Source organism: Pararhizobium gei (assembly GCF_029223885.1).
Taxonomy (GTDB): domain Bacteria; phylum Pseudomonadota; class Alphaproteobacteria; order Rhizobiales; family Rhizobiaceae; genus Pararhizobium; species Pararhizobium gei.
In genome coordinates, this window is sequence record NZ_CP119409.1 from 150,001 (window position 1) to 1,072,746 (window position 922,746).

Consider the following 922,746-nt stretch of genomic DNA (forward strand, 5'->3'; position numbering starts at 1 on the left):
GGAAAGGTGAAAAGCACCCCGACAAGGGGAGTGAAATAGAACCTGAAACCGGTTGCCTACAAACAGTCGGAGCTCGCAAGAGTGACGGCGTACCTTTTGTATAATGGGTCAACGACTTAGTGTGACGAGCAAGCTTAAGCCGATAGGTGAAGGCGCAGCGAAAGCGAGTCTGAACAGGGCGTTCAGTTCGTCGCATTAGACCCGAAACCGAGTGATCTAGCCATGAGCAGGTTGAAGGTTGGGTAACACCAACTGGAGGACCGAACCCGCATCTGTTGCAATAGATTGGGATGACTTGTGGCTAGGGGTGAAAGGCCAATCAAACTCGGAAATAGCTGGTTCTCCGCGAAAACTATTTAGGTAGTGCGTCGACCGAATACCCCGGGGGGTAGAGCACTGGATGGGCTATGGGGACTCACCGTCTTACTGATCCTAACCAAACTCCGAATACCCGGAAGTACTAGTCGGCAGACACACGGCGGGTGCTAACGTCCGTCGTGAAGAGGGCAACAACCCTGACCTCCAGCTAAGGTCCCCAAGTCATGGCTAAGTGGGAAAGGATGTGAGACTCCCAAAACAACCAGGATGTTGGCTTAGAAGCAGCCATCATTTAAAGAAAGCGTAACAGCTCACTGGTCTAAATAAGGGGTTTTGCGCCGAAAATGTAACGGGGCTAAAGCCATGCACCGAAGCTGAGGATACATATCTTAGGATATGTGTGGTAGCGGAGCGTTCCGTAAGCCTGTGAAGGGATACCTGTGAGGGGTCCTGGAGGTATCGGAAGTGCGAATGTTGACATGAGTAACGATAAAGGGAGTGAGAGACTCCCTCGCCGAAAGACCAAGGGTTCCTGCTTAAAGTTAATCTGAGCAGGGTTAGCCGGCCCCTAAGATGAGGCAGAAATGCGTAGTCGATGGGAACCACGTTAATATTCGTGGGCCTGGTGGTAGTGACGGATTGCACAAGTTGTTCATTCTTATTGGATTGAGTGGGCAGCGGAGCGGTTCCAGGAAATAGCTCCACCATTATAGACCGTACCCGAAACCGACACAGGTGGTCAGGTAGAGTATACCAAGGCGCTTGAGAGAACTATGCTGAAGGAACTCGGCAAATTGCACGCGTAACTTCGGAAGAAGCGTGACCCCATTTTACGCAAGTGAGATGGGGTGGCACAGACCAGGGGGTAGCGACTGTTTATCAAAAACACAGGGCTCTGCGAAGTTGCAAAACGACGTATAGGGCCTGACGCCTGCCCGGTGCTGGAAGGTTAAAGGGAGAGGTGCAAGCTTTGAACTGAAGCCCCAGTAAACGGCGGCCGTAACTATAACGGTCCTAAGGTAGCGAAATTCCTTGTCGGGTAAGTTCCGACCTGCACGAATGGCGTAACGACTTCCCCGCTGTCTCCAGCATAGACTCAGTGAAATTGAATTCCCCGTGAAGATGCGGGGTTCCTGCGGTCAGACGGAAAGACCCCGTGCACCTTTACTATAGCTTTACACTGGCATTCGTGTCGGCATGTGTAGGATAGGTGGTAGGCTTTGAAGCGGGGACGCCAGTTCTCGTGGAGCCATCCTTGAAATACCACCCTTATCGTCATGGATGTCTAACCGCGGTCCGTTATCCGGATCCGGGACAGTGTATGGTGGGTAGTTTGACTGGGGCGGTCGCCTCCGAAAGAGTAACGGAGGCGCGCGATGGTGGGCTCAGAACGGTCGGAAATCGTTCGTCGAGTGCAATGGCATAAGCCCGCCTGACTGCGAGACTGACAAGTCGAGCAGAGACGAAAGTCGGTCATAGTGATCCGGTGGTCCCGTGTGGAAGGGCCATCGCTCAACGGATAAAAGGTACGCCGGGGATAACAGGCTGATGACCCCCAAGAGTCCATATCGACGGGGTTGTTTGGCACCTCGATGTCGGCTCATCGCATCCTGGGGCTGGAGCAGGTCCCAAGGGTTTGGCTGTTCGCCAATTAAAGCGGTACGTGAGCTGGGTTCAGAACGTCGTGAGACAGTTCGGTCCCTATCTGCCGTGGGTGTAGGAATATTGACAGGATCTGTCCCTAGTACGAGAGGACCGGGATGGACATATCTCTGGTGGACCTGTTGTGGCGCCAGCCGCATAGCAGGGTAGCTATATATGGAATGGATAACCGCTGAAGGCATCTAAGCGGGAAACCAACCTGAAAACGAGTATTCCCTTGAGAACCGTGGAAGACGACCACGTTGATAGGCCGGGTGTGGAAGTGCAGCAATGCATGAAGCTTACCGGTACTAATCGTTCGATTGGCTTGATTGTTCTCATTGCTCGTGCTCATCGAAGCGCCAATGGCGCTTCAATGATCCCAAGCTGTCTTTTGTCCTGACGCTGTCGGCCCTTTGGGCCTGCGCTCCGGACGGGCCGCGCAACGATGCGCGACGGCCCTTGGCCTTGCGGAGCTTTGCTCCGGATGTGCCTCAAGCAGCTTGAAAAAGACGTGTTCAAAAAAGACTAGTCACTAACGACTAATCCCTAATCACTCCTAGAGTGAACCAGCTTCTCATTTTGGTTTTACCCCGCAACTGCGGTGTGAAATCTTGGTTTGCCACCTGTGTCCTCCTTCAAGGATCTGCAGTATGGCCGGCGCAGGTCCCCTTTGAGCCTCAGCGAAAAGGACAAGGCATCTGCGCCAGGAAAAACCAAGATTTACACCTGCACTGCAGGTGTAAATCTTGCCCTTAGTTGACCTGGTGGTTATTGCGGGGTGGCTGCACCCGTTCCCATTCCGAACACGGCCGTGAAACGCCCCAGCGCCTATGGTACTCCGTCTTAAGACGCGGGAGAGTCGGTCGCTGCCAGGTCTACTAAAGGCAAGAAAATACCAAACAAAATATCTTCTCATCACCTTCCGGCTCAGCCGAACAGCGGGCCGCCCTCAAGCGGCCTTTTTGCTTGGCCATACTAACCCGGATAACAGAGACAAGAGGCTGCCGTATCACGCCGATGGAGCAGCCACGCCGAACCGCAAAAGGCAAAGCCTTCGAGGACCGGCAAACAACCCGGGCTGCAACAGTAGCCCAATTCAATTCCGCGGGGTGGAGCAGCCCGGTAGCTCGTCAGGCTCATAACCTGAAGGCCGCAGGTTCAAATCCTGCCCCCGCAACCAAACATCCCTGCGATAACAATAAAGCCCCCTCGTGGGGCTTTTTGTGTTTTTGCCCTTCAATCGCACCGGCGCGGCCCATAAGTTTTTCCAGAATTGCCTGCTCGTTGAGAAAGTCGGGCTTCCTCTTGCCAGATGCAAACGTCAGGATCGCGGCAAGATCGCCGCGCAGCACGATCACCAGTTCCGCACCATCGGGCACGAGATCGATACGGCTGACCAGCGTGCGGAGCTTGTCGGCCGCCATTGCGCGCATTTCTTCATTGCCCAACTGGTCGTGGAGAGCAGCGATCTCCTTATGATAATATTTTGCCAGATTGGGATGCAGCAGGGGAGGTGGTTCTTCTGTGCCATCGAGGAAGCTGGCCAACTCTTTCTTGCGGGCTTCGAGTTTGGTGCTGCGTTCCTTGACCATATCCACCGGCATAGCGTCCTTGAGATAGAGATCAAGGATCTTTTCGAGCTCCCGGTCGATCCGTTTCGTCTCAGTCTGCGCGGCGTCGATGGAAACACGAGCCTCCATCCGCGCCTTGTTCACTTCACGCGTGAACTCGTCGCAAAACTCCTTGCAGAACTCCGGTTCCATCAAATGCTTGTCGAGCCCGTTCAGAACGGATTGTTCGAGGGTGTCGCGGCGGATGTTCAGCCGATTGTCACAAGTCCCCTTGGTCCGGGCGTTGGTGCAGCCGAGCATGTCCTTCGAAATCATGGAATAGCCGCCACCACAGCAGCCGCATTTGACGAGCCCGGTGAACAGGTGTTTTGGCCGGCGGCGTTCGTTCAGGATACGATTGTCGCCAGGCTGGGTTCCGGGCTCCAGCGCCAGTTGGTCCTGCCGTGTCTTCACTGCATCCCACAGGTTCTGATCGACGATGCGCAGGTCCTGTGACCGCAGAAGAAGTTTGTCTTTGTATGGATGAAATGAGCCGGAGCCGTGCTCGGCGCATCCGGCCGACAGTGTGATCGAAGAACCCGAAGCGAATACGCCGCAGCCGGACCCGGAATATCAGGCCTTCAAAACCAGCACGCAGAGTTACTCGGCGGGGACGACACCCCAAAGAGGCGCTCAAGATCGCCACCAGCCCAAAAATCATCTGTTGAGCTCAATCTCCTGCCGGAGGGAGCTCCCGCAGCCCTCCAATGCCCGTAGGCCACCGAGTGGGGATTATACCTTGGTGGATGACATTAAGGCGATCACCTCCGCATTCGAATAGTTGAAAGGAAACAACGTATTGACTTCATCCAGTTCCTGTCCCATCTGTTCCAGTAGCCACGCGCAAATATCTTCGATGATGGGCCTGATAGGCCGTAGACGAGGAGCGACCAGTCCATATATTTTCCCAGTCTCAATACGACGGTTGGATGCAGGAACGAGCCGGCCCTGCATGAGCAGGGAAGAAATTACACCGATCCAGCCCAACGTAATGCCTTCTCCATTTACCGCCGCTTGAAGAATCGCCGCGTAGTCAGTGAATTCGATGGTTTTCGCTGCACTCCCTTTACCCTTGGCAGCCGCATCCCAAAATTTCATCCATGGATAATCTGCGCTAGCGAAGTGCAGAAAACTATGACCCTCGCCCGAGGGGCTGTCGTCTAACATTCCGTGCGCGGCAAGATAGCCGGGACTACAAACAGGAAAAATAACCTCTGGAGCGAAGGCCCACCATTTATACCGGACATCATCACGATCGATCATTCGTTCGGCAAGGTCGACATTTTCGGCCCCACCCTGAAGTGAGCCGGTTATCAGCTCGAACCGGATGTCCACGCTGGGAAAAAGGGCGTTGAATTTACTGAGTCTTGGAACAAGCCAATAGCTTATCGTCGCGCTCAACATTGACAACGTCACAACCGGTTTAGCGGAACGTCGTTCGCCAATCTTCTGAATGGCGACAGCTATTTCTTCAAAGCCGCTTTTGACGGCAGAATAGAGCAACCTTCCCTCTGGTGTGGGGCTTAGCCCCGTGGGGCTTCGAACGAAGAGAACGGCCCCGAGTTCTGTCTCAAGTTGCGCGATGCTCCTGCTTACCGATGGCTGAGTGACGTTGAACTCCTTCGCGGAAGCGGTGAAGCTGCCCAGGCGGAGCGCCGCCTCGAAGATCAGCAGGGTTCTGGCATTCGGGAACTGACGGGAGAATGACGGCATACGCTCACTGTATGCCCCCCATGATATTTTTCAAGCTATTCAGCTCATGGCATTGCGCTCAATAATGGAAGCGGCGCCGGGAAAGGCCCGTCACGATGACGATGGGTAGGTGCAGATTGTCTACCAAGACATTTTCGTATGTCGGCAGATCCAGAGGTGCGCAGGGTGAATCAAGCAGTCCTTGAAATCAACAAGAACAAGTCCTCCAAAGATCCGTTGTTGCAGCCATTCCTTTTGAAAGGTTTGAAGCTGCGCAACAGGATAATAAGCACGAGCCATGCCTCCAACGTAGATGATGGCGGACTGCCGCTGGAAAGATATGTCCGGTATCACGAGGAGAAGGCCCGAGGTGGCTTGGCGCTGACGATGATCGGCGGATCCGCTATGACCTCGCCAGATTCGAATTGGGGTGGAGGCCAGCTTGATCTTTCGAATGACCTCGTGGTTCCGCATTTTGCAAACCTTGCGGAGCGAGTGCACAGTCACGGTGCAGCCGTTATGTGTCAGATTTCGCATCTCGGTCGCAGAGGAACATCATTCGCCGGCAACTGGTTGCCCACGGTCGCCCCGTCACGAGTGCGTGAGCGTTTGCATCGGGACATTCCAAAGGAGATGGACGATGCTGACATCAAACGGATCGTTCAGGACTATGCCAACGCCGCCAGACGCTGTCGCGATGGCGGTCTTGACGGTGTTGAGACGCTGACCGGCGGTCATCTAATCGGCCAGTTCTTGTCGCCGCGAACCAACAAGCGAACGGACAGCTTTGGCGGTTCTTTGGAGAACCGAGCTCGGTTCGGCCTTATGGTTCACGAGGCGGTCAGGCGTGCAGTGGGCGATGACTTTATCGTCGGCATTCGATTGGCGATCGATGAAGGCGGAGACGAAGGGTATAACCTTGGCGAATGTCTTGGAACGGCGCGACTGTTTGAACGGGAAGGACACGTGGACTTCTTTAACTGCATCTTCGGCAGGATGGATACCGAGAAGACACTGTCGGAACACAACATGCCGGGAATGTTCATTCAGAGCGCGCCCTTTCTCGCCGAGGTTGGACAGTTCCGAAATGAAACGAAGTTGCCGGTCTTTCACGCCGCCGGAATTCGAGACGTCGCCACGGCCCGCTACGCCATAGCAGAGGGGCTCGTCGATCTCATCGGCATGACCCGGGCTCATATCGCGGATCCGCACATGGTGAACAAACTCCTCGCTGGCGAGGAGGAACGGATTAGACCGTGTGTAGGTGCCTCCTACTGTCTCTACAAAAGTCCGTTTTGCGTGCACAACCCGGCGACCGGCCGTGAGGTTTCGTTAAGCCACACCATTGAAAAGGCCAAGGTTCCAAAGCGGTTCGTTGTGGTGGGCGGTGGGCCCGCAGGTTTGGAAGCAGCGCGCGTCGCGAGGGAACGCGGGCACGAAGTCACCCTGTTCGAAGCAGCACGGAGACTTGGTGGCCAGATCGTTTTGGCGTCCTCCGCCAAGGCACGCCGCGATCTTATTGGCATCATTGATTGGCGCGTCTCCGAACTGGATCGACTCGGTGTCGAGGTACGCTTGAACACTTTTGCTGATGGCGAGGCCGTCATGGCCGAAAAGCCGGATGTCGTTGTTGTGGCTACCGGAGGAACTCCCGACGCCGATTGGGTCGACGGAGCCGAATACTGCGATACCGTCTGGGATATCCTGAGCGGAAGCACCCCCGTCAAAGACGACGTGCTGATCTATGACGGCACGGGCCGCCAGGCGGCCGCTTCCTGTGCTCTGCACCTCGCGAGAAAGGGATGCAAAGTCCAAATAGCAACCGTTGATGACGCCATCGGCATTGAGATGCCGCCACAAGACCGGACAGGCTTCCGAAAAGGATTGGCTGAATACGACGTTCCAATAATCAATCAAGCCCAACTGGTAAGAGTGGAGCGAAAAGGAGAGAAGATCGCGGCGATCCTCCGTATCGATCTCACGGAGAAAGAAATTGAAGTGGTGGCATCTCAACTAATTGTTGAGTTCGGCACTGCGCCTTTTGATGAGATCTATCATGAGTTGCGCAGACACTCAAGCAACGCGGGAGTCACGGAGATTTCTCTCCTAGTAGATGGAACGGATTCTAGCGCCGAGAACACCGACAAATCTGCTGGTTTTGAGTTGCATAGAATTGGAGACGCGATTTCAAGCCGCGATATCCACTCAGCAGTCTACGACGCCTATCGGATTTGCTCAAAACTATAGGAAAAACTGACCTATAAGTTCCAAAACTACTCAGATCGACAATGAAGAAAAAGGGGAATCTATGACAAAGCGAAGCAACGATCCCGCGTTTGGCACAATCAGCCCAAACGACATGCAACTCATGACAAAGATGCTGGGCTGTGGCGTAGGGCGGCGCCAGTTTATGAGCTGGCTGATGGCCGCCGGCGCAACTGCGGCCGCATCTTCCACCATTTTCGCGGATGTGAGCCAAGCGTTGGCCGCCACGCCCAAAAAGGGCGACAGGTTGATCTTGGCCAGTGATCAGCACGGGCCGAACGATACCCTGAACCCAGCGCTGGCGACGTCCTCGCTCGACTATTTCCGGTTGCGTATGTTTTACGGCTCACTGACCCGCCTGACGGCGAACTTGACCTATGAACCGGAACTTGCCGAGCAAGTGACGCCCAATCAGGATGCTACCGAATGGACGTTTAAGCTTCGTCAGGGTGTCGAGTTTCACGACGGCAGAACACTCACCGCCGACGATGTCATCTATTCGATGAACCGGCATTTGGGTAAAGATTCCATCTCGAAGGCCTCGTCCTTGGTTTCCATGGTTAAAGAGTGGAAAAAAGTCGGCAAGTATGAGGTCAAGGCTATTCTTGACGCCCCTAACGCTGACCTTCCCATTGCATTGGGGACGTTCCATTTTAAAATTATCCAAGACGGACAAACGGAGTTCCAGACCACAAACGGCACGGGGCCGTATAAGATAAAGGAATTCAAGCCAGTTGTTCGCGCCATCGGTGTCAGACACGAAAACTATTGGACCGAGGGAGCTTACCTTGACGAACTGGAGACATTTGCCATCGGAGATCCGGTCGCGCGTCTGAACGCCTTCCTTGCGGGCGACGTCGATATCATCGGACCCCTGTCTCCCAGGGCCATCGATCAAGTGAATGCCACTGCCGGAAAGGAAGTATGGTCGGTAAAGTCAAGCATGACCGTCCATATCGCGTCGCAGTTGAACGTCCAGCCATCCGGGAACATGGATCTTATTCGCGCCATGCAATACTTGATGGACCGGGAACGGCTGGTAAAGGGGGTGTTCAATGGTGAGGGAACAATTGGTAACGATCAGCCAATTGGCCCCTCTTACCAGGACTATTGCTCTGACATTCCACAGAGGCAACTGGATCCTGAAAAAGCCCGATATCACTTCAAGAAATCAGGGATCGGATCGACGATTGTTCCAATCGTGACCGCAGAAGTTGCTTCAGGAGCCGTAGAGCAATGCCTCTTCCTTCAAAGAGAAGCGGCAAAAATTGGCCTCAACATTGATGTTCAGAAAGTGAACGCGGATGGCTACTGGGGCGCGGTATGGCTGAAAAGTCCGATCTGCGTTGGAAGTTGGAACATGCGCCCTACGGCAAATATTATGATGACCCTAGCCTACGAAAGTGGAGCTGCATGGAACGAAACCCATTGGAAGGATGAGAAATTCGACCAATTGCTCGTTCAAGCCAGGGGAATAACCGATCCATCCGCGCGTAAGCAAGCGTATTGCGACCTGCAGACGATGATCCACGAGGGGGCCGGACTCATATTGCCTGGTTTCCGCAACTACACCGATGGAGCGGCCGCTTACGTCAAGGGTCGGACATACGTGCCTCTGAACACTTTCGGGGGTGGCGAGTCAGCTCCCACGCTTTGGCGCGATGATGCCTGACGGCGTATAAACCGCACTCTGTCGGAAAAGAACGGCCCTGCAAATGCAGGGCCTGGAAAATGCATTTAATCAGCATTTGCCCGAGGAACATCTATGTATGGGATGATTGCAAAGCGGATTGGTATTGGCGTGCTCACAATGCTCGCGGTCTCAATCATAATATTTCTCGGAACGAGAGTCTTGCCTGGTGACGCTGCTCAGTTGCGACTGGGGCAGGCTGGAACCGTTGAGAATGTTGCCGCACTCAGGTCGAAGCTAGGTTTGGATTTGCCGCTTTGGCAGCAATATTGGAATTGGCTGTCGGCCTTCGCTCAGGGCGACATGGGGCGTTCGTTATCTAGCGATGTGCCGATCACCAATCTGATCGCAGATCGTTATAAGAATACGCTGACTGTCAGTGTTTTAACCGCTGTAATTGGCGTGCCCATTTCCCTTGTCCTTGGAATATTTGCCGCGATGTTTCCGGGCAGCCTTTATGATCGTTTTTTAACACTGATATCTGTTTCCCTTATCGCCACGCCCGAATTCTTTACGGCTACTCTGCTTGTTCTCATTTTTGTGTTCACCTTGGGAATTGGCAGTTCCGTCGTCATTGGCGACGTCGGCACCATGACGCTTTTTGAGATTCTTTCACATTTTGGAATGCCGGTCGCAGTGCTTTGTTTTGTGATCGCGTCTCAATTGATACGTATGACAAGGGCTGCGGTTCTTAACGTAATGAGTTCTACCAACCGTCAGTGAGCATGACTCTGAAGGGGGTTCCCAGCAGCCAACGAATCTGAATCTGTGATGCAAACTGGAGGTTTGTGATGGGTTCAGCGGTTTCTTTGCGATCGGACTTCGACGGAGCCAGGTTGCGGCTTCTGGCTCGGCAGACACGCGATGCCGATCAGGCACGGCGGCTTCTGGCACTTGCATCGATCTATGATGGCGGCTCACGCGCCGATGCCGCCCGGCTTGGCAGTGTGACGGTTCAGATCGTGCGCGACTGGGTGGTGCGCTTCAATGAACGCGGTCCCGCCGGCCTTATCAACGGCAAGGCCCCGGGCAAACCTTCTCTCCTGAACGATGAACAGCGAACGGCTTTGGCGCAAGCCATAGAGCGCGGACCGACCCCGTATCTGGATGGAGTCGTTCGCTGGCGTCTGTGTGATCTGGCGCAATGGATTTGGGAAGAGTTCCGCATCTCGGTGAGCGAGGAGACCCTGGGCCGCGAAGTGCGTGCCATGGGCTATCGCAAGCTCTCGGCTCGCCCAAGACATCATGCGCAGGATGCCGAGGCGGCCGAGGCATTTAAAAAAACTTCCCCGCCGCTGTGGCAGAAATCGCCGCAGGTCCCGCCAAGGGCAAAGTAATCGAAATCTGGTTCCAGGACGAAGCCCGGATAGGCCAGAAGAACAAGATCACGCGTCGTTGGGCCAAGCGGGGCTCAAGGCCGTCCGCGCCGCACGACCAGCGAACCCGATCGGCCTATATCTTCGGTGCCATCTGTCCCAAGCACGGCAAGGCCGCCGCTCTCGTCATGCCGTGGTGCGACACCCATGCCATGAACCAGCACCTGATCGAGATATCCCGCAACGTCGCCGTTCATGCACACGCCGTCCTCATCATGGATCAGGCCGGATGGCACATGTCCAACAATCTCGTCGTTCCAGAAAACATCACCATCCTGCCACTGCCGCCCAAATCGCCCGAGTTGAACCCGGTCGAAAACATCTGGCAGTTCATGAGGGACAACTGGCTCTCAAACCGAGTCTTCAAATCCTACGAGGATATCGTCGACCACTGCTGCTACGCTTGGAGAACCCTCCAGCAACGACCATGGAAGATCATGTCAATCGGCCGACGCAAATGGGCGCAAGGGTTCTAATCAGTGACGGTTGGTATTCGTCCTACGTGGAAATGGCGATTCTCAAGGGCATGACAAAAAGTCACATCGTTTGGCGGCATGCTCTCCCCAATGCGATCGGACCAATCATCAACGTAGTCGCCCTGAACCTGGCTTACCTCGCAACTGGCGTGATCGTAGTTGAGGTTTTCTTCGCATATTCTGGCCTCTCAACACTGATAGTTCAAGGAGTTCTGACAAGGGACTATGTATTGGTCCAAGGTATCGGCATGATATTCTGCGCAGCTTATGTGTTTCTTATGCTAATCGCCGATATCTGCATCATTGCATCCAACCCAAAACTGAGGCATCCAAGATGAGTGTTCAAAAAGATTATTCCTGCAATATGGAAGAACACTTTGTTTATACCTCAAGCAAGACTTTCCACTTCGTCGAGACGAAGGCCGTGGCTGTGGGAAGGTTCAAGTTCTCAGCCACCGGCAAAGCAGGCCTTATAATAGTCCTGGCTTGGCTGATTATCGCCGGCTTTGGACGATGGGTGGCGCCTTATGGCGAGAATGACCTGCCTTTTCCGGATGCTTACGGCCAGTTTCAGCCGCCTCAGGCGGGAGCTTTGCTTGGCACCGACGTAGACGACCGGGATATTCTCTCCCGTGTGATCTATGGCGCTGGAAGAACTATTGGAATCTCTTTCACCGCGACTGCGATCGCTTATGTGTTCGGCATTCTGTTGGGCTTTTTTGCCGCGATTGCGGGTCCAAAAACAGACATGGTCCTCAGTCGCATAAACGATGCGCTCCTTAGCCTCCCGACTATTATGCTTGGGATGGTCATGGTCGCTGCGGTCGGCTCAAGCACATCGATGCTGATTATCGTTGCGAGCCTTGTGTACATCCCCATCGTATTTCGAATGGCAAGGGCGATCGGAATGGAAATCAAGATGACTGATTTCATCGAGGCCGCTCAAGCGCGTGGTGAGGGCCCCTGGTGGATTGTCATGCGAGAGATATGGCCAAATGCGGCAATGCCTCTGGTTTCCGATTTCGGTTTGAGGCTGATCTACGTCACCTTGTTCCTATCCAGCCTCAGTTTTCTTGGGCTTGGCGTTCAACCGCCGCATGCCGACTGGGGATCTATGGTTCGGGAGAACCTGGGTGCATTCCAATCGTTTGGGGCGTCCATCGTGCCAGTTATTGCCCCGGCGTTTGCGTTGGCGACCCTCACAATTGGAATCAACTTAATCGTGGATGATTTCTCTGCACAGGCTGGCAGCAAATTCTCGAGGAAAATGTAACCATGACCGAAGAGAAAATTGTGTTTCAGGCCATTGGCCTTTGTGTGAGCGCAGTTCAGCATGATGGGAGTGAAACTCCGATCGTTAGAAACGTCGATTTTGCCGTCCCCAAGGGCAAGATTGTCGCCCTGATCGGCGAGTCTGGGTCTGGCAAGACGACAATTTCACTAAGTGCTCTCGGTTACTGCAGACCGGGGTTGAAATTCTCCGGCGGAGAAGCCCGACTGAATGGACACAACATTTTGAAGTTGGACGCCCGGTCGATCCGGGCAATACGGGGCGAGCGTGTTACCTATGTCGCGCAAAGTGCTGCTGCGGCATTCAATCCGGCATTGCGCATTAACGAGCAGGTGACGGAAGGTCCAGTTCGTCACGGCAGCAAGACCCAAATACAAGCCGACGAAAGAGCCATTGAGCTCTATCGCGCGCTCGAACTTCCAAATCCCGATCAGATTGGCAATCGATACCCGCACCAGGTTTCCGGCGGTCAGCTCCAGCGGCTGATGGCTGCGATGGCGCTTTGCGGGGATCCGGATTTGATCGTTCTGGACGAGCCCACGACGGCTCTGGATGTCACCACGCAGATTGAAGTTCTGAAAACGTTTAAGCGAGTGATCCGCGACTCAGGCGCCGGTGCAATATATGTAACGCATGACCTAGCCGTCGTCTCTCAGATAGCTGACTATATTGTGGTCCTTTATCAGGGGGAAGTCCAGGAAAGAGGTACCACTGACGCGATCATCAACAACGCGCAGCACCCCTATACAAAGCGTCTCATCGAGGCCGCGCGACCAAGGTTGCTTAAGGCGGAGACAAATGAGAACGAACCTTCACCCGCAGGGATGGCAGCGTTGACTTTGGACGGTGTTACTGCAGGCTACGGTACCAGCATCGACGGAAAGCTGGTCGTCCCGGTCCTCCGGGAGGTCGATTTGAGGGTTGGTTACGGGAAAACCGTCGGCTTGATTGGCGAATCGGGTTGCGGGAAATCGACATTGGCGCGGGTTGCGGCCGGCTTACTGCCGCAGGCTGGCGGAATCGTAAGGCTTGACGGGCTTGAAGTGGCACCATCTTACAAAAGCCGGTCAAAAGAGGAACTGCGGAAAATTCAGTTCGTCTATCAGATGGCCGACACAGCGCTCAATCCGAAGCACACCGTAGGCGAGATTGTCGGCCGGCCGGTAGAATTCTATTCCGGGCTCCGCGGCGCAAAAAAGCGGGAACGGGTTTCCGATCTACTCAAATTGGTGGACCTCAAACCCGAACTGGCGCAACGCTACCCTGGACAGCTGTCTGGCGGACAAATGCAACGAGTCAACCTCGCGCGTTCGCTCGCTGCCAACCCGGAAGTAATGCTCTGTGACGAAGTCACTTCTGCACTCGACAGTATCGTGTCCGCCAACATCGTCGATCTTCTGAGGAGATTGCAGAAGAGCTCCGGTTTATCGTTCGTGTTCATCAGCCATGACCTTTTAACCGTATCATCGCTCGCCGATCAGGTTGCTGTTCTCTACGCCGGGTCCATCGTGGAGAAAGGCCCAGCGCGCGAGGTCCTTGAGAAACCCGCACACCCCTATACAAAATTGCTCGTTTCTTCCGTTCCCGAGATGCGAATTGGCTGGCTTGAGGAAGAGATGGAAAAATTCCGCCCTGTCGGGGACAGTGGAAATCTTCCTAGTCTGCCAGGCATCGGCTGTGCATTCTTCACGCGTTGTCCGGTCGCCATAGTCGAAAAGTGTAACGAGACGAGACCCCCGGAGCGTACAATCGGAGTTGAGCGGCGTGTGGCGTGTCATCGCAACGCAACGGAACTCATAAGCTGATTCCGGGCAGCTTCCTCCCAGGCAGTTTTTTGAATTGAACAAGCTGCCCCCAAAAGACTGAAAGAATCAGTCTATCCCCTTTTCGATATATTCATGGAGACTGCCGTGACGCAGAGCGCATCACAGTATCAATCGTCGAACTTTAAGTTACCCTTCCCGCCCGAGGAATTTTCCCGCCGTCGTGCCCAAACGTGCGATGCTATAAGAGCATTGGATATCGATGCGATCGTTCTCACAACGCCAGCAAACTACTATTATGTATCTGGGCTTCCCTTAAAAATCAGCCTGGGCCTATTTGGCCTCGTTCTGTGTGCTGACGGAAGGGGGTTCTGGATTGGTCGCCGAACCTACATGAAGAGCGTGAGTTCATTTATAGAGGTGGCAAACTGGTCTGAAATGGCGCGGTCGATCGCAGACGAGGAAGATGCCCATCAGGTTTTTGGCGAAACAATTAATCGGCTTTTGGGACCCGGAGTGCGATTGGGTTTTGAACTCGACATGTGCACCATTTCGCCAAATGCGGTCAATGCCATTTCCCGGCATGTACATGGCTGCGAGATCCGGAACGCATCCGGAATTATCGAACGATTGCGGTCGGTAAAGTCACCGTTGGAAGTCCAGCGCCTTCGCGAGGCGGGCGCAATGGCTGCGGCTGCGATGCGTGAAGTTGTGTCGCACATCGACACGGACCAAACGGACTCGACGCTGGCTTCTTTGGCCTATTCTTCTCTCATGACCCTTGGAAGCGATCAATTGGCGATGCCGCCAATCGTTGTATCTGGGCCGCTGAGCGCTACCCAATCCACTGCTGGTCGGACCAGAATAAGTGCGGGAGATCTCATCACTCTCGAGTTTTCTGCGGCTGTTGATCGGTATTGCGCTCCTATATATCGGATAGGTTCGATCGGACCGCCGAACAGCGAAGGTGCGTATCTGCACGCAGCCTCTCGTGCGGGTTTACTAGCGGCCCTGCAGAACATCGGGCCGGGGATGACCTCTCATAGTGCTGACCAAGTCGTTCGCGCCGCCATTGCTGTCGAAGGTTGTCTGGAATACTTCACCGTGCGCGCCGGGTATAGCGTCGGGATAGGTTTCCCGCCAAGTTGGGATGAGGATCACATCATGAAACTCAGCCCCGGAAATGATCAAAAGCTTGAACCGGGCATGGTTTTCCATCTCGTGCCTGCCTTGTATCAGGCAGGAGTTGGCGCTGCTTGCTGCTCTAACACCATCCACATTACGGAAAACGGTGCAGAAGCACTTGTTCCGATCGAAAGCAAGATGCTGATTGCTTGAGCCACGGCGAGCAAATGTAGGGCGAGTTGAAAGAGCTTTGCGAGCTTCAATCTTTTTGGCCGTAATCGCCATTACAAATTCGGTCGCCGTTCACCCTGAAATGATTGGATCCAACGGCGTACTCCACCGACGTGCCTCGGGCGGCATCAGGGCATGAATTGCAGGATATAGGAGATATGAATGAGAATACTCGTGCCCATAAAGCGGGTCGTCGATTACAACGTGAAGATCCGCGTCAAGCCGGATGGTTCCGGCGTCGAACTCGCCAATGTGAAGATGTCGATGAATCCCTTCGACGAAATCTCCGTCGAGGAAGCGCTGCGCCTCAAGGAAGCCGGCAAGGCTTCGGAAGTCGTTGTGGTGTCCGTGGGTCCGGCCAAGGCCGAGGAAACCCTGCGCACGGCGCTGGCCATGGGTGCTGACCGCGCGATCCTGGTCGAAACCGACGATCTGGTCGAGCCGCTCGCCGTCGCCAAGATCATCAAGGGCGTGGCGGAAGCCGAACAGCCGGGCCAGATCATCGTCGGCAAGCAGGCGATCGACGACGATTCGAACCAGACCGGCCAGATGCTCTCGGCCCTGCTCGGCTGGGCGCAGGGCACATTTGCGTCCAAGGTCGAGATCGGTGACGGCAAGGCACAGGTCACGCGCGAAGTCGACGGCGGTCTGCAGACCATCGAGATCAAGCTGCCGGCGGTCGTCACCACCGACCTGCGGCTGAATGAGCCACGCTACGCCTCGCTGCCTAACATCATGAAGGCAAAGAAAAAGCCGCTCGACAAGAAGACCCCGGCCGATTTCGGCGTCGACACGACGGCTCGCCTCAAGGTTCTGAAGACCGAGGAACCGGAAGGCCGCAAGGCCGGTGTGAAGGTCAAGTCCGTCGCCGAACTCGTCGAGAAGCTCAAGACCGAAGCCGGCGTGCTCTAATTCTAGAAAAGGGAGACTATACCATGGCCATTCTTCTTCTGGCTGATCACGACAACGAAACCCTGTCCGACCAGACCGCCAGGGCGCTGACGGCCGCCGCAAAGATCGGTGGCGACGTGCATGTGCTGGTCGCCGGTTCCGGCGCACAGCCTGCAGCGGATGCTGCGGCGAAACTCGCCGGCGTATCCAAGGTCCTGCTTGCCGACGACGCCTCGCTCGCCAACAACCTCGCCGAGCCCTTGGCAGCTCTCATTGTCTCGCTCGCCGACAGCTACGACACGATCATCACGGCGGCAACCTCGGTCGGCAAGAACGTCGCGCCGCGCGTCGCTGCCCTGCTGGATGTCGCGCAGATCTCGGAAATCACCGAAGTTGTCTCGGCCGACACGTTCAAGCGCCCGATCTATGCCGGTAACGCCGTCCAGACGGTCCAGTCGAGCGATGCGAAAAAGGTGATCACCGTGCGCACGGCTTCGTTTGCTTCGGCGGCGGACGGCGGCTCGGCAACTGTCGAGACAATCGCGGCCGTAGCCGACCCGGCCCTGTCGTCGCATGTTTCCGACGCGCTCTCCTCGTCGGATCGTCCGGAACTGACCTCGGCGAAAATCATCATTTCCGGAGGCCGCGCTTTGGGCTCCTCGGAGAAGTTCCAGGAGATCATTCTGCCGGTAGCCGACGAACTGGGCGCCGCCGTCGGTGCAAGCCGTGCCGCCGTCGACGCGGGCTACGCGCCGAACGACTGGCAGGTCGGCCAGACCGGCAAGGTCGTCGCTCCGCAGCTCTACATCGCCTGCGGCATTTCCGGCGCCATCCAGCACCTCGCCGGCATGAAGGATTCGAAGGTCATCGTCGCCATCAACAAGGACGAGGAAGCCCCGATCTTCCAGGTCGCCGACTACGGCCTTGTTGCGGATCTCTTCACAATCCTGCCGGAACTTGAACAGACACTATAATGCGCGAAGCGCTGTATCTTTCCATGCTCGGCTTCCAAATACCCCGATGACGAGACGCCACTCCAACGGCACCATCGGACGCTTTAGCGAAGCATTTGTGAAGGATCAGCTCAAGCACACGGCCGGGACCGACAGCGGTTTGCACTCGCCGACTGAAAACGCAGTGCCCTTGCACCAGTCAGCACCTTGATCAGAATCCCCGAACAGGCAAACGGGTAAAACTCAATCTACGCCTCTGCCGAGAGCATCTTCCTTTCCCGCGCCGTCCGGAGCCGCGCAAAATCGTCGCCGGCATGGTGGGACGAGCGGGTGAGCGGGCTGGAGGCGACCATCAGGAAGCCCTTGGTGTAGGCGACGGTCTCGTAGGACTTGAACTCCTCCGGCGTCACGAAGCTCATGACCTGGTGATGCTTGCGGGTCGGCTGCAGGTACTGGCCGATCGTCAGGAAATCGACATCGGCGGTGCGCAGGTCGTCCATCAGCTGCAGCACTTCGTTGCGCTCTTCGCCGAGGCCCACCATGATGCCGGACTTGGTGAACATCGTCGGATCGAGTTCCTTGACCCGCTGCAACAGCCGGACCGAGTGGAAATAGCGTGCACCTGGGCGAACCGTCAGATAATTGCCGGGTACGGTTTCCATATTGTGGTTGAAGACGTCGGGCTTGGCGGCGACGACACGCTCCAGCGCACCGGGCTTCTTCAAAAAGTCCGGTGTCAGGATCTCGATAGTCGTCAGCGGCGACGCGGCACGGATCGCCCGGATCACCTTTTCGAAATGCTCGGCGCCGCCATCGGCCAGGTCGTCGCGGTCGACGGAGGTGATCACGACGTGGGACAGGCCCATCTGCTTGACGGCCTTGGCGACGTTTTCCGGCTCGGCCATGTCGAGCGCGTTCGGCTTGCCCGTGGCGACATTGCAGAAAGCGCAGGCGCGGGTACAGATCTCGCCCATGATCATGAAGGTCGCGTGCTTCTTGTCCCAGCACTCGCCGATATTCGGGCAGCCGGCCTCCTCGCAGACCGTGACGAGCTTGTGCTCCTTCACGATTGACCGGGTTTCCATGTAGCCGGGTGACATCGAGGCTCGGACGCGGATCCAGTCAGGCTTTGCCAGCAGTTGCGTATCGGGTCTATGGGCTTTTTCCGGATGGCGCAGACGGGCTGGCGCGTCAGCGGGATAGGTCTTGTCGAGAATGGTGACCATGATGTCGTTCTTCCTTGCGCCGTCCGGGCTCAGAGCGTGTCATATATTCCGGCGATTGCCAGAAAGTCGGCTGCTTTCAAACTTGCGCCGCCAATCAGTGCGCCATCGACATTGTCGATGGCCATGAGTTCGGCCGCGTTGGATGCCTTGACCGAGCCGCCGTAAAGCAGGCGCATTGTTTGCTCTTCCTTGCCGAAGCGGGTGACGAGTTGGGTGCGCATGAAGGCATGCGCCTCAAAGATATCGGCAATCGTGGGCGTCCGTCCGGTGCCGATCGCCCAGACGGGCTCATATGCAATCACGGTATTGGCAGCGGTGCCCCCATCCGGAACCGAACCGGCGAGCTGGCGCCCAAGGACGTTCAGTGTCTCTCCGGTTTCCCGCTCGGCTTCCGTCTCGCCGATGCATATGATCGCGATCAATCCGGCTGCATGCGCCGCCTGGGCCTTCCTGCAGACGAGTGCGTCCGTCTCCTTTTGAAGGGTGCGGCGCTCCGAGTGGCCAACGATGACGAATGTGCCGCCACCATCCGCGATCATCTCCGCCGAGGTTTCTCCCGTATAGGCGCCGGAGGAGGAAGTATGGCAATCCTGTGCGCCGATCCGCAGGTCCGTTCCGGCGCAGAGCGTTGCTGCTTCATGGAGCAGGGTCGCTGGCGGGCAGATCAGCGTATCGGTCTTGCCGGCAAAGGCGGAAACACCCGCTGCAATCGCCGTCAGTGTATCGAGAGATGCCCGCAGACCATTCATTTTCCAGTTGCCGGCAATCAGCGGCTTGCTCCCCGGTGTCATATCGGTCGTCCCTTCTGCCTTCGGCGTGCCCTGTTGATGAGGGCGCTGTATGTTTGTGGAATGCTGCCGTTACGGCGCGAGTGAGGTCACCCTGTGGTGGCGGGTCAGAAGGGATGTGGTGTGAGCGATCTCATCCGCCAACCGCAGATCGTCCCAGCCCAGTTCACCTGCGGCAATCGCGGCGATGCCGGCAAGTGCCGCCGGCGTGATCGCATTCTCGAAGGGAAGAAGCGTTCTGCGCAGAATGATGTCGGCAAGCCGTGTTACCCGCTCGGTCTGCAGCATCCAGCGGATTTCGTTCTTGTAATACAGTCCATCGCCACCAACCGGTTTGCCGTCCCCCTCGGCCATCATGGCGGCCACGTGGCGTGCCTGGCTTCCATAACGGCGATAAAGGATCGCGGCCACTGCCGGCTCCAGCCCGGATGCCGTGGCAATCCCGTCGATTGCCCGGTCATGCCCCTCCGGGTCCGTTGCCAGATTTCGTCCGCCACCAATGGGTTGCGACAGGGTGCTTCCGGTTCTTCGCATACCGATTCGTTTCAGAACCGCATCGCAAATCTGCTCCGCACAGGCCCGGTATGTCGTCCATTTACCGCCCACCAGAGTTAGAACAGGAAAGGTGCGGTTCGTCTCCGGTTCGAATTCATGAAGGGCGTGATCGCGGCTGATCGATCCCGTCGTCGCATCACCGCTCCACGGCAGAGGGCGAATGCCGGCATAGGCGAACACGATTTCCTCCTTGCGCGCCTTGGCGCCTGGCAGGACCTGTTCGAGAACATCGAACAGGTAGTCGATTTCCGCGTCGGAGCACCGTGCGCCGTCCGGATCGTTGACGCGGATATCGGTCGTGCCGAGAAGAATATTGTCCGTGTCGAGCGCATAGACGAGGCAGGCGCGGAAATCCCGCGTTTCGAAATACAGCATGCCATCGCCGAGTTGGCGGGCGAGATCGGGCCGGCGCATGATGAGGTGCGACCCGCGTGTCCCGCCGATCAGGCGTTTTTCGATATGAAGCCGGCGATCGACCTCGTCGGCCCAGGCACCTGCACAATTGATCACGAGCTGTGGCTTCAGCGTGAACGTCTCCCCGCTGATTTCATCCTTCAAGCGCACCTGATCGCCATCTGTTCCGTCCAGGGACAGATAGGGAAGGGCGATCGATTGCGGACAATCGCGTTCTGCATCCTTCACCAATTCAAGAACCAGGCGCTCGGGATGAACAAGGCGCGCGTCGTAATATTCGGCGACCGCGCAGACCTTGTCGGAGAGCCCCGGCATCCGGCGCTTGCTTTCGCTGCGTGACATCAGCCGGTGTGTCGGCATCATCTGGTTCTTGCGGCCGAACCGGTCGAAAAAGACGAGGCCCAGTTTGACGACAAGAATACCTTTTGCGCCGGGTGTCTTCTTCAGCTTCAGGAACCGCAGACCGGCGGAAAGCATGCCACCGAACCAGCTGAAGGCCGGAACCCAGACCGGGATCGGCTTGACGAGATGCGGCGCATTTCGGATCAGATGGTTGCGCTCGATCACCGACTCGCGCACCAGTTCGAATTCACCGGTTTCGAGATAGCGCAGCCCACCGTGGATCAGGCGCGATGGCGCAGCACTGGTTCCCGATGAAAAATCGCTTTTGTCGATCAGGATCGTTGGAACGTTCTGCAGGGCCAGATCTCTATAGAGACCAATGCCATTGATCCCGCCGCCGACGATCAGGATGGGCGCGCTGCCGTCCCCGGATATCGTCCTGAGCTGCTGCAGAACCTCGTTGCGATTGCGCATCACCCTCTCCATGCTTGCCAAACTATTCCTGGCTACTCCCCATAATGACAGTTTATTACTTTTGGAAGAGACATAAAGAAACTTCAAAAAGAAGATATAATAATTATCAATATTTTTCAGTTATTTATGTGTGTATAAAATTTTCTTACAAATCTGATTGACAATTTTCCCTAGTCCAATAGCCTTAGCTTCAGAGGAAAATGCCGGACAGGAAGCCTTTCCCAGCGCGCTGAGTGGAGACAGTGCGCACCGGCCTGGAGGAGGAACCATGCGCGAGCGCCTTATAGGCATTGACGCCGGTGGAACGATGACGAAAGTCGTCCTGTTTGACCTGAACGGAAATGAGGTCGGCAGCGAACGGCGGACAAACGTCATGCTGTTGCCGCACGAGGGCTGGACCGAGCGCGATGCCGACAGCATGTGGCGCGCCGCGTGCGAGTGTATCGGCATCCTGCTCAAAAAGACCGCTACAGATCCGGCCGATATCATTGCCGTGACCCCTTCGGGCTATGGCGGTGGCGTCTATTTGATCGACAAGGACGGTGTGCCCGTTCGAAACGCCCTGGTCTCGACCGATACGCGCACCATTCCGCTGATTGCGCGCTGGACCGCCTCGGGTCGTGCCGCTGCGGTTTCAAGGCACATCGAACAGCAGATATGGCCGGGTCAGACCCTGCCGATCCTGGCCTGGATGCAGGAAAACGAGCCGGACACGCTGCGCCGTACGGCGCATGTCATGGCATGCAAGGATTTTCTGCGCATGCGTCTCTGCGGCGACATCTCGACCGATCCAACGGATGCCGGCTGTTCCGGCATCATCAACGTCACGCGGACGGAGATTTCACGCGAAGCGTTTCACGAAGCGGGAATAACAGCATGGTTGGACAAGCTTCCGCCGATCGGCCCGAGCGTCGCGATCGTCGGTGGCGTCAGCGAAAAGGCCGCCAGCCAGACGGGCCTGCGCGCTGGGACGCCTGTCGTGCGTGGCGTCTATGATGTCGTCGGTTGCTCGATGGCATCGGGGGTCGAGCGGCCGGATCAACTGGCCGCCGTCGCTGGCACTTTCAGCATTCATTCGACCGTGCACAGCACGCCGTCTCACAACCCCCTGCCGACGATTCAGACTCCCTATCCTGTCGCCGGGCAATTTCTGGCGACCACCGCGACGCCGACCTCGGCCAGCAATCTGGAGTGGCTTTGCAAGACCATGCTGTCGGCCGAAGCGCATCAGGCCCTGCTCGAGGGACGCAGCGTTTACGACATCTGCAACGATCTGGTGGCCGGAGCGCTGACGCGCAGCAACAGCATTCTCTTCTTCCCGTTCCTGTATGATGGCCCGCAGGGCGCCCCTGCCGGTTTTCTCGGGCTCAAAGCGGGCGTATCGCTCGCCGACATCATCCGTGCCGTCTACGAAGGTGTTGTCTTTGCCCATCGCCAGGACATGTCCTACCTGCTGGATGGACCCGATGCCGCCGATCCCAAGGTCATCCGTCTGGCCGGTGGACCGTCGAAAAGCGCTGTCTGGGCGCAGATGTTCGCAGATGGCCTTGGACTTCCCATCGAGATTGCCAACGGAACGGAGTTCGGGGCGAAGGGTGCGGCGATCTGCGCATCGGTCGCAACCGGCATTTATGCCGATATTCCCACTGCAATCGCCGCCATGGTCCATGTCGATCAGAGGTTCGAGCCTGACCCGGTCAGGGCGAAGGTTCTCACGGCAAAATACAACATCTATCGCGCCGCTATCGACGTCGTGGCACCCCTCTGGTCGCAATCCCAGGACTGCGAGGATTCATCCTATGAGAACAGCGGATTGCAGCAGGCGCTGGCAGTCTGACGTGACTTGCAGGAAACGGACGATGCTCAGAGAAGGTGTTGCGGCCCATGCTTGAATTGAAGAACATAACGAAGGTTGTTGGTGCGGATACGCATATCCATCCGACTGATCTGACGCTTGAGCGGGGTTCGCTGAATGTGCTGCTTGGGCCGACGCTGTCGGGCAAGACGTCGCTGATGCGGCTGATGGCGGGGCTTGACAAGCCGACGACGGGCACGATTGTCTTTGACGGCAAGGATGTGACCGGCCTGCGGGTGCAGGATCGCGGCGTTGCGATGGTGTACCAGCAGTTCATCAACTATCCGGCGATGACGGTCTATGAGAACATCGCCTCGCCGATGCGGATCGCCGGCAGGGACAAGGCGACGATCGACCGGGAGGTGCGCAAGGCGGCCGACCTGATGCGGCTGACGCCGTTTCTCGATCGCATGCCGCTCAATCTGTCCGGCGGCCAGCAGCAGCGCACGGCCCTTGCCCGCGCCATCGTCAAGAACGCCAGTCTCGTTCTGCTGGACGAGCCCCTTGCCAACCTGGATTACAAGCTGCGCGAGGAACTGCGGGAAGAACTGCCCAAGCTGTTTGCCGCCTCCGGATCGATCTTCGTCTACGCGACCACCGAAGCGCAGGAAGCCCTGCTGCTGGGCGGCAACACCGCAACCATGAGCGAAGGCCGGATCAGCCAGTTCGGTCAGACGATCAACGTCTACCGCCGGCCGCATGATCTGGTCACGGCAAAAACCTTTGCCGATCCGCCGCTGAACACGATCGACCTCACGAAAGCCGGCGCCGCCTTCCAGCGCAACGGCGCACCCGTGCTGCCGGTGCCGCAGCATCTTGCCGCCCTGCCGGACGGCCCGTGCACGCTGGCCTTCCATCCGCACCACCTTTCGGTCCGGCGTCCGCACGAGACGGCGGCGGTCCTGCCTGCCCGGATCATCATTTCGGAAATTGCCGGTTCCGAAAGTTTCATCCACGTGGCCTTTGGAGACCACCGCTGGGTGATGCTGGTACATGGCATTCACGATATCGACGCCGATACCGATGTCGGCCTGTTTGTCGATACCCGGCATCTGATGGCCTTCGGCGCGGATGGCAGGGCGATTTCCGGCGACAGCCGGAAAGCGGCGTGAGGACAGATCATGGCACGCATCAATCTCGATCATATCCGCCACGCCTACGGCCTTCGCCTGTCGGCTCCTGGTGACTACGCATTGAAGGAAGTCCACCATGAGTGGAACGATGGCGGCGCCTATGCGCTGCTGGGTCCGTCGGGCTGCGGCAAGACCACGCTGCTCAACATCATTTCCGGGCTGGTGCAGCCGTCCGAAGGCAGGATCCTGTTCGACGGCAAGGATGTGACCAACCTGTCGACCCAGGAACGCAACATCGCGCAGGTGTTCCAGTTCCCGGTGATCTACGACACGATGACGGTCTACGACAATCTGGCTTTTCCGCTGCGCAACCGGAAGGTTTCCGAACCCGAGGTCGATCGCCGTGTGCGAGAAATCATCGAGATGATCGGCCTGTCCGACTGGGCAAAGAAAAAGGCGCAAGGGCTGACCGCCGACCAGAAGCAGAAGATCTCGCTCGGCCGCGGCCTGGTGCGCTCGGATGTCAGCGCCATCCTGTTCGACGAGCCTTTGACCGTGATCGATCCGCATATGAAATGGGTGCTGCGCTCGCAATTGAAGCGGCTGCACAAGCAGTTCGGCTTCACCATGGTCTACGTTACCCACGACCAGACGGAAGCGCTGACCTTCGCCGACAAGGTCGTGGTCATGTATGACGGCGAGATCGTCCAGATCGGCACGCCGGCGGAACTGTTCGAAAAGCCGAAGCACACGTTCGTGGGATACTTCATCGGTTCGCCGGGCATGAACTTTTTGCCGGCGAAAATCGAGGGCTCCACGGTCGATCTTGAGGGCCAGACGATCGATCTGTCCTTCGCGCCGCAGGTGGCGCCGGGCGCCAGGACGGAACTCGGCATTCGCCCGGAATTCGTGAAGCTCGGGCGAGAGGGCATGCCGGTGACGATTTCCAAGGTCGAGGATATCGGCCGCCAGAAGATCGTGCGGGCGCAGTTCGGCGGGCGGCCGATGGCCATCGTTTTGCATGAGGACGGGGAAATCCCGGCGGAACCGAAGATTACCTTCGATCCGGCGGCCATCAACATCTACGCCGATAGCTGGCGCGTCGGCGCGGAGGGCTGAAGACATGCATAAGACCTGGAACAACAAGGCCTGGTTGATGGTGCTGCCGGTGCTGGTGCTGGTCGCTTTCTCCGCCGTGATCCCGCTGATGACGGTGGTCAACTATTCGGTACAGGACACGTTCGGCAACAATGAATTCTTCTGGGCCGGCACGGAATGGTTCACGGAGGTGCTCGACTCCGCACGGTTCTGGGATGCCCTGCAGCGCAACCTGTTCTTTTCCGGCATCATCCTGGCCATCGAGATCCCGCTTGGCATCTTCATTGCGCTCAACATGCCGAAGAAGGGGCTGGGCGTCCCCTTCTGTCTCGTCTTCATGGCCTTGCCGCTGCTGATCCCGTGGAATGTGGTCGGCACGATCTGGCAGTTGCTGAGCAGGGCGGATATCGGCCTTGTCGGCTACAGCCTGGCGCGCCTGGGCATTCCGTTCAACTATGCCTCCGATCCGCTGCATGCCTGGATCACCGTCGTCGTCATGGATGTCTGGCACTGGACGAGCCTTGTGGTGCTTCTGGCCTATGCCGGTCTCGTCTCGATCCCCGACAGCTACTACCAGGCAGCCAAGATCGACGGCGCGTCGCGCTGGGCCGTGTTCCGCTATATCCAGCTTCCCAAGCTGAAGCGGGTGCTCTTGATCGCCGTGCTGTTGCGCTTCATGGACAGCTTCATGATCTATACCGAGCCCTTCGTCGTCACCGGTGGCGGGCCGGGATCCGCCACGACCTTTTTGTCGATCGATCTCGTGAAGATCGCCGTCGGCCAGTTCGACCTTGGACCTGCCGCCGCCATGTCCCTCATCTATTTCCTGATCGTCCTGCTGCTCTCATGGGTGTTCTACACCGTGATGACCAGCAGCGACGCCGCCAACTGAGGAGAGCGTGATGAACACCCACGCAAGCGCCATCCCGACCGCACAGACGGATGCCGCCGACACGCTACGGACGGGCATGACGCAGGTGGCGGAACGCCGCCCCGGCACGCTTCCATTGCCGGCACGGCGCACGAAAACCGGCTTGGCCTGGCTCGTGCCGACGCTTTATATCGTGTTCCTGATGCTGCCGATCTACTGGCTGGTGAACATGAGCTTCAAGACCAATACGGAGATCATGTCCGGCGTCTCCTTGTTTCCGCAGACGCCGACGCTGCGCAATTACATGGTGATCTTCACCGATCCGTCCTGGTACAAGGGCTATATCAACTCGATCCTCTATGTCGTTCTCAACACGATCATCTCGGTTTCGGTGGCGCTTCCGGCGGCTTACGCTTTCTCGCGTTACCGGTTTCTGGGCGACAAGCACCTGTTCTTCTGGCTGCTCACCAACCGCATGGCGCCGCCGGCCGTGTTCGCGCTGCCCTTCTTCCAGCTCTACTCGGCCTTCGGGCTGATCGACACGCATATCGCGGTTGCGCTGGCGCACTGCCTGTTCAACGTACCGCTGGCCGTCTGGATCCTCGAGGGCTTCATGTCGGGCGTGCCGAAGGAAATCGACGAAACCGCCTATATCGACGGGTATTCCTTCCCGCGCTTCTTTGTGAAGATCTACGTGCCCCTGATCGCATCGGGCATCGGTGTGGCGGCCTTCTTCTGCTTCATGTTTTCCTGGGTCGAGCTTCTGATCGCCCGCACCCTGACGACCACCGACGCCAAGCCGATCGCTGCCATCATGACCCGCACGGTCTCGGCATCGGGCATGGACTGGGGCGTGCTGGCGGCGGCCGGTGTGCTGACGATCATTCCGGGCGCGCTGGTGATCTACTTCGTGCGCAACTACATCGCCAAGGGCTTTGCCCTTGGCCGGGTATAGGGGAGGCAGTCGCATGGACTTTTCGTGGATGGCATGGACGCTGCCGACGGCGCTCTTTTTCCTGACGATCCTTTCTCTGCTGATCGGCATGGGCATCTGGGAATATGTATCGCCGGGCGGCAATCCGCGTGTCGGCATTCTGCGGTTCGAGACCACGCGCGGCGACCGGCTCTTCGTGTCGCTGCTGGGCTCGGCCTTCATTCATCTCGCATGGCTGGGGCTTGGCGGCCCTGACCTGTGGTGGGCTCTTGCTCTGTCAGTTGTCTACGCCGTCGGCGTCTTCAAACTGGTCTGAGACAGGACGTACGGACGGATTGCCCTGGGGAGGAACCATTGGACAATCCGGATATTGCAAATCGCAAAAACCTGAGGAGGAACATATGCGACAGCATCTATTGACATCGACGGCGGCCATGCTGCTGGCCTTTACCGGGACCGCATTCGCGGGCATGGATGAAGCAAAAACCTTCCTGGATGCGGAAGTGGGCGAGTTGTCGACCCTCGATCGCACCGCCCAGGAAGCCGAAATGCAGTGGTTCATCGATGCTGCCAAGCCGTTTGCCGGCATGGACATCAAGGTGGTCTCGGAAACCATCGCCACGCATGAATATGAATCGAAGGTGCTGGCGCCGGCCTTCACCGCCATCACCGGCATCAAGGTCACGCATGACCTGATCGGCGAAGGCGACGTCGTCGAAAAGCTGCAGACGCAGATGCAGTCGGGCGAGAACATCTACGACGCCTATGTCAACGATAGCGACCTGATCGGCACCCATTGGCGCTACCAGCAGGCCCGCTCGCTGACCAAGTGGATGGCCAACGAAGGCAAGGACGTCACCAATCCCGGTCTCGACCTCGCCGACTTCATCGGCACCAAGTTTACGACGGCTCCGGACGGCGATCTCTACCAGCTCCCTGACCAGCAGTTCGCCAACCTCTACTGGTTCCGCTATGACTGGTTCAACGACGAGAAGAACAAGGCGGACTTCAAGGCGAAGTACGGCTACGATCTCGGCGTTCCCGTCAACTGGTCTGCCTACGAGGACATCGCCGAATTCTTCACCGGCCGCGAAATCGACGGCAAGAAGGTTTTTGGCCACATGGACTATGGCAAGAAGGACCCGTCGCTCGGCTGGCGCTTCACCGATGCCTGGCTTTCCATGGCCGGCAACGGCGACAAGGGCCTGCCGAACGGCCTGCCTGTGGACGAATGGGGCGTCAAGGTCAACGAGAAGTCCCAGCCTGTGGGATCCTGCGTTGCCCGCGGCGGCGACACCAACGGCCCGGCATCGGTCTATTCGATCCAGAAGTACCTCGACTGGTTGAAGGCCTATGCACCGCCGGAAGCCCAGGGCATGACGTTTGGCGAGTCCGGTCCGGTTCCGGCCCAGGGCAATATCGCCCAGCAGATGTTCACCTACACGGCCTTCACGGCCGACTTCGTCAAGGAAGGCTTGCCGGTCGTCAATGCGGACGGGACGCCGAAATGGCGTTTTGCTCCGAGCCCGCATGGCGTCTACTGGAAAGACGGCATGAAGCTCGGCTATCAGGACGTCGGCTCGTGGACGCTGCTGAAATCGACACCGGAAGATCGCGCCAAGGCCGCATGGCTCTATGCGCAATTCGTCTCGTCCAAGACGGTTGACGTCAAGAAAAGCCAGGTTGGCCTGACGCTCATCCGCGAAAGCACGATCCAGCACAAGTCCTTCACGGACCGTGCGCCCAAACTGGGCGGACTGATCGAGTTCTACCGTTCGCCGGCCCGCGTGCAATGGTCGCCGACCGGGACCAACATTCCCGACTATCCGAAGCTGGCACAGCTCTGGTGGCAGGCGATCGGCGACGCATCCTCGGGTGCAAAGACCGCGCAGGAAGCCATGGATTCGCTGTGCGCCGAACAGGAAAAGGTGCTGGGCCGCCTCGAACGGTCCGGCATCCAGGGCGATATCGGCCCCAAACTCGCTGAAGAACACGATCTGGCCTACTGGAACGCGCAAGCCGTCAAAGCCGGAAACCTCGCCCCTCAGCTCAAGATCGAAAACGAAAAGGAAAAGCCAATAACCGTAAACTACGACGAATTGGTCAAGAGCTGGCAGAAATAAGCACCGAAACTGACATGGTGATTGCAAGAACCAAAACGCCCGGAGGTCATCCTCCGGGCGTTCTTTTGCATGGGTTTCGCCGATGGTAGAAATAAATAATTTTCATGAGTGCTGAATTCTGCTCGATACAAGGAGCCTTCCAAAGTTCATTTTCTGACAAATTTTCGATTATTCGGTAATACGAGTTGAAATAATTGAATATTTATAGGGGTCGCGAAAAAGAAAATTATTTACAAAAAGTCTGCGTTTGGTATCACTTGTTGCAGGGTGTCGTTGGCCCGCGACGTTTCGGGCGGGGTTCGCCTGACGACGGCTTTGACAACAAAAACGCACAGGATGGGCAGGAACATGGCATTCGTATCGATGGGGCCGATGCTCAAGCGGGCGCAGGCCGGCGGCTACGGCATCGCCGCCTTCAACATGATCGACTACAACAGCGCGCGTTCCATCGTGGAAGGCGCTGCCGGCATGAACGCTCCGATTATCGTTCAGGTCTCGGTGAAGACCATCCGGCACTGGGGCTTCAAGCCAATCGCCACGTGGGTCCGGATGATGGCGGAAGATGCGGACATTCCGGTCGCGCTTCATCTCGATCACTGCACGGACGAAGAGGTCATCAAGCGTTGCATTGATGCCGGCTGGACATCTGTGATGTTCGACGGTTCGTCTCTGCCCTTTGCCGAGAACCGGGATCGCTCGGAAGCCATTTACCGGCTGACCGAATCGGCCGGCGTCGGGCTTGAAGCCGAAATCGGTGCCATCGGCGGCGTTGAGGACGACAAGTTCGTCGCCGAGGATTCCGCCATTCTCGCCGACTACGGCGAATGCCTCGAATTCGTGAAGAACATGCCGAATCTTGCGGTCTTTGCGCCAGCCATCGGCACGGCGCATGGTGTCTACAAAGGTCAGCCGAAGATCGCCTATGCGCTGCTCGAGAAGATCACGGCTGCGGTTTCCATACCCATCGCGCTGCATGGCGGCACCGGTCTCAGCCAAGACCAGTTCGACCGCTGTATCGCTGCCGGTTGCGCCAAGGTGAATATTTCGACGATGCACAAGATCCGTTTCATCGAGGGATTTGTCGGTGTGCGACAGGAGAAGCCGAAGCTTGAGGAGCCGCTGCCCTTCATCATCGGCCAGTATGATGCGATGAAAAAGGATGTCTGCGACATGATCACCGCTTTCGGCTCCCAGGGCAAGGCCGCGCATGCTGCCGGCACGGCGGGCTGAGCGATGATGCAGGCACTGATCTTCGACTGCGACGGGGTGCTCGTCGACACGGAGCGTGACGGCCACCGGGTTGCGTTCAACCAGGCTTTTGCGCAGTTGGGTATCGATTGCGTCTGGGATGTCGAGCGCTACGGCGCGCTGCTTTTGACCGCAGGCGGCAAGGAGCGGATGCGGCGGCATTTCGATGAAACCGGATGGCCACAGAACTATCCCGACCACGATGCGCTGATTTCCAGGATCCATCTCCTGAAGACGGATATCTTCATGACGCTGATCAGCACCGGTGCGCTGCCGTTGCGTCCCGGTGTTCGCCGGATCGTCGATGAGGCTATCGACGCCGGTATTGCGCTCGCTGTCTGTTCCACATCGAACGAGAAGGCGGTGCAGGCCGTCGTCGACGTGATGCTCGGGCCGCAGCGATCTGCCAAGATCACCGTCTTTGCCGGAGATGTGGTGGCGGCCAAGAAGCCCGCGCCAGACATTTACACGCTGGCGGCAACGACGCTTGGGCTCACCCCTTCCGCATGCATGGTCATTGAGGATAGCAATAACGGGCTGAGGGCCGCCAAGGCCGCGGGCATGCGCTGCGTCGTCACGATATCGTCCTATACCGCCGAGGAGGATTTTACCCTGGCGGACAGGATCGTTTCAGACCTTGATGCAGGCATCGATATTCCGGCCTGCCGGGCGATCGTGGAAATGACGGCTTCAACACTCTGAGCAGCAAACGCGACGATCCGAAAACCCCTATGGATTATCGGATCGTCCTTCAGGTTTCATGCGGCATCGGAGCCATCTGCAGGATCAGGCTTCGTCGTTGTTGCGATGGCGGTAGCGTTTTTCAAGGGCGGCGCCTGTCGTGCGCAGGCTTTGCGCCGTCTTCTCTCCGGTCCGGAACAATGTGCCGACATAGAGAAGATCGATCAGGAACAGCTGGCTGATCCGGCCTTCCAGAAAATCCCCATGCAACGGCACGAGCTGCTGGCTGGCACCCCAGGTTATCAGGGACACATTGGACGCTTTTGCAACCTCTGAATTTGCGTTGCTGGTAATGGCGATCGTTGTTGCCGACCGTTCCCGGGCGAGAAGCAGCGCGTCTGTGACCGTTTCAGTTGTGCCGGTGTGCGAGATGCCGACCATCACGTCATCGGGCTGGAGCGTTGCGGCGACGATTGTCTGTGTGTAACCATCCCGATAGCTTGTGGCGTCGAAGCCGGCCTTCATAAAGAGATGGGCTGCCTCGTCGCAGATGGACGCAGCACCGCCGACGCCAACGAAAACGATTTTACGCGCTTTGTGCAACGCGTCTACTGCAAGGTCGAGCCGCTGCGCGTCCAGCATGCGATGCGTGCCCTCGATACCTGAAATCAGCAGCGAGGCGAGCTTGCCGCTGGTGCTGATCAGGGAATCACTGTCCTCGATTTCCAGGGGAATATTGACGAAGGAGCGGCGGCTTCGGGCACCTTCGGCCAGCGACAGCTTCATGTCGGGATAGCCCTCATAACCAAGCGCGCGGCTGACGCGGCTGATCGTGGCTTCGCTGACCCCCAGAGTGCGGCCGAGCTCGGTGATCGAGGAATCAAGCCTCTTGCTGGCATTGTCGCGAAGGAAATCGGCGACGATCCGTTCGGACTTGCGCAGCGTACCGTAACGTTCCTGGATGCGTTCGAGAAGATCGCTTTGCTGAAGGTCCGAAAGCTGGCGAGGCTCAGTCATGCACGATGTCCGTTTCTGCGAGTGGCGCTGCCAGCGCGGCAGACTTCCCTTCTCTAGCATTCCCGACAGAAGAATAAAAGTTTCACCCGAGTGTTCCAGCTTTTCTCTCCACTGAAAAAGCAGGTGCCATAAGGGCTTGCGACGCTTTGCGTGCGCGCGCAGCCTATGGAGAAAATTCGGCTTGGCATCGTCCATCCATCTTGAAAGAAATTTTCTGATCGACAAATTTTACAACGTACTTACGGGAATTTGGTTACCTGCTCCCGTGCAGAATGAATTTTCCTCTGTGCGGATTGAATATTTTAACGTTTTAAAATCAGTTAGATAGTTTGATTATAAAGATAGCTCTCGACGGAAATGGCCATTTGCAGCGATTCCATCATTAGGGAGAAAATTTTCTCGACAGGGTTATTGAGGGGTGCTAGATACATTGTCACGAGGAAACAATGGACCAATTCGGGAGGGAAGCATCCATGTCAGCCCAATCCAGCAACGCCAATGCCCCATCACGGGAGCTCCTGGAGAAACTTTTCAGGACGGCCTATAAAATCCGTGTCTTCGAAACAGAGGGGATCAAGCTTTACCGTCAGGGCCTGATCCGCGGGTACTTCCATCCCTATCTGGGGCAGGAAGGGATTGCGACCGGCGTCTGTGCCGCGCTGAAGGATGGCGACTATATTGCGTCGACCCACCGCGGCCATGGTCACTGCATTGCCTGGGGCGCCAGCATCAACAAGATGGTTGCCGAACTCCTGCAGAAGGACACTGGCTATTGCCGTGGTTACGGCGGATCCATGCACATTGCCGACATCAAAGCCGGCAATCTCGGTGCCAACGGCATCGTCGGCGCGGGTACCCCGCTGGGTGTCGGCGCGGCGCTTGCCTCGCAGGTCAAAGGCTCCGATGCCGTGACTGTCACCTTCACCACGGATGGAGCGTCGAACAACGGCACCTTCATGGAATCGCTCAATCTGGCGGCGATCTGGAATCTCGCTTTCGTCCTGGTCGTCGAGAACAACCAGTATGCGGTTTCCACCAAGATCGAGGAATCGACCCGCGAGGTCGATCTCTACAAGCGTGGCCTCGCCATCGGCGTGGAGAGCTATCAAGTCGATGGCAATGATTCACTCGCCGTCTACAACATGACGAAGGATGCCGTCGAAAAATGCCGGCGCGGCGAGGGGCCGATCCTCATCGAAGCCAAGACCTATCGCCATATGGGCCACCACGTGAACGATCCCGGCAAGTACATGCCGGCCGACCGCCTTGCCTACTACAAGGAACGGGACCCGGTCGATCGCGCGCGCGCTGCGCTGACGGAGATGTCCGGTATCGACCAGTCCGAAATCGATGCGATCGAGAATGAGATCCGGCAGGAATTCGAGGCCGCGGTCGAGTTTTCCAAGGCGAGCGGTGAAGTGACGATCGCGGAATTCCGCGAATTCGCTGCTGCTTATTGAGCTTCCGGGGAGAGAGAACGAAAATGGCCAGAGAACTTATGTACCGTGACGCCCTTCGCGAGGCGATCGACGAGGAAATGGAACGCGACAGCTCGGTGTTCATCATCGGTGAAGGCATCGCCGAGCGCGGCGGTTCCTACAAGGTGACGGAAGGGCTGCTCGACAAGTACGGTCCCAAGCGTGTCCGTGATACGCCGATCGCCGAAGCCGGCATGATCGGCGTCGGTGTGGGTGCCGCGATTGCCGGCGCTCGTCCGATCGTTGAAATCCTCTATGTCGATTTTGCCATGCTCGGCATGGACATGCTCGTCAACCAGGCGGCGAAGTTTCGCCTGATGACCGGCGGCGATGGACGCGTGCCTTTCGTGATGCGCACCCAGGGCGGAACGGGTGGCGGGGTGGCGGCGCAGCATTCGCAGAGCCTCGAGGCCCTGTTCTACCACATTCCGGGTCTTCAGGTCGTCATGCCGTCGGTTCCCGCCGATGCCAAGGGCCTGCTGAAATACGCCTTGCGTCAGCAGGATCCGGTGATGTTCCTCGAGCACAAGCATCTTTACATGACCAAGGGCATGGTACCCGATGGTGAACATATCATCGAGTTCGGCAAGGGCGATATCAAGCGTCCGGGCAAGGACGTGACGATCATCGCCTGGTCGAACATGATCCCGCGTGCCCTCGAAGCGGCAGCGAAGCTCGCCGAAGAGGGCATCGACGCCGAAGTGCTCGATCCGCGTACCCTGGTGCCGCTCGACAAGGCGATGATCCTTACCTCGGTCGCCAAGACCAACCGGGTCGTCATCGCGCAGGAGGCTGTGCGCCGCGGCGGCGTCGCCTCTGACATCGCCTCGATCATCCAGGCGGAAGCCTTCTATGATCTCGATGCCCCGATCGAGATCGTCGCCGGTCTCAACATCCCCGTTCCGTTCAATCTCGAGCTCGAAAAGGCCAGCGTGCCGCAGGTCGACGACATCGTCGTCGCTGCCCGCCGTACGTTGCATGCCAAGCCTTTCGCGCTCGCCGCCGAATGATCACCGATCTTTGGACAGGACAGGAAACGACGATGTCTATGAATGTTTTGGAAAAACTGGCCGCCACGAATCCGGAATGTGAAATCTGGTGGGATTCGTCCCCCTTGATCTATCCGGGGTGGAAAGCATCCGTTCTCAAGGATGCACCGGCGGAAAAGCGTGCCGATTGGGAGGCGCAGCTGACGCGCCTCTTCGATGCCGATCACGTGTCGGCGACCGGTGAGATGGGTTTTCGCGGCGTGACCACCAATCCGCCGCTGTGCCTGCAGGCGATCCAGGCCGATCCCGCCTTCTGGGCCGAGGAAATCCGCAAGCTTGCGACCGAAAGTGGCTCGGACGATATCGAGCACATCTACTGGACCATTTATCTCGACGTGGTTCGCCGTGGCGCCGCTATGATCCGCAAGGTCTATGATATTTCCGGCGGGAAATACGGTCTCGTCTCGGGCCAGGTCGATCCGCGTTTCGTCACCGACCGGGCGCGCATGCTCGAACAGGGTCTGCAGCTTGCCGATATCGCCCCGAACGTCATGGTCAAGATTCCGGGTTCGAAGGAAGGTTACGAGGTCATTGAGGAACTGACGGCCCGCGGTATCTCGACCAACAACACGACGTCCTTCACGGTGCCGCAATATGTCGCCTGCATGGACGCGGTTTCCCGCGGTCTGGAGCGCGCAAAGGCCAATGGTGTCGATCTGTCGAAATGGCGATCGGTCATCACACATATGTCGGCAAGGCTCGGCAATGTCGGTGATCTGAAGGCGCAAGCCGACGCACGCGGCATCGTGCTTTCGCCTGAAGAGATTCTGCTTGGCGAACTCGCCGTTCTCAAGCGTGCCTACCGGTACGGCAAGGAGCGCGGTCACCCCAGCAAGATGCTGCAATGTTCCATGCGCGTCTCCGATACGGGGCCGGGTGGCACGGCTTCCAGCTGGCATATTTCCAAACTGGCAGGCGGTGACTTCGTCTATACCTGCCCACCCGGCTATATCGCCCAGCTCATGCAGGCCGAAGATCGTCTGCCCGATTTCGATCCGCGCGCCATCGATGAGGATGCGCCGGCTGAAACCATCGAGAAGCTTTTGCGCATTCCCTATTTCCGGCAGGCATATGAATTCGACGGCATGCGGCCGGAGGAATTTTCCCAGTTCGGAGCCTTCGCCACCACGGCCGGCGAATTCGCCGCCGCGACCCGCAAGACCGTCGATTTCGTCGCCCAGTCGGTTGAGTCCGTCCGGCGCCGAGTGGCTTGAGAAAGAGAGCAAACGTCATGGCACGTCCCATTCTTATGCCGCAGGTCGGGCAGGACCTGACCGAAGGCAAGATTACAGCGCTGAACATCAAGCTCGGCGACAAGGTCAAGAAAGGCGATATCGTCGCCGAGGTTGAATCCGAAAAGGCCGTGTTCGAGGTGGAAGCCTTCGAAACCGGTACCGTTCTGGAGGTACGCTATAAGGTTGGCGATATGGCCATTGTTCTCGAACCGATCATCATGGTCGGCGAAGAGGGCGAGGTACTGGAAAGCACAGCCGCCGCCGGCTTTGCCGGTGAGGATGCGCAGGAGATTGTCAGCAAGGCTGCAGAAAGCGATGCGGCGACGCCGGTGGAAACCGGCCGTGAGACCGAGACCGTCTGGCTGAAGACCGGCACCGGTGGCTCGTCTCCCCTGGCGCGTCGGCTTGCCGGCAGCGCCGGGGTCGATATTGCACAGATCACCGGCACTGGCCCTCGCGGCGCCGTGGTCAAGCGCGATGTCGAGGCTTTTCAGCGCAGCAGGTCCGGCCCGTCATCCGTTCTGCCGTTCAGCGGCAGCGCGGTTCGCGCATCAGGCGGCGCTTTGCCCGTGCGCACGCTTCAATCAGGAACGGGCGATCCGGTCGTGTTGATCCATGGTTTCGGCGGCGAACTTTCCGCATGGAAACCTTTCGTTGCGCATCTCGGCCTGACGAACCCTATTCTTGCTCTTGATCTTCCAGGTCACGGTGCCGCGGCATCCTCGGTCGTTGCCGATTTCGAAAGCCTGACCGCAGTCGTGCATGCGTCGCTTGTCGCCGAAGGGATCGACCGGGTGCACTTGGTCGGTCACTCGCTCGGCGCGGCCGTCGCCGCCAGCATCGCAGGTGGCGGAGATCTCCAGGTTCGGTCCTTGTCGCTTCTGTCTCCCGCCGGGCTTGGCCCGAGGATCAATGGCGACTACATCGCCGGTTTCCTCGCCTCGACAAGCGAGGCGGCGCTGAAGGTCTGGCTCGAACTCCTGGTCCATGATCCGGCTTCGCTGCCGGGTGTCCTGGTCCGGGCAACGCTTGCGGCGCGCGAGGGAACGGCGATGCTGGGCAATCAGGCACGGCTTGCTGCCGGTGTCTTCTCCGGCAATACGCAGCTTTTCTCCATCCGCGACGCCTTGTTGCGCTTCGGCGGACCCGTGCGAGCCATCGTCGGGCGGGAAGACAAGATCGTCCCTTCGGAGCAGTCCGATTCCGTGCCGTCCCATGTCGGCCTGTACCGTCTGCCAAATGTGGGACATCTGCCACAGCTTGAAGCCGCTTCGCTGGTCGGGCGTCTCGTGGCGGAAACCGTTCGAAGCGCCGGTTGATCCGTCGCTTCACCTCCCGGCCGCACTGCACGCTCCCAAGGGCGCGCAGTGCGGTTGACGGGAGGCAAAGCGTCAATGCGTATTCACTTTGCTGCTTGAAAGGACAGGCCGATGCCAGCTTATGATCTCATCGTCATCGGCGCAGGTCCCGGCGGCTATGTCGCCGCCATCCGTGCCGCCCAGCTCGGCCTGCGCACGGCGGTGGTCGAGCGCCGTCATCTGGGCGGAATCTGCCTGAACTGGGGATGTATCCCGACGAAATCGCTGTTGCAGTCGGCCGAAATCCTGCATGCCTTGCGCACCGCTTCGCGCTTTGGCATAGACGTGGCCGAGCCTCAACCCAGCCTGTCCAGGATGGTCGAGCGTTCGCGCGGCGTTGCCGGACAGTTGAACGCCGGCGTGCAGTTTCTCTTGCGCAAAAACAAGATCGATACGATCTGGGGCGACGCTGAAATCGTGGATCTTGGCCTTGTCCGGGTCAAGGCTTCCTCCGGTGATGGGCCAAAAGGCGCGCTGCCACCGGGCGACTATGAGGCAGCCCATATCATTCTGGCCACCGGCGCGCGTGAACGTAGCTTGCCGGGCTTGACGCCGGACGGCGAGCGGATCTGGTCCTATTACCACGCCATGACGGCGACGGCGCTCCCTGCGTCCCTCTTAATCGTCGGCGCAGGCGCCATCGGCGTCGAATTTGCGGCCTTCTATGCCGAGCTCGGAACGAAGGTGACGCTGGTCGAGCGTAGGCCGCGCATCCTGCCGCTGGAGGATGCCGAGATCGCCGACCTGATGGCCAAGGCATTGAAGAAAAAGGGTATAGACATTCTTTGCGGTGCGACCGTTTCCGCCGCGCCGACCGATGGATCCGGTCTAGCCGTCAGGATCACGCTGGCGGATGGCGAGATGCGGATGCTCGATACCGAAAAGCTGCTTTCCGCGGTGGGGGTCGTTGCCAATATCGAGGGGTTGGGACTGGAGCGTCTCGGCGTCGAACTGTCGAACGGTACGATCCGCACATCGTCTCAGGGGCGCACAACTGTTCCGGGCATCTATGCGATCGGCGATGTCGCCGGCCCGCCGATGCTGGCCCACAAGGCTGAACATGAAGGTGTCATCTGCGCCGAGGGCATCGTCGGACATGCCGGCCACACGGCTCTTGGACCGGTTCCGTCCTGCGTGTTCGCCAATCCGCAGCTGGCGTCCATCGGGCTGACGGAGGAGGAAGCCGTTGCAACAAAGCGTGCGTTCGAGATCGGCCGTTTCAGCTTGCGGGGCAATGGCAAGGCTGTGACGCTGGGCGAAACAGACGGCATGGTCAAGGTCCTGTTTGACGCGCAAAGCCTGCAGGTCATCGGCGCGCACATGCTCGGCCCGAACGCCAGTGAACTCATCCCGGTTTTTTCCCTCGCCATGGCGATGGGCGCCACCCGCGAGCAGCTCGCTGCGACGGTTTTCCCGCATCCGACGCTGTCGGAAGCCCTTCATGAAGCGGTTCTCGCCTCCGAAGGGCGCGCGATCCATGCGTAAGGAAACCAGGAGATGACCGGGATTTTTAGTGAACACAAGGGTACGATCGTTTTCGATCTGGATGGAACGCTTGTGGATAGCGTGCCGGATCTCGCGGGCTCTCTCGACTGCCTCATGATAGAAATGGGCCTGGAGGTTATCGGCGTCTCGGCGACGCGGAAACTCATTGGCCATGGCATTCCCAATCTGGTCCGAGGCGCATTTGCCCTGCGCGCGGTCGAATGGGAGGATGAGCAGGGCAAGAGGGCAATCAAGCGCTTCACCGAGTTGTATTCCCGGCGCCTTTCACAGGAAACACGAGCCTATCCAGGTGTCGAACAGACGCTTGCCTTTCTTGCCGGCGACGGCTGGCGACTTGCGGTCTGTACCAACAAGATGGAGCTTTACGCCAAGTCGATCCTGCGCGACCTCGGGCTCGCGCATTTTTTCCCGGTCATTGCCGGGCCGGATACGTTTGGCGTCGGAAAGCCGGATCCACGGCATCTGTTGGAAACGGCAAGGCAAGCCGGCGGTGGCGGCCTCATCATGTTTGTGGGGGATTCCGAAGTCGATATCGCAACGGCCAAGGCTGCAGGGGTGCCGGTGATCGCGCTGAGCTATGGCTACGCCAAGACACCACTTGCCGCCTTGCTGCCCGATGCCCTGATCGATCGGTTCGCCGATGTTCCGGAAGCCGTCTCGGGCATCGCAAAGGCACATGCATCATAGTCAGGAATGAGAGACGCGGTACCCCGGCCTAAGGCCGCCCGCGTCATGATTCGAGGAGGATCACCATGGCGCTCAGATTGTCGCTGAACACAAATCCGCTGGTCAACCGGTTCGCCGATGTCGATGACCTCGTCGACACACTGGCCGAGCGTATCCGGATCGGCCACATCCAGCTCACGCCGGAATTCATCAATCCGTCCTGGCCGGCCTCCGTCCTCACCAAGCGCGTTCGGCAGTTTACAAGGGCGATGGACCGGACCGGCGTGAGGGTTACATCCGTCATGACCAGCACCTATGGGCGCCTCAATCATTTCGGCCATCCGGACGCCGATGTCCGCCGCTATTATCTCGACTGGTTTCGCACACTGGCCGATATTTCAGGCGAACTCGGGGCGTACGGTATGGGCACCCAATTCGCCGTCTTCACGCAAAAGGACTATGACGACCCGGTCCGTCGGGAAGCGTTGATCGAGATCGTGATCGACTGCTGGCGCGAGGTGGCCGAACATGCAAAAGCGGCGGGCCTCTCCTACCTGTTCTGGGAGCCGATGTCGGTCGGGCGTGAATTCGGCCACACGATCGCCGAATGCCGGTCCTTCGACAAGCGTCTTGCTGCTGCCAAACTGTCCCTGCCGTTCAAGATGATCGTCGACATCGATCACGGTGACGTCACCTCGAGCAATCCTGACGATATCGACCCCTATGCCTGGGCCGCTGCTTTTCCGCAGGAATCGCCGATCATCCATGTCAAGCAGTCGTCGATGAACAAGGGCGGCCACTGGCCGTTCACGGCCGAGCACAACAAGGATGGCCGCATTCAGCCGGAAAAAATCATACGGACCGTAGAGGATGCCGGCGGCACGGATAATGAAATCTGCATGGAACTGTCGTTCCGGGAGCGGGAACCGACCGATAGCAACGTCGTCGAGATGATCCGCGAATCCGTCGCCTACTGGGAACCGCATATCGACACGGGTTTCAATCGGTAGAGATGCTTGAAAGGCAGAATGGTGGCCCTGCCGCCGGGAGGAGAATGACATGACCACGTCGACATTCTGGGTCGGGACAAGCTGGAAGATGAACAAGACGCTGGCCGAGGCGCTCGCCTTTGCCGACGGGCTGGCGGCCGCTGACGCGGAGAGCCATCCTCGTGTCCAGCGTTTCATCATTCCGCCGTTCACGGCCATGCGTCAGGTGAAGGAGCGGCTGGCCGGCACCAGCGTCAAGGTGGGTGCGCAGAACATGCACTGGGACGATGGCGGTCCCTGGACAGGCGAGATTTCGCCGGCCATGCTCAAGGACTGCAATCTCGATCTGGTGGAAATTGGCCATAGCGAGCGACGCGAGTTCTTCAACGAGACCGATACGTCAGTCGGCCTGAAAACGGCAGCGGCCGTTCGCCACGGCTTGATACCGCTGGTCTGTATCGGCGAAACGCTGGCCCAGCGGGAAGCCGGTCAAGCCGATGAAGTCTTGCGTCGCCAGGTCGAGAGCGCCCTGTCGCAGCTTGAAGATGCGGAGAAGACGGCGGCAATCCTGATTGCCTATGAGCCGGTCTGGGCCATCGGCGTCAACGGTATTCCCGCAACGATGGACTATGCCAACGCAAGACATGAAAGGATCGCCGCTGTTGCCAACACCTGTCTTGGACGGACCGTCCCCATTCTCTATGGCGGCAGCGTCAATCCGCAGAATTGCGCCGAACTCATCAGCCAGCCGGCCATCGATGGCCTGTTTATCGGCCGCGCCGCCTGGACAGTTGAAGGGTATATCGACATTTTGCAACGGGTCGCCGCAGTGGTTTAAGATCCGCCAACATGCCTCAGAGGTTTTCCTTCAGCAAAACCTCGATGCGGATTTTTTCCTGGGAGGCCAGCGGCTCGCGCAAGTCTGTTCGGGCGCGCATAATACGCAATGCGCTGCGAACCGCATGCCCCGGGTCTTGCGCAATGATTGCGTCGATCTGCTCTTTGCGTAGAGCATCTTCGGTAAACGGCGTGCGCTCGTGCACGACGACGGTCAGTCTGGCGAGATCGCCGTTTTGCCCGATGGCGGCGATCGGGACGCGGGCCTCGGCGCTCAGGACGTAGGCGGCGGTGATGTCGACATTGTTTTCGAGAGTCCTTTGAATGATCGTCCGGGCGCGTTTTTCGTCGCCGTAGGTCTCCAGCGACGGCAGGCTCTTGAGGTGAGGAAACTGGCTGTTGATGATGCTGTCGAAGCCCAACCGTCGCTCGATGCTGTCCTGCGCCATCATGGTTTCAGCGACGACCATGATCCTGCCAGCCTCTCCGCGCAGGAAGCGGCCGATGATCTTGCCGGCCGTGGCACCTGCCGCAAAATTGTCGATGCCGACGAAATCGGTGTTTTCGAGCTTTTCCTGCCCGGATAGAAACTGCACGACCTTGATGCCACGCTCCAGCAACCGCGCCATTGCATCCCGGACCTGCGGCGATTCCGGCGCCATGATCGCAACGCCGTCCATTGTATTGGCATCGATCGCAGACAGATATTTTGCGACGGAATGCGGATCGCCGATCGGGATCCGCACGGCTTCGACGGCAGTCAGGTCGGATTGCAGGGCGTCCTTCGCCTCCTCAACCCGCTGTAGCAGTTCCTGCAGATACTGATCGCCCGCGGTCGGCAGCACGAAGCGAAAGCGGTAGGTCTTGTTGCGGGCCAGGTTGACGGCCGCGGGATTCTTAAAAAACCCTATTTTTTCAATGGCTTCGTTAACGAGGCGATAGGTTTTTTTGCTGACATTGGCGCGGTCGTTCAAGACCCTGTCGACGGTCGCAAGACTGACACCGGCCGCTTCGGCAAGATCCTTCGTGGTGGGCCGCATCGGCACCGTCGTCCCTGTTTCAAATCGCTTCCGTCGCAGTTCTCATACAGAAACAAAAAAAAAGCAACAAATTGAGGTGCGCACCTCAAAATTTACTTGCATTGAGGTGCGCACCTCAATTATGAAGGATCCGACAACAATTGCTGTGGGTCCGGCAAAGTGCCGGTGGAGGGAATTGGTGTTTGCAAGGGCGAGGAGGATGCGGCAGTCCGCAACGTCAGCCTGCCCTTTTTGCCCTGCCAGGGCATGTTCGTTTTCCGATGGAGGTTGGAGAACACAGAGGGAGGTAATTACATGCAGTCGAAGTGCCTGAATACCATGGTCGCCGTCGCGGCCCTCATGGGCGCAAGCGCAATGGGCGCGACATCCGCCCGCGCCGACGATCTGACATTATGCTGGGCCGCCTGGGACCCGGCAAACGCGCTGGTCGAGCTCAGCAAGGATTTCGAGACCAAGTCGGGCCACACGATGAAATTCGAATTCGTGCCGTGGCCGAACTTCGCAGACCGCATGCTCAACGAGTTGAATTCGGGCGGCAAGCTCTGCGACCTGATGATCGGCGACAGCCAGTGGATCGGTGGGGCTGCCGAAAACGGCCAGTATGTGAAGCTGAATGACTTCTTCGACAAGGAAGGCATCAAGATGGCCGACTTCATCCCGGCCACCGTGACCGGATATTCCGAATGGCCGAAGAACACCCCGAACTACTGGGCGCTGCCGGCCTTTGGCGACGTCGTCGGCTGGACCTACCGCAAGGACTGGTTCTCGCGGCCCGAGCTTCAGGCCGAGTTCAAGACCAAATACGGTCGTGACCTCGCCGTTCCGAAAACCTTTGCCGAGTTGAAGGACGTCGCCGAGTTCTTCCAGAACCGCAAGATCGATGGGACCACCGTCTATGGGGCGGCGATCTATACCGAGCGCGGCTCGGAAGGCATCACTATGGGCGCGATGGACGTGCTCTACAGCTTCGGCTTTCAGTATGACAATCCCGACAAGCCTTATGAGCTGGAAGGCTTCGTGAACTCGCCGGAGGCCGTTGCCGGTCTTGAATTCTACAAGGCGCTCTATGATTGCTGCGCCCCTCCCGGATCGTCCGACGCCTATATGTCGGAGAATATCGACGCCTATAAGTCCGGGCAGGTGGCGCTTCAGATGAATTTCGCCTTCATCTGGCCGGGCATCAACGCGGATGCGAAGGTCGGCGGCGACAAGTCCGGCTATTTTGCAAATCCGGCTGGCCCCGGCGGCAAGCAATTTGCCCAGCTCGGCGGCCAGGGCATTTCGGTCGTTTCTTCCTCCGAAAAGCAGGAGGCGGCGCTCGACTATATCAAGTGGTTCGCCCAGCCCGATATCCAGGCCAAATGGTGGAGCCTCGGCGGTTATTCGGCACTCCGTGCCGTGGTTGAGGATCCCGGTTTCGCGACCAGCCAGCCCTATGCACAGACCTTCCTCGATTCCATGGCGATCGTGAAGGACTTCTGGGCCGAGCCCTCCTATGCCTCGCTGCTGCAGGCATCGCAGAAGCGTTTCCATGACTATGTGATTGCTGGTCAGGGAACATCGAAGGAAGCGCTGGACGGCCTTGTCAAGGACTGGACCGACGTCTTCACCGACGAAGACAAGTATTGAGCCGCAGCTTGGCCTGAGCCGCAGCTTGACCTGAGCGGAACAAGCAGCAGGGCCGCCCATGCGGCCCTGCCAATCATCCCACATTTCTGAAGAGGGCGTATCATGTCCGATACACCGATGGATCGCGCAGCGCGGGCGACGCCGCCAGCGGTCGCCCGCCGCATCCGGGGATTGTCCGATCGGTCGATCGCCTGGCTGTTCGTGGCGCCGTCGATCATCCTGCTTCTGGCGGTCAACATCTTCCCGCTGATCTGGACGGTGCGGCTGAGCTTTACCAATTTCCGCGTCAACCGGCCCAATGCCGAAATCGACTTCGTCGGCCTACAGAACTACCGGCGCATCCTGACCGATGGCGACATCTGGCTGACCATGCAGGCGACCGCGCATTTCCTGATCTGGACGATCGTGCTGCAGGTGCTGATCGGCTTTTCGCTGGCCTATCTCATCAACAAGAAGTTTCGCGGCAACGATCTGTGGACCACGATCATCGTATTGCCCATGATGCTGAGCCCCGCCGTCGTCGGCAACTTCTGGACCTTTCTCTACCAGCCGCAGATCGGCCTGTTCAATTATGCCGTGAGCTTCCTGACCGGCTTCGATCCCTCCAGCTTTTCCATGATCGGCAGCGTCAATCTGGCGCCCTGGGCGATCGTCATCGTCGATACCTGGATGTGGACGCCCTTTGTCATGCTGATCTGCCTTGCCGGGTTGCGCTCCATTCCCGACAGCATCTACGAAGCGGCGGAATGCGACCGCGCCAGCAAATGGCGTCAGTTCTGGACGATTACCATCCCGATGGTCCTGCCTTTCCTGATGCTGGCGATCCTGTTCCGCGGCATCGAGAACTTCAAGATGTTCGACCTTGTCGTGCAACTTACGGGCGGCGGTCCGGGCTCGACCACCGAACTCACCTCGATCAACCTCAAGCGGGAAGCTTTCGAGAAATGGCGCACGGGCTATGCCTCGGCCTATGCGGTTATCCTCTTCGTCACCGTCTTCGGTCTTGCGTCGATCTATGTGAAAGCTCTCAACAAGGTCAAACAGCGATGAGCTATTCCGTTACCGAGCCGTCCGCCCGCCAGAAATTTTTCGCGGCAATCCTGGTGGTGTTCTATGCGGTGGTGACGATCATGCCACTTCTGTGGATCATCACGACCGGCTTCAAATCACCGTCGGACGCGATCGCCTATCCGCCGAAAATCGTCTTCGAACCGACGCTGGAAGGCTATGTCAACCTGTTCACCACCCGCACCCGCGTTTCCCCTGAAACCCTTGCGGAGATGGGAGAACCCACCACCTGGTACGAGCGGCTTGTCCGCAAGGACGGGCTTGTGATCGCCGGGCCGTCACGCTTTGGCGAACGCTTCACCAATTCCGTGATCATCGGCTTCGGCTCGACAGTGCTCTGCATCGTTCTCGGAACGGCCGCGGCCTATGCCTTCTCGCGCTTCAAGGTGCCGTTGAAGGACGATCTTCTGTTCTTCATTCTTTCCACGCGCATGATGCCGCCGATTGCCGTCGCAATCCCGATCTTCCTGATGTTCCGCCAGCTGGGTTTGAGCGATACCCATGCCGGCATGATCCTGCTCTACACGGCGGTCAACCTGTCGCTTTCCGTCTGGCTTCTGAAGGGTTTCATCGACGAAATCCCGGTCGAATATGAAGAGGCGGCGCTGATCGACGGCTACACGCGGTTCCAGGCCTTCTACAAGGTCGTGCTGCCGCAGGCCGCCACCGGCATCGCCTCGACGGCGATCTTCTGCCTGATCTTCGCCTGGAACGAATATGCCTTTGCCGTTCTCCTGACGTCCGGCACGGCGCAGACCGCACCACCCTTCATCCCCACCATCATCGGCGTTTCGGGTCAGGACTGGCCGGCGGTCGCCGCGGGGGCGACACTGTTCCTCGTGCCCGTGATGGTCTTCACCATCGTCCTGCGCAAGCATCTGCTGCGTGGCATTACCTTTGGGGCGGTGCGCAAATGAACGCGTTTCTCGACGGATTGCGCCGCTTCCGGCGCAGCCAGTGGGAGCTTGTCGCTTCCTTCCTGATTGCAGCCGGCGTCGTCATGCTGATGCAGCCCTTCGCGGTCTTCCTGTTTTCCTATTCGTTCATCGTCACCCTGATCGGGACCGTGATGTTCATCATCGTAAGCCACTTTCCGGAGTGATCATGGCGCAAATCAGAATTGAAAACGTGCGCAAGGAATTCGGAAGCTTCACGGCGGTCCAGTCCTCCACGTTCACGATCGAGGACGGCGAGTTCTTCATGCTGCTTGGGCCTTCCGGCTGCGGCAAGACCACGACGCTGCGCATGATGGCCGGGCTCGAACTGCCCACGAGCGGCGAGATCTACATCGATGGCGAGGAGGTCGGCATGAAGCCGGCCAGCCAGCGCGACATCGCCTTCGTCTTTCAGATGTTCGCGCTCTATCCGCATATGAATGTGCGCCGCAACATCTCCTATCCGCTGCTCTCCCAAGGTGTTCCCAAGGCGGAGGTGAAAAGCCGCGTCGCAGAGATCGCCCGCATTCTCCGGATCGAGGATATTCTCGACAAGCCCGTCGGCGGCCTGTCCGGAGGCGACCGCCAGCGTGTCGCCCTCGGCCGCGCCATCGTCCGGCGTCCCAAGGCCTTCTTCATGGACGAACCGCTCGGCGCTCTCGATGCGGAGTTTCGCGAGCATATGGCCGAGGAACTGCGGGCGCTCCACGATCGCATGGGTGCGACGACGGTCTATGTGACCCACGACCAGCTCGAAGCCATGCAGATGGGCGACAAGATCGTCGTCATGAACCACGGCGTCGTCGAGCAGTTCGGCAAGCCGCAGCAGATCTACGACTGGCCGGCGACCAAGTTCGTCGCCAGGTTCATCGGCTCGCCGCCCATGAATTTCCTCGATTTCGAAGGCATGATCGGCATTGGCGGCGACAGGGTCGAGCTTTCGGGCAAGACGGTCGAGGTGCCGGTGTCGCGCCAGGGAGCGACAGGCAAGCTGACGCTCGGCGTTCGCCCGGAAAACATCGAGTTCTCCGACGCATCCACGTTTCGCGGCCGGGTAATCGCCACCGAATACCTCGGCACCACCCAGATCGTGACGCTGACGACGCCGAATGGCGACATCAAGGTCCGCACCGGCTCCGAGCATGTCATCCATCCGGGGGAGACAATCGGGCTGGAATTCGACGGTCGCACGCTGACCGTCTTCGAGGAACGCGGACAGGCGCTTTTGTCCGTGGCGAACGAGGGAGTGCTGAATCATGGCTGAGATCCGGCTCGAAGGCGTCACCAAGACATTCGGCTCGCATGTCGCGCTCGCCAATATGTCGATGACGGTGCCGAACGGCTCCTTCGTCGTGCTGCTGGGACCGACAGGTGCCGGCAAGACGACGACCTTGCGCATGGTGTCGGGCCTCGATCACCCTGACAGTGGCGAGATCTTCATTGGCGGCCAGCCAATGCACGGGCTGACGCCGGCGCAACGGAATGTCGCGATGGTCTTCCAGCAATATTCTCTCTACCCGCATCTGACAGTGCGGCAGAATCTGGAATTCCCGCTGAAATCGCCGCTCCTCAACACGCCGCCGGACGAGATCAATCGGAAGGTCAACGCGATTGCGGAAACCCTGCAGATATCCCACAAGCTGGACAATAGGGCGACCGCTCTTTCCGGCGGGGAGATGCAACGGGTCTCCATCGGCCGGGCGCTGGTTCGTAATCCGCAGATCTATCTCATGGACGAGCCGTTGAGTTCACTGGATGCCAAGCTCAGGGCCGATCTGCGCATCGAACTTAAGAGCATCCAGGCCAATTCCGGAGCCACCCTGCTCTATGTGACCCATGACCAGATCGAGGCCATGACCATGGCAACCCATGTCGGCGTCCTGCATCAGGGCAGGCTGGTCCAGTTCGGTTCGCCGCGGGACATCTATGAAAACCCGGTCAGCGTCTATGCCGCCGCCCGGCTCGGCCAGCCGCGCATCAACCTCCTGCCGGCAGATATTTTTGCTTCCGCTCCGCGTGGCGCTTCGACCATCGGCCTTCGGCCCGAGCATATTTCGCAAGGGCAGGGCGAGGACAGTTTCGTCCGGCGTGTGGAACATCTGGGCGACCAGACGCGTCTGCATCTGTCCTATAAAAACCACGACCTTGTCACCGTGACGGCAGCCCATACGCGCTTGCGCAACGGCGATATCGTAAAAATCCAACCCAAAAAGCCGCTCTATTTCGATGCAGACGGCATGCGGCTAGCTTAAGGGAGCGACCAATGGCGCAGTTCATCAACAAAAGAGAAGATCTCGTCACGGAGGCGATCGATGGGCTGCTCGCTGCGTCCGGCGGCATGCTTGCCCGCCTGGATGGCTACCCTCATATCCGTGTCGTCATCCGCAACGACTGGGACAAGTCCAGGGTGGCGCTCGTTTCGGGCGGCGGCTCGGGCCACGAGCCGGCCCATGCCGGCTTCGTCGGCGCGGGCATGTTGACGGCCGCCGTTTGCGGCGATGTCTTTGCATCCCCGAGCGTTGATGCGGTGCTGGCCGGCATCCTCGCGGTCACCGGCCCCGCCGGCTGCCTGCTGATCGTCAAGAACTATACCGGAGACCGGCTGAATTTCGGCCTGGCCGCCGAGCGCGCCCGCGCCTTCGGCCTCAGCGTCAGCATGGTCATCGTCGACGACGATATCGCCCTGCCGGATCTGCCGCAGCCGCGCGGGGTGGCCGGTACGCTGTTCGTGCACAAGATTGCCGGTGCGCTGGCAGAGACCGGTGCGGATCTCGAGACCGTCACGACCGCCGCCAAGCGTGTCATCGCTGGCACGAAAAGCATCGGCATGTCTCTCGACACCTGTACCGTGCCCGGCTCGCCAAAGGAAAACCGGATTCCTGCAGGCATGGCCGAACTCGGCCTTGGCATCCATGGCGAGGCGGGAATCGAGCAGGTCGCGTTCACGGACGCAAAAACGGCAATGGCGGCCGTCGCGGCCAAGCTCCGGCCAACCATAAGAGAGGAGCCGCATGTGGCGCTCATCAACAATCTGGGCGGCACGTCGGTTCTGGAAATGTCCGTGCTGACCCATGAGTTGCTGAATTCGGAGATCGGCAAACATATCTCCCATGTCGTCGGCCCGGCGCCGATGATGACCTCACTCGACATGCAGGGCTTCTCGGTCTCCCTCTACCCGGCCGGGAAGGCTGATCTTGATGCTTTGGGAGAGACGGTGACGCTGGCCGCCTGGCCCGGACTCCACGCCGTGAGCCCGGTTGCCGTTACGGCGCTGCCCGACGGCCTGAAACCGATCACGCCGCTGCCGTCCGATCATCAGCCGACGCGTAAATTTTTGATCGACTGCTGCAATGTCCTCATATCCGCCGAACAGGATCTAAACGCGCTGGATGCCAAATCCGGCGATGGCGATACCGGGTCGACCCTTGCAGGCGCGGCGCGGGCGCTGATCAAGGCGATGGACCGCCTGCCCCTGTCCGATCAGACCCAGCTTTACCGCGCCATAGGCCTCGAACTCAGCCAGACCATGGGCGGCTCCTCCGGCGTGCTCCTCGCCATCTTCTTCGCCGCCGCCGGTGACGGTGCCTCCAGCGGCTTGCCCATGCGCGATGCCCTCAAGGCGGGACTTGCCCGCATCCAGGAGATCGGCGGCGCCTCCGTTGGAGACCGCACGATGATCGACGCGCTAAGCCCGGCCTTGGACGCGTTCGAAAACGGCATCAAGGCTGCGGCAATGGCAGCCCGCATTGGGGCTGACTCAACCGCCAAGCTGGTAAAAGCCAAGGCCGGGCGTGCCGTGTACATCAATGCAAAGCAGTTGGAAGGTCACGCCGACCCGGGTGCCGAAGCGGTGGCCCGCTTGTTCGAGCATCTGGCGAGGTAACGCGGTAAGCCTGATCATGCCTTGCTTGTAAAGATGACGGTCATGGCATTACCGGCAGCGGTGAGGTCATTCAAAGACTTTGCCGGCCCAGTATGCTCCCGAGGCGCAACCCGGCGAGGCTTGGAGCTCGGCTCGGTGACGAGGGCCAGGGCTTCGTCTATCTCTCTACTGTCGTGGACTGGATCAATCACCACAGGTGCCGTCTATTTCGCGGATGGAGACGCCGCGCGAGATATGATATGGGAAGAACCGCCTGGAAACGCAGGACTATCAAGACGCAAGGAAGGCCGCTCGCGCCCTGTTCTTCGCCTGCTTTATCGATAAGGCGGCGGCACTGTTCAATAAACGACAAACATAATACTGTGGGAAAGCTCTTCCGGCACCGCCATCCCCTTCCCATTCGGTCCCCAGCATATAGGGTATCTCTAGCATAAGTTGAGGGGCCGGGGTGCTTAGAATTCGGATAGTTTTCAGCATGGTCTGCGCCATGCTGGCAGGATGCGCTTCCGAAAATGGCGATGATCGGTGGACGTCTTTAGTGGAAGGCGTCGAGCGACCGCAGACACAGAGTGTCCGCGGTTACCCGGCCAGCAAAACCATTTCCGGCAAGCGAGACACGATGACGTCCCCAGCCGGATTCGCTCAAATGGGCAGCGGCGACTTTACAGGGCAGTCTGCGGCGTCGATCACCAGCGGCCCTGCATCGGACGGCTCGGAAGGCTATACGATCAATCTTGTCGATGCGCCGGTGGCTTTGGTCGCCAAGAAGATCCTGGGCGACATTATGGGTTACACCTACATGGTTGATCCCAAAGTCTCCGGCAATATTACCCTGCAGACCAGCAGCCCGATGTCGAAGCAGAGTCTGCTTGATATTCTCGAAGTATCGCTTGCCACAAACGACGCGGCAATCGTCAAGAAAGCGGATCGATACGAAATCGTGCCGCTTTCCGAAGCGACGGCGTCGAATGTCATCATCAGCGGAGGGCGTCTGCCCAGCCGCGAGCCGGGCATGAAGGTGCAGGTCATCCAGCTCAAATATATCGACGCAGACGAGATGCGCGATATCGTCGAGCAGGTCAGCAAGAAGGGCTCGGTTCTCCGCACCGATCCGGCCCGGAACTACATCGTTGTCGCAGGCAACAACGGCGAACTGGCAGCGATCCGTGAATCGGTGTCCGTCTTCGATGTCGACTGGATGAAGGGTATGTCAACAGCCCTCTATCCCTTGAAGACATCGCAGCCGCAGGAACTGGTGAAAGAGCTCAATTCGGTTTTCGGTGTCGACGGCGGGCCAAACTCCAAAACCATTCGCTTTATTCCCAACACACGGTTGAACGCCATCCTCGCGATTACATCCCGTCCGGCCTATCTCAACAAGGTGACAGCCTGGATCGCCAAGCTCGACAAGATTGCCCAGACGAACGAAGAGCAATTGTTCGTCTACGAGATCCAGAACCGTCCGGCAGCCGAACTCGCGAAGGTTCTCCAAAATGTGCTGGCCACTGCGCGGCCCCGCGCCGAGGTAGCCCGGCCCTCAGCGGTGGCGCCGGATCTCGTGGCGGAGACCATGCAGTCCGAAGGCATCGATTATTCTCCGGAGGCTCAGGTGGAGCAGGAGCAGGTCGCCGCGCCCGTGAGCGGCGGCGTTCCCTCCGTTGTCGCCGATGTCGAGAACAACGCGCTTCTGATCTCGACGACGGCGCGGGAATATCAGAGGATCGAGCAGATCCTCCGTCAACTGGACATTCTCCCGACACAGGTCTTTCTGGAGGCGGTCATTGCGGAAGTGACGCTGAACGACGAACTCAAGTTCGGGCTGCGCTGGTACCTTGAAAACGGCAACAACGCGCTGGGTCTGTCGGATTTGGCCTCTGGTGCGGTCACGGCAACGTTCCCCGGCTTCAATTGGACTCATGTGGCGACGGACGCTCAAACGGCGCTCTCAGCCCTTTCCAGCGTGACCAAGGTGAAGGTCATCTCCTCCCCCAATCTGATGGTCGTCAACAACCAGCAGGCAAAACTCCAGGTCGGCGATCAGGTGCCGATCGTCACGCAGACAAGCAACAATACGTCGTCGGCCGACGCAATCGTCATAAATTCCGTGGAAATGAAGGATACGGGGATTATCCTCAGCGTGACCCCTCGGATCAACAGTTCAGGTCGCGTCATGCTCGATATCCAGCAGGAAGTCAGCAATGTCGTGGCGACGACTACGTCGGGCATCGACTCCCCGACGATCCAGCAAAGGAAGATATCGACACGGGTTGTCGTTCATGATGGAGAGAGCCTCGCTCTTGGCGGTCTTATCCAGGAGAAGAAAACGCTCAACCAACGAAAGATGCCTGTCTTGGGAGACATTCCTATTCTCGGGAATGCATTCAAATCGAAAACCGACGGGATCAACCGCACCGAGCTGATCATCTTCATTCGCCCAAGGATCGTTCGCGACCAGCAGGAGGCGCGACAGGTCACCGATGAGTTTCGCCAGCAGTTCGATTTCGGGCGCAGCGACAAGCCCGGTGCGCGAATGCGGCGCGACTTGATACGGCTGGCGGAATAGACGGATGCTGATCGCCCTGGAAAACCTTGCCTTTACTGTCCTGGCTTTGCAGCTTGCCGTGATTGCCGTCATCGACGCACGGACATTTATTATTCCGGACCGCTGCAACATTCTGCTGGCCTTGTCCGGGCTGCTGTTTCAAGGGGCGCTCGGCAGCTTCGACCCGGTCTGGACAGGCATCGGCGTGTTGGTCTTCGCGGGTTGCTTTGCCGGCGTGCGCGCGGCTCATTTTCACATCAGCGGCCGCATCGGCCTCGGCATGGGCGATGTAAAGCTGGCGGCTGCGGCGGCCTGTTGGATTGGCCTGGACAGCTTTCCGACCTTCCTCGCAGCATCGAGCCTGGCGGCGCTCGCTTTTGCCTTGATCCGACGATGGTCCCTTGTCGCGACAGGTGCGCCTGACGACAAAATTCCGTTTGGTCCGTTTCTCGCATCCGGTCTGATGTTGGCATGGATTTGCCAGGTGAATTCGATCCCGTTGATCGTTTTGGAAAGTGTGCAGGCATGAATTTAATCCGAAAGAAAAAGCGGTTGGCTTTTCGGCAGAAAAGGGAGAGGGGGGATGAGGGACAGGCCGGATTTTCGCTGGTCGAGCTTCTGGTCGTCCTTGCCATCATCGGCCTTACAACGGCCATCGTTGCCCCCCGTGTGCTGGGCTATCTCGGGTCTGCGCGCACCGACACAGCCAGGGTCCAGGTAAAGAACATCGAAACTGCACTTGAACTTTATTTTCTGGATACGGGTCGATATCCGAGCCAGGAAGAGGGCTTGGCTGCGCTTTCGGTGCGGCCGGACGCTAGCGTGGTTTGGAACGGGCCTTATCTCAAGGATGCGAGCACATTGCAGGATCCCTGGGGCAAGCCTTATCAGTATCAGGCGCCGGACGCGAAAATGCCTTTGAAGATTGTCTCCTATGGACGCGACGGCAAAGCAGGCGGTGAAGGCGAGGATCATGATATCCCGTAAGCCGGCTTTTCCATTCGCTGCGCTGTTCTCCGCATTTCACGATTTCTTCCTGTGGTGGCGGGAGGAGATGCGGACGTTTTGGCCCGTCAGTCGCGCATCGCCGACGGGACCGCGAGTGGTCATATCGAAGGCCGGCTTTTCTCTCGATGGTTCGCCGACCCGACCGATCGATGAACTTGGTCAGGATTTGCTGGCACTCGGCCTTTCAAAAGAACTCGGCAGGATCCCCGTCACTCTCGTTTTAGACGAGGATCAATTTCTGAAACGGGTCATCTCTGACCGGCGCTTGCCCCATTCCAGACTGGAGCGGGCTGCGGAGCTGGATGTCATTACCCGAACGCCTTTCACGCTGGCTGAAATCAGGATCGTGGTGTCACCGCAGCAGAAAGACGGGGCTGTCTTCTACATTTTGAAAAACGGCATCGTGGAGGACATTGCGGGGCAACTCACCATCGCTTCCCTGAAAATCGACCGGCTTCTGTTCGGTTCGGGCGCAACCGGAGCAGCGGTTCCGGTCAAAACTGCCGGTCTGCCGACAAGGCGCCGTCTGCCTTTGTGGCAGGCAATGGCTGTCCTGACTGTGCTGCTGTGGACCTTTGGCCTGGTTCACATCGAACAGAAGTCCTCGCAGGCTTCTTCAGTGTTGAGCGCAGAAATAGAGGAAGCAACAAAAAACGCGCATTCGGCCCGTCAGGAATATGATCGATATAGTGCCAGGATCGAAAAACTGAGAGCCTTGGATGCGCGGCAGACCGAATCGGCGAGTGTGATCGCTTTTTGGAGCGAACTCACTCGGGTTGTTCCCGATACCGCGTTCCTGACTGATTTTTCCCTGCAGGACGGCGTTGCCGAAATCACCGGCTTTGGACAACAACCAGCCGCATTGATCAGTGCCATAGAGACGAGCCCGGCCTTTCGGCAGGCGCGCTTCACCTCGCCCGTTGTCCGTATTCCGGGCTTTCAGGCTGAACATTTCGCTCTGTCTTTCCAGTCGGAGGGCGGCTGATGCTGACGGAACTGATGAATTTGCCTCCGCGACGCCGGCAACTGGCTGCCGTGTTCGCCACCATTTTGGCGGCCGCGATCACAATGACAACGGCTCTTGCCTTCCTTTCGGGCATTTGGGAGAATGTGCGTGCGATCGAGGCTCAGCGTGAAACACTGGGAAAACTTCACGCCATTGCCACGGCCGGGGCGTCGTTTCGCAAGCAATTGTTTCCGGAAAATCTCGACGATCCCAAGCTGCTGCGGGGGGAAAACGAGGCTGTCGTCACCGCGGCGCTGCAATCCTGGATCCAGGAGGTTGTGTCGGCTAATGGCGGGCAGATCAACTCGTCCAGCAACATCGTTGAAAATCCTGAGGCTGGCGTAAGGATGGTCGGACTGAAGATAAATCTGTCCGGGAGCCTTGAAACGGTTCACAGAACAATCGCGTCCATCGAGCGCAATCGCCCACGCCTGCTGATCAGGCAGGTGATGATTCACTCCAATTATCAGCAACTTGCGGATCAAGGAGACGTGCCGGTAGAACTGACGGCCACAGTGAGCTTTCTCGGCGCGATGAGCGCCTCCGAAGCGGCAAAAGGTCGCCCGTAATGCTTCGTCGGGCGATATCGCTTGCCGGCTTGTGCAGCGGAATAGGGGCAATTCTTGCTGCCTGGCAATGGGAGGCGCCGATGACGCCGCTAGCCTCGGATTTCACGTTTGCCGCACTCGACTTGCCGGCGCGGCAAGATGCTGCGCCATCCCAACCACTGGATTCCGAAATCGAAACTCGACCACTGTTTTATCCCGACAGGAAGCCGTTCGAACCGGCCAGGCTCCCTGAAAACGAAGTCGAAGCCGAACCTGCTCCGCCAGAATTTCCGGAGGAGGAGCCGGTTGCCGCGGTTGAGCGACCACCGGTGAAGCTGCTCGGCACCGAACACAGTTCGCAAAGGCCAGCGGCACTCGTCGTCATGGAAGAAAGCAACGACAGCACCTGGGTCCATGAAGACGATGTCATCTCGGGATGGCGGGTTGCGAAAATTGCGGCCGAAACAATCGACCTTGTCGGAGAGAACGATCAGAGTTCCAGAGTCACCCTGTCGCTCTACCCCGAAAACAGATGACACATCGCCCCATGAGTTCACCATGCTCGGATCGGAATGAAGGATTTGGTTTGGTGGCGACGCTCGTCTTCATTCTTCTGATCGCGGCCGCGGTCACGCCTCTGGCGATCGTGAGCCGAACGCGGATACTCTCATCAAGCTACAACATTCGCAAAGTAGCTTTCGAATTCCTGGCCCCGGACCTTTCCAGGCTCATATCCCTCGGCTATCACAATAAAACGCTTCTTTCGCCATGGCAACGGTGCGAGCAAGGGGACCGTGTCCTCTACATCCATCATCAGGATCAAAATGGCCTGATCGGGCTCAACAGCGCGAGTGGCGATCTGCTTCGCGCCGGTTTTGTTGCGATGGGGTATGACGACAGCCAGGCGCAGATGCTGTCCCTGCGCGCGCAACACTATCGTGAACCCGAATTTTCAGGCGAGAAGCCTGAAGCGGATTTTGACCCTAAACGCGCGCCATTCGAAAATCTCGCGGAAATCGGCGATTTTCTGCCTGTCGGGCCTGTCAAAGGCGGACCCGCCAATGCGGTTTTTTCGGTCTACAATCGCACCGATAGCGTTAGCCTTGCAAAAGCGCCGCCTGCGTTGAAGCAGCAACTCTTGAAGCCTGAAAATGCTGTTTTCCTAATAGAAGGCGCGAGCTCGTCGATGTTTGCGCTTGTAACACTCGCAGAATTCAAAGCCGGCCAATCGCAAGGTTTTCAATCGAGGATCATGCTGGATAATTCCTTCGAGGACGGAAAAATCCCGAAGATCGTCGAAAAGGAAATCGGTTTTGGCGATTTGATGGATCTGCGTGTTCCCAACAGCGGCACCATTCCCTGTGAGGCGCCGGTGCAACAATTGATCGGGCTCCTATAATGCGGCAAACCGGCACGAAGTCGCTCATCAGCGGATTTATCGATCATCTTCAAGAAAGCGGCGTGGTTTCGCCCGAATCTGCGCTCCGGCTGTTTTCCGCCATGCGGTCGAGTTCTCTTCCCCTTGATGTCGTTGTCACAGAACTGGGTATTCTGACCGAGGAGGCGCTGGTCGAACGACTGAGTTTGCATTTCGGCATCGTGATGATGACGATGCCCGAGCCCTTCGTTTTGGATGCGGAATTCGAAACATTCGATCTCGACTTTGCGAAGGCGCAGGGCGCCATGCCGGTATCCGGCGAAGGCGACAAGATTGTCGTGGCGCTGGCCGATCCGACCGATGAGCCTCTTCTGGAGATGTTGCGGTACTATTTCGATCGGGAGGTGGAGTTTCGGATCGTCGCCCGAAAGCGTCTGCTGGCGGTGCTGGAGAGGATTTCTGCATCTGCTGACACGCTTCACGGGGTGGCGGATCAGGACGATTTTTTTCTTGAGCAGGACGTCTCCCGTCTCAAGGACATTGCCCTCGAAGCCCCGATCATCAATCTGGTGGCAAGGATGGCTCAGAATGCCTTCGACATCGGCGCAACCGATATCCATATCGAACCGCTGTCCGACCGGGTGCAAATCCGTTACAGGCGCGATGGCGTGCTGTCGCGCAGTGAAACTGTGCAGAAATCAATGCTGCCCGGCATCATTTCGCGCATCAAGATCCTGTCCGGCTTGAACATTGTGGAGCGCCGCCTTCCGCAGGACGGGAGAATGCGGCTGTCGATGCGTGGATCAGAGATAGATTTTCGCGTCTCGGTCGTTCCGAGCATGCACGGAGAAACGATCGTCCTGCGCATCTTGCGAAATCTCAATGTATCCACCGATCTGGCCACGCTGGGTTTCGATGAAAAAGCCTGCGGGACAATCGAAAAACTCGCATCGTCATCCCATGGCATCTTGATTGTCACAGGGCCGACGGGAAGCGGAAAAACCACAACGCTTTATTCTCTTGTCACCATGCTTCATCGGGAGGACGTGAAGATCTTCACGATCGAGGATCCGGTCGAATACCAACTGGATGGAATAACGCAGTTGCAGGTCAACCTCGCCATATCGCTGGATTTCCCGCGCGCTTTGCGGTCCGTCCTGCGGCAGGACCCCGATATTATTCTGGTCGGCGAAATCCGGGATCGGGAAACGGCGCAGATCGCGATACAGGCCGCCTTGACCGGCCATCTTGTTTTGACGACCCTGCATACGAATTCCGCCGCGGGCGCGGTCACGCGATTGAGGGACATGGGCATAGAGGAATATCTGATTGCATCCACGCTTCGCGGCGCGATAGCGCAGCGATTGGTCCGGTTGACGTGTTCCTCCTGCCATGGAAAACAGCCGCAGTCCTGCCGGCAATGCAGAGGAACGGGTTACTCCGGGCGGACGGTCGTTTATGAAATTCTTGAAGGCGGGCCGGAAATTGAAGCTCTTCTCGAGAGCGGCGCTTCCGAACGGGATATCCGGGCCCAAGCTGCGCGCTTCGGCATGACGGCGATGGAGGATTGTGCGGCGCGTCTTGTAGAGGCAGGTGTCACGTCCAGGGATGAAATGTCGCGCGTTCTCAACACTGTGGTGGATGGATGACGCTCTATCACTACGTCGCGCAGGGAGCCGACGGCCGCCGGTTCAAAGGAACTGTAGACGCCGCCAGTCGCGAGGCCGCCGCGCGCCTCGTCTCGAAAGGCGGTCAAAGGCTGCTGGATATTAGCGAGCACGGCCCGGCCGGCGGACATGTTTTCAAACGATTTTCCCTGTCCCGGCGGAACATGCTCGGTTTTCGCAGCCTTTTTTCGGAGTTGTCCATACTGCTGGAGGCTGGCTTCACCATCGATGCGGCCCTCAGGGCTTTGGCCGCAACCAGGAAAAAGGGAGACATTGCCGCCGTCGTCGATGCCATGGCCGCCGGCAAGGCATTTTCAGAGGCGGCAAGAGGCCTCGCCGGAGCGGATGAGGCCTCTATTGCCCTGCTGATCAGCGGAGAACACAGTGGCCGCCTCAGCGAGGTCGTGTCCATTCTCTCAAGGATGTTCGAGGAGGACAGGAAGCGATCGTCGGAGGCCCTGGAAGCGCTCGTATATCCGGCGTTTCTCGTCGTCATGATGCTGGCCGCAACCGGAATCATCACATTTGCACTGGTGCCGGCAATCGATCCGGTGTTCGACGGCATGGATCAGAAGCGTCCTGCATCCATTGCGATGCTGGCATCACTGCGGCTCTTTCTCCTAGCCTATGGCTGGACACTCCTCGCCGGCTTAGTGACCGCTGCCGCGGCAATGATTGCTGCAGGGCGCACGGTTGCGGGAAGGCGGCAGCTGTCGGTCGCTGTGCTGAAAGTGCCGCTGTTCGGCTCGATCGTATCGAGACGTGGATGCGCACGCTATCTCTATGTCCTGGGAATGCTGCTGGAGAACGGTGTCGGTGTGAAGCGGGCACTGGGTCTTGCCGCGAAAGCCTGTCCTGTTTCTGCTTATCGCGAGCGGTTGCTGGCCATTCAGGAAAGTGTCGGGGCCGGCGCGCCGCTTCGGACGGTTGCCCGGACATCGCGCCTGTTCGATGCCACGACCTTGTCCCTCATCGAAGTCGGCGATGAGGCGAACAGGCTTCCCGACGCCCTGAAACGCGCCGCCTTCCTGCTAGATTCCGGGACCGCCAGGGCTATTCAACGCATGCTGATGCTTCTGACGCCAACGGTCACGGTTGCCATGGGTCTTGCCATCGGTGGCATCGTTCTATCCCTGATGGACGCTTTGCTGAGCATCAACGATATGGCGCTTCAATGAACAGACGCGAAGCGGACAAGGATCGCGCTGCCGGGTTCACGCTGATCGAAATGCTCGTCGTCCTGACGATCGTTGCCTTGGTTGCCGGGATCTCGGCGCTCTCCTTGCGGGGAATGAGGGATAACAGGCCGCCTGTCGAGTTTGCCAGGGAGATTTACGCAAGCCTGACCGCGGCCCGGTATCGCGCCATGAATGCAGGGGAAAACCAGACGGTCGAAGTCGACGTGCCCGGAAAATCCTTCGCGATTCCCTTCGACAGGAGAAGGATAAGGCTTCCACCGTCTTGGACGCTGTCTGTTACAGTGGGACGTGCCAGGCTCGCGTCTGGCGATGCCGGCAAGATTGTCTTTCAGCCGGACGGGACGTCTTCAGGTGCCGACATAGAATTTCACTCTCCCAGCGGCGGGCAGGCCCTGGTTCGCGTCAACTGGCTCACGGGGCTTGTCGAGTATTCGGCCAATGGCAACAGATGACCACGATGAAAGCGGCTTTACACTTCTCGAAGTGTTGATTGCCTTTGTCATTCTCTCCGCAGCCCTCGTGGCCGCACATCAATCGCTGTCTTCTTCATTTGGTGCTCTTGCCGCGGCAGAGTCGGCACGCAACGCTGCGTTGCTGGCAGAAGAGATCCTGGCGCGCAACGATATCACCCAACCTGAGCACGCGAAAAATGACGGCCGCGGAGAAAATGGATTGCGACCGACGGTTCGCGTCGAGCCGGTCAATCTCGGTGCAGCGTTCGGGGACGTGATCGTGGAAAGGCTGATCGTCGAAATCGTCTCGGCCTCCGGCAAGTCTGCCGGGCGCTACGTGACTTTCCGGGTGGCGCCCGTCGCTGCGGTGCGCGATGACCGATAGGAACCCACGCGTCAGATCGAGCCATGACAGGCGCCGGAGGGGGAAAATCGCCCGTAAAGCTTCGAGCCAGGCCGGCTTCACCTTGATCGAAATGCTGGTCGTGCTCGTTCTCACAGCCCTGATGTCGGCCATGATGCTCGGCACGATCAGGCAGATGCAGCACTGGCGGCACGTCGAGCAGCGGGCGCTCCGGCAGGCGGAACTCGACACCCTTGCCGACTTCATGGCAGCGGAAATCGGCGGCGCGCTCAATCTCCCCTTGCTTCACAGGGGCGGCGAAGATCCGGTTTCCCTGGTTGGTTCCTCCGACAGAGTCACATTTGTCGCTGTTTTGAGGACGGGTTTTGACATTCGTCGCCTCGTGGAGGCCCAGTATAGCCTGAATGGGTCAGCAACGCCGCCTATAGTGAGCCGGCTTGTCTGGCAGCACAGGCCACCTGTCAATGACAGCATGTCAGCACAGGCGGAAGAATTATACCGTGGCGCGGAAACCATCCGCTTTCGTTATCTGGCCGGCAAGGAGGGCGAGCCCCGCGTTTGGCAGGATAGCTGGCGAGCATCCGGCCAGCTCCCGGTTGCTGTTCAGGTCGAGCTTCAGTCGAGAGTTGAAAGCGGACTGATTCTTGCGCGCCGCGTTGCCATTCTGGCCCAATGACAATTCGTGGAGGTTCGCGCTCTATCTGATGTCTCACGGTTTGGGACGGTGCCAAGCTGCCTTGTTCCCGAAAGCTCCTGTCGGGCGGATGACTTCCGCAATTTGTGCAGGGACGCTTACTGCACCGCTTGTGTTCCGTAGATCAGATCCGGAAGCCAGAGCGACAGCTGCGGAAAGACGCTGAGCACGCCGAGCAGAAGCATCATCATGGCGAGATAGGGAACAACCTCGCGGGCATAGGCCATCATCGGCACGCGCATGACCATGGAGGAGATGTACATCAGCCCGCCGACGGGCGGCGTGATGCCGGCAATGGTGAGGTTGGTGATGAAAATGATGCCGAAATGCACCCGGTCGATATGCACCCCGTCTATGATCGGGATGAGCATCGGGGTGAGGATGATCAGCGCCGCCGATCCCTCGATCGCCGTGCCGATAATCAAAAGCATGACATTGATCAACAGCAGCATCATCAGCGGATTGCTTGTGGCACCGCCGAGCCAGCCGGACATGGCCTGCGGCACCTGTTCCCAGGCCAGATAAAAGCCGAAAGCCGCAGCAGCGCAGATCATCACCATCACGACCGCAGAGTCGCGTACGGCCTCCGCAAGCACCTCCGGAATCTGGCTAATGGTAAACTCCCGGTAGCCGAAGATCGCAACGAACAGGACATAGACCACCACGACCGCGCCGGCCTCCGTTGTCGTGAACAGGCCATAGCGCGTGCCGACGAAAATGACGACCGGGATTGACATGGCCCAGAGGCCGTCGACGAGGGCGCCGCGCATTTCCGCGCCGCTGGCGCGCTTGTCGCGCAGCGATTTGTAGCCGCGCTTCTTCGCGATGAAATGCGTGGTGATCATCAAGCCGGTCGCAAGCACCAGGCCGGGCACGACGCCGGCGGCAAACAGGCGACCGATCGATGTTTCGGCCAGAAAGCCATAGACGATCAGCCCGATGGAGGGCGGAATAAGGCTCGTGATGATCGCTGCCGAAGACGTGATCACGGCGGCGAAGGCACGGCTATAGCCCCGCTCCGCCATCTGTATGCCCAGCGTCTTTGCGAGCATCGCCGCATCGGCATTGGCCGACGCCGTCAGTCCGCCGAGAAGCGTGGCGAGCACTGTGCACATCTGCGCCAAAGCGCCGGTCATATGGCCGACCAGAACGTCTGCGAGATTGAGCAGACGACGGGTGATGCCCGACGCATTCATGATACAGCCAGCCAGCACGAACAGCGGCAGCGCGAGAAGCGAGACCGACTGGCTTCCCTCCGCCATCTCCTGCGCAAAATTGGAGAGCGGGATCATGTCCATATTGAGAAAAAAGAAGGCAAGCGCCCCGATGGCCATCGCCCAAGTGATCGGCGTCGATAGCAGGAACAGGACGACGATGACCAGGGATGGTCCGGCAAGATGGAGGAAACTCATATGATCGAATCCACGGTGCGGTGCGTTCTCGGGCGCCAGGGCCTCTCGACGGCGAGATGCTGAAACAGCATGCCGGCCGACGCCAGCGCCAACGGCCCATAGGCGATGCTGCGCGAAAGATCGAGCGCGATGGTGTGCACATTGCGCGACGTCCAGGCCTGCCAGATGAAGAGTAGGGTCATCAGAACGAAGAACGCGGCGAGCAATACATAGTTGAACCAGCGAACCGCCTCCTGCCAGCGGTCCGGCAGGGCCGTCACCAGAACGTCGATCGCCGCATGGGTTCCGAGCCGCACGCCGGCAATCGCGCCGAAGAAGACCAGATAAGAAAATGCAAGGATGGCGAGCTCGTAGGTCCAGGCGGCCGGCTGCGGAAAGATATAGCGGCTGACCACGCCCCACAGGATCGAGAAAACGATCACGATCAGGGCCGCGACACCGAGCGCTTCGTCCGCACGCCGAAGGCTGAGCAGCGGCGCACCCTGCGTATTGTCGTCAAGATTGTCCATGGGTCCACACTTCTTTGCGAAGCGGGCCGCCGGGACATCCCCGGCAGGCCCATTGGTTTTCCGAGGACGGTATTCCGTCCTACGAACGTGACACTGGCAGGACTGCCCTTACTTCATGGCGTCCTGAACGCGATCGAACATGCCGGGCGTCAGGTTGGGCACTTTGCCATAGGCCGCCTTGGATGCCTCGACGAAAGCGGGAACATCGACATCCGAGATGATCTCGACGCCGGCGTCGGACAGTTGCTTGGCATAGACGTCATCAGTTTCAAGCGTCATCTTCGTCAGGTCGACGGCGATCTTTTGCCCTTCTTCCGTCATGACCTTCTGAAGGTCTTCCGGCAGGCTGTTGAAGAATGTCGCCGACGCGACCCAGGCGGTGAACATCACCTGATGGCCGGTCTTGGAGATGACCTTGCGGGTTTCGTTGAGCTTGGACCCGGCGATCGACCCGAATGGTCCCTCGGCCGCATCGACGACGCCGGTCTGCAGCGCGTTGTAGACGTCGCCCCACGGCAGTTCGGTCGGACGTGCGCCATAGGTGGCGAAAGTCGCCATCATGATCGGCGAGGACGGAACGCGTATTGTCACACCGGCCAGATCCGCCGGGGTTCGCACAGCCTTGTTGGAAATGATATGGCGATAGCCGAACAGGCCGTTCGGCATCAGGATCTTGATCCCCTTCGCCTCGAGCTTGCCCGACAGCTCCTTGTAGACGTCTGACGCGAACAGCTTGTCGCTCGCCGCGATGCTCGGATAGACGTAAGGCCCTGCAAGAATGGACAGGTCGGGCTCGAACTGACCGAGCTGTCCGTAATCGGTAGCGCTGAGCAGGCTGGCGCCGCTCATCACCATCTCGTTGACCTTCTTCTGGGCGCCAAGCTGGTCGCCGGTCATCACCGTGATCGCAATCCGTCCGCCCGAGCGCTCGCCGACGCGGTCGGCGTAAAGCTTCATCGCCTTCACGATCGGCTCGTTGGGGTTAACCTGCGATGTCGAGAAACGCAGGCTGTATTCCTGCGCGTGAGCGACACCGCAAAACGACAATGCGGCTATGACGGATGCAAATATGACTGTCTTCATGAGACCCTCCCTTGGCCCGAACTCCTCTTCGGGCGTAATTCATATGCGAATAGATCAGTTATGGAAGAATGATTAGGGCAGGTCAAGTGATTATGTGAATTGGAACGCGTCCCATCCGGACCGAAAATCAGGCACAAAAAAGCGGAGTTTCCTGATGATGAAAACTCCGCTCATATATGAGAAATATCTAACCTGCGATCAGCCTTTGAACGTATAGGCCGCAATCGATTCCGGCTTCATTTCGATCGAGAAGCCGGCCTTGGACGGCGGCATATAGGCCGCGTTCCGGATGACGCAGGGGTCGAGAAAGTGCTCGTGGAGGTGATCAACATATTCGATGACGCGACCCGTCTTCGTGCCGGAAACGGCGACGTAGTCGATCATCGAGAGATGCTGGACATATTCGCACAGGCCGACCCCACCGGCATGCGGCCAGACCGGCAGGTCGTACTTCGCCGCCATCAGCAGCACGGCCAGAACCTCGTTCAACCCGCCCATGCGGCAGCTGTCGATCTGGACGATATCGATGGCGCCCTCCGCGATGAACTGCTTGAACATGATGCGATTCTGACACATCTCACCAGTCGCCACCTTCACGTCGCCGATCGCCCGCCGGATCTTGGCATGGCCGGCAACATCGTCAGGACTTGTGGGTTCCTCGATGAAGAAGGGCTTGGCAAATGCCAGCTTGTTGACCCAATCGATCGCCTCGCCGACCTCCCAGACCTGATTGGCATCGATCATCAGATAGCGATCGGGGCCGATGACCTCGCGGGCGATGGTCAACCGGCGGATATCGTCTTCCAGATCGCGCCCGACCTTCATCTTGACGTGATTGAAGCCGGCATCGATCGCCTCCTGGCAAAGACGGCGCAGCTTGGCATCATCGTACCCGAGCCAGCCGGCGGAGGTGGTGTAGCAGGCGTAGCCTTCCTGACCGAGGACGGCGATGCGCTCCGCCTTGCCGGGCGCAGCACGATTAAGGATCTCAACGGCTTCTTCGCGGGTCAAAACATCGGTCAGATACCGGTAATCGACAATATCGGCGATGTCTTCCGGGTTCATCTCGGCGATCAGACGCCAGACCGGCTTGCCGGCGTCCTTGGCGAGCAGATCCCAGACCGCATTGACGACGGCGCCCGTCGCCAGGTGCATTGCGCCCTTGTCCGGCCCGATCCAGCGCAACTGGCTGTCGCCGGTCAGATGTCGCCAATAGCGGCCCGGATTGTCGAGGATGACGGAAAGCTCCGAACCGACGACGAGATGGCGCATGGCCTTAATGGCCATGCAGCAGATATCGTTGCCGCGCCCGATGGTAAAGGTAAGCCCATGACCGCCGAGCCCTGGCTTGTCCGTCTCCAGAATGACATAGGCCGCCGAATAGTCCGGATCCGGGTTCATGGCATCGGAGCCGTCCAGGCTCTGCGAGGTCGGAAACCGGAGGTCATAGACCTTGAGATCGGTGATGCGGGTCATGGAATACTTCAGGCTCCTGTTGGTCAGACGTCGGCGCGGGCGGTCTGTTTTTGTGCTCCGAGCCCGTCAATCCCAAGCTCAATGACATCGCCCGGTTTCAGGTAACGCGGCGGCTTCATGCCCATGCCGACGCCCGGCGGCGTGCCCGTCGAGATGATATCGCCCGGCATCAGTGACATGAACTGCGACAGATAGGAGACGAGATAGGCAGCGCCGTAGACCATGGTTTTGGTCGAGCCGTCCTGCATGGTTTCGCCATTGACGGTTAGCCAGAGCCGCAGATCCTGCGGATCGGCAACCTCGTCCTTGGTCACCAGCCAGGGACCGGTGGGGCCGAACGTGTCGCAGGACTTGCCCTTGGTCCACTGGCCGGAACGTTCGGTTTGAAACGCGCGCTCGCTGACGTCATGGACGGTGCAATAGCCGGCAACATAATCGAGCGCTTCGGCTTCGCCGACATATTTCGCCTTGCGGCCGATGACGATGCCGAGCTCGACTTCCCAATCGGTCTTCTCGGAACCGCGCGGAATGACCAGATCGTCGTTCGGGCCGACGATGGCGGACGTCGCCTTCATGAAGATGATCGGCTCCGGCGGCACCGTGGCACCTGTCTCGGCGGCATGGTCGGAATAGTTGAGGCCGATGCAGATGAACTTGCCGGTGCCGGCAACGCAGGCGCCCAGGCGCGTGCCATCGGCAACCAGCGGCAGGCTTTCTGGATCGATGGCCGACAGTTTCGTCAGTTCCTGCGGATCGATCACGGACCCGCCAATATCGGCGACATGGCCGGACAGATCGCGGATATTGCCGTCGAGATCGACAAGGCCCGGCTTTTCGGCGCCGATGGCGCCATAACGAACGAGTTTCATGGGTCTAGTCCTTTGAGGTAGGGGTGTCAGATGGTCCAGCCGCCGTCGATGGCATAGGCCTGGCCCGAGGTATAGGTAGCACCGGCCAGGTAGACGGCGAGATCGGCGATCTCTTCCGGCGTGCCGAGCCGTCCCATCGGCTGGCGGGCGATGAAGGCGGCGCGGGCCGTTTCATAATCGCCTTGCGCGCGCATCCGGCCTTCCAGCGACGGGCTTTCGACCGTTCCAGGGCAAATCGCGTTGCAGCGGATGCCGGCCGCCACATAATCGGCGGCAACGGCCTTGGTCAAGCCGATCACCGCCGCCTTTGTGGTGCCGTAGGCAAAGCGGTTCGGCACGCCCTTGATGCTGGAGGCGACGGACGCCATGTTGATGATGGCGCCGTCCTTTCGCTCGATCATACCAGGCAGAACGGCCCGGATGGTGCGGATCATCGCCTTGACGTTGAGATCGAAGGCAAACTCCAGGTCCTTGTCCGGCATGTCGAGAATGCTGCCGGCATGCACGACGCCCGCGCAATTGAACAGCACGTCGACCGCGCCGATCTCAATGACCAGCGCTTCGACTGCCGCCGTATCCAGAACGTCGAGCTTGTGCGTGACGATACCGCTTTCGGAGGCAAGTTCGGACAGGACGTCGAGATTGATATCGGTGGCATGGACCGTGGCCCCCGCCGCCGCGAAGGCAAGCGCCGACGCCCGGCCGATGCCCTGCGCGGCAGCCGTGATCAGAACTGTCTTGCCGTTGAGTTTTGTCGTCATAGCATGGTCCTCATTTAGATTTTCGTTCGACAAGAAGAATATGATCCGCGGCCAGAACGACCTCGTTGCGCTGGTTGAACACCTCGCACCGCTCGATAACCCGTCCCATATCGGTGCGCTTCGGATCGTCCTCCTTCGCGGCAATCGTGACCCGTGTGCGGATCGTATCGCCGATATGAACAGGCCGGACGAAACGCAGGCGATCATAGCCGTAGGAGAATGCGACGGGATTGATGACGGAGGCGGTGAGGCCGATGCCGATCGAAAAGATCATCGTTCCATGGGCGATGCGCTGACCGCCGGGCAGGGTCTTGGCGAATTCGGCATCCAGATGATGCGGGAAGAAATCGCCGGTATGTCCGGCATGAACGACGAAATCCGTCTCCGTGATGGTCCGGCCCGTCGTCTGGCGCACATGCCCCAGGTCGTATTCCTCGAAATGGATGGATTGTTCGATCACTCTTGACCCTCCGGCAATTGGCAAACAGGTGTCGCCGGCTGCGCACTGGATTGATAGGCGGCTTCCACAAGCGCCATGGTCTGCCAGGCATCGTCGACCGAGCCTATCAGATGATTGTCCTCGCCGCTCGCAAAACGCTGCAGATTGGCCATGCGGTTGAGGAAGGCGTCGGGGAACCATGTGCCTTCAAGCGGAACCTGCACCCAGTCCTGTCCGCCATCGAGCTTCAGCCACAACTCATCCGGCTCGCCCTTCGGATAATCCAGATTGACCCCGAGCTTGATATAGGCCGCACCCTTTGTCCCACAAATTCGAAACTCGCAGGCCTGAAACTTACGGCCGAAATCATGGTCGTGATTGATCGACAGCAGGCAGCGGACCTGCTCGCCATAATCGAGAATGGCTGCCGTCCGGGTCTGCGCGACTTCGTGATTGGGGTGACCGATGGTTTTGGCATGCACGCCAATCGGATTTCCGAGCAGGCTGCGGACGAAATCGAGATAGTGAATCGAGTGCATGGCGATCTCGATGCGCGGCAGGCCCTTCAAAAACGGCCAGAGTCCCCACGGTGTCGCCACGGCAAGATGCGCATCGAAATCCACGACGTCGCCGAGAAGGCCTTTGGCGACGGCATCGTTGAGCGCCAGCATCATAGGCGCGAACCGCAGCTGGAAGTTCACCGCGGCATGGATGTCGCGCTGGCGGCAGAGGCCCAGGATCTCCGTAGCCGCGGCAAGATCGCTGCCCATCGGCTTCTGGATCAGGGCGAATGCGCCGACGGGCAGCCCCCTCAGCAATTTGGCGTGCGCGGCAGGCGGTGTCGCGAGATCGAAGATCGCCTCGTCAACGGAAAGCGCCTCGTCCTGTGTTGCGAAGGCACGGATTCCCCACTCTTGAGCCAGAGCCTCGGCCTTTCCCCGGTCAGGATCGTACAGACCAGCAACGGGAAAGCCCCCCTTGCGATAGGCGGGAAGATGCGCATCCCCGACGATGCTGCCGGCTCCGAAGATCACGATGGGACGCATACGGGTGGGTTTCGGCCACCATTGCCGCAGGGAGTGAACGTCAGAAGTCACGTCGCCATGCTCCCATCGATGGCGGGGAACAACCCATCAATCATGATGAAACACCTGTTCCATCATGGCCCACCACTCGCCTTCCTTGCGTGTTTCGAGCGGCCTTTGGCACGGCATGCACACAGCCCACCATTCGCGATTCTTCGGATCGGCCGCCATTTTCGCCATATCGGCCGCAAAGTCGGCTCCGACATACTCCCAGGTGCCGAACAGAAGATTTTCCGGTTCCTTCAGAAAAATCGAGTAGTTGACAATATTGCAGGCCGAGATCAGCGCAAGGATTTCCGGCCAGACGGCGGCATGCAGCGCTTTGTATTCCGCGATTTTGTCGGCTTCGAGCCCGATGACCATTCCCATGCGTTGCATCTTGCCGCCCTCAAGCCTTGGTGATCGCACGGGTGAATTCCGGCACGCAGCTCGCCTTCACCGCATCGAAATCCCAGGCAATCCCGAGCCCCGGTTCGTTCGACGCAAAGGCGCGGCCATCGCGGATCTCCATGCCCTTGGTCGTCAGATCATCGAGTTGAGGGATGTATTCGACATATTTGCCATTCGGCACGGCGCAGGTGAGGCTGACATGCAGCTCCATCAAAAAGTGCGGGCAGACCGGAATGTCGAAGGCCTCTGCCGCATGCGCGACCTTGATCCAGGGCGTGATGCCGCCGATGCGCGCGACATCGACCTGAACGATCGAGCAGGCGCCCTTTTGCATATACTCCCGGAAATGGCGGATCGAATACATCGATTCACCGACGGCGATCGGTGTCGGCGTCGAGCGCGTCAGCCGGATATGGCCATCCAGATCGTCGGCCGGCAGCGGCTCCTCGATCCAGGCGAGATCCAGTTCCTTCAGCCGTTCGGCCCGCCGGATCGCCTCATCGACGGTAAAGCCCTGATTGCAATCGGTCATGATCTCGTAATCGTCGCCGAGGGCTGCGCGCATCGCCGAAAGCCGGGCGTAATCCTCGGATCCATGCGGTTTGCCGATTTTGACCTTGGAACCTGAAAACCCTTTGGCCTTGGCCTGCAGGGCATCCTCGACCAGCGCTTCCTTTTCGATATGCAGCCATCCGCCTTCGGTCGTGTAGAGCGGGCAGCTTTCCTTGGCGCCACCGGCGAGCTTCCAGAGCGGCAGACCCTGCTTCTTTGCCCGAAGATCCCAAAGCGCTGTATCGACGGCGGCCAGCGCCAGCGCGGTAATCGCGCCGATGGTCGTGGCGTGCGTGTGGAATTCCATTTTGTGCCAGATCGCCTCGATCCGATCGGCATCTTCGCCGATCAGGATCGGTGCGAGATGATCGGCAAGAAGGCGCATTACCGAGGAGCCGCCGGTGCCGATTGTATAGGAATAGCCGACGCCGGTGGCGCCGTCGGAATCGGTGATCGTGACGATCGGCGTTTCCTGGCTGACGAAGCTCTGGATCGCGTCGGTGCGCTTGACCTTGGGTTTCAGATCGACCATGCAAAGGTCGATTTTCTCGATACGTGCCATGTCGTCAGTCCTTTACCGGTCGGGCCAGGGTTTTGCCGGTCTCGGCCGAAAACAGGTGAGCCTGAGAAAAATCGAAGCTCATCGCGATCTTTTCGCCCGGCCTTAGCGCATGCGGGTTCAGCATACGCGACACCCATTCGCGGCCGGCGAATTCCACGAAGACCAGCGTTTCGTTGCCGAGCGGTTCGGTGATCGACACCGGCAGTTCGGTCTCGTGGATCATGCCGGCACCGCCCGAACTCAAGCCGTGTCCGCTTGGAAAGATATCGTCGGGCCGAAGGCCGAAGACCACCTTCTGACCCTCGCTGACGGCGCCGGCAAACTGCGCCGGCAGCGGCAGGCTGTCGCCGTTGCCGAAAACCATCCGGCCATCGCGGATCTTTGCCTCCTCGATGTTCATCGGAGGCGAGCCGATGAATCCGGCGACGAACCGGCTGGCCGGGCGCTTGAAGACCTCGTCCGGCGTACCGACCTGTTCGATATAACCGTCGCGCATGATAACGATCCGGTCGGCCAGCGTCATTGCCTCGACCTGGTCATGCGTGACGTAGATCACGGTGGACTGCACCTTGGCGTGCAGCTTCTTGATCTCGGTGCGCATCTGCGTGCGCAGCTTGGCATCGAGATTGGAAAGGGGCTCGTCGAACAGGAACACTTCCGGGTGGCGCACGATGGCGCGGCCCATGGCGACGCGCTGGCGCTGGCCGCCGGAAAGCTGCGCCGGGCGCCGGTCCATCAGCGCTTCAAGCCCGAGGATCGCAGAGGCTTCGTTGACCTGGCGGTCGATCTCGCTCTGCGGCTGCTTGGCGATCTTCAGCGAAAAGCCCATATTTTCGCGCACGGTCATATGCGGGTAGAGCGCATAGGACTGGAACACCATAGAGATATTGCGATCGCGCGGCGGCAGGTCGTTGACCACGGTGCCACCGATCTCGATCGCGCCACCGGAAATGCTCTCGAGCCCTGCGATCATCCTGAGCGTCGTCGATTTGCCGCAGCCCGACGGACCGACCAGAGCGACAAATTCGCCATCGGCAACATCAAGATCGATCCCGTGCACCACCTGCAGCGCACCGTAGGATTTCACCAGTTTCTTGAGCGAGACCTGAGCCATGGAATGTCAGCCTTTGACGGCACCGAATGTCAGACCCGACACCAGATGCTTTTGGATTGCGAAAGTCAGCGCGAGCGCCGGAAGGATCATGACGACCGCGAGCGCGCACATGCCGCGCCAGTCGATGGTGAATTCGGACGTATAGTCGAGCAACCCGACCGGCAGCGTCTTGGAATTGACCGAGCGGGTCAGTTGCGAGGCGAGCGCATATTCATTCCAGCAGGTGAGGAACGAGAAGATGCCGGCAGACGCGATGCCGGGGCCGGCGAGCGGAAATTCGACCTGCCAGAAGGCCTGCCAGCGCGTGCAGCCGTCAATCTGCGCGGCTTCGGCGAGATCCTTCGGCACCTGGCGGAAGAAGCCGTCGATCAGCCAGATCGTGAAGGGTATGTTGAGCGCCACATAGGTGAGGATCAGCCCGAAATGCGTATCGATGATGCCGACGCGCGAATAGACGATGAACAGCGGCAGGGACAGAGCGATGCCCGGAACCGAGCGCGTCAGCATCAAGCCGAGAAACGCACCGGATTTTCCCTTGAACCGGAACCGCGCGAAGGCATAGCCCCCGGACATTCCCACCGCGAGCGCAATCACCGTCGAGGTGATCGAGACGATCAGCGAATTGCGGAAGTAATCCCAGATCGGAATACCGCCTTGCCCGACGCCGCCGAACATCGCGCGATAGGCATCGAGCGTAATCTCCTGCGGGATCCAGACTGGCGGTTTCGCCATGATCTCTACCGTCGGCCGCAGCGAACTCAAGACGATCCACAGACCCGGCAGGCAGATGATCAGCATCGCGAAGAACAGGCCGATGAGATAGGCGACATTCAGGAGGCGGCGCTTCACGCGCTGTTTGGAGTTGCGATCCATCTTACCACTCCGCTCCGATCTGGGTCCGGGCGGCAGCAAGCTTCCGGAAGAAATAGATGGTGAACAGGATCGACAGGAGGATGGAGACATAGGCCATGGCATTGGCCAGCCCCATCTGCGCATCCGAATAGGCGGTGCGTCCGACCAGCGTCCAGATCAGCTCCGTGCGCCGCGCCGGGCCGCCATCCGTCATGATCTTGACGATGTCATAGGCGCGCGCGATGTCCAGCGATCGGATGGTCATGGCAATATAGGCGAACGGCATGACGTAAGGCAGGGTGACATAGCGAAAGGTCTGCCACGGTGTGCAGCCATCGACCTTGGACGCCTCGACCGGTTCCTGCGGCATGGCCAGCAGCCCGGCAAGAATGAGGATCGCGAACACCGATGTCGAGGACCAGACTTCGGCAACGACGATCGCAAACAGTGCCAGATTGCCGTCGATCAGCCAGGGAATGGCCTGATCGGTCAGCCCCAGCGACTGCAGGGCATTGTTCACCAGCCCGACATTGTCGTTGAACATGAATTTGAACTGGAAGCCGACCAACACCGGCGAAAACATCATCGGAAACATCATGATGGTGCGAAGCGCGCGCTTTCCATGCGTCGCCTTGTTGACGAGCAGGGCAAGCCCCAGGCCAAACAGCATTTCAAGATTGAGCGCGATGGTCAGAAGAACGATGGTGCGCAAAAACGCGGCCCAGAAGACCCAGTCCGAAAGGATACGCTCGTAATTTCTGAAACCCGCCCAGACCCACAATGTGGCCGGGCGCGTCAGGCGAAACGGTGTGAAACTCGAATAGAGCGACAAAAGCAGCGGCAGAAGCACGACGGCGGACAGCACGATCAACGCCGGCAGAAGCAAGAGCACCGGTGGGGATAGTTTTCGAAACATGCTTGGCACCTGTCGGCGGTCTTGGGCGGTTCGCGCGTGTGGAATATGGCTCGCCACGAGACGGCTGGGCTCAGCGAAGCGCTGCAAGGAATGAAAATGGATGAAATGCCCGCGACCGTTTCGGCCACGGGCATTTGTGGTCGTTCGGATCAAAGGGCGCCTGCATCCTCAAGGACGGTGGTTGCCTTTGCGGCGGCCGCGTCCAGCGCTTCCTTCGACGTCTTGTCGCCGAGAATGGCAGCCTGCAGTTCCGGATAGACGGTGTTGGAGATTTCGATCCATTCGGGGGTCTGCGGTACCGCAAAGGCACCCCTGGCCGCGTCCTGGAAGGCGGTCAGAACTTCCTTCTTGTAAGGATCGCTTTCCGCTTGGGCGATGTCCCACTCCCAGACTGCCGTCCGGGTCGGCAGCGTACCGTTTGCCGCCTCGAGTTTCTGCGAATCCTCGTTGCTCAGGAACCAGACGAGCGAAGCGGCAGCCTCCTTGTTGGCGCAGTTTTCGGTGATGGAAAAGCCGTGATGGCCGGACCAGCCCGTCCGCTTGCCCGAGGATCCGGCTGGCGGCACCTTCACGCCGACATTGCCCGCGACCTTGGAGGACTTCGGATCGTTGAAATAGGTCGCCCAGCCAGGCCAGTCGAGATTGAGTGCGATGGTGCCCGAGGCAAAGCCGGCACCGAGTTCATCCCAGAGATAGTTGGTCGTTCCGGCGGGCACGGCCTTGGCCTTGTAGAGATTGACGAACCAGTCGAGTGCGCGCACCCCGGCTTCGGAATTGAACGCCGGCTTGCCGTCCGCATCCAGATACTCGCCGCCTTCGGCCACCAGCATTTCATAGAACCGGCCGTTGATCGCCTCTTCCTTGCCGGCAAACTGCGTGCCGTAGAAATTCGGTGGGTCGGCGAAGAATTCCGCCTGATCCGATACTTGCTTCCAGGTATCCGGCGGCGTCAGGTCATAGGCGTATTTTTCCTTGAACGCCGTCTTCTTCGCTTCGTCTTCGTAGAGGCTCTTCTGGTAATAGAGCGCGGAAACGTCGAACTGCGCGCGCGGCAGCATCACCAGCTTTCCATCGATCGTCGAAGCGTTGATGGTCGTCTGGACGAACTCCCCGACGATCTCGCTCGGCACAAGCGCGGCGAGGTCGGCGTAGAGGTCGGGATATTGCGGCGCAAACGACGAGTGGTTCGAGCCGACGCACCAGGTGATCGATCCGGATGCGATGTCCGACTTGATTTCCTTGTCGAGTTCGAAATGGTTCTTCTTCGACAGAATGTTGACCTTGGCGCCCGTCGCCTTTTCCCATTCGGCGATGCGCACATAGAGCGGTTCATACTGCTGGCCGCCGATGAGCTTGGCGTCGATGGTCACGCCATCGAATTTCCCCATAAGCTCGGCGGCCGACGCCGGTCCGAAGGCCCCGAGTACGGCAATCACACCGGCAGCCGTGCCGGAAAGCAGCTTGTTCATGTGGTCTCCTCCCTTGACCGCACTCCTCCCGGGAGCGCCGCCTCTCATTTGTGAGAAACTAATTCATATACAAACAAAGATTTTATCCTCCGTCAAGGGTGAAGTTTCTTTTGTAGCGTGCGAATTCTTCGTATATGCCGTTGGGTATTCACAGAGGGGATAATCCGTGGAGATAGAAGACGATCGCTACCGGGCACCGGCGCTCGACAAGGGTCTGGACATTCTGGAACTGCTCGCCGGCGTTGACGGCGGCCTGACACAGGCGGAAATTTCCAAGAAGCTTGGCCGCAGTCCCAACGAATTTTACCGCATGCTCGACCGCCTCGTCCGGCGTGGCTACATTACGAAAATAGACGGCGACCGCTACTCGCTGACGCTGAAGCTGTTTGGTCTTGCGCAGCTTCATGCGCCGACCCGGCGGCTTGCCTCCTATGCCACGCCGCTGATGCGCGATCTGGCCCAGCGCACCCGGCAGGCCAACCAGCTCGCCGTGTTCGATCGGGGCTCGGCTGTGGTGATCGCCCAGCAGGAGGCGCCGGATTACTGGGGAATTTCAATCCGGGTCGGCTCGCATGTCAGTCTTTTCGATACCGGATCGGGACATGTCCTTCTGGCCTTCCGGTCTCCGGAAGAGCGTGAGATGATGATCTCCGAACACGTCAAGAGCCGGCAGGAGATAACCCTGACGCCGGAATTCTACGCCCGGCTCGACGAAATCCGCGCCCGCGGCTACGAAATGATGGCCTCGGCACAGACGGCGGGCGTATACAATCTCTCCGCCCCGATCCTCGGGCCGGACGGCAAAGGCATTGCAGCCCTGACCTGTCCCTATATCAGCCTCGTGAACGCGCCCAGCGCGCCGGACATCACAACAACGATTTCGATGTTGCAGAAGACTGCGGCCCAACTGTCGTTGCTGGCCGGTTCGGACGTCAATCACGACACCTGACGTTTGGGAAAAAGGACAAAAGGTAGACATATCGCGGCGTATTCTTATTTGAATAAGTCTTTCTCGTGTGAGATATCTATTCCTATCATACGGGAGGAGCCGTCTCTTGATCATCGACACGCATCTTCATCTCATCGACCGGTCGGTTCTCGATTACCCCTGGCTGAGCGCCGTACCGACCCTGAACCGCGACTATCTCGATGAGACCTATCGCAACGAGGCGCTACGGACGGGGATCGCCGCTAGCCTACACATGGAAGTGGACGTTGCGCCCGCGGACATCGAGAGAGAAACATCCCATGTCGAGACGCTCGCCGGTCAGAGCGGCAGTCTGATCGCCGGTGCGATCTCGGCGTGTCGCCCGGAAGATCCGGACTTTCCCGCCTTTCTCGATGCCCAATTGCAAAACCCCTTCGTGAAAGGGCTGCGCCGGGTTCTTCACGTCATGCCCGACGATCTTTCCGAAAGCACCCTGTTTCGCGACAATATCAAGCGCCTCGCCGGCACCGGACTGACCTTCGATCTCTGCGTGCTGCCACGCCAGATGCCGCAGGCAATGGCCCTTGCCGATCTGGTTCCCGACTGCATCTTCGTCCTCGATCATTGCGGCGTGCCGGATATTCAGGGTGGCGACGACCGCGTCTGGCGTGAACAATTGCGCGATATTGCCCGGCGGCCGAATGTCTTCGGCAAGATCTCCGGTGTCATCGCCTATGCTGATCCAGAGACCTGGACGGCACAGACGCTGCGCCCCTATGTCGAGCACACGATCGGGGCTTTCGGTTGGGAGCGCGTCGTCTGGGGCAGCGATTGGCCGGTCTGCACCCTGGGCGGGGGCCTTTCCACCTGGGTGGCAACGACGCACGCGCTTCTGTCCGGCAGCAGCCTGGCCGAGCGCAACGCCCTGCTTGCCGGCAACGCAATGCGGCTCTGGAATCTAGACATTCCTAAATCGTAGCGCTCACATGGCGCTCGCGGCCGTAGATCGAGACGAGCAGCACGATGATGACGCCGAGGGACGCTTGCACGGCGGCCGGCTGAAAGCCGAGGCCGATCAGCAGCGTATTGATCTCGGTGAGCACCAGTACGCCGGCGAGAGTGCCGAGGTAGCTGCCACGACCGCCGACCAGCGCCGCGCCACCGACGACGACCGCCGCGATCGTCTGGAACAGATAGGGCTGGCCGACATCGCCATAGGCCGAGCCGGTAAAACCGAGCAACAGAATGCCGGTGACGGCAGCAAACAGGGCGCTCAGCGAGAATGTCAACATCCACATCTTCACCGGGTCGATCAGCGCCAGCGGTGCGGCGCCCGGGTTGCTGCCGAGCGCGTAAAGCCTGCGTCCATAGGGCGTTCGCGCCAGAAGCAGAATGATCAAAGCCGATAGGACAACAAGGCTGGGAACCACCCAGGGAAACGGGAGCGGCCCAGCCGAGCCGCCGATGGAGACGAAGGCCGAAACTTCGGCTGGCGCCGAGCCGGAAGGAAATCCTTTCGTCCAGAGCAACACGCTGCCCTGAACGATCATCCCGGTGCCAAGCGTCACGATCAGCGGATGGATATCGAGCCGCCGTGCAATATAGCCGTTGAAGGCGCCGATCAGCATGGCGAGCACCAGCACGAAGAGGCAGACGGCACCGAAATTCCAATCGTCGCCGTAAAGCTGGGCCGCGACCACATTGGCGAAACCGATGATGAATGGGATCGACAGGTCGATGCCGCCCAGAATGACGACCAGAGTCTGCCCGATCGAGGCGACGGCTAGCAGCGAGGCAATGACCAGCATCGCCCGGATGGCGAAGGGAGAGGAATAGCCGGGGATGGCAAGCGTGCCGATCAGGTGCAGAAGAGCGGCAATCAGGAAGGCGGCCAGGACGCGGCCATGAGTGCTTGCAAGCAGTCGCCGGATGCTGGCCATATCAAATCTCCTCGCGTCCGGCTGACCGTTCCTGCACCGCCGTCAGGATCACCGCCGCCACCAGAATGGCGCCATAGGCGATTTGCAGCACATAGGTCGAAACATTGAAGGACGTCAGCACGCTTTGCAGCAGGAAGATGTCGATAGCGCCGATGGCGGCCCCGACAAGTCCGCCGCGTCCGCCGGCAAGGCTGACCCCGCCCAGCGCGACGGCGGCAATGGAGATCAGCGTATAGGCCTGCCCGATATTGGGATCGGCAGAACCGATCAGCGCCGTCAACATCAGGCCGGCGACGGCGGCGAACACACCTGTCATGACATAGGCGATGAACCGGACTTTCGTCACGTCGATACCGGCGGTATACGCCGCGCGGTCGTCGCTGCCGATCGCCATCAGCTGGTCGTAATAGGGCAGGCGCCGGACGATCCACCAGGCCGCAAAGAGTGCGATCAGCGGCAGTGCAGACCATGTACCGGCCATCGCCTTCAACCAGCCCGGTGCTGGGCCGATCGGTGCCGGCAGGATCGTCAGCGTGACACCGGTCAGGACGAGATAGGTGCCGAGCGTCGCCACGATCGGCTGAATGCGAACGATCGTCGCAAGGAAACCGTTGACCGCGCCGACGGCCGCGCCGATCAGCAGGGCGGCCGGAACGAGAAGAAAGGGCGAGGATACGCCCGCCTTCAGGAACAGCATCTGGATGACCATGGCATTGACGAAGCCCATCAGCGGCCCGACGGAAATATCGATGCCGCCGCGACCGGCAAGAATGACCGGCGCGGATGCGACAGCAGCGCCGATCAAAGGGGCAGCCAGCCCGATCAGCGCGCCCCAGGCGGCCGGATGGAATCGGGCCGGATTGAGAACGAGATTGACGGCCAGCAGAACGATCAGCAGTACGATCGCAAATCCGGTGTTGCGAAACAGCCCGCCAAGCCTGGACGACATGGCCGGGCCGCTCATGCTGCACGCCCGAACATGGCCGAGATCACACTATCGGTATTCATCGCCGCCCCCGTCATTTCCGCCGTCAACGCATGATCCCTGAACACCAGCACGCGGTGGCAAAGAAGCAGGATTTCCTCGATTTCGCTGGAGAGGACCACCAGCGCCATTCCTTCTGCGGCCAGCCCGCGAAACACGTCGTAGAGAACATGGCGGGTGGCGACATCGACCCCGCGAGTGGGGTCGTTCAGCAGAAGCAGACGCGGCTCAAGCGCTAAAGCCCGGGCGAGAAGAACCTTTTGCTGGTTGCCGCCCGACAAGGTGGTAATCGCCGCATCCGGGCGCGGCGCAGAAATCGACAACCTGTCGCGATAGGATTGATAGCGCCGCAGCCGGGTGGCCGCGCTGATGAAGCCGAAGCGCGCATCCCGTCCGACAGTCGAAATCGCGAAGTTGTCGAGAACGGACTGTGTGGGAAAAATGCCGGTCGCCCGCCGGTCGCGCGGCAGATAGGCGATGCCGTTGGCGACAGCCTTGCGGAAGTCGTTGACCTGTATTTCCGCATCCGGTTCACCGAGACAGACCGCGCCGTGGGCCGGCTTTTTCAGGCCTGCCATGATTTCGAGGAAGCGCTCTTGCCCATGACCGTCGAGACCGGCGAGGCCGACGATTTCACCTGCGCGAACGGATTGCGAAAAGGGTTGCGCATCGTGGCGCAGCGCAATGTCGCGCGCACGCAGCAAAGGCGCCGGAAGCGTCGAGCGGTCAGGCATGGTGAAGCTCCGCCGCCGTTTGCGGGGCCATCGCCCGCAGCAGTTCCGAAGGCGTCGAGACACCGCGTTCCTCCGTTGCGACCACGCGCCCGCTGCGCAGGATGGACACGCGGTCAGACAGGGCCATCACTTCGTCCATCCGGTGGGTGATGAAGAGAAGAAGGGAACCCTCGTCGGCCAGCTGGCGCATCAGCGCAAACACAGATTCGCGGTCGGCATAATCCAGCGCCGCCGTCACCTCGTCGAGGATCAGCACGCGTGGCCGGCGCACGACGGCGCGCGCAAGCACGACGAGCTGCTGCGCCGCCAGGGGCAACCTGCCGGCGGGGATATCGAGCGGCACCTCGCTCACCGCAAAACGCGCCAGGGCGGCGGCTGCGGTTTCGCGCCGCCTGTCGCGGGGAATCCTGCGGTGAAGAAGACCGTCCAGTCCCAGCAGAATATTGTCGGTGACGCTCCGATCCGGCGCGATCAGCACCTCCTGAAACACCGTCGCGAAACCGGCGGACTGGAAATCGGCTGGCCGCGCACCGCTAAATGTGCGCCCGTCGAGCGTGATCGTGCCGCCGTCGGGTTGGACGATGCCCGACAGAAGCTTGACGAGCGTGCTTTTGCCGGAGCCGTTTTCGCCCAGGATCGTGTGGATGGTGCCGGCTCGAAACGCAATCGTGGCGCCCGCAAGGGCAACCGTCTCGCCATATCGTTTCGACAGACTGTTGATTTCGAGCATTGTCCGGTCTCTGAAGTGATGGGAAGTCGAACGGTTCGAAGGGAAGGTGTCCTGAGCGTTCAGGTCGGTCCCTTATCCGCCCTTTCGGGCACCTTCTCCCCGCAGGCGGGGAGAAGGAAGGGCTGTAGACCACGCATCAGGCCAAGCTGCCGCGCGGTCCATAGCCGGCTACTTGGCGCAGGCGTCCGGCACCTTTGCATAATCCCAGCCCGGCGTTGGCTTGGCGCCGTTGAAATAGGCGTCCAGCCATTCTTCCGGCATCGGATCCTTTGGCGGGACCGGGAAGACCGATACCGAATCCGGCGTCATGCAGTCCTTGTACCAGCTTGCGAGATCGGCATTGTGGATGGCGGGGATCGGGATCATCAGCGTGTTCAGCTTCGGCGTCTGTCCGTCGAGTAGGCGCGCACCGATGCGAAACAGCGTCTGTGCCGTCCAATGCGGCAAGAGCGCGTGGCCTTCGAACCGGTACTTGTCCGGATTGGCCTTCCAGTATCCCAAGGCGTCGCCGGTCAGCGACCCGGTGATGATCGGGGCCGGCCGGCCGGCTTCCGCGAAGGCTTCGGCCACCACGCGGCTCTCGCTGCCCGTGGTCCAGACGGCATCGATCGGCGCGGGATTGGTGGCGATCGCCTGGAAGACCACTGTCTTGGTGACGTTCGCCGTCCAGTTGCCGTTGACGCTGCGCGCCACCTTCAGCTTCGCATTCTCGGCCAGCGCCTTGTCGCCGCCCTCGCGCTCCTGCACGACGATCGGATGACCGGCAATGCCCTCGACCAGAAGCACGCTGCCGCCATCGGGCAATTCCTTGCCGATGGCACTCATCATGTCGTAGCCCCACCGCGCATAGTTGGAATCGACGTTGATCGCATTGGGGCTGGTGACCGAACCGGCCGCGGTCAGGAAGGGAATTCCGGCTTTGGCGGCAGCATCGATAGCATCGTCGAGCGCCGTCGCCGAACCCGGGATCGAGGTGATGATCGAGCAGCCCTTGTCGATGAAGGCGCGGATCTGGTTGATCTGCTGGCTGGCATCATTGTTGGAATCGGAAACCTCGAAACTGGCCACCGTGCCATCGGCGATCAGTCCATCGACCAGTCGCTTCAGTTCGGTGGTGACCGTCACCCGCCAAGGATTGCCCTGGTAGGATTCCGAGTGGCACCATTTCCAAGGCTTGGCCGGCGCCTTGAAATCGTCCCATGCCGAAGGCAGCACTTTTTGTGGCGCACCCTCGTACTGGGCTTTGAGAATATCGGGCAGGCCCTGCACCACCGTCGCAACGGCATCCTGCGCCTGGGCGACCGTTGTCGCGGTCATGATCGCGGTCGCGGCCAGCAGGCCGCGTGTCATTGTCTTCATATCCATTTCCTCCCTTTGATAGCCAGCTCCTCCGCCGGCGGTTACGTTGTTTTGAAGCTCTCCGAGAACAGTCTGCTGAGATCGTTGACGACCGCAGCCGATGGCTGCTTTGCCAGAAGACCTTCATTGATCCGGTCGGACGCCGCCTGCTGGAAAGCCATGTAGCCATTGTGGCGCGGGCGCACCCAGGCAGCTTCCAGCGTTTCGCGCGTGCCCCGGTAGAAATCCGCGGTCGCGGCGTTGACGGCATCATCTTCCCAAGCGGCGGCATGCCCCGGCTGACCGCCGGATTGCGCGTAAAGTCCCTTCTGGATATCGCCACTTGCGATGAAATAGGCGAAATCGAGCGCTGCTTCGGGTGCCGCGGTGAAGGCGGATACGGCAATGCCGGTGCCGCCCAGGGCCGAACCCGCCGGCCCGATGTCGCCTGCCGGTGGGCAATCGGAAAACCGCACCCGGTGCGGCCGGAAGCCGGCCATCGCATAACTTACATAACCGTAGATCAAGGGAGAGCAGGCAACCGTCGACTGGTCCGCGGCCATGGCCTCCAGAGCGGCGATCGGATCCATGCCGAAGCAGGCCGTATCGGTCAACGACACGATCTCGCGCATCATCTCATAGACCCGCGCACCGGTTTGCGGGTCGATCAGAATGCGGGTATCCCCGTTTGCGCAGGGTTTTCCGAGATTGGCGCAGAGCGTATAGAACGTCATCAGCGAATGCGGCGGCCGCAGCGGCAGGAGCACCTGACCTTTTGCCGCAAGAGCAAGCATATCCGACCATGTCGCGGGCGGTGCATCGATGAGATCGGGCCGGGTGGCCTGGACTTGCGTGGCCGCGTCGATGGGAAACGCCCATTGCCGGCCCTGCCAGTTGTAGCTCTGATAGGACGCGCCGACGCTTGCCTGCCGCAGAGTTTTGCGTTCGGCCTCGCGCCCGGCGACATCCAGCGGCAAAAGGCAGTTTTCCAAAGTGATCTGGCCGACATGCGGGTGATCGATGACGATCAGATCATAGGCGCGCGCCAGATCCTCCACCGGATATGTCTCGAAATCCTGCAGCGAGCGCTTGTCCCATTCCACGGTGATGCCGGTCCGCTCCATAAACAGCCGCGAACAGGCGACCATCGGATCGTAACCGCGCGGATGGCTCCAGGTCATGCCCTTGAGAACGACGCTCACAGTCCGAACTCCTTGCGGATCGCAGCACTCTGTTCGCCGATGCGCGGCGCGGCGCGGTCGGATTTTGCTCGCACACCATTGACCCTGAGCGGTGAACGCGTCGTCTGGATCGATACCCCGTCGTCGCGCGACACGGTCTGCAGCATGTCGAGATACTGAAATCCCTCGCTCTCCAGCAGTTCGGTCCAGTTCAGCACCTTCGCGCACCAAATGTCGGCAGGTTCAAGGATCGCCAGCCATTCATCGATCGTCTTGGATGAAATCCGCGCCGCGATCAGCGCCTTGATGTCGTCGCGTGCCGTAAACCAGCTCGAAGGCGCATCCCGGTAGATGGCAAGCTCCTCCATCTCGAGAAGGTCCGCGAGTTTCGAAATGGGCGTCATCGCGATGGCGAGATAGCCGTCGGAAGCCGGATAAACGCCATAGGGCGCCGACAGATAGGCATGCGCGCTGCGGAAATCCGAACGCTTCGGCAGGCGGCGGCCATCATTCAGATGTGTCGTCAGCACCTCGAACTGGAAATCGACCAGAACCTCCAGAAGGCTGGTTTCGACGAGGCTGCCATTGCCGCTGATGCCGCGCCGTACCAGAGCCGCAAGGATACCCTGTGCTGCGGCCGCACCGGCGAGCATGTCGCCAATTGCAAGGCCGAAGGGCACCGGCCCTTGCCCTTCGTCGCCATTCAGCCACATAACGCCCGAGCGCGACTGCGCCAGAAGGTCCTGCCCCGGGCGCTTGACCCAGGGTCCGTCATTGCCATAGCCGCTGATCGACGCATAGACGATGCGGGGATTGATCTGACGCACGGCTTCGTAATCCAGCCCAAGACGCTCGATCACACCCGGCCGGAAATTCTGGATGACGACATCGGCCTTCGTCATCAACGTGCGCAGCGCCTTCAGATCGTCCGCATTTTTCAGATCGATCGCCAGGCTCTCCTTGGCGCGGTTGATGGCGTGGAAAATGGTCGAATCGCCACCGATTTCCGTATCGCTCAGATAAAGCCGCCGGGAGAGATCGCCACCATCGGGACGCTCGATCTTGATAACGCGGGCGCCAAGATCCATCAGGCGCAGCGAACAATAGGGGCCGGACAGAAACTGGCTCATGTCCAGCACAACCAGTCCGCTGAGCGGCAGTTCGTTTTCGGCACTCATGGTCGTTATTTTTCCGTTTTGCCGACGAAGTCGGCTGGGTTTTTGTATTTCACCGTCTGCAAATGCTCGCAGTACAGCACGAGTTCGCCTTCGCCCTTGAAGACCTCATAGCTCGCCCGGATCAGCCCGAGTTCCTGGTAGCGCGGTTTTTTATCGAGGTTGGTGCGGATCGTGTAGATCGTCTCGCCGATGAAGACAGGCTTTATGAAACGCAGACGGTCATAGCCATAGGAGAAGGCATTGACGCAATTGGTGGCGACCAACCCAAGCCCGGCGGAGAAGACGAAGGCGCCGGCGATCAGCCTTTTGCCGAAAATGCCTTCGCGCTCGGCAAACATGGCATCCTGCACATAGGGATGAATATCAGTCACCAGCGTATTGAAGATCGTGCTGTCGGTTTCGCCCAGCGTGCGGCGTAGAGACCGGATTTTCTGGCCGACCGGCCAATCCTCGTAAAACCAGTTCTCGGCATTCCAGACCGGCAGCGCTGCATGATCGTCCGGCATATCGGATGGCAAGGTCGATGACACGCCAACTGTCGGCGCAAAACTGTTCATGAACACCCTCCCAGGTTTTCTTATGTGAAGATAATTTTCACATATGGATTGATTTTGCAAGGCCTATCCAGCATTCTCGGCATCGATTAAAAGCACGGGAACAGCGACGCATCGGGAGGAGCAGGCGATGGGTGAAAGCTATCATGTCTTCGTAGGTACGCTGAACCGGGAAGCACCCTACTTCCAGGGCGCACGCGGCACGGGGCTGGCGGTTTTCAGTTTCGATGAAGAGACACTTGCCGTGAAGGCTCTGGCTTCTCATCAAACGATCGAGAACCCGACCTTTCTGTCGGTCGATACGAAACGGCAGGTTGTTTACGCCAATTCGGAAATCTTCGGGTGGAACGAAGGCTTGGTGACCGCGCTTGCATTCGATCCCCGGACAGGAAGCCTCGCCCATATCAACATGCAGCCCTCGCTTGGCAGCATAACCGCCCACAATGCGATTTCGCGTGATGGCACCAGGCTTTTCGTTGTCAATTACGGTCTGGGCGAAGGGGGCCCCGACCAATCTCTTGTTGTCTACGGTATTCGAAGCGATGGTGGGCTGACGCCGCCGATGTCAAGCGTAAGACAGACTGGAACGGGTCCGAAAACAGACCGGCAAGAGCGAAGCCATACGCACAGCGTGATCGAAATTGCAGACAACCTGCTGCTCGTCGCCGACCTCGGGTGCGATAGCCTGACGAGCTACAGGATCGAAGGCGACGGGAAACTGACGCTGCAGGCCGTTTCCAGAACCAAAGCCGGCGCCGGACCCCGCCACATGGCGTTGGATCCGAAAGGCCGGCTGCTTTTTGTTCTCAACGAACTCGATTCGACGCTGGCCAGCTTTGCAATCGACCAGAGCGCAGGAACGCTCGTGCAACTGGATTCAAAGCCGACGGTACCAACGGAGGCACTGGAGGGCAACCACTGCGCCGACGTGCAAATTTCCGGCGACGGTCAATTTCTCTACGCCTCCAACCGTGGGCACGACAGTATCGCGGTGTTCAAGGTCGATCCGCAATCGGGCAAGCTCGACCCTATCCAGAGCCTGCCGTGTGGTGGCTCCACGCCAAGGAACCTGGCCTTAAGCCCGTCAGGGAAGCATCTGTTTTGCGCCAATCAGAACAGCGATCTGATCTCTATTTTTTCCCGGCATCCCGTCCATGGCACCCTCGTCGTAACCGACCAGTCTATTCCCGTGGGAACGCCGATGTGCGTCCGGCCGGTTGCCGTGACACCGAAGCTGGCACCGGCGGACGATGTTCAGTGAGGTTGATCCTGCGAACCCCTGCCGCTTCAGGAAGCCAAGAACTGATTTGAAGGTTTAGCAATTGCCGGCGGACCTGTCGCCACAGGCACCAAAATAGGAGTCGGTTCGGTGAAAAGCGCAGCAGCCAAACTCCAGTGCGTAGCCTGCAGCAGCGCTGAAGCGAAAATTTGCAACAAGCGTTGCCGACAATTGGACCTATATCTATTGAATACCGCCCATCCAGTGGAAAATGAGAGAGAAATTCTCTTCGAGACCGACTTGTTGGGAGATAGCGGTGGGATATAGTTTTACCGACTTGCATCTAGATGCCCCAGTTGACCCAGGGCTCGTTGATGGCCTGCCAGCGAGTTTGGGCGTGGCGCTTCCCGAAGACTATATCGATTTCCTCAAAATGCATAATGGCGGCGAAGGCTTCATTGGCGATAACTACATTATATTCTGGAAGGCTGAAGAACTGGCCGACTTCAATCGCGAATACGAGGTCGAGCAGTACGCGCCGGGAATCCTACTCTTCGCTTCTAGCGGAGGTGGTGAGGGCTATGGCTTCGACACCCAATCTGAAGGGATGCCCATAGTCAGAGTTCCCTTTATCGGGATGACGCGCGATGATGCAGAACTGGTTGCCCAGAATCTCCCGGACCTTTTTGCGAAGCTGAAGACGGCACTATGAGCAATCGTCTCGATGCACGTTCTCTAGGCATGGAACTGGTGGAAAATTACCCCAGTAATGGTTTGAGAAGACGCGTCCGATCCGCAGAATAAGACTTTAGTAACGCGCAGCAGCACTTTGAGATCGTGCGCTACTGGAATTTGGACCGTTTCGGTAAGCGAGTGAAGGTTGACGGGGAAACTCGTTTAGAGGACCCGAAATCAGGTTATCAGATTAGTAAATACTATGCTCGTGGCAATTCCCATTGAGGGAGTGCTTGGAAGCTGATCGACCGAGCGGGAACACATCGGAACGCTGAGCTCAGATGGTGTATTTTTACGAAAATAGGAATGGTTGAGATGGAAATAGATCGTTCGCTAGATGCTTATTTTCCTGAGTTAGACCTCGGGGAATGTGACTTGGCCGCCATGGGGCTTGCTTATGCCAATATTTCTGTATTCGACCGCTGGCTCTCTGAAGGCGAGGCTGAATCAAACCCATTGATGAGTTACTCGATTGCCATGGACGCCGGCAAACTTGACGATTATCTCGCTGGGGAACATAAATTTCTCAGCCTTTATCGCGTGCTCGGCCAGCGTGGGGTGATCTGCAATAGGCCTGGGCCGCTTCGAAAGTTTGATCGTATTGATGCGCAGCTTGAACAAATTCTCAAGGGTAGTCTTCGTGAAAAACGATTTGCAGACGTGCACTTCGTAGACTTCGGAGTACGTGTCATCGGTGGCTATGATCGTACCGACTTGATTGTCGCTGAATCGTCCGAGTTACTCGACTTGCTGAGTCCCGAAGTCGCTAAGTGCGGCCTGTTTATGTTACCGCTCAAATAACCTCTGAAGATGCCAAATGTGGCCTGATATATTCGGGGTGCTTTATGAATTGTGCAGTGACCAAGCAGACGGTTCAGAAGCGGGCAGGAGGAAATTAAAGAGATGTTTGGAGAAATGGACTCATCCGGCAAAGTCATACAAAGGTCAATTTGACTGCTCGTCCGTGACCAGACCGGCCGCATCCTGTCGATCAACGGCCTTGGGACGCTGAACGACTAGGTCTATGCCATGACGGCTTCGGCCGGATCGCCAGGGTGGTGAACTCAGGCAATCCTGGAAGCGCCTGTTCAGAAACCCTCACCGATGCCAACGACAACCTCCTGCCACGCTTGCGGCTGACGGGGAGCTTCGTCTATCGATCCGTCGGTTTCCATTGAACGGTGTGGCATATGGACGCCAGCGGCAATCCGGTGGAACAGCGAGCCTCTTTCATCGGATGGTCCCGGGACGCGGACCAAGCGCGCTTCTCTCTCCGTAGTCTTGACGCCTTTCCAAAGATATGAATAATCTATCAGATGTCAGACCAATTTAGGCTGTTGGTGATCGTGTGATGAAGCTCGGGTCTCGTGCTGTGCTGATGCCGCTTCCCGCCCAGGACCGCAGCAGGCAGGTGCGTGCGGCGCTCGCCGATTATATCGAGCAGTCCGGTTTGGTTCCCGGCGACCGGCTTCCGGCGGAGCGGGAGCTGATGAGCGCGCTGGCGGTTGGCCGCTCCACCATTCGCGAAGTCATCCGCCATTTTCAGGCGCTGGACGTCGTTGAAGCACGCAAGGGCAGCGGCACCTATCTCTTGAAGCCGATTTCCGGCACCACGATCCATATGCCGCTCTCGCTGGAAACGACGCATCTGCGCGACGTCCTGCTGAAAACGCTCGAGGTTCGGCGTGGCATCGAGGCGGAAGCCGGAATGGTCGCGGCACGGGTGCGCACCGCCGACGACCTCAGCAATATCGAGGCAAAGCTCGATGAGATGGAACGCGTGCATCTGTCGAAGGGCACATCGGGCCCGGAGGATCTTGCTTTCCACCTCGCCATCTACGATGCGACCCACAATTCCCTCTTCCGACAGCTTCTCGAGCAGATGCGCGAGGCCTTCGAGCGGTTCTGGGAAAAACCCTTCGACCGGCCGGATTTTGCCCGCCGCTCCTTTCCCTTCCACCGCACGCTGTTTAACGCCATCGCCGCCGGCGATGCGGATGCCGCACGGGCCGAAACACTGAAGATCCTCGCCATCGTCGAGGAAGACATCAAGGACATGTCCCGATGACTGACGGCTTCGATCCGTTCGACCACGCCTCCCTGACCGTCGCGCATGACGAAAGCAATGCCTATGACGCGGTCGTGCCGCCGATCGTGCAGACATCGCTCTTCACCTTCACCGACTATGACGACATGGTCTCCACCTACAAGGGTGAGAAGGTTCGACCTGTTTATACGCGTGGCCTCAATCCGACGGTGCGCATGTTCGAGGAGATGCTGGCCAGGCTCGAAGGCGCCGAAGATGCGATCGGCTTTGCCAGCGGCATGTCGGCGATTTCCTCGACGGTTCTTTCCTTCGTTGAGCCGGGCGACCGGATCGTCGCGGTCAAGCATCTCTATCCCGATGCCTTCCGCCTGTTTGGCACCTTCTTCAAACGCATGGGCATCGATGTCTCCTATGTCGACGGGCGCGACGAGGAGGAAGTTGCAAGGGCGCTGCCGGGCGCCAAGCTCTTCTACATGGAAAGCCCGACGAGCTGGGTCATGGAGGCGCACGACGTCGCGTCTCTTGCAGCGCTTGCCAAAAGCCATGGCGTGCTGACCACCATCGACAACAGCTGGGCGAGCCCGCTGTTCCAGCAGCCGATTTCGCTCGGTGTCGATCTTGTCATCCATTCCGCATCAAAATATCTCGGTGGCCACAGCGATGTCGTCGCAGGCGTGGTTGCCGGTTCGAAAGATCTGATCGGCCGCATTCGCGGCGAAGCCTATCCCTATCTCGGCGGCAAGCTGTCACCCTTCGACGCCTGGCTGCTGATCCGCGGGCTTCGCACCCTGCCGCTCCGCATGAAGGCGCATGAGCGTTCGGCGCTCGAGATCACGAAACGGCTTCATGCGCATGAAGCAGTGGAAACCGTCTGCTATCCCGGCCTTGCCAACCAGCTGCCGCCGGGGCTGAAGGGCACGTCTGGCCTCTTTTCTTTCATTTTCGAGCAGGGCGTGGACGTGCGCGCCTTTGCCGACCACCTCTCGTTGTTCAAGCTGGGCGTCAGCTGGGGCGGCCACGAAAGCCTGATCGTGCCGGGACAGGTCGTCCTGTCGCAAAAGGCGCAACCCAATTCCGCGGAGGCCTTCGGCATCTCGCCGCGGTCCGTAAGGCTCCATGTCGGCCTGGAGGGAACGGAGGCCCTCTGGAGCGATCTCGAAGCAGCGATTTCGGTCGCTTCGAAAGGCTGACACTCACGCGATCCATCATCATAAAAAGGGGAATAAAGCCATGAAACTGAAAACATTCCTGACCGCGACGCTCCTTGCCGCTCTGATGGCCGGCACCGCATCCGCCGAGACGCTGAAGCTGGTGGAGGTCATCACCAGCCCGGAGCGCACCGAAACGCTGAAGTCGATCGTCGCGAAATTCGAGGCGGCCAATCCCGGCACCACCGTCGAGATCATTTCGCTGCCCTGGGGTGAGGCCTTCCAGAAATTCGCCACCATGGTCTCGGCCGGCGAAATCCCGGATGTGATGGAAATGCCCGACACCTGGCTGTCGCTCTATGCCAATAACGGCATGCTCGAAAGCCTGGAACCCTACCTCAAAACCTGGGATCAGACCGCCAACCTGACGGACCGCGCGCTGGAGCTTGGCCGCGACGTCAAGGACACGGCCTATATGCTGCCCTACGGCTTTTATCTGCGCGCCATGTTCTACAACAAGAAGATCTTCAAGGAAGCCGGCGTCGAAACCGTGCCGAAGACCATGGACGAATTCACGGCGGCTGCCGAGAAGATCAAGAAACTGCCGGGCAAATATGCCTATTGCCTGCGCGGCGGCCCCGGCGGTCTCAATGGCTGGATGATGTTCGGCGCGACGGCGGCCGGCGACAACACCTATTTCAATGCGGACGGCACCTCGAAATTCACCGAGGAAGGCTGGATCAAGGGTTTCACCTGGCTTGTCGATCTCTACAAGAACGGCTACGCGCCGAAGGACAGCGTCAACTGGGGCTTCAACGAGATCGTCGCCGGCTTTTATACTGGCACCTGCGCGATGCTCGACCAGGATCCGGATGCGCTCATTGCCATTTCCGAGCGGATGGATGCGGCCGACTACGGCGTGACCACCATGCCGAAGGGTCCGGGTGGCAAGACCTTCCCGACCATCGGCTATGCCGGCTGGTCGATGATGTCGGCAAGCGCCAACAAGGATCTCGCCTGGAAGCTGATCGCAACGCTGGAAGGCCCGGAGGGCAATATCGAGTGGAACAAGCGCATCGGTGCCCTGCCGGCGCTCACCTCTGCCGCCAACGATCCGTTCTACAAGAGCGAGCAGTTCAAGGGCTGGTTCGAGGAACTGGCCGACAAGGACGCCGTGCCCACGGTCATGCCGACCTACCTTGAGGAATTCGCGTTCTTCAAGGATTCGATGGCGATCAAGACCAGCCAGGAAGCGCTGCTCGGCGACATCACGCCGGAAGAGATGGCCAAGCAGTGGGCGGAGTACCTCACCAAGGCGCAGCAGAAGTTCCTGGCCAGCAAGTAAAGGCCGATATCGCGGCTTTGGCGGGTGGGTAATCCGCTTGCCAGGCCTTGTCGCAAGCCCCTCCCCAAACCTCTGCCGACAAGGGGGAGGGGCTCATATGCCGCGCGGTTCCGACGCATCTTCCCCCGCGGGGAAGATGCCCGCAGGCAGATGGGGCTCCCTCAAGCCATCGCCGGCCGCAACCACGAAACGGACTTTTCACGATGGCATCATACGCAGCCGGCAATCATAGCAAGCCTTTCAGGAAGCGCATGGCCGATGCCTCCGCGCCCTATCTGTATACGGCGCCGGCATTGATCCTGATCGTTACCGTCATGCTGGTGCCGCTTGTTCTTGGGATCTCATACGCCTTCCGCGATATCCAGCTGCTGAAGCCGTTTTCCGGTGGTTTCATCGGGCTGGATCATTTTCGCACGCTTGCCGACGACCAGAATTTCTACAGGGCATTGCGCAACACGCTGTGGTGGACCGGCTGGTCGGTGCTGCTCCAATTCGTCTTCGGCCTGATCCTCGCGCTTCTGCTCGACAAGCCGTTCATGGGTCGCGGTCTCGTGCAGGCGCTGGTGTTCCTGCCCTGGGCGGTGCCGAGTTTTCTCGCCGGTCTCAACTGGGCCTGGCTCTTCAATCCCGTCGTCGGCCCGCTGCCGCACTGGCTTTACGCGCTCGGGCTCATGAGCGCGCCGGACAATATTCTCGCCGATCCGCAGCTCTCCATGTGGGGACCGATCGTCGCCAATATCTGGTGGGGAATTCCCTTCTTCGCCATCACGCTGCTGGCCGCCCTTCAGTCAATCCCCCGCGATCTTTATGAGGCCGCCAGCATCGATGGCGCCGGGCCTTTCCAGCGTTTCGTGTCGATCACATTGCCGTTTCTTGCTCCGACCATCGCCATTACGGTGCTGCTGCGCACCGTCTGGATCTCCAATTTCGCCGATCTCATCATCGTCATGACCAATGGCGGACCGGCAGACCGCAGCCAGATCGTCGCCAGCTACATCTTCACCCAGGCTTTCAAGCGCCTCGATTTCGGCTATGCCTCGGCCATCGCGCTGGTGCTGCTGGTTTTGCTCATCACCTATTCCCTGTTGATCGTCGCATTGCGGCAATGGCTCCTGAACAAGGATTGAGACCATGACGCCTCGAAACATCACAGCCACAGTCGCACATCGTCTGGCCATTCTCGGCTATGTCGTCTTCGCGCTCTTTCCGCTTTACTGGCTGCTGAAAGTCTCGGTGACGCCGAACAAGCTGCTCTATTCCGAAGGCATCCGGATGTGGCCGTCGCAAACGACGCTTGACCACTTTAGCTTCGTGCTGCGGCACAGCGACTTTCCGATCTTTTTCAAGAACAGCCTGATCGTTGCCGGCTCGACCGCGGTCATCGTCACGGTTCTTGCCTCGCTGGCCGGCTATGCCATGTCGCGTTTTTCCTTTCGAGGCAAATACTGGATCGTTACCCTGATGCTGCTGACGCAGATGTTCCCGCTGGTCATGCTGGTCGCGCCGATCTTCAAGATGCTGTCGCCGCTCGGCCTGACCAACAGTCTCACCGGGCTCGTCATCGTCTACACCGCCTTCAACGTGCCCTTTGCCACCTTCCTGATGCAGTCCTTCTTCGACGGCATTCCGAAGGATCTGGAGGAGGCGGCGATGATCGACGGGGCGACGCAGTTCGTGGCCTTCCGCCAGATCATCCTGCCGCTGACACTGCCGGGCCTTGCCGCAACGCTCGGCTTTGTCTTCACCGCCGCCTGGAGCGAGCTTTTGTTCTCCTTGATGCTGATCTCCGGCAATGCGGCGGCGACCTTCCCCGTGGGCCTACTCTCCTTCGTCTCCAAATTCTCGGTCGATTTCGGGCAGATGATGGCGGCGGGCGTCATGGCGCTCGTGCCGGCCTGCTTGTTCTTCCTGCTCATCCAACGCTACCTCGTGCAGGGCCTGACGGCCGGCGCGGTGAAAGGCTGATCCCATGGCATCGATACAGATCGACAATGTCGAAAAATCCTATGGAATCCACCCGGTCCTCCGGGGGGTGGACCTTGATATCCGGGATGGCGAATTCGTCGTGCTGGTCGGGCCGTCCGGCTGCGGAAAGTCGACGCTTCTGCGCATGATCGCCGGCCTCGAAGTGGTGACCGAAGGCGAGATCCGCATCGATGGCAAGCGGGTCAACGACCTGCCGCCCAAGGATCGCGACATCGCAATGGTGTTCCAGTCCTATGCGCTCTATCCGCATATGAGCGTGGCGAAGAACATGAGCTACAGCCTGCGCCTGCGCAAAACCGCCAAGGAGAAGATCGCCTCCGTGGTTGCGAATGCCGCGTCCAAGCTCGGGCTCGATCCGCTGATGGAGCGGCGTCCCAAGGCACTGTCCGGTGGACAGCGCCAGCGCGTCGCCATGGGCCGTGCGATCGTGCGACAGCCGAAGGCATTTCTCTTCGACGAGCCGCTTTCCAACCTTGATGCGCGCCTGCGCGAGCAGATGCGCGCCGAGATCAAGAAATTGCATCAGGATCTCGGCGCCACCTCGATCTACGTCACGCATGACCAGATCGAGGCCATGACGCTGGCGGATCGGATCGTCGCCATGCATGGCGGCGTCATCCAGCAGGTCGGCAGCCCGCTCGAGCTTTACGACCGGCCGGCGAACCTGTTCGTCGCGGGCTTCATCGGTTCGCCGGGCATGAATTTCTTCGAAGGGACCTATAAAGCGGACGGGGATACGGCACGGTTCCTGCTCGATGGCGGCGTGACACTCCCGCTGCCGAACGCCTATCCGCTGGAAAATGGCGGTCGGGCAACCCTCGGCATTCGCCCGGAACATGTCGTGCTCGGCGCGGGAGGTGCAGACACGATCCCTGCGATCGTCGATCTCGTTGAGCCCACAGGCTTCGGCAATATCGTTCACCTCAAGCACGGCCCGGTCGCCCTCAAGGCTTTCACGCTCGACCGCAGGTTTCTCGGCATGCAGGGGAATATCGCCGTTCAGTTCCCGGCGCATCATCTCCATCTGTTCGACGCGTCGGGCCGGAAAATATAAGGCTTCACGCCTGTCCGGGCACGGGTGCTGCTCGCTCCCCTGTTCGCGGAGGCTACGCGCCACGGTGCATTAGCGATCGCTAGGGACGCCTGGCAATGCGTTATCTTCAGGCCCGATGTATTGGCAACCTGCTCTCCCGGGATTCATCGGAATATTCCGCGACGGACGGCGCCGGCTGCGGCGAAGCTCATGATGGCCAAGGCATACCAGGTGAGTGCATAGACGAGATGGTTGTTGCGGAACCGGGTGACGGTCAGTCCTCCGACCGGCCATCCGCCCGGATTGGGTGTCGCATCGGCGTCAATGAAATAATCGGTGGCAAGCGGCATGTCGTTCACTGCGGCAATGGCGGCGACATCGCGCGAATACCACCGGCCATTGGCGGGATCGTTCCGGCGCAGGAAGGCCCCGCCCGGCTCCGGCATGCGGATCAGGCCCGTGACGCGAACGGGTGCGCCCGTCGCGCCGATGACGCGCGATGAAGGATCACGCCGATCGGTCGGCACGAAGCCGCGATTGACAAGAACAGACGTACCGTCCTTGCGAACCAGAGGCGTTATCACCCAGAAGCCTGCGCCCAGAGCGGTGACGGCCTGAACCTGGACCTCCTTGTCATGGCGAAACACGCCGGTGGCTGTGACGCGGCGATATTCGTCGCTTTCGGCGGTAACCCTCGTAGGTGAAGACGGAGCATCGGCGGGCGGCCCATTCACGCGCGCCTCGACGCGTTCTATGATGTCGAGCTTCCAGACCAGCCTTTTCACCTGCCAGGTCCCGAGTCCCGCAAAGACGATCGCCAGGAAAGCCATCGCCACAGTCAAGATCAGCCGCGACCGCGGCGCGCGACGGGGCTGTTCTGTGGGGTCGGCGTCCATGCTAACGGCGTTCATTGCGGCCGTGCGTCATGGCATGTTCTTCATCACTTCCGGTGACATGGGCATCATGTTGGCATTCAGGTGATGCATGACCCAGAGCGAACCGGCAAGCGTGATGCCGACGAGAACCAGCGTGAAGAGCAGCGCCATGATCGTCCACCCGCCTTCCGAACGCGGATTCATGTGCAGGAAATAGATCATGTGCACGACGATCTGCACAACGCCGAAGGCCATGACGAAGAAAGCCATCCATAGCTTGCTGTCAATGACGCCGCCCATGACGAGCCAGAAGGGAATGGCCGTCAGAACGACAGACAGGATAAAACCCGTCATATAGCCCTTCAGTGAACCGTGGCCGGCCTCGTGGCCGTTGCTGTGGCCGTGATGCGTCTTGGCGGCATCTTCGCTTGCCGGAGACTGTGGTTGCGTGCTCATCCGATAACTCCCATCAGATAGACGAAGGAAAAGACGCCGATCCAGACGACATCGAGGAAGTGCCAGAACATGGAGAGGCACATCAGCCGGCGGCGGTTTTCCGCAATGAGGCCGTGCAGTGATACCTGCACCATCAGCGTGACCAGCCAGATGATACCGAAGGTCACATGCAGCCCGTGGGTGCCGACAAGCGTGAAAAAGGACGACAGGAAGGCGCTGCGCGTCGGCCCCGCGCCCTCATGGATAAGATGATAGAATTCGTAAAGTTCGAGCGCCAGAAATATTACGCCGAAAACGCCGGTGACACCGAGCCAGAACAAGGTTTCCGCCTTGGCATTGCGCTCCATCTGCAGCATGGCGAAGCCATAAGTGATGGAGGACAGAAGCAGCATCGCCGTATTGACCGCAACGAGCGGCAGGTCGAACAGGTCGGCCGGCGACGGACCCGCCGCATAGCTGCGGCCGAGCACGCCGTGAGTCGCGAACAGCACGGCGAAGATCAGGCAATCGCTCATCAGATAGAGCCAGAACCCCAGCATGGTGCTGCCTTCGGGATGATGATCCTCCGTCAGGTAGAATTCCGGCTTTTTGGTCTGCTGAATGTCGGTTTGGCTCATGGTCTCAGCTCCGTTCCGCGAGCAGGGCCGAGCGCGCATCTTCGGTTGAAACGACGGTTTCAACGGGGATGTAGAAATCGCGCTTGTAATTGAACGTGTGGCCTATGGCTGTTGCAAGCAGACCGATCAAGGCAACGATCGCAAGCCACCATATGTACCAGATCATGGCGAAGGCGAAGACGACGCTGAGGCCGGCGAGGATGACGCCCGTGCCGGTATTCTTCGGCATATGGATCGGCCTGAAGCCCTTTAGCGGGCGCTCGTAGCCGCGATTCTTCATGTCGTACCAGCCGTCGTGATCATGGACCACAGGTGTGAAGGCGAAGTTGTAGTCCGGCGGCGGCGAAGAGGTCGACCATTCCAGGGTCCGGCCGTTCCAGGGATCGCCGCTCGTTTCCCGAAGCTGGTCGCGCCTGAGATAGCTGACCGCAATCTGGATGATGAAGGAGGCAATTCCGAGCGCGATCAGCACGGCCCCGAAGGCTGCGATGATAAACCAGATCTGCAGCGAAGGATCCTCGAACTGGGAAACGCGCCGGGTCACCCCCATCAAACCCAGCACGTAAAGCGGCATGAAGGCGACGAAGAAGCCGATCTGCCAGAACCAGAAGCTCATTTTGCCCCAGAAGGGATCGAGCTTGTAGCCGAAGGCCTTCGGCCACCAGTAGACGATGCCGGCCATCAGTCCGAACACCACGCCGCCGATGATGACATTGTGGAAATGGGCGATCAGGAAGAGCGAATTGTGCAGCACGAAATCGGCCGGCGGTACGGCGAGAAGTACGCCGGTCATTCCGCCGATCACGAAGGTGATCATGAAGCCGATGGTCCAGTACATCGGCAGTTCGTAACGGATCTTGCCGCGGTACATGGTGAACAGCCAATTGAACATCTTGGCCCCGGTGGGGATGGAGATGATCATCGTGGTGATGCCGAAAAAGGCATTGACCGATGCGCCTGAGCCCATCGTGAAGAAGTGATGCAGCCAGACCAGATAGGACAGGATCATGATGACGCAGGTTGCGTAGACCATCGATGCATAGCCGAACAGGCGCTTGCCGCAGAACGTGGCGACGACTTCCGAAAAAATGCCGAAGGCCGGAAGAATGAGGATGTAGACTTCCGGGTGACCCCAGATCCAGATGAGGTTGACATACATCATCGGATTGCCGCCAAGGTCGTTTGTAAAGAAGTTCGTGCCGGCATAGCGGTCGAGCGTCAAAAGTGCGAGTGTGGCGGTCAGGATCGGGAATGTGGCGACGATGAGGATGTTGGTGCAGAGCGATGTCCAGGTGAAGATCGGCATTTTCATGAAGGTCATGCCGGGCGCCCGCATCTTTACGATGGTCGCGATGAGATTGATGCCCGACAGCGTCGTGCCGACCCCTGCCACCTGCAGACCCCAGATGTAATAGTCGACTCCCACTCCGGGGCTGTAGTCGGCCCCGGACAGCGGCGGATAGGCGAGCCAGCCGGTGCGGGCGAATTCGCCAACGAACAGCGACATCATGATGATCACCGCGCCGGCCGTCGTCATCCAGAAGGAGAAATTGTTCAGGAAGGGGAAGGACACGTCGCGTGCGCCGATCTGCAACGGCACGACATAGTTCATCAAGCCCGTCACGAAGGGCATGGCCATGAAGAAGATCATGATCACGCCATGGGCGGTGAAGATCTGGTCGTAGTGGTGCGGGTTGAGATAGCCCTCGTTGCCATTGAAGGCGATGGCCTGCTGGATCCGCATCATGATCGCATCGGCAAAGCCGCGCAAAAGCATGACGAGTGCCAGAATCACATACATGATTCCGATCTTCTTGTGGTCGACGCTGGTGAACCACTCGGTCCAGAGAGTGCCCCAGAGCTTGAAGCGGGTAATCAGCCCGACCAGGGCGAGGCCGCCGATCGCCACGACGATGAAGGTCACGATCAGAATGGGCTCGTGATAGGGGATGGCCTCAAGGGAGAGCCGCCCGAAGATCAGTTCCGTCAGATTGCTGTTGCCGAACATGTGTCTATCCAATTAACCGATGCGGTTCAGGGCTTTGCGTCGCTATTGTCGTTCAGTTGCGCTGGTGCTGCGCCGTCCTGGCCGGTGCCGCTTTGTCCCATGGAATGACCCTGATGCATCTCATGGTTCATCTGTTGATCATCAACGCCTTCTGCAGGTTCTTCGCTGCGGGAAGGATTGCCCGTCGCCGGGAAGGTTGAGGCAGGGGCACCCTCGCCTTGCTCCGCATGACGGTTGTCATGTTGCAGACGATCCTTGTTTTCCCGGCTTTCCTTGCCAGCACCGCCCATCATGTCGATATGCATCATCTCGCTCATGCACATCTGGCCCGGTCGCGCGCACATGTTGAGAACAGCCTCGTAAAGCCCTTCTTCGACGGTGGCATAATACCGGACGGGTTCCTTCATGCTTGGCTTTTCCAGCTTCAGGTAGGTGTCGCGGTTCAGCGCAGTGCCCTGCTGCTTGACGCGGGCGACCCATTCGTCGAAGCCCGCCTGCTGTACGCCATGGAACTTGAATCGCATATGGGAGAAGCCGTCGCCGCTGTAGTTCGAGGAAAGCCCATCAAAGACGCCTTCCTTGTTGATGACGGCGTGCAATCGGGTCTGCATTCCGGGCATGGCATAGATCATGCCGGCAAGGGCGGGTACGTAGAAGGAGTTCATCACCGAGGATGAGGTGATCTTGAAATTGATCGGAACATCGACGGGAGCCGCCATCTCGTTGACGGTCGCTATTCCATAGTCGGGATAGAAGAAAAGCCATTTCCAGTCGAGCGCCACCACTTCCACGGTGACGGGCTTTGTCTCAGCCGAAACCGGCCGCGCCGCATCGATCCGGTCGAGAGGCCGGTAGGGATCGAGCTTGTGCGTGCTGATCCAGGTGATGGCACCGAGCGCGATGATGATCGCCAGCGGTGCGGACCAGATGACAACCTCGAGCCCCGTCGAGTGATGCCATTCGGGATCATAGTTCGCCGCCGTATTCGAGCCGCGATAATGCCAGGCAAAATAGACCGTCAGGCAGATGACCGGAACGATGATCAAAAGCATCAGCACCGTCGAAACGATGATGAGGTCCTTTTGCTGAACGGCGACGTCACCCGAAGGGGACATCACCACCATATTGCAGCCGGCCAGTGCCACGGCGGGCAGGAGAGCGAAGAGCCGTGCGGCGGATTTCAACGGAAGGGGCATCTTGAGCTCGAAATTTGCGTTTCGTCTGATTGTGACTAATCGTGGTTTTCATCATCCTGGAATGAGGCGCTTCGTCGCAGTGCAACAATTTGACGCATTGCGAAAGCCGACGCCCAAGGTTTGATCAGGCTATGGATCGATGCTTAAACAGGCGTCGCCGGCCCGGCGCCAACAGAAATCTAGCACAACATGAAGCAACGGCCAGAGAGAAACGGGCATGACACCCTCGGATGTCAAAAGGTGTCCTTGATCTCTGGCGTGGTTTGATCAACATTTGAACGAAGAGGCGGTGTCTGCCGTCAGGAGGACTAACATGAGCTCGGTCTCCACACCCACATCGTCAGGTATGGAAAAAGATGCGCGTCAAATGCACGATGACAAGCCGATCTCTCCCGGTAGCATTGCCATTGGCGTGGTCATCGGCCGCATGTCGGAGTTCTTCGATTTTTTCGTCTATGGTCTCGCTTCCGTTCTGGTGTTTCCGCGGCTTGTCTTCTCCTTTGCCGCCGATCCGGTCAGCGCCACACTGATGTCCTTTGCTGTCTTTTCCCTTGCCTTCATGGCAAGGCCGGTCGGTTCCTTCGTCTTCATGTGGATCGACCGCAACTATGGCCGTGGCACCAAGCTTACGATCGCTTTGTTCCTTCTTGGCGGCTCCACCGCATCGATCGCTTTCCTGCCGGGTTTCGAGACGATCGGTTACTGGTCGGTCGCCCTTTTGGCGCTCTTCAGGCTGGGGCAGGGTTTTGCGCTCGGCGGCGCCTGGGACGGTCTGGCCTCGCTTCTCAGCCTGAGCGCGCCGGACAACCGTCGTGGCTGGTATGCAATGATCCCGCAACTCGGGGCACCTTTGGGATTCGCGCTGGCAAGCATCCTGTTCGGCTATTTCGTCGCCAATCTGTCCGACGCTGATTTCCTTTCCTGGGGTTGGCGCTATCCTTTCTTCGTGGCTTTCGCCATCAATGTCGTGGCGCTTTTCGCCCGGCTGCGCATCGTTGCCTCGAAAGAGTTCGGTGAAGCTCTGGCGGCGAACGAACTCCAGGCCCGGCCGGTCTTCGAGATGCTGAGCAAGCATGCGCATGATGTCGTGCTCGGCGCCTTCGTGCCGCTTGCGAGCTTTGCCATGTTCCACCTGGTGACGATCTTTCCACTCAGCTGGGTAACGCTCTTTGGTGGCCAGTCGGCGGCTGAATTTTTGTGGGTACAGGTCACCGGCGCCGCTGTCGGCCTTGTGGCGATCGTTCTGTCCGGCCTGCTCGCGGACCGCATCGGCCGCCGCAACCAGCTGATGATCGGCGCCATCATCATCGCTGTCTTCTCGTTCTCCGCACCCTTCCTGCTCGATGCCGGTGGCAAGGGTCAGGATGCCTTCATCATCATCGGCTTCGGTATTCTCGGCCTGTCCTTCGGCCAGGCCTCCGGCGCGGTTTCCTCGCGTTTCGGGCAGTACTACCGCTACACGGGGTCCGCTTTCACCTCGGACCTCGCATGGCTCATCGGCGCAGGTTTCGCGCCCCTGGTGGCGCTCGGTCTCGCCAGCAATTTCGGCATTATCTTCATTGGCGGCTATCTGATCTCCGGTGCGATCTGCACCATCGTCGCCCTGAGCGTCAGCCGTGCGCTGGATCAGGCCGTCGATCCCGGCGAAACGAAATAGAGCCCATCGCCGGAAAAAACATAAAGCGGCAAGCCCTGATTTCCGCCGGCGATCCCTCGTAGGCATTCGACGCGCAGACTTCTGAATGCGATCACTGCTGCTCCAGGCTTGACCGCAGCATCCGGTAGTAGCCAGCGAGCTGGGGGATTTCCGTCTCCAGCCGAACGAGCGACTCGTCGTCGGCGCGCAGCGCGCCTGCATATTTCGCCTCGATCACCCCGCGATGCACGGCAAGCAGGACCGCCGGCGGCGAAGGATCCAGCACGGTGTGGATCGGTGACAGGGCATTGCGTCCCTTGACGGCGATGCTGTCCAGCTCGACGGTCGTGAAACTCTTGCCGACGAGCCTTGCGGTCTGTTCGCCGAGCAGCAGAGGTACCCCGTAAGTCTTGGATTGGCCCTCCAGGCGCGAGGCGAGATTGACGGAATCGCCCAGCACGGAATAGTCGAACCGTCGCGACGAACCCATATTGCCCACCACGCAATCACCCGTATTGATGCCAATTCCGATCTTGAGCCTCTGGGGCTCACGGCCGTCTGCCCGCGCCTCATGCAACAGTTCGCCGTTGAGCACGTCGACAGCGTCCAGCATGCGCAACGCGGCGCCGACGGCATGGGTGGCGTGGTCTGGATCATCAAGCGGCGCGTTCCAGAAGGCCATCAGGCAATCGCCGATATATTTGTCGATCGTGCCGCCGCTTTCCATCACCACATCGGACAGCGGCGTCAGCAGCCGGTTGATCAGCGTGGTCAGTTCTTCCGGTGCGTCCTTCAGGGCTTCGGAGATGGTCGTGAAGCCGCGCACGTCGCAAAACAGGATGGTCAGGGTGCGCCGTTCGCCGCCGAGTTTTAATTGCGAGGGATCGTTGGCCAGACGCTCGACCATAGCCGGCGAAAGATAGCTGGAAAAGGCCCGCGTGATGTCGCGCCGGCCGCGGCGTTCTTCGGCATAGTCGAAACCCGTCTGGGCAGCGGCAACGCAGAAAAAGGCGAGGCACGGGCCGAGCGGCGACAGGAACATGTGGCTGGACCGGAGAAGCGCGTAGCTTGCCCCGATAAAGACCAGTGCCCCCACGGTCCCGAACACCGCAGTTTGCCAGCCCGTCGAGCGACGCACCAGAAGGGCGGCCAGCAAGGCCGCGAATAGGATTGCCGCGACGGAAAAGGGTGACGACACAGGCTCGATGAAAAGCCCGTTCACCACATTGTCGAAAATCGTCGCCTGGATCTCGGCGCCGGCGACGAGCTGCCGCGTGTGGATCGTAAACGGCGTGGCAAATGCATCGGCGCCCCCGGCCTGCAGCGTCGGCGCGTTCTGCAGACTGAGGCCGATGATCACGACGCGATTGCGGAAATAGTCTTTCGGCAGGAACGTGGTCGGGTCCAGCGCCTGATAGTAGGAGACCGTGGGATACGTCCGCGCCGGCCCGAAACTTTGCAGCATGGCACGGGAAGAAGCCGGCAGGGCCGCTCGTTCGGCAATGTCGGCAAGCTGCACGGCAAAGCCGTCCTGGTAGGGTGGGATTTGTCGCAGGGTTCCGTCGCCGCCGAGCTGAACGGAGGCAATCCCGGCGCGCGCTCCGTTCTGCAGAAGTTCGGCGAGCGGCTCGGTACGAACCCATTGCTCGGCCTGCGGTGTTTTGATCAGCGTTTCATCGCCGGCAAAGACGATATCCGCGCCGGACGCTTCCGCCAGCGCAAAATCGCTTTCGGCTGATGCAGACGGTTCCGCGAAAATAATGTCGAAGCCGATGGCCTTTGCGCCTGCCGCCCGCAAAGCCTTTGTCAGTTGCGCATGCAGGGATCTTGGCCAGGGCCATTGGATGCCGATTTCGGCCATGGACGGTTCATCAATCGCCACGATCACCGGCCCATTCTCCGGCAAGGGGGGTGGTGACAGGGTCGAGAGATAATCGAAACCGCGCAGATCCGCGAGGCCGAAGGCAGTGCTCATGGAAGCGGCGGAGACGACCATTGCCACGACCGCCGTGAGGACGCCAAGCTTCAGATACCGCAATCGCGCCCGAACGTCGGATGCGGGTCTTGGCGATGCTGCACCCCGATGCCCGCGCGCCCCGATCCGCCCCATCAGAAGCGCACTTTCACCGTTCCCTTGAAGGTCGGACCCCAGCCGGGAATGGAGTCCGCGATCTCGAACTGCTCGTCGAGCAGGTTATAGGCGGACAGATCGATTTGCATTCGCTTGTCAAAGGATTCCCAGGTGACGCTGGCGTCCAGCGTCCAGTAGTCGTCCAGTTCAGTGCCGGCATTGTCTGCCCGTTCTCCGGTATAGTTCGCGGCAAGGGTCGCGCGGATATTGTTGGTATTAACCCAGGTCAGCGCGACCCGGCCGGCCGTGTCGGGCACGAAGGGCAGCGATCCTTCAAAGACATCACCGACCGCGGTGCCGCTCCCGCTGGACTCATTGGCGGCAATGGTGGCCGACAGGCCAAAACCGTGCCCTAGCCAGTAATTCGCCGTCAGGCTCGCCCGGTCGATCCGGCCGTTGTCGATTGACATCGTATCGATCGTATAGGGCAGGATGGTGTTGAGAGACGTGAATTCCTGATGCTGATAATCGACGGAGGTGAAAAACCGGTCCGTCCACTCTGCGTCCCAGCGAAAGGCAAACGTGTCGGACTTGCCGTCCATGCCGAGATTGAGCTGGTTGGATTGCAGCCCCAATATGCCGACCGGCGCCAGCGTCGGCGTGTCCGATCCGGCACCTTCCCGCAGATAAGCCGCCCTCAGCCAGTGACGATCGACCGGATTCCACGCAATGCCGAGACGCGGCTCCAGGCGCGCCTTCGCGTCGTCGTCGCTTTCCAGATAGGTCGCGAAGACAGCGGCCTCCGCCTTGAGCGAGGGTGTCAGCTCCGCCAGCACCGACCCGTAGATCCGGCCAAGCGGGGAGGTGTCGCTGAGGGACAGGTTGGTGAACTCGACCGGCGGAATGAGCTTGATGTGCTCGGAGTTGAAATCCTGTTTCAGGAAGCCGCCTTCGAGACCGTAGCGATAGGTGAGGTTGCCCGCCTCGTAGATATGGCCGACGGCGGCAATTGCACTGCTCGTCTCGCTTTGCCATTGGTCCAGGACAAGAGGAATACCGGTGAAATAACCGATATCCTGAACATCGGCTTTGCTGGAGGAGTAGAACAATCCGGCATTGACGATATTGTGATAGGCGATCGTGTGGCTCCAGGCTGCCCCGACATTCAGCAGTTCGGCTGAGACATCCAGGCCCCGCCCGAACAATGCCGGACCTGTCGTCGACGCAGACGCTGCGAGGTCGATTCCGCTCAGCGTGCCCACCGCCGTATCCAGTGCCAGATCGCTTTCGCCGTAATTGGCGTAAAAGACAAGCCGGTCATCCGGTGTCGGCGACATGGCGACATAGGCATTGCCGGCCTGCAGTTCCGTTTCGGTCGTGAAATCGCCAAGGTCGTCCAGTGCGCGGCCCTGGGGTGTTCTCTCCCATTGCAGCGTACCATAGGCGCTGATCGGGACGACACTGTTGTCGAAGGCCCGCACTTCCGCCTGGCCGCTATAGCCGAGTTTTCCGTCGCCGGACACGATGCCGCCGCCCAGCGAGGTTTCCAGAAAGGGTCTCTGGACGAGATTGACGGTGCGCTCGCGGCTGGCAAGCATGTGTGGATCGATCAGCAAGCCCTGGATGAAGGACGAATAGGATGTCGCGTTTGCGGTGTTTTCGATGATCTGGCCATCATAGCTCGATGCGCCGGTGAAGGGATTGACGCTGCCACGAACGGCCTGGTCGATATAGCTGGTGCCGGCGAAGGGATCGAAAACGACATCGCCATAATATTGTCCCCAGGCGTCCAGCCCCTGAAGCCTGAAGGCGTCGTTCAACGTCGAACCGGCCTGCTGGTTTGCACCGAGCGGTGCCGCATCGCCGCCGCGCGCCCGTGTGCGGCGCATGACTTCCTGGGCATTGCGGATGGCGCCGTCGGAATCATATTCGTCGATCGCAATCGCCGTGCGCACAACCGGAACGATCGGGTCGTTCGGATCGAGCCGTTCGGCATTGTCGATCGCCTGCGCCGCCGGCACGCGGTCGCCCTTCTCGAAATGCGCGGCGGCCAGCATCAACTGCGCCTGGGAATATCCGGGATTGGCGGCTGTGCCGGCCAGCAGGTCCTCGATCGCCTTGTCGATCTCGCCGGTTTGCAGATGATAGCGGCCACGGGCAATCAGCGCGATATCGAACGAGGGATCGACCCGCATCGCCTCGTCAATTTCCCGCTTCGCGTCCTTCATCCGCGATTGAACCAGATAGAGCAGTGCCAGATTGGCATGCGGCACGGGGTCGTTCGGATCAAGATCGATCGCTTTTCTGTAGGCAGCTTCCGCCTCCCGGTTAGCCTCGCGGTCGGAATGGGCAAGCCCGATCGTGTTCCAGATCGAACTGGAGCCCGGCGCGGTTTTCAGGGCGCGATTCAGATCGTCGAGCGCCCCCTGGCGATCGTTCAGAATGCCGAGTTTGTAATGGGCTCGTGCCTGCAGACCGGTCGGGTCGTCCGGATCGATGGCAAGCGCCCGCTCGAAACCGTCCACGACTTCCTTCTCGTCAGCCAGCAGAATGCCGATCTGCGCCCGGACGGCCGGCAAGGTTGGGTCGTCCGGCGTGCTGCGCTCACCTTCCTTGATAATTTCGAGCGCTGCAGGAATGCCCTCGCGAAAGCCGGCCGTCCAGGCTTTCGCCATGGCCGCGTAGCCGCCGCTGCCCATATTCGGAGGCGTTTCGACATGGTTGGGGTTGGCCAGCGAACGCGCGAAATAACCGCCATAGGCGGCAATGGCCCGCCGCTTTGCATCGAGTCCCGGCTTTGATTTCTCAAAGAGGACAGCGGCCTCCGCATATCGGTTTTCGGAGCCTGCGATCAGTGCTTCCACAAGGGTGACCCTGGCGCGCTGGACGCCGCTGAGATCCTGTGGCCGCAGCTTGGCAATCGCATCCTTGGCCTTCACCTTCCCATCAAGCACAAGATAGATTTCCGCAAGACTGAGCCAGTCTTCGCTGGACCGGCGCGTGACGTCCCGGCTCTCGATGCGGTGCCTTTCGGAGCGCATTTCCGGAACGATCAGCGGTGTGGCGGGCATGAATTGGAAGGCGTTGCGCAGCGACAGGTTGAACAGCATCTGCTCCCTGTCCTTCGGCTTGGCAATGACGATCTTCGACGGCGCCCTGCCGATGGCGGCAACCGCTCCCTCGCCCTGTGCCACCTGAACGCTGCCATAGGCATTGCTGAGTTCCACGAGCCCCTCGAGCACGATCAGCGAGGTCTTGCCGTCTTGATCAACGGTCATGGTCCAGTCGGTGCCGCGGATCGCCGCCGCCGCTGCTGGCGTGTCGATGACAACGCCCTCTCCGCCGCGTTCGGCACGCGCCCAGATGGTACCGGACTGCAGTTCAAGGCTGGCGTCGCCGCCGCTGCCGATTTTCTTTACCAGCAGCGAGCTGTTGCGCCCAAGCCGCACCTGCGTCCTGTCGGAAAAAACGACGGCAAGCTGGCCCGTCGCATTGGTGCGCAACACGTCGCCATTGAGAAGATCCTGCTGCAGATCCACGTAGCGCCAGCTGGAAACATCGACGAACCTAACTTCCTCGCCGGCTTTTCGAGCAATGACGGAGCCTGCTGCGGGTGAGGGACGCGGCAAGGGGTCTGCCAAAGCGGCAGGTGTAAAAAGGCATATCGCTCCCAGGAGGCTTGTCAGCCTGGCGGATGCGTTTGTCATGAGGTTCCCCAACCGAAATCGCTATAAATTACTGAATTTGGCAGTTTGAAAAGTCAATACGGAGTCCGTACGCGCCTCTGTTTCCCCGGCGGGCGTTGACTCTTAGAAATACTGTAGAGCACCCGATGGTGCGTCAGAATATAAAATACAGTTTAAGACCGCAAAGTGTCAGGCGACCGGACCATCCGACTATGCGTCACGCCGTCTCAAATTCTTCAATCAATCCTGATTCTCATATCAAACCGCATCGAAGGACGACAGCATGTAGCCATGCAAAAATGTCTATTTCTCGGCAGAAAATTTGTTGAAACCCGGGTCCCTGCGAGAAAGCTTCTTGTGCAGATGCACCATCAGTCCGGCGGCAAAAAGCGGTGTCAGCAAGTTGAGCAGCGGAATGGCCAGAAAGGCGGCGAGCAGCAGCCCGGCCAGAAAAACGGTTCCGGAATATTTGGCGCGAAACAGTCTCGCATCGGCTGGCGAACGGTAGCGCATGGCGGCGAATTCGAAAAATTCGCGGCCGAGCAGATAGCCGTTGACGAGGAAAAACGCGACGAGATTGATGCCGGGAATGAGAAGCAGGAACAGAGCCACGATATTGCCGGCGATGATGACACCGAGGAATTTGAGGGTTCCCGCCACGGCTTCGCCGAGCGGCAAGGGCTGGCCGGCCAGTTCGAGAGGATAATCCCGCTTTTCGATGACCTCTGCGACATCGTCCAGAAAGAAGCCGGCGATCAGGGCCGTCACCGGCGCCAGCAGCAGGGCAAGCGCCAATGCAATCCCGATGCTGGCCGCTATGCCGAGAACCAGCGACAGCCAGCCCTCCCAACCCGCTGTTCCCGGTATCATCGAATCGATCCAGGGCAGGGCGAGATAGACGAAGAGCTGCCGCAGTGTCAGCCAGAGACCGACGAGGACAAGCAGGGTGAGGCCGATGACTTTCCAGAAGACCGATCGTGTTTCCGGCGCAAAAAGATTGGCAAAGGAAAGCCGCGCCGCGTCGAATATCATCATATGCTCCTGCGCTCAGGCGGCGTTTGCCACATGAGCCATGTAAGCGGGCCCGCTCGCCCCGGCAAGTCTTCTGCGAAAATCATGTGCGAAGCGCAAGAGCCGCGCTGCCAATCGCATCCTTGATCGGTATGATCGTCTCGAAAACCAATGCAGCGACTGGAGACTGGAAATGGATGGAAACATGTCGGCGGCTGGCCTGTCCGTTCTTTTGCAGAACGGGGCGCTGGATCCGTTGGAGCTTGCCCGGACGACCTTCGAGAAAATAGCCGGCTATCCGGATCAGGCTGTCTTCACGGGGTTGCTTGAGGAACGCGGGCTGTTGGAGGCCGGGGCCGCCTCGAAACGTCTTCATGCGGGCAGGTCGCTTGGGCTTCTCGACGGTATTCCCGTTGCCTGGAAGGATCTGTTCGATACCGCCGGGTCGGTCACGACGGCCGGATCAGCGGTTTTCAGCGGCAACCCGCCGGCCGCAAGGGATGCTTCTGTCGTCAGCAACGTTGCCGGCGCCGGCATGGTCAGTATTGGCCGGACCAATATGAGCGAATTCGCTTTTTCAGGCTTGGGCATCAGCCCACACTACGGCACGCCGCACAATCCGGCCGCCAAGGATACGCCACGTCTTCCCGGAGGCTCGTCGTCGGGCTCTGCCGTCGCGGTCGCCGCAGGGCTGGTTCCTGTCGCCATCGGAACCGATACGGGCGGCTCGGTTCGCATTCCGGCCGCCTTCAACGGAATCGTCGGCTACAAGGCGACCCGCGGCCGCTATGCGATGGATGGCGTTTATCCCCTGTCGAAAAGCCTCGATTCGCTCGGGCCGCTGTGCCGGACCGTGCAGGACGCCGTCTGGATCGATGCCGCCCTGCGCGGCCGCACGGCTCCGGATGTGGCCAGAGGCGATCTCGGCAATCTGAAACTCGTGGTCCCGGAAAAGATTGTTTTCGACGAGGCCGAAGCGGCTGTCGTCGAAGCGTTCGAAGCGGCGATCACCAGACTCGAGCGCAAGGGTGTGAGGGTCCGGCGTCGCGCATTTCCGATTTTCGCGGAACTGTTCGAGGTGATGGCACGCCACGGCGCCCTCGTAACCGCCGAGGCTTATGTCCTGCATAGGGAACGCCTGCAGGGCAGCGATGCCGGCCGCATGGACCGGCGCGTGGTCGCCCGCACCCGGCTCGGCGAGACGATCGGCATGGCGGATTATATCGCGATACTGGAAGCGCGGCAGCGGATGATTGCGACGCTTGCCGAACAGCTGGAGCCCGGCGAACTCCTTGCTCACCCGACTTTGCCCCATGTGGCGCCACCGATCGCACCGCTGATCGAGGACGACGACCTGTTCTTCAAGACGAACGCCAAAACGTTGCGCAACACGCTGATCGGCAACTTCCTCGACGGATGCGGCATATCCATCCCTTGCGGAACCGGCGATGCCGGGATGCCCGTCGGGTTTCTTCTTTCGGGTCAGCGCAACGAGGACGCGGTGCTGCTCTCCGCCGCACTGGCTGCGGAAACCGTCATTCGCGGTGAAGCATGATCCTCTGCTTCGATATCGGCGGTTCGGCCATCAAGGGAGCCTTTGCCCGGTCGGTTGAGACGATTGTTCCGCTCGACCGGCGGCCAACGCCGCTGCATGATTTCGCTGCCTTCGTCCAAACCTTGCGGGACGTGATCGACGAGGCCGGAGAGCGGCCGGATCGCCTCGCATTGTCCATAACCGGTGTCGTTGATCCCGAGACCCGGGCGATAAAATGCGCCAACATACCCTGTATCGATGGCCGAAACCTGTTCGAGGCGCTGTCGACCTCCCTCGGGTTGCCGGTGCTCATCGCCAATGATGCGGATTGCTTTGCTCTTGCGGAGGCCGGTGCCGGGGCAGGTCGCGGCCACCGGATCGTGCTGGGAGCCATTCTCGGCACGGGCGTGGGCGGCGGGCTCGTGGTCGATGGCCGGCTCGTCAATGCGGAGGGCGGTTTCGCCGGCGAATGGGGCCATGGGCCGGCGCTGGCAGCCATGGCCGGCACGCCTCCCGTTGCCGTTCCCACCTTCGACTGCGGCTGCGGCCAGCGCGGCTGCGTCGATACGATCGGCGGCGCCCGCGGCATGGAACGGCTGCACGCCGTCTTGCACGGTCATTTGCTGGCCAGCGAGCAGATTACCCTGCTCTGGCAAAGGGGCGATGCGCAGGCTGCGCGGACCATCGATGTATTTATCGATCTGATCAGCGCACCACTGGCGCTGACGGTAAACATTACCGGCGCAACGATCGTCCCGGTCGGAGGGGGATTGTCCAATGTGGCGCCCTTGATCGCTGCCCTGGACACGGCCGTGCGCGCACGCATCCTCCGCCGTTTCGACCGGCCTCTGGTCGTGCCAGGGGCGTGCCGTATCGAGCCGGGCCTGATCGGGGCAGCCATTCTCGGACTGTCGGGGGAGACGATATGAGCCGCATTCTCCTCGAGGTTTGCGTCGATGATGCGGCCGGCCTCGATGCGGCGGTGAAGGGCGGCGCCGACCGGATCGAATTATGCTCGGCGCTTTCGATCGGCGGACTGACGCCGTCTCCCGGATTGATGGCGTTGGCCGCCGGCGCCGGCGTTCCGGTCTATGCCATGATCCGGCCACGGCCCGGCAACTTCATCTTCGGACCGGTTGAGATCGGCATCATGCGCAGGGAGATTGATGCTGTGCGGTCCGCAGGTCTCGCCGGCGTGGTTCTGGGCGCCAGTCTTGCCGACGGACGGCTCGACGGCACGGCATTGCGGTTGCTGGTCGATCACGCCGCTGGTCTTGGCCTGACGCTGCACCGGGCTTTCGACCTCGTTCCCGACGTCGCGGATGCTGTCGATAGAGCCGTCGATCTCGGCTTCGAACGGATCCTCACCTCGGGCGGGGCGAAAAGGGCGCCTGATGCCGTGGACGCGCTATCCTCGATTTTGGCGCAGGCGGGCAGCCGCATCTCCATCATGCCCGGTTCCGGCATCACGCCGGATACGATCGGCAGCCTGCTTCCGCAACTCGCGGTGCACGAGATCCATTCCTCCTGTTCCGTCGCTGAGCCGGCTCAGGATCGTCGCGTCGTGGAACTCGGGTTCGCGCCGGAAGAAACAAGACGAACCAGCGAAGAGATCGTTCGCCTGATGAAAGACCGGCTGGTCGCGTTTCAGGCCCTGTAGACCTGAACGCCGCCAATCCAGGTCGCGGCCATCTGCAGATTTTCCGTCAGGAGCACGAAATCGGCATCGAGGCCCGGCGCCAGACGACCCTTGCATGCGGAAATGCCGGCTGCATCGGCCGGGTAGGCGCTGGCCATGCGGATCGCCTCGTCGAGAGACAGGCAAAGCCTTTCGTGAAGAAAGCGAACCGATGACAGCATATCGATATCGGCGCCGGCCAGCGTACCGTCCGCGAGGGTCAACCGCCCGCCCTTGCGGAAAATTTCACGGCCATTGAGCAGGAAGCTGGTCTGGTCGGAGCCGATCGTCGACATGGCATCCGTGACGACGAAGATGCGGCCGGGCCCGTTCTTGGCGCGGAGCGCTAAGGACATGGACACCGGATCGACATGGAAGCCGTCGGCGATGATGCCTGCGTGAAGGCCGCCAAGATCGAGCGCCGCGCCAACCACACCCGGCTCGCGATGACCGAGCGGGCTCATGGCGTTGAAGAGATGCGTTACCGTGCGCGCGCCGGCTGCGGCATAGGCCGCGACGGTTTCATAGCTGCTGTCGGTATGGCCGATGCTGACGATGATGCCGGCCTGCGCGAGCGCCCCGACCTGATCGGCCGTCGCATTTTCAGGGGCAATGGTGACCATCATGGCGTCGAAAGCACCGGCGCAATCCAGCATCGCTTTGAGATCGGCCGCGTCCATCGGGCGGATAAGAGCAGGGTCATGGGCACCCTTTCGGGCCACCGAAAGATGCGGTCCTTCCAGATGCAGGCCGAGGAATCCGGGTACGTTTTCGGCTATGGCCCGCCGTCCCGCTGCGATCGCCGCTGCGCGGATCTCGAAGGTGTCGGTGATCAGGGTCGGCAGAAGGGCGGTGGTGCCGAATTTGGCATGTGCGGCGCAGATGGTCCGGATCGCGTCCGCATCCTGCCGGTCGTTCAGCATCACGCCGCCACCGCCATTGACCTGCAGGTCGATGAAGCCCGGAACGAGAAGCCGGCCGCCGGCCTCCACCTTCTCCGTGCCTGATGCCAGTGCGTCAGCAGGAAGGATGCCGGCAATCTTTCCGCCGTCCAGCAGAAGCACCTGGTCGTCATGCCAGACATGACCATCGAAAATGCGGGCGCCTGTGATGGCGGTTCGGTCGTTCATTGGGTCTCCGTCACCTTGTTAAGCGCGACCGGTGCATCGGGGTTCAGCCCGCGGGACCGCGACCAGGCTTCGACGAAACCGTAAAATGGCAGGATAAGAGCCAGCGCATCGGTGATCGGGTGGCCGGTGCTGACGAAGGGCAGGGCAGTTGCGGATCTTGCGATGTCTGACGTGACGAAAGCGAGCGCGCCCTTGCCGCTCAGATCATCGAGGATGCCGGTGACGGAACTTTCCGCTGCGTCGCGGGCGGCAAGGCCGATCACCGGAAACCGCTTTTCGACCAGAGCCACAGGGCCATGCAGCACCTCCGCCGCCGAATAGGCCTCGGCATGCATGCCCGAGGTTTCCTTGAACTTCAGGGCGGCTTCGCTGGCAATGGCAAGCGCCGGGCCGCGGCCGAGCACGAAAAGCGACTCGGCCTCGCCAAGCTGATCCGCGAGAATTTGCCAATCGAGTTCCACAGCCTTGGAAAACTGCACCGGCAGATCGGCAACGGCGCGCTGCAGCGCCGCATCTCCTGTCCACTCCGCGAGAATCGCAAGGCCGGCCACAATGGAATTGACATAGGACTTGGTCGCCGCGACAGCGATCTCCGGGCCAGCCATGATATCCAGCGGATGGGTGCTGGCGTCAGAAATCGGCGACGGCAACGTGTTGGTCAGCGCGATGGTCACTGCCCCGGCTTTGGTAGCCGCTGCCGCCATGGCAACGATATCAGGGCTCTTTCCCGACTGGGAAATGGCAATGGAGGCGGCACTGGAAAGCTGCATTCTTGCGCCGTAGATTGAGGCGAGCGACGGACCAAGCGAGGCAACAGGCCGCCCGGTCGTAAGCTCGATCGCATATTTCAGGAACAGCGCCGCATGATCGGACGAGCCGCGCGCAATGGTCACCAGGAAGGCCGGATTCTTTTCGCGAAGGGCACCGCCCGTCCTGCGAATGGCGTCACCCGAGCGGTCGAGGAGGCGGGCCACCGCTTCCGGGATCTCGTTGATTTCGCGGCGCATATGCGTCAGCATTGATCTCGTCTCTCTTTCGTGGTTCAGGCGTCCGGCAGGGTAAGTTCCGCAACGAAGTCGTAGGCATCGCCCCGATACAGCGAGCGGGTGAATTCCACGACACGGCCGGAGGCGAGATAGGAAATGCGCTCTATCGAGAGGCTTGCCGACCCCGATGGCACGCCCAGCATGGCCGCATCGGGATCCTTCAGGCTGCAGGCAGAAATCCGCTGCACCGCCCGCACCGGCCGCGACTTCGTCCGGTCGAGTTCGGCATAGAGCGAAGTGCCGATACGAATCGGATCGGGCAGGAATTCGGCGGAGATGCTGGCGCGCTCGATGGCAAGCGGCATGTCGTCGGCGATGCGCAGGCGCCCGAGCCGCGCGACGAGGGATCCCGCAGCAAGACCGAGCACCATCATTTCGTCCGACGACGGATGAAAAAGACCGCGCTCGATCCACTGCGCCGTCGTCGTCAGGCCGCGCCGCGCCATGTCTTCGGTAAAGGATGTCAAACGCGACAGGGATTGCTGCACCCGGCTGACGGGCTTGACCACGAAGGTTCCCGATCCGTGACGGCGCACCAGAAGGCCATCCTTCACCAGATCGTCGACAGCCTTGCGCACGGTGACGCGGCTGATGCTGGCATAATCGGCCAGATCGCGCTCGGGCGGCAGGGCGTCGCCATGATTCAGCTTGCCGGAATGGATGGCCTCTTCCAGGGATTGCCGCAGCTTCAGATAGAGCGGCCCCGAACTCGAAGCCTGCAGGGTCTCCAGCGGCAATATGGCTTCCAGATGCTGGGTCATGCCCTGACCCTCGCCTCAGTGCCGAAGCGTTGGGCGGCCAAAGCCACGGAGCCCGTAAGTGCATCCGCCTCGGCTTCGGCGAACAGCGGCTGGTGCCGGGCCGCAAGCCATGGACGGTAAAGCGGCGCCAGACCGCCGAGCAGGCATATCCTGCGGCTGCCGCGCCTGGCCACGACGTCGAGCGCTTCATCGATGGTTTGCGCGGCGGCCTGCAGCAAAGCTATCGCCACAGGGTCCTGGCGGCTTGCAAATTCAAAAACCCTCGGGGCATAGCGGCCAAACGCGCCGGGGTGCGCCAGACGTGCAAATTCGACGACGGCGCGCGGATCGTTGCCGAACTCAGCCATGACGGTATCTGTCAGCGCGGACGACGGACGGATGCCGTCGAAGGCGAGCAGGCTTTCCTGCAACAGGGCATGCCCGAGCCGGCCGCCGCTGCCGAGATCGCCGATGGTAAAGCCCCAGCCGCCGATATAGCGGACCTGAGCGGCTATTCTGGAAATATAGATCGAGCCGGTGCCGAGAATGGCGACAGCGCCGTCGCGTTCCCCGAGCGCTCCCTGGAGAGCGATGAGGCCGTCCGATTCGATGTCGGCCTTGGCAAAGGGCAGGCGCTCCTTCACATAATGGACCGCATCCCCGACATTGCTGCCCGCCAGACCGAGCAGTGCGGAAGCCGTTCCGATGTCGGCGACCGGCAGTTTCGCGTCCTCAAAGGCAGCCTCGGCCGCACCAATAATATGGATGAGTGCCGTATCCGGATCTGTCAGGATATTGGCGGCACCGCTTTTGCCCCGGCCGAGAATGCACCCGTCCGGGCTTGCGACCGCTGCACGGCAGCTCGTGCCGCCGCCATCTATGCCGAGGATATAATGTGCCATGAATGCCTCCGGAGAAATAAGATACCAAAAAAATACCATTAACCAAGCAGGTTTTCGAAGATCGGCAAAAATAACCTGTAATTATCTGATTAATTTCAGTTTTTGATGCTGACATCAAATTTTCTGTCTCCAGAAGTTAATTTCCCCTAGACAATTGGTATTTTTTTGGCATTAATTTGCGGAGAGGGAGAAACACATGCTGGCAGCGAAAACCGAAGAGCGTCACGAGAGGGCCATGGGTCTGGATGTCATGCATCCGGCGCTGGCGCTCGAAGTGCTCGCCTTGGGCCAGCAGGCGGCGGCGAAGGCCGTCGATGCGGCTATGGCGCCGATCGCCACCGCTGCCCGGATGGCTGCGGACGTGCTTTCGGCCGGTGGGCGGCTTGCCTATGCTGGCGCCGGAAGCTCCGGTTTGATGGCGATGGCCGATGCGCTGGAGCTGCCCGGCACCTATGGAATCCCCAATGACAAGATCGTGGTTCTGCTGGCTGGCGGCGCCGCCAGCCTGACCGATCTTGCCGGTGGCTACGAGGATGACACAGCGCTTGCACGCGCCGATGTCGCCGGGGCGGGTATCGGCGCCGGTGATTGCCTGATTGCCGTTTCCGCCAGCGGCTCGACGCCTTACGCACTTGCTGCCGGCGACGAGGCGTGCCGGCGCGGTGCCCGGGTCGTGGCCATGGCGAACAATGCCGGCGCCCGGCTTTTCGAAGGGGCGGATGTGGCTATTCTCTTGCAGACGCCGCCGGAAGTCGTTTCCGGTTCGACGCGCATGGGGGCCGCCACCGCGCAGAAGATCGCCTTCAACATGTTTTCGACCCTGGTCGGCATCCATCTTGGCCATGTGCATGATGGGCACATGGTCAATCTGAAGGCTGACAATGACAAGTTGCGCAGCCGCGCAATGCGTATCGTCGCCGATATTTCAGGTGTCACGCCGGATGCAGCGTCCCGACATCTCGCCGCGTCGTCGGGGTCCGTAAAAATTGCCATCCTTCTTGCTGCTGGGGCAAGGGATGTTGCTGCGGCGCAAGCCGCACTCGATGGGGCCGGGCAAAACCTGCGCCGCGCCCTTTCACACGTCGCAACGCATTGACTGGGTTTCAAAACTGCGCCCTTGGCGGCGCGTATAAAAGGGAGAACGTAATGACCCGCACTACTCTGAAAGGCTTGCTGCTCGCGTCCAGCATTCTCGGCTCCGCCGGGCTGGCGCAGGCCGAAGACGTGACGCTGACGATCGAAAGCTGGCGCAATGACGACCTTGCCATCTGGCAGGAGAAGCTCATCCCGGCGTTTGAGGCGAAAAACCCGGGCATCAAGGTGAAATTCGCGCCGACCGCACCGACCGAATACAATGCCGCTCTGAACGCCAAGCTCGACGCCGGTTCGGCCGGTGATCTCGTGACCTGCCGTCCGTTCGATGCGTCGCTTGAACTGTACAACAAGAAACATCTGGCCGATCTCACCAGCCTTCCGGGCATGGAGAATTTTTCGCCGGTCGCCAAGGCCGCGTGGCAGACGGATGATGGCGCTGCCGCCTTCTGCGTACCAATGGCCTCGGTCATCCATGGCTTCATCTACAACAAGGACGCCTTCGACCAGCTCGGCATCGCTATTCCGGCGACCGAAGCCGAGTTCTTTGCGGCGCTCGACAAGATCAAGGCGGATGGTACGTTCATTCCGCTCGCCATGGGCACGAAGGATCTTTGGGAAGCCGCCACCATGGGCTACCAGAACATCGGTCCGACCTACTGGAAGGGCGAGGAAGGCCGCGCCGCTCTCATCAAGGGCGAGCAGAAACTCACAGACGCCGACTGGGTCGAGCCCTACAAGGTTCTTGCCAAGTGGAAGGATTACCTCGGCGACGGCTTCGAAGCCCAGACCTATCCGGACAGCCAGAACCTGTTCACGCTCGGCCGCGCTGCCATCTATCCGGCCGGCTCATGGGAAATCGGGCTGTTCAACACGCAAGCCCAGTTCAAAATGGGCGCCTTCCCGCCGCCGGTCAAGGCTGCAGGCGATGCTTGCTACATCTCCGACCACAACGACATCGGCGTCGGCCTTAATGCCAAGAGCGCGCACCCGGAAGAAGCCAAGAAGCTGCTGACCTGGATCGCCTCGCCGGAATTCGCAGACATCTACGCCAATTCGCTGCCGGGCTTCTTCAGCCTGAACTCGACGCCGGTGACGATGAAGGACCCGCTGGCACAGGAATTCGTTTCCTGGCGTGAAAAATGCAAGCCGACGATCCGCTCGACCTACCAGATCCTGTCGCGCGGTACGCCGAACCTCGAAAACGAGACCTGGGTGGAATCGGCTAACGTGATCAACGGTACCGATACACCTGAAGTCGCCGCCGAGAAGCTCCAGAAGGGCCTCGACAGCTGGTACAAGCCTGCGAAGTAAACTTGGTTCTGGGGCCTTGCCCCCTCACCCTAACCCTCTCCCCGTAAACGGGGAGAGGGGACTACAGAGCTTGCGGCTTGTCCCTTCGCCCCGTTTACGGGGAAATAGTGCCCGCCCTCTTTCATGAGAAAGGGAGGGCGAAAAGGAGCAGCACTCGATGCAGGATGTCGCGATGCGAAAAAGCAAGGCATCCAGCCGAAAACATGTAATCTGAAATCCCATCCTGCCAGCGCCTTTCAGGTCTGCCGGCGTGGCATGCGCGGCGGGGACCGGCAGCGCAAGCCTTGTCGCATGTAGCGGCAATTTCGAGAACGGGTCGGAGCGGCAGGGCATGAGCAACGCCACATTTTCTGAAGACGGCATGAAGGCACCGAGGCGCTCCAGGCGCTGGCACATTCTTGTCTTCCTGCTGCCGGCCTTTATCGTCTATTCCGCAGTCATGATACTGCCGCTCATTGAGACGCTGCGCCTGTCGCTGTTCAACACGGTGGACGGCCAGTCCACTTTTGTCGGGCTCTCGAACTTTCAGGTTCTGTTCGGCAACGAACGTTGGGCCGCCGATTTCTGGCGGGCGCTGAAAAACAATTTCATCTTCTTCACGATCCACATGCTGGTGCAAAATCCGTTGGGAATCGCGCTTGCCGCCATGCTATCGATCCCCAAGCTCCGGCTCGCCACCTTCTACCGCACGGCGATCTTCCTGCCGACGCTGCTTTCCTTCGTCATCGTCGGCTTTATCTGGAAGTTGATCCTGTCGCCGATCTGGGGTATCACGCCGTTCTTCATGGACGTGGTCGGACTGAAATCTTTCTTCGCGCCCTGGCTCGGCAAGCCCGGTTCGGCTCTGATCACCGTGTCTCTGATATCCGTCTGGCAGAATGTCGGCATTCCGATGATGCTGATCTATGCGGCGCTTCTTAACATCCCCGACGAAGTCATCGAAGCCGCCGAATGCGACGGCATTACCGGCTGGAGCCAGTTCTGGAAGATCAAGCTGCCACTGGTCCTGCCGGCGATCGGCATGGTGTCGATCCTGACCTTCGTCGGGAATTTCAATGCATTTGACCTGATCTATACGGTACAGGGAGCCTTGGCCGGACCGGATGGTTCCACGGATATTCTGGGCACGCTGCTCTACCGCACCTTCTTCGGCTTCCAGCTGCAACTCGGCGACCGGTCTATGGGGGCGGCGATCGCAACCGTGATGTTCATCATCATTCTGGCGGGGGTGTCGCTTTACCTTTTCGGTATCCAGCGGCGGGTTCGCCGCTACCAGTTCTAGGAGAAGACCGATGTCAAAGGCACGCATGTCGCCACTTCGCTCGGGTTTCGTCCATCTGGCGCTCGCCGGCTATACCGTCATCGCCCTTTTCCCGGTGCTGCTGACGATCCTGAATTCGTTCAAGGACAGGAATGCCATTTTCCGAACTCCGCTCGCACCGCCGACGGCAAACAGTTTCAGCCTCGTGGGCTATCAGACAGTGCTGAACCAAGGCGATTTTGCCGGCTATTTCCAGAACAGCCTAATCGTCACTGTCGTGTCGATTTTCTTTGCGCTGCTGTTCGGTGCCATGGCCGCCTTTGCCTTGTCGGAGTACCGGTTCAGGGGCAATACCCTGATGGGTCTCTATCTGGCGATCGGCATCATGATCCCGATCCGGCTGGGAACGGTGGCAATCCTGCAGGGCATGGTGGCGGCCGGTCTCGTCAATACGCTGACGGCGCTGATCCTCGTCTATACGGCCCAAGGTTTGCCGCTCGCCATCTTCATCCTGTCGGAGTTCATGCGCACTGTCTCAGACGACCTGAAGAATGCCGGGCGCATCGACGGTCTTTCCGAATATGCAATTTTCTTCCGGCTCGTGCTGCCGCTGGTACGGCCCGCCATGGCGACAGTCGCGGTGTTCACCATGATCCCGATCTGGAACGACCTGTGGTTCCCCTTGATCCTCGCTCCCGGCGAAGCGACCAAGACGGTGACGCTCGGCAGCCAGGTCTTCATTGGCCAGTTCGTCACCAACTGGAATGCGGTTCTGTCCGCCCTGTCGCTGGCGATCCTGCCGGTCCTCGTTCTCTATCTCATTTTCTCGCGGCAGCTGATCCGCGGCATTACCGCAGGAGCCGTCAAGTGACAGACATACCGATCCGCGTCCTTGTCGCCGGTCTGGGCAATATGGGCCGCAGCCACGCGCTGGCCTATCACAACAATCCCGGCTTCGAGATCGTCGGCCTCGTCAATCGCTCGACGCCTGTGCTCGCGCCGGAACTGGAAGCTTACGAAATCCTGCCGGATTTCGAAACTGCGCTGAAGGAGCTGAAGCCTGACCTTTGCTCCATCTGCACCTATTCTGACAGCCATGCCGACTATGCTGTCATGGCCTTTGAAGCCGGTTGCGATGTTTTCATCGAGAAGCCGCTGGCAACAACGGTTGCTGATGCCGAGCGCGTCGTGGCTGCAGCGAGGAAAGCCGCCAAGAAACTGGTCGTCGGCTATATTCTGCGCCATCATCCATCGTGGATTAGGCTGATCGCGGAAGCGCGAAAACTGGGGCCACCCTATGTCTTCCGCATGAACCTCAACCAGCAGTCCAGCGGACCGACCTGGATGACGCACAAGGCGCTGATGCAGACGACGCCGCCGATCGTCGATTGCGGCGTCCACTATGTCGATGTCATGTGCCAGATCACCGACGCCAAACCTGTGGAAGTGCGCGGCATGGGTCTGCGCCTCTCGAACGAAATCGCTGATGACATGTACAATTACGGCCATCTCCAGGTGACCTACGAAGACGGCTCGGTGGGATGGTATGAGGCCGGTTGGGGGCCGATGATCTCGGAGACCGCTTTTTTCGTGAAGGATGTCATGTCTCCCAATGGGTCCGTTTCGATCGTCATGGATCCGAATGCCAAATCCGACGATATCGATACCCACACGAAAACTGCGGTTATTCGCATCCACAAGGCGGAGACCGGCCCTGATGGAAAATTCCTGCACAAGGACGAGGACTTGAAGATGGACGGGGAGCCCGGCCACCAGGAACTCTGCGATTTCGAGCAGGCCTATGTGCTGAAGGCGATCGGCGAGGACATCGATCTCGACCGGCACATGAATGACGCCGTCCAGTCGTTGCGCATCTGCCTGGCGGCGGATGAGAGCATACGCACCGGCAATCCAGTCAAACTTTAACGTGGCCTGCCCCATTGCCGTGCGCGGCATCGGGATGAAGGACATAGGCAACAAGGAAAAGGGCTTCCCGTGGGATCACTTCAACTGAAATCCATCCGCAAGGCCTTCGGCAATCACGAAGTTCTCAAAGGGATCGATCTCGAGGTGCAGGACGGCGACTTCGTCATCTTCGTCGGCCCGTCCGGTTGCGGCAAGTCCACGCTGCTGCGCGTCATTGCCGGGCTCGAGGATGCCACATCCGGCAGTGTGCGGATCGACGGGCAGGAGGTGATCAACACGCCGCCCGCCAAACGCGGCATCGCCATGGTCTTCCAGTCCTATGCGCTTTATCCGCACCTGACGGTCAAGGACAATATGGGGCTCGGCCTCAAGCAGATGGGCGCCCCCAAGGCCGAGGTCGACGCCAAGGTCGCCAAGGCATCCGGCATGCTGTCGCTGGAGCCCTATCTTGCCCGACGGCCGGCCGAGCTTTCCGGCGGTCAGCGCCAGCGGGTCGCCATCGGCCGCGCCATCGTGCGCGAGCCAAAGCTCTTCCTGTTCGACGAACCGCTGTCGAACCTGGATGCGGCGCTGCGCGTCAACACGCGTCTGGAAATTGCAAGGCTGCATCGCAGCCTCAAGGCAACCATGATCTATGTCACCCATGACCAGGTGGAAGCCATGACGCTGGCCGACAAGATCGTCGTGCTGAACGCCGGCGAGATCGAGCAGATCGGCTCGCCCATGGAGCTTTACAACAAGCCTGCCAATACCTTCGTCGCCGGTTTCATCGGCTCGCCGCAGATGAATTTCATCGAGGCCGGACGGCTGGGCGATGGCCATGCCAAGACAGTCGGCATCCGCCCCGAACACATCGCGCTGTCGCGTGAGACTGGCGATTGGAAGGGCAAGGTCATCCATGTCGAGCATCTCGGCGCCGATACCATTCTCTATCTGGAAACGGACGTCACCGGTCTTCTGACGGTGCGGTTGTTTGGCGAACATCGCTACGATGTCGAGGACGTCGTCTATGCGACACCCGATAAGGCACTCATGCACCGTTTCGGCGCCGACGGTCGGGTCATCCGCTAGGACCCGTCCTTTCGCTGGAGACAGTGCTGCGTGATAGCCCGATCACATATAATTGTGCAGTGCATCATTCGCTTGCGCCTCGCTGCGATTTAACATACGTATGTGTTTGTATAAATGATGCGGTACCGGTGACGCTCCGGCCTACGCATCTTGCGCAGATTTAACATCCGGCTGCCTCCTATCCTCAAGCGGGAACGGTTGCGCGCCGGCCTTTTGCATGGATCCCGAAAATGCGGATGAACCGACTGACTTTGACTGCAGCCCTAGCGGCATTGGCTATGCTTGCCGGATGCCAAAAGGAAGAAGAGCAGCAGGCCGCGCCCGTCTTTCCGCCGCCGCAGGTTTCCATCATCACCACCGAGACGGAAGCCGTTCCGATCACCAACGACTTGCCGGGGCGGATTGCTGCGACGCGCATTTCCGAAGTTCGGCCGCGCGCCACCGGGATCGTGATGGAGCGCGTGTTCCAGCAGGGGTCCATGGTCAAGGAAGGCGACGTTCTCTACCGGATCGATCCCGCGTCCTTCGAAGTTCAGGTCGCCAGCGCCGAGGCAACGTTGCGCCGGGCGGAAGCCGTGCAGTTGCAGGCCAGGCAGACCGCCAGTCGCCAGGATCAGTTGCGCAAGGCAAATGCAGCCTCGGCCCAGCAGTTCGATGACGCCGTGGCGCAGTTGGCCCAGGCGGATGCGGATGTTGCGATTGCGCAGGCCAGTCTCGCGACGGCGAAGCTCAACCTTCAATATACCAACGTGACAGCGCCGATCAGCGGCCGCATCGGTCGCGCCCTGATCACAGAGGGCGCTCTGGTCAGCGCCAATGGGACGGAAAATCTCGCGACGATCCAGCAGCTTGATCCTGTTTATGCCGACTTCACCCAGTCGGCCACCGATCTCATCCGCCTGCGCAAGGGCATGCAGGACGGCGCCCTGTCCGGTGATGGCAACGAAGCCAAGGTGAAATTGCTGATGGACGACGGCGCCCCCTATGCTCATGAGGGTAAGCTGCTGTTTTCCGAGGCTGCGGTTGACGAGACGACGGGCCAGGTGACGTTGCGCGGCGAGTTTCCCAATCCGGATGGCGATCTGCTTCCGGGCATGTATGTGCGTGTGCTGATCGAGCAGGGGATGCGCGAAGACGCCATTCCGCTCCCGACCCAGGCGATCCAGCGCGACACTGCAGGCAATGCCCAGGTCTTCGTCGTCAATGCCGAGGATGTGGTCGGGCTGCGGAGCGTCAGGACCGGACAGACAATTGCGGAAAGGACAGTCGTCATCGAAGGGCTGAAGGCCGGCGAGAAGGTGGTTGTCGAAGGCTTCCAGAAAATCCGTCCGGGCGCCAAGGTCGTTCCCAGTGCCTGGGATCCGGCGGCCGCAGAAAAGCAGGCTGCTCCCGGTGAAAAACCTTCCGGCGAAGGCGAAGCCAAGGCCGCCCCTGCCGAAGCGGCAAAGTGAGGATCTGACCGATGCCCAGTTTTTTCATCGATCGGCCAATCTTCGCATGGGTCGTCGCGCTTTTCATCATGATCGCCGGGATCATCTCGATCCCGATGCTGCCGATTTCGCAATATCCGAACGTCGCGCCGCCGCAGATCTCCGTCAGCACCGTTTATCCCGGCGCCTCATCGGAAGAGACCTATCAGAGTGTGACGCGGCTCATCGAAAACGAGCTGAACGGCATTGAAGGCCTGCAATATTTCGAATCGACATCCAGTGCCGCCGGCGCGGTCTCCATCAATGTGACCTTTGCTCCGGGGACCGACTCAGGCCAGGCATCGGTCGATGTCCAGAACCGCGTCGGTCGTGTCGAGCAGCGGTTGCCCGATTCTGTGCGTCAGCAGGGTATAGAGGTCGAGGAGGCGGGCTCGGGCTTCCTGTTGATCGTCTCGCTCACCTCCACGGACGGCTCGCTCGACGCTATCGCACTCGGCGATTATATGAGCCGCAACGTGCTGAACGAGGTTCAGCGGATTCCAGGCGTCGGCCGCGCCCAGCTGTTTTCCACCGAACGCTCCATGCGCGTCTGGCTCGATCCCGACAAGATGGTCGGCCTCAACCTGACGGCGGGCGATGTGACCGCCGCCATTCAGGCGCAGAATGCCCAGGTCGCCTCCGGGAGCATCGGCGCCCAGCCCAACCCGATCAATCAGCAGACAAATGCTTCGGTTCTGGTCAAGGGCCAGCTTTCCTCCGTGGAAGAGTTTGGTGCGATCGTGCTCAGGGCCAATCAGGACGGCTCGTCCGTTCGATTGCGCGACGTTGCCCGTATCGAGGTCGGCGGCCAGGACTATAACAGCTCAACCCGCCTGAACGGAAATCCGTCCGCCGCCATCGGTGTCCAGCTGACGCCGACCGGCAACGCGCTCAACACCTCCACCTTGGTCAAGGAGCGAATGGAAGAACTCAAGACCTTCTTCCCACCGGGCGTCGAGTATTCCATACCTTACGATACATCACCCTTCGTGGCGATTTCGATCGAAAAAGTGCTTCACACCCTTCTGGAAGCCGTAGCGCTGGTTTTCCTCGTGATGTTCCTGTTCCTGCAGAACATCCGCTATACAATCATTCCGACACTGGTCGTTCCCGTCGCGCTCCTTGGCACCTGCGCCGCGATGCTGGCCATGGGCTTTTCCATCAACGTGCTGACCATGTTCGGCATGGTTCTGGCCATCGGCATTCTGGTGGATGACGCCATTATCGTCGTCGAAAACGTCGAGCGCATCATGTCCGAGGAGGGGTTGACGCCCAAGGAGGCGACGCGCAAGGCGATGACGCAGATCACCGGCGCGGTCATCGGCATTACGCTTGTGCTGTCGGCGGTGTTCATTCCTATGGCCTTCTTCCCCGGCTCTGTCGGTATCATCTACCAGCAGTTCAGCCTGACCATGGTCGTGTCGATCCTATTTTCGGCCTTGCTCGCCCTGTCGCTGACGCCGGCGCTTTGCGCCAGTTTCCTGAAACAGGTTCCAAAGGGTCACAATCATACGAAGAAAGGCTTTTTCGGTTGGTTCAACCGGGGCTTCGATCGGGCGTCGCATGGATATAGCGGCGTGGTTCAGCGTATGGTCCGACGGACCGGCCGCTTCATCGTCGTCTATGTGCTGGTGCTGGGTGGTCTCGCCTATCTGTTCCTGCAGCTTCCTTCTTCCTTCCTTCCGGATGAAGACCAGGGTTTCGTGATCGTCAGCCTGCAGCTTCCGTCGGAAGCCACCGGCAACCGCACGACTGAGGTCGTCAAGCAGGTCGAAAACATCTTCAGCAAGGAAAGCGGTGTCGAAAAAATCATTGCGATCAATGGCTTCAGCTTTTCCGGCACGGGCCAGAATGCCGGCCTTGCCTTTGTGACGCTGAAGGACTGGGAAGAGCGTGACGCCAGCAACGTCGCGTCGGCCATCGCAGGACGCGCTTCCGGCGCAATGAGCCAGATCAAGGACGCGATCGCCTTCGCGCTGTCGCCGCCGCCGATCCAGGGTCTCGGCACAACGAATGGTTTCGCGTTCCGCCTGCAGGATCGTGGCGGACAGGGTTCGGCGGCGCTGGCAGCCGCGCGCGACCAGCTGATCGGCCTGACGTCCCAAAGCCAGATCGTGACGGGGGTTCGCGTCGATGGTCTACCGGATGGAGCACAGGTCAATCTGCTGATCGACCGGGAAAAGGCCAACACGTTCGGTGTAACATTTGCCGATATCAACGCGACCATTTCGACCAATATGGGATCGTCCTATGTCAACGACTTCCCGAATGCCGGCCGTCTGCAGCGTGTGACGGTACAGGCCGACGATACCAAGCGGATGCAGACCTCCGACCTGCTGAATCTCAACGTGCGCAACAGCAATGGCGGAATGGTGCCGATCTCTGCCTTTGCATCGGTGGAGTGGCAAACCGGCCCAACCCAGACGATCGGCTACAACGGTTATCCATCGGTTCGCTTCAGCGGTCAGGCGCAGCCGGGCTACTCGTCGGGCGATGCCATTGCCGAGATGGAAAAGCTGGCAGGCCAGCTTCCACAGGGTTTCGCCTATGAGTGGACGGGGCAATCACGCGAGGAAATCGCCTCCGGCACCCAGGCACCGCTTTTGATCGGGCTTTCCTGCTTGCTGATCTTCCTGTGCCTTGCAGCCCTCTACGAGAGCTGGAGCATTCCGGTCGCGGTGATGATGGTGGTGCCGCTCGGCGTCATCGGCGCGGTGCTGGCCGTTCTGCTGCGCGACATGTCGAATGACGTCTATTTTAAAGTGGGCCTGATCACTATTATCGGGCTATCCGCCAAGAACGCGATCCTGATCATCGAGTTTGCCAAGGAGCAGATGGAGGCGGGCAAATCGCTGCTCGATGCGACGATAGAAGCGTCGCATCTGCGTTTCCGTCCGATCCTGATGACCTCGCTCGCCTTCACCCTCGGCGTTCTGCCGCTGGCGATCGCCACCGGCGCAAGCTCCGGCAGCCAGCGCGCTATCGGCACCGGCGTCATGGGCGGGATGATCTCGGCAACTGTTCTTGCCATCTTCTTCGTGCCCGTCTTCTTCGTGTTCATCATGAAGCTGTTCGGTCACGGCAGGCAAGTCGAGAAAACGCCGGCAGCGGCGCCGGTGCCGGGCGAATGACGATCGCAGAGGCCCGCCTCGGGCGGGTCTCTCTTTCCGGAGGCGATCATGCGTAGAACCAAGACCGAAGCGGAGGAGACCCGCAACAGCATCCTCCATGCGGCAGAACGGGTCTTCTATGAAAAAAGCGTCTCCAATGCCACTCTGGAGGATGTCGCAAAGGCGGCCGGGGTGACGCGCGGCGCGATCTATTGGCATTTTTCCAACAAGACCGATTTGTTTCTGGAGCTCTACAATTCCGTCTCCTTGCCGGCTGAGGACATGATCGCCCGCGAAATCGAGACCGAAAGTGCCGACGTCCTCAGATTTATCGAAAAATCTGCCGGAGAATGGCTGGATGACATGGCTGCGGACGAACACCGTCAGCGCATTTTCACCATCCTGCTGCGCTGTGCCTATGTCGGGGATCTGATGCCTGTTCTGGAGCGGCAGCAGGAGGTCGATGACAAGCACACGGCCGCGCTTGAAAGTGCATTCGACAAGGCAAGGATCGGCGGCTATCTGGGCCGGACCTGGACGCCGCAATCGGCAACCAAGGCTCTGCGCTGGATGATGACCGGGCTCTGCAGCGAATGGCTTCTCTTCGGCCGCCGTTTCGACCTTGCCATGGAAGGACGGGACGGTCTGCAGCGGCTGTTTGCAAGTTTCCGGCCGACGGCCGAAGAACCGCAGGCTGGCGAAGTCGCATAGAGCCGCGGCGGCTGCCTCCTCCGGATTCAGTGCGCCTCATCCCAGTTGTCGGCGGCCCGCGCATCGACTTTCAGCGGCACCTTCATGTCGAGCGCTGGCATGGCAGCGTTTTCCATAACCTTGACGATGATCGGTATGGATCGCTCGACATCCGCATCCTCGACCTCGAAAATCAGTTCGTCATGGACCTGCAGCAGCATGCGCGCACGCTCGCCAAGACCGGCCTGCTCCAGTGCCGGCTCCATCTTGATCATCGCCCGGCGAATGATATCGGCGGCCGAGCCCTGGATCGGGGCGTTGATTGCGGCACGCTCGTTGAATGCCCGGTGTGATGGATTGGAGGAGCGGATATCCGGATAATGCGCCCGGCGACCGAAGATCGTTTCGACATAGCCGTTTTCCCGCACGAAAGCCTTGGTGCTTTCCATGTAATCGCGGATGCCCGGAAAGCGCTCGAAATATTTCTTGATATAGTCGCCGGCCTCGGATCGCTCGATGGACAGCTGGTTGGCAAGTCCGAAGGCCGAAATGCCGTAGATGATGCCGAAATTGATCGCCTTGGCCCGCCGGCGGATTTCGCTCGGCATGCCGTCGACGGGCACGCCGAACATCTCCGATGCCGTCATGGCATGAATGTCGATCCCGTCGGAGAAGGCCTGCTTCAACTGCGGAATTTCCGCCACATGGGCCAGTACGCGCAGTTCGATCTGGCTATAATCCGCGGAGATCAGCTTGTGCCCCGGCGTGGATACGAAAGCCGTGCGGATCTTGCGGCCCTCGGTGGTCCGTATCGGAATGTTCTGCAGGTTCGGTTCCGACGAGGAAAGGCGCCCCGTCGTTGTGGATGCCAGCGCATAGGATGTGTGCACGCGCTTCGTTTCAGGATGAACGAAACCGGGTAGGGCGTCGGTATAGGTTGATTTGAGCTTGGTCAGTTGGCGCCAATCGACGATCTTGCGCGGCAGTTCATGGCCGTCCAGAGCCAGATCCTCAAGTACCGAAGCCGATGTCGACCATTGCCCCGTCTTGGTTTTTGCGCCGCCGGGAAGGCCAAGCCTGCCGAAGAGAATATCGCCAAGCTGTTTCGGCGAGCCGATATTGAAACTCTCTCCTACCAGACCGTAGATCTCGTGTTCCAGAGCGGCGGCGCCCTGCGCCAGTTCGCCGGAAAGACGCGACAGGATCTGGCGGTCGATGGTAATCCCGCGCTCTTCCATGGCGGCGAGCACAGGCACCAGCGGCCGCTCCAGCCGCTCGTACACGGTGTTGAGGTTCTTGGCCGCAAGCCGCGGCTTCAGGACCTGCCAGAGCCTCAGCGTCACATCGGCGTCCTCGGCGGCATAGGCCGTCGCCTTGTCGATATCGGCATGGTCGAAGCTCAGGGCCGACTTGCCGCTTCCGGCCACATCCTTGTAGGGGATCGGCTTATGGCCGAGCCATTTCTCTGAGAGGCTGTCCATGCCATGCGCGCCGGCGCCGGCATCGCTGACATAGGACATCAGCATCGTATCGTCGAAGCTGATAATGCCGACCCCGTGCCGCTTCATCACCAGATAATCATATTTCAGGTTCTGCGCGACCTTGAGAACCGACGGATCCTCCAGAAGGCTTTTCAGCCGCTCCAACGCCATGCCGATCGGAATCTGGTCCGGCGCGAGCTTGAGCCCGTCGCTGAACAGGTCGTTGCCGCCGGTCTTGTGGGTCAGCGGGACGTAGGCCGCGCGAATATCCGTGCCGGTCGGGTTTCTGCTGTTGTCGGCAATAGCGAGAGAGAAGCCGACGAGTTCCGCCTGCATCGCATCAAGCGATGTCGTCTCCGTATCGAAGGCGACGAGACCGGTTTCCCTGGCCGCCGCGATCCAGGCATCGAGCGTTTCAATGTCGCGAATGGTGACATAGGCGCTGCGATCGATTTTTGCTGCGGCGAAGGCCTCGGCGCGCGATTGGGCGAGCGACTGCGGCGTATTGCCCAGCGCCTCCGGTTTGATGGCGGCAAGCGTCGTGGCGGCTTCGGCAGCTGTTCCCAGCGCCGGCGATCGCGTCGAGGAGAGGACGGAGGGCGACGGTGCAGCCGAAAGCTCACCCTTGTCCAGATCAGGTCCGTGTGCGGCTGCGCCCCATTCCACCGCTACAGGCGCCGCATCAACGACATCCGCATTCGTATCGGTCGCCGCTGCGACGCGGCGGGTCAAGGTCGTGAATTCCATTGCCTTCAGAAAGGCGATCAGTTTCGGACCGTCCTGCGCATGCAACTCGAAATCGTCAAGGGGAACGTCGATCGGCGTATCCGTCCTCAGCGTCACCAACTGTCGCGACAGGCGCGCGAGATCGGCATTGGCGATGATGTTCTCCCGGCGCTTCTGCTGCTTGATTTCGCCGGCCCGCGACAAGAGCGTTTCGAGGTCGCCGAACTCTTCGAGCAGTTGGGCCGCCGTCTTCGGGCCGATACCGGGAATGCCGGGAACATTGTCGGTGGAATCGCCCGTCATCGCCTGCAGGTCGATCATTTTTTCCGGCGGGACGCCCCATTTCTCGATAACCTCGGGAATGGCGATCTGCTTGTCCTTCATGCTGTCATACATGGAGACATTCGCCGTCACCAGTTGCATCAGGTCCTTGTCGGAGGATACGATGGTGACGTCCGCTCCGGTCGCCTCTGCCAGCCGCGCATAGGTCGCGATCAGGTCGTCGGCCTCAAAACCCTCTTTCTCGATACAGGGCAGGTTGAAGGCGCGGGTCGCGTGGCGGATCAGGCCGAATTGGGGAATAAGGTCTTCCGGGGGCGCCGTGCGGTTTGCCTTGTATTGGTCGTAGAGTTCGTTGCGGAACGTCTTTGAGGAATAATCGAAAATAACGGCGAAATGGGTGGGTGTGACACCGACGGAGGTGTCGCGCGCATCGGTGAGCAGCTTCCACAGCATGTTGCAAAAGCCGGACACGGCATTCACCGGCAACCCGTCCGACTTGCGGTTCAACGGCGGAATGGCGTGAAAGGCGCGGAAAATGAACCCGGAGCCGTCAACGAGGAAGAGATGATCACCTTTTTTCATGGCGACAGGGATACCGCGCGCGCAAAGGGTCGTCCATATGTCATTCCGGCAACCGAGAATTTTTTGAAACCACCATCGGCCCTCACGTCAACGTTACCAATTTGTAATGCCTCCGGTGCCGCCACATCCCTTGAAAAACCACATTCCCAACCACAAATCATCATCAACGGCAGCACGATGCGCCGTCGTCTGGCAAGGCCTGTCCCCCGCCGCAGCCAGATGTAGGACAAAGGCCTATCCCCCCTCCGGGCCTTTGTCCAAATTCAGACAAAACCGCCATGGCTCCGCCTCCGCCATGGCGGTTTTTGTCGTTTGAGGTTCCTTGGTTGCGTCCTCGGTGCTTCGCATAGCGAAATCCATCGCCTGCAATGGAGCTTGTCTTCCGGCCATTCGGGCGTTACCCATGGGCATGGCCTTCGACCGCATGGACTCTGCGACATATCTGGCGAGCCTACTGGCAAAAAGCTTTTCCCGCGCCCTGCAGGAACGGAGTCTGAAACTCGGTTTCGCGCCGGGCCAGTTTCCCGTCCTCCTGGAATTGTGGACCGAGGAGGGGCTCACCCAGAAACAGCTGCTCGACCGGCTCGATGTCGAACAGGCAACGATGGCCAACACCCTGTCCCGGATGGAGCGCGACGGCCTGATCCTGCGCAAGAAGCATCCAGGTGACAAACGCGCCCAGCTGATTTTCCTGACGGATAAGGCAAGAGCGATGGAGGCTGGGGCAAAGGAGGCGGCGCTTGCCGCCGATCGGTCGCGCTTGTCCGGCTTTCGGCAATTCGAAAGGGAGCTGTTGCTCGAATATATGCGCAAGGCAATTGCCAACGGCACGCGCGGTTGAGGCCGTATTTCCCGCAGAATGATGAAGCGATCAGAATATTTTGCTTAAAGCCGCCGTCGTCTTTGTCTAGGGTCCGCATCGCCAACAGGGATGAAAGACATGACAGAGACGGCGACCATTTTGAACCGCGCGGACGAGAATCTGCCGAAAAGCCTGGAACGGCTGTTCGATCTCGTGCGCATTCCATCGATTTCCACGGATCCAGCCTTTAAGGCGGAATGCCGCAAGGCGGCCGAATGGCTGGTGGCCGAACTGAGCGGGCTTGGTTTTGATGCTTCGGTTCGAGACACGCCCGGCCATCCGATGGTGGTTGCGCATCATGCCGCGGGCAGGCCCGACGCTCCGCATGTTCTGTTCTACGGCCACTACGACGTTCAGCCCGTCGATCCGCTCAATCTCTGGAACAGCGCGCCATTCGAGCCGTCGATCAAGGAACTCGATAGGGGCCGCAAGGTCATTACGGGCCGCGGCACCTCGGACGACAAGGGCCAGTTGCTGACCTTTGTCGAGGCATGCCGCGCCTTTAAAGAGGTTGACGGCGCTCTGCCCTGCGCTGTCACCCTTCTCTTCGAAGGCGAAGAAGAGTCCGGCTCGCCGTCCCTGAAGCCTTTTCTGGAAGCCAATGCCGCGGAATTGAAAGCCGACTATGCATTAGTCTGCGACACCAATATGTGGGATGCCGAAACGCCGGCCATCTCGGCCGGGCTGCGCGGTCTGGTCGGCGAGGAAATCACCGTCAAGGCCGCCGACCGAGACCTGCACTCGGGCTATTTCGGCGGCGCTGCCGCCAACCCTATTCATATTCTGACCGACATTGTGTCGGGTCTGCATGACGACACCGGCCGCGTCACGCTGGACGGTTTTTATGAGGGCGTGGAGGAGACGCCGTCCCAGATCAAGGCTGCCTGGGAAACTCTGGGTATGACGACTGAAAAATTCCTCGGTGAAATCGGCTTGTTCGTGCCTTCGGGGGAAAAAGGCCGTTCGGTCATGGAGCTGACCTGGGCGCGTCCAACGGCCGAAGTAAACGGCATCTGGGGCGGTTACACCGGCGAAGGCTTCAAGACCGTGATTGCCGCCGAAGCCTCGGCGAAGATTTCCTTCCGTCTGGTCGGCAATCAGGATCCGGAGAGGGTGCGGGCCGCGTTCCGCAGTTACGTGCAGTCGAAAATCCCGACCGACTGCACCGTCGAATTCCATCCCCATGGTGGCTCGCCCGCGATCCATCTGCCCTACGATTCGCCGCTGCTGAACACCGCCAAGGTTGCCCTGTCCGAGGAGTGGCCGAAGCCTGCCGTGCTGATCGGCATGGGCGGATCGATTCCGATCGTCGGGGATTTTCAAAGAATGCTTGGCATGGAATCGTTGCTGGTTGGCTTTGGCCTTTCCGACGACCGCATCCATTCGCCAAACGAAAAATACGAGCTGCAGTCCTTCCACAAGGGTATACGTTCATGGGTCCGCATTCTCACGGCACTAGCCGCCTGATCCTCAAGCGCGTTTGCTGACGGTTTCCCAGCTTTCGTCGTTAACCGTTAGCACCCTTGACCCGACCAGTCAGGGGTGGTCTCATCACGCGAATGATGGTTTACTTGACTGCGTCGGGGTATCCGGCTTCATGAAACTGGTGCGGAAATTTGCATGGCCGGTTGTAGGGCTGGCTGCGATCCTGTTTTCGCTCTACGGGCTGTATCACGAACTGCACGGCCTTTCGGCGCGTGATTTTTTCGCCAGCCTGAGCGCCGTCCCGGCCTGGAGATGGCTTCTCGCAGGCTGCGCGACGCTCGCCGCCTATGCGGCGCTTGCGGCCTACGACCATTTGGCGCTTGAACATCTGGAACGGCGGATTTCCCTGTGGTTCATCACGATCTGCTCGTTCACGGCCTATGCGCTCTCCCATACCGTCGGGGCATCCGTGTTCTCCGGGGCGGTGATTCGCTACCGTGCCTATGGTTCCAAGGGCCTCTCGGCCGGTGAGATAGGTGTTCTCGTCGCCTTCTGTTCCATTACATTTGCGCTCGGCACGCTGATGCTGTCCGCAATCGTGCTGCTGATCGAGCCGGAAATTACAGCGCGCTTCGCCGACTTCCTCCCGATCGGCGCTTCGATCACCGCTGCCATCCTCATCCTTGCCATGATCGCGCTCTACGTGGTCGGCAGCCTCGTCGGCTTCCGTCCTTTGAAATCCCGCTGGTTTCACCTGCAATATCCAAAACCGACGCTTGCCCTGCGGCAGTTGCTGATTGCACCGGTGGAACTGCTTGCGGCCGCGGCCATCATTTATTTCGCTCTGCCGGAGGCGGGAAATCCGGGCTATATGGTGGTGCTGGGGGTTTTCCTTGCGTCCTTTTCCGCAGCGCTGCTGTCGCATGCGCCGGGCGGGCTCGGTGTGCTGGAGCTGATTTTCATTGCGGCGCTGCCGGAGATAGACCCGGCCTCCGTACTCGCGGCACTGGCCATCTTCCGCCTGTTTTACCTGATCATACCCTTCCTGATCGCGCTCGTTGTCGTCGTTCTGTTCGAGCGGTCGCAATATCTGGCGCAACGCAAAACCAAGGAAGAGTCGGACCGGGTGGAATAAGCCCGGGTCAGGACGGCGAGTGGCAGGTTTTGGGCAAGGCGCTGTCCAGCGGGCCCTCGACTTCCTCAAGCTCGGCGCTGTCGATCTGGAGCGGTATGAAAGGCGGCTCCTGAACGGCCGCATTGCCGATGCGGGTTATGTAGCAGCCGGCAAAAACTTTTGTTTCGCCGCCCTTCTCAGTGGATTGAATGGCCACAGGAACCGGTGCGTAGAGACTGCCGGCTGCGCCCTCCGGTGTCACCGTGCCGGTGATCACCTTGACGTCCACCGTGTTCGCATAGCCGTCCACAAAGGATGTGTAGTCGCCAAAGACCTTGCCGTCTGCAAAATAGCTGTAGGCGCGCGCATATTCCTTCCGCCCGATGGCATTATAGAGCGAACGAACCAGCGCTGCTCCATCGGAGCGGTCATCGATGTATTCGCTATCCTGTGCCATGGCCGTGCCGCAGAATGCACTCAGAAGGACGCCGGTGATAAAAGAGATGAGAAATGGCCTCATACGCTTACTCCTTGATCGGTTGGAGCGAGTGTCACTGCGGATAAGGCGATTTGAAGATCGACGGCGTTCTTTTCAGTGGCACGGCGTCACGGTCGGCTAGAAAAACAAAAAGGCCGGGCAAAACCCGACCTTTCCCAATGCGTTTCGACACATATGCCAGTACATCCGTGGTCAACCGCGGAAGCGCATTTCAGGCGCGGTTCATCGCGCCAGATGTGTTAGGCAGCCTGGAGGCTGTCTGCCGACATCTTGCCGGACTTGCGGTCCTTAACCAGCTCGAAGCTGATCTTCTGACCGTCGTTGAGGCCGCGCATGCCAGCGCGCTCGACAGCGGAGATGTGGACGAAAACGTCCTGGCTGCCGTCGTCAGGCTGAATGAAGCCGAAGCCCTTTGTGGAATTAAACCATTTTACTGTGCCAGTGGCCATAACGATCCCTTTCTCTAGCAAATTATAGTGACCCTGCCGACGTATCGCGGCGAGGATTTTGTGTTCGAATCTGAAGGAAAGTTCGTCCGATTGCACGCTGGGCGGCAAAAACCAAAGTCATCTAACAAATATCGACCTCAACTCAAATAGTTTAGGTGTGGCAAAAGGTCAAGTTTTATTATTTCTGATTTTCGTATCGCATTGTTTTTAGACGATATTTTCAATTCAAGAGATACCGTGGATTGATCTTGCTCGGAGGCCGGTCGATTCGTTTCCACCGGTGTCCCATAAACCGCTGCCCGTCCGGGAGATGCGGCCGTGTTGCCCCATTGGTGTACAATGGACCGAAAGCGGATGCGCCTGCGGAAACCGGTTTTTAACCTCCCCTTAAATCGCCGCATTTACACTTCATCGCGCTGTTCGACATCAACGGCGCGACGGCGGCAAAGGTTGCCGGCTTTCTCCAGTGCGCCCGGGAGCACCCTTACTCCGCCATGGCAGGCAAACGCAAATCACCGAAACGAGTCGAACCGTCCTTCGAGGGCGCGCGCGGACGCGACGACAGTGACCTGAGGGCGGATGTAAAAGATCGCTTCGGCGCTACTGGCAGGGCCGGATCCAGGTCTGCGGCAAAAAAGGGCCGCGACAAGGGTGCTGGTCACAGCGGTTCGCGCAGCGGCCTGACGGGCGCTGTTCGCGCTCTCGTCTACTGGTGCATCGTGCTTGGCATATGGGGCGCGATCGGCGTCGGCGGGCTTGTGCTTTATTACGGCGCGCGCATGCCGAGCGCGACCAGCTGGGCCATTCCCGACCGGCCACCCAATGTCAAGATTCTTGCGGTCAGCGGGGACATCATCGCCAACCGGGGTGCGACCGGCGGCGAGGCGCTGTCGCTTGAAAACATGTCGCCCTATATTCCGCAGGCGGTCATCGCCATCGAGGATCGCCGTTTCTACGCGCATTTCGGGGTTGATCCGCTGGGTCTCGCCCGCGCCATGCTGACCAATGTCACCGCCGGACGCATGATGCAGGGCGGATCCACGATTACCCAGCAGCTCGCCAAGAACATGTTTCTGTCACCTGCGCGCACTCTGGAGCGCAAGGTTCAGGAAGTCCTGCTCTCCGTCTGGCTGGAGCAGAAATACACCAAGGACCAGATCCTGGCGATGTATCTGAACCGGGTGTTCTTCGGCTCCAATGCCTATGGCGTCGAAGCGGCGTCGCGTCGCTATTTCAACAAGTCGGCGAGGGACGTCAACCTGGGCGAGGCGGCCCTGCTGGCCGGCCTTCTGAAGGCGCCGTCGCGCCTGTCTCCGGCGCGGGATCCAAAGGCTGCGGAAGAGCGCGCCCAGCTGGTCCTTGGCGCCATGCGCGAAGAGGGCTTCATCACCGAGTCGGAGATCAAGACGGCTATGTCGCAGCCGCCGACCGAGGCGAAGAGCTTCTGGTCCGGCGCGCAGTACTATGTCGCCGATATGGTCATGGATCAGCTCCCTGGGATGATCGGCGCGATCGATCAGGATCTCCTGGTCGAAACGACCCTCGATCTTGATCTGGAGAAAAAAGCCGAAGAGACGCTGGCAGCCAGTCTGGACGAATCCGGCAAGAAGCTGAATGTCAGTCAGGCGGCGCTCGTCTCCATCGATGGCACGGGCGCAATCCGGGCGCTCGTCGGCGGCCGCGATTATGCCGAAAGCCAGTTCGACCGCGCCGTCAAGGCCAAGCGCCAGCCGGGCTCCGCCTTCAAGCCCTTCGTTTATGCGGCGGCTCTTGAAATCGGCCGGACACCGGCATCCGTCCGCAACGATGCCCCGGTGCGTATCGGCAACTGGACGCCGGAAAACTACGATGAGAAATACCGCGGCGAGGTGTCTCTCTCGTCCGCGCTCGCCAATTCGTTGAATACCATCGCCGCGCAGCTCGTGATGGAAGTAGGGCCGCAAAACGTCATCAAGCTTGCCCATCGGCTGGGAATCGAATCGGATATGCAGTCCAACGCCTCGATTGCGCTTGGGACGTCGGAGGTAAGCCTTGTGGAACTGACATCCGCCTATGCGCCTTTCATGAATGGCGGGTTCAAGGCCACCCCGCATGTCATCCGGCGGATTTCCACCGCCGACGGCACCGTGCTCTATGAAAATACCTACGACAATCCGCCGCGCGTTCTGGATCCCGCTGTCGTCAGCGAGATGAACCAGATGATGGTCGGCGTCATCGAGCGCGGCACCGGCAAGGCTGCAAAACTGAAGGGCTGGCAGGCGGCGGGAAAATCCGGCACCACGCAATCCTTCCGGGATGCGCTGTTCGTCGGCTTCACCAGCAATCTCACCACCGGTATCTGGTTCGGCAATGATGACGGGAAGTCGATGAAGAAAGTCACCGGCGGCGGCCTTCCGGCCAAGGCCTGGCATGACTATATGACCGCTGCCCATGAAGGTCTGTCGCCATCACCGGTCTTCGGAACCACGGGTGTGCAACCGACATTCGATCCGGCTCAGGCCAGCCCCGAAACCATCGGCGATCTTCTGTCCGGTACAGCCGGGAACGGCGAACCGGACGCCTTTCCGCCCGCGCCTGTCGCTGCTGAAAGGGAGACAGCCGGGCCAGCCGCCGACACCGGCAATCCCGATTTGGTGCCGCCCGCGGATGTCGGGCAGACCACGGGCGCGACGCGCCGGACGACCCTGTTCGATTTCCTCACCGGCGGTTGAGAGAGATCGCAAGGAAAGCAGTTGTCAGGCTGCGCAAAGGCTGAGAGACTGCGCAGGAAGAACACGGCAACCTCGATCAACGTGGGCGGACCAAGAACGGAAATTTAGGGCGTTTTTTGGCTGTCAATGCCCGATTTTTGCCTGTTCTCGCCCTAGAACGTGCCTTGCAGTCCGAAACACTGCTCCTTATATACGCCCCATCACCGCGGCAAAGCTCGCAAAACTTCCACAGACCATCCCGTTAGGGACTGTCGAATGAATGCCTGACGGGTTCCGACAGTCCGCTGCAAGGAGAGAACGACATGGCTAAAGTAATCGGTATCGATCTGGGAACGACCAATTCCTGCGTCGCCGTCATGGACGGCAAGGACGCGAAGGTCATTGAGAATGCGGAAGGCGCCCGCACGACCCCATCCATCGTTGCCTTCAACGATGACGGTGAGCGTTTGACGGGCCAGCCGGCAAAGCGCCAGGCCGTGACCAACCCGGAGAACACCATTTTCGCGGTCAAGCGACTGATCGGCCGTACCTTCCAGGACCCGACGACGCAAAAAGATAAGGCCATGGTGCCCTACAAGATCGTCAAGGCCGACAACAACGATGCCTGGGTTGAAGCCCACGGCCAGAATTATTCCCCGTCGCAGATTTCTGCCATGATCCTTCAGAAGATGAAGGAAACGGCTGAATCCTATCTTGGCGAAAAAGTAACTCAAGCCGTCATTACCGTTCCGGCCTATTTCAACGATGCCCAGCGTCAGGCAACCAAGGATGCCGGCAAGATCGCCGGCCTTGAGGTGCTGCGCATAATCAACGAGCCGACGGCTGCAGCGCTTGCCTATGGCCTTGACAAGAAGGATGGCAAGACCATCGCCGTCTACGATCTGGGTGGCGGTACTTTCGATATTTCGGTTCTCGAAATCGGCGACGGCGTCTTCGAAGTGAAGTCGACCAACGGCGACACCTTCCTTGGTGGTGAAGACTTCGACATGCGTCTCGTCGAGTATTTCGCAGCCGAGTTCAAGAAGGATCAGGGCATCGATCTGAAGACCGACAAGCTGGCTCTGCAGCGCCTCAAGGAAGCTGCCGAAAAGGCAAAGATCGAGCTGTCCGCTTCGCAGCAGACCGAAATCAACCTGCCGTTCATCACGGCCGATGCGTCCGGCCCCAAGCATCTGACCATGAAGCTGTCGCGTGCCAAGTTCGAAAGCCTGGTCGATGATCTCGTTCAACGCACGATGGCCCCGTGCCGTGCAGCCCTCAAGGATGCCGGTGTCACAGCGGCCGAGATCGACGAAGTCGTTCTGGTCGGTGGCATGAGCCGCATGCCGAAGGTGCAGGAAGTCGTCAAGCAGCTGTTCGGCAAGGAGCCGCACAAGGGTGTCAACCCGGATGAAGTGGTCGCACTCGGCGCCGCCATCCAGGCAGGCGTTCTCCAGGGCGACGTTAAGGACGTGCTGCTTCTCGACGTAACCCCGCTGTCGCTCGGCATCGAAACGCTCGGCGGCGTGTTCACCCGTCTCATCGAGCGCAACACGACGATCCCGACGAAGAAGTCGCAGACTTTCTCGACGGCTGAAGACAGCCAGAACGCTGTCACCATCCGTGTAAGCCAGGGCGAGCGCGAAATGGCGCAGGACAACAAGCTGCTCGGCCAGTTCGATCTTGTCGGCATACCACCGGCGCCGCGTGGCGTTCCGCAGATCGAAGTCACCTTCGATATCGACGCCAACGGGATCGTGCAGGTGTCGGCCAAGGACAAGGGCACCGGCAAGGAGCATCAGATCCGGATCCAGGCTTCGGGCGGTCTGTCCGACGCGGATATCGAGAAGATGGTCAAGGACGCCGAGGCCAATGCCGAGACCGACAAGAAGCGCCGTGAAGGCGTGGAGGCGCGCAACCAGGCCGAAAGCCTGATCCATTCCTCTGAGAAATCCCTCAAGGAATATGGCGACAAGGTCACGGAAGCCGAACGGACGGCGATTTCCGATGCGATCGCATCGCTGAAGACCACCGTCGAAGCCTCCGAGCCGGATGCCGAAGACATCAAGGCAAAGACGCAGGTTCTGCTGGAAGCGTCGATGAAGCTCGGACAGGCGATGTATGAATCGCAGCAGACGGAAGCAGCCAATGCCGATGCGCAGGCTGACGCTGCCCGCGACGGCGATATCCTCGACGCCGACTACGAAGAGGTCAACGACGAGGACGACCGCAAGAAGTCTGCCTAATTCGGCGGCGGATGTCAGTGTTTTTCGAGCCCGGAGCCTCAAGCTCCGGGCTCTTTCGATTTACTGGACCTGCCTGAAAGACAGTCTGCCCGGAATAACGAGCTTTTCCGGTAAAAAGTGACAGGGATGGTGTATTGCCTATGGTATCGCGCCTGAAGGTTTACTAAATCCTGTTTTAACGAAACAGGCGCCTGACGGGGCCGGTCTTGACGCGCTATTTCAACGGGACAACCTGCAAGTATGAAACGTGATCTTTACGAACTGCTCGGTGTTGCGAAGACAGCGGACGAGAAGGAGCTGAAAAGCGCGTTCCGCAAGCTGGCGATGAAATATCACCCGGACAAGAATCCGGGCGATAAGGAGTCGGAAAAGACCTTCAAGGAAATCAACGAAGCCTATGAGACGCTGAAGGATCCGCAGAAGCGGGCAGCCTATGACCGTTATGGCCACGCGGCATTCGAGAACGGTGGCCCAGGTGCCGGCGGTGCCGGGTTCGGCGCTGCGGGTGCGGGCGGCTTCTCGGATATTTTCGAGGATATTTTCGGCGAGATGATGGGCGGTGCCCGTCAGCAGCGTCGGTCCTCCGGCGGACGCGAGCGCGGCGCCGACCTGCGCTACAATATGGAAATTTCGCTCGAGGAAGCCTTCAACGGCAAGACCGCGCAGATCCGCGTACCGACCTCGATCACCTGCGATGTCTGCACGGGCACCGGAGCAAAACCCGGAACCAAGCCCCAGACCTGCGCCACCTGCCAGGGATCGGGCCGCGTGCGCGCGGCGCAGGGGTTCTTTTCCATCGAGCGGACCTGCCCGACTTGCCACGGCCGCGGTCAGACGATTTCGGATCCCTGCACGAAATGCCATGGCCAGGGCCGCGTAACGGAAGAGCGCGCTCTTTCCGTCAACATTCCCTCGGGCATTGAGGACGGCACGCGCATCCGCCTGTCGGGCGAGGGCGAAGCCGGACTGCGCGGCGGGCCTGCCGGCGACCTCTATATTTTCCTGTCGGTCAAGCCGCATGAATTCTATCAACGAGATGGTGCCGACCTCTATTGCAGTGTGCCGATCTCCATGACGACCGCGGCGCTTGGCGGCAAGTTCGACGTTCAGACATTGGACGGAACCAAGTCGCGTGTGACCGTGCCGGAGGGGACACAGGCCGGCAAGCAGTTCCGGCTGAAGGGCAAGGGCATGCCCGTGCTGCGGTCCACCCAGCTTGGCGATCTCTATATCCAGATCCAGATCGAGACGCCGCAAAAGCTCACCAAGCGCCAGCGCGAGCTTTTGAAGGAGTTCGAGGAACTGTCGTCCAAGGAAAACAATCCGGAATCGGCCGGCTTCTTCTCCCGCATGAAGGATTTCTTCGACATCGAATGACCGGCCTCGCCGGATGCCTATATCCAGGGCCGGAGACAGAAATGCCGCCGGCCATTTTTCGGGCCGTCGATCGATCGGACAGAAGCAGGCCATGCCTTGCCATCCTGTGCTTCCCGGCATAGCTCTCTTGGCCAACACAGGGCCGTATCGTTCATGCCGCACAAGGTTTTTCTCAATCGCCTGAAGCTCGGTGATTTCCGCAATTACGCGGGCCTGTCGCTCGAGCTCGATGCGCGGCATGTGGTTCTCACCGGCGAGAACGGCGCTGGAAAGACCAACCTCATAGAGGCCGTTTCCTTCCTTTCTCCCGGCCGTGGCCTGCGCCGGGCCGCCTATGCCGATGCCGCACGGGTCGGAGCCGACAATGGCTTCTCGGTCTTTGCCGCCCTTGAGGGCATGGATGGCCCCGTAGAGATCGGCACAGGAACGGCCGGTACAGAGGAGGGGCAGTCGCGCCGTCTGCGCTTGAACGGCACCCCTGCAAAAACCATTGACGAACTTCTCGACCATTTGCGTGTGCTCTGGCTGACGCCCGCCATGGACGGTCTTTTTACCGGCGGGTCGAGCGATCGGCGCCGCTTTCTCGACCGGCTTGTCCTGTCGCTCGATCCGCAACATGGCCGCCGCGCCACGGATTACGAGCGCGCCATGCGCAGCCGCAACAGGCTGCTGTCGGAAGGACGGGCCGATCCGGTCTGGCTGACGGGGCTGGAGCGGCAGATGGCGGAACTGGGAATTTCCATGGCGCTTGCCCGCCAGGAGATGCTTGGGCTTCTCGGCGGGCTTGTGGATAAAAACCAGCAAGGCGTTTTCCCGGCTGCCGATCTGGCTTTGTCCGGTTTTCTCGATGGCGAGTGGCATCGTCCTGCCTTCGATCTCGAGGAGCAATATCTGGAGACGATGAAGAACGGACGATACCGCGATGCGGCTGCCGGACGAACGCTGGATGGCCCGCACCGCACCGATCTCCTGATCCGCCACAGGGCGAAGGACATGGAGGCGGAGCGCTGTTCGACCGGCGAACAGAAGGCGTTGCTTGTGGGTCTGATCCTCGCCCATGCGCGTCTGGTGACGAATATGACAGGACATGCGCCGGTCCTCCTGCTGGACGAGATTGCAGCCCATCTGGACGAGAGGCGGCGGGCCGCTCTTTTCGATCTGGTCGATGATCTCGGCGGCCAGGCTTTTATGACCGGCACTGACAGGTCGATGTTTTCCGCGCTCGGCGACCGGGCGCGCTATCTGACGGTTGCCAGTGGCAGCGTTTCAGGGTGAACTCCGATCATGAGCACGCAACCTCTCGACCGGAACGAAATCCAGCGCTATGCCCGCCACATCATCCTGCCGGAAATCGGCGGGAGCGGACAACAGGCGCTGAAGGCCGCGCGGGTTCTCGTCATCGGCGCGGGTGGGCTTGGCGCCCCGGTGCTTCAGTATTTGGCCGCGGCGGGGGTGGGCACGCTCGGCATCGTTGATGACGACACCGTGTCCCTGTCGAACCTTCAGCGGCAAGTAATCCATGCCACCGCGGATATCGGCAAGACCAAGACCGACAGCGCCGCGGATTTCATCGCGCGGCTCAATCCGCATGTCCTGGTCAACCGCCATGAATTGCGGCTCGACGCGGCGAATGCGGCGGCGCTGCTGTCCGGCTATGATATCGTCGCCGACGGTTCCGACAATTTCGAGACGCGCTATCTCGTCGCCGACACGGCCGAACGGCTGCAGATCACGCTGGTCGCCGGTGCGGTCGGCCGCTTCGACGGTTCGCTTACCGTCCTCCGGCCCTGGAAGATAGCCGGCAATGGACGGCGGAATCCGAGTTTCCGTGATCTCTTCCCAGCGCCCCCGCCGCCGGGCGTCGTCCCGAGTTGCGCGGAGGCCGGTGTCGTCGGCGCGCTGACGGGCGTCATCGGTACATTGCAGGCGATGGAAGTCATCAAACTGATTACCGGTGCCGGCGAGCCGCTGATCGGTCGCTTGTTGATGTATGACGCCCTGGCAGCCCGGTTCGAGACGATCAAATATCGAAGGAAGGCTGGCTGACGCGCGTCGGCGGCGAGGGCTTGTATGGACCCGCGCATAGCCGACAGCGTCGCAGCCGATGTCGCTCGTCACGCCCGGTTCGGCAGCACCCGGTCGGGAGGTCGGTGTCCATCGAAGAAGGCGCGGATATTGATGACCACCTTTTCGCCCATATCGATCCGGCCTTCGAGCGTCGCCGACCCCATATGCGGCAGAAGCACGACCTTGCCTTCCGTCGCCAGCTTCACCAGCTTCGGGTTGACGGCGGGTTCGTTCTCGAAGACGTCGAGCCCGGCGCCGGCGATCTTTCCCTCGCGCAGGCATTTTATCAGGGCGGTTTCATCGACGATGCTGCCGCGGGCCGTGTTGACGAGATAGCTCGTCGGTTGCATCAGCGCCAGCCGGCGCGCCGACAGGAGGTGAAAGGTTGCCGGCGTCGAAGGGCAGTTTACCGAGACGATATCGACGCGGGCCAGCATCTGGTCGAGGCTGTCCCAATAGGTCGCTTCCAGGCTCTCCTCGGTCGCAACGCTGACATGCTTGCGGTTGTGGTAATGGATGGACAGGCCGAAGGCCTTGGCCCTGCGGGCGACGGCGGTGCCGATGCGGCCCATGCCGACAATGCCGATCCGCTTGCCGGAAATCCGCCGGCCCAGCATCCAGGTCGGCGACCATCCGGCCCATTCGCCACGCCTGTCTGCGAGGATATTGGCGCCCTCGGCAAGGCGCCGGGGAACGGCAAGGATCAGGGCCATGGTCATGTCGGCCGTGTCTTCGGTCAGAACATTCGGCGTATTGGTAACGGTGATGCCATGCCGCGCCGCCGCATCGATATCGATATGGTCTACGCCGTTGGAGAAACTGGCGATCAGCTTCAACTGAGGCCCCGCCTGCTCGATCAGCGCGGCGTCGATCCTGTCGGTGAGGGTCGGTACGAGAACATCGACGCGCTTGACGGCTGCGACAAGTTCCGGCTGGCTGCGCGGCGTGTCGTCTATGTTCAGTTCAGCGTCGAACAGTTCCCGCATGCGCGTTTCAACGACATCCGGCAGCTTGCGGCTGATATAGACCCTGGGCTTTTTCTTTTGTGTCATTGCTGCCTGCCACGCCTTGTTGACGGGTTCTTAACCAAGATGGGTGATCGTTCTCCCTGCAGTTCGTTTTCTACCAGACCCGGTGGGGAAGACAAACAAAACTCTAGATCGTGCCGACGATTTGCCTTCTGCAGAACCGGTTTAGAGCTTTGGCTGCAGGTTCTCGAATTTCTTTGGAAAACGGATTTCGTCATGCGTCACTTCCTTTCCAGGCTCCTCTTCGTCGCCGTCGCCGTCCTGCCGATGACAGCATTCGACGGAGCACCTGTCTTCGCGCAGGCGGCAAAGGGCGCAAGCGGCCTGCCGCTGCCCCGCTTTGTCAGCCTGAAATCCAAGAGCGTCAATCTGCGCATCGGCCCGAGCATCGACTACGCGGTCGCCTGGCGCTACCTGAGGGCCGGCGTTCCCGTGGAAATCATCCAGGAATATGACAACTGGCGGCGGATACGCGATGCCGACGGCACGGAAGGCTGGGTCAATCAGGCGCTTCTTTCGGGCGAACGCACCGCGGTCACGGCGCCATGGATGCGCGGCAAGGGTGCCGGCGTGTTCGTCAATATGCGGCGTGACCCGCAGGCAAACAGCAGCATCATCGCCCGCGTGGAACCCGGCGTTGTCGTCCATGTCGGCGAGTGCAACGGCGAATGGTGCCGTGCCGAAGCCCAGGGCGCCGACGGCTGGATAGCCCAGGGGGAAATCTGGGGTGCTTATCCCGGCGAGGCCTTCAAATAAGACGACCCTTCAGAGAAGACCCGCGGCTTTTGCAGCGGCAGCCAGCGAGATCATCGGGCGGGGGCCGACCTGTTCGATGACGATGCCTGCGGCAAGACTGCCGAGCCGGCCGCAATCGGACAGCGTTCGCCCGGTCGTATAGCCATGCAGGAAGCCCGCGGCATAAAGGTCGCCCGCTCCCGTCGTGTCGACGACGCGGCTGATCGACGTCGCCTCTACCTTCACCCGCTCTTCGCCCCGCACGATCATCGAGCCTTCCTCACTCAGCGTGACGGCGGCGAGCTTGCAGTCCTTGGCAATCAGCGACAGCGCCTGCTCGAAGTCATCGGTTTCGTAAAGTGCTAAGGCCTCGGCGCGATTGGCAAAGACGACATCGACGGTCCCGGAGCGCATCAGATCCAGGAATTCGGCACGGTAGCGGTGAACGCAGAAACTGTCGGACAGCGTCATCGCCACGTCGCGGCCGTGTTCGTGGGCAATACGGGCGCATTCGCGGATTGCGTCCTTGGCGAGCGGCGGGTCCCACAGATAGCCCTCGAAATAGGTGACGGCCGCGTCCGCGACGACGGACGGCTCGACGTCATCAGGCCCAAGTTCGACGCAGGCGCCGAGATAGGTGTTCATCGACCGCTCGCCGTCTTCCGTCACGAAAATCATCGAGCGTGCCGTCGGCGGATGCCCCTCAAGCGGCTTCGTTTCGAAGTGGACACCCTGAGCGCGGATGTCATGAATGAAGATCTCGCCCAGTTGGTCGTTCGAGACCTTGCCGAAATAGGCGGCGCGTCCGCCAAGGCTTGCAATGCCCGCCGCTGTGTTTCCGGCGCTGCCGCCAGAGGCTTCCAGAGCCGGGCCCATGCGCGAATAAAGAAGCTCCGCCCGATCCGCGTCGATCAAGTTCATCGCGCTCTTGATGATGCCGTTGTGGACAAGGAATGCATCGTCGCAGCGCGCAATGATATCCACGATGGCATTGCCGATCGTGAGTACGTCGAATTTTGTCATCCGGAACCGCCTGGAATGTTCGTGTCAGCCGATGTCCGGTCATAATGCATTTCCAGCAGTTTGGAAGGAAAAACAGCCGCTGTGCTAAAGAACCGGCCGCAATCGCCATTTTCATGCAGGCAGTGCCGACGCGTCATACTGGGCGGCGAAGTCTGCACTCGGCGCGATCGGTTTGATGATGTCGATGAGGACTCCGTTCGGATCGGCTGTAATGAAATGCCTCTGTCCAAAATCCTCGTCGCAGAGCGCCTTGAGGATGGGCAGACCCTCAGCCTGGAATTCGATGTAAAGCGCATCCGGATCCTCCACCTCGAAGTTCAGGAGCAGGCCGGATACCAGTCCCCGGCCGCGCTCTGGAATCGTGTCGTGATCACCGTTCAAAATGGCGAGGTTGACCGTCTCATCCACGGTCGATTGGAGGTGCACGTACCAGTCGCTGGTAAATACCGGGGTGAAACGCAGGTGCCGCTGGTAGAAGCCAGACGTCGCTTCAACATCTGCGGTCATGATGACAGGATAGTAGCTGGTGATTTTCATGGCTTGTTCTCCGACTGGTTGAAACATACAATCTGTCTGTTTTAATTAACATACATACAGATTGCATGTAAAGGTACATGATGAGACGGAGCAACAGTGAGCGGACGCAGGCCATGCGCGCAGCCCTTATCGAGGCTGCGCGAACACATTTCGTCGAAAAAGGCTATGCGGAAACAGCGACACCGGACATCGTCACGGCAGCGGGGGTGACGCGCGGCGCGCTCTATCACCACTTTGAGGACAAGAAGACACTTTTTGCCTCTGTCATCGCTGAGGAAGCCAAGGCGGTGCGCCGGGATATAGAAAATGCGGCCATGACCTCGCCATCGGCCTATGACGCTCTTCTGGATGGCATGCGGGGTTACTTCGATGCCATGGCAAAGCCCGGAAGAACGCGGCTTCTCCTGCTCGACGGACCGGCGATCCTCGGGCCTGCCGAGATGCGGCGAATGGATGAGGCCCAATCGGAGCATAGTCTGCACAGGGGCCTCAAGGCGTATCTTACCGAGAAAGACGCATCGCAGACGTCGCTTGGTATCTTTACCGAGCTCCTGTCTGCCGCCTTCGACAGGGCGGCTCTGGCGATCGAGGCCGGTCGCGACCGCGCAGCCTATGAAAAGGCGATTGCCACGATGATCGAAGGGATCGCTCTCAAATGATCTGGGCCGGCAGAGCGACAAGCGGTGCCGGTATCGCATTGGTTTTTTCCGCCGCCTTGCAGATATCCGCAATGACGCAGTGCTCGCATTCGGGACGCCGCGCCTTGCAGCAATAGCGCCCATGCAGGATCAGCCAGTGATGCGCATGGTAGAGATAATGGTCCGGAATGATCCGCATCAGCTGATCCTCGACCTCGTCCGGGGTTTTCCCCGGCGCAAGACAGAGCCGGTTGCCGATCCGGAAAATATGCGTATCCACCGCCATGGTCGCCTGGCCGAATGCCATCGACAGGACCACATTCGCCGTCTTGCGCCCGACGCCCGGCAGGGTGACCAGTTCCTCGCGCGTGCGTGGCACTTCGCCGCCGAAATCGGCAATCAGCTTTTCGCTGAGCGCGATCACGTTCTTCGCCTTGTTGCGGTAGAGTCCGATGGTCTTGATATAGTCGCGAACCCGCTCCTCGCCCAGTGCCACCATTTTCTCCGGTGTGTCGGCAACGGCAAACAAGGCGCGCGTTGCCCTGTTGACGCCCACATCCGTCGCCTGCGCCGAGAGCGCCACGGCGACGACCAGCGTAAAAGGGTTGACATGTTCCAGCTCGCCCTTCGGCTCGGGACGCTGGATGGAGAACCGCCGGAAAATCTCTTCGATCTCGTCTCCGCTATAGGCCGTCTTCGGCTTTGCTCCGGCGCGGCCGACTGTCGCGGGGCGGGCTTTCACGGAAGATGTCACCGTTTTTGGTTTTCCATTCGTCATGACGCATCTATAATCGGGCATCATGAGCAATGGCAACGACATCGCGCAACCCGACCAGCCGGTTTTTGCAGCCGAGCTGACGCCCCACCGTTCGCTCGGGCTGCGGGCATTCAGGATATTCGCCCTCATCGCCGGGCTGATGACGCTCATTCACACCTTCGTCTTTGTCGTCATTGGCGCCTGGCCGATCGTCTTCTTCTTCGGACTTGATTTCGCGCTCCTGTTGGGTGCTTTCTGGCTGAACTACCGCTCCGCCCGTGCCCGTGAAGAAGTCAGCATATCCCGCACGGATGTTTCCATCCGCAAGGTTGCCCCGGCCGGGCAGGTGACGGAACACCGCTTCAATCCCTTCTTTGCGCGGTTCGACGTCTCGCGGCATACCGAAATCGGCATCGTCTCCATGAAGGTCAGCGATCGGCGCCGCGCGACCGATATTGGCTCTTTCCTCAACCGTGAGGACCGTGAAAGCTTCGCTGCGGCCTTTGCCGGCGCACTGGCTACCGTGAAACGCCGGTAGAGACAAGAATCGGGTGGCTGGCGCGGGCTTCTATGCGCTATCTCTTTGCCCAAGGAGATAGACCATGACCATCATGAGATCCATTGCGTCCGATATCACGCCGGAGGGCAGCGATTACGACACCGTCAGTCGTGTTGTCGAGATGCTGACGGAAAACTACCGCGACCAGCCGTCGCTGGAGACAATCGCAGGCGAACTCGGCCAGTCGCCGACCCAGCTGCAGAAAACCTTCACCCGTTGGGCCGGGCTCTCGCCGAAAGCATTCCTGCAAGCCGTCACGCTCGACCATGCCAAGCGACTGCTGCGCCAGGAAGAGCTTCCGCTGCTGGAGACGAGCCTTGAGCTTGGCCTGTCCGGCCCAGGCTGTCTGCACGATCTCTTCGTCACGCACGAGGCCATGTCGCCGGGCGAATGGAAATTGCGCGGCGGCGGGCTTACCATCCGCTACGGCTTTCATCCCAGTCCCTTCGGTGTGGCACTCGTCATGATCACGGAGCGAGGTCTGGCCGGTCTCGCCTTCAATGACGCGGGGCGCGAGAAAGCGAGCTTCGACGATATGGCCGGCCGTTGGCCGAATGCCGGTTTTGTCGAGGACAGTGCCGCGACCGCCGCCTATGCCGCCCGGATTTTCGATCACCGGCAATGGCGCTCTGAAGAGCCGTTGCGCGTCGTGCTGATCGGCTCGGATTTCCAGATCCGCGTCTGGGAAGCGCTCCTGAAAATTCCAATGGGCAAGGCCGTCACCTATTCCGACATCGCCAGCGGTATCGGCCAGCGCACCGCCTCGCGCGCCGTTGGTGCCGCTGTCGGCCGCAATCCGATCTCCTTCGTCGTGCCCTGCCACCGCGCACTGGGCAAAAGCGGCGCGCTGACCGGCTACCACTGGGGCCTGACGCGCAAACGGGCCATGCTTGGCTGGGAAGCAGGAAAAGTTTGAGGGAGCTACCGGTCAAACTTACCGCGCCGCTTCCACCGGCGAGGCGTCGCCTCGATCCGCAAGTTCCACCAGGATGAACGAACTGACGCCGGCAATCAGGAAACCGGCTGCCAGGTTTGTGGTCGATCCATCATAGAAGCTGCCGATTGCGACGGCAAACAGGGTGGCGACAAGGCTCGACCCCGATGCAATCAGCGATGCGCCCAAGCCCGCCACTGCGCCAAGGGAGCGCATCGCCATCGCGTTCAGATTGCCGAACAGGACGCCGATGGCGAAGAACGCCAGGAACCCGAACATCATCAGGCCGACTAGAGGCAGGTGCCCGTTCCACAGCAGGGACGAAAGCAACATCAGAAAACCGGCCGATACCAGTCCGATGAAGGCTGCACGCGCCATGGCATCCATCCCAAACCGCTGCACGAGCTTTGCATTGAGAAACGAGGCAAGTCCTATCCCCGTGGCCAGCACAGCAAAATAGAAGGGGAAGGTCTCCTCGACCCCGTAGATGTCAAAGAACAGATCGGCGGCTGTGCCGAGATAGAGCAGTTGTGCTCCGAACACGATCCCGGTTGCGACGATCAGCAATGTCACGCGGCGCTTCGACAGAATGCGCCGGCCGTTCGCGAGCAGCAGTCGTGGACGGAAGGGGATGCGTTTTTCGGCCGCCAATGTTTCCGGTTGCCGCATCGTCAGCCAAAGGCCGAGCAGCGCCGCCATGGCGAGATAGACAGCGAACACAATGCGCCATCCCGCAACAAAAATCACGCCCTGCGCCAGGGCAGGGGCCAGCATCGGCACAAGAATGAAGAGCGTGAACATGAGCGACATGACACGCGCCATGGCGTCTCCCTCGAACTGATCGCGGATCATGGCGCGCGTTGCGATCTTCGGCCCGGACACACCCACGCCCTGAAGGAACCGGCCGAGAAGAACCATTTCAAGCGATCCCGCCAGCATGGCGGTCATGGTTCCCACAGCATAGACGCCAAGGCCAAGCAGCAGGGCCTTCTTGCGCCCCATTGCGTCGGACAATGGCCCCAGGGCCAGTTCACCGAACGCCATGCCCAAAATGAAGATCGAAATGATGTGCTGGGTGGACAGCGGCGGTGCGACGCCAAGTTCCCAACCGATCTGGCGCAGCCCAGGCAACAGCGCGTCGATGCTGATGGAGGTCAGCGAGGTCAGGAGAGCATAGAGGGCAATACGTTCGCGAAAACTGATGGAAGAGGTCATAGGGTAAATAGCCCTGCCGCGGTCACGTAAACCGCTGCTGCTCCAATCGCAAAACTCGAAGTCCTGCGATTGAATTCGATATGGTGACACCCCGGTATCCGGCCAAGACTGTCCGCGCGCTTAACGCAGGAGGGAGCTAGTGCGCCCCGGACATGTCGCCCAGAACCTCCTTGGACGCCACGGTCGAATCGGCATTAAGCGTGTAAACCATCGGCACGCCGGTGGCGAGATTGAGCTTCAGGATCTCTTCCTTGGTCAGCCGGTCGAGCACCATGACCAGCGAGCGCAGGGAATTGCCATGGGCGGCCACCAGCACCTTCTCGCCTCTCAGCACGCGCGGCAGGATCTCGGTCAGGTAATAGGGCCATACGCGGGCGCCGGTATCGCGCAGGCTCTCGCCGCCCGGCGGCGGGATGTCATAGGAACGGCGCCAGATATGCACCTGCTCCTCGCCCCATTTGGCACGGGCATCGTCTTTGTTGAGGCCGGAGAGGTCGCCGTAGTCGCGTTCGTTCAGCGCCTGGTCCTTGATCGTTTCGAGATCCGGCTGGCCGAGATTTCCCAGGATGAGCTTCAACGTATGCTGCGCACGCGTCAGCACGGATGTGAAGGCGACGTCGAACGTAATGCCGTAGTCGGCCAGCGCCTTGCCGCCGGTATTGGCCTCCTGAATACCGAGTTCGGTCAGGTCGGGATCCTTCCAGCCGGTGAACAGGTTCTTCAGGTTCCAGTCGCTCTGGCCGTGACGCACGAGGACGAGGGTGCCGCTCATTTTTTCTCTCCGCTTTAGGGTGGTTCAGGACAGCCCGAGCACATCGAGCATGGAATAAAAGCCGGGTTTCTTGTCGCGCGCCCAAAGGGCGGCGGTGACGGCGCCGCGGGCAAAGATGCTGCGGTCGGTCGCGCTGTGGGACAGCGTCACCTGCTCGCCTTCGCCGGCCAGAATCACGGAATGCTCGCCGATGACGGAGCCGCCGCGCAAGGTGGCAAAGCCGATCGTGCCTGCAGGCCGCGCGCCCGTATGGCCGTCACGCACCCGAACCGAGTTCTCGGTGAGCGACACGGCGCGACCCATCGCAGCCGCTTCTCCGAGAAGCAAGGCGGTTCCCGAGGGCGCATCGACCTTGTGCTTGTGATGCATTTCCAGAATTTCGATGTCCCAATCGGCGGGTCCGAGCGCCCGGGCTGCCTGTTGCGTCAAGACGCCGAGAAGATTGACTCCAAGACTCATATTGCCGGATTTGACGATCCGGGCATGCCGTGCCGCCGCCTTGAAGCGCGCCTCGTCCTCGTCCGAGCATCCTGTCGTGCCGATGACATGAACGATGCGGGCCTGGGCCGCGAGTGCCGAGAAATCGACCGAGGCTGAAGGTGACGTGAAGTCGAGAACGCCTTCGGCGTCGACGAAGGCCTCAAGCGGTTGATCCGTGATGGAAATGCCGATCGGGCCAAGCCCGGCGATCTCGCCGGCATCGCGGCCGATATAGGCAGAGCCCGACCGTTCAACGGCTGCAAAGACGCGAACACCGCCCATCCCGTGGATCGTGCGGATCAGCGTCTGCCCCATCCGGCCGGCGGCGCCGACCACCACGAGTTTCATGTCCGTTCCGCTCATTCCCGCGTCCATTTCGTCACTCAGATGTCTGCATTTGCCGGGCTTTGAGGCGCACTGCCCTGCAGATTGTGCAGGCGAGCGTAGAGACCGTTTGTCCGCTGCGCAAGCGCCTCGTGCGTTCCTTCCTCAACCACAAGGCCATCCTTCATGACGATAATCTTGTCGGCATTGACGACGGTGGAAAGGCGGTGGGCGATAACGACGACGGTGCGCCCGTCCATGGCGTGATCGAGTGCCTTCTGCACGGCCGCTTCCGATTCTGTATCGAGCGCCGATGTCGCCTCGTCCAGGAGGAGGATCGGCGCCTGGCGCACCAGCGCCCGGGCGATCGACAACCGCTGGCGCTGCCCGCCGGACAGCGTGATGCCGTTTTCGCCGACCGGCGTATCGTAACCCTGAGGCTGGGCGCAGATGAAGTCATGGGCATAGGCGAGCCTTGCCGCATCCTCGACTTCCGCATCCGTCGCCTCCGGGCGGCCGTAGCGGATATTATCCCTTATGGAGCCCTCGAAGAGATAAGGTTGCTGCGAGACATAGGCGAGCCCGTTGCGCAACGATTGCTTGGTCACGCCGGCGATATCCTGTCCGTCGATGAGAATCTCGCCCTGCGTCGGGTCGTAGAAACGCGGAATAAGGCTGATCACCGTTGATTTGCCGGCCCCAGACGGCCCCACCAGCGCCGTCGTCTTGCCGCCTTCCGCAACGAAGCTCACACCCTTCAAAATCTCGTCATGGGAATTATAGGAAAACCGCACATTCCTGAATTCGACATTCGCCTGGCTGATATGAAGATCGCTCGCCTGAGCATGATCTCTTTGATGCGGCACCATATCGAGAACTTCGTAGATCATCCGGGCATTGACCACGGCCCGCTCCAGCGAGACCTGCAACCGTGCCAGTCGTCGCGCAGGATCATAGGCCATGAGAAGCGCGGTGACGAAGGCGAAAAAGGCACCCGGCTGGATGCCGTTGTAGATCGAGCGAAACGCGGCATAGGCAAGCACGCTGGCAATGGCGAAGCCGGCAAAGGTCTCCGTCATCGGCGCCGTTCGCTCGCTCAGGCGCGCGATCCGGTTGGCCCGTCTCTCGGCGCGGTCGATAATCGCCTCGACCTTGGTTCTCAGCTGCTTCTCCATCGTGAAAGCCTTGACGATGGTGATACCCTGGATCGTCTCTTGCATTGCGCCCAGCACGTGGCTGTTGATCTCGACCGATTCCCGCGTCGCCTGCTTGAGCCGCCGCGACACATAGCGAAGCCCGATCAGAAGAGGCGGCGCGATGGCGAAAACGATCAGTGTCAGCAGCCAGTCCTTGCTGAGCATCACGCCGATCAGGGCCACGAGCGTCAGGAAGTCGCGGGCAAGCGAGGTCACCGTCATGTTGAGGACATCGCGGATGCCCGAGACATTCTGGCTGATCTTGGCGGAGACCCGGGCCGAGCGCGTTTCGCTGAAATAGCCGACGCCCATCGCCATCAAATGGGAATAGAGACGCCGCTGATAGCTGGCCACAATGCTGTTGCCGATCTTGGACAACGCCACCGCCTGGCCGTAGGTCGCAAAGCCGCGGACCACGAAGGCGACGAAAATCGCCGCGCAGATGTAAAGGACGATGTCGGCCCGCTTGTTGGCAAAGGCCTCGTTGACCACAGATTCCATGATCCAGGCGGTAAAGGCCGTGGAGGCGGCGACGAGCGCTAGGCAGGCGATGGCAAAGGCGTAGCCGCGAATATGGGCGCGCCCGTTTTCGGCCATGACCCGCTTGAGCACGCTGGTGATCGTGTCGCGGTCCAGGGGAGGCAGCTTTGTTTTTGCTTGTTTCAAGCCGGTGTCCTTGAGCGCGGCGTCTGCTGACTGACGCCTGTGGCGGCTCTATAGTCGCTTGACAGCACTTTGGCGAGTCTTGCGCCGCCTGCGCCGCCTAACTTCTCCAGCGGCGTCCCTCCGTTGCCACACCGAAACGGGACGGTGTTCGGGCATAGGCGGCAAGTCCTGACAAAGCAGCCGTCGGATGCGTAACGACGAAGGTCGGCATGCTTTTCAGCAAAAGAGAATGCGGAGCCTTATCTTCGAAGGCGGCGCGAAACGCGGGTTTCTTGAGGGCTGGAAGGATCTTCTGCGAGATGCCGCCGGCAAGGAATACGCCGCCGCGGGCCATGAAGATCATCGCCATGTCGCCGGCCACGCGCCCGAGATAGGTTGAAAACAGCGAAATGGTCTCGACAGCTTCCGCATCCTGTCCCGCAAGCGCCTGGGACGAGACGGCGGCAGGATCGGCGAGATGCGGATCGCGCGCCGATGATTCGCACACCGCCCGGTAGATGTTCATGATGCCGCGGCCGCAGAGCAGTTGCTCAGCCGAGATGCGGCCTTCGATCGGCTCGAGAAACGGCCAGATTTCGTGATCGCGCTCGGTGCGCGGCCCAACATCGACATGGCCGCCTTCGCCGGGAACCGGGATCCAGGCGTGCTGCGCATGAACCAGTCCTGCGACGCCGAGACCCGTACCGGGGCCGAGAACGGCGCAGGACGCCGATGGGAGAATGCTGCCGGGACCGATCTGCTCGCGGCCGTCCTCGCCGATGGCGGTGATTGCCAGTGCCTGCGCTTCGAAGTCGTTGATGATGATCACGTCTTCCAGCGAGAGCGCCGTCAGCATGTCCTTCGGCTTGATCACCCAGCCGGCGTTCGTCAGCGGGATATCGTCACCCTTCACCGGCCCGGCAACGGCGATGATGGCCGAGCGCGGCTGCACCGATGTTTTGTCGAGAATGCTGGTCTGCAGCGCCTCCTCGATGCTTTCGTAATTCGTCGTTGGAATGATCGGAAAGAGCTTCGGTTCGGCGTATGCATCGACGAGCAGTGCAAAACGCGCGTTGGTTCCGCCGATATCGCCGATCAGGATCGGAAAGGTGAGGCCGCTGTCAGTGTCTGAGGACATGGGGGTTCCGTTGGATCGTGCGAAGACGTGAGCTAGCTGTATCAGGGCAAGCTGTATCAGGGATGGTGGAAGTCGATCAACTGTTCCGCAGTCGCCCGGTTGAGCGCCATCGGGATATCGTAAACAGTCGCAAGCCGCATCAGGGCCTTGACGTCGACATCATGCGGCATCGCGGTCAGGGGGTCGGTGAAGAAGATCAGCATGTTGACTTCGCCGGTCGCGATCAGGGCACCGATCTGCTGGTCGCCGCCAAGGGGACCACTTTTCAAACGGATGATGTTCAGGCTGGGACAGGCGTCCTGCACCCTGCCACCCGTCGTGCCGGTTGCAACGATCTTCCAGGTCGCGAGAAGCGTTTCGTTCGCCTTGGCGAAGGCTGCAATATCGTCCTTCTTGCGGTCATGCGCGATCAGCGCAACGCATTTCTGGTTTTCCATGTTCCGGTCTCCGGCATGCATGCATCATCGCGCTTAAATCGATTTGAAAACGTCTAGCGCAGAGACCGCCGTTTGAAAAGTACAAGGCAGACAAGGACCTTTACCGCAGCGCCGGGCGGGCGCGTGGAACGGGAATGGTATCCAGCAGGCTTTCGTCGCCAATGACCTCGCGGATGGCCTGTTCACCCGCTTGCGGCTGCTCAGCGACATAGGCCGTGCCGAAAGTAGCGGTCTGCTCGGAAGCGGCCGGTGCCGCAAGCACGGCCGAGCAGGCCCGTGGCAGATCCGACAGCGTCGTGAACCGCGGCTTCACCGGCTTCGCATCCGGATTCTTTTCAGGCTTTGCCCAAGGCTCCTTGGAAAACCACCAGGCAAGCGATTTGTCGCACCCGTCACCGCTGGTCACGGGTGCCTGCGCCTTGCATCCGGCAGCGCCGGGAGGGCAATGCATGCGGATGTGAAAATGCTCGTCGTGTCCGTACACGGGCCGCACCTTGCCAAGCAGCGAGCGGTCGCCCTGCCAGGTCTCGCAAAGCTTCTTCTTGATCGCCGGGTTGACGAACACCCGCTCCACCTGCGGATAGCGCGCGGCCTGCATGACGAGATTGGCATGGGTCGGCGTCCAGCGCCTGGAATTCACGGTCAGGAATTTCGTCTTGTCGAGCATGGAGGTGAACGGCATGTCCTCGCGCTGCTCGACGGTGAGTGGTTGGGCGGGCTTGGGTGTAAACCAGATGTCGGCGTCAAGACCGATCTGGTGCGAGGCATGGCCGGTCAGCATGGGTCCGCCCCGTGGCTGGGAGATGTCGCCAATCAGGATGCCAGATCCCCAGCCGAGCCGGACCGCATCCTGGGAGAAGGACTCCAGCAGCGAAATCATAGCGGGATTGCCCCAGCGCCGGTTGCGCGACAGCCGCATCGCCTGCCAGGTTGGCCCATCCGTCGGAATGGCGACGGCTCCGGCCATGCAGCCCTTGGCATAGAAGCCGATCGGCGCCGGCGCGGAATTGCTAGGCAACTGGACTTTGCCGAAAAGCTGCTTGGCGGGCGTGTCCTGCGCAAACGCGGTATCGCCGGCAACAACACCGAGGCCGATCAAGGCCGCCAGTGCCAGCGACAGGGAATGTCGAGAGAAAATGATGCGTGCCGCCATGATGTCCTGTCCCATGCCGCCGTTCGGCGGCGAGCTGCTGTCCGATGGTGACACACCGTCTTTGCGTCAGCCTTGCGAAGGCGCGATGGTGAACCAAAAAAAATGCCCGATTTGAGGCGCCGCCTGTCTTTTGACCGCATTTTGCCTATTCTGGTTTCAAACGGGAAAAAAGGGAAAGCTGAATGCGGCGATTTCACATGAGTTCGAAGATAATTCTGGTCTGCACGACGATCGTCGCCGCGCTCGTTGCGGCAAACGCAAACGCCCAGGAGCCGGTATGGCGCAGCGGTACGGCAACGGTCGGCGAGCTGAAGTACCAGGATGGTTTTGCACGCTTCGACTATGTCAATCCTGACGCGCCCAAAGGCGGCAATGTCAGTCTCACGGCGATGGGGACCTTCGATACCCTGAACTCTTTGCTTGCGAAGGGCGAAATTGCCGCCGGAATGGCCTCGCCGCCTGCCAACAATCTCGTCTACGAACGGCTGATGACGCCGTCACTGGATGAAATCGCCTCCGACTACGGACTGCTCGCGGAAGCGATTGCCTACCCTGACGATTTCGGCTTCGTGAAATTCCGTCTTCGCCCGGAGGCAAAATGGGCTGACGGGCAGCCGGTAACCCCCGAGGACGTGATCTTCAGCTTCGACAAGACGAAGGAGCTCGATCCGCAAAAGGAGTTCTACTACAAACATGTCACCAAAGCCGAGAAAACCGGCGAGCGGGAGGTGACGTTCAGCTTTGACGAGAAGAACAATCGCGAACTCCCGAAGATCGTTGGCGAGCTTCTGATCGTTCCGAAGCACTGGTGGGAAGGCAAGGACGCCAAGGGCGTCCAGCGGGATATCTCCAAAACCACTTTGGAGATCCCCATGGGTTCAGGCCCCTACAAGATTGCTGCGATGAGCCCCGGCTCGACCATTCGCTACGAACTGCGTGACGACTATTGGGGCAAGAACCTCAACGTAAATATCGGTCAGAACAATTTCGGGTCCTACACCTATTCCTACTATGCGGATCTGGACGTCGCATTCGAGGCGTTCCGGTCCGGCAACGCCGATTATTGGTGGGAAAATTCCGCGCGCCGCTGGGCGACATCCTACAAGTTTCCTGCCGTGGCCGACGGCCGCATCAAGCTGGAAGTGCTCGATAATGATTACCGAAGCAGCGGCGTGCTCGTCGGCTTCATTCCAAATCTGCGGCGCGAAAAGTTCAGGGATCCCCGTGTTCGCGAAGCGCTGAACTACGCCTTCGATTTCGAGGAACTCAAGCGGACGATCTTTTACAATCAGTATGACCGCATCAACAGCTACTTCTTTGGCTCCGAGCTTGCCTCAAGCGGCCTGCCGCAGGGACGGGAGCTGGAAATCCTCAACGAATTGAAGGATCAGGTTCCGCCCGAAGTCTTCACAACGGAATACAAGAACCCCGTTGGCGGCGACCAGAAGCGACAGCGCGACAATCTGCGTCAGGCAATCGCGCTCTTCAAGGCAGCCGGATACGAGCTGAAGGGCAACCGGATGATCAATTCCAAGACCGGTGAGCCCTTCGGTTTCGAGATCCTGCTGAATGGACCGACGATCGAAATCGTTGCTTTGCCATTTGCCCAAAGCCTGAAAAAAATCGGCGTCAACGTGACGGTGCGGACGGTGGATGCGTCGCAATTCACCAATCGCTGGCGCTCCCGCGATTTCGACATGATCTATCAGGGATGGGGCCAATCCTTGAATCCGGGCAATGAGCAGGCGGAATACTGGGGTTCCGCATCCGCTGAACGCGATGGGTCGCAGAATTATGCCGGGATCAGCGATCCGGGCATAGACGCCCTCATCCGTCGTGTAATCTTCGCCAAGAATCGGGACGACCTGATTGTCACGACGAAGGCTCTCGACCGGGTTCTGCTGGCGCATCATTTCGTCATTCCCAGCTACACCGGGCGCTATTCGCGCATCGCCTATTCGCAACGACTCCAGCGGCCGGTTGATCTGCCCAAATATTCCGTCGGGTTTCCTGATATCTGGTGGTCGAACTCTGCCACATCTCAATGAAAGCCTTGCGCAGGGCTCGGTGTCTACTCCAAATGCAGTGGAAACGAATCAGGCGGATGCCCGCACCGGGCGCCTTCTAGGAGATGAGCGGATTGATGGAAAACGGGTACCATGCCGGGCGGGAACGGGTTGCTGCCGATAGCGGCAGACGGGAGCGTCGCTGATGGGTGCCTATATCCTGCGGCGCCTCCTCCTGATGATCCCGACGATCGTTGGGATCATGGCGATCTCGTTCGCTGTCATCCAGTTTGCGCCGGGCGGTCCGGTCGAGCAGGTGATTTCCGATCTGACCGGCGCCAATCAGGGCGGTGACCGTCTGTCCGGCGGTGGTGGCGATCTGGGTGCGCAGCCCCTGGGTGACGAATCCTCCGGCCGGTATCGCGGCGCCCAGGGGCTCGATCCGGAATTCATCGCCAAGCTCGAGAAACAGTTCGGCTTCGACAAGCCGCCGCTGGAGCGGTTCGGCCAGATGATGTGGAACTATATCCGCTTTGATTTCGGCGAGAGCTTCTTCCGCAACACCTCCGTCATCGATCTCATCCTCGACAAGATGCCGGTATCGATCTCGCTCGGGCTCTGGATTCTGGTTTTTTCCTACGCGATTTCCATACCGCTCGGTATCCGCAAGGCGATTTCCGACGGTTCTGTTTTCGACATCTGGACTTCAGGTATCATCATCGTCGGTTACGCCATTCCGAGCTTCCTGTTCGGCATTCTGCTGATTGTGCTGTTTGCCGGCGGCTCCTTCTTCGACTGGTTTCCCCTGCGCGGCATCGTTTCGGATGATTTTGCCCAGTTGAACTGGTGGCAGAAGATCCTCGATTATTTCTGGCACATGACCCTGCCGCTGATCACGCTGCTCATTTCCGCCTTTGCCACGACGACGCTGCTTACCAAGAATTCCTTCATCGACGAGATCAAGAAGCAGTATGTGACCACGGCGAGGGCCAAGGGTCTGACGGAACGGCAGGTTCTCTACGGTCACGTCTTCCGCAATGCAATGCTCATCATCATTTCCAGCTTTCCGGCCGCCTTCATTTCGGCCTTCTTCACCGGCTCGCTGCTGATCGAATATATCTTCTCGCTCGATGGCCTGGGACGTCTCGGCTACGACGCCGTGGTCAAGCGCGACTATCCCATCGTCTTTGCCACGCTCTACATTTTTTCGCTGATGGGGCTGCTCGTCAGTCTCCTGTCGGACCTGATCTATACCTGGGTGGACCCGCGCATCGATTTTGACAGGAGGGATGTCTGATGACCGATATCGTCTCCACCGATCCGGCGTTGACTACCGCAAAGCCGGGCCGTCTTTCGCCGATCAATTACCGCCGCTGGCAGAATTTCCGTGCCAACGGCCGTGGCTACTGGTCGTTCTGGCTCTTTCTTGCGCTGTTCGGGCTCAGCCTCTGCGCCGAGTTCATCGCCAATGACAAGCCTGTTCTGGCCTCCTACAAGGGCGAGATCCTCGTGCCCGTGCTGGTGAATTACCCGGAAGAGAAATTCGGCGGCTTTCTTGCCGAGACCGACTATCGGTCGGATTATATTCGCGACGAGATCAATGCCAATGGCTGGATGATCTGGCCGCCGATCCGATATTCCTACCAGACCGCCAACTCCAACATCCCGCACTCCGCGCCGACCCAGCCTTTCTGGCTGATGGACAAGGGGGAGCGCTGCTCGGGTTACGCCGAGGGCGACGCCGATCCCAATTGCACGCTTGGCAATCTCAATTGGCTCGGCACCGACGATCAGGCCCGCGATGTCGCGGCACGGATGATCTACGGCTTTCGGATCTCGGTACTGTTCGGCCTGATCCTGACCATTCTGTCCGCCCTCGTCGGCGTCTCCGCCGGTGCGGTTCAGGGCTATTTCGGCGGCTGGACGGACCTTATCATGCAGCGCTTCATCGAGATCTGGTCGTCGATGCCGGTGCTCTACATCCTGCTGATCATTGCGGCCATCCTGCCGCCCGGCTTCTTCGTGCTGCTCGGCATTATGCTTTTGTTCTCCTGGGTCGGCTTTGTCGGCATCGTCCGGGCCGAATTCCTGCGCGCCCGGAATTTCGAATATGTGCGTGCCGCCCGGGCGCTCGGCGTCGGGAACGGCACGATCATGTTCCGGCACCTGCTGCCCAATGCCATGGTGGCCACCCTGACCTTCCTGCCCTTCATTCTCTCCGGCTCGATCACCACGCTCACCTCGCTCGATTTCCTCGGCTTCGGCATGCCGCCGGGATCTGCTTCGCTTGGCGAACTGATCAGCCAGGGAAAGTCGAACCTGCAGGCGCCCTGGCTCGGCCTCACCGCCTTCGTCGTCATGTCCGTCATGCTTTCGCTGCTGATCTTCGTCGGTGAAGCCGCGCGCGACGCCTTCGATCCGAGGAAGACCTTCCGGTGAGCGCAACGATGAACGATACGCTTCTGTCCGTCCGCAATCTTTCGGTGGCCTTCCACCAGGGCGGCAAGACCTCCGTGGCCGTGGATGACGTCTCCTTCGACATCAGACGCGGCGAGGTCGTGGCCCTGGTCGGCGAATCCGGTTCGGGAAAATCCGTTTCGGCCAACTCGATCCTGAAGCTCCTGCCCTATCCGGCGGCGAGCCATCCGGGCGGCGAGATTATCTTTAACGGCAAGGACCTGATGAAGGCCTCGGACGCGGATCTGCGTGCGGTCCGCGGCAACGACATCACCATGATCTTCCAGGAGCCGATGACCTCGCTCAATCCGCTCCATTCGATCGAGCGGCAGATTGCGGAAATCCTGGAACTGCATCAGGGACTGACGGGGCTTGCCGCCCGCACGCGCGTGCTTGAACTGCTCAACCAGGTGGGAATCCGTGAGCCGGAGAAACGGCTCGCCGCCTATCCGCATGAACTCTCCGGCGGCCAGCGCCAGCGGGTGATGATCGCCATGGCGCTTGCCAACCGGCCCGAGCTTCTGATCGCCGATGAGCCGACCACGGCGCTCGACGTGACAGTGCAGGCGCAGATCCTGGCGCTTCTCAAGGCGCTCAAGGACGAGCATGGCATGTCCATGCTGTTCATTACCCACGACCTCGGCATCGTCCGCAAGATCGCCGACCGGGTCTGCGTCATGACCAAGGGCAAGATCGTCGAGGCCGGCCCGACCGCCGAGATTTTCGCCAATCCGCAGCACGCCTATACGCGCCATCTGCTCGCAGCCGAGCCGAAGGGCGCGCCGCCTACGTCCGACCTGTCCAAGCCCGTGGTCATGGAAGCCACGGATATGAAAGTCTGGTTCCCGATCAGGGCGGGCTTCCTTCGCAAGGTGGTCGATCACGTCAAGGCCGTCGATGGCATCGATCTGACTCTGCGCGCCGGCCAGACGCTCGGCGTCGTCGGCGAATCCGGCTCGGGAAAGACGACGCTCGGCCTCGCGCTGACCCGGCTGATCTCCTCGAAGGGCCGCGTCGGTTTCATCGGCAAGGACATATCCGGCTATTCGTTCAAGGAAATGCGGCCCTTGCGCAACCGGATGCAGATCGTCTTCCAGGATCCGTTCGGCTCGCTCAGTCCCCGCATGGCGATCAGCGACATTGTCGGCGAAGGCCTCGAAGTGCACGAGCCATCCTTGTCGGACCAGCAAAGGGACGCCCGTGTCGCGGCGGCGCTGGAGGAAGTCGGCCTCGATGCCGCCACCCGCTGGCGCTATCCGCATGAATTCTCCGGCGGCCAGAGACAGCGCATCGCCATCGCCCGCGCCATGGTCCTGAAGCCGCAATTCGTCATGCTGGACGAACCGACCTCGGCGCTCGACATGAGCGTGCAGGCGCAGGTGGTCGATCTGCTGCGCGATCTGCAGACAAAACATGCGCTGGCCTATCTCTTCATCAGCCACGACCTCAAGGTGGTGCGGGCGCTTGCCAACGACATGATCGTCATGCGGCTTGGCAAGGTGGTGGAGCAGGGACCGTCCGAACGGATCTTCACCGCACCGCAGGAAGATTATACCAAGGCCCTGATGGCGGCCGCCTTCGACATCGAAGCCGTCCCCGTTCCCCCCGTCCGCCAGTAGAGTGTATCATGCCGCATAAGAGCCCCATTATCATCGACCTGAAATTTATTCCCCTGGAGGTGATGCAGGCATTGAAGGGCGCATTTTCAGGACGGGAGGTCATCAATCTGGCCGATGTCGAACATGTGCGGCGCGACCTGCGCGGCATCGACTATGCCGTCGTCTGGAAATCCGCGCCGGACCTGTTTTCACGCGCGCCGGACCTGAAGGTGGTCTTTTCAGGTGGCGCGGGCGTCGATCACGTCCTGACGCTTCCCGGTCTCCCCGATGTGCCTCTGGTCCGCTTCGTTGATCGCAGCCTGACCACCCGGATGAGCGAATGGGTCGTCATGAACTGCCTTCTGCACCTGCGCCAGCACCGCGCCTACGAGGCGCGCGCCAAGGCCCATGTCTGGGAGGATCTCAGCCAGCCGGAGGCCGCGGATGTCACGGTCGGCGTCATGGGGCTCGGCGTGCTGGGGCAGGACGCAATCAAAAAGCTTGGCGTCCTGGGATTCAGGACGGTGGGCTGGTCGCGCTCCAAAAAGGCGATCGATGGCGTTGAGACATTTTCAGGTGGGGAAGGGCTGGAGGCGTTTCTGGGACAGACGGATTTCCTCGTTGGCCTCCTGCCCTTGACCGACGAGACACGCGGCATTTTCAATGCGGGCCTCTTTTCGAAGCTGAGCCGCTCGGGGCCGTTCGGTGCGCCGGTTTTCATCAATGGCGGCCGCGGCGGCAGTCAGGTGGAGGCCGACTTACTGGCGGCGCTCGCCTCGGGTGTCCTGCGGGCGGCGTCTCTCGACGTCTTCGAGCAGGAGCCGCTTTCAAGGGACAGTCCATTTTGGGACATGGAAAATGTCTATGTCACGCCGCATGTGGCGGCATCCTCCGATGTCAGGGCATTGTTTTCCCATGTCGAGCATCAGATCGCCCGCTTCGAAAGCGGGCAGCCGCTGGAATATCTGGTGGACCGGAGCGCCGGCTACTGATCAGGGCCGGCGGAAGCCCGTGGGCTGGCCGTAGAGCCAGCCGATCCGGCGGATCGCATCGTCCAGTCCCTCGCGCGAAACATTCATGGTATGGCCGTTGGCATGCAGCAGCGTTTTTTCATCTTCCATGATGGCGACATGGCCCTTCCAAAACACAAGGTCGCCGCGCTGCAGGGCGTCGCGCGTAATTTCTGCGCCTAGCCTCTCTGCCTGCATATCCGCATCGCGTGGCGCGGGACGACCCACCATCATCATGGACAGTTGCACCAGGCCGGAGCAATCAATGCCGAAGCCGGAACGGCCGCCCCAAAGATAAGGCGTCTCCAGGAACCGTGTGGCAATCGACACATAGTCGCCAGCCAGCGGCTCGCCAACGGGCGCGCAATGATTGGCGATGATCGCCTCACCGCCTTCCAAGAGGAAATAATGTGTGCCGCGCGTGTTGCGCTCATCGACGACCACGATCCGGCTTCCCATGGACAGGGAGCGAACGGTCGGGAACCTCAGGTCCGCCCAGGAATAGACGAAGGTGCGCGGCGCCGTCACGATATGGGTCACGCTGCGCTGGACGGGCAGAACGGCATAATCCGGGACATAGCCGACATAGCCGTCGAAATCCGCCTTGACCCAGGCCCAACCGGAATCGACGTCAAGGACGTGGACTGTCTCGCCCAAAAGCAGCTCCGTGTCGGTGCCGCAGGACAGATCCGGCTTTGACCGCAATTGCACGAGCGGGACACAGACGAGACCAGGAGAGCCGGTCACATAGTTGCCGGCCTCGACAATGCCGCGCAGGCGCTCTTCGGCAAGATCGGTGCGATAGGCGTTCAGCCTGCGGTCTGGAAGATCGGACATGAGGCCTCAAATAGAAAGTTTGCGTCCCTGATCAATGATCAGATCGCCGAGTTTTTCAAGATAAAGTGCGCCATCGACGGTGCGTTTGATGAGAACGTTGCGGCGATCGCGTTCGTCTCGGGTGCGCGAGACAAGGCCGAGTTCGCCCATGGTGTCGAGCGCGCGGGTGACCACCGGTTTGGTAACGCCGAGAATGCCGGCGAGCCCCCGAACGGTATGCGGTGGCGGCAAAAGATAGATTTGCAGAAGAATCGACATTTGCCGCAGTGTCAGGTCATGCCTGTCGACCCGCACCTGCTCCAGCGAAACCGCGTGCCAGAGGGTCAAAGCCTGGGTAGCTGAAAGTTCGACCGGCATGCAGGGAGCCCTATGTCCAGAAAGCGTCAGCGTAAACCATGGATCGTTACGGAAGCGTTTCTGTTGCGACGGATTGCGCTCAAAGCCGGGCCAGGGCTTTTTCCACCTTCGCCAAATGTGCAGCCCGCTGCGCCGGCCTCACGCGGTCCATATCGTGCAGCGACATCATCCTGAACCGCACATCTTTCGCGCAGAATGCCGCTATGCCGCGTTTGAGCAGGCGTTTTACAGGATTCCCCATGTAAAGCCTGACGACCCACCAGGGTGATCCTGTCGTCGTCAATGCCCAGAAGATCTTGATATGGGTGAGGCGCGGCACGATGCGTCCGCCGGCAGAATCATGGTTGAAGGCGACGCCCGGCGCAAAGACCCTATCGAAAAAGCCCTTGAGGATGGCCGGAAAGTTGAACCACCACTGCGGGAAGACAAGCACGAGACCGTCGGCGGCACGCAACCGTGCAACACTCGTTTCCACGTCTGAAACATCGTAGGGGACATCGAAATAGCCCTGGCGCTCTGCCTTGCTCAGCCTGGGATCGAAATCTTCCTGATAAAGATCGAGAAGATCGACGCTGTGACCATTCCGTTCCAGCGTCGCTTTTGCAACTGCGGCGACGCTCGCGGCAAAGCTGTCTGCCAAGGGATGGGCGAGAACGAGCAGGATGTGCATGATGTACGGCCTAGAATAGGCTCCCCTGCTTCGGTGGGCTCTGAGCCGATCTCTCGGGACGCTTTCGCGTCGGTTGCGCAGGCGCCGCGCCGCCCTCGGTAGTCACCGCATCGACCGTGCCATCAGCGAATTGGATGGCGATCGCTTGATGAATGACAAGACCTGACGCCGCCTTGACCGGCGCGCCCTCCGCGTCCCGCACCAGCGCATAGCCGCGCTTCAGCACATTGCGATAGGAAAGGGATTGAAGAATGCGGTCCTGTGCGGCAACCTCTCCGCGCCAGCGGCGCAGATCGGCAGCAAGGGCGACGTCCGCCTTGCCCATCAGATTGGCCACACGATCCTGCAGCCGTTCGATCTGACCGGACAGCCGTCCGGGCGATGCCCTCAGGGCCGCATCCGCAGCGGCAATCCGTGACGCCGATGTCTGAAGCTGGCGCTCGACGCAGCGCTCTGCCCGGTTCATTCGCTCGGCCAGCCTCTGCCTCCGGTCGATAATCCGGCTCGTCAGCACGTCCGGCCGCAAATGCACCGAAGTACGCTCGAACAGCCGGCGCTTGTTGGCCGTGTTCGTCTCAAGTGCGCGCCCAAGCCGCGTCGAAGCTTCGTCGAAGCGGCGGCGGGGCAGGGCCAGCAATTGGTCGAGAGACGGAAGCGCGCGTGTCAGAGCCCGGACATTCTGGCGGCGATTGTCCATCTGGCGCGACACCGCGCCCTTCAGCCGTGCGGAAAGTGCCGAGAGGTTCGCCTCCAGATCGGCTTTTACGGGCACCGCCATTTCGGCCGCTCCCGTCGGCGTCGGTGCGCGCTGGTCGGCGGCATAGTCGATCAACGTCCAATCCGTTTCATGCCCAACGGCCGAAATCAGGGGGATGCCCGAGTTTGCCGCCGCCCGCACCACGGCTTCATCGTTGAAGCTCCAGAGGTCCTCAAGGCTGCCGCCGCCACGCGCCACGATCAACAGATCGGGCCGGGGAACCAGCCCATCGGGCGCCAAGCTGTTGAACCCGTCTATCGCCGCAGCCACCTCCTTGCCGGACCCTTCGCCCTGCACCCGAACCGGCCAAACGATGACATGCACGGGAAAACGACCGGAAATCCGGTGCAGGATATCGCGGATGACAGCCCCGGTCGGAGATGTGACCACGCCGATCACGCGCGGCATATAGGGCAGCGGTCGCTTGCGGGCCTGGTCGAAGAGACCTTCCGCGGCGAGTTTTCGCTTGCGCTCCTCGATCAGCGCCATCAGCGCGCCGGCCCCGGCCGGCTCCAGTGTTTCGATGACGATCTGATATTTCGATGAGCCCGGAAATGTCGTCACCTTGCCGGTGGCGATGACTTCCATGCCTTCTTCCGGCCGGAACTTGAGCCGGCTCATCGTCCCTTTCCAGATCACCGCATCGATGCGCGCCTTGTCGTCCTTCAGCGAGAAATAGGCATGCCCGGAGGAATGCGGGCCGCGATAACCGGAAATCTCGCCCCGCACCCGCACCTGATCGAAAGCCTGCTCGACCGTGCGCTTGATCGATCCGGACAGTTCGGAAACCGAATATTCGGCAAGGTTGGATGGGGAATCGGGTTCGAAAAGAGAGCTCATGATGATATTCTGCCGTGCCGGACCCGGGATGACCAGACGCAGGGCCATCCCTCAACAACCTTTGCCGCTGCCCTCAGGCCGAGGTCAGACCTGTTCCCAGCCATCTTTCTCGCTGGCCCGGTAGATCGCATCGATCAGCATCTGGTTTTTCTTCGAGCTTTCCAGCGGGACCACCTCTTCGTTTTCCCCCCCGGCGGCGCGGGAAAATGCCTCGACCTGCAGCTTGTATTGCCGGGCATCCTGAAAACGGAAGAGCTGGGATTGGGAGTGGTTCTGGTTGGTCAGTTCCAGTTCCTCGGCTCCGTAACGCTCGGCGTTGAACGGGGATTTCACCTCGATGAATCCTTGGTTACCGTGGAGAACCATGACCTGGCGGGCGGCAAGCTGGGTGGAAATATAAAAGCTCAGTTCGAAATCACCGAAATCGGCGCGCACGCTCGAAAACATGTCCGTGCCGAATTCAGGGTCGCGATCCGTGTTCGCCTGCACCCTCAGCGGTTCCTTGCCTGTCACGAACCGGGTGGAGATCGTTGGATAGACACCAATATCCGGCAGCCCGCCCCCGCCGAGTTCCGGCATGTTGCGCATATTGCCGGCATCGCGATTGTAATAGGTGAAAGCACCCTGGACATAGCGCAGCTTGCCAATGGCGCCGTCCTTCAGCAGAGACCGAACCTTCCGCCAGACGGGGCTGTAGGTGACCATGTAGGCTTCGGAAATCAAAACCTTGTTGCGGTCGCGGGCCGCGATCAGTGCGTCTATCTCGGTGGCCTTGAGCGAGATCGGTTTTTCGCACAGCACATGCTTGCCGGCATCGGCAGCCTTCAGCGACCATTCGACATGCTGCGACGTTGGCAGCGGAATGTAGACGGCGTCGATCAGATCGGAGGCCAGCATCTCGTCATAGGAGCCGAAGGCATGCGGCACGGAAAATCGGTCGGCCATATCACGGGCTTTGGAGAGGTTGCGGCTGGCAATGGCCGTCACGACGCAGTTTTCCGCATCCTGAATGGCGGGAACGACGAGTTCGCGGCCGATCTTGGCCGTCGATAGAATACCGAAACGCAGCATGATGTTTCCTCACTGTTTTGGCGGCACAGTATCCGCGAGGCCGGTGCCTATCAAGCGCCCGACAGCGGAATAAAATGAAGCGGAATTAAATCATCGCCGATGTGTAAAAACGCTGTACGCGCCTATCTTTGCTGGGGCAGAATTGTTCATCTCCCCGGCAACCAATCACGTCACTGGAGCCATATCATGGAAAAACGAACCCTCGGTCGGACCGGCTTGTCGATCGCGCCCCTGGTCTTCGGCGGCAATGTTTTCGGCTGGACGGCCGACGAGAAGACCTCTTTCGACCTTCTCGACGCCTTCGTGGGTGCCGGTTTCAACGCAATCGACACCGCTGATGCCTATTCCACCTGGGCTCCAGGCAATACGGGCGGGGAGTCCGAGGGGATCATCGGGCGGTGGTTGAAAAACTCCGGCCGCTCGAGAGATGAGGTGGTTCTCCTTACTAAGGTCGGATCCGAAATGGGGCCCGGCAGAAAGGGCCTCTCGGCGCGATGGATCGCTCAGGCGGTCGAGGATTCGTTGAAGCGGCTGCAGACCGACTATATCGACGTCTATCTTTCCCATTGGCCGGATCCGGAAACACCCTACGAGGAGACACTTGAGGCCTACGCCAAACTGCTTGCCCAGGGCAAGGTTCGCCATATCGGCGCCTCTAACCTCAACGCGGCACAAATGCGCGAAGCGCTGGACGTCGCTGCGCAAAACGACCTTCCACGCTATGATGTTCTGCAGCCGGAATACAATCTCTACGACCGGGCCTCCTTCGACGGCGCCTTGCGCAATCTCTGCATTGCCGAGGACATCGGCGTCATCACCTATTTCAGCCTCGCCAAGGGGTTCCTTTCCGGCAAATACCGTTCGCATCGTGATCTGGAGGGCTCGGCACGCGGCGGCGGCGTCGGCCAATATCTCGACGGGCGCGGTATGCGCATTCTCGGCGCCCTTGACGAGGTGGCAGCGGAAACCGGCAATACGCAGGCGGAAATTGCCCTGGCCTGGGTCATGGCCCGCCGCGGTGTCACGGCCCCTATTGCCAGCGCAACCACCCTGTCCCAGTTGAAGAACCTGACAAATGCCGCAACGGTCATTCTTTCCGACCAGGCCAGCCGTCTGTTGAACGAAGCCAGCGAATGACACGCAAAGGAAGACCCGATGACGCTTGTTATCCGTGACGTGAAGCCCGGCGACGAGGCGGATTGGCGGCGCCTCTGGGCCGCCTATGTCGTTTTTTACAAGGTGGCAGTGTCACCGGACGTAACGAGCGCGACATGGGGACGGATCCTCGACCCCCGGACTCCGCTCTTCATGCGCGTGGCGGAACTGGATGACCATGTTGTCGGCTTCGCCATCTGCCTGCTGCACGACGCTACCTGGGTGAAGGAGCCCGTCTGCTATCTTGAGGATTTGTTCCTTGACGAGGCCGTGCGTAGCCGCGGCATCGGCAGGGCCCTGCTTGACGACCTGGTTGCCACGGCAAAGACCAGTGGCTGGGCGCGCCTGTACTGGCATACGGACGAAGGCAACGAGACCGCACGCCGGCTCTACGACAAATATACCGAGGCCGACGGGCATGTGCGCTACAGGATGAGCTTCTAACGCCGGAAATCCGGAAAGCCGCGGTAGTGCTCGGCATGGCTGCCGGAATGGTTGCCCATCCCCTGTTTCGTCAGCAGGCCTTTTGGCTCGGCATAACTTGCAATGCGGCGGGCGGGGCATTCATGCCACTGGATATTCATCGCCCAGAGTTTGGGAAAAAAACACAGCGACGCATAGGGCAGGGTGTCGTGGATCCACCAGGCAAGCGACTGCCAGCCGTCGAGCCTGTCGCGGCGATCCCAGACCCAGGGCACGACGATGCAGGCCGTGGCTCCCATACATCCGCCCGCGTCGCGCATGTCCCAGATATGATCGGCAGCGCTTGCTGCGTTGGTCGAGCAGTTGAGCTTGTTGCGGTTTCCGAATTCGTTGACGGCGCGGCTGCGATAGCCGGAACGGATATGCAGCCTGCCGAAATGACGTTGCAGCGGTTCCAGCAGTTCCTCGCACAGCTTGGTGCCTGCGGCGATCGCCAGCGCCGGATCGTCGGGCACATTTGAAATTCCGTAGAAAGCTGCGATCTCGGAATGCAGGAAATCCCGCAGGAAGAAATTCTCCGAAAGACGGGTGCGACCCAGATCCTCCAGCGCTCTCATCGATTCAGGTTTTCGCATCTGATTTTCCTCTCCATCAGGCTGTGTCGGAACAGATCCTCAGTTGCGGGGTTACCGTAGCAACTGAAACAAACATCGGCATTTTATCTTTGGAATGCGCTTTGTAGATTAAGGAGACCAGATATGCAGCTTCCGCAGAATACGATTATTGCCGTTGCCGATGGCGAAAAGCTCAGCCTCTTTCAAAACGAAGGGGATGCTGCAAATGTGAAGCTGAGGATGATGCCGTCAACCGATATTGACAGCTCGAAAATCTCGTCCGGTGGACGCCATTCCAGCAGCGCCGCCAATCCCGATGACAGCCAGCAAAACGAAGACGGCTTCAGCTCCGGTGTCGCGGACATGCTGAACAAGCAGGTTCTGGACGGCAAGATCAAAAGTCTCGTCGTCGTGGCGGCACCGAGGACATTGGGCGAAATGCGCAAGAGTTACCATAAGTCGCTCTCAGAGGTCCTGATCGGAGAACTGGATAAGGACCTGACGGGCCACTCGTTGCAGGATATCGAGAAGGCATTGGCCGCAGCCTGAGACGCTGCCATTTTATGGACCCTTGGCTCGATCCCTAGCACCCATTAACACGAACGTCGCAGGCGGCGCCTCAGCAATTGAGGCGCCGCTTTTCATCTCATGAGCCCCGAAGTACGCCGCCGGTATTCTTTTCCACATTGGCGATGATCTTGCCGGCGAGCGCTTCAAAATCCTCATCGGTCAATGTCCGTTCTGCCGGCTGGATCACGACCTCGATCGCCACTGACTTCTTGCCTTCTCCAAGGGATGGCCCCTCGAAGATATCGAAGATATTGACGTTGGTGACCAGTCTGCGGTCAGCACTCGATGCCGCCTTCAGGATAGCGCCAGCTTCGACTGATTTTTCGACGACGAAGGCAAAGTCGCGCTTGACCGCCTGAAACGGCGAGAGCTCCAGCGCTGGCTTGGTGCGGGTGGCCTTCTTCTTCGGTTCCGGCATGGCATCGACATAGACTTCGAAGCCTGCCAGCGCGCCGGAAACATCGAGCGCCTCCAGCACCTTCGGATGAAACTCGCCGAAAGTGCCAAGGACGATCTTTGGACCGAGCTTGATCGTGCCGGAACGGCCGGGATGATACCAGGACGGTCCGCCGGCTTCGAACTGGACGTTGCCCATGGGGACGCCGCAGGCTTCAAGAACGGCGATGGCATCCGCCTTGGCGTCGAACACATCGACGGGCTTTCCGCCGCCCTTGGCCGCGTTCGACCAGGAGCGGCCCGCGCCGGCAAGCGACGCCGTGCCACGGCGGATCCCGCCGGCGACGCGCCGTTGGCCGGACGGTGTGTCGTTCTCATAGGTGCCGGACACCTCGAAGATCGCCACGTCGCCAAAACCTTTGTCGGCATTGCGCTGGGCGGCGGTGAGGAGGCCGGGCAGGAGCGAGGGCCGCATGTCGGACATATCGGCGGCGATCGGGTTGGCCAGAGAAAGCTGAGGCTTGCCGCCGCCGAAAAGCTCGGCCTGCGCCTTCGAAATGAACGACCAGGTGACCGCTTCGAGCATGCCGCGCGATGCCAACGCCCGTTTGGCAAGCCGGGTACGGATCTGCAGGGTGGTCAGGATCTTGCCGTTGACGGCGCCGAGGTTTTCGATCGGCTGCGGCTTGATATTATCGACGCCATGGATGCGCATGACTTCTTCGACAAGATCCGCCTTGCCATCGACATCCGGCCGCCAGGAGGGAACGGAGACGGACACACGGTCGCCGGAGCCTTCGACGCCGAAGCCGAGACCTTCGAGGATCGACACGGCCTCCTCAGCGCCAACCTCAAGACCCGTCAGGCGCTTGACCTCGGACACCGGGAAATCGACGATTTTGGGTGTATAGCCGGCATATCCAACCACATCGGTCTTCGCCGCCGTGCCGCCGCACATGTCAAGGATCAACTGTGTGGCGCGCTCGAGGCCCGGCACCATGTAGTCCGGATCGACGCCGCGCTCGAAGCGGTAGCGCGCATCGGTGATGATCCCGAGCGTCCGGCCGGTCTTGGCGATGTTCATCGGGTCCCAGAGCGCCGATTCGATCAGCACGTCGGTGGTGGTCTCGTCGCACCCGGAATGTTCGCCGCCCATGATGCCGCCGATGGATTCTATGCCGTTGTCATCCGCGATGACGACGTTAGCCGGCGAAAGAGTGTACTCCCGCGTATCGAGCGCCAGAACCTTTTCGCCCGCGACAGCGCGGCGGACGGTCAGGTTGCCTTTGACCTTGGCGGCGTCGAAGACGTGCAGCGGCCGCCCCTGGTCGAAGGTCATGTAGTTGGTCACATCAACCAGTGCGTTGATCGGGCGTAGGCCGATGGCAAGCAGGCGCTGCTGCATCCATTTCGGGCTCGGGCCGTTCTTGACGCCGCGCACGAGGCGAAGCGCAAAGCCAGGGCAGAGATGGGTGTCTTCGCCGAGGTCGAGCTTCACCTTGGTGGTGGTTTCACCCTCGACCGCGAAGGCCGGCTGCGGCTGCACCTTAAGCGTGCCCATGCCGGAGGCGGCAAGATCGCGGGCAATGCCGTGGATTGACGTGCAGTCCGGACGGTTTGGGGTCAGGTTGATCTCGATCATCGGATCGTCAAGCCCGGCATAAGCGGCAAAACTCGTGCCCACAGGCGCGTCATCAGGCAGGTCGATGATGCCGTCATGGCTGTCCGACATCTGCAACTCTTTTTCCGAGCACATCATGCCGCGGCTTTCGACGCCCCGGATGGTGCCGACTGCAAGCGTCACGTCGATGCCCGGAACATAGGCGCCAGGTGCGGCAAAAGCGCCGATTAGGCCGGCGCGCGCATTCGGCGCGCCGCAGACGACCTGCACCGGCGAACCCGTGCCGGTATCGACCATCAACACCTTCAGCTTGTCGGCCTGCGGGTGCTTTTCGGCCGAGACGACCTTGGCGATGACGAAGGGTTTGAACGCGGCCTTGTCGTCGACATGCTCGACCTCCAGCCCGATCGCCGTCAGGCGTTCGCAGATCTGTTCAAGCGTTGCATCGGTTTCAAGGTGGTCCTTGAGCCAGGAGAGGGTGAATTTCATGATGTCTTCTCAGGTTAGGCTATCGGTACTAGCGCTTTAATGTCGTCGATGGATAGATCTGATTTTTCAAAGCAGTCGGCACGCATAGCGCGGCGCACTTCGCAACCAGCCGTCTGACTTCGTTGGCATCGCGATTGAAGCGATTATCGTTTGTCTTTGTATAGAAACTGGACAAGGCGCCCACCTGTTGAATAACGGCGTCTGAACCGACAACGAGAAGCTCGGTCTCGGCTTGATAGTATTCCCGTCGGATATCATCGAATTTTTCGGGCGCGTCGGACATCGCCATAAACGAATTCAGATAGTTTCGGTACGCCACGCGCCTAATTTCGATGAGAGCGGATTTCCTATCAACTTTCCGTTGATATGCATAAGTGCCTACTGCTCCGGCAATGGGTAAAACAGCAATCAAGATTGGAAGCCAGCTATCCCCCACGCTTTAGGCAGCCTTCTCAGGCGCTCTCGCGCCGGGCGCTTTCACGCCCATGAACATGCTCTTCACCGAGATGCCCTCATCAACAGCCGTCCACCAAATGCCTTCATACATCAACTCGATGTCGTTCAGTTCGCTATCATTGAGTTCCGAAAGGAAGGGATACCACCAGAGAGGCGTTGCAATGACACGGCCATCGGCGAGCGCCACATGAACGTTGCCCTCAGAACACCAAGCACGCACAGGCTTCATCTCGTCGGTTTCAAAGGCCAAAGAACTCATCCCAAGCACCTACCCATTCATCACGATGTTCCGAGGCCACTTTGAGCAGCCTTGCGATTTCCTGATCACTATACCCTTTGTTCTGTGCGACTTCCAAACTCCTTAGCCAGACCTTCAGGGACTTTCCATCCTTGACAATATGAACATGTGGCGGTTCGCCGACGTCCAAGGCGTAAAACCGAAACTTGTATCCATGCCAGATCAGGAGCGTCGGCATAGGTCAGGCACTCAAACCGCCGAACAACGTCGGCATATCGAGTGGCCTGAACCCGTAATGGCTCATCCAGCGCACATCGGCGTCGAAGAAGTTTCTGAGGTCCGGCATGCCGTATTTCAGCATGGCGATGCGGTCCAGCCCCATGCCCCAGGCAAAGCCCTGGTAGACATCGGGATCGAGACCGCCGGCGCGCAAGACGTTCGGGTGCACCATGCCGCAGCCGAGGATTTCCATCCAGTCGGTGCCTTCGCCGAACTTGACGATCGGGCCGGAGGAACGGTCGCACTGGATATCGACCTCGAAGGACGGCTCGGTGAACGGGAAGAAGGACGGGCGAAACCGCATCGTCACGTCATCGACCTCGAAGAAGGTCTTGCAGAACTCTTCCAGGATCCAGCGCATGTTGGCAACGTTGGACTTGGTGTCGACGACAAGGCCTTCGACCTGGTGGAACATCGGCGAATGGGTGGCGTCGCTGTCCTGCCGGTAGGTCTTGCCGGGGATGATGATGCGGATCGGCGGCTTCTGCGCCTCCATCGTGCGGATCTGAACAGGTGATGTATGGGTGCGCAAAACCTTGCGCTCGCCGTTTGCGTCTGGATTGAAGAAGAACGTGTCATGCATCTCCCGCGCCGGATGGCCTTCGGGAAAGTTCAGCGCGGTGAAATTGTAATAGTCGGTCTCGATATCCGGGCCCTCGGCGATCGAGAAACCCATATCGGCGAAGATCGCGGTGATCTCGTCGATGATCTGGCTGATCGGATGGATGCGGCCACGCTCGGCCGGCGAGGAGCGCACCGGCAGGCTGATATCGACGGTCTCGCGGGCAAGACGCTCGGCGATGGCAGCGTCCTTGAGGGCGGACTTGCGGACGGCGATGGCGTCAAAGACGGTGTTCTTCAAGGCGTTGATGGCGGCACCACGCGTTTGCCGCTCGTCCGGGCTCATCGTGCCGAGGGTTTTCAGCAGTTCGGAGATCGAGCCCTTCTTGCCCAGCGCATTGACGCGCACGGCTTCGATCGCGGCTTCGTCACTGGCAGCGGTCACCTCGGCCAGCAGGTTGTCTTTCAGTGCTTCCAGATCGGACATGGTTCAATTCCCGTGATCGGTCAAAGAAAAACCCGCGCCAGCCGTGCCAGCGCGGGTTTCCCAAATTAAATTCCAAAAGGTTGGGAAGCGCTGGTTTACTTGACCGCGCTTTCAAACTCGTTGGTGGTGCCGGCGTCCTTGAGGTAATCCAGCGCTTTCTTGGCGGCAGCGACGAGTGCGCCGAACGCTTCCGGCTCATGGATCGCCATATCTGAGAGAACCTTGCGGTCGACTTCGATGCCAGCCTTTGACAGACCGTCGATGAAGCGGCCATAGGTCAGGCCCTGCTCGCGAACTGCAGCATTGATACGCTGAATCCAGAGAGCGCGAAAATTACGCTTGTTGACCTTGCGGTCGCGGTAGGCGAATGCCTTCGAACGGTCAACCGCGGCCTTGGCGGCGCGGATGGTGTTCTTGCGGCGGCCGTAGAAGCCCTTGGCTGCCTTGAGTGTCTTCTTGTGCTTGGCGTGAGCTGCTACGCCGCGTTTTACACGTGCCATGTCATGATCTCCTTAAAAAATCCAAAAGTGCCAGACGTCTTAAAGACCGTTGGGCAGGTAGTTCTTGATGACCTTTTTGCCATCAGGCTCTGCAAGCACCATGGTGCCACGCGCATCGCGAATGAACTTGTTGGACCGCTTGATCATGCCATGACGCTTGCCTGCGGCAGCTGCCATGACCTTGCCGGTTGCGGTGATCTTGAACCGCTTCTTGGCCGAGGATTTCGTCTTCATCTTGGGCATTTTGCTACTCCATTTTTTTTGATTACGAGATCGACTGACGAGGTCGTCTCCAGCGTAAAGAACGGCCACGGCATGCCCTGCCGGACCGTTCGGACGGCGGCTTGTAACCGAACCACCCACAAAGTGCAACGGGATTCGGAAAGCGGCCGGATTTTTCGGCCTTGTCCAGCACATGAAAGCGAAAAAGCCGCCCTTACGGCGGCTTGATCGCGTCCAGTCCTGAAATGCACGCTCACTTCGGAGCGAGCACCATCATCATCTGGCGACCTTCGAGCTTCGGTTCAGCTTCGACCTTGGCGATCGTCGTCGTGTCTTCCTTCACCTGAAGCAGAAGCTTCATGCCCAGTTCCTGGTGGGCCATTTCACGGCCTCGGAACTTCAAGGTTACCTTCACCTTGTCGCCGTCTTCGAAGAAGCGGTTCATCGCCTTCATCTTCACGTCATAGTCATGCGTGTCGATGTTGGGACGCATCTTGATCTCCTTGATCTCGATGATCTTCTGCTTCTTGCGGGCCTCGGCGGCCTTTTTCTGTGTCGAGTATTTCAGCTTGCCCAGATCAAGGATCTTGCACACCGGCGGCTCGGCATTCGGCGAAATTTCCACCAGATCGAGACCGGCTTCCTCTGCAATGCGCAGCGCCTGGTCCGTGGGGATGCTTCCGTGATTGACGCCTTCGGCATCGATGAGCTGAACCCGGAGCGACCGGATTTCCTTGTTAGAGCGGGGCCCGTCTTTTGTCGGGGCATCCGTTTTGAACGGTCTGCGAATGGTCGTACTCTCCTCGAATTGTTAAAATGTCTGGCCGACGGCCGCGCGATTTCTGGCGCTATGCCCTTCAACTGCCGCTGAACCGTCATGTGTAAATTGCTGCGGCAAAGTCAATACCACAGGTCTTTGTGAAAATCACCACCTGTCGGGTGCTGCAAAAATCTGTTTTAGAAGAAATTCGAGAGATCTTAGCGCTTCACGGGAGAAACAACCGATGTCCTTGCCAGTTCAAGGCCCCGATCCAGTTCTTATCGATGTCGGGGCCGGTCCCGAATCGCGCCGGATCGCTCTCTGCGTCCAGCCCGCTCCCGCCGCAACCGGCCAGCCGGCCCTGGTCTGGCTCGGCGGATACCGGTCTGACATGTCGGGAACCAAGGCGGTCGAACTGGCGCGCTATGCGGGGGAAAAAGGGCATGCCTGCATCCGCTTCGATTATTCGGGCCACGGCCTTTCCGGCGGCAGATTCATCGATGGCACGATTTCGCGCTGGCTGGAGGAGAGCCTTGCCGTGATCGATCATGTCCGCCCGGAGCGAATGCTCCTTGTCGGCTCGTCCATGGGGGGCTGGATCGCGCTGCGCCTGATTGCCGAGCTGCGCCGTCGCGGGGAAGGCGGCAAGGTCGCCGGCCTGGTGCTGATCGCGCCGGCGCCGGATTTCACAAGCGAGTTGATCGAGCCGAACCTGACGGATGCCGAGCGGGCATCGCTTGAGACGCTTGGCTATTTCGAGGAACCGACGCCCTATGGACCCGATCCCAACATCTATACGGCACGCCTGATCGAGGACGGGCGGAGAAACCGCGTCCTCGACGGCATCATTGAAACAGGCTGCCCGGTTCATATCCTTCAGGGGATGAAGGATCCGGATGTTCCCTATGCCCATGCTTTGAAGCTGATGGAACATCTGCCTTCCGACGATGTCGTGATGACGCTGATCCGCGATGGCGACCATCGCCTTTCGCGCCCCGAGGATATTGAGAAGATCCTCTCGGCAGTGGCGGCTTTCGCCGGGGCATGAGGTGCCGCAAATCGCGCCGTTGCCGATTTGCCGCGCATTTTAACCATGTTTCGCAATCCCTAAATCTGCAGATTGACTTCGTTTCAGGTGCGCTGTTAACTCTTTGTTAACGATTAAAGCAGCGCGCGGCGGGGATGGTCGCGAAGCTGATGCCGAGCTTCAGACTTTGCGGGGCGTCTTCGGAACTGTTTGGAAGATTGCCGCGCCACAGGGGACATGTATGGCGCAGTTGACTGGGGTAAAGAGGACGATCGTGGCAATCGCGGCCGTTTTCGCATCGGCAGGTGGGGCAGTTCCGGCGCCGAACGTAACAACGGTTTCGATGCAGACCGGTGCCATCACGTCCCAGCCGATCGGTCACTATGAATTCTGCCAGACCCATCGCTCCGAATGCGATATCAAGACCAAGCCATCGACCGCGCCGCGCGTGACAGATTTCGGATGGTCGGTCATTCGCGAGGTTAACGCCTCGGTCAATCGTGAAATCACGCCTGTCACGGACATGAATCTGTTCGGCAAGGATGAGGTTTGGACCTATCCGCAGGCCGCCGGCGACTGCGAGGATTTCGTTCTCCTGAAGCGCAAGCGTTTGATGGAAAAGGGATTTTCTGCATCAGACCTGCTGATAACCGTGGTTAGGAAGTCGGACGGAGAGGGCCATGCGGTTCTCACCGTGCGCACCGCGCAAGGCGACTTCATCCTCGACAATCTCGATGACGAGGCGAAGCTCTGGACAAGGACATCGTATCGCTTTCTCAAGCGCCAGGCTTCGTTCAATACCGGCCGTTGGGTAACCATTGAAAATGGCGCGGAAGTCCTGGTCGGTTCCGTCGGCAACTGATCTGAGCTGGATCGACGAGAGAAAACGCTGTCACGTCCCGTGGCTGATTGTCCTTACGCATTTCCAATCAGCACACCTGCCGCCAGCACGAGGCTGCCGCCGAGCACGACCTGCAAAACAGCGCGCAAAAACGGTGTTTCCATATATTTGTTCTGAATGAAGGCGATGGCCCAGAGTTCGATGAAGACGATCGCTCCGGCGATGATCGTCGCAGTCCAGAAATTCGGGATGAGATAGGGCAGGGCATGGCCCAGTCCGCCAAGCGTCGTCATGATGCCGCAGGCAAGGCCGCGTTTGAGGGGTGAGCCGCGACCGGACAGCTTGCCGTCGTCATGCGCCGCTTCGGTGAAGCCCATCGAGATCCCCGCGCCGACGGAGGCGGAAAGGCCGACCAGAAAGGTCTGCCAGGTGTCCTGCGTCGCGAACGCGGCGGCGAAAATCGGTGCAAGTGTCGAAACGGATCCATCCATCAACCCGGCAAGGCCCGGCTGGACATACGTGAGCAGGAACTGTCTGTGCGCTGCTTCGTCTTCGGTCTTGCGTACCTCTCCGGTGACGTGCTTGCCGATAAGCATGCGGGCGATATCCTCATGCCCCTGTTCGGCCAGCGCCAGATCTCCGAGCAGTTGCCGGGTGCCTGCGTCCGACGTCTGCCGGGCGGCCTCGATGTAGAAATTATACGCCTGGCTTTCCATGGCCTCCGCCTCGCGCCGCACCGCCTCCAGCGACAGCGTCTTGCGCAGCCAGTCCGGCCTGCGGCCGAGGAAGCCCGCCACATGCTCGCGGCGGATCAGCGGTATGCGCTCTCCGAAGCGTCGGCGATGCATGTCGATCAGCATCGACTTGTGCGTGTTCTCCACCTCCGCCATATCCTCGAACACCTTTGCCGAATCGGGATACTGGTCTTTCAGAGCCTGGGCATAGCCGAGATAAATCCGCGCATCGTCCTCTTCCGAGGAAATGGCCAAGGCCAGCACTTCCTGCTCGGAGAGAGAGGAAAGCGGGCGCTTGGAATGACCAAGAAGACGGGCAAACATGATGCACAAAACCTAGTTTAGAATTATTCTAAAATATGGTTTTGGCGCGGGAAGGTCAAGATGCTCTTTGCGCATTTGGCACAGACAGGCTTCGCACGAGGACGTGCCGGCTCCGGCCTGTTGCCGATGAGCCGAACCGATCGTCTAAAGCCTGATGTCGAGCGTCTGCTCGCGGACGATATAGGCCTTCTGCCGGTCGGTGATGTAGTCCCGCACAATGGGTGCGGCATCCCGTGAGCGCGACAGCTGCATGTGAAACACCAGTTGGCTGCCGGTGCGGAACATCATTTCGCAGCTGATGAGATAGAATTCCCACATGCGGGCAAAGCGCTCGTCATACATCTCGACGATCTTGTCGCGGTTCTTCTCGAAGCGTTCCACCCAATGCTGCAGCGTGGTGGCGTAGTGCACGCGCAGGAATTCAAGGTCGGTAACCCAAAGATGGTTCTGTTCAACGACCTCGAAAACCTCCGAAAGAGCCGGGGAATAGGCGCCCGGAAAGATATATTTTCGCAACCATGAACTTGCCATTCCGGGTGGGCTCATATGACCGATCGAATGCAAGACGGCGATCCCGTCATCGGGCATCAGGGCGTTGAGCTTTTTGAAGAACTCGTCATAGTGCTGCACGCCGACATGCTCGAACATGCCGACGGAGACGATCCGGTCGAAGCTTTCCTCGACGTCGCGATAGTCGCGCAGTTCGAACCGGACGCGACCTTCGAGACCAGCCTCTTTCGCCCGTTGCGCCGCCAGCGCCTGCTGCTCCTTCGACAGGGTGACGCCCAGCACTTCCACATCTTCGAGTTTGGCGAGATAGAGCGCCAGATCACCCCAGCCGCAGCCGATGTCGAGAACCTTCATGCCAGGACGCAGGCAAAGTTTTGACGCAAGCAGTCGCAGCTTGTTGCGTTGCGCCTGCTCCAGCGTCTCGTCCGGCTCACGGAAATAGGCGCAGGAGTAGAGCATGTTCTCATCAAGAAACAGCTTGTAAAAATCGTTGCCGAGATCGTAGTGATGCGCAACATTGCGCTGCGCCTCGCCCTTGACGTTCGACTGCTGGCGGTTGCGAAAACGCATTTTGATGGCGCGCAGGATTTTCTGGACCGGATAGGAGCCGAGGGACAGCCGGTTGATGGAAAACAGCGTGAGAAAGTCGCGAAGCGTCGAGCCGTCCTCGAATCGGAGCGTTCCGTCCATATAGGCTTCTCCGGCCGCCAGCTCCGCATTGAACACGAGCGTCCGGTAGAGCTTAGGGTCGGTCAGCCGCATCGTGACCTCCGGGCCGGGCTCGCCGGTAAAGACGTGTCGCGTGCCGTCCGCGTCGATAACCGTCAGTTTTCCTTTTTTAACAAAGGCTTTCATCATATGCGACAGTGGAAACATGCGCCCTCCGGGTGATATCGCGGCTCCGAGGCCTCACTTTATCACCGGTTTTTCAAAAAGCGCGGCCTATATCAGCGACCGCCAGCGATAGCACAGGCACTTGCCAGAACGACAAGCATCGTGCCGGCAATCTGCAGCGATGTCATAGGCTGGTTCAGAATCCAGAATCCGGCAAGCGCGGCCATGGCGGGCTCAAGGCTCATTAAAATTCCAAAAGATGACGTGCTCATGCGCCGGATTGCGACCATCTCCAAAGCATAGGGAATAAGCGGCACGAGAAGAGCAAGGCCGGCAATGGTGACGGCACCTCCGGCGGTCATGCGTGGAAATTCGCTCAAGCCGAAAGGTGTCGCGACGACCGCTCCTATCAGCAGCGATATGGAAAGGCCTTCCAACCCTTCGAAACTGCTTCCGGCCCTTTTCATCAGCACGATGTACAGCCCCCAACCGGTTGCCGCACCAAAGGCAAAGAGCACTCCCGTGGTATCACCGATCCATCCGTTTCCGTCATGCGAGAGCAGCAGAACGCCGGCCCCGGCGGCAAGCGGCCAGACAAGCCTCCAGCCCCAACCGAAGGCGAGAGTGGCCACGGCCAGGGGTCCGAGAAAATCGATGGCGACCGCGAGGCCGAGTGGGATACGCTCGATGGCCGTGAAAAAGCAAAGCGTCATACCGGCCATAGAGCCGCCGAGCAAACAGGCGGTGCGCCATTGCGCGCCCGTGTAGCTGAAGATTGGCGGCCGAACGAACAATGCCAGCAGAAACGCCGCCCAGACAAGCCTGAACCATGTTGTTCCGAAAGGTCCGTAGGCCGCAATGGCTGTCGCGGAAAAGGCTGAACCGAACTGTACGCTCACCATCGAAAGCAGGCACATGAGGCTGCCCGTGACCGCGCCATGATTTCCAGGACGACCACTTCCGGTATGGGCTGGAAAACTTAGCTTCATGAAGACACCCTGTTGCGGTCTTACTTGCGGACCGCTTTAAGCGGAGAGCTTCACTCAGGCAAATTCATAGTTGTTGTCGTGAGCATGAAGGAATCTGATTTTGCCGAAACGGAACAAAATGAGCCCTCTTCCGTTTAATCGGCGAAGCAGGATTTACGACAAGGAACCCAAAAATGGAAGTTAACGGTGTAGGCTGGATTGCGGCGATCATTATCGGCGGTCTGGCAGGATGGTTGGCAGAGCAATTCATGAAGTCCAATATGGGCGTCGTGATGAATATTCTTCTGGGCATCGTCGGCGCGATCGTCCTGAACGCAATCCTCGCTTTTGCCGGAATGGGCTTTACAGGCTGGATTGCCTATCTCATCGTCGGTTTCATCGGCGCTTGTATTCTCATCGCGATTGGGCGTGCCGTCCGGCGGTAATATCCTGAAGGGATAATCGAATGCTAACATTTGCGGCTGAAGGCAGCGGCCAGGGCAGGCTTGAAATCAACGGAAACTCTGAACCGGTCTCCTACGAACTGGTCGTGGCCCGTGAGGACGATGATTCCCGTCAGGTCCGCATTCGCCTGATGGCGCCGCGGGACTGGCTGATCAAGCAAGGCTTCAACGGCGAGGCTGTGCTGGTGCGCAGCAACGGATCGCGTATCGAAGTGCGGCGAGAAGAGGGCGTTGATGTCGGCTCAAGTATCAGCGTCGCCCTTGAAGGGTATGACGAGAGCATCGACAATGCCGAAGAGATTGCTCAAGCATATCCTGAACTGAAGCATTGATCGATTGCTAAGGGCGTCGCAGCGACGCCCTTAGTTTTAGATTGCACAAATCAATCTTTGGCGCGCTCTACATAGGATGCATCTTCCGTCAGGATCACGACGCGGGTGCCAACGCCGATATGCGGCGGCACCATGGTGCGGACGCCGTTCGACAGGATTGCCGGCTTATAGGATGAGGAGGCAGTTTGTCCCTTGACGACGGGTTCTGTCTCGACAATCTCAAGCGTCATGCGGGTTGGCAATTCCAGCGCAAGCGCCAGACCCTCGAACATCTTGAGTTGAACGACCATGCCCTCCTGCAGATAGGCTTTGTCGTCGCCGACAACGTCGGGCGACACGGCAACCTGATCATAGCTTTCGGGGTTCATGAAGTGAAAACCCTCGCCATCCTCGTACAGGAACGTATGATCGCGGTCCTCGACAAAGGCCCGCTCGACCTGTTCGGTCGTGCGCCAGCGTTCCGAAACCTTCACGCCATCGGAAATACGGCGCATATCGACCTGGGTAACAGGCGTGCCCTTTCCGGGGTGGAAGTTCTGGGCTGTCAGAACGGCATACAGTTTGCCGTCGACTTCGAGAACATTGCCCTTGCGGACGGAGGAGGCGATTACCTTGACCATAAGTCTTCCTTGTAACTGAATTCGATGCGTCGTAGAGGAGCGCACGAAATGCGCGGCAAAAGACGCCGAGATGCGTTTTCGGGCCGCACCTATCCTATATCGGCGCAAATTGCCAGCAGAACGGTCGGTCCTGCCGAAGAAACCGTCAGAACTTTGCGGGTTGAACCGGCAAAGTGATCGAATACGACAGGATTGTCATGCGCGCTGCCTCCCCCTGGTGGACCCCGGATGTCCATGCCGACCGTCGCGGCTTTCTATTGGCCCGCAACCGGATCCAGGCGGCCTTGCGCGGTTTTTTCGCGACGCGTGAATTCATCGAGGTCGACACTGCGACCCTGCAGATTTCACCCGGCAACGAAGCGCATCTCCACGCATTTGCAACGTATGCTATCCATTATGATGGCAGCCAGGCACCGCTCTATCTTCATACCTCGCCTGAATTTGCCTGCAAAAAGCTCCTGTCGGCCGGTGAAGCGCGCATCGCTTGTTTTGCGCATGTCTATCGCAACCGCGAGCGCGGCCCGCTGCATCATCCGGAATTCACCATGCTTGAATGGTACCGGCGCGGCGAGACCTACGATGTGCTGATGAACGATGCCGCAAAGGTTCTTGCCCTTGCGGCGGAAACTGCGGGCGCAAAACACCTGACGTATCGCGGCGCGACGGCCGACCCCTTTGCCGAACCGGAGAGGATCACCGTAGCCGAGAGTTTTTTGCGCTTTGCCGGCATTGATCTCTTCGCCTCCATAGCAGGCAATGGAGATACGGATCGGCATCGGCTGGCAGAGGAGTTGGTCGGGAAAGGCATGCGCGTTGCAGATGACGACAGTTGGGCCGATCTGTTCAGCCGGGTGATTGTCGAGAAGGTCGAACCCAATCTGGGCCAGGGCCGTCCGACGATTTTGTGCGAATACCCTGTGGCGGAGGCGGCTCTGGCGCGGCCGACACCGCGGGATGGACGGGTCGCGGAGCGCTTCGAGCTTTACGCCTGCGGCGTCGAACTTGCCAATGCATTCGGTGAACTCACGGACGCTGACGAGCAGCGCCGGCGGTTTTCTGCCGAGATGGCGGAAAAGCAGCGCGTCTATGGCGAAGCCTATCCGCTGGACGAGGATTTTCTCGAGGCCTTGCGGATCATGCCGGAAGCGAGCGGCATCGCGCTTGGCTTCGACAGACTGGTCATGCTCGCAACAGGAGCGGGGCGGATAGAGCAGGTGATGTGGGCGCCGGTTCCGGATATGCGGCTTTCGCAGAACGGAAGGGGCGTATGAGCGCGCTGCGGACCCTGAAGACAGTTGGCGATCTACAAACGGCGAACCTGCTGTCCGTAGGTGAGCACCAGAGCCTTGAACGGGTGGCAGAGCGCTATGCCGTTGCTGTGACGCCTGCGATGGCGGCGCTGATCGATCCGGATGACCCGAATGACCCGATCGCCCGCCAGTTCCTGCCCGATGCTGCGGAACTTCTAAGATTGCCCGACGAGCGGGAAGACCCGATCGGCGACGCCGCACATATGCCTGTCGAAGGCATTGTTCATCGCTATCCGGATCGGGTCCTGCTGAAGGCCGTGCATATTTGCCCTGTCTACTGCCGTTTCTGCTTTCGCCGCGAAATGGTCGGCCCACAAGGCCTCGGCACCCTTTCATCGCAGGCGATGGATGCGGCATTTGCTTATATTGCCGGCCATCCCGAAATCTGGGAAGTGATCCTGACCGGCGGCGATCCGCTGGTGCTTTCGCCGCGCCGCCTTGCCGGCATCATGGAGCGGCTCTCCGGCATTGCGCATGTCAGGATCGTTCGCTTCCACACCCGCGTGCCCGTTGTCGAGCCGCACCGGATCGACGAAAGCTTGATCGCAGCCCTGAAATCGAGCGGCAAGACCAGCTATATCGCACTGCACGCCAATCATCCGCGGGAAATGACAGCCTCAGCGCGTGCCGCATGCGCCCGTCTTGTCGATGCCGGTATCGTCATGGTCAGCCAGTCGGTGCTGCTGAAGGGCGTGAACGACTATCCGGATACGCTTGCGACGCTGATGCGGACATTTGTCGAGAACCGCATCAAGCCGTATTATTTACATCATCCGGATCTCGCACCGGGCACCAGCCATTTCCGCGTCACCATCGAGGAGGGGCAGGCGCTTGTGGCGGCGCTGAGGGGCCGCGTGTCCGGTCTCTGCCAGCCGGCCTACGTGCTCGACATCCCCGGCGGGCACGGCAAATCCGTCATTTCCGCCTCGGCAATCGCCGACCAGGGCGGCGGTTGCTATACGGTGTCGGATTTTCGGGGCCAAAACCACACTTATCCGCCGCTCACCGGAGAATGACCGGTCGGCTTGTTGCGGCCGTCAGCCCTCCTTGATCGGCGCAATCGCGATTTCGACGCGGCGGTTCTGCGCCCGGCCGGATTCCGTCGCGTTGGAGGCAACAGGCCGGTCAGGCCCGTAGCCGACGGCTGACATGCGGCGCTGATCGACGCCGCGCGAGCCGAGATAATTGGCGACCGAGACCGCCCGGCGTTCGGAAAGGCCCTGGTTGTAGCCGGCCCCGCCGGTCGAATCCGTATGACCGTCGACATCCACCAGCGTCTTGTTGAACTTGCGCAGGACAACCGCCACGGAATCGAGCGTTGAATAGAAGCCGGGATTGACCTGGTCCTGGTCGGTGGCAAACGTGATGTTTGACGGCATATTAAGGATGATGCGGTCGCCGGAACGGGTGACGGAGACGCCCGTACCCTGCAGCTGGGCGCGCAGTTCGGACTCCTGGCTGTCCATGTAGTTGCCGATCAGTCCGCCGCCCAGTGCGCCGATGCCGGCTCCGACAAGCGCTGCATCCCGCCGTCCCGCGGCGCTTCCGCCGACGAGAAGCCCGGTCGCGGCACCAAGGCCCGCACCGATCAGCGCGCCGCCGGCCGTGTTCGACATTTTTTGCTCGCCCGTATACGGGTCGGTGGTGGTGCAGCCGGTAAAATAGACGGCGGCGATGGCCAGAACGGCAAATTTCTTGATCATGGAATCAGGGTCCCCAATGGTGCTTTCTGCTTCATACTACCGATTGCGGCAGGAAGATGAAGACCGGGACCGAATCCTTTGACGAAAGCGTGGGAGAATTCTGAAGCCTGCCGCCAGTTCTTTTCTCAGGGCTCCCCGGCCGGCGTCAGCGATTTGTAAAAGAAGGTCGATCCGCAGTAGCTGCCGTCTGGCATCATCGCATACTGCGGAATAACGCCGACGCGCTGCCAGCCGAATCTCTCGTAGATGGCTTCCGCCGGACTGCCGGTGGCCGTGTCGAGGACCAGAATGTGGCGGCCATGCCTGATGGCCTCGTCTTCGGCGGCATCCATCAACAGCCGCGATAGCCCCAGGCCCCGAGCCTTGCGATGAACGAGCAGCTTTTTGAGGTCCGCCCGATGCGGCTGGTTCGGCATCGTCCCGATGCCCAGTTGCACCGTGCCGAGAACGGTACCATCGACGTCGGCAGTGATCAGAACGCTGCTTGTCTCGGCGACCGCCGCTGCGACACCGCGCCAGTAGGGCAGTGCGTCGGCCGCCGTGTAAGGCAACAGAAAGCCAACCGAGGCGCCACCCTCGACGCAATCGGAGAGGATGTCCGCAAGCGCCGGGATGGCTGTTGCGGTTTCGGAGGCGGTGAGCGTTCGGACCGTGATTTTTGGCATTCGACTATGCTTTGCTTCTGGCGAGGATGATGGCGTAGCGTGCCACGCGATCGTGGGGATTGTGGAAGATGTGAGCCTCGGCAAGCCGCATGAAGAGGCAGTCGCCCGCCTCCAGCACATGGGTTTCGTCGCCGGTCGTCATCGTCAGTCTTCCCTCGAAGAGCCAGAGATGCTGGGTCAGTCCGGGCTCGAACTGCTGCCGGTCGAATACCACGCGTGCCCCCGGTGGAAACTCCACCTCGACGATATCGACAGGCGATCCCATGCCGTCAGGCGAGACAGACCGGCGTAGATAGCCTGTCTCCGGATCGCGCCAGACATGCTGGTCCTTCCGCCGCAATAGCGGCTCCGGCGGCTTCTTCTCGTCGGCAAAGAAGCCGGAAAGGGTCGTTCCCAGCGCGTCGCAAAGGCGTGCCAGCAACTGCGCCGTGGGGCTCGCTTCGCCACGCTCAATGCGTGAAATCATCGCCCGGCTGACGCCGGAGCGCACGGACAGGTCTTCCAGCGTCATTGCCTGCGCCTGTCTCATTGCTTTCACTTTCAGGGCGATCGCGCTATCCACGGGTTGCGTATGTTTATCCATTATATGAGAATGATTGATCCTTATAATGGAGTCAAGCGGCGCTAGCTCCCCGACGAGGTAGACTCTGATGGATTGCAGCTCGGGCAATTATAGTGAAAAGAGCCTGCATTTCCTGCTTTGCGGCTGTTGAGCGCGCTGCTATATGCGGCGCATGAGCACAACACCTTCAAAGACGCCCCTGTCGCATATCCGCAATTTCTCGATCGTCGCCCACATCGACCATGGCAAGTCGACGCTGGCCGACCGGCTGATCCAGTCGACCGGCGGCCTTGCCGCGCGCGAAATGTCCGAGCAGGTTCTCGACAACATGGACATCGAGAAGGAGCGCGGCATCACCATCAAGGCGCAGACCGTGCGCCTGCATTATGTCGCCAACAATGGCGAGACCTACGTTTTGAACCTTATCGACACGCCCGGCCATGTCGACTTCGCCTACGAAGTATCGCGCTCGCTGTCGGCGTGCGAGGGGTCGCTGCTGGTGGTGGACGCGTCGCAGGGCGTGGAAGCGCAAACGCTGGCCAACGTCTACCAAGCGATCGACAACAACCACGAGATCGTCACCGTTCTTAACAAGATCGACCTTCCGGCCGCCGAGCCCGACCGCATTCGCGAGCAGATCGAAGAGGTTATCGGCATCGATGCCTCCCAGGCCGTACTGATTTCGGCAAAGACGGGCTTGGGTATTCCCGACGTTCTGGAAGCGATCGTGCATCAACTGCCGGCGCCGAAGAGCGAAGGCGGCGAGACCGCGCCGCTGAAGGCGCTCTTGGTCGACAGCTGGTACGACACCTATCTCGGCGTCATCGTTCTCGTGCGCATTCTGGATGGCGTGCTGAAAAAGGGCCAGACCGTGCGCATGATGGGTACGGATGCCAAATATCAGGTCGAACGCGTCGGCGTCATAACGCCGAAGATGGTCACCGTCGATGCGCTTGGGCCGGGCGAAATCGGTTTCATCACCGCCTCGATCAAGGAGGTGGCCGATACCCGTGTCGGCGACACGATCACCGAGGACAAGCGTCCGACCGCCAACATGCTGCCGGGCTTCAAGCCGGCGCAGCCGGTCGTGTTCTGCGGCCTGTTCCCGGTCGATGCCGCCGATTTCGAGGACCTGCGCGCTGCCATGGGCAAGCTGCGCCTCAACGATGCGTCGTTCTCGTTTGAAATGGAATCCTCGGCCGCTCTGGGCTTCGGTTTCCGCTGCGGCTTCCTCGGCCTGCTGCATCTCGAAATCGTCCAGGAACGCTTGGAGCGCGAATTCGACCTCGACCTGATCGCGACCGCCCCGTCCGTCGTCTACAAGCTGTTCATGACCGATGGCACCGAGCGCGAGCTGCACAACCCGGCCGACATGCCTGATGTCGTCAAGATCGCCGAAATCCACGAGCCCTGGATCCGCGCGACGATCCTGACGCCGGACGATTATCTCGGCGGTATCCTCAAACTCTGCCAGGACCGCCGCGGCATCCAGGTCGAACTGACCTATGTCGGCTCCCGCGCCATGCTGACCTACGACCTGCCGCTCAACGAAGTCGTGTTCGATTTCTACGACCGGCTGAAGTCGATTTCCAAGGGCTACGCCTCCTTCGACTACACGATCACGCAGCATCAGGAAGGCCATCTTGTGAAGATGTCGATCCTCGTCAATGGCGAGCCGGTCGATGCGCTCTCGATGATGGTCCATCGCATGGCGGCCGAAAAGCGTGGCCGCGACATGTGCGAGAAGCTCAAGGAGCTGATCCCCAAGCACATGTTCAAGATCCCGATCCAGGCCGCCATCGGCGGCAACGTGATTGCCCGCGAGACCATCTCAGCGCTGCGCAAGGACGTGACCGCCAAGTGCTACGGCGGCGACGCCACGCGCAAACGCAAGCTGCTCGACAAGCAGAAGGCCGGCAAGAAGCGCATGCGCCAGTTCGGCAAGGTGGAGATTCCGCAGGAAGCGTTTATCGCAGCGCTCAAGATGGGCGACGAGTGATCATGTCTGCCAAGAGAATCCGCGTACACGACGCGCATTCCCTTGGAAATCGCCATTTCCCAACTTGTCGTTGGTCAGCGACTTTGTTCTCTTGTTTAAAAGGAACGTCTCTGGCGAATCGAGAATGCCAAAGCCACCCTACTTGATGTCCTGTCAAAGTTGCCGGTAACAGGCTGGTCACTTTCGTTGAAAAGCATCCACAACTTGAACTCCGGATTTCTCTCCATTACACCTTGATCGGCGCGGGCCCGGAGGGTGGACTGCGGGAGCGATGAAAGGTGTCTGCAATGCACAAGTTCAAGATTGTGAAAGCCGCGAACGACCAGTTCCGTGTTCAGTTCCTGTACAATTCAGAGGTGATGGTCTGGTCCGAAAATTATGCATCCAAGGCAAGCGCCAAGAACTGCATTGAATCGATCAAAAAAAATGCGCCTGACGCCTCTACCGTCGATTTGTCGAAGGGTGAAAGCGGCTCAGGCTACCGCTTCGAGATTGTCGAAAACAAGGACGGGCAGCATTTCGTACGCTTCAAGGCTTCGAATGGCGAACCCATGGTTCATTCTGAATCATATGCCTCGAAAGCCAGCGCCAAGAACTGCATCGAATCGGTAAAGAAGAACGGTCCGGACGCCTCTGTCGAAGACGAAACTGTCAGCGTCTGAGCGCTTATTCGTAAGCGGCACATCGCTTGATGACGTTTCAACCGACCAGAGAACCTTCCGCATCCCTGCGGTGAACCCGGCGGCAGCCTCTGCTTCCGGCGGGTTCACAGGGACTGCCAAGCGATACCGCGTATCGCCGAAAGCAGCGGATAGGCGCCCTGTTCACGAGGGGGCGCGGTATCCGGAAAGCATTCTTTTGAAAAACAGCATCAGTTCGCGCCTCTTTGCCTTCAGGTGAAACCAACGTTGCCTGCTCTGGAGTTGTTTGAACGCAGCGGCGTCATGCTCGTTGCCCGGGGCTATTTCTGAAAGGACCAGCGCCGATTGAAGAGCCTCCGCAATTCGGCCGGCCTGGGCGAGATAAATCCGCCTCCGCCGATGGACGGCGGGATTGTCCGGAGCCGACAGGACGGCGAGATTTAACGTCTCTATGGCTTTGGGCAGGTCGCCGCCTGTGGCGTGCAAATGTGCTAGCTGGAGAATATCGGACGTGCCGGCCTGGGGATTGTCAACGACCTCCGCAGCAGCCACCCTCGCTTCGGAGAGCCGGCGCAATGCCTCAAGACAGTCGCGTCGCCGCCGCATGGCCAAAAGATTACGGTCCTGTTCCAACACGATATCGAGGTGAAGAAGCGCATCGGCATAGGCCTGCTTGGCCATCAGAATGGACGCCAGATGCAGACGATCGGACATATTGGCGGCCTGTGTCTCGACAAGAGCAAGACCATCTCGCAAAGCGTCGTCAAAGCGCCTGATCTTCTCCAGTGCATTGCGACGGGTTCTGAGCAGTCCAATGCTGCCCGGGGAGATCTGAAGCCCCGCATCCGCCGCATCAACGGCACTCTCCAGCCGGTCCAGTCTGACCGACAGACTGGCGATCCGATGGAACAGCGAGGCGGAGCCGCCGCGCCCGTCAATTGTTTTTCGGGTAAGTTCCAGCGCCTCTTCCAGTTTTCCAGCCGCAATCAGCACGGATCCCTGATGGTAGAGAAGGTCTGTCCGGTCTCCTCCCACGGTGAGAGCAAGCTCCGACAGGCGCATGGCCCTTTCGATCCGTTGCCTTGCAAGGTTCCACTTGGACATCTCGTTGAGTATAACGACGGAGTGTCGTTTCGATGCCCTCGACCAAAGCCGCGGCGGCGCCGGCTGGCCCTCAAGGGCGGCAAGAACATAAGATTTCAATTGCCCGGTATCGGACATGGCTTCGGCGCTGGGATGGCCCGAGAACGGAAATGCCGTGTAGAACCCCTCTGGAAAGGCGGGCCGGACTTCCATATCGATATAGGCAAGATCGGATTTGACATTTGGATCGAAGACCACCCGCGGCCGGACAGCTGGGTCGGCGACCGACGAGAGGATCTGGTGCTGTTGCTGGGACATGCTCACAAAGCGGGCAAATTCTGGCAACATGAAGCGGGGATCGACGGAATTTCTCGGAGAAATCGCGATGGGCTGCGCGCCGATTGCCGAGGCGAAGTACAAGGCGGCGTACCCCCCCATGCTTGCACCATAGGTGAAGCATGCGTTGAATTCGCTCCGCAACGGCATCACGATCTCGGCAAGCTGCTCTGGACTGAGGTCACGGTACCAGTTGTCGGCCCGCTTCTTGACCGCGATGACAGAGCAACCGTTTTTCTCCAGGAAAGCCTGGCCGAAACCGGCTGACGAGGGATCGTTGTCTCCAAAAGACGAAAACGCGATGACGAGGCATCGGGGGGCGTCACGAAAATTGCCCGCTTCGATGACTGTCATGCCATTCTCGAAAAGTATAGTCCCCATGGCCGCTTCAGTCCGACGGGCACGGCCAGGTCGAGGGAGCGGTCAGCCCGTCCGGCAGTTTCGTCTTGTCATCGCCGCAGGCAAGATCAATCTGCTGCTGCTGAAGACCTTCTGATTTCGACAGGTCCAGGCCCTCGATATGTGTCAGGAACAGGAAAGCTTGATCCAGAAGGATCGGCTTTTCGAATGTCGCGCCGGCAAGATTGGCGCGGGACAGGTTGGCCAGTGTGAAGCGGGCGCCGCTGATAACGGCATCTTTAAAATTGGCGCGCCCCAGTTCGGCCTTCTCGAAATCGGCACCGCTTAGCTGCGCGCCATTGAAATCGGCGCGCTGCAGCTCCGCGCTGGCAAAGGATGCGCCACTTGCAGAGATCTCGGCAAAACTTGAACGATAGGCTTCGATGCGCGAAAAATTGGCTTTTTCCGCCGTGGCGCCGTTCAGCCAGGTGCGGACAAGCGTGGCCTTTTCGAGGTTTGCAGCGCTCACATCAGAATTGCTGAGATCGGTCAGGGAAAGGTCTGCACCGCCAAGATTGGCCCCTTTCAGATCGCTCGCCTGCAGCATCAGATGCTTCTTGGAGCATTCGCTCCAGTCGAGGCCGGGTGCCGGCATCTCGTCGCAACTGGCGGCCGTGCCTGATTGGGGAAAGGCAAGCATGGCAAAAAGCACGAGAGAAGCAAGGTGCAAACCAGCAATCGCTGTGTTTGTGGCGCCGAATGTTCGACTGATAAGCTTGCTCATCCGATCCTCCGTTCCAAATTGCCTCTGCCCGCCATCCTCAGCGCCTGCAGCAATCTTGCTCTTACCTGAGATAGTGCGGCTTGTATGCGTGGCAAACGCAAATGGGTCACGCTACGGCGCTTATTTCATCGAAGCCGCGGCTGTCGGTACGAGCGCCTGTTCTGATCGTTTTGACCCAGGCGCGGGCCAGCGCCAGGCCGGCCTCTTCGGCCCTGTCGGCATGCCGGGCAGCGTGCCGGTCATAGTTGTCGAGCCAAGCCGGATCGAGACGGAGGATCTGGTCTCGAAAAACCCGGTTCCAGTCTTCAACAACACGTTTACCGGCTTCGAAATGGAACTGCATGCCATAGGCGGCGCGGCCGATGCGGAAAGCCTGGTTTTCGACGGCTGGACCGGTCGCAAGCAGGGTGGCGTTTTCCGGCAAGGTGAACGTGTCGGAATGCCATTGGAAAATCGGAAATGCCGCGCTGGCGGCACCAAGTACCGGATCGCCCCTTCCGGCATCGCTCAATTTCACCTCATGCCAGCCGAATTCCGCGTTGTGCCCGATGATGTTGCGCGCGCCGTGACCGCGCGCAAGAAGCTGACTGCCGAGACAGATGCCGAGCACCGACTTGTCGGCCTCGCAAAAGGCGCGCATCAGGGCTGCAAGGTCCGGAAGATAGGGATGAATGTCGTCATCAATGGCGCTTTGCTCTCCGCCGAAGACGACCAGCGCATCATGATCCCAGACGGAAGACGGCAGCATCTCGCCCTTAAACGGCTGACGCAAGTCGATCTCCGCATTGGTCTCCGACAAAGCCACGCCCACTTGTCCGAGGTCGGAGTGCTCCATGTTTTCAACGATCAGAACACGCATGATGTCTCCGCTGCGCACTGGTGCCTGCATCAGCGTTGACATGACGGAGCCGGGCGTTCAAGTGCCTTGGAACGGATTTCGCCTTGGTACCCGCTGCAGGATCGTCTCAAAGCCTTGACCTTTTGCCCCGAAAGTAGCATTTGACCCGCTTGGTCGCGCTCCAGGAGCGCCAGACAGCGGAAAAACCATGAGTAAACCCACAACTTCCGCCCCCTCGCAACGCATGCTGAGGGTCGGTGAACAGGTACGCGCAGCCCTCACACAGGTGTTGCAGCGCGACGAGGTGCGCGATCCCTTGATCGAGACAACGGTTATTTCGATTTCCGAGGTGCGCATGTCGCCCGACCTGAAGATCGCCACGGCCTATGTCGCGCCGCTCGGTGTTGCCGATCACGTGGAGATTATCGAGGCGCTGAACAGGAACGCGAAATATATCCGCGGCCGGCTGACACCGCAGCTCCGGCAGATGAAGTACATGCCGGAAGTCCGCTTCCGCGACGACACCAGCTTCGACAACTACAAGAAGATCGACGAGATTCTGAAGTCGCCGGAAGTTGTGCGTGACCTGAAGCACGAAGACGGCCCGAACGATAAAAACGGGGCGTGATGGCAAAGCATATCACGCTGGACGAATTGAACGGCTGGACCTTCGACCAGCGCCAGACTTTCTATCGCAATGGCCTCGCGCGCTTCGACAATGCCGAGGCGGTGCGCCTGGTGGAAATGATGGTTGCCTCCGGTTTGCCATTTCGCCGCGGCAAGGACATCGCCCATGGCGATCGCGAAATGAAGGCATTGGAGGCCATCATCTATTCGCCCTACAATGAAAGACTGCTGCTGGACGCCGCCGCTGCCGGTGCGCCGCCGCTTGGTGCCATCGAGCCTCTGCTCATCGAGGAGCTTGGCGAAGACTACCGGGCCGGCAATGGAGCGACGATCGCCGCTGGCTATCTGATCGCACGGCGCCTCTATGCCCTTGGCTTCGAGAAGAGCAGCAGCCAGAAAATGCCCGACGGCAGCGTTGCCCGGACGGCTGCGACCTTTCGCCAAAAAAGAGCCTAGACATGTCAAAACCCCGCAAACCCAAGGGCCGCCCGATCTCCGGCTGGCTGATCCTCGACAAGCCGCTGGATTTCGGCTCGACCGAGGCCGTGTCGAAGATCAAGTGGCTGTTCAAGGCGCAGAAGGCAGGCCATGCCGGAACGCTTGATCCCCTGGCATCGGGCATGCTTCCGATTGCGCTCGGCGATGCAACGAAAACCGTGCCTTATGTCATGGACGGGCGCAAGATCTATGAATTTGCCGTCGCCTGGGGCGAGGAGCGCTCGACCGACGATCTGGAAGGCGAGATCACGCAATCATCGTCGCAGCGCCCGTCAGAGGAGGAGATCCAGGCGCTGCTGCCGCGGTATACAGGTGTTATCAGTCAGGTGCCGCCGCAGTTTTCAGCTATCAAGATCGATGGCAATCGCGCCTATGATCTGGCCCGCGCAGGCGAAACCATCGATATTCCGGCGCGCGAAGTCGAAGTTTTCCGCCTGTCTCTGCTCGGTTGCACGCCAAATCTTGCACATTTTGAAATCGAATGCGGCAAGGGCACCTATGTGCGGTCTCTCGCCCGCGACTTCGGCCGCGACCTCGGATGCTTCGGCCATATCGCCTCCCTGCGCCGCAGCTTCGTGGCTCCGTTTGCCGAGGATGCGATGGTGCCGCTTTCGGATCTCGTCGCACTGGAGAAAATCGAAAACGACGAGGAGCGGCTGGAAGCGCTCGATGCTTTCCTGATCGACACGGGCGAGGCCTTGTCCAATCTGCCGCATATCGCAATTACCGAGGATCAGGCGCACCGCTTGAAAATGGGAAATCCCATTATCCTTCGCGGTCGCGACGCACCCGCCGCCGAACCCGAAGCCTACGCGACCTCGCGCGGCAAGCTCGTCGCCATTGGCGAAATCGGTGAAGGCGAGTTTCGGCCGAAACGCGTTTTCCTTTCGGATTGAAAACCCCGAGGATGCTTCTGTCCCGTGCCATGGCATCGGTTGCCTTCCGCGTGTTGCTGACGCATGGTCGGCATATCAACGGGATTCGCGAGCCCTATTCCGCTCGGAGTTGATGGTGAGGAACCCTTGGACGAGATAGCGGACAGTCGAAACGCTTGGCGCGCTTCCTGGACAACCCGGTTGCGCTCGCGGCTGCGGCGTCCGCTTGCGGTTTACCTCACCATTTTGCTGCTTGTCGCCATCGTCCCGTCATTCATGTTCTCGATGATCATCGTCAAGCGCAGCACCGACGAGCAGGAACGGGTGGTGACGGCTTTGCTCAAGGCATCGACAGGGTCGGTGACACGCATTGTCGAGCGCGAAGTCGATTCCATGATCAGCACGTTGAAAGTTTTTGCCGGCGCTTCCACGATCAAGGCATCGACGCTTGAAAATCTCTACAAAAATGCCGTGACCTCGCTCAGCGGCACGGATTCCTATTTGCTGCTGATCGACCGGGCGCACAACCAGTTGTTGAACACGCGCGTGCCGTTCGGAACAAAACTACCTAAGGCATCGGATCCGAGTTCCGTCGACGAAGCCTTCAAGGGCTCCGGGCCCCTGGTTTCGCACGTCTTTTTCGGCAGGACGGCGAAGAAATGGGTCTTCAACGTCTATCTGCCATCCGAAGATGGCGCCTATCTGCTGACCTTGACGCAAAATGCAGAAAATATGCAAAAGGCTGTCAACCAGGATATGCTGTCGCCGGGTTGGAACGCCGCGCTTCTCGACAGCGCCGGCAAGGTGGTCGTTTCATCCGATGCGAGCGTCGAAGTCGGGCAGCCGTTTTTCATGGATATCGTTCCGGCCCTTCGTGTCGGGGTCGGTGAGGCGACGCGGCACGGTGTCAGCTATCGCACGGTGACCGAGTTTTCCGTCCTGACCGGCTGGAAGATCGTTGCCTGGGCAAAGAAATCAGCGGTCGACGCGCCGGCCTTGTGGTCCTATCTCTGGCTATCGCTGGGCGGAATCTTGTTTGCGGGGATCGCCGTCGCCGGGTCGGTCGCGATTGCTGGACTTCTTGCGCAGGGTGTCACGATCATTGCCCGCGATGCCCGCCTTCTGGGAGCCGGACAGCCGATCGAACCGCGCCGTCACATGATCTCGGAAATCGAAACCGTATCCCTTGCCCTTTCGGAGGCGGCCCAGGCGAGGCGGGAGGCCGAAAATGAAATCCGCTTTCTGGCGCGAGAGGTGGCGCACCGGTCCAAAAACCAGCTGACGGTCATCCAGTCCATGCTCAACCAGTCGCTCAACGCCGCCGAGAGCCGGGTGGATTTTGCCGACAGCTTCCGGAAGCGCATCGCCGGTCTTGCTCGCTCTACGGACCTGATGATCGCCAATGCCGCCCTTGGGGTCGATTTCAGGGAACTGGCGCAAAACCAGTTGCAGCCATTCATTCCCGATGATCCGCAACGGGTAATTCTTTGCGGCCCGACCGTGCGCCTGGATACGCAGGTGTCCCAAATGCTCGGAATGGCCCTGCATGAACTGGCGACCAACGCGACGAAATATGGCGCGCTCGCCGACAGCAGGGGTGTCGTTGCTCTGACATGGACGCTTTCGGAAACGGAATTTCAGTTGGTCTGGCGCGAAACGGGCGTGGATATCAAATCCGATGCCAGTGCAGAACCCCGCAAGGGGTTTGGCACGATCGTGCTGGAGCGCATGCTGGGCATGTCGCTCGACGCGCGGCTTGAGCGGATCATGCATGGCGACGGTATCGAGTGGCGCGTCCTCATCGCGCAACACCGGCTGAATGCAAATCTGCCGAAGGATCTCGGGGCGGACCCGTTGTCGCTGAAAGGATGATCATGCGTCACGAATGTCTTGTCGTCGCCGCCGGACTTATGCTCGCACCATTGACGGTCGGCCAGGCGGCCGCTGCCGATTGTGTGGTAGCGGATCCCACGGGGACGCCGCTCAACGTCCGCATAGAGCCGAACGGGCAGATCCTGTCGAGGCTCGACAATGGTCGTGCCGTTGTCGTCCTGGCCGAGAAACGTGTCGGCGGAAAAGGCTGGGCTCAGGTGGCATCGGAGGGTGACGTGCTGGGTTGGGTCTTTGCTGCTTTTCTCGACTGCCGAACCGGCGCCTCCAATCTGAAATCGGCGCCGATGAAGCCCCGCCTTGCACCATAGCAAAGCCTCGGAGCGCCTCTTTCTTTTTGAAGAGGAATGGTTTATAGGCAGCGCCAGCATCAGACCCGATTCCGCGGACTTTTGCCTTCATGGCCGCAGCTAGACGACATCCCGGCTGTCGGCGACCCGAAATCCTCATCATTGAAAGGATGACACGATGTCGATCACTGCAGAGCGCAAGGCTGCGCTTATCAAGGAATACGCAATCGTCGAAGGCGATACCGGTTCTCCGGAAGTTCAGGTTGCCATCCTCACGGAACGGATCAACAACCTGACCGAACACTTCAAGGGTCACAAGAAGGACAACCACTCGCGTCGTGGCCTTCTGGCAATGGTTTCCACCCGCCGCTCGCTTCTCGACTACGTCAAGGGCAAGGAAGAGGCGCGGTATACCAAGCTGATCACGGCTCTCGGCATTCGCCGCTAAACCTTACCCGGCGGGCTCCCCGAGGCGCCCGCCGTTTCTTTTCGCGGGCTCCCCGCACGCGCTTCAGGCCGGACCGTTCCGGTTCACTGCCGAAGCGGACACACCAGCAGGCCGGATGGGCCGGCCCTGCGGAACCAACCGATGACCTGTCATGGGGCAGGATTGCAGGATGCTTCGGCGCTTGCGCGTTTTCCACGCACCGAAAGCATAGGGCTTTCAGGATGCGGCGGGGTCGCCGGCCGAATTGGAAGTCTCCCGCTGTCTTGCCCGTGATCTGTCATATCAGCGGAAACACTGCCGCCCGCGCCACACTGGCTGCGGCGCGGCATTGCCGCACACGAAGGACAAAACATGTTCGATACCCACACCGTCGAAATTGAATGGGCAGGCCGCCCGCTCAAACTCGAAACCGGCAAGATCGCCCGTCAGGCTGACGGCGCGGTTCTCGCCACCTACGGCGAAACCGTCGTTCTCGCCACCGTCGTTTCGGCCAAGTCGCCGAAGCCGGGCCAGGATTTCTTCCCGCTGACGGTCAACTATCAGGAAAAGACCTACGCAGCCGGCAAGATCCCCGGTGGCTATTTCAAGCGCGAAGGCCGTCCGTCGGAAAAGGAAACGCTGGTTTCCCGCCTGATCGACCGTCCGATCCGCCCGCTCTTCCCCGATGGCTACAAGAACGACACTCAGGTCGTCGTCACCGTCATGCAGCACGATCTGGAAAATGATCCCGACATCCTGTCGATGGTCGCAGCTTCCGCAGCCCTGACGATATCAGGCGTTCCCTTCATGGGTCCCGTCGGCGGTGCCCGTGTCGGTTACGTCAATGGCCAGTACGTGCTGAACCCGCATCTCGACGAAATGCCTGAATCGGTTCTCGACCTCGTTGTCGCAGGCACGCAGGACGCCGTACTGATGGTGGAATCGGAAGCCAAGGAACTGAACGAAGAGATTATGCTCGGCGCCGTCATGTTCGGCCACAAGGGCTTCCAGCCGGTCATCGACGCGATCATCAAGCTCGCCGAAGTGGCTGCCAAGGAACCGCGCGACTTCACCCCGGAAGATCATTCCGAACTCGAAGCCGAAATGCTCGGTATCGCCGAAACCGAACTGCGCGCTGCCTACAAGATCACCCAAAAGGCCGAGCGCTACGCTGCCGTCGATGCCGTCAAGGCCAAGGTGAAAGCACATTTCTTCCCGGAAGGTGCCGAGCCGAAATACACGAACGAAGTCATCGGCGCCGTCTTCAAGCACCTGCAGGCCAAGATCGTTCGCTGGAACATCCTCGATACCAAGAGCCGCATCGATGGCCGTGAACTCGACAAGGTTCGTGCGATCGTTTCCGAAGTCGGCATTCTGCCGCGCACCCATGGGTCGGCCCTGTTTACCCGCGGCGAAACGCAGGCGATCGTCGTTGCCACGCTCGGCACCGGGGAAGACGAACAGTACGTCGACAGCCTGACCGGGATGTACAAGGAGAAGTTCCTGCTGCACTACAACTTCCCGCCCTATTCGGTCGGTGAAACAGGCCGCATGGGCTCCCCGGGCCGCCGCGAAATCGGCCATGGCAAGCTCGCATGGCGCGCCATACGTCCGATGCTGCCGGCTGCGGACCAGTTCCCCTACACGCTGCGCGTCGTCTCCGAGATCACCGAATCCAACGGCTCGTCCTCGATGGCAACCGTCTGCGGCACCTCGCTGGCTCTGATGGATGCCGGCGTTCCCTTGGCAAAGCCGGTTGCCGGTATCGCCATGGGCCTGATCCTCGAAGGTGAGCGCTTTGCGGTTCTCTCCGACATCCTCGGCGACGAAGATCATCTTGGCGACATGGACTTCAAGGTTGCCGGTACCACGGATGGTATCACCTCGCTGCAGATGGACATCAAGATCGCCGGTATCACCGAAGAGATCATGAAGGTCGCTCTCGGTCAGGCACAGGCGGGCCGCAAGCACATCCTCGGCGAGATGGCCAACGCCATCACCGAAGGCCGCTCGCAACTCGGCGAATTCGCACCGCGCATCGAAGTCATGAACATTCCGGTCGACAAGATCCGTGAAGTCATCGGCTCGGGTGGTAAGATCATCCGTGAAATCGTCGAAAAGACCGGCGCCAAGATCAACATCGAAGACGATGGCACGATCAAGATCGCGTCGTCCTCCGCCAAGGAAATCGAAGCGGCCCGCAAGTGGATCCACTCGATCGTCGCGGAACCGGAAGTCGGCCAGATCTACGAAGGCACGGTCGTCAAGACCGCCGACTTCGGCGCTTTCGTCAACTTCTTCGGCCCGCGCGACGGTCTGGTGCACATCAGCCAATTGGCCTCCGATCGTGTTGCCAAGACCTCGGATGTCGTCAAGGAAGGCGACAAGGTCTGGGTCAAGCTGATGGGCTTCGACGAGCGCGGCAAGGTTCGCCTCTCCATGAAGGTTGTCGATCAGGCCACCGGCAAGGAAGTCACCAGGGGCGAAGGCGAAGCGGCTGAATAAGCCCGGCGCCTGACACCATTGCTACGGGCGCGGAGCGGATCGTTCCGCGCCCTTTCTTATTTTACCCGCTAGGACGACTGCCATGAGCCGCGACACGCTGAAGACCCTTTTCCATCCCTTCGATACCGGTGTCGTGCCAGCGCCTGCCGACGGTGAGCGTGTATTGTTCCTGGGTGCCGAGGCGGGTTACCGGCTGCCTGCGGAGTTCGCGGGCTCTGTTGCCGCCGTGCAGGCATCGCGACCGCTCTACAAGGCTCTGGAGGCCGCTAAAGCGGCGGTGACGCCCGTTGTTGAAGGCGAGGACTACGATGCCGCACTCATTCTGTGTGGCAAGCACAAGGGCGAGAACGAGGACCGGATCGCCGAGGCGCTGAAGCGCGTCAAGGTTGGCGGTCTGATCGTCGTGGCCGGCGGCAAGGACGATGGCATCCAGTCGCTGCGCAAGCGCGTCAACCAACTCGGCTGGGGCGGCGACAGCCTGCCCAAATATCACGGCATCGCCTTTTGGTTCGGGCGCCCGGAAGACGCAAGCGACGTGATCGCCAAATTTTCCAAGAAGCCGGTTCGCGTCGAGGGTCGTTTCGATGCGGCGCCTGGAATGTTTTCGCATGAAAAGGTGGATGCTGGATCCGAACTTCTGGCTTCGCGTTTTCCCGACGACTTCAAGGGGCATGCGGCCGATTTCGGCGCAGGCTGGGGGTATCTGTCCGTTTTGCTGGCTGAAAAGGCGCCGAACCTGAAGGGCATCGACCTATTCGAGGCCGATTATCATGCGCTGGAAGCGGCCCGGGCCAATCTCAAGGCCAACTGCCCGAATGTGCCGACCCGCTTCTTCTGGCAGGACCTGACATCGGAAGAGACCCGCGACAAATACGACCTGATCGTCATGAACCCGCCCTTCCACGAAACGCAGTCTGCCGATCCGGCGCTGGGTGCCGCGATGATCAAGGCGGCTGCAAAAGCGCTAAAGATCGGCGGAAAGCTGATGCTGGTCGCCAATCGCGGCTTGCCCTATGAGACGATTATGCCCGAGACCTTCAAGGAATGGGGCGAAACCTGCCGCAACGCCCGTTTCAAGGTGCTTTGGGGCAAGCGCTGAGCATTCCGGCGCAGCCAAACTGAACAATCTGTGCCGTTGATTTTCTGGAAAATACAAACTATAGTTGTGTCCCGGCTTGTTGGGGACATGCATGAATGCGGCTTTGGACAGCAGGTCTGTTTTTGGTGCTTGGCGCGGTCGTAGCGCATGCCGGACCGAAAAAAACAACAGAACAGCTGACGTGGGAATGGTTCAACGCAGGGGAAACCTATCGCCGCTATAAGGTGAAGGGCCCGGATGATCTGAAAATTTCTACCCATTATTTTCATCTGGCGGCCAAGAGCGGCAATAGCGCCGCCGCCTACAAGGTGGGTGAAGCCTACGAAAACGGCATCGGCGTAAAGCAGGATCCGGCCGTCGCGTTGGACTGGTATCGGGTTGCTGCCGCGGCAGGCGACAGACATGCCGAACTGAGGATCGGCTGGTTTTACCATAAGGGCATAACCGTGCCCGCCGATCCTGCCATGGCCGCTCAATGGTACAGGCGCTCGGCAGACAAAGACAACATCTGGGCCTACCACATGCTGGCTTTCATGCTGATGGACGGTGAGGGCGTTCCGCAGGATCGCGATCTCGCAAGGCACTATTTTGAAAAGAGCCTGCCCGTGACCAACGACCATTGGGCAAAGGTAAAGCTTGCACGGTTGATAGAGGAGAGCGACCCGTCACGGTCGTTGGCGCTGCTGCAGCAAGCGGAAACGGCCGGAAATCCGGAGGCGACAAAACGTCTTCGGGATAAGCGCTGACGTCTGCTTCGTATTGCTTTATCGACCAAACAGGTACAGGCTAAAGTCTGGCTGGCGCGGAACCCTGCGCAGCGCTGATGGAGCGTGCTGATGGCATCGATGTCTGGACACCGCCCGCCTGTCACCGAGGGCGTTGCCGAAGTGATGGCCAAGGATATCAAAAGCGGCGAGGGCAGGGGCATGACCTCCGAAGTGCCCCTCGCCTTTCAGACCGGGCGCCTGCCGCCAGATCCGGTGGTGCTGGGACAGACCCGCAAGCAGATGCTGCAGTTTGGCATCTTCGCCATTGGCCTGCTGCTGGTCCTGCTTGTCATATGGTGGACTGCCTGACGGCTCAGCCTTTCAAGGCCCGCTCGAACAGCCGCGACAGCCGCTCGGCGAAAGCCCGTGGATCCTCCGGCTTGTCGCCGTCGAGCACACGGGCCTGATCCAGCAGAAGCTTGACGGCGTCGGTGCGGAAGCCTTCGCTGCCGCTCGACGCCAGCGCCGCGATCAGTCCGTGAACGGGGTTGATCTCCAGGATCGGTTTGGCCGCCGTATCCAGCCGCCCGGCGCCCTGCAGCAGTTTTTCCAACTGGCGATCATAGGCCTGCTCCGGCGCAACGAGGCAGACGGCGCTTTCCGTCAGCCGGTCGGAAGCCCTGACATCCGAGACCGCTTCACCGAGCGTCGTTTTGGCAAAGGCGATAAAATCGCTGACATCCTTCGACGTTTCAGGGGAGGCCGAGGCTTCGCTTTCGGTCTTCGGCACTTGCGCCAGATCGGCCGCCCCTTGGGTGATCGATTTGAAGGGCTTTCCTTCGAAATCCGAGGCCGCCGTCACCCAGAAACTATCGACGGAATCCGTCAGCAGCAGAACTTCGATCCCGCGTGCACGAAAACCTTCGAGTTGCGGCGAAGACTTCAACCGGTCGAGATTGTCGCCTGCGAGGTAGTAGATCGCGGCCTGCGCGTCCTTCATGTCCTTGATGTAGTCGGCGAGGGAACGCGTCGCTTCATCGGAAAGCGTGGAGCGGAAACGCGACAGCGCGATCAATTGGGAACGGCGCTCGAAATCGTCATAGATACCCTCTTTCAGCACTGCGCCAAAGGCATCCCACAGCTTGGCAAAAGCGTCCTTGTCGTTTTCCTGAAGCTTTTCTATGGCCGTCAGAATGCGGCTCGTCAGGCCTTTGCGAATTGCCGCGAGGATCGGGCTTTCCTGGATCATTTCACGCGAGACATTGAGCGGCAGGTCGGCTGTATCGACCAGGCCACGCACAAAGCGTAGGTAACGCGGCAAAAGCTCGGCGTCGTCGGTAATGAAGACCCGCTTGACATAGAGCTTCATGCGGCCTTTGCCGTCCGGATCGAACAGATCGAGCGGCTTGGACTCCGGAACGAAGGCAAGGCCTGTATATTCGTGGCGACCCTCGGCGCGAAAATGCACGGTGAGCGCCGGTTCGTCATAAAATCCGGAGAGGCCACGATAAAAGTCGGTGTAGTCCTGCTTGGAGATGTCGTTGCGGGACTTCGTCCAAAGGGCAGTGCCGTCGCCGATGCGTTCAGCCTCTGCGCCAGGCTTTTCGATGATGTCGATCGGAACCGGCACATGGCCCGACTGGTCCTTGACAATGCGCGAGACGCTCCATTTCGCGGCATAGGTCTTGGCGTCGTCCATCAGGTGCAGCGTGATGCGCGTGCCGCGCGCCGGGGCGTCCGAGAGATCGGCTTCGGCCACCGTATAGCTGCCCTTGCCGTCTGATGACCAGAGAAAGGCATGATGGCTGCCCGCACGGCGTGAGATGACGTCGACCTGGTCGGCGACCATGAAGGCGGAATAAAAGCCGACACCGAACTGACCGATCAACTGGGCGCCTTCGCCGGCCTTTGCAGCTTCGACACGCTCCATGAAGGCACGAGTGCCGGAGCGGGCGATGGTGCCGAGCGCCTCGATCATGTCGTCACGGCTCATGCCGATGCCGTTGTCTTCAACAATGAGTTGATTGCTGTCGGCGTCGAGCGTCAGTGTGATGCGTGCGACCGCATCGTCGGTCAGGAGCTCGGGGGCTCCGATCGCCTCGTAGCGCAGCTTTTCACAGGCGTCGGCGGCATTGGAAATCAATTCCCGCAGAAAGACATCCTTGTCGGAATAGACGGAATGCACCATGAGGTGCAGCAGACGCGCGACGTCGGCCTCGAAAACATGGTTTTCGACGGGTGTGTCAGCAACATTGCTCATGCTTGAACTGCCTCAGTTTGAATCACGGAACTCTTGCGCGTTCTGAACTGGCAATAAACCGGGGGAAATTCAAGAGGTGCTCTCGACCTCCAACAGCCATTCAGCGTAGCGGCTCACTTAGGGCGCGCGTCTCGCCCTTGTAGCGGAGATTGCTGTGCAACACATTACGGCGGTTGCCGCCGTAATGTGTTGCAGGAATAGGCGATGATGACAGAAATCTTACTGCGGAATGCCCTCGTCGAAAGGCACAAGCTGAATATCGCGAGAAGGACGGATGTCTTCTACGCCGACGATGTGGCGAACTTTATCCACGACACCGGAATCTTCGGTGTGACCAAAAATCGCGCCGATTTCCGGCATGACATTATCAACAATGAAGCCTTTAGACACCGCGGTCTTGGCAATCGAACCAGTATCGGGAATATGCCCGCTGTCGACGACGATCGAATAACGTAGGCTACTCATGATCTTAACCTCTTCTATCGCGGAAGCGATACTGCATCTCGCGATGTTGTTCTGCGGAATATAGGTCAGGAGATTGCGAATTCAAACGATATTCGCGGCCGCCTGGTGTGGGGCAAGGACCAGACCCGCCCCGACATCCCTTGGAGGATGCGCTAGGCTACGTGTATTTTTCTTTAATGCCCGCCAAAGTTCCATGCCGCGCAGTGCCGGATCCGACTCTGCCCAAAGCGCGGCAATCCCGGCGGCGTGAGGGCAGGCCATGCTTGTACCGGACATGGTTCGATAAAGTTGGGGCGCCGGTGCAGTGGAAAAGATGCCGACACCTGGCGCCACGATATCAATCTCGCCGCCGTTGGGGTTGATGCCGCCACAGGAGAAATAGCCCAATGCGAAATTCGGATCGATCGCTCCGACTGCCATGATGCTCGCTGCGTTGGCTGGAGACGAAACAGGAGCAATGAAGCCGAACGAGCGATTGCTGTTGTTGCCGGCTGCTGCGATGATGAGACAGCCGTTGTCAAGCGCCTGTTGCCCGATCCGTTCATAGAGCACGCTCGGCAATTCTCCCTCGCGTACGGCGCCGCCGAGCGACATGGAAATGACCTCGCATCGATTGTCGATTGCCCATCGCATACCCCTCAGAATATCGCTCTCTGCGCCGAAACCGCGATTGTTCAAAACTTTGCCAACGTAAAGGTCGGCTCCAGGAGCAACGCCGAACCGAAGCATGTCCTTTTTGGCCGGATGGCCGCATGCCGTGCCGGCGCAATGGGTGCCATGTCCTTGAAGATCTTCGATATTTTCGTTGGCCACAAAACTTTTGTCGATGATGGAGCGGTTGATGAAATCCGGATGGTTCCGATCGATGCCTGTATCGAGTATGCAGATCTTGATACCCTTGCCTGTAAAAGGGCTGTCCAGCGCATGGGTAGCAGCAACACCCCAGCTTGAGGCATTTGTATCCACAAACTCCTGTTGCTTGAACAGGTAGAATTCCGGTCGTATTTCCACAACCGTCTCATCTGCCGCCAGTGTTTGCATCATGGTGGAATTACGGGCGTTGACGGGTTGTGGAATGAAGGCGACATGAAGATCTTCAATAAAGATCACGGATTGCGCGGTCGCCAATCCCGAAAGATTCGCAGTGCTCAGGGTGCTTGCTACTATGTCTGAATCTGTCTGCTTCTCGAGGGAGCGGACGGCGTCCTTACGTTCGACATCATCGCGGAAGGCGACAATAAGCGATCCGGTCGGTCGTGGCCGCTGATTTTCAAGAACCGGATTTGGCAGTATTTCATTTGCCATAGTAATTTAACCCCTCCTTTTCCGAGAAAGGAGAGAAATTACATATACAACTTAAAAATGCAATGGAAAATAACGCAACCTTATGCGTCTTATCCGTGTTATTCGGCGTCCGCCGTTCGCAAGGCCTCGAGTGCCGGCATCGAGGTGATGTTATAGCCCGAATCGACATAGTGAATCTCGCCGGTCACGCCGCTCGAGAGTGGCGAAAGCAGATAAAGCGCCGAATTGCCGACATCCTCAATCGTGACAGTGCGGCGCAACGGCGAGTTCTTCTGCTGCCAGGAGAGCATGGCGCGGGCGTCGGAAATGCCGGCGCCAGCCAGCGTGCGGATCGGGCCGGCCGAGATCGCGTTGACGCGGATGCCGCGCTGGCCATAATCGGAGGCGAGATAGCGCACGGACGCCTCGAGTGCAGCCTTGGCGACGCCCATGACGTTATAGTTCGGCATGACGCGCACGGAGCCGCCATAGGTCAGCGTCAGCATGGTACCACCGTCCGTCATCAGGTCTGCCGCCCGCCTGGCGATCTCGGTGAACGAGAAGCATGAAATGACCATGGTCCGGCTAAAGTTTTCACGCGAGGTATCGGCGTAAAGGCCCTTCAGTTCGTTCTTGTCGGAAAAGCCGATGGCATGAACGATGAAATCGAGCTTGCCCCATTTTTCCTTCAGTGCGTCGATGACGGCATCCACTGAAGCGATGTCTTCGACGTCGCATGGCAGGAGGATATCGGACTTCAACTCCGCCGCCAGCGGCTTGACGCGCTTGCCCAGCGCCTCGCCCTGATAGGTGAAGGCAAGCTCCGCACCTTCGGCCGAAAGCGCTTTTGCAATGCCCCAGGCAATCGAGTGGCTGTTGGCCACCCCCATGATGAGGCCGCGCTTTCCGTTCATCAAACCGTTCATAGATTTCATCCGTTATAGCGCTGGAAAACGAGCGTCGCGTTTGTGCCGCCGAAGCCGAAGGAGTTGGAAAGGGCGATGTCGATCTTGGCATTGTCGATACGCTCGCGCACGATTGGCACGCCGTCGAATTCTGGATCGAGTTCGGTGATATGCGCGCTTTCGCCGACAAAGCCAGCCTGCATCATCAACAGGGAATAGATGGATTCCTGCACGCCGGCAGCGCCAAGCGAATGGCCGGTCAGCGACTTGGTCGACTGGATATGCGGGATCTTGTTGCCGAAGACCTCGCGGATCGCACCGATCTCCTTGCTGTCGCCGACGGGCGTCGAGGTGCCGTGCGTGTTGACGTAGTCCACCTCGCCCTTGACCGTGGCGAGCGCCTGGCGCATGCAGCGCGCCGCGCCTTCCCCGGACGGAGCAACCATGTCGTAGCCATCCGACGTTGCGCCGTAACCGGTGATCTCGGCGTAGATCTTTGCACCGCGGGCCTTGGCGTGTTCCAGTTCTTCCAGAACGAGAACGCCAGCCCCGCCGGCGATCACGAAGCCGTCGCGCGACACGTCATAGGCGCGGGAAGCAGTAGATGGCGTGCTGTTATATTTCGAGGACATGGCGCCCATGGCGTCGAACAGGTTCGACATGGTCCAGTCGAGATCCTCGTGACCGCCGGCGAACATCACGTCCTGCTTGCCCCACTGGATCATTTCAGCCGCATTGCCGATGCAATGCGCGGATGTCGAACAGGCCGAGGAGATCGAATAATTGACGCCATGGATTTTGAACCAGGTGGCCAGCGTCGCCGAAGCCGTGGAGGACATTGCCTTCGGCACGGCAAAGGGGCCGATCCGCTTTGGTGAATTGTTCTTGATGGTGATATCGGCCGCCTCGATCAGGGTCCGCGTCGAAGGACCGCCGGAACCCATGATGATGCCCGTGCGCTCGTTGCCACCGATATCGCTGTCTTCAAGGCCGGAATCGGCGATGGCCTGTTTCATTGCAACATGGTTCCACATGCCGCCTTGCGACAGGAAGCGTGCGGCACGGCGATCGATCATATCGGTGGTATCGATGTCGGGAGCGCCCCAGACCTGGCACCGGAAGCCGTGTTCGGCAAAATCGTTGGAAAACGAGATGCCGGATTTTGCCTCGCGTAGCGATTCGGTAACTTCCTGCGCATTGTTCCCGATGGAGGAAACAATACCCAGACCTGTGACAACAACCCGTCTCATATGGATGACCTTTTCCTTCATAGCTGAGGGCCGGCGTGCCGCGTCAGGCAGCCTTTTCCTTCGACAAGCCGACGCGAAGGTCGGTTGCCTGATATATGGTTTCGCCATCCGCTTTTAGCCAGCCATCCGCTATGCCCAGAACGAGGCGACCGCGCATGACACGCTTGAAATCGATTCCATATTCAAGAAGCTTTGTGTGCGGGCGCACCATGCCTTTGAATTTCACTTCCCCCGTCGACAGCGCCATGCCGCGGCCTTGCTCGCCGAGCCAGCCGAGGAAGAAGCCGGTAAGCTGCCACATGCCGTCGAGACCCAGGCACCCGGGCATGATCGGATTGCCCTGAAAATGGCAGGGGAAATACCAGTCATCGGGCCGGACATCATATTCGGCGCGGATGTAACCCTTGTCGAAGGTGCCGCCGGTTTCGGAGATGTCGGTGATGCGATGAACCATCAGCATTGGCGGCAGGGGGAGTTGAGCATTGCCCTGGCCAAACAGTTCACCACGACCGCAAGTCAGGATTTCTTCATAATTGAAGCTCGATTGTCTGGTCGTCATAAGCAGCCGTTTCCCCGCTAGTCCGTTTTTCGTTGACTTGGTTTAGAACAAGATGAGCACAATTTGAAGCGATGGCCTTTCCGAACAAGGTCCCGCTACGCATTTCGATCGCCCGGTACAAGGTTTATTTCCGCCGTCGCATACATGATGGGCACACCAACGGCCAGTGATAATTCCCCGGTAACCCGAGTTTTAGGTCGTTTTCCCGGTTCGAGCAGACCGCAACCCCGTAACAACTATTGAAAGCTTGCGCAGCAAAAGTTATATCGGCACTGAACGACTATAGTGCAATAGCTGGAAAGCCGGGTCCGTCTCTATGACGTCTGCCATTGATATCTGTTCGGAAGAGCGTCTGCGGCAGTCCGGGCTAAGGCCGACGCGTCAGCGGATGGCGCTGGCCGAGCTGATCTTCGCCAAGGGCGACAGGCATCTGACTGTAGAGGAATTGCACGAGGAGGCTGTGGCGGCGGGCGTCCCGGTTTCTCTGGCCACCGTCTATAATACGCTTCATCAGTTCACCGAGGCCGGTATGATCCGGGTTCTCGCCGTGGAAAGTTCCCGGACCTATTTCGACACCAACGTGTCCGACCACCATCATTTCTTCGTCGAAGGCCACAATGAGGTTCTCGATATTCCGGTCAACAATATCGAGATCGGCAATCTTCCCGAACCACCGGAGGGGATGGAAATCGCCCATGTCGACGTGGTTATCCGTCTGCGCCGCAAGCACGGCTAAATTTTCTACATGACATCGTCGGGATGCCGACCCGGTGTATGCGCCCCCGTCGGCAACGTCCAGCCGTATTTCAAGGCTCCGCCCCGGACGGCAAAAGCCGTCACCACGCCGAGACCCGAGGCAACCAGCAGCGGGGCTGCGAGCGTGGCGGCAAGCGTAAAGACCCCGGCACCGGCCAGCGCCGCCGTCACGTAGATTTCGGGCCGGAGCAGCACCGAAGGTTCCCCGGCCAGGAGATCGCGCAAAATGCCGCCGAACGTTGCCGTCAGCATGCCGGTCACCAGCGCCACAAGCGGCGATCCTGTTGCGGCAAGTCCCTTCGCCGCCCCCATGACGCAATAGGCCGAGAGCCCGACCGCATCGAGCCAGACCAGGAAAATATAGCGCGATTCCATTTTATGGGCGGAAAAGAACACCAGAACCGCTACGGAGCCGCAGACCACGAGATAGAAGGGGTTGGCGACCCAGAAAACCGGTGTCGCCCCGAGGATGACATCACGCAGCGTTCCCCCGCCGATGCCGGTTACGGAGGCGAGGAAGATGTATCCGATGATGTCCAACTGCTTGCGTGATGCCGAGAGCGCCCCGGTTGCCGCAAAGACGGCTACCCCTGCATAGTCGAGAATTTCAAGGATCGGCATGTTTCCCTCCGCCATCCACGAGAGAGGGACCACAACCGCCCTGCCGCGTCAACTATAGCCTATTGCGGAAACAGCCTGTGGGTGCGGCCACTGGCGTAATAGACAGCCAGTCCCGTCCACTCCCGGATCGCCGTCGTCGTCAACTGGGCATTCAGCGAGGGTTGGCTGAAATCGAGCCCAAGGGTAAGCCTTCCGCTGGTCCGATAATCGACGGGCCATGGCGTTACCGCGATGCCGAGCTTGCGGAACAGTCCGACCGAACGCGGCATATGAAAGGCCGACGTGATCAGGATGCAGCCTGCAAGGCCGTTCTGCTCGAGCAGTTGCCGGGTGTTGGAGACATTCTCGAAGGTCGTGCGGGACTGCGCCTCACGGATAATCCGCTCCGGCGCGATGCCGAAGGTGGAGAAAAAGGCGAGCGAGGCCTGGGCATCGCCCTGATAATCGCCGCTGAACGAACCGTCGCCACCGGAGACGAGTATTTTTGCTCCGGGGAAGGCGATGGCGAGCTTCGCGCCTTCGATGAACCGGTCGGCCGCCTGGTTGAACTCGGTGCCGCCCCGCCCGGCAATCACCTCATTTTCGAAAGCACCGCCAAGGATGATGATGCAGGAAAGATCCGGAGGAAGATGTGCCGGACGTGCAATTCGGACTTCCAGTCTCTGCAGCAGGACGCCGCCGCCGCTGGTGAACAGGGTCAGGAAAAACAGCGTCGCCGCCAGGCCCGCCGGGAAACCGCGGAACTTGCGCCAGCCCGCGGCGCCCGCCACGAAACTTGCAATGAAAAGCAGGAAAATCAGCGAGAGCGGCTGCGCAAGCAGCCATAGAACTTTCGAGACAAGGAACATCAGGGCCTGCGATTAGCGGGGTTCATTCGCACCAGGGATGTATAGGCAGGCTTGGGCGGGGTCGGTCAAGTTCAACGTCGCAAACCGTGACCGCGGTTTCCTTCCGCGCCGGCATTCCGTTGTTCAGCGCCGTCCAAAGGTCGGTGTCTGTGCCGGTTGAGCGGTCGATGTTTTGCCGCGCCGCAGATAGATCAGTCCAGCCGCCAGCAGGGCGCCTGCGGTGATGATCGCAACAGCGAGTACCGGGCGATAGGCGATCCAGGCGATGGCAATGACCAGCGGCCCGAGGATCAGGGTCAAAACGCCGGCGACAACCGAAGTACCGAATCCGACGATCGACCCGATGAAGGGGATGACGTCGGCGATGATGCCGAGGATCGACAGCATGAGGATGAAGCCGATGAACATGCCGAGCAGGCCGGCCGCGCGGATGACCCAGGTGATCAGCGTGTTCTCGCTCTGGGCTGCATCGAACAGGGTCGGCGCATCGACCAAGCCTGCCGCGCTCAGGAACAGCTCGCGTCCGTTGGAGGCGCGGTAGCCCGTTACGCGGCGCTCCTTCTGGGCGCCGACGAAGCTCGCCTCGGAAATATCTTCTCTGGTAAAGCTGACGCGCAGATCGCCGATGGACGGGCTCTGGCGGTTGCCCGACACATAGACCGTTGTGCCTTCCAGTCTGCCGGATCTCCCCGTTCCGAGCGCCGCCGAAATCCGGCTGACCTGATCGGCGGTCAGCGGCATCGCCTTGTCCTTGGCGATGTCTGCGACAGCTTTCCCGTCGATGGTAAAGGCACCCAGCGCAGCGTTCTCGACGAGGAAACGCTCGCCCTCGATCGGCATATCGGGATTTTGGTGCTCGCCCGGCTGTTTGAAATCGGAGGAATCGACGCGGCCCGACCGCCAGGCCTTGGAGTAGCTGTAGGTCGTCACGGTTTCCTCGCCACCGCCGAGCGTCTTCTTCGTTTCGCTCTTGCTGTCTTCGATCCACTGGTACATATCGACCCTGCGGCTAAGGCCTGCCGCACCCTGCGCGGCAATGCCGAGGATCGGATCTTCGGGCGTCCCCTGCGGCGTCACGCTTCCGGAAACATGAACGAGCTTGCCTTCGTTGGCCGGATCGACCGTGCCGCTTGCGACAGAGACGACCAGCCCGGCGCCTTCCGATAGCGCCCGGTAGGTCTGGACGGACCGGCCCTCGTTCCAGGACAGGAGCCAGATCATTCCGAAGACCAGAAGAGGGCCGATAACGAGCCCCACCAGTCCGCTCTTCAACCGGGAAAACCAGGAATTCCTCGTTGTTTCTGTAAAGCTCATGTCCCGTCTCCCTACGCCGCCTGTCCGCTTTCCCACGGACGGACGGGTACATTTATTCATGCGATCTCCTGCTATCAGAAATTCAGAAAAACGGAATATATCGCGTCCTTTCGAAAGGAACATTCTGACCGTCGGCTCGCACTCGGCCTGGCGTCCGATACCCAGGATGCTATAGAAAGGAAACAGCTGGCGAAATGCATTTCAAAACATGCCAACCCCGCAGTCACCGCCTGCAGGATCGAGCTGCTATGCTTGGCATTGCAGGACTTCGGGTGTGTCGCGCCCGGAAATCCGCACCGCCGAAAGCCTGCCGCTCATATAGGCGCCGGTATCGACATTGATCCGGGACGGGCCGATCTCGACGTCTCGCACCGGCGTATGGCCGTGAACCGCGATGCGGCCGAGCGTTGACTGGACTTTCCCTTTTTTATCCGGTCGCAGCCACAAAAGATCGCGATCCTTTTGCTCGGGAAGAGAGACGCCCTCTTTCAGCCCTGCATGGACGAAGCAGTAGGCCGGTACACAGAGCAGCGAAGGCAGATCGTCAAGAAAGCGGAAATGGCTGGCGGGGATGTGTTTCCTCAGGGCGCTCTTCAGCGCGGAGCGGCTTGCCGGCAGCTTGTGAAGACCGTAGGAGTGCAGTGTTTCCCTGCCGCCGAAATCGAGCCAACGATGGTCGAGAGAAGGATTGCGCAGAAAATCCAGCATCACCTCTTCATGGTTGCCGGCGAGGCAAAATCGTTGGAGGTCGGCGCGGAAAGGCGTCATCAGGCGTTCGAGCACGGAAGCGGACCCTGGGCCGCGATCGACGTAGTCGCCGAGCATGACAACCCATTTGGTTCCCTCGCGGCGGCGGCTGTCCTCGACGATCGCCTCCTCCATCTGCTGCAGAAGATCGTCGCGGCCATGCACATCGCCGACAGCGTAGATATGTTCCGGCCGCCGGTCGAAAAACAGCTTTTGCCTTTGCCCGGCCGGCTTATTCGGCAGCAAACCCTGCAGAAGGCGCAAAATGCCAGCAATCATCGAAGCCTTCTCACTGTTTGAACATTTCCGACCGGTACCAGTCGACAAAATGCTGCACGCCTTCATCCACCGAAACGGATGGCGTGAAGCCGGTCAAGGCCTTGAGAAGGTCCGGTGCAGCAAATGTTCTCGGCACGTCGCCCGGCTGCATCGGCAGAAAATTGCGCACCGCGCTCTGTCCGGTAGCCGCTTCGACTGTCTCGATAAAGCGCATGAGGGCGACGGGCTGTCCGCCTGCCAGATTGACGACCCGGAAAGGCGCATGTCGCGACAGTGTATCGATTCTCTCGACGCGGTTTTCTTCTGCGGGGACAATCGCGGCCAGGCGGACGACGGCTTCTATAAGATCGTCGATGTAGGTAAAGTCCCGGCTCATCCGGCCTTCGCCATAGATCTCGATCGGCCGGCCCTCAAGAATACGCTCGACGAACTTGAACAGGGCCATATCCGGCCGGCCCCAGGGGCCGTAGACCGTGAAGAAGCGGAATGCCGTCGTGGGCATGCCGTAGAGATGCGCATAGCTGTGCGCCATGAGTTCGGTCGATTTTTTCGTTGCCGCATAGAGCGTCATCGGTTCGTCGGCGCGGTCCGTTTCGGCAAAGGGGATTTTCTCGTTGGCGCCGTAGATCGACGATGTCGATGCAAGAAGCAGATGCTTTGGCCGCAGGGATCGGGCCAACTCCAAGACGTTCCATGAGCCGATAAGGTTTGAATCGACATAGGTCTTGGGCTCTTCGAGGCTGTAGCGAACCCCGGCCTGAGCCGCGAGATGGACGATCATGTCCGGTCTGGTCGTTTCCGCTGCCCGTTCGAGGGCGCTCCTGTCCTCCAGCATTCCGATCACCGGCCGGAAGCCATCGGAGCGGCTAAGGATCGCGTGACGCCGTTCCTTGAGGCGCACGTCATAATAGGGCGTCATGCCATCGAAACCGGTGACAGAATGGCCGTCATCAAGCAGGCGCTTGGCCAGATGGAACCCGATGAAACCCGCGGTTCCGGTGATAAAATAATGCATGCCTGCTCCTGAGGGTGTGCGGCGGGCCAGCCGGGCTGCCCGTCCCGCCTGTACCTGAAGCTGCGCCGTTTCACCAGATGTCGGTTGTCGCTGTTGCCGGGATGGACGAAGCGGCCAGGCGGCAGCGCGCCTCATGATGTTCACGTGCAGTTCCGGAATCGATGGCATGCATAGTCAAAGCCGGGCAACTTGCCAATGGTTCATCTGCAAGGGAGTGAGGCACCGGTGATGGTGCCGTTCTGCTTTGCACAAACTCGAAACAAGATGCCGCGATCAAGGATGATGGATATCCTTGATGATTGCGTGGCTGTGGCGATAGCCACCGCCGAAGGCCGTGGCGCCAGCAATATGAGGATGATCGGCATCGAGATCAAAATGGATATGACTGTCGTTTTCTTCTGCGGACGGCCAGAGCCGCGCGGCGGTCAATGAGGCAAGGGCCGTTATTGTTGCGAGAAGTATATATGTAGCCGACAGGCCGATCGTCGCGCCCATCCATCCCGCAAGCGGATAGGTAATCATCCAGCACGCGTGCGACAGAGCAAACTGTGCGGCAAACAGGGCAGGACGGTCTTCCGGCATTCCGGACCGCCTAAGGATGCGGCCGGAAGGTGTGAGCACCAGCGAGTATCCAATGCCGATCATGGCCCAAAGCGCGACCAGGGCCCAATAGGACGGTATGAGCAGACCGGCAAGAAGGGCGCCGGCGAGCAGGACGGTTCCAGACAACATGACGGGCCGATCCGGTATAAATCGCAAAAGCCTCGGGATGAGAAGCGCTGCGACCATTGACCCCAATCCAAAAGCAGCAAGCGCGATGGCCGTGAAACGCTCGCCCCGCCCGTAGACGGTCTGCACCAGCACCACAGTATTGACAAAGACCATGGATCCCCCAGCCGCAATTGCAAAATTCAGCGCAAGAAGACCTTTCAGTTGCTGAACCGTGAGGTACAGGCGAAGCCCTCGGGTCGTTCGCTCATAGAAGCTCCGTTGTTGCATGCTTTTCGGATCGGGCAAGAGAATCGTTGTCACCAGAGCGGCGGAAGCGAGGAAACCGACGACAGTGCCGAGATAAAGGTTGTGATAGCTCGTCAGCGTCAGCAATGCGGCTGCCAGCAGCGGACTGACGACCTTTTCGAGGTCGTAAGCCAGCCGCGACAGTGACAGGGCATGGGTATAATCATCTTCGTCGGCGAGTACATCCGGTATCGTCGCCTGAAACGTCGGGGTGAAGGCGGCGGAGGCGGCCTGCAGCACAAAGATGAGCAGGTATGCTTGCCAGACGCTCGTTAGGAACGGCAGACACAGGGCAACAGCCGCCCGGACGATGTCGAGGCCGACCAGCATTGTGCGTCGGGGCATCTGTTCCGTCAGGGCGGTGGCAATCGGCGCGACGGTGACATAGGCGATCATCTTGATTGCAAGGGCAGTGCCGAGAACAGCCCCGGCGCTTCCGGCATCCAGTTCGTAGGCCTGCAGGCCGAGCGCAACCGTTGCAAGACCGGTACCGAGAAGAGCGATCACCTGTGCCAGGAACAGATGCCGGTAGGTGCGGTTCGAGAGAACTTTCAGCATTTCATCCGTCCTGTTCAACGCGTCCCGGTCGGCAACGCCGCCTGAGACCTTCGGGCGTGTACGGCAAGGCTAAAGATACTTGGTAATGGACTTGAATTCGTCGATGGACTGACGCCTTTCCCTCGGAGGCGAGCCAACCGCGTCTTCAAGGCAATGGTCGAGATGGTCCTCGATCAGTGTGCGCTTGGCATTGGTGATCGCCTTCTCCACGGCATGAAGCTGCTGGGCGATGTCAAGGCACGGCTTTCCTGCCTCGATCATGGCGACCACGCTCCTCAAGTGGCCTTCGGCGCGTTTCAAGCGCTTGACGATTTCGGGGTGCGTGTCGTGCCGGTGCTCGATAGATACCATAATCATATCCTATCCTCCTGGAGAGGATCTTTCAAGGCAAGAACCCAGGGAGCTGCGGGGCCTGTTTTCCGAAGGATAAAGAACGAACCGAGACATCCAGAATGGCCGGCCGGCATCGCCGGCATCGCAGGCATTGAGGGCACCAACTGCGTTGCCGTGCCCAGGGGGACTGTAGAGGGAATGACACGGTGCCAGCGACAAGAAACGTTTCTCGAAAGATGCTTGACATTCATCCGATATAGCGATCAATTCCTATTTACCGGAAAATAGATGCGGTATACCGGACTTAAAATAAGGGCCTCTTCTGTGCCTGAATTTCTGCCTTGGCGCATGCGCGGCGTAAGAGAGTGCATCTCACGAAAAATATCAGCGAACGCTGACATCCTTGATCAAAGTTCAAACCAAAAAAGGGGAACTGAATGAGTGACAAGTTTGAGACAAACCGCAGAACCGCACTGAAGTTTTTGGGTACGGGCGCCGCTGTTCTTGCCGTGCCTTACATTATACGTCCACGCCCCGCCTGGGCGGACAATGGAGTCCTCAATGTGACGACTTACGACAAGTTCCTGCCGCAGGAATTTGTCGAGAAATTTCAGAAGGACACCGGGATCGAAGTCCGGATACGCCTGACCGATGACCAGGGCAAGCAGTACAATCTGCTAACGGCCGAAGGTGCAAACCCCTCGACGGACATCGTCACGGTCGCCGGCCATCGCTACACGCAGTTCATCAACTCGAAACTGCTGCAGCCGCTCGACACGGGCAAGATTTCCAACTGGAAGAACCTCAATACCGCCTACCAGGACGCTCCCTGGGCGCGTGTCGATGGCAATCTCTGGGGTCTGCCGATCCTGGCCGGCTATGAGGGCCTTGCCCGCAATGTCGACTACGTGAAGGATGCGCCGAGCTGGGAAATCATGTTCGATCCGCAGTACAAGGGTCAGACATCCTACATCGTCAGCGATTTCATGACCATCGTCATGCAGTATCTCGGTCACGACGGTGACTTCGTAACCTATGTCGACAAGCCGGACATTGCCCAGAAGGCCACCAACGAAGCGCGGGACTTTCTGATCAAGAACAAGGATATGGTCCGTAAATACTATGACGCGGGCTCCGAAGTGCAGCAGATGTTCATCAACGAGGACATCTATCTTGCGCATTCTTGGTCCGGCCCTGCCGCCAAGCTGATCATGGATGGTCATCCGATCCAGCTTTCGGTGCCGAAGGAAGGCACGTTCGGCTTCTGCTATACGCTCAATGTGGTCAACAACGCGCCGAATGCCGAGAATGCATACAAGCTCTTGGATGCCATTCTGGCAAGCCCGGAAGTCGGTGCCGCGATGACCCGTCAGTCGGGCTACAGCTCGACGATGAATGGCGTCGGCGATCTGCTCGATGAGCGCGAAAAGCTGGCCTCTACGCTGCCGCAGGAAGAAGTCGATCGCATCATCTTCTTCTCGTCGGTCAATCGCGATATGAAGAACGAGATGATCGATCGCGCCACGGCAGAGGTCAAGGCCGCCTGACAAGGCAAAGCCTGCCTGCACCCACCTGTCCCGGAGCGATGTTCGTTTCTCCGGGCAGGCAGGTCGCATGGCCGATCAAGCTTATCAACGTGCGATGGCCGGCCGCGTTCACGCAGCGGCGTCAGGTGAGCAGCGCTAACCGAGATTGTTTCATGGCTGACAGCAACAGGATCGCCGGCTATTCGGCAGCGCGCGCCGCGCCCGCGCCCCGATATTCCACCGGCATGGCGAAGATCGTCAATTCCGCGATTTACAGGCATACGCTTGGAGCGGTGGTGGAAACGCGGATCGGGCGGGTCATTCTTCTAGCCGGGGTTCCCCTGATCTGGCTGGTCATGCTGCATGTCGGTCCGATCTATCAGATGCTGAAGATCAGCCTTCTGTCCCATTATCCGATCCAGCCGGGGGTGGAATCGCATTATACCCTCGATAACTATGCAATCTTTTTCAGGGAATCTTTGTATTTTACCCCGTTGCTCAAGAGCTTCGTCTTCGCAACGGCGGCCACTGCCGTCACGCTGCTGGTCGTCTATCCCGTTGCCTATTACGTGGCAAAGATCGTCAAGCCGGAGGGCCGCACCAAAGCCTTGCTGCTGCTGTTGGTTCCCTTCTGGGCCGGTGAACTGATCCGCACCTTTTCCGTGATCATGCTGCTGGCCAACCGAGGCGGGTTGAACGTCCTGTTGCGCGAAGTGGGCATTATCGATCGTCCGATTCCGATGCTCTACACGTCATTTTCGCTCGGCTTCGGTCTGGTTTATCTCATCTGCCTCTACATGCTTCTGCCGCTTTATTCGGCGATCGAGAAAATCCCGACACAATATCTGGACGCTGCGGCCGATCTGGGCGCCGGGCCGTTCACCCGCTTCCGGCGGATCATCCTGCCCTTGTCGAAGGACGGCATCGTGTCTGGCTGTTCGCTGGTTTTCCTCACCTGCATCGGTGTCTTCGCCACGCCCATGTTGCTGGGAGGCCCCAATACCGTGCTTTTCCCTGAAACCATCAGCGGCTTTTTCCACGGCGCCAGCGACAAATGGCCTGTTGGCGCCGCCTTCGCACTCATCATGCTGGTGACCGCCCTGATTACCGCAGCGATCTTCATGCGGCTTGTCGGCGGCAAGAAAAGGAACGCATTCTGATGCGAGACATGTTTTCCGACGCTCCCCGCACGGCGCTGACGGCGTTTTACTGGACCTTCATCCTCTACCTGCTGCTGCCTCTGACCCTGATGATGGCGATGAGCTTCAAGGACGCCAACTTCGTTGCCTTTCCGATCAGCGACTGGACGTTTGACTGGTACGTAAAGGTCATGCAGGACAAGCAGTTCCTCGAGGCCTGCCTTTATTCGATCATGATCGCCGCGGCGACCACATTCTCGGCAACCGTGCTTGGAACCTGGATCGCCATGCTCATCGTCGCGGAGGGGATACGCGGCCGGACAATCATTTTTGCTCTGGCCTGTCTGCCGGCGGTCGTACCGGGCATGATCTCGGCAATTTCACTGCGCATCTTCATCTCGACCATCGATATGCCGACGGGAACCACGGCCATCATTCTCGGCCATACTGTTCACGCAGTGCCGTTCGTGGTGGTGATGGCGCTGACCCGCCTGCGCTCGATGCCGGGCAATCTCGTCGACGCGGCCCGTGATCTCGGAGCCGATAGCGTTGTGGCTTTTCTGCGTGTCACACTGCCTTATCTCGGGCCGGCACTGCTTGGTGGCATGATCTTTTGCGTGCTCCTGTCGATCGACGACTTTGTCCGCACCTTTTTCCTGGGTGGCTATCGGCCGACACTTCCCATGCTGATCTTTGCCAAGGTGCAGGGCGGGATGTCTCCCGAAATCAACGCAATGGCGACGATCGTTCTGGTGGTTACGGCCGTCGTGGGACTGTACGCCGAACACATCACCCGCCGCGCGAGGACCCGCTGATGGAAACCGTCGTTCAATTCGAAAATGTCAACAAAAGCTACGGCAAGCACCTTGCTGTCGATAACCTCAATCTGAGCATCGAGGCCGGGAAATTCGTCACCCTGCTTGGTCCGTCCGGTTGTGGAAAATCCACCTCTCTGCGCATGCTCGGTGGCTTCGAGACGCCGACCTCCGGCCGCATCCTGCTAAGCGGCAAAGACGTCACACGGGTTCCGCCCAACAAGCGCAATGTAAACATCGTATTTCAGGACTATGCCCTGTTTCCCCATATGACGGTTGCGAAGAACATCGCTTTCGGACTTGAATTGAAGGGCTTCGACAACCGGCATATTCACAGAAGAGTTTCTGAACTGCTGGAACTCGTCCAGCTGCGGGACTACGCCAGTCGTCTGCCTGCCGAACTATCTGGCGGCCAGCGCCAGCGCGTTGCGCTCATACGTGCGCTTGCGCCGGACCCGGCCGTCCTGCTGCTCGATGAGCCGCTTTCGGCGCTCGATGCCAAATTACGCCAGCAGATGCAGATCGAACTCAAGGCAATCCAGGAGACGACCGGCAAGACCTTCATGTTCGTGACGCACGACCAGGAAGAGGCGCTGACGATGTCGGACACGATCGTGGTCATGAACCAGGGCCGCATCGAACAGATGGGCGATCCCGATACGCTCTATGGGCGGCCCGGCTCCGTCTTTGTCGCCAATTTCGTCGGTGAAACCAATCTGTTGCGCAGCACCTTCGCCGGCCTGGACGGCGATGTTGCAGCCTTGAACTGGAACGGCATCACCATCAAGGCCAATCCGGGCGGGCTGGCGCCGAAAGTTGGCGAGCACCTCTACGTCGTTCTGCGCCCGGAGGCGATCCACTGCTCGGTTGCGGAGCCGACAAGCGGCAATCGCGTCAAAGGCAAGGTTCGTCAGCGCGTGTTCAAGGGCAACCACACATCGCTGCTGGTCGAGGTTGGAAATGGCGCCATGCTCAATACATTGGTGCATCCCGGCGACGTCGCGCAACTGAGCGGTGAAGACGTCTGGCTCGGATGGAAAGCGGAAACCACGGCTGTCATTCCTGACCGGCATGCCCACAATTGAGACGGCACCGGCGCGCATCGCCTCGGTCTTGAACAAATGAAGCAATCGATGCGAATGATGAGCTATCGGGTGGCGGAGGCAGAGCATGGTATATGACGCACAGGCACCTCTTCCATCTGCAGCCAAAAGTCTGGCGGAACTGGGACAGCGCGTCCGCGACGATCTCGCTTGCCTGTGTTATCCGCAGGTCAACTGGGTCGTGCCCACTGCTTGCGAGGATCACGTTCATGACGTGGTCGTCATTGGTGGCGGCATGTGCGGTCTGGTTGCCAGTTTTGCCTTGAAGAGCGCCGGCATTCGGAATTTCCGCACTTTCGATCGTAGTCCGGCCGGCTTCGAAGGGCCATGGCTGACCTATGCGCGCATGGAGACGCTTCGTTCGCCCAAGCAACTGACGGGTCCAGCCTATGGCATGGCTTCGCTCACTTTTCGCGCCTGGTTCACCGCCCGGTTTGGAAACGAGGCATGGACGATCCTCGACAAGATACCGCGCCCGATGTGGATGGAATATCTTTGCTGGTATCGCAAGGTCCTGGCCTTGCCGGTTGAGAACGATGTCGAGGTGACGAGGATTTTGCCGGAGGGTCAATTGCTGCGCTTAACCCTCGCTGGCGATGGTGCTGCCGAAACGTCTGTGCTTGCCCGCAAAGTCGTGATGGCAACCGGCCGTGACGGAATGGGCAGGCCCAACATCCCGGCCTTCGTCCATGGCCTGCCGCAGAAATACTGGGCCCACTCCGCGCACAAAATCGACTTTGCGGGCCTGCGCGGCAAGCGTGTCGTGGTCGTCGGCATCGGCGCGTCTGCCGTTGACAATGCTGCCGAGGCGCTGGAGGCAGGGGCGGCTGAAGTCCGCCATCTTATTCGCCGCAAGGAAATGCCGCGCATCAACAAGCTGATGGGCATCGGCTCTTTCGGCTTCACGGCCGGCTTTCCGAAACTGGGCGATGCCAGGCGCTGGCAGATCATGAACTATTCGTTGCGCACGCAGACGCCGGCACCGCGTGGTTCGACGATGCGCGTGAGCCGGCATCCGAACGCCTATTTCCATTTTGACGCGGGCGTCGAAAGGACGGAACTTGATGGCGAGGAGATCGTGATCGAGACATCGCAGGGCAGACAGGTTCGGGCTGATTTCATGATCCTCGGCACCGGCTTCGGCGTGGATCCGTTGGCCCGCAAGGAACTCGATGGCTATGCGGACAAGATTTTGTTGTGGCAGGACCGCTTTACCCCGCCGGATGATCAGGCAAACAGCGATCTCGGCAAGTTCCCGTACCTGGCAGATGATTTCACCTTTCTGGAACGCGAGCCGGGGCAGGCACCGTGGCTTGCCAATATTCACAGCTTCAATTCGGCGGCCGCTGCAAGCCTCGGCAAGGTCAGCGGCGACATTCCCGGCATCAGCGAAGGTGCGGCCTGGCTCGTGCGGGAAATCGCAGCCAAGCTTTATGAGGAAGATTTCGACCATTATTGGCAACGACTGATGGACTATGAAACGCCTGAATTGCGTGGCGATGAGTGGACGGCGTCACCCTTGCCGGAGGGTGAAGAGACCACCGCCCGCAAACAGGCGTAGGAGGAGGATGGCATGGCTGGAAACGAAGACGTGGTTGCCGCGATCGCCGGCATCGAGCCCGGCGGAGCGCTGGCCGGAATTGTGGCCGGGCGGGCCGATATCATGGCGCTGACCCAGAAGACGCATGATGGTGCCCTGACGCCGGACAATCCGGGCGGGCTCTCGGATGCCGAGCGCGCAGCGCTCGCCTGGCGTGTCGCTAAAATAAATGATCACAAGGGCTTCGAGGACCATTTCGAAGCCATGCTGGAAAAGGCCGGTGCGCCGGAACAGGCCGCGCGCCTGGCCGACATCTGGTTTAACGGCGGCAGCGACGCGCGTGCCAGGGCCATCATCCGGCATGTCGACCTCGTCGCCCATTCGCCGAAGGATGCCACGCGGCACGATATCGAGTTGCTGCAAGAGGCGGGACTTGCCGATGCCGACATCGTGCGGCTGGCGGAGCTTGTCGCCTTCGTCAGCTATCAGATCAGGGTCGCCGCCGGCCTGCAACTGATGCAGAGGTTCGCATGAGCAGAACGGTTCACGATTTCACCACCGACATCCCGGTCTGGAAGCCGTACGTGACGCCGCTGGACCTTGCCGAGGCTAGCACTGAGCAACTGGAAGCCTTGAAGGTCACTCCGTCTAATAACAAAGTCTCGGACTATGTCCTGGTGCTGGCCCACGATGTCGAAACGCTGAAGCACCGGACGCCGCTGTTCAACGCGGTGATGTACAATCGCGACGGTCTGTCGCGGGCCGAACGCGAGATCGGGGCTGTCGGGGCGTCTATCGTCAACCGCTGTATCTACTGTGCCGCCGTTCATGCCAGCCGGTACAACCAGCTGACCAAGGACGAGGATGTGATCGCGGCGATCTTTGCCAATGGTGTTGATGCGCAGATCGGCCCGCGCCTGAAAGCGATCCTGACGTTTGCAGTCAAGCTTTCGAAATGCCCTTCCGAGGCGAATGCCGACGACATGGCGGCGCTGGTAGAGGTAGGTCTCGGCAAAGACGAAATCCTCGACCTTATCCTGTCCGTATCCCTGTTCGGCTGGGCCAACCGGCTGATGCATACGCTTGGCGAGCCGGTCAGCGCATGACCGGCCGCACTGTTCACGGGCTCGGAAAAAAGGAAGACAACATGCTTTCGGTCAATCCGCCCGAAATTGGGCCCCGCCTGCAGGCCTACCGGAAGGCATTGAACCTGACATTGGCGGAGCTTGCCGCCATGTCGGGCGTATCGCGGTCCATGTTGTCGGAAATCGAACGCGGCAATGCCAATCCGACCTATGGAACGCTCTGGCATCTGACACGGGCGTTGAAGATCGATCTCAACAGCCTTGTCAGCGGTGCCAGCGAAGAGCGTGGCGGCCCGATCATCGACCTGCAGCCGGGCAATCTGACGCCGACCATCCGCAGCGCGGACGGCAGTTGCACGCTGCAGATCCTGTCGCCGGCCAGCATGGTGTCGCTGATCGAATGGTATCTGCTGAGCTTCGAGGCCGATGGTGAATTGATCAGCGATCCGCATGGATCCGGCACGATCGAGCATCTGCATTGCACCAAGGGCGAGATCGTCGTGCGCAGTGCCGGCAATACGATGATCGTGCGCGCCGGGGAGACGGCACGCTACGCCGCTGATGTGTCCCACTCGCTGACAAGCGTCGGGAACGTCGGAGCCGGGGCGTTCCTGGTGGTCGCATCCGGGGACGTGGGGCCGAACACGCAGCGCGCACCGCTGCGGTCTAAATAATCGAGCGGCGGATACGCCGCGACTAGAGAATGAGCAGAAAAGGACGTTTTCATGCGGGTAGGAATTGTCGGAGCGGGCTCGATCGCATTCGCCACAGCGGCGCTGGCTGAACAAAATGATCACGTGGTGACCCTATGGTCGCCATCAGGCGAACGCACCAAGGGGCTGGCCGGCGGCGAGGCGCTGGTTGCGCAAGGTGCTATTCAGGGCACCTTCCACCCCGCCGTAGCCGTAAACGCCGAGGCGCTGGTGGCTGCCGCGGACGCGCTGGTCATCGCACTGCCGGCCTATGGTCATAAAACCGTCCTCGACGCGATTGCGCCCCATGTGACGTCGCTGCAGACGGTTATATTCAGCTCTCATGCTTCGTTCGGCGCGCTCTATCTGTCGCGGCTGCTTGCCCGGCGCGGCGTCGTCGCCACGATTGTTGCATGGGGTACGACCGCCGTGTCGGGCAGACAGTTGAGCCCGACCCTGGTCAATGTGAATACGGTTCGCAAACAGGTGGATATTGCAACCGTCCCGGCCTCGCGGAGCGCTTCGGGCCTTAAGATTTGCAAAGAACTGTTCGGTGATCGTTTCCTCGATCGGGGAAGCCTGATGGCAATCGCCCTATCCAATCTTAACCCGCAGAATCATATGGGGATCGCACTCGGCAATATGACGCGCATGGAGCGTGGCGAAAGCTGGAGCCAGGGGCAGAATGTCACGCCGAATGTCGGGCGCCTTCTCGAAGATCTCGACAGGGAACGGATCGCAATCGCGACCAAGCTCGGTCTTCAGGTGCGCGACATCTTTCAGCATTTCCACCTTTCGTTTCATGTGCCGGTCAACTCGATCTCTGAGATGAACCAGGAGATGCACGAAGCCGGCAATGGTGGAACCGGTCCGGCCACAGCCGACAGCCGCTACGTGACGGAGGACGTGCCGTTCGGTCTGGTCATGACGGCCAAGATCGGACGCCTTGCGGGTTATCCCGCAGAATTGCATGAAGCCGGGATACGGATTTTCTCGTCCATGTATGGCCGGGATTTCACCGCGGAGAACGATCTTCTGACGGCTCTGGAACTGGACTCGATGTCGCTCGAGGAACTCCGCCATCTTTGCCATGACGGATTTGCCGTCGCCACCGGCTGAATGCGATCGTCGCTACAGCGATGACGCGAAAACATGAACCGCCACATAAGGCTGCCCTGCAATGAGCAAAGCATTTTTGTCCCATCTTTCCCAGGAACTCGAGGGGCTGAAGTTCGCCGGGCTTTACAAGTCCGAGCGGGTGATCGTTTCCAGGCAAGCCGGCGAGATCGAGATCGCTTCCGGGGCGAAGGTCCTGAACTTCTGCGCCAACAACTATCTGGGTCTCGCCAACAATGAGGAACTTGTCGAGGCGGGCAAAAAAGCGCTCGACCGTTACGGTTACGGCATGGCGTCAGTCCGCTTCATCTGCGGTACGCAGGAGGAACACAAGCAACTCGAAGCGCGCATTTCGGGCTTTCTCGGCATGGAGGACACAATCCTTTATTCGTCCTGCTTCGATGCCAATGGCGGGCTGTTCGAGACGCTGCTCAACGACGAGGACGCGATCATTTCCGATGCACTCAACCACGCCTCGATTATCGATGGCGTGCGCCTCTCCAAGGCCAAACGCTTCCGTTACGCCAACAACGACATGGCGGCACTGGAAGCGGAATTGAAGAAGGCGGACGGCGCGCGCTTCAAGCTGATCGCCACAGACGGCGTTTTCTCGATGGACGGCATTATCGCCAATCTGAAAGGCGTTTGTGATCTTGCCGAAAAATATGGCGCCATGGTCATGGTCGACGACAGCCATGCCGTGGGATTTGTTGGAAAACACGGACGCGGCTCGGCCGAATATTGCGGTGTCGAGGGCCGGGTCGATATCATCACCGGCACGCTTGGCAAGGCGCTTGGCGGCGCGTCCGGCGGCTATACCTCGGGCAAACGCGAGGTCGTGGACTGGCTGCGCCAGCGGTCGCGACCCTATCTGTTTTCCAATACGCTGGCTCCGGTGATTGCCGCAGCTTCGCTGAAGGTTTTCGACCTGATCGACAACGGCGATGCCCTGCGCTCCCGTCTGGAAGACAACGCCACATTGTTTCGCACGGAAATGTCCAGGCTCGGCTTCACCTTGGCCGGCGACGGACATCCGATCATCCCGGTAATGCTCGGTGACGCTTCCGTGGCACAGGACATGGCTGCAAAGATGCTGGAAAAAGGTGTCTATGTGGTTGGTTTCGCCTTTCCCGTCGTGCCGAAGGGCCAGGCTCGCATCCGCACCCAGATGTCGGCCGCTCACAGCGAGGCAGACGTTCGCCGGGCGATTGCCGTATTCGAAGAGGTTGGACGGGAGTTGGGCGTGATTTGATCTTACCCGCCCCTTGAGGGGAAGGGCAGGACCGCATCGCGGGGATTCAATGAGGATGAAGCAATGACCAACATGATGAAAGCCCTCGTCAAATCCCGCGCCGAGACTGGCCTGTGGATGGAGCACGTGCCGGTGCCCGAGCCGGGTCCGAACGACGTGCTGATCAGGGTGAAGAAATCGGCCATCTGCGGCACTGACGTGCATATCTGGAACTGGGACCAGTGGGCGCGGAAGACCATTCCGGTGCCCATGGTCGTCGGCCACGAATTCGTCGGCGAGATCGCGGAAATTGGCACGGCCGTTACCAAGCATCATGTCGGCGAGCGCGTTTCCGGCGAGGGCCATATCGTCTGCGGCAAGTGCCGCAACTGCCGCGCAGGCAGAGGGCATCTCTGCCGCAATACGCTCGGTGTCGGTGTTCATCGGCCCGGTTCCTTTGGCGAGTATGTTTGCATTCCGGAATACAATGTCGTCTCCATTCCCGACGATGTGCCGGATGAAATCGCGGCAATCTTCGATCCCTTCGGCAATGCCGTGCACACGGCACTTTCTTTCGATGTCGTCGGTGAAGATGTTCTGGTCACCGGCGCGGGGCCGATCGGCATCATGGGTGCCATGGTCGCCAAGCGCTCCGGCGCGCGCAAGGTCGTCATCACCGACATTAACCCGGTGCGCCTTGCACTCGCCGAAAAACTCGGCATCGACTATGTCGTCGATGCGTCCAGGGAAAATTTGTCTGATGTGATGAAACGCATCGGCATGACCGAAGGCTTCGATGTCGGGCTCGAGATGTCCGGTGCAGCACCTGCCTTCCGCGACATGATCGACAAGATGAACAATGGCGGCAAGATCGCCATTCTCGGTATCGCCCCCACAGGGTTCGAGATCGACTGGAACAAGGTCATCTTCAAGATGCTGAACCTGAAGGGCATCTACGGCCGGGAAATGTTCGAGACCTGGTACAAGATGATCGCATTTGTCCAGGGCGGGCTCGACCTGTCGCCGCTCATCACCCATCGCATTGGCATCGACGATTTCCGCGACGGTTTCGAGGCCATGAGATCCGGCAATTCCGGCAAGGTGGTCATGGACTGGTGAGCCATAAGGGCCTGTTGGGTCGAAATCGGGGACAATGCGGCGCAAGCGACGGTGTCAACGCAATGCAGGTCGAAACTTTCCAGTTAGGGCAATGCAAGCAATGAACACTCTTCCGTCTGCGGAGCCGCGGGAAAACTGGAACTGGCGGATGCTCGCCCTGGCTCTTCCGATCATTCTGGCCAATCTGGCGCAACCCCTCTTGTCGCTGGTTGACACAATGGTGGCTGGACACCTGCCTGATGCGTCCTATCTCGGTGGCGTCGCGCTCGGTGGCGTGCTGTTCAATTTTCTGTTCTGGAGTTTCAGCTTCCTGAGAATGGCCACGACCGGTCTGGTCTCCCAAGCCTGGGGAGCCAACGATGCGGCGCTCATGCGCATGCATCTGTTCAGGGCACTTCTCATTGCCGCCGCCGGCGGGTGGACCATCATTGTCCTGCAGAAGCCGATTATCCACATTGGTCTGGGATTTCTCGGCGGCAGCAGCGCAGTCTTTGAAAGTGCCTCGGCTTACGCACTCGCCCGGATTTGGTCCGCCCCTGCCGCCCTTGGAAATTTCGTCCTGCTCGGCTATCTCCTGGGGTGCCAACGCGTGATGATTTCGCTCGCATTGCAGGTCGCGTTAAACGGGATCAACCTCGCCGCCACGTTGACGCTGGTCTTCGTCTTTGACTGGGGTGTCGCGGGCATCGGGGCAGGCACCGCCCTGGCGGAGTGGGCCGCCCTTGTCCTCGGGCTCCTCGTTGTCCGGCCGTGGGGTTCACGTCCTCAGGTTGTGTTGCGGGACCTGTTCGACAGGCTCGCATTCCAGCGATTGATCGCGGTCAACCGCGACATATTTCTTCGCAGTCTCTTTCTGTTGATCTGCTTTGCCTGGTTCGCCCGCACCGGTGCGGCGGAAGGCGATGTCATTCTGGCGGCCAATGCCGTTCTTCTCAATCTCCACGGCATCGCTTCATACGGGCTTGATGGCTTTGCCCATGCCACGGAAACGCTCGTCGGCTCGGTCATCGGCGCACGACGCAAGCAGGCCCTTGCTCGTGTGATCAAAGCCGCCTTTCTATGGTCGGGCCTGGTCGCGCTTCTGTTTTCGCTTTCCTATGCTCTCGCCGGCCCGTCGATCATCGAGGCCCTGACCAACCAGGAGGATGTGCGTGCGGCTGCCATCGCATTCCTTCCTTACCTCGTCGCATTGCCGCTGGTCTCGGTAACCGGCTACATGCTCGATGGGATATTCATCGGCGCAATGCGCACCCGCGAATTGCGCAACAGCATGTTTATTTCCACCATCGTTTTCCTTGTGGCCGCCTATCTGCTGCAGCAGGTCTGGAGCAATCACGGATTATGGATCTCGATGTTGTTTCTCATGATCGCCCGTGCCGCGACATTGGGCTTCAATCTTAAACGCATATTCCAAAGCCTGTAGGCGAATTTGAAAGCGCTGCGGCTGCCATCGCGCGGCTGGATTTTATTTCGATTATGCCGTTATCGGTCAGGCCATCTGCTATTTGGCCAGCCGGTCGCCTTTTAGCGTGAGAACAACCACAACGCCTTCCTTGGACCATTCATAGGAAATTGTCCCTCCGAGCTGGCCGGATACGCTTCGCTTCAGCAGCTTGCTTCCATACCCCTTCGCGCTATCGGGAGTTTCGACCGGAGGCCCGCCGCGTTCGGTCCAGGTCAGTGTGACATCGCCATCTTCCGTAATGCCTGAGAGATCGAGAATTCCGGTATCAACGGAAAGCGCGCCATATTTCAAGGAGTTCGTCGCCAGTTCGTGGAAAATCAAAGACAAGGCTGTTGCAGCCAATTCCCCCACGCCCATGCGCGGGACGGCAACACGTATCCGCCCCTTGAATGCCCCCAGGTCTTCGTAAGGCGACAGCAAAACGGACAGAAGATCGCCCAAAAGCGCTGCATGCCCCTGGCTTCCCGGAAGCGGACGGACCATGTCGTGAGCGCGGCCAAGTGCGGCCAACCGCCCGGTCAGTTCCTGCGCCATTTCCTTGGCCGTCGTCGTGGATTGTGAGGTGATATTTGTCAGGCCCATAGCGATGGCGAGCAGATTTTTGACCCGATGGCTCATTTCTCCGGCCAGCAGTTCATTACCTTCTTCAGCCTGCTTGCGCCCGGTAACGTCCAGAAACACACCGAACATCTGCCCGTCGTGCAGGGCCGCGTCGTCGCCAAGACCCCGCGCCGAAATCCATCGGATGTCTTCTCCAACGAGAATACGGAAGTCGATCTCGTAAGATCCGACAATGCCGCGCGTTGCGGTGAAGGCGGCGCGGACCCGATCCCTGTCGGCCGGGTGAATATGGGCCGAGAGATCCTCGAATTTTACCTCACCCTTTTTGACGAGCCCCCAAAGCTTGAAGGCCTGCTCGTCCATCGCGAAACGATCGCTCGTGACGTTCCAAGACCAGAGAGCCACGCCGGCAGCATGGATGGCGCGACGCAAGTTTTCCGGCTTCCAAAGGGGATGGCGAGGGTCGCTGAAGGGCATCGATGCATCTTTCCAAAATCACGTCTACAGGGCAAGTTTCTATCGCGACAATTCCAATTTCTGCGTGTTTAAATTCGCAGAATTTCACATCACGGGAAAGTCATTGGCTGTAGGCAGGCTGTTTGGAATGCGCAAAAACATGCCATAACCTTGTCTCCGTAGAGGCAAGAAAATGCAAGCGCTCAATGGGCAGTGTCTCGAAATTTTAATGTGCCGAACGCATGCCGTCCAACGGGGGCGCAACGTTTCTCGGAGCTGGAAGCCCGACGCTAGCAGGCCGGATAGACGATCAGCGTTCCACCGCGTGATGAGGCCGGCAAAAAACGCGTGGAGGGCGATGATCAAAGCCAGCCTGTCTGCCATGGAACACTGATCGTCTATCCGGCCTGCCCGGTGTCGCGGTGACTGTAAAAAATGTCACCGCGACACCGCATATCGGCCGCTTGATTGCTTCTTGAATTACAGCCGTGCCTCCAGCACCATGTTGAACGGAGTTTCGGCCGACCGCCGGACATTCTGGAAGCCACCCTCGTTCAGGACCTGTGACAGCCTGACTTGGCCAGCCTGTGCCCCGAGTGCGGCGCCCACCTCCTGGCTCAAGGATGCGGGAACGCAAGTATTGGCCGAAGCTGCATAGAAAATACGGCCGATCGGGTTCAAATTGTCTGCGAGGCTGTCGCCGGCCATCGGCTCGACCAGCATCAGCGTGCCCTCCGGCTTCAGCGCCTTTGCAACATGACGGACCGCCCCGACCGGGTCGCCCATGTCATGCAGGGCGTCGAACATGGTGACAAGGTCGAACCCGGTCCCGGCGAAGTCCTTCGCCCCAGCCGTTTCGAACCGGACATTGTTCAATTGTTTGGCGTGCTGTGCTGCATGCTCGATCGAAGGAGCATGGAAGTCGATGCCGAGGAACTGTGATCTGGGAAACGCCTCGGCCATGATGATCGTCGATGATCCAAACCCGCACCCAATATCCGCCACCAGCGCACCGCGCTCCAGTTTCTCGATGATGCCATCCAGCGACGGGAGCCAATTGGCAACGAGATTGGACTTGTAGCCCGGCCGGAAGAAACGGTCGGTACCACAGAACATGCAGGTGCAGCGATCCGCCCAGGAGACGCCGCCGCCGTGGCGGAATGCATGAGCCAGCTTGCGGCGATCCGCGTAGACGGCATCCAGCGCCTGGAAACCGCCGATCATGTTGACCGGGCTCTCGTCGATCGCGAAGACCGCTGCCTGTTCGGCAGACAGTTCGAACCTGTCCGCGGCAACGTTGTAGTCAACAAAGCCGGACGCGGCCTGAGCGGAAAGCCACTCCCGGACATATCGCTCCTTTGTATCCGTCAGTGTCGCAAGCTCGGTCGGCGAGACAGGACCCTTGCCTGCCATCGCCCGGTAGAGGCCAAGCTCATCTCCAAGCGTTACGAGAGCAGCGTTCTGGGCCGCGCCGAGCTCATTCACCATGACGCCCAGCAGGGCATGCAATTTGTTGGTATCGATTTCCATTGGGTGTCGCCCTGTTTCGGGGCTGCGGAATGCCGCCCGGTTGCAAGGGTTTTAGGCATTGCGTAGCGCGTGCGGCAGAGGCAGAATGGCCGCTATGAAGCCGATCCAGCCAGCTTCTTTGACTGAGAAGCGACCCTTGCAGGTGAGCATCGTCGCGTTTGCGGAATGCGACCCGTCCATCATGTACGGTATTTTCGATACGCTCTGGATCGCTGGTGCGCACTGGAAAAGCAATTCGAACGAGCCGACGAGTGAGGTTCTGTTTGCTCCGCGCCTTATTGCGGCAAATCCCGGCCCCCTGACCCTGATCACCGGCGTGACCATCCTGCCGCAGGCGACCATCGATGAGGTTGAACAGACCGACTACGTGCTCGTTCCCAATGTGGTCGTCGATACGCCGGAGACAATCGCAGCGCTGGACCGTAAGCTTCTTGAATGGATCGTCAGGATGCACCGGAAAGGCGCGCGATTGCTTGCTGCCTGTGGAGGTTCGATCGTGTTGGCAGAGGCGGGACTTCTGGATGGGCAGTCGGCGACCACCCATTGGCTGTATGCAAGCCTGTTCCGAAATCGCTACCCCCGGGTAGACCTTCGGGAGGAGCGCATCCTGGTTCAGAGTGGCCCTGGACATTCCATCGTCTGTTCGGGCGGCGCTTCATCGTGGCAGGATCTGACGCTCTTTCTGATTGCCCGGCATGCCGGAACGGCGGAGGCGATCCGCATCTCCAAGCTCTTCCTGTATCAGTGGCATCGTGACGGGCAACTTCCCTATGCGTCCATGATTGCCAATGTCGGTCATGGAGATATGATTATCGAAAAGTGCCAGGAATACGTTCCGGACCACTATCAATCGAGAGATATTCTTTCACAATTGCTACGGCTTTCCGGCCTTCCCAAGCGGTCGTTCGATCGGCGCTTCAAGAAAGCGACCGGCTATTCTCCGCTCGAATATGTCCAGTGGCTGAGAGTGGAGGAGGCAAAGCAAATGCTGGAGCTTGACGAGAGGCCGATCGAGGATATCGCATTTGATGTGGGCTATTCCGACCTTGCCTCATTCCGCCGCCTGTTCCGCAAAATTGCCGGCTTGACGCCAGGCGAATATCGCCGACGCTTCCGCCTGCCTGAGAATGTGGAAGCCGCCCTTCGGGCAGCCTCGGCCGAGGAACTTGCATAACCCCCAATGATGGATTTTGGAGACGTGCCGGCTGCGCTTTTCATCAGCTGGAGAGAAGCGAAAGGGAGATCCTGCCGTCGAGGGATGCAAAGACCGGCCGCTTCTCTGCGGCCGGTCTTTGTGATTGCCTATGCGATGAGAAAATCCTGATGGGTCAATGCAGCCTTGTTGTTCAGAATGGCCAGCTGCACTGCCGTTGCCCCGCTACCGCTGCCGTCGGCATCGTAGAACACGGCGCCGGTCGTCCTGTCATAGAGGATGCGGTCATCGGCATCGACCGCACCCGAGGCGAGATCTTTGAAGGCGCCCTGTGCGAGACCGCCAGCGGTAAGGCTCGTGTAAACGTTTGCTGCCAGCCGGATGACATCGTCCACCACCGAAAAGTCGACGATGCTGTCGATATTGGATGACCCGGCCGTGGTCGTGAACAGGAAGGTGTCGGCGCCTGCACCACCTTGCAATAGGTCGGTGCCTGCTCTCCCATCGAGAACATTGGCGCCGGCATTGCCCTGGAGCGTGTTGGCGAACTCGTTGCCCGAGAGATTCAGCGCCGTCGAGCCGGTGCTGCCGAGCAGCCGAAGGGTCTCGATTTCCTGGCCCGCTGCAAGCGCGTAGCTGACCACCGTCTGCACGGTGTCGGTGCCGTTGCCAGCCGCTTCCATAACCTTGTCGGCGATGTTGTCGATCTGGTAGATGTCATTGCCGGCAAGACCCTGAAGCGTATCGGCGCCAGCTTTTCCGTCCAAAACATTGGCGCCGCCATTGCCTTGCAGCGTGTTGGCGAATTCGTTGCCGCCAAGGTTCAGAGCTGCCGAGCCGGTGCTTGCCAGCAGCCGCAAGGTTTCGATTTCCTCTCCCGCCGCCAGTGTGAAGCTGATCGTCGCTTGTACTGTGTCCGTACCGTTGCCGATCGCTTCCAGCACTTTGTCCGTGGCATTGTCCACCTGGTAGATGTCATTGCCGGCAAATCCCTGAAGCGTGTCGGCACCTGCTTTTCCGTCAAGCACGTTTGCGCCGGCATTGCCCTGAAGGGTGTTGGCGAACTCGTTGCCCGAGAGATTCAGCGCCGTCGAGCCGGTGCTCCCGACCAGCCGCAACGTTTCGATCTCCTGGCCGGCAGCCAGCGAAAAGGTTACGGTTGTCTGCACGGTGTCGGTGCCATTTCCGGCATTTTCAAAGACCTTGTCTGCAGCGTTGTCGACCTGATAGGTGTCGTTGCCACCCAATCCGTAAAGCGCATCGACGCCTGTTTTTCCGTCAAGGACATTGGCGCCGGCGTTGCCCTGCAGCGTGTTGGCGAATTCGTTGCCCGAAAGGTTGAGCGCGGTCGAACCGGTGCTGCCGAGCAACCGAAGAATCTCGATTTCCTGTCCCGCCGCCAATGCGAAGCTGACCGAACTCTGTACCGTGTCGGTACCGTTGCCGGCGGCTTCCAACACCTTGTCCCCGATGTTGTCGACCTGATAGATATCGTTGCCGCCCAATCCGTAAAGCGCATCGACGCCTGCTTTTCCGTCCAGCACGTTGGCGCCGGCATTGCCCTGCAGCGTATTGGCGAATTCATTGCCGGACAGGTTGACGGCGGTCACGCCGGCGGCACCGACCACCCGCAGCGTTTCGATCTCCTGACCTGCTGCGAGAGCATAGCTGACCGCCGTCTGAACAATATCGCTGCCTTGTCCCGCAGCTTCGATAACCTGGTCGCCGGCGTTGTCGACCGTGTAGATATCGTTGCCGCCAAGCCCTTGCAACGTGTCTGCTCCGGTCTTGCCGTCAAGCACGTTTGCAGCTGCGTTGCCGATGATCAGATTAGCCAGGCTATTGCCTGTTCCGTTGATTGCCGCAGCGCCGGTCAGTGTCAGTCGCTCGACCTCGGCCGACAGCGTCAGCGTAACGCTTGACTGGACCGTATCGGTCCCTCCACCGGCAATTTCCGCAATGGTGTCGCCGGAATTGTCGACCAGATAGGTGTCATTTCCCGCACCGCCCGCCATCGCATCGGCCCCGGCGCCACCGTTGAGAATATTGTCTCCGGAATTGCCGGTGAGACTGTTGACAAACCCGTTGCCGGTGCCGTTGATGGCCGCCACACCCGTGAGAACGAGGTTCTCCAGGCTGTCCTCGAGCGTGTATGTGATGCTCGACCGTACAGTATCCTTGCCGGATGCGAACGCGTCCTCGTAGATCAAATCGAGAATTTTACTGTCGACGATATAGGTGTCGCTGCCTTCGCCGCCATTGAGAGAGTTGGTTCCGGCGCCCCCATCCAGCGTGTCATCGCCTTCGGCGCCATACAGAAAGTCGTCGCCAGTGCTGGTAACGATGGTGTTGCCGAGTGTCGACGCGAAAATCGTTGCACTACGGCCGGACAATTCATCCTTAAGATCCGCAGTGCCGCCGTTTGTCAGGCGAAGATTGACAGGTTCGCCCGGAAAATCCGGCCGATAGATGATCGATGTGAAGCTCTCGAACTGGCTGACCGTACCTTCGACTTCGTTGCCGTTCGTCGCAAGCACCTCGACGCCCGTGATAGTGCCGGTTCCGAGCGTCTGGCCGGAATAGAGCGTATCCGTGCCCAGGCCGCCATCGATGTTCATCGAGACATTGTTGGATGTATCGATCACATCGTCGCCGGCTCCAGCGTCGATGGTTCCGGTTCCCACCCAACTGGTGATCGTGTCATTGCCGATGCCGCCGGAGATCGCTGTGGTTGTGCCTTCGTAATCGGTAATGGTATCGTTGCCGTCGCCGCCGTTCAGCGTGTCATTGCCGTCAGCGCCGTCGAGGGTGTCGTTGCCAGCCCCGCCGCTCAACGTGTCGTTGCCCGCTCTGCCATACAGGGCGTCGTCAAGTGCGCCGGTGGTGATCGTATTGCCGAAGTCCGACGCAACAATCGTCGCACTCCGACCGGACAATTCATCCAGAAGATCCACAGCCCCGCCGTTTGTCAGGCGAAGATTGACCGGTTCGCCCGGAAAATCCGGCCGATAGATGATCGACGTGAAGCTCTCGAACTGGCTGACCGTACCTTCGACTTCGTTGCCGTTCGTCGCAAGCACCTCGACGCCCGTGATAGTGCCGGTTCCGAGCGTCTGGCCGGAATAGAGCGTATCCGTGCCCAGGCCGCCATCGATGTTCATCGAGACATTGTTGGATGTATCGATCACATCGTCGCCGGCTCCAGCGTCGATGGTTCCGGTTCCCACCCAACTGGTGATCGTGTCATTGCCGATGCCGCCGGAGATCGCTGTGGTTGTGCCTTCGTAATCGGTAATGGTATCGTTGCCGTCGCCGCCGTTCAGCGTGTCATTGCCGTCCGCTCCGTTAAGGGTGTCGTTGCCTGCCCCGCCGGTCAACGTGTCATTGCCTGCCCCGCCGTACAGGGCGTCGTCCAGCGCGCCGGTGTTGATCGTGTTGCCGAAGTCCGACGCGAAAATCGCCCCGCTACGGCCAGTCAATTCATCCAGAAGATCGACAGCCCCGCCGTTTGTCAGGCGAAGATTGACCGGCTCGCCCGGAAAATCCGGATTAAAGATGATCGACGTGAAGCTCTCGAACTGGCTGACCGTACCTTGGACTTCGTAGCCGTTCGTCACAAGAATCTCGACACCCGTGATTGTGCCGGTTCCGAGCGTCTGGCCGGAATAGAGCGTATCCGTGCCCAGGCCCCCGTCGATGTTCATCGAGACATTACTGGATGTATCGATCACATCGTCGCCCGCTCCGGCGTCGATCGTTCCGGTTCCCATAACCGTGGTGATCGTGTCACTGCCGATACCGCCGGAGATCGCCGTGCTCGTGCCTTCGTAATCGGTGATGGTGTCGTTGCCGTCACCGCCGTTCAGCGTGTCATTGCCATTAGCCCCGTCGAGGGTGTCGTTTCCCGTTCCGCCGTTCAGTGTGTCGTTGCCCGCTCCGCCATACAGGGCATCGTCAAGTGCGCTGGCGGTGATCGTATTTCCGAAGTTTGAAGCGGAAATTGTCGCGCTACGGCCAGTCAATTCATCGAGAAGATCGACAGCCCCGCCGTTTGTCAGGCGAAGATTGACCGGTTCGCCCGGAAAATCCAGATTAAAGATGATCGACGTAAAGCTCTCGAACTGGCTGACCGTACCTTGGACTTCGTAGCCGTTCGTCGCCAGGATCTCGATGCCCGTGATTGTGCCTGTTCCAAAGGTATGGCCGGAATAGAGCGTATCCGTGCCCATGCCGCCATCGATATTCATTGCTCCATTGCTGGATGTGCTGGATGTATCGATCACATCGTCGCCCGCTCCAGCGTCGATGGTTCCGGTTCCCACACCTATGGTAATCGTGTCGTTGCCGATGCCGCCTGAGATCGCCGTGCTCGTGCCTTCGTAGTCGGAAATACTGTCATTGCCATCGCCGCCGTTCAGCGCGTCATTGCCATCAGCTCCGTCGAGGGTGTCGTTGCCCGCTCCGCCGTTCAGCGTGTCATTGCCAGCCCCGCCATACAGGGTGTCATCAAGTGCGCCGGTGGTGATCGTATTGCCGAAGTTTGAAGCGGAAATTGTCGCGCTACGGCCGGACAATTCATCGAGAAGATCGACAACCCCGCTGTTTGTCAGGCGAAGATTGACCTCTTCGTCCGTAAAATCCAGATTAAAGATGATCGACGTGAAGCTCTCGAACTGGCTGACCGCACCTTGGACTTCGTAGCCGTTCGTCGTCAGGATCTCGATGCCCGTGATCGTGCCGGTTCCGAGCGTCGGGCCGGAATAGAGCATATCCGTGCCCAGGCCGCCATCGATGTTCATCGAGACATTATTGGAAGTATCGATCACATCGTCGCCCGCTCCGGCGTCGATGGTTCCGGTTCCCACACCTATGGTAATCGTGTCGTTGCCGATGCCGCCTGAGATCGCCGTGCTCGTGCCTTCGTAGTCGGAAATGCTGTCATTGCCATCGCCGCCGTTCAGCGTGTCATTGCCGTCAGCCCCGTCGAGGGTGTCGTTGCCCGCTCCGCCATTCAAGATATCATTGCCATTTCCACCATACAGGGTGTCATCGCCGGCGCCGGTGGTGATCGTATTGCCAAGCGCCGATGCGAACATCACGGCGTTGCGCGCTCCGCCGCCATCGATCTGCAACTCATCCGTCAAATCGAGCGCGCCACCATTGGTCAGCGACAGCTCTATCGCCGATGTCGGATCGTCGATTGAAACCACGATCTGATCGAAGTTTTCAAAATAGGCTATGGTTCCGGAGATGTTGCTTCCGAACGTTTCGAGCGTATTGATTGCCATTGTGAGCCCTATTCCTTGAATTATGTGATGTCATCAAACGTCGTTGTAAGCAGATGAAGGCTTACATACTTGTCGTCTTCATCTGTCGTAATGTCTGGTGCGATTGCGTCGAAAGAGATGCTATCCTTAAAGCCTACAATGCTATCAGAAATATGAAAGGCAGGGTTGCACCTCGCGGCGACTTTGTCCATTCCTTCTATACGATCAGGACGTCTGAGGCGCCCAGTGCCGGATGGTTTTGTAGAATTGCAAAAATGACTTCGCCGCCTGTGCCGCTGCCATTGGTATCGTAGGCCAGCGAGCCGTCGCTGGTGTCGTAGACGATATAATCATCCGCATCCTGCGCCACTCCGGTGGACGTCGCCACAAAGTTGGCCGCACTCAGCGCTCCATTTGCGAGCTTCGTGAAAATCTCATGGCTGAGAACGATGACATCCTCGTTGCCCGAGCCGTTCGAGAAGCGCGTGATCGTATCGACATTGCTCGTGGCATCCAGTCTGGTGTCGAAAATGTAGGTATCGTCTCCCTGTCCACCCACGAGGATGTCGTTGCCGCGACCGCCGTTCAGGACGTTCGCGCCGGCATTGCCGATCAAGGTCTGCGCAAGCGCATTGCCCGTCAGGTCAAGGGCGGCTGTGCCTGTCGAGCTGGAGAGCTTGAGCGTCTCGATCTCCTGATTGCTTCCCAGGGCGAACGACACCGTCGATATGACGGTATCGATGCCGCTGCCGAGCGTATCGAACACCTGGTCGCCGGCCTGCTCGACCACATAGATGTCGTCGCCGGCCCCGCCGCGCAGAATGTCGTCACCTGCCTTGCCGTCCAGCTTGTTTGCACCGGCATTGCCGATCAGCTCATTGGCCAGTTCGTTGCCCGACAGGTTGAGTGCCGCGGTGCCGGTGGAAAGAGCAAGCTGCAGCCTCTCGATGTCCTGTCCCGCCGATAGAGAGAAGCTTGTCGTGGCTATGACGAGGTCGATCCCGCCGCCGACGGATTCGAGCACCTTGTCGCTGGCCTTGTCCACCACATAGGTATCGTTGCCATCGCCGCCGCGCAGGATGTCGTCGCCACCCTTGCCGTCGAGCGTGTTTGCCCCGGCATTGCCGATCAGTTGATTGGCAAATTCGTTGCCCTTGAGATAGAGCGGCGCGGTCCCGGTGGAGCTCGCAAGCCTCAGCGTTTCGATTTCCTGTCCTGCGGACAAGGCGTAATTCGTTGTGGAGACGATCACGTCCGTTCCGCCACCCACGGCCTCGAAGACCTTGTCGCCGGTTTCCGCGACCAGATAGGTGTCGTCGCCGGCACCGCCGCCCATGGTGTCGTTACCGCCCTTGCCATCGAGCGTGTTTGCCCCGGAATTGCCGATCAGCTGGTTGTCGAACTCGTTGCCCTTGATCGTCAGCGGTGCTGTCCCGGTGGAGAGGGCGAGCCGCAGCACCTCGACCTCCTGTCCAGCCGCAAGCCCGTAGCTCGTGCTGGCGATCACGATATCGACCCCTTCGCCACCGGCTTCGAAAACCATGTCGCCGATCTCGCCGACCACATAGGTATCATTGCCGCCGCCGCCGCTCATGCTGTCATTGCCGCCGCCGCCGTTCAGCAGGTCATTGCTGGCGCCGCCGAATATCACATTGTTGCGGGTATCGCCCACCACCTCTTCGGGCGACACATCCAGAAGGTTCACGGTCAACACGGTTTCGAGCGTCGCGCCGGATGGATCTGTCACGCGCACGGTGACATCGTGGGCGGCAAGCTGCTCGTAATCGAGCAAAAGTCCGTCGGCAACGCGCAATTCGTTTCCGACGACGGCGAAGCGGCCGCCGGCATTGTCGATCAATTCATAGGTCAGGCTGGAGCCTTCCGCGTCGCTGGCCGCAAGCGTGCCGACAACGGTGCCGTTCGCCGCTCTTTCATCGACTGAAAGACCACTGGCCAGAAGATTCCGGGGCGCATCGTTCGTCCCGTTGAGGGTAATGGTCAGCGTCTCGCTGTCCGTGGCCGATGCTCCGTCGTTCACCGTCAGTGTAAAGCTCTCCGTCACGGTTGTCGTAAGCGCTTCTATCGCGCCATCGTTCGGGCGATATTCATAAGCCCCCGTCACGCTGTTCAAAAGCAGCGTTCCGTAAAGACCGACGCGCTGAATATCGAAACCGCTGACACTGCTTACAGACCGGCCCGCGACGCCGTAGGTCGCCGTGTCGCCACTATCGGGATCGTCTACAGTCAATACATCGCCGACCGTGCCGAAGCCATCATCCCCGCTGGTATCCGTATAGGTGATTTCCGTCACCGGCGCGATCAGGACGGGCGTGTCGTTGGTCGGTGTGACGGTCAACGAAAAATCAGATTTGGCCGAGCTCGAGAAGCTGTCGCTGACGGCAACCTGGAACCCCGCCGAAAGCGTTTCCGAACCGTCATGCCGGAATTCGACCTCTCCCGCCGTCAGCTGGCTGATGGTGAATTTCGTCGCGGACATGCCATTGACGAAAATCGCCCCGTTGGTGATCGAGGTTGCCGTGAATGTGGCAAACGTATTGTCCGGATCGGTAAAGCCGAGCTCGCTGGTCGTGAGCACATGCGCGCCGTTTTCCAGCATCGTCGCCGCAAGCGTGCCGGTCAGTGCCGGTGTGTCGTTGGAAGACCCATCCGGCTCGTAACCGCCAATATTGTCGTTGGTCAGATCGGTTAAATCGACATTGTTGAGGGTGAGGAGTGTGACGAAGGAATAATTGCTTCCGGCAGCGTCGCGATCGACCTGCAGCAGTGTATCCGTACCGTTGTGCAGCAACTGGATATGGCCGCTGGCGAAGGGGTTATTGCCGGAGTAGTTCTGCAGGTTGCCCAATATGCCGTCGAGCTGGATGACATCGCCGCCGTCGCTGGCGGTGAAGTCTGTAATGGTGTTGCTGTCGAAGCTAGTCGGTGTGAAGGTGTCGCGACCGATGCCGCCGGTCAATGTCAAATTGCTGGCGTAGTATAAGTTAATAGTATCGTCGCCTGCTCCCGCATCGATTGTACCGTTGGAACCGTAGGTATAATAGATTTGATCATTCCCAGCGCCGCCACTGATTGTGTTGAGATTGGAAGAGGCGGAGATTGTATCATCGCCATCCCCACCACTGATCGTCGAGTTCGAATTGCCGTTAGCGTTGATTTGATCATTTCCAGCGCCGCCATCAAAGATATTCAAGCCCTGATTGTCGTACAAATAATCGTCGCCGTCGCCACCGTTCAGCGTGTCGTCTCCGAGACCGCCGTGCAGCGTGTCGTTTCCAAGTCCGCCGTCGAGAAGATCCGAACCGTTGCCACCGGTAAGTTCGTCATCGCCGTCGAAACCATAGATCTCGTCGTCTCCGACCGTTCCAGTAAGATTGTTGCCGTCTTCATCACCATTGATGATCTGGCCTGGAATCGCTGATCCGTCAGGCGGGATGGAACCGAAATTATAGGCGTTCAGATCGGTTAAATCGACATTGTTGAGGGTGAGGAGTGTGACGAAGGAATAATTGCTTCCGGCAGCGTCGCGATCGACCTGCAGCAGTGTATCCGTACCGTTCTGCAGCAACTGGATATGGCCGCTGGCGAAGGGGTTGTTGCCGGAGTAGTTCTGCAGGCTGCCCAATATGCCGTCGAGCTGGATGACATCGCCGCCGTCGCTGGCGGTGAAGTCTGTAATGGTGTTGCTGTCGAAGCTAGTCGGTGTGAAGGTGTCGCGACCGATGCCGCCGGTCAATGTCAAATTGCTGGCGTAGTATAAGTTAATAGTATCGTCGCCTGCTCCCGCATCGATTGTACCGTTGGAACCGTAGGTATAATAGATTTGATCATTCCCAGCGCCGCCACTGATTGTGTTGAGATTGGAAGAGGCGGAGATTGTATCATCGCCATCCCCACCACTGATCGTCGAGTTCGAATTGCCGTTAGCGTTGATTTGATCATTTCCAGCGCCGCCATCAAAGATATTCAAGCCCTGATTGTCGTACAAATAATCGTCGCCGTCGCCACCGTTCAGCGTGTCGTCTCCGAGACCGCCGTGCAGCGTGTCGTTTCCAAGTCCGCCGTCGAGAAGATCCGAACCGTTGCCACCGGTAAGTTCGTCATCGCCGTCGAAACCATAGATCTCGTCGTCTCCGACCGTTCCAGTAAGATTGTTGCCGTCTTCATCACCATTGATGATCTGGCCTGGAATCGCTGATCCGTCAGGCGGGATGGAACCGAAATTATAGGCGTTCAGATCGGTTAAATCGACATTGTTGAGGGTGAGGAGTGTGACGAAGGAATAATTGCTTCCGGCAGCGTCGCGATCGACCTGCAGCAGTGTATCCGTACCGTTCTGCAGCAACTGGATATGGCCGCTGGCGAAGGGGTTGTTGCCGGAGTAGTTCTGCAGGCTGCCCAATATGCCGTCGAGCTGGATGACATCGCCGCCGTCGCTGGCGGTGAAGTCTGTAATGGTGTTGCTGTCGAAGCTAGTCGGTGTGAAGGTGTCGCGACCGATGCCGCCGGTCAATGTCAAATTGCTGGCGTAGTATAAGTTAATAGTATCGTCGCCTGCTCCCGCATCGATTGTACCGTTGGAACCGTAGGTATAATAGATTTGATCATTCCCAGCGCCGCCACTGATTGTGTTGAGATTGGAAGAGGCGGAGATTGTATCATCGCCATCCCCACCACTGATCGTCGAGTTCGAATTGCCGTTAGCGTTGATTTGATCATTTCCAGCGCCGCCATCAAAGATATTCAAGCCCTGATTGTCGTACAAATAATCGTCGCCGTCGCCACCGTTCAGCGTGTCGTCTCCGAGACCGCCGTGCAGCGTGTCGTTTCCAAGTCCGCCGTCGAGAAGATCCGAACCGTTGCCACCGGTAAGTTCGTCATCGCCGTCGAAACCATAGATCTCGTCATCTTCATTCGTGCCATCGAGGATGTTGTTGTCATTGTCGCCGTTGATGATGCTTGACATTATCAGTCCTCGATCGCGTTAAAGATGTAGATCCTAAAATGGGTCAGTTACACGGTCCAAATACCGTCACGAGAGCTATTTTAGCGTTCACTGATTCAAGTAATATATTTGACAGGCCGCAACAGATGGCGACGGTATGGGACGATATAATTTCGTCTTGTTGTAATCTGACCAAGTAAAGATGATTAAATCCCATTTGGTCGAGCTGTTGTCAACAAATTGTTAATGATATTAAGATTTTGCCAGGAATATGCAAATCATATTTGGAGATCTAGTTAACTTGCTTTTGAAAAGAGGCGTTTTCGAAAGCCAGACCGCGCATTTTTATTGCAGCGCACCACGCCGATCTTGTCGGTTCCAGCAATGTCGTTTGCAGAGGTCTCGTCGAGCCGTGGTTTATTGGGTCGCGATCCGGGCTAGGCCAGTTTTCGAAAGCTTGTCGCGACACCGGAGAAATGATGTGCCGCCGCCTCTGTGGCCGGCATGCCGATAAATATGGTGAAGCGAACCCCGTCGTGGCTTCGTCGATCGAAGCAGCAACTGCGGTGTTAATTGTTTCAATACGGCTTTGAAAGATTGGTGGAGCTAAGCGGGATCGAACCGCTGACCTCTTGCATGCCATGCAAGCGCTCTCCCAGCTGAGCTATAGCCCCATAACGGGTCCGGCTGAGCCGGTGTCCGGGAAGCCCGTCCGAAGCGCTTGGCCCCAGGCAGGTGCGGCTTCATACTTCCGCTTCCGGAAGATGGCAAGCCGAAAAAGACAAAGGGCAAAGTTTTTCTGAAAAGAGCCCGAAGCCTTTGCGTCCGCGTTCGTGAAATCCAGTCGCGCGGACGCATGTCTTTGAATCGAGGAGCTTAAACCTCGTCGTCGTCGTCAGAGACGCCGATCAGGTCGGACAGGCCGTCCTCGTCGTCCTCGTCTGCTTCCAGGAACGTGTCGTCGTCATCGCCTTCGATCTCGACATCGTCGTCGCCCAGATCCGGAATGTCGTCACCGCCGGCTGCTTCGCTGTCGGCATCCTCGAGCGACACCAGTTCGACTTCGGTGTTCTCGGTGTCGACTTCCGCCACTTCGTCTTCCTCGGCGGCTTTCTCCATCACCTTGGCGACGGACGTCTCTTCAAAGAAGGACAGGGGATAGGATTTGCCGGTATAGGGAGAAACGATCGGATCCTTGTTCAGGTCGTAAAACTTTCGGCCTGTCTCCGGATCGATACGTTTTGTTCCAAGTTCCGCTTTTGCCACGGTCAAAGCCTCTTGAATGGCCGGGAGTACCGGCATTTGCCGGGATACCGGCGTTGTAGGTGAAATGAATTAGCCGGTCCCCATAGTCGTCTTGGCCTGATCTGTCAAAGCTTACTTTGCAGGGTCTTGAAAGTTTCGCTTCAGTGCCCGACGCGTTCAAGCCATATGCCTGTCTAAACTGCATCGTGGCACCGTGAGGGAAAAGAGCCCTTGTCCCAACGTCTCATTGCTGATGGCAATCCACTCCATTTTCCGTTAACAAACCGCGACCAGCAGGCTGTTGCAAGGATAGTTCATGATCATCGCCATCGACGGACCCGCCGCAGCAGGCAAGGGCACCTTGTCGCGCAGCATTGCCGAGGAATACGGGTTCCATCATCTCGATACGGGCCTGACCTACCGCGCCACGGCCAAGGCGCTGATCGACGCCGGCTACCCGCTGGACGAGGAGGCCTTGGCCGAGCGGATGGCCCGGAACGTCGAGCTTGCCGGGCTCGATCGATCCGTCCTGTCGGCCCATTCCATCGGCGAGGCCGCCTCGAAGATCGCGGTCATGCCATCGGTCCGCCAGGCGCTGGTCGAGGCGCAGCGCGCTTTTTCCGTCCGCGAACCAGGCACTGTGCTCGATGGCCGTGACATCGGCACCGTGGTTTGCCCTGACGCTCCGGTCAAACTCTATGTCACGGCGTCGGCCGAAGTCCGCGCCCGCCGCCGCTTCGACGAGATCGTCGCAAATGGCACGCCGGCCGATTATCTGGAGATTCTGGCCGGCATCATAAAGCGTGACGAGCGCGACATGGAACGCGCCGACAGTCCGCTTCGCCCGGCTGAAGACGCGCACTTGCTAGATACGTCCGAAATGAGTATAGAGGCCGCATTCCAGGCGGCGAAGACCATTATCGATGCCGCATTGAAGATATAGTCCGAGACACCATCCCCGCGCCGGATTTGCTCCCTTAACCCTTGGAGCGGATGGTTTTCGGACAGGTTCAACACCAACCCCCGGCGCCTGTGCGGTCATCTGACGGCACATCAGGAGTATTCATGTCTCAAGCCAACCCCACCCGCGACGATTTCGCAGCGATGCTGCAAGAGTCTTTTGCAACACAGGATCTTGCAGAAGGCTACGTCACCAAGGGTATCGTAACGGCCATCGAGAAGGACGTCGCCATCGTCGACGTCGGTCTGAAGGTCGAAGGCCGCATCGCCCTCAAGGAATTCGGCGCCAAGGCCAAGGACGGCACGCTGAAGGTCGGCGATGAAGTCGAAGTCTATGTCGAGCGCATCGAAAATGCTCTGGGCGAAGCCGTTCTTTCGCGCGAAAAAGCTCGCCGCGAAGAGAGCTGGGTCCGTCTCGAAGTCAAGTTCGAAGCCGGAGAACGCGTCGAAGGCGTCATCTTCAACCAGGTCAAAGGTGGTTTCACCGTCGATCTGGATGGTGCCGTTGCCTTCCTGCCGCGTTCCCAGGTCGATATCCGCCCGATCCGCGACGTCACCCCGCTGATGCACAACCCGCAGCCCTTCGAAATCCTCAAGATGGACAAGCGTCGCGGCAACATCGTTGTATCGCGCCGTACGGTTCTTGAAGAATCGCGTGCCGAACAGCGCTCGGAAATCGTCCAGAACCTCGAAGAAGGCCAGGTTGTTGACGGCGTCGTCAAGAACATCACCGATTACGGCGCGTTCGTCGATCTCGGCGGCATCGATGGTCTGCTTCATGTCACCGACATGGCATGGCGCCGCGTCAACCATCCGTCGGAAATCCTGAACATCGGCCAGCAGGTCAAGGTTCAGATCATCCGCATTAACCAGGAAACTCACCGTATCTCGCTCGGCATGAAGCAGCTCGAGTCGGATCCCTGGGATGGCATCGGTGCGAAGTACCCGGTCGGCAAGAAGATCTCCGGTACCGTCACCAACATCACCGACTACGGCGCATTCGTCGAGCTGGAGCCGGGCATCGAAGGCCTGATCCACATTTCGGAAATGTCCTGGACCAAGAAGAACGTTCATCCCGGCAAGATCCTGTCCACGACGCAGGAAGTCGACGTGGTGGTTCTCGAAGTCGATCCGACCAAGCGCCGCATCTCGCTCGGCCTCAAGCAGACGCTCGAGAATCCGTGGCAGGCCTTCGCGCACAGCCATCCGGCTGGCACGGAAGTTGAAGGCGAAGTCAAGAACAAGACCGAATTCGGCCTGTTCATCGGCCTCGACGGCGACGTCGATGGCATGGTGCATCTGTCGGATCTCGACTGGAACCGTCCGGGCGAGCAGGTCATCGAGGAATACAACAAGGGCGACATGGTCAAGGCCGTCGTTCTCGATGTGGACGTCGAAAAGGAGCGTATCTCGCTCGGCATCAAGCAGCTTGGCAAGGATGCGGTCGGCGACGCCGCTGCATCAGGCGATCTGCGCAAGAACGCCGTTGTCTCGTGTGAAGTGCTCGCCGTCAACGACGGTGGCATCGAAGTGAAGCTCGTCAACCACGACGACCTCACCTCGTTCATCCGCCGTGCCGACCTGTCGCGTGATCGTGACGAACAGCGTCCGGAGCGTTTCTCCGTTGGTCAGATTGTTGACGCCCGCGTCACCAACTTCTCCAAGAAGGACCGCAAGGTCATGCTGTCGATCAAGGCGCTGGAAATCGCCGAAGAGAAGGAAGCCGTTGCTCAGTTCGGTTCGTCCGACAGTGGCGCTTCGCTCGGCGACATCCTGGGTGCTGCCCTGAAAAACCGCGGCGGCGAATAGGCCTCTGCCTCTTGAATGAAGAAGCCCGCGGGAAGCAATTTCCGCGGGCTTCTTCTTGCGTTCTTCTCAGTTTCGTTCAGCCAAGGCCGCCCATATGGCGATAGAGGTCATAGGCGTCTGCAGTTTCCTCGCCGTCTGCCCCGTCGTCTTCGTCCGGTGTATTCGCAAACACCTCATCATCGCGGTGTCTTTCTTTGCCGGCGTCACCGCTTGGCGTTTCCTCGTCCTCGTCCGTCAGTTCCTCTTCAGTTTCGTTCGCTGTTGCGCCGTCCACGCCCCTGATCACGGCCGGAAGATAGGGGATCATGGCGAAAGGGAAGGCTTCCCTGAGGAATCCCGGGTCAGGATGGCGCAACAGCGGCACTTCCCGCACGTCCTGGAAGGGGGCCGTGCGGTTGGACATTGTCTTCTGGTCACGGAGTTCGTGTGCCTCTTGGGGATGCATGGTCCGGGCCTCACTCTCGAATTCTGTGGCCTGTATCTCGGTCTGGAGGAGCGGTGAAGCATCGGGCGGACTTTGGCGCGCGTCGCGCGCTGTCATGAGCCGTTCCGAAAATGGCTCGATGCCGCTGCCGCCCGGTGCCTTGAACACGGCGGCAAGACGCTCCGCCGGATCCTTGAGCAGAGGCAGGCTCTCCTTCGTCAGATCCTGAATTGTATCGAACAGGGCTCGCCAGCCGTCGTTTTCGCCATCGGTCGGTCCGTCCTGGCGATTTGCCGGGAGGGACGGCGCTGGCAAAATGGCTTCCTTATCCATCGCCGCGAATTGGACGGGAACCGTATCGAATGCATCGATCGAAACCGGCGCGATCGGCAGGTTTCTGGACTGCGGCTCGGATGCATCGTGTTGCGGAGGCATTCTTGCCCCCGACCAATCCGCTACCGTGTTCAGGATGTCGCGCCAGTCGCCGCTTGTCTGGTCTGTCGCCTGATGCTGTTCCTGATGGTTGCTGGACAGGGCAGGAGACGTTGCCGAGATTGCAGGCTGTGCCTGCTCCATGCGGTAGGCGGGCAGTGCGTTCGTTACCGATTTTGCGGCCGGCAGTCGCAGCGGAAGTGGCCCCGGTTCGGATGCATTATCTTGCGGGGGCATCCTTTCCCCTGACCAATCCGGCACCGTGTTCAGGATGTCGCGCCAGTCGGCGCTTGTCTGACCCATCGCCTCATGCTGTTCCTGACGGTGGTTGGGCAGAAGAGGCGATGTTGCCGAAATTGCCGGCTGTGCCTGCTCCCGGTGGGCAGGCAGTGCGCCTGTTGGCGATACTGACGCTGGAAGCCGAAGCGCAATTGGCTTCGGTTCGGCCGCGCTTTTTCGCAAGGGTTCTTCATCCGCAGCCCGGTCGTTGACCCTGTTCGGCATGTCGTGACGATCGCCGCCACCGTGATTGACCGATTGTTGCACCGCCGTCGTTTGCGCCAGCAGGCCGCCTGTCAAGGCAGCTGGAGCCGGCAATCGCAATGGCATGATCTGCGGTTGGGATGTGCCTTTCTGCAAGCGCGGCCTTTCCGTCCATTCGTGCAGCGTGTTCAAAATAGAACGCTGGTCGCCATGGTGGTGGTCCAACCGTTGACGCTGTTGCCGATCGGGGTCGGGTAGCACGAGAGAATTTGCCGGGGGTGTAGGCTTATCACGCCCGGTCGATGGCGCGACCTGCGATTCGGAGTCGCTTTTGCTGGATAAGGGCGCAATTTCCAGGCCGTCATCCGGCGCCTCCGCAATCAAGGTGGGGTTGCCGTCGTCTATAGTTGATAGATCGTTTCGATCAATTTCGGCCGAAGCGGAGGGTTGCGAACCCGGAGCGGCCACGTCGTCGGGCTCGAATTGGGCAAGGAAAGCCTCCGCGTCAATATCGGCGGATGTGGGTGGAGGCATGTCGGAAAACTTCCTGTTTCCAGGCTCGTTTGTCTCTCCTTCTGGCAAAAGGCCTGCTTCGGAAGCATCTTTCGGGATTTCGTCAAATACCTGGTCTTGGGTATCCGCCGCAGAAGCATTGCCTGCGATCGTGTTCGTCGGCTGGGCCTGACTGTCAGAGGGAACTGCGTGCGGTTCTACCTCCAGGTCCCATTCGCCAAGGTCTTGCGGTCTGAACCCATCGACTTCTGGCGACGGTTGGTTGGTGTGGCCCGGGATGTCGGGGAGGCCCGCGAGGTCCGGGAGGCGCGGGAGATCAGGGAGGGAGGCAAGCTGACCGGACGGACCCCCCGTATTTTCAGTCAAAGACGCTCCATGAACGGCTTGTTCACCCGAAGCGGTTTCATGAGACGGGATCGTCTGACCCAGCACTTCCGCCGCGGTCGCCATGTCCTGCTTATTCACAACCGGGCGTTCTAGGAGCCCGTCTATGGAGGCTGACTGTTGCTGCTCCTCCGGCTGCTCGGTCGTGATGATCGCGTCTGTCGCGGGTGGGGAGTCTGTAGCCTGTTCCAGCTCGATTTCGTAAGCGAGCCGGCTATCGATGTCTCCGGACGCAATTTCCGAAACGAGCGACAAAGCTGCGGCGTCCGCCGCAAGAAAAGCCACTGCAGCCCTCAGGACGGGGAGGGGTTCCTCCTCAATACCTGCGGCGGCCGGAATGGCAAGGTTTTCGGTCCCAAGCTGCAGCGTCGTTCTCGTCGCCTCCGCTTCAGGCGACCGGACGATCGGCATAGTCTGCTCCGAAGAGAAGTTTCCTTTTGCTTCGACGTGACGCGGTGTTGTTTCTCCTGCCACGCCGAAGGCTGCTTTTAACGCCACCTGCAAGGGTTGCGGCCCGGCGGGCAGGGGGAACGCCGCCGGCAATGGCTGCTGGGTTGACGGTTGACGGATTGGTATTGGCAGTGACAGTGTGCCTGGCACTGGGCGGGATATGGCCGGCCTGTTTTCTGCCGGTTGCGTCAGCGGTCGAGGCAGTAGAACCGGCGGCAGCAATCTGTCAGCAAGCCGGGCCGCTTCCACGATGCTCGTGCCCTTGATCGCGTCCACGAGAACTCGAATCGCAATCGTCAGGTTGCGCTGCCCCAGCTGCTTTTCCAGCGCAAGCCGGGCCGCCGGCGGAAGGGTCTCCAGGAAGACGGCGAGCCGTTTTGTGAAGTCGCGCGGCGTCTCGTGCAGCAGCGGCGGAAACTTGAGGATTTTCGACAGTGTTTCCAGCAGCCGTGCAAGCGCTTCTTTCGGCAGGGGTTGGCTGCCAATCATCTGGCGGTTTAAAATCTCCAGGATTTTGAGGATAGCGTCCGACGGGTTAGCGGAGGATCGGGGCGGACGAAGCGTAACGGGGGACGACGTGGTCGCTGCCTGCCGCGCGGGTGTCTGGACAGCGACGGCCGAACCGGTGACGGGGAGATGGGGCATGCGCATCGCGGTCTCCGTCAGGTTCGGTTGAAACAATCCTTTTCGATATCGGGCACCTGCACGCGTTGAAGAGGATAGGAGCGCGTCATGCACATGTCTGTTGCTGGCTGCAGCCGAAAATGATCGCCGATCCACATTCGACTCGGCCCGTGATCAAAGATGATATTGGGCGGAAAACATTGACAGAATATTAACCATAACGGAGGCCTGGATCGTCTGCCTGCAGGGGGCCGCAATATTCGATGCTTGCCGCCGTTTCGGCGCTCGCGTACAGCTGGCGAAGGCAGAATGCTGCCGCAGGCTGCTGCAGAGAATAGGCGAAGATCATGTCCAATCTCATTCTCAATACGGACAGCTACAAGTTCAGCCACTTCCTGCAATATCCGCCCGGAACCTCCGCAATCTCGGCCTATATCGAGAGCCGTGGTCAATATGAGCAGCCCGACGTCCAGTTTTTCGGGCTCCAGATGTTCCTGAAGGATTATCTCGGCAGGCCCGTATCGCGCGCCGATGTCGAAGAGGCAGAGGCAATCGTGCATGCGCATGGCCAGCCGTTCAATCGCGAAGGCTGGATGCATATCGTCGATCGGCACGGAGGCTATCTTCCTCTGGCGATCGAAGCGCTTGCCGAGGGTAGCCTGGTCCGGCGCGGCGTGCCCATGGTGCAGGTCGTGAATACCGATCCGGCTGCGTTCTGGCTCGTATCCCATATCGAGACGGCGCTTTTGCGGGCTGTCTGGTATCCCTCTTCCGTGGCCAGCAATGTCCGGAAGGTCAAACGCATCCTTCAGCCGATGCTCGAAAAGACCTGCGACGACCCTGCCGCTGTCCTGCCTCTCATGCTGCACGATTTCGGTGCCCGCGGCGTTGGTGCGCTGGAACAGGCAGGCCTTGGCGGTGCCGCGCACCTGATCCATTTCCGCGCCACGGATACCATGGCCGGCGTGCTGAATGCGCGGCGTTGCTACGGCGCTTCCATGGCCGGGATCTCCATGCCCGCTTCGGAACACTCGGCCATGACGGCATGGGGCGTCGATCGGGAGGTCGATGCCTATCGGAACATGATAGAGCGTTTTGCCGGCAGCGGCGATTTCGCGGTCGTTTCCGATAGTTTCGACATCGACCATGCCGTTTCGGATGTATGGGGCAGGACATTGCGCGACGAGGTGAGAGCCTCCGGCGGACGGCTCTTCATCCGGCCCGATAGCGGCGACCCGATCGAAACGCCGGTGCATGTCATCAAGCAGCTCGACTACCGCTTCGGCTCGACCTTGAACGGCAAGGGGTACAAGGTTCTGGACAAATCCGTGCGCGTTTTGCAGGGAGACGGTGTTTCCAATGCCGATGTCAGCCAGATTCTCGGCCGGCTGGAAGCGTTCGGCTTTTCTGCCGAAAATATCCGCTTCGGCATGGGAAGCAGCCTTCTGCAGAAGGTAAACCGGGATACCTATTCCTTTGCCATGAAGACAAATGCGCGGCAGGACGATCAAGGCCATTGGCATGACGTGTTCAAACGTCCCGCTACGATGAACGTCAAGGCGTCGAAAGCCGGTCGCCAGGCCGTGGTAGAGGGGCCAAGTGGACTGGAGGCTGTCCGGCTGGATGAGCTGAAGGCCCGTTATAATCATCTCCAGCCGGTCTGGCGCGATGGCGCGCTTCTGAAGGACTGGAATTTCGAGGAAATTCGCGCCCGGGCGTGAAGGCCTTGCGGCTTGCGGTACCGTGCCCCATCTTTTCAGCGCATTGAGTTGAGACTTGAATTGGAGTGTCGAGATGACGGTTCGCCCGCCGCAATCCCTGTCGCATTCTTTTTCCAGGGAGAGCAGCCTCAACCTTCTGGAATACGAGATGATGTCCGAGCGCGCCGACGCGCTTGGCCGGCACGGCTTGAAAGTGGAAAAGGCCATAGCGGCGCTGAGTGCGCTTGCCGACAGTGCCACGTCGCCGGACCGGCGGGAGGCACTGCTGAATGCCGCCGCCGACGAGGTATGGGCCTTCTTCATTCAGAGGGAAATCTGCGGCCTGCGCTCGAACCGCGATGCCGTCGAGAGATATGGCATTCCAAAGGAGGTGCTGGCTCGACTAGGCGTAGTTCGTAAGTCTTGACGCACAAAATCGTAAGCGGCACTTGCCCCAGGATGCAGGCCACCATAGTGCTTGGACTAATGTGGGCGGGCCGACGTTACATTCCCGGTTCTCTCCCGGTTTACGGCCAGAAAACTCGGCGAACTCCAGCCGTCAAAAACGAACAGCGTCCGCCGCTCGCTCGTGACTCACCGTACCCATCCCGGGGACACGGACGTCTTAATTCTTCCCGCCGCGCGGGCACATGCTACAAGCCTACCGCGACGTGTCAGCCGTCGTGGCTTGCCGGATGTCAGTGCCGCGTGCTGTCTTCCATATCCGGCGCAGCCCACATCTTTTCGATGTTGTAGAACTCGCGGATTTCGGGGCGGAAGACGTGGATGATGATGTCGCCGCTGTCGATCAATACCCAGTCGCCGGTTTCCAGTCCTTCGACGCGGGCGTTGCCATGGCCCTCGTCCTTCAGGTCGGTCACCAGATGATCGGCGATCGCCATCACATGCCTGCTGGAGCGCCCGGAGACGACGACCATATAGTCTCCCAGCGCCGATTTTCCGGCAATGTCGATGGTGACGATATCTTCTGCCTTGGAGTCCTCGAGACTGCCGAGAACCAGGTTAAGAGCACGGGTAGCGGCTTCGTCGCTACGATCCGGGCTTTGCGGGAAAATGCGTGTCACATTTCCCTTCGCGTGTACTGTTGTCAGGGGTTTTCCTTTCCAGGTAAACAGAACAGGCACCACGACTCGAAACGTAACCGAGCCGCTACACCAAATGTAGGCATCAATGGGTTAATGTTTCAAGAGGCCGATTGATGAAATCATGCCGGTCACAGGTCAGGATCAGCCCGCAGCGCGGTTGAACTCAACGGCGAGCGGGGGCCGTGAATGAAGGTCCAGGCGGGAGCCTTGCGCCAGGCAAGGCCAGCGGCATGCGCCTCATCGACACGCGCATAATCGAAAGTCTTCGCCATTTTCGACGATAGATAGGACAAGGTTGCACCGGGCCGGTCGATGACGGCGATCGGGAAGGTGCGGGCGATCTTCTGCCAGTCCTGCCACAGGTGGAAATTCTCAAGATTATCGGCGCCCATAATCCAGACGAACCGAATACCCCGGTTCAGCTCGCGGATTCTGTCGAGTGTTCGTGCCGTGTAGCTCTGGCCGAGCCTCCGTTCGAACGCGGTTACCTTAATGCGAGGATCGCCTGCGATCGCTTCGCTCAACCGAATCCTTTCCGAAAGCGGCGCCAGCTGCCTGCGGCTTTTCAAGGGATTGCCCGGCGTCACCATCCACCAGAGTTGTTGCAGTCCGAGACGGCGCAGGGCGATATCGGCCACCAGAACATGGCCGTCATGCGGCGGGTTGAACGACCCGCCGAACAGACCGACCGTCATGCCGCTCTCGACATGCGGCATTCTGAGATATTCCGGATCGACCCTGTCGCCAAGCACTTACGGCCGTACCTGACCCGTGCCGCGCACCCGGTATTTGAACGAGGTCAACTGCTCGACGCCGACGGGACCGCGCGCATGCATCTTTCCCGTGGCAATTCCGATCTCGCCGCCCATGCCGAATTCTCCTCCGTCTGCAAATTGCGTCGAGGCATTGTGCAGGAGAATTGCGGAATCGACCTCAGCGAAGAAACGCTCGGCGACCGCCGGATCTTCGGCAATGACCGCTTCCGTATGAGACGAGGACCATTCGGCGATATGGCTGATCGCGCCGGAGATTCCATCGACCAGCGTCGCCGAAATGATCGCGTCGAGATATTCCGTCGCCCAGTCTTCCTCGGTCGCGGCGATCAGGCCCGGCACGATGGCCTGGATCTCTGCGCTGGCGCGGACTTCGCAGCGGGCATCGCGCAAGGCAGCGATCAGCGGCGCGACGAACACGTCCTTGGCATTCCTGTCGATCAGCAGCGTTTCCGCTGAACCGCAAATGCCGGTGCGCCGCATCTTGGCGTTCACAACGATCCGCTTTGCCATGTCGAGATTGGCCGAGGCATCGACATAGACATGGCAAAGCCCCTCGAGATGGGCAAAGACCGGGACACGCGCTTCGTTCTGGACGCGGGCAACCAGGCTTTTTCCACCGCGCGGCACGATGACGTCGATCGCGCCGCCGAGCCCGGTCAGCATCGCACCGACAGCGGAACGATCGGCCACGGGAACCATCTGGATCGCATGTTCCGGAAGGCCGGCATCCTTGAGACCCATGACGAGGCAGGCATGGATAGCCTGCGACGAATGCAGGCTGTCGGATCCGCCGCGCAGGATAACCGCATTTCCCGCCTTGAGGCAAAGCGCTCCGGCATCGGCCGTCACATTGGGGCGACTTTCATAGATGACGCCGATGACGCCGAGCGGCGTGCGAACCCGCTCGATGTGCAAACCGTTCGGACGGTCCCATTCGGCGATGATATCGCCAACCGGATCCGGCAGGTCGGCGATTGCCCGAATGGCATTGGCCATATCGAGAATTCGGGATTCCGACAGGCTCAGACGATCGATGAAGGAGGCAGCGACACCGGTTTCGCGGGCATTTTCGAGATCGAGCGCATTCGCCGAAAGGATGGCTTCCTTGCGCGCCGCGATATGGTTTGCCATGCCGACGAGTGCTGCATGCTTCCGCTCGGCCGACGCCGTCGCCAATGGCCGGCTGGCGGCAAGGGCCTGTCGGCCGATCCCGGACATCAATTCCTGGATTTCTTTTTTCCTGATGTCGTCAAGCATGGGCGTCCCTCTTCACCATATCCGTTTCGCGCCTTGCCGCAGTCATGACCATGTCATCCCTGTGCACCATCGCAGCCCGGCCGGCATAGCCGAGGATGGTGGCAATCTCGCCCGATTTCCGGCCTGCGATCTGGCGCGCCTCGTCCGCATCGTAGCCGGCAAGGCCACGAGCGATCTCGCGTCCGTCCGTACCGATGATGGCGATCGTGTCGCCCCGGCTGAAGCCGCCGGTGACCTGCCGGACACCTGCCGGAAGCAGGCTCTTGCCGGATTGCAACGCTGTCTCCGCACCGGCATCCACAGCAAGGCTGCCTGATGGCAGCAACTGCCCGGCGATCCAGGTCTTGCGTGCCGTAACGGGCGAGGCCGAGGGCGCGAACCAGGAAGAGCGAGCCCCTGCGGCGATGGCCGACAGCGGATGATCGACCTTGCCGGAAGCGATGATCATCGCACAACCCGCCCCGGTGGCGATCTTGCCCGCATCGATCTTCGTGCGCATCCCGCCACGCGACAATTCCGAGGCGGCACCTCCCGCCATGGCTTCGATTTCCGGGGTGATTTCCACGATCGTTTCGAGAAACCGGGCATCCGGATCAAGATGTGGTGGCGCCGTATAGAGCCCGTCTATATCGGACAGCAGCACAAGAAGGTCGGCACCCGTCATCGTCGCGACGCGGGCGGCCAGCCGGTCGTTGTCGCCATAGCGGATTTCGGTCGTGGCCACCGTGTCGTTCTCGTTGATGATCGGCACCGCCCGCATTTTGAGAAGCTGGCTGATCGTCGCACGGGCATTGAGATAGCGGCGGCGCTCTTCGGTGTCGCCCAGCGTCAGCAGAATCTGGCCGGCGACGATGTCATCGCGGGACAGGCTTTCGGACCAGGCGCGGGCAAGAGCGATCTGCCCGACCGCCGCCGCCGCCTGGCTTTCCTCCAGTTTCAGTGCCCCCGATGCAAGATCCAGCACCGAGCGCCCCAGCGCAATGGCGCCGGAAGACACCACAAGCACGTCAACGCCTTTGGCCCTCAGGCCTGCAATATCCGCGCACATGGCATCCAGCCAGGACTTTCTCAAGCCGGCCTTCCGATCGACGAGCAAGGCCGAGCCGATCTTGATCACAATCCGGCGGTATTTTTCCAGCGGTTTGCGGGTGGCGGCCATGTCAGTCTTCTTCACCGGTATAGGTTTGTGCGGCAACGATGATATCGCGCAAGCCCCGAAGCGTCTCCGTCATTCCGGTGCCAACGATGGCTGACAGCAGCAATGGCGTCTGGCCGCTGGCCTTTGCCAGCGCCTTCTGCTTCTTTTTCAGTTCGGCCGGATCGAGAACGTCGATCTGCGACAGCGCAACGATTTCCGGCTTGTCGATCAGTTCGCCGCCATAGGCTTCGAGCTCGTGCTTGACCGTTTTATAGGCCTTGGCCACGTCCTCTTCCTGGGCGGAGACCAGATGCAGGAGCACGCGGGTGCGCTCGACATGGCCGAGAAACCGGTCGCCGAGCCCGACGCCGTCATGCGCGCCTTCGATGAGGCCGGGAATATCGGCAAGGATGAACTCCCGGCCGTCGATCGTCGCGACGCCAAGGTTCGGATGCAGCGTCGTGAAGGGATAGTTGGCAATTTTCGGGCGTGCGCGCGTGCAGGTGGCAAGGAAGGTCGATTTTCCGGCATTCGGCAAGCCCACGAGGCCGGCATCGGCGATCAGTTTCAGCCGCAGCCAGATGGTTTTTTCGTCACCCTCGAGGCCGGGATTGGCCCAGCTCGGGGCCTGATTGGTCGAGGATTTGAAATGCGCGTTGCCAAAACCGCCATTGCCGCCAGCGGCCAGCCGGAAGCGCTGTCCTTCGGTGATCATGTCGACGATCAGCGTTTCGCTGTCTTCCTCGAAAATCTGTGTGCCTACGGGAACCTTCAGCGTCACATCGGCACCGCCCGCCCCGGTGCGGTTCCGGCCCATGCCATGGGTGCCGGTGCCGGCTTTGAAATGTTGCTGGAAGCGGAAGTCGATCAGCGTGTTCAGGCCGTTGACGGCCTCGATCCAGACATCGCCGCCGCGCCCGCCATCGCCGCCGTCCGGACCGCCGAATTCGATGAATTTTTCGCGCCGGAAAGACACTGCACCAGCGCCGCCGTCGCCGGAGCGGATGTAGACTTTTGCTTCATCGAGAAATTTCATCGCGCTGCCATCTGTTCGTGTATCACTTGGCCTATATGCCGCCATCGATATAGGCGCGGGCCTTGCAGGTCAAAGATTATCGTGATCGGAAGCTGCGGCAGCGCTTTGGCATCGGCTACCTTCACGCATGCACTTCCCGGTGGCGAAGATCCGCGGCAATCGCACCGCGGATCGTCCATTCTCATGGCCTGCGCAGCTTTTCTGCGGTGAGGCGCGTCTCGATATGGCTTACCATGCCGTTGCGCGCCATCGCATAGATTTGCGAGCAGCCGGTGATCTCGAAACCGAGCTTCTCCTGCAGCCTCAGCGAGCCCGCATTGTCGGCAAAAACCCCGGAATGCAGCACGGTGCCGGGCATGCGCCGGAAAAACGGCTCGACGGCTGCATGGACCGCCTCGCTTGCATAACCGCGTCCCCAATGCTGGCGATTGAGCCAATAGCCCAGGTGCCATTGCCCATGCCGCAGTTCGATGCCGACGCAGCCGATATGGCCATCGTCGTTTGCGGTGATCGCCATGATCCAGCCGGCAACGAGCCCCGATCTCTGGCGGACAAGCCAGTCGAGCGCGTCCTGCCGGTGATAGGGCGCCGACACCCGCGCCAGCATGCGTGACACTTGATAGTCACCGAGCGACTGCGCAATCGCATCCGCATCGGACAACCGGTGCGGGCGCAAAATCAGCCGTTCGGTATTGATGACCGGGCAGGGACCTGGACCGGGGCGAAGCGCAAGGCTTGGACGTTCCTGCAAAAGCGCGGTCATCTGAGGCCTCCCCAGCTGCGCAACGACATCCAGGTCTTGCGGTCGAGCCTATACCATTCGACCGACATCATGCCGCCGAGGGCGAGGCTCCCCACCATGCCGGAGCCCTGGAACTGGAAGCCACATTTCTGGATGACCCGCCGCGACGCGATGTTCATGACCCGGCAACGGGCATCGATCTGGTCGATATCGCGCGTGCGGAAGGCCATGTCCGTCAGGGCTTGCGCCGCTTCGGTGGCATAACCCTTGTTCCAGTGCGGCTCGCCCAGCCAATAGCCGAGTTCCGCCGTCTTGCCATCGGGATGCGGTTCGATACCACAGCAGCCGAGGAATGCGCCATTATCCGCTTTGGTTATCGCATAGACGCACTTGCCAATCGCGCCCGTCTTCGTACGGCGTACGAAATCCGCAGCATCGGCCACCGTGTACGGGTGCGGCATGCGCGAAACCATGGTGGCGATATTGGCATTGTTGGCAAGATGGGCAAGGGCGTCGATATCGTCTTCGTGGGGAGCCCGCAAAACGAGCCTGGGCGATAACAATATCGGGCAATCGGTCCTTGACCGTTCCGGCCTCAGCCGTTCCTCCGGCGAGGTCGATATGGAAGACCGGGATTAGTCTTCCCTCAACAATTCGGTTTGCATGGTCCGTCCTCCAAGACGTGAAAAAGGGGAGATTGGGTATCGCCCCATCTCCCCTTTTGATCTTGGCCTGAACGGTCAGCGTCAGCCGGGTCGATGAGACGCCGGCTGTTTTAGAGCGCTACCGGCTTATTCCGCTGCTTCGGCTTTCGGCATCACAGACACGTACACGCGGCCATTGGCCTTCGTACGGTAGTTCACGTTACCGGCCGTAAGCGCAAAAATGGTGTGGTCCTTGCCGAGGCCGACATTGGCGCCCGGATGCCACTGGGTTCCGCGCTGACGCAGGATAATGTTGCCCGGAATGACGACTTCGCCACCGAACTTCTTCACGCCGAGGCGCTTGGACTGCGAATCGCGACCGTTGCGCGAGGAACCGCCAGCTTTTTTATGTGCCATGGATGTTCTCCTTTAAACCTTGGATCCGTTTTCTCAGTTTGCGGCTTCAGCGGCAGCGTCGTCGGACTTCTTGGAAGCCTTCTTCGCCTTCGCGCCGGCAACAGCAGCGATGTCCAAGATGCGGACAGTCGTGTTGTGCTGGCGGTGGCCGCGGGTGCGCTTCGAGTTCTGGCGGCGACGCTTCTTGAAGGCGATGACCTTCTTGGCGCGACCATGTTCCACAACTTCGGCGCTGACAACGGCACCTTCGACAAACGGAGCGCCGATGGTTGCATCGGCGCCAACGCCGACCATCAGGATCTCGGTGAATTCAATCTTGTCGCCTGCGGCGCCTTCCAATTTTTCAATCGTCAGAACGTCGTTGGCTGCCACGCGGTACTGTTTACCGCCGGTCTTGATGACTGCGAACATTTTATATCCTTTCATGTTCGTTCCGGCTCTCCGCCAAAGCGGGGCCGTCTTTTTCTTCAGTCGGACTTGAGCAGACCGGTGCGAGCGCTGTCGCTTTCCGTATCCACCGGTGAACGGGCACAAAATATACCCGGCGCGGTGAGGACAAGCCACACCACTTCAGTGGCGCGAATTACGGCAAGTCCACACAACTGTCAAGATCGAAGATCATGGTTGCCACCAAATTCCCATTGCCAGCCCCTTGTCACACGGCAAAACTGCCGCTATGAACCCGACGCGCTCAACAGCGCAGACCAGTTCATCCGGAGAGGTGGCAGAGTGGTCGAACGCACCGCACTCGAAATGCGGCATACCTGCAAGGGTATCGTGGGTTCAAATCCCACCCTCTCCGCCATCACATGGGTCACTCTTCCCCAATTAGCTGCAAGCCTCTGGGTTCATTCGTGAATTTCTGACCGTCAGCCCTCAACAAGGGACTTTCAGTCATGAATGTATCGCGCATTGTATCGCTCCATGTACAGTCCGATGTAGCGCCCGACGCGGAAATGATTTCCGCGAAGAAACGGAATCGCAAGCTTAAAAAGCGATCGTCCGGGCTCTATCTGGTGAGGAGCGGCGGCACCTATCTCTTCCAGATCAGATTGCCGAAGCGCATCGGTGGCGGCGCGGGCTCTCGACCCGTCCGCATCAGCCTCGGTGCGGTTCCGCATCAGAAAGCGAGGGAAATGGCCGACGCGCTTGCCGCGTTGGCGCGTAGCGTATTCAGGGAGATCGAGAAAAGGATGGCTGGTCAGAAAGGATTTGACCTTGCGGACATGTGGAACAGCCTTGTCGACGAGGATACACTTGCCGACGACTGGCCCTTCGAATTCGCTACCCTGATCCTCAAGGGTGGCCTGTTCGATTTCGACAAGCCCGCACGCGCTCCGACGCCGGAGGAAGCGCGAGGCCTGGAGCTGATGCGCGGCCTTGTCCGGATCGGCCAGCAGGTCTCTGCCAAGCAGGCCGGACAGCCCCACGACGAGATGATCGCCGACAATGCCGAGATGCTCGTTGCCAGCCATATCGCGAAGTATGATAAGGCAGTAACGTCGACGCCTGTTCCCGAACAGCTTTATACCTCAACACAGCTGACGCCGGTTTCCGTTCCGCCGCAGCCTGACCTCGCGGTCGAACAGCCAGTCATCGTTGCTGAGCAAGGTGATAAAAAGAAGCGCCTCATCAGCAAGGATGTGGTGCCCATGTTCATGCTGGATCGGCGAACCGCCGAGAGGCCGAAATCGACAAAGGTCCTTTTTAGCCAGGTCGCGTCCGAATACCTTGCGGCACGGAATTCCTCGAAGTCCGGCAAGAACAACGACATCCAGACTGCCGAAAGCCGCCTCAATCTGTTCGTCGAACTGATCGGTGATCATCCGATCGATACCTATACCGCGACAGACCTGCAGGCCTTCATCGAGCTCCTGAAATTCTGGCCAAGCAATGCGAAAGACAGACCGGCCGACCTCACGGCACGCGAGATCATCGATTCCAACCGTGACCTGAAATACAAACCTCTCGCCAGAAAAACGCTTGAGGAAGGCTACCTTGCGGTCGTTAAATCGGCCCTCAATTCGGGTCAAAAGAAGTACGACTATAAGCCGATTACCGGGGCAAGGCTGGACTATCCCGATACCGCCCGTGCTCCCATCCACTCGGAGCCGCTTGGCAGTACCAAGATTCAGAAGCTGTTCGAAACCGGCGTTCACTCCGGCTTGCTCGACAATGTCATGCTGCCGCTGCTTGCCCTGCTGACGGGACGCCGACTGGGCCTGCTCGTATACCTGAAGGGCAGTGACATCCGCGAGAAGTACAAAGGGGTGTGGGTCGCGCAGACGTCGGGTATCGTTCTTCATGGTAGCGTATGGAAGCGTGTGCCGATCAAGAACGAAGCCAGCATGAGCTTCTTTGTCCTTCACGATTTTCTGGTGGAAATCGGCTTCGTCGAGTGGGCCAGGAATCAGGGAGACAAGTTTCTGTTCCCAGAGCTTATGAGGCTTGCCGATCCGAGCAGAAGTGCTTCGTCTTATATGGGACGCCTCTACATGGCTGCGGGGATCAAGGAGGCACGAGGCGAGGTATTCCACTCTTTAAGAGGGGCTTACATCGCGGAGACCGGCGATCAGAAGATCGAGAAACGCGACCGAAAGATGCAGGTCGGCCATGCGATCGGCGACGATGAGCACGACATGTACGGTTTTCGGACGCTAACCGAAACGAAGGCGCGGCAGCTTGCGACGCTGCCTTTCAAGCCAGACATCGATTTTTCGATGTTCATGGAGCTGGATTTCGACAAGCTGGCGGCTGCCAAGCGGACAAAGGGGCGGAAACCGCAGCCGAAAAAAGGCACTGCCCCCAAAACTTAGATGTCGCGAAGAATACGACCTGTCCGTTTGATTTGACCGCACGAATTTTTGGTTGGCAAAATTATATAAGTTCGATTTGTTCTGGATCAAATGGGTGGGGAAGCCATGGAACCAGATGAAACAATACTTCGTGTTGAGTTCAAGAATACCAAGCCAATTGAGCTGGTCGATCTTACATTAAGTTTTACAGCGTTGGCGGAGTCGTTCAAAGATTTCGCCAACAAGTCAGGGGACCCGCATCCCGACAATCTTCGGCTCTATGTGAAAGAGATCAAGGCCGGCAGCGTCATTGCTGATTTGATCGCTGTCGCTGAACAAGCTCAATGGATCATCAAGCACGCCGACGTATTTGCTGGTTTTGTGGCAAACATGAACGATCTCGTCGCTCATCTTCTCGGGCAATCGAAGACAGCTCTCGAGCCGACGCAGAAGCAGGCCAAGCAAATGGCGCAGTTCGTTGAGCCTGTCGCAAAGGATTTCGGCTCCCAGCTAAATATGAATGTCATGGACGGAGGCGTCGTGAACGTTCATCAGCATTTCCATGTCTCTGGCATGGAGGCGAACGCCATACAGAACGGAGTTGCCCGTTTACTCGGACCGCAATTGCCGGTGTCAATCATTTTACCCGATCAACTCATGGTTCTTGAGCAGGTAAAAAACGATACAGCGGCGAAGTCTGGCGACCGGGGGATTATCGAAGCGATATCGCCAAAACCGGTAAAGCTGCAGTTTTCCAACGAAGCGGGTAAGAAGTCGGTTCTCGACATGCATGAAAACCCGTTCGAATGCGTGTTCCAAGTTACCGTGGAGGTAAGGTCCACAGGCGGTCGACCTGCGCTCTATCGAATCGTTGAAGTCACGGATGTTATCAAGCCGGAAAGCTAACCAAGTCTCCTCTCCAGAAATTACATAGCATGCATTTAAGATCGGATTGCTTTTGTCATTTTCCCATTCCGAAATCGACGTCATCCCCGATATTCACGGCGATATCGATCGGCTCACCCGTACCCTCATACATCTTGGTTATCGAAGAGGTGAGACAGGGTGGCTTCATCCAAAGGGACGCATAGCCGCATTTCTCGGAGATTTCATCGATGGCGGCGATCAGAACGGGTTGGTCATTGAGACCGTCGGCAATGGAGGCGTCAGGAAATGCCATTGCCATTCTGGGAAATCACGAGCTGAACGCCCTTCTTTTTCACGGCAAGGGTGATAATGCGGAACGCGATCAAAGCGGCTTCATGCGGGCGCACAGTGTGAATAATGTTCGCCAGCATGAAAGCTTCCTGCGGGAGTTTCCGGTCGGTAATAAGCACACCTTAGAAGCTCTTGAGTGGTTTCAGTCGCTGCCGGTATTTCTCGATCTTGGGCCGATACGGCTGGTGCATGCGTATTGGGATACTACTCAAATCGAAATTATCCGCGAGCGCAATGCTGATGGGCGATTGAGATCGCATGATCTGCAAGAGCTTGCTTTTGAGAATGACGCCACACCCTTTGCGGAGCGGTGTTGGCAAGTCTCAAAGGACCTGAATTGGAGCTTCCCGCCGGTTGTTCATTTACGGATCGTAATGGGCGTTTAAGAACGTCTGCTCGATTGAAGTGGTGGCAAGCCGGCCCTCATGCTTGGCCGACCGCAGTTTTGTCCGTCCCGAACGCCGAAGCTCTGCCTGGCCTAGAGGTCACTGACACCAGCCAGATTCGCTTTTACCCGCAGCATGAAAAACCCGTCTTTTTCGGCCATTACAAAATGTCCGGACAACCCATGATAAACGCAACGAATGCGTTATGCCTCGACTACCCATACCAAGCCTGCGCCTATTGTTGGAATGGCGAGCATGTTCTCCGACCTGACAATCTCAAAGTCATTCCTGAACGCTCTTAGCTTCTCGGGCTTCATCCTCGGTGCGATACGGAAATAATTTCCGCATTTGTGATGGGCGATCTGCATGATGCGTTGAAGTTAAAGCGCTTTCTCAAAGCAAATTCGATATTCATATGGATGACCTTCCTCGACAACGATCTTGTCCCCGGGGTCAGCAGCATGATGTGCAAAGAAGTCGCGTATCCAAGAGCGTGCGCGGAAAAATTTTTTCGATCCATCCAGATCAGTCGTGATGATCGGACCACCATTCCATGACACTTGGATATCACGTGTAGACCGAAGCGCTTTGTTCGAACCGCCGACAGCATCGACTGGAAAGCGATCAAAAAAGTCCCGCAAGTAAATATGGCTATTGTCTAAATTTCCCTGCGTCAGGAAAGTTTCGCCAATTTTTTTCCACGTCACCCGAGGAATTTCAGAACTCGCCTCGATGCTATTTGGCCGATCCTCCAACTCCTGCGGGCCAGCGCGCAGCGCCAGGAGCTGATCTTCTATTGACGAGGTGACCTTATCATCGAGATTGACCCAGGTGACCGCGCCACTCGGGTGCCTGTAGCGAACCGGCTTGGGCAGACGTATGACTTCAGCAAGTTTCCATGGTGTGTTCCATTTGGCGACACCCCCTGATCGAATCAGCTCTTCAGGGATTTGATGGTGCTCAAACGCCGCTACCATTGCATCAGGCTCGAGCTTTGAACCGACATCCACCAAACGGGCGACGCCATAAATACTGCCCATGCCCTTCCAAATGAGGCCAAACCAGCCGCGATGGGAAGTGGAAGATGACCGCATCTCCCAATCTTTCTGGCCCGCAAGGATCATGCTTATCCAAGGCTGGTCAATGACCAAACCCTTACGCACTAACAATTCCGTCATGAATATCTCTGTTTACTGAAGAACATAGGAGCCGTCGCTCTGCCGTTCCGGCAGCGCGAGATCATCGCGGGCGAACATCGCCTCCATGGCATTGCCGAGCGGATCGGAAAGTTTCGCCATCGGATCGCCTGCCATTCCCTTTTGAAGGGAGGCGATATCGTCTTCAACGTCGCCCATCGGCCATAGGGCAGAACTTGCAAGACGGCGCTTTTTCATCATCAGGCTTTGCAACAGGCAATCAAAGGAGTGCTCGCGGTACCCTTCATGCACAGCCATGGGGACGTGAACGGTCACCGGCCGCGTCTGCCCAATACGGTGGACGCGGTCGTTGCATTGCTCCTCTACAGCCGGGTTCCACCAACGCGATAGATGTATGACATGTGTCGCCGCCGTCAGCGTCAGTCCGGTTCCTGCAGCCTTCGGTCCAAGAACCAGAAGGTCGAAACCCTGGTCGTCGGCCAGGTGTTTCTGAAAACGATTGACGATCGCTTGCCTTTGAGGAATCGGGGTATCGCCGTTGATGAGGTCGACGCGCGCGAGGCCGAGTTCGCTTCGAACGAGCTCGATGAAGCGATACTGCATCTGCCGATGTTCGATGAACACAAGGGCGCGTTCGCCGTTTGCCTTCACGCGACGTAGTATTTCCATTGCCGCATCAAGCCGGCCCGAAGACCGCGTGAAGTCATCGTCGCTCATCTTGACACCAAGTGACGGGTGAACGGACACGCTGCGAATATGGTGTAACATTTTCAGCTGCGCGCCCATGCCGCCGCGAGCCAGCTTTAGGCGTGCATCGTCATAGGCAAGCGCCTGGATATCGGGCATCAGGCGGGGATGGATGCGACGAGCCTTCACGGGCAGATCGGTTGCAACCGTTTCTTTCAGACGGCGGATGGCAAGCGGTGAAATCGCGCCGTGTCGCTCGAAGACACGGTCATAGAGTTCCGCCATGTTACCTTCCTCAGGCTTCAGATAGCGCTGCCGGAAGTCCTTGAGGCTTTCGAGCGATCCCGGGGCCAGTTGGTCCATGATTGCCCAGAGATCGACCGTGCTGTTCTCGATCGGGGTTCCGGTCAGCCCGATCCTGAAATCGGCGTTGACCGATCGAGCCGCGACCGCGCGAAGGCTGATCGGGTTCTTGAGCGCCTGGATTTCGTCGAAGACGACGGCCGAGAAAGGAACACGGGCGAACGAGTGCTGGTAATTAGTCAAAGTCGTGTAAGTTGTCAGCAGCCAGAAACGATGTGCCCTGCCTTCGGCGACGGCCTCATGCAGAGAGCCGAAGTCGAGCTTGGCTTCGCCCGTTTCCGTGTCCATTCCGCGTGCGCCTGTCAGCTTGCGGCCGCCGAGACTTGAACCGTACAGCCGGACGAGGTGCCCGAGTCCTTCCTCATGCATGTGGCGCTGTACTTCCTGCTCCCAGTTCTCCAAGAGCGAAGTCGGCGCGACGACAAGGACCGGCCCACGGTTCACAGCGTCGGGGCGAGCGATAGCGGTCTTGAGCCAGGCAAGAAAGGAAATGGTCTGCAGCGTTTTGCCAAGGCCCTGTTCGTCGGCATTCAGAATACCCGGCAGGCCCGAGCGCCAAGCCTCGACCTGCCAAGCAAAGCTGTCGTTTTGATGAGATTTCAGTGGTGTACGGACAGCGTGTGGCAGTGTGTCCGCAACGGCAGACGCTCTCGGCTTCAGCGTAGCGTGCCATTTCAAATCGTCGAAATTGACCTCAGTCTCCAGCACAAAGGGACCTGTTTTCTCGTCCGTAGCTTCGCCCTCGCTCTCCTCGCTATCGGCCGCGCCATGGCTTCCAAGGCGCTCATCAATGAGCTTTAGCATCTCCGGGCGAGCCGGAAGCTCCAAGTCGTTGAATTCGATGGTCGGTGTCTTCGCCTCGATCGCTTCAGCTACGCGTTCACGCAAGACTTCGAGCTGAGCGAAATCCTGTTTGTCGAGTTCCTCCGCCAAGCGGCCTGCAAACTCTTCCGGAAGCCATGTTGTACCGCTTTCTGCAAATGCACCGAGGTCCGGCCGTTCATATTTCACGACGCCGGTGACCCGCTGCGAAAACTCAGCGGTTTCGACCAGGACAGGGCTAATGGCGGCTTCGATTGCCTCCTGTTCGGCCTCGGGCGAAAGACCGTCCAGTTTTCCGCTTCTTCTAAGATCGTTCTCGATCGCGTCCGACACCTTTGGCAAGGGATTGCGGATAAACGCTCGCCGCTCCTCTTCGGGTGCTTTTTGCATTTCCGCCATAACGGCAAGAGTCGAGGAAGCAGACCGTTCCACGACGACATAGCGTCCCGGTGAAAGCCGGTAGGCGGGAAGAGCGCCACGCCCTCGGACCAAGGATTGAAACTTCCGGAGATCGATGCCTTCGACTTCGCTCATCGATTCCGAGGCCTCAGCGAAGCCGGAGGTGACGCCGTTAGCGTCCAATGTCTCACCGGAAAAAGGAACGACGTCGAAATCGGCTTCACTTTTGGGGGAGATAGAAAAACGATCGACGAGGCGCACTTCAAGGCCACTCAGGAAGTCGGTCATGGAAATACGTGAGGCCTCGTCGCCAGCTGCCGCCGAGGTACCAGGGTCGAGCGCCTTGCGAAAACGACCGAGTGCCTCCCAATCGGCACCATCGCTCCTACCAGCCTGATAGCCATCTGCCACTTCGATCGCATCGAGCATCCATAGGGGCAAGCGCCGCGTGCCTTGGGCCGTCTCCAAAATCGCACCTGTTCTATGCGGCAGTTGGCGCTGGCCATTGCGCGACCATTCGTAGCGCAGGCGAAAGCCTGAGGAGCCGACGATGCCTTCAGCATCAGTCTTGAGCAGCATATCGACGAAAGGCGGCAAGCCCAGTGTCTGACCGGTCTCGCCTGAGACTGATGCCGCGAGGCGGTGGGACATCATAATGCGATCGGAGTCGATTGACAGCGGTTCTCGATATTCGTCGGCGGCTGCGCGGAGGTCTGCGATGGCGTAGGCGAGAGGCCTTTCGTCGGGGCTGAGGTTTTGCAAATCAGCCCTATTTGTCTTTCGCATAAGACGGTGAAGGAGGCTTGTCCTTTGATCCTTGGAAGACAGTGTAATGATGTCTTGGGTCGTTGAGAGGACAAATTCCATGTGTCTATACCTGCTCCAGAACCCAGCTCTGCCAGTCGCCGAGATGGGATTTCGACTTCGAGCCGGCGATCAGCCTTATCTCTTCACAGTCATAGCGCGACTGGTAGAGAATAGGTGCACGTTTGGATGACTCGTCGAAAATATGAACCTTGTAGCTATGCGAGCCTTCGACAACGATCTTTCGTCCTATCTTCAATATCAGGAGCGATGTATTTGATCGTCCTCCGCCGGCAGTTTGCAGTCCGAATTTGAGCGTTCCCTTGCCTCCGCCCCGCCTCCGCGCTTCTCTCTCGGCAGAAACACTAAAAGCGACCCAGGCAGCGTCGATGCGGCCCCGATGGTGCAGCCCCAGCCAAAATTTTCGCCGTGGTTCCCACATGTGATTGTCTTCGACGGCTGAGACGATATCCAGGAAGAACCGTATATTCTCTCCGGTCAGCCATCTTAAAATGACCGCCATTCGGTTCTCTGGAACCGCTGACCAGACACCGCCTCGCTGTACGCGCGGGTCGCCATATATGCCAATGATGTTTTCTGTCAGATATCGAAGTTCATCGGCCGGGGGTGTTCTGCTAACCCAATGTCCCAGTAATGCAGAAATTGCTTCGCCAGCGCCCGCGGTTTTCGCGTCTCGCCCTTCCGGCTTCAACCATTCAATCATTCGCTCCATCTCAGCGCGCTTGTCGAGATGAATTTCGATCTGCTTGACATAGGCGAGGTGAACCGCATTCATCAGACCCGGGGCATGGGGGCTTCGGATGCCCATTGCCTGGAGTCCAGCCCAGAGATCGTCCATCATGATCATCTGTCGCGCGACAGCGTCAGCCACTGTGTCAGGGGAGAGCATTTCAGGGACGGCTGCAAGCATCATGCGCCAGCGTGATCCGAGGCGTGGTCTCGAATCTGACAGAGCTCCAGCCAATTTCCACGTATGTTCTGCGCCGGGATCGAAGCTGTCCATGTAGATGGAAAACATGCCTGCCAGAAATCCGGAGCGCGTGGAAGCTCGCGTTTCCTCGTAATAGAAATTCCTCAGGTCTCCAAGCTCAGGGCGGCCGCGGCGATCCTCATCGAACAGTGCCCTGCCTGCGCTCGTAATCAATGATAGCTTCGTGTCGTGCCAGTCATTGCGCTCCAGCTTTTCACGAACGAGCTGAACAAGTTTCTCGCGATCTTTTTCCGGCGGATTTGAGACGACGTCAGGCCATCGCGTCATGACGCGTTCCGCTCTCGATCTCAAAGAGTTCAGAGAGGGCAGCGCCGGAGCATTAAACTGATGGGTCTTGGCGAGAGCCTTCGAAAGGGTCAATTTTTTGCATCTCCCGGCACTGTACCCGAGCTGAGCGCCTTGCGTATGCGTTCTATTTCCTCCGACTTGCTCGGTGTGTACATGATGATGCGGAGATCGACGCGACGGTTGGTGTCACGCCCTTCCTTGGTGCCGTTATCACGAACCGGTCGCATTTCCCCGTATCCGGCGACAGACAGAACCGGCTGTTCACGAAAATTAAGGAACTCTACGAGTTCGGGTGATCGTCCGATGATCGTGGCAAAGGTGTTGTTCGCCCGCTCGGTCGAAAGCGTCAGATTGGGCGTGAACTCACCGGTCGAGTCCGTATGTCCCTCGATCTGGAGAGCTTCAATGACGGCATTTGCCGGATTACAGGCTGCCTTCCAGTTGGACCGTTTTCCGACAGTGTAACACGGCAGAATTTGCGAGAGGCGGGTCGCCAGCGTTTCGACAATCGTCCGTCTGTCAGAACGTAGGGAGGATGACCCGGATGCGAAAAGACCGTCGCCTTGAAACCTGAGTGCGTCATTCTCTTCGCTGATGAAAACCTGCAAATCGGGAAAGTCGATCCGCAATTGGTCCCGCAGTGTTTCGAGAATGCGGCGTCGTTCTACCGCCGAAAGCGCCAGATAAGTCTCCAGCGGATCGACTTTTCGAAGCTTTTCCAGTTCCTGTTTCAGTTGCGCCAGCTCGCGCTTCAGCTTCGCTATTTCTTCATCTTTGGAGACCATGGCGCTCTCCAAATCCGAAATCTGCGTTTGTTGCTGTTCGATGCGCATCTGAAGTCGCATGATTTCGCGGTGAGCGTCGTCTCGCTGCTGAACGACGACTTCATAGTCGGCACGCGGTACCATGTTCTGGTCGTTATATTTACTTGCAAAATAAGCTAGCAGCAGGATCACGATGAAGAGAAAGCTGACTGTCATGTCCGTCATCGACACGAAAGCGCTTTCCTCTTCCTCTTCCCTCTGTCGTGGCCGCAATCCTCCGCGCATTACGCTCTCCGGGATTGAGGCGCGAATTGTTCAGCCTGCTCAACGATTTCTCTCATTGTATCGAGAGCTGGATTTAGTTTGTCTTGCAGGTCTCGGACATGGCCAAACATTCCTTGAACCGCCTTCTCGACATTGTCGGTGTAGAGATCGAAGGCCTGTCCCAGCTTCCCGTCCATTTCATCAAGGCGGTCGCCTTGTCCGCGTAGGCGCTCAAGCATCACAGTCACGCCGCCGAGGGCATTTTCGATAGCCTTTGCCTCGCTACCAAGAATTTCCTGCGCCGCGGCGAGAGCGGCGGCGGCCGATTCCGCAGTTGCTTCTGCCGAGCGAGAGACGGTGCTTGCGGCATGCTGAGTGCTGTCGGTCAGTTGCCTGATGGAGCCGTCCATACGATCGACGATTGTTTTCACAGGCGCGGCGGCCGCGACAAGCTCGGAGGCTGCCCCCTTGAATGTGCCGGCAGCTCTCTCGGAAGCTTCTGCACCGGCCCTCACCCCGTCCGACATGCGGCGCATATCCGTGGTGCCTTGATCCAGTTGCTGAACGAGTCCCTCGAGCCGGCTGCCGATTTCGGCCAGTGGCGACAGCAATTCCGTGCCTGCCTTGCGGGAGACGTCTTCGGCGACTCGCGCAATCTCTGCACTTGTCCGGCTGAAGACATCGGCAACGCCTTTGCCGGCGTTCCCGATCTCGTCGGTGACCTGCTGGCTCGCAGCCTTCATGCGCTCCTGTGCCGTTTCGGTTCCTGCACGGGTGGCCGCCTCGATCTCCTGTTTGAAGGATTGAGCAGCCTGTCGCATATCCTCGGCCGCGGCCGACATGGCGCGTGCGCCTTCCCCAGTGTTGTCCCGAATGCCCTCCAAGGTCTGGTTCATGACCGCGAGAAGCTTTTCCGCCCCTTCGTTGAAGGTGCCGCCTGTGACCTCCGCGGTGCTCGTCAGGGCAGATCGCAAATCTTCGACCGCCTGGGCTACCCGCTCCGTCACCCCTTCCATTTCAGAACCGATCCGACCGGAACTCTGATCGAGGCGATCGGCAAGCGTACCCAGCCGGTCGCTTGCGTCCGAGATTTTCTGGCTCGCTTCTGACAGCGCGAGACCGATAGAGTCCGTCAGTTTGTTCGATAAGCCGGAGACCATGTCGCCGACGCCTTCGGCCCCCATTTTGCCGACCTTCTCGACGATCGGTGCCATAGCGCCTGCAATCGAATTCTGGATGGCGGCTGGCAGCTCTTCCCGGAGCGGTCGTCCGATCTCGGCGACCAGCTCCATCCCGATCAACCGAAAATGTTCGCGTTGTTCACGCGTAGCCGTCAGCTGTTCTGCGGCCAATGCTTCTAGGCTGATGTAGGAGAGATGCTTCTCTATCTCGTTGCAGAGGCTATGGATCGCTCCTTCCAGCCGGGCATATAGCAAACGCAGAACGATTGTGAAAACGATTGAGCAAAGAAGCCCTGTCAGGGACATAATGAACTTTGCTGAAGCCACCGACAGTAGCTCCTGCATAGCAATACTGTCGATATTGGCTCGTGCGCCCAAGGTCTGTAATGCGGCAATCAGGCCAAGGAACGTTAGGAATAGTCCGAGAGAAACGAACAAGCCCGGCACGATACGCCAAGAGCCAACGCCAAATCCCAAGTCTTCGAGATTAAGGAATGCCGAAGGTCGAACAGCATTCCTTAAAATGACTTTATCGCCTTCTTCGTGTGGGACCAGTGTTTCTCGGTACTCACGCCAAGTTTCAGCCAGTTGGCGGCGATACTTGTTTGTTCCCCCTTGATCGATGGCAGAAGTCAGTCGATCGATGTCTTGACTGAAGTTCGTCCCAGCAGCACTGTCCGCGACCTGCTTCCTCAGCCATTCAATGGCCAGTCTTTGTTTTCGCACTTTTTGAGCGAAAAGTGACCAACATATTCCGAGGCCCAAGACGAAAAGAAGCGCGACAACCCCTGGAGCGCCTTCATCCTTCACAAGAATGTTTGCGAGTGAAAGGATAAATGTAACGACCGGATGGCCGACGACTGCAACAAATTCGGAAAACACTGGAATATAAACCCCTTACAACTCCCGCCCTGGAGTCGATCCGCAAAATAAAGCAAAGCCGTACGACGCAATCAAGAGACTTGGTTCGTCGCTCAGTGCTCTCCACAATTGAACTTGTAGCGCTATGGCTTTGAAGTCACTGTGCAACAAAGAATTGAGGGAGCTATGGCCTGGGCCGTCGCAGTGCCGATATTGTGCGTGTCATCCATCTGTCGCCGATCGGGAATCTTGTCTTAAACCGGTAAGCGACACCTAATCTGAAAACGTTAGGTTCTGACTTTTGCGGTCTGGCGACTTATTCCGGCTGCCAGAGTGCTTCCTCGGCGTCGATATTGGTCATGCTTTCGCGCCTCTATCAGAAAGTCGTGGCGACTGCGCAGATTGGGCGGAATACTTTAATCCGCCCTACCCGGACCGTCTTCTAATGAAGCCGTAAGCGGAAATTATTTCCGTTTACAAGTCGATCGGCTGCGAAATGCGTAGGCATCTTGAGTTGCATTTTCTGTTTGCTATCGATTGAATCGCCAAGCCGATTCTAGGAATGTTGCATGACCAAGCCGTTTTATGCCGAACCGATATTGAACTCGCCATACGATGTGCCGACACGGCACCATGCTTTGTCCGAAAGTGGGGAGCCGCTCAATCATCCACCAATAGACGGTCGTCGGCGATCCAAATATGTCGCGCCGGTTCCGAAGAGCCGCAAGGTCAAGGTTGATCCGAGAAAGCAAGCTTCGCTGGACCTCGATCAAACGAAGGACGGGAGTAGCCGCTACAATCCGACTCCGATCATCAATGAAGTTCGCGGTCACATAGCGAGCTGGCGATCGTTGCCTAACCCCAGCGACTGGGGTGTCACGCCTTCTACTCAGCGACTTCTGCAGCATTGGCGTGGCGATAACTTCTCTGGTCCACGCCCATTCTACTGCCAGGTGGAAGCTGTAGAAACTGCGATCTGGCTTGCGGAAGTCGCGCGCAAGAGCAAACAGTATTCACGCATCTTTTCTCACCTTGAAGGCGCGAACCAGGATGCAAACCCGGAAATCTTTCGTCTCGCGTTGAAGCTTGCCACCGGTGCTGGCAAGACGACCGTTATGGCCATGCTGATAGCCTGGCAATCCATTAACGCCGCCCGTCAGCCCAACTCCAGTCTCTTTTCCCGCGGCTTTCTCATCGTCGCTCCCGGGATTACCATCAAGGATCGATTGCGCGTTCTAAAGCCCTCCGATGGCAACAGCTATTATCGATCGCGCGAACTCGTGCCACAGGACATGATGGCCGATCTCAACAAGGCGAAGATCGAGATCGTCAACTACCATGTGTTCCAGAGGCGCAAGGCGCATGAGCTGAACGCTGTCGGTCTGCGGCTGATGAAGGGATGGAAGGGTGAACAGATCGAGGAGCTTGAAACCGAAGGGGCAATGCTGCAGCGCGCCTGTGGCGATCTGCTGACGATGAAGAACATCGTCGTGATCAACGACGAGGCACATCACTGCTACCGCGAAAGGCCTGGGACCCATGAGGAAGACGACCTCAAGGGTGAAGAGAAGGAAGAGGCGAAGGAAAATAACGAAGCGGCTCGACTCTGGATTTCCGGGATCGAAGCGCTTAAACGGAAGGTCGGCGTTCGGGCGGTTTATGACCTGTCCGCGACACCATTCTTTCTTCGAGGCTCAGGCTATGAAGAAGGCACGCTCTTTCCCTGGGTTGTATCGGACTTTTCACTTGTTGACGCCATCGAGTGTGGCATCGTGAAGCTGCCTCGCGTGCCGGTCTCCGATAATTCGGTTAATTCCGACATGCCGGTCTTCCGCAACCTTTGGGATCACATTGGCAAGAAAATGCCAAAGAAGGGCGCAGGTAAATCTGGCGACCTCGATCCGTTGAGCCTGCCCAATGAGCTCCAGACAGCCCTGTATTCTCTCTACTCGCATTACGAAAAGGAATTCGAAGCTTGGAAGCAGGCCGGCATCGGTGTGCCGCCTGTCTTCATCGTCGTCTGCAACAATACGGCAAGTTCAAAACTCGTCTATGAGTGGGTGTCCGGCTGGGAGCGCGAGGTTGAAGGCGAGCGACAGAACAAGCACCAAGGTCATCTCGAACTTTTCAGAAATTATGACCGGCATGGAAATCGGCTGCCGCGTATGAATACGTTGCTGATCGACAGCCAGCAGCTGGAGTCCGGCGAGGCACTCGACAGCAATTTCCGTGACATTGCCAAGGCCGAGATAGAGCAATTCAAGCGCGAGAAGGCTGAGCGCGACGGGGCTGCGGAGGCCAACAGCGTCACCGAGTCGGAGCTGTTGCGCGAAGTGATGAACACCGTTGGACAGAAAGGGCGGCTCGGCGAACAGGTCCGGTGCGTCGTTTCCGTTTCGATGCTGACGGAAGGCTGGGACGCAAACACTGTCACGCACATTCTCGGTGTTCGTGCCTTCGGAACCCAGCTTCTTTGCGAACAGGTCATCGGCCGGGGCCTGCGTCGGCAGTCCTATGAATTGAACGACCGAAAGCTGTTCAACACCGAGTATGCGGACATTCTCGGCATCCCGTTCGATTTCGCCACCGAGCCTCAGACGGTCGTCCATACGACACCGAAACCGACGACGCGCGTACACGCACTGAAGGAACGGGCAAACCTCTCCATCCGCTTTCCGCGTGTCGCAGGGTATCGCGCCGAGCTTCCGTCTGATCGTTTCTCAGCATCTTTTGGTCCCGACTCCGTTTTGACATTGACACCAGAACTGGTCGGCCCTTGCACTGTCCGGCTTGAAGGGCTGGTGGGCGAGGGGCACGATCTTTCGCCGGATTCGCTCGACGACATGCGGGCTTCTACGGTTGCGATTCATCTAACGAAATTCCTGATCCAGCGCTATTTCCGCGATGGCGATCAGGACCCGTCTTATATGCTCTACAACCAAATTCAGCCGATCACCCGCCGATGGGTGAACGAGTGCCTGAAGCTGACCGGCGGGACCAAGGCGGGCATGCTGACCTACGCCGAGATCGCAGAAACGGCATCCGAACTCATATACCAGGCTATCGTGCGAAGCGCGGAGGAGGAGGGCGAAAGCGTCGTCAAGGCAATGCTCGACCCTTACAATCCACATGGATATACCGACCACGTCTCGTTCATCACGTCCAAACAGACACTGTGGGAAACGCGCCTTAGTCACGTGAACTATGTTGTCTGCGACAGCGACTGGGAGGCCGAATTTGCCCGTGTTGTTGAAAACCACAAGGCAACAATCTCCTACGTCAAGAATCAGGCGCTGGGCTTCGAAGTTCCTTATCGCTCAGGGAGTATCACACGCCGCTATCTGCCCGATTTCATCATCCAGGTTGACGATGGCCGAGGCCAGGGCGATCCGCTCAACTTCATCGTCGAGGTAAAAGGCTATCGAGGCCTTGATGAGCAGATCAAGGCCGAGACGATGGCGAACCTCTGGGTTCCGGGCGTCAATAACCTGAAAAGTTATGGTCGCTGGGCGTTCAAGGAATTCCGCGACGCCTTTGCCATGGAAGACGAGTACGAGAGACTAATTGCAGGGTTCGCCGCGGGAGGCAGGGATGTTTGACAGTACGAAGCAGAGTTTGAAAACACTGCTTGAGCAGGTTCGTGACGGGCGAATCCAGTTACCTGAGTTTCAGCGCGACTATGTCTGGTCCGAAGAGGCTGTCATCAGTCTGCTGGCCAGCATTTCCAAAGGCTATCCCGTAGGTGCTTTGCTAACGCTGGAGCGTGGCGGCGAGGTTGATTTCAAACCGCGAGGTGTCGAGGGCGCAACATTCGGGAGCGTTGTTCCGGAGTCGCTGCTCCTTGATGGCCAACAGAGGATGACGTCGCTGTTTCAGTCGCTGATCGCAAGTGAACCAGCCAAACTGAAAGATGAGAAGGGCAAGCCAGTCCAAAGGTATTTCTACCTAGATATGAACGCTGTCTTGAGCCCTGAGTCTGATTTCGAAGAATCGATCATCACGATTGGACCAGAGAAAATAAAGTATACGGCCTTTGGCAAAGATGTCGAAATTGATCTCAGAACGCGTGAGGACGAAATCAGACTTTGCCTCTTTCCATTGAATCAGACCTTCGATGATCGCCGATGGTCATTCGATTACCAAAACTATTGGAAGGGACTGGAGAAACCGGAGCCAGCCGATTACCAGCAGTTTTATAATTCGGTGATCGAAAAGATCGTGCGCTATGAGATGCCGATCATACGATTGACCAAGGACAATGGCAGACATGCGGTCTGCACCATCTTCGAGAAAGTCAACGTTGGTGGCGTCAAGCTCGATGCTTTCGAGTTGCTAACCGCGATTTTCGCTGGAACTGATGATGGATACGATTTGCGGGCAGACTGGCGCGGTGCGCCCGGAAAACCCGGTAGACTGACCCGGATGTGTGAACACACGCCTGCATCAGGTGTGTTTACCAAGATCGCTAGTACCGATTTTCTCCAAGCTTGTACGATCCTTCATACCATGGATCGTAAAGCGCAACGGGAAAGTGAGGGGCAGACCTCTCAGGTCAGCTGCAAGCGTGATGAGCTGCTTGCCTTGCCACTCTCCGCTTACCTGAAATACGCGGATACGCTAGAGTACGGTTACCGCCAGGCAGCGCAGTTCCTTGCCGGTCAGGGAATTCTCTACGGTAATGACCTCCCCTATCCGCCGCAGGTCACGGTACTGGCCTGCGTGTATGGCCTTTTGCGCGAAAAGGCGCAAAACGCCGCCGTGGTCGAGAAACTGGAGAAGTGGTTTTGGCGCGTTATTCTGGGCGAGTTTTATAGCAGTTCCGTCGAAAGCAAGATCGCGAGAGACGTTCCGGAAATCGTCGGGTGGACGGTGAACGGCTCGCCGCCCCCTCGATCATTCGAGGAGGCTGGCTTCGACAGTTCACGACTGTATTATTTCCGCCGACGTCAGGCTGCACCGTATCGCGGCTATCATGCACTGCTCATGAAGAGTGGTTGCCGCGATTTCGTCAACGGCAAGCCCTTTGAACTCATGACACTGTGGCAAAGCCCGATCGATGTGCACCACATCTTCCCGCAGTCTTGGTGCAAGAAAAATCAGATCGATGCAGGGCGTATGGATTCAATTATAAACAAGACGCCTTTGTCAGATTTGACCAATCGCGTCATCGTCAGAGGCGACGCCCCCTCGGTTTATCTCAAGAGGATCGAGTCTGAGTACAATATATCCAGCGACCAGCTCGATGAAATTCTCCGTACACATTTGATCGAACCGCAGCATTTGCGAAACGATGATTTCGAGGCATTTTATCTTAACAGAAGGGACGCACTCGCCAAACTTGCTGGCAAGGCGACGGGGCGAGATATTACAGTCGCGCCGACTGAAGAGGTTTCCTTCGCGGAAGACGATGAGATCGAGCTTCCCGAGGATATTGAACGCATCCCAGCAGTAGCAGAGTAAACATGGCCAAGACCCCGCGCGAAAAAGATGTCTCCACGCTCACCCATGACAAGGCGGTTCGGCTAAACAATCCGACGGCCGAGATGGCGTCGCTTTATGAGCAGCAGGAGGAGATGCTCGGCGGTGGGGCGCGCGAGATGCGGATTCCGAGGGATCGGCCGTTGGCGGAAGGCGAGGAACGCGACAGGGATATGGATCGCGACCCGCAGATCGTCTGGAATGGCGCGAAGATCAGGATTACTCCGTCGCAGATGCGGCAACTGGCCGAAACCGGAGAGATCGAGATCGGCGACGCCCAGCTTGTCTGGCGAGGCAAGGACCGGCAGGACTGGTCCGACCTCGTGGTCAATGCGCCGCCGCTCTATATTCAGGAAAAGGTGCATCCCAAGGCGATCATCGACGACCTGAAGCGCAAGACCAACAAGGCGCGCGAGGCGGCCAGCGACGCGCCTGATCTTTTTGCCGATTTCAATGGCATCGCCGATCCCGAGGCACGAGCGGAATTCTATCAGCATACGAAACACTGGCAGAACCGCTTCATTCTGGGCGATAGCCTGCAGGTGATGGCGAGCCTTGCCGAGCGCGAGGAGATGCGCGGCAAGGTGCAGTGCATCTATTTCGACCCACCCTATGGCATTAAGTTCAATTCGAACTGGCAGGTTTCGACCATGAGCCGGGACGTGAAGGACAAGAAAGAGGATACTTCTCGCGAACCAGAGCAGGTGAAGGCTTTCCGCGATACTTGGAAGGACGGTATCCACTCGTACCTCACCTATCTGCGCGACCGGTTGATGGTGGCGCGGGAACTGCTGACGGAAAGCGGCTCGATTTTCTTGCAGATAGGCGATGAAAATGTTCATCGTGTCAGGGCGTTAATGGATGAGGTGTTTGGGGAGGAAAACCACGTCAGTCTAATCAGTGTTCAAAAGACCTACGGCTTCTCTGCTGATGCAATCTCCAATGTTGTTGACTACATCATTTGGTATGCGAAGCGAAAACCACTGGCCAAGATAAGGCACCTTTATCGGGAAAAGCCCTACATCTTGGGTGAAGGGAATGCGACTTGGCTTCAATTGGATGAAAACTCTTATCGAGGAGTTTCTTCTAAAGAAAAGGATGGCGCTTCTCTGCCGCCCGGCGCGCGTCCATATAACCCGGACAATCTGATATCGCAGGGACGTGCGTCAGAAAGACAGCCTTTTGAATATAAAGGTGTCAAGGATGATCCATGGCCTCGAAATTCACATTGGAAGCCAAACTATCCGATTGGTTTAAACCGCCTCGTGAGAGCGAACCGCGTGCATGTCGCGGCCAACAGCTTTAGATATAAGCGCTTTCATACCGATTTTGCGGTGCTGCCATACTCCAATATTTGGACTGATACGGGTACCGGCAATTTCACAGATGAAAAAGTGTACGTTGTTCAGACAGGCTCCAAAACTGTCGAACGATGCATGCTCATGACTACTGATCCCGGCGACCTAGTTCTTGACCCAACATGCGGTTCCGGTACGACCGCTTTCGTTGCGGAACAATGGGGACGCCGCTGGATCACCATTGATACGTCGAGGGTAGCGCTCGCCCTTGCACGTACACGCCTGATGAGCGCTCGTTATCCCTACTATCTGCTTGCAGACTCTCGCGAGGGACGAGGCAAGGAGCAAGAGCTTTCCGGGAAGATTGGCTCAGCCTCAGCTCCCTCTGGGGACATCCGTCAAGGATTCGTCTACGATCGCGCCGCGAGAATTATGCTCGGTGCCATTGCCAACAATTCGCAGATTGATGACATTTGGGACAAATGGCAGGATGTACTGGAGCCCTTACGCCGCCGACTTAACGAGAGCTTCTCCACCGCCCTTGAGGAATGGGCAATCCCCCGCGATCTCGACGCCTGGCTCGACAGCAAGGATGGACAGGCCAAGGTGCATCTGGTGACCGATGCGGTGCGCAAGCTCCACGCCGACTGGTGGGAAGCCCGCATTGCCCGCCAGAAGGAGATTGACGCCTCGATCGCCCGTGCTGCCGACGTCGAATTGCTCTATGACCGTCCCTACGAGGACAAGAGCAAGGTGCGCGTCGCCGGCCCCTTCACCGTCGAGAGCCTGTCGCCGCATCGCGTTGTCGCCGCGCGCGAGGATACGCTGGGCGGCGAGCTTGCCGCATCCGGCGCGATCACCGCCAATGCCTCCACACCAGCCAATATGCCGGAAGCCGATTTCGGCGAGATGGTGATTGCGCATCTGAAGAGCGCTGGCGTTCACCAGCAGGCCAAGGCAGATACCATCCATTTCAACTCCATCGAACCCTGGCCTGGCGTCTTCATCGCCGCCGAGGGGCGCTACACGGATGGCGGGCAGACGGAAAAGCGCGCGGCAATCCTGATCGGTCCGGAATTTGGCACGCTGACCCGCAGCCAGATCACCGCCGCGGCGGGTGAGGCCTCCGACGCCCGCTTCGACGTGCTGATCGCCTGCGCCTTCAACTTCGACGCCCAGGCAACCGACCTCAACCGCCTCGGCCCGCTCGCTATCCTGAAGGCACGCATGAACCCCGACCTGCATATGGCCGAGGACCTGAAGAATACCGGCAAGGGCAATCTCTTCGTTGTATTCGGTGAGCCGGACGTCGAAATCCTCGATGCCGAGGGCGGCGAGATCAGGGTGAAGGTCCACGGCGTCGATGTCTTTGACCCCTCCACGGGCGACATCCGTTCCGACGACGTCAAGGGTATCGCCGCCTGGTTCATTGACACCGACTACGACGATGAAAGCTTCTTCGTCCGCCACGCCTATTTCCTCGGGGCCAACGATCCGTACAAATCGCTGAAGACGGCGCTGAAGGCCGAGATCGACGCGGATGCTTGGGAGACACTCTATTCCGACACCTCACGGCCATTCCCTCGTCCGAGCACGGGGCGGATCGCGGTGAAGGTAATCAACCACTTCGGCGACGAGGTGCTGAAGGTGTTTGGGGTTTAATTCATGCCGATGGACCCGGAGAAAAAGCGCCCCGTCGAAAAGAACGAGTTCGTCCGTATCGACATCACCGTCGAACCTCGTGTGGGCGGCAAAACTGGGGCCTTTTCCGCTGCGAAACATCGTTACTACACCCCGATGGGGCTTGCAGGGAACGCAAGGCAAGAGCGTATCGCGCCCTTGCTGGAGACGGTTGCCAGATTTTCTGAGCAAACCGGTGAGAACTTTCCCTATGCGTTCACCGATCGGCAAGGAAAAAACTGGTCGATCGACGCAGGCTGCCTGAATGCTATCGGTCCCCACCATCTGGGGCTGGTGGATTTCGTGGAGGAGGATGGGTACATCATCGCGGTCACGCCGACGTCAGCGTTGGTAAGCCGAGAAAGCACCAGCAGTCCGAAAGCTGCTGATATCGAGCAGTTACAAGAAGACTCGAGTCTCGGGATCACGGAGCGCAAGCGGCTGATAGACGCCCGTCTCGGACAAGGTCGTTTTCGAAGGGACGTCCTCGCGTGCTGGAACGGGCGATGTGCAGTCACATCATGCGCGTTGCCAGCCGTTCTTCGGGCCTCCCACATCGTTCCATGGCGCGATGCAGACAATGCCGAGAGATTAGCCCCGGAAAACGGGTTGCCGCTTGTTGCAACTCTCGATGCGCTGTTTGACGCGGGTTTGATCTCGTTTGACAACAGCGGGCGGATGCTTCGCAGTCCCGGCTTGAGTGAGCATCCTGATCTCGTGCAGCCAGGCTTGAAACTTTCCAGGCCGCCCACTTCGAAGATGCAAGCCTATCTTGATCGGCATCGCCGGCACCACGGATTCTGACGCAGCTACGCACTGGAATACCGCAACATGTCATGGTTCGAACAGCAATGAGCAATGCGCCCTATAACGGTTACTCCTGGCAGCAGCGTGCACGCATCATACCCGCTTATCGCAAGCTCACGGGCAGGCAATCGCCGTTCATGGCAGGCGAGCCATGCGCGATGTGCGGCGATCCTGACCGCCCGCCGGGCGAATGGCATTCCGAGGATTATTCCGAGCCATTCAGCTTCGCGCCGCCGCAATCTTTTCCGCTCTGCAAGCCCTGTCACGCAAGGCTACACAAGCGCTTCAACGCTCCGCAAGGTGAGTGGCAACTCTTCTGCCACCACCTGGATGCGGGTGGCTACGGGGCGGAGTTCGTCAAGCTTCGCAGTCTCGACGAACGACGGGCGCTTTGCGAGAAGATCACTTCCGGTGTACCAGTTGTGTTTCCGATGCTTCGGCCGAAAGGCCCCGGGCCTCATTGGTGGCAGACCCTGACGCTCGATCCGGAGTCGCTCGTCGCGCCCTGGGCACGGCCTCGGCCGTTGCGTCCCCGCCCAGATCGGGAAGCGTTTCTTCGGGCGTTTCAGGCGGTTGACCTGTCCGAGCGAGAGCTGGCCCTGCTTCGCGCCCATGCCGCCGCCCCACGTCGCACGGCCACGATGCGAAGCCTTGCACACAACGCCCTTGCAAGCGACAGCTACCAGGCTGCCAACAGCACCTATGGGGGACTAGCGCGACGGCTGACGTCCCTGCTCGACTGGAAGCCCGATATCCGGGAGGACAAATCACCCTTCTGGATGAGCCTTCTGGCGGAGGGTTGGACGCCTCCCGGACGAGAATTCGAACTGACGATGGTGCCATCAGCGGCGGAGGCAGTAGGAGAGCTACGATGACCACTATTCTCGCCGACAGCTTCACTGCCGCCCTTGCAAAGCTCACCAATGACGAGCAGAAGCAGGTCAAACTGACAGCGTTCGATCTGCAGACCGACCCCGATCGCCCGGGCCTCCAGTTTCATCGGATCGACGCGTCAAAGGACCCGAATTTCTGGTCGGTTCGCGTCAATCGGGATATCCGGATCATCATTCACAAGTCGGGCAACAGCGTCATGCTCGCTTATGTGGATCACCACGACGATGCCTATAAATGGGCAGAGCGGCGACGCATCGAGGCCCATCCTCGTACCGGCGCGCTGCAGATTGTCGAAGTCCGCGAGCGGGTCGAAGAAATCGCGCTGAGAACCGAACCACCTCGTCAGGCCGATCTTCCGTTCGTCGTTGCCACAGCACCCGCTGTTTCCGATCTACCCTTGTTCGCACGTTTGACGTCAGACGAGGCGCTGTCGATCGGCGTCCCTGTCGACTGGATCGGCGACGTGCTCGCCGCGAACGAAGAACGCTTCTTCACCCTGACAAACCATCTTCCGCAGGAGGCGGCGGAAGCGCTGCTCGAATACGCGGCAACCGGCGTCCTGTCGAAGCCCGCACCGATCGATGCCACGCCGGTCAGCCATCCGGATGCCCAGCGCCGCTTCCGCATTCTGGATGGCCACGAGGAGTTGGCAGCAGCATTGGACCAGCCGTTCGAGAAATGGGCGGTCTTTCTGCATCCCTCTCAGCGGGCGCTCGTCGAAAAGGATTTCAACGGTCCTGTACGCGTGATTGGTTCAGCCGGTACAGGTAAGACTATTGTGGCACTTCATCGTGTCACCCGTATCCTGCGGGGCGATCCGGAAGCGCGGGTCCTGCTGACAACTTTCTCGGAGCCTCTTGCCTCGGCACTCAAGCGCAAACTCGGTGTTCTCTTCGCCGACGAGCCTACGCTTGGCGAACGTGTCGTGGTCGCATCGTTCGAACAGGCCGCGTCGGAGCTTTATGCGCTGATGACGGGCCGGAAGGCCTACCTCATCGGCCGTGACAACCTGAGGGCAATGCTGCGCGACGTGGCCGAGGATGCGAACCTGAAGCGTTATACGCCGCAGTTCCTCCTCTCCGAGTGGGAGCACGTCATCGACGCCTGGCAGATCGACAGCGCCGATGCCTACGCGGTAGTGCCGCGAATGGGGCGAAAAAATCGCTTGGGCGCAAATCAGCGTGAAGAGCTTTGGTCCATCTTCGACAATGTGAGAAAACAAGTGCGGGCCAAGGCGATGATGACCGAGGCCGATCTGTTTACCGTCGTCACAGGACATTTTTCAGCGAAAGACCAGAAGCCATACACGCACGTTGTCGTCGATGAAGCGCAGGACCTGGGTGTCGCAGAGTTGCGCTTTCTTCAGGCAATCGCTCCTCCGCACGCGGATGCGCTTTTCTTCGCCGGGGACATCGGCCAGCGAATCTTCCAACAGCCGTTTTCGTGGAAAGGTCTCGGTATCGATGTCCGCGGCCGCTCCTTCACCCTGAAGGTCAATTATCGGACGTCGCACCAGATACGCCGCATGGCCGACTTGCTCTTGCCAGCAAGCGTGCGGGATGTTGATGGAGAGGAAGATGATCGCAAAGGAACGGTTTCGGTTTTTGAGGGACTAGACCCCGTAGTTGTCATTGCCCCGACTGAGGAAGAGGAAATAATTTCCGCTTCTGCATTCCTTCAGACGCTGCTCGACGATGGCTTGCGGCCCTCCGAAATTGGAATCTTCTGCCGCTCCAACGCAGAGATTGCGCGAGTGGCCGAAGTTGCAAAGTTGGCCGGCATACCTACCGCATCTTCCTCTCAAGGCACGAGCGCCTCCGATGGTGTTTTGATCGGAACGATGCACCTTGCCAAAGGGCTTGAGTTCCGAGCGGTCATTATCGTTGCATGCGATGAAGGGGTATTGCCATTAAGCAGTCGCGTTGCAGACGTCGCCGACGAATTCGAATTGGATGAAGTGGTCGCAACCGAACGTCAGCTACTGTACGTAGCCGCAACACGTGCCCGAGATCATCTTTTCATCTCGGCCGTTTCTCCAGGTTCGGAGTTTCTGGAAGACCTGATACGCAAATAGCGGCAAAGACGGGCTTTGTTTTCTCGGCAGACGAGGTCGCGAGAAAATCGATTCTGCTGCAAACCTCGTTATCAGGAGTAATGGGGGGAATATGAGGGCCAAATCTCGACAGCGTTTGCATCAGAGGCCTTTAAAAGCAGCCGAGACCGCTCTGAATGAGACGACCCAATTTCCCCCATCAGAGATTCAGTCTTCAGTTCCGAGTGTCAGATGGCGCTTCGGGCGAAACGGAAAGAGGCCATCCGAATACCGGTCAGCGAGTTCGTGAAAGACTTGCTCGCTCTGACGAACGTCGAACTTTTGGCGCTCAAGCTGTTCGACCAAGGCGTCGCGAACCTTACCGAGCGCACGGTAGGGGTCCTTATGGCTTTGGGCAGCCGTAATCATCTGCCAGAGCAACATCCTCGCCAGATCGTCCCGGCTCGGACGTCTGAGAACTTTGGCCTCGTCGCGAACCTTCTGCTGGCGCTCCGCCTGCTCTGCATTCCGTTGCTTCTTCGACTTCCTCGCCATTACTTTGCTCCTTTGTTAGCGTGGAGCCTCATCGTGTCGGCCGGCTATGCAAGCGACAAACAGCGTTCCACCCTGACAGGGTCAGCAACCATGTCGTCTGGGCCATTCAGCGCAAACGTCGTTTTCCAAGAATCGTGAAATCGGATTCGGGTAACGGTTTCCGAGCATTTTGAATCGCGCCAGCGTAAATTGAGATGATGTGCCGGGAAGGTAAGATGACGTCTGATGATGCAATCCAAATCGACACGCATTGACGGCGCAGTGCATCACCTTACCTCAGCTTTCGCCGCTGCCCTGCTCGCTCACTAGGAACCTAAAGACTTGTGGGCAGGCAAGCGATTTCGGTGTTCGGCAACGCAGATCATGACACCGGAAACGAATTTCTTGATCTCTGAATCGATAATTGAGAAATCGGAATCGTTCAGGCGTTTGTTAGAATCTTGGATTACGATCAGGGCGGCGCGTTGGAAGGTTGGATAACATCCATCGGTCGCCCGACGAGCTGCCGCACCTCATCACCGGACATAACGCCGACATCGTCCAACTGGGCAGCGACGTCCTCCACTGCGCGGCGGTTCTCGTCGATGATCCGGCGAGCGATTGCCTCAGCGTTCTCGAGACGTCGGTTGACGCGCTCGGCCAGTTGCCGATCGAGTGCCAGCTCGTTGGTCCCCATGGTCGCCGACCTATACAGCAAGGGCTGATGACCGGAGAAACCAAGACTGGTCTCTGCGGCCAAGGCCATCGCCGTCGCACGCGCCAGATCACTTTCGTCAGCGCCGCCGCCGCCAGCCAGTGCTTCCCCGATGACCGTCAGTTCAGCGGCGCGGCCGGCGAGAAGACAAGCCACGCTATTCATCAACCAGGTTTCGTTCTGCGGTAGTGATGCATTCGGCGTCGTCGTTACCATTCCGATCCCATGCAGGCCAATGCTGGCGGATTGCACTGCGGCGACACCGGTCACTGTATAGACCACTGCATGTCCCGCTTCGTGGACGGCAGCGCGTCGCCGAAGATCGGCCGACATATCCGCCTGCCCTGCTAGCAAGGCGTTTTCCAAATCGGCCCAACTTACAGCCCGACCCGACCGTCGCGCTGTCCTGCGGACCTTACGCACCATACGCTCGACGTCGGCTCCTGTCTTTCCGAGCGCCAGCAATGCCAAGGGGAGAAGCGTGTTCTCTGCATTCATCTCGGATGTGTTCACGGCTTAACTCCTTTCGCCTTGTCAGCTTTGCGTTTCTCTGAGGTCCGTCGCAGCTGCCCTGGAACATGGTCCCTTGCCTTCGGAGGCTTTAGGCGATGCCGCGACGACGCACTTGGGGCGGACGACATGACGTCGGCCAGGTCGGTGCCGAGATGATGGCCCAGAATCCCGACCAACGTCCCGAGGTCGGGCAGCGGAATGCGGACATGGGTTTCCAGCCGTCCCGACCGCAAAAGGGCCGGATCGATCTTCTCAGGCAGGTTCGTCGCGGCGACCACGACAACGCCTTCGGTCTTCGTCGCACCGTCGAGAAGCTGGAGGAGCCTGTTGATCAGCGACGTCCAGTAGTCGTCGTACGGTCGGCCACCGCCGGTCTGGCGCGATCCGATATTGTCGAGCTCATCGATAAAAAGGATTGCGGGCGCTTTCGATGACGCCAGCTCGAACGCCGCGGACATGCGCTTGAGAACGTCGCCGAGATACCCGGGCTCGAGCCAGTGCGCAACAGAGGTCACCAAAAGCGGCACTTGAAGCGTGTTGCAGAGCGCCTTGGCATATGTCGTCTTGCCCGTGCCTGGCGGACCTGACAGCAGCAGTTTTGTGCTCATCTCATTCCAAGATAATTTGGCGTCCCGCCACAGATCGAGGTCGGTCTTGAGGTCAGTGGCCCACTCGCGGGCTTCACCGTAGCCTGACAGCGTCTCGACCGAAGGCACAGACGTCTGCTTTTGCGGCTCGGATGTCCTTGCCAGTTTGCGATCACCAGTGAGCACCGGTTCAATGATTTCGATGCCGACGTCTTGCGAACCTGTTTTGTCGTCCCGCTTCTGCGATGGAGCCGCCCCGGCTCGACTGCCACCAGAGCCGCGCCGGCCGCCGCCCTCACCACCTACCGTCTTCTCGGAGCCATCGTCCGCGGCGAAGCGATCGGCCAGCATTACCAGAACATTGAGGACTTCTTCGGCCGAACGGCGCGGCCGGACGGCAAGAACCAGGTCGTCGAGCGACAGAGAACTCGGATCGAATCCCATCGCATTCATCAACGCCAAACTTTCCTCAAGCGGCGTGCCGATGCAAACGTGAAGAACGTCGGCGAGCATGTCTCGATCAAGCCTTCCACATTCAACCACGAGATCGACCGTCTCGGTGACGACTGGTGTCAGAGCGAGTGGAGTTTCATCAGCCACGACAATCGGCGCAGGATCGCTGAGCATGGCCTGGCGAAGTTGCCGACGGACCGTCTTGTCGTCAGCCTTGGCGACCGCGGAGCCGGCCAAGGTTTTAATTGCCCGCTGCGGACGTGGCCTTCGGTTGTCCGGATAACGACCAGACAGTGGGCCATCCCGCATGACGTCTTCCAGCACCGCTCTGGAAGGCGTCAGTAGTCCGTCTTCGAGCATCATACCGAGGCCTGCCTCGAAACGCTGGACCGGAGCCTTGATCAACACGAACGGCGTTGTCGTCTGCAGCACCCCAGTCAGTACGCAAAGGTCTGGCAGGCTGGTTCCGATTGCTCGGGCGACGAGAAGGGCGACGGCGACGTGCAATGGATTGGGCGCAGGTAGACTCTCCCTGAGCAAAACGGAGACGTAGGAGAAGTCGACGCTTGAACTGTTGGTTCCGCCACTCGTCAACGTGGAAGTTTTACGTCCCTTTGTCGGTTTGGCGATAGCTGGATCGCTCCAATCGAACGTGCTTTCCACCTCGCGACGTGCTTCGCCAAACCCCATCAACCGGCGGACAATTTCCTGGTCACGAAGACGGGCGCCGGCCAGGAATCGGCTTGCCGCAGGAGAGACATTCCAGACTGTCCCGGAGATGTCATCATCACCCATAAAGCGGCCGTCAAGTAGTCCGGCAACCGCGGCACGCTCGTAAAGATCGACGACAGCGCGACGGCGCAGCCGCGCAAGCAGATACCGACGGATGCGGTGTTCCAGAGTTTCCATCATGCGTCCTCCCGTGCCTCCGTGAAGGCAGGATTGCCATCGAGCCAGTCGCGGACGACAAGACATGTCGGGTCACCAAGTGTGCAGAGTTCAAGCAGCCAGGCCCGTAGCTGCGGCGGCAGGCTTTCGAGTCGCCGCCCCTTTCGACGCGCGAAGCCGATTGCCGGCCGGAGGATGGACGCGACGTAGTCGGCGCGCTCCTCGGCTGTCAGTTTATCCAGTGCCGCGCGGCAGATCGTACCGCCTTCGGCCCTATCGATGAGCCGCACTGGCTCGGGCTGTGAAGGGAATTTCAGAATGTTGGAAAGTGTTGACGTCATGGCAGTCGTCTCCCGATGCCCTGCTGCTGACAGCGGGCGTTGGTGTTCAGGGATGGAGATGAGGAGATCGTAGGACGATCAGGCACCGACCGTGCGCGGCGACCGTGCAAACCCGATCGACACCGGGACACGGACGGCAGGTGCAGCCGCCAAGCTGAGGGGAGATGCCGACGTCTCATGATCGGCCGGCGCATTGCCGGGAGAAATCGGCGCATTCCCGATGCCCGAACGGTGACCATCCAAAGCGGCCGCCCAATTCGCCTCGACTTGAACCCGGAAAACCTCTCGAAGATGCTCCATAAGTCGACCGGCGCCCGTAATTTCCAGAAGGTGGTCGAGGTGACTTAACGGCCAGACACCGGCCTCGATATCCGTGCGCTGGTTCTCGGCGTTGAGGATGACCACGCGCACTTCCTCGACATGAAGACGCCGGTATTCCTTGAACAGAAGGTCGGGAACGACCAGTGCCGCTGCCAGCATCCTTTGCTTCAGCTCAGCGATCCGCGAAACTTCATAGGAGCCGAGGCTGCGCTTGACGTCGACGAGATGCGCGACCTTCGTCAGGCGATTGAGAATGAGCAGGTCGGGCGTGTAGCTCTTGCGCCCACCATTGTCTGCGTCGAGGCTGAGCGACTTGACCAGCGACGGATCGTTCATCGCGACCAGCTCCGACGCCGCTTTGGTGACCGGCAGGCGAAGGTTGTCCGTGAGGACAACAAGGTCGGGATTGCGTTTGGCAACAAGGCCGATGCCGCGCTCGAGTAGACGTCCTTCCGCGATAGGGACGACGCGCAGGACGGATGTGATTTCGTTCATGCCGGCCGTGAGCGCTTTTCGAAGCAGGTCGGTTGAAAGCGCCGACGATACGATCTCGGCTACGAGCGTGTCGATCTGCGACCGCATTACATCGAGGTCAACGATATGGGCGTAACTGGTGGTGTCTTCATTCCTGGTAGTCATCAGTATTCTCCTGTTGTCGAGGACAGGATCGCGGGCCGTGGCATGCAGACGGACGCGGGTCCGCATATGCGGAAATGATTTCCGCATCGATGCTGGTGGCGACGATCCTGACGGGCGGTTAGCGCGCGATCCGAATGGATGGCGTTGCGGCCCGCGGACGAGTTTCAACAGGAGAGCGAAGAGAAGGTGCTTCCGGGAACGGAGCGAAGCGGTTAAGGGTCGACATAGCCGGTGGCCTTTCATACGAAGGTTGCTGGTCAGGCTCTCGTCCGGTGTTCCACCACCGACGGGAGCCGCTAAGTCACTGCAGAACCAGGTGTTTCTGCTGACCCTGTTGAGATAGCCCGGAGTTCCGTGTCCGGCAAGCCGGTGAGAACGCATCCGGAACGTAGAGCTCCGGTATGGTTAACGCAGAACGCGGAGGCCCGACGTAAAAAGCCCCGCACGGTGGCGGGGCTCTTTGGGTGCAGTCGTCAGGCGGCCAGCTTCTTGTACTGGCGCTTCGACGGTCGGGGGGCGAACAGAACCTGCGCCCTGATCTCGTCGCGGTTATCGGGGGAGACGATCTGGAGAGCACCCTCAATCGTGTCCTGCACCGCCGGCGGCATGTGACCGTAGGTCAGCAACCCGTCATCAGCCTCGTCCTCGCTCTGCACGGCGACGTCAGCCTGGCTCTGGTCTTCTGCGTCGGCCGGGAGAGCCTCGCCGTGGACGACGAAGCGCAGAAGGGGAACGACCTCGTTCTGGAGCCAAGGTACGAAGTCTTCGCGCGCCGGCCATGTCTCCTTGCTGCCCATCTTGTAAAGCAGGGCCTGGACCTTCCGCCATGCCGAGTCTTTCGGCAGTTTGGACGGCCGCCAGTTGACCCCGGCAATCATCGATGGCTCGAGGGGAGCAGCGATGCTGTTGATGAGATCATGTGCATGCCTGCAATCGTTAACGATCAGGTCTTGCAGTGATTTCTTTATAACCGCGCGATTTTTGGCCAGCGGCTGCATGGCCGTGTTGACCCGCTGCAGGATAGCGGTCGTCAGCTGGAAGAACTTGACCGAGTCCTGCTCGATCTTGATTTCGGCCATCCTGCGCAGGCCTGCCGCACCGCCGATCTCGGGTGGGTTCTCTTCCGCTTCCTTATTGGGCGGCGTCGCACCGACCATGGTTTTCACTTGGGCGACCGTCAGGTTCTCGCCAGCCTCGAATGCCGCCAGGACATCTTCGACCTTTTCGGAGTCCGCATAGGCGAGGACGAAGAGCGTCGTCGATGCGATACCGGCCGCGACCAGACGCTCCTTGTACTCGGCGAGGTTCTCATGGATGGCGATGTGGTTGCGGGCCGTCTTCGTGCTGAACTTGCAGATCGCCTTGACCCAAGCGCCAAGAGCGCGCTCGGGCAGAATAGCTTTTGCGCGTGCGAGGTAGCCGCCGAGCTCGAACCCCTGCTCGGTCGTCCGCCGACCGAGCGAACGGATGCCCTCGCCGATGGTCTTCAGCTCGCCGACGTCCTCCGGCGAGACCTCGTCGGCCGCCTTCACCGCCTTGGCGGCCAGCAGGCCCGAAATCTTCTTTTGCGTGTATGCTGTCATGTCTTCAGTGTCTCCTTGTTTCATCCGGTCTTCATCAGCGACCGTGAGATAATGATGACACGAATTTCCAAAAGGCGTTACAACCGAACTCATCAAGTATATGAAAATAAACCGAAAAATGAGGTTTTCGCGAATTTTCGTCGAGATTTATCCAATGATTCCAACAGGCGAAATTTCTCGAAAATTTTTTTGCATCCCAATTCTGAATGCATCAATAAATTGTATTGTGTTTTCGCGGCTCGGCGATTTCAGCCCGAAATCTGCCGCTCGATCCGCCGGCACCGCTTCTTCACAAGAAAGACGAGGCTGGAGCCGAATTCCCGGTTCGAAACCGGGTAGGACAGGACCTGCTCGAGTGCCTTGTCGGCCTTGGCAGCAACCTGAGCGGCAAGCTCCTCGACGCGCCTGGTGACGGCTGCCGGGCTTAGGCCGACGTCGGTGGCGAACTGACGCCAGTCCTTTCCATGCAGCTCGTCGGCATTGCGTTTGCCGGCCAGTGTCTGCGGCAGGGATTGGTCGACCCGTCGGTACGGTGCTGCGCACATGAGATCGTAGAGCGGGGCGAGCCTCGCCGTGCCGGACGCGCCGACGAGGACCGAGTAGTTCTTGGCATGCGAATCCGAATTGCAGATCAGGATGTTGAAGACCACAGCATCGAGCAGCCGAAGGCGCTCTGCCGGGGAGACGAGACGCGCCAAGGCCTCGAACATATGCGGCAGGGACGCGCCGCCGCGCCGACCGAGGCCGGTCTGCTCGTATTTCTCGGCAGGGAACAGGCCCAGCAGCTGGCAGAAATCCTCCTGATGAATTCGGCGGATGATACCTTGCCCATCGGCGACCCGGTCATAGCGACGGACAAGGAGATAGTCCCGCTTCCCCGCACGGCCGATCGCCATCTCGGCGGCGTCGAGGCCACAGAGCCTGGCGAGGATCATGCAGAAGGCTTCATTGGTGACGCTGCCCGCAAGGCGCTTGATGTCGGGTTTCAGGATATGTGTCGAAGGGGTGCCGTCCAGCGGAATGCCGATCCGGCCTTCCGGGCCGATATAGACAGGCAGTTTGTCCTGGACGCCCGCAAGCGACATTGAGACGCCCCGCTCGCCGATCAGGAAGGGGCGCTCAGGCAGCTCGTCGATGATGCGCTCGAGCGCGGCCTCGTCATCGACGATGCGGAAATTATTTCCCTCCCGTCGCGGCTCGCCGATCGAGAATGCGCCTGCCGTGTCGCGGCCGACACGCATCAGCAGGCCGACGATATCCTGGGGCGACACCTTCAGCTGCTGGCCGATCTCCGAGAGATGGGTTTCCGGCAAGAGGTTGGCGAGCCATGGCATGACCTGCTCGGGGCCGTGGCTTCCGGCACGCAAGGGCATGGTGAGCGAAAGCGGGAAGGCGGAGGCGCGTTGCTCCCATGCGGCGTCATAGGTGAGAGACAGGCCATCCTGATCTGCCAGGCGGGCGACAGGCCAGTTCTCGTAGTAGATCGTCGTCAACGCGGCACCCGATCAGGAAAAGCGTGGCAGGTAGCCGAGATCGTCGTTGGCCGCAGGGGCGGGCGAGGGCGTCGCGGATTTCAGGTCGCCGAGATCGATGCCGACAGTACGGGCGGCGATCAGCGATTTTTCCAGATGGCAGCTCGGCTTGCCGTTCTCCAGATCGACGATGAAGCGCTCGCCGGTGCCGCAACGCTCGGCCAGCTGAATCTGGGTCCAGCCCAGTGTTTTGCGGCGCTCTCGGATCAGAGCTCCGAATTCCGCGGCAGATCGGATCATGGAATCCTCCATACTGTTCAGCTTACCGTACAGGAAGAAATCCACATAATCCAGAAAATCTTACCGATAGGGAAGGCATGCTGCTTTGGGCTTAAAAACTTCCTGATCGGGAAGTCATGTATTTGATGTGGTCCGCGGATAGGGTCAGGTCTTCCCAGGCCCTGTCAGGAGAACAATATGGAAAAACCGGAACAGCTGAAGCGCACCATGACGACCGAAGAGCGGTTGGAACGAGCCATAGATCAGATTCAGCGGACCGTCGATGCGACGCTCATATGGGAGGGGATGCCAGCAGAGGAACAGCGAGAGCTGACGGCGCTGATCCTCGACTCCATGCTTGAAGTTGTCAGGAAGCATGTCCCGAAATGCGAGCCTCCAACGTCGGGTTTCAAGGTTTGATACCCGGCTACGGAAGCATCGCTGGAGGGGCCGAGAATTGTCGACTTGCCAAAATGTATCGCGCCATGTATCGCTCGAAGTATCGAAATCGGGATTATCTGTCAGTATATTGGCGGAAACCCTATGGTTTTGCTCTAATTGGGGAAGAGTCCCACCCTCTCCGCCATTTTTTGCCCTGTCCGACCCGAATCTGCCTGAGTAACGTCCCGAACGCAATCGAGTAACCTGCGATCTTGCCGCATTTGAGTTTGTCGCATCCGTGGTGGGCCATGCAGGCGGCTTTTGACATCTTCTTCCAACTGCAGAGCACTAATACCAACCGTCACTGATTAGAACCCTTGCGCCCATTTGCGTCGGCCGATTGACATGATCTTCCATGGTCGTTGCTGGAGGGTTCTCCAAGCGTAGCAGCAGTGGTCGACGATATCCTCGTAGGATTTGAAGACTCGGTTTGAGAGCCAGTTGTCCCTCATGAACTGCCAGATGTTTTCGACCGGGTTCAACTCGGGCGATTTGGGCGGCAGTGGCAGGATGGTGATGTTTTCTGGAACGACGAGATTGTTGGACATGTGCCATCCGGCCTGATCCATGATGAGGACGGCGTGTGCATGAACGGCGACGTTGCGGGATATCTCGATCAGGTGCTGGTTCATGGCATGGGTGTCGCACCACGGCATGACGAGAGCGGCGGCCTTGCCGTGCTTGGGACAGATGGCACCGAAGATATAGGCCGATCGGGTTCGCTGGTCGTGCGGCGCGGACGGCCTTGAGCCCCGCTTGGCCCAACGACGCGTGATCTTGTTCTTCTGGCCTATCCGGGCTTCGTCCTGGAACCAGATTTCGATTACTTTGCCCTTGGCGGGACCTGCGGCGATTTCTGCCACAGCGGCGGGGAAGTTTTTTTAAATGCCTCGGCCGCCTCGGCATCCTGCGCATGATGTCTTGGGCGAGCCGAGAGCTTGCGATAGCCCATGGCACGCACTTCGCGGCCCAGGGTCTCCTCGCTCACCGAGATGCGGAACTCTTCCCAAATCCATTGCGCCAGATCACACAGACGCCAGCGAACGACTCCATCCAGATACGGGGTCGGTCCGCGCTCTATGGCTTGCGCCAAAGCCGTTCGCTGTTCATCGTTCAGGAGAGAAGGTTTGCCCGGGGCCTTGCCGTTGATAAGGCCGGCGGGACCGCGTTCATTGAAGCGCACCACCCAGTCGCGCACGATCTGAACCGTCACACTGCCAAGCCGGGCGGCATCGGCGCGTGAGCCGCCATCATAGATCGATGCAAGTGCCAGAAGCCGCCGTGCCTGATCGGCATCGCGTGTCTGCCGAGCCAGAAGCCGCAACCTGGCTCCGTCGAAGTCCGATCGCAAAGAAATCGCTGAACCCATCACAAACCTCCAGTTTGCATCACAGATTCAGATTCGTTGGCTGCTGGGAATCCCCTTCAGAGTCATGCTCACTGACGGTTGGTATTAGACCCGGCCTTGTTTTTGTGCTTAGCTGCCAACGAGGCGATCTGCATGATTGCTGATGCCGTCACAGCTATCGGCGTCAGCAGCGGCCACCGGTGATTGCCCGCGATCTTGGGACTGCCCCGGATGCTGTCGAACATCTCGCCAGCAGTAAAAGTCGTGCAGCGGTGTCGGCCGCTCAATTTATGCGCATGCCGTATCCTTGACTTCAAATTAGGCGGCCACTAACAATTTTCACCAGTTGGTAAACATTGGGGAACAGATCAAATGACCAGCAGAATCCTTATGTCACGGCGGGGCGTTCTTGCCTCAGGCCTCGCACTCAGCGCATCAGCGTTCATTCCCTCCGTTCGTGCTGCCGGACCGATCAAGGTTGCCGGCATTCACGGCTCGCCAGTCGAGAACGCCTGGAACTCGGTGCTGCACAAGGCAATGCAGGATGCAGCCAGCGAAGGCGTGATCGAGTATGTCTTCTCGGAAGGTGTCTCGGGCACCGACTATCCGCGCGCCATGCGCGAATATGCCGAACAGGGCGCCAAGCTGATCATCGGCGAAACGTTTCCCGTCGAGAAACAGGCCCGTGAGGTCGCCATCGATTATCCCGAAACCACGTTCGTCATGGGATCGAGCGGCAAGGAAGCCGGCGACAATTTCGGCGTTTTCGGCACCTGGAACTTCGATGGTGCCTATCTTGCCGGCATGCTTGCCGGCAAGATGACCAAGACCAACGTGGTCGGCTCCGTTGGCGCGATGCCGATCCCGGAGGTCAATATGTTGATCAACGCTTTCGGTGAAGGCGTGAAAGCCGTCAACCCGGATGCAAAGCTGCTCGTCACCTTCATCGGCACCTTTTTCGATCCGCCGAAGGCCCGCGAGGCTGGCCTTGCCCAGATCGATGCCGGCGCGGACATCCTGTTCGGTGAGCGCATCGGAACGGCGGACGCCGCCAAGGAACGCGGCATCAAGTCCATCGGCTCACTGATCGACTACACCCCGCGTTATCCGGAAACCGTATTTGCCAACGCGCTCTGGAACTTCCGTCCGATCCTCAACGCCGCACTCGCCGACATTGCAGCCGGCAAGCCGACCGGTCGCGACTACACAGCTTACGGCCTGATGAAGGAAGGTGGCAGCGACATTGTCTTCGTCAAGGGCGTGGCGCCGGCTGATGCCGAGGCGGCCATGGAGGCCAAGCGCGCCGAGATCAAGGCCGGTACGTTCGAAGTGCCCAAGGTCATGGACGAACCGAAGTAACCGGCTTCACCATGCAGAATGACGCGACGTCATTGGCCGAGGCGATCCGAAAGGGTCGCCTCAGTGCCGTGGAGGCCATGGAGGCCGCGCTGGAGGAGGCCGAGGCTCGTTCTGATCTTGGTTCCATCGTTCACATCGACCGGGATCTTGGCCTGCAGGCGGCCCGTGCTGCCGATGAGAAACTGCGCGATAACAAGTCCGACGGCGTGCCCTTTGCCGGCGTGCCGAGCCTAGCCAAGGATCTCGGCGGACCATTTCAAGGCCTTCCTGTTGCGGCCGGCTCTCGCATGATTGAAAGGCACTCGAACGAACCGGACTCCGATCTCGCCGCGCGTCTTCGTGCCACCGGTCTCTGTTTCTTCGGCCTTTCGACAGTTCCCGAAATGGGCCTGTCTCTGTCCACGGAGCCCGCAACCGGACCCCTCTGTCGCAATCCGCTCGACCCGTCCTTGACCCCCGGCGGCTCGTCCGGCGGGGCGGCGGCGGCCGTTTCGGCTGGCATCGTCGCAATCGCCCATGCCACAGATGCGGGAGGATCGATCCGGGTTCCTGCCGCTTGCTGCGGTCTGGTGGGACTGAAACCGAGCCGCGGCATGATGCCGGCCGGCCCCGGTTTCGGAAACCATCTCGGCGGCATCGCCAGCGAGCTTACCATCTGCCGCTCGGTGCGCGACCTGACCACAGTCTTTCAACACGCCCGTGGCACCGCACATGGTCCCTTCGCCGATCCGGCTCTGGAACAGGCAAGATCCGGCCCGTTGCGGATTGGAATTGTCCTCGACTGTGGCCCTGATTTTCCCATTGATCCCGACCGCGCAGCTGCAGTCGAGGCTGCGGCAATTTCTCTGGAAGCCGACGGCCATACCCTCGTGCCGATTGCTTGGAACAGGCTGGAAAAGGCCGTGGCAGCGAGCGGCCGGGTGCTCTGCGACATCATCTCGGTCAATCTGGCCAATTATGCCGATGCCGCAGCGCTTGACGCGGAGAAGGCCGAGCGCCTCACGCAGGCCTTCGTTCGCAAAGGCCAGGCGCTGACCGCCCAGTCCCTCTGGGCATCGCTCGATGCCGGCATTCATGCCAGCCGGGCGCTTTGGGACATATTCGATGACGTCGATTGCCTGGTAACACCGATGTTGTCGAGCGCGCCGCTGGCGCTCGGCTCCTTTCCATTCGACCATGATGATCCGGATTTGCAGATCCGGCGAATGAGTGCCTTCGCTCCGCTTGCCGCGCTGCTCAATGTCTCCGGTTTTCCGGCTATCACCCTGCCGTTCGGCATTGACGCGGCCGGCCTGCCGCTGCCGGTGCAGATTGTGGCGCCAATGGGCCAAGAGTTGCTGCTGCTTGAGTTGGCAAAGCGGCTGGAGCAGGATGGTCGCTGGCAGCACCGCTACCCGGTCGCAGGATTGCACGCATGAGCAAACCGATTCTCGACATTATCAGTGTCAGCAAGCGGTTCGGGCCGACGCTTGCCAACGACGATATTTCGCTGTCGCTCGACAAGGGCGAGATCGTCGCGCTGCTCGGGGAAAATGGGGCCGGCAAGACGACGCTGATGAACATTCTCTTCGGCCATTATGTGCCGGACGCCGGACGCGTCATGATCGATGGACAGGAACTGCCGCAGGGCAAACCGCGCGCGGCGATCCGCGCCGGTATCGGCATGGTCCACCAGCATTTCGCGCTGGCGCCCAATCTCACCGTGCTTGAAAACATCACAACCGGCACGGAAAGCCTCTGGTCGCTGCGGTCGCGCCGGGCAGAGGCGCGGGCCAAACTGCTGGCGATCTCCGAGCGCTTCGGTCTGAAGGTGGAGCCCGATGCGAGGCTCGGCGATCTCTCCGTCGGCGAGCAGCAGCGCGTGGAAATCCTGAAAGCACTCTACAATGAAGCCCGGATTCTGGTTCTCGACGAGCCGACGGCCGTGCTCACGCAGATCGAGTCGGAACGGCTTTTCGCGACGCTGAAGGACATGGCAGCACAAGGGCTGTCGCTGATTTTCATTTCCCATAAGCTGGACGAGGTCATGTCGGCCGCCGACCGTGTGGTGGTGCTGCGCGGTGGTCGCAATGTCGCAGAACGCAAGGCATCCGAGACCAGCAAAGCCGAGCTTGCCGAACTGATGGTGGGGCGCACCGTGACCCGGCCGGTGCGCGAGCCGTCTACTCCGGGTGAACTTGTGCTGGAGGCGGCCGCCATAACCGTCCGGTCCGGCGGGGTAGACCGGCTGAAAGCCATCGATTTTCGTCTGCGCGCCGGGGAGGTGCTGGGCATCATCGGCGTCTCGGGCAATGGCCAGGCCATACTGGCGCAACTCCTGTCCGGGACACGGTCCAAAACAGCGGGCGACCTGCTGCTGTTCGGCGAGGCGGTCGATGGTCTGTCGGTCGAAGACGTGGTCTCGGCCGGCATTGGCCGCATTCCGGAAGACCGCAACAGGGAAGGTGCGATCGGCGAAATGGCGATCTGGGAAAATGTCATCCTGGAAAGACTTCGCGCTTTTTCGAGGCGCGGGCTGGTGGATCGCAAGGCCGCCATCGCCTTCACACAGAAAATCATCGACCAGTTCGATGTCCGCGGGGGAACGCCGGTTAGCCGCGTTCGCCTGCTGTCCGGGGGCAACATGCAGAAGCTGATCCTCGGGCGCAACCTGATCGATCGACCCCGCATCCTGCTGGCAGCCCAACCGGCACGCGGGCTGGACGAGGGTGCCGTGGCTGCGGTGCATGAGCGTATCCTTGAGGCGCGGCGGCAGGGAACGGCCGTGCTCTTGATTTCGGAAGATCTGGACGAGGTCATGGCGCTCGCCGATCGGATACAGGCGATCGTCGGTGGCAGGCTTTCGCCCCCGATTGCCGCCGAGGAGGCTTCGGCGCGCAAGCTTGGACTGATGATGGCAGGCGAGTGGATGAACGAGGTGGCGCATGCGGTTTGAACGGCGTGAACACCGCCCGGTGGCCCTCGTCATCGCAACCCCGCTGATCGCGATTGCATCGGCGCTTGCGATTGCAGGCGTGCTGATCGCCATTGCCGGCGCGCCGGTGCTCGAGGCCTACTGGCGCATCCTGCAGGGCGCCTTCGGCTCGCGGCTGTCGGCAACCGAAACGCTCACCCGCGCCACGCCGCTGATCCTCACAGGCCTTGCCGCAGCCGTCGCCTTCCGCGCCAGGCTCTGGAACATCGGCGGGGAGGGGCAGTTCTACCTCGGCGCCATTACCGTCGCATGGGCGAGTTCGCAGCTCTTTGGCGACCTGCCATCCTTCGTGCAGATCCCTCTGCTGCTCTTATTTGGCGCGATTGCCGGGATGATCCTGCTTTTGCTGCCGCTCTGGATGCGGTTGCGCTTCTCGGTCGACGAGGTGGTGACGACATTGCTGCTGAACTTCGTCGCCGTCCTTATAGTCTCGATGCTGATCGATACAGTTCTGAAGGACCCGTTGGCGTTCGGCTGGCCGCAGTCGCAACCGGTGGCCGATGCCGCCATGCTGCCAAAACTTCTGGCCCGTTCGCGGCTTCACCTCGGCCTGGTGATCGCCGTCGTCCTGGCACTCGTGCTTGCCTTCGTCCAGTCGCGCACGGTGTTCGGCATGCAGTCGCGTGCGGCCGGTCTCAACCCGCAGGGCGCTGCCTTTGCCGGCGTACCTTTGGGCCGCACTCTCGTCATCGTCGCCTGCATCTCCGGCGGCCTTGCCGGGCTTGCCGGTGCGGTCGAGGTCATGGGCGTCCAGGGCTACGTGACGACCGAACTGTCTCCCGGTTATGGCTATTCGGGCATCGTGGTGGCGATGCTGGCCAATCTCAATCCGTTCGGCGTGGTGCTGGCCGGCCTGTTCACCGCCACGATGTTCGTCGGCGCCGATGGCATGAGCCGCAGCCTCGGCATCCCGAGCTACATCGCTGACGTGATCGTCGCCCTGTCGCTTTTGACCATGCTGATCGCCGTGTTCTTCACCCAATACAGGATCCGCCGATGAGCGCCGTGTTCGATATCATCGCGTCCGCCGGACTGTGGGCGGCGGTTCTGCGGATCGCCACCCCGCTGATCCTCGGAACGCTCGGCGCCCTGTTGTGCGAGCGGGCAGGGGTGCTGAACCTCGGCATCGAAGGTATCATGACCTTTGGCGCGATGATCGGCTGGTTGTCGGTGTATAACGGGGCGGATCTCTGGACCGGTTTCCTCATGGCAGCCCTGGCAGGCGGCCTGTTCGGTCTGCTGCATGCGGGCCTCACGGTGACGCTCGGCCTTTCGCAGCATGTCTCGGGACTCGGTGTCACTCTGTTTGCTGCGAGCTTCAGTTATTTCGTGTTCCGGCTGGCGGTGCCGGTTGCGGGCACGCCGCCCACCATCACGCCGTTCCAGCCGATCGCTATCCCGGGCCTCAGCGATCTTCCCTTTGTCGGTCCGGCTTTCTTTGTCCAGACACCGCCGACCTATCTGGCCATCCTGCTCGCCTTGGTGCTCGCCTATGTGGTCTTTCGCACACCGCTTGGGCTTGCGATCCGCATGACCGGCGAGAACCCGCATGCGGCCGAAGCGCAGGGCATCAACCCGATGGTGGTGCGTTATGGCGCCGTAATCGTCGGCAGTGCACTGATGGGCATGGCTGGCGCCTTCCTGACGCTATCTGCCTTCAACAGCTTCTTTCCGACCATGGTGCAGGGGCGCGGCTGGATCTGCATCGCGCTCGTCGTGTTTGCCTCCTGGCGCCCGGAACGGGCGCTGCTCGGCGCCTTGCTGTTCGCCTTCTTCGACGGCTTCCAGCTTCGATTGCAGACGGCGCTCGGCGGCGCTGTGCCCTATCAGCTCTTCCTGATGATCCCTTACGTCCTGTCGATCGCGGCGCTGGCCGTGATGGCAAGACGCGCCCGCGTTCCCCAAGCTCTGATGCAACCCTATCGGCGCGGCGAGCGCTAGATTTTTCGTTTGTCAGGGACAATCGGTGCTCCCTTATCCCTGACAAACTCTATGGAGGCCACAGCATGTTCGACCTGATCATCCGCAATGCCAACCTGCCCGATGGCCGGCAAGGCTTCGACATCGGTCTTTCCGGCGGCAAGATAACCGCCATCGAGAAGCGTCTGGCAGCGTCAGCCGGCGAACAGATCGACGCCAGCGGCCGGCTGGTCAGCCCGCCCTTCTGCGATCCGCACTTTCATATGGATGCGACGCTCTCGCTCGGATTGCCACGCATGAACGTGTCCGGCACGCTTCTGGAAGGCATCGCGCTCTGGGGCGAGTTGCGGCCCTTGCTCACGAAGGAAGCCCTCGTGGAACGGGCACTGCGCTACTGCGACCTCGCCGTCAGCCAGGGCCTGCTCTTCATTCGCAGTCATGTCGACACGTCCGATCCGCGGCTGGTGACGGCAGAGGCGCTGATCGAAGTGCGCGAGCGCGTCGCCCCCTATATCACGCTGCAACTCGTCGCCTTTCCGCAGGATGGCTACTACCGGGCGCCGGACGGCGAAAAGTCCCTTGAGCGCGCGCTCGACATGGGCATCGATATCGTCGGCGGCATTCCGCATTTCGAACGCACCATGGACGACGGCCGCCGCTCGCTCGAAACGCTCTGCCGGATTGCCGCGGAGCGTGGCCTGCCTGTCGATATCCATTGCGACGAAAGCGACGATCCGATGTCGCGCCATATCGAGGCGCTCGCAGCCGAGACCGTGCGCCATGGGTTGCAGGGACGGGTGGCGGGATCGCACCTGACATCCATGCACTCCATGGACAACTACTATGTCTCCAAGCTCATTCCGCTGATGGCGGAAGCTGAGATCAACGTCATTCCCAATCCGCTGATCAACATCATGCTGCAGGGGCGCCACGATACCTATCCGAAGCGTCGCGGCATGACCCGGGTTCGCGAATTGATGGATGCGGGTCTCAATGTCTCCTTGGGTCAGGACTGCACGATGGACCCCTGGTATTCGATGGGCTCTGCCGACATGCTGGAGGTCGGCCATATGGCCATACATGTGGCGCAGATGGGCGGTATCGAGGATAAGAAAAAGATCTTCGACGCGCTGACCGTCAATTCGGCAAAGACCATGGGGCTGGAAGGCTATGGTCTGGAGGTCGGCTGCAACGCCGATCTCGTCGTGCTGCAGGCCGCCGATGTCGTCGAGGCCCTCAGGCTCAAGCCGACACGCCTTCTGGTCGTCAAGGGCGGCAAGGTCATTTCTCGAAGTGCACCTCGTATCGGCGAACTTTTCCTGGAGGGTAGACCCGGAAGCATCGATCCCGGTCTGGACTACGTGCCGGGAGCGCACTGAACATGGTGGCATCCGATTTGTCGGATAGGCAGTATCTCTCTCACGGTGTAAGCGACACCGTGCCTGGCGCAGCCTATGCCGCTTCCTTTTTTGCCAGCAGGTCATAAATACCGTTTTCGTCAATACTGACGGCCAGGATATCGTCCTTCGCCGCCGCTTCGCGGGCTTCCTCGGCAGCCCCGCCGGCGCGGGCCAGCATGACGGCCTGATCCTCGTCGCTCGGGGCCTCCCGAACCTCGGCGGCCTTTTCTTCAAGTGCCGCGGCGGTCGTATCGGAGGAACTGCTCTCCGCGACGGCTTGCGTCTCGGCGATCTCCAGGCCCGCGGCAAGCACCTGGATCGTCTGGATAGCCGCGACGTCGATGCCTTGAGCCGTGCCATCGGCGTCGGGTCCAGGCGTGTCTTCATCCTTGATGGCTGCGTCGTTGCCCTTGGCGATCGCATCGTTAAGCTCTTCGATATCTTCAAGCTTCTCGCCGGCTTCCAGCGACCGGATGGCCTCTTCCCGTTCCTTACGGGTTTCGGCATCATGCACCTTGGTCGGGTCTTTCTCGAGCCGGTCCGCCTTGAGTTCCTCGATCGTCTTCGGATCAGCGACCTCTTCCAGCCGCTGCAGCACCTTGGCGACATCCGCCGTCAGAAATTTTTCCTCGGAGACCCTGTCGTCGAGCGCAGTTGCGATCTTCTGCGCGGCCTCGCCGTAGGGATGCTTGATCGCCTCGACCATCTCCGCTGCGGTGACCCCAAGATCGCGCAGGCCGGATTTCTTCTCCAGCGCAGTGATGTCCTGCACCATGGAAGCCCGCACACCCGCCAGCGCCTTTCCGAATCGCTCGCTGAAAGCAGGCTCCGCTTCTCCTTCTTCCCGCTCGATCCCGAGGCGCCCGGCATAGCGCGCAAGCACCTGCATCATCTGGGACGGCTCCTTGTTCTCCCCGGAGATCGTCGCTTCCAGTTCCTCGACCGAAACACGGAAGCGGGCCAGCGAGACCTTCGGCATGGTCAGCGATTCCAGCACCGTCACCGTCTTCTTGGTGAGGGTTTGAGCCTCGGCTTTCCCGATCATGGTGACGAGCACCAGCGCATCTTCCACGCGCGTGCCGAAGTCTACATCACTTTCACCCTTTTCCTGGGCGATGCCGAGCGCACCGAGGAACCGGGCGCGCAATTGCGCCAGCGGTGATTCGTCCTGTTTCAGAGCGCCGAAGAAATGTTCGTTGATCCTGGCATTTGCGGTCTGCGCCACGGCATCCGGCTTTATGCGCGCCTTGAGAACCTTGTCGTCCTGTTTCCTGCCGCTCGCTTTCTCCTCGTCCTCGAGCCGGCGCTTCTCGATGTCATCGACAATCGAGCGCACCATGGAGGTGACGAGGGTGACGGAGGCTTGCTGGGTCGGGGGCAGTATCATCGGAGCAGTCCATTATCGTCGAGGCTGTGTTTGAAAATAGAACACAACCGTTAATCGCCAATTAACCGCGTCCGCGGAAGGCTGGCCGGTTTTCGGGCGGCCTCGGCCGCAGGACAAGTGTGACGAGAACGAAACTCACATAGAGCAACATGTACCAGGAGCCGAGTTTGGATACGGAAACAGCGTGCCACACCGTCTGGCTCGGATAGATCCAGGTGCCCGTCGCCGTCCCGATATTCTCCGCGATCCAGAGAAACAGGGAGGAGAGAAAGGCCGCCAGCGTCAGCGGCATCCAGAGTGTGGTACGATCCGTGGTGAAGTGGATATTCACCCGCCAAAAGACCGCGATCGTCGCTGCAAACAGAACGAAGCGGATATCCGGCAAATAGTGATGGCTGTAGAAATTGACATAAATGGCCAGCGCAAGAACAACCGTCAGCCACCGTGGCGGAAAATGTGTGAAGCGCATGTCGAAAATACGGATGGTCCGCGCCATGAAAGAACCGACGGACGCATACATGAAACCGGAAAACAGGGGCACGCCGGCGATCTGGATCAGGGCCGGCTGCGGATAGCTCCATGAACCCATCTGGACCTTGAAGATCTCCATCAGCGTACCGACGACATGATAGACGAGGATGACCTTGGCCTCCTCCCAGCTTTCCAGTCTAAACGCCAGGAAAAGCATCTGGACGGATAGCGCGGCGACGAAAAGGAAGTCGTAACGATAAAGCGGCCATTCGGCCTGCCAGACAAGCTTGCTGGCGATCAGCATGGCAAGCATGATCGCTCCGAAGAGGCACGCCCATGCCTGCTTCAGGCCGAAAAGCAGGAACTCCGAAAGCCACCAGGGGAGACGAGCAAGACCGGCGCGCAAGAGGCGACGCAGCGGCTCCAGATAGGGACCGGTTTCGTGATCGCCCCGCTCGTTTGTGTCGATCACGGCGATTGTTTCCGCACCCTTGTCTTCGGCAGGCCTTTTCATCATCTATGGGCCATCAGCTGTGGGCAAAGATGTCGGTTTCTTCCCAGCCCAAGAGATCGAGCTTGGAACGGGTCGGTAGGAAGGCAAAGCAGGCATCGGCATGATCGAGGCGGCCGTCGCGGATCAGCCGTGCCGTCAGCTTGTCACGCAACGCATGCAAATGCAGCACATCGGAAGCGGCATAGTCCAGTTGCGCCTGCGACAGGGTCTCTGCGGCCCAGTCCGACGACTGCTGCTGTTTGGAGATATCGACGTCGAGCAGTTCCTTCAGATTGTCCTTCAGCCCATGACGGTCCGTATAGGTCCGTGTCAACCGCGAGGCGATCTTGGTGCAGAACACTGGTGTCGTGGTGACCCCGAACGTATGGAACAGCACTGCGATGTCGAAACGGCCGAAATGGAAAATCTTCTGCCGGGCGGGATCTTCCAGCATGCCGGCCAGGTTTGGCGCCTGCCTTTGATCCCTGGCGATCCGGATCACGTCGGCGGTGCCGTCTCCCGGCGAAAGCTGAACGACGCAGAGCCGGTCCCGGCGCGGAACAAGGCCCAGCGTCTCGGTGTCGACGGCAATTGCGCCGCGGTATCGCGCCGCGTCTTCGTTGCCGATATCGCCTTCGTGAAACCGTATTGTTTTCGCCATGGAAATCCCCACATCAAGTGCACAGGGTGTCGCGCTTTTTTTGAAGTCGTCGGGCTATAGCGCAAGTTTGCGGGAAGCGATACCTTAACCGGCAGAGCGATGGCCGGTATGCTTTAGGCCGGACCAGATGTTGGAAATGTGATGACAGCGCTTCGCACCTTTGCCCTTTCGGTTTTTCTTTCGGCGGCGTGCCTTGCCACGCCCGCCGTCGCGGAACCTTTCTTCCAGCCCTCCGATGCCTATGCCGATCTTCCGGGTGTCAAAGCCCAGGAGGACGTCGATCGCGAAAATGCCGTTACCTGCAGGGAAGTGCTGGTGCGCCGCGATACCGGGATCAATTCTGGCTATCGGATGGCAAATTTCTGCCGCCGCGGCTCCGGCCCGATCTTTCAGTCCGGTCGCTTGCCGCCTTCGATTATCCGGCAACTGCGTGGCTTCAATTACTGACCGGCTGCACGCTTGCAAATCATCGTCTCTTCCATCAGTACGGGGCATAAGGAGCGCCAGGCTGATCCTGGCTGGGAGAGTGATCATGATCGAAATGCCGCCGCCTCTGGTTCTATCGGCGCCTGAACCGCGAACTCTTGATCTGATCTTTACACCGCAGGCCCTGACGGTCCTGCAAACGAGATACCGTATCGTGGAAGCTGGCCCCGAAAGCGTTGCAGGGCTGGCCGACAACACTCTTGGCGAGGTCCGTTACATTATCGGGCAACCGCCGCTCAGCGCTGAAACGCTGGCCCGAATGCCGCAGTTGCGGTGCATCTTGAATGTCGAAAGCAATCTGATCAACAACATGCCCTATGACATCTTGTTCAGCCGCGGCATTCATGTCGTCACGACAGGGCAGGTCTTCGCCGAGCCGGTCGCAGAGCTTGGTCTTGCCATGGCGCTGAATATTGCGCGCGGCATCGTCGATGCGGATATCGACTTCCGAGAGGGGCGAGAACTTTGGGGCGGCGAGGGCAATGCGCAGGCGCGGCTTTTGTCCGGCGCCGATGTCGGCATTATCGGCTTTGGCGATCTCGGCAAGGCGTTGAATCGTGTCCTGTCGGGATTTCGCACCAACACGCGTGTCTTCGATCCCTGGATGCCGCCATCGATTCTGCTTGATCACGGCGTAACGCCATCGAGCTTGGATGATGTGCTGACCCGCAGCGACTTCATTTTCGTCGTGGCCTCGGTAACCAGCGAAAACCAGCATTTTCTCGATGCGGACGCTTTCTCGAAAATGCGGCCTGGTGCTGCTTTCATCCTGCTCAGCCGTGCAAATGTCGTCGATTTCGGTGCTTTGATGGCGGCCGTCGAACGCGGCCATATCGTTGCGGCAAGCGACGTCTTTCCGGATGAGCCGCTGCCGCTCGATCATCCCGTGCGGCGGCTGAAGGGCTTCCTGCGGTCCGCTCACCGCGCGGGGGCACTTGACAGCGCTTTCAAGAAAATGGGCGATATGGTGCTTGAGGATATGGATCTGATGGACCGCGATCTTCCGCCAATGCGATGCAAACGTGCCGAGCGGGAAACGGTGTCACGGATGCGCTCCCGGCCTGTCACCGTCAATTGAAGCTTTTGGGCCATGCCTCACAGGCATGAGCTATCGTCACAATCCGTTGACGCGATCCATTGCTGCGAGAATGGCGCTTTTGGTCCCGTGACCGGTCTTGTAGAGGGCAAGCATGACGGTTGCGGCATCGCGGCCGTCGGCGCTATCGACAGGCGTGAGGGTTTTCGCGCACCATTCTTCCAGCGCACTGCAGACCATTTCGATTTCGCTCTGATTCAAGGTCATGTCCGATAGAAACGACATTGCCCACCCATCGCCCGAACATTCATTAATCTCCAGTGTAGAGACATAGCGGCTGCCGGCAATCGCCAGATATGGGGATAGCCATAGACCAGCTACCGGCGCCAAGCCGGTCTCCGGATGTCGCTAAGGCCGGTCGGCGGCAACCCAGGATGCTTCCATCAGGGATGCGGCGATCGCCATTGCCAGAAGCTTGCCCTTGGCTCTGACGCTGCCGGTGTCCGGGTCGCGGGCCGACAAAGCAAGGTCCATCCCTTCGCGCATCAGAATTTGCTGGGCCCGGTGCACCGCCCAATTCTCGACATCGTCATTCTCTCGCATTGCTCGCCCCCAGCTAAATCATTTAGCATCGCCGTGCAGCTCTCAATCACCCTGAACGCAGACCTCGCAGGCGAATCATCTGAGCGCGTGAATAGAATGCGACATTTCCAGTAAATCTGAAGTACAACTTCTGAGCGGTAAGAAATTGGACTGCTTGCAGCACTGATCATAGCAGCGGTCATCGGCATCACCCGGTCGGCTGCGCTCGATTTTGCATCAAGGGCCATCCGCGCCAATGCGATCTGCCCGGCACGCTAGCAGGCTGCATCAGTCCGCACGCTGGTTTGACACGTCGTCCAACAAGCGAAGAGGACGGTCAGGGCGCGATGCCAAATCTGAACGCTCCGGCAAAATATGCAGGACATCCGATCCAAACGGACTTTCAAGGTGTCGTGAAAAGCGGATACGCGAACCCGCGTATCCGGCATAATTTCTTGAGCAAAAAAGGCGGCTTAGCCGCCTTTTCCTGTGAAAACTCAGTAACTCAATCCCGACGAATGCCAAGCGTGCCGTCTTTGCGCACTGACCCGTCGTTACGGTCATCCTCAATTTCCACCTCGGTCTTCCGGATTGTGTCGGAAATCGTTTCGCTGCGCTCCTCCGCCGTCTTGCGCAGGGCAATCTCTTCGACGACGCGCGCATCCTTGGAGATGGTTGCCTCTTCGCGATGCTCCTCGGCTTCGATCGTGCGATCCACGAAAGCAGTGTCTGCGCCGCTTACGGGACGGTCCACGGCACGCCGGGTGACCTCGACATTTTCGTCGCGAAGGGAGACATTTTCACTCACCGGCGTTTCCGTCACATAGGAGCGAACCCTGATGCGACCATTGTTGACGTCGCGTTTGCCGACTCGCAATTCCTCTTCGACCACTGGGATGACATCTTCTCGATCCGTCGCAAGGCTCGTTGATGCTCCGGTTGTTCCACTGCTCCGATCATATGTCGATTCAGCAAAATCCCCGTTCGAGGTGGAGCGCGACCAACCTTCCGATTCCCAGGACTGAGACCTTTCGTCGAGATCAATACTGCCCTCGTCATCCAAAATGTCGAGTGCAACGTCGTGCATGCTGGCAGGATAACCGGAAACAGTGACCAGATAGCCGCCGCGGCGAATGCCTTCGGCATAGACGTTGCGATCCTCCTCCGGCATGAACAGATCTGCGAGGGAAGCCCAAAACCCCTTGCTTTCGTCTGTGGTGCTGACAGTTTCATCGCTCCCGCTGGCAATAACACGCACGGCATCGCGGGCGATACCGGCCTCTACAAGTCGTTCGACCGCATGATCCGCATCGGTGCGGCTGTCGAAGAACGCCGTGATTGTGTTTGCTTCTACTGTCGATGTCGTCTGATCTGCATAGGACATTGTTTTCTCCTCGTTGACTATTCTTCTGTTCTCTCGACCGTCGCCGTTTGCTTTCGCAGTGTGACCGGGACGATCACTTCCTCGTTGATCGTGACGCGCCGAATGTGGATTTTCTCGATGAGAAAGAGGCGCTTTTCCATAACCAGTCTTTCCTCCACGACCGGGATGATGGTCACATCGCCCTCGACTCTCGTCTCAGGGACCTCTTCGATTTCGCGGTTTAAATGCTCGCGAACGATCTCCACCCTTTCGCCCGACAATGTAGCGCGCGCCACATCTTCGATGGTGCTGCTGGAAGTCCAAACACGAACGCGGCCCGTTATGACCTTCTGTTTATCGATGCATGAGCGCTCTTCAACGAGTAGAATTCTTTCGTCTTCCCGTTCCGACATTGGTGCCCGCTTTCTTGTCGCCGGAAAACGAAGAAGTCGCAAAAAAGTTCCTGGGACGTTTCGACCGTCAGTCGTTCGGTTAGACTACGCGAACGCAATTCCGGAGGTGCCACCCGGGTCAGCTGAAATCGCCCGACGGCAGGTCAGGCCGAAAGGCTTTTGCCAACTTGGCGTCTCTGGAAGGCATGCATTTTCCGCCGCCAGAGCAGAAACAACTGATGGTGAGCGTTACAGCCATCATTTTTGACTGAGCAAGCCTGTGGAAGTAATCGGCAGAAGATTTCGTTGGGCGGCAAAGCGCTTTTGCAGCCTCGGTTCTCACCAAGCATGAGTCGGGATTGCTGCCGGGCTTTTCAAGGCAGACGGTGTTCGGCCGGCCGTTGCTCCCACCAAGTGACTCTGTACCCTGGCAGATCTGGCCTAAACGACTCGAAGCAGAGGCCTGCGGGACCGCTTGGTAAAGGTCACACTCATCACTCCTGTCCCTGCATCCGTCGCTACCATCACATATCGAAAATGCTCGGCAATGGTTCGCAACTGCTCCGTCGCGGCCTGTGAGAGCTGCCTCTGGATAAGTGCGTGTCCCTGGGCAATCAGAACGCTGACTGCGCCAACCTCGACCCCGAGATCGAATTCAGCATCCCGACCGGGAAACCGCAGCCGCAGATCATCGACGATCTCGATTTTTCGCATCTGATTCTCCTTTGCACCGGAAGCGATTTTTGCGCTGCATGGTGAAGGATTCGTTAAGGCTCGTGAGGGGAGATTGTCTCGATGGGTCTCGTCGTGCGGCATGGAACCGACGGAATTGCCGCTCCTTGCTCCCGCATCAATACCTGGAGCACCGGAAACGAGGAATCAGGCTGCCCGGCGCCCCTCCGCCGTGGCGCCGTCCATGACGACACGGTTTCTCCCGCCGGTTTTTGCGGCATAGAGGGCGGTGTCGGCCAAGTGGATGACATCCTCCAAATCGCGTGCTGACGACGATCCCAAGGCGCAGCCGACGCTTGTTGTGAAACTAATCCGGTGTCCTGCGGCGGTGACGACGGTACGGGCGATCTGCTCGCGCAACCGGTTGGCCATCATCAAGGCGGCGGTTTCATCCGTCTCTCTTAACAGCACGACGAATTCCTCGCCGCCAAACCGGGCAACTTTGTCGGTCGTCCGGATGCCGGAACTGATAATCTCGCCCATCGTGCGAATGACGTCATCGCCGGCGGCATGGCCGAACGTATCGTTGATTCGCTTGAAATGATCGATGTCGAACATCAAAATACTGAAAGGCCGGTCGTAGCGCTTGTAGTAACTCCAGGCGTCTTCCGCGAAGGGAAGGAAGGCCCGGCGGTTCAACAATCCCGTCAAGCCATCGGTATCGGCCAGAAGCTGCAGAGCATGAAGGTCCGCTCCGTAGCGCAATATCTTCTGTTCGACTTCCTTTTTCTGATCCTCCACCTCACGCTGAAGAGCGTCGATAGTAACTGCATCGCTCATTTTCACGCTTTCGGCAGATCCGACGCGTCGCAACAGCGAGCGGACCGCTGCCGACAGTTTGAGAATATCCATGGAACCATGCTGGCGCTCAACGCTCGTGACATTGATCTGGCGCCCGATCAGATCGAGGCTATCGGCAAGCGCCTTCAACGGGTTGGTTATTGATCCGGCCAGCGCCCACGCAACCGCGGACGCGACAGCCGCAACGATGCCGCCGATCAGCAATATCTGCAGAACCAGAGTGTTTGCGGGCGCATAGATGACCGAGACCGGCATGCGGGCGACGACCCGCCAGCCAAGGCCGGGATAATCCCCCTGGCCGCGGGTGGCGACCATGGCTGCCAGCATCGGTGCCTCCCCCGATTTGTCCGTAAACAGGACACCATCCGTCTCTGCCGACTGCGCCAGAAGCGACGCGTCGAGCTTGCGATCGGTGGGGCCGATCAGCAGACTGCCATCGCCTGCCGATACCCAAAGATCAGCGGCGCTTTTCTTGTTTTGGCTGATCAGCACGGTCTGGCGGACATCGTCCGCCCATGTCCAACTCATATGGGCGCCGAGGACCCCCGCCAGCACCCGGTTGCTGTCGAAAACCGGCATCGCGACATCGACGAAACGGAACGGAGCCTCATCCGGCGATGTGCGCAGCAACTTGTCCAGCAGCTTTGCGTCGTGGACATCTTCGACTGTAGCCCGTGTCAGTCCGCCGACAAACCAGGGACGCTGGGCAACCGAGACACCCTCAAGCATTCCTTTTGTGGCGGCGTGAACGATGCCATCGGGCGTTGCGAAGCCAAGCCAAGCATATTCCGGCAAGCTCTCCTGAAGCTGTTCGAGGATTTTGCGGGTGGCCGTTGCATCGTTCCTCCAGACGGCCTGAAGCGGACCAAGATTGGCGATATTCTGGATTTCCCGATATCGCTCGAACATATGCTGGTCGAGCCGGTCTGCCATGTTTCGGGCCAATGCCTGCAATTGCTGGTTTGCGTTTTCTTCCGCGCTACTTTTCGCAACCATGGCTGCCCCGGCGGCAGCAACGCCGACCGCCGCAATGCAGGTGACAGCGGTAACAAGAGCGACCTGGAGACGGATCGTCATCTTGTTTCGGATGGTGTGAAAGGACCAATTGCTGAAAAACACGCGATGTCTCCTGGATGACAAGGAGACATCGGTACCACTCAAGCGTTATTGTCTGGCTAAACAATAGCCGCAAAAATGTGTTAATGCCCGGCGGACACCACCGCGAGAGCTGGCTTTATATCGGACAGGGGTACGACTATGGACGACGAACGAGGTTATTTCCTTGTTCTTCCTGCCGGTCATTCTCCGCTGGACGAGTGTTTTTTGCAGCATTGCCGACAAGTTCGAACGCCAAGATGCTGCCCCTGATGGTGCAAGCCAGACAGGATGGGGAGGCATCAATGGGTGGTCGATGGCGGCCATCGCCACAGCCGCGAACATGCCGCTGGTACTGGTCTGCATTTTTCTCAAGCGCTATATCGTCAAGGGGCTGACGGCAGGCGCCGTCAAATAACAGGGCTCAAGGAGAACACCATGCTTAAAAACATTCATCCTGCGTTGAACGCCGACGTGCTGCACGCACTGCGCTCCATGGGCCATGGCGACACGCTGGTCGTGTCGGACACCAATTTCCCGAGCGACAGCGTCGCCCGCCGGACGGTCGTCGGCCGGCCGCTTGCCATCTCCAATCTTAGCGCGCCGCAAGCGGTTCGCGCCATTCTTTCGGTGCTGCCGCTTGATACGCCATTGCAGAATTCGGCCGGACGCATGGAAGTTATGGGCGCGCCGGACGACATCCAGCCTGTGCAGCACGAAGTTCAGGCTGAAATCGACCGCGCCGAAGGTAAGTCTTCACCCATGTACGGCATCGAGCGCTTCGCCTTTTACGATCTTGCGAAGAAGGCCTATTGCGTGATTTCCACCGGGGAAACGCGCTTTTACGGGTGCTTCCTCTTCACGAAAGGCGTCATCCCGCCGGCATCGGAGGCGTAAGGTCCAAGATGCGTCTTTCCCGAAGTTGTGGTGACAGCCGACGGCGAGGGCGTTGTCTACGCAGACCGCGACGGAAATGAAATCGTCATCCCCGCCGTGAAGGTTCATGTCGAAAGCGCGCATGGCGCTGGAGACGAATTCATTGGTGTTCTCACTGCAGAAATCGCGTCCGGTAAAACGATGAAATGCGCACTTCGAAACACGAATTCAGCGGCTGCCCACGCGTTGGCACCCCCGAAGCGACCGTCTTGGCTCAGGAGAAGCGGAAGGCGTTCCACTGCCCTCAAGCACGATTCACGCGGTAGATTCCGCATCGCGTGCAAAAACGGTGCTGACGTCGCTGACGGTGGCCACATGAGCATAGGCCGCGCGGCTTGCGTTGACGGCATCCGCATTTAAAATCGCGGCGACGATTGCCTCGTGCTCCTCATACGACCGCAATAGACGCCCGGGAAGCCGGAATTGAGCGCGGCGAAACGGAGCAAGACGGGCGCGGGTTTGCGTCGCCAATTCGAAGACATGGTCATTGTGGGCGCCGCGATAAAGACGGGTATGAAACTCGGTATTGTGTGCGGCGTAATCGTCCTCCGCGCCACGATCGACGAGCCGCGCCGACGCCTTGTGTTCGATTTCCAGCATGCGGCGTTCATCCACCGTCATGCGCTCCGCAGACAGGCGGGCGCAGATGCCCTCTAGCTCCGCCATCGCCTCGAACATCGATGCCAGATGCTGCTGCGTCACAGTGGTGACGACTGCGCTCTTGTTCGGCTCACGCTCGACCAGGCCGATGGCGCAAAGCTGGCCAAGAGCCTCGCGCACCGGCGTGCGGGATACCTCGAAACGCGTGGCCAGCGAAATTTCGTCAAGCCGCTCGCCCGGGCGCATGGCGCCGGTGATGATCAGATCGGCAATCGACCGCACCATTTGTTCGACGGTCGTTCCGGATCGGATGATTTCTTTTTTTCTGGCGCTTTTCACGGACCGAATCTGCTTGGATCAAGAGTGCATACAGATGCAGTGCAGGGTCTGCCTTGTCAACAACACCCCACCACCCCGAATTCTCCTTTATTCGCAGAACGATGCAGCCTAACGTCTAAAATTCACGCATGCTTAAAAATAGATCATAAAACTGAAAAATTGCATACAGTTTACGCGATGCAGTTTCACTCAAAAAATTTATTATTATAAAACAATATGATAAAGAATGGCATGGTCATTGCATACAGTTTACTGCAACCCATTTTAACCCGGCATGATGCCGCGAGGAGCCCGCAATGACCAAACTCCTTCCCATGAACCGCCGCAGCTTCCTTCAGACAACGGCCGCTGGTGCCGCAGCCATCGGTCTTGCGCCTTCGCTCTTTTCGACGCCGGCCGTGGCCCAGGCGGCGCTGACTGTCGGTTTCATCTATGTCGGTCCGAAAGACGACTACGGCTATAATCAGGCCCATGCCGAGGGCGCGGCTGTCATCAAGGCGATCTCAGGTGTCACTGTCGTCGAAGAGGAGAACGTGCCGGAGACCGTCGATGTCCAGAAGACGATGGAATCGATGATCAACCTTGATGGAGCGGGCTTGGTTTTCCCAACCTCCTTTGGCTATTTCGACCCCCATATGCTGGCAATGGCCGAGAAATATCCCGACGTGCAGTTCCGCCATTGCGGCGGCCTCTGGCAGGAGGGCAAGAACCCAATGAACACCGGCTCCTATTTCGGCTATATCGGCCAGGGCCAATATCTGAACGGCATTACCGCCGGTTACGCATCGAAGAGCAAGAAGATCGGCTTCGTCGCCGCCAAGCCGATCCCGCAGGTTCTGCAGAACATCAATTCCTTTCTGCTCGGTGCCCGCTCGGTCGATCCGGCAATCACCTGCCAGGTGATCTTCACCGGCGAATGGTCGCTGGCGGTCAAGGAAGCCGAAGCCACCAATGCGCTGATCGACCAGGGTGCCGATGTCATCACCTGCCATGTCGACAGTCCTAAGGTCGTCGTTGAGACCGCTGCCGGTCGCGGCGCCTTCGTGTGCGGCTACCACGCCAACCAGAGCCCGCTCGCCCCCGAAAAATACCTGACGGGCGCCGAATGGGCCTGGGGCAATGTCTACACGAAATTCGTCACCGAGGCGCAGGCCGGCACGCCGCTCGGCAATTTCGTCCGCGGCGGCCTGAAGGACGGCTTCGTCAAGATGAGCCCGCTTGGACCCGGCGTCTCCGCAGAAGCCCGTACCAAGTTCGACGCAACGCTCGCAGAAATGATGGCGGGCAGCTTCTCGGTCTTCAAGGGACCGATCAAGGACAACAAGGGTGGCGATGCGGTCACCGCCGGCCAGGTTCTTGCCGAGGATGCGATCGAGCTTGAAAGCATGGCCTATCTTGTCGAAGGCGTCGTTGGCTCGACATCCTAAACCGAAGGAAGAGCGTCATGACGATCGAGGCGAACAGTCCAACACTCTCTCCGCTTTCCGCACAAACGGCAAACCTTCGCCCCGTCCTGGAATGGCTGGCACGCAGGGCGGAACCGGTAGCGATCTCGCTTGCGGCAATCCTTGCCGGCCTGGCGCTCTTTTCCATCTTCATCGCGGTGGTCGGCAAATCGCCGATCGACCTCTTCAAGCTGATGTATACCGGCGGCTTCGGCAGCTGGTTTTCCATCCAGAACAGTCTCAGCCGGGCCGCCCCCCTTTTGCTCACAGCACTTTGCGTGGCCCTGCCCGCGCGGCTCGGCCTCGTCATCATAGGGGGTGAAGGTGCAGTCGTGCTCGGCGGCGTGGCCGCTGCCGCTGCCGCTCTGCCGCTGACGGGATCCGTTTCGCCCGTCATCGTTCTTCCGGTGATGGCGATTGCCGGGATGATCATGGGCGGCCTCTGGATCGGCATGACGGGCCTCTTGCGCCATTATCGCGGCGTCAACGAAACCATCGCCTCGCTGCTTCTGGCCTATATCGCCATTGCCCTGATGAACCATTTCATCGAAGGGCCACTGCGCGATCCCGCCAGCCTCAACAAGCCTTCGACCACGCCGCTGCCGGCAGAATACATGCTCGGCAATATTCCCGGCATGGATGTCAACTGGGGACTTGTCATCGGCATACTCGCCTGCATCGTCTCCTGGATCCTGATCGAAGCGACGAGCTTCGGCTTCGCCGCCCGCATCGCCGGCGGCAATGTCCGCGCCGCCCAGATTCAAGGCTTGCCTGTGGGACGGCTGATCGTCGGTTTTACCGCGCTTGCCGGAAGTTTCGCGGGGTTGGCCGGCATGATCGAGGTCGCGGCCGTGCAAGGCAGCGCCAACGCATCGCTGGCCGCCGGCTATGGCTATACCGGCATTCTCGTCGCTTTCCTTGCCCGACATAATCCGTTGGCGATCATTCCCGTCGCCATCCTGCTGGGTGGGATTGATGCCTCGGGTGGCCTGATCCAGCGGCGCATGGGGCTTCCGGATGCAACGGTGCTCGTGCTTCAGGGCACGCTCTTCGTGGTGATCCTGCTTTGCGAGACGTTCTACGGCCGCTTCAAGATCTTCAATCCCGACTTTTGGAAAACACCCGCGCTCAAGGGAGGAACAGTCTGATGGAAGACACCGGCATCGGCCTCTGGGGTGTCCCCCTCGCCATCTTCGCAGGCGCCATCCGCGTCTCGACCCCCTTCATTTTTGTCAGCCTGGGGGAATCGATCACCGAACGTTCCGGGCGCATCAATCTCGGGCTTGAGGGCACGCTGGTCTTCGGCGCGATGACGGCCTATGCCGTCGCCGTCATGACCAACTCGCCCTGGCTCGGGGTTCTCGCCGCCATGGCAGCGGGTGCCGTCTTTGGCCTGATCCACGGCTGGATCTGCAAGTACCCGAAGGTCAACGACATCGCCATCGGCATCGCCATGATGCAGTTCGGCCTCGGCCTCGCTTTCTTCCTCGGCAAGTCCTTCATCCAGCCCGTCGCACCGCGCCTGCCGTCCATCCCTCTCGGTGGATGGTCGGATCTGCCGCAGATCCAGTCGGCGCTGAATATCAACGTCCTGTTCGTCATCGGCGGGCTGCTTGCCGTTGCCCTCTGGTGGGCCTTCAGGAATACGAGGGTCGGGCTGATCCTGCGCGTCGTCGGCGACAGCTCGGATGCCGCCCGCGCCATGGGCCTGAATCCGGATACGGTGCGCCTGCTGGCAACGGCCGTCGGTGGTTCGTTCGCGGCCGTGGGCGGCGCCTATCTCTCGCTTTATTATCCCGGATCGTGGAACGAAGGCATATCGTCCGGTCAGGGCCTGATGGCCGTGGCACTGGTTATCTTCGCCCGATGGAACCCGATCGGCTGTTTCCTTGCCGCCCTGCTTTTCGGCGGTGCCGGCGCGCTTGGCCCGGCGCTTCAGTCGGTGGGCGTGACCCAGGGTTACTACCTGTTTTACGCGGCCCCCTACGTACTGACCCTTGCCATCCTCATCGCCACATCCTCGCCCACCCGCTCGCTTGCAGGCGCTCCCGGCGCGCTGTCGATCACGAAATAGGAGCTTTCGCCATGAATACATTGTCCAGCGCAGCGCTATCAGGTGAAAAACTCAGCTATATCGATGCCGATCCCTATCCATGGCCCTACAACGGTGCGCTGCGCCCGGACAACACTGCCCTAATCATTATCGACATGCAGACGGATTTCTGCGGCAAGGGTGGTTATGTCGATCACATGGGCTACGATCTGTCGCTCGTGCAGGCCCCGATCGAGCCGATCAAAAAGGTGCTTTCGGCGATGCGCGCCAAGGGCTACCATATCATCCACACCCGCGAGGGCCACCGGCCCGATCTCGCCGACCTGCCGGCCAACAAGCGCTGGCGCTCGCAGCGCATCGGCGCCGGCATCGGCGATCCCGGCCCCTGCGGCCGCATCCTGACCCGCGGCGAACCCGGCTGGGACATCATCCCGGAACTCTATCCGATCGAAGGCGAAGTCATCATCGACAAGCCCGGCAAGGGCTCGTTCTGCGCCACCGATCTGGAACTCATCCTCAACCAGAAGCGCATCGAAAACATCATCCTCACCGGCATCACCACCGATGTCTGCGTCTCCACCACCATGCGCGAGGCCAATGACCGCGGCTTCGAATGCCTGATGCTCGAGGATTGCTGCGGCGCCACCGACTACGGCAATCATCTGGCGGCGATCAAGATGGTCAAGATGCAGGGCGGTGTCTTCGGCGCCGTATCCAATTCGGACAGTCTCGTGAGGCAACTGCCATGATCCAGATCCGCGATACGCCGCTTCCGCAGACCGGCAAGGCCGTCGGCATCCAGACCATAGGCATGACCATGCGCTTCGGCTCGTTCACGGCGCTCGACAATGTCTCGATCGACATTCCGGCTGGAAGCTTCCACGCGCTGCTCGGCGAAAACGGCGCCGGCAAATCGACGCTGGTCAAGTGCATCATGGGCTTCTACCACCAGACCTCCGGCTCGCTCTCCGTCGATGGCCGCGAGGTCGCGGTGCAGTCGCCGCGCGATGCGGCAACCTACGGCCTTGGCATGGTCTACCAGCAGTTCACGTTGGTGCCGTCACTGACGGGCGCCGAAAACCTCGTCATCAACCGCACCCATGTGCCGGCCATCATCAACTGGGCGAAGGAACGCAAGGATCTTGCCGCCTTCATGGAGCGCATGCCGTTCAAGATACCGCTCGATCGGCCGGTGAGCGAACTGGCGGCAGGCGAGAAGCAGAAGCTTGAAATCGTCAAACAGCTCTATCTCGGCCGCAGCTTCCTCATCCTCGACGAGCCGACATCGGTTCTGACGCCGGCCGAAGCCGACGAAATGCTCGGCCTCGTGCGGGGGATGACCGAGCGCGGCGAACTGACCGTTTTGATGATCAGCCACAAGTTCCACGAGGTGACGAAATTCACCGATGCGGTGACGGTGCTCGGGCGCGGCAAGATGGCCGGTGGCGGATTGGTCAAGGACCTGACAACCAGGGACATGGCCGCGATGATGATCGGCGACGTCAAGCTTGCCGAACTCGATACAAGGCTGCCGGTCCCTGCAGACGCCAAGCCTATCCTCGTGGTCAGCGACATCAAGGCCCCGGACCGCACGGGCCTGAAGATGATCGATATCGGCAATCTAACCGTCCATGCCGGCGAAATTGTCGGCATCGCCGGCATTTCCGGCAATGGCCAGAAGGAGCTCGCCGAGGTTCTAGCTGGCCAGCGGCCGGCGGATGCCGGCAGCATTACCGTCAAGGGCTCCCTCTACGGCGCCACCCGGCAAGAGACGCGCATCAACAATGTCCGCTTCATTCCCGAGGAGCCGCTGAACAACGCCTGCGCGCCGAAAATGACGGTGACGGAAAACCTCGCCTTCCGCACCTTCGACGTCAAGAAGCAGGGGGGTGATGCGCTGTGGCTCGACATGAAATCGATGCGCAAGCGCGCCGCTTCGCTGATCTCCGATTTCAAGGTGAAGACGGCGTCGCATTCCTCACCCATCGCTTCGCTGTCCGGCGGCAACGTTCAGCGCGCGGTGCTTGCCCGTGAACTGACCGGGGACGTCGATCTCCTGATCGTTTCCAACCCCTGCTTCGGGCTCGACTTCTCGGCTGTCGCCGAAATCCGCGCCCGCATCATGAAGGCACGCAATGCCGGCACCGCCGTTCTGTTGCTTTCGGAAGATCTGGACGAGCTTCTCGAAATGTCCGACCGGATCATGGTGATGTCGGACGGCAAGCTCGTCTACGAGACGCCGGCGTTGGCTGCCGATATCTCGGTGATCGGCGCACACATGGCGGGGCATCATTGATGGCAATGATCAAGGCAGAACCCTTCGCCTTCCCGCTCAAGCGCGATGCCATCGCCCTTATTGTAATCGACATGCAGAGCGATTTCGCCGAACCGGGCGGCTTCGGTGCCAGCCTCGGCAACGATGTCAGCCGGATCACCAAGATCATCCCGGATGTCAAACGCCTGATCGAGGGCTTTCGCAATGCCGGCCTGCCCGTCATCCATACGATGGAATGCCACCGACCCGACCTGTCCGACCTGCCGCCCGCCAAGCGCAACCGCGGTAATCCGAGCTTGAAGATCGGCGACGAAGGTCCGATGGGCCGGGTGCTGATAGCAGGCGAACCGGGAACCGCCATCCTCTCCGAACTCGCGCCGATCGAGGGCGAAGTGGTGATCGAAAAGCCGGGCAAGGGCGCCTTTTACGCGACGCCGCTGGGCGACATCCTCAAAGCGCGCGGCATCGAGCAGCTCGTCTTTGCCGGTGTCACCACCGAAGTCTGCGTGCAGACCACCATGCGGGAAGCCAATGACCGGGGCTATGAATGCCTGCTCGCGGAAGAGGCAACCGAGAGCTATTTTCCTGAATTCAAGGCCGCTGCCATATCCATGATCACGGCCCAGGGCGGGATCGTCGGCTGGGTCGGGTCGGTCGACGACATCATCGAAGGAATAGCCTGATGCCTGAGACAACACGCGAAAGCCTGACCGCCGGCGGCTGGAAAACCTTGCCCTTCGAGCCCTTCCGCGACGAGGTGACGATCCACTGGATCCAGCCCTTTGAAAACGACCAGCCAGGTGTCGCGCTGCTGAAATACGAGGCGGGCGCCTCCGTGCCGCGCCACCGGCATATGGGCCTCGAAACCATCGTCGTGCTGGAAGGCACGCAATCCGACGAGGCCGGGGACTACGGCCCGGGCAGCCTTGTCGTCAACACGGAAGGCTCAGAGCATTCGGTCTGGAGCGACACCGGATGCGTCGTGTTGATCCAGTGGGATCGGCCTGTAAAAATATTGCAAGAGGAACTGGCATGACAGACGCGCCTGCATTCGACATCGGCTCCCTGCACGCGGCCTATGCCGACGGATGGCCGGCTTCGGAGATGATCGAAGCAGTGCTCTCCCGCATCGAGGCGGTGGCCGATCCGGGTATTTTCCTGTATCTGGCGAACGGGCAGGAATTGCTGCAGCAGGTGGCTGACCTCGGCACGTTTGATCCGATAACCAAGCCGCTCTGGGGCATTCCCTTCGCCGTGAAGGACAATATCGATGTGGCCGGCATGCCGACCACCGCCGCCTGCCCGGATTATGCTTATCTTCCCGAAAAGGACGCAACCGTCGTGCGCCTGCTGAAGGAAGCGGGCGCCATCGTCATCGGCAAGACCAATCTCGACCAGTTTGCCACCGGCCTTGTCGGCGTGCGCTCGCCCTATCCGATCCCGCGCAATGCGATCGATGCCACGCTGGTTCCCGGCGGCTCCAGTTCAGGTTCAGCCGTCGCCACGGCCCATGGCATCGTCAGCTTCGCGCTCGGCACGGATACAGCCGGGTCCGGCCGCATCCCCGCCGGCCTCAACAACATCGTCGGGCTGAAACCAAGCGTCGGCGCGCTTTCGACAACGGGCGTCATCCCCGCCTGCCGCACGCTCGATTGCGTCTCGATCTTCGCGCTCACCGCCGACGACGCATGGTCGGTGTTTTCCGTCGCCGCACGCCCGGACCCCTCCGATGCCTATTCGAAATCGATCTTGGCCACCGGTCACGGCCCGCTACCGCCCGTGCTGAAAATCGGTGTGCCCGCGAAACACGACCGGCACTTTTTCGGCGACGAGGCCATGGAAGCGGCTTATGTCGCCAGCCTCGAGATGCTGGCGACCCTTGGTCACACACTCGTCGTAGTCCCCTTCGATGATTTCTATGCGACGGCCAACCTGCTTTACGAAGGGGCCTGGGTGGCCGAACGCTATGCGGCGGTCAAGGATTTCTTCGACAGCAGTGAAGCGTCCTTCCATCCGGTCACGCGGAAAATCTACGGCGGAGCAAAGTCGCTGACCGCTACCGATGCCTTCAACGGACTCTACGCCCTGCAGGCACTGAAACAGAAGGTTGCGCCGCTGATCGCCTCTGTCGATCTGTTCTGCGTGCCCACAGCACCGCGCCACTATACCATGGCGGAACTGGAAGCAGAGCCGATCCGGGAAAACGCGCGGCTCGGGACCTATACAAATTTCGTCAATCTGCTCGATATGTGCGGCATCGCCGTACCGGCCGGCATCCGCAGCGATGGTCTTCCCGCCAGCGTCACCCTGCTGGCCGCATCCGGCAAGGATGGATTGACGGCGGCGCTTGCTGCAACGATCCATAAAGCGAGCGGTCTGACGCTCGGAGCAACCGGCTGGACACAACCGGCGGCACGTCCTTCCGCGGACGTTGATGAGCCCGGAATCGATCTGGTCGTTGTCGGCGCCCATCTCTCCGGGATGCCGCTGAACGGCCAGTTGAAGGCGCTCGACGCCCGCTTTGTGAAAACGGCAACGACCGAGGCTGCATACCGCCTCTTCAGCCTCGCAGGCCAGACGCCGGCAAAACCGGGCCTGATCCGCTGCACGGACGATAAGGGTGCGGCGATCGCGGTCGAAGTGTGGCGGTTGTCGCCCGCAGCCTTCGGGCAGTTTGTCGCCGCGATCCCTGCACCACTCGGCATCGGCACCATCACGCTGAGCGAAGGCCGCCATGCCAAGGGTTTTCTGGTGGAAAGCGTCGGCCTTGAGAACGCAATCGATATTTCAGACTTTGGCGGCTGGCGCGCCTTCGTCGATAGTCTGGCTGCATAGCGCCCGTTCGCCCTTCGGACTTGCGCAATCCTTGGGGGCTCGACCGGTACGGCGGTCCTAAGGCGCATTCCTGAGTGGAAACATGTCTTCCCCGTAATGGTGAAGCCTGGTGTGGTGCCGTCGGCACAGCCACCGAACTGTGAGAGGCTCGTCGTATTGATCATGATGAGCATCGACCGCTTCGGCCCCGCAGACCTCACAAGGTTGTTTTTCCAGTTCACCCGCGTTCACGGCTCGCTGTACTGCAAGGTGAGCATCATATTTGCCCGGATTGGCACGGCGCCAGTTCGCTTGACGAGTATCTGTTTTCAGCATCGCTGCAGCCTGCCCATATATGAACCGAATTATGGTCTGAGATGCTTGTAACACAACAACGCGTCCGTTTTGAAGCGAACAACTTATTTGCATGGCGGTGCTGGATAGTGGGTGCAGGGGCGGCGTGGCATCGCGGCAGAATTCCGGAATTTCACTAGCCTCACCTCCTGGGTTTGCGTAACGGCCTGCCGCGCTGGATTGTCGCTGCTTCTTCAAGGATGAGGGCGTGCATTTCCGCATAGCTGCACTGCAGCAAAGTCTCTTTAAAATGCCGCAAAAACGGCTATCTTGACCTTATCGAAGCGATGCACCTCCTCCCGCAAAGCTTCGGTCTCAGATGCTCCGCTCCTCCTCCCAGGGGCGTCTGTCTGAACAGCAGCACTTCTCCTCATAAGCTGCCTGTTCGGTTCTTTTCGAAAAGCCTGCCGCACCTCCTCCCGCGGCAGGCTTTTTCGTTTTCAGGACCGGGCATAGCAATCAAGTCAAATCCGCCCAACCGACCCGCGGCAACGAACCTCGTAATCGCTGGAAGAAGCCTGCTGACAAGAGTTGCAAGTGATCGTGACCGTGGTCATCGATTTCCGAGGGATCAGCATCTATCAGGGTTTTCTCGAAGCCATCCGAACTTCGAGGGACGAAAAATAGACTTCCAACCGCTGCATATGCGCGTTTTCGGCGATCGCAATGCGGATGCCCTCGCTGCCTGCGTCATAGGGAATATCATTTCCGTCAAGCCGGACGGCGACGACATTGTCTGCCGTGACGTCGGGAAGGTCGAGGAAACCGCTGCCCGCGACCGTCGCAACAGTGCAGGCGAACGATCCGTCGCGGATGTCGATCTGCGAGAAGGTCGTTTGCAGGTCCGTCGTCATCACGATCCGCTCGTTGACTATCATGGAAAGAACGGCGGCCTTCACGGAAATATGCAGTGAGCCCGCCGGAGACAGCATGGGCCCGACCGACACGTCCTGACCCGTATTGCGTACGGTCCATCCCGACCAGGGATCAAAATCCACGATCTCACCCGTTGCCATCAGCGGCAAAAGAGCCGCCCAGATATAGAACGGATCGGTATCTCCCTGATCCATCGCTTCGCCGGTCACGGCATTGTAGTTTTCGGCCGCGATACGATCGTTGTTCCAGGATTTCATGAACAGGTCGTAGCTCTGGCTGGCCAATTGGCTTGCCTCCACCATGAAGCCATAGCGGCGTAGTCCAAGCCAGACCATGTAGTTGACGTTCGGCCAGATACGTCCGCGCCAGTAGACGTTTTCGGCAAAGGCAGGATCGCCGCGCGTCGCATTGGGCAGGACGAAATCGCCGCCGAAGGTTGTCTCGTCGCTCAGGTGCTCAAGCAATCTGGCGGCCTGTTCCGGGGTGGCCGCTCCGCAAACCAGAGGGTAGAAACTGGTGGGCGACAGCGAGCGGACGAACCCGCCATCGCGCTGGCGATTGGCGAAGAGACCGCGGCTCTCATCCCACAATGTCTTGGAAATCAGCGTCCGGCAGCGGTCTGCAATATGGGCAAATTCCTGCGCGTCCGCATGCTTTCCAAAAACCGTCGCCATGTTCGCCAGCATTTCGGCATCAAGCGCGGCCGCGCAGTTCAGTCCGAGATCGAAGGTGGATAATGTGCGGGTGACCGGGTCGTAGATCGCTTCGTCATGGGTCGCTGAATTGTCCATTCCGGTTTCGTTCCGTGCGCCGAAGGCCGTTCCCTTGTAAAGACCCTCGCCGACATCGGAGGTGCCGCAGGACAACAAGCCGAAAGCACCGGGATCGCGGTTTTCCCACCACCAGCGCTGATTGCGGGCCAAGGCGTCATAGCTTGCCGTCAGCAGCGAGCGTTCGCCGGTCCGCTGGTAAAGCTGCCAGGCGACGAGTGCACCGTTCGGGTGCTGGCTTCGGTCCACCCAGGCGTCGTTGGACGTGACGATGCAGGCGATATTGCCTTGCGGCGTGGCGCTGGCCATGGCTGTCGCCATGTTTTCACGCGCCAGGTCAGCATCGAAAACACCCGCCAGAAGGGCCGCAAAAAGCTGGTCATTGTACCAGACCGCGAATTTCCCGAGATTCCAGATACGGGTGACAGCGGTATAGGGCCGCGCATTGGTGTCGTCCCAGATGGTGTTCCATGCCACCACGTCCCGCACCGCATCGAGCGACCCTTCGAACAGACCCGTCTGCGCATCGGGTATCTGCGCCGGCATATGTTCAGCAAGGTTGGCCCGCGCCTTTGCGATCGCGAGGACCGCACTATCGGCGACAGCCGCGGCATAGGCGCCCTTGCGCATCATTTCGAGATTGAAGCGGAGCGCGATGACAGGCGCCGTGTTGCTCCGGGTGGCCGTATAGAAATATCCGTTCTCCTCGAAATCGGCGCGCAATGCCTCGATGGTGTCGTGACCCGTCACATGGACCGGGGCCTGCGCCGTAACGACAGCGACGAACCGGGCGCCGATCTTCAGGAGTGTGGTATTGTTGCCGCTGTCATGGATGCCGATCTCGCCGCCGTCGGACGAGATCGCCAGCGTCAACCAGAACCGCAATCCCCACTCTGCAGATACCGTTCCCTCCCAGTTTCCGCAAACCGCGAACGGGTCTGTCTTCCTCGTGGAGAAGGCGACGGTCGTACCGGTGTGATCCGTCTCGAGTTCGATCAGCGAGCCGTCGATGGCGTGGCGCCCCAGCCGGACGGGATTGCGCCGCGGCTCGATTGCCGATGTCGTCCTGCTGCGCGTGGAATACAGCACCGGCGTGATCCGCACGCCGAGCGGCAGGAAAACCATCTCGGCCGGCCGATCCGACCAGCTGTTCCAGGCGCGCATCAGGGGGATTGTCGAATGTCTTGGCATGTTCTGATATCCGGTCAGTTTGAAAGCGGGACGAGGGTCGGCACGGCGGTCAATCCGCTTTTATCGGGCGTGTCGCCAAGATAGGGCGTGTTGCAGTAATAACGGTTTGCCGCCGTGTTGGCGACGCGAAGCTCCAGCAAATGCATGCCGAGGCTTAATGTACCGAGAGCAAAGCGGTAGGGCCGCCATGCCCGGCGGCCGATCTGGCGGCCATCAAGCAATGCCGTGACGGCCGTGTGGACCTCCGGCAATTCCAGAACCCATTCGGTTTGCGTCGTGATCGTCATCTGGCACCGGTAAATGCCGATCCCGGAAAAGTCGGCGAACCCCTGTGTTTCCCAGCCGGCGTCCACTGAAATCGATTGGAAGTCGGCATCATCTCCAGGACAAAAGGTCCAGCCGCCGGCAAGGCAGATCGCTTCCGCAGTATTTGGGATGGGCGCATTCTGTATGGCTCCATGAGCCGCCATGGTCCCCAAAGCCTCGCGCACCCGGATACACCGAACCTCCTGCGGCTGGAGCAAAACCAGCGACTGCTCAAGCGTGCCCTGCGAATGGATGGCTCCATCCGCCGGCGACCATTCCTCGTACTCGAAGGCAGGGCCATACGAGATTTCGACCTCAAGATCGTTCGATCCGTCATTGAACAGCACAAGGCGCCACCAGCCGTCCGCTTCATATCCGATCCACCGCCATGGCTTGCCGCCTGAGCGGCTCTCGATCCGCGGGCCGCGGAATGGAAGGGAGGACACGAGAGTGGCAATTGCCAGGCTTTCCGGATGCCCTTCGATATGCGTGGAAACGTCAGGGAACGTCACCGGCGCATCGCTGTCTGAGATGACAGACAAGCGTTCACCGGATGACCAGATCGCGCCGCCGGCCGCCTTGAAAGCCTCAAGTGCCCGTATGGTGCCCGCTGTTTCCAGAACCGTCACGGACGGCAGTACGACGGCGTCAAAAGCCAGCCCCGATGCCATGAGTTTCCCGTCGTCGATCGTTGCTCCTGCGAGATCGGCCTCGCTCACGAACATGAAATCGCATCCCTGCGCGAGAAGATGTTCGCACCATGCACCGATATGTGTGGCGTGGCCGTGGCGCGGGCCTTCCGCAAAGGCGGTATAGAGCGGGTAGAGAATGGCAACCGGCGTGCGGGGTTTGGCCGGTTCGATAAATACGGAAATCCGGGCGGTCTCGGCTGCGAAGAGGTCGTGATAGCTCCACCAGGGCTCGAAATTGATGCCCGGCGCAAAATCGAAACGTGGGTTGACGAACGGCGTCGGGTCATTGTCGTGACCGTCTGTCTGATAGACGCCGTGCCAGATGAACTGCCGCATGCCGAGGCAAAGGAGACGGATCGCCTGGGCGCGGGCCGTCTCCAGCGTCAACTCCCATTGGCCGGCAGCGCGCAGGGATGTTCGCTCGGCGGTGGCATAGGTTTCGACCATGCACCGGCTGCGCCCATTCGAGCGGGCAACGGAATCGCCGAGTTTCGGCGCGAGCTGAGCGCCGAAATTGTTCGAATCCACCGCCGTCTCATGTCTGAATGCGTCGATCCCGAAGAAATCGACAGCCGGTGCGACGCGCGGATCAATGCTGGTAAAACCGCCATTCAGCGACCATGAAGCGATATGCGGCAGGATTTCGTGCCCTGTCAGGGCGATACCGGTCGTGTCGGACCACCGTCGCAGTGTGCCGAAAAAGGCATCGTTCATCAAAGCCGAATATCCGGCGTAAAACTGCGCCCTCAGTCGCAGCGTGTCGTGCCCGACATCGTGCAGCAGCGCCAGAAGGACTTTCGCAAAAGATGCATCGGTTCGTCGCGTTGTTGTTTCCCGCAGCGGCGGGGCGAAAAGCAGGCTGTTGCCGGGATCGCCCGAAATCTGGTCCCAACGATAGAATCCCGCCGCCGGCTGATCGTAGAAAACGAAGCCGACAGGCTCCGGCAGCAACCCGTCCAATGCCTTGACAAGCGGATCCAGCCCGACCTCTATGAAACGCTCGGCGGCCTCCGGCAGAAGATAATTGATCAGGCGGGATGTCGAGGACCGGGCGCTGATGAAGACTGTAAGGGTCTGGTCGTCCTCGATCCGGCCGTCGAAGGCATAGGTGCAGGACACGGCATCGCTTGTGATGACGGCGGTTCGCGCCGTCACATCTGATATCGCGTCCAGGCTGTCGATGCCCGAGCGTGAGTGCAAGAGAGCTGCCTCAACCGTCCATTCGCACCATTCGACCCGGCCTCCCTCATATTGCCACCCGAGAATATCCGGCCCCATGGTCTCGACAAAAGGCGGGTGGATGCCGCTGATCGAGCCTTGAGCTGCCGGTGCTGACGACCAGAACAGGTGGCGTTCGCGCAACGCGTCGCGCCCCGAGACCGTGCGCCCGCCGGCATGACCGGCGATCCAGTTATAGTCGTCATAGATGCCGAGCTTCAGTCCAAGTTCACCGGCGATAAGGGCGGCGACGCGATAGGCGGCGAGATAAAGGGTCGAGAGATAGTCTGCGCGCGGCAGGGAGAGACGCGCCTGAATGAGGATCGTCCCGATGCCTTTATCCCTGAAGTCGGTCAGTTGGGCACGGCAGACATCTTCTGTCGGGATGGAATGCCAGAACCAGTAGGCAGAGGGACGAAAGGCAACCGTCGGGTTTTGGAAGAGCGCCCGGTCTCCTACCCTTGTGTCGGTCACGAGCACCAAGTTTTTCGCTCCATCAGTGGTTCACCGCTGTCACGCGCCGCATGGCGCTCGTCGTTTCCGTCCAAGCCGGTTTGTCCGGTGCAAAACGGGCCCTCAGATAGGTTGCGAGGTCCTTGATCTGACCTTCGTTCAATGTCGCGTTGAACGCGGGCATGGACATGACTTCCGCAGCCTCGCGCCCGGTGGTTTCGGCAAGGATCGCCGGAGCATCGACGCCGTTGAGGATGACCTGCAGAATATTGTCTGGCGTATCGGCATGCAGATTGCTGTTGAGCGCCAGCGACGGCAGGATCGTATTGCCGGTGTGACAGGTCGCACATGCTCCGTTGAAGATCCGTTCGCCCTTCGGCGACGCGCGCGCAGCGGTGGATTTGGCCATCTCGCTCGCGGCAATGGCTGCCTGGCTCTGCGTGGCTGCGACGGCGGGTTCCGTGCCGCCGTTCAGGCTTGCGAGATAGGTTGCCATTGCCCGGATGTCTGTGTCCGGAAGAGGCTGCATGACGTCTATGACCTGCGCCATCGGCCCGGCTGCGCTGCCGTGGTCACGCGAATGTCCTGTGCGCAGATAATCGTAGAAGGCGTCTGCTGTCCAGCCGACGGGTCCTTTGGCAAAGGCGTTGAGTGCCGGCGCCTCCCAGCCATCGGCGAAGCCTCCGGACAAGCGAGCATCGCCGGTCTTTTCCGCTCCCAGAAGATTGCGTTCCGTATGGCAGGCCGAACAGTGGCCAAGGGTTTCGACGAGATATGCGCCGCGGTTCCACTGCGCGTCGCGCGTCTCAACGTAGCGGAATGGCTCGGCCTTCAGGAACAGGGCATTCCAGCCAGCCATCATGGATCGAATGCTGTAGGGAAATTTGAGCTTGGTTTCCGGCGGCCTTTCGGCGATCGGGGCCTGCGTCATCATATAGGCGTAGAGCGCCTGGAGGTCTGCGTCCTCGGCACCCGCAAACGACGTATAGGGATGGGCAGGATAGAGATGATGGCCGTCGCGGCTCACACCCTCGCGCATTGCGCGCTCGAAAGCAGGATAAGACCAGGCACCGATGCCGCTTTCTGCATCGGGCGTGATGTTGGTGGCATAAACAACGCCGAAGGGCGTGTCGAAAGGCCGTCCGCCAGCGAATGGGGCACCGTTGGGGCCGGCATGGCAGACATTACAGGCACCGGCTGCAGCGGCCAGGCGTCCACGCTCGATCGTCGCGGCGCTGTAGACGTTGGTGTCCGGCGTCGGGATCGTGCCGATCGCAGGGCGCCATGGCGAGGCCATCGTCACGATGCCGGAAAGCGCAGCGACGGCGCCTGCGGTGGACAGGCCGATATTGCGCCATCTGCGTTTCTTCGCCGGTGCGACGGGTGAAACCTCGTCTTTCTCGCCGTTCAAAGCGGCCAGCACGCGTTCCGGCGTCAGCGGCAGTTCGCGAAAACGGATGCCGGTCGCGTCATAGACGGCATTGGCAATGGCCGATGCGCTCGGCACGGATGCGGACTCGCCGACGCCGAGCGGCGGCTCGTCCTGCCGGGGGATCATCAGCACATCGATATCGGGGACTTCGGGGAAGGTAATGAGCGAATATCCGCCCCATTCCTTCGACGTGACTGCTGTTGAGGAGAACTCCACTTTCTCCTTGAGCACCCGGCTGGTGGACTGGATCACATTGCCGTGGATCTGGTGACGGACACCGTCGGGATTGATCATCATCCCGGAATCCTGGGCGCAGGTCACCTTCGTGACCGCCACTTCGCCGGTCTTGGTGTTGACGGCCACATCCGCGACCCATGCAGCCCATGCCGCGGCCTTGCCGGGGAAGGGGCCATGAATATAGACGGCATAGGCAAATCCGCGCCCGTAAAGAAGATCGCCTTCGCCGCCAAGCGTGCCCCATGTGGTATGCGGCACCCAGTTTGCCCGCTCGGCCAGCGCCTTGACCAGATCGACCGCGCGTGGATCCTGCAGATAGCGCAGCCGGTATTCGATCGGATCGACACCCGCAGCGGCTGCCAGTTCGTCCACATAGCATTCATGGGCAAAGGTGTTGGGCATGGCCGAAACACCGCGAAACCAGGATGCGCGTGCGATCGGCGGCATGTCGTGCACAGTGACGCGAAGATTGCCATAGGCATAGGGCGGAATCGCGGTGCGGTCGCCCATCTGCAGCACGTCCGAGACCGGCGGCACCTTGCCGGTCAGGATCAGGGGCAGGGTTGGAGCGAGATTGGAAGGATAGCGCGTTTCGAAATCATAGGCGGAAGGACCGCCCTCCAGATCGAGGCCGCCGCGCACGTCCATGATCTGGGCCGCCCCCTTGGGCTCCCAGGCATGTTCCTGCTCGCGGCTCAGCTGCACCCGAACCGGGGCCTTGACCGCGCGCGACAGGAGGGCTGCATCGGCAGTGACGTCGTCGGCGCAGTTGCGACCGTAGCATCCTGCAGCTTCCAGACGTTCGACGAGGATCATCTCCTCCGGCATATCCAGAAGCAGTGCGAGATCGCGGCGCATCGGGAAGGGATTTTGCGTGCCGGACCACACGGTCAGGCCATTGTCGCGATAGTCTGCCACGGCGCAGGACGGCCCGATCGATCCGTGCATCTGGTAGGGCCAGACATAGGTGCGGTTCATCGCCTTGGCGCTGCCGGCCAGCGCCATATCGACATTGCCGCGATCGGCAAGCTTGCGCGGGGTCGCGGGATTGGCGCGCAGGGCGGCTTCCGGTGCATTGAGGTCGGGGCGTTCCTGCGCTGCACGCCAGACCACCTTAAGCGTCTTTGCCGCTTCGATGGCGATTTCCTCACGCATCGCGACGACCCCGACGAAATCGCCGATAGCGACCACGCCGACCAGCCCGTCAATGTCGGCAACGGAGGTTTCATCCACGGAAATCAGGCTATTGCCGACATACTCGCCGTGATCGAAGCCGGCATAGGGCGGGCGCACGACACGGCCGTGCAGCATGCCGGGTACGCGCACGTCGTGCACATAGGTCCACCGCCCCGTCGCCTTAGCCGGAATATCGACGCGCGGACGCGACGAGCCGACAATCGTATAGGCAGATGCCGGTTTGAGTTCGGCACCGGTGTCGATCGACAGGCGCACATGCTCGCCGGCGACGAGATCGGCAAAGCTCAGGCTCCAGTTTTCCCGGGACCCGGCGCGAATGATCCCTTCATCCAGGATAAGGTTTTCAAGTGGCGTTCCGGTCCGCATGGAAGCTTTGGCAAGCAGGTGACGGCGAGCGGTCGCCGCGGCATAACGGAGGGGAACGGCGGTGATCTGAATGGTTTCGCTGGCAATGGTCGCGCCCTGGTTGGGGGCGGCCGAGGTCGCCCCAAGCACCATGTCGACCTGCTCGAACGGGACATTGAGTTCTTCCGCGACGATCTGCGCCAGCGACGTGCGAATGCCCGTCCCCAGATCGACATGACCGTTGAAAGCGATGACACGTCCATTGGCGCCAATGGCGATATAAAGCTCGGCAGTATCGCCCAGTTCGACATCGGAAACGATGAGGAGCGTATCGGCGGCGGCCATGTAGGCCGATTTGGGCGTTTCGCGGTGCAGGGTCATGGCGAAACCTCCGTCGTGCCGTCCGTCATTGAAGTGGGTGCCTGCTCCGCTTTGGCATAGGCAACGGCGCGCCGCGCGGCGGCTAGTATTTCGAGATGCGTTCCGCACCGGCAGAGATGGTGTCGCAGAGCCTCGCGAATATCGCTCTCGTCAGGATCGGCATTGCGCTTCAGAAGTCCGACCGTGGCGATGATCATGCCATTGAGGCAATAGCCGCACTGCGCCGCCGCTTCTTCGATGAAAGCCCGTTGCACCGGATGCAACTCTCCGGCCACCGCCAGCCCTTCGAGCGTGGTGATGCGCCGTGTGCCGATCGCGCCCAGCGGTACGGTACAGGACCGCACCGAGCGGCCATCGACCAGAACGGCGCAGGCGCCGCATTCCCCCAGGCCACAACCATATTTCGGGCTATTCAGGGAAAGGTCGTTGCGCAGAATATAGAGGAGGGGTGTTTCCGGCTTTGCGTCAACGTGCCAGAGGGCGTCGTTTACATTCAATGAAACGGAAACGGGCGACGTCAAGGCAGGTGCTCCCGCCCCGCACCGGCGGTCAAGCCAAAGCCTGTTGCTATCGGGCGGATCGCTATGCGGCGGGGCCTGTCGCGGTGCCCGTTCATCATAACGATGCGACTGTCACCGACATTGCGCATCTGCTGTCCCTTATTATTGTATAAAAAGTGTATACGCTTCATATGGTAAGCTGGCAAGCCAAAATTTTCCGTTGCAAACAGCCGGAAACCCGGTAGTCTTTAGGGAAATAAATGCGAGCCCGATAAATCAAACGTGGTACGCTTGCTATTTAAAGTGTATACGCTTTAATATTCGGCATGCATTCATTTGTGAAACAACACGTCGAGAGACGGCTAGAAGGGTCACCATGTCCAGGGAAAAAGAAAATATAGCGATTATCGGTGCCGGCCTCGGCGGTGCCGTAGCGGGTGCCCTGCTTCAGCACGCCGGCTTCGACGTGAATGTCTATGAGCAGGCGCCAAGCTTCTCCCGCCTCGGCGCGGGCATTCACATGGGCCCGAATGTCCTGAAGATTTTCGAGCGTATCGGGGTCGATAGGAAAGTCATCGATATCAGCAGCACGCCGACCCATTGGTTTAGTCGCGACGGCATCACCGGCGACTACCGCTCGCGAATTCCGCTCGAGGGGTATGGGGCAACCTATTGCACGGTTCATCGCGGCGATCTGCAGGCGATCCAGTGCGATGCGCTTCAGCCGGGCACGCTGCATTTCGGCAAGAAGCTGGCCCGCGTCGACGATAGCGGTACCGATGTGCTGATCGAGTTTGAAGACGGCACATCGGTTCGCGCAGACATCGTTATCGGCGCCGACGGCATCAACTCCCGTGTGCGGGAGACATTGCTGGGCGAGGAAAAGCCGAATTACAGCGGCTGGGTCGGCCATCGCGCGCTGATTTCAGGCGACAAGCTGAAGAAATACGACCTCACCTTTGAAGATTGCGTCAAATGGTGGGGACCGGACCGTCACATGATGGTCTACTACACCACGGCACGGCGTGACGAATATTATTACGTCACGGGCGTTCCGCATCCGGCCTGGGAGTTCGACTCGGCGTTTGTCGACAGCAGCCGCGAGGAGATGGCGTCGGCCTTCGAAGGGTATCACCCGATCATTCAGGCGCTGATCGAAAGCACCGACACGGTGACCAAGTGGCCGCTGTTCAATCGCAACCCGCTGCCTCTGTGGAGCAAGGGCCGTTTGGTACTGCTCGGCGATGCCTGCCACCCGATGAAACCACATATGGCTCAAGGGGCGGCCATGGCCATCGAAGACGCGGCCATGCTCACCCGCTGCCTGCAGGAAACCGGCATCAGTGATTTCAATACGGCCTTCAAGCTTTACGAAGCCAATCGCCGTGATCGCGCGACGCGCGTGCAGACGGTTTCCAATGCCAATACATTCCTGCTGAACCAGGAAGATCCGTCCTGGGTCTATGGCTACGATATCTATGCCGAGCCGCTGAAGAGCGAGAATGCAGCATGAGCGGGCAGGCGCTTTACGGAGCGAATGTTTTTGCGAATGGCATCCGTCAACACTATCTGCGCTATGGCGGCAAAGGCCCGTCCGTCATCCTAATCCCGGGGATTACGAGCCCGGCAATCACCTGGGGCTTCGTCGCCGAGCGGTTGGCCGAACGATATGACGTTTATGTGCTCGACGTGCGCGGACGCGGCCTGTCCTCCACCGGTCCCGACCTCGATTACGGTCTCGACGCCATGGCGGAGGACGTCGTCGGTTTATCGTCGGCGCTGGGACTGTCCGAACCTGCACTGCTGGGCCACTCGATGGGGGCCCGTGTTGCCATCCGTGCGGCGGTATCCGCTCCGTCGGCATTTTCGCGTCTGGCACTGATTGATCCACCCGTCTCCGGCCCTGGTCGCCGGGCATATCCGAGCAAGCTGCCGTGGTATGTCGACAGCATTCGGCTCGCGCTGAAGGGTATCGACGCGCAAGGCATGAAGGCATTCTGCCCGACCTGGACAGATGAACAACTCACGCTGCGCGCCGAATGGCTGCATACCTGCTTTGAGCCCGCAATCGTCACCGCCTTCGAAGATTTTCACAATGACGATATCTTTCCGGATCTGCCGAAGCTCAAGCAACCCGCTCTTTTGATGGTGGCGGGCCGCGGCGGCGTGATCGAGCCGGTGGACGAGGACGAAGCACGCTCGCTCTATCCGGCACTGGAGATCGTCCGGGTGCCCAACGCCGGACACATGATTCCCTGGGACGATTTCGACGGGTTTTTTGCGGCCCTTGGAGACTTTCTCTCCCGTTGACCGGCAGCGGCGGATCAAGCGATCCGCCGCTGTTTCTTTTTGCCATTGTTCGTAAAGCAGAGGATGTCGTCCGTGCAGACATATTACCGTATCGGTCAGATCGTACCCAGTTCCAATACCACCATGGAGACGGAAATCCCGGCCATGCTGACGGCGCGGCAGGCGATCCGCCCGGAACGCTTCACCTTCCATTCCAGCCGCATGCGCATGAAAAAGGTCGTCAAGGAAGAACTGGCCGCCATGGACGCTGAATCCGACCGCTGCGCGATCGAACTGTCGGACGCCCGCGTCGATGTGCTGGGTTACGCCTGCCTGGTTGCGATCATGGCCATGGGGCTTGGTTATCACCGCCAGTCGGAAAAGCGCCTGACCGGTCGCACGATCGACGAAGGTACGAACATCCCGGTCGTTACAAGCGCAGGGGCGCTGATCGAGGGGCTCAAGGTGATGAAGGCAAAGAAGATCGCGGTCGTCGCGCCCTACATGAAGCCGCTCACCGAACTCGTCGTTGACTATATCCGTGAAGAAGGCTTTGAGGTCGTGGATTGGCGCGCGTTGGAAATTCCAGACAATCTCGACGTCGCGCGCCACGATCCCGATAATCTTCCCGCCATCGTTCAGACGCTTGATTTGACCGATGTCGATGTCATCGTGCTGTCGGCCTGCGTGCAGATGCCGTCCTTGCCGGTCATTGCCAAGGTTGAGGCCATGACCGGCAAGCCGGTGATCACGGCCGCGGCGGCGACGACCTATTGCATGTTGAAATCGCTCGGTCTGGAAGCCGTCGCGCCCGGTGCCGGCGCGCTTCTGTCCGGGGCCTACTGAGAGGGAACGATCGTGACAAGCGCTGAAGCGAATTATCAGGGCGTCTGGGGCAACCGGATTGGGTTTGGGAAAAGCCCGGCTCTTCTCGTCATCGATTTTCTCAAAGCCTACACGGTCGAAGGCGCGCCGCTGTACGCGCCTGGTGTCGTCGAGGCCGTGGCCAACACGCCGGAATTGATCGCCGCCGCCCGGGCGTCGGGCGTGCCGGTCATTCACACGCGCATTCTCTATCTCGCGGAAAACTGTGCCGATGGCGGCATGTGGGTGAAGAAGTCGCCTGTCATGAAGGCGATGGTCGAGGGCAATGTGCTTGCCGAGTTCTGCGATGAAGTTCAGCCAGAAAAGGGCGAACTGGTCATCGTCAAGCAATATGCCAGCGCCTTTTTCGGCACCAGCCTTGCCTCGCATCTGCACGCGCAAGGTATCGACACGGTGATCATGGCGGGCTGCTCGACCAGCGGCTGCATCCGGGCCAGTGCCGTCGACGCGGTTCAATACGGCTTCCGGGCCATCGTGGTGCGCGACTGCGTCGGCGACCGCCATCCCGATCCGCACAATGCCAACCTCTTCGACATCGACAGCAAATATGGCGATGTCGTCCCAAGGGAGGACGCGATCGCCGAAATCGCCAAGGTCAAGTCCGACTGTCCATAAGACTGTACGAAGCGCTTAAGTCTTCAAGCAATAAAGGGAACGAGCATGGATCAATTCAGCTTCACGGAAATCTGCCTGCATCAGTTGAAGATGTCGGGTGTCCACGAGGGCGAAAAGCTCATCGTCCTGACCCAGGGCAACGAGCGCCTCGATTACGCCGATGCCTTCATGGCGGCCGGCATGCGGCTTGGCGCCAAAATGTATCACATGCGCCTGCCGCCGGTCCCACCGGCCGGTGCATGGGCGGTCGGCCAGACAGGTCTCGCGGCCATGCCGGAAGCGGTCGAGGCCCTGAAGGCTGCCGACATGCTGATCGATTGCATTTTCCTGCTCTTCAGCCCCGAGCAGATGGCAATCCAGGCGTCCGGCACGCGCATTCTCACCGCCGTGGAACCGCCGGAACTTCTCGCCCGCATGTTGCCGACGAAGGAACTGCGCGAACGCGTCGAATTTGCCGGCGATCTCCTGTCCAAGGCGAAGGTGATGCGGATCACCTCTGAGCACGGCACGGATGTCACCTACAAGCTCAACACCTATCCCGCAATTACCGAATATGCCTGCACCGACGAGCCGGGCCGTTGGGACCATTGGCCGTCCGGCTTCGTGTTCACCGGTGGTGACGATGACGGCGTCGATGGGACGATCGTCGTGGCCCCCGGCGATATTCTGCTGCCGCAGAATATCTACGTGCGCGACCCGATCATCTACACGATCGAAAACGGCTGGATCACCGATATCAGAGGCGGCCTCGACGCCGAACTGGTCAAGTCCTACATGGACGGTTTCAACGATCCACGCGGCATGGGCATGAGCCATGTCGGCTGGGGCCTCAACCAGAACGCCAAGTGGCATCGCATGGTGCCCGGCGAATTCCCCGGCGGCATGGGCATGGAGGCCCGTTCCTTCTATGGCAACGTGATGTTCTCCACCGGTCCGAACAATGAGTTGGGCGGTCCGAACGACACGGCATGCCATCTCGATATCCCGATGCGCAATTGCTCGCTGTTCCTTGATGACGAACCGATGGTTCTGAACGGAGACATCGCCGTCAAGGAAATGCAGTACAACTTCAAGTGATGATAATTCGGATCCGCTTCGCGCAGAAGAGCGAAGCGGATTCGCTCCAGGCTTCGCCTTGACGGCGCAACCCGGCTCGGTATTTCCGGCACCCGGACTTACCGAATACAATTTGCACAGATATCGACGGGCCGTCGCCACAATGACTGACAACGATAAAAACCCTGTCCCGCCAGCACCGATGGCATTCGGCGGTTACCATGTCACCGAGCAGGTGGGTCATCTGTTGCGAAAAGCCTATCAGCGGCACCTCGCCATCTTCCAGAGCAACGCCAGCGATCCCGATCTCACATCAGTGCAGTTCGTAACCCTTTGCGCCCTGCATGACCTTGGCCCCAGTTCGCAGGTCGAACTCGTCAAGGCCACTTCGGTCGATCAGGCTACGATCCGCGGCATCGTGGAAAGACTGAAGGCGCGTGGCCTGATCGATCTTTCCAGAGACGAAGCTGACGGCCGCAAGGTCGTGATCTCGCTTCTGCCCAAGGGTGAGGCGGTGCTGGAGCAGATGTATCCGCAAGGCCATCTCATCAGTGAAAAGACCATGCAACGCCTCAACCCGGCTGAACGGGTGGCGCTGCTGTTCCTTCTGCGAAAGATCGCGGAAGAGGACGAGCAAGACAGTTGAGAGTGGGACGGCATGTTGGAGCCGCCGGAGTATTTTTGAAAATCCATCCGCGGTTACAGCCGGCTGGTTCAGGTTCAAATCAGTTAGCGCTCGACAATTCTCCTCGTAGCAGATAAAAAATATCATCATAGATTGATTATTTATGGCGATAATCTTCAGAGGTTGACGATGGGCGCGCGCAAGGCATGTGCAAACGATATCGATTTCATCGCGTCGGCCTACGCATCGGCGTTTGCCTTCAACCGGGCGCGAACGGTCGACTATATCGACCGGACGGGTCTGGACAGCTTCTACCTCATCGAGCTTGATGGCTTGCCGGCAGCCGTTTTTGCATTGATCGAGACAGGTCACTGGTTTGCCGGCAAGGTCGTACCGGCATGCAATATTGCCCATGTTGCAATCAGCCCGGAATATCGCGGCACCGGCCTCGCATCAACGATCCTCGACGTTGCCGCTGCAGCGGCGACGGATCGTGGTGCCGTGGTTGCAAGTCTCTTTGCATCCACGCGACCGCTCTATCGGCGCTTCGGGTTCGAACTGGCAGGATCGGAGATCATCTATGAAGCCGATACGTCCGAGCTTTACAAGATAAAGGACAAATTCCAGTGCCGTCGCGCTGTTGGCGACGACATCGTCTCTGCGATTGCGCCGATCTACGGCAAGCAATGCCTCGCGGAGGCTGGCGTCCTGGCGCGCGGTCCGGCGCACTGGAATGTCTTGCTTCAGGCGGCAGGGAATGAAAATTCCACCTTCATTTTCGAAAAGGACGGCGAGGATGTCGGCTATATCGTGCTCGACACCGGCAATCCGGAATGCCTTGTCCTGCGCGACTGGGCTGCCCTTTCCGGCGCGAGCGCCCGACAGATGCTCAAGTTCCTCGGAACGTTCTCGACGGTCTATCCGCATGTCCGCTGGCATGGCGCGCCGCAGGATGCCTTGGTTTTTGCCATGCCGGACAAGGGTTGGCGGCTCGTTCATCAGGAGGAATTCCTGATGCGTGTCCTCTCGCCGCAAAAGGCCCTGGTCGCGCGAGGTTACGAATGCGCACCGGCAAACCTCAGGCTCGATATCATCGGCGACCGAAAGATCCACGCCTTGCTGCTCTCCGTGCAAGATGGCATTGCGACTTGCGAGGATGTCGCCAAAGGGACGCCGGACATAACCATTGGGCTTGCACAGTTCGCGACCCTATTTTCCGGGTTTCGCTCTGCGCGTTTTCTGGCGAAAGCGGGCTGGATTAACGGCGATTCTACAGCGATAAGACGATGTGACGATATTTTCTCCGGCCCGGCTCCCTGGGTCGGGGAGCATTTCTAAGGAACAGGCCTTTGGATCCGGCAGTACATATGGCGCTGATCGCCAGTATCCGTTCGCGCGCGCCGAACATGACGCAAGCCTTGCAGCGCGTCGCACACTACGCCCTCGAAGATCCCCAGGCCGTGCTTTACAAGAGCATTACGGAACTTGCCGACGACGCCCGCTCTTCGGAAGCCAGCGTCATGCGCTTCTGCCGCGATCTCGGCTTCACCGGGTTCCAGAATTTCAAGCTGGCGCTCGCCCAGGAACTGGCGACACAGCAGCAGTCCAATGCACCCGCCTCGAACGGCGATCCGGTGCGGGACCTGATCGAAACGGCAAGAATGGCGCTCGACGAAACGGAGCGACTTCTTGATCGGCGTAACATCGAGACGGTCGCCGCCGAACTGCTCAAGGCCCGGCATATCGAGATCTTCGGCGTGGCTGCTTCGGCGATCACGGCGCAATATCTCGAATACAAGCTGGCGCGGCTGGGGCTCCAATCGCACATTGCCCGCGATGCGCATCTGGCCACCATGGCAGCGGCGACATCGAGTTCTTCCGACGTCTATTTTCTCGTCTCCAGTTCTGGCTCGACGATAGACACGGTCAAGATCGCGGAAGTGGCGCATGCGCGCGGTGCCAAGGTGGTCTGTATCACCAATCGTGTCAAAAGCCCGCTTGCGGCCGCATGTGATTTCGTTCTGCTCGCCTCATGGCCGGAAACGCCGCTCACGGGCGGGGCGTTTCCCTCCAAGATCAGCCAGTTGCTGATCGTCGATGCGCTCGGCTCCTACATCACCAAGGCGGCACCGGAGCGTCTCGACACCATCCGCGACACAGCGCAAAGCGTCACCGACCGCAGTATCTGAAGCCACAGCGATCAGAAAACGCCCTGTCGGATGTCCGAAATCAAGTTTGACGGAAATTTTCATTTAAAAAAATATCTTGACGAATAATATCATTGATCTTAATCTCGCCTCAACAAAAGAAGCGGGAACTGATCGTGCCGAATATCCTTGAAGACCTTCGCGGAAGTTTGGTCGTGTCCTGTCAGGCCGCGGACGACAGCCCGTTGCAGCCGACAGAGCATATAGTTGCGCTTGCCCGCGCAGCCGTTCTGGGTGGTGCGAGTGCTGTGCGGATCGAGGGTGTGCGCAACGTCGCTGCGGTCCGGAAGGCAGTCGATGTTCCGGTGATCGGCATCACCAAGGTTGCCCAATCCGGTTACGAGATCTACATCACACCGACACTCGACGATGTCGAACGGCTTTGCCGGGCGGGAGCCGACGTTATCGCTTTCGATGCGACGGTTCGCCCGCGGCCACACAGTGTTTTGGCGCTGGTCGATGCTATCCACAAGGCGGGCCGCATAGCCATGGCTGATATCAGCACTGCTGCTGAAGCCGCGGATGCGGTGGCTGCCGGGGCGGATTTTGCCGGCACGACGCTATCGGGCTACACGCCATATTCACCGCAGGACGCAGCGCCCGATTTCCCGCTCATGCGGCAGCTTTGCAGCGCCGGTCTTCCGTTTGTCGCGGAAGGCCGCATCTGGGAACCTTCCGATGCCCGGCTTGCCATAGAATGTGGTGCAGCGTTCGTTGTCGTCGGCTCCGCCATTACGCGACCCGACATGATCACACGCCGATTTGCCGATGCTGTCGCCGGTGCGCGGCAGGTGCCCGAATATCGTGGAGAAAAAAGATGACCAAAAAATTCCGCGTCGCAGTAATCGGAGCCGGTTTCATGGGCTCGATGCACGCTTCGATTTTTGCACATGAACCACGCGCCGACTTGGTCGCCGTGGTCGACCGCGATATTGCGCGCGCGATGGCTCTTGCCGGCGAACTCGGTGCAAACGTCAAGGCCTATGCGTCGCATGTCGAACTGTTGGCCGCCGAGGACCTGGATCTCGTCAGCATTTGCACGCCGGATCATCTGCATCTCGAGCCGGCGCTCGCCATTGCCGGGAAAGGCATCAACCTTTTCGTCGAAAAGCCGATAGCCTCGACCATGGAAGATGCGGCGAAGATTGTTGAGGCCTGCAAGACGGCGGGCGTCAAGCTTGGGATTGGCTATCTCCTGCGCTTCGACCCCCGCTACTACAAGGCGCGCGAACTGATCACGACGGGCAGGATCGGAAAGCCGATCCACATTTACGCCCGCCGCAACAGTGCCCGCACCGAAGGTCCGGCGCGCTATGGCGGCACCCTGCCGCTGGCGCTGCATGTGACGGTGCACGATGTCGATATGGTCCTGTGGATGCTGGAGGGGCAGACGCCGGTCTCTGTCTACGCGCAGCAGACCGATATCCTCCTCGGCGATCTCGGCACCCAGGACACGATCGCGGCCGTGGTCCGCTTTTCCGGCGGCACGGTCGTCACGTTCGAGAGCGCCTGGTCGCTGCCAGGCGGCGCGCGCCACATGATCGATGCGCGCATGGAACTGATCGGCACCGAGGGCTCGTTCGAGGTCCAGTGCGGCGATAGCGGCCTTTATTTTGCCGACAATCACACCTCACGCGAAATCGATACCCAGCACTGGCCAATCATCGAAAACCGCGTCGGCGGTGACCTCAAGCTGCAGCTTGCCAGCGTTCTGGAATGGCTCGACGGCGGTCCCTCGCAGGTGGCGAGCGGCGAGGAGGCGATCCGCTCGCTGGAATTGACGCGCGCTCTCATCCGTTCGGCTGAAAGTGGCGAGGTGGAGAGACTCTAGGCCGCAAACAATCACGCATTCAACGCAACTCATGGACAATCAAAAAAGGGGAATGACATGAAAAGACGCCACCTGCTTGCACTGACATTTGTACTCGCCGCCTCGACGGCTCTGCCCGCCATGGCCCAGGATCAACCCTATGCCGGGACACGCATCGCCGTGCTGATGGAAGGTCATCCGACAACCGATGGCATCCAGGCTCTGCTGCCGGAATTCACCAAGGAAACCGGCATCGAGGTCGAACTCGAAGTCATTCCGGAATCCGACATCACCGCCAAGATGCTGCTCGAATTCTCGTCCGGCTCCGGCCGCTATGACGTGGTTCAGAACAACATCATCTATATTCCCGGCTTCGTTCAGGCTGGCTATATCGATCCGATCGACGATCTTGCAACCAAGCTGCCGAAATATCTCGACCGCGCCGATTTCGTTCCCGGTTACCTCAACACCAACATCATCGACAACAAGCTCTACGGCCTTCCGGTCTACGGCGAGAGCACCTTCCTGATGTATCGCAAGGACCTTTTCGAACAGTACGGCATCGCTCCGCCGAAAACCTTCGACGAGGTCGTGGCCGCAGCCAAGGCCATCAAGGAAAAATCGAACGGCGAGATTGCCGGCATCACCATGCGCGGCGCGCAGGGTATCCAGAACGTCTATGTCTGGGCCGGATGGCTCTGGGGTTATGGCGGCGAATTCCTGACGAGTGACGGCAAGTCGGCGCTTGGCACGCCGGAGGCCGCCGCCTCGCTTGATGCCTTCGCCAAGGTGCTGCGCGACTATGGTCCGGTCGGTGCCGCCAATTTCGGCTGGGAGGAAAACCATGTCCTGTTCCAGCAGGGCAAGGCCGGCATGACCATGGACGCAACGGTGAACGGCGCCTTCAACGAGGATCCGTCGGTATCGTCCGTCGTCGGCAAGGTCGGCTACGTTCCGGTTCCCAAGCAGACCGATACGCTCAAGGGCGGTTCGTCCTCGCTCGCCGTTCACAGCCTCTACATCACGTCCGCCTCTGCCAACAAGGAAGCGGCATGGCTCTTTTCCTCCTGGGCAACGGCCAAGGAGCAGCAGATCAAGTCGTTCAGCCTTGCTCCCAATTCCGGCGTGACCTCGCAGGCTGCATTGAATTCCGATGAGTTCAACAAGCGCTACGGTGCATTCAAGGAGGCAATGCTGGCCTCGATCAACCAGGGCAATCCGCAGTATCTGCCGACGGTGACGGCGGCAAACGAGATCATCAACAATGCCGGCATCGCTGTCTCCAAGGCGCTTGCCGGAACCGCGTCCGCAAAGGATGCGCTCGCGGAGGCCAATGCTGCCAACGATGCCGCTCTCGCCCGCTAAAGAAACAGTGCCACGTCCGATCTGCTCGGGCGTGGCCAAATTGCGGGGATCGTCATGCCCAGGGATGCAACGAAACTTTTCTATCAGCCGGTCATCGTCTTTTTCGGCGTCGTCTCGGTGATTATCACGATCTATGTGGTGTGGCTGACTTTGCACAATATCAGCCTGCTGCGTCCCGGACGGGAACAGTTCATCGGGCTCGACAACTATGTGCGGCTTCTGCTCGATACCCGTGGTCTCAATGCGCTCTGGCGCACCGTGTTGTTCACGACCATCGCCACCGCGATCGAACTCGCCCTTGGACTTGGCATTGCCTTGCTGCTTGATCGTGAATTTCACGGTAAGAAGATTGCGCGGGCGATCATGCTGGTACCGATCGTCATGACCCCGATCGTCGTCGGGCTGACATGGCGCTTCATGTTCGATCCCTCGAGCGGCATGGCAAACTATCTTCTGTCGCTCGTTCACCTCGGTCCGGTGGACTGGCTTGGCAATCCCGGCATTGCCCTGTTTTCGGTGATGATCGCCGACATCTGGCAATGGACGCCATTCGTCGTGCTGCTGACGATGGCGTCGCTGGAATCGCTGCCCGGCGATCCGCAAAACGCCGCGCGCGTCGATGGTGCTCGAGAATGGCAGGTGCTCTGGCACATCACGCTGCCGGCCCTGCACCGCGCGCTTCTGGTCGTCGCCCTCATCCGGGCCATCGACAGCATCAAGACATTCGACATCTTCTACATCATGACCCGCGGCGGTCCGGCGCTGTCGACCGAAACGCTCAATCTCTACGGCTATATCTCCGCCTTCACCAATTTCGACATTTCCTATGCGCTGACAATCGCCATGGTTCTGACCATCTTCACCAATGTCGCCCTGCTCTTGCTCTACAACCTGGCCTTCAAGGCTCAAGCCCGAGGAGCCGTCTGATGCGCAAGCTGATTTTCTACGTCGCCATAGTGGCCCTGCTCGTCATAGTGCTCTTTCCCCTCTACTGGGTCGCTGTCACGTCGATCAAGACGACCAAGGATGCGTTTGCCATTCCGCCCGTGTGGTTCTTCGAGCCGACCTGGGAAAACTACCAGCGCGTTCTCAACAACGGCGTGTTCATCCGCGCCTTCCTCAACAGCGTGCTCATCTCGTTTTCGGCCAGCGTCATTTCGGTCGCCATCGGCGCGCTTGCTGCCTACGGCCTTGTGGCGCAGGACGAACCCGTGCGTCGCAAGAACGAGAAATTTGTACTCAGCCTGCGCATTGCACCGCCGCTGATCTTCATCATTCCGGCCTATTTTCTCGCAGCTCAACTGAAGTTGCTCAACAATCACTGGGTCATCATCGCGGTCTACGCCTTCATCAACGTACCATTCGCCATCTCGCTTCTCATCACCTTCTTCGAAGACATTCCGAAGGAGTTGCGCGATGCCGCAAAGGTGGATGGTGCACGCGAACTGACGATCTTCTGGAACGTGTTCCTGCCGGTCGCCAAGGGCGGCATCGTCGCGACACTGATCCTGTGCGTCCTGTTCACCTGGAACGAATTCTTCATCGCCCTCGTCCTCACCGGACGGGATACCCAGACATTGCCCGTCAGCATCACATCGTTCCTGACGTTCCAGGGCGTGCAATGGGGGCCGCTGACGGCCGCCGCGACGCTCGTCATGCTGCCGATGCTCGTTCTCGGCATGCTTGTTCAAGGACAGGTCGTGCGCGGCATGTCGCTCGGGAGTATCAAAGGATGACCGGCATGACCATCGCCAAGACACAGTCGCTTTCCTTGCGGAACATCACCAAGTCCTATGGACCCATCCCCGTATTAAAAGGGATCGACGTCGAGGTGTTGGAAGGCGAGTTCGTCGTGCTTCTGGGGCCGTCAGGCTGCGGGAAGTCGACCCTTCTTCATGCCATCGCCGGGCTGCATCCGATCGATGCCGGCGAGATCGTCATCGAAGGCCGCGCCGTAACCGACATCCCCACCCGGGAACGCGATGTCGCCATGGTGTTCCAGTCCTACGCGCTCTATCCGAACATGACGGTGGCGCAGAACATCGGTTTCCCATTGCGCATGCGCAAACTCCCGCGCGAGATGATCTCGCAAAAGGTCGCCGAAGTCGCACGTCTGTTGCAGATCGAGCCACTGCTCGAGCGCAAACCGCGCGAACTGTCGGGTGGTCAGCGCCAGCGCGTGGCGATCGGGCGGGCGCTGGTCCGCGATCCGAAGATATTTCTCTTCGACGAACCGCTCTCCAATCTCGATGCGACCCTGCGCGTCGAAACCCGGGCCGAGATCAAACGCCTGCACGAGCGCATCGGCAAGACCATGGTCTATGTCACGCATGATCAGATCGAGGCCATGACCCTTGCAACCCGGATCGTCGTCATGAACAAGGGTGACATCCAGCAGATCGGCACGCCTTATGAGATCTATCACAAGCCTGCCAACACATTCGTTGCCCGTTTTGTCGGCTCTCCAGCCATGCAGTTCATCCACGGCCGATTGATACAGGAGGGGGCGAGCGCCGGTTTCAGCGATGGCAAGGACTGGAAACTCGCATTGCCATTTCCCGGCCTTGCTCATGAGAGGACGGGCGAGGTCATTCTCGGGGTGCGGCCTGAGCATATCAAGCTCGTGGCCGCCGGGCAGGATGGCCACGACGCTTTGGTGGACATGGTCGAATCGACGGGGCCCGAAGATAACGTGACGCTGTCCATCAACGGTCAGAAGGCGACGGCCCGGCTGGAAACCGGCAGTACGCAGGCGGGTCAGATCGTCAAGGTCCAGATCGCCACCGACAAGGTTTCGCTCTTCGACGCCGCCACCGGAATACGCCTGAACTGAACGGAAAGCGCCATGAACATCATCATCAAAAACTCGGCGGAAGAGGCTTCTGCCGCCGTTGCAGAGATCCTGTTGCGCCAAGTGGAAACCAAGCCCGACAGTGTGCTTGGCCTTCCCACCGGAGCAACACCGCTGGGTGTCTATGCGCGCCTGCGCCAGGAGTTTTCAAAGGGCCGGGGCCGCTACAAGGACGTCACGACGTTCAATCTGGATGAATATCTTGGCCTCTCGAGCGAGCATCCGTCTTCCTATGCGTTCTACATGCGGGAAACCCTGTTTCGTCACGCGGACTTCAAGTCTGAGCGAACGCATATCCCAGATGGATTGGCAACGGATGCTGAAGCGGAAGCCGAACGCTACGAATCCTTGATCAGCACCCATGGCGGCATCGATCTCATGGTCCTGGGCCTCGGGCGCAATGCCCATATCGGCTTCAACGAGCCGGGATCGCCGCACACGTCGCGAACCCGGCGGGTGGCTCTGGCGTCATCGACGCTGGACGCCAATGCGCGCTATTTCCAGCCGGGCTCCAGCCAGCCGACCCATGCGATCACCATGGGCATCGGCACGATCCTGGAGAGCCGGGCAATCGTCGTCTTGGCGACCGGCAGGGAAAAAGCCGACGCGATCGCTGCAAGCGTCAACGGCCCCGTGACGGACGCAGTTCCCGGTTCGGCGCTTAACCGGCATGCGGATGCGACCATCGTTCTCGACAGGCAAGCCGCGCAGGCGCTCGGGGCTGTACAATTACTGGAGCTGGGCGTTTGAAACGGGAAGATATCGCCAACGGCCTGATCGTCTCATGCCAGCCTGTCCCTCACGGCCCAATGGACGCGCCGGAATTTGTCGCGGCCTTTGCCCGCGCGGCGGTCAATGCCGGGGCATCCGCATTGCGCATAGAGTCGATCGCCTACGTCAAGGCCGTTCGCGCCGTCGTCTCGGTCCCGATCATAGGCATCGTCAAGCGGGATCTCGCAGACAGCCCGGTTCGCATAACGCCGTTTGTTTCGGATGCGGAGGGCCTTTGCGAAGCGGGCGCCGATATCGTTGCATTCGATGCCACGGACCGTGCCCGGCCGGAGACTGTCGAGACGCTTGTCGCAGCTGTAAAACGGCGCGGTAAACTTACCATGGCCGACTGCGCCTCGATCGAGGATGCAGAGCGCGCTCTCGGCGCCGGCGTCGATTTTGTCGGCACCACGCTCTCCGGCTACGTCACCGGACAGGCGCCGACCGATCCTGATACCGAACTTGTCGCATCTCTGCGCCGTTTGACGCCCTTCGTCGTCGCGGAAGGCCGCATCAGGACGCCGCAGCAGGCGCAGCAGGCGGTGAGGGCAGGGGCTTATGCGGTCGTCATCGGCTCCGCAATCACCCGTACCGAGCATGTGACAGCCTGGTTTCGCGAGGCTCTGGAAAGCGCTTACGGACCATCCCCGTCGCAAAAGCCGGTGCTTGCCATCGATATCGGCGGCACGAAAACAATGGCCGCGCTGGTTCAGGGCAGCGAAATCCTCTCCGAGGTCTCTATTGCGACCGAGCGGGCACAGGGACCGGATGCCTGGCTCGCCGCGGCGCGCGCGGCTGCCGAACAATGGAATCGCGCCTATGACGGTATCGGCCTTGCAGTAACCGGCTTCATCCGTGACGGCCGATGGTCGGCGATGAATCCCGAGACGCTCGGAATCCCGGAGGATTACCCACTGGTCGATAGGGCGACGGATCTCTTCGGTATGCACGCTTTTGCCATCAACGACGCTCAGGCGGCGGCGTGGGGGGAATATCGGTTCGGCGCAGGGCGCGGTGGCGACCTGGTCTTCCTCACCGTGTCAACCGGCGTCGGCGGCGGAATTGTGATCAATGGCCGACCGCTGGCAGGCCTTGCCGGTCACTTCGGGCTCACGCGCGGCGTGGCCGGCGGCGCGCCGAGCCTCGAGGACGAGGCCTCCGGCCGCTGGATGCACGCTGAAGCCGCGCGCCGAGGTCATCCCGGTCTGCAGGCTTTTGACATTTTCAAGCATGCACGCGCATCAGAAGGCTGGGCGGAAGGGATTGTCTCCCAATCCGCTGGCCGGATTGCGAGGCTATGCCGCGATATCCAACTTATCCTGGATCCGCAGGATATCGTCATCGGAGGCGGTGTCGGACTTGCGGAGGGATATCTCGACCTCGTCGCCGGCATGGTGCCGGGCGACGGCGGCCTGGTGAAACCGAACATCGTGCGCGCCAAACTTGGTGGCAAAGCCGGTGTTGTCGGCGTAGCCGATCTTGTGCGGCAGCGAACCGGTCACCGGCTTTAGGCCATGGCTCAAACAATCAGGTGCCCGCCTCACTACGCGGGAACCACGCGGCATAAAGGGCAGGCAGGAAGAGCAGTCTCCCTTCGTCAGTCCGAACTCTGATCTTTTCCGGAGGAAATTCGCAGTGGCAGGTCACACTGTAAACGCGCTGCGGAATGCCTCCAGGGCCGCGATTGGATCACCTTTTGCGAAGGCTTCCAATCCCACAGGACCGCGATAGCCCATATCGAACAGCGCACGCGCAATGCCCGGATAGTTTATTTCGCCGGTGCCCGGTTCACAACGCCCCGGCACGTCGGCGACCTGTACTTCTCCGATCCACGGCAGGCAGGCTTTGCAGGTCTCGATCAGATTCCCTTCACCGATCTGCACATGATAGAGGTCCAGGTTGAGCCGCAGGCGCGGGTGGTTGACGCTGGAGACCAGCGCCAGCGTGTCCTCTGCGCGCCCGAAAGGCGTGCCGGGATGATCGACCGGCAGGTTGAGATTTTCCAGCGTGAAGACCACGCCTTCCTCCTCAGCCATGTCGGCGATGCGGGAGAGCGTGTCCCGCGCCTTCAGCCACATGCGGCCCGTCACCACCTCGCTCGGGCGAACGGGAAGCCCGCCTTCGCCGAGGCCTGTCCCATGCAGATTGAGCCGGGCGACACCGAGCCGCTTGCCGACCTGTGCCGTCTCGCGCGCCGAGCGCAGCAGTTCGTTGGCACCATCGTCATCGGCCAGCCGGCCTGTGAGATAGCCATTCATGATCGAGAAGGTCGCTCCCGATCTTTCAAGCGCAGCCAGATCGTGTTCCGGCCAGTTCCACAGGCCAACCTCGAAGCCAAGGTCCTTGAGCTGCGCACAGCGCCACTCGATCGGTTTGTCTCGCCAGATCATTTCGGCGCAGGCGGCAAGCGTAAAAGGTTGTTCCATTGTCTTCACCGAGTTCAAAAGAGGATTAGCGCATCAGGTGCTCGACCGGTGGCGCGGCGACGAAACGCCATTTGCGCAAAGGGCCGGCCATGACGTTGAGGTAATACATCTCGAAACCATGCGGCGCACCGCAAGGGTGGTGGCCGCGCGGCACGCAGACGACATCGCCGTCATGCACCGCCATGGTCTCGTTCAGTTGCAGGTCATCGGTATAGACCCGTTGAATGCCGAACCCGTCGGCCGGGTTCAGGCGATGATAATAGGTTTCTTCCAGGTAGGTGATGCGCGGAAAGTCGTCCTCGTCGTGGCGATGGCTCGGATAACTCGACCAGTTCCCCGCCGGCGTGAAAACCTCCGTCACCAGAAGACTGTCGCAGTAATCCTCGTTTTCCATGGCGATATTGTTGATATAGCGGGTGTTGCTGCCCTCGCCGCGCTGCGTCAGCGTGATGCCATCCGGCCCGATCCGCCGCGCGTCATGGCCTTGTCTGCCCGGTGCCGAGCAGACGGCGATCACGCAATCGGTTTCCGCAGCGGCCTTCCAGGTGCTGCCATTCGGCAGGTATAGGCAATGCGGTGGCGTTTTCTCGAAGACGCTCATGCGCTCGCCGAGAACGCCCCAGTTGCGCCCGTCTGCCTCGAACGCCGCTTTTCCCTCGACCATCACGAGAATGACTTCACGGTCGCCGGTCGCTTCGCCGACGGTCTCGCCGGCTCTCAAACGATAGAGCGAAAAACCGACATGGCGCCAGCCGGCGAGGGCCGGCGTGATCTCGTGGACCTTGCCATGATTGCCGAAGGGACGATGGAGAAGCCTGGGCATGATGAACTCCTGCTGTTCTCTCAGACGAGACCGACCGTGGCGGCGGCGGCCTTCAACGTCTTGAGGCCGAGCGACTGGTACTGGAAGGGATTGCGAACGGCGGGATCCTGCTCGGCCTCGATGACGATCCAGCCCTCGTAACCCGCGTCTTTGAGGATTTTCAACAGCGGTTCGAACTCCACCCCGCCTTCGTCGTCTCCCGGTACGGTGAACACGCCGGCACGAACGCCGTCCATGAAACTCAGCCCCTCGTCGCGCACACGCTGCATCACATCCGGGCGAACGTTCTTGGCATGGAAATGGCTGACACGATCGACATGGCGGGACAATACCGACGTCGGATCACGGCCGTTGCCGCCGAAATAGCAGTGGCCGGCATCGAACAGCAGCCGGGTCTTAGGCCCGGTTGCCGCCATGAAGGCATCGATCTCTTCCGGCGTCTCGACCACGGTGCCCATGTGGTGGTGGTAGACGAGCGCGATGCCCTGCGAGGCGGTGAAGGCGGCAAGTTCCTCGATCCTGGCACCGAAGTCTTTCATCTCCTCCGCCGACAGGATAGGGCTTTCGGAAAGCGGCACTTGCAATCCCTGGACGCTGTTGGAGGTTTCACAAGCGATGCAGACAATGCAGCCATTGTGTTTCAGCTTGTCGAGATGGTGCTGGATCGCGTGTTTCTCGTCATCGACCGACTGCGTCAGGAGGTTGAGCGAATACCAGCCGGAGACGAAGGCGAGGCCATAGGACCCGAGCAGGTCCTTCAATGCCTGCGGATCGTCCGGCCAGCGATGCCCGTTTTCGATGCCGTCGAAACCGATCCCGCTGGCCTCGCGCAAAATCTGCTCGGTCGGGATGTCGGCGCCGAGGCTCTGGTCGTCGTCATTGGCCCAGGCGATGGGGTTGGTGCCGAAGCGGATCATGTCATGCCCTCTAGTTTACGGTTCGTTGCTTGGCGGCACCTTCGAGGTAGCGCGCATAAGCCTGTTTCAATGTGTCGGTGGTGCCGACCTCCGGCACGGCAACGTCCCACCAGTGACCGGCATCGCCGAATCCGGGCCCGTCGGCCGGATCGGTGTCGATGACGATGACGGTCGGGATATCGCGGGCGCGGGCAGCGACGATCTGGGCTTCGAGGTCGGGAATGTCCTTCGCCTTGACCGCTACCGCCCCCATGGAGCCTGCATGGGCGACGAAATCAATCTCGGGCTGCTGCTCGACGTTGCAATCCCTGTAGAGATTGTTGAACGGTTCACCGCCGGTGCCCTGCTGCAGCCGGTTTATGCAGCCGTAACCCCGGTTGTCCGTCAAAACGACCGTGAACGGCACTTTGCGCATGACGGCGGTGGCCAGTTCCGAATTGGCCATCATGTAGGAACCGTCGCCGACGAAGCAGATCACCTCCCGCTCCGGCCGCGCCAGTTTCAGGCCCATGGCGCCGGCAATTTCGTAGCCCATGCAGGAAAAGCCGTACTCCATGTGATAACCGCCCTGGCTTGGCTGCCAAAGCAGCTTCAGGGCGCCCGGCATGGTGCCAGCCGCGCACATGGCGATGGCGTTTTCGCCTGTGGCACGCTGCACCGCGCCGATCACCTGCGCGTCGTTCGGCAGGCCGGATTGCGAAGGGGCTGCACAATGACGATCGACGGCGGAAAGCCATTGACTGCGGGATCCGGTGTCCGGCTCGGGCGCGCGATAGTGAGCGAGTTTTTCGCCGAGCGCGACTAGCGCCACCCGGGCATCGGCGACGAGGCCGATGGCACCGTGTTTGTCGGCATCATAGGCCTGTGCGTTGATCGACACCAGCCGCCGGCCCTCAGCCTCGAACAGCGACCACGATCCCGTCGTGAAATCCTGAAAGCGCGTACCGACGCCGATGACGAGATCGGCCTTGCGGGCCAGCGTGTTGGCTGCGGCCGAACCATCGACGCCGGCGGCGCCGAAATTCATGGGGTGGGACTGGGCCAGCGCCGACTTTCCAGCCTGCGTTTCGATGACCGGGATTCCATGACGGGTGGCGAAATCGGCGAGATCCTGTTCGGCCCCGCTGTAGATCACACCGCCACCGGCGACGATGACCGGGGTCTTCGCCGCATGGATGAGTTTGGCGACCTCTTCGAGATCGTGCCTGTCCGGCTCCGGCCGGCGGATGCGCCAGACCTTCGGCTCGAAAAAGTCTTCGGGCCAGTCATAAGCCTCGGCCTGCACGTCCTGACAGAAGGACAAGGTCACCGGCCCGCAATTCGCCGGATCTGTCATGACCCGAAGCGCCCGCGGCAGCGCCGTCAGAAGTTGCTCGGGTCGCGTGATACGATCGAAATAGCGGCTGACAGGGCGGAAGCAGTCGTTGGCGGAGACGGTGCCGTCGTCGAAGTCCTCGACCTGCTGCAGCACCGGATCGGGACGGCGGTTGGCGAACACGTCTCCGGGGATGAGCAATACCGGCAACCGGTTGACATGGGCAAGAGCTGCCGCCGTCACCATGTTGGTGGCGCCCGGCCCGATCGAAGAGGAAACAGCCTGAATGCGCCGCCTTTTCATCGCCTTGGCATAGGCGATCGCCGCATGCGCCATGGTCTGCTCGTTCTGGCCGCGCCAGGTCGGCAGGCCGTTGCCGGCCTTCTGCAGGGCTTCCCCAAGACCGGCGACATTGCCGTGGCCGAAAATTGCCCAGATGCCATCGACGAAGCGTTCGCCGTCTTCGGTCATCTGCGCCGACAGCCATTTCACCATCGCCTGCGCCGCCGTCAGTCGTACCGCGCTCATGCTGCCTGCTCCCTTGCTTTCGTGCGTGCCGCGTCCCAGATGCTGCACAGGCGTGCGTACCGCTTCGCCATCTCTTCGACGGCGTCGGCATCTGTGACATCGCCCGCAAACCACTGCCGCGCGACGTCGCCGAAAATCGTACGTCCGACGGCAAAGCCTTTGACGAGATCAAAGCGTGCCGCGACGTCGAAGCTTGCCGACAGCTCTGCCTCCGGTGCATCCAGCCCCAGCACGACGATGCCGCGCGTGTGACGGTCCCGCGCCTCGATTGCGTCAATGGCATTGGCCCAGCCGGCTGCCGTCTTCATCGGTTCCAGTTTCCACCAGTCGGGATAGACGCCGGCTGCATAGAATTGTTCGATCAGTGTCGCGGCCGTGTGGTCATCGATGGCGCCGACCTTGGAGGGAATGATCTCAAGCAGGAATTCCAGCCGATTGCGCCGCGCTGCTTGGAACAGCCGCTTGACTGTCGTCTCCTGCTCGGCAAGGGTCGCTGCATCGTCGTCGGGGTGGCAGAAACACAAGACCTTGACGACATCCTCGCGCGCCCATTCGGACAGTGTCCCGCAGTCGAGTCCGAGTTCCGGCTCCAGCGTCAGCGGACGCGACCCCGGCCACTCGGCGGGGCGGCCGATCCACAAACCCGATCCGGAGGCGCGATGCAGGGCAGACCGGCCGATACGATTGTCGCAGAGAATGCCATAGCCCGGATTTCCGGCCTGAACACGAAGCGCCGCCTCTAGGCACAGTTCCTTGAACGCCGCACCTTTCTGCAGGGTGTAACCGGTCATCTGCTCCAGTTGCACGCGGTGATCGAAGGCAAACACCCGCATCGTCGACCAGTCGCCATCGACGCGCGTGCGGCGCGTTGTCGACCAGTGCATCTGTTCGAGGTCCGGGTCGTTGCGCAGATCGGGCCGCACGACACCGCGCTTGAGAAAGAATTGCAGCTCCTCGAAGCTCGGATAGGCCGGGGTGCAGCCGTGCCGGCTGACGGCGAAGGCGCCACAGGCGTTGGCGAACTTGAGCGAGATCGGCCAGTCCTCGCCGGTCATCCAGCCACGCAGCAGGCCAGAGAAGAAGCCGTCGCCGGCACCGAGAACATTGAACACCTCGATCGGGAACCCCTGACCGGTCTGTCCGTCTTCGAGACTGGCGGGGATAGCCGCTTCGAAGGCGACGGCGCCGAGCGGACCACGCTTGCACACCAGTGTCGCGCCACTGACTGCGCGCACCGCCCGTAACGCGTCCAGCGTGTCGGTCGAGCCGCCGGCGATGTAGAATTCTTCTTCCGTGCCGACGATCAGGTCGAACAGATGCAGGCTCGTCTTCAGCCTGGCCGTAACCTTCGCGCTTTCGACGAACCGGCTTTCGCCATCGCCATGACCGGCAACGCCCCAGAGGTTCGGACGGTAGTCGATGTCGAGCGCGGTGCGCAGGCCGTGTTTGCGCGCAAGGGTCAGCGCCTTGAGGACGGCGGCTTCGGTGCGGGTGTTGCTGAGATGGGTGCCGGTGACGACCACGGCACGCGCCGAGGCGATGAAGGCCTCGTCGATATCGTCTTCGCTCAGCGCCATGTCGGCGCAATTCTCGCGGTAGAAGATCAATGGAAACTGCGTGTCGTCGCGGATACCAAGGATCACGAGCGCCGTCAGCCGCTCAGGGTCGATCTTGACGCCTTGCGTCGAAACGCCCTCGCGGGCCAGCTGCTCGAGAATGAAGCGGCCCATATGCTCGTCGCCGACCCGGCTGATCAAAGCCGTCTTCAGCCCGAGCCGCGCGCTGCCGCAGGCGATGTTTGTGGGCGAGCCGCCGATATATTTCTCAAAGGATCCCATATCCTCCAGACGACCGCCGACCTGTGCGCCGTAAAGATCGACGCCGGCACGTCCGATGGTGATGACATCAAGCTTTTTCATAATGCATCCTGCCTTTCGATGCGGATGACGGCGCCGTTGGAGGCCGCAATGGCGTGAATGATCTTTTCGATATTCAACCCCTGTGCAAAATCAGGACCGACATTCGGGCTGCCGGCAATGGCGGCAAGCAGGTCACGCGCCTCGATGACCTTCTGTTCGTTGAAACCGAAATTATGTCCCGGCGCCGGACAAAAGGCCGCAAAATCCGGCTGATCCGGCCCGGTCAGGTGACGGACGAACCCGGCGTCGCCGGCCCTGTGAACCCACAGCTCGTTCATGTTTTCCTGATCGAACACGATTGTGCCGTCCTGCCCGTGCACTTCCCATTGTAGCCGGCATTTGCGGCCGCGCGCTACGCGCGATGTCGCAAACGAGCCTTGGGCACCCGAGACAAAACGCAGCAGCGCGAGCGCGCTGTCTTCGTTCTCGACTGGCTTTCGCCCGTCGGGAGAAGGACGCATCGGAACAGCGACCTGCGTCTGGGCGACCACTTCGGCCACCGGCCCCATCAGCGCCAGCATATGGCTCACGAGGTGGCAGCCGAGATCGCCGAGCGCGCCAAGTCCGCCACCTTCGTGAGTCATCCGCCACGACCACGGGAGGAGCGGGTCGGCGGAATAATCCTCGTCATACACGCCGCGGAAGGCAAGCGGCTTGCCGATCACGCCTTCGCCGATCAGCTTGCTTGCCGCCTGGAAAGCGGGGCTTCTCAAATAGTTGTAGCCGAGCATGGTCGCCTGGCCGGGATGTTCTTTTGCCGTTGCCGCCATCGCCTCGGCATCGGCAAGCGTAAGCGCCATTGGCTTTTCGAGCCAGACATGTTTGCCGGCCTTGAGCGCCGCTTCCGCAATCGGCCGGTGCATGCCGTTGGGCGCAGTGATCGAGACGACGTCAACCTTCGGATCGGCCACCGCCTGTTCCCAATGCGCTGTCGCGCGGGCAAAGCCGAACTGGCGCGCAAAACGATCCGCGCTCTCCGGCGTGGCATCCGAAAGGATTTCGAGGCGATGATGTGCGCCGCCGAAAACGGCGGCAACATTGCGCCAGGCCATGGCGTGGCATTTGCCCATGAAGCCAGTGCCGATCAGCGCAATACCCAGCGGACGTTCTGGTAGGGTTGAAGAGCGTACCACTGGAAACCTCAGACCGTTCCGCCGAGAGAGCCTTCGAGGGAGGCCATTTCCTGGCCACCGGCCATCATGTCCTGCAGCTGTGCTGCCGTGATGTCTCCGCGTGTCGCCGTACCGAGCGTCTGGCCGCGATTGAGCACGGTAAAGCGGTCTCCGACCGCCATCGCATGCCGGACATTGTGCGAGATGAACACCACGCCGATGCCCTGCTCGCGCACACGCTTGATAGTGGCCAGCACGTTGGCGGTCTGCCGCACCCCGAGTGCCGACGTCGGCTCGTCGAGGATCAGGACCTTGGCGCCGAAATAGACGGCACGGGCGATAGCCACCGTCTGGCGCTCGCCACCCGAGAGCGTGCCAACCGCCTGGTCCGGCGCGCGAAGGTTGATACCCATCTTGCGCATTTCCGCCATGGTAACTTCGTTGGCATGATCGATATCGAAGCGCTTGAACAGGCCGCGTCCCTTGGTCGGCTCGCGGCCCATGAAAAAATTGCGCGTCACCGACATCAGCGGGATCATGGCGAGATCCTGGAAGACGGTGGCGATGCCCGCTTCCATCGCATCGCGCGGGCTGCCGAAGGAAAGCGGCTTGCCCTCGAAGGTGATGGACCCTTCGGTGGGTTTGTGTACGCCCGACATGGTCTTGATAAAGGTCGACTTGCCGGCGCCATTGTCGCCGAGCAGGCAATGGCATTCGCCGGCTCTAAGGTCAAAGGTCACACCGTTGAGCGCAATGACGTTACCATAGTGCTTCTTGATGTTTTCCATGTGGATGATTGGTACGGACATGGTCAACGCTCCCCGGTCACACGTCGGCGAATGACGTTGTTGAAGATGACGGCGAGCAGCAGCATAGCGCCAAGGAAGACTTGGAACCAGTCCTGGTCGAAGCGCGTATAGGTGAGGCCGATGGTGACCATTCCGAAAATGATCGCACCGAAGAAGGCGCCGATCGCCGAACCGTAACCGCCGGTCAGAAGGCAGCCGCCGATGACCGCAGCAATGATCGCCTCGAATTCCTTCATGAACCCACGGCGCGCGTCGGTGGACCCGGCATCCATCACGGTAATGATGGCAACCAGCGCCGCAGCCATGGCCGTCAGCATGAATAGCGAGATTTTAACACGACGCACGGGCACACCGGAATTCTGTGCAGCGCGGGCGTCGCCCCCGGTCGCAAAGATCCAGTTGCCAGCGGGAGTGCGCAGGAGGACGTAGGTTGCGACCAGCGCGAAGGCGCCGAACCAGATGATTTCGACCGGGATGCCCGGGACTTTCGGCACGCCCGACTTGAAGCTGTCGACGATACCCGCTTCGGCCAGCCATCTCATGGTAAAGCCGAAAGCGTCACCCGAAAAAAGCGGTGCCAGGAAGTCGCCTTCGACCGCTTCGCGGATACCGCGCAACTGGGTCGAGCCACCGGTGAAAACTTTCAAACCAACCAGCGATGCGCCGCGAAGTACAAACAGGCCGGCAAGGGTGACGATAAAGGATGGCAGACCGGTGCGAAGCACGATCATGCCATTTGCCGCGCCAAGAGCTGCAGCCAGTAAGAGTGTCAGTGGTATGGCAAGCATCAGCGGCATGCCGACATTCACGACGAAAACGCCGAACATCATGCCGGCAAAAGCCACCATGGAGCCGATCGAAAGATCGAATTCACCGCCAATCATCAGCATGGCCGCAGCGATGCCAAGGATGCCAAGCTGTGCTGCCGGCGTCATGAAATTCATGACACCCGACAGGGTGAACATGGTGCGGTCGGCGGTGATCATAAAGAACAGCGTAACGAGGATCACACCCCCTATCGCCCCTAGCTCCGGCCGTTTCATGATTTTCGTGACCACGGATTCGGCCTTGATCCGCTCGTCCGCACGCCCGATTGAGTCTGTCGACATTGTTCTGTCCCCTGATCGGTGGCCGGGCCGCAGTTGAGAATGCGGCCCGGAGCGATGTGTTTAACGAATGCCCTGGGCCGAAAGATCGATGACCTTGGCAGCGGCGTCCTTGGTCACGAGGTTCGGGCCGGAGGGAACGTCACCACCGGGTATCAGGCCGTACTGTGCATTGAGGGCGAGGAAGGCGACGGGGAGATAGCCCTGCAGGAACTGCTGCTGATCAATCGCGAACGCGGCCTTGCCGTCTGTGACATCCTTGAGGAAGCCGGCCGACAGGTCGAACGTTGCGATCAGGACGTCATCGCGTCCGAGCGCCTGTGCCGCCTTGACGGCCGGTTCTCCCACGAGGGAAGCGTTGAGCCCGAGCACGACATTGACATCCTTGTCGGACTCCAGCGCCGCACGCACCTTGGATTCGACTTCGGTCGGATCGGTGCTGGTCGGAAGGACGCTGACGTCCTTGCCGAACCCTTCCTTGAAACCGGCGCAACGCAGGTCGAGCGAGACGTTGCCCACCTCCTGGTTGACACAGATGCCTTTCTTGCCGCCCATTTCAGCGAGCTTCTGGCCGGCGATCTTGCCAGCATCGAACTCGGACTGACCGACGTGCAGCTTGGCGCCGAGTTTGTGCGCGACATCAGATCCTGAATTCATGGAAATGACCGGGATGCCGGCATCGACGGCACGCTTGATCGACGGGCCGAGCGCATCGGCATCCGGGATGGAAACGACGATGCCATCGGGATCCTGGTTGACCGCAGCGTCGATCATCTGGCTCATTTGAACCATGTCAAACGTTTCGGGTGAGCGGAACTCGACGTTGACGCCGGTGTCCTTGGCCGCCTTTTCGGCGCCGTTCTTGACGACCGACCAGAACGGATCGTTGGCCTGGCCATGTGCGACAACAATGATATCGGTCGCGAACACCGGTGTGGCCGCGGCGACGAGCGTGGCGGTGGCAACGGCTGCAAGCAGTCTCTTCATAACATCCTCCCAAATGAGTTTCGAAAGCGCCGCTCCCCGACGCCCGGTTCATCCGGTCGCACGGGGCCGGTACCGAAAGACTGCGACACACTCCTTGGTGCCGCAGCAATCTCTTTGGCAGCGCCGAGGGCGCTGCCCTATGCGTTATCGAGCCAGCACGACCGGCTGACCGGATTTGGCAGATTGCGTTGCGGCCTCAGCCAGCGCGAGCGCCGCAACCCCGTCATGCAGCGTCACCGGAATAGCGGCACCATCCAGAATGGCAGCGACAAAAGCGTCCCACTCCGCCGCATAGGCGCGCATATACCGCTCCAGGAAAAAGAATTCCGGCTTGGCGCTTGTGACCCCCTGTTTCGTCGCCTTGGACACCGTGTTTTCAAGCACGTTACCGGCAGACAAAAGGCCCTCCGAGCCCAAAAGCTCGACCCGCTGGTCGTAGCCGTAGACGGCGCGGCGGCTGTTCTTGATGACGGCGATGCGACCATCGGCATAGGTAAGCGTCACCACCGCTGTGTCAACGTCACCTGCCTTGCCGATCTCTGGATCGACGATCGAGGTGCCCGCGGCATGGACCGTCGTCGGCGCATCGCCCATCAGGAAGTTCGCCATGTCGAAATCATGGATCATCATGTCACGAAACAGGCCGCCGGAAACTTTCACATAGGCAACCGGAGGCGGCGCCGGATCGAAAGAAGTGATTGACAGCAGTTCCGGCTTGCCGACTTCGCCAGCGACGACGGATGCCTTGATGGCGGAGAAATTGGGGTCGAAGCGGCGATTGAAACCGATCATGACAGGCACGCCTGTTTTTGAAACCGCGTCAAGGCACGCTTGAGCGCGCTGCAGCGACAGATCGACCGGCTTTTCGCACAGCACGGCCTTGCCGGCAGCAGTCGCCTTTTCGATCAGATCGGAATGGGTATCGGTCGATGTGGCAATCAGCACCGCATTGATCGACGCATCGGCCAAGATAGCTTCAGAACTGGTGGCATTGGCACCGTAGGCACCCGCCAGGGAACGCGCCGCGTCCTCGTTGACATCCGACACGGCAACCAGCTGGCTGCGGGCGTGGCCGGCAATATTGATGGCATGCACGCGACCGATACGGCCGGCGCCGAGCAATCCGACTTTCAACACTGTAGATCCTCCAAAAAGGGCAGTTCCCGACTGCCCTAGCAGGGACCATCGCAATTTTTGCTCACGGGAGCAAGAACAATTTGCTCACGGGAGCAAATTTATTTTCAACGACAGCGAAATCCGCTAAAAGGGTATGAATCGATCAACCAGGATCATGTTGCGACGAAGCGCGCAGCGGTTCTTCGGTGGAAAAGATTTGAAAAACAAAAACTTAAGGTGCGATCAGTCGATTCGAAAAATCGCGACGCGTTTTAGTGGTCATGGAGGTTGAAATGCCGGACGACAAAAAGGCACCCTATATGGCCAATATCACTGCCGACGATGTAGCAGATGAGGCCGGTGTCTCCCGTTGGACGGTTAACCGTGCGTTCCGCAAGGATGCTTCCATTTCGCCGAAGAGCTTGGAAAAGGTGCGCGCCGCAGCAGAGCGTCTGGGTTACGTACCGGACTTGCGCGCCGCAAGCTTGGCGTCGGACCGCTCAAACCTGGTCGCATTGCTTATTGACGACTTTGCAAACCCCCACAAGCTGGTGATGATGGAACGTCTGACCCGAATTCTCCGGCGCGAAGGCTGGGACATCCTGCTCGTCAATACGCTTGACCGTGCCGATGTCGGCCATGCGCTGCTGAACGCCGGCCAACGGCGCGTCGATGCTGTGATCCTGATCGGTGCCCAGTTCGATGACGATGTGCTCGAAGCAGCACTGCATGCGCGCAGATTTCGTAAACTGATCATTTTCGCCCGCAGTTCGCGCAATCCAAACACGATTTCAATCGCAGTCGATGACATTGAGGCGATGAATAAGATCGCCAACTATGTGAACGAGCGCGGATACCGCCGACCGATGTTCGTTGCCGGGCCGCGCACTTCATCGGCTCACCTGCTGCGCAAGGAGACTTTTGTTGAATATTGGCGTCAGCACTTTGGCAGCGCTCCGGAGACCGTCCAAGTCTCGGCCTATGACCCGGCCCTCGCCTCGGACGTCGTGGAAAACGCGCTCTCTGGTCGAAATCCATCGATGTTGCCCGATATTCTCGTCTGCGAAAATGATTCGCTTGCGATCGGCGCCACCGATGTTATCCGCCACAAACTTGGCTTGCGTATTCCGGAGGACATTGCCATCACCGGATTCGATGATGTGCCCCAGGCGGGCAACCCGAACTACAACCTTACCACCTATCGACAGCCGCTCACCGAAATGGTCGAATATCTTGTCAGAGTTTTGGCTAATCCGGATCAGACCAATCTCGATCGCCTATTCACAGGCGAACTGGTCTCAAGACGTAGTGCCTAGCGAAATCATGGTTTCAGGGACATTACTGCGGGCACACTGGATACCAAATCTCTGGGGCGGACGTCGGCACAGCCAAGAAATGCCGGACTTGGATAACCATCCAATGACTCCGCTTAACCCTCTGAAGGTCAAGGATATAAAAGGAAATGGTGCCCAGAAGAGGACTCGAACCTCCACACCCTTTCGAGTACCAGCACCTGAAGCTGGCGCGTCTACCAATTCCGCCATCTGGGCAACGGGGCGGGATGTAAGGGGCTGACGCATTTGTGTCAACAGGGTTTTTCAAGTTTTCTCGAAATCCGCTCGGAAACCTTTGAATAAACACAAATTTTCTCGTTTGCGGATCACCGCGGCGTGGCGAACCTCGTAGTGCCCGCCATAATAAGCGGTGGCGGCTTTTTTGGCGCGCCCGGCATGCCGCGCCTTTGAGGCCTGAATCTATTCTTGCGCCGCTTGGAAAAGCCCATGGGATGCGAAAATTGACAATCATCCGATAAAAGACACGAATAAAACAAAATTTCCATGCGTCATTTCCGTTAGGGACACAAAGGAAGACCCCTTTTGGGAGAAGTGAGGAAACAAATGGCGGGATTTCGTAATTTCGTTGTTGGCTGCGTGCTCGGCGCGGCTTCCATCCTGTCGCCGGCCGCACCGGCGCTGGCCGTGCCGCTTGCAACGCCGCACACGGTCTCGGTCGAAAAAGATGTTCAAACTGTAGAGCACCGACGCAGTCATTATCGCCGTCACTGGCGGAACGATCGTTGGCGGGGCGATGGTTGGCGTCACCACCGGCGCTACTACCGACCCGGCGTGAATGTCTATATCGCGCCGCGCCCGGTTTATCGCGACCGTTACATACGCAGGGGCTCCAGCGGCCATGTCAACTGGTGTCTATCGCGCTATCGTTCCTATAACCCGGCAACCAATCTGTTCCTGGCCTATGGCGGTGTCTACAAGACCTGTTACTCGCCCTATCGCTGACATACATATGATAAAACTTTTTTGGCGGCGGGATAGATCCCGCCGCTTCTCGTTCGTCACTGCGCCTATGCGCCGGTAATCTGATCCACTGCCAGAAGCAACACCGCATAACGCAATGCCTTGCCGATGGTGACATAAAGAAAAAACAGCGGCAGCGGCGTCCGCAGGAAGCCGGCAATCAGCGTCAACGGATCGCCGACGATCGGCAGCCATGACAACAGAAGGACCGGGCTTCCGTAGCGCTGAAACAGGCGCTCCGCTTTTTCGCGGTTTCCGCTGCCGACTGGAAACCAGCGACGATCCTGAAACCGCAAAAGACAGCGCCCGAGCGCATAATTGACGGCCGCGCCGAGCACGTTCCCTGCCGTCGCTGCGACGAACAGTGGCAAGAACTCGGCCGACGGCTGTGCAGCGGCGGCGATCAAGGCTGCCTCCGAAACGCCGACGAGCAGCGTCGCGGATAAAAATGCCGCTCCGAACACCGCAAAAAGCAGGCCGAAGGTCAAACTCTATGTCCGGTCCGTATGGCCAAGGTCGCGCTCCGGCTCGATCACGTCCCGGACGCGCTGCTTGAGGTCCTTCGGGCCGGGAAATCCTCCATCACGCTTCCGCTCCCAGATCAGGACGCCGTCTACATGGATCTCGAAATTGCCGCCGGTGCCGGGAATAAGCGCCACCTCGCCGAGGCTTTCGCCGAAGGTCGAAAGCAGTTCCTGCGCCATCCAGGCGGCGCGAAGCAGCCAATTGCACTGGGTGCAGTATAATATGGTGATACGGGGTTTATCGCTCATGCTGGTTTCCGTCGTGACGCACACCGGTGGACGGTAACTGCCCGGCGCACGCCCCGCAACTCTCCGGTCCGCGCCATCTCACAAAAAAGTCAACTAAAGTCATCAAGTTCAAGCCGCTTCCATCTTGCGTCCCGGTGAATGCGCGGCGAAAGAATGCTGCATTGCAAACTCAGGAGACGACATGAACAATTTCACATCAACCCGCCCGCAGCCAATCCTGCCGGCGCTCCAGCGCTTTTATATGCCGCTCGACACGACGGCTGAAACGCTGTTGCGCGTCGTTGCCGGCCTGCTTCTTGTAACCCATGGCTATGGCAAGATCGTCAATCCTTTCGGAGCTGTCGGCATGGTCGAAAGCCTGGGGTTTTATCCGGGCGTTTTCTGGTCGCCGCTTCTCGCTGCTACGGAATTCTTTGGCGGCATTCTTATAGCCATCGGGCTTTTCACACGACCAGCTTCTTTTGCGGCAATGATCGTGCTGCTGGTGACGGTCTATTTCCACGGGGTCGTGAAGGCGGAAGGTCTCGCCGGCGCGGAGAAATCCATTCTGTGGGCAGCAATATTCTTTTTCTTCGCAATCCGCGGATCGAATGCCCATTCGGTCGATGCTCGGATCGGCAAGCAGATTTAAGGGCTTTCAGGGCTGCAGGCGGGGCTGCAGCTTTGTTGCTCATTTTCGACCCGCGCATTTTCAAGCGCTTGCAAGCAGAACATTCTGAACTTCAGAAGTTTTCTCTCGCTGTCAAAAACGCGTTTCGGCAACGCGATTTGTGCCTCTGGGCCCGCGAAGATCATGAAATAGCTTTCTGTTTCCCGGACTTCCATAACCTCCTGCCATCGTATCTCGATCCTCTGTTTCCCACCATTGTAGGTCAGGCACTGAAAATCGATGTCACATGTGACATCGCTCCCTTTGCCGAAATGCCGAAGGGAAATCTTGAAGTAAGTTTTTAGGACGAAATGCGCGATGACAGTGATCAGCACAAAAATTCCGAAACGCATTATAAAATCTGTCCTCCCGACTTTCGGGAAAACGGAATAAAGGATCAGCATCGTCATCAACGACACGGAGCAAAGAAACAGGATGTAATAAAAATATAGAAATACGTTGCGAATACGGACGAAGAATCGATCTAAATAACTTCTGTTCATATCCCCGGATATTTCCCGAACGACTTCGGTGGCGACAAGCGCTTCCATTCTATTGTCGCGAAATTCCAGATGCCAATTGCCGCCCGCTCTTGTGGCGGACAGCAATTTTTCCAACGGAAAGTCCATCGAGGCTTTTTACAGCGTGCGGGTGATATGTTCGACGCGGAAGCACTCGATCGTGTCGCCAGCGCGGATATCCTCGTAGTTCTCAAAGGCCATGCCGCATTCCTGGCCCATCGGCACTTCGGAGACTTCGTCCTTGAAGCGCTTGAGGGTCTTGAGCTTGCCTTCGTGGATGACGACATTGTCGCGCACAAGGCGAACACCGGCCCCACGCTCCACCTTGCCTTCGATGACACGGCAACCCGCGACCTTGCCGGTCTTGGTGATGTTGAACACCTCCAGGATCTCGGCATTGCCGAGGAAGGTTTCGCGACGCTCCGGAGAAAGCAGGCCCGACATCGCTGCCTTCACGTCATCCACCAGATCGTAGATGATGTTGTAGTAGCGGATCTCGATACCGGCGCGCTCGGCAGCAGTCCGAGCCTGGGTATTGGCGCGGACGTTGAAGCCGATGATGGCCGCATTCGACGATTCGGCAAGCGAGATGTCCGATTCGGTGATGCCGCCGGCGCCCGAATGAACGATGCGCGCGCGCACCTCTTCGGTGCCCAGCTTGTCGAGAGCGCCGATGATCGCTTCGATCGAACCCTGCACATCGCCCTTGATGACCAGCGGGAATTCCTTCAACCCGGTGTTCTGCAGCGTCATCATCATCTGCTCGAGCGAACCGCGCTGGCCGGACGCGCGGGCAACAGCCTTGTCGCGGGTCAGGCGCTGACGATACTCGGAGATCTCGCGGGCGCGGCTTTCGTTTTCCACGACGGCGAACTTATCGCCGGCCTGTGGGGTGCCGGACAGGCCGAGCACTTCCACCGGCATGGACGGCGGTGCTTCCTTGACATGCTCGCCCTTGTCGTTGACGAGCGCGCGAACGCGGCCCCACTGGTCGCCGGCAACGATGATCTGGCCGGGCCGCAGCGTGCCTTTCTGGACGAGAACGGTTGCAACCGCACCACGGCCGCGGTCGAGCTGCGCTTCCACGACTGTGCCTTCGGCCGTGCGGTCCGCATTGGCCCGCAGGTCGAGGATTTCAGCCTGGAGCAGGATAGCTTCGAGCAGCTTGTCGAGATTCTTGCCTGTTTTCGCCGACACTTCCACGTCGAGCACTTCACCGCCCATGGATTCCACGAAGACTTCGTGCTGCAGCAACTGCTGGCGAACCTTGTCCGGGTTTGCCTCATGCTTGTCGATCTTGTTGATGGCAACGATGATCGGCACGCCGGCAGCCTTGGCGTGGCTGATCGACTCGATCGTCTGCGGCATCACGCTGTCGTCCGCGGCAACCACAAGCACGGCAATGTCGGTCGCCTGGGCGCCACGGGCACGCATCGCCGTAAAGGCGGCGTGGCCGGGCGTGTCGATGAACGTGATCTTGCTGCCGTTCTGCTCGACCTGATAGGCGCCGATATGCTGGGTGATGCCGCCGGCTTCGCCCGAAACCACATGGGTCTGGCGAATGGCGTCGAGCAGCGAGGTCTTGCCGTGATCGACATGGCCCATGATGGTGACGATCGGCGCGCGCGGCTGCATTTCGCCATCGTCAGCGGCATTGAAGATGCCTTCTTCGACATCGGATTCCGAAACGCGCCTGACCGTGTGGCCAAATTCCGTAGCGATGAGTTCGGCAAGGTCGGCGTCGATGACGTCGCCCGGTTTCATCATCTGGCCTTCCTTCATCAGGTACTTGATGACATCGACGGCCCGCTCGGCCATACGCTGCGACAGTTCCTGAATGGTGATGGTTTCCGGCAGGACAACCTCGCGCATGACCTTTTCACGGGTCTCCTGCATCTGGCTGCGCCGAAACTTTTCCTGGCGGCGGCGCATGGCGGCCATGGAGCGGCCACGCGGATTGCCATCGTCGTCGAGAGCGGCGGTCAGCGTCAGCTTGCCCTTGCGGCGCTCTTCTTCGGTCTTCGGACGGGCAGGGGCCTTGGCGGGTTCCGGACGCACGACCTTGCCGCGGACCGGAGCAACAGTGCTCCCCCGGTTCTTGCGGGCATCGTCATCTTCCGTTTCCGGCTTGCGGCCACGCAACGCGGCGGGCGGCACGGCAGGGGTCGCCGTGGTCGCGGGCTTCGCAGCCTGAGCGCGCGCCCGGTCTTCCGCCTTGCGGGCTTCCACGGCGGCAGCTTCGATCTCTGCGGCTTTCGCCGCTTCGATGGCGACGCGTTCGGCCTCACGCTCGGCAGGCGAACGGGCAGCCTCCTCGGCGGCCCGGCGGGCTGCTTCTTCCTGTTCCTGCTGCAGACGCGCTGCTTCTTCGACCTGGCGGCGCGCCTCTTCCTCGGCACGACGTTTCGCATCCTCGGCATCGCGGGCCTGCGCTTCGGCAAGCGCCCGGCGGCGGGCGTCGATCTCGCCGGCTGACAACTGGTTCAGAACGACGCCGACGCGCGGCCGGTTCTGCTCCGGCTGGCGGTGGTCCTGACGGGGCTGCTGGTTCTGGGGTGCGGGTCGCGACTGGTTCTGGGGTGCGGGCCGAGATGGCTGCTGTACCGGGGCAGGGCGTGGCTGTTCGCGCACGACCGGAGCCGGCGCGGTAACGGCAACGACCGGCTTCTCGTCTTCCGGCCGTATCGGCCGGCGCTTGCGCGTCTCGACCACGACCGCTTTCGTCCGGCCACGACCCATGTCCTGCCGAACAGTTCCCTGAGTGACCCCGGAGGGCTTCAGGGTCAGCGTCTTCTTGGCTCCGCCGAATGTCTTGTCGTCGTTGTTGTCAGTCATTCCGTTCCGTTCCTAAGATCAGGGCCGGATGCGTATCACCAGACCCCGCCGTTCAATTTCTGTTCTGCAATCGCGGTAGTGCCGGCCTTCGCCGGTGACCCGCGTCATTGTGTCGGCAAGCCAGTTTCGGCGCCAACGGCTCGGGCCGGGACTGTTCCCCGGTATCTTTCGAGCATGTTTGCGCGTTTCACTACACCCTCACCCGCCTGCCCTGCAAGCGCGCAAGCATGGATAAAAGCATTCTGGCCCAAAAGGCCTTCCATTTCCGCTTCGGTGAAGAAACGAAAACTCGGTATTTCCTGTCCGTCGCTGGCGACAAAGCTCATCGCCTTGCGCGCCTGGTCTATCTTGCGCACGCCATCCGCCGCGGCGTCCACCGCGTGAAAGGTGGCGATTGCCGCCAACCCACGCACCGCCTGCTCCACTTTCGAGGCGCCGCTGACGAACTGAGCAGCCTTTCTGGCCATGTTCATCATACCGCCGAGCTGCACCGAAAGCAGCCGGTCCACCTCGTCTGCAAGCTCCGGTCCGGCAACCGCCTCGGGCTTTTTCAGGGCCCGGACAAAGAGCTTTTTGGCAATCGCCTTCTCAAGCACAGGCCGTTCGGCGGTCACCCAGCAACCGCGCCCCGGCAACTGCTTCTTCAAGTCCGCCACCACCCGGCCATCGGGGCCGGCGACAAAGCGGATCAGTGTTTCCGGCGTTCCGCTTTGCCGTGTCACGATGCACATACGGCCATTCACGGCGTCATCCTCGATCGCCCCTTCCGGATCCCTGTCTTCGATCAGCATGGTTTTTCAAGCAGCATGAGCAGCCCGATCACGGTCAATACGCCTGTCACGCGTCCTGTTCCGCGCCTTCCATAACTTCGAGTGCTTCCTCTTCACGTTTCAGATCTTCCTGCGTGATCCAGCCGACGGCCAGACGCGCCTGCAACACCATGCGCTCGGCCTCGACGCGTGAAACTTCGAACTTCTGGAACAGGCCCTCGAATTTCTTCGTCTCGCCGTCCTTGCGTTCCGACCAGCCGACAAGATCGTCCGCCGCGCAGCCTGCGAAGTCTTCCATGGTCTTGATGCCATCCTCTCCCAGCGCCACGAGCATCTGGCCTGTCAGGCCGTCGATCCCGCGCAGATCGTCGGAGACACCGAGTTCCTTGCGCTTGGCATCCATTTCCGCTTCCAGGCGGTCGAGATATTCGCGGGCACGGGTCTGCAGTTCGCTGGCGGTGTCGTCATCGAAACCGTCAATCGAGGCGATTTCGTCGAGCTCCACATAGGCCAGTTCCTCGACGGCCGCGAAGCCTTCCGAGGCCAGAACCTGGCCGACCATTTCGTCGACGTCGAGCGCTTCCATGAACAGGGCGGTGCGTTCGTTGAACTCCTTCTGGCGGCGCTCGGACTCTTCCGCTTCCGTCATGATGTCGATATCCCAGCCGGTGAGCTGCGAGGCGAGCCGGACGTTCTGGCCGCGACGACCGATGGCCAGCGATAGCTGCTCGTCGGGAACCACGACCTCGATGCGTTCGGCATCCTCGTCGAGAACGACCTTGGACACTTCGGCCGGCTGCAGAGCATTGACGATAAACGATGCCGGATTTTCGTTCCAAGGGATGATGTCGATCTTCTCGCCCTGAAGTTCGGCAACGACGGCCTGAACGCGCGAGCCGCGCATACCAACGCAGGCGCCGACCGGATCGATCGATGAGTCGTTCGAAATCACGGCGATCTTGGCACGCGAGCCGGGGTCGCGGGCAACCGAGCGGATCTGGATGATGCCGTCGTAGATTTCCGGAACTTCCATGGTGAACAGCTTCACCATGAACTGTGGATGGGTGCGCGACAGGAAAATCTGCGGACCGCGCTGTTCGCGGCGCACGTCATAGACGTAGGAGCGGACGCGATCGCCATAGCGCATGTTTTCGCGCGGAATCATTTCGTCGCGCCGGATGATGCCTTCGCCGCGGCCGAGATCGACGATGACATTGCCGTATTCCACACGCTTGACTGTTCCGTTGACGATTTCGCCAATGCGGTCCTTGAATTCGTCGAACTGGCGATCACGCTCGGCTTCCCGAACCTTCTGAACGATGACCTGCTTGGCGGACTGGGCGGCGATACGGCCGAAATCCATCGGCGGCAGCGGGTCGGCGATGAAGTCGCCCAGAATAGCGTCCGGGTTGCGGTCGCGGGCAAGTTCGAGCGGGATCTGCGTACCGTAATCCTCGGCGACTTCCACCACCTCCAGAAGACGCTGAAGGCGGATCTCGCCGGTCTTGGAGTTGATATCGGCGCGGATGTTGCTTTCAGAACCGTAGCGCGAGCGCGCGGCCTTCTGGATCGCGTCGGCCATGGCGGCCAGAACGATTTCGCGGTCGATGACCTTTTCGCGCGCGACGGCATCCGCGATCTGCAGAAGTTCGAGCCTGTTAGCACTCACTGCCATAGTAAAGTCTCCGTCTGATTGCCGGGCCTCCGCCAGAGGCGTCCCGCGCTCTTTGAATTCAATTGATCGGCGAATCTTCGTCTTCGAAGTTTTCGTTGGCGGCCGTCCCGTGTGCGGCTTGGGCTGCCTTCGCCTTCTTGTCTGCCGTCAGCGCGTCGCGGATCAGGTCGTCCGTCAGGATCAGCCGTCCCTCGGCCAGTGCCGAGAAGGGAATGACGACCTTGGGCTCTTCGCCATAGGCCGGCTGGTCGCGCTCGATCGTAAAGCCGTCCTCGTCTGCCGATAGAATTTTGCCGCGAAAACGCTTACGATTATCGACCAGGATCGATGTTTCGAACTTGATCAGATGCCCCGCCCATCGGGTAAAGTCCGACTTGCGCACCATCGGCCGGTCGATGCCCGGCGACGACACTTCGAGATGATACTCCCGATCGACCGGATCTTCCACATCCAACACCGGCGAAATCGCCGTCGAAATAGCTTCGCAATCCTGAACGGTCATCGTGCCATCCAGCCGCTCGGCCATGATCTGCAGCGTTGCGCCGTTTTGTGAGGACAGGCGCACCCGCACCAGTTGATAACCCATCGGCATGATGACCGGCTCGATGATGTCGGCAATGCGCCGGTCGATTCCGGTTTCGGCAATCAGCCGCGGTTCCTGTATATTTTCTGCTGTTGTCTGATCGGACAAACAATGCGCTCCCAAACCATCGGTAACAAAAAAGAGCGGGTCCTGACGGGCCCACTCTTCATCAACCGATCAAGAATTTGAGGGTCATATACGCTGCATCATCGGCAAATGCAAGATATGCCGTGGGCTGCAAAAGGCCGCTGGGTGGGAGAGTGGCTAAATCCTGCCGCAGAGCCGGCTTTGGCTTGTCTGACGCAGCAACTGCCTTAAATTGGCATAGACAAGCCGTTCGAAAGCAGACAGGGCAGGAAACAGCGCTTTGCCGCAGAGACTATCGCCACTGGCGCCATTCAGAAACGACACCTTCCGCACGATATGGGTGGCAAGTCTCGCATCCAATTTTGGTGGCCTGGTTCAGGCTGTGGGTGCTGCCTGGATGATGACCTCGATTACCTCGTCAGCCAACATGGTGGCGCTGGTTCAGGCCTCCACATCGCTGCCGATCATGTTGTTCTCGCTGGTATCCGGAGCACTGGCAGACAATTTCGACCGGCGCCGGATCATGCTGGTGGCCCAGTGCTTCATGCTCACTGTTTCTGCTCTCCTGACAGTTTTCACCTATTTCGGGCTGATAACCCCCTGGCTTCTGCTGACATTCACCTTTCTCATCGGCTGCGGCACGGCGCTCAACAATCCTTCCTGGCAGGCCTCCGTCGGCGACATGGTTCCGCGCGACGTGCTTCCCGCCGCGGTCGCCCTGAACAGCATGGGCTTCAACATCACCCGCTCGGTCGGCCCGGCAATCGGCGGGGCTATCGTCGCCGCAGCCGGTGCCGCTGCCGCCTTCGCAGCAAATACGCTCAGCTATTTCGCCATCCTTTTCGCGCTGATCCGCTGGCGGCGGGCGGAGACGCCAAGCAAGCTGCCGCGCGAATCCATGGGCCGGGCGATTTCGGCGGGCCTGCGCTATGTCGCCATGTCACCCAACATTGGCAAGGTCCTGTTCCGCGGCTTTGTCTTCGGTCTGTCTGCAAGCGCCATTCTTGCTCTTCTGCCGCTGGTGGCGCGCGATCTGATTGGCGGCGGCCCCCTGATTTACGGCGTGCTGCTCGGGGCATTCGGTCTGGGCGCCATCGGGGGCGCCTTGCTCAGCGCCAGGCTGCGCGAGCGCCTGTCGAGCGAGTGGATCGTCCGGATTGCCTTTGGCGGTTTTGCCGTGAGCAGCCTGCTTACGGCCGTCAGTCCTTATGAATGGCTGACCTGTCTGGCTCTGCTGCTCTCCGGCGCCGGCTGGGTCCTGGCACTGTCGCTGTTCAACACGACGGTGCAATTGTCGACGCCGCGCTGGGTGGTGGGCAGGGCGCTGTCGCTCTACCAGACAACCACCTTTGGCGGCATGGCGGCTGGCAGCTGGATCTGGGGGCAAGCGGCCGAGACCTATGGGCCGGCACCGGCGCTGATGATGTCTGCTCTGGTGATGCTGGCGGGGGCGGCCATCGGTCTGCGACTGCCGCTTCCGGAGTTTCAGGCGCTCAATCTCGATCCGCTCAATCGTTTCTCCGAGCCGCTTCTGAAGCTCGACCTGAAGCCCCGCAGCGGCCCGATCGTCGTCATGATCGACTATGAAATCGCCGATGAGGATGTTTCCGAATTTCTCAAGGCCATGGCGGAGCGCCGGCGTATCCGTATCCGCGACGGCGCCGGGCAGTGGGGGCTGATGCGCGATCTGGAAAACCCGACCGTCTGGACGGAGACCTATCATGTGCCGACCTGGGTGGAATATGTCCGGCATAACCAACGCCGCACGCAGGCCGATGCCATGGTGAGCGACCGCCTGCTGGAACTACATCGTGGCAGCCTGCTGCCCCGTGTCCATCGGATGATCGAGCGCCAGACCATCCTTCCCTATGACTACGAGCGTTACAAACAGCAGATGGATATGCATTAGCTTGGCATCCCGATGACAGCTTGTTGATCGCATGTGATCACCCGGCGCGAAACCAAAAGCCGCTGTGAGCATTGGCGTTTCGAGCACAAATGGATCTTTAGGAGCGCCCCATGCGATCGCATCTTCTTCTTTCTACCGGACTTCTTCTCTGCACTGTATTGGCAGCACCGGCTCTGTCGCAATCATCCGGCGGTACCCCCGTTGAAACCCGCAAAGCCAATGGGGCCGGCCAGAAGCCGGCCTTTGAAGGGCAGACACGGGCAGCGCAGCCGGAAGCAAGGCCGGAAATCAAGGTCGATATTGTCGCCGACGACCTGCCGAAGGCCTGGGCAATGGAGTTCCTGCCTGATGGCCGGATGCTGGTGACGGCCAAGGAAGGAACGTTGCACATCGTATCCGAAGAGGGCGATGTCGGTACAGCAATTTCCGGCGTCCCGGATGTTGACGCAAGCGGGCAGGGAGGGCTTCTCGACGTCGCACTTGCGCCAGATTTCGAAACATCCCGGATGATCTTCTTTTCCTTCTCCGAGCCCCGTGACGGTGGCAATGGAACCTCCGTGGCATCTGCAAAGCTGGTGGAAGCGGAAGGCGGCGCAGCGGCGCTAGAGGGCACCAAGGTCATCTTCCGCCAGATGCCGACCTATGATGGAGACAAGCACTACGGCTCGCGCCTGGTCTTCGGCCCGCAAAACGAACTTTACGTGACCGTTGGGGAACGCTCGGATCCCGAGACACGGGTGCAGGCGCAGGACATTTCCAGCGGTTTTGGCAAGGTCTTCCGTATTGATATTGAGGGTAAGGCTCTGGCCGACAATCCGTTCATCGGAAAAGACGGTGCTCTCCCCGAAATCTTGTCCTACGGCCACCGCAACCTGCAGGCTGCGGCGCTGGACGGGCAGGGCCGTCTTTGGACGGTAGAGCATGGGCCGAAGGGCGGCGATGAACTGAACCGGCCGGAAGCCGGCAAGAATTACGGCTGGCCGAAGGTGACCTACGGGATCGATTACAGCGGCGACAAGATCGGTGAGGGCATCACCGCGCTGGAGGGAACGGAGCAGCCGGTTTACTATTGGGACCCGGTCATCGGCCCGTCCGGCATGGTGTATTACGATGGAAAGGCAATTCCGGAATGGAAGGACACTTTCCTGATCGGCGGCCTTGTCACGCAGGGTTTGGTTGTCCTGCACATGGAGGGCGACAGGGTCAAGTTCGAGGAGCATGTGCCGCTCGATGCCCGCATCCGTGACGTCAAGGTCGCTCCGGATGGCTCGGTCTACGCGCTTACCGAAAGCCGCCGTGGTGCATCGACAATCATCAGGCTGACGAAAGCGTAAACGAGACTGCGGGCTCTGCTTTCAGAGCCAACAATCAAGTGTAGGCGGACCCCATTGGAGTCTGCCCCTGTCCTTCTCGCGGTGTACGGGGAAGATGCCCGAAAGGGTGGATCCACAGCCTAATTTAACGGCCGGACCTCATCGGAGGTTGGCCTTCAGGCTTGCATCGGGAAAGCATGTGGGCTCGATACCGTTCTTTGACTGCCAATCACCCATGGAACGGCGTGTCTTATAGCCTGCAAGACCATCGGCCTTGCCAACGTCGTAACCTTTGGCCTGCAGTGCCTTCTGCATCTTCAACACGTCGGAACGCAGCATCTTGCCGACATCGCCGAACGGACCCTTGAAAGCGCTGCCGCCGCCGGAAATACGGTCGGCGAGATTGCCGATGAACAGCGCGTAGAGGTCGGAATTGTTGTATTCCTTTATGACGTAGAAATTCGGCGTGACGATAAATTCCGGCCCATGGCGTCCCGCCGGAACCAGCATCATGCCGCTTGCCTTGGCTTCGCCAGCCGGAAACGCCTTGCCGGAGGCGCGCTCGACGCCGTCAGCGGCCCATTGGGAAATCGGCTTTGCCAGATCCGGGCCTTCCTGCGCGCAGGAAACATTGGCGGGAATATAGACTTCAAATCCCCAGTCGCGGCCGCGCTGCCAGCCCTTTTTTGAAAGATAATGGGCGATCGAACCGAGGGAATCAGGAATCGAGTTCCAGATGTCGCGGCGCCCGTCGCCGTCGAAATCCACGGCATACTTCAAAAAGCTGGACGGCAGGAATTGAGGTTGTCCCATGGCGCCCGCCCAGGAGCCCTTCATATCCGCCTCGCGCACATCGCCGCTGTCGAGGATGTGTAGCGCGGCGATCAACTCGCGCCGGAAGAGATCCGGCCTGGTGGACATGAAGGCCTTGGTCGCCAGAACATCCATCACCGGATACGGGATCTTCGCACGCCCATAGCCGGATTCGCGCCCCCAGACGGCAAGCACGATCGCGCCGGGCACGCCGTAGGTCTTTTCGATTTTCCGCAACGTCGCGGCATGGGTTTTTGCAAGGCTTCGGCCGGTGCCGGCCAGTCCCTGCAGCCTCTTTTCAGAGAAATAGGCGCCGGGGGATGAGAACTCCGCCTGGCTCTGTTTCTGCTCATCCCGTGGCTTGGTGCCGGGCGGCACGAGATCGGGCAAGTCCCAGTTCAACGTCACGCTTTTGAAGGCGGCAGTGAAGGACGTCTGCGAAATGCCGGATGTCTGCGCCTCCGGCCAGAGGTCGGTCTGCAGCCATTGGCGAAATTGCGCCTCGGTATCAGCCTTGGAGGCGGCGAGGGTGGGGAGTGGGGAAAGTGAGACGATCGTTGCAACGATCATCGACAGAACATGCCGAAACTTCCCCCCTTCTGTCGGCGACGCCGACATCTCCCCCTCAAGGGGGGAGATTGGCCGCAGGCCTCGGGCATACCTTACAACGGAATAACCGAGGGAAAAGAATGATCTCCCCCCTTGAGGGGGAGATGTCACGGAGTGACAGAGGGGGGGAACTCTCGACGCGCTCCGGGGCTTGATCTGTCGCCCTTTCTCTTTTCTCGTCATCATGCTCATATCGCCGTCCTTGCCCGGAGCGCCGCCGTCAGCGTCCCCTCGTCCAGATAGTCCAACTCGCCGCCGACCGGCACGCCATGCGCCAGCCGGGTGATCTTGACCTCAAGTCCGTCGAGCTGGTCGGTAATATAGTGGGCCGTCGTCTGGCCTTCGACGGTGGCGTTCACGGCAATGATCAACTCGTGCACACCACCCCTGCTGACACGCTCAACGAGGCTCCGGATGTTGAGATCACCCGGCCCGACCCCGTCGAGCGGCGAGAGCGTGCCGCCAAGCACATGATAGGCAGTGTTCATCGCGCTGGCACGCTCCAGCGCCCAGAGATCGGAGACGTCCTCGACGACGATGATGACGGAATTGTCGCGCCGGTCGTCGGTGCAGACGCTGCACGGATCGCTGGTGTCGACATTGCCGCATGTCGAACAGATACGCACCTTGCGATGCGCTTCGCCCATGGCGTCGGCGAGGGGGCCGAGTAGCTGGTCCTTCTTCTTGACGAGATGCAGCGCGGCCCGTCGTGCGGAGCGGGGTCCAAGCCCCGGTACCTTCGCCAGCAATTGGATAAGTTTTTCGATTTCGGGGCCGGTGACTCGCTTTGCCATGCGGCGGTTCTATCTCATATCCGTGTCGAACGAAATTGCTGAAAAGAGTATCCCGCCCATGAAAATCCTCGCCGTCTGCACCGGCAGCGCCGAAATCCTGCCGGGAAAATCCTACAAGACCGGCATCTTCAAGCATCCGGTCGAGGCCGGCGTCATGATCGACCGCGAGGGGCTGATCGGTGACAAGATCTGCAACCGCAACCATCATGGCGGTCCCGATCAGGCCGTCTACGCGCTTGGCTCGGTCGATCTCGACTGGTGGTCGAAGGAACTGGGTCGTGACCTGGAGCCAGGCATTTTCGGTGAAAACCTGGTGATTGAGGGCGCCGATAGCCGTAGGGTTTCCGTGGGCGATCGTTTTCTGACGGAGACGATCGAACTTGAAGTCACGTCGGCCCGGATACCGTGCGCGACCCTGTCCGCGCGCATGAACGATCCGGCCTTTGCCCGGAGCTTCGTCAAGGCGGGGCGGCCGGGCTTCTATTGCCGTGTGTTGAAGGACGGTGTGATCCAGGCTGGCGACGAAATCACCTGCCATCCTTATACAGGGGCTGCGGTGATGATGCCGGAAATGCTGCAAAACTACGGCCGTAATCTCTCTGACGAGGACCGTGACCGATATCTGGCCGCCCCGATCCATGACAAGCTGCGTGCCAAACTCACCAGTGCCTGAGATGCCGCTGAGGTGAGGTGCTCGGGCCTTTCCCCCTTAACCATTCGGTAAGGTTTCGCTTTGCCGGGCGCGGGTTTGGCGTTAGGAGAGGGTTGTATCCATCCCCGCAAAGGGGCTGCAGCAATCCATTTTTATACCATGCAGACAAGGTCGTCGTTCTCCGCTTCCGTATCATGAGGGCGGCGAAGAACCGGGTCTTTGCGTGCTGTGCAAAGGACTGTCATCATGCGTGAAACTTTACAGCGGCGTTTCGGGCGATGGGCAATGGGGCTGGCGGTCGTGCTTACCGGGTTGAGCGTCGATCACCCGGCCTCAATGGCCGCCGATTGTCTGCCGCAGGCGGCGCGCAACCCGGAGGTCATGCGGCTTGAACGGCAGATCGCCGCCAACCGCAGCTTTCAGGTCAAATACGGCTGCGCAATGTTCGCTTCCTTCGCCTGCCGGGAGATTTCCGGGCGCATCGCTCAAGCGTCCAGTCGCCTGGTCGCCCTGTCGTCCGCTGCGCCCCTCCGGATTTGCGAGAGACCGGCGACCGCAAAACGGATCGACCGCCACCGCATCGTTTCGATGCCCCAGCGCAGGGCATCGGTGTTAACCAGGCGCATCACACCGGCTGTGGTCGAAACACAGTCCGGGATTGAAACGCGTTGTGTCCGGCTTTCTGACGGCTATTATTTTCCGACGCCGAACTCCGGCTACAACGCTGCGAAGGACAGGGACGTCATCCTTGCCCAGTGCCGGTTCATCTGTGACGATCCGGCCATGGACGTCTATCGCGTGAGCGGGCCGGACGGAAACGCCGACGACATGGTGTCCGTGGTTTCCGGTATACGCTATGCCGACTTGCCGAGTGCCGGCGCCTATCGCTCCGCCCCCCGTCTGAAAGCATGCGACATGAACCGTTTCTACAAGACGGTGATGGCCAGAACTCCGGCCGTAGCCGCTTCCGTTGCAAGGGATGTACCCGAAAAGCGGCCGGCTGACCTCATGACGGTCGCTGTTCTGGACAATGTCGGTCTGCGAGGCACAACAGGCTTCCTGCCGCCACCAACTCGCAGGGTGCGGATCGTCGGAGCGGCGTTCCTTCCGGAGGAATAGTCCGTCCTTCGGGCGCGAAGGTTAAAACGGCAGCTTCATGCCGGGCGGAATCGGCAGGCCGGCCGTCAGTTCGCGGGTCTTCTCGGCGGTGATCGCTTCAGCCTTGTCCTTGCCGTCCTTATGGGCGGCAACAATCAGGTCCTCGAGAATTTCGACATCGTCCTCCTTGAAGAGCGACGGATCGATCTTGATGCCCTTCAGGTTGCCCTTGCCGTCCATGCGCAGGGTCACGAGACCGCCGCCGGAGGAGCCATCGACTTCAAGTGCGGAAATCTCTTCCTGCATCTTTTCCATCTTGGCCTGCATTTCCTTGACCTTGCCCATCATGCCCATGATGTCACGCATCGCAAACTCCTCTTTGTGTCTATCTGTGAAAGTGGATCTAGTGTTCGATGTCGTCGCCGGGAAGGATATCGCCATCCTCGGACTCGGCGACGGCCACCGCCTGAAGCTCTTCCTCCGGCTCGGGACCCCTGATGCGGACATCGGCGATCTTTGCCCCGGGAAAGCGCGCCATGATCGCAGCGACATCGGGATCCTGCCTGGCGTCGTTGAATTGCCGCTCCTTGGTCGCCGCCTCGGTTTCCACCAGCGTCGGCTGGCCCTGGTCACGGCTGAGGATGACCATCCAGCGAATGCCGGTCCAGTCTTCGAGCTTCTTCTGGAGTTCTGCCACCAGCGTCTTCGGCGCATCATCCGGAAGATTGATTTCGAGCCGCCCCGGCTCGAGATTGACGATCCGCACGAAATTTCGCACCAGCGTTTTCATGCGAATATCGCGATTGGCGGCGCAGAAATCGGCGATATCGCTTGCAGATTTGAGCGGAATTCCAAGCTCCGCCTTGGCCGCCGCGGCCTCGACGGGCTTTTCTTCAATTTTTCCGACCGGCAATTCAGCCGCCGGAGCTGCGTTCGGCACCGTGCGCAACATGGTCGCGCCGTTTCCGGTAACGCGCTGTATGGGCGCCATCTCGCTGCTTCGCGCGTCGGCGGCAATGGCGGCTGAAGCCTGGGGTGAGCCGCCGCTCCCACCCGCCGCCGGGGGAGGTGCAGGCCGGGCTTCGCCACCCGACAGTTCAAGCAGCCGCCGGGCCGCATCTTCCGGCGAGGGAAGATGGGCGGCATGCGCAAGCCGGATGATGACCATTTCGGCTGCCCCCGCCGGGCGCGACGAGTTTTCGGTCTCGGGAATGCCTTTCAGCAGCATCTGCCAGATGCGGGACAAGGTGGTGACGGCAATGGTCGAGGAGAAGGCACTGCCGCGGGTGCGTTCGATCTCGCTCAGCGACTGGTCGATGGCCGCATCGGGCACATATTTCAGGCGAGTGACGAGATGGGTGAAATCGGCGAGATCGGTGAGCACGACGGAGGGGCTGGCGCCTGCCTCGTACTGTCCGGCAAATTCGAAGAGCGCTGCCGCCACATCGCCTTTGACGATGTGATCGAAGAGATCGACGATGCGCGCCCGGTCGGCAAGCCCGAGCATGGAGCGCACGGCTTCCACCTCGACCACGCCGCCGCCATGGGCGATCGCCTGATCGAGCAGCGACAGGCCGTCGCGCGCCGAGCCTTCGGCAGCGCGCGCAATCATCGCCATGGCATCCGGATCGGCAGAAATGCCTTCCTTGCCGAGGATCGTGGTGAACAGGCCGACGAGGTCCGACGCGCCGATGCGGCGCAGGTCGAAGCGCTGGCAACGCGACAGCACGGTGATCGGCACCTTGCGGATCTCGGTAGTGGCGAAGATGAACTTCACATGCTCTGGCGGCTCTTCGAGCGTCTTCAACAACCCGTTGAAGGCCTGGGTCGAGAGCATATGCACTTCGTCGATGATGTAGACTTTGTAGCGCGCCGAAACCGGACGGTAGCGCACCTGCTCGATGATCTCGCGGATATCGTCGATGCCGGTGTGGGATGCAGCATCCATCTCGATGACATCGACATGCCGGCCTTCCATGATCGCCTGGCAATGCTCGCCGGGGATGCGCAAGTCGATGGTCGGCTTGTCGATTTCGGCCGTTTTATAGTTCAGCGCGCGGGCCAGGATGCGGGCGGTCGTCGTCTTGCCGACACCGCGCACGCCGGTCAGCATATAGGCCTGCGCAATGCGTCCGGTGTCGAATGCATTCGTCAGCGTGCGTACCATCGGTTCCTGTCCGACCATCAGATCGGAGAAATCCTTCGGCCGGTATTTGCGCGCAAGAACGCGGTAGGCGGCGGGCTTTTCGGCGGGTGGGATCAGAATATCTTCGCTCATCGCCCTTTTTCCCCTAGATGGGGCCGTTTGACTTCAGTCGTGTCCAGACAGGACGGAAGGAAAAGGGTGGGAGGCTGGCACGATGACCCGTGCCTGGCTCGTTGGGGCTGCTTCCTTCCGGACCTGACCCGGTTGGCGAGTGGCTCGTCCACCACCAACCTCCCGACTTCCATATCGGCAATATCCGGACCAAATGCAAGCCACGCCTTGCAGAATCTGCTATCGGTTGACAAACAAAGGAAAAATCACAGTTCAGGGGATATGTTTGCCACAATTCACCATTGATCACCGCCTCGAGCGGGACGGATTGCTGATCGCCACACTCGGACTTTGCCAGCTTCGGATCAACAATGACCGTCGTTGGCCATGGCTCGTTCTCATTCCGCAGCGCAATGACCTGTCGGAAGTCTTCGAGCTTGCGCCGCTCGATCAGGCCGTGCTGACTTTCGAGAGCAATATGGTCGCTTCGGCATTGAAAAAAGCAACGGGGGCGACCAAGATCAATGTTGGCGCGCTTGGTAATATTGTTCGCCAGCTTCACGTTCATGTCATTGCCCGGGTTGAGGGTGATGCAAACTGGCCCGGACCTGTCTGGGGATTCGAGACGCCCGAACCTTGGGAAAACGATGCGCGCGAGGCTTTTGCAGCACGGATACTGGAAAATCTCTGATCATGACGAAATCGATATTCGACCTGCACGGTCCCCATCCCGAACCCAGCACGCTTGTCGCATTCGCCGAAAATCACTTGGACAGGCAGTCTGAGAACCGACCAGACGACTGCGTCGAGGCCGCCTTTCGCAAGGAGGGCGCGCATGTTTTTGCTTTTTCCGGCACAAAACTGGTCGTCAAGCATGACGAGCAGGTCATCGACCCGCTTTTCGCGCCCTATGAGCTTGCCGGCCTTGACCCTCAGTTGGACGACGCGGTTCTTCTTGGGTTCCTGCCGAATGGCGAGCCGCGATTGGCGGTGCCTGTCGGTCTGGCGGAGGATGCGCTTCCCGAGCCCTTCAAGCTTGCCGATGGGCGCATGCTCTATCGCCAGCAGATGCTGCCGGACGAACTTCTGGGCCAGTTCGCGCAGGCGTCCAGCCTGATCACATGGAATGCTACCAACCGCTTCTGTGGCAAGTGCGGATCGGCCATGGAGGTGAAGGCGGGCGGCTATCGCCGCGTATGCGCCGCGTGCGGCCACATGGTTTTTCCGCGAACCGACCCGGTCGTGATCATGATGACGATCGATCTGGAGCGCGACCTCTGCCTGCTGGGACGCAGCCCCCATTTCCCGGAAGGCATGTATTCCTGTCTCGCCGGTTTCCTGGAGCCGGGGGAAACCATAGAGAATGCAGTCAGACGCGAAACCTGCGAGGAATCCGGCATCCGCATCGGCCGTGTCCGCTATCATGCCTCACAGCCCTGGCCTATGCCACATACGCTGATGATTGGCTGCTATGCCGAGGCAAAATCCCGTGAGATCCACCGCGATGACCAGGAACTGGAAGATTGCCGCTGGTTTACGAGGGAGGAGACCGTCGCGATGCTGGCGCGCAACGCCGGAGTGGCCTTGGCCACCGGCGAGCTTGGTCCACCGCCGAAAGGGGCGATTGCGCATCGTCTGATGCGGGATTGGCTGGACTGGCCCGCCTGAAAAAACGGCGCCCGCACCTCGCCGACGCCGTTCCTCCCGTAAGAATGATGTGTCTGGTCAGAAGTTGCGCTGAAAGCGCAGTATACCGCCAAAGGCTTCTCCGCTGCCGCGTTCGCCATCAAAGTCGGTGTAATTGAGTTCCGGCATGACCGTGAGGTCTTTCACGACTTCGTATTCCACATTGAGCGCTGCGGCCAAGGTACCATCGTCTTCATAGGCGACCTGACCATTAAGCGAAGCCTTGTCGTTCAGCGTTGCCGAGAAGCCGCCCCATGCGGCCCAATCGCCATACCAGGGGCCATAATAGTTCAGCCGGCGAGTGCCGCCCGGACCCTTGTCGTTGTCCCAGTCGGACTGGTAGCCGCCCATGACGAAGACGGAGAAGACGTCGTTGAACTTGACATCGAGACGCACCTTGCCGCCGAAGGCTTCAGCATGGGTGTCGTAACCTGCAACCGCGCCGATGCCGCCCCAATCCTGTTCGTATCTTAAACCACCGAGGATATGAGGCGTGTCGCTATCCGTGTATCGCGCAGTAACATCGCCAAATCCGGTATCATATTCACCATCGCCTGCCTCAAGCCCGATCAACGCGGAGAACCCGTTCGATCCCTCATAGACATAGCTTGCCTGGTTGGTGCGGTCGCCGGTGTAATCGATGACGTCGTCGTTGATGATGTTGCCGGCCGAATTGAGCCAGGTATCGAACCGTGAATCGTCATAGCCTGCCCGGAAGCCGGCAATATCGATATAGGCACTGTTGATATAGGTAGAGCCGCTGCCGTCAGAGGCCTGGCTGCGCAGTTCGATAAACGAGCGCAACTCGCCATATTCCGTATTGCTGCGGGCGTCCAAACGGATCGTGCCACGCGAGAAACCGGACCAGCCGATATCGTCGCCGGTGTAGGGATCGTCGCCGAAGCTGGTTTCGAAGCGAACATATCCGCCGATTTTCAGGCAGGTTTCCGAGCCCGGAATATAGAAGTAGCCCGCACCGAATGCATCGCAGACGCGGACGTATTCCATCGCTTCCGGCTCTGACGCCACAATGGCGTCTGCCGCTTGGGCCTGCTGTACGGCCGCGAGAGCGGCAACTGATCCAAGAAGAATCATTTTCAGTTTCATGGAGATCTACCTTTTGTGGCGCATGCCGCTGGAGCCACGGCAAGCCGCCTAATTGCTGTTGGATGGAATGGCGCACGGTCGAGCAATACCAGTTTTATGCGACATACAAACCGCTGAGGGTCCTCCGTAAAATAACCATTTTTTGGCCACAAACGAAACCCGCCAGTTTTTGCCCTTTAAAAAGGCCGGTATCGTTCCTACAGAACGAGCCGCATAGGATGCGCGGGATAAGAGCCCAGGATCCTGACCTTCTCCGAAAAATACCGCAATTCATCAAGCGCCTGACGGACATGGGCGTCTTCGGGATGGCCTTCGATATCGGCATAGAACTGCGTCGCGATAAACTTTCCCCCAAGCTGGTAGCTTTCCAGCTTCGTCATGTTGATGCCGTTTGTGGCAAAGCCTCCGAGCGCCTTGTAAAGCGCGGCGGGAATATTGCGGACATTGAAGACAAAGGTGGTAACGATCACGTCCTTTTCGGCATGTCGCCGGATTTCCCTTTGATCCCGTGCCAGAACAACGAAGCGCGTCACATTGTTTTCCGTGTCCTCGACGTTCTCCGCAATGATGTCGAGCTTGTAGAGGTCTGCCGCAAGTCGGGGGGCAAGGGCGGCCATCGACCGGTCTCCCAATTCCGAGACCAGTTTCGCAGCCCCCGCTGTGTCGCCGGCAACCACCGGTTTCCAGCCATTGGCCCGAACGATCTTGCGGCATTGGCCAAGCGCATGGATGTGGCTGTGCACGGTCCTGATTTCATCGCGTGTCACGCCGGGCAGCGCCATCAACTGGAAGCGAATCGGCATGAAATATTCACCGATAATGTGGAGGCGCGACTCGGGCAGCAAATGATGGATATCCGCGACACGCCCTGCGATGGTGTTTTCGATCGGTATCATCCCGAGATCGGCCTCACCGCTCTCGACCGCAAGAAACGCGTCCTCGAAGGTCTGGCAGGGCAGCGGCTCCATGTCCGGAAACATGTCACGGCAGGCCATATCCGAGTTGGCGCCAAAGTCACCCTGGAAGGAAATTCGGTTGGTCTTGGCGGTCATTGATGATTCCAATCAGAGTTTGGTGGCAAGCAGGCGGCGGGCTTTTTCAAGATCGGCGGGCGTATCGACACCCAAAGGCACGGATTTGACGATTTCGACGTCGATGCGCATGCCCGCCTCAAGCGCCCGCAACTGCTCGAGTGATTCGCGTTTTTCCAGCGGTGAGGGCGACAGCGACACGAATTTGTCGAGTGCCGTGCGCCGGTAGGCATAAAGCCCGATGTGATGATAAAGCGGACCGCTGCCGTAAGGGGCGGTCGCCCGCGTAAAGTATAGCGCTCTCAACCGGCTGTCGGAAATCGGCGAGCCCACGACCTTGACGACATTCGGGTTGGTTTTTTCAGCCTCGTCATCGATCTCCACCGTCAGGGTCGCGATGTCCACCGCGGGATTCTGCAACGGTCGCAAGGCGGCGCGTATGGTCTCTGGCTCGATTGTCGGAAGATCGCCCTGGACATTGATGACGATCTTGGCCTTGTTTTCTGGATCACTCTTAAGCAGCGCTTCGTGAATGCGATCGGAGCCGGACTGATGATCCACACGCGTCATGACGGCTTCGAATCCGGCGGCGGTGATCGCCTCGAAAACCTCCTGATGATCGACCGCGACGACGATCCGCCCCACGTCGGCATCGCGTGCACGCAACGCGACCTGGACGATCATCGGCAGGCCGCAAATATCCGCCAGAGGCTTTCCCGGCAGGCGGGTGGAGGCCATGCGAGCGGGAATGAGGATCAAAGTTCTGTCGAAATTATCGCGAGTCACGGCTTTGGCCTTCAAAATGCATCGGAAAAGTGTCAAAAGGTCTCAGTCCGGTGCGTATAATCCTTGTTGCAACGGAAAGCCAAAAGACATAGGTTCCGCCCGATTTCAAGAGAGGCTGGCGCTTTGTTTGCGCCGGTTGCAAGGGAGCGTTTGCAGATGAACTCATATGTGAACATGGGCGTCGGTGCCTTTCTTGGCACGGTCTTCGTTTTGATGTCCGTGTCGATCGCATCGGAAGGCATTTTCCATTCGGAAGCTCCCGAAAAGGAAGGCTTTGCTATTATCGCCGAAGAAGGCGCCGCGGATGCGGGTTCAGGTGCCGCTGCGGAAGCCGAAATCGATATCAAGCCGCTGCTTGCTTCTGCCGACGCCGCTTCTGGAGCGACCGTGTTCAAGAAATGCGCGAGCTGTCACACCTCGGAGAAGGGCGGACCCAACAAGGTCGGCCCCAATCTCTGGGGCATCGTCGATCGCCCGATCGCAGGACACGAAGGTTTTAGCTATTCCGCCGGCATGAAGACATTCGCCGAAGCGAACAAGACCTGGACCTATGATCACCTGAGCTTCTTCATCGAGGCGCCGAAGAAGCATGTTCCCGGTACCGCCATGGGTTTTGCCGGCGTCAAGAAGCCGGACGAGCGCGCCAATCTGATTGCCTGGCTGCGTGAGCAGGCGGACACACCGGTGGCATTGCCGGATGTGAACGCTGCAGCGACGCCTGCCGCCGGCGGCGAGGCTGCTCAGCCGGCAACCGGAGGCGAGGCCAAGCCCGCCACGGAAACCGCTCCCGCCCCTTGAGGCCTTTTCAACCTGAACGCTCATCAGCCCGGCTTCAACGCCGGGCTTTTCTTGTTGATGTGGTCTCGAAAAATGACCCCGTTACAACAGAATATAGGCCCAGGCGGAAACGGAGATAACGCCGAACATCGTCGTCAGGGTGATCGTCGATGAGGCAAGCCCGTGTCCGACGTTGAAATGGTGGGCGATCAGCCAGGCGTTCACACCCGTTGGCACTGAAGAGGTCAGGACCAGCGCTGCGGTCAGTTGCTGGTCCAGCCCAAGCAGATGGCAGGCGCCGTAGACGGCTGCCGGCATGAGGACGAGTTTCAGAATGCTGGTGATGGAGGCGAGGCCGAAATTGCCCGCGAGGCCATATTTGTCAAGCGCCATGCCGATTGAGATCAGGGCCGCGGGCGCTGCCACCGCGGCGAGTTGATCGACGACGACTTTCACCGGACCGCCGAGCGGCACGCCGACAAGATGTGCCGCAGCACCACAGGCAAGGCCGATGACCAGCGGATTGCGCACAAGGTTGCGCAGGATGCCGCGCAACAATCGCAAGGGACTTTGACCGGGCTTGCCGCTGGCCTTCCGTTCTGCCCGCTCCATCAGGATGGTTCCCGCGATCATCATGAGCGGGAGATGGACCGAGAGCAGGATCGACAGGGCCACCAGCCCCTGTTCGCCGACATTGCGGGACACCAGCGGAAGGCCGATGAATACCGTGTTCGCAAAGGCTGAAGACACGCCTGCCAGAACGCCCGTGCGCGCATCCCGCTTGAAAACCAGCGTGGCTGCCAGATGCCCGCACGTCCAGGTCAAGGCAACGCCCGAGAAATAGGCAACCCATAATGGCCAGGGCGAGCCATCCTTGAAGTCGGCTTCGGCGATCGTTCGAAACAGAAGAACCGGCACGGCGACCTTGAAGACGAAATCACCCAGAGCCTCACCGATGGTATCCTTGAGATAGTTCATCCGGACGATTAGCCATCCCAATAGAATAAGGATGAAAATCGGCACGACATTCAAGAATACGTCAGACATCTGCATAGCCTCTTGGCGGTTTCCACGTCCGCCCGATACTAGGGATGATCCTATGGGTTCCTATCATCCATTCCCGGTATAAGCCCCAGTTGCCCGCAGGCCGCAACCCCGCATCCCCCAGAACACGGCGACGGCGCATATTTCACGCAAGCCTCATATGCCATCATCATCTTCGGAGGCTATGGATATGGTCGAGAAGTGGTGGCAGGAGCCCGTTATCCTCGAACTTGACGGGATTGGAAGATACCGCATCGTGCGCAATACACGGGAGGCAGTCCATTGTCTTCTGGACAAATGGCCCGTGCGCGAGGGCGAAGCTTACACTGCGGCCGTTCGAATGTGCGGCCATGTCATGCGGGGCGAGCAGCCGGTGGATTATGCCAGACAGGACTTCATTGCGGCGGCGGTAGAGGCATTCATCCATGTGCAGGCCAGTCATTAAGTCCGAAGCGGAACATTCGTGACCAAGGGGCGTTTCTTCACGGAAGGGCGCCACCATGCAAAAACAAATTTACATTCGTCAGGACGATCACCCCGACCTGACCGACGACGATCTTGCCGGCAAGGTTCTTCGCTATATTCGGTATGCTTCGCTCATCGACACGACGAACCTGTCGGTCGTTGCGCTGGGCCGCACGATCGTCCTCGATGGATTCGTAACGTGCGAAACGGATATCGGTTGTGTCGGGGAAGCTGCGGCTTCGGTAATCGGCGTCCATTCGGTGGAAAATCGTATTAAAGTCGTTAACCACTGAGCGAACGCAATTCGCGTCCGCCCAGTTGACCGCTTGCTAGAAAGCACCGCCCGTGACGGGATTTACCACGGGTCTGTCACTCTCATCCGCTTTGCCGGAAGGCTGGACCGTTGGAGGCGCTATTGACTGACCATCCGCAGGCAAAGGCTTTCCCGGCGGGCGATGGACGTCCAAAGGCGCTTTTTGCTCGGGTGTAGTATTTGCATCGTCCGTCATGGCGCTGCCTCACGCCATGCCGGCGGGATCGCCAATCGGGAGAAGAGCAGGGTTGAGCACCGGATCGTTCGGGTTTCGTGTATCGCCTTTGTCGATCAGCGGTGGTGTTGCCGGCTTGTCCTGTGTCCGGTCGGGAAGGCCAGGCGTCGTCTGCGGGCCACGCGGGGTCTCGTCAGTCGGTGGAACGGGGATGGTTGTAGGCATGATGGTTCTCCTCTTAATGTCAGGAGAACGGCCCGGAGCATCGAAGGTTCCGAGCCGGGTTGTCACTGGCGTCAATCGATTGGGGAATCTTCTTTTTCAAGCATCAGGTCGACCTCGTCAGGCGGACGCTTTTTCGATCTCATATTTCCGGATAGGAGGTTGACCGGCGTTGCCACGGTACCGGCCGCGACCTGGCCGATGTTGTTCGCAGTGCCGGCGACCAGAGCGGTAATGCCGTCGCCGACGCCGATATCGGAGTCCGTCAACGTTTGCCCGGTCACCAGCCGCCTGCCGATCAATTGGACGATTTCAGGGTTTTCTGCAAATTTTCCGTGCTTGAGCGCATCTTCCGTTTTCACCTGCGTCAGATCGACCACCGTGATTCCGGCTTTTTCGAGCTTGGTGCGATAGGGCTCTTCTGCCGGATTGATCTGCCCCAGCCGGAGAACGTCGCCGGAGATATAGCGCGACAGCGCCAGTGCACGGTCGTCCTGCGATACGAAAATCGTGAAGTTCGGTCTATTGTCGCCGAGCTCGCTCCATTGCCGGGCAAAGACGTCAACGTCGATATCGGGGGAGGCAAGAATGACGTTTTTGATCTTGGAGGGCAGTCTTCCCTGGCGAATAGCCATCTGGCGTATCGATTCCATGGCGAGCCATGTTCCCATCGAATGGGCAAGGATGGTGATATCCTTGACGTGGCCATCCTGGACGAGACCGTTCAGTGTCTGCTCGAGCGATGTGCGCGAGTAGTTGGTGCTTTCCTTGTCATAGTTATAATCGAACACGCGGGCGCGCGAAGGCCAGGTGAAGAGAACCGGCATGACGTCCGCACCCGAATCATGGACGATCTGGGCAAACCGGAACACGGAATCTTCGTAGGTGTTGTTGAAGCCGTGCACGAAGACCATCGCATGTCCGCCGCCGGCATGCTGCGCCAGCCAGGCGCGACCTTCTGTGATGTTGGACAACGGCTTGACGCGGACAACCGCGAAATCTTTCTGCGGGTCCGGCGGCAGCTTCTTCGGCCACTGTACGGTACCCACCATTCGGGCACTGTCGGGCGGAATCGACACGGCGACATCGGTGATCGACGGCTGGCTGGCACGCTCGCCTGTAAACAGCACCGCCGGGTCGTCCGAAGGCCGGCGGCTCGTTGCCACCAGCATATCCACGACCGCGGTCCCCTTTGGAGTGCCGGTGATAGTCACAGGCTGCATGACGCCCCTGACATGTCCGCCGCAACCGGAAAGTGCTGCTGCAAGCACTATCATTATTGCCAGTCGCCACTTGAGCATGCTGAATGTCCGCTTGAAATGCTGGCATCTATTTGAGGCGGGAGTTCTTCACAATCGGACAGGCCCGTCAAGCCCGCAGTGCCGCCGCGACAGCTATGATGGCCTGGCACAGTGTCTTCTTTGCCATCACGAGGACGGGACGGCCTCAGGCGCACTCTCCGGTCTGCAAGCGTCCTGCCCGGACTTCGCGTCGCGTTCGTCAAGCGATCATGCTGCAAAGGCTCTGCTTAAAATGAGCAAGTTCCGGACCGACTCCAGGATGACGACGAAAAGGCCTTCATCTAAAGCGTCAATCGAACGGTCGACAAAGCTTTCAAAGCGTGGAGATAGTATTCGAAAAATGGCGGACAGAGCGGAAATGCCCCACCATCTAAAAAACAACCACTTGAGCCGCCCAACGCCTTAAAAACACGCTTTGAAAAGGTTGCTGTTTCTTCGGCGCCTCCCACGAATGTTGAACTTGCTGCAGGCTGGTTGGCGCGCAACCGTGATGCCGTGTCCGGCGCGTTGCTGCCACTGCTGCGCAGCCGCTTCAATCTGACGAGCATTCAAGCAATAGAGGCCGCAAAACGAGCGCACCACATCGAATACGGCGGTGCGTGATGTCGCGTCAAAACCGCGAGAAAGCTGACGTAGCGATAGCTCATAAGGCGCTGAACGTAGCGCGTGGGCTTTCGAGTGCTGACAAAGCTGTTGGTGCTGCAATCCTCGATCATTTCAACAAGAGCACCGGCCAATGTGACCCAAGCATTGCACGTCTGGCGATGCTGCTTGGCGTCGATGAAAAGACAGTGCGCCGGGCGACGAACGAGCTATGTGCAGCACATGGGCTGTTCGAGCGGTCTAGATGTGGAGCCTCAACAGGTTGTCCCGGTTTAGACCGAGGCGACCGATGGGTGTTTTTGAGTTTAGGCTGCCGTGGGGGCGATGCCAGTTGTACATGTGGGTCCAGTTTGGCAGATTCGATTTGCGGTGCTCTGACGATGGATATGCGCATGCATAGGCCCATTCCCGCAATGCCGTCTGAATGAAGCGCTCGGCCTTGCCGTTGGTCTTGGGTGTGTAGGGTTTGGTGCGGACGTGCTTGAGACCAAGCGCCTTGCAGGCTTTTGCGAAGTCCCTGGCCTTGTAGCAGGAGCCATTGTCGGTCATCCCGCGCGTGACTGTGATGCCGAGGCTGTTGTAATAGGCGACGGCGGCCGTGAGGAAGGCAACCGCGCTGGCAGCCTTTTCGTCCGGGAAGATGTCGGTAAAGGCGATGCGGGAGGCGTCATCGATGCAGACGTGGACGTATTCCCAGCCGACACCACGGGATCTGCTCTGGCCCGTCCTGTTGCCGGTGATGCGGTGACCAACCCGGTCGAAGCGGCCGAGGCGCTTGATATCGAGATGGATCAGGCCGCCTGGCTCGGCATATTCGTAACGCACGACCGGCTCGGCGGGGGCGAGGTCCTTCATCCGTGACAGGCCGACACGTTTGAGAACCCGGCTGACGGTGGCAGGCGAAACACCAGTCTCCATGGCAATGTGCTTGCCGGTCAGCCGCTGCCTGCGAAGATCGGCGATGCGCTCGACCAGAGCGCCGCCCGTCTGCCGGGGACTGCTTCTGGGCCGCGATGAACGGTCCGCCATGCCGTCGCGTCCCGCCGTTTTGAAGCGCGCGACCCAGCGCGACACGACCTTCGGCGAGACGCCATAGATGCGCGCAGCTTGTGCCGGGGACACCCGCCCGCTCGTTACCGCCAAAGCCATTTCTTCTCGACGCACAGGCGTCAGTCGGGCATTCTTATGAATGTTCATTCGGAGCGATCCTGGAAAACTGAGGTGTGGTAACTCCAGTCTCCTAAATCCGCTCCGAATGGACAACCTCCTGAAAGCTCACATCTAGTCACGGTGGCAAATCTTCGCGCGCAAGCTATCGACCGAACTGGCCCGCTTTCAGACAAATCGTAAGCGATTGGGACCGCCGCATGAGGTCGGGAATTGGGCCTGACGATGGCGATAGTAACCGGGCAAAAATGTCCGGTAACACCGGGCAGAAATGTCCCAAAACCCCGGGCGAAAATGTCCTACAAACCTATTATAGGAACCCATCTTATAAACCTATCTCTCCCGAACCAGCTTCAGAACACGTGGCGGACAACAGTAAATCTCCGAGTTCGGAGACGGCTCCGGATGGGCTTTTGAAAGGCGAGGAGGCGGGGCCAATCAATCGAAATTACCTATCACGCGAGAAGGGTACAACCGGAAGTTCTCGTGCTGAGGCTGCTTGGAGTGCCGCCGAGTACCGCCTCGACAACGCAATTGCCGCTTTGGATACTCGGGCCAAGGCAGCCGTCTGGAACTGGCTGGACGAATGCAGCCTGAAAGCTGCAGTCCGGGCAGAAATGGGGCGGCGAGGTGGAGGCATGGCGTTCATCAGTGCGGGAATTCGCATGGATCGCCTGAATGGTGTCGAGGGGAGCGTTCATGTGCATTAGCAGCCTCGGGGGGGCCGCAGCAAGGCGAGGACATCCATCTTCCGAAGGGTGAGGACGCGGACCTCGATGGCCTGTTGATCGCGTTGCACGCGTGAGGTGGCCCGGACAGGGCGGGCGGAGGGGTAGGGGGGTGTAAATCCTTGGGAAGGCCAAGGGGGCGTCACCGCAAGGGTATCAGCGAGAGGTTTTTTTTCTGGGCGGTGTTTTTTTGGGAAATTGCCCTTTTCCGGCATGCCCAACAGGACAGATTTTCTAGCAATCTATTGAATTCATTGATCAATTTTTGGTGGTAGTGGTCGAAATGGCAAAAAATGGTGCATTTCTTTCCGACGACGGAAAATCGCGGATTTGCGTCCAGTGCGGGGCGAGCTTTCGGCGGTCGAGCCTGTCGAGAAAACTTGTCTGCACTGCGGCATGCAGCCGGGCGCGGATCACGGCGCGTCAGGAGAATGAACGGGCGTCGGCCATGGTAAGGCGACCGGCAGTGCTTCAACAATTCGCCGATTTGTTCCCCGGCCTGATCGCAGAGCGCAGTCGCGCCGACTGGCGGCAAAGGCGCTCCCGATCCGGCGCAAGCCGTGGCGGGGCAAAGGAATGATCTACCGGCTTCCGAGGAATGAGCGCGACAGATGTTAAAACGCAAAGGCCGCAAGGAAATTTCCGACGACGATACCGCCCTGATCCTCATGGGGCAGATGGTTGTCGGCCGCAATGCGCCCCCTGTTTCCGTTCGGGAAGCGGCGCGGCTGGCGCGGGACCAGCTTGGCGTCATGGGGCAATCTTCGGCCGCGACAGAGGATCGCCTCCGGCGCAAGTTCACCAGGCGGCGCGCAGATATCCTGAAAATGGTGTCCGTGAAAAAAGTCCCAATTAAGTCCCAAGCGCAGGCGAACGACTCGCGCTATGGATTTGTCCTCAACGAGGATAGATCGATGCTGATGAGCCTTCCCACTGCCGTGCCGCCTCCCGGATTGTCCAAGCTCGAAGATTTCCCGAACTATGCGGCCGAGCATGCCAAGCTGAAGAAAATCGGCCGGGACATGACTGCGACCAAGGACGAGCTGACATCCCTGAAACGCCAGATTTTCGAGCGGGCGCAGGCCGAGGCGGATGCGCTGACGAATGCCAAAACCGCCTATCTCGACCGTGGCGAGCGGGCGCAGTACCGAAATCTTGAGCAGCTGCGCGACGATCTCGATTTTTCGCTGGACGTGATGAACGCGGCTTATTTCGATCAGGCCCAGCGCGTCAAGGCGGCAAAGGCCGAGGCCGAGACGGCGATTCGGGCCGAATACAAGAATGTTTTCGAGCCCCTTCATGTCGCTGCGCTCGCCGAGGTCTTCAAGATCGCCAAGCAGCTGAAAGAAGCCGTTACCCGCGCCGAACAACTTCGGCCGCCGCAGGATCCGCGTGTTCTAGTCCACATGCCGGCTCTCGACGTGATCCTTCTCACCCTCAATCAGGGCCAGTTGGACACCTTCGGCAAGGTCGCCGCCGACAACTGGAAAGTCGGGAAGTGGACAGGAGAATGACGACGATGAAGCGAGATCCTGACGAGTTCGGCGCGGCCGACGACATGGTCGATTTTCTCACCGGCGATCCGTCTGTGGCGCTACGCAATGTCTTCGATATGCTTGCCCTGTCGGATAAGCCGGCTTTGCCGGTTGCCAATCATGCGGCTCCGCTCATTGCGCCGGAACAGACCAGGGGCACCATCGTGGCGGGACCGGTCGCAACGCCCTTCGTTCGCACGACAGGCGAAAGGTTTTCGGCATTTCCGACCGTTGGCCATCAGGTGGCCGCCATTGCAGATGATCTGCGCGGCGGAAAGCGCGATCCGCGCCTTGTCGCAGCTCTCGGAAACAGCTCGGTCATCGGCACGGACGGCGGTTTTCTGATATGGCTGGAACATGCAATCGACCTGATCCGGGGGGCGTTTGGCGAAAGCCTGCTGGCTCCGCTTACTGATCGACGCCGCAACGGCCGGGGCCGCGCAGGCCTGGTCCTGCCCGGTATCGATGAAACCAGCCGGGCCGATGGGTCACGCTGGGGCGGCGCGCGCGCCTATTGGGGATCCGAGGGCGCTCAGTTCCTGCCGTCAAAGCCGAAATACAACCAGATCAGCCTGATACCGAAGAAGTTGTTCTGCTTCGGTTACGCGTCAGATGAACTCCTCGAGGATGCGATAGCGCTCAACGAGCATATGAAGGCCGTCTTCAAGGCGGAGGCATCATTCGCGCTCGATCGCGCGATCATGGCGGGATCCGGCATCGGGGAACCGCTTGGATATCTCAAGTCCCCTAGCCTGATCACGGTCGCAAAGGAGGCTGGCCAGCCTGCAGGCACCATTCTGCCCGACAACATCGGCGCAATGTGGAAGCGGTTGCCCGTTGCATCGCGCCGGCGTGCCGTCTGGATTGTCAACGAAGATGTAGAATCCTCTCTCACGCGAGGGTCCGGGGCTGATGATCTCGGCCAAGTGTACCAGCCGGCCGGAACGGGCGGGAGCACGTTTCCGCTTCTTTACGGACGGCCGATGATCGCAATGGAACAGGCTCCGGCGCTGGGTGATGTCGGGGATATTTCCGTTGCCGATCTCTCGCAATATCTGCTTCTCGACCTTGGCCTCCGTTCCGAAATGAGCATTCATGTCCGGTTCGTGGAGGATGAGGTCGCGGTTCGTTTCATCTGGCGAGGCGACGGCGCGCCGGGTTGGAAACAACCGGTCCTGTCCGCGAATGGATCTAATACCCGGTCACCGTTTGTCACCTTGGAGGCTCGTGTTTGAGCCTTCCTGCGCGCCCGTCTGTCCACGGGCGCGGAAAACGCCGGGCGGTAATCCTTTCCCGCTCGGAAAAACCCGGCCTCTGCCACGGCGGCCGGTTATTGGCCGGATTTAGATCATCTGGCCCGTCATGGCCCGGCGCATCGTCACTCCCGATGCGCCGGGCTTTAGAAGAAACGAGGTTCCGCCGATGTCTGCGATTGATTCCCTGCTTCAAACCCACTGGGCCATAGAGCCGACCTGGTTGCCGCGTCTTGCGGCCTTGGCCCAGCGCGATAACGGCTCGCCGACCGTGCGCGAGGTTCAGCCGTGGCAGAAGCGCGACTACGAGCACATGGCCGGTCCCGGCGCAACGAAGCTGACCGGCGGACACCGTGCATCCCTGGTCGATAACGTCGCTATTATCCCGGTCATGGGGCCTATATTTCCCCGTGCCAACATGATGACCGAAATGTCCGGTGCGACGAGCTGCAACATGCTGGCAATCGATCTGGCGGCGGCGATCAACAACAATAGCGAAGTCGGCGCAATCCTCTTGCTTGTCGACAGTCCTGGCGGCGCTGTTACCGGAATTGCGGATTTCGCGAACAAGGTTGCCGAAGCGGCGCGAATCAAGCCCGTCATGGCCTATGTGCAGGGGCAGGCATGCTCTGCCGCCTATTGGATTGCCAGCGCCGCATCCGAGGTTGCCGTGGATCGTACGGCCGTCGTCGGTTCGATCGGTGTCGTCGTGGCGACGGCTCGCCAGGTGGCGGCGGGACAAAGTGGCTATCTCGATGTTGAAATCGTCAGCACCAACGCGCCGAACAAACGGCCGGATCTCGGAGCCAATGAAGGCGTCGCGGAAGTGCGGCGGACACTCGACGCCCTTGAGCGGATTTTCATTGCGGACGTGGCGCGGGGTCGCAAGGTCACCGCGTCTCAGGTCGTTGAAAAATTCGGCAAGGGCGGGCTGATGGTGGGACTTGAGGCAAAGTCGGCCGGAATGGTCGATCGCGTCCAGACGCTCGAATTCACGATGCAGGGGCTTCGCCGGGTCGCGAAAGACTGGATCACCCAGCGCCGCGTCAAGAGTGCGCGCTAACATGAAGATCGACCTGGGAAGCTCAACATTGAAGTCCGAACGCGATGCCGCTGTGCGAGCGCTGCACGCAGCCGTCGAGAGGGCCGCCAAGCTGGAAACGGCGATGGATACGATCATGACGGGTTTCCGCCGTGTCGTGATGTTGCGCGCGGCCAACCGCAAGCGGGAGGCATGGGAACTGAACCTCTCCCTTATCGAAAGTTTCGAGATCCTCACGGACTTGCCTGCAAGCGTTTCGTTTCGGGCAATCCTTGCAGGCATGAAGGACGAAGATCATGGCCGCTGAGCGGGAACAGAGAATTGTCGAACTGATCGTAGACGCTTCGGGAACGGTCGCCGGAATGCAGGCGGCCGGGAGTGCCTATGACCATTTTGGCGACCGTGCCGCCATGGTCGAACAAAAGGTAGCGGCTTACCTTCAGCGGCAAAGCGATCTCTATTTGCGCGTGCCTCGCAGCATTGATGGCGTGACGCGATCCTATGAGAACCTGCAGGCGAAATTGGACCCGGTTTTCCATACGCAACTGCGGATGGAACGGGAGATGACCAAAAGCCTTTCACTGATCAACCAGGCTGTCCTGACTGGTGTGACGACAGAGCAGCAGGCAAATAAGGATATTCTCCTGCTTAAGCAACAGCAGGTCGAGGCCATCAATCGTGTTCGGGATGCGCAGCTTGCCGCAAACAATGTCGTTGCGAGATCGGGCACGAATAATGTGGTGGCGACGCCGGGCACGAACCCGATGATGCATGGCGCGAACGACAACTTGCTGCAAAATCGACGCCAGAACCTGAATTATCAGCTTTTTGACATCGGACAGTCTGCCTATGGCGGCATGGGCCTCGGGATGATCGCTGCGCAACAGGGGCCGCAGATTGCGCAACTCTACGCCTCGCAGGGCGGACTGAATGCGGCCATGAAGGACTTCGGCAATATCCTCGGGACGGTCGTAAGGGTTGCCGTGCCGGTGGGTACCGTGCTTGCCGGTATCTATGGCGCTTATCGTCTGATCGGCTCCTATTCGGTCGAGGCGACGCTTGCGATTGACGATAATACACGGGCCTTGGCTGAACAGGCGGCGTCCTGGCGGCAGATAGAGGGGCAGGTCTCGCAGCTTTCTCAGGTCCAGAAAACCTACAACGATGTGATCACCGACAGCGCTCGGGCGCACTCGGATGCCACGACGACAATCATTGCGAACACCGAGCGCGAGTTCAATGCGAAGAAGGCGTTGCTGGAATTGGAAGCACAGCGCCAGCAGGCCTCCATCGCCCTGCAGCAATCCGAGATTGCCATTGCCGGTCATCAGGTACGGCGCGACATCACGGCCGGCGATCCGGGAGATTGGTACCAGCCGTTTGACAGCACGAACCCGATCAGCAGCGTTCGCATGAACCTTGAGGCTCGCGGGATGGCTGACCCACGCATCGGGAGTGTGCCGTTCGTTCGCATTCCCGAAGAGATCAGCGGTGTGCAGCAGCTGCAGGCCGATCTGGAAAATAATCCTGCTATTCAGAAGCTCAAAGAGATGCGGGCCAACCTCGAATTGACCGAGATCGCCGCTGAAAAGATGCGGAAGGCGTTGCTCCAGACCTTTGACGTGACGGCCGGTGGCACGGTTAATCGGGACGGAGAATACAATCAGTTTGTGCCCTTGAACCCGGCCGTGCCGACTGCTGACCCCCGCAGGTCGATAGATATCGATACGACTGTCAAGAAGGACTCCACCCAGCGTGAGGATCGGTTGCGGCAATTGCGGCAGGAGCATGACTTGCTCGGCATGTCAGCCGGGGCCGCAGCTAAATTGCGCTTCGAGCAGGATGCGCTCAATGATGCGGTTTCGAGGAACATCGATCTGAGTGGCCCGCAGCGCGAGGCGATCCGCAGGCAGGCGGATGAGTACGGCCTGCTCACGCTTGACGGCTGGCGCCGCGGCTAAAATGCGCTTTGAGCAGGATGCGCTTAATGATGCGACTTCGAAGAATATCAGACTGAGCCGCCCACAGATCGACGCGATCCGCAATCAGGCGGATGAATACGGCCGGCTAACGGACAAGATGGCATCGGCCAAACTTGTACAAAATCTACAGTTTGAACGCGACCAGATGTTTAGGAGCGAGAGCGAGAAGGGTATCGCCTCACAACTGCGCTCAGCGGGTTTGCCGGTGGATTTGACCAGCCAAGATGCGGCCATTTTGCGCGCCGATAATTTGGTAAAGCAATACGGATCTACGTGGGAGAGCGTCGGTGAAATCGGACGGTCGTCTATCGATAAAATGACCGATGGGCTGCAGAACGGTTTTAAAAACGGAGCTGATATCTTCAAGAGCATTCTCGGGGATATCAATAGGGAAATGCTGCAGCTGGCGGTCGCCAATCCGCTGAAGAATGCGATATTCGGCGACAATCAAACAACGCTGGCCGACGTCGGCGGCGTGAGTGGCTTCTTCTCGGCGCTTACCGGCGGCAAAATGCCAGTGAACCCTTCCGTAGGGGCTGGAATCCATAATACGGCGTCGATGTCCGTAACCAGATCGACCGTAATAATTTCCGGTGAAGAAGGACAATCCACATGAGTGCTTTTGTATCAGTTCGCCTTCCTGACTCCATCCAGCTTCTTGCCGATGGAGCGGCATACGATGCTGACGGGACTATCACGAGCTTTCAGAGAAAAGTTATGGTCGGAGACAAAGTGCCGGTCGCGATCGCCGTTCGCGGCGCAAGCGGACATTCGTTGGCGCATGCACGCGCCCTTTGCAGCCTGGCTGACGAAAATGGTGTTATCGAGATGATCGACGCGCTAAGATCCTACCAGTTGAACTTATCGGTGCGTCGTCACTTCCAGAATGATGAAAAGGCCGGTTTTGACTTCGCGGTCGCCGTTTGGCACCCGACCGAAGGACCGCAGCAGTTCCGAATTCACAGCTATCCCACGCTTCCAGACTTCGCGCCGTTCGAACTGCACTCAGTCGAATTCCTGCTTGCCTGCGGCTCTTACTTCGATAGTCAGGCGCTGTTTGATCGTGGCATTCTTCCTGTCCGTGGCGATGGTCATATATGGGCGAAAACAAAAGGTGCCGAAATCATGGACCTGATGCGAGCCACGAAAGCCGACAATCTTCCGGGATATGAGGGAGAGCCCTTTTATGCGATCGGCGGGCACGTCGATCTTGCGAGCGTTACAGCCGAAGGGGCAAGCATCGAGCGGGTTCGTGTGTGGAAGGACCGTATCGGACGAAAGATCAAGCCAGAGGTTGAAGAACCAGCCGCAAACGTCGCCGGTCTCAACCGGCAAATGCGCCGTGCCATGCGGCGTCGGACCGCTTAGATATCCATGTTCCGACGCGTCAGGAAGCGGTCGGCCTAGAGGCCGACAGCCTTGCGCAGCGCGTCGTCAATGCGCGTTTGCCAGCCTTTGCCGGTCGCCTTGAATGCCTGGATCACGTCCGGGGAAAGGCGGATGGATATTTGCTCTTTCGGGTTGTCAATCGGCGGCCGACCCTTCCTGGTCCTATCGATGCTTGCGGCGAGGTCGGGGAAGGCTTCGCGAAACGGCTTGGCTTTCCCCGCCTCGTGGGCGGAAAGCGGGCGCTCGATCTCGGGATCGGGGCCGATCATGTCGCCGGTCGCCTCGTCAATCCACCAGCCGTCCGCGTCCTGGCGGACGCCACCAGCCTGGATGATCGCCTGCATCTGATCATTGTAGACCTGCCAACGGCGCATCAGCTCGGCATCGTCGTTCTCGCCAAGGTCTTTCGTCTCAAAACTGGGCCATACTTTCTTCATGAAGATCACTTCCTTTCGTTTCGGCTTGCGCGGCGCATGGAAATCACCGAGAGGGCTTCCGAACCGAGCGGCCGGAAAACAACCGCGACGACGACAGTGCCGTTGAAATCACCGATAGCGAGAAACCGGCCTTGCTTTGCATCTTCGATGCGGGCGGCTTCGAAAAATTCGACCGTCAGGTCTGCGAAATCATAGCCATGCTTGGCTATGTTCGAAAGGCGTTTCGGTTCGTCATAGGTGATGTTCATGCGATTAATGTATCACATTTAATCGCGCGTGCAAGTGTTTTTGTGATACAAAAATGCCAGATGTTTCACGGTGATCCTGGTGAAACACTCGGTCACTACCTATTTAATTTTAGATGGTGAGGGGTGAAGACATGAATAGGCATCATATCGACCTGACGGGCGCGGAAAATGCGCTTGTGGAGCGCATCGACCTACGGGACCATCTGCCGTCCGGCGAGGATCCGCATGTCATTTATCTTGCGAACCGGGAGCCTATCCTTGCCTTGCTTCAGTCACTCAACGACCGCAAGGCGATCCCGCCACAGCGCCTGGCATACTGGAACGATCCGGCATACACGAGCGGCCCTTCGAAGCTTTCGCGCAAGGAGGTGTTCGAGAGCAACGGTACCTACGGCCCAGACATTTTTGCGCACCCGCATTTTCGCAGGTATCTGCGCTATTTCCTGTACGGGGCCGATCTGCCAGCGGCAGCAATTCGCGAGTTCGAACAGCAGCTCGCCAGCTTCGGGACATTCAGCGGAAGCGACATCATTGCCCTGACCGCGAAGACACGCGAGATCGTGCGGCGTCATCGCCTCACGGATGATTCAGTCCCGGATGAGTTCTTCAAGCTGGCGCTCGACAACGGGCTTGACCGTCACGCGGCAAAGGCCGTGCGACGGGATGCGATGCAGGCGAAGCGCCGGTAGTGGGCAACATTTTCGATGACGGTGGGGAAATTCGCCACCGTGACGCCACGCCGCTGCATCTATAGATCGGCCAAGGGTGCCTTTGGCAGGGCGAATGGATAGCGTCCATTCTTCGGGCATTCAATACCGAACGTCTCCCAGATGCGATCTTCCAGGATGCGGAAGGTCGCATCGGCGTTCTCTTCCAAATCTATTGCAATAGCTCGGAAGCGCGCTCCTCTTGTAAGATCGAATTTTCCTAGAATAAGCCCTCCGCGAGTTTCGATGTAACCCTTTTCCTCTGTAGATTTAAACTGCGCATCAACGACCCATCGGGCTGAATTTTTGCCGTTATAGCGACCAATGTAGTGCGCGAGATAGAGCATATGGGCGGCTGTAGCAGTTGCATCGTATGGATCGATGCGAATGTCTGGTTCGACGCCACTGGGGTCTATGTTTCCAAGTAATTCAATGATTCCAGTCTGTTCGATGCGCCAGCGACTGCACACTTTGGCGCGGACCGTTCCAAGGCTTTCTTTGTACCTCTCGGTACCAAAGGCTCTGAACTGCCATTCCTCAAGCGACCAAAGAGGATATTCCGCTATGCCATCGCCCGCGGAAGACTGACTCCAGGGGGCTATTTTTCCAGATCGCAGGTCTTTCGCAACCTTGGGAATATCCATTGCTCGTTCCGAGAGGGCGGTGAAACGAAAACTAAGTCCTACCTTGTCATCATGATAACGTGAAAATTTCAATCGGCCGAGATCCAATTCCTCTTTAATGCGCTCCCTACTCGTTCGTGCCTCCCAGAACGCGTTTTGCATATCACTCATCTCCATGGGCTTTGATGAAGCGTCTCTCCGCCAATAGCATCCCGGCGGCTGTCCAAATCCATGCGGAGCTGAAAGCGTCTGTGGCACATCGATAACGATAAATCCTTCATTTGCACCAATTGCTGAAGGGATCGCGCGAACGGTGAGGCCCTGAATTGGCGGTGAAATAATTTGACCGAGCGCATCCTTCAGCCGTTCGGCTAGATGTGGAGCCTCAACAGGTTGTCCCGGTTTAGACCGAGGCGACCGATGGGTGTTTTTGAGTTTAGGCTGCCGTGGGGGCGATGCCAGTTGTACATGTGGGTCCAGTTTGGCAGATTCGATTTGCGGTGCTCTGACGATGGATATGCGCATGCATAGGCCCATTCCCGCAATGCCGTCTGAATGAAGCGCTCGGCCTTGCCGTTGGTCTTGGGTGTGTAGGGTTTGGTGCGGACGTGCTTGAGACCAAGCGCCTTGCAGGCTTTTGCGAAGTCCCTGGCCTTGTAGCAGGAGCCATTGTCGGTCATCCCGCGCGTGACTGTGATGCCGAGGCTGTTGTAATAGGCGACGGCGGCCGTGAGGAAGGCAACCGCGCTGGCAGCCTTTTCGTCCGGGAAGATGTCGGTAAAGGCGATGCGGGAGGCGTCATCGATGCAGACGTGGACGTATTCCCAGCCGACACCACGGGATCTGCTCTGGCCCGTCCTGTTGCCGGTGATGCGGTGACCAACCCGGTCGAAGCGGCCGAGGCGCTTGATATCGAGATGGATCAGGCCGCCTGGCTCGGCATATTCGTAACGCACGACCGGCTCGGCGGGGGCGAGGTCCTTCATCCGTGACAGGCCGACACGTTTGAGAACCCGGCTGACGGTGGCAGGCGAAACACCAGTCTCCATGGCAATGTGCTTGCCGGTCAGCCGCTGCCTGCGAAGATCGGCGATGCGCTCGACCAGAGCGCCGCCCGTCTGCCGGGGACTGCTTCTGGGCCGCGATGAACGGTCCGCCATGCCGTCGCGTCCCGCCGTTTTGAAGCGCGCGACCCAGCGCGACACGACCTTCGGCGAGACGCCATAGATGCGCGCAGCTTGTGCCGGGGACACCCGCCCGCTCGTTACCGCCAAAGCCATTTCTTCTCGACGCACAGGCGTCAGTCGGGCATTCTTATGAATGTTCATTCGGAGCGATCCTGGAAAACTGAGGTGTGGTAACTCCAGTCTCCTAAATCCGCTCCGAATGGACAACCTCCTGAAAGCTCACAGCTAGGTCAAAAATGCGGGGGAGGGGCAGTGCAAGTTGCTTTGCTCGTCTTGGATTGTCACTACTCTCGGATATTCCAACAAAAACTCGACCGCCTCTGGTGTTTGCAAAAGCGACAATCTCCTTTGCCAGGGCATCGCGCTCCGTGGGTTGCACGCTTTTTTCGCCTTTCCTCCAGCTTTTTCCACCATTGGGAGCGGACAGATCTGCCTTCAATTCAAGGATGGCCGTTTCTTCAGCTTCCAAGTCAATCAGAGTCTGAAAGTCTTCTACTGTGATTTCAGTAACGTGCTTCGATGCGATCTTGGAAATAGATGACATGTTGAACTTATACCAACCGTCACTGATTAGAACCCTTGCGCCCATTTGCGTCGGCCGATTGACATGATCTTCCATGGTCGTTGCTGGAGGGTTCTCCAAGCGTAGCAGCAGTGGTCGACGATATCCTCGTAGGATTTGAAGACTCGGTTTGAGAGCCAGTTGTCCCTCATGAACTGCCAGATGTTTTCGACCGGGTTCAACTCGGGCGATTTGGGCGGCAGTGGCAGGATGGTGATGTTTTCTGGAACGACGAGATTGTTGGACATGTGCCATCCGGCCTGATCCATGATGAGGACGGCGTGTGCATGAACGGCGACGTTGCGGGATATCTCGATCAGGTGCTGGTTCATGGCATGGGTGTCGCACCACGGCATGACGAGAGCGGCGGCCTTGCCGTGCTTGGGACAGATGGCACCGAAGATATAGGCCGATCGGGTTCGCTGGTCGTGCGGCGCGGACGGCCTTGAGCCCCGCTTGGCCCAACGACGCGTGATCTTGTTCTTCTGGCCTATCCGGGCTTCGTCCTGGAACCAGATTTCGATTACTTTGCCCTTGGCGGGACCTGCGGCGATTTCTGCCACAGCGGCGGGGAAGTTTTTTTAAATGCCTCGGCCGCCTCGGCATCCTGCGCATGATGTCTTGGGCGAGCCGAGAGCTTGCGATAGCCCATGGCACGCACTTCGCGGCCCAGGGTCTCCTCGCTCACCGAGATGCGGAACTCTTCCCAAATCCATTGCGCCAGATCACACAGACGCCAGCGAACGACTCCATCCAGATACGGGGTCGGTCCGCGCTCTATGGCTTGCGCCAAAGCCGTTCGCTGTTCATCGTTCAGGAGAGAAGGTTTGCCCGGGGCCTTGCCGTTGATAAGGCCGGCGGGACCGCGTTCATTGAAGCGCACCACCCAGTCGCGCACGATCTGAACCGTCACACTGCCAAGCCGGGCGGCATCGGCGCGTGAGCCGCCATCATAGATCGATGCAAGTGCCAGAAGCCGCCGTGCCTGATCGGCATCGCGTGTCTGCCGAGCCAGAAGCCGCAACCTGGCTCCGTCGAAGTCCGATCGCAAAGAAATCGCTGAACCCATCACAAACCTCCAGTTTGCATCACAGATTCAGATTCGTTGGCTGCTGGGAATCCCCTTCAGAGTCATGCTCACTGACGGTTGGTATTACCCTTCGAAGCGTCATTACATCATCGATGCTGACGGCCCGCCACTATGTTGCATTGCCAGCGCGTGAGAAGATCACACAGACGAAGTTGAGCGAGTTTGGAAGGTTGAGCGGGTGAAGCTCTATCGTCGTCGTCGGGAACGACCACTTGAACCGGTCCGGTCTGTCCTGCGGTTCACCAGCGCCAAAGTCTTTGACCAAAGCATCGTACACTGCTTTCAACTGAGCTTTCTGCGAAACCCCGAGCGGCAGATCATGCTTCATTGACACCCGCTGCAGCCTGTTCGATTTCTTGCCCATCTGAAATGAAACGATGAATTTAAAGCCGCCTATATTGACGTCTTCAATGGTGAAATCTACATAGGTTTCACCATAGTCTTCGCGGTCAACCTTTTTGAGGTTTGCATCACGCAGCGCGACCTTCATTTCGTCTTCCGACATTCCCCAGTTGGTGTGCCACCAGCCTGACAGATCCATATCTTTTTCGGTCATGTTGTGCCTTTCAGATAGATAATCGACGATCGGCCTGCTTTACAAAAAGCCGAAGGATAAGGCAGCGCAGCCGGCAGCAAACAAGCCCAACGAAACCATCACGGTGATAACGGAAGCCATCATGTAAGCGTTAGAGCGTGCCAGATGTGCTTCCTCTAAGTGTTCCTCGCGTTCACTCTTGTCAACGTAACGAGTCGAGACGAAAGCCAAAAGCCATGTGGCTGATGCCAGCAGCGTGCCAGCCGCCCAGATCAGCATTGCCGTCGCGACGACCGTTCCCAGACCGCCCTCGCGTAAGTCGGACGCCTGGCTTAAGAGCGCGATGGCCGCGCCCCCATTAATCAGGAAGGCGGCATTGATTCCCTGATGTGCATATCCCTGTGAGATCTCTCTATAGTCGGCCATTTGCCTACCTTTTTTGAAAAAGTGTTTCACGTTTATTCAGGTGCAACAGCGAAAACCGATGATGCCTACCTTGGCATCTATAAGTTGCTTATTTCTGCTTCGGTGGATCAATGATAAAATCGGGATCTAGCTCACCGTCAGGTGCAGCGTAGACAAGATTGTGAGCGTCATCCGCCTGGGTAACCAGAAAACGCATAGCCTCAGCGGTTTCCGGTAGATCGTCATATTTTTCATTGAGAACGGAAAGCATGTCTTCCGCGTATGATTTAAGTGAAGGCGGAAAATTATCACTGCTCATGAGAATGTGCTTAAGTGATGCGCGAAATTGTATCAAGTTAGCGCGCCTGACGCCGTTGAGCGCAAGAGAAATATTGGTCCAGTAGAGATCTCTCTCCATGGCTCTGGTTTGAATTTCTTTTTGCTCCTTTTCTCGCTCGTAAAGTTTTTCTTCCAGCGCGCGAATTTGAGCGTCCCTGCGATGCACCTCTTGCCACACATTATCGACTTCCAGATCCATATTCAGGGATTGATCTAAGCGACTAACAATCTCGGTGTTCATGGAGCGACCGCTATCCTTGGCCGCCTCATTTATGCGGTCCCGCATTCCTGCGGGCATCCTCAGATTGAATTGATCGGATCCTCGGCCAGTTTTTGGAGCCATGTGTTTTCCCTACTTTGTAGGACCACTGTAATATTATAGCCTTGACGTCAATGGGACCACCGTAATACACATATTACGGTGGTCCCACATATGGAGTCAGTGATGATGTTAGAAGGCGAGTTAAAATCTGAACGCTTTCAACTATGCCTCGAACGATCGACGATCGAAGCGGTGGACGATTGGGGGTTTTCAAATCGCATTCGATCCAGGGCAGAGGCAATTCGCCAGTTGATACAAAGGGGGCTGGTGTCCTCGACGAGCGGAGAAACAAAAAAAGCGGACGTCTCGGCCTAGGAACCGACGTCCGCTTTTGTGCACTTAAAAGGAAAAATCAAATGCAGAAAAAGCTTACAACAAATCTCCTGGAGGAGACAAGAGTTTCGTTGGTGGTAGACCAAGTCGACCAGTGTGTGGACCAGCTGCGCTGCGTGTGGATGGCCCTCGGCGTCGATCTCGATATAATCGATCGCAATAACCTCGCGAGCGTGCGCGGCGTTCTTAATGATGCGATCCACAACATTGAGGAGCCGCGAATCTGGCTCGTCTCACTGCTGCGCGAGGTGTGAGATGATTAAGCACCTCTCACGCCGCACCTTCCTGCGGGTCGCCGCCTCCAGTTCGGCTATTGCTTTGCCGGCCGCCGCCGAATCAACGGGCGTGGAAGCCATCCCGCTTAACGACGAGCAGGCGCTTGAAGCCTGCATCGGCCAGCTGAAAAACATCCTGCAGCGGATGCATCCGACCAGCCACAGCGCCCGCCATTTTTTGCAGCGTAAAGACGATGGCGGTTACTGGCTAAGCATGCAGGCCAGCGTTTCCTACGCTGATTTCGAAGGCGATGGCTTTTACATGATTAGCATCGATGGCCACCTCATACCCCATTACGTAAAAGAAGCGGAACGCTTTTCGATGAACGGCAGGAGCCTCGGCCGACACTTCTTGTGTTATCAGTGGGTCGAAAACGACTTCCACGATGGCACGTCCTACTTTCTGGAGCCGCGTTTCTTTCACATCGTCAACATCGTCCGCAAACTGACTTTGCCGGACGGCGTCACTATTGACGATCTCCCGTATGAGGAGGAGTGATATGGCAAATGCACCCGGTGTTACGGCCATCGCCCGCCAACCGCGCAAGCCCGGCATTCGTCAGGCAGATATCGCGCGCGCCATAAAAGGCGCGCTCCAGGGAGGAATGGATGTGCGCGAAGTCTTCGCCACTCCCCACGGCATCCGCATCCTATCCTCCTCGGCAGCACCGAGTTCGTCTGCGCTGAATGAGTGGGATGAGGTGCTGAGCGATGGTTAGGCGCGCGCGATCGGCATTGCCGAAATACCTTTCCCCCGCGCGCGATCGATACAAAAATGTCCGGCTCCGCTTTCGCAAGGGTCTTTTCTCTACCTATTTGAAATCGTCGTTTCCCTCCGACGAATTCGACGAGGAATATCAGGCTGCATTGCGCAGCGAAAAATCAACCAAGGGGGACGTCGGAAAGTCGAGGACAAAGGCCGGCAGCATTTCGGCGGTGGTTGTCTCATACTACAGCTCGCCGGAGTTCAAGGGAACCGCGAAGACGACGCAGCAGACGTATCGCGGCATCTGCGAAACCATCCGCAGAGATCACGGTGAAAAGCCGATGAGCGGTCTCATGCGCAAGCATGTGAAGGCGATCATCGGCAAGATGAGCGAGCGACCGGCAGCGGCGAACAACTATCTGCGGATGCTGCGGATCTTGATCAGGCACGCGATCGACATTGAAATGATACCCCGTGATCCCACGCTTAAACTGAAGGGCTACAGCACCAAGACGAAGGGCTTCCACAGCTGGACCGAGACGGAAATCGCGGCTTACGAGGCGCGGCATCCGATCGGGACCAAGGCGCGGCTCGCTATGGCACTGATGCTCTACGGGGCAACGGCGGGGCGATGCTGTAAAGCTCGGGTGGAAGAACGTCAGCAGACGGCGCATAGCGGTGCGGCAGGAAAAGACGGGAACGCCGCTGGCGATCAAAATGCATCCGTCTCTTATCGAGGCGCTGGCAATGGCTGAGGAGGGGAAGCCAACTTTTCTTCTCACTGATTATGGAAAGCCCTTCACGGCCGCAGGCTTCGGCAACTGGTTTCGCGTGCGCTGCAATGAAGCCGGATTGCCGCACTGTTCGTCCCATGGATTGCGCAAGGCTGCTGCTCGCCGACTTGCCGAAGCGGGCAACAGCATCAACCACATTGCCGCCGTGACGGGCCACCTCTCGCTTAAAGAAGTCGAGCGCTACACGCGGGCTGCGGATCAGGAAAAAATGGCCGACTTGGCCGTCGATACCATGCCCGAACGGTCAGACAGAAACAAAGACATTGTCCAACAAATCGAGATTGTTGGACAATCGGAATAAGAAGGTGTTGAGATAATGATGGAAAATGAAAGGGATGGCGGACAGAGCGGGATTCGAACCCGCGATACGCTCTCACGTATACACACTTTCCAGGCGTGCGCCTTCAACCACTCGGCCACCTGTCCGTTTTGTCAATCCGCTGGAGGTTGGAACCGGCGGATTGGAGACAAGCGCTTGCTTTCTCCTTTGAACACCGCCCGGCAGAGCCAAGTCGGTGAGCCGCAGGCCAAAACCTGCGGACGGCGCGATATATACCGAGGAAGCGTAAGGGATCAACAGAATTCTGACAGTTTTTTGACTTCATGTGACGGAGGTCCCGAAAGCAAGGCATTGAAGCGGGGGCTTCCATGTCTTATCTGTGGCTCATCGATGACCTACTGCAATATCAGGCGACACTATCCGGCCGGCGAAGGGCACATGCGTTTGATCCTGCGATTTGCAAGTTTCCTGGCTTTGATTGCCGGCGTGCTGGTCGCATCGGTGGATGCTATTCAATCTGTGTCGGCGTCCGGGCTCGTCCTCACGCCCTTGGCGACCGCACTTTCCGCTGGAGGCGCCTTGACTGGCTCCTGGCTTGAGATGTTGGAGCGGGCACCCTCGAACTACACAGTTTTCGGACCGGTGATCGGCTGGGCTCTACGCCAGCCAGCCTTTGTCATCTTCATGATCTCGGCGCTTCTGTTGTGGATGGGCGGCTACAGGCGGCCGCAACCTGCCGGACGTTTTTCTGCCTGACGGCCAGCGGCCGTCCTCGCATGCGATCGATCAGAACGGTGCCGGCCCCAAGACCGGCGCAACGGCCGACGAGGCTTGCCCCGGCTGCAAAAACGAAGGAGACAGGCATGGGCCTGACCGATATGTTCAGCAAGAAGACTGCAATGCCCGACCTGCAGTCGGCACTTCCGGGCAGGGAGATAGCCCTTCCGACATCCGAGCATCATGCCGTCAACGGACACCCGCTCAAAGGTCCTTATCCCGCCGGTTCCAAAACGGTACTGTTCGGCATGGGCTGCTTTTGGGGTGCCGAACGATTGTTGTGGAAAATACCCGGCGTCTACGTCACCGCGGCCGGCTATTCCGGCGGCTACACGAAAAACCCGACCTATCGGGAGACGACGACCGGCCTGACCGGCCATACCGAGGTTGTCTTGGTTGTCTACGATCCGGCAAGGGTCACGCTCGCCAGCCTGCTGAAAGTGTTTTTCGAAGAACATGACCCAACGCAGGGCATGCGGCAGGGAAATGATGTCGGAACCACGTACCGGTCCGCCATCTATGTCGAGGACGATGCGCAGCTTGCAGAAGCGCACGCAGCCCGGGATGCCTTTCAGGCCGCATTGGACAAGGCAGGTCACACGGCGCGGATCACGACGGAGATCGACAAGGTTGGTGCGTTCTATTTTGCCGAAGCCGAGCATCAGCAATATCTGGCCAAGAATCCGAATGGCTATTGCGGGCTGCGCGGCACGGGCGTGAGCTGCGCCATCTGACAATGGTCGCCTGTAGAAAATACCGCATCTTGAAGGTGCGGTATTTTCATGCGTGCTTGTCCAGGTGCGCCATGGCGAAAAAGCCACAATCGCCCGGAAAGCGCTTGTCAATGGCGTTTCCAGGTTGTCGTGACGGCTGCATCGCCTATTAAACTTGAGTTCACCGAGCAAGTTATCGCCTTCGGGACGACTCAATGACTTTTCAGCCAAGAATGAACAACAGAATTTCCGGCTTTTCCGTTGTCGGTAGCTGGAAGCGACGCAGCTGGAACGGCGTCGTCGCCGATCTGTGGGACGTGGAATGCGCTCCTGCGGCCGGCGGGTTCTATGTGGCCGATCATCCGCGGCTGTTTATCGTCCTCGATGCCAAGGGCGCCGGTCAGCACAATATCCGCCTGCGGCAAACCGGAGAAACCTCCGTCTGCGGCGGCCGTCAGGCCATATCCTACATACCGGCGGGTATGGAGCTTTGGGCCGATATGGTCGATGTCAGCTTTGTTCGCCACCTCGATCTGCATTTCAACGTCGAAACGCTCAGCAAGCGCCTGATGGAGGATCTCGATCCGCGAAAGCTGAGCATGCCGCAACTGATGTTCTCGGAGCCGCGTCTGATGGCTTTGGCCGAGCTTATTGCTGCCGAATGCGCCAACCCCCAGCCCCTGCATGACCTCTATGGGGACGGTCTCTCAGTCGCCCTGTTCATCGATGTCATGCGGCTTGGCGCCGTGAAAGCGCGCCGCCGCAGCGCGCTGGCGTCGTGGCAGTTGCGGCGCGCCACGGACTATATTACGGAAAACTGCCTTCGCAGCATACGGCTTCAGGAGCTTTCCGTCCTGACAGGCCTGTCGCAGTCTCATTTCAGCCATGCCTTCAAAGCCTCCACGGGGGTGCCGCCTCACCAGTGGCAGATGAAAGCCCGCATCGAACGGGCCAGGCAGATGATGCTTGAAAACGAGATGCCGATGAGCGTCGTCGCCGTCGAAACGGGCTTTGCCGACCAGGCGCATTTTACCCGCGTGTTCCGCAAAATGGTCGGCGTCACGCCGGCGAACTGGGCAAAAAGCCAGCGCTAAGTCCTCACCGCCTTTGCACAACGGCAATTATGGCCAGAAACGTTCAATTTCAGCAGTCAGGGACAATCCCTGACGTTATAGTTGATATATCCACTCATCTTATTTTTATGCTGGCCAGAGATCGCCATGGGGCGTGGTGCCGGTTGGAGTTGGGGTAAGCAGGATGACAAACAAGGGCGACGGGCGTTACCGGTTGTTGATGGCGAGTGTGGCGGCGATCGCCGCAGGTGCGGCAATGCAACCGGCTTATGGTCAGGATGCGGCGGCTGGCGTAACCCGGCTGGAGCAGCTCACGGTATCGGCGGGCTCCAAAGGCATGCAGGAGGCCACGGGTCCGGTGGACGGTTATGTCGCAAAGGAAACCGCGACGGGATCGAAGGCTGCGGCGCCGGTCACCGAAATACCTCAGTCCGTATCGGTCGTCGGCCGCAAGGAGCTGGACGATCGCGGCGTGGTTACCAAGATCGATGAGGCATTGCGCTATACGGCCGGCGTTTCCACGGAACCTTTCGGCAGTGATCCGGACACGGACTGGTTTTATATTCGGGGCTTTGATGCAACGCAGACCGGGGTCTTCCTGGATGGTCTAAACCTCTATTCCTTCGGCTTCGGCGGCTTCCAGACCGATGCCTATATGCTGGAGCGCGTCGAAGTGCTGAAGGGGCCGGCTTCTGTGCTTTACGGCGGCGCCAATCCGGGCGGCATCGTGGATCTGGTTCGCAAGCGGCCGCAGGACGATCCTTCCTACTCCACGGAAATCGGCATCAACAATTTCGGCAACGCCTTTTTCGGCTTCGACGCCAACGACAAGCTCAATGCCGAAGGCACGATCACCTACCGCATGACAGGCAAGGTATCCGGCGGCGACAATTACAGTGATTACTCCGAAGACTTGCGCGGCTTCCTGATGCCGCAGGTGACCTTTGCGCCTGACGATGCAACGAGTTTCACCGTCTATGCTATGGCTTCCGCTCTCGACCAGACCCATGTCGGCAACGGGTTCCTGCCCTATGAGGGCACCGTGACCAACGCGCCCTTCGGAAAAATCGACCGCGATCTGTTTTTTGGCGAACCCGATCATGATTTCGGCCGCTATGACCAGCAGATGATCGGCTACGAATTCTCGCATGAATTCGACAATGGCTGGACGATCTCGCAAAACCTCCGCTACAGCCATATCGACAAGGCCGAGGAGCTTGTTTACCCCTATGCCTATACGCCAACCTACGACCTGGCGCGACTGGGCTTCAAGCATGACACCACGGTGGACAGCTTTGCCATCGACAACCGGGCTGAAAAGGATTTCTCCACCGGCCCGCTGGAACATTCGCTGCTGGTCGGGCTGGATTACAAGAATTTCAAAATCGACCAGACGCAGGCGTCCGCCTTTCCGGCTTCGGATCTCGACCCCGAAGACCCGGTCTATGGCGGCGGCCTGCCGGCCTATTTCACCTATCTCGATGGCGTGATGCGGATGGAACAGACGGGCATTTATGCGCAGGACCGGATCCGGTTCGGCGACGGCTGGCTGGCGACGCTCAACGGCCGTTACGACTATGTCGATATCGATTCCGACTCGCGGCTTGCGACGGGATCCTACAACACCACCGACAGCGCGCTCAGCGGCCGCGCCGGTCTTGCCTATGAGTTCGACAACGGCCTGACGCCTTACGTGTCGGCTGCGACGTTTTTCAATCCGGTGATCGGCACCGCCTTCGATGGCAAGCCGCTCAAGCCGGAAGACGGTCACCAGTTCGAAGGCGGCATCAAATATGAGCCGACCTTCATCGACGGCTTGCTGACGGCCTCGGTCTACCACATCGTCAAGAAGAACGTGGCGCTGACCCGGCCGGACTTTCTGCAGGAGCAGCTCGGAGAGGTCACGTCCAGCGGCTTCGAGCTGGAAGGCAAGATCAATCTGAATGATAACTGGAGGGTTCTGGGTTCCTACACCTATAACGATCTCGAGATTACCGAGGATCTCAACACGGCTCTGATCGGCAACCGCCCCTATTTGATTCCGGAGCATCAGGCGGCGATGTGGCTCGAATATCTGGTCACGGACGGCGCACTGGAAGGCGTCAGCGTCGGCGGCGGCCTGCGCTATCAGGGCGAATCCTTCGCTGACAATGCCAATACAGCGAAGGTGCCGGACGCAGTCGTTGCCGATGCGGCGATCCGCTACGAAAAGAACGGCTGGGGGGCTGCCCTCAACGTCACCAATCTGTTCGACAAGGACTATGTCAAGGGCTGCCAAGGCCTCTTCACATGCGGTTATGGCGATCAGCGCACGATCACGCTGAAGCTTAGCAAATCCTGGTAATCCTTTGCATCCGCAGACGGGCCGTGGAGCGAAAGCCCGCGGCCCGTCTGCGTTTGTGAAACACGCATTTCACGTGTCTGAACGACTTTCTGGCTATAAAGTGATGATTTTGCCGGTTTTTCAGGCGCCTGACTTTTTTTACCAACTGAAAAATTTTGGGTGAATTTTGATGTGAGGCATGCAAGGATGCGCCCAGCCAGACATGCCCTTCGACAAGGGAGTGGCGGTTCCGCAGACATGCTCCCGCAGAGGAGCTTGCGGGAGGACCCAACAAGATCAATAGAACAACAGGGCTGCATGATGAAAAAAACCCTCCTCGGTCTCTTTGCCTTTTCGATGATGTCCGCCACGGCACTCGCTGCCGATATCAAGCCGGCGCTCATCTTCGATCTCGGCGGCAAATTCGACAAATCCTTCAACGAAGCGGCCTTCAACGGCGCGGAAAAGTTCAAGGCAGAATCCGGTATTGAATATCGCGAGTTCGAAATCAGCAACGATGCTCAGCGCGAGCAGGCGCTGCGCCGATTTGCGGGCGATGGCAACAACCCCATCGTCGTGGTGGGCTTCAATTGGGCGCCGCCGCTTGAAAAGCTGTCCGCCGAATATCCCGACACGAAATTTGCGATCATCGACATGGTCGTCGACAAGCCGAATGTGAAGTCGATCGTCTTCAAGGAACAGGAAGGCTCTTACCTTGTCGGCGTTCTCGCCGGTCTCGCTTCAAAGTCGAAGACCGTCAGCTTCATTGGCGGCATGGATATTCCGCTGATCCACAAGTTCGCCTGCGGATATATTGGCGGCGCGAAGTCCACCGGCGCTGACGTCAAGGTTCTCGAGGCCTATACCGGCACAACGCCGGATGCCTGGAACGATCCGGTCAAGGGCGGCGAGATTGCCAAGTCGCAGATCGACCAGGGATCGGACGTCGTCTATCACGCAGCCGGCGGCACCGGTGTCGGCGTGCTTCAGGCGGCAGCGGATGCCGGCAAGCTCGGTATCGGCGTCGACTCCAACCAGAACATGCTGCAGCCGGGCAAGGTTCTGACCTCGATGCTGAAGCGCGTCGATGTTGCTGTCTATGAGGCCTTCAAGACCGCCAAGGATGACAAGTTCGAAGTTGGCATCTCCAATCTCGGCCTCAAGGAAGACGGCGTCGGTTTCGCGCTCGACGACAACAACAAGGCGCTGATCACGCCTGAAATGCAGGCCGCCGTCGACAAGGCCAAGGCCGACATCATTGCCGGCACGGTTCAGGTTCACGACTACATGTCCGACGAAGCCTGCCCCTATTGATCTCAGAGCGTTGAATGAATAGCCGCCGGTCTCTGGAGATCGGCGGTTTTTTGTGTCTGCTTAATAATGCGGGGGCCGGGTGATAGCCGGCGCGTCGATACTCTGCTCCTCAAGGCTGAGGAACCGCTCCGTCAGGCGATCGAGTTTGGTGCGAACCTGCTCGACGACCGTCCATTGTTCCGCCAGCTGATCTGACAGTTCCTCGATGGTCTTTGCCTGATGGGCGATCGTCTCTTCGAGCCGGGTGATGCGTTCTTCGCTCATGATTCTCTCCTGCGGCCGCGCTTCCGTGCAACGTTCGCGCCGTCATTTATCATATCAAGTTCGATTGTGCAGGCGGTGCGCCGCATTTCCGGTCACGGACTCAACGCAACGGGTATAAATCGCGCTGGACTCTCCGCAACGAACTGGGAAGAGTGGGCAGGCTTGCGATTTGGGCTTTCGCGCCCGGATTTCGATGCTAAACTTATACCAATTGGTAAAAAAATCGATGCCCGGGCTACCGCTGTCAAGACGGAGAAAACCGGGCCGCTTCGGGGAACATGGGTCAATATGAGCGATATTGCCATCGAGTTGCGTGGCATCGACAAGAGTTTCGGGCTTGTCCATGCCAACAAAAATATCAATCTTATCGTCCGCAAGGGCACGATCCACGGCATTATCGGGGAAAACGGCGCCGGCAAATCGACGCTGATGTCGATCCTCTACGGCTTTTACCAGGCCGACCGCGGCGATATTCTCATCGATGGCAGTAAGGTTACGATCAAGGATCCGAATGCCGCGATCTCCAGCGGCATCGGCATGGTCCATCAGCATTTCATGCTGGTCGAGAATTTCACCGTTCTCGAAAACGTTATGCTCGGCGCCGAGGACAGCCAGATTCTCAACACCAGCATTTCCAAGGCGCGTGTCGAACTGAAGCGGCTGGAAAAGGAATATGCACTGGAGGTCGATCCGGATGCATTGATAGAGGAACTCCCGGTCGGCCTGCAGCAGCGCGTCGAGATTTTGAAAGCGCTCTACCGCAAGGCGGACATCCTGATTCTCGATGAACCCACGGGTGTCCTGACGCCGCCGGAAGCCGATCATTTGTTCCGCATCCTTGGTCAGTTGAAGGATCAGGGTAAGACGATCATCCTGATCACCCACAAGCTGCGCGAGATCATGGCTGTGACCGACGAGGTTTCCGTCATGCGCCGCGGTGAAATGGTGGCGACACGCAAGACCGGCGCGACCTCCGTCGAAGAACTGGCCGAACTGATGGTCGGTCGCCGCGTTCTCCTGCGGGTCGAGAAAGGCGAGGCCAATCCGGGCGAGGTCAAGCTTGCCGTCGAAAATCTCACCGTCCGCGACAGCCGCGGCGTGACCATGGTCGACAATGTCAGCTTTGATCTGCGGGCCGGCGAGATCGTCGGCATCGCCGGCGTTGCGGGCAATGGACAATCGGAATTGCTGGAGGCCATTTCCGGCATCCGCCGGGCCGTCGGTGGAAAGGTCCTTTTGAACGGCCAGCCTGTGGATATCATGGGCAATGCCGACCCCGGCGACCTGCGCAATCGCGGCCTTGCCCATGTTCCCGAGGATCGTCACCATGTCGGCCTCGTCCTCAAATTCGAAGAAGCCGAAAACGGGATTCTTGGCTATCACAACGACAAGCGTTACCTGAACGGGCTGTTGCTCGATACGAAGACGATCCTGGCCGATGCTGAGGAAAAAATCAGGAAGTACGATATCAGGCCGCCCAATCCGCGCTTGAAGACTGCCAATTTTTCCGGCGGAAACCAGCAGAAGATCGTGCTGGCGCGCGAGATGGAGCGTGGGCCGGACGTGCTGATCATCGGCCAGCCGACTCGCGGCGTCGATGTTGGCGCCATCGAATTCATCCACAAGCGGATCATCGAGATGCGCGATCAGGGCAAGGCGGTCCTGCTCGTCTCCGTCGAACTCGATGAAATCAGAGCCCTATCGGATCGCATCGTCGTCATGTTCGCCGGACGTGTTGTCGGGGAGCGGGGCCCGGATGCGACGGAGGGAGAACTCGGTCTCCTGATGGCCGGTGTCGAAGACCGCAAGGAGGCTGCGGAATGAGCAATCCTTATGCAAAACTGCCGGCCTGGGCCGAGTATGGCCTGATCCCGCTGGTCAATCTCATCGTCGCGTTTTTCGTTGCCGGCCTCGTCGTGCTTCTCGTCGGGGAAAATCCCCTGAAGGCCGCCTATCACATGGTCAACGGCGCCTTCGGCCGCGGCGAATATATCGGTTTCACGCTCTATTACGCGACCACCTTCATTTTTACGGGCCTTTCGGTGGCCGTCGCCTTCCATGCCGGACTGTTCAATATCGGCAGCGAGGGCCAGGCCTATATCGGCGGTATCGGCGTGGCGCTCGCCTGTCTCTGGCTTGACAGGACGATGCCCTGGTTTGTCGTTTTCCCGCTGGCGATCGTCGGTTCGGCGGCCTTTGGGGCGCTCTGGGCCTTTCTGCCCGGTTGGCTGCAGGCAAAGCGCGGCAGCCATGTCGTCATCACCACCATCATGTTCAACTTCATCGCCGCCAGCCTGATGGTTTATCTCCTGACGCGCGTTCTCAAACCGCTCGGCTCCATGGCGCCGCAGACGCGCACCTTCGAGGCCGGCGGGCAGTTGCCCAAGCTCGACTGGCTGCTGTCGATCTTCGGCCTCGATGTCGGCAATGCGCCGTTCAATGTCTCCTTCCTTTTGGCGCTGCTTGCGGCCTTCGGCGTCTGGGTGCTGATCTGGCGCACCAAGCTGGGCTATGAGATGCGCACCATGGGCTTCAGCCCCTCCGCCGCCCGTTACGCCGGCATGAAGGAGGCTCGCATCACCGTCATCGTCATGATGATCTCCGGTGGATTGGCCGGCCTGATGGCGCTCAATCCGATCATGGGCGAGCAATTCCGCATGCAGCTCGATTTCGTCCAGGGCGCCGGCTTCGTCGGTATCGCGGTGGCGCTGATGGGGCGGTCGCACCCGGCCGGCATCATCCCGGCGGCCATTCTGTTCGGCATGCTCTATCAGGGCGGCGCCGAGATCGCCTTCGAGATGCCGTCAATCTCACGCGACATGATCGTCATCATCCAGGGGCTGGTCATCCTGTTTGCCGGCGCTCTCGAGAACATGTTCCGCCCTGCTATCGGCCGCAGCTTCGCGAGCTTCGGCCGTCGCTTCCCTGTTGCCGCAGAAAGGGGAGCGTGAGCCATGGATTTCTTCAACACGTGCGTCGCGATCCTCGAATCCACCATCCGCGTTTCGGTTCCACTGATCTTCGCAGCCCTTGCCGGTCTCTTCACGGAAAGGGCCGGCGTGTTCGATATCGGGCTGGAGGGAAAGATGCTCGGCGCGGCCTTCGCGGCCGGAGCCGTCGCTGCCGTCAGCGGCTCGGTCATGATGGGGCTTTTGGCCGCTATCCTGATCTCGGTCCTTCTCTCGCTCGTCCATGGCTATGCCTCGATCACCCAGCGCGGCAGCCAGATCGTCTCCGGCGTCGCCATCAACTTCATCGTTGCGGGATCGACGGTCATTCTCGGCGAGGCCTGGTTCCGGCAAGGGGGACGCACGCCGGCGCTGTCGGGAGACGCGCGTTTCCAGACGGTCAATTTTCCTTTTGCAGACGAGATAAGGAGCGTCCCGTTCCTCGGACCGATCTATTCCGATCTGCTGTCTGGCCACTTCATCCTGACCTATGTCGCCTTTCTTCTTGTACCCTTTAGCTGGTGGGTGCTCTATCGCACCCGTTTCGGCCTGCGCCTGCGGGCCGTTGGAGAGAACCCCGGGGCCGTCGATACGGCCGGCATTTCCGTCATCTGGCTGCGCTACCGGGCGGTTATCTGCTGCGGTATTCTCTGCGGCTTTGCAGGTGCCTACCTGTCGCTGGCGATGAGCGCCGGTTTCGTCAAGGGCATGACGGCGGGCAAGGGCTATATCGCGCTCGCCGCGCTGATTTTTGCCAAATGGCGCCCGGTCAACATCATGCTGGCCTGCCTGCTGTTCGGTTTTCTGGATGCGGTTGCGATCCGGCTGCAGGGCAATCCCTTGCCGCTGATCGGCCAGGTGCCGGTGCAACTGATGCAGGCACTGCCCTATATCCTCACCGTCATCCTGCTTGCCGGCTTCATCGGCAAGGCAACCCCGCCGAAGGCCGGCGGCGTCCCCTATGTGAAGGAGCGTTGATCCATGGAAAACGAGTTGTTCGAAGCGGCGAGGGACGCAATGGCCAAGGCGCATGCCCCCTATTCGAAGTTTCCGGTGGGTGCTGCCATACGCGCCGAGGACGGCAAGATCTATACGGGCGCCAATATAGAGAACCTGTCCTTTCCTGAAGGCTGGTGCGCCGAGACCACAGCGATCAGCCATATGGTGATGGCTGGCCAGCGCAAGATCGTCGAAGTCGCCGTTATCGCCGAAAAGCTCGCCCTCTGCCCGCCCTGTGGTGGCTGCCGGCAGCGGCTGGCGGAATTTTCCGGTGCCAGCACCCGCATCTATCTCTGCGACGAAACGGGCGTGAAGAAGAAACTCGTGCTGTCCGATCTTCTGCCGCACTCCTTCGAGACCGAGATTCTCGGATGACGGCTGCTTCAGACATGCTGAAAGACAGGCTTGGCGGACTGTTGCCGCGCACCGGCATCGTGCTCGGCTCCGGCCTCGGCTCGCTCGTGGAAACGGTGGAGAATCCAATTCGGATTTCCTACGCAGATATTCCGGATTTTCCCGTCAGCGCCGTATCCGGCCATGCCGGCGAACTGATTGCCGGCACGCTCGGCGGCATCGCGGTCGTCGTCCTCTCCGGCCGTGTGCATTTTTACGAGCGCGGGGATGCGAATGCGATGCGCGCGCCGATCGAAGCTTTGAAAGGGCTTGGTATCGAAACGCTGATCCTGACCAACTCTGCCGGATCGCTGCGCGAAAACCTACCGCCCGGTTCGGTGATGTTGATCACGGATCATATCAATTTTTCCGGTGTCAGTCCCTTGATCGGTGTCGAAAGCGACGACAGGTTTGTTGGGCTGACCTCGGCCTATGACCCTGGACTGATCGATCGCATGCGTGCCGCAGCGGTTCGATGCGACATCCCGCTTGGTGCAGGCGTCTACATGTGGTTCTCAGGCCCCAATTTCGAAACGCCGGCGGAAATCCGCATGGCGCGCATTCTCGGTGCCGATGCGGTGGGCATGTCGACGGTGCCCGAGGTCATCCTAGCCCGCTACTTCGGTCTCAGGGTCGCCGCAGCCTCCGTCATCACAAATTTCGGTGCGGGCATGACGGGAGGCGAACTCAGCCATCACGAGACCAAGGATATGGCGCCCATCGGCGGGCGGCGCCTGGCCGCAATTCTGAGGGACATGATTTCCGCGGAAGCCTGATGTTCCCGGCGGCGAACCGCTTTGCCAATGGCTCGCAGCCGTATAGAACATTTTCTACGGCTTGGTCGCCTCTGCGTGACCGGGCGTTATCGAGAACGGACGGACCCCCATGATGCTCGAAGCCTCCAATCGCCAGATCGCCGCGCTTGCCCTGTCCATGCTGGACTTGACCGACCTGACCGACACATGCACGCCGGAAGCGATCGAAGACCTCTGCAATCGCGCGCGAACGGCGTTCGGCAATACGGCGGCTATCTGCATCTGGCCGCGCTTTGTCGCCCAGGCCCGCGCCGTTCTGGGGTTGAACAGCGCGGTGAAGATCGCGACTGTCGTCAATTTCCCGTCTGGAGACCTGCCGGTGGATGCGGTGCTGGAGGAGGTTCGCCAGGCGGTCGCCGATGGCGCGGATGAGATCGATCTCGTCATTCCCTATCGCGCTTTCATGACGGGCGACGAGCAGGCGGTCCGTGTGATGGTGTCGGCAGTCCGCCACGCCTGCCCCCGTCCGGTAATCCTCAAGACGATCCTGGAGACCGGGGAGTTGAAGGATCGTGGCCTCATCCGCAGCGCCTCCCATATTGCGATCCAGGAGGGAGCCGATTTCATCAAGACGTCTACCGGCAAAGTTGCAGTCAATGCGACGCTGGAAGCAGCCGACATCATGCTGACCTGCATTCGGGAAAGCGGCCGCAAGGTGGGCTTCAAGCCCGCAGGTGGGGTCCGCACGGTCGCCGATGCCCGCCTCTACCTCACTTTGGCGGCCACCATCCACAGTCCCGACTGGCCTATGGCCTCGACCTTCCGGTTCGGCGCTTCCGGCCTTCTCGCTGATATTCTCGCCGTTTTGGAGGACCGTGACGCGGTCGCCGGTGCGACGGCCTATTGAGGATGATCCCGCAGGAGCTTATCCGGAGAAAGCGAAACGGCGAAAGGCTCGACGCGGCGGAGATCGCGGACTTCATTCGCGGTCTTTCTGACGGTTCGATATCCGAGGGCCAGGTGGCGGCATTCGCTATGGCCGTCTGGTTTTCCGGCATGGATCGCGATGAGACGGTGGCACTCACCCGCGCGATGCGCGACAGCGGCGATATCCTGTCCTGGTCCGGTGTCGGCAAGCCCATTGCCGACAAGCATTCGACAGGCGGCGTCGGAGACAATGTTTCCCTGATGCTCGCGCCGATCATGGCCGCCTGTGGCCTTGCTGTTCCCATGATTTCGGGCAGGGGGCTCGGTCATACCGGCGGCACGCTCGACAAACTCGAATCGATACCCGGCTACAGGGTCGCGCCGTCCGCCGCCTTGTTCCGCAAGGCTGTGGAGTCCGCTGGCTGTGCCATTGTCGGCCCGACGGCCAATCTTGCCCCGGCCGACCGGCGTCTCTACGCGATCCGCGACGTCACGGCCACGGTCGATTCCGTGCCGCTGATCACCGCCTCCATCCTGTCCAAAAAGCTGGCCGCCGGGCTGCAATCGCTGGTGCTTGACGTGAAGGTCGGAAACGGCGCCTTCATGACCGGCTTGGACGAGGCCGGACGATTGGCGCGCGCGCTGGTAGACGTCGCAAACCAGGCCGGTGTCACCACGACGGCCCTGATCACCGACATGAACGAGCCTCTGGCAGATGCAGTTGGCAATGCTTTGGAGATTGGCAACTGCCTCGCTTTTCTGCGCGGTGAAAAGGCGGGAACGCGGCTGGAGGCCGTGGTGATGTCGTTTGCCGCGGAAATGCTGATGACCTCAGGGATCGCGGCCAGTCCGACGGAGGGCACCGATCTTGCCGTGCGCGCCTTGAGCAGCGGTTCGGCACTGGAGCATTTCGCCCGCATGGTGCACCTGCTCGGCGGCCCCGTGGATTTCGTCGAGAGGCCGGACCTGTATCTGTCGCGTGCGCCTGTCATTCTTCCGGTCGAGGCGCCGCAGGATGGCTTTCTGCGCTCCTGCGATACGCGGGAGATCGGCATGGAGTTGATTGCTCTGGGTGGCGGGCGCTTGAGGCCCGATACTGTGATCGATCATCGCGTCGGTTTCAGCGACTTGCAACCGCTGGGAAAGGAAATCGGCAGGGGAGAGGTTTTCGCAGTCGTCCATGCGGCGAGCGAAGATCAGGCGCTGAGGGCAAGGGAGCGAATGCTGGCAATCTACGACTTTGGTGAGGCGCCCGTCAAACCACCTGTGGTCCTGTCGAGGATCAGTTCTTAAAGACTGTTTGACAACTTGCCGCTGGTTTCTCTTTGTGATTCACGCTGACGATGTGGACAGAAAAGAGCCGGGGCCGCATGGCCAGGATCGAGACGAAAACGAAGCGCTATCCGAGCGATCTGACGGATGAGGAATGGTCGGCGGTCGAGCCGTTGATGCCGCATGCCAGTGCGACGGGCCGTCGTCGGGGGACGGACTTGCGCGAAATCCTCAATGCGATCCGATATATGGTTCGTTCGGGATGTGAATGGCGGATGTTGCCGGATCCACTTCCCACCCTGGCAGACGGTGGACTGTTGGTTCCGGCGCTTCGCGCGGCGATTGCTGTTTCAGACGATCCAGGACGTCGCCCTGATGATCAATCGCGAACGGGAAGCGCGAGAGGCGCAGCCGACTGCCGGGCGTGATCGACAGCCAGTCGGTCTGGCAACGGGGCTGAACGACTTCAATTCTCAGATAGTTGCAAACCAGTTCCACTGTAAGCTTCTTGCTGTAGCGACTAGGTAATTATAAAATCTGCGTTGGTTAGCGCGAGGCCGCCCGCTATCTTTGCAAATTGAACCGCAGCAACTCCGTTGCTCGTATTACCATCGGCGTCATAAAAAAGCGCACCCGAATCAGTGTCGTAAATAATACGATGGGATCCATTTTGCGCGATGCCAGCTGTGCTGGCCCAGAAGGCGGCGGAGTTTAAGGTTCCCGTGCTCAACTGTGAAAATATTGATTTTGCAAGACTGATCGTGTCGTCGATTACGTTAAAATCGGCAATGGTGTCGATATTGTTGGCGCTGTTAAGCTGCGTGGTAAAATTGAACGTGTCGCTACCGGTGCCGCCCGTCAGCGTGTCATTGCCTTGAAGTCCAAAAATCTTGTCATCGCCGCCAAATCCGAAAATTTGGTTCTGTCCAGCATTGCCGGTGATCGTCTGACCGAGATTATTTCCGGTGAGATTGAGCGCGCCGGTGCCGGTGGCAAGCGTGGTCTGCAGCGTTTCCACATAGGCGCTTCCGCTAAGCGCGTAGGAAACCGAGGCGAGAACCGTGTCGTTCGTGCCGCCCGACGATGTCTCCACCACCACGTCGCCGGAATTGTCGACGATATAGGTGTCGTTGCCGGCGCGACCGGTCATTGTGTCGGCGTCACCCTTGCCATTGATGATGTTGGCACCGTCATTGCCAGTGATCGTCTGGCGGAGATTGTTTCCGGTGAGGTTGAGCGCGCCGGTGCCGGTGGCAAGCGTGGTCTGCAGCGTTTCCACATAGGCGCTTCCGCTAAGCGCGTAGGAAACCGAGGCGAGAACCGTGTCGTTCGTGCCGCCCGACGATATCTCCACCACCACGTCGTTGGAATTGTCGACGATATAGGTGTCGTTGCCGTTACCGCCGGTCAACGTGTCGATGCCGCCGCCTCCGTCGATGAGGTTGGCCGCGCTATTGCCCGTGATGGTGTTGGCGAGACCATTTCCGGTTCCATTGATCGCTGCGGTTCCGAGAAGGATCAGCCTTTCGGTTTCGGTGGCAAGTGTCCAAGTCACGCCGGACTGGATAGTGTCGATCCCCCCGGCGGCCAGTTCGATGGTTTTGTCGCCGGAATTGTCGACGATATAGATGTCGTTGCCGGCGCGACCGGTCATTGTGTCGGCGCCACCCTTGCCATCGATGATGTTGGCACCGTCATTGCCAGTGATCGTCTGGCCGAGATTATTTCCGGTGAGATTGAGCGCGCCGGTTCCGGTGGCGAGCGTGGTCTGCAGCGTTTCCACATAGGCGCTTGCGCCAAGCGCGTAGGAAACCGAGGCGAGAACCGTGTCGTTCGTGCCGCTCGACGATGTCTCTACGACCACGTCGCTGGAATTGTCGACGATATAGGTGTCGTTGCCGTTACCGCCGGTCAACGTGTCGATGCCGCCGCCTCCGTCGATGAGGTTGGCCGCGCTATTGCCCGTGATGGTGTTGGCGAGACCATTTCCGGTTCCATTGATCGCTGCGGTTCCAAGAAGGATCAGCTTTTCGGTTTCGGTGGCAAGTGTCCAAGTCACGCCGGACTGGATGGTGTCGATCCCCCCGGCGGCCAGTTCGATGGTTTTGTCGCCGGAATTGTCGACGATATAGATGTCGTTGCCGGCGCGACCGGTCATTGTGTCGGCGCCACCCTTGCCATCGATGATGTTGGCACCGTCATTGCCGGTGATCGTCTGGCCAAGATTATTTCCGGTGAGATTGAGCGCGCCGGTTCCGGTGGCGAGCGTGGTCTGCAGCGTTTCCACATAGGCGCTTGCGCCAAGCGCGTAGGAAACCGAGACGAGAACCGTGTCGTTCGTGCCGCCCGATGATGTCTCCACCACCACGTCGCCGGAATTGTCGACGATATAGGTGTCGTTGCCGGCGCCGCCGATCAATGCGTCGATGCCGGCGCCTCCGTCGATGAGATTGGCCGCGCCATTGCCCGTGATGGTGTTGGCGAGACCGTTTCCGGTTCCATTGATCGCTACCGTGCCGGTCAGCGTCAGCTTTTCGACTTCGGCTGATAGGGTGTATGTTATCGAGGCGAGGACGAGATCTGCGGTCCCGCCGCCGGCCGTCTCGTTGACGGTGTCACCCACATTATCGATCACATAGGTGTCATCGCCGTTTCCGCCTGTCAGTCCGTCCGCGCCCATACCGCCATTCAGAACGTCATTACCCCCACCCGTGATGACTTGGTCGTCGGCAGCACCTGTCGCAACGTCGAAGCGTTCGGCGCCGAAGAAGTCGATATGGTGGCCGTCGTCGTAAGGATTCTTGTAGTAGGCGCCCTTGTAGCCGCCCTCCGTCGCGTCGACCGAGAAGCCAGAGGTGAAGATGCTGTAGGCGACCGTGGAGTAGTCGACGACGAGAAGGTCGCTCCCCGCGCCGAGATGCACCTGGTCGCGCCCGCCCGCCACCTTGACGGTATCGTCGCCGTCATTGGTGGCGATGTAGTCGGCAAGCGCGTCCGCGCCGGTGATGATGTTGTCGTTGTAGGCGCCGGTCGAAAAGTTCTCGACGCCCCCACTCGCGTCCAACGTCCCCAGCGCCTCGATGCCGCGCACCGAACCCGTCTTGCCGGCAATCGCATAGGTGCCCTGAACGGCTGCCGAGGTCAGGTTGATGGCGATGGCACCCGTTGCGGCCGACTTGTCGGCCTGCCAGCGATCGGAGCCGGTGATCGTCGTCGTGCCGGACACGGTTACGCCGCCGTCGACGACGTCCGCGCCCTTGCCGGTTCGGAACGTGTCGTTGCCGCCATTGCCGTCAAGGATGTCGTTGCCGTCACCCGTGACGATGCGGTCGTCGGCGTCGTCCGTGGTGACGATGAAGTGCTCGACGCCCGAGAAAATCACGCGGTTGCCGTTGTCGTAGGGGTCCTTGTAGTAGGTGCCGGAATAACCCGCCGCGAGCGAGCCGGTGAAGCCAGAGGTAAAGATGCTGTAGTCGGCCTCCAGCACAGACCAGTCGACGACCAGCGTGTCGGTGCCCGCGCCCATCGCCACCTCGTCGCGGCCGTCGAAGATCGTGACGGTGTCGTTGCCGCCATTGGTGACGATATAGTCGTAGAAGTCGCCGCGGCTGGTGGTCAAAACGTCATTGCCGGCGCCGGTCGAGAAGAGCTGCGTAGCGCCGTCGTAATAGCCCAGCGCGTCGATGCCCCGCAGCGTGGCCGAGGTCGTGCCGATCGCATAGGTGCCCTGAACGCCGGCAAGGTTCAGATCCAGCGTGATCGCCGTCGTCGCATCGCTCTTGTCAGCCGCCCATGCGTCGCCGCCGAGCCCGCCGTCGACCGTGTCCGCACCCTTCCCCGTCAGCAAGCGATCGTTGCCGCCATTGCCCTGCACCGTGTCGGCAAAATCACCCGTGATGATGCGGTCGTCGGCAGCACCTGTCGCAACGTCGAAGCGTTCGGCGCCGAAGAAGTCGATATGGTGGCCGTCGTCGTAAGGATTCTTGTAGTAGGCGCCCTTGTAGCCGCCCTCCGTCGCGTCGACCGAGAAGCCAGAGGTGAAGATGCTGTAGGCGACCGTGGAGTAGTCGACGACGAGAAGGTCGCTCCCCGCGCCGAGATGCACCTGGTCGCGCCCGCCCGCCACCTTGACGGTATCGTCGCCGTCATTGGTGGCGATGTAGTCGGCAAGCGCGTCCGCGCCGGTGATGATGTTGTCGTTGTAGGCGCCGGTCGAAAAGTTCTCGACGCCCCCACTCGCGTCCAACGTCCCCAGCGCCTCGATGCCGCGCACCGAACCCGTCTTGCCGGCAATCGCATAGGTGCCCTGAACGGCTGCCGAGGTCAGGTTGATGGCGATGGCACCCGTTGCGGCCGACTTGTCGGCCTGCCAGCGATCGGAGCCGGTGATCGTCGTCGTGCCGGACACGGTTACGCCGCCGTCGACGACGTCCGCGCCCTTGCCGGTTCGGAACGTGTCGTTGCCGCCATTGCCGTCAAGGATGTCGTTGCCGTCACCCGTGACGATGCGGTCGTCGGCGTCGTCCGTGGTGACGATGAAGTGCTCGACGCCCGAGAAAATCACGCGGTTGCCGTTGTCGTAGGGGTCCTTGTAGTAGGTGCCGGAATAACCCGCCGCGAGCGAGCCGGTGAAGCCAGAGGTAAAGATGCTGTAGTCGGCCTCCAGCACAGACCAGTCGACGACCAGCGTGTCGGTGCCCGCGCCCATCGCCACCTCGTCGCGGCCGTCGAAGATCGTGACGGTGTCGTTGCCGCCATTGGTGACGATATAGTCGTAGAAGTCGCCGCGGCTGGTGGTCAAAACGTCATTGCCGGCGCCGGTCGAGAAGAGCTGCGTAGCGCCGTCGTAATAGCCCAGCGCGTCGATGCCCCGCAGCGTGGCCGAGGTCGTGCCGATCGCATAGGTGCCCTGAACGCCGGCAAGGTTCAGATCCAGCGTGATCGCCGTCGTCGCATCGCTCTTGTCAGCCGCCCATGCGTCGCCGCCGAGCCCGCCGTCGACCGTGTCCGCACCCTTCCCCGTCAGCAAGCGGTCGTTGCCGCCATTGCCCTGCACCGTGTCGGCAAAGTCACCCGTGACGATGCGGTCGTCGGCGTCGTCCGTGGTGACGATGAAGTGCTCGACGCCCGAGAAAATCACGCGGTTGCCGTTGTCGTAGGGGTCCTTGTAGTAGGTGCCGGAATAACCCGCTGCGAGCGAGCCGGTGAAGCCAGAGGTAAAGATGCTGTAGTCGGCCTCCAGCACCGACCAGTCGACGACCAGCGTGTCGGTGCCCGCGCCCATCGCCACCTCGTCGCGGCCGTCGAAGATCGTGACGGTGTCGTTGCCGCCATTGGTCACGATATAGTCGTAGAAGTCGCCGCGGCTGGTGGTCAAAACATCGTTGCCGGCGCCGGTCGAGAAGAGCTGCGTAGCGCCGTCGTAATAGCCCAGCGCATCGATGCCCCGCAGCGTGGCCGAGGCCGTGCCGATCGCATAGGTGCCCTGGACGCCGGCAAGGTTCAGATCCAGCGTGATCGCCGTCGTCGCATCGCTCTTGTCAGCCGCCCATGCGTCGCCCCCGAGCCCGCCGTCGACCGTGTCCGCACCCTTCCCCGTCAGCAAGCGATCGTTGCCGCCATTGCCCTGCACCGTGTCGGCAAAGTCACCCGTGATGATGCGGTCGTCGGCAGAACCTGTCGCAACGTTGAAACGTTCGGCGCCGAAAAAGTCGATGCGGTGGCCGTCGTCGTAGGGATCCTTGTAGTAGGCGCCCTTGTAGCCGCCCTCCGTCGCGTCCACCGAAAAGCCAGAGGTGAAGATGCTGTAGGCGACCGTGGAGTAGTCGACGACGAGAAGGTCAGTCCCCGCGCCGAGATGCGCGACATCGCGCCCGCCGATCGTTCGGATGACGTCCGACGCAGCGGCGCCCCAGAGCACGTCGTTGGCGGTTCCGCCCGTCAGGTCGAACCGCTCTACATTCTCGAACGAAGCGGTGTAGTAGTAGTGCGTCGTGCTGTGGTTCACGACGGTGACGGTGTGCGAGTAGGAGCTGTAGCCGCCGCCATTCGCATCGCGCGTCACATCCTGCGTCGCCCGCGACCAGTCCATGAACAGAAGGTCACCCGTCCCGGTGCCGCCGTCGAAGTGGGCGCCGTAAGAGGTGGCGAGATCGACCTTCAGCGTGTCGTTGCCGCCTTCGCCGGAGAAGAATGTCGAGGTGCGCTTGAAGAGGGGATCGGTAGACTGGATGCCGACGGCATTGACGACCGTTCCGCGCACGTCGAGCGTGTCGTTTCCGTCGCCAACCTCAAGATCGATCGCCTCGATGGAGGAGAGCTTGGTGCCGTCCGAGAGGAAAAAAGTGTTGGAGCCCTGTGCGAGCAGCAGCGTCACATTGTTGCTGCCGTCACCGGACAGCGTCACGACCGCACGGTCGAAGCCGCCGCCGCCCAGAAATTCGTCGACCCCTCCGCCGCCGATGAGAACGTCGTCGCCGCCATTGCCGGCAAGCACATCGGCAAGAGCGCCACCCTTCAGCGTGTCGTTGCCGGAGCCGCCCCGGAGATCGAACCGCTCGGCCTCCTTAAAATACAGCGTCTGGCCGGCCTGGCCAAGAGCGGCACCTGAACGCTGGTAGCTTTCCGAAAGCCCGATCACGGACGAAATGTTGGCGACGGTGTTGTTGTAAAGATCCTGATAGGTGATCGCCGTCGTCGCCGTCGACCAATCCATGATCAGGAGATCGGTGCCCGAACCACCGTCGAAATTGTCAGTTCCTGTTCCCACATCGGCAAATAAGGCGACATCGTCGCCCGCGTGGCCGAAGACGGCGTCCTCGCCGGTTCCGGCGACGAAGCTGTCGTTTCCGTCCCTCGCGGGGTCGTTGGCGTTCGCACTGCCGGCATCCTCGTAAAACCGGACATTATCGAGCAGCGTGCCGTGGGCATCGCCGCCGCCGATTTCCTGGAATGTCAAGCGGTTCTTGTCGGCCCCCGTGCCGGCGCCGCCATAGACGCCGATATAATAGGTCGTGACGCCCGTGGTGGGCTCGACCGAGGTTGCGCCCCCGGCTGTGAGGCTGACCTTCGTTCCGCCCCAATAAACCTCGAACTCCGCATCGGCGCCCGCGACCTTGCGAACGTCGAAGGCCAGCCGATAGAGCTGACCGTTTATTGCATCGCCGACCACCTGGGTGATGGCGACGTTCGTGTTGGCCTGGTTGCCTTCGAGATCGACGCCGTAACGCCCCTCGGACGGAGAACCGGCGCTGCCGGTCTTGAACAGTTCGATGTTCGCTCCCGACAAGAGGCCCCAGCCATCGAGGGGGCGTGTCAGATAGCCGTAACCGTCCGCATCGAAGGTCGGCGCATAGACGGTCTCGAACCCACCGTTTCGGATGAGATTGCTGTGCGCGCCATAGAGCGTGTCGTTTCCGGCGCCGCCGTCGATCGCGTCATTGCCGAGACCGCCGCGCAGCACGTCGTCACCGTCCCCACCGGTCAGCGTGTCGTCGCCATCCGTGGATTCGGGCGTCTCGAAACTCGTTTCCGAGAACAGTCGATAACCCCGGAACATCGACATGGAATTGGCGACGAAAGTCGCGCCGTCCAGCCCGATGAGATTCATGCCGCCCGCTGCGACGAGCGAACCGCCGCTGATGGCATATGAGCCCGAGAGGATCGAAGCCGATCCGCCGGCAAGGTTGAGAAGCGTGCTCCCGTCATTGCCAATCAACGTGCTGCCGTCGTTGCCGATCAAGGCCGCGATCGACCTGCCAATGAGCGTGCTGCCGTCATTGCCGATCAGCGAGGCTCCGTCCTGACCGATCAAGCCCGCTCCGTCACGGCTGATGATGCTGGCGCCGTCCTGGCCAATGAGTGTAGCAAGGTTCAGGTTGACGAGGCCGTCGATGAAGCCCGTGCCACTGATCGTGATAGGGTTCGCGCTCGCCACGCTCGTCAAGGTCACGGTGGAAAAGCCGTTCTGAAAGCTGGCCTCAAGTTCGAGGAGCGTACTCTCGCTGCTGGGGGTCGCGATTTCCGTGAGGTGGTAGCTACCGAGATTGTCGCCGACAAAGGACTTGACCTCCTCGAACTTGGTGCCGTCGTCCCGGATCCTCAGCGTCTGGGAGTAGGTGAGTTGGCCATGCGTGTAGAGATTGTTGGGTCCAAAAGGCGTTCCAGTACCCGCTGCCGGCTGTGAAAACCGCAGCTCGGTGTAGGAGCCATCCGCGCCGATGCTGCGGTAACGCTCAAGGCTACCGTCGGCGTAGAGCCGGAAGGAGACCGCGTCGTCGGCAGGAGGGTGGCCGGCCCCGCTGGTGTCCTGGGTTCCATCCGGTTTGATGTAGATGATGTCTGAGGCCCCATCGAGCCACTCGATCTTCATCTTCGCCTCGCCGGCACCATTCAAATATATGTAAGTCGTGTCGGCCGGCTGAATGCTGGCCTCAAGCTCGGGGGGCACACTCTCGCTGCCGGGATTGGCGATTTCCCTGAGGTGGTGGCTAGCGAGGTTGTCGCCGTCAAAGGACTTGACCTCCTCGAACTTGGTGCCGTCGTCCCGGATGCTCAGTATCTGGGAGTAGGTAAGTTGGCCATGCGTGTAGAGATTATCCGGTCCGAAAGGCGTTCCAGTTCCGGCTGCCGGCTGTGAAAACCACAGCCCGGTGTCGGCGCCATCTGCACCGATGCTGCGGTAATGCTCAAGGCTTCCGTCGGCATAGAGCCGGAAGGCGACCGCGTCGGCAGCAGGAGGGTGGCCGGTACCGCTGGTGTCCTGAGTACCATCCGGTTTAAGGTAGACGATCTTCGAGGCCCCATCGAGCCACTCGATCGTCATCTTCGCCTCGCCGGCATCATTCAGATAAATGTAGGTCGTATTGGCCGGGATGATCGCCATCGGTGCACCAAATCCTCAAATCATACAGGAACAGGCGGCCGCAAAGATGTGCAGCCGCTGTTGTTAAGTCTCAATACCGGATAATCTGGCCAGTACAGGCGTACACCATCACTAGTGAGGGGCTTGGTAATATTCGAGTTCTTTAATTTAGTATCATGTTGCTCGGCTCAGGAAAAGAGCTGTTAACGAAATATTAAGGCGTCGCATGCCTGGCAAGTCTCTCGATGACGCAGCGATGCATTCGGTGCGGAAATGGCGAAATCCCGGCTTGGACTCACGCTCCACAGTCAGCAGGCTATGCGCCTCCGCATAGCCGAGAAGCCTTCCATTCGCTGTGGTCTGAATAGAACCGGAATGCAAGGATCGTGCGATCCGGGCTGGTAGACAGGGTGTCGAGGGCAAGGCGCGCCAACTCTTCGTCGCCAGTTTCAATAGCCACGACCGCAGCACGTTTCAGCAACTCCACATCGCCAGGCGCCCATTTAAGAGACTGTTTGACAACTTGCGCTGATTTCTCTCTGTGATTCACGCTGCCGATGTGGACAGAAGAGAGCCGGGGCCGCATGGCCAGGATCGAGACGAAGACGAAGCGCTATCCGAGCGATCTGACGGATGAGGAATGGTCGGCGGTCGAGCCGTTGATGCCGCCTGCCAGTGCGACGGCCGTCGCCGGGAGACGGACTTGTGCGAAATCCTCAATGCGATCCGCAAGCGGTGGCCGACCATCAGGCACCTGTTTGCAGACGTGCGTATGACCGCCGGCAACTGCTCGATAAAGCAGAGTTCCTGAACTTCACCGTCGAGATCGTCCGGCGCACGGACAACGGGTCCACAATCCTGCCAAGGCAATGGTTCGTGGGAACGAACCTTTGGGTGGATGACCCGATATCAACGCCTCGTGCGAGACTACGAAGCCCGCATCGACCTCTCTGAGGCCATGATCTATGCCGCATTGAGCAGTTTAATCATCAGGCGAATAACGCACTGAAGTTGTCAAACGGGCTCTTAGAAGGGCCGCGCGCCACGGTCGAGGTTACTTGGTCCCATACATCCTGTCGCCGGCATCGCCAAGGCCCGGCACGATATAGCCCTGATCGTTCAGGTGGCTGTCGATTGCGGCTGTGTAGATTGGTACGTCGGGATGCACGTCGTGAAAGTTCTTTATGCCTTCCGGTGCGGCGAGCAGGCAGAGGAATCGCAGCTTCGTTGCGCCGCGCTCCTTGAGCTTGTCGATGGCGGCAATCGAGGAGTTGCCGGTTGCCAGCATGGGATCGACGACGATGACCAGCCGTTCAGACAGGCTGTCCGGCGCTTTGAAGTAATATTCGACGGCCTCCAGCGTTTCGTGATCGCGATAAACGCCGACATGGGAGACGCGGGCGGAAGGGACGAGCTCCAGCATCCCCTCGAGCAAGCCGTTGCCGGCCCGCAGGATGGAAGCAAAGACCAGCTTCTTGCCTTCGAGCACCGGCGCCTTGATCTGCTGCATCGGCGTTTCGATGGTTTCCATCGTTAATTCAAGGTCGCGGGTGACCTCGTAGCAGAGCAGGGTGGAGATTTCACGAAGCAGCCGGCGGAAACCGGCGGTCGACGTCTCCTTCTTGCGCATGATGGTCAGCTTGTGCTGAACGAGCGGGTGATTGATGACTGTAACGCCGTCCATGGCAAGGCCCTCCGCGAAATCCGATAGTTCTCTTTTTTCCACAGAAGAGAGAGCCGCCGCAAGGGGCTGGCGGCGCTTTGCAGCGTCATCCCCAGCCCTCTGCCGGAGACCGACGACATGAGCGCGATTTCCCGTCACAGATCCCAGGCAAGACGTCAAAGGGATGCCAGAAGCCGCGCTCTGGTGGCTTCGTCGATAAAGGCGGCCTCTATGGCCGTGCGCGTCATGCCGTCGATCTGCTCGTCCGAAAAGTCCATGACCTGCGAGGCGATCTCGTATTCCTGCCTAAGCGATGTGTGAAAAAACGGCGGGTCGTCCGAATTCAACGTGACACGGCACCCGGCGGCGTGAAGCGCGCGCAGCGGATGCGCGGTGAAATCCGGAAAAACCTGCAGCGACACATTCGATCCCGGGCAGGTTTCCAGCACCACGCCCTCATCCGCGATCCGCCTGACCAGGTCGTCATCCTCGATGGCGCGGACGCCGTGGCTGATGCGGGAGGGGCGGACATGATCGAGAGCGTCGCGCACGCTGAAGGCGCCGGCCATTTCCCCGGCATGGATTGTGAGCCCGAGCCCGCTGTCGCGCGGAATATCGAAGGCGCGGGCGAAATCAGCCACGCTAAACAGGCGCTCGTCGCCGGCAAGGTTAAAGCCGGTGACCAGCGGATGCGTGCGTCTGGCGGCATAAAGCGCAGTGTGCTCGGCCGCCGAAGGGCCTAAGTGCCGGATGATGGTGATGATCATTCTGCCTTCGATCCCGGTCTTTGCCCGGGCCGCTTCGATCCCGGCGGCCAGACCCGCGATATAGGCGTCACTGCCGATACCGATCGTATTGCCATGATCGGGCGAGACGATGATCTCGCTATAGATCGTGCCGGCGTCGGCGAGTTCGGTAAGATATGTTTCGGCCAGGAGCGCGTAGTCCTCTTCAGTACGAAAGAGTTCCGCGACGGCGTCGTAGCATGTCAGGAACCGGCTGAAGTCTTCCCATACGTAAGTACCGTCCCGGATGATCCCGCTTACATCGACATTGTATTTGCGGGCCATCTGCAGGGCAAGCGCCGGTGAGGCAGCCCCCTCGATGTGACAATGCAACTCGGCCATTTTCAGATGCGCGGTCACAGAAAGCTTCTCCCGTGGTGGCCGGGTGCAAGACCCAGATATTTGGCGACGGTTTCGCCGATCCCGGCAAAACTCGGCAGAATTCCGATAGACCGGCTGCGAACGCCAGGGCCGAACATCAGAACCGGAACCCGCTCGCGCGTATGATCCGTGCCGCGCCAGGTCGGGTCGCAGCCGTGATCGGCTGTGAGAATGACGATATCGTCAGGTTTCAGTTTCCTATCCAGATCGGGAAGCCGCTGGTCGAATGCCTCAAGCGCCGCGGCATATCCGGCGACATCGCGGCGATGCCCGTACAGCATGTCGAAATCCACGAAGTTGGTGAAGACGAGATCGCCTGATTGAGCCTCTTCCATCGCTCCCAACGTGGCATCGAACAGTTCCGTGTTCCCGTTTGCCTTGATCAGCCGTCCGATGCCCTGATGCGCGAAGATGTCGGCGATCTTGCCGACGGCGTGAACTGTCCGACCTTCCCTCTGCAAGCGGTCTAGCAATGTCGGTTCGGGCGGCAGCACGGAATAGTCCCGACGGTTGCCGGTGCGCGCGAAATCCCTCGAGGCCTCACCGACGAAGGGGCGAGCTATCACCCGGCCGATATTGAAGTCGTCGAGCAGGCGGCGCACCGTCTGGCAAAAAGCCAGCAGCCGCTCCAGGCCGAAACTCCGTTCGTGGGCGGCAATCTGGAAGACGGAATCGGAGGAGGTGTAGCAGATCGGTTTGCCGCTGCGCATATGCTCCTCGCCGTATCGGGCAATGATATCCGTACCGGAGGCATGGCAATTGCCAAGAATTCCAGGCACTTCCCCCTCGCGACAGATTGCCTCGACCAGTTCAGGCGGGAAGGCATCGCCCTGCGAAGCGAAGTAGCCCCAGTCGAACCGAACTGGCGTTCCGGCGATCTCCCAGTGGCCCGAAGGCGTATCCTTGCCGCGTGAGACTTCGGTCGCGGCACCGTACATTCCAAAGACCCGCTGCGGCAGAGGCATCCCGGCGGGCAGACGGCCGGTGGCGAGCTTTGCGGCATGCAGCAGTCCAAGCGCCGACATGTTGGGAAGCGAAAGCGGCCCCGCGCGCAGTCCCAGGCGGTCGCCGGCCCCACCGGCGCAGAATTCCGCGATATGGCCGAGCGTATCGGCGCCCTCGTCGCCGAAGGCGCTGGCATCCGGCGCGCCGCCGATGCCGAAGGAATCAAGAACAAAAAGAAAGGCTCGCGCCATCGGTCACCCGCAAAACCGCCAGCAGCCCCAGAGGCCGCGAATGCAGGACAAAAGTTGCCGCCCCGCACGATCATGCTGGCGACGAAAGCATCGAGAAATACTCTGTGGGCGAACAGATTGCAATCTGGCCGCGGGTTGGGCGCAATGTCAGGTCAGGTGCAATCGGTGCACTTTATCTCTGTTCCGACGCGCTGGCGGAAATAGTAGGTTTTGGACAGGTTGATGGTTTTAATGTCGCTTCCTGCAAGACCGGGTGCAAAGAGCAGAAGTTCATGCGGCACCACCAGTTCGGAACGCACCAGAAAGGCGTTTACCGATTTGATGTCGTTCGGAATCGAAATGACAGTTCCGATCTTGTAGGGCGTCGCACCATCTTCATCGCGCGACCAGGCGACGATACCTTTTCCGGGGCCGGTCACCTTGATACCCGTCATTTTCAACGTGTAATTCGTCATCCCAAAGGGAGACATGACACTGGCGGCGACGTCCTTCATGCCGTCGAGGGTCTTTTTATCGACTGTCTGCATTTGCGTCAGGACATCAGCCACGGTGCTCGATGCGCGTGACACCTTGCGTGCAGTGTTGAAGCCGACCGACATTTCGAAGGAGCCGAGATAAGCAACGATCAGCAGGGGCGCGACGATGGCGAATTCGATTGCGCCCGTACCACTGCGATCCCGCCAGAAATTTGCCAATCGTTGCGCATTCAGCGAAAAAGCGCAGAGACGAGAGCGGATAGCCTGTTTCATCCCGGTTTCCTCAATAGCTCTCGGTGCGGAAGGCTGCCGTGGCGACCATCAGGTAGTCCTTGGGCATGCTGGTGCCGGCAGGCCGCAAGTTGGTGATGAACGGGCGGACAAGGTCCGTGATGACTTCCCAGCGATAGTAGGCCCTGACAATAGTAATCGTCGTCGGCCCGCCGGGCGCAAATTTGAAGCCGCTGGTGTCGAGGTCCCCACTGGCGCCGCCGATCCGGGGAATGGCAGCCGGAATTTTTGAAAAGTCCGAGAAGCTGCGGACATCGACGAACAGTTTGGACGCGTTTTTCGCCTCCGTCGCCGAACAGGTCATCATGATCGAGATTTCCGCGCAGAAGGCTTTGCGGAAATCCTCTTTCGACATTGCCGCCGTTATTTCCCCCGTGCGCACCTTGCGGGCCATTGTTTCGGTCGCGGTGGCGAGAAGTTGCTCGCCGGCAAAGGCGACAAAGGTTTCGAGCGATGCGACAACAGCGACGAGAAAGGGAATAGCCAGGATCGCGAATTCGATGGATGACGAACCGGACCTGTCGCCGATCAGCCGACGCAACACTCCGCCGCGCGGTTTGCGTCTGGACACCGCGGCCGGGCCAGCATCTGTCATTTTCTGAGGGCTCAACATCTCGTTCTTCCATCAACCACCATGGGAAGATGTATATTAGATGCCGACTGTTGATATTTCGTATTCGCACAGATCAGAAATCTGAAGGAAAGTTTTAGCAAAGAAGTAACGATGCCGCGATGTGCCGGAGCGCTCTCCGCTCGCAGGTTGAAGTCAGTTTGCCACTGCTGTCTTCTGTGTCGCGTGCTCTTCGCAGTTCGGTGTGCAGGACAGGACGGAACGCACTGTCTGGCGAAACACGCGGACGGTGTTGCCCTCGTCGATCGACACGAGAATACGCTCATCGACAATGGCATTGCCGTCGGCGTCGAGAATGACAAGATTGGTTGTACCAAAGGAACGGCCGGTCAGAACAATGGTTTTGGAATCGGCGACCGTCGCGTCTGCCACTTCCGAATTGCCGATGATGATTTTGCTGACCGGGCGGTCGAGCTTCAGCACGCGTGCATGGTTCATATACACGCTCAACATGTCCTCAGCGGCCAGAGCCGAGCCGCACACGAGGGCGGCAACGATCAGACCCATAGCGGCAGCGGCCGGCAGTTTCGATACGGCGGTTTTCGTATGCGACGTCATTGATTGGCCTCTGCGCAATGCGGATAAGCCAGCATCGCCTGTTTTGGTGAATAAACTGTAAATTAGGACTGCAACATGATCCGGATTCACAGGGCAAGGCCGAAAGGCAGCAGTATCGCAATACATAAAATCGTCGGGACAGTCTTGACGCTGTATTTACCAATCAAAAGGTTGCTGATTGTTAATATATTAGTAACCGATTTCTTTAAGCCGATTGCAATGCAGCCTGTGTAGCTTCTGCTCATCCGATCGACGGAAACAGTTGGCGGAAGTGCTGAACCAACAAAACGAAGTAGGAGAAATCGCAATGACCAAGATTTTCGCACGTTTCATGAAAGATGAGTCCGGCGCAACCGCGATCGAGTACGGCCTGATCGCCGCTCTTATCTCCGTTGCCCTGATCGCTGGCGCAACCACGCTCGGCGACGAGATCGATGCCAAGTTCACCGATCTCGGCACGACGCTGCAGGAAGCCGGCACCGAGTAATTAATACGCAGGTAACAATCAAAGCCGCCTTTGGGCGGCTTTTTTTGTTGCGGGGATTCCGGTCGGAGGCTTTTCCGAAAGGTTAAATCCTTTGAACTATAGTCTGGGCAAATTGTCTTCAGGTGGAAACAGGATATGGTAGAAGCAGCTATTTTCATCGTATTTCCGTTGTGCCTCGCCTTCGCGGCGATTTCCGACCTTTCCACGATGACAATCCCGAACCGTGTTTCGGCCATCCTGCTGGCCGGTTTCATCGTGATTACGCCCTTCTCGGGACTAACGCTGGCGGCTATCGGTTTACACCTTCTCGCCGGTGCGATTGTCTTTGCCGCCTGTTTTGCTCTGTTTGCTCTCAATGTGATGGGCGGTGGCGATGCAAAGCTCCTGACGGCCAGCGCCGTGTGGTTCGGCTTGAATGCCTCGCTCTATGAATTTCTGATCTATGTATCGCTGTTCGGCGGGCTTCTGACGGTTCTCATCCTGGTACTGCGGAAGCAGGAAAACACCATTCTGGCGATGAACCTGCCGCTGCCCCGTCTTTTGTTTACGGCAAAGAAGATCCCCTACGGCGTCGCGATCGGACTCGGCGGTCTCATAGCCTATCCATCGTCGCCCCTGATGCAGATCGCGCTCGGCCACTGATTCGCGACCCCTGCTTTAACTTTTCCGTCCCATTCTGATCCGAAACTGCGGCCTGACGCCTTGTTTCAGGTCACCTCCGTGTCCCGACATGACGCAAATAGTCCGTTAACCATGCATGTAAGCATTCTGTTAACTATAATTACACCATTACGGATCATTCTGTACTCAGCATATTTTGGGACTTCAGGGACAGATCATGAAACCGGTGCGCGTTATTATTCTGGCGGTTGCCGTTGTATCGGCCGGACTGGCTGGCTTTCTTGCTCTCAAGCTTGCGGGCGGACGGCCGATGAGCCTGGCGGAACCCGTCGTCGAGCGTGAGCCGACGATAAATGTCCTCGTCGCCAGCAAGAGTCTTCCTGTGGGTTCACGGCTCGGCGCCGATGATCTTCACTGGGTATCCTGGCCGAAGGACGGTGTCGTCGAGGGATTTATCACCGAAGAACTGAGGCCAAGCGCCGTCGCCGATCTTCAGGGCGTCGTCGTCCGTTTGCCTATCTTCAATGGCGAACCGGTGAGATCGGAAAAAATCGCCGACTCGTCGAGCCGCGTCATGTCCGCGCTGCTGCCAGCCGGTAAGCGGGCCGTTGCGACGGAAATCACGGTCGCGACCGGCGCAGGTGGCTTCATTCTTCCCAACGACCGCGTTGACGTCATCATGGTCCGCAAAACCGATGCCGGCTCGTTCCTGACGGAAACGGTTCTGAGCAACGTACGCGTGCTCGCCATCGATCAGCAGATCGAGGAAAAGGAAGACGGCTCCAAGTCTGTGGTCGGCGCGACCGCGACACTTGAGCTGACACCGGACCAATCCAAAGTGATGACGGTGGCGCAGCAGATGGCCGAAAGCCTGTCGCTGGCGCTGCGCAGCGTCGCCGATGCGCAGGAGCCGGACACGAGTGCTGCGGATTATCTTCTGAGCGGTGATGGCCGTCCATCCATCCAGATCATCAAATCGGGTTCCATCGTCAAAGGCGATGACAGCTCATCCATGAACGAAACCAGATAAGTGCGTGAGCGGGAGCGGAACGTGAACCGGGTCGGAAAAAAATTTCGGAGCAGTGTTGCGGGCGGGCTGGCCTTTTGCCTGGCTTTTTCCGGCTTTCCCGCCGGGCCGCTGACTGCAGAGGCTGCCTCACAGTCGCTCGTGCGCATCGCCGAAAGCGGGCCGGGCGTCAAGAAGACCATCAAACTGGGGCTGAACAAGGCTGTCGTCATCGATTTGCCGACAGATGCCCACGACATTCTGGTTGCCGACCCCTCGCTCGCCGATGCCGTGACCCGCACATCGCGCCGCATCTATCTGTTCGGGAAAAAGGTCGGCCAGACGAACATCTTCGTCTTCGGCCCGAGCGGCGAAGAAATCGTCAGTCTCGATCTCGAAATCGAGCGGGACATCGCGAACCTGCAAGCCAATCTGCGGCGTTTCCTGCCCGATTCAGATATTACCGTCGAAATCATTTCCGACAATATCGTGCTGACGGGAACAGTGCGCACGCCGCTCGATTCGACGCGGGTCGAAGATCTCGCCCGCGCCTTCATCAAGGGCGGTGAAGCAACCACGCGCGACATCACGGCCCAGGGCACCAATGGCGATGCCGACATCTTCGCTGAAGACCGGCAACAGTCGCAGATCGTCAATCTTCTGAAGATCGACGGTGAAGATCAGGTCATGCTCAAGGTCACGGTCGCGGAAGTCTCGCGCCAGGTTCTGAAGCAGCTCGGGTTCAGCGGCTCCATTACAAGCGGCAGCAGCGGCGATGGCATCCTCTTCCGCAATCCGGCCAATCTCGGCAACGCGGTCAACGCCTTCGCGTCCAAGTTCACCGGGCAGATCGGCTCCGGAACGTTGGGCTTCTCGAGCTATCTGAACGCCATGGAGCAGGCGGGTGTCATGCGCACGCTGGCCGAACCGAGCCTGACTGCGATTTCCGGCAAGAAGGCAAGCTTCTCGGTCGGCGGCGAATACCGTCTGCCCTCCCGTCAGGAGATCGACGAGGAAGGTCTGACCCGAGAGGTCGAAACCGTCGAATATGGCATCGGTCTGGATTTCACGCCGGTCGTTCTCGGTCCGGGCCGAATCAGTCTGGAGATCGCCACGGAAGTCTCCGAGCCCACCTTCGAAAGCTCCGTCGTCAATGCTAACGACATCCGCATACCCGGCCAGACCTATATGTCGATCCGTCGCCGCAAGGCCTCGACCAGTGTCGAACTGCCCTCCGGCGGTTCCATCGTCATCGGCGGCCTGGTCCAGGACAATGTCCGTCAGGCCATGTCCGGCTTGCCCGGCGTTTCCAAGATCCCGATCTTCGGCGCCCTGTTCCGCTCCAAGGATTTCGTGCGCAACGAAACCGAACTGGTCATCATCGCCACGCCTTATCTTGTGAAGCCGGTCGCCCGGGGCGAGCTTTCCCGTCCCGACGACAATTTCAATCCGACGGATGATTTGTCGAGCGCATTTCTGGGGGAGGTCAACCGTATCTACGGCAACCGGCAGGCCGCGCCCACCGGCGCGTACCACGGCAATGTCGGCTTCATCTACAAATAGGCGGAATGGACATGCCGGACACGATGATTCTGAACCGCAATATCAAGGGACACTCCATGCGGCCACATAGTTTTTTCAGACAGGTCCGGAGCGTAAAGCTGCTGGCAGTCTGCGCCCTTCTGGCCGCTGGCACCGTCCTTGGCGGCTGCGCCAATCGCGACGGCATGTCGACGGGCGCGCTGCCCGACGACTACCGCACCCGCCATCCCATCGTGATTGCGGAAGCGGAACACGTGATCGACGTGCCGATCGCCTCAAGCGACAGGCGGTTGACGCAAGGGGCGCGCGAAGTGATCCGCGGTTTTGCTTCGGGCTACAACAGTTCGGCTACCGGAACCGTGCAGATCCTGGTGCCGGTCGGCTCGGTGAATTCCGGAGCGGCTTCGGTGCTGCGCAGGGAAATCCGCGGCGTTCTGGTCGGGGCGGGCATTCCGGCGACACGGCTTGTCGAGGCGAGCTACCAGGCCGGCGGTGGCGATGCAGCGCCCATCCGTCTCAGCTATACGGCGATCACGGCAAAGACCGAACCCTGCGGCAACTGGCCCAAGGATCTCGTTGCCAATACGACCGACAACAAGAACTACGACAATTTCGGCTGCGCCAGCCAGGCCAATCTGGCGGCACAGATCGCCAATCCGATGGATCTGCTCGGCCCGCGCGCCATGTCGCCGATCGATGCGGTGCAGCGCGGCGAAGTTATCAAGGACTATCGCGGAATATCGTCCGATACGGGCGGCGGCACGACGATCAACTTCAACTGACACGCGCGCATTTGACGGGATAGGGACGATGAGCACGATTGATTATAAGATAGAGACCGCATCCGGCGAGCCGGATGGTCCCGTCGATGCGGTTCGGGCAAGCGAGGTCGATCACCTGCGTCCGCTGCCGCGCATTTCGGTTCATGCCTTTTGCGAGACGGAAACGCTGCTGCGGACCATGGAGCGCTGCGGCCAGGACCGGCGCATGAACAAGGTGAGCCTGCGGATCAACAGCGGCTCGATTGCCGCCGCCGCCAATATGTTTTCCACGACGCCAACGCCGAACCTCATCATTCTCGAAACCTCGACAGAGCCGCGCCATCTGATGGCTGAACTGGCGCCGCTTGCCGGCGTCTGCGATCCCAGCACCAAGGTTGTGATCATTGGCCGCTTTAACGACATTCCGCTCTACCGGGAACTGATCCGCAACGGGATTTCCGAATATATTGTGGCCCCGGTCACCATGTCCGATATTCTGGGCACGATCTCGGCCATTTTCGTCGATCCGGAAGCCGAGCCGCTCGGCCGCAGCATCGCCTTCATCGGTGCCAAGGGCGGCGCCGGCGCCTCGACGCTGGCGCACAACTGCGCCTGGGGTATCTCCAACCTGTTCTCCACCGAAGTCGTTCTGGCGGATCTCGACCTTCCCTATGGCACTGCCAATATCAATTTCGATCAGGACCCCCCGACGGGCATTTCCGAAGCGGTCTTCGCGCCAGAGCGTCTTGATGAGGTGTTTCTGGACAGGCTGCTAACAAAATGTTCGGAGCATCTGTCCCTGCTGGCGGCGCCCTCCATGCTCGACCGCGCCTATGATTTCGATGCGACGGCGTTTCAGCCGCTGATGGAGCTTCTCCTGCGCAATGCGCCGGTATCGGTGCTCGACGTGCCGCATCTCTGGTCGGAGTGGACGCGAACCGTTCTCTCGGAAGCCGATGAGGTGGTGATTGTCGCGGTGCCCGATCTCGCCAATCTGCGCAATGCCAAGAACCTCTTCGACAGTCTGAAAAAGATCCGTCCGAACGACAAGGTGCCGCATCTGGTGCTCAATCAGGTCGGGATGCCGAAGCGGCCGGAAATCACCCCTGCGGATTTCTGCAATTCTCTCGAAATTGAGCCGGTGGCCATCATTCCTTTCGATGCGTCGCTGTTTGGCAACGCCGCCAACAGCGGCCGCATGATCGGCGAAATCGACAAGAAGGCGCCGACTGCGGAAATAATGTCGCAACTCGCTCATCTGCTGACCGGCCGGGTGACGGCCAAGAAGGCCAAAAAGGGCGGCCTCGGCAAGGTGCTCGGAATACTTGGCCGCAAATAGCTGACAGACCAGGAATCGGAAAAAGAGCATGTTTGGTAAAAGAGGAAACGACGGCGTCGGAAAGGGCAGCGTAATCAGCCCCGCCGTCCAGCCGCGCGCGCACGCCGCCACGGCTCTTGCCGAGGCCGAGAGACCGACGACGCCGGTCATTGCCGAACCCGTGCGTGAAACGGCCCCCGTCCAGCGGGCTGTTCCGCCGCCGCCCCGCAAAAAAACCGCCCGGACGGAAGACTACTACGACACCAAGAGCCAGGTGTTTTCCGCGCTCATCGACACGATCGATCTGTCGCAGCTCGCCAAGCTCGACACCGAGAGCGCACGCGAAGAAATTCGCGATATCGTCAACGACATCATAACGATCAAGAATTTCGCGATGTCGATCTCCGAGCAGGAGGAACTGCTTGAGGATATTTGCAACGATGTTCTGGGATACGGCCCGCTGGAGCCTCTGCTCGCGCGCGACGACATTGCCGACATCATGGTCAACGGGGCCGGCCAGACCTTCATCGAAGTCGGCGGCAAGACAATCGAATCCGAGGTCCGCTTCCGCGACAACGCGCAGCTCTTGTCGATCTGCCAGCGCATCGTCTCTCAGGTCGGCCGCCGCGTCGACGAATCCTCGCCGATCTGCGACGCGCGTCTTCCCGATGGATCGCGTGTCAACGTCATTGCCCCGCCGCTTGCCATCGACGGCACGGCCCTGACGATCCGCAAGTTCAAGAAGGACAAGCTGAAGCTCGACCAGCTGGTGAAATTCGGAGCGATCACGCCTGAAGGCGCGACCCTGCTGCAGATCATCGGCCGTGTCCGCTGTAACGTCGTCATTTCCGGCGGCACGGGCTCCGGCAAGACGACGCTCCTGAACTGCCTGACCGCCTATATCGATCTCGATGAGCGTGTGATCACCTGCGAAGACACGGCGGAACTGCAACTGCAGCAGCCGCATGTGGTGCGCCTGGAAACGCGTCCACCCAATATCGAAGGCGAAGGCGAGATCACCATGCGCGATCTCATCAAGAACTGCCTGCGCATGCGGCCCGAACGCATCATCGTCGGCGAAGTCCGCGGACCGGAGGTCTTCGATCTTCTGCAGGCGATGAACACCGGTCACGACGGGTCGATGGGTACGATCCACTCCAACACGCCGCGCGAATGCCTGAGCCGAATGGAATCGATGATCGCCATGGGCGGCTTCACGCTGCCGGCCAAGACGGTTCGCGAGATCATTTCCGGTTCCATCGACATCATCATCCAGGCCGCCCGCCTTCGCGACGGTTCTCGCCGCATCACCCACATCACCGAAGTCATCGGGATGGAAGGCGACGTCATCATCACGCAGGATCTGATGCGCTACGAAATCGAGGGCGAGGACGCGAACGGCAAGATTATCGGCCGTCACAAATCGACCGGCATCGGCCGTCCGCATTTCTGGGACAGAGCCCGCTATTTCAACGAGGACAAGCGCCTTGCGGCAACGCTGGACGCGATGGACAAGGACTGAGCGGATACATGTTCGGCATAGACATCACGATTCTCGCAATTGTCGGCCTTGTGGCTCTCGCAACGGCCGGTCTTGCCTATGGTGTCCTGTTCACGCGCATCGAGACGCAAAAGAAGGCGGAAAGCCGTATCCGCAGGGTGAAAACTGCCGAAACCGACAGAGTCAGTGTCAAAGCCGCGCGTGATCGCGTCAACGAGATGTCAAAACGCCGCAAATCCGTACAGGATTCGCTCAGGGATCTCGAGAAGAAGCAAAAAGAAAAATCGGTGAAGGCCAAGCCGTCGATGAAGATCCGGCTGATGCAGGCCGGGCTGAAACTGTCGGTGCCGCAATTTTATATCGCCGGCCTGCTGTTCGGCGTTGCTGTGTCGTTTCTGGCCTTGATTGCCGGCGCCAAGCTTCCGGTGGTCGGCGGTATTTTCCTGATCGGTTCGGCAGGGTTTCCGCGGTGGTGCGTCAATTTCCTGATCAATCGCCGATGCAAGGCATTTCTGAACGAATTTCCGAATGCGCTCGACGTCATGGTGCGATCGATTAAATCCGGTTTGCCGCTCAACGACGCCATACGGCTGATCGCGAATGACGGACAGGAGCCCGTGAAAACGGAGTTCCGGCGGATTATCGAATCACAACAGGTCGGCATCAACATTCCCGAGGCTTGTGCCCGTATGGTCAACAGCATCCCGCTGCCCGAAGTCAATTTCTTCGCCATCGTCATTGCCATCCAGGCGCAGGCCGGCGGCAACTTGTCCGAAGCGCTCGGAAATCTCGGCAAGGTGCTGCGCGAACGCAAGAAAATGAAGGCCAAGATTCAGGCATTGTCCATGGAAGCGAAGGCGTCGGCCTGCATTATCGGCGCCTTGCCCTTCATCGTCGCGCTCTTGGTTTACATGACCTCGCCTGACTACATGATGATTCTCTTCACCGATCCGCGCGGGCACCTCATCATGGGTGCTTCCGCGGTGTGGATGAGCATCGGCATCTGGGTGATGCGCAATATGATCAACTTCGACATCTAGGAGCATCCGGCATGAGCGAAGGTTTGATCAATTCACTGATGGATCCCAATATCATTGTCGCCTTTCTGGTGGCGGTGGCTGTGCTGGCGACCTTCTATTCGCTGGCGGTGCCCTTTTTCGAGAGGGGAGATCTCGAAAAGCGGATGAAATCCGTGGCAACCGAGCGCGAGCAGATCCGCGCCCGCGAGCGCGCCCGGTTGAACGCCGAGACAGCGAACAGCAAGGCCTCGCTTCGCGCGCAGCACAATACTTCGGTTCGGCAGATCGTCGAGCGGCTGAACCTACGTCGGGCGCTTGTCGACGACAAGACCGTCAACCGGTTGAAGTCAGCCGGTTACAGATCGCAGAACGCCTTGAACATGTTTCTGGTCGCCCGCTTCAGTCTGCCCTTCCTGTTTCTGGCCGTCGCGATAATCTATGTTTTCGTTCTCGGAAATTTCAGCGAGAAGCCGTTGGCGATGCGGCTGCTGATCGTTGTCGGCGGGGCCTATCTCGGTTTTTATGCGCCGAACATTTTCATTTCCAATGCGGTATCCAAGCGGCAGCTTTCGATCCGCAGAGCCTGGCCTGATGCGCTCGATCTTCTTCTGATCTGCGTGGAGTCCGGCGTCTCCATGGAACTGGCCCTACGGCGCGTCGCAGACGAGATTGCCGCCCAGTCTCCGCCTCTGGCGGAAGAACTTGTGCTGACGGTTGCCGAATTGTCGTTTCTCCCCGACCGGCGTGTCGCCCTGGAAAATCTTGGCATCCGAACAGGCTTGGACGACGTCAAGGCGGTTATGCAGGCTCTAATTCAGGCCGACCGTTACGGCACGCCGATCGCACAGGCGTTGCGCGTCCTTGCTCAGGAAAGCCGCGACCAGCGGATGAACGAAGCTGAGAAGAAGGCAGCGGCGCTGCCGCCGAAGCTGACCGTGCCGATGATCCTTTTCTTCCTGCCGGTTCTGATCGCCGTCATCCTTGGCCCGGCCGGCATTCAGGTTTCCGACAAGTTCTAGGCGCAAGCGCACAAGAGCAAAAGCCGCGCAATTGTGAATGATCCCGGGAAAGGCGGCTTCCGACCCACAGGATTATTCACAATTGCGCGGCTTTTGAATCAGTAGAACTGGTTTTAAAGCCGGTGTTCCCGACTGATCAGTTTGTGCCCTGGTCTTCCTTGGCAAGCTTTTGCCAGGCGTTCTGCTGCGACATGATCGAGCGTAGATATCTGAGATTTGCCTCGGCCTGATCGGGCGACAATTCCTGCTTTGCGATTTTTTCGGCTTCTGCGAAACGTCCCTGCAGGCCGATGGCAAGAGCCAGATTTTGCCGGACGCTGCTGTCGGCACCCGGTTGCTCGACGGCCGAACGCAAATAGGTTTCGGCCGTCTTCAGATCCTTGTTGAGCAGATAGGACATGCCGATGTTGGACAGGACCGTCGGTTCGTTCGGCTGGATCTGAAGAGCTTCGCGATAACGCTCACGGGCCTCTGACGCCCGTCCAAGCTGGTCGAGGATGGCGCCCTCGGCCGATTTCAGCTTCCAGTCCGGCCGATCGGGTGTCTGGGCCCGGGAGATCGTCACCAGCGCCTGCTCAAGCTGGCCGGCAGCGGCCTGGGATTTTCCGTAGGCGGCAAGAACTTCCCTGTCCGTCGGAAACCTGATCGCCACCTGCTGCATGACAGCGAGCGCCTGCTGATTGCGGCCCGTCATTTTCAGAACATTCGCGTAATTGAGGCCCGCATTGCGATCATTGGGATTGCGTTCATAAGCCTTCCCGACGGTTTCCGCGGCCCCGGCGAGTTCGGTGGCGTTCATCGACTGGACCGGTTTCGAGAAGCTCGCCGACGGTATCGAACCCGTTGTCAGTTCCTTCTTTTGCGTTGTGCATCCGGAAAGAGCGAGCGCAACGACAGCCGCGATCGATGCCGCGTGCAAAAACCGATTTTCTGACAGAAATGAATATCCACGTGACATGGCCCGATGCCCCTCAGCCTGTTGACCTTGCACCGGACGCAATCCCCAGATAACGGCGCAATCTTCATTCCATCAATAATCTGTTAACCCTAACAGAGCGTTAATCAGCTGATTCTGCACCGTTCCTTTCAAGGATTTCCATGTCGTTCTACCAATTCATCGACCGCCCTTCGCCCTTCATCGCACATTCGGATTCGACGCTGCCGGTCTTTGCCGTCACGCCGGGGGACATCGAACAGGGAACCCTGCTCCCGGCCGTTCTCGACTGGGCACGCAAAGCGGGTTTCAAGGGCGAATCCGGCGCTGTGCTGCTGATCCCGTCGGTAGACGGCGGGCTCGGCGGCGCTTTGTTTGGACTTGGCGCCAACCCCTCGGAAGCACCGTTTCTGAGCGGAAAACTGCCGCGGACCCTGCCAGCCGGGCGGTGGCATATCGAGACGTCATCGCTGACGGCGGACCAGCTGGCGCTCGGATACGGACTGGGTGCCTATCGATTCGACCGCTACAAGACGGCTGCGGGCGAGGCGCCGCTCCTCTCGCTATCCGCCGATGCAGACGCCACGGATATGGGGCGGCAGATCGCCGGCATTTACCTGGCGCGGGACCTGATCAATATGCCGACCAACGACATGGGTCCGAACGCGCTGGAAAAGGCCTTTCGCGCGCTTGGCGAGCACTATGGTGCAACGGTGTCCGCAGTGCTCGGCGATGACCTTCTGGCGCAGAATTTTCCGCTCATTCATACCGTCGGCCGTGCCAGTGCAGAAGCGCCCAGGCTTCTCGACATGCGCTGGGGCAGGCCGGGGCGCCGCAAGGTGACGCTGGTCGGAAAAGGCGTCTGCTTCGACACCGGCGGGCTCGATATCAAGCCCGCATCCTCGATGCTGCTGATGAAGAAGGATATGGGCGGGGCAGCCAACGTAATGGGCCTTGCGCTGATGATCATGGACGCGAAGCTCGCCGTCGATCTGCGCGTCCTTCTGCCCGTCGTCGAGAATTCCATTTCCGCCAACGCCTTCCGTCCCGGCGATATCTATCGTAGCCGGAAGGGCCTGACGGTGCAGATTGACAATACGGATGCCGAAGGTCGGCTGATTCTCGCCGACGCGCTCGCCTATGCCGACGAGGAGGATGTCGACCTGATCATCGACATGGCAACTCTTACAGGCGCGGCCCGGGTGGCGCTCGGGCCGGATCTGCCTCCCTTTTACACGGATGACGAAGAGCTGGCTCGTGATCTTTCCGAGGCAAGCCGGACTGTCGACGATCCCCTGTGGCGCATGCCGCTTTTCAAGGGATACGAAAAGGACATTGCCACGCGCATCGCCGATCTCACCAACGCGCCGTCAGGCGGAATGGCGGGATCCATAACCGCTGCTCTGTTTCTCAAGCGCTTCGTGACCAGCGCCAGACGCTGGGTGCATCTCGACATTTTCGGCTGGTCACCGGCGGAGCGTCCGCACTCCCCGCTGGGCGGAGAAGCGCAAGCGATCCGCGCGCTGTATCATCTGATCCGCCAGGAAAACCTCTAGCCGTCCTATACATCAGCACCGCAAGCGCTCCTTGTTCTCAAAAGAAGCGGGCACTTGCGGTATGCGTCCGCAGGTAAACTACTCGTTTATCAGCCGCTTCAGCAATTCGATTTCATGGCTGAGCTTGGTATCGCCTGAGATCAGGTCTTCGATCTTGCGCACGGCATGCAAAACCGTCGTGTGGTCGCGTCCGCCGAAGCGCCGGCCGATTTCCGGGAAGGAGCGGGGCGTAAGCGCCTTGGCCAGATACATGGCGATCTGGCGCGGCTTGACGATGACGCGGGTACGGCGGTTGGAGACCAGTTCCTGTCGGGAAACATTGTAGTGCTTGGCAACGACGCGCTGAATATCCTCGATGCGCACACGGCGCGGCTCTCCGGCATTGACCAGATGGCTCAGCAGCGCATCGACCCGCTCGATCGTCAGATGCGGCTCGAAACTCCGTCGGAAAAGCAGTTGATTGAAAGCACCTTCCAGCTCCCGGCCGCTTGCCGTAATGTTGCGGGCGACATGGCTGAGAACGTCAGCAGGAATATCGAGCGATGCATCGTCCTGTCGCGCCACCTGAAGCCGCCGCTTGAGAATTTCCAGACGCATTTCGTAGTCCGGACCTTCCATTTCGATCGCGACACCACCCTGAAGGCGCGACCGGACGCGCGGATCGAGCGATTCAAGTTCCCAAGGGGCGCGGTCGGCGGCAACGACCACCTGTTTGGCGCTGTCGAGAAGCATGTTGAGCAGGTGGCAAAACTCGTTCTGGATCGACTTGCCCTGCAGGAACTGCATGTCGTCAATGATCAGAAGGTCGATATTGCGCAGCGTTTCCTTCAGCGACAAGGCGTCGTTGTCGCGAATGGCTGTCGCAAAGCGCCACATGAAATATTCGGCAGTCAGGTAGACGACACGCGGCATGCGCGGGCTGTGAATGGCGCCTGTGGCAATAGCCTGCAGCAGGTGCGTCTTGCCAAGACCGACACTGGAATGGATGAAAAGGGGATTGAAGCGCACGGCACCGGCGCCTGCTTCGGCAATGGTCTTTGCAGCGGCCAGAGCAACGCGGTTTGACGATCCCTCGACAAAGCTGTCGAACGTATAACGGGGATCGAGCGGCGAGCCGAACAAAGGCCCTGCAACGGGTTGCGGCTTCTGGAAAGCGCTCACAGTGGCTGCGGCATGCTGGGCGATGCTCTGCGGTGCCTGCTTTCGTGTCAAAGGGGAGACCGATGCATCGGAACTGTCTATCGAAGCTGCATCGTCAGACGTCCCCGCACGGGCGCCCCGGGTGGCACTGCGCACCAGGATTTCAACCTTGAGAATTTCGGCGTCTTCCTGCTGGAAGAGGCTGGCGATCAGATCGAGATAGCGGTTGTTGATCCAGGATTTCAGGAACGTGGTGGGGACGGACAGCCGAACGACGCTTTTCGACATCGAGTGAAGCTTCAGACGGCCGAACCAGCTGGCGAAGACATCGGCGCCGACCTGGGCCTTCAGACGTGCACTGACGCGTTCGAACAGTGCATTGTGTCCCATATGTCCGGCCTCTCCCGCTGAAATGTCGGACAACTGCGTCCTGACCTGACGTCCGTTCTCCCCATTCTCGAATACGATCGCCGCCGTCATCAAATTGCCAAGCATATTGCCGCCTTCCAAAATCATTCCCGATGCCGTCATGACTGACGGCGCCAACTCTTAATGTTTGTCCAGGCGGCCCTTTTTACAGGTATACCGCCGTTCAAACGCCTGCAGTGCCGGTCCGACAACCCTCATCTTCCCGTTCCGGCTTTTCATCGTGCAAATTCGTTCAGTCAAAGCCAAACGCATGTCCCGCTTGCACGGTTTCATTCAAGTCCCGGCCCACCCGTTCGCAATTGGGCTTCCTGTCAACAGCTTCCCCCGCCCGTCACGAAGGAGATCTGCGGATGGGCGACGCATCCCCTTGCGTCGTCGTCTCGCTACGCAATACCTGTTCCTCAGCTAGTTCTGGATTCATCTTGCACCCGCAACCAGAAATAGAAAATCGTCGTTCCGGACGATCAAAATCGCACGGATGGGAATATTCTCAACTGATTGATGGAACGTGTGGAACCACCCCGTTACAGAAAGACTAAGCGAAGTTGAACGGCCCGAGGGCTGATCTTTCGTCTTGTTCGCGAGTGTCCCCGCGCCTTCTGTGAGAGGCATTTAGGCAGGATCGTGAGGCAAGATCAATCGCGAATTTTGTGGCCGCGCGAGCCTTGGCCGTTGACTCTCATAGCGTGTCCTGCATGGCCGGCATCTGTGCCAAAGAGAATCGCTTTTGAATCAAGGGCTTTGATTTTCGCCTGAGATCTAAGGCGGGAAAAAGCAGAAAAAATAAAAATTCTCTTGACTCAATGTGGAGGCGCGAGGCGCACGGCCATGATGCGCGCTTATCGTCGGTCCTCGCATAAATGTTTGAAATTAAACATTTTTTTGTGTCACGGCTCTGACACAATGGTCTGTTTTAGACGTCTCTTTTGTAGGCTCGCCAGTGAGAATCAGAAAAGCCCGGTCGCAGGACCGGGCTAAGGCATTAAGGAAATTTTAATAAGCCGGCTTAGGCCGAAAGTGCCTTTACGCGGCTCGCCAGACGCGAAACTTTGCGCGATGCGGTGTTGGCATGAAGCACGCCCTTGGTGGCGGCGCGCATCAGTTCGGGCTGGGCTGCCTTCAGGGCTGCCTGGGCCACTGCCTGGTCGCCGGAAGCGATGGCTTCTTCGACCTTGCGGATGAAACCGCGGACGCGCGAACGGCGGGACTTGTTGACTTCCGTGCGGCGGGCGATCTTGCGGGTCGCTTTTTTCGCCGAAGTTGTATTGGCCATTTGTGTCTCTCTTCGTGATCTGACAAAAACTTCCGCTTCGCCGTGTCCGGTCGCTGCGACCTGTCATCCAAGCAATTCGGGAGCAATATCGGAAAACCTTGGAGCGGCTTTCCAAACTGTGGGCGGCATATAGCCTTAAACACCGTGCCAGTCAACGCGCTATTTTCGGAAAAGGCGGTCCCGCCTTTCTGCCGCAAAGGCATTATTTCTGGCATTTAGCGCAATAGAATGTCGAGCGCCCGGCCTGCACGATGCGGGCCACCACGCCGCCGCAACCCGGTTTTGTGCAGGTGTGGCCCTCCCGGTCGTAGACGGCAAAGCTGTGCTGGAAATAGCCGAGCGTTCCATCGGTTCGGATATGGTCGCGAAGCGACGATCCGCCCGCCTGGATGGCGTCAGCGATCACGGCGCGGATGGCGTCGGTCAGGACGAGCAGCGTCGTCTTCGGTTTGCCCTTGTCATCGACGAGTGTGCCGGCAGCGCGTTTGGGGGAAAGCCCGGCGCGCCAGAGAGCCTCGCAGACATAGATATTGCCGAGGCCGGCAATATTCCTCTGGTCAAGCAGGGCGGATTTAAGGGGTTGCGCTTTTCCGAAAAGCCGACCGGCGAGATAGGCGGCGTCGAGCACGTTGCCGGTCGGCTCTTCGCCGAGCCCGCGAAAGAACAAGTGGCTGGCAATGGCGTCGCGCTGGGTGATGTCCATGAAGCCGAAGCGGCGGGGGTCATTGTAGATCACCCGCACCGGACCTTTGTCCGTTTCCAGATGGAAGACGACGTGATCGTGCTTTTCGTCCTTGCCGCGCGGATGGTGGAAGTCACCAGGTATGTCCGATCCGTCGCCATCTTCCACCCGGAAGGAGCCGGACATGCCAAGATGGGCGATGATGACGTCGCCTCCGTCCAGATCGATCAGCAGATATTTCGCGCGCCGTCCAAGCGAAAGGATGCGGCGGCCGGAGGCGCGGGTGGTGAAATCGACAGGAAACGGGAAGCGCAGATCGGGCCGCCGCAGCTCCGCGCGGGCAAGCATCGCTCCCTCCATTACCGGTGCAAGACCTCGTCTCACCGTCTCCACTTCGGGAAGCTCGGGCATCAGCGTCTCCTTGAGCCTCCGGTTCCATCCTTTGGCAATTCCATTCGCCGTGCACATACCCTATATCAGACGCAGTCCGAAAGGGCGGGCCGCAGGCGCGATCACTCCGCAGAGATAGCGGGGGCAAGGCCAGTTCGCTATGGTCGCCGTGAATTTGATAACATGGAGTATTTCATATGAGTGGTGAGCGCACGTCTGCCGATGGCGGCATGGAAACCTCCTATGGTTTCCGTCAGGTCGGCCAGGGAGAAAAGCAGGCGCTCGTCAACGATGTCTTCCATAAAGTCGCCAAGCGCTACGACATCATGAACGACGTCATGTCCATGGGCCTGCACCGGGCCTGGAAGGACGCGATGATCTCGGCTCTCAATCCGCGCCGTTCGCAGGATTACAAGGTGCTCGACGTGGCTGGCGGCACTGGCGACATCGCCTTCCGCATTGTCGAGGCATCCGATCGCAAAGCCCATGCGACCGTACTCGACATCAACGGCTCGATGCTTGCCGTCGGCGCCGAACGTGCTGAAAAGAAGGGGCTGGCGCACAATCTCGCTTTCGTCGAGGCCAATGCCGAGGAGCTGCCTTTCGAGGCCAATTCCTTCGATGCCTATACGATCGCGTTCGGTATTCGAAACGTGCCGCGCATCGATGTGGCGCTCAGCGAAGCCTACCGGGTCCTGAAACGCGGCGGGCGCCTTCTGGTGCTGGAGTTTTCCGAAGTCGAGATGCCGCTGCTCGACAAGGTCTATGATGCCTGGTCCTTCAATGCGATCCCGAAATTCGGCAAGATGGTCACCGGTGACGGCGAACCCTATCAGTATCTGGTGGAGTCGATCCGCAAGTTCCCCAACCAGCGCGACTTCGCCGCCATGATCGAAAAGGCGGGGTTTTCCCGCGTCGTCTTCACCAATTATACCGGTGGCATCGCAGCACTCCATTCGGGCTGGAAGATCTGACGCATGACGATTGTTGTAATTCGCGCCCCGGTCTCCCAACGCTCCGGTGAAGCATCATGAGCACGATTGGCGGCTATGCGCGTCTGGTCCGCATCGGCTGGGTTCTGGTCCGCGAAGGTGTCGTCTCGGCGCTGCCTTCCGAAAACCTGCCGCCCCTTGTCCGTTTGGCGCAATCCTTCGCCGGTCTTTTCGCTCGCCGCCGTGCGGTTCGTGAGGATCGCAGCGACAGGCTCGCCCGCGCGATCGAGCGGCTTGGACCGTCCTATGTGAAAATCGGTCAGTTTCTCGCGACCCGTCCGGATGTGGTCGGCGCGGATTTTGCCCAGGATCTCTCCTTCCTGCAGGACCGCATGGCGACCTTTCCGATCGCACAGGCCTATTCGGCGGTCGAAGGATCGCTTGGCCGGCCGGTTTCGGAACTTTATCTGTCTTTTGGTGAGCCGATCGCCGCGGCATCGATTGCACAGGTCCATCCGGCCATCGTCCTGAGGGATGGCCAAGAGCAGAAAGTCGCGGTCAAGGTCATCCGTCCCGGCGTGCGGCAGCGTTTCGCCCATGATCTCGAGGCCATGTTCCTCGTTTCGCATCTTCAGGTCCGGTTTCTTCCGCATACCCGGCGGCTGCGCCCTGTCGAAGTGACCAAGACGCTCAAGCAGACAACGAGGATCGAGATGGACCTGCGGCTCGAAGCGGCCGCCCTGTCGGAAATAGCGGAGAACACCGCAGGCGACCCCGGCTTCCGTGTGCCCAAGGTCGATTGGGAGCGGACCGGGCGCGATGTCGTAACCATGGAATGGATCGACGGCATCAAGATGGCGGATGTCGAGGGGTTGCGCCGGGCGGGTCACGATCTGAACCTTCTGGCGGAAACGCTGATCCAGTCCTTCCTGCGCCACACGCTGCGCGACGGTTTCTTTCATGCCGACATGCACCAGGGCAATCTCTTCGTCGATCCGCAGGGCATGGTGGTGGCCGTCGATTTCGGCATTGTCGGCCGTCTCGGCAAGAAGGAGCGCCGGTTCCTTGCCGAAATCCTGTTTGGTTTCATCACGCGCGACTATCGCCGGGTGGCCGACGTGCATTTCGAGGCGGGCTATGTACCCGGTCACCACGATGCAGCAAGCTTTGCCCAGGCGATCCGCGCCATCGGCGAGCCGATCCACGGCCAGCCGGCCGAAACCATTTCCATGGCGAAGCTTTTGACACTGCTGTTCGAAGTGACCGAATTGTTCGACATGGAAACGCGTCCGGAACTGGTCATGCTGCAAAAGACCATGGTCGTCGTCGAAGGCGTCGCGCGCACGCTCAATCCAGGCTTCAACATGTGGCAGGCATCGGAGCCTGTCGTCAGCGCCTGGATTCGCGACAATCTCGGCCCCAAGCGCATCGTGTCCGACATGAAGGACGGATTTCATGCAGCGCTCAGGCTGGCCGAGGCGGCCCCGGAAATTGCTGCAAAGACGGAGAAGTTTTCCCGCGACCTGACCGATATGGCTGAAAACGGTTTCCGCTTCGACGCGCAGACCGCCGAGGCAATCGGCCGCGCGGAAGCCCGTCACAGCCGCTCCGGCCGCGTCGCGCTCTGGGTGATTGCCGCAGCGCTGCTAACCATCGCCTGGCAAATCGGCTGATTGTCTCCTCCTGGGCTGGCCCTGTTCCTTTCGGAACTGTGCCTGCGCGGTGGATATGAGAGTGTCCTCTTCAAGGATGAGGCGGGCTCATCCAGGCGATCTTAAGGAGAGGCCACCATGCGTAAACTGATCATTGCTTCTATCGTTGCCGCGAGTGCGGCTCTGTCTTTCGCAGCCCCTTCCCAGGCGGGCGGCTATTATGGCGGCCACAGCGGTGGCTATTATGATGGCGGCTACCAGCAGGTCGACCACTATTACGGCCACAAGCGCCACTACAAGAAGACATATCACCAGCCGACCTGCTGGGATCAAAAAGGTCCGCAAGTACGACTACTACGGCAATCTCGTCGTCAAGCGCATCAAGGTTTGCGACTGATAAGGTCAAGTCCGATCCATTGCCAACCACAAAGCCGGCGCCTTCCCGCCGGCTTTTCTGCGTCGGTGCCGGAGAGGCAACGCCCTCATGGCCAGGAACATTACCAAGATTTCACATCACGCAACGTGATTAAGGCGTAGTTGAACCCTATATCCCGCAGGGCATACCGTCCCAATTCTAGCAAAGAGATGTTTGATGGCGAACGCCACCCGGAAAATCGCAGCGGAAGCGGCAGAGGACATGGAACCTGCGTCCAGTCCGGCTTTGCCGCGCAAGAAGCGCTCTCGCGGAAAGTTCTGGTGGCTCCTCTTGGTCCTGCTGGTTGCGACTGTCGCCGGCTGGTACGGCTGGAAAACCTATGCCGGCGAGGCCAAGACAGATACGGTCGTCACGGAAATGCCGGTGCGTGGCGATATTGAAAACAGTGTCACTGCCGCCGGACTGCTCAGCCCGATCAAGGGCGTCGATGTCGGCGCGCAGGTGTCCGGCCAATTGAAGAGCCTGAAGGTGGAAATCGGCGACCGGGTCGAGGAAGGCCAGTTGATCGCCGAGATCGACAGTGCGTCGATCGAGACGCAGATCGAGATTGCCGAAGCGGAGCTTGCCAATCTTGGAGCCCAGATGATTGACAAAACGGCGCAGGTTGTCCTGTCCAAGGCCAATCTGACGCGCCAGCGGGCACTCGTGGCCGGAAACAGCGCGGCCCAGTCCGCCCTCGACGAGGCGGTCGCTGCCCTTGCAACAGCGGAGGCCAATGTCGATGCGCTGAAGGCACAGATCCGAAAGCAGGAGGCATCGCTGAAGGATGCCCGCATCAGCCTCGGCTACACGAAAATCTATGCGCCGATGTCCGGTACGGTCGTCAATACCTCCGCCAAAGAGGGCCAGACTCTGAACGCCAACCAGACGGCGCCCACCATCGTCACCATCGGCGACCTCTCGACCATGACGGTCGAGGCGGAAGTATCGGAAGCGGATGTCGGTAAGCTCACACTGGGCATGAATGCCTATTTCACGCTGCTGGGCCAGCCGGGCAAGCGCCATCCCGGTACGCTGAGGCAGATCAAGCCGACGCCCGCGACGGAAAATAACGTCGTTCTCTATTATGCTCTGTTCGACGTGCCCAATCCCGACGGCACCTTGATGATGAACATGACGGCTCAGGTGTTCTTCGTACAATCCGGTGCAACGGACGTGTTGACCGTCCCGGCCGCCGCCGTGCGGTTTGCGGCTGACGGGAAATCCGGCGAAGTGACTGTACTCACGCCGTCGGGCACGCGCGACGATCGCAAAGTCGAGACCGGCGTGCGCAATCGCGTGCGCGTCGAGATCAAAAACGGCCTTGAGGAAACAGATGCGGTAATTGTCGGCACGGGTAGCGCGGACGGTACGGCAACCACCGCGCGGCGCTCCAATTCGCGACGCGGCATGCCGCCGCCGATGTTTTGAGGCAAGCCATGGCCCCGCTTATCTCGCTCAAGGATATCCGCAAGACCTTCGTCAACGGCGATGTCGCCGTCGACGTTCTGCGCGGCGTCTCGCTTGACATTCAACCGGGCGAATTCGTCGCCATTGTCGGCGCGTCCGGATCCGGCAAATCGACGCTGATGAACATTCTCGGCTGCCTCGATACACCCACCGGCGGCGCCTATCTGCTGGAAGGCGAGGATGTGTCCGGTCTCGACGCCGATGAACTGGCCGCGCGCCGGCGCCAGTTGTTCGGCTTCGTTTTCCAGAGCTACAATCTCGTTCCCACTGCTACGGCAAGGGAGAATGTCGAAATTCCCGCCGTTTATGCCGGGATGCCGGCGGGGCTCCGGAGCAAGCGGGCCGAAATGCTCCTCACCTCCCTCCGGCTTGGCGAGCGGCTCGACCATCTCCCCAATCAGTTGTCCGGCGGCCAACAGCAGCGCGTGTCGATTGCAAGGGCGCTCATGAACGGCGGCCAGATCATTCTGGCCGACGAGCCGACAGGCGCGCTCGACAGCCAGAGCGGCAAGGAGGTGATGGCGACGCTGCGCCGGATGAATGAGGAGGGGCACACCGTCATCATCATTACCCACGCGCCGGAACTTGCTGAATCCGCCGACCGCGTCATCGAGATCAGCGACGGCCTGATCACCGCCGACCGGATGACCGGCAATGTCAGGCGCATCGGCCACAAAATGGGTCAAAAGCCGATCCGGGCAGAGGGCAGGGCGGCTGTAATGACCGATGTGGCGGAGGCGGTGCGCATGTCGTTTCGGGCGCTCCGGGCCAATCTGTTCCGGACGATCCTCACCCTGCTCGGCATCGTCATCGGCGTCAGTTCCGTGGTCGCGATGCTTGCAATCGGCACAGGCGCGCAGGATTCGGTACTGAACCGCATTGCCGCCATGGGTTCCGATCTTCTCGTGGTGCGTCCCAATATGGCGAATTTCCGGGGTGGCGAAGGCGGGAGCATCGTCACGCTTGTTCCCGCCGATGCCGATGCGATCCTTGAGCTGCCCAATATCAGTTTCGCCGTCCCGGAAATGTCGAGCACGCTCACGGTGCGCGTTGGCAATCTCGATACGCAGACGACGGTCAACGGCACCGTGCCGCAGTTTCCACAGGCAAAATCCTGGGCTGTCGAAGAGGGCGCGTTCATTCAGAAGGCGGACATGGATGCCTACGCCACCGTCGCCGTTCTCGGCCGCACCGTCGCCGACACGCTGTTTCCGGATGGCGCCGATCCGCTTGGGCAATATGTGCTGATCAAGAACATTCCCTTCCAGGTCATCGGCGTCATGGCAAAGAAGGGCGCGACGGCCGGAGGCAACGACCAGGACGATACAGTGCTGCTCCCGCTGTCGACCGGCAATCTGCGGCTGTTCGGCGCGCGAAATGTCCGCTCCATTACCGTTCAGGTGAAGGACGGCAGTGCCATCAATCTGACGCAGGATCAGATTCAGGCGCTGCTCGACGAGCGGCACCAGCGTCAGGATACCCAGATCACCAATCTCGCCGCCATCCGCGAGACCTTTACCGAAACCTCCAATATCCTGAAGATCTTCCTTGGCTCCATTGCCGCGATCTCGCTGCTCGTCGGCGGCATTGGTGTCATGAACATCATGCTGGTCTCCGTGACCGAGCGCACTCGGGAGATCGGCATCCGCATGGCCACCGGCGCCCGCTCCCGCGACATTCTCACCCAGTTCATCGTGGAGGCGCTTGTCGTTTCCGCCCTCGGCGGCCTCATCGGCGTCGGACTGGGGCTGAGCATCGGGGCCATCGCCCAATTTTTCGGCGTCGCCGTCAGCTTCGCGCCCGGACCTGTGATCCTCGCCTTCGGCAGCGCCTTCCTCACGGGCCTCGTCTTCGGCTATCTGCCGGCCTACAACGCGTCCCGCCTGCAGCCGGCCGTCGCGCTGGCGTCCGTCTGACGACTGTCTCGCCGGTTGACCTGGCTCTCTCCTTCGGTTTCACTGGATGGAAAAGGAGGATGGCCATGTTGGATGCGGATCGCTATTTGAAGCAGGCCATCGCGCTTGCGCGAGAGAATGTCGAAAGAGGCGGACGGCCGTTCGGCGCCGTGCTCGTCATGGACGGCGACATCATTGCAACCGGGGTCAACGGGGTCGTTGAAACCCATGACCCCACGTCCCATGCGGAACTCGTCGCCGTGCGCGACGCAGCCCTCAGGCGCCGGTCTCCCATCCTCAAGGGTGCTGCGATGTATGCCAGCGGCCACCCCTGTCCGATGTGTCTCGCCGCCATGCGTCTCGCGGGGATCACCGATATTTCCTACGCCTATTCGAACGAGGACGGCGCGTCCTACGGTCTGACCTCGGCAGCGCTCTACGCCGATCTGAGAAAGCCGTTTGCCGAGCAGGAGATGAGCTTCACCTATCGTCCGGTCAGGCCAGAGGGCGAGGAAGACCTTTATGTTCAGTGGGGACGGATGCAGACGGGCTGACACGGGCACGCATGCCCGCGTCGATCCCTTACCCGGCGTTACGCGTTGCGCACTGGCGCAAGAAGCCGAAGCGCGTTGATGGTCACCAGCACGGTTGCGCCGGTATCGGCGAGGATCGCCGGCCACAGACCGGTGATGCCGGCAATGGTTGTCACCAGGAACACGGCCTTCAGGCCAAGTGCAATCGTGATGTTCTGCCGGATATTGCCCATCGTGCGCTTCGACAGGAGGATCATGTCGGCAACGTCTCCGACCCGGCCGTGAAGCACGGCAGCGTCGGCGGTTTCGAGCGCGACATCCGTGCCGCCGCCCATGGCGATGCCGACATCGGCCGCTGCCAGGGCGGGCGCGTCGTTGATGCCGTCCCCCACCTTGGCGACGATAAGACCCTGGCTCTTGAGGTCGAGCACGATCTTCTGCTTGTCTTCGGGCATCAATTCGGCCCTGACCTCAATGCCGAGCTGTTGGCCGATGGCGCTTGCCGTGCGGCTGTTGTCGCCGGTCAGCATCACGATCTTGATGCCGCGGCTGGTGAGGGCGGCAAGCCCAGCTTTTGCGTCGGCACGCGGCTCGTCGCGCATGGCGATTGCGCCCGCCAGCGTCTTGCCGACGATCAGCACGGACACGGTCTTGCCTTCGTCGTTGAGCGCGGCGATCCGCGCGCTCTGATCGACGGATAGCAATACCCTCTCGTTCGCCGCCTGCGGCGAGCCCAGAAAGACCAGTGTTCCGTCAATCGTCGCCGTAACGCCCTTGCCGCCCAGGGCTTTCGAATCGGTGGCAGCCGGAATTTCCAGTCCGGCCGCGCTGTCGAGGATCGCCCTGGCCAGAGGATGGCTTGATCCCGCCTCCAGCGCGGCGGCCATGGCCAGAACGTCGCCCTCCGGATAGTCGAAGCCGAGGATATCGGTGACCTTTGGCTTACCTTCCGTCAGGGTGCCGGTCTTGTCGAACGCCACGGCGGTCACGGTTCCCAGAGCTTCCAGTACCGCGCCGCCTTTGAGGAGCAGCCCGCGCCGGGCGCCGGCGGAAAGCGAGGCTGCGATGGCCGCAGGGGTCGAGATCACCAGGGCGCACGGGCAGCCGATCAACAGGATCGCCAGGCCCTTATAGACCCATTCGCCCCAGCTGCCGCCAAAGAACAGCGGCGGAACTATCGCTACAAGCGCGCCGACGGCCACGACGGCCGGCGTATAGTAACGCGAGAAGCGGTCGATGAAGCGCTCGGTTGGCGCCTTGGATTCCTGGGCTTCCTCGACCAGCCTGACGATGCGGGCGATCGTGTTGTCGGCCGCCGCCGCCGTGACGCGGACGCGCAGGGCGGCGTCACCATTGATGGTTCCGGCAAAGACCGCGTCATCGATGGTCTTGCGCACGGGCGTGCTTTCACCGGTGACGGGGGCCTGGTCGATGGCACTGTCGCCCGACAAGATCACGCCATCCGCGGAGATGCGGTCGCCGGGACGCACCATAATGATGGAGCCGACGGCGAGCATTTCGGCCGGGACCGATCGTGTCTGGCCGTTCTCCTCAAGCAGGGCCTTCTTCGGCACCAGCGCTGCCAGCGACTGGATGCTCTGGCGTGCCTTGCCGGCCGCGACCCCCTCCAGAAGTTCCCCGACCAGAAACAGGAAGACCACGGCGGCTGCTTCTTCGCCGGCATTGATGACGACCGCGCCGAGCGCGGCGATCGTCATCAGCATCTCGATCGAAAACGGCGTTCCCGCCATCGCAGCCATGACGGCGCGACGCGCAATCGGAACGAGCCCGATCAGCATCGCGGCAATGAAAGCGTAAGAGGCAACCGAAGGCACCAGATGGCCAACCGCATAGGCGGCGATCAGTGCGGCACCGGACAGGATCGTCAGTTTTCCCTTGCGGCTTTTCCACCAGGGGCCGGTCGAGGCTCCGTGATCGTGACCATGCAGGCCCTCGATAGGCTTAGGATCCTTCGATTCACCGTCGGCATGTCTATGTTCGTCGCCTGCCGCACTCTTGTGCGAATGGTCGTGATCGCCGGGCGCATGGCCGTGCCCGCAGTCGTGGTGCTGATGGCCCGGTGCCGGTGTCGGCATGGTGCCGCTGAGACGGGACACGGCATATCCGAGGCCGCTGACCTTTTTTTCGAGGGCGGCCAGATCGCTTGTCCCGTCGTGCCGCACCGTCATGGTGCCGGCGGTGACGGAGACCGTGACATCCTCGACCCCCTGAACACGCCGGACCGCCGTGTCGATCTTGCTGGCGCAGGATGCGCAATCCATGCCCTCTACCCGATATCGTGTCTGTGCCGTCTCCGCCATGATCGCTTCCCGTCCGCTTTGCTTGTCAAACCATGACCTCTTTCCTACATCCTCTAGCGACTAGAGGTGCAAGGGCAAAATCATGAAAAAAATCACGATCGGCGAGGCGGCACGCCAGAGCGGCGTCAAGGTGCCGACGATCCGCTACTATGAGGGGATAGGATTGCTGCCGCAGCCCAGCCGTAGCGATGGCAATCAGCGTTCCTATGAACCGTCCGACCTCAGGCGCTTGGCCTTCATTCGCCATGCCCGCGAACTTGGTTTCGAGATCGAGGCGATCCGCACGCTTCTCAGCCTGCAGGACAATCCGTTGCAATCCTGCGCCTCGGCGGATGCGATCGCCAGGGCGCGGCTTGTCGATGTGGAACAGCGGATCCGCAGCCTCACCGCGCTGAAAGCCGAGCTGGAGATCATGGTGGAGGGATGCGTGCACGGCCGCGTCGACCAGTGCCGCGTTATTGAGGTCCTCGCCGACCACGGCGAATGCACGCATCACGGCCATTGATGCTCAAATGGCTGCCGATTGCGCGCAACCGGCCGCTCCGCTACGGTCTTGCCAGCACAGGGAACAAGACGGGCCGCCATGACGCTTCAGGGAAAACGCATCCTTCTCATCATTTCCGGCGGCATCGCAGCCTATAAGAGCCTCGATCTCATCCGCCGCCTGCGAGAGCGTGGGGCGTCCGTCCGGCCTCTGATGACGGCGGGCGCGCAGGCTTTCGTGACGCCGCTGGCGGTCGGGGCTCTCGCCGCCGACAAGGTCTTTACCGATCTCTTCTCGCGTGAAGACGAACACGACGTCGGCCATATCCGCCTTGCCCGTGATTGCGACTTGGTCCTTATCGCCCCCGCGACGGCGGACCTGATGGCGAAAATGGCGCATGGCCTTGCCGACGATTTGGCCTCGACCGTGCTGCTTGCCACCATCAGGCCTGTTCTTGTTGCACCGGCGATGAATCCCCGGATGTGGGCTCATCCCGCAACCCGCCGCAACCATGCGACGCTCGCTGCCGATGGCATCCGCTTTGTCGGTCCTGCTTCAGGCGAAATGGCCGAAAGCGGCGAAAAGGGCGAGGGCCGGATGGCAGAACCTCTGGAGATCGTGGCCGCTGCCGAGGCCCTGCTCGACGACAGCCTCAAGCCGCTTGCCGGGAAGACGGCCATCGTTACCTCCGGCCCGACCCATGAGCCCATCGATCCGGTGCGCTACATTGCCAACCGCTCTTCCGGCAAGCAGGGCCATGCCATTGCGGGCGAACTGGCGCGGCTGGGCGCCGAGGTGACGCTGGTGTCCGGCCCAGTCACAATCGCCGACCCGAAGGGCGTCCGCGTCGTGCGCGTTGAGCGCGCCGAGGAGATGCGCGATGCCGTGCTTGCGGCCCTGCCGGCCGATATCGCCGTGATGGTCGCGGCCGTCGCCGATTGGCGCGTGGAAACGGCGGCCGGCAACAAGATCAAGAAGCGCCCCGGCGAAACCCCGCCGCCGCTTGTCCTCACCGAAAACCCGGATATCCTGAAAGCCGTCGGCCATCATTCGCTGCGTCCGAAACTCGTTGTCGGCTTTGCAGCGGAAACGCAGGACGTCGCCGAAAACGGCAGGGCGAAGCTGGAGCGGAAGGGCGCCGATTATATCGTTGCCAACGATGTCTCGCCCCATACCGGCGTCATGGGGGGCGACCGCAACACGGTGAAAATAATCGGCAAGGCGAGCGATGAAGACTGGCCCGACATGGACAAGCGGGCAGTGGCCGAACGCCTCGGCCGCCTGATAGCGTCACATTTTTCCTGAAGCCGATCCAAGGCGTGCTTTACCCGGCTCCGTTTCCTGGGTTCCGAACAAACGGACATCGATGCCGTTTTCGCCGATGATAACAGCGGTGCCATCGGGGATTTCGACCCAGGTATGGTCGTCGTCGTTCAGGGGTTCGGAAACCAGACAGTAGCCGCCGCTCGGACCCATCGGCGCTGCATAAAGCGTCGGTGCCTTCCAGTCGGAGGCGTAACGCACGGCATAGAGGTCATGGCCGTCGGAAAGTGCCGCCGTGAAGCGGACGAGCACCTTCTTCTCCAGATGCTCCGCAAGCCTTTCGACAAAGGCAAGCGTTTCGGCAATCGCACCGAGCGGATCCTGATCCAGGCCGAATTGCATCGCCAGGAGAAAGAGCAATTCGCTGTCGGTCGTGCCTGTGCGCGCAGTGTAAAGATCGTTGTCGAGCATCGCTTCCATCGGTCGGCGCAGATGCTCGAAATCGCCGATCTGCCCATTATGCATGAAGGACCAGCGGCCGTGAACGAAGGGATGGCAGTTGTCGCGGCGGGTGCCGCCGCCCGTCGCCGCCCGGACATGGGCCAGAAACAGCGGGGACCGGATCTGGCGAGCAAGGCTCTTCAGATTGCAATCGGACCAGGCAGGCAGGATGTCACGATACCGTCCGGGTTCGGGATGGTCGCCGTACCAGGCAATGCCGAAACCATCGCCGTTGGTGGCAGTCTTGGCCCGGGTGGCGCAATGGGATTGCTCGATCAGCGAATGGGCTGGCGAGGACACCAGTTCCTCGAGATATAGCGGCTCTCCGCGATAGGCTGCCCAACGGCACATGAGGATACTCCAGATCGCGAGGATGGCCCGCAGCAGTGGTTCATTAACCATGTTGTTTCGATCATCCTGCCGAACATGGTAAAAATGCGTTAACGATCCGGAGGGTGGTCCCGTTTTTTTGCGTCGATGCAGATTTTTCGCGTCCAAACGCGGGAACTGGCGCCGGCGAATGACTATTCCGTTGCAATCTCGGCCAGGGAGAGTGGGAATAATCGGAGAAGGGAATAAATAGTCTATTCGGCCGATGCGAAAGCGGCCTGAACTGCATGGCGCTACCCAAGAACGAAAGCGACTCAATGGCTGAAACCGAAGGCAGCATCGGTGTACCGCAGGACTTCGAAAGCCTGAAGACGGCGATTTTGGAGCGCAAGGCGAAGTTGCCGAAGAGGCTTCGACAGATAGCTGCCTATGCGGTTCGGCTACATGGCCTTGACCATCGCCATTGCCGATAAGCGTCAGCGGGCATGATGCCGTTCATGCCAGAGAAACCTGCAGCCTGTTCACCGGCGTGTGATGCTCTAATATCCTCTGACAATCGGGGAGGGGACTATGAAGATCGACGGACAATGCCATTGCGGTGCCGTGCGCTATGAGGCTGTGATCGATCCGGAGGATGTCGGGATCTGCCATTGCACCGATTGCCAGCAATTGACGGGCAGCGTCTACCGGGTCACGGCAATTGCGGCGCGCAGGAATTTCCGGATTTCGTCCGGAGAGCCGAAAACCTATGTCAAGACGGGTGCCAATGGGCGCATCCGCTACCAGATGTTCTGCGGCGACTGTGGCTCACCGCTTTACACGACGGGAACGGACGCGGATGCGGAGGAGATCGGCATCCGCTGGGGCAATATTCGCCAACGCGCGGCCCTTCTGCCCAAAAGTCAGATCTGGTGTTCTTCCGCGGCGAACTGGTTCGCAGAAGTGCAAAAGCTGCCGGGCCGGAATCAGGATTAGGCGTCCGGTGAAAACCGGCCGGGCCGGACAGGGCAGGGAACTGTCAAAGCCGCACAAGCGGCCGCGGACCCGTGGACGCCGTTGCCAACCATGTCACCACCGTCATTTCGGGGAGGCCGATAACGGCTATCCCATCGTAGAGACCGGCCGTGCTTTGCCGATATCGATTTGAACCGGCGCGGGAATCCGCTATCGAAGGATTTATCTCGCTGTCGCCCTTAGGCGGCATCATCTCTAGAGGAGTTGCCCTTGTCTTCCATATCGTCGCCGGTCTTCGGCAAGAAATATTCCGCATTCCTGTTCGATATGGATGGAACGCTCCTGACGTCGATCGAAGCTGCCGAACGCGTCTGGGGCCGTTGGGCCAAGAGCCACGGTCTCGATGTCGAAACCTTCCTGCCCACAATGCACGGCAAGCGCGGTGTCGATACGATCCGCCAGCTGGGGCTTCCGGGTGTCGATCCGGAAGTGGAATCAGCGATCATCTGCCAGGGCGAGATCGAAGATGTCGAAGGCGTGAAGCCGATCCCGGGCGCTATCGAGTTCTTGAAAAGTCTGCCGCCAGAGCGCTGGGCAATCGTTACCTCGTCGCCGCGGGAACTCGCCAAAGTGCGCATCGCTGCTGCCGGATTGCCTGAACCCCGGTTCATCGTGATCGCCGAGGACGTGTCGCGCGGCAAGCCCAGCCCCGAATGCTTCCTTCTTGGCGCAAAGCGGGTCGGCTTCGATGCGAAACATTGCCTCGTGTTCGAAGACGTCGCGGCTGGCATTCTTGCCGGAGAGGGCGCAGGCGCCGATGTCATGGTGATTACTGCCACCCATACGCATCCGCTCGAAACCGCACACCCTAAAATTCCGGGCTATATCGGCATCGGGGTCGATATCGACGAAAACGGCGACCTGACGCTGGTCGATCGCCGTTGACGGTTCGCTGGATGTCTATCAGGCCGCCTTGGCGACGTGATATTCCTTGATGGCGACCATCTTGATGGCCGGATAGCGTTCTGCCTCATAGCGCAGCGAAAACGAATCCTGCGCCAGAAATACCGGGTCGCCATCCAGATCGCGGGCGATATCGCCGCGCCGGGCGGTGACGAACTTGTCGAGGTCGGCCTGCTGGTCGGCCGAAATCCAGCGGCAGACCGAGAAACGGGCGACCTCGAAGGACACGGGCAAGCCATATTCCGATTGCAGGCGCTCTTTCAGCACGTCGAGCTGAAGCGCGCCGACGACGCCGACGATGGCGGGTGACCCGTCCTCGGGCGAGAACAACTGCACCACGCCTTCTTCGGCCATCTGCTGCAGCGCTTCCTTCAGCTTTTTCGCCTTCATCGCGTCTTCCAGCCGCACGCGGCGGAGGATTTCCGGCGAGAAGTTGGGAACCCCCTGGAACACCAGCTGTTCGCCCTCGGTCAACGTGTCACCGATCCTAAGCGTGCCATGATTGGGAATGCCCACGACGTCGCCCGCATAGGCGGTGTCCGCCAGTTGGCGCTGCGAGGCAAAGAAAAACTGCGGAGCGCTAAGGCCGAGCTGCTTGCCGGTGCGCGACAGCCGCGCCTTCATGCCGCGCTCCAGCTTGCCAGAGCAGACGCGGGCGAAAGCGATGCGGTCACGGTGGTTCGGGTCCATGTTCGCCTGGATCTTGAAGACGAAGGCCGTCATTTTTTCGTCGGTGGCGTGAACCGTGCGAATATCCGCCACCTGGTCGCGCGGCGGCGGCGCAAAATCGCCCAGCGCGTCGATGAGGTCACGCACACCATAATTGCGCAGCGCTGAGCCGAAAAAGACCGGCGTCATATGGCCTTCGAGAAAGGCCTTGCGATTGAAAGGCCGGCAGGCTTCGATCGCCAGTTCCGTCTCATCGATGAAGGTCTTGCGCTCGTTCTCGGGCAGGCGATCGGCGACAGCCTGCGGACCGTTGACCTTCAGCGCCTCGACCTGCGTGTCGTTGCCGCGCACCGAATTCTCGGCGAGATAGTAGGAGCCGCAGAAGGATTTCGACCGGCCGATCGGCCAGGTGATCGGCGCGCAATCGAGCGCTAGCTTTTCCTCGACTTCATCGAGAATTTCGAAGGGATCGCGGCTTTCGCGGTCCATTTTGTTGATGAAGGTAATGATCGGGATATCGCGCATGCGGCAGACTTCGAACAGCTTCAATGTCCGCGGCTCGATGCCCTTGGCAGCATCGATGACCATGACCGCCGCATCCACGGCCGTCAGTGTCCGATAGGTGTCGTCGGCAAAATCTTCGTGCCCGGGCGTGTCGAGAATATTGAAGACATTGCCGCCGTACTCGAAGGTCATCACCGACGTGACGACCGAAATGCCGCGCTCGCGCTCGATCTTCATCCAGTCGGAGCGCGTCTGGATCCTGTCTTTCTTTGCCTTCACCTCGCCGGCAAGCTGGATCGCGCCGCCGAACAAAAGCAGTTTTTCGGTCAAGGTTGTCTTGCCCGCGTCCGGATGTGCGATAATAGCAAAGGTGCGGCGGCGGGATACCGCCTCGGCGAGACTTTCGGCCATGATGTCAATCCTGTGAATTGCCGCGTATGTAGCGGAGCCGTGGATAACTTGCAATTCGCATTGACTGGGCCGCGGCTTGAATTGCTAAGGAGAGGCATGACCCATCCATCGCAGACACGCCCCGACCTCCGCCTTGTTCGCCTGCCGAACGCAGAAGGCATCGATCTTCCTGCCTACGAGACCGCAGGCGCAGCCGGCATGGATGTCCGGGCGGCGGTCCCGGCCGATCGGCCGCTGTTGCTTGGGCCCGGCAAGCGGGCATTGGTCCCGACAGGCTTCATCTTCGAGATTCCGGCCGGCTATGAAGCGCAGATTCGCCCGCGTTCGGGGTTGGCTTTCAAGCACGGCATTACCTGCCTCAACACGCCAGGCACGATCGACAGCGATTATCGGGGCGAGGTGAAGGTTATGCTGGTCAATCTTGGTGACGAGGATTTCGTCATCGAGCGCGGCATGCGCATCGCCCAGATGGTGATAGCGCCCGTGACGCAGGTTTGTGTCCGCGAAGTTGCGGCGGTTGGCGAAACTCAGCGCGGTGCCGGCGGGTTCGGCTCGACGGGCGTTTAGCGGGGATAGTGGCCTCACCAGGCCTGTGTGGTGTCCCGATCAGGACTTCAGATCGCCTACCGGCCAAGGGTCAAGGGCGGCAATCGGCGCTTTACCGGCGATGATTTGATGATGGACGTATTGGTCTGGGCTCGCTCGGCGATACGGTCGAGAATGGTGTCCAGCTGTTCCATGTCCCTCACCAGCAGTTTGGCGATGAAGCAGTCGTCGCCGGTGACCTTGTCGCACTCCACAAATTCAGGCGTCTCCTGGATCATTTTTTCAACGATATGGAGCATGCCGGGCATCGGGCGCACCCGAACGATCGCCTGAAGTCCATAGCCGAGCGCCGCCGGGTTGATACCGATGGTGAAGCCCGTGATGATGCCGCGGTCTTCCAGACGCCGCAACCGATCGGCGGTGCTGGGCGAGGAAAGACCGGCTTCCTGCGCAAGGTCCTTCAGCGAGATGCGCGCATTGACGGAAAGAAGGTCGAGTAGGCGGCGGTCGAGATCGTCAAGCAAGCAAGCCTCCACAAGGAAATTTCTTCAATTTGCCTTCCATGATGAGGGAAGATAACGGGTTTGCCTTCCAAAATCCATATATCTAGCCGTCACGCCGGATTATTCTCTCATCTGGTTCAAATTGAGGGAACAATATGGAAAAGGATATCAGAACCGGCGGCATCGAGATGACGGCTGCCATGCTGATTTCAGGCACGATCGGATGGTTCGTGCTGATGTCGGGGCAACCCGTAATCGACGTCGTGCTGTGGCGGTGCCTGTTCGGGGCTCTGTCGCTTCTGATCGTCTGCGCTTGTCTCGGCCATTTTCGCGCCGGTCTGCTCACATGGCGGTTGCTGGGCTTCGCCGCTCTCGGTGGCGTCGCCATCGTCGTCAACTGGCTGCTTTTGTTCGGCGCCTATGCGCGGTCGTCGATTTCGATTGCGACAATGGTCTATAACACGCAGCCCTTCATGCTGCTGGCCATCGGGGGATTGTTCTTCGGGGAGAAGATTACCGCCGCGAAGCTTGCCTGGCTCGGCGTCGCCTTTGCCGGCATGGTCGCGATCATCGACGCGAAACCGGCCGGCGATATCAGCGGCAGCGACTATCTGACGGGAATTGCCATGGCTTTGGCCGCGGCATTTTTCTATGCGCTTGCAGCCCTGGTCGCCAAACGACTGAAGGGCACGCCGCCGCATCTCATTGCGCTGATTCAGGTGGTTACCGGCCTTCTGATGCTGGCGCCCTTCGCCGGCGCCTCCGGCCTGCCGGACACGGCCTATCAATGGGCCTTGCTGGTCGCCATGGGCGCTGTTCATACCGGGCTGATGTATAGTCTGCTCTACAGCGCGATCCAGAAGCTTCCGACGCATCTGACGGGGGCGCTTTCCTTCATCTATCCTGTCGCCGCCCTTGCGGTCGACCGCATCGCATTTGGCCACCAACTGCAACCGGTGCAGCTCCTCGGCTCCGCTTCAATCCTGATCGCGGCGGCGGGCATGACATTCGGCTGGACCTTCTCTCGCCGGGTGAAACATCAGGCCAGCTGAAACATGGTCGGCGACGGCTTCCACCATGGAACCGGCCGCAGGCACGATCAATGAATTGACGGAAAGACTGGTCGCAAACGCAGCCCAAATCGCCGCCCCGCGCTACCCGGAAAAATCGTCCTTCGCAGGCCGGTTCCGCGACAGATTTTTCCGGGTAGCGCAGGCAGCCGGAGAACGGCGCTCTGGCAAGCTTGCGGCTTTGATCCTATCCTGACGGCAACTGGAAAGGGAGAGCACCATGTCAGATCAGCGCAAGCCCGGCCGCGGCCGCGTCTATTCTTCTATCACGGAGACCATCGGCGATACGCCGATCGTTCGCCTCGACAAGCTGGCGAAGGAACATGACGTCAAGGCGCATCTCCTCGCAAAGCTGGAATTCTTCAATCCGATCGCCTCCGTCAAGGACCGCATCGGCGTCGCGATGATCGAATCGCTGGAAGCGCAGGGCAAGATCACGCCCGGCAGCACTACCCTAATCGAGCCGACCTCCGGCAATACCGGCATCGCGCTTGCCTTCGCCGCCGCCGCCAAGGGATACAAGCTGATCCTCACCATGCCGGAAACCATGTCGGTCGAGCGGCGCAAGATGCTTGCACTGCTCGGCGCGGAACTCGTTCTCACCGAAGGCCCGAAGGGAATGAAAGGCGCCATCGCCAAGGCCGAGGAACTGGCCGCCGCCCTGCCCGACGCCATTATTCCCCAGCAATTCGAAAATCCGGCCAATCCCGAAATCCACCGCAAGACGACGGCCGAGGAAATCTGGAACGACACGGACGGCACCATCGATATCCTCGTCTCCGGCATTGGCACCGGAGGCACGATCACCGGTGCCGGGCAGGTGCTCAAGGGTCGTAAGCCTTCGATCAAGGTGATTGCCGTCGAGCCTGAGGAATCTCCGGTTCTCTCGGGCGGCGCGCCCGGACCCCACAAGATCCAGGGGATCGGCGCCGGTTTTGCGCCGGCCATTCTCGACACCACGATCTATGACGAGGTGGTCACGGTTTCCAGCGCCGAAGCCATCGAAACGGCCCGCCACGTGGCGCGTCTGGAAGGAGTACCGGTCGGGATTTCATCGGGCGCGGCCCTGAAGGCTGCCATCAAGGTCGGCCAGCGGCCGGAAAACGAAGGCAAGACCATCGTCGTGATCATTCCATCCTTTGCCGAGCGCTATCTTTCGACAGCTCTTTTTGAAGGCCTGGGCGGCTGAGCTTTCGCGGACCCCCAGCTCGGTAAAGCACGCGGGTCGCCGGGATAACCTGTCCCGGCGTTCATCACGCCGCCGCCGTCAGCCGCTCGCCGGCAATCCGGTAGGAAATCGCTTCCGCCAGATGGATACGCCCGACGGTGGTCTTCTCGTCGAGATCGGCGAGCGTGCGCGCAACCTTCAGGATGCGGTGATAACCGCGAGCGGAAAATTTCATCTTTTCCGCAGCGTCCCTAAGCAACTGCAGACCGCCTGTATCGAGATCGGCAATCTTTTCGATCATGGCGGTCGAGCATCGGGCATTGCTCAGGATCTGCGGCATGCCGAAGGCAATGAACCGATCAATCTGGATCTCACGGGCACGGGCAACCCGCCGGGCGACGACGGCGCTCGGTTCGGCCGGCGCGGGACGAATAAGGTCTGCGGCACTGACGGAAGGCACGTCGATACGGATGTCGATCCGGTCCATCAGCGGGCCGGAGATACGGCCCTGATAATCGGCAACGCAGCGCGGTCCGCGGGCGCAGCTATGGCCCGGCTCGCCTGCCATGCCGCAGCGGCAGGGATTCATCGCCGCCACGAGCTGGATGGCGGCCGGATAGGTGACGCGGTGGTTGGCGCGGGCGATGATACATTCAGCGGTTTCGAGCGGCTGGCGCAGCGCGTCCAGAACCTGCGGCGTGAACTCCGGAAACTCATCGAGAAAGAGAACGCCATTATGGGCGAGCGAGGCCTCGCCCGGCTTGGCACGCAATCCGCCGCCGATCATTGCTGCCATTGTCGCCGAATGATGCGGTGTCCGGAACGGGCGCCGGTCCGACAGCTTGCCGCCCGGGAGTTGTCCGGCGATGGAATGGATCATCGAGACTTCGAGCAGTTCGGACGGCGACAGCGGCGGCAAAATGGAGGGCAGGCGGGCGGCGAGCATCGATTTCCCGGAGCCTGGCGGTCCAACCATCAGCAGGTTGTGATTTCCGGCAGCTGCGACTTCAAGCGCCCGCTTGGCGCTTTCCTGTCCCTTGATATCGGCAAGATCGGGCATGTTGGCGGGCGTCGCACGAATGGCCGGTTCCGGACGGGACAGGACTTGCGTCCCGCGAAAATGATTGGCCAGCGCAATCAGGCTGCGCGGCGCCAGAATGTCGATCTCCGCACCCGCCCAGGCGGCTTCCGCGCCGCTGTCAGACGGGCAGATCAGACCTTTGCCAAGGGAATTGGCGCCGATGGCGGCCGGCAGCGCACCGGCAACGGCTGCAATGGTGCCATCGAGATTAAGCTCGCCGATCACCACGTAACCGCCCAGAGCGTCCGCGGGGATGGCACCCAGCGCCGCCATCAGGCCGAGCGCTATGGCAAGATCGAAATGACTGCCCTCTTTCGGGAGATCCGCAGGGGCCAGGTTGACCGTGACCTTCTTGGCTGGAAGAGACAATCCGGACGCGTGCAATGCCGCCTGAACGCGCTCCCGACTTTCGGCGACGGCCTTGTCCGGCAGACCGACAATCTGCATTCCGACCTTGCCGGGTGCAATCATCACCTGAACGTCGACCGGTAGGCCCTCTATCCCCTGAAACGCAACCGTACTGACACGCGCGACCATGATTGCCCCTCTTGCCGCGGCAGAGCGCCATGCCCTGTGGCCACAACCGCTCGGGTTGCACGAGAAAATCTTGCACGGTTTCGGGAATAAAACAAGAACAATTATCGAACGAATACGCGCTTTATGATTGGCAGGGTTGCAGCAGGTTGCATTTTGCGAACGAAGCAGAACAACCGTGAACACAGAGCGGTTGCAGGCCTGCCTGGCCCGGACAGGTCCTTAGCTGCGTTTGCGTTCGATGGCATCCCAGAGCAGCGCGGCGATGTCGGCGCCACCGAACTTCTTGACTTCGCGGATGCCCGTCGGCGAGGTGACGTTGATTTCGGTCATGACGTCGCCGATCACGTCGATACCGACAAGCAGGAAGCCGCGTTCCCGAAGCGCCGGGCCGATGCGGGCGCAGATCTCCTTTTCCCGCGTGGTCAGTTCCGTCGGCATCGGCGTTCCCCCGGCGTGCATGTTGGAGCGCGCGTCATGCTCCGCCGGCACGCGGTTGATCGCGCCGACCGGCTCGCCGTCGATCAGGATGATGCGTTTGTCGCCCTTGCGGACCGCCGGCAGATATTCCTGCGCGATGAAGGGCTCGCGAAACATCTGTCCGAACATTTCCAGCAAGGAAGACATATTGCGGTCGTCGCGGGTCGAGTGAAAGACGCCGGCGCCCCCGTTGCCGTAGAGCGGTTTCAGGATGATGTCGCCCATCTCGGCGCGGAAACTGGCGATCTCGGCGGGGTCGCGGGTAATCAGGGTCTTCGGCATCAGGTCAGGAAATTCGGTGACGAAGATCTTTTCCGGCGAATTGCGCACCCAGGCAGGATCGTTGACAACAAGCGTCTTCGGGTGGATGCGCTCCAGCAGGTGGGTCGAGGTGATATAGGACATATCGAAGGGCGGATCCTGGCGGAGAAGCACGACATCCATAGTCGACAGGTCGATGCGCTCTGCCTCGCCCAGCTTATAGTGATCGCCTTTCACATCGCGCAGCGTCATCGGCTGAACTGTGGCGAAAACCTTGCCATCGCGAAGGGAAAGCTGGCCTGGCGTGTAGTGAAACAATTTGTAGCCGCGCGCCTGCGCTTCGAGGCTCATGGCGAAAGTCGAGTCGCCCGCGATATTGATACCCGAGACGTGATCCATCTGGATCGCGACGTTCACGATGTTCGCCATGTTTTCTTTCCTCATTCGCAAAGCCCGCCACATGTAGAATGCGGGCTGGGCTTAGGCAAGGGAGTCGGGGCTAAGGCCGACTGATCCCCTGTTACGAAGCGACCGTCTCCAGGAGCGCGCGTTGCGAGGCGGCGGTCGTGTGTTGGTCCGGTGCGGACGCGAAAGGCTGGCTCAGGCGCTTGCCCGTATCCGGGTCGAAAAAGTGCAGGCTGTCGAGCGAAAAGCCAAGGCGAAGGGTTTCGCCGATCTCGATCGCCGGCGACAGCGCAGCCGTTAGTTTCTTGCCATCCACTTTGCCGTGAACAAGACGTTGCGCACCGAGTTCCTCGACATAGTCCACCTTCAGGATTACCGATGGACCGTCGGCACCAGCGATCTTCAGATCCTCGGCGCGAAGGCCGACCGTCACAGGTCCCGGGCAGCCGGGAACCCGGCCGAGCGCGACCATCTGACTGCCGATGTGAAGTTGCGTGCCCTCGCGCGTCGCCTTCAGAAGGTTCATCGCAGGCGAGCCGATGAAGGAGGCAACGAAGGTGGAGGCGGGTGTGTGGTAGACTTCCAGCGGGCGGCCGATCTGTTCAATCTTTCCGCCGTTCAGGACAACCAGCCGATCAGCGAGCGTCATGGCTTCGAGCTGGTCGTGGGTGACATAGAGCGAGGTCGTGCCGAGGCGCTTCTGCAACTGTTTGATTTCGCCGCGCATGGACACGCGCAGCTTGGCGTCGAGGTTGGACAGCGGCTCGTCGAACAGGAAGGCGGCCGGCTTGCGCACGATCGCGCGGCCCATGGCAACACGCTGGCGCTGGCCCCCGGACAGGGCGCGGGGCTTGCGGTCGAGAAAAGTCTCGATCTCCAGCATACGGGCGGCTTCCGCCACGCGGGCGTCGATTTCGGCTTTCGGCGTGCCGCGATTTTTCAAACCGTAGGCCAGATTATTATAGACGGTCATATGCGGATAGAGCGCATAATTCTGGAAGACCATGGCGATGTCGCGGTCGGCAGGCTCCTTGGTGTTGACCACCTGTCCTCCGATCGAGACGGTGCCTTCGCTGATCGTTTCCAGGCCGGCGACCATGCGCAGCAGCGTGGACTTGCCGCAGCCGGATGGGCCGACGAGCACGATGAACTCGCCATCGGCGACGTTGATGGACACCGTGTCGACCGCTTTGACGCCGCCTGCATAGATCTTGGAAACATTGGCGATTTCGATGCCGGCCATGGTCATTTCTCCGTTTCGGTGAGGCCGCGGATGAACAGCCGCTGCATCAGCATGACAATCGCGACCGGGGGCAGCATGGCGAGCACCGCACCGGCCATCACGAGGTTCCACTGGATTTCGCCGTCCTGCACGGCCACCATCCGCTTCATGCCCATCATCAGCGTGTAGTAGCCGAGGTCCGTGGTGACGAGCACCGGCCAGAGATACTGGATCCAGCCATAGATGAAGAGGATGACGAACAGCGCCGCGATGTTGGTCTGGCTGAGCGGCAGGAGGATATCGCGGAAGAACTTCATCGGCCCGGCGCCATCGACACGCGACGCTTCGAGCATTTCTTCCGGCACGGTCATGAAGAACTGGCGAAAGAGGAAGGTTGCCGTTGCCGATGCGATCAGCGGAATGGTGAGACCGGCCCAGGAGTTCAGCATGCCGAGATCGGCGACGATCTTGTAGGTCGGCATGATGCGCACCTCGACCGGCAGCATCAGCGTGATGAAGATGATCCAGAACGCCAGGAGCCGGAGGGGAAAGCGGAAATAGACGATCGCGAAGGCGGACAGGATAGAGATCGCGATCTTTCCAAAGGTGATGACGAGCGCCATGATCAGCGAGTTCATCGCCATCAGCGGGAAGGATGGCAGTCCGTTTGCAGCCGAGACATTGGTGAAGATGGCCGTGTAATTTTCCAGAAAATGGCTGCCCGGCAAAAGCGGCACGGCGCTGCTCATCAGCGTCTGGGCGTCATGGGTTGACGCCACGATCGCGACATAGACCGGAAACGCCACGATCAGAAAGCCTGATATCAGGAAGGCGTGGGTGAGAAAGGTCAGGAAGGGACGGTTTTCGACCATGGTGTGCTCCTCAGTACTGCACGCGGCGTTCCACGAAGCGGAACTGGATGACTGTGAGGACCACGACGATCAGCATCAGCACGACGGACTGGGCTGCCGAAGAGCCGAGATTGAGACCGAGATAGCCGTCCTGGTAGACCTTGTAGACCAGAATATTGGTGGACTGCGCCGGTCCGCCCTGCGTGGTCGCGTCGACGATGCTGAACGTGTCGAACATGGTGTAGTTCACATTGATGATGAACAGGAAAAACGTCGTCGGCGACAGCAGCGGCAGGGAGATCGTGAAGAACCGCTTGATCGGACCAGAGCCATCGATGGCGGCGGCCTCCATTAGCGATTGCGGCACGGATTGCAGTCCGGCGAGAAAGAACAGGAAATTGTAGGAAATCTGCTTCCAGGCGGCAGCGATGATCAGAAGGATCATTGCATGGGTGGGATTGAGAGTGTGATCCCAGCGAATGCCGAGCGATGCCAGGTAATAGGGCAGGATCCCCGTCGTGTTGTTGAACAGGAAGAACCACAGGATGCCGGCAATGACGGGGGCGACGGCGTAAGGCCAGACGAGCAGCGTCGTATAGACCTTGGCCGAGCGGGCAAGTCGATCGACGGCCACAGCAAAGAGCAGGCCAAGCCCCATGGAGATCACCGTGACGGAAACGGCGAAGACGGCCGTGGTCATCAGCGATTGCAGATAGTTCGGGTCGAGAAACAGCCGTTTGTAATGGGTCAGGCCAACGAAGACCGTTGACATGCCGAAGGGGTCTTCGCGCTCGAACGAGGATTTGATGGCCTGCCCGGCCGGCCAGATGAAGAACACCAGCGTGATGATCAGCTGCGGCGCGAGCAGCAGATAGGGTAAAAGCCGGTTGTTGAAGGTGGAACGCTTGGTTTCCATGGTATTCCCGCAGGCTGAAATGCGAAGAGAGGGCCGGCTGGCGGCCCTCTCTCTCAAACGCGTCAGGCGTCAGTTGGCGGCCTGGAACTCGCGCAGCAGGTCGTTGCCGCGTGTGACGGCGGAATCGAGTGCCTGCTGGGCGTCCTTCGTGCCGGACAGCAGCGCCTGGAACTCTTCGTCCACGACCTTGCGGACCTGGGTGAAGTTGCCGAAGCGCACGCCCTTGGAATTGGCCGACGGCGTGCCGCGGGTGATCTGCTTGATCGCGATGTCCGAGCCCGGGTTCTTTTCGTAGTAGCCCTGGCTCTGGCCCAGTTCGTAAGCGGCATTGGTGATCGGCAGGTAGCCGGTATACTGGTGCCAGTCGGCCTGGACCTCCGGCTTCGACAGATAGCTGAAGAACTTCGCGACGCCCTTGTAGGTCGCATCGTCCTTGCCATTCAGCACCCACAGTGTGGCGCCGCCGATGATCGAGTTCTTCGGCTCCTGGATTTCGTCTTTATAATAGGGAAGCTGGGCGAAACCCGGGGTGAAGTCCTTGGCGTTCTTGATCACACCGGCGCGGCCAGCCGACGAATTCATCGTGATCGCGCATTCCTGGGCATAGAACTTGGTCGCGGCATCATCGCCACCAACCGGACCGCCATACTGGAACAGGCCCTCGTCCGACCACGTCTTCAGGTTTGCCCAATGCTTGACCTGCAGCGGGCCGTTGAATTCAAATTCCGTATCGAAGCCGCCAAAGCCGTTGTCGAGCGAACCGAAGGGCTTGTCATGGATGGCCGACAGGTTCTCGGTTTGAACCCAGGTGATCCAGGCCGACGTGAAACCGCATTTTGCAGCGCCGGAAGAGACAATCTTTTTCGAGAATTCTTCAACTTCGGCCCATGTCTTCGGCGCGACTTCCGGGTCGAGACCGGCTTTCTTGAAGACGTCCTTGTTGTAGTACATGATCGGCGTGGAGGAGTTGAACGGGAACGACAGGATGTTGCCGTCCGTATCGGAATAGTAGCCGGTCACCGGCGTCAGGAAGGATTTCGTGTCGAAGGGCTCGCCCTGATCGGCCATCAGCTTGTAAACGGGATAGACGGCGCCCTTGGCGGCCATCATGGTGCCGGTGCCGACTTCGAAGACCTGGACGATGGCCGGCTGCTGGTTGGCGCGGAAGGCGGCGATTGCGGCTGTCAGGGTTTCCGGATAGGTGCCCTTGTAGACCGGCGTGACGACATAATCGCTCTGGCTGGCGTTGAAGGTTTTGGCGACCTCCTCGAGCTTCTGTCCGAGTTCGCCGCCCATGGCATGCCACCAGGTGATTTCGGTGGCAGCGAGCGAGGTGGTTGCGGAAAGCGCCAGCGCGGCGGCGGCAAGAATGAGCTTCTGGATCATGACGAGTCCTTTTCACCAGTTGGGATGAGATGGTGGACCGTCGAATAGGCGAGGTTTGTGACGCTTGGACCAAGCTTTTGTGTCAGTTGAATTACAATTCCCGGAGATGATCGTGAGGGAGATCGTCAGAATGCATCCTTCAGGTGCCGGGGCCAACGCCAGGGCAGCACGGCGATAATATCGTAGCGAACCGAAAGGCGCGCGAAATCCGGCTGACGCGCCAGCCAGAGATCGCTTGCAGCGCGAATGCGTTGTTGGGTAAGGTCCGAAACGGCAAAGACCGACTGGTCCAGCGTGGCGCGGGCCTTGACCTCGACACAGGCGATCAGGTCTCCCTTGCGGGCGATGATGTCGATCTCGCCGAGCTTGGTGCGGTAGCGGAAGCCGACGATGCGGTAGCCCATGAGAAGCAGGGCCGCTGCCGCCCGATATTCGGCCAACGCGCCGCGCCGCAGTGCCTTCAGCCGCTTCCTGTCAGGCGCCTCACGCTTCATCGCGTCCCTTCAACTCCAGAAGGCGGTCGTAAAGGTCCTTGCGGTTGAGGCCAGTCTGTTTCGCCGCTTCGGTTGCGGCCTTGCCGGTTGGCATATCCTTGACGAGCTTCACCAGAATAGCATCGACATCGATCGGATCGGGGGCTGCCGGCGCGTCCGGCGGCGCAATCACCAGCACGATCTCGCCTTTTACCGTCGCGCCCTCGTCGTAGAAGGCTTTCAATTCTCTAAGCGTGCCGCGACGAAACTCCTCGAAGGTCTTGGTCAGTTCCCGGCAGACCGAAGCACGGCGGTCCGGGCCGAGTTCGTCGGCCGCAGCCGTAATCGTCGCCGCAATCCTGTGCGGCGATTCAAAGAAGATCAGCGTTGCCGGCACGAGAGACAGCTCGCGCAGCCGGTCGCGTCGCGCCTTGTCCTTGGACGGCAGGAAGCCGGCAAAGAAGAAGGCATCGTTCGACAGGCCGGAACCGACCAGCGCTGCCAGTGGCGCGGATGCCCCGGGGATCGGCACGACCCGGTGGCCAGCCGCAATCGCGATCTGCCCGAGCCGGTAGCCGGGATCCGAGACCAGCGGCGTGCCGGCATCCGACACCAGCGCCACCGACTTGCCGGCATCGAGCGCCGCCAACAGCTTCGGCCCGGCTTCGTTGGCATTGTGTTCGTGATAGGCATAGGGCCGGTTGACGATGCCGTAGCGATCGAGCAGCACGCGGGTCACGCGCGTATCCTCGCAGGCCAGCACATCGGCACCGGCCAAGGTCTCCAGCGCGCGCAGGGTGATATCGGACAGATTGCCGATCGGGGTGGCCACCAGATAGAGCGCCGGCTCCAGCGGGCGGGCAGGAATGGTGGCGTTGTGCAGGCGATAGGTTTTCTGCCGCTCGCCCGTCTGTGCCTCGCCCGATGCTTGGTTTTCCACTGTGGTGTCTTTCCGTGTGTTTTGGCTTGCCTTTATGGGGGAGTGGTACAGTGGGGACAAGGGCTGACGCGTTGGATGTGGGGCAAGTCGACAGAAGCATTGAAGCAGCAAGACGGCTATTTGGGCCGAGCGGTATTAATATGCCACGGCAAGAACTGGGATTGCCTGGTTGTCAAACCCGTTTAAGGGCAGCAAGGTCACCCGTCTCAAGGAAAATCAAGTTCGCCTCGATTTTTTCAACGGGCCAATCCCACCAAGCAATATCGAGAAGCTCGCTGATTATCTCCGCGGGGTAGCGCATTCGGATGACCGTGGCCGGGTTTCCTCCAACGACGGCGTAAGCTGGAACGTCACGGGCAACGACCGATCCTGCGGCAACGATTGCGCCTACACCGATTTGAACACCCGGCATGATGGCTGCATTATGGCCAATCCACACATCGTGCCCGACAATTGTATCTTTCACGGGTAGGTCTCTGTAGCCAAAAGTCTCGGGTCTGAAGATGCGGAAAGGGTAGGTTGAAAAGCCCGTCATTGGATGGTTGGCAGAACTAGTTATGAAATAACTTCCCCGAGCGATCTGCACAAACTTGCCGATGACCAGCAGTTCGCGGACACTGTGACCCAGGTAGGGGGCAAGTATTTCAGCAGTGTTCTCCGGCTTACCGGAATGGGTGAAATAGCTGTATTCGCCAATCTCCATGCGCGGATGACTGATGACGTTCTTCAGGTAGACGGTGTCGTGATAGAGTGTGCCGTCCGGCAGAGTGATTGGGTGCGTTGCATTCACATTGAGAAGAGACATTAGAAGTACCGTTCAAATAAGCCAGCGAAGGAGTGTCTCAGGCTAAACTCCAAGGCAGAAGGAATCCATCGAGCGACTCAAATGCTTTCATGAATGTTTTGAATTGCGCTTTGCTTTACGCTTTACGGTAGCATTCGCATTTAACTCATATCGAGATGCAGACAGCCTGATCTACGATACGACTTTGTGGCGATACCGAAAGCCGTTGGGCGGAGGGCTTTTGCCGCATCCACCACCCATAACCCACGATACAACTCGCGACGCGATACTGGGGACGACCACCCGACCCCATCCACAATCATCCCCCATCCCCCGCGATAGGCCTTGCATTTCCCGGCGTCTTTCTGCCATTTTGCGCGTCCACATCTCTGCAGCCAAAAAGCAGTCCAAAATTAGACGCCGGAACACATCCGGCGATGGTTGAAAGCGGTAGCATCCCATGCGCATTACTCTCGAGCGGTCCAATCTTCTGAAGTCGCTGAACCACGTCCATCGCGTGGTCGAGCGGCGCAACACCATTCCGATCCTCTCGAACGTGCTTCTGCGCTCCGACGGTGCAAGCCTCGAAATGAAGGCGACCGATCTCGATCTCGAAATCACCGAGGCGACGCCGGCCCAGGTTGAGGTTGCGGGCGCAACGACGGTGCCGGCGCATCTGTTGTATGACATCGTGCGGAAGCTGCCGGATGGTTCGGAAGTGGCGCTTGCCACCAATGCCGAAGGGACTGCCATGACGGTGCAGTCCGGCCGCTCGAAATTCTCGCTGCAGTGCCTGCCGCAATCGGATTTCCCGGACCTGACCGCCGGCGTCTTCACCCACACATTCCGCATGAAGGCGACCGACCTCAAGATGCTGATCGATCGCACACAGTTTGCGATCTCGACAGAGGAAACCCGTTATTATCTGAACGGCATCTATATCCACACGATCGAAAGCAAAGGCCAGCTGAAGCTGCGTGCCGTCGCGACTGACGGCCACCGCCTTGCCCGCGCCGATCTCGAAGCGCCCTCCGGTTCGGAGGGCATGCCGGGCATCATCATCCCGCGCAAGACCGTCAGTGAATTGCAGAAGCTCGTCGATAATCCCGATGTCGTCGTCACCGTCGAAGTCTCCGACGCCAAGATACGCCTGACCATCGGTTCGATCATCATGACTTCCAAGCTGATCGACGGCACCTTCCCGGATTACCAGCGTGTGATCCCGGCCAACAACGACCGCGAGTTGAAGATCGACTGCCAGTCCTTTGCGCAGGCTGTCGATCGTGTCTCGACGATTTCCTCGGAACGGGGCCGTGCTGTCAAGCTTGCTCTCTCCGACGGGCAATTGACCCTGACGGTCAACAATCCGGATTCGGGCAGCGCAACGGAAGAGCTTGCCGTCGGCTACGATAGCGATCCGCTGGAAATCGGCTTCAATGCAAAATATCTGCTCGATATCACCGCCCAACTTTCGGGCTCCGAGGCCGTCTTCATGCTGGCCGATGCCGGCTCGCCGACACTGGTGCGCGACATGGCAGGCGATGACGCGCTCTACGTTCTGATGCCGATGCGGGTCTAGCTGCGCCAGATAGCACGTCGCGTGACAGCCGGAACGATCTCGGGCCGCTGTCGTTTGTTCCCTGCGCGTCCGATTGAAACTATCCTGAGCGGCGGGGCGCACTCTACCCCTGAGAGGCTGCGCCAAAAGGTTGGTCTTGCTTATGTATCGCCTCGCTTCCGTCGTTTGAGATCAAAGGCGCGTGTTACGGCTGCTGGCCCCGGCCAGAGCTTAAGCCGAATAAGACTTTTTCAGCCTTTCTCACACTCGGAACAAGATGCCGGGGCGCTAGCAGAAGCCCGTGACAGCCATGTCTCGGGTGGACCTGGCTTCGGAGCGACGGCGTTGTGCGGGTGCGGCATGCCGTCGATCCGACAGGAGAGTTCCCGAACGCCGGAATTCGTCGATTTTCCGCGCGAGCATTCCATCGCGCTCGTTTGCGCCGATCTCGACAACCTTCAAGAAATCACGTGCACGGTTGATGCAAGCGGTCTGATCGCGCGCTTCGGTCGCCATGTTCTGCCCGGCGAACGCAGTCAATGACGCGAAAAGACTTGTTTTTGTCGCATCGAGCGTCGCATAGTCAGGGCTCAAATAGTCGCGTCGTCTCACCCGATGAGATCACATGACGTGATGCTTCAGGCGTCTGCGACCTATGGTGGAGATATGCATGAATTTTCGTCTGAAAGAGCGGTTCGGCAAGAAGTTTGATGAGGAAATCCGTTTCTTTAGGGGCTGGAAAAGCAATATGAAGGCTGTCGGTGCCATTGTACCGACCTCCGGGATCACTGCCCGCCGCATGGCCAGTGTCATCAATCCGGATTCGGGACTGCCTGTTCTGGAACTCGGACCCGGCACCGGCGTCATCACCAAAGCGATCCTCCAGACAGGCATCGAGCCGAAGAAGCTGGTTTCCGTCGAGTATTCCACCGATTTTTTCCAGCATCTCGTCAGGACCTACCCAGGCGTCGATTTCGTCAATGGCGATGCCTTCGATCTCGACAAGACGCTCGGTCCCGACAGGCAAAAGCAGTTCGACTGCGTTATTTCCGCTGTTCCGCTGCTCAACTTTCCCATGCATGCCAGGGTCTCGCTGATCCAAAATCTCCTGGCCCGGATTCCCGTCGGCCGGCCCGTGATGCAAATTTCCTATGGCCCTCTGTCGCCCGTCGTCGCCATGCCGGACCGCTACCAGATTTCCCATTTCGATTTCGTTGTACGCAACATCCCGCCTGCGCAATTGTGGGTTTATCGCAAGGCGCATTGAGAGACGCGGTGGCGCGGCATCGCCGTTTTTCCTTGCGCGCCTTTCGGCGGCATGCGACTGGGAGCCGTTTGAGCTCTTTAAAGGATGGCAAAAATGACTGCGACCGCACGCGACCGGCTGATCGTTGGCCTTGATGTCCCGACCACCGGCGAGGCGGAGGCGATCGTCAAAACACTTGGGGACGACGTGCTGCTCTACAAGATCGGCTATCAGCTGGTCTTTGCCGGCGGGCTGGAACTCGCCCGCGATCTGGCAGCCGACGGCAAGAAGGTCTTTCTCGACATGAAGCTGCTCGATATCGACAACACGGTCGCCAAGGGCGTCGAGAACATCGTCAGGATGGGAATGTCGATGCTCACACTCCATGCCTACCCGAAAGCCATGAAAGCGGCAGTCGAGGCGGCACAGGGTTCCGGCCTGTGTCTCCTGGGCGTTACGGTGCTGACGTCGATGGATGCCACGGATGTCGCGGAGGCCGGCTACCAGCATGATCCGCATGCGCTTGTGCTTCGCAGGGCGGAACAGGCGCGCCTGGCGGGGATGGGCGGCATTGTCTGCTCGGCCGAGGAATCATCGGCCGCCCGCAAAATCCTTGGTCCTGACATGGCGATCGTCACGCCCGGCATACGTCCGGCGGGCAGTGCCAAGGGAGACCAGAAACGCGTCATGACACCTGCGGATGCTTTGTCGGCCGGGTCCAGTCATCTCGTCGTCGGTCGCCCCATCGTCGAAGCGGCCGCGCCGAGAGAGGCAGCACTTGCCATCCTGCAAGAGATGAGCGGCGCGTTGAAATCACAAGCGTGACCCTTCAAATGAAATGATCGACGGAAGAGTCAAAACTGTAGCTTTCAGCAAAGGGACGGGATGATGAGCAAGGGATACTGGATCGCGCGCGTCGATGTTCGTGATGCCGAGCGGTACAAGGACTATGTCGCCGCCGCCAAGCCGGCCTTCGAAAGGTATGGCGCGCGGTTTCTGGCCCGCGGCGGTGCTTTCAAGCGTCTTGAGGGCGAGGCCCGGGACCGCAACGTGGTCATCGAGTTTCCATCGCTTGAGGCGGCGGTGGACTGTTACAATTCGCCTGAATATCAGCTTGCCGCGGCAATCCGTCAGGAGGTGGCAAGCGCCGAGATAGTCGTGGTCGAGGGCGTCTGACTTTGCCTCGTCCAGACGGCGTACGCTTTGGGCCGCCGCTCTGATATGCCTTTCCGTTGCAAGATGATTGGTCTATGACGTTCGCAGAGACCATGCCGTAGATCAGGAGTGCCGCCGCCATGACCTTGTCCAATCTTCCCCAGCTCGTCACCGTTTTCGGCGGGTCAGGATTTGTCGGTCGTCATGTGGTGCGGGCTCTGGCCAGGCGCGGTTATAATATTCGCGTCGCGGTGCGTCGTCCGGATCTCGCCGGCTTCTTGCAGCCGCTTGGCAATGTTGGGCAGATTTCCTTCGTTCAGGCCAACCTGCGCTACCGTCAGTCGGTGGATGCCGCTGTTGAAGGCGCCGATCACGTCGTCAACTGCGTCGGTATCCTCTTCGAAGCCGGGCGGAACACCTTCGATTCGGTGCAGGATTTCGGCGCACGCGCCATTGCCGAAGCAGCCCGTAGCGCCGGTGCGACATTGACGCATGTTTCCGCAATCGGCGCCGACGCCAGTGGCCAATCGGTCTATGCCAAATCAAAGGGTCGGGCGGAAAACGCAATCCTGGAGATCAAGCCGGACGCCATCATCTTGCGTCCCTCGATCGTCTTCGGGCCAGAGGATGGCTTCTTCAACAAATTCGCCGAGATGGCCCGCTTTTCGCCGGCCTTGCCGCTGGTCGGCGGCGGCAATACGGCTTTTCAGCCTGTCTATGTCGCCGATGTCGCCGAGGCGATTGCCAAATCCGTGGATGGCAAGGTTCCCAGAGGCAGGATCTACGAACTGGGTGGCCCGGATGTGCTGACATTCAAGAACTGCCTCGAAATCCTGTTGAAGACCATCGATCGGAAACGTGCGCTGGTGCCGTTGCCTTTTGGTGTCGCATCCATGATCGGCTCGGTCGCGTCTCTGGTGCCCTTCATTGCGCCGCCTTTGACGCCGGATCAGGTTATTCTGCTCAAAAGCGACAATGTCGTTTCCGCTGTTGCGAAAGCAGAGGGCCGGACCCTGGAAGCGTTCGGCATCGAGCCTGCGTCGGTCGAGGCCATCCTGCCGTCGTATGTGGTGCGCTATCGCCCCAAGGGGCAGTATACCCGCTCCGGCAGTGCGGCCTGAACCCGAGCGGGCCTACAAAATCCGACCAATAAGAAAGCTAGGCTGCCGGTGTCCAACGGCGGCCTTTTTTATGACCCTAAAGAAAGCGTTGCAGTTCTGCCGCACCTGAAAAGGCGATTGTTCTTTACCGAGGATTCAGCATCTCCAGATATTGATAGCGACGGTTGCAGCGCATAGACAACAGCCGCGCCGCTTGGCTTCCAAAAGCAGGCTGGCGCCGTCACATCATTTGAAGAGGCATGGGTTTCATGGGCAAGTCGATCGCAATTTTCTTTGCGTGCGCGGCACTTATCGTTCTGGCTGGCTCATTTGCCGCACCGAAGACGGTTGCCGGCAATCGCGGCTGTGCGCCGGCCTATGGCGTTGATCCCTGCACGACGGCCTCGATCGGCCGGATCACCGAATAGAGTTCAAGCCGCACGGCGGCAGTGTTCATGGCGGGGGCCAGGGACCGCATGCAGTCTCCTTTCGGGACACTGCATGCGGTTTTTTCATGGCCTCAACCGAATAGCCACAGGCCGATCAGCCCAGCGGTGCCGACGACGATGCGCCAGATGGCAAAAGGCGCGAAGCCTCGGTTGGAGACGAAATTCAAAAGTGACCGCACGACCAGCAGCGCCGATACGAAGGCGGCGATGAACCCGACCGCGATCACGCCGACATCGTTGAAATCAAGGGCATTGCGGTTCTTGTAGAGATCGAGCGTAAAAGCGCCGAGCATCGTCGGCATGGCAAGAAAGAAGGAAAACTCGGCCGCTGAGCGTTTGTCGGTTCCCATCAGCAGCGCGCCGGCAATGGTCGCGCCCGAGCGGGACGTGCCGGGGATCATGGCAAGGCACTGGAACAGCCCGATCTTCAGCGCCAGCGATGGCGGATAGTCCATGACATCACGGTATCGGGGCGTCAGCGGCAGGCGGTCGATCGCATAGAGCACGATCCCGCCGACGATCAGGACAACACAGATCAACACGGGCGTCTCGAACAAAACGGTCTTGATAAAATCATGCGCGACCACGCCGATTAGTGCTGCTGGAAGAAAGGCCAGCAGCACGGAGAGCACGAACCGGCGAGCCTTGGCGCTGGAGGGGAGGGCAGTCGCGATCGAAAGCAGCCGTTGGAAATAGACAAGCAGAATGGCGAGGATCGCGCCGAGCTGGATCAGGACGGCAAAGGTGTTGCCGGGCGACTTGAAACCCAGAAAATGCCCGGCCAGCAGCACATGCGCGGTCGAGGATACGGGAATGAATTCGGTAAGCCCCTCGATGAGGCCAAGAATGAGCGCGCTGATGATCGATTGATCGGCCATGGGTTAAGTATCCCTGAAGCATTGGGGGTTAAGGTCGGGGACCATCGAATTGGCTGATTCGCTTGTGTTTGCGGCAGCAAGTTCCTATAGCTTTTTCAAACGAGCCCTGGCCAGACCAAACCGCCGTGACAACCATCCCCCAAGGAACCGACGATAACGAATGCCAACTCTCTATCATCATCCTATGTCGACCGCGTCCCGATTTGTCCGGCTCATCCTGTCCGAGTACGGATATCAGACGGAACTTGCCGAAGAACAGCCCTGGGAAAAGAGGCGGGACTTTCTGGCGCTCAATCCGGCTGGAACGCTTCCCGTCTATGTCGATGACAGCATGCGGGCGCTCTGCGGCGCAACCGTGATCTCGGAATATCTCGACGAGACCAACGGCGTCCTCAAGCGCGATCGACGGCTCCTGGCGGAAGATCCGTTCCAGCGCGCCGAAATTCGCCGGCTGGTGGAATGGTTTCTTCTGAAAATGGAAGCCGATGTGACCCGGCCCCTGGTGCGGGAGCGCATTTACAAGCTCCAGATGACCCCCGACCAGGGCGGCGGTGCGCCCGATTCGAAAGTTTTGCGCACGTCGCGCGCCAATATCCGCCAGCATTTGAAATATCTCGGTTGGCTCGCGGGCTCGCGCACCTACCTCGCCGGCGACCGCCTGTCCTACGCCGATCTTGCCGCGGCCGCTGCGGTGTCGGTGCTCGACTATCTCGGCGAAATCGACTGGTCGGAGGTTCCGGCGGTCAAGGACTGGTACCAGAGACTGAAGTCGCGCCCCTCCTTCCGGCCGCTTCTGGCGGAGCGGGTGCGCGGCGTCACGCCCGTTTCCCATTACGCCGATCTCGACTTTTAGGGCGCGATGCCGGTGGCAGCGGGTGGGCTTTACGGGACGCTTCAGCGACAGGAGACCGCTGTGAACGATGATGCGCTCCGGATGGCCAAGGACGAGAGGCGGCGGGGAAGCTTGACTGCTTTCCTCAAGGAGGAAGCGGGCGCCAAAGGTTTCGATGTCTGCCGCGTGACGCATCCGGCGTCTATTCCGCAGGCACCGCAACGGCTTTCGGACTTCCTGGCGGACAACCATCACGGCACAATGGATTGGATGGCGGAGACGGCAGACCGCCGTGCTGACCCGCGTGTGCTGTGGAGCGATGTGCGCTCCATCGTCCTGTTCGGCATGAACTACGGACCGGACAGCGATCCGCGCGTCATTCTGGAACGCCCGGATCGCGGCGCCATCTCCGTCTACGCGCAAAACCGTGATTATCACGATCTTATCAAGGGAAAACTGAAGGAAATCGCGACCCGCTTTGCGGCAAGGGCGGGAGAGGACGTCAAGGTCTTCGTCGATACAGCACCCGTCATGGAAAAGCCGTTGGCCGAACAGGCCGGTCTCGGATGGCAGGGAAAGCACACCAACCTGGTCAGCCGGGAGTTCGGCTCCTGGCTTTTTCTCGGCAGCCTGTTCACGACCGCGGATCTTGCGATCGATGTGGCGGAGACGGATCACTGCGGCTCGTGCCGCGCCTGTCTCGATGCCTGTCCCACGAACGCTTTCCCAACACCCTACCGCATTGATGCCCGGCGCTGCATTTCCTATCTCACCATCGAGCACAAAGGGCGGATCGATCCCGTCCTGCGGCCGTTGATCGGCAACCGGATCTATGGCTGCGACGATTGCCTTGCCGCCTGTCCCTGGAACAAGTTTGCCGCAGCAGCGTCGGAAATCAAGCTGAAGGCCCGCGAGGATCTGAAGGCTCCGCCGCTGTCCTTTCTGCTCGGGCTGGATGATGCGAGCTTCCGGGCGTTTTTTTCCGGATCGCCCGTCAAGCGCATAGGCCGCAACCGCTTCGTGCGCAATTGCCTGATTGCTGCTGGCAATTCCGGTTCGACGGCGCTCATCGGCATATGCGCCGATCTTTGTCGCGATCCATCCGAGACGGTGCGGGGCATGGCGGTCTGGGCTCTGTCGTGCTTGATGCCGCGTGGCGAGTTCGAAGAGTTCGCGGCAGAACGGCAAGAGGAAAACGACGCCGGCGTTCTCGCCGAATGGAGACTGGCAGGAGTATTGTGATGCATGTTCTCATTCTCGGGGCAGGATTTTCCGGCTCCGCCATCGGCAGGGCCTTTCTTCCAAAAGCGCGATCCGTGACGGGCACGACCCGTTCGCAGGACAAGCTTGGTGTGCTTCAGGCAATGGGGATGGATGGGCTCCTTTATGACGGCGCTGTGGTCTCGCCTGAACTGGCGGCCGTCATGCGCAAGGCGACGCATCTGGTGCAATCGATCGCTCCGGGAAAGGATGGCGACCCGATCATGCGGGCAGGCATGCCGCCTCTCGAACATCTGATGCCCAATCTGCAATGGGCGGCTTATCTCTCCACCGTCGGCGTCTATGGCGACCACGGCGGGGCCTGGGTGACGGAGGAGGCGTTGCTCGATCCGGTTTCGGCCCGGTCAACAGAGCGTGTGGCTGCCGAAAGGGCCTGGCTGTCTTCCGGCGAAGAGCATGGTCTTCCGGTTGCTGTCCTCAGGCTATCCGGCATCTATGGCCCCGGCCGGAATGCATTTCGCAATCTGGAGGCAGGAACGGCCCGTCGCCTGGTAAAGGCGAACCAGGTCTTCAACCGCATCCGGGTGGAGGATATTGCATCTGCCGCCCTGCTTCTGGTTGAGAGAAAAACCGGCGGGATATTCAACGTCACCGACAATGAGCCCGCGCCCCCGCAGGATGTCGTTGCCGAGGCCGCCCGCCTCATGGGGATCGAGGCACCGCCGGAGATCCCGTTCGAGACGGCGGACCTGTCGCCCATGGCACGCTCCTTCTACGGAGAAAACAAGCGGGTCTCGAACGCGAAGTTGCGGGGGATCGGCTTCGACTTCCGCTTTCCCGACTATCGGATTTCGCTAGCGGAGTTATGGACGAGCGGCCTCTGGCGCGGATGATCTTTCGAGTAAGAGCGGAATGAAAAGGAACTTACAGATCGCCGAGCGATTATGCCGTCACAACCCGTAATATAGTTGTTCAGCTTGGCATTTGTTCTGTCGAAATTTCAGAAAACGGCACTGGTCGACTTTGTCTTCCATACAATCTAAGAGGGAAATCAAGATTTTATTTGGTTATAAGCCAGTCAAATATGGTGCGATTCAAAAAATTGAATCATTTTTGCGAATAAGTCTTGCGGCCAAACCAAGGCGCGGTTTGTGTGTCGGGGCTGCTGATTCGAAAGCGTTTCTGGTGCGTCACGCGAAATTTCAAAAATTTAAGAATTTAAATTTTCAAAGATCGGTAACCTTACCTAACGCGGCGTTAAAGGTTGAGGCACTTTTTCGCCATGTTTCACCCCGACAAACAAGCTCCGTAAGACATATCTAAATTTCAAACGAAGAAGGGGCGTCTGTTTGACAAAGCTCAAGTTCGCGTCTGCTGCATTGGCAGCCGTCTTTGCCGTGGGGGCAAATTTCACATCGGCTACACCGAGTTTTGCCAAGGGTCAGGGGTGCGGAGGGGCGTCTTGGTACGCGCTGTCTTCCCGGACAGCATCAGGCGAGCGTATGAACGCCAAATATCTGACCGCTGCTCATCGTAACCTGAAATTCGGCACCAAGGTCGCTGTTACCAATAAGCGGAATGGAAAGACTGTCGTCGTTCGTATCAACGATCGCGGTCCGTTCATCCGTGGCCGCGTCATGGATCTTTCAAAGGCGGCCGCTTCGCATATCGGCATGATCAGTTCCGGCACCGCCAACGTCTGTTACCGCATCGTCGGCTGATGCTTTAACGCGACCGGTACGAAATAGTTCCGTCCTGATTTTTCATCAATCAGGATCGGGCTGGTATTAGGTCCATCCGCTCCCTCGCATCAAACAGCAGGCGCTGCTGCGGCCGCTTCCGGCTTGCTCTTGGCCGCCATCACCGCTACCACGGCGGAAATGGAGTTTGAAACATGCGATTGGGTGGCAGGCTCGCTGGAGCCATAGAGGTTCTCGCCGATATCGAGGCGCGCAAGCGTCCCGTTGCCGATGCGCTCAAGGACTGGGGGCTGGCACATCGTTTTGCCGGCTCGGGCGATCGGGCTGCGATCGGCAACATCGTCTACGACGCATTGCGCATGAAATTGTCGCATGCCTGGCTGATGGACAGCGACAATGCCACGGCACTCGGCCATGCCGTGATGTTTCGGCAATGGGGCCTGTCTTCGGAGCAACTTGCTGCCGAAACGGACGGCGACAAATTTGCGCCGGAACCGCTGGGCGGAGATATGAAGGCGGCTTTCGCCAGCCGGGATCTCGACGGCGCGCCCCTGCATGTGCAGGGCGATATCCCCGAATGGGTGCAGCCGTCCTTCGAAGATAATTTCGATGACGACTGGCTTGCCGAGGCGAAAGCATTGGCCGGCCGTCCGGCGCTGGATCTTCGTGTCAACACGCTGAAGGCGTCCCGCGAAAAAGTGCTCAAAGCCCTTGATCGGAGCGTGGTGGAGCCGACTGCAATTGCCCGCAATGGTGTTCGCGTCAAAGCGGGCGAGGGGCCGTCGCGGTTGCCCAACGTCACCGCCGAACTGTCTTTTCAAAAAGGCTGGTTCGAGGTTCAGGACGAGGGATCGCAGATCGTCGCGGATCTGGTCATGCCGCTGGAAAGCGATCAAGTTCTCGACTTTTGCGCCGGCGGCGGTGGCAAGACGCTCGCCATGGCCGCCGCGATGAACAACAAGGGTCAGGTGCATGCCTACGACACCGACCGCAAGCGTCTTGCGCCGATCATCGAGCGACTGAAACGGGCCGGCACCCGCAATGTTCAGGTTCATGACCGCCTCGGCGGGCTTGCGCCACTTACCGGCAAATTCGACCGGGTTCTCGTCGATGCGCCGTGCACCGGCACAGGCACCTGGCGGCGCCGTCCGGATACGAAGTGGCGGCTGACCCAGAAGAACCTCGAGGAGCGGCTTGCCCAGCAACAGGAAGCTCTGGCAGGCGCTGCGCCCTTCGTGCGGCCGGGCGGCCGTTTGATCTATGTGACCTGCTCGATCCTGCCTGAGGAGAACGAAAGGCAAGTCTATCGTTTCTGCGAGGAAAACCCGGAATTCGAAATTCTCTCCGCTGCGGATGCGTGGGCAAACCTGTTTGGAGCGGACAAACCGCAACCCTGGTCTGCCGACATGAAGACCGTGACGCTGACTCCGACTTCGACGGATACCGATGGTTTCTTCTTCTGCCTGATGGGTCGCAAGTCCTGATCCGCAGCCGCCGCGGATGGAAGCGTTCTAAACTATACGCTTTGACACAAGTTTGATTTTGGGCCATGAAAACTCTGCTGGACAACCACGTCCACATCCCGGACCGCGCGGCTTGCGCGACCGGCTGAGGGCGGCGAGGGAACACCGGATAAGACCGGAAACGATCAGGAGAGGTTATGACGAGTTTATTCCTACGCAGTGCTGCGCTGGGGCTTTTTGCTGCAACGTCGCTTTTTGCGCTCCAGCCGGCCTACGCCGCGACGGACGCGGCAGCGGTCGTCAAGCACTATGCTGCCGTCGCCCATGCCAAATATGCCGATGCGCTCTCGACCGCCGAAGCGCTCGACAAGGCTGTCGACGCGCTGATCGCCACGCCAAGTGATGCGACCCTGAAGGCGGCGCGCGATGCATGGCTTGTGGCCCGCAATCCCTACCAGGAAACCGAAGTCTATCGTTTCGGCAACGCGATCGTCGATGATTGGGAGGGCAAGGTCAATGCCTGGCCGCTGGACGAGGGGTTGATCGATTATGTCGATCCGAGTTACGGCACAGAGAGCGACGAGAATGCCCTGTTCACCGGCAATGTCATCGCCAACAAAACCATCAAGATCGACGGCAAGGACGTCGACGCGACCAACATCTCCCCGGAATTCCTCTCCGGCACGCTGCAGGAGGCAGACGGCATCGAGGCGAATGTCGCCACCGGCTATCACGCCATCGAGTTCCTGCTCTGGGGCCAGGATCTGAACGGCACGGGCAAGGGTGCCGGCAACCGGCCCTATACGGACTATGATACCAAGGCCTGCACCAATGGCAATTGCGATCGCCGCGCCGCCTATCTGAAGGCTGCCAGCGACCTGCTGGTTGCCGATCTCAAGGAAATGGTTGCCAACTGGACGCCGGACGGTGCGGCCACCAAGGCGGTCGAAGGCGATGCCAAGGCTGGCGTCGCAGCGATCCTCACCGGTATGGGCTCGCTGTCCTACGGAGAACTGGCTGGCGAGCGCATGAAGCTCGGCCTTCTCCTGCATGATCCGGAAGAAGAGCACGACTGCTTCTCCGACAACACCTATAATTCCCACCTGCATGATGCGATCGGCATCCAGTCCGCTTACACCGGCGAGTACACCGCGGCAGACGGCACGAAGCTGACAGGCCCTTCGCTTTCCGAACTGGTTGCCGCCAAGGATCCGGCGCTCGACAAGGAAATGAAGGAAAAGCTGACGGCGACGCTGACAGCTATGGAAGCCATGGCCAAGCGCGGCCAGACGGTCGAGGCCTATGACCAGATGATCGGCGAGGGAAATACCGAAGGTAACGCCGTGGTTCAGGCGGCGATCGACGGCCTGGTGGCTCAGGCCAAGACGGTGGAGCGCGTCATTGCAGCCCTTGATCTCGGTGCGATCGAGCTTGAAGGTTCCGACAGCCTGGATAATCCTAACGCTGTCTTCCAATGAGAAAGCAAAGGCGGGCTGCCACATACCGGCGGCCCGGTTTTTTTGAATGAATGCTTGGGGCCTCCCGCGCCTGACACTGCCGCTCGTTGTCGCACTCTGCTGCGCGGCCGGCGGCATGTTCGGTTTGGGAGAGAGTGTCGCGTTTGAGGCTTCTCACCCCCTGTCATTTCGTGACATCTCCCCCTCAAGGGGGGAGATTTGGCTTGAGCAAGCTTCCGGCTCAGAAAATAGCAAAAACAACACTGTCCTCCTGGCCAATGATGCGCGAGAGGCTGCCCCATCGATCTCCCCCCTTGAGGGGGAGATGCCCGATAGGGCAGAGGGGGGGAAGCCCGCCGCAATCGAGAGCGACGAGACGGACCCTCTGACTCAAGCCCGCACTGACCTCTCAGCCTCGGACCTCGCCCGCGTCCGCGCCGTCATCGCGCCCGCCATCGATTTTTCCAAGGCGGAACAATTCGAGGCCATGTCAGGCGGCGCTGGCACCTCCATCGCCTCGGTCAACGCGGATAGTCTTTCGCAATTCTCATCCAACATCAGTTTTGCCGAGGAGGAGAGCTTCAAGCTCGGCAATGCGCTGTTCCGCAAACTCTGGGTATCATCGCCATCGTCGACGCAGGCGTCCGACGGGCTTGGACCGCTCTTCAACGCCCGTGCTTGCCAGACCTGCCATCTGAAGGATGGGCGCGGGCATCCGCCGGAGGGAAATGCAGATGCGACCTCGATGTTTCTTCGGCTCGCCCGCGCCCCGAAGACCGATGAGGAACGGGCAGCCTTAGCGGCGCGCAAGGTGCTGAATTTCCCCGATCCGGTCTATGGCGCGCAATTGCAGGACCGAGCGGTTCCGGGTCTTGCCGCCGAAGGCAACATGGCAATCCGTTACGCGCAAATCCCGGTCGCGCTCCAAGGCGGCGAAACGGTTTTTCTGAGAAAGCCGGACTATAGCATCGACGGGCCCGGTTACGGGGCTCTTGACACAACCACCACGCTGTCGCCACGCGTCACCCAGCCGATGAGCGGTCTCGGGCTGGTGGAGGCCATCCACCCTGCGGATATTCTGGGCCATGCCGATCCGCAGGACGCAGATGGCGATGGGATCAGCGGCAAGCCGGCAGTGGTGCGAGATCCCTCGACCGGCGTCCTGTCGCTCGGCCGGTTCGGGTGGAAGGCGCAAAGCGCTTCCGTGCGCAGCCAAGCCGCCGAAGCGCTCGCCGGCGATATCGGGATTTCCTCGCCCGGCGCGAAGCGCAACCACGGCGACTGCACCGTGTTCCAGAAGGAGTGTCTCGCCATGGCCGATGGCGTGCAGCCGCGTCTGGGAGATACGGAAGCACCCGATCCGGTCCTTGATCTCATCACCTTCTATTCCGAAAACCTGGCCGTGCCGGCGCGTCGCAAGGCGAGTTTCAAGGAAACCCTGGCGGGCAAGAAGCTATTCTATGAAAGCGGCTGCATGTCCTGCCATGTGCCGAAATTTGTGACGCGGCGCGATGCCGCCAACAAGGCGCATGCCTTCCAGCTGATCTGGCCCTATTCGGATTTTCTGCTGCACGACATGGGCGATGGCCTTGCCGATGGCCAGCAGGTGGGAGAGGCGACGGGACGGGAATGGCGCACACCGCCGCTCTGGGGCATCGGGCTGACGAAGACGGTCAGCGGCCATACCTTCTTCCTGCATGACGGACGTGCCCGCAGCCTCACCGAGGCCATCCTCTGGCATGGCGGCGAGGCGACCAGATCCAGGGACCGGTTTGCGGCAATGGAAAAAGCCGATAGACAGGCTCTGATCACATTTCTGGAGTCCCTTTGATGATGCGCCACCGACTTTTGCTGCTCCTCAGCCTTGGTCTTCTCCTGTTTTCGCCACAGGCCCGCGCCGAAGAGGTGGCGGAGGCCGCGCCCATGCTGTCGGGGCTGCAGGTACAGGCTGTGCCATCGGTTATGCAAAAGGCCGTCGATGATTTCATCCGGCCGGGTTATCGCGATCTAGCCGAGGGAACGGCATCCTTGTCCGGGGCGGTCCAGACATTGTGCGGGAAACCATCGGAAGAGACGCTTGGCGACGTGCAGATGACCTTCGACGAGGTTGTGCAGCTATGGTCGGGTATCGAAATTCTTCGCATCGGTCCGGTCATCGAAGGCAATCGCTTCGAGCGCTTCCTGTTTTTCCCCGACCGTAAGAGCACCGGACTGAAACAGGTCCAGCGTATCCTCGCAACCCAGGACGAAACGGCAGCCTCGGCTGCCACGCTGAAAGGCAAGAGTGTCGCAGCGCAAGGGATGGGGGCACTGGAGTATATTCTCTATGGCGACGGCGCGGATGCCCTGCTGACGGAAAAGGCCGGCTTCCGCTGCCGTTACGGCATGGCGGTCGCCGTGAATCTTCAGTCCATCGCCGGTGAACTCAGCGCAGACTGGGAAAAGCCGGATGGTGTCCAGGCCGCCTGGAAAAAGCCGGGTCCGGACAACCCGCTCTATCGTGACGGCAGGGAGGCGGCGACCGAACTCCTCGGGATTCTGGTCCACGGCGTCGAAAGCATCCGCGATCAGCGTCTGCGGCCCTTCTATGCCGGCATCGTCAAGGGGACGCCGGACAAGGGCCATCCCAGGCTCGCGGTCTACTGGCGATCCGGCAACACCATGCCGGCGATTTCGGCGAATTTCACAGCTCTGCAGACATTGTTCAACACGGCGGATATGCAGGCGCTGCTGCCAGTCAACAAGCGTTCCATGGCGCGGCCGATCAACACCGTGCTGCAGGCAATCATAGACGATGCCGACGAGATCGTGCTGCCGATCGGCGAAGCCATTGCCGATGACGAACAGCGTGGCCGCCTGAACCGAATTCTTCAGAACACCAACGATGTGCTGCAGCGTCTCAACCTCGATTTCGGCGGTGCGATCGGTCTCGGCGCAGGCTTCTCCTTCGCCGATGGCGACTGAGCCCTGGATTTCGCCGGCCGGAATTGACAGTGGCATCGATTGACAAAAATGAGCCGGAAGCGCAAAGCGTCGATCGTGTTTTATGCGTGGACACGGCCAGACAAGGATCGATGGATCATGAACCCCGACAGTCGAAGTAGCGCTTCGATTTTGCCGATTGTCACGCCCTGAAAGATCAAGGGTGGAACTGGCGATCGGCAGATTGCCAGATTGGAACCCGATATGCTGCGCACCTATGAAAGCCGGAACAACCATCTCGCCCTGCTCGAGCCCGACGCCTCGTCTCTCGAAAGCACGTCCATCGTCTGGTTCGACCTGTTCAACCCCGCACAGGACGAGACCCGCCTGGTCGAGCAACGCCTCGGCATCGAGATTCCGACACGCGACGAGATGCAGGAAATCGAACTGTCCGACCGCCTGTATCAGGAGGATGGAGCGGAGTTCATGACCATGACTGCAGCAACTGACCTTGATGGAGACAATCCGGTCAAGGTTCCGGTCACCTTCATTCTCAAGGGGACAACGCTGGTCACGGTTCGCCATTCGGATCCGAAGCCCTTTCACCATTATGCCGCACGCATGCAGCGCCTGAACGGGATCTCCTGCGACAGTGGGGACATCGTCATGCTCGGGCTTCTGGAAGCGATGATCGACCGGACCGCCGATGCGCTGGAGCGTATCGGCAACGAGATCGACGGCATATCCCGCGACGTGTTTCGCAAGAATCATTCCAGCGTTACGAAGAAGACCCGCGATCTTCAATCGCTCATCGAACAGATCGGCCAGAAGGGAGACTTCCTCAGCGTCATCCGGGAAAGCCTGGTGAGCGTCGGCCGGCTTGTGGCCTATCATACCGCACTCGACGGCATCGGTACGCGCAAGGCGGTCAAGGAAAGCCGCCAGCGCATCAAGCTCATCCAGCGTGACGCGGCCTCGCTCGGCGATCACGCCCTGTTCCTCTCGAACAAGATCAACTTCCTGCTCGATGCGACCCTGGGGCTGATCAATCTCGAGCAGAACCAGATCATCAAGATCTTCTCCGTGGCAGCCGTCGTCTTCCTGCCGCCGACGCTGGTCGCCTCGATCTACGGCATGAATTTCGACGTCATTCCGGAACTGAATTTCCGGTTCGGCTATCCGATGGCGCTGTGCATGATGGCGCTTTCGGCCCTCCTTCCCCTTTTATATTTCAAGCGGAGGGGCTGGCTTTGAATATCCGCTTGCGGAGGTCTCATGGCATATCGAAATACCCCACCCGGTAAAATGCTCACCGACCGCCGCGCTTTTCTGACGATGGCGGGCGCCGCCTGGGCTGCTGCCCTTGCGCCGCGGGCAGCATTTGCACTGTCGCGCACCGATGCGGTGTATGCCTCGGCGTTCATGGCCCCCGATGGCTCCTATGGCGTGGCGACCGTGAGCGAGGAAGGCGAGATCATCGAGCGTGTGCCGCTGCCGGCCCGTGCCCATGGGATGACCTGTTGCGTGGTCAGCAACCGTGCCGTCGCCTTTGCCCGCCGCCCCGGCACCTATGCGATGATTTTCGCGCCCGACGGCGGCGCCCCGCCGGTCGTGATTACCTCGGTCGAGGGTCGGCATTTCTACGGTCACGGCTGCTTCTCCGCCGATGGGCGGCTGCTCTACGCGACGGAGAACGATTTTGCCGAAAAACGCGGCATGATCGGTGTCTATGACGGCACGAACGGGTTTGCCCGCATCGGCGAATTCCCCTCCTATGGCGTCGGCCCACATGACATGACGCTGGGGCTCGATGGCAGGATGCTGGCGATCGCCAATGGCGGCATCGAAACCCACCCGGATTTCGGCCGGACCAAGCTCAATCTCGATCATATGGAGCCGTCTCTGGCTCTGGTCGACACGGCGACGGGGGCGCTGATCGAGCGCCATGCCATGCCGGAGCCGATGCGCCGGCTTTCGACGCGCCATGTCGATATCGACGCCAGCGGAAAGATCTGGTTCGCCTGCCAGTACGAGGGCGCGCGCAGCGACCTTCCGCCGCTGGCAGGCTCCTTCTCACGGGGTGAGGATGTCCGTTTCCTTGATCTCCCTGAGAATACGACCTCCGCACTTGCCAATTATGTCGGCGCGATCGCTGTCAATCGCCGTGACGGATTGATCGGGCTGACATCGCCGAAGGGGGCTGTGGCGGTCACCATCGATGCGAAGACAGGACAGGTCGTCCGGCAGGAGCGGCTCGCCGATGCCGCCGGCATCGCACCGGCTGCGCATGGCTTTGTCGCCTCGTCCTATTCCGGCCAATTCGGCGCCACGCAAAGCACTGTTGCCTGGGACCAGCATATCGTCAAACTTGGACATCCTTGACCTGCCTGCTTGAACTGCGTTTCCGGAGATCAAGCCTCGTTTGCCAGGCCCGGGATTAATGCATCGACCGGCTGGTGTTTTTGGGAAATTACCCTATGTCGCTCCTCATGAACCGCATCCTGATCTATCTTCTGTTTGTCGCCGCCGTGCTCGGCTGCGGTCTGCTCATCGGCATCAACAATATTCCCGGCGAATGGTACCAGTCGCTGGCGAAACCGTCCTTCAATCCGCCGAACTGGATATTCGCGCCGGTCTGGTCGATCCTCTATGTCATTATCGGCTTTGTCGGCGCCCACACCTTTGTTTATCGTCGCCACACCGCGTCTATGCGGCTGTGGGTGGCGCAGATGATCTTCAACTTTGCCTGGTCGCCGCTGTTTTTCGGCATGCATGAGATAGCCGTGGCGCTGATCGTCATTGTCGCTCTGCTGATCTCGATCGTCGGCTTTGTTCTCTCCAGCTGGAAACAGGATCGCGTTTCAGCTCTGCTTTTCCTGCCCTATCTCGCCTGGGTGGGGTTCGCGACGCTGCTCAACACGTCGATTCTTCTCTTGAATTGAGGCTTGTCCGAATAATTCTGTCATGCGAATGTCGTTGGCGCGTGATGCCCGGCTGGGTACGGCTCGGTAAGGCCAGGGCAACGTCGGCGACTGAGGGCAAAAAGTGGAATTTCGCGAACGCGTCCGCAACAGTTTCGGCAGGCAGGCTGCCATGGCGACGATCGGTGCGGAACTGACGCGTGTCGAGCCCGGCACGGTCGAAATCGAGCTTCCCTTCGATGCAAAGCTGACGCAGCAGCATGGCTTTCTGCATGCCGGCATTATATCGGCGGCGCTTGATGCAGCGGGCACCTATGCCGCCTATTCGGTTATCGATCCCGACGCCTCCATTCTGACCATCGAATTCAAGGTTAACCTCATGTCGCCCGGTCGTGGCGAGCGTTTCCTGTTTCGCGGCGAAGTGACGAAGCCCGGCACGACAATCATCGTTTCCGATGGCCGGGGCTATGCGATTTCGGCGGACGGGCCGGCCAAGCTGATCGCCTCCATGACGGGCACGATGATGGTGATCCGCGGGCGCGAGGGCATTGAGGGATGAGTTTTGAACTTGAATTTTGAACTAAAGTCCGTTGCAGGCAGGACGCTGCTCTTTGTCATGGCTGTCGATGCGGAATATGGCGTGCATCTGCGCGCGCGCATCTCACCACTCATGACAGGCGTCGGGCCTGTTGAAGCCGCAGTGACGCTGACGCGAACCCTTTCTGCGTTGCAGGGTCAAGGTCGTCTGCCGGATCTCGTCGTGTCGCTTGGCTCGGCCGGTTCTGCCCGGCTCGAGCAGGCGGAAGTCTATCAGGCGACCTCCGTTTCCTATCGCGACATGGACGCGTCGCCGCTTGGCTTCGAGAAGGGCGCCACACCGTTTCTCGATCTGCCCGTCACCGTCGATCTGCCGTTGCGCATACCGGGTGTTAAACAGGCGAGCCTGTCGACCGGGGCAAACATCGTGTCCGGTGCGGCCTATGGGACCATTGCCGCCGAGATGGTGGAAATGGAAACCTTCGCCGTGTTGCGCGCCTGCCAGTCGTTTGGCATCCCGCTGATCGGCCTGCGCGGTATTTCCGATGGCCGGGCGGAACTGACGCATATCGGCGATTGGACGGACTATCTGCACCTGATCGACGAAAAGCTGGCCACCACGATCGATGCGCTCGAAATGGCCGTCATGTCGGGTGAAATTGCCGTTTGAGGCCGAAAATTGTCGGGGTGCAATGTAATGATTGCGCTCTGCCGCGCCTTTATTTAAAGGCTCGCCATCATTCCCCATCAGATGATCTCAAGCCAGCGGAAGCGTTTCATGACCGAGACAGTCCATCCCGATACCGTTCTGATCATTGATTTTGGCAGCCAGGTCACGCAACTGATCGCGCGACGCGTGCGAGAGACGGGCGTCTATTGCGAGATCGTGCCGTTCCAGTCAGCGGACGAGGGGTTCAGGCGCCTCAATCCTAAGGCGATCATTCTCTCGGGCAGCCCCGCTTCCACACTGGATATCGGCTCACCGCGCGCGCCGCAGATGGTGTTCGACAGCGGCCTGCCGGTGCTCGGCATCTGCTATGGCCAGCAGACCATGTGCGAACAACTCGGCGGCAAGGTCGAGGCCGGTCATCACCGTGAATTCGGTCGTGCCTTCATCGAGATCGATCGGGAATGCGCGCTCTACGAGGGCATCTGGACGGTCGGTTCGCGCCATCAGGTCTGGATGAGCCATGGCGACCGCGTCACTGCGATCCCTGAAGGTTTCGAGGTCGTCGCGACCTCGCCCAACGCGCCTTTCGCCCTTATCGCCAATGAGGCAAAGAAGTTCTACGCCGTACAGTTTCATCCGGAGGTCGTTCATACGCCGGATGGCGCCAAGCTGCTCGCCAATTTCGTCCATAAGATCGCCGGGCTTGAAGGCGACTGGTCGATGGCGGCCTATCGCGAAAAGGCCATTGCCGATATCCGTGCCCAGGTTGGCGACAAACGCGTCATCTGCGGCCTTTCGGGCGGGGTGGATTCATCCGTTGCCGCCCTCCTCATTCACGAAGCGGTCGGCGATCAGCTGACCTGCATTCTCGTCGATCATGGCCTGATGCGCAAGAACGAGGCGGCCGATGTCGTCGCCATGTTCAGGGAGCACTACAACCTGCAACTCGTGCATGTCGATGCGTCCGATATGTTCATCAATGCGCTGGAAGGCGAGAGCGATCCGGAAACCAAGCGCAAGACCATCGGTCGCCTGTTCATTGATGTGTTCGAGGCGGAAGCCACGAAGCTCGGCGGTGCCGACTTCCTCGCCCAGGGCACGCTCTATCCGGATGTCATCGAAAGCGTTTCCTTCTCCGGCGGGCCTTCGGTCACCATCAAGTCGCACCACAATGTCGGCGGCCTGCCCGCGCGCATGAATATGCAGCTTGTCGAACCCTTGCGAGAGTTGTTCAAGGACGAGGTCCGCATCCTCGGCAAGGAACTGGGGCTACCCGACAGCTTCATCGGCCGCCATCCCTTCCCCGGCCCGGGCCTTGCCATTCGTTGCCCGGGCGGCATCACCCGCGAAAAGCTCGAGATCCTGCGCGAAGCCGACGCCGTTTACCTGGATGAGATCCGCAAGGCGGGCCTCTACGACGCCATCTGGCAGGCTTTCGCGGTCCTTCTGCCGGTCCAGACAGTCGGCGTCATGGGGGATGGCCGCACCTATGAATTCGTCTGTGCCTTGCGCGCCGTCACCTCGATCGACGGTATGACGGCGGATTTCTATCACTATGATATGGAATTCCTCGGCCGTGCCGCCACCCGTATCATCAACGAAGTCCGCGGCATCAACCGCGTCGTCTATGACGTGACGAGCAAGCCGCCAGGAACAATCGAGTGGGAATGAGGAAAAGCCCTTGTGACGTAATCCGGGGTTGCAGCGCGGAGCTGGCCTCAGTTGATCGCGCTTTTGATGCAGCCATTGCCATTCCGTGCCATATTGATGCGGGATGCTGTCGATTTTCGGGCGTCCCGTTCGTCGTTTGGATGCCAGGTCGGTGCGCCGGCTTCAACAGGGGAGACGGACGATGCATGTAATAGTGCTTGTGAAGGCCACCGAAGACAGTGAGAAGGGCTTTTTCCCAACGCCCGAAACAAATGAAATGATGGAGGCGATGGGGCGGTTCAACGATGAACTGGCGGCGGCCGGTATCCTCGTCAGCGCCGACGGCCTCAAGCCCTCCTCGGCGGCCAAGCGTGTCGCCTTCGATGGCCCCGCCCGGACCGTGATCGACGGGCCTTTCGCTGAAACGCGGGAGCTTGTCGCCGGATTCTGGCTCTGGGATGTCAAGGACATGGACGAGGCTGTCGCCTGGGTGAAGCGCTGCCCCAATCCCATGCCGGGACCGAGCGAAATTGAAATCCGGCCGCTCTATGAGTTCGCAGATTTGGCGATGTGGGAATAAATTCTTATTTGTTCACTTTTTGTTCTTGATTTCCGGCGTGATTCCGCGATAGAATTTTTCCATTCGAAAAAGAGTGGGACAGGCTATGTCGGGACAGAACGGGACGGGAAACCTGCGCCGGGAGCAGGGCGATTTTCAATTTCAGGGCGCAGCGGGGCAACGCGTAAAGCGATTTGATGATGTCCGTAAGAATAATCTTTTTCTGGGCATCGTACCGGACCGCGATGTGGCATTGCGCGCCGTCGATATTGCGCGCGACGTTTCGGAACGTCATGGCCTCTCCAGGCATATTCGCCCGCCCGATGTCATGCACGTTTCCTTGAACGCCATCGGGAAATATGTCGCATTTCCCGAGGATGCAGTGTTTGCAGTGTCGGCTGCCATGGCCGCCGTCAAGGCGGCACCGTTCGAGGTGAATTTCGATCGGGTGGTGCATTTCACCGGATCGAGAGCCGTGGTCCTTTGCAACCCCATCCGCTCAGAGGAGATGATGGACCTGCATGTGCAACTGGCCAAGGAAATGTGGGCGGCAGGCCTGACCTTTACTTTCAACAGGAATTTCATGCCGCATATGACGCTGTTCTACAGCGACGGCGCGTTGGCCGAGCATATGTTGGCCGAACCGTTATGCTGGGTGGTCCGCGAATTCGTCCTTATTCGCAGCTTTATCGGCGAAAGCGAATATGAATATCTTGGACGCTGGCCTCTCATCGGTTAAACGACCGCGCTTGAACTTTGCCTGGGAACGCGCAAGAAGCGGGGCAGGGTCATCCATGGATTGAAAGAGCAGGCCGTGCAGATTTCCGAAATCGTCATTGCGGGAGATACGCAGGGTATCGATTGGAGGGTGCCGGTCCTGCAGTTCGATGGCAAGGATGAAGCCGCGCCGTCGGTCTATATTCAGGCCGCTCTCCATGCCAATGAACTGCCGGGCACGGCGCTCCTGCATTTTCTATGCGAGCGTTTGCGGCGGGCGGAAGCGGCCGGGGACATCTTGGGGGATATTACAGTTGTTCCGCAGGCCAATCCCATCGGTGCGGCACAGGCACATTTTGGCGGAATGCAGGGCCGGTTCGACCTGGGGTCGCGGACGAATTTCAACCGCGATTTTCCTTTGGTCGGGCTTGGTGAGCGCCAGACGCTGCTCGATGGTCTGGAGGCATTGACCGCCATCGATCGGCTGAAGCGGCATTTGCTGCACACGGCGCTCGGGGCCGATCTGGTGCTTGACCTGCACTGCGACGATGAATCGCTGCAATATGCCTATATCGACGAGGCATTCTGGCCCGAAGCTGCCGATCTTGCCGCGGCACTCGGCTTGGAAACCGTCTTCCTTGCGGATGGCGAAAGTTCGGCGTTCGAGGAAGCTGTCGGCCATGCCTGGAAATACGCGGGCGAGGAAAAAGCGGCCCGGCTCCCTGGGCGCCTGTCCGCTACGCTGGAGCTTCGTGGCACGCGTGATGTCTATCCGGCCATGGCTCAAAGGGATGCCGATGGTCTGTTTGAATTTCTTGGCGTTCGTGGGGTTGTTCGCAGTGATGCAGGACAACGCGGTCCGTTTGCCGGTCCGGCCGTGCCGCTCGACAATGTCGAAATGATCCGCACGCCGGTTTCCGGCACCGTGCTGTTTCACCGTGACATCGGCGATACTGTCGAAGCCGGTGACCTTCTGGCAACGATCCTAACCGCACCCGGAATGGAGGCCGGTACAGTCGAGCTCCGTGCGCCCCAGAGCGGATTGATCGTGACGCGCAGTTCGGCGCGCTTTGCGCGCCGAAGCGATAGCCTGATGAAAATCGCAGGCAGTACAAAGACGGCGGGTGCGCGCAAGCCGGGGACTCTCGAAGTCTGAAAGGCGGTTGTCAGTCGTCCCGACGGGCGAATATTCGAGTTCGTTTTCAAAAGAATGTTCCGCGTGCGGCGCGAAGGGATGACAGGATGACTGGTGTGACGATCTACGGGATCAGGAATTGTGACACGATGAAAAAGGCGCGCGCATGGCTCGAAACCCACCGCGTCGCCTGTCATTTTCACGACTATAAGGTTTCCGGTGTCGCGCATGATGTCCTTGAGAACTGGTGTGCGGCGCTGGGCTGGGAAACGGTGCTCAATCGAGCCGGCACGACGTTCCGCACGTTGCCGGATGCGGACAAGCTCGGCCTGGACGAGGAAAAGGCCATCGCTCTGATGCTGGCGCAGCCCTCCCTGATCAAGCGGCCGATATTGGACAGGGGCGGAGACCTGACCGCCGGTTTCAAGCCGGAGGTCTACGAAGGCCTTTTCGGGAAGTAGCGCGATGTCGAAAAGCACCCGTGCCACTTTGGCGCTGATCAAGGCCGGAGCTGATTTCACCGTCCACACCTATGACTACGATCCCTCCGTCGATCGCATCGGCATGGCGGCTGCGGAGGCGCTTGGGGAGGCGCCGCATCGGGTGTTGAAAACGCTGATGGCGGAAGTCGATGGGAAGCCGGTCTGCGTGGTGGTCCCGTCGGATCGGGAAGTCAGCATGAAGAGGCTGGCCGCGGCCTTCGGGGGCAAATCGGCAGCCATGATGAAGCCGGCGGATGCCGAGCGCCTGACGGGCTATCATGTCGGCGGCATCAGTCCTTTCGGGCAAAAGAAGCGAGTGCCGACCGCCTTGGAGGAAACAGCGCTGACCGAGCCCTTTGTCTATATCAACGGTGGCCAGCGCGGCCTGCAGGTTCGTCTGGCGCCTGCTGATGCATGCAAAGCCCTGAATGCCGTAGCGGTGTCACTCGTCGCATGAGGCACTCCTGTATCGTCACGGCATGGCGCTGGCTTCTGTTTTACCTCAAAGCAGGTTAAACAGATGCTTCGCGCTCACAAGTCAGCAGGATAAAGAATGCCCTCCGTTTCCGCCGCTCAGCACGCCATCGATCCCGTCAAGCTTGAAAAACTCGCCGAAGTGGCCGTCAACATCGGCCTGCGGCTGGAACGTGGCCAGGATCTGGTGATGACCGCGCCGATCGCCGCCCTGCCGCTGGTTCGGCTGATCACCAAGCATGCCTATGCCGTCGGCGCCGGTTTGGTCACGACCTTGTATTCGGACGAGGAAACGACGCTGGCCCGCTACCAGTATGCGCCCGACGAGAGCTTCGACCGGGCCACCGACTGGCTGTATGAAGGTATGGCCAAGGCTTTTGCGGGCAACGCCGCGCGCCTTGCGATCTCCGGGGACAATCCCATGATGCTGGCGGCGCAGGATCCGGCGAAGGTCGCCCGTGCCAACAAGGCAACCTCAATTGCCTATAAACCGGCTCTGGAAAAGATTTCCAACTTTGACATTAACTGGAACATCGTTTCCTATCCGAACCCTGCCTGGGCGCGAGAGGTTTTTCCGGATGATCCGGAGCAGGTCGCCATCGAAAAGCTCGCCAATGCGATCTTTGCAGCGTCCCGTGTCGATGTCGCCGATCCGATCGCGGCCTGGACGGAGCACAATGCCAATCTGGCAAAGCGTTCCTCATGGCTGAATGGCGAACGGTTCTCGGCGCTGCATTACACAGGGCCGGGCACGGATCTGACGATCGGGCTTGCAGACCGGCATGAATGGCACGGCGGAGCCTCGACGGCGAAAAACGGCATCACCTGCAACCCCAATATCCCGACCGAGGAGGTTTTCACGACGCCGCATGCCCTGCGGGCCGAAGGCTATGTGTCGAGCACCAAGCCGCTGTCGCACCAGGGCACGCTGATCGACAATATCCGGGTTCGCTTCGAAGGCGGCCGGATTGTCGAGGCAAAGGCTGGAAAGGGAGAGGAAGTGCTCAACAAAGTGCTGGACACGGACGAGGGGGCTCGCCGTCTTGGAGAAGTGGCGCTGGTGCCGCATTCCTCGCCGATTTCAGCCAGCGGAATATTGTTCTACAACACGCTGTTCGATGAAAACGCTTCCTGCCACATCGCGCTCGGCCAATGCTATTCGAAATGCTTTCTCGATGGTGCTTCGCTGAGCCAGGAACAGATCGCGGCACAGGGCGGAAATTCGAGCCTGATCCATATCGACTGGATGATCGGGTCGGACAAGGTCGATATCGATGGCCTGCGCGAAGATGGCAGCAAGGTGCCCGTCATGCGCAAGGGCGAATGGGCCTGACACAGGCAGGCAGACGGTAAATCCGGGTCGCCCGAAAACTACTGGCACCGTTCGAAGAGATCAGCAGGCGAGGTCGGCCACGACGGCGTCGAGGATCAGCATACCGGCCGGCGTGCAGCGCAGACGCGAATTGCCAAGCCGCTCGATGAAGCCGTGCTCGATGAGAAACTGTTCCTTGTCGGGGTCGGGCTCGCGTCCCGACAGGCTTTGCCAGCGCACGAGGTCGATGCCTTCCCTGAGCCGCAGACCCATCAGCAGCAGTTCGTCGGCCTGTTCGTCATAGCCGAGCACTTCCTGATCGACCATGCCATGGCCGTGGTCCTCGACCAGTTGCAGCCAGTCTTCCGGCTTGCGCTCGGTCGCCGTGGCGATCTTGTCGCGGCCGAGGGTCAGCCGTCCATGCGCACCAGGGCCGATGCCGGCATAATCGCCGTAGCGCCAATAGGTGAGATTGTGGCGGCTCTCGGCGCCGGGGGCCGCATGGTTGGACACCTCATAGGCCGGCATGCCAAAACCTTCGGTAATCTCCTGCGTCGCCTCGTAGAGAACGGCGGAATGCTCGCCGTCCGGAACGATCAGCTTGCCCGCCTTATGCAGGCCGTAAAAGGGCGTGCCTTCCTCGATCGTGAGCTGGTAGAGCGACAGGTGATCGACGGCATAGGAAACGGCCTGTTTCAATTCTCGCTCCCAATCCTCGACGGTCTGGTTCGGGCGAGCGTAGATGAGATCGAAAGACATGCGCGGAAAGATGTCACGGGCAAGCCCGATCGCCGTCAGGGCATCTTCGACATTGTGCAGTCGTCCCAGAAACTTTAGGTCCCGGTTGTTGAGTGCCTGAACGCCCAGCGAGACACGGTTGACGCCGGCAGCGCGGTAACCGCGAAACCGGGTTGCCTCGACGCTGGAGGGATTGGCTTCCATGGTGATCTCGATGCCGTCGGGCATGTGCCAGAGATTGGCGATGCCATCGAGAATGGCTTCGACCGTCGTCGGGTTCATCAGCGATGGCGTGCCGCCGCCCATGAAAATGCTGGTCACTGTGCGCGGCCCCGACATGTGCCGCATCGCCGCCATTTCCGTAAGGAATGCGGCCACAAAGCGCGGCTGGTCGATAGGCTGATGCCGGACATGGCTGTTAAAGTCGCAATAGGGGCATTTGGCGGCACAAAAAGGCCAATGCACATAAATCCCGAAGCCGGGCTCCTTGCTGTCACCAATGGAAGAAAACGTGGCCATTTTGTTTTTGGTCTTTCAGGCGCTGATGCGCGGTAACTTCGAAGCCGACTTGACTTATATGTTTAGAGACCGTAGACGGCAAACGCCATGCGATCCGGTATGTGTCATGTTTGACCACTCGACATCCGAAGCCGCCTCATTTTCCAAGGCAACGCAACACCGCCTTCTTCTCTCAAGCCCCCAGGCATGTCTCGGCAAAAATCTTGAACGCCCGCGCCCGATGCGACAAGGCCTGCACGTCGCCCGGTTTCCAGCCATGCTTTTCCGTGGCGCTCATTTCACCGAATGTGGTGTCGTAACCGAGCGGCTGGAAGACGGGATCGTAGCCGAACCCTTGTGTCCCGCGCGGCGGCCAGACGACATGGCCCTCGACCTCACCGCGAAACAGCTCGACATGACCGTCCGGCCAGGCAAGGCAGAGAACCGAGACGAAGCGGCCGGTACGCTGCTCGAATGCGGTCGCCCCGGCGTCCTGAATGGCGGTCTCGACCTTTTCCATCGCCATGGCAAAGTCGCGCGTGCCGTCGGCGGTCTCCGCCCAATTGGCTGTGTAGACGCCGGGATCGCCGTTCAGCGCATCGACCACAAGGCCGGAATCGTCTGATAGCGCCGGCAGGCCGGACGCTTTCGCCGAGGCAAGCGCTTTGATTCTAGCGTTTTCCTCGAAGGTCGTGCCGGTTTCCTCCGGTTCGATGAAGTTCAGATCGGCTGCGGATTTCGCCTCGAAACCGAGCGGGCCGATCAGGTCACGGATTTCCCGGATCTTTCCCGCATTGTGGCTGGCGACGATCAGGGTCTTGTCTTCAAGCTTGCGCATGGCGTCTTTCTCATTGGCGGCCCTCCGCCTTTATCAGTCTATATTCCAAAGGCCAGGTTCCGCACATTCCAGGCTGTTGCCAGCCGGATCGCGGAAGTAAAAGGAGCGTGCTCCGGTCGGCCAGCGTATATCTGCTTCGATCTGGATCCCGGCAGCAACAAGCTTCTCCACCCAGCTATCGAGATGTTCGGCCGCGACCCGGAAGCACATATGACCGTAGCCATGCGTCCCATGCGGCGGAACCTGCAACCCGTCCTCCGGCGGCGGCTTTACCGTCTCGGCTGAATTGAAGATCAGCAGCACGCTTGAACCACACCGAAAGAACACATGCCGGTTTCCGGCCCGGGTAATTTTCTCAAGCTCGAGAATGGAGCTGTAGAAAGCGTCCGCCTTGTCGAGATCATCGGCGTAAAGCGCGGTTTCAAGGATGCCTTCAAGCTTCATTTCACGACCGTCTTCCCCTGGCGAATGCCCCTTACCCTCTCCCGCCAGCGGGAAAAGGGATTGCCGCTGCCTGCCGGTTGTCCTGCTCCGCGTCACGGCGGCGAAGGTGCCCGACAGGGCGGATGAGGGGCGCTTGCAAGAGCCTTAACCCGCAACCGTTTGCTTCTGCATCGTCACCAGTTCGGCGATCCCGTTCTTGGCAAGACCGAGCAGCGTGCCGAATTCCTCTTCCGAAAACGGCTTGCCTTCGGCCGTTCCCTGGATCTCGACGATCCCTCCCGAGCCGGTCATCACGAAATTCGCGTCGGTCTCAGCGGCGGAATCTTCGAGATAATCGAGGTCGATAACCGGCTGGCTGGCAAAGATGCCGCAGGAGATGGCGGCGATATGGTCCTTCAGGACCCTCTCGACCTTGATCATGTTGCGGGCTTCCATCCATTTCAGGCAATCGTGCAGCGCAATCCAGGCGCCTGTGATCGAGGCCGTTCGGGTGCCGCCATCGGCCTGTATGACGTCGCAATCGATCGAGATCTGCCGTTCGCCGAGCGCCTGCAGATCGACCACGGCGCGCAGGGAGCGCCCGATCAACCGCTGGATTTCCTGAGTGCGGCCGCTCTGCTTGCCGCTGGCTGCCTCGCGCTTCATGCGTTCGCCGGTGGCGCGCGGCAGCATGCCGTATTCCGCCGTGACCCAGCCCTTGCCGCTGTTGCGCAGCCATGGTGGGGTCTTTTCCTCAAGGCTTGCCGTAACCAGCACATGCGTGTCTCCGAACTTGACGAGACAGGATCCCTCGGCATGTTTGGAAACGTTGCGCTCGAAGGAAACCTTGCGCATCTGGTCGGTTTTTCTGCCGGAAGGCCGCATCATGAACTCCTGTAATGTTTGTCAGCCTTCTAGCCTATGTTGGCAGCAAGGGAAATCATTTGCACAAAAAGAACAAGCGGCATGGAAATGACTTGCCGGACGGGCGTTTCAGCGCCAGATTTCTCTTTCGATATCGGCCTGACACCACTATATTTCATCCGATCTGAACAGCATGGATTTTCGCATTCGAATGATGGTGGATAAAACTGCGATGCAGGAAAGACTTTCGGCGCTCGACGAGCGCTCAGGCGAAGTCTTCCGTCGCATTGTGGAAAGCTATCTGGAAAGCGGCGAACCTTTGGGATCGCGCAGCCTCTCCCGATTGCTGCCCATGTCGCTATCGCCCGCCTCGGTGCGCAACGTCATGAGCGATCTCGAAGAACTCGGGCTCATCTATTCCCCCCATGTCAGCGCCGGGCGGCTTCCCACACAGATCGGGCTTCGTTTCTTCGTGGATGCCTTCATGCAGGTCGGCGACCTCTCGGCGGAGGACCGCGCTTCCATCGACCGCCATGTGCGTCGAGGCGACCGTGACCAGCCTGTGGAGACGCTGCTGAACGACGCCAGCCAGATGCTCTCAGGCATGTCGCGCGGCGCCGGACTGGTGATTACGGCGAAAAACGATGCCATCCTGAAGCATGTCGAGTTTGTCCGTCTTGCCCCGACGAAAGCATTGGCTGTGCTCGTCGGAGAACATGATCAGGTGGAAAACCGGATCATCGAATTACCCGGCGGCGTCACCAGTTCTCAGCTGACGGAGGCGGCCAACTTCCTGAACGCGCATCTTGCCGGGCAGACGCTGCCCGAGGTGCGTGGCCAGCTTGAAAAGGTCAAGGAAACCGTAAGGCGCGAACTGGATACATTGAGCCAGGACCTCGTCGAGCGTGGGCTCGCCATCTGGTCCGGCAGCGAAGCGGACGAAAAGCCGACGCGACTGATCGTCCGCGGCCGGGCCAATCTGCTCGAAGGGTTGGCCGGCACGGAGGACATCTATCGCCTGCGCATGCTGTTCGACGATCTGGAAAAGAAGGACAGCCTGATCGAAATCCTCAATCTGGCCGAAAGCGGACGGGGCGTGCGCATTTTCATCGGGTCTGAAAACAAGCTGTTTTCGCTTTCAGGCTCGTCGCTGATCGTCGCGCCCTATAAGGACAGCGACGACAAGATCGTCGGCGCGGTCGGCGTGATCGGCCCGACGCGGCTCAATTATTCCCGCATCGTCCCGATGGTGGACTATACCGCGCAACTGATGTCCCGCCTGTCGCGATGAACCCGCGCAAAAGCCGGTTTTTCCGGCAGCTTTCGATTGAACCCTTGATTTTTGCGCCCCGAAGCTCGATATCGGCTGAAATCCTAACAGACCGACATTCCGGAGACCGTCATGACCGACGACACGAACAAATATGCAGCAGACGCAAACGCCGCCGAAGAGGCTGCCCTGAATGCCGAAGCTGCCTCTGAACAGCTCGAAGCCGCCGCTGTCGAACCCGATCCGCTGGATCTCGCCAAGGCAGAAGCTGCCGATTTCCGGGACCGCTATCTGCGTCTTGCCGCCGAAATGGACAATCTGCGCCGCCGCACCGAGCGCGAGGTCAAGGATGCGAAGTCCTATTCCGTTGCCGGTTTTGCCCGTGACATGCTGGCCGTATCGGACAATCTGCGCCGTGCGCTGGATGCCATCCCGGCCGAGGCGCGTGAAGCGGGCGATGCCGGTTTCAATGCGCTGATCGAGGGTGTCGAAATGACCGAGCGCGCCATGCTTTCGGCGCTGGAGCGTCACGGCGTCAAGAAGATCGAGCCGACCGGCCAGAAGTTCGATCCGAATTTCCATCAGGCAATGTTCGAAGTGCCGAATGCGGAGGTGCCCAACAACACCGTCGTCCAGGTCGTTCAGGCCGGTTACACCATCGGCGAACGCGTTCTTCGCCCCGCCATGGTCGGCGTCGCCAAGGGCGGTCCGAAAGTGGTTGCAGCGGAAGAGACGCCGGCGGTTTGATGTTTCTCCCGTTGAAGGGAGGAGTCATCACGGGAGTATCGGGGTGGCGGCGGTGACCTTTTGCGCGTCGCTTACCGTCACACAACGCACGCGTTTCGCGCGACCTTTGTTGCCGCAGCCGGTTCAAGATCCCGGTTTATTAGGCCACAAGGGCTCAATAAAGCCGTAAGCGTCTACTTCGATCTGATAGGTGTGATTCTTGCGTGGTGCTCTCACAACTTTGTGAAAATTCACTATCGCAGCGTTCACTGCGATTTTATCAGCCTTCTTGTTTCCAGAGGACTTCAATACGTAAGTCCTTACAAGACTGCCACTGACGTCCGTACGATGCACAATTGTCACGGCCTTAGGAGTGCTACATCCGGATGAAATTAGACATATAGCGGTAATCACAAAACTGATTGTCACAGAAAACGACTTTTTCAAAACACTGACCCATTTATCTGATCGATGCGACATCCGGCATTCAGCGCCGCATACTTTAGTAACCACGTCTATTTAGAACATTGCCGGATCTAATCCGTCCCCTTATGGGGGGAGGAAACGCAACTACGCTTACTTAACATACGGCAACTCGATTTTCCGTGCGTAACAAACTCGCTCGTAGCTGTTCTGAATGTTAGCGAGATCGCTTTTTAAATGTTCGATATTCTCGGACAATTCATCCAGATTGCCATCTTTCAAAAGCTTCTGCAGCTCTGTGACGTCCCGTAAAAGGCAATGCAGGCTGTCTCCTTGGAAAACCACTCCCGGATAGTTGCGCTCCGGAAGTTGCACAACTGCAAAATTGTGAGGCTGGGTGAAAAGCTCAGCTGTTTGCATGGGATGTCTCTCAGTTGTTGGGCTGTATCGCTGCCGAATTCACAAATGCCTCGATACTTTCGCCTTCAGCAATTCGATCAAATCCGGATCCATGAAGCCGTATTCATCCGGAATGTTCAGGCACAAAAGCCGCTTCTGATTCAGGTAGATCCGATATTTTTGTTGGACTTTGCTGCGATGCGCTTTCTCCATCACGAAGATGATGTCCGCCCATTCGATTTGCTCTGGTGACAGCGGGTTTTCCGCGTCTCTGTTCGTTCCAGCCGATGAGACCTCAATGCCGGGCCAGTTCGCGAAGACCTGCTCGGCTGTCGGGCTGCGTAGCTTATTCTGGCTGCAGATAAACAGGACGTTTTTCAAAAAGAACCTCAGTCACCCAAACAATTGTTTCAAGTGGTCGTTGAGGAAGTAGCCCTCCGGATCGACCTTGTTCCTCAACGCCTTGAAATCCTCGGCACGTGGATAAAGCGCCGCGACATCCTCGGCGCCCATGAAATGCAGTTTGCCCCAATGCGGTCGCGAGCCGAACTGGCGCAGAATGGTGTCGACGTCCTTGAGGTAGTCCCAGTAGTCCGTGCCCGGTTCCCCGGAGACCGAGAGCGTGATCGAATCCTGCTCGTAGAACGGGCTGATCCAGCCGCCGTCTCCGGCGGTAAAGCGATATTCGATTGGGTAGATGCAGGTCGGATGTTTTTCCAGCATCAGTTTGCGCACTTCCATGCAGGCCTGTTTGCCGTACCGAACCGGCACTGCATATTCCAACTCGTGGAAATTCGGCACATATTCGATCGGGTAGATTTCCGATGAATAGGCGATCTTTTCGAAGCCGCTCTCCATCGGAGCAGCGTCGGTGATATCGATGGTCTTCATCTCGCAGACGTCCGAGAGGCTTGTCGTGGTCGAGACGGACGAGGTGTCGGGCAGACAGTAGCAGTGCCGGCTTTCCGGCACCGGGCACCAGAAAAAACCGAAATGACGATGGTTGGCGGCGAGATCGTCATGCTGTTCCATGCATTCGTCGAACGTGCAGCGCCACAATTTTTCGTGCAGATTGTAGCTCTCCATGACCTGCAGCGTTATCTCGGATATCACGCCGAGCATGCCGATGGAAACGCGTGCCGCGTTGAGCATATCCGGATTGCTGTCATCGATGACGAGAACCCGGCCGTTTGGCTGCACCAGCCGCATGCCGACGATTTGCGACGCGAGATTGCCGAGGGTCGAGCCGGTGCCGTGGGTGCCGGTGGTCAAAGCGCCCGCCAGCGCCTGGCTGTCGATATCGCCCTGGTTGATCATCGACAGGCCGTTCTGCTTCAGGGCCTTGCCGAGCATGTTGATCGTGGTGCCGGCATGGACGGAGACCCGCTTGCGCGCCTTGTCGATATGCGTGATGCCTTGCAGCTTCGACAGCGTCAGATGCAGGCCACTGGTGAGCGCCACCGGCGTGAACGAGTGCCCGGAACCGGCGCACCGAACATTGATGCCCCTGGAGGTCGCGTCCACGACCATCTCGGACAGGGCAGCCTCGCTTTCCGGCGCGCCCCTGTGGCGGACGATACATGACTGATTTCCAACCCAGTTCCGCCAGTGCCCGCCCGCGTCCATTATCCGTTCCCCTTTGTTGGTTCAAACCGCCGTGAAACAATTGTCGACGAAGAGATGCGTGCCATTGACGAAACTCGACTCATCGCTGGCGAGGAAAAGGGCCGCCTGCGCCACTTCCATCGGATCGCACATGCGCCCCTGTTGCGCAGCAATAGCCGCCTCGGAAACATCGATTCCGTATTTGGTCAGGCCCACAAGCTCACGCTTGCCGTGATCGGTGGCTATAAAGCCGGGACAGACGGCGTTGGAGCGAATACCGCGATCCCGGAATTCCACGGCAATGGCACGGGCAAACATGTGGCAGGCGCCCTTGGTCGTATCGTAGAGCACTTCCATCGGCGTCGCCGCCACGGCAGAAATCGACGAGGTCGAAACGATGCTGCCGCCGCCCGCAGCCAACATGCCGGGCAGGACCGCCTTGGTCATCAGAAACATGGAGCGGACATTGACGGCCATCAGTCTGTCCCACTCGTCCTCCTCCGTCTCGAGAAAAGGGCCAACGGCCAGGATGCCGGCGTGGTTGAAGAGAACGGTGACGTTGCCGAAGGCGTTTTCGACGGCTTTTACGGCGAATTTAACCTCGGAAGAGACGGATACGTCGGCAGCGGCAAAGATAGCCTCTCCGCCTTCGGCACGGATCGCCGCGGCCACCTCTTCACCCTTGCTGCGCAGAAGGTCGACGATGCCGACCTTGGCGCCTTCCCGGGCAAAGAGTTGCGAGGCGGCGAGACCGCACCCTCCAGCCCCGCCGCTGACCAAAGCGATCTTTCCGGAAAGCCTGCCTGCCATGCCCGTACCCCCGTGTCATTACCGGGAGTATTGTCGAGCGTGAAAGAGGAGTCGATAGGATCCTGGCGAAAAAAATGCCGATACCGAAGCGCTACGTCACGGCAAGAAATGCCGGGCTGTCAAGCTGGGTTCCAAAGAGTGGCCGTCAGCTGCCTCAGGCCGCGTTGGAAGCCTGATCTTCGCAGAGGAAGGTGTAAATCGCCATCGCCGAATCCGTCGCACGAAGCTTGGCGACCATGTCGGCGTCGCGCAGGACGCGCGCGATCCGCGACAAAGCTTTCAAGTGATCGGCCCCGGCCCCTTCTGGAGCCAGAAGAAGGAAGACGAGATCGACGGGCTGATCGTCCAGAGCCTCAAAATCGACAGCCGATTCAAGCCGCGCGAAGATCCCGACAATTGATGTCAAATGGGCGAGTTTGCCGTGGGGAATAGCGATGCCGTTGCCGACGCCGGTCGATCCTAGGCGCTCGCGCTGAACAACGACGTCGAAAATTTCCCGCTCAGGCAATCCGGTGAGTTTCGAGGCTTTTGCCGCCAATTCCTGGAGCAGTTGCTTCTTGGAATGAGCCTTCATGGCCGGAAGTATCGCATTCTGCTGCAGCAAGCCTGCCAATGCCATTCGTTTTTTCCTCGTTCGGTAGAGCAAAAGGCCGCCCGTCGAGGCGGCCAGGCTCATTCCTGGTTCTTGGTGGCTCTTGCCGGGCCATCAGCGGCCTTGCCTGCATCTGCCACCAGAGAGCGATCGTGTGGGCACCGGCATGCCGGCGCCCACCAGAAACTCTCAGCCTTTGATCTTGGCTGCATCGATCCAGCCAATATTTCCATCGTTGCGCCGATAGACGATATTCAATTGCTCGCTGCCAGGACTGCGGAACATCAGGACGGGGTCGTCTGTCATGTCAAGCGCCATCACGGCGTTGGCGACAGACATCGTCTTCAGCTGCTTTGAACTTTCCGCGACGATTGTCGGCGCGTAATTTTCCGGAAGATCATCGTCTTCGTCCGGCACGCTGTCCATCACGGTATAGGCGACTTCCGCGAATCCTGCATGACCATTGCCATTGTGGTGATCCTTGAGTTTGCGCTTGTAACGCCGGATGCGCTTTGCGATCCGCTCGGATGCCGCGTCGAACGCAGCCTGCGGATCGTTGGCTTCACCGCTTGCCTGCAAGGCAGCCCCGGAATCGAGGTGTATCTTGCAATCCGCGCTGAAACGGGATCCGGATTTTTCCACAGTGACCTGGCTTGAATATCCTCCGTCAAAATATTTGGTTACGGCCTGTTCGATCTGATCTTCAATCCGCAGACGAAACGTTTCGCCGATTTCCATATGTTTACCGGATACACGCACACTCATGGAGTTTCCTCTCTTTTCGTGATTTGCGTATCCAGTCTATTCCAACCGCAACCGTCATCCAAGCATTTCACGCGTGCAAATGCATTTTGCGGCGGGAAGCCAGAATTTGCCGTGTTTGCGGCAGAGCCAATCCTTTGCCGCACCCGAGTGCGGGCGGCTCATACCCCTGGGTGTTATAAAAGTCAAATGGAGAGTCGATCTCGCGCCAGCGTTGTGCCGTAAGTCTATGGACGATGGACGCCGGCCGGCAGTGTCCCCGTCAGGCCGAAACCTTGGCCAGGGCTCGCTTCTCCCGGCGCCGCTGCACCGAAGACGGAAGGTTCATGGCCTCGCGATATTTGGCGACTGTCCTGCGGGCAATATCGACGCCGCCCTTTTTCAGGATATCGACGATGTCGTCGTCGGAAAGCACCGCCTCGGGGCTTTCGAGCAGGATCATGTTACGAATGCGATGCCGCACAGATTCCGCTGAGTGGCCGTCTCCGCCCCCGGCCGAGTTGATCGAGACGGTGAAGAAATATTTCAGCTCGAACAGCCCGCGCGGCGTGAGCATGTATTTGTTCGAGGTAACGCGGCTGACCGTCGATTCATGCATTTTGATGGCATCTGCCACGGTCTTGAGGTTCAGGGGCCGCAAGTGATCGACGCCATTGACGAAAAAGGCATCCTGCTGGCGCACGATCTCGGTTGCGACTTTCATGATCGTCTTGGCCCGCTGATCAAGACTGCGCGTCAGCCAGTTCGCCGTCTGCATGCATTCAGCCAGGAATGCGTGGTCGGCGCTATGTTTCGGCGCATGACGCGAAACAGTCGTGTAGTAGGTCTGGTTGACCAGAACCCGCGGCAAGGTCTCAGGATTGAGTTCGATAGCCCAACTTCCATTCTGCGCCGGCCGAACCACAACATCGGGAACGATCGCCTCGCAGGGGCTTGTCTCGAAGCTGGTGCCGGGCTTCGGATCAAGCTTGCGGATTTCCGCAAGCATATCGATCAGATCCTCCTCGTCCACACCGCAGATCCGCTTGAGGCTCGCGAAATCCCGACGTGCAAGAAGTTCGAGATGGTCGAGAAGCGTTGCCATGGCCGGATCCAGCCGATTGCGCTGGCGTAGCTGTATGGCGAGGCACTCGCTTAAGGAGCGGGCAAAGACGCCGGGAGGATCAAGTTGCTGCAGGCTGTGAAGGACGCGTGATACATCCGCCGTCGTCGAGCCCAGCCTTGCGGCCATTTCTGCTATGTCGGCGTGCAGATAGCCAGCCTCGTCGAGCTGGTCGATCAGGTGCTGGGCAATAAGGCGATCAACGTCTGTATGAATGCTGAAGGGAATCTGCTCGTTCAGGACGTCCCGCAATGTCACCCGATTGGCAACGAACTCGTCCAGATTATAACCGTCGCTGATCTCGCTGTCGCCGCCCGGCATGGATTTCCATTGGCCAAGCAACTCCGGCGCGTCGGCGCGATGTGGCGCCATGTCATCGGGATAGACATTCTCGAAATTGGCGTCGAGCTGCTCGCTCATCTGCTCGCCTGTTACGGCGGTCGCGCTGTCGTAGACATCGCTCGCGATGTCATAGGAGGATTGTTCGTCGCGTTCGCCCGGCGCGTCGGGCGTGATATGCAGGTCTTCCCTGCCGGATCGCTCCAGACCACCGGTCGCGTCGTCGTTTGATGCAAATTCTAGAAGTGGATTCTTTTCGACTTCCGTCTCGATGAATTGGGTCAGTTCGAAATGCGTCATCTGCAGCAGCTGGATCGACTGCATCAGTTGTGGCGTCATTGCCAAGGTCTGGCTTTGACGCAGAAAGAGGCTGGCTGACAGGGCCATGCGGACGCTAAACTCCCCTCAATTTTCCGAGCTGACATCCGCGTTCGGTTCGCGCAGACACCCAATTCGTCAATTGGCCCAAAAATTGCTTATTAAAGGGGTTTGGTCAAGCGCACGTGCAAAATAAGATGAATCGCGGCTGCCGAAGGCGGTTCCGTAAGCAGCAGGCACAATCCCAAGGCAATTCGCCCTGTTGCAACTGCTATAAACTGCTCCAGTGAAACGTTGCGTAAAAGCTGGCGGCGGTCAAGACCATTGTCCCAAAAACGGCAATCCTGCCTTTGAGACGCTGGTTTCATTTACCATCAAGTTTCATTTACCCTCAAGGCGATGATGCCGCCTCAAAGGCTGAAATTGTCGCCCAGATAAAGGCGTCGCACATCCGCATTCGCGACAATGTCATTGGCCCGGCCATGAGTCAGCACTTCGCCGGCATGAATGATATAGGCGCGATCGATCAACCCCAGCGTCTCGCGGACATTGTGATCGGTGATCAGCACGCCGATCCCGCGCGATGTCAGATGCCGGACCAAGGCCTGGATATCAGCAACGGAGATCGGATCGACACCCGCAAAGGGCTCGTCGAGCAGCATGAAAGTCGGATCGGTTGCCAGCGCGCGGGCAATTTCCAGCCTCCGGCGCTCGCCCCCCGAGAGTGCGACAGCCGGCGATTTGCGCAGATGCGAAATATTGAATTCGCCCAGCAACTCGTTGAGCTTGTGTTCCCGCCGCTCGCGCTTCCTGTCGTGCAGCTCCAACACGGCGCGGATGTTGTCCTCGACCGTCAGACCACGGAAAATCGAGGCTTCCTGCGGCAGATATCCGACGCCGAGCCGTGCCCGGCGGTACATCGGCATCGACGTGACGTCGTTGCCGTTGATCTCGATCGAGCCTTCATCGACCGGCACGAGCCCCGTGATCATGTAGAAACAGGTGGTCTTGCCGGCTCCGTTCGGCCCAAGCAGTCCGACTGCCTCGCCACGGCGCACGACCAGCGACACGCCATTGACGACGCGTCTGCCGCGATAGGACTTCGTCAGGCCGCGCGCGATCAGGGTTCCTTCGTAGCGTGCCTTGTCGATAACGCGCTCCGGACCTGACGCCTCGGGCTTGCCGCTCCGGTTGCTCTTGGAAAGAAAAGGAATGTCCACGTCGGGTCAGTTCGTCTTCTGGGACTTCGGATCAAGCTGGATCTGGACACGTCCGCCGCAGGCTTCGAGCTGCGCCTCGCCGGTGTCCATCTTCACGTTCAGCTCACAGCCCGTGAAGACATTCTTGCCCTCCGAGAGAACCACCTGCTTGCCTTTGAGGACCAGAGTCTGCGCCGTCATGTTGAACACGCCGCTGTCGGCTGTGGCCTGCTGCGTGCCCGACTGCAGGAAAACCTTTTTGTCCACCTCGATGCGATCGATATCGGCATTGCCGCCTGAAATCGCTCCGCCGCCCTTTTTATAGTAGACGACCATGCTGCCGGCCTGCAGCGTCGTCGTGCCCTGAACCACCTTCACATTGCCGGTGAAAATGGCCTTGCTTTCCGGATCCTTGATCTCGAGTTTGTCGCTCTCGATCTGGATCGGCTGATCATTGGATAGTTCCAGCCCTTTCATCCGGCTGGATGCTTCCTGTGCTCCAGCGGGAAGGGCGCAGGCAAAAAAGCCAAGGAGTAAAAATGTTCCGGCAAGGCGAGGGGCGGAGATGGCCGACATGAGGTGCACCGGTGCTTCTAGTTTGTGGTTTTGCGAATGGTTTTAGGATCGACGATGACCTTGACCATGCCTTCGAACGTTACGATGCGTCCCTTATCCGTCATTCTCAGCGACTGTGCAACAATGGAACCGCCGTTCATGCTGATGGCGATTGGCTTTTTGCTGTTCATCTCGCCGCCATCGATATTGAGATAGGCGGCTTGGAAATCGGCGATCACGCCATTGTTCATGCTGATGCTGAAAGGCGCATTCATATCCAGCGTATTGGCGCCCCGATCATAGATGCCGCTTGTCGCATCGACGGTGGCAATCAACGTCTCGTTGACAGGCATTTCGGCACGGATCGTCTCCAGCGTGATGATGTTGGGATTGGCGATGTCCTGCAACGCCCGCACGGCTTTCATGGAATAGCTGATATCCTGCTTGTTGCGGCCGGAGATGGCGGGGTTCTGCATGACGATCTTGCCGTTTTCGATCGTGGCATTCTCAATCTTCAGGTCTTCCGGCAAAAAGGCGCGTACCACGGAAACGGCGGCGAAGGCCGCACCGATCAGAACGGCGATCAGCGGGAGAACGATCTTAAGCCGCCTGACCAGGCGCGAATGGCGCGCCGCTGCCCCGTAGGCATCGGCAATTGTCAGTCCGGAATGCGGCAAGGCGCCGGAGAGTTGCGCGTCGATCGACATGGATATCCTGTTGTTTCAAAGCGTCACCTGACAAAACTCTTGAGGAGGTTCGCTTGATGGATCTCTTTGCCTTGAATATGGAGATTTTTTTGTGCGACGACAATGGAGGCTCGAATTTTGTTGAAATAGGGTTACAACGTCGCGCCGAACAGGATTTTCATCGCGCATGACGCAGGTGATCGAAGAGGAGACGACCATGGACCAGCTTGCCATCGCGGACCGCCGCCAGCTTCGGCGCAAGCTGAGTTTCTGGCGGCTGGTCGCAATCGCGCTGGTGCTTCTTGCCGGCGTTGCGGCCTATGTCTATGCGAGCGCCGGGCAGTCCGGTGCCTTTGGGCGTCCACACATCGCCCGGGTCGACATATCCGGCATTATCCAGGACGACCGCGAACTGGTGGAGCGGCTGGAGCGGATTGCCGAAACCGACGCCGTCAAGGCTCTTGTCATCAGTATTTCATCGCCGGGCGGCACGACCTATGGCGGCGAGGTGCTCTACAAGGCCATCCGCAAGGTTGCCGCCAGAAAGCCCGTGGTCTCTGACGTGCGCACGCTGGCCGCATCGGCAGGCTACATGATAGCCCTTGCCGGCGACCGGATCGTGGCTGGCGAAACATCGATCACCGGCTCAATTGGCGTTCTTTTCCAATATCCCCAGATAAAGACGCTTCTCGACAAGATCGGCGTGTCGCTGGAAGAGATCAAATCGGCGCCGCTGAAGGCGGAGCCATCGCCTTTTCATCCGCCGAGCGATGAAGCCAAGGCGGTTATCCAGGCCATGATCGACGACAGCTTCAACTGGTTTGTCGATCTGGTTGCCGAACGGAGAAACATGCCGCGCCCCGAAGCCGTCGAGCTTGCCGACGGACGGATCTTCACCGGTCGCCAGGCGCTGAAGCTGAAGCTGGTCGATGAACTCGGCGGCGATGACGAAATCCGCACCTTTCTCGACAGCCGCAAGGTGGGCAAGGATCTGGAGATCGTTGATTGGGCCGCGCCTGAGGCCTCGCTGCCGTTCGGGCTTGGCGCGCTTGCGGTGTCATGGCTCAAATCCTTGGGATATGAGGCTTTTCCCGCTCTCGGAAGTCTTGAAAAGATCGGCGAGGAGAAGTTGTTTCTTGACGGTCTGGTTTCCGTTTGGCAGGTTGGCAACCACTGAGGCACCCGGTGTCCAGTTGGCTGCTGCCATCTGGCCATCAAAAAAAGGCTTGTATATCGTCCGGCGGGTTCTCTAACTGCCTGATGCTTGAAATCATACGTGAATTCACGAAGAGGGGCGACAGTGATCAAGTCAGAACTGGTGCAGATTGTTGCGGCTCGCAATCCGCATCTTTATCATCGCGATGTCGAAAATATCGTCAATGCGGTTCTCGACGAGATCACCGACGCGTTGTCTGCCGGCAACCGTGTGGAACTGCGCGGATTCGGCGCCTTTTCGGTAAAGAACCGCCCGTCGCGCTCCGGCCGAAACCCGCGCACCGGCGACAGCGTTTTTGTTGAAGAGAAGTGGGTGCCGTTCTTCAAGACGGGCAAGGAACTGCGCGAGCGCCTCAACCCCGGCTCGGACGACGAAGACGACGAATAGGCATGATCCACCCGGCGCTTCCGGTGCCGGGTTCAGGGAATGACGGAGACGGAATGAACATGAAGAAGCTGGTGAAAATCCTGGTGCTGGTTCCCGTCAGCATCGTCCTGATCGTGCTTTCGGTGGCAAACCGGCAGATCGTCACGCTTGCGCTCAATCCGTTCGATCCGGCCGACAGTGTGCTGTCCGCTTCCGCACCCTTTTTCGTTTTCCTGTTCCTCGCCGTGATCGCCGGAATGATTATCGGCTCTTTTGCCACGTGGTTCAGCCAGGCAAAATACCGCAAACGCGCCCGCTCCGAGGCGCACGAAGCGGTGAAATGGCATGCCGAGGCGGAAAAGCATAAAAGCCGCGCCGAGACCATCGCATCGCAGGCACTCCTCCCGGCTTCTTCCAGATAGAAAGTTTCAGGCTTCCGAACCTGTCTTCGCGCGGGCGGCGGTGCTGAAATCGGAAAAGAACTTTGCCGCAAGTTTTGACGCGCTCGTCCCGACAAGCCGGGAACTGAGACTGGCCAGCTTGCCGCCGATCTCAGCGCTGGCGTCATAGGTCAGCAGTGTTTCCTCCCCATTCGGCGTCAAAGTCACGTCGGCCCGTCCGCTGGCCAGCCCCTTGATGCCGCCCGTGCTTTCGCCCGAGATCGTGTAGCTGGCCGGCGCGTCGATGTTGGACAGCCTGATCCTGCCGGAAAAGAGCATCGGAAACGGCCCGATCCTTACCCTCAACGTCGCGATGAACTCCGTCGGTGATTGCCTTTCGATCGACTGGCAGCCGGGAATGCAGCCCTTGAGGATCTCGGGATCGTTAAGGGCCGCCCAGACAGCCTCCCTTTGTGCGGCTATGCGCTCTTGCCCCTTCATCTCCAAGATTTCGCTCTCCGCTGACAATGCCTCCCAATGTAAGACGTGAAACAGCTTTGCCAACCGCAGGAGCAATGCTATTTGCAGCGTTTGACCCGTGGCAGATGACGGACGAAGCGAGTGAAAGATAAAGATCGACGGTCCAAGGCAAAAGCCGGCCAGCCAGCCGCGCGCGGATATGGGCCGGGCGCGAAGGCCCCGGCCAGACAGGCAAAGCCGGCCTTCCCTTCACATGCTGGCGCAGGCCTCGTTGGTCGCAAGACCGACAGGACGGCCGTCGCCTCCGCGAAAGCCATCACCCAAGCTGCATCGCAGGATGCGCCGCCCCGTGTCGAACCGCGCATCCGTACCGGTACCAAGCCGGACGAGCGCGTCCCCGTCATTCTCGAAACGAAGGGCGCGCGCGATTATCATCTGATCGATAGCGGCGAGGGGCTCAAGCTCGAACAATATGGCCCCTACCGGATCGTCCGGCCGGAAGCCCAGGCCCTGTGGCCGAAGTCACTGCCTGCGCATATCTGGGAAAGGGCCGATTCGGTCTTTACCGGCGATACCGACGAAGACGGCATGGGCCGATGGCGGTTTCAGAAGGAAGCGCTCGGCGAGACCTGGCCGATGCAGATCCTCGATGCCGAATTTTTCGGCCGTTTCACAGCGTTCCGGCACGTCGGCGTTTTTCCCGAGCAGCTTGCGCACTGGAGCTGGATGAAGGACCGGATCGAGACGGCGGGCCGGCCGCTGAAGGTGTTGAACCTTTTCGGCTATACCGGCGTCGCCTCGCTGATCGCGGCCAAGGCAGGCGCGGAGGTGACCCATGTCGATGCCTCGAAAAAGGCGATCGGTTGGGCGCGGGAAAATCAGGCGCTGGGCCGCATCGAACATTTGCCGATCCGCTGGATCTGCGAGGATGCGATGAAGTTCATCCAGCGCGAAGAGCGCCGCGGCAGCCGCTACGACATCATCCTGACCGATCCGCCGAAGTTCGGGCGCGGCCCGAACGGCGAGGTCTGGCAATTGTTCGACCACCTCGCGCTGATGCTCGACATCTGCCGGGAAATTCTTTCCCCTGAGGCGCAGGGTCTGGTGCTGACGGCCTATTCGATCCGGGCGAGCTTCTATTCCATTCACGAGTTATTGCGCGAAACGATGCGCGGCCGTGGCGGCGTCGTGGAATCGGGCGAGTTGATTCTGCGCGAAGGCGGGCTCGACGGGAACGAACCGGGCCGCGCGCTCTCCACCTCCCTGTTCAGCCGATGGGTGCCGAAATGAACCATGACACGTCCGGGCCCCGCCGCGTTGGCCAGGTGAAGGATGTCACCAGCCTGTCCAATCCTATCATCAAGGACATCAAAGCCCTGTCCAACAAGAAGGAGCGGGACGAAACGCGCTCGTTCATTGCGGAGGGGTTGAAGCTCGTCATTGACGCGCTGGATCTCGGCTGGACCATCAAGACCCTGGTTTACGCCAAGGCCGCCAAAGGCAAGGCGCAGGTCGAGCAGGTTGCGCTGAAGACCGTGTCCACCGGCGGCCTGGTTCTCGAGGTTTCGGAAAAAGTCCTCTCGGCCATCACCCGCCGCGACAATCCGCAAATGGTCGTCGGTGTTTTCGAACAGCGCTATTCGAACCTCAGAGACATCAGGCCGGCGTCCGGGCAGACCTATGTCGCGCTCGATCGTGTCCGCGATCCCGGCAATCTCGGAACCATCATTCGCACCGCAGATGCAGCCGGCGCCTCCGGCATTATTCTCCTTGGAGAAACGACCGATCCGTTTTCGCTGGAAACGGTGCGGGCGACCATGGGCTCGGTCTTTGCTATGCCCTTGATGCGTGCCACCGCCGCCGATTTCGTCAAGTGGCAGAAGGGTGCCGGTGTCGCGGTCGTGGCCACGCATCTTGCGGGCGCCGTCGATTATCGCAGCATCGATTACAGCAAAAAGCCGGTCGTGCTTCTGATGGGCAACGAACAGGCGGGATTGCCGGATGAACTTGCCCGGGAGGCGACCGCTCTGGCGCGGATTCCGCAACAGGGCAGGGCGGATTCGCTCAACCTGGCGATTGCCACCGGCATCATGCTGTTCGAGGCGCGTCGCCATCTGCTGATCCTGGATGATCGCGCATGAAGCGGTCACTCTCTCTGTTCTCGCGTCCGTTGCCGGTGCTCGCCCTCATCCTCGCTGCGGTTCTCCTCGACCAGGCAATCAAGGCAGCGGTCGAGTTGTGGCTGCCCTATGGCGAGGACATTCCTGTCATGCCTTTCCTGGCGTTGCACCGGGTCTATAATTACGGCGTGGCCTTCTCGCTGTTTTCCGGCGTCGAGCGCTGGGCCATCATCGGGGTGCGCATCGTGGTCGTCGCCTTCGTGCTGTGGCTCTGGCGAAAGACGCCAGAGGAGCGCTTCTTTACCCATCTCGGCTACACGCTGATCATTGCCGGCGCGATCGGCAACCTGATCGATGGCGTGGTGTTCGGCTATGTCATCGATTATGTGCTCTTCCACACAGCAAACTGGTCGTTCGCCGTCTTCAATCTCGCAGACAGCTTTATCACGATCGGGGCAGGCGCGATCATTCTGGACGAGCTTCTGCATATGAAAAAGCAGGATGCGTAAAATTTTAGGAGCCGGCTGAAGTCTCTTAAAAGGCTTGCCGTGCTAGGCAGGCAACATGAGCGACCTTCCGAACCTGAGAAAGCGGATAACAGACGAGTTCGGCGTGCCCCGTCGCACTCTGGGCGATAAACCCGCTCCTCAGTATGCGCCGACTGTTTTGCCGGGACCGGACGAAGATACAGTGCGCGACGGAAACAAATCCGTTGTGAAGCTGCTTTTGGCAGGGGTCGGCTTGCTTTGCTCAGCCGCCGTTCTCGGTGCCGGTTTTGTTGCCGATCTCCAATTTCTCTCCGGCTTTCTGGCCCTTGCCGGAACGTCAGGCGCGGGCCTGCTGCTCATCGACTGGTATCGAGCTGCTTTCAAGGACAATGTCGGACGCGGCGGTAGCGAAATCGCCAGCGACAGGCGGTGGGAGCGCAGCGAAACCTCGCAGCTCCTCTCGACGGTTCATGACGCGCTCGGCGATATCGCCCTGATACGCTCTCCGAACGGGCGGATCGTGCAGGCCAACAAGGTCTTCTGCCGGCTGACAGGCTGGCAACGGCCGGAGGGCGCGACCTGCGAGACGCTGGGCCTGGAATTCGAGCCGGCGTCCGGCCCCAATCATTTTCGCGTGCGAATCGCGGCGGATAACGGCGTCCGGCTCTTCGACTGGCATGATGTCGTGGCGCGGGAGCCGGCCAGCGGCGCCTTCATGCTGCACAGCATCGCTCGAGACGTGACCGAGGAAGTTCATGCCGCCCGCAGAAGCGAGGAGGCGCGCCGCCGCGCGGAAAGCGCCAGCGAGGCGAAGTCGCGGCTGCTTGCCACCGTCAGCCATGAAATCCGCACGCCGTTGTCAGGCATTCTTGGCATGAGCCACCTTATGGGCCAGACGCGCTTGAGCAGCGAGCAGAAAAACTATCTTGCCGGCATGCGCCAGTCCGGGCACGCGCTCGTTCACCTGGTCGATGGCCTGCTGGATTTCTCGTCGATCGAGGCCGGCCGTTTCCGGTTGCGTCCGGCACCGGAACCCCTGCGCGAAACGATCGAGAGCGTCGTCGAAATGCTTTCACACCGTGCGCATGAGAAAGGCATCGAGGTCGGTTCCTCGGTGATGGCGGATGTTCCGGGCCTCTTGGATTTCGATGCGGCCCGATTGAGGCAGGTGCTGTTCAACGTGATTGGCAATGCGGTGAAATTTACACAGATTGGCGGCGTTCTCGTCACAGCCTCGGTTGACGGCAAAGATATTGTCATCAGCGTGGAGGATAGCGGGCCAGGCATGACGCCGCGGGAGCAGGAGCGTGTCTTCGACGAGTTCGAGCAGGCCGGTGGCAACGAGCAACGCGCGGGCGGTTCTGGTCTTGGTCTGGCCATCTCACGGCGGGTCATCGAGGAATCCGGTGGCTCCCTGACGGTGTCCAGCATCAAGGGCAAGGGAAGCACCTTCGAAATCCGGTTTCCCGCCGAGGGCGCCGATTTAGCCACAGCATCCCTTGCCCGGCTCGGCGTCCTCTCCGGCTCCCGTGTTATGGTCATGGCGCCAGCAGGGCCTGCTTCGAGAGCATTGTCGGCAACCATCAAAACATTGGGCGGTGTCTGCACAATTGCTGAAACGGTGGACGAAGCGCGCGCGTTCGTGAGTTCCCGGACCCCTGGCGCTTCTCTCACCGACATTATCGTGGACCATCGCCATGCGGCGCAGTTCCGGCAGTTGCTCGCCCGGATGCCGGCGCTGGACAATCCGTCGCTGCGAAAGACCTATCTGGTCAATCCAGAGGAACGGACCGGCCGGCCGATCAACCAGATGGACGGTTATCACGCCTGGCTCATCCGGCCGCTCAGGGAAAAATCGCTTGTCGCGGTGTTGCGCGGACAAATGAAGGGGATGGAAGTGCGCGATGCCATCAACGACAACCGCCCGGTCCTGCGCGAACTGGCGGTTTTGAACGACAGGCAGCCGCAGGGCGGCGTGCTGCTGGCCGAGGACGATCCGATCAATGCCCTGATGGTACGCGCCATTCTGGAGCGGGCCGGCCACACTGTCAGCACGGTTCGTGATTTCCAGGCAGTGGACCTGGCGCTTTTCGATGCGTCGCAAGCAGAGCGTGCCAAGCCGCGACTGATCATCTCGGATCTCAATATGCCGGGCGGCGACGGATTGTCCATGCTCAAGCGATTGCGCGCGCAGGAACGCCTGTCCGATGAACCGCCGGTTCCCGTGATCGTTCTCACCTCGGATACGCAGGCAGACACCCTCCGGGACCTTCTTGCGGCGGGAGCCGACGCGGTTCTGGCGAAACCGGCCGATCCGCAAGCGCTGACAACCGAAGTCAGCCGCTTGCTGGATCGTTAAGGTTTGGCCTTTGCGGGCGCTTCCGATGTCACTATCCTGTTGCAGAAACGTGTTTAAACCCGTTCAGGATATCAGCGATCAGGATGGCCCGCGATGGCAACCGAAACTTTGGAAATGGTGACCGTGGCTGACCAGCCGCTGACCCGTGTCCGCAGCTCCAAGGCACCCGCCGCCGACGTGCTTGGCCGTATCGGTACTCTGGAAACGCGGCTTGCGCGCAATGCCGGCGAAATCGATGCCGCGCAGGCCGTCCGCTACAAGGTCTTCGTGGAAGAGATGAAGGCACAGATCCCGCAGGAGGCGGCTCGCCGCAAGCGCGATGCCGATATCTGGGACGCGGTCTGCGATCATCTTCTGGTGCTGGACACGACAATCGAAGGCGATGCCGAAGAGCAGATTGTCGGAACCTACAGGCTGCTTCGCCAGGATGTGGCTCAAGCGACGGGCGGTTTTTATTCCGCGTCGGAATTCTGCGTCGATGCGCTGCTCAAGCGCCAGCCGGACAAGAAATTCATGGAACTCGGCCGATCCTGCGTTTTGCCGGAATACCGGACGAAGCGCACCGTCGAGCTTCTCTGGCAGGGAAACTGGGCCTATGCCCTGAAGCACGGCGTCGACGCCATGTTTGGCTGCGGTTCCTTTCCCGGCGTCGTGCCCGAGGAACATGCGCTGGCGCTGTCCTTCCTGCATCACAACATGCTCGTGCGCGACGAATGGCATGTGACCGCACGGCCGGAACTGTTCCGTAACATGGACCTGATGCCGACCGAGGCGATCAGCATGCGCAAGGCGCTTGCCGCCCTGCCGCCCTTGATCAAGGGGTATATGCGGCTCGGGGCAATGGTGGGCGAAGGCGCGGTTGTCGACCATGCCTTCCGGACCACCGACGTCCTGATCGTTCTGCCGATCAACAATATTTCCGGCCGCTACATCAATTATTACGGGGCCGACGCAGGGCGTTTCGCCAGCTGAAGAACCCCTTGCTGTACAACGAGAAAGCCCGCCCCCGACGTCTCGGGAGCGGGCTTCGTCTATTGTGCCTTCGGCAGTGATTGTCAGCTGCCTGCATTGTGGGCGGCAAGGGCCGCCATGTTGACGATGTCGGAATCCTTGGCCGCCATGGAGACGATCTGAACGGACTTGTCGAGGCCGACGAGCAGCGGGCCGATCACCGTCGATCCCCCAAGCTCCTGCAGCATCTTCGTCGAGATCGATGCAGAGTGAAATGCCGGCATGACCAGCACGTTGGCGGTGCCCGAAAGGCGGCAGAACGGATATTGCTCCATCACCTTGGCGTTCAGCGCCACATCGGCCCCCATTTCGCCGTCATATTCGAAATCGACGCGACGCTTATCGAGGATCTTGACGGCTTCGCGTACCCGTTCCGAGCGCTCGCCGGAGGGGTGGCCGAAGGTCGAATAGGCCAGCATCGCCACGCGCGGAAAATAGCCGAGACGTCGCGCCAGGCCAGCCGCTTCCTCGGCAATGTCGGCCAGTTCCTCGGAGGACGGCATGTCATGGACGGCAGTATCGGCAACGAGCACGGTGCGGCCGCGGCAAAGCGCAAGGGAGGCCCCGATGACGCGATGTCCCGGCTTCGGGTCGATACAGCGCAGAACATCATCGAGAGCGGTCGAATAGTTGCGCGTGATGCCGGTCACCATGCCGTCCGCGTCGCCGAGCGCCACCATGCAGGCGGCAAAATGATTGCGGTCGTTGTTGATCAGCCGTTGTGCGTCGCGGAACAGAAAGCCCTTCCGCTGCAGGCGGGCGTAAAGATAATCCGTATAGGCGCCAGTGCGTCTGGAAATGCGCGCATTGATGATCTGGATGCCGGGGCGGTCGAGATCGATGCCTTCGCGCTCCGCCGTTTCCCGCATCCGGTCCTCGCGTCCGAGAAGCATCGCGGTGCCGAGATCCTGGTTGGCGTAGACAAGCGCCGCGCGCATCATCTGCACCTCCTCGCCCTCGGCAAAGACGATCCGCTTCGGCTGGCGGCGGACGCGTTCATAGATGCGTTGCAAGGTCGAGGCGATCGGGTCGCGGCGCGCCGACAACTGGCGACCATAGGCGGCGAGATCCGGTATCTGCTTGCGGGCGACGCCGCTCTCCATGGCGGCCTTGGCCACGGCCACCGGAATGGACGAGATCAGGCGCGGATCGAAGGGTACGGGAATGATATATTGCGGACCGAAGCGCGGCCGGTTGCCCTGGTAGGCGGCGGCCACGTCATCTGGGACATCCTCCTTGGCAAGGCTCGCCAGCGCCTGTGCGGCAGCGATCTTCATCGCCTCGTTGATTGTGGAGGCGTGAACGTCGAGCGCACCGCGAAACATGTAGGGGAAGCAGAGAACATTGTTGACCTGGTTCGGATAATCCGACCGTCCCGTCGCCATGATCGCGTCGTCACGAATGGCAGACACTTCCTCGGGCGTGATTTCCGGATCGGGATTGGCCATGGCGAAGATGATCGGCTTGGCCGCCATGGACCGGATCATCGCATCCGAGAAAGCTCCTTTCTGCGACAGGCCAAGCACCACGTCGGCGCCGTCCATGGCATCCTCCAGCGTGCGCCGGTCGGTCTTGGCCGCATGCGCCGATTTCCACTGGTTCATACCCTCCGTGCGGCCTTGGTAGATCACGCCCTTGGTGTCGCACATGATGATGTTTTCGGGTGCAAATCCCATAGACTTGATCAGTTCGACGCAGGCGATGGCCGCCGCGCCGGCGCCGTTGCACACCAGCTTCGTGGTTTTGAGGTCGCGGCCCGTCAGTTGCAGCGCATTGATGAGACCCGCGGTGGCGATGATCGCCGTGCCGTGCTGATCGTCGTGAAAGACCGGGATGTCCATGATCTCGCGCAGCTTCTGCTCGATGATGAAACACTCCGGCGCCTTGATATCCTCCAGATTGATGCCGCCGAAGGAGGGGCCGAGGAAGCGGACGCAATTGATGAATTCGTCCGCGTCTTCCGTATCGACCTCGAGGTCGATCGAATCGACATCGGCAAAGCGTTTGAAGAGAACAGACTTGCCCTCCATGACCGGCTTCGAGGCCAGCGCACCGAGATTGCCGAGGCCCAGAATAGCGGTGCCGTTGGAGATGACGGCAACCATGTTGCCGCGCGTGGTGTAGTCATAGGCCTTGGACGGGTCAGCGGCGATCGCCTTTACGGGGACGGCGACACCGGGCGAGTAGGCAAGCGAAAGATCCCGCTGCGTCGCCATGGGCTTGGTGGGGGTGATTTCCAGCTTGCCGGGCCGGCCCTGCGCGTGAAAATCGAGCGCCTCCTGATCCGTGACGCTGGTTGCGTTACGGCTGCTCTTGTCATTTTCCGACATAGGTCCTCCAACCTTTTGTGGGCGACGGCCTTCCCGCGCCGCTTTGTTGTTGTCTTCTATAAACACGCATGAATAGTGTGGCACCACTTTTTTGGAACCAGCATGACTTTTGTGACCGAGCCTATTTCCCGCAGCGCCGAAGTTCTGACCGCCGTTCAACTGGCGACCGAGGAGAGCCGCGCCACGGCCACGCCGATGATGGAACAGTTCATCGAGATCAAGGCGAACAACCCGGATTCGCTGCTGTTCTACCGCATGGGCGATTTCTACGAGCTGTTCTTCCAGGACGCGGTCGAGGCGTCTCGGGCGCTTGGCATCACCTTGACGAAGCGTGGCCAGCATCTCGGTCAGGATATCCCGATGTGCGGCGTGCCGGTCCATGCGGCCGACGACTATCTGCAGAAACTGATCGGTCTCGGCTTTCGCGTTGCCGTCTGCGAGCAGGTGGAAGATCCGGCGGAGGCCAGGAAGCGCGGTTCGAAATCCGTCGTCAAACGCGATGTCGTGCGGCTTGTCACGCCGGGTACGATCACCGAGGACAAGCTGCTTTCGCCATCGGAATCCAATTATCTGATGGCGCTTGCCCGTATCCGCGGCAGCGCCGAACCTGCCATCGCGCTCGCCTGGATCGATATCTCGACGGGCGTTTTCCGGCTTGCCGAAACAACGGAAACCCGGCTGCTGGCAGATATCCTGAGAATCGAGCCGCGCGAGCTCATTCTGGCCGATACGGTCTTTCACGATCCGGACATGCGACCCGTCATCGATGTCCTTGGCCGGGTTGCCGTGCCGCAGCCCGCCGTCCTGTTCGACAGCGCGACGGCTGAAAGCCGGGTGACACGCTATTATGGGGTCAAGACGCTCGACGGTTTCGGAAGCTTTTCGCGTGCCGAACTCGCCGCTGCCTCGGCCGCCATCTCCTATGTCGAGAAAACCCAGTTTGCCGAACGCCCGCCGCTCGGCACACCCGAGCGCGAAAGTGCGGCCTCAACCCTGTTCATCGATCCTGCCACGCGGACAAACCTCGAGCTGGTGAAGACCCAGTCGGGCGACCGCAACGGGACCCTGCTCAAGGCGCTGGACCGCACGGTGACCGGCGGCGGCGCGCGTCTTCTGGCCGAACGCCTGATGTCGCCTCTGACCGACCCGGAGCGCATCAACAGGCGGCTGGATTCGATCACTGCGCTCTGCGACCAGCCCGCCTTCTGCAGCGATCTGAGAGCGGCGCTGAAACATCTGCCCGACATGCCGCGGGCGCTGTCGCGCCTCTCGCTCGGCCGCGGCGGGCCGCGTGATCTCGGGGCGATTCTCTCCGGCTGCCAGGCGGCGGGCGAGGTCGCAGGCCTGCTTGATAAGGGCAAGCTGTCCGAAGAGCTTGGCGATGCGCTCGCGGCCATCAGCGCCTTGCCGGCAGAACTGGTGCACACGCTTTCCTCCCTGCTTGGCGAGGACCTGCCGCTGTTGAAACGGGACGGCGGTTTCCTGCGCGACGGAGCGAGCCCGGAACTGGACGAAATGCGGGCACTGCGCGATCAATCCCGCCGCGTCATCGCCGGTCTGCAACTGAACTATGCCGAGGAAACCGGCATCAAGTCGCTGAAGATCAAATATAACAACGTTCTCGGCTATTTCATCGAGGTGACGCAGGGCAATGCCGGGCCGATGATCGACAGTCCGGAGGCCAAGGCGCGCTACATTCATCGCCAGACCATGGCCAACGCCATGCGGTTCACGACCACCGAACTGTCGGATCTCGAAACCAAGATCGCCAATGCCGCCGACCGGGCGCTGTCGATCGAGCTCGAAGCCTTCGACAGGCTGTCGGCCGCTGTGGTGGCGCAGGCCGAGGCGATCAAGGCGGCGGCGCTGGCGCTGGCACTGGTCGACGTTTCAGCGGCACTCGCGACGCTTGCCGAGGAACAGGCCTATTGCCGCCCGCTTGTCGATCTCTCGAAAATGTTTGCGATCGATGGCGGCCGCCATCCCGTGGTCGAGCAGGCTCTGCGCCGGCAATCCGGCGTGGCCTTCGTCGCCAATGGCTGCGATCTGTCGCCGCAGGACGGCGAGGGCGACGGCGCAATCTGGCTGCTGACCGGCCCGAACATGGGCGGCAAATCGACCTTCCTGCGCCAGAATGCATTGATCGCGATCATGGCGCAGATGGGCTCCTTTGTACCGGCCAATGCCGCCCATATCGGCGTGGTCGACCGGCTGTTCTCGCGCGTCGGCGCCTCGGACGATCTGGCCCGCGGGCGCTCCACCTTCATGGTGGAAATGGTCGAGACCGCCGCCATCCTCAATCAGGCGACCGACCGGTCACTCGTCATTCTCGACGAGATTGGCCGGGGAACGGCGACATTCGACGGCCTGTCGATCGCCTGGGCGGCCGTCGAGCATCTGCATGAGGCAAACCGCTGCCGGGGCCTGTTCGCCACGCACTTCCATGAACTGACAGTGCTGTCGGAGAAGCTTGTCCGTCTGTCCAATGCGACGATGCGGGTGAAGGAGTGGGATGGCGACGTCATCTTCCTTCACGAGGTCGGGCCCGGTGCCGCCGACCGTTCCTACGGCATCCAGGTCGCCCGTTTGGCGGGCCTCCCGGCATCCGTCGTCGCCCGCGCCAGGGATGTGCTGGCCAAGCTGGAGGACGCCGATCGCAAGAACCCGGCCAGCCAGTTGATTGACGACTTGCCTCTCTTCCAGATCGCCATCCGTCGCGAAGAGAAAGCCAGGGCCGGCCCGTCGAAAGTGGAAGAGGCTTTGAAAAACCTCAATCCGGATGATATGACGCCGCGCGAAGCAATGGACGCGCTCTATGCGCTGAAGAAACAACTTGGCAATCGTTGACGGCTACAGTCCTGTCTACTCTTTGACAAAAGGTCTATAGCGCATGCACACGCAGCGGCTCGCAGAGCCTGCCGGACAGGAAGACGGTCGGCATTTGATGACCCCACATGAAACCGCGTTCCCGGATATTCTGAACGTCAAGACGTTGCAGGCAAAGTGCAGTTTCATCGCTTCGGCCCATGCCGAACATCGTGACATGATGCGCCAGGCCTTGCTGGCGGCCTTTCGTCAGGCCAATCTGGAGGGCCGCGAAAAAGCGCGGTGCCTGCTGGATCAGGACGGCAGCGGGCTCAAATGCGCCGAGCGGATTTCATGGCTGCAGGATCAGTTGATCACCGTCCTGCACGAATTCGTGCTGAATGAAGTGTTCGATGCGGCCAAGGCGGATGCCTGGACCCGCATCGCCGTAACCGCCGTTGGCGGCTATGGCCGTGGAACGCTGGCGCCCGGCTCGGATATCGATCTTTTGTTTCTCCTGCCGCTGAAAAAGGCGGTCTGGGCCGAGCCGGCGATCGAGTTCATGCTCTATATCCTCTGGGATCTCGGCTTCAAGGTCGGTCACGCGACGCGCACCGTCGATGAATGCATTCGCCTGTCGCGCGGCGATATGACGATCAGGACCGCGATCCTCGAAACGCGCTATATCTGCGGCTCGAAGGAACTGGCGGAGGAACTGGAAACCCGCTTCGATACGGAAATCGTCAAGAATACGGGGCCGGATTTCATTGCCGCCAAGCTCGCCGAACGCGACGAACGCCATCGCAAAGCGGGGGATACGCGTTATCTGGTCGAGCCCAATGTGAAGGAAGGCAAGGGCGGCCTGCGCGACATTCACACGCTGTTCTGGATCGCCAAATATTTTTACCGCGTCAAAGACCAGGCCGATCTCGTCAAGCTTGGGGTGCTGTCGCGCCAGGAATACAAGCTCTTTGAGAAATCCGACGATTTTCTCTGGGCCGTGCGCTGCCACATGCATTTCCTCACCGGCAAGGCGGAGGAGCGCCTGTCCTTCGACATCCAGCGGGAGATCGCAGAGGCGCTCGGCTATCAGGACCATCCGGGGATGACCGCCGTCGAGCGCTTCATGAAGCATTATTTCCTGGTGGCGAAGAATGTCGGCGATCTCACGCGCATCTTTTGCGCGGCCCTCGAAGACCAGCAGGCCAAGCAGCTTCCGGGTTTCACCGCGGCGCTCAGCCGGTTCACCCATCGCATCCGCAAGATCGCAGGGACCCTGGAGTTCGTCGATGACGGCGGCCGCATCGCCCTTGCGAGTTCGGATGTCTTCAAGCGCGATCCGGTCAACCTCATCCGCATCTTCCATGTTGCCGATATCAACGGTCTGGAATTCCATCCCGCCGCCCTGAAGCAGGTGACGCGCTCGCTGCGGCTCATCACGCAGCCTGTTCGCGACGACGAGGAGGCAAACCGCCTCTTCGTCTCCATGCTCACCTCGCGGCGCGATCCGGAACTGATCCTGCGGCGGATGAACGAGGCTGGCGTGCTCGGACGGTTCATCCCAGAATTCGGCAAGATCGTTTCGCTGATGCAGTTCAATATGTATCACCATTATACGGTGGACGAGCATCTGCTGCGCGCCGTGGATGTGGTGTCGCGTATCGACCAGGGCCGTGACGTGGAACTGCATCCGCTCGCGGCGAAGCTGATGCCGGGGATCGAAGATCGCACGGCTTTGTTCGTCGCCGTCTTTCTCCACGATGTGGCCAAGGGCCGTCCAGAGGATCACTCCGCAGCCGGAGCCAGGGTTGCCCGCAAGCTCTGCCCGCGCTTCGGCCTTAACGCCAAGCAGACGGAAACGGTTGCCTGGCTGATCCAGGAGCACCTGACCATGTCGATGGTCGCCCAGACGCGCGATCTGAACGATCGAAAGACGATCATCGATTTTGCCGAAAAGGTGCAGTCGCTCGATCGATTGAAGATGCTGCTGGTGCTGACGATCGCCGATATCCGCGCCGTCGGGCCGGGCGTCTGGAACGGCTGGAAGGGCCAGCTTCTGCGCACGCTTTATTACGAGACGGAACTGCTTCTCTCCGGAGGGTTTTCGGATGTGCCGCGCAAGGCGCGTGCCGAACATGCCGCAGACATGCTCTACAACGCCCTGTCGGACTGGAGCCAGAAAGACCGCAAGGCCTATACCAAATTGCATTATCAGCCTTATCTCCTGTCGGTACCTCTGGAAGACCAACTGCGTCATGCAAAATTTATTCGCGAGGCCGATAAGGCCGGTCGTGCGCTGGCAACCATGGTCCGCACGCACCAGTTCCATGCGATCACCGAAATCACCATTCTGTCGCCGGACCATCCACGCCTGCTGGCCGTTATCGCCGGGGCCTGTGCCGCAGCGGGCGCCAATATCGTGGACGCGCAGATTTTCACGACCTCCGATGGCCGGGCGCTCGATACGATTCTCGTGACCCGCGAGTTTTCGGTCGATAGCGACGAGACGCGCCGGGCGGGAAACATCGGAAAAATGATCGAGGATGTTCTATCCGGCACCAAGCGGCTGCCGGAGGTGATCGCCAGTCGCACGAAACACCGCAAGCGCAACAAGGCCTTTACAGTGCCGCCTGCAGTCATCATTTCGAACAGTCTCTCCAACAAGTTCACGGTCATCGAAGTGGAATGCCTCGATCGCACCGGCCTGCTTTCGGAGATTACCGCCGTCCTCTCGGATCTCTCGCTCGACATCGCCTCTGCGCATATCACCACCTTCGGCGAAAAGGTCATCGATACGTTTTATGTGACGGATCTTGTCGGCCAGAAAATTACCAACGAGGGTCGGCACGGCAACATCGTGGCGCGCCTGAAAGCGGTCATGTCCGACGAGGCCGATGAGGTGCGCGATCGCATGCCATCGGGCATGATCGCGCCGCAGCACACCCGGACGGCAGGCGGCGCTAAAAAGACGAAAGCCGACACATGAGCCTTGTGCGGAAATTCATGACCGTCGGCGGCGCGACGCTGGGAAGCCGCATCTTCGGTTTCGCCCGTGAGACACTGATGGCGGCGGCACTCGGAACGGGGCCGATGGCCGACATCTTTTACGCCGCGTTCCGGTTTCCCAACCTCTTTCGCCGGCTGTTTGCCGAAGGTGCCTTCAACGCCGCCTTCGTGCCGTTGTTTTCCAAGGAGATCGAGGCGAATGGCAAGGAAGGCGCCAAGCGCTTTTCCGAGGAAGTTTTCGGCGTCCTCTTTACCCTGCTCCTGCTGATCACCATCGTCATGGAACTGTCCATGCCGCTTCTGGTGCGCTTCGTCATCGCGCCGGGCTTTGCCGACGATGCGGCGAAGTCGGAACTGACCGTGCGCATGGCCATGGTGATGTTCCCCTATCTCATGTGCATGTCTCTGACGGCGATGATGAGCGGCATGCTCAATTCACTGCATCATTTCTTTGCCGCCGCCGTCGCACCCATCTTCCTCAACCTGGTCATGATCGGTGCGCTCATCTATGGGCTCTACACCGGTGCCGATCCGCTCACGACGGCATGGCATCTGTCCTGGGGCGTGCTCGTCGCCGGCGTTCTGCAACTGGCCGTCGTCTATATGGGTGTTCTGCACGCCGGCATGAGCATCGGCCTGCGTTTTCCCCGCATCACGCCCAATGTCAAGCGGCTGCTTATTCTCGCCGTGCCGGCCGCCATCACCGGCGGCATCACGCAGATCAACCAGCTGATCGGCCAGGCGATCGCCTCGGCGCAGGACGGCGCGATCTCCGCCCTGCAATATGCCGACCGCATCTATCAGCTGCCGCTCGGCGTCGTCGGCATTGCCGTCGGTGTGGTGCTTCTGCCGGAATTGTCGCGCGCCCTGAAGGGCGGTCACCTCGCTGAAGCGGGCAATTTGCAGAACCGCTCGATCGAATTTGTCCTGTTCCTCACTATTCCCGCCGCCTTTGCGCTATGGATTCTCTCGGACGAGATCATCCGCGTGCTTTACGAACGCGGCGCGTTTCAAGCGCAGAACACCGCCGTCGTCGGCTCCATCCTTGCCATCTACGGTCTCGGCTTGCCGGCTTTCGTGCTGATCAAGGCTTTGCAGCCCGGTTTTTACGCCAGAGAGGACACACGCACGCCCATGCGGTTCTCCGGCATTGCCGTTGCCGTCAATTGTGCTCTGGCGGTAACGCTGTTTCCCCGTCTCGGGGTGCCGGGCATTGCCATTGCCGAAGCTGCGGCCGGCTGGCTGAGCACCGTGCTTTTGTTCGTCACGCTTTTGAAGCGCGGCCATCTGGTCTGGGAATGGGCGCTGGCGCGGCGCACCGCGCTGCTCGTCGTCGCCGCAGCCATCATGGGCGGCGCGCTCTACTCCCTGCGGTCGGTGTTTTCCGCCTCGCTTGCCACCGGCGTGCCGCTGCTGACAAAGATCGGAACGCTCGGCCTGTTGATCGGCATCTCCATGCTCATCTACTTCGCCGCAGCCTTTCTCATCGGCGGGGCCGATCTCGGCATGATCCGGCGCAATCTCAGGCGCAAGGCCGCAAAAACCCCGCCGCCGGAACCTGAATAGCGGCCGGAAGGCTTCGATCAGAACCGCTCGATGGCTTTGGCTCAGCAATGCGTCCAGTGCCGCTTCGGACCGATGTCGACATGGATGATGCCGTTGCAGTATCGGCCGATGCCGCCGATGCCGGGCGCGGTTCTTGCTGCGGCAAGAACCTTTCGCTCCGAAACGCCGGAAACCCTGATATCGGCTGCACGGCAATGGCGGTGCTGCGATTTCGACCGGTTGGCATGGGGTCTGTGGCCGGAGGTCACGACCGGGCGATGACCGGTCTGGCGGGCAATATGGGCAAGAATGCCGTGAAGCTGTGTGGAAAAGCAGCCGGTTTTCACGGATCCGGTCTGGACGCTATAGGCGGCCGTCATTTGATGCTCTTTGAGCTTCACCTTTCTTGCTGTTCCGTCAGCCGCCCCAGCGGCAGCGGCAGACGACAGTGCCAGAGCGGCGGCCAAAAGAAATGGAAATATTTTACGCATTACAAGTCCCTTTGGCCGGTGCCGGACGATGTCTCGAACGGGGCAGGCTACTTCGGCCGGGGGTGCCGGGGCGTCTTCTGGAAGGCGCGATGTGAGCGGATGAGACCGGCCATAAGTGCCATCGTCTCGCGATGCCAGGGTAATTCAACTTAAAATGTAGCAATTTTATGGAATTTTATGCTCTTTATCGGCCCTGATTGCGCCCCGATTGCGCCGAATTTCTTAAGAAGGGACGGTGCGGCTGGGTATAAAAATCCAAAGCGGCTTCACTCATCGGCAGCCCCGATGCCCAGGGAGCGACGGTAAGGTCGCTCCTTCCACGTCCTCTCGCAACAGTGGCGATGCGGTGCCTCTTGATCCTCGGGCCGCCTGTGTGCATAAGCGCCGCCAACAGCAACAGAGGCCGGGCCCTCCACAAGCCCGAATGAGGACACCATGTCAGATTTCAAGCCGCTCGTTTTTTCCGGCGTCCAGCCGACAGGCAATCTCCATCTTGGCAATTACCTGGGCGCGATCCGCAAGTTCGTGGCGCTGCAGGACAACAATGATTGCATCTATTGCGTCGTCGATCTGCACGCGATCACCGCGCAACTGGTGCATGAGGATATGCCTGGCCAGATCCGCTCGATCGCCGCCGCCTTCATTGCAGCCGGCATCGATCCGAAGAAGCACATCGTCTTCAACCAGTCGGCGGTGCCGCAGCATGCCGAGCTTGCCTGGATCTTCAACTGCGTCGCCCGCATCGGCTGGATGGAGCGCATGACCCAGTTCAAGGACAAGTCCGGTGGCAAGAACGCAGAACAGATGTCGCTCGGACTGCTTGCCTACCCCAGCCTGATGGCCGCCGACATCCTCGTCTACCGTGCAACCCATGTGCCCGTTGGGGACGACCAGAAGCAGCATCTGGAGCTGGCCCGCGATATCGCCATGAAGTTCAACATCGACTTCATGGAGCACATCCGCAAGACTGGACACGGCATCGACATCAAGGTCGGCGATGAGCCCGTTCATGCCTATTTTCCCATGGTCGAACCGTTGATTGGCGGCCCGGCGCCGCGTGTCATGAGCCTGCGCGACGGCACGAAGAAAATGTCGAAATCCGACGCATCGGACCTCTCGCGGATCAACCTGATGGACGACGCCGACACGATCTCGAAGAAGATCCGCAAGGCCAAGACCGATCCGGATGCCTTACCGGGCGAGGTCGAGGGATTGAAAGGCCGCGCCGAGGCCGACAATCTCGTCGGCATATACGCAGCCCTGGCCGATACGTCCAAGGCTGATGTGCTGCAGCAGTTCGGCGGGCAGCAATTTTCCGTGTTTAAGCCGGCCCTTGTCGATCTGGCGGTGACTGTGCTTGCACCGATCTCGACCGAAATGCGCCGATTGATGGATGATACCACGCATATCGACTCTATCCTGCGCGACGGTGGCGAGCGGGCCCGGGCGCGGGCGGAAGTCACCATGAAACAGGTCCGGGACATCGTCGGCTTTCTGCAATAATCGGCCGTAAAAGAACTCTTGCGGCCTTCAATATCGAGTGTAAGAGTCCCGCCCATGGTTTCAACACGACTTTCACGATTGGAAGGTCACCGCCGCAAGTTCATGGCAGTGATCGATGACACCCCGGAATGCGGCCGGGCGGTTCATTATGCCGGCATGCGTGCCAGAAATTCCAGCGGTGGCCTCGTCCTGCTGTATGTGATCCCTGACGGCGATTTCCAGCAATGGCTGGGGGTCGAAGGCATCATGCGGGCTGAAGCACGGGCGGAGGCCGAGGCGACCCTTGCGAGGATAGCCCAGACGGTTCGCGAAACGATCGGCATCGAGCCGGAAATGGTCATCCGCGAAGGAAGTGCCGCCGAGCAGATCTACGGTCTGATCGAGGAAGACCGCGACATTGCGATCCTGGTTCTGGCCGCAGGCTCCACGAAGGATGGCCCCGGCCCGCTTGTTTCGTCGATTGCCGGAAAGACGGCGGCGTTTCCGATTCCCGTCACGGTCATTCCGGACATTCTGACGGATGCGGAGATCGATGCGTTGAGCTGAAGTCGTCGTCGCGTTTTCATTGAGGGCGGCAGCCAAACGGCGTGCCGGCTCTCTTGAAGCCGGCGTCCAAACGGCTTATATTCTTTTGAATAATTCTAAAATGGCTGGTCGAAGCGATCCCGGCCGACCCGGAGAAAACCATGTTCATCCAGACCGAAGCGACCCCGAACCCCGCAACCTTGAAATTCCTGCCCGGCAAAGTGGTCATGGAGAACGGCACGGCGGAGTTCCGCGATGCTGAAGAGGCGGCTGCCGGTTCGGCGCTGGCATCGCGCCTGTTTCAGATTCCCGGCGTGACCGGCGTCTACTTCGGTTACGATTTCATCACGGTGACCAAGGAAGCCCAGGAGTGGCAGCACCTGAAGCCCGCCGTCCTCGGCTCGATCATGGAACATTTCATGTCCGGCCAGCCGGTCATGGCCGTGCAGACGCGGGCTGAAGAAAGCGATCAGGACGGCGAGTTCTTCGCCGAAGGTGACGAAACCATCGTCGCCACGATCAAGGAACTGCTCGAAACCCGCGTTCGTCCAGCCGTTGCCCAGGATGGCGGCGACATCACCTTCAAGGGTTTTCGCGACGGCACAGTCTTTCTCAACATGAAAGGCGCCTGCTCCGGCTGCCCGTCTTCGACGGCGACGCTGAAGCATGGCGTGCAGAACCTGCTGCATCATTTCATTCCGGAAGTACAAGCCGTCGAAGCCGTCTGAGCGAGCATTCATCCGTGTTGCATCCAGGCCTTGAAGGTCGATACCCATGAACGTGCTTGCCATCGACACGGCCGGCACGGCCTGCTTTGCTGCGATCTATGACAGCGAAACCGATCGGCTGAGCGGTTCTGCGGGCGCCGATATAGGGCGTGGGCATGCCGAACAATTGATGGGCTTTATCGACGGGGCACTTGCTGCGAGCGGACGGCAACTGGGCGACATCGATCGTATTGCAGTCACCATCGGCCCGGGTTCTTTCACCGGCATCCGCGTCGGCGTCGCCGCCGCACGGGGTTTTGCGCTGGCGCTGCGCGTGCCCGTGGTCGGCGTTTCAACGCTGGCGGCACTGGCCGGATCGGCGGGCAAAATGTATCCTCGGTTGCCGGTTCTTGTTGCCATGGATGCCAAACGCGACGAACTTTATTGCCAGATATTCGAGCCCGATGGCACGCCGCGCACCGGACCGCAGGTGCTGGAAATCATCGAGGCAAAAAAACTCCTGCAGAATTTCGAAGGCGTTATCTGCGGTTCTGCGACACGGCATCTGACGCAGACTCCCCTGCCTGGGGTCGCGCAGATCGATGCCGTCGATACTGCTGTGGTGGCGCGTCTCGGCGCGATGGCCGATCCGCAGGGCAACAGGCCAAGCCCGCTCTATCTGCGCGGGCCCGACGTCAAGTCGCAATCAGGCTTCGCCGTGGCAAGGGTTTAGGGCCATGGGAATGGCGCTGACGGATTATTTCACACGCAAGCCGGAATTCGAGATCGTTCCGTTGGAGCCGGCCGATCTTACAAAGGCGGCTGCCATCCACGCGGCCTGTTTTTCCTCACCGTGGAGCGATGGCGAACTGCATGCGCTGCTGGTTCAGGATGCGGTCTTCGGCTTCGTCGCTCGACAAAGCAACGCCTCTGGCCGTCCGGCTGCCGGTGGATTCGTGCTTGCCCGGGTCGCCGCAGGCGAGGCCGAAATTCTGACGATTGCGGTCGAGCCGCGGTTTCTGCGGCTCGGTCTCGGCTGGCGACTGATGCGTGCTGCCATGCGCAAGGCGCGGGACCAGGCCGCCGAGGCAATGTTCCTGGAAGTTGATGAAACCAATGCCGCGGCAATCGGGCTTTACCGGAAACTCGGTTTTACCAAAGTCGGCGAGAGGCGCGCCTATTATCGGGACGCCGCGGGCGCCAGGACTGCGGCCCTTGTCATGCGTCTCGATCTTGACTAGCGCTGGCTGATCTGAAGAGGAACGCATTTGCAACGCCAGAACCGAGACATCCGGAAACACGGCATCAGGCAACCCGCGATAATGTCCGACGGGATAGGCTGCGATGGCGGCGCCGGCTTGCGCGACCGGAGCGTCGGCGCGTGATCAGCTGGCTGCGCGTGGTGCTTTGCATGCTGGTTCTGGTTCTGTGCACCCTCGTTCTCGTCCCGTTGCAGCTGTTTTTTCTGTGGTGTGACACACCACAGCGCCGGAAAGTGCCGCGTCTCTGGCATCGGCTGGCCTGCCGCATGATCGGCATCCGCGTTCACGTCCACGGCATGCTCGACCGGCAGCGGCCGCTGTTGCTGATTTCGAACCATGCGAGCTGGAAGGACATCCTCGTGCTCGGTTCGATCGCGGATGTCGCTTTCGTGGCCAAATCGGACGTCAAGTCCTGGCCGGTTTTCGGTCTGCTTGCCCGCCTGCAGAAAACCATCTTCATCGCGCGGGACCAGAAGCGCTCGACCGGCAATCAGGTCAACGAGATCGGCAGCCGTCTGGCGGGCGGGGAGGTGGTCGTTCTGTTTCCGGAAGGAACGACCTCGGATGGCAACCGGCTTTTGGAGATCAAGACCTCGCTGTTCGGCGCCGCCGCCGCGGCCGTGCCGCTGTCGCCGACCGGTGTGGTGCATGTCCAGCCCGTCGCCATTGCCTATACCGGCATTCACGGCATGCCGATGGGACGCTATCACAGGCCGGTCGCGGCCTGGCCCGGAGACATCCCCCTCGCTCCCCATCTGCTGGGCATTCTCCACGAGGGCGCTGTCGATGTCGATGTCATCTTTGGCGAGCAGATCACCTATACCGATCAGAGCAACCGCAAGCTCGTCAGCCGCGAAATCGAGAAAAGCCTGCGATCCATGCTGTCGCTGAAGCTGCGCGGGCGCTGATCCCGATGAGGGCTTCAATTTTGCCCGTCTTTGCTCTATGGAACCGCCATGACCCAGGAAACAGCAGTTTTGTCCGCAGCGCCCGAAACAGCGCTCGAAGGCACTCCGGTCCGCAAGGTTTTCGTGAAGACCTACGGCTGCCAGATGAATGTCTACGATTCCGACCGGATGACGGATGCGCTGGCCAAGGACGGCTATGTCTCGACCGATGTCATGGACGATGCCGATCTGGTGCTGCTCAACACGTGCCACATTCGGGAAAAGGCGGCCGAGAAGGTCTATTCGGCCTTGGGCCGTCTGCGCGATCTAAAGAAGAAGAAGGCAAGCGAGGGGCGGCAGATGATGATCGGCGTTGCCGGTTGCGTCGCCCAGGCCGAAGGCGACGAGATTCTGCGCCGCTCTCCGGCCGTCGATCTCGTCATCGGCCCCCAGACCTATCATCGGTTGCCCGAAGCGCTGAAGCGCGTGAAGCGCGGTGAGCGCGTGCTGGAAACGGACTACGCCATCGAGGACAAGTTCGAGCATCTGCCGGCACCCGACAAGGCGAAGACCAGGGCAAGGGGCGTTACCGCCTTTCTGACCGTGCAGGAAGGCTGCGACAAGTTCTGCAGCTTCTGCGTCGTGCCCTATACGCGCGGTTCGGAAGTGTCCCGACCTGTCGTCCAGATCGTCCAGGAGGCACAGAAGCTCGTTGACGCCGGCGTGCGCGAAATCACGCTGCTCGGCCAGAACGTCAATGCCTGGCACGGCGACGGTCCGAACGGTGAAAGCTGGGGGCTTGGCGAGCTTCTGCATCGTCTTGCGGCCATCGAGGGGCTCGCCCGCCTGCGCTACACCACAAGTCACCCGCGCGACATGGACGACGGACTGATCGCCGCGCACCGCGACCTGCCGCAACTCATGCCCTATCTTCATCTGCCCATCCAGTCGGGGTCCAATCGCATTCTGAAAGCCATGAACCGGCGCCACACGACAGACGAATACATTGCGCTGATCAACCGTATCAAGGCGGCGCGCCCCGATCTCGCATTGTCGGGCGATTTCATCGTCGGCTTTCCCGGCGAAACCGACGCGGACTTCGAAGATACCCTGCGCCTTGTCGAAGCCGTTGGTTATGCACAGGCATTTTCCTTTAAATATTCGACCCGCCCAGGCACGCCCGGCGCGGATCTCAAGGAGCAGGTGCCGGAGGCGGTAAAAGCCAAGCGGTTGGAAAGATTGCAGGCTTTGCTTCTAAAACAGCAGAACGACTTTGCCCGCCAGTGCATCGGCAAGACGATCGACCTGCTTTTGGAGAAGCCGGGCCGCATGCCCGGCCAGTTAATCGGCCGATCGCCATGGCTGCAGTCGGTGAATGTTGATGCAAAGTCATCGCAAATCGGTGACATTATAAAGGTACGAATCACTGCTGCGGGCCCTAACAGTCTGTTTGCCGAGGTGGTAAGCTAGGGAAACGCCAGCTAAGGAGCCTTACCGCTTGAACGGACACGAATTGGTTTCATCTTCGCCGCGCCAGTCGAAAACATCCGCGACAGACGTCAATCACTTCGTGCTCACTTTCGAGAACAATCGCTTCGCCAGCGAACTGTTCGGTCAGTTCGATCAGAATCTCAAGCTCATCGAGCAGCGGCTCAAGGTCGATGCGCGGCCGCGTGGCAATTCGGTTTCCATATCGGGCGAAGTCGTCGCCACCAACCAGGCCCGGCGTGCGCTCGATTATCTCTACGGACGTCTGCAGAGCGGCAGCAGCGTCGAAGCCTCCGATGTTGAAGGTGCCATCCGCATGGCCGTTGCCGCCGATGACCAGCTGCAACTTCCGACACTGGAGAAAAAGGCCAAGTTGAACCTGGCGCAGATTTCCACCCGCAAGAAGACGATAGCGGCCCGCACGCCGACTCAGGACGCCTATATGCGGGCGCTGGAGCGTTCCGAACTCGTCTTCGGGGTGGGCCCTGCCGGTACCGGCAAGACCTATCTCGCCGTTGCCCATGCCGCCCAGCTTCTTGAGCGTGGGGCTGTCGATCGCATTGTGCTGTCACGCCCCGCTGTCGAAGCCGGCGAGCGGCTCGGCTTCCTTCCCGGCGACATGAAAGAAAAAGTCGACCCCTATCTGCGCCCCCTTTATGACGCCCTCTACGACATGATGCCCGGCGACAAGGTCGAGCGGGCGATTACTGCCGGGGTTATCGAAATCGCGCCGCTTGCCTTCATGCGCGGCCGAACCCTGGGGAATGCCGCCGTCATTCTCGACGAGGCGCAGAACACGACATCGATGCAGATGAAGATGTTCCTGACGCGTCTTGGCGAAAACGGTCGCATGATCGTCACCGGCGATCCGAGCCAGGTCGATCTGCCGCGCGGTGTGAAGTCGGGCCTCGTCGAGGCGCTGCAGATCCTGCGTGGCGTGGAGGGTGTTTCGGTTGTCCGCTTCAAGGACGTGGATGTCGTGCGCCATCCCATGGTTGCGCGGATTGTTCGTGCCTATGAGGCACAGACCGCAGTTCACGACGAAAGCGAGCAGGGTGACCGCTAACGCCCGTAGTCGGACATGAGTGCTCTCGATATCCAGATCAGTGTCGAGGAGGGCCAGTGGCCTTCCGAGACGGAGTTGCAGACCCTGAGCGAGCGGGTTCTCGGCGTGAGCGCCGCGTTTCTGGCGGGTGAGGAGAAACAGCCTCTTCCGGAGACGCCGGCCGAGGTTTCCCTGGTTTTCACGGATGACGCATCGATCCGCGAAATCAATGCCCAATGGCGCAAGCAGGACAAGCCGACAAATGTGCTGTCGTTTCCGGCCTTTCCGGTCACGCCAGGCAGGATGCCGGGTCCAATGCTGGGCGATATTATTCTTGCACAGGAAACCCTGACAAGGGAGGCGCGGGAGCTCGACAAGCCGTTTGACGAGCATCTGACTCATCTGCTGGTGCACGGTTTTTTGCATCTTTTCGGCTATGATCACGTTGACGACGCGGATGCCGAAAGAATGGAGAGGCTCGAGACTGGCATTTTGGCCAGTCTTGGGCTATCTGATCCTTATGGGGATAGTGATCCCGTATGATAGTTTGGAACAATGAGCGATTTTAGAACACAGCCTGCCGTGGCTGTCAGGGATGAGGCGGAAGCCTCCGGTCAGGATGAGCCGGGCAGTAGTAGCTCCGCGCCGAAACCTGAAAACGGCAAATCCGGTCTTTCGTTCTGGAGCCGTGCCGCCCGCTTGTGGCGTACTGGAAGCAGTTCCACGATCCGCGAGGATCTTGCCGACGCGCTGATGACGGATCCGGGCGCGGACGCTGCCTTTTCCCCGGCCGAACGGGCCATGCTCAACAATATTCTCCGCTTTCGTGAAGTCCGGGTCGAGGATGTCATGGTGCCGCGCGCCGATATCGAGGCGGTGGATCTGACCGTCACCATCGGCGAACTCATGGTGATATTCGAAGAATCCGGCCGCTCCCGCATGCCGGTCTATAGTGAAAGCCTGGATGATCCTCGCGGCATGGTGCATATCCGCGATCTCCTGTCTTATGTCGCCAAGCAGGCGCGCAACAAGCGGCGCAGCGGCAACCGCACTGCCGCTGCCGGGGTGATCGTCCCTGAAAAGCCTGCCCGCCAGCCGCGCCTGACCTTCGATCTCGGGCGGGTCGATTTGACGAAGACCGTGGAAGAAGCAGGCATCATTCGCCAGGTTCTGTTTGTCCCGCCCTCCATGCATGCATCGGATCTGATGCAGCGCATGCAGGCTGCCCGCATTCAGATGGCACTGGTGATCGACGAATACGGCGGCACGGACGGTCTCGCCTCGCTGGAAGACATCGTGGAAATGGTCGTCGGCGATATCGAGGACGAGCATGACGATGAGGAGGTCATGTTCGCCAAAACTTCCGACGACGTCTTCGTTGCCGACGCGCGTGTGGAACTGGAAGAGATCGCTCAGGCGATCGGCCCGGATTTCGATGTGCGCGAACAGCTTGAGGATGTCGATACGCTCGGCGGCCTGGTCTTCGCGTCACTGGGCCGGATCCCGGCGCGTGGTGAAGTCGTACAGGCTATTCCGGGCTTCGAGTTTCAGGTCCTGGATGCTGACCCGCGTCGGGTCAAGCGGGTCAGGATTGTCCGCAAGCGTCCCGCGGCCCGACGCCGTGTTCTGAAAGCCGACGATGACCTGCCACCCGAAGCGAAGCCGCGTCCGGCCGAAGACGAGTCCCTGCGCGAAACCGGCTGACGGTTCGCGCGTCGGACCTTGATTTCCAGTGTAGGTTGGCGCGTTTGTCGATTGGATCGAGCGCCTCGATCCGGCGGGACGATGACGCCGGGACGGCCGATTCCGGCGCTTCGGGCAGGACAAGCAGCAGGTTTTTTGGAAGACTGCCCACGCGCTGATTCGCATCGGACGTGCCATGGCGCACGGACCTGTTCCGGATGCTTCGCTTATGCCTTTGGGGGAAATACATGGAGTGGCTTGCGGGCAGGATCATGCTGATGTCGGGAGCCCGCAGGGCTCTCGTCGCTTTTGCCGCGGGACTGCTCGCCGTCCTGGCGCTTCCGCCCTTCGGTCTCTTTGCGGCGCCGTTCCTGTCCTTTCCTGTCCTCGTCTGGCTGATAGACGGTGCCTCCGGCGATCCGCACGACGGAATGGTAAAGCGCAGCTTTCCGGCATTCCTCGTCGGCTGGTGTTTCGGGTTTGGCTATTTTCTGGGCGGGCTCTGGTGGCTCGGCAATGCCTTGCTGGTCGAGGCGGACGAGTTCGCCTGGGCCCTGCCGCTCGCCGTTGTCGGATTGCCGGCCTTTCTGGCGCTTTTCTACGGCTTTGCCACCGCTGCGGCCCGCCTGCTGTGGTCGGACGGCGTGAGCCGCATTGCCGCCCTTGCCCTATCCTTCGGCTTCTTTGAATGGCTGCGCAGCTTTGTTCTCACCGGCTTTCCCTGGAACGCGATCGGCTATGCGGCAATGCCTGTGCCTTTGATGATGCAATCGGCGGCCGTCATCGGTCTGGCGGGCGTTAACATGCTGGCCGTCTTCGTCTTTGCCGCTCCGTCTCTGATCGGTACCCGAAAGGGCATGCGTGCCGGCATGGCTCTGGCGGCGCTCCTGGCAGCCGGCCATTTCGGCTATGGCTTCTACCGGATGAACCAACCGCTCCCCGCGCGCGCAACAGCGCTTTCGGTACGTCTTGTCCAACCCCTGATCGATCAGTCCAAAAAGCTCGACGACAGCGAGCGCAGTTCGATTTTCGAGCAGCATCTCGACTTGACGAATGCGCCGGTCGAGAACGGCGGCAGGCGCCCTGATGTCATTGTCTGGCCGGAAACCTCGGTTCCCTTCATCCTGACCGACAATCCGGATGCGCTGGTGCGGATTTCAGACGTACTCGAGGACGGGCAAATTCTCATTGCCGGGGCCGTAAGGACCGAAAATGCCGGAGCCGGTCAGCCGCCGAGATACTATAATTCGATCTACGTCATTGACGACCGTGGGCAAATTGTCAGCGCTTCCGACAAGAGGCATCTTGTGCCCTTCGGGGAATATCTGCCGTTCGAAAATCTCCTGTCGGCCGCCGGCCTGAATGCGATTGCTGCGGCAATGCCGGGTGGATTTTCTGCTGCAGCCGTGCGTACGCTTCTCACCCTGCCCGCAGGCACGAAATTTTACCCGCTGATCTGCTACGAGGCGATATTCCCCGGCGAGATCGGCGATGAGGTGCTTGAGGCCGATGCCCTGCTGAACGTCACCAACGACGCCTGGTTCGGGAACACTCCCGGCCCCTATCAGCATTTTCAACAAGCTCAGCTCCGATCGGTCGAAACCGGATTGCCGCTGATCCGCGCAGCCAATACCGGTGTGTCCGCCATCGTCAATGGCCGGGGCGAGATCATGACCGGCTTTCCCTTTGGGGTCAGGGGATATGTCGATGCGGCGCTTCCCGGAAGAGCTTCGGTGCCCATGCAACTTCACGAACAGCGCCGGAATGGCCTGCTGGTGGCGGCGTGCCTTTTGGGAATGGCGATATTTTCGCGTTTTAGTTTTATTCTAAGGAAGAATTGACCAAAAACCCCTAAAATTGCATAGTGACAGGAACAAATGACCTCTGTCTAATGTTCAGGGGATTGCCCGCTTGGCAGCACCACGAACATCTCTAATCTCCTCATTGCAGGCGACCGGCTAAAGATCGACTGCAAACTCGCTTTGGGAAACCGTCATGATTGAAAATAAAAAGAAACCAAATCCGATTGATATTCATGTCGGGAGCCGAATTCGGCTGCGCCGTACCATGCTTGGCCTTAGCCAGGAGAAGCTGGGCGAAAGCCTGGGGATCACCTTCCAGCAAATTCAAAAATATGAGAAGGGCACCAATCGCGTTGGTGCAAGTCGCCTGCAGAACATATCGAGCATTCTGAATGTTCCGGTATCTTTCTTTTTCGAGGATGCTCCAGGCGACAATTCCGGCCCATCTGGCATGGCCGAGGCTTCAAGCTCGAATTACGTGGTTGATTTTCTCTCTTCGTCGGAGGGGCTTCAGTTGAACCGGGCCTTTGTGAAAATCAGTGACCCTAAAGTTCGCCGCAAGCTTGTCGATCTCGTCAAGGCATTGGCGGTCGAGGCCGAAGCGGATTAGGGTCCGCAGCAAGGCGATGGAAAAGGCGGCCTTGGCCGCTTTTTTTGTGCCTTCACATACAGAAATGCTCTATCGCGCAATTGCTGCTATCTGCGGAAAATTTATCGCCTATGACAGATATAAAGATATATTTATGTCCTTGTGTGCTTGTTTTCTTCAGGCAAAATCAGTAACACCATCGAAGCCGTTTACTGAGAGGGACTTCCCGCATGCGCGCAAACTACCTGTTTACGAGTGAATCCGTGGCAGAAGGTCATCCGGACAAGGTCTGCGATCGGATTTCGGACGAGATCGTCGATCTGGTCTACCGTGAGGCCGCCAAGACGGGGATCGATCCCTGGACCGTGCGTATCGCCTGCGAAACCCTCGCAACGACCAACCGGGTCGTCATTGCCGGCGAAGTGCGCCTTCCGCCAAGCCTCCTGAAAAAGGACAAGGACGGCAAGGACGTCATTAATCCGTCCAAATTCAAGTCTGCCGCCCGCAAGGCGATCCGCGAGATCGGTTACGAACAGGCCGGCTTCCATTGGAAGACGGCCAAGATCGACGTGCTCCTGCATTCCCAATCGGCAGACATCGCACAAGGTGTCGACAACGCGTCCGACAAGCAGGGCGATGAAGGTGCCGGCGATCAGGGCATCATGTTCGGCTATGCCTGCCGCGAGACGGAAGATCTCATGCCGGCGCCGATCTATTATTCGCACCGTATTCTTCATTTACTTGCCACGGCCCGCAAGGCCGGCGAGGGCGATGCCGGAAAGCTCGGTCCCGATGCCAAGAGCCAGGTCACTGTCCGCTATGTCGATGGAAAGCCGCGGGAAGTGGCGTCCATCGTTCTTTCGACGCAGCATCTCGATGAAAGCTGGGACTCTGCCAAGGTGCGCGCCGTGGTAGAGCCCTATATCCGCGAAGCGCTGCACGACATCGAGATCGCCGAAGACTGCAACTGGTACATCAACCCGACCGGCAAGTTCGTGATCGGCGGACCTGATGGTGATGCGGGCCTCACCGGCCGCAAGATCATCGTCGATACCTATGGCGGTGCTGCCCCGCATGGCGGCGGTGCCTTTTCCGGCAAGGACACCACCAAGGTCGACCGTTCCGCGGCGTATGCCGCGCGCTACCTGGCGAAGAATGTCGTCGCAGCCGGTCTTGCCGATCGCTGCACGATCCAGATTTCCTATGCCATCGGCGTTGCCCAGCCGCTGTCTATCTATGTCGATCTGCACGACACCGGCAAGGTTTCCGAGGACCAGGTCGAACAGGCGATCCGCAAGACCATGGATCTGTCGCCCTCCGGTATCCGCCGTCATCTCGATTTGAACAAGCCGATCTACGCCAAAACGTCGGCCTACGGCCATTTCGGCCGCAAGGCAGGCCGTGACGGTTCCTTCTCGTGGGAGAAACTCGATCTGGTCAAGCCTTTGAAGGACGCTCTGAAGGAAGAGACGCTGAAGGCTGCCTGAACCGCCTCTGGACGGGCAGCATCGCAAGACAGTAAAGAGCGGGTGTTTCCTTCGGGGAAGCGCCCGCTTTTTTGACAATTGAGAGACGACGTCCATGACCGACCAGCACCGCAGCCGCGCCACAGAGGCTTTCTTCGGACGCAGAAAGGGCAAGCCGCTCCGCGCGCTGCAGGCCGCGCATCTGGAAACGGTACTACCGCTGTTGAAGCTCGATCTGCAAACAGCGTCACCGGGGAATATAAAGACGCTGTTCAGCCATCCGGTCGATCAGGTAAGGCTCGAAATCGGCTTCGGCGGCGGCGAGCACCTGATCCACCGCGCTGTCGAAAGCCCGTCCACCGGCTTCATCGGCGTCGAGCCTTTCGTCAATTCCATGGCAAAGCTTGTCGGACAGATCGAGGAACATGGTGCCGAAAATATCCGTCTTTACGACGATGACGCCACCCAGGTGCTGGACTGGCTGCCGGACGCCTCGATCGATCATATCGATCTGCTCTATCCCGATCCCTGGCCCAAGCGAAAGCACTGGAAGCGGCGCTTCGTTTCCAGGGTCAATCTCGATCGTTTTGCGCGCGTTCTGAAGCCGGGCGGCATCTTCTGCTTTGCCTCGGACATCGGCACCTACATCAACTGGACCCTGACGCATTGCCGGGACCACGCGGCCTTCGACTGGACGGCGGAAAATGCCAGCGACTGGCTGACGCCCTATGCGGGCTGGCCGAGCACGCGTTATGAGGCCAAGGCGCGGAGGGAAGGGCGCAAGTCTTCCTACCTGACATTCAGGCGAGTGTGACGCCGACACGTCGGATCTGTGATTTTCAGTGCAGGCTGACGGTCTTCAAATCGTCTTCCGCCGCCTTGAAAAACGTGCTGGAGCGGTTGTCGGTCAGGAGAATGGGCGTGCCGTCGGCGCCGAAAAGTGCCCAGAGATCGAGGCCCGCTTCCATTTTCGGGGCTTCCGGAAAAACACGGGAAACTTCGTCCGAGCGCATCTTGCGGATATAGCCGACCTCGCCTGCCCCAAGATGCGCAAGATCGTTTTTCGACAGGGCGGTGCTGACGTGTTTCAATCCCATGAGCCGTACTCCGTGATATGCGGACCTGCCGGACGAGACAGCATCAGGACCGCAAGGCATTGATTCTCTGCACGAAGTCGACCGTCGGTAAAGGTCGCCGGTCTTGCGGGCAGCCGGCAAATCCGCCGGTCAATTCACTCTGGGACTGAAATATTAATTTTCTTTACCATACGGACGGGCTCGGGCCGAATTAGATCGACCGACAGTAAACCGTTTCGCAACACCGCTCCGGAAACCTGCATTCCATCAGCAAGAACGAACATACGCTGGAACTGGCGTGCCGCAATGCCGCGATGCAAATAGTCGCGTTCGCCCGTTTCAGACTGCCGCCCCCGGATGATCAGCTGATGTTCCTCGATGGTGACATCAAGATCCTCTTCCGAAAATCCAGCCACTGCCAGGGTGATTCGCAAGAATTCGGGCTCGCCGGCTGCCTCGTTACGATGAATACGTTCGATGTTGTAGGGAGGGTATCCGTCGCTGCCCTTGGCGATGCGCTCAAGGGTCTTTTCCATTGCGTCGAAGCCGAGCAACAGTGGGCTCGTAAAAGGGGTGGTCCGGGTCATCCAATAGTCCTTGGTTCTCAAGCGACCGTCTGCAGACCCGCTTGGCGGCATCCACAAGCCCAATATGGGAGTTGTGGGCGTAAATCGCAAGCCGCTTGCGCAGAGGCGAAAGGCAAATCATAGTCCGCCCGCGATTTGTAAAGGAGACTGCATGACGATGCCGAGAAAGATCATCATCGACACCGATCCCGGTCAGGACGATGCTGCAGCCATCATGTTGGCACTGGGCAGCCCTGGGGAACTCGATGTTCTCGGCATCACAGCGGTGGCGGGAAACGTGCCCGTGGCGCTGACAGCCCGCAATGTCCGCGTCATCTGCGAGCTGTGCAATCGGCAGGATATCAAGGTCTTTGCAGGAGCGGACCGCCCGCTGGTCCGGAAATTGGTGACGGCAGAGCATGTCCACGGAAAAACCGGTCTCGACGGCCCCGTCGTCAACGAGCCGACAATGCTGCTGCAAGAGCGGCACGCAGTCGAATTCATTGTCGAAACGCTGCTGTCGGAGGAGCCGGGCACTGTGACGCTCTGCACCTTGGGAGCGCTGACCAATATTGCTCTTGCGCTGCAACAAGCTCCGGACATAGCCGGCCGCATCCTGGAACTCGTCATGATGGGCGGCGGCCTTTTCGAGGGCGGCAATATCACGCCCGCTGCCGAGTTCAATGTCTATGTCGATCCCGAAGCGGCGGCGATCGTGTTTAAATCCGGCATTCCGATCGTCATGATGCCGCTGGATGTCACGCATAAGGTCCTGACCCACAAGGCGCGTGTCGAGAGGATCAAGGCCATCGGCTCGCCGGCCGCAGTTGCGATGGCGCAGATGCTGGAGTTCTTCGAACGGTTTGACGTTGCGAAATATGGCAGCGACGGCGGCCCCCTTCACGACCCGACGGTCATCGCTTATCTGCTGAAGCCTGAACTTTTCGGGGGGCGCGACTGCAATGTGGAGATCGAGACGGAGTCGGCGCTGACCATGGGCATGACAGTGATCGACTGGTGGCAGGTAACCGGACGTCAGCACAATGCCAAGGTCATGCGCGACATCGATGCGCAAGGGTTTTTCGATCTTCTGACCGAACGGTTGGCCCGTCTCTGAATACCGAAATCGAGGGCAACCGCACGCGGTTGCCCTCGATACTTTGCATTATGGATTTGTTGTCGTCGCCGGCGTGTTGTTGGCCGGTGTTTCGGTTGCGGGCTGGTTCGTCGAAGGTGTCTCGACAGCAGGCACGTTAACGTTGACATCCGTGCCACCGCCGTTGCCGCCCATGTCGATGACGCCGGTAAACATCAGCAAGGCACCGATGACGACGAGAGCCAGGATAACGGCGACCGCCCATCCCGCGCTGCTGCTACGGCCCGTATTGATGATTGTTGGTCCACGATCACTCATGAAATTTCCTCGGTTTCAGGTGTCTGATAAACGCGATTGGCCTGTACAAGTTCCGTGCACCGGGAAATGCCTGAAACGAAAACGGCGCCACCGGGCGCCGAATTCGATCTTCGACAGGGTCTGGATCAGAACTCTTCCCAATGGTCTTGGGCGAGAGCTGCGTTTCCAGACGTTTTTGGCGTGGATTTCGATGACGCAGCGCGATCAGCTTGAGGCCTTGCGGGAGCAGTGTATCGTTGTGTCCCTGTTGGAGCCCGCATCTTTTCCGCAGCGCCGCGAAGCATGCCGGCCTGAGATTGATGCTGATGCGCAACGCGGAAGCGGGCGACAAGCGTGCCGAGGGCTCGGGCCTCTTCGTTCAGCGTCATGCTGGCGGCCGTTGTCTCCTCGACCATCGCGGCATTCTGCTGGGTTACCTGATCCATCTGGTTCACCGCGGTGTTGATCTCCTTGAGGCCGACGGCCTGTTCGGAGGCAGAGCCGGAAATCTGGCGGATCAGTCCGTTGATCTGAACCACCTGATCGGCGATCTTCTGCAGCGCACCTCCCGCCCTGCCCACCAGATCCACCCCATCGCGCACCTGGCCTGCCGAGGTGTTGATCAGCGTCTTGATTTCCTTGGCGGCATTGGCCGAGCGCTGGGCGAGTTCCCGGACCTCCTGAGCGACGACGGCAAATCCCTTGCCTGCCTCGCCTGCACGCGCGGCTTCGACACCGGCATTGAGCGCCAGGAGATTCGTCTGGAAAGCGATTTCATCGATCACGCCGATGATGCGGCTGACTTCACCCGACGACTGTTCGATGCCCTTCATCGCGGCAATGGCTTTTTGAACGACCTCGCCGGATTGTTCCGCATCGCTGCTCGCCGTCTCCACCGATTTTGCAGCCACCTTGGCATTGTCGGCACTTGCATTGACCTGCGAGGTCAGTTCGTCAAGCGCCGCAGCCGTTTCTTCCAGGCTTGCCGCCTGCTGTTCCGTGCGGTGCGACAGGTCGTTGGCGGCGTTGCTGATTTCACTGGTCCCGGTGCCGATATTGACGACCGATGTGTTGACCGTGCGGATGGTTTCTTCAAGGCTTTCCACCGCCGCATTGAAGTCGCTCTTCAATTGCGCGTACTCACCCGGAAAATCCTCGACGACGCGATAGGTGAGATCGCCCGAAGACAGGTGGGACAGTCCCTCGGCGAGCTTCGAAACGATATGCCGTTGCGTTGCTGTGGACCGGGCACGTTCCGCCTCGGATTGGCTGCGGTGTTCCTCGGACTGCAGACGCTCCCGCTGCGCTTCGGCTTCGAGACGCCTGGTATCGGCGAGCTGATGCCGGAATCCTTCGAGGGCTTTGGCGACAGATCCCGTCTCATCAATCCGATCCTGACCTGAAATCGGTGCCGTATAGATGCCGCCGCTAAGGGCTTCCACATCGCGTACAAGGCTTGCCAGGGGCTTCTGGACGAAGCTGCGCACGGCAAGATAAAGCCCGAGCAGAACAGCGGCGAGCACGATCAGGCCGCCGGCGACCATCATGTAGGTCTGGGCCGCCACCGGCGCGTTGATGGCGCTTTGAGGAACATCGACCAACACGACCCATGTCGTGTTCACATCCGGCAGCGAGAAGGGATAGACGACCCGCTCGAATGTCTCGAGCCCATCATAGCTAAGATCATGGATCATGCCTGGCCGGGAAGTGGACAGTGCATCCTTCACGATGTCGGCTCCGACGCCGTCATAATCCTTCATCAGCAGATCCGGCACCGGGGCCACCAGCCATTTGCCGGTCTGCGACAGCAGCGTCACCCGGCCGGTGCCGAAGGGTCGGATATCCCTAACCTTGCTGGCCAGTGAACTCAACGAGACATCGACGCCGCTGACGCCAAGCAATTTTCCGCCCGAGATCACCGGATAAGCGATGGAGGACATGGAATTGTTATCGCCCGTCGTCGTCTCGGTGTAGGGCGGCGACATCGCACCTTTCAGGCTCTTTGCAGCAAGCGCATACCAGTCGGCCGGATAATCCGAATCGAAGGTCGAGAAATCGATGCCCGTTTTACCCTTCGTCCAATAGGGATTCAGCGTTCCGTCTTTGCTCGCGCCGAAATCCTTCTTGCCGGCATAGTCGGTGGCCTTTCCATCGAAGACATTCGGCTCTTCGGCAAACCAGCTGCCGAAGGCGAAGGTGTTCTTCTCGACATTGGCTTTCAGGAGGTCGACGACACCTTTCCGATCGAGATAGCCGCCTTCGTGGCCACGACCGATAATGCCCGCCGTCGAGCGCGCTGCGCCGGCCAGTTCGGCAATGTTGCTGGCAATATCGGACGCAATCGATTTGGCCTCTGTCCGGGCCTGGTCAAGAACCAGGGTTTCGACCCGATCCTGCGTTTGCGAGATAAGCACGGTGTTGGATGCAAGCAGGAAGAGCGCGATGGTGGCGCCCGTGACGGCGATCAGCTTGGTCGCAAGCGACTTTGCCTTGAACTTGAACATGAATCCTCGCATGGTGAAGCCTCCGGCATTCAAGGCCGGGTAGCGGAGCGATCTGAATGGAAATGCCCCCTCATGGAGCGGTGGATGCCAACTGGCACCAGGAGCCCGTCGCTGATCCTGAAGGACGAGCCTCTTACCTGTTTGCTTAACAATATATATGTTAAAATTGCACCAAGGTGCCCTGCCTAAATCATGCGGAATTCACCCTGGTTGCCTGCTCCGCCACGACGGCAACATTCAATATTTTCGATTGCGAAGGCTGGTTCTGCACCGGCGCTTAGACGAGCTTGTCCACTGCTTCGGCATAGGGAATTGCCGGCTGCGCGCCGGGGTTGAGGCAGGCGAGCGAGCCGGCGACAGCCGCCCGGCGAAGCGCGCTGTCGAAATCCAGGCCTGCATTGAGACTGGCTGCAAGATAGCCGCAGAACGTGTCGCCGGCCCCGACAGTATCGACAGGCTCGATAGCCAGGCCTTTGGCACGGTACACGATTCCGTCCCGCACCGCCGCTACGCCTTCGGCTCCCAACGTCACAATCACTGTCTGCCCGGTTTCTTGCGCCAGATCCTGCATGGCCTGCACGCGCTCGGCATCCGAAAGTCCTGAGCGGCCAGCGAGAAGCTCGAACTCGGTTTCGTTGGCAACGACGATGTCTGCCATGCGGCCCAGCCGCGCAGCATCGTCGGTCAAGGGAGCAATGTTGATGATCGACGTGACGCCTTTGCTTTTCGCGGCACGAAGAGCCGCTTCGACCGAGGCCGGCGGGATTTCGAGCTGCAGCATCAGCATGTCGCCGGGGGTCATCGGGGACACGGCCGCCGCCGCATCGTCAGGGCTAACAGTACCGTTGGCGCTCGCGACCACGACGATGACGTTTTCGCCGTCTCCGCCAACGAGAATATGGGCCGTGCCGGTGGGTTCGTCCGCCGTTTTCACCAGTGCAAGATCGGTCCCCGCTTGTCTGAGCAATGCCAGAGCCTCGGCGGCGAAATGATCGGATCCGACGGCACCTGCCATGCGCACCTCGGCGCCGCCGCGCCGTGCAGCCAGAGCCTGATTGGCGCCCTTGCCGCCGGCCGCAGTGGAAAAGCTGGTGCCGGCAACCGTTTCACCCGGCTTCGGCAGCCGCGCTGTGGTGGCAATCAGGTCCATGTTGATGGAGCCGAAAACTGTAATCATCTGGTGCATCTCCCGGGCAATTTTCCGGGACAGTGCCCGAGAGGGTCAGTCTTCGTCAACCACTCTCAGCTTCAACTGCCCCACACGGCTGTCGAAGGATTTCGGGTCCGGCTTTGTCGCCTCGCTCTCGCCGGGCGTTTGAAGCTCAAGCGCCTCGATCCGGCTGCCGCGCCGCTTCAGCTTGTCCGAGGAAACCAGGATGTCGTCGACATCCTTCTGTGTGGTCAGGAAATGGCCGTGCAGCTTGCGCACCCGGTCGTCCAGTCGTGTCAGATCGTCCATGAGGCGGATGACCTCGCCCTGAACGAGATGCGCCTGTTCGCGCATCCGTGCATCCCGCAGGATCGCCTGGATGACCTGGATCGACAGCATCAGCAGCGACGGCGAAACGATGACGACCCGCGCCCGATGCGCCTTCTGCACAATGCCCTCGAAATTCTCGTGGATTTCGGCAAAGATCGATTCCGAGGGAACGAAGAGGAAAGCGGTCTCCTGTGTCTCGCCGGGGATCAGGTATTTTCCCGCGATGTCACGGATATGCACCTCCATGTCCCGCCGGAACTGTTGAGCCGCCTGCTTGGCCATGTCGGGTGTATCTGCGCTGCGGATCGCGTTCCAGCCTTCGAGCGGAAATTTCGCATCGATTACCAGCGCCGGCTGGCCGTTCGGCATGCGCACGGTACAGTCCGGCCGCGATCCGTTCGAGAGTGCAGCCTGGAAGACGTAAGCGCCCATCGGCAATCCATCGGCAATGATCGTTTCCATGCGCGACTGACCGAAAGCGCCACGGGTCTGCTTGTTGGAGAGAATGCTCTGCAAGCCCGCCATGTCCTTGGCAAGAGACTGGATATTGGTCTGCGCGGTATCGATCACCGCCAGCCGCTCCTGCAACCGGCGCAGGTTTTCGTGGGTCGCCCTGGTCTGTTCGGTGATCGACGTGCCGAGCCTGTGGGTCATGCCGTCGATTCTCTGGCTGATCGATTGATTCAATTCCGATTGCCGTGCGCCAAAAACATCCGCCATTGCCGCGATGCGGCCCTGCATTTCCGTCTGGGTCGCAAGCAGGGCGGTCATGCGCTCTTCTGCGGCCTGAGCGGCCTGCCTCTCCCGCCGCCGGCTAAGAGCAAGCGGAATGCCGCAGATCACGAAAAGCGCGATCCCGAGGAAAAGGCCGGTGCCAAGCGTCAGCGTATAGTCGCCGACGATGAGGAGAGGCTGATCGAGGGATAGTGTCAGGGGTTCCATCGCGTCAGAATAGGCGAAAGAAACCGTATTGACCAGATCAAAACGGGAACATTGCGCTGTGCCTTTGGATGTGGCCTGTTACAGTGCACATTTCTTCCACCCGCCAATTCCATCGGCGCAAAAGATCGGATATGGGAGCAAAATGACCATAAAGCCGCTCATAATCCTGCCTGACCCCGTGTTGCGTCAGCTTTCCGCACCAATTGAAACGGTCGACACAGACGTGCTCCGTCTCGCGGACGATATGCTGGAGACGATGTACGACGCTCCCGGCATAGGCCTGGCTGCGATTCAGATCGGTGTGCCCCGCCGTCTTCTGGTCATAGACCTGTCAAAAGATGATGAAGACAAGCAGCCGCAGGTCTTCATCAACCCCCAGATCCTTACCTCGTCGGCCGAGCGCTCGGTCTATGAGGAAGGCTGCCTGTCGATCCCGGATTATTATGCCGAAGTCGAGCGCCCGGCGGCGATAACGGTCGAGTATATCGACCGCAATGGCGGGAAACAGACGATCGAGGCGGATGGTCTGCTGGCGACCTGCCTCCAGCATGAAATCGACCATCTCAACGGTTTGCTGTTCATCGACTACATCTCGAAGCTCAAGCGCGAAATGGTGATCCGCAAATTTGCGAAGTCCGCCAAGATGCGCGGCAGCAAGGCCATTTGAGCCGGAGTTGAATGTTTCGCGGGATTGCGCTATGATATCATTGATATCAGGGTGGGAATTCTGGACGGAGAATAATGTATGGGCGATTTATTGGTTCGTGGAGTGGATGATGCGTTAAAGGTCGAGTTGCAGGAAAGCGCCCGCCGGAACGGCCGTAGTCTTTCAGACGAAGCAATTGCGCAAATCCGGTTGGCGCTCGCGCGGAACAACGGGCAAGGCACCACCGCCGGTCAGCGCTTGAAGTCGCTTTTGGGCTCGGAGAGATTCAGCGAGGCTGAATTGGACGAAATCGAAAAAGTCCGCAAACAGCCGGATCGTATGCCGCCGGACTTTGGCTAACTCACATGATCGTGCTGGACACGAACGTCATTTCCGAATTGCAAGGTCGCAAGAACAGCGAGAAAATTCTTGACTGGCTGGAGGGCTATGAAAGCGAACAGGTCTTCCTGACCGCGATCGCTATAGCGGAGATTCACTTTGGCATAGCTCTTTTGCCTTCCGGAGCAAGGCAAGACGCACTGCGGGAAACCTTCATGCGCATCGAAAACGAGTTTGAGGGGCGGATTTTGACCTTTTCGCGATCTGCAGCTCCGCACTACGGCGTTATCGCTGCCGAAAGGCAAAAGCAGGGGCGGCAGATGGAGACCAAGGACGCCATGATCGCCGCCATCTGCATCGCCCATGATGCGACGCTGGCCACGCGCAATGTAAAAGATTTCGCAGGCCTTGATTTGAAGCTGATAAACCCGTTTGAAGAGGCTTGATCAGAACGGGAGTCCTCGGCCGTGCCGCTTCGCATCATCTTCATGGGAACACCCGAGTTCTCGGTTCCGACATTGGCCGCGCTGGCACAGGCGGGCCATAGCATCGCCGCCGTTTATACCCAGCCGCCGCGTCCGGGCGGCCGGCGTGGCCTGGATTTGCAGAAGTCGCCAGTCCATCAGGCAGCGGAACTTCTCGGGATCCCGGTTTTTACACCTGTGAACTTCAAGGACGAGGCGGAGCGTCAGGCGTTCCGCGATTTGAATGCCGACGTGGCCGTTGTCGTGGCTTACGGCCTGCTGCTTCCGCAAGATATCCTGAACGGCACCCGGCTTGGCTGCTACAATGGCCACGCATCGCTCCTGCCGCGCTGGCGTGGTGCGGCACCCATCCAGCGCGCCATCATGGCAGGCGACCCCGAGACCGGCATGATGGTCATGAAGATGGACAAGGGGCTCGATACCGGCCCGGTAGCCTTGACGAAAACCGTCTCCATTGGAGCCGACATGACGGCGGGCGAACTGCATGACAGACTGATGCTGGCAGGCGCCGGTCTGATGACGGAGGCCATGGAAAAGCTCGAGGGCGGCGAACTGCCGTTGACGCCGCAGCCCGAACAGGGCGTCATCTATGCGGCCAAGATCAGCAAGGCGGAAACGCGGATCGATTTCTCCAGGCCGGCCAACGAAGTGCACGACCACATTCGAGGCCTGTCGCCTTTTCCCGGCGCCTGGTTCGAAATCGAAATCGGCGGCAGGCTGGAGCGGATCAAGGTTTTATCCTCGGTGATCGAAAAGGCCGGCGGCGAGACCGGAACGGCCCTTTTTGACGATCTCACAATTGCCTGCGGCGACGGGGCCGTGCGGCTGACGCGGTTGCAGAAGGCTGGCGGCAAGGTTCTGCCAGCGGATGACTTCCGGCGCGGCACCCCCGTTCCTGCCGGCACGAGACTTTTCTGATGCCGCGTTTTCGTGTGACGATCGAATATGACGGGTCCGCCTATGTCGGCTGGCAGAGGCAGGACAACGGCGCGTCCGTGCAGAGCGCCGTCGAGAAAGCCGTATTCCGCCTGACGGGCGAGACGGTGCCGGTGCGTGGTGCCGGCCGCACGGATTCCGGCGTCCATGCCTGGGGCCAGGTGGCGCATCTGGACCTGACGCGCGCATGGAAACCCGAAACCCTGCGCAATGCGCTCAATGCCTATCTCGGACAAGCCGGCGACCGGGTTTCGATCATCGATGCGGCGGCAGTCGGGCCAGAGTTCGATGCCCGCTTTTCGGCGCTCAGGCGTCACTATCTCTACCGCATCCTCTCGCGCCCGGCGCCGCTCGCGCTGGAGGCGAAGCGCGCCTGGTGGGTTTCGAAAACGCTTGATCACCAGGCGATGCATGCCGCCGCGCAGATGCTGATCGGTCGCCATGACTTCACCACTTTCCGCTCGACCCACTGCCAGGCAAACAGCCCTGTCCGCACGCTTGACCGGTTGGATGTGACGCGCAGCGGTGATCTGATCGAAATCCGGGCGACGGCGCAGAGTTTTCTCCACAACCAGATTCGCTCCTTTGCAGGCACCCTGAAGCTCGTCGGCGAGGGCAGGTGGACGCCGGCCGATGTGCGTGCGGCGCTCGAAGCCAGGGACCGCAAGGCCTGTGGCCCGGTCGCCCCGCCGGACGGGCTCTATTTCATGCAGGTCGATTATTGAGTCGTGTCAGCCCGGCATCACGCCAAGCAGATACGGAAGCCGGACATTCAGCATCAACGGCGTCAGGGTGAGAAGACCTGTAAGGACGCTTGCGAGCAGCAGTTGATCCTTGGCGATGGTGCGCATCAGGCGAAAGATCAGGACGAAATTGACGATCAGCAGAATAATCGGAAAAAGTCCCAGAATGTCGCCGCTGCCGGGGATGACCAGTTGAAGAGCCGACGGGACCGCCATTGCATAGACGATCGGCACGGACAGCCAATTGGTGGCTATCACGACCGGCGCGAGAATTTCCGCAAAGCCGAGGGGTCGCGCAAGCGCCGCAACGATGATCAGCGGTACAAACCACATGGCCGAATCGATAACGAACAGCTTGACGATAAAGATCACGCCGGTCGCGGCGCCCTCCGGCATGTTGGCGAGGTAAAAGAGACGCCATGTGGCCCAGCCGATGGCCATCGGCGGCAGGCACCAGAGAAAGGCAGCAAGGGAGCGCAGAACGCCGGACGCGCTGATATCGAGCCAGTCGTAGCCGCTTCGATCGCACTTGATCAGCAGCCAGACACCCCTCAGATGCGAGACTATTTCCTCAATTTGCGGCATGACCAAACCAGCGGCTGATGAAGGTTTCGTAGATTTCGGTCAATGTCTCCAGATCCGCAAGTGCGACCCGCTCATCGACCATATGCATTGTCTGGCCCACCAGCCCGAACTCGACGACCGGGCAATAGTCCTTGATGAAGCGGGCGTCCGATGTGCCGCCGGTGGTCGAGAGTTTCGGCTGCCTGCCGGTGACGGCCTCGACAGCACCGGACAGCGAAGCGATCAGCCCATTGTTTCGGGTCAGGAAAACATGGCTCGGCCGCTCGCTCCAGAGGATGTCGTAGCGCACCGGTGGGCGGTCGGGGCGAAGAACACTTTCCACCGAGGCCGCGTCCAGTCGTGCAATGATCTCGGCTTTCAGGCTCTCGGCGGTCCAGCTGTCGTTGAAGCGGATGTTGAAGCTTGCCGATGCTTTGGCCGGAATGACATTGACGGCCTTGTTGCCGACGTCGATCGTCGTGACCTCCAGATTGGACGGCTGGAAATCGGCAGTGCCTGCGTCGAAAGGCGGGTCGAGGAGGGCCTGCGTAAGGGCGATGACGCCCCGCACCGGGCTGTCGGCAAGATGGGGATAGGCGGCATGGCCCTGAACGCCGTGGACGGTGATGGTGCCGGACAGCGAGCCCCGCCGGCCGATCTTGATCATGTCGCCAAGCGTGTCGGGATTGGTTGGCTCGCCGACGAGGCAGGCATCCCAACGCTCGCCTTTCGCGGCAGCCCATTCGAGCAGCTTGGCCGTTCCGTTGATCGCGGGACCTTCCTCGTCGCCGGTGATCAGGAAGGATATCGAGCCCTTCGGCGGCCCGTGCCTTTCTATGTGCCGGGCGACAGCCGCAGCAAAGCAGGCGATCCCGCCCTTCATATCGACGGCGCCGCGTCCGTACATGTCACCACCGGCGATTTCGGCCGAGAATGGCGCATGCGTCCAGGCTGCCTCGTCGCCCACAGGCACCACATCGGTATGTCCGGCAAACATCAGATGGGGCCCGCCGCTGCCGAGCCGTGCGTAGAGATTTTCGATATCGGGCGTGCCCGCCTCCCGGGCCGTGACCCGCTCCACGGCAAAGCCGATCGGCGCCAGCATGGCTTCCAGTGCAGTCAGCGCGCCGCCTTCGGCGGGGGTGACGGATTGACAGCGGATGAGGGCGGCAAGATTGGCGGCGGGATCTGTAACGGTCATCTGGGAAAGCCTGCGGTGTTTCGAGGGCTTGGTTTAGCCGATCGCCGTCAGGCTGTCACGAGCCCCGTCCCACCGTTTCGCCGTCTGAATTTTCCGCGATGCTGCGGCATCCCGTCTTACGGGTTGGTTTTCTCAATTCTGACCAGTTGTCCTGCCCAATGCTTATGGCCGATCATCTGCCGGCTCGAAAACTGGATCAGCGGAATGCTCGCTACAACGAGAATGAGCAGGGCAATATAGAGAAGTCCGAGATCGATATGCCGCGATTTCAATGCGAAGTCTCCAGTTTCGCTTTATGAATGCCTGCCGTTCCTGACACCAGCCTGAACGGCTGATCAAGTCGTGGTCTTCCACGATCCGTTCAGGTTGCTGTCAGCAATGCGGCAGACAAGCCACGTCGGCAGCCCTGAGACACCGCACCTCGTCGCTGCATCCCGTTCGTGACGCAGGACAAGACGATGACTTTTGAAACTTTATCGACGCCGGTGGCAAGGCTGTCGCGCCCGACGATCGGCAGCGTAACACTGAGTCTGCTTGTGGCGCTTTATCTTCTGTTTGCCACCAACGGCACGTTCTGGAGCAAGGCCACGAGCTATCTCGGCTTTGCGAGCCCTGCATTGATCCTGCTTGGTGTCGGTCTGGCGGCACTTTTTTCAGCGCTCTGTATTGCGGTCTCGGTAAAATATCTGACCAAGCCTCTGTTTATCTTTCTGATCACCAGCTCTGCTGCGGCTTCCTGGTTCATGGACCACTATGGATCGATCATCGATGTCGACATGATCCGCAATGCGGCGGAAACGACAGGCGCCGAGGCCGGAGATCTGATCACAGCCGGCTTTTTCGTTCACATGATGGTCTTTGCCGGCCTGCCCTCGCTGATCGTGGCGCTGGTTCGTATCCATCACCGGCCGTTCGGCAGCAAGGTGCTGTGGAACCTTGCGCTCGTTTTCTCCTGTCTTGCAATATTTGCAGCGGCTGCGATCGCCAATGTCCGTACCTTTGCCGCCACCACCCGGCAACATCGCGACCTCGTTGCAACTCTGAACCCGGTTACGCCCATCGCCAGCGCCGTCCGCTACCTGAAAGCCAGTGGTGTCGAAGAAAACGCCACAGTCCAGCCACTGGGCACGGACGCCCGTGTGATGCCGCTTGCGGGTCAGAGCAAACCGCGTGTGACGATCGTCGTCGCCGGCGAGACCGCAAGGGCCGAAAGTTTTTCGCTGGGCGGATATTTTCGTCCGACCAATCCCGAACTGTCGCGCCGGGATATCCGTTATTTCGGGGAGACGTCGAGCTGCGGCACGGCGACCGCTGTTTCGCTGCCTTGCATGTTCTCCGTCTATACCCGCAGCAACTATACGCATGAAAAGGGTCAGACGACGGAGAACCTGATGGATGTGCTTTCCCATGCCGGGATCAAGACGGAGTGGTGGGACAACAACACCGGCAGCAAGGGCATTGCCGACCGTATCGCTTACATATCCCTTGCGGAACGCAACGATCCCCAGTTTTGCAAGGGCCATGAATGCACCGACGACGTGCTACTTGCCGGTCTCGATGCCTGGCTCGATGGCATCAAGGGCGACAGCGTCCTGGTTCTCCATCAGCTCGGCAGTCATGGCCCGGCTTATTACCAGCGCTATCCCGAGGCATTCCGCCGCTTCCAGCCCGATTGCCGCACCGCAGAGCTTGGAAACTGCACGCGCGAGGAGATCGCCAATGCCTATGACAACAGCGTCCTTTATACCGATCATGTTCTGGCCACCGTCATCGACAAGCTGAAGAGCCGCGACAGACGGCTTGCCGGGTCGATGGTCTATATGTCGGATCACGGAGAATCGCTTGGGGAGCACGGGCTTTATCTCCACGGCGCGCCCTATTTCATTGCGCCATCACAGCAAACGCATGTTCCCTTCGTGCTGTGGCTGGGAAAGGATGCAAAGGCTTCCATCGCGCAATCCTGCCTGATCGCGAAAACCGGCGAACCGCAATCGCATGACAATCTGTTTCATACGGTGCTCGGTTTGATGCATGTCGCAACCTCCGTCTACGACCCGAAGCTGGACACGCTCGCGGCTTGCCGCGGCAATCCCTCAACATGATCCAAGGCCGTTTGACGCGCTGGCCGCGAGGGGCATAAGTGTTGCGAGAAACATATCGGGGAACAAACGGCTTGCGCATCCTGCTGGTCGAAGACAACATGATTCTTGGCGAGGCGGTGCGGGATCATATCGTTGCCGCAGGGCATGCCGTGGATTGGATGACGGTGCTCGAGGATGCGCGGGCTGCCCTCCATGCCGTTTCCTACGGCCTTGTCCTGCTTGACCTGCGGCTGCCTGATGGCAGCGGCATTTCGCTTCTCAAAGAGATGCGCGCCGGGAAAAAGACGACACCGGTCATCATCCTGACGGCCCATGACCAGATCTCCGACCGCATCGAAGGACTGAACAGCGGTGCCGACGATTACCTCGTCAAACCGTTCGATCTCGGTGAACTGAGCGCCCGCATGCTTGCCGTCAGCCGCCGCTTCGGCGGCACTGTTGCGTCCGAACTGAATATTGGAAATCTCAGGATCAACCCGGCCGACCGGCGGGTTTTTGCCGGCGCGGTGGAGGTGGCTCTGTCGGGGCGGGAATGGGCGGTGCTTGATAGCCTGCTGTCGCGGCAGGGCGCCATCGTCTCGAAGGCGCAGATCGAGGAGGCGCTCTATTCGTTCGGGTCGGAGATCGAAAGCAATACCGTCGAGGTCTATGTCAGCCGCCTGCGCAAGAAACTCGGACGGGATCATGTCGTTACCGTGCGCGGCGTGGGTTATAAACTCGGAGCGCCGGCATGAGGGCGGCTCGTCCGCAGAGCATGACCCGCCGGCTGATCCTCTGGCTGACCGGTGCCACGACGGTCTTCTGGCTGGTTGCGGCCGGCCTTGGCATTGCCGTCATGAAGGAAGAGTTCGGCGAGATTTTCGATGCCTCGTTGCAGGAGACCGCCGAACGCCTGCTTCCCCTGGTGACCGAGGATATGAAACGGCACGGCGAAAGCGTTTCTGCCGAGGAAAGGGGCGGCGAATATCTCGTTTATCAACTGCGATCCGCCGACGGCAGCGTCCTCTTCCGCTCGAAGGGCGCGCCTGCCGCGCCTTTTGCTGCGCCGTTGAAGCGCGGTTTTTCACAAGACGGGGACTATCGCTTTTACACCGTGAAGACCCGGGACGGCAGCCTGTTCCTGCAGGTTGCCGATGCCTGGGATAACCGCGACGAGGCGACGGACGAGGGTGGGATGGCGCTTTTCCTGCCGGTGCTGCTGCTCATTCCCGTCAGCTCCGGGCTGATCTGGCTGATCGTCCGCCGGATGCTGGCGCCGATCGATGCTTTTCGACAAGCGATCGAGGAAAAGGACGGCGGCAACATGGCGCCTCTGGCATCGAAAGGCTTGCCCGGTGAACTGGAACCGATTGCCCGCTCGGTCAACCATCTTCTCGCCCGCCTGCAGGCTGCCTTCGACGCGGAACGGGAGTTCACGGCCAACAGCGCGCATGAATTGCGCACGCCGATCGCCGGCGCTTTGGCGCAGACCCAAATGCTGATGATCGGGCTGGAGGGACCGGAAAAGCGGCGCGCCGAGCAGATCGAGACATCGCTTGTCAATCTTCGCCACACCACGGAAAAGCTCCTGCAACTCGCCCGCGCCGAGGCGGGTATCGGGGTCGCTGGTACCAGAGCTGATCTCGCCCGCGTGCTGGAGCTCGTGCTCACAGACTTCCAGCGCGGCGAGATGGCGGTAAGGATAGCGTACGAACGTGAGCCCGGCGCCGTCCTGGAGGGTGCCTATAGCGAGGATGCTTTCGCCATCGTATTGCGCAACCTTATTGAAAACGCTCTGCTGCATGGGCAACCGGGCGAGCCCGTTTCGGTAAGGCTCCAGAAAGGCGGCATCGTCAGGATCGTCAACGCGGCCCCGCGTCTTTCCCCGGATGAGCTGATTGCCATCCGCAAACGCTTCGGCCGCGGCAATGCCATCGCGCGGGGTTCCGGCCTCGGCCTGTCGATCGCGGAACGATTGCTGCAACAGATGCATGTCCGCTTCGATATTCTTTCGCCAGCCACCGGCAGGAGCGACGGCTTAGAGGTGGTGATGAGGTTCTGAGACAGGACGATGCCACGGCTTTCAAACTTGCCATTGGCGCGGAACGCGCATGTTGAGACCAGACGGGCGATGTCTGCCGTTCTGTCGGGCATTTGCGGACGTTGCGCGGAAACGGAGAATGGCTCGTAAAATCGCGCGCGCCTGCATTTTTTCCGGTTCCTTCTGGCAACTGTCTTTGGCGATCCCTACATCAACAGAAGCGGCAGCACGCTGCATCCCGCCTTCTGATCACCAGAAAATCCACGGAGTGTCCCATGCGCTATAACCAGCTTGGCAATACCGGCCTGTTCGTTTCCGAAATCTGCCTGGGAACAATGACTTTCGGTGCAGCGGGCGAGGGAACGTGGGGGACGATCGCGGATGTGGATCAGGATGCGGCCGACAAGATCGTTGAAACATCGCTCGCAGCCGGCGTGAATTTCATTGATACCGCCAATGTCTATTCTTCAGGCGAATCAGAGCGTCTGCTGGGGCAGGCGCTGCGCAATCTGAAGGTCAAGCGTAGCGACGTCGTGATCGCCACCAAGGTTTACGGGCAGATGGGCAGCGGGCCGAATGATCGCGGCGCCTCACGCGGGCATATCATGGATTCGGTCGAAGCGAGCCTTGAACGTCTGCAGACCGATCATATCGACCTCTATCAGATTCACGGGGCGGACACCGTCACACCGATCGACGAGACGCTGCGGGCGCTGGACGATCTCGTATCGCGCGGCCTCGTGCGCTATGTCGGTGTCTCCAATTGGCAGGCCTGGAAGATCGCCAAGGCGCTGGGTGTTTCAGAGCACAAGGGATATGCCCGTTTCGAAAGCCTGCAGGCCTATTATTCCATTGCCGGCCGCGATCTCGAACGCGATATTGTTCCGCTGCTTGCCGAGGAGAAAATGGGGCTGATGGTCTGGTCGCCGCTGGCCGGCGGACTTCTGTCGGGCAAGTACGGCCCGGGCGCTCCTGGCAACGGCGAGGGGCGCCGCGCCAGCTTCGACTTCCCCCCTGTCGACAAGGACCGGGCCTGGGCGAGCGTCGCAGCGATGCGCGACGTGGCTGCGAAGTACGGCGCAAGCGTCGCCGAAGTGGCACTCGCTTATATCCTCTCCAAGCCCTTCGTCACCAGTGTGATCATTGGCGCCAAGCGCGTCGAGCAACTGGAGGAAAACCTCAAGGCGGTGAAGCTGAAGCTCGATGCCGATGATCTGAAAACCCTCGATGCGGTCAGCGCCTTGCCCGCAGAATATCCGGGCTGGATGCTCGAGCGGCAGTCCGCCGGGCGTCGTCCGCAGCCGTTCGAGCCCGAAGCTTAAACGGCCGTGACCATTCCACGTTTGCCGTAGGCGGGGCTTGCAACTTGGCGTCAATCCGCCGACAAAGGGCAATAGCGATACAGCATGATCGAGAGCACGTCCTTGAACGATACCACATTGGCTGTCGATGCCATCTCGCAAATCCCCGCCGTGCCGACAATCCTCGATGTTGTCTGCAAGACCACAGGCATGCGTTTTGCGGCGGTGGCGCGCGTCACGGCCGATCGCTGGATCGCCTGCAATGTGCGCGACGAAATCGCTTTCGGCCTCACTCCCGGCGGCGAACTGAAGATCGAAACGACGATCTGCGACGAGATCCGCGAGCATCGCCAGCCGGTCATTATCGAGAACGTGTCGGAAGACTTGCAGTATGCGCACCATCACACACCGCGGATCTACGGCCTCCAGAGCTATATTTCCATGCCCATTACACTGGCGGACGGGCGCTTTTTCGGAACACTCTGTGCCATCGACACGGTGCCACGGAAACTGAACACGCCGGAAACGATCGGTATGTTCACACTTTTTGCCAACCTGATCGCCTTCCATTTGGATACGCATGACCGCATGGAGCAGGAGCGGCAGAGCCGGGACCTGCGCGAGCAGTTCATTGCCGTGCTCGGCCATGATCTGCGCAATCCACTCGCCTCGCTCGACGCTGGCACGCGCATGCTGCAGCGTTCCGTTTCCGACGACAAGGGCAAGGCTGTGCTCGGATTGATGCAGAGTAGCATTTCCCGCATGTCGGGGCTTATCGACAATGTTCTGGATTTTGCCCGCGGACGGCTTGGCGGCGGCATACCAATCGAACAGGCGGACAGGGTACCGCTGCGGCCGATCATGGAACAGGTCGTCGCCGAACTGCGCATGTCCCATCCGGGACGCCGGATCGAAGCTGACTTGACGCAAGCCCAGGTCCGTTGCGACGAGGGCCGCATCGGTCAGCTCCTGTCCAATCTGTTGTCCAACGCCTTGACGCATGGCGATCCGGAGCAGCCGATCAGGGTCTGGTCGGTGATTGACGGGAAACTCTTCAAGCTCGCTGTCGCCAATGCCGGCGAACCGATACCGGACGGGGTCGTGAAGGACCTGTTCAAGCCTTTCGTGCGCGCGTCCGCCAAAGCGAACCTCGAAGGGCTGGGTCTCGGTCTCTATATCGCTTCCGAAATCGCCAAGGCGCACCGGGGTCGGCTTTCGGTCGTTTCGACGGTTGATGAGACCTGCTTTACCTTCGAAATGCCTCTCCAATAACCGGAAGGCAGATCGGAGATGCCATGTGCCAATGCATGTCGCCCGAAAGTGTGCTGCGGTTTCGGGAAAGCGACATGCATCAAAACAAAGACTTTAAGATCCGTAGGAATTGGGTGCGGACTGACCCGGCCACAGGCACAGCGCGATAAAGACGACCGGGCTCATGACCGGTATGAACAGACAGACGACGATTGGTCCGGGATAGCCGATATCGTGCAGGCGTTTGATCGTCAGCATGATGATCGATAGCGTGGAAACGAGGCCGCTGACGACGAGAGCCAGCGTCCATAGCCCCAGTTGGACGTCGTCGCCCTCGCTGGCGAACATCTGGGCCAAAAGCATGCCGCCGACGGCAACCCAGAACAGCCATCCGAGAAAATAGGGCATGCGGCCGAGACGGCCAGAGGGGCTGAACAACAGCCAGGTCATGGTTGTCGATCGCCCCTCGCGCATGGATCAATCCCGCAGGAGTTCGTTGATCCCTGTTTTCGAGCGGGTCTTTTCATCGACACGCTTGACGATGACGGCGCAATAGAGGTGCGGCGCCGGCTGGCCGTTTGCCATGACCGCGTTGCCCGATGGCATCGAACCCGCGACGACGACGGAATAGGGCGGCACCTCGCCATAGGTGATCTCGCCGGTGGCGCGGTCGACGATCTTTGTGGATTTGCCGATGAAGACCCCCATGCCCAGCACCGAACCCTCTCGTACGATGCAGCCCTCGACCACTTCGGAACGGGCACCGATGAAGCAATTGTCCTCGATGATGGTCGGGCCGGCCTGCATCGGCTCCAGCACGCCGCCGATGCCGACGCCGCCCGACAGGTGGACATGCTTGCCGATCTGTGCGCAGGAGCCAACGGTTGCCCAGGTATCGACCATCGTTCCCTCGCCGACATAGGCGCCGAGATTGACGAAGGACGGCATCAGGATGGCGTTGGGCGCGATATAGGCCGAGCGGCGGACGATCGCGTTCGGTACAGCGCGAAAGCCGGCGTCCCGGAACTGGTTTTCGCCCCAGCCTTCAAATTTCGAGGGCACCTTGTCCCACCAGGTCGATTGGCCCGAGCCACCCTTGACCACCTCCATGTCGTTGAGGCGGAAGGAGAGGAGAACGGCTTTCTTCAGCCACTGATTGACGGTCCAGTTGCCGTTTTCGCCGCGCTCGGCCACACGCACCTTGCCACCGTCGAGCAGATCGAGCGCGGTATCCACCGCATCGCGGATTTCGCCCTTGGTAGTGATGGTCACGGTATCGCGGTTGTCGAAAGCGGTGTCGATGGTCTTCGACAGGGAAGCGAGATCATGGGTGGTCATCGGAATTCCTTAAACTTCGGCATCTATCGTAACCTGCTCTAGAGCATGATCCCGAAAAATTGAAGTGGTTTTCGGTTGCGGTCGGCGCTGGATGAAGGTGTATGTCACGCAATGGCTGCGGATGATTTGACCCGTAGCGCGAGATGGCATCGGAAGGAGCATCCGGCAGCGATGAGAGCGGCCGGTTTGCGGCAGGAAAGTTTGACATGGCACGTGTGAAGAAGACGAATTTGCGCCGCAAGGACGGGGTCTGGGATCCGCTGGTCGACAGCGAACAGGCAAAGCACCGGGCGGCTGGCGTGCCGCAGACGCCTCAATCCATGTCGCCGTCCTACAGGCTGGCCTACACAGACGACGATTTCCTGACACGGGAGGAGTTGCGTCCCATCCGGCTGCAACTGGAGCTTTTGAAGCCGGACATGATCCTCAAAGAGAAAGGGATCAATTCGACGGTCGTGCTGTTCGGCGGCGCCCGTATTCCGGAGCCCGGCGGCGATGCCTGGGCGGCGAAGAACGACACGCAGCGAAAAAGTCTGACGACTGCTTCGGTCTATTACGACGAGGCCCGCAAGTTTGCGCAGCTTTGCTCGCTGCAGTCCGCCCGGACCGGCTATACGGAATATGTGGTGACCACCGGCGGCGGCCCGGGCGTCATGGAAGCCGGAAACCGCGGCGCGGACGAGGTTGGCGCGCCTTCGATCGGACTCAACATCGTGCTTCCGCACGAACAGGCTCCGAACCGCTACGTCACACCCGAGCTATCCTTCAACTTCCACTACTTCGCCATCCGCAAGATGCATTTCCTGCTGCGCGCAAAGGCCGTCGTGGTCTTTCCCGGTGGCTTCGGAACCATGGATGAGCTGTTCGAGACGATCACGCTGATGCAGACCGGCCGCATGGCGCTGGTGCCGCTGATTCTGTTCGGTGAAAAATTCTGGCGGACGATCATCAATTTCGAGGCGCTTGCCGATTTCGGCACCATTTCCCCTACTGATGTCGATCTTGTCCAGTTCGTCGAAACCGCAGACCAGGCCTGGGAAATCATTTCCAGATTTTATGCGGCTGTGGATCCGGCCTCCGTACCCGTGGCTTCAGGCACGCGCTGAGCCTGCCGCTCGAATCAGAAGCGGGCCGACGCGGTTCTCGCGCGCCTCGGCCCGCCTGTTGCAACGATGTCAGATCTTGCGGGTGAAATCCCCGGCATCAATAAAGCCATCGCCATTGACATCGCGCCGTTTGAACATCTTTCCGGCCTGCTCCGAAACTTCGGCGAGGCTGAGCGAGCCATTGTTGTCGGTATCCACCCGCTTGAACATCTTGGCCCGCATCCCGGGCATCATGGCCGGGCGCATCTCCCTGAGCTTTTCCATCGCTACCGTTTTATCGCCGGACTTGCCTCCGGCGGCACGCATTTCCTTGCGGGCTTCACGGAAAGCCTGGCGCTTGGCCTTGATCTCGTCTCGCGTCACCTGGCCATTGCCGTCGGCGTCGAAGGTCTTGAAGGCACTGGCAGCCTGTGCCTGGACCTCGTCAAGCGAGACTTTGCTGTCGCCATTGGTGTCGAGGCGCTTCATCATCCATTCGGCCCGCTGTTCCGGTGTCGGCTTCTGCCGGGCGGCGAATGTGGGGGCGACGAAGCCGGTCAAAGCCAGGCTGGTCGCGACTACGCCGAGAATCAAGGTATTTTTCCGCATGTCAAATCCTGTCCGTGTTTCTTGTCCCTGAACGCAGGATAGGCAGGTTTGGTGCGATGACCAGTTAAAGTTTTGTAATGTAAGTCTTTGGCGAAGAAGAGGTTTTAACGCGGCAAAATTACGATTGAATCATTCCGAAGCAATGATTTGCGTCAGGAAAGCCGTCAGATTCTCGGTAACAAAATCGATCTGATCGTCTTCTTCCTGCGAGGTCTTTTCCCAGGCTTCGGCAAATTCATATTCGAAATTGCGCGGCACCAGAAGCACTGTCGTCATCCCCAGTTCCTTCGGCACCACGAGATTGCGGGGCAGGTCCTCGAACATGGCCGCATGCCGGGTATCGACGCTATGGAGACCCATGAACTTGTGATAGGTATCGCCGGCGGGCTTCGGGAGGTAGCCGGCTGCGACAATGTCGAAAATATCATCGAAATGATCGAGAATGCCGAGCGCCCGCGCGGTCTTTTCAGCATGCATGACGCTGCCGTTGGTAAAGATGAATTTGCGTCCCGGAAGCGCCTTGATGGCCTCGCCCAGCGCGGGATCGGCGGGAACGATGCCATAGTCGATCGCATGGGCTTTTTCCAGAAAGTCGTTCGGATCGATCCCGTGGTGCAGCATCAGTCCCTGCAGGGTCGTACCGTGATCCCGGTAGTATTGCTTTTGCAAGGCCTTGGCGTCACCAGGCTCCATGCCGAGAAGCGTCGCAACGAAAGCCGTCATGTTTCGGTCTATCTGTCCAAACAGATTGACGTGATGCGGGTAAAGCGTGTTGTCGAGATCAAAAACCCAGTCGGAGACATGGGCAAAATCCTGCGCGGTCGGTAATCTGTCGATGGAGGCCATGGACGCTTTATGGCATGGCGCGGGGAGCAGGGAAACGTTTTCCCCATGGCTTCGCGTTTTTTCCACTTTGAATTGCCGACCCTGTATGGCACGTTTCCAACTGGATGGCTCTACGGAAGGGTGCTGCGGCCGATGTCGGATGAATTGTTTTATCTCGCATTCCTGTTGGCATTTTATGCTCTGACGGTCGTGACATATTTCGCGCTCGGCTACAGCCTGACTTGGTTGAACGAGCGCAATCCGGAGCGGAAAATCCAGAAGGGCCGTGGTTCCGGGAAGCGTCGCAGGGCGGAAATCCGCCAGAGCCTGGCCTCGATGTTCAGCGCTTGCTTGCCGCTGACGATCGGCCTCTATGCCCAGCAAAAAGGCTGGACGCCGATGCCATGGGATTTTAGCTGGTGGACTGCAGTCCCGCTCTTCATCCTCTGCATGTTTCTCTACGACACCTGGTTTTATTTCATGCACCGGCTGCTGCACACGAAATGGCTCTATCCGTTGCATGCGTTGCATCATAGAAGCGTCGCGCCGACGATCTGGAGTACCTATTCCGAGGATGTTCTTGACAATTTCCTGTTGCAGAGTTTTTCCGCCGTAGTCGTCTTCATCGTTCCGTTTCCACCGGCTATCTTGATAGGACACCGGCTTTTCGAGCATTTCAACGGCATGTTCGGTCATGCGGGCTTCGAATATTTTGCGGCGTCGGCGGCACGCTATCCCTCGCCGATGCTGTGCACGACCTTCCACGATCAGCACCATTCCGCCTTCCGCTACAATTACGGCAATTACTTCTCGTTCTGGGATCGGATGATGGGCACGATCGCGCCGCATTACGACCAGACCGTGAAGACCTTCGAGGATGAGGTGCCGTCCGTGCGGATGAGGCAAGCCACCACCCCGGATCAGGCTGCTTCGGAAAAATCGGCCTGATCGGTCGACATCAGTTATCCGTGCTTGGCAATACCGTAACGCGCGTGTTAGCCGCGGTGCATGGAACTCTGGATCGCCATAACCTTCGCCGCTGCGTTTATGCAGAATATACGCTCTGTATTGCAGAAGCACCTGAAAGGTGTCCTGGGCACGACCGGCGCGACTTTCGTGCGCTTCGGGTATGGAGCCCCTTTTGCTCTGTTCTATCTCGGGCTGCTCGTTTTTGCGTTAGACCGTCCGCTCCCCGTGCCGGACCGCCATTTCTTTCTGTGGGCGCTCATTGGTGGCCTGGCGCAGATCGCCGCAACCTTTCTGCTGGTCCATTTGTTTTCGTTCAGAAACTTTGCCGTTGGCACAGCCTATTCGCGCACGGAGCCGGCACAGGCGGCAGTTTTCGGCCTGATTTTCCTCGGTGAGGCAGCCAGTCGCGGCACATTGCTGGCGATTGCCATTTCCGTGGTTGGCGTCATGGTCATTTCGGTGGCGCGCACGCCTTTGTCAGTCCGGTCGCTGGCCACCTCGGTCTTCACCCCGACCGCAGGCATCGGGCTTTTGTCCGGCACCTTCTTTGGCCTGTCGGCAGTGTCTTACCGCGCTGCGTCACTGGCCCTTTCGCCAAGCCTGCCGCAGCCGGATTTCATCATGCAGGCCGGCTTCACACTCGGTTTCGTTATTCTCCTGCAGACGACAGTCATGCTCGTGTGGATCCTGATGCGAGAGCCGCAGGAACTGCGGCGCATCGCAGTCGCCTGGCGGCCGGGACTGCTGGTGGGTTTTGCCGGCGCCTCGGCGTCGTTCGGCTGGTTCATGGCCATGACGCTGCAGCAGGCGGCAATCGTCAAGGTGGTGGCACAGGTGGAGATGGTATTTACCTTCGCCTCGGCCGTCTTCGTGTTCCGGGAGCGTATCAATAGTCTCGAAGTCGTCGGCTGTCTCCTGATCGTTCTGGGTGTCGTCATGCTGGTGGTTGTATAGAACATCCGAAGATTAGGTTTCCGTGCAACGGCCGGAAGACTTGATGCGGTTCCTATCCCCGATACAGTCCGGAAAGCTTGCTTCTTCGTGTTTTTAGAGACACATTGTGTTCATAACTTTCCCAGCCCGTTCCAGCCAGTCGAGAACTCATGCCGGCGATCATGGATGCAGTATTCGAATTACTCGTTTTGCTGGCGGCAATCTACGCCGTGACGGTAGCGATCTATTTCATCCTGGGATTCGGCATAAGCTGGATGAACGATCGAAATCCGGAGCGGCGCATTCAAAAGACCCGGCGGGGCGAAATTCGCAAGGCTGCCGAAATCCGCCAGAGCATGGCCTCCATCCTGGTGACATGCGTGAGTGTGGCGATCGGCCTTTTTGCCCAGTACAAGGGCTGGACAATGACGGCCTGGGACTTCAGCTGGTGGACGGCAGTGCCCCTGTTCATCCTCTGCATGATCCTGTTCGATGCCTGGTTCTACTTCGCCCACCGCTTGCTTCACACGAAGTTCTTCTACAAATATCATGCGCTGCACCACAGGAGCGTAGCACCCACAGCCTGGAGCAACGATTCCATCGGGCTCGTGGATACGGCAATGTCCCAGGGCTATTATGCCGTCGTGCTATTCGTGGTGCCGTTTCCGCCGGTGATCGTTCTGGCCCATCGCCTGTTCGATCAGATCAACGGCACCTTCGGCCATGCCGGGTTCGAATATTTCGCGTCGAAGACGGCGCGGTATCCCTCGCCGATGCTGTGCACGACCTATCACGACCAGCATCACGCCCAGTTCAGATATAATTACGCGAATTTTTTCTCGTTCTGGGATCGCATCATGGGCACGATCTCACCGGTCTACGACAGCAAGGTCGAGGCGCTGGAGGCGACCCTGCCGCCGCTCAGCCTGAAGGTACCACCGCGCGCACCGGTCTCTCCGTCGCACGGCGATACAGCCTGAGCCGGGTCAGGGCACGATCAGCGTTCCCGCACCCTGCTCCGTGAAGATTTCCAGCAGCACCGAATGCGCGGTCTTGCCGTTGAGGATGACGACGCCCTGAACGCCTGCCTTGATGGCCTGGATGCAGGTCTCGACCTTCGGGATCATGCCACCGGAAATCGTTCCGTCCGCAATCAGCGCATTCGCCTGCGAAACGGAAAGCTCCTTGATGAGCTCGCCCTGCCTGTCGAGAACCCCCGGGACATCGGTCAGAAAAAGCAACCGGGTGGCGTTGAGCGCGCCAGCAATCGCGCCGGCAAACGTATCGGCGTTGATATTATAGGTATGCCCGTCCCGGCCCGGCGCGACGGGGGCGATAACCGGTATCATTTCGGAGCGCGCCAGCAGATCGAGCAGAGTGCGATCAACTTCGACGATTTCTCCGACGAAACCGAGGTCGAGAACGCGCTCGATGTTGGAATCCGGGTCCTTTATCGTCTTCTTGGCTTTTTCGGCAAACACCATATTGCCATCCTTGCCGCAAAGCCCGATCGCCCATTCGCCCGTCTGATTGATCAGCGCAACGATTTCCTTATTGATCGAGCCGGCGAGGACCATCTCGACAATCTCGACGGTTTTGGCGTCGGTCACACGCAGACCGCCCTCGAATTTTGATTCGATGCCCATTTTGGTCAGCATGGCGCCGATCTGCGGGCCACCGCCGTGAACCACGATCGGGTTGACGCCGGACTGCTTCAAAAGCGCGATATCTGCAGCGAAGGCCTTGCCCAGTTCCGCGTTGCCCATGGCGTGGCCGCCATATTTGACGACGATCGTTTTGTTTTCGTAACGCTGCATATACGGCAGTGCCTTGGCGAGAAGGTCTGCCTGAATTTCGCTCTCGGATAAGGACATGGAAGATACCTCTGGAAAAAGCCGGCTGCTGTGTAACGCAAGTTTCCCGTGGAGGGAATGATCAAGGGCAAAGATAAAGCCGGTGTGACATCGTGCGTGTCCGCCGTCTTTATCATCGCTTGCCCTCTTTTTTCCCACCCTTTCTACGCTATGTTGGCTACCACAGGGCGAGGACTTAGAACCATTTATGGCCAATGACGAAATTTCCACATTGATCTCCCGCGTTTCGCTGCGCGATCGCGCGTCGTTTTCGACGCTGTACCAGAAGACCAGCCCGAAACTTTTTGCTATCTGCCTGCGTATACTCAGGGACAGGACAGAGGCCGAAGAGGCGTTGCAGGAAATATTCATCAAAATCTGGCAACGCGCGGATCGCTACATCGCCGGCGAAACCAGCCCGATGTCCTGGCTTTCCGCAATCGCTCGCAATCACGCGATCGATCACCTTCGGGCGCGAAAGCCTGTGGCAAACACGATTGACGAGGCCTATGATCTGGCCGATTCTGCACCGGATCCTGAAAAATCCGCCATCAATCAGGCGGAAGGCCGCAGAATAGACAAATGCATGGCCGAACTGGAAGCTGACCGTGCAGATGCGGTACGCAAGGCCTATGTCGAGGGGCTGAGCTATCAGGAACTGGCGGAGCTTTTCGATACGCCGCTGAATACGATGCGAACTTGGCTGCGACGCAGCCTGCTAAAGCTGAGAGAGTGCATGGAGCGATGACCCCACAGAACCCGGACAGCGGAGATTCCCGTCGCGATCAGGTCATCGCCGGAGAGTATGTGCTCGGTGTTCTGTCGAACGAGGACCGGCGCAAGGTTGAGGCACGCATCGTTCTCGACCGGGCCTTCGCGGCAATGGTCAAACACTGGCAAAGCAATCTTTCATCCTTCGATGAGGCTTATGAGCCCGTCTCGCCCCCGAAAAAAGTCTTCGTTGCCGTCGAGCGGCGCCTGTTTGCCGAAAGCCGCTCAACGACTGCCGGCGGCTTCTGGAATTCGCTCGCCGTCTGGCGCGTTTTGACGGTTGCCTCGCTGGCCGGCATGGTGACGCTCGCGGCCCTGACCTCCGGTATTCTTGATCCTGCGGCCCAGCCGCTGGTGGCGGAGCTTTCCGGCGATGCGAGCGCCTCGATCAATCTTTTGGCGCAATATGACGCTGGTCGCGGTGCGCTGAAGTTCACGCCGGTGGCCGCCGGGCAGGGTCAGACCAAATCTCTGGAGCTCTGGCTGATAGAAGGCAGCGGTCCGGCCCTGTCGCTTGGCGTTTTGCCGCAATCTGGAGAGGGCGAAGTGGTCGTGCCGCCGGCACTGCGTGCAAAGATAGGCGAAGGCGTCACGTTTGCCGTCAGCCTCGAACCGTTTGGCGGCTCTCCGACCGGCGTTGCAACTGGCCCTGTCATCGCGGCCGGCAAGGCGCGGCTACCCTGAAATTGTTACGAGACGAACTGGACCGGCGCTTAACGAGCGCCGGTCCAGTTCGTGATGTTTTTTCCAAAAATATCTTTTATATCAAGCACATAAAGTTTGTTGCCCTATTCTGAAACTCTTTCCGATGGCATCCCGTTACTCGCTTTGTCCTCTGCGCAGAGAACATTTTAAACGACAAGGGAGGGGCCTGCTCAGGCGGGTCCGCGAGATCAACAGGAAGGAATAGAAATGTTCAAGTCCATGCTGCGCACGGTGACCGTCGCTTCGATACTGGCCGCCGGCGTTGCTGCTGCCCATGCGGAAAATCCAATGGTCGGCGGCGCTCCGATGTACGAAAACAAGAACATCGTCGAAAATGCAGTTAATTCCAAGGATCACACGACGCTTGTTGCCGCCGTCAAGGCTGCAGGTCTTGTCGAAACGCTTCAGGGCGCCGGTCCGTTCACTGTCTTTGCTCCAACAAACGAGGCCTTCGAGGCTTTGCCTGCAGGCACCGTGGAAACGTTGCTGAAGCCTGAGAGCAAGGACATGCTGACAAAGGTTCTCACCTGCCATGTGGTGGCCGTCAGTGCCCTCTCGGACGCCATCGGCAAGATGGTGGCGGATGACGGCGGCACGCACGATGTCAAGACAGTGGGCGGCTGCGTATTGAAAGCCAAGGCCGATGGCGGCAAGATCACACTGACAGACGAAACCGGCGGTGTCGCCACTGTGACCATCGCCGACGTCAAGCAGTCGAACGGCGTTATCCATGTGATTGACAAGGTGCTTTTGCCGAAGGCGTGACCCGCTTGGAGCCGAATGCCGACTGACTGCATATTCGGCTCCGGGCCGGAATCTTATCCCTTCCGGTCTGAAGGCCGCCGGTTTGTTTCCGGCGGTCTTTTTATGTTGGGCAGACTCACGCGGGATTGATTGTCATGTGTTTTGCCGTGGCGGGCGAAGACCGCTAAACTGTCAAATGCGGCTGCCACAGCAGTCTGTAAGGGAGATACTCATGACAAGCCGACGGTTGTTTCTTTTGTCTGGCACTGCCGTTCTGGCAGCAGCCGCTTTTCGTGGCCTTATGCCGCCGAGCATCGCGGCGGAAACCGCTGAAACCTTCGAGGTTATGAAAACGGATGCCGAGTGGAAAGCGATGCTGACGGACGAGCAGTATCGTATCTTGAGGCACGAGGACACGGAACGGCCCTTTACCAGCGCACTCAACACGGAGAAGCGAAAGGGCACATTCGCCTGTGCCGGCTGCGACCTGCCGGTTTATTCGTCCGAAGCCAAATACGACAGCGGCACCGGCTGGCCAAGTTTCTGGGAGGCGCTGCCGAACGCGATTGCAACACGGGAGGATACGTCTCTCCTGATGACACGCACCGAATGTCACTGCCGTCGCTGCGGGGGACATATGGGGCATATTTTCAATGACGGTCCGCAGCCAACCGGGATGCGGCATTGCATCAATGGCCTGTCGATGACGTTCAAGCCGGCGACAGCAACCTGAAAACATCGATCAGGTGGAAATGGCCACCCGGATTGCATTGCGCAAATCTTCGATCCCGCCGCCTTTTTCCGAGGAGGTGGACAGCACCTCAGGAAAGGCTGCCGGCCGCTTCTTGATCAGTTCCAGCGTTTCGGCAAGCAGACGGGGCACGGCCGGCTCCTTGATCTTGTCTGTCTTGGTCAGAACGACCTGATAGGAGACCGCAGCCTTGTCTAAAAGGGATAGAACATCATCGTCATTCTTTTTGATGCCGTGACGGCTGTCGATCAGCACATAGACGCGCTTTAGCGTCGAACGGCCGCGGAGATAGTCGAAGACAAGCCTGGTCCAGGCATCCACATGCTCCTTGGGCGCTTGGGCATAGCCATAGCCCGGCATATCGACGAGAGCCATGGGCGGCAGATCGCCCGGCTCGCCGGTATAGCCATCCGGGACGAAATAGTTGAGCTCCTGCGTCCGTCCGGGCGTGTTGGATGTCCGTGCCAGACCTTTCTGTCCCACAAGCGCATTGATGAGCGACGACTTGCCGACATTCGAGCGCCCGGCGAAAGCGATTTCCATCGGCCCTTCCGGCGGCAGGAACTTCATCGACGGCACGCCGCGAATGAAGATCCACGGCCGTCCGAATAGGGGCTTGTCATCCTGGTACTTTGCGTCGGTCATAGGTGGTCCTGTCTATCGTGTCGGGTCAGGACTTCAGGCTTTTATGTCTCCATGTCAAGGAAACCCGATGTTTTTAGCCTGCCAGGCATCTCCCATCTGTCAGCAACGCGCCGTCATGCTTGAAATGAAAACGGCCCCGGATGGATAATGCCGGGGCCGTTCAATCGTGCGATGGCTTCGGCCTATTCTGCCGGCTTGGGCTTTTTGGAAAACACGCCCTTCAGATTGTCGAACAGTTCGATCTTGGCGCCATGGCGCTTCATGATAAAGGCTTGCTGGGTGATCGACAGCGTGTTGTTCCAGGCCCAGTAGATGACCAGGCCGGCCGGGAAGCTTGCCAGCATGAAGGTGAAGACAACGGGCATCCAGGTAAACAGCATGGCTTGGGTTGGATCCGGCGGCGTCGGGTTCATGCGCATCTGCAAGAACATGGTGATGCCCATGACCAGCGGCCAGACGCCGATCAGCAGCATGTGCGGCACGTCATAGGGCAAAAGTCCGAACAGGTTGAAGATCGATGTCGGATCGGGCGCTGACAGATCCTGGATCCAGCCGAAGAAGGGCGCGTGGCGCATTTCGATGGTGACGTAGATCACTTTGTAGAGCGCGAAGAAAACCGGGATCTGCAGGAGGATCGGCCAGCAGCCGGCGATCGGGTTGATCTTCTCGTCCTTGTAAAGCTGCATCATCCCCTGCTGCAGCGCCATACGATCGTCGCCATGCTTCTTCTTCAGTTCCTCCATCTTTGGCTGAACCTTCTTCATGTTCGCCATGGACGCATATTGCTTGCTGGCGAGCGGGAAGAACAAGGCCTTGACGACCACGGTGGTCAGGAGAATGGCGGCGCCGAAGTTGCCGAAATACTTGAAAAAGAAGTCCATCAACTGAAACATCGGCTTCGTGAAGAACCAGAACCAGCCCCAGTCGATCAGACGATCGAACATGGGAATGGAATACGCCTTCTCATAGCCATCGATAAGCGGCACTTGCTTTGCGCCTGCGAAAACCAGCGTCTTGAGATCGGTGGATTGACCGGCGGCAACTGTGATCGGATCCTGCTTGTAGTCAGCCTGGTAGCGCGGCCGGCCGTCCGGGAAATGCGCGAATTTAGCGTCGTACGGCGTGGCCTGAGGCGGCACGATCGTTGCGGCCCAGTACTTGTCGGTAATGCCCAGCCAGCCTGTCGTTGTTTTCCCAGGTTGTGTCGGGGCTTCGTCCTCGACCTTGCCGTAGGCAACTTCTGTCAGCCCGTGCTCGCCGATAACACCGATAAAGCCTTCATGAATGACGAATACACTCGGCGTCGTCGGCTTGTTGAAACGTGTGACGCGGCCGTAGGAGGAGAACGAGGCAGGAGCCTCGCTGCCATTGGTGATCTTGTCGTCGATCTTGAACATGAAATGGTCGTCAACGGAGATGGTGCGATCGAAGACGACGCCCTTCTCGTTGGTGAAACTCAGCGTGACCGGTGTGGACGGGGTGAGCTTGTCACCGCTTTTAACCGTCCATACCGTCGTCGGGCCGGGGGCCGTGCCGGAGGCTTCTCCGGCGATATAACCCAGTTCTGTGAAATAGCCGTCTTGCGTGTCGGCCGGGCTGAACAGCGTGATGATCGGGCTCTTGTCATCAACGGTCTCGTGGTATTCCTTGAGCTTCAGGTCGTCGAGACGCGCGCCGGTCAGGTTGATGGAGCCGCTCAGAGCCTGGGTGTCGATGGAAACGCGGGCCGATTTGGCGATTGCCTGCTCGCGGTTTTCGCTGCTGCCCGGAACACTGCCTTCGGCCGGCTGCGTGGTGGTGCCCGCCTTGCTTCCCGCAGGCTGGTTGGACTGCGTCTGGCTCTGCAGGGCTTCCGCAGCAATCCGTTCCCTCTCCATCTTGGGATTGATGTAGAGAAACTGCCAGGCGATCAGGATCACCACCGACAGGGCAATCGCCACGAAGTAGTTGCGGTTATTTTGCATCATTCTTTCCCGAAGCCGGCCAGTCGCGGCCATGAATTTTTTGGCTGTTTTCGATCCGTTTGCGAAGCCCCTTTACCATCTGGTCGAAGGAGGCGCCCAAGAGGTCGCGTCTGGCGACAATCACATAGTCGTGTCCGGGCTTCATTGCAAACCCGGCGGACAGCCGCACCGCTTCTTTCAGGCGCCGGCGCATCCGGTTGCGCTCCACGGCGTTACCCTGCTTCTTGGTAACGGTGAAACCGCAGCGCGCCGGTGCAGTTTCGTCTCCGTGATCAAGGACCTCGAGAAGGAAGAGCGGCCCTTTGCGCCTTTCACCCTCGCGCACAGCAAGAAACTGCGGCCGGCTTTTAAGCCGCCCGACAGTCGATTTCGTTGTGTTTGACGTCATGTGCCCGCGGTCTTTCTTCGGGCCGAGCCGGCTTAAGCCGACAGACGCTTGCGGCCACGTGCCCGGCGGGCAACGATAACCTTGCGGCCACCCTTGGTGGCGATACGTGCACGGAAGCCGTGACGGCGCTTGCGAACAAGCTTGGACGGTTGGTAGGTACGCTTCGTCATTTATTTTAATACCGCGGTGTGCGGCCCTTCTTGGGTTTGCTTCTTAGCAAGGGAGCGTTACGTTCCGGACACGGCATTGCACAGGGCAGGGGGACCTGTCGGGACGTGCGCGGCTTATAGGTGAAAACGCGCGCAAAAGTCAATTGCTGCGGCGAAAAGCCCCAAAACCAGTTCATTCCGACGTGCCCGCAATTGAGGCACTGCCGCGCTTGAGACAGCGCAGCTTGTAAAGATCTGCTGAAATTTATCGTTATTGGCATCGCTTCATTAACCAAGGCCAATCTATCGTCTCCGTAACCAACAGCCATACCGTCTTTTACAAGTCGCGTTTAAAGGCATTTTTCGGAGACGTTGCATGAAAATTCGGGGCAAGATCTATCTCATTGTCGGTGTGATGAGCCTGATCACGCTGGCTGTGACAGCAATAGCATTGACCGTCGTCAATCAATACAACCGCAAGCTCGTCGAGTTCGACAATGTTTCCGACCGAGCCTTCAACGGCGAGCGGCTGAACCGGCTGGTGACGGCCGTCGTCATGGAAGCCCGCGGGATCTATGCGGCACCGACGAGCGAAAAGGCACAGCCCTTCGCTGAGGGGCTGCACAAGAATCTCGATAAGATGGACGACCTTCTGGCCAACTGGAAAACCCTCGTTCCACAAGAACAACTCTCGGCATTCGACGCGGTCGTCGCCCGTGCTGCGGAGTTCCGCACCTTTCGCACGGAGACGGCGCGACTGAGCCAGGAGGTCTCGCCACAGGACGCCAACGCACAGGGCAACAACGACCTGAACCGCGCCAACCGCAAGGCTTTCCAGGCCGAAATCGATGCCATCGTGGAAGCCGACCGGCAGGCGCTGGATACTATCAAGGCCGAGGTGAGCGCCATTGAAAGTCGCATGATCCTGATGGTTCTTCTGACGGCAGGCCTGGGGCTTGTCGCCGGTATCGGCACGGCCTTTTACATCGGCACCCGGCAGCTAAGCCAGCCTATCCTGACACTCACAGGAGCGATGAAGCGGCTTGCGGACGGCGATCTGACAACTGACGTGCCCTTTGCGGCTCGCAAGGACGAAATCGGCGAGATGGCCGACGCTGTGGAAGTCTTCAAGCGCAATGGCCTTGTGGTGCGCGATCTCAATGCGCATGAGACCGTCTTGCGCGAAAAAAGCGCCGAGCTGCAGGCCAGCATCGCGACGGTTGTGGCCGCCGCCGCCGCCGGCGATTTCACGCGCCGCATCGACAAGGACTATGGCGACGACGGCCTGAACCGGTTCGCGGCCAGTGTCAACGAACTTGTCGGCAGCGTCGACAGCGGCATCGGCGAGACCCGGCGGGTAATCGCGAGCCTTTCCGGAGGGGACCTGACGCAAAGTATGAACGGCACCTTCCAGGGCGCTTTTGCCGAACTGCAGCAGAACGTCAACGAAACGCTGTTCACCCTGCAGAAGACCCTGCGCGAGGTCAGCGTCACCACGGATTCGATCAACGGCAATTCCAGCGAATTGCGCAGTGCCGCCGACGATCTGTCCAAGCGCACGGAGCAGCAGGCGGCCGCGCTCGAGGAGACGTCAGCAGCACTGGACGAGATCACGGTTGCCGTGCGCCAGTCGACCGATCGCGCCCAGGAAGCGACGGTCATGGTCACCGAGGCCAAGCAGAGCGCTGCGCAGTCCGGTGCCGTCGTGCGCAACGCCGTAGAGGCGATGGGCCGGATCGAGCAGGCATCGAGGGAGATCGGCCAGATCACCAACGTGATCGACGAGATCGCCTTTCAGACCAATCTGCTCGCCCTCAATGCCGGCGTCGAGGCCGCGCGGGCCGGGGATGCGGGCAAGGGCTTTGCCGTCGTCGCGCAGGAAGTGCGCGAACTTGCCCAGCGCGCTGCCAGTGCTGCGAAGGATATCAAGGGACTGATCGCAAAATCGGGTACCGAGGTCGCGACCGGCGTCAAGCTGGTGCAGGAAACCGGCCAGGCGCTCGGACAGATCGAAACACGCGTGCTGAAGATCAACGACCATATCCATTCGATCGCAACCGCGGCCAAAGAGCAATCGACCGGCCTTGGCGAGGTCTCCACCGCCATCAACCAGATGGACCAGGTGACGCAGCAGAACGCCGCCATGGTGGAGGAAGCCAATGCTGCCACCCACAAGCTGTCCGCGGAAGCAGACAGTCTCGCCCGGCTGATCTCGCACTTCAAGCTGGACGCCGATGCAGCACCGATGCGGCCCGTTTCCCTGGTGCGCGAGACGGCCCGTCCTGTCGCCTCGCCGGCGCGTAAAATGCTCGGCAATGTCGCCCGCGCCTTCGGCGGCTCATCCGCCGCATCCTCGGCGGCGACAGCAAAGGACAACTGGGAAGAATTCTGATCCGGGCTGTTTGATGTTTCAAGTGAGCCCGCGCTGGAACGATGTCCGGCGCGGGCTTCCTTTTTTCCGGCACCGGGAAATGCAGGTGTCGGGCCTCGGACATCCGCCCCAGCACAGGCTCTGCCCGTTGCAGGCGGCGATTGGAAAATGCGCCGTCCTCCTCTATGATGTGTCGGGCAGAGAACCGTTCTTCCGCGACACGAAATCTTCGGTCGTCTGGCAAAGGCGCAAGAACCATGACGACCGACATTGTTGCAAATCCGGATGATGCCGCCGGCCGAAAGACGCCTTCGCCGAAAATCGGGTTTCTGCATGGGCTGTCTGGCCGACTGCTGCTGCTGACCGTCGCTTTCGTCATGCTTGCCGAAATCCTGATCTTCGTGCCCTCGGTGGCGAGCATGCGCATCCGCTGGCTTGAGGACCGGCTCAACACCGCAGCGGCCGCAGGCGTGGTGGTGGACGGGCTTGAGGATGTGCAACTGTCGCGCATGGTGCAGCAGGATACGCTGATGGCAACCGGCACCAAGGCCATCGTGCTGAGGCGCAAGGACGAATCACGGCTGATCGCTGCGGAAGACATGCCGCCGCAGGTTGATGCGCAATACGATGTCGCCGCCATGTCGCCGATCGCCGCGATCCGGGATGCTTTCGATACACTGCTGTTTGGTGGCGACAAGGTCGTCCGTATCTACGGCCCGGTGGGCGACGGTCATTCAGCCATTATCGAGGTGGTGATGGAGGATGCCAGCCTGCGCAAGGCAATGCTGACCTATTCCCGCAACATGTTTTTCCTGTCGCTTGCGATATCGCTGTCCACGGCCGTGCTGATCTTCCTCTCGATCCGCCGGCTGATGATCGCGCCGATGCGCCGCATGACCGCCAATATGCAGGAATTTGCCGCCGATCCTGCCGATCCCGCCCGCATCATGATGCCGCCGCCGGGAAATGATGAACTTTCCGTCGCCGGCCGGCATCTGGCAGCCATGCAACAACAGCTACAGAAAACCTTGAAGCAACAGAAAAATCTTGCCGATCTCGGGCTTGCCGTCTCAAAGATCAATCATGACATGCGCAACATACTGTCGTCGGCCCAGCTCATCTCGGACCGGCTTGCCGATGTAGACGATCCGATCGTCAAGCGTTTCGCCCCGACGCTGTTGCGCACCATCGACCGTGCCGTCGGTTACACCACTGAGGTGCTGTCCTATGGCCGCACGACCGAACCCGAACCGCATCGCCGGTTTCTGGCGCTACGGCCGCTGGTCGGCGATGTCGCGGAGATGCTGGCGATCGATCCCGCTTCCGGCGTCGATTTTCGCATCCAGGTTCCAGAGGAACTGCAGGTGGATGCCGACAGCGAACAGTTGTTCCGCGTCGTCCACAATATTTGCCGCAACGCCGTACAGGCGCTGATGAACGATCCCGGCGAAGACGCATCGGCGCGGATCGTCACTGTATCCGCGATACGCACCGGCAGCGTCGTCAGCCTGACGGTGGATGACACCGGCCCGGGCATGCCGTCAAAGGCGCGGGAAAACCTCTTTGCGGCCTTCCGCGGCTCTGCCCGCTCCGGCGGCACCGGGCTTGGACTGGCGATTGCCCGCGAGCTGGTGCTTGCCCATGGCGGCACGATTGCTCTCGTGGAGAAGCCGGGACCCGGAACCCAGTTCCGCATCGAACTGCCGGACCGCCCCGTGCCGCTCGACGCCTTCCGCGCCAGACCCCGTACCCAAAAGGACTAGCTCACGGGGCTTCCCATCAGAGATGGTTGAGGCGCCATGACGCGTGATTCATAAAATAAATCAAAGCTCTATCTCAATAAAACTGCAAAAAAAGATCTTTTTCCTGAAATTCGCTTGCATTCCCGGGTCGGACGTTTTAGAGGATCGCCACGCAAGCAGTTATCGCCGCTTTGCGCCGCACCCGTAGCTCAGCTGGATAGAGCACCAGACTACGAATCTGGGGGTCGGGCGTTCGAATCGCTCCGGGTGCACCATTTTCGTGAGCTTGTTAGGAAAATGCAGTAGCGGTTGTTGAACATGTTTGTTAGCGGTTGCGAGATTATCATGCTTGCAAGCTCCTAAATTGGACCGTTCCCTCGTTTTTCGCTGAGCTGCGCAACTGGTCGAAATCTTCAATGTTCACTTATCGTCGCACTTGGCGAGTCAAGTGATATGCTTTAGAGCTATCATGCGCTACTAATGCGAAAATCTTGCAACAACAGATGGAATAAGTTCAGTGCGAAAGTGGTATTTGTGCATAAATGAAAAAGGCTTCAAAAGCTCGGTTGAGATGATTCGAGCCGCGGTGAACTCTGCGCGTGCCAATACTGATCTTGTACCGCATTGCGTTTACTCGGGAGAAGACGCATCACACATTTCTGAACTTGAGAATATGGGGATAAAAGTAATCCGTCATCGCTCAACCTTCGAAGATGATCTTAGATTCGCGTATGGGAAAGAGTATGATACTTTCTCTGGACATTGGTTACGAATTGATTTGCCGGTATTAGAGGAAGAGGATGAATATATACTTTATACAGATAATGATGTAATTTTTTTAGCTCCACCCGAAGATATTAAGCCAAATTTGATCGCTGCGGCACCTGAGTTCGATCAGAAAAAGCTTACATATTTTAGTAGTGGGGTCCTAGTCATGAACGTGAATGGCATGCGTGAAGTACGTGCGCCGTTTCTTGAGCAGATAAAAAGTAGATTGCGTGGAGATTTCCGCTATCCAGCCCACGACCAACAGAGCTTTAATAAGTTTTTTTATGGGTCTTACGACCATTTGCCGTTGACCATGAATTGGAAGCCGTTTTGGGGCATAAGCGACGATGCAAGAATCGTTCATTTTCATGGACCTAAACCACTGCATGCCCGGATGCTAGCAAACGGCGGTGGCGATCGCTTTATGCCGATTTACAAGGAGCTTTGGCAAAAATCTCCGGAGGCTTACGCTAAATACTCAGATTTGTACGATGAATACAAAAATAAAAATTGAGTTTAGTCAGAAAAACACCGCTTTCTCAGCTCTGAAGTTCAATTTTGAGCTGTCAAGTTACTGTAAGGTGTCAAAATGTTGGGCGATCTAATATCGCTGTTTTGACTATTTAATACTAAAGCTCGCCAAGGCAGCCAGCGTTTTATCATCTGGCTGCCCCGCAAAATAGTCGTCGATCACCGTCTGAAACGGTCTGGAATCCTCCGCAACCTCCCGGAACAGTGTCATCGATGACCGCAGCTTCATGTCGTCGGGCGAGCCGAAGATCTCGCGGGCAGTGCGGCCGGTGTGTGCATTGAGGGTCTGGGTGCAGCGTAGAAGGCGGGGGCCGAGCAGGGGATGGGCAAGATAGGCCCGCGCCTCGGCAAGCGTGGAGATGGCGTAGCGAACCGCCGTTGGAGAGGAACCAAGCCCCGCAATCTGCGGAAAGATGAACCACATCCAGTGGCTTCGCTTGTGGCCGTCCATCAGTTCGGCAAGGACGATGTCGTAGATCGCTTCCTGCGCATCGACGAAACGTTGGAGGTTGAAAGGGTCATTCATCTCTGTTGCATCCCGCTCGGTCGCTATGGCTGTCCATGATGTCCGATAGATCGAACGCCCGGTAAGTCGGTAGGTTCCTATCATCGATCCTTGGTATCAGTCGTCCACAACAAGCGTCGCCCGGCCGCGGCTGAGGTCCAGCACCAGGGCCGCCGCATCGACCGCCAGCATTCTCGGGATCAGCAGCGAAAGATGCGCGCCTGTTTCGGTGAAGCTTTCCGATGCGATGGCAATGCCGAAAGCCGGAAGCCGCGCCTTGATCAAGGCGAGGTCGGAAAAGTGGCAGGCAACGGTGCCGGAGATCGTATCGACGATCTCGATTTTCTCTGCTGCCCGAAGGCACATGGCAACCGTGCCGCCATAGGCGCGCATCAGCCCGCCGCTGCCGAGAAGCGTTCCGCCGAACCAGCGGATGACGAGTGCCACGACATGATCCAGCAACTGGCCGTCGATCGCCTGCAGGATCGGCTTTCCCGCCGTGCCGCCGGGCTCGCCGTCGTCGCTGAAACGGTAGACCTGGCCGATGCGGAAGGCCCAGCAATTGTGGCTTGCGGTCGGGTCGGAATGGCGGGCGATGAAGCCCCTGGCTTCGTCCTCATTGGAAACGGAGCCGCAGAGCGCCTGAAAGCGGCTCCTCTTGATGTCCTGGCTATGGGTTTCGAGGCGCTGAAGCGTAAACATGATCGCGTTATTGCAGGGAAGCATCGAGCAGGGAACCCCATTGTCGCCGACTGCCGATCCTCAAGGATGCGATCGACAGCGGCAAGCCGGCAGAGAGACACCACTGAAATCGGAAAGCTTCACACGAAGGGGAGAGCGGGGCTCTCCATCCCCGCTTTATAGGGTGTCAGAAGCGGCAGACCGGACATTCACGTCCCGCGAACAGTGTCTCATCCAATCGACATCAGGCTTGCATTGCCGCCGGCTGCCGCAGTGTTGATGCTGGTGGAGACTTCCTCCAGCAGCCAGTTGAGGCAATAAACGTCGGGATTTCGGGCAAGCTCCCCGGGCGATGCCGCCTGAACGAGAACAAGGGGACCGGGCAGGGCCGAGATCGTTGTATTGACTGCGCGTATCCGCTCGCCATCCCCCTCGATCAGCGCGCCGGCGAAGGGCGCATCCGTCGTCCAGTCGCTGGTGAAGGACAGACGCGCAGCAACCGTCGCCGGCAGCGCCGAAAGGGCGGCACAAAAGCCGGACGCGCCATCGATGACGGCGAAATTGCCGGTGGCAAGCACGGCCGACAGCTGACGGTAGAGGCCCGTTTCGGTCTCAGGCACCAGCAGGATACGGCCGCGCGGATGCAGCGCGTAGAGATTGCGCTCGCCGACCGGACCGGCAAGCTCGGTCATCAGCCCGAGCGCCGATTGCCCGCCGGTCTCACGGGCGGCCTGAGCTTCCGCCTTGAGGCCCTTTTCGTCGAGCCACCGGGCGAAATCGGAGAGTGCCGGATCCGTGTGTACCGAACTATGCTGTGGCGGCACCGGCGGCTTTGCAACAAGGCGGCCAAGATAAAGCGGCCCTCCCGCTTTCGGCCCGGTGCCGGAAAGCCCGCGACCGCCAAAGGGCTGCACGCCGACCACCGCGCCGATGATGTTGCGGTTGACGTAGAGATTGCCAGCTTTCACGCGGCTCGTGACATGGGCAATGGTCTCGTCGAGGCGCGTGTGCAAACCGAAGGTCAGCCCATAGCCCGTCGCGTTGATGTCGTCGATCAGCCGGTCGAGTTCGTCGCGCTCGTAGCGCAGCACATGCAGGACGGGGCCGAAGACTTCCCGTTTCAGATCGGAAAGCCGGCTGAGTTCGATGATGGTCGGCGGCACGAACGTGCCCTCTGCGGTAGCGGGCGAAAGGGCGATCTGCTCGACCTTGGCGCCAATTTCGCGCATCGTTGCGACATGACCTTCGATGATGCCCCTGGCTTCCGCCGTAATCACCGGGCCGACATCGACAGCGAGGCGGTCGGTGCGGCCGATATCGAGTTCATGCAGCGCGCCTTTCAACATGGACAGAACACGGTCGGCCACGTCGTTCTGCAGGCACAGCACGCGCAGCGCCGAGCAGCGCTGTCCGGCACTGTCGAAGGCCGAAGCGATGACATCGGCCACCACCTGTTCGGCAAGAGCCGAGCTGTCGACGATCATGGCGTTCTGGCCGCCGGTTTCGGCAATCAGCGGTATCGGCTTTCCGGACAGCGACAGACGATCCGCCAGCTGGCTCTGGATCAGCCGGGCGACCTCGGTGGAACCCGTGAACATGACACCGGCAATATCCTTGGACCCCACAAGCGCCGCCCCGACGCGCCCATCGCCCGGAAGGATCTGCAGGGCTTCGGCCGGAACGCCGGCTTCATGGAGAATGCGCACACCTTCGGCGGCAATCAGCGGCGTCTCCTCGGCCGGCTTGGCCAGAACCGGATTGCCGGCGACGAGAGCGGCCGCGATCTGGCCGGTGAAGATCGCCAGCGGGAAATTCCAGGGGCTGATGCAGACGATCGGCCCGAGCGCATGGTGAGCAGGGCCGAGCGTACGGCCGGCCTGTTCGGCGTAATAGCGCAGAAAGTCGATTGCCTCGCGCACCTCCGCAATCGCGTTCGGCAGCGACTTGCCGGCTTCGCGCATAATCAGGCCCAGCAGTGCTGGCATCCGCTGCTGCATCAGGTCCGCGGCACGAAGCAGGCATAGCGCCCGCTCCGGGGGAAGAACAGCGCTCCACTGCGCGCCTTCGGCAAGAGCGATCTTCACGGCGCGGCAGGCGTCGTCTTCCGTTGTTTCTATTACGGTGCCGACCCGGTCGCGGTGGTCGCCGGGGTTGAGCACGGCGCGGGCATCCCCGCGGATTGTCTGGTTTCCGAGCTGGGGAGCCGCCTGCCAGTCGTTTTCCGCGCTCGCCTTCAGCGCATCCGACAGCATGGCCAGCGAGGCTTCGTTCGAAAGGTCGATCCCGGCCGAATTGGTGCGGCCGGCATAAAGGTCGGATGGCAGCTTGATCTGTTCGTGCTGCGCACCCATCACGGGCATGGCGCGAACGATATCGACGGGATCGGCGATCAGTTCGTCCACGGAGACTGCCGGATCGGCGATGCGGTTGACGAAGGAGGAATTGGCGCCGTTTTCAAGCAGCCGGCGCACGAGATAGGCCAGCAGCGTTTCATGCGTCCCGACCGGCGCATAGATGCGGCAGGGGCGGTCGAGATTGTCCTTGCCGACGACTTCGTCGTAAAGCGGTTCGCCCATGCCGTGCAGGCACTGGAACTCGTAGTCGCCGACCTTGAAATCGGGACCGGCCATCTCGTAGATCGCCGCCAGTGACTGGGCGTTGTGGGTCGCGAACTGCGGGAAGATCACATCCTTCGCTTCCAGAAGCTTGCGGGCGCAGGCAGCGTAGGAGACGTCGGTGTAGATCTTGCGCGTATAGACCGGAAAGCCATCGAGACCATCGATCTGGGCGCGCTTGATCTCGGCGTCCCAATAGGCGCCTTTGACGAGGCGGACCATCATCCGGTGGTTCGAACGGCGGGCAAGATCGATGATGAAATCGAGCACGAAGGGGCAGCGCTTGCCATAGGCCTGAACAACGAAGCCGACGCCGTTCCAGCCGGACAGGTCCGGATCGACGCGCAGCGCTTCCAGAAGGTCCAGCGACAGCTCCAGCCTGTCGGCCTCCTCGGCGTCGATGTTCAGGCCGATATCGTAGCTCTTGGCGATCAGCGCCAGAGCCTTCACCTTGGGCAGCAGTTCGGTCATGACGCGGGCAGACTGGGCGCGGACATAGCGCGGGTGCAGCGCCGACAGCTTGATCGAAATGCCGGGACCTTCATAGATGCCGCGGCCCGCCGATGCCTTGCCGATGGCATGGATGGCGTTTTCATAATCGGCATAATAGCGCTTCGCGTCAGCCGCCGTTGTCGCTGCTTCCCCCAGCATGTCGTAGGAATAGCGGAAGCCGCGAGCCTCCAGCGATCTCGAGCGCTTCAGCGCCTCGTCGATGGTTTCGCCGGTGACGAACTGCTCGCCCATCATTCGCATGGCCATATCGACGCCGCGGCGTATCACCGGTTCTCCGGCGCGCGCGATCAACCGGGTCAAGGCCGCCGAAAGACCGCGATCGTTGACGGTCGCGGTCAGCTTGCCCGTGACGACGAGGCCCCAGGTGGCCGCATTGACGAAAAGCGAGCGGCCGCCACCCAGATGCGAGCGCCAGTCGCCATCGGCGATCTTGTCGCGGATCAGTGCGTCACGCGTCGCCGTGTCCGGAATGCGCAGCAGCGCCTCGGCCAAGCACATCAGCGCCACGCCCTCCTGGCTCGACAGGGAGTATTCATGCACCAGACCTTCGACCCCGGAGCCCCTGTGCTTGGCGCGCAGCGCGGTGATGAGGGTGCGGGCCGTTGCTTTGGCACGGGCCCGTATCGCGTCGGGCAGGGTGGCGGCTTCGACCAGCGGCGGCAGGCATTCCGTCTCGGGCCGCCGGTAAGCTGCGGTGATGGCGCGGCGAAGCGCCGTCGGCTCGGCAATCGGCGGCGCGAAGCGTTCAAACGGGAGTGGGAGGGTATCGGCGATCTGTTGCGGCTTGCTCATCGAAATCGTCCCTTTTGGAAGCGGTCAGGCACACAGGCGGTGAACCGGAATTCATAAGCGCAAAATAGGATGGAGATGTCCGGATGACTATCCGGTAAAACAGGTGGAAGGCCGTATATTTCGCCAGATAATACAGTTTATGCCGCATACTATGCAGTCTCGTTGAAATATTGCCGGATGATCCGGGATCAGAGTAGGGCCTTCTGCGACAATGCCTGCCGCGCTATGAGGCATTCGTCGTCACCGGGCATGCAGGTGCGGCAGACAAGCGGCCGCACCGCGTAAATTTGGCAGCCGACATGGACGCCGAGCGTACCGGAAAGTGCTGAACAGCGATTATCCTCGCACCGCATGCCTCCAAGGTCCGTGGAGACGTATTGGGCCGGAATGCGATCCAGATCCTCGTCCGTTTCCAGCGAAAACCGCGGCCAGTCCTTAGAGTAGCTGCAGCAGGCGCCGCAGGTCTGGCAGTCAAAATCTTCTGTGGGAACGGCGAGGGTCATGGGGAAATGTAGCATGGAATAGGAGGCAGGCGGAATGGGGCTTTAGTTCGCCTATTCCGCTGGCTTTGCCGGTTGGTCACGTCTCAGCTGGAGCGCGCAGGTCAGTTGTGGAGCTACACGCGGTTTTAGCCGAGTATTCTCTTGACGTAATCGACGATATCGGATTTCGGGGAGAGAGCAAACACCGCCTCTGCCGCCGATTTTGCCGCAGGAAAATCCTTGTTCCTGGCAAGGCAGCGAATGAGGAGAAGATGCGCGGGCAGATAACTTCCATCACCGGAAAGGGCCTTTAGGGCACTGTCTATCGCGTCATTCGTTTGCTTAAGTGCTTCTGCAGCCACGCCATCGGCCGTATAGATTTCCGCTTGGAAATAAACGGGTGCATCGTGCCGGATATCCAAAGACTGCCTCGTCTCGTCGTGCCGGCCGGATTTTCGAAGCAGGGATGATTTCATCAGCTTCTGTAGTTCGTTGTAATAAGGATGAGTTGCGCGCACCGATCCCACGAGGTCCAGAGTTTCCGGCAGCCCGAGGGATTCCACGAGATCAGTTTCAATTTGCGAGATATGTAAGGTCGAGCCCAGAATCGGGTCCAACAGATAGGGAAGCATTTCGATAAGTCGCTCTGATCGAACTGCCTTCTTGTTGTGAAGATCTATCGTGATGGATGCAGCATGACACTGGTCATCCGTGAAATCTATGGCTTGCTCCGGATCGTCCGCATGCGCCGGAATGCCAATTGCAGGCAGGAAGTCGTCAATGCCGGCGAAGCTCCTGTCCCTGAACTTGGTTAGGCATCGCATGACGTACCACTCTACACGGGCTGCCTCAACAAGGCTTTCCGGCGTTGATGATGCCAGGCGGATGGTCCAGTCTTCAAGCTCGGCACGTCGTTGGGCCGGTGTGAAGCGGCGACGCGTTGCTCCATGGATCGAAAGAGCGGTCGGCGTTCCAACCGCATGCCACCGGACGTTTCCAGGCGAGGAAAGCGCTGACATCAGATTGGCGACAACTTTGTCGGTATCGTGCGCCCAGGGATCGCCCACGTCAAAATAGGTTGAGCGACGATGGGCAAGGCTCGTGTCGAATACGAGCCTCAGTTCTCCCCGTGTCAGTCGTTCCCGATTGTCCGGTATCATGTAGTCCACAAATCCGAGATGCACGGTGCCGGAAATTGAGGCGGACAAAGTCGGTGAATAGGCGACCTCACAGTTATCGAGCGCCCGACCCAGTTTTTCCACGTGGTTGGGCAACCAGAGGTCATCGTCGTCGGAATAGAATATTTTTTCCGATTGCGCAGCCCTGACTGCAAGGCCCCGATTTTCGCTTCCACGTCCAGAGGCTTTCGGAAAATCCAGGACCCGGATGCGGCTGTCTTCCGCCGCCGCCTGATAGGCGACTGCTTTGACTGCGTCCGTGGCGCCGTCCATGGCGACGATAACCTCGATGTCCCGGATCGTTTGCCCGCACATGGAGCGCAACGTCACATCGAGTGTGGCGGCACGATCATGGGTAGGAATAATGACTGACGCGTAGGGTTCCGACATGCGCGGTTACATCCGTTGGTTCAGCATTTCCACCAAGGCGGAGTAGGTGCCGGAAGCCGCATCGCGCTCTGACAGGATAGGGTCCTTTATCGGCCAGTCGAAGCCCATTTCAGGGTCGTCCCATCGGCATTCGAATTCCCCTGCGCCATCCCAGACATGCGACAAACCATATCCGAGTTCGCCATCTTCCAGGAAAAGAGCGCCATGCGCGACGCCGGCAGGCACCCGGAAACCGATCATGTCACGGGCGAAACTGGTAAATTCGACTTTTGCGCCAAACGTCGGCGATGTCTTTCTGGCGTCCATGAGAGCAAAATGGATCGTACCTGTCAGCGCGATGTAATATTCATCGTAAAGGGAGTGCGCATGGACGCCACGCAGAACCAACCCTTTTGATCGCACAATGTTAAATTGTGAAATGACATTCGACTCGTCTGCGAAAACGAACGCCGAAAGCGATCCGCGATGATCCGTTTCAACATTCGATCGAAAAATGTGCGCGCCCTCGATCAGGCTCAGCTTTTCTTTTATAGACAATTTTTCACCACGTTGACGACCGGTGACGCCACAACGGTCACTGCCGACTGCGCATCATTTGCAAAATTTAATACCGTAGCGGGCTTTGACTGTCAAAGCACTGTGCGGTGTCGGGATGGAAATGCACGAGTTCTTATTTCAGCGGTTTTCCATGCCTTCCTGACCCTAGCCGTCTGCTTGATCGCCCGGGTCGTCACGCCACCACCGCTTCGCGCACCGCAATCTCATAATCTTCCGTATGCACGAGAATGCCCGTGTCCGTCATGACGGCAATGCCATAGGCTGCGGGTTCATCGACAGACAGGGAGGTGTCCGGCGTATCGAAGGGCATGGGTTGCTGATGGACCGGGCTCTTGAAGACGGAGAAGCCGATGCCGCGGCTGGATCCGGAAATCGTCCGATGCACATGGCCGGCGAAAATATGGAGCACATTGCCCCGGCGTTTGACGACATCGTAGAATTCCACCTCGTTGGTCAGGCGGATCATGTCCATACCGGAAAATCCCGTGGCGTGCGGCGGATGATGCATGAACAGAAGCACCGGCAGATCGCCGGCGGTTTCAAGCTGGCGGTCGAGCCAGGCGAGACGCCGGGCGCAGAGAAAGCCGGCATGACTGCGGGGATAATCGTATGGCGGAGCAAACAGCGTATCGAGCAGGACGACGCGGCAATCGGGAAAGTCGATGACCTGCTGGACGAAACCGTCCTCGTCCGTGACGGCGTTGGAAAAAATCTGAAGGAACGTGTCGCGCCGGTCATGATTGCCGATCGTGATGGCAAGCGGCGGAACAAGCTCGTCCAGCAGGCCTTTCAGCCGCCTGTAGGAAGCGCTGTCCGCCCTGTGCGTGAGATCGCCGGTGACGATGACGCGATCCGCATCGGCATGGTACCGGTTGACATGGGCGATGCCAGCGGAAAGCCGTTGGAAGGGATCGATCCCAATGATCGTCTTGCCTTCCGGCACCATATGCAGGTCTGTGAAAATAACGAGCTTCGTCATGCGAGCGTCTCTGTAAAAGGATTGATCGGCGCGGGCCGCAAGCTGACTTTCGATGCCCCGGACGTCAAGGCACATAATCGACGGTCTCCGCATACGCGTATCTAGGCAGCATGCGTTAGCTGGGATATCAGGCATCGGCCAAGGGATCCAGAAGCACGAAAATCGGCTTGATAAACTTCGGAGTATGCGGATGAGATGGAAGCGCACGATCCAGTTGCTGGATGTTCATTGCGAGGGCGAGATTGGCAAGGTCGCGATCGGCGGCGTGCCGAAGATTCCGGGCAACTCCATCGCCGAGCAGTTGCACCATATTAACACCGTCGATGACAGCCTGCGCCGCTTCCTCTGCCTTGAGCCGCGATCCGGGTCGATAGGCTCGGTCAATCTGCTCTTGCCCGCGAAGCGTCCTGAGGCCGATGCCGGCTTTATCATCCTGCAGGCCGATCAGGCGCACGCAATGTCGGGGTCGAATTCGATCTGCGTCACGACGGCACTTCTGGAATCCGGCATTGTCGAGATGAAGGAGCCGGAAACGGTGGTGATGCTCGATACCGCTGCCGGCCTCGTCAAGGCGACGGCTACCTGCCGCGACGGGCGTTGCGAACGGGTGAAGCTGACCATGGTCCCCTCCTTCGTTCATGAACTGGATGTCGAGGTGGATACGCCGGAATGGGGCCGGATCAAGATGGACCTCTGCTATGGCGGTGTCTTTTACGCGCTGGTCGATGTCGCGCAGATCGGCACCACGATCGACAAGGCCAATGCCCGCAAGATCGTCGAAGCCGGCATGATGCTGAAGGATCTCGTCAACCGCACGATCCCGGTCGTGCATCCGGAAATTCCGGAGATCAAGGGGGTCGCCTATGTCATGTTCCGCGACACCGAGGCCGACGGAACGGTCCGCACCTGCACGACCATGTGGCCCGGTCGCGTTGATCGGTCGCCCTGCGGCACCGGCAGTTCTGCCAATCTCGCAACGCTGCATGCGCGCGGCCTGGCCAAGGTGGGCGATGTCTTCAAATCCCGGTCGATCATCGGGTCAGAGTTCGAGGTCGGGCTGGAGAGCGTCACCGAGGTTGCGGGCCGCCCGGCGATCATTCCCACCATTTCAGGACGCGGCTGGACGTTCGGTCTGCACCAGGTCGCGCTTGACCCTTTCGATCCGCTTGCCGATGGGTTTGCACTGACGGATACATGGGGACCGCAGGCCGGAGAGATCCGCTGACGCACAGGTGTCCGCGGATGGTTACGGTTGCGATGCCTCTGGTACAGTCGGTGGATGGAGGGCGCCGTCCGCCGGAGGCACGCAGCGTGGCCGCATGCAAGGGGCGCGTGCCATTCCTGGGAAAAGGTGTTCTCATTCCATCCTGCCTGACTTGACGACAGTCAGGGATGCCTGTTCGCCTGGTTCGATGTCTGCCGTCGTTGCAATGTCGATCTGCGGCGCAGCCAACTTTGAAAGTGCATACTCGTCGCCTTTTTCGGCAGCCTTGGAAAACAGAGCGCCGGCGGCAGCCGGGTCGGCCTTTACACCTTCGCCCTTTTCCAGCATCAGGCCGAGATTGATCATTGCATCCACATTGCCGCGATCGGCAGCCAGCCGGTAAAACCGGGCCGCCTTTGTATTGTCTTCCGGGATCTGGACGCCTTCGTCCAGCATGACGGCAAGATTGAACGCACCGAGATGATCCTGGGCAGCGGATGCCCGCTCGAACCATTGGGCGGCCAATGCTCCATCCGCCACGGTGCCGACGCCGTCGCGATAGGCAACGCCAAGATTATAGGCGGCCAGAATGTTTCCTGCGGCAGCAGCCTTCTGGTAAAGCTGGAACTCAGCCTCCGGCTCTCCCCGCTCGCCGAGCATCACGGCATAGTTTACCATCGCAGCCGCATGCCCGTCTTCGGACGCTTTTTTGAGCATCGTGAAGGCTTGCGACTGCTGGCCGGCGGCATGGAGCACGCGGGCAAGCTGAAAGGTCTGGCGAGCGCCACTGCCCTGATTGAAGGCTTCGCGACACGCAGACAGGGCGAGCCCGATGCGCAGATCTTCCGTCGCGACAGGACGAAAAGAGAGATTGCGCTGCAGGTCATGCTCGCTGCCGGCCTCCGCATCGCATTGGTCGGCGGGCAGCATGGCCGAGGCGCGGGCCTGGGGAATGGCAATCGCGGCGATCGACAGCAGGCTGACCGCCGCAAGCAGCGCGGCGTTGATCAGCGAAATGCGTCTGTTCATGGCGTTTTTCATGGCGTTCTCCATCGTGTTTGTGCCAACTTACGGGAGGTGCCAGCCGGCAGCTGTTCCGCCGGGTACAGCAGTCGATGCGGCCGAGAGAATAGATAGAGAGACAGTGCCGGGCCTCGCCTGCGGGTCACATGGTGCCTCGGCATCGGACCTCAATAAATGGAGCAAGTGCATGACTGGAAATCTGATGCCTATGCAACGCGCCTTCTTCGGGCGGCGGGCATTCATCGCCGGCGGCGCCCTCGTCTTGAGCGGGTTTACGGCCATACCCTCACGGGCAAGCCCGGTTATCGGAAAAGCGGCTGATATTCGCGGAAAAGCCAATGTCAGGCGGGCGACGAAAGAGCAAGGTCTGGAAAAGGGCGGGCCGATCATGACCGAGGACTATGTCCTGACGGGCGCAGATAGCTTCGCGGACCTTCAGCTTGACGATACCCGACTGTTGCTCGGCAGCAAGACCGAGCTTCTGATCGACAGCTTCATCGCCAGCCAGGGCGGCACCATGGAGTTGGGTACCGGCCAGATGGTTTTCGACAGGCCCGAGGGCTTGCCCAGGATCGATCTCGCACTGCGCACCACCTTCGGTATGATCGGTGTGCGCGGAACAAAGTTCTTCGCCGGGCCAAACCGCGGCGTTTTCGCCGTCTTCGTCGAGCATGGCCAGGTGTCGGTGGAAGGCGGCGGCGTTCAGCGGCTGGTCGGCGCAGGCGAGGGGATCGAAATTGCCAAACCCGGCGATGCCCCGAACGAAACCGTCGTCTGGAAAGAAGCACGTATCGCCGAAGCCTATGCGAGCGTTGGCCTGTCGCGCTGATCTCGCGCTGAAGAATCGCCGTATTGAGGTTATGGTTCGGTGGTGAACAGTTCCATTTCGCCGAAGCCGCGGATTTCGTGCATGCCGAGTGACCGCAGGGGGCGGCCGCTTTGGACAGCGGCTTCGGGGCCGATGCAGATGGCGGTGCCGAGAAATTTGTTGGCCTCCTGAAGCCGCGCGGCAAGATTGATCGCGTCTCCGTGGGCGGTGTAGTCGAGCTTGCCGCCGGCACCGACCTCGCCGAGCACGGCAATGCCGGTTTCGATGCCGATGCGGGTGCGGCCGAACTGGTGCTCGATGAAGCCCGCCCGCCGCCGCATTTCTTCCGTCAGGGCGCGGATTTCCTCGGCACAGCCGATCGCCTTGTTGACATGGTCGTCCAGATCCTCCGGCGCATTAAAGAAGGCATGCACGGCGTCTCCCACCACCTTGTCCACCATGCCCCCATGGGTGGCGACAAGGCCGTTGACCTCGGCATAGTAAGTGTCGAGCAGTGTCACGAGTTCGCGCGGCGTCAGCTTCTGCGAAAGGGTCGAAAAACCCTCGATATCCGTGAACAGCGCCGTCACCGGCCGTTCCTCGCCGGCCACCCGTTCGTCGTCCGGGTTGTCGATATAGCGGGCGACCACAGATTGCGGCAGATATTGCGAGAATTTGCTGCGCGCCGCCGATTCTGCTCGCCGGACCCGGGCGAACTGCAGAACGCTGGTCACGCTCAGCACGAAGACGATGGCAATGCTGATGCTGACCGCATCGAGCAGCAAAGCCGAGGTTGCGTAGATTGCCGCCGCCGCCGCCACTGTCGCGGAAATCGCCAGAAGCCCGAGCAGGGCCGCCGTGACCGGACGCAGACGCGTGGCGATCAACGCCACCAGAAGCCCCCCGAGCAAGGCGAGCGCCGCTTCATAAAGCGGCAATCGCGTATCCCGGTTGGGAATGAAACCGGTCAGGACGGCGTTGGCAATGTCGGCGTGGATCTGCACTGAAGGTTCGAGCGGCATCGAAGCTGTCGAACGCAACCCGCCAAGATTGGGCAGGCTGCTGCCGATCAGCACGGTCTTGTCCCGGAAGCGCTCGGGGAGAACGGTTCCCGACATGACTTCGCCCGCCGTCACCGTACGGGCGGCGATGATGGTGTCCGGGCTTGCGGCAAAACGCATGCTGCCGTCCTCGTCGAGCTCGATCAACTGGTTTTCCAGTCGGAGCCAAGCCGGTTCTCCGCCGAGCACGGGCGTGCGTGCACCCATCGCCATGCGCGCAGCTTCGATGCCGAGCGCTGGATAGGCGTCGTTGCCGATGATCGAAAAAACCTGGACCCGCCGGATTCTGGCGTCTTCGTCACCGACCAGAAAGGCTGCAGCGGCGGATCGCGAGGCCTGCTGCAGGAATGCACAGGAAGCTTCGGCACCGTCTATGAACCATAAGTCAGGGATCGCAACAGGGCGGCGCACGGCGAGAGGTGGCACGGGTGCCGGATGTTCTGCGCCGCCGTCGGCAATCAAAAAGCCGAGCACCGCAGGAACGCCGGAAATCGCTTTCGTCAGCGCGGCATTGCCAGGATCGGAGGCGTCGCAGGCCGTGCTGAAAATGAAGTCCACGGCGACAGCTTTGGCGCCCGCAGTTGCGAGCCGGGTCAGAAGATCGGCCATCGCGGCTCGATCCCAGTTTTTGCCCGCCGTCTGCTGCACGGACGCCCGGTCGACATCGACCACGACGATCTCGGAGGATTGCGGCGCTGCCACCAGTTGTGTCAGCGAATCGAAGAAAAGTTCGCGCTGTGTTTCCAGCGCCCCTCCTGCATAGACAAACAGAAGCAAGGCGCTGAGGACGCTTGCCAATGCCCCGGCAAAGACCGGCCTGATCCGGGACAGGCGAAAGCCCTTCAAAGCCTACTCCTCTTCAGGTTCCGCAATTTTCTGCAGCCGGCCGATATGGCAGGTGATGACGCCGTCGGCGCGCCGGATCGCTCCACATTCGTCAAGAGCCTGGATTGCCCGGTTGACCTTCGGGCGGCTGGCGCCAAGAATGCCGGCAATGTCCGACTGGCTGAGCGTCAGCCGAAGATTGGCGCTGTCGGGCAGTTCGTTACCATGGATCTGCCTGAGCGTCGCCAGAAAGAAGCGTGCGACGCGGGCGTTCAAGTCGTAGAGCGCGATGGTTTCCAACCGGTCGGTCGTGTCGCGCAGTTGCGAGCAGAGATAGCGGATAATCGATTCGGCAGCATTCGGCGTATGGGTTATGAAATCGAGAAAGGCCTTCTTGCCGATGACATAGCCCTCTATCGCGGTAATTGCCGTCGCGTCGGCGGAGCGCGGCTGGTCGTCGAGGATGGCCATTTCACCGAACAGAGCGCCGGCTTCGATATGGCGCAAAAGCAATTCGCGGCCCTGTGGCGTGATCAGCGACAGCTTGATGCGCCCCGACAGCACGGCGATCATATAGTTGCCTTCGTCGCCTCGCTGAAAGATGACCGTGCCGGCCGTCCATTTCCTGTAGGTTGCAAGCCCGGCCACCGCGGCCAGCGTTTCCTTGTCGAAATCTTCGAAAATGGGAAAAGAACGCCAGAAGGCAGGACTTTTGTTGATTTCACCCATACCGCTTCCCCGTCGCAACTCTGCTACCCCACTTAAACTCTTCTCGCAGTCTCCCGGATGTTGCAACTAAAAACGCATGAGGCCAGAACCCCTGCCGCATGCCGATGACGTGCCCGAAGGCTGTGTTTGATTGCCCATTGCCACGTGAAGTGCGCCGTGTTGACGATCTTGCCGCTGCGTCTTTTAAATGTGAACAATCTGTTTCATGCCCATGGGCTGGATGAATCTGTGGGTGCTGTTACACATGCCGCCAACAACGAACCCAACCGGAGCTTTCCCATGCAGCAGAACGCAGTCCTCCTCGTCGCACGTATTCTCCTATCGATCATTTTCATCGTTGCCGGCTACGGCAAGCTCACCGGACTTGGCGGCACCGCCGGTTATTTCGGCAGCATGGGGCTGCCGCTGCCGATGATCACGGCGATCCTCGTCACCGCTGTTGAAGTGCTCGGCGGCATCGCCATCCTGGTCGGTTTTTTTACCCGTCCCGCCGCCTACATTCTGGCGCTGTTCTGCGTCGCCACGGCATTCATCGGGCATGGTGATTTCTCGGTTGCCGGAAACGACATCCATTTCATGAAGAACCTCGCCATGGCGGGCGGCTTCCTCTTCGTCGCCACCTTCGGCGCCGGTGCTCTCTCGGTCGATGCCAAGCGCGCCTGATTTTGCAATTGCCTCATCCAATAAGCCCGCCGGTCAGGAGATCGGCGGGCTTATTTTTTGATGAAACGCGGAAGATGTCAGGGATAGACAACGCCCTTGCGCAGGATGACATTGCCATAGAGCCGCGGTTCGCTTGTCTGGATGACGGTGTGCGCTGCCCGGACCCTTGGATAGAAATCCACGCCGAGAAGCGGCACCACCTGCCGGCCGGGTTCATGCCGGCCGCAGCATTCAATGATCTCCTGATGCACAGGATCAAGGGCGTCCCGGTCCTGCTTGACTGTGGCGCGGAAAATCGCCTCCGGGACGAAGTCGTCAATCGGCATGACGCTCAAGATCGCGTCGAGGACGGGGATCAGATGATGTCCGTCGAGGCGGACCAGCCGGCGACCGTGTTCCAGGCCGGGATAGTTCCCATCGACCAGGGCAATTTCGTCGCCGTGCCCCATGGCGCGCAACGTCGCGAGAAGTTCCGGACCGAGCAGGGGATTGAGACCTTTAAGCATCACGAGGCTTCCTTGAAGAGGACATTGGTGTCGATGAGATAGCGGGAAAAAAGCGGCAGCGAGGCGCCGCCGATAGCGCGGGCCTGTGCCCCGACCGCCCCTTCGATGATCTCCGGCATGACGACGCCTTCGAGATCGAGTTCGCCCGCCGCCTTGCGAATGGCGGCGACGATGCGCGCGCGCACCCAGTTTGGGAAGCCGCCGTCGATAACCGCAGCGCCAAAATCGATGATCGAGGCTGCCGAAACAATCGCCTGGGCAAGGGCTGCTGCCGTCAGCTGTATCCAACTTTCCAGCGGCGCGCCGAAATCGATCCACTCGTCGGCCGAATACCAGAGCGGCTGAGGATCGATGCCCCGTTCTCGCAACAGGTTTTCGAGCACGAAAATCGAGGCGATCTTCAGCAATTGTTGCGGTTTGCCGTTCTTGTCGGAGACCTGCAGCGGTCCGACAGCGCCCGCGGTGCCCGTGCGTCCGGAAAACAGCGTGGAGTTGAGAACGACGCCACCACCGATAAAGGAGCCGATATAGAAATAGACAAAATCGGGATAGGACGCACCGACGCCGAAGATCAGCTCTGCACCGCAGGCGCTGGTGGCATCGTTTCGAAGAAACACCGGATGCTGGGTCCGGGAGGCAACCGCCTCGCGCAGGTCGAAATCCCGCCATGTCTCCATCTCGGCCTTCGGCGCGCCTGTCTCTCCCGCCCAGCTCCAGAGCTGGAACGGGGTCGCAATACCAACGCCAGCAACCCGCTTCTGCTGGTCTTGCGTCAAAAGCGTCTCGATCTGTTCAATGCCTTCGATGATAAACGCCAGGATATCCTGCGGCATCGGATAGGCATGGGTCCGGTGCAGCTGGAGGCGGATCGTACCGACGAAATCCATCAGCACGAGATCGCAGCTGCGTCGGCCGATCTTGACGCCGTAGGAATAGACCGCATCCGGATTGAGACGCATCGGTATCGAGGGCTGACCGACCCTCCCGCGCACCGGCTCCCCCCGGATCAGCAGCTCGTCCTTCTCCAGCGAACGCATGATGACCGAAACAGTCTGGGCTGAAAGTCCCGAGCGTCGCGCGATATCCGCCTTTGAAAGGCTGCCATGCCGTCGAACGAGCGACATGACCAGCCGCTCGTTGTAAGCCCTGACCCGGGGAAGGTTTGCGCCGCCGCCGGGATCGACGATATCCAGGCCGGCCGCGACATTGGCGGTCTCGGCATCTTGTACCATTGGTTCCTCCCACCGACGCCGTCTTCTTTGGATCTGCGTCGGCTCCCGCTTCGCGATAGTGCCTACAGGTGAGGCCTATGCATGTTTTATCATCAGAACATGCCACATATTTTTAATAATTCAATTTGATTTATTTATTGACAGACTGTGCCGATTGATGCTCTTTTAATTTTGGAAGCGCCAGTCGGAACGAGGAGACGTTGCGATGGCGAGGCCTGGCGGGCTGGAGATCCCGGCCCCGGTTGTCAATCCTTGGGAGGATTTCATGAAGAAGACTATTGTTTCCGCCGCTCTCGGCGCGCTGGCGCTTGGCGTCGTATTTTCCACACCTGCTCAGGCCGCCGATATTTCGGCTTGCCTGATCACCAAGACCGATACCAACCCCTTTTTCGTCAAGATGAAGGAAGGCGCTGAAGCCAAGGCAAAGGAACTCGGCATTGAGCTGAAGGCTTATGCCGGCAAGGTCGATGGCGACCATGATAGCCAGGTTGCAGCGGTCGAGTCCTGCATTGCCGATGGTGCCAAGGGTATTCTGATCGCCGCATCCGACACCAAGGCTATCGTTGACCAGGTCAAGAAGGCACAGGATGCCGGTTTGCTGGTCATAGCGCTTGATACCCCGCTCGATCCGCCCGGCTCTGCCGACGCGACGTTTGCAACGGATAATCTTCAGGCCGGCAAGCTGATCGGCGCCTGGGCCGCTGCGACGCTCGGCGACAAGGCCAAGGATGCCAAGATCGGCTTCCTCGATCTCGTGCCTTCGCAGCCGACCGTCGACGTCCTGCGCGATCAGGGCTTCATGATCGGCTTCGGCATCGACCCGAAGGACCCGAACAAGATCGGCGATGAAGACGATCCGCGCATCGTCGGTCACGACGTGACCAACGGCAATGAAGAAGGTGGCCGCACGGCCATGGAGAACCTTCTCCAGAAGGATCCGGATATCAATGTCATTCACACGATCAACGAACCGGCTGCTGTCGGCGCCTATGAAGCGCTGAAGGCTGTCGGCAAGGAAAAAGACGTCCTGATCGTATCGGTTGACGGCGGTTGCCCGGGTGTCAAGTCGGTCGCAGAAGGCGTCATCGGCGCCACGTCACAACAGTATCCCTTGCTGATGGCATCGCTCGGCATCGAAGCGATCGCCCAGTTCGCCAAGGACGGTACAAAGCCGAAGCCGACCGAAGGCAAGGACTTCTTCGATACGGGTGTTGCTCTCATCACCGACAAGCCGGCTGCCGGCGTCGAATCGATCGACGTCAAGACCGGCACGGACAAGTGCTGGGGTTGATACCCTGATCCTTTGGCCACGCTATGAAGCTGAAAGGGCGGTTCTTGAGCCGCCCTTTTCAACAACCGGCACTGGACGCCGGTGCTCTTGGGAGGGGTTTTGCGATGTCAAGCATCCAGGAATTTGAAAAAACGCTGGATCAGAGCGACAAGTCGGTCGCTTCATTCGAGGATCAGTCGCTTCTGCGGCGCATCCAGCATTTTCTGCATTCGACACCGGCCGCCATTCCGGCGATCGTGCTCATAGTTTCCATCATCGTGTTCGGTGTCCTGAAGGGTGAGCGGTTCTTTACTGCGGGAACCCTGACGCTGATCCTGCAGCAGATCGCCGTCGTCGGGATCCTTGGCGCGGCGCAGACACTGGTCATCCTGACCGCGGGCATTGATCTGTCGATCGGTGTCATTATGGTGCTTTCAGCGGTTGTGATGGGCAATTGCGCCGTGACCTACGGCATGCCGGCGCCGATTGCCGTGGCCGCCGGCTTCGTAACCGGAACGCTCTGCGGGTTGCTCAACGGCTTCCTTGTTTCCAGAATGAAATTACCGCCGTTCATCGTGACGCTTGGCACCTGGAACATCGTTATGGCCGTGAATTTCATCTATTCCGCCAATGCGACGATCCGCCGTGCCGATATCGAGACCTCGGCGCCACTGCTCGGCTTGTTCGGAACCAGCCTCAAGCTCGGTTCGGCCGTCATCACACTCGGCGTCATCATGATGGTCATCACGGTGATCGCCCTCTGGTATGCGCTGAACCACACGGCCTGGGGACGCCACGTCTATGCCGTCGGCGACGACCCGGAAGCAGCCGAACTCTCCGGTATCCGGGTGAACAAGGTGCTTCTCGGCGTCTATGGGCTTGCCGGCGCCATCGCAGCGCTCGCGGCCTGGGTCTCGATCGGCCGCAACGGTTCGATCTCGCCCTCCTGGGCGGTGACGGACTACAATCTTCAAGCCATTACGGCTGCAGTCATCGGCGGCATCTCGCTGTTCGGCGGGCGCGGCTCCATCCTCGGCACCCTGTTCGGCGCCCTTATCGTCGGTGTCGTGTCGATGGGACTTAATATGCTCGGGGCCGATCCCCAATGGAAAGTGCTGTTGACCGGTGTCCTCATCATCACGGCCGTCGGTGTCGACCAGTGGATCAGAAAGGTAGCAGGCTGATGGAACCTCTTCTCACCGCACCCCTCTTGACTGCAAGGGGCATCGTCAAGCGCTACGGCCGCGTCACCGCGCTCGACCAGTCCGATTTCGATCTCTATCCAGGCGAGATCCTTGCCGTGATCGGCGATAACGGTGCCGGAAAATCGTCGCTGATCAAGGCCATCTCCGGTGCTATCCATCCGGACGAGGGTGAAATCCGGCTCGAGGGCAAGGTCGTCAGCTTCCGCTCGCCGCTCCAGGCGCGCGAGGCCGGCATCGAGACCGTCTACCAGAATCTCGCACTGTCGCCGGCGCTGTCGATCGCCGACAACATGTTCCTCGGTCGCGAAATCCGAAAACCCGGCCCGATGGGCTCGATCTTCCGGATGCTCGACCGGCCGAAAATGGCCAAGATCGCCCGCGACAAGCTGTCGGAACTCGGGTTGATGACGATCCAGAACATCAACCAGGCGGTCGAAACGCTCTCCGGCGGCCAGCGTCAGGGCGTCGCGGTTGCCCGGGCCGCTGCCTTCGGGTCCAAGGTCATCATCCTCGATGAACCAACCGCAGCACTTGGCGTCAAGGAAAGCCGCAAGGTTCTGGAACTGATCCTCGACGTGCGCAAGCGCGGCCTGCCGATCGTGCTGATCTCGCACAACATGCCGCATGTCTTCGAAGTCGCCGACCGCATTCATATCCATCGGCTTGGGAAACGTCTCTGCGTCATCAACCCGAAGGACTATACGATGTCGGATGCGGTCGCCTTCATGACGGGCGCCAAGGTGCCGCCGGAGGCGGCTGCCGCATGACGATGACGCTTGCCGCCATCGCAGACGGCATTCTGGAGAAGGCGGCGGGTTCCCGCCGCTTCATCACGGCCATCGCCGGTCCTCCCGGGGCCGGCAAGTCCACGCTTGCGGACGCCCTGCACGAAGAATTCGCCCGCCGCGACGAGACCTCGGTGGTCCTGCCCATGGACGGCTTCCACATGGACAACGGCATCCTTGAACAGCGCGGCCTGTTGCAGCGCAAGGGTGCGCCAGAAACCTTCGATGTCCGCGGTTTCCTCGATATCGTCACGGCCGTGCGCCGCGGTGACGAGGAGGTGCTGGTGCCCGTCTTCGACCGCTCCCGCGAAATCGCCATTGCCTCCGCGCGGCCGATCGCGGCGTATACCCGAATTATCCTGGCGGAAGGCAATTACCTGTTGCTTGACGAAGCCCCCTGGTCGCGGCTCAAACCCCTCTTCGACCTGACGATCTTCGTGGGCCCGTCCTATGCGGTGCTGGAGGAGCGTTTGCGCCAGCGCTGGATTCACTACGGCCTCGATGAAGCGGGCATTGAGTGGAAGCTCTATGGCAACGATCTGCCGAACGGAAAACGGATCATCGATGGCTCGCGGCCAGCCGATATCTCGATCGAGATTTTCGATAAGGCGTAAGCTCCGCCAATTCCACATCTGCTTGGGTTTGCTTCCTCTTCCCCCGAGGGGGGAAGGAAGAGATCGTTGCGCGCCCTTGCAATCCGTATCTGATTTCTCGTTGAGCAACCCATCCACCATTGTTTCCGCTGGCCGATTGATGCTATCGGAACCTCCGGTCAGCGCAGGCTTCAACCATGCGCACAACGCTTGCGTCTGGAGATATCAACATGAGCCCACAGCCGGTCACCGAATTGACGATCCGCCGCCCTGATGACTGGCACCTGCATCTGCGCGATGGCGAGATGCTGAAAGGTGTGATCGGCGATACCAGCCGCCATTTCGCCCGCGCCATCATCATGCCCAATCTCGTTCCGCCGGTGGTGACGACAGCCGAAGCGACGGCCTATCGCGAGCGCATCATGGCTGCCCTTCCGGCCGGTGATCGTTTCGAGCCGCTGATGACGCTCTATCTCACCGAGGGCACCAACCCCGACGATGTCGAGCAAGGCCATGCCAGCGGGTTGATCAAGGCCGTCAAGCTCTATCCGGCCGGCGCCACGACCAATTCCCACGGCGGCGTGCGTAATTTCGAAAATGCCATGCCGGTGCTGGAGCGCATGGCGAAGATTGGCCTGCCGCTCTGCGTGCATGGCGAGGTGACGACGCCGGAGGTCGATATTTTCGACCGCGAGGCGGTGTTCATCGAGACCGTTCTTGACCCGCTGCGCAAGCGCCTGCCGGAGCTCAAGGTGACAATGGAGCATGTCACCACTAAGGACGGCATCGACTATATCAAGGCGTCGAAAGCCAATCTCGCCGGGTCGATCACCACCCATCATCTGATCATCAACCGCAACGCAATCCTCGTTGGTGGCATCAAGCCGCATTATTACTGCCTGCCGGTCGCCAAGCGCGAGCTGCACCGTCTTGCACTGCGTGCCGCCGCCACCTCCGGCGACAGCAGGTTCTTCCTCGGCACAGATTCAGCCCCGCATGTCGATCCGCTCAAGGAATGCGCCTGCGGTTGCGCCGGCATCTATACCTCGATCAACACGATGAACTGCCTTGCCCATGTGTTCGAGCAGGAGGCCGCGCTCGACAGGCTCGAAGCCTTCGCATCGCTCAACGGCCCGGCCTGGTACGGCCTGCCGGTCAACGAGGAAACGATCACATTGCGCAAGGCAGCCGAGCCCGTGACCTTCCCCGACAAGATCGAGACCGGCGCCGGTCCCGTCACCGTCTTCGACCCGATGTTCCCGCTGCACTGGGGTGTTTTCTGAGGTTCAAATCCAATCCCCAAAGGTCCATCGCCTTCTCGAAATCTCGGCGCCTAAGGGTGCACTTAGTAATTTCTCCTATTGGAGCGGATGAATGTCATTCACGCAGGCAGTACGTAGCGCCTTTGGCAACTATGCAACTTTTTCCGGTCGCGCTTCCCGTTCCGCCTTCTGGTGGTTCCAGTTGTTCTGCATATTAACAATACCGCTGCCGCTGTTCATCGATTTGACTTGGTTTTCAGGGCTTCCAGTTTTTCAAGCCATATTCGAGTTGCCGCTGGTGGTGCCCGCACTTGCTCTCAGTGTGCGGCGCTTGCATGACATCGATCGCTCTGGCTGGTGGCTGCTATTGGTCTTGATCCCAATTTTGGGCTGGATCCCGTTGTTTTATTTCACTATCCAGCCCAGTCAGGAAAGCAGCAATCGCTTTGGCTCTTCGCCGATCGCGTAATCCAAGGCGTCGATCCGCCGCTTGATCGCCGACGGCATTTCCCTTAATCATGGAACTGGCCGGATGTGGCCAGCCGTCCCGCAGCGCGATAGCGCCCATGGTGAATACATCCTCGACAAACCAGTCTCATCCTTGGCCATTTGGCGGCGGGGACGAACGGGTCAGCAAAGCGGGCACTGATCGTCCTGTTCGTCGCCATCCGGAGGATGAACAATGCGCGATTTTCGCGATGCCAAGCTCATGGCAAAAGTGCTGAAACAGGCCTTTGCCGAGCGCAATACGACAATTTCCCACAGCGAAGCCCTTGAAATCGTTGCCGACCAGTTCGGCTGCGAACAGTGGAATATTCTCTCGGCCCGCATTGATGTGGCTGGGAACCCGACCAAAAAGCCGGATAGCCCGGTCGGCATCCTGCCGCCGATTCCGATCTTCCGCATCTTCGACGTCGACAAGGCGATGGAATTCTATTGCGGCTTTCTCGGCTTCACACTCGACTGGGAACACCGCTTCGGCGATAATTTCCCGCTCTATTGCCAGGTTTCCCGCGAGGGCATGATCCTGCATCTCAGCGAACATGCAGGCGACGCCAGCCCCGGCGCCCGTGTCTTCGTAAGGATTGCCGACGCCATTGGCTTGCAGGCGGAACTGGCTGCCAAGGATTATCGCTACATGAAGCCCGGCGTGAACAAGGCGCCTTGGGGTCTCGAGGTCGCCGTGACCGATCCGTTCAGCAACCGCATCACCTTCTGCCAGCAGCAGGGGGAAAACCAGACGGATTGAAGCCAAGCCCTCTTCTCCCTGCCAGGGAGAAGAGGGTCGAAGGGCAGATGAGGGGGAGGGCGTTCGGCGCGTTCGATGTTCCCGCTATTCTGGCACGTGGTTTTAAGCGCAGACGAACGGCGCTCTAAGGCGTCGCGCCGCTCAGAAGCTGCGGCCAAAGGCCGGTCACGCCGATAAAGATCAGATAGATGGCGATGACGTAATTGAGCAGTCGCGGCATGACCAGGATCAGAATTCCGGCAAGCAGGGCGACCAGCGGCTGTATAGCGAAAAAAGTCGGCATGGATGTCCCTTTTGGGTTTACGCTGCGGTGTCGGTTTCCGTCCTGGCGACAGGGCTCAATGTCGCTCGAGGATGGTCCCCGGTTAAAATTCTGTCCACTTGCGCCATTTCCCGGGCGCCTGAATAATTTGTCGCTGCCGCGCTGGCCAGTCGGCCCCCTTGCTGCTATTGGCGGCTCTCGGATGCCGTAACGCGACAGGAGCCGAAATGATCCAGATCCCTTTTACAGAACCCGCCGTCATGGCCGAATTGACAGCCAAGATGCTCTGGGAAATTAAAGCGGTGCATTTCAGCGCGGACAAGCCCTACAAGCTGGCATCGGGCATGGCGAGCCCGGTTTATATCGATTGCCGCAAGCTGATTTCCTATCCGCGCATCCGCTCGGCCGTGATGGATTTTGCCGCCGCAACCGTACTGCGCGAGGCAGGGTTCGAGCAGTTCGACGTGATTGCCGGGGGCGAGACGGCGGGCATTCCCTTTGCCGCCATGCTGGCCGAGCGGCTGGCCCTGCCGATGATCTATGTGCGCAAGGCTCCCAAGGGCCATGGCCGCAACGCGCAGATCGAGGGCCACATGCAGGAAGGCGCCCGCGTGCTGGTGATCGAGGACCTGACGACGGCTGGCGGTTCGATGTTCAAGTTCATCGATGCGATCCGCGCCGCCGGCGGCCTGGTCGATCATGGCATCGCATTGTTCTACTACGACATCTTTCCGGAAGCGCGCGGACAGATGAAGGACAAGGGTGTCACGCTCATGAATATCGCTACCTGGCGTGATGTTCTGGCGGTGGCGAAAGAGCGGAAACTGTTCGATGAAAAGACGCTGTCCGAGGTCGAGGCCTTCCTCAATGCGCCGCTCGAATGGTCCGGCCGCAATGGCGGCGTCAGCGCTCTCGCCAGTTCCTGAAAGCCCGCATGAAAACGGCGCTGGAAATTCTGTCGCACTTTGTTTAAATCGATTGAAATAAAGTCTTTGAAGGGGAGAGAGCCGTCATGATCATCTGCTGTGGGGAAGCCCTGATCGACATGCTGCCGCGTCAGACGACATCAGGCGAAACGGCGTTCTCGCCCTATGCCGGCGGCGCCATCTTCAACACCGCAATTGCGCTTGGGCGGCTCGGCATACCCACAGGTTTCTTCACCGGCCTGTCGGACGATATGTTCGGGGATGTTCTGCGCGAAACGCTGAAATCCAGCAATGTCGATTTCGCCCCCTGCGCCACCTTGTCGCTGCACACCACGCTCGCCTTCGTCAAGCTGGTCAACGGCTCGGCGACATATGCCTTCTTCGACGAGAACACGGCGGGCCGGATGATCACCCAGAAGGACCTGCCGGCGCTCGGAGATTTCTGCGAGGCGCTGCATTTCGGCGCCATCAGCCTGATTCCAGAACCGTGCGGCTCGACTTACGAAGCATTGATGACCCGCGAATATGAAAAGCGCGTGATCTCCTTCGACCCCAATATCCGCCCCGGCTTCATCAAGGACGCGGCATCCCACAAAGCACGCATGCTGCGCATGGCCGCTATGTCAGATATCGTCAAGTTCTCCGATGAGGATCTCGACTGGTTCGGCGAGGAGGGCACGCATGAGGAACTGGTGGCCAAGTGGCTGCAGCGCGGCCCCAAACTCGTCGTCATCACCAAGGGTGCCGACGGCGCCGATGGCTATACCAGCCGCGGCAAAGTCTCCGTGCCGGGCGAGAAGGTGACTGTCGTAGACACGGTCGGTGCCGGCGACACGTTCGACGCGGGCATCCTGGCTTCGCTGAAGCGCAGCAATCTCCTGACCAAGGAGGCCGTCGCCACGCTCAGCGAAGACGCGGTTCGCGATGCGCTTGCGCTCGGCGCCAAAGCCGCTTCCGTCACCGTCTCCCGGGCAGGGGCCAATCCGCCCTGGAGCTATGAAATCGGACTTTGAGCGACCGCCGTTGCCTATGAAATTGCCGTGGCCGGCGTCTTCCCGCGTGCCTTCGCCATTTACGATGCCCGGAATTTAAGGTAGGGGCCGCGGCTCATGCCGTCACCGGCACCGCAACCCCCTGGATTTTGCGCACAGATGATCCGTATCGACAATATCAGCAAGCAGAACAGCCATCGGCTGCTCTTTATCGAGGCCTCCGCAGCGCTCAACAGGGGCGAGAAGATCGGCCTCGTCGGACCCAACGGCGCCGGAAAGACGACGCTTTTCCGGATGATCACGGGTGAGGAAACGCCGGACGAAGGCCAGGTTTCCGCTGACAAGGGAATGACCATCGGCTATTTCAACCAGGATGTCGGCGAGATGGAAGGCCGCAGTGCCGTTGCCGAGGTTATGGATGGTGCCGGCCCGGTCAGCGTCGTCGCCGCCGAATTGCATGAGCTTGAAGCCGCTATGTCCGATCCCGACCGCATGGACGAGATGGACGCGATCATCGAACGCTACGGCGAGGTCCAGGCTCGCTACGAGGAACTGGATGGTTATGCCCTGGAAGGCAGGGCGCGCGAGGTGCTGGCGGGCCTGAGCTTCAGCCAGGAGATGATGGACGGCGATGTCGGCAAGCTGTCCGGCGGCTGGAAGATGCGCGTCGCGCTCGCCCGAATCCTGCTGATGCGGCCCGATGCCATGCTGCTGGACGAGCCGAGCAACCATCTTGATCTGGAAAGCCTGATCTGGCTTGAGGAGTTTCTACAGGGCTATGATGGCGCTTTGCTGATGACCTCGCATGACCGCGAGTTCATGAACCGCATCGTCACCAAGATCATCGAGATCGACGGCGGGTCGCTGACCACCTATTCCGGCGACTATGCCTTTTACGAGCAACAGCGGGCGCTGGCCGAAAAGCACCAGCAGTCGCAGTTCGAGCGGCAGCAGGCAATGCTGGCCAAGGAAATCAAGTTCATCGAGCGCTTTAAGGCGCGCGCCTCGCATGCCTCGCAGGTCCAGAGCCGCGTCAAGAAATTGGAGAAGATCGACCGCGTCGAGCCGCCGAAGCGCCGCCAGACCGTCGCCTTCGAGTTCCAGCCTGCACCGCGCTCGGGCGAAGACGTGATCAACCTGAAGAACGTCTATAAAAGCTATGGCAGCCGCAGCATCTATGAAGGCCTCGACTTCATGGTCCGGCGCCGGGAGCGCTGGTGCATCATGGGCATCAATGGCGCCGGCAAATCGACGTTGCTGAAACTGGTGACGGGCTCGACCGACCCGGACAAGGGCAGCGTCGCCCTCGGCGCCAGCGTCAAGTTGGGCTATTTTGCCCAGCACGCCATGGATCTGCTGGATGGCGAGCGCACCGTCTTCGAAACACTGGAACATGAATTTCCCCGGGCAGGCCAGGGGCCGTTACGCTCGCTTGCCGGCTGCTTCGGCTTTTCCGGCGACGACGTGGAAAAGAGATGCCGGGTCCTCTCAGGCGGGGAAAAGGCGCGGCTGGTCATGGCGATAATGCTGTTCGATCCACCCAATCTGCTCGTCCTCGACGAGCCGACCAACCATCTGGATCTCGACACCAAGGAGATGCTGATCAAGGCCCTGTCGGAGTACGAAGGCACGATGCTCTTCGTCTCCCATGACCGGCATTTTCTCGCGGCACTCTCCAACCGCGTCCTGGAGCTGACGCCGGACGGCATTCATCAGTATGGCGGCGGCTATACGGAATATGTCGCGCGCACCGGCCAGGAAGCCCCTGGCCTGCGCAGCTGATCGTTTCCACCAGGAGGGTGGTTTGGGGGCAGTGCGGGATGCCTCAGACGAGCCGTGAGTTCATTCGGCCGCTTTCAGCAGGGCAGCCACCAGCCCGGCGGTCGAGCTGTCATGGCCTTCGGCGCTTTCCTTGCCTTCGACAACAGGCAGGAGACCGGTCGCGAGTTCCTTGCCCAGTTCCACGCCCCACTGGTCGAAGGAGTTGATGTTGAACAGAGCGCCCTCGACAAAGACGCGGTGCTCGTAGATCGCGACCAGGCGGCCGAAGGTGAACGGCGTCATCCGGTCGTAGACGAAGGTCAGGGACGGCCGGTTGCCGGTAAACACGCGGTGCGGCGCGATGCGGTCGATGAAGGAGGCATCCTGGCCCTTCGCGGCCATCTGCGCCTTCGCTTCTTCCAGCGTTCTGCCCTTCATCAGTGCTTCCGATTGCGCCAGGCAGTTGGCGATCAGCAACTGGTGCTGGTGGCGCAGCTCCGGCTCATGGCCGTTGGCAGCGATCATGAATTCGGCGGGGATAACGCTCGTCCCCTGATGGATCAGCTGGTAAAAGGCGTGTTGCCCGTTGGTTCCGGGCTCACCCCAGACCACCGGGCCGGAATTGCCTTCGACCGGCGTCCCGTCGAGTGTTACGCCCTTGCCGTTGGATTCCATGTCCAACTGCTGAAGATAGGCCGGGAAACGCGAAAGGCGTTGATCATAGGGCAGGATGGCGCGCGTGGCATAGCCGAGCACGTTGCGATGATAGTAGCCGATGAGGCCGAGCAGCATCGGGATGTTTTCACGCAAGGGGGCCGTGCGGAAATGGTTGTCGATCGAATGCGCGCCTGCCAGGAACTCTTCGAATTTTTCCTTGCCGATGGCGATCATCAGCGGCAGGCCGATGGCCGACCAGATCGAGTAGCGACCGCCGACCCAATCCCAGAAGCCAAAGATCCGGTCGCTTTCGATGCCAAAGGCGGCCACCTTGTCCAGCGCGGTGGAGACGGCGCAGAAGTGGTGGGGCACGGCAGGTTCGCCGAGCTTGCCGGCGATGAAGGCGCGAGCAGTCGCTGCATTGGTCATCGTCTCAATCGTGGTGAAGGTTTTCGAGGCGACGATGAACAGCGAGGTCTCGGCATTGAGCAGTTTCAGCGTGTCGGCGATATGGGCGCCGTCGATGTTGGAAACGAAATGCAGCCGCGGGCCGTCATGCTCGGGCGCCAGCGCCAGCGTCGCCATCACCGGTCCAAGGTCCGAGCCACCAATGCCGATATTGACGACATCCGTGATCTTCTTGCCGGTCGCCCCGGTCAGCGTGCCGGCCCGGATTGCCTCGGAGAAAACGCCCATCGCGTCCAGCACCGCATCGACATCCGGCATGACGTCCCTGCCGTCCACAAGCACCGGCGTGTTGGACCGGTTGCGCAGTGCCGTATGCAGCACTGCCCGGCCCTCGGTGATATTGATGATTTCCCCGGCAAACATCGCATCGCGCTTTGCCGTCACCCTGCTCGCTTCGGCGATGGCCTCAAGGCCGGTGAGAACCCTTTCGTTGACGGCGCATTTCGAATAATCGAACAGCATGTCGTCGAGTGTTACGCTGTATTTCGAGAAACGATCGGGATCGCTGGCAAAAGCGGCCCGGAGGTCGGTGGCCTTGGTTTCGGCAACGGTTGACTTCAACTGTTCGACGAGTGCGGTCATGGCAAGGTTCCTTGCATTGCGGAAGGGTTGCGATAGCTAGTCGCTTTGCCCTGCGCAAATCAAGCCCGTCTTGACTGGCAGCAGCCGGAAAGACCGTGGTTTCAAAGGAAATTACCTGCGCCTATCCACGCAAATCCTTGCGCAAAATCTTGCCGACATTGGACTTTGGCAGCTCCGTGCGGAATTCCACGAATTTGGGTCGTTTGTAATTCGTCAAGTTGGCAGCGCAGTGCGCCTTGACGTCTGCCTCGGTCAGGCTTCCATCCTTTTTCACGACGAAAAGCTTTACCGCCTCACCGGAATGTGGGTCGGCGACGCCGATCGCTGCGCATTCGAGCACACCTGCATGGGTCATTGCCACCTCCTCGATTTCGTTCGGAAAGACGTTGAAGCCCGAGACGAGGATCATGTCCTTCTTGCGATCGACGATCTTGATCAGGCCCTCTGCATTCATGAAACCGATATCGCCCGATCGGAAAAATCCGTCGGACGAGATCGCGCGCGCCGTCTCTTCAGGGCGCTGCCAATAACCGGCCATCACCTGCGGGCCGCGGATGCAGATCTCACCGATGTCGCCAAGGGGCAGGCTGTGGCCATCCTCATCGCGAATTTCGACTTCGGTCGAGGGAAGCGGCAGGCCGATCGTGCCGGTGAATTCGGCCCCGTCCAACCTGTTGGCGGTTGCAACCGGCGACGTTTCGGAAAGGCCATATCCTTCCTTAATGGGGCATCCCGTCATTTTTTCCCAGCGCTCGGCAACCGGACGCTGTACGGCCATGCCACCTCCGAAAGTCAAGGCCAGGGACGAAAAATCGAGCTTCTGGAAAGCTTCATTGTTCATCAATGCATTGAACAGCGTGTTGAGGCCGGGAAAGATATTGACCTCGTATTTCGCCAGTTCCTTCACGAAAGCCGGAATGTCGCGGGGATTGGGAATGAGAATGTTCTGCCCCCCGGTTCTCAGGCCCATCAGCGCATTCACCGTCAACGCGAAAATGTGGTAGAGTGGCAGAGCGCATAGAAAGACCAGCCGGTCGGGCCGTTTCCGATTGAGGAATGCCGATTCCAGCCAAAGCCCCATCTGGTCCATGTTCGACATGAGGTTGGAATGGGTCAGCGTCGCCCCCTTGGAAACGCCTGTCGTTCCGCCGGTATACTGCAGAAACGCGACGTCATTGCGCTTCACGTCGGGCTTGTCGAGCGTTGCGCCGGCGCCCCTCGCAAGGACGGCCTTGAATGACACATGTCCGGGAAGGGACCATTCCGGTACAAGTTTCTTCACCTTGCGGACGACGATGTTGACGATCGTGCCCTTAACTCCCAGGAGGTCGCCCATTGTGGCCACGACGATCTGCTTCAGTTCGGTGCGGGCTGCGACCTGCTCCACGGTATGGGCAAAATTCTCCAGCACGAAAATGGTTTTGGCACCGGCATCTTTGAGCTGATATTCCAATTCTCTCGGTGTGTAGAGCGGGTTGACGTTGACGACGGTGTAACCGGCCCGCAAAATGCCGAACACGATGACCGGGTTCTGCAGAATGTTCGGCATCATGACTGCGACCCTATCGCCACGGACAAGGCCCGTCGTCTGGAGCCATGCCCCTATTTTCCGGCTGTAGAACTCGACATCAGCAAAGCTCAGTGTTTTTCCCATGCAGGTAAAGGCAGGGCGCTCGGCATGGCTGATGCAAGCATGGTCGAAAAGGTCGCCAATCGACTGAAAGGCAAGAGGCGGTATCTCGGCGGGCATTCCCGGAGGATAGGATGCGAGCCAAGGCTTGGCGCCATCGATACCCGGCCTTTGAATTTCAGTGTCCGACATGTCTCTCTCCCTGGCTGCTGCACACGCGTTGCCGCATAGGGCACAGCGGTCATCTGTGGAATATTGCAACGATTTCCGGACGCTAGCCGGCTGCTGCCATATCTCGCCGACGACCCTCCCGATCGCCTGCTTCAACAAGATGAGGCTTTTGCACGCGCCCATCAAGCACATTTCGGCTATATGACTTTGACGTTCACGTCAATATATACCGATCCGCCCGCCAGCTGGACTCCTTGTACCGAATACAAAAATCAATTCTTTGCGGCACGGGTGAAACAGTATATTGCATTGCAATATACGCGCTGTGCATCCAGCGCATTCCCGGTCCTCAACTGTTCGAGCACTGCTCTCCCGATAGGTCCTGCATGTCAGATCACGCTCTTTCATCCGGCGCCCGGTGGGGTGGTGTCTCCAGTGCCGAATTTGCGCTGGCGGTTGGTGGCTTCGGTATTGGCACCGGCGAATTCGCCATCATGGGGCTTCTTCCACAGGTGGCAGACGACATGCTGGTGTCGGTGCCCTATGCCGGCCATGTCATCAGCGCCTATGCAATCGGCGTGGTCGTCGGTGCGCCGTTGATCGCCGTCATGGCCGCCCGTTATTCGCGTCATTCGGTCCTTCTCGCTCTGATGGGTCTCTTTGCCGCTGGAAATCTCGCCAGCGCCATTGCCGGAAATTTCGGCCTGCTCGTTGCCGCGCGCTTTCTGGCCGGCCTGCCGCACGGCGCCTATTTCGGCGTTGCGGCCCTTGTCGCGGCCGGCATGGTTGCGCCCCATCAGCGGGCGCGGGCCATTGGCCGGGTCATGATGGGGCTGACGGTCGCGACGCTTGTCGGAACGCCGCTTGCTGCCTGGTTCGGGCAGGCGCTTGGCTGGCGTGCCGCCTTCGGGATTGTCGGAGTCATCAGCGTGATGACCGTAATCCTCACATGGTTCTATGTGCCGAAGGACAGGGCCAATCCGGCTGCGAGCCCGCTGAAGGAACTGGGTGCGCTCGGCAAGAGCCAGGTCTGGCTGACGCTCGGCATCTGCGCCATCGGCTGCGGCGGCATGTTCGCCGTCTTCAGCTATATCACGCCCGCCCTGACAGATGTCGCCGGTGTTCCGCTGGCAAGCGTTCCTCTGATGCTCTCGGTCTTCGGAGCTGGCATGATCCTCGGCAATGTCGTCGGTTCGCGCCTTGCCGACTGGGCGCTTCTGCCGGCCATCGGCATCGCGCTCGTCTTCAATCTGGCGGCGTATGTGCTCTTCTACTTTACCATGACAACGCCCTGGATGGCTGTCATCAACATATTGCTGATCGGCGGCGGCTTTGCGGTGGTGCCGGGCATCCAGACGCGTTTGATGGATGTCGCCGGGGAAGCGCAGACCTTGGCGGCAGCTTTGAGCCATTCCGCTTTCAACTTGGCCAACGCGCTCGGCGCCTGGCTTGGGGGCCTGTCGATCGCTGCAGGGTATGGCTGGACCTCCACCGGTCTCGTCGGTGCCATCATGGCTGCCGCCGGCATCAGTATCTTTCTTGTCTCGGTCTTGCTGGATGGCAACAGGGTGCCGGCCCAAGCCAGCCGATAAAAATGCCTTGATTGAGGCTTGTCATTCCCTTGTGTTGACCATCACGTCATACTCACCTATGGCGCAGTGACATGCACGCCGAAACGACTGGTATGCCGGCGGCTTTGCTGTCATCCTGAAGCGGTCTGCGGAGGAATCTTAGGTGCAGTCGAGAAATCGCGAACGAAACGAACTGGCTCCGGAGCCGCGCCTCCTCGGTCGGGCGGCCCATGAGCGTTCGGCACTGGTAGGACCCATCTCGGCAGCGCGTTGGCTGCTTGTCTTCGTGCTTCTGGCCGGAGTCTATTTTTTCCATGGCTTTCTGGTACCGGTGCTGGCCGCCCTTGTCATCGGTTTCGCGAGCTGGCCAATCTACCGCCGGCTTCTTGCGCTCATCGGCGGCAACAGAACGCTCGGTGCCACCATCGCGACCCTTCTTGTGATCTCCTTCATCGTCGTGCCTATTTCGGTCGCCGCCGTTTATGCCGTCGATGAAGTACACAGCTGGGTCGCTTGGGCAATTGAGACCAACCGCTTCGGCGCGGCTGTTCCGCTCTGGCTGACGCAGATCCCTGCAGCCGGTGTCTGGCTCGGACAGCAATGGGCCAAATATGTGGGGCATCCCGGTGCGCTCGGGGAACTGGTGCAACTCGTAAGCGGCTCCAATATCGGCAATATCTATCGCGGTGTTCTGGTCGTCGGCGCCTCGGCCTTCACGTCTTTTTTGACCTTGCTGTTCATGCTGATCACGCTGTTCTTCGTTTATCGCGACGGCGAAAAACTGGTCGGCCAGCTCGACAAGCTCGGCGAGCGCATCTTCCCCATGCGATGGGAGCGGGTCTCTCGCATCGTGCCGCTGACCATCAGTTCCACCGTGACAGGCATGGGCGTCATCGCCATCGGCGAGGGCATTGTCCTCGGGATTGCCTATTGGCTCGCTGGCGTTCCGTCGCCGGTGACGCTGGGCATCATCACCGGCCTGATGGCGCTGATCCCCGGCGGTGCGCCTTTGTCCTTCACGCTCGTCTCTGTCTATCTCGTGGCAAGCGGATCGTCCGTCGCCGGCCTGGCATTGTTCGTCTGGGGAACGGTCGAGCTCTTCATCGTCGACAAGACGCTTCGCCCGCGGCTGGTTGGCGGTCCAATCAAGCTGCCGTTTCTCCCGACTTTCTTCGGTCTCGTCGGCGGTGTGAAGACCATGGGCTTTCTCGGCCTGTTCGTCGGGCCGGTGCTGATGGCCCTGCTCGTCGCGATCTGGCGCGAATGGATGCGCGAAGTATCGGCGCAGGCCGCGGAGACGTCGATCATCAAGCCGGCTTGAGTCTTTCGATGAACCCGTCATGCCGGACCTCTGCGATACGATGCGCAATTTTCGCGTGATCTGTCGGCTTGTCTGCGCTACGGATGGCATCCGCCCGACAGGAATCGATCCCAGCGGCGCGCTCAGATCGCAACCTCACCTTGTCGTCACGTCCAGGACATTTGAATGAACCGCAGCTACTACGCCCCGACCGGCGGCACACCCGCCCAGACGCAGATTCTGACGGATCGGGCAGTCTTCACGGAAGCTTATGCCGTTATTCCCAAGGGGGTGATGATGGACATCGTCACGAGCTTTCTGCCCTTCTGGGAAAACACGCGGCTGTGGGTACTTTCGCGTCCGCTGTCGGGTTTTGCCGAGACCTTCTCGCAATATATCATGGAACTGGCGCCCGGTGGTGGCAGCGATCGGCCGGAACCCGACGCTTCGGCGGAGGGGGTCTTGTTTGTCGTGGAGGGCGAGCTGACCGTTATGCTGGACGGTGCAATACATCGGATGACACCGGGCGGTTATGCCTTTCTGCCGCCGGGCAGCGACTGGACAGCTCGAAATCGTTCTGGAAATCCTGTCCGGTTCCACTGGATTCGCAAAGCCTATGATGCCGTCGATGGCCTGGAGCGTCCGCAACCCTTGTTTCTGAACGAGGCAGATATCGCACCTACGCCAATGCCCGGCACGGACGGGAAATGGGCGACGACCCGCTTCGTCGATCCGGCCGACTTGCGGCATGACATGCATGTGACGATCGTTACATTCGAGCCGGGCGCCGTCATTCCCTTCGCTGAAACCCATGTCATGGAACACGGCCTGTATGTGCTGGAAGGCAAGGCCGTCTATCGGCTGAACCAGGATTGGGTCGAGGTCGAGGCGGGCGACTATATGTGGCTGCGGGCTTTCTGCCCCCAGGCCTGCTATGCGGGCGGACCGGGGAAATTTCGCTATCTTCTCTACAAGGACGTCAACCGCCACATGAAGCTCAGGCCGCGTGCCTGAAATTCCATCCAATCAGGCAAAGCCTGCCGCGGCTGGCGCGATAGCCCGGTCATGACCGTAGTCCCGCTGGTGCGCGGTATCCTCGCGCAACCGGCGCGGCCGTGACATGACATCGATGTCCGTCGCTTCGATGGCGCCGTCAGCATAGGTGCCGGTATCGGCATCGTCGTCATGGCTCGTCAAAAACTTGAAAAACATTTGGGTTCCTCCAGGTCCCGCAACAACGATCGATTCGCCGCAAGGGTTCCCTGGTTGGAGCCGAAATATTTATGAAAAATTAACTACGTCCGATCGCCCGCAGAACCGTTCAGTTCATGGACCGGTCGGTCATTTCATCGGCAAGAATGCGAAAGGCTTCGTCCAGCGCATCGACGAGAATATCGGTCAGCCGGTCGCCATTGTCGTTCTGCAGGAAAAGCGCGATGGCCGCATCGCGCGGCTGGCCGGAATGATCGAGGATATCAGACATGTCATTGTCCCTTTCAACACGGCATCATGCCGGTGACGGGACAAATAAGGCCCCTCGCTTGCGCCGGGCTTGATACGCGGATTCGCCTACGCACTCAAAGCCCTCGGCCACCAGAAATCGGCCAAGATTCTGGATCCAACTCCCGGTTTGTAGCTTCAGTCTTTGGCATTGCATCGTCGGGAATGTTGTATCTGGTGCCGCTTGCAGGACTCGAACCTGCGACCCCATCATTACGAATTGTTTTTCATAATGATTTCAGATCGTTAGATAGGATTTCACCGCGTTGGATTCTACTAGCCAAGCTTTTGGATCGACTCCGCTTTCAGCGGTTGAACGATAGCACATTGTGTCACCCGGTTGCACCCCCTATCACCCTGTAACGCTACTAACCCCCTACACTTCCGGCATTGCCCTACTAACCCGTAATTTTAGCGGCCCATGCCGGACCTCCCCCTATCAACGGGTTCTGCCAAAGGGGCCGGGGAGAGGAGTCGGCTGTCTCGACGCTGTCGGGGAATTGGCGATTCTTGAAATGACGACCTATCCGTGCCGCTAGTCTCCAGGCTTTAATTAGAGACCATCACTAATAAACAAAATTGCAGTTTCTTTAATTAACGAATCCCGTAGATCGACCATTCAGAGCCAAGCCGTAAATTTCCAAGCTCGATGGACGCTGTCCGTAACCGTAAAAGACGCCACCCGGATAGCGCGCGCTCAAGTCTTATGTTTTCCGCTGTTCTTTACGCCGTCGGCAATGCGTTTCAATTCATCAAGCTCGTCGGTCTTGGCATCTGCTAAATGTTCGGCTTCCTTGCGCCCCCCGTCAAAACTCTCGTATCGTGCCTCGGCAATAGCCACAGCCTTTTTGTGCGATACAGAGCCGGCATTTTTTAGGACGTTTAGCTCATTGGAGCGCAAGAAGTTGTCAAGGATTCCTTCCCATTCAGCCAACTGCACGGTCTGCCGACGCCTGGTGCGCAAATCGGCGGTATCTAGAAACATCGTGACGATGAGGTTCAGTTCTGAAATCTCTGGCTGAGCGAGATAATTCTTCGCGGTCACGACATCGCCCTTGCGTACTCGCGACCCCTTCCATGAGGTCAGTCCCATATTTGGTGCAGCGGCATCAGCGCGGGCGACAATCAGTTCGGCGGCGGTATGGCTAGTGATCGCGTGCAGCATTTTGTTCTGGATGGTCGCATAGAACGTATTCACGGATTTAGAGCTAGGATCGTAATCCTCGCTGAGCGCCAGGATATCCCGCACTTTCTGATAGAAGCGAGCTTCCGACGCACGGATGTCGCGGATGCGCTCAATCAGCTCGTCGAAATAATCATAATCCGGCTGCTTTAGCCGCGCGTCGTCAATTGCAAATCCTTTGATCAGGTACTCGGTCAGTGTCGTCGTGGCCCACCGGCGGAACTGGACTCCCCGCGCAGACCGAACGCGGTATCCAACGGCGAGGATCATATCGAGATTGTAGTGCTTTAAAGCGCGGGAAACCGTACGATTCCCTTCGGTTCGAACCTGTAAGAGTTCCTTACAAGTTGCCTCTTCGCTTAGCTCCTGCTCTTCGTAAATACTTCCAATTTGCTGGGTTATCGCTTGTGGGGACGTCTGAAACAACTCGGCCATCTGGGCTTGTGTCATCCATGCCGTTCCATCAATCGCGCGTAATTCGATCCGGCTACGACCGTCTTCCGTGGTGTAGAGGATAAGATTATTGTCAGCCATCGGCAGCAAGCTCTTTTAGGTAGGTTTCAGGAAGCTGATTTTTTGAAATTAAATCGCACATTTCCTGAGGCGAAAGTCGAGACAGGGCTTTAGGGGCGTCGGCATCAGATAGTAGGCTTCGGGCCATGCCAGCCTTTCTCTCCAGCGCTTTCGCGACAGCCTCATCGATAGTATCGGCGGCAATTAACCTAAGGTAACTGACAGGTAGCGTCTGGCCGATGCGGTGGTTGCGGTCCTGACTTTGGGCGTAGTGATCGTAACGCCAAGACATGGACTCATAAATTGTGAAGCTCGCTGCAGTTAGCGTAAAGCCCGTGCCTGCCGCCGCCGCATTGGCGATCAAAATTCGAGTCTTGGGATCGTTTTGAAAGCGTGCCGCTACCTCTTGCCGCTCGGTAGCTTCGACGCCGCCGTATATGGAAACCGCGCCATGTTGCGAGTAGCGCGCGGAAAGAGCCTCAACATTTCGTACATAAGTAGACCATATAATAATCTTTCGTGCGGGTACTGAAAGAATGTCCGAGACTAGGCCGTCCAAAATATCGAATTTTGCTGGCGTTTCCCCCGTTTCAGGCATGAGGAGGGCAGGATTGCTAGCAAGCTGACTAAGGCGCATAAGTTGGACGAGCGCCGTAGAAGCGAATGCCTGATATTGCTCGCCTGACATGTTCCTAACGGTGCTGACCATCTGCTCTCGCATTTCGTCATATAGTTTCCGCTGCCATGCAGGAAGTTCCACCACAATGTCGCTGAAAGATTTCTCCGGCAGGTCGAGACACTGTTCCTTGGTCCGGCGTAGCAGGACTTGGTCAAAAACAGGCCTCGCAAATTTGGCTTCCGGATCGTCCTCGATTCGTTGAACGAAAGATTCTATAGAACCGAGCGCACGGCTACCCGGTGCGATTATTTCCACTTGAGTAAACAAATCTGTTGGCGAGTTGGTAACCGGGGTGCCGGAAAGCAGCCAGCGATATTTCACATGAGGTGCAAAATGACGCATAGCTGCTGAGGTTAGGGATCGCCAGTTCTTCGCCGCATGCGATTCATCAAGAGTCAGCACCGTCTTGTGAGTAGCAAGTAGACCAAGAATCGCGGTCACTTCAACGCGAGCAGTCTCATAACTTGTCACAATCACTTTCGCAGGTGACGCGGCGAAAGCCCTCCGCCTCAAACGAGGGCTCCCTTCCGCAATCTCCACCGTCAAATTTGGGGCAAATTTTTCGATCTCGGCCACCCAGTTGCGCTTCAAAGAATTCGGGCAGATAACGAGCATCCTATCCACAGTGCCCGCGAGAAAAAGACGTCGAAAGGCATCGATTGCGACGAGCGTCTTTCCTAGACCTTGCTCGAACGCAAGAAGTCCAGCGCGTTCCCTAGTCAGGAAAGCAACCCCTTCCTCTTGGTGTTGCATCAGTTGTAGATTCATTACTATTCCACCTTGAGATGCTGCTGAAGCATCTGCTCCAGGTATCCGACGGAATCCCTGAACTCGGAGACTTCTGACTGGCTTAGAGCCAAAATGTCGGAGCGACTTACATCATTAAGCGCGGACGTCGCCTTCTTTAAAGCAACTCTGAAGGGGCGTACTCCAGGATGAACAGCGTCCTCGATCAGCGTTGCTGCTTCATGGAGCAATCCGATCTCCTCATCTGCTAAATCGCCTTCGCCCCGATCGAGCGAACGCCGTACCTGCTGCACTAAACCTGCAATCTTAGCCTTGACACTGCTGGCGTTGGATTTGATTTCTAGTGCAAGTCGCGTGGCGACATGTTTTTCGCCTGACTTAAGCTGATCCCATTTTTCCGGGTCATCGTAAAATTCTTTAAGGAAACGGGCGTCGCGATATTCGTTGAAGGCCTCGTTCTGAACCATGTCGAACACGTCGGCGCGCAAACCGTCAAAGTTCGTATTTCCATATTCTCGGAGTTGCGACCCTATTACGCGAGCTTTGCTGATCTCCTCAAGCACACTGAACTTTTCGGCCGCGACTCTCTCGCCGGCACCGCCTTCCTGATCAACGTATTCAACATATGCATGCGCAAAGGTATAGGCGTCTCGCAGTCGCTGCACCCAGGAGACCGACTTCTCCATATGCTGCGCCATTTCTGTAACGTTCATCAATGCTCCGGCTTTCGGCGTGCCGACGACGGCGTCGTAGATGAATTTCGCTTCGATGTAGCGGCCCCAATCGCGGACGCCGGTGCCGCGCACGTGAATGCGGGCCAACAATATAGTGCGCTCGCGTTCACCGAACTCGGGCGGCAAAAGTTTTACCCGAATGCGGCGAAATTTTCCCTCTTTCAGACCCTTGCTGTACTTGCGATCGAGTTGGCGAAAAATGGTAAGTCGAGTAGCGCCTTCCAATACAAGCGCTTTTGCGTCCGCGTCTGTCCTCTGAACGTAAATCGGCTCCATCTGCCCAATGTCGTCAATAGATTTAAGAAGGGTGTCGTAACCACGAGATCCCTGCAGAGCGGCTTCCATTTGCGGCTCAGACTTAACGCCAGCAGGGGCGAGAAGATTCTGTAGACGGGGGTTGTCGGGCCAGAGTGTAACGTCGCTGTAGACGTCGAGTTCTGCCTCTTCCAAATCCCAGTCACGCCCGCCAATTCGTTCGATATATCGTTTTGTCTTTGATATCAGATTGGTAACGTTCACGGTCGTTCCTTTCGCTATTTGCTACTTGCTACAGCAAGCTATAGCAAGCGACGGCAATCGTGTCAAGAAGGCTTCGTTTACGCTTTGGCAACCATTTAAAATTATAATGGCTTGCAAATGTTCTGATTATGTTCTATTCCGAAAGGCGATTCGCCTGACGTCGGGGTGTCGGGAGGGCTTGTGGACGCGCAGAGATCAACTGTATCGCAGACAATAAAGATCTATCCTGCGTCTAAACCCGCAAAAGGTGGACTGCCAACTTGCCTCGATCTGTTCGCCGGTGCCGGTGGTTTAGCCGTGGGATTTCGGCAGGCAGGCTGGAATATCATAGGTGGCAATGATCTAAATCGAGACGCTGGATCCACCTTCCGTCTGAATTTTAAAGAATCAGTTTTTTTTGAAGGGCCAATATCGGCGCTAACGACCGAAATGGTTCTGGCAAACTGTGAAATTAAGCCAGGTGGGCTAGATTGTCTTATCGGCGGTCCACCATGCCAGTCTTTTAGCTATAATAATCACCATCGATCGGAAAAAGACGAGCGCGCCCGTCTGTTTGAACATTATCTGCGACTTGTCCGTGGACTATTGCCGAAAACTCTGGTGATGGAAAACGTTCCTGGCATCCTGACCATAGGCGATGGGCAGGTCATAGCTGAGATAAGGGCATCGCTTGAAGCACTTCAATATTTAGTCGAAGTAAAGGTGTTGTCGGCTGAAGAATTTGGTACACCGCAAATAAGACGTCGTGTCTTCATTGTCGCAAGCAGAGTCGGATCCGCGGCTGACATGATACCGCTTCCAACCCATGCATCTGCAAGTGCGAAAATCACAACGGCAAAGCCAAAAAGCCAAAAGCAGCTGAAACGTTTTGTGACCGTGCAAAATGCTATAGGTGATCTTCCGTCCCTAGAAAACGGTGGCGGGCAGGAAATTGTACGTCGCAGCGGGATAAAATCTTTATCTCAATTTCAGCGTGAGGCTCGTAAAGGCGTTAGGCGAGTATATAACCATGTATGTCACGCGCTCACTGAAGTGAATCTTAAACGACTTGTATACGTCCCGCAGGGAGGCAACTGGCGCGATGTCCCCAGGGACCTTTTGCCGGCTGGCATGCAACGAGCGAAGCTTTGCGACCATACCAAGCGTTACGGACGCCTTGCCCAAGCGGGCCTCGCCTCGACAATTCTTACTAAATGTGACCCCCACTGGGGCGCGTACATCCACCCAACCGAGAACCGAACAATCTCAGTTCGAGAGGCCGCTAGGCTGCAGGGCTTTCCAGATAGCTTCAGGTTTTATGGCACTAACCTTGGTAAACAGTATGAACAGGTTGGGAATGCTGTTCCGGTGCCGGTTGCAAGAGCCATTGCGGCAAAAGCGATGATTCATCTTGCCGATTGCTCACCATATGATCCGATTTGCATAACTTGCGCACCCGCAAATTTAGCCGCGTAATTCCGAGTGATCAACAAGACGTAATTGGGATTAGTTGATTTAGTAAAAATGCGGTGGTCGATGACCAAATACTGGTGGGTAAATCATAAGCAGACGTTTAGGCAAGAGATTGAGGGTCAATACCTTTGGTCGCCAAAGACCGAAGGAAATGGAGCGCGGAGCGAATTCTATAATAATATGCGCCGTGCATCGCCTGGCGACCTAATTCTCTCCTACGCAGATCAGACCATCAAATATGTCGGAAGCGTTGCCGAGTTTGCTTTCACCGCTCCAAAACCGGAAGAGTTCGGGGTTGCAGGTGCATACTGGGCCAGTGAAGGATGGCTCCTGCCAGTCCGCTGGGTTCGACTATCGTCGAGCGTTCGTCCACGAGACTTTTTGGATAAAATCAGACCTCATTTGCCAACGCGCTACTCACCGCTTAACCCGGTAACAGGCGGCGGGAACCAAAAGGCTTATCTGGCAGGAATTTCAGAATCAATTTTTCGGATTCTGACGGCCGCAACTTCATTCAATTCGCAGATGTTACAACGCGGCAGGTCGAACAGCCTAAATTACGAAGTTGTGATTGAACTCCTGGAGGATGCCGTTGAGAAGCTTATAGCCAGCGATCTGGAGCTAGAAGACACCGTAAGGAGAAGCAGTATTCTAGCGCGACGTGGGCAAGGCGTTTTCCGTGCAAACGTTGAGAGCCTTGAAAGGTCGTGCCGATTAACCGGAATCACGAATCCCACATTGCTAATTGCCAGTCACATAAAGCCTTGGCGTCTCTGTAGCTCTGCACAAGAACGATTAGATGGCAACAATGGGTTGATGCTTACACCCGACGCAGATCTTCTTTTTGACAGAGGATTTATCAGCTTCGCGGATGAGGGAGAGGTTCTTGTTTCACCTCGCGTAGACAAATCCGATTTACTTCGGTTAGGTTTCGATAAACTGGTTATGGATCGTTTTGGCTTCGCAGAAGCGCCGACAGCTTGGTCAACGTACGGCTTTGCCAGACAACAGCAAAGTTATATGGCCTATCATCGGTCTGAAGTGTTTGTTGACTAGAGTCGTTAAGCACCCCTACGGCGTGTTGAGTTTCCTCTGATGTACCGGTGAAGCCTGCGCTATCTCACCCTTTCCATGGGGGTTATCCTGACACTGCCGTTGCTCATGTTTGCCCATCGCGTGTACGCAGGCGTTGGACCGGGTATCATCCTCTTTTCTAGCATAAGATTGATTGTCATAACTATCTGATATTGCTTGTCATTTAAGAAATATCACATTACTTTGAGTTGAGGCCAACAGGAGGTCTCAATGCCAAATTTACGTCTCACCCGCCGCACGATCGATGATATTCCCCACCCGGACAGCGGCCAAATTTTCTACCGTGATACACAGCTGACCGGTTTCGGCCTGCGTGTCGGCACCCAATCCAAAGTCTATTACGCCGAAGGGCAGGTGAACCGTCAGACGCGCCGTGTGACGATAGGCCGGGCGGATATCTTTGCGCCGGAAATTGCCCGCAAGAAAGCCATGGCTCTGCTTGCCGAAATGGCGGACGGTTTTGATCCGAATGCCGAGAGGCGCAAAGAGGTGGTGGGCAAGCTGACGCTGGCGGATGCGTTCGACAGCTTCTTCGCCGCCCGGCCCCACCTGTCGGCCTACACAGTGCTGAACTACACGCGGACCGCCAAGCTGTACCTCAATACATGGCGCAAGAAACCGATCAACGAAATCACCCGGCAGATGGTGCTGAAACGGCATCAGGAGCTTTCCGCCGAAATCGGCAAGACCACGGCCAACAATGTCATGCGGCATCTGCGTTCGGTCTACAATTTTGCCGCCGCGACACATGACGAGTTCCCGCCAAACCCGGTGCAGATTTTGACGCAGGCGCGGGCATGGCATCGCGAGCAACGGCGGCAGACTGTTGTGACGGCGCTTGACCTGCCGTCATGGTGGAAAGCGGTCATGGCCGAGCCGGAACACTCCCGTGATTTCCTGCTCCTGGCGCTGTTTACAGGCATGCGCCGGGGAGAATTGATGGCGTTGCGCTGGGACAATGTGGACCTGAATGCACGGACGCTTCACCTGCCCAAGACCAAAAATGGCGATCCCCTCAACCTGCCCCTATCCAAATTCCTGACGGACCTGCTCACCGCGCGCAAGGATTTGGCGGGCAACTCCCCTTGGGTCTTCCCTGGGCCAGGTAAGGACGGTCACCTCGTGGAGACCAAGAAATTCCTGCTTCGTGTCAGCGCCGGTTCCGGCGTCAGCTTCACACTGCACGACCTACGGCGCACATTCATAACCATCGCCGAGAGCCTTGACGTTCCCTACTACGCGCTCAAGCGTTTGCTGAACCATCGCGCCAACAGCGACGTCACGGGCGGCTATATCGTCGTCAACACTGAGCGGTTGCGTGGGCCGGTGGAGCAGGTTGCCAAACAGATTTTGGAGCTGGTCGATGTCAGGTAGTGACTCCACTCTGGCGACCATGGTCCACTTTGAAACGGTGCTGGAGCGCGTTCTACTCGCTATCATCAATGCGCATCTCACCGACGCCGCCGACGCCTCCAATATGAAACGCCTGGATGTGGCGATGACCGCGCTTGTCGGTTTATCCCGCCCGCATGCCGCCCGTATCGAAAAAGCGGTCCTATTTATGGAGCAGCAGCGGCAGCGCGATATTTGTAACATCGAACTGTCGGCGCTCGCAGCCGGCTCCGGAATCCATACCACCCTCCCGCGCTCGGTGCCGTATTTGGCTCAATTGGCCGCGCGGGATATACTCGGCATTACATGCCCGGCGGAAGTCCGCGCTACCGCAAACATGCTCTGCCGCGAATACCGTAGCCGGGCAACGCGGCACTCGGTCGAATACGACCCAGCACGCGAAGCGATGCAAGACGGGGCCGTTCGGCGAATCCTCGATGAACTCGCTGACTGGGATGTTCCCGGCGCTCACCCGAAATAAAACCTCTTCCAATCAATCCATTGGGCGTAAAAGGTTGCACGCGAGTACGCCACCCGTGGAACGGGCGCGAGTTATATGCGATGTTTGTTACGGATGAGGTGGCAGCATCCAACGGATATATATGTCCGTGGCGGGTTCCGTTGGTTTTGATCCTTCGGGTGGCGCTCTTTAGGGGATTGTTCCCTGCCTTGCCGTTTGAACGATGACGATCGCCGGGTACCTAACCGGCCTTGGCAGGGCCTACCAGAGGTAGGTTCAAATGAATCCCCAATTTTCGTCTGTTCACGCGAGCAGCACCGCTCCGTTGCGCCCGCTCGCTCATCCCGAAAAGCTTCTCACCACGAAAGAGGTTGCAACGCTCACCGGGCTCAGCGCCTCATTTTTCAATAAGAGAAGAATATACGGCGGAGGACCCAAGTTCCTCCGCCTGAATGCCAATAGCAAGATCGGTGCGATCCGCTATCGTCTCCCGGATGTGCTCGACTGGCTCGCCACCCGCGAATGCGTTCTGGAGGTGTTGTGCAATGACTAACACCTCCGAAAACGTATTGAAACCCAATGTGCGCCAAGCTTGGGAATTTCTCAATTGGCTTTCGCCAAGCGGGCCACATCGTGTCGAAACCATTGTCAGTGAAGGACAAGGACGCCTCGGCGTCCGCACCTTCGTTGCGGATGACTACGAGGCCTTCGCGCGGTTTGTCGAAGACGAGAATTCGCCGGATACCAAGCGCAATCTCTACTTTCTGGCCAGTGCGCCTTTCTTGACCGGCAATCGGGCCAAGGAAAATATCCCGGTGACGAATATTTTGCAGGTGGACATCGATAGCAAGGACTTCTCCGGAACGGAAAGTGAAAAGCTGGAGCAAGCGATATCGTTGGTTTTGGACCCGAACGTGAGGCCGAAAGGCGTTCCAGCACCGACCGCTGTTTGCTTTACCGGAGGCGGCTACCAAGCTTTCTGGAAGCTTCGCGAGCCCATCGAAACGGCTTTGGCGGAAGAGTTGAACGCCAGCCTGATCGCCGTATTGAACGGTGATGTCGGCACACACGACGTAAGCCACCTCATGCGGCTTCCAGGTGGCGTGAACTGGCTCAACGACAACAAGCGCGCCAAAGGCAGACAACCGGCACTGTCACTGTTTATAGAGCCGGCCAATACAAAAAAGCCTCCGGTTCTTCATGAGGTCGCCGACTTCAGGATCAAGAGACAGAAGCCAGGGTTCGGCGCATCAGGGCAAAAGCTGGCGGATGATATCGAAGCGGTTGGTGAACCCGAACCTCTGCCGGACGATATGAGCGAGATTTTCCCCAGCGACCCGAAATGGGCCGAAGTTCTCATGACCGGTGATGATCCGCCCGGCAAGGTTTATCGAAGCCGCTCCGAACTGGTTCATGCGTTCACCATTCGAATGCTCTCGCATGGTATGAAACCGGGGCATCTGCTGTCGATATTGACCGATCCGGCTTTTGGGATAAGCGCCCATATTCTGGATCAACCCAAACCGCTCGCGTATGCGAAAAGGCAGGTCGCATCGGCGCAGGCCTATCTTCTCGAACATGCGGACGAAACGGGTGCGGACGGGAAACCGGAAATTCTCATCTTGCCGGGTCAGTTGCCGTTCGCCGTAAGCCGGGCGGAGCGGGCGCTTATCGACGCCGGTGTTCCGGTGTACCAGCGCTACGACTCTCTTGTGCGAGTGGTGAAGTTGCCGGATGGCAATAGTGAAGATGGGATTCGGCGGGACAATGGCGCGCTCATCCTGAAGCCGATTGCGACTGCGTGGCTTCGCGAACGGTTTGCCATCGTGGCTAGTTGGGTCAAGGTGAACGCCAAAGGCGCGAAGGTGGCTGCCGATCCGCCGCCGGATGCCGCGAATGTTTATCTTGCGCGGGCTGGCGAATGGGAAGTGCCGTTTCTACAAGCGGTCACGCAAATTCCGACGTTGAGGACCGACGGTTCGATCTTGCAGGAGCCGGGCTATGATCCGCGCTCGGCGATCCTGTACGATCCAGGCACGGTCGAATATCAGGTGGTGCCCGAGAACCCTAGCAAGGAAGAGGCGCAAGCAGCGCTGGAATTGTTGTTCAAGCCGTTCCGAGATTTTTGCTTCGCTCGCCCGGTAGACAGAAGCGTCGCCATGGCCGCCGTCCTGACGGCGCTCGTGAGGAGAATGTTTCCATCCGCGCCTCTCTTCATAATTGAAGCACCAACAGCGGGCACCGGCAAGTCTCTTTTCTGTGAAACGCTTGGCATTATCGCAATGGGCCACAAGCCGGCGATGATGTCGCAGGGCAAGACCTCGGAAGAACAGGAAAAGCGTCTTTCGTCCGTGCTTATGGCTGGCGACCCCGTGATCGTCATCGACAATTGCGACCGTCCTATCGAAGGCGATTTCTTGTGCTCCATGTTGACTCAGGAATGGGTGCAGCCACGCATATTGGGCAGGTCGGAAATGTTGCGCTTGCCGACGCGGAATCTTGTTGTTGCGACCGGCAATAACCCGGAAGTGGCGGGCGACGTGACCCGACGGACGCTCAAATGCCGACTGGACGCGCAGGTCGAGAGACCGGACCAACTGCAATACGACTTCGACCCGAGAGACGAAGCCTATGCGGATCGAGCAAAGCTTGTCGTCGCTGGTCTGACGGTCATGCGCGCGTATATCTTTGCCGGTCGTCCGATGCCCCTCGATAAGATCGGCTCATTCGAGCAATGGAATGTCGTTCGGGAAGCCTTGGTATGGCTTGGCATGCCTGATCCTACAGAAACTCGGCAGCAGATTTTCGACGACGACCCTCGCAAAGGTGAATTGATCGACCTGTTGCGCTTATGGTGGAAGGCATTTGTTGGCGAAAGGCTTACGCTATCCGATTTATACCAACCGTCACTGATTAGAACCCTTGCGCCCATTTGCGTCGGCCGATTGACATGATCTTCCATGGTCGTTGCTGGAGGGTTCTCCAAGCGTAGCAGCAGTGGTCGACGATATCCTCGTAGGATTTGAAGACTCGGTTTGAGAGCCAGTTGTCCCTCATGAACTGCCAGATGTTTTCGACCGGGTTCAACTCGGGCGATTTGGGCGGCAGTGGCAGGATGGTGATGTTTTCTGGAACGACGAGATTGTTGGACATGTGCCATCCGGCCTGATCCATGATGAGGACGGCGTGTGCATGAACGGCGACGTTGCGGGATATCTCGATCAGGTGCTGGTTCATGGCATGGGTGTCGCACCACGGCATGACGAGAGCGGCGGCCTTGCCGTGCTTGGGACAGATGGCACCGAAGATATAGGCCGATCGGGTTCGCTGGTCGTGCGGCGCGGACGGCCTTGAGCCCCGCTTGGCCCAACGACGCGTGATCTTGTTCTTCTGGCCTATCCGGGCTTCGTCCTGGAACCAGATTTCGATTACTTTGCCCTTGGCGGGACCTGCGGCGATTTCTGCCACAGCGGCGGGGAAGTTTTTTTAAATGCCTCGGCCGCCTCGGCATCCTGCGCATGATGTCTTGGGCGAGCCGAGAGCTTGCGATAGCCCATGGCACGCACTTCGCGGCCCAGGGTCTCCTCGCTCACCGAGATGCGGAACTCTTCCCAAATCCATTGCGCCAGATCACACAGACGCCAGCGAACGACTCCATCCAGATACGGGGTCGGTCCGCGCTCTATGGCTTGCGCCAAAGCCGTTCGCTGTTCATCGTTCAGGAGAGAAGGTTTGCCCGGGGCCTTGCCGTTGATAAGGCCGGCGGGACCGCGTTCATTGAAGCGCACCACCCAGTCGCGCACGATCTGAACCGTCACACTGCCAAGCCGGGCGGCATCGGCGCGTGAGCCGCCATCATAGATCGATGCAAGTGCCAGAAGCCGCCGTGCCTGATCGGCATCGCGTGTCTGCCGAGCCAGAAGCCGCAACCTGGCTCCGTCGAAGTCCGATCGCAAAGAAATCGCTGAACCCATCACAAACCTCCAGTTTGCATCACAGATTCAGATTCGTTGGCTGCTGGGAATCCCCTTCAGAGTCATGCTCACTGACGGTTGGTATTAGCGGTGATGCACGAAAAGGGCGACAGAGTCGGCGCAGCGGAGGTGGTCACCGAACTCATGGCCAAGACCCGCTACAATGTCTTCAATACGAGAAGCATCGGCAAGTTTCTATCGACTAAGATTGATCAGATCGCAGGCGGACTTATGCTCCGATCGGAAAACGACCCATCCGGCGTGAAACGCTATTGGGTTGTAAATGTCGAACAAGAAACAAAATCGGAAGCGGGCGAACGCGAGTTGCCGTTCTGACCCACCATCCGGGAAATGAAAGCAGGCGGGACGAGGGGTCCCGCCTGTTGCCGGGTTTGAACGGGTTTGCCGGGTTTTTTAGGGCAGGTGACGGCCGGAAGCATTTTGCTGTTACCAATTATGCCCGCTGCCGGAGCCTCCAAACCCCGCAAACCTTTCAAAACCAGCGTGCCAGATTTACCGGCCCGCAAAAGGAGCCCTAAGCGGTGGTTGTGTGTTGGCGGGTGGTTGGCAGCAAAGCGCCTAAACTGCCTCTGACGTGTTCCGAGCGCCGGTCGAGCGGCATTATACGTGGCTATGGTTGCCCAGCCGGGTTCGCTCCACGGCTTATCCCCGCGAACTACCCTACGAAGGCCTTCAGCATTTTAGATGCGCGGTCCAACTGGTCTTCATTCATGCGCGAAAGAGTTCGATGAATCTCGGCGAGTAGCCGTGCTCGTTCGCCAGTCCCAGGCAAAGCATTCGCTCCGAAAAGAGCTGTAGCTGGCACGTCCAATGCCGCTGCGATTTTCTCGGCGGTATCGAAAAGCGGCGCAGCCTTACCTCGTTCGATCTTCCCGATTGTTTCCTGAGTCACGCCGACCTCGTCGGCCAGACGCTCAAGCGTCCAGCCCTTGGCTTTGCGGTGGTGGCGAACGTTTGCGCCGAAGAGATGTTGGAGTTCCATGCGTCCGAAAGATGGACGTCATACAGCTTGTCAATTCCATAGATAGGAACTATGGATTCTTGAAAATAAGAACTATAACATCTTAATTTCACAAATGTTGATTATTGGTTCTTAGATGTTCGTAGCTGATTTTCTGTTCGTGGCTTTGCGTTGGCTCTGGGCCGTTTTCTTTGGCGGTCAGGCGCTAATCTTCGTCGGCTTGGTCTTGTGGATGGTCTGGAAAGACGCCATCAAGCCGAGATTAATCCAAGCGGATGAAATTGACCGCGTAGCCGAGGAAATTATTGCGAGCTATCCCGACCCCGAGGAGGAGGCCTTCGCCCGGTATGAGCGTGCGTGGTATCGCAGCGATGGCGCGGAACAGACCTATTGGCGTCGAGTGCAGAAGGCAGTCGATCGGCGTGGCAGCCGGCGTTAGAGATCTGGGGCGTAGGCGCAGACTTGGATTTTAGTAGTTAGGAAATCTCTCGCGCCTATAGGCATGTGCTGAAGAATCGCCGCTATACGGAAGAAGCGATTTTTATCCACAAAAGGTAAAACCCAAGGGTCGTCATCTCTGTAGTACAGAGTGTTTTCTGCGCACATAACGATTGATTTATTAAATGAATAAATTTCCTGCTTTTGGGCTTCCATGAAATTATATCTAAAAAAATTAAAATTTTTGATGCCGTCATAATCGTAGTCAATATTGATTCTGATGCGAACCGCGATATCCGGTGCCAGGGGGAAAATGCGGTCATTAAAGCGAGGCTCGTCATCTGAAGCTTCAATTGCGACAGGAAAATCACTTGTAAAGAAAGTGCTATCGGATGGTTTGCTGAAAATAAAATCCCATTGGGAGTTTGCGAGCAGATGTAGGCGCTCAATCAGCTTGGTGATGCCGAAAGAGTGTGCATATTTATGGCCCACTTGAGCCTTTATCACACGCAGGGCGTCATCCGTTAAGTCAAGTTGAGCTAAATGTGGCGATTCTGGATTGATGTTCTTTGCGGCAATAAGACTGCCAAGCGCCTCAATCGATTTCTCAACAATACTTTTTGCTATGCGTACGCCTGCTGGCGAACAACCTTCAATATAGGAAATTAGACCTGCGATAGTGTAAACAGCTTCTCTATCTATTTCCCTTTTCCGAATTAATTTCAGTGTATTGTTATATCTAGGCTCTATGTCCTTGAGGAATAATTCTATAGCTCGTGGCTCTTCAAGGTGCTCGTTCGTGCTTCCATCCTTCAAGCGGCATTGGCTGTAGCTATCGCATTCAAATTGAGCCAAAGTCCATTTGTTGATAGCATGCATCCTCTTCCCAAGGGCAGGGGAGTAAAAATTACGCAGATATACTTGAGGTATATAGTGGTCCAGCGGCACAGGAGTTCTGATCTCCGATGGGAAGTGGTGCCGCTTGCAGGACTCGAACCTGCGACCCCATCATTACGAATGATGTGCTCTACCACCTGAGCTAAAGCGGCGTACCAAGTGCAGGGCAACCTACTATCGCCCTACTATTTTATTCCTTCACGCTCCAACCCGTTGGCTTTGAACATCATTCTCTAGCGGACCCGCTAATTACGAATGATGTGCTCTACCACCTGAGCTAAAGCGGCCCGCCGGTGCGCCGTGACGTTCCGGTAGGTGTATGTGGCGCTGATACCGGTAAACCGATGGGATTTCAAGCCACCGATGGAAAAAAGCAACGCTTCAAAGCGCCAGCCTTTTTCGGGCATCCTCATATTCGCGGGCGAGCCGGTCAACGAGGGTGGCGACGGGGGCAATCTCTGTCACGGCGCCGATTCCCTGACCGCATCCCCAGATGTCCTTCCACGCCTTGGCGCCGGTGGCAGCCGTCTCAAAATCCATCTTGGAGGGGTCTGCTTGCGGCAGGTCATCCGGGTTCAGGCCTGAGGCGGCAATGGATTGTCTCAGATAATTGCCGTGGATGCCTGTGAAGAAATTGGAATAGACGATGTCGCCGGCGCTGCTGTCCACGATCATCTGCTTGTAGACGTCGGTGGCGCGCGCTTCATGAGTGGCGATGAAAGAGGAGCCGATATAGGCCATGTCGGCACCCATCGCCTGGGCTGCAAGTATAGCACCGCCGGTCGAAATCGCGCCGGACAGCAGGAGAGGCCCGTCGAACCAACTGCGGACTTCCTGAACAAGTGCAAAGGGCGACAATGTCCCGGCATGGCCGCCGGCGCCGGCGGCAACGGCGATCAATCCATCTGCTCCCTTGCGGATGGCCGAACTGGCATGGCGGTTGTTGATGACGTCGTGCAACACGATTCCCCCGTAGGAATGGATCGCCGCATTGACCTCCGGCACGGCGCCGAGCGAGGAAATGACGATCGGCACTTTGTATTTGACGCAGAGCATCAAGTCGTGCTCGAGCCGCGTGTTGGACTTGTGCACGATCTGGTTGACGGCGAAGGGCGCCGCGGGCCTGTCGGGATGGCTGGCATTGTGCGCCGCGAGCTCTTGCGTGATCTGCGCCAGCCATTCGTCAAGCTGTGCTTCCGGGCGGGCATTGAGGGCTGGAAACGATCCGACGACGCCTGCCTTGCACTGTGCCAGCGTCAGGGCGGGGTGAGAAATGATAAACAAAGGTGCAGCAACGACGGGTATGCGCGTCGTGCCGCGGAGAATGGCTGGCAAGGACAAGGTTCTCTCCCAAAAAATACTTTTGACGTTTTCGTAAACGTAAGAATGTTAGCAGTGCTTTCCGCCGTTGCAAAGACCGTCGTGGGGCAGGGCGCTGTCATCTTGCAACATGGCGCAAGTTTTCAAAGGCTGGGAACGCCGCTTTGCGCCGCAGAGGCTTGCGGATCGTTGGCGCAGCCATTACCCAATTTTCAACATGTTCAAAGCATGCCGGCCCGCCGGCGGCGAGGGGATCGCGTGGCGGCCAAGCGGATGGCCCCTGCATCGAGAAGGACGGATAGTGAGCGGACTGGAAACGGCCATCAGACAGGCGCTGGAGCGCTCGGACAGGACAAGCTCCGAGAACCGCGCGCGGATTTATCAGTCAGCGCGCAACGCGCTTGAAGCCGGTTTGCGCAAGCAGGATGTTCATGATCCGGAACTCATCGCACAACAGCGTCATCGTCTCGAGACGATTATCCACGGTATCGAGATCGAGGAGCGGACGGCATTGAAGGCTGTCGCTACGGTGGAGGCGCCGGACAGGATGGCTGGCCTCAGGCATGAAACGACGCCGGCTCCATCGGTCGAATTGGATGACGCTGCCGATGTCGTACCGCCACGCGAAGCGCGGTTGGACGAGGGATCGTTTGCCGGCGACGGGCTCGATGGTTTGCGTCCGGATCGTCGTGACAACGCGCAGGCGCGGATACCGCTGCCCGAAGCCGCCCCGGCACGGCGAGACCGGGCGAAAAAGGCCACGGTTGTACAGCCAAAACCTCGCCGGTCGCGGCGCGGCCGCTTCTTGTCCTTTGTCATGGTTGCCACTACGCTGGTCGCAGCCATCGGAACGGCAGCCTGGTGGGTGCAGACGAGCGGTCTCCTGAAGTCCGATTCCCAGCGCGATACAAGCGTCGCCAACCCGCCGTCCACCGTGCAGTCAGAGGATTTCGACGGCAGCGCCGGCCTTCGCACGCTGGGCACGCAATCCGGCTTTTCCGGGGATTGGGTGGAGGTGTTCACGCCGGCCGACACGGCCGGGATCGTCAATGGCAGTCGCGTTACCGCCGACAATGTCAGCGACGATGGCGGTCAGCACCTCCACGTAACCTCGGCTACCGCCGATGCGGAAGGCAATATCAAGGTCACGGTTCCTGCGTCCGTGCTGGCGCAGATTTCCGGCAAGACATCGACGGTAGCGCTCAGCGTGCGTTCGGACGCCGGTAAGCAGACGCAGTTTTCCGTGGAATGCGATTTTGCCTCGCTCGGCGAGTGCGGACGCCATCGCTTTACGGTGAATGAAGAAAAGAGCGACATGCTGTTCAAGGTTACGTTCGATCGTAGCCTGGCGCCCAGCGGCCCAGGCTATATCCTGATCAACAGCGATGTCACGGGCGCCGCAAACAGCCTGGATCTTTTTGCCCTGCGCATCCTGCCGGGACAATGACGCAGGGTTGCGAAAGCGACGGAGGCCAGCTTATTTAAGGAAGTCTGGCCCGAAGCCGACAATCTTTCCATCCATCTCCCCTATTGCGGACTTGTCCTTGCCGTCATAATCCAGCGATGTCAGCAGATGGCGGATGATGTCGAGCCGCGCACGCCGCTTGTCGTTTGCCCGCACCACTGTCCAGGGCGCGTGGCTGCTGTGGGTTTCCTTCAGCATCCGGTCGCGCGCCTTGGTATAGTCATCCCACTTGCCAAGCGCCGCAATGTCCATCGGTGAAAGCTTCCAGATTTTCAACGGGTCGTGCCGGCGGTCATGGAAGCGCTTCAGCTGCATTTCGCGGCCGATATCCAGCCAGAACTTGAAAAAATGGATACCGTCTCCAGTAATAAGCTTCTCGAAACGCGGTGTCTGCTTGAGAAATTGCTCGGATTGCTCCGGGGTGCAGAAGCCCATGACAGGCTCGACGCCCGCCCGGTTATACCAGGAGCGGTCGAACATCACGAACTCTCCGGCCGTCGGGAAATGCGTGACGTAGCGCTGGTAATACCACTGCCCCTGTTCTGTTTCGGTCGGTTTCGTCAGGGCGACGACGCGGGCGGAACGCGGGTTCATATAGGAGCGCGTCGCGTTGATCGCGCCACCCTTGCCGGCGGCATCGCGCCCCTCGAAGAGGATCATCACCCTTTGACCGCTCGCCTGCAGCCAGAACTGAACCTTGACGAGTTCGATCTGCAGTTTCTCGAGCAAGGAATCGTAGTCGCCGTCGCTGAATTTCTTCTCATAGGGAAATCCGCCTGAGGACAGGGCGCGTCCATCGATCCACTCGGGAAGTTCGGGATTGTCGATGTCGAAAATCCGCTGCTCGCCTTTCACGACGAGTTCAACCGGCGGGCTTTTTTCGATTGCGGTCATCGCGGATGAATCCCCTAGTCTGTGGCATGGCGAATTCATGGAAAGAGGCCACAAATGAATTGCGAATTCAAGGATTGCGTGAAAATCATTGTCATGATGCTGCGCTATGACCGCTGATTGCCATCGGCGAGAGAGAGTATTTTGAACGAATCAGAAACAGTCTGGGGACAGCTTTGGGCCAGGGCAAAGGTAGAAAAATGGCTCGTCTTCCTTTCCATGGCCGCCGCTGTGGCGCTCGTCCTGTCTGGATTGCATGCGCTCGCCGTGCTGTTGTTCTGGCTGGTGTGGATGGCGGCGCTGTTCAACCGCTCGGTTCATCCGGCCCCGCCTCCCGTTGCCGAACTGCCCGCCGTGGTGAAGGAGGTAGACTTCAGCACACTCGCTGCCGCTTTCAATGCGCTCGACACGCCCATAATGGTGATCGCGCCGGATGAAACCGTCGTGTTGCAAAACCAGGCTGCCGAAAAGGCCTTTGGCACGATTCCACCCAATACGGATCTCTCTGCCCGCGTAAGATCGCCCAGCATTCTCGATATGGTACGCGAGGCGATCGCAACGGGCAAAGCCAATCAGATAGAGCATTCCGAACGCTTTCCCTCGGAGGCGGTCTATATCGTGCGGGTATCGCCAGCCGAGATCGCCGTTCCGGAGATGAGGCGGCTTTACATCGTGTCCTACCGGGACATCTCCCAGGCAAGGCGGATAGACCGGATGCGGTCCGATTTCGTTGCGAATGCCAGCCATGAATTGAGAACGCCACTGGCCTCGCTGCGCGGCTTCATCGAAACCCTGCAAGGCCCGGCGCGGAACGATATGAAGGCGCATGAAAGATTTCTCGCCATCATGCACGAACAGGCAACGCGGATGAGCCGCCTGATCGATGATCTTCTGTCCTTGTCGCGACTGGAACTCAAATCCCATATCGCGCCGGATGAAGCGATCGATCTTGCGCCGTTGCTCGGCCACGTCCGGGATTCCCTCATGCCCCTTGCCGAGGATGTGGGCGTCGAGATTTCTCTTATCCTCCCTGACGTGCCGGTCATCGTTCAAGGCGACCGCGATGAACTGACGGAAGTTTTCGAGAATCTGATCGAAAATGCCTGCAAATATGGCCAGGAAGGAAAAAAGGTCGAGGTCGTGCTTTCCAGCAGCGGCAGCGTGACCGAGGTGGCCATACGCGATTACGGCCCTGGCATCCCTGCCGAGCATGTGCCCCGCATTACCGAACGTTTCTATAGGGTTAACGTGGAAGCAAGCCGGTCCAAAAAAGGCACGGGGCTGGGGCTTGCCATTGTCAAGCATATCCTGACCCGGCATCGTGCGCGTTTGCTCGTTCAGTCCGAGGTCGGCAAAGGCACCGTCTTTACCGTGAGATTTTGACGTGAATTCCGACGAAAATTAACAGGGCAAAATTTATCGTTGTTTTTCAAATGGATAAGCTGTCACATTTGTTTTACGAAACTGACATAAAAGATGGGGGCATCAGCAGCTAACAAGGGCTGCCGATCGAAAACGGCGAAAGCGAGCGCTGGTGAAAAGCGCACCCACACAAGCCCATTCTGGGAGAATTCTGATGAAATCGTTGAAACTCACTGTTGCAGCCTTGGTTGCATCCGTCGCATTCGCAGGCGCGGCCGCCGCACGCGACCAGATCCAGGTTGCCGGCTCTTCGACAGTCCTGCCTTACGCAAAGATCGTTGCCGAAACATTCGGCGAAACCTTTCCCGACTTCAAGACGCCAATCGTCGAATCCGGCGGCACCGGCGCCGGCCTGAAGGAATTCTGCAAGGGTGTTGGCCCTGACACGATCGACATCGCGAATGCATCGCGCAAGATCAAGGACAGCGAGCTCGAAACCTGCAAGGCAGCCGGCGTCACGGAAGTTCTGGAAGTCAAGATCGGCTATGACGGCATCGTGTTCGCAACCGACAGCGGCAATGCCGACCTGAAGCTGGTTCCCAAGGACCTCTACCTCGCTCTCGCCGCTGAAGTCGTTGTCGACGGCAAGCTCGTTGCCAACCCCTACAAGAAGTGGTCGGAAATCAACAAGGACCTGCCGGACGTCGAAATCGCCGCCTATATCCCGGGCGAAAAGCATGGCACGCGCGAAGTCTTCGAAGAGAAGATCATGGCGCATGGCTGCAAGGATGCCGGTGCAACTGACGCTATCAAGGGTCTCGTTGCAGACGAAAAGGAAGCTGCCAAGAAATGCGTCGCTGTTCGCAAGGATGGCCTGGCTGTTGATATCGACGGTGACTACACCGAGACGCTCGCCCGCATCGGTTCCAACAAGAACGGCATCGGCGTGTTTGGCCTGGCGTTTTTTGAAAACAACGCCGACAAGCTGAAGGTTGCAACCGTCAACGGTATCGTTCCTTCGACTGAAACGATCGCTTCCGGTGAATATCCGGTTTCGCGCCCGCTGTTCTTCTATGTCAAGAAGGCGCATCTCGGCGTTATCCCCGGCCTCAAGGAATATGTAGAATTCTTCCTTGACGACCAGATGGTCGGCCCTGACGGCCCGCTGGCAGCCTATGGTCTCGTCTCCGCTCCGGATGCCGAGCGCGAAGCTGACCGCAAGGCTTTCACCGACGGCAAGATGCTCTAATCAACTGAGCGATACCCGGCACGGCAGATTTGCCGTGCCGGACTCACGAGTTCGGATTTGCCGGCTTTCAACGATTGGCAAGACCACGCGTTAGAGAGGCTGGGGGACATATCGATGAACACTTCCCTTATTCTATTGATTATCGTGCTTGTTGGCCTGGGGGCCTATTTCGCCGGCCGGGCGCGCGCCATGGCCAGCGCGAATGGCAAGCTCTCTGTTTTGCATTCCCTTCCTGGCTACCATGGCGTCTACGTCGCCATCTGGGCCATTCTTCCCGCCGCCGTCGTGCTGGCCGCCTGGCTCATCATCAGCCCATTTGTCGTTGAGAGCTCAGTCCGTGCTTCGCTTCCCGACGATGTCCGCAGCCAAGGCGGCGCGACCACGGAACTGATGCTTGGCCAGGTCATGTCGGTTGCCAACGGTTTGAGGCTGTTGAGCGCCGATGAGCTTGCTGCCGTCACCAGCGGGGGAAACCTGCGTGAAGCCTTGGCGGCAAAAGGTGTTCCGCTCGCCGGCGACGGCGCGGGCTACATGATTGAAGCCGCGCAAAAATACAATGCGCTTAAAGACGGCAGTCGCTGGGCGATGAGCGCGGTGACGCTGCTGATCGCGATCGCCGGCGCTTTCTTCGCAATGCGCGGTATCGCAGCCCCTTTCAGGGCGCGAAACCGCGTGGAGCGTGTCATGCTGGGTGCGCTGCTGATTGCTTCCTCAATCGCCATCCTGACGACGGTTGGCATCGTAGGCTCGATGCTGTCGGAGGCCCTGCGCTTCTTCAATTCGGTCTCCCCGTCCAGCTTCTTTTTCGGTACGGTCTGGGACCCGCGGTTCGCAGCTGCCGGCGCGGCTGCAACGGAAGGCCAGTTCGGTCTGCTGCCGCTTCTGGCCGGCACGCTGTACATCGCCTTCGTCGCCATGCTCTTTGCCGTGCCGATTGGTTTGTTCGCTGCCATCTACATGGCGGAATATGCCAGGCCAGCGGTCCGCGGCATTGCCAAGCCGCTGCTCGAAATTCTGGCGGGTATCCCGACCATCGTCTACGGCTTTTTCGCTCTGGTTACGGTCGGCCCCTTCCTGCGCGATATATCGGCCCAGCTCAACGGGCTCGTCACTGGCAACTACGTCAACTTCATTCAGGCCCAGAGCGTTCTCACTGCGGGCCTTGTGATGGGCATCATGCTCATCCCATTCGTGTCGTCGCTGTCCGATGATATCATCACGCAGGTGCCCGGCTCGCTGCGCGATGGTTCGCTCGGCCTTGGTGCGACACGGTCCGAAACCATCAAGCGCGTTATTCTGCCGGCCGCTCTTCCCGGCATCGTCGGCGCGCTTCTCCTGACGGCCTCGCGTGCCGTCGGTGAAACCATGATCGTGGTGCTCGCCGCCGGCGTTGCCGCGCGCATGCAGCTTAATCCTTTCGAGGCGATGACGACGGTGACCGTAAAGATCGTCAACCAGCTGACGGGCGACCTCGAGTTTAACTCGCCCCAGACGCTGGTGGCTTTCGCGCTCGGCATCACCCTGTTCGCCATCACGCTCTGCCTCAACATCTATGCACTCTACATCGTGCGCAAATATCGGGAACAGTACGAATGACCGACATCACATCCCCCGTACAGTCCACATTTACGCGCCCAATACAGGCAAGACGAGACATCGGCATCAAACGGCGTTACGCGTCAGAACGCCGGTTCAGGGCATACGGCGTCGCAGCCATCCTGATCGGCCTGTTCTTCCTCTTCCTGCTTCTCTGGACCGTCGTCTCCAAGGGCTATACCGCCTTTCTGCAAACCTCGATCACGTTGCCGATAGAGTTTTCCGAGCAGATCATCGATCCGAAGAATGAGCGTGGCGCAAACCCCGCCAAGCTGATGACGGCTAACTATCCGCTCCTGGTGCGCGATGCGCTCGTGAAGGCATTGAACATCGATCCGAGCAATCGTGCGCTGGTCAAGCAGGCGACCGACATGGTTTCGGCGAGTGCCCGCACCCAGTTGCGCGACATCGTCGTCGCAAATCCGGCCGTGATCGGCACGACGGTCGATGTGTCGCTGCTCGCGGAAGGCAATATCGACAGCGCCAACAAAGGCCAGATCGATCTGACGGTTGCCGAAGCCAACCGCAAGGTGAAAGACCAGCAGATCGCCTGGATGAAGACGCTCACCGAAACGGGCGCCATGGCCAAGCAGTTCAACACAGGCCTGTTCACCTATGGCGCATCCAGCCGGCCTGAGGCTGCGGGTATTGGCGTCGCCGCGCTTGGTTCGCTCTACATGATGCTGATCGTTCTGGCGCTTGCCCTGCCGATCGGCGTCGCGGCCTCCATTTATCTGGAAGAGTTTGCGCCGAAGAACCGCCTGACGGATCTGATCGAGGTCAATATCAACAACCTCGCCGCCGTGCCGTCGATCGTCTATGGTCTTCTCGGTCTGTCGATCTTCATCAACTTCGCCGGCATGCCGCGCTCGGCGGCTCTTGTCGGCGGCCTGGTGCTGACACTGATGACGCTTCCGACGATCATCATTGCAACCCGCGCTGCGCTGAAGGCAGTGCCACCGTCGATCCGGGCAGCGGCTCTCGGGCTTGGCGCCTCGAAGATGCAGACCATCTTCCATCACGTCCTGCCGCTCGCCATGCCCGGCGTGCTCACCGGCACGATCATCGGTCTGGCGCATGCGCTCGGCGAAACCGCGCCGCTGCTCCTGATCGGCATGGTCGCCTTCGTAGTCGATTATCCAGGCTCTCCGATGGAGCCGTCCACCGCGCTGCCGGTGCAGATCTATATGTGGGCGAACGAAGCCGAACGTGCATTTGTCGAACGGACCTCGGGTGCGATCATGGTTCTCCTGATCTTCCTCGTCGTCATGAACCTTGGAGCAATCCTGTTGCGGCGTCGCTTTGAGCGTCGCTGGTAGTGAGGTAGAAACATGAACATGATGTCAGAAGCAGCAGTTGAAAAGGCGCTGGACCAGAAGATGAGTAACGTTCCCTACAAAATGACCGGGAAGGACGTTTCGGTCTATTACGGCGAAAAGCGTGCGCTGTTCGATGTGAACCTCAACGTCCGCGAAAACACCGTCACCGCCCTGATCGGCCCGTCCGGTTGCGGCAAGTCGACCTTCCTGCGTTGCTTGAACCGGATGAATGACACGATCGACAGCTGCCGGGTCACCGGCAAGATCATGCTCGATGACGGCGATATTTACGATCAGACCATCGACGTTGTCGAATTGCGCGCCCGCGTCGGGATGGTCTTCCAGAAGCCGAACCCGTTCCCGAAATCGATCTACGAAAACGTCACCTATGGTCCGAAGATCCACGGTCTCGCCCGCACCAAAGCCGAATTCGACCAGATCGTCGAAAGCAGCCTTCAGAAGGCCGGTCTCTGGAACGAGGTCAAGGATCGCCTGCATGAATCCGGCACCGGTCTGTCCGGTGGTCAGCAGCAGCGCCTGTGCATCGCGCGCGCCGTTGCCGTCAGCCCGGAGGTCATCCTGATGGATGAGCCATGCTCCGCGCTCGATCCGATCGCGACCGCCAAGGTCGAGGAACTGATCCACGAACTGCGGGCCAACTACACGATCGTCATCGTCACCCACTCGATGCAGCAGGCTGCGCGCGTTTCCCAGCGGACCGCCATGTTCCATCTGGGCAACCTCGTCGAAGAAAATGATACCGACAAGATGTTCACCAATCCGGATGACCAGCGCACCCAGGATTACATCATGGGCCGCTTCGGCTGATGCCTGAGCCCCGCACCTCATCTGGATTGTGAACGCAAGGAACACCAACCATGTCTACGCATATTGTTTCCGTCTATGACGACGACCTGAAATACCTTACGCGCCGCATTTCCGAAATGGGCGGGCTTGCCGAGCAGATGGTCGCCGAATCGGTTCGCGCATTGGTGAATGCCGATCTTTCGCTGGCTCAGAAAGTCATCTCGGATGATGTCATTCTCGATGAGGCCGAGCGGCAGATCGGCGACAAGGCAATCGTCACCATCGCCAAGCGCCAGCCGATGGCAGCCGACCTCAGGGAAATCATGGGATCCATCCGGATCGCGGCCGATCTCGAGCGTGTCGGCGATCTGGGAAAGAACAACGCCAAGCGCGTCATTGCCGTAGCAAATGCAAGCCTGCCGCGCCAGCTTTCACGCGGGCTCGAGCATCTTGCCGAACTTGCGCTGATGCAGCTCAAGGAAGTGCTCGACGTCTATGCGTCGCGCTCTCCGGAAAAGGCCAACGGCATTCGCGAACGGGACAACGAGATCGATGCGATCTACACATCCCTGTTCCGTGAATTGCTTACCTATATGATGGAAGACCCGCGCAACATCACGCCGTGCACGCATTTGCTGTTTTGCGCAAAGAACATCGAACGCATCGGCGACCATGCGACCAACATCGCCGAGACAATCTTTTACATGGCGACCGGTGCGCAACCGGTTGGCGAGCGTCCAAAGGACGATACCGCCAATACGGTCGGCGCAATCGGCAACTGATCGAGCGCCGGTTAAAATGTAAGTAAGTTCCTACTTATGCGGCGCGGACGGCCAGGAGCCGTCCGCGTGACAGCCCTGCTGTGAGCGCCGGGCGTCAAGGAGTTGAGACCCCATGCTGCCGAGAATTGCCGTTGTCGAAGACGAAGAAGCGTTGAGCGTTCTCCTGCGATACAATCTTGAGGCCGAAGGCTTCGAGGTTGATACCATCAATCGAGGCGACGAAGCCGAAATCCGCCTGCAGGAGCGCTTGCCGGATCTTCTCATCCTGGACTGGATGCTTCCGGGCGTGTCCGGCATAGAATTGTGCCGCAGATTGCGACAGCGTTCCGAAACCGAGCGTCTGCCGATCATCATGTTGACCGCGCGCGGAGAAGAAAGCGAGCGGGTCCGGGGCCTGGCGACAGGTGCCGACGATTATGTGGTCAAGCCGTTTTCGACGCCGGAACTCATGGCCCGCGTCAAGGCGATGCTCCGCCGGGCCAAGCCCGAGGTTCTCTCGACGCTGCTGAAATGCGGCGACATCGAGCTCGACCGCGAAACCCATCGCGTCCACCGCAAGACCCGCGAAGTCCGGCTGGGACCGACGGAGTTTCGCCTGCTCGAGTTCCTCATGTCCTCTCCTGGCCGGGTCTTTTCGCGATCCCAGTTGCTGGACGGCGTCTGGGGACACGATATCTATGTCGACGAGCGCACCGTGGATGTCCATGTCGGACGTCTGCGAAAGGCGCTGAATTTCTCCAACATGCAGGATGTCATCCGAACGGTGCGCGGCGCAGGCTATTCCCTGGAAAGCTGATCGCAAATGGTCACCGCGGTCCGCACGTGTCAGCCTCGCTGAAGCGCGAGATGGGCACCGAGACCGACAAGAATGCCGCCGCCAAGCTTTTGTACAAGCCGCTGCACCCCGTTCGATCTGCGAAGACGGCGTGTCAGGGCGCCGGCCATAAGCACGCAGACGATGTCTGCCGATGAAAACATCAGGTTGACGATCGTCCCCAGAACGAGGAATTGCGCCCAGGCCGGCAGCGTCGCGGATGCATCCACGAACTGCGGCAGGAAAGCGACGAAAAATATCGCGGTCTTCGGGTTGAGGACTTCGACCGTTATGCTCTCGATGAAAGCGCGGCGTCCGGACTTAGGCCCTATCGCGGGCAGCGCCGTTTCCCCCTCGGTTTTTCTCCTGAACAACGAGATACCGAGCCAGATCAGGTAAGCGGCGCCGGCCAGTTTGACCACCATGTAAAGCATGGGGACGGCATGAAACAGCACCGACAGCCCTGTGGCAGCCGCCACCACATGAACATAGCAGCCCAAGTGGATGCCGAGCGACGCCAGCATCCCGCCACGGCGGCCATGCGCCATGGTTTGGGCCGCCGCATACAACATTGCCGGACCGGGAATATACGCGAAGATCGCCGTCGTGACGAAAAAGGTGAGCAACAGTTCGGTGGACGGCATCTTGGGTCTCCGGCTGACGCAGCCTTTCTACAGATCATTCCCGCGATACCATAGTTTTCAAACTGTGCCTGAGGCAACCAGAAACGAAAAAGTCCTGCAGAGGTCATCGGCAGGACTGATATCGGCTCAAATTGTTCTTTTCACCGTGTCCGGCGACGTTCCGCCGATGGCTGATAGGCGAGCTTGGCATGGAAGGTGCAGTAGGGCGACGTGTCCGGGGAATCGTTGCCGCAAAAATGAAACTCGTCCTTCATCGGATCGCCGATCGGCCATTTGCAGGTTCGATCGGTCAACTGCGTCAGGACCAGGCGGCGCGACATGGGAAGCACGACATTGCCCGCCGGAGCTTCCTTATACTGTTCGACAGTTTCGATTTCGGCGTCCTGCGCCATGACGGCGGCGTCTTCCTGACGTGTCATCGGTCGGGCGGCTGGACGCGTTGAGGTGGTGTATGCCTGGGGACGGGGAGCGATGACTGGCGCCGGGCGCTTAGTGCGTGTGGCGGTCGTTGTGCTGCCGCCTGCCTTTGCGCGGCCGGGCAGGCATAGGCGGTGCACTTTGCCGATCACCGCATTGCGACTGACGCCGCCGAGCTGTGCAGCGATCTGGCTTGCGCTCAATCCTTCAGACCATAACTTCTTCAGTCTTTCGACCCGCTCGTCAGTCCAGTTCATGGTCATCTCTCCATTCACAGCGTTGGTGATGGCCGAATCCTCCACCGAGCTCCGGACAGACTCCGAAGCTGAAACGCGATAACACTTTTGGTGACTAGGTCCGCCGCATGCGTTCTAGTAATTAAATATTAAGGTAGAGCCCGTGGGACTCCCTGACAAGAGTCCCGCGAATCCGACCGAATCGATTTTCAGGTTTTCCCCAACTTGCTTGATATGCGTGGCCTTTTTGCAAGCACCAAGTTTGGAAAAAAACCTGTAACCGCACGGCCGTCCTCGCGTCCGAAAAGCTTGCATTTGTTGACATTGCATTGCGGAATGAAGATAGTGGCGCCGCCGCCGAAAGGCGGCATTTTGATTTCCTGAGGGCCGGCGACGGCCCCTTCGCCAACGCTAAGCAATCACCGCGATGATTGAGGAGACCTGCGCCATGGCCCAAGCCACGCCGCTCTATGACACATATGCCCGTGCACCCTTGCGGTTCGAACGCGGTGAAGGCGTCTGGCTGATTGCGGAAGACGGTACCCGCTATCTCGATTTTGCAGCCGGCGTCGCGGTCAATTCACTCGGCCATGCGCATCCGCATCTCGTTTCGGCATTGAAGGATCAGGCCGACAAGGTCTGGCACCTGTCCAATCTTTACGAGATACCGGGGCAGGAGAGCCTCAGCCGCCGGCTGACGGAAGCGACCTTCGCGGATAAGGTCTTCTTCACCAATTCCGGTGCAGAGGCGCTGGAATGCGCCATCAAGACGGCGCGGCGGTACCACTTCTCGAAAGGGCACCCGGAAAAGTTTCATATCATTACCTTCGAAGGCGCCTTCCACGGAAGGACGCTTGCGACCATCGCTGCCGGCGGTCAGGAAAAATACCTCGAAGGCTTCGGTCCCAAGGCGCCCGGCTTCTATCAGGTGCCTTTCGGAGACATGTCTGCCCTGAAGGATGCGATCACCGAAGAAACGGCGGCCATCCTGATCGAGCCGATTCAGGGGGAGGGCGGTATCCGCGTCGTGCCAAAGGAATTCATGCAGGAACTGCGGTCTCTCTGTGACGAATACGGCCTGTTGCTGATTTTGGACGAGGTTCAGTGCGGCATTGGCCGCACGGGCAAGCTGTTTGCCCATGAAAGCGCCGGCATTACTCCCGACATCATGGCCGTAGCCAAGGGGATTGGCGGAGGCTTTCCGCTCGGAGCCTGCCTTGCGACCGCAGAGGCCGCATCCGGCATGGTCGCCGGAACGCATGGCTCTACATACGGCGGCAATCCGCTCGCCATGGCGGTCGGCAATGCTGTTCTTGACATCGTTCTTGCCGATGATTTCCTCACGCATGTCCGCGACGTAACGCTGGTCCTCCGCCAGGGCCTTGCCTCGCTTGCCGATCGCTTTCCCGACATCATAGAGGAAATTCGCGGCGAAGGACTTATGCTCGGCATCAAGGCGAAGATACCGTCTGCCGATCTCCTGAAGGCGATCCGCGCTCAACATTTGCTGGCGGTGCCGGCCGGTGAAAACGTGATCCGCCTGCTTCCGCCGCTCGTAACGACGGCGCAGGAGGCGCGGGAGGGATTGGCACGGCTTGAACGCGCCGCCGAACAGCTGACCATGGAACGACGACAGGCCTTCGCCTGAGTATCGTTCCCTCCGCTGAAACACAGGACTGCGAATTAGAATGGCCAGACATTTTCTCGATCTTTCCGCAATGACGTCGCAAGATCTCCGGGCGATTATAGACGACGCCCGCATCCGCAAGGCGGCGACCAAGGCAGGCACCGCGGAGAAGCCGCTTGCCGGCAAGATGCTGGCGATGATCTTCGAAAAGCCTTCGACGCGAACCCGCGTCTCTTTCGATGTCGGCATGCGCCAGCTCGGCGGCGAGACCCTGTTTCTGTCCGGCACCGAAATGCAGCTCGGACGGGCTGAAACGATCGGCGACACTGCCAAGGTGCTGTCGCGCTACGTCGATGCCATCATGATCCGTACCACCGATCACAAGCGCCTGCTGGAACTGGCCGAGCATGCGACCGTACCTGTCATCAACGGTCTCACCGATCTGACGCATCCCTGCCAGATCATGGCCGACATCATGACTTTCGAGGAACATAGCGGCCCGGTTCAGGGCAAGACCATCGCCTGGACTGGTGACGGAAACAATGTGCTGCATTCCTTCGCCGAAGGCACGGCCCGTTTCGGATACCGTATGAACATGGCCGTGCCGCTCGGGTCCGAGCCGGACGACAGGATCCTCAACTGGGCCCGCAACAATGGCGGCGACGTCAAGCTCTATCATGATGCCGAGCAGGCGGTGGACGGAGCGCACTGCGTCGTTACAGATACCTGGGTATCGATGAACCAGGAACACCGGGCGCGCGGCCACAATGTCTTCCAGCCGTTCCAGGTCAATGCGGCCTTGATGGCCCGGGCGGACAAGGACGCGCTGTTCATGCATTGCCTCCCGGCCCACCGCGGCGAAGAGGTGACGGACGAGGTGATCGACGGCAGGCAGTCGGTCGTCTTCGACGAGGCAGAAAACCGTTTGCACGCGCAGAAATCGGTTCTTGCCTGGTGTCTCGGCGCTCTTTGAGGCCATGGCCCGGCGCATATTGAAAATCCGGCTTTGAACCACGATTTAACATCTCAATGGACGACCGGCAGAAGAGCCCCTCTTTTGCGGGTCGTTTTCGTTGACAGGGCTTGTGGTCATGCGCCGTGCGCGGCGAGCCTTTCTGTGCTGTTGGGTCTTTTTCCGTCTACGAACTGGACAAATCGGCTCGGCACGGGATCAATAAGAACAATCGATAGCGCTGTCCGCACGGCTCTTGACCGGCGGTGGAGCGATGACGGGGCCAAAGGAGAAGAATGATGACGGATACCATACCCGGCCTCGGCCAGTTCGACTTCGCCGGTGACGACCACGTCGTGCCTTTCCAGGTGGAGGGCCTCGACGTGCGGGGGCGTGCCGTGCAACTGGGGCCGATGCTCGACGCCATTCTTGAACGTCACAATTACCCGCTGCCGGTCGCCCGTCTCGTTGCCGAAACGGTGGTTCTGACGGTTTTGCTCGGCACGTCGCTGAAATTCGAGGGCAAGCTCATCATCCAGACCAAGAGCAGTGGCCCGGTCGATCTGGTCGTCGCCGATTTCGCGACGCCGGATAGAGTGCGCGCCTATGCCCGTTACGACGAGGAAGCCCTGTCTCTTGCCGAGCGGAACGGCCTAACCAAGCCGTCGGATCTTTTGGGAGAGGGGATCCTCGCCTTCACCATCGACCAGGGTGAGCATATGCAGCGTTATCAGGGCATCGTGCCGCTGGACGGCGCTTCGCTTGAAGAAATCGCCGGTGTCTATTTCCGCCAGTCGGAACAGATCCCCACCAAGGTGCGCCTCGGTGTCGCCGAGTTGCTGGATCGCGACGAGGACGGCAAGCCGCGTCATCGCTGGCGCGCCGGCGGCATGGTCGCGCAGTTTCTGCCGGAGGCGGCAGAACGCATGCGCCAGGCCGATCTTCCCGGTGGCGATGGCGACGAAGACGATGACTCTTTCGAGGTGGATGATCTGTGGGGCGAGGCTAGCGTCATGGTTCAGACCATCGATGCCGACGAATTGACCGATCCGACGGTTGGAACCGAGCGGCTTCTCTACAGGCTGTTCCACGAACGGGGCGTCAAGGTCTATCCACCACAGGCAGTCTACGACAAGTGCAGTTGTTCGCGGGAAAGACTGCGCGATGTCCTGGCAAGCCTTAGCCAGGAGGACCTCGATCATGCGGCCGAGGATGGGAAGGTGTCGGTGACTTGCGAGTTCTGCTCGACGACTTACCGTTTCGAAGCAACGGAAGTACGTCCGCAGTAAAAACCGGAACCTCAGTTCAGCGTGCGCGCCTGACCTGGAGAATCGAGCGAGAAGGCGGGAATGTCCACAAGGAACGTCTCGCCTTCCACCGTCTCCATCGAATAATGCCCGAACATCACGCCGGACGGCGTGTCGAGCGGGCAGCCGGACGAATACTCGTATGTGTCGCCCGGACTGAGCACCGGCTGCTCGCCGATCACGCCGGGACCGTTGACTTCATCCACCTGACCATTTTCGTCGGTAATGTGCCAGTAGCGCGTCATCAGTCGCACCGTTTGCTTCGAGAAATTGGATATCAGGATGCGGTAGCCCCAGACATAGCGGCTGTCGTCCGGATCGGACTGCTCCTCCAGGTAATAAGGTTCGACCGTTACCTCTATGTCGCGGGTCAGCGCGCGATACATTTGCAAGTCCCTTCAAGTCCAAGGCCCGCAGTATAGAGCGAGATGGTTTCTTGAAGAATAACGGCGGCTTGTCCTGTACAAATAAAGGACAGACAATGTAACGACTGTCACCCTGATGAGCAGTGTCTCTCATCGCTGTCGCAACAAGCCCGCCCTGTTGGCGCGGGCCTGTTGAAAAGCATGGCCTCAGGCGTGAGCAGCATCCAATGCCCGTGCAAAATCCTCGATCAGATCTTCGCTGTCTTCGATGCCCGCGGAAAAACGCACGGTGCCGGGAGAAATGCCAAGTTCGGCACGCGCTTCATCCGTGAGGTTCTTGTGCGTGGTCGTTGCGGGGTGTGTGATGAGGCTTTTCGAGTCGCCGAGATTGTTGGAGATCAGAACAGTGTCCAGCGCGTTCTGCAGCTTGAAAGCAGCATCCTTGCCGCCTTTCAGCTCGAAACAAACCAGCGTAGAGCCGCCCTTCATCTGGCGCGCGATGATATCGGCCTGCGGATGGTCCTTGCGCCCCGGATAGATCACCTTTGCAATCTCTTTCCGATCGGCGAGAAAATCGGCGATACGCGCCGCATTCTCGCTTTGCTGGCGCACGCGCAAGGGCAGCGTTTCGATACCCTTCAGCAGCGTCCAGGCGTTGAAGGGCGAAAGAGCCGGTCCCGTATGGCGGAAATAGTCGTGCAGATGCTCGTTGATCCATTCCTTGTCGGACAGGATAACGCCACCGAGGCAACGACCCTGGCCGTCGATATGCTTGGTCGCGGAATAGACGACGATATGCGCACCGAGTTCCAAAGGCTTTTGCATCAGCGGCGTGGCAAAGACATTGTCGACGATGACCTTGACGCCAATAGCATTCGCGATTTTTGCCACGCCTTCGATATCGACAACTTCGAGCGTCGGGTTGGTCGGGCTTTCGAGAAAGAAAACCTTGGTATTCGGTTTGACGGCCTTTTCCCAGTTTTCGAGGAAGCGTCCATCGATCAGCGTGAATTCGATGCCATATTTCGGCGCCAGCGTCTCGACCACCCAGCGGCAGGAGCCGAACAGGGCGCGTGCAGCAACGATATGGTCGCCGGCCCTCAACTGGCAGAGGATCGCCGCGGACACCGCCGCCATGCCGGACGCCGTCGCGCGCGCATCTTCCGCGCCTTCCAGCATGCACATGCGCTGCTCGAACATGTCGTTGGTGGGGCTGCCGTACCGGGCATAAATGAAACCGTCGGTCTCGCCCTTGAAGCGGGCTTCGGCGGCTTCCGAGCTGTCGTAGACGAAGCCCTGCGTCATGAATATGGCTTCGGAGGTTTCACCATGGTTCGAACGGGTCGTGCCACCATGGACGAGCTGGGTCGCGGGGCGCCAATTTTTGCTCATTTCCGTCTCTCTCAACACAAAAAAACCGGCCGCGAAAAGCAAGCCGGTTTCAAACCCGGCCTTTTTAGCTATTTGTTTAACGTGGCTGCAAGCCGACCGGCCAAATCACCACGGGATAAGTCAGTATTTACTTATAAGGTGCGCTTGCGTCAATTCCCTGGGGCAAGAAGATATGTCACAGGGACAATCCGGTTCAATGATACATCGGCTGCGGCAAAAAGGAAGATGGGAATGACGAGGCAAACCGGCATTCTGGCCGATCGCGCGATCGGCGCGCTGTTTGAGATGGCGCGATTGAAAAGCGAAGCCAGACTGGACAGCGATCAGATCCAGCCGGCAAGCCTTGATCTGCGCCTGGGCTCGAAGGCATTTCGTGTGCGCGCCAGCTTCCTTCCCGGTCCCAGCCATCTTGTTTCCGACAAACTCGACCGGTTGAAATTACACGTCATCGATCTCTCCGAAGGCGCGGTGCTCGAAACCGGTTGTGTCTACATCGTACCGTTGATGGAAAGCCTTGATCTCCCACCCGGCATGTCGGCCTCGGCCAACCCGAAAAGTTCCACCGGCCGCCTCGACATCTTCACCCGCGTCATCACCGACCGCGCGCAGGAATTCGACAAGATCCCGGTAGGCTATTGCGGTCCGCTCTATCTCGAAATCAGCCCGCGCACCTTTCCGGTGATCGTCCGGCGTGGCTCGCGCCTGTCGCAGATCCGCTTTCGCATCGGCCATGCCCTGTTGAGCGAGGCCGAAGTCCTGTTGCTGCATGAAAGCGATGTCCTGGTCGCAAGCGAAACGCCGAATGTTTCCGGTGCCGGCATTGCGCTGTCCATCGATCTGAAGGGAACCGGTGCGGATGGACTTATCGGCTATCGTGGCAAGCACCACACAGCCGTCGTCGATGTCGATAAGAAGGCCGAGCACGGAATTTTCGATTTCTGGGAGCCGCTGTACAGCCGGGGTGCAGACGAGCTGATTCTTGATCCCGACGAATTCTACATTCTCGTCTCGCGTGAGGCCGTGCATGTCCCTCCGCTCTACGCCGCCGAGATGACGCCGTTCGATCCGCTGGTCGGCGAGTTCCGCGTGCACTACGCCGGCTTCTTCGATCCCGGCTTCGGCCACGCTTCGGCCGGTGGCAAGGGCAGCCGGGCCGTGCTCGAGGTGCGCAGCCATGAGGTTCCCTTCATCCTGGAGCATGGCCAGATCGTCGGACGGCTGGTTTACGAGCATATGCTGGAACGGCCCGAGGGGCTGTATGGTCTCAGCCTCGGTTCCAACTACCAGGCGCAGGGACTGAAGCTTTCCAAGCATTTCCGCGCTGAGTAGGATTTGCGATTGCATCTTGCCTTGACAGTCGAGGCAGCTTGATGGAAACGTCAGCTCGTTGCGGGTATGATGTAGTGGTAGCGTATTAGCTTCCCAAGCTAAATGTGCGGGTTCGATTCCCGCTACCCGCTCCAGCCTTTGTATGGCCTGTTTGGTTGCTGATGATTAGCTCACCTGGCCGTGGCGAATTCGGCCCGTACTGGCGCTATTTGCCGCTTCCTGTCCGAAGCTTTTCCCGAGCTGAGCTCGCCAGCCTGTGATTGGGGTGACGCGCAAGAAAGAGCCGGAGCGCGTTCGCGTTTCCGCTTTCCATCGCAGCGCGGAATTCTTCCTCAACGGCAATATCCCCGTCCCGCGCAGGCAAAACGGCAGACTTTCCGGCTGCCGATGCAAATGATGGAGCATCATTGCAGATCGTCAAAATCGCGATGCCGACCAATACAGCACAGCGAAGGGCTAAATGATGCGACATTGTTCTCATTTCAATTCCCTTTTTCCAGAAAAGTATGACAGACTTATAGTGTTGAGGTCAAAAATTTGAGTACGGCCAAAAAATTTTAGAGTCGAATTTCCGGGATTTCGTGATAGTTTGGTGGTGTTCAATACCATTGTTCAAGTTTTTCCATTTTGGCCTGGCTGATATTGAAGTTTCAGCTCAGAAGCAGATAATTTAAGATCGAGGGGGGAATATGACCACAGTTGTCAGTGCAACGCCGACAGGCGATGAATATATCGATGGCGTGTTGTACGGCACGCAATGGGGCGGACCTATTACCTATAGTTTCGCCGATAATATTTCCGACTTCGGTCCAAGTTATTCGCATACGATCGGCGGATTTCAGCAGATCAGCGCGACCCAACAGAATGCTATTCAATCCATTCTTGAAGGAAACGTGGCCAGCGGCACGGCTTTGTTCACCTACGGCTCCTTCGAGCAGGTTGCAAATCTTGATATATCGCTTGCTGCGGATCCGTTCGGTGCGTCCGACGTCACGATTGCGCAAACCAACACATTCGACGGGAGCAACCTGTCGACAGCGCGCGTCGCCGATTTCCCCGAACTTGATCAAAGGTCGTCCGGCGGCGATGTCTGGTTCGGCGATGACTACGCATCCTACCGCACACCGGAGGTCGGAACCTATTCATGGATGACGCACATACACGAGCTCGGCCATGCCGTCGGTCTCAGTCACGGGCATAATGCCGGGACAAGTATTCCGGGATTTCAGTTCGCCATCCCCCATGACCGCGATTCCACTGAATTCTCCGTAATGTCATACCGGGCATATATTGGAGACCCGCTCTTTGGAGGCTCTTCGAATGAAACCTACGGTTACTCCCAAACCTTGATGATGTACGACATCGCCGCTTTGCAGCATCTCTATGGCGCTGATTTTACGACAAATTCTTCCGATACTGTCTATACTTGGTCTGGAACGACCGGGGAAATGTTCGTGAACGGTGTCGGTCAGGGCGCACCGGGCGGCGGCATTGGCGGCGCTGCCAACCGTGTGTATCTGACGATCTGGGACGGCGAAGGCAGGGACACCTACGACTTCTCGACCTATACGGAAAACAGCTTCATAGACTTGGCGCCAGGAGCCTGGTCGCTGGTTTCGCAGGTACAGCGGGCCAATCTCGGCGAAGGCGCTTATGCCAATGGCAATGTCTACAATGCCTTGCAGTATGATGGCGATGTGCGCTCCCTGATCGAAAACGCTGAAGGCGGTAGTGCGAATGACGACATCGGCGGCAACGCGGCCGCCAACGAACTGTCCGGAAACGATGGCAATGACATTCTCGTTGGTCAGGCGGGATCCGACAATCTTTTGGGCGGGGCGGGGACCGACACACTTTATGGGGATTTCAGGACGCCTGCAGTCAACTATTCCGGTACCGGGCTTTTCACTGAAAACCAGGATCCCACTAACAGTACGCGCGAGACGGCACGCGATATTACCGCCGCAATCGGCTATCGCGCCGACGTCGATATCGAGCACTCCGACGTCAATCCAAGCGTGAAGATAAGTGCAACGGGAGACGGCAGTTTCGACTGGTTTGCCTTTAACGTGACCAGGGCCGGCCAGATCACGCTCGATATCGATGGATCGATGGACAGCTTTATCGAGCTTTACGACGCGACAGGAACGCGCATTGCTTTTAACGAGGATTCCTCTACCGATGCAGGTGACAGCACCACGCAGAATGTGGATTGGAAAAGCTTCATTTCCTACACCGTCACGACACCAGGCACATATTTCGTCAAAGTCGGTGTCTATAGCGGTGTTGGCAGCGGAGGTCCCCCGGGGGCCGTGATTCCTGTCGGAACGGCCTACACGCTGGGTATTGTCCTACCGCTCCCCGTCGATTCAACGACCGCAGGATTCGGGAATGATACGCTGAACGGCGGTAGCGGCGCGGATGTCATGTTCGGCGGCGCGGGCAACGACATCTATGTCGTGGACGATGCGGGAGACGTGGTTACCGAGACGACCGGAGCGGGCATCGACGAGATCAGGTCGTCTGTCACGCGAACACTCAGTGTGAATGTCGAAAAGCTGACGCTTCTCGGTTCCGCAAACATCAACGGTTCGGGGAACACCCTGGGCAACCTGTTGGTCGGCAATGCCGGAGCCAATATTCTCGATGGCAAGGCCGGGGCCGACACGCTTCAGGGGCTCGGCGGCAACGATATCTACCAAGTCGATAACGCGTCGGATGAGGTTTTTGAGGCGGGAGGACAGGGCTCCGATACGGTCCAGACAACGGTGAGTTATACTCTCGCAGCCGGGCAGGAGATCGAGACGCTACGGCTCCTCGGAAGCACGGGTTCAACGGCACTCAATCTGACCGGCAACGAGTTCGTCAACACGCTCATCGGAAATGCCGGAGCCAATATTCTCGATGGCAAAGCCGGAGCCGACACGCTTCAAGGTCTCGGCGGCAATGATATCTATCAGATAGACAATGCGGGCGACATTGTAATGGAGTCGGCCGGACAGGGGGCCGACACTGTGCAGACAGCAGTGAGTTATACGCTTGCTGCCGGTCAGGAAATCGAGACGTTGCGGCTGCTCGGCAGTACGGGCTCGACGGCGCTCAATCTGACCGGCAATACCTTCGGACAGACGTTGATCGGCAATGCCGGCGCCAATATCCTCGATGGCAAGGCCGGCGCTGATACGCTTCAAGGTCTCGGCGGCAACGATGTCTATCAGATCGACAATATCGGGGACACGGTGCTCGAATTGATCGGGCAGGGTGCCGATACCGTGCAAACGGCCGTCAGCTACGCGCTTGCGATCGGCCAGGAGATCGAAACGCTGCGGCTGCTTGCAAGTACGGGTTCTGCGGCGCTTAATCTGACCGGCAATGCGTTTGGACAGTCGCTGATCGGAAATACGGGTGCAAATACGCTGAACGGCGGGCGGGGGAAGGACACGCTCATCGGCGGGCAGGGCGATGACACCTATTTTTTCAACACAACGCTCGATGCAGCAACCAATGACGATACCATCGTCGGCTTCTCCGGCGTGGCCGGCAATAACGACACGATTGCGCTTAGACAAACTATTTTCGCCAATCTTTCGGCTGGCTCGCTGAATGCCGCAAATTTCATCGCCACGTCGACGGGAGCGGCACAGGATGCGAATGATTTTATTGTCTACGACTTGCGAGATGGCGCGCTCATCTATGATACAAACGGCAGTGCATCTGGTGGTGACATCGTTTTCGCCCGTTTGTCCGGCATTCCAACGCTGACGGCAGCAGACTTTGTGATCGTTTAGCACACGGCGCAACCTGTCTCCGCCATGGGACAGGTTGATCGCTCTTCAACCGATCAATTGGCGGGCGGGACCTTGACGTTGCGCGCCCTCAGACCAGGCGTCGTGTTGGTTCTATTTCTGGGCAACAGGAAGATGCGGGGTTTTCTTCCAGGAAAATGGATTGGTGTTCAATTCAATGACCGCTTTCCAGGCTGCAATCGACATGACCAGCCAATAAACCGGCACGAACACCCAACGCCATCCCAGCTTCCGCAACTCACCTTTGTCCATTCGGCTACGACCCAGCGAAACAAAGACCGCGTAACTACCGAAAATATTGACGATATCGACGACAAACAACCAGAAGGCCAGCGTGCTGTCCGTATGTGTTCCCTCCTGAAACATCAGCCATGTCAGATAGCCCAGGAAGCCTATGATGATCGGGTGAGACAGCGATGAAAGAAGCATGCCGCCGATCAGGATCTGGAAAACGGCGAAGCCGGCCCATCCGATTTCGCCAATCAGTTTCATTGGCTTGCGCATCAGTACCAGCCAGGTCTGCAGCCAGCCCTTGAACCATCTGCTTCGCTGACCGATCCAGACGTTCAGCTTCACCGGCGCATCTTCCAGCGTCGGCTTGTAGATGACGCGGGACCGGTAACCCATCCGGTGCAACCTGAGGCCAAGGTCTGCATCTTCTGTCATGTTGTAGGGATCCCATCCGCCGATCAGCCTTAACTCCTGCGTCCGGAAATGGTTGGACGTGCCGCCCAGCGGCAGCGGCAGATCCGTCTGGGACAGCATAGGCAGCAAGCCGCGGAACAGGCCTGCATATTCCAGCGCAAACAGTGAGCTTATACCAACCGTCACTGATTAGAACCCTTGCGCCCATTTGCGTCGGCCGATTGACATGATCTTCCATGGTCGTTGCTGGAGGGTTCTCCAAGCGTAGCAGCAGTGGTCGACGATATCCTCGTAGGATTTGAAGACTCGGTTTGAGAGCCAGTTGTCCCTCATGAACTGCCAGATGTTTTCGACCGGGTTCAACTCGGGCGATTTGGGCGGCAGTGGCAGGATGGTGATGTTTTCTGGAACGACGAGATTGTTGGACATGTGCCATCCGGCCTGATCCATGATGAGGACGGCGTGTGCATGAACGGCGACGTTGCGGGATATCTCGATCAGGTGCTGGTTCATGGCATGGGTGTCGCACCACGGCATGACGAGAGCGGCGGCCTTGCCGTGCTTGGGACAGATGGCACCGAAGATATAGGCCGATCGGGTTCGCTGGTCGTGCGGCGCGGACGGCCTTGAGCCCCGCTTGGCCCAACGACGCGTGATCTTGTTCTTCTGGCCTATCCGGGCTTCGTCCTGGAACCAGATTTCGATTACTTTGCCCTTGGCGGGACCTGCGGCGATTTCTGCCACAGCGGCGGGGAAGTTTTTTTAAATGCCTCGGCCGCCTCGGCATCCTGCGCATGATGTCTTGGGCGAGCCGAGAGCTTGCGATAGCCCATGGCACGCACTTCGCGGCCCAGGGTCTCCTCGCTCACCGAGATGCGGAACTCTTCCCAAATCCATTGCGCCAGATCACACAGACGCCAGCGAACGACTCCATCCAGATACGGGGTCGGTCCGCGCTCTATGGCTTGCGCCAAAGCCGTTCGCTGTTCATCGTTCAGGAGAGAAGGTTTGCCCGGGGCCTTGCCGTTGATAAGGCCGGCGGGACCGCGTTCATTGAAGCGCACCACCCAGTCGCGCACGATCTGAACCGTCACACTGCCAAGCCGGGCGGCATCGGCGCGTGAGCCGCCATCATAGATCGATGCAAGTGCCAGAAGCCGCCGTGCCTGATCGGCATCGCGTGTCTGCCGAGCCAGAAGCCGCAACCTGGCTCCGTCGAAGTCCGATCGCAAAGAAATCGCTGAACCCATCACAAACCTCCAGTTTGCATCACAGATTCAGATTCGTTGGCTGCTGGGAATCCCCTTCAGAGTCATGCTCACTGACGGTTGGTATTAGCCAGGATTGCTGACCATTGGTGACAACGAGGGGCGCCTGCAGGCAGATCACCTCTGGTGATGCTGCCACAAAGGCGGCATAGGCCTCGCGCAACTGGCTAGGATGCGGCCTGTCTTCCGCGTCGTAAACAGTAACGAAATCTCCGCGTACGCCGGGAAGAGCATAGCTCAGCGCCTTCGGCTTGGTCCTGGGCATATGAACGGGGACCAGCACGATTTCGTATTCCGACGAGAGCGCCAGCGCCTGAAGCGTCATGATCGTCTCGTGATCGTCCTCTTCGCAGATCAGTTTGATATCGAGCCGCGCGCGCGGCCAGTCGATCCGGTCGAGGGCCGAGATGAGTTGCGCCGCGACTGCCTTCTCCTTGTAAAGTGCGATCAGGATTGAATAGACCGGGAGAGGCCCTGCGGTTAGGTCTCTCTTTGGCGGAGCCGCGGCGCGTTCCACGATGGACGAGCAATTCAATGCGTAAAGGCGGATCAGAAAGTTTGAGACAAACAGAAGCGTCAAGGCAACATGCAGGGCCAGCAAGCTCGTCATCGGCAGCACGATGCCCATGACGAGCATGCTGTAGAGCGCGATACCGGCATAAAAGCCTTGTTTACCCCAAAAAGTGATGCGGGCGCTCTGGACGGGTCTCGTTTCAAAAAGATGCCGCGTGGTTGCTGTTACGCGCCGCAACCGCCCGGCCTCCCAGGCGGCCTTGCGTACAGCCGAGGGTGTCGATATCGCAAGCAATCCTTTCAACTGTGGTGTCCGCCGTAAAATCGCGCTCAAGTGGCCTAGCTTTGATAGCGACGGGACGACGACGGTAATGGGCGGTTTGCTTGCATGATGAATTCGCAGGGTCTCCGGCCGAACGAGCTGCGTATCGAGCATGTCCATGTCCTGTACGCGATGCGCGTCGATTTCAGCCATGAAATTGAGGTCGAGCATCTCGGCCACCGCTTCGAAATAAATGGCTTCGTCGATTTTTCCGCAGGCGAGAAGCTCTTCCTCGACCGTAGTGCCGTGGTCGGCTGCCCGAATGGTTGCTTGTGCGATGAGTGGCTTGCCGATGCCCATGCGCAACAGGAGCCGCCCTTCCTGCAAGAGAGCCGGCGCGAATTTCGTTATCGCCGCTGGCTTTGCTTTCCCGGCAGCGGTCTCATTTGCAGTAGCCATTCCGGACTTGTCCGGATATTCTCCGAGACGCATGCAATCCCCATGCCGCCCCCGCGGCAATTGCCCAATTTCCGTGGGATGGATCATAATGGTATCTGGAATTCGCGCACCCCTAAAAATTAAGGGGATTTTAACCATTTGCGTGTCACTGGTTGTATCTTTTTTGGGTGTATCACACGCTGCGGAAAAGGCAGGAGAATTGCCTGTTCTGTTCGACCTGCGCGAGCGGATCGCCCGGCCAGACCTCAGTGGTTTGGCCCGGCTGCGCTTTCTGACGACGGTCGATTTTCCGCCCTTCAATTTCATCGATCAGTCCGGCCGGCTGGCGGGGTTCCATATCGACCTGGCGCGCGAAATCTGCCGCGAACTGGAAATCGAAGACAAATGTCAAATTCAGGCCGTCACCTTTGGGGAGTTGCAGCCCGCGCTCGAAGGCGGGCAGGGAGAAGCGGTGATTGCCGGTATCGCCACCAAGGCGGAACTTCGCCAGAGCTTCCTTTTTTCCCGCCCTTACCTGCATCTCCCGGCACGGTTCGCAGCCAACCGGCAGGCGATGGGTGAGGATATGACGGTGAACGGTCTGAACGGAAAGCTGATCGGCACGGTCGCAGGCACGACACACGAGGCCATGCTGAAGTCCTTTTTCCCAAAGCTGGATATTGCATCTTTTGCGGACCGGCCTGCAATGCTTGCGGCGCTCAGACAAAAAAAGGTCGCTGCGGTCTTTTCTGATGGCATGCAGCTTTCCTTCTGGACTGCCAGCGCAGAAGCGGCCGGCTGTTGCGCCCTGCTGGACGGCGCCTATGTCTCGCAACGGTTTCTGGGGGAAGGTCTGTCGATCATGAATCGCAGGAATGAGCCTGCCCTGACCCAGGCCATCGACCACGCTCTTCTAGAACTTTCCCGGAAAGGCCGCCTGAACGAAATCTATTTGCGCTATTTTCCCGCGGGATTGTTTTGATACAGCTGCCGACGAGCGTTACTTGCGAAAGCGGGCAATGGCGCTCCGCTCGATCGCGGCGCAGGTGAGTTTGTCGAGATCCAGCCGATCCCTCAGAAGCTGCAGGAACCGAATTTCCTCGTTCCGGATCGCATGGTCGGCTGCTGCGACTTCCACGGCAAGGGCATACGCCGTGTCGTTGAGACGCGCCGGCAGCGCCTCGCGCACCACCTCCAAGGCGATATCCAGCCCTTCGGCCCCATCGAGCAAAGCCGCACAGTCACGCGCCGTCGGGATCAGGCGTTCCCTCGCAAAGTCTCTGAAGATCGGCAAAAAGCGGGTCAGACTGCCGATCCTCTCCAACTCGTCATCCGCCATGGTCTTATCCACTGCCGACATCATGACCATGACATAGATGAGGGCTTCATGGTGGCTCAGATGGTCTGGCATGATTGATCCACGGTGATTGTGTTTGACAGGACGACTGAAGGCTGGCGCCTACAGATCCGGTCCTGTGTTCTCCATCGCGTCCGGCAGTTCGGGCAACTGCAGGGCGTCGTCAGGTGATACCGGCCCCGGCCTGAAATTGCGAGGGTCCCTTCCGAAAAAACCGAGCCCGGCACTTTGAGCTTCCTTGACCTTGCTCTCCAGGGGAGAGCCGGCCGCAGCCTCGCCCCAGCCGTTTTCTGCAAGCCAGGCCGCGGGATCCTTGTTGCCGACTGTGCAAGGCGCTGTCAGCATACCCTTCCAGCCCGTCTTCGGAACCAGGCAGACCAAGGCGCGGGCGCGCAGGAAATTGCGGAACGCGGTGCGCGCGACGGCGCCGCAGGGCCAGGGTGCTCCACCGTCATCGCAAATGCGCCCGAGGTCCTGGGGCAGGAGGCCCTCCAGTTGCAGCGAACGGTTCTCGCCAAAAGCGATCAGCCCGGCGGATAGGCTAACGGGATGGCGAAGAACGGTTGCGACGGCTTTCGGCTTTTCCTCCGGCTCGGACAGCGGCTTGCGTGCCTCGATCCTCTCCAGTGGCTGGGCCGATATATCCTTGGGAAGAGCGAATTGCTGCGGCGCTATAGTCCTGACTGCCATCGGGGCCGCTTCGATGGAAACGCCATCCAGAGGAGCGGGATCGATCGTGATCGGTTGCAGCCCATCGGTTTCAGGTTCATCGACGCCTATGGCCGGAACATCGCTCATATCCGGGGTTTCCAGCGTGAAGTCTGATATTGGATCGTCCTGCTGCCCACGAATGACGGACGCACCGCCTTCCAGCAGCGCAATCGTTACAAGGATCGCGAGCAGGCCGCCGCCGGCCGTCAATAGGTTTCGCTTCATCAGGAAAACTGTCCTACTGGCTTGCCCAGATAATGCGGGCGATCCATTCAACCTCTCCAAGATCGAATGTGCGGTTCGGATGGTCGGGATTGAGCGACAGCAATTCGATGTTACGAGCTGTTTGACGCACGAGAATCTTGGCCATGACCTCGCCTTCCGTCGTCTTGACCACCACCCTGTCGCCGCGGCGAACCTGCGCGCCCGGCTCCACGATCAGCACATCGCCGTCACGATAGAGCGGCAACATGCTGTCCCCCTGAATTTCAAGCGCGTAGACGCCCGCCTTGGTGCCGGGTGCCGCCGGAAACTCGACCACGTCCCAGCCCTGTCCGGCCGGAAAGCCACCATCGTCGAAAAAGCCGCCGGCACCCGCCTGGGCAAAGCCAAGCAGCGGAATCGAGCCGGTCTGCGGTGGAAAGGCGCCATAGGGCACCGAGCCGCCCGTAGCCCCCGGCCGGAGAAATTCCATGAACTGATTAATGGTCGAACCCGTCGCATCGAGCACCTTGGCGATCGACTCCGTCGAGGGCCAACGCTCGCGGCCATCGACGGAGTGACGTTTGGATTTGTTGAAGGACGTCGGATCGAGCCCCGCCTTGCGGGCGAGCCCGGAAGGAGAGAGCTGATAGCGCTCGGCGAGCGCATCGATCGCGCCCCAGATACGGTCATGTGAAAACATCGTTGCACATCCTGGCAGGCGATGAAGCGTGCGCTTTCCTTGCGGCCGCGCCTTCCTGTTGCAGGCGAACATTAGTGAATTGCCTGACAGAAGTAAAGATTAAAGGAAAATAATCCTGTTCTGCAATCACGCATTTTGCCGGCTTTGCAATTGAAATGGCCTGCCGGAGGCCTATAGTTTTTACCGTCTGCCGAAAGCGAGAGGGGCTCTTCTATTTGATCCTGAAGACCGAAATTCTTCTGGTCGTGGCGCTCCTGGCGGCAATCGCCGGCTTTGCGTTCGAAGAGACGCTTCTGGAGACAGGGCAAATCGCGGCGCTTGCCGGGGCCTTGGCTCTCGTGCTTGCCATCGTGTTTGCCTCCATGCGGGTTGCCCACCATGCGGAGATGTTGGCGGCCAAGGTTGGCGATCCCTACGGCACGATGATCCTGACCCTGTCGGCGGTGCTGGTAGAGGTGATCATCCTGGCGATCATGATGGGCAGCGAGACCTCGCCGACGCTGGTGCGCGACACCATTTATTCGGCCGTCATGCTTGATATCAACGGCATTCTCGGGCTGGCGGCGCTACTCGGCGGGTTGAAGCATGGAGAGCAGCCATATAACGACGATTCCAGCCGCACCTATTGCGTCATGATCCTGACCGCGATGGGGATTTCCATGATCGTTCCGGAATTTGTGCCGGCCGCGAAATGGCATTTCTATTCAGCTTTCACCATCGTTGCCATGGTCACGCTCTATACGCTGTTCCTGAAAATGCAGGTTGGCGCGCACAGTTATTTTTTCAGTTACAGCTATCCGAAACGCAGCCGCGCGCCGGGCACGGACAAGCCCGATGCCGGCGAGCCGGTGACGGCGGCGATTGCAATCCTGATTGCCGGGGTGGTGGTGATCGGCGTTCTGGCGGAAATCATGTCGGGCCTTCTGTCTGCCGGCCTGAAGGAATCGGGCGCTCCACCGGTCATGACGGCCATCGTGGTGGCGGCGATTTCCGCTTCGCCCGAGATCATGACGGCCATGCGCGCCGCCCTTGCCAACCGCATGCAGGCCGTCGTCAACATCGCGCTCGGCGCTTCGCTGTCGACGGTCATCCTCACCGTCCCCGTCATGGAGGCGATCGCGCTCTACACAGGCCAGCCTTTCGTCATGGCGATGACGCCGGTGCAGACCGTTATGGTGGCAATCACCTTGATCGTCGCGGCGATCAACCTGAATGACGGCGAGACCAATGCAATCGAGGGCATGACCCATTTCGTGCTTTTCGCGACCTTCATCATGCTGTCACTGATCGGGCTTTAGGCGTTCTGCAGGCCCTTGGCGGAACCGCTTTACCGTGAACTGCGCATGGCAGGCCTTCAATTCGCCTGCACAATTCCCCATATGTCCGTAAGGCTGCGTTTGCAGCGATACAAGAGACGGACGGGATTGGAAATATGGTCAGGGCAGGACGAATTCTCGCGACGCTTGCAGTCGCATCCGTGGTGATGTTGACGGCGATCGATTTTGCCGAAGCGCGGCGCGCCGGCAGCGGCTTCGGCAGCCGGGGCTCCCGCACATTTTCGCAGCCACCGGCGACGCGTACAAACCCCGGCGATGCAGCCCCGATCAACAGAACCATGACGCCGCAGCAGCAGGGTGCGAACCCGCAGACTGGCCAGCAGCAGACTGGCCAGCAGGCCCGCCCCGGCGCGCAGCGTCCCGGTGGCCTGTTCGGCGGCCTTGGTGGATCGCTGCTCGGCGGTCTGGCGCTCGGCGGTCTGATCGGCATGCTGATGGGCAACGGCCTTGGCGGCGCTGCCGGCTTCCTGGGTCTCCTCCTGCAGGTGGCGCTGATCGGTGGCGCGGTGATGCTGGCCATGCGTTTCTTCGGACGCCGCAGGCAACCGGCTTTTGTCGGACCGCAGGGTGGCGCGGGAGCGCAGGCCGCAGGTTTCGGCGGCGCGACCTATTCGCCGCGTGAAAGCACGAGCGGCATGCCGTCCTTCCGTATTCCGCCGATCGGCGGCGGTGGTGCCAAGGCGACGCAGCCTGCGCAGCGCGGGGTGCAGGATCCGGACGAAATTGGCGTTGCGCCCGAGGATCTCGACACATTTGAGGCCATGCTGAAGCAGGTCCAGGCCGCCTATGGCGCGGAAGATTATGGCACCCTGCGCAAACTGACGACACCGGAAGCCATGTCCTGGCTTGCCGAGGAACTGAGCGACAACGCCACCAAGGGCCTGAAGAACGAGGTGCGCGATGTGCATCTGGTACAAGGCGATGTTGCCGAAGCCTGGCGCGAGGAGGGCGACGACTATGCGACCGTCGCCATGCGCTACGAAAGCATCGACGTAACCCGCAACCGCGCCACTGGCGAAGTGGTCGAGGGCGATCCCGACCAGCCGACGGAAGCCGTCGAACTCTGGACCTTCCTGCGCAAGCGGGGCGGCGACTGGCAGGTTTCGGCCATCCAGGGCATGGCGGCCTAGCCATCACACCAGGTATGTCTGGAACAAGCCCGGCCGAATTAATTTCGTGTCGGGCTTTTTGCTGTCCGGTCGATGGAAGGCGATGTCGCGAAAAGAGGCGCATTGTGCCGGCGACTCGCGGCAGGCTCATCCCTTGAGCAAAGGGAGGTTATCTTGCAGAATCGCGCCGCACTGGGGATCACCTATCTGTGCCTCGGCATCCTGATCTTTTCCGTGCAGGACGCCATCATCAAGGCGGTATCCGGCAGCTACCCGCTGACCCAGGTGGTGGCGACGCGCGGCGTGGTCGCGATCCCGCTCCTGCTCGCCTTCGTGCATATAGAATCCGGCCTATCCTCGATTTTTGCCCGCAATGTCTGGCCGCTTGCCGGCCGGGCTCTTCTCCTGCTCGTCGCCTATACCAGCTACTACATGGCCTTCCCGGCGCTGCCACTGGCCGATGCCGTAGCGCTCTATTTCACCGTGCCGCTGTTCATGCTGGCGCTGGCCGCCCCCTTGCTCGGCGAGGCGATCGGCTGGCGGCGGATCACGGCGGTCTGCGTCGGTTTTATCGGCGTCATGGTCATGCTGCGGCCGGGCGCCGGCCTGTTCGAGCCGGCAGCGCTGCTCTCGCTGTTTTCGGCGGCGACCTATGCGCTCGCCATGCTGATGGCGCGCAAGATGGGCAATGACGTCTCGGCCTCCGTGATGTCCTTCTACCAGAACGGCGTCTATCTCATCGGCGCGCTGCTGATCGCCGGCTTCTTCCACGCCACCGGCATCCACCAGGCAAGCCACAAGTCGATCGAATTCCTGATCCGTCCCTGGGTCTGGCCCAACCTGCACGATTTCCTCCTGATCGCCTCCTGCGGCGTCATCGCCGCCGTCGCCATGACGCTGCTCACCAACGCCTACCGCATCGCCAAGGCCAGCATCGTCGCCTCCTTCGAATACACCGGCATGCTCTGGGCCCCGCTCTGGGGGTTCCTGTTCTTCGGCGAGGTGCCTTATCTGACGACGGTTGCCGGTGCCGGGCTGATCATTGCATCGGGTTTGTTTGCGCTGAGTTCGCCGGCGGCCAGGGAGGATAAGGCGGCAGAAGGACGGGCGGAGAGATAGCCCGACTCTTTCGATCGCCTTTCCGTGATGGAACGCTGTCGGACGATGCAACGTTGCGGATTGTCCGGTAAACTCTATTCGCTGAAAAAGGAGCCGCCATGAAAACCGTCGCGCTTGCCAGCCTTATTGCTCTTGCAGCCGGAGGGTCTTCTGCCGCAATGCCGGGTGGACTTTCGCAGTTTCAATGGGAGAAGCGCGTCCTTATCCTTTTCGCTTCCCCGGACGACGCGACCTATCTCAAGCAGAGACAGATCATTGACGCGCAGCAGGCCGGCCTAGCGGAACGTGACATGGTGGTCATTCGTATCGATGGCGCTGCGGCGGAACTTGTGTTCGGAACGGCGAAAAACATAGACGCCAACGCAATCAGCCGTGAGGTCTCTTTTCAGCCGGACGCCGGATTCCAGGCCATACTGATCGGCAAGGACGGCGGCGTGAAACTGCGCGAGACGCGGGCTGTCTCAGAGGAGGCCTTGTTTGGCTTGATCGATTCCATGCCGATGCGGGCACGGGAAAGGAAGTAGCGGAGCGACAGGCCCCGAAGGGCCTGCCTATTATCTTAGCGTCCCATAATCCTCACGCAGCCTTTGCTGCCACCGCATACGGATCAAACCGCCCATAGAACGTCTCGCGCTTGGCCGCCATATCCTGCAGCAGCGCCGTCGGCTGGAAATGCTCCCCGTAGCTCGCCGCCAGCTTCTCGCACATCGCCACGAATGCCTTTACGCCCATGCCGTCGATGTAGCTCAGCGTGCCGCCGGTGTAGGGGGCAAAGCCGAAGCCGAGGATGGAGCCGACGTCGGCTTCGCGCGGGTCGGTGACGATGCCTTCTTCCATTGTGCGGGCGGCTTCGAGCGCGATGGTGGCGAGGAAGCGCTGTTTCAGCACGGTGACGTCGAACGCGTCGGCGCTCTTCTGCGGGAAGAGGTCCTTCAGGCCCGGCCAGAGCGACTTCTTGGCAGGCTTTGCCGGGTAGTCGTAGAAGCCCTTGCCGTTCTTGCGGCCGCGGCGGTCGAGGTCATCGACCAGTCTGTTGATCAGCGTCATGTGCTGCGGATCGACAGCGGCTTCGCCCAGATCGGCGATCGAGGCCTTCAGGATCTTCTGGGACAGATCGATCGCCACCTCGTCGTTGAGCGAGAGCGGTCCAACAGGCATGCCGGCCATCTTGGCGGCATTTTCGATCATCGCTGCCGGCACGCCTTCGATCAGCATGTCATAGGCTTCGTGGATATAGCGGAAGACGCAGCGGTTGACGTAGAAGCCGCGCGTATCGTTGACGACGATCGGCGTCTTCTTGATGGCGGCGACGAAATCGAGCGCTGCGGCCAGCGCCTCGTCACCGGTTTCCTTGCCGAGGATGACTTCCGTCAACATCATTTTCTCGACCGGCGAGAAGAAGTGGATGCCGATGAACTGGGCCGGGCGCTTGGAATTCTTGGCAAGGCCGGTGATCGGCAGGGTCGAGGTGTTGGACGCGAAGATCGCGTCCTCGGCCAGAACCGCCTCGACCTTTTCGATCACATCCTTCTTGACCTGGCGGTCCTCGAACACGGCCTCGACGACGAGCTTGACGTCGGCAAGGTCATTGTAGTCGGCAGACGGGGTGATCAGCGCCAGCAGCGCCTCGCCCTGTTCCTGCGTCATCCGCCCCTTACCAATGCTATCCTTCACCAGACCTTCGGAATGGGCCTTGCCCTTGGTGGCCGCTTCCATGTCGCGGTCGACAAGGGTGACGGGAATGCCGGCGGCGGCCGTGACATAGGCGATCGAGGCGCCCATGAAGCCGGCGCCGACGACGCCGATCCTGGCGAATTTCGATTTCGGCGGGCCGGCCGGGCGACGGGCGCCCTTGCCGAGTTCCTGCATCGAGACGAACAGCGAGCGGATCATCGAGAAGGCCTCGGTGGTCTGCAATATCTGCGTGAAGTAACGCTGCTCGATCTTCAGGCCAGTGTCGAACGGCACCTGTAGGCCTTCATAAACGCATTTCAGGATGGCGAGCGCGCCCGGATAGTTGCCATAGGTCTCGCGGCGCAGGATGCCGGAGGCCGCCGGCCAGAGCTGGGCCGCGGCCGGCGTCCAGATGCCGCCGCCGGGCACCTTGAAGCCCTTTTCGTCCCAGGGCTGAACCGGCTTCAGGCCGTTCTTCAGCATGGTCTTGGCGGCTTCGATCAGCTTGTCGGGATCGGCCAGTTCGTGCACGAGGCCCATCGCCTTGGCGCGCTGCGGGGTGAGCGACGAGCCGGTCGTCATCATCTGCAGGGCGTCCTGCGCATTCGTCAGCCGCGGAACGCGCTGCGTGCCGCCGGCGCCCGGGAAAATCCCGACCTTGACTTCCGGAAGCGCGATCTTCACCGACTTGACGTTGGAGGCGACCCGGCCGTGGCAAGCCAATGACAATTCAAATGCGCCGCCCATGCAGGTGCCGTTGATCGCCGAAACCCACGGCTTGCCGCAGGTTTCCAGCTTGCGGAAGATGCCGGTCATCTGGCCGCAGAGCTCGAACAGCTTTTCGGCGGCCGTATCCGGGTTCTTCTTCTTTTCTTCGGCCTGGAAGGTGAACATGCCCTTGATCATCGACAGGTCGGCACCACCGGAAAAGGTCGACTTGCCGGAGGTGAAGACGACGCCCTTGATCTCGGCATCCGCGACGACCGCGTCGATGATAGCGTTCAGTTCTTCAAGGACGGCGGCGGTAAACACGTTCATCGACTTGTCCGGCATGTCCCAGGTGACAAGCGCCAGACCGTCGGTATCGGTTTCGATGGTGAAATTGGTATAGGTCATGATGGGTCTCTCCCTGAGATGTCAGGCCGACAGGTGGCTGCGTTGCGCTTCGACGGTCTTGGTCTTCTCCATGACGACGTCGCCTGTGTGTTTGGTTTGCGATGGCTCGAACAACAGGAGCCAGCACTCTTCGGCCGCAACCTGGTTATGCTCGACGCCCTTCGGAACCACATGAAAGTCGCCGGCCTTCAACAACACGTTCGGCCGGTCGCGATATTCGATCGTCAGTTCGCCCTTCCAGATGAGAAACAACTCGTCCTCGTCGTGGTGCGAATGCCAGGTCAGACGGTCCTTCACCTTCGCGAGCTTCCCACTCTGGCCGTTGAGGTCTGCGACGACGCGGGGCGACCAATGCTCGGTGATTTCGGCAAATTCGCTTTCAATCGTTCCGGTGCTCATCGCATCACACCCGTTCGATGATCGTAGCCGTGCCCATGCCGGCGCCGATGCAGAGCGTCACCAGGGCGGTGTTCAAGTCGCGGCGTTCCAACTCGTCGAGTACCGTGCCGAGGATCATCGCGCCGGTCGCGCCGAGCGGATGGCCCATGGCAATCGCGCCGCCATTGACGTTCATGATGTCGTGGGAAATGTCGAACGCCTGCATGTAGCGCAGCACGACGGCGGCAAACGCCTCGTTCAGTTCGAACAGGTCGATATCGGCGATCGTCATGCCGGAGCGCTTCAGCAGCTTCTCGGTGACATCGACGGGGCCGGTCAGCATCAGGGCCGGATCCGAGCCGATATTGGCAAAATGCCGGATGCGGGCGCGCGGCTTGATCCCCATCGCCTCGCCGCCGGCCTTGGAGCCGACCAGCACGGCGGCAGAACCATCGACGATGCCGGACGAATTGCCGGCGTGGTGGACATAGGTGATCTTTTCGATTTCCGGATGGGCCTGGATACCGACGGCCTCGAAGCCACCCATCTCGCCCGGCATCTGGAAGGACGGGTTGAGCGCGGCGAGCGACTGCATGGTCGTCGTCGGACGCATGTGCTCGTCCTTGGCAAGGATGGTGATGCCGTTCTGGTCCTTCACCGGAATGACGGACCTGTCGAAGTAGCCACTGTCCCAGGAATACGCGGCGCGCTTCTGGCTCTCGACCGCATAGGCATCGACGTCATCGCGGGAAAAACCGTATTTCGTGGCGATCAGGTCGGCCGACACGCCCTGCGGCATGAAATAGCCGGGGAAGTTGACCGACGGGTCCATGTACCAGGCGCCGCCCGACATGCCCATGCCGATGCGCGACATCGATTCCACGCCGCCGGCAATAACGATGTCGTCCGAACCCTGCGCAACCTTGCCGGCCGCGAAATTCACGGCATCGAGACCGGACGCGCAGAAGCGCGAGATCTGCATGCCCGGCGCCTTGCTGGAATAGCCGGCCTCGAAGGCGGCCGCCTTGGGGATCACGGCACCGGCCTCGAAGACCGGATCGACGCAGCCCATGATGATGTCGTCGACGGTGGACGTGTCGAGCCCGTTGCGGTCGCGCAGCGCCTCGAGCACCTTTGCGGCAAGACGCGGCGTCGGCACTTCGTGCAGCGAGCCATCCTTCTTGCCCCGTCCGCGCGGCGTGCGCACATGATCGTAAATGAAGACGTCGGTCATTGTGGTTTCTCCCTGTGGGCGGCTTGCGCTGTCCGATAGTGTCTATTCGAAGAACGTACTGATACGGGCGAGAACCTCGGCCGTTATAAACGGGGGTGCTTTTTCTATGAAGCGGCCACCACGGGCTTTCACGTCGATTGCCCGAACCTGATGACAAAGAATGACGCCGCTTGTGCGTGTACCGGCCCCCGAAAGCGAAACGCTGAATCCTTTCGCACGGGCAAAATTGCCGCCAATCGTGATAGGGGCAATAAACTGTAATCCAAGCCGATTGAAATTACCTTGGGATACGATCAGGCAGTAGCGTGATTTCGCCTGCTCATGCCCGCGTGTCGGTTCTAGATCAGCAAACCAGATGTCGCCTCTCTCCATCAATCGATAATCTCATTACCAACGGACGGCATGTTCATCCACTCGAGTTCCTCTTCGCTCCACGGCGCATCAAAATCGCATTGGGCAAGAAGTTCCTCCAAAGTATACTTCGGACGCTTCTGGGCAGCGACGACCATTTTGCCGTCCACCGCCATCACATCAACCGTCGTGTTGGCTTGAAGTCCGAGTTCATCGAGCACCGGTTTGGGCACTGTCATGATGACCGACCCTCCGGCATTTCGGAGTGTGGATGAAGCCATTGTCGCTCTCCTCTGAAAAGTTATATAAATGTATAACTTTTCCTCTCCCTTGTCCAATCTTCAAAACGCCGCAGCATCCAGCGCCATGGTCGTGTCGGCACCGGCTTCGATGCGGGTGCGGCGCAGTGCCGTTTCCGGCATGATGCGCTCCATATAGAACTTCGCCGTGATCAGCTTGTTCTTCAGGTAGTCTTCGCGCGCCGTATCGCCTTCAGCCAGCTTCTGCTCGGCTGTCTTGGCAATCTTCGCCCACATATAGCCGAGTACGACGAGGCCGAAGAGGTGCATGTAGTCGGTGGAGCCGGCACCGGCATTGTCGGGCTTTGCCATGGCATTGCCCATGAACCACATGGTCGCCGCCTGCAGGTCGTTCAAGCCCTTCTTCAGACCCTTGGTGTAGACGACCAGCTTTTCATCCGAGCGGTTTTCCTCGCAGAAATCGCCGATTTCCTTGAACAGGGCCGTGATCGCCCGGCCGCCGTTCAGCGCCAGCTTGCGACCGACGAGATCGAGCGCCTGGACGCCGTTGGCGCCCTCGTAGATCATCGCGATGCGGGCATCGCGGACATACTGGCTCATGCCCCATTCTTCAATATAGCCGTGGCCGCCATACATCTGCTGGGCCATCACCGCGTGGTCGAAGCCCTTGTCGGTCAGAACACCCTTGAGGATCGGCGTCATCAGGCCAAGAATGTCGTCCGCTGTCTGGCGGTCATTGTCGTTGTCGCCGCGGTGCGCGATGTCGGATTTCAGCGCGGTCCACAGCGTAAACGCGCGGCCGGCCTCGTTGAAGGCCTTGATGGTCATCAGCGTGCGGCGCACGTCCGGATGCACGATGATCGGGTCGGCTTGTCTGTCCGGTGCCTTGGCACCAGAAAGCGAACGGCCCTGGATACGTTCGCGGGCATAATTGGCGGCGTTCTGGTAGGCTACTTCGGCGATGGACAGACCCTGCAGGCCGACGCCGAGGCGGGCTTCGTTCATCATCACGAACATGGCGTTGAGGCCCTTGTTCTCCGCGCCGATGAGATAGCCGATGGCCTCGTCATAGTTCATGACGCAGGTCGAATTGCCGTGAATACCCATCTTGTGCTCGATTGCGCCGCAGGACACCGTGTTGCGCGCGCCGACCGAGCCGTCGGCCTCGACGTGAAACTTCGGAACGATGAACAGCGAGATGCCCTTGGTGCCTTCAGGCGCGCCCTCGATGCGGGCGATGACCAGATGGACGATATTGTCGGACATATCGTGTTCACCGGCGGAAATGAAGATCTTCTGACCGGACAGCTTGTAGGAGCCATCCCCCTGCGGCACGGCCTTGGTGCGCAGCAGGCCGAGATCGGTACCGCAATGCGGCTCCGTCAGGTTCATCGTGCCGGTCCACTCGCCCGACACCATCTTCGGCAGGTAGGTCGTTTTCTGATCGTCGCTACCATGCACGAGGATCGCGGCAATGGCGCCCTGGGTCAGGCCCGGATACATGGTCAGCGCCATGTTGGCCGACGACATATATTCGCCGATTGCGGTGTGAAGCGTATAGGGCAGGCCTTGGCCACCGAATTCCTCCGGAACCGACAGGCCGAGCCAACCGCCTTCGCGATACCGGTCGAAGGCCTGCTTGTAGCCTTTCGGCGTCGTCACCGTCGCGTCGGCATTGCGCGTGCAGCCTTCCTGGTCGCCGGAAAGATTGACCGGGAACAGGACCTCCTCCGCAAGTTTCGCTGCCTCGCCAACGATCGCCTCGATCATGTCCGGGGTGGCATCTGCAAAGCCGGGGAGATTATTGTAGCGTTCGATGCCGAGAACGTCGTTCAAAATGAAAAGCGTGTCTTCGACCGGTGCCTTGTAAATTGGCATATATCCTGTTCCTCACCTTTAGCCCCGGCAATAATCCGCTGGCAGGGCCGTACCACCTCAATATCGAGCATGCTACAAAATTTTGACGTTTGCGTAAACGTCAAAATTGAGAGCGTGCCGGTTTTGGCGCCGTCGTTCAGATGGCGCGCCCAACCGGCGCATGAACCCTTTTGGCAGGCTGCGCCCACGAATTGGTTAAAAAATTTTCAGTCAGGTTAACGGCTTGTTTACCACGTTTCGAGATGGTGAGCACTGAGATGGTCAAAGCTGCAACTGTCCTGTCTTCGCGTCGCTGCAGCCTTTGTCCAGGTCGGTAACGGTTTGAGGGAAAGCGCGACGACGCTTTTCAGCCGGAAAGCCGATCAAGGCCGATGGAAGAGGCGAAGAACGATGAATGGATCGCGATCAAACACTCCACGACCCGGCGCCCTCGGCGACAGGTCGTCACTCGACGCGCTCAATCGCACGATCGAAGGTCTGGAGGCCCGTATCGAAGGATTGATGGGGACAGCGGCACGCGATCTGCGCAAAACTGCTGTCGAACGCGAGACGACCCGGCCGAACCCGATCGATGAAATCATGCAGCGCCAGCGGATCCTGACTGCCAGCCGCGAGCGCGAGATTTCGCGCGAGCGGCCGGACATCCGCAACACCGAGCTGCGCAGCTATGCGGAGCGGCGGGTAGAGCCGACGCGGACGCAGCCCCGCTCCATCCACGATGTTCCGGCTGCCATCCACGATGTTCCGGCTGAAAGTGCCGCCAAAACCCAGTTTCGCAGCGCACCTTATACCGACGAGACGCCGCGCCGCGATAAGGTGGCGCCTTTACGTGAGGAGTTGAGACGGCCCGAAAATCCCCGCGCCGTCCGGGCGGCTGTCGAAATGCCGCGCGCCGATGCACAAACGACAGAAATCGCCCAGGCTCTGGTCAGCCTGCGCCAGGAACTCAAGAAGGATCTGAGCGAAGGCCTGTCACGCGAAATGACCGCATTGCGCGCCGAACTGCGTGGCATTACCGCTGAAGCCGCGCAGGAGCATACGGTTGCCGAAGACATCCGCGGCGACTTGCAGAAACTCTCCGACAGCATCACGCAGCTTGGCCGCCAGGCATCGCCCACGCAGGCAGATGCGCTGAAAGTCGAATTCGACGAGCTCCGTATCATGATCGACGGGCTTGCCCGGGAAGACAGCGTGCGCCGGATGGAAAACCGGTGGACGGGTGTCGAGGACCGGATGAACGTTTTCGATGCCAATCGCGATGACGAACTGGTGGCGCTCGCCTACCGGCTGGACGAGATAAAGTCCCAGATAGGCTCGATGAACACCAGCCCGGCTCTTCATGCGCTGGAAGACAAACTGGTTTCCGTGGCGCAGGCGATCGAACTGATCGGTCGCCATATACAGCCCGATGACCGGCGCTTTGTATCACAATTCGCCGATCTCGATGCGCGACTGGATGAAATCAGCCGGGCGATCGTCGCGTCCGGCCGCACTGCCGCCCCCGATCTGGCCGGCGTTGGCCGTGTGGAAAACAGGATTGCCGATCTGGCCCGCCAGATCGATACGCTGCAGCACCCGTCCGACAACGGCCTGGGTGCCCGCATAGAGGCGCTGACGGCGCGCGTCGAGGAACTGGCCGGCGAGGAAGCGGCACTGCGTCTCGAGGAACGGCTCGACCAGTTGTCCCTGATGCTGGAGCATTCCCAGAAAGCGTCCGCTCAGCCGGATTTGACCGGGTATCTCTCCGATATCTCGCGCAAGATCGACGCCCTTGATCAGGGAACCTTCAACGAGGCGCTGGCCGAGCGTCTTGACGATCTCGCCCGTCGCATCGACCAACTCGACATGCCCGCAGTCCAGCCCGAAAGCGGCCGCTTCGACAGGCTGGAAGGCCAGCTATCGGATATTGCGCTCCGGCTCGAAGAGACGCAGGCCGCGCCCTATGACGACAGCGAGATCCTGCGAAGCCTGCAGGACCAGATCGCCAATCTGTCGAGCCTGGTCAGCCAGCCGCGCGAGATGGAAGCGAGCACCGTTCCGGCGGAGTTCGAAGGCCGCATGAACGCGCTGGAAGACTATCTGGCGACCAGCGACGAATATATTATCGAAGCGGCGCGCCAGGCGGCCGAAGCCGTCATGGAGGCCTATAGCCGCAACGGTGCCGGACAGTCGGCATCCAACGGATCCGGCGCGGATCTCGCAGCGATCTCGGCGCTGGCCGACGATCTGAAAGTACTGGAAAATCTCAGCCGTTCGAGCGAGGAACGCACGGCGCGCACCTTCGAGGCGTTACACGAGACACTCGTGCACATCGCCGAAAAACTGGAGCGGCTGGAAGAGCGCGGGTTCGAGCAGCCGGAGCAGACCAGGGCGTTCGGCATGCGTGGCCACGATGCCCACCCGGCTATGCCGAGGGCCTTGGCAGCTGATTTGGGCGACGACGATGACCGAGCTGATGCGGGTTTCGGACATCGCTACGACGATCTGAAGCGGGACATGCAGGGGCTTGCCGCCGAGGATGAACCGACCCAGCCGTCGCGGGCCGCCGTTGCCGAGGCGGTGCAGGCCGTATCCGATCAGGCCAGCGTCCATGTGGACGATGTAAAGACCGCCGCTCCGCCGGCCAGATCAGGACTTCTCGCCGGGTTGACGAAGCGGTTCGCACCCAAGCGCGGCGAGCCTGCCCACACACCCGAGCGCCAATTGGTCGAGCCGACGCCGACGCTTGACGCTGCGCTCGCCATCGAACCCAATGTCGCCAATCAGCTGCTGGAGCCCGGTTCCGGCGTGCCGGATGTCAAGAAGATTCTGGAGCGGGTTCGCGCCGGCCAGACCGGCCGCAACGCCCTGCCAAGCGAGGCCGACAAAGCCGATTTCATCGCCGCGGCGCGGCGTGCCGCCCAGCTTGCGGCAGAAGAAACCGATAATCTCAACCGCTCGAAGGGTGGCGCGGCCGCAGCCCCGCTCGGCGCTCTTTCCCGGCATCGGCGACCCCTTCTCATGGCAGTCGGCGCCGTGCTTTTGGCGATCATGTCCTATCCGTTGGTCAACACGCTGATCCTGGGAGACGAGGCGCCGGTCGCCGTCATTGAACAGCCCGTTGCAGAGCAACCCCTTGTTGGGGAGCCCTCTCAGGCGGAGCAGCAAACGGCCGCCGTTGCGATGGCGCCGGAAACCGATGATGGAGCCGTCGAACCTCTGGCTTCGCTTCAGCCGCAGACCGAGGATGCCGGGGCGGAGCCGCCCGCGGCAGGGCCGGAGGATGCGATCACAGCCGAAGGAAGCGAAACCGGCATCGAAGTCCCCGCTGACGCTGGTCAGCCGAACGTCGCGACAGGGGCGTCCACTCTTCTTGCGCCGGTCCCCACGGACGAGTCCGCGACGACCGGCCTGATGGCGCAGCCGGCCGGCGCAGTTGAGACCGCCGCCCTTGAGGTGCCGGCGGAAATCAAGCCGGAAGCACTGGCCGACGCTGCCCGCAAGGGCGACCCTCTGGCGATGTTCGAGGTGGGCGCGATCTATACCGAAGGGCGCGGCGTCAAGGCGAATTTCGCCGAAGCCGCAAAATGGTACCAGCGGGCTGCCGATGCAGGCGTCATCCCTGCCGAATACCGGCTGGCAAGCCTGTATGAAAAGGGCACCGGCGTCGGCCGCGACCTGAAGAAAGCGCGTGCGCTCTATGAAAAGGCTGCCGAGAAAGGCAATGCCAGTGCCATGCACAATCTCGCCGTCATGCTCGCCGGCGGTGTCGAGGCGGCACCTGATTTTGCAGGCGCCGGCAAGTGGTTTTCCATGGCCGCAGACCGTGGCATCCGGGACAGCCAGTTCAATCTCGCCATCCTCTATGCGCGTGGCAACGGTGTGAAGCAGGATCTTGAAGAATCCTACAAATGGTTTGCGATCGCTGCCCGCGACGGCGACACCGACGCCGCACAAAAGCGCGACGAAGTCGCTAAAGCGCTGAGCGCCGACCAACTGAAAAGCGCCAAGGCGAAATTTGACGCCTGGAATCTCACGCCACTGGACGACAGCGCCAATTCCGTCGCGGTGCCCGACAGTTGGGTAGGAGCCGGCGTCAAGACCGCCTCGGTCGATATGAAGAAGGCGCTGCGCAACATCCAGGCCATTCTCAACAACAACGGCTTCGATACCGGCAAGCCCGACGGCGAAATGGGCAAGAAGACGGTTGCCGCCATCAAGGCTTTCCAGAAGTCCATCGGCCAGGAACCCACCGGCGAGATCACTGACGCGCTGGTCAAGGAGCTGCTGAAGCGGAACAGCAACGGCTAAAAGGCGTAAACCGCGACGGCCGGTCTTCTAACCGGCCGTCGCGCGCAGTAACAAGATCACAACGGCGTCTGCGGCTCCTTCGATGCCGCAGACCGGCCGGACAAGAGCCCCGCATGAGGTTAAGGTCAAGCCTTTCGCGGCTTGCGGGTCTCAGTCTCGGTTAAGCACGCAACGGCATTGAAAGCCTTCGATCATACCGGTTTCAGGCTCGCACAATTCGAAATTCGTGGTGAATCAAGCGCCACTTTGACGTATCCGCCCGCCTCGCGGGCTATTGGCATTTAGAGGTCGCGCCGTGACGGTGTATCTGCCCATCGCAGAATTGTCGGTGAACATCCTGATCATCCTCGGCATGGGTGCGGCTGTCGGCTTTCTCTCCGGCATGTTCGGCGTCGGCGGCGGCTTTCTGATCACGCCGCTGCTGATTTTCTACAATATCCCGCCGGTCGTTGCCGTCGCCACCGGCGCCAACCAGGTCGTCGCCTCCTCGATCTCGGGCGCCATCACCCATTTTCGCCGCGGCACGATCGACATCAAGCTCGGCACGGTGCTTTTGTGCGGCGGTCTGGCAGGTGCCACAGTCGGCATCTGGATTTTCGCACTGCTGCGGCGGATCGGCCAACTCGATCTCGTCATTTCGCTCGCCTATGTCCTGCTTCTAAGCACCGTCGGATCCCTGATGCTGTGGGAGAGCATCATCGCGCTCCGGCGCGCCTCGAAGAACGAGCCGGCGCAGCTCAGACGGCCGGGGCAGCATAACTGGGTGCACCGGCTACCGCTGAAGATGCGGTTCAAGAAATCCAAGATCTATCTCAGCATCATTCCGGTGATCACGCTCGGCTTCGGGATCGGCGTCCTCACCTCGGTGATGGGCGTCGGCGGCGGGTTCATCATGGTGCCGGCGATGATTTACCTGCTGCGCATCCCCACGAATGTCGTGGTCGGCACCTCTCTGTTCCAGATCATCTTCGTCTCCGCCTATACGGTTATCGTTCAGGCGACAGCCAACTACACGGTCGATATCGTTCTCGCTTTCGTGCTGATGATCGCCGGCGTCATCGGTGCGCAATACGGCGTCAGGGTGGGGCAGCGGCTGCGCGGCGAGCAATTGCGGGCACTTCTGGCGCTTCTGGTCCTTGCCGTCGGCATCCGCCTTGCCATCGAGCTTGTCGTGACCCCGAAGGAAATCTACTCGATCGTCACCGCCGGAGCTGGCTTCTGATGCGGTCGCTTCGCGCCATTCTTCTCCTGCTTTCCCTTGGCATTACCGCGCCGGCGGCGGCGCAGGCCGAGCCGATGGATTTCGCGGAAAAGCTCGATATCGGCATTTCAACAGATGAAATCTCCATCACCTCGGATTTCCGCGGCGCGGACCTGACCATTTTCGGCGCCATCGATGGGTTCGACGGCAATTTCCTGGCGCAGGGGCGGTACAACATCGTGGTCGCCCTGGAAGGCCCCAAAGAAAACACCACGGTGCGCAAGAAGGAGCGCGTCTTCGGGATCTGGATCAACACGCGCTCGATGACCTTCGAGGCCGTGCCGGAATCCTACTCCCTGTCGAGCACGCGCGACATCGACAGCATCGCCGCACCCGGCGACATGGGCAATATGGGCATCGGCGTCAGCCACATGCCGCTGACGCCGATCGGCTTTATCGGCGACGGCAGCAACCTTTCGGAATTCCGCAACGCTTTCCGGCGCCTGCGGGAGACGACGGGCGTCTACCAGCGCGATCCGGGCGGCGTGCAGTTCATTAGTTCCGCCCTGTTCAAGGCCTCCGTGCGCCTGCCGGCCGATGTGCCGAACGGCGTCCATGTCGTGCGGGCCTATCTGTTCCGCGACGGCGTCTTCGTGGCGGCCAAAGCGCTGCCGCTTCGGGTGGTCAAGACGGGTCTCGAGCAGGCGATTACCACGGCAGCCCATGAATCCCCTTTCCTTTACGGCATGGCGGCGGTGCTGCTTGCCGTGATCACCGGCTGGCTTGCAAGCATCGTCTTCCGCAGGGATTGAGGCCCTGCCTGCGAGGTCTGCGGGTTTGCCTCGGCGGGAAAACAGGCTATCTGCAATCAAACATCAGGAGATTTGTGATGAAGCCGATTTTCGTCCAGCTGCAATGCGTCCCCGGCAAGACCTACGAGGTTGCCGACATGATCTACAAGAAGGAAATCGTCTCGGAAATGTACTCCACCAGCGGCGATTACGACCTGCTGATCAAGGTCTATATCGAAGAGGGCGAGGATGTCGGCAAGTTCATCAACGACAATATCGCGACGGTGCCGGGCATCAGCCGGTCATTGACGACGCTGACGTTCAATGCGTTTTGATTTCTTAGGCCTTCTCGATCTCGTAGGTGAGAATGGTCGCGCCGCGGACCGTGGTCTTTGAAGCCACGAGCTTTAGGTCGGTCTTGTCGCGGCCGGGCTTGAAGAAAGGCGTACCCCGCCCGAGTAGCACGGGCACGACGCAGAGCATGACCTCATCCACCAGTCCGGCCTTGAGGAGGGTGTCACAGAGTTCAGCGCTGCCGAAGATTCGAATGGGCTTTTCGGCGGTCTCCTTCAGTCGGCGAAGGTCCGCGACAATATCGGCGGTTACGGTGGTCTGATTCCAGTCGCTTTCCGTGATGCTTCGAGACGCGACGAGCTTCGGCAGACCATTCATGAAGGCCTTGACCTCGGTCTCCTCCTCTGCGTTCGTCCAATAGGCCTTCATGCCCTTATAGGTGATACGACCAAAGACGAGCAGGTCTGTCGTCGTGCCAAACTCCTTTGACAAGCTATCAAGCTCCGGCCCCCAGGCGCGGCCGTGAAATTCGAGATCCCATTTCTGCTCGCCTTCGAAATAACCGTCGAGCGTTACGAGATTCCAGATGCAAAGCTTAGCCATGATCGTTTTCCCTAGACCCATTTCCTTTTTAAGCTCGTTTCAAGATGATGATCCGATGGCAAGATGCAATAGGTTTTCCGCGACGCGGGAAATCCTATGCCGACAGCCTCATGGAGCAGTGGACACCGTTTTTTGGCAGGGATTGGCAAGACAACGAGAATGCCTGGATCAGCCGGCTAGACGCGTGTAGCTGACCGAATAAATCCTGTCCCGCCCCAGCATATGGGCGACCAGCGACTGGCGGTCGAACAGGCCGTACATGGCTTTGTGGCGAAGATCGAGACCGCCGGTGGTAACGCCGAAGGCGGGCATGATCAGGCGATTTCCATCATTGGCGAAACAGGCGCGGCGCACCCTCTTTTCCCGACGGGTCACCGTCGCCGCTGGATGAAGATGCCCGGAGATCTCGCCTGGCATAGCATCTTTGGCGGGCTCGTGGCGGAAGACCAGGCCGGCATAGTGCAGTTCGTCGGCGGATAAGCCGGGCAGGTTGAACGCGCCGTCGGGATCATGATTGCCATTGATCCAGATCCATTCACGGCCGCGCGCCATGGTCTCTATCATGCTGCGGAAGATATCCGGCATCAGGGCCGAGCCGGCGCGGTCGTGGAAATTATCGCCCAGCGTGATGACCGTCTTCGGATCATGCCGGGCAATAAGAACATCGAGGATGCGCAGGGTCGCCAGCGTGTCATAGGGCGGCAGCATCATGCCGCGGCGGGCAAAGGCCGAGCCTTTTTCCAGATGGAGATCGGAAACGACGAGAATGTCGAGGTCCGGCAGGTAAAGACCACCCAGCGGATCGCACAGCGCCGTGACGCCTTTGATAACGGTGCGCGCAGTATGCGCTGGCGTATCGGGCAGGGCGGAGATGGAGTGGGCGATGCGATACATGTTGATCCGGCGTCGTCTGGTTCTGTGCATGCCCGGACCCCGGTCACACATCCTTTAAATTGCTGTCGCGCCCCATCACATCGTCGAACAATTCGTCGGCGGCTTCGGCAAGCAGGAAATCCTGCGCTTCGCCCCCGACCGTCTCCCTGCCGATTTCCAGCATGACCGGTACGGCCAGCGGCGAAATGCGGTCGAGCGGACGGTGCGTGATGTGGCCCTTGATTCGCGACAGCATATCGCCAAGCCGCTCGATTTCCAAAAGCCCCGTCGAGGCGTCGTTGCGGGTCGCCTCAAGCAGGATGTGATCGGGCTCATGGCTGCGCAGGACGTCGTAGATGAGATCGGACGAGACGGTCACCTGCCGGCCGCTCTTTTCCTTGCCCGGATGCCGCAGATTGATCAGTCCGGCGATGATGGCGCAGTTTCGGAAGGTGCGCTTAAGCAGGAAGCTTTCGTTCAGCCAGGCCTCCAGATCGTCGCCAAGCATATCCTCGTCGAACAGGTCGGCAAGCGTCGGCCGCCCCCTGACAAAGGCCGCGCCCAGATCCTCCAGTCCCCAGACGGCCAGGGAGTAATCGGTTGCGACGAAGCCGAGCGGCTTTAGCCCGGCGCGATCGAGCCGCCGGGTCAGCAGCATGCCGAGCGTCTGGTGGGCAAGCCGTCCCTCGAAAGCATAGATCACCATGTAGTGCCGGCTGCCGCGCGGAAAGGTCTCGATCAGGAGTTCGTCTTCCTTCGGCAGCATGGAAAGATCCTGCTGCAGCGAGAGCCAGTCGCGCACCTGCTCCGGCAGGCTGGCGTGCCGGGCAGGATCGGCCAACATCTTGCGCACCTGCTGGGCCAGATAGGTGGACAGCGGAAACTTGCCCCCGGCATAGGATGGAACCTTCGGGTCCAGCATATAACCTTGGGACACGAGGCATTCGTTCTCACGGATCCCCTCGAAGCGCAGCACCTTGCCGGAAAACAGGAAAGTATCACCCTGCGACAGCATTTCGAGGAAGGACTCCTCCACCTTGCCGAGCGCCATGCCGCCACGGCCGATCGTGCCGCGGGCATTGTGCCTGACCATGCGCACATTCAGCATCGGCGATTCGATGATCGTGCCGACGTTGAGGCGATATTGCTGGGCGATCATCGGATTGGACACCCGCCACAAGCCTTCACCGGTCCTGCGGATCTTGGCATAACGCTCATAGCTGCGCAGCGCATAGCCGCCGGTCGCCACGAAATCAACGATGCGCTCGAAGGTCTCCCAGCTGAGATCCGCATAGGGCGAGGCACTGGTGATTTCGGCATAGAGTTCGAGCGGATCGAAGGGCGCGGCGCAGGCCATGCCAAGCACATGCTGGGCAAGCACGTCGAGCGCCCCGCGGCCGACCGGCGGCGTATCCTGCGCTCCGATATAATTGGCATCGAGGGCGGCCTGGCATTCCATGACCTCGAAACGGTTGGCGGGGACGAGAATGGCCCGGCTTGGCTCGTCCATGCGGTGATTGGCGCGGCCGATGCGCTGGGCAAGACGCGAGGCGCCCTTCGGCGCGCCGACATGGATGACCATGTCGACGTCGCCCCAGTCTATGCCGAGATCGAGCGTCGAGGTCGCGACGACGGCGCGCAGCCTGTTCTCTGCCATGGCGGCCTCGACCTTGCGTCGCTGGCCCACATCGAGCGAGCCGTGATGCAGCGCGATCGGCAGATTGTCGTCATTGATCGTCCAGAGATCCTGAAACACCCGTTCAGCCTGGCTGCGGGTGTTGACAAAAAGCAGCGTCGTTTTCGTCCGGCCTATGGCGCGGTAGATATCGCCGATCGCATAGGCTGCCGAGTGGCCGGCCCAGGGCACACGCTCTTGCGTAGAGAGGATGGAGATGTCCGGTCGCGCGCCGCCGCTGACGGTAATCAGCCCAGCATGGTTGTCCTCGCCATCTCGTTGCGGAGCCAGCCAGCGCTGCAGGTCCATCGGGTCGGCGACGGTGGCGGACAGGCCGATGCTCTGAAGGGATGGCGCAAGGCGCCTCAACCGGGACAGACCGAGAGCCAGCATGTGGCCGCGCTTGGACGTGACGAGCGAATGCAATTCGTCCAGCACGACATATTTCACGTCCTTGAAGAAGCGCTCCGCCTCGCCATTGGAAAGAAGCAGGGCGAGCTGCTCCGGCGTGGTCAGGAGAATGTCGGGCGGGTTCAGCTTCTGGCGCTGGCGCTTTCCGGCGGGCGTATCGCCGGTGCGGTTTTCGATGCGGATCGGCAGGCCCATCTCCCCCACCGGCTTCATCAGGTTGCGTTCGATATCCACCGCAAGCGCCTTCAGCGGTGAGATATAGAGCGTGTGGATGCCTGTAAAGGGCGAGCCCGGCGGGATCTTACCCCGCTTTGCCAGGGACACCAGCGAAGGAAGGAACCCGGCCAGCGTCTTGCCCGCACCTGTCGGTGCGATTAGCAGCATGCTGTCGCCACCCTGTACTCTCGACAGCAGTTCAAGCTGATGCGCGCGCGGCTGCCAGCCCTTTTCCGCGAACCAGCGCAGGAAGGGAGCGGGAAGGAAAAGAGCACTTTCGGCTCGGGCGGTGGCGTCAATCTGGTTCACGCGAACAAATGTAGATCAAACCGCGCAGATTTGAAGAGCAACTGTTGGTAAAGCGCAGTATCGCCGTTCATGCCGGAAATCTTGACGTCCTTGGGAACCCTCTGTGCGCCTCGTGCATTGATTTGCTTGATCGGAAACTGAACTGATCATCAGAAGGACAAGGACATGCCCTTATCGACGCCGATAGAAGCCGTGATTCCGCCGGACGAGCATATCCTGACGGTGCAGGAGGCCCTGGAGCCGTTATACCAGAAACTTGAGGAAGAAGCGGAGCATAAACTCATAGAGGCCGCCGTCGATGCAGGCTGGTCCCCCCATGAGGCAATAAGCGCGATTGATCAGTTGAAAAAACACGATGTTGAAGAGTAATTCTCCCCGTCTGCACGGCAGACAGTAGCCGCACAGAACTTTATGCGGCTACCCCTAGCTGTGAGACAAAAATCCGGCCTACACTACGATGAAATCGGCTGCAACGAGTGCGGGTTTGCCTGTGAGCAGGGCAAATTGCGTCGCCCCGCCGGCAGCACTGCCATTGGCATCGTAGTAGAGAGCGCCGGTCGTCGTGTTGTAGACGATGTAATCGTTGGCGTCCGCCGCAGTGCCCGTGGCATTCGCCCTGAACATCGAGGCCGAAAGCGCGCCTGCCGAAAGTGCCGAGAAGATCGTGTTCTCCAGCGCAATGACATCCTCATTTGCGGTTTCGCTGGAGAAATCGATCCTGTCCACATTCTTGTCCGCACTGATGGCGGTGCCAAGCGTGGTGTTGAACAGAAACGTATCATTTCCAGCGCCGCCGACCAGTATATCACTGCCGCGCCCGCCATTCAGAACATTCGAACCGGTGTTGCCGATCAAGGTCTGGTCGAAGGCGTTGCCGGTCAGGTTCAGCGCGGTTGTGCCGGTTCCAACGGAAAGACGCACCACTTCGATCTCCTGACCCGAGGTCAGCGCAAAGTTGGCCGTCGCAACCACCGTGTCCTTGCCGGCACCCAGCGACTCGAATACCTTGTCGCCGGCGCTGGCCACCCAATATAAATCGTCGCCGCCCCCGCCATACAGGGCATCGCTACCGGCGCCACCATCGAGAATATTGTTGCCGGAATTTCCAAGTAGCGTGTTTGCAAACGCGTTGCCCGTCAGATTGAGCGCCGCGCTGCCGGTGGCGACTGCCAGGCGCAGGACCTCGATCTCCTGACCGGCCGCAAGCGCGTAGCTCAGCGTTGCAACGACCGTGTCGCTCCCGCCGCCGGCCGCCTCGAACACCGTATCGCCGGCTTCGGTTACACGGTAGACATCGTTTCCTCCCATACCGCGCATGATATCGTTGCCGGCGCCGCCATCCAGCGCATTTGCACCATTGTTGCCGATCAGCTCGTTTGCCAGCGCATTTCCTGTGAGATTGAGAGACTGGTTTCCGGTCCCGGCTGCGAGGCGAAGAATTTCGATCTCCTGTCCCGCCTCCAGCGTGTAGTCGAAATATGCAACGACAGTGTCGGTGCCCCTGCCTGATGCTTCCAGAACCCTCGCGGCGGTGTCGGTCACGAGATAGGTATCGTCCCCCAGAAAACCGTCTAGGATATCCGCGCCGCCATTGCCTTCGATCAGATCATCGACTCTCGAGCCGGTGATGGTTTCGGCATCCGCATCGCCAATAATGCGGACTTGATCAAGCGGCTCGCTGAACTTGCTCATGCTAAGCGTGGAAAGGTTCAGGGTTATGGTTGACCCCATGGTGATTTCGAGTTGGTCCGTGACGTCGGGAAGGGACGTCCCTTCAATTGTGGCGGCGATCGCAATGCCGGTACTGCTGAACTGTGCGGCGTTGAGTTGAACCAAACCTTTCTGGCCCATCCCCGGATCGGTGAAGACCAGTCTTTCCATCGACAAGATGGTGTCGTCCCGCAGGTCGAACTCGAAGGCATCGCCTTCGAAACGCAGCGTGTCGTCGCCGTTACCCCCGTCATACAGTATGCCGGATGCCGATTGCGCCCTGGAAATGATGAATGTGTCGCGGCCCTCGTCACCGTAGAGCTTGTCCTGACCGCCGCCGCCGTCGATCGTGTCATCGCCAGCGCTGCCACGAAGTTCATTGGCGCCCAAAGTGCCGATGATCCTGTCGTTATAGTTGGTCCCGATCAGGTTCTCAAACCCGGTCATCACCTCGACAAGACCGGTCGATAGGTTGGTGGCCGTTCCGGGACCGAGCCTAAAGACTGCGTCGGCGATTGTGGCTCCAGACCAATTAATCGTATCGATACCAGCACCGCCGTCATGCACATCGGTATCGATCCCGGAAGTCACGACCAGTGTGTCGTTTCCATTGCCACCATAATATTTGAACCCACTGCCGGCTTCGGTAATGGTGTCATTGCCATCCCAGCCATTGATAACCTGCGCGCCACCCTTACGGATGATGATGTCATCGCCGATCGTTCCGGTAATGTATTTTGCAGTCGTCGCGGCTTCCGTACCATCGAATGCATCTCGAACATCGAGAATCGACATGGCAATTTCGCCGCCGCTGAGTTTATAGCCCACGGCCAGGCGACCATCTGCAAGCAGTGTGGCGGTGGGTGTTCCTACTTCGGTCCCGCTCGCTATCGTCAATTGTGAGCCAATCAAGGCCCCGGTAGATGAATATCGTATCGCCTTGATCATGTCGTGGCGGCCGTCGGTGTAGAGGACGACAAATCCGCCATCGCGCAGTGCCACGACGGCGGGATCGACCAAATAGTCGTTATCGCGTTCGCCGATGGCAATGAGGCCGCCCGACAATGTGCCATCGGCTTTGAAGCTCTGCACGAGGATGTCTGTGTCCGTGTCTATATTCTGCCAGGCCACGACGAAACCACCGCCGGCCAGACCCGTCACACTGGGGTTCAGATCATCTCCATGCCCGGTCGTGGAACCTATCAGGGTGACCGCTCCTACACCGTTCCCGGTCGAGTCCAGAACCTTCATGAAAAGCTTGTTGTCGTTATTATCGTTTTCACTGGCGACGACAATGTAGTTGCCATTTTTCAAGACTGTCGCGGTTGACCAGTCGACAGTTTTGGAGCCAAATATGGAGAAGGCGGCGCCTGTGAATGCGTTTGCAGTGCTGTCGTATATCCGTGCCGACGGTGATCCTCCGCCCCACATTACAAGCGCGGAAGTCGCCGAACCCACAACGACAGCCGTGTCATATCCCCATGAATCTTCCACCCAAGGCAAATCCTCGGCGACCAGATCGATACGATCGCCGTTCGGCGCCGTATCGAACAGCCTGAAAAGTATGCCGGTCATCGTCCACTCTACGCTCAACGAAAGAAATCCACCGCCCGGCAGCGCATCGACAGTGAGGTTGCCGACACTGAATTCACTGCCAACGAGATTGCCAAACGGATCGAAGATCTGAGCATTGCCGTTCCAGGCAACAAGAAGATTGCCGTCGTCCAGCTGAGTGATGACTGGCGCGTCTATGTAGCCGCTTTTTGCAGTGTCGATAATCAGTTCATCGAGCCAGATGGCAGGCGTTGCGGGCATGGTGTTCCTCCACTTTAAAATTTGCTTATACTAAAATTTAACGCAAAGCGCTGCCAACTTATCATGGATACACAGCTTGAAATTGCATCCTGCATCAATCCGTTATGTAGAGCAAGTGGTGGAGACTGAGGTGACAGGCCGGTCTCATAAACAAAGGGGGCCGGAAATTCCGGCCCCCTTCTTGCAGCATCAATGTTTTTCCTGAAGTGTTTAAACGATCAGGAAGTCCGATGCGGTCAGCGAAGGCTGTCCATCCAGCGTGGCGAAGTGTGTCGATCCGCCGGCGCCGTTGCCGTTGCTGTCATAGGAAAGCTTACCCGTCGTCGTGTTATAGACGATGTAATCGTTCGCATCCGTTGCGGTGCCCGTGGCATTGGCCTTGAACATCGAGGCCGCCAGTGCACCGGCCGGAAGCAGTGTGAAGATCGTGTTCTTCAGCGCAATGACGTCGCTGTTGCCCACGGCATTACCGAAACCGATGATGGTATCGACATTGTTCACAGCACTCAAAGTCGTGTTGAAGTAGAAGGTGTCGTTGCCGCCGGCGCCGATCAACGAGTCGTTGCCATTGCCGCCGTTCAACGTATTGGCGCCGGAATTGCCAAGCAATTGCTGCCCGATATTGTTGCCGGTCAGATTGAAGGCCGTATTGCCCGTCGAGCCGGCAAGGCGCAGAACCTCGACGTACTGATTGACGGAGAGACTATAGGACGTGGTCGAGACGACCGTGTCCGTACCGTTCCCGGTAGCCTCGAGAATGAGGTCGCCGGCTTCTGAAACGACATAGGTATCGTCGCCGTTGCCGCCGGACATCGTGTCGTTGCCGGCGCCGCCGGTCAGCAGGTTAATGCCTGAGTTGCCGGTCAGTTCGTTGTTGAACTGGTTGCCCTTGAGGTTGAGCGCTGCGGTTCCGGTCGATGCGGCCAGACGCAGAGACTCGATTTCCTGACCGGACGCGAGTTCGAAGCTCACCGTGGACACGATCGTGTCGCTGCCGCCCCCGACCGATTCGAAAACCGTGTCGCCGAGATCGGTCACGACATAGGTGTCGTTGCCACCGCCGCCGCGCAAGATATCGTTGCCGCCGGCACCTTTGATCGTGTTGCTGCCGGCATTGCCGATCAGCTCATTGCCAAACTCGTTGCCGGTGACGTTGAGCGCCAATGTCCCGGTGCTGATTGCAAGCTGCAGGATCTCGATTTCCTGGCCGCCGGCAAGCGTATAGCTGGTTGTGGAAACAACCCTGTCATTGCCGCCGCCGATCGCTTCGATCACCTTGTCGTTGAAGACATCCACACCGAAGATGTCGTTGCCGCCGCCGCCCGTGAGGCTATCGACGCCGGCACTGCCGGAAAGAACGTTGTCAGCGCCGTCGCCGACGATCGTGTCGTCCAGCTGCGTGCCGATGACTTTCTCAACGCCGGAAATGGCTGCGGGTCCGCCGAAGCTCGGCGACAGATCCCAGGTGCCTGTCAGCATGTTGATACTGGCGCCGCCATCGGATGTGATATTGCTCAAATCGAGCAGATCGCTGCCGCTGCCGCCATCGACCGCGTCGATGAAACGGTCCTCGAGCATGATGAACAGGTCGTCGCCGCCGCCGCCGCTCAAGGTCTGGGTTCCGAAGGTCGTCGTGATCGTGTCGTTAAGCTGCGTACCGATGACCACATCGATGCCGGAAATGAGCGCCGGTCCGCCGTAGCTTGGCGACAGATCCCAGATGCCGGTATCGAGATTGATACTGCCACCACCATTCGTTGTGATGTCGCTGAGATCGAGCGTATTGATGCCGCTGCCGCCGTTCACTTCGTCGATAAAACGGCCTTCCAGGAAGAAGAACGTGTCATTACCGCCGCCGCCATTCAGCGTCTGCGTGCCGAAACCCGTGGTCAGGGAATCGCCGAGCTCCGTGCCGATGATGATTTCGACGCTGTTGATGGATGCGGGTCCGCCAAAGCTTGGGGAAAGGTCCCAGGTGCCGGCGCCGAGATCGATGACGGCTGCGCCGCCGCTGCTGGTAATATTGCTGAGGTCGAGCGTGTCGACGTCGCCGCCGCCGTTGACTTCGTCGATAAATTCACCTTCGCGCACGGCGATGGTATCGTTGCCCCCGCCGCCATTGACGGTGTCGGTCGAGAAGCCGCCGAAGATCAGGTCATCTCCTCCCGAGCCGAAGATCAGGTCGCTGCCTGATCCGCCGTCGAGCGTGTCGCCCACGCCGGAGGCACTCGGATCTGCAGCCGAAGCGGCGTAGATCGTGTCGTTGCCGCCATTGCCGAAAATGGTATCGCCGTCGAAGCCCCCCTCAATCAGATCGCCCGCTTCGCCGGCACTGATGAAATCAGTGCCGCTACCGCCACTGATCGTATCGCCTATGAAATCCTGCAATTGCGCCAGCGTACCGCCTGCAAACCCGACGAGAACACCACCTGGTGCGTTGGCGGTATCCCCGCCACTTGTACCTGTGAAAACTGTCATGTTAAGCCCTCCGAAGACAGTTAGAATCTACATTTTCTATTGAACTCAATTCCTGTAACAACTCCAAGACATAACGTCCGCATCACTGAAACTGAGATAAGGTCGCGCCTCCACGCAGCAACTAAATGGTCGCCGTTTCAAACAGGAAGGACACGTGATTTCGGTATTACGCTATGTTCGTCGGTATTTGGATTTCGGGCAAGACTCCTTGCCCGTGAATATTTCTGCACTGCGATATCCGAGATGGTTCAAAAGCCAGATTTGAAATTTGAACCCACGGCAACTTTCGAAAATATGTCTTATATCAAATGACTTTAATACAGCAATCGGAGAAGGTCAAATATCTATCTTCTTCGAATCGGGCAGAAAATTGTTAAAAAGCGCGGCCCATCGCGGAAAACGGCTGTGGTGAAAATCATAGTCGCGGACCACAAGCTCTCGCGCCGCAACGCCGACCGACCGGTAATTGTCATGGTGTGCCAGAACGTCGGCAACCTGTTCGGCGAGGTCTTCAGGCTTGAAATAGTCGATCAGAAACCCGGTTGAACCATGCGTGATAACTTCGCGCACGGGCGCGACATTGGTGGCGACCACCGTTTTCTGCAAAGCCATCGCTTCCAGCAGCGACCATGACAACACGAAAGGCGCGGTCAGATAGATGTGGCAGTTTGCCAGGCGGATGAGCGCCATCAGATCCCGGTAGGGTATCTGTCCGAGAAAATGAACCTTCGACCAATCCACGCGGTCTCCAAGTTCGGCAACCAGACGCGCGCGGAATGTTTGCCCCGCAGGCAGCTTGGAGCCGTAGGAAACGCCGTCACCCCCGATGATCGCCACGCGCGCATTGGGACGCAATGATTGCAGGCGCGGCAAGGCGCGCATCATCACGTGAAAACCCCGGGCGGGTTCGAGATTGCGGGCGATATAGGTGACAATCTCCTCGCCCCGGGCGAATGTCGTGTCGCCGATCTCGATTTTCGTATCACTGTGATGATCGGGGATGAGACGGTCCGTTCTTATGCCGTCGTGAATGACGTTCAGCTTGCCCTGCAGCGAAGGCGGATGCGTGTCTTTCTGCCATTGTGTCGGGCTGATGCCCGCTATGCAACGCTCATAGGTGAGGTAGGTGGGGGCATTGTTGGCAAAAAGCCGCGGCGCCATGTCCGGCGGTTCGCGGAATTCGGGGTCGTAGCCGACCAGCCCGCCTTCGGCTATGAAGTAATACTCGAAATAGCCGATAATCGGAACGTTCGGCCAGATGTCCTGGATGAAGATAAGCTCACCCCAATTCGCATGGCCGGTCACGATGTCAGGGACGAAGCCATTATCCTTCAGCAATTTGCAGGCTCGTGCTGCGCCGACGGCGTTTCCGAGCGCTGTTTCATACCAGGTGGAGTATTTCCATGCGGTTGCCGCGGGTATATGCGAGGATTTATAGACACCGACGAAATGATCCTCAGGCGCTGTCACGTCGCGCCGCTGGGTCAGGAAGGAAACCTTGTTTCCTCCGGAACGAATAAGCCGTGGAACGATCTCCCTGTACTGCCCAGGGTAATTTTGGTGAACGACCAGTATATTTGCCACGAACGCCTCAAAATCACGGTCTTGAATATCTTTATAGTGTATATTGATCGACTGAGTTGGCGTCACATCGCAACGCATGTGCACGATGATCCGACAGCCCGCGAGATTCAAGCGGCATTTTCAGGCTTATTCAGTGGACACGACGATTCACGCATGCCCTCCGGCAAGCATCGATCCCGGTCGGGGATCACAGCGCGATATAGCGGTCGGCGCGGTGGTTGATGGTGAGGAAGAGATTGAGCACGACGGCGCCGAGAACCGAGTAGAAGACCACTGGCGGCGTGGTGACGAAGAAGGCGACGGCCAGGACGCAGAGATCGATGCCAAGCTGGACGAGACCGGCGCGAATGCCGAAACGCTCCTGAAGATAGATGCCGAGAATGCCGACGCCGCCGAGGCTGGCCCGATGCCGGTAGAGCGCCAGCAGACCATAGCCAAGCAGCACGCCGCCGAGGAGCGCCGCCCAGGCCGGGTGGATACTGGCGATCTGGAAGACATGGCCCTGCAGATTTGTCAGCAGCGACGTGATGCCGATGGCGATGAAGGTCTTCAGGGTAAAGGCCATGCCCAGGCGTTTCCACGAGAGATAGAAGAACGGCAGGTTGAGCAGGAAAAATGCGAGGCCGAAATTGATGCCGAACGCGTAATGCAAAAGGAAGGCCACGCCGGCCGTACTGCCCGTGAGCAACCCGGCGCTGGCCAGCACATAAAGCCCAAGCGCAGAGACGAGGCTGCCTGAGAATACCCCCTGCACGTCCTCGACAGGCGTGTGGCGGGCTGCGTTGGTGTTCCAGAGGCCAAGCGTATGGATCAGGCTCATGTTGGGATCTCCAAAAGGCAGCAAGGCGCCGCGCCGAAGATGGTTCGACACCGACGAGGGGAGTGAAAGAGGCATTTCAAGGATATGCGCATCAGCCGGAAACCATGGTGCAGCGCATCAATCATCGCGATTCAAAAGGCTTGAATCAAGCAAAATATGTAAGCATTGCTGACCTATTCGATCTTCGCAAGAAAAGATCGTTCAGACGGGTTTCATCGCAAGGAAGAGAATGCCTTGGACCGGTTTTCCGCCATCATTGCGAATGATCGTGGCCCTTGCTTCGAGAACCGTCAGGCCGAACCGGTTGCAGAGGCTTTCGACATAGGCTTTCGAATGCGCATAGCGCAAGGAGGGACGGAGGATGAATTCGCCAGCTTCGCCCGCATCTTCCACCGAAAAAGCGAAAAGCCCGCCGCCTGACAACAGGTGTTCGGCAATGGCAAAAACGGCGTCGAGACTGCCCAGATACATGAGCACATCGGCTGAGCTGACAAGGTCGGCGCGGTGGCTCTTGCTGTCGTTGCCGTCAAACAGGCCGCAGCTTTCGGGAGGCAGCGACAGGTCCGCTTCGGCAAGCCGATCGTAGATGCCCTTGTCTCTGGCTTTGGACAACATGTTCGCCGAGAGATCGAACCCTTCGAGCCTGTCTGTTCGTGCGCGTATGCGCTCGCCGAACAGACCCGTGCCGCAGCCGAGATCGACAGCGCAGGAAAAGCGCTTTTCGCCCCTGTGCGCAACGACGAGTTCGCTAAGCTTTTCCGGAACGGTGTAATCCAGCTTCTCGACCAGCGCCCGGTCGAACCGGTCGGCATAATCGTCGAACAATTGCGCGACATACAGGCTGGAAGGACCAGCCGGCGTTTCCATGGCCCCAAGGACGGCCAGCTTCAGGCCGGCGCCGAACATGTCGCCCGGGTTCAATGCAAGAACTTTTCGCAGGGCCTCGACCGCCGCCTCTTTGCGGCCCGATTTCTCCTCATAGTCCGAAAGCCGAAACCAGCCGGCGGCCCAGTCGGGGGCAAGCTCCAATGCCTGCGCCATCAGATCTGCAGCGCCTGCATGGTCGCCGCCATCGGCGAGCATATGCGCATATTCGGCGCGGCGGTCGGCAATCAGGCTGCCGGAGGAGAGCTGGTTGAGGTTCATCGCGTCGGCGCCTCTTGGTGCTGTTGGCCGTTTCTCGCGTGCAGGCATTGAAATGGCAAGGGGCGATTTGGCGGCAGGCATCGGCGGGTCACCGCTTGCAGCAGGCCTCGAGTGGCTTTATGTGAGGCAAAACAGGAGTGATGCGGCCATGGCCGATGGAGTGAACAGATTTTTGGGCGATACGCCCGGCCGGGTGATCGTCAAGCTTTTGGTGGTGTCGGTCATCGTCGGCTTCGTCATGGCGGTATTCGGCTGGACGCCCTATGGCGTGATCGACACCATCAGGGACTTTGTGCTGGATCTCTGGCATTCGGGATTCGCGGCGCTTGGCCGTGTCGGAGACTATCTGCTGCTGGGTGCTGCGATCGTCGTGCCGGCCTTCATCCTCCTGCGCATCTTCAGCTACCGGCGCTAGGATGGGCGTGCAGACCTTGCCCCCGTCGCGTCGCGCTTTTCTGCGTTCCGCCGCTGTGCTGCCGTTTGGCTTGCTGGCAGGTTGCGGCACACCGAAAATCAAACCGAGCGGCGATGGCAGCGACCAGACGGAGGCGACGCTCGGCTATGTCAATGCCTTGCGAAAAGACAGAGGCCTTGACCCGCTGACCCGCGATCCGGCGGCAGCGCAGGCTGCCCTCTCGCAGGCCGCCCGCATGGCGAAAGCCGGAAAGATGTCCCATCTTATCGGCCTTGGCGACAGCTTCCTCTCCCGCATGAAGGGCGACGGCGTCGCCCTGCCGGCCGCGGAAAATATCGCCATGGGCCAGGAGACAGCCGAGCGCGCCTATCTCGCCTGGTACAATTCGCCCAAGCATCTAGAGAATATGCTCGGCTCCAACTACACCGGCCTCGGGGTCGCGGTGATGCGCAACCCCGCTTCGGGAAACCAGCCCTTTTGGGCCATGGTCTTGTCAACCGGCTGAGCGCAGAGCCGATGACGTTCGCATCACGATCGGGCGCTACCTTGCTTGCGACGGCGTGAAATTGGCGACCAGAGCATGCCGTTCGCCGGGATAGATCAGCCGGACATGGGTGACATAGGCGCCATTGCTCCACGTGCGTCGTTCCACAGTCAGGCAGGCGGTGCCGATGGCTACACCGAGCGCGGTCGCCACATCACCGGTGGCAGCCGTCGCCCGGATCACATGTTCGGCGGCGCTCCAGGGGACACGGTTCAAGAGCCAGGGGCCGGGGGCAATGTCCGCGAAACTCTCCGTTTCCGCATCCGGCACCTCACTCAGGTTAATCAGGCGTTGTTCCAGGCAAAAGGGGTGGCGACCCGCGAAATGCCGGCAGCTGAGATCGAGAATGGCGACTGATGCCGGCAGGTCAAGCCGTGTCCGGTCCTCAGCGGTGCTCTTTCGTGTAACCTTGCGCAGAAGGCTGTAGCTATAGGGAAGCCCCAGCGATTGCACTTCGAGCTTGATATCCCGGATTTCAAGCACGGCGGATTGCGCGCTTGGTTGGGTGACGTAGCTTCCCGACCTGCGCCGCCGCTCGATCAGCCCGGTCTTTGCCAGTTGGGTCAGCGCCTTGTTGACGGTCATCCGCGAGCACTGGTACTGCCCGGCGAGATCGACCTCGAACGGAATGCGAAAACCCGGTTGCCATTCGCCGGACAGAATGCGCGCCTCGATGTCGCCGAGAATACGCTGGTGCAGCGACACGCCGCTTGTCCCTGCAGCAATCCGCCGATCATTGCCCGGACCGATATCCTGCGATTTCACCACGCGCCTCATTCCTCGAAAGTTTGCCTGATCCTGTCCGGATTTTGGCGCCCGCTTGGTTATCAACACCTGCACCGATATGGGTCCGTCAGGCCACCAGATCGCGCATTACGCTGCGGAAGCGGGTGGATATCTGGTCACGTTTCCGATGACGTCCGCCTTCGACCTGCTTTTGTCCTGCGACCCAGACGCAATCCGGCTTCGTGCCATTGGCAAAAAGCCATGAATCGAGAACCGCGTCGCCGTCCAAGCCGCCATCCGGTATAGCGAGACTAACCATATCCGCGGGCTGGCCGACGGCAATCGTCGAAGGCGACGGCGTCGTCCTGGAACCGAGCGCGATACTGCCGCCTTCAATTGCGCCGTCGAACAGAGCCCGGCCGGTCGACTGACCTGCCGCGGCCAGGACGTTGCGCGAACGGTGCAGCAGGCGCTGCGAATATTCCAGCTGCCGAAGTTCATCGGGAATGCCGATCAGGATATTCGAGTCCGAGCCAATGCCGAACTTGCCGCCGGATTGGCGGAAAACCAGTGCGTTGAAGGTGCCATCTCCCAGGTTGGCCTCCGTTACCGGGCAGAGCCCGGCAATTGCGCCGGCCTGTGCCATGCGGCAGGTCTCGTCGTCGGTCATATGCGTCGCATGGATCAGGCACCACCGGCTATCGAGGCCAGCATTGTCGAGCAGCCATTGCACCGGCCGGGCGCCGGACCAGGCGATGCAGTCCTCCACTTCCTTGACCTGCTCGGCCACGTGAATATGGACCGGCCCGCCCTTTGCCATCGCGACGACAGCGGACAACTCATCCGGCGTCACCGCCCGCAGGCTATGCGGCGCCACGCCGACCTTTCCGTCCGCAAGTCCCTTGACAGCAGCGCGGCAGCCCTCGAGCAGGCGCGCGAAACTATCGGTGCCGTTGATGAACCGGCGCTGGCCGTCATTTGGCTGGGCGCCGCCGAAGCTGGAATGCGCATAGAACACCGGCAGCAGCGTCAGGCCGATACCCGTCTCTGAGGCCGCTGCGGCGATGCGCTGCGCCATCTCGGAAATATCTGCGTAGGGACGCCCGTCAATGTCGTGATGCAGATAATGAAACTCGCCAACGCGGGAAAAGCCGTTTTCCAGCATCTCCATGTAGAGTTGACTTGCGACAGCCTCGACATGATCCGGTGTCATCGACAGGGCGAAGCGATACATGACGGTGCGCCAGCTCCAAAAACTGTCGGCAGCCGGCCCGCGCACCTCGGCAAGGCCCGCCATGCCCCGCTGAAAGGCGTGGCTGTGCAAATTCGGCATGCCCGAAACCAGAATGTCATGACGTTCGTCGTCCGGCTGCGCCGATACTCCGGTCTCAATGGTCGAGATCAGCCCGGCCGCGAGCGTTACCCGCACATCGCGCTGCCAACCCGCCGGTGTCAGAGCCGATTTCACATGAATGCTGGTCAAGGCCTCATCCCTTCCTGGCTGCCGTCACGCAAAAAAATCACTTGCGCTCACTTTCTTTATGTCTATACATAATGGCACGAAAAGGAAAGGCTGGAATTCGATGTCTTCCATAAAATCGAACGCCGACAGCGCCGGGCCGGCTGCCTGCGACCGCCTCTGGCGGAACGCGCGGCTTGCGACCCTCAACCCTGCATTGCCTGGGCTCGGCCTTGTCGAGAGCGGCGTCATCGCCGTCGAGGACGGCCGGATTCTTTACGCCGGAAGCGAAGCCGGATTGCCGTTTCCCATCGAAGGCGCCGCCGAAATCATCGACTGCGGCGGCCGCTGGATCACGCCGGGCCTGATCGACTGCCACACGCATCTGGTCCACGCCGGAGATCGCGCCAACGAATTCGAGATGCGGCTTGCGGGTGCAACCTATGAAGAGGTTGCACGCGCCGGCGGCGGCATCATGTCCTCGGTTCGCGCGCTGCGCCAAGCCAGCGAAGATGAGCTCGTGCGCCAAACACTTCCCCGGCTCGATGCACTGATGGCCGAGGGTGTCACCACGGTCGAGGTCAAATCGGGTTACGGTCTCGACCTCGAGAACGAAACGAAGGCCTTGCGCGCGGCGCGCCGTCTGGGCGAAGCGCGCGACGTGGCTGTCCGCACCACCTTTCTCGGCGCTCACGCCCTTCCGGTCGAATTCAAGGGCGACCAGGCCGGCTATATCGCCAAGGTCGCGGGCGAGATGCTGCCCGCCATCGCGGCGCAGGGATTGGCCGATGCGGTCGATGGTTTCTGCGAGGGCATTGCCTTTTCAACCGACGAGATGCGGTTGGTCTTCGACGCGGCAAAGGCCCATGGCCTGCCCGTGAAGCTGCACGCCGACCAACTCTCCAATCTGCACGGCGCGGCCCTTGCCGCCGAATATGGCGCATTGTCGGCGGATCATCTCGAATATACCGACGAAGCGGGTGCTGCGGCCATGGCTGCGAGCGGCACTGTCGCCGTTATCCTGCCCGGTGCCTTCTATTTCATCCGTGAGACGAAAAAGCCGCCGATCGAGCTGTTTCGCAAGGCCGGCGTTGCCATGGCTATAGCCACCGACAACAATCCCGGCACCTCGCCGCTGACATCGTTGCTTCTGACGATGAACATGGCAGCCACCCTGTTCGGCATGACCGTTACGGAATGCATCGCCGGAGTGACGCGTGAGGCGGCGCGGGCGCTTGGTCTCGTTGATGAAGTGGGGACGCTGGAGCCGGGAAAATGGGCGGATTTCGCGATCTGGAACATCGAGCGGCCGGCCGAACTCGTCTACCGCATGGGTTTGAACCCGCTGCATGCGCGCGTCCGCAACGGACATTGACATTTTTAAGACGCGTGAGCCTTGCTCCGCGCATTTGGTGAGGACTGATTTATGACCCTCGTTCTTCAGCCGGGATCCGTCCCGCTTTCGACGCTTGAGACCATCTACTGGACCGGCGAGCCCGCCCGGCTCGATTCGGCCTTCGACAAGGGCATAGAGAAGGCTGCTGCCCGCATCGCCGAGATTGCAGCCGGCAATGCGCCGGTCTACGGCATCAATACCGGTTTCGGCAAACTGGCGAGCATCAGGATCGATGCCGCCGACGTTGCTACCCTGCAGCGCAATCTGATCCTCTCCCATTGCTGCGGCGTCGGCCAGCCGCTGGCTGAAAACATCGTCCGCCTTATCATGGCGCTGAAGCTCATCTCGCTTGGGCGGGGCGCATCCGGCACCCGGCTTGAACTGGTACGCCTGATCGAGGGTATGCTCGAAAAGAGCGTCATCCCGGTCATCCCGGAAAAGGGATCGGTCGGTGCGTCCGGCGATCTCGCGCCGCTTGCCCATATGGCAGCCGTGATGATGGGGGAGGGCGAGGCCTTCTTCAACGGCGATAAGGTTGCCGGCCGCACGGCCCTGGAGCGCGCTGGCCTGTCGCCCGTCACTCTCGCGGCGAAGGAAGGACTGGCGTTGATCAATGGCACGCAGGTTTCGACCGCCCTGGCGCTGGCAGGCCTGTTTCGCGCCCACCGCGCTGCCCAGTCGGCGCTGATCACCGGTGCGCTCTCGACCGATGCCGCCATGGGCTCGTCGGCACCGTTTCACCCCGATATCCACACCCTGCGCGGCCACAGGGGGCAGATCGATGCGGCGTCAGCGTTACGGGAGCTTCTCAAGGGATCGGTGATCCGCGAAAGCCATATCGAGGGAGACGAGCGGGTTCAGGATCCCTATTGCATCCGCTGCCAGCCGCAGGTCGATGGCGCCTGCCTCGACCTCCTGCGTTCGGTCGCCCGCACGCTCGAAATCGAAGCCAATGCGGTCACAGACAATCCGCTGGTTCTCTCGGATAATTCCGTCGTTTCCGGCGGCAATTTTCACGCTGAGCCCGTTGCCTTTGCCGCAGACCAGATCGCGCTCGCCATCTGTGAGATCGGCGCCATTTCCCAGCGCCGCATCGCATTGCTGGTCGATCCGGCCCTCTCCTACGGCCTGCCGGCGTTCCTCGCCAAGACGCCGGGCCTCAATTCCGGTCTGATGATCGCCGAAGTCACGTCCGCGGCGCTGATGTCGGAAAACAAGCAGATGTCACACCCGGCCTCCGTCGATTCCACGCCGACTTCCGCCAACCAGGAAGACCATGTTTCCATGGCTTGCCACGGCGCCCGCCGCCTGCTTGCCATGACCGACAACCTGTTTGCCATCATCGGCATCGAGGCGGTGACGGCAGCCCAGGGCATCGATTTCCGCAGCCCGCTCGTCACCAGCCCGGAACTGGACAAGGCTATTTCAGCGATCCGCGCGGTGGTGCCGACACTCGAAGTCGATCGCTACATGGCGAACGATCTGAAGGCGGCGAGCGCCCTCGTCAGCTCGGGCGCGCTGAATGCTGCAGTATCAGCCGGCATCCTGCCGGTTCTGGAGGCTTGAATGAGCGTTTTTGAAGTCAAACAGGGTACCTCCCCCGTCATTCTCGGCTTTCCTCACACCGGCACCGACGTTCCAGCGGCGATCTGGGAGAGGCTGAACGACAATGGCCGCGTCCTCGCCGACACAGACTGGCATATCCATCGGCTTTATGATGGTCTGCTGCCTGATGTGACGACGGTGCGCGCCACGTTCCATCGCTACGTTATCGATGCCAATCGCGACCCTGAAGGCGTAAGCCTCTATCCGGGCCAGAACACGACGGGGCTCGTTCCCAAAACCGATTTCGACGGCGTTCCCGTCTGGAAGGATGGCGAGGAGCCCACAGCGGTCGATATCGCCGCACGGCTTGCCGATTTCCATGCGCCCTACCATGTGGCACTTGCAGCCGAAATCGAGCGTGTGAAGGCAATCCACGGCATTGCAGTGCTCTACGATTGCCACTCCATCCGCTCGGACATTCCATTCCTGTTCGAAGGTATCCTGCCGGATTTCAACATCGGCAACGATATGGGCAGAACCTGCGACCCCGCCGTCGAGAAAGCCGCTGTCGATGTTGTCCTCACGGCGCGGGGTTACACCAGCATTCTCAACGGCCGCTTCAAGGGGGGCTGGACGACACGCCATTACGGTCGGCCCGAAAGCGGTGTGCACGCGATCCAGATGGAACTGGCGCAATCCACGCACCTGACCACGGAAACGCCGCCCTTCGCCTACGACGAAGCCAAGGCGGCCAGTCTTCGCACGCATCTCAAAGACATTCTCACGCGCATCGAGACGGCTGCGCTGACACTGAAAAATTAGAAAAGGGGGACTAAATGACCAATCCTCGTCACAATATCCGCGACGTCCGCGCCGCACGTGGCACCGAACTGACGGCAAAATCCTGGATGACCGAAGCGCCGCTTCGCATGCTGATGAACAATCTCGATCCCGAAGTGGCCGAGAACCCGCATGAACTGGTGGTCTATGGCGGCATCGGCCGCGCCGCTCGCACCTGGGCCGATTTCGACAAGATTGTCGAGACGCTGCGCGACCTCAACGAAGACGAAACCTTGATGGTGCAGTCGGGCAAGCCGGTCGGCGTGTTCCGCACCCACAAGGATGCGCCGCGGGTTCTGATCGCCAATTCCAACCTGGTGCCGCATTGGGCGACCTGGGACCATTTCAACGAGCTGGATAAGAAAGGCCTTGCGATGTACGGCCAGATGACCGCCGGCTCGTGGATCTATATCGGTTCGCAGGGCATCGTGCAGGGCACCTACGAAACCTTCGTCGAGGCCGGCCGCCAGCACTATAACGGCGACCTCACGGGCAAATGGGTTCTGACCGGCGGCCTCGGCGGCATGGGCGGCGCCCAGCCGCTCGCAGCCGTCATGGCCGGCGCCTGCTGCCTTGCCGTCGAGTGCAATCCCGACTCGATCGATTTTCGCCTGCGCACCCGCTATGTCGATGCGCGTGCCGAAACGCTTGATGAAGCCATGGAGATGATCGAACGCTGGACCGCCGCCGGCGAAGCCAAGTCGGTCGGCCTACTCGGCAACTGCGCAGACATCCTGCCGGAAATGGTCCGCCGCGGCATTCGTCCTGACATGGTCACCGATCAGACCTCCGCTCACGACCCGATCAACGGCTACCTGCCGAAGGGCTGGACGATGGCTGAATGGAAGGAAAAGCGCGAAAGCGATCCGAAGGCCGTTGAAAAAGCGGCCCGCGCCTCGATGCGCGAGCATGTCGAAGCGATGATCGCCTTCCAGGACAGGGGGATCCCGACCTTCGATTACGGCAACAATATCCGTCAGGTCGCCAAGGACGAAGGCCTCGAAAACGCTTTCGCGTTTCCCGGGTTCGTGCCGGCCTATATCCGCCCGCTGTTCTGCCGTGGCATCGGCCCGTTCCGCTGGGCGGCTCTTTCGGGCGATCCCGAGGATATCCGCAAGACCGATGCCAAGGTCAAGGAACTGACCCCGGGCAACAAGCACCTGCACAACTGGCTCGACATGGCCGCCGAGCGTATCGCCTTTCAGGGCTTGCCGGCACGCATTTGCTGGGTCGGTCTCGGTGATCGCCACCGGCTCGGCCTTGCCTTCAACGAAATGGTCAGGACGGGCGAACTGAGCGCACCCGTCGTCATCGGCCGCGACCATCTGGACTCCGGTTCCGTCGCTTCGCCGAACCGCGAGACGGAAGCAATGAAGGATGGCTCGGACGCCGTGTCCGACTGGCCACTGCTCAATGCGCTGCTCAACACCGCCTCGGGTGCCACTTGGGTGTCGCTGCACCATGGCGGCGGCGTCGGCATGGGCTTTTCGCAGCATTCCGGCGTCGTCATCTGCGCCGATGGCACCGACGATGCGGCCCGCCGCCTCGAGCGCGTTCTCTGGAACGACCCGGCGACCGGCGTCATGCGTCATGCCGATGCGGGTTATGAGACCGCGGTCGATTGCGCAAAGGAAAAAGGGCTGAGATTGCCGGGTATTTTGGGAAATTAAGTTTTAGACCAACCGGATAAGGCCGCCGTACTTTGCGACGGTCTTATCAGACGTGAGAAGGGATGCCCCTTCTGAAATCGCCTGCGCAATGAGAATGCGATCGAATGGGTCCTTGTGAATATCGGGTAGCTCCTTGAGCCGGACTGCATGCTCGCCAAGCAATGGCAACTCAACATAGCTGTTGGCCAAAAGATTGCTGCGGAGACGCTCCGGATCGATCGTGAAATCCGCATATCCACGACCGGTTTTGATCGCCACTTCCCAAATGCTGACCGTCGAGAAGAAAATGATATTGTCAGAACTTTCGATCAATTCCCGAGCCGCCATCGGAAGGCGGCGTGAAAAACCCGTCATCCAAAGCAGGATATGGGTATCAACGAGCAGCCTCATTATCGATCTTTGAACTTATCGGGATTACCGTAGAACATCTCCTCGATTTCATCCTGCATCATGGTGTCGAAATCTTCCGGGACAGTAAATTCGCCATCCATGAAGCCAATCCGGCGCTTCTTCGGTGTATCCGCCTGATCCAGCGGCACCAGCTTACCGATCGGCTTGCCGGCCTTGGCGATAATGAAGGATTCACCCTTCGACACTTTTTCCATCAGGCGGGACAGATGCGTCTTGGCTTCGTGAATGTTGACCGTTTCCATATCGTCCTCCTTCGGACTTAGTCCACTGAACTTAGTCTATTCTGCCGAGGTTTACAATGCACGACGACCAATCGCCAACCCCCCGCCGACTGCATGTGCTGAGAGCCGGAGACTACCGCCGCATGCCTTGGAAGAATGGCGCCGGCGAGACCGCGGAGATTGCGGTGTTTCCGCCCGAAGCCGATCTTGCCGGCTTCGGCTGGCGGATCAGCATGGCGACGGTTGCCAGCGACGGTCCCTTTTCCATTTTTGCCGGCATAGACCGGACGCTTTCGATCCTCAATGGCGAAGGCATGGAACTGACGATCGAAGGGCGGCAGCCGCTTACGCTGACGCAGGCCTCCGCACCTCTGGCCTTTCCGGCGGACGTCGCAACATCCGCCCGGCTGGTCGCAGGCACCATCACGGACCTCAACGTCATGACGCGGCGCGGACAATGGGCACATCAGGTTGAACACCGGACCTTCGAAGGCCAGCATCGCCTGGACGCCGAAGGCGGTATCACGATGCTGCTCGCGCTCGGAAATCTGCGCATCCAAAGCGATCATCATGGGGAAGAACTTGGCCGGCTCGATTGTGCATGTCTCGACGGTGTCGCCCAGATAACCTCCGACATGCCTGCCGGGGCTTATCTCATCCGCATTGCGGCCGTTCCGCTATAAATCCTTCAAGAATAGGAAGTGGCTCGCGCAGCGCTTACCATGACACCAAGGCCGATAACGGCGACATCGAAACGGGCGGTCATGCTCCGTTTCATTGCTGGCATCGTCAAACAGCTGGCGGCTGGCAGGCGCGGATGAGATCGCGCGCACGCTCCAGATCCTTGCCGAGGGGGCGGTCGTCGGCATAGGGGGGCAGCGCTGCACGAACAAGCCGGTAGAGGAGATCGGTGCCAGCAGCCCGTTCGGCAACGGACGCCCTGAAATCATGCGCCTGAACCGCTGCGGCCAGTTCAATGCCGAGGATTTGTTCGGCATTGTCGATCACCGCGAGCAGCTTGTTGGCGGCGGCCGTCGGATGCCCGAGAAAATCCTCCTGCAGCGCGGAGGTGATGCCGCCATCGAGGCTTGCCGGCGCGCCAAGGCGCCGATTTTCGGCGGCAAGCGCTGCAGCGGTATATTGCGCAATCATGAAGCCGGAACCGGCGCCCGGATCGACGGCCAGGAAGGCCGGCAGCCCGCTCACCAGCGGATTGATGAGCCGGTCGATCCGACGTTCGCTCATGGCCGAGATCTGTGCGATCGCAACGGTCATGGCATCCAGCGCCTGGCCGAGCGCCGGTGCAACGGCATGTGCCTCGGATGATACGACCGGGGTGTCGGGAGTCCCGGAAACGGCTGGGTTATCGGTAACGGACGCCAGCTCACGGTCCACGACGGTGCCGGCATACGCGAACATGTCCCATCCCGCGCCATGCACATGCGGCACGGCCCGAAGACTGAGCGCATCCTGCGTGCGGGCGTCTTTTGCCGCCGCAATGAGCCCGCTGCCGGCCAGACGCCGCCGCAAGCTTTCTCCGGACGTCCTGATCCCTTCAGATTTTCGCAAGGCGAGCACATCCGCGGCAAAGGCCGCGATCTGGCCTCCGAGCGCTTCAAAGGTCAGCGCCGCGGTTGCATCGGCCCATTCCAGAAGCTGCTCGGCGCGCGCGAGCGCGACCGATCCCAGCCCCGTGGCGCAGGCTGTCCCGTTGACGAGGCTGAGCCCCTCCTTCGCCGCCAGTGTCAAAGGCTCAATACCGATTGCTCCAAGGGCCTCCACGCCGGTCACGGCCTTGCCGCCGAGCTTCGCGGATCCCTCACCGATCAGCACGAGGGCGATATGGGCATTGTGGGTGAGATAGCCGGCCGAGCCTTTCGATGGCACATCGGGAATGCAGTCTTCGCGAAGCAGGGCCTGAAGCGCCTGCACGATTGCCGGGCGTACCCCGGAATGGCCATGCGAAAAATTGACGATCTGCGCTGCGATAATCGCGCGCACCTCTCGACAGTCCAGCAGCGGGCCGACGCCGCAGGCGTGGCTGAGCACGATGTTGCGCGACAACCGGCTTTGCGAGGGGCGGTCCACCACCGTGTCCGCCAGCGCGCCGACCCCGGTATTGACGCCATAGGCCCGCACGCCGCTTTGAACGATTGCCGCTATGATCTGGCTTGCGGTTTCCACCCGATGCTGTGCCGCATCCGACAGGGATAATGCCGCCCCTTCGGCCACTGCCGCCACCCCGCGCCAATCCAGCGCCGTCCCGATTACGATATCCTGCACAGTCCGTTCCCCGAAATGCCGATGCCCCAGCCGCGCGTGATCCTCTTCGCCGGCGATGAAAGCGTCAAGTTGTTTGCGGCTATACGCTGGTTTCCTCTGGACCTTCAGGACTTTGCAGACTTCGCTATGCCGTGGTTTTGGCCCTAGCCTTTGTCTGCCCAATAGTCCATCCGGCTGTTGCGGATATCGCTGATCGAGCCCAATCCTTCGCGGTCACAGAGTTGCGACAGGCCGCGGACGATACGGCCCGCCAGAGACGGGCCTTCATAGACCATGCAGGAATAGAGCTGAACCAGATCTGCGCCGGCCCGGATCTTCTCCGTCGCCGTTTCTGCCGAGGATACGCCGCCGACCCCGATAAGGGGCATATCCGGGCCGAGGCGCCTGCGCATCTTGGCAAGCACGATGGTGGATTTTTCAAACAGCGGCTTGCCGGAAAGCCCGCCGCTTTCCTTTGCCTGTTGCTGATCGGTAAGGTTGTCGCGCGAAAGCGTCGTGTTGGAGACGATCAGGCCGTCGAGGGCATGCGACAGCGCCTCCGCAGCAATGTCGTCCATGCCCTCTTCGGTCAGGTCGGGCGCGATCTTCAGGAACACCGGGACGCGGGTTCCCGCCTTCCTCGCCTCATCGTCGCGGGCGGAAAGGACAGCGGACAGAAGTGCCGCCAGACTTTCGCGCGCCTGCAGGTCGCGCAGTCCGGGCGTGTTGGGAGATGATATATTGACGGTGAAATAGCGGGCGACGCCAGAGAAGCTGCGTATCCCCGCGACATAGTCGGCAATGCGGTCGGGGCTATCCTTGTTGGCGCCGATATTGACGCCGATCATCGCGCCACGGGCGCAGATGGACAGCCGGGCAAGCGCTGCCTGATGCCCCTCGTTGTTGAAGCCGAGCCGATTGATGACCGCCTCGTCCTCGACCAGCCGGAAGATGCGCGGCCTGTCGTTGCCGGCCTGCGGCTTCGGCGTCACGGTGCCGATCTCGGTAAAGCCGAAGCCGAGTTTCAGCAGCGCCTCCGGCACCTCGGCATTCTTATCATAGCCCGCCGCCATGCCGAGCGGATTGGCAAAGGAAAGACCTGCAATCGTTTGGACAAGACGCGGGTCGGAGGGCGCAGCGCAAACCGGCACGAGACCGGTCTTCAGCGCCTTGATGGAGAGGCCATGGGCAGCCTCGGGATCAAGGAGAAACAGGCCGCGGCGGGCGAGCGACTGGAACGGTCCGGTCATTGGTCAAGCTCCGGAAAGACATGGGCGCCGTTAGTCGCAAGCGGCAGCGGTTTTTGCCAAAGCACCGCTTCGAGCGGCAGCGTCCCGTAGAGATGCGGAAAGAGATCGCCGCCGCGGGACGCCTCGTACACGAGTTTTTCGCCAAGCCGGTCGCCGTCGATTGCGACCAGCAGCAGGCCATTCTGTCCGGAAAAATGGCGCGCCGCCGTCTCTCTTGCCTGTGCGGCTGTGGAGAAGTGGATGTAGCCATCCGCCAGATCGATTGCGGCACCCTTGAATTCTCCGCTTTTCAGCGCATCCTGCCATAGAGTTGCCGGGACGATTTTGTAGATGATGCTGCTCATGCCGCCGCTTCCTGGACATTGGATGATGGGTATTGCGGGATTGCCGCAAACCTGTGCGAAAGTCCATCGGGAAAGTCGATCGGCAGATTTGCAGTTCACAGGAGGTAATGATGAAAACAGTGCTGGTACCGGGCCTTGTCCTTGGCATCATGGTGGCGTCTGCTCCGGCTTTCGCGCAGGAGTCTGTGCCCGGGCGCTATGCCATGCAGAAGACGGAGAGTGGCATTGCGCGGCTCGATACGCAGACCGGCGAGGTCTCGCTTTGCCGCGAAAGCGAGGGCGACATCGTCTGCCGCATGGCCGCCGATGAGCGCACGGCCTTCGAGCTTGAGCTTGATCTTCTCACCAAACGTATCGAGACCCTGGAAAAAGCCGCCGCGGATGGCCAGACGGGGTTCAAACAGCGGCTTCCCACCAAGGAAGAGATTGACCAGACAATGACCATCATGGAAAGGATGATGCGCAGTTTCTTCGGAATTGCTAAGGATCTGGAAGGCGAGGACAAGGCGCCGTCCGACAGTGCGCAGGACAGGCCTCAAAAGACCTGACCGGATCCAGCGAATACGGGGCAGTCGGCAAATTGGAGGTTTGCCGGCCGTTCAGAAGCTCTTGGGAGGGAGCGTCATGACACCAGATCTGACCATTATCATTGCAGACGACCACCCTCTGTTTCGGGGCGCCATGCGCCAGGCGTTGACGGGCATGGCTGGCAATCCGACAATTATCGAGGCGGGCGACTTTACCGCCGCCCGTCAGGCGGCGATCGATGCCTTGTCGGCCGATTTGATGCTGCTCGATCTGACCATGCCGGGGGTCAGCGGCCTTTCCGGGCTGATTGCGCTGCGGGCGGAATTCCAGAGCCTGCCTGTGATGATCGTCTCCGCCCATGACGATCCGGCAACCATCCAGCGGGCGCTGGAACTCGGCGCGTCAGGTTTTCTTTCCAAGTCCGCTGGCATCGACGAGATCCGAGAAGGTATAGAAACCGTTATATCAGGCGGCATTTTCACGCCGAAGGGCTTTCTGAGTGGTGTGGAGCATGAACCGGAAGTTGCCGATCTTCTCCACCGGCTGCAGACCCTGACGCCGCAGCAATCGCGCGTGCTGGGCATGCTGGCCGAGGGACTGTTGAACAAACAGATCGCCTATGAACTCGGTGTGTCGGAGGCGACGATCAAGGCCCATGTATCGGCGATCCTGCTGAAGCTCGATGTCGACAGCCGGACGCAGGCCGTTATACAGCTTGGCAAGATTGCGGCCGTCGCGGCGTAACAAATCAGAATTTAAGATTTGCGTTCAAGTGCATCCACGCGCCGTGCAAGGTTTTCTGCCATCTCCTCTATTCTTGAGAGCGACCGTTCGACTGCCGTTTGCAGGTGGGCAAAACCGCCGCCAAATTCCATTTTGATCGTTACCTCAAGATCGTCTCTCAATTCCGATTGGCGCCTTTCGATACGCCTCGAATATTCATAGGTCTGAAGCGCCAGAGTCCGGATTTCGGATGCTTCCTGGCGAAAAGCGCGCATGTCTTCGATGATTTTTTGACCCTGCTTGGCCAAAAAGCTCAAATCTACATTTTCGTCGATCATATCGGACCACCTTCAAGGCATGATAATCGTTGATCTCGCAAACTTCAATTCAGCCTCTACCGTTCTTTGGCAGAGGCTATTCATTCCGCAGCCATCTTTACCGTTCCTGAAAGCTGTGTCAGCCAGGCCCGCATCGAGGCGGGACGCACCGGTTTGTTCTGGAAGGCGATGCCGTCGCGCTCGGCTGCGGCACGCACCTCCGGCGAGCGGTCGGCGGTGACGAGGAGCGCGGGTATGGCGGCGGTGAAATGGTCTCGGATGGCGCGAATGGCATCGATGCCGGTTGAATTGTCGAGGTGATAGTCGGCAATGATCGCATCCGGGCGGGTAAAGGGTGGAAGCGCCTGCCACTCCGCAAGCGACGGCGTCGTCTCGACCTTGCAGCCCCAGCCTTCAAGCAGAAGCTTCATGCCGTCGATGATTGTCGTTTCGTTGTCCAGGCACAGCACGCGCAGGCCGTGCAACGGTTCGGTCCTGCCGGCGGGCACAGGTGATGCCGCCATAATCCCGGTGGCGGTCCTGTCGATCGGCATGGTTACCCGGAAGCGGGTCCCCTTGCCGGGCTTGGATTGCAGATCGACAGTGTGGTTCAGCACCCGGGAAATGCGGTCGACGATGGAGAGGCCAAGCCCGAGACCCGAGGCGGTCCTGGCGCCTTCCTCCAGTCGTGCGAATTCCTTGAAGACAGTGCGGAATTTCGAGGCGGGAATGCCGATGCCGGAATCCAGAACCTGGACGATCGCATTGCCGTTCTCGCGCCGCACGCCCACAAGGACCTTGCCCTTTGGCGTGTATTTGATGGCGTTGGAGACAAGATTCTGCACGAGGCGGCGCAAGAGGTTCGGATCGGTACGCACCACGAGCGAGGTTGGCAAGACCGTCAGCTTCAGATTGGCAGCGCGCGCGACCGGGGCGAAATCGGTTTCGATACGGCGCAGCAGGTCGTTGAGCGGAACCGATTGAAGGCGTGGTTTCATCGCGCCGGTATCGAGCCTGGAGATGTCGAGCACCGCGCCCAGAATGGATTCCACCGACTCCAGCGAGGAATCGATATTCTGGACCAGAAGGCTGTTTTCGGACCCGCCGAGGCGCTCCACGAGGGAGGAGGAATAAAGCCGGGCGGCATTGAGCGGCTGCAGGATGTCGTGGCCGGCGGCGGCAAAGAAACGGGTCTTGCCGATATTGGCCTCTTCGGCGGCGGCGCGTGCCTCGGCGACCTCTTTGTTGACGCGGGTCAGTTCCCCCGTGCGCTCGGCGACACGCAGTTCGAGCGTCTCGTTGGCCTGTTTCAACGCCATATCGGCCGCCACCCGCTGCGTAATATCGGTATATGTGGTGACAAAACCCTTGTCGGGCATGGCATTGGTGCGCACCTCGATGATGCGCTCGCTGCCGGCAAGGTCGAGAAGGAAAGGCTTGTCGAGGGTCAGGAAATTGTCGATGAGAATCTTTCCCTCCTCGTTGCGAATATCGCCGCGCTTGGTGAGGATCGAGACGATCTCCGCCAGTGGAAAGCCGACCTGGCCGACGCTTTCGGGAAGATCGAGAAGCTGCCGGAAACGCCGGTTCCAGATGATCAGCTTGGTGGAACTGTCGAAGACCGCGATCCCCTGATCCATCTGCGACAGCGCCGTCTGCAGCATGTCCTGATTGTATTGCAGCGCTTCGGAAGCCTGGTCGAGCAGCCATGCCGTGTCGGAGGACGTATCGTCCATGCGCTGCAGCACCAGCGACAGCACGAGGCGGGCCGACGAGGAGCCGATTGCGCTGCCAAGCAATTGTTCGGAGAAGTGAATGAGCGCCATGTCGGCCGGCTGGTGATCCTCCAGCCAGCGGCCGGACTGGCGTTCATAGGTCTGGAAGGAACGGCGCATGCGCTCCTCTCCCAGATAGCGCGCGATTGTGCTCTTCAATTCGAGGATGGTTATCTTGGTCTTGCGGCCGCGAAAGGCTTTTTCGGAACGAGATTTCCGGCGGATGAAGACGCCGGCCTGCAGCCGCTCCAGCGGTTTTGGCGCGCGGCTCAGGGAGAATATGGCATAGGCGACGACGTTGACGAGCAGGCTGAGCGCCGTGGCATTGACCAGTGGGTCGGCTTCGGCACCGGAGAAAACCGAAGTAAACGGGAAAAGGAAGCCGAGGATCGTGGTCGCCACATGCGAATTGTCGGGACCGCCGAGGCTGGGGAGGAAAAGAAGATAGGCCCAGACCAGAAAGCCGAGCGTCATGCCGGCAATGGCGCCGCGGGCATTGGCCTGGCGCCAGACGAGGCCGCCGAACAGCGCGGGCGCCATTTGGCCGATGGCGGCAAAGGAGAGCAGGCCGAGCGAGGCGAGGCCGGCGCTCATATCGGCGGAACGGTAATAGCCATAACCGAGCAGCAGCACGCCGAAGATCGCCGTGCGGCGGACATTGAGCAGCGTGCCAGCCACATCTTGTGCGCCGCCGCGTCCCATGAGCTTTCGCCGTAGGAAGACGGGCATGACGATGTCGTTGGAGATCATGATCGACAGTGCCACGGAGGCGACGATGACCATGGCGGTCGCAGCGGAAAATCCACCGATAAAGGTGACCAGGGTCAGGAGCGGCAGATCGGCGGCGAGCGGGAGGGTGAGCAGATAGAGGTCGGCCTCGCCGCTGCCGGAAAAGGTCAGGATCCCGGCAAAGGCCACTGGCAGCACAAAAAGATTGATAGCAATCAGATAGAGCGGAAAGAGAATGCCGGCGGTGCGCAGATCCTTTTCCGTGCGGTTTTCGACCACGGTCACATGGAACTGTCGCGGAAGCAGGATGATCGCGAAGGCGGAGAGGACGACGAGCAGGATCCAGCGCGGCAGCGGCGTCTGATAGTGCAGGGCCGCCATGGCCTGCTGGCTCGCAAGGGTCTTTGTCCAGAGATCGCCGGGACCATCGAACAGGAAGAAAACGACGTAAAGGCCGGCGGTGACCAGAGCCAGCAATTTGACGACCGATTCCATGGCGATCGCCAGGATGAGGCCGTCCTGATGCTCGGTGGCATCCGTGTGGCGCGTGCCGAAGACGATGGCGAAACAGGCGAGAAAAAGCGTCACCAGCAACGGCAGATCGACCAGGCTCTGGCCGGCGCCTATGCCGTAGCCGCTGGTATCAACCATGGCCGACACGGAACTGGAAACGGCCTTCAGCTGGAGCGCGATATAGGGAATAGCGCCGATCAGCGAAATCAGCGCTACGATGGCGGCGACGGCCGGGTTCTTCCCGTAGCGCGCACCGATGAAATCCGCGACCGATGTCAGTCTCTCGGCCTTGGCAAGCTGGATGATGCGGCGGATGACCGGCAGGCCCGCGGTAAACATCAGGATTGGTCCGATGTAGATGCCGGTGAATTCGAGGCCGCGCTCGGCAGCAAGGCCGATGCCGCCGAAATAGGTCCAGGATGTGCAGTAGATGGCAAGACTCAAGGCGTAGACGATCGGCCGGCCTTTTCCGGCAGAGGCGCTTTTGCGCGCCTTGCGGTCGCCGTAGCTTGCAACCGCGAAAAGCAGCAGCAGGTACCCGAAGGCGGCGCCGAAAATCACCGAACCTGACAGCATGCTTCCCCCTTCCTCGCTTCGAGCATAGGCGAAGTTCGATGTGAAGAAAATCGGTCTCGTCTTCGCCTTAAGTCCAAGATGGCATCGTCAAGAGCCGACCGATACCCGGCCATATTTTCTCTTTTCTTTCGCGCCTGACGCGATAGTTTGATGTCGGGATGCGTGGACAGACGCAACTAAACAGATGGGGATAGCGGGATGCTCAACGAATTCAAACAATTTGTCGCGCGCGGCAATGTCATGGACCTGGCGGTCGGCGTCATCATCGGAGCGGCTTTCAGCAAGATCGTCGATTCGATCGTCAATGATCTGGTCATGCCGGTGGTCGGTGCGTTGACGGGTGGCGGCTTCGATTTCTCCAACTACTTCGTTGCGCTGAGCGGCAACGTGACCGCTAACACGCTTGCGGCCGCACGCGAGCAGGGCGCGGTTCTCGCCTATGGAAATTTCATCACCATTCTCATCAATTTCCTCATCCTCGCCTGGATCATCTTTCTGATGGTAAAGGGCGTGAATCGCCTGCGCGAATCGGTCGAACGCGACAAGAAGGAAGGCGTTGCCGAAACCGCACCGCCGCCGGAGGATGTGGTGCTACTCACGGAAATCCGCGATCTCCTGAAGCAGCCCCGCGTTTCGAGCCAGCCCGGCGCGCTTTGACCGGCGCTTCTTGAAAAGAGGCCGGCAATCCATCACGAAAATAGATTAATCCGTCACCGATTGTCGCGTGATCGCGATTTGAAAAGACGCTAGAAGCGGCGGGCAAACAGGAGCCCGCCATGACCGTACTCGCCAGCCTCAGCCCTCGCTCACTCGCAGCCCCGAAGAGCGGCATCGTCGAGTTGGTGAACTATGCGCGTGGCCGCGACGGATTGATCCCGCTCTGGGTCGGCGAGGGCGATCTGCCGACACCGGATTTTATTTCCAATGCAGCACAGGCCTCGCTGAAGGCCGGCGAGACCTTTTACACCTGGCAGGGCGGCATACCGATGCTGCGCGAGGCACTGTCGCGCTACTACCTCCGGCATTTCCAAAAGACGCTTGCGCCGACCAATTTCTACGTGACGGGCTCCGGCATGCAGGCCATCAAGCTTGCGATCGAAGCCGTTACCTCGCCCGGCGACGCTATGGTGTACCTGTCGCCGTCCTGGCCGAATTTCGCCGCCAGCGCACAACTCTCGGGCGTCGATGCCATTGCAGTGCCGCTGGGCTTCGAGGACGGGATGTGGCGGCTCGGCATCGACAGGCTTGAATCGGCGATCACGCCGAGGACGCGCGCGTTGTTCGTCAACACGCCATCCAACCCGACCGGATGGACGGCGTCAAAGGACGACCTGAAGAAGATTCTTGACCTTGCCCGCCGCCGCGATCTCTGGATTATCGCCGACGAGATTTATGCCCTCTATTATTATCTTGGAGACAGGGCGCCGTCTTTCCTCGATATCATGCAGGATGCTGACAGAATTCTTTTCGTCAATTCCTTCTCGAAGAACTGGTCGATGACGGGCTGGCGTGCCGGGTGGATCGTGGCGCCGCCAGAAATCGGTCCCGTCCTCGAAAACCTCATCCAGTACTCGACCTCGGGGGTGGCTCCGTTCATCCAGGCGGGCGCCATCGCAGCGCTCGATGAAGGCGATGCCTTCGTGGCGGAAAACGTCGCCAAGGCCACGCGGTCCAGGGATCTCCTGTGCGATGCGCTGATCGCCACCAACCGGGTGGAGACCTTGAAGCCGGACGGAGCGATCTACGCCTTCCTCAAGATCGACGGGGTGACGGACGCGCGCAGCACTGCCTTTGATATCGTTGACAAGACAGGCGTCGGCCTCGCGCCCGGCACGGCCTTCGGGGTAGGGGGTTCGCTGTTCATGCGTGCGTGTTTCCTGCGCGACCCGGGCCAGATCGCCACCGCGGCCGAGCGGCTGGCGGGCTACATCGCCGCGCTCTGATCCCATCCGGCTTGTACCGGCCCACAAAAAGCTTGCCTGTCGCGGCGTGACCGGTTCTTATCCGGCTCGTCAAAAAGCAGCAGGAGCAATCGATGGCGGTTCTGGTCACGGGCGGCGGCGGATATATCGGCAGCCATATGGTCTGGGCATTGCTGGATGCCGGCGAAGAGGTTGTCGTCATCGATCGGCTCTCGACCGGCTTTCGCTGGGCGATCGCGCCCGAGGCCCGGTTCTATGAAGGCGATATCGCCGACACGGTCTTGATGCGGCAGATTTTTGCCGGCAACGCGATCGATTCCATCATCCACTTCGCCGGTTCCATCGTCGTCCCCGAATCGGTTGCCGATCCCCTCGGCTATTACGAGAACAACACGGTGAAATCGCGCAGCCTGATCGCAAGCGCGGTCGAGGCCGGCATTCCCCATTTCGTGTTTTCCTCCACGGCTGCGGTCTATGGCACGCCCGACGTGCTTGAACCGGTGACCGAAAGCGTCAACCTGAAGCCGGAATCACCCTATGGCTCGTCCAAGCTGATGACCGAGATCATGCTGCGCGACACCGCCAATGCGCATGCCTTCACCTATACCGCGCTGCGCTATTTCAACGTGTCCGGCGCCGACCCGAAGGGGCGTAGCGGCCAGTCGTCGGCGCTTGCGACGCACCTGATCAAGGTGGCCTGCGCGACCGCGCTCGGCAAGCGGCCATCGATGAGCGTCTTCGGCACCGACTATCCGACGCCGGACGGGACATGCGTGCGCGACTATATCCATGTCTGGGATCTGGTGCAGGCACATCTGAAGGCTCTGCAGCGCATGCGCGCCGGCGGCGGTTCTCTGGCGGCCAATTGCGGCTATGGTCACGGTTTCTCAGTCCTTGACGTGCTGGACGCTGTGCGCAAGGTTCATGGTTCCGATTTCGCCGTAACCTTTGCCGAGCGGCGGGCGGGTGACCCGGCAATGATCGTCGCCAATCCGGCGCTTGCCAGGCAGGAGCTTGGCTGGGTGCCGGAATATGACGATCTCGAAGGCATTATCCGCAGTGCGCTGGACTGGGAACTGCACCTGATGCGCAAGAATGTGCTCTGACCTGCAACGCGGTTTGCACTTGCCACCGCGGGCGCTCCAGTTTGACGACAGTTTCAGGCTCTAGGTTGTCTGTCATTATTGACTGACCGGACCCTGAGCATGACCGAATTTACCTGCCCAAGACACCGTAAGACGGCGAAGCCTGCGGCTGCGCGGTCCGCTGCGGAGCGTCGGGCGGGACCTCCGCGTGCCATTTCCCGTTTTTCGATCCTGCCGCTGATCGCCGCAGATCGGATGAATGCCTTTGGCGGGGGGCGTGTATGAAAGCCGTCATTCTCGCCGGCGGTCTTGGATCGCGCATCGCGGAAGAAACGCATCTTCGCCCCAAGCCGATGGTGGAGATCGGTGGTCGGCCGATCCTGTGGCACATCATGAAGCTCTACTATGCCCATGGCGTGCGCGACTTCATCATCTGCTGTGGCTTCAAGGGCTACATGATCAAGGAATATTTCGCCAATTACGGCCTGCACATGTCGGACATCACCTTCGACCTCCAGCAGAACAGCATCGAATTCCACCGCCAGAGCGCGGAAAACTGGCGTGTCACCCTGGTCGATACCGGCGAGAATTCGATGACCGGTGGCCGCCTCAAACGCGTTGCCTCCTATCTCAAGAACGAAGATGCCTTCTGCTTCACCTATGGCGATGGCGTTACCAATGCCGATATCGGCGCGACCATCGCCTTCCATAAGAGCCATGGCAAGCAGGCGACGGTCACGGCGGTGCGCCCGCCCGCCCGCTACGGTGCCCTGCAGCTTGATGGCAACGAGGTTCAGGGCTTCATCGAAAAACCGGAAGGCGAGGGCGGCTTTATCAATGGCGGCTTCTTCGTGCTTTCGCCGCGCTGCATCGACCGGATCGATGCGGATCACACGAGCTGGGAAGGGGAGCCCTTGATGGGACTGGCCAAGGATGGCGAGCTTCGGGCCTATCTGCACGAAGGCTTCTGGCAGCCGATGGACACGCTGCGCGACAAGAATCTTCTCGAAACCCTGTGGCAAAGCGGCTCCCCGCCGTGGAAGAGCTGGTGATGCCAATGAAAAGCGAATTCTGGCGCGGCAAACGCGTCCTGGTCACGGGCCATACCGGATTTAAGGGAAGCTGGCTGACGTTGTGGCTTCGCGAGTTGGGAGCCGAGGTATCCGGCCTTTCCCTTGCGCCGCAAACCAGTCCTTCGCTGCATCTCTTGCTGAGTGGCGCTGTCGATACCGGGGGTATCATCGATATCCGCGACCGCGACGCTGTGGTTCACCAGGTCGTGAAGACCAAGCCGCAGATCGTCTTCCATTTGGCGGCGCAGGCGCTGGTCCGGGCGGGGTACCGCAATCCAGCGGAGACATACGACGTCAACGTGCTCGGCACAGCCAACGTGCTCGATGCCCTCAGGCTGTCACAGGACGTGCGCTCCATTGTCGTCGTCACCACCGACAAGGTCTATCACAACGCCGAAACCGGTCTCGCCTTCATGGAGAGCGATCCGCTCGGCGGGCATGATCCCTACAGCGCCAGCAAGGCGGCGGCGGAGATCGTCGCAGCGAGCTATCGGGCGTCATTCTTCGCTGCCCGGAAAGTCGGCCTTGCGACGGCGCGGGCCGGCAATGTTATCGGCGGCGGCGACTGGGCGGAAGACCGGCTGATCCCCGATGCCGTCAGGGCGTGGCAGAACGGCGAAACGCTCAATGTGCGCCGTCCTCGGGCGGTTCGCCCCTGGCAGCATGTGCTGGAGCCGCTCGGCGGGTATATCGGACTTGCCGAACGCCTGTGGCACGCGCCGGAAGGTGTCGAAAGCTATAATTTCGGCCCGGACCATGGCGACGCGGCCTCCGTTGGCGCCGTGCTGAAGATGGCGGAGCGGCATTTCGGCGGCGGCGCCATGCAACTGGGCGACGGATCGGAAGGACCTCACGAGGCCGGCTATCTGGTTCTTGACAGTGCCAAAGCCAGGGCGGAGCTCGACTATAAGCCGCGCTGGCGGCTTGCCGAAACGGTCAAGCGCACGATGGACTGGTACCGGGCTCAAGGTCAGGGCAGAAGCGCGCTCGATCTTTGCCTTGCGGATATTCGCGATTTTGCCGGACTTTCCGTGGAAAACGCGCCGTTGAGGGCGGCCGGATGAGCGGACGTTTCGAGGCGGTCGAAACACCGCTGCAGGGTTTGCTGGTGCTGACCCGCAAGGCGGTGACGGACGACCGCGGCTTCCTTTCACGGTTGTTCTGCGACGAGGATTTACGCGCCTTCGGCTGGCAGGGACGCCTTGCGCAGCTGAACGAGACCGGCACCGTGCATCGCGGAACGGTTCGCGGCATGCATTTCCAGCGTCCGCCGCATGCGGAGATCAAGCTGGTGACCTGCACGCGCGGCCGCATCCTCGATGTCGCAGTCGACATCCGCGAGGATTCACCGACATTTCTCCAGCATGTCGCTGTCGAGCTATCTGAAGAAAACGGCCGCTCGCTTCTCATTCCCAAGGGTTTTGCGCATGGTTTCCAGGCGCTGAGCGACGATGTCAGGATGATCTACGCGCATTCCGAGCCCTACTCGGCTTCGGCCGAAGCCGGGCTTCATCCGCAGGACGCGGCACTCGGCATCGACTGGCCCCTGCCGGTCGTCCATCTCTCGCTGCGGGACGCCGCGCATCCGCACCTCTCGCAGGGTTACCGTGGAGTCGCCGCATGAAATGCCGTCACTGCGGTTCGACGCATATGGTGCCGTTTCTCGACCTCGGCACGGCTCCGCCATCGAACTCCTATGTCGATGCCACCATGCGTCACATGCCGGAGCTCTGGTATCCGCTGGTGATCCGCTGCTGCGGTGAATGCCGTCTGGTGCAGACGGAAGATTTCGCCGATCGCGAAACCTTCTTCTCGTCGAGCTACGCCTATTTCAGTTCCTTCTCCACGTCGTGGCTCGACCATGCCCGCCGCTATGTCGCCGATATGCAGGCACGTTTCGGCCTGACGGAAGCCTCGCAGATCGTCGAAATCGCCGCCAATGACGGTTATCTCCTGCAATATGCGAGAGAGCGGGGCATCGGCTGCCTCGGCATCGAACCGACGGCCAGCACCGCGGCAGCGGCCCGGAAGAAGGGCATCGAGATCGTCGAGGAGTTTTTCGGTGTCGAACTCGGCGAAAGGCTTGCGGCGGAGAGACAATCCGCCGACCTGATGGTGGCCAACAATGTGTTGGCCCATGTGCCTGACATCAACGATTTCGTTGCCGGCTTCGCGCGTCTGCTGAAACCACAGGGCGTCGCGACCTTCGAGTTTCCGCATCTCCTCAACATGGTGCGCGAGGCTCAGTTCGATACCGCCTATCACGAGCATTATTCCTATCTTTCGCTGACGGCAGTGAAGCGGGTCTTCGAGGCCAATGGGCTTTCGGTGTTCGACGTCGAAACCACGCCGTGGCACGGCGGCAGCCTCAGGGTGTTCGCGCAGCGCAGCGATACCGGCGGGCACCAGGCAACAGCTGCCGTGGTAGCAACGTTGGACACCGAGCGCGCGGCGGGCATGCTTGAGGATAAATTCTACGCCGATTTCCAGGAGGCTGCGCAGACGGTACGCGACGGCTTCCTGGAATTCCTGATCGAAAGCCGGCGCGCGGGCCTCAAGGTCGCCGCCTATGGCGCTGCGGCAAAGGGCAATACGCTCTTTAACTTCGCCGGCATCAAGCCCGATCTCATTGCCTTCGTCGTCGACAAGAACCCCGCCAAGCAGGGAACGCTGCTACCGGGAAGCCGAATTCCCGTCGTTACGGAAGACGTGCTGAAAACCGAAAAACCGGAAAGGGTCGTTATCCTGCCATGGAACATACAGGCCGAAATCAAACAGCAGCTTTCGTATATCAGCGATTGGGGTGGCAAGTTCGTGACGGCGGTGCCGTCACTGACGGTGCACCGGTGACCGAGGCCGTCATCGCCGACCTGCCGGAGACGACGGTCGACGTCCCGATCAAGAAGACGGGAACCCAAGGCCTGAAGATCGGTTGATTTCGGGCTATTCCGTCGTTTCGCCGAGTTCGACTTCCTCGCGAGCGATCGAATGGCGGATCAGTTGCGCCCATAGGTCTTCGTAGAAATCCGGATCGATGCCTACGGCCTCGGCATTGCTCCGCGCATTGCGCCGGACCTCATCGACACGCGCCGGGATGTCCGCCTTCAGCCCGATCGGTTTCTTGATTTCGGCCGCCCGGCCGATATAGGCCCAGCGCTCTGCGAAAAGCGCCATCAACGCCTTGTCCAGACGATCGATCTCGGCGCGGATATCCTCCATCGAGGTGCAATCTGCCGGGCTTTTTTGCATGCATCGTCTCCATACCGGTGCGGACGGCGAAGGGAGAGCCTCGCCGTCTGCTGCTTATCAAGCGATCCGCTACATGGAAAGCCAGGAAAACCCTGCAAGACGCAAGGTCGCGGGCAAGCCTCGCGAAAGCCCTCAACTTTATGTATGGGGCAAACGGAGAGATTTTATGTTCGCCCAGCCGAAACTGACGATCTGTGTGCCCTCGCGCAACCGCCAGCGTTATTTCCAGGAAACGATCAGAAGCCTGGTGATCAACCTCAGGACGGATGTGGAATTTGTTTTCGCGGACAATTCCGACGATCCAGCGGTCATGAACGATTTTATGGAAGACGTGATCGGCGACCCACGCGTGAAATATCTGCCGTCGGCGGAGCGCGTGTTTTCGATGGTGGAGAACTGGGAACGCTGCGTTGAGGCTGCGACAGGTGAATTCATCTGCATGATCGGCGACGACGATTACGTCGATGTTACCGTCGCGGACCTGATTACCCGGTCGCAGGCCACCCATGTGGTCGACGTCTTCGTCTGGAGTCGGCTCACCTACAATTGGCCAGGTAATCGACCCAACCACTGCAACGTCTCAGCGCCGCTTGGCACCGAGGTGCACCGGTTGCCCCGCAAGTGGCTCTACGAGGAATTCTTCTCGTGGAAAGGAAACACTGCGACGCCGAACATGGCCTTCGGGTTCTACCACGGCGCGGTTTCCAAGCGTGTCATGGACAAGATCAAGGCAAAGTTCGGCGGCAAATACTGCGAATATCCGGTCGTCGATTTCGAGAATGTCTGCAAGGTCATCGTCACGGCTGAGCATATGTTCTACTCCGAGCGCGCCTTCTCGGTGCTCGGTTCCTGCGCGGAGAGCAATTCCGCAAAAATCAAGATGATGGACAAGGCAAAGGATCAGCATGCGGCCTTCATGGCCGAGACGGGCCGCAACATCGATGAAGATCCGCACATGAAGGATTTTCCGTTTCCATCGCTGCTCGGTCTCGCCGCCTGTATTGCGCAGACGCAGCACTGGTTCCTGACGAAGTACGGCTATAGCGAGATAAAGGGCTGGGAAGCGAATTTCGCCGAGGCCTGTGGCCTGAGCTGCGGCATCATGGGCACGCGCGCCGATTACGATCGGACCGTTGCCGGCTACCGGTCCGCCTTCGGCCGGTGGAAAAACGGTCGCTATCTCGCAAACTTCAAACCGGCCCCCTATTCCGAGCCGACCGATGCCCTGTTCTTCACAGGCGTTTCGAACAATCACCTCTATCTCGATGAAGAGATCGGCGGTGTCAGTACCCCGGCTGAGCTTTACAATCTCGTGAACCAGAGTCTTGCCCCGGAGCCGGAACTCATCCTGAATTTCGAACAGCATTTCAAGGTCGCCTGATCCCTTTGGGCGGCCGGGTCTGAAGGCGCCATTACATCGAAAAGGACGCAACGCATGATACAGAATGAAGCGATCATCGCGGCCTCGGCACGCGAGGACTTTGCCGCCAAGGGCTACACCATGCTGCCGCAGTTTTACGATGTGCAGCGCGACGTGGCGCCGATTCAGGAAGGGATCCGCGTCATTCTGGAACTGCTTTGCCGGAAATACGACGTGGATGCGCCGACCGACACCGCCTGGAACGCCATGACCCAGGCCTATCCTGCCCTGATCGCCAAAAACCGCGCCTGGGGCGGCGAGGTCTATGATGCGGTCAAGCAGATACCCGCTTTCATGCAGATCGTTACCAAGACCGCCAACCAGATCGTCTTTCAGCATCTGCGCCCGGGCTCCGTGCCGGGCATCGCCGCCGGCGGCTACGGTATCCGGATCGACAATCCTGGCGAGGAGAAGTTCCGGGCGCAGTGGCATCAGGAGTTTCCGGGCCAGTTGCGCAGCCTCGACGGTATCGTGTTCTGGACGCCGCTTCTGCCCGTCACCGCCGATATGGGGCCGGTGCAGATCGCCGAGGGATCCCATGCCGAAGGCCTGATCCCCGTTTATCGGGACGATGCCGGGCTTGGTAAGACAGGCGCCTATGCCCTGTACATGGACAAGTGCGACGAGCGACTGGAGAAATACGAGAAGGTGGCGCCGCTGACGAACCCCGGCGATCTCATCCTGATGGATTTCCTCACCATGCACCAGGGCGGGCACAACACCTCCGCCATGCCGCGCTGGAGCATCCAGTTCCGCTATTTCAACTTCGCCGATCTGCTCGGCACCCGCATCGGCTGGGCCGGCTCGTTTGCCGCCGGCGTCGATTTCAGCAAGTTGATGCCGGAACTGGTCACGGACGGCGAGGTCGCGGCATGACAGCCTGCCGTGTCTGCGGATCGCCGATTGCCGAGGCCTCCTATGAGGCGTCGGCACCGGCGCTGACCTCGATGATGGCCTTCATCGACATTCCGACGCTGGCCTTCGTCTGTGACGAATGCGGGCATGCACAATGCGCCGATCTGCCCGATATCGACAGCTTCTACGACACCACCTACCGGATCTCTCTGGAATCCGACGATCACGACCAGATTTTTGCGATTGCCACCGATGGCAGCCCGATCTACCGGACCGATCATCAGGCCGCGACGGGCCTGGCACTGATGGACATTCCTGTCGGCGCCAATATTCTCGACTATGGATCGGGCAAGGCGACGACGCTGCAAAAGATGTGCGCGGTGCGTCCGGACCTTATCCCGCACGTCTTCGACGTCAGCCGGGATTACATGCCGGCCTGGGATGGCTGGGTCGAAAGCCGCAATCAGGCGACCTACACCGTGCCGGACGTCTGGAACGGGCGCTTTCAGGCGATCATCAGCCATTTCGTGATCGAGCACGTTGCCGAACCCGTCCCGTTTCTGAAGACGCTGCACGGCCTGCTCGCTCCAGGCGGCCGGCTTCTTCTGTCGATGCCCGATGTCGCCGCCAATCCGGGCGACATGACGGTTGCCGACCATCTCAACCATTTCAGCGTGCCCTCGCTCAAGCGGGCGCTGTCGCTTGCCGGCCTCGCTCTGGACGTGATCAACAGCGACGCTTTTCCGGGGGCATTCTTCGCCGTTGCCGTTCGCGCCGACGAAGTGCCGGCGACTGAAGAGAACCGGCAGGAGATCGCCGCGGCTGCCGCGGCGGCCAAGGATATCTGTGCTTTCTGGAAAAACGCGACGCGCAACCTCGATGGCGCCGCCAAGCAGTTTTCGGGCAAGCGCGCCGCCGTCTACGGATCCGGATTCTACGGCAGCTGGATCTGCAGCCGGATCGAGGCCGATGTCGATTTCCGGGTGTTCCTCGACCAGAACCCCAAGCTTCAGGGATCGACGCATTTCAATCGTCCTGTGATCGCGCCGGCGAACCTCAATGACGATGTCGATGTGGTGTTCGTCGGGTTGAACCCGCTCAAGGCGCGGGCGGCCCTTGCCGGACAGGCGGCGTTGCAGCGGCCGGGGCTTGATATTGTCTGGATCGACGCCTGAGCGAGGCGCGCCGGGACAGGTTCGCGAAAGGCTTTACCAATAGGGTCTTGTCGTCCGCCTGACGGATCAAGGCTGCCATGGGGGCGGTCTTCCGGTCGATGCAGACGATGCCCGAGACATGAGCCGCACGATCGTCATTTCGCAGTCGATGTATTTTCCCTGGGTGGGCCTGCTCGAGCAGATCCGGCTTGCGGATATCTTCGTCCACTATGACGATGTGCAATATTCCAAGGGCAGCTTCACCAACCGGGTGCAGGTCAAGGGTGCCAACGGCGTCGGCTGGATGACCCTACCATTGCGCGACTATCATTTCGGCCAACACATCGACCAGGTCATGCTGGACGACCGGACGGACTGGCGCGGCAAACACCGTGAAATCCTTCGGCAAGCCTATCGGAAGGCGCCGTTCCGCGATGACATGCTGGCGCTGGTCGACGGCGTCTTTTCGCTGGAGGTGCGGTCTGTCGCGGATATCTCGCGCCACTCGATGCTGGCACTCGCCGGCTATTTCGGCCTTGAACCACAGTTCCTGTCGGCCGGCGATCTTCCCGTGCCGGGCTCCAGCAGCGAACGTGTCTGCGACATCGTCTCCTATCTGAAGGGCTCATCCTACGTGACGGGTCACGGCGCACGGAATTATCTGAACCACAGCCTATTCGAGGACAGGGGCATTTCCGTCGATTACATGCGCTATCAATGCACGCCCTATCCACAATTGAACGGCGACTTTACCCCTTACGTGACCGCGCTTGATCTCGTCGCGAACTGCGGCGCGGACGGTGCAAAATACATTCACTCCGGAACGATCGGTTGGAAGGAATTCACCCAATGAAAACAGAAAATCTCGATGCAGTGTCATCGGAATATCTCCCGAACGCCGCGACGGCGATCGAGAACGATCTCATCCTCAACTGGTATCCGGAGCGCATCATCAAGCGGTTTGGCACGGTCGGCTCCATTCTCGAACTGGGGATCGGCCACGGATACACGCCCGGCCTCTTCAATGCCGCTTGCGACCGGCATGTGATCATCGAGGGATCGCAGCTCGTCATCGACCTGTTCAAGGAAAGAGCCCCTGATTTCAAGGGCGAAGTCGTCTTCTCCTATTTCGAGGAGTTCGAGACCGAGGAACGGTTCGACGTGATCGTCATGGGTTTTATCCTGGAGCATGTCGATGATCCGGGCATGCTGCTCGACCGCTACAAAAAATTCCTGAAGCCGGGTGGGCGCATGTTCGTGGCGGTTCCCAATGCCAAGTCGATGAACCGTCGGCTGGGCGTCGAGCTCGGCAAGATTGACGACATCTATGCGCTGAACGCCAATGACCATGCGCTGGGCCACAAGCGCCAATATTGCCGCGATACGCTGAAGCAGGAGATACAGAACCACGGTTACATTGTGAGCCTGGAAGAGGGCATCTATCTGAAACCCCTGCCGCTGGGCGTTCTGAAAACATTGCCGGATTTCAAGGAGAATCTCGATGCGATGCTGCGCGTCGGTGTGGATTTTCCTGATCTTTGCGTGGCGCTCCTGATGGAAGCCAGGCTGCAATGAAAACCGCAGCGGTCATCGGCGCGCGATCGATGCTGGGCAGTCAATTGACCGCGCAGTTGGCAGATCGCGGCGTCACGGTCTTCAAGGTGGGTCGGTCGGCCGCCAATGACGACGTTCATTTCGATCTCAGGCAGGCGGAAGCCGATGTACCCGGCGGTCTCTCCGCCGATGTCGTCTTCCATTGCGGCGCCAGTTTTGCCGGAGACGACAGCGAAGGCATCCGGACGAACTTCACCGAAAACGCATCAAGCGCTCTCGGCGTCGCGGATCTGGCGAAAGCAATGGGTGCAGGCACGCTCATCTATGCGGGCTCGGTGTTTTCAAACCCGAGCACCGACAATTTCACCTCCTACGGCCTGACGAAAGCCATTGCCGAGCAGGTCCTCGAATGGACCATCGCCCGGCAGGGCGGGCGGTTTTGCAGCCTGCGCCTGCCGCAACTCTACGATGTCGAGGGCCGGTGCTGCGCGCATCAACCCTGGTTCGGCCGTATCATCGCCTATGCGTCGCGCGGGCAGAATATGCGCATGCCGCGCTCGCAAGGTCCGCGCAATTTTCTGCATGTGCGCGACGCCGCCAGCCTTATGATCCGTGCGGCTGACAGTGCGGTCAGGGGCGTGCTGGATATCGCGCATCCGCAATCGCTGACGGTGGATGCTATCGCTGAGATGGCCTACGAGATTTTCGGGCAGGGTGGCAAGGTGGTGATCGCGCAGGAAAAGACACCGTTCCGCGCCATTCATTTTCCCGATGGCGGCGAAGCCTTCCGGCGGCTTGATCTCGTGCCGATGGTAGAAATGCACGAGGGCATCCGCATGATCAGGGATGCCGGTACGGCAGGGGCTTTCGGGCCGATGGATCTGTCATGACGGAGGGTGTGCCGGGAGCGTCGGCAGCGCCAATCACCGTCGTCGTCACGGCCGTGGGAGCGCTGATCGGCCAGGGGATCATCACCTCGCTGCGCAAGGTGGGGCTGACCGTCCGGGTTATCGGCGTCGATCGCAATGCCGGCGGCATCGGTCCCTATTGGTGCGACGGTTTCCGTGCCAAGCCTGCCGTCGATGAGGGCTCGCACGAGTACCTCGATTTCTGGATGCGGCTGATAGAGGACGAAAAGGTCGATCTTGTCCTGCCGGGCCTGGAATCCGACGTGCTGTTCTTCAGCCGGAACCGCGCTGCTTTCGCCGATCTCAGTGCGCGCATCGTTCTCAACAATCCGGCGCTTGTCGAACTGGCGCAGGACAAATGGGATTTCGGCGCAGAACTCGCGCGGCTTGGCTTTCCGGTCATTCCCGCGCGTCTCCAAGGAAGCTGGGCGGAGTGCGCAGCGGAATTTGGCGCGCCGCTCCTGCTCAAGCCGCGCCGGGGCAATGGCTCGCGGGGGATCGCGGTGCTGAGGGACGAGGTGGATTTCGACTACTGGAGCCGCAAAGCGAAAGACGCTTTCATGATCCAGAAATTCATCGGCAGCGACGAGCAGGAGTTTACCGTCGGCGCCTTCGGCTTCGGCGACGGCACGGCGCTGCCGCCAATCGTCTTTCGCCGCACGCTTTCGGTCGCCGGCAACACGCAATATGCCGAGGTGGTCGACCATCCCGTGCTGGCCACGATTGTCGAGAAGATGGCGGCGCTCTTCAAACCGGTCGGCCCGACGAACTACCAGTTCCGCATGGACGGCGAGACACCCTATCTGCTGGAAATCAATCCGCGCTTTTCCTCCAGCACGTCGCTGCGCGCCGCCTTCGGCTACAACGAGGCGGCGATGGCGGTCGAGTGGTATCTGCATGGCCGCAAACCGGCGCCACCGCAGATCACGCCCGGGCGTGGCTGGCGTTACTATGAGGATTATGTGGTGCGATGATCGCCATCATTTCCGATATTCACGGCAATCTGCCGGCACTGCGGGCGGTGCTCGACAGGATCGATACGTTCGGTTGCCGCACCGTCGTCTCGCTGGGCGATGTCGTCGGGTATTATGCCGAGCCCGGCCCCTGTATCGACCTGCTGCGCGAACGCGGGATCGTCAATATTCTTGGCAATCACGATCATTACATCGTCAGCGGCGAGGGCTGTCCGCGCTCGAAACTTGTCTCGGATATCACCGAGTATCAGCGCGGGATCATCTCGGCGGATCAGGTTTCCTGGCTTGCGCAATCGCGCCGCTATCTTGTCGATGGCAGCACCTGGTTCATGCATGGCGGATTGCTCGACCCTGTCGACCAATATCTCTATTCGATCTCACAGGCCGATATTCCCCCGGAGGCGGATACGCTGTTTGCCGGGCACACGCATGTGCAGGTGCTTCTCGATGTCCATGGCAAGACTTTCTGCAATCCGGGCGCCGTCGGCCAGCCACGCGACGGCGATCCGCGTGCCGCCTTTGCTGTCGTCACGGATGGCCGCATCGAACTGCAGCGTGTTGCCTACGATATCGATGGGACGGCCTTTCGGATGAAGCAGGCCGGATTTCCCGCCAGATGTTACGAAAATCTCTATATCGGCGCGCAGATTGGTGGCCGAATCGACCGGATCACGCTGGCTGAGTGACGCGTGGGGGGCAGTTATCGCCACTTTCTCCGGAGGGGGGTAAGCATCTCCGGCTGCGGGCTTCGTGGCGCAAGCAATAGAAATTCATCTGCAACAAATGTCCGCCCGACGGAATCAAACCGGGTCCGGCAGGCGGACGCAGTATCCGCCCGGCGAGGAGGCGAGCACCAGCTTGCCGTTGATCACCGGATCGACTTCAAAACTGTCCGTTTCCTTCAGGTAATCGTTGAGCGCGCTCAACGGCTCGTCGCCGCTGAACCAGATCTTGGACCGCTTTTTCGGTGCGTTTTCGGCTGTCACATGGGCTGCGGCGGTGTCGGCGACGACGAGATAGCAGCCGGGGGTGACGAGTGGCCCGTAGGCGCGGCATTCGGCCAGCACATGGCTGTAGGAATGGTCGCTGTCCAGCACCACCATGACCCTTGCGCCATCAGGGATGAGGTCACGCACGGCCTGTAAAGTGCTGTCATCGACGGAGCCGCCCTCGATGAGGGCGATGCGGCTTGTCATCGGGTGGGTCTCGATCGCCTCGCGATTATGGGCGCGGATATCGATATCGACGCCGATCACCTTGCCCTGATCCTTGCCGGTCATGGCGAGCAGCGATGCCATGAAGATCATGGAGCCGCCGCGTGCGACGCCGGTTTCGATGATGATGTCGGGCCGGGTGTTCCAGATGACTTCCTGGGTGGCCATGATATCGGCGGGCAGCTGGATAATCGGCACGCCCATCCAGCTCCAGAGATAGGAGTAGTCATAGGTGTCGAGCGCCAGCATCGTATCGATCGACTGCTTGAAGACCTCTGTGTCGCGGCCAAGCGCAAGGCACATGTCGCGTTTATGCGCTTCGAATTCCTGGCGGTCGTCTTTGACTGTCATATGTGTAAACGCCTTTGTCTTTCCGATTGTCTGCCCGACCGGCCGGCGGGATCGCAGTCTCGTTTCAAGCGGATTTCGCCAGATAGGGTTTGTCGGTCGCCGCCGATGTGCGGCTTGCGACAAGGTTCACGATGACATCCGTCACACGGCCGATCTCGTCCTCGGTCATATCGTGATAGCTGGGCAGGTTGATGGCCCGCTCGGGAATATCCCAGGCATGGATGTTGCTGCGCCTGTCGTCGAACATCGGCAGGCTGGTCAGGGGGTGGAAGAAGACCCGTGCATCAATATTGGCGTCGCTGAAAGCCTGTTGCAGAATGTCCCTTGTTATTCCCATGCCGCGATCGAACACCGCTGTCGGCATCCAGGCGCCATTCACCGTGCCGGGAACTTGGGGGTTGAGCGAAATGCCGTCAAAGCTGCCCAGTCGTGCGGCGTAGCTTGCGAGGATCTCGCGCTTGCGCGCCGTCAGCGCCTCGATCCGTTCCATCTGGCCGCAGCCAAGGGCCGCCTGGATGTTCGACATCTTGTATTTGAAGCCGATCTCATCCGGCCAGAACTGCTTCGTCTGGTTCCGTGCCCGGCCGTGATTGGAGAGCGTCAAGACTTTTTCATAAAGTGCGGCGTCGCTGGTGACGAACATGCCGCCTTCGCCTGTCGTGAGCGTCTTGGTGCCGTGGAACGAGAAGGTGCCGAACAACCCCATCGAGCCCGCCCGCCGACCTTTCCAGACGGAACCGATGGCTTCGGCCGCGTCCTCGATCACCGGAATGCCGTGGCGCAGGCCGATGTCCAGAAGCCGGTCCATGTCGCAAAGATTGCCGTAAATATGGGTGGCAATAATCGCCCGGGTCTTCGGCGTGATGTGCCGCTCGACATCCGCCGGATCTATGCACCAGCTGTGAGGGAGGATATCCAAGAAAACCGGGGTCGCGCCGAGGTGGACGATGGGCGCTACCGTTGCGATCCAGTTAGTGTCGGCGAGAATGACCTCGTCGCCATCGCCAATGCCAAGTGCGGCCAGGCCCATATGCATGGCGCCGGTGCAGCTGGACGTCGCGATGGCATGACCGGCGCCGAGATGCGCAGCGAAATCCTTCTCGAACCGGACGATATAGTCGTAGCAGCGTTCTCCCCAGCCATTGGCGGCGGCATCCGTCGCATAGGCGACTTCAAGCTCCGTGATCGACGGCTTGGTGTAGGAAATGCGGGGTAGGTGCCCGCTCATGCCGCTTTGCCGTCCGCGTCGCGCAATGTGCCGCCACACATGAGACCAACAGGCGCCATCATATGGCGGGCGATCTTGAAAAACTCCAGAGGGGTTTGCGCGCCACCGAGAAAGCGGTCCACCAGCAGGGCGCCGTCATGCAGGCCGCGACGGCTGTCCACCGGCCTGGTGTCATGGAATTCGGGCCGGAAGAAAGGTGCGAGGCGTCCGCCATCGAAGACGGTCAGCGCCGCGTAATAAGCGTTGCCCTTGGCGACATAGTTTTCGCGGGTCTTTTCCATCATGCAGTCGATCATGACAGCGCGAACGAAGGCCTCGCCGGCACCGGTCCATTCGGACTGAAGCTCGCGCAGGACATGGAACTGCACTTCGGCGACCGCGCCGGCAAGGCCGAGACCGGAATGAAAGGGGAAATTCCATGGGTGAAGCGGGGGCTCGGCGATGTACGGCACGGTGCCGATCGCCGACATCGGCCGGGGGCTGAAGGCGAGATCATTGGCAAACAGCAGAACTTTCGCGGCCCATTCATATTGCGGAACCGGCGTCGACCAGTCCTGTGGCTTCGGCATTTGCAGCAGCGCATCGATCAGCGAGCGCCGGATCGCCGCATGATAGAGGCCGAACGGCATTTTCGGGCTGTTCAGGCTGCCTTCCCAGTAGAAGAACGTCTTGAGCATCGCAGTCTTGTCGAGTGTCTCCACCTGGTAGCTTGCCGGAATGGCAACCGAGGCCGCCTTTCCGGGCACGGCTTGTCCGTCGATCTGGAAGGCGTTCCAAGCTAGGGCATCGACGCCCGGCGAACTGGTTTCCAGGAAAGAAAGCATGATGGGAAGGTCGCGTTCCAGCACGTCACCCGGCTTAATCAATGTCGCCCAGTCGCCGCTGGTGGCTTCAAGCGCCCGGTACCATAGCAATTGTCGCGAAATTCCATCTTCCGCATCCCGAATTTTTAGCCGTGCGTCCGCCGCAGCGAGCCCTGACACTTCAGCCGAAGGCTGCAGAGCTGAAGGCTTGGCGAGAACGATCTCGATATCTGCGAGAGGATTTTCAAGGAGCGAGGTCAGCAGCGGGAAAACATCCTGCGCGCCGGCGTCCAGGGGAATGCAGATCGAGAGCTTGGTCATGGCTTGGCCTCGTGACATCGGATGCCTCGCCACCCTGACTTGAGACGGCGATGTGCGACATGGTCACATCGGCAGGCAAGCAATCTCCGGCCTGGAGGAGGGTGCGGTCCTGTCTCCCGGCCGAGGTCGTTGCCTGCCGATGTGTGACTGAGACGTAGCGTGGGAAACTTGAGCGAGGCTTTGCAGGTTGCGACCGGTCAGGTGCCGAGCCAGAATTTGATGACCAGGCCGAGAACCGTGACGGCCGCGACGCCCATTGCCCACAGGCCGGCGAACCAGAGAAGCTTTTTCGGCAGGCTGTTTTGCGTCGGCATCAGTGATAGCCCTCCTCCGGGTCGATCTTGCCGCGAAATACCCAATAGGCATAGCCCGTATAGATCAGGATAACAGGAACCAGCACCACGGCGCCCGCGAGCAGGAAGGCGAGGCTCGAATCCGGCGCGGCGGCGTCCCAGATGGTGACGGACGGCGGGACGATGAAGGGATAGAAGCTGATGCCGATGCCGGCATAGCCGAGGATGAAGAGGCCGAGCGCCGCCAGAAAAGGCATTGTGTCCCGCTTGTCGCGGATGCCCGTGAGCAACAGAATGATGCAGCCGACCACCAGAAGCGGGACGATGACGCTGAAGACGGCGGTTGGCCAGCTAAACCAGCGCTGCAGATATTGGGGCTCAAGGAACGGCGTCCAGAGGCTAACGACGCCCATCGCCGCGACGGTGGCGAAACAAGCGCGAAGGGCGATTCGGCGAGCCCGTTCATTCAGGTCTCCGCTGGTCTTCATCACCAGCCAGGTTGCGCCAAGCAACCCGTAGCCGATGACGACCGCCAGGCCAGTGGCGACCGAAAACGGTGTCAGCCAGTCCCACCATGCGCCGGCATAGGCGCGATTGACGACCGGAATGCCCTGTACCAGCGCGCCCAGCGCGACACCTTGGGAGAAGCCGGCAAGGACAGAGCCGCCCGCAAACGACCAGTTCCACAGGAACTCGCCGCGTTTTGTTCTCCAGCGATATTCAAAGGCGACGCCTCGAAAGATCAGGCCGAGCAGCATGGCGATGATCGGTGCGTACAGGGCGGGCAGGATCGTTGCATAGGCCAGCGGAAACACGGCCATCAGCCCGCCACCGCCCAGCACCAGCCATGTCTCGTTGCCGTCCCAGACGGGCGCGACCGAATTCATCATCACGTCGCGATCGCGCTTTTCCGGAAAGAACGGAAACAGAATGCCGATGCCGAGGTCGAAGCCGTCGAGGATAACATAGGCAAGAACCGCAAAGGCGATGATGCCGGCCCAGATGAAGGGAAGATCAATGGCCATGCTGCGTGCTCCCGTAATGGGTTCCCGTGGCGGGACCCGGCGTGATACCGGCGGTTCTGATGGGGCCGTCGTCGAGATCGGGCATCGGATCGCGCGGCAGACGTTTCATCAGGCGCAGGATGTAGAAGGTGCCGGCGCCGAAGACGACAAAATAGACGATGACAAAGGCGATCAGCGATGCGGCAACCGCAGGCGCCTCGACCGGAGAAATCGACTGCGCCGTCAGCAGGTGACCGTAGATCGTGTAGGGCTGGCGGCCGACCTCGGTGGTGATCCAGCCAGCCAGAACGGCCACGAAGCCTGCGGGACCCATCAGCACGGCCGCCCTGTGCAGCCAGTCATTGCTGTCCAGCGTGCCGCGCCAGCGATTCCACAGGCTCCACAAGCCGAGACCCAGAATGGCAAAGCCGATGCCGACCATGACCCGGAACGACCAGAACACGATGGCAACCGGCGGTTCGAGTTCGTCGGGAATACTGTCGAGGCCGGCCATCGGCGCGTTGAGATCGTGCTTGAGGATGAGGCTGGAAAGTTTGGGGATCTCGACTGCGTAGTCGATGCGCTTTTCCGTCGTGTTGGGGATGCCGAACAGGATCAGCGGTGCGCCGTCCGGGTGACTTTCGAAATGCCCCTCCATCGCCATGACCTTCACAGGCTGGTGCTCCAGCGTGTTGAGGCCGTGCGCGTCGCCGGCCAGAATCTGGATCGGCGCGACGATTGTCGCCATCCACATCGCCATCGAGAACATTGTGCGCGAACGGCGGGGCGCGGTGTTGCGCAGGAGATGCCACGCGCCGACGGCGCCGACGACCAGCGCTGTCGTGAGATAGGCGGCGAGCACCATGTGCACCAGGCGATAGGGGAAGGACGGATTGAAGACGATCTTCCACCAGTCGAGCGGAATGAACTGGCCGACCTCGTTCATGCCGAAGCCGTCCGGCGTTTGCATCCAGGAGTTCACCGCGAGAATCCAGGTCGCCGAGATGAGTGTCCCGAAGGCGACCATGCCCGTTGCGAGGAAATGCAGCTTCGGGCCGACCTTGTGCAGACCGAACAGCATGACGCCGAGAAAGCCAGCTTCCAGAAAGAAGGCGGTCAGAACCTCGTAGCCCATAAGCGGCCCGATGACCGGTCCGGCCTTGTCGGAAAAAACGCTCCAGTTTGTGCCGAACTGGTAGGACATGACGATGCCGGAGACCACGCCCATGCCGAAGGCGACGGCAAAGATCGTCTTCCAGAAATTGAACAGGTCCATGTAGACCTGATCCTTCTTCCACAGCCAGAGCGCTTCCAGCACGGCAAGAAAGCTCGCCAGCCCGATCGAAAAGGCCGGGAAGATGATGTGGAACGAAACGGTGAAGGCAAACTGGATACGCGCCAGCAAAGTCGCGTCAAGGGTCTCGAACACGGACTACGTCCTTTCCGGATGTCGCCGGGCTCCTGGCTTCCATGGCCTGTTTCGGCTTCGGTAAGTCACGACGCCCGATACAGAGATAGTGTGCCCCCGCCCAAAGAAAGGTCAATGACATTGCTGAAAGCATAGTGTCGCACTGCGACAATGCTACGCCTGCGGCATAATGCCTGCGAGCCCGATTGCTGCAATCCCGTCGATGGATGTGCCAAAATACGGATTGGATAAAATTCGAACGATTGGTTTAAAGAGCCGGAAAGCTGCTGCGGTTACCGTCCACTCTATCGGAGAGCAAAGCCGGCCCGATGGTTTTGCAGCATGACGCGTTCCCCGGCGCCCGGAATGATTCCGGGCCATCATGTCCGGCCGGGACATGGGCAGCGCCAAAATTCCGATGCGATCGCCTCGCGATCCAGATATTGCCTGAACACTGTCTCGACTTGCCGCAGGAACGTCCCTTCCTGCGGCTTTTTCTTTTTGCGGCTCATCCTGTTTCATGTGCTTCGGGGAATTGATCCGGCGTCGCCCACAAATCACCTCAAAGTCCGTTTGATTTTCAATTGTCCAAGGTGCGATCTGCCGCTACGCGTATGAAGAAGCGGCGATCTCCGGACGGCGCACCGCTCGACGGTTCATTTGGCAGGAGACATCCCTTGCGTTATTCATCCATCACCGATCGCCTCGCTGATCTCGGCTCCGAAAAATGGGCCTTGCACATGCGTGCCAGGCAGATGCAGGCGGCGGGCACGGATATCATTCAGCTGACGATCGGTGAACCCGACATGCCGCCTGCGGCCGAACTGCTGGCAGAGGCGCAACGGGCGATGAATGCCGGGCGATATCGCTATTCCAATGGCCGCGGCGAGCCCTCGGTCGTCAACGCCCTGACGGCGCGCTACGCGAAACGCCGGCCGGATGTGACGGCCGAAAACATTCTCTGCTTTCCCGGCACCCAGACGGCGCTGTTTACCGTTATGCTAGGTCTCGTGGAAGCGGGCGATGGCGTGCTCGTCGGCGATCCGCTCTATGCCACCTATGATGGCGTGATCCAGTCCGCAGGCGCCCACCGGGTCACCGTGCCGCTGAAGCCGGAGCATGGCTTCCACATGCAGGCGGCGGATCTGGAGAAGGCGGTGACGCCGAAATGCCGCGTTCTGCTGCTCAACACGCCGCACAACCCGACGGGGGCAGTCCTCACGGCAGACGAGATCGCGCAGATCGGCGCCGTGTGCCGCAAACACGATCTCTGGATCCTCTGCGACGAGGTCTATGAGGAACTGATTTTTGGCGCGCCCTTTGCATCACCCTTTGACAATCCGGATCTCGCGGAGCGAACGATCGTCGTCTCCTCCATCTCCAAATCCCATGCCGCACCCGGATTTCGCAGCGGCTGGGCGATTGGACCCGCCGAATTTGCAAGCCGTCTGCTGCCCGTGTCGGAAACCATGCTGTTCGGCGTGCAGCCCTTCATCGCCGATATGACCGCCTATGCGTTGACGCACGATGTCGGCACCTCCGCCGCGATGCGCGCGGCCTACAAGGCCCGCTCGGAGCGGATCGTCCATCGTCTTTCGAACGTGCCGGGTATCAAGCCTCTGCCGCCGGAAGCCGGGATGTTCATTCTCGTCGATGTCGGCGGCACCGGGCTGACCGGCGAAGCCTTCGCCTGGAGGCTTTTGGAGGAAGAACAGGTCGCGGCCATGCCCGGTTCGTCCTTCGGGGACCATGCGAAGTCCTATATCCGCATCAGCCTGACTGTTCCCGATGCCATGATCGACGAAGCCTGCAAGCGCGTGGCGACGCTCGCAATCCGGATGCTTGCGCCACAGGAGCGGCGGGCGTGAATGCTACTGCGCGATGCTGTTTCCGCCCGCGCGCGGCGCAAAATTTGACTTTGCGACCATCAGGTGGTTTTTAAGCCCGCTTGCGCGCTGAATCGCGTGCGGATCGGCGTCTCGTAGCATGCTGCGCCAATTGGGAAGGACGATGTCCTCGATGGACATGCACGGCAACAGGATCGGTGGTATAGGCGCAGGCCGGCTTTTGGCCGTGCTGTGGATTCTGCTTGCTGCCCTTGCCATGCAGTTCGTCGCCTCCGCCCAGATCATTTCCTCGCGCCTGTCGCTCGTCCAGGCCGGCGGCAATTTTTCGAGCAGCGATACGGATGCGCCGGACACGGCCTTGTCGCGGCATGCCGCCAGGGGGCTCGCCGGTGCCGATCTGCGCTTCGTTGCCGATCGCGGCGACGGCAAGGCGTCGCCCGGCGGGTCGAGTCCATCGCTTTTGCCGCAGCCGGTTTTCGTCTCGGCTCCCGCCTATGGCGGGATGTCCCGCATCGCTGCAAATTCCAGGGCTTTTACCCTGGTCGCGTCGAGCCGCGTTCGCGTTCGCGGCCCGCCACTGTGGGTAGCCTGACCGTCGTCTTGCGAAAGACAGTCGGCCGCCTGTGGCGTCATCCACCTTCACATCCTTACCGTATTCCGCGCTGAGCCGGAGCTACGGTCCATCATGGAAACACATCATGCGCACTTCGAAATGGGCCGTATTGGCCTATATCGCGATTAGCCTTTTTGGCATTCTCGCGGTGCTGCCCAATATTCTGCCGGCCTCCGTGCAGCAGCAATATTCGGCCTTCCTGCCGGTCAAGCCGGTCACGCTCGGTCTTGATCTCAAGGGCGGCTCGCATCTCGTTCTCGAGGTCGATGCGGCCGGTCTGCGCCGCGCACGGCTCAACACGCTGCTGGATGATATCCGGGGCGCTTTGCGCACCGAGCGACTGCCAACCTCGGCAGCCCGGATCGCCGGCGATGTCATCGCCGTCAAGCTTGCCGATCAGGCCGATCGCGACAGGATCGCGCCGAAGATCCAGGAGCTGGCGGCACCGGTTGGTACCCTGGGTTTCGGAACGGCGTCGTCCGACGTCGAGATGACAACCTCGGGCGATACGATCACGGTGAAGCTCACCGAGGCCGGGTTGACAGATCGCATGACCGCGGCCGTCGAGCAGAGCCTTGAAATCATCCGCCGCCGCGTTGACCAGGTCGGCGTTGCCGAACCGCTGATCCAGCGCGTCGGATCCGACCGCATTCTCGTGCAGCTGCCGGGTCTGCAGGATCCTACACGCTTGCGCCAGCTTCTCGGCTCCACGGCCCAGATGAGCTTCCATATGGTTGACAGCACGGTCGATCCGAACACGACGACACCGCCGCGCGGCGTCGATATCCTGCCCGGTGCCAATGACGGTGCGAAATACGCGGTCGAAAGCCGCGTGGCGATCTCCGGCGAGCGTCTCGCCGACGCCAAGGCCGGCTTCAACCAGCAGACCAACGAGCCGATCGTCTCCTTCACCTTCGATAGCCAGGGCGCGCGCCAGTTCGCCGAGATCACCCGCGACAATGTCGGCCTTCCCTTCGCCATCGTGCTCGACGGCAAGGTCCTGACGGCGCCGCGCATTAACGAACCGATCCCGGGCGGCCAGGGCCAGATCAGCGGCAATTTCACCGCTCAGGAAGCGACAGTCCTGTCGGCGCTGTTGCGCTCGGGCGCTCTGCCCGCGCCGCTCACCATCATCGAGGAACGCTCGGTTGGCCCGAATCTCGGTTCGGACTCGATTCGCATGGGCGTCTATACCGGTCTCGCAGGCTTCGCCGCCGTCGGCATCATGATGCTGGCGCTTTATACATCCTGGGGCATGATCGCCAATATTGGTCTCTTGCTGCACACCATCCTGACCATTGCCGTTCTGGCCATGCTCGGTTCGACACTGACGCTGCCGGGGATTGCAGGTATCATTCTCGGCATCGGCATGGCGGTGGATGCCAATATTCTCATCAACGCCCGTATCCGCGAGGAAACGGCCAACGGCGCCGGCGCCATGAAGGCGCTCGATATCGGCTTCAACAAGGCCTTCGCGACCATCATCGACGGCAACGTGACGACGCTGGTGGGCACGCTGCTCCTGTTCATGTTCGGCACCGGGCCGGTGCGCGGCTTTGCCGTCACCATGATGATCGGCATCGTGATCTCGATGTTCACCTCGATCACCGTCGTGCGTCTCCTGATGCATCAAATGGTCGTGCGCCGGAAGATGAAGAAGATCGAGATTCATTCGATTTTCGGCAAGGTGCCGGCTCTGCGGAGCTTCTCCTTCATGCGCGGGCGCTATGTCGCCATCGGCATGTCGGCATTCCTGTCGATCAGTTCCGTGATCCTGTTCTTCACGCCCGGCCTGAACTACGGCATCGATTTCGTTGGGGGTATCCAGGTCGAGGCAACTTCGAAGCAGCCCCTGAACCTGTCCGAGATGCGCGAAAAACTGGAGGCGCTCAACATTGGCGAGGTGGCCCTTCAGGACTTCGACCAGGGCAAGGCCGTGCTCGTTCGCGTGCAGCGCCAGCCGGGCGGCGAGGCCCAGCAGACGGTGGCGCTGAACGCCATCAAAGGTGCGGTAACCGCCGCTATCCCCGATGCCGTTTTCGAGAGGACGGAAGTCGTCGGGCCGACGATCAGCGCGGAACTAGCCCGATCCGGCTTCCTCGCCGTCGGTCTCGCCATGGTCGCCATCCTGTTCTATATCTGGTGGCGGTTCGAGTGGCATTTCGCCATCGGGGCGATTGCGACGCTCATTCTCGACATTACGAAGATGATCGGCTTCTTCGCGCTGACCCAGATCGACTTCAACCTGACCGCAATCGCGGCCGTTTTGACGCTGATCGGCTATTCGGTCAACGACAAGGTCGTCGTCTATGACCGCATGCGGGAAAACCTGCGCAAGTACAAAACGATGCCGTTCTCCGACCTGATCGACCTGTCGATCAACCAGGTGGTCATGCGATGCATCTTCACCTCGGTCGCCATCCTCGCGTCGCTTCTGCCCATGGCAATTTGGGGCGGCGATCCGGTAAAGCCTTTCGCCTGGCCGATGGTGTTCGGCGTCGTGGTCGCGACGACCTCGTCGATCTATATCGGCGGCCCTATCCTGCTCTTCCTGAGCAATTGGTGGAAAGAGCGGGAATCCATTCGCGGGCCTGCTGCCGAAACGCCGCAGAGTTGAATGGTGCAGTCCTTTTAAAAGGCGGCTTCGGCCGCCTTTTTCATGCGCCTTGAAATCATCGAATTAGCGATTAATTTCATGCAGAGGCCGATTAATGGAAGGAGCTTCTTTCTGCGACGGCACAGGCAGAATAAATAGTATTATCTTCCTATTTTTTCGATAATTAATTGACATAATTTATGGTCTATTATAGTTTCAATCATCCGCCGATGATCGAGTGTCGGTGGAATCTCGAAAAATGTGCCTGCTGTAATGTGCAGTCGGCTGAAGCCAAGGGAGAGGGTCATGTTCGCCATCCACGCTGCTGCCACCTTCCAGGGCTCGCTTCCCTGTTGTCGCGCAAAGAAAGACGTCTGCGTCCGCTGCATTTGGCGAATGTGACGCTGGACCATCGGTCTTTGAACTCGTGCATGATTCTGGATCATCCGCGCCGGTCGCGGAGGGAGCGTTCCGATGAGCAAACAGGTTATAGAATATGGCGGCCAAGCCGTTGGTGTGGTCGTCCCTGAAGCAGGGCGATTGAAATTCATTGCCGTGAAATACAGTGTGTGGGATCTCGATTCCCGCCGTTACCACTCTCTCGATGAAGTCAGGGCGGCGATCCGCAATCTGATGGTTTCGGCGAAGAATCGGCAGATGGAGTCCCGACAGCTGCCCGATTCCAGCATATCGGCTGTTGCTTGATCTCAAATTCCCTGCACAACCGCAGTTTGGCCATCTTTTGACTAAATCGGTGTATTGGCCGGGCTTTTCCTGTGGTATGCCGGGTGATGGATGGCAATCAGCAGGCAGGCGGCTTTGGCTGCCCGGCTGTGAACAGAGCGAACTGCGATGCTGACGAAAAAGGGAAAATACGGATTGAAGGCCTTGGTCGATCTCGCCAGGCTCGATCCGGGTGAAACAGCCTTCATTACGGAGATTGCGAGCCGCAACAACATTCCCAAAAAATTTCTCGACACGATCCTGCTGGAGTTGAGAAACGCCGGCATCCTGCGCTCCAAGAAAGGGCCGGGCGGCGGATATTCGCTCTCGCGCCCGGCGTCGGAAATCCGGATCGGTCATGTGGTCCGGACGCTGGATGGCCCTTTGGCGCCGATCCGGTGCGCAAGCCGGACTGCTTACGAGGTCTGCGACGACTGTCGCGATCCCGACACCTGTGAGGTGCGCTTTTCCATGACGATCGTTCGCGACGCCGTTGCCGACATTCTCGACACGATGACGCTTGAAGACTTCGTCAACAATCCGGGAAATGCCGTGGTGCGGGACGACGAGTTCGTGGAAAAACGGGCGAGCTGATCACTGCGTCGATCTGTGGAAATGCGGCGCAATCAATGCGCAACAGGTGCGCAATGATTGTTCGATCCGACGACGGCTTCCGGTAATTCATAACTGATTTGGAGCGGCATTATGGGTCTGAGGCAAATTTCTGGCAATACGCCGCAAGAGCGGCTGGTGCTGGAGTCCATCGGACGTTCGCTTGTTACGGCCGCTGAAGGCATCAATGCGCTTGTTGCCCGTTTTGCGGAAGATCAGGAGCTTTCGCGCAGCCTGGTCGATGCGGTTGAGCTGATTGCCAAGCGCAGCGGCCGCGTCGTGGTCTCCGGCATCGGCAAGAGCGGCCATATTGGCCGCAAGATTGCCGCGACCCTGGCGTCCACCGGCACCTCCGCCTATTTCGTCCATCCGACGGAAGCCAGCCACGGCGATCTCGGCATGATCACATCGGATGATCTGCTGGTGCTTCTGTCCTGGTCGGGGGAGACGGTGGAGCTTGGCAATATGCTCACCTATGCCAAGCGTTTCAATGTTCCCGTCGTGTCGGTCACCTCCAATTCAGCCAGTCTTCTTGCCCGGCATTCCGCGGTCGCCGTTACGCTGCCGAAGGTGCGGGAATGCTGCCCGCATGGCCTTGCCCCCACCACATCCGCGATGCTGCAGCTTGCCGTCGGCGATGCGCTGGCCATTGCATTGCTGGAGCGGCGTGGTTTCTCGGCTCAGGATTTCAAGATCTACCATCCCGGCGGCAAGCTCGGCTCGCAACTCCTTTTGGTCCAGGAATTGGCCCATAGTGGCGAGGCGCTGCCTCTGCTGCCGCTCGGCAGCCCGATGGGGGAGGCCGTGATCCAGATGTCGTCCAAGGGGTTTGGCGTTGTTGGCATTACCGACGACACCGGCAAGCTGGCAGGCGTCATCACCGACGGCGACCTTCGCCGCCATATGTCGAACGATCTTCTCCTCGAAACGGTAGACGCGGTCATGTCGCATAATCCGCGTGTCATCCTGGGGACCGAACTCGCCAGCGCCGCCCTTGAGTTCATGCAGGCGCAGAAAGTCACGGTGCTTTTTCTGGTCGATGAAGCCGGTATCCCAAGCGGCATATTGCACATCCACGACCTGCTCCGGGCCGGCGTTGCCTAAGCGGATCGGCGCCTCAGGGCCGAAGAGGAGGAGTTGGGTTTGCTGACTGCTCATCATGTTTGAGGGTTCGGGGACGGGCCTGGGCGCTTCGACCGCGCCACGGCCCATCCAGACATTCGCGTTTCATATCCAGACCTGGAAACACGACATATTTCGCCGCTACTTCCCGGATCGTGATTTTACCTTCGTGCCCATGTATCTGGACGAGGCAGAATTCCGGAACCGCTGGACGTCCGTCATCCTCCAGGCCAAAAAGCCGGAAATCTTCGTCTGGAGCCTGCGGGCGCCGGAGGGGCTTGCTGACTTCGCGGCCAGCCACGATATTCCGGTTTTTTTTATCGAAGACGGCTTTATTCGCTCCCTTGAAGCCAGCGCTGGTCGATCGGCACCGCTGTCCCTGACGATCGACAGCAACACCGCCTATTTCGATTGCCGCACCCCGTCCGGCCTGGAGCAGCTTCTGTCGAGCTACGCCTTCGACGATGATCCGGAGCTTCTGGACCGTGCGGCGGGCGGTATCCGCTTTCTCCTCGAGACGGGCGTCAGCAAATATAACGGCAGTCCCGATATCGGAATCGATGCAATCTACGGTCCCAAGCTGAAACGGCGGGTTCTCGTGCTCGGTCAGGTCGAGGACGATGCCTCGATCGCGTTCGGATGCGACCGGACGGTGACGAACAACGATCTCGTGCGTCTGGCTGCCAGCGAGAATCCCGACGCGCAGATCATCTACAAGCCGCATCCGGATATTCTGAACCGGGTCCGGCTGGCGCAGTCCGACCCTGCGGATGTCCGCCATCTCTGCCAGATACTCGACAAACCGATGTCCATGGCGACGTCTTTCAAGACGATCGACCACGTCTACACGATCACATCGCTTGCAGGATTCGAAGCCCTGTTGCGCGGACTGAAAGTGACCGTTTACGGATGTCCTTTCTACGCAGGATGGGGCTTGACGGACGATCGTCAGCCCAATCCGCGACGCGGCCGGCAGCTTTCGCTCGCCGCCGTCTTTGCCGGCGCCTATCTCCTCTATCCCCGCTATTTCGACCCGAAGACGGGTCAGGCAGCCTCCTTCGAGGAGACGGTGCAGCGGATCCGACGGCACCTCGATTCCGGCTCTGCCATCGCCGACCAACCCGTGTCGCCTCCGGCCGCGCCATCCTGGCGACCCTGGGGTGCTTATGGACTGCTTGGCTGGAGGCACCTGTTGACGCCCTTTGTCGCGGCCATCGTCGCCCGCATCGGCCATCCGCGCGATGCACAGGTCTACCGCGAGGATCCCGTGCGGTTCTTCCGGGAGATGCCGAACCGGAAATTCAGGTTCATTGGGAAGCTTCTTTACCCGTTTGACTAGAGCGGCACCCGATCTGACTGAATCGCGCCGGCTATTCAAATCGTGATTTGTCTGATTCAAAAGGAGCCGCCGGATGGAGGCGGCGGATATGTCGAAGGCTTTATCGATGGATTTGCGGGTGCGTGCTCTTGCTGCGGTTTCGCAGGGCCTGTCGCATCGGGCGGCGGCTGAACGTTTTGAGGGGAGCGCCGCCAGCATCAGCCGCTGGCGCAAGCTTGAGCGTGACCAAGGCGATGCCCGGCCTCGTGCCCTGGGCGGAGATCGGCGCTCCGCCCGCATCGATGCGCATATGAATGCCATCCTCGAAGCCTTGGGGCCGCACAAGGATGCGACCATCGAAGAGGTGCGGCGTAGCCTTGCCGAACAAGGACTGTTCTTCGGCTTCGGCACGATCCAGCGTTTCTTTGCCCGTCACACCATCACGCGTAAAAAAAGAGCGCGCACGCCTCGGAGCAAGACCGTCCCGACATCCTGAAGCGGCGGCAGGAATGGTTCGATGGCCAGATCGACCTCGACCCCGCGCGCCTCGTCTTCATCGGAGAGACCTGGGCTTCGACAAACATGGCGCGACGCCATGGCCGATGTGCAAGAGGCGAGCGCCTGCGCATCAGCGTTCCTCATGGTCATTGGAAAACCACAACCTTCATCGGAGCGCTGACGTTACGCGGCTTCATTGCGCCTTTCGTCATCGACAGACCGGTCAACCGCATCATTTTCGAAACATATGTCGAGAAGGTATTGCTGCCCGAGCTTCGGCCCGGTGACATCATCGTCATGGACAACCTGTCCAGCCACAAGGGGCCAAGGGTGCGGGAAATGATCGAGAGCGTCGGCGCGAGGCTCGAATACCTCCCGCCATACAGTCCGGATTTCAATCCCATCGAAAACGCGTTCTCAAAACTCAAGGCTCTGCTACGCAAGGCAGCCAAGCGATCCATCGGCGGCCTCTGGACAACCATCGGCCAATTGCTCAACCTTTTCACCCCAAACGAATGCCAGAACTATTTCGCCGCCGCTGGATACGATGCAACATGATCGGATTCCGCTCTAGCCGTCACCTTTCCGACATGCGGGCCGGTGCAATCTTTTCGGGGCGCCGGCGCGGCGGCGGATCGACGAAGGCGCCGGGCTGATTGACGGAACGATTGTGAAGCCGCTCGGCAATTGCAAGCGCGCCGGCATCGGTGCCTTTCTTCGAATAGAAATTGCCCCGCACCTGAATGGTGGCGGCGAGCAGGCGAAAGAAGGCCGTGCGCGTAGGCTCCTGTGGTGGCGCAGGCGCCGCCCAAAAATTCTCCAGGGCAGACTGATCGCTCAGGCCGGCAATGTCGAACACCGCGGCTCCAAGCACTTTCACAGGCGTACCAATCTGGAGCGCATGAAGCCCAGCCGTGGAATTGACGGTGACGAGGCCGAGCGCTTTTGCCGAAAGCGCGTTCAGGTCGCCGCCGTCGAGAAAATCGACGCGATCCCCGATCTGAAGTTCCGTCGAAAGCCGGGCAATATGACCCTCCCAATCTATCAGTCCGTTGTCCAGCGGGTGAACCTTTACGACCAGATGAGTGTCGGCATCTGCGTGGCAGGCAAAAGACCGGAGGATGTGCTCGATCGCCTGATGCTGTCCGTTGTAAGGAGAATGCGATCGCAGCTGGTAATCCGTCTGCAGCTGCAGTGGATAGACGAAAAAACGTGTTTTGCGATCGATAAGACGCGTGATCAGCGCACTCGCCTTGCGCGCGTTGCGCCCGCTTCCGGCGAGACGCCGCAGCCAGCCGGCATATTCGGCGAGCGGATGAAACAGCGCATGGCGGCGATAATGCGGAAAGAGGAACCACAAGAAGACGTTTGGCAGATTGTAGAGAAGATCATAGCCTGCATCCGCGACGAAACTCTGCGTATGGCGCCGTGTCCAGTCGGGCTCCGGCAGGTCTTGGGCGGCATCGATGATCTGCTGCGGATCGGCTGGAAAATTGGAATTGGAGGACATGCCGTTTCGTTCCAGGGTCAACCAGTCCGGCCGCAGATAGCCCATTTCGATGACCGAAACCTCGATCCTGCGCGCCTTTGCAGCCGCAAGCGCAAGCTGGTGATACGGCCTCTCCTCGCCAAGCAGGACGAGGTCCGTCACACCATGACCGTCCATGAAGGTCGCGACGTAATTCTGCCATTCGAGCCCGCCGCGGCCGCGGTAGTTATGGCCACCCCGCCGCCGCCAGAAAATCTGGTCGCCGGCATTCAGGTTGATTCTCAGACAGCGGTGACCGCGGGTTTCCAGATCGGCTGCAATCTTGCAGAAGAGGGGAGACGATGGCCCTTCCAGGAACAGAAACACCCGAGGCTGCAGCCCTGTATTCGCAGCATTGTCGGTAGCCGGCGCCGCCACTATTGCAACGTGTCCTTCTGCAAATTCGCGTGTTTCAGCAAGGATTCCAGAAGTTTCCACGGCGCCTCGTTGCGGGGAAAGGTCGGCCCATGCTGGGCTGTTCTGGCCGCGCCCAGCGGTACGATGAAATAATCGGTGCGAGGGTCAGGGAAGGGGTCGGCAAAGGATTTCAGAAGCGGCGCATGATCGCCGTAGAAGACCAGCCAAACCGGCCGGTCGAGCCTGTCCAGATGATCGACCAATCGGCCCAAGGCTTTGTCGGATTGCTGGAGAATATCGAGATAGATTTTGACAGGGTCCGTCAGCCCCTTTACCCGATCCGGCTCCCAGGGGCCGTGATTGGCCATGGATGCCACGAAGAGAAAGCTGCCCTTTGCATCGGACTGATCTTCGATGTCGTCAAGAACACGCTGAACGAGGGCGGCATCCGAAACATAGGGTCCGTCGCGCACCGGATCATGATCGAAATCTTCCAGCATCGTCATTTTCTGAAAGCCGAGCTGCGGCATGGCTTTGTGGCGGAGAAAGAAAGTCCGGGCGTAGGGATGGATGAAATGCGTCGTCCATCCGGCATTCTTCAGCTTCGTCGGCCACACGACGTCCGTGTAGTGACTTGCGCGCAGATAAGGGTAGCTCGCATCGACATGCAGGTCGTCCGGCACCAGCCCGCTGAGAACCGCAAACTCGGTGCGAAGCGTGTACCCGCCTTCAAAGACGGTCGCCAGGCGCCCCCATTGAGCAGCAAGCTTCTGCAGCCGGTCGATCGTTGGCAGTTTGATTTCGCTGACGCCGCAATGGCGCATGTCGATGAAGGATTCGGATTGCCAGACAATGACAAGCGGCGCCTTGTTGTCCGCATCGTGACCGATCAGATCCTGTACCGCGGACAGGAAAAGGCCGGAAAGTTCGGCAATGATCTGTTCGCGGCGACGTCCGAGCCAGATGATGAAATGAAAGACCACGGATCCAAATGTGCCAAACCTGATGGTGCTGATCTTGACGTTCGGCTTGCCGACCAGGCGCTGGACCATATCCGCGACAGGACGGTTCACAGGACCGTAAAACAACAGGAACCAAGGCACCTCCGCAGCCATCAGCAGCAGGACGATCCAGCCCAGGCGGTTGCTGGAGGGAAGGAGATGCGGTTCGAAATACATATAGAGCGCAGATGCGCCGAACACGTACAGAAACGATGCGCTCCAGAAAACGATATTCAGCGAGTTCGCATAGAAAATTGTCTTGTATTTGAACACGTCCGCGACCAAGGCAATGTCGGAAAAGACCAGTGGTTCGCGGATAAAGCGAAATTTCGCGCGTGATATGCCCGTGAAGATGACGAAGAGGCTGATCGTGGCAGAAGCGGCATAGAAGGGACGCCACGAGATCGCGAAAAATCCCGTAAAGACAAGCGCGATAATCGGCAGCCGAGCCAAGGCATCGGTGGTCGCTGCAGCCCAGGTAAAGGGCGGGGCGTGCCGTCGGCGCTCACGCGCCGGCAGGGCAAACCGGTCGCTGAACAGCACGACGGCGCAGGCCAGGACATAGCATAGAAAGGTCAGCGTCAGCGGATGTTCATGCATATGGAAAGACGTGAACGCCAAACCGACACCTTCAAAATTCATCATTTGCCGCCAGTTTTGTTCAGGCGCCGCCGAACGACCGACACTTAGATCCTAATTTGGCGCGACACAAGCAGTCTGATCCGTCTAAGGGCGGTTGATCCGCGCTATAGCACGGTCGAACCACAAGTTGAGCATGGGTTTGGCAACAGAACCGAAGCGCCCGAGCAACCAAAGCGTCAGATCAAAAAAGGTCTCGAAGCGGCCTTTGTCGATCGCGTCAACAATGCGTTCGGCAAGTTTGGCCGCAGGCCAAGGGGCAACGCTGCCCATCACCACGGCTGCCTCACGCGGACGCGTTTCCAATTCGCGCGTGAACTGCGGTGTTTCGGTATCCGGGGGGAAGCAGATGCCGATCTTGACGCCGCTGGGCTTGGCTTCGGAGCGCAAAGCCTCTGCAAAGCCATGCAGTGCAAATTTCGAGGCGCAATAAGCGGTATAGCCGTAAATGCCGATCAGTCCTGCTCCGGAGGAAACCAGCATGATCCGTCCCGAACGCCGCGCTTTCATCGCCGGGTAAACCGCGCGTACGGCGTGAACAGCGCCAAACAGGTTGGTTTGCAACTGCCGGTCGAAGTCGTCCACGGATATGGTTTCGAACGGGCCGGGCTCGACCACCCCGGCGCAGGCGATCAGAATGGTGCAAGGGCCAAACCGATCTTCGCAACGGCGCACGGTGTCTTCCGTCTCAGTCCTGTCTGCAACATCGACGCTTTCAATGTGAATCGTCGAAACGTCGCATTTTTTGCCAAGAAGCGCCTGTGCCGATTCGAGAGCTGCGAGGTTCCTGGCCAACAGCGAAATATGCGCGCCACGGGATGCGTAGATGCCAGCGATTGCCAGTCCTATGCCGCTGGATCCGCCTGTGATGATCACATGGGTCATTGGTCGGGCACGCGTTCGGGACAGGAGCATCCATGATCCCGGCGCACTGTCACCCCGCGGCCAGCATTTTCATCATTTGCTGCATATCGATCGAGCCGAGGCCGAAATTGCGGGCAGCAAGCTGATTCAGTTTTTCGGCAGTCAACGTCACGGTCAGCGCTATCTGCTCTTCCGTATGATCGCTGGTGATGAAGAAACGAAGCCGCGCCATGCCTTCCGGTACCGCCGGGTGAATGATCGGCAAGGCATTCACGCCGGCAGCGAGCAGGTCATTCGATAACTGCACGGCCCGCAGCGAATCCCCGACAAGCACGGGAACGACCGAAAATCCTGCGCTTAGACCGACATCAAGCCCGGCTTCCTGTGCCAGCTTCAGGAAAAGAGCGCCGTTCTTTCGAAGCCGAGCAACCCGTGCGGGCTCGCTTTCAAGAATATCAAGGCTGGCGATCGCCGATGCCGTAAGTGCGGGAGCAAGACCGACGCTGTAGACGAAGCCGCCGGCACTCGACTTCAAAACCTCAGCAAGTGCCGCGCTGCCGGCAATGTAACCGCCACAACTCGATGTCGTCTTGGAGAGCGTGCCCATCCAGATATCGACCTCGTCGGGCGCAAAGCCGAAATATTCGCTGGTTCCACGCCCGCTTTCACCCAGAATCCCGAGCGAATGGGCTTCATCGACCATCAACCAGAAGCCATACTCGGCTTTTAGTTTCAAGATGGCAGGAATATTGGCGATGTCGCCGTCCATCGAATAGACGCCTTCGACGACCACCAGAATGCGGCGGTAATCGCCTGCTACCGTCCGAAGCACATGCTCCAGGTCGCCTGGATCGTTGTGCTTGAACAGGCGCCGCGTCGCGCCGGACAGTTTGATGCCGGCCAGCGCGCTGTTGTGAATGAACTCGTCATGGACCACCAGGTCCTTCGGTCCCATGAGACAGCTGATCGCTGCGACATTGGTGAGATAGCCGCTGACGAAACAGACTGCCGCCTCGACGCCGTAGAAAGCCGCGATACGCTTCTCCAACTCCGCATGCATCGGCCGCTCGCCGGCGACGAGCCGGCTGGCGGATGCCGAGATGCCGAAATTGCTGATGGCATCCTTGGCCCTGGAGAGCACATGCGGGTGCCGGTTGAGGCCGAGATAGTCATAGGATGCGAAGTTGATCAGTTCGCGCCCGTCGATGATGGTTGTGGCACCGGCGGCGGTCTGGTGTGCGCGATAGAAAGGATTATCGATACCGAGCTGCTCGCTTGCCGCCCTCTGTGTCTGGACCTGCTTATATTCCGGCAGATCCTCGAAGCTCGCCTGCCTGCGTCTGACGGGCGCCGGAACGTCCCGTTCCGAACGCGCCATGCGGTTCTTCTCCGACGATTGATGCGCATTGCGCATACGGTCCAGCAGGCTTTCCTTCACGCTGCTGTTCATCTTCGAGGCGCTTGACAGTTCGTCGTCTCTCATTGACTTGCCACTTTCTCCAGTCCGGCACCGACATGGCGCTGAGCCAGATCGCTGGCCAGCTTGGTCTCGATAGGCTCGTTCTCGTCCGAGCCGCCGGCCCCGTGCTTGCTGACTTTCTCATAAAGCTTGCGGGCGACATCGCCGACGGTGGTATTGTCGGCAACGCCGCTCAGAGGCATGTCAAAACCGGTATTCTGCTGGAAGCTGATACCCAGTTCGACTGCCATGAGGCTGTCGAGGCCGATTTCCTTGAGAATCTTGCTCGGAGAAATCGTGTCCTTGGACACGCGAAGGATGGCAGCAATTTCGCCGGCCACCAGATCGTAAAGAATATCCTCGGCCTGCTGCTGCGTCTTTCCCTCGATCATTGCGGTGAGATCCATAGCATGGCCTTCGCCGCCGGCGGATGCCTGATCGGCGGCTCGCATGATGACCTCGAACAGGGCGTTCTTCGATATCGGAAGACTGCGGGCCGCATTCCAGTCCAACTCCGCAATTATGACAGCCGCGGCATCCACCGTGCCCGGATCAGAGCGCATGTAAGCCTCGACCTGCTCAAGAGCGACCTGCGCCTTCAGGGCCGTCTTACCGATTCGCTTGGACAGGATGTCGTTGATATCGGTGTTCTGCGAGAGGTAGCCGGCGTCGGCGATCGCACCGAAGCCGATGGCGAGACCGGGCAGGCCTTCGCGCCTGCGGGCACGGGCAAGCCCTTCCATATAGCCGTTTGCAGCGACATAGTTCGCCTGACCAGGATTTCCGACCATGGTGGTCGCCGAGGAAAACATGATGAAGAATTGCAGAGTATCCGACCGGGTCAGGCGATCGAGTATGGCCGCACCCTTGACCTTGACATCGATGACCGGCTGGTTGCGTTCGCGGCTCAGATTGCCGATCAGCGCATCGTCCAGCACCATGGCCGCGTGGATCACGGATTTGAGCGGTCCGATCTGGCGGATCTCTTTCAGGAGTTTCCCGGCAGCGGTCTCGTCCGTCACGTCGCAGGCATGAACTGTCGCCGAAACGCCGTTGTTTTCCCAGCGCTTGATGGCATCCAGTGTCTCCGGATCGGCCACGCCGCGGCGGGTACACAGCGCAATATGGCGCGCGCCTTTCGCCACAAGCCATTTGGCTGCAGCAAGCCCGAACCCGCCGATGCCGCCCACCACAAGATGAACGCCGGTCCTGTCGACTGGCAGCTTCTCGGCTGGCCGGACGGCCACTTCGTCCCGGCCGGCAACCGGCGGCAAGACCACGATCTTGCCGATATGCCCTGCATTCTGCATCAGACGGAAAGCATTGCGGATTTCGTCGAAGCGGAAGGCGCGATAGGGAAGGGGTGTCAACTTGCCTTCCTCGAACAGCGCACCGATCTCCGTGAAGATGCGTTTCGTCAGGTCCGGGGCATTGACCAGCAATTGGTCGGCATCGATGCCGAAATAGCTGACATTGCGGCGGAAAGGCCGTAGCCCGATCTTGCTATCGGCATAATAATCACGTTTGCCAAGTTCCAGGAATCGTCCGAACGGTTTAACCAAAGACAAGCTCAGTTCCATCGCTTCCGCGAACAGCGAGTTGAGAACCAGATCCACACCCTCTCCGTTGGTTACGGCACGAACCTCATTGACGAAGGACAATGATCGCGAATCGAAAACATGGTCGGCACCGAGCATCTTCAGGAAGCGCCGCTTTTCGCGCGTTCCGGCGGTGGCGAGAACCTTGGCACCGGCGAGCTTGGCAACCTGCAGAGCCGCAAGGCCGACGCCGCCTGCCGCACCGTGAATGAGGATCGTCTCTCCGGCACGGATGCGCCCGAGTTCGATCATCGCGTAATAGGCGGTCAGAAAAGCCACCGGCACGGTTGCAGCCGCAATAGGACTGACGGTTTCAGGCAGTTTGGCAACGCCCGACCGCGACACGACCGCATGGGTCGAGAAGGCGGCGGGACCTATGGCCATCACTGCGTCGCCGACCGAAAGGTCGCGCACGCCGCTGCCGATCGCGACCACACGGCCGGACAGTTCCATGCCGATCGTCGCACCGGCAAAGCCGTCCTCAAGCGCTTCTTCAGGAAGCAGGCCCATAGCCCACATTACGTCGCGGAAGTTCAGACCGGTTGCTGCCACTTCGACGACGACGTCGTTGGCTCCCGGTTGCGGAATGATGGACTCTTCCCAGACGATGCTGCCGACCTGAGAGCTGACACGCTGGCGAATTGTTGCCGCGGTGAACCCATTCGTCTTGCGTGCGCTGAGCTCCACAGGACCGGGCACAGCGCGTATTTCACAGAGTGCGCCCGTCTTGCCGTCCAACAGCCATTCGCGGTTGGCGCAGTCCGTCTTCAAGATTTCCTTTGCGGCCGCAAGCTGGGCATTGACGGCGGAAACGGTGAAATCGAGCGAATGAATATTGAGGAAGTCATATTCATTCTGCAAGGTTCGGGCAAAAGTCCAAATCCCGCTGTTGACACAGAAACCCGACGTCCCCTCGGTATGACCGGCAGTCACCGGGGATCCCCCCGGAGCGGCGATCACAAGGCGCGGACGTTGCTCACCGGATAGTTCCAGGCCCGAATAGCTGTGACGCAAAGCTTCGGCAAACGCGCTGAGTGCCAGCACGCGGTTCTGCAGGTTCTGCGAGTCATCCGTCCGGCGTCTGGGGCCATCATTGGACAAATAGACAGCGCGCACCGGCGTCCCGCCCAGCCTTTCCACGACTTCCAGTATCCGGGTCTTGTCGGCTTCCAGCTCGCCGGTCATTTGAACCGCAATGAGTGCCGGCTGAGCGGTCTTCCCAACGGCGGCCAGCAATTTCTGCAGGCTGGAGTCATTGCCATGGTGCAGAACCAGAACCGGTCCTTGGACCTCCAGAGGGGGCGCCGCGGGAGCGTCGGCATTGCTGCCTGCGCCTTGCGCTTCCACGACGATGATATTGCCGTGCGGCAGTTCATAATCTTCAACTGTCGCAGGACCCATGCCGAGATCGGTCAGATATTTTTGCCACTGGGATACACCGGGAAGCTTGCCAACCGGGAAATCAACGGTCTGCGTGCGGGCAAACCAACCCTCCGTCAGACCGAAGGCGAAGTCGCTGAAGACCGTCGGAGCATTCGTCGCGGCGAGAAGAAGGGCATTGTTGGATAAGCTGCCATGGATCGCTGCACGGATGGTGAGATCCTCGTCAAGCAGCGTGAAAACCGAATCCGATGCGCTCACCATGAGATCGAATGCAGGAAGTGACCCGAACTGGTCCTTTTTCAGGATCTTGACATGCGCTTCTGTTTCAAAGGCTATCTCAAGGTTGCGTTGCGCGTTTTCGCGTGGCTCGACAACGAGCAGAGATCCATTGAACTTTGCAGCCAGTCGCGCCAGCCGCCGCGTGAAGGCGACGGAAACTGTGCCGGTTTCGAGAATACGCAAGGGCGCGCCAGCCTTGTCCAAGGCCTTCTCGATAGCGGTCAGAAGGAGTTCGGTTCTCAGGCGGGTGGATTCCGAATGGGTGGTCTGGTGATCAAGACTCGCCTCGCTGATAAAGCTTGGCAGCTTGTTCGGAAGATCTCCCTCATGGTCGGGAGGAGTGACCGGCAGGCTGCCGATGCGATCGAGCGCCTCGACATAGGTATTGTTGATCAGGATAGCCTCGACGGCCCGGTCGGAACGGTCACTGTAGAGTTCCTTCAGAATGTCGCCGACCGGCGGAAGGGAAAACTCCGGCGCAATGGTCCAGCTTGCGCCCCTGTGTTCGCACAGGCCTGCATCTTCGAGGACATAGAGGCAGTTTGCGAGGAAGCAACGAAACGCGAAATCGCCAGGAAGGGCGCGCGTATCCACCTTCCCGGTTTCCCCCGCAAGTTTGAGCGCGATTTCGTGGCAGGCACGGTAGATGGCCGCGTTGAAAAGCAGTGTCGTGTTGTCGATGCCGGTGCTTTCGATATCGGACACCAGCGGCAATGAGAGCGGCTTTCTTCCTTCGGCTATGACGGCCGGTGCAGGATGCGTGGAAGGTATGGCCTCGTAATGGAATGACAGCATGTCCAGCGTCTTGTGCTGGCGCAGATAGGTGCGTCGGAAGCGGCAATCCTCAAACACGGCTGCAACAGTACCGTCTTCTCCGAAGAAGCGGAAATTTGCCTTGATCGAGTTGGCGCTGATGCGTTCTATTTCCACCACGGCACGCGTCACGGTCAGACCGGATTTGATGACGCGCACGGACCCGAAACGCACAGGAATATAGGGCGCACCGCCAGCCTGGCCGGTGAAACGTTCGAACAGGGCGACAAGCCCGTGAAAGGTCGCATCGATCGAAATCGGGTTGAGGCTATAGCTCACGAAGGGGTTGCCCGCCCGCTGCGGCACCTTTAGATCGACTTCGACCAAATGGTTGCCGTAGGCCGTAGCGCGAGACAGAAGCTGGAAGTTCGGACCATAGTCGAGACCGAATTGGCGGGCAGTCTCATAGGCCCTTTCGGCAAGCACCGTCGTGGTTTTCTCGACGCCGGCCAGCGGATCGATCATTGATGCTTCGTCTGCAGCGATGGGTTTACGGCAGCGCGCCACCGCATTCACGGTCCAGTCATCCTCCGATAGACGCTCGCGTGAACGAATCTCGATGTCCCCGGTTTCGGGAGACAGAATGGTCGAGACTTCCATGATGCGGGTTTCGGACAGTTCCAGAGGCCGCATGATCTCCAGATTGGTAATGGTGACCTCGGGCGTGCCGTAATATTGCTGGGTGGCGGAAATCGCAATTTCAATGAAGCCGCTACCGGGAAGAATGGCTTTGCCGTCAACGACATGTTCCGCAAGATCCGGAAACAGATGTGCATCCAGATGATTTTTCCAGCTGCCGCCATTCAGGTCGGACCGCCATCCTGCAAGCGTATAAGGCGTCCTGTGGTTGCGCCCGAACATATCCGTGGCGTCGCTGGTAACAGGCGGTCGCAGTTCCATCCATTCGAACGGAAGACTGGGCAGGCGAACAAAGGCATTTCGCTTGCCGAAAATCCTTGCTTCGTCAAATTTCGCCCCATGCGCAATGGCGCGTGCCATTGCGCCTGCGATCGGATCCTTTCCCTTTTCGCCAGCATCCCGCAACAGGGTCGGAATGACGGTGCCCGGCAGGGAGCCGCGTTTCACGGTCTCCTTAACATAGCTCGACAGGATCGGCCGGGGCGACACCTCGATGAACAGGGTGCATCCCAAGGCAATCGCGGCTTCCGTCGCCGCTTCGAAGCGCACGGGTTCGCGGACATTCCTCCACCAGTAGTCGGGGTCGAGCTGATCTCCGTCCAACCGGCTGCCGGTAACCGTCGACAGATAGGCGAGATCAGACTTCCGAGGCGCGATATCCGGAATGTCGGCCACAAATGCGGCTTTTGCCCGATCGATGATCGGGTGATGGAACGGGTAGTTGATGTCGAGGATCTGGGCCGGGATCTTCGCCTTGCGGGCCGCGTCGCGGAAAGCCGAAACTTCTTCGGCGGGACCAGATATGGTTACCGAGTTGTGGGCATTGATCGCAGCGATGCAGATCTGCGTGAAACCACGTGCCTCGGCAAAGGCTTCCGCAGCTTCTTCCCCGAGCATGACGGCTGCCATGGTTCCAAGCCCGGCCAGAGGCGCCTGATGAAGCGACCGCTTGGCGACGATGGAAACCGCGTCGACAAGGGAAAGCGCGCCTGCCGCATAGGCGGCGGCGATTTCGCCGACCGAATGGCCAAAGACAGCCGTCGGCTTGATACCCATCGCAACCAGCGAATCCGACAGGGCGGCCTGCACGGCAAACAGCAACGGCTGCGCCACCTTGGTGTCGGAGAGTTTCTTATCAAGCTCAGGATCGGTCAGGAGATCCGTCAGAACGATATCCGAATGGAACTTGAACAGTGCGCTGACGGAGGTGAAACACTGGCGAAAATGCAGGTTTTCGCGAAACGCTTCCACACCCATGCCGGCCCATTGCGAACCGTTTCCGGAGAATACGAAGGCAACCTTTGCGTCCTTGGTGACGGCCTCTCCCATTTCGCCGATATCCGAGCCGGGCTTTTCCAGCTGGGCTGCGATGGCGCGGGCAATATCTTCCGGATTGTCGCTGCGGGCAGCAAAGCGAAACCGCATCTGCGTCCGGTTTGCGCCCGAAGCTGCGATGATGGCATGCGCATTTTCCTTCGACGCCTTGGCGAAGGATGACTTGTAGGATTTCAGCAGTTCTTCCAGGCTTTTGAGGGTATGGGCACTGGCCATGAATACATGCCCGGCCGCGCTGCTGCGGCCGCGCTCTTCCTGGACGGGCTCGGGATCGCTGATCACGACATGGGCGTTCGCGCCACCAAATCCGAAGGAATTGATACCGGCGAGCCGGGCGCGCTTGCCCCTCAGAAGCTCGATCGGATTGGCCGTAACGCGCACATTGAGCGCGTCGAAATCAATATTTTCGTTCGGCGTCTCGAAATGCAGCGATGCCGGCAGATAGTTGTTTTCAAGGGCCATCATCGCCTTGAGCATGCCAAACAGGCCAGAAGCCGGCTCGGTATGGCCGATGTTGGATTTGATCGACCCGATCGGGACGGGCGCGCCGCGGTTTGTGCCGATGACAGTGCCGATCGACCAGACTTCCGCCGGGTCACCGACCTTGGTGCCGGTCCCATGTCCTTCGACGAAGGCCACCTGGTTGGCATCGATATTGTTGCCCTGATAGATCGAGCGCAGGAGATTTGCCTGGGCTTCGCGCGACGGCAGCGAAATGCCATTGGTGCGGCCCGCGGAATTGACGCCCGTTGCAATGATCCGGGCGTAGCTCCGGTCCCTTTCCTGCCGCGCCCGGTCCGAGCGGCGCAGGACGAAGACGACCCCGCCTTCAGCGCGCACATAGCCGGCCCCGTCATTGTCATAGGCGCGGCAAAGCCCCTCCGGCGACAGCATGCGGGCCTGGGCAAAGCCGACGAAAGACAAGGGATGAGCCAGAATGTTGATGCCGCCGACAATGGCGGTGTCGATCTCGCCGGTGCTCATCGCCCGCATCGCTTGGTCAAGCGCAACAATAGATGACGAACAGGCGGTGTCGATCGTCATGCTGGGACCGCTGAGACCAAAAACATGAGAGATGCGATTGGAAACGATCGAAAGCGTATTGCCTGTCATGAAATAAGGACCGGCGGCAGACGGATCCTCGACGGTCAGGTTCGCGTGGTCGAGGCTGGACGCACCGATATAGACGCCGACATTTTCGCCCTGGAGCGAGGTAAGGGAAATATTGGCATCTTCCAAGGCCCGCCATGCAAGCTGCAGAAGAACACGCTGCTGCGGATCCATATACATGGCTTCGCGCTGCGACATGTTGAAGACAGCCGGATCGAAATCATAGATGCTGTCGAGCACGCCTGCTGCAAAGGAATAGGTCTTGCCAGGATTGCCGATGACCGGATGCCAGAATCGCGCGAGATCCCAGCGGTCGGACGGCACGCGTGTCACGGTGCACTTTCCCTGACGCAGAACCCGAAAAAGCGCCTGCGGTGAATCGGCCCCGGGAGCAAGGCATGCGCGCCCTATGATCTCAACTGTCATATTTTATCAAACGCTCTAAGCTGCTGTGACTGACCCTGCTGATCGCATCTGATACGCAAAAACGCAATCGCAACTTCCCTGTGTGACCGCCCCGCTTATCTTCGAGCGGCTTCGAAAGATCCCGGCATAGCACTCTTTTACCGTAAGTTACAAAGCATTCAACCCTGTTACGCACATGCGAAAGAACCCGAAACACTTATAGAAACACTGTGTAATCCTTTGTGGACAACGGGTTCCACAATCGCGCTACCAGGCTTTTTAAGCAACAGATAATTTTGGGGTGATTGCTCTCATGGGCCGGTTTGCTCTGCCGAATGACACGGATAGGGGGCCTATTCCGTTCGAATCGCATTACTTTCGCAACTGCGATAGGATGGTTCCATGGATGTTCCAAGCTGCAGATCAAAACAAATGATCAAGGACGCGGTCTTCGAAGGCGCAATTCCGGGAGGCATTCCAAGTGCCGCGGCACCGCCTTTTCCGCTTCATCGGCACGTCCGTCGAAAATCGCTGATAAAGGATGCGGTGTTCCGGAAAGACTTGTTCAAGTCCACCGGATTCGGCGAGGATCATCGGATCCTGGAAGATAAAGTCGACCCCCACCGTCGCGCACCCTGCGCAGATCGGAATTCGACATGGTCTGCAGATGCGGCCGGCAAAATTGGCTTCACACTTTGTCACTTTGATCTTTTTGGGCCGCCGCCGCATGACCCGTCTGGTCGCGCCAGCACTCGGATCCAGCGCTCCAGCATGGCTGCAGAACGAACGGCTGGCATCTGCACTGCTCAATGTTTCGCGCTGTCCTGACCCGGGGAGGCGAAGACGAAATGGAGCTGGCCCGACTTGATGGAGGCGCGCTCAATCAACGCCTTGTGCTCCTGCCGCATTGCCTGCGTCCGTTCCCTGAACGCCCTCGATTGCGCCAGGACCGCCTGCGTTCTCTCGGTAATCTCATCAATATGTCGCATCATCAGCCTCTTGAAACCTGGGTGGCGGAGAAGTCAGATCAATTATGTTCACTATATGTTCTATTTTTGTCGAAACGTCAAGACAGGCCCGGGAGCCGGTAAAAAATCTCATAGACAGGCAATTTTCGGAGATAAAAATAACGGTTTTCGCAATGGTGCTGCTAGAGAGATTTGAACTCTCGGCCTCTCCCTTACCAAGTATGTTCTTAGTATTACTTAACATACCGTTTTCCTTTCACTATTTTCAACTTCACTTTCACTGTCCCCGGATTTTCCCCAAGGAAGCGAGTTTATGGAGGCCGCAAAATTAGACACGTTCACGTGTGCATAACGCAAAACCATACGTTCGGATTTCCACCCACCAAGCTTCATAAGCGCGATTAGATCGCGGTTTGCAGCGTAGTGCCATGTCGCCCAGGTATGCCGGCAATCATGGGGAGTGAACTTTAAAATTCCCGCCCGCCGGCACGCGCCGCTAAAGCCTGTCTTGATCTGGCCGCCCCCATCTTCTTTCACCTCGTAAGGCCTTCCCTTGTTCGTGAGGAAAACCGCACCCTTACGATGCTTGAGGTTTGCGAGCGCTGCGACGACGCCGGGATGCAGCGGAACACCGCGATCGTCATCTGTTTTAGTGTCGAGGAATGCGACATGCGCGCGAGAAAGGTCGATATCCCGCCAATCCAGATACAGTGCTTCTGACAACCGTGCGCCCGTGTAGAGCAGGAAGATGACCAGCGGCTTCAGGTGCGGCGAACATGCGTTAATCAGCTCGCTTGCCTCGTCTGGCGTAATCCAGCGGACCCGGCCTTTCGGTTGCTTGGGACGCTCTATCATCGGCCGATCACAAAGCTTGTCCTTTGCCGCGTGATTGAGGATGGCCGATATGGGCGTATAAACCTGTCGGTTCCGAGTGGCCGGCGACGCAATGGGGTAGAGCTTCATAGCCGCACGGTCGATTGCACGCTGATCGATATTGTCCAACGTCGTAGAGCCAAAGTGCTTGGCAACGATATCGACGAACCGACTATCGCCGCCAGCTTCGAGATAGGTCACGCTGGCTTCAAGGAACGTCGTTGTTTTTCGCACGCCATGGATACCACGGTCGAGGATTTCCCCCTCCCTTTTGATCCGGATTTCTTCCGCCCTTTGCCGGTCGTCAGTGCCTGTAGTTTCATCAACAGTGACGCCTCGGAGGGTGCCGCGGAGATACCAGTTTGTTCCGCCGTAGCGGTTCGCAACGACTTTAATTGGCATGGCAGCGCCTCGATTAGAGCTTTTACATCGGCATCGGAAAAGATAACACGGCGGCCCGCCTTGCGGCCGAACGGATGTTCCTTGAGGAGATCCTGCAGCTTTCGCCGGGAAATATGGAGGGTCGCGGCTACGTCGTCCAGCGTGTGCAATACGGGCAGCGCCATCCGCTATTTCCCCCTTATCACGCGATCGAGATCGACCTTGCGCATCTTGATCGTCGAGCTGGCTCCGCCCGCCTGAAACGTCTTCAGTTTCCCGTCGGCATGGTAGCGCCGCACCGTTCGTGTGCTGCAACCGAGCTGATGGGCAATTTCTTTCAAACTCAGAATACGGTCATTTTTCATCGGACAACTCCTTACGAAGCACATCGAGTGCAGCCATAGCTTCCCTGACTTCGACCCTAAATTTTCGCTTCTCCTCTTCAGAGCCAGCCTCCATCAAAAGCCGCTTTTTCAAACGTGCGGTAGCGACGAGCTTGTCGAGCTTATCGACGATCGCCTGACCTCCGGCCGATAGCTGCGGCTCAAATCCTGCGGTCGCTTCACCACCGCGAGCGTCTTCGTGCCGGGCGTACCAAGAGACCATTCCATTCAAGGTCCAGACTTGGACAAAAGGGTCAACGTCGCTTTTCTTCACAAACTCGAAATCATCCGGAGAGACCCTTACCCCAGCTTCTTCGGCAGCTTCGGTCGTGAACGACATGACGATCTGCCCAATCATTTCGTCCATCGGCACCATTAGGTAAGGAGCGGTCCCGTATTCACTGAAATCAATGACGTGATCAGCGGTATACTGTACCTTGAGCTCACCCGCCTCATTGTAGAAGCAGGAGAAAACTGTTTGCCCTCCAGTGAGAACCAACCCTCTTCTACCAGCAAGCCTTTCAACTGAAATCGTTCGGCAAACGTTGAAGCGACCGTCATCATCACGTGAAACGAGTTCGCGAAAACGCGCTACGACATGATCGGCGATAGGGTTAGCGTCTGCCGGCGCCATTCCAGTCAGCTTTGTCAAATTTTCGATCACGCGCACACGAATGACATCCTGAAGCGAGAAGAGCCATCGGCCCAGCTTGTGCTTCTGACCAATTCGGATCACGTCACGCGCCATCCAGTTACGGAGGTTCATCAGGTTAGTAGTAGATTCACCGACAACCTCTGCCATGGTGAAGCGGTAATCATCAGGGTCCAAAATCATAATTCGACTCTCCATTTGTCACATGACTAACACGGAGTCGATAGAGTTTCAATATGGCACTGGACTCGATTTCGTTAGCGATCATGATTAATATTTTCTTGATCCGTGCAGGAAGTGGTGCGGAGCTTCCGCACCACTGGCCGGGCGTCAGGGATCAGCGATTTTCCGGGCGTTGTAGAGGTGAGCTTGGGCTTCCTGAAGTACAGCTGAAAGAGGCCCACTATAAGCCTTTTCGACGTTCGCAGTGATGAGCAACATCAGCGCTTGTAGTAGGTCATCGACAGCGTCGATTGCATCGACAATATCGAGGCGGTCATCGTTCTCCATTGCCATCAACGAAACTCCCCTCGGTCAGCCCGAAATTCCATACTGCTCATGAACTCGGAGACGATGGAAAGCTGTTTGATTACCGTCGCAAGGCAACGGGCTGTGTCGGACAAGTCTGCCACATGGCTGCCGGCGACATGATTAGCGGGAAGTTCATCAACGACCTGGTCCACAACGCACTGTGCAAGACGGCAGATTGAGGATGCAGCGAGCAGCGCGTCATATGCGGCCGAGATCTCCGCTTTTTCGAGCTTGATTGTCATGATGCAAACTCCTCGATGCGGGCTGCATCGTCCGGCTCCGCATCGCCGCAATCTTCCCCAGCAGCGTCGTCTTCAAGGTCGCAGTCGCCGTCCATCCTATCGAGCAGCGCGATCAGGCGCTCGATATCGTTTTCAACCATCTGTCGAAAAAGCCGTTGATTATTTGCGGGCACATAGCCCCGTTCATGAGCATTCATGTTCTTCACTCGCGGTTTGAAACCGGCTTTCGACAGCCGGGGAAAGCGTTCCACAGGGGGACGCTTTCCAATGCCGGTGACAGACCGACAGCCGGGGGGTCGAAACCTGCCGCGAGACAGGTCGAACGATTTTAAGGTTGCCCTCTGGACATAGCGTTCGCCCCCGGCCATATTGGTCGGGTTGCAAACGCTCGCCAAAGCGTTGCCATGCGTCAAGAGCCACCGAGGCTCTCACGCCTCAGCAGATCCTTCGACGCCAATCGAGGTTCTGCTTATCGCGGTCAGGGTTTCGACACCCACTGACCATGCTGCCTGATTTGTTACCATCTGACAAGCGCACCCTCGCAAAGGGTGACGGCTTGCCGTGAAAGTATTCCCGCCTGGAATACTTATTGGTCGTCACCTGCGACCTTTAAATGTCGTCAGTTGCTACATTTTCTCGTTTGTTTACAACATTCTATAAAATAAAAAATCTGTTATATTGCAATAACTTAGCAGTCTCTGGCATACTTGCCTCACTTGAGCGATGAATGTTAAGCACGGCGGCTAAAATTGCCACCGTGCCTACCCAGGAGAGTGAGATGGAAATTCTAAACATCCCCGTTGTTGCCGGCGAGGCAGTAATTATCGACACCAATTTTGATGCCGCGAAAAAACTGCGGATTTGCCTCCACGACGGCGCGGAACTTGAGATAATCCTGCATCCCGGCAGTTCAGTCTCATTTTTGACTGGGACATCTGCACCGCCTCGATTCATATTGGAAGCCGTGTAAAACTAAGCCGCCCTCTGAAACCACCCGTCGAAAATCTCCGCCGTAAGATAGGTAACATTGTCATGCGCTGGAACGGCACGCAGTTTGCGGACAAGGTTCGCCTTTGCCGATTTGCAGCGGCCGCTGCAAAACTTGGCGGTCGGGCTATTGGCCGTGAAGAGTATCCCGCATTCGTGGCAGCAGCATTCGACGCGACGTTCACTTCTTTTGGCAATGTAGCATGCCGAACTGCAAAAGCGCCCGCCGTTCAGTTTTCGAATATTGCTGCTGCGAAAACCGGTGCTGCAGGTCTCGCATGTCAGTAGCGGCGCTATCCTCTTCGATTGGTGAAGGCATTCCCTTGTGCAATATATCGCTTCTATGGAGCGCGGTCTGAACGGCTTTTTACATTCAGCGCAATCTTTCGGGCGTAGGCGTAATCGCTGGATCATGTTCGCCGCCTCGCTGTAGGCGGTGCTTTCGAAGCGGACCCGCGTTAGACTGCGCTGAACGATCGCGGAGCGAGCACACTCTTCTGTGCAAAATTTCCGAGTGCCGCCGAGGTTTCTCAAATCATCTTCAAGGGGCGCTTGGCACCATGAACAGAAATCCGGAGAGGCCGAGTATTCCCGCTGCCCTTCGATCCACGAGGGGCGCTCACCGCCGAGATAGCGTAGAGCCTCTGTCACAAGGCTTGCAGCCTCGGCATCGGCCGATGCCCATTGATGGCCGGCAAGACACAATGACGATCGCAATCCGGCTCGAACCGCCCCCTCGTTCTCGAACGGCGAAAATCTCCATTCTCTCATCGTATCGAGGATCGAATCCACCATGATGACGCGTTCGGTCTTTTTGAAGACGGGCGCAAGTGATATTGGCCGTCTTGGCCCATGGCGATAGTCCGTATATCCGGCGGTCCACCCCTTTTGGAACAGCTTCTGTTTAGATCTCGTATTGCTCCACCAACCCATATCGTTCACCCAAACATTGCGTCAAAGAGGCCGCTCCACATCGGCTGATCAAGCGGTTTCGGCATCCTCTTTGTGCCGTCCTCCGCCGGCGCCGTTCGCTTCATCGTGGATTCGAGATAAACCTCGTCCATGGCTCGCAAGATTTCGACATGGCGCACATCCATCGGAATTCGGTGAAGGTCGCGATAGGCCGCGATCTCCACGAAGCTGATCGGGTTCGGCCCGGCGGCATGGTAGCTGCGGGACCGGCTGAGGTCGCAAAACCACGCCCACAGCATTTGACCACCAGCCGGAAGCCGCGGCTTCCCGCCGCTTTCCAGGCGTTTCCGGAGTGTCTGGCAAAGTCGATCCGACAGGTTCATCGGCGCACCCTCGGTGCTTGCGCACCCATGCCGCGCAGCGTTTTGTTCAGAGCCGAACCGGGACGCCGCGCCTCGCTCGCTGCAATTTTCGAGAAGGTGACGTTGACCTTTTCATTGCCATGCGCGTCTTCCTCCTCCACGACAGTCGTGCCGGGCGGGGCGTTATAGACATTGATCTGACGATTGACGGCGCGTTGCTGCGGCTGTCCCATGCCACCACGCATATCCAGCTGGACGGGAATGCGCCGGCCGTCTGGCAAAGGCACCGCCGCCTCCGGTCCTGCCTCTCCGAAGATCGCGGGACGGTCGGAAATTCCACCTTTGGCAAACATGCCTATCCCGCCACCAGCTGCCCAGGTTGCCTGCGCGCCGTTCGGCACGAACGCACCGCTGAACATGTTAGCGAGCCAACCGCCGATGCCACCGCCGCCGCCGCCCATTGAAGCCAGTCCGGCGAACATATCGTCGAACACTCTGTCCAGAAGCCTGTCTGCGAGACTTTCAGCCAGGCGGGTAAGTGCGCCCTTCAAGGCGTCGGCGGCAGAAGCTCCCTGCATGAGGTCCTGGACAAAACCCTTGGCTACGCTTTTGCCGATTGCACCGAACTCCGCCGCGGCATCCTTCAATTCCTGTTGCCGTTCCGCGAGGCGCACGGTCTGCGCTTCCGCAGCCGCCATCTCGGCAGCGAGAGCTTTCAGGCTGTCAATCTGTGGTGGCGAAAGGGTGATGCCGGCGCTCTTGGCCTCGTTCAACAACTCTTGCTCATAGCGAAGGCGGGCCGCCGCTGCCTTTGTCATGTCGAGCGCCCGGCCTTCCAGGCTCTGTTCGGCGATAAATTCGCGAGCCTTCGCCATGATGTCGTCATAGGCGGCGCCGCGCTCCTCAAGGTCGCGGGTCTTGTCTGCCATCGCACCTTTGCGGGCGTCGGCATCCTCGACATGCCAATCTTCGTTGCCAAGCGGGAAGGACAGCCCAAATTGACCGGCGTTCTGATGCGCCCACTGCTTTGCCTGATCCGAGCCATAGCCAAGATCGGCCGCGTTGCCCTTGTTGTGCTGGCTGTTGCCCGGCGGCGCCACCCATTTTCGAGCCGCCTCCACCGATCCATATTTTTCCAGGGCCTGTTGCCAGAGCTGTTCCTGCCGTTCGACGGAACGGAAACCGCTGTTGATGGTGACCTGGCCCTTGAGGTGATCGGGAAGGTTCTCGATCATCTTCGTCAGCTTGGCCTCGAATGCCGAAGCCAGTCCATCCACATGCGCCGCACCCCGGCCGGGCGCCAGATAGTTTCGCAGGTCAGTGTCACCGGCCTTGGTCGAGGAAGATGCGCCCGGCGTCGGCGTGGCCGGCAGGCGCCCGCCCTTTGGAATATTCAGCCCCCGCATCTGGTCAGCCTGCTGCAGCAACCTCGTCCGCAAACCTTCCGTGGTTCGGCGCTTCAGTTCATTCTCAAGATCGATGATTTCCTTGCGAAGGTTGGCGATCCCTTCGCCGTGCGCGCCATCAACCACAAACTTCGCCATGTCGGAGCGCTCGGTCTTGGCGAGAAGGTCCCTCTTGTCCTGCAGCTGCGTTTCGATCGTGGACTTCGAGCGCTTGTCAACGTCGTTCAGCATGTCGATGAACGTGCCGAGCGAACTTGCGGCGTCCACGATCGCGCCCTTCAAGGCACTCCCGACCGTGGTCACGATCGTCTGGAACTTGCGATCGACCTCTTCGGCCTTTTTGATCATCTGTTCATCCATGACGATACCGAGATCGTTGGCGGCCTTGATGGTGTCCCTGATCCCGGCCTCACCCTGCGCGATCAGCTTGACGAACTGTTCGCCGCCGCTCCCGCCGAACAGCTCGTCGGAAATGCGGATCTGTGCGGCCTTGTCGAGACGTTCGAGCTTGCCGATGATCTCGGTGAACAATGCGGACGGGTCTTTGAGTTTCTCGGCAAGCGTCCTGGCATCATATCCCAGGCGCTGGAACGATTCCGCAGCCGAGCCCTGCCCCGTCGAAATGAATTCGTCGGCGCGCAGGTTGAGTTCCTTCAGGCCATCGGTAAGCGCGTCCACGCCGATGCGGTTCTGTTCGGCCACATATTTCAGCTCCTGGAAAGCCTTGATGTTGACGCCGGCAATCTTCGCCTGGTCGCCGATTTCGGCCACGCTCTGCGCGACCTTGCCGAGCCCGCCGACGATCCCGGCAAGACCGAGGCCGGTAAGCGAGCCGACAAAGCCGCCGGCAAACGCCTTTCCAAATGTGCCGATGCGGGTCGAGGTGGTCGCCAGAGCCTGGTTGATGCGGCTGGTCGATCGCGCCATGTCGGCTTCCATGACCCGCGTGGCCCTGGACGATCCGGCCTGCAGCTGCTGATAGGTTCGAGAGCCCGTGCGCTCAGCCTTCTGGAAATTCTTTTCGAAGTCGCGAATTCGCGCCTCGAGCGACACGACCAGGCGTTCGGTATCGTCAGACATAAGACCACTCCTCTATGTCACCCTCGAAAGTCTCGTAGCTGGAAACGCCGCTGTCGCCGGCGGCGCACCGCGCCACGGCCATGGCGGTCGCAACCGCGCCATCAATCTTCTCGCGGCTCTTTCCCTTGTGGAAACTCTTGTTCCCGGCCTTGTCGATTTCGATCACGATGTTTTCGAAATTCCACCGAAGAACGGCATGGCCGCCATGAATGAAGCGCCGGCCGACAATGGCGCGCTCCAGTTCCTTCACCGCCGGCGCCATCGTGATCCAGCCCTGCCGCATCTCGACGGCTGGCAAGCCCTCGTCGAGCAAGGTGTTGAGCGTGTTGCGGGCGAGGTGAGGATCGAAGGCGATTTCACGGACATTGAAGCGGGCGCAGATTTCGCGGATCTGATCCTCGACATACCGGAAATCGACGACATTGCCGGGCGTCGGGGTTATCAGATCCTGTTCGGCCCACAGCGGATAGGAAACCTTGTCGCGCTCGCCACGTTCCCGCAGCCTCTCCTCCGGACAGAAGAACCATGGATGGACAATGAAGCCGTCTTCACCATTGCGCCAGGCGGCGACAATGCAGGTGAGATCGGTCGTGGACGACAGGTCAACACCAAGCCAACACGGTTGTCCTTCCAGCGCGTCGAGATCGACGGGGAAGCTGCCTTCGTCATAGACCATCATATCAACGAAAGGATCAGCCGAACCGTCCAGCCACATATTGAGATTAAGCTGCTGGAATGCCGAACGCTCGGCCGGGATCTCGGCCGCTTCGCGTGCCAGCTGGCGCAAGCCGGCGATATCGGGATATCCGTAGGCAAGGCCGGGATTGGCCGCATACCAGACCGCCTCATCCTGCCAATCGGCATCACGTGGCGTTTCGAACAGGACCGGCAGCCAGGTCGGATCGATGACTTCGCCGCGCGCCACCTTGCGGGCATAGTCGTAGAATTCGAATGCGAGGTTCTCCTGTCCCCGGCCGGCGGTGCTGATCACCATCAACAGCGAGTTGGGAACCTTGACGAGACCGCTCTTGATCGCCTCCCACAGATCGCGTTTCGGCCATGCGTGCAGCTCGTCGACCAGGGCAAAGACCGGCGTATGACCGTGGGCGGTTCTCGCATCGGCCGAGATCGCTTCGAAGAATGACCCCTTTTTCGGGTTCTGGATACGATTCTTGGAATCAGTGAGGCGCAGCTTGCCGTAAAACCGGGCCTCGGCTTCGATGATCGAATAGGCCTCGGCATAGGCAATGCGCGCTTGCGACCGATCGGACGCCGCCACCATGCTTTCGCCATGAGGAACGCTCTCCGGGCCGATCGTGTGGAGCAATGCCAAGGCCGCGCCAAGGGATGTTTTGCGGTTGCCGCGTGGCAGGAGCATTGCGACGGTGCGGATGATACGCCGGCCGTCCGGATGGCGCGGCCCGTAGATGGCGCGCACGATGCGTTCCTGCCATGGCGAGAGATCGAAGGCGAGGTTCGGTAGGGTCGATTTAGGATGCTTTAGAAGACGCAGGAACTGGACGGCCCGTTCCCCGTAGCCGAACGGGTCGTCGATCGGCGTGTCGTCAAAAATCCATGAGGTCACCGAACAGGTCTCCCTCTGCACTCGGCTCCCGGTCGCCCTTCATCTTCGGCCGGGACCGCGACGCCGGCGTCAGGCCCAGCTCTGCGGAAAGGCGCAACACAGCCGACTGTGCCTTCCCGAGCATGCTGGACGCCGGGTTGACCTTGAGAATGCCCTTGCCGCCATCGATCAGCGGCCCATGCTTGTCGAGCGCCTCCTGTGCCTTGCGCATGTTCCACAACGCCATGATGTAGGCGTCGATGGAACCGCTCATCGCATTGGTCAGCATTTTCCGGCCGCGTAGATCCTCGCACACATCAAGCCAGTCCGGATGCATCTCAGCCGGGATATGGGCTGGAACAGGGGAGACCTCGGCCTTGCCGCCTTCGATCACCTTGAGGTCGGCTTTGCGGCCCTTCGTGCTCACGACGGCCTCCATTCGATTGTGCGGAGCTCAAGCCCCTTGCGCCGCCGGATCTCGGTTATCTGTCGGATGTTGTGCAGCCGGCCGTCGAACAGCACGCGGTCATCGGTCGCTATTCCGTCGAGGAACCGAATGCGAAAGATCGTGACGGCCTCGGTGTTCTCGCCACTGGCGCGAATGAACTCCTGCGCGCTGGCTTCGATGATCTCTGCGCGAACGGTCGCGACATCGCTCCAGACAAAGGACGGCGTACCGGCGGCATCGATGCTTTCGGTGGAGCGTTGCACGGTGATCGTGCGGTCGAGGCGCCCGGATCTCATGCAACCTCCTCGGCAAGCGTCTCGATCGTCAACACGCCATGGCTCGTTTCCCCATCGGGATCACGCATGAACCGTTGGGAAGACACGCGGCAATCGACGCAATGAAAGGACGAGCCGAGATTAAGGCGGCCGGCGCGCAGCGCGTTGCGCATCGCCCAGGCGATCGCCTTGACGCCAGCCGTCGAGGCCTCGCGCTTCCAAAGGTGAATTGTCGAATAGACAAGGTGGCGATCTCGCTTTACCGAATTGCCATCGTCAACCGTCTGATCCTCTCCGAGAATGATGGACGGATCGGGCGCCGGCCGGGCATTGCGGTCGAGAATGTGATTGGCGGGCACCAGGGCGGACACGGCCGGGGTGGACGTGAAGCGGGCGCGCAAGGCGATCTGGACGGCGAGTTCGACGCTCATCATTTCCCCCAGTGATCGCGGACGGCCTTGCCGATCGCACGCTTGATGCGGTTCGTGGCGCGCTTGCGGTTGAGGCGGAAGCCAGGCCAGAAGAACGGATGTGCCGGGGTGTCGCTCGTCCCGTACTCGACAAGGTGCGGATAACGGACATCGGTGTTGCCAACGGTGATCACCGACTCCAGAGGACCGGACACGCGGCTCCCGCCGGGCTGCGAATAAGGTGGCGTCGCCTGCCCCGGCGCGGTGACTTCGATGCTTTCCTTCAGAGCGCCGGTATCTTCCGGAGCGAGCGAGCGCATGACGGCTGCAGTTTCCTCGGCAGATTTTATTATCGCCGGCTGCGCAGCCTCCCGCACGGCCAGCGGTATAGCCCGCATGCGCTGTTGAAACCGGGAAAGGCCACCGTCATTCGACATCGAAGCTGTACTCCCGATATTCTCGAATGATGTCGTCGAGGCCGTTCGGCAGGTTTTGCGAGGAGAAGCCGACAAGCACGGCCTCCCGGTTTTCGTACCAGTGCGCGACCAGCTGCAGGATTGCTTCCTGAAGATCGGCCGGTACACCATCGGGATAGGCTGTCTCCATGACAAAGCCCAGGCGTCGATTGATGAAGCTTTCGGCAGCATCGATCTTGCGACCGATCAGATCGTCGTCGGTATCATCGACGATGTTCAGATGCTTTTTCGCGGTCGCAAGATCGATGATCATGGTGGCTTACTCCGTTAGGTCGCCGACGCGTCAACGCGAAGGATGTTGGAGTTGACGGCCAGAGAGAAGTTCATTTTGCGAACGTTGTTCGCGCCCTCATAGACTTCCTGCTGGCTCATGACCTTGGCGATGTAGTAGCGAACACTGTTCTTTGGCGCGCCGCCCGTCGCCGGCTTGTCGTTGAGTTCCACCTTGAAGGCATAGTCGTGTGGCGTCCGCTCTGCCGCGATCATGGCGATCTGCCCTTCGTCGAGCGGGTCGGCACCGCACACGATTTCCATATTGCCGGCCGTCCTGGTCCCCTTCAGAACCTTGTCGCGCGCTTCGCCGATCAGTTCGATCGGCACGGCCCGTGACGCATCTCCGAGCGAGCCCATGCTTTCCATCGACGTGACTTCTTTGAAGCTCGCTTCAACTGCCGTAAAATCGGCCGCGACGAAATCGCTGTTCTTTGCGGCGAGAACAGACCCTATGTAGAGTTTGCTGCCGGCCGTGGTGTAAAGGCTCATGATGGCTTCCTTTCTTGCCGCTCCTGTGCGGCGTCGATTGCGTTGCAACGCTGGCACCCCGGCCGCCAGTTGGATTTCACCATGCGAAGATCCGGCCGGGCGCGGATGCTCTTGACGTGCATGACGACGCAAGCCCCCGCTCCGCATCGGCACAGTTCGTTTTCCGGCAGGGCGAGGAAGGCACTGGCCTCCCGCGCCCATTCCTTGTCGTAACCGCGCTTTGCGGCGGCCGGGCGCTTCTCGTCGAAACGGGCCTTGCGCTCCCTCGCCATGCGCTTGACTGTGGCGCAACGCTCGCCCGACGGGTGAGCCTTGCCGCAGTAACCGCAGACAGAGGGAGCGCGAACCGGCATCAGGCGACCGGGCGTTCGGCGGCGTGACCCTTGATGGCGATGACGCTGGCAAAGATCGATGTGCCGCCACCCTTGGTCAGGACGAGACGCACCCACCGCTTGAAGCCGCGATAACCGACCTTCGCAGTCGAGCTTGCCGCAAGGTTGCCGGCGATCGGCGCCTGATAGTGAGCGGCGGCGACATCGGCATAGGCCGAGTCCGTGTCCGACTCCTGCAGCTTGACGGTGAAGGCTCCAGCGCCGGTGATAGCCCCGGTGGCGATGACGAAGGCGACACTGTCGAAGCTGAGAAGGTCGATCCCGGCGCCGTTGGTGTTGGCGGCGATGTCTGCAGGAGCGACGGCCTGCACCACGCCTATATTGTGAACGATGTCTCGCATCTGAAAATTCTCCGGTTGAGGTGATCAAGTCGCCAAGTTGGCGACTTGAAATGAGGAGTCGCCAAGTTGGCGAAAGCTTCGCCAACTTGGCGAAGCTATGCCGCTGCCATTTTGAGTTTGCGGACGGCCTCTGCGAGGGTCGGGCCACCACCGACGCGACGACGGGCGTGGAAGCGAACCATTCCCTTTGTCGCCTGGGTGTAGGGGTCGCGAAGGATCGACATGCCGATGCGGTCATAGATCCGGTAGGCCTTGGCGAAGTCACCGAACCAGATCGGATAGGTGCCGTTCGCGATATCGGGCATGGTTGGATCTTCGATGATCGGGCGACCGAGCAGCGTGGACGGCTGGCCCTGCTGGTAGGACGGCTGCCAGAGGAAGTTCCCCTGTCCATCCTTCAAGGTCATGATGACACCAAGCGTGGTGTTGTTCATCAGCCAGGAAGCGTTGCTGCGATACTGCGCGGGGAGCGAGTACATCAGGCCAACGAGCTTGTCGGCGCTAAGGTTCGTCGCGTGGCCGTTGACGACTTCAGTTACGCCGGCCGTGCGCTGGACACCGAGGGGCTTCTTGGCGCCGTCACCGTTCGAGAAGGCCGATCCTTCCTTGAGGGCGAACTCCTGAGAAAGCTCGGAGGCGACTTCGCTGTCGATGTTGATGGCCGAGTCTTCCAGAAGACGAAGGCTGACATCGATGTAGCAGGCCAGTTCGTGCATGGGAATTTCGAGCTGACCATAGGTCATGGTCGTTTCCGAGCGTTCCTCGTCCTCACCCACCCAGGTCGCCGTTGGCCGGCCGGTAAGCTTCGGCAGGATCACGGAACCGGCGCTTGTGGAGCCGACGCGAACCGCCTGACGGATCGGGGAGATTTCGAGAATGCCGCGGATAACTTCCGTCTGAAATTCAGCCGGCGCAAGATAGCCGCCTTTCGTGTCGTCACCGACGATCAGGGCGCGGACTTCATCGGCCGGCATGCGATCGTTGCCAAGGCGCAGGAAGCTGGAAAAGGCACGACGCTCCAGCGTGATTTCGCCTGGCGCGTTACCGCCGCCACCGCCCGGCCGGTTCATGCGGGTTTCGATATCGGCAAGCTGCGTTCGCATTTCGGCAATGCCGGTGAGCTGCGTTTCCGTATTGGTGCGGAATTCCGTGAAGCCGGCGCGCAGCTCCTCGACGGTTCGTGTGGCGACGGCCATCGGATCGTCATCGGGCTCAGCCCGGGTTTCGAGCGGCCATCCTGCCATCAGGCTCGACGCCACGCATGCAAGTGCAATCTTCGTCATGTTATTTCCCTTTCGCGATGAGAGCGCATTTTGCCTTCCGGCATGCTTCGATGAAGGCCGCTGCGCTCTCGGCAGAGCGGCCGTAACTGCGAACCGAGGTGATCCGGGCGTTGCCCGCCGATGGCATGCCGACCAGCGAGATTTCGCGAACGTCCAGGGCGGTAAGAATGCGAACGCCGTCAGCGCTGCGGCGGCCAACCGGCGCGCGAAACCCGATCGACAGGCCATTGAGAGCGCCGGCCTTCAGGAGATCGTAGGCTTCACGTCCGCGCGGCGTGGAAACGACGAGCTGACCACGGACAAACAGGCCCTTGTCGTCCTCGCGGATTTCAGTCCACACGCCGATAATCGCGCTGGTGTCATGCGACCACAGCATGACGGGACGGGTGCCAGCGGCACGGTGATCCAAAAGCGACTTCTGGAATGCGCCGCGCTGGACGATTTCGTTGTGGCCGTTGCGCTCGCCCCAGACCACGGCATAGCCGGAAAACTCGCCGGCTTCGTTCGGCGCTTCGAAACGCAGGGCAAGGTCGAGGTGATCCATCGTCACACCTCCGGCCGGAAGTTGGCGCGGTCGCCGGCGAAGGCATCGACCTGTGCCTGTATCCAGGCGCCGGCACGGAACACGCGAAGAATGTTCTTCTGTCCGAAGGGCAGCGGCTCGCCGCCCTGTTTGACATCCCAGCGCAATACGCATTTCGCCAGGCTGTTGAGCCGCGCCGCCTCGCGCTGTTCGCCAGAAACCTTGCCATCGTCGTCGGCCGCATCCGCCAACTCGTCCATCATTTCGATGCGGGAGCGGCGCTGGGTGTCGCTGTCAGGGCCGACGATCCAGAATTTCATGTCGGTCTGTTCTCCAGTCCACGGGTTGACGATCGTCAGTTCCCGGCCGCGATCCTGATCGGTCACATTCGCCAGCACGTCATTCAGATCCATCGCCGGGCTCCTCGGTCTTGTCGTCGATCGGCGGGCCGCCGTTGTGGCCCACGCCCGGCGCGTCGGTGTTGATGTGTGGATTGCTGAAGGTCTCGCCGCCGGCGTAGGGCGCGAGGTCCAGCCAGGAACGGCCTTCGTTCGGGTTGATCACCTTGGCGCTGATCAGGCTGGAAATGGCCGTGGCGCGGGCCGTCAGATCGGCGCGCGTCAGGTCGTCGCGATCGAACATGATGCGGTAGCGAAGCCGATCCTCACGCGACAGAAGCGCCCGCGTGAGAGCGCTTTCGAGCGCGCGCAGCCACGGCTCAAGTGTGTAGGTCAGGAACTCGAAACCCATCTGTTCGGAATTCGACCAGGTCGCGCGGTCAAGCTCGAACAGCATCGAGGGCGGGACGCGGAAGGCGCGGGCGATTTCGAGGATCTGGAAAGTGCGCAGTTCGAGGAACTGGCTATCGACGCTGTTGAGCGACATCTGCTTGAACGTGGTTCCGTCCCAAAGGATCGGCGTCTTGCCGGCGTTGGCAGAGCCCTCCTGCGAGAGCTTCCAGCTGCGCAGCATTGACTTGACGGCCGCGTCGCCAAGTGGCTTCGGCGTTTCGATCACGCCGCCGGGACGCGCCGCATTCTTGAACAGGTTGCCGGCGTGCCGTTCCATTTCCTTGGCGACACCGATCGCCTCGGCAGCAAGGGTCAGCGGAGATCGATCGAACGGCCCGCGAACATGGATCACATTGCGTCCGTCGATGACGCGGCCGTCGAGGCGGTATGTCGGCTCGCCGGTCTGCGGATCGTAGGCAACCGACATGGCCGAGGGCATGTAGCGGATGACTTCGCGGATATCGCCGCCGATGCGGTTGACCCAGGCAAGACCGCCCCAATCGCGCGTCAGGGCGTCGGCCGCAAGGTCGCGGATCAGTTCGAAACCGCTTGTCCAGCTGTTGGCATCGCCGCGCAGGAGGATGCCGACAGGGTGATTTTTGTCCTCGGTTTGCGTACCGTCCTCGGCCCGCTCCATGATCCGGATGTCGAGCGTCGCGGCGGCCTCGGAAATGACGCGAACAGCGGCGGCAACCGCCGGCACCCGAAGCGCCGATGCACCCGAAATCGCAACCGCCCCGGTCGCGCTCCCGGTCCACAAAGCTTCCATCACAGCGTCGGGCGCCGACAGCGAAGCATCGCGTTGTTCGATCGGAGCGGAGCGGGAAAACGGCCAAATCTTCATTCCGATTTTATGCCGGAAAAAATTCTTGGCGGGAATTAGACAAATGCGGACACTCAAAACTGAGCTAAGCAATTGTATTTAAGAGAAAAAACCTCTCAAATAGGAAAATTACCGAGCGTTGGACCCCCCGCCGGTCCCCGATAAAGGTGGAAAGATCAAGACCACCCCCCGCCATCGGGTAGAGTCGCCAAGTTGGCGACTCTACCCGGTTTTCAAACGGCCAAGTTGGCCACTTGATCCCGTCACGCCGATCTCATCAGCTTCAGTTCGCCAAGTTGGCGATCTGATCTCTGTCTTGCGCTCATCAGCTGCCGCATTCTCCCTTTCATAAGCCCTCTTTGCCGCAGTCGGCGTCCTCTCTCCGTTGTTTCTTGTTTTATTTATATCTGGATTCATCGAGGGGTGGACTTCTTTGAACCCTATCGCACGCTTGATCCAATCGACCCATTCTTGGCATACAATCCGGATGATGTTAGGCAGGCTCTTCTGCCCTTTGACAGGTCGATAGCGTACCTGAATGTGCCCGAGCTGGCGCGCGCGACGCAGCGCGTTCTGCACTGTGGTACGGCACACACCAGCAGCAGCCGCGATTTTGTCGAGCTTCATGTCACAGAAGCCATTTTTCTTCACTTCCAGACCAATGAGCACCAGTGCGGCCGCTTCGCCCGTCGAGTAGCACTCGCGCACCGAGGTAGGCAGGGAGGTCGCACCGCCCCATGAACGCTTCCGCTTCATGGACGCCACCTTGTCAGGTGACCGTTGCCACTTCCTGCCGAGCAGCATCTTGACGCCCCGCGCCATACGCCCCAACGCCGGCATCGCGCCACGGCTAGGCCCACACGTTCGACTGCCGTCCTCAAAAGCACAAAGCGCAACAGGATCGACTGGTCTCATATCTTTGATGACGCGTCGGAGGGCATCCGAGATCGTGGCTGTGCTGCCCTCTGGACGTGATTGAGCGGCCCGCGAATGATATTCTGCGAGCCACGTTGCGTGTGAACGATCCATCAGCGCGACCCCTTATCCAGGAGCTTGCGCTGCGCAGGAGAGAGCCGCTTGAGCGCTGACGCCATGAGTTTTTCGCGCTCTGCGTCTAAGGCTGACATCTGATTGGGCCGCGCATTGTCGTAGTTGAGGCGTGCGGCTGCTTCCTTCTTCTTCCGAGCCTTGTATCGCTCGTTAGACGCCTTTCCCATCAGCTGATCCTCGCATACTGCAAGGCATGAGCCTGTTTCAGGGCTTCGATCGCTTGCAAAGATGTGAGATTGAAGCGCTCGCGGACGATCGGGATGAGTGCCCCGGTGCACTCATTTCGGTGCTGGCTTAGCCAAGATGCAGCAACTTCAACCGGACCGGCGTCAGAACGTTCGCAGAACGTGCCCCCCGGATTTTCCCCGTATCCGACTGGGGAATGTCGTTTTGTTCTGCCGTTAGCTGCCGGGGAAAGGGGAGTGCTCTTCACCTCAACACCTTGCTGTGCAGGGTGTTGAGTGGTGCTGCTAGGCGGTCTCGAACCGCCGGCCTCTCCCTTACCAAGGGAGTGCTCTACCCCTGAGCTATAGCAGCATCCTGCGGCGGAGCAGTTGTCCGGCGCGAGCGAGGGCCTATTGCCACAGCTTGATAGCGAGCGCAAGCTGCAAATCTCAGTTTTCACCGCAGCGGGCCAGCGAAAGCGGAGTGGGGCTTCCGGACGAGGGGGTTTTGCGGTATTGCGGCGTGATGCAGAACAATGATGACGAAGCGGAAATCTCAAGCGGCCGCAGCGGGGCAGGGCGGTCACTCGCAAAAGAGCGCAGCACCGGCAAGGAAGCGCATGGGCAGGAGGCCCTGCGGCAGGCGCAAGCGCGCCGCGAGCGAGCCGCCAAAACCTTGCGTGACAATCTCCTGAAGCGCAAGCAGCAGGGTCGGGCGCGCCGCGCGGGCAATGCCGACGAGACGTCCGGATTGCCTGCTGCAAAAACGGACGGATCTGACGAATAATGACCGAGGTGGGCCGGCGCCTACCGACGTTCGGCATCTCTTCAATTTGCTTCTCATTTCACTATGCTTCCTTTATGGAGGCGCACGCTCTGAAGGACGGCAAGGCTCCAACCGCCGGCCAGTCTCTGAAAACCGGAATGTCAGGAAAGGCGGGCGCCGCCCGTAAGGTACCCCATGGATCGCATCAGAATTACCGGCGGCAACGAGTTACGCGGCGTCATCCCGATCTCCGGCGCCAAGAATGCCGCCTTGCCGCTGATGATCGCATCGCTTCTGACGGACGATACGCTGACGCTGGAAAACGTGCCGCATCTCGCCGATGTCGAGCAGTTGATCCGCATCCTCGGCAATCACGGCGCCGATATTTCGGTCAATGGCCGCCGCGAGCGCCAGAGCGAGGTCTATTCCCGAACCATCCATTTCACCTCGCGCAATATCGTCGATACGACGGCGCCCTATGAACTGGTCTCGAAGATGCGGGCGAGTTTCTGGGTCATCGGCCCGCTTCTGGCGCGTGAGGGCAAGGCGCGTGTCTCGCTGCCCGGTGGCTGCGCGATCGGCACACGCCCGGTAGACCTTTTTATTGAGGGCCTGGCGGCTCTCGGTGCCAATATCGAGATCGACAGCGGCTATATCAACGCGACCGCGCCGAAGGGCGGGCTGGTCGGCGCGCGTTATGTCTTCCCGAAGGTGTCGGTCGGCGCCACCCATGTGATGATGATGGCCGCGACGCTGGCCAATGGAACGACGGTGATCGGCAATGCCGCGCGCGAGCCGGAAGTGGTCGATCTCGCCAATTGCCTGATTGCCATGGGCGCCAGGATCAGCGGTGCGGGCACGTCGACGATCACGATCGAGGGCGTCACCTCGTTGTCGGGCGCGCGCCACCGTGTGCTGCCGGACCGTATCGAAACCGGCACCTACGCCATGGCCGTTGCCATGACCGGTGGCGACGTCGTGCTCGAAGGCACGAATGCCCGGTTGCTCGACACCGCGCTGGAAGCGATTCGCCGCGCCGGAGCCGAAATTACCGAGACCGAAACGGGCCTTCGCGTCGTGCGTAACGGCGGCGGCATCAAGCCTGTCGATGTGGTGACTGATCCCTTCCCGGGTTTCCCGACAGACCTGCAGGCGCAGTTCATGGGATTGATGACCCGGTCTTCCGGCATTTCCCATATCACCGAAACGATCTTCGAAAACCGTTTCATGCATGTCCAGGAACTCGCCCGCCTCGGCGCCAAGATCTCCCTGTCCGGCCAGACAGCGAAGATCGAGGGTGTGGAGCGGCTGAAGGGCGCGCCCGTCATGGCGACCGATCTCAGGGCCTCTGTGTCGCTGGTCATTGCCGGATTGGTCGCCGAAGGCGAAACCATGGTTTCGCGCGTCTATCACCTCGACCGTGGCTTCGAGCGGCTGGAGGAAAAGCTCAACAATTGCGGCGCCAATGTCGAGCGTGTCAGCGACTGACGACGCCATGGAGAGGGTGCTTGCGGTTGCGGATTTCACGGCGGCACCCTATCTCCTTGCCATGACGGATGCTGTGTTTCAGCGGCAGGTGAAGGGATGATCGACATGGACGCTTTGAAGTTGATGGGGCTGGACGCCGAGGATCTTGATATCGTGTCCGCGCATGTGCAGGATGCCGTGTGCAAGGTGTCCGGGCTTTCCTATGTGCCACGTCTGCGCCAATTGTCACTGGTGATCAATCGCTTCGTCTGGGAGACGGCGGAAAGCCGCGGCAATGCCTTCGAACGTCGCCGCAGCGTGCTTTTGTTCAAGCGTGTCAATGCCGTGCGTTCCACCGGGTTTAACCGGCAGGATGGCGAGCAGGTTTTGTCGCTTCTGGCCATCCAGTTCGAGCAGAACGGCGAGGGACCGGACGGAACCGTGGAATTGGTGCTGGCGGGCGGAGGCTCTATTCTGCTTGATGTGGAATGTATCGAAGTGCAGCTTGCAGATACCGGCGGCGCATGGGAAACCGGATTGAAGCCGCGTCACCCGATCGGCGCGTGATTGCCAAGCTGGCTGCGGCTGACCGTGCCTTCCATCCACGACAAGGACTTTTCAATTGGCCATCCGCCTCGACACCCTCGCTCCCGGCTTCGAAACTGCCTTTGCGGCCTTCCTGACGACGAAGCGGGAAGTTTCGGACGATGTTAACGATGTTGTTCGCACGATTATCGATGATGTGCGCCTGCGCGGCGATGCGGCGCTGGCGGATTACAGCCGCAAATTTGACAGTCTGGATTTCGCGGTCACACCGATGGCAGTGACTGCCGCGGAAATCGACGCGGCGATCGAGACGGTTCCGTCCGAGGTTCTTGGCGCGTTGAAGGTTGCGGCCGTCCGCATCGAGGCGCATCACACGCGCCAGCGCCCAAAGGATGATATATATGAAGACTCCATGGGGGTTGGCCTCGGCTCGCGCTGGACGGCAATCGATGCTGTCGGGCTCTATGTGCCGGGCGGCACGGCCAGCTATCCAAGCTCGGTGCTCATGAATGCACTGCCGGCCAGGGTGGCGGGCGTCGAACGGGTCGTCATGGTGGTTCCCGCCAGCGGCGGCACCATCAATCCGGCTGTCCTTGCCGCTGCCCGGATGGCCGGCGTCGAGGAAATCTACCGCATCGGCGGCGCTCAGGCGATCGCGGCCCTTGCCTACGGCACGGAGACGATCGCGCCGGTCGCCAAGATCATGGGGCCAGGCAATGCCTATGTCGCAGCGGCGAAACGTCAGGTCTTCGGAACCGTCGGCATCGACATGATCGCCGGGCCCTCGGAGGTGCTGGTGATTGCTGACGGCGACAACGATCCGGACTGGATCGCAGCCGACCTTTTGGCCCAGGCCGAACATGACGCCGGTGCCCAGTCCATCCTGATCACCGACGATACGTCTTTTGCGGCGGCAGTCGAGGCCGCGGTCGAGCGTCAGTTGCGCACCCTGCCGCGCGCCGCGACTGCCGCCGCGAGCTGGCGCGATTTCGGCGCCATCATTCTCGTGCCCGACTTCGAGGCAGCGGTACCGCTTGCCAACCGGATCGCCGCCGAGCATGTGGAACTGGCGCTTGCCGACGCCGATGCGATGATCCCCAAAATCCGCAATGCCGGCGCGATTTTCGTCGGGCGCCATACGCCGGAAGTGATCGGAGACTATGTCGGCGGCTCAAACCATGTCCTGCCGACGGCCCGCTCCGCCCGGTTTTCCTCCGGTCTCGGCGTGCTCGACTATATGAAGCGCACCTCCATCCTGCGCCTCGGCACCGAACAGTTGCGCGATCTGGGCCCGGCGGCGATTGCCCTTGCCCGATCCGAAGGTTTGGAGGCACATGCCCGCTCGGTCGCGATCCGTCTCAATCTTGGTGGGGGCGAGGGATGAGTTCCAGCCGCCGCCTTTGCGATGTGGTGCTGGACGAGACCATCGGTTGCTCGACGCCGGACGTTGAACATGAGCGGGCGGTAGCGATTTTTGATCTGATCGAGGAAAATTCCTTCGAACCGATCGGACATGAGCCCGGTCCCTACCGGCTGAAGCTGTCGCTGGTCGATAGCAAACTGGTGTTCATCATTACGACGGAGGCAGGGGCCGACGTGGCGACCCATATTCTGTCGCTGACGCCCTTCCGGCGAATCGTGAAAGACTATTTCATGATCTGCGAAAGCTACTACCAGGCCATCCGTTCCTCTACCCCGAGCCAGATCGAGGCGATCGACATGGGCCGTCGCGGCGTCCACAACGAGGGCTCGCAGACGCTGATGGACCGGCTCTCCGGCAAGATCAAGATGGACTTCGATACGGCGCGGCGCCTCTTCACCCTGGTCTGTGTTCTGCATTGGAGGGGATAGGCGCCGTGATCGATGCTGTTTCCCCAATCTTGCCGCAGCCGGCGGGGAAATCGCCGAAATCGGTGCTGTTCATGTGCGGCATGAATGCTATTCGCTCGCCCATGGCGGAGATCCTGGCGAAATCCATGCTGCCGGCCGGCACCTATGTCGCTTCCGCCGGTGTGCGCCCAGGCGAACGGGACCCGTTCGTCGATGTGGTTCTGGAAGAAGTGGGCCTGACGGCGGGACGGCATCAGCCCCACACGCTGGACGAATTGGAGGACGATTATTTCGACCTGATCGTAACGCTCGCTCCCGAGGCGCATCACGCAGCCCTTGAACTCACCCGGTCCATGGCCGTGGATGTCGTCTACTGGCCGACACCCGATCCAACCGTTGCGACGGGCACCCGAGAACAGATTGTCGCCGCCTACCGCGAGGTCCGAAATCACATTGCAACGCTGCTTCGGCATCGTTTGCTTGGACAAATGCCCGACAAGATGGCATAGCGCCCTTGTACAGCCGGAAAAGCCGGCAAAGCGGGAAAAGACCGATCGCTGCAGTTCACAAAGCCGCGGCGATTGTGTAGTTTCCGCCAAATTTTTCAAGCGGCGCGCTTGGCGTCCGCAGACAAGCACAGAAAGAAATACCCTAGATGGCGAAAGAAGAAGTCCTCGAATTTCCGGGCGTTGTTACCGAATTGCTGCCCAATGCAACGTTCCGTGTCCAGCTTGAAAACCAGCATGAGATCATTGCCCACACGGCCGGCCGTATGCGCAAGAACCGTATCCGCGTTCTGGCCGGCGACAAGGTTCTCGTCGAAATGACGCCTTACGACCTGAGCAAAGGCCGCATCACCTATCGCTTCAAGTAAGGGCGCGCCGCTGCCGGATGTATGAAATCAAGATCGATGGCCCTGTTTGAATGGCGATGACACAAAAGCTGATATTGGCCTCGGGATCGCCGCGACGTGTCGAACTGCTCGCCCAGGCGGGCATCGAGCCGGCGCGCCTCCTGCCGATGGACCTGGACGAGACGCCGAAGCGGGCGGAACATCCCCGTTCGCTGGCCTGGCGGCTTTGCGCCGAAAAGGCGCGGGCCGCGCTCGATGCCATCAAGGGCGACCCCGCCTGGGCCGACAGCTACATTCTTGCCGCCGACACCGTCGTATCCGTCGGTCGTCGCATCCTGCCGAAGCCGGATCTTGTCAGCGAAGCGTCGAGTGCGCTGCATCTTTTGTCCGGCCGCAGCCACCGGGTTTTCACCGGGGTTTGCCTGATCACCCCGGACAGGACGGTGCGGCAGAAGGTCATCGATACCAAGGTCCGCTTCAAGCGGCTCTCCAGCCACGACATCGACAGCTATCTGGCCTCCGGACAATGGCGCGGCAAGGCCGGTGCCTACGGTATCCAGGGCATCGCCGGCAGCTTCGTCGTCAAGCTGGTGGGCTCCTACACCAATGTCGTCGGCCTGCCGCTCTACGAGACCGTCGGCCTGCTGACGGGCGAGGGCTATGATGTGCATGAAAGCTGGACAAGGGGCTGATCATGGCTTCCGATGACAACAGGGCCGCCTCGAACGTCGCGCCGCTGCGCAAGACCGTGCCATGCCCCGAATGCCGGCGGCCGTCGCACCGCGAGCATTACCCCTTCTGCTCCGACCGCTGCCGCAACGTCGATCTGAACAGATGGCTGACCGGCGCCTACGCCATTCCGGTTGCCGACGACGAGTCGAAAGCCGACGACGAATAAAATCCACCGTGATTTTCGCAGATAGTCCTTGTTTTTCAGCCATTTGCGCGGCACGCTATTTTCTTGTCGGAAAAATGCTATTTGGCGCTGGACACCGTCGAACCAGATGTTATAACCCCGCTCGCTTCCGGGGCGAAACCAAACGCCCCACGCGGTTCCCACGCGGAACCATCGCCTCACGGCAAGATGCCCGGATAGCTCAGTTGGTAGAGCAGCGGATTGAAAATCCGCGTGTCGGTGGTTCAAATCCGCCTCCGGGCACCATTTTTACAAATGAAAACAACTACTTTCGAGACGATGCCGTCGCTGGGACTCTTTAATGTAGGTGTCTTTGACGATTTATATCGCTTTCATGATGTTTTGTGTTTCATCAGCGGTATTCCGTGTTTGCCCGCAGAGCGGCCGCTTCAGGTCATACCGTTTTCTATACCGATGTAATCCGATCACACTCCTCAATCGCGGTTCGGTGCGCCCAAGGGAAAAAAGGAGCGATAGGGGCGGCCCTCATCGACGGCACGGGCGAAGGAGGGGCGGGCGAGCAACCGGGTGCGATAGGCGCGGAGAGCGGGCAGGGTGTCCGGGATCGGATGGATCCAGTCGGCGTAGAAGAGCGAGGGGGCGGCGGCGCAATCGGCGAGCGTGAAGCTGTCGCCGGCGGCCCATTCGGTCTCCGCAACAACGCCATTCAGCCAGCCATAGGTATCGTCCAGCATGGCGCGGGCCTCGATGACGCCGTAGGGATCGCGTTCGGCTTCCGGGCGGATGGCATTGAAAACCACCTTCTGCATCGGTGTCATGATATAATTGTCGAAGACGCGGTCCATCATGCGGGCCCGCAAGGCCTCGACTGGATCGGCGGGCAGGAGCCGGACAGGGCCGGGATGCCTCAGCATCAGATATTCGATGATGGTTGTTGCCTCCATCACGGTTTCGCTACCATCCTTCAGCACCGGGAAGCGCTTGACCGGCCAGATCGCCTGCCACTCGGCAAGAATGTCAGCATGATCGGGGTCAAGCATCAGATAGTCGAAATCCGTGCCGTTTTCATAGAGCGCGATCAGCACCTTCTGACAGTAGGACGAAAACGGATGGGCGAAAAGCTGCGGTTTCATTCTGTTTCCTCCAAAACTGATTGCGAACTGCAATTGGTTGTTTTGTAGCCTTACCGATCCTATATTGCAACCGGTTTAAATCGAGGATGCAAATGGACGCTTCGCACCGGTCGGGTTGCCCGATCAACCTGACGCTGGAAATGCTCGGCGACCGCTGGAGCCTGATCATCATCCGCGACCTGATGTTTGGCAATCGCCGGCATTTTCGCGAGCTTCTCGGTCACTCGGAAGAGGGGATTGCCTCCAACATTCTCGCCGACCGGCTGAAGCGGCTTACCGAATCCGGGCTGATCTCGCGGCGCGACGATCCGAGCCACAAGCAGAAGGGCATCTACAGCCTGACCGAGCCGGCCATCCAACTGGTGCCGCTTTTGGCGCAGATGGGCGCCTGGGGGCGGCGGCATGCCCCGGCATCGGAAGAGCTGTCGATCCGCGCCGAAATTCTGGAAGAGGGCGGACCGGCCCTGTGGGAGGTGTTCATGGAAGAACTGCGGTCCTTGCATCTGGGTGCGCCCGCGCCGGAGCGTTCGGTGTTTTCCGAGTTGCAGGCGGCGTATCTGGCGGTGGTGGTGCGGAAGAAGGGGGCTGTTGCCTAAGAGGACGTTGACTTCAAGACAGCTGCCGGTTTTGAGTGGTGTGTTCGGAGAATAGTAACATGACGGCTGGCAGGTTTCAGATTTTGAGCAACATGGAAAGGTTCTGGCAGAATTTTTTGGAGCGCAAGGCTGTCAGGTGGATTCTTGCTCTTTCAATGACGGTATCAGCTTATCTATTTTGTACCGCCACAGGTCACATAGCATATTTTGTTTCGGGTGCCGCAACGACCATGGGGCAAATATTATATCCAGACGTCTACTATATGACGGGTGTTTTTTTGAATATTCACGCGGCATCTCTCATTTTTAGCTGCTTGTACACATCATACAACGTGGTAAAAATGGAGAGAATAAATTATTTTCTATTTTTTATTATGAGTTATTCTGTTTTTGGAGTTTTATTCTTTATTTCATTTTTTATTTGCTTCGAGGCTAATGCGGAAATTCTCGGTAATTTGTATGATACCGGGTACTATTCGAGGTTTCCGCCTAATTTCTCCGGGGCAATGCTGATTGCTTGCAATGTTCTTGCATTTTGTCTGCTTAGAGTCCCGAAGAGAGCACCTGTTGATCGCCTGATGTGAACCGATCAATAGACTTCCGGCACGTACAACTCGTCCGGCACCGGATGGCGGATGTAGTCGTCGTGGCGGATGCGGTCGGGGAGTTGGATCTCGGGCTTGGGCACGTCCTCATAGGGGATTTGGGCCAAGAGATGGGCGATGCAGTTGAGGCGCGCCTTCTTCTTGTCGACGGCCTGGACCACCCACCACGGTGCGTCCTCCGAATGGGTTTTGGCCAGCATTTCTTCCTTGGCCTTGGTGTATTCTTCCCAATGGATGCGGCTTTCCATGTCCATGGGCGAGAGTTTCCACTGTTTCAGCGGATCGTGGATGCGCATCTTGAAGCGGAATTCCTGCTCCTCGTCGGTGATCGAGAACCAGTATTTGATCAGGATGATACCGGAGCGGACCAGCATGCGCTCGAATTCCGGCACGGTGCGGAAAAATTCGTCGAGCTCTTCCGGCGTGCAGAAGCCCATGACGCGCTCGACGCCGGCGCGGTTGTACCAGGAGCGGTCGAACAGCACCATCTCGCCGGATGTCGGCAGATGCGGCACGTAACGCTGGAAATACCACTGGCTTTTTTCGCGCTCGGTCGGGGCGGGCAGGGCCACCACGCGGCAGACGCGCGGATTGAGCCGCTGGGTGACGCGCTTGATGGCGCCGCCCTTGCCGGCGGAATCGCGGCCCTCGAACAGCACCACGACCTTGAGCTTCTTGTGCTGGACCCAATCCTGCAGGCGCACCAGTTCGTGCTGAAGCCGGAAAAGTTCGCGGAAATAGAGCTTGCGGTCGATCGTCGGTTCGGCTTCTTCCGACATGCCCTCGGCGACCAGCTCGTCGAGCCGGTCTTCCTCCATCTGCATTTCCAGCTCCTCGTCGAAGCTGTCGGCAATTTCCGCTTTGATGCGGCTGAGCTGGTCCATCATGGGTCGTGTTCCTGTTGATCGAAGAGACAGGAACAATGTTTGATGACAGCCGTATGACAGCTGGCCGGCGGCGGAATTTGTCGTGCAACAGCGCTGCGGGGTGGGTTCTCGACAGCGCTCCAAGCCCAGCCGGTCCCCCGTAAAGCTGCCCCGGGCGAGACGCTGAAGGGAACAATTGCCGATACCAGCCGTTGTCGGTGCATAGGAGCACTTCCGCTCCGAAAGGAGATTTACATGGGTAGCGTATCAGACAAGGTTTCCGGCAAGGTAAACGAAATGGTCGGCAAGGCCAAGCAGGGCGTCGGTGATGCTCTCGACAACCGCGAGATGCAGGCCGAGGGCGCCGTACAGGAAGCCAAGGGTGATGCCCAGCAGGCCAAGGGCGAAGCCAAGGAAGCCGTGAAGAACGTCATCGATAAGGCTTGAGCCTGGTCGATTGATAGTAAGCCCGCCGTTTCCACGGTGGGCTTTTTTGTACCTATCCTTTTGTATCGAACCCGATAAGGACATCATAATGGACACTCTCGCCGATCTGTTCGAGCATACCCTGCAGGACATCTATTACGCCGAAAATGCTATCGCCAAAGCCCTGCCCAAAGTCGCGAAAGCCGTCAAGGAGCCACAACTCAAGCAAGCTATCGAGGCGCATCTCGAAGAGACCAAGGGCCAGATTGCGACTTTGAAGAAGGTCTTTGCAACAATCGACAAAAAGCCCGAAGCGGTGAAATGTGATGCAATCGAAGGATTGCTCAAGGAAGCGGATGGTCTGATCGAGGAAGCGAAGGGAGCGGCGCTCGACGCGGGACTGCTGGCAGCGGCCCAGGCTGTCGAACACTATGAGATCGCACGGTACGGTTCGCTTCGCGAATGGGCAAAGGTTCTCGGGAATGAAGAGGGCCATATTCTCCTGAGCGAAATTCTCGATCAGGAAAAGGCTGCCAATGCCAAGCTGACGACAATTGCCGTCATGAAGGTGAACGGCTGACATTGTTCAGGTCGCCCGCACGCCGGGCGACCTGCTTCCATTAACGTCCCTGACGGTACGATCGCCGGACACTCTAATACCGCCAGTCAATTGACAGCAGCGCTTCCCGGCTACCTCCTTTGTCCAGCATGAGACGAGCGGAGAGACCCTTCAGGCGAAGCAAGCTGTGCAGGCGAGGATCGTCGCAATGACTGAATTCGCTCTCGATCCAAACCGGGTACCGGACTGCCGTTACTTCACAGCAGTTTAGCAGCGAATGAAGCAGCGGCTTCAATGCGCCGCGTCCCCGCCATTGCACCCCGACACCAATTTCGCTATGAGACCGCCAACGTCTAAAAAGCAGGCGCGAACAGGCGCGACAGGCAATACCGGTTGAGGCATATGGCACGCATCGTGATGAAATTCGGCGGCACGTCCGTCGCGGATATGGATCGCATCAGGAATGTGGCGCGCCATGTCAAACGCGAGGTCGATGCTGGCCACGATGTGGCTGTCGTGGTCTCTGCCATGTCCGGCAAGACAAACGAGCTTGTCGCCTGGACGCGCGATGCTTCGCCGATGCATGATGCCCGCGAGTACGACGCGGTTGTCGCCTCGGGCGAACAGGTGACCTCGGGGCTATTGGCGCTGGCTTTGCAGAATATCGGCATCAATGCCCGCTCCTGGCAGGGCTGGCAGATCCCCATCCGCACGGACAATGCCCATGGTGCGGCGCGGATCATGGAGATCGACGGCTCCGAACTCATCCGGCGTTTCGGCGAGGGACAGGTGGCCGTGATCGCTGGCTTCCAGGGGCTGGGGCCGGACAACCGCATCGCGACGCTCGGACGCGGCGGGTCTGACACCTCGGCGGTTGCGATCGCCGCTGCGATCAAGGCGGATCGCTGCGATATCTATACCGATGTCGACGGCGTCTATACGACCGACCCGCGCATCGAGCCCAAGGCTCGCCGTATGAAGAAGATCGCGTTCGAGGAAATGCTCGAGATGGCGTCTCTTGGCGCCAAGGTCCTGCAGGTCCGTTCGGTCGAGCTTGCCATGGTATTCAAGGTGCGCACCTTCGTGCGTTCCAGTTTCGATGACCCAGACGCGCCGGGCATGGGGGATTTTCTGAACCCGCCGGGAACGCTGATTTGTGATGAGGAAGAGATTTTGGAACAGGAAGTCGTCACCGGCATCGCCTATGCCAAGGATGAAGCGCAGATTTCGCTCCGGCGGCTCTCCGACCGGCCCGGCGTTTCCGCAGCGATCTTCGGGCCGCTGGCCGAGGCGCATATCAATGTTGATATGATCGTCCAGAACATTTCCGAAGACGGGTCCAAGACCGACATGACCTTCACTGTGCCCTCCGGTGACGTCGACAAGGCGCTGAAGGTTCTCGGCGAGTCCAAGGATAAGATCGGTTTCGACGTCATCCAGAACGAATCAGGTCTCGTCAAGGTCTCTGTCATCGGCATCGGCATGCGCAGCCATGCAGGGGTGGCGGCGTCAGCTTTCCGCGCACTTGCTGAAAAAGGCATCAACATCAAAGCGATCACCACCTCGGAAATCAAGATTTCCATCCTGATTGACGGTGCTTATGCCGAATTGGCGGTTCGCACTTTGCATTCCGTCTACGGTCTGGATAAGAGTTAGGACAAGCGGCGGCAGCCGCGTTCCAGTGTGGATGCGTTGGAACCTGATGCCTGCGGCAATTGGTGACTTTCAGACAGGAGACGTTGCGCGATGAGAGACCTCTCTGCGGGTCCCCGCGTTCTTCTCAAGCGGTTGCGCGAACTCATGGCGGAACCGCTGGAGCCGCAGGAGCGCCTTGACCGGATCGTTCGTCAGATCGCCCAGAACATGGTCGCGGAAGTGTGCTCGGTCTATGTGCTGCGCTCGGACGGCGTGCTCGAACTCTATGCCACCGAAGGCTTGAACAAGGACGCCGTCCATCTGGCCCAGTTGCAGATGGGGCAAGGCCTCGTCGGCACGATCGCGGCCTCGGCGCGGCCGCTGAGCCTTTCGGACGCACAGGCGCATCCGGCTTTCACCTATCTGCCGGAGACTGGCGAAGAAATCTATCATTCCTTCCTCGGCGTGCCGATCCTGCGCACCGGCCGCTCGCTCGGCGTTCTCGTCGTCCAGAACAAGGCGAGCCGCACCTATCGCGACGACGAGGTCGAGGCGATGGAAACGACGGCCATGGTGCTGGCCGAAATGGTTGCCACTGGCGAGTTGAAGAAGATCACCCGTCCGGGCCTGGAACTCGACCTGTCGCGGCCCGTCACCATCGGCGGCAGCAGTTTCGGCGAGGGCATAGGTCTGGGCTACGTGGTGCTGCACGAGCCGCGCATCGTCGTCACCAATTTGCTCAACGACGACATTGATCATGAGCTCAGCCGGCTGGCGGAAGCGCTGGGATCGTTGCGAATTTCCATCGATGACATGCTGTCGCGCCGCGACGTGTCGATGGAGGGCGAGCATCGGGCGGTTCTCGAAGCCTACCGCATGTTCGCGCATGACCGCGGCTGGGTGCGCAAGCTTGAGGAGGCCATCCGCAACGGGTTGACGGCGGAAGCCGCGGTCGAGCGGGTGCAGAGCGAAACCAAGGCACGGATGATCCGGCTGACGGATCCCTATCTGCGCGAGCGGATGCATGATTTCGACGACCTCGCCAACCGGCTGTTGCGGCAGCTGACCGGCTATGGCGCCAAGCTGACGGCCAGCGATTTTCCGCCGGATGCCATCGTCGTTGCACGCGCCATGGGCGCGGCCGAGCTTCTGGACTATCCGCGTGAAAATATCCGTGGGCTGATCCTTGAGGACGGCGCGGTGACGAGCCATGTCGTCATCGTCGCGCGTGCCATGGGCATCCCTGTGGTCGGACAGGCGACTGGCGCCGTCGCGTTGGCCGAGAACGGCGATGCGATCATCGTTGATGGCGACGACGCGCAGGTGCATCTGCGGCCGATGGCGGATCTGCAGCGGGCATACGAGGAAAAGGTCAAGCTTCGGGCCAGGCGCCAGGAGCAGTTCCGGGCGCTGCGCGGCGTCGAGCCGCTGACGAAGGATGGCAAGCGCATCACCTTGCAGATGAACGCCGGGCTGATGGTCGATCTGCCGCAGCTTGCCGAGTCGGGCGCCGAGGGCATCGGTCTGTTCCGCACGGAACTGCAGTTCATGATTGCCTCGACCATGCCGAAGATGGAGGATCAGGAAGCCTTCTATCGCAATGTCATCAAGCAGGCTGGCGGCAAGCCCGTGACGTTCCGGACCCTCGATATCGGCGGCGACAAGGTGGTGCCCTATTTTCGGGCGGCCGAAGAGGAAAATCCGGCGCTCGGCTGGCGGGCGATCCGCCTGTCGCTCGACCGTCCCGGCCTCTTGCGCACGCAGTTGCGCGCCATGCTGCGGGCATCCGTCAGCCAGGAGCTTCGCGTCATGCTGCCGATGGTGACCGAGGTCTCGGAGCTGCGCACGGTGCGCGCTTTGCTGCAGAAGGAAATCCAGCGGCAGTCGAAGATCGGCGAACAATTGCCGCGCAAACTGCAATTCGGGGCGATGCTGGAAGTGCCCGCCCTGTTGTGGCAGCTCGATGAATTGATGCACGAAGTGGATTTCGTGTCCGTCGGATCCAACGACCTCTTCCAGTTCGCGATGGCTGTCGATCGGGGAAATGCGCGGGTCGCCGACCGTTTCGACGTGCTCGGACGGCCGTTCCTGCGGATCCTGCGCGACATCATCCGCGCCGGCGAACGCAACCGGACACCAGTCACGCTGTGCGGCGAGATGGCCTCCAAGCCGCTGTCGGCGATGGCGCTGCTCGGCCTCGGCTACCGCTCGGTCTCAATGTCTCCGACGGCGGTCGGTCCGGTCAAGGCGATGCTGCTGGCGCTCGACGTCGACAAGCTCGCTGCCATGCTGGAAGCGACGCTGGACGATACCAGGGACCAGACGCTGGTCCGCGACATGCTGAAGGCTTTCGCGGCGGAAAATGGGGTGCCGGTTTAGAGGAATGGATTTTGGAGTTTGTGGTTGGCTTACCCCCCTCTGTCGGCGACGCCGACATCTCCCCCACAAGGGGGGAGATTGGCCGCAATCCCTTCGCGTCCCTGACTTACTGAGCAAGGGAAAAGAATGATCTCCCCCCTTGTGGGGGAGATGTAACATTCGTGACAGAGGGGGGTGAGCTCTCCGCAAACACAATAAGATGAGAGGGCTCCAGTTGCTGGCGGTCCTTACGGAGTAAAGAGTTGCCAACCTTACCTGTTGAAAAAATGCGCGAACTGGAGCGCCGTTTCGGCGAGATCGAGGCGCGCATGTCGGAGGGGCCGGCGGCGGATGTGTATGTGAAGCTGGCGTCGGAATATTCCGAGCTGCAGCCGGTGGTGACGAAGATCCGACTGTATGAAAAGGCGCTGGCCGAGCTTGCCGACGTCAACATGCTGATGAACGACCGCACCACCGACCGGGACATGCGCGATCTCGCAGAAATGGAAAAGCCGGAGATCGAAGAGCAGATCGAGACGCTGGAGAAGGACATGCAGATCCTGCTCCTGCCGAAGGACAGTGCCGACGAAAAAAGCGCGATCCTCGAAATCCGGGCTGGCACCGGCGGTTCGGAAGCGGCACTTTTCGCAGGCGACCTGTTCCGGATGTACGAGCGTTATGCGTCCGCCAAAGGCTGGAAGGTGGAAGTACTGTCGGCCAGCGAAGGCGATGCCGGGGGATACAAGGAAATCATCGCCACCGTTACCGGGCGTGGTGTATTTTCCAAGCTAAAGTTCGAATCCGGCGTGCACCGCGTGCAGCGCGTGCCGGATACGGAAACACAGGGGCGCATTCATACCTCGGCTGCGACGGTGGCCGTTCTGCCCGAGGCCGAGGATATCGACATCGAAATCCGCCAGGAAGATATCCGAATCGATACGATGCGCTCGTCGGGCGCCGGCGGCCAGCACGTCAACACGACGGATTCGGCCGTGCGCATTACCCATATGCCGTCCGGCATCGTCGTCACGTCGTCGGAGAAATCCCAGCACCAGAACAAGGCGAAAGCCATGCAGGTGCTGCGCTCGCGGCTCTACGACATGGAGCGGCAGAAGGCCGACAGCGAGCGATCCGCCTCGCGCAAGAGCCAGGTGGGTTCGGGCGATCGCTCCGAGCGCATCCGCACGTATAATTTTCCGCAAGGCCGCGTCACCGATCACCGTATCAACCTGACGCTGTACAAAATAGACCGGATGATGATGGGGGAGATCGAGGAGGTTGTGGACGCGCTTCTGGCCGACTATCAGGCGGACCAGCTGGCGCAGCTCGGCGAAGTGCAGGGATGACGGATACGCTCGACAGTCTGTTTGCCGAGGCGAAGGCGCGCTTTCTTGCGGCCCATATCGGCGAAGCGGCATTTGACGCACGCGTTCTGATTTCGGGGCTGCTCGACCTGCCCTCTGCGGCCTTCATCACGCGCGGATCGGACCCGGTCTCGCCAAAGCATGCGGCGCGCATCCGCGAGGTGATCGCAAGACGCGCGATGCATGAACCGGTGCACCGGATCCTCGGTCGGCGCGAATTCTACGGCCTGACGCTCTCCATGTCCAAGGACACGCTGGAGCCGCGGCCGGATTCCGAGATGATCGTCGAAGGACTCCTTCCGCATGCGCGCAGGTTCGTGTTGGAAAAGGAAAGCTGCCGGATCATCGATCTCGGCACCGGCACCGGTGCGATTTGCCTGGCGCTCTTGAGCGCGGTGCCTGAAGCGACCGGTATCGGTTCCGATCTGTCGCCAGGGGCGGTAGAAACGGCTGCACAGAATGCCGCCTACAACGGTCTTCACGGTCGGTTTGCGGCCATCGAAAGCGACTGGTTTGAAAAAATCGAGGGACGTTTCGACATCATTGTGTCCAATCCACCCTATATACGCACGGAGGTGGTCGCGTCGCTTGCCCCGGAAGTCCGGGACCATGATCCGGCTCTGGCGCTCGATGGGGGCGCCGACGGTCTGGACGCCTATCGCATTATCGCGGCCAATGCTTCGGGCCATCTGGTAAAGGACGGTATTGTCGGGGTTGAGATCGGCTATGACCAAATGCCAGTCGTCTGCGGGATTTTCGAGGCACAGGGGTTCCGGGTGATTGAGCGGGTGCGGGATCTGGGTGGAAACGATCGGGCAATTCTGTTCTCAAAGAATGTGTAAGCCCATCAAATGGCTGAGAACCGGGCGTTCTTTTTGGAAAACCTAAAGAAAGGACTTGGAATTCAGCAAGAGGCGGGCTAGGTTGCAAGCCACGCACTGGGCAGACGGTCACAGATCAGAGATTCGTTCCGGTCAGACCTAGCCGCAGAGATTGCTCTCACAAAAGAGTTGCGAAGGTTCGACAGTGCCTTGTGCGGGTAGCTGTAAATTTGTTTTAACCAGCGATGGCCGTCGGAAGAGACGGTAGGGTCGCGGCGCGTGTCTGCTTGATCCGGAACCCGGCGAGCCACGCACTCCACATGATCATCAATATCAAGAGAATCCAGGTGAGTGAACGATGAGGCCAGGACAGCAGAACAAGCGCGGCCGTGGGCGTAACAACAATACCAGCAGCAGCAACAATAACGGTGGTGGTGGCAACAACAACCATAACCGGAAGGGATCCAATCCGCTGACCCGGACCTATGATAGCTCCGGCCCGGACGTGAAGATCCGCGGTACAGCCCAGCACATTGCTGAAAAATACTCGAATCTCGCCCGTGATGCGCAAAGCTCCGGCGACCGGGTGGTTGCAGAAAACTATTTGCAGCATGCGGAGCATTATAACCGCATCATTGCCACGGCTCAGGCGCAGTTGCAGGAGCGGTTCCAGCGCGACGATCGGGGCGAATACAATGACCGCAACGATTTTCAGGATCGAGACGGCAATTATCGCGACGACGATTCCGACCAGAATGACGACGACGACAATGTCGGCAGCATGGACCATCAGCCCGAGATGGAGCGTCCGCAACAGCCGGAACGCCAGTCGCGCCAGCAGGATGGGCCTCGCCAGCAGGACGGCGGTAGACAACCGGATGCTGCACGTCAGCAGGATGGCGAACGCCAGCGTGATCGTCAGCGCAACGAGCGCCCCGACCGGCCGCCGCGTCAGCCGCGCCCGGAACAATCCCGCTCAGAACAGCCTCGCTCGGAACAACCTCGCACCGAACAGCCACAGCTGCACGTAGAACAGCCGCGTGCCGAGCAGCCGCCGCAGCCGGTTATGGATGGTTCCGGCCCGCAGCCGGTGATAGAAGGTACGCCGGTTGAAGTGGCGCTCGAGGCAGAAGCACCGAACGGCCGTGCCCCAACCCGCCGTCGTGCTGCACCACGCCCGCGCCGTCCCCGCCGCGAAGCTGCCGGTGAAGAAGGCGTTAAGGAAACCGGCGAAGGAGAATCTTCTGATAAGCCGGCCCTGATTGAGGTTGCCAGCGAATAATCTGGCCCAGGCTTCGGGCTTTCGGGCTTGGGAATCTGTTTAAAACCCCTGGAGCATTCGATGCTTCAGGGGTTTTTTGGCTGCGACAGGCAAGGATTGGCGAACGCGCCGGCTCATGCCCGGCCGCCGCCGCCGCCCAGGCGGTCTTCACGTCACGGCGTTATTCAGACTGTCGATCAAGGTCGAACTCGCCTCATTGAGCCCGGTGACATCCACGGAGACCCCATGCGCCCTGAAGCGCTGGACCACCTTTTCAAGTGCGGCTACCGCCGTGATGTCCCAGAAATGCGCTTTTGACACGTCGATGAGCACATGCCTGCCAAGGGTGTCGTCCAGGTCGAAAGACTCTATGAATGCGTCGGCGGAGGCAAAGAAAACTTGCCCGGAGACACGGTAGGTCATTCGGGTTGCAATGTCGTCCCGCACAACATCGACCTGCATCAGGCGGGCGACCTTGAAGGTGAAGAAGACGCCGCTTAGAAGCACGCCGACGGTGACGCCCAGAGCGAGGTTCGAGGTGAAGACGGTCACGATGACGGTTGCTGCCATGACGGCGCTCGACATCCGGGGATGAACGACCAAGGCGCGCAACGACGACCAGTCGAACGTATCGATCGACACCATGACCATGATGGCGACCAGGGCGGGCACAGGCACCTGGGACACCCATGGCTTGAGCAGAACCATCAGGATGAGCAGCAGGGCGCCGGCAAACAGGGTCGACAGCCGGCCGCGTCCGCCATATTTGACGTTGCTGACCGTCTGGCCGATCATGCCGCAGCCGGCAATGCCGCCGAACAGGCTGGCCGCAACATTGGCAATGCCCAGGCCCGAGCATTCCCTGTTCTTCGAACTCGGGGTGTCCGTGAGATCGTCCACGACGCTCGCCGTCATCATGGATTCGAGAAGCCCGACCATTGCGATGGCAAGGGCTGGCGCTGCGATGATGCCAAGCGTTTCGAGCGTCAGCGGGACGGCGGGCCAGCCGAAGACCGGCAGTGAATCCGGAAGTTTTCCGAGATCGGCAATGGTCATGACCGGGAGTTGCAGCCCGATCGAGGCGGCCGTGAGAACGACGATGCAGATCAGCGGCGAGGGTATTGCCGTCGTAATTCTGGGTGCAAGATAGATGACCGCCAGACCGGCCGCCAGCATGGCATAGGCAATCCAGTCTCCGCCGATGATATGCGGCAGTTGCGCCGCAAAGATCAGGATGGCGAGCGCGTTGACGAAGCCGGTGCGAACGGATTTCGAAACGAACCGCATGAGAACGCCAAGGCGCAGCAGGCCGAACAGGATCTGGAAGACACCCGCCAGCAGGCCGGCAGCGAAGAGGTAGGCCAGGCCATGGGCGTGGACCAGGGGTGCCGCGACCAGCGCGACCGATCCGGCGGCGGCCGAGATCATCGCGGGCCGTCCGCCTGTAAACGCGATGACGATGCCGATGACGAAGGAGGCGAACAGGCCGACCTGCGGATCGACGCCGGCGACGAAGGAAAAGGCGATGACTTCCGGGATCAATGCGAATGTCGCGACAGCGCCCGCCAGCATTTCACGCAAGGGGTTGGCGGACCAATCCCGTCGGATTGAGGCCCATCGGAGGGAGGAAAGCGTCATGGGATAAGGTCTCGCAAGGCATGGCCTGCCGCTGGATCGAGCGGTATCACTGGCGTGCTGGTTTTGCGTTGTCTGGCGGATCGGCGGCCAGAAGAGCCACCCGGAGTTGCACCGGGTCCGTGGCGAATGGCTTCGTTTATAGACGGTGTTATTGCTGCGAAGCAATACGGGATTTCGCTGGCTCCGTAACTGTTGCTTCTATTTCGATACCGTGACGAACTACCTCTTTAATTCGCAAAAATTCGCCCCCATATCCAGTCCAAGTTGCCGTGGCCGCTTTTGGCGGCGAAACGGCGGAAGACGGGCTTGCCTTTTCAGGGGGCCTGATCCTAACCATCGGTAGTGCCGCAAGCGGGCTGACCGATTACCGGAGGTACGATATGAATATCGAAAAATATTCCGAGCGGGTGCGCGGTTTCCTGCAATCGGCTCAGACCTACGCGCTGGCGCAGGGCCATCCGCAATTCACACCAGAACATGTGCTGAAAGTGCTGCTCGATGACGATCAGGGCATGGCGGCGTCGCTGATCGAGCGCTCCGGCGGCGATGCCAAGGCAGCGCGGGTCGGCAATGATCTCGCGATCGCCAAGCTGCCGAAATCGACCGGGGGCAATGGTTCTCTGTCGCTTGCCCAGCCTTTGGCACGGGTGTTTGCGACCGCCGAAGAGGCGGCCAAGAAAGCTGGCGACAGCTTCGTTACCGTCGAACGGTTGCTGCAGGCGCTGATCATCGAGACATCCGCTGCCACCTCCGGCATCCTGACGAAGGCGGGGCTGACGGCGTCGAAGCTCAACCAGGCGATCAACGATATCCGCAAGGGCCGAACCGCCGATGGCGCCAATGCCGAGGCCGGTTTTGACGCACTGAAGAAATATGCCCGGGATCTCACGGCGGATGCGCGCGACGGTAAGCTCGATCCGGTGATCGGCCGCGACGACGAAATACGCCGCACGATCCAGGTCCTGTCGCGCCGCACCAAGAACAACCCCGTTCTGATCGGTGAGCCCGGCGTCGGCAAGACGGCGATCGCCGAAGGTCTGGCGTTGCGCATCATCAATGGCGATGTGCCGGAAAGCCTGAAAGACAAGAAGCTGATGGCGCTCGACATGGGCGCGCTGATTGCGGGGGCCAAGTTCCGCGGCGAATTCGAGGAGCGGCTGAAGGCCATTCTGTCGGAAGTGCAGGCGGAATCCGGCGAGATCATCCTGTTCATCGACGAGATGCACACGCTTGTCGGGGCCGGCAAGGCTGATGGGGCAATGGACGCCTCCAATCTGCTGAAGCCAGCACTTGCCCGCGGCGAACTGCACTGCGTCGGCGCGACCACGCTCGACGAGTACCGCAAGCATGTGGAAAAGGACGCGGCCTTGGCCCGCCGGTTCCAGCCGGTCATGGTCAACGAGCCGAATGTCGAGGACACAATCTCGATCCTGCGCGGCCTGAAGGAAAAATACGAGCAGCATCATAAGGTCAGGATCTCCGATTCTGCGCTGGTGGCGGCTGCGACCCTGTCCAACCGTTACATCACCGACCGATTCCTGCCTGACAAGGCGATCGACCTGATGGACGAAGCCGCGTCGCGGCTGCGCATGCAGGTGGACAGCAAGCCTGAAGAGCTCGACGAACTCGACCGCCGCATCATGCAGTTGAAGATCGAGCGTGAAGCGCTGAAAAAGGAGACCGACCGTGCCTCGAAGGACCGGCTGGAAAAGCTGGAACTCGATCTGGCTGGACTGGAAGAGCAGGCCGATGCGCTGACGGCGCGCTGGCAGGCGGAAAAATCCAAGCTCGGCCTCGCCGCTGATCTGAAGAAGCAGCTCGAAGACGCCCGCAACGAACTGGCGATTGCCCAGCGCAAGGGCGAATTCCAGCGGGCCGGCGAGCTTGCCTATGGCGAGATCCCGAAGCTCGAAAAGGAGCTGGAGGACAGCGAGCGGCAGGACAGCTCGGTCAATTCCATGGTGCAGGAGGTCGTGACCCCCGACAACATCGCCCATGTCGTGTCCCGGTGGACCGGCATTCCGGTGGAAAAGATGCTCGAAGGCCAGCGTGACAAGCTGCTGCGCATGGAAGACGAGCTGGCGAAATGGGTGGTCGGTCAGGGTGATGCGGTGCAGGCCGTGTCGCGCGCCGTGCGCCGCTCGCGCGCGGGGTTGCAGGATCCGAACCGGCCGATCGGCTCGTTCATCTTTCTCGGTCCCACGGGCGTCGGCAAGACGGAGCTGACCAAGGCGCTTGCCCGCTTCCTGTTCGATGACGACAGCGCGCTGGTGCGCATGGACATGTCGGAATATATGGAGAAGCACTCCGTTGCCCGTCTGATCGGCGCACCTCCCGGCTATGTCGGCTATGAGGAGGGCGGCGCTTTGACCGAGGCAGTGCGCCGCAAGCCCTATCAGGTCGTGCTGTTCGACGAGATCGAGAAGGCGCATCCCGACGTCTTCAACGTGCTGCTGCAGGTGCTGGACGATGGCCGCCTGACGGACGGGCAGGGCCGTACGGTCGACTTCCGCAACACAATGATCATCATGACCTCCAATCTGGGCGCTGAATATCTGACCCGGCTTGGCGAGAACGATGACAGTGACACGGTACGCGATCAGGTGATGGATGTCGTGCGCGGTCATTTCAGGCCTGAATTCCTGAACCGGGTTGACGAGATCATCCTGTTCCACCGCCTGAAGCGCGGTGAGATGGGGGCGATCGTCGATATCCAGCTGACGCGCCTGCGCCAGTTGCTGACGGAGCGCAAGATAACGCTTGAGCTCGACGACGAGGCACGCGCCTTCCTCGCCGACAAGGGCTACGATCCCGCTTATGGTGCGCGTCCCCTGAAGCGGGCTGTGCAGAAATATGTCCAGGACCCGCTCGCCGAGCAGATCCTGCAGGGCAATTTCCCGGATGGATCCGTGATCAAGGCATTCTCCGGCTCCGACCGGCTGAACTTCAAGCTGCGCGAAACGGCGGAAAAGGTTGCTGCCTGATCCTGCGGTTGCTGCTGAAACGAGACCTCTCCGGGACGCTCGGGGAGGTTTTTTGTTTCCGGAGTGGCCCCATACCCGTTTGCGTGTTGGAGAGGTGCGAACTCCGCCGCCTGCGCCCTTGATAGTGCATCGAGCCTTGCCTACCATCGAGCCGGATATCGTTCGAGCGCCTGTTCGCGTCAATGCAGCCAGGCGATCAGCGAACGCCCCGGGACAGAACCGACCCGACAACAGCAATGGCGGAGAAACAGCCGATGAGCCTTCGAATAAATGACATAGCCCCTGATTTCACCGCTGATACGACCCAGGGACCCATCAGCTTTCATGATTGGATCGGCGATGGCTGGACGGTGCTTTTTTCCCATCCGAAGAATTTCACCCCGGTCTGCACGACGGAACTCGGCGCGATGGCGGGCCTTGACGACGATTTCCGCAGCCGCGGCGTCAAGGTCATCGGCATTTCCGTCGATCCCGTCGAAAGCCACGGCAAGTGGAAAGCCGACATCAAGACCGCCACAGGTTTTGAAGTCGAATATCCCCTGATCGGCGACAAGGACCTGAAGGTTGCCAAGCTCTACGACATGCTGCCCGCAACCGCCGGCGAGAGTTCCGAGGGGCGCACGCCAGCCGACAACGCCACCGTTCGTTCGGTCTTTGTCATCGGCCCTGACAAGAAGATCAAGCTCATCCTCACCTATCCCATGACCACGGGGCGGAACTTCCTGGAAATCCTGCGCGCCATCGATTCCATCCAGCTCACGGCCAGGCATCAGGTGGCGACGCCGGCCAACTGGCAGCAGGGCGACGACGTGATCATCACGGCCGCTGTTTCCAACGAGGATGCCGTGACCCGCTTCGGCACCTTCGATACGGTGTTGCCCTATCTGCGAAAGACGAAGCAGCCGGCGGCCTGAGCCGGGAACCAAAGCGTCGCGCCCTGCGGCCATCGAGGCGCGACGCTCGAAAAATGACGGCTGTGTGGATCTGCCGATGATCTGTCGTCGGAATTGATCGTGCTACGCGCAGGGTTACGAAACGTCTGGCTGTAACAAGTGGCTTGCCACCCTCAGCGATACGCTGAGAACCCTGCCGACATGATCTGGGCTATGCCGCTCCACCGTTTCTTCGACTTCGCAATTGGTTGCGGCAACGTGGCGGCGTCGCAGCCTTGAGTCGCTCGGCTGCATTCTTGGGAGCGACGGCCGCCCGCTCGCGCTATCTGCTTTGGCAATCCGCTGTAGGCAACCACGAAGCCATTTGAGGAGGTTTTGATATGAGTGCCATCGATCTGAACAGCGATCTCGGCGAAAGTTACGGCGCCTGGGCCATGGGCGACGACGTCTCGATGCTTTCCGTCGTTTCCAGTGCCAATGTCGCCTGCGGCTTCCATGCCGGCGACCCCTCAGGCATTCTGAAGACCATCCGGGCCGCCGCGGCAAAAGGCGTCGTGATCGGCGCGCATGTGTCCTATCCCGATCGCGTCGGCTTTGGACGGCGCGACATAGACGTCACGCCTGCAGATCTGACGGCCGATGTCATCTACCAGATCGGTGCTTTGAAAGGTCTCGCTGCCGCTGCCGGCGTCACCGTCGCTTATGTCAAGCCGCATGGCGCGCTCTACAATCGCATCGCCCACGACCAGAAGCAGGGACAGGCAGTGATTGACGGCATCAAGGCCATCGATCCCGCGCTGGTGCTGATGGGTCTCGCCGGTGCTCCGGTTCTGGAGCTCGCCCGGCGATCCGGTCTGGAAGTCGTCGCCGAAGCCTTTGCCGACCGTGCCTATGCAGCGGACGGCCAACTCGTATCGCGCCGCGCGCCCGGCGCGGTTCTGCATGATCCGCAACTGATTGCCCGGCGCATGCTGCAGCTCGCTCGTGAGGGGATTTTGGAAGCTATCGATGGCTCGACCATTGCCATCGATGCCCAGTCGATCTGCGTGCACGGCGACAGCGCCGGCGCAGTGGCCATTGCGCAGGAAATCCGCCGTGCCTTCGAGGCGGACGGTATTTCCATCCGATCCTTTCTTCCGACCGATCGGGCCTGAGAGTTTCATGCCTTTCCTGCCCGTCAGCCTGACAGTTCCGTTTGTCGATCTCGCTGATCTCGACACACTGGCATAGCCGGCGCACCGGTCAGACGTCCGAAATTCAGCCGAATGTCCCGAGAGATGGCGTTGGAATGCCAACCTGCCGCACAATCCGGTAGCGCGCCTGAACGAAATTGTAGATGCCGAAGGAGGCGAGCCCCAACGCGGCAATGACATATAGTATACCGCCGAATGGAAGTTGCCGGATCCAGGTCAGAGCATCCGCCATGCTGCCCGCCTGATCCGGGTTCACAGTGAACGCGGCATAGACAAAGAAAACCCCGACAACAACAAAGATCAGGCCCCGGGCAACGAGTCCATAGATGCACAACAGCACGATCGGCTTCCTCGTGCTGCTGTCGAGGCGAAGATTACGCTCGAATTTACGCATCAGTCCTTTTGTAATTGTTACAATGCCGCCGATGACAAATCCAATGCCAATGGCGCCGGCAAGATATTGACCGAACGGCTGTGACATGGCCCATGCCGCCAGGCCCTTTTCTCCACCCGATCCGGATTCTGCCCCAATGTCGGTTGCCTGTTGCACCGCATAGATCGCAAAGCCGGAATAGGTCACCGCGCTGCCGAAAAGTGCAGCGCGGGTCAAATATCCTTTCGCGTTTGACGCGAGGCCGTCCGCATTGCCGAGCGATTGGGCGAGCCTCCATCCGACAAATCCTATGAGGCCTATAGCAATCAGAAGAAGCCAAATTCGTCCGAACGGCTGTTTCAGCACGGAATCAAGTGCCGACTTCGTCTCGGGTTTGCCGCCTGCGATCCCCGAAAACAGAGCAAGACCTGCGATAAGCAGGAAGACGGCGCCGCGCGCGCCATACCCACCGCGCGCCATCAATTGGAATTTGGAACCGGTGTCCATGCGATCATCCCCGTGAAGCAATAGCGGGAAACGGGGCCGGAACCGTCCGGTTCCAGAAATTGCACAATTTATTCGGCTCAAGGATCGACATTGCGTCGACCGACAACAAGCCCGTGCTTGCTAGGAAATGCCAGTTGGGCTTGCGACAAACTTGCCTTCGTAGCGGACGCGAAAATTGCGCCGCTCAACCTCGTCGCGAAAGCAAAGGAAAAGGAATTCCAGATCATGGGCACTGTCGCGCCGTCCCAGTAGGCTGAAGGTGATGATTGTCACGCTGTTATAGGGGCGGGTGAGGCTGATCGCGGCCTTGCGGATGTCGTTGATGCCGAGTTCGTCGCTGTCGGTGCGCGTGTAAGCGAGCCAGAACGGGGCGTCCTGCCAAGCCGTCCGAAAGGTGTCGGTTAGGGTTGCCTTGAACCCGGAAGCGGATGTGCCTTTGCTCCATGACATGGATTGTTCATCTTCAGCACCCAGCACGTCAAGATAGCCATCCTGTTCGCTCGGTCCCGTAAGACGCTGTTCGATGAGCTCGAAAGCTGCCTCCGGGGTCGTCGCTGTCTTGAAATAGATCGGCATCGAATCGCCCGTTTTGTTCAGATCGCCTAGTTTGGCAAAGCGCTCGCTACGGAGCCAGCCCTTGTGTCGATTTCCCACAGTGCCAGTTCGCCAGCGGTGCGACCGGCATCGGATAGAATCATGGCCTATTTGTCGCTCAAGCGGCCGAGAGATTGTCGCCGGTCGGATTGCTGAAATAACGCTCGGTGATGTCCTGTTCCGCAACGGGCTTGCTGAAGAAGTATCCTTGGAGGGCATTGCAGCCCGAGAGGCGCAGGCTGATGGCCTGTTCCTCTTTTTCGATCCCTTCCGCCGTAACCGGAATGTTCAAGGCATGGGCAAGAGCGATGGTCGCATGCAGGAAAGCACCTGAGCTGAGATCACGGTCGGTTGCGGCAATCAGAGACCGGTCTATCTTTATCCGGTCGAACCCGAACTGGCGCAACATGCCGATGCTTGCGAAGCCGGAGCCGAAGTCGTCAAGCGCAATTCTGATGCCAGCGGCTTTCACGGCATCCAGGGCTCTGCGCGCCTGCTCCGGATCCGAAACGAGGGCGCCTTCGGTCAACTCCAGACAGAGGCGGCTAGGGTCGAAATCCATGGCTTCCACCATCGTGATGACCTGCCTGGCGAAATGCGGGTTCTTCAGCTGCAATGGAGAGACATTGACGGAAAGGCCGATATCGGGCCAATTCGCGGCCGCCATCAGGGATTTCTTCAAAATCTGCGCACCGAGGAGATCGATCAGTCCCGAACGCTCGGCCAAGGGAATGAAGATGTCCGGGCTGATGCTCTCCCCGGTCTCCGTATGCCACCGCGCCAATGCCTCGATACCACAAATCCTGCCGGAGGCGGCATCGATCAGCGGTTGAAAGGCCACGCCGATGTCCTGATTGTTGAGGGTTGCCCGCAAAAGCCCCTCAAGTCGGGTCAATCGGGTCGTGTCCTCGTCGAAGCTGTTGTCGAACCCGACAGTGATGCCCCGTCCCAGCGCCTTGGCGCGATAAAGGGCGGTATCGGCCCGGCGGATCAGCTCGCTTGCCTCGATCCGGCCAAAGGGTGAAACTGCCACCCCAACGCTGGCGCCGATTTCGATCGTTCGGTCACCGATCAGGAATTCCGTTGTAATGGCCTGTTGAATCTGTTGCCCGAGTTCTGTGTCATATGCCTGCGACGCGACTACTGCGAATTCGTCACCGCCCAGACGCGAGATTACCGCGTCCTTCGGCAAACGATCGCGAAGCCTGTGTGCGACAGCGACGATCAGATCGTCACCCACCATGTGCCCCCAGGCGTCGTTCACCCCCTTGAAGCCGTCGAGATCGATAAAGTAGAGCATTACCGGGAAATCACCGGACGCGGCGGCAGACAGGCTTGTTGCAATTTTCTCCAGCAGGCCCGCGCGGTTGAACAGGCCGGTCAAGGCGTCGTGCGATGCCCTGTCGCGCGATCGCTGCTCGCTTGCCTTGAGATTGAGGATCGTGAGTGCGCCAGCCGCCCCGATACCGCAAAGGAACACGACAAGAAGAACGGCCGCAGCCTGCAGATCGCCTTTGACCCGTCCCAAACTTTCCGTGCCCGGAGCTTCGGAAGGCCATGCCGCGAAGGCAACCTTGTCGCCGGAGACATCCAGAAGGGCAACGTTCAGAAGACCTTGCGCCGGAAGGTCGGATAGCCGGAGACCAGGCAGGTTAAAAGTCTGGGATAGTTCCTCGATCAATTGCGGTGTGATCTGTTTGGCGAATACCAGAACATGAAGATCGTCGCCTTTTGCCGATGGCAGGGGTTCACTCGGCTGGATTGCCGCCGCGCCGATGATCGCCGTTCCACCAGGTGTGCGAACGAAGTGAACCGGGACCGGATCGTCCATTCCAGTCTGCCGCGCGGCATCAACAAGTGCATCGAATCCGCCGAAGAATTGGGATGGCTGATTTTGCATCGGTTCGCCGTCCCGGTAAGCCATGACAGGCTTGCCGCCGCGACCGATAACGGCGGCTGTATCGTAAAGCGGGTAGTCGGCGCTGACACTGCCCCAGGTCTCGATGCTCCAGTTCGGTCCGTTGGACGAGGTAACCTGATTATAGGCGTCGTCCCAATAGGCATTGTCGCGTAACGTCGCGCCTAGTTGTTTCGTCAGAGATTGCATCGCACTGTCGGCTGCATGCCGCGCGCGGTTGTCGTCGATCTCGTTTGCTGTGGCCGTCAACGTACCGACAGCGCGTGCCACGAGGCCGCCCAGTATCGACGCCACGACAATAAATACGGAAGCGACGGCGACGACCGACAGCTGCCGTACATGGCTTGCCGAAAGGACGCGTTTTTGCATTTCGAAACTCCGGCATGGATTGACCATGTTCCGTGACCTTGGAACTGCAGAAAGGCATCATGCCCCGCTCAGCGCTGCGGTTACATCCTAACAGCGACCCAATTAATTCTTCGTAGCTTGCTTTGTTCTATACCGGGACAGTTGCGAAAATACTTGGCTAACCGCCGTCAGATGTAGGGAGAGGCACAGAAGCGGCGGTGACCGCGAAACGAGCGGTAGGTATTGTCCTGCGCGTTGTAGGAGCGATACCGGTCGGAACACCATTGGACGTGCGCATCCTCGGTATAGGCTGCTTCCGCGGCAAATTGCCGGTCTGGGGAAAGCTTGTCTTGCTCCGGTTCCGGGAGAGACACCACAACCGGCGGCTCACACCGGCGGCGGGGGCCGCTGTAGGGCTGGTAGCTGTTGTCGGAAGCGCGATAAGACCGATACCGTTCGCTGCACCACTCGATTCTCGCCAAATCCGGCTCGGCTGCGACGACGGCGGAGTTTCCCAATGTCTCGGTTTCGGACAGGGCTGCTTGCACGATCCGGTTGCCAAATACTGGATCCGGATTCCGCTTCGAGCTTAAGCTCGCGGTCTTTACATTTGGAACGTTCAGAGCCGGAAGGCGCTCGAAATTCTGTTTGCTTCGATCCACTTTCACAGGATGAGGGGTCCACAGTGAAGCGATATCGATATTCCTGAGACCTGTCGGCTCCCCTTCGGGCAGGAAAGACGAAACTGCACTGACGCTGCCAACGAATGCCGTCAGTGAAAACGCTATACCCAGCAAAGGTAGCAATAGCTGTCTCATGGTTTTTTCCTTGCGTTTCGAAACGGGTCAGATTGCAATTTTTGATTGTATGAATGCCAAATGTTCTTTGATGTAGATGTCACCGCCCGGCGTGCTGAGCCGCGTATGCTTGCTGTCATCGACGGGATAAATGCCGATCACCTGAGCGAAGTTGACGTAGATTTTCTCATCGTCCCTGGTTGTTAGTTCGACCCAGCTTGCTCCATCTCCATAAGGGTGCTTCATCACGATCGCCCCTCACCCTTGAACTGCGACAGTCGCCGCCGCCGGCACGAAGACCTTGGATCGCTGGGGATTGGTGGCTGACCCGGATGCGATAAACAGGCAGATCACGACAATCGCCAATACCGCGCAAAGAAGCGGGCGGGCGATAGGGAGATCGGTCTTTGCAGATTGGTCGTAAGACATTGTCCGGGCTCTTCTTCACATGTTTGCTTTTTTTGGAAAGGACCGAGGCAGGCTGTGCGCCTGCCTCGCCTCGTCTCAGGCTAAGCCGATGAACGAGAGGATCACCGCGATGATGACGACAGCGCCAACCAACCAGATCAAGCTGTTCATTTTGTATCTCCTTTATCGAGCGGAGAGACAAATCACCCCGCAACCCAGTCGTTTTTTTACTGAATGACCTGGACAACGTTTCGGGTGCCGGGATCGACGATCACCCGCTGCTCGTTAACGACGGTGTACGAGTAACGCGGATCCTCGGCGACCGGCACGAGGACAACGTCCTGCGGCAGAGGTTTGCCGACGACGATCGGCTGCTCGATGACGACCGACTGCTGAACCGGCTGCTCGCGAACATAGGTGACGACCTTTTCCGGCGGCGGATCGATGGCGGTACCCACCGCAGCACCGACAACCCCGCCGACGGCTGCGCCGACCGGTCCGCCAACGATGGCGCCGGTGACGGCTCCGCCCGCCGCTCCCTGAACTGTGCTTTCCTGTGCGGATGCGATCCCCGTGAGGGAGACGAAGACGACAGCGCCTGCGGCAATCAACTTGATAGTCATGGTCTACTCCTTTTCGAATGTTATTTCCGGGACCAAAACGCCGGTCATCAATGGCTGTTCCGCTCAAAACTGCCGATTGGCGCCGACCAGGCCCTTTGCCTTTCACGCATAGGACTAAGGTCCAGTTTCGGATTTTCAGAAGTCCGGCTGCGCGGTGACAGTGAAACTGCGGGGTTGGATTTTGCGTTGCTCTTTTCCGCAGCCGTGGCTTTATAATGAGCGGGCTGGGAATGCAGTCAGCGAATGACACGGATGGTTCACTACTCGGAGAGATCATGGTCTCGCGTCGGAGCCCAGCCTACAAAATCCTATTATTTCTGTTAACGCTCTCGGCTTCAGCCTTACCTCTCAGGCTGGACCTGCAGGGTCACGCCTTCCCATCGGAAATCGCCGCCTTGGCAAAAGATGGTGGAAAAGGTGGAGGAAACGGCAATGGCGGCGGGAATGGGAACGGCGGTGGGAACGGGAATGGTGGTGGGAATGCTGGCGGCGGAAACAAAGGCGATAACGGTGAAGGCAATGCCGGCAGCAATGGCAATGGGTCAGGCAAGTCGAGCGACGCCAGGGGGAAGGGCAAAGACAAGGCTGGAACCTCCCGGCAAGTGTCGGTCCAAGGGGGCGCGATCGAGGTTCGCCACGTGGATGGCATCGTCGAATCGCTGAGAGGTAGCCGCTACATCATGAAGGACGGAAAAGGGCGTATCATCATCAGTCGCAAGGCAACCGCCGCCGATCGCAGGCGTCTGTCCTCATTCAGGTAAGTGCGACCATGCCGTAGCCACCTGCGGCCGGTTCAAGGACATGTTCATGAAAATCATGGCGGCTTCCGTGCGGTTCGTGGCGCCGAGCTTGACGAAAATACTCGTCAGATGATGTTTTACCGTCTTTTCATGCACATCGAGCTTCAGGGCGATCCGTTTATTGCTGAGGCCGGCTGCAACGAGTTGCAGTACACCGTGTTCCCGCGCCGTCAGATCCGCCAGAGGGTTCCTGTTTGCCGCATCGGTTTGACGCGTTGCCAGGGATGACAGCAACCGGGCTGAGAGCGAAGGCGAAACATACGTCTCGCCGGCGCCGACCGTCCGCACGATTTCGGCAAGCGTTTCGGAACCCACGCCCTTGAGAACATAGGCCTTGGCGCCCTTGTTCAGCGCGGCCAGCACATCGTCGCTCGCTTCAGAAACGGTGAGCATGACGATCTTCTGGGCGGGTGCTACATCGAGTATGGGAGAGATGGCGTTCAATCCACCGCCCGGCATGGAGATATCCATCAGCAGAATATCGGGTTGCAAATCGGCGCAGAGCCTTATCGCATCGTCTCGGCTGCTGCCCTGGCCGACGACTTCGAAACCGTCGACCTCGGACAAAATACGCATGACGCCCTCCCTGAAAAGCGGATGATCGTCCACGATCGCTATGGTCAGATTTTTTGTCATGCTGCCTCAAGTTCTCTCGTGTCGAGCGACATGGTCACGACGGTGCCGTCTGCCGAAGTCGACAGATCGAACCGTCCTCCGAGGCTTTCGACCCGTTCCCGAAGCCCCGCAAGGCCGAGGCTTTCCTGTCCGATCCGATCAGGATCGAAACCCGGTCCTCCGTCTCTGACTTCAACAAGAATGCGGCCATTCTCGATGCTCTGCGTGACACGCTGTGCGACGCCGCCGCCGTGCCGAAAACCATTGTTCAAGGCTTCCTGGACAAAGCGGAAGACGCATATTTTCGTCGTTACCGACAAGGGCTGTGGCGCATGGGAAAATTGCAGATCGACACGGGTGCCAGTGCGCTGTTCGTGCGCTTGTACAACGCGCATCAGCACGTCGTTTATTCCAGCGGCCTCGATCTGCGGAAGCACGAGCCCGGTGCAAAGATTGCGGATGTCCTGCATCGCTTCGTCGAGAATGGCCTTGATCGCTGAGATTTCCTCCTCTCTTTCCGCCGGCGCAAGATTTCCTTTCTTCAGGTACGGACTGTCGATCCGCAGCGCAGCCAGTGCCAACAACTGCGCTGGTCCGTCATGCAGGTCGGCGCCGATGCGTCGGAGATAACGTTCGTTGAGCGCGGATGTTCGCTGGGAGGCCCGCTGGACACGCGCGCGCAACACTTCGTTCTGCGATAGCAAGTCCGAGAGTTCGCCGATGCGTTCCTTGAGGTTCTGCCTTTGGCTATCGATGACACGGCTGCCACGAAACACGAGGGCCGAGAGGGATAGGAAGAAGCAGATGGTAAATCCAAAAATGGCAAGCCAGCTGATCCGCCGCGCGTGATTGAGGCTGTGCTGGAAATCGTCGGCAACCTCGTAGAATTCGGATACCGCAACCACTTCGCCCGACCACGGCTGAAGAACCGGATTGTAGATCTCCAGCAGAGGCTGCCCGCTGTCCCGTTCGGCGGAACTGTCGATATCATCGAGTTGATCGAATTCCGCGACGATCTTTCCTGTGAAGGCCGTTCGCAGATCCTCGCTAAGCTCGAATTTCCGGCCCATCAGGTTCTTGTCGTTGGAGTAAAGGATCGTTCCGTCCTTGCGCCACAACTTGAAGGTCATCAGCCGCTCGCTCAAAGCCCCTTGAGACAATGTTTCGTCGAGGGCCTGGATCACACCCTCGCCGAGCTCTTGGCTGGACTGCATGTCAGGGAGAAGCGGCGCGATAATGCTATCGACGTACAGCGCTGTCGATGCTGCGGAGTTTTGCGTAACGGCCCGTTCGATCACCATACCCACGGCGGCGCCGACACCAATGGCAGCCACAAACGAAATCAGTCCTCCGGAAAGCAGAAACTGCCATGCCAAGGATCGCGCATTCCAGCGGTCGAGCAGTCCGAAAAAGTGCACAGACCTACCCATGCCGATTGTAAAGTTTCCCGTCGCCGCAACTCTTTGAGCGTAAAAATGTTCCCTTTGAACCAAGGGAATCTGGTAGATGTTGCAGTGCCGACGGAGCTACCTGCGGCAAACATCCAACCGTCGGGATTGATATTTATCTCGGCAAAAGGCCGACGTTAATACACTGGCCGACCGATCTCGCCATCTTCGAAAGACATGTCAATGACCCTCTACAGTCTGGACGGAATATCGCCCTCCTTGCCTTCGGGCTTCGTCTGGATCGCGCCGACAAGTCATGTCATCGGCGCCGTGCATCTTGGCGAAAATGTCGGTATCTGGTTCGGTGCCGTGCTGCGTGGCGACAACGAACCCATCACCATCGGTGCCGGCACGAATATTCAGGAGATGACCATGGTCCACACCGACCCGGGCTATCCGGTAACGCTCGGTGAAGGCTGCACCATCGGCCATAGGGCAATTCTTCACGGCTGCACGATCGGCGACAATTCGCTGGTGGGCATGGGGGCAACAATTCTGAACGGTGCGAAAATCGGACGGAATTGCCTGATCGGCGCCGGAGCGCTGGTCACGGAAAACAGGGTCATACCCGATAACAGTCTGGTCGTTGGAGCGCCGGGGAAGGTCGTCCGCGAACTGGACGATGCAGCAGTTGAAAAACTGCGCATCTCGGCCGAAAACTACGTTCGCAATGCCCGGCGCTTCTCCAAAGGTTTGAAAGCCCAGTGAAATGGATCGTCCCCGGGAAAAGCCGGCCAAAATAACGGCCGGCTTGCGCTGCTTGCTAAAGTTCGACCTTCGCATTGTCGCCCATGTCGGGCCGCGTACCTGAAACCGCAGCAGCGAACATCTTGATGTAGCTGACGACCGTGCCCGGACTATCCCAGTATTCGGCGGCTTGCGGTTCCACCTTGAGGATACGGATGGAGGGATCGTCCGCATTATCCCACCAGGCTTTTGACGGTGTCGAGAAGAGATCCCTGATTTTCTCGCGGTCGTTCGAAACGGTGGCTCTCCCGCTGACCGAAACATATTTCTGGCCTTTGGAATCGGCGAATGCGAGGCAAACTTCCGGCTCCCGCTCGATCTCGTCGTCCTTATGGCTTTCGACATCTGTCAGGAAATAAACCGCATTTTCCATTCGCTCGACATGGGCGGCCATTGGTCTCGCACGCAATTCACCGCTTTCGGAACGGGTCGTCAGCATGCAGAACACGATCTTCTCCATGAGATCGTAAGCGCGTGTTGCATCGTCGGTATGATTCTGTGTCACGGCATTCTCCCTTTTTGTCGGCTGGGAAACACGTCAAACGGCGTATAGTTCCTTTGGCCGGTCTGATCCGCCTTCCTTGGGATGCCGACATAAGACAGTCGATATTGCCGCCAGCGAAAGCCGACGGATGCGAGCGCACCCCGGAATGGATCATCCCTGCACCGATTCGAACGGTGCTAATCGAAGCCGAAAAAATCGTCTTTGATAACGTCACGTCGGATCAGGGTGAGCGATCGATCCGGCTCGATCCTGTAGGTTTCAATTGCCTGACGTCCATATTCATCGGTGATTTGATTGGTGAAGGTACTGCCGACCGGCGCTTTGGTCAGCTTGGTCCGCGGCTGATGCCCACCATAGGTGATGCTGCCCGGGATGGGTCGAACCTCTGCCGCCGTGCAGGCGCTGAGGGCAAAAGCTGCGGACCAGATGAGAATTATGGTTTTCATGGAAACGACTCCTTGCATCAGCGCGGTCACGGCAGATGGAAATGCGATGCAGCGTGTTCCTGTGCCGAACTGTACCGGAGCAGACTTGTTCCATTGCGCCTTTAGCTCGCGGCATTTGCAATTGCCGCGGGGCCAAGGGTCGGATGGTGTCAAACCGGCAGAACGGCCGACGCTTCTCGCATCAGGCTCATGAGATGCCCCTCGCCGGTACCCCAGATGATCGTTGCGAGCATCCACAAGGCCATCGCGACCATCATGACGTTCTCGGTCAGAGACACGAAGCCCAGCGGCACATTGCTGCTGCCGCCGACGCAGGCGCATTTCAGTTCCCGTTTGTCGATATAGACGGCTTTGAAGACGGAGACGGCGCCGATGGTTCCAATGAACAGCGCAACGGGGATGGACAGCCAGTTGAGCGTTCCCGCGATCATCAGGATTCCTGCCCCGGCTTCCGCGAAAGGGTAGATATAGCCATAGCGCACCCATCGTTTGGCGAGCAGATCGTAGTTGAGGAACATCGTTGAGAAGGTTTCGATATTCTGAAGCTTCAAAATGGCGAGTACGGCCATGCTGAAGGCGATGAACCACTCGCCGGCACGAAAGGTCAAAATTGTGCCGTAAGCGGCATAGCTGGTGGCAAGGGCCATCAGGGCCGTCACCGCGAACACGGCAATGACGGGGCGATAGCTGACGGCCTTCGGATCGTGCACCACCTTGCCGAAGTGCCGGCGCAGGTCGTCATAACCACCGATCCTCTGGCCGCCGATAAACGTCTGCGGCGTCGTCTTGACATTGTGCTGCGCCTTGAAAGCGTCGGTTTCTTCGCGCGAGGTCAGCCAGCGATCCTCCACCGTGTAGCCCTTCCGCTCGAGAAGGTCCTTTGCTTTCAGGCCGTAAGGGCAGACATGGCTGTCCATCACCATCCGATGAAGGGTGGCTTTCTTGGAGACATTGTCGAGCATGGGGCAATCTTCTTTTCAGTTGGATTCGGTTGATTGCCCGGAGTATAAACTCAGGACCATGGTACGGAGTCAAGCATGAAAGAACTGACCATTTCGGGGTTGGCACGTGAGGGCGGCGTCGGCGTAGAAACCGTGCGATATTATCAGCGGCGCGGCCTGATCGCGACACCTGAGCGCAACGGCTTCTCCGGTTCCGGCGGGGGCATCAGGCGTTATGGCGACGCCGATATTCGCCGCTTGCGCTTCATTCGCTCCGCCCAGGCTGCCGGGTTCACCCTGGAGCAGATCGGCGAATTGCTGGAGCTGGACGCGGGCGAGGATCGTGATCGAGCCCGCTCTCTGGCGCGGGAAAGAATAGCAGCGCTCGATGAAAAGATTGCCGATTTGCAGGCCGCCCGCCATTCGCTTCATCGGCTCGCCGAGGCCTGTGGAGCCAGTTCTGCCGGGCCTTGTCCGATCATCACGGCTTTCGACAGCTAGAGGCGGACAGGGCCGGATTATATCTCCGCAAGCCGCTGCGTTGGAGCCCACCAAGGGGAGAAATCCTCGAGCTGCGCGGCCTGCCGATCGACTATGTCGAGCAGAATGGTCCTTCCCGGCTGGCCCGGCTGACTTTTAAGACGCCGTTCTGGATGCGCTCGACCTCGAACAGCAATCGAGCGGGCATGCGGAACGGCCAATGTTCTGCATGGACAAAAATAGGGCATATGCCTATAGACTGAGCACTCATATTCGGCAGCGGAAGCTGCGCGGCATGTCCGGGTCCCTATGTCCTTATCCAAAGTGCCGAAGGCTCGTTTTCGAATCTTCGTTCCGATCCTCGCCGGTGCGACTTTGCGCGAAAGGCTCTTTGCCTGCCTCGGCGCACTGATCGCCATCGGTTTGACTGGCTTGATCAGCGGCTATATCTTCGGCCAAGGGCCGCATCTGCCGCTGATCGTGGCACCCATGGGCGCGTCTGCGGTCCTCCTGTTTGCCGTGCCGGCCAGTCCTCTGGCACAGCCTTGGTCGATCATCGGCGGCAACACGATCTCGGCGTCGATGGGCATTTTGGCAGCCTATCTGATCAGAGACCCTGTGATCGCCATCGGAGTCGGGGTGTCGCTGGCAATCGGCGCCATGTCGGTCACCCGTTGCCTTCATCCCCCCGGCGGAGCGGCTGCCTTGACCGCGGTGCTTGGCGGCCCGGCTGTGACCGGGTGGGGGCTGCTCTTTCCCTTCATCCCTGTCGGTCTGAATTCCTGCATTCTCGTCGGTCTGGGACTGGTGTTTCACCGATTGGCGCGGCGCAGCTACCCGCATGCCGCGGCAAAGCCGGTCAATACGCATCAGACGGCTGACCCGCCTCCCTCAATGCGCACCGGCTTCGATCAATCCGATGTCGATGCCGCGCTCGCTGCCCTGGATGAAACCTTCGATATTGGCCGCGACGATATCGGGCGATTGCTCCGGCAGGTGGAACAGCAGGTTCTCGGGCGAATCCACGGTGATGTCAGTTGTCGCGAGATCATGTCGCGCGATGTGGTCTCTATCGACCTGCCTGCCACGCCGGCGCAGGCGCAGGCGCTTCTTTTGAAACACAACATTCGCACCTTGCCGGTTCGCGACGGGTCAGGCAGGCTCGCCGGGACGGTTGGCCTGCGGGAACTGGCAAAGGGAAACCCCGGACTTGAGGAAGCGGTAAGCGAGGTCGCCACGGCTGGGCCGGACGACGCCGCGCTTTCGCTTCTGCCCGTGCTGACGGATGGCCGCTCCCATGCCGTAATTATCGTTGATCCTGAAGGACAGATTGTCGGCCTCATCTCGCAGACCGATCTTTTGTGCGCGTTGGCGCGTATCCTGCCAGCGTCTGGTCCAGCGCAGGAAATGCCAGCGTCTATTCCGCTGTCTCGCCTGGCACGTTGACGGGCCATCGGATCAAGGCTTCCGCACCCGCAGCCGTTAAACCGTAAATGCCGCGATCGATGCGTTCGAACCAGCCATACACATTGTCGCGCAGGATATTGCCTGCCTTGGGCACGGCCTCCTTCATATCCCGTGGGTGAACCGTGCCGGATTGCAGGGCGGCTGCGCAGGACAGGGCCTGTTGCCGATAGGCAGTCATGATCGGCGACCGGGTACTGCCACCGACGGCCGGATCTCCCTTGCGGCGCCTGTGCTCGTCCACCAGACGCGATCGCTTGCGCGGGTTCTTGCGCGGCATCGGAGAGACCGGGCTGACGAGGATTTCGACGGTGCCGGCGTCCGAAACACCAAGCATGCCAAAACCCAGCCTGCGGCACAGGTCGCGGTAGCGGCGGTCGCTCTCGCGTCCTTTGCCCCTGGCCGAGACACGGGCCGCAATCCAGACTTCATCGCCGGCGCTGGCCCTGTCGACTGCTTGCAGAATAAGCTCAAGATTGAAGCTGAGCTTCAGTTCGCAGATCACCACGAGGGGTGGTTCGGCAGCGCTCAACCCGACAATATCGCACCCGGCGATCTCACCCTTGACCGTGTAACCGGCCGTTTCGAGAAAGCATTTGATCGGTCGGTAGAGGGTGGTCTCCACGTGCACTCCTGTCGGGATAGTGTCACCGACTCGCCCGCGTTCGATACGTGCCCTGAAGCGATGGGCCTCGCAACCAAATTTCGCGCCAACGTCGCAGTTTGATCCCGTAGACGGGACCGCAGGCAGGAACGCCTCGCGGTTATGGCCCGACCAGTTTCTACCCCCGGTCAACGGCCTTCTCCAATGCCGATTTCTTGTGTGCATCTGCGTTCATTTCAGGATGACACGGATTTTGAATAATGTAATCTACGGCTCGGAGTGCCTCCACAAATGCTGGTGGAATCGTCATACACTTGAAATCATTGTTATTTAACGACAGGCAGCTTGGTCAGATACGCTCTTCGACTGTGCGATTGATATGCGCAGCCGGTAGGCTAGCCAGATGTAATCTTTGGAAAAACAAGCCGTCCGTCACACGGAATGCGACATGCACGCTTCAGGGGACCTATACATGATACCGATCCGCAACTGGCTGATCCCGGCATTTCTGCTGCTAGCGACGTCTATGTATCCCGCCGCCGCCCAGGAGCAGCAGAAGGCACCGGTCACGGTCGCCAAGCCGGTTGTCCGTGACGTTGTCGACAGCGACGAATTCATCGGCCGCTTCGAGGCCGTGGATGAAGTGACGATCCGGTCACGGGTCGGCGGCTATCTCGATCAGGTTGATTTCAAGGACGGCGCAATGGTGAAGAAGGGCGAACAGCTCTTCGTGATCGACCAGCGTCCGTTCAAGACGGCCTTTGACGTCGCGACATCGTCGCTCGAAGTGGCGAAATCGACGCTGACCTTCGCACAAAGCGAATTTGCCCGCACCGAACCTCTGGTGCAGAAAGGCACGCTGGCCGTCTCCGTGCTCGACGACCGGCGCCGGGAATTGCGATCGGCCGAAGCCAATCTGCGGGGTGCGCAGGCAAGTCTGGCACGTGCCGAACTCGATCTTGCCTATACCAAGATCATCGCCCCGCTGGATGGCCGCATCGACCGCCGGCTGGTCTCGGTTGGAAATCTGGTGCAGGCCGACCAGACGGCGCTGACGACGATCGTGTCGCTCGACCCCATCGACTTCTACTTCGATGTCGATGAGCGCCGGCTGTTGAACTATGCCCGCCAGGCGCGCGACCATGGCAGCAATCTGCAGGAGGGCGGCGGTTCGCTGGATGTGTTCGTCACGATCGCCGACGCCACCGAAAAGCCGTTCAAGGGAAAACTGGATTTTGCTGAGAACCGGGTCGATCGCGAGACGGGAACGATGCGCGTGCGTGCGCGCTTCGACAATCCGGATTTCATTCTTCAGCCCGGCCTGTTCGGCCGCATCGAGGTGTCCGCCTCCAATACCTACAAGGGTATTCTCGTTCCAGACGATGCTGTCGGCTCCGACCAGGACCAGCGCGTCGTCTATGTCGTCAACGAGGATGGCAGTTTCACGACAAAGCCGGTCCGCCTTGGCCCGACGCTTTACGGCTATCGCGTCATCCGTAGCGGCATGACCGGCGATGAAACCATCGTCATCAATGGCCTGCCCCGTTTGCGTCCCGGCGTGATTGTTGAGCCCAAGATGGTCACCCTGCCACCGGAAGCCGTTGGCTCGGAGAGCGGCCAATGAGATTTGCCCATTTCTTCGTGGACAGGCCGATCTTTGCGTCGGTCCTGTCGATCGTGCTCCTGATTGTCGGCGGCATTGCCTATTTCCAGCTTCCGATTGCGCAATATCCGGAGATTGCGCCGCCCACCATCGTCATCCGCACAGCCTATCCGGGCGCGGATGCAGAGACGATCGCCAACACGGTTTCGACTCCCCTCGAACAGGAAATCAACGGCGTCGAGGACATGCTGTACATGTCCTCCTACTCGACCGCCGACGGCTCGATGGCGCTGACGGTGACCTTCAAGCTCGGCACGGACCTCGACAAGGCGCAGGTTCTGGTCCAGAACCGTGTCGCGATCGCGGAACCGCGCCTGCCCGAAGAAGTCCGCCGCATCGGCATAACAACGGCGAAAAGCTCGCCTGATCTGATGATGGTCGTGCATCTTCTGTCGCCGAACGACCGTTACGACCAGCTCTACGTATCGAACTATGCCCGAACCCGCGCCCGCGACCTTCTGGTGCGGCTTGACGGCGTGGGCGACGTGATCCTGTTCGGAGAGCGTGAATATGCCTTGCGCATATGGCTGGATCCGGAAAAGCTTTCGGCCTACAGCATGACGGCTGGCGACGTTGTTCAGTCGCTGCGCGACCAGAACGTTCAGGTCTCGGGCGGCTCCATCGGCGGCCCGCCAAACCCCGGCAACAACGCCTTCCAGTACACCGTGACGACGGAAGGGCGGTTCAGCGATGCCCGTCAGTTCCGCTACGTCATCGTCAAGGCGACGGAAAGCGGCCGTCTCGTCCAGCTTCAGGATGTCGCGCGCATCGAGCTCGGCGCCAAGGATTATGTCACCAACAGCTACCTGAACGGCAAGGCCGCGGTGGCCATGGGCATTTTCTCGCGACCCGGCACCAATGCTCTGGATGCGGCCGAGGAGATCAAGGCGACGATGGAGACCCTGAAGAAGGATTTCCCGCCGGGTCTCGAATACACCATCGTCTACAATCCGACGGAGTTCATCTCCGAGTCCATCAACGAGGTCTACAAGACCATTCTCGAGGCGGCGGTTCTCGTTGCCATCGTCGTTCTCGTCTTTCTCCAGTCCTGGCGCACGGCGCTGATCCCGATCGTCGCCATTCCGGTTTCGCTGATCGGCACCTTCGCGCTGCTTCTGGCCTTCGGTTTCTCGCTCAACATGCTGACGCTGTTCGGGCTTGTGCTGGCAATCGGGATCGTCGTCGACGACGCGATCGTCGTGGTGGAAAATGTCGAGCGAAATCTGGCAAAGGGCATGACGCCGAGGCAAGCGGCGCATGTGACGATGGACGAGGTCGGCACTGCCGTTATCGCGATTTCCCTTGTTCTCATCGCGGTCTTTGTGCCGACGGCCTTTATCCCCGGCATTTCCGGGCAGTTCTACCTTCAGTTCGCCGTGACGATATCCGTCGCGACCGCGATCTCTGCCCTGAATTCGCTGACACTTTCGCCGGCGCTGGCGGCGCTGATCCTGCGTCCGCACCAAGAACATCACGAAAGCCGCAATCCCGTTACCCGGATTGGCCGCGGGTTGGCGAACGGCTTCAACAATGGCTTCGACCGCATGACGCAGGCCTATTCCTGGGCCGTCCGCCATCTGGTCTCGACCAAGGTGGCCCTTGGCGCGAGCCTGATCGTGTTCTTCGGCCTTCTGGCTGGCACCTGGTACATGGGTCAACTGGTGCCACGCGGCTTCGTGCCGACCATGGACCAAGGCTATGCCATCGTTGTCGTGCAGTTGCCGGAGGGCGCTTCGCTGGCGCGCACCGACGCGGTCGTCAAGAAGGCGACGGACATGATCCGCAAGGTTCCGGGTATCAAGGATGCCGTCTCTTTTGCCGGTTTCAATGGCGCTACCTTCACCAATGCGTCGAATTCCGGCGTCATCTTCACGCCATTCGCCTCTTTCGAAGAGCGGCTGGAGCACGGCCAGAGTGCCGACCAGATCATCGGCCAGCTTTACGGCACCATGCAGGCGATCCAGGAGGCGTTCTCCATCGCGGTGCCACCGCCATCGATCCGCGGCATCGGCAATTCCGGTGGCTTCAAGATGCAGATCGTCGATCGCGAAAGCGCCGATATGCGCCGCGTGCTTGGCCTTGCCTATCAGATGATGGGTGCGGCCAATCAAACGGAAGGATTGACCGGGGTGTTTACCACTTTCTCCGCGTCCAGCCCGCAATATTTTCTGGCGATCGACCGCGACAAGGCGCGGGCGCTCAACGTACCGATTCCCAACATCTTCGAGACCCTCTCGATCAATCTCGGCACGTCCTATGTCAACGACTTCAACGCCTTCGGCCGCGTCTACCAGGTGCGGGCGCAGGCAGACCAGCAGTACCGGCTCGAACGTGACGATATCCTGAACCTGAAGGTCCGCTCCGCCACCGGCGCGCTGGTTCCGATGGGAACACTGGTCGATATCCGCGACACGACGGGTCCGGCTCTTGTGCAGCGCTACAACATGTATGTTTCGGTTCCATTGCAGGGAAATCCGGCGCCGGGAATTGCCACGGGCACCGCGCTTGACAAGATGGAGCAACTGGCAGCCGAGATTCTGCCGCCGGGCACCTCGTTCGAGTGGACCGATCTCGCCTACCAGGAGCGCGACACCGGCAATACCGCGATCTTCATCTTCGCGCTCTCGGTGATCTTCGTGTTCCTGGCGCTCTCGGCGCAGTATGAAAGCTGGGTGCTGCCTCTGGCGATCATCCTGGTCGTGCCGATGGCTGTGCTCTCGGCCCTGGTCGGAGTGCATCTGCGCGGGCTCGACAACAATATCCTGACCCAGATCGGCCTGATCGTGCTGATCGGCCTTGCGGCGAAGAACGCGATCCTGATCGTCGAATTTGCACGCCAGGCCCAGGACGATGGGATGAATCCTGTCGACGCAGCCATCGAGGCAAGCCGGCTGCGGCTGCGCCCGATCCTGATGACGGCCTTTGCCTTCATCCTCGGCGTCGTGCCTCTGATGATCGCCACCGGCCCTGGAGCGGAAATGCGCCAATCACTCGGCACGGCCGTCTTCTCGGGCATGCTCGGGGTGACCGTGCTCGGACTGTTCCTGACGCCGGTCTTCTACGTCGCTCTCCGGTCCTTCGGCTACCGCCCGACGGAAAAGCCGATTGCGCCGGAAGCCGGCATGATCTGAAAACCCATAAGCCGGGCGGCCCCGCTGCCCGGCTTATCGATCCGGAGCGATCAGGTTTACGGTCGGGAAGTAGATCTTGTAGCGCGCCGGCCGCTTCGTTAAAGCGGCGTGCATGCATCGCGAGGAGAGAAAGAACGAGCGGTCAACTCGCCCGCGGAGATACCCAGTCGTGCCAATCCTGTTCGCTGCCATGGAAAACGTTCAGGTCGATCTTTCCTTCGACACCCTGGGAAAGACCCGAACCGGAATATTGCCAGAACAGCCATTTGCGCCCGGGATAAACAGTGGAGGGATGGGCTGCAACCGCACGCAACCAGAACGGATGGCTCTTGAATTCCCCGGCCAGATTGTCGCGGTAGAAATCAGGGGCCGTATAGATCACTGGGCGCTTGCCGTAGTGACGCTCCAGCTTGTCCATGAAGACCTGCATCTTTTCCAGCACCTTGGCGCGCGAAAGACGAAACCGGCAGCTTGACTCGCCATTATATTCCACATCGATCACCGGCGGCAGCGCATCGGGATCGCGTGGGACATTGCGGATAAACCAGTCCGCCTGCTCGCCAGCGGTGCGGCACCAGTAGAAAAAGTGGTAGGCGCCCCGCTTCACACCGGCCTTCTTGGCACGGTTCCAGTTCTTCATGAACATCGGGTCAAGGTGGTCGCCGCCATCCGTTGCCTTGATATAGGCGAAATTTGCTCCCTGCGTTCTCAGCCGCGGCCAGTCGATCTCGCCTTGCCAACGCGAGATATCCACCCCGTGCACGGCATGCCTGCGCGGTGAGGCTTTGCCGAAATTGATCGGCTTGGCGTCGCGGAACTGGTGGCTGTAGATCCGCGACCGCTGACCCGGCGCCAAATCGATCGCCGGATTGTCAGGCATGACCGCTGCGACCGGTCGCTCCATCGGCACGGACATGCCCTCCGTCCGGTCCAGCGTCTCGAAGACCTGGGTCTGCGTCGCCTGTCCCGCCCAGGCGAGTTGTTCCGGATGCGAAGCGTTCTGCTCCGGGACCTGCCCGACATCGGCGCTGGGCACAGGCATCTTGACCGAACTGGTGGTTTCTTTCGATGGCAATCCTGCCGTAAGGCTGTCAGGGCCGGCGTTTGAGGCACAGCCGGATAGACCGAGGCCAAGGAGAAATATCGCTGGAACAACCGACAAACGCATAGGAACCCGCACGCAAAACAGCATTCGACAGCACCAGCGCCGTCGATGAACTATGATTGCTAACGGAAAATTACCAAGAAAGACTGAATCCGCCTGATTCGGCGCAACGATATGGAGTTTCAGGGTCCGGCAACAATCGGGGCGAGGAGAGGCCTCATGGTGGCACAAAACGCAAGCCTGAAACAAAAAAGCCTGCCGCGGGAGGAGGTGCGGCAGGCTTCTAATAGAACCGAACGGCAACTGGGAGGAGGAGTGTTGCCATTCCGCAGGTGCCCTCTGGGAGGAGGAGTAAGGACACTTGCAAATCGAAGCTCTGCGGGAGGAGGTGCATCACTTCGATGAGTTCAATATACACGGGTTTCGCTCGAAAAGTAGGCAGAATTTCGCAGGGCAGCCATGCGCCATGCGCGTAGCGGGTGGCTTGGCTGGATATCAATCGTTTCAAGGATGTCCGGAACGAATAGCTCTGCTTTGCCTTGAGGCTGAAAAAGGATCATTGCAATGAAGATCGAAACACTTGCCCTCGGACCGCGGGACTGGGTGCCGAACAATCCGACGCTGCCGGTGCTGATTTACCGTCAGGCAGTCACCGATGCCATGGACGTTGCGGCGGCGTTCGAGCAGCGTTTTCACGACAATGGCTGGGTCGATTGCTGGCGCAACGGCATCTTTTCCTACCAGCATTATCATACACAGGCACACGAAGTGCTTGGCGTTGCCCTCGGGCACGCCCGGCTTGTCATTGGCGGGCCGGGCGGCTGCGAGATTGTCCTCGCCTCCGGTGACTGCATCGTCCTGCCGGCAGGCACCGGGCACTGCAGGATGGAAGCGTCAGGTGACTTTCTGGTCATCGGTGCCTATCCCCCAAACCAGCATGCCGATATCAACACCCAGGCGCCGAGCGCGCAAGACCTTGAGCGGATGCTGAATGTTCCCTTGCCATCGGCCGATCCGGTAGCTGGAGAAGGCGGCCCGCTCATGACTGCGTGGAGATCTGGGAAATAGAATTGGCTTACGGCACGGTATCCATTCCGAAATGATCGAGGATCAAGCGGATGTTGCGCTTGTGCGACTTGAAGTACAGATCGAAGACATCGCCCAGCACTGGCACGCTGCCGACTGCGGCGTCCACGCCCAGATTGTAGAGCATCCTGACCAGCTTGTGCTTCGGCACGCCAAGCTTGCGGGCCTCGTTGACGATCGCGAGCCCGATCAGGGCGCCGCTTGCATCTCCAACCACTGGAAGCAGCCCGAGTACGGAATCCGCTCCGAAACGAATATTGGTGCCGGGAATGCGAAGCGCCGTATCCATCAGGCGCGCCACCCCACTCAGGCGCCGCAGCCGGCGCAGGCGTTCCTCCGTTGCGAAAGCTTCCGGTTCGAGTTCATAGCGTGTCCCGCCCCGCGTACCGTTCATCTCGCACCCTTCCGTCAACATAATCACGACTGCCTCTGTTGGTCTGTTTCGACGATAACATCTCCCGAAGACGGGAAGTTCCGATTGTCGTCAAACCGTTCTCACATGCTGCGGCGGCCGGCAGAGCCCTGGCCTGCAAGTGATGGTGCTGTATGATCGAGCGCCAGATCGACGGCGCTGGCGAAACCGCTTTCAGAAGCCGGCTCGATATCTGTCGTACGGAGCAGGTGTAGGCCACCGTTTGGCCTAGTGCGTCATTCGGTCGCAATTCGTCTCGCAAGCCTTTTGGCACTGCCCTGTCGATGCCATCGCACAGAATCCGCAATACTGTTGAATTTACAAAACCGATCTGGTTATAAGACTTTGCTTGCCGACTGTGGCTCTGTCCTGCGTGCGGTGCCGAAGAGTGCCGCGCACGCATGGAATGAACCGCAGATATTTCCCTGGCCGGTAAACGGCGTTTTTAAAAATTGGGATTCCTGAAATATGATAAAAATTGCCATCGCGGGAACCGGATATGTTGGTCTTTCCAACGCGCTTCTTCTTGCTCAACATAATGAAGTTGTCGCTTACGATATCCTTTCCGACAAAGTGGACATGCTCAATCGGCGGCAGTCTCCGATTGTCGATGATGACATCGAAGAATATCTGAAGAACAAGCCGTTGAATTTCCGTGCGACCTTGGACAAGCATGACGCATTTGAGAAGGCGGACTATGTCATCATCGCGACGCCGACAAATTACGACACGGAGACCAACTACTTCGATACGCGATCGGTCGAAGCCGTTATTCGGGATGTGAAGGAGATAAATCCGACTGCCGTCATGATTGTCAAATCGACAGTCCCGGTTGGTTTCACCGATGGCGTGCGCAAGAAGCTTGATACCCAGAATGTGATCTTCTCGCCGGAATTTCTACGCGAAGGCCGCGCGCTTCACGACAATCTCTATCCGTCACGGATCGTGGTGGGTGAACAATCCGAGCGGGCAGAGATATTCTCAAGCCTTTTAAGGCAGGGAGCCATAAAGGCGGACATTCCCGTCCTGTTTACGGGATCGAGCGAGGCTGAGGCAGTCAAGCTGTTCGCGAACACGTTTCTTGCCATGCGCGTTGCCTATTTCAATGAATTGGACACCTATGCGGTCATTCACGGTCTGGACACACGGCAGATCATCGACGGGATCGGCCATGATCCAAGAATTGGCAGCCATTACAACAATCCATCCTTCGGATATGGCGGATATTGCCTGCCGAAAGACACAAAGCAGCTGCTTGCCAACTACAGCGAGGTGCCGCAGAACCTGATCCGCGCGATTGTGGAAGCCAACAGCACCCGCAAGGATTTCGTCGCCGACAGTATCATCAAGCGAAACCCGGCGGTGGTCGGCATCTACCGGCTTACCATGAAGGCCGGCTCGGATAATTTCAGAGATTCCTCTGTCCAGGGCGTCATAAAACGGATCAAGGCAAAGGGTATCGACGTTATAATTTACGAGCCGACCTACAAGGAAGCGGATTTCTTTCGCTCAAGGGTGGAGCCGGATTTTGCTTCTTTCAAGAGAGATGCCGACGTGATCGTTGCAAACCGCCTGACGGAAGAGCTGATGGATGTCAAGGACAAGGTCTATACACGCGACCTTTTTGGCGTAGATTAACGGCACGGTGCGTTCGTTTTTACGTGAAATGGCTTGGCGGCCATTGCAGTCATCTACTCGTCGCCGCCAGCCGACATGATCGACGGAACTGTCATCGATCAAGGTTTGCTTGGCCTTTGCTGGACTTTGTTCGAAACGGTAAGTATCGTGTTAAATTGACGTTAAATTTAGACCACAATTTTCTTTTCATCGCGCGTTGTTGTGACTGTTTTAAAGTGCCGTGACTATGTGGCGTGGACTTCCAGTTTAGGGGAATGGCTTGGATAATATGAGCGAGTTGAACAGCGTCGTTATCGGCAACATCGACAGCTTCGACGGTCGACAGATACGTGGCTGGGTGAGGCGCGAGGGGTGGGATATGCCGTTGGCCGTCGATATTTTTATCGATGGCCAGCTTCTGTTTCAGAGCGAATTTGCCGGTGTTTTCAGAGCAGATGTCGCCGACGCCGGCATTGGCGACGGATGTTTCGGTTTCGATTGCTCCATTGCCCAGGGATATGTATCGGAGGGGGAGGTCGCAAGCGTTTCGATAAGGCTGGCCGGCACGGACACCGAGGTCCTTTCAAAAATTTTCCAGGGTCCTTTCGCGGCGCCTGCAGATCCGGATCTGACGACATGGGCCGGCAATATAGACGGCGTTGCTGGTCGAAGAATCTTCGGTTGGCTCGCCGTTCCCGATAGCCTCGCCCCGCAGACATTCGATCTTTTTCTGGGTGAGACGCGTGTGCTTGAGGGATGCGTAGCAAACCTGTTCCGGGCGGATGTCTACGATGCCGGCATCGGCGATGGATATTGCGGTTTCGATCTGACGGTCATCGACGCTCCCCATTGCCCGGACGACCGTTTGCAAATTTCCCTGCGGGCGCCGCAGGACGGCACTATTCTCCTGCAAACGGTGATCGACGGTCATGTCTTCAAGGACATGTATGTTCTGAGACTTGATAAAACCGATGACACCTTCATCAAGGGCTGGTTTGTCAATGCCAACCGATCAAACGAAGTTTTCAACGTCGATCTCTTCGTGGACAATATTTTCTACAAGACCGTTTCCAACTCTGTTTCCAGAAAAGACCTTCTGAAAAAAGGGATTTCCGGCGGGCTTGGCGGGTTTTCGATCAGCAGCCCGATCCCCTATATGGGGCCTTCAGCACATTCCATTTTCTTCCGTTTTCCGGACGGTTCCGAATCTGCCGTTTTCAATATCGATAGAAAGACGAAGCGCCAGCGTTTTTTCCCCTCAGATCCCACCTTTATGCAGCGCGGCGTTACTGTGATCGTTCCGATCTACAACGCACCGGAAGATGTCCAGATCTGCATCGAGAGGCTGCTTGACTATACGCCCTCCTTCGCCAGCATTCTGCTGATCGATGATTGCTCTCCGGATCCCGCAGTTGGCACGATCCTGGCGAAGTACGACGGCACGCCTCGTCTGCGCATCGTGAAAAATGAAAAGAACCTGGGCTTTACACGCACAATCAATCGCGGGCTGGAAATATCCGGCGGCGATGACGTCATACTTCTCAATTCCGACGCCAGGGTAACGCCAGGCTGGTTGGAAGGAATGGTCGTGGCCGCAATGTCCTCACCGAGAATTGCGACCGTCACCGCCATGTCGGACAGAGCCGGCGCATTTTCCGCGCCGCGGATTGGAAACGACAATGCACTGCCGGAAGGCGTCGATGAAATAATGTACGCAAAGGCGTTCCGCCGGTCCAGTCTGGGGCTTTATCCCCAGGTCCCGACTGGCAACGGCTTCTGCATGTATGTCAGCCGCGCGGCGATAAAGGCGCTGGGGCCGTTGGACGCCGCTGCGTTTCCGCGCGGATATGGCGAGGAAAACGATTTCTGCATGCGTGCGCTGCGTGCTGGCTGGCGCAACATTATCGATGATCGAACCTATGTCTTTCACGAGCGCTCGAAAAGCTTCGGCGAGGCAAAAACCGATCTTCTTGCGGCCGGTCGTGCTGTCATCGACGAACGCTATCCGGAGTATAAAACGGCGATCACCGTTTTTCATACCGATGAGAAGATTTCTCTGGCGCGATACTACGGCGCCGTTGCGCTCAAGGAGTGCTTGAGCAGGGAGAAGATTCTTCCGCGCATTCTCTTTGTCGTGGCGACGCAGACCGGAGGTACGCCGCAGACAAACAGAGATCTTATGGAAGCATTGGGTGACGCGGCTGAGACCTATATGCTGAGATGCGACAGCAGCCTCCTCGAGTTGACCTGCATCTCTCACGGAACTGTGGAGGTTGTCAGGGAGCATAGACTAAGACAGGCTATCGAGCCGTTTTCGCATCGCTCGCCCGAATATGACGCTGTTGTCACGCAGTGGCTGTTCGATCTCGACATCGACCTTCTGCATATCCGCCATCTGGCGTGGCACAGCCTTTCCCTTCCCGAGATCGGCAAACAGCTTGGCAAGAAGGTGATCTTTTCTTTCCACGACTTTTACACTCTGACTCCGACGGTCAAATTGCTGGATGACACCGGGACGTTTCTTGGCGATACGTTTTTCCAGGAAGGTTCCATCTATCGCGACAACCTTTGGCCAGGTAGCCCGCTGCCGACCCCGAGGGGCAGTTGGGTGGACGCGTGGCGCCGGCGTTTCGCTGCTTCGCTTGAATGCTGTGACGCGCTGGTGACCACGTCAGACAGTGCGCGCGCCCTGATACTGGAAAAATTGCCGACACTGGACGCCGAACGATTTCTGGTCATTCCGCACGGTCGTGATTTCGCACGTTTCGACGAGGTGCGGACCAGGCCCGTTCATGGTGAGCCGGTCCGCCTGCTCATCCCCGGCAATATCAGCATGGCCAAGGGCCTGCAGGTGATCTTCGATTTGCTGGATCACGATACGGCCGGTCTGCTGGAATTCCACGTTCTCGGCAAGATGCAGTCATCTCATCCCCGCATCATCGCGCATGGCAAATATGATCGCGACGACTTTGCCCGGAAAGCGGCAATGACCCGGCCGCATATGGGCGCCGTGTTCTCGATCTGGGATGAAACATATTGCCATACGCTAACAGAACTCTGGTCAATCGGCGTTCCGGCAATCGTCTTTGATTTCCCGACACTCGCAGGGCGGGTCCGCAAAAGCGGCTGCGGCTGGGTCATGGATCATCACAACATCCCGGCTCTCTACGAAGAGATTTTGAGAGTGGCTTTCGACGGGCAGGAGCAGAACAAGGTCGCCACGGCCCTGAGTGACTGGCAAAGCGGCTACGGCGCTGCAAATTCAGTGCGGGTTATGGCGGCCCACTACCTGGATCTCTATCGCAAGCTGATCAAGAGCCAGTCGGTCAAGATCGACTCGCCGGCCACGTTGCGGGTCGGTGTCGTCTGCGAGGATACGCGTTTTCTGGCCGCAGGGGCTGCGGCGAGACCGGGCCGGATCGGTCAAGCCACACGCAACGGAATCGATCGGGACATCGTCTATATCGACATGACGGCGCAAACTCTCCTTGCCAACGCAAAAGAGAAGAACATCGATTGCATGGTGATCGAGCAGAACACAATCCCTCGGACGATGGTCAACGAATTGATTACCGTCTCGAAGCAGTTGAAAGTCCCCTATGTGATTGATTTGGCAAGGGATGTTTTCGACACATCGGAAGGTCCGGTCGATACCGTCGATTATATGCCATTTCTCGAAAAACTCATCGGCGCCGCATCCAAGGTCACAACGGCGACAGAGCACCTGTCGAAGAAAATACGTTCGGTCAATGAGAACGTTGCGGTACTTGCCGGGGCGATCGATGATCATATTCTCCGCGGGGACGGAGTGGCTCGCAGTGCTGACTCCTGTGTTCGGGCCATTTATGTCAACGAAGGTGACAATACATCCGGTCTCCAAGCGGTTCTGCCGGCACTCGACCTGATTGCAAGCGAACATGCCAACTTCCGTCTGGCTGTGTTGGGCGCTGGAGCAGACTACGAACTGCTGAGGGACAGGGCCGACTGGGTGGAATTCGTTCCGCTGATTGCCGGAGGTTCGGGGGCGGAGAATTACATATCCTACATCGAAAAGCGGGCTGCTAATGTCGATTTTGCGATCATGCCTTACACCGCTGCACCGGTAACCCAAAGCAAAGCGATGCAGAAGCTTTTGATTTTTGCTGCCTTCGGACTTCCGGTTCTGGCATCTTCGATCGGTATTTTTCCGACCGATGCGCCAGCGGTGAATTTTGTCGAAAGCCAGGATGACGAATGGGCAAAAGCTCTGGTGGAGAAGATCGGTTCTGTTCAGAGTGGATCGATCGACCGAACAGCGCAACGTGAATGGGTAAAACGACTCCATTCGTTGCAGGGCACTTGGATGGATTTCGATCATTTGATCGCTGATATCGTGAAGCCCAACGGTACAAGACATTGAGCGGCAAGATAATTCCGTGCGGGCGAGGGTACTGCCGGATGGGCGTGCAGCAGACAGCTCTTGCCGCCGCCCTCTCCTGCGACATTTTACCCAGTCTAATCGACCTGTTCGAACGAAGCCAATAGAAGCATATTCGGAAAATGGAGATGGTTATTTCAAATATTCCGCTAGTGAAACAACAGGGTAAAGATAATCAACTGGATATTGATCCGACTGTTCGTGGGGCAGGGGCAGTCATTACCATAACCGGGGATAACAACCACATATCCATCGGTCCGGGCGTGAACCTGAATACCACGAAGATCATGATCCGCGGCAGCAATTGCGTGGTCAGCATTCGCGAGAGATCGCGTTTCAAGAATGGCGTTTTATATCTTACGGACAGTGGAACCGAGTTTTACTGCGGGGTCGGGACGAGCTGGGAAAGCGGGCACATCCTTGTGCAGGAACGTTGCAAGATCACTCTTGGCGACGACTGCATGCTGTCCAACGGCATTATGATCCGCACCTCAGATAGTCACGGTATTTTCGATATGGACACCCGTGAGTTGGTCAATCCTGCCAGGGACGTGTCGGTAGGCGACCATGTCTGGATCGGCAATGGTGCGCGACTGAACAAGGGCGTGTCCATCGACAAGGGGTCCATCATCGCCCAGCTTTCCGTGGTCAGCGGTCAAATTGAAGCCAACTGTGTTGCAGCAGGAATCCCGGCCAAAGTTATCCGCAGAGGCGTCGTATGGTCACGATCGATGCAATTTCCGCTGGAGCAATTAGTCGCCGGGCATCCAGATTAATGGTGACGGGGGCGGATTGCAGGCTTTCGGAGCCTCTACCGTGCATGCGCGGGGTCTGTCAAAATTAACCTTTTGAGCGAACCATCTCAGGCGGCCCCTGCTGGGGCCGTCCACGCCGTTTTCGCGAACATTGGCTGTCCTGTTGGAAGCCTCTGCCAAACCCGCAGGTATTGCAATCACGTCACCGGGGCTTCGCGCAGTTCTCCGGGCGGGCGCCCGATTGCTCGACAGGGACATGGTGTCTGCGTCAAGCCAAGTATTCACCTGTTCGCCTGGCGAGAAAATGGCCCGAATTTGCATGCCGTCTTCGCTGGAACTGGATAAGAAGGCGCCGTATGGGAGATTGGGAATCGACCCTCCACCTTTGATCTCCGTCCTTTTGTCTGAAGCCGCAACTTGTATCGTTTGCCATCGTCCATCAATGCGGCCGGAGGCAAAGACCGCGTTTTTTCCATCGGCATTGAATCGGGTGAACAGGATGACCGGTACTCCAGTGTCCGAAATGGCCAATTTGGCATTGTTGACCAAACCCTGTCCTTCCCCCGGCAGATCCACTTTTTCCATCGCGCGCGGCGTCAGCGGACCTTCTGCTGTGCGGCGCCCGACCTGCCAGGTTTTGAAATCCCATGTTGCAGCATAGGTCACCGCGAAATTGGAGCTGACATCCATGGTGTGGCGCCACACCACGGCCACGTGGTAGAGGCCATTCTTGTCCTTTACAAACTCAGTTGGATAGGCACTGACGGCTTTTCGTCCGTCGCGGTCGGTGAAGACCGCAGGGAGCCGGTGCCATTTTCCGTCGGTCCACCGGTTGACCTGCCAGCTCCCGTCCCCGGACGTACCGCTGCGATACAGAAAAAGAAGGTTGCCTGCCCGGTCCTTCAGAAAATGGGGATAGGTCACACTCTCCTCGTCTTGTCCGGTCATCGGGATGAGTTTGATGCGGTCCAGATCCGATGCGGGACCTTGAGCATAGACCATGGGGTCTGCATGCATATTGCCCGAAATATGGGCTGTGCCATCGTCGCTGATAGCCAGGGTCAACGAATTATGGGCATCCCACCCATCGAACCTGGAGTCGAGGCTTTTTTCGCAAAGCGTGCCGTCTTTGGGATTGAACGATGCCAACCGAATGTAACGGTCGGGGCCGAAATAGGCGGTCAATAGAGCGCCGTCTTTGGTTGTGGCCGCGCCGATTCCGGTTCCGACACCGGACCAGGTTTCGCCAATTTGAACTTGCCCGGCTTCACCCGTTTGCGGCTTTGTACAAACCTGTGCACTTGCGTCGGGAGACAGCGCCATCGCTGTGTTTCCCGTCAGCAATAACGCCAACAGGGCGCCGTTTCGAACTGTCGTCATGGCAGCGACCTCCATGAGCCTATAATCATGGAAACCAATTGCTCAGTCATAATGGCTATTTTGTGCCCCATCGAGGCAAGGCAGCCAGAAGATGTGCCCGATGGCAATTCCTGACCGCGGAGCGGAGGGGCGCTTGCACGCCCCTCCGGTTGTCAGTTTCGCCGTCTCAGACGATCAGGAAGTCCGACGAGGTGAGGGACGGGCTTCCGCTCAATGTCGCGAACTGGGTCGCGCCGCCTGCACCATTGCCGTTGGTGTCGTAGAAGAGACCGCCGGTCGTGGTGTTGTAGACGATGAAGTCATTGCCGTCGCCGGCCGTACCGGAGGCGTTGGCAACAAAATTCGCCGCAGAGAGAGCGCCTGCCGGCAGAAGCGAGAAGATCGTGTTTTTCAGCGCGATCGTATCATTGTTGCCTGCCGCACCAGCAAAGCCGGTGATCGTGTCGACATTGTTGATGCTGCTCAGCGTCGTGTTGAAATAGTAGACGTCGTCTCCGTCGCCACCAATCAACGTGTCATTGCCGTTGCCGCCATTCAGCGTGTTGGCGCCAACATTGCCGATAATCTGTTGGCCGATGTTGTTGCCTGTCAGGTTCAAGGCAGTATTGCCTGTCGATGCTGCAAGGCGCAGAACCTCGACATACTGGTTGACGTCCAGACCATAGCTCACTGTGGAGACAACGGTGTCGGTGCCGTTTCCAGTCGCCTCGAGAACATCGTCGCCAGCTTCGGAAACGACATAGGTGTCGTCGCCGCCGCCGCCGGACATGGTATCGTTGCCGCCGTTGCCTGTCAGCACATTGCTGCCAGCATTGCCGGTCAGTTCGTTGTCGAACTGGTTGCCCTTGAGGTTGAGCGCAGTCGTGCCAGTGGACGCAGCAAGACGCAGGATTTCGATTTCCTGACCAGCCCCAAGTTCGAAGCTTACCGTGGAAACGATGGTATCGTTGCCTCCGGCAACCGATTCAAACACAGTGTCGCCGGTTTCCGTCACGACATAGGTGTCGTCTCCGCCAGCGCCGCGCATTTCATCGTTTGCACCGCCGCCCTTCAAGGTGTTCTTGCCGGCATTGCCGATCAACTGGTTGGCGAACTCGTTTCCGGAAATGTTCAGCGCCGTGGAGCCGGTGCTAAGGGCAAGCTGCAGGACTTCGATTTCCTGACCTGCTGCGAGACCGAAACTCGTCAACGAGACAACCCTGTCCGTACCACCGCCGACCGATTCGAAAACCTGGTCATTGAAAACGTCGACCACATAGATATCGTCGCCGCCGCCGCCCGTCATGCTGTCGACGCCGCCGCCGCCACTGAGCGTATTGGCGTTGCCGTCGCCGATGATAATGTCAGCGAAGCCGGTGCCGATGATCTTTTCGAAGCCAACCATGACCTCGGTGCTGCCGTTAAGGGAAACTGTACCGAGCCCAAGATCGAAAACGACGCCGTCTTCCAGGGAAAAGTTCTGCGACCAATCGATTGTGTCGATACCGTCTCCGCCGTCATGAACGTCGGAATTGATCGGTGACACCGCGATTAGCGTGTCATTGCCTTCGTCGCCGAAGTAGGAACGGATCTGCCCATTTTCGGTTATGATGTCATTGCCCGTCCAGCCATGAACGAATTCCGATTCATTGTCCGCCGTAAAGACGTCATCGCCGATCGTGCCGATCTGGTACTGATCCGGAGAGTAAACGCCCGGATTGTTCGGTTGATCGCGGAAATCAAGGATTTCCATGGCAATCTCGCCAAGGTCATTCTCGAAACTGATCGCAAGCCGGCCATCCGCCAGAATTGTAGCTGTCGGATTGGTAATGCTGAAGCCGGTTGCAATGGTGAAGACGTCACCGACGAGCGCGCCGGTTGACGAATGCCGCTCGATCTTGAGAGCGCCAACCTCGTCATCGTCATACACGACGGCAAAGCCGCCATCGGCAAGGGCCACGACAACCGGTTCGTTGTCACTATCCGTACTGCCGCCGGTTTCAATGTTCACGATCCCGCCGACAAGCGTGCCGTTGGCATCGAATATCTGGGCTTCGATGTCGGTGTCGCTATCCGAATTTTCCCACGCCACGACGAACCCGCCGCCGGTCAACGCGGTGATGCTGGGGTTCAGGTCCCCGTCCGTGTCGCCGCCCCCGGTCGAGGCGATCAATGTCGCTCCCTTAACATTTGCTCCGGTCGCGTCGAGAATGCGGAGGAAGATTTCGCTGGCTCCACCATTGGTGTGCGCTTCAGCGATGGCATAGTTGCCGTTGGAGAGTACGGTTATGTCAGGCGCAAAGTTCTGCCCGCCCGTGATCACGCTAAAAGCCGCGCTGGTGAACGTATTTGTCGTGCTGTCGTAGATCCGCCCCATTACCCTGCTGGTCGTCGCATCGATCGTTTCCTGCCACAAAATCAGCGCCGAGGTGGCGGAACTGACGGCGACGACCGGATCGAAAGCTGCCGGAGCGGCATTGACGTTCGAATCGAAGAAAACATTCACCGTCGCCTCGACCGTGCCGTTCGGCGTGAATTCAGTTAAGACGATATCGGTGAAGCCGCTGGATGTAATCCGTTCGTATGCAGCAAGGAAGCCGCCATTGGGCAATGCCGCCATATCGACGTCCTGCTCGGTTTCGCTACCGTCGCCATTGACGAGAAACTCGCCGCCGATGGCATTGCCGAGCGGATCATAAATCCGGCCGATAATGTCGTTGCCAGCGGGGGCGCCAACGCCGATATCCGAACTGGATGTCCAGGATACAAGGATATTGCCATTAGCCAGTTGAACGATGTTTGGATCGAACTGGCTGCCGTCCGTGTTCGAGTTTACAATAAACTCTTCGAGCCAGGTTACAGGTGTTGCAGGCATAAAATATCTCCTCAGATGATCTATAAATAGGGATCACGACGAAGCTTATTCCCGATCAGCAAATCAGAAACATATCGTGTGAACTCGTGTCTGCCATGTTACTTAGGTATTGTATGTTCCCGCAGTGACAGAATGAAATGATGCCATCAGCGGTTATATCTATGTCAAAGTCTTTTGACTGCCGAATACACATCCTGAAGCAGCTCGACATCAAAGCATCGAACTGACAAACATTATGGTGTGTTCAAAGTATTACGGAGCTAGTCAGTGTGATTGTTAGAGATGTCTACTAAATGTCATGAAAATATGAAAGATGAAGCGCTGATAGCGCCGCATTACAATAAAAAAGAACTCCTCATGAAATAGAATATTAGAATTATCGACTAAGCAATTTTAGTGAGCAAACCTTTAAACGCCTGACGTCGGCGCGTCAATATACCCAGCGCGCTAAAAATGAACAATCGTAAGTTTCATCCATTCCCACGCCAAATTCGGCAAGTGATTGTTAATAAATGGTTTTTTATGAAATTTGAAGATTTAAACTGATTTTTTTGATTTCAACTTGGCCGGTACGCGAACGAATCGCACCGGCCAAGCATCTCGTCCGCAATCATGACAAGCTTGGCCCGGTGCCGAAATTCACCGATATAAAAGTGGTCAGGCGTCCTGGCCTGCCTCTTCGCAATCCAGATCCATCAAGCGGCGTGAGAGAGCGCCGATCTTGTCCGCATTGTTTTGAGGCACCACGTCCGCCTTCCGTTCCAGAAACGCATGCGTACTCGTTTCGCAGTTCGCCAAAAAAGCCGACATGACTGTATCGACGGCTTTCACCGTGACATTCCGTTTGTCGGCTTCAAAGAAGTCCGCCGGCGCCTGCGGACCGGTGACGATCTCATAGGCTGGAAAGTAGGTGACCTGATCCATCTCGTTCGCAATCACCTCGGCGGCAACGCGCAAAACGGATTTGCTGTAGACCGTGGCAGGAAGGACATGGCGATCGGAGGCAGTCGCAACCAGCGGAACCGGGGAAACTGTCAAAAGAACGCGGACAGACGGATTGATGCGTCTTAGTACGGTTATGAAGTCCCGCAGATCGTCGGTAACTTCGGCAACCGTAAAGTTGACGAAGCCGTGCTTGCTGTCGTCATAGGTGCCCGCGATCGTGCCCGGGCAGGCAGGAAAGACCGCGCCATCGGCCTTGGAGATCCAGCCCTCGGTAAGGCCAAGCGTAAAGATCAGCACGTCGCATTCTTGAAAAGCGCGCAACGCGGCCTGGAGGTGCTGCTTCGTCAGGAGATCGAATTCTCGTTCGGTTCGCGCGCGGTACAGCAAACCGGGTCTGAACGGATCGATGATCCCGTCTGGCGTGACCCATCTGTCTTCGACGGGGGTAAATTCCCCCAGGCAACGTTTCAGCAACTGCAGCATCTGCCGGGCTGTATAAATATTGCCATATCCGGCACTGAATTTCGCGTAGCTCAAATTTTCAGTCGGGACTTCGCGAAAGATTGGGTGATTATATTCGGTGCGAAGATACTCGAAGCCATTTTTTTCGAGATACGGAACGAGATTTGCCGCGAAACAGCTGCCTGCGGTAACGATCTTGTCGCTGGACATCAGAAGAGGCTTTTCGGCATTTGGCGCCTGCGTTGCGTCGAACCCTTGCGATACGGCCCTGGACCAGAATTGTTTCGCGGGAAAGGTTTTATAGGGATGCATGACGACCTCCGCCGAATTGTACATTGAGATCTTGCGCTTGCGTCGCGGAAGCCTCGTTCAGGTATCGTTCCACATCCGCCACAAGAAGCTTTCCATAGTCGATATTGGCATGCGTGGCATCTTCTGCCCAGAGTTCCCTGCGCAGAAAGCCATCTTCGTCCTGTGCGCTGGCTGGCGAAGGCAGAAAAAAGACGCCGTGCTCCTCGGCAGCCAACCGGTAGATATCTTGAAGAAGCAACCATAGCTTGTACTGAAGCAAGAGTGGCGACAGTTCAACGGTCGATGCGTCCACCCCGGCTGATTCCATGGCGGTGCGGAAATGCCGTTCACGGGCAAGCACCTCGCGCAGGAACCCTATGTCGCCCTTTGGCGGGGGAGTGCCAGCAAATATAACCTGCGCTGCTTTAGCCTTGAGCAGCTTGAAGATGTTGTCGAGCTCCTCTTTCCCGCGGCTCAACTGTGCTCTCAAGGCATCTTCCGGAACGAGAAGTGCTGTTTCGTCAACGGAGAGCGAGGGATCCGTGCTGGAGACGAAATCAAACCTTTCGGGGCCGGCGATAAGATGTTGTGCGAGATGCTGATTGCCTTTCCACAAGAGGATCACGGTCTTGTTCTGCGCCACTTCGGCCAGCGAGTGCCAATAGGTGCGGCTTCGCGGCCATTCACCCGAGTAGGCCATCATGCTTTCATCGAAGCCCGCCATGGGCATGAGACTATTCTCGCCGCTATCCTTGTCGAGAAGCTTTACCCCAAGCGAAGTCAGATGCGAGTTTCCCGCAAAAATAATCGAACTGTCTGTCATGAACTGCCTCGCCTATCCGATGAAAGCCGCGATTGGCGAAACATTTGCCCTCTACGGTGTTATCAACGGTATCTAATTTCCAGCCGATAGATCCTTGAATACCTACCGACTCTGGTTTCCGAACTGGACAACCACCATACGAGAATGACGCCGTTTGGCAAGCGACGCAATATTGGCATCAGGTTGCTGACCCCGGCTGCAGGAGATCTTCCCGTTTATCCACGTAAAAATTCGCGTCCGCTAATTTGTCAGTCGCTGGGCCCCATATACCCAAAATTCTCAAGCGAACTGGCCGCTCGGACCTATCCTTTTGCGGAGGCGTTCAAGGCTGATCCAGGATCTTGCGAACTTTGGAGGCGAGATCCTCGATGTTGAAAGGCTTGGTCAGGAGCTGGGTGCCGGCTTCGAGAACGCCGTTGTGGACGATCGCGTTGCGGGTATAGCCGGTCGTATACAGTACCCTCAACTGGGGATCGCGTGCCCGCAACCGATCGACGAGCATGCGTCCGGACATACCGGGCATGACGACGTCCGTGAACAGCAGCGACACGCGCTGGCCGTCCTCGAACATTTTCAGCGCATCGAAAGGCCCCTGAGCTTCAATGACGGTATAGCCCAATTCCCGCAAGGCTTCTGCCGAGACGGCACGGACCCGCTCCTCGTCCTCGACAACCAGGATCACTTCATCGACATGACCGCCGACAATCTCCTTGTCCTTCGGGGTCGGCGGGCGCTCGGCGGCATCACCGTAGTAGCGCGGCAGGTAGATCTTGATCGTCGATCCCAAGCCGACTTCCGAGTAAATCTTCACGTTGCCGCCGGATTGCCGAACGAACCCATAGACCTGGCTCAGCCCGAGCCCTGTTCCCTTGCCCACATCCTTGGTCGTGAAAAAGGGATCGAACGCGCGCGACATAATGTCCGGGGTCATGCCGGTGCCGGTGTCTGTGACGGCGATCAGAACATATTGACCAGCAGACAGGGCGTGATCCTCCGCGTAACTGTCATCGATATAGGCATTCGATGTCTCGATCGTGAGACGCCCGCCCCCCGGCATGGCATCGCGTGCGTTGACGCAAAGATTGAGCAGGGTGCTTTCCAGCTGCCCCGGATCGACGTTCACATCCCAGAGACCGGCCGCCAGCACGGTCTCCATCTGAATGGTCTCTCCAAGCGTTCTCGCCAGCAAGTCACTCATGCCGCTGACGAGGCGATTGGCGCCAAACGGTTCCGGCGATAGCGGCTGGCGTCTGGAAAAGGCCAGAAGGCGTTGCGTCAGCCCGGCGGCCCGCTGGGCTGCGTCCATGGCGCCTTCAACGAAGCGCCCGACGTTGTAGTCGCCCTTCTGCAGACGCCGCTGCAGGATATTGAGGCCGCCGATCACAACAGCGAGCATATTGTTGAAGTCATGAGCAATGCCGCCGGTCAATTGCCCGACAGCTTCCATCTTCTGAACCTGCCTTAACTGGTCCTCCGCCTTGCTGCGCTCGGCGACCTCTGTCTCGACACGGTCTTCGAGGGTTGCATTGAGCGCCTGCAGCGCGGCTTCCGCGCGCCGTCTTTCCGCGAGTTCAAGTTCTACCTTCTGGAACAGTCTCGCATTATCGATTGCCGTCGCGGCGTGACCTGCAATACCGAGTAGCGCCTGTTCGTGTTCAGGCATGAACCGGCCGGTCTCCTCGTGTCCGAAAAACAGGCCGCCGAGAACCTCTCCGGAGCGTGATATGACCGGAACGGCAAGATAGGAGCGCACGGGCAGATGCCCTTTGGGCATGCCCTGGTTCGGCGCATTCCTGCCGTAGCGGGGATCGGCAAGAATGTCATCGGAGCGGATAACGCCGGTTCCAAGAAAGGTGGGCTTGAAGATCTCGGTTGCCCGCGGCATCGGATATTCGTCGAAGGCCGACCGCGGCGCGCCGGAGAGCGCATACAGCATGTAGCTGCCGCCTTGCGCATCGAGGACATTATAGAAAAATGCGCCAAACTGCGCGCCGGACAGTTCGACACCGGCATCCGTCACCGTCTGGACGATTTTTTCCAGGTTGAGCTCCGCGGCGACAACAGCGCCCGTCTCGTTCATGATCTTCAGATGCCGCTCGGCTTTCTTGCGAGCGGATATATCCCGCAAGGTTCCGATAAAGCGGACGGCCTTGCCATTCTCGAAAAGAACATTGCCGTGTGCGGCGAGCCAGCGCTTCTTGCCGTCTTCCAGGCCTATTGATCGATATTCCGTTTCAAAACGGCTTTGAGCCGGAGAGGCCAGCGCGGTACGCACGGCTTCATCGACCCGGTCGCGGTCGTCGGGATGAAGACCCGCCAGGAACGTGCCTTCATAGGAAACCAGTCGGTCCGGCGACAGACCGAACAGCGCCTTGCAACGCGCGTCCCAACTCAGTGTGCCACTGTTCAAATCATAATCCCAGGTGCCGATGGAAGCGGCACTGGTGGCCAGTTGCAGCCTCTCGGCTATGCTCCTCGCGTTCGTTTCTGAGCGCGCCCGTTCGATGTGAGCCCAAGACCGCTCCGCGACCTCATTGAGCAATGCCAGCTCCCGGTCGTTCCACAGCCGGGGCGCGGCATCGTGAATGGCCATCAAAGCCGTCAGACGACCCTCTTTGATCAACGGCATGCAAATCGTTGCGGTAATGCCGATGCTGCGGAATGTTGCCGCCTCTTCCGGTGCAAGTTCCAACCGATTGTCCTGAATGACCAGGGGTTTTCCAGCATGCAGGTTTGCAACTGCCAGCGCGCCGAATGCGGTCAGGCTGTAGTAGCCGCGAATGCTCTCGGAACCTTGAGCACTCCAGTCACCACGGATGGTGAAGTGGTCCCCGTCCTCCTCCATGTCGGCATAAGCGCAAATCGAAACACCCAAGTGCTCACCGACCATCCGCGTGGTCGTCGCAAGAATTGTGTCTGCATCGGTGCTTCTTGCCGTCTCCCGACTGAGGCTGTCGAGGAAGCGCAGGCGGGCCTCGTTTTCCGTCAGCGCCGCTTCGGCCCGCCGCCGTTCGACGGCGGTTCGCGTCCGCTCCGCGACCTGACGGATGAAGCTCAGTTCGTCATCGGTCCAGACCCGGGGCAGGGTATGGTTGAGATAAAGAAGAGCGACAAGGCCGCCTTGCTCGGTAACCGGCATATTGACGAAGGAATGCGCGCTGATTGCCTTGAGCGATTGCGCGTTTGCCGCCGTGCGCGGATCCTCGTCGGCGTTGCCGCAGATGACGGTTTCCCCGCGTTTCAGTTCTTCTATGTAGGAACCATAATCCCGAAAGTGGAGCGTGCCGGCGAGCGTTTTGATACCGGGAGCGTTCCAATCCCTCTCGATATGAATTGTCTCCCGGCGCTTATCGATCGTGCCGTAGCCGGCGCGGCTGACGCCGATTTCGCGCCCGAGGATTTCCGCTGCGGCATAGGCGAGTTCGTCCGGATCCTCAACATTGCGAATGAGATCTTCCAGCGCCGCGAGGGCCGTCGTGCGTTGTTGCGTGCGCTGCAACCCGGTAACGTCGAAGCCCTCGCAGAATATGCCGGTGATGCCGCCGTCCCTGTCATGGACCGGAGTAAAGAGGAAGGTAAAATAGCCCGTTTCCTCCGGCAGTTCTGCGGCACGGCGATAACGGACTTTGACAGCCTGAGCCGGGTAGCTCTCGCCCGTCTTGTAGACATGGTCGAGCAGTTCGAAAAACCCCTGTCCTTCTATGCTCGGAAAAGCCTCGCGGATCGGCCTGCCTGACCATTCGTGGCTATTGAAAACGGCCTCGTGTGCATCGTTGACGAAATCGACATGATGGTGCGGCCCGCGCGTGACGATGATGAATCCGGCAGACTGGGCAGACCAGTTAGCCCGTTGAATTCCCAACCCGGCTTTGCCTCCGGCGGCAGGAAAATCATCACTCCCTTCTGTCAATGGCCGCGCTCCCGTCCTCGCACTTTCGCTGAACTAGATGGAGAAGGAACGGTATTTGACAAGCGCTGCAAATACAAAAAATACGATGGAAGACAAGGGTTCGCGCGGGACTGCATCTTCGTATGTCCAGCACGCTGCATATCACCGGCTATTGAAAGATCCATTGCCCTCTCTATGTCTCAAAAGCGCAAATCATTGTGGCCAACACATTGCGATTGTGGATGTAAACAGGGGATTTTTGTGAAGGCGCGAACGGGTGTAGACGGACTTGACGATATATTGGTCGGTGGCTTGGCGAAGGGACACGTGTTCCTTCTGGAAGGCAACCCCGGCACTGGCAAGACAACGATTGCATTGCAGTTTCTTTTGTCCGGAGCGCAGGATGGTGAGCGTGGACTTTACGTGACACTGTCGGAAACCGAACAGGAACTGCGTGGCGGAGCTGCGTCCCACAATTTGGTCATCGACGACAATGTCGAGATTTTCGAACTGACGCCGCCCGAATCGCTGCTCGACCCGGAAAATCAACAAAGCCTGCTTTACTCGTCCGACCTTGAGTTGGGTGAGACGACCAAACTCATTCTGGACGCTTTCGATCGCGTGAAGCCCCACCGTCTCGTGATCGACAGCCTGTCGGAAATTCGTCTTCTCGCCCAGAACTCACTGCGATATAGGCGGCAAATTCTTGCGCTGAAGCATTTCTTCGCCAGAAAGAACGCGACCGTTCTCCTGTTGGACGATCTCACCTCCGATGCGCATGACAAGACCGTTCACAGTGTTGTCCATGGTGTCGTTCGTCTTGAGGAACTCGCGCCCAATTACGGGCCCGAGAGACGCCGGCTGCGCATCCTCAAATATCGCGGACAGGCCTACCGTGGCGGTTTCCATGATTTCGCGATCAAGGCAGGGGGCGTCAAAGTCTACCCCCGTCTCATCGCCGCCGAGCATCGAAAGGATTTCAACCGCGACCCGCGATCGACAGGCGTGCCGGAACTCGATGCTCTGCTTGGCGGCGGAGTCGAGAACGGGTCGAGCACGCTGATACTTGGGCCGAGCGGCACCGGTAAAAGCCTGTTTTGCAGCCAGTTCGTGGCGGCCGCTGTGCGGCGCGGCGAGAAGGCGGCCTTTTTCGTCTTCGATGAGGAACTTGGTCTGCTCTTTTCGCGCATGCGGGTCTTGGGCATTGATCTCGAAGCCATGCGCGATGAAGGCATGCTGCATATCGAGCAGCTGGACGCGGTCGAACTGTCTCCCGGCGAGTTCACGCAACGGGTCCGCGATTGCGTCGATCGGCTCAACGCGAAGACCGTCGTGGTCGACAGTCTCAACGGCTATCAGGCCTCTATGCCCGAAGAAAACGCCTTGATCCTGCATTTGCATGAGCTCTTGCAATATCTGAACCGGCAGGGCGCGAATACGTTTCTCACCGTCGCGCAACACGGTTTGGTCGGGGACATGAAATCGCCTGTCGACGTGACCTACCTGGCCGACACCGTTGTGCTGCTCCGATACTTCGAAGCGATAGGCAGGGTGCGGCGCGCCGTATCGGTCTTTAAGAAACGCACCGGACTGCATGAGGATACGATCCGCGAATTTACCATTGGCAAGGGCGGCCTGAAATTGGGTGAGCCTTTGAACGAGTTCCAGGGGGTACTTCGCGGTATTCCCTCTTTCGTTGGGAAAGCCGGTCCGCTTATGGCTGCCTCCAGCGCGAGTGACGACAATCAGTAGCGGCAGGACAACGTCAGCACTCATTCTGGCGCCGCAGGGACGGGATGCCCATGTTGCCGAAAACCTGCTCCGGGAACTTGATATATCCTGCGAAATCGCCGGCGATCTGGCCTCTTTCAGTGCCCTTCTTGGTGACGATGTCTGGTTCGCCGTTGTTACCGAAGAGGCTTTGCGTTTTGGTGATCTCAGGCAGATCACCGCATGGATCGAGAGCCAGCCGAGCTGGTCCGACCTTCCCTTTATCGTTCTGACACATCGCGGCGGCGGCGCCGAGCGCAATCCGGCTGCCACCAAATTGTTTGAGTTGCTGGGAAATGTGACCTTTCTGGAGAGGCCGTTCAGTGCCCTGACCTTTGCCAGTGTGGCGCGCACCGCCAGAAAGGGTCGCCGCCGGCAATTCGAGGCCCGCTCGCGGATCGAGGAATTGCGCGAAGGCGAGGAGCGGCTGAAGACAGCGCTGGTGGCAGGCAGGCTCGGAACATGGGAGCTGGATGTGGACGGCAAGAGCCTGCTGATGTCCGATACCTGCAAGGCTGTTTTCGGGCGGCAGCCCGACGATGATTTTGATTTTGAGGCGGTGGTTGCTGCGCTGCATCCGGAAGACAGGGATAGGATTCTGGAAACTGCAGAACGCAGTGTGAGCCTTGGGATCGATTACGCCGTCGAACACCGGACAATTTGGCCCAATGGCACGGTCCACTGGACGGAGGTACGGGCCCGCGTCGTGAAGGATAAGTTTGGCCGACCGAGTCGCCTCACCGGCGTTGCCTCGGACATCACCAGCCGGAAGCTCTATGAAGATCACCTTCGTCATCTGAACGATACACTGGAGGAACGGGTTACCCAGCGGACGGCAGAACTGCGGCAGGCGCACGAAACGCTGCTGGCGGAAGTTGCCCAGCGCGAACGCGCAGAGGAACAATTGCGCCACGCTCAGAAGATGGAGGCGATCGGTCAACTGACCGGTGGCGTCGCACATGATTTCAACAATCTCCTGATGGCCGTTCTCGGCAATATCGAACTCCTGCAAAAGCAGCTAGCCGGCGATCCAAAGGCCAAGCGGCTTCTCGATGGTGCGATGCAGGGAGCCAAGCGGGGGGCGGCGTTGACGCAGAGATTGCTGGCATTTGCGCGCAAGCAGGACTTGCACGTGGAGCCAGTGGACATGGCAGGGCTGCTTCACGGCATGACCGATCTGCTGGAGCGTTCGGTGGGAGCGTCGATCCACATTGACTGGAGTATTCCCGCCGCTTTGCCCCATGCACTCGTTGATGGCAACCAGGTGGAGCTCGCGCTGCTCAATCTTGCGGTCAATGCGCGTGATGCGATGCCGAATGGGGGGCAATTGCGGTTGGAACTTGATATAGTGGAGGGCGGGATATCCAGCCGTGCTGCACCTGGTCGCTACCTGCGCGTTGCCGTGACGGATACGGGACACGGCATGGATGCCGAAACGCTGGAAAAGGCGATCGATCCATTTTTTTCCACCAAGGAACTGGGTAAGGGAACGGGCCTCGGTTTATCGATGATCCATGGCCTGGCGGTACAACTGAACGGCGCCTTCCATCTCGCAAGCACCCCCGGCAAGGGAACACGCGCCGAACTCTGGTTTCCGGCCACCGACGAGAAGCAAATGAAAAACGACGGCGAAATTCCGCAGGAGCAACACGCTGTGCATGCCAGAATATTGATTGTCGATGACGACGCCCTCATCGCGATGAGCACCGTTGACATGCTGGAAGATCTTGGCCACGAGGTCATTGAAGCGAACTCAGGAGAGCGAGCGCTCGAGATATTGGCCGGTGATGACCGTATCGACCTGATGATTACCGACTATTCAATGCCAGGTATGAACGGGGCTCAATTGGCTAAGGCGGCGCTGGAATTGAAGCCCAAGCTGCCCATTCTCGTTGCAACCGGCTACGCGGATCTTCCTCCGGGTGCCGGTATCGACCTACCCCGGTTGGGCAAGCCCTATACACAGGAGCAGATGGCGACTGAAATCGTCAAGGTACTGCAGCGCTGAATATCTTGGGAAGGCCCGCCACTGCGGCGGGCCAAAGGGGCGACGAAGTCAGCCATGTCGGACGGGATGCCGGCCCTTGGCGGACATCAAAAGATCGAGCTCGATAGACGAAGGGCCGAAACGCTTGAACAGGGCCTCTGCCTCTTCCGGGTCAAGGCCGTATTTTTCCTGAAACTCTTCAAGAGTATAAGGCTTGCCGCGAACAAGCCTTGGTCTGCTGCGCACTTCCCTCGATTGCATTACCAGAACCTGCGCGGCGGCGGAGCCAGTTGTTGTTCAGCCGATCGAAATCCTGCGGCATGCCCCAAAAGATAGCCCGCGATACCGACGACTGCGATGAGCAGACTGAATGAATGGGGATGTTCGGCGGCGACAGCCTTGACCGCCACAGCCTCGTTCTTCACCGCTTTTGCAACATCCGCCGCTCGTCCTGATGAACTGGCGTCGTCCTGGGTTTTGCCCGGCAAGTCCGGGCGAAATTCCGTTTTGTCTGGCATTGTTTGTCTCCGGTTGGTGAAACGAAAAAACAGCTGGAGAGCTATTCTGTTCCATGGAAAGACAAACTTTAAACCGCCGGCTCGTGCGCAACCGCTGGAACCATTAGGCGAGATTCCAATTGTTTCGTCAGGATGCAGGTCATGTCAAGCCGACCTGACGGAGATGGTGAACATGGCGGTTTTTCGGCTTTCTCGTCATGGCCAACGAAACGGCAGTCGAGCACCCGACCTGTCTGGCCTGCATCCGCTCTCCGAGCTATTGTTCATTCCGATATCCGCAACCTCTGTGTGGAGTGGCAGTGGACAAAGCGCGTTTCTTCAGTCGTCCGGCACATCTTGTCGCCCCTGATCTGATCGGTGCGACTCTTCTGCTTGATGGCGTCGGTGGTTTCATTGTCGAGACCGAGGCCTATGCCGCAACGGATCCTGCGTCTCATAGCTTCGCAGGGCAAACGCCGCGCAACCGCTCCATGTTCGGGCCACCGGCGCATATCTACGTTTATCGGTCCTATGGCATCCACTGGTGCCTCAATTTCGTTTGCGAAACCGGCAGCGCCGTCCTCATCCGCGCCATCGAACCGACAAAGGGACTGCAGATCATGCGGGAGCGGCGGCGTGTCGATGCTGTCAGGCTCCTCTGCAGCGGACCCGGAAGAGTGTGTCAGGCATTGGCCATCACGGGAGAAATGGACGGAACAAGCCTCGATCAGCGGCGCATCGACCTGAGATTGCCGGACGCCGCGCCACGCGTGGTTGTCGGCAAGCGCATCGGCATCAGCAAGGGCGCGGATATGCCGTGGCGCTTCGGGTTGAAGGATTCGCCGATGGCCAGCCGAAAATTCTAGGGGTTGATTTTCCTCTTGCGATAAAGCTTCGAACAAGGAACCTGTGTGAGGATAAGGCTTGGCATAGGAGATATCCATGACGCTGCGTGTCATCGAAGGTGGTCGTTCGACGCTTTTGGAAAGTGAAAATCCTTTGAAGAGCACCGATGCCCACAAGGTGCGGGTAGAAGCATTGAGACGGTTGAAAGAGGCGGGCTATGAGCAATACCGCGTTCGTAGCATGGCCACCGGCCAACCGATCCCTAGAGAGTTGAAGCATTTCCAGATGCAGATCGATCTCGTGGCGGAAAAGCTGGCGGGATTGTGCCCCATTCCAACCGATTATACCGAGGATTTATACTGGCCGGCACGCACGGCAAAGTCTGCAGATTCTTGAGGCGGTAGACGAAAAAGCCGCCCTGTACAGGCGGCTTTCCGAGAACGACGGGCAAGACAAGGTCAAGCGCTCTTGCGCGTGCCCTTTTTGTTTGCCGAACCTTCGCCAAGCTGGGTGAGCTTTTCGTCCGTGGCAACTTCTTCCTGCAAAGTAGCGTCGAGAAGGACTACGGCTTCCTTCATGCCGAGCTGCGTCGCCCAAGCTTTCAGCGTGCCGTAACGAGCGATCTCGTAATGTTCGACAGCCTGTGCAGACGAGATGAGACCGGCGTCCAAGGCGGGAGATCCCTTGAATTCTTCGATGATCTCTTCACCTTCGGCGATGATGCCGAGAATGGCCTCGCAGGTCTTGCCCCTAGCCGGCTTGCCAAGCAGTTCGAACACCTGTTCAAGACGCTCGATCTGCCCTTGCGTTTCTTCCCTGTGCTGCAGGAAAGCAGCCTTGCCTTCTTCCGACTGGGAAGCGCGGGCCATCTTCGGCAACGCCTTCAAAATCTGCTTCTCTGCAAAGTAGATATCCTTGAGCGTATCAAGGAAGAGATCGTTCAATGTCTTTTCGGCCATGTGTAGCTCCTGCGGCTGGGTTGTGATGCCAGTCAACGCAAGCTTTCGTCAAAGGTTCCGGACGGAGCGCCTTAACGACGCCGACGAGAGGCGACATCCAGCAAAGCCATTCAGGCAGACCGTGACGAGCAATTGATGAAATCGATTTCACTGCTGGGCTCGAAGGCAAAGACATCAACCGGCTCGGCGAGACCCCGGAGCATCTGCGGACCAAGATCTTCCATATCCATCCGGCAGCCAGCCATCTCGACAAAATCGCGCGACAAAAGCACCGGACGTTTCAAATCCTTGGTCAGTGTTTCAAGGCGCGATGCAATATTCACCGCCGGGCCGATGACGGTAAAATCAAGACGCTGCCGCGATCCGATATTGCCATACATGACATCTCCCACATGCACGCCAATGCCGTAACCAAGATGAGCATGACCCATCTTCCTGTTCTCTTCATTCAAAGCACGCATGGCGACCTGGGCTTCGTGAATGGCCTGCAGCAGGCCTTTGCATGCATTGTCATTGCTCAATGGAAAAATGGCCAGCAAGCCGTCTCCCATGAATTTCAGGATTTCTCCGCCATGTTTCTCGATGGGGTCGGACATCGCGTCGAAATATCCGTTGAGGAGTTCGATGACATCGTCGCGGGGCCAAAGGTCGGAAATGCCGGTGAAATCCCTGAGATCGCAGATCAGGATCGCAGCGCCGACGGTGACACCACTACCCCGCGTTGTCGCGCCGGCCAGGATCTGTTCGCTGGCATGCGGCCCCACATATGTGTCGAGAAGGGAGCGCGCCATTCGGTTCTTCAGGCGGATTTCGCTGACAAGCGCGAAGGCCGGCAGAAGCTCGGCGAGAGAGATGATGTCGCTGTCGTGAAAACCGCCCGGTCTGTCACTGGCAAATGTTATGATGTGTCGCTTGCCCTGGGTGTGCAGGAGCGGCCACGCGACATAATCCGTGTGCCCTTCGGCACGCAGTTCGTCATAGAGCGGGTAACGCGGCACGACGCCGGGGGCGAATTCGAGATTCTGGCGAACGATCGTGGCGCCACTGTTTATCTCATAGGCGGGGCTGTTGAGATATCCGGATGTATCCTCGACACCGTGACCGAAGGTCTCGATCTCCGACTCCGCCAGCCCCCTGCGCCAGAGAATGCGTGCTCCGAGCCATTGGGGGTGAAGAATGCGAAAATGCAGCGTCCCGCGCGACACGGGGATTCCGGCGGCATTCAATCTTTCGCAAAGGTCGAGGAAAATATCGTCTATGAAGCGCTGATCGCGCGTCTCGGTCATCAGCCAATCGATGATGTCGCTGCTGTCGGCTGGCAGGGTGTCGGGTCGTCCGGAAAGCAGCCCAGATCCGGCGCTGGATGGATTAGGCATGGTACCTCGTGACGGTCTTTGGCGTTGGTCCCTAACTTAAGGACTGCCAAGCGGGAATACCAGTGCATAGCCGAGAATTCGAAAGCGCCGGTTGCCGGCCGCAACGAAACCAAAAAAAGCGTTTTAAGGTCACAAACGCAATCGTGGCGTCGTTCCAGCGAAACGACGCCACGGCAGTTCGATCAGGCAGCGGCCGAAACCTTGCCTTCGAGCGGTACTTCCGAGATCGTTTTCAGAATCTGGGACGCGATCTGGTAGGGGCAGCCCTGCGAGTTCGGGCGGCGATCTTCGAGATAGCCCTTATAGTCGTTCTTGATGAAGGAATGCGGGACGCGGATCGACGCGCCGCGGTCGGCAACGCCGTAGGAGAACTTGTTCCATGGCGCCGTTTCGTGCTTGCCGGTCAGGCGCTTGTCATTGTCCGGTCCATAGACGGCGATATGATCCATCAGGTTCTTGTCGAAGGCAGCCATGAGCGCCTCGAAATAGTCCTTGCCACCGACTTCGCGCATATATTTTGTCGAGAAGTTGGCATGCATGCCCGAACCGTTCCAGTCGGTGTCGCCGAGCGGCTTGCAATGATATTCGATATCAATGCCATACTGTTCGGTCAGGCGCTGCAGCAGGTAGCGCGCCATCCAGATTTCGTCGGCGGCCCTTTTGGAGCCCTTGCCGAAGATCTGGAATTCCCACTGACCCTTGGCCACCTCGGCATTGATGCCTTCGTGATTGATGCCGGCTTCGAGGCACAAATCCAGATGTTCTTCGACGATCTGGCGCGCGATGTCGCCCACGTTCGAGTAACCGACGCCGGTGTAATACGGGCCCTGCGGAGCGGGGAAACCATTTTCCGGGAAGCCGAGCGGTCGGCCGTCCTTGTAGAAGAAGTATTCCTGCTCGAAGCCGAACCATGTGCCTTCGTCATCGAGGATCGTCGCGCGGGCGTTGGTGGAGTGCGGGGTGACGCCGTCCGGCATCATCACTTCGCACATGACGAGCGCGCCGTTCGTGCGGGCCGGATCGGGATAGATCGCAACCGGCTTGAGCACGCAATCGGAGCTGCGGCCCTCAGCCTGCATCGTCGAGGAGCCGTCAAAGCCCCAAAGCGGGAGTTGGTCGAGCGTCGGGAACGTTTCGAATTCCTTGACCTGCGTCTTGCCGCGCAGATTGGGAACCGGAGTGTAGCCATCGAGCCAGATGTACTCGAGCTTGTATTTCGTCATTTCGAACCTCTCATGGGTTGATGATGGGCAGCCACGGAAGAGCCCGCATCTGCCACGCCGCCAACGGCTGATTTCCCACATGCAGGACGCGTGCCAATTCGCTCATTGAAATATGCGGAATGCTCATTTGCGGCAATGCAGACCAGTGCACAAGTCGCAACAATGACGACTGCCCTAACCGGTGCGCGCGAACCATTTGGTAGGATTGAGCTTTTGGGCTCGATCCCTGCCTGTCGCGATATCCGAAGGATTAAAAGCACGGCCCGTGCATAATTTTTACACAATTTTTCGGTTACGGCGCTTGGCATGCACACGCCCAAAATTTGTCGCGATCCAGACGAACCCGCGCGTACGCCTAAAAAATAGCCTGTTTTTTAGGCTATATGATTTTTTTTTAATCAATAGGCACAAATCTCGTACAGATCTGTTATAAGAGGGAAGATGGATCGCACGAGTTTGAAAAAGGAGGCGGCGGATGGCAAATGTTACAGTAATCGGCTCAGGCAATGTTTATGAGTTCCCCGTGTTAAGTCGAAAATCAGGTGGGCGCCGCTTCGATGCCGCAGCCGTTGTCACGGACTTCAGGCCCAAGCCCTCGCTGGTCGTTGATTACAGCAACTGGTATCATCAGGAAGCCCTGCGAGACGCCGAGACCAAGCCGCAGTCTTGATCTCGGCAATTCCCGCATCTATGCAGGTGTGGTAATTTTCCCGGCAGCGTGTTTCACCGCTGACGTCGTCCCCGCCGTTCATCGCTATCGGCCTCGCGCAGTTCAGCCATGCTGTATCTGGTGCGGCTGCCGACGTTAGATCCTGCAGCTATCTCTGCATTAGATGCGGCGAATGTGACGTAATTTTAATCATTCAGGCGCAATTTTGGTCAGGGTTCACTTGGCATGGATCAAAATACAATCTTGATCGTTCAGCGAAGGAGAGTCCGCGCTAAATCCTAGCGCAAACCGGAAGCGTTGGAGGATGACGCGCATGGCTGACCACATTATGAAGACGCTCTTGAATATAATGGCAGCACTTTCATGTGGAGCGTTTATGGTTCTTTACATCATCCTGTAACGCTCGCGGTTTAAAGCTCCCGCAAGACGATCTCACCGCAGGCTAAGATCACAGACGTCGATCCATTCGGCGGAGACGATTTGAGCCATCTGGTGAGGGTCTATCCTGACTGCCGCGTTCGGCGCCCCTGCCGCCGGAACAACCTCATCGAACGATCTTAGAGAAATATCGCAATAAATCCTGTGCGGCTTGATAAGCCCGAAAGGGCAGACGCCACCGACAGGATGGCCGGTTTCAGCCTCAACCTCGTCCAGCCCCAGCATCCGCGGCTTTGCTGAAAACAGAGCCCTGAACTTTCTGTTGTCGATCCGCGCATCGCCCCGGGTAACGATGAGGATCACCTCTTGCTGCAGCCTCAGGGCGAGTGTTTTTGCAATTTGTGCCGGTTCAACACCATGGCCTTCCGCAGCTTGGGCAACCGTTGCCGTGCTGCGGGACAGTTCGATAATGCCGATTTCCGGCGCATGTTCGGCGAAAAAGGCTTTGACTGACGAAAGGCTCATGGGCTCGTTTCACGGCGTTAGGCGAAGTAGGACGTGGCGGTGGTCGCCGATACGCGCGGTATTGCCGGTTTTTAGTCGTCGTTCGACGCGTCAAGATCCTCCGGCCGGGTGCCTTCCTGCGCATGCGGCAGGTAGCCGTGGTTCGTGAACCAGTTCGTCAGAATGGCGGCGACGGCCTGGTCGCGTGTGTCGATCTCCGGATGGTCGGATATGAAGGCCTGCAAGGCCTGCTCGACAGTGGGATCGTAGATATCCGGCATTGGTTTCTCTCCTTGCGGAGAGCAGTCAGCCCGCCTTTTGAGCGAACTGTTGCTGCTCGTGGTGGAACGCAATCAGGCGCGCTTGACGATCCTTATCAGGACGAGGAGAATCACTGCCCCGAGCGTCGCGTGGATGATCGCCCAAACGATACCGCCACCGGTGCCGAAGCCGAGCCTCGGGAAAAGGGCGCCGGCTATGAAAGCGCCAATGATGCCGATGACGATATTGCCCAGAAGACCGAAGCCGAAGCCGGAGACGATCAGCCCGGCCAGCCAGCCTGCAATCGCGCCGATGAGAATGAAGATGAGAATACTTTCGATACCCATGGATGGTTCCTTTCCGTTGTATCTGCGAAGGCAAGATAGAGCGTAAAGTCGAATACGTTAGAGGTAAAATCGGAAACTTATGGATTTTTTGAAATCAATGTGCGCCTGACAAGTCAAGCGCGCCTGCTGAACAGAAAGTAGCGACGAAAAACCCGGCGATTGGGGTGCCGGGTCTAACGATCATTGTCGTCAATCTGTCAGACGATACCGCCGCCGCCGCTTTTCGAAGCCGGGCGTTCGCCGGAGACCTTGGCGCGGTAGCCGCTGGCGCGGTAGGCCGCAACCGGCGAAATCGCGCCGCCGGCCTCGTAGCGCGACATGGCGAGAATAGGCTCGACATGGATGCGGAACGCGGCTTTCAGCGTTTCCGTCGCCATTAGCGCGTCGTTGCCGTCCTGATAGGCTTCGAGCGCTTTGCGATCGACGAGCAGCGCCTGCGCATAGGCTCGGCTGACTTCGGTCGCGCTGTTCATCAGGCTCTCGATCGGGTCGGTGACATTGTGGCTCTGGTCGAGCATGTGCATCGGCGCAAAGCCTTCCGCGGCGCGCGTTTCCGCATCCACCAGTTCGTTGAAAACGAGAAACAGGCGGTAAGGATCGATCGACCCCGTATCCAGATCGTCGTCGCCATACTTCGAATCATTGAAATGGAAGCCGCCAAGCTTCTTGAACTGGATCAGCCGCGCGACGATCATCTCGATATTGACGTTCGGCGCATGATGGCCGAGATCGACGAGGCAATACGCCTTAGGGCCGAGTTCCTGGGCAATTAGATAGTTGGTGCCCCAATCCTGAACGACGGTCGAGTAGAAGGCCGGCTCGAACATTTTGTGCTCGGAGAAAATCTTCCAGTCGTCCGGCAGTCCCTTGTAGATCGCCTTCATCGCATCGAGGTAACGCTCGAAGCTTTTGGTGAAATTGCTCTGGCCGGGAAAGTTGGAGCCGTCGCCGATCCAGACGGTGAGGGCTTTCGAGCCCAGCGCCTTGCCGATCTCGATACATTCGAGATTGTGATCGACCGCCTGTTGCCGGGTTGCCGAGTCGGCGTGGCTGAGCGAGCCGAATTTATAGGAATGCGCCTGGTCGGGCGCGTCGGAGAAGGTGTTGGAGTTCATCGCGTCGAAGCCGAGGCCGAGTGCGTTGCCCTTCTCCTTTAATTCCGAGAGGTTATCCACCTTGTCCCAGGGAATATGCAGCGAAACCGTCGGCGTCGCCTTGGTCAATTGCTGGATGACCGAGCAATCCTCGATCTTGTCGTAGATATTGCGCGGTTCGCCGGTACCAGGAAAACGGGCAAAGCGCGTTCCGCCGGTGCCCACGCCCCAGGAGGGAACGGCAACGCCGTAGGCTGAGACTTTCGCTTTTACGCTGTCAATATCGATGCCGCGACGGGCAAGCTGTGTACCAAGGTGATCGTAGTCCGCCTTGATGTCGGCGATGCGCGCCTCGTTGTCCCGGGCAATGATGTCGGGCTCGATGATGAAGTCGCTCATGGTTTCCTCCCCAGCATTTGAACTTTTTCTTGCTCGTCGCGTTCCACGTCTCGATTGTTGAACCCCCTTGGAGGCCATCTTGGACGTTGTCCGTATTCTTCTCGCCATTCTTCTGCCGCCTGTCGGCGTTTTCCTGCAGGTCGGCATCGGCCTGCAGTTCTGGCTGAATATTCTCTTGACGCTGTGCGGCTACATCCCAGGCATCATTCACGCCATCTGGGTCATCCTCAGGCGATAACCGGCATCACCGCGTGAAGCCATCAGCGTGTAAAGGATTGTGCATTGCCCGCATCGACATTGATGATGTTGCCGGTGGATTTGGCCGACATGTCGGATGCCAGGAAATAGATCGCTTCGGCAATGTCTTCCGGAAAGACGCTGAGCTTGAGCATGGAGCGCTCGCGATACATCGCTTCCAGCCCCTCCATGTCCGTCTTGTAGACGGCAGCGCGCTGTTCCTTCCATTCGCCGGTCCAGATCTTCGACCCACGCAGCACTGCATCCGGGTTTACGACGTTGACCCGGATCTGCGCGGATGCGCCTTCCAGCGCCAGGCACCGGGCAAGATGGATTTCAGCGGCCTTGGCCGTGCAATAGGCAGATGCGCCGGGGGATGCGGCAAGACCGTTCTTGGAAGCGACGAAAACGACATTGCCGCCGGCCTTCTGGTTGCGGAAAATCCGGAACGCTTCGCGCGAGACAAGGAAATACCCGGTCGCCAGAATGTCCAGGTTCTTGTTCCACAGCGCCAACGTCGTGTCTTCGATCGCCGCGGATGAGGCTAGGCCTGCATTGGAAACGAGAATGTCGAGGCCCCCGAATTCCAGCAGCGCGTCGGCAAAACTCGTCTGCACGGCGACCTCATCCGTGACATTCATGGTGACGGCGCGGACGAAGTCCTTGCCGTAACGGCCGCCGAGTTCGCTCAGGGCCGAGGCAAGCGCCGTCTCGTCGATATCGGCGAGCACAACGCAGGCGCCTTCCTGCATCAGCCGGTTGGCTGTCGCCTTGCCGATGCCGCCGGCGCCGCCGGTGACAAGCGCAATCTTGCCGGCCAGCATCTTCGGCTTGGGCATGCGCTGCAGCTTGGCTTCCTCAAGCAACCAGTATTCGATATCGAACGCTTCCTGTTCCGGAAGGCCGACATAGGTGGAGACGCCGGACGCGCCGCGCATGACGTTGATGGCATTGACGTAGAATTCGCCGGAGATCCGGGCCGTCGCCTTGTCCTTGGCAAAGGTGATCATGCCGACGCCGGGGATTAGGTAGACGACGGCATTCGGATCGCGCATCGCCGGGCTATTATAACGCTTGCAGCGCTCGTAATAGGCGGCGTAACCGGCGCGGTACTCGGCAATCGCCGCTTCGAGGCCGGCAAGCGTCCTGTCGATATCCGGATTGGCCGGGTCGAAATCGATCACCAGCGGGCAGATCTTGGTGCGCAGGAAATGGTCCGGGCAGGATGTGCCGAGGGCGGCCAACGGCGCAAGGTTCTTCGAGGTGACGAAATCAAGCACGGCCTGACTGTCGTCGAAATGGCCAAGCTTGCGTTCGTCGACACTGATCATGCCACGGATGACCGGCATCAGTTTCTGCGCCACGGCGCGGCGTTCTTGAGCTGGCAGGACCGGCTTCACCGCGCCGCCGAAGGCCGGCGCCATATTGGTCGTCTCGAACCATGCAATCGCCTTGTTGATGATCTCGATCGTCGTCTCGTAGGCTTCCTTGGCCGTGTCGCCCCAGGTGAACAGGCCATGGCTTTCCAGGATCAGCCCGCGTGCGCCAGGGTTTTCGGCACAGAATTTCGACAGCCAGAGGCCCAGTTCAAAGCCGGGACGCTTCCAGGGCAGCCAGCCGATATCGTCGCCGAAGATCTGCTGGGTCAGCTCGCGGCTGTTCTTGGACGCGGCAATGGCGATGATTGCGTCGGGGTGCATGTGGTCGACATGTTTCTTCGGCACATAGGCGTGCAGCGGCGTGTCGATCGAGGCTGCGCGCGGATTGAGGTTGAAGGTGCAGTGCGGCAGGTAGCCGACCATTTCGTCTTCATGCTCGAGGCCACGGTAAAGACCCTTCAGCGCTTCCAGCTTCTCCATGTACAGCGTCGAGAAGCCGTCCATCTTGATGGTGCCGACGTCGCCGCCCGAACCCTTGACCCAGAGAACCTCGACCGTACCACCGCCGAGCGGATCCTTTTCCATGACTTTGGCGGAGGTATTGCCACCGCCGTAATTGGTGATGCGCTTGTCGGAGCCAAGCAGGTTGGAGCGGTAAAGCAGCCGCTCGGGCTCGCTCATGCCGGCTGCCTTGGCATCGTCCCAGAGATTGGCAAGGCGCAAGCCTTGTTGCTTGTCGAGCATCTGCATTTCCTCCCGGTCAATTCCGCGCCGGCCTGCTGAGATTCCAGGGCAAAGACGCTTTCGTTGCCGCCAGATCACATAAAATCCGTGCCTGTGTCAATCAGAAACGATCAATAACAATCATATTGCACTGCACAATGAAAATATATGACTGAATGTGATTGACAATGCGCGGTCGTGATGGAAGCATAGAACATGTTGGAGGAGAGCAATGCACGAGAAAGAGCGACACAGGATCATCCTGTCGGCGGTCCAGGGCAAGCCGGTGATTACCGTGCCAGAACTTGTGGAACTGACAGACAGTTCCGAAGCGACGATCCGCAGGGATATCGCGGCGCTGCATGTGCAGAAGCGTCTCCGCCGGGTGCGCGGCGGCGCCGAAGCTATCAATCCACCGCAATTCGTCGGCCTCGCCGGCCGGCCGTTCAGCGTCAACGAAGGTCTGCATGCCCGCCAGAAGCAGGCCATTGCGAAAGAGGCCGTCGCGCTCTGCCAGGATGGCGAGCCGATCATCATCAATGGCGGCACGACGACGTTCCAGATGGTGCATTTTTTGGCCAACCGCCGCATGCAGGTGTTCACCAATTCCTTCCCGATCGCCGAGCATCTGCTGAAGCACTCGAAGAACACCGTGATGCTGTCCGGCGGCACCATCTACCGCGAGCAGAACATTATCCTCAGCCCGTTCGACAACGACGTGACGCGCAATTTTTACGCGCGCCGCATGTTCATGGGGGCTCAAGGGCTCGGTCCACTCGGCCTGATGGAAGGGGATCCGCTGCTTATCCAGGCGGAACAGAAACTGATCGATCAGGCCGACGAACTCGTCGTGCTGATCGACTCGTCGAAATTTCACAAGCGCTCCAGCCTCATCCTGTGCGGGCTGAAGCGCATCACGACCGTGATTACGGATTCGGGCATCGAGGACCGTCACGTCCAGATGCTCGAGGATGCCGGCGTCGGCTTGGTTATCGCCAATACGCGGTCGGGCATCGTTGAGGAGAATGCTTCGTCGTCGGCTTGAGACCGGCGGGAGGCGGGGAGAAGTCGCCAAATGGCCAAGGCATTTTCAGCCGGAAGCATGGGGCAAAATTTGAAAAAACAAAGCCGGATGAAGGCGGTCGCTGTGACCGCATGCGGCTTTAACGGGAGGAGAATGTCATGAAGATTTTGAAGGCTCTGATGGTCACGACGGCGGTTTCGCTGGCGCTGATGGCAGGCACGGCAAACGCTGCCGACAAGAAGATCGCGCTCGTCGTCAAGGCGCTCGGCATCGGCTTCTTTGAGGCCGCCAACAAGGGCGCGCAGGAAGCCGCCAAGGAACTCGGCGATGTCGAGATCATCTATACCGGCCCGACAACAACGACGGCTGAAGGCCAGATCGAAGTCATCAATTCGCTGATCGCCCAGAAGGTCGATGCGATTGCTGTTTCCGCCAACGACACGGACGCGCTCGTTCCGGCCCTGAAGAAGGCGATGGACCGCGGCATCAAGGTTATCTCCTGGGATTCGGGCGTCGCCAAGGAAGGCCGCTCGATGCATCTGAACCCGTCTTCCAGCCCGCTGATCGGCAACATGATTATCAAGCTGGCTGCAGACCAGCTGCCGGAAGGCGGCGACGTTGCTGTTCTCTCCGCAACGGCGACATCCACGAACCAGAATGTCTGGATCGAGGAAATGAAGAAGGTGCTGCCAAACTATAAGGGCATCAACGTCGTTGCCACCGTTTACGGCGATGACCTTGCCGACAAGTCCTATCGCGAAACGCAAGGCCTCATCCAGTCCTACCCGAACCTGAAGGCGATCATCGCACCGACCTCTGTCGGCATCGTTGCCGCAGCGCAGGCCGTCACGGATGCCGGAAAGACAGGGCAGATCAACGTCACCGGTCTCGGCCTTCCCTCCGAAATGGCAGGCCATGTGAAGTCCGGCGCGTCAAAATCCTTCGCGATCTGGAACCCGATCGACCTCGGCTATTCCGCCACCATGATCGCCTATGACCTGATCGGCGGCGCGGAAGCAAAGCCCGGCGCCGAGCTGAAGATGGGCCGCATGGGCTCCGTCAAGCTTGATGACAACAACGAAGGCGCGATGGCCGACCCGTTCGTCTACGACGCTTCGAACGTCGAAGAGTTCGCCAAGATCTTCTGATCTGGTACCTCTTCTCCCCGCCGGGGAGAAGATGCCCGAAGGGCAGATGAGGGGGCGGTTCGGCAAACACAGTGTCTGCGGAAAGCCCCCTTATCGCCTCGCTGGCACTCGGCACTTCTCCCCGCTGGGGAGAAGAGGGAGTCTGCGGTTTGCAACATGCCTAGATATTTCAAAGTCAACACCACCGGTGGATTGCCTCTTGCTGCAGGAAACGACCAAATCGCGGATAAAACCCGCCATAACGCTGGAGGGCATATCCAAGTCCTTTCCGGGCGTGAAGGCGCTGTCCGATGTCTCGCTGTCGCTCTATCCGGGCTCCGTCACGGCGCTGATCGGCGAGAACGGAGCGGGAAAATCGACGTTGGTCAAGATCCTCACCGGCATCTATCAGCCCGACGGCGGAACGATCCGCATTGATGGTGGTGACACCCATTTTCCGACGGCGATGGCGGCATCTCATCAAGGCGTCACGGCCATCCATCAGGAAACCGTGCTGTTCGATGACCTTTCGGTTGCCGAAAATATTTTTCTTGGGCATGCGCCGCGGGGCCGGTTTGGCCTGATCGACTGGAAGAAACTTAACGGCGATGCCAGGGCGCTTCTCGCCCGCGTCGGCGCCGAAATCGACCCGACCATTCGTCTGCGCGATCTCGGCATTGCCAACAAGCATATGGTCGCGATTGCCCGCGCACTGTCGATCGACGCCAGCGTCGTCATCATGGACGAGCCGACGGCAGCATTGTCGCATAAGGAAATTCACGAACTCTACGATCTGATCGACCGGCTGAAGGCGGACGGCAAGGCGATCCTGTTCATCAGCCACAAGTTCGACGAGATTTTTCGGATCGCCGATCGCTACACCGTTTTCCGGGATGGCGGCATGGTCGGCGAGGGGCTGATTGCCGATGTCACTCAGGACCAGTTGGTGAAAATGATGGTTGGTCGCGACGTCGGCCAGGTTTTCCCGAAGGTGGATGTCGATATCGGCGAACCGGTGCTGACCGTCTCCGGCTATCGCCATCCCACAGAGTTCGAGGACATCAATTTCGAGCTGCGGCGCGGTGAAATCCTCGGCTTCTACGGCCTGATCGGTGCCGGCCGCTCCGAGTTCATGCAGTCGCTGATCGGGATCACCCGCCCGTCGGCCGGCGCTGTCAGGTTGAACGGCAAGATATTGGTGATCCGCTCGCCTGCGGAAGCGATCGAGGCCGGGATTGTCTATGTGCCGGAGGAGCGCGGTCGACAGGGGGCAATTATTGGTCTGCCTATTTTCCAGAACGTCACGCTCCCCTCACTGCAGAAAACGTCGCGGGCGGGCTTCCTGAAGCTTGCCAATGAATTCGCGCTGGCGCGGGAATATACCTCCCGACTCGATCTGCGGGCCGCTTCGCTCGATCAGGATGTGGGCACTTTGTCCGGCGGCAACCAGCAGAAGGTGGTGATCGCCAAATGGCTGGCGACGCAGCCGAAGGTCATCATCCTCGACGAACCCACCAAGGGGATCGATATCGGCTCGAAGGCCGCCGTGCATGCCTTCATGAGCGAACTGGCAGGGCAGGGATTGAGCATCATCATGGTTTCCTCGGAAATTCCTGAGATCATGGGCATGGCGGACCGGGTCATCGTTATGCGCGAAGGCCGGATCGCCGGACGGTTCGAACGCTCGGAACTGACCGCCGAAAAACTGGTGCGGGCCGCGGCCGGTATTGCAACGCAAGCCGAAGGCGGGATCGCGTGATGGCAAAGCTGCTTAAAAATCGTGAAGTGCTTCTGGTTGTCGCCATCGTCATATTGCTGGTCGCCATCACTCTGCGCTTCCCCGGTTTCATCGCCCCCGCCAATCTGGCGCGTGTCTATAACGATACGTCGATCCTGATCATCCTTGCGCTCGGCCAGATGGCTGTCATCCTGACGCGCTGCATTGACCTGTCCATGGCCGCCAATCTGGCGCTGTGCGGCATGGTCGCAGCCATGATCAATGCCGCTTTCCCGGGCGTACCGATCCCGCTCCTCGTGCTGGGTGTCGCGGCCCTTGGCGCCGCCCTCGGTTCGATCAACGGCCTGCTCGTCTGGAAGCTCGATATTCCGCCCATCGTGGTGACGCTCGGCACACTGACGATCTTTCGCGGCACGATCTTCCTTTTGAGCAATGGCGCCTGGATCAATGCCCACCAGATGAGCGACGCCTTCAAGGCTTTGCCGCGTGCGTCGGTGATCGGGTTGCCGATGCTGACCTGGCTGTCTGTGGCAGCCGTCGGCGCCATCTATATTGTCATGACGCGCACGCCAGTCGGACGCGCCTTCTATGCTGTCGGCGGAAACCCGCATGCGGCTGTCTATACCGGCATCGACGTCGGCCGCACGCGGTTCCTCGCCTATTGTCTCTCGGGCGCGCTTGCCGGGCTTTCGGGCTATCTCTGGGTCTCCCGCTACGCTGTCGCCTATGTCGATATCGCCGCCGGATTCGAACTCGATATCATCGCGGCCTGCGTCATCGGCGGCATTTCGATTGCCGGCGGCATCGGCTCGGTGGGCGGCGCCGTGCTCGGTGGCCTGTTCCTCGGCGTCATCAAGAATGCCCTGCCGGTGATCAACATCTCGCCCTTCGCGCAACTGGCTATTTCCGGAACGGTGATCATCGTCGCGGTCGCGGTCAACGCCCGGTCGGAGAAGCGCAAGGGCCGTGTCATTCTGAAAAAGGCGGAGGCGATCTGATGGCGCAGGCGCAACTTTCACCCAGGCTTATCCCCGATCGGCTTCGCAGCCGCAGCAGCCGATTGCTGAAAAGCTGGGAAAGCCTGCTTCTCGTTGTTGCCATTATGATCTTCGCGATCAACTCCTTCGCCTCGCCGTATTTCCTCGATCCGTGGAACCTGTCGGACGCGACCTTCAACTTTACGGAAAAGGCGATGATTGCCTTCGCCATGGCGCTTGTCATTATCGCCGGTGAGATCGATCTTTCCGTTGCCGCGATCATTGCACTCTCCTCGACCATGATGGGTTTGGGGATGAGCCTCGGCTTCGATACGCCGATGCTTGTCATCATCGGCCTCGGAACAGGTCTGCTTTGCGGTGCAGTCAACGGGTTGTTGATCACGGGCCTCGGCCTGCCGTCGATTGTCGTCACCATCGGCACGATGAGCCTGTTTCGCGGCCTGTCCTTCATTATACTGGGGGACCAGGCCTATACGGGTTATCCAGCGAGCTTTGCCTATTTTGGCCAAGGCTATGTCTGGTGGGTGTTCTCGTTTGAATTCGCGCTGTTCGTGCTGTTTGCCATTGTCTACAGCGTGCTGCTGCACAAGACGAATTTTGGCCGCGCCGTCTACGCCATCGGCAACAATCAGACGGCGGCGATGTTCTCCGGCGTTCGCGTCGGCCGCGTCAAGTTTATCCTGTTTCTGCTCACGGGCCTTATGGCCGGCATTGCCTCGATCTGCCTGACCTCGCGCCTCGGCTCCACCCGCCCGTCGATTGCCTTGGGTGTCGAACTCGAAGTGGTGACGATGGTGGTGCTTGGCGGGGTGAGCATTCTCGGCGGTTCGGGCACCATTCCCGGCGTCGTGCTGGCCGCCTTCATCATGGGCATGGTGACCTTCGGCTTTGGCCTGCTCAACGTACCGGGGATCGTCATGTCGATCTTCATTGGCGCGCTACTGATCTCGGTCATCGCAATGCCCATTCTCTGGTCCCGGACGCGCCGCCGCGGCGCGCATTGAGGAGCGGATCATGGAAAAATATGCATTTCGCATGCGGCTCAATCCGGGCCAGAGCGAAGAGTACAAGATACGGCACGATGCAATCTGGCCGGATTTGTTGGGGCTGCTCAAGCAGGCCGGCGTTTCCGATTATTCTATCCACCTCGATGAGGAGACCAATCTCCTGTTCGGTGTTCTCTGGCGACGCGATGACCACGGCATGGCCGACCTTCCCGATCACCCTGTGATGCGGAAATGGTGGGCCTATATGGCCGATCTGATGGAGACCAAGGCCGACAACGAGCCTGTCGCAGTGCCGCTCGTCACTGTCTTCCACATGAAATGAGTGCCGCATGAAAATCGTCGCCGTCATCGATATCGGCAAGACCAATGCCAAGGTGGCGCTTGTCGATCTCGACCGGTTCGAGGAGATTGCGGTGCGCAAGACCGCCAATGCGGTGTCCACGGACGGTCTCTATCCGCATTTCGATGTCGAACGCCTGTGGGGTTTCATCACGCGTGGATTGGCGGAGTTGAACGCGTTGACGCCGATAGAGGCGATTTCGGTGACAACACACGGCGCGACCGCCGTTCTCCTTGATAGCCGAGGCGAACTTGCGCTGCCCCTGCTGGATTACGAGTTTACCGGGCCGGACAGGCTCCGAACGGACTATGACCGGGTCCGCCCGCCTTTCGCCGAGACCGGATCCGCCCGTTTGCCGATGGGGCTCAATATCGGCGCGCAGATTTATTGGCAGGAGCAGACCTTTCCCGCCGAGTTCGCCCATGTCTCCGCAATCCTCACCTATGCGCAATATTGGTCCTACCGGTTGACGGGCGTCCCATCGACGGAGTTGACGTCGCTTGGATGCCACACCGACCTCTGGAACCCCCATAAGGCCGATTTCTCGACCATGGTCGATCAGCGCGGCTGGCGCTCGCTGTTTGCGCCCGTGCGGCGGGCAAGCGAACGCCTGGGCGGGCTGACCGATCAGGCGGCGGCGGAAACCGCCTTGCCCGCCGGACTGCCTGTGTTTTGCGGCATTCACGATTCCAATGCCTCTCTGCTTCCGCATGTGGTGACGCGGCAAACACCGTTTTCCGTCGTATCCACAGGCACCTGGGTCGTCATCATGGCAGTCGGGGCGAAACCCATGAGCCTCGATCCGGCCCGCGACATCCTCATCAACGTCAACGCGCTCGGCGATCCCGTGGCCTCCGCCCGCTTCATGGGTGGCCGTGCATTTGCAACTCTGATCACCGCCGCCGATATCGAGCTTTCCGATACGGCGGAAGCGGATGTTGTCGCCCGGCACTGCATGCTCATGCCCTCGGTGCCGGAAGGCTCCGGGCCGTTTCCGAATTCAACGGCGCGATGGACATGCGAAGAGCAAAGCCTGACGCCTGCGGAGCGGTTCGCCGTCGTATCCTTCTATCTCGCCATGATGAGCGCAACATGTCTCGATCTCATCGGAGCCCAGGGAGAGATCGTGGTGGAAGGACCGTTTGCGTCCAACCCTTGTTACCTGCGCATGTTGGGCGCGGCCACAGGACGCCCCATTTTAATCGGCAGCAACAGTGCGACAGGCACAAGCCTTGGCGCAGCCTGCCTGGCCGACGGGAACCGTGCGCGGGCTCATACGGTGGAATTGAATAGCCCTGTGCCGGACATCTATAGAGTATATGCGGACAAATGGCGCTTGGAGGCAAATCGCGCTGAAGGACTTTAGGCGCAGGCGGCTGGCAAAAGCGGCCGAAGGTCTGTTTGCAGTGCAGGCTTGCGGGATGTGTTTTCAGAATACCTGCAGGTGGACTGCCTTGCGATCTTCTTCAATGTTCAAGAGGATTGAAATAGCCGCGAGCGTCAAGACGGCAATCAGTGTGGCGCACAGTCCCAGAACAATCATTGCCCATTCCCTCTACGCCACCCTCATGGTGACGCTTCAAATCGGTCTGCTATGCTTTGCATCGCTCTCGCAGCCAGAATAGAAGTGCTTTAACGGCATTGTCAGGCAAGCTCAATTCCCAAGTTTAATCCATAAAAACCTGTGGTTTTCTTGTCACGCCGCACAACGGCCTGACCGATAAAGGTTCAATTTTAGCTAAAGCAGATACAGAGTACCAACCGTTAACCTTCAAGCAACGAATTAACCATAAACATGGTCGCTAAGCGTCGGAGCAGGAAGCCATTCCTGGCAAGGCATGAAGCCGCACCGACGAACCGGTTCTGATCCGGTATGGTTTCCCGGGCAATTTTCGAAAATGCGGTCGATCGCTGCCATCGTGGCACGGGCTTTGAAAAGTCTGCGCCTTGCCCCTGGAAACATGACGCCAAACAGCCTGCAACGGCCATGCCGTGACGATTTTCATTTTAGGACTACTCTCTGGAGGCCGTTCCGGTTTTGCAGAGTTTCTTCCAGACCGGGGAACACGCGTGAGGCACGAAACGTCGCCAGATCAGACCAGGAAGGCGCAGGCGGGCAGCCTGCTTGAGCGCCTGCGGTTTGCCGGGCTCGACGATGGCCAGACGGAAGTCCTTCGCCGCAACCGGCAGGCATTGGGCGCGCAGGTCGAGCTGGCGTTGCGCGATCTCTTCCAGCGTCTGCAAACCTTTCCGGAAGCGGCTCGGCATTTCACCAGCGATCGTCAGATCGATCGCCTGCACGATCTTCAGTCCTCGCATTGGAATGTTCTCACGGACGCCCGTTTCGATAGCCTCTATGCCGAGCGCGTCAAGCTTCTTTCCGATGCGGAAGGCAAGATGGGTCTGGACCCGCGCTGGCAGATCGCCGGCCATTCAGTTGTTTTGGAACGGCTGATCTGCGCGATGATCGAAGAACTCTGGCCGAAATCCGTGCTACCGCTCGGCAAATCGCGCAAGCAGGAACTGGCCGATCTCGTCGCTGCCCTTGTCCGCACGGTGTTCGTAGACACCGAAATTTCCGTGTCCTTGCGCTTCAACGAACTGCGCCACAGCCATCAGCGCCAGCTTGCCGAACAGCGCAAGGCCGGTGAAGCCGAGGCGCTTGCACTTTTTTCCGACGTAGCGCTTGCGCTTGAACGCGGTGATCTCACAGTCCGAACGGACAGCGAGACCGCCCCCGCGTACCAGCCGCTTGCGCAGCAACTGAACGGCGCGCTCGACCTGTTTCAAGACAGGATCGCCGGACTGTCCGACCGGGCGGCGGCGATGGAAACCGCATCCGCCGATCTTCGTGGACGGACGACGGGTTTTGCCGAACAGGCGAGGGAACAGTCCGGCGCGCTTGCGGATACGGTCAAAGCGCTTGGCATCATTGTCGATCGGGTCAAAACCAATGCCGTCCAGGCGCGCTCCGCCGAGCAGGGCGCCGCAGCGGCGCGGCAGTCGGCCGAAGACAGCGGCGAGATCGCGGGCCAGGCGATTTCCGCCATGGCCGACATCGAGGCGTCGGCTGAAAAGATCGGTCAGATCATCGGCGTCATCGACGAGATTGCTTTCCAGACCAATCTGCTTGCCCTGAACGCCGGGATCGAAGCTGCGCGCGCGGGCGAAAGCGGCCGCGGCTTCGCTGTCGTGGCGCAGGAAGTCCGTGCCCTTGCACAGCGCTCCGGCGATGCCGCCCGCGAGATCAAGCAGCTTGTCTCCAATACCAAGTCTCAGGTCGAGGCCGGCGTCGCACGGGTCGGCCGCACTCAGGATGCAATCAGCAGCATTGTTGACCAGGTTCGTGGCATAAACGATGCAGTCGCCGGAATTGCCCGTGAGACTGCGGAACAGGCGGCAGGCATGGAAGCCGCCGTCTCCGAGCTCGGCCATATCGGTCTGCAGGTTGTCGCCGGCGCGGCACTCGCTGCCGATGCAGGCCAAAGCTGCGCAGATCTTCACACGGTCATCCTCGAACTTGGTCAGACGATCCGCGAATTCCATGTTGAGCGACAGGCGCCGAAATTCCCGGCTGCTGTTTCCGCGGCGCGGATTGCCGTCTCGGCGCGCCCTCGCGATGAGGATCAAGATTTTGACGATGACGGCCTTCAGGGTCGTCTCGCCGGATGGGGCCGCTGATGCAGTGCCCTCACGAATACATGCAGCCCTCGGCAAGTTTTTATCAGTCATGGCACGGGAATTCCCGTGGTCGCGGCGGAAATCTGCGAAACCGGTTTTGTAAATTGCTCCCTGTCAGAGAAGGAAAGTAGCAATGGCACCCAAGAAGTCCGCTTCGAAAATTTTAAGTCTCGCGCCCGTCCTCGATCTCAACGAGGCAACCACGCTGCACGGAAAGCTGATGGGATTGCGCGGCAGCAACATCGTGGTTGACGCCTCCGCAGTCGAGCGCGTCGGCGCGCTTTGCATTCAGGTGCTGATGGCCGGAGCGAAAAGCTGGGAAGAAGACAAACAGTCTTTCACCTTTTCCAAGGTGTCGGACGCATTTACGAAAACGACACAGCTGATCGGGGTCAATATTGATCACCTGATAGCAAAGGAGATTTGAGACATGAAAAAGAAAGTTCTTACGGTCGATGATTCCAGAACCATCCGGAACATGCTTCTCGTGACGCTGAACAATGCCGGTTTCGAAACGATCCAGGCCGAAGACGGTATTGAAGGCCTCGAGGTGCTTGAGGATGCCAATCCGGATGTCATCGTCACCGACATCAACATGCCGCGTCTCGATGGCTTCGGCTTCATCGAAGGCGTGCGCAGGAACGAAAAATTCCGGGCGATCCCGATCCTCGTTCTCACGACCGAGAGCGATGCGGAAAAGAAGAACCGCGCCCGCCAGGCAGGCGCGACCGGGTGGATCGTCAAGCCATTCGATCCTACCAAACTGATCGATGCAATCGAGCGCGTAACCGCTTAAGCCAGGATTCCTCCCCATGGATATGAACGAAATCAAAGAGATTTTCTTCCAGGAATGCGAGGAGCAACTCGCTGAGCTGGAATCCGGTCTCCTGCGGCTCAATGACGGTGATCGCGATCCGGAAACGGTGAACGCCGTTTTCCGTGCGGTCCACTCGATCAAGGGTGGTGCCGGAGCTTTCGGTCTGGATGATCTCGTCTCCTTCGCACATGTGTTCGAGACCACGCTTGATTGCGTTCGTTCCAACAAGCTGGAGCCGACCCAGGACGTCCTGAAGGTCATGCTTAAGTCGGCCGACGTGCTCGCCGACCTGACGAATGTCGCCCGCGACGGCGGCAGCGTCGATCAGGCGCGCTCGGCGCAACTGATCCGGGAGCTCGACGCTCTCGCCAAGGGCGAGGCCCCGCCACAGGCGGCGGCGGTTGTCGCGGCACCCAAGCCCGTTGCCGCGGCAACGCCGGCACCCGTTGCCAATGATCAGGGTTTCATGCCCGTTGCCTTTTCCTTCGATGATTTCGGCGGAGAGGACGAGCCCTTGATGGAAATCCCGGTTTACGAGATTACCTTCAAGCCGAAGTCCGAGCTCTACAGCAAGGGCAACGAAGCGGCCCTGCTCCTGAGGGACCTGTCGCGCCTTGGCGAAATGAGCATCCATTGCAACATGGATGATCTGCCGCCGCTCGACCAGATGGATCCCGAGACCGCATATTTCTCCTGGAAGGTCTCTATCAAGACGGACAAGGGCGAAGATGCCATCCGGTCCGTCTTCGAGTTTGCCGAATGGGACTGCGAGCTCGACATCAGCAGTGTCGACTCCGGCGAAGACAGCGGACCGGCTGGGGACGAATTGCCTATGCAGCCGGTGCCGTTCGATCTCTCGGCGCTTGATGACGAACTGGAAGTGCCCCTCGGCGTGGTCGAGGAAGAGGAACAGATCGCTGCCGCAGAGACCGCATCCAATGTTGTCCAGCTGAGCGCCGCCACGGCGCGCGGCGCCGATAAAGGTGCGGCAGCGGCTGTCGCGGCGGCGCAGAACAATGCCCAGCAGGCCGCTTCCGCGGCGGCGCAGACGATCCGTGTCGATCTCGATCGTGTCGATCGCCTGATCAACCTGGTCGGCGAACTCGTCATCAACCAGGCGATGTTGTCGCAGAGCGTGATAGAAAACGATTCGAACGGCGTGTCGTCGATCAACATGGGCCTGGAAGAACTCCAGCAGCTGACGCGGGAGATCCAGGACTCGGTCATGGCGATCCGCGCGCAGCCGGTCAAACCCGTGTTCCAGCGCATGGCCCGCACCGTCCGTGAAATTGCCGATATCACCGGCAAGTCGGTACGCCTCGTCACCGAGGGGGAAAATACCGAAGTTGACAAGACCGTCATCGATAAGCTCGCAGAGCCCTTGACGCACATGATCCGCAACGCCGTCGATCACGGCCTGGAAATGCCGGAAAAGCGCCTTGCTGCCGGCAAGAGCGCGGAAGGCACGGTCAAGCTGACCGCCAAGCACCGTTCGGGTCGCATCGTCATCGAACTGTCCGACGACGGCGCGGGGATCAATCGTGAGAAGGTGCGTCAAAAGGCGATCGACAATGACCTGATCGCTGCAGATGCCAATCTTTCGGACGAGGAAATCGATAACCTGATCTTCCATGCAGGCTTCTCGACTGCCGACAAGGTCTCCGACCTCTCCGGCCGCGGTGTTGGCATGGACGTCGTTAAGCGCTCCATCCAGGCGCTCGGCGGACGCATCAACATTTCCTCGAGACCTGGCCACGGCTCGGTCTTCACCATGAGCCTGCCGCTGACGCTCGCGGTTCTCGACGGCATGGTCGTCACCGTCGCCGGCCAGACACTGGTCGTGCCCTTGACGGCCATCGTCGAAACGCTCCAGCCGGATGCAGCTGCCGTCCATTCATTCGGCGCGACACAGCGCCTGATCTCGATCCGCAACTCCTTCTGCCCGCTGGTCGATGTCGGGCGCATCCTGAACTTCCGGGCGACGCAAGCCAATCCGGTCGAAGGCGTAGCGCTTCTTGTGGAATCGGAAGGCGGCGGACAACGCGCCTTGATGGTCGATGCCATCCAGGGTCAGCGGCAGGTCGTCATCAAGAGCCTGGAGGCCAACTATACCCATGTGCCGGGAATTGCCGCTGCGACCATCCTTGGCGACGGCCGCGTTGCCCTCATCCTTGACGTCGACGCCGTGGTTTCGGCATCACGCGGCAACCCGCTCCATCTCGAATCCCTCGCTGCTGCCGGTTAGACACAATGACGGTTCTCGCAAAAAATCTGACGAACAAGGCGCGCGAGCTCATCGCGTTCCGTATTCAGGATCAGGAATTCTGCGTCAACGTCATGTCCGTCCGTGAAATTCGCGGCTGGACGCCGGCGATGCCCATGCCACACTCGCCATCCTACATGCTTGGGGTGATCAATCTGAGAGGCGCTGTTTTGTCGATTGTCGATCTGTCGGCGCGGCTCGGCATGAAACCGGCCGAGCCGACAGTGCGTCATGTTATCATAGTCACGCAAGTCAAGAGCAGGATCGTCGGCCTTCTGGTCGAATCGGTTTCCGACATCCTGACCATCAGCGACGAGGATATTCAGCCGACCCCGGACATGTCCTCGGAGTTCGAGCGCACCTTTGCGCGCGGCGTCCTGGCGATCGACGGGCGGATGATCTGCCTGATGGACCTCGAAGCCGTGTTTCCTCATACCGAAAGTGAAGCAGCATGAGCATGTCCGCCGCCTTTGACAGCAGACTGCCCCCGGACGAATGTCTGGCAACCGGCGAATATCCGCTGACGCGGCGTGATCTCGCGGAAATCGCCGCGATGATCTATGCCGATGCCGGCATATTCCTGAACGAATCCAAGGCGTCGCTCGTCTACTCGCGTCTTTCCAAACACATCCGCAATCTTGGATTGAAGGGGTTTCGCGACTATTGCCAGTTGGTGTCGTCTCCTTCAGGAGCCGCCGAACGCCGCGACATGCTTTCGCATCTGACGACGAATTTCACCCGTTTCTTCCGCGAAAATCACCATTTCGAGCACCTGAAATCGGATGTTCTGCCTGAGCTTCTCAGCCGTGCCAGGAATGGCGGCCGTGTGCGCATCTGGTCGGCCGCGTGTTCCGACGGCCAGGAACCGTACTCCATCGCATTGACGGTTCTGTCGATGATGCCCAACGTCGCCGACTATGATTTCCGCATTCTCGCCACGGATATCGACCCGAAGATCTTGGCTCTGGCGCGCGCCGGCGCCTATGATGCCACCGCTCTGGAGACAGTCAGTCCGGCCATGCGCAAGCAGTGGTTTTCCGAAACCAGCGTCAGCGGCCGCCAGAAGTGGCTGGTGGACGACCGCGTCAAGCGGCTGATCACCTTCAACGAACTTAATCTGATGTCTCAGTGGCCTTTCAAGGGCCAGTTCGACGTGATTTTCTGCCGCAACGTGGTGATCTATTTCGATGAGCCGACCCAGGTGAAAATTTGGTCGCGCTTTGCCGGAATGCTCACCCCCAAAGGTCATCTTTACATCGGCCATTCGGAGCGCGTGTCCGGCGACGCAAAGTCGGTCTTCGACAATATTGGCGTGACCACTTATCGCTACACAGGCAAAGGAGCGCGCTCATGAGTGCGGCACGCGTTCTTGTCGTTGATGACAGCGCCACCATGCGGGGCCTAATCACGGCCATTTTGAACAGCGATCCTGACGTTCAGGTGGTCGGTCAGGCCGCCGATGCCCTGCAGGCACGACAGGCGATTAAGGATCTGGACCCCGACGTGATAACGCTCGACATCGAGATGCCGAATATGAACGGCCTCGACTTTCTCGAGAAGATCATGCGGCTGCGGCCGATGCCGGTGATCATGGTTTCGACGCTGACCCACAAGGGTGCGGAGGCAACCATCGCGGCGCTGGAGATCGGCGCGTTCGACTGTGTGGGCAAACCCATGCCCGGCGATGCCAGGCCCTTCAGCGACCTCGCGGAGAAGGTGAAGGCTGCTGCGCGCTCGCAACGCAAATACATCATCACCGGAAACAAATCCGCTGCACCGAGCCCTGCGAATATCAATGCAGCCTCCGACTACAGGGCCAGCCGGAAGATTGTCGCCATCGGCTCCTCCACAGGTGGAGTCGAGGCACTGATCGCCGTGCTGCAGAAATTCCCGGCCAATTGCCCGCCAACCGTTATCACGCAGCACATGCCGCATACGTTCACCAAGAGCTTTGCAGAGCGGCTGCACCGGATCTGCGTGCCGACGGTAGAGGAGGCAACCGATGGCGCCAAGCTCGAGGTCGGCAAAATCTACCTGGCACCCGGCGGCGACCGCCACCTTCAGGTGGTCAATCCCTCGTCCCCCTCTTGCAGGCTCTTGGATCGCGAGCCGGTCAACGGCCATCGTCCTTCGGTCGATGTGCTGTTCGATTCCGTTGCCGAAGTCGCCGGCCGCAACGCGGTGGGTGTCATCTTGACCGGCATGGGCCGCGACGGAGCATCTGGTCTCTTGAAGATGCGCAAGGCAGGCGCCCGCACATTCGGTCAGAATGAAAAAACCTGTGTCGTCTATGGAATGCCGAGGGTTGCCTATGAATTGGGCGCCGTCGAAACGCAACTGCCCCTCAGCTCAATCGGGGAAGAAATCCTGAAGAGTACCGCCTCCCGAAGAGAAGGAAATGAATAATGTCGCTCGCTGAAAAAATTAAAGTATTGATCGTCGATGATCAGGTTACAAGCCGTCTGTTGCTGGGCGATGCCCTGCAGCAGCTTGGTTTCAAGCAGATCACCGTTGCCGGCGACGGCGAGCAGGGCGCCAAGATTATGGCCCAGCAGCCGCACCATCTGGTCATCTCGGATTTCAACATGCCGAAAATGGACGGTCTCGGTCTTCTTGCCGCCGTGCGCAACAATCCGGCCACGAAAAAAGCGGCGTTCATCATGCTGACGGCTCAGGGCGATCGCGCTTTGGTCACCAAGGCGGCGGCACTCGGAGCCAACAATGTCCTGGCCAAGCCGTTTACCATCGAAAAGATGAAGGCTGCGATTGAAGCCGTATTCGGGGCATTGAAATGATCAAGGATACTGCGGCCAAACGTGTGCATGTCATTCAGGGTGAATGGAAGGTGGTCAACGATCCGGATACTCTGCTGTCGACCATTCTCGGTTCCTGCGTGGCGGCCTGCATGCGTGATCCGGTCGCAGGCGTCGGCGGGATGAACCATTTCCTGCTGCCCGGTTCCGCGGAAGCGTTGTCGTCGGGCGGTGGCGATGCCACACGATATGGTGTTCATCTGATGGAATTGCTGATTAACGGGCTTCTGAAAAGCGGCGCTCGCCGCGACAGGCTGGAAGCGAAGATCTTCGGCGGCGCCAAAACGATTGCCCGTTTCTCGAATGTGGGCGAGCAGAATGCGATGTTCGCGAAACGCTTCCTACTCGATGAGGGCATCAAGATCGTGGGCGAAAGCACAGGCGGCGATCACGGCCGCAAACTCGAATATTGGCCGGTTTCCGGCCGCGCCAGGCAATATGCACTGACGGGTGTCGAAGCACAGAAGGCCGTCGCTCAGGAACAGCGGCCGCGCCCTGCGCCCAAACCGGTTCAGGATGCGATCGAATTCTTCTGATGTCCGGGGAGCCTGCCTGCTTTGTGGCAAGGCCGCTTGGGACGGAATAGGCATGCGCCGCTCCTTGAATGATGGCGGTAATGTAGTGAAGCGTGAGGGCATGGAATGCTGAATGAACTGAAAAGCCATATGCCGCACATCGACGAGGCGCTCCCGGATGTGATGATGCGTATCGTCTCGGAACTTTATGATGTTGCCTATCTCATTGAGCGCATCGAGCCTATGCTCAGCGATATCCATGTGGAAGCCGTTCTCGAATCGGCGGATCGGATCAAGGTTCTGCAGGGCATTGATCTTGCCGTTCAGAAGACCCGGGGTCTTGCCGAGTTCATCGACACTGTGACCGCCGCTATTCCCCAGCATTGGCTGGTGGACGTCACCACCGCGCTCAATCTCGTCAAACTCGCCGATATGCAGAAATCCCTGGGCAATGGCATGCTCAGACATGGCCACTCCCAGCCCCTGACCGATTCCTCCGGAGATTTCGAAGCTTTTTAGCGCCCGATTTTTGTTTCAGCTCGTTCGCTCTCCTGAAATGCAGCCGCCGCCCGCCGCCATCGCCGGGCGGCGGCTGCATTTCAGGGGAGCGGTTTGTGCGCCAAGAGACGGTATTTTGCACCGCAGTGCGAAAAGGCGCTCCAAGACAAGTTCGCACAAGTTTCATTTTCTAATGTGCTATTCGGGACAAATGGATTTCCGTAATTTTTCGGCGCATTCATTTGAAAACCCGAATGTTTGGATCTGCGCATGTTTTTTCTTCCAGGCGATGTTGCCTGACTGAGACATGGGCCACTGGGTGCGGAAACAGAATGACTCTGTTGGATCAACTTTCGACGGTAACGAAAAACCTCGCAAATCTTGGGCAGGGCAGGATTGTTGCGCTGGTCGCAGCCGGTATCGTAGCAGTCGGCATCGTCCTTGCGGCCGGCCTCTATCTTAACAAACCCTCCTTCGAGACGCTCTATGTCGGACTTGAGACGACCGATCTCAACCAGGTCAGCGTAGCGTTGGCTGAAGCCAATATCGATTTCGAGGTGGGTGCCGATGGAACGAGCATCCAGGTTCCCGCTGGCATGACCGGAAAAGCGCGGCTTTACCTTGCAGAGCGGGGTCTGCCCAACAGCGCCAATGCGGGTTACGAGCTTTTCGACAATGTCGGCTCCCTGGGCCTGACCTCCTTCATGCAGGAAGTAACCCGGGTCCGGGCCCTCGAAGGCGAAATCGCCCGCACTATTCAGCAAATTTCCGGCATTGCGGCCGCGCGCGTCCACATCGTGATGGCCGACCGCGGCAGCTTCCGCAAAACCGAACAGAAGCCGACAGCGTCTGTGATGATCCGTGCCAACGCCAATGTCGGCCGTAGTGCCGCGAGCTCCATCCGCAATCTCGTCGCGTCTTCGGTACCGGGACTCGGCATCGACGACGTCACCATCCTCGACTCGGCCGGCCAACTGCTGGCATCCGGCGATGACCCTTCAAACAGTGCCATGAACCAGTCCCTCGGCATCGTCCAGAACGTCCAGAAGGAAATCGAAAGCAATATCGACAAGGCGCTTGCACCGTTCCTCGGCATGGACAATTTCCGGGCAAGCGTCACGGCGCAACTGAATACAGACACCCAACAGATTCAGGAGACCGTTTTCGATCCCGAATCCCGTGTGGAACGCTCGACGAGGGTGACCAAGGAAGAGCAGAAGTCGAGCCAGCAGCAGCCCGACAATGCGGCGTCCGTCCAGCAGAACGTGCCGCAAGCCGCTCCCCAGGGGGGAACGAGCGGTCCCCAATCGAGCGACGAAACGGACAAGAAGGAAGAGCAGACGAACTACGAGATCAACTCGAAGACCGTCGCCACCGTCAAGAACAGTTTCACTGTCGAAAAAATCTCCGTGGCCGTCGTGGTCAACCGCGGTCGTGTCGCCGCAATGGTGGGCGAAGGTGCCGACCAGGCGAAGATCGATACCTATATCCAGGAGATGCAGAAGATCGTCGCCTCTGCCGTCGGCCTCGATCCGGCACGGGGCGATGTCATCACCCTGACCGCCATGGATTTCGTCAACACCCAGCTCCTCGACGAGCCGGTATCCGGACCGGGCATCATGGAAATCCTGACACGCAACCTTGGCGGCATCGTTAATGCGCTTGCCTTCGTCGCCGTCGCCGTCGTGGTGGTCTGGATGGGAATGCGGCCCCTGGCGCGCTCCATGGGATACGGCACCGGCGGCGCTGCCTTGGCTGAAAACGAAGCGGTCGGACTGGAACTTCCCGATTTCTCGCCGGCTGCCACCGGCGGCGCGGGCGGCGCGCTCATGGAAGGCTTTGGCTCCGACTTCGGCTTCGACAGCACCGACGACCTTCTCAGTCTCGGCAACGACAGCGAAGGCGGCTTCAATCGCCGGGTCAAGGAGGGGCCGGAGCGCAGACTGGGACGGATGGTCGAAATCAGCGAGGAGCGCGCTGCCAAGATCCTGCGGAAATGGGTCGCGGAAAAAGCGGCCTGATCTCGAAGGAAAACACTCTGAAGCCCGCTCACACCAGCGGGCTTTTCCGCTTTCTTGCCGCAGAATTATTTTTCGAGACGGTGTCCGGCGCCTGCGGCAATCGCTGCAAGCCCCACCTGTGACGCTGCCCATCGAGGCTTTGCGTCCGATATCAGACGGATTTGGCAGACATGCACCGACAATGTCGTCGTATTGTTGTTAACCTTTTGACGAGTGCAAGAATCGGTTGCCAGCGGCCGACGTAACGCTGAATCTCCGGCTTCATTATATTAAAGGATCGTTAATTTTTCTCGGGTAGCGACCGCGGTTCCACCTCGCGTTGCCATCCGCACCTTATGTATTGATTCTCGTCGTCGGCGAATTAAACTAGTTAATTTTGAATATCAATCAGGAATATTTGATGAAGTCTTTCACTGCATACCATTGGAAGCGGAAACTAGACATGGGAAGATATGGTGCAAATCCGCAACAGCATATGGAAACTCATAAAAATTGAAAGATGGCGAAGTAGAACAAACCGAGAATATGGAGCCAGACTTTGTCTCGTTTGTCATGGAAAATTCGGCCGAAAAACTGCATGTTCGGCCAGGAACGCAGGATTTAATATACAATTATACTGTCTTTTCAGGCAGATAAAAACAAACGCCGTTTTTTTCCAAAGCCGTTCTCGACGCGTAGGACGGTTTGTAGCGAATCGATTCACGGAACCATGCAAAAGTAAATCCCGACAAGGAAGCAGTAGTTTTTCACTGGGCTCACTGTACATTTTAGATAGTGATTCGTGTCCTGATTCACGTTGATCGAGGGTGGCGGTGTCCTCGTGCTGGCGGCGGTGGCGATAAACGCTTCATTGGGATGGACGGATCCGTCACGGGGACGAATATCATGGATTTTCGACAGGCAGAAATATCGCCGAGGCCGGGACCGGTCATTTCGGTGCGCAATGTCACGCGTGAGGTTTCCAACGAACAACTGGTCCGCAGGCTCGGAGAATTTTCCGAGCGTGGCAATTTCGGCAAGGGACTGGCGGCGCTGACCGACTATGTCGGAGCGTCCTACTATCTTCTGGCGCGCTACGACCTGTCTCAGGACGACGGCCTCGATTTCGTCGTTTGCTCCGACTGGCCCTTTGATGTGGTCCGGCGGCTTGGCAAGGTCATGGCGCAACTCCATTCCAAAACCAACGAGATGCAAAAATGCCTCTCGGTGATGCAGCCGATTTTCATGAGCCTGCCCGATGACGTGGATCTCCACCGTGGCATCAGCCGCGAATACTGCGTCATAACCTTCAATGTCGGCCGCGCCAGACTGGCGCTCATGCTCCTGTTCCCGCAGGACGTCATACTCTCGCAGGAAAGCCTTCGCGATGTCGGCCTTCTTGCAGGTTATTTTGCGAGCCTCACCCAGGATCGCGTCACCCGCAAAGATCGCGAATTTGAACTGACGGAGCGCGAACTGGAGTGTCTCTTCTGGATCGCGGAAGGCAAAACCAGCGATGAAATCGCCGTCATCCTCGGCATATCCCGCAATACGATCAACAACTACATCACCAGCGTGATGCGAAAGACGGCGACCAAAACCCGTTCCGAAGCCATCGCCTACGCCGTTCGCAACAATCTCGTCTAGGAGCACGGCCATGAATTTTCTCCCGAATTCCCGTGCAGCTGACGATGGCAAGGCCGGCCGGTTGCAGGCCAAGGCATCGCGCGCGGCGACGCTTGTCACGCGTCTGCAGGCGATGCAGAGACAGATCGGTGCGAAACATTTTGCTGTCCTGCGCATGAGCGGAAACGGATTGCCTGCAACCCGCAAGCTGTCCTGCGCTGTTCACAACTGGGGCCTGAGCGCCGAGGCTGCCATGGAGGAGCTGATCGTCGCTTATGGCGAAGTCATGGTTCAGCATCTCGACACTTCACTTCTGCCTCTCGTCTGGAACGGCAAGGGCGATAACCAGACGGCGGATGTTGCCGATTTCACGCGGTTCACACGGCGCTTGGACGTGCGTCAGCTTGCCTCCTGCGGAATAGCCTTTCCGGTCCGGCTCGGCGCGCAGGGCAATGGCTACGCTGTCTTTCTCGGTGCCTCGTTCGATCTGGACAGTGCTGTCATTATCGATCTCCATGGCCGCAGTTGCCAGATCATGACCGACCTGCTGGCTGCCGACGAGCGGCGCCTGCTGCCGGCGGAATCCCTCAGCGACCGTGAAATCGGTTGTCTCCAGATGGCCGGCGATGGCTATATCAGCGAGGAAATCGCCGAAAAAATGGGTCTGTCGGTTCATACGGTCAACGCATATCTCGGCGCAGCCACGACGAAGCTGGATTCCGTCAACAGAATCCAGGCAATCGCCAAGGCAATTCGGCTCGGTTATATCAATTGAGAGAAGGACTGGCCGTCATGGCCGATGCCTGTTCAGCGGGCAAGCGCTGTCGGATAGGACTTTACGAATTTGGCGGCATCTAGGCTGGATGCCAGAAATGCGGTGTTCTTGTCGGGATCGGCTGATGGAGTTTTGAACGTGATATGGTTGATTTCGAGACCGGCCATGTCTTTGCCGAGCGCAAGCTTGGCGTAAACAGTGACGCCATCCGGTTTCAATTCGAGATCCAGAGAAATTTCCGGCTCGGTGCCCCAATCGAGCGAGTAGTTGCCGCCGAGCCCGAATTTGACCGTACCGGGAAGAAAATAGAGTTCTGCTGCGGACGAGACGAGGTCCGCAAGGTTACCATGCGATTCGAAACGAAGCATGGCAATGTAGTCAGCCGCATCGATCAGCCGCAGTTCCGTCGCGACGGGACGGATGGCATCGGCGACAATTTTCTCGCGCTGTTCTGAATATTCGTTTTTCTTCATGTGAGTTACGTCACCCGTTTTGGCTGCGTGGCATAAATCCGGTGAATCAGTTCGGCGACAGCCTTATAAAACACCGGCGGAATCACAGTATCGACCGAGACTTGCGCAAACATTGAGCGTGCGAGCGGCGGGTCTTCGAAAACGGGTATGCCATTTTCTTCCGCGATCTCGCGAATCTTGAGCGCCACGAGGTCCTGCCCCTTGGCAACCACCACCGGCGCGTCGCCTTCCTCGCGCACATAGCGAAGCGCCACCGCATAGTGGGTCGGATTGGCGATGACCAGAGTGGCTCGGGGAACCGACGTGATCATCCGCCTGCGGGCGCGGTCGCGGGCGATCGAGCGCAGCCGCGCCTTGATGATCGGATCACCTTGCGACTGCTTCATCTCCTCCTTGACCTCCTGCTTGGTCATCCGCAGTTCGGAGTGCCAGTGATGCCGCGTCCAGAAGAAATCCACTACGGCAATAACGCAGGTTGCGATCAGAATGACGATCATGATTTGGTTGAGATCACCCGACATGGTGGTCAGGATGGTCGCCGGGTCGGAAAACATCGCTTCGAGCGATGCGTAATAGTCGTTCCACAGCACCAGCACGATGATGACCGAGACGATGAGGATCTTGAACAGCGACTTTGCAAATTCCACCATGCCCTGAATGCCGTAAATCCGCATGAAACCGGAGACGGGCGAGATCCGGTTCATCTTCGGCGCGATCCGGTCGAGCACCGGCGTCGGCAGATTTTGCAGGACCGACGAGCCCAGGCCGAAGACGATGAGCAAGGCGAAGAACGGTATCAACAGCGCGCTCGCCTGCCAGAAGAGATGGGAGACCAGCGCCACGACATCGGTGGCATTGTCGAGACGCCAGGCCTCGGGCTGCTCGAAAATGTCCTTGAGCGATTCCGCCAATGTTGCGAAACCCTGAGGCAGGAAAAATATGATGAAGATGTAGATGGCGAGAACCGAGGCGAACATGGTCACTTCGCGCGAGAAGGGTGTATTGCCCTTCTCGATCGCGTCGCTCATTTTCTTCTCGGACGGCGCTTCTGTCTTACTGTCTTTGTCCTGATCGTCCGACATCGGATGAAGACCTCCAAAACCCAAAACGACACTTGCCGCGCATCCGTTGTGGTCCGTGACCGGACGTCAGACAAGAGAGATTCGCCAGGAAATGCGGCACTTCACAGAAAGTCGTGGATCAACGTGAAAAACCCTCGAACCGTTGGCTCGAGGGTTTTTCAAACTAGCTTCGAATGGGACCCGTTTGGCGGTCCGGAATCCGCTAAGCCGCAACGGCTTCCTTTTCCTTCAGTTCGATCTGGCCGCTGGCAGCCAGCCGGATGGCCTCCTGGGTGATCGAACGGCGGGCAATGGCGATATCGCGCGGATTGATCCCGGCGTCGCCGGCGGCGAGATCCGATTCGATCATGCGGCGTTGGCGGGCGCCGATGGAGGCGAGAACCGCTTCGCGCAGTTGCATGCTCGATCCGCGCAAAGCCATGGTGATGATGTCGCCCGAGACGTCGTTGAACAGCTGCACGCGGCTGCGCTGCGGCATGACCAGCACGTCGTCGAACAGGAAGATTTTCGGCCGGACTTTCTTGACCGTGTCGGTGTTGATCGCCTCCAGCGAAGCCAGGAGCGTATCGACCTGGGTTTTCTCGAGTTCATTCATGACCTCGGCGATCTTGATCGATCCGGTGGAATTGCGGTCCGCATCCAGTTCGCGGGTCATTTCCATGACGCGGGTTTCGATGATCTGCGCCGCCTTCGGGCTGACATTCTTCATGTTGACGGCGCGGTTGATGATATCGGCGCGACCGCTTTCGGGAAGCTGGAGCAGGACCTTGGCGCCGAAGGTCGAAGGCATCATCGACAGCACATAGGCGATGGTCTGGGGATGTTCCTTGCCCAGATGCTGAGCGACGGCGACCGGATCGGAATCCTGCAGGCGGTCCCATATATTGGTTTCATAGGCAGCGAAGGTGGCGCGGCGGCCGAGCAGACCATCGACTTCGTCAGGCGTCAGTCCTTCTTCGAGAATGCCCTCGATCGCCTTGGCATTGTCCATGAGCCCGGCGCCCTCCGTGAACAGATCCTCGAATTCGTTGACCAGGACCTCCAGCTCGTGAGGCGGGATCGAACGGAGCGATTGCGCCGAGGCGATGATCCCCTGCAATTCGCTCTGGGTGAAGAATTTCAGCAGCTTTCCCGCGACGGGCTTGCCCATGGCGAGAAGCACCGCAGCGGCCTTGTCCATCTGGCTGAGCGGAGTGGTCGGAGCCGAAGCTGCAAAATTGTCGAAATCCATCATGGATTGATCCTCATACCCGTCACCGGGCCTTAACTTTTACCGGAGCCTTTAATCTCGATGAGCTTCACGCCGAAGCGCGTCTCGTCGCCTTCAAGCACGGTGATTTCGCCGCGGCCTATGACACGGCCGTTGACGACGATCTCAACCGGCTCGCCGATCCTGCGATCGAGTGCAATGGTTGCGCCCTCGGTCAGGTTCATGAGCCCAGACACCTGCATCCGGCTGCTTCCCAGAACGATCTGCACATCGATCGGGATATCCATGATCAGATCGAGATTGGAGGTCATGCTGCTGCCCGGCTCGCTCGATGCAGCTTCGTCAAAGGACGAACCGCCGCCAAAGCTGTCATGGCCGGAACCTGCGGGCGAGGCTGAGAGATCGGCATCGCCGAAGCTCGTTCCGCCGAAATCGCCGCCGAAGCCGTCGAGATCCGCGGCGCCCGTGTCGGAGATGCTGCCGAAGTCGGATAGATCGCTCATTGGCGAGGTCGCAGCAAAATCCATGCCGAAGCCGGCGTCTGGAACAGAGCCGGTCGCGTCGCTTTGCAGGACGCCGCGCAGATCGTCGATGGCCTGGTCGAGCTCGGCATCACCGGCATTCAGGATCGTCTTGTCGTCAAGGAGTGCTTTTTTCGGTGCCATGTGCGAACTATTCCAGTTGAAACTTGCCCCAACCATGCTTGCGAGCCAGGGACGGTTTTTAACTCATCAGATGATGGAGAATGTCGCTCTCCGAACCATGTGTGTCCTTGATCCGAACGGTGTATTTTGCACCGGACCGGCCGAGCTCGCATATGTAGAGATCACGGCCGTTGGCGTTGATCTCGACGCGCACGTCCTTGCCATCCAGAAAGGGAATGACATCACCCGGTTGCAGGCGGCTGATCGTGTCGAGCGTCAGGCTCTGCAGCTTGACCCGCGCTTCGAGATTGACGGTCGAGCGGCGCACCTGCTGCTCCAGCTGTTCGTTCCATTCCGATTTGCCCTTGCGGGCCTGACCGACGCCCTTCGGGAAAACCACCTTGGTCTTCAACAGGGCTTGCTGGGGTACGATGATCGAAAACGTCGAGAGCACCGGGCCGACGCCCATGGTCACATTGATGCATGCGGCAAAGACATCGTCGATATCCGGGTCTGCCGCGGGCCGTTCCGTTGCGTTGTGGGGCCGCTCCAGCGTCGCCTCGAAGCCGCCGGCAGCGTTGACAGCGGACTTCAGGACATCGGCGATCTTTTCGACCACCATGGTGGCCACATCCATTTCTATCTTGGACAGGGCCCGTGGTTTTGGCTCCTCGACCCCGGTGATTGGCGCGCCGAGCAGAAGCTCCATCAAGGTTATAATCACGGGGCTGTCGCAGCTGATGATGAAATGCGAGCACCAGTTGCGCAGCGAGACATCGCAGAGGGCGACGCCGCTTCCCAGCCTGTCGATCAATTCGGACTTGAGGCCGGTATCGAAACCCGCATAGCCGATCTCGATGTCGAAACCGGTCTCGTTCTGGAAAATATCCGGAAGGAACTCCGAAAGGACCTGCCCCAGATCGGCGCAAATCCTACCGATGGTTTTGGTGTCGCCAAGCGTGCCGGTCATCCGGGCAAGCAGTTTGCGGTCGAAATTATACACGTTGGTCTTGCTAGCCGAGGTCATGGATCAGGCCGCCTTGCTTTCGCCGCCGCCGCCGGGATTCATCATCTCCTGCTCGACGGCGTCGATCGAAGGCCGTTCGTATGCGGAAATCGTCTTGCGGCCATATTCGAGAGCAACCTGCGGGACGGAGCCGTTCATGTAGGCGATAAGTGTCTGTTTGACGATGATGTAGAGACGGTTCTGCTTGTCCCGCACAGCCTTGATGTTGGCGATGACCGGGCTGGCGATGCAGTAGGAGAGGAAGATGCCGAGCATGGTGCCCACCAGTGCCGCGGCAATTTTTCCGCCCAGGACTTCCGGCGACTCCGAGATGGCGCCCATCGCCTTGATGACGCCGAGGACGGCGGCGACGATGCCGATGGCCGGAAAGGCGTCGCTCATTGTGGTCAGCGCGTGATAGGCCTTCATCTTGTCATGGGTGATGGTGTTGATTTCCTCATCCATCAGCGCCTCGATCTCGTGGCTGCGGGCATTGCCTATGATGATCAGCCTGACATAATCGCAGATGAAGGCCGTCAGTTCCTTGTTCTTCAGCACTGTCGGTGCCGACTGGAAGATTGTGGATTCGTCGGGATTGTCGATATGGCTTTCGATCTCGTTGCGTGACTTGGTGCGCAGATCCCGCATCAGGCTGTAGAGGACCCCGAGCGTATCGAGATAGTTGCGCTCCTTCGGCACCTTGTGCATGAAGGCCTCGCCCAGCGCCTTGCCGGTATCCTTGAGAACCTTCATCGAATTGGCCATGACATAGCCGCCAATCCCCGCGCCGCCAATGATGACGAGCTCGAAGGGCTGGTTCAGCACCTCCATATGGCCGCCCATGGCGATGAAGCCGCCAAGGATACAGCCGATCGTCAAGACGAGCCCGATGATGATGTTCATTTCGATACCTGCCGCAAAGGTGGATTTTCAGCCTTACCGATAGGGGCCCAGCCTTGCGTGAGGCTGGCTGTATGCCTTTCCAGGAAGGCTGCGGCAAACAGGTTCGCGCAAGCAAACTCGGGCAGCTTCTTCGCATCGGGGGCGCTGTGCGTCCTGTCTCAAGGATCGGGGAAACGTCGTGACGACGACCTATACCAGCTACCAGACGATAGCCGGCAATCTCACCACATCGCTGGAAAGAGTGTCGAAGCAGCCGGATGTCGCCCGCGAAACCGAATACTACCTCGCCCATATCGGCGATGTGAAAAGCATCGACGACTTCTTTGCCGACACCAGGCTTTATAATTACGCGATCAAGGCCCACGGCCTCGAAGATATGGGCTATGCCAAGGCGTTCATGCGCAAGGTGCTGACGGAGGGCATCGACAGCGACGATGCCTTCGCCAAGCAGCTTTCCGACAGCCGCTATTCCGATCTCGTGGAATCGCTGAATTTCGCCCGCACCGGTTCGGCCGCCACTTCATTCGAGAAAGCCCAGAAGGGCGTTGCCGACAAATATGCGCGCCAGACCCTCGAGCAGAAGGCGGGGGAGGAAAATTCGGGCGTTCGTCTGGCGCTTTATTTCGAACGGATGGCGCCAGGCGTCACCAATGCCTACGGTCTTCTGGCCGACGAGGCGCTGGCGCAGGTCACCCGCACCCTGCTTCAGCTGCCCGACGAGTTCGCGGCATCCGACATCGACAAGCAGGCCGCGGCGATCGAAGAGGCGATAGATCTCGCCGATCTGAAGAGCCCGGTCAAGCTTTCGAAATTGCTGGAGCGGTTCACGGCGCTCTGGGAAATCAACAATTCATCCGACAATTACGATCCGCTCGCCGTTTTCGGCTCGTCCAGCGGCTATGGAATTTCCTCCGATCTGCTCCTGTCCATCAACACCTTGAAACTTGGGGGGCGCTGAAAATGCAAACCGGTCTCTACGTCGCCGTCTCCTCCCAGATGGCGCTCGAAAAACGCATGAACACGCTGGCCGACAATGTCGCCAATTCAAGCACCGTCGGTTTTCGCGCAACGGAAGTGAAGTTCAACCAGCTGATCGGCGACACCCGTCCGACGAAGGTGTCCTTCGTCTCCGAGGGGCAGGAATTCATCAGCACCACCAATGGCGGCCTGAAGCAGACAGGCAATGCACTGGATTTTGCCATCAAGGGCGAAGCGTGGTTCCAGATCGAGACGCCAGCCGGTCCCGCCTTGACACGAGATGGACGGTTTACGCTGACCGAGGCGGGCGATCTCGTGACGTTGCGCGGCTATCCGGTGCTGGACGCTGGCGGCGCGCCGATCCAGCTCAACAACCAGGCGGGCGACATCAAGGTCGGTGCCGATGGCGCCATCCAACAGAACGGCGCGCAGATTGCAGCCCTTGGACTGTATGAGGGCAGCTTCGCAAACGGCTTCTCCCGCTACGACAACAGCGCGGTGATACCCAGTGGCGATCCGGAGCCGGTCGTCGATCGTTTCGAAGTGGGCGTGATGCAGGGCTACGTCGAGGAGTCCAACGTCAATCCCGTTCAGGAAATGTCGCAGCTGATCATGGTGTCGCGCGCCTTCGAAAACATCACATCCCTGATGCGCGACAGCGAAGGAACGATGGACGAAGCCATCAAGACGCTTGGCGGCAGCAAGTAACCCTGTCGGCCCCAGACGGCGGCCGACTTCGCCAGGAAGCCGGGCCAAGCAAGAGAACCGAATGCAGAACGAACCACTTCAGATCCACAATTCCTCGTCCTCGCTTGCGGCGCTCGCCGGGCTTGCCGATCGCTACTCCAACCCGGAGTTTTCCATCGCGCCCGGCGGTCATGTCCAGTCGATATCGGCCGGTTACTATACGGTCAGCGGCCTGTCCCGGCACGTGCGGCTCGGCGATTTCGTGGCCCACAAGAGTTCGACCGGCATTCATCTCGGCGAAGTCGTCAAGATCGAACAGGAGACGGTCGTCGTGTGCCCGATCGAGCCGGGAGATCCCATAGGCATCCACGACACGGTCATCCGCAAGGGTGCGTTTCGGATCGCACCCAGCGAATCCTGGTGTGGCCGCACCATCAATTCGCTGGGCGAGCCGATCGATGGGCGAGGCCCGCTGCTGCATGGCGATGTCCGCCGCTCCATTTCCAATACTGCGCCGCCATCGATGACCCGCAAGCGGGTCGAGCACGGCTTCCGCACCGGCGTTCGCGCCATCGACATCTTCTCGCCGCTTTGCCTTGGCCAGCGCCTCGGCGTCTTTGCAGGCTCAGGCGTCGGCAAATCGACGCTTCTGTCCATGCTCGCCCGGGCCGATGCCTTCGACAAGGTCGTCATCGCTCTGGTCGGCGAACGCGGCCGTGAAGTGCGCGAATTCATCGAGGACACGCTGGGCGACAATCTGTCCAAGTCGGTCGCCGTGGTGGCCACCAGCGACGAAAGCCCGATGCTGCGCAAGATGGCACCGCTGACGGCCGTAACGATCGCCGAGCACTACCGTGACCAGGGCGACAATGTCCTTCTGATCGTCGATAGCGTCACCCGCTTCGCCCATGCCATCCGCGAAGTTGCGACCGCCTCTGGTGAGCCGCCGATCGCGCGCGGCTATCCTGCTTCCGTCTTTACTGAACTGCCACGCCTGCTTGAGCGCGCCGGTCCGGGAGCCGAAGGGGCGGGAACCATCACGGCCATCATTTCCATCCTTGTCGATGGCGACAACCACAACGATCCGATTGCCGATTCGACGCGCGGTATCCTCGACGGCCATATCGTCATGGACCGCAGCCTGGCGGAGGAGGGGCGTTATCCGCCGGTCAATCCGCTGGCATCCGTCTCGCGTCTTGCCCGCAAAGCCTGGACGCCGGACCAGGAAAAACTGGTGTCGCGGCTGAAGTCGCTGATTCATCGCTTCGAGGAAACCCGCGATCTGCGCCTGATCGGCGGCTACAGGGCCGGCAGCGATGCCGATCTCGACATGGCGATCAAGCAGGTGCCGGTGATTTACGAAGTCCTGAAGCAGACACCCGGTGAACGGCCGGCGATCGACGCCTTCACCGATCTTGCAAACGCCCTGAAGGCGGCTGCGACCGGCGGCGGCCAGACACAGACGAGAAGGGGTTGAACGTGACCGACTACGATGCCGACGAAATCGTTGCTCAGCCCAAACGGACCGCACGGACACCGGCGATCGATCGCGCGCTGGGGGCGGCAGGGATCGGGCTCGCCGTGCTTGCGACCTTCTTCCCCTGGTATGCCTTCATGAACCAGGACAAGTTCTCGCTCCCTTCTCTGTGGGAGGACAGCGTGCGCGACGCGCCGGCCAAGCCGGGTGAGGGTGGTCAAGCTTCTCCGGTCGCCATGACGGAGCGGGATGCCGCAACGCAGGCCGCATTAGATCAACTGACGACCGCGACCGTACCGCAGGGCGAAAGCCGGAAGGTTGAGGGCGATCCCCGGGACAGTCTCGATCAACCGTTTCCATCCGCCACAGGCTTCAAGCTCGTTCATGTCGCCAATGGCCGCGCCCTGATCGAAGACAGCAGTGGCATGTATATCGTCAGGATCGGCGGGATCCTTCCGGACAACAGCCGGCTCTCCACCTTGGAACAGCGCGACGGGCGCTGGGTGATGATCACCTCCAAGGGAGAAATCCGCCAGTCCGAGTGATTGAGCGGTCGCAAGCGTTCGGCAGGCTTGTTGATCGCGTGTGCTGAATGGCGTCCATCCGCTCCAAATGCGCTGGCCCCAGTCTCCGCCATTCCCGTTTCTTCTTTTATCCGATGGACAGGCGGCAGAACGCCTGATCCTGCCGTTTTCTGCGGCCTTTGCTGCAACTGCGGACAATTCAGTCCCACGCAAGATTGCCGGCCTAGTGTCTCCATCAACAAGCATGGAGTCGCATGATGCAACCTATACAGCTTTTCGATCTCGCGTCGCGGCAGGCGCAATGGCTGGCAGTGCGCCAGAACGTCGTCGCGGGCAACATAGCCAATGCCAATACGCCGCATTATGCCGGCAAGGACGTCAAGCCTTTCGACAGCGTCCTCAAGGAAACCGGCTTCCAGATGGCCGCGACCAAGGCCGGGCATTTCACCGACGGAATGGCAGCGGCCCAGGTGACCGAAACCAGCCTTCTCAACAATGGCGAAGTCAAGCAGTCCGGAAACAGCGTCGAGCTGGAAAAAGAACTGATGAAAACCGGTGCGATCAAGCGCGATTATGAGCTGAACACCGGCCTCGTCAAAGCCTTTCACCGGATGATGCTCATGACGGTGAGGAAATAATCCGCATGGATCCTCTCCTGTCAGCTCTCAAGGTTTCCGCCTCCGGTCTCGAAGCGGAATCGACCCGCCTCCGCATCGTCTCGGAAAACATCGCCAACGCCCGCTCCACCGGCGATGCGCCGGGCACCGATCCCTATCGCCGCAAGACGGTAAGCTTCGCAGCCGAGATCGATCGCGTCAGCGGCGCCTCGACAGTCGAAGTCCAGCGTCTCGGAACGGACGATTCCGAATTCACCATCGAATTCGACCCCGGCAATCCGGCGGCCGATGACAAGGGCATGGTCAAGATACCGAACGTCAACGTGCTCATGGAAATGGCCGACATGCGGGAAGCCAACCGTTCCTATGAAGCCAATCTCCAGACAACGAAACAGGCACGTGATCTGATTTCGGCAACAATCGACCTCCTGAGGGCTTCGCAATAATGATCAATGCCATCGAAACCATCAGCTCGGCGATTTCCACCGTCAAGGATGTCTCATCGACCTCGAACACGTCTTCGGCGCAGGCCATTCTGGGTGGAGCAGCCGGAGCGGCGCCGACCCAGAGCTTCGCCGACGTCATGAGCAGCATGGCCTCCGAAATGAACAACAGCCTGAGGGCATCGGAAGCGGCATCGATACAGGGCATTCGCGGTCAGGCCAATACCCGCGAAGTCGTGGATGCCGTGATGCAAGCCGAACAGTCGCTGCAGACCGCAATCGCCATTCGCGACAAGGTCGTCAGCGCCTATCTCGAAATCGCACGTATGCCCATCTAAGGAACAATCAGAATGAAGGCTCTTTCGATTGCCGCCACCGGGATGAATGCCCAGCAGCTGAACCTGGAAGTGATCGCCAACAATATCGCGAACATCAACACCACCGGCTACAAGCGGGCGCGCGCGGAATTTTCCGACCTTCTCTATCAGACGGAGCGGGCCGCGGGCGTTCCCAATCGTGCCAATCAGGCGGTCGTGCCAGAAGGCGCCAGCATCGGTCTCGGCGTCCAGACGTCGGCCGTGCGCAATCTGCATCTGCAGGGCAGCCTGGTCTCGACCGGCAACGATCTCGACATGGCCCTGGTCGGCCGCGGCTGGTTCCAGATCGAGACGCCGGATGGCGAGACCGCCTATACAAGGGCCGGCGCCTTCAACACCAATGCCGACGGCCAGCTAGTGACGATCGACGGTTACACCGTCGCTCCGGCGATCACCGTTCCACCGAACGCCAGCGAGATCACCGTCAGTTCCTCGGGCCAGGTGACGGTCCGCATCGGCAACGATACGATACCGCAGGAAATCGGTCAGCTAACGCTCGCCAATTTCGTCAATGAAGCGGGCCTGGAGCCGCAGGGCGATAATCTCTTCAAGCAGACGCCGGCTTCAGGCGAGCCGGTGATCGGTACGCCGGCCGATCCTGGCTATGCCCAGATCAAGCAGAAATATCTCGAAGCGTCGAACGTTGATCCGGTCAAGGAAATCACCGACCTGATCTCCGCCCAGCGTGCCTATGAAATGAATTCGAAGATCATCCAGGCCGCCGACGAGATGGCCGCGACGGTCAGCAAGAACATGAGATAACAGAGGGAATGGCAAACATGAGGTTTCGCCGAGCAGCTCATGCATCGACCATGAATGTCGCGTCAGGCGACCGGAAACGCCGCTCGCTGGCGCTTCTGGTAGCCTTGTCGCTTTGCGCCAGCATCTTGCCGGCCGGACAGGCGTTTGCCGAAAACCCCATGGCAGTCATTCCGACGCAGACCATCTATCCCGGCGAAATCGTCGATATCAAGCGACTTGAAGAGGTCGAGGTGACGAACCCGGCGCTAACCGGTGACTACGCGACATCGACGAAGCAGGTCGTCGGCAAGGTGACCAGCCGGACCCTGCTTGCAGGTCGCGTCATTCTGGTTTCGGCCCTGCGCGAACCTTACACGGTGGAACGCGGCAAGGCCGTGCGGATCGTTTTCACGAACGGACCCCTGACGATTACGGCCGGCGGCGCACCTTTGGAGAACGCGGCGGTTGGCGACCTCATCCGGGTTCGCAACACCGATTCCGGCATTATCGTCTCCGGCACGGTTATGGACGACGGCACAATTCACGTGGTGGCAAAATGATCTCCCGTTTCTGCAAATTCTGCCTGTCCTTTGTGGCGGCTCTGGTCATGGCGATCACGCCGCTGGCGGCCGCCTCGCGCATCAAGGATGTTGCGTCGCTCCAGTCCGGACGCGAAAACCAGCTGATCGGATATGGCCTGGTCGTCGGCCTGCAGGGATCGGGCGACAGCCTGCGTTCCTCGCCGTTCACCGCGCAATCGCTGCGCGCTATGCTGCAGAACCTCGGCATCTCCACGCAGGACGACGAATCGCGCTCCAAGAACATCGCAGCGGTTCTGGTCACGGCCAATCTGCCGCCTTTCGCCAGCGCCGGCAGCCGTATCGACGTGACGATCGGCTCGCTCGGCGATGCGACCTCGCTTCGCGGCGGCACGCTGGTCATGACCTCGCTCTCCGGCGCCGACGGGCAGATCTATGCGGTTGCTCAAGGCTCGGTCGTCGTGACCGGCTTCAACGCGCAGGGCGATGCCGCTTCCCTGTCCCAGGGGATCACCACATCCGGCCGCGTTCCGAACGGCGCCATCATCGAACGCGAATTGCCGGCAAAGTTCAGGGACGCGTTCAACCTTGTTCTCCAGCTGAGAAACCCTGACTTTTCAACCGCGGTCGGCATGGCAGCCGCCATCAACCGTTATGGCAAGGCCGAGTTCGGTGGCAACATCGCCCAGGCTCAGGATTCCCAGACCGTCATCATCGACAAGCCGAAGATGGCGGACCTGTCGCGCCTCATGGCCGATATCGAAAACCTCGTCATCGAAACTGATGTGCCTGCCCGCGTGGTCATCAACGAGCGCACGGGCACGATCGTAATCGGCCAGGACGTCCGGATCAATCAGGTCGCGGTGAGCTATGGCACGCTGACGGTTCAGGTCAGCGAAACACCGACCGTCGTCCAGCCGGAACCTTTCTCGCGCGGCGAAACCGCGATCGAGCCGAATACCACCATCGATGCCGCACAGGACGGCGGCGCCGTGGCGATCCTCAACGGTTCCAACCTGCGCTCGCTGGTCGCCGGACTGAACAGCATCGGCGTCAAGCCGGACGGAATTATTTCCATTCTTCAGGGCATCAAGACAGCCGGCGCCCTTCAGGCGGAGCTCGTATTGCAATGAACGCATCCCATTCTACAGTTCGTCGGCCGAAGCTTTGCCGCCGCCTGATCCTTCTGGCGGCCGGCTGCGCGATGCTCGCCATGCCGAGCGCCTTCGCTCAGGAGGTCGCAGCACCCGCGACAGCCGCCGCCGCCAATGGCGACGAGATCCAGCAGTTCTGCACCAATATCGCCGACGCCGCGCGCGACCAGCGCTACCTCCTGCAGAAAAAGGATCTGGAGAGCCTCCAGGCCGAGGTCGATGCCCGCATCGTCAAGCTGGAGGTGCGCCGCGCCGAATATGAGGACTGGCTGAAGCGACGCAACGATTTCCTGAAACAGGCCGAACTCGGTCTCGTCGATATCTACAAAACGATGAAGGCCGATGCCGCCGCTGGCCAGCTCGAGCTGGTCAATCCTCTGATCGCCGCCGCCATCGTGATGAAACTTCCGGCACGTCAATCGAGCCTCATCCTATCCGAGATGAGCAGCGAAAAGGCCGCCGTCCTCACCAACATCATTTCCAGCGCCAGCGATTCAACAACCTCGAAGGAACCGTCATGAAATATGCAATTCCGGTCCTTCTCTCGGTAAGCCTTCTGGCCGGCTGCCAGAATAATCCCCTCAGCGAGGTCGGCAGGGCGCCGTCCATGAGCCCGATCGGCAGCGGCCTGCAATATGCACAGACGCCGCAGATGGCGATGTATCCGAAGGAGCCGCGCCAGGTTGCCAACGGGTTTTCGCTCTGGAGCGACAATCAGGCGGCGCTCTTCAAGGACGCGCGTGCGCTGAAGGTCGGCGATATCCTGACGGTCAATATCCGTATTGACGACAAGGCTTCGTTCGACAACAAGACCGACCGCAGCCGCACCAATGACAGCGGCTTCAACATCGGGGCAAACGGAAACTCGCAGACCGCCGATTTCGGCTGGAAGGGCGGGCTGGATTACGGCTCGAACACCAAGTCCAAGGGAGAAGGCACCACCGAACGCTCCGAAAAGCTCGTGCTTCTGGTTGCCGCCGTCGTCACCGGCGTGCTCGAGAACGGCAATTTGCTGATCAGCGGCTCGCAGGAAGTCCGCGTCAACCATGAAATCCGCATTCTGAATGTCGCCGGCATCGTCCGTCCCTACGACGTCGATGCTCGCAACACCATTTCCTATGACAAGATCGCCGAAGCGCGCATCTCCTACGGGGGCCGTGGCCGCCTGAGCGAGGTGCAGCAGCCGCCGTGGGGCCAGCAGGTTGTCGATATCGTTTCGCCGCTTTAGGGAACTGCGGCCGGTGCGCCGGCACAACTTCAGTTGGATTTGATCATGGAAGCTCTCGATTCGGCTCCGTCCGCGCCGAAAAAATCGTCTAAGATCGCGATGATCGCCGCGGTTGTCGTCTTGACGCTTCTGGCAGGCGGCGGCGGATGGGTCGTCGGCGGCCTGGTCGCGCCGCAGCCGCTCACCGCCGAAGAGGCGAAGATGGTGGAGGAGGCAAAGGCCGCTGTCGCCAGCAAGCAAGCGAAGCAGGGTGAAGCGGAGGGTGAAGGAGCCAAGAAGGACGAGGGTCTGCCCAGGATCGCGACGGAAGCCAATGGCGTCGTCCAGCTCGAGGCGATTACCACCAATCTCGCCTATCCCAGCGAAAACTGGATCAGGCTCGAAGTGGCGCTGCTGTTCAAGGGCGCGCCTGACGTGACGATGGCCGAGCAAATCCACCAGGATATCGCCGCCTATCTGAAAACCGTGTCGCTGCAGCAGATCCAAGGGCCACGCGGCTTCCAGTATCTGAAGGATGATATCGCCGAGCGGGTTGACCTTCGTTCGGAAGGGCGCGTAACCAATGTGATCTTCAGGACTTTTGTCATTCAGTGATTCGCCCATGATCCGGACTATCGTATTCATAGCCGCCATGCTGGCGATGTCGGGTATTGCCGGCGCGCAGGGCTTGCCTGCTGACATTCTGAATTCGCCTGCTCTCAGCGCGCCTGTTGAAGGTTCCGTCGCCTCCTGGATTATCCGCACCTTCGGCCTGCTGACCGTCCTGTCGGTCGCGCCCGGCATCCTGATCATGGTGACCAGCTTCCCGCGCTTCGTCATCGCCTTTGCGATCCTGCGTTCCGGCATGGGTCTGGCGACGACGCCATCCAACATGATCATGGTCAGCCTTGCGCTGTTCATGACATTTTACGTCATGGCCCCGACCTTCGATCGCGCTTGGCAGGACGGCATCAACCCGTTGCTGCAAAACCAGATCAATGAAACCGAGGCCATGACGCGGATTTCCGAACCCTTCCGGGAGTTCATGCTGGCCAATACGCGTGATAAGGATTTGCAGCTCTTTATCGATATTGCCCGCGAAAAGGGACAGACCGTCGTCACCGGCGATCGGGTCGATCTGCGCGCGGTGGTTCCCGCCTTCATGATCTCGGAAATCCGGCGTGGTTTCGAGATCGGCTTCCTGATCATGCTGCCCTTCCTCGTCATCGATCTCGTCGTTGCCACGATCACCATGGCCATGGGTATGATGATGCTGCCGCCGACCTCGATCTCCCTGCCGTTCAAAATCCTGTTCTTCGTGCTGATCGACGGGTGGAACCTTCTTGTCGGCAGCCTGGTGCGGTCTTTCACATGATCGTCGGCGTGGTTAACGAACGGTCAATCCTGCGCATCCATATTTGCCTGATCTAAAATATTAAAGCATTGATTTTGTTTGTTATTGCGCGCGTGAGCACAGTTCTTTGCGGCTTTCCATTATATTAGATACTTATTATGTAAGCATCACATTTAAACAAATCGCAATGTTTCTCTGCGACATTACCCTCACATGACGGATTTGGACCGCCTCACAAAAAGCGGACGAGTGGCATGATGCCGAGCCGTCATCACCGGTAAGTTTTTTAGTCCGGTATGTCCCACTTTGTATCTCGTATTTAAGGGACAACCTACATGACAAGCATCCTGACGAACTCTTCTGCAATGGCAGCACTCTCGACGCTGCGCTCCATCAGCTCCGACATGGAAACGACCCAGGGTCGCATTTCCTCGGGTCTGCGCGTTGGTAACGCGTCCGACAACGCTGCCTACTGGTCGATCGCCACGACCATGAAGTCGGACAACAAGGCACTCTCCACCGTTCAGGACGCTCTCGGTCTCGGCGCTGCCAAGACGGATACGGCCTATACCGGTCTGAACGCAGCCATCGACGTCGTTTCCGAAATCAAGGCCAAGCTGGTTGCTGCCCGTGAACCGGGCGTCGACAAGCTGAAGATCAACAAGGAAATCACCGAACTGAAGAACCAGCTGGTTTCGACGGCGACTTCGGCTTCCTTCTCCGGTGAAAACTGGCTCTACAACGATAGCGCAACTGCCATCGGCACCAAGGAAATGGTTGGCTCGTTCACCCGTTCCGCCACAGGTACTGTTGCTGTCGGCGTTGTTGCCTTCGATGCTTCGACCTCCGTGCTCATCGACACCAAGACATCTGCCAATGGCCAGCTGACCAAGGCTGTCGCGATTGCACAGCCGAACGGTGCAACGGCTGCCACGACGGCAAACGCCACCTACCACCTGATCCTGTCTGCAGGCGGCACGGCGCCGACTGGCTCGACCCTCATCGCCCTGACAGCGACGAGCGCCGACGACGACATCGAAGGCATGATCAGTGCCGTCGACAAGATGTTGACCAGCCTGACGGACTCCGCTGCAACGCTGGGCGCCACCAACAAGCGCATCTCGATGCAGGACGACTTCATGGCCGACCTGATGGACGTGATCGACAAGGGCGTCGGCCGCCTCGTCGATGCCGACATGAACGAAGAATCGACACGCCTCAAGGCCCTGCAGACACAGCAGCAGCTCGGTATCCAGGCGCTCTCGATTGCCAACTCGGACTCGCAGAACATCCTGTCGCTCTTCCGTTAAGCCGGAAGCGCTGCCAACCGTTAAGGCTGGCCTGGTACGCCCAAAAGAAGCCGCATCCTGCAGAGGATGCGGCTTTTTCATTGCCCTATGAAAAAGTTTCTCCCTTTAGGTTTTCCTTAACCAAGATAGTGTTTTCTATGCCTATCGAAACAGCGGGTTAACCAAGAAATTTAACGCGTTAGCAGGCATGAAGCTGGCTGCTGTTTCCCGGTAACGACCGGAATGTCCCTTCCATTTTCATCTGTTCAAAAGGGGCAGTTTTACTATGACGAGCATTCTCACCAATTCGGCTGCAATGGCCGCTCTGTCCACGCTGCGTTCGATCAATGACGGCATGGAAACGACCCAGGGTCGCGTGTCCTCCGGCCTGCGCGTCGAAACGGCTGCGGACAATGCTGCCTACTGGTCGATCGCAACGACAATGAAGTCGGACAACAAGGCGCTCTCCACCGTTCAGGACGCTCTCGGCCTTGGCGCTGCCAAGACGGATACCGCCTATACAGGTCTCGACAATGCCCTCGACGTCATTTCCGAAATCAAGGCCAAGCTCGTTGCTGCCCGCGAACCGGGCGTCGACAAGCTGAAGATCAACAAGGAAATCACCGAACTCAAGAACCAGCTGGTTTCGACGTCACAGTCGGCGTCCTTCTCAGGCGAAAACTGGCTCTACAACGAGAGCGCCACCGCCATCGGCACCAAGGAAATGGTTGGCTCGTTCACCCGTTCGGCCGCCGGCACGGTCTCTGTCGGCATCGTGAGCTTCGATGCTTCAACGTCGGTTCTGATCGACACGAAAAATGCGTCGCTCGGTCAACTGACCAAGGCTGTCGCGATTGCACAGCCGAACGGTGCAACGGCTGCCACCACGGCAAACGCCACCTACCACCTGATCTTGGCTGCAGGCGGCACGGCGCCGACTGGCTCGACCCTCATCGTTCTGACGGCGACGACCACCGACGACGAAATCGAAGGCATGATCAGTGCCGTCGACAAGATGTTCGGCAGCCTGACGGATGCTGCGGCCACCCTCGGTGCGACGAACCTGCGCATTTCCATGCAGGACGACTTCATGGCCGATCTGATGGACGTGATCGACAAGGGCGTCGGCCGCCTCGTCGATGCCGACATGAACGAAGAATCGACACGCCTCAAGGCGCTGCAGACACAGCAGCAGCTCGGTATCCAGGCGCTCTCGATCGCCAACTCCAACTCGGAAAACATCCTGTCGCTCTTCCGTTAAGCCGGGCGCAGCCTGGCCGCCGGATCGGCAGCCTCCAATCAGGAAACCGCGTCCCGGAAGGGGCGCGGTTTTTTCGTTGAGGCCGCGCCCTCGCGGACCTTAACGATCTGGCAATAGACATTTCTTTCTGTTCATTTTGATTACCCGCTTGTTAATCCGTTTAAGAACTTGTTAACCATGTCGCTGTTAAACATGTCTTAAGCGATAGGCTGTCCCAGGGCAAAACAGTTGGACAGTTTGCATGATGCTGGTCCCGTCGCTGCCGGTTTCGATCCGGAATGTTCCGTTTTCTTTCAAACTGGGGCAATGACCAATGACCAGCATCCTGACCAACGCGGCAGCAATGGCCGCTCTTCAAACCTTGCGTGCAATCAACACAAACATGGAAGAAGTCCAGAGCCGCATTTCGTCCGGATATCGCGTCGAAACGGCTGCGGACAATGCAGCCTACTGGTCAATTGCGACCACGATGCGCTCCGACAATGCCGCGCTCTCGACCGTGCAGGATGCGCTGGGCCTCGGTGCGGCAAAGATCGACACCTCCTATTCCGGCATGAGCGCGGCTATCGACGTGGTTTCCGAGATCAAGGCGAAACTGGTTGCTGCCCGCGAACCGGGCGTCGATAAGACCAAGATCAACAAGGAACTGACGGAACTTAAGAACCAGCTGGTTTCCACAGCGGAGTCCGCTTCCTTCTCCGGCGAAAACTGGCTTTACAACGACAGCGCGACCGCCGCCGGCGTCAAGTCGATCGTTGCTTCGTTCAATCGCTCGACCAATGGCACCGTCTCTGTTTCGACCCTCGACTACAACACGGCTGCCTCCATCCTGGTCGATACCAAGAATTCCTCGCTCGGCCAGCTGACAAAGGGGATCGGTATCGTTCAGCCGAACGGTGCGACAACGGCAAATGCGACCTACCACCTTGTCCTCGTGGCCGGCGGCACGGCACCCACGGGCTCGGTTCTGATTAACCTGACCGCCGCCACCACCGATGATGCGATGGAAGGCATGATCAGCGCCGTCGACAAGATCCTGAGCAACCTGACCGATGCCGCATCGACTCTTGGTGCTATCACCAGCCGTATCGACATGCAGGAAAATTTCGTCGCCAACCTGATGGATGTGATCGACAAGGGCGTCGGCCGTCTGGTCGATGCGGATATGAACGAGGAATCGACCCGCCTCAAGGCTCTCCAGACGCAACAGCAGCTCGGCGTTCAGGCACTGTCCATCGCCAATACCAATTCCGAAAATATCCTCCGCCTGTTCCAGCAGTAAGAGGTGCAGACCGGATCGGCGGGCATCCATCCGGGTCATGAAGCCAAGGTTCCGATCATACTTAAATTCGGAACCCGCTCTTCCACCGTGCCGCCGGTCATCGGTGCGGTGGAAATGGTTGGACCGCGCTATTTGCCCGAGCGCGGTCCAACACCGTTTTGACGACCTACACTTTCGCACAAGTTTGGCTGGATAGTCTCCGAACGCAGCCCCTTTTTCCGGCTGCCGCGCAATATGACTGTTGCGTTGCCAATGTATGCGGCGCCACCTGATGTTCGGATGGAGTGCCGGTACGGATCGAAAATGTCCGGGCGATTCGGGTTCCTGCCTGTCTCGTCCTGAAGGAGCATTCCGGAAGTGTCACAATCTGCTGTCAGAGGGCGTGGTTGCCAGATATCGACCAACATCGCGTCGCCGACCTGCGAAGCCGCGACGACCTGCGCAAACAGCGTAAGGGGAGCTGGGCAATGAGCGCCTCGATCTCGCGATATCTCAAGGATTTCAGCGCACCGAAGATGAACCTTGCCATGACTCCGCCGCGCTACTTCCCCGATCTCGACGACGATCTCCCGGGTAGCCACGCGATTGAGATCAAGCCGCAGCCGGAACCCAGGATCGACATTGAAGCAGAACGGCGCGAAGCCTTTGCCGAGGGGCGGGCGCAAGCGCAAGCCGAACAGCAGGCATTGCATGCGGCGGACACTGCCGCTTTGAACGAACGGCATGCGACGGAACTGGAAGCCCTGCGCAGGCGCTACGAAGATGAAGCCGCCGCGGCCATTTACGGGCGCTTCTCCGAAATCGGTTCCTATCTGGCGACGATGGTGTCCAACCATACGGCGCGCATGCTGGCGCCGGTCATGGATGAGATGCTGCGGGAAAAAGCGGTTGCGGACCTCGCTGTTCTGATCACCCAGTCTATCGGTGCCGGAGAGGGCTGCAAAATTACAGTCAAGGGACCATCGTCAATGTTCGAGGCGCTGAAGGCGCATCTTGGCGATGAAACCCTTGTCTTCCGCCATCAGGAGGCGGCCGATCCCGATCTCTCCGTCGAATTCGGCGACTCCATTCTTGTGATGCGCATGGCCGCCTGGGCCGACAACGTCAGGAAGGTCCTCGCATGAGCGAGAGCGAAGGCCATCATCATGGCAAAAACGAAATCATCATCATCAAGCGTCACAGCGGTGGCCATGAGGGACATCATGGTGGTGCGTGGAAAATCGCCTATGCCGACTTCATGACGGCAATGATGGCGTTCTTTCTGGTCATGTGGCTCATCAATGCTGCCAATCCGCAGACCAAGGCTGCGCTGGCATCCTATTTCAACCCCGTCCAGCTGACCGATGCCAAGCCGTCCGAAAAGGGCGTCAAGCAGCCGGCCAAGGACGCTAAGGGCGAAGAGGACCAGATGAAATCCAAGACCGACGGCGCCGAGACAAAGACCGGCGGCTCGGCCAAGAACGGCGAAGACCTGACGGCAACCTCCGGTGAGGAAACGCAGTATTCGGATGCCGATTTTTTTGAAAATCCCTACTCGGTCCTGTCGGAGATCGTCAACGAAACCGGGCGAAACGCCAATATCAGCGCCAAGGGCGAGGGCGGAGCATCGACTTCCGGTCCGGCCACCGGCGCAGATGGCGGCGAAGCCTATCGCGACCCATTCGATCCCGATTTCTGGACAAAGCAGGTCGAGCTGAAAAACGCAGCCCAGGGCGGCGATGCTCTGGAGGCTAAGGCCGGTCAGCCACAAGCCGATCCGGGCAAAAAGGATGAGGCGCAGGAAAAAGCGGCGGCGGAAGCGAAAACCCTGAAAGCCGAAATTGCCAAGGAAATCGGCGGTGCCGCCGGCAAGCTTGCCGAGGGCCTCGTCGTTACCCCGACGGAGGGTGGACTGCTGGTCACGATCAGCGAGCAGGCGGATACACCCATGTTCGGTCTCGGCTCGGCCGTTCCGGCGCGCGATATGGTGGTCGCCATGGAAAAGCTTGGGAAAGTTCTGGGCCAGCGTCAGGGCGCAATCGCCATCCGCGGCCACACCGATGGCCGTCCTTTCAAGCGCGGCGCCTACGATAACTGGCGGTTGTCCTCCGACCGCGCCCAAAGCGCCTACTACATGCTGCTGCGCGGCGGCCTGCCCGAGGCACGCGTCAGCCAGATCAGCGGCTTTGCGGATAAGCGTCTCCAGGTTACGGGCGACCCCTTGGCGCCGGCAAACCGCCGTATCGAAATTCTGCTGCAGACAAACCAGGGTTGAGCCATGATGATGCTCATCCGCAATCTTCTCCTTGGCGCTGCCATATTTCTGACCTTGCCGGCCATGGCCGTGCAGGCCTCGGAGCCGGACGTCTTGCCGCCATACAAGATGGTGCGGTCGCTGCAATACATTCAGGATACGATTATTCTGGGGGATCATTCGGCTGCCGAGATGCAAAGCTTTTTGCTCGGGGAGATCGACAAGAAACTCCGATCCGCGGAGCGCTTGGTTTTCGACGATCCGAGAAATGTGGATGCGGCATTCATCTATGCGATGAGCGGCGGAAATCCCGAGACGCTGTCCTATCTTGCAGACCGTGATATTGAAGGAAATTTCGACAGCCGCATCGTTGACGCGCTCAGCCATTACCTCACCGGCAAGGGCGAGTTGATGGTCGAAAGCCTTCAGAAGGTAATTCCGGAGTACCGGACTGCGCGCATCGGTCCCTATCTCTATCTCGTGCTGGGCAACGGCATGGCGCAGCAGAACCCGAAGCAATCCTTGAAATACTATGATTCGGCGCGCTTGATGTCGCCGGGCAGCAATATCGAAGAGGCCGCACTACGACGCTCGGTGGCTCTCGCCACTCGGGCAGATATGCCGGACAAGGGATTTGCCTATTCCCTGTCCTATGCGCGGCGCTTTCTGACCTCCCCCTATGCAAGCCAGTTCGCTGATGTCTTCGTGGAATTGGCCGTTGCCAATTACAGCGCCGACACCGAAGGAAAAGTTCAGGAAATCCTGAGCTTCATGGACGGGCCGCGACAGCGCGAAGTCTATCTCCGGATCGCCCGGCGCGCCGCCATCGGCGGCATGCAGGAACTGGCCTCGCTGGCGGCGAAGCGCGCGCAGTCCCTGTCGGATGGGGCAGACACTCGCGAAAACGCTTTGGCAAATCTATATTCCGGCCTTGTCGGCGTACCATCGAGCGACATTATCGAGGCGGTGAACGGTATCCGGTCCATTCCGGAAGCCGACCTGTCGCCGCGCGATCGCGCCTTGCGGAACGCCGCCACGGCGATGGCCGAGGCTGTGCTGCGCGAACCCGCGGCAGATAGCCTGACGCAAGCGACGCCTCATAAAACCGATTTGCAAATTGAAAAGAGTACAGGCGCAGAAGAGACGGGAAGCGGCGAAAGTCCATTTGCAGTATCGTCACCGGAACCGGTTCAGGACCTTGTCCAGCCGGCCGGCGATCTGCAGGCGGCATCGCCGCAAAAAAACCCGCCAAATCCGGTTCTCGACGCGTTTTTGAGCACGGGTCGCTCCAAACTCGGCGAAATCGATGCCCTGCTGGGGAGGGAATGAGCATGCGATCGGTTGACGACAATCTAGCGGGTATAGTGCCCGGGCGGGCAGCGAAATCTGCCTCGAAATCTGGGCAGATCTCGCAGGACATGGACGCTGCAAAGCAGCGCGCCGGCTTTTCCAGCGCATTTGCCGACGCCGGCAGGAAGAACCAACCCGCAATCTCGATTGCCGCGAAGCCTCAGACGGAAGTCGCCGCCCGGCCGGCTGGACATGTTCCTTCCTCATTGAGGACAAGCTTGGTCGCGATGCCTGTAAGGGCTCATGACGACGTGGCAGCTGACGCGGGACGGGGTATTGGCACTGCCAAGGAAATGCCGGCGATCGGCCGCACACGCGAAGTCCCTGCGGTGCTGCGAGATGTCGACGTGCCGGCCGAAGGCTTGGCGAAAAAGCTGATTGCCGAGCGAGCCGGGAAAGACATGCCCGGCGAGGCGCGCGCCAAGGCTGAGCCGGCCATTCCCGGTGATTCCCAGGAAATGCCCTCCCTGCCCAGCGACACGGAGATCCCGGCCGAAGGGCTGGCGAAAAAGCTGATCGTCGAGAGAGCCGACATGCCCGGGGAGGCACGCGCAAAGGCTGCGCCAGTCATTTCCGGAAATCCGCAGGAAATGCCCGCCCTACGTAGCGAAACGGACGTCCCGGCTGAGGGCCTTGCCAAAAAACAACCTGCAGACCTGCCCAGGAACCTGCCTATGGCGGGACCCACGAGAGAACCGTCTGCCTTCCGCATCTCGAAAGAAAATGCCTCGAAGGAGAATATTGTCCAGAGCCGGCCGAAACACATGCCGGCCGAGATTGTCGCGAAAACATTGCCGGTGGAGCGGCCGACGATTTTGCTCCCCACCGAGCGACAGGTAAAGATCTCGCCTTCCGAGGCGGTGGCGAAAATCGTACCTGCCGAGACGGCTGCAAAGGAGTTGCCGGCCTTCAGGCACACAAAGGAGGCCCCCGAGGCACTTTCGAAGAAGATGCCGTCCATCGCCGTTGCCCTGGACGCGCCTTCGTCTGGCCGACTCAAGGAAACGCCCATCGAGGTGTTTGAAAAGAAGTCACCCCTGACCGCCGCCAAGGATTTGCCGGCCCTTGGCGTCGTCAAAGAAACGCCCGTTCTCAGCACTGCAAAGGCCTTGCCGTCTCAGGCTGCCACCAAGGACGTTGTTGTGTCTGCGCGCGAAAGCGGTGCCGACGCCAAAACCGTCCGTCTGGAGGCCCGTCCAAGCGATCCGCGTAGCGAGGCGCGGACAAAGGAGACATCCGCAGTCTCACCGGTCAAGGACGCACCGATAAAGGACGCACCATTAAAGGACGCAACGACGAAAGTTGCGACACTGCTTGACGTGCCGGCAAAGATTGCGCCGCAAAGGGATGTCCCGATGGATTCGCGCGACACCCGAGCTGCGGAAAAAGCGAAAATATCAGCAACACCAGTTCCGGCGGCACGGGAAACGGAGCCTTCTCACACACCAATTTTAAAGTCCGCGCAGCCGAGTCTTGCAAAGATTGAGCCTGAAACGGCCATTCGGACGAAGGCCGAACCGGCCATGCCTGTGTCGAAGGCCGACCCGGTTCTGCCGGTATCAAAGGCTGTTGCAGCGCCTGACCGCGAGAGCGCAGCAGTCAGCGGTCGTCCGCCTGCCGAGGCCAGGAAACTGGATAGGTTGCCACAGGATACGATCTCTGAAAATCATCCAAAGATTGGCTCGCAGGTGGAAACGCCGGCAGTTGTTGTCCCTGCTCCGGCCCAGAGGGCCATATCGGTGACGGGTCCGCAGGATTCTGACCAGACCGTCAAGCCGTCGCCGGTTGTCAGTTCGTCCCAGACCGATATACGCCCGCCGACACCGATCTTGCTTCCTAGCACGACGGGCGTTGACGCGCCCCCGGTTGAAGACACCATCGAGGGCAACGCCGCCGAAAAGGCAACGGCCTTGCTTGAAAGCCCGAAGGTGCCCCTCTCGCATCACGATGTTGAAACTCGTGATGCGAGCGCAGACGAACCCGGCGCGAAGTCCCCGGTCGATCCTGCGGACACCATGCCCGTGGACGTCAACCAACTGCTGCAAATGCTGGGTGTCGCTCCCGGTCATACAACTGCCGTACCTGCGGCGGCCTTGCACGACAGCTCCGAGTTTGCGGAGTTTCAGGCTCTGGCCGACCGGGCAGGCGAAATCAGGACCGTCTCCTTGGACACGGCTGATGCCAAACCTCCGGCGGCGATGCCTGATGACAGGAGCGCATCCCGCAGTGCTGCCGGGGCGTCCGATCAGGTGTTTCGTTTTGCCCGCGCGGATGGCAAAGGCCAGCCGGTATCGATGAGCCTTGCGTCCGACGGTGACAAGACCGTTGCGAAATCGGACCTGCAGGCGTCCGCATCAATGCCTGCGAAAATGGAAACCGTGACGGTTCTGGAGGCGCGCCGCTACCTCGGTCTGGCGCCCGCCAGCAATGCCGCCGTGGTGACCAGCCAGATCAGCACCAGCCCGGAATGGGCGCCGGTTCTGAAGTCCGGCGCCGAGGCGCTGACGCCGACGGTCCCTGGGTCGGCCGGCAAGGCTCTCGATACGCTCAAGATCCAGATGAACCCCATCGACCTGGGTATGGTGACTGCCACGCTCAGGCTCAAGGACGATGAATTGCACGTTCAGCTCAGGGTCGAGACCGGGGAAGCCTTCAGGCAACTGAGCGACGATCAGGGCGAAATGGTCAAGGCCCTGCGGGCGCAAGGTTTTGCCGTCGATCAGGTCAGCGTCGTCTTTAATGCGCCGGACCGCTCCGGGGCAGACACGACAGCTCAACAGGCGCCATCCTACACCGGGCAGGGGCGCGAAACCGCCGGCGAGGGAGCAGCAGCCCATGAGCGCGGCCAGCAAAATGACGGCAATAGCCAGCAACAGAGCCGTGGAAGGTGGGCGGGGAATGATGGTAAAAGCGACGCGTCTTCTGCTGCTGACGCTGGCGGGACTGGCGACGTCTATATGTAGTGCCAGCGCCAATGCGGGCATTTGCGAAGCGCAGATTACGGCGGCTGCAGAAAAGTACCAGATCCCGCCAGGTATCCTCTATTCGGTCGGCCTGACCGAGACAGGGCGCAAGGGATCGCTCCAACCCTATGCCATGAACATCGAGGGAAAAGCGTATTTTGCTGAGAGCCCTGCCGAGGTCCTGCAGCAATTTGCTGCGGCACGGGCACGCGGCGCGAAGCTTATCGATCTCGGTTGCATGCAGATCAACCACCACTTTCACGGGGAGAATTTCAGCTCACCAGACGAGATGCTGGACCCGAAAAAGAACGTCGAATATGCCGCCCGGTTCCTCGCCAGCCTCCATGCCAGACATGAAACCTGGACCATGGCGGTGGCGCGATATCATGCCGGCCCCAACAATAATCCCGCCCAGAAAAAATATGTCTGCCGCGTGATCGCCAACCTCGTCGCGACGGGGTATGGAAAATGGACTCCCAACGCGAGTCAGTTCTGCCGATAAAACAATCTTAGGTTTAGATTATCGGAACCCCTTTCTCAGCCGGAGTGCTGCAATCGACATTGGCAGAAAAATGGCAACAGCGTGTTGGCAATGCATGCGTTAACTTTTCCACATATATTTTAGTGTCCCATTTCGATGCATGCCACTAAATCTAGCTCAAATCGGTACATAATCCTTAATCTAGTATTAATTTCCGCCAGTGACTTCCCATAATTGTTCAAGATTCCCGCGATTCGTATCAATCGTCTTATCGAGGCACCATACTGATTCGGAGGCGGACGAATGATCGTTGTGGTTGATGAGCGTGAGCTTGTAAAAGACGGATATACTTCACTGTTCGGGCGGGAGGGCGTGCCTTCCACAGGGTTCGATCCAAGCGAATTCGGTGACTGGGTCAGCACGGCGGCTGACTCGGATATCGACGCGGTGGAAGTCTTCCTGATCGGTCAGGGACAGCAGGCCATGAGCCTGCCCCGGGCAATAAGGGATAGGTCCCAGGCGCCGGTGATCGCCATCAGCGATTCTCCCTCGCTGGAAACGACGCTGGCCTTTTTCGACTGCGGCGTCGACGACGTCGTACGCAAGCCGGTTCATCCCCGTGAAATCCTCGCCCGTGCCGCGGCCATTCGCCGTCGTTTGAAGGCGCTGACGAACTATATCGATATCGGCCCGATCCGGGTGTTCTCGGACGGCCGCGATCCGGAAGTCCATGGCGCGGTTTTTGCCTTGCCGCGGCGCGAACGCCGCATCCTGGAATATCTGGTCTCCAACCGCGGACGCCGCGTGTCGAAGACGCAGATCTTCAACGCCATCTACGGCATTTTCGACGAAGACGTCGAAGAGAACGTCGTGGAAAGCCACATCAGCAAGCTGCGCAAGAAGCTGCGCAAGCGGCTCGGCTTCGATCCGATCGATTCCAAGCGTTTCCTTGGCTACTGCATCGACTGGAGCTGAAAACCGCTGCGATGCCGGCCGGGCCGCAGGGCCCGTGCCGCCTCTGAAGGTCGCCTCTCAAGACAGGTTCACGCAAGGCCCACCCCCTAGGTTGCCATAACGACGAAAACGAGGATCGGATATGAGTCTTTACGGAATGATGAGAACCGGCGGTTCCGGCATGAACGCTCAGGCAAACCGCCTGGGCACGGTGGCCGAAAATATCGCCAATGCCAACACCACCGGCTACAAGCGGGCATCCACAGAGTTTTCGTCGATGATCCTGCCGACGACGAACGGTTCGTACAACTCAGGCGGTGTCGAGACCAAGATCCGCTACAATATTTCCGGCGAAGGCGCCAAGACCTACACCACGTCCGGGTCCGATCTGGCGATTGACGGCGGCGGCTTCTTCATCGTGGAAGGCGGCAGTGGCCAGGAATACCTGACACGCGCCGGCGCTTTCACCCAGGACGGTGCAGGCAATCTCGTTAACGCGGCCGGCTACAGCCTGCTGGGCTATGAATATGGCGACGGTGCCGATCCGACAGTCGTGGTCAACGGTTTCGATGGTTTGGCCAAGGTCAACCTCTCGTCCGACGGCCTCGTGGCAAAAGGCTCGACCCAAGGCACGATGGGAGCCAATCTTCCGTCAGGTGCTGCCGTAGGCGATGCTTCGAAAACCTCGCTGATCGTCTATGACAGCCAGGGCAATACTCGCATTCTCGATTTCAACTACACGAAAACCGCTGCCAATACCTGGACGGTCGAAGTGCAGGACAGAACGACCTACACGCCCGGCACAGCCGCCAATCCCGGCGATCCCCTGGCGGTTCCGCCGATCCCGGCAACCCCGGCGGTTCCGGCGACCGGCATCCTCGGAACGAAAACGCTTGAATTCAATCCGGCTGGCGACCTTCTGACCACGCCCACCACCATCACCACGGCTGCCATGCCTGGTCTGGCCGGCACCGGCGCCGAGCTTGCCTCGCTGACGATCGACCTCGGCAAGACCACGCAGCTCGGCTACAAGTTCAATCCGGACGGCGGATCCATCGATGGCAACGCGCCCAGCAAGGTAGCCGGCTTCCAGATCGACGATGATGGCATCGTCTACATCAAGTACGAAAACAACAAGCTCGAGCCGCGCTATCGTATCGCTCTTGCCAGCGTTCAGAGCCCTGACAATCTCGTGCCGCAATCCGGCAACGTTTATTCTCAAGGCGTCGAGTCCGGCGTGATCGTCACCGGCTTTGCAGGCTCCGGCGATTTCGGCGACGTAATCTCCGGCGCTCTCGAAAGCTCCAACGTCGATATTGCGGAAGAGCTGACCTCAATGATCGAATCGCAACGCAGCTATACGGCGAACTCGAAGGTCTTCCAGACCGGCGCCGATCTGCTTGACGTTCTGGTCAACCTGAAGCGCTGATAACGAAAAGGAACGGATTGCGCCATGTCGCTCGCTTCCGCAATCAACACGGCCCAGACGATCTTCTCCAACACCGCGGCGCAAACCAGCGTCGTGGCGAAGAATATCGCAAACTCAGGCAATGCGGACTATGTCCGCCGCCTGGCAATGATGGGCGTGGATTCGCAAGGATCGCACTACATAAAGATCCAGCGGGCGCAGAACGATGCACTCTTCAAGGAGAACATCGTCAGCATCTCTGGAGCAGCGGCACAATCCCGACTTCTCGACAGCCTTGAATCGATGAAATCGGTTTATGGCGGCAACGACTATCCGTCGTCGCCGTCGAAATACCTTGCATCCTTCCGCACGGCTCTGCAGACCTTCGCCGCAGCGCCGGGCAATATCACGGTGGCTTCGTCGGCCATCTCAGACGCAAAGGATCTGGCCAACTCCCTGAACACCGCTTCGGCGGCGATCCAGGAAGCGCGGGCGGACACCGACGACGAGATTTCCGAGCAGGTCGGCAAGCTGAACAGCTATCTGACGGAGTTTGCGACGGTCAACAATGCCATTGTCGGGGCTTTGGCTCTCGGCAAGGATGCCAGCGACGTTCTCGACCAGCGCGACGGGCTGCTGAAGAAGATGGCCGAAATCATCGGGATCTCCGCCGTGACGCGGCAGAACCTCGACACGGTGATCTACACCTCCGACGGCACGGTCCTGTTCGAGACGGTTCCGCGCATCGTGGAGTTCACGCGCATCGACACCTACGGCGCAACCGTCGAAAAGGGCAATGCGATCAAGGTCGATGGCGTCGCGCTCAAGGCCGGTTCTGGTGGGAACACGACTGCGGATGGCACCTTGTCGAGCCTGCTGCAGTTCCGTGACGATGTGGCGCCGACGATGCAGGCGCAACTGGATGAAATTGCACGCGGTCTGATCCGAATTTTCGCCGAGACCGACCCCGATCCCCTGACGCCGCCGGCACTTCCCGACGCGGTTGGCCTCTTCACCTGGGAAACGGATACCATTCCGGACGACAAGCTGATGCTTGGTCTGGCGGCGAGTATCAAGGTCAACCCGAAGGTCGATGCCAATCCCAAGCTGTTGCGGGATGGAGGCATTAATGGTGTAGGCTATATCGCCAACGTCGTTGTCCCCCCCGCGACCGACGCGCCGGCCGCCTTTACCAAGCTGCTCGATAAATACATCGTGCAGATGGACACTGCGATCAGTTTCGACACGGTGGGTACGCCCGCCGGCACCAGCACGAAGCTCAGCGGCAGCAACAGCATCATGAGCTTCGCCTCGTCGTCCATCGGCTGGCTCGAGCAGCTGCGCAAGGCGGCGACGACGTCCAATGACAACAAGGTTGCGATGCTGTCGAAGACGCAGCAGGCCCTGAGCAATGAAACCGGTGTCAGCCTGGATGAGGAACTGGCGTTGATGCTCGATCTTGAGCAGTCCTACAAGGCCTCCGCAAAACTGCTCAGCACCGTCGATGAGATGCTGAGAACACTCCTGGATACGGTGAGATAATCATGAAGACGTCCTACGTTTCCAATCTGGCGGTTCAAAATGCCATGCGCTCGACCATCGCGCTGGGGCAACTCGAGCTGATAAAGCTTCAACAGGAAGTGACGACGGGAAAATATGCCGACGCGGGTGCTGCACTCGGCGCTACGTCGTCGCGCTCGGTAAGTCTGAAGAACGAACTGGAGCGGCTGGCCAGCCTCAAGGAAACGAACGCGATCGTGAAGCAGCGTCTGTCTGCGTCCCAGTCGGCACTCGAGACGATGCGCAAGGCGGCCGAGCAGATAAACACGACGCTCATCGCCACGCTGGGAAATGACGACACGACGCGCCTTAATATCGCAAAGACCGACATCAACGGCGCTCTCAGTTCATTCGTCGCCGCGGCGAACATCCAGTTTAACGGCGAATTTCTGATGTCCGGCATCAACACCGATATCAAGCCGTTGGCGGAATACAATGCAACGTCCTTGGCCAAGGCATCGTTCGTCACGGCCCGCGATGATTATATGGACGCGAACGGCATTGCGACCATGAAGGATTTCACGGTCGCGCAGATGAACGACTTCATCACCACCAAGATCGAGCCGATGTATACCGGTTCCCAGTGGGACACAGACTGGTCGCAGGCGTCCGACCAGAACATCATGAGCCGCATCAGCGCCAATGAGGTGGTGCAGAGCACGACGAATACCAACACCATGGGCGTGCGGAAATTCGCCCTGGCGGCTGTCTTGTCGATCGAGCTTCTCGGCGAGGATCTGTCCTCCGACGTTCGTACCGCCGTCAACATGGCATCGCAGAATTACGTGCAGCAGAGTTCTACGGGGATTATCGAAACCAGCAGCACGCTGGGCATTTCCGAGGCCCGCCTGAAAAAGGCGGATACGTCGATCGATGCGCAGAAGAAGCTGGTTCAGCTGCATATAACGGACATTGAGGGGGTCGATGTCTATGAGGCGTCGACGCGCATGAACGCGCTGCTGACGCAGATCGAGACGTCCTACACGCTGACGTCGCGGCTTCAGCAAATGAGTTTGATAAATTTCCTCTGATGCGGTGAGGAGCAGGACAAACATGAAGGGTGTCTGAATGTATCAGTTTTCATATGCCGAGATCATGGAGGACGGCATTGCCGACTCCAAGGATCGCGAGCGGCAAGTGCTCGATCGCTCGATTGCGCTGCTGGCAGCCGCAAAAAAGCAAAAGGGCTACTCGAGGGAGGCCATCGAGGCGATCTATTATACCCGCCGTGTCTGGATCCGTTTCATCGAGGATCTTCGCGCTTCGGACAATCAGTTGAACGACGAATTGCGCGCTAACCTTATCTCCATCGCCATCTGGATTCTGGGCGAGACGGAAAAGATTCGCAAACGCGAGTCCTCCAACTTCCAGGGCATCATAGATATCACAACCATCATCAGGGATGGACTCAAATGAAAAGCACATTGCGTATATCGCTCAAGTCGGGCGAACGGATTTTTGTCAACGGCGCTGTGCTTCGCGTCGATCGAAAGGTCGCCGTCGAGTTCCTGAACGATGTCACCTTCCTGCTCGAAAACCATGTCCTGCAGCCGGAAGACGCCACGACGCCGCTGAAACAGCTCTATTTCATCGGGCAGATGATCCTCATTAATCCTGAGGGTGCCGAACAGTCGACGAACATGTTCCGCAAATCCGTGGTCATGCTTTTGACTTGCTTCAAGAACGAAGACATCATCAGCGAACTCAAGCGGATCGACGGCATGGTCGCGCAGGGGCGGGCTTTCGATGCCTTGAAGGCAATCCGCGGTCTTTACTCTACCGAGGACCGCATTCTCAACAATCAGGAAATCGCGCCGGCGATGGTCGAGCAGATTCGCAAGGAGATCGCACCATGGCGGTAAGCGGCGTTACATCGAACTCGTCCTATATTCCGTCCGCGACGGCAACCGAGTCAGGTACCGACAAGGCGTCGGCGGACCTGAACTATGACAGCTTCCTGAAGCTGCTGGTGGCTCAGATGAAGAACCAGGATCCAACGGAGCCGATGGATTCAACCCAGCAGATCGCGCAGCTTGCCACCTTCTCGCAGGTTGAGCAGACGATCAAGACCAACACAAATCTGGAAAGCCTGCTTCAGCGCACCTCGCTCAGCGAAGCCAATGCCGTCATCGGCAAGACGGTGACCAGCGCCGACGGCAAGACGACTGGCGTGGTCAAGGAAGTGAAGCTATATTCCGATGGAATCATCGCGGTGCTCGATACCGGCAAGGAACTCGTGGTAGGCCCGGGCGTAACCATAAAGTGACAGCTAATGAATGAGGCGGATGCCCTCGATATCGTGCAGGCGGCGATCTGGACAGTGGTCGTCGCTTCCGGGCCCGCCGTTCTCGCCGCCATGATCGTCGGCGTCGTCATCGCTTTTCTGCAGGCGCTGACCCAGGTGCAGGAAATGACCTTGACCTTCGTTCCGAAAATTCTCGCGGTCCTGATCACCGTCGCGCTTTCCGCTTCCTTCGTCGGATCGCAGATTTCCATCTTCACCGACGTCGTTTTCTCCCGCATTCAATCCGGTTTCTGATCTCGTTTGCCGGGCGCGTTTCGTTTTCGCCGCTTGTCCGACATTCTGCCACCCTCGCGCAAGTTTGGCGCGCTAAAGCTGTCGCCAGTATGGGCAGCAGGTATGAATGCTGTCCGCCTCTCATGAAGAGACGGAATTTCCGATGGCAACACCTCCCGCACTGGTCATCCCGAAGGTCGCCCCGAAAGGTCGCGATATCGGCTTTGCGCTCGGCATCGTAGCGATCCTGTCGATCCTGTTCCTGCCGATTCCGCCGTTTTTGATTGATATCGGGCTGGCTTTCTCCATCGCCTTCTCGGTTCTCATCCTGATGGTGTCGCTGTGGATCCAGAAGCCGCTCGATTTCTCCTCTTTCCCGGTCATCCTGCTGATCTCGACCATGACGCGGCTCGCGCTCAATATCGCGACCACGCGCGTCATCCTCTCCCACGGGCATGAGGGTCATGATGCGGCAGGCGGTGTCATTGCCGGCTTCGCCGAATTGGTCATGGGCGGCGATTTCGTCATCGGCCTCATCGTCTTTCTCATCCTCATCACGGTGAACTTCATCGTCATCACCAAGGGCGCCACGCGTATTGCGGAAGTCGGCGCCCGCTTCACCCTGGATGCCATTCCCGGCAAGCAGATGTCGATCGACGCCGATCTGTCGGCAGGCATGATCGACGAGAAGGAAGCGCAGCGCCGCCGCCGCGAACTGGAGGAGGAAAGTTCCTTCTTCGGTTCGATGGACGGTGCCTCGAAATTCGTCCGCGGCGATGCCATTGCCGGCTTGCTGATTACAGCCATCAACGTTTTCGGCGGCATCATCATCGGCTATGTCCGTCACGACATGTCGATCGGCGAAGCGGCCGACGTTTTCGTCAAGCTGTCGGTCGGCGACGGTCTGGTCTCGCAGATTCCGGCCTTGATCGTGTCGCTCGCCGCCGGCCTGCTCGTGTCGCGCGGCGGCACCTCGGGGTCGACGGACCAGGCGGTCGTCAACCAGCTCGGCGGCTACCCGCGGGCTCTGATGGTCTCCTCCGGTTTGCTTATGATGCTGGCCCTGATGCCGGGCCTGCCATTCCTGCCGTTCGCCGTCCTCGGCGGCGGCATGGGTTTTCTTGCCTGGGTGATCCCGCGCCAGATCGAAACGGCCAACAAGCTGAAGCGCGATCAGGACCAGCAGACCGCCCAGCTGAAGACCGACAGCGAGAAGGACTCGGTCAAGTCCGTGCTGAAAACCGCCGAGATCGAACTTCTGCTCGGCAAGCAGGTGTCCACCCGCCTTCTCGGCGCCCATCAGGAGCTGGCTTTCCGGGTCGGCAAGATGCGCCGCAAATTTGCCGGTCAGTACGGCCTTATCGTTCCCGAAATCAAGGTCTCGGACGACATCGGCATCCCCGACAAGGCCTATCACATCCGCGTCCACGGCACGACGATCGCGTCGAACACGGTGCGTGTCGGCGAGGTTCTGGTGGTCACCGGCGGCGGTCGCAGGCCGAGCGTTCCCGGCGACGACATCCGCGAACCAGCCTTCGGCATGCCGGCCGTCTCGATCCTCGAAACCTTTACCGAGGATCTGAAGCGGGAGGGCTTCCATCCGATCGACAATGTGTCGGTGGTCCTTACCCATCTGTCGGAAGTCATCCGCAACAACCTGCCGCAGCTTTTGTCCTACAAGGACGTGAAGATCCTGATCGAGCGTCTCGATCCGGAGTACCGCAAGCTGGCGGACGAGATTTGCACGTCGCATATGTCCTATTCGGGGCTGCAGGCCGTGCTGAAGCTGCTGCTGGCCGAGCGCGTCTCCATCCGCAACCTGCACCTGATCCTTGAAGCCGTCGCCGAACTGGCGCCACATGTCAGAAAGACCGAGCAGATCGTCGAGCATGTGCGCGTGCGCATGTCGCAGCAGCTTTGCGGCGATCTCGCAGACAACGGCACGCTGCGCGTCCTGCGTCTCGGCAACAAATGGGACATGGTCTTCCACCAGGCCCTGAAACGCGATGCCAAGGGTGAGATTGTCGAATTCGACATCGATCCGCGTCATCTGGAAGAGTTCAGCGAACAGGCGACCAAGGTTATCCGCGAACATCTTGACCGGGGCATGCCCTTCGTACTGGTAAGTTCGCCCGAATCCCGTTCTTATGTGCGCATGATCATCGAGCGTCTCTTTGCTACATTGCCGGTTCTGTCCCATGTCGAGCTTGCCAAGGGTCTCGAGATAAAGATCATCGGCTCGATTTCATGATCACCGACCCGGAGGGTACGGTGCTGGCGCTGTTTGCGGCATTCTGCCGGATTGGCGCCTGCATCATGGTCATGCCGGGATTTTCGACGGCGCGCGTTTCAGTGCAGATCCGTCTCTTCGTCGCCGTCGCCATCTCCATGGCCGTCCTGCCGGTCATGTGGGACGACATCTATCCGCAGATCTCCGGCAAGGGACATACCTATATCTACATCATTGCCACCGAAACCGTCGTCGGCAGCGTCATCGGCCTGATTGCGCGCTACTACGTGCTTGGCCTGCAGTTCACCGGAACGGTGATCACCATGATGATCGGTTTCAACGCACCCCCGACCGCCGACGTTCTGGAGGATTCCGCGGAAAACCAGATGACCAACCTCATCAGCTTTGCCGGTCTGATGATCCTGTTCACGCTGGATTTCCATCATGTCATCCTGTCGAGCATCGTCGATTCCTACAAGGTCATGCCGCTCGGCGTCGGTTTCGATCCGCAGGGCGTTCTGATCACGCTCACCAACGCGCTCGAGACGACGTTCTACATCATGCTGCGTCTCGCGAGCCCGTTCGTCATCTACGGTCTGCTCTTCAATGTCGCCATCGGCATGGTCAACAAGCTGGCGCCACAGATACCGCTCTACTTCATCTCGCTGCCCTATCTGATCATGGGTGGAATGTTCCTGCTCTATCTCGGGATCGCCGCGATGCTGCGCCTGTTTGCCGACGGTTTCGCGCCGGTCATGTTGGGAAATTAGCTGCCATGAAAAGCCGCTCGGAAAAATTGAAACGTCTCGTTGCCGTCCAGCGCCACCTTGAACAGATGGCGGAAAGTGAACTGGCGGAAACCGCAAGGCAGCGGCGCCAGCTCGCGGACACGATCGATGTCGTGGCGGATGCGATGGGATCTGCAAGTCCGCTGCATGCGATGTTTTCGGGCCATTATGCCTCGCAGCTCGGCCGCCTCGCCCAGAAGGACCAGATGCTGCACGGCATCCAGCAGCTCCACGAAACCCGGGTCCTCAAGGAGCGGGCGAAGGGCGACAGGCTGCAGGAGAACATGCAGGACGCGCGTGTTCTCGAAGATCGGGAAGAGGCCGACAACAGTATCTATGATCTGGTCGATCAGCATGTCCTCGGCCGCTCACCAGCTTCCGGTAAGGTTGGCCGGTCATAGTGCGGCTTCGGAACTGGCCGCGAGCGGTCGCTTCCTTCGGTTGAATCATCGAACTCCGGAAATTCCCGTCCCTTTCGGCGGGCGCCGCGGAGTTGCCGCGAGCAAAAGGGCACGGTCATGGCCATTTCTCCACCAAGCGACCTGGTACTGGATGTCGTGCGTGCCGCCGATCCGGCGGACGTGCAAGAAGCCCAGGCAAGGCTGAAAGCCAACCGGGCCGCCTTTCAGGCTTCCAGCCTTGCCGAAAACGGCAATGGCTTTGCCAACACGATTGCCGTTCTCAAGCAGGACAGCCCGTCCAACAGTCTCGGCGACATCAACAATCGTGCCGAAGCCAAGAAGATTCCGGAGAGCTATCGCAAGTTCGAGGCGATGGTGCTGCAGAATTTCGTGAAGTCGATGCTGCCCACCGAAAGCGAAGAGGTTTACGGTAAGGGCATGTCCGGCGATATGTGGAAGAGCATGATGGCCGAGCAGGTCGGCAATGTCATGGCTGAGGGCGACGGCGTGGGCATCGCCAACAGCATGGTCACGGATCGGATCGTGGGATCCGACGCGCCGGGTCGCGTCAACGCATCGCTGGACGGCAACGACGGCAATGTCGCGCTGAGCATGGTGCAGGAATACCAGCGCAAGGCCGTTGCGACCTTCATGGATGTCGACAAGAGCCAGCAATCCTAAGGCCGGTTCCGCCGCCTTGCGGACAGTCACTCAAATATTTTCGCGCTGTGCATCCGTTATCGTGATGCGGCGCCAATGGGAGCAACAAAGATGGAAGCTGCTGCATCGAGCGACGTGCGTATCCAGAATGTCCTGGGCCGCCTCGAAATGATCCTCGACAACGAAAACAACCGGATCGGCGTCGATCCCAGCTTCGACCTAAAGGCATCGAATGCCCGCAAGAGCCGTTGCCTGTATGAATTGACGGTGTTGCATCGCGACGCAGTTCCGGAAGAACTCACGCCTGCCTTCGTCTCCCAGACGCGCCACATCCAGTCCAAGCTGGTGGCGAATTCCGATAAGGTGAACGCTCATATGGAAGCGTGCCGTTCGGTGGTTGAAATTCTCCGGAACGCCGTGCAGGACGCCGATGCCGACGGCATTTATTCCGAGCAGCAGTTCCGGTACGGCGATCTCTGATGCTCAAGCTTGTCGTCACCGGCGTCTGGGTCTGCGCGGTCGCGCTAGGCTCGGTCTATTTCTCGATCCAGCATGCGTCAGCGCCGGTGGAATCGGATGCCGATGCCGAGCGCCGGGCATTGCAGCAGTACGTGCCAGGAGAGCTGATCACCGTGCCCGTCATCACGGATGGCGGTGTTCAGGGATATTTCCTGACGAAACTGTCCTTTGCTGTCGATAAACACAAGATCAAGCTGCTGGACGTGCCGCTCAAGGAGACGGTGACAAACGCTCTTTTCGAAATCCTGGTCGGTCAGAAACTGATCAATATCGCCGACAGCAAGAGCTTCGATCTCGCGCAATTCAAGACGGCCGTCAAGGATGGCCTGAACAAGGACATGCGCGGCGAGGTGATCTTCGAAGTGCTCGTCGAACAACTCGAATATCTGTCGAAGGACGATGTCGCTCGCCTTGGCAAAGGAGCGAACCAGCCGCAACAGACGCCGGTCGCCATTGTCGACAAGAACGGCGAGACGGCGCATGACGAAATGCCGGAAGCAGAACGGCGCGCCGCTGCGGCTGGGCACTGACGGGTCTTCGCCTCAGTTCTTTTCGGGATTGCGATATTGCTCGTTGACGAGCCCGACCTCCATCATCAGACGGCCCCATGCGACATAGAAGTGGTACAGGCCCGCTGACGCCAGCCGGGATGACCGCCACAACCAGATCCCCCGGATCGGCGAGGATGCAAGCAGCGCCAGAGATTTCGCGACGGTTTTCAACCGGCCGGAAAAATGCGGTGCGGCCCGGTGTTCGAGCAGGGCCGAGATCGCGCCGTTGCGCAGGCTGCGTGCCCTGATCCAGGACGACTGCGTCCGCCGTGCCGGGATCGTTTCCGTCACCCAGGCATCGGCGGCCCAGGCGAAGGTAAAATTCCTCTCGCGGCAACGGCGATAGAAATCGCTGTCTCCGCCGCCGATGAAATTGAACAGCGGATCGAGAAAAGGCCGGGGCATCGCGTCAAGAACATGACGCGTGATGAGGACGTTTCCGGACGAATAAAGGATCGGGACCAGGCCTGTCGTACCGTAATGAGGCAGGAAGACGGGATGACGCTTTCGATCGTTGCGCGCCCGGTCCTCGAAATCAGGCAATTGCGGCCCGCCGACGAGATCGGCCTTTGTCGATGATTGTACCGAAACGAGACTGTCAAGCCAGTCGGGTGCTGCAATTTCATCATCGTCGATGACGGCGATGGCCGTTAGATTGGGATAGTGGGCGAGTGCCATCGTCCAGCCGGCATTATAGGCGTGGCAATTTCCGCGCTGGTGAGCCACCACGACAAGCGCATTGACCGCATGGGCCGCAAAGAAGCTGCGAGCCGCGTGGGCGCCCTCCAGCCCGTCTGCATCATTTTCCATGACGACCACGGCAAAGGGGCAGCCCGGCTCCTGCGAAATAAGGGTTTTCAGGGTTTTGAGCAGGTGCTCTGGCCGGCGGAACGTCGGCAGCGTGACGACCAGCGAGACCGTGTCCGCACCGTCTTTCGCGGTCTGGTAAAACACGCTTATGTCCTGGCTGAGCGGGGTCATCGGCGAACCTGTTGGAGGCGGAAATCAAAAGCACTAAAGCAAAACTTCCTAAACAGATGCTGAACTTCCGAATTGGCTTTTGAATGAATGGTTTAAGGGCCGGTTGATACCACCCTGATAGAGTGCGCGCAGGTCATCTCAAGCGCGTGTGACAAATGCATCTGGTCTTCGTTTCCTCTTTGGTGCCGGTGGAGAACCCGCTATCGGGTTTCGATATCGCCAACCGCACGCTTCTCGACGGATTGCGGGCATTGGGGCATCGCGTCAGCGTCGTCGGCTATCTTCAGCCGGGACAGAAGCCCGCGCCGGATTGCGAGATCCATCTTCTCGGCGAACTCGACGTTACCAATGCAAGGGCGGGGCTCCTGACGAAACTTCGCTGGCTGGCCAGGGCCTTGTCCGGCCGGACGACGCTTTCCTCCGCAAAAATGTTGAAGACGGGCAGCCGCGAGATCGAGCAACTGCTGGCCCGTCTTGCGCCTTTTGACGGGTTGATCCTCAATTCCGTACAATTGCCTGGCGCGTTCATCCCCGTTTTCGAAAAATACCCGTCGATTTACGTCGCGCACAATGTCGAGGCGAATTCGGCCGTTGAAAATGCGGCCGCAGCCTCCGGCCGTCTGGAGGCGTTTTTGTTCAGGCGCGAAGCGCGGCTTCTTGGCCGGATCGAGGCACGGTTGACGCAGGCCGCTTCGACGGTCTGGACCTTCGCGGAGGCCGATCGCTTCGGTTTCGGGGCAGCCATCGGCCGGAAAGCAGCCGTTCTGCCGCTGGTCACCCGCTGGAACCAGCCGGTGGAGACAACGCCGCCCGGCTTTGCCCATGATCTAGCCCTGATCGGCACATGGAGCTGGAAGCCGAACCGGATCGGGCTGGACTGGTTTCTGTCCGACATCGTGCCGCAGTTGCCGCCGACCATGTCGATCGCAATCGCCGGGCAACTGCCCGATAAACCCGCCGTCGCCCATCCGGGCTTGCGCTTTTTCGGCAGGGTTCCGGACGCGCGCGCCTTCGTCGAAAGCGCTGCGGTCGTGCCCCTGATCAGCCGCGGCGGTACGGGCGTCCAGCTCAAGACGATAGAGACCTTCGAATACGGTCTCCCCTGCGTGGCAACCAGCGCGTCGCTGCGAGGTATTGCGGACATTCCTGCAAACTGCAGCACAGCCGACCATGCCGCGGATTTTGCGCGCCATCTGACGGAAAAAGTTGCGCAGGTCCGAAATGGCAGTCTCGCAAGACTGCCGGGCACAGCGTTCCACACGGCTCAGAAATCGCGGCTTCTCGCGGCGCTGGAACAGGGGCTTGCCGAGTTCGGCGCGCCAGCCGCGATGCGCAGTCCAACCCAAAGCCGGATTGTCGCACAGACAACAAAACTGCCATCCCTCGAATTTGCCTCAAATCGGCGAGGTCAATCCCTGTGAACATCCAGACACCAGCCCCGATCGCGGCATCGCAGCGATTGATCTTCAATTTGCCCGTCTGTGATTTCGACTGGGCGGATGCTTTCGCCTTTGCCGAAAGAACCGTTTCCAGGGGCGTTGGACAGACCATCGTTTCTTTTCTCAATGCCAACAATGCCAACCTGATGATGCGGGATCCGGAATATCGGGCAGTGCTGTCGCGGCATCTGGTTTTGCCGGATGGACATGGGGTCGACATTGCCTCCTGGCTGTTCCATGGCGATCGCTTTCCGGCCAATCTGAACGGCACCGATTTCGTGCCGGCGCTGATGACCTATCTCACGACGCCACGGCGGATCGCCATGATCGGCGCACGTCCGGATACGCTTTACCGAGCTGCGGAGAATTTCCGCGAGCACGCACCCTGGCACGAGTTCATCACGGTTGCCGACGGCTATCTCGACGACGCCCGGTCCCGGGAGGCCATGGCGCGGGTGCGTGCGTTTCAGCCGGATATTCTTCTGGTCGCGATGGGAAGCCCGAAACAGGAAAAATGGATCGACCGTTATGTCGGTCCCGGCCATGCGCGCCTCGTCATCAGCGTCGGCGCCCTCTTCGATTTCGTCGCCGGAGGCATACCGCGGGCCTCGCCGACCATTCGCCGGCTGCGGCTCGAATGGCTATACCGGCTGGTTCTGGAGCCGCGCCGCCTTTGGCGCCGTTACATTCTTGGAAATCCGCTGTTCATCTATCACGTTCTCCGTCATAAGTTTGGCAGACGTGCACCAGCCGCACCGGTGCCAGTACAACGCCACCGGCCCTGATCTTTCGACGGATGCTTTGATGCCCACAGCTATTGTCACGGCTTCCTATGCCAATGACTTCGAGCGCTGCCGCCTCCTGTGTGAAAGCATGGACACGCGCCTCAAGGGCGACTGGCGTCATTATATTCTGGTCGCTCCCTTCGATGTCGCCCTTTTCAGGCAATTGGAAGGACCGCGCCGAACGGTGATCGATGAGCGCGATCTTCTGCCGCGATGGCTGCGCGCCATTCCTGACCCCCTGTCTGCGGGCCGCCGCAAACTCTGGATCAATCCCTATGGCATGCCGTTGCGTGGCTGGCATGTGCAGCAATTGCGCCGGCTGGCGCTTTGCCGCCACATCGAGGAAGCGACGATCCTTTCCGTCGATTCCGACGTCGTCCTGCTGCGCGATTTCGATCCCGCCAAACTCTGGCAGGGAGACCGGCTGACGCTTTACCGCAAGGACGGGGCGATCGGCACCCGGATGGCGTCGAATCATCTGGAATGGCTTGCCCATTCCGACCGGCTGCTGGGCCTTGGGCCCTACCGCCTTCCGGCCAACGATTACATCAACACGCTGATCGCCTGGCGCACGGACACCTGCCGCGCGCTGCTTTCCCATGTCGAAGCGCTCCATGGGCGAAACTGGGTTCGCTCCGTCATCCGCTCGCGCCAGTTTTCCGAATGCATGATCTATGGCCGCTTCGTCCACGAGGTGCTGATGGGTGAGGGGCACATCGCGTCGCCCGACGCGCTTTGTCATGTGCTCTGGTCGGAAGATAGCTATGCGCCCGGCGTGGATGGACTGAAACGGTTCATGGCGGATATGGCCCCGCATCAGATCGGTATCGGTATCCAGTCCTTCATCGGCCACGATCTTCACCAGATCCGCGACATCATTCACCAGCGCGCCGCCTGAATTATATGGACCGTGCGGGTTCGCCGCGAAGCGCCGTATAGGTCAGGGCGAAGGATGCGCAATAGAGCGCGAAGTAAACGCCGTTGAGCAAGGGCGCCCAGGCCGCGACATCAGTGCTGGCACCGAAGACGGCTGCCAGCAGCGCGACCTTGATGAGGCCGGCCGCGATCAGATTGACGATGCGGCGCACTGTCCGTCCGGTCGCATAGAGCAGTTCGGAATGATACTCGACCAGATTGCGGAATGACGGCACCAGGAGAACGACCGCAAGATAAGGCGCCGCCTCTGCGACATTGTTTCCAAGCCCACGCGGAAAGATGGCGAGATAAACCGCCATGGCCGCAATTGCGATGAGGGACGCGGCAGAGATGGCTGCCTCGATGGTCAGCCGAGTGCGCCAGGATTTGATCGTGCCGGGCGCCCGCATGATCTTCTGGACCAGCAGCATGTTGAAGGAGCGCACCGGAAGCGCCGTGAGGTCGGCAAGCCGCATGATGATGGCATAGATACCCGAAACCTGCGGCCCGCCGATCGCCAGCACAGCGATCTTGTCGAATTCGGACTGGACGTAGAACAAGACTTCAGCGCCTGCGACAGAAACGGAATCGGCCCAGCGACGAAGATAGAGTTCCGGTTTCCAGCGCAGCCGGACTTTGGGAAAGAACCATACGGCGGCGATGAAGAGGGACAGCGCGTTGGCCGCAAGGTAGCACCAGGCCCAGGTTTCGAGCGTCGTTGACGGAGCAAACGAGAAGGCGAGGGCGGCAAGGGTGCGCATCGCGGTGCCGATCACCACGAGAAGGGCTGCGCGTCCGAAGCGCCCGAGCCCGTTCAGCACGATGACCACGACTTCCAGTCCCCGCCAGCACAGAATCTCCGCAGCCATGAGCGCAAGAAACACCGGGAGCGCAACATCATCGGCGAAAACGGCGTGATACACAGCCAGGCTGAGCGCCACAAGGAGCGGCAGGGAGAGCAAGGCCCCGGCCAGAAAGCCGGCGCTATAGGTGCCGATCATAAGCGGCTTCACCGTCGCGACCCTATAGAGCGGCGACATGAAGCCGAAGGCGAGAACACGCGAAATCATGATCCCGGCCGCAGATGCCGTGGCGAACAGGCCGAATTCGGCGACCGACAGCCCGTTGGCAACGCAGACGAAATACACCAGCGATAGGACCAGCCGGCCAGCCGAGCCGCTGGTCATGGAAATATAGGCTGATATCACGCTGCGATGGCGTGCATATTGGGTCTTGATGACGTTGATCACGAGCGGGGTCCGGATGGTCTTCCCGCTTGTAACCGGTAAAGTTTAATGAGCGGTTTGCCTCGTCAATCCGGCCGGGCTTCCCCCTTTTATTAACGATTTGTTTTCCATAAAACGCCTATTCTCCGGCAGTTCGTCACTTTGCCCGCAGGCGGGCGCATACAGGCATCCATGTTCGATCCGGAAGATAAGAAAAGGACTGTCGTTCGTCGTTCCTTGCTCGATGTTGCATCCGGCGAGACTGCGGCTTCGCGTCCGCGGCAGATCAGCCGCTCCGTGCCGGCGCGCGGGGCCGCCGCCCTTCTCGATCGGCTGGGCAAGCCCGTTTCCGAACCTCTTTTGTCGCAGTCAGCAACCACCGCCGCATTTGCCGAGGATAAAAGCGGGACCAAGCCAAAAAAAGGCCGACTTGCCCGTTTTTCCGGGTGGCTGCGTCGCGACACGGCAGCGATGACCTTCGATCACGGAATGGCAGAAAAGCGCACCGGCGGTTACACGACCGGCTCTCCGGTCTACGAAGACGAACGCGACAGGCCACTGATCGATATAGCCACCATCCTCAGTTCCGTCTGGCAGATGCGAAAGGTCATTCTGTTTCTGACGGTCGTCGGTGCGGCGGGCGGGGTGTTGCTCGCGATGTCGACGCCCAGCATCTATATTTCCGAGAGCAAGCTCTATGTCGATCCACGCGAGGTCCGACTGACGGATTCCGATCTTTCCAAGGGGAACCTGGCAACCGAGGCCATCCTTGCGCTGCTCGACAGCCAGCTGGAAATTCTCCGCTCGCGAACGGTTCTGGAAAAGGTCGCCGTCGATCTCAATCTCGATCGTGATCCTGAATTCGGCACGGCGGACCAAAGCCGTCTTGCCGCGGCCCGGGACATCGTCTCCCCGCAGGAGGGTTCGGCCGCGCCGGCATCCGGTATCAGCCCGCGTACATTGGAAAAACTGAGCGAAGCGCTGACCGTCGGGCGCGACCCGAAAACCTTCATCGTCACCGTGGAGGTCAAGACCCACAACGCCCAGAAGTCGGCCCTGATTACCAACCGGATCGTCAGCACTTTCCTCAAGGAAGAGCAGGCTGCCCAATCCGGATTTTTCCAGGAAACCACGGCAGCGCTGGACGACCGGCTGGCCGAACTGCGCAAAAATCTGGATGCCGCCGAAAATGCCGTCGAGACCTTCAAAGCCGAGCACGACATCGTCGGAGCGGGCGGTGAACTGATCTCGGACAAACAGCTTCTCCTCCTCAACGACCAGGTCGCCGCCGTCCGCAACCGGATCGCCGAGGCGCGAGCCAAGGCAGGCGTCGCGACGAACACCCGGTTGAACGACGTGCT

General features: G+C 59.5%; 855 protein-coding genes, 10 tRNA genes, 2 rRNA genes, 1 other RNA gene, 9 pseudogenes, 1 riboswitch and 1 other annotated feature (2 of these 879 cut by a window edge). Of the genes and pseudogenes, 498 read left to right on the top strand and 379 right to left on the bottom strand.

Features of this window, described 5'->3' with window-relative positions:
• The 3 genes from PY308_RS00685 to PY308_RS00695 form a co-directional block, all read left to right on the top strand.
• Positions 1-2,295: ribosomal RNA gene (locus tag PY308_RS00685) — 23S ribosomal RNA — on the top strand (it extends 623 nt beyond the left edge of the window).
• Between the two features lie 427 nt (positions 2,296-2,722).
• Positions 2,723-2,837 (top strand): 5S ribosomal RNA (gene rrf, locus PY308_RS00690).
• A gap of 228 nt (positions 2,838-3,065) precedes the next feature.
• Positions 3,066-3,142, top strand: a tRNA-Met gene (locus PY308_RS00695).
• Here PY308_RS00695 and PY308_RS22915 read toward each other — a convergent pair.
• A complete protein-coding gene (locus PY308_RS22915; protein WP_350339843.1) occupies positions 3,099-3,848 on the bottom strand; it encodes a hypothetical protein in 750 nt (249 codons plus the stop codon). The genes PY308_RS00695 and PY308_RS22915 overlap by 44 nt on opposite strands.
• A gap of 456 nt (positions 3,849-4,304) precedes the next feature.
• Positions 4,305-5,285 (bottom strand): LysR substrate-binding domain-containing protein, encoded by a 981-nt coding sequence (locus tag PY308_RS00705; protein WP_275786906.1) that lies wholly within the window; start codon positions 5,283-5,285, stop codon positions 4,305-4,307.
• A 138-nt stretch (positions 5,286-5,423) separates the two neighbouring features.
• Between PY308_RS00705 and PY308_RS00710 the strand changes: the two genes are divergently transcribed.
• From PY308_RS00710 to PY308_RS00750, 10 genes are all read left to right on the top strand, one after another.
• Positions 5,424-7,511 (top strand): NADH:flavin oxidoreductase, encoded by a 2,088-nt coding sequence (locus PY308_RS00710; RefSeq protein WP_275786909.1) that lies wholly within the window; start codon positions 5,424-5,426, stop codon positions 7,509-7,511.
• Positions 7,512-7,572: 61 nt separating this feature from the next.
• Positions 7,573-9,201 (top strand): ABC transporter substrate-binding protein, encoded by a 1,629-nt coding sequence (locus tag PY308_RS00715; RefSeq protein ID WP_275786912.1) that lies wholly within the window; start codon positions 7,573-7,575, stop codon positions 9,199-9,201.
• A gap of 93 nt (positions 9,202-9,294) precedes the next feature.
• Positions 9,295-9,942 (top strand): ABC transporter permease, encoded by a 648-nt coding sequence (locus tag PY308_RS00720; protein ID WP_275786914.1) that lies wholly within the window; start codon positions 9,295-9,297, stop codon positions 9,940-9,942.
• Between the two features lie 68 nt (positions 9,943-10,010).
• A protein-coding gene (locus tag PY308_RS00725) for an IS630 family transposase (RefSeq protein ID WP_275786915.1) occupies positions 10,011-11,071 on the top strand; the annotation gives its coding sequence in 2 pieces (ribosomal slippage) (positions 10,011-10,503 and positions 10,503-11,071; 1,062 coding nt in all).
• Between the two features lie 50 nt (positions 11,072-11,121).
• A complete protein-coding gene (locus PY308_RS22920) occupies positions 11,122-11,409 on the top strand; it encodes an ABC transporter permease subunit (protein WP_350339844.1) in 288 nt (95 codons plus the stop codon).
• Positions 11,406-12,344, top strand: a complete 939-nt coding sequence (locus PY308_RS00730) for an ABC transporter permease (protein ID WP_275786917.1) — start codon at positions 11,406-11,408, stop codon at positions 12,342-12,344. The genes PY308_RS22920 and PY308_RS00730 overlap by 4 nt, the downstream gene beginning before the upstream one ends.
• A gap of 2 nt (positions 12,345-12,346) precedes the next feature.
• Positions 12,347-14,167, top strand: a complete 1,821-nt coding sequence (locus tag PY308_RS00735; RefSeq protein WP_275786919.1) for an ABC transporter ATP-binding protein — start codon at positions 12,347-12,349, stop codon at positions 14,165-14,167.
• 105 nt (positions 14,168-14,272) lie between these two features.
• Positions 14,273-15,463 carry a M24 family metallopeptidase gene (locus PY308_RS00740; RefSeq protein ID WP_275786920.1) on the top strand — a complete coding sequence of 397 codons (1,191 nt, stop codon included), beginning with the start codon at positions 14,273-14,275 and terminating at the stop codon, positions 15,461-15,463.
• Between the two features lie 180 nt (positions 15,464-15,643).
• The gene (locus tag PY308_RS00745; protein WP_275786922.1) at positions 15,644-16,393 is read left to right on the top strand and encodes an electron transfer flavoprotein subunit beta/FixA family protein; all 750 of its coding nucleotides are present in this window, start codon (positions 15,644-15,646) and stop codon (positions 16,391-16,393) included.
• Positions 16,394-16,416: 23 nt separating this feature from the next.
• A complete protein-coding gene (locus PY308_RS00750; protein WP_275786925.1) occupies positions 16,417-17,346 on the top strand; it encodes an electron transfer flavoprotein subunit alpha/FixB family protein in 930 nt (309 codons plus the stop codon).
• Positions 17,347-17,573: 227 nt separating this feature from the next.
• Here the strand turns inward: PY308_RS00750 and lipA are convergent, their stop codons facing one another.
• From lipA to PY308_RS00765, 3 genes are all read right to left on the bottom strand, one after another.
• Positions 17,574-18,551 (bottom strand): lipoyl synthase, encoded by a 978-nt coding sequence (gene lipA, locus PY308_RS00755; protein ID WP_275786928.1) that lies wholly within the window; start codon positions 18,549-18,551, stop codon positions 17,574-17,576.
• Between the two features lie 29 nt (positions 18,552-18,580).
• On the bottom strand, positions 18,581-19,342 hold the full coding sequence (tpiA, locus tag PY308_RS00760; protein ID WP_275786930.1) for a triose-phosphate isomerase: 762 nt from the start codon (positions 19,340-19,342) through the stop codon (positions 18,581-18,583).
• A gap of 69 nt (positions 19,343-19,411) precedes the next feature.
• A complete protein-coding gene (locus tag PY308_RS00765) occupies positions 19,412-21,124 on the bottom strand; it encodes a glycerol-3-phosphate dehydrogenase/oxidase (RefSeq protein ID WP_275786934.1) in 1,713 nt (570 codons plus the stop codon).
• Between the two features lie 268 nt (positions 21,125-21,392).
• On the opposite strand from PY308_RS00765, the gene PY308_RS00770 reads away from it, so the two are divergent.
• The 9 genes from PY308_RS00770 to PY308_RS00810 all read left to right on the top strand — a co-directional run bounded on the left by PY308_RS00770 (position 21,393) and on the right by PY308_RS00810 (position 31,028).
• Positions 21,393-22,961, top strand: a complete 1,569-nt coding sequence (locus PY308_RS00770) for an FGGY-family carbohydrate kinase (protein WP_275786937.1) — start codon at positions 21,393-21,395, stop codon at positions 22,959-22,961.
• A 47-nt stretch (positions 22,962-23,008) separates the two neighbouring features.
• Complete coding sequence (locus tag PY308_RS00775) at positions 23,009-24,091, top strand: ABC transporter ATP-binding protein (RefSeq protein WP_275785508.1); 1,083 nt, start codon at positions 23,009-23,011, stop codon at positions 24,089-24,091.
• Positions 24,092-24,100: 9 nt separating this feature from the next.
• Positions 24,101-25,171, top strand: a complete 1,071-nt coding sequence (locus PY308_RS00780; RefSeq protein ID WP_275785506.1) for an ABC transporter ATP-binding protein — start codon at positions 24,101-24,103, stop codon at positions 25,169-25,171.
• Between the two features lie 4 nt (positions 25,172-25,175).
• Positions 25,176-26,042: a carbohydrate ABC transporter permease gene (locus PY308_RS00785; RefSeq protein WP_275785503.1), complete on the top strand. Its 867-nt coding sequence runs from the start codon at positions 25,176-25,178 to the stop codon at positions 26,040-26,042.
• A 10-nt stretch (positions 26,043-26,052) separates the two neighbouring features.
• A complete protein-coding gene (locus PY308_RS00790) occupies positions 26,053-26,976 on the top strand; it encodes a carbohydrate ABC transporter permease (protein ID WP_275785502.1) in 924 nt (307 codons plus the stop codon).
• Between the two features lie 13 nt (positions 26,977-26,989).
• Positions 26,990-27,271, top strand: coding sequence for a DUF2160 domain-containing protein (locus tag PY308_RS00795; RefSeq protein WP_275785500.1), 282 nt, complete (start codon positions 26,990-26,992; stop codon positions 27,269-27,271).
• Positions 27,272-27,356: 85 nt separating this feature from the next.
• Positions 27,357-29,078 (top strand): ABC transporter substrate-binding protein, encoded by a 1,722-nt coding sequence (locus PY308_RS00800; RefSeq protein ID WP_275785497.1) that lies wholly within the window; start codon positions 27,357-27,359, stop codon positions 29,076-29,078.
• Positions 29,079-29,426: 348 nt separating this feature from the next.
• Complete coding sequence (locus PY308_RS00805; RefSeq protein WP_275786940.1) at positions 29,427-30,308, top strand: class II fructose-bisphosphate aldolase; 882 nt, start codon at positions 29,427-29,429, stop codon at positions 30,306-30,308.
• 3 nt (positions 30,309-30,311) lie between these two features.
• Positions 30,312-31,028, top strand: coding sequence for an HAD-IA family hydrolase (locus tag PY308_RS00810; protein WP_275786943.1), 717 nt, complete (start codon positions 30,312-30,314; stop codon positions 31,026-31,028).
• 84 nt (positions 31,029-31,112) lie between these two features.
• On the opposite strand, the gene PY308_RS00815 is transcribed toward PY308_RS00810, so the two are convergent.
• On the bottom strand, positions 31,113-32,024 hold the full coding sequence (locus PY308_RS00815) for a MurR/RpiR family transcriptional regulator (RefSeq protein ID WP_275786946.1): 912 nt from the start codon (positions 32,022-32,024) through the stop codon (positions 31,113-31,115).
• 473 nt (positions 32,025-32,497) lie between these two features.
• Between PY308_RS00815 and PY308_RS00820 the strand changes: the two genes are divergently transcribed.
• The 8 genes from PY308_RS00820 (at position 32,498) to PY308_RS00855 (ending at position 41,143) form a co-directional block, all read left to right on the top strand.
• Positions 32,498-33,484, top strand: a complete 987-nt coding sequence (locus tag PY308_RS00820) for a thiamine pyrophosphate-dependent dehydrogenase E1 component subunit alpha (RefSeq protein WP_275786949.1) — start codon at positions 32,498-32,500, stop codon at positions 33,482-33,484.
• A gap of 23 nt (positions 33,485-33,507) precedes the next feature.
• The gene (locus PY308_RS00825; protein ID WP_275786951.1) at positions 33,508-34,512 is read left to right on the top strand and encodes an alpha-ketoacid dehydrogenase subunit beta; all 1,005 of its coding nucleotides are present in this window, start codon (positions 33,508-33,510) and stop codon (positions 34,510-34,512) included.
• 32 nt (positions 34,513-34,544) lie between these two features.
• Positions 34,545-35,765 carry a transaldolase family protein gene (locus PY308_RS00830; protein WP_275786953.1) on the top strand — a complete coding sequence of 407 codons (1,221 nt, stop codon included), beginning with the start codon at positions 34,545-34,547 and terminating at the stop codon, positions 35,763-35,765.
• A 17-nt stretch (positions 35,766-35,782) separates the two neighbouring features.
• A complete protein-coding gene (locus PY308_RS00835; RefSeq protein WP_275786955.1) occupies positions 35,783-37,105 on the top strand; it encodes an acetoin dehydrogenase dihydrolipoyllysine-residue acetyltransferase subunit in 1,323 nt (440 codons plus the stop codon).
• 111 nt (positions 37,106-37,216) lie between these two features.
• Positions 37,217-38,629: a dihydrolipoyl dehydrogenase gene (lpdA, locus tag PY308_RS00840; RefSeq protein ID WP_275786957.1), complete on the top strand. Its 1,413-nt coding sequence runs from the start codon at positions 37,217-37,219 to the stop codon at positions 38,627-38,629.
• A gap of 12 nt (positions 38,630-38,641) precedes the next feature.
• Positions 38,642-39,337, top strand: coding sequence for an HAD-IA family hydrolase (locus tag PY308_RS00845; protein WP_275786960.1), 696 nt, complete (start codon positions 38,642-38,644; stop codon positions 39,335-39,337).
• A gap of 65 nt (positions 39,338-39,402) precedes the next feature.
• Entirely contained in the window at positions 39,403-40,326 is a 924-nt protein-coding gene (locus PY308_RS00850) for a sugar phosphate isomerase/epimerase family protein (protein ID WP_275786962.1), read from the top strand.
• 49 nt (positions 40,327-40,375) lie between these two features.
• Entirely contained in the window at positions 40,376-41,143 is a 768-nt protein-coding gene (locus PY308_RS00855; protein WP_275786965.1) for a triose-phosphate isomerase, read from the top strand.
• A gap of 16 nt (positions 41,144-41,159) precedes the next feature.
• Here PY308_RS00855 and PY308_RS00860 read toward each other — a convergent pair whose 3' ends face one another.
• Positions 41,160-42,182 (bottom strand): LacI family DNA-binding transcriptional regulator, encoded by a 1,023-nt coding sequence (locus tag PY308_RS00860; protein WP_275786968.1) that lies wholly within the window; start codon positions 42,180-42,182, stop codon positions 41,160-41,162.
• 318 nt (positions 42,183-42,500) lie between these two features.
• Between PY308_RS00860 and PY308_RS00865 the strand changes: the two genes are divergently transcribed.
• The 19 genes from PY308_RS00865 (at position 42,501) to PY308_RS00955 (ending at position 60,537) form a co-directional block, all read left to right on the top strand.
• A complete protein-coding gene (locus tag PY308_RS00865; RefSeq protein ID WP_434064228.1) occupies positions 42,501-43,811 on the top strand; it encodes an ABC transporter substrate-binding protein in 1,311 nt (436 codons plus the stop codon).
• A 102-nt stretch (positions 43,812-43,913) separates the two neighbouring features.
• A complete protein-coding gene (locus tag PY308_RS00870) occupies positions 43,914-44,861 on the top strand; it encodes a carbohydrate ABC transporter permease (protein ID WP_275786973.1) in 948 nt (315 codons plus the stop codon).
• Positions 44,858-45,796 carry a carbohydrate ABC transporter permease gene (locus PY308_RS00875; protein WP_275786978.1) on the top strand — a complete coding sequence of 313 codons (939 nt, stop codon included), beginning with the start codon at positions 44,858-44,860 and terminating at the stop codon, positions 45,794-45,796. Before PY308_RS00870 ends, PY308_RS00875 begins: the two co-directional genes overlap by 4 nt.
• The gene (locus PY308_RS00880; protein ID WP_275786981.1) at positions 45,793-45,981 is read left to right on the top strand and encodes a hypothetical protein; all 189 of its coding nucleotides are present in this window, start codon (positions 45,793-45,795) and stop codon (positions 45,979-45,981) included. Before PY308_RS00875 ends, PY308_RS00880 begins: the two co-directional genes overlap by 4 nt.
• A gap of 2 nt (positions 45,982-45,983) precedes the next feature.
• Positions 45,984-47,078 carry an ABC transporter ATP-binding protein gene (locus PY308_RS00885; protein WP_275786984.1) on the top strand — a complete coding sequence of 365 codons (1,095 nt, stop codon included), beginning with the start codon at positions 45,984-45,986 and terminating at the stop codon, positions 47,076-47,078.
• Positions 47,071-48,066, top strand: a complete 996-nt coding sequence (locus PY308_RS00890; protein WP_275786987.1) for an ABC transporter ATP-binding protein — start codon at positions 47,071-47,073, stop codon at positions 48,064-48,066. Before PY308_RS00885 ends, PY308_RS00890 begins: the two co-directional genes overlap by 8 nt.
• 11 nt (positions 48,067-48,077) lie before the next feature.
• Positions 48,078-49,697 carry a dihydroxyacetone kinase subunit DhaK gene (locus PY308_RS00895; protein ID WP_275786990.1) on the top strand — a complete coding sequence of 540 codons (1,620 nt, stop codon included), beginning with the start codon at positions 48,078-48,080 and terminating at the stop codon, positions 49,695-49,697.
• 646 nt (positions 49,698-50,343) lie between these two features.
• Positions 50,344-52,260, top strand: a complete 1,917-nt coding sequence (gspD, locus tag PY308_RS00900) for a type II secretion system secretin GspD (RefSeq protein WP_275786992.1) — start codon at positions 50,344-50,346, stop codon at positions 52,258-52,260.
• Positions 52,261-52,264: 4 nt separating this feature from the next.
• On the top strand, positions 52,265-52,768 hold the full coding sequence (locus PY308_RS00905) for a prepilin peptidase (RefSeq protein WP_275786995.1): 504 nt from the start codon (positions 52,265-52,267) through the stop codon (positions 52,766-52,768).
• On the top strand, positions 52,765-53,226 hold the full coding sequence (gene gspG / locus PY308_RS00910) for a type II secretion system major pseudopilin GspG (protein WP_275786997.1): 462 nt from the start codon (positions 52,765-52,767) through the stop codon (positions 53,224-53,226). Before PY308_RS00905 ends, gspG begins: the two co-directional genes overlap by 4 nt.
• Complete coding sequence (locus tag PY308_RS00915; protein ID WP_275787000.1) at positions 53,213-54,232, top strand: PilN domain-containing protein; 1,020 nt, start codon at positions 53,213-53,215, stop codon at positions 54,230-54,232. Before gspG ends, PY308_RS00915 begins: the two co-directional genes overlap by 14 nt.
• Positions 54,232-54,822, top strand: coding sequence for a type II secretion system protein GspM (gspM, locus tag PY308_RS00920; protein ID WP_275787003.1), 591 nt, complete (start codon positions 54,232-54,234; stop codon positions 54,820-54,822). Before PY308_RS00915 ends, gspM begins: the two co-directional genes overlap by 1 nt.
• A gap of 80 nt (positions 54,823-54,902) precedes the next feature.
• The gene (locus PY308_RS00925; RefSeq protein WP_275787006.1) at positions 54,903-55,337 is read left to right on the top strand and encodes a hypothetical protein; all 435 of its coding nucleotides are present in this window, start codon (positions 54,903-54,905) and stop codon (positions 55,335-55,337) included.
• 53 nt (positions 55,338-55,390) lie between these two features.
• The gene (locus PY308_RS00930) at positions 55,391-56,200 is read left to right on the top strand and encodes a hypothetical protein (RefSeq protein WP_275787009.1); all 810 of its coding nucleotides are present in this window, start codon (positions 55,391-55,393) and stop codon (positions 56,198-56,200) included.
• A gap of 62 nt (positions 56,201-56,262) precedes the next feature.
• Positions 56,263-57,828, top strand: coding sequence for a GspE/PulE family protein (locus PY308_RS00935; RefSeq protein ID WP_275787010.1), 1,566 nt, complete (start codon positions 56,263-56,265; stop codon positions 57,826-57,828).
• On the top strand, positions 57,825-59,024 hold the full coding sequence (locus PY308_RS00940) for a type II secretion system F family protein (protein WP_275787011.1): 1,200 nt from the start codon (positions 57,825-57,827) through the stop codon (positions 59,022-59,024). Before PY308_RS00935 ends, PY308_RS00940 begins: the two co-directional genes overlap by 4 nt.
• Positions 59,021-59,497 carry a GspH/FimT family pseudopilin gene (locus PY308_RS00945; RefSeq protein ID WP_275787014.1) on the top strand — a complete coding sequence of 159 codons (477 nt, stop codon included), beginning with the start codon at positions 59,021-59,023 and terminating at the stop codon, positions 59,495-59,497. Before PY308_RS00940 ends, PY308_RS00945 begins: the two co-directional genes overlap by 4 nt.
• A complete protein-coding gene (locus PY308_RS00950; RefSeq protein ID WP_275787016.1) occupies positions 59,484-59,882 on the top strand; it encodes a PulJ/GspJ family protein in 399 nt (132 codons plus the stop codon). Before PY308_RS00945 ends, PY308_RS00950 begins: the two co-directional genes overlap by 14 nt.
• The gene (locus tag PY308_RS00955) at positions 59,872-60,537 is read left to right on the top strand and encodes a type II secretion system protein GspJ (protein WP_275787019.1); all 666 of its coding nucleotides are present in this window, start codon (positions 59,872-59,874) and stop codon (positions 60,535-60,537) included. Before PY308_RS00950 ends, PY308_RS00955 begins: the two co-directional genes overlap by 11 nt.
• A 116-nt stretch (positions 60,538-60,653) precedes the next feature.
• Here PY308_RS00955 and PY308_RS00960 read toward each other — a convergent pair whose 3' ends face one another.
• From PY308_RS00960 to PY308_RS01025, 14 genes are all read right to left on the bottom strand, one after another.
• Positions 60,654-61,967: a TRAP transporter large permease gene (locus tag PY308_RS00960; protein ID WP_275787022.1), complete on the bottom strand. Its 1,314-nt coding sequence runs from the start codon at positions 61,965-61,967 to the stop codon at positions 60,654-60,656.
• Positions 61,964-62,476, bottom strand: coding sequence for a TRAP transporter small permease (locus PY308_RS00965; RefSeq protein WP_275787026.1), 513 nt, complete (start codon positions 62,474-62,476; stop codon positions 61,964-61,966). The genes PY308_RS00960 and PY308_RS00965 overlap by 4 nt, the downstream gene beginning before the upstream one ends.
• Positions 62,477-62,584: 108 nt before the next feature.
• Complete coding sequence (locus tag PY308_RS00970) at positions 62,585-63,559, bottom strand: C4-dicarboxylate TRAP transporter substrate-binding protein (protein WP_275787029.1); 975 nt, start codon at positions 63,557-63,559, stop codon at positions 62,585-62,587.
• A gap of 198 nt (positions 63,560-63,757) precedes the next feature.
• On the bottom strand, positions 63,758-65,035 hold the full coding sequence (locus tag PY308_RS00975; protein ID WP_275787031.1) for an L-fuconate dehydratase: 1,278 nt from the start codon (positions 65,033-65,035) through the stop codon (positions 63,758-63,760).
• 23 nt (positions 65,036-65,058) lie between these two features.
• Positions 65,059-65,904, bottom strand: coding sequence for a fumarylacetoacetate hydrolase family protein (locus PY308_RS00980; protein WP_275787033.1), 846 nt, complete (start codon positions 65,902-65,904; stop codon positions 65,059-65,061).
• A gap of 26 nt (positions 65,905-65,930) precedes the next feature.
• A complete protein-coding gene (locus PY308_RS00985) occupies positions 65,931-66,665 on the bottom strand; it encodes an SDR family oxidoreductase (protein ID WP_275787036.1) in 735 nt (244 codons plus the stop codon).
• Between the two features lie 10 nt (positions 66,666-66,675).
• Positions 66,676-67,125 (bottom strand): MaoC family dehydratase, encoded by a 450-nt coding sequence (locus PY308_RS00990; RefSeq protein WP_275787039.1) that lies wholly within the window; start codon positions 67,123-67,125, stop codon positions 66,676-66,678.
• Positions 67,122-68,150, bottom strand: a complete 1,029-nt coding sequence (locus PY308_RS00995) for a Gfo/Idh/MocA family protein (RefSeq protein WP_275790966.1) — start codon at positions 68,148-68,150, stop codon at positions 67,122-67,124. Before PY308_RS00995 ends, PY308_RS00990 begins: the two co-directional genes overlap by 4 nt.
• A gap of 87 nt (positions 68,151-68,237) precedes the next feature.
• Positions 68,238-68,567, bottom strand: coding sequence for an L-rhamnose mutarotase (locus tag PY308_RS01000; protein ID WP_275790967.1), 330 nt, complete (start codon positions 68,565-68,567; stop codon positions 68,238-68,240).
• 10 nt (positions 68,568-68,577) lie between these two features.
• The gene (locus PY308_RS01005; RefSeq protein ID WP_275787040.1) at positions 68,578-69,693 is read right to left on the bottom strand and encodes a mandelate racemase/muconate lactonizing enzyme family protein; all 1,116 of its coding nucleotides are present in this window, start codon (positions 69,691-69,693) and stop codon (positions 68,578-68,580) included.
• 4 nt (positions 69,694-69,697) lie between these two features.
• Positions 69,698-70,807 carry an ABC transporter ATP-binding protein gene (locus PY308_RS01010; protein WP_275787043.1) on the bottom strand — a complete coding sequence of 370 codons (1,110 nt, stop codon included), beginning with the start codon at positions 70,805-70,807 and terminating at the stop codon, positions 69,698-69,700.
• A gap of 6 nt (positions 70,808-70,813) precedes the next feature.
• Complete coding sequence (locus tag PY308_RS01015) at positions 70,814-71,680, bottom strand: carbohydrate ABC transporter permease (protein WP_275787045.1); 867 nt, start codon at positions 71,678-71,680, stop codon at positions 70,814-70,816.
• Between the two features lies 1 nt (position 71,681).
• Positions 71,682-72,575: a carbohydrate ABC transporter permease gene (locus tag PY308_RS01020; protein ID WP_275787048.1), complete on the bottom strand. Its 894-nt coding sequence runs from the start codon at positions 72,573-72,575 to the stop codon at positions 71,682-71,684.
• A 149-nt stretch (positions 72,576-72,724) separates the two neighbouring features.
• A complete protein-coding gene (locus tag PY308_RS01025) occupies positions 72,725-74,044 on the bottom strand; it encodes a type 2 periplasmic-binding domain-containing protein (RefSeq protein ID WP_275787051.1) in 1,320 nt (439 codons plus the stop codon).
• Positions 74,045-74,210: 166 nt separating this feature from the next.
• Here PY308_RS01025 and PY308_RS01030 point away from each other — a divergent pair, with 166 nt between their 5' ends.
• Together PY308_RS01030 and PY308_RS01035 are read left to right on the top strand one after the other, a co-directional pair.
• Positions 74,211-74,993, top strand: coding sequence for an IclR family transcriptional regulator (locus PY308_RS01030; protein WP_275787053.1), 783 nt, complete (start codon positions 74,211-74,213; stop codon positions 74,991-74,993).
• Between the two features lie 106 nt (positions 74,994-75,099).
• Complete coding sequence (locus PY308_RS01035; RefSeq protein WP_275787056.1) at positions 75,100-75,951, top strand: amidohydrolase family protein; 852 nt, start codon at positions 75,100-75,102, stop codon at positions 75,949-75,951.
• Here the strand turns inward: PY308_RS01035 and PY308_RS01040 are convergent.
• From PY308_RS01040 to PY308_RS01075, 8 genes are all read right to left on the bottom strand, one after another.
• Positions 75,941-76,912: an ABC transporter permease gene (locus PY308_RS01040; RefSeq protein ID WP_275787058.1), complete on the bottom strand. Its 972-nt coding sequence runs from the start codon at positions 76,910-76,912 to the stop codon at positions 75,941-75,943. The genes PY308_RS01035 and PY308_RS01040 overlap by 11 nt on opposite strands.
• A 1-nt stretch (position 76,913) precedes the next feature.
• Positions 76,914-77,876, bottom strand: coding sequence for an ABC transporter permease (locus PY308_RS01045; protein ID WP_275787061.1), 963 nt, complete (start codon positions 77,874-77,876; stop codon positions 76,914-76,916).
• The gene (locus PY308_RS01050) at positions 77,873-78,631 is read right to left on the bottom strand and encodes an ATP-binding cassette domain-containing protein (RefSeq protein WP_275787064.1); all 759 of its coding nucleotides are present in this window, start codon (positions 78,629-78,631) and stop codon (positions 77,873-77,875) included. The genes PY308_RS01045 and PY308_RS01050 overlap by 4 nt, the downstream gene beginning before the upstream one ends.
• The gene (locus PY308_RS01055; protein ID WP_275787066.1) at positions 78,624-79,361 is read right to left on the bottom strand and encodes an ATP-binding cassette domain-containing protein; all 738 of its coding nucleotides are present in this window, start codon (positions 79,359-79,361) and stop codon (positions 78,624-78,626) included. The genes PY308_RS01050 and PY308_RS01055 overlap by 8 nt, the downstream gene beginning before the upstream one ends.
• Before the next feature lie 168 nt (positions 79,362-79,529).
• On the bottom strand, positions 79,530-80,720 hold the full coding sequence (locus tag PY308_RS01060) for a substrate-binding domain-containing protein (RefSeq protein WP_275787069.1): 1,191 nt from the start codon (positions 80,718-80,720) through the stop codon (positions 79,530-79,532).
• A gap of 41 nt (positions 80,721-80,761) precedes the next feature.
• Positions 80,762-81,901, bottom strand: a complete 1,140-nt coding sequence (locus tag PY308_RS01065) for an ABC transporter substrate-binding protein (RefSeq protein WP_275787071.1) — start codon at positions 81,899-81,901, stop codon at positions 80,762-80,764.
• Complete coding sequence (locus PY308_RS01070) at positions 81,898-83,058, bottom strand: CaiB/BaiF CoA transferase family protein (RefSeq protein ID WP_275787074.1); 1,161 nt, start codon at positions 83,056-83,058, stop codon at positions 81,898-81,900. Before PY308_RS01070 ends, PY308_RS01065 begins: the two co-directional genes overlap by 4 nt.
• 5 nt (positions 83,059-83,063) lie before the next feature.
• Positions 83,064-83,615, bottom strand: a complete 552-nt coding sequence (locus tag PY308_RS01075; RefSeq protein ID WP_275787077.1) for a MaoC family dehydratase — start codon at positions 83,613-83,615, stop codon at positions 83,064-83,066.
• 127 nt (positions 83,616-83,742) lie between these two features.
• Between PY308_RS01075 and PY308_RS01080 the strand changes: the two genes are divergently transcribed.
• The 9 genes from PY308_RS01080 (at position 83,743) to PY308_RS01120 (ending at position 93,146) form a co-directional block, all read left to right on the top strand.
• Positions 83,743-84,873, top strand: coding sequence for a lactonase family protein (locus PY308_RS01080; protein ID WP_275787079.1), 1,131 nt, complete (start codon positions 83,743-83,745; stop codon positions 84,871-84,873).
• A 274-nt stretch (positions 84,874-85,147) separates the two neighbouring features.
• Complete coding sequence (locus tag PY308_RS01085; RefSeq protein WP_275787081.1) at positions 85,148-85,543, top strand: SMI1/KNR4 family protein; 396 nt, start codon at positions 85,148-85,150, stop codon at positions 85,541-85,543.
• Positions 85,544-85,872: 329 nt separating this feature from the next.
• On the top strand, positions 85,873-86,367 hold the full coding sequence (locus PY308_RS01090) for a hypothetical protein (protein ID WP_275787083.1): 495 nt from the start codon (positions 85,873-85,875) through the stop codon (positions 86,365-86,367).
• Positions 86,368-86,917: 550 nt separating this feature from the next.
• Positions 86,918-87,634, top strand: coding sequence for a FadR/GntR family transcriptional regulator (locus PY308_RS01095; RefSeq protein ID WP_275787086.1), 717 nt, complete (start codon positions 86,918-86,920; stop codon positions 87,632-87,634).
• Entirely contained in the window at positions 87,631-88,803 is a 1,173-nt protein-coding gene (locus PY308_RS01100; RefSeq protein WP_275787088.1) for a PLP-dependent transferase, read from the top strand. The genes PY308_RS01095 and PY308_RS01100 overlap by 4 nt, the downstream gene beginning before the upstream one ends.
• A 40-nt stretch (positions 88,804-88,843) precedes the next feature.
• Complete coding sequence (locus tag PY308_RS01105; protein ID WP_434064186.1) at positions 88,844-90,106, top strand: ABC transporter substrate-binding protein; 1,263 nt, start codon at positions 88,844-88,846, stop codon at positions 90,104-90,106.
• Between the two features lie 203 nt (positions 90,107-90,309).
• Positions 90,310-91,233 carry a carbohydrate ABC transporter permease gene (locus tag PY308_RS01110; protein WP_275787092.1) on the top strand — a complete coding sequence of 308 codons (924 nt, stop codon included), beginning with the start codon at positions 90,310-90,312 and terminating at the stop codon, positions 91,231-91,233.
• A gap of 4 nt (positions 91,234-91,237) precedes the next feature.
• Entirely contained in the window at positions 91,238-92,071 is an 834-nt protein-coding gene (locus tag PY308_RS01115) for a carbohydrate ABC transporter permease (RefSeq protein WP_275787093.1), read from the top strand.
• A gap of 4 nt (positions 92,072-92,075) precedes the next feature.
• Complete coding sequence (locus tag PY308_RS01120; protein WP_275787095.1) at positions 92,076-93,146, top strand: ABC transporter ATP-binding protein; 1,071 nt, start codon at positions 92,076-92,078, stop codon at positions 93,144-93,146.
• Positions 93,147-93,289: 143 nt separating this feature from the next.
• Here the strand turns inward: PY308_RS01120 and PY308_RS01125 are convergent, their stop codons facing one another.
• Genes PY308_RS01125 through cyoA form a run of 5 tightly spaced genes read right to left on the bottom strand, consistent with a single transcriptional unit; the run spans position 93,290 to position 98,277 of the window.
• Positions 93,290-94,036, bottom strand: a complete 747-nt coding sequence (locus tag PY308_RS01125) for an SURF1 family protein (protein WP_275787098.1) — start codon at positions 94,034-94,036, stop codon at positions 93,290-93,292.
• 12 nt (positions 94,037-94,048) lie between these two features.
• The gene (gene cyoD, locus PY308_RS01130) at positions 94,049-94,456 is read right to left on the bottom strand and encodes a cytochrome o ubiquinol oxidase subunit IV (protein ID WP_275787100.1); all 408 of its coding nucleotides are present in this window, start codon (positions 94,454-94,456) and stop codon (positions 94,049-94,051) included.
• Entirely contained in the window at positions 94,453-95,073 is a 621-nt protein-coding gene (cyoC, locus tag PY308_RS01135) for a cytochrome o ubiquinol oxidase subunit III (protein ID WP_275787101.1), read from the bottom strand. Before cyoC ends, cyoD begins: the two co-directional genes overlap by 4 nt.
• Before the next feature lie 4 nt (positions 95,074-95,077).
• A complete protein-coding gene (cyoB, locus tag PY308_RS01140; RefSeq protein WP_275787104.1) occupies positions 95,078-97,081 on the bottom strand; it encodes a cytochrome o ubiquinol oxidase subunit I in 2,004 nt (667 codons plus the stop codon).
• A gap of 26 nt (positions 97,082-97,107) precedes the next feature.
• A complete protein-coding gene (gene cyoA, locus PY308_RS01145) occupies positions 97,108-98,277 on the bottom strand; it encodes a ubiquinol oxidase subunit II (RefSeq protein ID WP_275787106.1) in 1,170 nt (389 codons plus the stop codon).
• A gap of 313 nt (positions 98,278-98,590) precedes the next feature.
• On the opposite strand from cyoA, the gene PY308_RS01150 reads away from it, so the two are divergent.
• Complete coding sequence (locus PY308_RS01150) at positions 98,591-99,934, top strand: MFS transporter (RefSeq protein WP_275787109.1); 1,344 nt, start codon at positions 98,591-98,593, stop codon at positions 99,932-99,934.
• 91 nt (positions 99,935-100,025) lie between these two features.
• On the opposite strand, the gene PY308_RS01155 is transcribed toward PY308_RS01150, so the two are convergent.
• The 3 genes from PY308_RS01155 to PY308_RS01165 form a co-directional block, all read right to left on the bottom strand.
• A complete protein-coding gene (locus PY308_RS01155; RefSeq protein WP_434064187.1) occupies positions 100,026-102,023 on the bottom strand; it encodes a CHASE2 domain-containing protein in 1,998 nt (665 codons plus the stop codon).
• On the bottom strand, positions 102,023-105,691 hold the full coding sequence (locus PY308_RS01160) for a FecR domain-containing protein (RefSeq protein WP_275787111.1): 3,669 nt from the start codon (positions 105,689-105,691) through the stop codon (positions 102,023-102,025). Before PY308_RS01160 ends, PY308_RS01155 begins: the two co-directional genes overlap by 1 nt.
• Before the next feature lie 282 nt (positions 105,692-105,973).
• Positions 105,974-106,702 (bottom strand): sulfate transporter family protein, encoded by a 729-nt coding sequence (locus tag PY308_RS01165; protein WP_275790970.1) that lies wholly within the window; start codon positions 106,700-106,702, stop codon positions 105,974-105,976.
• A gap of 172 nt (positions 106,703-106,874) precedes the next feature.
• Between PY308_RS01165 and PY308_RS01170 the strand changes: the two genes are divergently transcribed.
• From PY308_RS01170 to PY308_RS01180, 3 genes are read left to right on the top strand one after another with little or no spacing between them, the layout of a single operon-like run.
• Complete coding sequence (locus tag PY308_RS01170) at positions 106,875-108,236, top strand: amidase (protein ID WP_275787113.1); 1,362 nt, start codon at positions 106,875-106,877, stop codon at positions 108,234-108,236.
• Positions 108,233-109,144, top strand: coding sequence for an ROK family protein (locus PY308_RS01175; protein ID WP_275787115.1), 912 nt, complete (start codon positions 108,233-108,235; stop codon positions 109,142-109,144). Before PY308_RS01170 ends, PY308_RS01175 begins: the two co-directional genes overlap by 4 nt.
• Positions 109,141-109,875, top strand: coding sequence for a copper homeostasis protein CutC (locus PY308_RS01180; protein WP_275787117.1), 735 nt, complete (start codon positions 109,141-109,143; stop codon positions 109,873-109,875). Before PY308_RS01175 ends, PY308_RS01180 begins: the two co-directional genes overlap by 4 nt.
• Here PY308_RS01180 and nagA read toward each other — a convergent pair.
• The 4 genes from nagA to PY308_RS01200 are packed head-to-tail and all read right to left on the bottom strand — an operon-like array spanning position 109,863 to position 113,711.
• Positions 109,863-111,023, bottom strand: a complete 1,161-nt coding sequence (nagA, locus tag PY308_RS01185) for an N-acetylglucosamine-6-phosphate deacetylase (protein ID WP_275787119.1) — start codon at positions 111,021-111,023, stop codon at positions 109,863-109,865. The genes PY308_RS01180 and nagA overlap by 13 nt on opposite strands.
• Positions 111,020-112,042, bottom strand: a complete 1,023-nt coding sequence (locus PY308_RS01190; protein ID WP_275787121.1) for an SIS domain-containing protein — start codon at positions 112,040-112,042, stop codon at positions 111,020-111,022. The genes nagA and PY308_RS01190 overlap by 4 nt, the downstream gene beginning before the upstream one ends.
• A 23-nt stretch (positions 112,043-112,065) precedes the next feature.
• Complete coding sequence (locus PY308_RS01195) at positions 112,066-112,830, bottom strand: GntR family transcriptional regulator (RefSeq protein WP_275787124.1); 765 nt, start codon at positions 112,828-112,830, stop codon at positions 112,066-112,068.
• Positions 112,827-113,711, bottom strand: a complete 885-nt coding sequence (locus PY308_RS01200) for a glucosamine kinase nucleotide-binding domain-containing protein (protein ID WP_275787127.1) — start codon at positions 113,709-113,711, stop codon at positions 112,827-112,829. The genes PY308_RS01195 and PY308_RS01200 overlap by 4 nt, the downstream gene beginning before the upstream one ends.
• Before the next feature lie 196 nt (positions 113,712-113,907).
• Here PY308_RS01200 and PY308_RS01205 point away from each other — a divergent pair, with 196 nt between their 5' ends.
• The 9 genes from PY308_RS01205 (at position 113,908) to PY308_RS01245 (ending at position 125,665) form a co-directional block, all read left to right on the top strand.
• Positions 113,908-114,807 carry an N-acetylmuramic acid 6-phosphate etherase gene (locus tag PY308_RS01205; RefSeq protein ID WP_275787129.1) on the top strand — a complete coding sequence of 300 codons (900 nt, stop codon included), beginning with the start codon at positions 113,908-113,910 and terminating at the stop codon, positions 114,805-114,807.
• Positions 114,808-114,857: 50 nt separating this feature from the next.
• On the top strand, positions 114,858-116,117 hold the full coding sequence (locus PY308_RS01210) for an ABC transporter substrate-binding protein (protein ID WP_275787132.1): 1,260 nt from the start codon (positions 114,858-114,860) through the stop codon (positions 116,115-116,117).
• 331 nt (positions 116,118-116,448) lie between these two features.
• On the top strand, positions 116,449-117,399 hold the full coding sequence (locus PY308_RS01215; RefSeq protein ID WP_275787135.1) for a carbohydrate ABC transporter permease: 951 nt from the start codon (positions 116,449-116,451) through the stop codon (positions 117,397-117,399).
• 10 nt (positions 117,400-117,409) lie between these two features.
• Positions 117,410-118,249 carry a carbohydrate ABC transporter permease gene (locus PY308_RS01220; RefSeq protein ID WP_275787137.1) on the top strand — a complete coding sequence of 280 codons (840 nt, stop codon included), beginning with the start codon at positions 117,410-117,412 and terminating at the stop codon, positions 118,247-118,249.
• Complete coding sequence (locus tag PY308_RS01225) at positions 118,246-119,304, top strand: Gfo/Idh/MocA family protein (protein WP_275787140.1); 1,059 nt, start codon at positions 118,246-118,248, stop codon at positions 119,302-119,304. Before PY308_RS01220 ends, PY308_RS01225 begins: the two co-directional genes overlap by 4 nt.
• 69 nt (positions 119,305-119,373) lie before the next feature.
• Positions 119,374-120,375, top strand: coding sequence for an ABC transporter ATP-binding protein (locus PY308_RS01230; protein WP_275787142.1), 1,002 nt, complete (start codon positions 119,374-119,376; stop codon positions 120,373-120,375).
• A 230-nt stretch (positions 120,376-120,605) separates the two neighbouring features.
• On the top strand, positions 120,606-121,826 hold the full coding sequence (locus PY308_RS01235) for an efflux RND transporter periplasmic adaptor subunit (RefSeq protein ID WP_275787143.1): 1,221 nt from the start codon (positions 120,606-120,608) through the stop codon (positions 121,824-121,826).
• A gap of 11 nt (positions 121,827-121,837) precedes the next feature.
• Positions 121,838-124,975: an efflux RND transporter permease subunit gene (locus PY308_RS01240; RefSeq protein ID WP_275787146.1), complete on the top strand. Its 3,138-nt coding sequence runs from the start codon at positions 121,838-121,840 to the stop codon at positions 124,973-124,975.
• 48 nt (positions 124,976-125,023) lie between these two features.
• Positions 125,024-125,665 carry a TetR family transcriptional regulator gene (locus PY308_RS01245; RefSeq protein ID WP_275787149.1) on the top strand — a complete coding sequence of 214 codons (642 nt, stop codon included), beginning with the start codon at positions 125,024-125,026 and terminating at the stop codon, positions 125,663-125,665.
• Between the two features lie 26 nt (positions 125,666-125,691).
• On the opposite strand, the gene polA is transcribed toward PY308_RS01245, so the two are convergent.
• A complete protein-coding gene (gene polA, locus PY308_RS01250; protein WP_275787151.1) occupies positions 125,692-128,715 on the bottom strand; it encodes a DNA polymerase I in 3,024 nt (1,007 codons plus the stop codon).
• Entirely contained in the window at positions 128,712-128,945 is a 234-nt protein-coding gene (locus tag PY308_RS01255; RefSeq protein ID WP_275787153.1) for a hypothetical protein, read from the bottom strand. Before PY308_RS01255 ends, polA begins: the two co-directional genes overlap by 4 nt.
• A 179-nt stretch (positions 128,946-129,124) precedes the next feature.
• Between PY308_RS01255 and PY308_RS01260 the strand changes: the two genes are divergently transcribed.
• The 3 genes from PY308_RS01260 (at position 129,125) to PY308_RS01270 (ending at position 132,137) form a co-directional block, all read left to right on the top strand.
• Entirely contained in the window at positions 129,125-129,556 is a 432-nt protein-coding gene (locus tag PY308_RS01260; protein ID WP_275790971.1) for a MarR family winged helix-turn-helix transcriptional regulator, read from the top strand.
• 99 nt (positions 129,557-129,655) lie between these two features.
• Positions 129,656-131,044 (top strand): dipeptidase, encoded by a 1,389-nt coding sequence (locus PY308_RS01265; RefSeq protein WP_275787155.1) that lies wholly within the window; start codon positions 129,656-129,658, stop codon positions 131,042-131,044.
• A 130-nt stretch (positions 131,045-131,174) separates the two neighbouring features.
• Entirely contained in the window at positions 131,175-132,137 is a 963-nt protein-coding gene (locus PY308_RS01270) for a lysylphosphatidylglycerol synthase domain-containing protein (protein ID WP_275787157.1), read from the top strand.
• A gap of 7 nt (positions 132,138-132,144) precedes the next feature.
• On the opposite strand, the gene PY308_RS01275 is transcribed toward PY308_RS01270, so the two are convergent.
• Together PY308_RS01275 and PY308_RS01280 are read right to left on the bottom strand one after the other, a co-directional pair.
• Positions 132,145-132,636: a hypothetical protein gene (locus PY308_RS01275; protein WP_275787160.1), complete on the bottom strand. Its 492-nt coding sequence runs from the start codon at positions 132,634-132,636 to the stop codon at positions 132,145-132,147.
• 218 nt (positions 132,637-132,854) lie between these two features.
• Positions 132,855-133,064, bottom strand: a complete 210-nt coding sequence (locus tag PY308_RS01280; protein ID WP_275787161.1) for a cold-shock protein — start codon at positions 133,062-133,064, stop codon at positions 132,855-132,857.
• Positions 133,065-133,558: 494 nt separating this feature from the next.
• Between PY308_RS01280 and PY308_RS01285 the strand changes: the two genes are divergently transcribed.
• The 5 genes from PY308_RS01285 to moeB all read left to right on the top strand — a co-directional run bounded on the left by PY308_RS01285 (position 133,559) and on the right by moeB (position 141,423).
• The gene (locus tag PY308_RS01285; RefSeq protein WP_275787164.1) at positions 133,559-135,775 is read left to right on the top strand and encodes a transglycosylase domain-containing protein; all 2,217 of its coding nucleotides are present in this window, start codon (positions 133,559-133,561) and stop codon (positions 135,773-135,775) included.
• Between the two features lie 302 nt (positions 135,776-136,077).
• Positions 136,078-138,000, top strand: a complete 1,923-nt coding sequence (gene dnaK, locus PY308_RS01290) for a molecular chaperone DnaK (RefSeq protein WP_275787167.1) — start codon at positions 136,078-136,080, stop codon at positions 137,998-138,000.
• A gap of 240 nt (positions 138,001-138,240) precedes the next feature.
• Complete coding sequence (gene dnaJ, locus PY308_RS01295) at positions 138,241-139,377, top strand: molecular chaperone DnaJ (RefSeq protein WP_275787170.1); 1,137 nt, start codon at positions 138,241-138,243, stop codon at positions 139,375-139,377.
• 153 nt (positions 139,378-139,530) lie between these two features.
• Complete coding sequence (gene recF / locus PY308_RS01300) at positions 139,531-140,652, top strand: DNA replication/repair protein RecF (protein ID WP_275787171.1); 1,122 nt, start codon at positions 139,531-139,533, stop codon at positions 140,650-140,652.
• 9 nt (positions 140,653-140,661) lie between these two features.
• On the top strand, positions 140,662-141,423 hold the full coding sequence (gene moeB, locus PY308_RS01305) for a molybdopterin-synthase adenylyltransferase MoeB (protein ID WP_275787174.1): 762 nt from the start codon (positions 140,662-140,664) through the stop codon (positions 141,421-141,423).
• 68 nt (positions 141,424-141,491) lie between these two features.
• On the opposite strand, the gene PY308_RS01310 is transcribed toward moeB, so the two are convergent.
• A complete protein-coding gene (locus PY308_RS01310; protein WP_275787177.1) occupies positions 141,492-142,496 on the bottom strand; it encodes a 2-hydroxyacid dehydrogenase in 1,005 nt (334 codons plus the stop codon).
• A gap of 192 nt (positions 142,497-142,688) precedes the next feature.
• Between PY308_RS01310 and PY308_RS01315 the strand changes: the two genes are divergently transcribed.
• Complete coding sequence (locus PY308_RS01315) at positions 142,689-143,228, top strand: SH3 domain-containing protein (protein ID WP_275787180.1); 540 nt, start codon at positions 142,689-142,691, stop codon at positions 143,226-143,228.
• Between the two features lie 9 nt (positions 143,229-143,237).
• Here the strand turns inward: PY308_RS01315 and PY308_RS01320 are convergent, their stop codons facing one another.
• Together PY308_RS01320 and PY308_RS01325 are read right to left on the bottom strand one after the other, a co-directional pair.
• A complete protein-coding gene (locus tag PY308_RS01320) occupies positions 143,238-144,230 on the bottom strand; it encodes an adenosine kinase (protein WP_275787183.1) in 993 nt (330 codons plus the stop codon).
• Between the two features lie 111 nt (positions 144,231-144,341).
• Complete coding sequence (locus PY308_RS01325) at positions 144,342-144,767, bottom strand: VOC family protein (RefSeq protein ID WP_275787186.1); 426 nt, start codon at positions 144,765-144,767, stop codon at positions 144,342-144,344.
• A gap of 80 nt (positions 144,768-144,847) precedes the next feature.
• Here PY308_RS01325 and PY308_RS01330 point away from each other — a divergent pair, with 80 nt between their 5' ends.
• Positions 144,848-145,426 carry a TetR/AcrR family transcriptional regulator gene (locus PY308_RS01330; RefSeq protein WP_275790972.1) on the top strand — a complete coding sequence of 193 codons (579 nt, stop codon included), beginning with the start codon at positions 144,848-144,850 and terminating at the stop codon, positions 145,424-145,426.
• On the opposite strand, the gene nth is transcribed toward PY308_RS01330, so the two are convergent.
• On the bottom strand, positions 145,419-146,183 hold the full coding sequence (gene nth / locus PY308_RS01335) for an endonuclease III (RefSeq protein ID WP_275787188.1): 765 nt from the start codon (positions 146,181-146,183) through the stop codon (positions 145,419-145,421). The genes PY308_RS01330 and nth overlap by 8 nt on opposite strands.
• 22 nt (positions 146,184-146,205) lie before the next feature.
• Here nth and PY308_RS01340 point away from each other — a divergent pair, with 22 nt between their 5' ends.
• Positions 146,206-146,700 (top strand): DUF2244 domain-containing protein, encoded by a 495-nt coding sequence (locus tag PY308_RS01340; protein WP_275787190.1) that lies wholly within the window; start codon positions 146,206-146,208, stop codon positions 146,698-146,700.
• A 64-nt stretch (positions 146,701-146,764) separates the two neighbouring features.
• Complete coding sequence (locus PY308_RS01345; protein ID WP_275787193.1) at positions 146,765-147,637, top strand: bifunctional helix-turn-helix domain-containing protein/methylated-DNA--[protein]-cysteine S-methyltransferase; 873 nt, start codon at positions 146,765-146,767, stop codon at positions 147,635-147,637.
• A gap of 18 nt (positions 147,638-147,655) precedes the next feature.
• On the opposite strand, the gene PY308_RS01350 is transcribed toward PY308_RS01345, so the two are convergent.
• From PY308_RS01350 to mepA, 7 genes are all read right to left on the bottom strand, one after another.
• The gene (locus tag PY308_RS01350; protein WP_275787196.1) at positions 147,656-148,870 is read right to left on the bottom strand and encodes a multidrug effflux MFS transporter; all 1,215 of its coding nucleotides are present in this window, start codon (positions 148,868-148,870) and stop codon (positions 147,656-147,658) included.
• 136 nt (positions 148,871-149,006) lie between these two features.
• A complete protein-coding gene (locus PY308_RS01355) occupies positions 149,007-149,642 on the bottom strand; it encodes a 2,3-bisphosphoglycerate-dependent phosphoglycerate mutase (RefSeq protein WP_275787198.1) in 636 nt (211 codons plus the stop codon).
• Between the two features lie 24 nt (positions 149,643-149,666).
• Positions 149,667-150,485: a 4-hydroxy-tetrahydrodipicolinate reductase gene (gene dapB / locus PY308_RS01360; protein WP_275787200.1), complete on the bottom strand. Its 819-nt coding sequence runs from the start codon at positions 150,483-150,485 to the stop codon at positions 149,667-149,669.
• 20 nt (positions 150,486-150,505) lie between these two features.
• A complete protein-coding gene (locus PY308_RS01365) occupies positions 150,506-152,308 on the bottom strand; it encodes an ABC transporter ATP-binding protein (RefSeq protein ID WP_275787202.1) in 1,803 nt (600 codons plus the stop codon).
• Positions 152,309-152,405: 97 nt separating this feature from the next.
• On the bottom strand, positions 152,406-153,425 hold the full coding sequence (locus PY308_RS01370) for a glucokinase (RefSeq protein WP_275787203.1): 1,020 nt from the start codon (positions 153,423-153,425) through the stop codon (positions 152,406-152,408).
• A gap of 56 nt (positions 153,426-153,481) precedes the next feature.
• Entirely contained in the window at positions 153,482-153,862 is a 381-nt protein-coding gene (locus PY308_RS01375; RefSeq protein WP_275787206.1) for a methylglyoxal synthase, read from the bottom strand.
• Positions 153,863-153,962: 100 nt separating this feature from the next.
• Positions 153,963-155,015: a penicillin-insensitive murein endopeptidase gene (gene mepA, locus PY308_RS01380; protein ID WP_275787209.1), complete on the bottom strand. Its 1,053-nt coding sequence runs from the start codon at positions 155,013-155,015 to the stop codon at positions 153,963-153,965.
• A gap of 182 nt (positions 155,016-155,197) precedes the next feature.
• Here mepA and PY308_RS01385 point away from each other — a divergent pair, with 182 nt between their 5' ends.
• From PY308_RS01385 to PY308_RS01405, 5 genes are all read left to right on the top strand, one after another.
• Complete coding sequence (locus PY308_RS01385) at positions 155,198-157,063, top strand: extracellular solute-binding protein (protein ID WP_434064188.1); 1,866 nt, start codon at positions 155,198-155,200, stop codon at positions 157,061-157,063.
• A gap of 163 nt (positions 157,064-157,226) precedes the next feature.
• Positions 157,227-158,318: a microcin C ABC transporter permease YejB gene (locus tag PY308_RS01390; protein WP_275787213.1), complete on the top strand. Its 1,092-nt coding sequence runs from the start codon at positions 157,227-157,229 to the stop codon at positions 158,316-158,318.
• On the top strand, positions 158,318-159,460 hold the full coding sequence (locus PY308_RS01395; RefSeq protein ID WP_275787216.1) for an ABC transporter permease: 1,143 nt from the start codon (positions 158,318-158,320) through the stop codon (positions 159,458-159,460). Before PY308_RS01390 ends, PY308_RS01395 begins: the two co-directional genes overlap by 1 nt.
• A gap of 8 nt (positions 159,461-159,468) precedes the next feature.
• Entirely contained in the window at positions 159,469-161,097 is a 1,629-nt protein-coding gene (locus PY308_RS01400; protein WP_275790973.1) for an ABC transporter ATP-binding protein, read from the top strand.
• Between the two features lie 8 nt (positions 161,098-161,105).
• Complete coding sequence (locus tag PY308_RS01405; protein ID WP_275787219.1) at positions 161,106-162,068, top strand: 2-hydroxyacid dehydrogenase; 963 nt, start codon at positions 161,106-161,108, stop codon at positions 162,066-162,068.
• Here PY308_RS01405 and PY308_RS01410 read toward each other — a convergent pair whose 3' ends face one another.
• From PY308_RS01410 to PY308_RS01430, 5 genes are all read right to left on the bottom strand, one after another.
• The gene (locus tag PY308_RS01410) at positions 162,069-162,923 is read right to left on the bottom strand and encodes a C40 family peptidase (RefSeq protein ID WP_275787221.1); all 855 of its coding nucleotides are present in this window, start codon (positions 162,921-162,923) and stop codon (positions 162,069-162,071) included. It lies immediately after the preceding gene.
• 6 nt (positions 162,924-162,929) lie between these two features.
• Positions 162,930-163,280 (bottom strand): MarR family transcriptional regulator, encoded by a 351-nt coding sequence (locus tag PY308_RS01415; RefSeq protein ID WP_275787224.1) that lies wholly within the window; start codon positions 163,278-163,280, stop codon positions 162,930-162,932.
• A 79-nt stretch (positions 163,281-163,359) separates the two neighbouring features.
• Entirely contained in the window at positions 163,360-163,950 is a 591-nt protein-coding gene (locus PY308_RS01420) for an NAD(P)H-dependent oxidoreductase (protein ID WP_275787227.1), read from the bottom strand.
• A gap of 10 nt (positions 163,951-163,960) precedes the next feature.
• A complete protein-coding gene (xseA, locus tag PY308_RS01425) occupies positions 163,961-165,547 on the bottom strand; it encodes an exodeoxyribonuclease VII large subunit (RefSeq protein ID WP_275787230.1) in 1,587 nt (528 codons plus the stop codon).
• Positions 165,548-165,631: 84 nt separating this feature from the next.
• Positions 165,632-166,618 (bottom strand): Gfo/Idh/MocA family protein, encoded by a 987-nt coding sequence (locus tag PY308_RS01430; RefSeq protein WP_275787235.1) that lies wholly within the window; start codon positions 166,616-166,618, stop codon positions 165,632-165,634.
• A gap of 186 nt (positions 166,619-166,804) precedes the next feature.
• Here PY308_RS01430 and PY308_RS01435 point away from each other — a divergent pair, with 186 nt between their 5' ends.
• Together PY308_RS01435 and PY308_RS01440 are read left to right on the top strand one after the other, a co-directional pair.
• Entirely contained in the window at positions 166,805-167,755 is a 951-nt protein-coding gene (locus PY308_RS01435) for an aldo/keto reductase (RefSeq protein ID WP_275787237.1), read from the top strand.
• 18 nt (positions 167,756-167,773) lie between these two features.
• Complete coding sequence (locus tag PY308_RS01440) at positions 167,774-168,217, top strand: GNAT family N-acetyltransferase (RefSeq protein WP_275787240.1); 444 nt, start codon at positions 167,774-167,776, stop codon at positions 168,215-168,217.
• On the opposite strand, the gene PY308_RS01445 is transcribed toward PY308_RS01440, so the two are convergent.
• Entirely contained in the window at positions 168,214-168,831 is a 618-nt protein-coding gene (locus PY308_RS01445) for a hypothetical protein (RefSeq protein WP_275787243.1), read from the bottom strand. The genes PY308_RS01440 and PY308_RS01445 overlap by 4 nt on opposite strands.
• A 123-nt stretch (positions 168,832-168,954) precedes the next feature.
• On the opposite strand from PY308_RS01445, the gene PY308_RS01450 reads away from it, so the two are divergent.
• Positions 168,955-169,359, top strand: a complete 405-nt coding sequence (locus PY308_RS01450) for a host attachment family protein (protein ID WP_275787246.1) — start codon at positions 168,955-168,957, stop codon at positions 169,357-169,359.
• A 97-nt stretch (positions 169,360-169,456) separates the two neighbouring features.
• Here the strand turns inward: PY308_RS01450 and pheT are convergent, their stop codons facing one another.
• The 8 genes from pheT to infC all read right to left on the bottom strand — a co-directional run bounded on the left by pheT (position 169,457) and on the right by infC (position 175,419).
• Entirely contained in the window at positions 169,457-171,886 is a 2,430-nt protein-coding gene (gene pheT / locus PY308_RS01455) for a phenylalanine--tRNA ligase subunit beta (RefSeq protein WP_275787248.1), read from the bottom strand.
• A gap of 28 nt (positions 171,887-171,914) precedes the next feature.
• Positions 171,915-172,175, bottom strand: coding sequence for a hypothetical protein (locus tag PY308_RS01460; protein WP_275787251.1), 261 nt, complete (start codon positions 172,173-172,175; stop codon positions 171,915-171,917).
• Positions 172,176-172,325: 150 nt separating this feature from the next.
• Complete coding sequence (locus PY308_RS01465; RefSeq protein WP_275787254.1) at positions 172,326-172,601, bottom strand: DUF2442 domain-containing protein; 276 nt, start codon at positions 172,599-172,601, stop codon at positions 172,326-172,328.
• Positions 172,582-172,818 (bottom strand): DUF4160 domain-containing protein, encoded by a 237-nt coding sequence (locus tag PY308_RS01470; protein WP_275787256.1) that lies wholly within the window; start codon positions 172,816-172,818, stop codon positions 172,582-172,584. Before PY308_RS01470 ends, PY308_RS01465 begins: the two co-directional genes overlap by 20 nt.
• A gap of 3 nt (positions 172,819-172,821) precedes the next feature.
• Positions 172,822-173,907, bottom strand: a complete 1,086-nt coding sequence (gene pheS / locus PY308_RS01475) for a phenylalanine--tRNA ligase subunit alpha (RefSeq protein ID WP_275787259.1) — start codon at positions 173,905-173,907, stop codon at positions 172,822-172,824.
• 95 nt (positions 173,908-174,002) lie between these two features.
• The gene (gene rplT / locus PY308_RS01480) at positions 174,003-174,407 is read right to left on the bottom strand and encodes a 50S ribosomal protein L20 (RefSeq protein ID WP_275787261.1); all 405 of its coding nucleotides are present in this window, start codon (positions 174,405-174,407) and stop codon (positions 174,003-174,005) included.
• 39 nt (positions 174,408-174,446) lie between these two features.
• On the bottom strand, positions 174,447-174,650 hold the full coding sequence (gene rpmI / locus PY308_RS01485) for a 50S ribosomal protein L35 (RefSeq protein ID WP_018323613.1): 204 nt from the start codon (positions 174,648-174,650) through the stop codon (positions 174,447-174,449).
• Positions 174,651-174,882: 232 nt separating this feature from the next.
• Positions 174,883-175,419, bottom strand: a complete 537-nt coding sequence (gene infC, locus PY308_RS01490) for a translation initiation factor IF-3 (protein WP_275790974.1) — start codon at positions 175,417-175,419, stop codon at positions 174,883-174,885.
• Between the two features lie 214 nt (positions 175,420-175,633).
• On the opposite strand from infC, the gene PY308_RS01495 reads away from it, so the two are divergent.
• Positions 175,634-176,437 (top strand): alpha/beta hydrolase, encoded by an 804-nt coding sequence (locus PY308_RS01495; RefSeq protein WP_275787272.1) that lies wholly within the window; start codon positions 175,634-175,636, stop codon positions 176,435-176,437.
• A 220-nt stretch (positions 176,438-176,657) separates the two neighbouring features.
• Entirely contained in the window at positions 176,658-177,278 is a 621-nt protein-coding gene (locus tag PY308_RS01500) for a transglutaminase-like cysteine peptidase (protein ID WP_275787275.1), read from the top strand.
• A 53-nt stretch (positions 177,279-177,331) separates the two neighbouring features.
• Here the strand turns inward: PY308_RS01500 and mbfA are convergent, their stop codons facing one another.
• The 3 genes from mbfA to PY308_RS01515 form a co-directional block, all read right to left on the bottom strand.
• Positions 177,332-178,315: an iron exporter MbfA gene (gene mbfA / locus PY308_RS01505; RefSeq protein ID WP_275787277.1), complete on the bottom strand. Its 984-nt coding sequence runs from the start codon at positions 178,313-178,315 to the stop codon at positions 177,332-177,334.
• A 144-nt stretch (positions 178,316-178,459) separates the two neighbouring features.
• A complete protein-coding gene (locus PY308_RS01510) occupies positions 178,460-179,701 on the bottom strand; it encodes an SAM-dependent methyltransferase (RefSeq protein WP_275787280.1) in 1,242 nt (413 codons plus the stop codon).
• A gap of 71 nt (positions 179,702-179,772) precedes the next feature.
• On the bottom strand, positions 179,773-180,648 hold the full coding sequence (locus PY308_RS01515) for an EamA family transporter (protein ID WP_275787283.1): 876 nt from the start codon (positions 180,646-180,648) through the stop codon (positions 179,773-179,775).
• 173 nt (positions 180,649-180,821) lie between these two features.
• On the opposite strand from PY308_RS01515, the gene PY308_RS01520 reads away from it, so the two are divergent.
• Together PY308_RS01520 and PY308_RS01525 are read left to right on the top strand one after the other, a co-directional pair.
• Entirely contained in the window at positions 180,822-181,073 is a 252-nt protein-coding gene (locus tag PY308_RS01520) for a GlsB/YeaQ/YmgE family stress response membrane protein (protein ID WP_275787286.1), read from the top strand.
• Between the two features lie 20 nt (positions 181,074-181,093).
• Positions 181,094-181,423: a hypothetical protein gene (locus PY308_RS01525; protein WP_275787289.1), complete on the top strand. Its 330-nt coding sequence runs from the start codon at positions 181,094-181,096 to the stop codon at positions 181,421-181,423.
• A 50-nt stretch (positions 181,424-181,473) separates the two neighbouring features.
• On the opposite strand, the gene efp is transcribed toward PY308_RS01525, so the two are convergent.
• Positions 181,474-182,043, bottom strand: a complete 570-nt coding sequence (gene efp, locus PY308_RS01530; protein WP_275787291.1) for an elongation factor P — start codon at positions 182,041-182,043, stop codon at positions 181,474-181,476.
• A 197-nt stretch (positions 182,044-182,240) separates the two neighbouring features.
• Between efp and epmA the strand changes: the two genes are divergently transcribed.
• Both epmA and PY308_RS01540 read left to right on the top strand, forming a co-directional pair.
• Positions 182,241-183,314: an EF-P lysine aminoacylase EpmA gene (epmA, locus tag PY308_RS01535; RefSeq protein WP_275787295.1), complete on the top strand. Its 1,074-nt coding sequence runs from the start codon at positions 182,241-182,243 to the stop codon at positions 183,312-183,314.
• Positions 183,311-184,369 carry a lysine-2,3-aminomutase-like protein gene (locus tag PY308_RS01540; protein WP_275787296.1) on the top strand — a complete coding sequence of 353 codons (1,059 nt, stop codon included), beginning with the start codon at positions 183,311-183,313 and terminating at the stop codon, positions 184,367-184,369. The genes epmA and PY308_RS01540 overlap by 4 nt, the downstream gene beginning before the upstream one ends.
• Before the next feature lie 21 nt (positions 184,370-184,390).
• Here PY308_RS01540 and PY308_RS01545 read toward each other — a convergent pair whose 3' ends face one another.
• The 3 genes from PY308_RS01545 to PY308_RS01555 form a co-directional block, all read right to left on the bottom strand.
• The gene (locus PY308_RS01545; protein ID WP_275787298.1) at positions 184,391-185,056 is read right to left on the bottom strand and encodes a YiaD family glycine zipper/OmpA-like lipoprotein; all 666 of its coding nucleotides are present in this window, start codon (positions 185,054-185,056) and stop codon (positions 184,391-184,393) included.
• Between the two features lie 125 nt (positions 185,057-185,181).
• Entirely contained in the window at positions 185,182-185,721 is a 540-nt protein-coding gene (locus PY308_RS01550) for a GNAT family N-acetyltransferase (RefSeq protein ID WP_275787300.1), read from the bottom strand.
• A gap of 4 nt (positions 185,722-185,725) precedes the next feature.
• The gene (locus PY308_RS01555) at positions 185,726-186,304 is read right to left on the bottom strand and encodes a helix-turn-helix domain-containing protein (protein ID WP_275787302.1); all 579 of its coding nucleotides are present in this window, start codon (positions 186,302-186,304) and stop codon (positions 185,726-185,728) included.
• Between the two features lie 142 nt (positions 186,305-186,446).
• On the opposite strand from PY308_RS01555, the gene lepA reads away from it, so the two are divergent.
• A complete protein-coding gene (gene lepA, locus PY308_RS01560; RefSeq protein ID WP_275787304.1) occupies positions 186,447-188,282 on the top strand; it encodes a translation elongation factor 4 in 1,836 nt (611 codons plus the stop codon).
• Positions 188,283-188,569: 287 nt separating this feature from the next.
• On the top strand, positions 188,570-188,944 hold the full coding sequence (locus tag PY308_RS23040) for a YegP family protein (protein ID WP_434064189.1): 375 nt from the start codon (positions 188,570-188,572) through the stop codon (positions 188,942-188,944).
• Positions 188,945-189,106: 162 nt separating this feature from the next.
• On the opposite strand, the gene PY308_RS01575 is transcribed toward PY308_RS23040, so the two are convergent.
• The 3 genes from PY308_RS01575 to PY308_RS01585 all read right to left on the bottom strand — a co-directional run bounded on the left by PY308_RS01575 (position 189,107) and on the right by PY308_RS01585 (position 192,324).
• Positions 189,107-190,696: a tetratricopeptide repeat protein gene (locus tag PY308_RS01575; RefSeq protein ID WP_275787307.1), complete on the bottom strand. Its 1,590-nt coding sequence runs from the start codon at positions 190,694-190,696 to the stop codon at positions 189,107-189,109.
• A 34-nt stretch (positions 190,697-190,730) separates the two neighbouring features.
• Positions 190,731-191,381: a pentapeptide repeat-containing protein gene (locus PY308_RS01580; RefSeq protein WP_275790976.1), complete on the bottom strand. Its 651-nt coding sequence runs from the start codon at positions 191,379-191,381 to the stop codon at positions 190,731-190,733.
• A gap of 190 nt (positions 191,382-191,571) precedes the next feature.
• Positions 191,572-192,324: a type 1 glutamine amidotransferase gene (locus tag PY308_RS01585; RefSeq protein WP_275787308.1), complete on the bottom strand. Its 753-nt coding sequence runs from the start codon at positions 192,322-192,324 to the stop codon at positions 191,572-191,574.
• A 187-nt stretch (positions 192,325-192,511) separates the two neighbouring features.
• Between PY308_RS01585 and rbfA the strand changes: the two genes are divergently transcribed.
• The 10 genes from rbfA to PY308_RS01635 all read left to right on the top strand — a co-directional run bounded on the left by rbfA (position 192,512) and on the right by PY308_RS01635 (position 201,590).
• Positions 192,512-192,931, top strand: a complete 420-nt coding sequence (rbfA, locus tag PY308_RS01590) for a 30S ribosome-binding factor RbfA (RefSeq protein ID WP_275787309.1) — start codon at positions 192,512-192,514, stop codon at positions 192,929-192,931.
• Positions 192,931-193,386 (top strand): hypothetical protein, encoded by a 456-nt coding sequence (locus PY308_RS01595; protein WP_275787311.1) that lies wholly within the window; start codon positions 192,931-192,933, stop codon positions 193,384-193,386. The genes rbfA and PY308_RS01595 overlap by 1 nt, the downstream gene beginning before the upstream one ends.
• Positions 193,387-193,388: 2 nt before the next feature.
• On the top strand, positions 193,389-194,324 hold the full coding sequence (gene truB, locus PY308_RS01600) for a tRNA pseudouridine(55) synthase TruB (RefSeq protein WP_275787314.1): 936 nt from the start codon (positions 193,389-193,391) through the stop codon (positions 194,322-194,324).
• Positions 194,325-194,450: 126 nt separating this feature from the next.
• Entirely contained in the window at positions 194,451-196,175 is a 1,725-nt protein-coding gene (locus tag PY308_RS01605) for a sensor histidine kinase (protein WP_275787315.1), read from the top strand.
• Between the two features lie 2 nt (positions 196,176-196,177).
• Positions 196,178-196,504: an SH3 domain-containing protein gene (locus tag PY308_RS01610; RefSeq protein WP_275787316.1), complete on the top strand. Its 327-nt coding sequence runs from the start codon at positions 196,178-196,180 to the stop codon at positions 196,502-196,504.
• Positions 196,505-196,661: 157 nt separating this feature from the next.
• On the top strand, positions 196,662-196,931 hold the full coding sequence (gene rpsO / locus PY308_RS01615; RefSeq protein ID WP_037103961.1) for a 30S ribosomal protein S15: 270 nt from the start codon (positions 196,662-196,664) through the stop codon (positions 196,929-196,931).
• 351 nt (positions 196,932-197,282) lie between these two features.
• On the top strand, positions 197,283-199,415 hold the full coding sequence (gene pnp, locus PY308_RS01620; RefSeq protein WP_275787318.1) for a polyribonucleotide nucleotidyltransferase: 2,133 nt from the start codon (positions 197,283-197,285) through the stop codon (positions 199,413-199,415).
• Between the two features lie 82 nt (positions 199,416-199,497).
• On the top strand, positions 199,498-200,514 hold the full coding sequence (locus tag PY308_RS01625) for a class I SAM-dependent methyltransferase (RefSeq protein ID WP_275787320.1): 1,017 nt from the start codon (positions 199,498-199,500) through the stop codon (positions 200,512-200,514).
• Between the two features lie 95 nt (positions 200,515-200,609).
• Positions 200,610-201,260, top strand: a complete 651-nt coding sequence (locus PY308_RS01630; RefSeq protein ID WP_275787323.1) for a tetratricopeptide repeat protein — start codon at positions 200,610-200,612, stop codon at positions 201,258-201,260.
• A 90-nt stretch (positions 201,261-201,350) separates the two neighbouring features.
• Complete coding sequence (locus tag PY308_RS01635; RefSeq protein WP_275787324.1) at positions 201,351-201,590, top strand: hypothetical protein; 240 nt, start codon at positions 201,351-201,353, stop codon at positions 201,588-201,590.
• 4 nt (positions 201,591-201,594) lie between these two features.
• On the opposite strand, the gene htpG is transcribed toward PY308_RS01635, so the two are convergent.
• From htpG to fabA, 6 genes are all read right to left on the bottom strand, one after another.
• Positions 201,595-203,481 (bottom strand): molecular chaperone HtpG, encoded by a 1,887-nt coding sequence (htpG, locus tag PY308_RS01640; protein WP_275787327.1) that lies wholly within the window; start codon positions 203,479-203,481, stop codon positions 201,595-201,597.
• A gap of 219 nt (positions 203,482-203,700) precedes the next feature.
• On the bottom strand, positions 203,701-203,946 hold the full coding sequence (locus PY308_RS01645) for a hypothetical protein (RefSeq protein WP_275787330.1): 246 nt from the start codon (positions 203,944-203,946) through the stop codon (positions 203,701-203,703).
• An 81-nt stretch (positions 203,947-204,027) separates the two neighbouring features.
• A complete protein-coding gene (locus PY308_RS01650; RefSeq protein WP_275787331.1) occupies positions 204,028-205,251 on the bottom strand; it encodes a S8 family peptidase in 1,224 nt (407 codons plus the stop codon).
• Positions 205,252-205,349: 98 nt separating this feature from the next.
• The gene (gene fabI, locus PY308_RS01655) at positions 205,350-206,156 is read right to left on the bottom strand and encodes an enoyl-ACP reductase FabI (RefSeq protein ID WP_275787333.1); all 807 of its coding nucleotides are present in this window, start codon (positions 206,154-206,156) and stop codon (positions 205,350-205,352) included.
• 5 nt (positions 206,157-206,161) lie between these two features.
• The gene (fabB, locus tag PY308_RS01660; protein ID WP_275787336.1) at positions 206,162-207,385 is read right to left on the bottom strand and encodes a beta-ketoacyl-ACP synthase I; all 1,224 of its coding nucleotides are present in this window, start codon (positions 207,383-207,385) and stop codon (positions 206,162-206,164) included.
• 43 nt (positions 207,386-207,428) lie between these two features.
• Positions 207,429-207,944 (bottom strand): 3-hydroxyacyl-[acyl-carrier-protein] dehydratase FabA, encoded by a 516-nt coding sequence (gene fabA / locus PY308_RS01665; RefSeq protein ID WP_275787339.1) that lies wholly within the window; start codon positions 207,942-207,944, stop codon positions 207,429-207,431.
• A gap of 316 nt (positions 207,945-208,260) precedes the next feature.
• Between fabA and irrA the strand changes: the two genes are divergently transcribed.
• Positions 208,261-208,680, top strand: coding sequence for an iron response transcriptional regulator IrrA (gene irrA / locus PY308_RS01670; protein ID WP_275787340.1), 420 nt, complete (start codon positions 208,261-208,263; stop codon positions 208,678-208,680).
• A gap of 5 nt (positions 208,681-208,685) precedes the next feature.
• Here irrA and PY308_RS01675 read toward each other — a convergent pair whose 3' ends face one another.
• The 7 genes from PY308_RS01675 to PY308_RS01705 form a co-directional block, all read right to left on the bottom strand.
• Positions 208,686-209,321 (bottom strand): trimeric intracellular cation channel family protein, encoded by a 636-nt coding sequence (locus tag PY308_RS01675; RefSeq protein WP_275787343.1) that lies wholly within the window; start codon positions 209,319-209,321, stop codon positions 208,686-208,688.
• Between the two features lie 59 nt (positions 209,322-209,380).
• Positions 209,381-210,169, bottom strand: a complete 789-nt coding sequence (locus PY308_RS01680) for a YdcF family protein (protein WP_275787345.1) — start codon at positions 210,167-210,169, stop codon at positions 209,381-209,383.
• A 123-nt stretch (positions 210,170-210,292) separates the two neighbouring features.
• Positions 210,293-211,483 carry a TMEM43 family protein gene (locus tag PY308_RS01685; protein WP_275787348.1) on the bottom strand — a complete coding sequence of 397 codons (1,191 nt, stop codon included), beginning with the start codon at positions 211,481-211,483 and terminating at the stop codon, positions 210,293-210,295.
• 246 nt (positions 211,484-211,729) lie between these two features.
• Complete coding sequence (locus PY308_RS01690; RefSeq protein WP_275787350.1) at positions 211,730-212,509, bottom strand: metallophosphoesterase family protein; 780 nt, start codon at positions 212,507-212,509, stop codon at positions 211,730-211,732.
• Positions 212,510-212,519: 10 nt separating this feature from the next.
• Positions 212,520-213,524, bottom strand: coding sequence for an NAD-dependent epimerase (locus tag PY308_RS01695; RefSeq protein WP_275787352.1), 1,005 nt, complete (start codon positions 213,522-213,524; stop codon positions 212,520-212,522).
• 273 nt (positions 213,525-213,797) lie between these two features.
• The gene (locus PY308_RS01700; RefSeq protein ID WP_275787354.1) at positions 213,798-215,099 is read right to left on the bottom strand and encodes an MFS transporter; all 1,302 of its coding nucleotides are present in this window, start codon (positions 215,097-215,099) and stop codon (positions 213,798-213,800) included.
• 69 nt (positions 215,100-215,168) lie between these two features.
• Entirely contained in the window at positions 215,169-215,450 is a 282-nt protein-coding gene (locus PY308_RS01705; protein ID WP_275790977.1) for a metal-sensing transcriptional repressor, read from the bottom strand.
• A 419-nt stretch (positions 215,451-215,869) separates the two neighbouring features.
• Here PY308_RS01705 and PY308_RS01710 point away from each other — a divergent pair, with 419 nt between their 5' ends.
• From PY308_RS01710 to PY308_RS01765, 12 genes are all read left to right on the top strand, one after another.
• On the top strand, positions 215,870-216,979 hold the full coding sequence (locus PY308_RS01710; protein WP_275787356.1) for an extracellular solute-binding protein: 1,110 nt from the start codon (positions 215,870-215,872) through the stop codon (positions 216,977-216,979).
• Between the two features lie 152 nt (positions 216,980-217,131).
• The gene (locus tag PY308_RS01715; RefSeq protein WP_275787359.1) at positions 217,132-218,118 is read left to right on the top strand and encodes an ABC transporter permease; all 987 of its coding nucleotides are present in this window, start codon (positions 217,132-217,134) and stop codon (positions 218,116-218,118) included.
• Positions 218,118-218,912 (top strand): ABC transporter permease, encoded by a 795-nt coding sequence (locus tag PY308_RS01720; protein WP_275787361.1) that lies wholly within the window; start codon positions 218,118-218,120, stop codon positions 218,910-218,912. The genes PY308_RS01715 and PY308_RS01720 overlap by 1 nt, the downstream gene beginning before the upstream one ends.
• Positions 218,912-219,997 (top strand): ABC transporter ATP-binding protein, encoded by a 1,086-nt coding sequence (locus PY308_RS01725; protein WP_275787363.1) that lies wholly within the window; start codon positions 218,912-218,914, stop codon positions 219,995-219,997. Before PY308_RS01720 ends, PY308_RS01725 begins: the two co-directional genes overlap by 1 nt.
• 85 nt (positions 219,998-220,082) lie before the next feature.
• Positions 220,083-221,576 (top strand): NAD(P)-binding domain-containing protein, encoded by a 1,494-nt coding sequence (locus PY308_RS01730; RefSeq protein ID WP_275787366.1) that lies wholly within the window; start codon positions 220,083-220,085, stop codon positions 221,574-221,576.
• A gap of 12 nt (positions 221,577-221,588) precedes the next feature.
• On the top strand, positions 221,589-222,089 hold the full coding sequence (locus PY308_RS01735; RefSeq protein WP_275787368.1) for a CMD domain-containing protein: 501 nt from the start codon (positions 221,589-221,591) through the stop codon (positions 222,087-222,089).
• On the top strand, positions 222,086-222,661 hold the full coding sequence (locus tag PY308_RS01740) for a peroxidase-related enzyme (protein ID WP_275787371.1): 576 nt from the start codon (positions 222,086-222,088) through the stop codon (positions 222,659-222,661). Before PY308_RS01735 ends, PY308_RS01740 begins: the two co-directional genes overlap by 4 nt.
• Positions 222,662-222,702: 41 nt before the next feature.
• Positions 222,703-223,314: a helix-turn-helix domain-containing protein gene (locus PY308_RS01745; RefSeq protein ID WP_275787374.1), complete on the top strand. Its 612-nt coding sequence runs from the start codon at positions 222,703-222,705 to the stop codon at positions 223,312-223,314.
• A 51-nt stretch (positions 223,315-223,365) separates the two neighbouring features.
• Positions 223,366-224,451, top strand: a complete 1,086-nt coding sequence (locus PY308_RS01750; protein ID WP_275787375.1) for an NAD/NADP octopine/nopaline dehydrogenase family protein — start codon at positions 223,366-223,368, stop codon at positions 224,449-224,451.
• A 61-nt stretch (positions 224,452-224,512) separates the two neighbouring features.
• Entirely contained in the window at positions 224,513-225,700 is a 1,188-nt protein-coding gene (locus PY308_RS01755; protein WP_275787377.1) for a glycine C-acetyltransferase, read from the top strand.
• 63 nt (positions 225,701-225,763) lie between these two features.
• Complete coding sequence (gene tdh, locus PY308_RS01760) at positions 225,764-226,798, top strand: L-threonine 3-dehydrogenase (protein WP_275787380.1); 1,035 nt, start codon at positions 225,764-225,766, stop codon at positions 226,796-226,798.
• Positions 226,799-226,898: 100 nt separating this feature from the next.
• Positions 226,899-228,221: an MATE family efflux transporter gene (locus PY308_RS01765; protein ID WP_275787382.1), complete on the top strand. Its 1,323-nt coding sequence runs from the start codon at positions 226,899-226,901 to the stop codon at positions 228,219-228,221.
• A gap of 78 nt (positions 228,222-228,299) precedes the next feature.
• Here PY308_RS01765 and PY308_RS01770 read toward each other — a convergent pair whose 3' ends face one another.
• Together PY308_RS01770 and PY308_RS01775 are read right to left on the bottom strand one after the other, a co-directional pair.
• Positions 228,300-229,301, bottom strand: coding sequence for a sensor histidine kinase (locus PY308_RS01770; RefSeq protein ID WP_275787384.1), 1,002 nt, complete (start codon positions 229,299-229,301; stop codon positions 228,300-228,302).
• A gap of 459 nt (positions 229,302-229,760) precedes the next feature.
• The gene (locus PY308_RS01775; protein WP_275787385.1) at positions 229,761-230,810 is read right to left on the bottom strand and encodes a class I SAM-dependent methyltransferase; all 1,050 of its coding nucleotides are present in this window, start codon (positions 230,808-230,810) and stop codon (positions 229,761-229,763) included.
• Between the two features lie 94 nt (positions 230,811-230,904).
• Between PY308_RS01775 and PY308_RS01780 the strand changes: the two genes are divergently transcribed.
• Positions 230,905-231,984 carry a GlxA family transcriptional regulator gene (locus PY308_RS01780; RefSeq protein WP_275790978.1) on the top strand — a complete coding sequence of 360 codons (1,080 nt, stop codon included), beginning with the start codon at positions 230,905-230,907 and terminating at the stop codon, positions 231,982-231,984.
• A gap of 128 nt (positions 231,985-232,112) precedes the next feature.
• Here PY308_RS01780 and PY308_RS01785 read toward each other — a convergent pair whose 3' ends face one another.
• From PY308_RS01785 to PY308_RS01800, 4 genes are all read right to left on the bottom strand, one after another.
• Positions 232,113-237,251, bottom strand: a complete 5,139-nt coding sequence (locus tag PY308_RS01785; protein WP_275787387.1) for a beta strand repeat-containing protein — start codon at positions 237,249-237,251, stop codon at positions 232,113-232,115.
• A 196-nt stretch (positions 237,252-237,447) separates the two neighbouring features.
• Positions 237,448-242,214 carry a beta strand repeat-containing protein gene (locus PY308_RS01790; protein WP_275787390.1) on the bottom strand — a complete coding sequence of 1,589 codons (4,767 nt, stop codon included), beginning with the start codon at positions 242,212-242,214 and terminating at the stop codon, positions 237,448-237,450.
• Between the two features lie 577 nt (positions 242,215-242,791).
• Positions 242,792-242,867, bottom strand: a tRNA-Ala gene (locus PY308_RS01795).
• A gap of 202 nt (positions 242,868-243,069) precedes the next feature.
• On the bottom strand, positions 243,070-243,459 hold the full coding sequence (locus PY308_RS01800; protein ID WP_275787392.1) for a TIGR02300 family protein: 390 nt from the start codon (positions 243,457-243,459) through the stop codon (positions 243,070-243,072).
• 295 nt (positions 243,460-243,754) lie between these two features.
• Here PY308_RS01800 and cmk point away from each other — a divergent pair, with 295 nt between their 5' ends.
• Positions 243,755-244,381, top strand: a complete 627-nt coding sequence (cmk, locus tag PY308_RS01805; RefSeq protein WP_275787395.1) for a (d)CMP kinase — start codon at positions 243,755-243,757, stop codon at positions 244,379-244,381.
• 122 nt (positions 244,382-244,503) lie between these two features.
• Positions 244,504-246,207 carry a 30S ribosomal protein S1 gene (rpsA, locus tag PY308_RS01810; protein ID WP_275787398.1) on the top strand — a complete coding sequence of 568 codons (1,704 nt, stop codon included), beginning with the start codon at positions 244,504-244,506 and terminating at the stop codon, positions 246,205-246,207.
• A 76-nt stretch (positions 246,208-246,283) separates the two neighbouring features.
• Here the strand turns inward: rpsA and PY308_RS01815 are convergent, their stop codons facing one another.
• On the bottom strand, positions 246,284-249,544 hold the full coding sequence (locus PY308_RS01815; RefSeq protein ID WP_275787402.1) for a hypothetical protein: 3,261 nt from the start codon (positions 249,542-249,544) through the stop codon (positions 246,284-246,286).
• 320 nt (positions 249,545-249,864) lie between these two features.
• Between PY308_RS01815 and PY308_RS01820 the strand changes: the two genes are divergently transcribed.
• Together PY308_RS01820 and PY308_RS01825 are read left to right on the top strand one after the other, a co-directional pair.
• On the top strand, positions 249,865-251,238 hold the full coding sequence (locus PY308_RS01820) for a nicotinate phosphoribosyltransferase (protein WP_275787405.1): 1,374 nt from the start codon (positions 249,865-249,867) through the stop codon (positions 251,236-251,238).
• Positions 251,239-251,311: 73 nt separating this feature from the next.
• Positions 251,312-251,644, top strand: a complete 333-nt coding sequence (locus tag PY308_RS01825) for a DUF6665 family protein (protein WP_275787406.1) — start codon at positions 251,312-251,314, stop codon at positions 251,642-251,644.
• Between the two features lie 271 nt (positions 251,645-251,915).
• Here PY308_RS01825 and rsfS read toward each other — a convergent pair whose 3' ends face one another.
• The 9 genes and pseudogenes from rsfS to rplU all read right to left on the bottom strand — a co-directional run.
• Complete coding sequence (gene rsfS, locus PY308_RS01830) at positions 251,916-252,362, bottom strand: ribosome silencing factor (protein WP_275787409.1); 447 nt, start codon at positions 252,360-252,362, stop codon at positions 251,916-251,918.
• Between the two features lie 89 nt (positions 252,363-252,451).
• Positions 252,452-253,039 carry a nicotinate-nucleotide adenylyltransferase gene (locus tag PY308_RS01835; protein WP_275790979.1) on the bottom strand — a complete coding sequence of 196 codons (588 nt, stop codon included), beginning with the start codon at positions 253,037-253,039 and terminating at the stop codon, positions 252,452-252,454.
• A gap of 36 nt (positions 253,040-253,075) precedes the next feature.
• Positions 253,076-254,356: a glutamate-5-semialdehyde dehydrogenase gene (locus tag PY308_RS01840; protein WP_275787413.1), complete on the bottom strand. Its 1,281-nt coding sequence runs from the start codon at positions 254,354-254,356 to the stop codon at positions 253,076-253,078.
• On the bottom strand, positions 254,349-255,515 hold the full coding sequence (gene proB / locus PY308_RS01845; protein ID WP_275787416.1) for a glutamate 5-kinase: 1,167 nt from the start codon (positions 255,513-255,515) through the stop codon (positions 254,349-254,351). The genes PY308_RS01840 and proB overlap by 8 nt, the downstream gene beginning before the upstream one ends.
• A gap of 1 nt (position 255,516) precedes the next feature.
• A complete protein-coding gene (gene obgE / locus PY308_RS01850) occupies positions 255,517-256,530 on the bottom strand; it encodes a GTPase ObgE (protein WP_275787417.1) in 1,014 nt (337 codons plus the stop codon).
• Between the two features lie 181 nt (positions 256,531-256,711).
• The gene (locus PY308_RS01855; protein WP_275787420.1) at positions 256,712-257,293 is read right to left on the bottom strand and encodes a GNAT family N-acetyltransferase; all 582 of its coding nucleotides are present in this window, start codon (positions 257,291-257,293) and stop codon (positions 256,712-256,714) included.
• On the bottom strand, positions 257,290-257,895 hold the full coding sequence (locus tag PY308_RS01860) for a GNAT family N-acetyltransferase (RefSeq protein WP_275790980.1): 606 nt from the start codon (positions 257,893-257,895) through the stop codon (positions 257,290-257,292). The genes PY308_RS01855 and PY308_RS01860 overlap by 4 nt, the downstream gene beginning before the upstream one ends.
• Before the next feature lie 168 nt (positions 257,896-258,063).
• Positions 258,064-258,333 carry a 50S ribosomal protein L27 gene (rpmA, locus tag PY308_RS01865; RefSeq protein WP_037096930.1) on the bottom strand — a complete coding sequence of 90 codons (270 nt, stop codon included), beginning with the start codon at positions 258,331-258,333 and terminating at the stop codon, positions 258,064-258,066.
• A 102-nt stretch (positions 258,334-258,435) separates the two neighbouring features.
• Positions 258,436-258,744 (bottom strand): annotated as a pseudogene (gene rplU / locus PY308_RS01870) (50S ribosomal protein L21); the annotation flags it as partial.
• A 304-nt stretch (positions 258,745-259,048) separates the two neighbouring features.
• Between rplU and PY308_RS01875 the strand changes: the two are divergent.
• From PY308_RS01875 to PY308_RS01890, 4 genes are all read left to right on the top strand, one after another.
• Positions 259,049-259,138 (top strand) — tRNA-Ser (locus PY308_RS01875).
• Positions 259,139-259,229: 91 nt separating this feature from the next.
• Positions 259,230-261,149, top strand: coding sequence for a site-specific integrase (locus PY308_RS01880; RefSeq protein ID WP_275787431.1), 1,920 nt, complete (start codon positions 259,230-259,232; stop codon positions 261,147-261,149).
• A 105-nt stretch (positions 261,150-261,254) separates the two neighbouring features.
• Positions 261,255-262,034, top strand: coding sequence for a hypothetical protein (locus PY308_RS01885; RefSeq protein ID WP_275787433.1), 780 nt, complete (start codon positions 261,255-261,257; stop codon positions 262,032-262,034).
• A gap of 209 nt (positions 262,035-262,243) precedes the next feature.
• Positions 262,244-262,732 carry a metallophosphoesterase family protein gene (locus PY308_RS01890; RefSeq protein WP_275787436.1) on the top strand — a complete coding sequence of 163 codons (489 nt, stop codon included), beginning with the start codon at positions 262,244-262,246 and terminating at the stop codon, positions 262,730-262,732.
• Positions 262,733-263,112: 380 nt separating this feature from the next.
• Here the strand turns inward: PY308_RS01890 and PY308_RS01895 are convergent, their stop codons facing one another.
• From PY308_RS01895 to zorA, 5 genes are all read right to left on the bottom strand, one after another.
• Entirely contained in the window at positions 263,113-263,910 is a 798-nt protein-coding gene (locus PY308_RS01895) for an ASCH domain-containing protein (RefSeq protein ID WP_275787439.1), read from the bottom strand.
• A 12-nt stretch (positions 263,911-263,922) separates the two neighbouring features.
• Complete coding sequence (locus PY308_RS01900) at positions 263,923-266,814, bottom strand: DEAD/DEAH box helicase (protein ID WP_275787442.1); 2,892 nt, start codon at positions 266,812-266,814, stop codon at positions 263,923-263,925.
• A gap of 217 nt (positions 266,815-267,031) precedes the next feature.
• On the bottom strand, positions 267,032-268,336 hold the full coding sequence (locus PY308_RS01905; RefSeq protein WP_275787444.1) for an EH signature domain-containing protein: 1,305 nt from the start codon (positions 268,334-268,336) through the stop codon (positions 267,032-267,034).
• On the bottom strand, positions 268,333-269,313 hold the full coding sequence (locus PY308_RS01910) for an OmpA/MotB family protein (protein ID WP_275787446.1): 981 nt from the start codon (positions 269,311-269,313) through the stop codon (positions 268,333-268,335). Before PY308_RS01910 ends, PY308_RS01905 begins: the two co-directional genes overlap by 4 nt.
• Positions 269,313-271,355: an anti-phage ZorAB system protein ZorA gene (zorA, locus tag PY308_RS01915; RefSeq protein WP_275787448.1), complete on the bottom strand. Its 2,043-nt coding sequence runs from the start codon at positions 271,353-271,355 to the stop codon at positions 269,313-269,315. The genes PY308_RS01910 and zorA overlap by 1 nt, the downstream gene beginning before the upstream one ends.
• Positions 271,356-271,903: 548 nt before the next feature.
• Here zorA and PY308_RS01920 point away from each other — a divergent pair.
• Genes PY308_RS01920 through PY308_RS01945 form a run of 6 tightly spaced genes read left to right on the top strand, consistent with a single transcriptional unit; the run spans position 271,904 to position 283,565 of the window.
• Positions 271,904-274,933: a BPTD_3080 family restriction endonuclease gene (locus PY308_RS01920; protein ID WP_275787451.1), complete on the top strand. Its 3,030-nt coding sequence runs from the start codon at positions 271,904-271,906 to the stop codon at positions 274,931-274,933.
• On the top strand, positions 274,926-276,794 hold the full coding sequence (locus PY308_RS01925; protein WP_275787454.1) for a GmrSD restriction endonuclease domain-containing protein: 1,869 nt from the start codon (positions 274,926-274,928) through the stop codon (positions 276,792-276,794). Before PY308_RS01920 ends, PY308_RS01925 begins: the two co-directional genes overlap by 8 nt.
• Positions 276,795-276,796: 2 nt before the next feature.
• Positions 276,797-279,772, top strand: a complete 2,976-nt coding sequence (locus PY308_RS01930; protein WP_275787457.1) for a site-specific DNA-methyltransferase — start codon at positions 276,797-276,799, stop codon at positions 279,770-279,772.
• A gap of 3 nt (positions 279,773-279,775) precedes the next feature.
• The gene (locus tag PY308_RS01935; RefSeq protein WP_275787460.1) at positions 279,776-280,594 is read left to right on the top strand and encodes an HNH endonuclease; all 819 of its coding nucleotides are present in this window, start codon (positions 279,776-279,778) and stop codon (positions 280,592-280,594) included.
• Between the two features lie 32 nt (positions 280,595-280,626).
• Positions 280,627-281,472, top strand: a complete 846-nt coding sequence (locus PY308_RS01940) for a hypothetical protein (RefSeq protein WP_275787463.1) — start codon at positions 280,627-280,629, stop codon at positions 281,470-281,472.
• Positions 281,469-283,565, top strand: a complete 2,097-nt coding sequence (locus PY308_RS01945; protein WP_275787465.1) for a 3'-5' exonuclease — start codon at positions 281,469-281,471, stop codon at positions 283,563-283,565. Before PY308_RS01940 ends, PY308_RS01945 begins: the two co-directional genes overlap by 4 nt.
• A 186-nt stretch (positions 283,566-283,751) precedes the next feature.
• On the opposite strand, the gene PY308_RS01950 is transcribed toward PY308_RS01945, so the two are convergent.
• The 8 genes from PY308_RS01950 to PY308_RS01985 form a co-directional block, all read right to left on the bottom strand.
• On the bottom strand, positions 283,752-284,078 hold the full coding sequence (locus tag PY308_RS01950) for a hypothetical protein (RefSeq protein WP_275787469.1): 327 nt from the start codon (positions 284,076-284,078) through the stop codon (positions 283,752-283,754).
• Positions 284,079-284,529: 451 nt separating this feature from the next.
• Positions 284,530-285,285, bottom strand: coding sequence for an ATP-dependent metallopeptidase FtsH/Yme1/Tma family protein (locus tag PY308_RS01955; RefSeq protein ID WP_275787472.1), 756 nt, complete (start codon positions 285,283-285,285; stop codon positions 284,530-284,532).
• On the bottom strand, positions 285,282-287,237 hold the full coding sequence (locus PY308_RS01960; protein ID WP_275787474.1) for an AAA family ATPase: 1,956 nt from the start codon (positions 287,235-287,237) through the stop codon (positions 285,282-285,284). Before PY308_RS01960 ends, PY308_RS01955 begins: the two co-directional genes overlap by 4 nt.
• The gene (locus tag PY308_RS01965) at positions 287,234-287,554 is read right to left on the bottom strand and encodes a hypothetical protein (RefSeq protein WP_275787476.1); all 321 of its coding nucleotides are present in this window, start codon (positions 287,552-287,554) and stop codon (positions 287,234-287,236) included. The genes PY308_RS01960 and PY308_RS01965 overlap by 4 nt, the downstream gene beginning before the upstream one ends.
• A gap of 78 nt (positions 287,555-287,632) precedes the next feature.
• Positions 287,633-288,514 (bottom strand): hypothetical protein, encoded by an 882-nt coding sequence (locus PY308_RS01970; protein WP_275787478.1) that lies wholly within the window; start codon positions 288,512-288,514, stop codon positions 287,633-287,635.
• A 473-nt stretch (positions 288,515-288,987) separates the two neighbouring features.
• On the bottom strand, positions 288,988-290,097 hold the full coding sequence (locus tag PY308_RS01975; RefSeq protein WP_275787480.1) for a hypothetical protein: 1,110 nt from the start codon (positions 290,095-290,097) through the stop codon (positions 288,988-288,990).
• A gap of 248 nt (positions 290,098-290,345) precedes the next feature.
• Positions 290,346-291,590 (bottom strand): type II toxin-antitoxin system HipA family toxin, encoded by a 1,245-nt coding sequence (locus PY308_RS01980; RefSeq protein ID WP_275787483.1) that lies wholly within the window; start codon positions 291,588-291,590, stop codon positions 290,346-290,348.
• 12 nt (positions 291,591-291,602) lie between these two features.
• The gene (locus tag PY308_RS01985; RefSeq protein ID WP_275787486.1) at positions 291,603-291,869 is read right to left on the bottom strand and encodes a helix-turn-helix transcriptional regulator; all 267 of its coding nucleotides are present in this window, start codon (positions 291,867-291,869) and stop codon (positions 291,603-291,605) included.
• 177 nt (positions 291,870-292,046) lie between these two features.
• Here PY308_RS01985 and PY308_RS01990 point away from each other — a divergent pair, with 177 nt between their 5' ends.
• Positions 292,047-292,268, top strand: coding sequence for a hypothetical protein (locus PY308_RS01990; RefSeq protein ID WP_275787489.1), 222 nt, complete (start codon positions 292,047-292,049; stop codon positions 292,266-292,268).
• A gap of 329 nt (positions 292,269-292,597) precedes the next feature.
• Here the strand turns inward: PY308_RS01990 and PY308_RS01995 are convergent.
• A protein-coding gene (locus PY308_RS01995) for an IS630 family transposase (RefSeq protein WP_275782665.1) occupies positions 292,598-293,658 on the bottom strand; the annotation gives its coding sequence in 2 pieces (ribosomal slippage) (positions 292,598-293,166 and positions 293,166-293,658; 1,062 coding nt in all).
• A 351-nt stretch (positions 293,659-294,009) separates the two neighbouring features.
• Here PY308_RS01995 and PY308_RS02000 point away from each other — a divergent pair.
• The 6 genes from PY308_RS02000 (at position 294,010) to PY308_RS02025 (ending at position 301,269) form a co-directional block, all read left to right on the top strand.
• Positions 294,010-294,996 (top strand): BMP family protein, encoded by a 987-nt coding sequence (locus tag PY308_RS02000; RefSeq protein WP_275787492.1) that lies wholly within the window; start codon positions 294,010-294,012, stop codon positions 294,994-294,996.
• Between the two features lie 11 nt (positions 294,997-295,007).
• Positions 295,008-296,414, top strand: a complete 1,407-nt coding sequence (locus PY308_RS02005; protein ID WP_275787493.1) for an amidase — start codon at positions 295,008-295,010, stop codon at positions 296,412-296,414.
• Entirely contained in the window at positions 296,411-297,931 is a 1,521-nt protein-coding gene (locus tag PY308_RS02010; protein WP_275787495.1) for an ABC transporter ATP-binding protein, read from the top strand. Before PY308_RS02005 ends, PY308_RS02010 begins: the two co-directional genes overlap by 4 nt.
• Positions 297,921-298,970, top strand: a complete 1,050-nt coding sequence (locus PY308_RS02015; RefSeq protein WP_275787497.1) for an ABC transporter permease — start codon at positions 297,921-297,923, stop codon at positions 298,968-298,970. The genes PY308_RS02010 and PY308_RS02015 overlap by 11 nt, the downstream gene beginning before the upstream one ends.
• Positions 298,967-299,911, top strand: coding sequence for an ABC transporter permease (locus tag PY308_RS02020; RefSeq protein ID WP_275787498.1), 945 nt, complete (start codon positions 298,967-298,969; stop codon positions 299,909-299,911). Before PY308_RS02015 ends, PY308_RS02020 begins: the two co-directional genes overlap by 4 nt.
• A gap of 65 nt (positions 299,912-299,976) precedes the next feature.
• Positions 299,977-301,269, top strand: coding sequence for an amidohydrolase family protein (locus PY308_RS02025; protein WP_275787500.1), 1,293 nt, complete (start codon positions 299,977-299,979; stop codon positions 301,267-301,269).
• A 73-nt stretch (positions 301,270-301,342) separates the two neighbouring features.
• Here the strand turns inward: PY308_RS02025 and PY308_RS02030 are convergent, their stop codons facing one another.
• From PY308_RS02030 to PY308_RS02040, 3 genes are all read right to left on the bottom strand, one after another.
• Positions 301,343-302,677 (bottom strand): hypothetical protein, encoded by a 1,335-nt coding sequence (locus tag PY308_RS02030; protein WP_275787502.1) that lies wholly within the window; start codon positions 302,675-302,677, stop codon positions 301,343-301,345.
• 61 nt (positions 302,678-302,738) lie between these two features.
• Complete coding sequence (locus tag PY308_RS02035) at positions 302,739-303,665, bottom strand: DUF817 domain-containing protein (protein ID WP_275787505.1); 927 nt, start codon at positions 303,663-303,665, stop codon at positions 302,739-302,741.
• Positions 303,666-303,675: 10 nt separating this feature from the next.
• Complete coding sequence (locus tag PY308_RS02040) at positions 303,676-304,302, bottom strand: ribonuclease D (RefSeq protein WP_275787507.1); 627 nt, start codon at positions 304,300-304,302, stop codon at positions 303,676-303,678.
• Between the two features lie 141 nt (positions 304,303-304,443).
• On the opposite strand from PY308_RS02040, the gene PY308_RS02045 reads away from it, so the two are divergent.
• A complete protein-coding gene (locus PY308_RS02045; protein ID WP_275787509.1) occupies positions 304,444-304,749 on the top strand; it encodes a hypothetical protein in 306 nt (101 codons plus the stop codon).
• A gap of 85 nt (positions 304,750-304,834) precedes the next feature.
• Positions 304,835-305,866: a hydroxyacid dehydrogenase gene (locus tag PY308_RS02050; protein WP_275787510.1), complete on the top strand. Its 1,032-nt coding sequence runs from the start codon at positions 304,835-304,837 to the stop codon at positions 305,864-305,866.
• A gap of 36 nt (positions 305,867-305,902) precedes the next feature.
• Here the strand turns inward: PY308_RS02050 and PY308_RS02055 are convergent, their stop codons facing one another.
• The 6 genes from PY308_RS02055 to PY308_RS02080 all read right to left on the bottom strand — a co-directional run bounded on the left by PY308_RS02055 (position 305,903) and on the right by PY308_RS02080 (position 310,813).
• On the bottom strand, positions 305,903-306,214 hold the full coding sequence (locus PY308_RS02055; RefSeq protein ID WP_275787512.1) for a hypothetical protein: 312 nt from the start codon (positions 306,212-306,214) through the stop codon (positions 305,903-305,905).
• A gap of 18 nt (positions 306,215-306,232) precedes the next feature.
• Positions 306,233-306,427, bottom strand: coding sequence for a hypothetical protein (locus PY308_RS02060; protein WP_275787514.1), 195 nt, complete (start codon positions 306,425-306,427; stop codon positions 306,233-306,235).
• A gap of 484 nt (positions 306,428-306,911) precedes the next feature.
• Positions 306,912-307,790 (bottom strand): YsnF/AvaK domain-containing protein, encoded by an 879-nt coding sequence (locus PY308_RS02065; RefSeq protein ID WP_275787515.1) that lies wholly within the window; start codon positions 307,788-307,790, stop codon positions 306,912-306,914.
• Positions 307,791-307,807: 17 nt separating this feature from the next.
• Positions 307,808-308,182, bottom strand: coding sequence for a DUF2382 domain-containing protein (locus PY308_RS02070; RefSeq protein ID WP_275787517.1), 375 nt, complete (start codon positions 308,180-308,182; stop codon positions 307,808-307,810).
• 420 nt (positions 308,183-308,602) lie between these two features.
• The gene (locus PY308_RS02075) at positions 308,603-308,875 is read right to left on the bottom strand and encodes a hypothetical protein (protein ID WP_275787518.1); all 273 of its coding nucleotides are present in this window, start codon (positions 308,873-308,875) and stop codon (positions 308,603-308,605) included.
• A gap of 165 nt (positions 308,876-309,040) precedes the next feature.
• The gene (locus tag PY308_RS02080) at positions 309,041-310,813 is read right to left on the bottom strand and encodes a sensor domain-containing diguanylate cyclase (RefSeq protein ID WP_275787519.1); all 1,773 of its coding nucleotides are present in this window, start codon (positions 310,811-310,813) and stop codon (positions 309,041-309,043) included.
• A 163-nt stretch (positions 310,814-310,976) separates the two neighbouring features.
• Here PY308_RS02080 and PY308_RS02085 point away from each other — a divergent pair, with 163 nt between their 5' ends.
• From PY308_RS02085 to PY308_RS02095, 3 genes are read left to right on the top strand one after another with little or no spacing between them, the layout of a single operon-like run.
• Positions 310,977-311,207, top strand: a complete 231-nt coding sequence (locus tag PY308_RS02085) for a hypothetical protein (RefSeq protein WP_275787520.1) — start codon at positions 310,977-310,979, stop codon at positions 311,205-311,207.
• A 20-nt stretch (positions 311,208-311,227) separates the two neighbouring features.
• Entirely contained in the window at positions 311,228-311,686 is a 459-nt protein-coding gene (locus tag PY308_RS02090; protein WP_275787523.1) for an RbsD/FucU family protein, read from the top strand.
• A 30-nt stretch (positions 311,687-311,716) separates the two neighbouring features.
• Complete coding sequence (locus tag PY308_RS02095; protein WP_275787525.1) at positions 311,717-312,085, top strand: PfkB family carbohydrate kinase; 369 nt, start codon at positions 311,717-311,719, stop codon at positions 312,083-312,085.
• On the opposite strand, the gene PY308_RS02100 is transcribed toward PY308_RS02095, so the two are convergent.
• Complete coding sequence (locus PY308_RS02100) at positions 311,981-312,610, bottom strand: GntR family transcriptional regulator (protein ID WP_434064229.1); 630 nt, start codon at positions 312,608-312,610, stop codon at positions 311,981-311,983. The two genes, PY308_RS02095 and PY308_RS02100, sit on opposite strands and share 105 nt — an antisense overlap.
• Positions 312,611-312,960: 350 nt before the next feature.
• Here PY308_RS02100 and PY308_RS02105 point away from each other — a divergent pair, with 350 nt between their 5' ends.
• Genes PY308_RS02105 through atzF form a run of 8 tightly spaced genes read left to right on the top strand, consistent with a single transcriptional unit; the run spans position 312,961 to position 321,272 of the window.
• On the top strand, positions 312,961-314,091 hold the full coding sequence (locus tag PY308_RS02105; RefSeq protein ID WP_275787528.1) for a BMP family ABC transporter substrate-binding protein: 1,131 nt from the start codon (positions 312,961-312,963) through the stop codon (positions 314,089-314,091).
• 17 nt (positions 314,092-314,108) lie between these two features.
• Positions 314,109-315,257 (top strand): ABC transporter permease, encoded by a 1,149-nt coding sequence (locus PY308_RS02110; RefSeq protein ID WP_275787530.1) that lies wholly within the window; start codon positions 314,109-314,111, stop codon positions 315,255-315,257.
• Positions 315,257-316,183 carry an ABC transporter permease gene (locus PY308_RS02115; RefSeq protein WP_275787531.1) on the top strand — a complete coding sequence of 309 codons (927 nt, stop codon included), beginning with the start codon at positions 315,257-315,259 and terminating at the stop codon, positions 316,181-316,183. The genes PY308_RS02110 and PY308_RS02115 overlap by 1 nt, the downstream gene beginning before the upstream one ends.
• 11 nt (positions 316,184-316,194) lie before the next feature.
• Complete coding sequence (biuH, locus tag PY308_RS02120) at positions 316,195-316,911, top strand: biuret amidohydrolase (RefSeq protein ID WP_275787533.1); 717 nt, start codon at positions 316,195-316,197, stop codon at positions 316,909-316,911.
• A complete protein-coding gene (locus tag PY308_RS02125) occupies positions 316,908-318,458 on the top strand; it encodes an ABC transporter ATP-binding protein (protein WP_275787534.1) in 1,551 nt (516 codons plus the stop codon). Before biuH ends, PY308_RS02125 begins: the two co-directional genes overlap by 4 nt.
• A complete protein-coding gene (locus PY308_RS02130; RefSeq protein ID WP_275787536.1) occupies positions 318,458-319,120 on the top strand; it encodes a cysteine hydrolase family protein in 663 nt (220 codons plus the stop codon). The genes PY308_RS02125 and PY308_RS02130 overlap by 1 nt, the downstream gene beginning before the upstream one ends.
• On the top strand, positions 319,120-319,473 hold the full coding sequence (locus PY308_RS02135) for a cupin domain-containing protein (RefSeq protein ID WP_275787539.1): 354 nt from the start codon (positions 319,120-319,122) through the stop codon (positions 319,471-319,473). The genes PY308_RS02130 and PY308_RS02135 overlap by 1 nt, the downstream gene beginning before the upstream one ends.
• Positions 319,470-321,272 carry an allophanate hydrolase gene (atzF, locus tag PY308_RS02140; RefSeq protein WP_275787544.1) on the top strand — a complete coding sequence of 601 codons (1,803 nt, stop codon included), beginning with the start codon at positions 319,470-319,472 and terminating at the stop codon, positions 321,270-321,272. The genes PY308_RS02135 and atzF overlap by 4 nt, the downstream gene beginning before the upstream one ends.
• A 57-nt stretch (positions 321,273-321,329) precedes the next feature.
• On the opposite strand, the gene PY308_RS02145 is transcribed toward atzF, so the two are convergent.
• The 5 genes from PY308_RS02145 to PY308_RS02165 all read right to left on the bottom strand — a co-directional run bounded on the left by PY308_RS02145 (position 321,330) and on the right by PY308_RS02165 (position 331,224).
• On the bottom strand, positions 321,330-321,587 hold the full coding sequence (locus tag PY308_RS02145) for a hypothetical protein (protein ID WP_275787547.1): 258 nt from the start codon (positions 321,585-321,587) through the stop codon (positions 321,330-321,332).
• Positions 321,588-322,186: 599 nt separating this feature from the next.
• Positions 322,187-324,442, bottom strand: coding sequence for an MGH1-like glycoside hydrolase domain-containing protein (locus tag PY308_RS02150; RefSeq protein WP_275787550.1), 2,256 nt, complete (start codon positions 324,440-324,442; stop codon positions 322,187-322,189).
• 14 nt (positions 324,443-324,456) lie between these two features.
• Positions 324,457-327,138 (bottom strand): carbohydrate-binding protein, encoded by a 2,682-nt coding sequence (locus tag PY308_RS02155; protein WP_275790981.1) that lies wholly within the window; start codon positions 327,136-327,138, stop codon positions 324,457-324,459.
• Positions 327,139-327,154: 16 nt separating this feature from the next.
• A complete protein-coding gene (locus PY308_RS02160) occupies positions 327,155-330,703 on the bottom strand; it encodes a molybdopterin cofactor-binding domain-containing protein (protein WP_275787552.1) in 3,549 nt (1,182 codons plus the stop codon).
• Positions 330,700-331,224 (bottom strand): (2Fe-2S)-binding protein, encoded by a 525-nt coding sequence (locus PY308_RS02165; protein ID WP_275787554.1) that lies wholly within the window; start codon positions 331,222-331,224, stop codon positions 330,700-330,702. The genes PY308_RS02160 and PY308_RS02165 overlap by 4 nt, the downstream gene beginning before the upstream one ends.
• Before the next feature lie 355 nt (positions 331,225-331,579).
• Here PY308_RS02165 and PY308_RS02170 point away from each other — a divergent pair, with 355 nt between their 5' ends.
• From PY308_RS02170 to PY308_RS02245, 16 genes are all read left to right on the top strand, one after another.
• The gene (locus PY308_RS02170) at positions 331,580-332,716 is read left to right on the top strand and encodes an FAD-dependent monooxygenase (RefSeq protein ID WP_275787556.1); all 1,137 of its coding nucleotides are present in this window, start codon (positions 331,580-331,582) and stop codon (positions 332,714-332,716) included.
• A complete protein-coding gene (locus PY308_RS02175; RefSeq protein ID WP_275787559.1) occupies positions 332,713-333,513 on the top strand; it encodes an alpha/beta fold hydrolase in 801 nt (266 codons plus the stop codon). Before PY308_RS02170 ends, PY308_RS02175 begins: the two co-directional genes overlap by 4 nt.
• Positions 333,514-333,585: 72 nt before the next feature.
• Complete coding sequence (locus PY308_RS02180) at positions 333,586-334,338, top strand: maleate cis-trans isomerase family protein (RefSeq protein ID WP_275787562.1); 753 nt, start codon at positions 333,586-333,588, stop codon at positions 334,336-334,338.
• Between the two features lie 12 nt (positions 334,339-334,350).
• Positions 334,351-334,992 (top strand): N-carbamoylsarcosine amidohydrolase, encoded by a 642-nt coding sequence (locus tag PY308_RS02185; RefSeq protein WP_275787565.1) that lies wholly within the window; start codon positions 334,351-334,353, stop codon positions 334,990-334,992.
• Positions 334,993-335,037: 45 nt separating this feature from the next.
• Positions 335,038-336,069: a 2,5-dihydroxypyridine 5,6-dioxygenase NicX family protein gene (locus PY308_RS02190; RefSeq protein ID WP_275787568.1), complete on the top strand. Its 1,032-nt coding sequence runs from the start codon at positions 335,038-335,040 to the stop codon at positions 336,067-336,069.
• A 142-nt stretch (positions 336,070-336,211) separates the two neighbouring features.
• Positions 336,212-336,694: a MarR family winged helix-turn-helix transcriptional regulator gene (locus PY308_RS02195; protein ID WP_275787571.1), complete on the top strand. Its 483-nt coding sequence runs from the start codon at positions 336,212-336,214 to the stop codon at positions 336,692-336,694.
• Between the two features lie 168 nt (positions 336,695-336,862).
• The gene (locus PY308_RS02200) at positions 336,863-338,011 is read left to right on the top strand and encodes a GNAT family N-acetyltransferase (protein ID WP_275787574.1); all 1,149 of its coding nucleotides are present in this window, start codon (positions 336,863-336,865) and stop codon (positions 338,009-338,011) included.
• 68 nt (positions 338,012-338,079) lie between these two features.
• Positions 338,080-338,862, top strand: a complete 783-nt coding sequence (locus tag PY308_RS02205; RefSeq protein ID WP_275790982.1) for a MurR/RpiR family transcriptional regulator — start codon at positions 338,080-338,082, stop codon at positions 338,860-338,862.
• 134 nt (positions 338,863-338,996) lie between these two features.
• A complete protein-coding gene (locus PY308_RS02210) occupies positions 338,997-339,701 on the top strand; it encodes an N-acetylmannosamine-6-phosphate 2-epimerase (RefSeq protein WP_275787579.1) in 705 nt (234 codons plus the stop codon).
• Entirely contained in the window at positions 339,698-340,711 is a 1,014-nt protein-coding gene (locus tag PY308_RS02215; RefSeq protein WP_275787582.1) for a Gfo/Idh/MocA family protein, read from the top strand. Before PY308_RS02210 ends, PY308_RS02215 begins: the two co-directional genes overlap by 4 nt.
• 57 nt (positions 340,712-340,768) lie before the next feature.
• Positions 340,769-342,055 (top strand): ABC transporter substrate-binding protein, encoded by a 1,287-nt coding sequence (locus tag PY308_RS02220; RefSeq protein ID WP_275787585.1) that lies wholly within the window; start codon positions 340,769-340,771, stop codon positions 342,053-342,055.
• 54 nt (positions 342,056-342,109) lie between these two features.
• On the top strand, positions 342,110-342,982 hold the full coding sequence (locus PY308_RS02225; protein ID WP_275787588.1) for a carbohydrate ABC transporter permease: 873 nt from the start codon (positions 342,110-342,112) through the stop codon (positions 342,980-342,982).
• Entirely contained in the window at positions 342,982-343,791 is an 810-nt protein-coding gene (locus PY308_RS02230; RefSeq protein ID WP_275787591.1) for a carbohydrate ABC transporter permease, read from the top strand. The genes PY308_RS02225 and PY308_RS02230 overlap by 1 nt, the downstream gene beginning before the upstream one ends.
• Complete coding sequence (locus PY308_RS02235) at positions 343,788-344,888, top strand: ABC transporter ATP-binding protein (RefSeq protein ID WP_275787594.1); 1,101 nt, start codon at positions 343,788-343,790, stop codon at positions 344,886-344,888. Before PY308_RS02230 ends, PY308_RS02235 begins: the two co-directional genes overlap by 4 nt.
• A gap of 12 nt (positions 344,889-344,900) precedes the next feature.
• Positions 344,901-345,656 (top strand): glucosamine-6-phosphate deaminase, encoded by a 756-nt coding sequence (gene nagB / locus PY308_RS02240; protein ID WP_275787596.1) that lies wholly within the window; start codon positions 344,901-344,903, stop codon positions 345,654-345,656.
• 59 nt (positions 345,657-345,715) lie between these two features.
• Positions 345,716-347,188: a putative N-acetylmannosamine-6-phosphate 2-epimerase gene (locus tag PY308_RS02245; protein ID WP_275790983.1), complete on the top strand. Its 1,473-nt coding sequence runs from the start codon at positions 345,716-345,718 to the stop codon at positions 347,186-347,188.
• A 132-nt stretch (positions 347,189-347,320) separates the two neighbouring features.
• On the opposite strand, the gene PY308_RS02250 is transcribed toward PY308_RS02245, so the two are convergent.
• The 10 genes from PY308_RS02250 to iolG all read right to left on the bottom strand — a co-directional run bounded on the left by PY308_RS02250 (position 347,321) and on the right by iolG (position 358,756).
• Positions 347,321-348,103: a TIM barrel protein gene (locus PY308_RS02250; protein ID WP_275787599.1), complete on the bottom strand. Its 783-nt coding sequence runs from the start codon at positions 348,101-348,103 to the stop codon at positions 347,321-347,323.
• 25 nt (positions 348,104-348,128) lie between these two features.
• Positions 348,129-348,926: a 5-deoxy-glucuronate isomerase gene (gene iolB / locus PY308_RS02255; RefSeq protein WP_275787601.1), complete on the bottom strand. Its 798-nt coding sequence runs from the start codon at positions 348,924-348,926 to the stop codon at positions 348,129-348,131.
• A 20-nt stretch (positions 348,927-348,946) separates the two neighbouring features.
• Complete coding sequence (iolE, locus tag PY308_RS02260; protein WP_275787602.1) at positions 348,947-349,843, bottom strand: myo-inosose-2 dehydratase; 897 nt, start codon at positions 349,841-349,843, stop codon at positions 348,947-348,949.
• Between the two features lie 10 nt (positions 349,844-349,853).
• Positions 349,854-351,686, bottom strand: a complete 1,833-nt coding sequence (iolD, locus tag PY308_RS02265; RefSeq protein WP_275787604.1) for a 3D-(3,5/4)-trihydroxycyclohexane-1,2-dione acylhydrolase (decyclizing) — start codon at positions 351,684-351,686, stop codon at positions 349,854-349,856.
• Entirely contained in the window at positions 351,683-353,605 is a 1,923-nt protein-coding gene (locus PY308_RS02270; protein WP_275787606.1) for a bifunctional 5-dehydro-2-deoxygluconokinase/5-dehydro-2-deoxyphosphogluconate aldolase, read from the bottom strand. The genes iolD and PY308_RS02270 overlap by 4 nt, the downstream gene beginning before the upstream one ends.
• Positions 353,602-354,738, bottom strand: coding sequence for a Gfo/Idh/MocA family protein (locus tag PY308_RS02275; protein WP_338051076.1), 1,137 nt, complete (start codon positions 354,736-354,738; stop codon positions 353,602-353,604). The genes PY308_RS02270 and PY308_RS02275 overlap by 4 nt, the downstream gene beginning before the upstream one ends.
• A gap of 8 nt (positions 354,739-354,746) precedes the next feature.
• Positions 354,747-355,526, bottom strand: a complete 780-nt coding sequence (locus PY308_RS02280) for an ATP-binding cassette domain-containing protein (RefSeq protein ID WP_275787607.1) — start codon at positions 355,524-355,526, stop codon at positions 354,747-354,749.
• A gap of 2 nt (positions 355,527-355,528) precedes the next feature.
• Positions 355,529-356,635 carry an ABC transporter permease gene (locus PY308_RS02285; protein WP_275787609.1) on the bottom strand — a complete coding sequence of 369 codons (1,107 nt, stop codon included), beginning with the start codon at positions 356,633-356,635 and terminating at the stop codon, positions 355,529-355,531.
• A gap of 60 nt (positions 356,636-356,695) precedes the next feature.
• Positions 356,696-357,619, bottom strand: a complete 924-nt coding sequence (locus tag PY308_RS02290) for a sugar ABC transporter substrate-binding protein (protein WP_275787611.1) — start codon at positions 357,617-357,619, stop codon at positions 356,696-356,698.
• Positions 357,620-357,763: 144 nt separating this feature from the next.
• Entirely contained in the window at positions 357,764-358,756 is a 993-nt protein-coding gene (gene iolG / locus PY308_RS02295) for an inositol 2-dehydrogenase (RefSeq protein ID WP_275787614.1), read from the bottom strand.
• A gap of 272 nt (positions 358,757-359,028) precedes the next feature.
• Between iolG and PY308_RS02300 the strand changes: the two genes are divergently transcribed.
• Positions 359,029-360,051 (top strand): LacI family DNA-binding transcriptional regulator, encoded by a 1,023-nt coding sequence (locus tag PY308_RS02300; RefSeq protein ID WP_275787617.1) that lies wholly within the window; start codon positions 359,029-359,031, stop codon positions 360,049-360,051.
• A 147-nt stretch (positions 360,052-360,198) separates the two neighbouring features.
• Here PY308_RS02300 and PY308_RS02305 read toward each other — a convergent pair.
• Positions 360,199-360,285, bottom strand: a tRNA-Leu gene (locus PY308_RS02305).
• Positions 360,286-360,633: 348 nt separating this feature from the next.
• On the opposite strand from PY308_RS02305, the gene PY308_RS02310 reads away from it, so the two are divergent.
• Positions 360,634-361,032 (top strand): BA14K family protein, encoded by a 399-nt coding sequence (locus PY308_RS02310; RefSeq protein WP_275787620.1) that lies wholly within the window; start codon positions 360,634-360,636, stop codon positions 361,030-361,032.
• 65 nt (positions 361,033-361,097) lie between these two features.
• Here the strand turns inward: PY308_RS02310 and PY308_RS02315 are convergent, their stop codons facing one another.
• Positions 361,098-361,538 carry a YqaA family protein gene (locus tag PY308_RS02315; RefSeq protein ID WP_275787623.1) on the bottom strand — a complete coding sequence of 147 codons (441 nt, stop codon included), beginning with the start codon at positions 361,536-361,538 and terminating at the stop codon, positions 361,098-361,100.
• 3 nt (positions 361,539-361,541) lie between these two features.
• On the bottom strand, positions 361,542-361,823 hold the full coding sequence (locus PY308_RS02320; protein ID WP_275787625.1) for an Rdx family protein: 282 nt from the start codon (positions 361,821-361,823) through the stop codon (positions 361,542-361,544).
• A gap of 241 nt (positions 361,824-362,064) precedes the next feature.
• On the opposite strand from PY308_RS02320, the gene PY308_RS02325 reads away from it, so the two are divergent.
• Positions 362,065-362,454 carry a DoxX family protein gene (locus PY308_RS02325; protein WP_434064230.1) on the top strand — a complete coding sequence of 130 codons (390 nt, stop codon included), beginning with the start codon at positions 362,065-362,067 and terminating at the stop codon, positions 362,452-362,454.
• On the opposite strand, the gene PY308_RS02330 is transcribed toward PY308_RS02325, so the two are convergent.
• The 5 genes from PY308_RS02330 to rimP form a co-directional block, all read right to left on the bottom strand.
• Positions 362,451-363,089, bottom strand: a complete 639-nt coding sequence (locus PY308_RS02330; RefSeq protein ID WP_275787632.1) for a YcxB family protein — start codon at positions 363,087-363,089, stop codon at positions 362,451-362,453. The two genes, PY308_RS02325 and PY308_RS02330, sit on opposite strands and share 4 nt — an antisense overlap.
• A 21-nt stretch (positions 363,090-363,110) precedes the next feature.
• Positions 363,111-365,828 carry a translation initiation factor IF-2 gene (gene infB / locus PY308_RS02335; protein ID WP_275787634.1) on the bottom strand — a complete coding sequence of 906 codons (2,718 nt, stop codon included), beginning with the start codon at positions 365,826-365,828 and terminating at the stop codon, positions 363,111-363,113.
• A gap of 104 nt (positions 365,829-365,932) precedes the next feature.
• A complete protein-coding gene (locus PY308_RS02340; protein ID WP_275787636.1) occupies positions 365,933-366,619 on the bottom strand; it encodes an RNA-binding protein in 687 nt (228 codons plus the stop codon).
• Between the two features lie 46 nt (positions 366,620-366,665).
• On the bottom strand, positions 366,666-368,273 hold the full coding sequence (gene nusA / locus PY308_RS02345; protein ID WP_275787639.1) for a transcription termination factor NusA: 1,608 nt from the start codon (positions 368,271-368,273) through the stop codon (positions 366,666-366,668).
• A gap of 58 nt (positions 368,274-368,331) precedes the next feature.
• Positions 368,332-368,964, bottom strand: a complete 633-nt coding sequence (gene rimP, locus PY308_RS02350; protein WP_275787641.1) for a ribosome maturation factor RimP — start codon at positions 368,962-368,964, stop codon at positions 368,332-368,334.
• 259 nt (positions 368,965-369,223) lie between these two features.
• Here rimP and PY308_RS02355 point away from each other — a divergent pair, with 259 nt between their 5' ends.
• Positions 369,224-370,852, top strand: a complete 1,629-nt coding sequence (locus tag PY308_RS02355) for an MFS transporter (protein ID WP_275787643.1) — start codon at positions 369,224-369,226, stop codon at positions 370,850-370,852.
• A gap of 110 nt (positions 370,853-370,962) precedes the next feature.
• Positions 370,963-372,186: a PQQ-dependent sugar dehydrogenase gene (locus PY308_RS02360; protein WP_275787646.1), complete on the top strand. Its 1,224-nt coding sequence runs from the start codon at positions 370,963-370,965 to the stop codon at positions 372,184-372,186.
• 138 nt (positions 372,187-372,324) lie between these two features.
• Here the strand turns inward: PY308_RS02360 and PY308_RS02365 are convergent, their stop codons facing one another.
• Positions 372,325-373,548: a lytic murein transglycosylase gene (locus PY308_RS02365; protein ID WP_275790985.1), complete on the bottom strand. Its 1,224-nt coding sequence runs from the start codon at positions 373,546-373,548 to the stop codon at positions 372,325-372,327.
• Between the two features lie 227 nt (positions 373,549-373,775).
• A complete protein-coding gene (gene recR, locus PY308_RS02370) occupies positions 373,776-374,381 on the bottom strand; it encodes a recombination mediator RecR (RefSeq protein WP_275787649.1) in 606 nt (201 codons plus the stop codon).
• Between the two features lie 58 nt (positions 374,382-374,439).
• Between recR and PY308_RS02375 the strand changes: the two genes are divergently transcribed.
• Both PY308_RS02375 and PY308_RS02380 read left to right on the top strand, forming a co-directional pair.
• The gene (locus PY308_RS02375; RefSeq protein WP_275787652.1) at positions 374,440-375,054 is read left to right on the top strand and encodes an MOSC domain-containing protein; all 615 of its coding nucleotides are present in this window, start codon (positions 374,440-374,442) and stop codon (positions 375,052-375,054) included.
• A 225-nt stretch (positions 375,055-375,279) separates the two neighbouring features.
• On the top strand, positions 375,280-376,152 hold the full coding sequence (locus PY308_RS02380; protein WP_275787655.1) for a DUF2865 domain-containing protein: 873 nt from the start codon (positions 375,280-375,282) through the stop codon (positions 376,150-376,152).
• Positions 376,153-376,173: 21 nt separating this feature from the next.
• On the opposite strand, the gene PY308_RS02385 is transcribed toward PY308_RS02380, so the two are convergent.
• The 3 genes from PY308_RS02385 to ffs form a co-directional block, all read right to left on the bottom strand.
• Positions 376,174-376,497: a YbaB/EbfC family nucleoid-associated protein gene (locus PY308_RS02385; RefSeq protein ID WP_275787658.1), complete on the bottom strand. Its 324-nt coding sequence runs from the start codon at positions 376,495-376,497 to the stop codon at positions 376,174-376,176.
• A gap of 37 nt (positions 376,498-376,534) precedes the next feature.
• Positions 376,535-378,409 carry a DNA polymerase III subunit gamma/tau gene (locus PY308_RS02390; RefSeq protein WP_275787661.1) on the bottom strand — a complete coding sequence of 625 codons (1,875 nt, stop codon included), beginning with the start codon at positions 378,407-378,409 and terminating at the stop codon, positions 376,535-376,537.
• A 66-nt stretch (positions 378,410-378,475) separates the two neighbouring features.
• Positions 378,476-378,572: signal recognition particle sRNA small type (gene ffs / locus PY308_RS02395), an RNA gene on the bottom strand.
• Between the two features lie 102 nt (positions 378,573-378,674).
• Here ffs and PY308_RS02400 point away from each other — a divergent pair.
• Together PY308_RS02400 and nudC are read left to right on the top strand one after the other, a co-directional pair.
• Positions 378,675-379,079 (top strand): HIT domain-containing protein, encoded by a 405-nt coding sequence (locus PY308_RS02400; RefSeq protein WP_275787663.1) that lies wholly within the window; start codon positions 378,675-378,677, stop codon positions 379,077-379,079.
• 2 nt (positions 379,080-379,081) lie between these two features.
• The gene (gene nudC / locus PY308_RS02405) at positions 379,082-380,056 is read left to right on the top strand and encodes an NAD(+) diphosphatase (RefSeq protein ID WP_275787664.1); all 975 of its coding nucleotides are present in this window, start codon (positions 379,082-379,084) and stop codon (positions 380,054-380,056) included.
• A 57-nt stretch (positions 380,057-380,113) separates the two neighbouring features.
• On the opposite strand, the gene PY308_RS02410 is transcribed toward nudC, so the two are convergent.
• From PY308_RS02410 to PY308_RS02420, 3 genes are all read right to left on the bottom strand, one after another.
• The gene (locus PY308_RS02410) at positions 380,114-381,181 is read right to left on the bottom strand and encodes a porin (RefSeq protein WP_275787667.1); all 1,068 of its coding nucleotides are present in this window, start codon (positions 381,179-381,181) and stop codon (positions 380,114-380,116) included.
• A gap of 197 nt (positions 381,182-381,378) precedes the next feature.
• Complete coding sequence (locus tag PY308_RS02415) at positions 381,379-382,233, bottom strand: prephenate dehydratase (RefSeq protein ID WP_275787670.1); 855 nt, start codon at positions 382,231-382,233, stop codon at positions 381,379-381,381.
• Between the two features lie 12 nt (positions 382,234-382,245).
• The gene (locus PY308_RS02420) at positions 382,246-382,950 is read right to left on the bottom strand and encodes a 3-deoxy-manno-octulosonate cytidylyltransferase (protein WP_275790986.1); all 705 of its coding nucleotides are present in this window, start codon (positions 382,948-382,950) and stop codon (positions 382,246-382,248) included.
• A 204-nt stretch (positions 382,951-383,154) separates the two neighbouring features.
• Here PY308_RS02420 and PY308_RS02425 point away from each other — a divergent pair, with 204 nt between their 5' ends.
• Complete coding sequence (locus tag PY308_RS02425; protein ID WP_275787673.1) at positions 383,155-383,796, top strand: c-type cytochrome; 642 nt, start codon at positions 383,155-383,157, stop codon at positions 383,794-383,796.
• 81 nt (positions 383,797-383,877) lie between these two features.
• Here PY308_RS02425 and PY308_RS02430 read toward each other — a convergent pair whose 3' ends face one another.
• Positions 383,878-384,822: an AEC family transporter gene (locus PY308_RS02430; protein WP_275787675.1), complete on the bottom strand. Its 945-nt coding sequence runs from the start codon at positions 384,820-384,822 to the stop codon at positions 383,878-383,880.
• Positions 384,823-385,003: 181 nt separating this feature from the next.
• Between PY308_RS02430 and PY308_RS02435 the strand changes: the two genes are divergently transcribed.
• Together PY308_RS02435 and PY308_RS02440 are read left to right on the top strand one after the other, a co-directional pair.
• The gene (locus tag PY308_RS02435) at positions 385,004-385,264 is read left to right on the top strand and encodes a DUF982 domain-containing protein (RefSeq protein ID WP_275787677.1); all 261 of its coding nucleotides are present in this window, start codon (positions 385,004-385,006) and stop codon (positions 385,262-385,264) included.
• 55 nt (positions 385,265-385,319) lie between these two features.
• The gene (locus PY308_RS02440) at positions 385,320-385,577 is read left to right on the top strand and encodes a BON domain-containing protein (RefSeq protein WP_275787680.1); all 258 of its coding nucleotides are present in this window, start codon (positions 385,320-385,322) and stop codon (positions 385,575-385,577) included.
• Positions 385,578-385,613: 36 nt separating this feature from the next.
• Here the strand turns inward: PY308_RS02440 and PY308_RS02445 are convergent, their stop codons facing one another.
• From PY308_RS02445 to PY308_RS02455, 3 genes are all read right to left on the bottom strand, one after another.
• The gene (locus PY308_RS02445) at positions 385,614-385,793 is read right to left on the bottom strand and encodes a hypothetical protein (protein ID WP_275787684.1); all 180 of its coding nucleotides are present in this window, start codon (positions 385,791-385,793) and stop codon (positions 385,614-385,616) included.
• A 9-nt stretch (positions 385,794-385,802) separates the two neighbouring features.
• Positions 385,803-385,997, bottom strand: coding sequence for a hypothetical protein (locus tag PY308_RS02450; RefSeq protein WP_275787687.1), 195 nt, complete (start codon positions 385,995-385,997; stop codon positions 385,803-385,805).
• Between the two features lie 71 nt (positions 385,998-386,068).
• Positions 386,069-387,295, bottom strand: a complete 1,227-nt coding sequence (locus PY308_RS02455; protein ID WP_434064190.1) for an alpha/beta hydrolase — start codon at positions 387,293-387,295, stop codon at positions 386,069-386,071.
• A 602-nt stretch (positions 387,296-387,897) separates the two neighbouring features.
• On the opposite strand from PY308_RS02455, the pseudogene PY308_RS22925 reads away from it, so the two are divergent.
• A pseudogene (locus PY308_RS22925) lies at positions 387,898-388,056 on the top strand (hypothetical protein); the annotation flags it as partial.
• An 82-nt stretch (positions 388,057-388,138) separates the two neighbouring features.
• Here the strand turns inward: PY308_RS22925 and PY308_RS02460 are convergent.
• Positions 388,139-389,095 (bottom strand): IS481 family transposase, encoded by a 957-nt coding sequence (locus tag PY308_RS02460; protein WP_275787692.1) that lies wholly within the window; start codon positions 389,093-389,095, stop codon positions 388,139-388,141.
• A gap of 1,309 nt (positions 389,096-390,404) precedes the next feature.
• Between PY308_RS02460 and PY308_RS02465 the strand changes: the two genes are divergently transcribed.
• The 7 genes from PY308_RS02465 (at position 390,405) to PY308_RS02495 (ending at position 396,973) form a co-directional block, all read left to right on the top strand.
• Positions 390,405-391,307: a hypothetical protein gene (locus PY308_RS02465; protein WP_275787694.1), complete on the top strand. Its 903-nt coding sequence runs from the start codon at positions 390,405-390,407 to the stop codon at positions 391,305-391,307.
• Positions 391,304-392,563, top strand: coding sequence for a phage major capsid protein (locus tag PY308_RS02470; protein ID WP_275787697.1), 1,260 nt, complete (start codon positions 391,304-391,306; stop codon positions 392,561-392,563). Before PY308_RS02465 ends, PY308_RS02470 begins: the two co-directional genes overlap by 4 nt.
• Before the next feature lie 187 nt (positions 392,564-392,750).
• A complete protein-coding gene (locus PY308_RS02475; RefSeq protein ID WP_275787699.1) occupies positions 392,751-393,644 on the top strand; it encodes a S49 family peptidase in 894 nt (297 codons plus the stop codon).
• Between the two features lies 1 nt (position 393,645).
• Entirely contained in the window at positions 393,646-393,930 is a 285-nt protein-coding gene (locus tag PY308_RS02480) for a hypothetical protein (protein ID WP_275787702.1), read from the top strand.
• The gene (locus PY308_RS02485) at positions 393,920-395,584 is read left to right on the top strand and encodes a hypothetical protein (protein ID WP_275787704.1); all 1,665 of its coding nucleotides are present in this window, start codon (positions 393,920-393,922) and stop codon (positions 395,582-395,584) included. The genes PY308_RS02480 and PY308_RS02485 overlap by 11 nt, the downstream gene beginning before the upstream one ends.
• Entirely contained in the window at positions 395,541-396,221 is a 681-nt protein-coding gene (locus tag PY308_RS02490) for a hypothetical protein (protein ID WP_275787707.1), read from the top strand. Before PY308_RS02485 ends, PY308_RS02490 begins: the two co-directional genes overlap by 44 nt.
• Before the next feature lie 101 nt (positions 396,222-396,322).
• Positions 396,323-396,973: a hypothetical protein gene (locus PY308_RS02495; RefSeq protein WP_275787710.1), complete on the top strand. Its 651-nt coding sequence runs from the start codon at positions 396,323-396,325 to the stop codon at positions 396,971-396,973.
• 35 nt (positions 396,974-397,008) lie between these two features.
• Here PY308_RS02495 and PY308_RS23045 read toward each other — a convergent pair whose 3' ends face one another.
• Together PY308_RS23045 and PY308_RS02505 are read right to left on the bottom strand one after the other, a co-directional pair.
• Entirely contained in the window at positions 397,009-397,431 is a 423-nt protein-coding gene (locus PY308_RS23045; protein WP_434064231.1) for a BrnA antitoxin family protein, read from the bottom strand.
• Positions 397,432-397,436: 5 nt separating this feature from the next.
• Positions 397,437-397,679, bottom strand: coding sequence for a BrnT family toxin (locus tag PY308_RS02505; protein ID WP_275787712.1), 243 nt, complete (start codon positions 397,677-397,679; stop codon positions 397,437-397,439).
• Positions 397,680-397,810: 131 nt separating this feature from the next.
• On the opposite strand from PY308_RS02505, the gene PY308_RS02510 reads away from it, so the two are divergent.
• Positions 397,811-398,368, top strand: coding sequence for a hypothetical protein (locus PY308_RS02510; RefSeq protein WP_275787715.1), 558 nt, complete (start codon positions 397,811-397,813; stop codon positions 398,366-398,368).
• 59 nt (positions 398,369-398,427) lie between these two features.
• Here PY308_RS02510 and PY308_RS02515 read toward each other — a convergent pair whose 3' ends face one another.
• From PY308_RS02515 to PY308_RS02545, 7 genes are all read right to left on the bottom strand, one after another.
• Positions 398,428-399,171, bottom strand: a complete 744-nt coding sequence (locus PY308_RS02515; RefSeq protein WP_275787717.1) for a hypothetical protein — start codon at positions 399,169-399,171, stop codon at positions 398,428-398,430.
• A gap of 209 nt (positions 399,172-399,380) precedes the next feature.
• Positions 399,381-400,337: an IS481 family transposase gene (locus tag PY308_RS02520; protein WP_275787692.1), complete on the bottom strand. Its 957-nt coding sequence runs from the start codon at positions 400,335-400,337 to the stop codon at positions 399,381-399,383.
• Between the two features lie 43 nt (positions 400,338-400,380).
• Positions 400,381-400,815 (bottom strand): AlbA family DNA-binding domain-containing protein, encoded by a 435-nt coding sequence (locus PY308_RS02525; RefSeq protein ID WP_275787719.1) that lies wholly within the window; start codon positions 400,813-400,815, stop codon positions 400,381-400,383.
• A protein-coding gene (locus PY308_RS02530; protein WP_275782665.1) for an IS630 family transposase occupies positions 400,767-401,827 on the bottom strand; the annotation gives its coding sequence in 2 pieces (ribosomal slippage) (positions 400,767-401,335 and positions 401,335-401,827; 1,062 coding nt in all). Before PY308_RS02530 ends, PY308_RS02525 begins: the two co-directional genes overlap by 49 nt.
• 130 nt (positions 401,828-401,957) lie before the next feature.
• On the bottom strand, positions 401,958-402,404 hold the full coding sequence (locus tag PY308_RS02535; protein WP_275787721.1) for a hypothetical protein: 447 nt from the start codon (positions 402,402-402,404) through the stop codon (positions 401,958-401,960).
• A 39-nt stretch (positions 402,405-402,443) separates the two neighbouring features.
• Entirely contained in the window at positions 402,444-402,809 is a 366-nt protein-coding gene (locus tag PY308_RS02540; protein ID WP_275787723.1) for a hypothetical protein, read from the bottom strand.
• Positions 402,810-402,897: 88 nt separating this feature from the next.
• Positions 402,898-403,470, bottom strand: coding sequence for an Arc family DNA-binding protein (locus PY308_RS02545; RefSeq protein ID WP_275787725.1), 573 nt, complete (start codon positions 403,468-403,470; stop codon positions 402,898-402,900).
• A 335-nt stretch (positions 403,471-403,805) separates the two neighbouring features.
• Here PY308_RS02545 and PY308_RS02550 point away from each other — a divergent pair, with 335 nt between their 5' ends.
• From PY308_RS02550 to PY308_RS02570, 5 genes and pseudogenes are all read left to right on the top strand, one after another.
• Entirely contained in the window at positions 403,806-404,036 is a 231-nt protein-coding gene (locus tag PY308_RS02550) for a hypothetical protein (RefSeq protein ID WP_275787728.1), read from the top strand.
• A 1-nt stretch (position 404,037) separates the two neighbouring features.
• Positions 404,038-404,556, top strand: a complete 519-nt coding sequence (locus PY308_RS02555; protein WP_275787730.1) for a hypothetical protein — start codon at positions 404,038-404,040, stop codon at positions 404,554-404,556.
• Between the two features lies 1 nt (position 404,557).
• The gene (locus tag PY308_RS02560; RefSeq protein ID WP_275787732.1) at positions 404,558-404,776 is read left to right on the top strand and encodes a hypothetical protein; all 219 of its coding nucleotides are present in this window, start codon (positions 404,558-404,560) and stop codon (positions 404,774-404,776) included.
• Entirely contained in the window at positions 404,769-405,518 is a 750-nt protein-coding gene (locus tag PY308_RS02565; RefSeq protein ID WP_275787734.1) for a site-specific integrase, read from the top strand. Before PY308_RS02560 ends, PY308_RS02565 begins: the two co-directional genes overlap by 8 nt.
• Positions 405,433-405,858 (top strand): annotated as a pseudogene (locus tag PY308_RS02570) (tyrosine-type recombinase/integrase); the annotation flags it as partial. The gene PY308_RS02565 and the pseudogene PY308_RS02570, both read left to right, overlap by 86 nt.
• A gap of 35 nt (positions 405,859-405,893) precedes the next feature.
• Here PY308_RS02570 and PY308_RS02575 read toward each other — a convergent pair.
• Positions 405,894-405,983 (bottom strand) — tRNA-Ser (locus PY308_RS02575).
• Between the two features lie 292 nt (positions 405,984-406,275).
• Here PY308_RS02575 and PY308_RS02580 point away from each other — a divergent pair.
• The 5 genes from PY308_RS02580 (at position 406,276) to PY308_RS02600 (ending at position 412,037) form a co-directional block, all read left to right on the top strand.
• Entirely contained in the window at positions 406,276-406,593 is a 318-nt protein-coding gene (locus PY308_RS02580; protein WP_275787735.1) for a hypothetical protein, read from the top strand.
• 107 nt (positions 406,594-406,700) lie between these two features.
• Positions 406,701-407,348 carry a peptide-methionine (S)-S-oxide reductase MsrA gene (gene msrA / locus PY308_RS02585; RefSeq protein WP_275787738.1) on the top strand — a complete coding sequence of 216 codons (648 nt, stop codon included), beginning with the start codon at positions 406,701-406,703 and terminating at the stop codon, positions 407,346-407,348.
• Between the two features lie 194 nt (positions 407,349-407,542).
• Positions 407,543-408,421: a helix-turn-helix domain-containing protein gene (locus tag PY308_RS02590; protein ID WP_275787740.1), complete on the top strand. Its 879-nt coding sequence runs from the start codon at positions 407,543-407,545 to the stop codon at positions 408,419-408,421.
• A 163-nt stretch (positions 408,422-408,584) separates the two neighbouring features.
• Positions 408,585-410,744 (top strand): TonB-dependent siderophore receptor, encoded by a 2,160-nt coding sequence (locus PY308_RS02595; RefSeq protein ID WP_275787742.1) that lies wholly within the window; start codon positions 408,585-408,587, stop codon positions 410,742-410,744.
• Positions 410,745-411,044: 300 nt separating this feature from the next.
• Positions 411,045-412,037: a BMP family lipoprotein gene (locus tag PY308_RS02600; protein ID WP_275787745.1), complete on the top strand. Its 993-nt coding sequence runs from the start codon at positions 411,045-411,047 to the stop codon at positions 412,035-412,037.
• Between the two features lie 60 nt (positions 412,038-412,097).
• Here PY308_RS02600 and PY308_RS02605 read toward each other — a convergent pair whose 3' ends face one another.
• On the bottom strand, positions 412,098-412,301 hold the full coding sequence (locus PY308_RS02605) for a SlyX family protein (protein ID WP_209849660.1): 204 nt from the start codon (positions 412,299-412,301) through the stop codon (positions 412,098-412,100).
• Between the two features lie 288 nt (positions 412,302-412,589).
• Between PY308_RS02605 and PY308_RS02610 the strand changes: the two genes are divergently transcribed.
• The 8 genes and pseudogenes from PY308_RS02610 to PY308_RS02645 form a co-directional block, all read left to right on the top strand.
• On the top strand, positions 412,590-414,125 hold the full coding sequence (locus PY308_RS02610; RefSeq protein WP_275787748.1) for an ABC transporter ATP-binding protein: 1,536 nt from the start codon (positions 412,590-412,592) through the stop codon (positions 414,123-414,125).
• Positions 414,122-415,252 (top strand): ABC transporter permease, encoded by a 1,131-nt coding sequence (locus PY308_RS02615; RefSeq protein WP_275787751.1) that lies wholly within the window; start codon positions 414,122-414,124, stop codon positions 415,250-415,252. Before PY308_RS02610 ends, PY308_RS02615 begins: the two co-directional genes overlap by 4 nt.
• 3 nt (positions 415,253-415,255) lie before the next feature.
• Entirely contained in the window at positions 415,256-416,227 is a 972-nt protein-coding gene (locus PY308_RS02620) for an ABC transporter permease (RefSeq protein ID WP_275787754.1), read from the top strand.
• A gap of 3 nt (positions 416,228-416,230) precedes the next feature.
• Positions 416,231-416,623 (top strand): cytidine deaminase, encoded by a 393-nt coding sequence (locus PY308_RS02625; RefSeq protein WP_275787757.1) that lies wholly within the window; start codon positions 416,231-416,233, stop codon positions 416,621-416,623.
• Entirely contained in the window at positions 416,620-417,417 is a 798-nt protein-coding gene (locus PY308_RS02630) for a purine-nucleoside phosphorylase (RefSeq protein WP_275787760.1), read from the top strand. Before PY308_RS02625 ends, PY308_RS02630 begins: the two co-directional genes overlap by 4 nt.
• A 112-nt stretch (positions 417,418-417,529) precedes the next feature.
• Positions 417,530-418,303 carry a deoxyribose-phosphate aldolase gene (deoC, locus tag PY308_RS02635; RefSeq protein ID WP_275790989.1) on the top strand — a complete coding sequence of 258 codons (774 nt, stop codon included), beginning with the start codon at positions 417,530-417,532 and terminating at the stop codon, positions 418,301-418,303.
• A complete protein-coding gene (gene deoA, locus PY308_RS02640) occupies positions 418,300-419,616 on the top strand; it encodes a thymidine phosphorylase (RefSeq protein WP_275787762.1) in 1,317 nt (438 codons plus the stop codon). The genes deoC and deoA overlap by 4 nt, the downstream gene beginning before the upstream one ends.
• A 50-nt stretch (positions 419,617-419,666) precedes the next feature.
• Positions 419,667-420,040 (top strand): annotated as a pseudogene (locus tag PY308_RS02645) (transposase); the annotation flags it as partial.
• A 75-nt stretch (positions 420,041-420,115) separates the two neighbouring features.
• Here PY308_RS02645 and PY308_RS02650 read toward each other — a convergent pair.
• Positions 420,116-428,479: a hypothetical protein gene (locus PY308_RS02650; protein WP_275787764.1), complete on the bottom strand. Its 8,364-nt coding sequence runs from the start codon at positions 428,477-428,479 to the stop codon at positions 420,116-420,118.
• Between the two features lie 536 nt (positions 428,480-429,015).
• Between PY308_RS02650 and PY308_RS02655 the strand changes: the two are divergent.
• Positions 429,016-429,467 (top strand): annotated as a pseudogene (locus PY308_RS02655) (transposase).
• A gap of 45 nt (positions 429,468-429,512) precedes the next feature.
• Here the strand turns inward: PY308_RS02655 and upp are convergent.
• The 6 genes from upp to PY308_RS02685 form a co-directional block, all read right to left on the bottom strand.
• Positions 429,513-430,142: a uracil phosphoribosyltransferase gene (gene upp / locus PY308_RS02660; RefSeq protein WP_275787768.1), complete on the bottom strand. Its 630-nt coding sequence runs from the start codon at positions 430,140-430,142 to the stop codon at positions 429,513-429,515.
• Positions 430,143-430,297: 155 nt separating this feature from the next.
• Positions 430,298-431,266 (bottom strand): adenosine deaminase, encoded by a 969-nt coding sequence (locus tag PY308_RS02665; RefSeq protein WP_275787771.1) that lies wholly within the window; start codon positions 431,264-431,266, stop codon positions 430,298-430,300.
• A complete protein-coding gene (locus tag PY308_RS02670) occupies positions 431,263-432,483 on the bottom strand; it encodes a phosphopentomutase (RefSeq protein WP_275787774.1) in 1,221 nt (406 codons plus the stop codon). The genes PY308_RS02665 and PY308_RS02670 overlap by 4 nt, the downstream gene beginning before the upstream one ends.
• Before the next feature lie 152 nt (positions 432,484-432,635).
• Positions 432,636-433,232, bottom strand: a complete 597-nt coding sequence (locus PY308_RS02675) for a TadE/TadG family type IV pilus assembly protein (protein ID WP_275787777.1) — start codon at positions 433,230-433,232, stop codon at positions 432,636-432,638.
• Positions 433,233-433,242: 10 nt separating this feature from the next.
• Positions 433,243-433,845, bottom strand: coding sequence for a TadE/TadG family type IV pilus assembly protein (locus PY308_RS02680; RefSeq protein WP_275787779.1), 603 nt, complete (start codon positions 433,843-433,845; stop codon positions 433,243-433,245).
• Between the two features lie 171 nt (positions 433,846-434,016).
• Positions 434,017-434,388 (bottom strand): pilus assembly protein N-terminal domain-containing protein, encoded by a 372-nt coding sequence (locus tag PY308_RS02685; RefSeq protein WP_275790990.1) that lies wholly within the window; start codon positions 434,386-434,388, stop codon positions 434,017-434,019.
• 358 nt (positions 434,389-434,746) lie between these two features.
• On the opposite strand from PY308_RS02685, the gene PY308_RS02690 reads away from it, so the two are divergent.
• From PY308_RS02690 to PY308_RS02730, 9 genes are all read left to right on the top strand, one after another.
• Positions 434,747-434,926, top strand: a complete 180-nt coding sequence (locus PY308_RS02690) for a Flp family type IVb pilin (protein WP_275787782.1) — start codon at positions 434,747-434,749, stop codon at positions 434,924-434,926.
• A gap of 135 nt (positions 434,927-435,061) precedes the next feature.
• The gene (locus tag PY308_RS02695) at positions 435,062-435,568 is read left to right on the top strand and encodes an A24 family peptidase (protein ID WP_275787783.1); all 507 of its coding nucleotides are present in this window, start codon (positions 435,062-435,064) and stop codon (positions 435,566-435,568) included.
• A gap of 196 nt (positions 435,569-435,764) precedes the next feature.
• Complete coding sequence (gene cpaB / locus PY308_RS02700) at positions 435,765-436,577, top strand: Flp pilus assembly protein CpaB (RefSeq protein WP_275787785.1); 813 nt, start codon at positions 435,765-435,767, stop codon at positions 436,575-436,577.
• A 21-nt stretch (positions 436,578-436,598) separates the two neighbouring features.
• Positions 436,599-438,116 (top strand): type II and III secretion system protein family protein, encoded by a 1,518-nt coding sequence (locus tag PY308_RS02705; RefSeq protein ID WP_275787787.1) that lies wholly within the window; start codon positions 436,599-436,601, stop codon positions 438,114-438,116.
• 56 nt (positions 438,117-438,172) lie between these two features.
• Positions 438,173-438,877, top strand: a complete 705-nt coding sequence (locus PY308_RS02710) for a CpaD family pilus assembly protein (RefSeq protein ID WP_275790991.1) — start codon at positions 438,173-438,175, stop codon at positions 438,875-438,877.
• Between the two features lie 28 nt (positions 438,878-438,905).
• Positions 438,906-440,195, top strand: a complete 1,290-nt coding sequence (locus PY308_RS02715) for a CpaE/TadZ family protein (RefSeq protein ID WP_275787789.1) — start codon at positions 438,906-438,908, stop codon at positions 440,193-440,195.
• Positions 440,196-440,223: 28 nt separating this feature from the next.
• On the top strand, positions 440,224-441,696 hold the full coding sequence (locus PY308_RS02720; protein ID WP_275787792.1) for a TadA family conjugal transfer-associated ATPase: 1,473 nt from the start codon (positions 440,224-440,226) through the stop codon (positions 441,694-441,696).
• Between the two features lie 8 nt (positions 441,697-441,704).
• On the top strand, positions 441,705-442,715 hold the full coding sequence (locus PY308_RS02725; RefSeq protein WP_275787795.1) for a type II secretion system F family protein: 1,011 nt from the start codon (positions 441,705-441,707) through the stop codon (positions 442,713-442,715).
• Between the two features lie 11 nt (positions 442,716-442,726).
• Entirely contained in the window at positions 442,727-443,713 is a 987-nt protein-coding gene (locus PY308_RS02730) for a type II secretion system F family protein (protein WP_275787797.1), read from the top strand.
• 136 nt (positions 443,714-443,849) lie between these two features.
• Here PY308_RS02730 and PY308_RS02735 read toward each other — a convergent pair whose 3' ends face one another.
• Complete coding sequence (locus tag PY308_RS02735; RefSeq protein ID WP_434064191.1) at positions 443,850-444,671, bottom strand: tetratricopeptide repeat protein; 822 nt, start codon at positions 444,669-444,671, stop codon at positions 443,850-443,852.
• A gap of 140 nt (positions 444,672-444,811) precedes the next feature.
• Here PY308_RS02735 and PY308_RS02740 point away from each other — a divergent pair, with 140 nt between their 5' ends.
• Positions 444,812-446,203 carry a leucyl aminopeptidase family protein gene (locus PY308_RS02740; protein ID WP_275787803.1) on the top strand — a complete coding sequence of 464 codons (1,392 nt, stop codon included), beginning with the start codon at positions 444,812-444,814 and terminating at the stop codon, positions 446,201-446,203.
• Between the two features lie 78 nt (positions 446,204-446,281).
• Here PY308_RS02740 and dnaA read toward each other — a convergent pair whose 3' ends face one another.
• The 3 genes from dnaA to mutM form a co-directional block, all read right to left on the bottom strand.
• Complete coding sequence (gene dnaA / locus PY308_RS02745) at positions 446,282-447,733, bottom strand: chromosomal replication initiator protein DnaA (protein ID WP_434064232.1); 1,452 nt, start codon at positions 447,731-447,733, stop codon at positions 446,282-446,284.
• A gap of 1,045 nt (positions 447,734-448,778) precedes the next feature.
• Positions 448,779-449,045: a 30S ribosomal protein S20 gene (gene rpsT / locus PY308_RS02750; RefSeq protein ID WP_275787805.1), complete on the bottom strand. Its 267-nt coding sequence runs from the start codon at positions 449,043-449,045 to the stop codon at positions 448,779-448,781.
• Between the two features lie 202 nt (positions 449,046-449,247).
• Complete coding sequence (gene mutM, locus PY308_RS02755) at positions 449,248-450,138, bottom strand: bifunctional DNA-formamidopyrimidine glycosylase/DNA-(apurinic or apyrimidinic site) lyase (RefSeq protein WP_275787807.1); 891 nt, start codon at positions 450,136-450,138, stop codon at positions 449,248-449,250.
• 176 nt (positions 450,139-450,314) lie between these two features.
• Between mutM and ubiE the strand changes: the two genes are divergently transcribed.
• The 6 genes from ubiE to PY308_RS02785 all read left to right on the top strand — a co-directional run bounded on the left by ubiE (position 450,315) and on the right by PY308_RS02785 (position 457,035).
• Positions 450,315-451,091 carry a bifunctional demethylmenaquinone methyltransferase/2-methoxy-6-polyprenyl-1,4-benzoquinol methylase UbiE gene (gene ubiE / locus PY308_RS02760; RefSeq protein ID WP_275787809.1) on the top strand — a complete coding sequence of 259 codons (777 nt, stop codon included), beginning with the start codon at positions 450,315-450,317 and terminating at the stop codon, positions 451,089-451,091.
• Between the two features lie 56 nt (positions 451,092-451,147).
• Entirely contained in the window at positions 451,148-452,722 is a 1,575-nt protein-coding gene (gene ubiB, locus PY308_RS02765) for a 2-polyprenylphenol 6-hydroxylase (RefSeq protein WP_275787812.1), read from the top strand.
• A 117-nt stretch (positions 452,723-452,839) separates the two neighbouring features.
• The gene (locus PY308_RS02770) at positions 452,840-453,238 is read left to right on the top strand and encodes a hypothetical protein (RefSeq protein ID WP_275787815.1); all 399 of its coding nucleotides are present in this window, start codon (positions 452,840-452,842) and stop codon (positions 453,236-453,238) included.
• A gap of 55 nt (positions 453,239-453,293) precedes the next feature.
• Complete coding sequence (locus tag PY308_RS02775) at positions 453,294-454,547, top strand: efflux RND transporter periplasmic adaptor subunit (RefSeq protein ID WP_275787817.1); 1,254 nt, start codon at positions 453,294-453,296, stop codon at positions 454,545-454,547.
• Between the two features lie 8 nt (positions 454,548-454,555).
• A complete protein-coding gene (locus PY308_RS02780) occupies positions 454,556-456,502 on the top strand; it encodes a MacB family efflux pump subunit (protein WP_275787819.1) in 1,947 nt (648 codons plus the stop codon).
• Between the two features lie 65 nt (positions 456,503-456,567).
• Entirely contained in the window at positions 456,568-457,035 is a 468-nt protein-coding gene (locus tag PY308_RS02785) for a nucleoside deaminase (protein ID WP_275787821.1), read from the top strand.
• A gap of 38 nt (positions 457,036-457,073) precedes the next feature.
• On the opposite strand, the gene PY308_RS02790 is transcribed toward PY308_RS02785, so the two are convergent.
• Positions 457,074-459,335 (bottom strand): heavy metal translocating P-type ATPase, encoded by a 2,262-nt coding sequence (locus tag PY308_RS02790; protein WP_275787824.1) that lies wholly within the window; start codon positions 459,333-459,335, stop codon positions 457,074-457,076.
• Positions 459,336-459,417: 82 nt separating this feature from the next.
• Here PY308_RS02790 and PY308_RS02795 point away from each other — a divergent pair, with 82 nt between their 5' ends.
• Positions 459,418-459,840 carry a MerR family transcriptional regulator gene (locus PY308_RS02795; protein WP_275787826.1) on the top strand — a complete coding sequence of 141 codons (423 nt, stop codon included), beginning with the start codon at positions 459,418-459,420 and terminating at the stop codon, positions 459,838-459,840.
• A gap of 78 nt (positions 459,841-459,918) precedes the next feature.
• Positions 459,919-461,124 (top strand): bifunctional phosphopantothenoylcysteine decarboxylase/phosphopantothenate--cysteine ligase CoaBC, encoded by a 1,206-nt coding sequence (gene coaBC / locus PY308_RS02800; RefSeq protein WP_275787829.1) that lies wholly within the window; start codon positions 459,919-459,921, stop codon positions 461,122-461,124.
• Here the strand turns inward: coaBC and PY308_RS02805 are convergent.
• On the bottom strand, positions 461,110-461,934 hold the full coding sequence (locus PY308_RS02805; RefSeq protein WP_275790993.1) for a class II glutamine amidotransferase: 825 nt from the start codon (positions 461,932-461,934) through the stop codon (positions 461,110-461,112). The two genes, coaBC and PY308_RS02805, sit on opposite strands and share 15 nt — an antisense overlap.
• Before the next feature lie 296 nt (positions 461,935-462,230).
• Here PY308_RS02805 and PY308_RS02810 point away from each other — a divergent pair.
• The 3 genes and pseudogenes from PY308_RS02810 to PY308_RS02820 all read left to right on the top strand — a co-directional run.
• A pseudogene (locus PY308_RS02810) lies at positions 462,231-462,350 on the top strand (MurR/RpiR family transcriptional regulator); the annotation flags it as partial.
• A 133-nt stretch (positions 462,351-462,483) separates the two neighbouring features.
• Positions 462,484-462,888 (top strand): GFA family protein, encoded by a 405-nt coding sequence (locus PY308_RS02815; RefSeq protein WP_275787832.1) that lies wholly within the window; start codon positions 462,484-462,486, stop codon positions 462,886-462,888.
• A 249-nt stretch (positions 462,889-463,137) separates the two neighbouring features.
• Positions 463,138-463,812 carry an HAD family hydrolase gene (locus PY308_RS02820; RefSeq protein ID WP_275787834.1) on the top strand — a complete coding sequence of 225 codons (675 nt, stop codon included), beginning with the start codon at positions 463,138-463,140 and terminating at the stop codon, positions 463,810-463,812.
• A gap of 18 nt (positions 463,813-463,830) precedes the next feature.
• On the opposite strand, the gene PY308_RS02825 is transcribed toward PY308_RS02820, so the two are convergent.
• The gene (locus PY308_RS02825) at positions 463,831-465,414 is read right to left on the bottom strand and encodes a peptide chain release factor 3 (protein WP_275787836.1); all 1,584 of its coding nucleotides are present in this window, start codon (positions 465,412-465,414) and stop codon (positions 463,831-463,833) included.
• 96 nt (positions 465,415-465,510) lie between these two features.
• On the opposite strand from PY308_RS02825, the gene dut reads away from it, so the two are divergent.
• Positions 465,511-465,981: a dUTP diphosphatase gene (gene dut / locus PY308_RS02830; protein WP_275787839.1), complete on the top strand. Its 471-nt coding sequence runs from the start codon at positions 465,511-465,513 to the stop codon at positions 465,979-465,981.
• 56 nt (positions 465,982-466,037) lie between these two features.
• On the opposite strand, the gene PY308_RS02835 is transcribed toward dut, so the two are convergent.
• Complete coding sequence (locus PY308_RS02835; protein WP_275787842.1) at positions 466,038-466,484, bottom strand: Lrp/AsnC family transcriptional regulator; 447 nt, start codon at positions 466,482-466,484, stop codon at positions 466,038-466,040.
• Between the two features lie 134 nt (positions 466,485-466,618).
• Here PY308_RS02835 and PY308_RS02840 point away from each other — a divergent pair, with 134 nt between their 5' ends.
• Genes PY308_RS02840 through cysK form a run of 3 tightly spaced genes read left to right on the top strand, consistent with a single transcriptional unit; the run spans position 466,619 to position 468,722 of the window.
• Positions 466,619-467,515, top strand: coding sequence for a DMT family transporter (locus tag PY308_RS02840; RefSeq protein ID WP_275787845.1), 897 nt, complete (start codon positions 466,619-466,621; stop codon positions 467,513-467,515).
• Positions 467,516-467,540: 25 nt separating this feature from the next.
• Positions 467,541-467,729, top strand: a complete 189-nt coding sequence (locus PY308_RS02845; RefSeq protein WP_275787848.1) for a hypothetical protein — start codon at positions 467,541-467,543, stop codon at positions 467,727-467,729.
• 24 nt (positions 467,730-467,753) lie between these two features.
• Positions 467,754-468,722 (top strand): cysteine synthase A, encoded by a 969-nt coding sequence (cysK, locus tag PY308_RS02850; RefSeq protein ID WP_275787850.1) that lies wholly within the window; start codon positions 467,754-467,756, stop codon positions 468,720-468,722.
• A 64-nt stretch (positions 468,723-468,786) separates the two neighbouring features.
• Here the strand turns inward: cysK and PY308_RS02855 are convergent, their stop codons facing one another.
• The 9 genes from PY308_RS02855 to PY308_RS02895 form a co-directional block, all read right to left on the bottom strand.
• Positions 468,787-470,319, bottom strand: a complete 1,533-nt coding sequence (locus PY308_RS02855; protein ID WP_275787852.1) for a YifB family Mg chelatase-like AAA ATPase — start codon at positions 470,317-470,319, stop codon at positions 468,787-468,789.
• A 219-nt stretch (positions 470,320-470,538) separates the two neighbouring features.
• Positions 470,539-471,486 (bottom strand): glutathione synthase, encoded by a 948-nt coding sequence (gene gshB, locus PY308_RS02860; RefSeq protein WP_275787855.1) that lies wholly within the window; start codon positions 471,484-471,486, stop codon positions 470,539-470,541.
• Positions 471,487-471,577: 91 nt separating this feature from the next.
• On the bottom strand, positions 471,578-472,705 hold the full coding sequence (locus PY308_RS02865) for a sn-glycerol-3-phosphate import ATP-binding protein UgpC (RefSeq protein WP_275787856.1): 1,128 nt from the start codon (positions 472,703-472,705) through the stop codon (positions 471,578-471,580).
• A gap of 2 nt (positions 472,706-472,707) precedes the next feature.
• Complete coding sequence (gene ugpE / locus PY308_RS02870) at positions 472,708-473,556, bottom strand: sn-glycerol-3-phosphate ABC transporter permease UgpE (protein ID WP_275787859.1); 849 nt, start codon at positions 473,554-473,556, stop codon at positions 472,708-472,710.
• A gap of 10 nt (positions 473,557-473,566) precedes the next feature.
• Positions 473,567-474,451: a sn-glycerol-3-phosphate ABC transporter permease UgpA gene (gene ugpA / locus PY308_RS02875; RefSeq protein ID WP_275787861.1), complete on the bottom strand. Its 885-nt coding sequence runs from the start codon at positions 474,449-474,451 to the stop codon at positions 473,567-473,569.
• 69 nt (positions 474,452-474,520) lie between these two features.
• Positions 474,521-475,837 (bottom strand): sn-glycerol-3-phosphate ABC transporter substrate-binding protein UgpB, encoded by a 1,317-nt coding sequence (ugpB, locus tag PY308_RS02880; RefSeq protein WP_275787864.1) that lies wholly within the window; start codon positions 475,835-475,837, stop codon positions 474,521-474,523.
• 125 nt (positions 475,838-475,962) lie between these two features.
• Positions 475,963-476,331, bottom strand: coding sequence for a YraN family protein (locus PY308_RS02885; protein ID WP_275787867.1), 369 nt, complete (start codon positions 476,329-476,331; stop codon positions 475,963-475,965).
• Positions 476,321-477,250 (bottom strand): 16S rRNA (cytidine(1402)-2'-O)-methyltransferase, encoded by a 930-nt coding sequence (gene rsmI / locus PY308_RS02890; RefSeq protein ID WP_275787870.1) that lies wholly within the window; start codon positions 477,248-477,250, stop codon positions 476,321-476,323. Before rsmI ends, PY308_RS02885 begins: the two co-directional genes overlap by 11 nt.
• A gap of 172 nt (positions 477,251-477,422) precedes the next feature.
• Entirely contained in the window at positions 477,423-478,055 is a 633-nt protein-coding gene (locus tag PY308_RS02895) for a CatB-related O-acetyltransferase (RefSeq protein WP_275787873.1), read from the bottom strand.
• 439 nt (positions 478,056-478,494) lie between these two features.
• Here PY308_RS02895 and dnaN point away from each other — a divergent pair, with 439 nt between their 5' ends.
• The 6 genes from dnaN to PY308_RS02925 all read left to right on the top strand — a co-directional run bounded on the left by dnaN (position 478,495) and on the right by PY308_RS02925 (position 483,114).
• Positions 478,495-479,613, top strand: coding sequence for a DNA polymerase III subunit beta (gene dnaN, locus PY308_RS02900; RefSeq protein WP_275787875.1), 1,119 nt, complete (start codon positions 478,495-478,497; stop codon positions 479,611-479,613).
• A 339-nt stretch (positions 479,614-479,952) separates the two neighbouring features.
• Complete coding sequence (locus PY308_RS02905) at positions 479,953-480,135, top strand: hypothetical protein (protein ID WP_275787878.1); 183 nt, start codon at positions 479,953-479,955, stop codon at positions 480,133-480,135.
• Between the two features lie 127 nt (positions 480,136-480,262).
• Positions 480,263-480,859 carry a phospholipid N-methyltransferase PmtA gene (pmtA, locus tag PY308_RS02910; RefSeq protein ID WP_434064192.1) on the top strand — a complete coding sequence of 199 codons (597 nt, stop codon included), beginning with the start codon at positions 480,263-480,265 and terminating at the stop codon, positions 480,857-480,859.
• Between the two features lie 93 nt (positions 480,860-480,952).
• The gene (gene pyrF / locus PY308_RS02915) at positions 480,953-481,663 is read left to right on the top strand and encodes an orotidine-5'-phosphate decarboxylase (protein WP_275787880.1); all 711 of its coding nucleotides are present in this window, start codon (positions 480,953-480,955) and stop codon (positions 481,661-481,663) included.
• Positions 481,664-481,726: 63 nt separating this feature from the next.
• A complete protein-coding gene (locus PY308_RS02920) occupies positions 481,727-482,014 on the top strand; it encodes a DUF1330 domain-containing protein (protein WP_275790995.1) in 288 nt (95 codons plus the stop codon).
• Between the two features lie 119 nt (positions 482,015-482,133).
• Complete coding sequence (locus PY308_RS02925) at positions 482,134-483,114, top strand: complex I NDUFA9 subunit family protein (protein ID WP_275787883.1); 981 nt, start codon at positions 482,134-482,136, stop codon at positions 483,112-483,114.
• 499 nt (positions 483,115-483,613) lie between these two features.
• Here PY308_RS02925 and PY308_RS02930 read toward each other — a convergent pair whose 3' ends face one another.
• Complete coding sequence (locus tag PY308_RS02930; protein WP_275787886.1) at positions 483,614-484,420, bottom strand: undecaprenyl-diphosphate phosphatase; 807 nt, start codon at positions 484,418-484,420, stop codon at positions 483,614-483,616.
• 160 nt (positions 484,421-484,580) lie between these two features.
• On the opposite strand from PY308_RS02930, the gene PY308_RS02935 reads away from it, so the two are divergent.
• The 20 genes from PY308_RS02935 (at position 484,581) to PY308_RS03030 (ending at position 504,493) form a co-directional block, all read left to right on the top strand.
• Positions 484,581-485,273, top strand: a complete 693-nt coding sequence (locus tag PY308_RS02935; protein WP_275787889.1) for a glutathione S-transferase family protein — start codon at positions 484,581-484,583, stop codon at positions 485,271-485,273.
• Between the two features lie 81 nt (positions 485,274-485,354).
• The gene (gene queG / locus PY308_RS02940) at positions 485,355-486,494 is read left to right on the top strand and encodes a tRNA epoxyqueuosine(34) reductase QueG (protein ID WP_275790996.1); all 1,140 of its coding nucleotides are present in this window, start codon (positions 485,355-485,357) and stop codon (positions 486,492-486,494) included.
• The gene (locus PY308_RS02945; protein ID WP_275787892.1) at positions 486,494-487,366 is read left to right on the top strand and encodes an SDR family oxidoreductase; all 873 of its coding nucleotides are present in this window, start codon (positions 486,494-486,496) and stop codon (positions 487,364-487,366) included. Before queG ends, PY308_RS02945 begins: the two co-directional genes overlap by 1 nt.
• Before the next feature lie 504 nt (positions 487,367-487,870).
• Complete coding sequence (locus PY308_RS02950; protein WP_275790997.1) at positions 487,871-488,194, top strand: septal ring lytic transglycosylase RlpA family protein; 324 nt, start codon at positions 487,871-487,873, stop codon at positions 488,192-488,194.
• 173 nt (positions 488,195-488,367) lie between these two features.
• On the top strand, positions 488,368-489,657 hold the full coding sequence (locus tag PY308_RS02955) for an RsmB/NOP family class I SAM-dependent RNA methyltransferase (RefSeq protein ID WP_275787894.1): 1,290 nt from the start codon (positions 488,368-488,370) through the stop codon (positions 489,655-489,657).
• Between the two features lie 176 nt (positions 489,658-489,833).
• Positions 489,834-491,114 (top strand): imelysin family protein, encoded by a 1,281-nt coding sequence (locus PY308_RS02960; protein ID WP_275787897.1) that lies wholly within the window; start codon positions 489,834-489,836, stop codon positions 491,112-491,114.
• A 304-nt stretch (positions 491,115-491,418) separates the two neighbouring features.
• On the top strand, positions 491,419-492,924 hold the full coding sequence (locus tag PY308_RS02965; RefSeq protein WP_275787900.1) for a di-heme oxidoreductase family protein: 1,506 nt from the start codon (positions 491,419-491,421) through the stop codon (positions 492,922-492,924).
• Between the two features lie 2 nt (positions 492,925-492,926).
• Positions 492,927-494,057, top strand: a complete 1,131-nt coding sequence (locus PY308_RS02970; RefSeq protein ID WP_275790998.1) for an imelysin family protein — start codon at positions 492,927-492,929, stop codon at positions 494,055-494,057.
• Positions 494,058-494,279: 222 nt separating this feature from the next.
• Positions 494,280-495,269: a magnesium transporter CorA family protein gene (locus tag PY308_RS02975; RefSeq protein ID WP_275787903.1), complete on the top strand. Its 990-nt coding sequence runs from the start codon at positions 494,280-494,282 to the stop codon at positions 495,267-495,269.
• A 21-nt stretch (positions 495,270-495,290) separates the two neighbouring features.
• Positions 495,291-496,397: a DUF1513 domain-containing protein gene (locus PY308_RS02980; RefSeq protein WP_275787905.1), complete on the top strand. Its 1,107-nt coding sequence runs from the start codon at positions 495,291-495,293 to the stop codon at positions 496,395-496,397.
• Positions 496,398-496,504: 107 nt separating this feature from the next.
• Positions 496,505-496,957, top strand: a complete 453-nt coding sequence (locus tag PY308_RS02985; protein ID WP_275790999.1) for a TspO/MBR family protein — start codon at positions 496,505-496,507, stop codon at positions 496,955-496,957.
• Positions 496,958-497,108: 151 nt separating this feature from the next.
• Positions 497,109-497,495: a PaaI family thioesterase gene (locus PY308_RS02990; RefSeq protein WP_434064233.1), complete on the top strand. Its 387-nt coding sequence runs from the start codon at positions 497,109-497,111 to the stop codon at positions 497,493-497,495.
• A gap of 9 nt (positions 497,496-497,504) precedes the next feature.
• Positions 497,505-498,143 (top strand): 5'-methylthioadenosine/S-adenosylhomocysteine nucleosidase, encoded by a 639-nt coding sequence (locus tag PY308_RS02995; protein WP_275787908.1) that lies wholly within the window; start codon positions 497,505-497,507, stop codon positions 498,141-498,143.
• Between the two features lie 108 nt (positions 498,144-498,251).
• On the top strand, positions 498,252-499,814 hold the full coding sequence (guaA, locus tag PY308_RS03000) for a glutamine-hydrolyzing GMP synthase (RefSeq protein WP_275787911.1): 1,563 nt from the start codon (positions 498,252-498,254) through the stop codon (positions 499,812-499,814).
• Between the two features lie 181 nt (positions 499,815-499,995).
• Positions 499,996-500,373, top strand: coding sequence for a YciI family protein (locus PY308_RS03005; RefSeq protein ID WP_275787913.1), 378 nt, complete (start codon positions 499,996-499,998; stop codon positions 500,371-500,373).
• An 85-nt stretch (positions 500,374-500,458) separates the two neighbouring features.
• Complete coding sequence (locus tag PY308_RS03010) at positions 500,459-501,091, top strand: 2'-5' RNA ligase family protein (RefSeq protein ID WP_275787915.1); 633 nt, start codon at positions 500,459-500,461, stop codon at positions 501,089-501,091.
• Between the two features lie 75 nt (positions 501,092-501,166).
• Positions 501,167-502,225 (top strand): succinylglutamate desuccinylase/aspartoacylase domain-containing protein, encoded by a 1,059-nt coding sequence (locus tag PY308_RS03015; protein WP_275787917.1) that lies wholly within the window; start codon positions 501,167-501,169, stop codon positions 502,223-502,225.
• Between the two features lie 128 nt (positions 502,226-502,353).
• Complete coding sequence (locus tag PY308_RS03020; protein ID WP_434064193.1) at positions 502,354-502,665, top strand: ArsC/Spx/MgsR family protein; 312 nt, start codon at positions 502,354-502,356, stop codon at positions 502,663-502,665.
• Between the two features lie 4 nt (positions 502,666-502,669).
• Entirely contained in the window at positions 502,670-503,143 is a 474-nt protein-coding gene (gene ybaK / locus PY308_RS03025; RefSeq protein ID WP_275787919.1) for a Cys-tRNA(Pro) deacylase, read from the top strand.
• Positions 503,144-503,239: 96 nt separating this feature from the next.
• Positions 503,240-504,493 (top strand): aminopeptidase, encoded by a 1,254-nt coding sequence (locus PY308_RS03030; RefSeq protein WP_275787922.1) that lies wholly within the window; start codon positions 503,240-503,242, stop codon positions 504,491-504,493.
• Positions 504,494-504,553: 60 nt separating this feature from the next.
• Here PY308_RS03030 and hemW read toward each other — a convergent pair whose 3' ends face one another.
• The 4 genes from hemW to rph form a co-directional block, all read right to left on the bottom strand.
• Entirely contained in the window at positions 504,554-505,729 is a 1,176-nt protein-coding gene (hemW, locus tag PY308_RS03035) for a radical SAM family heme chaperone HemW (protein WP_275787925.1), read from the bottom strand.
• A gap of 172 nt (positions 505,730-505,901) precedes the next feature.
• Positions 505,902-506,546 carry an RdgB/HAM1 family non-canonical purine NTP pyrophosphatase gene (gene rdgB / locus PY308_RS03040; protein WP_275787927.1) on the bottom strand — a complete coding sequence of 215 codons (645 nt, stop codon included), beginning with the start codon at positions 506,544-506,546 and terminating at the stop codon, positions 505,902-505,904.
• A gap of 33 nt (positions 506,547-506,579) precedes the next feature.
• A complete protein-coding gene (locus tag PY308_RS03045; RefSeq protein ID WP_275787929.1) occupies positions 506,580-506,990 on the bottom strand; it encodes a VOC family protein in 411 nt (136 codons plus the stop codon).
• A 144-nt stretch (positions 506,991-507,134) separates the two neighbouring features.
• Complete coding sequence (rph, locus tag PY308_RS03050) at positions 507,135-507,854, bottom strand: ribonuclease PH (protein WP_275791000.1); 720 nt, start codon at positions 507,852-507,854, stop codon at positions 507,135-507,137.
• A 211-nt stretch (positions 507,855-508,065) separates the two neighbouring features.
• On the opposite strand from rph, the gene hrcA reads away from it, so the two are divergent.
• Together hrcA and grpE are read left to right on the top strand one after the other, a co-directional pair.
• Positions 508,066-509,124, top strand: coding sequence for a heat-inducible transcriptional repressor HrcA (hrcA, locus tag PY308_RS03055; RefSeq protein ID WP_434064194.1), 1,059 nt, complete (start codon positions 508,066-508,068; stop codon positions 509,122-509,124).
• Positions 509,125-509,235: 111 nt separating this feature from the next.
• Positions 509,236-509,850 carry a nucleotide exchange factor GrpE gene (gene grpE, locus PY308_RS03060; RefSeq protein WP_275787934.1) on the top strand — a complete coding sequence of 205 codons (615 nt, stop codon included), beginning with the start codon at positions 509,236-509,238 and terminating at the stop codon, positions 509,848-509,850.
• A 555-nt stretch (positions 509,851-510,405) separates the two neighbouring features.
• On the opposite strand, the gene PY308_RS03065 is transcribed toward grpE, so the two are convergent.
• The 10 genes from PY308_RS03065 to lptC all read right to left on the bottom strand — a co-directional run bounded on the left by PY308_RS03065 (position 510,406) and on the right by lptC (position 518,640).
• On the bottom strand, positions 510,406-510,672 hold the full coding sequence (locus tag PY308_RS03065; RefSeq protein WP_275787937.1) for a DUF6959 family protein: 267 nt from the start codon (positions 510,670-510,672) through the stop codon (positions 510,406-510,408).
• A 39-nt stretch (positions 510,673-510,711) separates the two neighbouring features.
• Positions 510,712-511,032, bottom strand: a complete 321-nt coding sequence (locus PY308_RS03070; RefSeq protein ID WP_275787939.1) for a low molecular weight protein tyrosine phosphatase family protein — start codon at positions 511,030-511,032, stop codon at positions 510,712-510,714.
• 12 nt (positions 511,033-511,044) lie between these two features.
• The gene (locus PY308_RS03075; RefSeq protein ID WP_434064234.1) at positions 511,045-512,280 is read right to left on the bottom strand and encodes a D-arabinono-1,4-lactone oxidase; all 1,236 of its coding nucleotides are present in this window, start codon (positions 512,278-512,280) and stop codon (positions 511,045-511,047) included.
• An 18-nt stretch (positions 512,281-512,298) separates the two neighbouring features.
• Entirely contained in the window at positions 512,299-513,066 is a 768-nt protein-coding gene (locus tag PY308_RS03080) for an SDR family NAD(P)-dependent oxidoreductase (RefSeq protein WP_275787942.1), read from the bottom strand.
• A gap of 154 nt (positions 513,067-513,220) precedes the next feature.
• A complete protein-coding gene (ptsN, locus tag PY308_RS03085) occupies positions 513,221-513,685 on the bottom strand; it encodes a PTS IIA-like nitrogen regulatory protein PtsN (protein WP_275787944.1) in 465 nt (154 codons plus the stop codon).
• A gap of 162 nt (positions 513,686-513,847) precedes the next feature.
• Positions 513,848-514,423, bottom strand: coding sequence for a ribosome hibernation-promoting factor, HPF/YfiA family (hpf, locus tag PY308_RS03090; RefSeq protein WP_275787946.1), 576 nt, complete (start codon positions 514,421-514,423; stop codon positions 513,848-513,850).
• 259 nt (positions 514,424-514,682) lie between these two features.
• Positions 514,683-516,248 carry an RNA polymerase factor sigma-54 gene (rpoN, locus tag PY308_RS03095; protein WP_275787948.1) on the bottom strand — a complete coding sequence of 522 codons (1,566 nt, stop codon included), beginning with the start codon at positions 516,246-516,248 and terminating at the stop codon, positions 514,683-514,685.
• Between the two features lie 341 nt (positions 516,249-516,589).
• Entirely contained in the window at positions 516,590-517,399 is an 810-nt protein-coding gene (lptB, locus tag PY308_RS03100; RefSeq protein WP_275787951.1) for an LPS export ABC transporter ATP-binding protein, read from the bottom strand.
• A gap of 6 nt (positions 517,400-517,405) precedes the next feature.
• Positions 517,406-517,954 (bottom strand): LptA/OstA family protein, encoded by a 549-nt coding sequence (locus PY308_RS03105; RefSeq protein ID WP_275787954.1) that lies wholly within the window; start codon positions 517,952-517,954, stop codon positions 517,406-517,408.
• A 17-nt stretch (positions 517,955-517,971) separates the two neighbouring features.
• The gene (gene lptC / locus PY308_RS03110; RefSeq protein WP_275787957.1) at positions 517,972-518,640 is read right to left on the bottom strand and encodes an LPS export ABC transporter periplasmic protein LptC; all 669 of its coding nucleotides are present in this window, start codon (positions 518,638-518,640) and stop codon (positions 517,972-517,974) included.
• 196 nt (positions 518,641-518,836) lie between these two features.
• Here lptC and sppA point away from each other — a divergent pair, with 196 nt between their 5' ends.
• The 3 genes from sppA (at position 518,837) to PY308_RS03125 (ending at position 520,623) form a co-directional block, all read left to right on the top strand.
• Positions 518,837-519,796 carry a signal peptide peptidase SppA gene (sppA, locus tag PY308_RS03115; protein ID WP_275791001.1) on the top strand — a complete coding sequence of 320 codons (960 nt, stop codon included), beginning with the start codon at positions 518,837-518,839 and terminating at the stop codon, positions 519,794-519,796.
• 123 nt (positions 519,797-519,919) lie between these two features.
• Entirely contained in the window at positions 519,920-520,222 is a 303-nt protein-coding gene (locus tag PY308_RS03120; RefSeq protein WP_275787960.1) for an integration host factor subunit beta, read from the top strand.
• A gap of 53 nt (positions 520,223-520,275) precedes the next feature.
• Positions 520,276-520,623, top strand: a complete 348-nt coding sequence (locus PY308_RS03125; RefSeq protein WP_275787963.1) for a DUF1049 domain-containing protein — start codon at positions 520,276-520,278, stop codon at positions 520,621-520,623.
• A 6-nt stretch (positions 520,624-520,629) separates the two neighbouring features.
• Here PY308_RS03125 and PY308_RS03130 read toward each other — a convergent pair whose 3' ends face one another.
• Positions 520,630-521,088 carry an SRPBCC family protein gene (locus tag PY308_RS03130; RefSeq protein WP_275787965.1) on the bottom strand — a complete coding sequence of 153 codons (459 nt, stop codon included), beginning with the start codon at positions 521,086-521,088 and terminating at the stop codon, positions 520,630-520,632.
• Between the two features lie 288 nt (positions 521,089-521,376).
• Here PY308_RS03130 and PY308_RS03135 point away from each other — a divergent pair, with 288 nt between their 5' ends.
• The 5 genes from PY308_RS03135 to olsB all read left to right on the top strand — a co-directional run bounded on the left by PY308_RS03135 (position 521,377) and on the right by olsB (position 527,000).
• Positions 521,377-522,351, top strand: a complete 975-nt coding sequence (locus PY308_RS03135) for an RsmD family RNA methyltransferase (protein ID WP_275791002.1) — start codon at positions 521,377-521,379, stop codon at positions 522,349-522,351.
• Entirely contained in the window at positions 522,348-523,202 is an 855-nt protein-coding gene (locus PY308_RS03140) for a TrmH family RNA methyltransferase (protein ID WP_275787968.1), read from the top strand. The genes PY308_RS03135 and PY308_RS03140 overlap by 4 nt, the downstream gene beginning before the upstream one ends.
• The gene (lspA, locus tag PY308_RS03145; protein WP_275787971.1) at positions 523,199-523,690 is read left to right on the top strand and encodes a signal peptidase II; all 492 of its coding nucleotides are present in this window, start codon (positions 523,199-523,201) and stop codon (positions 523,688-523,690) included. The genes PY308_RS03140 and lspA overlap by 4 nt, the downstream gene beginning before the upstream one ends.
• 55 nt (positions 523,691-523,745) lie before the next feature.
• The gene (locus tag PY308_RS03150) at positions 523,746-526,028 is read left to right on the top strand and encodes a PAS domain-containing hybrid sensor histidine kinase/response regulator (protein ID WP_275787974.1); all 2,283 of its coding nucleotides are present in this window, start codon (positions 523,746-523,748) and stop codon (positions 526,026-526,028) included.
• 114 nt (positions 526,029-526,142) lie between these two features.
• The gene (gene olsB / locus PY308_RS03155) at positions 526,143-527,000 is read left to right on the top strand and encodes a l-ornithine N(alpha)-acyltransferase (RefSeq protein ID WP_275791003.1); all 858 of its coding nucleotides are present in this window, start codon (positions 526,143-526,145) and stop codon (positions 526,998-527,000) included.
• A gap of 83 nt (positions 527,001-527,083) precedes the next feature.
• Here olsB and PY308_RS03160 read toward each other — a convergent pair whose 3' ends face one another.
• Positions 527,084-529,369 (bottom strand): NADP-dependent malic enzyme, encoded by a 2,286-nt coding sequence (locus PY308_RS03160; RefSeq protein WP_275787976.1) that lies wholly within the window; start codon positions 529,367-529,369, stop codon positions 527,084-527,086.
• Between the two features lie 102 nt (positions 529,370-529,471).
• Between PY308_RS03160 and mutS the strand changes: the two genes are divergently transcribed.
• The 3 genes from mutS (at position 529,472) to murJ (ending at position 536,746) form a co-directional block, all read left to right on the top strand.
• Positions 529,472-532,216 (top strand): DNA mismatch repair protein MutS, encoded by a 2,745-nt coding sequence (mutS, locus tag PY308_RS03165; protein ID WP_275787979.1) that lies wholly within the window; start codon positions 529,472-529,474, stop codon positions 532,214-532,216.
• A gap of 97 nt (positions 532,217-532,313) precedes the next feature.
• On the top strand, positions 532,314-535,160 hold the full coding sequence (locus PY308_RS03170; protein WP_275787981.1) for a [protein-PII] uridylyltransferase: 2,847 nt from the start codon (positions 532,314-532,316) through the stop codon (positions 535,158-535,160).
• Positions 535,157-536,746 carry a murein biosynthesis integral membrane protein MurJ gene (gene murJ / locus PY308_RS03175; RefSeq protein ID WP_275787983.1) on the top strand — a complete coding sequence of 530 codons (1,590 nt, stop codon included), beginning with the start codon at positions 535,157-535,159 and terminating at the stop codon, positions 536,744-536,746. The genes PY308_RS03170 and murJ overlap by 4 nt, the downstream gene beginning before the upstream one ends.
• A 41-nt stretch (positions 536,747-536,787) precedes the next feature.
• On the opposite strand, the gene PY308_RS03180 is transcribed toward murJ, so the two are convergent.
• Complete coding sequence (locus tag PY308_RS03180; protein WP_275787986.1) at positions 536,788-537,216, bottom strand: YcbK family protein; 429 nt, start codon at positions 537,214-537,216, stop codon at positions 536,788-536,790.
• Between the two features lie 435 nt (positions 537,217-537,651).
• Between PY308_RS03180 and trpS the strand changes: the two genes are divergently transcribed.
• The 15 genes from trpS to trmB all read left to right on the top strand — a co-directional run bounded on the left by trpS (position 537,652) and on the right by trmB (position 550,987).
• The gene (gene trpS / locus PY308_RS03185) at positions 537,652-538,719 is read left to right on the top strand and encodes a tryptophan--tRNA ligase (RefSeq protein WP_275787988.1); all 1,068 of its coding nucleotides are present in this window, start codon (positions 537,652-537,654) and stop codon (positions 538,717-538,719) included.
• Between the two features lie 54 nt (positions 538,720-538,773).
• Complete coding sequence (locus PY308_RS03190; RefSeq protein WP_275787992.1) at positions 538,774-539,265, top strand: universal stress protein; 492 nt, start codon at positions 538,774-538,776, stop codon at positions 539,263-539,265.
• Between the two features lie 140 nt (positions 539,266-539,405).
• The gene (locus PY308_RS03195) at positions 539,406-539,972 is read left to right on the top strand and encodes a NifU family protein (protein WP_275787993.1); all 567 of its coding nucleotides are present in this window, start codon (positions 539,406-539,408) and stop codon (positions 539,970-539,972) included.
• Positions 539,973-540,018: 46 nt separating this feature from the next.
• Positions 540,019-540,684 (top strand): tRNA (adenosine(37)-N6)-threonylcarbamoyltransferase complex dimerization subunit type 1 TsaB, encoded by a 666-nt coding sequence (gene tsaB, locus PY308_RS03200; RefSeq protein ID WP_275787996.1) that lies wholly within the window; start codon positions 540,019-540,021, stop codon positions 540,682-540,684.
• A gap of 10 nt (positions 540,685-540,694) precedes the next feature.
• On the top strand, positions 540,695-541,192 hold the full coding sequence (locus PY308_RS03205; protein ID WP_275787998.1) for a GNAT family N-acetyltransferase: 498 nt from the start codon (positions 540,695-540,697) through the stop codon (positions 541,190-541,192).
• A gap of 140 nt (positions 541,193-541,332) precedes the next feature.
• On the top strand, positions 541,333-542,121 hold the full coding sequence (olsA, locus tag PY308_RS03210) for a lyso-ornithine lipid O-acyltransferase (RefSeq protein WP_275787999.1): 789 nt from the start codon (positions 541,333-541,335) through the stop codon (positions 542,119-542,121).
• Between the two features lie 48 nt (positions 542,122-542,169).
• Positions 542,170-543,570, top strand: coding sequence for a tRNA (N6-isopentenyl adenosine(37)-C2)-methylthiotransferase MiaB (miaB, locus tag PY308_RS03215; RefSeq protein WP_275788001.1), 1,401 nt, complete (start codon positions 542,170-542,172; stop codon positions 543,568-543,570).
• Between the two features lie 28 nt (positions 543,571-543,598).
• Positions 543,599-544,654, top strand: a complete 1,056-nt coding sequence (locus tag PY308_RS03220; RefSeq protein WP_275788004.1) for a PhoH family protein — start codon at positions 543,599-543,601, stop codon at positions 544,652-544,654.
• A gap of 15 nt (positions 544,655-544,669) precedes the next feature.
• Positions 544,670-545,176, top strand: coding sequence for an rRNA maturation RNase YbeY (gene ybeY / locus PY308_RS03225; protein ID WP_275788007.1), 507 nt, complete (start codon positions 544,670-544,672; stop codon positions 545,174-545,176).
• A gap of 12 nt (positions 545,177-545,188) precedes the next feature.
• Positions 545,189-546,337, top strand: a complete 1,149-nt coding sequence (locus tag PY308_RS03230; protein WP_275788010.1) for a transporter associated domain-containing protein — start codon at positions 545,189-545,191, stop codon at positions 546,335-546,337.
• Positions 546,338-546,564: 227 nt separating this feature from the next.
• The gene (gene lnt, locus PY308_RS03235; protein WP_275788011.1) at positions 546,565-548,157 is read left to right on the top strand and encodes an apolipoprotein N-acyltransferase; all 1,593 of its coding nucleotides are present in this window, start codon (positions 546,565-546,567) and stop codon (positions 548,155-548,157) included.
• A 154-nt stretch (positions 548,158-548,311) separates the two neighbouring features.
• Entirely contained in the window at positions 548,312-548,728 is a 417-nt protein-coding gene (locus PY308_RS03240; protein ID WP_275788013.1) for a helix-turn-helix domain-containing protein, read from the top strand.
• 16 nt (positions 548,729-548,744) lie between these two features.
• Complete coding sequence (locus PY308_RS03245; protein ID WP_275788016.1) at positions 548,745-548,966, top strand: hypothetical protein; 222 nt, start codon at positions 548,745-548,747, stop codon at positions 548,964-548,966.
• On the top strand, positions 548,938-550,194 hold the full coding sequence (gene metK, locus PY308_RS03250) for a methionine adenosyltransferase (protein ID WP_275788018.1): 1,257 nt from the start codon (positions 548,938-548,940) through the stop codon (positions 550,192-550,194). The genes PY308_RS03245 and metK overlap by 29 nt, the downstream gene beginning before the upstream one ends.
• A 94-nt stretch (positions 550,195-550,288) precedes the next feature.
• The gene (gene trmB, locus PY308_RS03255) at positions 550,289-550,987 is read left to right on the top strand and encodes a tRNA (guanosine(46)-N7)-methyltransferase TrmB (RefSeq protein WP_275788021.1); all 699 of its coding nucleotides are present in this window, start codon (positions 550,289-550,291) and stop codon (positions 550,985-550,987) included.
• Positions 550,988-551,012: 25 nt separating this feature from the next.
• On the opposite strand, the gene PY308_RS03260 is transcribed toward trmB, so the two are convergent.
• On the bottom strand, positions 551,013-551,270 hold the full coding sequence (locus PY308_RS03260; protein WP_275788023.1) for a BQ00720 family protein: 258 nt from the start codon (positions 551,268-551,270) through the stop codon (positions 551,013-551,015).
• Between the two features lie 134 nt (positions 551,271-551,404).
• Positions 551,405-551,836, bottom strand: coding sequence for an Hsp20 family protein (locus PY308_RS03265; RefSeq protein WP_275788026.1), 432 nt, complete (start codon positions 551,834-551,836; stop codon positions 551,405-551,407).
• A gap of 151 nt (positions 551,837-551,987) precedes the next feature.
• Here PY308_RS03265 and PY308_RS03270 point away from each other — a divergent pair, with 151 nt between their 5' ends.
• Entirely contained in the window at positions 551,988-552,932 is a 945-nt protein-coding gene (locus tag PY308_RS03270; protein ID WP_275788029.1) for a nucleoside hydrolase, read from the top strand.
• 48 nt (positions 552,933-552,980) lie between these two features.
• Here the strand turns inward: PY308_RS03270 and PY308_RS03275 are convergent, their stop codons facing one another.
• From PY308_RS03275 to PY308_RS03290, 4 genes are all read right to left on the bottom strand, one after another.
• Positions 552,981-553,229: a hypothetical protein gene (locus PY308_RS03275; RefSeq protein WP_275788031.1), complete on the bottom strand. Its 249-nt coding sequence runs from the start codon at positions 553,227-553,229 to the stop codon at positions 552,981-552,983.
• A gap of 125 nt (positions 553,230-553,354) precedes the next feature.
• Complete coding sequence (locus PY308_RS03280; RefSeq protein WP_275791004.1) at positions 553,355-555,712, bottom strand: methyl-accepting chemotaxis protein; 2,358 nt, start codon at positions 555,710-555,712, stop codon at positions 553,355-553,357.
• A 277-nt stretch (positions 555,713-555,989) separates the two neighbouring features.
• Positions 555,990-556,889 carry a ribokinase gene (locus PY308_RS03285; protein ID WP_275788033.1) on the bottom strand — a complete coding sequence of 300 codons (900 nt, stop codon included), beginning with the start codon at positions 556,887-556,889 and terminating at the stop codon, positions 555,990-555,992.
• Between the two features lie 45 nt (positions 556,890-556,934).
• Positions 556,935-558,134, bottom strand: coding sequence for a DNA recombination protein RmuC (locus PY308_RS03290; protein ID WP_275788035.1), 1,200 nt, complete (start codon positions 558,132-558,134; stop codon positions 556,935-556,937).
• 142 nt (positions 558,135-558,276) lie between these two features.
• Between PY308_RS03290 and def the strand changes: the two genes are divergently transcribed.
• From def to truA, 5 genes are all read left to right on the top strand, one after another.
• A complete protein-coding gene (def, locus tag PY308_RS03295; RefSeq protein WP_275788038.1) occupies positions 558,277-558,801 on the top strand; it encodes a peptide deformylase in 525 nt (174 codons plus the stop codon).
• A gap of 78 nt (positions 558,802-558,879) precedes the next feature.
• Entirely contained in the window at positions 558,880-559,140 is a 261-nt protein-coding gene (locus PY308_RS03300; protein WP_275788041.1) for a FitA-like ribbon-helix-helix domain-containing protein, read from the top strand.
• A 5-nt stretch (positions 559,141-559,145) separates the two neighbouring features.
• Positions 559,146-559,565 carry a type II toxin-antitoxin system VapC family toxin gene (locus PY308_RS03305; RefSeq protein WP_275788042.1) on the top strand — a complete coding sequence of 140 codons (420 nt, stop codon included), beginning with the start codon at positions 559,146-559,148 and terminating at the stop codon, positions 559,563-559,565.
• 21 nt (positions 559,566-559,586) lie between these two features.
• Positions 559,587-560,522 carry a methionyl-tRNA formyltransferase gene (fmt, locus tag PY308_RS03310; RefSeq protein ID WP_275788044.1) on the top strand — a complete coding sequence of 312 codons (936 nt, stop codon included), beginning with the start codon at positions 559,587-559,589 and terminating at the stop codon, positions 560,520-560,522.
• Positions 560,522-561,265: a tRNA pseudouridine(38-40) synthase TruA gene (truA, locus tag PY308_RS03315; protein WP_275788046.1), complete on the top strand. Its 744-nt coding sequence runs from the start codon at positions 560,522-560,524 to the stop codon at positions 561,263-561,265. Before fmt ends, truA begins: the two co-directional genes overlap by 1 nt.
• Positions 561,266-561,271: 6 nt before the next feature.
• On the opposite strand, the gene PY308_RS03320 is transcribed toward truA, so the two are convergent.
• The 3 genes from PY308_RS03320 to PY308_RS03330 form a co-directional block, all read right to left on the bottom strand.
• Positions 561,272-561,868: a hypothetical protein gene (locus PY308_RS03320; RefSeq protein ID WP_275788049.1), complete on the bottom strand. Its 597-nt coding sequence runs from the start codon at positions 561,866-561,868 to the stop codon at positions 561,272-561,274.
• A complete protein-coding gene (gene dapE / locus PY308_RS03325) occupies positions 561,855-563,048 on the bottom strand; it encodes a succinyl-diaminopimelate desuccinylase (RefSeq protein ID WP_275788051.1) in 1,194 nt (397 codons plus the stop codon). The genes PY308_RS03320 and dapE overlap by 14 nt, the downstream gene beginning before the upstream one ends.
• Before the next feature lie 116 nt (positions 563,049-563,164).
• Positions 563,165-563,320 carry a hypothetical protein gene (locus PY308_RS03330; RefSeq protein WP_275788053.1) on the bottom strand — a complete coding sequence of 52 codons (156 nt, stop codon included), beginning with the start codon at positions 563,318-563,320 and terminating at the stop codon, positions 563,165-563,167.
• Between the two features lie 186 nt (positions 563,321-563,506).
• Between PY308_RS03330 and PY308_RS03335 the strand changes: the two genes are divergently transcribed.
• The 5 genes from PY308_RS03335 (at position 563,507) to PY308_RS03355 (ending at position 569,743) form a co-directional block, all read left to right on the top strand.
• Positions 563,507-565,150 (top strand): phosphoethanolamine transferase, encoded by a 1,644-nt coding sequence (locus PY308_RS03335; protein ID WP_275788055.1) that lies wholly within the window; start codon positions 563,507-563,509, stop codon positions 565,148-565,150.
• Positions 565,151-565,221: 71 nt separating this feature from the next.
• Positions 565,222-565,884: a response regulator transcription factor gene (locus tag PY308_RS03340; RefSeq protein WP_275788057.1), complete on the top strand. Its 663-nt coding sequence runs from the start codon at positions 565,222-565,224 to the stop codon at positions 565,882-565,884.
• Positions 565,881-567,191 (top strand): histidine kinase dimerization/phospho-acceptor domain-containing protein, encoded by a 1,311-nt coding sequence (locus tag PY308_RS03345; protein WP_275788059.1) that lies wholly within the window; start codon positions 565,881-565,883, stop codon positions 567,189-567,191. Before PY308_RS03340 ends, PY308_RS03345 begins: the two co-directional genes overlap by 4 nt.
• Positions 567,192-567,445: 254 nt before the next feature.
• Complete coding sequence (locus PY308_RS03350; protein WP_275788062.1) at positions 567,446-568,492, top strand: aldo/keto reductase; 1,047 nt, start codon at positions 567,446-567,448, stop codon at positions 568,490-568,492.
• An 84-nt stretch (positions 568,493-568,576) separates the two neighbouring features.
• The gene (locus tag PY308_RS03355) at positions 568,577-569,743 is read left to right on the top strand and encodes a GAF domain-containing sensor histidine kinase (protein WP_275788065.1); all 1,167 of its coding nucleotides are present in this window, start codon (positions 568,577-568,579) and stop codon (positions 569,741-569,743) included.
• A gap of 93 nt (positions 569,744-569,836) precedes the next feature.
• Here the strand turns inward: PY308_RS03355 and PY308_RS03360 are convergent, their stop codons facing one another.
• Together PY308_RS03360 and dapD are read right to left on the bottom strand one after the other, a co-directional pair.
• Complete coding sequence (locus PY308_RS03360) at positions 569,837-570,196, bottom strand: DUF805 domain-containing protein (RefSeq protein ID WP_275788068.1); 360 nt, start codon at positions 570,194-570,196, stop codon at positions 569,837-569,839.
• A gap of 3 nt (positions 570,197-570,199) precedes the next feature.
• Complete coding sequence (dapD, locus tag PY308_RS03365; RefSeq protein WP_275788071.1) at positions 570,200-571,060, bottom strand: 2,3,4,5-tetrahydropyridine-2,6-dicarboxylate N-succinyltransferase; 861 nt, start codon at positions 571,058-571,060, stop codon at positions 570,200-570,202.
• Between the two features lie 206 nt (positions 571,061-571,266).
• On the opposite strand from dapD, the gene PY308_RS03370 reads away from it, so the two are divergent.
• On the top strand, positions 571,267-572,166 hold the full coding sequence (locus PY308_RS03370) for an LOG family protein (protein ID WP_275788074.1): 900 nt from the start codon (positions 571,267-571,269) through the stop codon (positions 572,164-572,166).
• Between the two features lie 69 nt (positions 572,167-572,235).
• On the opposite strand, the gene PY308_RS03375 is transcribed toward PY308_RS03370, so the two are convergent.
• Together PY308_RS03375 and PY308_RS03380 are read right to left on the bottom strand one after the other, a co-directional pair.
• Complete coding sequence (locus PY308_RS03375; protein ID WP_275788077.1) at positions 572,236-572,754, bottom strand: EF-hand domain-containing protein; 519 nt, start codon at positions 572,752-572,754, stop codon at positions 572,236-572,238.
• A gap of 129 nt (positions 572,755-572,883) precedes the next feature.
• Positions 572,884-573,600 carry a pyrimidine 5'-nucleotidase gene (locus PY308_RS03380; protein WP_275788080.1) on the bottom strand — a complete coding sequence of 239 codons (717 nt, stop codon included), beginning with the start codon at positions 573,598-573,600 and terminating at the stop codon, positions 572,884-572,886.
• 45 nt (positions 573,601-573,645) lie between these two features.
• Between PY308_RS03380 and PY308_RS03385 the strand changes: the two genes are divergently transcribed.
• The 3 genes from PY308_RS03385 (at position 573,646) to PY308_RS03395 (ending at position 576,461) form a co-directional block, all read left to right on the top strand.
• Entirely contained in the window at positions 573,646-574,527 is an 882-nt protein-coding gene (locus tag PY308_RS03385; RefSeq protein ID WP_275788083.1) for a sterol desaturase family protein, read from the top strand.
• Positions 574,528-574,587: 60 nt separating this feature from the next.
• Positions 574,588-575,502 carry an EamA family transporter gene (locus PY308_RS03390; protein WP_275788084.1) on the top strand — a complete coding sequence of 305 codons (915 nt, stop codon included), beginning with the start codon at positions 574,588-574,590 and terminating at the stop codon, positions 575,500-575,502.
• Positions 575,503-575,663: 161 nt separating this feature from the next.
• On the top strand, positions 575,664-576,461 hold the full coding sequence (locus tag PY308_RS03395) for a sterol desaturase family protein (protein ID WP_275788087.1): 798 nt from the start codon (positions 575,664-575,666) through the stop codon (positions 576,459-576,461).
• A 6-nt stretch (positions 576,462-576,467) separates the two neighbouring features.
• Here the strand turns inward: PY308_RS03395 and argB are convergent, their stop codons facing one another.
• Positions 576,468-577,355 carry an acetylglutamate kinase gene (gene argB, locus PY308_RS03400; protein WP_275788090.1) on the bottom strand — a complete coding sequence of 296 codons (888 nt, stop codon included), beginning with the start codon at positions 577,353-577,355 and terminating at the stop codon, positions 576,468-576,470.
• Positions 577,356-577,542: 187 nt separating this feature from the next.
• Here argB and PY308_RS03405 point away from each other — a divergent pair, with 187 nt between their 5' ends.
• The 4 genes from PY308_RS03405 (at position 577,543) to msrB (ending at position 580,287) form a co-directional block, all read left to right on the top strand.
• On the top strand, positions 577,543-578,082 hold the full coding sequence (locus tag PY308_RS03405; protein ID WP_275788094.1) for a sigma-70 family RNA polymerase sigma factor: 540 nt from the start codon (positions 577,543-577,545) through the stop codon (positions 578,080-578,082).
• Positions 578,079-578,789 carry an anti-sigma factor gene (locus tag PY308_RS03410; protein WP_275788097.1) on the top strand — a complete coding sequence of 237 codons (711 nt, stop codon included), beginning with the start codon at positions 578,079-578,081 and terminating at the stop codon, positions 578,787-578,789. The genes PY308_RS03405 and PY308_RS03410 overlap by 4 nt, the downstream gene beginning before the upstream one ends.
• A gap of 228 nt (positions 578,790-579,017) precedes the next feature.
• Positions 579,018-579,575 (top strand): fasciclin domain-containing protein, encoded by a 558-nt coding sequence (locus tag PY308_RS03415; RefSeq protein ID WP_275788100.1) that lies wholly within the window; start codon positions 579,018-579,020, stop codon positions 579,573-579,575.
• Between the two features lie 211 nt (positions 579,576-579,786).
• Positions 579,787-580,287 (top strand): peptide-methionine (R)-S-oxide reductase MsrB, encoded by a 501-nt coding sequence (gene msrB / locus PY308_RS03420; protein ID WP_275788103.1) that lies wholly within the window; start codon positions 579,787-579,789, stop codon positions 580,285-580,287.
• A 9-nt stretch (positions 580,288-580,296) separates the two neighbouring features.
• Here the strand turns inward: msrB and yihA are convergent, their stop codons facing one another.
• The 4 genes from yihA to rpmH all read right to left on the bottom strand — a co-directional run bounded on the left by yihA (position 580,297) and on the right by rpmH (position 583,472).
• A complete protein-coding gene (gene yihA / locus PY308_RS03425) occupies positions 580,297-580,950 on the bottom strand; it encodes a ribosome biogenesis GTP-binding protein YihA/YsxC (RefSeq protein ID WP_275788105.1) in 654 nt (217 codons plus the stop codon).
• Between the two features lie 182 nt (positions 580,951-581,132).
• Positions 581,133-582,917 (bottom strand): membrane protein insertase YidC, encoded by a 1,785-nt coding sequence (gene yidC, locus PY308_RS03430; RefSeq protein WP_434064195.1) that lies wholly within the window; start codon positions 582,915-582,917, stop codon positions 581,133-581,135.
• Positions 582,904-583,302: a ribonuclease P protein component gene (gene rnpA, locus PY308_RS03435; RefSeq protein WP_275788107.1), complete on the bottom strand. Its 399-nt coding sequence runs from the start codon at positions 583,300-583,302 to the stop codon at positions 582,904-582,906. Before rnpA ends, yidC begins: the two co-directional genes overlap by 14 nt.
• Before the next feature lie 32 nt (positions 583,303-583,334).
• Positions 583,335-583,472, bottom strand: coding sequence for a 50S ribosomal protein L34 (gene rpmH, locus PY308_RS03440; protein WP_037104763.1), 138 nt, complete (start codon positions 583,470-583,472; stop codon positions 583,335-583,337).
• A 355-nt stretch (positions 583,473-583,827) separates the two neighbouring features.
• On the opposite strand from rpmH, the gene PY308_RS03445 reads away from it, so the two are divergent.
• The 4 genes from PY308_RS03445 to PY308_RS03460 all read left to right on the top strand — a co-directional run bounded on the left by PY308_RS03445 (position 583,828) and on the right by PY308_RS03460 (position 588,846).
• Positions 583,828-585,843 carry a methyl-accepting chemotaxis protein gene (locus tag PY308_RS03445; protein ID WP_275788121.1) on the top strand — a complete coding sequence of 672 codons (2,016 nt, stop codon included), beginning with the start codon at positions 583,828-583,830 and terminating at the stop codon, positions 585,841-585,843.
• 236 nt (positions 585,844-586,079) lie between these two features.
• Positions 586,080-587,585, top strand: coding sequence for a sensor histidine kinase (locus tag PY308_RS03450; protein WP_275788123.1), 1,506 nt, complete (start codon positions 586,080-586,082; stop codon positions 587,583-587,585).
• Between the two features lie 177 nt (positions 587,586-587,762).
• A tRNA-Arg gene (locus tag PY308_RS03455) sits at positions 587,763-587,839 on the top strand.
• 242 nt (positions 587,840-588,081) lie between these two features.
• The gene (locus tag PY308_RS03460) at positions 588,082-588,846 is read left to right on the top strand and encodes a glycosyltransferase family protein (protein ID WP_275788126.1); all 765 of its coding nucleotides are present in this window, start codon (positions 588,082-588,084) and stop codon (positions 588,844-588,846) included.
• A 105-nt stretch (positions 588,847-588,951) separates the two neighbouring features.
• Here PY308_RS03460 and PY308_RS03465 read toward each other — a convergent pair whose 3' ends face one another.
• The 8 genes and pseudogenes from PY308_RS03465 to spdA form a co-directional block, all read right to left on the bottom strand.
• Complete coding sequence (locus PY308_RS03465; RefSeq protein WP_275788129.1) at positions 588,952-589,389, bottom strand: DUF1810 domain-containing protein; 438 nt, start codon at positions 589,387-589,389, stop codon at positions 588,952-588,954.
• A gap of 96 nt (positions 589,390-589,485) precedes the next feature.
• The gene (locus PY308_RS03470; protein WP_275788131.1) at positions 589,486-590,070 is read right to left on the bottom strand and encodes an IMPACT family protein; all 585 of its coding nucleotides are present in this window, start codon (positions 590,068-590,070) and stop codon (positions 589,486-589,488) included.
• Positions 590,071-590,279: 209 nt separating this feature from the next.
• A complete protein-coding gene (putA, locus tag PY308_RS03475) occupies positions 590,280-593,969 on the bottom strand; it encodes a trifunctional transcriptional regulator/proline dehydrogenase/L-glutamate gamma-semialdehyde dehydrogenase (protein ID WP_275788134.1) in 3,690 nt (1,229 codons plus the stop codon).
• 188 nt (positions 593,970-594,157) lie between these two features.
• Entirely contained in the window at positions 594,158-594,472 is a 315-nt protein-coding gene (locus tag PY308_RS03480; protein WP_275788137.1) for a YkgJ family cysteine cluster protein, read from the bottom strand.
• Between the two features lie 125 nt (positions 594,473-594,597).
• Complete coding sequence (locus PY308_RS03485) at positions 594,598-595,713, bottom strand: hypothetical protein (protein WP_275788140.1); 1,116 nt, start codon at positions 595,711-595,713, stop codon at positions 594,598-594,600.
• A 15-nt stretch (positions 595,714-595,728) separates the two neighbouring features.
• A pseudogene (locus PY308_RS22930) lies at positions 595,729-596,019 on the bottom strand (glycosyltransferase family 2 protein); the annotation flags it as partial.
• A 6-nt stretch (positions 596,020-596,025) separates the two neighbouring features.
• On the bottom strand, positions 596,026-596,556 hold the full coding sequence (locus PY308_RS03490) for a dTDP-4-dehydrorhamnose 3,5-epimerase family protein (protein WP_275788142.1): 531 nt from the start codon (positions 596,554-596,556) through the stop codon (positions 596,026-596,028).
• 193 nt (positions 596,557-596,749) lie between these two features.
• Positions 596,750-597,556: a 2', 3'cyclic nucleotide phosphodiesterase SpdA gene (gene spdA, locus PY308_RS03495; protein WP_275788145.1), complete on the bottom strand. Its 807-nt coding sequence runs from the start codon at positions 597,554-597,556 to the stop codon at positions 596,750-596,752.
• Positions 597,557-597,746: 190 nt separating this feature from the next.
• Here spdA and PY308_RS03500 point away from each other — a divergent pair, with 190 nt between their 5' ends.
• The gene (locus PY308_RS03500) at positions 597,747-598,781 is read left to right on the top strand and encodes a proline racemase family protein (protein WP_275788146.1); all 1,035 of its coding nucleotides are present in this window, start codon (positions 597,747-597,749) and stop codon (positions 598,779-598,781) included.
• A gap of 132 nt (positions 598,782-598,913) precedes the next feature.
• Here the strand turns inward: PY308_RS03500 and PY308_RS03505 are convergent, their stop codons facing one another.
• On the bottom strand, positions 598,914-599,801 hold the full coding sequence (locus PY308_RS03505) for a tetratricopeptide repeat protein (RefSeq protein ID WP_275788150.1): 888 nt from the start codon (positions 599,799-599,801) through the stop codon (positions 598,914-598,916).
• Between the two features lie 190 nt (positions 599,802-599,991).
• Between PY308_RS03505 and PY308_RS03510 the strand changes: the two genes are divergently transcribed.
• Positions 599,992-600,612, top strand: a complete 621-nt coding sequence (locus PY308_RS03510) for a FecR family protein (RefSeq protein ID WP_434064235.1) — start codon at positions 599,992-599,994, stop codon at positions 600,610-600,612.
• A gap of 29 nt (positions 600,613-600,641) precedes the next feature.
• On the opposite strand, the gene PY308_RS03515 is transcribed toward PY308_RS03510, so the two are convergent.
• Positions 600,642-602,498 (bottom strand): CHASE2 domain-containing protein, encoded by a 1,857-nt coding sequence (locus PY308_RS03515; protein WP_275788155.1) that lies wholly within the window; start codon positions 602,496-602,498, stop codon positions 600,642-600,644.
• 3 nt (positions 602,499-602,501) lie between these two features.
• Positions 602,502-603,206, bottom strand: coding sequence for a Crp/Fnr family transcriptional regulator (locus PY308_RS03520; RefSeq protein ID WP_275788158.1), 705 nt, complete (start codon positions 603,204-603,206; stop codon positions 602,502-602,504).
• Positions 603,207-603,485: 279 nt separating this feature from the next.
• Between PY308_RS03520 and PY308_RS03525 the strand changes: the two genes are divergently transcribed.
• Positions 603,486-603,869, top strand: coding sequence for a DoxX family protein (locus PY308_RS03525; protein WP_275788161.1), 384 nt, complete (start codon positions 603,486-603,488; stop codon positions 603,867-603,869).
• Positions 603,870-603,946: 77 nt separating this feature from the next.
• On the opposite strand, the gene PY308_RS03530 is transcribed toward PY308_RS03525, so the two are convergent.
• Both PY308_RS03530 and PY308_RS03535 read right to left on the bottom strand, forming a co-directional pair.
• A complete protein-coding gene (locus PY308_RS03530; protein ID WP_275788163.1) occupies positions 603,947-604,375 on the bottom strand; it encodes an RbsD/FucU family protein in 429 nt (142 codons plus the stop codon).
• Positions 604,375-605,607: an ROK family transcriptional regulator gene (locus tag PY308_RS03535; RefSeq protein ID WP_275788165.1), complete on the bottom strand. Its 1,233-nt coding sequence runs from the start codon at positions 605,605-605,607 to the stop codon at positions 604,375-604,377. Before PY308_RS03535 ends, PY308_RS03530 begins: the two co-directional genes overlap by 1 nt.
• A gap of 265 nt (positions 605,608-605,872) precedes the next feature.
• On the opposite strand from PY308_RS03535, the gene PY308_RS03540 reads away from it, so the two are divergent.
• The 7 genes from PY308_RS03540 (at position 605,873) to PY308_RS03570 (ending at position 611,971) form a co-directional block, all read left to right on the top strand.
• On the top strand, positions 605,873-606,898 hold the full coding sequence (locus tag PY308_RS03540) for a sugar ABC transporter substrate-binding protein (protein WP_275788167.1): 1,026 nt from the start codon (positions 605,873-605,875) through the stop codon (positions 606,896-606,898).
• 104 nt (positions 606,899-607,002) lie between these two features.
• Positions 607,003-608,061 carry an ABC transporter permease gene (locus PY308_RS03545; RefSeq protein ID WP_275788169.1) on the top strand — a complete coding sequence of 353 codons (1,059 nt, stop codon included), beginning with the start codon at positions 607,003-607,005 and terminating at the stop codon, positions 608,059-608,061.
• Positions 608,061-608,849 carry an ATP-binding cassette domain-containing protein gene (locus PY308_RS03550; protein WP_275788171.1) on the top strand — a complete coding sequence of 263 codons (789 nt, stop codon included), beginning with the start codon at positions 608,061-608,063 and terminating at the stop codon, positions 608,847-608,849. Before PY308_RS03545 ends, PY308_RS03550 begins: the two co-directional genes overlap by 1 nt.
• Positions 608,850-608,851: 2 nt before the next feature.
• Positions 608,852-609,481: a nucleoside triphosphate hydrolase gene (locus PY308_RS03555; RefSeq protein WP_434064236.1), complete on the top strand. Its 630-nt coding sequence runs from the start codon at positions 608,852-608,854 to the stop codon at positions 609,479-609,481.
• Positions 609,482-609,690: 209 nt separating this feature from the next.
• On the top strand, positions 609,691-610,743 hold the full coding sequence (pyrC, locus tag PY308_RS03560; RefSeq protein WP_275788175.1) for a dihydroorotase: 1,053 nt from the start codon (positions 609,691-609,693) through the stop codon (positions 610,741-610,743).
• 91 nt (positions 610,744-610,834) lie between these two features.
• Positions 610,835-611,191, top strand: coding sequence for a DUF805 domain-containing protein (locus PY308_RS03565; RefSeq protein ID WP_275788177.1), 357 nt, complete (start codon positions 610,835-610,837; stop codon positions 611,189-611,191).
• Positions 611,192-611,404: 213 nt separating this feature from the next.
• Positions 611,405-611,971 carry a glyoxalase superfamily protein gene (locus PY308_RS03570; RefSeq protein WP_275788179.1) on the top strand — a complete coding sequence of 189 codons (567 nt, stop codon included), beginning with the start codon at positions 611,405-611,407 and terminating at the stop codon, positions 611,969-611,971.
• A 124-nt stretch (positions 611,972-612,095) separates the two neighbouring features.
• Here PY308_RS03570 and PY308_RS03575 read toward each other — a convergent pair whose 3' ends face one another.
• Positions 612,096-612,254, bottom strand: coding sequence for a DUF3096 domain-containing protein (locus PY308_RS03575; protein WP_275788182.1), 159 nt, complete (start codon positions 612,252-612,254; stop codon positions 612,096-612,098).
• Positions 612,255-612,460: 206 nt separating this feature from the next.
• On the opposite strand from PY308_RS03575, the gene PY308_RS03580 reads away from it, so the two are divergent.
• From PY308_RS03580 to abc-f, 3 genes are all read left to right on the top strand, one after another.
• The gene (locus tag PY308_RS03580) at positions 612,461-613,159 is read left to right on the top strand and encodes an orotate phosphoribosyltransferase (protein ID WP_275788184.1); all 699 of its coding nucleotides are present in this window, start codon (positions 612,461-612,463) and stop codon (positions 613,157-613,159) included.
• 86 nt (positions 613,160-613,245) lie between these two features.
• On the top strand, positions 613,246-614,172 hold the full coding sequence (locus tag PY308_RS03585) for a carbohydrate kinase family protein (protein WP_275788186.1): 927 nt from the start codon (positions 613,246-613,248) through the stop codon (positions 614,170-614,172).
• A 138-nt stretch (positions 614,173-614,310) separates the two neighbouring features.
• Positions 614,311-615,933 (top strand): ribosomal protection-like ABC-F family protein, encoded by a 1,623-nt coding sequence (gene abc-f, locus PY308_RS03590; protein WP_275788189.1) that lies wholly within the window; start codon positions 614,311-614,313, stop codon positions 615,931-615,933.
• 60 nt (positions 615,934-615,993) lie between these two features.
• Here abc-f and pgi read toward each other — a convergent pair whose 3' ends face one another.
• Positions 615,994-617,619 (bottom strand): glucose-6-phosphate isomerase, encoded by a 1,626-nt coding sequence (gene pgi, locus PY308_RS03595; protein ID WP_275788191.1) that lies wholly within the window; start codon positions 617,617-617,619, stop codon positions 615,994-615,996.
• Positions 617,620-617,740: 121 nt separating this feature from the next.
• The gene (locus PY308_RS03600; RefSeq protein WP_275788193.1) at positions 617,741-619,441 is read right to left on the bottom strand and encodes a long-chain-fatty-acid--CoA ligase; all 1,701 of its coding nucleotides are present in this window, start codon (positions 619,439-619,441) and stop codon (positions 617,741-617,743) included.
• Between the two features lie 365 nt (positions 619,442-619,806).
• Here PY308_RS03600 and PY308_RS03605 point away from each other — a divergent pair, with 365 nt between their 5' ends.
• The 3 genes from PY308_RS03605 (at position 619,807) to PY308_RS03615 (ending at position 623,305) form a co-directional block, all read left to right on the top strand.
• Positions 619,807-621,012 carry an MFS transporter gene (locus tag PY308_RS03605; RefSeq protein WP_275788194.1) on the top strand — a complete coding sequence of 402 codons (1,206 nt, stop codon included), beginning with the start codon at positions 619,807-619,809 and terminating at the stop codon, positions 621,010-621,012.
• A gap of 142 nt (positions 621,013-621,154) precedes the next feature.
• Positions 621,155-622,312, top strand: coding sequence for an AI-2E family transporter (locus PY308_RS03610; protein ID WP_275788196.1), 1,158 nt, complete (start codon positions 621,155-621,157; stop codon positions 622,310-622,312).
• 165 nt (positions 622,313-622,477) lie between these two features.
• On the top strand, positions 622,478-623,305 hold the full coding sequence (locus PY308_RS03615; protein WP_275788197.1) for a bifunctional allantoicase/(S)-ureidoglycine aminohydrolase: 828 nt from the start codon (positions 622,478-622,480) through the stop codon (positions 623,303-623,305).
• Between the two features lie 12 nt (positions 623,306-623,317).
• Here the strand turns inward: PY308_RS03615 and PY308_RS03620 are convergent, their stop codons facing one another.
• The 5 genes from PY308_RS03620 to PY308_RS03640 all read right to left on the bottom strand — a co-directional run bounded on the left by PY308_RS03620 (position 623,318) and on the right by PY308_RS03640 (position 628,166).
• Complete coding sequence (locus PY308_RS03620; RefSeq protein ID WP_275788199.1) at positions 623,318-623,503, bottom strand: hypothetical protein; 186 nt, start codon at positions 623,501-623,503, stop codon at positions 623,318-623,320.
• Positions 623,504-623,612: 109 nt separating this feature from the next.
• Positions 623,613-623,774 (bottom strand): hypothetical protein, encoded by a 162-nt coding sequence (locus PY308_RS03625; protein WP_275788202.1) that lies wholly within the window; start codon positions 623,772-623,774, stop codon positions 623,613-623,615.
• 714 nt (positions 623,775-624,488) lie between these two features.
• On the bottom strand, positions 624,489-625,508 hold the full coding sequence (locus PY308_RS03630; protein ID WP_275788205.1) for a virulence RhuM family protein: 1,020 nt from the start codon (positions 625,506-625,508) through the stop codon (positions 624,489-624,491).
• Positions 625,501-626,934, bottom strand: coding sequence for a DEAD/DEAH box helicase (locus PY308_RS03635; RefSeq protein WP_275788208.1), 1,434 nt, complete (start codon positions 626,932-626,934; stop codon positions 625,501-625,503). Before PY308_RS03635 ends, PY308_RS03630 begins: the two co-directional genes overlap by 8 nt.
• A gap of 2 nt (positions 626,935-626,936) precedes the next feature.
• The gene (locus PY308_RS03640) at positions 626,937-628,166 is read right to left on the bottom strand and encodes a hypothetical protein (protein WP_275788211.1); all 1,230 of its coding nucleotides are present in this window, start codon (positions 628,164-628,166) and stop codon (positions 626,937-626,939) included.
• A 180-nt stretch (positions 628,167-628,346) separates the two neighbouring features.
• On the opposite strand from PY308_RS03640, the gene PY308_RS03645 reads away from it, so the two are divergent.
• The 6 genes and pseudogenes from PY308_RS03645 (at position 628,347) to PY308_RS03670 (ending at position 635,519) form a co-directional block, all read left to right on the top strand.
• Positions 628,347-629,621, top strand: coding sequence for a DNA cytosine methyltransferase (locus PY308_RS03645; protein WP_275788213.1), 1,275 nt, complete (start codon positions 628,347-628,349; stop codon positions 629,619-629,621).
• 60 nt (positions 629,622-629,681) lie between these two features.
• Positions 629,682-630,674, top strand: a complete 993-nt coding sequence (locus PY308_RS03650) for an HNH endonuclease (RefSeq protein WP_275788216.1) — start codon at positions 629,682-629,684, stop codon at positions 630,672-630,674.
• 249 nt (positions 630,675-630,923) lie between these two features.
• Positions 630,924-631,142: pseudogene (locus tag PY308_RS03655) on the top strand (hypothetical protein); the annotation flags it as partial.
• An 18-nt stretch (positions 631,143-631,160) separates the two neighbouring features.
• A complete protein-coding gene (locus PY308_RS03660; RefSeq protein WP_275791006.1) occupies positions 631,161-632,087 on the top strand; it encodes a tyrosine-type recombinase/integrase in 927 nt (308 codons plus the stop codon).
• Positions 632,077-632,586, top strand: coding sequence for a hypothetical protein (locus PY308_RS03665; RefSeq protein ID WP_275788218.1), 510 nt, complete (start codon positions 632,077-632,079; stop codon positions 632,584-632,586). Before PY308_RS03660 ends, PY308_RS03665 begins: the two co-directional genes overlap by 11 nt.
• Before the next feature lie 524 nt (positions 632,587-633,110).
• Positions 633,111-635,519 carry a DNA-primase RepB domain-containing protein gene (locus PY308_RS03670; RefSeq protein ID WP_275788222.1) on the top strand — a complete coding sequence of 803 codons (2,409 nt, stop codon included), beginning with the start codon at positions 633,111-633,113 and terminating at the stop codon, positions 635,517-635,519.
• Here PY308_RS03670 and PY308_RS03675 read toward each other — a convergent pair.
• Positions 635,479-636,539, bottom strand: a protein-coding gene (locus tag PY308_RS03675; RefSeq protein WP_275782665.1) for an IS630 family transposase whose coding sequence is annotated in 2 segments (ribosomal slippage) — positions 635,479-636,047 and positions 636,047-636,539 — 1,062 coding nt in all. Because the reading frame shifts where the segments join, the coding sequence is not laid out codon by codon here. The two genes, PY308_RS03670 and PY308_RS03675, sit on opposite strands and share 41 nt — an antisense overlap.
• A gap of 93 nt (positions 636,540-636,632) precedes the next feature.
• On the opposite strand from PY308_RS03675, the gene PY308_RS03680 reads away from it, so the two are divergent.
• Complete coding sequence (locus PY308_RS03680) at positions 636,633-636,875, top strand: hypothetical protein (RefSeq protein ID WP_275788225.1); 243 nt, start codon at positions 636,633-636,635, stop codon at positions 636,873-636,875.
• 340 nt (positions 636,876-637,215) lie between these two features.
• Here PY308_RS03680 and PY308_RS23050 read toward each other — a convergent pair whose 3' ends face one another.
• Positions 637,216-637,542, bottom strand: a complete 327-nt coding sequence (locus tag PY308_RS23050; RefSeq protein ID WP_275788228.1) for a helix-turn-helix domain-containing protein — start codon at positions 637,540-637,542, stop codon at positions 637,216-637,218.
• A 115-nt stretch (positions 637,543-637,657) separates the two neighbouring features.
• Between PY308_RS23050 and PY308_RS03690 the strand changes: the two genes are divergently transcribed.
• On the top strand, positions 637,658-637,960 hold the full coding sequence (locus PY308_RS03690; protein ID WP_275788230.1) for a hypothetical protein: 303 nt from the start codon (positions 637,658-637,660) through the stop codon (positions 637,958-637,960).
• Here PY308_RS03690 and PY308_RS03695 read toward each other — a convergent pair.
• From PY308_RS03695 to PY308_RS03705, 3 genes are all read right to left on the bottom strand, one after another.
• Positions 637,957-638,838 (bottom strand): DUF4238 domain-containing protein, encoded by an 882-nt coding sequence (locus PY308_RS03695; RefSeq protein WP_275788233.1) that lies wholly within the window; start codon positions 638,836-638,838, stop codon positions 637,957-637,959. The genes PY308_RS03690 and PY308_RS03695 overlap by 4 nt on opposite strands.
• A 94-nt stretch (positions 638,839-638,932) precedes the next feature.
• A tRNA-Thr gene (locus PY308_RS03700) sits at positions 638,933-639,008 on the bottom strand.
• A 229-nt stretch (positions 639,009-639,237) separates the two neighbouring features.
• Complete coding sequence (locus tag PY308_RS03705; RefSeq protein ID WP_275788236.1) at positions 639,238-640,197, bottom strand: NAD(P)H-dependent flavin oxidoreductase; 960 nt, start codon at positions 640,195-640,197, stop codon at positions 639,238-639,240.
• 280 nt (positions 640,198-640,477) lie between these two features.
• On the opposite strand from PY308_RS03705, the gene PY308_RS03710 reads away from it, so the two are divergent.
• Positions 640,478-641,623 (top strand): biotin transporter BioY, encoded by a 1,146-nt coding sequence (locus PY308_RS03710; RefSeq protein WP_275788238.1) that lies wholly within the window; start codon positions 640,478-640,480, stop codon positions 641,621-641,623.
• A gap of 30 nt (positions 641,624-641,653) precedes the next feature.
• Here PY308_RS03710 and ppk2 (PY308_RS03715) read toward each other — a convergent pair whose 3' ends face one another.
• On the bottom strand, positions 641,654-642,535 hold the full coding sequence (ppk2, locus tag PY308_RS03715; protein WP_275788241.1) for a polyphosphate kinase 2: 882 nt from the start codon (positions 642,533-642,535) through the stop codon (positions 641,654-641,656).
• 138 nt (positions 642,536-642,673) lie between these two features.
• Between ppk2 (PY308_RS03715) and phoR the strand changes: the two genes are divergently transcribed.
• The 7 genes from phoR (at position 642,674) to phoB (ending at position 650,443) form a co-directional block, all read left to right on the top strand.
• Entirely contained in the window at positions 642,674-643,915 is a 1,242-nt protein-coding gene (phoR, locus tag PY308_RS03720; protein WP_434064237.1) for a phosphate regulon sensor histidine kinase PhoR, read from the top strand.
• A 193-nt stretch (positions 643,916-644,108) separates the two neighbouring features.
• Complete coding sequence (locus PY308_RS03725) at positions 644,109-645,143, top strand: substrate-binding domain-containing protein (protein WP_275788247.1); 1,035 nt, start codon at positions 644,109-644,111, stop codon at positions 645,141-645,143.
• A gap of 114 nt (positions 645,144-645,257) precedes the next feature.
• Positions 645,258-646,739, top strand: a complete 1,482-nt coding sequence (gene pstC, locus PY308_RS03730; protein WP_275788251.1) for a phosphate ABC transporter permease subunit PstC — start codon at positions 645,258-645,260, stop codon at positions 646,737-646,739.
• On the top strand, positions 646,736-648,058 hold the full coding sequence (gene pstA / locus PY308_RS03735; RefSeq protein WP_275788254.1) for a phosphate ABC transporter permease PstA: 1,323 nt from the start codon (positions 646,736-646,738) through the stop codon (positions 648,056-648,058). The genes pstC and pstA overlap by 4 nt, the downstream gene beginning before the upstream one ends.
• A gap of 12 nt (positions 648,059-648,070) precedes the next feature.
• On the top strand, positions 648,071-648,886 hold the full coding sequence (gene pstB, locus PY308_RS03740; protein ID WP_275788256.1) for a phosphate ABC transporter ATP-binding protein PstB: 816 nt from the start codon (positions 648,071-648,073) through the stop codon (positions 648,884-648,886).
• A 50-nt stretch (positions 648,887-648,936) separates the two neighbouring features.
• On the top strand, positions 648,937-649,647 hold the full coding sequence (phoU, locus tag PY308_RS03745) for a phosphate signaling complex protein PhoU (protein WP_275788258.1): 711 nt from the start codon (positions 648,937-648,939) through the stop codon (positions 649,645-649,647).
• Between the two features lie 112 nt (positions 649,648-649,759).
• Entirely contained in the window at positions 649,760-650,443 is a 684-nt protein-coding gene (phoB, locus tag PY308_RS03750; RefSeq protein ID WP_275788301.1) for a phosphate regulon transcriptional regulator PhoB, read from the top strand.
• A gap of 29 nt (positions 650,444-650,472) precedes the next feature.
• Here the strand turns inward: phoB and PY308_RS03755 are convergent, their stop codons facing one another.
• Together PY308_RS03755 and PY308_RS03760 are read right to left on the bottom strand one after the other, a co-directional pair.
• Entirely contained in the window at positions 650,473-651,105 is a 633-nt protein-coding gene (locus PY308_RS03755; protein ID WP_275788304.1) for a LysE family translocator, read from the bottom strand.
• A 140-nt stretch (positions 651,106-651,245) separates the two neighbouring features.
• On the bottom strand, positions 651,246-651,779 hold the full coding sequence (locus tag PY308_RS03760; RefSeq protein WP_275788306.1) for a GcrA family cell cycle regulator: 534 nt from the start codon (positions 651,777-651,779) through the stop codon (positions 651,246-651,248).
• A 427-nt stretch (positions 651,780-652,206) separates the two neighbouring features.
• On the opposite strand from PY308_RS03760, the gene PY308_RS03765 reads away from it, so the two are divergent.
• From PY308_RS03765 to PY308_RS03775, 3 genes are all read left to right on the top strand, one after another.
• Positions 652,207-653,406, top strand: a complete 1,200-nt coding sequence (locus PY308_RS03765) for an aspartate aminotransferase family protein (RefSeq protein WP_275788309.1) — start codon at positions 652,207-652,209, stop codon at positions 653,404-653,406.
• Between the two features lie 40 nt (positions 653,407-653,446).
• Positions 653,447-654,358, top strand: a complete 912-nt coding sequence (argF, locus tag PY308_RS03770) for an ornithine carbamoyltransferase (protein WP_275788312.1) — start codon at positions 653,447-653,449, stop codon at positions 654,356-654,358.
• Between the two features lie 278 nt (positions 654,359-654,636).
• Positions 654,637-655,626 (top strand): Hsp33 family molecular chaperone, encoded by a 990-nt coding sequence (locus tag PY308_RS03775; RefSeq protein WP_275791007.1) that lies wholly within the window; start codon positions 654,637-654,639, stop codon positions 655,624-655,626.
• A gap of 11 nt (positions 655,627-655,637) precedes the next feature.
• On the opposite strand, the gene apaG is transcribed toward PY308_RS03775, so the two are convergent.
• Both apaG and PY308_RS03785 read right to left on the bottom strand, forming a co-directional pair.
• Entirely contained in the window at positions 655,638-656,030 is a 393-nt protein-coding gene (apaG, locus tag PY308_RS03780) for a Co2+/Mg2+ efflux protein ApaG (RefSeq protein WP_275788315.1), read from the bottom strand.
• Positions 656,031-656,216: 186 nt separating this feature from the next.
• Positions 656,217-657,401 carry an O-succinylhomoserine sulfhydrylase gene (locus tag PY308_RS03785; RefSeq protein ID WP_275788318.1) on the bottom strand — a complete coding sequence of 395 codons (1,185 nt, stop codon included), beginning with the start codon at positions 657,399-657,401 and terminating at the stop codon, positions 656,217-656,219.
• Positions 657,402-657,444: 43 nt separating this feature from the next.
• A riboswitch (SAM riboswitch) is annotated at positions 657,445-657,523 on the bottom strand.
• A 109-nt stretch (positions 657,524-657,632) separates the two neighbouring features.
• Between PY308_RS03785 and PY308_RS03790 the strand changes: the two genes are divergently transcribed.
• The 3 genes from PY308_RS03790 (at position 657,633) to PY308_RS03800 (ending at position 662,518) form a co-directional block, all read left to right on the top strand.
• A complete protein-coding gene (locus PY308_RS03790; RefSeq protein WP_275788321.1) occupies positions 657,633-658,730 on the top strand; it encodes a 2'-deoxycytidine 5'-triphosphate deaminase in 1,098 nt (365 codons plus the stop codon).
• A 60-nt stretch (positions 658,731-658,790) separates the two neighbouring features.
• A tRNA-Gly gene (locus PY308_RS03795) sits at positions 658,791-658,864 on the top strand.
• A gap of 555 nt (positions 658,865-659,419) precedes the next feature.
• Complete coding sequence (locus PY308_RS03800) at positions 659,420-662,518, top strand: M10 family metallopeptidase C-terminal domain-containing protein (protein ID WP_275788324.1); 3,099 nt, start codon at positions 659,420-659,422, stop codon at positions 662,516-662,518.
• A 111-nt stretch (positions 662,519-662,629) separates the two neighbouring features.
• On the opposite strand, the gene PY308_RS03805 is transcribed toward PY308_RS03800, so the two are convergent.
• The 3 genes from PY308_RS03805 to PY308_RS03815 all read right to left on the bottom strand — a co-directional run bounded on the left by PY308_RS03805 (position 662,630) and on the right by PY308_RS03815 (position 665,821).
• On the bottom strand, positions 662,630-663,367 hold the full coding sequence (locus PY308_RS03805) for a glycosyltransferase family 2 protein (protein WP_275788325.1): 738 nt from the start codon (positions 663,365-663,367) through the stop codon (positions 662,630-662,632).
• 3 nt (positions 663,368-663,370) lie between these two features.
• Positions 663,371-664,431 (bottom strand): IS630 family transposase gene (locus PY308_RS03810; protein WP_275782665.1). Its coding sequence is split into 2 segments (ribosomal slippage): positions 663,371-663,939 and positions 663,939-664,431, totalling 1,062 coding nucleotides; the frame shifts between segments, so codons are not numbered across the junction.
• Positions 664,432-664,450: 19 nt separating this feature from the next.
• A complete protein-coding gene (locus PY308_RS03815) occupies positions 664,451-665,821 on the bottom strand; it encodes a glycosyltransferase (protein ID WP_275788328.1) in 1,371 nt (456 codons plus the stop codon).
• Here PY308_RS03815 and PY308_RS03820 point away from each other — a divergent pair.
• Complete coding sequence (locus PY308_RS03820) at positions 665,772-666,644, top strand: transporter substrate-binding domain-containing protein (RefSeq protein ID WP_275788330.1); 873 nt, start codon at positions 665,772-665,774, stop codon at positions 666,642-666,644. The two genes, PY308_RS03815 and PY308_RS03820, sit on opposite strands and share 50 nt — an antisense overlap.
• 18 nt (positions 666,645-666,662) lie before the next feature.
• Here the strand turns inward: PY308_RS03820 and PY308_RS03825 are convergent, their stop codons facing one another.
• The 3 genes from PY308_RS03825 to PY308_RS03835 are packed head-to-tail and all read right to left on the bottom strand — an operon-like array spanning position 666,663 to position 668,634.
• Positions 666,663-667,073, bottom strand: coding sequence for a tellurite resistance TerB family protein (locus PY308_RS03825; RefSeq protein WP_275788333.1), 411 nt, complete (start codon positions 667,071-667,073; stop codon positions 666,663-666,665).
• Between the two features lie 48 nt (positions 667,074-667,121).
• Positions 667,122-667,955 carry a thermonuclease family protein gene (locus PY308_RS03830; RefSeq protein WP_275788335.1) on the bottom strand — a complete coding sequence of 278 codons (834 nt, stop codon included), beginning with the start codon at positions 667,953-667,955 and terminating at the stop codon, positions 667,122-667,124.
• Positions 667,956-667,968: 13 nt separating this feature from the next.
• Positions 667,969-668,634 carry a S24 family peptidase gene (locus PY308_RS03835; protein ID WP_275788338.1) on the bottom strand — a complete coding sequence of 222 codons (666 nt, stop codon included), beginning with the start codon at positions 668,632-668,634 and terminating at the stop codon, positions 667,969-667,971.
• Positions 668,635-668,849: 215 nt separating this feature from the next.
• Here PY308_RS03835 and PY308_RS03840 point away from each other — a divergent pair, with 215 nt between their 5' ends.
• The 4 genes from PY308_RS03840 to PY308_RS03855 all read left to right on the top strand — a co-directional run bounded on the left by PY308_RS03840 (position 668,850) and on the right by PY308_RS03855 (position 672,723).
• Positions 668,850-669,932, top strand: a complete 1,083-nt coding sequence (locus PY308_RS03840) for a calcium:cation antiporter (RefSeq protein ID WP_275788341.1) — start codon at positions 668,850-668,852, stop codon at positions 669,930-669,932.
• Between the two features lie 134 nt (positions 669,933-670,066).
• Positions 670,067-671,101, top strand: coding sequence for a Tim44 domain-containing protein (locus PY308_RS03845; protein WP_275788344.1), 1,035 nt, complete (start codon positions 670,067-670,069; stop codon positions 671,099-671,101).
• A gap of 153 nt (positions 671,102-671,254) precedes the next feature.
• Positions 671,255-672,199, top strand: coding sequence for a DMT family transporter (locus tag PY308_RS03850; protein ID WP_275788347.1), 945 nt, complete (start codon positions 671,255-671,257; stop codon positions 672,197-672,199).
• 98 nt (positions 672,200-672,297) lie between these two features.
• Positions 672,298-672,723, top strand: a complete 426-nt coding sequence (locus PY308_RS03855) for a DUF4174 domain-containing protein (protein WP_275788352.1) — start codon at positions 672,298-672,300, stop codon at positions 672,721-672,723.
• Positions 672,724-672,775: 52 nt separating this feature from the next.
• Here PY308_RS03855 and PY308_RS03860 read toward each other — a convergent pair whose 3' ends face one another.
• The 6 genes from PY308_RS03860 to PY308_RS03885 are packed head-to-tail and all read right to left on the bottom strand — an operon-like array spanning position 672,776 to position 679,090.
• The gene (locus PY308_RS03860) at positions 672,776-674,989 is read right to left on the bottom strand and encodes an FAD-dependent oxidoreductase (RefSeq protein ID WP_275788355.1); all 2,214 of its coding nucleotides are present in this window, start codon (positions 674,987-674,989) and stop codon (positions 672,776-672,778) included.
• A 21-nt stretch (positions 674,990-675,010) separates the two neighbouring features.
• Positions 675,011-675,388 carry a cupin domain-containing protein gene (locus PY308_RS03865; RefSeq protein WP_275788356.1) on the bottom strand — a complete coding sequence of 126 codons (378 nt, stop codon included), beginning with the start codon at positions 675,386-675,388 and terminating at the stop codon, positions 675,011-675,013.
• 4 nt (positions 675,389-675,392) lie between these two features.
• The gene (locus PY308_RS03870; RefSeq protein ID WP_275788358.1) at positions 675,393-676,601 is read right to left on the bottom strand and encodes an acetyl-CoA C-acetyltransferase; all 1,209 of its coding nucleotides are present in this window, start codon (positions 676,599-676,601) and stop codon (positions 675,393-675,395) included.
• A gap of 42 nt (positions 676,602-676,643) precedes the next feature.
• Positions 676,644-676,973, bottom strand: coding sequence for a type II toxin-antitoxin system PemK/MazF family toxin (locus PY308_RS03875; protein ID WP_275788361.1), 330 nt, complete (start codon positions 676,971-676,973; stop codon positions 676,644-676,646).
• Positions 676,973-677,233: an AbrB/MazE/SpoVT family DNA-binding domain-containing protein gene (locus tag PY308_RS03880; RefSeq protein WP_275788365.1), complete on the bottom strand. Its 261-nt coding sequence runs from the start codon at positions 677,231-677,233 to the stop codon at positions 676,973-676,975. The genes PY308_RS03875 and PY308_RS03880 overlap by 1 nt, the downstream gene beginning before the upstream one ends.
• 60 nt (positions 677,234-677,293) lie before the next feature.
• Complete coding sequence (locus tag PY308_RS03885) at positions 677,294-679,090, bottom strand: acyl-CoA dehydrogenase C-terminal domain-containing protein (RefSeq protein WP_275788368.1); 1,797 nt, start codon at positions 679,088-679,090, stop codon at positions 677,294-677,296.
• 390 nt (positions 679,091-679,480) lie between these two features.
• On the opposite strand from PY308_RS03885, the gene PY308_RS03890 reads away from it, so the two are divergent.
• From PY308_RS03890 to PY308_RS03905, 4 genes are all read left to right on the top strand, one after another.
• Positions 679,481-683,380: a peptidoglycan-binding protein gene (locus PY308_RS03890; RefSeq protein WP_275788371.1), complete on the top strand. Its 3,900-nt coding sequence runs from the start codon at positions 679,481-679,483 to the stop codon at positions 683,378-683,380.
• 295 nt (positions 683,381-683,675) lie between these two features.
• Entirely contained in the window at positions 683,676-684,602 is a 927-nt protein-coding gene (locus PY308_RS03895; protein ID WP_275788373.1) for a sulfite exporter TauE/SafE family protein, read from the top strand.
• Positions 684,602-685,393: a TIGR02186 family protein gene (locus PY308_RS03900; protein ID WP_275788376.1), complete on the top strand. Its 792-nt coding sequence runs from the start codon at positions 684,602-684,604 to the stop codon at positions 685,391-685,393. The genes PY308_RS03895 and PY308_RS03900 overlap by 1 nt, the downstream gene beginning before the upstream one ends.
• A gap of 77 nt (positions 685,394-685,470) precedes the next feature.
• On the top strand, positions 685,471-685,707 hold the full coding sequence (locus PY308_RS03905; protein ID WP_275788378.1) for an Lrp/AsnC ligand binding domain-containing protein: 237 nt from the start codon (positions 685,471-685,473) through the stop codon (positions 685,705-685,707).
• 4 nt (positions 685,708-685,711) lie between these two features.
• On the opposite strand, the gene PY308_RS03910 is transcribed toward PY308_RS03905, so the two are convergent.
• The 3 genes from PY308_RS03910 to PY308_RS03920 form a co-directional block, all read right to left on the bottom strand.
• The gene (locus tag PY308_RS03910) at positions 685,712-686,269 is read right to left on the bottom strand and encodes a dihydrofolate reductase family protein (protein WP_275788380.1); all 558 of its coding nucleotides are present in this window, start codon (positions 686,267-686,269) and stop codon (positions 685,712-685,714) included.
• Positions 686,270-686,437: 168 nt separating this feature from the next.
• Positions 686,438-687,163 (bottom strand): ligase-associated DNA damage response endonuclease PdeM, encoded by a 726-nt coding sequence (pdeM, locus tag PY308_RS03915; protein WP_275791008.1) that lies wholly within the window; start codon positions 687,161-687,163, stop codon positions 686,438-686,440.
• Positions 687,164-687,206: 43 nt separating this feature from the next.
• Positions 687,207-689,753 (bottom strand): ligase-associated DNA damage response DEXH box helicase, encoded by a 2,547-nt coding sequence (locus tag PY308_RS03920; protein ID WP_275788382.1) that lies wholly within the window; start codon positions 689,751-689,753, stop codon positions 687,207-687,209.
• Positions 689,754-689,918: 165 nt separating this feature from the next.
• Between PY308_RS03920 and PY308_RS03925 the strand changes: the two genes are divergently transcribed.
• On the top strand, positions 689,919-690,122 hold the full coding sequence (locus PY308_RS03925) for a hypothetical protein (protein WP_275788385.1): 204 nt from the start codon (positions 689,919-689,921) through the stop codon (positions 690,120-690,122).
• Between the two features lie 78 nt (positions 690,123-690,200).
• Here PY308_RS03925 and PY308_RS03930 read toward each other — a convergent pair whose 3' ends face one another.
• From PY308_RS03930 to PY308_RS03950, 5 genes are all read right to left on the bottom strand, one after another.
• A complete protein-coding gene (locus tag PY308_RS03930; protein ID WP_275788387.1) occupies positions 690,201-693,278 on the bottom strand; it encodes a beta strand repeat-containing protein in 3,078 nt (1,025 codons plus the stop codon).
• A 210-nt stretch (positions 693,279-693,488) separates the two neighbouring features.
• A complete protein-coding gene (locus PY308_RS03935; RefSeq protein ID WP_275788390.1) occupies positions 693,489-695,756 on the bottom strand; it encodes a beta strand repeat-containing protein in 2,268 nt (755 codons plus the stop codon).
• 336 nt (positions 695,757-696,092) lie between these two features.
• A complete protein-coding gene (locus tag PY308_RS03940; RefSeq protein ID WP_275788394.1) occupies positions 696,093-697,340 on the bottom strand; it encodes a glycosyltransferase in 1,248 nt (415 codons plus the stop codon).
• A 187-nt stretch (positions 697,341-697,527) separates the two neighbouring features.
• Positions 697,528-698,160, bottom strand: a complete 633-nt coding sequence (locus PY308_RS03945; RefSeq protein ID WP_275788397.1) for a YitT family protein — start codon at positions 698,158-698,160, stop codon at positions 697,528-697,530.
• A gap of 201 nt (positions 698,161-698,361) precedes the next feature.
• Complete coding sequence (locus tag PY308_RS03950) at positions 698,362-699,306, bottom strand: class I SAM-dependent DNA methyltransferase (protein WP_275788400.1); 945 nt, start codon at positions 699,304-699,306, stop codon at positions 698,362-698,364.
• A 148-nt stretch (positions 699,307-699,454) separates the two neighbouring features.
• On the opposite strand from PY308_RS03950, the gene PY308_RS03955 reads away from it, so the two are divergent.
• On the top strand, positions 699,455-699,721 hold the full coding sequence (locus PY308_RS03955) for a DUF6460 domain-containing protein (protein ID WP_275791009.1): 267 nt from the start codon (positions 699,455-699,457) through the stop codon (positions 699,719-699,721).
• Position 699,722: 1 nt separating this feature from the next.
• Positions 699,723-700,226 (top strand): CAP domain-containing protein, encoded by a 504-nt coding sequence (locus PY308_RS03960; protein WP_275788403.1) that lies wholly within the window; start codon positions 699,723-699,725, stop codon positions 700,224-700,226.
• Positions 700,227-700,262: 36 nt separating this feature from the next.
• Here the strand turns inward: PY308_RS03960 and hutC are convergent, their stop codons facing one another.
• Positions 700,263-700,970 (bottom strand): histidine utilization transcriptional repressor HutC, encoded by a 708-nt coding sequence (gene hutC / locus PY308_RS03965; RefSeq protein ID WP_275791010.1) that lies wholly within the window; start codon positions 700,968-700,970, stop codon positions 700,263-700,265.
• Positions 700,971-701,118: 148 nt separating this feature from the next.
• Positions 701,119-702,474 (bottom strand): formimidoylglutamate deiminase, encoded by a 1,356-nt coding sequence (locus PY308_RS03970; RefSeq protein WP_275788406.1) that lies wholly within the window; start codon positions 702,472-702,474, stop codon positions 701,119-701,121.
• Positions 702,475-702,574: 100 nt separating this feature from the next.
• Here PY308_RS03970 and hutI point away from each other — a divergent pair, with 100 nt between their 5' ends.
• The 4 genes from hutI to hutU are packed head-to-tail and all read left to right on the top strand — an operon-like array spanning position 702,575 to position 707,901.
• Positions 702,575-703,825, top strand: a complete 1,251-nt coding sequence (hutI, locus tag PY308_RS03975) for an imidazolonepropionase (RefSeq protein ID WP_275788409.1) — start codon at positions 702,575-702,577, stop codon at positions 703,823-703,825.
• 51 nt (positions 703,826-703,876) lie between these two features.
• The gene (gene hutH, locus PY308_RS03980) at positions 703,877-705,412 is read left to right on the top strand and encodes a histidine ammonia-lyase (protein ID WP_275788411.1); all 1,536 of its coding nucleotides are present in this window, start codon (positions 703,877-703,879) and stop codon (positions 705,410-705,412) included.
• Positions 705,413-706,213, top strand: a complete 801-nt coding sequence (hutG, locus tag PY308_RS03985) for an N-formylglutamate deformylase (RefSeq protein WP_275788414.1) — start codon at positions 705,413-705,415, stop codon at positions 706,211-706,213.
• A gap of 14 nt (positions 706,214-706,227) precedes the next feature.
• Entirely contained in the window at positions 706,228-707,901 is a 1,674-nt protein-coding gene (gene hutU, locus PY308_RS03990; protein ID WP_275788417.1) for a urocanate hydratase, read from the top strand.
• Positions 707,902-707,904: 3 nt separating this feature from the next.
• Here the strand turns inward: hutU and PY308_RS03995 are convergent, their stop codons facing one another.
• Both PY308_RS03995 and PY308_RS04000 read right to left on the bottom strand, forming a co-directional pair.
• Positions 707,905-708,291 (bottom strand): type II toxin-antitoxin system VapC family toxin, encoded by a 387-nt coding sequence (locus tag PY308_RS03995; protein WP_275788420.1) that lies wholly within the window; start codon positions 708,289-708,291, stop codon positions 707,905-707,907.
• A complete protein-coding gene (locus tag PY308_RS04000; protein WP_275788423.1) occupies positions 708,291-708,554 on the bottom strand; it encodes a type II toxin-antitoxin system Phd/YefM family antitoxin in 264 nt (87 codons plus the stop codon). The genes PY308_RS03995 and PY308_RS04000 overlap by 1 nt, the downstream gene beginning before the upstream one ends.
• A gap of 89 nt (positions 708,555-708,643) precedes the next feature.
• Between PY308_RS04000 and PY308_RS04005 the strand changes: the two genes are divergently transcribed.
• Positions 708,644-709,216 carry a HutD/Ves family protein gene (locus PY308_RS04005; protein ID WP_275791011.1) on the top strand — a complete coding sequence of 191 codons (573 nt, stop codon included), beginning with the start codon at positions 708,644-708,646 and terminating at the stop codon, positions 709,214-709,216.
• Between the two features lie 106 nt (positions 709,217-709,322).
• Here PY308_RS04005 and PY308_RS04010 read toward each other — a convergent pair whose 3' ends face one another.
• From PY308_RS04010 to PY308_RS04020, 3 genes are all read right to left on the bottom strand, one after another.
• The gene (locus PY308_RS04010; protein ID WP_275788426.1) at positions 709,323-710,816 is read right to left on the bottom strand and encodes an HAL/PAL/TAL family ammonia-lyase; all 1,494 of its coding nucleotides are present in this window, start codon (positions 710,814-710,816) and stop codon (positions 709,323-709,325) included.
• A 143-nt stretch (positions 710,817-710,959) separates the two neighbouring features.
• Positions 710,960-712,045 (bottom strand): quinone-dependent dihydroorotate dehydrogenase, encoded by a 1,086-nt coding sequence (locus tag PY308_RS04015; RefSeq protein ID WP_275788429.1) that lies wholly within the window; start codon positions 712,043-712,045, stop codon positions 710,960-710,962.
• Positions 712,042-712,389: a DUF952 domain-containing protein gene (locus tag PY308_RS04020; RefSeq protein ID WP_275788432.1), complete on the bottom strand. Its 348-nt coding sequence runs from the start codon at positions 712,387-712,389 to the stop codon at positions 712,042-712,044. The genes PY308_RS04015 and PY308_RS04020 overlap by 4 nt, the downstream gene beginning before the upstream one ends.
• A gap of 110 nt (positions 712,390-712,499) precedes the next feature.
• On the opposite strand from PY308_RS04020, the gene PY308_RS04025 reads away from it, so the two are divergent.
• Complete coding sequence (locus tag PY308_RS04025) at positions 712,500-712,937, top strand: hypothetical protein (RefSeq protein WP_275788435.1); 438 nt, start codon at positions 712,500-712,502, stop codon at positions 712,935-712,937.
• A 76-nt stretch (positions 712,938-713,013) separates the two neighbouring features.
• Positions 713,014-713,661 carry a response regulator transcription factor gene (locus PY308_RS04030; RefSeq protein WP_275788437.1) on the top strand — a complete coding sequence of 216 codons (648 nt, stop codon included), beginning with the start codon at positions 713,014-713,016 and terminating at the stop codon, positions 713,659-713,661.
• Between the two features lie 11 nt (positions 713,662-713,672).
• Here the strand turns inward: PY308_RS04030 and PY308_RS04035 are convergent, their stop codons facing one another.
• Entirely contained in the window at positions 713,673-713,978 is a 306-nt protein-coding gene (locus PY308_RS04035) for a hypothetical protein (RefSeq protein ID WP_275788440.1), read from the bottom strand.
• 80 nt (positions 713,979-714,058) lie between these two features.
• Positions 714,059-717,550: a PAS domain-containing hybrid sensor histidine kinase/response regulator gene (locus tag PY308_RS04040; protein WP_275788442.1), complete on the bottom strand. Its 3,492-nt coding sequence runs from the start codon at positions 717,548-717,550 to the stop codon at positions 714,059-714,061.
• Positions 717,551-717,748: 198 nt separating this feature from the next.
• Here PY308_RS04040 and mscL point away from each other — a divergent pair, with 198 nt between their 5' ends.
• From mscL to PY308_RS04075, 7 genes are all read left to right on the top strand, one after another.
• Complete coding sequence (gene mscL / locus PY308_RS04045; protein ID WP_275788443.1) at positions 717,749-718,207, top strand: large conductance mechanosensitive channel protein MscL; 459 nt, start codon at positions 717,749-717,751, stop codon at positions 718,205-718,207.
• Between the two features lie 119 nt (positions 718,208-718,326).
• The gene (locus tag PY308_RS04050; RefSeq protein WP_275788445.1) at positions 718,327-719,493 is read left to right on the top strand and encodes a pyridoxal phosphate-dependent aminotransferase; all 1,167 of its coding nucleotides are present in this window, start codon (positions 718,327-718,329) and stop codon (positions 719,491-719,493) included.
• Positions 719,494-719,585: 92 nt separating this feature from the next.
• A complete protein-coding gene (gene galE / locus PY308_RS04055; RefSeq protein WP_275788447.1) occupies positions 719,586-720,578 on the top strand; it encodes a UDP-glucose 4-epimerase GalE in 993 nt (330 codons plus the stop codon).
• A gap of 260 nt (positions 720,579-720,838) precedes the next feature.
• Positions 720,839-721,609, top strand: a complete 771-nt coding sequence (rfbF, locus tag PY308_RS04060) for a glucose-1-phosphate cytidylyltransferase (RefSeq protein ID WP_275788450.1) — start codon at positions 720,839-720,841, stop codon at positions 721,607-721,609.
• Positions 721,609-722,694, top strand: coding sequence for a CDP-glucose 4,6-dehydratase (rfbG, locus tag PY308_RS04065; RefSeq protein WP_275788453.1), 1,086 nt, complete (start codon positions 721,609-721,611; stop codon positions 722,692-722,694). The genes rfbF and rfbG overlap by 1 nt, the downstream gene beginning before the upstream one ends.
• Entirely contained in the window at positions 722,691-723,254 is a 564-nt protein-coding gene (locus PY308_RS04070) for a dTDP-4-dehydrorhamnose 3,5-epimerase family protein (RefSeq protein WP_275788456.1), read from the top strand. The genes rfbG and PY308_RS04070 overlap by 4 nt, the downstream gene beginning before the upstream one ends.
• Positions 723,251-724,480 carry a class I SAM-dependent methyltransferase gene (locus PY308_RS04075; protein WP_275788459.1) on the top strand — a complete coding sequence of 410 codons (1,230 nt, stop codon included), beginning with the start codon at positions 723,251-723,253 and terminating at the stop codon, positions 724,478-724,480. The genes PY308_RS04070 and PY308_RS04075 overlap by 4 nt, the downstream gene beginning before the upstream one ends.
• Before the next feature lie 93 nt (positions 724,481-724,573).
• Here the strand turns inward: PY308_RS04075 and PY308_RS04080 are convergent, their stop codons facing one another.
• Positions 724,574-724,879: a chorismate mutase family protein gene (locus PY308_RS04080; RefSeq protein ID WP_275788462.1), complete on the bottom strand. Its 306-nt coding sequence runs from the start codon at positions 724,877-724,879 to the stop codon at positions 724,574-724,576.
• A gap of 166 nt (positions 724,880-725,045) precedes the next feature.
• Here PY308_RS04080 and PY308_RS04085 point away from each other — a divergent pair, with 166 nt between their 5' ends.
• The 8 genes from PY308_RS04085 to PY308_RS04120 all read left to right on the top strand — a co-directional run bounded on the left by PY308_RS04085 (position 725,046) and on the right by PY308_RS04120 (position 732,430).
• Entirely contained in the window at positions 725,046-726,260 is a 1,215-nt protein-coding gene (locus PY308_RS04085; protein ID WP_275788465.1) for a glycosyltransferase family 2 protein, read from the top strand.
• Between the two features lie 54 nt (positions 726,261-726,314).
• On the top strand, positions 726,315-727,175 hold the full coding sequence (locus tag PY308_RS04090; protein ID WP_275788468.1) for a phytanoyl-CoA dioxygenase family protein: 861 nt from the start codon (positions 726,315-726,317) through the stop codon (positions 727,173-727,175).
• Complete coding sequence (locus tag PY308_RS04095) at positions 727,172-728,329, top strand: class I SAM-dependent methyltransferase (RefSeq protein ID WP_275788470.1); 1,158 nt, start codon at positions 727,172-727,174, stop codon at positions 728,327-728,329. The genes PY308_RS04090 and PY308_RS04095 overlap by 4 nt, the downstream gene beginning before the upstream one ends.
• Before the next feature lie 118 nt (positions 728,330-728,447).
• A complete protein-coding gene (locus PY308_RS04100; RefSeq protein WP_275788473.1) occupies positions 728,448-729,161 on the top strand; it encodes a WbqC family protein in 714 nt (237 codons plus the stop codon).
• Positions 729,158-729,883, top strand: a complete 726-nt coding sequence (locus PY308_RS04105; RefSeq protein ID WP_275788476.1) for a class I SAM-dependent methyltransferase — start codon at positions 729,158-729,160, stop codon at positions 729,881-729,883. The genes PY308_RS04100 and PY308_RS04105 overlap by 4 nt, the downstream gene beginning before the upstream one ends.
• Positions 729,880-730,752 carry an NAD-dependent epimerase/dehydratase family protein gene (locus PY308_RS04110; RefSeq protein WP_275788479.1) on the top strand — a complete coding sequence of 291 codons (873 nt, stop codon included), beginning with the start codon at positions 729,880-729,882 and terminating at the stop codon, positions 730,750-730,752. Before PY308_RS04105 ends, PY308_RS04110 begins: the two co-directional genes overlap by 4 nt.
• Positions 730,749-731,744 (top strand): ATP-grasp domain-containing protein, encoded by a 996-nt coding sequence (locus PY308_RS04115; RefSeq protein ID WP_275788481.1) that lies wholly within the window; start codon positions 730,749-730,751, stop codon positions 731,742-731,744. Before PY308_RS04110 ends, PY308_RS04115 begins: the two co-directional genes overlap by 4 nt.
• Positions 731,741-732,430, top strand: a complete 690-nt coding sequence (locus PY308_RS04120; protein WP_275788483.1) for a metallophosphoesterase family protein — start codon at positions 731,741-731,743, stop codon at positions 732,428-732,430. The genes PY308_RS04115 and PY308_RS04120 overlap by 4 nt, the downstream gene beginning before the upstream one ends.
• A 114-nt stretch (positions 732,431-732,544) precedes the next feature.
• Here PY308_RS04120 and PY308_RS04125 read toward each other — a convergent pair whose 3' ends face one another.
• The 5 genes from PY308_RS04125 to PY308_RS04145 all read right to left on the bottom strand — a co-directional run bounded on the left by PY308_RS04125 (position 732,545) and on the right by PY308_RS04145 (position 738,387).
• The gene (locus tag PY308_RS04125) at positions 732,545-733,309 is read right to left on the bottom strand and encodes a cephalosporin hydroxylase family protein (RefSeq protein ID WP_275788486.1); all 765 of its coding nucleotides are present in this window, start codon (positions 733,307-733,309) and stop codon (positions 732,545-732,547) included.
• Between the two features lie 64 nt (positions 733,310-733,373).
• A complete protein-coding gene (locus PY308_RS04130) occupies positions 733,374-734,537 on the bottom strand; it encodes a DegT/DnrJ/EryC1/StrS family aminotransferase (RefSeq protein WP_275788489.1) in 1,164 nt (387 codons plus the stop codon).
• Entirely contained in the window at positions 734,534-735,661 is a 1,128-nt protein-coding gene (locus PY308_RS04135; protein WP_275788491.1) for a hypothetical protein, read from the bottom strand. Before PY308_RS04135 ends, PY308_RS04130 begins: the two co-directional genes overlap by 4 nt.
• 313 nt (positions 735,662-735,974) lie before the next feature.
• The gene (gene cydB, locus PY308_RS04140) at positions 735,975-736,979 is read right to left on the bottom strand and encodes a cytochrome d ubiquinol oxidase subunit II (RefSeq protein ID WP_275788493.1); all 1,005 of its coding nucleotides are present in this window, start codon (positions 736,977-736,979) and stop codon (positions 735,975-735,977) included.
• Entirely contained in the window at positions 736,969-738,387 is a 1,419-nt protein-coding gene (locus PY308_RS04145) for a cytochrome ubiquinol oxidase subunit I (RefSeq protein WP_275788497.1), read from the bottom strand. Before PY308_RS04145 ends, cydB begins: the two co-directional genes overlap by 11 nt.
• 656 nt (positions 738,388-739,043) lie before the next feature.
• Between PY308_RS04145 and PY308_RS04150 the strand changes: the two genes are divergently transcribed.
• The 8 genes from PY308_RS04150 to PY308_RS04185 all read left to right on the top strand — a co-directional run bounded on the left by PY308_RS04150 (position 739,044) and on the right by PY308_RS04185 (position 748,253).
• Positions 739,044-740,234, top strand: a complete 1,191-nt coding sequence (locus PY308_RS04150) for a pyridoxal phosphate-dependent aminotransferase (protein WP_275788500.1) — start codon at positions 739,044-739,046, stop codon at positions 740,232-740,234.
• Between the two features lie 142 nt (positions 740,235-740,376).
• Entirely contained in the window at positions 740,377-740,805 is a 429-nt protein-coding gene (locus tag PY308_RS04155; RefSeq protein ID WP_275788502.1) for a hypothetical protein, read from the top strand.
• A gap of 106 nt (positions 740,806-740,911) precedes the next feature.
• On the top strand, positions 740,912-743,443 hold the full coding sequence (gene secD, locus PY308_RS04160) for a protein translocase subunit SecD (protein WP_275788505.1): 2,532 nt from the start codon (positions 740,912-740,914) through the stop codon (positions 743,441-743,443).
• A 453-nt stretch (positions 743,444-743,896) separates the two neighbouring features.
• Positions 743,897-744,127: a hypothetical protein gene (locus tag PY308_RS04165; protein WP_275788507.1), complete on the top strand. Its 231-nt coding sequence runs from the start codon at positions 743,897-743,899 to the stop codon at positions 744,125-744,127.
• 147 nt (positions 744,128-744,274) lie between these two features.
• Positions 744,275-744,739: an RrF2 family transcriptional regulator gene (locus PY308_RS04170; protein ID WP_275788510.1), complete on the top strand. Its 465-nt coding sequence runs from the start codon at positions 744,275-744,277 to the stop codon at positions 744,737-744,739.
• Between the two features lie 111 nt (positions 744,740-744,850).
• The gene (locus tag PY308_RS04175) at positions 744,851-745,861 is read left to right on the top strand and encodes a KpsF/GutQ family sugar-phosphate isomerase (protein ID WP_275788513.1); all 1,011 of its coding nucleotides are present in this window, start codon (positions 744,851-744,853) and stop codon (positions 745,859-745,861) included.
• Between the two features lie 55 nt (positions 745,862-745,916).
• Complete coding sequence (locus PY308_RS04180) at positions 745,917-747,218, top strand: capsular polysaccharide export protein, LipB/KpsS family (RefSeq protein ID WP_275788515.1); 1,302 nt, start codon at positions 745,917-745,919, stop codon at positions 747,216-747,218.
• A gap of 88 nt (positions 747,219-747,306) precedes the next feature.
• Positions 747,307-748,253 (top strand): IS630 family transposase gene (locus PY308_RS04185; RefSeq protein ID WP_275788518.1). Its coding sequence is split into 2 segments (ribosomal slippage): positions 747,307-747,655 and positions 747,655-748,253, totalling 948 coding nucleotides; the frame shifts between segments, so codons are not numbered across the junction.
• Between the two features lie 19 nt (positions 748,254-748,272).
• On the opposite strand, the gene PY308_RS04190 is transcribed toward PY308_RS04185, so the two are convergent.
• From PY308_RS04190 to PY308_RS04210, 5 genes are all read right to left on the bottom strand, one after another.
• Positions 748,273-749,601 (bottom strand): capsule polysaccharide biogenesis protein, encoded by a 1,329-nt coding sequence (locus PY308_RS04190; RefSeq protein ID WP_275788520.1) that lies wholly within the window; start codon positions 749,599-749,601, stop codon positions 748,273-748,275.
• Entirely contained in the window at positions 749,601-751,226 is a 1,626-nt protein-coding gene (locus PY308_RS04195) for an LTA synthase family protein (protein WP_275788523.1), read from the bottom strand. Before PY308_RS04195 ends, PY308_RS04190 begins: the two co-directional genes overlap by 1 nt.
• A gap of 81 nt (positions 751,227-751,307) precedes the next feature.
• On the bottom strand, positions 751,308-752,105 hold the full coding sequence (locus PY308_RS04200; RefSeq protein ID WP_338051081.1) for an SDR family oxidoreductase: 798 nt from the start codon (positions 752,103-752,105) through the stop codon (positions 751,308-751,310).
• A 49-nt stretch (positions 752,106-752,154) separates the two neighbouring features.
• Positions 752,155-753,567, bottom strand: coding sequence for an aminotransferase class I/II-fold pyridoxal phosphate-dependent enzyme (locus PY308_RS04205; RefSeq protein ID WP_275788528.1), 1,413 nt, complete (start codon positions 753,565-753,567; stop codon positions 752,155-752,157).
• Positions 753,564-761,126, bottom strand: coding sequence for a type I polyketide synthase (locus PY308_RS04210; RefSeq protein ID WP_275788530.1), 7,563 nt, complete (start codon positions 761,124-761,126; stop codon positions 753,564-753,566). Before PY308_RS04210 ends, PY308_RS04205 begins: the two co-directional genes overlap by 4 nt.
• A 381-nt stretch (positions 761,127-761,507) precedes the next feature.
• On the opposite strand from PY308_RS04210, the gene PY308_RS04215 reads away from it, so the two are divergent.
• Entirely contained in the window at positions 761,508-761,933 is a 426-nt protein-coding gene (locus PY308_RS04215) for a hypothetical protein (RefSeq protein ID WP_275788532.1), read from the top strand.
• Here PY308_RS04215 and PY308_RS04220 read toward each other — a convergent pair.
• The 8 genes and pseudogenes from PY308_RS04220 to PY308_RS04250 all read right to left on the bottom strand — a co-directional run bounded on the left by PY308_RS04220 (position 761,912) and on the right by PY308_RS04250 (position 765,386).
• Positions 761,912-762,097, bottom strand: coding sequence for a hypothetical protein (locus PY308_RS04220; protein WP_275788536.1), 186 nt, complete (start codon positions 762,095-762,097; stop codon positions 761,912-761,914). The two genes, PY308_RS04215 and PY308_RS04220, sit on opposite strands and share 22 nt — an antisense overlap.
• A gap of 213 nt (positions 762,098-762,310) precedes the next feature.
• Entirely contained in the window at positions 762,311-763,348 is a 1,038-nt protein-coding gene (locus PY308_RS04225; RefSeq protein WP_275788538.1) for a tyrosine-type recombinase/integrase, read from the bottom strand.
• Positions 763,349-763,413: 65 nt separating this feature from the next.
• Positions 763,414-763,512: pseudogene (locus tag PY308_RS22935) on the bottom strand (hypothetical protein); the annotation flags it as partial.
• A 3-nt stretch (positions 763,513-763,515) separates the two neighbouring features.
• Positions 763,516-763,692: a helix-turn-helix domain-containing protein gene (locus tag PY308_RS04230; RefSeq protein WP_275788541.1), complete on the bottom strand. Its 177-nt coding sequence runs from the start codon at positions 763,690-763,692 to the stop codon at positions 763,516-763,518.
• Entirely contained in the window at positions 763,682-764,545 is an 864-nt protein-coding gene (locus PY308_RS04235) for a MerR family transcriptional regulator (RefSeq protein WP_275788543.1), read from the bottom strand. The genes PY308_RS04230 and PY308_RS04235 overlap by 11 nt, the downstream gene beginning before the upstream one ends.
• 147 nt (positions 764,546-764,692) lie before the next feature.
• A complete protein-coding gene (locus tag PY308_RS04240; RefSeq protein WP_275788546.1) occupies positions 764,693-764,878 on the bottom strand; it encodes a hypothetical protein in 186 nt (61 codons plus the stop codon).
• Entirely contained in the window at positions 764,878-765,135 is a 258-nt protein-coding gene (locus tag PY308_RS04245) for a hypothetical protein (protein WP_275788548.1), read from the bottom strand. The genes PY308_RS04240 and PY308_RS04245 overlap by 1 nt, the downstream gene beginning before the upstream one ends.
• Positions 765,132-765,386: a hypothetical protein gene (locus tag PY308_RS04250; protein ID WP_275788551.1), complete on the bottom strand. Its 255-nt coding sequence runs from the start codon at positions 765,384-765,386 to the stop codon at positions 765,132-765,134. Before PY308_RS04250 ends, PY308_RS04245 begins: the two co-directional genes overlap by 4 nt.
• A 527-nt stretch (positions 765,387-765,913) precedes the next feature.
• On the opposite strand from PY308_RS04250, the gene PY308_RS04255 reads away from it, so the two are divergent.
• Both PY308_RS04255 and PY308_RS04260 read left to right on the top strand, forming a co-directional pair.
• Positions 765,914-766,105, top strand: coding sequence for a hypothetical protein (locus PY308_RS04255; protein ID WP_275788554.1), 192 nt, complete (start codon positions 765,914-765,916; stop codon positions 766,103-766,105).
• Positions 766,106-766,167: 62 nt separating this feature from the next.
• Positions 766,168-766,410, top strand: a complete 243-nt coding sequence (locus PY308_RS04260; protein WP_275788557.1) for a hypothetical protein — start codon at positions 766,168-766,170, stop codon at positions 766,408-766,410.
• A 650-nt stretch (positions 766,411-767,060) separates the two neighbouring features.
• Here the strand turns inward: PY308_RS04260 and PY308_RS04265 are convergent.
• The 18 genes from PY308_RS04265 to PY308_RS04350 all read right to left on the bottom strand — a co-directional run bounded on the left by PY308_RS04265 (position 767,061) and on the right by PY308_RS04350 (position 779,557).
• Positions 767,061-767,417 carry a phage tail assembly chaperone gene (locus PY308_RS04265; RefSeq protein ID WP_275788561.1) on the bottom strand — a complete coding sequence of 119 codons (357 nt, stop codon included), beginning with the start codon at positions 767,415-767,417 and terminating at the stop codon, positions 767,061-767,063.
• A complete protein-coding gene (locus PY308_RS04270; RefSeq protein WP_275788563.1) occupies positions 767,414-769,882 on the bottom strand; it encodes a M15 family metallopeptidase in 2,469 nt (822 codons plus the stop codon). Before PY308_RS04270 ends, PY308_RS04265 begins: the two co-directional genes overlap by 4 nt.
• Positions 769,875-771,467: a terminase large subunit gene (locus PY308_RS04275; protein ID WP_275788566.1), complete on the bottom strand. Its 1,593-nt coding sequence runs from the start codon at positions 771,465-771,467 to the stop codon at positions 769,875-769,877. The genes PY308_RS04270 and PY308_RS04275 overlap by 8 nt, the downstream gene beginning before the upstream one ends.
• Positions 771,448-771,873, bottom strand: a complete 426-nt coding sequence (locus tag PY308_RS04280; protein WP_275788568.1) for a phage terminase small subunit P27 family — start codon at positions 771,871-771,873, stop codon at positions 771,448-771,450. The genes PY308_RS04275 and PY308_RS04280 overlap by 20 nt, the downstream gene beginning before the upstream one ends.
• The gene (locus tag PY308_RS04285) at positions 771,870-772,190 is read right to left on the bottom strand and encodes a phage head closure protein (RefSeq protein ID WP_275788570.1); all 321 of its coding nucleotides are present in this window, start codon (positions 772,188-772,190) and stop codon (positions 771,870-771,872) included. Before PY308_RS04285 ends, PY308_RS04280 begins: the two co-directional genes overlap by 4 nt.
• On the bottom strand, positions 772,187-772,600 hold the full coding sequence (locus PY308_RS04290; protein WP_275788572.1) for a DUF3168 domain-containing protein: 414 nt from the start codon (positions 772,598-772,600) through the stop codon (positions 772,187-772,189). The genes PY308_RS04285 and PY308_RS04290 overlap by 4 nt, the downstream gene beginning before the upstream one ends.
• Complete coding sequence (locus PY308_RS04295; RefSeq protein WP_275788575.1) at positions 772,600-773,016, bottom strand: HK97-gp10 family putative phage morphogenesis protein; 417 nt, start codon at positions 773,014-773,016, stop codon at positions 772,600-772,602. Before PY308_RS04295 ends, PY308_RS04290 begins: the two co-directional genes overlap by 1 nt.
• Positions 773,006-773,308: a head-tail connector protein gene (locus PY308_RS04300; protein ID WP_275788579.1), complete on the bottom strand. Its 303-nt coding sequence runs from the start codon at positions 773,306-773,308 to the stop codon at positions 773,006-773,008. The genes PY308_RS04295 and PY308_RS04300 overlap by 11 nt, the downstream gene beginning before the upstream one ends.
• Before the next feature lie 14 nt (positions 773,309-773,322).
• A complete protein-coding gene (locus PY308_RS04305) occupies positions 773,323-773,817 on the bottom strand; it encodes a hypothetical protein (protein WP_275788582.1) in 495 nt (164 codons plus the stop codon).
• Entirely contained in the window at positions 773,814-774,170 is a 357-nt protein-coding gene (locus tag PY308_RS04310; protein WP_275788585.1) for an endonuclease, read from the bottom strand. The genes PY308_RS04305 and PY308_RS04310 overlap by 4 nt, the downstream gene beginning before the upstream one ends.
• Complete coding sequence (locus PY308_RS04315) at positions 774,170-774,550, bottom strand: hypothetical protein (RefSeq protein WP_275788588.1); 381 nt, start codon at positions 774,548-774,550, stop codon at positions 774,170-774,172. Before PY308_RS04315 ends, PY308_RS04310 begins: the two co-directional genes overlap by 1 nt.
• 95 nt (positions 774,551-774,645) lie before the next feature.
• Positions 774,646-775,833: a phage major capsid protein gene (locus tag PY308_RS04320; protein WP_275788589.1), complete on the bottom strand. Its 1,188-nt coding sequence runs from the start codon at positions 775,831-775,833 to the stop codon at positions 774,646-774,648.
• A 1-nt stretch (position 775,834) separates the two neighbouring features.
• Entirely contained in the window at positions 775,835-776,377 is a 543-nt protein-coding gene (locus PY308_RS04325; protein WP_275788592.1) for an HK97 family phage prohead protease, read from the bottom strand.
• Positions 776,378-776,379: 2 nt separating this feature from the next.
• Entirely contained in the window at positions 776,380-776,769 is a 390-nt protein-coding gene (locus PY308_RS04330; RefSeq protein ID WP_275788593.1) for a hypothetical protein, read from the bottom strand.
• The gene (locus PY308_RS04335) at positions 776,756-777,991 is read right to left on the bottom strand and encodes a phage portal protein (RefSeq protein WP_275788595.1); all 1,236 of its coding nucleotides are present in this window, start codon (positions 777,989-777,991) and stop codon (positions 776,756-776,758) included. The genes PY308_RS04330 and PY308_RS04335 overlap by 14 nt, the downstream gene beginning before the upstream one ends.
• A 201-nt stretch (positions 777,992-778,192) precedes the next feature.
• Positions 778,193-778,726 carry a hypothetical protein gene (locus PY308_RS04340; RefSeq protein ID WP_275788598.1) on the bottom strand — a complete coding sequence of 178 codons (534 nt, stop codon included), beginning with the start codon at positions 778,724-778,726 and terminating at the stop codon, positions 778,193-778,195.
• Positions 778,727-778,998: 272 nt separating this feature from the next.
• A complete protein-coding gene (locus PY308_RS04345) occupies positions 778,999-779,187 on the bottom strand; it encodes a hypothetical protein (protein WP_275788600.1) in 189 nt (62 codons plus the stop codon).
• A gap of 295 nt (positions 779,188-779,482) precedes the next feature.
• Positions 779,483-779,557, bottom strand: a tRNA-Thr gene (locus PY308_RS04350).
• A gap of 153 nt (positions 779,558-779,710) precedes the next feature.
• Between PY308_RS04350 and PY308_RS04355 the strand changes: the two genes are divergently transcribed.
• The 10 genes from PY308_RS04355 (at position 779,711) to PY308_RS04400 (ending at position 785,808) form a co-directional block, all read left to right on the top strand.
• Positions 779,711-779,971 carry a hypothetical protein gene (locus PY308_RS04355; protein WP_434064238.1) on the top strand — a complete coding sequence of 87 codons (261 nt, stop codon included), beginning with the start codon at positions 779,711-779,713 and terminating at the stop codon, positions 779,969-779,971.
• A 174-nt stretch (positions 779,972-780,145) separates the two neighbouring features.
• On the top strand, positions 780,146-781,438 hold the full coding sequence (gene murA, locus PY308_RS04360; protein WP_275788606.1) for a UDP-N-acetylglucosamine 1-carboxyvinyltransferase: 1,293 nt from the start codon (positions 780,146-780,148) through the stop codon (positions 781,436-781,438).
• Between the two features lie 105 nt (positions 781,439-781,543).
• Complete coding sequence (locus tag PY308_RS04365; RefSeq protein WP_275788609.1) at positions 781,544-781,984, top strand: DUF2948 family protein; 441 nt, start codon at positions 781,544-781,546, stop codon at positions 781,982-781,984.
• Positions 781,985-782,039: 55 nt separating this feature from the next.
• Positions 782,040-783,347 carry a histidinol dehydrogenase gene (gene hisD / locus PY308_RS04370; RefSeq protein ID WP_275788612.1) on the top strand — a complete coding sequence of 436 codons (1,308 nt, stop codon included), beginning with the start codon at positions 782,040-782,042 and terminating at the stop codon, positions 783,345-783,347.
• Positions 783,344-783,814, top strand: a complete 471-nt coding sequence (locus tag PY308_RS04375; protein ID WP_275788615.1) for a UPF0262 family protein — start codon at positions 783,344-783,346, stop codon at positions 783,812-783,814. Before hisD ends, PY308_RS04375 begins: the two co-directional genes overlap by 4 nt.
• A 71-nt stretch (positions 783,815-783,885) precedes the next feature.
• On the top strand, positions 783,886-784,302 hold the full coding sequence (locus PY308_RS04380) for an arsenate-mycothiol transferase ArsC (RefSeq protein WP_275791012.1): 417 nt from the start codon (positions 783,886-783,888) through the stop codon (positions 784,300-784,302).
• A 146-nt stretch (positions 784,303-784,448) separates the two neighbouring features.
• On the top strand, positions 784,449-784,667 hold the full coding sequence (infA, locus tag PY308_RS04385) for a translation initiation factor IF-1 (protein WP_275788618.1): 219 nt from the start codon (positions 784,449-784,451) through the stop codon (positions 784,665-784,667).
• 50 nt (positions 784,668-784,717) lie between these two features.
• Positions 784,718-785,338, top strand: coding sequence for a Maf-like protein (locus PY308_RS04390; protein ID WP_275788621.1), 621 nt, complete (start codon positions 784,718-784,720; stop codon positions 785,336-785,338).
• A 2-nt stretch (positions 785,339-785,340) separates the two neighbouring features.
• On the top strand, positions 785,341-785,544 hold the full coding sequence (gene yacG, locus PY308_RS04395) for a DNA gyrase inhibitor YacG (RefSeq protein WP_275788623.1): 204 nt from the start codon (positions 785,341-785,343) through the stop codon (positions 785,542-785,544).
• A 188-nt stretch (positions 785,545-785,732) separates the two neighbouring features.
• Positions 785,733-785,808 (top strand) — tRNA-Phe (locus PY308_RS04400).
• A gap of 188 nt (positions 785,809-785,996) precedes the next feature.
• On the opposite strand, the gene PY308_RS04405 is transcribed toward PY308_RS04400, so the two are convergent.
• Positions 785,997-786,656 (bottom strand): glutathione S-transferase family protein, encoded by a 660-nt coding sequence (locus PY308_RS04405; protein ID WP_275788626.1) that lies wholly within the window; start codon positions 786,654-786,656, stop codon positions 785,997-785,999.
• A gap of 92 nt (positions 786,657-786,748) precedes the next feature.
• Here PY308_RS04405 and PY308_RS04410 point away from each other — a divergent pair, with 92 nt between their 5' ends.
• Both PY308_RS04410 and PY308_RS04415 read left to right on the top strand, forming a co-directional pair.
• Positions 786,749-787,252, top strand: a complete 504-nt coding sequence (locus PY308_RS04410) for a winged helix-turn-helix transcriptional regulator (protein ID WP_275788627.1) — start codon at positions 786,749-786,751, stop codon at positions 787,250-787,252.
• Positions 787,253-787,311: 59 nt separating this feature from the next.
• Entirely contained in the window at positions 787,312-787,836 is a 525-nt protein-coding gene (locus PY308_RS04415) for a hypothetical protein (RefSeq protein ID WP_275788631.1), read from the top strand.
• Between the two features lie 5 nt (positions 787,837-787,841).
• Here PY308_RS04415 and ppk2 (PY308_RS04420) read toward each other — a convergent pair whose 3' ends face one another.
• Positions 787,842-788,744: a polyphosphate kinase 2 gene (ppk2, locus tag PY308_RS04420; RefSeq protein WP_275788634.1), complete on the bottom strand. Its 903-nt coding sequence runs from the start codon at positions 788,742-788,744 to the stop codon at positions 787,842-787,844.
• A 234-nt stretch (positions 788,745-788,978) separates the two neighbouring features.
• On the opposite strand from ppk2 (PY308_RS04420), the gene PY308_RS04425 reads away from it, so the two are divergent.
• The 7 genes from PY308_RS04425 to PY308_RS04455 all read left to right on the top strand — a co-directional run bounded on the left by PY308_RS04425 (position 788,979) and on the right by PY308_RS04455 (position 797,168).
• A complete protein-coding gene (locus PY308_RS04425; RefSeq protein ID WP_275788636.1) occupies positions 788,979-789,170 on the top strand; it encodes a CsbD family protein in 192 nt (63 codons plus the stop codon).
• Positions 789,171-789,258: 88 nt separating this feature from the next.
• The gene (locus PY308_RS04430) at positions 789,259-789,729 is read left to right on the top strand and encodes a YciE/YciF ferroxidase family protein (protein WP_275788638.1); all 471 of its coding nucleotides are present in this window, start codon (positions 789,259-789,261) and stop codon (positions 789,727-789,729) included.
• A 381-nt stretch (positions 789,730-790,110) separates the two neighbouring features.
• Positions 790,111-791,364 (top strand): aspartate kinase, encoded by a 1,254-nt coding sequence (locus tag PY308_RS04435; RefSeq protein WP_275788639.1) that lies wholly within the window; start codon positions 790,111-790,113, stop codon positions 791,362-791,364.
• 90 nt (positions 791,365-791,454) lie between these two features.
• The gene (gene ptsP, locus PY308_RS04440) at positions 791,455-793,722 is read left to right on the top strand and encodes a phosphoenolpyruvate--protein phosphotransferase (RefSeq protein WP_275788640.1); all 2,268 of its coding nucleotides are present in this window, start codon (positions 791,455-791,457) and stop codon (positions 793,720-793,722) included.
• Positions 793,723-793,964: 242 nt separating this feature from the next.
• Positions 793,965-795,047, top strand: coding sequence for a peptide chain release factor 1 (prfA, locus tag PY308_RS04445; RefSeq protein WP_275788644.1), 1,083 nt, complete (start codon positions 793,965-793,967; stop codon positions 795,045-795,047).
• Positions 795,044-795,907 (top strand): peptide chain release factor N(5)-glutamine methyltransferase, encoded by an 864-nt coding sequence (prmC, locus tag PY308_RS04450; protein ID WP_275788647.1) that lies wholly within the window; start codon positions 795,044-795,046, stop codon positions 795,905-795,907. Before prfA ends, prmC begins: the two co-directional genes overlap by 4 nt.
• Positions 795,908-796,244: 337 nt before the next feature.
• On the top strand, positions 796,245-797,168 hold the full coding sequence (locus PY308_RS04455) for a DUF4167 domain-containing protein (RefSeq protein ID WP_275788650.1): 924 nt from the start codon (positions 796,245-796,247) through the stop codon (positions 797,166-797,168).
• 147 nt (positions 797,169-797,315) lie between these two features.
• On the opposite strand, the gene PY308_RS04460 is transcribed toward PY308_RS04455, so the two are convergent.
• Complete coding sequence (locus PY308_RS04460) at positions 797,316-798,785, bottom strand: SulP family inorganic anion transporter (RefSeq protein WP_275788652.1); 1,470 nt, start codon at positions 798,783-798,785, stop codon at positions 797,316-797,318.
• Positions 798,786-798,851: 66 nt separating this feature from the next.
• Positions 798,852-798,907, bottom strand: a sequence feature (sul1 is cis-regulatory element that is thought to sense ions involved in sulfur or methionine metabolism; They are found in Alphaproteobacteria).
• A gap of 258 nt (positions 798,908-799,165) precedes the next feature.
• On the opposite strand from PY308_RS04460, the gene clpB reads away from it, so the two are divergent.
• The 3 genes from clpB to PY308_RS04475 all read left to right on the top strand — a co-directional run bounded on the left by clpB (position 799,166) and on the right by PY308_RS04475 (position 803,816).
• A complete protein-coding gene (gene clpB, locus PY308_RS04465; RefSeq protein WP_275788655.1) occupies positions 799,166-801,769 on the top strand; it encodes an ATP-dependent chaperone ClpB in 2,604 nt (867 codons plus the stop codon).
• A gap of 254 nt (positions 801,770-802,023) precedes the next feature.
• On the top strand, positions 802,024-802,683 hold the full coding sequence (locus tag PY308_RS04470; protein WP_275788657.1) for a peroxiredoxin: 660 nt from the start codon (positions 802,024-802,026) through the stop codon (positions 802,681-802,683).
• A 359-nt stretch (positions 802,684-803,042) separates the two neighbouring features.
• Entirely contained in the window at positions 803,043-803,816 is a 774-nt protein-coding gene (locus PY308_RS04475) for a LamB/YcsF family protein (RefSeq protein ID WP_275788660.1), read from the top strand.
• A gap of 103 nt (positions 803,817-803,919) precedes the next feature.
• Here PY308_RS04475 and PY308_RS04480 read toward each other — a convergent pair whose 3' ends face one another.
• The 7 genes from PY308_RS04480 to PY308_RS04510 form a co-directional block, all read right to left on the bottom strand.
• Positions 803,920-804,735 (bottom strand): DUF1206 domain-containing protein, encoded by an 816-nt coding sequence (locus PY308_RS04480; RefSeq protein WP_275788663.1) that lies wholly within the window; start codon positions 804,733-804,735, stop codon positions 803,920-803,922.
• 120 nt (positions 804,736-804,855) lie between these two features.
• Positions 804,856-805,389 (bottom strand): hypothetical protein, encoded by a 534-nt coding sequence (locus PY308_RS04485; RefSeq protein ID WP_275788666.1) that lies wholly within the window; start codon positions 805,387-805,389, stop codon positions 804,856-804,858.
• 58 nt (positions 805,390-805,447) lie between these two features.
• Positions 805,448-807,616 carry a bifunctional diguanylate cyclase/phosphodiesterase gene (locus PY308_RS04490; RefSeq protein WP_275788669.1) on the bottom strand — a complete coding sequence of 723 codons (2,169 nt, stop codon included), beginning with the start codon at positions 807,614-807,616 and terminating at the stop codon, positions 805,448-805,450.
• 167 nt (positions 807,617-807,783) lie between these two features.
• The gene (locus PY308_RS04495; protein ID WP_275788672.1) at positions 807,784-808,143 is read right to left on the bottom strand and encodes a BA14K family protein; all 360 of its coding nucleotides are present in this window, start codon (positions 808,141-808,143) and stop codon (positions 807,784-807,786) included.
• A 297-nt stretch (positions 808,144-808,440) separates the two neighbouring features.
• Positions 808,441-808,638, bottom strand: coding sequence for a hypothetical protein (locus tag PY308_RS04500; protein ID WP_275788675.1), 198 nt, complete (start codon positions 808,636-808,638; stop codon positions 808,441-808,443).
• A 12-nt stretch (positions 808,639-808,650) separates the two neighbouring features.
• Entirely contained in the window at positions 808,651-808,821 is a 171-nt protein-coding gene (locus PY308_RS04505; protein WP_275788678.1) for a hypothetical protein, read from the bottom strand.
• Positions 808,822-809,027: 206 nt separating this feature from the next.
• On the bottom strand, positions 809,028-809,423 hold the full coding sequence (locus tag PY308_RS04510) for a DUF1236 domain-containing protein (protein WP_275788681.1): 396 nt from the start codon (positions 809,421-809,423) through the stop codon (positions 809,028-809,030).
• Between the two features lie 230 nt (positions 809,424-809,653).
• Between PY308_RS04510 and PY308_RS04515 the strand changes: the two genes are divergently transcribed.
• Positions 809,654-810,184, top strand: coding sequence for a hypothetical protein (locus tag PY308_RS04515; RefSeq protein ID WP_275788684.1), 531 nt, complete (start codon positions 809,654-809,656; stop codon positions 810,182-810,184).
• Here PY308_RS04515 and PY308_RS04520 read toward each other — a convergent pair.
• Together PY308_RS04520 and PY308_RS04525 are read right to left on the bottom strand one after the other, a co-directional pair.
• Complete coding sequence (locus PY308_RS04520; RefSeq protein WP_275788687.1) at positions 810,173-810,859, bottom strand: response regulator; 687 nt, start codon at positions 810,857-810,859, stop codon at positions 810,173-810,175. The genes PY308_RS04515 and PY308_RS04520 overlap by 12 nt on opposite strands.
• Positions 810,856-812,268: a sensor histidine kinase gene (locus PY308_RS04525; protein ID WP_275788690.1), complete on the bottom strand. Its 1,413-nt coding sequence runs from the start codon at positions 812,266-812,268 to the stop codon at positions 810,856-810,858. Before PY308_RS04525 ends, PY308_RS04520 begins: the two co-directional genes overlap by 4 nt.
• 201 nt (positions 812,269-812,469) lie before the next feature.
• Between PY308_RS04525 and PY308_RS04530 the strand changes: the two genes are divergently transcribed.
• Positions 812,470-812,994, top strand: coding sequence for a gamma carbonic anhydrase family protein (locus PY308_RS04530; RefSeq protein ID WP_275788692.1), 525 nt, complete (start codon positions 812,470-812,472; stop codon positions 812,992-812,994).
• Positions 812,995-813,049: 55 nt separating this feature from the next.
• On the opposite strand, the gene PY308_RS04535 is transcribed toward PY308_RS04530, so the two are convergent.
• The 3 genes from PY308_RS04535 to PY308_RS04545 all read right to left on the bottom strand — a co-directional run bounded on the left by PY308_RS04535 (position 813,050) and on the right by PY308_RS04545 (position 814,946).
• Positions 813,050-813,493, bottom strand: a complete 444-nt coding sequence (locus PY308_RS04535; RefSeq protein ID WP_275791013.1) for a pyridoxamine 5'-phosphate oxidase family protein — start codon at positions 813,491-813,493, stop codon at positions 813,050-813,052.
• 221 nt (positions 813,494-813,714) lie between these two features.
• Complete coding sequence (locus PY308_RS04540) at positions 813,715-813,984, bottom strand: hypothetical protein (protein WP_275788695.1); 270 nt, start codon at positions 813,982-813,984, stop codon at positions 813,715-813,717.
• A 149-nt stretch (positions 813,985-814,133) separates the two neighbouring features.
• Positions 814,134-814,946 carry a glutaredoxin gene (locus PY308_RS04545; protein WP_275788698.1) on the bottom strand — a complete coding sequence of 271 codons (813 nt, stop codon included), beginning with the start codon at positions 814,944-814,946 and terminating at the stop codon, positions 814,134-814,136.
• 75 nt (positions 814,947-815,021) lie between these two features.
• Between PY308_RS04545 and PY308_RS04550 the strand changes: the two genes are divergently transcribed.
• A complete protein-coding gene (locus PY308_RS04550; protein WP_275788701.1) occupies positions 815,022-815,426 on the top strand; it encodes a MerR family transcriptional regulator in 405 nt (134 codons plus the stop codon).
• Between the two features lie 288 nt (positions 815,427-815,714).
• On the top strand, positions 815,715-816,851 hold the full coding sequence (locus PY308_RS04555; RefSeq protein WP_275788704.1) for an HPP family protein: 1,137 nt from the start codon (positions 815,715-815,717) through the stop codon (positions 816,849-816,851).
• Here the strand turns inward: PY308_RS04555 and PY308_RS04560 are convergent.
• A complete protein-coding gene (locus PY308_RS04560; protein ID WP_275788706.1) occupies positions 816,823-817,494 on the bottom strand; it encodes a DUF2161 domain-containing phosphodiesterase in 672 nt (223 codons plus the stop codon). The two genes, PY308_RS04555 and PY308_RS04560, sit on opposite strands and share 29 nt — an antisense overlap.
• Before the next feature lie 451 nt (positions 817,495-817,945).
• On the opposite strand from PY308_RS04560, the gene PY308_RS04565 reads away from it, so the two are divergent.
• Positions 817,946-819,097 carry an efflux RND transporter periplasmic adaptor subunit gene (locus PY308_RS04565; RefSeq protein WP_434064197.1) on the top strand — a complete coding sequence of 384 codons (1,152 nt, stop codon included), beginning with the start codon at positions 817,946-817,948 and terminating at the stop codon, positions 819,095-819,097.
• The gene (locus PY308_RS04570; protein WP_275788709.1) at positions 819,094-822,267 is read left to right on the top strand and encodes an efflux RND transporter permease subunit; all 3,174 of its coding nucleotides are present in this window, start codon (positions 819,094-819,096) and stop codon (positions 822,265-822,267) included. The genes PY308_RS04565 and PY308_RS04570 overlap by 4 nt, the downstream gene beginning before the upstream one ends.
• A 142-nt stretch (positions 822,268-822,409) precedes the next feature.
• Here the strand turns inward: PY308_RS04570 and PY308_RS04575 are convergent, their stop codons facing one another.
• Entirely contained in the window at positions 822,410-823,435 is a 1,026-nt protein-coding gene (locus PY308_RS04575; protein WP_275788712.1) for a glycoside hydrolase family 25 protein, read from the bottom strand.
• A 501-nt stretch (positions 823,436-823,936) separates the two neighbouring features.
• On the opposite strand from PY308_RS04575, the gene PY308_RS04580 reads away from it, so the two are divergent.
• Positions 823,937-824,440 carry a cupin gene (locus PY308_RS04580; protein ID WP_275788715.1) on the top strand — a complete coding sequence of 168 codons (504 nt, stop codon included), beginning with the start codon at positions 823,937-823,939 and terminating at the stop codon, positions 824,438-824,440.
• A 7-nt stretch (positions 824,441-824,447) separates the two neighbouring features.
• Here PY308_RS04580 and PY308_RS04585 read toward each other — a convergent pair whose 3' ends face one another.
• Positions 824,448-824,852 (bottom strand): DUF4112 domain-containing protein, encoded by a 405-nt coding sequence (locus PY308_RS04585; protein ID WP_275788718.1) that lies wholly within the window; start codon positions 824,850-824,852, stop codon positions 824,448-824,450.
• A 486-nt stretch (positions 824,853-825,338) separates the two neighbouring features.
• On the opposite strand from PY308_RS04585, the gene PY308_RS04590 reads away from it, so the two are divergent.
• From PY308_RS04590 to PY308_RS04600, 3 genes are all read left to right on the top strand, one after another.
• The gene (locus PY308_RS04590) at positions 825,339-826,508 is read left to right on the top strand and encodes a nucleotide sugar dehydrogenase (RefSeq protein WP_275788721.1); all 1,170 of its coding nucleotides are present in this window, start codon (positions 825,339-825,341) and stop codon (positions 826,506-826,508) included.
• A 268-nt stretch (positions 826,509-826,776) separates the two neighbouring features.
• Entirely contained in the window at positions 826,777-830,886 is a 4,110-nt protein-coding gene (locus tag PY308_RS04595; protein ID WP_275788724.1) for a glycosyltransferase, read from the top strand.
• Positions 830,887-831,032: 146 nt separating this feature from the next.
• Complete coding sequence (locus PY308_RS04600; protein WP_275788728.1) at positions 831,033-831,680, top strand: acyltransferase; 648 nt, start codon at positions 831,033-831,035, stop codon at positions 831,678-831,680.
• Here PY308_RS04600 and PY308_RS04605 read toward each other — a convergent pair.
• From PY308_RS04605 to PY308_RS04625, 5 genes are all read right to left on the bottom strand, one after another.
• Positions 831,657-833,039, bottom strand: coding sequence for a BNR-4 repeat-containing protein (locus tag PY308_RS04605; RefSeq protein WP_275788731.1), 1,383 nt, complete (start codon positions 833,037-833,039; stop codon positions 831,657-831,659). The two genes, PY308_RS04600 and PY308_RS04605, sit on opposite strands and share 24 nt — an antisense overlap.
• A 166-nt stretch (positions 833,040-833,205) precedes the next feature.
• Positions 833,206-835,893, bottom strand: coding sequence for a beta strand repeat-containing protein (locus tag PY308_RS04610; RefSeq protein ID WP_275788733.1), 2,688 nt, complete (start codon positions 835,891-835,893; stop codon positions 833,206-833,208).
• Positions 835,894-836,550: 657 nt separating this feature from the next.
• Entirely contained in the window at positions 836,551-837,612 is a 1,062-nt protein-coding gene (locus PY308_RS04615; RefSeq protein ID WP_275788736.1) for a GSCFA domain-containing protein, read from the bottom strand.
• Positions 837,599-838,315, bottom strand: coding sequence for a hypothetical protein (locus tag PY308_RS04620; protein WP_275788738.1), 717 nt, complete (start codon positions 838,313-838,315; stop codon positions 837,599-837,601). The genes PY308_RS04615 and PY308_RS04620 overlap by 14 nt, the downstream gene beginning before the upstream one ends.
• Positions 838,316-838,736: 421 nt before the next feature.
• Positions 838,737-842,324, bottom strand: coding sequence for a GAF domain-containing protein (locus PY308_RS04625; RefSeq protein WP_275788740.1), 3,588 nt, complete (start codon positions 842,322-842,324; stop codon positions 838,737-838,739).
• Between the two features lie 240 nt (positions 842,325-842,564).
• Here PY308_RS04625 and PY308_RS04630 point away from each other — a divergent pair, with 240 nt between their 5' ends.
• Positions 842,565-844,055, top strand: coding sequence for an ATPase domain-containing protein (locus PY308_RS04630; RefSeq protein ID WP_275788743.1), 1,491 nt, complete (start codon positions 842,565-842,567; stop codon positions 844,053-844,055).
• A 13-nt stretch (positions 844,056-844,068) separates the two neighbouring features.
• On the opposite strand, the gene PY308_RS04635 is transcribed toward PY308_RS04630, so the two are convergent.
• On the bottom strand, positions 844,069-844,452 hold the full coding sequence (locus PY308_RS04635; protein ID WP_275788746.1) for a hypothetical protein: 384 nt from the start codon (positions 844,450-844,452) through the stop codon (positions 844,069-844,071).
• Positions 844,453-844,515: 63 nt separating this feature from the next.
• On the opposite strand from PY308_RS04635, the gene PY308_RS04640 reads away from it, so the two are divergent.
• Positions 844,516-846,081, top strand: coding sequence for a PAS domain-containing hybrid sensor histidine kinase/response regulator (locus PY308_RS04640; protein WP_275788749.1), 1,566 nt, complete (start codon positions 844,516-844,518; stop codon positions 846,079-846,081).
• A 48-nt stretch (positions 846,082-846,129) separates the two neighbouring features.
• On the opposite strand, the gene PY308_RS04645 is transcribed toward PY308_RS04640, so the two are convergent.
• Both PY308_RS04645 and PY308_RS04650 read right to left on the bottom strand, forming a co-directional pair.
• Positions 846,130-846,321 carry a hypothetical protein gene (locus PY308_RS04645; RefSeq protein ID WP_275788752.1) on the bottom strand — a complete coding sequence of 64 codons (192 nt, stop codon included), beginning with the start codon at positions 846,319-846,321 and terminating at the stop codon, positions 846,130-846,132.
• Positions 846,321-846,578 (bottom strand): hypothetical protein, encoded by a 258-nt coding sequence (locus PY308_RS04650; RefSeq protein ID WP_275788756.1) that lies wholly within the window; start codon positions 846,576-846,578, stop codon positions 846,321-846,323. The genes PY308_RS04645 and PY308_RS04650 overlap by 1 nt, the downstream gene beginning before the upstream one ends.
• 299 nt (positions 846,579-846,877) lie before the next feature.
• Between PY308_RS04650 and PY308_RS04655 the strand changes: the two genes are divergently transcribed.
• Together PY308_RS04655 and PY308_RS04660 are read left to right on the top strand one after the other, a co-directional pair.
• Entirely contained in the window at positions 846,878-847,423 is a 546-nt protein-coding gene (locus PY308_RS04655; protein WP_434064198.1) for a DNA-3-methyladenine glycosylase, read from the top strand.
• Between the two features lie 76 nt (positions 847,424-847,499).
• Entirely contained in the window at positions 847,500-847,799 is a 300-nt protein-coding gene (locus tag PY308_RS04660) for a hypothetical protein (protein ID WP_275788760.1), read from the top strand.
• Positions 847,800-847,861: 62 nt separating this feature from the next.
• Here PY308_RS04660 and PY308_RS04665 read toward each other — a convergent pair whose 3' ends face one another.
• From PY308_RS04665 to PY308_RS04675, 3 genes are all read right to left on the bottom strand, one after another.
• Entirely contained in the window at positions 847,862-848,362 is a 501-nt protein-coding gene (locus PY308_RS04665) for a YciE/YciF ferroxidase family protein (protein WP_275788762.1), read from the bottom strand.
• Between the two features lie 110 nt (positions 848,363-848,472).
• Positions 848,473-849,738: an adenylate/guanylate cyclase domain-containing protein gene (locus PY308_RS04670; protein WP_434064199.1), complete on the bottom strand. Its 1,266-nt coding sequence runs from the start codon at positions 849,736-849,738 to the stop codon at positions 848,473-848,475.
• A 182-nt stretch (positions 849,739-849,920) separates the two neighbouring features.
• Positions 849,921-850,961 carry a glutamine synthetase beta-grasp domain-containing protein gene (locus PY308_RS04675; RefSeq protein WP_275788765.1) on the bottom strand — a complete coding sequence of 347 codons (1,041 nt, stop codon included), beginning with the start codon at positions 850,959-850,961 and terminating at the stop codon, positions 849,921-849,923.
• A gap of 475 nt (positions 850,962-851,436) precedes the next feature.
• On the opposite strand from PY308_RS04675, the gene PY308_RS04680 reads away from it, so the two are divergent.
• The gene (locus PY308_RS04680; protein ID WP_275788768.1) at positions 851,437-851,631 is read left to right on the top strand and encodes a DUF2735 domain-containing protein; all 195 of its coding nucleotides are present in this window, start codon (positions 851,437-851,439) and stop codon (positions 851,629-851,631) included.
• A gap of 432 nt (positions 851,632-852,063) precedes the next feature.
• Here PY308_RS04680 and PY308_RS04685 read toward each other — a convergent pair whose 3' ends face one another.
• From PY308_RS04685 to rhaI, 4 genes are all read right to left on the bottom strand, one after another.
• Positions 852,064-852,534 (bottom strand): YbaK/EbsC family protein, encoded by a 471-nt coding sequence (locus PY308_RS04685; RefSeq protein WP_275788771.1) that lies wholly within the window; start codon positions 852,532-852,534, stop codon positions 852,064-852,066.
• 71 nt (positions 852,535-852,605) lie between these two features.
• Positions 852,606-852,794: a hypothetical protein gene (locus PY308_RS04690; RefSeq protein WP_275788773.1), complete on the bottom strand. Its 189-nt coding sequence runs from the start codon at positions 852,792-852,794 to the stop codon at positions 852,606-852,608.
• Between the two features lie 72 nt (positions 852,795-852,866).
• Positions 852,867-853,121, bottom strand: coding sequence for a GlsB/YeaQ/YmgE family stress response membrane protein (locus PY308_RS04695; protein ID WP_275788776.1), 255 nt, complete (start codon positions 853,119-853,121; stop codon positions 852,867-852,869).
• A gap of 197 nt (positions 853,122-853,318) precedes the next feature.
• Positions 853,319-854,614 carry an L-rhamnose catabolism isomerase gene (rhaI, locus tag PY308_RS04700; RefSeq protein WP_275788778.1) on the bottom strand — a complete coding sequence of 432 codons (1,296 nt, stop codon included), beginning with the start codon at positions 854,612-854,614 and terminating at the stop codon, positions 853,319-853,321.
• Between the two features lie 79 nt (positions 854,615-854,693).
• On the opposite strand from rhaI, the gene PY308_RS04705 reads away from it, so the two are divergent.
• On the top strand, positions 854,694-854,852 hold the full coding sequence (locus PY308_RS04705) for a YqaE/Pmp3 family membrane protein (protein WP_275788781.1): 159 nt from the start codon (positions 854,694-854,696) through the stop codon (positions 854,850-854,852).
• 22 nt (positions 854,853-854,874) lie between these two features.
• Here PY308_RS04705 and PY308_RS04710 read toward each other — a convergent pair whose 3' ends face one another.
• Positions 854,875-856,974 carry a bifunctional rhamnulose-1-phosphate aldolase/short-chain dehydrogenase gene (locus PY308_RS04710; protein ID WP_275788784.1) on the bottom strand — a complete coding sequence of 700 codons (2,100 nt, stop codon included), beginning with the start codon at positions 856,972-856,974 and terminating at the stop codon, positions 854,875-854,877.
• 211 nt (positions 856,975-857,185) lie between these two features.
• Between PY308_RS04710 and PY308_RS04715 the strand changes: the two genes are divergently transcribed.
• The 20 genes from PY308_RS04715 to visR all read left to right on the top strand — a co-directional run bounded on the left by PY308_RS04715 (position 857,186) and on the right by visR (position 878,175).
• A complete protein-coding gene (locus tag PY308_RS04715) occupies positions 857,186-857,998 on the top strand; it encodes a DeoR/GlpR family DNA-binding transcription regulator (protein WP_275788786.1) in 813 nt (270 codons plus the stop codon).
• A 137-nt stretch (positions 857,999-858,135) separates the two neighbouring features.
• Positions 858,136-859,125: a rhamnose ABC transporter substrate-binding protein gene (gene rhaS / locus PY308_RS04720; RefSeq protein ID WP_275788788.1), complete on the top strand. Its 990-nt coding sequence runs from the start codon at positions 858,136-858,138 to the stop codon at positions 859,123-859,125.
• A gap of 226 nt (positions 859,126-859,351) precedes the next feature.
• The gene (locus tag PY308_RS04725; RefSeq protein WP_275791016.1) at positions 859,352-860,863 is read left to right on the top strand and encodes a sugar ABC transporter ATP-binding protein; all 1,512 of its coding nucleotides are present in this window, start codon (positions 859,352-859,354) and stop codon (positions 860,861-860,863) included.
• Complete coding sequence (locus tag PY308_RS04730; protein ID WP_275788790.1) at positions 860,860-861,840, top strand: ABC transporter permease; 981 nt, start codon at positions 860,860-860,862, stop codon at positions 861,838-861,840. The genes PY308_RS04725 and PY308_RS04730 overlap by 4 nt, the downstream gene beginning before the upstream one ends.
• Positions 861,840-862,844, top strand: coding sequence for an ABC transporter permease (locus PY308_RS04735; RefSeq protein WP_275788791.1), 1,005 nt, complete (start codon positions 861,840-861,842; stop codon positions 862,842-862,844). Before PY308_RS04730 ends, PY308_RS04735 begins: the two co-directional genes overlap by 1 nt.
• A 10-nt stretch (positions 862,845-862,854) precedes the next feature.
• On the top strand, positions 862,855-863,169 hold the full coding sequence (gene rhaM, locus PY308_RS04740; protein WP_275788793.1) for an L-rhamnose mutarotase: 315 nt from the start codon (positions 862,855-862,857) through the stop codon (positions 863,167-863,169).
• 7 nt (positions 863,170-863,176) lie between these two features.
• On the top strand, positions 863,177-864,553 hold the full coding sequence (locus PY308_RS04745) for an FGGY-family carbohydrate kinase (protein WP_275788795.1): 1,377 nt from the start codon (positions 863,177-863,179) through the stop codon (positions 864,551-864,553).
• 704 nt (positions 864,554-865,257) lie between these two features.
• Positions 865,258-866,868 (top strand): globin-coupled sensor protein, encoded by a 1,611-nt coding sequence (locus PY308_RS04750; RefSeq protein WP_275788798.1) that lies wholly within the window; start codon positions 865,258-865,260, stop codon positions 866,866-866,868.
• A gap of 133 nt (positions 866,869-867,001) precedes the next feature.
• Positions 867,002-867,295: an STAS domain-containing protein gene (locus PY308_RS04755; RefSeq protein ID WP_275788801.1), complete on the top strand. Its 294-nt coding sequence runs from the start codon at positions 867,002-867,004 to the stop codon at positions 867,293-867,295.
• Between the two features lie 3 nt (positions 867,296-867,298).
• Entirely contained in the window at positions 867,299-867,664 is a 366-nt protein-coding gene (cheY1, locus tag PY308_RS04760; RefSeq protein ID WP_056329642.1) for a chemotaxis response regulator CheY1, read from the top strand.
• A 16-nt stretch (positions 867,665-867,680) separates the two neighbouring features.
• The gene (locus PY308_RS04765; RefSeq protein WP_275788807.1) at positions 867,681-869,930 is read left to right on the top strand and encodes a chemotaxis protein CheA; all 2,250 of its coding nucleotides are present in this window, start codon (positions 867,681-867,683) and stop codon (positions 869,928-869,930) included.
• 5 nt (positions 869,931-869,935) lie between these two features.
• A complete protein-coding gene (locus tag PY308_RS04770) occupies positions 869,936-870,403 on the top strand; it encodes a chemotaxis protein CheW (protein ID WP_275788809.1) in 468 nt (155 codons plus the stop codon).
• Complete coding sequence (gene cheR / locus PY308_RS04775) at positions 870,400-871,302, top strand: protein-glutamate O-methyltransferase CheR (RefSeq protein WP_275788811.1); 903 nt, start codon at positions 870,400-870,402, stop codon at positions 871,300-871,302. The genes PY308_RS04770 and cheR overlap by 4 nt, the downstream gene beginning before the upstream one ends.
• Positions 871,299-872,354, top strand: a complete 1,056-nt coding sequence (cheB, locus tag PY308_RS04780) for a protein-glutamate O-methylesterase CheB (protein WP_275788812.1) — start codon at positions 871,299-871,301, stop codon at positions 872,352-872,354. The genes cheR and cheB overlap by 4 nt, the downstream gene beginning before the upstream one ends.
• Positions 872,354-872,743, top strand: a complete 390-nt coding sequence (locus tag PY308_RS04785; protein ID WP_037156526.1) for a response regulator — start codon at positions 872,354-872,356, stop codon at positions 872,741-872,743. Before cheB ends, PY308_RS04785 begins: the two co-directional genes overlap by 1 nt.
• Entirely contained in the window at positions 872,740-873,297 is a 558-nt protein-coding gene (cheD, locus tag PY308_RS04790) for a chemoreceptor glutamine deamidase CheD (protein WP_275788814.1), read from the top strand. Before PY308_RS04785 ends, cheD begins: the two co-directional genes overlap by 4 nt.
• 105 nt (positions 873,298-873,402) lie before the next feature.
• The gene (gene cheT / locus PY308_RS04795) at positions 873,403-873,795 is read left to right on the top strand and encodes a chemotaxis protein CheT (RefSeq protein WP_275788817.1); all 393 of its coding nucleotides are present in this window, start codon (positions 873,403-873,405) and stop codon (positions 873,793-873,795) included.
• 311 nt (positions 873,796-874,106) lie between these two features.
• Positions 874,107-875,795, top strand: a complete 1,689-nt coding sequence (fliF, locus tag PY308_RS04800) for a flagellar basal-body MS-ring/collar protein FliF (RefSeq protein ID WP_275788819.1) — start codon at positions 874,107-874,109, stop codon at positions 875,793-875,795.
• A gap of 885 nt (positions 875,796-876,680) precedes the next feature.
• On the top strand, positions 876,681-877,421 hold the full coding sequence (gene visN / locus PY308_RS04805) for a transcriptional regulator VisN (protein WP_275788822.1): 741 nt from the start codon (positions 876,681-876,683) through the stop codon (positions 877,419-877,421).
• 10 nt (positions 877,422-877,431) lie between these two features.
• Positions 877,432-878,175, top strand: coding sequence for a transcriptional regulator VisR (gene visR, locus PY308_RS04810; RefSeq protein ID WP_275788824.1), 744 nt, complete (start codon positions 877,432-877,434; stop codon positions 878,173-878,175).
• A gap of 32 nt (positions 878,176-878,207) precedes the next feature.
• Here the strand turns inward: visR and PY308_RS04815 are convergent, their stop codons facing one another.
• The 6 genes from PY308_RS04815 to motA form a co-directional block, all read right to left on the bottom strand.
• A complete protein-coding gene (locus PY308_RS04815) occupies positions 878,208-878,648 on the bottom strand; it encodes a BspJ family T4SS effector nucleomodulin (RefSeq protein ID WP_275788827.1) in 441 nt (146 codons plus the stop codon).
• Between the two features lie 5 nt (positions 878,649-878,653).
• Positions 878,654-879,730, bottom strand: a complete 1,077-nt coding sequence (gene flhB, locus PY308_RS04820) for a flagellar biosynthesis protein FlhB (protein ID WP_275788829.1) — start codon at positions 879,728-879,730, stop codon at positions 878,654-878,656.
• A gap of 202 nt (positions 879,731-879,932) precedes the next feature.
• Positions 879,933-880,964 carry a flagellar motor switch protein FliG gene (fliG, locus tag PY308_RS04825; RefSeq protein WP_275788832.1) on the bottom strand — a complete coding sequence of 344 codons (1,032 nt, stop codon included), beginning with the start codon at positions 880,962-880,964 and terminating at the stop codon, positions 879,933-879,935.
• A gap of 29 nt (positions 880,965-880,993) precedes the next feature.
• Positions 880,994-881,605, bottom strand: coding sequence for a flagellar motor switch protein FliN (gene fliN / locus PY308_RS04830; protein ID WP_275788835.1), 612 nt, complete (start codon positions 881,603-881,605; stop codon positions 880,994-880,996).
• A 58-nt stretch (positions 881,606-881,663) separates the two neighbouring features.
• Entirely contained in the window at positions 881,664-882,611 is a 948-nt protein-coding gene (locus tag PY308_RS04835; protein ID WP_275788839.1) for a FliM/FliN family flagellar motor switch protein, read from the bottom strand.
• Between the two features lie 3 nt (positions 882,612-882,614).
• Positions 882,615-883,493 carry a flagellar motor stator protein MotA gene (gene motA, locus PY308_RS04840; RefSeq protein ID WP_275788841.1) on the bottom strand — a complete coding sequence of 293 codons (879 nt, stop codon included), beginning with the start codon at positions 883,491-883,493 and terminating at the stop codon, positions 882,615-882,617.
• Between the two features lie 178 nt (positions 883,494-883,671).
• On the opposite strand from motA, the gene PY308_RS04845 reads away from it, so the two are divergent.
• The 36 genes from PY308_RS04845 (at position 883,672) to PY308_RS05020 (ending at position 916,018) form a co-directional block, all read left to right on the top strand.
• Positions 883,672-884,451, top strand: coding sequence for a DUF1217 domain-containing protein (locus PY308_RS04845; protein WP_275788844.1), 780 nt, complete (start codon positions 883,672-883,674; stop codon positions 884,449-884,451).
• Positions 884,452-884,453: 2 nt separating this feature from the next.
• Positions 884,454-885,179 (top strand): flagellar basal-body rod protein FlgF, encoded by a 726-nt coding sequence (gene flgF / locus PY308_RS04850; RefSeq protein WP_275788847.1) that lies wholly within the window; start codon positions 884,454-884,456, stop codon positions 885,177-885,179.
• 61 nt (positions 885,180-885,240) lie between these two features.
• A complete protein-coding gene (fliI, locus tag PY308_RS04855) occupies positions 885,241-886,635 on the top strand; it encodes a flagellar protein export ATPase FliI (RefSeq protein ID WP_275788850.1) in 1,395 nt (464 codons plus the stop codon).
• Complete coding sequence (locus PY308_RS04860) at positions 886,632-887,180, top strand: flagellar protein (protein WP_275788852.1); 549 nt, start codon at positions 886,632-886,634, stop codon at positions 887,178-887,180. The genes fliI and PY308_RS04860 overlap by 4 nt, the downstream gene beginning before the upstream one ends.
• 236 nt (positions 887,181-887,416) lie before the next feature.
• Complete coding sequence (flgB, locus tag PY308_RS04865) at positions 887,417-887,797, top strand: flagellar basal body rod protein FlgB (protein WP_275791017.1); 381 nt, start codon at positions 887,417-887,419, stop codon at positions 887,795-887,797.
• A gap of 5 nt (positions 887,798-887,802) precedes the next feature.
• Entirely contained in the window at positions 887,803-888,222 is a 420-nt protein-coding gene (gene flgC / locus PY308_RS04870) for a flagellar basal body rod protein FlgC (protein ID WP_275788854.1), read from the top strand.
• Complete coding sequence (gene fliE / locus PY308_RS04875) at positions 888,222-888,557, top strand: flagellar hook-basal body complex protein FliE (RefSeq protein WP_275788857.1); 336 nt, start codon at positions 888,222-888,224, stop codon at positions 888,555-888,557. Before flgC ends, fliE begins: the two co-directional genes overlap by 1 nt.
• 12 nt (positions 888,558-888,569) lie before the next feature.
• The gene (flgG, locus tag PY308_RS04880) at positions 888,570-889,358 is read left to right on the top strand and encodes a flagellar basal-body rod protein FlgG (protein WP_275788859.1); all 789 of its coding nucleotides are present in this window, start codon (positions 888,570-888,572) and stop codon (positions 889,356-889,358) included.
• A gap of 17 nt (positions 889,359-889,375) precedes the next feature.
• Positions 889,376-889,897: a flagellar basal body P-ring formation chaperone FlgA gene (gene flgA / locus PY308_RS04885; protein ID WP_275788861.1), complete on the top strand. Its 522-nt coding sequence runs from the start codon at positions 889,376-889,378 to the stop codon at positions 889,895-889,897.
• Positions 889,894-891,009, top strand: a complete 1,116-nt coding sequence (locus PY308_RS04890; protein WP_275788864.1) for a flagellar basal body P-ring protein FlgI — start codon at positions 889,894-889,896, stop codon at positions 891,007-891,009. The genes flgA and PY308_RS04890 overlap by 4 nt, the downstream gene beginning before the upstream one ends.
• Positions 891,006-891,551 carry a MotE family protein gene (locus tag PY308_RS04895; protein ID WP_275788867.1) on the top strand — a complete coding sequence of 182 codons (546 nt, stop codon included), beginning with the start codon at positions 891,006-891,008 and terminating at the stop codon, positions 891,549-891,551. The genes PY308_RS04890 and PY308_RS04895 overlap by 4 nt, the downstream gene beginning before the upstream one ends.
• On the top strand, positions 891,548-892,258 hold the full coding sequence (gene flgH, locus PY308_RS04900) for a flagellar basal body L-ring protein FlgH (protein ID WP_275788870.1): 711 nt from the start codon (positions 891,548-891,550) through the stop codon (positions 892,256-892,258). The genes PY308_RS04895 and flgH overlap by 4 nt, the downstream gene beginning before the upstream one ends.
• A gap of 42 nt (positions 892,259-892,300) precedes the next feature.
• Positions 892,301-892,852 (top strand): flagellar basal body-associated FliL family protein, encoded by a 552-nt coding sequence (locus tag PY308_RS04905; RefSeq protein ID WP_434064239.1) that lies wholly within the window; start codon positions 892,301-892,303, stop codon positions 892,850-892,852.
• A gap of 7 nt (positions 892,853-892,859) precedes the next feature.
• The gene (gene fliP, locus PY308_RS04910) at positions 892,860-893,612 is read left to right on the top strand and encodes a flagellar type III secretion system pore protein FliP (RefSeq protein ID WP_275788872.1); all 753 of its coding nucleotides are present in this window, start codon (positions 892,860-892,862) and stop codon (positions 893,610-893,612) included.
• Between the two features lie 314 nt (positions 893,613-893,926).
• Positions 893,927-894,901, top strand: a complete 975-nt coding sequence (locus PY308_RS04915) for a flagellin N-terminal helical domain-containing protein (RefSeq protein ID WP_275788875.1) — start codon at positions 893,927-893,929, stop codon at positions 894,899-894,901.
• 265 nt (positions 894,902-895,166) lie between these two features.
• The gene (locus PY308_RS04920) at positions 895,167-896,141 is read left to right on the top strand and encodes a flagellin N-terminal helical domain-containing protein (RefSeq protein WP_275788878.1); all 975 of its coding nucleotides are present in this window, start codon (positions 895,167-895,169) and stop codon (positions 896,139-896,141) included.
• 313 nt (positions 896,142-896,454) lie between these two features.
• Positions 896,455-897,423 (top strand): flagellin N-terminal helical domain-containing protein, encoded by a 969-nt coding sequence (locus PY308_RS04925; protein WP_275788880.1) that lies wholly within the window; start codon positions 896,455-896,457, stop codon positions 897,421-897,423.
• Between the two features lie 386 nt (positions 897,424-897,809).
• Positions 897,810-898,547 (top strand): hypothetical protein, encoded by a 738-nt coding sequence (locus PY308_RS04930; protein WP_275788882.1) that lies wholly within the window; start codon positions 897,810-897,812, stop codon positions 898,545-898,547.
• Positions 898,544-899,677 (top strand): flagellar motor protein MotB, encoded by a 1,134-nt coding sequence (locus PY308_RS04935; RefSeq protein ID WP_275788884.1) that lies wholly within the window; start codon positions 898,544-898,546, stop codon positions 899,675-899,677. Before PY308_RS04930 ends, PY308_RS04935 begins: the two co-directional genes overlap by 4 nt.
• 3 nt (positions 899,678-899,680) lie before the next feature.
• Positions 899,681-900,985, top strand: a complete 1,305-nt coding sequence (gene motC, locus PY308_RS04940) for a chemotaxis protein MotC (protein WP_275788886.1) — start codon at positions 899,681-899,683, stop codon at positions 900,983-900,985.
• Positions 900,982-903,969 (top strand): flagellar hook-length control protein FliK, encoded by a 2,988-nt coding sequence (locus PY308_RS23055; protein ID WP_434064200.1) that lies wholly within the window; start codon positions 900,982-900,984, stop codon positions 903,967-903,969. Before motC ends, PY308_RS23055 begins: the two co-directional genes overlap by 4 nt.
• Positions 903,908-904,471 (top strand): transglycosylase SLT domain-containing protein, encoded by a 564-nt coding sequence (locus PY308_RS04950; RefSeq protein WP_275791019.1) that lies wholly within the window; start codon positions 903,908-903,910, stop codon positions 904,469-904,471. The genes PY308_RS23055 and PY308_RS04950 overlap by 62 nt, the downstream gene beginning before the upstream one ends.
• A gap of 282 nt (positions 904,472-904,753) precedes the next feature.
• Positions 904,754-905,425, top strand: coding sequence for a transcriptional activator Rem (rem, locus tag PY308_RS04955; RefSeq protein ID WP_275788889.1), 672 nt, complete (start codon positions 904,754-904,756; stop codon positions 905,423-905,425).
• A gap of 121 nt (positions 905,426-905,546) precedes the next feature.
• Complete coding sequence (locus PY308_RS04960; protein WP_275788892.1) at positions 905,547-906,833, top strand: flagellar hook protein FlgE; 1,287 nt, start codon at positions 905,547-905,549, stop codon at positions 906,831-906,833.
• Positions 906,834-906,857: 24 nt separating this feature from the next.
• The gene (flgK, locus tag PY308_RS04965) at positions 906,858-908,354 is read left to right on the top strand and encodes a flagellar hook-associated protein FlgK (protein ID WP_275788895.1); all 1,497 of its coding nucleotides are present in this window, start codon (positions 906,858-906,860) and stop codon (positions 908,352-908,354) included.
• Positions 908,355-908,356: 2 nt separating this feature from the next.
• Positions 908,357-909,403, top strand: coding sequence for a flagellar hook-associated family protein (locus tag PY308_RS04970; protein ID WP_275788897.1), 1,047 nt, complete (start codon positions 908,357-908,359; stop codon positions 909,401-909,403).
• A gap of 37 nt (positions 909,404-909,440) precedes the next feature.
• Positions 909,441-909,788, top strand: a complete 348-nt coding sequence (gene flaF, locus PY308_RS04975) for a flagellar biosynthesis regulator FlaF (RefSeq protein ID WP_275788899.1) — start codon at positions 909,441-909,443, stop codon at positions 909,786-909,788.
• Positions 909,785-910,234: a flagellar biosynthesis repressor FlbT gene (gene flbT, locus PY308_RS04980; RefSeq protein WP_275788900.1), complete on the top strand. Its 450-nt coding sequence runs from the start codon at positions 909,785-909,787 to the stop codon at positions 910,232-910,234. The genes flaF and flbT overlap by 4 nt, the downstream gene beginning before the upstream one ends.
• Entirely contained in the window at positions 910,225-910,638 is a 414-nt protein-coding gene (flgD, locus tag PY308_RS04985; protein WP_275788903.1) for a flagellar hook assembly protein FlgD, read from the top strand. Before flbT ends, flgD begins: the two co-directional genes overlap by 10 nt.
• 6 nt (positions 910,639-910,644) lie before the next feature.
• Complete coding sequence (fliQ, locus tag PY308_RS04990) at positions 910,645-910,911, top strand: flagellar biosynthesis protein FliQ (protein WP_275788906.1); 267 nt, start codon at positions 910,645-910,647, stop codon at positions 910,909-910,911.
• A 142-nt stretch (positions 910,912-911,053) separates the two neighbouring features.
• Entirely contained in the window at positions 911,054-913,141 is a 2,088-nt protein-coding gene (flhA, locus tag PY308_RS04995; RefSeq protein ID WP_275788909.1) for a flagellar biosynthesis protein FlhA, read from the top strand.
• On the top strand, positions 913,138-913,890 hold the full coding sequence (gene fliR, locus PY308_RS05000; RefSeq protein WP_275788910.1) for a flagellar biosynthetic protein FliR: 753 nt from the start codon (positions 913,138-913,140) through the stop codon (positions 913,888-913,890). Before flhA ends, fliR begins: the two co-directional genes overlap by 4 nt.
• A 5-nt stretch (positions 913,891-913,895) precedes the next feature.
• Positions 913,896-914,309, top strand: a complete 414-nt coding sequence (locus tag PY308_RS05005) for a hypothetical protein (RefSeq protein WP_275788913.1) — start codon at positions 913,896-913,898, stop codon at positions 914,307-914,309.
• A gap of 117 nt (positions 914,310-914,426) precedes the next feature.
• Positions 914,427-914,990 (top strand): rod-binding protein, encoded by a 564-nt coding sequence (locus PY308_RS05010; protein WP_275788915.1) that lies wholly within the window; start codon positions 914,427-914,429, stop codon positions 914,988-914,990.
• 90 nt (positions 914,991-915,080) lie between these two features.
• Positions 915,081-915,449: a hypothetical protein gene (locus tag PY308_RS05015; RefSeq protein WP_275788917.1), complete on the top strand. Its 369-nt coding sequence runs from the start codon at positions 915,081-915,083 to the stop codon at positions 915,447-915,449.
• The gene (locus tag PY308_RS05020; protein ID WP_275788918.1) at positions 915,449-916,018 is read left to right on the top strand and encodes a hypothetical protein; all 570 of its coding nucleotides are present in this window, start codon (positions 915,449-915,451) and stop codon (positions 916,016-916,018) included. Before PY308_RS05015 ends, PY308_RS05020 begins: the two co-directional genes overlap by 1 nt.
• A 12-nt stretch (positions 916,019-916,030) precedes the next feature.
• On the opposite strand, the gene PY308_RS05025 is transcribed toward PY308_RS05020, so the two are convergent.
• Positions 916,031-917,020 (bottom strand): glycosyltransferase family 2 protein, encoded by a 990-nt coding sequence (locus tag PY308_RS05025; protein WP_275788919.1) that lies wholly within the window; start codon positions 917,018-917,020, stop codon positions 916,031-916,033.
• 155 nt (positions 917,021-917,175) lie between these two features.
• On the opposite strand from PY308_RS05025, the gene PY308_RS05030 reads away from it, so the two are divergent.
• The 3 genes from PY308_RS05030 to PY308_RS05040 are packed head-to-tail and all read left to right on the top strand — an operon-like array spanning position 917,176 to position 920,142.
• On the top strand, positions 917,176-918,441 hold the full coding sequence (locus PY308_RS05030) for a glycosyltransferase (protein ID WP_275788921.1): 1,266 nt from the start codon (positions 917,176-917,178) through the stop codon (positions 918,439-918,441).
• Entirely contained in the window at positions 918,438-919,244 is an 807-nt protein-coding gene (locus tag PY308_RS05035) for a WecB/TagA/CpsF family glycosyltransferase (RefSeq protein ID WP_275788923.1), read from the top strand. The genes PY308_RS05030 and PY308_RS05035 overlap by 4 nt, the downstream gene beginning before the upstream one ends.
• A gap of 19 nt (positions 919,245-919,263) precedes the next feature.
• Positions 919,264-920,142 (top strand): DUF6492 family protein, encoded by an 879-nt coding sequence (locus PY308_RS05040; RefSeq protein ID WP_275788926.1) that lies wholly within the window; start codon positions 919,264-919,266, stop codon positions 920,140-920,142.
• Position 920,143: 1 nt separating this feature from the next.
• Here the strand turns inward: PY308_RS05040 and PY308_RS05045 are convergent, their stop codons facing one another.
• A complete protein-coding gene (locus PY308_RS05045) occupies positions 920,144-921,409 on the bottom strand; it encodes a lipopolysaccharide biosynthesis protein (protein ID WP_275788929.1) in 1,266 nt (421 codons plus the stop codon).
• A gap of 168 nt (positions 921,410-921,577) precedes the next feature.
• On the opposite strand from PY308_RS05045, the gene PY308_RS05050 reads away from it, so the two are divergent.
• Positions 921,578-922,746, top strand: the 5' portion of a protein-coding gene (locus tag PY308_RS05050) for a GumC family protein (RefSeq protein ID WP_275788931.1). Its footprint extends 904 nt past the window's final position; 1,169 of the gene's 2,073 nt are visible here — the first part of the coding sequence; its start codon is at positions 921,578-921,580; its stop codon lies off the right edge, out of view.

Coding starts and splice junctions, on each gene's coding strand:
- PY308_RS01735 (WP_275787368.1), top strand. CDS start 221,589: ATGGCTGGAAACGAAGACGTGGTTGCCGCGATCGCCGGCATCGAGCCC.
- olsB (WP_275791003.1), top strand. CDS start 526,143: ATGGTGACCGTGGCTGACCAGCCGCTGACCCGTGTCCGCAGCTCCAAG.
- PY308_RS00955 (WP_275787019.1), top strand. CDS start 59,872: ATGACCGATAGGAACCCACGCGTCAGATCGAGCCATGACAGGCGCCGG.
- PY308_RS02475 (WP_275787699.1), top strand. CDS start 392,751: ATGTCTGCGATTGATTCCCTGCTTCAAACCCACTGGGCCATAGAGCCG.
- PY308_RS01950 (WP_275787469.1), bottom strand. CDS start 284,078: ATGGCGAGGAAGTCGAAGAAGCAACGGAATGCAGAGCAGGCGGAGCGC.
- PY308_RS03865 (WP_275788356.1), bottom strand. CDS start 675,388: ATGAGCACCGGAACGATTGAAAGCGAATTTGCCGAAATCACCGAGCAT.
- PY308_RS01820 (WP_275787405.1), top strand. CDS start 249,865: ATGTCCAATCTCATTCTCAATACGGACAGCTACAAGTTCAGCCACTTC.
- PY308_RS00830 (WP_275786953.1), top strand. CDS start 34,545: ATGTCTATGAATGTTTTGGAAAAACTGGCCGCCACGAATCCGGAATGT.
- PY308_RS02990 (WP_434064233.1), top strand. CDS start 497,109: ATGGCGACGATCGGTGCGGAACTGACGCGTGTCGAGCCCGGCACGGTC.
- PY308_RS01720 (WP_275787361.1), top strand. CDS start 218,118: ATGCGAGACATGTTTTCCGACGCTCCCCGCACGGCGCTGACGGCGTTT.
- PY308_RS02025 (WP_275787500.1), top strand. CDS start 299,977: ATGTTCGACCTGATCATCCGCAATGCCAACCTGCCCGATGGCCGGCAA.
- truB (WP_275787314.1), top strand. CDS start 193,389: ATGTCAAAACCCCGCAAACCCAAGGGCCGCCCGATCTCCGGCTGGCTG.
- PY308_RS04570 (WP_275788709.1), top strand. CDS start 819,094: ATGAGATTTGCCCATTTCTTCGTGGACAGGCCGATCTTTGCGTCGGTC.
- PY308_RS03760 (WP_275788306.1), bottom strand. CDS start 651,779: ATGAACTGGACTGACGAGCGGGTCGAAAGACTGAAGAAGTTATGGTCT.
- PY308_RS01885 (WP_275787433.1), top strand. CDS start 261,255: ATGGAACCAGATGAAACAATACTTCGTGTTGAGTTCAAGAATACCAAG.
- PY308_RS02695 (WP_275787783.1), top strand. CDS start 435,062: ATGGTAGAAGCAGCTATTTTCATCGTATTTCCGTTGTGCCTCGCCTTC.
- PY308_RS03170 (WP_275787981.1), top strand. CDS start 532,314: ATGACCCCACATGAAACCGCGTTCCCGGATATTCTGAACGTCAAGACG.
- PY308_RS03520 (WP_275788158.1), bottom strand. CDS start 603,206: ATGGGTGAAATCAACAAAAGTCCTGCCTTCTGGCGTTCTTTTCCCATT.
- PY308_RS04575 (WP_275788712.1), bottom strand. CDS start 823,435: ATGCGTTTGTCGGTTGTTCCAGCGATATTTCTCCTTGGCCTCGGTCTA.
- PY308_RS01440 (WP_275787240.1), top strand. CDS start 167,774: ATGACGCTTGTTATCCGTGACGTGAAGCCCGGCGACGAGGCGGATTGG.
- htpG (WP_275787327.1), bottom strand. CDS start 203,481: ATGAGCAATGTTGCTGACACACCCGTCGAAAACCATGTTTTCGAGGCC.
- PY308_RS01500 (WP_275787275.1), top strand. CDS start 176,658: ATGGCGCAGTTGACTGGGGTAAAGAGGACGATCGTGGCAATCGCGGCC.
- PY308_RS01550 (WP_275787300.1), bottom strand. CDS start 185,721: ATGCCAAAAATCACGGTCCGAACGCTCACCGCCTCCGAAACCGCAACA.
- PY308_RS04525 (WP_275788690.1), bottom strand. CDS start 812,268: ATGGGTAGGTCTGTGCACTTTTTCGGACTGCTCGACCGCTGGAATGCG.
- recR (WP_275787649.1), bottom strand. CDS start 374,381: ATGGCAAAGCGAGTCACCGGCCCCGAAATCGAAAAACTTATCCAATTG.
- PY308_RS04535 (WP_275791013.1), bottom strand. CDS start 813,493: ATGGAGAAGATCGTGTTCTGCATGCTGACGACCCGTTCCGAAAGCGGT.
- PY308_RS02110 (WP_275787530.1), top strand. CDS start 314,109: ATGACGATCGAGGCGAACAGTCCAACACTCTCTCCGCTTTCCGCACAA.
- PY308_RS04675 (WP_275788765.1), bottom strand. CDS start 850,961: ATGACGAAATACAAGCTCGAGTACATCTGGCTCGATGGCTACACTCCG.
- PY308_RS02495 (WP_275787710.1), top strand. CDS start 396,323: ATGGTCGGAGACAAAGTGCCGGTCGCGATCGCCGTTCGCGGCGCAAGC.
- fliN (WP_275788835.1), bottom strand. CDS start 881,605: ATGGCACCGAAAAAAGCACTCCTTGACGACAAGACGATCCTGAATGCC.
- msrB (WP_275788103.1), top strand. CDS start 579,787: ATGACAAGCCGACGGTTGTTTCTTTTGTCTGGCACTGCCGTTCTGGCA.
- PY308_RS02775 (WP_275787817.1), top strand. CDS start 453,294: ATGGCGAACGCCACCCGGAAAATCGCAGCGGAAGCGGCAGAGGACATG.
- PY308_RS03765 (WP_275788309.1), top strand. CDS start 652,207: ATGGCCCAAGCCACGCCGCTCTATGACACATATGCCCGTGCACCCTTG.
- PY308_RS01945 (WP_275787465.1), top strand. CDS start 281,469: ATGACCACTATTCTCGCCGACAGCTTCACTGCCGCCCTTGCAAAGCTC.
- flgB (WP_275791017.1), top strand. CDS start 887,417: ATGCAACCTATACAGCTTTTCGATCTCGCGTCGCGGCAGGCGCAATGG.
- PY308_RS04610 (WP_275788733.1), bottom strand. CDS start 835,893: ATGCCTGCAACACCTGTAACCTGGCTCGAAGAGTTTATTGTAAACTCG.
- PY308_RS04345 (WP_275788600.1), bottom strand. CDS start 779,187: ATGGGAAAGGCGTCTAACGAGCGATACAAGGCTCGGAAGAAGAAGGAA.
- lspA (WP_275787971.1), top strand. CDS start 523,199: ATGAAGCGGTCACTCTCTCTGTTCTCGCGTCCGTTGCCGGTGCTCGCC.
- PY308_RS01155 (WP_434064187.1), bottom strand. CDS start 102,023: ATGGGGCGGATCGGGGCGCGCGGGCATCGGGGTGCAGCATCGCCAAGA.
- PY308_RS04605 (WP_275788731.1), bottom strand. CDS start 833,039: ATGACGACAGTTCGAAACGGCGCCCTGTTGGCGTTATTGCTGACGGGA.
- PY308_RS04595 (WP_275788724.1), top strand. CDS start 826,777: ATGAGCGAGTTGAACAGCGTCGTTATCGGCAACATCGACAGCTTCGAC.
- PY308_RS01510 (WP_275787280.1), bottom strand. CDS start 179,701: ATGTTTCCACTGTCGCATATGATGAAAGCCTTTGTTAAAAAAGGAAAA.
- PY308_RS01355 (WP_275787198.1), bottom strand. CDS start 149,642: ATGAGCGGCACCCTCGTCCTCGTGCGTCACGGCCAGAGCGACTGGAAC.
- PY308_RS02945 (WP_275787892.1), top strand. CDS start 486,494: ATGCATGTTCTCATTCTCGGGGCAGGATTTTCCGGCTCCGCCATCGGC.
- mutS (WP_275787979.1), top strand. CDS start 529,472: ATGACTTTTGTGACCGAGCCTATTTCCCGCAGCGCCGAAGTTCTGACC.
- flgD (WP_275788903.1), top strand. CDS start 910,225: ATGGCGGTAAGCGGCGTTACATCGAACTCGTCCTATATTCCGTCCGCG.
- PY308_RS01630 (WP_275787323.1), top strand. CDS start 200,610: ATGCGGCTTTGGACAGCAGGTCTGTTTTTGGTGCTTGGCGCGGTCGTA.
- PY308_RS04680 (WP_275788768.1), top strand. CDS start 851,437: ATGGCAAATGTTACAGTAATCGGCTCAGGCAATGTTTATGAGTTCCCC.
- polA (WP_275787151.1), bottom strand. CDS start 128,715: ATGAAAAAAGGTGATCATCTCTTCCTCGTTGACGGCTCCGGGTTCATT.
- PY308_RS03030 (WP_275787922.1), top strand. CDS start 503,240: ATGCCCTCCGTTTCCGCCGCTCAGCACGCCATCGATCCCGTCAAGCTT.
- mutM (WP_275787807.1), bottom strand. CDS start 450,138: ATGCCCGAGCTTCCCGAAGTGGAGACGGTGAGACGAGGTCTTGCACCG.
- PY308_RS03820 (WP_275788330.1), top strand. CDS start 665,772: ATGGTATCTGGAATTCGCGCACCCCTAAAAATTAAGGGGATTTTAACC.
- PY308_RS01105 (WP_434064186.1), top strand. CDS start 88,844: ATGAAACTGAAAACATTCCTGACCGCGACGCTCCTTGCCGCTCTGATG.
- PY308_RS04365 (WP_275788609.1), top strand. CDS start 781,544: ATGGACGCTTTGAAGTTGATGGGGCTGGACGCCGAGGATCTTGATATC.
- PY308_RS04300 (WP_275788579.1), bottom strand. CDS start 773,308: ATGATCATCGATCTTGCGACCGCGAAAAAGCATCTGAACATCGTCGAT.
- PY308_RS02145 (WP_275787547.1), bottom strand. CDS start 321,587: ATGCTGAAAACAGATACTCGTCAAGCGAACTGGCGCCGTGCCAATCCG.
- PY308_RS01465 (WP_275787254.1), bottom strand. CDS start 172,601: ATGAGTTCTTTGGCCTTTGAAACCGACGAGATGAAGCCTGTGCGTGCT.
- PY308_RS04030 (WP_275788437.1), top strand. CDS start 713,014: ATGACACCAGATCTGACCATTATCATTGCAGACGACCACCCTCTGTTT.
- PY308_RS04180 (WP_275788515.1), top strand. CDS start 745,917: ATGTTTGAGGGTTCGGGGACGGGCCTGGGCGCTTCGACCGCGCCACGG.
- PY308_RS05005 (WP_275788913.1), top strand. CDS start 913,896: ATGAAAAGCCGCTCGGAAAAATTGAAACGTCTCGTTGCCGTCCAGCGC.
- clpB (WP_275788655.1), top strand. CDS start 799,166: ATGAATATCGAAAAATATTCCGAGCGGGTGCGCGGTTTCCTGCAATCG.
- PY308_RS02580 (WP_275787735.1), top strand. CDS start 406,276: ATGCGTTTGATCCTGCGATTTGCAAGTTTCCTGGCTTTGATTGCCGGC.
- PY308_RS02105 (WP_275787528.1), top strand. CDS start 312,961: ATGACCAAACTCCTTCCCATGAACCGCCGCAGCTTCCTTCAGACAACG.
- PY308_RS01025 (WP_275787051.1), bottom strand. CDS start 74,044: ATGAACAAGCTGCTTTCCGGCACGGCTGCCGGTGTGATTGCCGTACTC.
- PY308_RS03190 (WP_275787992.1), top strand. CDS start 538,774: ATGGTTTCAACACGACTTTCACGATTGGAAGGTCACCGCCGCAAGTTC.
- PY308_RS01405 (WP_275787219.1), top strand. CDS start 161,106: ATGCCGCATAAGAGCCCCATTATCATCGACCTGAAATTTATTCCCCTG.
- PY308_RS04665 (WP_275788762.1), bottom strand. CDS start 848,362: ATGGCCGAAAAGACATTGAACGATCTCTTCCTTGATACGCTCAAGGAT.
- PY308_RS01315 (WP_275787180.1), top strand. CDS start 142,689: ATGCGTCACTTCCTTTCCAGGCTCCTCTTCGTCGCCGTCGCCGTCCTG.
- PY308_RS03665 (WP_275788218.1), top strand. CDS start 632,077: ATGTCAGGTAGTGACTCCACTCTGGCGACCATGGTCCACTTTGAAACG.
- PY308_RS01340 (WP_275787190.1), top strand. CDS start 146,206: ATGAGCAATGGCAACGACATCGCGCAACCCGACCAGCCGGTTTTTGCA.
- PY308_RS02280 (WP_275787607.1), bottom strand. CDS start 355,526: ATGTCCGTACCAATCATCCACATGGAAAACATCAAGAAGCACTATGGT.
- rfbG (WP_275788453.1), top strand. CDS start 721,609: ATGCCAATGAAAAGCGAATTCTGGCGCGGCAAACGCGTCCTGGTCACG.
- pstB (WP_275788256.1), top strand. CDS start 648,071: ATGAACATGATGTCAGAAGCAGCAGTTGAAAAGGCGCTGGACCAGAAG.
- PY308_RS01745 (WP_275787374.1), top strand. CDS start 222,703: ATGCTTTCGGTCAATCCGCCCGAAATTGGGCCCCGCCTGCAGGCCTAC.
- PY308_RS02365 (WP_275790985.1), bottom strand. CDS start 373,548: ATGATCGTTGCAACGATCGTCTCACTTTCCCCACTCCCCACCCTCGCC.
- PY308_RS00810 (WP_275786943.1), top strand. CDS start 30,312: ATGATGCAGGCACTGATCTTCGACTGCGACGGGGTGCTCGTCGACACG.
- hpf (WP_275787946.1), bottom strand. CDS start 514,423: ATGAGTGTGCGTGTATCCGGTAAACATATGGAAATCGGCGAAACGTTT.
- PY308_RS04175 (WP_275788513.1), top strand. CDS start 744,851: ATGGGTCTGAGGCAAATTTCTGGCAATACGCCGCAAGAGCGGCTGGTG.
- PY308_RS00985 (WP_275787036.1), bottom strand. CDS start 66,665: ATGACGACAAAACTCAACGGCAAGACAGTTCTGATCACGGCTGCCGCG.
- PY308_RS02045 (WP_275787509.1), top strand. CDS start 304,444: ATGACAGCGCTTCGCACCTTTGCCCTTTCGGTTTTTCTTTCGGCGGCG.
- PY308_RS02245 (WP_275790983.1), top strand. CDS start 345,716: ATGGACGCGCCGGAATTTGTCGCGGCCTTTGCCCGCGCGGCGGTCAAT.
- PY308_RS00950 (WP_275787016.1), top strand. CDS start 59,484: ATGGCAACAGATGACCACGATGAAAGCGGCTTTACACTTCTCGAAGTG.
- PY308_RS03320 (WP_275788049.1), bottom strand. CDS start 561,868: ATGCCGCAAATTGAGGAAATAGTCTCGCATCTGAGGGGTGTCTGGCTG.
- PY308_RS03910 (WP_275788380.1), bottom strand. CDS start 686,269: ATGGCTAAGCTTTGCATCTGGAATCTCGTAACGCTCGACGGTTATTTC.
- PY308_RS02955 (WP_275787894.1), top strand. CDS start 488,368: ATGCGATTGGGTGGCAGGCTCGCTGGAGCCATAGAGGTTCTCGCCGAT.
- grpE (WP_275787934.1), top strand. CDS start 509,236: ATGACCGACGACACGAACAAATATGCAGCAGACGCAAACGCCGCCGAA.
- rpmH (WP_037104763.1), bottom strand. CDS start 583,472: ATGACGAAGCGTACCTACCAACCGTCCAAGCTTGTTCGCAAGCGCCGT.
- dapD (WP_275788071.1), bottom strand. CDS start 571,060: ATGACCACCCATGATCTCGCTTCCCTGTCGAAGACCATCGACACCGCT.
- dut (WP_275787839.1), top strand. CDS start 465,511: ATGACCCATCCATCGCAGACACGCCCCGACCTCCGCCTTGTTCGCCTG.
- PY308_RS00845 (WP_275786960.1), top strand. CDS start 38,642: ATGACCGGGATTTTTAGTGAACACAAGGGTACGATCGTTTTCGATCTG.
- PY308_RS02805 (WP_275790993.1), bottom strand. CDS start 461,934: ATGTGCCGTTGGGCAGCCTATCGCGGAGAGCCGCTATATCTCGAGGAA.
- PY308_RS01270 (WP_275787157.1), top strand. CDS start 131,175: ATGAAACTGGTGCGGAAATTTGCATGGCCGGTTGTAGGGCTGGCTGCG.
- PY308_RS23055 (WP_434064200.1), top strand. CDS start 900,982: ATGAGCATGCGATCGGTTGACGACAATCTAGCGGGTATAGTGCCCGGG.
- PY308_RS04265 (WP_275788561.1), bottom strand. CDS start 767,417: ATGAACCTGTCGGATCGACTTTGCCAGACACTCCGGAAACGCCTGGAA.
- PY308_RS01100 (WP_275787088.1), top strand. CDS start 87,631: ATGACTGACGGCTTCGATCCGTTCGACCACGCCTCCCTGACCGTCGCG.
- PY308_RS03245 (WP_275788016.1), top strand. CDS start 548,745: ATGGAAAAGGCGGCCTTGGCCGCTTTTTTTGTGCCTTCACATACAGAA.
- PY308_RS02520 (WP_275787692.1), bottom strand. CDS start 400,337: ATGAACATTCATAAGAATGCCCGACTGACGCCTGTGCGTCGAGAAGAA.
- PY308_RS04555 (WP_275788704.1), top strand. CDS start 815,715: ATGTCCTTATCCAAAGTGCCGAAGGCTCGTTTTCGAATCTTCGTTCCG.
- iolB (WP_275787601.1), bottom strand. CDS start 348,926: ATGCCCAGGCTTCTCCATCGTCCCTTCGGCAATCATGGCAAGGTCCAC.
- PY308_RS01450 (WP_275787246.1), top strand. CDS start 168,955: ATGCAGCTTCCGCAGAATACGATTATTGCCGTTGCCGATGGCGAAAAG.
- nth (WP_275787188.1), bottom strand. CDS start 146,183: ATGACGAATGGAAAACCAAAAACGGTGACATCTTCCGTGAAAGCCCGC.
- PY308_RS03370 (WP_275788074.1), top strand. CDS start 571,267: ATGGCACGTGTGAAGAAGACGAATTTGCGCCGCAAGGACGGGGTCTGG.
- PY308_RS04895 (WP_275788867.1), top strand. CDS start 891,006: ATGAACGCATCCCATTCTACAGTTCGTCGGCCGAAGCTTTGCCGCCGC.
- PY308_RS02070 (WP_275787517.1), bottom strand. CDS start 308,182: ATGTCGGAACGGGAAGACGAAAGAATTCTACTCGTTGAAGAGCGCTCA.
- queG (WP_275790996.1), top strand. CDS start 485,355: ATGGCCAAGGACGAGAGGCGGCGGGGAAGCTTGACTGCTTTCCTCAAG.
- PY308_RS01705 (WP_275790977.1), bottom strand. CDS start 215,450: ATGGTATCTATCGAGCACCGGCACGACACGCACCCCGAAATCGTCAAG.
- tsaB (WP_275787996.1), top strand. CDS start 540,019: ATGAACGTGCTTGCCATCGACACGGCCGGCACGGCCTGCTTTGCTGCG.
- PY308_RS04085 (WP_275788465.1), top strand. CDS start 725,046: ATGTTCGCCCAGCCGAAACTGACGATCTGTGTGCCCTCGCGCAACCGC.
- rhaI (WP_275788778.1), bottom strand. CDS start 854,614: ATGAGCGACTTCATCATCGAGCCCGACATCATTGCCCGGGACAACGAG.
- PY308_RS04115 (WP_275788481.1), top strand. CDS start 730,749: ATGACGGAGGGTGTGCCGGGAGCGTCGGCAGCGCCAATCACCGTCGTC.
- PY308_RS01195 (WP_275787124.1), bottom strand. CDS start 112,830: ATGACCCAGCATCTGGAAGCCATATTGCCGCTGGAGACCCTGCAGGCT.
- PY308_RS02235 (WP_275787594.1), top strand. CDS start 343,788: ATGACCGGCATGACCATCGCCAAGACACAGTCGCTTTCCTTGCGGAAC.
- dapB (WP_275787200.1), bottom strand. CDS start 150,485: ATGAGCGGAACGGACATGAAACTCGTGGTGGTCGGCGCCGCCGGCCGG.
- PY308_RS03950 (WP_275788400.1), bottom strand. CDS start 699,306: ATGAACCTCAACCAGCTCTCCTCCGGCAGCCTGATTGCCGACCGCCGC.
- PY308_RS01285 (WP_275787164.1), top strand. CDS start 133,559: ATGGCAGGCAAACGCAAATCACCGAAACGAGTCGAACCGTCCTTCGAG.
- PY308_RS01435 (WP_275787237.1), top strand. CDS start 166,805: ATGGAAAAACGAACCCTCGGTCGGACCGGCTTGTCGATCGCGCCCCTG.
- gspG (WP_275786997.1), top strand. CDS start 52,765: ATGAATTTAATCCGAAAGAAAAAGCGGTTGGCTTTTCGGCAGAAAAGG.
- PY308_RS03360 (WP_275788068.1), bottom strand. CDS start 570,196: ATGCGCGAGGGGCGATCGACAACCATGACCTGGCTGTTGTTCAGCCCC.
- PY308_RS04215 (WP_275788532.1), top strand. CDS start 761,508: ATGGATGTTCCAAGCTGCAGATCAAAACAAATGATCAAGGACGCGGTC.
- PY308_RS03650 (WP_275788216.1), top strand. CDS start 629,682: ATGACCAAATACTGGTGGGTAAATCATAAGCAGACGTTTAGGCAAGAG.
- PY308_RS00715 (WP_275786912.1), top strand. CDS start 7,573: ATGACAAAGCGAAGCAACGATCCCGCGTTTGGCACAATCAGCCCAAAC.
- PY308_RS04580 (WP_275788715.1), top strand. CDS start 823,937: ATGAAGATCGAAACACTTGCCCTCGGACCGCGGGACTGGGTGCCGAAC.
- flgC (WP_275788854.1), top strand. CDS start 887,803: ATGGATCCTCTCCTGTCAGCTCTCAAGGTTTCCGCCTCCGGTCTCGAA.
- flbT (WP_275788900.1), top strand. CDS start 909,785: ATGAAAAGCACATTGCGTATATCGCTCAAGTCGGGCGAACGGATTTTT.
- PY308_RS02935 (WP_275787889.1), top strand. CDS start 484,581: ATGCCAACTCTCTATCATCATCCTATGTCGACCGCGTCCCGATTTGTC.
- PY308_RS01040 (WP_275787058.1), bottom strand. CDS start 76,912: ATGGCCAGCATCCGGCGACTGCTTGCAAGCACTCATGGCCGCGTCCTG.
- PY308_RS02595 (WP_275787742.1), top strand. CDS start 408,585: ATGACAAACAAGGGCGACGGGCGTTACCGGTTGTTGATGGCGAGTGTG.
- infA (WP_275788618.1), top strand. CDS start 784,449: ATGGCGAAAGAAGAAGTCCTCGAATTTCCGGGCGTTGTTACCGAATTG.
- fabI (WP_275787333.1), bottom strand. CDS start 206,156: ATGAACGGTTTGATGAACGGAAAGCGCGGCCTCATCATGGGGGTGGCC.
- PY308_RS02420 (WP_275790986.1), bottom strand. CDS start 382,950: ATGGCCTCCACCCGCCTGCCGGGAAAGCCTCTGGCGGATATTTGCGGC.
- PY308_RS00775 (WP_275785508.1), top strand. CDS start 23,009: ATGCTTGAATTGAAGAACATAACGAAGGTTGTTGGTGCGGATACGCAT.
- PY308_RS02920 (WP_275790995.1), top strand. CDS start 481,727: ATGAGCAAGGGATACTGGATCGCGCGCGTCGATGTTCGTGATGCCGAG.
- PY308_RS02390 (WP_275787661.1), bottom strand. CDS start 378,409: ATGAGCGAAGATATTCTGATCCCACCCGCCGAAAAGCCCGCCGCCTAC.
- PY308_RS01960 (WP_275787474.1), bottom strand. CDS start 287,237: ATGATGGAAACTCTGGAACACCGCATCCGTCGGTATCTGCTTGCGCGG.
- PY308_RS01095 (WP_275787086.1), top strand. CDS start 86,918: ATGAAGCTCGGGTCTCGTGCTGTGCTGATGCCGCTTCCCGCCCAGGAC.
- PY308_RS04425 (WP_275788636.1), top strand. CDS start 788,979: ATGGGTAGCGTATCAGACAAGGTTTCCGGCAAGGTAAACGAAATGGTC.
- PY308_RS01045 (WP_275787061.1), bottom strand. CDS start 77,876: ATGAGCGGCCCGGCCATGTCGTCCAGGCTTGGCGGGCTGTTTCGCAAC.
- PY308_RS04770 (WP_275788809.1), top strand. CDS start 869,936: ATGACGGTTCTCGCAAAAAATCTGACGAACAAGGCGCGCGAGCTCATC.
- PY308_RS01540 (WP_275787296.1), top strand. CDS start 183,311: ATGAGCGCGCTGCGGACCCTGAAGACAGTTGGCGATCTACAAACGGCG.
- PY308_RS01680 (WP_275787345.1), bottom strand. CDS start 210,169: ATGTTCCTTGTCTCGAAAGTTCTATGGCTGCTTGCGCAGCCGCTCTCG.
- PY308_RS02425 (WP_275787673.1), top strand. CDS start 383,155: ATGAACTCATATGTGAACATGGGCGTCGGTGCCTTTCTTGGCACGGTC.
- PY308_RS01010 (WP_275787043.1), bottom strand. CDS start 70,807: ATGGCTCAGGTCTCGCTCAAGAAACTGGTGAAATCCTACGGTGCGCTG.
- PY308_RS03905 (WP_275788378.1), top strand. CDS start 685,471: ATGAAGCCGATTTTCGTCCAGCTGCAATGCGTCCCCGGCAAGACCTAC.
- PY308_RS02815 (WP_275787832.1), top strand. CDS start 462,484: ATGAAGATCGACGGACAATGCCATTGCGGTGCCGTGCGCTATGAGGCT.
- PY308_RS02980 (WP_275787905.1), top strand. CDS start 495,291: ATGGCATATCGAAATACCCCACCCGGTAAAATGCTCACCGACCGCCGC.
- gspM (WP_275787003.1), top strand. CDS start 54,232: ATGCTGACGGAACTGATGAATTTGCCTCCGCGACGCCGGCAACTGGCT.
- PY308_RS02340 (WP_275787636.1), bottom strand. CDS start 366,619: ATGCTGATCGAAGACAGGGATCCGGAAGGGGCGATCGAGGATGACGCC.
- metK (WP_275788018.1), top strand. CDS start 548,938: ATGCGCGCAAACTACCTGTTTACGAGTGAATCCGTGGCAGAAGGTCAT.
- pyrC (WP_275788175.1), top strand. CDS start 609,691: ATGAGCCCACAGCCGGTCACCGAATTGACGATCCGCCGCCCTGATGAC.
- fabB (WP_275787336.1), bottom strand. CDS start 207,385: ATGAGACGGGTTGTTGTCACAGGTCTGGGTATTGTTTCCTCCATCGGG.
- biuH (WP_275787533.1), top strand. CDS start 316,195: ATGAATACATTGTCCAGCGCAGCGCTATCAGGTGAAAAACTCAGCTAT.
- PY308_RS01415 (WP_275787224.1), bottom strand. CDS start 163,280: ATGCCGGTCGAACTTTCAGCTACCCAGGCTTTGACCCTCTGGCACGCG.
- PY308_RS01855 (WP_275787420.1), bottom strand. CDS start 257,293: ATGACCGCGCTTTTGCAGGAACGTCCAAGCCTTGCGCTTCGCCCCGGT.
- PY308_RS01575 (WP_275787307.1), bottom strand. CDS start 190,696: ATGACAGTCATCGAAGCGGGCAATTTTCGTGACGCCCCCCGATGCCTC.
- PY308_RS03580 (WP_275788184.1), top strand. CDS start 612,461: ATGATCCAGATCCCTTTTACAGAACCCGCCGTCATGGCCGAATTGACA.
- PY308_RS04080 (WP_275788462.1), bottom strand. CDS start 724,879: ATGCAAAAAAGCCCGGCAGATTGCACCTCGATGGAGGATATCCGCGCC.
- PY308_RS02325 (WP_434064230.1), top strand. CDS start 362,065: ATGCCGCTCGACACGACGGCTGAAACGCTGTTGCGCGTCGTTGCCGGC.
- PY308_RS03480 (WP_275788137.1), bottom strand. CDS start 594,472: ATGACCCTCGCCGTTCCCACAGAAGATTTTGACTGCCAGACCTGCGGC.
- PY308_RS02630 (WP_275787760.1), top strand. CDS start 416,620: ATGACGGCTGCTTCAGACATGCTGAAAGACAGGCTTGGCGGACTGTTG.
- pheT (WP_275787248.1), bottom strand. CDS start 171,886: ATGAAATTCACCCTCTCCTGGCTCAAGGACCACCTTGAAACCGATGCA.
- PY308_RS01120 (WP_275787095.1), top strand. CDS start 92,076: ATGGCATCGATACAGATCGACAATGTCGAAAAATCCTATGGAATCCAC.
- PY308_RS02710 (WP_275790991.1), top strand. CDS start 438,173: ATGCGGCCACATAGTTTTTTCAGACAGGTCCGGAGCGTAAAGCTGCTG.
- PY308_RS00850 (WP_275786962.1), top strand. CDS start 39,403: ATGGCGCTCAGATTGTCGCTGAACACAAATCCGCTGGTCAACCGGTTC.
- PY308_RS01445 (WP_275787243.1), bottom strand. CDS start 168,831: ATGCGAAAACCTGAATCGATGAGAGCGCTGGAGGATCTGGGTCGCACC.
- PY308_RS03545 (WP_275788169.1), top strand. CDS start 607,003: ATGTCAAGCATCCAGGAATTTGAAAAAACGCTGGATCAGAGCGACAAG.
- PY308_RS04390 (WP_275788621.1), top strand. CDS start 784,718: ATGGCGATGACACAAAAGCTGATATTGGCCTCGGGATCGCCGCGACGT.
- PY308_RS02690 (WP_275787782.1), top strand. CDS start 434,747: ATGACCAAGATTTTCGCACGTTTCATGAAAGATGAGTCCGGCGCAACC.
- PY308_RS01815 (WP_275787402.1), bottom strand. CDS start 249,544: ATGCGCATGCCCCATCTCCCCGTCACCGGTTCGGCCGTCGCTGTCCAG.
- epmA (WP_275787295.1), top strand. CDS start 182,241: ATGCGCGCTGCCTCCCCCTGGTGGACCCCGGATGTCCATGCCGACCGT.
- PY308_RS01645 (WP_275787330.1), bottom strand. CDS start 203,946: ATGAGTAGCCTACGTTATTCGATCGTCGTCGACAGCGGGCATATTCCC.
- PY308_RS04285 (WP_275788570.1), bottom strand. CDS start 772,190: ATGAGATCCGGGCGCCTCGACCGCACGATCACCGTGCAACGCTCCACC.
- PY308_RS01730 (WP_275787366.1), top strand. CDS start 220,083: ATGGTATATGACGCACAGGCACCTCTTCCATCTGCAGCCAAAAGTCTG.
- PY308_RS05010 (WP_275788915.1), top strand. CDS start 914,427: ATGGCCATTTCTCCACCAAGCGACCTGGTACTGGATGTCGTGCGTGCC.
- PY308_RS02855 (WP_275787852.1), bottom strand. CDS start 470,319: ATGGTCGCGCGTGTCAGTACGGTTGCGTTTCAGGGGATAGAGGGCCTA.
- fliQ (WP_275788906.1), top strand. CDS start 910,645: ATGAATGAGGCGGATGCCCTCGATATCGTGCAGGCGGCGATCTGGACA.
- PY308_RS02270 (WP_275787606.1), bottom strand. CDS start 353,605: ATGAAAAAGCTTGATGTCATCACCATCGGACGTGCCGGCGTCGATCTT.
- PY308_RS01200 (WP_275787127.1), bottom strand. CDS start 113,711: ATGGCACATTATATCCTCGGCATAGATGGCGGCGGCACGAGCTGCCGT.
- PY308_RS02300 (WP_275787617.1), top strand. CDS start 359,029: ATGCCGGACGACAAAAAGGCACCCTATATGGCCAATATCACTGCCGAC.
- PY308_RS02360 (WP_275787646.1), top strand. CDS start 370,963: ATGCGATCGCATCTTCTTCTTTCTACCGGACTTCTTCTCTGCACTGTA.
- PY308_RS00865 (WP_434064228.1), top strand. CDS start 42,501: ATGGTCGCCGTCGCGGCCCTCATGGGCGCAAGCGCAATGGGCGCGACA.
- PY308_RS02825 (WP_275787836.1), bottom strand. CDS start 465,414: ATGGCCGAAAGTCTCGCCGAGGCGGTATCCCGCCGCCGCACCTTTGCT.
- cheD (WP_275788814.1), top strand. CDS start 872,740: ATGATCAAGGATACTGCGGCCAAACGTGTGCATGTCATTCAGGGTGAA.
- rpmA (WP_037096930.1), bottom strand. CDS start 258,333: ATGGCACATAAAAAAGCTGGCGGTTCCTCGCGCAACGGTCGCGATTCG.
- PY308_RS01585 (WP_275787308.1), bottom strand. CDS start 192,324: ATGCGTGTTCTGATCGTTGAAAACATGGAGCACTCCGACCTCGGACAA.
- rdgB (WP_275787927.1), bottom strand. CDS start 506,546: ATGCGCAAGCTTGAAGACAAGACCCTGATCGTCGCCAGCCACAATGCG.
- atzF (WP_275787544.1), top strand. CDS start 319,470: ATGACAGACGCGCCTGCATTCGACATCGGCTCCCTGCACGCGGCCTAT.
- PY308_RS03390 (WP_275788084.1), top strand. CDS start 574,588: ATGGAACTCTGGATCGCCATAACCTTCGCCGCTGCGTTTATGCAGAAT.
- cyoB (WP_275787104.1), bottom strand. CDS start 97,081: ATGTTCGGCAACAGCAATCTGACGGAACTGATCTTCGGGCGGCTCTCC.
- PY308_RS00970 (WP_275787029.1), bottom strand. CDS start 63,559: ATGAAGACAGTCATATTTGCATCCGTCATAGCCGCATTGTCGTTTTGC.
- PY308_RS02905 (WP_275787878.1), top strand. CDS start 479,953: ATGCCGTCGATCCGACAGGAGAGTTCCCGAACGCCGGAATTCGTCGAT.
- PY308_RS01430 (WP_275787235.1), bottom strand. CDS start 166,618: ATGCTGCGTTTCGGTATTCTATCGACGGCCAAGATCGGCCGCGAACTC.
- PY308_RS01825 (WP_275787406.1), top strand. CDS start 251,312: ATGACGGTTCGCCCGCCGCAATCCCTGTCGCATTCTTTTTCCAGGGAG.
- PY308_RS01005 (WP_275787040.1), bottom strand. CDS start 69,693: ATGGCACGTATCGAGAAAATCGACCTTTGCATGGTCGATCTGAAACCC.
- flhB (WP_275788829.1), bottom strand. CDS start 879,730: ATGTCGGACGATCAGGACAAAGACAGTAAGACAGAAGCGCCGTCCGAG.
- PY308_RS00835 (WP_275786955.1), top strand. CDS start 35,783: ATGGCACGTCCCATTCTTATGCCGCAGGTCGGGCAGGACCTGACCGAA.
- PY308_RS04290 (WP_275788572.1), bottom strand. CDS start 772,600: ATGAGCGTCGAACTCGCCGTCCAGATCGCCTTGCGCGCCCGCTTCACG.
- PY308_RS02160 (WP_275787552.1), bottom strand. CDS start 330,703: ATGACCCTGCACCGCGAAACGCCCAAATCGGCCTACATGGCCGCCGCC.
- PY308_RS00750 (WP_275786925.1), top strand. CDS start 16,417: ATGGCCATTCTTCTTCTGGCTGATCACGACAACGAAACCCTGTCCGAC.
- PY308_RS04195 (WP_275788523.1), bottom strand. CDS start 751,226: ATGATGAATTTTGAAGGTGTCGGTTTGGCGTTCACGTCTTTCCATATG.
- PY308_RS03960 (WP_275788403.1), top strand. CDS start 699,723: ATGGGCGTGCAGACCTTGCCCCCGTCGCGTCGCGCTTTTCTGCGTTCC.
- PY308_RS02610 (WP_275787748.1), top strand. CDS start 412,590: ATGAGCGATATTGCCATCGAGTTGCGTGGCATCGACAAGAGTTTCGGG.
- PY308_RS00800 (WP_275785497.1), top strand. CDS start 27,357: ATGCGACAGCATCTATTGACATCGACGGCGGCCATGCTGCTGGCCTTT.
- PY308_RS03565 (WP_275788177.1), top strand. CDS start 610,835: ATGTCATTCACGCAGGCAGTACGTAGCGCCTTTGGCAACTATGCAACT.
- PY308_RS00875 (WP_275786978.1), top strand. CDS start 44,858: ATGAGCTATTCCGTTACCGAGCCGTCCGCCCGCCAGAAATTTTTCGCG.
- PY308_RS01420 (WP_275787227.1), bottom strand. CDS start 163,950: ATGCACATCCTGCTCGTTCTCGCCCATCCCTTGGCAGACAGCTTTGCC.
- PY308_RS04225 (WP_275788538.1), bottom strand. CDS start 763,348: ATGCCAATTAAAGTCGTTGCGAACCGCTACGGCGGAACAAACTGGTAT.
- PY308_RS02490 (WP_275787707.1), top strand. CDS start 395,541: ATGAGTACGGCCTGCTCACGCTTGACGGCTGGCGCCGCGGCTAAAATG.
- ubiB (WP_275787812.1), top strand. CDS start 451,148: ATGAGCACGATTGGCGGCTATGCGCGTCTGGTCCGCATCGGCTGGGTT.
- PY308_RS03855 (WP_275788352.1), top strand. CDS start 672,298: ATGAAAACCGTCGCGCTTGCCAGCCTTATTGCTCTTGCAGCCGGAGGG.
- PY308_RS04660 (WP_275788760.1), top strand. CDS start 847,500: ATGACGCTGCGTGTCATCGAAGGTGGTCGTTCGACGCTTTTGGAAAGT.
- yacG (WP_275788623.1), top strand. CDS start 785,341: ATGGCTTCCGATGACAACAGGGCCGCCTCGAACGTCGCGCCGCTGCGC.
- PY308_RS00765 (WP_275786934.1), bottom strand. CDS start 21,124: ATGCGCAATCGCAACGAGGTTCTGCAGCAGCTCAGGACGATATCCGGG.
- PY308_RS02010 (WP_275787495.1), top strand. CDS start 296,411: ATGAGCAAACCGATTCTCGACATTATCAGTGTCAGCAAGCGGTTCGGG.
- PY308_RS03500 (WP_275788146.1), top strand. CDS start 597,747: ATGAGATGGAAGCGCACGATCCAGTTGCTGGATGTTCATTGCGAGGGC.
- PY308_RS04515 (WP_275788684.1), top strand. CDS start 809,654: ATGCAGTCAGCGAATGACACGGATGGTTCACTACTCGGAGAGATCATG.
- nudC (WP_275787664.1), top strand. CDS start 379,082: ATGACGAAATCGATATTCGACCTGCACGGTCCCCATCCCGAACCCAGC.
- gshB (WP_275787855.1), bottom strand. CDS start 471,486: ATGGCGAACATCGTGAACGTCGCGATCCAGATGGATCACGTCTCGGGT.
- PY308_RS03160 (WP_275787976.1), bottom strand. CDS start 529,369: ATGTCGGAAAATGACAAGAGCAGCCGTAACGCAACCAGCGTCACGGAT.
- PY308_RS04815 (WP_275788827.1), bottom strand. CDS start 878,648: ATGAAGAAAAACGAATATTCAGAACAGCGCGAGAAAATTGTCGCCGAT.
- PY308_RS03615 (WP_275788197.1), top strand. CDS start 622,478: ATGAACCGCAGCTACTACGCCCCGACCGGCGGCACACCCGCCCAGACG.
- PY308_RS03020 (WP_434064193.1), top strand. CDS start 502,354: ATGAAAAAGGCGCGCGCATGGCTCGAAACCCACCGCGTCGCCTGTCAT.
- PY308_RS04170 (WP_275788510.1), top strand. CDS start 744,275: ATGCTGACGAAAAAGGGAAAATACGGATTGAAGGCCTTGGTCGATCTC.
- PY308_RS03260 (WP_275788023.1), bottom strand. CDS start 551,270: ATGGGATTGAAACACGTCAGCACCGCCCTGTCGAAAAACGATCTTGCG.
- cheB (WP_275788812.1), top strand. CDS start 871,299: ATGAGTGCGGCACGCGTTCTTGTCGTTGATGACAGCGCCACCATGCGG.
- PY308_RS02005 (WP_275787493.1), top strand. CDS start 295,008: ATGCAGAATGACGCGACGTCATTGGCCGAGGCGATCCGAAAGGGTCGC.
- PY308_RS03195 (WP_275787993.1), top strand. CDS start 539,406: ATGTTCATCCAGACCGAAGCGACCCCGAACCCCGCAACCTTGAAATTC.
- PY308_RS00770 (WP_275786937.1), top strand. CDS start 21,393: ATGCGCGAGCGCCTTATAGGCATTGACGCCGGTGGAACGATGACGAAA.
- PY308_RS02135 (WP_275787539.1), top strand. CDS start 319,120: ATGCCTGAGACAACACGCGAAAGCCTGACCGCCGGCGGCTGGAAAACC.
- PY308_RS01750 (WP_275787375.1), top strand. CDS start 223,366: ATGCGGGTAGGAATTGTCGGAGCGGGCTCGATCGCATTCGCCACAGCG.
- PY308_RS02375 (WP_275787652.1), top strand. CDS start 374,440: ATGAAAATCCTCGCCGTCTGCACCGGCAGCGCCGAAATCCTGCCGGGA.
- fabA (WP_275787339.1), bottom strand. CDS start 207,944: ATGACGACCAGACAATCGAGCTTCAATTATGAAGAAATCCTGACTTGC.
- PY308_RS04475 (WP_275788660.1), top strand. CDS start 803,043: ATGAGTGCCATCGATCTGAACAGCGATCTCGGCGAAAGTTACGGCGCC.
- moeB (WP_275787174.1), top strand. CDS start 140,662: ATGAGCACGCAACCTCTCGACCGGAACGAAATCCAGCGCTATGCCCGC.
- cmk (WP_275787395.1), top strand. CDS start 243,755: ATGATCATCGCCATCGACGGACCCGCCGCAGCAGGCAAGGGCACCTTG.
- PY308_RS03935 (WP_275788390.1), bottom strand. CDS start 695,756: ATGACAGTTTTCACAGGTACAAGTGGCGGGGATACCGCCAACGCACCA.
- PY308_RS04305 (WP_275788582.1), bottom strand. CDS start 773,817: ATGAGCCTTTACACCACGGCCGGCAGCAAACTCTACATAGGGTCTGTT.
- PY308_RS01580 (WP_275790976.1), bottom strand. CDS start 191,381: ATGCTTGCCTTTCCCCAATCAGGCACGGCCGCCAGTTGCGACGAGATG.
- PY308_RS02385 (WP_275787658.1), bottom strand. CDS start 376,497: ATGCGTGACATCATGGGCATGATGGGCAAGGTCAAGGAAATGCAGGCC.
- PY308_RS04375 (WP_275788615.1), top strand. CDS start 783,344: ATGAGTTCCAGCCGCCGCCTTTGCGATGTGGTGCTGGACGAGACCATC.
- cpaB (WP_275787785.1), top strand. CDS start 435,765: ATGAAACCGGTGCGCGTTATTATTCTGGCGGTTGCCGTTGTATCGGCC.
- PY308_RS01015 (WP_275787045.1), bottom strand. CDS start 71,680: ATGGATCGCAACTCCAAACAGCGCGTGAAGCGCCGCCTCCTGAATGTC.
- trmB (WP_275788021.1), top strand. CDS start 550,289: ATGACCGACCAGCACCGCAGCCGCGCCACAGAGGCTTTCTTCGGACGC.
- PY308_RS01110 (WP_275787092.1), top strand. CDS start 90,310: ATGGCATCATACGCAGCCGGCAATCATAGCAAGCCTTTCAGGAAGCGC.
- PY308_RS03550 (WP_275788171.1), top strand. CDS start 608,061: ATGGAACCTCTTCTCACCGCACCCCTCTTGACTGCAAGGGGCATCGTC.
- PY308_RS01790 (WP_275787390.1), bottom strand. CDS start 242,214: ATGTCAAGCATCATCAACGGCGACAATGACAACAACATCCTCGATGGC.
- rnpA (WP_275788107.1), bottom strand. CDS start 583,302: ATGACGTCAAACACAACGAAATCGACTGTCGGGCGGCTTAAAAGCCGG.
- PY308_RS02975 (WP_275787903.1), top strand. CDS start 494,280: ATGCTGCGCACCTATGAAAGCCGGAACAACCATCTCGCCCTGCTCGAG.
- PY308_RS01525 (WP_275787289.1), top strand. CDS start 181,094: ATGCTAACATTTGCGGCTGAAGGCAGCGGCCAGGGCAGGCTTGAAATC.
- pnp (WP_275787318.1), top strand. CDS start 197,283: ATGTTCGATACCCACACCGTCGAAATTGAATGGGCAGGCCGCCCGCTC.
- PY308_RS02450 (WP_275787687.1), bottom strand. CDS start 385,997: ATGCCTACAACCATCCCCGTTCCACCGACTGACGAGACCCCGCGTGGC.
- PY308_RS01320 (WP_275787183.1), bottom strand. CDS start 144,230: ATGACAAAATTCGACGTACTCACGATCGGCAATGCCATCGTGGATATC.
- lptC (WP_275787957.1), bottom strand. CDS start 518,640: ATGTCGATCGACGCGCAACTCTCCGGCGCCTTGCCGCATTCCGGACTG.
- PY308_RS01265 (WP_275787155.1), top strand. CDS start 129,656: ATGACAGAGACGGCGACCATTTTGAACCGCGCGGACGAGAATCTGCCG.
- PY308_RS01740 (WP_275787371.1), top strand. CDS start 222,086: ATGAGCAGAACGGTTCACGATTTCACCACCGACATCCCGGTCTGGAAG.
- rph (WP_275791000.1), bottom strand. CDS start 507,854: ATGCGGCCTTCCGGCAGAAAAACCGACCAGATGCGCAAGGTTTCCTTC.
- PY308_RS02225 (WP_275787588.1), top strand. CDS start 342,110: ATGCCCAGGGATGCAACGAAACTTTTCTATCAGCCGGTCATCGTCTTT.
- PY308_RS04135 (WP_275788491.1), bottom strand. CDS start 735,661: ATGACCAAGCTCTCGATCTGCATTCCCCTGGACGCCGGCGCGCAGGAT.
- PY308_RS02460 (WP_275787692.1), bottom strand. CDS start 389,095: ATGAACATTCATAAGAATGCCCGACTGACGCCTGTGCGTCGAGAAGAA.
- PY308_RS02590 (WP_275787740.1), top strand. CDS start 407,543: ATGACTTTTCAGCCAAGAATGAACAACAGAATTTCCGGCTTTTCCGTT.
- PY308_RS03620 (WP_275788199.1), bottom strand. CDS start 623,503: ATGTTTTTCAAGTTTTTGACGAGCCATGACGACGATGCCGATACCGGC.
- dnaK (WP_275787167.1), top strand. CDS start 136,078: ATGGCTAAAGTAATCGGTATCGATCTGGGAACGACCAATTCCTGCGTC.
- flhA (WP_275788909.1), top strand. CDS start 911,054: ATGGCAACACCTCCCGCACTGGTCATCCCGAAGGTCGCCCCGAAAGGT.
- PY308_RS04550 (WP_275788701.1), top strand. CDS start 815,022: ATGAAAGAACTGACCATTTCGGGGTTGGCACGTGAGGGCGGCGTCGGC.
- abc-f (WP_275788189.1), top strand. CDS start 614,311: ATGATCCGTATCGACAATATCAGCAAGCAGAACAGCCATCGGCTGCTC.
- PY308_RS02965 (WP_275787900.1), top strand. CDS start 491,419: ATGCCCGATAGGGCAGAGGGGGGGAAGCCCGCCGCAATCGAGAGCGAC.
- PY308_RS01150 (WP_275787109.1), top strand. CDS start 98,591: ATGAGCTCGGTCTCCACACCCACATCGTCAGGTATGGAAAAAGATGCG.
- PY308_RS04260 (WP_275788557.1), top strand. CDS start 766,168: ATGCGCTGGAACGGCACGCAGTTTGCGGACAAGGTTCGCCTTTGCCGA.
- flgF (WP_275788847.1), top strand. CDS start 884,454: ATGCAAACCGGTCTCTACGTCGCCGTCTCCTCCCAGATGGCGCTCGAA.
- PY308_RS02090 (WP_275787523.1), top strand. CDS start 311,228: ATGCTTAAAAACATTCATCCTGCGTTGAACGCCGACGTGCTGCACGCA.
- PY308_RS01070 (WP_275787074.1), bottom strand. CDS start 83,058: ATGAGTGCCGAAAACGAACTGCCGCTCAGCGGACTGGTTGTGCTGGAC.
- mbfA (WP_275787277.1), bottom strand. CDS start 178,315: ATGTTTGCCCGTCTTCTTGGTCATTCCAAGCGCCCGCTTTCCTCTCTC.
- PY308_RS00825 (WP_275786951.1), top strand. CDS start 33,508: ATGGCCAGAGAACTTATGTACCGTGACGCCCTTCGCGAGGCGATCGAC.
- PY308_RS02435 (WP_275787677.1), top strand. CDS start 385,004: ATGGATATGGTCGAGAAGTGGTGGCAGGAGCCCGTTATCCTCGAACTT.
- PY308_RS01840 (WP_275787413.1), bottom strand. CDS start 254,356: ATGCTTGACGACATCAGGAAAAAAGAAATCCAGGAATTGATGTCCGGG.
- PY308_RS02100 (WP_434064229.1), bottom strand. CDS start 312,610: ATGGTGCGGTCGATTGCCGATCTGATCATCACCGGCGCCATGCGCCCG.
- PY308_RS01675 (WP_275787343.1), bottom strand. CDS start 209,321: ATGCCGATCCTTGAAATTCTCGACTATGCAGGGGTAGCCGTCTTTGCG.
- PY308_RS03005 (WP_275787913.1), top strand. CDS start 499,996: ATGCATGTAATAGTGCTTGTGAAGGCCACCGAAGACAGTGAGAAGGGC.
- PY308_RS04220 (WP_275788536.1), bottom strand. CDS start 762,097: ATGATGCGACATATTGATGAGATTACCGAGAGAACGCAGGCGGTCCTG.
- PY308_RS03625 (WP_275788202.1), bottom strand. CDS start 623,774: ATGTCTGATATCCTCGATCATTCCGGCCAGCCGCGCGATGCGGCCATC.
- PY308_RS03555 (WP_434064236.1), top strand. CDS start 608,852: ATGACGCTTGCCGCCATCGCAGACGGCATTCTGGAGAAGGCGGCGGGT.
- PY308_RS01345 (WP_275787193.1), top strand. CDS start 146,765: ATGACCATCATGAGATCCATTGCGTCCGATATCACGCCGGAGGGCAGC.
- PY308_RS01310 (WP_275787177.1), bottom strand. CDS start 142,496: ATGACACAAAAGAAAAAGCCCAGGGTCTATATCAGCCGCAAGCTGCCG.
- PY308_RS04455 (WP_275788650.1), top strand. CDS start 796,245: ATGAGGCCAGGACAGCAGAACAAGCGCGGCCGTGGGCGTAACAACAAT.
- PY308_RS04015 (WP_275788429.1), bottom strand. CDS start 712,045: ATGACCGGACCGTTCCAGTCGCTCGCCCGCCGCGGCCTGTTTCTCCTT.
- fliI (WP_275788850.1), top strand. CDS start 885,241: ATGCAGAACGAACCACTTCAGATCCACAATTCCTCGTCCTCGCTTGCG.
- PY308_RS04320 (WP_275788589.1), bottom strand. CDS start 775,833: ATGACGAAGATTGCACTTGCATGCGTGGCGTCGAGCCTGATGGCAGGA.
- PY308_RS02205 (WP_275790982.1), top strand. CDS start 338,080: ATGACGCAAGCCTTGCAGCGCGTCGCACACTACGCCCTCGAAGATCCC.
- PY308_RS04340 (WP_275788598.1), bottom strand. CDS start 778,726: ATGAAGCGGAAGCGTTCATGGGGCGGTGCGACCTCCCTGCCTACCTCG.
- PY308_RS04490 (WP_275788669.1), bottom strand. CDS start 807,616: ATGCAAAAACGCGTCCTTTCGGCAAGCCATGTACGGCAGCTGTCGGTC.
- ptsN (WP_275787944.1), bottom strand. CDS start 513,685: ATGGCATTGGCAGGCTTGCTGCAGCAGAATGCGATACTTCCGGCCATG.
- PY308_RS01055 (WP_275787066.1), bottom strand. CDS start 79,361: ATGCTCGAAATCAACAGTCTGTCGAAACGATATGGCGAGACGGTTGCC.
- PY308_RS04270 (WP_275788563.1), bottom strand. CDS start 769,882: ATGTCTGACGATACCGAACGCCTGGTCGTGTCGCTCGAGGCGCGAATT.
- hemW (WP_275787925.1), bottom strand. CDS start 505,729: ATGGCCACGTTTTCTTCCATTGGTGACAGCAAGGAGCCCGGCTTCGGG.
- PY308_RS00710 (WP_275786909.1), top strand. CDS start 5,424: ATGTCGGCAGATCCAGAGGTGCGCAGGGTGAATCAAGCAGTCCTTGAA.
- ugpA (WP_275787861.1), bottom strand. CDS start 474,451: ATGGAAACCAAGCGTTCCACCTTCAACAACCGGCTTTTACCCTATCTG.
- PY308_RS02970 (WP_275790998.1), top strand. CDS start 492,927: ATGCGCCACCGACTTTTGCTGCTCCTCAGCCTTGGTCTTCTCCTGTTT.
- murA (WP_275788606.1), top strand. CDS start 780,146: ATGGATCGCATCAGAATTACCGGCGGCAACGAGTTACGCGGCGTCATC.
- PY308_RS04890 (WP_275788864.1), top strand. CDS start 889,894: ATGATCTCCCGTTTCTGCAAATTCTGCCTGTCCTTTGTGGCGGCTCTG.
- PY308_RS04935 (WP_275788884.1), top strand. CDS start 898,544: ATGAGCGAGAGCGAAGGCCATCATCATGGCAAAAACGAAATCATCATC.
- PY308_RS01495 (WP_275787272.1), top strand. CDS start 175,634: ATGTCCTTGCCAGTTCAAGGCCCCGATCCAGTTCTTATCGATGTCGGG.
- fliP (WP_275788872.1), top strand. CDS start 892,860: ATGATCCGGACTATCGTATTCATAGCCGCCATGCTGGCGATGTCGGGT.
- PY308_RS05030 (WP_275788921.1), top strand. CDS start 917,176: ATGCATCTGGTCTTCGTTTCCTCTTTGGTGCCGGTGGAGAACCCGCTA.
- PY308_RS04245 (WP_275788548.1), bottom strand. CDS start 765,135: ATGACAATCAAGCTCGAAAAAGCGGAGATCTCGGCCGCATATGACGCG.
- PY308_RS04960 (WP_275788892.1), top strand. CDS start 905,547: ATGAGTCTTTACGGAATGATGAGAACCGGCGGTTCCGGCATGAACGCT.
- PY308_RS00745 (WP_275786922.1), top strand. CDS start 15,644: ATGAGAATACTCGTGCCCATAAAGCGGGTCGTCGATTACAACGTGAAG.
- PY308_RS03375 (WP_275788077.1), bottom strand. CDS start 572,754: ATGCGGAAAAATACCTTGATTCTCGGCGTAGTCGCGACCAGCCTGGCT.
- proB (WP_275787416.1), bottom strand. CDS start 255,515: ATGGCCGCCACCCGCAAACCGCTGGAAAAATACCGCCGGATTGTGATC.
- PY308_RS01925 (WP_275787454.1), top strand. CDS start 274,926: ATGTTTGACAGTACGAAGCAGAGTTTGAAAACACTGCTTGAGCAGGTT.
- PY308_RS03265 (WP_275788026.1), bottom strand. CDS start 551,836: ATGACCCGGACCACCCCTTTTACGAGCCCACTGTTGCTCGGCTTCGAC.
- PY308_RS02795 (WP_275787826.1), top strand. CDS start 459,418: ATGAAAAAAATCACGATCGGCGAGGCGGCACGCCAGAGCGGCGTCAAG.
- dnaA (WP_434064232.1), bottom strand. CDS start 447,733: ATGGGACACAATGCACTGTTCGAACGCGTCAGTGCACGTCTGAAGGCC.
- PY308_RS04075 (WP_275788459.1), top strand. CDS start 723,251: ATGAAATGCCGTCACTGCGGTTCGACGCATATGGTGCCGTTTCTCGAC.
- rpmI (WP_018323613.1), bottom strand. CDS start 174,650: ATGCCCAAGATGAAGACGAAATCCTCGGCCAAGAAGCGGTTCAAGATC.
- PY308_RS02470 (WP_275787697.1), top strand. CDS start 391,304: ATGACGACGATGAAGCGAGATCCTGACGAGTTCGGCGCGGCCGACGAC.
- PY308_RS03635 (WP_275788208.1), bottom strand. CDS start 626,934: ATGAATCTACAACTGATGCAACACCAAGAGGAAGGGGTTGCTTTCCTG.
- PY308_RS04240 (WP_275788546.1), bottom strand. CDS start 764,878: ATGGCAATGGAGAACGATGACCGCCTCGATATTGTCGATGCAATCGAC.
- rbfA (WP_275787309.1), top strand. CDS start 192,512: ATGAGTAAACCCACAACTTCCGCCCCCTCGCAACGCATGCTGAGGGTC.
- murJ (WP_275787983.1), top strand. CDS start 535,157: ATGAGCCTTGTGCGGAAATTCATGACCGTCGGCGGCGCGACGCTGGGA.
- obgE (WP_275787417.1), bottom strand. CDS start 256,530: ATGAAATTTCTCGATGAAGCAAAAGTCTACATCCGCTCCGGCGACGGC.
- PY308_RS03880 (WP_275788365.1), bottom strand. CDS start 677,233: ATGGCTTCATCCACACTCCGAAATGCCGGAGGGTCGGTCATCATGACA.
- PY308_RS04765 (WP_275788807.1), top strand. CDS start 867,681: ATGGATATGAACGAAATCAAAGAGATTTTCTTCCAGGAATGCGAGGAG.
- ugpB (WP_275787864.1), bottom strand. CDS start 475,837: ATGATCCAGAAGCTCATTCTTGCCGCCGCCGCGCTGGCGCTTTCCGCA.
- putA (WP_275788134.1), bottom strand. CDS start 593,969: ATGAGCAAGCCGCAACAGATCGCCGATACCCTCCCACTCCCGTTTGAA.
- PY308_RS01325 (WP_275787186.1), bottom strand. CDS start 144,767: ATGAAAATCACCAGCTACTATCCTGTCATCATGACCGCAGATGTTGAA.
- lepA (WP_275787304.1), top strand. CDS start 186,447: ATGCGGCGCATGAGCACAACACCTTCAAAGACGCCCCTGTCGCATATC.
- PY308_RS02605 (WP_209849660.1), bottom strand. CDS start 412,301: ATGAGCGAAGAACGCATCACCCGGCTCGAAGAGACGATCGCCCATCAG.
- ubiE (WP_275787809.1), top strand. CDS start 450,315: ATGAGTGGTGAGCGCACGTCTGCCGATGGCGGCATGGAAACCTCCTAT.
- PY308_RS02730 (WP_275787797.1), top strand. CDS start 442,727: ATGAGCGAAGGTTTGATCAATTCACTGATGGATCCCAATATCATTGTC.
- PY308_RS01910 (WP_275787446.1), bottom strand. CDS start 269,313: ATGCGCGGAGGATTGCGGCCACGACAGAGGGAAGAGGAAGAGGAAAGC.
- PY308_RS03775 (WP_275791007.1), top strand. CDS start 654,637: ATGACGGATACCATACCCGGCCTCGGCCAGTTCGACTTCGCCGGTGAC.
- PY308_RS04645 (WP_275788752.1), bottom strand. CDS start 846,321: ATGCAATCGAGGGAAGTGCGCAGCAGACCAAGGCTTGTTCGCGGCAAG.
- PY308_RS00790 (WP_275785502.1), top strand. CDS start 26,053: ATGAACACCCACGCAAGCGCCATCCCGACCGCACAGACGGATGCCGCC.
- PY308_RS01895 (WP_275787439.1), bottom strand. CDS start 263,910: ATGACGGAATTGTTAGTGCGTAAGGGTTTGGTCATTGACCAGCCTTGG.
- PY308_RS01400 (WP_275790973.1), top strand. CDS start 159,469: ATGAACGATACGCTTCTGTCCGTCCGCAATCTTTCGGTGGCCTTCCAC.
- PY308_RS04470 (WP_275788657.1), top strand. CDS start 802,024: ATGAGCCTTCGAATAAATGACATAGCCCCTGATTTCACCGCTGATACG.
- visR (WP_275788824.1), top strand. CDS start 877,432: ATGAATTTTCTCCCGAATTCCCGTGCAGCTGACGATGGCAAGGCCGGC.
- PY308_RS04090 (WP_275788468.1), top strand. CDS start 726,315: ATGATACAGAATGAAGCGATCATCGCGGCCTCGGCACGCGAGGACTTT.
- PY308_RS22915 (WP_350339843.1), bottom strand. CDS start 3,848: ATGATTTCGAAGGACATGCTCGGCTGCACCAACGCCCGGACCAAGGGG.
- PY308_RS00855 (WP_275786965.1), top strand. CDS start 40,376: ATGACCACGTCGACATTCTGGGTCGGGACAAGCTGGAAGATGAACAAG.
- PY308_RS03395 (WP_275788087.1), top strand. CDS start 575,664: ATGGATGCAGTATTCGAATTACTCGTTTTGCTGGCGGCAATCTACGCC.
- rplT (WP_275787261.1), bottom strand. CDS start 174,407: ATGGCACGTGTAAAACGCGGCGTAGCAGCTCACGCCAAGCACAAGAAG.
- flgA (WP_275788861.1), top strand. CDS start 889,376: ATGAGGTTTCGCCGAGCAGCTCATGCATCGACCATGAATGTCGCGTCA.
- rpsO (WP_037103961.1), top strand. CDS start 196,662: ATGTCGATCACTGCAGAGCGCAAGGCTGCGCTTATCAAGGAATACGCA.
- PY308_RS02600 (WP_275787745.1), top strand. CDS start 411,045: ATGAAAAAAACCCTCCTCGGTCTCTTTGCCTTTTCGATGATGTCCGCC.
- PY308_RS00895 (WP_275786990.1), top strand. CDS start 48,078: ATGGCGCAGTTCATCAACAAAAGAGAAGATCTCGTCACGGAGGCGATC.
- PY308_RS02000 (WP_275787492.1), top strand. CDS start 294,010: ATGACCAGCAGAATCCTTATGTCACGGCGGGGCGTTCTTGCCTCAGGC.
- yidC (WP_434064195.1), bottom strand. CDS start 582,917: ATGATGCAAAATAACCGCAACTACTTCGTGGCGATTGCCCTGTCGGTG.
- PY308_RS05015 (WP_275788917.1), top strand. CDS start 915,081: ATGGAAGCTGCTGCATCGAGCGACGTGCGTATCCAGAATGTCCTGGGC.
- PY308_RS01765 (WP_275787382.1), top strand. CDS start 226,899: ATGAACACTCTTCCGTCTGCGGAGCCGCGGGAAAACTGGAACTGGCGG.
- PY308_RS01060 (WP_275787069.1), bottom strand. CDS start 80,720: ATGAAGACAATGACACGCGGCCTGCTGGCCGCGACCGCGATCATGACC.
- PY308_RS02250 (WP_275787599.1), bottom strand. CDS start 348,103: ATGGAACAACCTTTTACGCTTGCCGCCTGCGCCGAAATGATCTGGCGA.
- PY308_RS04315 (WP_275788588.1), bottom strand. CDS start 774,550: ATGCGAGACATCGTTCACAATATAGGCGTGGTGCAGGCCGTCGCTCCT.
- PY308_RS03575 (WP_275788182.1), bottom strand. CDS start 612,254: ATGCCGACTTTTTTCGCTATACAGCCGCTGGTCGCCCTGCTTGCCGGA.
- PY308_RS02550 (WP_275787728.1), top strand. CDS start 403,806: ATGCAGAAAAAGCTTACAACAAATCTCCTGGAGGAGACAAGAGTTTCG.
- PY308_RS04735 (WP_275788791.1), top strand. CDS start 861,840: ATGGCGCAGGCGCAACTTTCACCCAGGCTTATCCCCGATCGGCTTCGC.
- PY308_RS03600 (WP_275788193.1), bottom strand. CDS start 619,441: ATGTCGGACACTGAAATTCAAAGGCCGGGTATCGATGGCGCCAAGCCT.
- PY308_RS04050 (WP_275788445.1), top strand. CDS start 718,327: ATGACCGTACTCGCCAGCCTCAGCCCTCGCTCACTCGCAGCCCCGAAG.
- PY308_RS03670 (WP_275788222.1), top strand. CDS start 633,111: ATGACTAACACCTCCGAAAACGTATTGAAACCCAATGTGCGCCAAGCT.
- PY308_RS03230 (WP_275788010.1), top strand. CDS start 545,189: ATGAGCGATTTTAGAACACAGCCTGCCGTGGCTGTCAGGGATGAGGCG.
- PY308_RS04310 (WP_275788585.1), bottom strand. CDS start 774,170: ATGCCGGTTCGCGCTCCCTCTGTCTGCGGTTACTGCGGCAAGGCTCAC.
- PY308_RS03725 (WP_275788247.1), top strand. CDS start 644,109: ATGAAATCGTTGAAACTCACTGTTGCAGCCTTGGTTGCATCCGTCGCA.
- PY308_RS02290 (WP_275787611.1), bottom strand. CDS start 357,619: ATGAAGAGACTGCTTGCAGCCGTTGCCACCGCCACGCTCGTCGCCGCG.
- cysK (WP_275787850.1), top strand. CDS start 467,754: ATGTCAGATCAGCGCAAGCCCGGCCGCGGCCGCGTCTATTCTTCTATC.
- pgi (WP_275788191.1), bottom strand. CDS start 617,619: ATGACCGCACTCGTCGAACAGTTGAAGTCAACCGTTGCCGAAACCAAG.
- PY308_RS04125 (WP_275788486.1), bottom strand. CDS start 733,309: ATGACAGTCAAAGACGACCGCCAGGAATTCGAAGCGCATAAACGCGAC.
- PY308_RS04255 (WP_275788554.1), top strand. CDS start 765,914: ATGGAAATTCTAAACATCCCCGTTGTTGCCGGCGAGGCAGTAATTATC.
- hutH (WP_275788411.1), top strand. CDS start 703,877: ATGACCCTCGTTCTTCAGCCGGGATCCGTCCCGCTTTCGACGCTTGAG.
- cheT (WP_275788817.1), top strand. CDS start 873,403: ATGCTGAATGAACTGAAAAGCCATATGCCGCACATCGACGAGGCGCTC.
- guaA (WP_275787911.1), top strand. CDS start 498,252: ATGACCGAGACAGTCCATCCCGATACCGTTCTGATCATTGATTTTGGC.
- PY308_RS01080 (WP_275787079.1), top strand. CDS start 83,743: ATGGGTGAAAGCTATCATGTCTTCGTAGGTACGCTGAACCGGGAAGCA.
- PY308_RS03785 (WP_275788318.1), bottom strand. CDS start 657,401: ATGAGCAAAAATTGGCGCCCCGCGACCCAGCTCGTCCATGGTGGCACG.
- rfbF (WP_275788450.1), top strand. CDS start 720,839: ATGAAAGCCGTCATTCTCGCCGGCGGTCTTGGATCGCGCATCGCGGAA.
- PY308_RS01515 (WP_275787283.1), bottom strand. CDS start 180,648: ATGAAGCTAAGTTTTCCAGCCCATACCGGAAGTGGTCGTCCTGGAAAT.
- PY308_RS01375 (WP_275787206.1), bottom strand. CDS start 153,862: ATGGAAAACCAGAAATGCGTTGCGCTGATCGCGCATGACCGCAAGAAG.
- deoC (WP_275790989.1), top strand. CDS start 417,530: ATGCTCGAAGCCTCCAATCGCCAGATCGCCGCGCTTGCCCTGTCCATG.
- PY308_RS04380 (WP_275791012.1), top strand. CDS start 783,886: ATGTGCGGCATGAATGCTATTCGCTCGCCCATGGCGGAGATCCTGGCG.
- PY308_RS02545 (WP_275787725.1), bottom strand. CDS start 403,470: ATGGCTCCAAAAACTGGCCGAGGATCCGATCAATTCAATCTGAGGATG.
- PY308_RS01460 (WP_275787251.1), bottom strand. CDS start 172,175: ATGGCGATGTCCGACGCGCCCGAAAAATTCGATGATATCCGACGGGAA.
- PY308_RS02035 (WP_275787505.1), bottom strand. CDS start 303,665: ATGATGAAAAGGCCTGCCGAAGACAAGGGTGCGGAAACAATCGCCGTG.
- PY308_RS00965 (WP_275787026.1), bottom strand. CDS start 62,476: ATGGACAATCTTGACGACAATACGCAGGGTGCGCCGCTGCTCAGCCTT.
- PY308_RS04520 (WP_275788687.1), bottom strand. CDS start 810,859: ATGACAAAAAATCTGACCATAGCGATCGTGGACGATCATCCGCTTTTC.
- hrcA (WP_434064194.1), top strand. CDS start 508,066: ATGCAGGAAAGACTTTCGGCGCTCGACGAGCGCTCAGGCGAAGTCTTC.
- PY308_RS02505 (WP_275787712.1), bottom strand. CDS start 397,679: ATGAACATCACCTATGACGAACCGAAACGCCTTTCGAACATAGCCAAG.
- PY308_RS04670 (WP_434064199.1), bottom strand. CDS start 849,738: ATGCCTAATCCATCCAGCGCCGGATCTGGGCTGCTTTCCGGACGACCC.
- PY308_RS04650 (WP_275788756.1), bottom strand. CDS start 846,578: ATGCCAGACAAAACGGAATTTCGCCCGGACTTGCCGGGCAAAACCCAG.
- PY308_RS00730 (WP_275786917.1), top strand. CDS start 11,406: ATGAGTGTTCAAAAAGATTATTCCTGCAATATGGAAGAACACTTTGTT.
- PY308_RS04685 (WP_275788771.1), bottom strand. CDS start 852,534: ATGAGCCTTTCGTCAGTCAAAGCCTTTTTCGCCGAACATGCGCCGGAA.
- PY308_RS04430 (WP_275788638.1), top strand. CDS start 789,259: ATGGACACTCTCGCCGATCTGTTCGAGCATACCCTGCAGGACATCTAT.
- dnaN (WP_275787875.1), top strand. CDS start 478,495: ATGCGCATTACTCTCGAGCGGTCCAATCTTCTGAAGTCGCTGAACCAC.
- PY308_RS01940 (WP_275787463.1), top strand. CDS start 280,627: ATGGTTCGAACAGCAATGAGCAATGCGCCCTATAACGGTTACTCCTGG.
- PY308_RS04505 (WP_275788678.1), bottom strand. CDS start 808,821: ATGTCTTACGACCAATCTGCAAAGACCGATCTCCCTATCGCCCGCCCG.
- PY308_RS01755 (WP_275787377.1), top strand. CDS start 224,513: ATGAGCAAAGCATTTTTGTCCCATCTTTCCCAGGAACTCGAGGGGCTG.
- PY308_RS04950 (WP_275791019.1), top strand. CDS start 903,908: ATGGTAAAAGCGACGCGTCTTCTGCTGCTGACGCTGGCGGGACTGGCG.
- PY308_RS02015 (WP_275787497.1), top strand. CDS start 297,921: ATGCGGTTTGAACGGCGTGAACACCGCCCGGTGGCCCTCGTCATCGCA.
- PY308_RS03535 (WP_275788165.1), bottom strand. CDS start 605,607: ATGGTACAAGATGCCGAGACCGCCAATGTCGCGGCCGGCCTGGATATC.
- PY308_RS03885 (WP_275788368.1), bottom strand. CDS start 679,090: ATGCCAATTTACAAGGCACCGGTCGAAGACACGCTTTTCATTTTGAAC.
- PY308_RS00885 (WP_275786984.1), top strand. CDS start 45,984: ATGGCGCAAATCAGAATTGAAAACGTGCGCAAGGAATTCGGAAGCTTC.
- fliE (WP_275788857.1), top strand. CDS start 888,222: ATGATCAATGCCATCGAAACCATCAGCTCGGCGATTTCCACCGTCAAG.
- upp (WP_275787768.1), bottom strand. CDS start 430,142: ATGGACGGCGTTACAGTCATCAATCACCCGCTCGTTCAGCACAAGCTG.
- PY308_RS00925 (WP_275787006.1), top strand. CDS start 54,903: ATGACGCCGCTAGCCTCGGATTTCACGTTTGCCGCACTCGACTTGCCG.
- PY308_RS03285 (WP_275788033.1), bottom strand. CDS start 556,889: ATGATTACAGTTTTCGGCTCCATCAACATGGACCTGATTGCCACCACA.
- tdh (WP_275787380.1), top strand. CDS start 225,764: ATGACCAACATGATGAAAGCCCTCGTCAAATCCCGCGCCGAGACTGGC.
- PY308_RS04035 (WP_275788440.1), bottom strand. CDS start 713,978: ATGATCGACGAAAATGTAGATTTGAGCTTTTTGGCCAAGCAGGGTCAA.
- PY308_RS03540 (WP_275788167.1), top strand. CDS start 605,873: ATGAAGAAGACTATTGTTTCCGCCGCTCTCGGCGCGCTGGCGCTTGGC.
- PY308_RS04460 (WP_275788652.1), bottom strand. CDS start 798,785: ATGACGCTTTCCTCCCTCCGATGGGCCTCAATCCGACGGGATTGGTCC.
- PY308_RS04155 (WP_275788502.1), top strand. CDS start 740,377: ATGTCCTCGATGGACATGCACGGCAACAGGATCGGTGGTATAGGCGCA.
- PY308_RS02620 (WP_275787754.1), top strand. CDS start 415,256: ATGGATTTCTTCAACACGTGCGTCGCGATCCTCGAATCCACCATCCGC.
- PY308_RS00795 (WP_275785500.1), top strand. CDS start 26,990: ATGGACTTTTCGTGGATGGCATGGACGCTGCCGACGGCGCTCTTTTTC.
- PY308_RS02845 (WP_275787848.1), top strand. CDS start 467,541: ATGGAACCGGCCGCAGGCACGATCAATGAATTGACGGAAAGACTGGTC.
- PY308_RS04415 (WP_275788631.1), top strand. CDS start 787,312: ATGACGGCTGGCAGGTTTCAGATTTTGAGCAACATGGAAAGGTTCTGG.
- PY308_RS03875 (WP_275788361.1), bottom strand. CDS start 676,973: ATGGAGAGAGGCGACATCTGGTTTGCTGATCTAGAACCGACACGCGGG.
- PY308_RS01170 (WP_275787113.1), top strand. CDS start 106,875: ATGGATGGAAACATGTCGGCGGCTGGCCTGTCCGTTCTTTTGCAGAAC.
- PY308_RS02895 (WP_275787873.1), bottom strand. CDS start 478,055: ATGTCTCTTCTCAATGTGAATGCAACGCACCCAATCACTCTGCCGGAC.
- PY308_RS04585 (WP_275788718.1), bottom strand. CDS start 824,852: ATGAACGGTACGCGGGGCGGGACACGCTATGAACTCGAACCGGAAGCT.
- PY308_RS02200 (WP_275787574.1), top strand. CDS start 336,863: ATGGGCGCGCGCAAGGCATGTGCAAACGATATCGATTTCATCGCGTCG.
- PY308_RS03270 (WP_275788029.1), top strand. CDS start 551,988: ATGACGATGCCGAGAAAGATCATCATCGACACCGATCCCGGTCAGGAC.
- secD (WP_275788505.1), top strand. CDS start 740,912: ATGCGCACTTCGAAATGGGCCGTATTGGCCTATATCGCGATTAGCCTT.
- PY308_RS03150 (WP_275787974.1), top strand. CDS start 523,746: ATGAGCGACCTTCCGAACCTGAGAAAGCGGATAACAGACGAGTTCGGC.
- PY308_RS04545 (WP_275788698.1), bottom strand. CDS start 814,946: ATGCTCGACAATGTCTCCAAGAAAGCCACCCTTCATCGGATGGTGATG.
- PY308_RS03045 (WP_275787929.1), bottom strand. CDS start 506,990: ATGAAGCTTGAAGGCATCCTTGAAACCGCGCTTTACGCCGATGATCTC.
- argF (WP_275788312.1), top strand. CDS start 653,447: ATGGCCAGACATTTTCTCGATCTTTCCGCAATGACGTCGCAAGATCTC.
- PY308_RS04435 (WP_275788639.1), top strand. CDS start 790,111: ATGGCACGCATCGTGATGAAATTCGGCGGCACGTCCGTCGCGGATATG.
- PY308_RS03065 (WP_275787937.1), bottom strand. CDS start 510,672: ATGCAAACAGCTGAGCTTTTCACCCAGCCTCACAATTTTGCAGTTGTG.
- PY308_RS04020 (WP_275788432.1), bottom strand. CDS start 712,389: ATGAGCAGCATCATCTACAAAATCGTCCCGGCAACTCTATGGCAGGAT.
- PY308_RS04540 (WP_275788695.1), bottom strand. CDS start 813,984: ATGAAAACCATAATTCTCATCTGGTCCGCAGCTTTTGCCCTCAGCGCC.
- PY308_RS01970 (WP_275787478.1), bottom strand. CDS start 288,514: ATGACTACCAGGAATGAAGACACCACCAGTTACGCCCATATCGTTGAC.
- PY308_RS00945 (WP_275787014.1), top strand. CDS start 59,021: ATGAACAGACGCGAAGCGGACAAGGATCGCGCTGCCGGGTTCACGCTG.
- iolE (WP_275787602.1), bottom strand. CDS start 349,843: ATGATCCGCTTCGGCACCAACCCCATCGCCTGGGCCAATGACGACGAC.
- PY308_RS02735 (WP_434064191.1), bottom strand. CDS start 444,671: ATGTCACGTGGATATTCATTTCTGTCAGAAAATCGGTTTTTGCACGCG.
- PY308_RS01985 (WP_275787486.1), bottom strand. CDS start 291,869: ATGATCCGATCTGCCGCGGAATTCGGAGCTCTGATCCGAGAGCGCCGC.
- PY308_RS03890 (WP_275788371.1), top strand. CDS start 679,481: ATGAATGGATCGCGATCAAACACTCCACGACCCGGCGCCCTCGGCGAC.
- trpS (WP_275787988.1), top strand. CDS start 537,652: ATGTCAGATTTCAAGCCGCTCGTTTTTTCCGGCGTCCAGCCGACAGGC.
- PY308_RS02785 (WP_275787821.1), top strand. CDS start 456,568: ATGTTGGATGCGGATCGCTATTTGAAGCAGGCCATCGCGCTTGCGCGA.
- PY308_RS04325 (WP_275788592.1), bottom strand. CDS start 776,377: ATGGATCACCTCGACCTTGCCCTGCGTTTCGAAGCGCCGAACGAAGCC.
- apaG (WP_275788315.1), bottom strand. CDS start 656,030: ATGTATCGCGCGCTGACCCGCGACATAGAGGTAACGGTCGAACCTTAT.
- PY308_RS03870 (WP_275788358.1), bottom strand. CDS start 676,601: ATGACCGACGTCTTCATTTACGATCATGTGCGCACGCCGCGCGGACGG.
- PY308_RS02650 (WP_275787764.1), bottom strand. CDS start 428,479: ATGGCGATCATCCCGGCCAATACGACCTACATTTATCTGAATGATGCC.
- PY308_RS03385 (WP_275788083.1), top strand. CDS start 573,646: ATGGCTTCGCGTTTTTTCCACTTTGAATTGCCGACCCTGTATGGCACG.
- flgH (WP_275788870.1), top strand. CDS start 891,548: ATGAAATATGCAATTCCGGTCCTTCTCTCGGTAAGCCTTCTGGCCGGC.
- PY308_RS01635 (WP_275787324.1), top strand. CDS start 201,351: ATGGCATCGATGTCTGGACACCGCCCGCCTGTCACCGAGGGCGTTGCC.
- PY308_RS01770 (WP_275787384.1), bottom strand. CDS start 229,301: ATGCCCTTCAGCGACCCTCGCCATCCCCTTTGGAAGCCGGAAAACTTG.
- visN (WP_275788822.1), top strand. CDS start 876,681: ATGGATTTTCGACAGGCAGAAATATCGCCGAGGCCGGGACCGGTCATT.
- PY308_RS02050 (WP_275787510.1), top strand. CDS start 304,835: ATGATCGAAATGCCGCCGCCTCTGGTTCTATCGGCGCCTGAACCGCGA.
- PY308_RS03630 (WP_275788205.1), bottom strand. CDS start 625,508: ATGGCTGACAATAATCTTATCCTCTACACCACGGAAGACGGTCGTAGC.
- PY308_RS04710 (WP_275788784.1), bottom strand. CDS start 856,974: ATGCTCGACAAGCAACAAGGCTTGCGCCTTGCCAATCTCTGGGACGAT.
- efp (WP_275787291.1), bottom strand. CDS start 182,043: ATGGTCAAGGTAATCGCCTCCTCCGTCCGCAAGGGCAATGTTCTCGAA.
- PY308_RS01685 (WP_275787348.1), bottom strand. CDS start 211,483: ATGAGCTTTACAGAAACAACGAGGAATTCCTGGTTTTCCCGGTTGAAG.
- PY308_RS01690 (WP_275787350.1), bottom strand. CDS start 212,509: ATGATTGCTGGCATTTTGCGCCTTCTGCAGGGTTTGCTGCCGAATAAG.
- PY308_RS02230 (WP_275787591.1), top strand. CDS start 342,982: ATGCGCAAGCTGATTTTCTACGTCGCCATAGTGGCCCTGCTCGTCATA.
- PY308_RS02555 (WP_275787730.1), top strand. CDS start 404,038: ATGATTAAGCACCTCTCACGCCGCACCTTCCTGCGGGTCGCCGCCTCC.
- PY308_RS04000 (WP_275788423.1), bottom strand. CDS start 708,554: ATGGAAACGGTCAACATTCACGAAGCCAAGACGCATCTGTCCCGCCTG.
- PY308_RS04130 (WP_275788489.1), bottom strand. CDS start 734,537: ATGAGCGGGCACCTACCCCGCATTTCCTACACCAAGCCGTCGATCACG.
- PY308_RS02780 (WP_275787819.1), top strand. CDS start 454,556: ATGGCCCCGCTTATCTCGCTCAAGGATATCCGCAAGACCTTCGTCAAC.
- irrA (WP_275787340.1), top strand. CDS start 208,261: ATGACGTCTGCCATTGATATCTGTTCGGAAGAGCGTCTGCGGCAGTCC.
- PY308_RS02455 (WP_434064190.1), bottom strand. CDS start 387,295: ATGCTCAAGTGGCGACTGGCAATAATGATAGTGCTTGCAGCAGCACTT.
- PY308_RS03825 (WP_275788333.1), bottom strand. CDS start 667,073: ATGCCAGACCATCTGAGCCACCATGAAGCCCTCATCTATGTCATGGTC.
- PY308_RS03525 (WP_275788161.1), top strand. CDS start 603,486: ATGCAGCAGAACGCAGTCCTCCTCGTCGCACGTATTCTCCTATCGATC.
- PY308_RS01190 (WP_275787121.1), bottom strand. CDS start 112,042: ATGCTGACGCATATGCGCCGCGAAATCAACGAGATCCCGGAAGCGGTG.
- PY308_RS03835 (WP_275788338.1), bottom strand. CDS start 668,634: ATGTTTTCACATGACCGTATCTGGGGCGCGATCGATGCGCTCGCCGAG.
- PY308_RS04925 (WP_275788880.1), top strand. CDS start 896,455: ATGACCAGCATCCTGACCAACGCGGCAGCAATGGCCGCTCTTCAAACC.
- PY308_RS02130 (WP_275787536.1), top strand. CDS start 318,458: ATGGCAATGATCAAGGCAGAACCCTTCGCCTTCCCGCTCAAGCGCGAT.
- PY308_RS04205 (WP_275788528.1), bottom strand. CDS start 753,567: ATGAGAGACGACGAACTGTCAAGCGCCTCGAAGATGAACAGCAGCGTG.
- PY308_RS02430 (WP_275787675.1), bottom strand. CDS start 384,822: ATGTCTGACGTATTCTTGAATGTCGTGCCGATTTTCATCCTTATTCTA.
- PY308_RS00995 (WP_275790966.1), bottom strand. CDS start 68,150: ATGCGTCCCATCGTGATCTTCGGAGCCGGCAGCATCGTCGGGGATGCG.
- PY308_RS03415 (WP_275788100.1), top strand. CDS start 579,018: ATGTTCAAGTCCATGCTGCGCACGGTGACCGTCGCTTCGATACTGGCC.
- PY308_RS04335 (WP_275788595.1), bottom strand. CDS start 777,991: ATGAAGATTTGGCCGTTTTCCCGCTCCGCTCCGATCGAACAACGCGAT.
- PY308_RS04405 (WP_275788626.1), bottom strand. CDS start 786,656: ATGAAACCGCAGCTTTTCGCCCATCCGTTTTCGTCCTACTGTCAGAAG.
- PY308_RS01920 (WP_275787451.1), top strand. CDS start 271,904: ATGACCAAGCCGTTTTATGCCGAACCGATATTGAACTCGCCATACGAT.
- fliR (WP_275788910.1), top strand. CDS start 913,138: ATGATCACCGACCCGGAGGGTACGGTGCTGGCGCTGTTTGCGGCATTC.
- PY308_RS00870 (WP_275786973.1), top strand. CDS start 43,914: ATGTCCGATACACCGATGGATCGCGCAGCGCGGGCGACGCCGCCAGCG.
- rhaM (WP_275788793.1), top strand. CDS start 862,855: ATGGAAAAATATGCATTTCGCATGCGGCTCAATCCGGGCCAGAGCGAA.
- PY308_RS04330 (WP_275788593.1), bottom strand. CDS start 776,769: ATGGATCTGAATGACGTGCTGGCGAATGTGACCGATCAGGATCGCGGC.
- PY308_RS03465 (WP_275788129.1), bottom strand. CDS start 589,389: ATGAATGACCCTTTCAACCTCCAACGTTTCGTCGATGCGCAGGAAGCG.
- PY308_RS01075 (WP_275787077.1), bottom strand. CDS start 83,615: ATGAACAGTTTTGCGCCGACAGTTGGCGTGTCATCGACCTTGCCATCC.
- PY308_RS02540 (WP_275787723.1), bottom strand. CDS start 402,809: ATGGCCGACTATAGAGAGATCTCACAGGGATATGCACATCAGGGAATC.
- flgG (WP_275788859.1), top strand. CDS start 888,570: ATGAAGGCTCTTTCGATTGCCGCCACCGGGATGAATGCCCAGCAGCTG.
- PY308_RS02285 (WP_275787609.1), bottom strand. CDS start 356,635: ATGTCGACAGACTCAATCGGGCGTGCGGACGAGCGGATCAAGGCCGAA.
- PY308_RS00980 (WP_275787033.1), bottom strand. CDS start 65,904: ATGAAACTCGTTCGTTATGGCGCCATCGGCGCCGAAAAGCCGGGCCTT.
- PY308_RS02515 (WP_275787717.1), bottom strand. CDS start 399,171: ATGCAAAACGCGTTCTGGGAGGCACGAACGAGTAGGGAGCGCATTAAA.
- PY308_RS03350 (WP_275788062.1), top strand. CDS start 567,446: ATGCGCTATAACCAGCTTGGCAATACCGGCCTGTTCGTTTCCGAAATC.
- PY308_RS02770 (WP_275787815.1), top strand. CDS start 452,840: ATGCGTAAACTGATCATTGCTTCTATCGTTGCCGCGAGTGCGGCTCTG.
- PY308_RS00890 (WP_275786987.1), top strand. CDS start 47,071: ATGGCTGAGATCCGGCTCGAAGGCGTCACCAAGACATTCGGCTCGCAT.
- PY308_RS03945 (WP_275788397.1), bottom strand. CDS start 698,160: ATGAGCCTGATCCATACGCTTGGCCTCTGGAACACCAACGCAGCCCGC.
- def (WP_275788038.1), top strand. CDS start 558,277: ATGACCATAAAGCCGCTCATAATCCTGCCTGACCCCGTGTTGCGTCAG.
- PY308_RS01160 (WP_275787111.1), bottom strand. CDS start 105,691: ATGACAAACGCATCCGCCAGGCTGACAAGCCTCCTGGGAGCGATATGC.
- PY308_RS23045 (WP_434064231.1), bottom strand. CDS start 397,431: ATGAAGAAAGTATGGCCCAGTTTTGAGACGAAAGACCTTGGCGAGAAC.
- PY308_RS03530 (WP_275788163.1), bottom strand. CDS start 604,375: ATGCTTAAAGGTCTCAATCCCCTGCTCGGTCCGGAACTTCTCGCGACG.
- pmtA (WP_434064192.1), top strand. CDS start 480,263: ATGAATTTTCGTCTGAAAGAGCGGTTCGGCAAGAAGTTTGATGAGGAA.
- pdeM (WP_275791008.1), bottom strand. CDS start 687,163: ATGTATCGCATCGCCCACTCCATCTCCGCCCTGCCCGATACGCCAGCG.
- PY308_RS01175 (WP_275787115.1), top strand. CDS start 108,233: ATGATCCTCTGCTTCGATATCGGCGGTTCGGCCATCAAGGGAGCCTTT.
- PY308_RS02310 (WP_275787620.1), top strand. CDS start 360,634: ATGGCGGGATTTCGTAATTTCGTTGTTGGCTGCGTGCTCGGCGCGGCT.
- PY308_RS03335 (WP_275788055.1), top strand. CDS start 563,507: ATGACTTTTGAAACTTTATCGACGCCGGTGGCAAGGCTGTCGCGCCCG.
- PY308_RS01165 (WP_275790970.1), bottom strand. CDS start 106,702: ATGATATTCGACGCGGCGCGGCTTTCCTTTGCCAATCTTTTTGCGCCG.
- PY308_RS03790 (WP_275788321.1), top strand. CDS start 657,633: ATGACGAGGCAAACCGGCATTCTGGCCGATCGCGCGATCGGCGCGCTG.
- lipA (WP_275786928.1), bottom strand. CDS start 18,551: ATGGTCACCATTCTCGACAAGACCTATCCCGCTGACGCGCCAGCCCGT.
- PY308_RS04110 (WP_275788479.1), top strand. CDS start 729,880: ATGAAAACCGCAGCGGTCATCGGCGCGCGATCGATGCTGGGCAGTCAA.
- PY308_RS03800 (WP_275788324.1), top strand. CDS start 659,420: ATGACCACAGTTGTCAGTGCAACGCCGACAGGCGATGAATATATCGAT.
- PY308_RS04510 (WP_275788681.1), bottom strand. CDS start 809,423: ATGACTATCAAGTTGATTGCCGCAGGCGCTGTCGTCTTCGTCTCCCTC.
- PY308_RS03010 (WP_275787915.1), top strand. CDS start 500,459: ATGTCGGGACAGAACGGGACGGGAAACCTGCGCCGGGAGCAGGGCGAT.
- PY308_RS01410 (WP_275787221.1), bottom strand. CDS start 162,923: ATGTCCGATCTTCCAGACCGCAGGCTGAACGCCTATCGCACCGATCTT.
- PY308_RS02380 (WP_275787655.1), top strand. CDS start 375,280: ATGCGTGAAACTTTACAGCGGCGTTTCGGGCGATGGGCAATGGGGCTG.
- PY308_RS03815 (WP_275788328.1), bottom strand. CDS start 665,821: ATGGTTAAAATCCCCTTAATTTTTAGGGGTGCGCGAATTCCAGATACC.
- motA (WP_275788841.1), bottom strand. CDS start 883,493: ATGAACATCATCATCGGGCTCGTCTTGACGATCGGCTGTATCCTTGGC.
- PY308_RS00860 (WP_275786968.1), bottom strand. CDS start 42,182: ATGCGGCCCACCACGAAGGATCTTGCCGAAGCGGCCGGTGTCAGTCTT.
- PY308_RS01835 (WP_275790979.1), bottom strand. CDS start 253,039: ATGCCGCATGTCGAGAGCGGCATGACGGTCGGTCTGTTCGGCGGGTCG.
- PY308_RS03510 (WP_434064235.1), top strand. CDS start 599,992: ATGCAACGCGCCTTCTTCGGGCGGCGGGCATTCATCGCCGGCGGCGCC.
- gspD (WP_275786992.1), top strand. CDS start 50,344: ATGGGCAGCGGCGACTTTACAGGGCAGTCTGCGGCGTCGATCACCAGC.
- PY308_RS02725 (WP_275787795.1), top strand. CDS start 441,705: ATGTTCGGCATAGACATCACGATTCTCGCAATTGTCGGCCTTGTGGCT.
- PY308_RS04715 (WP_275788786.1), top strand. CDS start 857,186: ATGCACGAGAAAGAGCGACACAGGATCATCCTGTCGGCGGTCCAGGGC.
- PY308_RS05040 (WP_275788926.1), top strand. CDS start 919,264: ATGCCCACAGCTATTGTCACGGCTTCCTATGCCAATGACTTCGAGCGC.
- PY308_RS02715 (WP_275787789.1), top strand. CDS start 438,906: ATGAGCACGATTGATTATAAGATAGAGACCGCATCCGGCGAGCCGGAT.
- hutG (WP_275788414.1), top strand. CDS start 705,413: ATGAGCGTTTTTGAAGTCAAACAGGGTACCTCCCCCGTCATTCTCGGC.
- PY308_RS01115 (WP_275787093.1), top strand. CDS start 91,238: ATGACGCCTCGAAACATCACAGCCACAGTCGCACATCGTCTGGCCATT.
- ybeY (WP_275788007.1), top strand. CDS start 544,670: ATGAGTGCTCTCGATATCCAGATCAGTGTCGAGGAGGGCCAGTGGCCT.
- PY308_RS22920 (WP_350339844.1), top strand. CDS start 11,122: ATGACAAAAAGTCACATCGTTTGGCGGCATGCTCTCCCCAATGCGATC.
- truA (WP_275788046.1), top strand. CDS start 560,522: ATGCCGCGTTTTCGTGTGACGATCGAATATGACGGGTCCGCCTATGTC.
- PY308_RS05025 (WP_275788919.1), bottom strand. CDS start 917,020: ATGACCCCGCTCAGCCAGGACATAAGCGTGTTTTACCAGACCGCGAAA.
- PY308_RS01000 (WP_275790967.1), bottom strand. CDS start 68,567: ATGCAACGCATGGGAATGGTCATCGGGCTCGAAGCCGACAAAATCGCG.
- PY308_RS01715 (WP_275787359.1), top strand. CDS start 217,132: ATGGCTGACAGCAACAGGATCGCCGGCTATTCGGCAGCGCGCGCCGCG.
- PY308_RS03305 (WP_275788042.1), top strand. CDS start 559,146: ATGATCGTGCTGGACACGAACGTCATTTCCGAATTGCAAGGTCGCAAG.
- fliG (WP_275788832.1), bottom strand. CDS start 880,964: ATGATGGATTTCGACAATTTTGCAGCTTCGGCTCCGACCACTCCGCTC.
- PY308_RS01395 (WP_275787216.1), top strand. CDS start 158,318: ATGACCGATATCGTCTCCACCGATCCGGCGTTGACTACCGCAAAGCCG.
- coaBC (WP_275787829.1), top strand. CDS start 459,919: ATGACGCTTCAGGGAAAACGCATCCTTCTCATCATTTCCGGCGGCATC.
- dnaJ (WP_275787170.1), top strand. CDS start 138,241: ATGAAACGTGATCTTTACGAACTGCTCGGTGTTGCGAAGACAGCGGAC.
- PY308_RS02790 (WP_275787824.1), bottom strand. CDS start 459,335: ATGGCGGAGACGGCACAGACACGATATCGGGTAGAGGGCATGGATTGC.
- PY308_RS01780 (WP_275790978.1), top strand. CDS start 230,905: ATGAAGCCGATCCAGCCAGCTTCTTTGACTGAGAAGCGACCCTTGCAG.
- PY308_RS03405 (WP_275788094.1), top strand. CDS start 577,543: ATGGCCAATGACGAAATTTCCACATTGATCTCCCGCGTTTCGCTGCGC.
- motC (WP_275788886.1), top strand. CDS start 899,681: ATGATGATGCTCATCCGCAATCTTCTCCTTGGCGCTGCCATATTTCTG.
- PY308_RS03680 (WP_275788225.1), top strand. CDS start 636,633: ATGCACGAAAAGGGCGACAGAGTCGGCGCAGCGGAGGTGGTCACCGAA.
- PY308_RS01775 (WP_275787385.1), bottom strand. CDS start 230,810: ATGGAAATCGATACCAACAAATTGCATGCCCTGCTGGGCGTCATGGTG.
- PY308_RS03300 (WP_275788041.1), top strand. CDS start 558,880: ATGGGCGATTTATTGGTTCGTGGAGTGGATGATGCGTTAAAGGTCGAG.
- PY308_RS01710 (WP_275787356.1), top strand. CDS start 215,870: ATGAGTGACAAGTTTGAGACAAACCGCAGAACCGCACTGAAGTTTTTG.
- PY308_RS04295 (WP_275788575.1), bottom strand. CDS start 773,016: ATGTCGAATGACGGTGGCCTTTCCCGGTTTCAACAGCGCATGCGGGCT.
- galE (WP_275788447.1), top strand. CDS start 719,586: ATGGCGGTTCTGGTCACGGGCGGCGGCGGATATATCGGCAGCCATATG.
- pyrF (WP_275787880.1), top strand. CDS start 480,953: ATGACTGCGACCGCACGCGACCGGCTGATCGTTGGCCTTGATGTCCCG.
- PY308_RS00960 (WP_275787022.1), bottom strand. CDS start 61,967: ATGAGTTTCCTCCATCTTGCCGGACCATCCCTGGTCATCGTCGTCCTG.
- PY308_RS03450 (WP_275788123.1), top strand. CDS start 586,080: ATGACGACCGACATTGTTGCAAATCCGGATGATGCCGCCGGCCGAAAG.
- PY308_RS01650 (WP_275787331.1), bottom strand. CDS start 205,251: ATGGCAAATGAAATACTGCCAAATCCGGTTCTTGAAAATCAGCGGCCA.
- pstC (WP_275788251.1), top strand. CDS start 645,258: ATGAACACTTCCCTTATTCTATTGATTATCGTGCTTGTTGGCCTGGGG.
- PY308_RS02445 (WP_275787684.1), bottom strand. CDS start 385,793: ATGACGGACGATGCAAATACTACACCCGAGCAAAAAGCGCCTTTGGAC.
- hutI (WP_275788409.1), top strand. CDS start 702,575: ATGTCTTCCATAAAATCGAACGCCGACAGCGCCGGGCCGGCTGCCTGC.
- PY308_RS01890 (WP_275787436.1), top strand. CDS start 262,244: ATGGCGGCGATCAGAACGGGTTGGTCATTGAGACCGTCGGCAATGGAG.
- PY308_RS01935 (WP_275787460.1), top strand. CDS start 279,776: ATGCCGATGGACCCGGAGAAAAAGCGCCCCGTCGAAAAGAACGAGTTC.
- ppk2 (WP_275788634.1), bottom strand. CDS start 788,744: ATGATGGACCAGCTCAGCCGCATCAAAGCGGAAATTGCCGACAGCTTC.
- spdA (WP_275788145.1), bottom strand. CDS start 597,556: ATGACGAAGCTCGTTATTTTCACAGACCTGCATATGGTGCCGGAAGGC.
- nagA (WP_275787119.1), bottom strand. CDS start 111,023: ATGAACGACCGAACCGCCATCACAGGCGCCCGCATTTTCGATGGTCAT.
- PY308_RS03570 (WP_275788179.1), top strand. CDS start 611,405: ATGCGCGATTTTCGCGATGCCAAGCTCATGGCAAAAGTGCTGAAACAG.
- PY308_RS03380 (WP_275788080.1), bottom strand. CDS start 573,600: ATGGCCTCCATCGACAGATTACCGACCGCGCAGGATTTTGCCCATGTC.
- PY308_RS03140 (WP_275787968.1), top strand. CDS start 522,348: ATGAACCATGACACGTCCGGGCCCCGCCGCGTTGGCCAGGTGAAGGAT.
- PY308_RS03355 (WP_275788065.1), top strand. CDS start 568,577: ATGATCGAGAGCACGTCCTTGAACGATACCACATTGGCTGTCGATGCC.
- cydB (WP_275788493.1), bottom strand. CDS start 736,979: ATGGCCATTGATCTTCCCTTCATCTGGGCCGGCATCATCGCCTTTGCG.
- PY308_RS03125 (WP_275787963.1), top strand. CDS start 520,276: ATGAACATGAAGAAGCTGGTGAAAATCCTGGTGCTGGTTCCCGTCAGC.
- nusA (WP_275787639.1), bottom strand. CDS start 368,273: ATGGCAGTGAGTGCTAACAGGCTCGAACTTCTGCAGATCGCGGATGCC.
- cyoC (WP_275787101.1), bottom strand. CDS start 95,073: ATGAGCCAAACCGACATTCAGCAGACCAAAAAGCCGGAATTCTACCTG.
- PY308_RS00720 (WP_275786914.1), top strand. CDS start 9,295: ATGTATGGGATGATTGCAAAGCGGATTGGTATTGGCGTGCTCACAATG.
- PY308_RS03080 (WP_275787942.1), bottom strand. CDS start 513,066: ATGGCAGGCAGGCTTTCCGGAAAGATCGCTTTGGTCAGCGGCGGGGCT.
- PY308_RS02410 (WP_275787667.1), bottom strand. CDS start 381,181: ATGAAACTGAAAATGATTCTTCTTGGATCAGTTGCCGCTCTCGCGGCC.
- PY308_RS03280 (WP_275791004.1), bottom strand. CDS start 555,712: ATGTTCAAGTTCAAGGCAAAGTCGCTTGCGACCAAGCTGATCGCCGTC.
- PY308_RS04915 (WP_275788875.1), top strand. CDS start 893,927: ATGACAAGCATCCTGACGAACTCTTCTGCAATGGCAGCACTCTCGACG.
- PY308_RS01555 (WP_275787302.1), bottom strand. CDS start 186,304: ATGGATAAACATACGCAACCCGTGGATAGCGCGATCGCCCTGAAAGTG.
- PY308_RS02840 (WP_275787845.1), top strand. CDS start 466,619: ATGGAAAAGGATATCAGAACCGGCGGCATCGAGATGACGGCTGCCATG.
- PY308_RS01545 (WP_275787298.1), bottom strand. CDS start 185,056: ATGATCAAGAAATTTGCCGTTCTGGCCATCGCCGCCGTCTATTTTACC.
- PY308_RS02510 (WP_275787715.1), top strand. CDS start 397,811: ATGAATAGGCATCATATCGACCTGACGGGCGCGGAAAATGCGCTTGTG.
- PY308_RS00880 (WP_275786981.1), top strand. CDS start 45,793: ATGAACGCGTTTCTCGACGGATTGCGCCGCTTCCGGCGCAGCCAGTGG.
- PY308_RS01215 (WP_275787135.1), top strand. CDS start 116,449: ATGAGCAACGCCACATTTTCTGAAGACGGCATGAAGGCACCGAGGCGC.
- PY308_RS03470 (WP_275788131.1), bottom strand. CDS start 590,070: ATGTTTACGCTTCAGCGCCTCGAAACCCATAGCCAGGACATCAAGAGG.
- PY308_RS02680 (WP_275787779.1), bottom strand. CDS start 433,845: ATGACAGATGCTGGCCCGGCCGCGGTGTCCAGACGCAAACCGCGCGGC.
- PY308_RS03695 (WP_275788233.1), bottom strand. CDS start 638,838: ATGCATGCTATCAACAAATGGACTTTGGCTCAATTTGAATGCGATAGC.
- PY308_RS02740 (WP_275787803.1), top strand. CDS start 444,812: ATGTCGTTCTACCAATTCATCGACCGCCCTTCGCCCTTCATCGCACAT.
- PY308_RS00975 (WP_275787031.1), bottom strand. CDS start 65,035: ATGACCCGCATCACCGATCTCAAGGTCTATGACCTCCGGTTTCCGACC.
- PY308_RS00785 (WP_275785503.1), top strand. CDS start 25,176: ATGCATAAGACCTGGAACAACAAGGCCTGGTTGATGGTGCTGCCGGTG.
- PY308_RS04095 (WP_275788470.1), top strand. CDS start 727,172: ATGACAGCCTGCCGTGTCTGCGGATCGCCGATTGCCGAGGCCTCCTAT.
- rpsT (WP_275787805.1), bottom strand. CDS start 449,045: ATGGCCAATACAACTTCGGCGAAAAAAGCGACCCGCAAGATCGCCCGC.
- PY308_RS01610 (WP_275787316.1), top strand. CDS start 196,178: ATGCGTCACGAATGTCTTGTCGTCGCCGCCGGACTTATGCTCGCACCA.
- PY308_RS02675 (WP_275787777.1), bottom strand. CDS start 433,232: ATGAAACAGGCTATCCGCTCTCGTCTCTGCGCTTTTTCGCTGAATGCG.
- PY308_RS02075 (WP_275787518.1), bottom strand. CDS start 308,875: ATGCGAAAAATCGAGATCGTCGATGATCTGCGGCTGCGGTTTCCCGGT.
- lnt (WP_275788011.1), top strand. CDS start 546,565: ATGGAGTGGCTTGCGGGCAGGATCATGCTGATGTCGGGAGCCCGCAGG.
- flgK (WP_275788895.1), top strand. CDS start 906,858: ATGTCGCTCGCTTCCGCAATCAACACGGCCCAGACGATCTTCTCCAAC.
- PY308_RS03845 (WP_275788344.1), top strand. CDS start 670,067: ATGGTCAGGGCAGGACGAATTCTCGCGACGCTTGCAGTCGCATCCGTG.
- PY308_RS03925 (WP_275788385.1), top strand. CDS start 689,919: ATGCCCTTATCGACGCCGATAGAAGCCGTGATTCCGCCGGACGAGCAT.
- PY308_RS03275 (WP_275788031.1), bottom strand. CDS start 553,229: ATGAGTGATCGTGGACCAACAATCATCAATACGGGCCGTAGCAGCAGC.
- ybaK (WP_275787919.1), top strand. CDS start 502,670: ATGTCGAAAAGCACCCGTGCCACTTTGGCGCTGATCAAGGCCGGAGCT.
- PY308_RS04745 (WP_275788795.1), top strand. CDS start 863,177: ATGAAAATCGTCGCCGTCATCGATATCGGCAAGACCAATGCCAAGGTG.
- PY308_RS04120 (WP_275788483.1), top strand. CDS start 731,741: ATGATCGCCATCATTTCCGATATTCACGGCAATCTGCCGGCACTGCGG.
- PY308_RS04100 (WP_275788473.1), top strand. CDS start 728,448: ATGAGCCGCACGATCGTCATTTCGCAGTCGATGTATTTTCCCTGGGTG.
- miaB (WP_275788001.1), top strand. CDS start 542,170: ATGACCCAGGAAACAGCAGTTTTGTCCGCAGCGCCCGAAACAGCGCTC.
- PY308_RS01020 (WP_275787048.1), bottom strand. CDS start 72,575: ATGTTTCGAAAACTATCCCCACCGGTGCTCTTGCTTCTGCCGGCGTTG.
- ptsP (WP_275788640.1), top strand. CDS start 791,455: ATGAGAGACCTCTCTGCGGGTCCCCGCGTTCTTCTCAAGCGGTTGCGC.
- PY308_RS01625 (WP_275787320.1), top strand. CDS start 199,498: ATGAGCCGCGACACGCTGAAGACCCTTTTCCATCCCTTCGATACCGGT.
- PY308_RS02565 (WP_275787734.1), top strand. CDS start 404,769: ATGGTTAGGCGCGCGCGATCGGCATTGCCGAAATACCTTTCCCCCGCG.
- PY308_RS04235 (WP_275788543.1), bottom strand. CDS start 764,545: ATGATTTTGGACCCTGATGATTACCGCTTCACCATGGCAGAGGTTGTC.
- PY308_RS01965 (WP_275787476.1), bottom strand. CDS start 287,554: ATGACGTCAACACTTTCCAACATTCTGAAATTCCCTTCACAGCCCGAG.
- PY308_RS03585 (WP_275788186.1), top strand. CDS start 613,246: ATGATCATCTGCTGTGGGGAAGCCCTGATCGACATGCTGCCGCGTCAG.
- PY308_RS02065 (WP_275787515.1), bottom strand. CDS start 307,790: ATGTCCTATGCAGATCAGACGACATCGACAGTAGAAGCAAACACAATC.
- PY308_RS04695 (WP_275788776.1), bottom strand. CDS start 853,121: ATGGGTATCGAAAGTATTCTCATCTTCATTCTCATCGGCGCGATTGCA.
- PY308_RS03205 (WP_275787998.1), top strand. CDS start 540,695: ATGGCGCTGACGGATTATTTCACACGCAAGCCGGAATTCGAGATCGTT.
- PY308_RS03660 (WP_275791006.1), top strand. CDS start 631,161: ATGGCGGACGGTTTTGATCCGAATGCCGAGAGGCGCAAAGAGGTGGTG.
- PY308_RS04025 (WP_275788435.1), top strand. CDS start 712,500: ATGAAAACAGTGCTGGTACCGGGCCTTGTCCTTGGCATCATGGTGGCG.
- ppk2 (WP_275788241.1), bottom strand. CDS start 642,535: ATGACCGCAATCGAAAAAAGCCCGCCGGTTGAACTCGTCGTGAAAGGC.
- xseA (WP_275787230.1), bottom strand. CDS start 165,547: ATGAGCTCTCTTTTCGAACCCGATTCCCCATCCAACCTTGCCGAATAT.
- PY308_RS04755 (WP_275788801.1), top strand. CDS start 867,002: ATGGCACCCAAGAAGTCCGCTTCGAAAATTTTAAGTCTCGCGCCCGTC.
- PY308_RS01090 (WP_275787083.1), top strand. CDS start 85,873: ATGGTTGAGATGGAAATAGATCGTTCGCTAGATGCTTATTTTCCTGAG.
- PY308_RS01240 (WP_275787146.1), top strand. CDS start 121,838: ATGCCCAGTTTTTTCATCGATCGGCCAATCTTCGCATGGGTCGTCGCG.
- PY308_RS02030 (WP_275787502.1), bottom strand. CDS start 302,677: ATGATACTGCCCCCGACCCAGCAAGCCTCCGTCACCCTCGTCACCTCC.
- tpiA (WP_275786930.1), bottom strand. CDS start 19,342: ATGACACCGGGGAGCAAGCCGCTGATTGCCGGCAACTGGAAAATGAAT.
- PY308_RS01975 (WP_275787480.1), bottom strand. CDS start 290,097: ATGACAGCATACACGCAAAAGAAGATTTCGGGCCTGCTGGCCGCCAAG.
- nagB (WP_275787596.1), top strand. CDS start 344,901: ATGAACATCATCATCAAAAACTCGGCGGAAGAGGCTTCTGCCGCCGTT.
- PY308_RS03830 (WP_275788335.1), bottom strand. CDS start 667,955: ATGAAGCGAAACCTATTGACGGCCGGCGGCGGCCTGCTCGCGATCCTT.
- PY308_RS04105 (WP_275788476.1), top strand. CDS start 729,158: ATGAAAACAGAAAATCTCGATGCAGTGTCATCGGAATATCTCCCGAAC.
- PY308_RS04690 (WP_275788773.1), bottom strand. CDS start 852,794: ATGCCGGATATCTACGATCCCACTGTCGAGCAGGCCTTGCAGGCCTTC.
- PY308_RS02615 (WP_275787751.1), top strand. CDS start 414,122: ATGAGCAATCCTTATGCAAAACTGCCGGCCTGGGCCGAGTATGGCCTG.
- PY308_RS04040 (WP_275788442.1), bottom strand. CDS start 717,550: ATGCTGTCAGGTTCGGTGATTTTCGGCGCCGCCTTCGGGTACCTGCTG.
- phoB (WP_275788301.1), top strand. CDS start 649,760: ATGCTGCCGAGAATTGCCGTTGTCGAAGACGAAGAAGCGTTGAGCGTT.
- PY308_RS02020 (WP_275787498.1), top strand. CDS start 298,967: ATGAGCGCCGTGTTCGATATCATCGCGTCCGCCGGACTGTGGGCGGCG.
- PY308_RS23040 (WP_434064189.1), top strand. CDS start 188,570: ATGCACAAGTTCAAGATTGTGAAAGCCGCGAACGACCAGTTCCGTGTT.
- PY308_RS04615 (WP_275788736.1), bottom strand. CDS start 837,612: ATGCATCCCTATAAAACCTTTCCCGCGAAACAATTCTGGTCCAGGGCC.
- PY308_RS03860 (WP_275788355.1), bottom strand. CDS start 674,989: ATGACCTATACCAATTTCACCATCGAAACCGATACCGACGGTCTGGCG.
- PY308_RS04600 (WP_275788728.1), top strand. CDS start 831,033: ATGGTTATTTCAAATATTCCGCTAGTGAAACAACAGGGTAAAGATAAT.
- PY308_RS02415 (WP_275787670.1), bottom strand. CDS start 382,233: ATGACCGCCAAGACCAACCGAATTTCCTTCCAGGGTGACTTTGGCGCC.
- PY308_RS02215 (WP_275787582.1), top strand. CDS start 339,698: ATGACCAAAAAATTCCGCGTCGCAGTAATCGGAGCCGGTTTCATGGGC.
- lpdA (WP_275786957.1), top strand. CDS start 37,217: ATGCCAGCTTATGATCTCATCGTCATCGGCGCAGGTCCCGGCGGCTAT.
- PY308_RS02190 (WP_275787568.1), top strand. CDS start 335,038: ATGGATCAATTCAGCTTCACGGAAATCTGCCTGCATCAGTTGAAGATG.
- PY308_RS01390 (WP_275787213.1), top strand. CDS start 157,227: ATGGGTGCCTATATCCTGCGGCGCCTCCTCCTGATGATCCCGACGATC.
- PY308_RS03410 (WP_275788097.1), top strand. CDS start 578,079: ATGACCCCACAGAACCCGGACAGCGGAGATTCCCGTCGCGATCAGGTC.
- PY308_RS05020 (WP_275788918.1), top strand. CDS start 915,449: ATGCTCAAGCTTGTCGTCACCGGCGTCTGGGTCTGCGCGGTCGCGCTA.
- PY308_RS01880 (WP_275787431.1), top strand. CDS start 259,230: ATGAATGTATCGCGCATTGTATCGCTCCATGTACAGTCCGATGTAGCG.
- PY308_RS01470 (WP_275787256.1), bottom strand. CDS start 172,818: ATGCCGACGCTCCTGATCTGGCATGGATACAAGTTTCGGTTTTACGCC.
- PY308_RS03105 (WP_275787954.1), bottom strand. CDS start 517,954: ATGTCGGCCATCTCCGCCCCTCGCCTTGCCGGAACATTTTTACTCCTT.
- PY308_RS01280 (WP_275787161.1), bottom strand. CDS start 133,064: ATGGCCACTGGCACAGTAAAATGGTTTAATTCCACAAAGGGCTTCGGC.
- dapE (WP_275788051.1), bottom strand. CDS start 563,048: ATGACCGTTACAGATCCCGCCGCCAATCTTGCCGCCCTCATCCGCTGT.
- PY308_RS01595 (WP_275787311.1), top strand. CDS start 192,931: ATGGCAAAGCATATCACGCTGGACGAATTGAACGGCTGGACCTTCGAC.
- PY308_RS01990 (WP_275787489.1), top strand. CDS start 292,047: ATGGAAAAACCGGAACAGCTGAAGCGCACCATGACGACCGAAGAGCGG.
- PY308_RS04410 (WP_275788627.1), top strand. CDS start 786,749: ATGGACGCTTCGCACCGGTCGGGTTGCCCGATCAACCTGACGCTGGAA.
- PY308_RS01220 (WP_275787137.1), top strand. CDS start 117,410: ATGTCAAAGGCACGCATGTCGCCACTTCGCTCGGGTTTCGTCCATCTG.
- cyoD (WP_275787100.1), bottom strand. CDS start 94,456: ATGAGCACGCAACCACAGTCTCCGGCAAGCGAAGATGCCGCCAAGACG.
- PY308_RS04355 (WP_434064238.1), top strand. CDS start 779,711: ATGCAGAACAATGATGACGAAGCGGAAATCTCAAGCGGCCGCAGCGGG.
- PY308_RS02670 (WP_275787774.1), bottom strand. CDS start 432,483: ATGGCGCGAGCCTTTCTTTTTGTTCTTGATTCCTTCGGCATCGGCGGC.
- PY308_RS02480 (WP_275787702.1), top strand. CDS start 393,646: ATGAAGATCGACCTGGGAAGCTCAACATTGAAGTCCGAACGCGATGCC.
- sppA (WP_275791001.1), top strand. CDS start 518,837: ATGGACCAGCTTGCCATCGCGGACCGCCGCCAGCTTCGGCGCAAGCTG.
- mepA (WP_275787209.1), bottom strand. CDS start 155,015: ATGGCGGCACGCATCATTTTCTCTCGACATTCCCTGTCGCTGGCACTG.
- PY308_RS03605 (WP_275788194.1), top strand. CDS start 619,807: ATGTCAGATCACGCTCTTTCATCCGGCGCCCGGTGGGGTGGTGTCTCC.
- flaF (WP_275788899.1), top strand. CDS start 909,441: ATGTATCAGTTTTCATATGCCGAGATCATGGAGGACGGCATTGCCGAC.
- PY308_RS02720 (WP_275787792.1), top strand. CDS start 440,224: ATGTTTGGTAAAAGAGGAAACGACGGCGTCGGAAAGGGCAGCGTAATC.
- rpoN (WP_275787948.1), bottom strand. CDS start 516,248: ATGGCCCTGTCAGCCAGCCTCTTTCTGCGTCAAAGCCAGACCTTGGCA.
- PY308_RS01125 (WP_275787098.1), bottom strand. CDS start 94,036: ATGAACGCCGTTAGCATGGACGCCGACCCCACAGAACAGCCCCGTCGC.
- cheR (WP_275788811.1), top strand. CDS start 870,400: ATGAGCATGTCCGCCGCCTTTGACAGCAGACTGCCCCCGGACGAATGT.
- PY308_RS03755 (WP_275788304.1), bottom strand. CDS start 651,105: ATGCCGTCCACCGAACTGTTGCTCACCTTTTTCGTCACGACGGCGATC.
- PY308_RS02175 (WP_275787559.1), top strand. CDS start 332,713: ATGAGCGGGCAGGCGCTTTACGGAGCGAATGTTTTTGCGAATGGCATC.
- msrA (WP_275787738.1), top strand. CDS start 406,701: ATGGGCCTGACCGATATGTTCAGCAAGAAGACTGCAATGCCCGACCTG.
- PY308_RS04835 (WP_275788839.1), bottom strand. CDS start 882,611: ATGACCTCGGCTAGCAAGACCAACGTGTATAATTTCGACCGCAAACTG.
- PY308_RS03930 (WP_275788387.1), bottom strand. CDS start 693,278: ATGCCCGCAACGCCTGCCATCTGGCTCGATGAACTGATTATCGACACT.
- PY308_RS01350 (WP_275787196.1), bottom strand. CDS start 148,870: ATGACCTCTTCCATCAGTTTTCGCGAACGTATTGCCCTCTATGCTCTC.
- PY308_RS01180 (WP_275787117.1), top strand. CDS start 109,141: ATGAGCCGCATTCTCCTCGAGGTTTGCGTCGATGATGCGGCCGGCCTC.
- PY308_RS02465 (WP_275787694.1), top strand. CDS start 390,405: ATGTTAAAACGCAAAGGCCGCAAGGAAATTTCCGACGACGATACCGCC.
- PY308_RS00915 (WP_275787000.1), top strand. CDS start 53,213: ATGATATCCCGTAAGCCGGCTTTTCCATTCGCTGCGCTGTTCTCCGCA.
- PY308_RS01785 (WP_275787387.1), bottom strand. CDS start 237,251: ATGGCAATCAATACGCTCGAAACGTTCGGAAGCAACATCTCCGGAACC.
- PY308_RS00940 (WP_275787011.1), top strand. CDS start 57,825: ATGACGCTCTATCACTACGTCGCGCAGGGAGCCGACGGCCGCCGGTTC.
- infB (WP_275787634.1), bottom strand. CDS start 365,828: ATGACTGACAACAACGACGACAAGACATTCGGCGGAGCCAAGAAGACG.
- rem (WP_275788889.1), top strand. CDS start 904,754: ATGATCGTTGTGGTTGATGAGCGTGAGCTTGTAAAAGACGGATATACT.
- PY308_RS04230 (WP_275788541.1), bottom strand. CDS start 763,692: ATGAAAAATGACCGTATTCTGAGTTTGAAAGAAATTGCCCATCAGCTC.
- PY308_RS01930 (WP_275787457.1), top strand. CDS start 276,797: ATGGCCAAGACCCCGCGCGAAAAAGATGTCTCCACGCTCACCCATGAC.
- PY308_RS23050 (WP_275788228.1), bottom strand. CDS start 637,542: ATGGAACTCCAACATCTCTTCGGCGCAAACGTTCGCCACCACCGCAAA.
- PY308_RS04070 (WP_275788456.1), top strand. CDS start 722,691: ATGAGCGGACGTTTCGAGGCGGTCGAAACACCGCTGCAGGGTTTGCTG.
- PY308_RS00735 (WP_275786919.1), top strand. CDS start 12,347: ATGACCGAAGAGAAAATTGTGTTTCAGGCCATTGGCCTTTGTGTGAGC.
- PY308_RS03180 (WP_275787986.1), bottom strand. CDS start 537,216: ATGCGTAAAATATTTCCATTTCTTTTGGCCGCCGCTCTGGCACTGTCG.
- PY308_RS00780 (WP_275785506.1), top strand. CDS start 24,101: ATGGCACGCATCAATCTCGATCATATCCGCCACGCCTACGGCCTTCGC.
- PY308_RS01520 (WP_275787286.1), top strand. CDS start 180,822: ATGGAAGTTAACGGTGTAGGCTGGATTGCGGCGATCATTATCGGCGGT.
- PY308_RS01210 (WP_275787132.1), top strand. CDS start 114,858: ATGACCCGCACTACTCTGAAAGGCTTGCTGCTCGCGTCCAGCATTCTC.
- PY308_RS02040 (WP_275787507.1), bottom strand. CDS start 304,302: ATGGCGAAAACAATACGGTTTCACGAAGGCGATATCGGCAACGAAGAC.
- PY308_RS02985 (WP_275790999.1), top strand. CDS start 496,505: ATGAACCGCATCCTGATCTATCTTCTGTTTGTCGCCGCCGTGCTCGGC.
- PY308_RS01695 (WP_275787352.1), bottom strand. CDS start 213,524: ATGCATTATTTTATCACCGGAACCGCGGGTTTCATCGGGTTCCATCTG.
- PY308_RS02440 (WP_275787680.1), top strand. CDS start 385,320: ATGCAAAAACAAATTTACATTCGTCAGGACGATCACCCCGACCTGACC.
- PY308_RS03900 (WP_275788376.1), top strand. CDS start 684,602: ATGCGGTCGCTTCGCGCCATTCTTCTCCTGCTTTCCCTTGGCATTACC.
- PY308_RS04590 (WP_275788721.1), top strand. CDS start 825,339: ATGATAAAAATTGCCATCGCGGGAACCGGATATGTTGGTCTTTCCAAC.
- prmC (WP_275788647.1), top strand. CDS start 795,044: ATGACGGATACGCTCGACAGTCTGTTTGCCGAGGCGAAGGCGCGCTTT.
- PY308_RS02625 (WP_275787757.1), top strand. CDS start 416,231: ATGGAAAACGAGTTGTTCGAAGCGGCGAGGGACGCAATGGCCAAGGCG.
- PY308_RS03290 (WP_275788035.1), bottom strand. CDS start 558,134: ATGGAACCCCTGACACTATCCCTCGATCAGCCTCTCCTCATCGTCGGC.
- PY308_RS02560 (WP_275787732.1), top strand. CDS start 404,558: ATGGCAAATGCACCCGGTGTTACGGCCATCGCCCGCCAACCGCGCAAG.
- PY308_RS02930 (WP_275787886.1), bottom strand. CDS start 484,420: ATGGCCGATCAATCGATCATCAGCGCGCTCATTCTTGGCCTCATCGAG.
- PY308_RS00820 (WP_275786949.1), top strand. CDS start 32,498: ATGTCAGCCCAATCCAGCAACGCCAATGCCCCATCACGGGAGCTCCTG.
- PY308_RS01275 (WP_275787160.1), bottom strand. CDS start 132,636: ATGAGGCCATTTCTCATCTCTTTTATCACCGGCGTCCTTCTGAGTGCA.
- PY308_RS03955 (WP_275791009.1), top strand. CDS start 699,455: ATGGCCGATGGAGTGAACAGATTTTTGGGCGATACGCCCGGCCGGGTG.
- PY308_RS04620 (WP_275788738.1), bottom strand. CDS start 838,315: ATGGCGGGCTTCGATGAAAGCATGATGGCCTACTCGGGTGAATGGCCG.
- PY308_RS00905 (WP_275786995.1), top strand. CDS start 52,265: ATGCTGATCGCCCTGGAAAACCTTGCCTTTACTGTCCTGGCTTTGCAG.
- PY308_RS04785 (WP_037156526.1), top strand. CDS start 872,354: ATGTCGCTCGCTGAAAAAATTAAAGTATTGATCGTCGATGATCAGGTT.
- PY308_RS03690 (WP_275788230.1), top strand. CDS start 637,658: ATGTTCGTAGCTGATTTTCTGTTCGTGGCTTTGCGTTGGCTCTGGGCC.
- PY308_RS04920 (WP_275788878.1), top strand. CDS start 895,167: ATGACGAGCATTCTCACCAATTCGGCTGCAATGGCCGCTCTGTCCACG.
- PY308_RS01050 (WP_275787064.1), bottom strand. CDS start 78,631: ATGCCTGACCGCTCGACGCTTCCGGCGCCTTTGCTGCGTGCGCGCGAC.
- fliF (WP_275788819.1), top strand. CDS start 874,107: ATGACTCTGTTGGATCAACTTTCGACGGTAACGAAAAACCTCGCAAAT.
- PY308_RS03995 (WP_275788420.1), bottom strand. CDS start 708,291: ATGAGGCTGCTCGTTGATACCCATATCCTGCTTTGGATGACGGGTTTT.
- PY308_RS02170 (WP_275787556.1), top strand. CDS start 331,580: ATGTCCAGGGAAAAAGAAAATATAGCGATTATCGGTGCCGGCCTCGGC.
- recF (WP_275787171.1), top strand. CDS start 139,531: ATGCCGCACAAGGTTTTTCTCAATCGCCTGAAGCTCGGTGATTTCCGC.
- argB (WP_275788090.1), bottom strand. CDS start 577,355: ATGTCCTTATCCGAGAGCGAAATTCAGGCAGACCTTCTCGCCAAGGCA.
- PY308_RS00815 (WP_275786946.1), bottom strand. CDS start 32,024: ATGACTGAGCCTCGCCAGCTTTCGGACCTTCAGCAAAGCGATCTTCTC.
- PY308_RS02960 (WP_275787897.1), top strand. CDS start 489,834: ATGACGAGTTTATTCCTACGCAGTGCTGCGCTGGGGCTTTTTGCTGCA.
- PY308_RS04565 (WP_434064197.1), top strand. CDS start 817,946: ATGATACCGATCCGCAACTGGCTGATCCCGGCATTTCTGCTGCTAGCG.
- PY308_RS04970 (WP_275788897.1), top strand. CDS start 908,357: ATGAAGACGTCCTACGTTTCCAATCTGGCGGTTCAAAATGCCATGCGC.
- PY308_RS01725 (WP_275787363.1), top strand. CDS start 218,912: ATGGAAACCGTCGTTCAATTCGAAAATGTCAACAAAAGCTACGGCAAG.
- PY308_RS02195 (WP_275787571.1), top strand. CDS start 336,212: ATGACTGACAACGATAAAAACCCTGTCCCGCCAGCACCGATGGCATTC.
- pheS (WP_275787259.1), bottom strand. CDS start 173,907: ATGTCCGATCTGGAAGCACTGAAAGACAACCTGCTGGCCGAGGTGACC.
- PY308_RS03240 (WP_275788013.1), top strand. CDS start 548,312: ATGATTGAAAATAAAAAGAAACCAAATCCGATTGATATTCATGTCGGG.
- PY308_RS04500 (WP_275788675.1), bottom strand. CDS start 808,638: ATGAAGCACCCTTATGGAGATGGAGCAAGCTGGGTCGAACTAACAACC.
- cheY1 (WP_056329642.1), top strand. CDS start 867,299: ATGAAAAAGAAAGTTCTTACGGTCGATGATTCCAGAACCATCCGGAAC.
- PY308_RS04165 (WP_275788507.1), top strand. CDS start 743,897: ATGAGCAAACAGGTTATAGAATATGGCGGCCAAGCCGTTGGTGTGGTC.
- PY308_RS01205 (WP_275787129.1), top strand. CDS start 113,908: ATGCTGGCAGCGAAAACCGAAGAGCGTCACGAGAGGGCCATGGGTCTG.
- PY308_RS02535 (WP_275787721.1), bottom strand. CDS start 402,404: ATGACCGAAAAAGATATGGATCTGTCAGGCTGGTGGCACACCAACTGG.
- PY308_RS01260 (WP_275790971.1), top strand. CDS start 129,125: ATGGCCTTCGACCGCATGGACTCTGCGACATATCTGGCGAGCCTACTG.
- yihA (WP_275788105.1), bottom strand. CDS start 580,950: ATGACCGACGCAAAGTACCAGGATGACAAGCCCCTATTCGGACGGCCG.
- PY308_RS01235 (WP_275787143.1), top strand. CDS start 120,606: ATGCGGATGAACCGACTGACTTTGACTGCAGCCCTAGCGGCATTGGCT.
- PY308_RS02115 (WP_275787531.1), top strand. CDS start 315,257: ATGGAAGACACCGGCATCGGCCTCTGGGGTGTCCCCCTCGCCATCTTC.
- PY308_RS02220 (WP_275787585.1), top strand. CDS start 340,769: ATGAAAAGACGCCACCTGCTTGCACTGACATTTGTACTCGCCGCCTCG.
- PY308_RS03345 (WP_275788059.1), top strand. CDS start 565,881: ATGAGGGCGGCTCGTCCGCAGAGCATGACCCGCCGGCTGATCCTCTGG.
- cyoA (WP_275787106.1), bottom strand. CDS start 98,277: ATGCCCCTTCCGTTGAAATCCGCCGCACGGCTCTTCGCTCTCCTGCCC.
- PY308_RS02925 (WP_275787883.1), top strand. CDS start 482,134: ATGACCTTGTCCAATCTTCCCCAGCTCGTCACCGTTTTCGGCGGGTCA.
- PY308_RS02865 (WP_275787856.1), bottom strand. CDS start 472,705: ATGGCCGGCATCGAAATCGCCAATGTTTCCAAGATCTATGCAGGCGGC.
- PY308_RS01245 (WP_275787149.1), top strand. CDS start 125,024: ATGCGTAGAACCAAGACCGAAGCGGAGGAGACCCGCAACAGCATCCTC.
- PY308_RS03445 (WP_275788121.1), top strand. CDS start 583,828: ATGAAAATTCGGGGCAAGATCTATCTCATTGTCGGTGTGATGAGCCTG.
- PY308_RS02885 (WP_275787867.1), bottom strand. CDS start 476,331: ATGAAGCGTGAGGCGCCTGACAGGAAGCGGCTGAAGGCACTGCGGCGC.
- phoU (WP_275788258.1), top strand. CDS start 648,937: ATGTCTACGCATATTGTTTCCGTCTATGACGACGACCTGAAATACCTT.
- PY308_RS02685 (WP_275790990.1), bottom strand. CDS start 434,388: ATGGGTCTGATCGTTGCCGCCCTCGTGTGCGGCTCGGCTCTGGCCGCT.
- PY308_RS02525 (WP_275787719.1), bottom strand. CDS start 400,815: ATGGAAGATCATGTCAATCGGCCGACGCAAATGGGCGCAAGGGTTCTA.
- PY308_RS00805 (WP_275786940.1), top strand. CDS start 29,427: ATGGCATTCGTATCGATGGGGCCGATGCTCAAGCGGGCGCAGGCCGGC.
- PY308_RS04200 (WP_338051081.1), bottom strand. CDS start 752,105: ATGACCCATGTGATCATCACAGGCGGATCCAGCGGCATAGGACTGGCA.
- ugpE (WP_275787859.1), bottom strand. CDS start 473,556: ATGGTCGAAAACCGTCCCTTCCTGACCTTTCTCACCCACGCCTTCCTG.
- PY308_RS00705 (WP_275786906.1), bottom strand. CDS start 5,285: ATGCCGTCATTCTCCCGTCAGTTCCCGAATGCCAGAACCCTGCTGATC.
- hutU (WP_275788417.1), top strand. CDS start 706,228: ATGACCAATCCTCGTCACAATATCCGCGACGTCCGCGCCGCACGTGGC.
- iolD (WP_275787604.1), bottom strand. CDS start 351,686: ATGAGCGCGGTACGACTGACGGCGGCGCAGGCGATGGTGAAATGGCTG.
- rpsA (WP_275787398.1), top strand. CDS start 244,504: ATGTCTCAAGCCAACCCCACCCGCGACGATTTCGCAGCGATGCTGCAA.
- PY308_RS02125 (WP_275787534.1), top strand. CDS start 316,908: ATGATCCAGATCCGCGATACGCCGCTTCCGCAGACCGGCAAGGCCGTC.
- PY308_RS01385 (WP_434064188.1), top strand. CDS start 155,198: ATGCGGCGATTTCACATGAGTTCGAAGATAATTCTGGTCTGCACGACG.
- PY308_RS01330 (WP_275790972.1), top strand. CDS start 144,848: ATGAGACGGAGCAACAGTGAGCGGACGCAGGCCATGCGCGCAGCCCTT.
- PY308_RS04530 (WP_275788692.1), top strand. CDS start 812,470: ATGACCCTCTACAGTCTGGACGGAATATCGCCCTCCTTGCCTTCGGGC.
- PY308_RS04210 (WP_275788530.1), bottom strand. CDS start 761,126: ATGACAGTTGAGATCATAGGGCGCGCATGCCTTGCTCCCGGGGCCGAT.
- PY308_RS02320 (WP_275787625.1), bottom strand. CDS start 361,823: ATGAGCGATAAACCCCGTATCACCATATTATACTGCACCCAGTGCAAT.
- PY308_RS02150 (WP_275787550.1), bottom strand. CDS start 324,442: ATGCCAAGACATTCGACAATCCCCCTGATGCGCGCCTGGAACAGCTGG.
- PY308_RS03505 (WP_275788150.1), bottom strand. CDS start 599,801: ATGAAAAACGCCATGAACAGACGCATTTCGCTGATCAACGCCGCGCTG.
- PY308_RS01370 (WP_275787203.1), bottom strand. CDS start 153,425: ATGTCCTCAGACACTGACAGCGGCCTCACCTTTCCGATCCTGATCGGC.
- pstA (WP_275788254.1), top strand. CDS start 646,736: ATGACCGACATCACATCCCCCGTACAGTCCACATTTACGCGCCCAATA.
- PY308_RS01700 (WP_275787354.1), bottom strand. CDS start 215,099: ATGCTGAAAGTTCTCTCGAACCGCACCTACCGGCATCTGTTCCTGGCA.
- rhaS (WP_275788788.1), top strand. CDS start 858,136: ATGAAGATTTTGAAGGCTCTGATGGTCACGACGGCGGTTTCGCTGGCG.
- PY308_RS04480 (WP_275788663.1), bottom strand. CDS start 804,735: ATGGACACCGGTTCCAAATTCCAATTGATGGCGCGCGGTGGGTATGGC.
- PY308_RS02060 (WP_275787514.1), bottom strand. CDS start 306,427: ATGCGAGAGAATGACGATGTCGAGAATTGGGCGGTGCACCGGGCCCAG.
- mscL (WP_275788443.1), top strand. CDS start 717,749: ATGCTCAACGAATTCAAACAATTTGTCGCGCGCGGCAATGTCATGGAC.
- PY308_RS02485 (WP_275787704.1), top strand. CDS start 393,920: ATGGCCGCTGAGCGGGAACAGAGAATTGTCGAACTGATCGTAGACGCT.
- PY308_RS01900 (WP_275787442.1), bottom strand. CDS start 266,814: ATGATGTCCCACCGCCTCGCGGCATCAGTCTCAGGCGAGACCGGTCAG.